The 920,882-nt window shown below is 70.4% G+C and carries 807 protein-coding genes, 1 tRNA gene and 36 pseudogenes (1 of these 844 running past the window's edge); 401 read left to right on the top strand and 443 right to left on the bottom strand.

Features of this window, described 5'->3' with window-relative positions:
* Positions 1-804: the 3' portion of a helix-turn-helix transcriptional regulator gene (locus tag ACQP2F_RS19710; RefSeq protein WP_433306040.1), read on the top strand. It extends 42 nt beyond the left edge of the window; the window shows 804 of its 846 coding nt (coding positions 43-846); its start codon lies off the left edge, out of view; it ends in the stop codon at positions 802-804.
* An 86-nt stretch (positions 805-890) separates the two neighbouring features.
* Here ACQP2F_RS19710 and ACQP2F_RS19705 read toward each other — a convergent pair whose 3' ends face one another.
* Positions 891-2,075 carry an MFS transporter gene (locus tag ACQP2F_RS19705; protein ID WP_433306038.1) on the bottom strand — a complete coding sequence of 395 codons (1,185 nt, stop codon included), beginning with the start codon at positions 2,073-2,075 and terminating at the stop codon, positions 891-893.
* 16 nt (positions 2,076-2,091) lie between these two features.
* Here ACQP2F_RS19705 and ACQP2F_RS19700 point away from each other — a divergent pair, with 16 nt between their 5' ends.
* The gene (locus ACQP2F_RS19700) at positions 2,092-3,144 is read left to right on the top strand and encodes a LacI family DNA-binding transcriptional regulator (RefSeq protein ID WP_433306036.1); all 1,053 of its coding nucleotides are present in this window, start codon (positions 2,092-2,094) and stop codon (positions 3,142-3,144) included.
* Between the two features lie 34 nt (positions 3,145-3,178).
* Here the strand turns inward: ACQP2F_RS19700 and ACQP2F_RS19695 are convergent, their stop codons facing one another.
* Positions 3,179-3,358 carry a YegP family protein gene (locus ACQP2F_RS19695; RefSeq protein ID WP_433306034.1) on the bottom strand — a complete coding sequence of 60 codons (180 nt, stop codon included), beginning with the start codon at positions 3,356-3,358 and terminating at the stop codon, positions 3,179-3,181.
* A 70-nt stretch (positions 3,359-3,428) separates the two neighbouring features.
* Between ACQP2F_RS19695 and ACQP2F_RS19690 the strand changes: the two genes are divergently transcribed.
* On the top strand, positions 3,429-3,644 hold the full coding sequence (locus tag ACQP2F_RS19690; protein ID WP_433306032.1) for a hypothetical protein: 216 nt from the start codon (positions 3,429-3,431) through the stop codon (positions 3,642-3,644).
* On the opposite strand, the gene ACQP2F_RS19685 is transcribed toward ACQP2F_RS19690, so the two are convergent.
* Positions 3,629-4,189, bottom strand: coding sequence for a dihydrofolate reductase family protein (locus tag ACQP2F_RS19685; protein ID WP_433306030.1), 561 nt, complete (start codon positions 4,187-4,189; stop codon positions 3,629-3,631). The two genes, ACQP2F_RS19690 and ACQP2F_RS19685, sit on opposite strands and share 16 nt — an antisense overlap.
* Positions 4,190-4,568: 379 nt before the next feature.
* On the opposite strand from ACQP2F_RS19685, the gene ACQP2F_RS19680 reads away from it, so the two are divergent.
* Positions 4,569-4,778, top strand: coding sequence for a hypothetical protein (locus ACQP2F_RS19680; protein WP_433306028.1), 210 nt, complete (start codon positions 4,569-4,571; stop codon positions 4,776-4,778).
* Positions 4,779-4,788: 10 nt separating this feature from the next.
* Here ACQP2F_RS19680 and ACQP2F_RS19675 read toward each other — a convergent pair.
* Positions 4,789-5,197: pseudogene (locus ACQP2F_RS19675) on the bottom strand (integrase core domain-containing protein); the annotation flags it as partial.
* A gap of 217 nt (positions 5,198-5,414) precedes the next feature.
* On the opposite strand from ACQP2F_RS19675, the gene ACQP2F_RS19670 reads away from it, so the two are divergent.
* From ACQP2F_RS19670 to ACQP2F_RS19640, 7 genes are read left to right on the top strand one after another with little or no spacing between them, the layout of a single operon-like run.
* On the top strand, positions 5,415-7,208 hold the full coding sequence (locus tag ACQP2F_RS19670) for an ABC transporter substrate-binding protein (RefSeq protein WP_433306026.1): 1,794 nt from the start codon (positions 5,415-5,417) through the stop codon (positions 7,206-7,208).
* Between the two features lie 15 nt (positions 7,209-7,223).
* Positions 7,224-8,234 (top strand): ABC transporter permease, encoded by a 1,011-nt coding sequence (locus ACQP2F_RS19665; protein WP_433306024.1) that lies wholly within the window; start codon positions 7,224-7,226, stop codon positions 8,232-8,234.
* Positions 8,234-9,169 carry an ABC transporter permease gene (locus ACQP2F_RS19660; protein ID WP_433306022.1) on the top strand — a complete coding sequence of 312 codons (936 nt, stop codon included), beginning with the start codon at positions 8,234-8,236 and terminating at the stop codon, positions 9,167-9,169. The genes ACQP2F_RS19665 and ACQP2F_RS19660 overlap by 1 nt, the downstream gene beginning before the upstream one ends.
* Entirely contained in the window at positions 9,169-10,041 is an 873-nt protein-coding gene (locus tag ACQP2F_RS19655) for an ABC transporter ATP-binding protein (RefSeq protein ID WP_433306021.1), read from the top strand. The genes ACQP2F_RS19660 and ACQP2F_RS19655 overlap by 1 nt, the downstream gene beginning before the upstream one ends.
* Positions 10,038-10,820, top strand: coding sequence for an ABC transporter ATP-binding protein (locus tag ACQP2F_RS19650; protein ID WP_433306018.1), 783 nt, complete (start codon positions 10,038-10,040; stop codon positions 10,818-10,820). Before ACQP2F_RS19655 ends, ACQP2F_RS19650 begins: the two co-directional genes overlap by 4 nt.
* Positions 10,820-13,285, top strand: coding sequence for a glycoside hydrolase family 2 protein (locus ACQP2F_RS19645; protein ID WP_433306016.1), 2,466 nt, complete (start codon positions 10,820-10,822; stop codon positions 13,283-13,285). Before ACQP2F_RS19650 ends, ACQP2F_RS19645 begins: the two co-directional genes overlap by 1 nt.
* 60 nt (positions 13,286-13,345) lie before the next feature.
* Positions 13,346-13,735 carry an OsmC family protein gene (locus ACQP2F_RS19640; RefSeq protein ID WP_433306014.1) on the top strand — a complete coding sequence of 130 codons (390 nt, stop codon included), beginning with the start codon at positions 13,346-13,348 and terminating at the stop codon, positions 13,733-13,735.
* Positions 13,736-13,961: 226 nt separating this feature from the next.
* Here the strand turns inward: ACQP2F_RS19640 and ACQP2F_RS19635 are convergent, their stop codons facing one another.
* The 3 genes from ACQP2F_RS19635 to ACQP2F_RS19625 are packed head-to-tail and all read right to left on the bottom strand — an operon-like array spanning position 13,962 to position 17,523.
* Entirely contained in the window at positions 13,962-14,978 is a 1,017-nt protein-coding gene (locus tag ACQP2F_RS19635) for an acetamidase/formamidase family protein (protein ID WP_433306012.1), read from the bottom strand.
* Positions 14,975-16,363 carry an APC family permease gene (locus tag ACQP2F_RS19630; RefSeq protein WP_433306010.1) on the bottom strand — a complete coding sequence of 463 codons (1,389 nt, stop codon included), beginning with the start codon at positions 16,361-16,363 and terminating at the stop codon, positions 14,975-14,977. Before ACQP2F_RS19630 ends, ACQP2F_RS19635 begins: the two co-directional genes overlap by 4 nt.
* A gap of 53 nt (positions 16,364-16,416) precedes the next feature.
* Positions 16,417-17,523: a substrate-binding domain-containing protein gene (locus tag ACQP2F_RS19625; protein WP_433306008.1), complete on the bottom strand. Its 1,107-nt coding sequence runs from the start codon at positions 17,521-17,523 to the stop codon at positions 16,417-16,419.
* A gap of 48 nt (positions 17,524-17,571) precedes the next feature.
* Between ACQP2F_RS19625 and ACQP2F_RS19620 the strand changes: the two genes are divergently transcribed.
* Complete coding sequence (locus ACQP2F_RS19620) at positions 17,572-18,009, top strand: MarR family winged helix-turn-helix transcriptional regulator (RefSeq protein ID WP_433306006.1); 438 nt, start codon at positions 17,572-17,574, stop codon at positions 18,007-18,009.
* On the opposite strand, the gene ACQP2F_RS19615 is transcribed toward ACQP2F_RS19620, so the two are convergent.
* The gene (locus tag ACQP2F_RS19615) at positions 17,993-18,838 is read right to left on the bottom strand and encodes an aldo/keto reductase (protein WP_433306005.1); all 846 of its coding nucleotides are present in this window, start codon (positions 18,836-18,838) and stop codon (positions 17,993-17,995) included. The genes ACQP2F_RS19620 and ACQP2F_RS19615 overlap by 17 nt on opposite strands.
* Positions 18,839-18,905: 67 nt before the next feature.
* Here ACQP2F_RS19615 and ACQP2F_RS19610 point away from each other — a divergent pair, with 67 nt between their 5' ends.
* Together ACQP2F_RS19610 and ACQP2F_RS19605 are read left to right on the top strand one after the other, a co-directional pair.
* Complete coding sequence (locus ACQP2F_RS19610) at positions 18,906-19,487, top strand: TetR/AcrR family transcriptional regulator (protein WP_433306003.1); 582 nt, start codon at positions 18,906-18,908, stop codon at positions 19,485-19,487.
* An 89-nt stretch (positions 19,488-19,576) separates the two neighbouring features.
* Positions 19,577-20,224 (top strand): GNAT family N-acetyltransferase, encoded by a 648-nt coding sequence (locus ACQP2F_RS19605; RefSeq protein ID WP_433306001.1) that lies wholly within the window; start codon positions 19,577-19,579, stop codon positions 20,222-20,224.
* Here the strand turns inward: ACQP2F_RS19605 and ACQP2F_RS19600 are convergent.
* Together ACQP2F_RS19600 and ACQP2F_RS19595 are read right to left on the bottom strand one after the other, a co-directional pair.
* Complete coding sequence (locus tag ACQP2F_RS19600; RefSeq protein ID WP_433305999.1) at positions 20,211-21,095, bottom strand: SMP-30/gluconolactonase/LRE family protein; 885 nt, start codon at positions 21,093-21,095, stop codon at positions 20,211-20,213. The genes ACQP2F_RS19605 and ACQP2F_RS19600 overlap by 14 nt on opposite strands.
* 119 nt (positions 21,096-21,214) lie before the next feature.
* Positions 21,215-22,135, bottom strand: a complete 921-nt coding sequence (locus ACQP2F_RS19595) for a hypothetical protein (protein ID WP_433305997.1) — start codon at positions 22,133-22,135, stop codon at positions 21,215-21,217.
* Between the two features lie 87 nt (positions 22,136-22,222).
* On the opposite strand from ACQP2F_RS19595, the gene ACQP2F_RS19590 reads away from it, so the two are divergent.
* The 3 genes from ACQP2F_RS19590 to ACQP2F_RS19580 all read left to right on the top strand — a co-directional run bounded on the left by ACQP2F_RS19590 (position 22,223) and on the right by ACQP2F_RS19580 (position 25,492).
* Positions 22,223-22,354, top strand: coding sequence for a hypothetical protein (locus ACQP2F_RS19590; RefSeq protein ID WP_433305996.1), 132 nt, complete (start codon positions 22,223-22,225; stop codon positions 22,352-22,354).
* Between the two features lie 15 nt (positions 22,355-22,369).
* Positions 22,370-23,530, top strand: a complete 1,161-nt coding sequence (locus tag ACQP2F_RS19585; RefSeq protein ID WP_433305994.1) for a pentapeptide repeat-containing protein — start codon at positions 22,370-22,372, stop codon at positions 23,528-23,530.
* A gap of 117 nt (positions 23,531-23,647) precedes the next feature.
* On the top strand, positions 23,648-25,492 hold the full coding sequence (locus tag ACQP2F_RS19580; protein WP_433305992.1) for a ricin-type beta-trefoil lectin domain protein: 1,845 nt from the start codon (positions 23,648-23,650) through the stop codon (positions 25,490-25,492).
* A gap of 88 nt (positions 25,493-25,580) precedes the next feature.
* On the opposite strand, the gene ACQP2F_RS19575 is transcribed toward ACQP2F_RS19580, so the two are convergent.
* The gene (locus tag ACQP2F_RS19575; RefSeq protein WP_433305990.1) at positions 25,581-26,237 is read right to left on the bottom strand and encodes a TetR/AcrR family transcriptional regulator; all 657 of its coding nucleotides are present in this window, start codon (positions 26,235-26,237) and stop codon (positions 25,581-25,583) included.
* Between the two features lie 61 nt (positions 26,238-26,298).
* Between ACQP2F_RS19575 and ACQP2F_RS19570 the strand changes: the two genes are divergently transcribed.
* Positions 26,299-26,775 (top strand): quercetin 2,3-dioxygenase, encoded by a 477-nt coding sequence (locus ACQP2F_RS19570; protein WP_433305988.1) that lies wholly within the window; start codon positions 26,299-26,301, stop codon positions 26,773-26,775.
* A gap of 28 nt (positions 26,776-26,803) precedes the next feature.
* Here the strand turns inward: ACQP2F_RS19570 and ACQP2F_RS19565 are convergent, their stop codons facing one another.
* Complete coding sequence (locus ACQP2F_RS19565) at positions 26,804-28,576, bottom strand: cellulose binding domain-containing protein (RefSeq protein ID WP_433305987.1); 1,773 nt, start codon at positions 28,574-28,576, stop codon at positions 26,804-26,806.
* A gap of 169 nt (positions 28,577-28,745) precedes the next feature.
* Between ACQP2F_RS19565 and ACQP2F_RS19560 the strand changes: the two genes are divergently transcribed.
* Entirely contained in the window at positions 28,746-29,540 is a 795-nt protein-coding gene (locus ACQP2F_RS19560; RefSeq protein ID WP_433305985.1) for an AfsR/SARP family transcriptional regulator, read from the top strand.
* Between the two features lie 23 nt (positions 29,541-29,563).
* Positions 29,564-29,755: a hypothetical protein gene (locus ACQP2F_RS19555; RefSeq protein ID WP_433305983.1), complete on the top strand. Its 192-nt coding sequence runs from the start codon at positions 29,564-29,566 to the stop codon at positions 29,753-29,755.
* A gap of 64 nt (positions 29,756-29,819) precedes the next feature.
* Here ACQP2F_RS19555 and ACQP2F_RS19550 read toward each other — a convergent pair whose 3' ends face one another.
* From ACQP2F_RS19550 to ACQP2F_RS19530, 5 genes are all read right to left on the bottom strand, one after another.
* Positions 29,820-30,242, bottom strand: a complete 423-nt coding sequence (locus ACQP2F_RS19550; RefSeq protein WP_433305981.1) for a hypothetical protein — start codon at positions 30,240-30,242, stop codon at positions 29,820-29,822.
* Positions 30,243-30,334: 92 nt separating this feature from the next.
* Positions 30,335-33,157, bottom strand: a complete 2,823-nt coding sequence (locus ACQP2F_RS19545; protein ID WP_433305979.1) for an AfsR/SARP family transcriptional regulator — start codon at positions 33,155-33,157, stop codon at positions 30,335-30,337.
* 11 nt (positions 33,158-33,168) lie between these two features.
* Entirely contained in the window at positions 33,169-34,974 is a 1,806-nt protein-coding gene (locus ACQP2F_RS19540) for a RiPP maturation radical SAM C-methyltransferase (RefSeq protein WP_433305977.1), read from the bottom strand.
* Between the two features lie 11 nt (positions 34,975-34,985).
* A complete protein-coding gene (locus ACQP2F_RS19535) occupies positions 34,986-35,270 on the bottom strand; it encodes a hypothetical protein (RefSeq protein ID WP_433305975.1) in 285 nt (94 codons plus the stop codon).
* A 104-nt stretch (positions 35,271-35,374) separates the two neighbouring features.
* Entirely contained in the window at positions 35,375-36,628 is a 1,254-nt protein-coding gene (locus ACQP2F_RS19530; RefSeq protein ID WP_433305973.1) for a hypothetical protein, read from the bottom strand.
* A 212-nt stretch (positions 36,629-36,840) separates the two neighbouring features.
* Here ACQP2F_RS19530 and ACQP2F_RS19525 point away from each other — a divergent pair, with 212 nt between their 5' ends.
* The 3 genes and pseudogenes from ACQP2F_RS19525 to ACQP2F_RS19515 all read left to right on the top strand — a co-directional run bounded on the left by ACQP2F_RS19525 (position 36,841) and on the right by ACQP2F_RS19515 (position 39,628).
* Entirely contained in the window at positions 36,841-37,941 is a 1,101-nt protein-coding gene (locus ACQP2F_RS19525; protein WP_433305971.1) for a lamin tail domain-containing protein, read from the top strand.
* Positions 37,886-39,274: pseudogene (locus tag ACQP2F_RS19520) on the top strand (ExeM/NucH family extracellular endonuclease); the annotation flags it as partial. The gene ACQP2F_RS19525 and the pseudogene ACQP2F_RS19520, both read left to right, overlap by 56 nt.
* A gap of 39 nt (positions 39,275-39,313) precedes the next feature.
* Positions 39,314-39,628, top strand: a complete 315-nt coding sequence (locus ACQP2F_RS19515; RefSeq protein ID WP_433307561.1) for a carbohydrate-binding protein — start codon at positions 39,314-39,316, stop codon at positions 39,626-39,628.
* A gap of 53 nt (positions 39,629-39,681) precedes the next feature.
* Here ACQP2F_RS19515 and ACQP2F_RS19510 read toward each other — a convergent pair whose 3' ends face one another.
* Positions 39,682-40,485, bottom strand: coding sequence for a hypothetical protein (locus tag ACQP2F_RS19510; RefSeq protein WP_433305969.1), 804 nt, complete (start codon positions 40,483-40,485; stop codon positions 39,682-39,684).
* A gap of 32 nt (positions 40,486-40,517) precedes the next feature.
* Positions 40,518-41,831 carry a hypothetical protein gene (locus ACQP2F_RS19505; RefSeq protein WP_433305967.1) on the bottom strand — a complete coding sequence of 438 codons (1,314 nt, stop codon included), beginning with the start codon at positions 41,829-41,831 and terminating at the stop codon, positions 40,518-40,520.
* 254 nt (positions 41,832-42,085) lie between these two features.
* Between ACQP2F_RS19505 and ACQP2F_RS19500 the strand changes: the two genes are divergently transcribed.
* Both ACQP2F_RS19500 and ACQP2F_RS19495 read left to right on the top strand, forming a co-directional pair.
* Positions 42,086-42,274 (top strand): hypothetical protein, encoded by a 189-nt coding sequence (locus ACQP2F_RS19500; protein WP_433305965.1) that lies wholly within the window; start codon positions 42,086-42,088, stop codon positions 42,272-42,274.
* Between the two features lie 55 nt (positions 42,275-42,329).
* Positions 42,330-43,601, top strand: coding sequence for a serine/threonine-protein kinase (locus ACQP2F_RS19495; RefSeq protein ID WP_433305963.1), 1,272 nt, complete (start codon positions 42,330-42,332; stop codon positions 43,599-43,601).
* A 5-nt stretch (positions 43,602-43,606) separates the two neighbouring features.
* On the opposite strand, the gene ACQP2F_RS19490 is transcribed toward ACQP2F_RS19495, so the two are convergent.
* The 3 genes from ACQP2F_RS19490 to ACQP2F_RS19480 are packed head-to-tail and all read right to left on the bottom strand — an operon-like array spanning position 43,607 to position 49,418.
* On the bottom strand, positions 43,607-44,035 hold the full coding sequence (locus ACQP2F_RS19490) for a hypothetical protein (protein WP_433305962.1): 429 nt from the start codon (positions 44,033-44,035) through the stop codon (positions 43,607-43,609).
* Position 44,036: 1 nt separating this feature from the next.
* Positions 44,037-48,782: a LamG-like jellyroll fold domain-containing protein gene (locus ACQP2F_RS19485; RefSeq protein WP_433305960.1), complete on the bottom strand. Its 4,746-nt coding sequence runs from the start codon at positions 48,780-48,782 to the stop codon at positions 44,037-44,039.
* Between the two features lie 33 nt (positions 48,783-48,815).
* Entirely contained in the window at positions 48,816-49,418 is a 603-nt protein-coding gene (locus ACQP2F_RS19480; RefSeq protein WP_433305958.1) for a lipoprotein, read from the bottom strand.
* A 116-nt stretch (positions 49,419-49,534) separates the two neighbouring features.
* On the opposite strand from ACQP2F_RS19480, the gene ACQP2F_RS19475 reads away from it, so the two are divergent.
* The 3 genes from ACQP2F_RS19475 (at position 49,535) to ACQP2F_RS19465 (ending at position 52,353) form a co-directional block, all read left to right on the top strand.
* A complete protein-coding gene (locus ACQP2F_RS19475) occupies positions 49,535-50,272 on the top strand; it encodes a class I SAM-dependent methyltransferase (protein ID WP_433305956.1) in 738 nt (245 codons plus the stop codon).
* Between the two features lie 32 nt (positions 50,273-50,304).
* A complete protein-coding gene (locus ACQP2F_RS19470) occupies positions 50,305-50,745 on the top strand; it encodes a MarR family winged helix-turn-helix transcriptional regulator (protein WP_433305954.1) in 441 nt (146 codons plus the stop codon).
* A 174-nt stretch (positions 50,746-50,919) separates the two neighbouring features.
* On the top strand, positions 50,920-52,353 hold the full coding sequence (locus ACQP2F_RS19465; RefSeq protein WP_433305951.1) for an MATE family efflux transporter: 1,434 nt from the start codon (positions 50,920-50,922) through the stop codon (positions 52,351-52,353).
* Here ACQP2F_RS19465 and ACQP2F_RS19460 read toward each other — a convergent pair.
* From ACQP2F_RS19460 to ACQP2F_RS19435, 6 genes are all read right to left on the bottom strand, one after another.
* Entirely contained in the window at positions 52,343-53,500 is a 1,158-nt protein-coding gene (locus ACQP2F_RS19460) for an alpha/beta hydrolase family protein (RefSeq protein ID WP_433305949.1), read from the bottom strand. The genes ACQP2F_RS19465 and ACQP2F_RS19460 overlap by 11 nt on opposite strands.
* On the bottom strand, positions 53,497-53,832 hold the full coding sequence (locus ACQP2F_RS19455) for a transcriptional regulator (protein WP_433305947.1): 336 nt from the start codon (positions 53,830-53,832) through the stop codon (positions 53,497-53,499). Before ACQP2F_RS19455 ends, ACQP2F_RS19460 begins: the two co-directional genes overlap by 4 nt.
* Positions 53,829-54,530 carry a hypothetical protein gene (locus tag ACQP2F_RS19450; RefSeq protein ID WP_433305945.1) on the bottom strand — a complete coding sequence of 234 codons (702 nt, stop codon included), beginning with the start codon at positions 54,528-54,530 and terminating at the stop codon, positions 53,829-53,831. Before ACQP2F_RS19450 ends, ACQP2F_RS19455 begins: the two co-directional genes overlap by 4 nt.
* A gap of 66 nt (positions 54,531-54,596) precedes the next feature.
* Positions 54,597-55,097, bottom strand: a complete 501-nt coding sequence (locus tag ACQP2F_RS19445) for an SRPBCC family protein (RefSeq protein ID WP_433305943.1) — start codon at positions 55,095-55,097, stop codon at positions 54,597-54,599.
* Entirely contained in the window at positions 55,094-55,420 is a 327-nt protein-coding gene (locus ACQP2F_RS19440; RefSeq protein WP_433305941.1) for an ArsR/SmtB family transcription factor, read from the bottom strand. The genes ACQP2F_RS19445 and ACQP2F_RS19440 overlap by 4 nt, the downstream gene beginning before the upstream one ends.
* Positions 55,421-55,470: 50 nt before the next feature.
* Entirely contained in the window at positions 55,471-57,114 is a 1,644-nt protein-coding gene (locus ACQP2F_RS19435; RefSeq protein ID WP_433305939.1) for a methyl-accepting chemotaxis protein, read from the bottom strand.
* Positions 57,115-57,288: 174 nt separating this feature from the next.
* On the opposite strand from ACQP2F_RS19435, the gene ACQP2F_RS19430 reads away from it, so the two are divergent.
* Positions 57,289-57,516: a hypothetical protein gene (locus tag ACQP2F_RS19430; protein WP_433305937.1), complete on the top strand. Its 228-nt coding sequence runs from the start codon at positions 57,289-57,291 to the stop codon at positions 57,514-57,516.
* Positions 57,517-57,574: 58 nt separating this feature from the next.
* Positions 57,575-58,861, top strand: coding sequence for an FAD-binding oxidoreductase (locus ACQP2F_RS19425; RefSeq protein WP_433305935.1), 1,287 nt, complete (start codon positions 57,575-57,577; stop codon positions 58,859-58,861).
* Between the two features lie 451 nt (positions 58,862-59,312).
* Here ACQP2F_RS19425 and ACQP2F_RS19420 read toward each other — a convergent pair whose 3' ends face one another.
* The 3 genes from ACQP2F_RS19420 to ACQP2F_RS19410 are packed head-to-tail and all read right to left on the bottom strand — an operon-like array spanning position 59,313 to position 62,924.
* Positions 59,313-60,563 (bottom strand): MFS transporter, encoded by a 1,251-nt coding sequence (locus ACQP2F_RS19420; protein WP_433305933.1) that lies wholly within the window; start codon positions 60,561-60,563, stop codon positions 59,313-59,315.
* A gap of 43 nt (positions 60,564-60,606) precedes the next feature.
* Positions 60,607-61,581 (bottom strand): LLM class flavin-dependent oxidoreductase, encoded by a 975-nt coding sequence (locus tag ACQP2F_RS19415; RefSeq protein ID WP_433305931.1) that lies wholly within the window; start codon positions 61,579-61,581, stop codon positions 60,607-60,609.
* A complete protein-coding gene (locus tag ACQP2F_RS19410) occupies positions 61,578-62,924 on the bottom strand; it encodes an LLM class flavin-dependent oxidoreductase (RefSeq protein WP_433305929.1) in 1,347 nt (448 codons plus the stop codon). Before ACQP2F_RS19410 ends, ACQP2F_RS19415 begins: the two co-directional genes overlap by 4 nt.
* A gap of 98 nt (positions 62,925-63,022) precedes the next feature.
* Here ACQP2F_RS19410 and ACQP2F_RS19405 point away from each other — a divergent pair, with 98 nt between their 5' ends.
* Positions 63,023-63,865, top strand: a complete 843-nt coding sequence (locus ACQP2F_RS19405) for a LysR substrate-binding domain-containing protein (protein ID WP_433305927.1) — start codon at positions 63,023-63,025, stop codon at positions 63,863-63,865.
* Here ACQP2F_RS19405 and ACQP2F_RS19400 read toward each other — a convergent pair.
* Positions 63,828-64,970: a LacI family DNA-binding transcriptional regulator gene (locus tag ACQP2F_RS19400; protein ID WP_433305925.1), complete on the bottom strand. Its 1,143-nt coding sequence runs from the start codon at positions 64,968-64,970 to the stop codon at positions 63,828-63,830. The two genes, ACQP2F_RS19405 and ACQP2F_RS19400, sit on opposite strands and share 38 nt — an antisense overlap.
* Before the next feature lie 81 nt (positions 64,971-65,051).
* Here ACQP2F_RS19400 and ACQP2F_RS19395 point away from each other — a divergent pair, with 81 nt between their 5' ends.
* Entirely contained in the window at positions 65,052-66,083 is a 1,032-nt protein-coding gene (locus ACQP2F_RS19395) for a Gfo/Idh/MocA family oxidoreductase (RefSeq protein ID WP_433305923.1), read from the top strand.
* Positions 66,080-66,874 (top strand): TIM barrel protein, encoded by a 795-nt coding sequence (locus tag ACQP2F_RS19390; RefSeq protein ID WP_433305921.1) that lies wholly within the window; start codon positions 66,080-66,082, stop codon positions 66,872-66,874. The genes ACQP2F_RS19395 and ACQP2F_RS19390 overlap by 4 nt, the downstream gene beginning before the upstream one ends.
* On the opposite strand, the gene ACQP2F_RS19385 is transcribed toward ACQP2F_RS19390, so the two are convergent.
* The 3 genes from ACQP2F_RS19385 to ACQP2F_RS19375 form a co-directional block, all read right to left on the bottom strand.
* Positions 66,840-67,181: an ankyrin repeat domain-containing protein gene (locus ACQP2F_RS19385; RefSeq protein ID WP_433307559.1), complete on the bottom strand. Its 342-nt coding sequence runs from the start codon at positions 67,179-67,181 to the stop codon at positions 66,840-66,842. The genes ACQP2F_RS19390 and ACQP2F_RS19385 overlap by 35 nt on opposite strands.
* Before the next feature lie 63 nt (positions 67,182-67,244).
* Positions 67,245-67,994, bottom strand: a complete 750-nt coding sequence (locus ACQP2F_RS19380; protein WP_433305920.1) for a hypothetical protein — start codon at positions 67,992-67,994, stop codon at positions 67,245-67,247.
* Positions 67,991-68,293, bottom strand: coding sequence for a PadR family transcriptional regulator (locus ACQP2F_RS19375; protein WP_433305919.1), 303 nt, complete (start codon positions 68,291-68,293; stop codon positions 67,991-67,993). The genes ACQP2F_RS19380 and ACQP2F_RS19375 overlap by 4 nt, the downstream gene beginning before the upstream one ends.
* 54 nt (positions 68,294-68,347) lie before the next feature.
* Here ACQP2F_RS19375 and ACQP2F_RS19370 point away from each other — a divergent pair, with 54 nt between their 5' ends.
* Entirely contained in the window at positions 68,348-69,058 is a 711-nt protein-coding gene (locus tag ACQP2F_RS19370) for a VOC family protein (protein ID WP_433305917.1), read from the top strand.
* A 540-nt stretch (positions 69,059-69,598) separates the two neighbouring features.
* On the opposite strand, the gene ACQP2F_RS19365 is transcribed toward ACQP2F_RS19370, so the two are convergent.
* Positions 69,599-70,342: a hypothetical protein gene (locus ACQP2F_RS19365; protein WP_433305915.1), complete on the bottom strand. Its 744-nt coding sequence runs from the start codon at positions 70,340-70,342 to the stop codon at positions 69,599-69,601.
* Entirely contained in the window at positions 70,315-70,686 is a 372-nt protein-coding gene (locus ACQP2F_RS19360; protein WP_433305914.1) for a hypothetical protein, read from the bottom strand. The genes ACQP2F_RS19365 and ACQP2F_RS19360 overlap by 28 nt, the downstream gene beginning before the upstream one ends.
* 124 nt (positions 70,687-70,810) lie before the next feature.
* On the opposite strand from ACQP2F_RS19360, the gene ACQP2F_RS19355 reads away from it, so the two are divergent.
* Positions 70,811-71,758, top strand: coding sequence for an RNA polymerase subunit sigma-70 (locus ACQP2F_RS19355; RefSeq protein ID WP_433305913.1), 948 nt, complete (start codon positions 70,811-70,813; stop codon positions 71,756-71,758).
* Positions 71,759-71,780: 22 nt separating this feature from the next.
* A complete protein-coding gene (locus tag ACQP2F_RS19350) occupies positions 71,781-72,431 on the top strand; it encodes an SDR family oxidoreductase (protein ID WP_433305911.1) in 651 nt (216 codons plus the stop codon).
* Here ACQP2F_RS19350 and ACQP2F_RS19345 read toward each other — a convergent pair.
* A complete protein-coding gene (locus ACQP2F_RS19345) occupies positions 72,428-72,859 on the bottom strand; it encodes a nitroreductase family deazaflavin-dependent oxidoreductase (RefSeq protein WP_433305910.1) in 432 nt (143 codons plus the stop codon). The two genes, ACQP2F_RS19350 and ACQP2F_RS19345, sit on opposite strands and share 4 nt — an antisense overlap.
* A gap of 91 nt (positions 72,860-72,950) precedes the next feature.
* On the opposite strand from ACQP2F_RS19345, the gene ACQP2F_RS19340 reads away from it, so the two are divergent.
* Positions 72,951-75,251: a putative bifunctional diguanylate cyclase/phosphodiesterase gene (locus ACQP2F_RS19340; protein ID WP_433305908.1), complete on the top strand. Its 2,301-nt coding sequence runs from the start codon at positions 72,951-72,953 to the stop codon at positions 75,249-75,251.
* Positions 75,252-75,311: 60 nt separating this feature from the next.
* On the opposite strand, the gene ACQP2F_RS19335 is transcribed toward ACQP2F_RS19340, so the two are convergent.
* The 8 genes from ACQP2F_RS19335 to ACQP2F_RS19300 all read right to left on the bottom strand — a co-directional run bounded on the left by ACQP2F_RS19335 (position 75,312) and on the right by ACQP2F_RS19300 (position 86,833).
* The gene (locus ACQP2F_RS19335) at positions 75,312-77,147 is read right to left on the bottom strand and encodes an arabinofuranosidase catalytic domain-containing protein (RefSeq protein ID WP_433305906.1); all 1,836 of its coding nucleotides are present in this window, start codon (positions 77,145-77,147) and stop codon (positions 75,312-75,314) included.
* A 1,128-nt stretch (positions 77,148-78,275) separates the two neighbouring features.
* The gene (locus tag ACQP2F_RS19330; protein WP_433305904.1) at positions 78,276-79,097 is read right to left on the bottom strand and encodes a phosphotransferase family protein; all 822 of its coding nucleotides are present in this window, start codon (positions 79,095-79,097) and stop codon (positions 78,276-78,278) included.
* 12 nt (positions 79,098-79,109) lie between these two features.
* Positions 79,110-80,102, bottom strand: coding sequence for a glycoside hydrolase family 43 protein (locus ACQP2F_RS19325; RefSeq protein WP_433305902.1), 993 nt, complete (start codon positions 80,100-80,102; stop codon positions 79,110-79,112).
* A complete protein-coding gene (locus ACQP2F_RS19320; protein ID WP_433305900.1) occupies positions 80,099-82,216 on the bottom strand; it encodes a family 43 glycosylhydrolase in 2,118 nt (705 codons plus the stop codon). The genes ACQP2F_RS19325 and ACQP2F_RS19320 overlap by 4 nt, the downstream gene beginning before the upstream one ends.
* A 4-nt stretch (positions 82,217-82,220) precedes the next feature.
* Positions 82,221-83,045, bottom strand: coding sequence for a carbohydrate ABC transporter permease (locus ACQP2F_RS19315; RefSeq protein ID WP_433305899.1), 825 nt, complete (start codon positions 83,043-83,045; stop codon positions 82,221-82,223).
* Positions 83,042-83,980 (bottom strand): carbohydrate ABC transporter permease, encoded by a 939-nt coding sequence (locus ACQP2F_RS19310; RefSeq protein WP_433305897.1) that lies wholly within the window; start codon positions 83,978-83,980, stop codon positions 83,042-83,044. The genes ACQP2F_RS19315 and ACQP2F_RS19310 overlap by 4 nt, the downstream gene beginning before the upstream one ends.
* A 2-nt stretch (positions 83,981-83,982) precedes the next feature.
* Positions 83,983-85,317, bottom strand: a complete 1,335-nt coding sequence (locus ACQP2F_RS19305) for an ABC transporter substrate-binding protein (protein ID WP_433305895.1) — start codon at positions 85,315-85,317, stop codon at positions 83,983-83,985.
* 10 nt (positions 85,318-85,327) lie between these two features.
* Positions 85,328-86,833: an alpha-N-arabinofuranosidase gene (locus ACQP2F_RS19300; RefSeq protein ID WP_433305893.1), complete on the bottom strand. Its 1,506-nt coding sequence runs from the start codon at positions 86,831-86,833 to the stop codon at positions 85,328-85,330.
* 108 nt (positions 86,834-86,941) lie between these two features.
* Between ACQP2F_RS19300 and ACQP2F_RS19295 the strand changes: the two genes are divergently transcribed.
* Both ACQP2F_RS19295 and ACQP2F_RS19290 read left to right on the top strand, forming a co-directional pair.
* Positions 86,942-87,961, top strand: coding sequence for a LacI family DNA-binding transcriptional regulator (locus ACQP2F_RS19295; RefSeq protein WP_433305892.1), 1,020 nt, complete (start codon positions 86,942-86,944; stop codon positions 87,959-87,961).
* The gene (locus ACQP2F_RS19290; protein WP_433305891.1) at positions 87,958-88,995 is read left to right on the top strand and encodes an LLM class flavin-dependent oxidoreductase; all 1,038 of its coding nucleotides are present in this window, start codon (positions 87,958-87,960) and stop codon (positions 88,993-88,995) included. Before ACQP2F_RS19295 ends, ACQP2F_RS19290 begins: the two co-directional genes overlap by 4 nt.
* Positions 88,996-89,073: 78 nt before the next feature.
* Here the strand turns inward: ACQP2F_RS19290 and ACQP2F_RS19285 are convergent, their stop codons facing one another.
* The 3 genes from ACQP2F_RS19285 to ACQP2F_RS19275 all read right to left on the bottom strand — a co-directional run bounded on the left by ACQP2F_RS19285 (position 89,074) and on the right by ACQP2F_RS19275 (position 90,908).
* On the bottom strand, positions 89,074-89,280 hold the full coding sequence (locus ACQP2F_RS19285) for a hypothetical protein (RefSeq protein WP_433305889.1): 207 nt from the start codon (positions 89,278-89,280) through the stop codon (positions 89,074-89,076).
* 102 nt (positions 89,281-89,382) lie between these two features.
* Positions 89,383-89,760, bottom strand: coding sequence for a nitroreductase family deazaflavin-dependent oxidoreductase (locus tag ACQP2F_RS19280; RefSeq protein ID WP_433305887.1), 378 nt, complete (start codon positions 89,758-89,760; stop codon positions 89,383-89,385).
* Positions 89,761-89,921: 161 nt separating this feature from the next.
* The gene (locus ACQP2F_RS19275; RefSeq protein ID WP_433305885.1) at positions 89,922-90,908 is read right to left on the bottom strand and encodes a hypothetical protein; all 987 of its coding nucleotides are present in this window, start codon (positions 90,906-90,908) and stop codon (positions 89,922-89,924) included.
* 119 nt (positions 90,909-91,027) lie between these two features.
* Here ACQP2F_RS19275 and ACQP2F_RS19270 point away from each other — a divergent pair, with 119 nt between their 5' ends.
* Complete coding sequence (locus ACQP2F_RS19270) at positions 91,028-91,306, top strand: hypothetical protein (RefSeq protein ID WP_433305884.1); 279 nt, start codon at positions 91,028-91,030, stop codon at positions 91,304-91,306.
* A gap of 17 nt (positions 91,307-91,323) precedes the next feature.
* Here ACQP2F_RS19270 and ACQP2F_RS19265 read toward each other — a convergent pair whose 3' ends face one another.
* Positions 91,324-93,105 carry a sigma-54-dependent Fis family transcriptional regulator gene (locus ACQP2F_RS19265; RefSeq protein WP_433305882.1) on the bottom strand — a complete coding sequence of 594 codons (1,782 nt, stop codon included), beginning with the start codon at positions 93,103-93,105 and terminating at the stop codon, positions 91,324-91,326.
* Positions 93,106-93,218: 113 nt separating this feature from the next.
* On the opposite strand from ACQP2F_RS19265, the gene ACQP2F_RS19260 reads away from it, so the two are divergent.
* From ACQP2F_RS19260 to ACQP2F_RS19220, 9 genes are all read left to right on the top strand, one after another.
* Complete coding sequence (locus tag ACQP2F_RS19260; RefSeq protein WP_433305880.1) at positions 93,219-93,479, top strand: hypothetical protein; 261 nt, start codon at positions 93,219-93,221, stop codon at positions 93,477-93,479.
* Positions 93,480-93,549: 70 nt separating this feature from the next.
* On the top strand, positions 93,550-95,199 hold the full coding sequence (locus tag ACQP2F_RS19255) for a methane monooxygenase (protein WP_433305878.1): 1,650 nt from the start codon (positions 93,550-93,552) through the stop codon (positions 95,197-95,199).
* Positions 95,199-96,233: an NADH:ubiquinone reductase (Na(+)-transporting) subunit F gene (locus ACQP2F_RS19250; protein ID WP_433305876.1), complete on the top strand. Its 1,035-nt coding sequence runs from the start codon at positions 95,199-95,201 to the stop codon at positions 96,231-96,233. The genes ACQP2F_RS19255 and ACQP2F_RS19250 overlap by 1 nt, the downstream gene beginning before the upstream one ends.
* Positions 96,233-97,402: a toluene hydroxylase gene (locus ACQP2F_RS19245; protein ID WP_433305875.1), complete on the top strand. Its 1,170-nt coding sequence runs from the start codon at positions 96,233-96,235 to the stop codon at positions 97,400-97,402. The genes ACQP2F_RS19250 and ACQP2F_RS19245 overlap by 1 nt, the downstream gene beginning before the upstream one ends.
* Positions 97,399-97,785, top strand: a complete 387-nt coding sequence (gene mimD / locus ACQP2F_RS19240) for a propane 2-monooxygenase effector subunit MimD (RefSeq protein WP_433305874.1) — start codon at positions 97,399-97,401, stop codon at positions 97,783-97,785. The genes ACQP2F_RS19245 and mimD overlap by 4 nt, the downstream gene beginning before the upstream one ends.
* A 5-nt stretch (positions 97,786-97,790) precedes the next feature.
* Positions 97,791-98,861 (top strand): amidohydrolase family protein, encoded by a 1,071-nt coding sequence (locus ACQP2F_RS19235; protein ID WP_433305872.1) that lies wholly within the window; start codon positions 97,791-97,793, stop codon positions 98,859-98,861.
* Position 98,862: 1 nt separating this feature from the next.
* Complete coding sequence (locus tag ACQP2F_RS19230; RefSeq protein WP_433305870.1) at positions 98,863-99,561, top strand: iron-sulfur cluster assembly protein; 699 nt, start codon at positions 98,863-98,865, stop codon at positions 99,559-99,561.
* A 14-nt stretch (positions 99,562-99,575) separates the two neighbouring features.
* Positions 99,576-101,270 carry a chaperonin GroEL gene (groL, locus tag ACQP2F_RS19225; protein WP_433305868.1) on the top strand — a complete coding sequence of 565 codons (1,695 nt, stop codon included), beginning with the start codon at positions 99,576-99,578 and terminating at the stop codon, positions 101,268-101,270.
* Positions 101,271-102,512: an Nramp family divalent metal transporter gene (locus tag ACQP2F_RS19220; RefSeq protein WP_433305866.1), complete on the top strand. Its 1,242-nt coding sequence runs from the start codon at positions 101,271-101,273 to the stop codon at positions 102,510-102,512.
* On the opposite strand, the gene ACQP2F_RS19215 is transcribed toward ACQP2F_RS19220, so the two are convergent.
* On the bottom strand, positions 102,509-102,739 hold the full coding sequence (locus ACQP2F_RS19215; protein ID WP_433305864.1) for a hypothetical protein: 231 nt from the start codon (positions 102,737-102,739) through the stop codon (positions 102,509-102,511). The genes ACQP2F_RS19220 and ACQP2F_RS19215 overlap by 4 nt on opposite strands.
* 99 nt (positions 102,740-102,838) lie before the next feature.
* Positions 102,839-103,327 carry a hypothetical protein gene (locus ACQP2F_RS19210; RefSeq protein ID WP_433305862.1) on the bottom strand — a complete coding sequence of 163 codons (489 nt, stop codon included), beginning with the start codon at positions 103,325-103,327 and terminating at the stop codon, positions 102,839-102,841.
* 43 nt (positions 103,328-103,370) lie between these two features.
* On the opposite strand from ACQP2F_RS19210, the gene ACQP2F_RS19205 reads away from it, so the two are divergent.
* The 3 genes from ACQP2F_RS19205 to ACQP2F_RS19195 are packed head-to-tail and all read left to right on the top strand — an operon-like array spanning position 103,371 to position 105,195.
* On the top strand, positions 103,371-104,354 hold the full coding sequence (locus ACQP2F_RS19205; protein ID WP_433305860.1) for a hypothetical protein: 984 nt from the start codon (positions 103,371-103,373) through the stop codon (positions 104,352-104,354).
* A complete protein-coding gene (locus ACQP2F_RS19200) occupies positions 104,315-104,578 on the top strand; it encodes an ATP-binding protein (RefSeq protein WP_433305858.1) in 264 nt (87 codons plus the stop codon). The genes ACQP2F_RS19205 and ACQP2F_RS19200 overlap by 40 nt, the downstream gene beginning before the upstream one ends.
* Positions 104,575-105,195 carry a response regulator gene (locus ACQP2F_RS19195; RefSeq protein WP_433305856.1) on the top strand — a complete coding sequence of 207 codons (621 nt, stop codon included), beginning with the start codon at positions 104,575-104,577 and terminating at the stop codon, positions 105,193-105,195. The genes ACQP2F_RS19200 and ACQP2F_RS19195 overlap by 4 nt, the downstream gene beginning before the upstream one ends.
* An 8-nt stretch (positions 105,196-105,203) precedes the next feature.
* Here the strand turns inward: ACQP2F_RS19195 and ACQP2F_RS19190 are convergent, their stop codons facing one another.
* The 3 genes from ACQP2F_RS19190 to pabB form a co-directional block, all read right to left on the bottom strand.
* Entirely contained in the window at positions 105,204-105,788 is a 585-nt protein-coding gene (locus ACQP2F_RS19190) for a cadmium resistance transporter (protein ID WP_433305854.1), read from the bottom strand.
* Positions 105,785-106,579 (bottom strand): SAM-dependent methyltransferase, encoded by a 795-nt coding sequence (locus tag ACQP2F_RS19185; RefSeq protein ID WP_433305853.1) that lies wholly within the window; start codon positions 106,577-106,579, stop codon positions 105,785-105,787. Before ACQP2F_RS19185 ends, ACQP2F_RS19190 begins: the two co-directional genes overlap by 4 nt.
* Positions 106,580-106,644: 65 nt before the next feature.
* Positions 106,645-107,853 carry an aminodeoxychorismate synthase component I gene (gene pabB, locus ACQP2F_RS19180; RefSeq protein WP_433305851.1) on the bottom strand — a complete coding sequence of 403 codons (1,209 nt, stop codon included), beginning with the start codon at positions 107,851-107,853 and terminating at the stop codon, positions 106,645-106,647.
* A gap of 196 nt (positions 107,854-108,049) precedes the next feature.
* Here pabB and sigJ point away from each other — a divergent pair, with 196 nt between their 5' ends.
* Complete coding sequence (sigJ, locus tag ACQP2F_RS19175) at positions 108,050-108,979, top strand: RNA polymerase sigma factor SigJ (protein WP_433305849.1); 930 nt, start codon at positions 108,050-108,052, stop codon at positions 108,977-108,979.
* On the opposite strand, the gene ACQP2F_RS19170 is transcribed toward sigJ, so the two are convergent.
* Both ACQP2F_RS19170 and ACQP2F_RS19165 read right to left on the bottom strand, forming a co-directional pair.
* Positions 108,966-109,790 carry an alpha/beta fold hydrolase gene (locus tag ACQP2F_RS19170; protein WP_433305847.1) on the bottom strand — a complete coding sequence of 275 codons (825 nt, stop codon included), beginning with the start codon at positions 109,788-109,790 and terminating at the stop codon, positions 108,966-108,968. The genes sigJ and ACQP2F_RS19170 overlap by 14 nt on opposite strands.
* A gap of 100 nt (positions 109,791-109,890) precedes the next feature.
* Positions 109,891-110,571 carry a hypothetical protein gene (locus ACQP2F_RS19165; RefSeq protein WP_433305845.1) on the bottom strand — a complete coding sequence of 227 codons (681 nt, stop codon included), beginning with the start codon at positions 110,569-110,571 and terminating at the stop codon, positions 109,891-109,893.
* Between the two features lie 61 nt (positions 110,572-110,632).
* On the opposite strand from ACQP2F_RS19165, the gene ACQP2F_RS19160 reads away from it, so the two are divergent.
* Positions 110,633-113,335, top strand: a complete 2,703-nt coding sequence (locus ACQP2F_RS19160; protein WP_433305843.1) for a BTAD domain-containing putative transcriptional regulator — start codon at positions 110,633-110,635, stop codon at positions 113,333-113,335.
* Here the strand turns inward: ACQP2F_RS19160 and ACQP2F_RS19155 are convergent.
* Positions 113,322-114,365, bottom strand: coding sequence for a M15 family metallopeptidase (locus ACQP2F_RS19155; RefSeq protein ID WP_433305841.1), 1,044 nt, complete (start codon positions 114,363-114,365; stop codon positions 113,322-113,324). The two genes, ACQP2F_RS19160 and ACQP2F_RS19155, sit on opposite strands and share 14 nt — an antisense overlap.
* Positions 114,366-114,472: 107 nt before the next feature.
* Between ACQP2F_RS19155 and ACQP2F_RS19150 the strand changes: the two genes are divergently transcribed.
* The gene (locus tag ACQP2F_RS19150; protein WP_433305839.1) at positions 114,473-115,078 is read left to right on the top strand and encodes a GNAT family N-acetyltransferase; all 606 of its coding nucleotides are present in this window, start codon (positions 114,473-114,475) and stop codon (positions 115,076-115,078) included.
* Positions 115,079-115,089: 11 nt separating this feature from the next.
* Positions 115,090-115,431: a hypothetical protein gene (locus tag ACQP2F_RS19145; protein ID WP_433305837.1), complete on the top strand. Its 342-nt coding sequence runs from the start codon at positions 115,090-115,092 to the stop codon at positions 115,429-115,431.
* Positions 115,432-115,441: 10 nt separating this feature from the next.
* On the opposite strand, the gene ACQP2F_RS19140 is transcribed toward ACQP2F_RS19145, so the two are convergent.
* Complete coding sequence (locus tag ACQP2F_RS19140; protein WP_433305835.1) at positions 115,442-115,849, bottom strand: YkvA family protein; 408 nt, start codon at positions 115,847-115,849, stop codon at positions 115,442-115,444.
* Positions 115,850-115,970: 121 nt separating this feature from the next.
* On the opposite strand from ACQP2F_RS19140, the gene ACQP2F_RS19135 reads away from it, so the two are divergent.
* On the top strand, positions 115,971-118,769 hold the full coding sequence (locus ACQP2F_RS19135) for a peroxidase family protein (protein WP_433305833.1): 2,799 nt from the start codon (positions 115,971-115,973) through the stop codon (positions 118,767-118,769).
* On the opposite strand, the gene ACQP2F_RS19130 is transcribed toward ACQP2F_RS19135, so the two are convergent.
* From ACQP2F_RS19130 to ACQP2F_RS19110, 5 genes are all read right to left on the bottom strand, one after another.
* Positions 118,766-119,704 (bottom strand): LLM class F420-dependent oxidoreductase, encoded by a 939-nt coding sequence (locus tag ACQP2F_RS19130; protein ID WP_433305831.1) that lies wholly within the window; start codon positions 119,702-119,704, stop codon positions 118,766-118,768. The genes ACQP2F_RS19135 and ACQP2F_RS19130 overlap by 4 nt on opposite strands.
* Before the next feature lie 43 nt (positions 119,705-119,747).
* On the bottom strand, positions 119,748-120,164 hold the full coding sequence (locus ACQP2F_RS19125) for a PPOX class F420-dependent oxidoreductase (RefSeq protein ID WP_433305829.1): 417 nt from the start codon (positions 120,162-120,164) through the stop codon (positions 119,748-119,750).
* A 53-nt stretch (positions 120,165-120,217) separates the two neighbouring features.
* Positions 120,218-121,390: a hypothetical protein gene (locus ACQP2F_RS19120; RefSeq protein ID WP_433305827.1), complete on the bottom strand. Its 1,173-nt coding sequence runs from the start codon at positions 121,388-121,390 to the stop codon at positions 120,218-120,220.
* 162 nt (positions 121,391-121,552) lie between these two features.
* On the bottom strand, positions 121,553-122,428 hold the full coding sequence (locus tag ACQP2F_RS19115) for an alpha/beta fold hydrolase (RefSeq protein WP_433305824.1): 876 nt from the start codon (positions 122,426-122,428) through the stop codon (positions 121,553-121,555).
* Between the two features lie 66 nt (positions 122,429-122,494).
* Complete coding sequence (locus ACQP2F_RS19110) at positions 122,495-122,860, bottom strand: hypothetical protein (protein ID WP_433305821.1); 366 nt, start codon at positions 122,858-122,860, stop codon at positions 122,495-122,497.
* Between the two features lie 51 nt (positions 122,861-122,911).
* Between ACQP2F_RS19110 and ACQP2F_RS19105 the strand changes: the two genes are divergently transcribed.
* The gene (locus ACQP2F_RS19105; RefSeq protein WP_433305818.1) at positions 122,912-123,337 is read left to right on the top strand and encodes a hypothetical protein; all 426 of its coding nucleotides are present in this window, start codon (positions 122,912-122,914) and stop codon (positions 123,335-123,337) included.
* Positions 123,338-123,353: 16 nt separating this feature from the next.
* Here the strand turns inward: ACQP2F_RS19105 and ACQP2F_RS19100 are convergent, their stop codons facing one another.
* Positions 123,354-124,022, bottom strand: coding sequence for a TetR/AcrR family transcriptional regulator (locus ACQP2F_RS19100; RefSeq protein WP_433305816.1), 669 nt, complete (start codon positions 124,020-124,022; stop codon positions 123,354-123,356).
* Positions 124,023-124,113: 91 nt separating this feature from the next.
* On the opposite strand from ACQP2F_RS19100, the gene ACQP2F_RS19095 reads away from it, so the two are divergent.
* Positions 124,114-124,557 (top strand): methyltransferase, encoded by a 444-nt coding sequence (locus tag ACQP2F_RS19095; protein WP_433305814.1) that lies wholly within the window; start codon positions 124,114-124,116, stop codon positions 124,555-124,557.
* A gap of 1 nt (position 124,558) precedes the next feature.
* On the opposite strand, the gene ACQP2F_RS19090 is transcribed toward ACQP2F_RS19095, so the two are convergent.
* Entirely contained in the window at positions 124,559-126,142 is a 1,584-nt protein-coding gene (locus ACQP2F_RS19090) for a Na+/H+ antiporter (RefSeq protein WP_433305812.1), read from the bottom strand.
* On the opposite strand from ACQP2F_RS19090, the gene ACQP2F_RS19085 reads away from it, so the two are divergent.
* Entirely contained in the window at positions 126,133-126,840 is a 708-nt protein-coding gene (locus ACQP2F_RS19085; RefSeq protein ID WP_433305810.1) for an ElyC/SanA/YdcF family protein, read from the top strand. The two genes, ACQP2F_RS19090 and ACQP2F_RS19085, sit on opposite strands and share 10 nt — an antisense overlap.
* A 10-nt stretch (positions 126,841-126,850) precedes the next feature.
* Positions 126,851-127,564: a glycosyltransferase family 2 protein gene (locus ACQP2F_RS19080; RefSeq protein WP_433305808.1), complete on the top strand. Its 714-nt coding sequence runs from the start codon at positions 126,851-126,853 to the stop codon at positions 127,562-127,564.
* A gap of 60 nt (positions 127,565-127,624) precedes the next feature.
* Here ACQP2F_RS19080 and ACQP2F_RS19075 read toward each other — a convergent pair whose 3' ends face one another.
* The 4 genes from ACQP2F_RS19075 to ACQP2F_RS19060 form a co-directional block, all read right to left on the bottom strand.
* Entirely contained in the window at positions 127,625-128,830 is a 1,206-nt protein-coding gene (locus ACQP2F_RS19075; protein WP_433305806.1) for a hypothetical protein, read from the bottom strand.
* Positions 128,831-128,943: 113 nt separating this feature from the next.
* Positions 128,944-129,090, bottom strand: coding sequence for a hypothetical protein (locus tag ACQP2F_RS19070; protein ID WP_433307557.1), 147 nt, complete (start codon positions 129,088-129,090; stop codon positions 128,944-128,946).
* Between the two features lie 133 nt (positions 129,091-129,223).
* Entirely contained in the window at positions 129,224-129,310 is an 87-nt protein-coding gene (locus ACQP2F_RS19065) for a hypothetical protein (RefSeq protein ID WP_433307556.1), read from the bottom strand.
* 40 nt (positions 129,311-129,350) lie between these two features.
* A complete protein-coding gene (locus ACQP2F_RS19060; protein ID WP_433305804.1) occupies positions 129,351-130,325 on the bottom strand; it encodes a helix-turn-helix transcriptional regulator in 975 nt (324 codons plus the stop codon).
* Positions 130,326-130,378: 53 nt separating this feature from the next.
* Here ACQP2F_RS19060 and ACQP2F_RS19055 point away from each other — a divergent pair, with 53 nt between their 5' ends.
* The 5 genes from ACQP2F_RS19055 to ACQP2F_RS19035 all read left to right on the top strand — a co-directional run bounded on the left by ACQP2F_RS19055 (position 130,379) and on the right by ACQP2F_RS19035 (position 133,084).
* Positions 130,379-131,062: an alpha/beta fold hydrolase gene (locus ACQP2F_RS19055; RefSeq protein ID WP_433305802.1), complete on the top strand. Its 684-nt coding sequence runs from the start codon at positions 130,379-130,381 to the stop codon at positions 131,060-131,062.
* Between the two features lie 10 nt (positions 131,063-131,072).
* The gene (locus tag ACQP2F_RS19050) at positions 131,073-131,639 is read left to right on the top strand and encodes a GNAT family N-acetyltransferase (protein ID WP_433305800.1); all 567 of its coding nucleotides are present in this window, start codon (positions 131,073-131,075) and stop codon (positions 131,637-131,639) included.
* Between the two features lie 81 nt (positions 131,640-131,720).
* Positions 131,721-132,110 (top strand): ArsR/SmtB family transcription factor, encoded by a 390-nt coding sequence (locus tag ACQP2F_RS19045; RefSeq protein WP_433305798.1) that lies wholly within the window; start codon positions 131,721-131,723, stop codon positions 132,108-132,110.
* Positions 132,049-132,525 carry an SRPBCC domain-containing protein gene (locus ACQP2F_RS19040; protein ID WP_433305796.1) on the top strand — a complete coding sequence of 159 codons (477 nt, stop codon included), beginning with the start codon at positions 132,049-132,051 and terminating at the stop codon, positions 132,523-132,525. The genes ACQP2F_RS19045 and ACQP2F_RS19040 overlap by 62 nt, the downstream gene beginning before the upstream one ends.
* Positions 132,512-133,084 (top strand): TIGR03086 family metal-binding protein, encoded by a 573-nt coding sequence (locus ACQP2F_RS19035; RefSeq protein ID WP_433305794.1) that lies wholly within the window; start codon positions 132,512-132,514, stop codon positions 133,082-133,084. The genes ACQP2F_RS19040 and ACQP2F_RS19035 overlap by 14 nt, the downstream gene beginning before the upstream one ends.
* 25 nt (positions 133,085-133,109) lie before the next feature.
* On the opposite strand, the gene ACQP2F_RS19030 is transcribed toward ACQP2F_RS19035, so the two are convergent.
* Entirely contained in the window at positions 133,110-135,785 is a 2,676-nt protein-coding gene (locus ACQP2F_RS19030) for a LuxR C-terminal-related transcriptional regulator (protein ID WP_433305792.1), read from the bottom strand.
* Between the two features lie 468 nt (positions 135,786-136,253).
* Between ACQP2F_RS19030 and ACQP2F_RS19025 the strand changes: the two genes are divergently transcribed.
* From ACQP2F_RS19025 to ACQP2F_RS18915, 23 genes are all read left to right on the top strand, one after another.
* Complete coding sequence (locus tag ACQP2F_RS19025) at positions 136,254-136,517, top strand: hypothetical protein (RefSeq protein WP_433305790.1); 264 nt, start codon at positions 136,254-136,256, stop codon at positions 136,515-136,517.
* A gap of 371 nt (positions 136,518-136,888) precedes the next feature.
* On the top strand, positions 136,889-138,178 hold the full coding sequence (locus ACQP2F_RS19020) for a phage tail sheath family protein (protein ID WP_433305788.1): 1,290 nt from the start codon (positions 136,889-136,891) through the stop codon (positions 138,176-138,178).
* 10 nt (positions 138,179-138,188) lie between these two features.
* On the top strand, positions 138,189-138,743 hold the full coding sequence (locus ACQP2F_RS19015; RefSeq protein WP_433305786.1) for a phage tail protein: 555 nt from the start codon (positions 138,189-138,191) through the stop codon (positions 138,741-138,743).
* Positions 138,744-138,746: 3 nt separating this feature from the next.
* Entirely contained in the window at positions 138,747-139,442 is a 696-nt protein-coding gene (locus tag ACQP2F_RS19010) for a hypothetical protein (RefSeq protein WP_433305785.1), read from the top strand.
* Position 139,443: 1 nt separating this feature from the next.
* A complete protein-coding gene (locus tag ACQP2F_RS19005; RefSeq protein ID WP_433305783.1) occupies positions 139,444-140,445 on the top strand; it encodes a hypothetical protein in 1,002 nt (333 codons plus the stop codon).
* The gene (locus tag ACQP2F_RS19000; RefSeq protein WP_433305781.1) at positions 140,442-141,623 is read left to right on the top strand and encodes a DUF4255 domain-containing protein; all 1,182 of its coding nucleotides are present in this window, start codon (positions 140,442-140,444) and stop codon (positions 141,621-141,623) included. The genes ACQP2F_RS19005 and ACQP2F_RS19000 overlap by 4 nt, the downstream gene beginning before the upstream one ends.
* On the top strand, positions 141,620-143,656 hold the full coding sequence (locus ACQP2F_RS18995) for an ATP-binding protein (RefSeq protein WP_433305779.1): 2,037 nt from the start codon (positions 141,620-141,622) through the stop codon (positions 143,654-143,656). Before ACQP2F_RS19000 ends, ACQP2F_RS18995 begins: the two co-directional genes overlap by 4 nt.
* A complete protein-coding gene (locus ACQP2F_RS18990; protein WP_433305777.1) occupies positions 143,653-143,940 on the top strand; it encodes a hypothetical protein in 288 nt (95 codons plus the stop codon). The genes ACQP2F_RS18995 and ACQP2F_RS18990 overlap by 4 nt, the downstream gene beginning before the upstream one ends.
* Entirely contained in the window at positions 143,937-144,602 is a 666-nt protein-coding gene (locus ACQP2F_RS18985; protein WP_433305775.1) for a hypothetical protein, read from the top strand. Before ACQP2F_RS18990 ends, ACQP2F_RS18985 begins: the two co-directional genes overlap by 4 nt.
* Positions 144,599-144,925 carry a hypothetical protein gene (locus ACQP2F_RS18980; protein WP_433305773.1) on the top strand — a complete coding sequence of 109 codons (327 nt, stop codon included), beginning with the start codon at positions 144,599-144,601 and terminating at the stop codon, positions 144,923-144,925. Before ACQP2F_RS18985 ends, ACQP2F_RS18980 begins: the two co-directional genes overlap by 4 nt.
* A complete protein-coding gene (locus tag ACQP2F_RS18975; protein WP_433305771.1) occupies positions 144,918-146,063 on the top strand; it encodes a hypothetical protein in 1,146 nt (381 codons plus the stop codon). Before ACQP2F_RS18980 ends, ACQP2F_RS18975 begins: the two co-directional genes overlap by 8 nt.
* A complete protein-coding gene (locus ACQP2F_RS18970) occupies positions 146,060-146,569 on the top strand; it encodes a phage baseplate assembly protein V (protein WP_433305770.1) in 510 nt (169 codons plus the stop codon). Before ACQP2F_RS18975 ends, ACQP2F_RS18970 begins: the two co-directional genes overlap by 4 nt.
* On the top strand, positions 146,569-146,925 hold the full coding sequence (locus ACQP2F_RS18965) for a hypothetical protein (protein ID WP_433305768.1): 357 nt from the start codon (positions 146,569-146,571) through the stop codon (positions 146,923-146,925). The genes ACQP2F_RS18970 and ACQP2F_RS18965 overlap by 1 nt, the downstream gene beginning before the upstream one ends.
* A 5-nt stretch (positions 146,926-146,930) precedes the next feature.
* Positions 146,931-147,287 (top strand): GPW/gp25 family protein, encoded by a 357-nt coding sequence (locus tag ACQP2F_RS18960; RefSeq protein ID WP_433305766.1) that lies wholly within the window; start codon positions 146,931-146,933, stop codon positions 147,285-147,287.
* Positions 147,284-149,863, top strand: a complete 2,580-nt coding sequence (locus tag ACQP2F_RS18955; RefSeq protein ID WP_433305765.1) for a putative baseplate assembly protein — start codon at positions 147,284-147,286, stop codon at positions 149,861-149,863. Before ACQP2F_RS18960 ends, ACQP2F_RS18955 begins: the two co-directional genes overlap by 4 nt.
* Positions 149,860-153,309 carry a putative baseplate assembly protein gene (locus tag ACQP2F_RS18950; RefSeq protein WP_433305763.1) on the top strand — a complete coding sequence of 1,150 codons (3,450 nt, stop codon included), beginning with the start codon at positions 149,860-149,862 and terminating at the stop codon, positions 153,307-153,309. Before ACQP2F_RS18955 ends, ACQP2F_RS18950 begins: the two co-directional genes overlap by 4 nt.
* The gene (locus ACQP2F_RS18945; RefSeq protein ID WP_433305761.1) at positions 153,306-155,426 is read left to right on the top strand and encodes a hypothetical protein; all 2,121 of its coding nucleotides are present in this window, start codon (positions 153,306-153,308) and stop codon (positions 155,424-155,426) included. Before ACQP2F_RS18950 ends, ACQP2F_RS18945 begins: the two co-directional genes overlap by 4 nt.
* A 14-nt stretch (positions 155,427-155,440) precedes the next feature.
* Positions 155,441-156,844 carry a DUF6519 domain-containing protein gene (locus ACQP2F_RS18940; protein WP_433305759.1) on the top strand — a complete coding sequence of 468 codons (1,404 nt, stop codon included), beginning with the start codon at positions 155,441-155,443 and terminating at the stop codon, positions 156,842-156,844.
* Entirely contained in the window at positions 156,841-158,328 is a 1,488-nt protein-coding gene (locus ACQP2F_RS18935; protein WP_433305757.1) for a DUF4157 domain-containing protein, read from the top strand. The genes ACQP2F_RS18940 and ACQP2F_RS18935 overlap by 4 nt, the downstream gene beginning before the upstream one ends.
* A gap of 57 nt (positions 158,329-158,385) precedes the next feature.
* Complete coding sequence (locus tag ACQP2F_RS18930; protein ID WP_433305755.1) at positions 158,386-159,909, top strand: S1 family peptidase; 1,524 nt, start codon at positions 158,386-158,388, stop codon at positions 159,907-159,909.
* Positions 159,910-159,926: 17 nt separating this feature from the next.
* The gene (locus ACQP2F_RS18925) at positions 159,927-160,892 is read left to right on the top strand and encodes an AAA family ATPase (RefSeq protein WP_433305753.1); all 966 of its coding nucleotides are present in this window, start codon (positions 159,927-159,929) and stop codon (positions 160,890-160,892) included.
* The gene (locus tag ACQP2F_RS18920) at positions 160,889-161,848 is read left to right on the top strand and encodes a hypothetical protein (RefSeq protein WP_433305751.1); all 960 of its coding nucleotides are present in this window, start codon (positions 160,889-160,891) and stop codon (positions 161,846-161,848) included. The genes ACQP2F_RS18925 and ACQP2F_RS18920 overlap by 4 nt, the downstream gene beginning before the upstream one ends.
* Positions 161,845-163,443, top strand: a complete 1,599-nt coding sequence (locus ACQP2F_RS18915) for an AAA family ATPase (protein WP_433305749.1) — start codon at positions 161,845-161,847, stop codon at positions 163,441-163,443. Before ACQP2F_RS18920 ends, ACQP2F_RS18915 begins: the two co-directional genes overlap by 4 nt.
* On the opposite strand, the gene ACQP2F_RS18910 is transcribed toward ACQP2F_RS18915, so the two are convergent.
* The 3 genes from ACQP2F_RS18910 to ACQP2F_RS18900 all read right to left on the bottom strand — a co-directional run bounded on the left by ACQP2F_RS18910 (position 163,440) and on the right by ACQP2F_RS18900 (position 164,830).
* Complete coding sequence (locus tag ACQP2F_RS18910; protein ID WP_433305747.1) at positions 163,440-163,934, bottom strand: hypothetical protein; 495 nt, start codon at positions 163,932-163,934, stop codon at positions 163,440-163,442. The genes ACQP2F_RS18915 and ACQP2F_RS18910 overlap by 4 nt on opposite strands.
* 95 nt (positions 163,935-164,029) lie before the next feature.
* Positions 164,030-164,356, bottom strand: a complete 327-nt coding sequence (locus ACQP2F_RS18905) for a TraR/DksA family transcriptional regulator (protein ID WP_433305745.1) — start codon at positions 164,354-164,356, stop codon at positions 164,030-164,032.
* 9 nt (positions 164,357-164,365) lie between these two features.
* Complete coding sequence (locus ACQP2F_RS18900; protein WP_433305743.1) at positions 164,366-164,830, bottom strand: SRPBCC family protein; 465 nt, start codon at positions 164,828-164,830, stop codon at positions 164,366-164,368.
* 72 nt (positions 164,831-164,902) lie between these two features.
* Between ACQP2F_RS18900 and ACQP2F_RS18895 the strand changes: the two genes are divergently transcribed.
* From ACQP2F_RS18895 to ACQP2F_RS18885, 3 genes are all read left to right on the top strand, one after another.
* Positions 164,903-165,094, top strand: a complete 192-nt coding sequence (locus ACQP2F_RS18895; RefSeq protein ID WP_433305741.1) for a hypothetical protein — start codon at positions 164,903-164,905, stop codon at positions 165,092-165,094.
* Between the two features lie 35 nt (positions 165,095-165,129).
* Entirely contained in the window at positions 165,130-166,191 is a 1,062-nt protein-coding gene (locus ACQP2F_RS18890) for a LacI family DNA-binding transcriptional regulator (protein ID WP_433305739.1), read from the top strand.
* A 587-nt stretch (positions 166,192-166,778) separates the two neighbouring features.
* Entirely contained in the window at positions 166,779-168,152 is a 1,374-nt protein-coding gene (locus tag ACQP2F_RS18885; protein ID WP_433305737.1) for a DUF4041 domain-containing protein, read from the top strand.
* 91 nt (positions 168,153-168,243) lie between these two features.
* Here the strand turns inward: ACQP2F_RS18885 and ACQP2F_RS18880 are convergent, their stop codons facing one another.
* The 4 genes from ACQP2F_RS18880 to ACQP2F_RS18865 are packed head-to-tail and all read right to left on the bottom strand — an operon-like array spanning position 168,244 to position 171,532.
* The gene (locus ACQP2F_RS18880; RefSeq protein WP_433305735.1) at positions 168,244-169,170 is read right to left on the bottom strand and encodes an ABC transporter substrate-binding protein; all 927 of its coding nucleotides are present in this window, start codon (positions 169,168-169,170) and stop codon (positions 168,244-168,246) included.
* 12 nt (positions 169,171-169,182) lie between these two features.
* Positions 169,183-169,839, bottom strand: a complete 657-nt coding sequence (locus ACQP2F_RS18875) for an ABC transporter permease (protein ID WP_433305733.1) — start codon at positions 169,837-169,839, stop codon at positions 169,183-169,185.
* On the bottom strand, positions 169,836-170,495 hold the full coding sequence (locus tag ACQP2F_RS18870) for an ABC transporter permease (RefSeq protein ID WP_433305731.1): 660 nt from the start codon (positions 170,493-170,495) through the stop codon (positions 169,836-169,838). Before ACQP2F_RS18870 ends, ACQP2F_RS18875 begins: the two co-directional genes overlap by 4 nt.
* Positions 170,492-171,532 (bottom strand): ABC transporter ATP-binding protein, encoded by a 1,041-nt coding sequence (locus ACQP2F_RS18865; RefSeq protein WP_433305729.1) that lies wholly within the window; start codon positions 171,530-171,532, stop codon positions 170,492-170,494. Before ACQP2F_RS18865 ends, ACQP2F_RS18870 begins: the two co-directional genes overlap by 4 nt.
* 94 nt (positions 171,533-171,626) lie before the next feature.
* On the opposite strand from ACQP2F_RS18865, the gene ACQP2F_RS18860 reads away from it, so the two are divergent.
* Both ACQP2F_RS18860 and ACQP2F_RS18855 read left to right on the top strand, forming a co-directional pair.
* The gene (locus ACQP2F_RS18860) at positions 171,627-173,060 is read left to right on the top strand and encodes an aromatic amino acid lyase (protein WP_433305727.1); all 1,434 of its coding nucleotides are present in this window, start codon (positions 171,627-171,629) and stop codon (positions 173,058-173,060) included.
* Between the two features lie 40 nt (positions 173,061-173,100).
* Positions 173,101-174,537, top strand: coding sequence for a diguanylate cyclase domain-containing protein (locus tag ACQP2F_RS18855; RefSeq protein ID WP_433305725.1), 1,437 nt, complete (start codon positions 173,101-173,103; stop codon positions 174,535-174,537).
* 11 nt (positions 174,538-174,548) lie between these two features.
* Here the strand turns inward: ACQP2F_RS18855 and ACQP2F_RS18850 are convergent, their stop codons facing one another.
* Both ACQP2F_RS18850 and ACQP2F_RS18845 read right to left on the bottom strand, forming a co-directional pair.
* Entirely contained in the window at positions 174,549-175,052 is a 504-nt protein-coding gene (locus tag ACQP2F_RS18850; protein WP_433305723.1) for a cysteine dioxygenase, read from the bottom strand.
* Entirely contained in the window at positions 175,049-175,942 is an 894-nt protein-coding gene (locus ACQP2F_RS18845) for an amidohydrolase family protein (RefSeq protein WP_433305721.1), read from the bottom strand. The genes ACQP2F_RS18850 and ACQP2F_RS18845 overlap by 4 nt, the downstream gene beginning before the upstream one ends.
* A gap of 106 nt (positions 175,943-176,048) precedes the next feature.
* Here ACQP2F_RS18845 and ACQP2F_RS18840 point away from each other — a divergent pair, with 106 nt between their 5' ends.
* Complete coding sequence (locus tag ACQP2F_RS18840) at positions 176,049-177,035, top strand: LacI family DNA-binding transcriptional regulator (RefSeq protein WP_433305719.1); 987 nt, start codon at positions 176,049-176,051, stop codon at positions 177,033-177,035.
* A 128-nt stretch (positions 177,036-177,163) separates the two neighbouring features.
* Here ACQP2F_RS18840 and ACQP2F_RS18835 read toward each other — a convergent pair whose 3' ends face one another.
* Complete coding sequence (locus tag ACQP2F_RS18835) at positions 177,164-178,657, bottom strand: aromatic amino acid lyase (RefSeq protein ID WP_433305717.1); 1,494 nt, start codon at positions 178,655-178,657, stop codon at positions 177,164-177,166.
* Positions 178,654-179,676 carry an ornithine cyclodeaminase family protein gene (locus ACQP2F_RS18830; protein WP_433305715.1) on the bottom strand — a complete coding sequence of 341 codons (1,023 nt, stop codon included), beginning with the start codon at positions 179,674-179,676 and terminating at the stop codon, positions 178,654-178,656. The genes ACQP2F_RS18835 and ACQP2F_RS18830 overlap by 4 nt, the downstream gene beginning before the upstream one ends.
* A gap of 64 nt (positions 179,677-179,740) precedes the next feature.
* Between ACQP2F_RS18830 and ACQP2F_RS18825 the strand changes: the two genes are divergently transcribed.
* The gene (locus ACQP2F_RS18825; protein ID WP_433305713.1) at positions 179,741-180,571 is read left to right on the top strand and encodes a MurR/RpiR family transcriptional regulator; all 831 of its coding nucleotides are present in this window, start codon (positions 179,741-179,743) and stop codon (positions 180,569-180,571) included.
* A gap of 88 nt (positions 180,572-180,659) precedes the next feature.
* The gene (locus ACQP2F_RS18820; RefSeq protein WP_433305711.1) at positions 180,660-181,190 is read left to right on the top strand and encodes a hypothetical protein; all 531 of its coding nucleotides are present in this window, start codon (positions 180,660-180,662) and stop codon (positions 181,188-181,190) included.
* Between the two features lie 7 nt (positions 181,191-181,197).
* Here ACQP2F_RS18820 and ACQP2F_RS18815 read toward each other — a convergent pair whose 3' ends face one another.
* Complete coding sequence (locus tag ACQP2F_RS18815) at positions 181,198-182,805, bottom strand: methyl-accepting chemotaxis protein (RefSeq protein WP_433305709.1); 1,608 nt, start codon at positions 182,803-182,805, stop codon at positions 181,198-181,200.
* A gap of 166 nt (positions 182,806-182,971) precedes the next feature.
* On the opposite strand from ACQP2F_RS18815, the gene ACQP2F_RS18810 reads away from it, so the two are divergent.
* Positions 182,972-183,961 carry an ATP-binding cassette domain-containing protein gene (locus ACQP2F_RS18810; protein WP_433305707.1) on the top strand — a complete coding sequence of 330 codons (990 nt, stop codon included), beginning with the start codon at positions 182,972-182,974 and terminating at the stop codon, positions 183,959-183,961.
* Positions 183,958-184,785 (top strand): ABC transporter permease, encoded by an 828-nt coding sequence (locus ACQP2F_RS18805; protein WP_433305705.1) that lies wholly within the window; start codon positions 183,958-183,960, stop codon positions 184,783-184,785. The genes ACQP2F_RS18810 and ACQP2F_RS18805 overlap by 4 nt, the downstream gene beginning before the upstream one ends.
* Here the strand turns inward: ACQP2F_RS18805 and ACQP2F_RS18800 are convergent.
* The 4 genes from ACQP2F_RS18800 to ACQP2F_RS18785 form a co-directional block, all read right to left on the bottom strand.
* Positions 184,782-188,372 (bottom strand): AfsR/SARP family transcriptional regulator, encoded by a 3,591-nt coding sequence (locus ACQP2F_RS18800; RefSeq protein WP_433305703.1) that lies wholly within the window; start codon positions 188,370-188,372, stop codon positions 184,782-184,784. The two genes, ACQP2F_RS18805 and ACQP2F_RS18800, sit on opposite strands and share 4 nt — an antisense overlap.
* 158 nt (positions 188,373-188,530) lie before the next feature.
* Positions 188,531-189,883, bottom strand: a complete 1,353-nt coding sequence (locus tag ACQP2F_RS18795) for a DUF1996 domain-containing protein (protein WP_433305701.1) — start codon at positions 189,881-189,883, stop codon at positions 188,531-188,533.
* A 134-nt stretch (positions 189,884-190,017) separates the two neighbouring features.
* Positions 190,018-193,458, bottom strand: a complete 3,441-nt coding sequence (locus ACQP2F_RS18790) for a hypothetical protein (RefSeq protein ID WP_433305699.1) — start codon at positions 193,456-193,458, stop codon at positions 190,018-190,020.
* A 98-nt stretch (positions 193,459-193,556) separates the two neighbouring features.
* Positions 193,557-195,539, bottom strand: a complete 1,983-nt coding sequence (locus ACQP2F_RS18785; RefSeq protein ID WP_433305697.1) for a purple acid phosphatase family protein — start codon at positions 195,537-195,539, stop codon at positions 193,557-193,559.
* Between the two features lie 245 nt (positions 195,540-195,784).
* Between ACQP2F_RS18785 and ACQP2F_RS18780 the strand changes: the two genes are divergently transcribed.
* Positions 195,785-196,180 (top strand): hypothetical protein, encoded by a 396-nt coding sequence (locus ACQP2F_RS18780; protein WP_433305695.1) that lies wholly within the window; start codon positions 195,785-195,787, stop codon positions 196,178-196,180.
* Positions 196,181-196,245: 65 nt separating this feature from the next.
* Here the strand turns inward: ACQP2F_RS18780 and ACQP2F_RS18775 are convergent, their stop codons facing one another.
* The gene (locus tag ACQP2F_RS18775) at positions 196,246-197,088 is read right to left on the bottom strand and encodes a hypothetical protein (protein WP_433305693.1); all 843 of its coding nucleotides are present in this window, start codon (positions 197,086-197,088) and stop codon (positions 196,246-196,248) included.
* 41 nt (positions 197,089-197,129) lie between these two features.
* On the opposite strand from ACQP2F_RS18775, the gene ACQP2F_RS18770 reads away from it, so the two are divergent.
* The gene (locus ACQP2F_RS18770; RefSeq protein WP_433305692.1) at positions 197,130-201,545 is read left to right on the top strand and encodes a hypothetical protein; all 4,416 of its coding nucleotides are present in this window, start codon (positions 197,130-197,132) and stop codon (positions 201,543-201,545) included.
* Here ACQP2F_RS18770 and ACQP2F_RS18765 read toward each other — a convergent pair.
* Positions 201,521-203,734: pseudogene (locus ACQP2F_RS18765) on the bottom strand (RelA/SpoT family protein); the annotation flags it as partial. The gene ACQP2F_RS18770 and the pseudogene ACQP2F_RS18765 overlap by 25 nt on opposite strands.
* Before the next feature lie 105 nt (positions 203,735-203,839).
* A complete protein-coding gene (locus ACQP2F_RS18760; protein WP_433305690.1) occupies positions 203,840-204,784 on the bottom strand; it encodes an SDR family NAD(P)-dependent oxidoreductase in 945 nt (314 codons plus the stop codon).
* A 162-nt stretch (positions 204,785-204,946) separates the two neighbouring features.
* Here ACQP2F_RS18760 and ACQP2F_RS18755 point away from each other — a divergent pair, with 162 nt between their 5' ends.
* Both ACQP2F_RS18755 and ACQP2F_RS18750 read left to right on the top strand, forming a co-directional pair.
* Positions 204,947-205,720 (top strand): hypothetical protein, encoded by a 774-nt coding sequence (locus ACQP2F_RS18755; RefSeq protein WP_433305688.1) that lies wholly within the window; start codon positions 204,947-204,949, stop codon positions 205,718-205,720.
* A gap of 219 nt (positions 205,721-205,939) precedes the next feature.
* Positions 205,940-206,140, top strand: coding sequence for a DUF2795 domain-containing protein (locus ACQP2F_RS18750; protein WP_433305686.1), 201 nt, complete (start codon positions 205,940-205,942; stop codon positions 206,138-206,140).
* Positions 206,141-206,271: 131 nt separating this feature from the next.
* Here the strand turns inward: ACQP2F_RS18750 and ACQP2F_RS18745 are convergent, their stop codons facing one another.
* Both ACQP2F_RS18745 and ACQP2F_RS18740 read right to left on the bottom strand, forming a co-directional pair.
* Positions 206,272-207,069, bottom strand: a complete 798-nt coding sequence (locus ACQP2F_RS18745; protein WP_433305685.1) for an SDR family NAD(P)-dependent oxidoreductase — start codon at positions 207,067-207,069, stop codon at positions 206,272-206,274.
* Positions 207,070-207,078: 9 nt separating this feature from the next.
* Positions 207,079-207,492, bottom strand: a complete 414-nt coding sequence (locus ACQP2F_RS18740; RefSeq protein WP_433305683.1) for a CBS domain-containing protein — start codon at positions 207,490-207,492, stop codon at positions 207,079-207,081.
* A gap of 97 nt (positions 207,493-207,589) precedes the next feature.
* On the opposite strand from ACQP2F_RS18740, the gene ACQP2F_RS18735 reads away from it, so the two are divergent.
* Positions 207,590-208,054, top strand: coding sequence for a hypothetical protein (locus ACQP2F_RS18735; RefSeq protein ID WP_433305681.1), 465 nt, complete (start codon positions 207,590-207,592; stop codon positions 208,052-208,054).
* Between the two features lies 1 nt (position 208,055).
* On the opposite strand, the gene ACQP2F_RS18730 is transcribed toward ACQP2F_RS18735, so the two are convergent.
* From ACQP2F_RS18730 to ACQP2F_RS18685, 10 genes are all read right to left on the bottom strand, one after another.
* Positions 208,056-209,057, bottom strand: coding sequence for a radical SAM protein (locus ACQP2F_RS18730; RefSeq protein WP_433305679.1), 1,002 nt, complete (start codon positions 209,055-209,057; stop codon positions 208,056-208,058).
* Between the two features lie 8 nt (positions 209,058-209,065).
* Positions 209,066-209,629 (bottom strand): hemerythrin domain-containing protein, encoded by a 564-nt coding sequence (locus tag ACQP2F_RS18725; protein ID WP_433305678.1) that lies wholly within the window; start codon positions 209,627-209,629, stop codon positions 209,066-209,068.
* A gap of 66 nt (positions 209,630-209,695) precedes the next feature.
* On the bottom strand, positions 209,696-210,370 hold the full coding sequence (locus ACQP2F_RS18720; protein ID WP_433305677.1) for a DUF6766 family protein: 675 nt from the start codon (positions 210,368-210,370) through the stop codon (positions 209,696-209,698).
* Between the two features lie 83 nt (positions 210,371-210,453).
* Positions 210,454-210,846: a hypothetical protein gene (locus ACQP2F_RS18715; RefSeq protein ID WP_433305675.1), complete on the bottom strand. Its 393-nt coding sequence runs from the start codon at positions 210,844-210,846 to the stop codon at positions 210,454-210,456.
* A gap of 85 nt (positions 210,847-210,931) precedes the next feature.
* On the bottom strand, positions 210,932-211,246 hold the full coding sequence (locus ACQP2F_RS18710; protein WP_433305674.1) for a hypothetical protein: 315 nt from the start codon (positions 211,244-211,246) through the stop codon (positions 210,932-210,934).
* A gap of 23 nt (positions 211,247-211,269) precedes the next feature.
* On the bottom strand, positions 211,270-211,542 hold the full coding sequence (locus tag ACQP2F_RS18705) for a DUF4235 domain-containing protein (protein ID WP_433305672.1): 273 nt from the start codon (positions 211,540-211,542) through the stop codon (positions 211,270-211,272).
* A 93-nt stretch (positions 211,543-211,635) separates the two neighbouring features.
* A complete protein-coding gene (locus ACQP2F_RS18700) occupies positions 211,636-212,466 on the bottom strand; it encodes an NAD(P)H-hydrate dehydratase (RefSeq protein WP_433305670.1) in 831 nt (276 codons plus the stop codon).
* Entirely contained in the window at positions 212,453-213,166 is a 714-nt protein-coding gene (locus tag ACQP2F_RS18695) for a histidine phosphatase family protein (RefSeq protein WP_433305669.1), read from the bottom strand. The genes ACQP2F_RS18700 and ACQP2F_RS18695 overlap by 14 nt, the downstream gene beginning before the upstream one ends.
* Before the next feature lie 36 nt (positions 213,167-213,202).
* Positions 213,203-214,006, bottom strand: a complete 804-nt coding sequence (locus ACQP2F_RS18690) for an MBL fold metallo-hydrolase (protein ID WP_433305667.1) — start codon at positions 214,004-214,006, stop codon at positions 213,203-213,205.
* A gap of 39 nt (positions 214,007-214,045) precedes the next feature.
* Positions 214,046-214,507, bottom strand: a complete 462-nt coding sequence (locus ACQP2F_RS18685) for a hypothetical protein (RefSeq protein ID WP_433305665.1) — start codon at positions 214,505-214,507, stop codon at positions 214,046-214,048.
* 122 nt (positions 214,508-214,629) lie between these two features.
* Between ACQP2F_RS18685 and ACQP2F_RS18680 the strand changes: the two genes are divergently transcribed.
* The 3 genes from ACQP2F_RS18680 to ACQP2F_RS18670 all read left to right on the top strand — a co-directional run bounded on the left by ACQP2F_RS18680 (position 214,630) and on the right by ACQP2F_RS18670 (position 216,147).
* Positions 214,630-214,812, top strand: coding sequence for an antitoxin (locus ACQP2F_RS18680; RefSeq protein WP_433305664.1), 183 nt, complete (start codon positions 214,630-214,632; stop codon positions 214,810-214,812).
* A 180-nt stretch (positions 214,813-214,992) separates the two neighbouring features.
* A complete protein-coding gene (locus tag ACQP2F_RS18675; RefSeq protein ID WP_433305662.1) occupies positions 214,993-215,304 on the top strand; it encodes a hypothetical protein in 312 nt (103 codons plus the stop codon).
* A 66-nt stretch (positions 215,305-215,370) separates the two neighbouring features.
* Positions 215,371-216,147 carry an SDR family NAD(P)-dependent oxidoreductase gene (locus tag ACQP2F_RS18670; RefSeq protein WP_433305660.1) on the top strand — a complete coding sequence of 259 codons (777 nt, stop codon included), beginning with the start codon at positions 215,371-215,373 and terminating at the stop codon, positions 216,145-216,147.
* A 7-nt stretch (positions 216,148-216,154) separates the two neighbouring features.
* Here ACQP2F_RS18670 and ACQP2F_RS18665 read toward each other — a convergent pair whose 3' ends face one another.
* Together ACQP2F_RS18665 and ACQP2F_RS18660 are read right to left on the bottom strand one after the other, a co-directional pair.
* Positions 216,155-216,925 carry an SDR family NAD(P)-dependent oxidoreductase gene (locus ACQP2F_RS18665; RefSeq protein WP_433305658.1) on the bottom strand — a complete coding sequence of 257 codons (771 nt, stop codon included), beginning with the start codon at positions 216,923-216,925 and terminating at the stop codon, positions 216,155-216,157.
* A gap of 31 nt (positions 216,926-216,956) precedes the next feature.
* On the bottom strand, positions 216,957-218,846 hold the full coding sequence (locus ACQP2F_RS18660) for a S8 family serine peptidase (RefSeq protein ID WP_433305656.1): 1,890 nt from the start codon (positions 218,844-218,846) through the stop codon (positions 216,957-216,959).
* Positions 218,847-219,018: 172 nt separating this feature from the next.
* On the opposite strand from ACQP2F_RS18660, the gene ACQP2F_RS18655 reads away from it, so the two are divergent.
* The 9 genes from ACQP2F_RS18655 (at position 219,019) to ACQP2F_RS18615 (ending at position 233,321) form a co-directional block, all read left to right on the top strand.
* Positions 219,019-223,110, top strand: coding sequence for a SpoIIE family protein phosphatase (locus ACQP2F_RS18655; protein ID WP_433305654.1), 4,092 nt, complete (start codon positions 219,019-219,021; stop codon positions 223,108-223,110).
* Complete coding sequence (locus ACQP2F_RS18650) at positions 223,107-223,403, top strand: STAS domain-containing protein (RefSeq protein WP_433305653.1); 297 nt, start codon at positions 223,107-223,109, stop codon at positions 223,401-223,403. Before ACQP2F_RS18655 ends, ACQP2F_RS18650 begins: the two co-directional genes overlap by 4 nt.
* A 90-nt stretch (positions 223,404-223,493) precedes the next feature.
* Complete coding sequence (locus ACQP2F_RS18645; RefSeq protein ID WP_433305651.1) at positions 223,494-224,408, top strand: ABC transporter ATP-binding protein; 915 nt, start codon at positions 223,494-223,496, stop codon at positions 224,406-224,408.
* A complete protein-coding gene (locus ACQP2F_RS18640; protein ID WP_433305649.1) occupies positions 224,405-225,757 on the top strand; it encodes an ABC transporter permease in 1,353 nt (450 codons plus the stop codon). Before ACQP2F_RS18645 ends, ACQP2F_RS18640 begins: the two co-directional genes overlap by 4 nt.
* 4 nt (positions 225,758-225,761) lie before the next feature.
* Positions 225,762-228,479 carry an alkaline phosphatase family protein gene (locus ACQP2F_RS18635; protein ID WP_433305647.1) on the top strand — a complete coding sequence of 906 codons (2,718 nt, stop codon included), beginning with the start codon at positions 225,762-225,764 and terminating at the stop codon, positions 228,477-228,479.
* Positions 228,480-228,591: 112 nt separating this feature from the next.
* Positions 228,592-229,212, top strand: a complete 621-nt coding sequence (locus ACQP2F_RS18630; RefSeq protein ID WP_433305645.1) for a hypothetical protein — start codon at positions 228,592-228,594, stop codon at positions 229,210-229,212.
* A gap of 240 nt (positions 229,213-229,452) precedes the next feature.
* Positions 229,453-229,893: an SRPBCC family protein gene (locus ACQP2F_RS18625; protein WP_433305644.1), complete on the top strand. Its 441-nt coding sequence runs from the start codon at positions 229,453-229,455 to the stop codon at positions 229,891-229,893.
* Between the two features lie 202 nt (positions 229,894-230,095).
* A complete protein-coding gene (locus tag ACQP2F_RS18620; RefSeq protein ID WP_433305642.1) occupies positions 230,096-231,388 on the top strand; it encodes a Gfo/Idh/MocA family protein in 1,293 nt (430 codons plus the stop codon).
* Positions 231,389-231,470: 82 nt separating this feature from the next.
* On the top strand, positions 231,471-233,321 hold the full coding sequence (locus tag ACQP2F_RS18615; RefSeq protein WP_433305640.1) for an alpha/beta hydrolase-fold protein: 1,851 nt from the start codon (positions 231,471-231,473) through the stop codon (positions 233,319-233,321).
* Positions 233,322-233,337: 16 nt separating this feature from the next.
* On the opposite strand, the gene ACQP2F_RS18610 is transcribed toward ACQP2F_RS18615, so the two are convergent.
* The 4 genes from ACQP2F_RS18610 to ACQP2F_RS18595 form a co-directional block, all read right to left on the bottom strand.
* A complete protein-coding gene (locus tag ACQP2F_RS18610) occupies positions 233,338-234,102 on the bottom strand; it encodes a DUF899 family protein (RefSeq protein ID WP_433305638.1) in 765 nt (254 codons plus the stop codon).
* An 85-nt stretch (positions 234,103-234,187) separates the two neighbouring features.
* Positions 234,188-235,573: an FAD-dependent monooxygenase gene (locus ACQP2F_RS18605; RefSeq protein ID WP_433307555.1), complete on the bottom strand. Its 1,386-nt coding sequence runs from the start codon at positions 235,571-235,573 to the stop codon at positions 234,188-234,190.
* 151 nt (positions 235,574-235,724) lie between these two features.
* Positions 235,725-236,573 (bottom strand): carbon-nitrogen hydrolase family protein, encoded by an 849-nt coding sequence (locus ACQP2F_RS18600; protein ID WP_433305635.1) that lies wholly within the window; start codon positions 236,571-236,573, stop codon positions 235,725-235,727.
* A gap of 59 nt (positions 236,574-236,632) precedes the next feature.
* Positions 236,633-238,198, bottom strand: a complete 1,566-nt coding sequence (locus ACQP2F_RS18595; RefSeq protein ID WP_433305633.1) for an alpha-amylase — start codon at positions 238,196-238,198, stop codon at positions 236,633-236,635.
* A 151-nt stretch (positions 238,199-238,349) separates the two neighbouring features.
* Here ACQP2F_RS18595 and ACQP2F_RS18590 point away from each other — a divergent pair, with 151 nt between their 5' ends.
* Both ACQP2F_RS18590 and ACQP2F_RS18585 read left to right on the top strand, forming a co-directional pair.
* Entirely contained in the window at positions 238,350-238,844 is a 495-nt protein-coding gene (locus ACQP2F_RS18590) for an NUDIX hydrolase (RefSeq protein ID WP_433305631.1), read from the top strand.
* A gap of 150 nt (positions 238,845-238,994) precedes the next feature.
* Positions 238,995-240,149, top strand: coding sequence for an alpha/beta hydrolase family protein (locus ACQP2F_RS18585; RefSeq protein ID WP_433305629.1), 1,155 nt, complete (start codon positions 238,995-238,997; stop codon positions 240,147-240,149).
* 32 nt (positions 240,150-240,181) lie between these two features.
* On the opposite strand, the gene ACQP2F_RS18580 is transcribed toward ACQP2F_RS18585, so the two are convergent.
* Positions 240,182-241,102 (bottom strand): LysR family transcriptional regulator, encoded by a 921-nt coding sequence (locus ACQP2F_RS18580; RefSeq protein ID WP_433305627.1) that lies wholly within the window; start codon positions 241,100-241,102, stop codon positions 240,182-240,184.
* A gap of 89 nt (positions 241,103-241,191) precedes the next feature.
* Here ACQP2F_RS18580 and ACQP2F_RS18575 point away from each other — a divergent pair, with 89 nt between their 5' ends.
* The 6 genes from ACQP2F_RS18575 (at position 241,192) to ACQP2F_RS18550 (ending at position 246,089) form a co-directional block, all read left to right on the top strand.
* Positions 241,192-242,460, top strand: coding sequence for an MFS transporter (locus tag ACQP2F_RS18575; RefSeq protein ID WP_433305625.1), 1,269 nt, complete (start codon positions 241,192-241,194; stop codon positions 242,458-242,460).
* Positions 242,461-242,530: 70 nt separating this feature from the next.
* The gene (locus ACQP2F_RS18570; RefSeq protein ID WP_433305623.1) at positions 242,531-242,959 is read left to right on the top strand and encodes a pyridoxamine 5'-phosphate oxidase family protein; all 429 of its coding nucleotides are present in this window, start codon (positions 242,531-242,533) and stop codon (positions 242,957-242,959) included.
* A 10-nt stretch (positions 242,960-242,969) separates the two neighbouring features.
* Entirely contained in the window at positions 242,970-243,842 is an 873-nt protein-coding gene (locus tag ACQP2F_RS18565; protein ID WP_433305622.1) for an arginase family protein, read from the top strand.
* A gap of 82 nt (positions 243,843-243,924) precedes the next feature.
* Complete coding sequence (locus ACQP2F_RS18560) at positions 243,925-244,248, top strand: plasmid stabilization protein (RefSeq protein ID WP_433305620.1); 324 nt, start codon at positions 243,925-243,927, stop codon at positions 244,246-244,248.
* 45 nt (positions 244,249-244,293) lie between these two features.
* Entirely contained in the window at positions 244,294-245,370 is a 1,077-nt protein-coding gene (locus tag ACQP2F_RS18555) for an NAD-dependent epimerase/dehydratase family protein (protein WP_433305618.1), read from the top strand.
* Between the two features lie 5 nt (positions 245,371-245,375).
* Entirely contained in the window at positions 245,376-246,089 is a 714-nt protein-coding gene (locus ACQP2F_RS18550; RefSeq protein WP_433305617.1) for a DUF72 domain-containing protein, read from the top strand.
* Here ACQP2F_RS18550 and nagA read toward each other — a convergent pair.
* Positions 246,067-247,227, bottom strand: a complete 1,161-nt coding sequence (nagA, locus tag ACQP2F_RS18545) for an N-acetylglucosamine-6-phosphate deacetylase (protein ID WP_433305614.1) — start codon at positions 247,225-247,227, stop codon at positions 246,067-246,069. The genes ACQP2F_RS18550 and nagA overlap by 23 nt on opposite strands.
* Before the next feature lie 93 nt (positions 247,228-247,320).
* Here nagA and ACQP2F_RS18540 point away from each other — a divergent pair, with 93 nt between their 5' ends.
* The gene (locus ACQP2F_RS18540; RefSeq protein WP_433305612.1) at positions 247,321-249,591 is read left to right on the top strand and encodes a putative bifunctional diguanylate cyclase/phosphodiesterase; all 2,271 of its coding nucleotides are present in this window, start codon (positions 247,321-247,323) and stop codon (positions 249,589-249,591) included.
* Here the strand turns inward: ACQP2F_RS18540 and ACQP2F_RS18535 are convergent.
* Complete coding sequence (locus tag ACQP2F_RS18535) at positions 249,588-250,337, bottom strand: AraC family transcriptional regulator (protein WP_433305610.1); 750 nt, start codon at positions 250,335-250,337, stop codon at positions 249,588-249,590. The two genes, ACQP2F_RS18540 and ACQP2F_RS18535, sit on opposite strands and share 4 nt — an antisense overlap.
* A gap of 54 nt (positions 250,338-250,391) precedes the next feature.
* On the opposite strand from ACQP2F_RS18535, the gene ACQP2F_RS18530 reads away from it, so the two are divergent.
* On the top strand, positions 250,392-251,318 hold the full coding sequence (locus ACQP2F_RS18530; RefSeq protein WP_433305608.1) for a zinc-binding dehydrogenase: 927 nt from the start codon (positions 250,392-250,394) through the stop codon (positions 251,316-251,318).
* On the opposite strand, the gene ACQP2F_RS18525 is transcribed toward ACQP2F_RS18530, so the two are convergent.
* Complete coding sequence (locus ACQP2F_RS18525; RefSeq protein WP_433305606.1) at positions 251,307-252,392, bottom strand: sigma-70 family RNA polymerase sigma factor; 1,086 nt, start codon at positions 252,390-252,392, stop codon at positions 251,307-251,309. The two genes, ACQP2F_RS18530 and ACQP2F_RS18525, sit on opposite strands and share 12 nt — an antisense overlap.
* 80 nt (positions 252,393-252,472) lie before the next feature.
* On the opposite strand from ACQP2F_RS18525, the gene ACQP2F_RS18520 reads away from it, so the two are divergent.
* Positions 252,473-253,657: a zinc-dependent alcohol dehydrogenase gene (locus ACQP2F_RS18520; protein WP_433305604.1), complete on the top strand. Its 1,185-nt coding sequence runs from the start codon at positions 252,473-252,475 to the stop codon at positions 253,655-253,657.
* A 47-nt stretch (positions 253,658-253,704) separates the two neighbouring features.
* Here ACQP2F_RS18520 and ACQP2F_RS18515 read toward each other — a convergent pair whose 3' ends face one another.
* A complete protein-coding gene (locus ACQP2F_RS18515) occupies positions 253,705-254,910 on the bottom strand; it encodes a helix-turn-helix domain-containing protein (RefSeq protein ID WP_433305602.1) in 1,206 nt (401 codons plus the stop codon).
* Between the two features lie 192 nt (positions 254,911-255,102).
* Here ACQP2F_RS18515 and ACQP2F_RS18510 point away from each other — a divergent pair, with 192 nt between their 5' ends.
* The gene (locus ACQP2F_RS18510; protein WP_433305600.1) at positions 255,103-255,522 is read left to right on the top strand and encodes a YciI family protein; all 420 of its coding nucleotides are present in this window, start codon (positions 255,103-255,105) and stop codon (positions 255,520-255,522) included.
* Positions 255,523-255,564: 42 nt separating this feature from the next.
* Positions 255,565-256,827: an RNA polymerase sigma factor gene (locus ACQP2F_RS18505; RefSeq protein WP_433305598.1), complete on the top strand. Its 1,263-nt coding sequence runs from the start codon at positions 255,565-255,567 to the stop codon at positions 256,825-256,827.
* Here ACQP2F_RS18505 and ligD read toward each other — a convergent pair.
* Positions 256,814-257,971 carry a non-homologous end-joining DNA ligase gene (ligD, locus tag ACQP2F_RS18500; RefSeq protein ID WP_433305596.1) on the bottom strand — a complete coding sequence of 386 codons (1,158 nt, stop codon included), beginning with the start codon at positions 257,969-257,971 and terminating at the stop codon, positions 256,814-256,816. The genes ACQP2F_RS18505 and ligD overlap by 14 nt on opposite strands.
* Positions 257,972-258,074: 103 nt before the next feature.
* A pseudogene (locus ACQP2F_RS18495) lies at positions 258,075-259,681 on the bottom strand (methyl-accepting chemotaxis protein).
* A gap of 252 nt (positions 259,682-259,933) precedes the next feature.
* Here ACQP2F_RS18495 and ACQP2F_RS18490 point away from each other — a divergent pair.
* The 5 genes from ACQP2F_RS18490 to ACQP2F_RS18470 all read left to right on the top strand — a co-directional run bounded on the left by ACQP2F_RS18490 (position 259,934) and on the right by ACQP2F_RS18470 (position 266,965).
* Positions 259,934-260,845, top strand: a complete 912-nt coding sequence (locus ACQP2F_RS18490; protein WP_433305594.1) for an aldo/keto reductase — start codon at positions 259,934-259,936, stop codon at positions 260,843-260,845.
* A gap of 94 nt (positions 260,846-260,939) precedes the next feature.
* A complete protein-coding gene (locus ACQP2F_RS18485) occupies positions 260,940-262,073 on the top strand; it encodes an STAS domain-containing protein (RefSeq protein WP_433305592.1) in 1,134 nt (377 codons plus the stop codon).
* 207 nt (positions 262,074-262,280) lie between these two features.
* Positions 262,281-263,144 (top strand): helix-turn-helix domain-containing protein, encoded by an 864-nt coding sequence (locus tag ACQP2F_RS18480; protein WP_433305590.1) that lies wholly within the window; start codon positions 262,281-262,283, stop codon positions 263,142-263,144.
* Positions 263,145-263,248: 104 nt separating this feature from the next.
* Positions 263,249-265,213 (top strand): iron-containing alcohol dehydrogenase, encoded by a 1,965-nt coding sequence (locus tag ACQP2F_RS18475; protein WP_433305588.1) that lies wholly within the window; start codon positions 263,249-263,251, stop codon positions 265,211-265,213.
* A 3-nt stretch (positions 265,214-265,216) separates the two neighbouring features.
* Positions 265,217-266,965, top strand: a complete 1,749-nt coding sequence (locus ACQP2F_RS18470; RefSeq protein ID WP_433305586.1) for an FAD-dependent oxidoreductase — start codon at positions 265,217-265,219, stop codon at positions 266,963-266,965.
* A gap of 108 nt (positions 266,966-267,073) precedes the next feature.
* Here the strand turns inward: ACQP2F_RS18470 and ACQP2F_RS18465 are convergent, their stop codons facing one another.
* Positions 267,074-268,150: a GlxA family transcriptional regulator gene (locus ACQP2F_RS18465; protein ID WP_433305584.1), complete on the bottom strand. Its 1,077-nt coding sequence runs from the start codon at positions 268,148-268,150 to the stop codon at positions 267,074-267,076.
* A 69-nt stretch (positions 268,151-268,219) separates the two neighbouring features.
* On the opposite strand from ACQP2F_RS18465, the gene ACQP2F_RS18460 reads away from it, so the two are divergent.
* Together ACQP2F_RS18460 and ACQP2F_RS18455 are read left to right on the top strand one after the other, a co-directional pair.
* Positions 268,220-269,272 carry an EamA family transporter gene (locus ACQP2F_RS18460; protein WP_433305582.1) on the top strand — a complete coding sequence of 351 codons (1,053 nt, stop codon included), beginning with the start codon at positions 268,220-268,222 and terminating at the stop codon, positions 269,270-269,272.
* Between the two features lie 9 nt (positions 269,273-269,281).
* Complete coding sequence (locus tag ACQP2F_RS18455; protein WP_433305580.1) at positions 269,282-269,449, top strand: hypothetical protein; 168 nt, start codon at positions 269,282-269,284, stop codon at positions 269,447-269,449.
* 9 nt (positions 269,450-269,458) lie between these two features.
* Here the strand turns inward: ACQP2F_RS18455 and ACQP2F_RS18450 are convergent, their stop codons facing one another.
* Complete coding sequence (locus ACQP2F_RS18450) at positions 269,459-270,193, bottom strand: hypothetical protein (protein WP_433305578.1); 735 nt, start codon at positions 270,191-270,193, stop codon at positions 269,459-269,461.
* A gap of 69 nt (positions 270,194-270,262) precedes the next feature.
* On the opposite strand from ACQP2F_RS18450, the gene ACQP2F_RS18445 reads away from it, so the two are divergent.
* The gene (locus ACQP2F_RS18445) at positions 270,263-271,195 is read left to right on the top strand and encodes a hypothetical protein (RefSeq protein ID WP_433305576.1); all 933 of its coding nucleotides are present in this window, start codon (positions 270,263-270,265) and stop codon (positions 271,193-271,195) included.
* A 15-nt stretch (positions 271,196-271,210) separates the two neighbouring features.
* Here ACQP2F_RS18445 and ACQP2F_RS18440 read toward each other — a convergent pair whose 3' ends face one another.
* From ACQP2F_RS18440 to ACQP2F_RS18430, 3 genes are read right to left on the bottom strand one after another with little or no spacing between them, the layout of a single operon-like run.
* A complete protein-coding gene (locus tag ACQP2F_RS18440) occupies positions 271,211-271,840 on the bottom strand; it encodes a 3-oxoacid CoA-transferase subunit B (RefSeq protein ID WP_433305574.1) in 630 nt (209 codons plus the stop codon).
* Positions 271,837-272,496 (bottom strand): 3-oxoacid CoA-transferase subunit A, encoded by a 660-nt coding sequence (locus tag ACQP2F_RS18435; protein ID WP_433305572.1) that lies wholly within the window; start codon positions 272,494-272,496, stop codon positions 271,837-271,839. The genes ACQP2F_RS18440 and ACQP2F_RS18435 overlap by 4 nt, the downstream gene beginning before the upstream one ends.
* Positions 272,493-273,674, bottom strand: coding sequence for a thiolase family protein (locus ACQP2F_RS18430; RefSeq protein WP_433305570.1), 1,182 nt, complete (start codon positions 273,672-273,674; stop codon positions 272,493-272,495). Before ACQP2F_RS18430 ends, ACQP2F_RS18435 begins: the two co-directional genes overlap by 4 nt.
* A gap of 71 nt (positions 273,675-273,745) precedes the next feature.
* Between ACQP2F_RS18430 and ACQP2F_RS18425 the strand changes: the two genes are divergently transcribed.
* Positions 273,746-274,663 carry a LysR substrate-binding domain-containing protein gene (locus ACQP2F_RS18425; protein WP_433305568.1) on the top strand — a complete coding sequence of 306 codons (918 nt, stop codon included), beginning with the start codon at positions 273,746-273,748 and terminating at the stop codon, positions 274,661-274,663.
* Here the strand turns inward: ACQP2F_RS18425 and wrbA are convergent.
* The gene (wrbA, locus tag ACQP2F_RS18420) at positions 274,615-275,214 is read right to left on the bottom strand and encodes an NAD(P)H:quinone oxidoreductase (RefSeq protein WP_433305566.1); all 600 of its coding nucleotides are present in this window, start codon (positions 275,212-275,214) and stop codon (positions 274,615-274,617) included. The genes ACQP2F_RS18425 and wrbA overlap by 49 nt on opposite strands.
* A 116-nt stretch (positions 275,215-275,330) precedes the next feature.
* On the opposite strand from wrbA, the gene ACQP2F_RS18415 reads away from it, so the two are divergent.
* Genes ACQP2F_RS18415 through ACQP2F_RS18405 form a run of 3 tightly spaced genes read left to right on the top strand, consistent with a single transcriptional unit; the run spans position 275,331 to position 277,795 of the window.
* The gene (locus tag ACQP2F_RS18415) at positions 275,331-275,822 is read left to right on the top strand and encodes a DNA polymerase ligase N-terminal domain-containing protein (protein WP_433305564.1); all 492 of its coding nucleotides are present in this window, start codon (positions 275,331-275,333) and stop codon (positions 275,820-275,822) included.
* Positions 275,819-276,778, top strand: coding sequence for a DNA polymerase domain-containing protein (locus ACQP2F_RS18410; RefSeq protein WP_433305562.1), 960 nt, complete (start codon positions 275,819-275,821; stop codon positions 276,776-276,778). Before ACQP2F_RS18415 ends, ACQP2F_RS18410 begins: the two co-directional genes overlap by 4 nt.
* Positions 276,779-276,787: 9 nt before the next feature.
* On the top strand, positions 276,788-277,795 hold the full coding sequence (locus ACQP2F_RS18405; protein ID WP_433305560.1) for a Ku protein: 1,008 nt from the start codon (positions 276,788-276,790) through the stop codon (positions 277,793-277,795).
* 6 nt (positions 277,796-277,801) lie between these two features.
* Here the strand turns inward: ACQP2F_RS18405 and ACQP2F_RS18400 are convergent, their stop codons facing one another.
* From ACQP2F_RS18400 to ACQP2F_RS18385, 4 genes are read right to left on the bottom strand one after another with little or no spacing between them, the layout of a single operon-like run.
* Positions 277,802-279,583 carry a hypothetical protein gene (locus ACQP2F_RS18400; RefSeq protein WP_433305558.1) on the bottom strand — a complete coding sequence of 594 codons (1,782 nt, stop codon included), beginning with the start codon at positions 279,581-279,583 and terminating at the stop codon, positions 277,802-277,804.
* A gap of 54 nt (positions 279,584-279,637) precedes the next feature.
* Positions 279,638-280,423 (bottom strand): DUF1684 domain-containing protein, encoded by a 786-nt coding sequence (locus ACQP2F_RS18395; RefSeq protein WP_433305556.1) that lies wholly within the window; start codon positions 280,421-280,423, stop codon positions 279,638-279,640.
* Positions 280,424-280,466: 43 nt separating this feature from the next.
* Positions 280,467-281,420 (bottom strand): anti-sigma factor RsbA family regulatory protein, encoded by a 954-nt coding sequence (locus ACQP2F_RS18390; RefSeq protein WP_433305554.1) that lies wholly within the window; start codon positions 281,418-281,420, stop codon positions 280,467-280,469.
* A complete protein-coding gene (locus ACQP2F_RS18385) occupies positions 281,417-282,238 on the bottom strand; it encodes an MEDS domain-containing protein (RefSeq protein WP_433305552.1) in 822 nt (273 codons plus the stop codon). Before ACQP2F_RS18385 ends, ACQP2F_RS18390 begins: the two co-directional genes overlap by 4 nt.
* Before the next feature lie 178 nt (positions 282,239-282,416).
* Between ACQP2F_RS18385 and ACQP2F_RS18380 the strand changes: the two genes are divergently transcribed.
* Genes ACQP2F_RS18380 through ACQP2F_RS18370 form a run of 3 tightly spaced genes read left to right on the top strand, consistent with a single transcriptional unit; the run spans position 282,417 to position 283,759 of the window.
* Positions 282,417-282,998: an alpha/beta fold hydrolase gene (locus tag ACQP2F_RS18380; RefSeq protein WP_433305550.1), complete on the top strand. Its 582-nt coding sequence runs from the start codon at positions 282,417-282,419 to the stop codon at positions 282,996-282,998.
* Between the two features lie 39 nt (positions 282,999-283,037).
* Positions 283,038-283,499 carry an MSMEG_6728 family protein gene (locus ACQP2F_RS18375; RefSeq protein WP_433305548.1) on the top strand — a complete coding sequence of 154 codons (462 nt, stop codon included), beginning with the start codon at positions 283,038-283,040 and terminating at the stop codon, positions 283,497-283,499.
* Positions 283,496-283,759, top strand: a complete 264-nt coding sequence (locus ACQP2F_RS18370) for a hypothetical protein (protein ID WP_433305546.1) — start codon at positions 283,496-283,498, stop codon at positions 283,757-283,759. Before ACQP2F_RS18375 ends, ACQP2F_RS18370 begins: the two co-directional genes overlap by 4 nt.
* Here ACQP2F_RS18370 and ACQP2F_RS18365 read toward each other — a convergent pair.
* The gene (locus tag ACQP2F_RS18365; protein WP_433305544.1) at positions 283,743-284,204 is read right to left on the bottom strand and encodes a phage tail protein; all 462 of its coding nucleotides are present in this window, start codon (positions 284,202-284,204) and stop codon (positions 283,743-283,745) included. The two genes, ACQP2F_RS18370 and ACQP2F_RS18365, sit on opposite strands and share 17 nt — an antisense overlap.
* 136 nt (positions 284,205-284,340) lie before the next feature.
* On the opposite strand from ACQP2F_RS18365, the gene ACQP2F_RS18360 reads away from it, so the two are divergent.
* The gene (locus ACQP2F_RS18360) at positions 284,341-285,120 is read left to right on the top strand and encodes a class I SAM-dependent methyltransferase (RefSeq protein WP_433305542.1); all 780 of its coding nucleotides are present in this window, start codon (positions 284,341-284,343) and stop codon (positions 285,118-285,120) included.
* 7 nt (positions 285,121-285,127) lie between these two features.
* On the opposite strand, the gene ACQP2F_RS18355 is transcribed toward ACQP2F_RS18360, so the two are convergent.
* On the bottom strand, positions 285,128-285,673 hold the full coding sequence (locus ACQP2F_RS18355; RefSeq protein WP_433305540.1) for a methyltransferase family protein: 546 nt from the start codon (positions 285,671-285,673) through the stop codon (positions 285,128-285,130).
* Position 285,674: 1 nt separating this feature from the next.
* Positions 285,675-286,166 (bottom strand): AAA family ATPase, encoded by a 492-nt coding sequence (locus tag ACQP2F_RS18350; RefSeq protein ID WP_433305538.1) that lies wholly within the window; start codon positions 286,164-286,166, stop codon positions 285,675-285,677.
* 49 nt (positions 286,167-286,215) lie between these two features.
* On the opposite strand from ACQP2F_RS18350, the gene ACQP2F_RS18345 reads away from it, so the two are divergent.
* Genes ACQP2F_RS18345 through ACQP2F_RS18335 form a run of 3 tightly spaced genes read left to right on the top strand, consistent with a single transcriptional unit; the run spans position 286,216 to position 288,349 of the window.
* Entirely contained in the window at positions 286,216-287,124 is a 909-nt protein-coding gene (locus ACQP2F_RS18345) for a heavy metal-binding domain-containing protein (RefSeq protein ID WP_433305536.1), read from the top strand.
* Positions 287,121-287,945 (top strand): heavy metal-binding domain-containing protein, encoded by an 825-nt coding sequence (locus tag ACQP2F_RS18340; protein WP_433305534.1) that lies wholly within the window; start codon positions 287,121-287,123, stop codon positions 287,943-287,945. Before ACQP2F_RS18345 ends, ACQP2F_RS18340 begins: the two co-directional genes overlap by 4 nt.
* Positions 287,942-288,349, top strand: a complete 408-nt coding sequence (locus tag ACQP2F_RS18335) for a hypothetical protein (protein WP_433305532.1) — start codon at positions 287,942-287,944, stop codon at positions 288,347-288,349. Before ACQP2F_RS18340 ends, ACQP2F_RS18335 begins: the two co-directional genes overlap by 4 nt.
* Before the next feature lie 7 nt (positions 288,350-288,356).
* Here the strand turns inward: ACQP2F_RS18335 and ACQP2F_RS18330 are convergent, their stop codons facing one another.
* Genes ACQP2F_RS18330 through ACQP2F_RS18320 form a run of 3 tightly spaced genes read right to left on the bottom strand, consistent with a single transcriptional unit; the run spans position 288,357 to position 291,789 of the window.
* The gene (locus ACQP2F_RS18330; protein WP_433305530.1) at positions 288,357-289,691 is read right to left on the bottom strand and encodes a PQQ-dependent sugar dehydrogenase; all 1,335 of its coding nucleotides are present in this window, start codon (positions 289,689-289,691) and stop codon (positions 288,357-288,359) included.
* On the bottom strand, positions 289,688-290,335 hold the full coding sequence (locus ACQP2F_RS18325) for a glycerophosphodiester phosphodiesterase (protein ID WP_433305528.1): 648 nt from the start codon (positions 290,333-290,335) through the stop codon (positions 289,688-289,690). Before ACQP2F_RS18325 ends, ACQP2F_RS18330 begins: the two co-directional genes overlap by 4 nt.
* Entirely contained in the window at positions 290,332-291,789 is a 1,458-nt protein-coding gene (locus ACQP2F_RS18320; RefSeq protein WP_433305526.1) for an MFS transporter, read from the bottom strand. The genes ACQP2F_RS18325 and ACQP2F_RS18320 overlap by 4 nt, the downstream gene beginning before the upstream one ends.
* A 73-nt stretch (positions 291,790-291,862) precedes the next feature.
* On the opposite strand from ACQP2F_RS18320, the gene ACQP2F_RS18315 reads away from it, so the two are divergent.
* Positions 291,863-292,246 carry a VOC family protein gene (locus ACQP2F_RS18315; protein ID WP_433305524.1) on the top strand — a complete coding sequence of 128 codons (384 nt, stop codon included), beginning with the start codon at positions 291,863-291,865 and terminating at the stop codon, positions 292,244-292,246.
* A 121-nt stretch (positions 292,247-292,367) separates the two neighbouring features.
* On the opposite strand, the gene ACQP2F_RS18310 is transcribed toward ACQP2F_RS18315, so the two are convergent.
* On the bottom strand, positions 292,368-293,108 hold the full coding sequence (locus tag ACQP2F_RS18310; protein ID WP_433305522.1) for a TIGR03619 family F420-dependent LLM class oxidoreductase: 741 nt from the start codon (positions 293,106-293,108) through the stop codon (positions 292,368-292,370).
* 75 nt (positions 293,109-293,183) lie between these two features.
* On the opposite strand from ACQP2F_RS18310, the gene ACQP2F_RS18305 reads away from it, so the two are divergent.
* Entirely contained in the window at positions 293,184-294,371 is a 1,188-nt protein-coding gene (locus ACQP2F_RS18305) for an FAD-dependent oxidoreductase (RefSeq protein WP_433305519.1), read from the top strand.
* 39 nt (positions 294,372-294,410) lie between these two features.
* Here ACQP2F_RS18305 and ACQP2F_RS18300 read toward each other — a convergent pair whose 3' ends face one another.
* The gene (locus ACQP2F_RS18300) at positions 294,411-295,178 is read right to left on the bottom strand and encodes a transposase (protein WP_433305517.1); all 768 of its coding nucleotides are present in this window, start codon (positions 295,176-295,178) and stop codon (positions 294,411-294,413) included.
* Here ACQP2F_RS18300 and ACQP2F_RS18295 point away from each other — a divergent pair.
* A protein-coding gene (locus ACQP2F_RS18295; RefSeq protein ID WP_433294327.1) for an IS3 family transposase occupies positions 295,125-296,293 on the top strand; the annotation gives its coding sequence in 2 pieces (ribosomal slippage) (positions 295,125-295,409 and positions 295,412-296,293; 1,167 coding nt in all). The two genes, ACQP2F_RS18300 and ACQP2F_RS18295, sit on opposite strands and share 54 nt — an antisense overlap.
* A gap of 13 nt (positions 296,294-296,306) precedes the next feature.
* Here ACQP2F_RS18295 and ACQP2F_RS18290 read toward each other — a convergent pair.
* Positions 296,307-296,759 carry an IS110 family transposase gene (locus tag ACQP2F_RS18290; RefSeq protein WP_433305515.1) on the bottom strand — a complete coding sequence of 151 codons (453 nt, stop codon included), beginning with the start codon at positions 296,757-296,759 and terminating at the stop codon, positions 296,307-296,309.
* Between the two features lie 383 nt (positions 296,760-297,142).
* On the opposite strand from ACQP2F_RS18290, the gene ACQP2F_RS18285 reads away from it, so the two are divergent.
* Positions 297,143-297,961 carry an LLM class flavin-dependent oxidoreductase gene (locus ACQP2F_RS18285; protein WP_433305513.1) on the top strand — a complete coding sequence of 273 codons (819 nt, stop codon included), beginning with the start codon at positions 297,143-297,145 and terminating at the stop codon, positions 297,959-297,961.
* Positions 297,962-298,010: 49 nt separating this feature from the next.
* Positions 298,011-298,451, top strand: coding sequence for a VOC family protein (locus tag ACQP2F_RS18280; RefSeq protein ID WP_433305511.1), 441 nt, complete (start codon positions 298,011-298,013; stop codon positions 298,449-298,451).
* Here ACQP2F_RS18280 and ACQP2F_RS18275 read toward each other — a convergent pair.
* Positions 298,430-298,855 carry a PPOX class F420-dependent oxidoreductase gene (locus ACQP2F_RS18275; protein ID WP_433305510.1) on the bottom strand — a complete coding sequence of 142 codons (426 nt, stop codon included), beginning with the start codon at positions 298,853-298,855 and terminating at the stop codon, positions 298,430-298,432. The two genes, ACQP2F_RS18280 and ACQP2F_RS18275, sit on opposite strands and share 22 nt — an antisense overlap.
* Before the next feature lie 31 nt (positions 298,856-298,886).
* Here ACQP2F_RS18275 and ACQP2F_RS18270 point away from each other — a divergent pair, with 31 nt between their 5' ends.
* Entirely contained in the window at positions 298,887-299,780 is an 894-nt protein-coding gene (locus ACQP2F_RS18270; protein ID WP_433305508.1) for a glycoside hydrolase family 88 protein, read from the top strand.
* 31 nt (positions 299,781-299,811) lie between these two features.
* On the opposite strand, the gene ACQP2F_RS18265 is transcribed toward ACQP2F_RS18270, so the two are convergent.
* The 5 genes from ACQP2F_RS18265 to ACQP2F_RS18245 form a co-directional block, all read right to left on the bottom strand.
* Positions 299,812-301,449: a PAS domain S-box protein gene (locus ACQP2F_RS18265; protein ID WP_433305506.1), complete on the bottom strand. Its 1,638-nt coding sequence runs from the start codon at positions 301,447-301,449 to the stop codon at positions 299,812-299,814.
* 58 nt (positions 301,450-301,507) lie between these two features.
* Complete coding sequence (locus tag ACQP2F_RS18260) at positions 301,508-305,104, bottom strand: fibronectin type III domain-containing protein (RefSeq protein ID WP_433305504.1); 3,597 nt, start codon at positions 305,102-305,104, stop codon at positions 301,508-301,510.
* Positions 305,105-305,284: 180 nt separating this feature from the next.
* A complete protein-coding gene (locus tag ACQP2F_RS18255; RefSeq protein WP_433305502.1) occupies positions 305,285-307,834 on the bottom strand; it encodes an ATP-binding protein in 2,550 nt (849 codons plus the stop codon).
* 114 nt (positions 307,835-307,948) lie between these two features.
* The gene (locus tag ACQP2F_RS18250) at positions 307,949-308,881 is read right to left on the bottom strand and encodes a L,D-transpeptidase (RefSeq protein WP_433305501.1); all 933 of its coding nucleotides are present in this window, start codon (positions 308,879-308,881) and stop codon (positions 307,949-307,951) included.
* Between the two features lie 13 nt (positions 308,882-308,894).
* The gene (locus tag ACQP2F_RS18245) at positions 308,895-310,190 is read right to left on the bottom strand and encodes a cytochrome P450 (protein ID WP_433305499.1); all 1,296 of its coding nucleotides are present in this window, start codon (positions 310,188-310,190) and stop codon (positions 308,895-308,897) included.
* A gap of 84 nt (positions 310,191-310,274) precedes the next feature.
* On the opposite strand from ACQP2F_RS18245, the gene ACQP2F_RS18240 reads away from it, so the two are divergent.
* Positions 310,275-310,892 (top strand): TetR/AcrR family transcriptional regulator, encoded by a 618-nt coding sequence (locus ACQP2F_RS18240; RefSeq protein ID WP_433305497.1) that lies wholly within the window; start codon positions 310,275-310,277, stop codon positions 310,890-310,892.
* Positions 310,893-310,911: 19 nt separating this feature from the next.
* Here the strand turns inward: ACQP2F_RS18240 and ACQP2F_RS18235 are convergent, their stop codons facing one another.
* Positions 310,912-311,436 (bottom strand): helix-turn-helix domain-containing protein, encoded by a 525-nt coding sequence (locus tag ACQP2F_RS18235; RefSeq protein WP_433305495.1) that lies wholly within the window; start codon positions 311,434-311,436, stop codon positions 310,912-310,914.
* Positions 311,437-311,495: 59 nt separating this feature from the next.
* On the opposite strand from ACQP2F_RS18235, the gene ACQP2F_RS18230 reads away from it, so the two are divergent.
* Positions 311,496-312,272: a M23 family metallopeptidase gene (locus ACQP2F_RS18230; RefSeq protein WP_433305493.1), complete on the top strand. Its 777-nt coding sequence runs from the start codon at positions 311,496-311,498 to the stop codon at positions 312,270-312,272.
* Between the two features lie 124 nt (positions 312,273-312,396).
* Here the strand turns inward: ACQP2F_RS18230 and gtfA are convergent, their stop codons facing one another.
* From gtfA to ACQP2F_RS18210, 4 genes are all read right to left on the bottom strand, one after another.
* Positions 312,397-313,872: a sucrose phosphorylase gene (gene gtfA / locus ACQP2F_RS18225; RefSeq protein ID WP_433305491.1), complete on the bottom strand. Its 1,476-nt coding sequence runs from the start codon at positions 313,870-313,872 to the stop codon at positions 312,397-312,399.
* A gap of 429 nt (positions 313,873-314,301) precedes the next feature.
* Positions 314,302-314,625, bottom strand: coding sequence for a DUF3140 domain-containing protein (locus tag ACQP2F_RS18220; RefSeq protein WP_433305489.1), 324 nt, complete (start codon positions 314,623-314,625; stop codon positions 314,302-314,304).
* 245 nt (positions 314,626-314,870) lie between these two features.
* On the bottom strand, positions 314,871-315,488 hold the full coding sequence (locus ACQP2F_RS18215; protein WP_433305488.1) for a ClpP family protease: 618 nt from the start codon (positions 315,486-315,488) through the stop codon (positions 314,871-314,873).
* Entirely contained in the window at positions 315,485-316,111 is a 627-nt protein-coding gene (locus tag ACQP2F_RS18210; RefSeq protein ID WP_433305486.1) for a ClpP family protease, read from the bottom strand. Before ACQP2F_RS18210 ends, ACQP2F_RS18215 begins: the two co-directional genes overlap by 4 nt.
* A 173-nt stretch (positions 316,112-316,284) precedes the next feature.
* Here ACQP2F_RS18210 and ACQP2F_RS18205 point away from each other — a divergent pair, with 173 nt between their 5' ends.
* Positions 316,285-317,301, top strand: coding sequence for a phosphatidylinositol-specific phospholipase C domain-containing protein (locus tag ACQP2F_RS18205; RefSeq protein WP_433305484.1), 1,017 nt, complete (start codon positions 316,285-316,287; stop codon positions 317,299-317,301).
* 134 nt (positions 317,302-317,435) lie between these two features.
* Here ACQP2F_RS18205 and ACQP2F_RS18200 read toward each other — a convergent pair whose 3' ends face one another.
* On the bottom strand, positions 317,436-318,374 hold the full coding sequence (locus ACQP2F_RS18200; RefSeq protein WP_433305483.1) for an LLM class flavin-dependent oxidoreductase: 939 nt from the start codon (positions 318,372-318,374) through the stop codon (positions 317,436-317,438).
* A 174-nt stretch (positions 318,375-318,548) separates the two neighbouring features.
* On the opposite strand from ACQP2F_RS18200, the gene ACQP2F_RS18195 reads away from it, so the two are divergent.
* Together ACQP2F_RS18195 and ACQP2F_RS18190 are read left to right on the top strand one after the other, a co-directional pair.
* On the top strand, positions 318,549-319,283 hold the full coding sequence (locus tag ACQP2F_RS18195; RefSeq protein ID WP_433305481.1) for a helix-turn-helix domain-containing protein: 735 nt from the start codon (positions 318,549-318,551) through the stop codon (positions 319,281-319,283).
* 136 nt (positions 319,284-319,419) lie between these two features.
* The gene (locus ACQP2F_RS18190; protein WP_433305479.1) at positions 319,420-324,180 is read left to right on the top strand and encodes an eCIS core domain-containing protein; all 4,761 of its coding nucleotides are present in this window, start codon (positions 319,420-319,422) and stop codon (positions 324,178-324,180) included.
* Between the two features lies 1 nt (position 324,181).
* Here the strand turns inward: ACQP2F_RS18190 and ACQP2F_RS18185 are convergent, their stop codons facing one another.
* From ACQP2F_RS18185 to ACQP2F_RS18165, 5 genes are all read right to left on the bottom strand, one after another.
* Complete coding sequence (locus tag ACQP2F_RS18185) at positions 324,182-324,835, bottom strand: NADPH-dependent F420 reductase (RefSeq protein ID WP_433305477.1); 654 nt, start codon at positions 324,833-324,835, stop codon at positions 324,182-324,184.
* Positions 324,836-324,838: 3 nt separating this feature from the next.
* The gene (locus ACQP2F_RS18180) at positions 324,839-325,867 is read right to left on the bottom strand and encodes an LLM class flavin-dependent oxidoreductase (protein ID WP_433305475.1); all 1,029 of its coding nucleotides are present in this window, start codon (positions 325,865-325,867) and stop codon (positions 324,839-324,841) included.
* 88 nt (positions 325,868-325,955) lie between these two features.
* Positions 325,956-327,173, bottom strand: coding sequence for a DUF1501 domain-containing protein (locus ACQP2F_RS18175; protein WP_433305474.1), 1,218 nt, complete (start codon positions 327,171-327,173; stop codon positions 325,956-325,958).
* Between the two features lie 11 nt (positions 327,174-327,184).
* Positions 327,185-328,627, bottom strand: a complete 1,443-nt coding sequence (locus ACQP2F_RS18170; protein ID WP_433305472.1) for a DUF1800 domain-containing protein — start codon at positions 328,625-328,627, stop codon at positions 327,185-327,187.
* Between the two features lie 74 nt (positions 328,628-328,701).
* Positions 328,702-329,124 (bottom strand): nitroreductase family deazaflavin-dependent oxidoreductase, encoded by a 423-nt coding sequence (locus ACQP2F_RS18165; RefSeq protein ID WP_433305470.1) that lies wholly within the window; start codon positions 329,122-329,124, stop codon positions 328,702-328,704.
* Between the two features lie 75 nt (positions 329,125-329,199).
* On the opposite strand from ACQP2F_RS18165, the gene ACQP2F_RS18160 reads away from it, so the two are divergent.
* From ACQP2F_RS18160 to ACQP2F_RS18150, 3 genes are read left to right on the top strand one after another with little or no spacing between them, the layout of a single operon-like run.
* Positions 329,200-329,691 (top strand): hypothetical protein, encoded by a 492-nt coding sequence (locus ACQP2F_RS18160; protein WP_433305468.1) that lies wholly within the window; start codon positions 329,200-329,202, stop codon positions 329,689-329,691.
* Between the two features lie 4 nt (positions 329,692-329,695).
* Entirely contained in the window at positions 329,696-330,826 is a 1,131-nt protein-coding gene (locus ACQP2F_RS18155; RefSeq protein ID WP_433305467.1) for a sensor histidine kinase, read from the top strand.
* Positions 330,823-331,461 carry a response regulator transcription factor gene (locus ACQP2F_RS18150; protein ID WP_433305465.1) on the top strand — a complete coding sequence of 213 codons (639 nt, stop codon included), beginning with the start codon at positions 330,823-330,825 and terminating at the stop codon, positions 331,459-331,461. The genes ACQP2F_RS18155 and ACQP2F_RS18150 overlap by 4 nt, the downstream gene beginning before the upstream one ends.
* 5 nt (positions 331,462-331,466) lie before the next feature.
* Here ACQP2F_RS18150 and ACQP2F_RS18145 read toward each other — a convergent pair whose 3' ends face one another.
* Together ACQP2F_RS18145 and ACQP2F_RS18140 are read right to left on the bottom strand one after the other, a co-directional pair.
* Positions 331,467-332,390 carry a M15 family metallopeptidase gene (locus tag ACQP2F_RS18145; RefSeq protein WP_433305463.1) on the bottom strand — a complete coding sequence of 308 codons (924 nt, stop codon included), beginning with the start codon at positions 332,388-332,390 and terminating at the stop codon, positions 331,467-331,469.
* A 72-nt stretch (positions 332,391-332,462) separates the two neighbouring features.
* Positions 332,463-332,612 carry a sigma factor-like helix-turn-helix DNA-binding protein gene (locus tag ACQP2F_RS18140; RefSeq protein WP_433305461.1) on the bottom strand — a complete coding sequence of 50 codons (150 nt, stop codon included), beginning with the start codon at positions 332,610-332,612 and terminating at the stop codon, positions 332,463-332,465.
* 132 nt (positions 332,613-332,744) lie between these two features.
* Here ACQP2F_RS18140 and ACQP2F_RS18135 point away from each other — a divergent pair, with 132 nt between their 5' ends.
* Positions 332,745-333,731 (top strand): SEC-C domain-containing protein, encoded by a 987-nt coding sequence (locus ACQP2F_RS18135; RefSeq protein ID WP_433305459.1) that lies wholly within the window; start codon positions 332,745-332,747, stop codon positions 333,729-333,731.
* 27 nt (positions 333,732-333,758) lie between these two features.
* Here ACQP2F_RS18135 and ACQP2F_RS18130 read toward each other — a convergent pair whose 3' ends face one another.
* Entirely contained in the window at positions 333,759-334,625 is an 867-nt protein-coding gene (locus ACQP2F_RS18130; RefSeq protein ID WP_433307553.1) for an STAS domain-containing protein, read from the bottom strand.
* A 229-nt stretch (positions 334,626-334,854) separates the two neighbouring features.
* Between ACQP2F_RS18130 and ACQP2F_RS18125 the strand changes: the two genes are divergently transcribed.
* A complete protein-coding gene (locus tag ACQP2F_RS18125) occupies positions 334,855-336,837 on the top strand; it encodes a SpoIIE family protein phosphatase (RefSeq protein ID WP_433305458.1) in 1,983 nt (660 codons plus the stop codon).
* A gap of 60 nt (positions 336,838-336,897) precedes the next feature.
* Here the strand turns inward: ACQP2F_RS18125 and ACQP2F_RS18120 are convergent, their stop codons facing one another.
* Complete coding sequence (locus ACQP2F_RS18120; RefSeq protein ID WP_433305456.1) at positions 336,898-337,467, bottom strand: TetR/AcrR family transcriptional regulator; 570 nt, start codon at positions 337,465-337,467, stop codon at positions 336,898-336,900.
* A gap of 83 nt (positions 337,468-337,550) precedes the next feature.
* Here ACQP2F_RS18120 and ACQP2F_RS18115 point away from each other — a divergent pair, with 83 nt between their 5' ends.
* From ACQP2F_RS18115 to ACQP2F_RS18095, 5 genes are read left to right on the top strand one after another with little or no spacing between them, the layout of a single operon-like run.
* On the top strand, positions 337,551-338,432 hold the full coding sequence (locus tag ACQP2F_RS18115; protein ID WP_433305454.1) for an NAD-dependent epimerase/dehydratase family protein: 882 nt from the start codon (positions 337,551-337,553) through the stop codon (positions 338,430-338,432).
* 60 nt (positions 338,433-338,492) lie between these two features.
* Entirely contained in the window at positions 338,493-339,431 is a 939-nt protein-coding gene (locus ACQP2F_RS18110) for a helix-turn-helix domain-containing protein (RefSeq protein WP_433305452.1), read from the top strand.
* Positions 339,428-339,964: a dihydrofolate reductase family protein gene (locus ACQP2F_RS18105; protein WP_433305450.1), complete on the top strand. Its 537-nt coding sequence runs from the start codon at positions 339,428-339,430 to the stop codon at positions 339,962-339,964. The genes ACQP2F_RS18110 and ACQP2F_RS18105 overlap by 4 nt, the downstream gene beginning before the upstream one ends.
* A 55-nt stretch (positions 339,965-340,019) precedes the next feature.
* On the top strand, positions 340,020-340,325 hold the full coding sequence (locus tag ACQP2F_RS18100) for a hypothetical protein (RefSeq protein WP_433305448.1): 306 nt from the start codon (positions 340,020-340,022) through the stop codon (positions 340,323-340,325).
* Between the two features lie 42 nt (positions 340,326-340,367).
* Entirely contained in the window at positions 340,368-340,646 is a 279-nt protein-coding gene (locus ACQP2F_RS18095; protein ID WP_433305447.1) for an STAS domain-containing protein, read from the top strand.
* 111 nt (positions 340,647-340,757) lie between these two features.
* On the opposite strand, the gene ACQP2F_RS18090 is transcribed toward ACQP2F_RS18095, so the two are convergent.
* Positions 340,758-341,150, bottom strand: coding sequence for a VOC family protein (locus tag ACQP2F_RS18090; RefSeq protein ID WP_433305445.1), 393 nt, complete (start codon positions 341,148-341,150; stop codon positions 340,758-340,760).
* A gap of 197 nt (positions 341,151-341,347) precedes the next feature.
* Here ACQP2F_RS18090 and ACQP2F_RS18085 point away from each other — a divergent pair, with 197 nt between their 5' ends.
* The gene (locus tag ACQP2F_RS18085; protein WP_433305443.1) at positions 341,348-342,532 is read left to right on the top strand and encodes a hypothetical protein; all 1,185 of its coding nucleotides are present in this window, start codon (positions 341,348-341,350) and stop codon (positions 342,530-342,532) included.
* A complete protein-coding gene (locus tag ACQP2F_RS18080) occupies positions 342,502-343,239 on the top strand; it encodes a hypothetical protein (protein ID WP_433305441.1) in 738 nt (245 codons plus the stop codon). The genes ACQP2F_RS18085 and ACQP2F_RS18080 overlap by 31 nt, the downstream gene beginning before the upstream one ends.
* Before the next feature lie 66 nt (positions 343,240-343,305).
* Here ACQP2F_RS18080 and ACQP2F_RS18075 read toward each other — a convergent pair whose 3' ends face one another.
* The 8 genes from ACQP2F_RS18075 to ACQP2F_RS18040 form a co-directional block, all read right to left on the bottom strand.
* Entirely contained in the window at positions 343,306-346,101 is a 2,796-nt protein-coding gene (locus ACQP2F_RS18075) for a carbohydrate-binding protein (RefSeq protein WP_433305439.1), read from the bottom strand.
* A gap of 2 nt (positions 346,102-346,103) precedes the next feature.
* Positions 346,104-347,258 carry a ThuA domain-containing protein gene (locus tag ACQP2F_RS18070; protein WP_433305437.1) on the bottom strand — a complete coding sequence of 385 codons (1,155 nt, stop codon included), beginning with the start codon at positions 347,256-347,258 and terminating at the stop codon, positions 346,104-346,106.
* 12 nt (positions 347,259-347,270) lie between these two features.
* Positions 347,271-349,994 (bottom strand): glycosyl hydrolase family 95 catalytic domain-containing protein, encoded by a 2,724-nt coding sequence (locus tag ACQP2F_RS18065; RefSeq protein ID WP_433305435.1) that lies wholly within the window; start codon positions 349,992-349,994, stop codon positions 347,271-347,273.
* 276 nt (positions 349,995-350,270) lie between these two features.
* Positions 350,271-352,667, bottom strand: coding sequence for a DUF3488 and transglutaminase-like domain-containing protein (locus tag ACQP2F_RS18060; protein ID WP_433305434.1), 2,397 nt, complete (start codon positions 352,665-352,667; stop codon positions 350,271-350,273).
* 76 nt (positions 352,668-352,743) lie between these two features.
* Entirely contained in the window at positions 352,744-353,889 is a 1,146-nt protein-coding gene (locus tag ACQP2F_RS18055) for a DUF58 domain-containing protein (protein ID WP_433307552.1), read from the bottom strand.
* A 122-nt stretch (positions 353,890-354,011) separates the two neighbouring features.
* On the bottom strand, positions 354,012-355,004 hold the full coding sequence (locus tag ACQP2F_RS18050) for an AAA family ATPase (RefSeq protein WP_433305431.1): 993 nt from the start codon (positions 355,002-355,004) through the stop codon (positions 354,012-354,014).
* Positions 355,005-355,015: 11 nt separating this feature from the next.
* The gene (locus ACQP2F_RS18045; protein WP_433305429.1) at positions 355,016-357,577 is read right to left on the bottom strand and encodes a fibronectin type III domain-containing protein; all 2,562 of its coding nucleotides are present in this window, start codon (positions 357,575-357,577) and stop codon (positions 355,016-355,018) included.
* 203 nt (positions 357,578-357,780) lie between these two features.
* The gene (locus ACQP2F_RS18040) at positions 357,781-359,130 is read right to left on the bottom strand and encodes a tetratricopeptide repeat protein (RefSeq protein WP_433305427.1); all 1,350 of its coding nucleotides are present in this window, start codon (positions 359,128-359,130) and stop codon (positions 357,781-357,783) included.
* Between the two features lie 188 nt (positions 359,131-359,318).
* On the opposite strand from ACQP2F_RS18040, the gene ACQP2F_RS18035 reads away from it, so the two are divergent.
* The 3 genes from ACQP2F_RS18035 (at position 359,319) to ACQP2F_RS18025 (ending at position 360,385) form a co-directional block, all read left to right on the top strand.
* Positions 359,319-359,403 (top strand) — tRNA-Leu (locus ACQP2F_RS18035).
* A 117-nt stretch (positions 359,404-359,520) separates the two neighbouring features.
* Positions 359,521-360,006, top strand: coding sequence for a hypothetical protein (locus tag ACQP2F_RS18030; protein WP_433305425.1), 486 nt, complete (start codon positions 359,521-359,523; stop codon positions 360,004-360,006).
* The gene (locus tag ACQP2F_RS18025) at positions 359,999-360,385 is read left to right on the top strand and encodes a hypothetical protein (protein WP_433305423.1); all 387 of its coding nucleotides are present in this window, start codon (positions 359,999-360,001) and stop codon (positions 360,383-360,385) included. The genes ACQP2F_RS18030 and ACQP2F_RS18025 overlap by 8 nt, the downstream gene beginning before the upstream one ends.
* 7 nt (positions 360,386-360,392) lie before the next feature.
* Here ACQP2F_RS18025 and ACQP2F_RS18020 read toward each other — a convergent pair whose 3' ends face one another.
* A complete protein-coding gene (locus ACQP2F_RS18020; RefSeq protein WP_433305421.1) occupies positions 360,393-360,788 on the bottom strand; it encodes a transposase in 396 nt (131 codons plus the stop codon).
* 352 nt (positions 360,789-361,140) lie between these two features.
* On the opposite strand from ACQP2F_RS18020, the gene ACQP2F_RS18015 reads away from it, so the two are divergent.
* Positions 361,141-362,295, top strand: coding sequence for a hypothetical protein (locus tag ACQP2F_RS18015; protein WP_433305419.1), 1,155 nt, complete (start codon positions 361,141-361,143; stop codon positions 362,293-362,295).
* 368 nt (positions 362,296-362,663) lie between these two features.
* On the opposite strand, the gene ACQP2F_RS18010 is transcribed toward ACQP2F_RS18015, so the two are convergent.
* The 4 genes from ACQP2F_RS18010 to ACQP2F_RS17995 all read right to left on the bottom strand — a co-directional run bounded on the left by ACQP2F_RS18010 (position 362,664) and on the right by ACQP2F_RS17995 (position 365,360).
* Entirely contained in the window at positions 362,664-362,849 is a 186-nt protein-coding gene (locus ACQP2F_RS18010; RefSeq protein ID WP_433305417.1) for a hypothetical protein, read from the bottom strand.
* 97 nt (positions 362,850-362,946) lie between these two features.
* Positions 362,947-363,534: a recombinase family protein gene (locus ACQP2F_RS18005; RefSeq protein ID WP_433305415.1), complete on the bottom strand. Its 588-nt coding sequence runs from the start codon at positions 363,532-363,534 to the stop codon at positions 362,947-362,949.
* 4 nt (positions 363,535-363,538) lie between these two features.
* A complete protein-coding gene (locus ACQP2F_RS18000; protein ID WP_433305413.1) occupies positions 363,539-364,231 on the bottom strand; it encodes a recombinase family protein in 693 nt (230 codons plus the stop codon).
* Positions 364,232-364,409: 178 nt separating this feature from the next.
* Positions 364,410-365,360: a TIGR03621 family F420-dependent LLM class oxidoreductase gene (locus tag ACQP2F_RS17995; RefSeq protein ID WP_433305411.1), complete on the bottom strand. Its 951-nt coding sequence runs from the start codon at positions 365,358-365,360 to the stop codon at positions 364,410-364,412.
* Positions 365,361-365,832: 472 nt separating this feature from the next.
* On the opposite strand from ACQP2F_RS17995, the gene ACQP2F_RS17990 reads away from it, so the two are divergent.
* From ACQP2F_RS17990 to ACQP2F_RS17960, 7 genes are all read left to right on the top strand, one after another.
* Entirely contained in the window at positions 365,833-367,209 is a 1,377-nt protein-coding gene (locus ACQP2F_RS17990; protein ID WP_433307550.1) for an alpha,alpha-trehalose-phosphate synthase (UDP-forming), read from the top strand.
* Positions 367,210-367,368: 159 nt separating this feature from the next.
* Positions 367,369-367,800 (top strand): nitroreductase/quinone reductase family protein, encoded by a 432-nt coding sequence (locus tag ACQP2F_RS17985; protein WP_433305409.1) that lies wholly within the window; start codon positions 367,369-367,371, stop codon positions 367,798-367,800.
* A 989-nt stretch (positions 367,801-368,789) separates the two neighbouring features.
* On the top strand, positions 368,790-369,812 hold the full coding sequence (locus ACQP2F_RS17980) for a LacI family DNA-binding transcriptional regulator (protein WP_433305407.1): 1,023 nt from the start codon (positions 368,790-368,792) through the stop codon (positions 369,810-369,812).
* A gap of 120 nt (positions 369,813-369,932) precedes the next feature.
* Positions 369,933-371,207 carry an extracellular solute-binding protein gene (locus tag ACQP2F_RS17975; RefSeq protein ID WP_433305405.1) on the top strand — a complete coding sequence of 425 codons (1,275 nt, stop codon included), beginning with the start codon at positions 369,933-369,935 and terminating at the stop codon, positions 371,205-371,207.
* 65 nt (positions 371,208-371,272) lie between these two features.
* Positions 371,273-372,226, top strand: coding sequence for a carbohydrate ABC transporter permease (locus tag ACQP2F_RS17970; RefSeq protein WP_433305403.1), 954 nt, complete (start codon positions 371,273-371,275; stop codon positions 372,224-372,226).
* A gap of 2 nt (positions 372,227-372,228) precedes the next feature.
* Complete coding sequence (locus tag ACQP2F_RS17965) at positions 372,229-373,173, top strand: carbohydrate ABC transporter permease (RefSeq protein ID WP_433305401.1); 945 nt, start codon at positions 372,229-372,231, stop codon at positions 373,171-373,173.
* A 3-nt stretch (positions 373,174-373,176) separates the two neighbouring features.
* Positions 373,177-374,121, top strand: a complete 945-nt coding sequence (locus tag ACQP2F_RS17960; protein ID WP_433305399.1) for a glycosyl hydrolase family 32 — start codon at positions 373,177-373,179, stop codon at positions 374,119-374,121.
* Between the two features lie 1,264 nt (positions 374,122-375,385).
* Here ACQP2F_RS17960 and ACQP2F_RS17955 read toward each other — a convergent pair.
* A complete protein-coding gene (locus tag ACQP2F_RS17955) occupies positions 375,386-376,291 on the bottom strand; it encodes a hypothetical protein (RefSeq protein WP_433305398.1) in 906 nt (301 codons plus the stop codon).
* 262 nt (positions 376,292-376,553) lie between these two features.
* Here ACQP2F_RS17955 and ACQP2F_RS17950 point away from each other — a divergent pair, with 262 nt between their 5' ends.
* Positions 376,554-376,994, top strand: coding sequence for a hypothetical protein (locus ACQP2F_RS17950; RefSeq protein ID WP_433305396.1), 441 nt, complete (start codon positions 376,554-376,556; stop codon positions 376,992-376,994).
* Positions 376,995-377,132: 138 nt separating this feature from the next.
* Positions 377,133-377,996, top strand: coding sequence for a hypothetical protein (locus ACQP2F_RS17945; protein ID WP_433305394.1), 864 nt, complete (start codon positions 377,133-377,135; stop codon positions 377,994-377,996).
* 299 nt (positions 377,997-378,295) lie between these two features.
* Here ACQP2F_RS17945 and ACQP2F_RS17940 read toward each other — a convergent pair whose 3' ends face one another.
* A complete protein-coding gene (locus tag ACQP2F_RS17940) occupies positions 378,296-379,315 on the bottom strand; it encodes a hypothetical protein (protein WP_433305392.1) in 1,020 nt (339 codons plus the stop codon).
* 84 nt (positions 379,316-379,399) lie between these two features.
* On the opposite strand from ACQP2F_RS17940, the gene ACQP2F_RS17935 reads away from it, so the two are divergent.
* Both ACQP2F_RS17935 and ACQP2F_RS17930 read left to right on the top strand, forming a co-directional pair.
* Positions 379,400-380,518 (top strand): amidohydrolase family protein, encoded by a 1,119-nt coding sequence (locus tag ACQP2F_RS17935; RefSeq protein WP_433305390.1) that lies wholly within the window; start codon positions 379,400-379,402, stop codon positions 380,516-380,518.
* 109 nt (positions 380,519-380,627) lie between these two features.
* A complete protein-coding gene (locus tag ACQP2F_RS17930; protein WP_433305387.1) occupies positions 380,628-381,923 on the top strand; it encodes a glutamine synthetase in 1,296 nt (431 codons plus the stop codon).
* A 62-nt stretch (positions 381,924-381,985) separates the two neighbouring features.
* On the opposite strand, the gene ACQP2F_RS17925 is transcribed toward ACQP2F_RS17930, so the two are convergent.
* The 10 genes from ACQP2F_RS17925 to ACQP2F_RS17880 form a co-directional block, all read right to left on the bottom strand.
* Positions 381,986-382,612, bottom strand: a complete 627-nt coding sequence (locus tag ACQP2F_RS17925; protein ID WP_433305385.1) for a hypothetical protein — start codon at positions 382,610-382,612, stop codon at positions 381,986-381,988.
* Entirely contained in the window at positions 382,612-383,541 is a 930-nt protein-coding gene (locus tag ACQP2F_RS17920; protein WP_433305383.1) for an SPFH domain-containing protein, read from the bottom strand. Before ACQP2F_RS17920 ends, ACQP2F_RS17925 begins: the two co-directional genes overlap by 1 nt.
* A gap of 713 nt (positions 383,542-384,254) precedes the next feature.
* Positions 384,255-384,758 (bottom strand): inorganic diphosphatase, encoded by a 504-nt coding sequence (locus tag ACQP2F_RS17915; protein ID WP_433305381.1) that lies wholly within the window; start codon positions 384,756-384,758, stop codon positions 384,255-384,257.
* Between the two features lie 14 nt (positions 384,759-384,772).
* On the bottom strand, positions 384,773-385,558 hold the full coding sequence (locus ACQP2F_RS17910; RefSeq protein WP_433305380.1) for an HlyD family efflux transporter periplasmic adaptor subunit: 786 nt from the start codon (positions 385,556-385,558) through the stop codon (positions 384,773-384,775).
* Positions 385,559-385,569: 11 nt separating this feature from the next.
* Positions 385,570-387,258, bottom strand: a complete 1,689-nt coding sequence (locus tag ACQP2F_RS17905; protein ID WP_433305378.1) for a glycosyltransferase family 2 protein — start codon at positions 387,256-387,258, stop codon at positions 385,570-385,572.
* An 81-nt stretch (positions 387,259-387,339) separates the two neighbouring features.
* A complete protein-coding gene (locus tag ACQP2F_RS17900; protein ID WP_433305376.1) occupies positions 387,340-388,269 on the bottom strand; it encodes a 1,3-beta-glucanase in 930 nt (309 codons plus the stop codon).
* Between the two features lie 147 nt (positions 388,270-388,416).
* Positions 388,417-389,436 (bottom strand): LacI family DNA-binding transcriptional regulator, encoded by a 1,020-nt coding sequence (locus tag ACQP2F_RS17895; RefSeq protein ID WP_433305374.1) that lies wholly within the window; start codon positions 389,434-389,436, stop codon positions 388,417-388,419.
* A complete protein-coding gene (locus tag ACQP2F_RS17890; RefSeq protein ID WP_433305372.1) occupies positions 389,433-390,812 on the bottom strand; it encodes a UTP--glucose-1-phosphate uridylyltransferase in 1,380 nt (459 codons plus the stop codon). Before ACQP2F_RS17890 ends, ACQP2F_RS17895 begins: the two co-directional genes overlap by 4 nt.
* Positions 390,813-390,965: 153 nt before the next feature.
* Entirely contained in the window at positions 390,966-392,399 is a 1,434-nt protein-coding gene (locus tag ACQP2F_RS17885) for a sialidase family protein (protein ID WP_433305370.1), read from the bottom strand.
* Positions 392,400-392,473: 74 nt separating this feature from the next.
* Positions 392,474-393,109: a DedA family protein gene (locus ACQP2F_RS17880; protein ID WP_433305368.1), complete on the bottom strand. Its 636-nt coding sequence runs from the start codon at positions 393,107-393,109 to the stop codon at positions 392,474-392,476.
* Between the two features lie 320 nt (positions 393,110-393,429).
* Between ACQP2F_RS17880 and ACQP2F_RS17875 the strand changes: the two genes are divergently transcribed.
* Positions 393,430-394,071: a DUF4360 domain-containing protein gene (locus ACQP2F_RS17875; protein WP_433305366.1), complete on the top strand. Its 642-nt coding sequence runs from the start codon at positions 393,430-393,432 to the stop codon at positions 394,069-394,071.
* A 161-nt stretch (positions 394,072-394,232) separates the two neighbouring features.
* Here the strand turns inward: ACQP2F_RS17875 and ACQP2F_RS17870 are convergent, their stop codons facing one another.
* Entirely contained in the window at positions 394,233-394,631 is a 399-nt protein-coding gene (locus tag ACQP2F_RS17870; RefSeq protein WP_433305364.1) for a DUF1707 SHOCT-like domain-containing protein, read from the bottom strand.
* A gap of 168 nt (positions 394,632-394,799) precedes the next feature.
* Here ACQP2F_RS17870 and ACQP2F_RS17865 point away from each other — a divergent pair.
* Positions 394,800-394,922, top strand: a pseudogene (locus ACQP2F_RS17865) (response regulator); the annotation flags it as partial.
* Positions 394,923-394,998: 76 nt separating this feature from the next.
* On the opposite strand, the gene ACQP2F_RS17860 reads toward ACQP2F_RS17865, so the two are convergent.
* Genes ACQP2F_RS17860 through ACQP2F_RS17850 form a run of 3 tightly spaced genes read right to left on the bottom strand, consistent with a single transcriptional unit; the run spans position 394,999 to position 397,795 of the window.
* A complete protein-coding gene (locus tag ACQP2F_RS17860; RefSeq protein ID WP_433305362.1) occupies positions 394,999-395,526 on the bottom strand; it encodes a NifU family protein in 528 nt (175 codons plus the stop codon).
* A 5-nt stretch (positions 395,527-395,531) separates the two neighbouring features.
* Positions 395,532-397,484 (bottom strand): ferrous iron transporter B, encoded by a 1,953-nt coding sequence (feoB, locus tag ACQP2F_RS17855; protein WP_433305360.1) that lies wholly within the window; start codon positions 397,482-397,484, stop codon positions 395,532-395,534.
* Complete coding sequence (locus tag ACQP2F_RS17850) at positions 397,481-397,795, bottom strand: FeoA family protein (protein ID WP_433305358.1); 315 nt, start codon at positions 397,793-397,795, stop codon at positions 397,481-397,483. Before ACQP2F_RS17850 ends, feoB begins: the two co-directional genes overlap by 4 nt.
* A gap of 164 nt (positions 397,796-397,959) precedes the next feature.
* Here ACQP2F_RS17850 and ACQP2F_RS17845 point away from each other — a divergent pair, with 164 nt between their 5' ends.
* Positions 397,960-398,670: a response regulator transcription factor gene (locus tag ACQP2F_RS17845; protein ID WP_433305356.1), complete on the top strand. Its 711-nt coding sequence runs from the start codon at positions 397,960-397,962 to the stop codon at positions 398,668-398,670.
* On the opposite strand, the gene ACQP2F_RS17840 is transcribed toward ACQP2F_RS17845, so the two are convergent.
* A complete protein-coding gene (locus ACQP2F_RS17840; RefSeq protein ID WP_433305354.1) occupies positions 398,649-399,911 on the bottom strand; it encodes a sensor histidine kinase in 1,263 nt (420 codons plus the stop codon). The genes ACQP2F_RS17845 and ACQP2F_RS17840 overlap by 22 nt on opposite strands.
* An 87-nt stretch (positions 399,912-399,998) precedes the next feature.
* Between ACQP2F_RS17840 and ACQP2F_RS17835 the strand changes: the two genes are divergently transcribed.
* The 5 genes from ACQP2F_RS17835 to ACQP2F_RS17815 are packed head-to-tail and all read left to right on the top strand — an operon-like array spanning position 399,999 to position 406,868.
* On the top strand, positions 399,999-400,658 hold the full coding sequence (locus ACQP2F_RS17835) for a hypothetical protein (protein WP_433305352.1): 660 nt from the start codon (positions 399,999-400,001) through the stop codon (positions 400,656-400,658).
* A complete protein-coding gene (locus ACQP2F_RS17830; protein ID WP_433305350.1) occupies positions 400,655-401,308 on the top strand; it encodes an ABC transporter ATP-binding protein in 654 nt (217 codons plus the stop codon). Before ACQP2F_RS17835 ends, ACQP2F_RS17830 begins: the two co-directional genes overlap by 4 nt.
* The gene (locus ACQP2F_RS17825) at positions 401,305-401,928 is read left to right on the top strand and encodes an ABC transporter ATP-binding protein (protein ID WP_433305348.1); all 624 of its coding nucleotides are present in this window, start codon (positions 401,305-401,307) and stop codon (positions 401,926-401,928) included. Before ACQP2F_RS17830 ends, ACQP2F_RS17825 begins: the two co-directional genes overlap by 4 nt.
* Complete coding sequence (locus ACQP2F_RS17820; RefSeq protein ID WP_433305346.1) at positions 401,925-404,510, top strand: FtsX-like permease family protein; 2,586 nt, start codon at positions 401,925-401,927, stop codon at positions 404,508-404,510. The genes ACQP2F_RS17825 and ACQP2F_RS17820 overlap by 4 nt, the downstream gene beginning before the upstream one ends.
* 48 nt (positions 404,511-404,558) lie before the next feature.
* Positions 404,559-406,868: an alkaline phosphatase family protein gene (locus ACQP2F_RS17815; RefSeq protein ID WP_433305344.1), complete on the top strand. Its 2,310-nt coding sequence runs from the start codon at positions 404,559-404,561 to the stop codon at positions 406,866-406,868.
* On the opposite strand, the gene ACQP2F_RS17810 is transcribed toward ACQP2F_RS17815, so the two are convergent.
* Positions 406,768-407,412 carry a DedA family protein gene (locus ACQP2F_RS17810; protein ID WP_433305342.1) on the bottom strand — a complete coding sequence of 215 codons (645 nt, stop codon included), beginning with the start codon at positions 407,410-407,412 and terminating at the stop codon, positions 406,768-406,770. The genes ACQP2F_RS17815 and ACQP2F_RS17810 overlap by 101 nt on opposite strands.
* Positions 407,413-407,656: 244 nt before the next feature.
* On the opposite strand from ACQP2F_RS17810, the gene ACQP2F_RS17805 reads away from it, so the two are divergent.
* Entirely contained in the window at positions 407,657-408,391 is a 735-nt protein-coding gene (locus ACQP2F_RS17805; RefSeq protein WP_433305340.1) for a type 1 glutamine amidotransferase domain-containing protein, read from the top strand.
* A complete protein-coding gene (locus tag ACQP2F_RS17800; protein WP_433305338.1) occupies positions 408,388-409,707 on the top strand; it encodes a DUF2254 domain-containing protein in 1,320 nt (439 codons plus the stop codon). The genes ACQP2F_RS17805 and ACQP2F_RS17800 overlap by 4 nt, the downstream gene beginning before the upstream one ends.
* On the opposite strand, the gene ACQP2F_RS17795 is transcribed toward ACQP2F_RS17800, so the two are convergent.
* On the bottom strand, positions 409,682-410,641 hold the full coding sequence (locus tag ACQP2F_RS17795) for a PaaX family transcriptional regulator (RefSeq protein WP_433305336.1): 960 nt from the start codon (positions 410,639-410,641) through the stop codon (positions 409,682-409,684). The two genes, ACQP2F_RS17800 and ACQP2F_RS17795, sit on opposite strands and share 26 nt — an antisense overlap.
* A 127-nt stretch (positions 410,642-410,768) precedes the next feature.
* Here ACQP2F_RS17795 and ACQP2F_RS17790 point away from each other — a divergent pair, with 127 nt between their 5' ends.
* Positions 410,769-412,067 (top strand): extracellular catalytic domain type 1 short-chain-length polyhydroxyalkanoate depolymerase, encoded by a 1,299-nt coding sequence (locus ACQP2F_RS17790; protein WP_433305335.1) that lies wholly within the window; start codon positions 410,769-410,771, stop codon positions 412,065-412,067.
* A gap of 9 nt (positions 412,068-412,076) precedes the next feature.
* On the opposite strand, the gene ACQP2F_RS17785 is transcribed toward ACQP2F_RS17790, so the two are convergent.
* Complete coding sequence (locus tag ACQP2F_RS17785) at positions 412,077-412,898, bottom strand: PaaX family transcriptional regulator (protein ID WP_433305333.1); 822 nt, start codon at positions 412,896-412,898, stop codon at positions 412,077-412,079.
* 98 nt (positions 412,899-412,996) lie between these two features.
* Here ACQP2F_RS17785 and ACQP2F_RS17780 point away from each other — a divergent pair, with 98 nt between their 5' ends.
* Genes ACQP2F_RS17780 through ACQP2F_RS17745 form a run of 8 tightly spaced genes read left to right on the top strand, consistent with a single transcriptional unit; the run spans position 412,997 to position 420,727 of the window.
* Positions 412,997-414,178 carry an ABC transporter substrate-binding protein gene (locus tag ACQP2F_RS17780; protein ID WP_433305331.1) on the top strand — a complete coding sequence of 394 codons (1,182 nt, stop codon included), beginning with the start codon at positions 412,997-412,999 and terminating at the stop codon, positions 414,176-414,178.
* Complete coding sequence (locus ACQP2F_RS17775) at positions 414,178-414,954, top strand: ABC transporter ATP-binding protein (RefSeq protein ID WP_433305329.1); 777 nt, start codon at positions 414,178-414,180, stop codon at positions 414,952-414,954. Before ACQP2F_RS17780 ends, ACQP2F_RS17775 begins: the two co-directional genes overlap by 1 nt.
* Positions 414,951-415,640 (top strand): ABC transporter ATP-binding protein, encoded by a 690-nt coding sequence (locus tag ACQP2F_RS17770; RefSeq protein ID WP_433305327.1) that lies wholly within the window; start codon positions 414,951-414,953, stop codon positions 415,638-415,640. The genes ACQP2F_RS17775 and ACQP2F_RS17770 overlap by 4 nt, the downstream gene beginning before the upstream one ends.
* Positions 415,637-416,497: a branched-chain amino acid ABC transporter permease gene (locus tag ACQP2F_RS17765; RefSeq protein WP_433305326.1), complete on the top strand. Its 861-nt coding sequence runs from the start codon at positions 415,637-415,639 to the stop codon at positions 416,495-416,497. The genes ACQP2F_RS17770 and ACQP2F_RS17765 overlap by 4 nt, the downstream gene beginning before the upstream one ends.
* Complete coding sequence (locus tag ACQP2F_RS17760; RefSeq protein ID WP_433305324.1) at positions 416,494-417,444, top strand: branched-chain amino acid ABC transporter permease; 951 nt, start codon at positions 416,494-416,496, stop codon at positions 417,442-417,444. The genes ACQP2F_RS17765 and ACQP2F_RS17760 overlap by 4 nt, the downstream gene beginning before the upstream one ends.
* Positions 417,441-418,352 (top strand): SDR family NAD(P)-dependent oxidoreductase, encoded by a 912-nt coding sequence (locus ACQP2F_RS17755; RefSeq protein ID WP_433305322.1) that lies wholly within the window; start codon positions 417,441-417,443, stop codon positions 418,350-418,352. Before ACQP2F_RS17760 ends, ACQP2F_RS17755 begins: the two co-directional genes overlap by 4 nt.
* Positions 418,353-419,234 (top strand): amidohydrolase family protein, encoded by an 882-nt coding sequence (locus ACQP2F_RS17750; protein WP_433305321.1) that lies wholly within the window; start codon positions 418,353-418,355, stop codon positions 419,232-419,234. It abuts the gene before it with no gap.
* Positions 419,231-420,727: an acyl-CoA synthetase gene (locus ACQP2F_RS17745; RefSeq protein WP_433305319.1), complete on the top strand. Its 1,497-nt coding sequence runs from the start codon at positions 419,231-419,233 to the stop codon at positions 420,725-420,727. Before ACQP2F_RS17750 ends, ACQP2F_RS17745 begins: the two co-directional genes overlap by 4 nt.
* 4 nt (positions 420,728-420,731) lie before the next feature.
* On the opposite strand, the gene ACQP2F_RS17740 is transcribed toward ACQP2F_RS17745, so the two are convergent.
* The 6 genes from ACQP2F_RS17740 to ACQP2F_RS17715 are packed head-to-tail and all read right to left on the bottom strand — an operon-like array spanning position 420,732 to position 429,686.
* Complete coding sequence (locus tag ACQP2F_RS17740) at positions 420,732-421,421, bottom strand: helix-turn-helix domain-containing protein (protein ID WP_433305317.1); 690 nt, start codon at positions 421,419-421,421, stop codon at positions 420,732-420,734.
* A gap of 4 nt (positions 421,422-421,425) precedes the next feature.
* Positions 421,426-423,105 (bottom strand): allophanate hydrolase, encoded by a 1,680-nt coding sequence (locus tag ACQP2F_RS17735; RefSeq protein ID WP_433305315.1) that lies wholly within the window; start codon positions 423,103-423,105, stop codon positions 421,426-421,428.
* An 11-nt stretch (positions 423,106-423,116) separates the two neighbouring features.
* On the bottom strand, positions 423,117-426,671 hold the full coding sequence (gene uca, locus ACQP2F_RS17730) for an urea carboxylase (RefSeq protein ID WP_433307548.1): 3,555 nt from the start codon (positions 426,669-426,671) through the stop codon (positions 423,117-423,119).
* 5 nt (positions 426,672-426,676) lie between these two features.
* Positions 426,677-427,285: an urea amidolyase associated protein UAAP2 gene (locus ACQP2F_RS17725; protein WP_433305313.1), complete on the bottom strand. Its 609-nt coding sequence runs from the start codon at positions 427,283-427,285 to the stop codon at positions 426,677-426,679.
* Complete coding sequence (locus ACQP2F_RS17720) at positions 427,282-428,115, bottom strand: urea amidolyase associated protein UAAP1 (protein WP_433305311.1); 834 nt, start codon at positions 428,113-428,115, stop codon at positions 427,282-427,284. Before ACQP2F_RS17720 ends, ACQP2F_RS17725 begins: the two co-directional genes overlap by 4 nt.
* Entirely contained in the window at positions 428,112-429,686 is a 1,575-nt protein-coding gene (locus tag ACQP2F_RS17715) for an APC family permease (RefSeq protein ID WP_433305309.1), read from the bottom strand. Before ACQP2F_RS17715 ends, ACQP2F_RS17720 begins: the two co-directional genes overlap by 4 nt.
* A gap of 275 nt (positions 429,687-429,961) precedes the next feature.
* Between ACQP2F_RS17715 and ACQP2F_RS17710 the strand changes: the two genes are divergently transcribed.
* Entirely contained in the window at positions 429,962-431,392 is a 1,431-nt protein-coding gene (locus ACQP2F_RS17710; RefSeq protein WP_433305307.1) for a diguanylate cyclase domain-containing protein, read from the top strand.
* A 47-nt stretch (positions 431,393-431,439) separates the two neighbouring features.
* The gene (locus ACQP2F_RS17705) at positions 431,440-432,759 is read left to right on the top strand and encodes an ATP-dependent 6-phosphofructokinase (protein WP_433305305.1); all 1,320 of its coding nucleotides are present in this window, start codon (positions 431,440-431,442) and stop codon (positions 432,757-432,759) included.
* 11 nt (positions 432,760-432,770) lie between these two features.
* On the opposite strand, the gene ACQP2F_RS17700 is transcribed toward ACQP2F_RS17705, so the two are convergent.
* Positions 432,771-434,081 carry an MFS transporter gene (locus ACQP2F_RS17700; RefSeq protein WP_433305304.1) on the bottom strand — a complete coding sequence of 437 codons (1,311 nt, stop codon included), beginning with the start codon at positions 434,079-434,081 and terminating at the stop codon, positions 432,771-432,773.
* A 139-nt stretch (positions 434,082-434,220) separates the two neighbouring features.
* Entirely contained in the window at positions 434,221-435,249 is a 1,029-nt protein-coding gene (locus ACQP2F_RS17695; protein WP_433305302.1) for an RNA polymerase subunit sigma-70, read from the bottom strand.
* A 156-nt stretch (positions 435,250-435,405) separates the two neighbouring features.
* On the opposite strand from ACQP2F_RS17695, the gene ACQP2F_RS17690 reads away from it, so the two are divergent.
* Positions 435,406-436,191 (top strand): SDR family NAD(P)-dependent oxidoreductase, encoded by a 786-nt coding sequence (locus ACQP2F_RS17690; RefSeq protein ID WP_433305300.1) that lies wholly within the window; start codon positions 435,406-435,408, stop codon positions 436,189-436,191.
* A 134-nt stretch (positions 436,192-436,325) separates the two neighbouring features.
* Here the strand turns inward: ACQP2F_RS17690 and ACQP2F_RS17685 are convergent, their stop codons facing one another.
* The 24 genes from ACQP2F_RS17685 to ACQP2F_RS17570 form a co-directional block, all read right to left on the bottom strand.
* Positions 436,326-437,384, bottom strand: coding sequence for an MSMEG_0565 family glycosyltransferase (locus tag ACQP2F_RS17685; RefSeq protein ID WP_433305298.1), 1,059 nt, complete (start codon positions 437,382-437,384; stop codon positions 436,326-436,328).
* A complete protein-coding gene (locus ACQP2F_RS17680; RefSeq protein WP_433305296.1) occupies positions 437,381-438,214 on the bottom strand; it encodes a carbon-nitrogen hydrolase family protein in 834 nt (277 codons plus the stop codon). Before ACQP2F_RS17680 ends, ACQP2F_RS17685 begins: the two co-directional genes overlap by 4 nt.
* Before the next feature lie 4 nt (positions 438,215-438,218).
* A complete protein-coding gene (locus tag ACQP2F_RS17675; protein ID WP_433305294.1) occupies positions 438,219-439,058 on the bottom strand; it encodes a carbon-nitrogen hydrolase family protein in 840 nt (279 codons plus the stop codon).
* On the bottom strand, positions 439,055-440,413 hold the full coding sequence (locus ACQP2F_RS17670) for an MSMEG_0567/sll0787 family protein (RefSeq protein WP_433305292.1): 1,359 nt from the start codon (positions 440,411-440,413) through the stop codon (positions 439,055-439,057). The genes ACQP2F_RS17675 and ACQP2F_RS17670 overlap by 4 nt, the downstream gene beginning before the upstream one ends.
* Positions 440,410-441,462 carry an MSMEG_0568 family radical SAM protein gene (locus tag ACQP2F_RS17665; RefSeq protein WP_433305290.1) on the bottom strand — a complete coding sequence of 351 codons (1,053 nt, stop codon included), beginning with the start codon at positions 441,460-441,462 and terminating at the stop codon, positions 440,410-440,412. Before ACQP2F_RS17665 ends, ACQP2F_RS17670 begins: the two co-directional genes overlap by 4 nt.
* Positions 441,462-441,974, bottom strand: a complete 513-nt coding sequence (locus ACQP2F_RS17660; protein WP_433305288.1) for an MSMEG_0572/Sll0783 family nitrogen starvation response protein — start codon at positions 441,972-441,974, stop codon at positions 441,462-441,464. The genes ACQP2F_RS17665 and ACQP2F_RS17660 overlap by 1 nt, the downstream gene beginning before the upstream one ends.
* The gene (locus ACQP2F_RS17655; RefSeq protein ID WP_433305286.1) at positions 441,971-442,780 is read right to left on the bottom strand and encodes an amidohydrolase family protein; all 810 of its coding nucleotides are present in this window, start codon (positions 442,778-442,780) and stop codon (positions 441,971-441,973) included. Before ACQP2F_RS17655 ends, ACQP2F_RS17660 begins: the two co-directional genes overlap by 4 nt.
* Complete coding sequence (locus ACQP2F_RS17650; RefSeq protein WP_433305284.1) at positions 442,777-444,081, bottom strand: MSMEG_0569 family flavin-dependent oxidoreductase; 1,305 nt, start codon at positions 444,079-444,081, stop codon at positions 442,777-442,779. Before ACQP2F_RS17650 ends, ACQP2F_RS17655 begins: the two co-directional genes overlap by 4 nt.
* Positions 444,078-444,356: an MSMEG_0570 family nitrogen starvation response protein gene (locus tag ACQP2F_RS17645; RefSeq protein WP_433305282.1), complete on the bottom strand. Its 279-nt coding sequence runs from the start codon at positions 444,354-444,356 to the stop codon at positions 444,078-444,080. The genes ACQP2F_RS17650 and ACQP2F_RS17645 overlap by 4 nt, the downstream gene beginning before the upstream one ends.
* A gap of 326 nt (positions 444,357-444,682) precedes the next feature.
* Positions 444,683-447,112 (bottom strand): CBM96 family carbohydrate-binding protein, encoded by a 2,430-nt coding sequence (locus ACQP2F_RS17640; RefSeq protein WP_433305280.1) that lies wholly within the window; start codon positions 447,110-447,112, stop codon positions 444,683-444,685.
* Between the two features lie 18 nt (positions 447,113-447,130).
* Positions 447,131-447,712, bottom strand: coding sequence for a hypothetical protein (locus ACQP2F_RS17635; RefSeq protein ID WP_433305279.1), 582 nt, complete (start codon positions 447,710-447,712; stop codon positions 447,131-447,133).
* 23 nt (positions 447,713-447,735) lie between these two features.
* A complete protein-coding gene (locus tag ACQP2F_RS17630) occupies positions 447,736-448,977 on the bottom strand; it encodes a glycoside hydrolase family 5 protein (protein ID WP_433305277.1) in 1,242 nt (413 codons plus the stop codon).
* Positions 448,974-450,689: an ArnT family glycosyltransferase gene (locus tag ACQP2F_RS17625; protein ID WP_433305275.1), complete on the bottom strand. Its 1,716-nt coding sequence runs from the start codon at positions 450,687-450,689 to the stop codon at positions 448,974-448,976. The genes ACQP2F_RS17630 and ACQP2F_RS17625 overlap by 4 nt, the downstream gene beginning before the upstream one ends.
* Positions 450,686-451,954, bottom strand: a complete 1,269-nt coding sequence (locus ACQP2F_RS17620; protein WP_433305274.1) for a glycosyltransferase — start codon at positions 451,952-451,954, stop codon at positions 450,686-450,688. Before ACQP2F_RS17620 ends, ACQP2F_RS17625 begins: the two co-directional genes overlap by 4 nt.
* Positions 451,951-454,329 (bottom strand): GtrA family protein, encoded by a 2,379-nt coding sequence (locus ACQP2F_RS17615; RefSeq protein WP_433305272.1) that lies wholly within the window; start codon positions 454,327-454,329, stop codon positions 451,951-451,953. Before ACQP2F_RS17615 ends, ACQP2F_RS17620 begins: the two co-directional genes overlap by 4 nt.
* Positions 454,330-454,923: 594 nt before the next feature.
* Complete coding sequence (locus tag ACQP2F_RS17610) at positions 454,924-455,883, bottom strand: alpha/beta fold hydrolase (protein ID WP_433305270.1); 960 nt, start codon at positions 455,881-455,883, stop codon at positions 454,924-454,926.
* Between the two features lie 16 nt (positions 455,884-455,899).
* Complete coding sequence (locus ACQP2F_RS17605; RefSeq protein WP_433305268.1) at positions 455,900-456,877, bottom strand: SDR family NAD(P)-dependent oxidoreductase; 978 nt, start codon at positions 456,875-456,877, stop codon at positions 455,900-455,902.
* A 144-nt stretch (positions 456,878-457,021) separates the two neighbouring features.
* A complete protein-coding gene (locus ACQP2F_RS17600) occupies positions 457,022-457,711 on the bottom strand; it encodes a Crp/Fnr family transcriptional regulator (RefSeq protein WP_433305266.1) in 690 nt (229 codons plus the stop codon).
* A 43-nt stretch (positions 457,712-457,754) separates the two neighbouring features.
* On the bottom strand, positions 457,755-458,540 hold the full coding sequence (locus ACQP2F_RS17595) for a cellulose binding domain-containing protein (RefSeq protein ID WP_433305264.1): 786 nt from the start codon (positions 458,538-458,540) through the stop codon (positions 457,755-457,757).
* 14 nt (positions 458,541-458,554) lie between these two features.
* Positions 458,555-458,923, bottom strand: a complete 369-nt coding sequence (locus ACQP2F_RS17590; RefSeq protein ID WP_433305262.1) for a DUF742 domain-containing protein — start codon at positions 458,921-458,923, stop codon at positions 458,555-458,557.
* The gene (locus tag ACQP2F_RS17585; protein WP_433305260.1) at positions 458,920-459,348 is read right to left on the bottom strand and encodes a roadblock/LC7 domain-containing protein; all 429 of its coding nucleotides are present in this window, start codon (positions 459,346-459,348) and stop codon (positions 458,920-458,922) included. The genes ACQP2F_RS17590 and ACQP2F_RS17585 overlap by 4 nt, the downstream gene beginning before the upstream one ends.
* Positions 459,345-461,033, bottom strand: coding sequence for a sensor histidine kinase (locus ACQP2F_RS17580; RefSeq protein WP_433305258.1), 1,689 nt, complete (start codon positions 461,031-461,033; stop codon positions 459,345-459,347). The genes ACQP2F_RS17585 and ACQP2F_RS17580 overlap by 4 nt, the downstream gene beginning before the upstream one ends.
* Positions 461,030-463,414 (bottom strand): LuxR C-terminal-related transcriptional regulator, encoded by a 2,385-nt coding sequence (locus tag ACQP2F_RS17575; RefSeq protein WP_433305256.1) that lies wholly within the window; start codon positions 463,412-463,414, stop codon positions 461,030-461,032. Before ACQP2F_RS17575 ends, ACQP2F_RS17580 begins: the two co-directional genes overlap by 4 nt.
* Positions 463,411-464,343: a hypothetical protein gene (locus tag ACQP2F_RS17570; protein ID WP_433305254.1), complete on the bottom strand. Its 933-nt coding sequence runs from the start codon at positions 464,341-464,343 to the stop codon at positions 463,411-463,413. Before ACQP2F_RS17570 ends, ACQP2F_RS17575 begins: the two co-directional genes overlap by 4 nt.
* A 215-nt stretch (positions 464,344-464,558) precedes the next feature.
* Between ACQP2F_RS17570 and ACQP2F_RS17565 the strand changes: the two genes are divergently transcribed.
* The 3 genes from ACQP2F_RS17565 to ACQP2F_RS17555 are packed head-to-tail and all read left to right on the top strand — an operon-like array spanning position 464,559 to position 468,784.
* Positions 464,559-465,389, top strand: coding sequence for an IniB N-terminal domain-containing protein (locus ACQP2F_RS17565; RefSeq protein WP_433305252.1), 831 nt, complete (start codon positions 464,559-464,561; stop codon positions 465,387-465,389).
* Positions 465,390-465,422: 33 nt separating this feature from the next.
* A complete protein-coding gene (locus ACQP2F_RS17560; RefSeq protein ID WP_433305250.1) occupies positions 465,423-467,414 on the top strand; it encodes a GTP-binding protein in 1,992 nt (663 codons plus the stop codon).
* Entirely contained in the window at positions 467,411-468,784 is a 1,374-nt protein-coding gene (locus ACQP2F_RS17555) for a hypothetical protein (protein WP_433305248.1), read from the top strand. Before ACQP2F_RS17560 ends, ACQP2F_RS17555 begins: the two co-directional genes overlap by 4 nt.
* A 43-nt stretch (positions 468,785-468,827) precedes the next feature.
* Here the strand turns inward: ACQP2F_RS17555 and ACQP2F_RS17550 are convergent, their stop codons facing one another.
* Positions 468,828-469,325: an SUKH-4 family immunity protein gene (locus ACQP2F_RS17550; RefSeq protein ID WP_433305246.1), complete on the bottom strand. Its 498-nt coding sequence runs from the start codon at positions 469,323-469,325 to the stop codon at positions 468,828-468,830.
* Positions 469,319-475,543 carry a polymorphic toxin-type HINT domain-containing protein gene (locus tag ACQP2F_RS17545; protein WP_433305244.1) on the bottom strand — a complete coding sequence of 2,075 codons (6,225 nt, stop codon included), beginning with the start codon at positions 475,541-475,543 and terminating at the stop codon, positions 469,319-469,321. Before ACQP2F_RS17545 ends, ACQP2F_RS17550 begins: the two co-directional genes overlap by 7 nt.
* 199 nt (positions 475,544-475,742) lie before the next feature.
* On the opposite strand from ACQP2F_RS17545, the gene ACQP2F_RS17540 reads away from it, so the two are divergent.
* Entirely contained in the window at positions 475,743-476,612 is an 870-nt protein-coding gene (locus ACQP2F_RS17540; protein ID WP_433305242.1) for a ZIP family metal transporter, read from the top strand.
* A gap of 76 nt (positions 476,613-476,688) precedes the next feature.
* Positions 476,689-477,051: a hypothetical protein gene (locus tag ACQP2F_RS17535; RefSeq protein WP_433305240.1), complete on the top strand. Its 363-nt coding sequence runs from the start codon at positions 476,689-476,691 to the stop codon at positions 477,049-477,051.
* Between the two features lie 17 nt (positions 477,052-477,068).
* Here the strand turns inward: ACQP2F_RS17535 and ACQP2F_RS17530 are convergent, their stop codons facing one another.
* Complete coding sequence (locus tag ACQP2F_RS17530) at positions 477,069-477,791, bottom strand: ABC transporter permease (protein WP_433305238.1); 723 nt, start codon at positions 477,789-477,791, stop codon at positions 477,069-477,071.
* A gap of 131 nt (positions 477,792-477,922) precedes the next feature.
* Between ACQP2F_RS17530 and ACQP2F_RS17525 the strand changes: the two genes are divergently transcribed.
* From ACQP2F_RS17525 to ACQP2F_RS17515, 3 genes are all read left to right on the top strand, one after another.
* Positions 477,923-478,765, top strand: coding sequence for an LLM class flavin-dependent oxidoreductase (locus ACQP2F_RS17525; protein WP_433305235.1), 843 nt, complete (start codon positions 477,923-477,925; stop codon positions 478,763-478,765).
* Positions 478,766-478,898: 133 nt separating this feature from the next.
* Positions 478,899-479,906: an LLM class flavin-dependent oxidoreductase gene (locus tag ACQP2F_RS17520; RefSeq protein ID WP_433305233.1), complete on the top strand. Its 1,008-nt coding sequence runs from the start codon at positions 478,899-478,901 to the stop codon at positions 479,904-479,906.
* 8 nt (positions 479,907-479,914) lie between these two features.
* Positions 479,915-481,174, top strand: coding sequence for an LLM class flavin-dependent oxidoreductase (locus ACQP2F_RS17515; RefSeq protein ID WP_433305231.1), 1,260 nt, complete (start codon positions 479,915-479,917; stop codon positions 481,172-481,174).
* A 9-nt stretch (positions 481,175-481,183) separates the two neighbouring features.
* Here the strand turns inward: ACQP2F_RS17515 and ACQP2F_RS17510 are convergent, their stop codons facing one another.
* The 5 genes from ACQP2F_RS17510 to ACQP2F_RS17490 all read right to left on the bottom strand — a co-directional run bounded on the left by ACQP2F_RS17510 (position 481,184) and on the right by ACQP2F_RS17490 (position 486,040).
* Positions 481,184-482,326, bottom strand: a complete 1,143-nt coding sequence (locus tag ACQP2F_RS17510) for a glutamate--cysteine ligase (protein WP_433305229.1) — start codon at positions 482,324-482,326, stop codon at positions 481,184-481,186.
* A 121-nt stretch (positions 482,327-482,447) separates the two neighbouring features.
* Positions 482,448-483,368, bottom strand: a complete 921-nt coding sequence (locus ACQP2F_RS17505; RefSeq protein ID WP_433305228.1) for an ABC transporter substrate-binding protein — start codon at positions 483,366-483,368, stop codon at positions 482,448-482,450.
* Positions 483,369-483,378: 10 nt separating this feature from the next.
* Entirely contained in the window at positions 483,379-484,143 is a 765-nt protein-coding gene (locus ACQP2F_RS17500) for an amino acid ABC transporter ATP-binding protein (protein WP_433305227.1), read from the bottom strand.
* Positions 484,140-485,030 carry an amino acid ABC transporter permease gene (locus ACQP2F_RS17495; protein ID WP_433305225.1) on the bottom strand — a complete coding sequence of 297 codons (891 nt, stop codon included), beginning with the start codon at positions 485,028-485,030 and terminating at the stop codon, positions 484,140-484,142. Before ACQP2F_RS17495 ends, ACQP2F_RS17500 begins: the two co-directional genes overlap by 4 nt.
* Positions 485,027-486,040, bottom strand: a complete 1,014-nt coding sequence (locus tag ACQP2F_RS17490) for an LLM class flavin-dependent oxidoreductase (RefSeq protein ID WP_433305223.1) — start codon at positions 486,038-486,040, stop codon at positions 485,027-485,029. Before ACQP2F_RS17490 ends, ACQP2F_RS17495 begins: the two co-directional genes overlap by 4 nt.
* Before the next feature lie 114 nt (positions 486,041-486,154).
* Between ACQP2F_RS17490 and ACQP2F_RS17485 the strand changes: the two genes are divergently transcribed.
* The 6 genes from ACQP2F_RS17485 to ACQP2F_RS17460 are packed head-to-tail and all read left to right on the top strand — an operon-like array spanning position 486,155 to position 492,103.
* A complete protein-coding gene (locus ACQP2F_RS17485) occupies positions 486,155-487,846 on the top strand; it encodes an ABC transporter substrate-binding protein (RefSeq protein ID WP_433305221.1) in 1,692 nt (563 codons plus the stop codon).
* On the top strand, positions 487,843-488,733 hold the full coding sequence (locus ACQP2F_RS17480) for an ABC transporter permease (protein ID WP_433305219.1): 891 nt from the start codon (positions 487,843-487,845) through the stop codon (positions 488,731-488,733). The genes ACQP2F_RS17485 and ACQP2F_RS17480 overlap by 4 nt, the downstream gene beginning before the upstream one ends.
* Positions 488,730-489,719, top strand: coding sequence for an ABC transporter permease (locus tag ACQP2F_RS17475; protein ID WP_433305217.1), 990 nt, complete (start codon positions 488,730-488,732; stop codon positions 489,717-489,719). The genes ACQP2F_RS17480 and ACQP2F_RS17475 overlap by 4 nt, the downstream gene beginning before the upstream one ends.
* Entirely contained in the window at positions 489,716-491,326 is a 1,611-nt protein-coding gene (locus tag ACQP2F_RS17470; protein WP_433305215.1) for a dipeptide ABC transporter ATP-binding protein, read from the top strand. Before ACQP2F_RS17475 ends, ACQP2F_RS17470 begins: the two co-directional genes overlap by 4 nt.
* A gap of 40 nt (positions 491,327-491,366) precedes the next feature.
* Complete coding sequence (locus ACQP2F_RS17465; protein WP_433305214.1) at positions 491,367-491,576, top strand: hypothetical protein; 210 nt, start codon at positions 491,367-491,369, stop codon at positions 491,574-491,576.
* Between the two features lie 23 nt (positions 491,577-491,599).
* A complete protein-coding gene (locus tag ACQP2F_RS17460) occupies positions 491,600-492,103 on the top strand; it encodes a DUF4395 domain-containing protein (RefSeq protein WP_433305212.1) in 504 nt (167 codons plus the stop codon).
* A gap of 27 nt (positions 492,104-492,130) precedes the next feature.
* Here ACQP2F_RS17460 and ACQP2F_RS17455 read toward each other — a convergent pair whose 3' ends face one another.
* The 10 genes from ACQP2F_RS17455 to ACQP2F_RS17410 form a co-directional block, all read right to left on the bottom strand.
* Complete coding sequence (locus ACQP2F_RS17455; RefSeq protein ID WP_433305211.1) at positions 492,131-492,937, bottom strand: DUF427 domain-containing protein; 807 nt, start codon at positions 492,935-492,937, stop codon at positions 492,131-492,133.
* Entirely contained in the window at positions 492,934-493,959 is a 1,026-nt protein-coding gene (locus tag ACQP2F_RS17450) for a 2-oxoglutarate and iron-dependent oxygenase domain-containing protein (protein ID WP_433305210.1), read from the bottom strand. The genes ACQP2F_RS17455 and ACQP2F_RS17450 overlap by 4 nt, the downstream gene beginning before the upstream one ends.
* On the bottom strand, positions 493,956-494,624 hold the full coding sequence (locus tag ACQP2F_RS17445) for an alpha/beta fold hydrolase (protein ID WP_433305209.1): 669 nt from the start codon (positions 494,622-494,624) through the stop codon (positions 493,956-493,958). Before ACQP2F_RS17445 ends, ACQP2F_RS17450 begins: the two co-directional genes overlap by 4 nt.
* Complete coding sequence (locus ACQP2F_RS17440) at positions 494,621-496,537, bottom strand: ABC transporter ATP-binding protein (protein ID WP_433305207.1); 1,917 nt, start codon at positions 496,535-496,537, stop codon at positions 494,621-494,623. Before ACQP2F_RS17440 ends, ACQP2F_RS17445 begins: the two co-directional genes overlap by 4 nt.
* A complete protein-coding gene (locus tag ACQP2F_RS17435) occupies positions 496,534-497,373 on the bottom strand; it encodes an ABC transporter permease (protein ID WP_433305205.1) in 840 nt (279 codons plus the stop codon). Before ACQP2F_RS17435 ends, ACQP2F_RS17440 begins: the two co-directional genes overlap by 4 nt.
* Positions 497,370-498,317, bottom strand: a complete 948-nt coding sequence (locus ACQP2F_RS17430; RefSeq protein WP_433305203.1) for an ABC transporter permease — start codon at positions 498,315-498,317, stop codon at positions 497,370-497,372. Before ACQP2F_RS17430 ends, ACQP2F_RS17435 begins: the two co-directional genes overlap by 4 nt.
* Positions 498,314-499,924: an ABC transporter substrate-binding protein gene (locus tag ACQP2F_RS17425; protein ID WP_433305201.1), complete on the bottom strand. Its 1,611-nt coding sequence runs from the start codon at positions 499,922-499,924 to the stop codon at positions 498,314-498,316. The genes ACQP2F_RS17430 and ACQP2F_RS17425 overlap by 4 nt, the downstream gene beginning before the upstream one ends.
* Positions 499,925-499,997: 73 nt before the next feature.
* Positions 499,998-501,314: an NtaA/DmoA family FMN-dependent monooxygenase gene (locus ACQP2F_RS17420; protein WP_433305199.1), complete on the bottom strand. Its 1,317-nt coding sequence runs from the start codon at positions 501,312-501,314 to the stop codon at positions 499,998-500,000.
* Between the two features lie 77 nt (positions 501,315-501,391).
* Positions 501,392-502,291 carry an LLM class flavin-dependent oxidoreductase gene (locus ACQP2F_RS17415; RefSeq protein ID WP_433305197.1) on the bottom strand — a complete coding sequence of 300 codons (900 nt, stop codon included), beginning with the start codon at positions 502,289-502,291 and terminating at the stop codon, positions 501,392-501,394.
* A gap of 7 nt (positions 502,292-502,298) precedes the next feature.
* A complete protein-coding gene (locus tag ACQP2F_RS17410; RefSeq protein ID WP_433305195.1) occupies positions 502,299-502,490 on the bottom strand; it encodes a TSUP family transporter in 192 nt (63 codons plus the stop codon).
* Between the two features lie 386 nt (positions 502,491-502,876).
* On the opposite strand from ACQP2F_RS17410, the gene ACQP2F_RS17405 reads away from it, so the two are divergent.
* Positions 502,877-503,392, top strand: a complete 516-nt coding sequence (locus tag ACQP2F_RS17405) for an OsmC family protein (protein WP_433305193.1) — start codon at positions 502,877-502,879, stop codon at positions 503,390-503,392.
* A gap of 38 nt (positions 503,393-503,430) precedes the next feature.
* On the opposite strand, the gene ACQP2F_RS17400 is transcribed toward ACQP2F_RS17405, so the two are convergent.
* Complete coding sequence (locus ACQP2F_RS17400; protein WP_433305191.1) at positions 503,431-507,693, bottom strand: lectin-like domain-containing protein; 4,263 nt, start codon at positions 507,691-507,693, stop codon at positions 503,431-503,433.
* A 127-nt stretch (positions 507,694-507,820) separates the two neighbouring features.
* Between ACQP2F_RS17400 and ACQP2F_RS17395 the strand changes: the two genes are divergently transcribed.
* Positions 507,821-508,411 carry a methyltransferase domain-containing protein gene (locus ACQP2F_RS17395; RefSeq protein WP_433305189.1) on the top strand — a complete coding sequence of 197 codons (591 nt, stop codon included), beginning with the start codon at positions 507,821-507,823 and terminating at the stop codon, positions 508,409-508,411.
* 12 nt (positions 508,412-508,423) lie between these two features.
* Here the strand turns inward: ACQP2F_RS17395 and ACQP2F_RS17390 are convergent, their stop codons facing one another.
* A complete protein-coding gene (locus ACQP2F_RS17390) occupies positions 508,424-509,629 on the bottom strand; it encodes an ROK family transcriptional regulator (RefSeq protein ID WP_433305187.1) in 1,206 nt (401 codons plus the stop codon).
* Positions 509,630-509,747: 118 nt separating this feature from the next.
* Between ACQP2F_RS17390 and ACQP2F_RS17385 the strand changes: the two genes are divergently transcribed.
* The 6 genes and pseudogenes from ACQP2F_RS17385 (at position 509,748) to ACQP2F_RS17360 (ending at position 516,061) form a co-directional block, all read left to right on the top strand.
* Positions 509,748-510,833 carry a sugar ABC transporter substrate-binding protein gene (locus ACQP2F_RS17385; protein WP_433305185.1) on the top strand — a complete coding sequence of 362 codons (1,086 nt, stop codon included), beginning with the start codon at positions 509,748-509,750 and terminating at the stop codon, positions 510,831-510,833.
* On the top strand, positions 510,833-511,579 hold the full coding sequence (locus ACQP2F_RS17380; protein WP_433305183.1) for an ATP-binding cassette domain-containing protein: 747 nt from the start codon (positions 510,833-510,835) through the stop codon (positions 511,577-511,579). The genes ACQP2F_RS17385 and ACQP2F_RS17380 overlap by 1 nt, the downstream gene beginning before the upstream one ends.
* Entirely contained in the window at positions 511,576-512,754 is a 1,179-nt protein-coding gene (locus tag ACQP2F_RS17375; protein ID WP_433305181.1) for a sugar ABC transporter permease, read from the top strand. Before ACQP2F_RS17380 ends, ACQP2F_RS17375 begins: the two co-directional genes overlap by 4 nt.
* Positions 512,751-513,671, top strand: coding sequence for an ROK family protein (locus ACQP2F_RS17370; protein WP_433305179.1), 921 nt, complete (start codon positions 512,751-512,753; stop codon positions 513,669-513,671). Before ACQP2F_RS17375 ends, ACQP2F_RS17370 begins: the two co-directional genes overlap by 4 nt.
* A gap of 75 nt (positions 513,672-513,746) precedes the next feature.
* Positions 513,747-515,099: a cytochrome ubiquinol oxidase subunit I gene (locus ACQP2F_RS17365; RefSeq protein ID WP_433305177.1), complete on the top strand. Its 1,353-nt coding sequence runs from the start codon at positions 513,747-513,749 to the stop codon at positions 515,097-515,099.
* Positions 515,096-516,061: pseudogene (locus ACQP2F_RS17360) on the top strand (cytochrome d ubiquinol oxidase subunit II). The gene ACQP2F_RS17365 and the pseudogene ACQP2F_RS17360 overlap by 4 nt, the downstream one beginning before the upstream one ends.
* A gap of 39 nt (positions 516,062-516,100) precedes the next feature.
* Here the strand turns inward: ACQP2F_RS17360 and ACQP2F_RS17355 are convergent.
* The 8 genes from ACQP2F_RS17355 to ACQP2F_RS17320 form a co-directional block, all read right to left on the bottom strand.
* Positions 516,101-517,756: an FAD-dependent oxidoreductase gene (locus ACQP2F_RS17355; protein ID WP_433305175.1), complete on the bottom strand. Its 1,656-nt coding sequence runs from the start codon at positions 517,754-517,756 to the stop codon at positions 516,101-516,103.
* Complete coding sequence (trxA, locus tag ACQP2F_RS17350; RefSeq protein ID WP_433305173.1) at positions 517,753-518,187, bottom strand: thioredoxin; 435 nt, start codon at positions 518,185-518,187, stop codon at positions 517,753-517,755. The genes ACQP2F_RS17355 and trxA overlap by 4 nt, the downstream gene beginning before the upstream one ends.
* A 1-nt stretch (position 518,188) precedes the next feature.
* Complete coding sequence (gene clpB, locus ACQP2F_RS17345; RefSeq protein ID WP_433305171.1) at positions 518,189-520,810, bottom strand: ATP-dependent chaperone ClpB; 2,622 nt, start codon at positions 520,808-520,810, stop codon at positions 518,189-518,191.
* Entirely contained in the window at positions 520,801-521,130 is a 330-nt protein-coding gene (locus ACQP2F_RS17340) for a chaperone modulator CbpM (protein WP_433305169.1), read from the bottom strand. Before ACQP2F_RS17340 ends, clpB begins: the two co-directional genes overlap by 10 nt.
* The gene (locus tag ACQP2F_RS17335) at positions 521,127-522,098 is read right to left on the bottom strand and encodes a DnaJ C-terminal domain-containing protein (protein WP_433305167.1); all 972 of its coding nucleotides are present in this window, start codon (positions 522,096-522,098) and stop codon (positions 521,127-521,129) included. Before ACQP2F_RS17335 ends, ACQP2F_RS17340 begins: the two co-directional genes overlap by 4 nt.
* Positions 522,098-522,589, bottom strand: a complete 492-nt coding sequence (locus ACQP2F_RS17330) for a nucleotide exchange factor GrpE (protein ID WP_433305165.1) — start codon at positions 522,587-522,589, stop codon at positions 522,098-522,100. The genes ACQP2F_RS17335 and ACQP2F_RS17330 overlap by 1 nt, the downstream gene beginning before the upstream one ends.
* A 7-nt stretch (positions 522,590-522,596) precedes the next feature.
* Positions 522,597-524,498, bottom strand: coding sequence for a molecular chaperone DnaK (dnaK, locus tag ACQP2F_RS17325; protein ID WP_433305163.1), 1,902 nt, complete (start codon positions 524,496-524,498; stop codon positions 522,597-522,599).
* 64 nt (positions 524,499-524,562) lie between these two features.
* Entirely contained in the window at positions 524,563-525,507 is a 945-nt protein-coding gene (locus ACQP2F_RS17320; RefSeq protein ID WP_433305161.1) for a PrsW family intramembrane metalloprotease, read from the bottom strand.
* Positions 525,508-525,765: 258 nt separating this feature from the next.
* On the opposite strand from ACQP2F_RS17320, the gene ACQP2F_RS17315 reads away from it, so the two are divergent.
* On the top strand, positions 525,766-526,227 hold the full coding sequence (locus ACQP2F_RS17315; RefSeq protein ID WP_433305160.1) for a BON domain-containing protein: 462 nt from the start codon (positions 525,766-525,768) through the stop codon (positions 526,225-526,227).
* Position 526,228: 1 nt separating this feature from the next.
* On the opposite strand, the gene ACQP2F_RS17310 is transcribed toward ACQP2F_RS17315, so the two are convergent.
* The gene (locus ACQP2F_RS17310; RefSeq protein ID WP_433305158.1) at positions 526,229-527,251 is read right to left on the bottom strand and encodes a LuxR C-terminal-related transcriptional regulator; all 1,023 of its coding nucleotides are present in this window, start codon (positions 527,249-527,251) and stop codon (positions 526,229-526,231) included.
* A gap of 141 nt (positions 527,252-527,392) precedes the next feature.
* Here ACQP2F_RS17310 and ACQP2F_RS17305 point away from each other — a divergent pair, with 141 nt between their 5' ends.
* Complete coding sequence (locus ACQP2F_RS17305; protein WP_433305156.1) at positions 527,393-528,379, top strand: DUF2267 domain-containing protein; 987 nt, start codon at positions 527,393-527,395, stop codon at positions 528,377-528,379.
* Between the two features lie 4 nt (positions 528,380-528,383).
* Positions 528,384-530,030 carry an alpha-amylase family protein gene (locus ACQP2F_RS17300; RefSeq protein WP_433305154.1) on the top strand — a complete coding sequence of 549 codons (1,647 nt, stop codon included), beginning with the start codon at positions 528,384-528,386 and terminating at the stop codon, positions 530,028-530,030.
* 47 nt (positions 530,031-530,077) lie between these two features.
* Here ACQP2F_RS17300 and ACQP2F_RS17295 read toward each other — a convergent pair whose 3' ends face one another.
* On the bottom strand, positions 530,078-531,178 hold the full coding sequence (locus ACQP2F_RS17295) for a hypothetical protein (RefSeq protein ID WP_433305153.1): 1,101 nt from the start codon (positions 531,176-531,178) through the stop codon (positions 530,078-530,080).
* A gap of 150 nt (positions 531,179-531,328) precedes the next feature.
* Between ACQP2F_RS17295 and ACQP2F_RS17290 the strand changes: the two genes are divergently transcribed.
* From ACQP2F_RS17290 to ACQP2F_RS17280, 3 genes are all read left to right on the top strand, one after another.
* The gene (locus tag ACQP2F_RS17290; RefSeq protein ID WP_433305151.1) at positions 531,329-532,558 is read left to right on the top strand and encodes a YibE/F family protein; all 1,230 of its coding nucleotides are present in this window, start codon (positions 531,329-531,331) and stop codon (positions 532,556-532,558) included.
* A 138-nt stretch (positions 532,559-532,696) separates the two neighbouring features.
* A complete protein-coding gene (locus ACQP2F_RS17285; RefSeq protein ID WP_433305149.1) occupies positions 532,697-533,716 on the top strand; it encodes a permease in 1,020 nt (339 codons plus the stop codon).
* Positions 533,713-534,438, top strand: a complete 726-nt coding sequence (locus ACQP2F_RS17280) for a TIGR03943 family putative permease subunit (protein WP_433305147.1) — start codon at positions 533,713-533,715, stop codon at positions 534,436-534,438. The genes ACQP2F_RS17285 and ACQP2F_RS17280 overlap by 4 nt, the downstream gene beginning before the upstream one ends.
* Before the next feature lie 11 nt (positions 534,439-534,449).
* On the opposite strand, the gene ACQP2F_RS17275 is transcribed toward ACQP2F_RS17280, so the two are convergent.
* From ACQP2F_RS17275 to ACQP2F_RS17245, 7 genes are all read right to left on the bottom strand, one after another.
* Positions 534,450-535,523: a hypothetical protein gene (locus tag ACQP2F_RS17275; RefSeq protein WP_433305145.1), complete on the bottom strand. Its 1,074-nt coding sequence runs from the start codon at positions 535,521-535,523 to the stop codon at positions 534,450-534,452.
* Between the two features lie 98 nt (positions 535,524-535,621).
* Positions 535,622-536,209 carry a GTP-binding protein gene (locus tag ACQP2F_RS17270; RefSeq protein WP_433305143.1) on the bottom strand — a complete coding sequence of 196 codons (588 nt, stop codon included), beginning with the start codon at positions 536,207-536,209 and terminating at the stop codon, positions 535,622-535,624.
* On the bottom strand, positions 536,193-536,492 hold the full coding sequence (locus tag ACQP2F_RS17265; protein ID WP_433307546.1) for a DUF742 domain-containing protein: 300 nt from the start codon (positions 536,490-536,492) through the stop codon (positions 536,193-536,195). Before ACQP2F_RS17265 ends, ACQP2F_RS17270 begins: the two co-directional genes overlap by 17 nt.
* A 77-nt stretch (positions 536,493-536,569) precedes the next feature.
* Entirely contained in the window at positions 536,570-536,995 is a 426-nt protein-coding gene (locus ACQP2F_RS17260; RefSeq protein ID WP_433305141.1) for a roadblock/LC7 domain-containing protein, read from the bottom strand.
* Between the two features lie 30 nt (positions 536,996-537,025).
* Entirely contained in the window at positions 537,026-539,392 is a 2,367-nt protein-coding gene (locus tag ACQP2F_RS17255; protein ID WP_433305138.1) for a nitrate- and nitrite sensing domain-containing protein, read from the bottom strand.
* 204 nt (positions 539,393-539,596) lie between these two features.
* Positions 539,597-541,429, bottom strand: coding sequence for a diguanylate cyclase (locus ACQP2F_RS17250; protein WP_433305135.1), 1,833 nt, complete (start codon positions 541,427-541,429; stop codon positions 539,597-539,599).
* Positions 541,430-541,499: 70 nt separating this feature from the next.
* Positions 541,500-542,693 carry a multidrug effflux MFS transporter gene (locus ACQP2F_RS17245; protein ID WP_433305134.1) on the bottom strand — a complete coding sequence of 398 codons (1,194 nt, stop codon included), beginning with the start codon at positions 542,691-542,693 and terminating at the stop codon, positions 541,500-541,502.
* Between the two features lie 256 nt (positions 542,694-542,949).
* On the opposite strand from ACQP2F_RS17245, the gene ACQP2F_RS17240 reads away from it, so the two are divergent.
* Both ACQP2F_RS17240 and ACQP2F_RS17235 read left to right on the top strand, forming a co-directional pair.
* Positions 542,950-544,242, top strand: a complete 1,293-nt coding sequence (locus ACQP2F_RS17240; RefSeq protein ID WP_433305132.1) for a LuxR C-terminal-related transcriptional regulator — start codon at positions 542,950-542,952, stop codon at positions 544,240-544,242.
* A 157-nt stretch (positions 544,243-544,399) separates the two neighbouring features.
* Positions 544,400-546,541, top strand: a complete 2,142-nt coding sequence (locus ACQP2F_RS17235) for a multicopper oxidase family protein (protein ID WP_433305130.1) — start codon at positions 544,400-544,402, stop codon at positions 546,539-546,541.
* Position 546,542: 1 nt separating this feature from the next.
* Here the strand turns inward: ACQP2F_RS17235 and ACQP2F_RS17230 are convergent, their stop codons facing one another.
* Both ACQP2F_RS17230 and ACQP2F_RS17225 read right to left on the bottom strand, forming a co-directional pair.
* Positions 546,543-547,739, bottom strand: a complete 1,197-nt coding sequence (locus ACQP2F_RS17230) for a cellulose binding domain-containing protein (RefSeq protein WP_433305129.1) — start codon at positions 547,737-547,739, stop codon at positions 546,543-546,545.
* Between the two features lie 34 nt (positions 547,740-547,773).
* Positions 547,774-548,895, bottom strand: coding sequence for a sialidase family protein (locus tag ACQP2F_RS17225; RefSeq protein WP_433305127.1), 1,122 nt, complete (start codon positions 548,893-548,895; stop codon positions 547,774-547,776).
* A 158-nt stretch (positions 548,896-549,053) separates the two neighbouring features.
* Between ACQP2F_RS17225 and ACQP2F_RS17220 the strand changes: the two genes are divergently transcribed.
* Together ACQP2F_RS17220 and ACQP2F_RS17215 are read left to right on the top strand one after the other, a co-directional pair.
* Positions 549,054-550,010 carry a PaaX family transcriptional regulator gene (locus tag ACQP2F_RS17220; protein ID WP_433305125.1) on the top strand — a complete coding sequence of 319 codons (957 nt, stop codon included), beginning with the start codon at positions 549,054-549,056 and terminating at the stop codon, positions 550,008-550,010.
* Positions 550,007-550,783, top strand: coding sequence for an alpha/beta fold hydrolase (locus ACQP2F_RS17215; RefSeq protein WP_433305123.1), 777 nt, complete (start codon positions 550,007-550,009; stop codon positions 550,781-550,783). Before ACQP2F_RS17220 ends, ACQP2F_RS17215 begins: the two co-directional genes overlap by 4 nt.
* A 26-nt stretch (positions 550,784-550,809) precedes the next feature.
* Here ACQP2F_RS17215 and ACQP2F_RS17210 read toward each other — a convergent pair whose 3' ends face one another.
* Together ACQP2F_RS17210 and ACQP2F_RS17205 are read right to left on the bottom strand one after the other, a co-directional pair.
* Positions 550,810-551,601 (bottom strand): SDR family NAD(P)-dependent oxidoreductase, encoded by a 792-nt coding sequence (locus tag ACQP2F_RS17210; protein ID WP_433305121.1) that lies wholly within the window; start codon positions 551,599-551,601, stop codon positions 550,810-550,812.
* A 117-nt stretch (positions 551,602-551,718) separates the two neighbouring features.
* Positions 551,719-552,498, bottom strand: a complete 780-nt coding sequence (locus tag ACQP2F_RS17205) for an SDR family NAD(P)-dependent oxidoreductase (RefSeq protein ID WP_433305119.1) — start codon at positions 552,496-552,498, stop codon at positions 551,719-551,721.
* A gap of 233 nt (positions 552,499-552,731) precedes the next feature.
* Here ACQP2F_RS17205 and ACQP2F_RS17200 point away from each other — a divergent pair, with 233 nt between their 5' ends.
* Positions 552,732-553,274 carry a DNA-3-methyladenine glycosylase family protein gene (locus ACQP2F_RS17200; protein WP_433305117.1) on the top strand — a complete coding sequence of 181 codons (543 nt, stop codon included), beginning with the start codon at positions 552,732-552,734 and terminating at the stop codon, positions 553,272-553,274.
* Here ACQP2F_RS17200 and ACQP2F_RS17195 read toward each other — a convergent pair.
* Together ACQP2F_RS17195 and ACQP2F_RS17190 are read right to left on the bottom strand one after the other, a co-directional pair.
* Positions 553,271-556,297, bottom strand: coding sequence for a PAS domain S-box protein (locus ACQP2F_RS17195; RefSeq protein ID WP_433305115.1), 3,027 nt, complete (start codon positions 556,295-556,297; stop codon positions 553,271-553,273). The genes ACQP2F_RS17200 and ACQP2F_RS17195 overlap by 4 nt on opposite strands.
* A gap of 53 nt (positions 556,298-556,350) precedes the next feature.
* The gene (locus ACQP2F_RS17190) at positions 556,351-556,650 is read right to left on the bottom strand and encodes an ATP-binding protein (RefSeq protein WP_433305113.1); all 300 of its coding nucleotides are present in this window, start codon (positions 556,648-556,650) and stop codon (positions 556,351-556,353) included.
* A 220-nt stretch (positions 556,651-556,870) separates the two neighbouring features.
* On the opposite strand from ACQP2F_RS17190, the gene ACQP2F_RS17185 reads away from it, so the two are divergent.
* The 4 genes from ACQP2F_RS17185 (at position 556,871) to ACQP2F_RS17170 (ending at position 560,755) form a co-directional block, all read left to right on the top strand.
* Entirely contained in the window at positions 556,871-558,313 is a 1,443-nt protein-coding gene (locus ACQP2F_RS17185; protein WP_433305111.1) for an ATPase domain-containing protein, read from the top strand.
* Entirely contained in the window at positions 558,310-559,371 is a 1,062-nt protein-coding gene (locus ACQP2F_RS17180) for a sensor histidine kinase (RefSeq protein ID WP_433305109.1), read from the top strand. Before ACQP2F_RS17185 ends, ACQP2F_RS17180 begins: the two co-directional genes overlap by 4 nt.
* A 118-nt stretch (positions 559,372-559,489) precedes the next feature.
* Positions 559,490-559,774, top strand: a complete 285-nt coding sequence (locus tag ACQP2F_RS17175) for a hypothetical protein (protein ID WP_433305107.1) — start codon at positions 559,490-559,492, stop codon at positions 559,772-559,774.
* A 54-nt stretch (positions 559,775-559,828) separates the two neighbouring features.
* Positions 559,829-560,755, top strand: coding sequence for an NADP-dependent oxidoreductase (locus ACQP2F_RS17170; protein ID WP_433305105.1), 927 nt, complete (start codon positions 559,829-559,831; stop codon positions 560,753-560,755).
* Positions 560,756-560,785: 30 nt separating this feature from the next.
* Here the strand turns inward: ACQP2F_RS17170 and ACQP2F_RS17165 are convergent, their stop codons facing one another.
* Complete coding sequence (locus ACQP2F_RS17165) at positions 560,786-561,727, bottom strand: diguanylate cyclase domain-containing protein (RefSeq protein WP_433305103.1); 942 nt, start codon at positions 561,725-561,727, stop codon at positions 560,786-560,788.
* A 317-nt stretch (positions 561,728-562,044) separates the two neighbouring features.
* Between ACQP2F_RS17165 and ACQP2F_RS17160 the strand changes: the two genes are divergently transcribed.
* Positions 562,045-562,251 (top strand): DUF397 domain-containing protein, encoded by a 207-nt coding sequence (locus tag ACQP2F_RS17160; protein ID WP_433305102.1) that lies wholly within the window; start codon positions 562,045-562,047, stop codon positions 562,249-562,251.
* 3 nt (positions 562,252-562,254) lie between these two features.
* On the opposite strand, the gene ACQP2F_RS17155 is transcribed toward ACQP2F_RS17160, so the two are convergent.
* Positions 562,255-563,001, bottom strand: coding sequence for a helix-turn-helix domain-containing protein (locus ACQP2F_RS17155; protein ID WP_433305100.1), 747 nt, complete (start codon positions 562,999-563,001; stop codon positions 562,255-562,257).
* A 314-nt stretch (positions 563,002-563,315) separates the two neighbouring features.
* On the opposite strand from ACQP2F_RS17155, the gene ACQP2F_RS17150 reads away from it, so the two are divergent.
* Positions 563,316-564,845, top strand: a complete 1,530-nt coding sequence (locus ACQP2F_RS17150; RefSeq protein ID WP_433305098.1) for an FG-GAP repeat domain-containing protein — start codon at positions 563,316-563,318, stop codon at positions 564,843-564,845.
* 1 nt (position 564,846) lies between these two features.
* On the opposite strand, the gene ACQP2F_RS17145 is transcribed toward ACQP2F_RS17150, so the two are convergent.
* Positions 564,847-565,719 carry a YihY/virulence factor BrkB family protein gene (locus ACQP2F_RS17145; protein WP_433305096.1) on the bottom strand — a complete coding sequence of 291 codons (873 nt, stop codon included), beginning with the start codon at positions 565,717-565,719 and terminating at the stop codon, positions 564,847-564,849.
* Positions 565,720-565,852: 133 nt separating this feature from the next.
* On the opposite strand from ACQP2F_RS17145, the gene ACQP2F_RS17140 reads away from it, so the two are divergent.
* Positions 565,853-567,421, top strand: a complete 1,569-nt coding sequence (locus ACQP2F_RS17140; protein WP_433305094.1) for a protein kinase domain-containing protein — start codon at positions 565,853-565,855, stop codon at positions 567,419-567,421.
* A gap of 4 nt (positions 567,422-567,425) precedes the next feature.
* Here the strand turns inward: ACQP2F_RS17140 and ACQP2F_RS17135 are convergent, their stop codons facing one another.
* On the bottom strand, positions 567,426-567,848 hold the full coding sequence (locus ACQP2F_RS17135; RefSeq protein WP_433305092.1) for a nitroreductase/quinone reductase family protein: 423 nt from the start codon (positions 567,846-567,848) through the stop codon (positions 567,426-567,428).
* 354 nt (positions 567,849-568,202) lie between these two features.
* Here ACQP2F_RS17135 and ACQP2F_RS17130 point away from each other — a divergent pair, with 354 nt between their 5' ends.
* The 3 genes from ACQP2F_RS17130 to ACQP2F_RS17120 all read left to right on the top strand — a co-directional run bounded on the left by ACQP2F_RS17130 (position 568,203) and on the right by ACQP2F_RS17120 (position 570,826).
* Positions 568,203-568,643, top strand: coding sequence for a hypothetical protein (locus ACQP2F_RS17130; RefSeq protein WP_433305090.1), 441 nt, complete (start codon positions 568,203-568,205; stop codon positions 568,641-568,643).
* A gap of 111 nt (positions 568,644-568,754) precedes the next feature.
* Entirely contained in the window at positions 568,755-569,207 is a 453-nt protein-coding gene (locus ACQP2F_RS17125) for a DUF4760 domain-containing protein (protein ID WP_433305088.1), read from the top strand.
* Positions 569,208-569,335: 128 nt separating this feature from the next.
* Positions 569,336-570,826, top strand: a complete 1,491-nt coding sequence (locus ACQP2F_RS17120; RefSeq protein ID WP_433305086.1) for an alkaline phosphatase PhoX — start codon at positions 569,336-569,338, stop codon at positions 570,824-570,826.
* A gap of 61 nt (positions 570,827-570,887) precedes the next feature.
* Here ACQP2F_RS17120 and ACQP2F_RS17115 read toward each other — a convergent pair whose 3' ends face one another.
* Positions 570,888-571,769 carry an NAD-dependent epimerase/dehydratase family protein gene (locus tag ACQP2F_RS17115; RefSeq protein ID WP_433305084.1) on the bottom strand — a complete coding sequence of 294 codons (882 nt, stop codon included), beginning with the start codon at positions 571,767-571,769 and terminating at the stop codon, positions 570,888-570,890.
* An 85-nt stretch (positions 571,770-571,854) separates the two neighbouring features.
* Between ACQP2F_RS17115 and ACQP2F_RS17110 the strand changes: the two genes are divergently transcribed.
* Positions 571,855-572,754 (top strand): LysR family transcriptional regulator, encoded by a 900-nt coding sequence (locus ACQP2F_RS17110; protein WP_433305082.1) that lies wholly within the window; start codon positions 571,855-571,857, stop codon positions 572,752-572,754.
* Between the two features lie 55 nt (positions 572,755-572,809).
* Here the strand turns inward: ACQP2F_RS17110 and ACQP2F_RS17105 are convergent, their stop codons facing one another.
* The 4 genes from ACQP2F_RS17105 to ACQP2F_RS17090 form a co-directional block, all read right to left on the bottom strand.
* On the bottom strand, positions 572,810-573,229 hold the full coding sequence (locus tag ACQP2F_RS17105) for a hypothetical protein (protein ID WP_433305080.1): 420 nt from the start codon (positions 573,227-573,229) through the stop codon (positions 572,810-572,812).
* Between the two features lie 90 nt (positions 573,230-573,319).
* Positions 573,320-574,135: an NAD(P)H-binding protein gene (locus ACQP2F_RS17100; protein ID WP_433305078.1), complete on the bottom strand. Its 816-nt coding sequence runs from the start codon at positions 574,133-574,135 to the stop codon at positions 573,320-573,322.
* Positions 574,136-574,173: 38 nt separating this feature from the next.
* The gene (locus ACQP2F_RS17095) at positions 574,174-574,818 is read right to left on the bottom strand and encodes an NAD(P)-dependent oxidoreductase (protein WP_433305076.1); all 645 of its coding nucleotides are present in this window, start codon (positions 574,816-574,818) and stop codon (positions 574,174-574,176) included.
* A 53-nt stretch (positions 574,819-574,871) separates the two neighbouring features.
* Positions 574,872-575,645, bottom strand: a complete 774-nt coding sequence (locus ACQP2F_RS17090; protein ID WP_433305074.1) for an SDR family NAD(P)-dependent oxidoreductase — start codon at positions 575,643-575,645, stop codon at positions 574,872-574,874.
* A 382-nt stretch (positions 575,646-576,027) separates the two neighbouring features.
* On the opposite strand from ACQP2F_RS17090, the gene ACQP2F_RS17085 reads away from it, so the two are divergent.
* Positions 576,028-576,399: a YiaA/YiaB family inner membrane protein gene (locus tag ACQP2F_RS17085; RefSeq protein WP_433307544.1), complete on the top strand. Its 372-nt coding sequence runs from the start codon at positions 576,028-576,030 to the stop codon at positions 576,397-576,399.
* 22 nt (positions 576,400-576,421) lie between these two features.
* Here the strand turns inward: ACQP2F_RS17085 and ACQP2F_RS17080 are convergent, their stop codons facing one another.
* Together ACQP2F_RS17080 and ACQP2F_RS17075 are read right to left on the bottom strand one after the other, a co-directional pair.
* The gene (locus tag ACQP2F_RS17080) at positions 576,422-581,395 is read right to left on the bottom strand and encodes a trypsin-like peptidase domain-containing protein (protein WP_433305072.1); all 4,974 of its coding nucleotides are present in this window, start codon (positions 581,393-581,395) and stop codon (positions 576,422-576,424) included.
* Positions 581,392-581,703, bottom strand: coding sequence for a CU044_2847 family protein (locus ACQP2F_RS17075; RefSeq protein WP_433305070.1), 312 nt, complete (start codon positions 581,701-581,703; stop codon positions 581,392-581,394). Before ACQP2F_RS17075 ends, ACQP2F_RS17080 begins: the two co-directional genes overlap by 4 nt.
* A gap of 310 nt (positions 581,704-582,013) precedes the next feature.
* Here ACQP2F_RS17075 and ACQP2F_RS17070 point away from each other — a divergent pair, with 310 nt between their 5' ends.
* Positions 582,014-582,673: a C39 family peptidase gene (locus tag ACQP2F_RS17070; protein ID WP_433305068.1), complete on the top strand. Its 660-nt coding sequence runs from the start codon at positions 582,014-582,016 to the stop codon at positions 582,671-582,673.
* A gap of 106 nt (positions 582,674-582,779) precedes the next feature.
* Here the strand turns inward: ACQP2F_RS17070 and ACQP2F_RS17065 are convergent, their stop codons facing one another.
* The 3 genes from ACQP2F_RS17065 to ACQP2F_RS17055 are packed head-to-tail and all read right to left on the bottom strand — an operon-like array spanning position 582,780 to position 587,142.
* Positions 582,780-585,530: a BTAD domain-containing putative transcriptional regulator gene (locus ACQP2F_RS17065; RefSeq protein ID WP_433305067.1), complete on the bottom strand. Its 2,751-nt coding sequence runs from the start codon at positions 585,528-585,530 to the stop codon at positions 582,780-582,782.
* 50 nt (positions 585,531-585,580) lie between these two features.
* Positions 585,581-586,423, bottom strand: coding sequence for a hypothetical protein (locus ACQP2F_RS17060; RefSeq protein WP_433305065.1), 843 nt, complete (start codon positions 586,421-586,423; stop codon positions 585,581-585,583).
* On the bottom strand, positions 586,420-587,142 hold the full coding sequence (locus ACQP2F_RS17055) for an ABC transporter ATP-binding protein (RefSeq protein WP_433305063.1): 723 nt from the start codon (positions 587,140-587,142) through the stop codon (positions 586,420-586,422). Before ACQP2F_RS17055 ends, ACQP2F_RS17060 begins: the two co-directional genes overlap by 4 nt.
* Positions 587,143-587,267: 125 nt before the next feature.
* Between ACQP2F_RS17055 and ACQP2F_RS17050 the strand changes: the two genes are divergently transcribed.
* On the top strand, positions 587,268-588,398 hold the full coding sequence (locus tag ACQP2F_RS17050; protein WP_433305061.1) for a sensor histidine kinase: 1,131 nt from the start codon (positions 587,268-587,270) through the stop codon (positions 588,396-588,398).
* Positions 588,395-589,036, top strand: coding sequence for a response regulator (locus tag ACQP2F_RS17045; RefSeq protein ID WP_433305059.1), 642 nt, complete (start codon positions 588,395-588,397; stop codon positions 589,034-589,036). Before ACQP2F_RS17050 ends, ACQP2F_RS17045 begins: the two co-directional genes overlap by 4 nt.
* A 35-nt stretch (positions 589,037-589,071) precedes the next feature.
* Here ACQP2F_RS17045 and ACQP2F_RS17040 read toward each other — a convergent pair whose 3' ends face one another.
* Complete coding sequence (locus ACQP2F_RS17040; RefSeq protein ID WP_433305057.1) at positions 589,072-589,476, bottom strand: arsenate reductase ArsC; 405 nt, start codon at positions 589,474-589,476, stop codon at positions 589,072-589,074.
* Positions 589,473-589,847, bottom strand: a complete 375-nt coding sequence (locus ACQP2F_RS17035; protein WP_433305055.1) for an ArsR/SmtB family transcription factor — start codon at positions 589,845-589,847, stop codon at positions 589,473-589,475. Before ACQP2F_RS17035 ends, ACQP2F_RS17040 begins: the two co-directional genes overlap by 4 nt.
* A 131-nt stretch (positions 589,848-589,978) precedes the next feature.
* On the opposite strand from ACQP2F_RS17035, the gene ACQP2F_RS17030 reads away from it, so the two are divergent.
* From ACQP2F_RS17030 to ACQP2F_RS17005, 6 genes are all read left to right on the top strand, one after another.
* Entirely contained in the window at positions 589,979-590,311 is a 333-nt protein-coding gene (locus ACQP2F_RS17030) for an ArsR/SmtB family transcription factor (RefSeq protein WP_433305053.1), read from the top strand.
* Positions 590,308-590,814: an N-acetyltransferase family protein gene (locus tag ACQP2F_RS17025; RefSeq protein WP_433305051.1), complete on the top strand. Its 507-nt coding sequence runs from the start codon at positions 590,308-590,310 to the stop codon at positions 590,812-590,814. The genes ACQP2F_RS17030 and ACQP2F_RS17025 overlap by 4 nt, the downstream gene beginning before the upstream one ends.
* 16 nt (positions 590,815-590,830) lie before the next feature.
* Entirely contained in the window at positions 590,831-592,096 is a 1,266-nt protein-coding gene (locus tag ACQP2F_RS17020) for an FAD-dependent oxidoreductase (protein WP_433305049.1), read from the top strand.
* 6 nt (positions 592,097-592,102) lie between these two features.
* Positions 592,103-593,377, top strand: a complete 1,275-nt coding sequence (locus tag ACQP2F_RS17015; RefSeq protein WP_433305047.1) for an MFS transporter — start codon at positions 592,103-592,105, stop codon at positions 593,375-593,377.
* 119 nt (positions 593,378-593,496) lie between these two features.
* The gene (locus ACQP2F_RS17010; RefSeq protein ID WP_433305045.1) at positions 593,497-594,708 is read left to right on the top strand and encodes a pectate lyase; all 1,212 of its coding nucleotides are present in this window, start codon (positions 593,497-593,499) and stop codon (positions 594,706-594,708) included.
* Between the two features lie 147 nt (positions 594,709-594,855).
* Complete coding sequence (locus tag ACQP2F_RS17005) at positions 594,856-596,799, top strand: galactose oxidase-like domain-containing protein (RefSeq protein ID WP_433305043.1); 1,944 nt, start codon at positions 594,856-594,858, stop codon at positions 596,797-596,799.
* On the opposite strand, the gene ACQP2F_RS17000 is transcribed toward ACQP2F_RS17005, so the two are convergent.
* Entirely contained in the window at positions 596,750-597,859 is a 1,110-nt protein-coding gene (locus ACQP2F_RS17000; protein ID WP_433305041.1) for a glycoside hydrolase family 6 protein, read from the bottom strand. The two genes, ACQP2F_RS17005 and ACQP2F_RS17000, sit on opposite strands and share 50 nt — an antisense overlap.
* Before the next feature lie 151 nt (positions 597,860-598,010).
* Between ACQP2F_RS17000 and ACQP2F_RS16995 the strand changes: the two genes are divergently transcribed.
* Positions 598,011-599,933: a glycosyltransferase family 2 protein gene (locus ACQP2F_RS16995; protein ID WP_433305039.1), complete on the top strand. Its 1,923-nt coding sequence runs from the start codon at positions 598,011-598,013 to the stop codon at positions 599,931-599,933.
* Positions 599,934-599,974: 41 nt separating this feature from the next.
* Here ACQP2F_RS16995 and ACQP2F_RS16990 read toward each other — a convergent pair whose 3' ends face one another.
* Positions 599,975-600,802 carry a hypothetical protein gene (locus ACQP2F_RS16990; protein ID WP_433305037.1) on the bottom strand — a complete coding sequence of 276 codons (828 nt, stop codon included), beginning with the start codon at positions 600,800-600,802 and terminating at the stop codon, positions 599,975-599,977.
* Positions 600,803-600,942: 140 nt separating this feature from the next.
* On the opposite strand from ACQP2F_RS16990, the pseudogene ACQP2F_RS16985 reads away from it, so the two are divergent.
* Positions 600,943-601,053, top strand: a pseudogene (locus ACQP2F_RS16985) (SAM-dependent methyltransferase); the annotation flags it as partial.
* A gap of 199 nt (positions 601,054-601,252) precedes the next feature.
* Positions 601,253-602,293: a methyltransferase gene (locus ACQP2F_RS16980; RefSeq protein WP_433305035.1), complete on the top strand. Its 1,041-nt coding sequence runs from the start codon at positions 601,253-601,255 to the stop codon at positions 602,291-602,293.
* A gap of 19 nt (positions 602,294-602,312) precedes the next feature.
* On the opposite strand, the gene ACQP2F_RS16975 is transcribed toward ACQP2F_RS16980, so the two are convergent.
* Positions 602,313-602,858: a carbonic anhydrase gene (locus tag ACQP2F_RS16975; protein WP_433305033.1), complete on the bottom strand. Its 546-nt coding sequence runs from the start codon at positions 602,856-602,858 to the stop codon at positions 602,313-602,315.
* 57 nt (positions 602,859-602,915) lie between these two features.
* Positions 602,916-603,863: a GlxA family transcriptional regulator gene (locus ACQP2F_RS16970; RefSeq protein WP_433305031.1), complete on the bottom strand. Its 948-nt coding sequence runs from the start codon at positions 603,861-603,863 to the stop codon at positions 602,916-602,918.
* Positions 603,864-603,911: 48 nt separating this feature from the next.
* Here ACQP2F_RS16970 and ACQP2F_RS16965 point away from each other — a divergent pair, with 48 nt between their 5' ends.
* Together ACQP2F_RS16965 and ACQP2F_RS16960 are read left to right on the top strand one after the other, a co-directional pair.
* Positions 603,912-604,388 carry a MarR family winged helix-turn-helix transcriptional regulator gene (locus tag ACQP2F_RS16965; protein ID WP_433305029.1) on the top strand — a complete coding sequence of 159 codons (477 nt, stop codon included), beginning with the start codon at positions 603,912-603,914 and terminating at the stop codon, positions 604,386-604,388.
* An 87-nt stretch (positions 604,389-604,475) separates the two neighbouring features.
* Positions 604,476-605,081 (top strand): malonic semialdehyde reductase, encoded by a 606-nt coding sequence (locus ACQP2F_RS16960; RefSeq protein ID WP_433305027.1) that lies wholly within the window; start codon positions 604,476-604,478, stop codon positions 605,079-605,081.
* A gap of 13 nt (positions 605,082-605,094) precedes the next feature.
* Here the strand turns inward: ACQP2F_RS16960 and ACQP2F_RS16955 are convergent, their stop codons facing one another.
* From ACQP2F_RS16955 to ACQP2F_RS16920, 8 genes are read right to left on the bottom strand one after another with little or no spacing between them, the layout of a single operon-like run.
* Positions 605,095-605,592, bottom strand: coding sequence for a hypothetical protein (locus ACQP2F_RS16955; RefSeq protein ID WP_433305025.1), 498 nt, complete (start codon positions 605,590-605,592; stop codon positions 605,095-605,097).
* A 9-nt stretch (positions 605,593-605,601) separates the two neighbouring features.
* A complete protein-coding gene (locus ACQP2F_RS16950) occupies positions 605,602-606,525 on the bottom strand; it encodes a helix-turn-helix domain-containing protein (protein ID WP_433305023.1) in 924 nt (307 codons plus the stop codon).
* 59 nt (positions 606,526-606,584) lie between these two features.
* Positions 606,585-608,093, bottom strand: coding sequence for an alpha-N-arabinofuranosidase (locus ACQP2F_RS16945; RefSeq protein ID WP_433305021.1), 1,509 nt, complete (start codon positions 608,091-608,093; stop codon positions 606,585-606,587).
* Positions 608,094-608,097: 4 nt separating this feature from the next.
* Positions 608,098-608,985, bottom strand: a complete 888-nt coding sequence (locus ACQP2F_RS16940) for a carbohydrate ABC transporter permease (RefSeq protein ID WP_433305019.1) — start codon at positions 608,983-608,985, stop codon at positions 608,098-608,100.
* Position 608,986: 1 nt separating this feature from the next.
* On the bottom strand, positions 608,987-609,937 hold the full coding sequence (locus tag ACQP2F_RS16935) for a carbohydrate ABC transporter permease (RefSeq protein ID WP_433305017.1): 951 nt from the start codon (positions 609,935-609,937) through the stop codon (positions 608,987-608,989).
* Between the two features lie 13 nt (positions 609,938-609,950).
* Positions 609,951-611,279: an extracellular solute-binding protein gene (locus ACQP2F_RS16930; RefSeq protein WP_433305015.1), complete on the bottom strand. Its 1,329-nt coding sequence runs from the start codon at positions 611,277-611,279 to the stop codon at positions 609,951-609,953.
* A 13-nt stretch (positions 611,280-611,292) separates the two neighbouring features.
* The gene (locus ACQP2F_RS16925; protein ID WP_433305013.1) at positions 611,293-611,499 is read right to left on the bottom strand and encodes a hypothetical protein; all 207 of its coding nucleotides are present in this window, start codon (positions 611,497-611,499) and stop codon (positions 611,293-611,295) included.
* Positions 611,500-611,549: 50 nt separating this feature from the next.
* On the bottom strand, positions 611,550-612,362 hold the full coding sequence (locus ACQP2F_RS16920) for an AfsR/SARP family transcriptional regulator (RefSeq protein ID WP_433305011.1): 813 nt from the start codon (positions 612,360-612,362) through the stop codon (positions 611,550-611,552).
* Between the two features lie 119 nt (positions 612,363-612,481).
* Between ACQP2F_RS16920 and ACQP2F_RS16915 the strand changes: the two genes are divergently transcribed.
* Positions 612,482-613,510, top strand: a complete 1,029-nt coding sequence (locus ACQP2F_RS16915; RefSeq protein WP_433305009.1) for a LacI family DNA-binding transcriptional regulator — start codon at positions 612,482-612,484, stop codon at positions 613,508-613,510.
* Here the strand turns inward: ACQP2F_RS16915 and ACQP2F_RS16910 are convergent.
* Both ACQP2F_RS16910 and ACQP2F_RS16905 read right to left on the bottom strand, forming a co-directional pair.
* Positions 613,507-614,271, bottom strand: a complete 765-nt coding sequence (locus ACQP2F_RS16910; protein WP_433305007.1) for a glycosyltransferase family 2 protein — start codon at positions 614,269-614,271, stop codon at positions 613,507-613,509. The genes ACQP2F_RS16915 and ACQP2F_RS16910 overlap by 4 nt on opposite strands.
* Positions 614,272-614,315: 44 nt before the next feature.
* Positions 614,316-615,038, bottom strand: a complete 723-nt coding sequence (locus ACQP2F_RS16905; RefSeq protein WP_433305005.1) for a class I SAM-dependent methyltransferase — start codon at positions 615,036-615,038, stop codon at positions 614,316-614,318.
* 126 nt (positions 615,039-615,164) lie between these two features.
* Between ACQP2F_RS16905 and ACQP2F_RS16900 the strand changes: the two genes are divergently transcribed.
* The 3 genes from ACQP2F_RS16900 to ACQP2F_RS16890 all read left to right on the top strand — a co-directional run bounded on the left by ACQP2F_RS16900 (position 615,165) and on the right by ACQP2F_RS16890 (position 619,241).
* Positions 615,165-617,483 carry a hypothetical protein gene (locus ACQP2F_RS16900; RefSeq protein ID WP_433305003.1) on the top strand — a complete coding sequence of 773 codons (2,319 nt, stop codon included), beginning with the start codon at positions 615,165-615,167 and terminating at the stop codon, positions 617,481-617,483.
* 13 nt (positions 617,484-617,496) lie between these two features.
* On the top strand, positions 617,497-617,985 hold the full coding sequence (locus ACQP2F_RS16895) for a GtrA family protein (RefSeq protein WP_433305001.1): 489 nt from the start codon (positions 617,497-617,499) through the stop codon (positions 617,983-617,985).
* Positions 617,986-618,128: 143 nt separating this feature from the next.
* Positions 618,129-619,241, top strand: a complete 1,113-nt coding sequence (locus ACQP2F_RS16890; protein WP_433304999.1) for an ABC transporter ATP-binding protein — start codon at positions 618,129-618,131, stop codon at positions 619,239-619,241.
* Positions 619,242-619,279: 38 nt separating this feature from the next.
* On the opposite strand, the gene ACQP2F_RS16885 is transcribed toward ACQP2F_RS16890, so the two are convergent.
* The 4 genes from ACQP2F_RS16885 to ACQP2F_RS16870 are packed head-to-tail and all read right to left on the bottom strand — an operon-like array spanning position 619,280 to position 623,426.
* Entirely contained in the window at positions 619,280-620,230 is a 951-nt protein-coding gene (locus ACQP2F_RS16885) for a glycoside hydrolase family 43 protein (RefSeq protein ID WP_433304997.1), read from the bottom strand.
* A complete protein-coding gene (locus ACQP2F_RS16880; protein WP_433304995.1) occupies positions 620,227-621,114 on the bottom strand; it encodes a carbohydrate ABC transporter permease in 888 nt (295 codons plus the stop codon). The genes ACQP2F_RS16885 and ACQP2F_RS16880 overlap by 4 nt, the downstream gene beginning before the upstream one ends.
* The gene (locus tag ACQP2F_RS16875) at positions 621,111-622,091 is read right to left on the bottom strand and encodes a carbohydrate ABC transporter permease (protein WP_433304993.1); all 981 of its coding nucleotides are present in this window, start codon (positions 622,089-622,091) and stop codon (positions 621,111-621,113) included. The genes ACQP2F_RS16880 and ACQP2F_RS16875 overlap by 4 nt, the downstream gene beginning before the upstream one ends.
* A 3-nt stretch (positions 622,092-622,094) precedes the next feature.
* Positions 622,095-623,426 carry an ABC transporter substrate-binding protein gene (locus tag ACQP2F_RS16870; RefSeq protein WP_433304991.1) on the bottom strand — a complete coding sequence of 444 codons (1,332 nt, stop codon included), beginning with the start codon at positions 623,424-623,426 and terminating at the stop codon, positions 622,095-622,097.
* A 533-nt stretch (positions 623,427-623,959) separates the two neighbouring features.
* On the opposite strand from ACQP2F_RS16870, the gene ACQP2F_RS16865 reads away from it, so the two are divergent.
* From ACQP2F_RS16865 to ACQP2F_RS16855, 3 genes are read left to right on the top strand one after another with little or no spacing between them, the layout of a single operon-like run.
* Entirely contained in the window at positions 623,960-624,406 is a 447-nt protein-coding gene (locus ACQP2F_RS16865) for a hypothetical protein (protein ID WP_433304989.1), read from the top strand.
* Between the two features lie 60 nt (positions 624,407-624,466).
* Entirely contained in the window at positions 624,467-625,834 is a 1,368-nt protein-coding gene (locus tag ACQP2F_RS16860) for a chloride channel protein (RefSeq protein ID WP_433304987.1), read from the top strand.
* Positions 625,831-626,376, top strand: a complete 546-nt coding sequence (locus ACQP2F_RS16855) for a potassium channel family protein (RefSeq protein WP_433304985.1) — start codon at positions 625,831-625,833, stop codon at positions 626,374-626,376. The genes ACQP2F_RS16860 and ACQP2F_RS16855 overlap by 4 nt, the downstream gene beginning before the upstream one ends.
* Before the next feature lie 21 nt (positions 626,377-626,397).
* Here ACQP2F_RS16855 and ACQP2F_RS16850 read toward each other — a convergent pair whose 3' ends face one another.
* From ACQP2F_RS16850 to ACQP2F_RS16840, 3 genes are all read right to left on the bottom strand, one after another.
* Complete coding sequence (locus ACQP2F_RS16850; RefSeq protein WP_433304983.1) at positions 626,398-627,051, bottom strand: Acg family FMN-binding oxidoreductase; 654 nt, start codon at positions 627,049-627,051, stop codon at positions 626,398-626,400.
* A 93-nt stretch (positions 627,052-627,144) separates the two neighbouring features.
* A complete protein-coding gene (locus tag ACQP2F_RS16845) occupies positions 627,145-629,073 on the bottom strand; it encodes a glycoside hydrolase family 15 protein (RefSeq protein WP_433304981.1) in 1,929 nt (642 codons plus the stop codon).
* An 88-nt stretch (positions 629,074-629,161) separates the two neighbouring features.
* Complete coding sequence (locus ACQP2F_RS16840; RefSeq protein WP_433307543.1) at positions 629,162-629,782, bottom strand: LacI family DNA-binding transcriptional regulator; 621 nt, start codon at positions 629,780-629,782, stop codon at positions 629,162-629,164.
* A gap of 163 nt (positions 629,783-629,945) precedes the next feature.
* On the opposite strand from ACQP2F_RS16840, the gene ACQP2F_RS16835 reads away from it, so the two are divergent.
* From ACQP2F_RS16835 to ACQP2F_RS16820, 4 genes are all read left to right on the top strand, one after another.
* On the top strand, positions 629,946-630,248 hold the full coding sequence (locus ACQP2F_RS16835; protein ID WP_433304979.1) for a DUF5997 family protein: 303 nt from the start codon (positions 629,946-629,948) through the stop codon (positions 630,246-630,248).
* The gene (locus tag ACQP2F_RS16830; protein ID WP_433304977.1) at positions 630,245-631,393 is read left to right on the top strand and encodes an RNA-guided endonuclease InsQ/TnpB family protein; all 1,149 of its coding nucleotides are present in this window, start codon (positions 630,245-630,247) and stop codon (positions 631,391-631,393) included. The genes ACQP2F_RS16835 and ACQP2F_RS16830 overlap by 4 nt, the downstream gene beginning before the upstream one ends.
* A gap of 478 nt (positions 631,394-631,871) precedes the next feature.
* Positions 631,872-632,546 carry an alpha/beta hydrolase-fold protein gene (locus ACQP2F_RS16825; protein WP_433304975.1) on the top strand — a complete coding sequence of 225 codons (675 nt, stop codon included), beginning with the start codon at positions 631,872-631,874 and terminating at the stop codon, positions 632,544-632,546.
* Between the two features lie 33 nt (positions 632,547-632,579).
* Positions 632,580-633,842: an ISL3 family transposase gene (locus ACQP2F_RS16820; protein WP_433304973.1), complete on the top strand. Its 1,263-nt coding sequence runs from the start codon at positions 632,580-632,582 to the stop codon at positions 633,840-633,842.
* Between the two features lie 108 nt (positions 633,843-633,950).
* Here the strand turns inward: ACQP2F_RS16820 and ACQP2F_RS16815 are convergent, their stop codons facing one another.
* Positions 633,951-634,157: a DUF397 domain-containing protein gene (locus tag ACQP2F_RS16815; RefSeq protein WP_433304972.1), complete on the bottom strand. Its 207-nt coding sequence runs from the start codon at positions 634,155-634,157 to the stop codon at positions 633,951-633,953.
* On the bottom strand, positions 634,147-635,037 hold the full coding sequence (locus tag ACQP2F_RS16810; RefSeq protein ID WP_433304970.1) for a helix-turn-helix domain-containing protein: 891 nt from the start codon (positions 635,035-635,037) through the stop codon (positions 634,147-634,149). Before ACQP2F_RS16810 ends, ACQP2F_RS16815 begins: the two co-directional genes overlap by 11 nt.
* Positions 635,038-635,378: 341 nt before the next feature.
* Here ACQP2F_RS16810 and ACQP2F_RS16805 point away from each other — a divergent pair, with 341 nt between their 5' ends.
* The 4 genes from ACQP2F_RS16805 (at position 635,379) to ACQP2F_RS16790 (ending at position 636,523) form a co-directional block, all read left to right on the top strand.
* The gene (locus tag ACQP2F_RS16805) at positions 635,379-635,657 is read left to right on the top strand and encodes a hypothetical protein (protein WP_433304968.1); all 279 of its coding nucleotides are present in this window, start codon (positions 635,379-635,381) and stop codon (positions 635,655-635,657) included.
* 69 nt (positions 635,658-635,726) lie between these two features.
* Entirely contained in the window at positions 635,727-635,951 is a 225-nt protein-coding gene (locus ACQP2F_RS16800; RefSeq protein ID WP_433304966.1) for a hypothetical protein, read from the top strand.
* A gap of 31 nt (positions 635,952-635,982) precedes the next feature.
* The gene (locus ACQP2F_RS16795; RefSeq protein ID WP_433304964.1) at positions 635,983-636,321 is read left to right on the top strand and encodes a hypothetical protein; all 339 of its coding nucleotides are present in this window, start codon (positions 635,983-635,985) and stop codon (positions 636,319-636,321) included.
* Positions 636,322-636,325: 4 nt separating this feature from the next.
* Positions 636,326-636,523, top strand: a complete 198-nt coding sequence (locus ACQP2F_RS16790) for an ester cyclase (protein ID WP_433304961.1) — start codon at positions 636,326-636,328, stop codon at positions 636,521-636,523.
* Positions 636,524-636,687: 164 nt separating this feature from the next.
* On the opposite strand, the gene ACQP2F_RS16785 is transcribed toward ACQP2F_RS16790, so the two are convergent.
* Genes ACQP2F_RS16785 through ACQP2F_RS16775 form a run of 3 tightly spaced genes read right to left on the bottom strand, consistent with a single transcriptional unit; the run spans position 636,688 to position 639,475 of the window.
* A complete protein-coding gene (locus ACQP2F_RS16785; protein WP_433304959.1) occupies positions 636,688-637,515 on the bottom strand; it encodes an alpha/beta hydrolase in 828 nt (275 codons plus the stop codon).
* 5 nt (positions 637,516-637,520) lie between these two features.
* Positions 637,521-638,132 (bottom strand): response regulator transcription factor, encoded by a 612-nt coding sequence (locus ACQP2F_RS16780; RefSeq protein WP_433304957.1) that lies wholly within the window; start codon positions 638,130-638,132, stop codon positions 637,521-637,523.
* Positions 638,129-639,475, bottom strand: coding sequence for a sensor histidine kinase (locus ACQP2F_RS16775; protein ID WP_433304955.1), 1,347 nt, complete (start codon positions 639,473-639,475; stop codon positions 638,129-638,131). The genes ACQP2F_RS16780 and ACQP2F_RS16775 overlap by 4 nt, the downstream gene beginning before the upstream one ends.
* Positions 639,476-639,600: 125 nt before the next feature.
* Here ACQP2F_RS16775 and ACQP2F_RS16770 point away from each other — a divergent pair, with 125 nt between their 5' ends.
* Both ACQP2F_RS16770 and ACQP2F_RS16765 read left to right on the top strand, forming a co-directional pair.
* Entirely contained in the window at positions 639,601-640,500 is a 900-nt protein-coding gene (locus ACQP2F_RS16770) for an ABC transporter ATP-binding protein (RefSeq protein WP_433304954.1), read from the top strand.
* On the top strand, positions 640,497-641,195 hold the full coding sequence (locus ACQP2F_RS16765; protein ID WP_433304952.1) for a hypothetical protein: 699 nt from the start codon (positions 640,497-640,499) through the stop codon (positions 641,193-641,195). The genes ACQP2F_RS16770 and ACQP2F_RS16765 overlap by 4 nt, the downstream gene beginning before the upstream one ends.
* Positions 641,196-641,227: 32 nt before the next feature.
* Here the strand turns inward: ACQP2F_RS16765 and ACQP2F_RS16760 are convergent, their stop codons facing one another.
* Both ACQP2F_RS16760 and ACQP2F_RS16755 read right to left on the bottom strand, forming a co-directional pair.
* A complete protein-coding gene (locus ACQP2F_RS16760; protein WP_433304950.1) occupies positions 641,228-642,208 on the bottom strand; it encodes a hypothetical protein in 981 nt (326 codons plus the stop codon).
* A complete protein-coding gene (locus ACQP2F_RS16755) occupies positions 642,205-642,666 on the bottom strand; it encodes a SigE family RNA polymerase sigma factor (protein WP_433304948.1) in 462 nt (153 codons plus the stop codon). The genes ACQP2F_RS16760 and ACQP2F_RS16755 overlap by 4 nt, the downstream gene beginning before the upstream one ends.
* 199 nt (positions 642,667-642,865) lie before the next feature.
* Here ACQP2F_RS16755 and ACQP2F_RS16750 point away from each other — a divergent pair, with 199 nt between their 5' ends.
* The 3 genes and pseudogenes from ACQP2F_RS16750 (at position 642,866) to ACQP2F_RS16740 (ending at position 646,799) form a co-directional block, all read left to right on the top strand.
* Positions 642,866-643,819, top strand: coding sequence for a beta-ketoacyl-ACP synthase 3 (locus ACQP2F_RS16750; RefSeq protein ID WP_433304946.1), 954 nt, complete (start codon positions 642,866-642,868; stop codon positions 643,817-643,819).
* A gap of 45 nt (positions 643,820-643,864) precedes the next feature.
* Positions 643,865-646,240 (top strand): annotated as a pseudogene (locus ACQP2F_RS16745) (tetratricopeptide repeat protein); the annotation flags it as partial.
* Between the two features lie 118 nt (positions 646,241-646,358).
* On the top strand, positions 646,359-646,799 hold the full coding sequence (locus tag ACQP2F_RS16740; RefSeq protein WP_433307541.1) for a CHAT domain-containing protein: 441 nt from the start codon (positions 646,359-646,361) through the stop codon (positions 646,797-646,799).
* A gap of 5 nt (positions 646,800-646,804) precedes the next feature.
* Here the strand turns inward: ACQP2F_RS16740 and ACQP2F_RS16735 are convergent, their stop codons facing one another.
* Together ACQP2F_RS16735 and ACQP2F_RS16730 are read right to left on the bottom strand one after the other, a co-directional pair.
* A complete protein-coding gene (locus tag ACQP2F_RS16735; RefSeq protein ID WP_433304944.1) occupies positions 646,805-648,184 on the bottom strand; it encodes a hypothetical protein in 1,380 nt (459 codons plus the stop codon).
* 28 nt (positions 648,185-648,212) lie between these two features.
* Positions 648,213-648,908: an MOSC domain-containing protein gene (locus tag ACQP2F_RS16730; RefSeq protein WP_433304942.1), complete on the bottom strand. Its 696-nt coding sequence runs from the start codon at positions 648,906-648,908 to the stop codon at positions 648,213-648,215.
* Between the two features lie 104 nt (positions 648,909-649,012).
* On the opposite strand from ACQP2F_RS16730, the gene ACQP2F_RS16725 reads away from it, so the two are divergent.
* The 3 genes from ACQP2F_RS16725 to ACQP2F_RS16715 are packed head-to-tail and all read left to right on the top strand — an operon-like array spanning position 649,013 to position 650,986.
* Positions 649,013-649,600 (top strand): CGNR zinc finger domain-containing protein, encoded by a 588-nt coding sequence (locus tag ACQP2F_RS16725; RefSeq protein WP_433304940.1) that lies wholly within the window; start codon positions 649,013-649,015, stop codon positions 649,598-649,600.
* Between the two features lie 31 nt (positions 649,601-649,631).
* Positions 649,632-650,477, top strand: a complete 846-nt coding sequence (locus ACQP2F_RS16720) for an MBL fold metallo-hydrolase (RefSeq protein ID WP_433304938.1) — start codon at positions 649,632-649,634, stop codon at positions 650,475-650,477.
* Between the two features lie 29 nt (positions 650,478-650,506).
* Entirely contained in the window at positions 650,507-650,986 is a 480-nt protein-coding gene (locus tag ACQP2F_RS16715; protein WP_433304936.1) for a MarR family winged helix-turn-helix transcriptional regulator, read from the top strand.
* Between the two features lie 13 nt (positions 650,987-650,999).
* Here ACQP2F_RS16715 and ACQP2F_RS16710 read toward each other — a convergent pair whose 3' ends face one another.
* From ACQP2F_RS16710 to ACQP2F_RS16685, 6 genes are all read right to left on the bottom strand, one after another.
* Entirely contained in the window at positions 651,000-651,476 is a 477-nt protein-coding gene (locus ACQP2F_RS16710) for a hypothetical protein (protein WP_433304935.1), read from the bottom strand.
* 26 nt (positions 651,477-651,502) lie between these two features.
* Positions 651,503-653,494, bottom strand: coding sequence for a maltotransferase domain-containing protein (locus ACQP2F_RS16705; RefSeq protein WP_433304933.1), 1,992 nt, complete (start codon positions 653,492-653,494; stop codon positions 651,503-651,505).
* 176 nt (positions 653,495-653,670) lie between these two features.
* A complete protein-coding gene (mraY, locus tag ACQP2F_RS16700; RefSeq protein ID WP_433304931.1) occupies positions 653,671-654,774 on the bottom strand; it encodes a phospho-N-acetylmuramoyl-pentapeptide-transferase in 1,104 nt (367 codons plus the stop codon).
* Positions 654,775-654,854: 80 nt separating this feature from the next.
* Positions 654,855-655,238 carry a hypothetical protein gene (locus ACQP2F_RS16695; protein ID WP_433304930.1) on the bottom strand — a complete coding sequence of 128 codons (384 nt, stop codon included), beginning with the start codon at positions 655,236-655,238 and terminating at the stop codon, positions 654,855-654,857.
* Positions 655,239-655,247: 9 nt separating this feature from the next.
* Positions 655,248-661,775, bottom strand: a complete 6,528-nt coding sequence (locus tag ACQP2F_RS16690) for a DNRLRE domain-containing protein (protein WP_433307539.1) — start codon at positions 661,773-661,775, stop codon at positions 655,248-655,250.
* Positions 661,776-662,269: 494 nt separating this feature from the next.
* Complete coding sequence (locus tag ACQP2F_RS16685) at positions 662,270-662,902, bottom strand: hypothetical protein (protein ID WP_433307537.1); 633 nt, start codon at positions 662,900-662,902, stop codon at positions 662,270-662,272.
* Here ACQP2F_RS16685 and ACQP2F_RS16680 point away from each other — a divergent pair.
* Both ACQP2F_RS16680 and ACQP2F_RS16675 read left to right on the top strand, forming a co-directional pair.
* Positions 662,823-663,275, top strand: a complete 453-nt coding sequence (locus ACQP2F_RS16680) for a hypothetical protein (protein ID WP_433307981.1) — start codon at positions 662,823-662,825, stop codon at positions 663,273-663,275. The two genes, ACQP2F_RS16685 and ACQP2F_RS16680, sit on opposite strands and share 80 nt — an antisense overlap.
* Positions 663,276-663,419: 144 nt before the next feature.
* Positions 663,420-663,602: a hypothetical protein gene (locus ACQP2F_RS16675; RefSeq protein ID WP_433307979.1), complete on the top strand. Its 183-nt coding sequence runs from the start codon at positions 663,420-663,422 to the stop codon at positions 663,600-663,602.
* Between the two features lie 456 nt (positions 663,603-664,058).
* Here ACQP2F_RS16675 and ACQP2F_RS16670 read toward each other — a convergent pair whose 3' ends face one another.
* A complete protein-coding gene (locus ACQP2F_RS16670; RefSeq protein ID WP_433304928.1) occupies positions 664,059-666,818 on the bottom strand; it encodes a BTAD domain-containing putative transcriptional regulator in 2,760 nt (919 codons plus the stop codon).
* Positions 666,819-667,016: 198 nt separating this feature from the next.
* On the opposite strand from ACQP2F_RS16670, the gene ACQP2F_RS16665 reads away from it, so the two are divergent.
* Complete coding sequence (locus ACQP2F_RS16665) at positions 667,017-667,787, top strand: hypothetical protein (RefSeq protein ID WP_433304926.1); 771 nt, start codon at positions 667,017-667,019, stop codon at positions 667,785-667,787.
* Positions 667,788-667,866: 79 nt separating this feature from the next.
* Here ACQP2F_RS16665 and ACQP2F_RS16660 read toward each other — a convergent pair whose 3' ends face one another.
* The 3 genes from ACQP2F_RS16660 to ACQP2F_RS16650 form a co-directional block, all read right to left on the bottom strand.
* Positions 667,867-669,342, bottom strand: a complete 1,476-nt coding sequence (locus ACQP2F_RS16660; RefSeq protein WP_433304924.1) for an endo-1,4-beta-xylanase — start codon at positions 669,340-669,342, stop codon at positions 667,867-667,869.
* Between the two features lie 50 nt (positions 669,343-669,392).
* Entirely contained in the window at positions 669,393-671,126 is a 1,734-nt protein-coding gene (locus ACQP2F_RS16655) for a cellulose binding domain-containing protein (protein ID WP_433304922.1), read from the bottom strand.
* A gap of 161 nt (positions 671,127-671,287) precedes the next feature.
* On the bottom strand, positions 671,288-672,118 hold the full coding sequence (locus ACQP2F_RS16650; RefSeq protein ID WP_433304920.1) for a hypothetical protein: 831 nt from the start codon (positions 672,116-672,118) through the stop codon (positions 671,288-671,290).
* A gap of 494 nt (positions 672,119-672,612) precedes the next feature.
* On the opposite strand from ACQP2F_RS16650, the gene ACQP2F_RS16645 reads away from it, so the two are divergent.
* The 4 genes from ACQP2F_RS16645 to ACQP2F_RS16630 are packed head-to-tail and all read left to right on the top strand — an operon-like array spanning position 672,613 to position 674,940.
* Positions 672,613-673,659, top strand: coding sequence for a flavodoxin family protein (locus tag ACQP2F_RS16645; RefSeq protein WP_433304918.1), 1,047 nt, complete (start codon positions 672,613-672,615; stop codon positions 673,657-673,659).
* A gap of 13 nt (positions 673,660-673,672) precedes the next feature.
* Positions 673,673-674,044: a YybH family protein gene (locus tag ACQP2F_RS16640; RefSeq protein WP_433304917.1), complete on the top strand. Its 372-nt coding sequence runs from the start codon at positions 673,673-673,675 to the stop codon at positions 674,042-674,044.
* Positions 674,045-674,068: 24 nt separating this feature from the next.
* On the top strand, positions 674,069-674,713 hold the full coding sequence (locus ACQP2F_RS16635; protein ID WP_433304915.1) for an RNA polymerase sigma factor: 645 nt from the start codon (positions 674,069-674,071) through the stop codon (positions 674,711-674,713).
* Positions 674,710-674,940 carry an anti-sigma factor family protein gene (locus ACQP2F_RS16630; protein ID WP_433304913.1) on the top strand — a complete coding sequence of 77 codons (231 nt, stop codon included), beginning with the start codon at positions 674,710-674,712 and terminating at the stop codon, positions 674,938-674,940. Before ACQP2F_RS16635 ends, ACQP2F_RS16630 begins: the two co-directional genes overlap by 4 nt.
* A 40-nt stretch (positions 674,941-674,980) precedes the next feature.
* Here ACQP2F_RS16630 and ACQP2F_RS16625 read toward each other — a convergent pair whose 3' ends face one another.
* Both ACQP2F_RS16625 and ACQP2F_RS16620 read right to left on the bottom strand, forming a co-directional pair.
* On the bottom strand, positions 674,981-675,838 hold the full coding sequence (locus ACQP2F_RS16625; protein WP_433304911.1) for a GNAT family N-acetyltransferase: 858 nt from the start codon (positions 675,836-675,838) through the stop codon (positions 674,981-674,983).
* Positions 675,835-676,785 (bottom strand): DMT family transporter, encoded by a 951-nt coding sequence (locus tag ACQP2F_RS16620; RefSeq protein WP_433304909.1) that lies wholly within the window; start codon positions 676,783-676,785, stop codon positions 675,835-675,837. Before ACQP2F_RS16620 ends, ACQP2F_RS16625 begins: the two co-directional genes overlap by 4 nt.
* A gap of 62 nt (positions 676,786-676,847) precedes the next feature.
* Here ACQP2F_RS16620 and ACQP2F_RS16615 point away from each other — a divergent pair, with 62 nt between their 5' ends.
* Both ACQP2F_RS16615 and ACQP2F_RS16610 read left to right on the top strand, forming a co-directional pair.
* On the top strand, positions 676,848-677,399 hold the full coding sequence (locus ACQP2F_RS16615; protein WP_433304907.1) for a CGNR zinc finger domain-containing protein: 552 nt from the start codon (positions 676,848-676,850) through the stop codon (positions 677,397-677,399).
* Between the two features lie 117 nt (positions 677,400-677,516).
* Entirely contained in the window at positions 677,517-678,638 is a 1,122-nt protein-coding gene (locus ACQP2F_RS16610; protein WP_433304905.1) for a lactonase family protein, read from the top strand.
* 49 nt (positions 678,639-678,687) lie between these two features.
* Here ACQP2F_RS16610 and ACQP2F_RS16605 read toward each other — a convergent pair whose 3' ends face one another.
* A complete protein-coding gene (locus ACQP2F_RS16605; RefSeq protein ID WP_433304903.1) occupies positions 678,688-679,266 on the bottom strand; it encodes a DUF308 domain-containing protein in 579 nt (192 codons plus the stop codon).
* Between the two features lie 83 nt (positions 679,267-679,349).
* Positions 679,350-679,799 (bottom strand): BON domain-containing protein, encoded by a 450-nt coding sequence (locus tag ACQP2F_RS16600; protein ID WP_433304901.1) that lies wholly within the window; start codon positions 679,797-679,799, stop codon positions 679,350-679,352.
* A gap of 142 nt (positions 679,800-679,941) precedes the next feature.
* On the opposite strand from ACQP2F_RS16600, the gene ACQP2F_RS16595 reads away from it, so the two are divergent.
* The 5 genes from ACQP2F_RS16595 (at position 679,942) to ACQP2F_RS16575 (ending at position 684,840) form a co-directional block, all read left to right on the top strand.
* Positions 679,942-681,981, top strand: a complete 2,040-nt coding sequence (locus tag ACQP2F_RS16595) for a SpoIIE family protein phosphatase (protein WP_433304899.1) — start codon at positions 679,942-679,944, stop codon at positions 681,979-681,981.
* Between the two features lie 63 nt (positions 681,982-682,044).
* A complete protein-coding gene (locus ACQP2F_RS16590) occupies positions 682,045-682,647 on the top strand; it encodes an FAD binding domain-containing protein (RefSeq protein WP_433304897.1) in 603 nt (200 codons plus the stop codon).
* A gap of 118 nt (positions 682,648-682,765) precedes the next feature.
* Positions 682,766-683,218: an SRPBCC domain-containing protein gene (locus ACQP2F_RS16585; protein ID WP_433304895.1), complete on the top strand. Its 453-nt coding sequence runs from the start codon at positions 682,766-682,768 to the stop codon at positions 683,216-683,218.
* Between the two features lie 33 nt (positions 683,219-683,251).
* The gene (locus ACQP2F_RS16580; protein WP_433307535.1) at positions 683,252-683,602 is read left to right on the top strand and encodes a YciI family protein; all 351 of its coding nucleotides are present in this window, start codon (positions 683,252-683,254) and stop codon (positions 683,600-683,602) included.
* A complete protein-coding gene (locus tag ACQP2F_RS16575) occupies positions 683,599-684,840 on the top strand; it encodes an RNA polymerase sigma factor (RefSeq protein WP_433304893.1) in 1,242 nt (413 codons plus the stop codon). Before ACQP2F_RS16580 ends, ACQP2F_RS16575 begins: the two co-directional genes overlap by 4 nt.
* A 27-nt stretch (positions 684,841-684,867) precedes the next feature.
* Here ACQP2F_RS16575 and ACQP2F_RS16570 read toward each other — a convergent pair whose 3' ends face one another.
* Positions 684,868-686,403, bottom strand: coding sequence for an eCIS core domain-containing protein (locus tag ACQP2F_RS16570; RefSeq protein ID WP_433304891.1), 1,536 nt, complete (start codon positions 686,401-686,403; stop codon positions 684,868-684,870).
* A gap of 44 nt (positions 686,404-686,447) precedes the next feature.
* Positions 686,448-686,741: an eCIS core domain-containing protein gene (locus ACQP2F_RS16565; RefSeq protein WP_433304889.1), complete on the bottom strand. Its 294-nt coding sequence runs from the start codon at positions 686,739-686,741 to the stop codon at positions 686,448-686,450.
* A gap of 362 nt (positions 686,742-687,103) precedes the next feature.
* Between ACQP2F_RS16565 and ACQP2F_RS16560 the strand changes: the two genes are divergently transcribed.
* Genes ACQP2F_RS16560 through ACQP2F_RS16550 form a run of 3 tightly spaced genes read left to right on the top strand, consistent with a single transcriptional unit; the run spans position 687,104 to position 689,278 of the window.
* On the top strand, positions 687,104-688,102 hold the full coding sequence (locus ACQP2F_RS16560; protein WP_433304887.1) for a hypothetical protein: 999 nt from the start codon (positions 687,104-687,106) through the stop codon (positions 688,100-688,102).
* A gap of 47 nt (positions 688,103-688,149) precedes the next feature.
* Positions 688,150-688,512 (top strand): DUF4142 domain-containing protein, encoded by a 363-nt coding sequence (locus tag ACQP2F_RS16555; RefSeq protein ID WP_433304886.1) that lies wholly within the window; start codon positions 688,150-688,152, stop codon positions 688,510-688,512.
* A 49-nt stretch (positions 688,513-688,561) separates the two neighbouring features.
* The gene (locus ACQP2F_RS16550) at positions 688,562-689,278 is read left to right on the top strand and encodes a class F sortase (RefSeq protein ID WP_433304884.1); all 717 of its coding nucleotides are present in this window, start codon (positions 688,562-688,564) and stop codon (positions 689,276-689,278) included.
* A 143-nt stretch (positions 689,279-689,421) separates the two neighbouring features.
* Here the strand turns inward: ACQP2F_RS16550 and ACQP2F_RS16545 are convergent, their stop codons facing one another.
* From ACQP2F_RS16545 to ACQP2F_RS16525, 5 genes are all read right to left on the bottom strand, one after another.
* A complete protein-coding gene (locus tag ACQP2F_RS16545; RefSeq protein WP_433304882.1) occupies positions 689,422-689,808 on the bottom strand; it encodes a cupin domain-containing protein in 387 nt (128 codons plus the stop codon).
* The gene (locus ACQP2F_RS16540) at positions 689,805-690,548 is read right to left on the bottom strand and encodes an alpha/beta hydrolase (protein WP_433304880.1); all 744 of its coding nucleotides are present in this window, start codon (positions 690,546-690,548) and stop codon (positions 689,805-689,807) included. Before ACQP2F_RS16540 ends, ACQP2F_RS16545 begins: the two co-directional genes overlap by 4 nt.
* A gap of 139 nt (positions 690,549-690,687) precedes the next feature.
* A complete protein-coding gene (locus tag ACQP2F_RS16535) occupies positions 690,688-691,194 on the bottom strand; it encodes a YsnF/AvaK domain-containing protein (RefSeq protein ID WP_433304878.1) in 507 nt (168 codons plus the stop codon).
* Positions 691,195-691,334: 140 nt separating this feature from the next.
* Positions 691,335-692,114, bottom strand: coding sequence for a PRC and DUF2382 domain-containing protein (locus ACQP2F_RS16530; RefSeq protein ID WP_433304876.1), 780 nt, complete (start codon positions 692,112-692,114; stop codon positions 691,335-691,337).
* Positions 692,115-692,256: 142 nt separating this feature from the next.
* Positions 692,257-693,024 carry a TetR/AcrR family transcriptional regulator gene (locus ACQP2F_RS16525; RefSeq protein WP_433304874.1) on the bottom strand — a complete coding sequence of 256 codons (768 nt, stop codon included), beginning with the start codon at positions 693,022-693,024 and terminating at the stop codon, positions 692,257-692,259.
* Positions 693,025-693,228: 204 nt separating this feature from the next.
* Here ACQP2F_RS16525 and ACQP2F_RS16520 point away from each other — a divergent pair, with 204 nt between their 5' ends.
* A complete protein-coding gene (locus ACQP2F_RS16520; RefSeq protein WP_433304873.1) occupies positions 693,229-694,410 on the top strand; it encodes an AI-2E family transporter in 1,182 nt (393 codons plus the stop codon).
* A gap of 58 nt (positions 694,411-694,468) precedes the next feature.
* On the opposite strand, the gene ACQP2F_RS16515 is transcribed toward ACQP2F_RS16520, so the two are convergent.
* The 13 genes from ACQP2F_RS16515 to ACQP2F_RS16455 form a co-directional block, all read right to left on the bottom strand.
* A complete protein-coding gene (locus ACQP2F_RS16515) occupies positions 694,469-695,224 on the bottom strand; it encodes a hypothetical protein (protein ID WP_433304871.1) in 756 nt (251 codons plus the stop codon).
* A 96-nt stretch (positions 695,225-695,320) separates the two neighbouring features.
* Positions 695,321-696,241, bottom strand: coding sequence for an SGNH/GDSL hydrolase family protein (locus tag ACQP2F_RS16510; RefSeq protein ID WP_433304869.1), 921 nt, complete (start codon positions 696,239-696,241; stop codon positions 695,321-695,323).
* Positions 696,238-697,062, bottom strand: coding sequence for a carbohydrate ABC transporter permease (locus ACQP2F_RS16505; RefSeq protein WP_433304867.1), 825 nt, complete (start codon positions 697,060-697,062; stop codon positions 696,238-696,240). The genes ACQP2F_RS16510 and ACQP2F_RS16505 overlap by 4 nt, the downstream gene beginning before the upstream one ends.
* On the bottom strand, positions 697,059-697,616 hold the full coding sequence (locus tag ACQP2F_RS16500) for a carbohydrate ABC transporter permease (protein ID WP_433307533.1): 558 nt from the start codon (positions 697,614-697,616) through the stop codon (positions 697,059-697,061). The genes ACQP2F_RS16505 and ACQP2F_RS16500 overlap by 4 nt, the downstream gene beginning before the upstream one ends.
* Positions 697,499-697,966, bottom strand: a complete 468-nt coding sequence (locus tag ACQP2F_RS16495) for a carbohydrate ABC transporter permease (RefSeq protein ID WP_433304865.1) — start codon at positions 697,964-697,966, stop codon at positions 697,499-697,501. The genes ACQP2F_RS16500 and ACQP2F_RS16495 overlap by 118 nt, the downstream gene beginning before the upstream one ends.
* A complete protein-coding gene (locus ACQP2F_RS16490) occupies positions 697,966-698,478 on the bottom strand; it encodes a hypothetical protein (RefSeq protein WP_433304864.1) in 513 nt (170 codons plus the stop codon). Before ACQP2F_RS16490 ends, ACQP2F_RS16495 begins: the two co-directional genes overlap by 1 nt.
* Complete coding sequence (locus ACQP2F_RS16485; protein ID WP_433304862.1) at positions 698,478-699,296, bottom strand: ABC transporter substrate-binding protein; 819 nt, start codon at positions 699,294-699,296, stop codon at positions 698,478-698,480. Before ACQP2F_RS16485 ends, ACQP2F_RS16490 begins: the two co-directional genes overlap by 1 nt.
* A gap of 251 nt (positions 699,297-699,547) precedes the next feature.
* Positions 699,548-700,540, bottom strand: a complete 993-nt coding sequence (locus ACQP2F_RS16480) for a LacI family DNA-binding transcriptional regulator (protein WP_433304860.1) — start codon at positions 700,538-700,540, stop codon at positions 699,548-699,550.
* A 110-nt stretch (positions 700,541-700,650) separates the two neighbouring features.
* On the bottom strand, positions 700,651-701,493 hold the full coding sequence (locus ACQP2F_RS16475) for a hypothetical protein (RefSeq protein WP_433304859.1): 843 nt from the start codon (positions 701,491-701,493) through the stop codon (positions 700,651-700,653).
* Between the two features lie 241 nt (positions 701,494-701,734).
* Positions 701,735-702,445: a zinc ribbon domain-containing protein gene (locus tag ACQP2F_RS16470; protein WP_433304857.1), complete on the bottom strand. Its 711-nt coding sequence runs from the start codon at positions 702,443-702,445 to the stop codon at positions 701,735-701,737.
* Positions 702,446-702,477: 32 nt separating this feature from the next.
* A complete protein-coding gene (locus ACQP2F_RS16465) occupies positions 702,478-703,470 on the bottom strand; it encodes a hypothetical protein (RefSeq protein ID WP_433304855.1) in 993 nt (330 codons plus the stop codon).
* Positions 703,471-703,648: 178 nt separating this feature from the next.
* Positions 703,649-704,398 (bottom strand): anti-sigma factor domain-containing protein, encoded by a 750-nt coding sequence (locus ACQP2F_RS16460; protein WP_433304853.1) that lies wholly within the window; start codon positions 704,396-704,398, stop codon positions 703,649-703,651.
* The gene (locus tag ACQP2F_RS16455; RefSeq protein ID WP_433304851.1) at positions 704,385-704,966 is read right to left on the bottom strand and encodes an RNA polymerase sigma factor; all 582 of its coding nucleotides are present in this window, start codon (positions 704,964-704,966) and stop codon (positions 704,385-704,387) included. The genes ACQP2F_RS16460 and ACQP2F_RS16455 overlap by 14 nt, the downstream gene beginning before the upstream one ends.
* Before the next feature lie 170 nt (positions 704,967-705,136).
* Between ACQP2F_RS16455 and ACQP2F_RS16450 the strand changes: the two genes are divergently transcribed.
* The 5 genes from ACQP2F_RS16450 to ACQP2F_RS16430 all read left to right on the top strand — a co-directional run bounded on the left by ACQP2F_RS16450 (position 705,137) and on the right by ACQP2F_RS16430 (position 707,704).
* A complete protein-coding gene (locus tag ACQP2F_RS16450; RefSeq protein WP_433304849.1) occupies positions 705,137-705,970 on the top strand; it encodes a DUF4397 domain-containing protein in 834 nt (277 codons plus the stop codon).
* Complete coding sequence (locus ACQP2F_RS16445; protein ID WP_433304847.1) at positions 705,963-706,637, top strand: class F sortase; 675 nt, start codon at positions 705,963-705,965, stop codon at positions 706,635-706,637. Before ACQP2F_RS16450 ends, ACQP2F_RS16445 begins: the two co-directional genes overlap by 8 nt.
* Before the next feature lie 6 nt (positions 706,638-706,643).
* Complete coding sequence (locus ACQP2F_RS16440; RefSeq protein WP_433304845.1) at positions 706,644-706,934, top strand: hypothetical protein; 291 nt, start codon at positions 706,644-706,646, stop codon at positions 706,932-706,934.
* Positions 706,935-707,003: 69 nt separating this feature from the next.
* Entirely contained in the window at positions 707,004-707,408 is a 405-nt protein-coding gene (locus tag ACQP2F_RS16435; RefSeq protein ID WP_433304843.1) for a DUF1622 domain-containing protein, read from the top strand.
* Positions 707,408-707,704, top strand: a complete 297-nt coding sequence (locus ACQP2F_RS16430; protein WP_433304841.1) for a hypothetical protein — start codon at positions 707,408-707,410, stop codon at positions 707,702-707,704. Before ACQP2F_RS16435 ends, ACQP2F_RS16430 begins: the two co-directional genes overlap by 1 nt.
* 29 nt (positions 707,705-707,733) lie before the next feature.
* Here the strand turns inward: ACQP2F_RS16430 and ACQP2F_RS16425 are convergent, their stop codons facing one another.
* A complete protein-coding gene (locus tag ACQP2F_RS16425) occupies positions 707,734-708,945 on the bottom strand; it encodes a low temperature requirement protein A (protein ID WP_433304839.1) in 1,212 nt (403 codons plus the stop codon).
* 123 nt (positions 708,946-709,068) lie between these two features.
* Here ACQP2F_RS16425 and ACQP2F_RS16420 point away from each other — a divergent pair, with 123 nt between their 5' ends.
* From ACQP2F_RS16420 to ACQP2F_RS16405, 4 genes are all read left to right on the top strand, one after another.
* Positions 709,069-710,247 carry a cytochrome P450 gene (locus ACQP2F_RS16420; protein ID WP_433304837.1) on the top strand — a complete coding sequence of 393 codons (1,179 nt, stop codon included), beginning with the start codon at positions 709,069-709,071 and terminating at the stop codon, positions 710,245-710,247.
* Between the two features lie 218 nt (positions 710,248-710,465).
* Entirely contained in the window at positions 710,466-712,370 is a 1,905-nt protein-coding gene (locus ACQP2F_RS16415) for a hypothetical protein (protein WP_433304835.1), read from the top strand.
* An 83-nt stretch (positions 712,371-712,453) separates the two neighbouring features.
* Entirely contained in the window at positions 712,454-713,026 is a 573-nt protein-coding gene (locus ACQP2F_RS16410; RefSeq protein WP_433304834.1) for a carboxypeptidase-like regulatory domain-containing protein, read from the top strand.
* A gap of 245 nt (positions 713,027-713,271) precedes the next feature.
* Entirely contained in the window at positions 713,272-714,021 is a 750-nt protein-coding gene (locus tag ACQP2F_RS16405; protein ID WP_433304832.1) for an STAS domain-containing protein, read from the top strand.
* A gap of 36 nt (positions 714,022-714,057) precedes the next feature.
* On the opposite strand, the gene ACQP2F_RS16400 is transcribed toward ACQP2F_RS16405, so the two are convergent.
* The 8 genes from ACQP2F_RS16400 to ACQP2F_RS16365 all read right to left on the bottom strand — a co-directional run bounded on the left by ACQP2F_RS16400 (position 714,058) and on the right by ACQP2F_RS16365 (position 722,888).
* The gene (locus tag ACQP2F_RS16400) at positions 714,058-715,479 is read right to left on the bottom strand and encodes a methyl-accepting chemotaxis protein (RefSeq protein ID WP_433304830.1); all 1,422 of its coding nucleotides are present in this window, start codon (positions 715,477-715,479) and stop codon (positions 714,058-714,060) included.
* Positions 715,480-715,834: 355 nt separating this feature from the next.
* Positions 715,835-716,749, bottom strand: coding sequence for an MFS transporter (locus ACQP2F_RS16395; RefSeq protein ID WP_433304828.1), 915 nt, complete (start codon positions 716,747-716,749; stop codon positions 715,835-715,837).
* A 299-nt stretch (positions 716,750-717,048) separates the two neighbouring features.
* Positions 717,049-717,924: an AI-2E family transporter gene (locus ACQP2F_RS16390; RefSeq protein ID WP_433304827.1), complete on the bottom strand. Its 876-nt coding sequence runs from the start codon at positions 717,922-717,924 to the stop codon at positions 717,049-717,051.
* On the bottom strand, positions 717,918-718,055 hold the full coding sequence (locus ACQP2F_RS16385; RefSeq protein ID WP_433304825.1) for a hypothetical protein: 138 nt from the start codon (positions 718,053-718,055) through the stop codon (positions 717,918-717,920). The genes ACQP2F_RS16390 and ACQP2F_RS16385 overlap by 7 nt, the downstream gene beginning before the upstream one ends.
* Positions 718,056-718,088: 33 nt before the next feature.
* Positions 718,089-719,165: a response regulator gene (locus ACQP2F_RS16380; protein ID WP_433304823.1), complete on the bottom strand. Its 1,077-nt coding sequence runs from the start codon at positions 719,163-719,165 to the stop codon at positions 718,089-718,091.
* Between the two features lie 279 nt (positions 719,166-719,444).
* A complete protein-coding gene (locus ACQP2F_RS16375) occupies positions 719,445-720,437 on the bottom strand; it encodes an IS481 family transposase (RefSeq protein WP_433304021.1) in 993 nt (330 codons plus the stop codon).
* A gap of 67 nt (positions 720,438-720,504) precedes the next feature.
* Positions 720,505-721,371: an SDR family NAD(P)-dependent oxidoreductase gene (locus ACQP2F_RS16370; protein WP_433307532.1), complete on the bottom strand. Its 867-nt coding sequence runs from the start codon at positions 721,369-721,371 to the stop codon at positions 720,505-720,507.
* Between the two features lie 26 nt (positions 721,372-721,397).
* Positions 721,398-722,888 carry an MFS transporter gene (locus ACQP2F_RS16365; protein ID WP_433304821.1) on the bottom strand — a complete coding sequence of 497 codons (1,491 nt, stop codon included), beginning with the start codon at positions 722,886-722,888 and terminating at the stop codon, positions 721,398-721,400.
* A 249-nt stretch (positions 722,889-723,137) separates the two neighbouring features.
* On the opposite strand from ACQP2F_RS16365, the gene ACQP2F_RS16360 reads away from it, so the two are divergent.
* A complete protein-coding gene (locus tag ACQP2F_RS16360) occupies positions 723,138-723,806 on the top strand; it encodes a TetR/AcrR family transcriptional regulator (protein ID WP_433304819.1) in 669 nt (222 codons plus the stop codon).
* A 507-nt stretch (positions 723,807-724,313) separates the two neighbouring features.
* On the opposite strand, the pseudogene ACQP2F_RS16355 reads toward ACQP2F_RS16360, so the two are convergent.
* Positions 724,314-725,167, bottom strand: a pseudogene (locus ACQP2F_RS16355) (IS5 family transposase).
* A 110-nt stretch (positions 725,168-725,277) separates the two neighbouring features.
* Positions 725,278-726,143: pseudogene (locus tag ACQP2F_RS16350) on the bottom strand (IS5 family transposase); the annotation flags it as partial.
* Positions 726,144-726,438: 295 nt separating this feature from the next.
* Here ACQP2F_RS16350 and ACQP2F_RS16345 point away from each other — a divergent pair.
* Both ACQP2F_RS16345 and ACQP2F_RS16340 read left to right on the top strand, forming a co-directional pair.
* Entirely contained in the window at positions 726,439-726,636 is a 198-nt protein-coding gene (locus tag ACQP2F_RS16345) for a hypothetical protein (protein ID WP_433304817.1), read from the top strand.
* Positions 726,637-726,874: 238 nt separating this feature from the next.
* Positions 726,875-727,168, top strand: coding sequence for a hypothetical protein (locus ACQP2F_RS16340; protein ID WP_433304815.1), 294 nt, complete (start codon positions 726,875-726,877; stop codon positions 727,166-727,168).
* 125 nt (positions 727,169-727,293) lie between these two features.
* On the opposite strand, the gene ACQP2F_RS16335 is transcribed toward ACQP2F_RS16340, so the two are convergent.
* Together ACQP2F_RS16335 and ACQP2F_RS16330 are read right to left on the bottom strand one after the other, a co-directional pair.
* Positions 727,294-729,045 carry a M28 family peptidase gene (locus ACQP2F_RS16335; protein WP_433304813.1) on the bottom strand — a complete coding sequence of 584 codons (1,752 nt, stop codon included), beginning with the start codon at positions 729,043-729,045 and terminating at the stop codon, positions 727,294-727,296.
* Between the two features lie 41 nt (positions 729,046-729,086).
* Positions 729,087-731,084 carry a zinc ribbon domain-containing protein gene (locus ACQP2F_RS16330; RefSeq protein ID WP_433304811.1) on the bottom strand — a complete coding sequence of 666 codons (1,998 nt, stop codon included), beginning with the start codon at positions 731,082-731,084 and terminating at the stop codon, positions 729,087-729,089.
* 416 nt (positions 731,085-731,500) lie between these two features.
* On the opposite strand from ACQP2F_RS16330, the gene ACQP2F_RS16325 reads away from it, so the two are divergent.
* From ACQP2F_RS16325 to ACQP2F_RS16315, 3 genes are all read left to right on the top strand, one after another.
* Positions 731,501-732,421, top strand: a complete 921-nt coding sequence (locus tag ACQP2F_RS16325) for an NAD-dependent epimerase/dehydratase family protein (protein WP_433304809.1) — start codon at positions 731,501-731,503, stop codon at positions 732,419-732,421.
* Positions 732,418-733,278, top strand: coding sequence for an RNA polymerase sigma-70 factor (locus tag ACQP2F_RS16320; protein ID WP_433304807.1), 861 nt, complete (start codon positions 732,418-732,420; stop codon positions 733,276-733,278). Before ACQP2F_RS16325 ends, ACQP2F_RS16320 begins: the two co-directional genes overlap by 4 nt.
* A gap of 164 nt (positions 733,279-733,442) precedes the next feature.
* On the top strand, positions 733,443-734,954 hold the full coding sequence (locus tag ACQP2F_RS16315) for a hypothetical protein (RefSeq protein WP_433304805.1): 1,512 nt from the start codon (positions 733,443-733,445) through the stop codon (positions 734,952-734,954).
* Between the two features lie 140 nt (positions 734,955-735,094).
* Here the strand turns inward: ACQP2F_RS16315 and ACQP2F_RS16310 are convergent, their stop codons facing one another.
* The 4 genes from ACQP2F_RS16310 to ACQP2F_RS16295 form a co-directional block, all read right to left on the bottom strand.
* A complete protein-coding gene (locus ACQP2F_RS16310; RefSeq protein ID WP_433304803.1) occupies positions 735,095-737,191 on the bottom strand; it encodes a ThuA domain-containing protein in 2,097 nt (698 codons plus the stop codon).
* A 26-nt stretch (positions 737,192-737,217) separates the two neighbouring features.
* Positions 737,218-739,983, bottom strand: a complete 2,766-nt coding sequence (locus ACQP2F_RS16305; RefSeq protein ID WP_433304801.1) for a PQQ-dependent sugar dehydrogenase — start codon at positions 739,981-739,983, stop codon at positions 737,218-737,220.
* Positions 739,984-740,285: 302 nt separating this feature from the next.
* On the bottom strand, positions 740,286-741,089 hold the full coding sequence (locus ACQP2F_RS16300; RefSeq protein WP_433304799.1) for a diguanylate cyclase: 804 nt from the start codon (positions 741,087-741,089) through the stop codon (positions 740,286-740,288).
* Between the two features lie 8 nt (positions 741,090-741,097).
* On the bottom strand, positions 741,098-741,772 hold the full coding sequence (locus ACQP2F_RS16295; protein WP_433304797.1) for a hypothetical protein: 675 nt from the start codon (positions 741,770-741,772) through the stop codon (positions 741,098-741,100).
* A gap of 219 nt (positions 741,773-741,991) precedes the next feature.
* Here ACQP2F_RS16295 and ACQP2F_RS16290 point away from each other — a divergent pair, with 219 nt between their 5' ends.
* On the top strand, positions 741,992-742,189 hold the full coding sequence (locus tag ACQP2F_RS16290; protein ID WP_433304796.1) for a hypothetical protein: 198 nt from the start codon (positions 741,992-741,994) through the stop codon (positions 742,187-742,189).
* A 69-nt stretch (positions 742,190-742,258) separates the two neighbouring features.
* On the opposite strand, the gene ACQP2F_RS16285 is transcribed toward ACQP2F_RS16290, so the two are convergent.
* Positions 742,259-742,915, bottom strand: coding sequence for an HAD family hydrolase (locus ACQP2F_RS16285; RefSeq protein ID WP_433304794.1), 657 nt, complete (start codon positions 742,913-742,915; stop codon positions 742,259-742,261).
* 97 nt (positions 742,916-743,012) lie between these two features.
* On the opposite strand from ACQP2F_RS16285, the gene ACQP2F_RS16280 reads away from it, so the two are divergent.
* Entirely contained in the window at positions 743,013-745,052 is a 2,040-nt protein-coding gene (locus ACQP2F_RS16280; RefSeq protein ID WP_433304792.1) for a peptide deformylase, read from the top strand.
* On the opposite strand, the gene ACQP2F_RS16275 is transcribed toward ACQP2F_RS16280, so the two are convergent.
* The gene (locus tag ACQP2F_RS16275; protein WP_433304791.1) at positions 745,049-745,477 is read right to left on the bottom strand and encodes a CU044_2847 family protein; all 429 of its coding nucleotides are present in this window, start codon (positions 745,475-745,477) and stop codon (positions 745,049-745,051) included. The two genes, ACQP2F_RS16280 and ACQP2F_RS16275, sit on opposite strands and share 4 nt — an antisense overlap.
* Positions 745,478-745,603: 126 nt before the next feature.
* Complete coding sequence (locus ACQP2F_RS16270) at positions 745,604-746,542, bottom strand: helix-turn-helix domain-containing protein (RefSeq protein ID WP_433304789.1); 939 nt, start codon at positions 746,540-746,542, stop codon at positions 745,604-745,606.
* Positions 746,543-746,859: 317 nt separating this feature from the next.
* Between ACQP2F_RS16270 and ACQP2F_RS16265 the strand changes: the two are divergent.
* A pseudogene (locus ACQP2F_RS16265) lies at positions 746,860-747,135 on the top strand (transposase); the annotation flags it as partial.
* 74 nt (positions 747,136-747,209) lie between these two features.
* Positions 747,210-748,505 carry an IS256 family transposase gene (locus ACQP2F_RS16260; protein WP_433304288.1) on the top strand — a complete coding sequence of 432 codons (1,296 nt, stop codon included), beginning with the start codon at positions 747,210-747,212 and terminating at the stop codon, positions 748,503-748,505.
* A 324-nt stretch (positions 748,506-748,829) separates the two neighbouring features.
* Here ACQP2F_RS16260 and ACQP2F_RS16255 read toward each other — a convergent pair whose 3' ends face one another.
* Positions 748,830-750,812 (bottom strand): alpha-galactosidase, encoded by a 1,983-nt coding sequence (locus ACQP2F_RS16255; RefSeq protein WP_433304787.1) that lies wholly within the window; start codon positions 750,810-750,812, stop codon positions 748,830-748,832.
* Between the two features lie 610 nt (positions 750,813-751,422).
* Here ACQP2F_RS16255 and ACQP2F_RS16250 point away from each other — a divergent pair.
* Positions 751,423-751,596: a hypothetical protein gene (locus ACQP2F_RS16250; RefSeq protein ID WP_433304786.1), complete on the top strand. Its 174-nt coding sequence runs from the start codon at positions 751,423-751,425 to the stop codon at positions 751,594-751,596.
* Positions 751,597-751,784: 188 nt separating this feature from the next.
* Positions 751,785-752,109: pseudogene (locus ACQP2F_RS16245) on the top strand (transposase); the annotation flags it as partial.
* A gap of 46 nt (positions 752,110-752,155) precedes the next feature.
* On the opposite strand, the gene ACQP2F_RS16240 reads toward ACQP2F_RS16245, so the two are convergent.
* The 3 genes from ACQP2F_RS16240 to ACQP2F_RS16230 all read right to left on the bottom strand — a co-directional run bounded on the left by ACQP2F_RS16240 (position 752,156) and on the right by ACQP2F_RS16230 (position 756,283).
* Positions 752,156-752,380: a hypothetical protein gene (locus ACQP2F_RS16240; protein WP_433307976.1), complete on the bottom strand. Its 225-nt coding sequence runs from the start codon at positions 752,378-752,380 to the stop codon at positions 752,156-752,158.
* Positions 752,381-753,790: 1,410 nt separating this feature from the next.
* On the bottom strand, positions 753,791-754,126 hold the full coding sequence (locus ACQP2F_RS16235) for a hypothetical protein (RefSeq protein ID WP_433304784.1): 336 nt from the start codon (positions 754,124-754,126) through the stop codon (positions 753,791-753,793).
* A gap of 540 nt (positions 754,127-754,666) precedes the next feature.
* Positions 754,667-756,283 carry a methyl-accepting chemotaxis protein gene (locus ACQP2F_RS16230; protein ID WP_433304782.1) on the bottom strand — a complete coding sequence of 539 codons (1,617 nt, stop codon included), beginning with the start codon at positions 756,281-756,283 and terminating at the stop codon, positions 754,667-754,669.
* A 377-nt stretch (positions 756,284-756,660) separates the two neighbouring features.
* Between ACQP2F_RS16230 and ACQP2F_RS16225 the strand changes: the two genes are divergently transcribed.
* From ACQP2F_RS16225 to ACQP2F_RS16205, 5 genes are all read left to right on the top strand, one after another.
* On the top strand, positions 756,661-757,050 hold the full coding sequence (locus ACQP2F_RS16225) for a hypothetical protein (RefSeq protein WP_433304780.1): 390 nt from the start codon (positions 756,661-756,663) through the stop codon (positions 757,048-757,050).
* Positions 757,051-757,547: 497 nt separating this feature from the next.
* Positions 757,548-758,840, top strand: a complete 1,293-nt coding sequence (locus ACQP2F_RS16220) for an IS256 family transposase (RefSeq protein ID WP_433307530.1) — start codon at positions 757,548-757,550, stop codon at positions 758,838-758,840.
* 61 nt (positions 758,841-758,901) lie between these two features.
* Positions 758,902-759,156: a hypothetical protein gene (locus ACQP2F_RS16215; RefSeq protein WP_433304778.1), complete on the top strand. Its 255-nt coding sequence runs from the start codon at positions 758,902-758,904 to the stop codon at positions 759,154-759,156.
* Positions 759,153-759,344 carry a hypothetical protein gene (locus ACQP2F_RS16210; protein ID WP_433304776.1) on the top strand — a complete coding sequence of 64 codons (192 nt, stop codon included), beginning with the start codon at positions 759,153-759,155 and terminating at the stop codon, positions 759,342-759,344. Before ACQP2F_RS16215 ends, ACQP2F_RS16210 begins: the two co-directional genes overlap by 4 nt.
* A gap of 150 nt (positions 759,345-759,494) precedes the next feature.
* On the top strand, positions 759,495-759,800 hold the full coding sequence (locus ACQP2F_RS16205) for an IS110 family transposase (protein WP_433304774.1): 306 nt from the start codon (positions 759,495-759,497) through the stop codon (positions 759,798-759,800).
* A 378-nt stretch (positions 759,801-760,178) separates the two neighbouring features.
* Here ACQP2F_RS16205 and ACQP2F_RS16200 read toward each other — a convergent pair.
* Positions 760,179-760,787, bottom strand: a pseudogene (locus ACQP2F_RS16200) (IS256 family transposase); the annotation flags it as partial.
* Positions 760,788-760,909: 122 nt separating this feature from the next.
* Here ACQP2F_RS16200 and ACQP2F_RS16195 point away from each other — a divergent pair.
* From ACQP2F_RS16195 to ACQP2F_RS16185, 3 genes are read left to right on the top strand one after another with little or no spacing between them, the layout of a single operon-like run.
* Positions 760,910-762,283, top strand: a complete 1,374-nt coding sequence (locus ACQP2F_RS16195; protein WP_433304772.1) for an IS21/IS408/IS1162 family transposase — start codon at positions 760,910-760,912, stop codon at positions 762,281-762,283.
* The gene (istB, locus tag ACQP2F_RS16190; RefSeq protein WP_433304770.1) at positions 762,280-763,083 is read left to right on the top strand and encodes an IS21-like element helper ATPase IstB; all 804 of its coding nucleotides are present in this window, start codon (positions 762,280-762,282) and stop codon (positions 763,081-763,083) included. The genes ACQP2F_RS16195 and istB (ACQP2F_RS16190) overlap by 4 nt, the downstream gene beginning before the upstream one ends.
* Positions 763,073-763,393, top strand: coding sequence for a hypothetical protein (locus tag ACQP2F_RS16185; RefSeq protein ID WP_433304768.1), 321 nt, complete (start codon positions 763,073-763,075; stop codon positions 763,391-763,393). Before istB (ACQP2F_RS16190) ends, ACQP2F_RS16185 begins: the two co-directional genes overlap by 11 nt.
* Positions 763,394-763,458: 65 nt before the next feature.
* Here the strand turns inward: ACQP2F_RS16185 and ACQP2F_RS16180 are convergent.
* From ACQP2F_RS16180 to ACQP2F_RS16170, 3 genes and pseudogenes are all read right to left on the bottom strand, one after another.
* Positions 763,459-764,142, bottom strand: a pseudogene (locus tag ACQP2F_RS16180) (IS256 family transposase); the annotation flags it as partial.
* A 227-nt stretch (positions 764,143-764,369) separates the two neighbouring features.
* Positions 764,370-764,891, bottom strand: a complete 522-nt coding sequence (locus tag ACQP2F_RS16175; protein WP_433304766.1) for a transposase — start codon at positions 764,889-764,891, stop codon at positions 764,370-764,372.
* 904 nt (positions 764,892-765,795) lie between these two features.
* The gene (locus tag ACQP2F_RS16170) at positions 765,796-766,194 is read right to left on the bottom strand and encodes a DUF6188 family protein (RefSeq protein WP_433307528.1); all 399 of its coding nucleotides are present in this window, start codon (positions 766,192-766,194) and stop codon (positions 765,796-765,798) included.
* Between the two features lie 1,089 nt (positions 766,195-767,283).
* On the opposite strand from ACQP2F_RS16170, the gene ACQP2F_RS16165 reads away from it, so the two are divergent.
* From ACQP2F_RS16165 to ACQP2F_RS16145, 5 genes and pseudogenes are all read left to right on the top strand, one after another.
* Complete coding sequence (locus tag ACQP2F_RS16165; protein WP_433304764.1) at positions 767,284-767,763, top strand: ester cyclase; 480 nt, start codon at positions 767,284-767,286, stop codon at positions 767,761-767,763.
* A 17-nt stretch (positions 767,764-767,780) separates the two neighbouring features.
* On the top strand, positions 767,781-768,713 hold the full coding sequence (locus ACQP2F_RS16160) for a LysR family transcriptional regulator (RefSeq protein WP_433304762.1): 933 nt from the start codon (positions 767,781-767,783) through the stop codon (positions 768,711-768,713).
* A 108-nt stretch (positions 768,714-768,821) separates the two neighbouring features.
* Positions 768,822-769,736: pseudogene (locus ACQP2F_RS16155) on the top strand (IS5 family transposase).
* Between the two features lie 121 nt (positions 769,737-769,857).
* Positions 769,858-770,177 (top strand): annotated as a pseudogene (locus ACQP2F_RS16150) (hypothetical protein); the annotation flags it as partial.
* A 152-nt stretch (positions 770,178-770,329) separates the two neighbouring features.
* On the top strand, positions 770,330-771,316 hold the full coding sequence (locus ACQP2F_RS16145; protein WP_433304760.1) for a quinone oxidoreductase family protein: 987 nt from the start codon (positions 770,330-770,332) through the stop codon (positions 771,314-771,316).
* 135 nt (positions 771,317-771,451) lie between these two features.
* Here the strand turns inward: ACQP2F_RS16145 and ACQP2F_RS16140 are convergent, their stop codons facing one another.
* The 5 genes from ACQP2F_RS16140 to ACQP2F_RS16120 form a co-directional block, all read right to left on the bottom strand.
* A complete protein-coding gene (locus ACQP2F_RS16140; protein ID WP_433295972.1) occupies positions 771,452-772,336 on the bottom strand; it encodes a carbohydrate ABC transporter permease in 885 nt (294 codons plus the stop codon).
* The gene (locus ACQP2F_RS16135) at positions 772,333-773,226 is read right to left on the bottom strand and encodes a carbohydrate ABC transporter permease (RefSeq protein WP_433295970.1); all 894 of its coding nucleotides are present in this window, start codon (positions 773,224-773,226) and stop codon (positions 772,333-772,335) included. Before ACQP2F_RS16135 ends, ACQP2F_RS16140 begins: the two co-directional genes overlap by 4 nt.
* Positions 773,227-773,304: 78 nt before the next feature.
* On the bottom strand, positions 773,305-774,564 hold the full coding sequence (locus tag ACQP2F_RS16130) for an ABC transporter substrate-binding protein (protein WP_433307526.1): 1,260 nt from the start codon (positions 774,562-774,564) through the stop codon (positions 773,305-773,307).
* 1,452 nt (positions 774,565-776,016) lie between these two features.
* Positions 776,017-778,197 carry a glycosyltransferase family 39 protein gene (locus ACQP2F_RS16125; RefSeq protein ID WP_433304758.1) on the bottom strand — a complete coding sequence of 727 codons (2,181 nt, stop codon included), beginning with the start codon at positions 778,195-778,197 and terminating at the stop codon, positions 776,017-776,019.
* Positions 778,190-779,389: a glycosyltransferase gene (locus ACQP2F_RS16120; RefSeq protein WP_433307524.1), complete on the bottom strand. Its 1,200-nt coding sequence runs from the start codon at positions 779,387-779,389 to the stop codon at positions 778,190-778,192. The genes ACQP2F_RS16125 and ACQP2F_RS16120 overlap by 8 nt, the downstream gene beginning before the upstream one ends.
* A gap of 507 nt (positions 779,390-779,896) precedes the next feature.
* Between ACQP2F_RS16120 and ACQP2F_RS16115 the strand changes: the two genes are divergently transcribed.
* The 3 genes from ACQP2F_RS16115 to ACQP2F_RS16105 are packed head-to-tail and all read left to right on the top strand — an operon-like array spanning position 779,897 to position 782,015.
* Positions 779,897-780,652 carry a response regulator transcription factor gene (locus ACQP2F_RS16115; protein WP_433304757.1) on the top strand — a complete coding sequence of 252 codons (756 nt, stop codon included), beginning with the start codon at positions 779,897-779,899 and terminating at the stop codon, positions 780,650-780,652.
* Positions 780,649-781,800, top strand: a complete 1,152-nt coding sequence (locus tag ACQP2F_RS16110) for a sensor histidine kinase (RefSeq protein WP_433304754.1) — start codon at positions 780,649-780,651, stop codon at positions 781,798-781,800. The genes ACQP2F_RS16115 and ACQP2F_RS16110 overlap by 4 nt, the downstream gene beginning before the upstream one ends.
* Positions 781,797-782,015, top strand: a complete 219-nt coding sequence (locus tag ACQP2F_RS16105; protein WP_433307522.1) for a sensor histidine kinase — start codon at positions 781,797-781,799, stop codon at positions 782,013-782,015. Before ACQP2F_RS16110 ends, ACQP2F_RS16105 begins: the two co-directional genes overlap by 4 nt.
* Positions 782,016-782,379: 364 nt before the next feature.
* Here the strand turns inward: ACQP2F_RS16105 and ACQP2F_RS16100 are convergent, their stop codons facing one another.
* On the bottom strand, positions 782,380-783,249 hold the full coding sequence (locus tag ACQP2F_RS16100) for a hypothetical protein (RefSeq protein ID WP_433304752.1): 870 nt from the start codon (positions 783,247-783,249) through the stop codon (positions 782,380-782,382).
* A 725-nt stretch (positions 783,250-783,974) separates the two neighbouring features.
* Positions 783,975-785,180: a saccharopine dehydrogenase family protein gene (locus ACQP2F_RS16095; protein WP_433304750.1), complete on the bottom strand. Its 1,206-nt coding sequence runs from the start codon at positions 785,178-785,180 to the stop codon at positions 783,975-783,977.
* A 791-nt stretch (positions 785,181-785,971) separates the two neighbouring features.
* Between ACQP2F_RS16095 and ACQP2F_RS16090 the strand changes: the two genes are divergently transcribed.
* From ACQP2F_RS16090 to ACQP2F_RS16070, 5 genes are all read left to right on the top strand, one after another.
* On the top strand, positions 785,972-786,622 hold the full coding sequence (locus ACQP2F_RS16090; RefSeq protein WP_433307521.1) for an SMP-30/gluconolactonase/LRE family protein: 651 nt from the start codon (positions 785,972-785,974) through the stop codon (positions 786,620-786,622).
* A gap of 67 nt (positions 786,623-786,689) precedes the next feature.
* Complete coding sequence (locus ACQP2F_RS16085) at positions 786,690-787,682, top strand: IS481 family transposase (RefSeq protein WP_433304748.1); 993 nt, start codon at positions 786,690-786,692, stop codon at positions 787,680-787,682.
* Between the two features lie 8 nt (positions 787,683-787,690).
* Positions 787,691-787,981, top strand: a complete 291-nt coding sequence (locus tag ACQP2F_RS16080; RefSeq protein ID WP_433304746.1) for an SMP-30/gluconolactonase/LRE family protein — start codon at positions 787,691-787,693, stop codon at positions 787,979-787,981.
* A 1,026-nt stretch (positions 787,982-789,007) separates the two neighbouring features.
* Positions 789,008-790,741: a phosphatidylglycerol lysyltransferase domain-containing protein gene (locus ACQP2F_RS16075; protein WP_433304743.1), complete on the top strand. Its 1,734-nt coding sequence runs from the start codon at positions 789,008-789,010 to the stop codon at positions 790,739-790,741.
* Positions 790,738-791,448: a hypothetical protein gene (locus tag ACQP2F_RS16070; RefSeq protein WP_433304741.1), complete on the top strand. Its 711-nt coding sequence runs from the start codon at positions 790,738-790,740 to the stop codon at positions 791,446-791,448. The genes ACQP2F_RS16075 and ACQP2F_RS16070 overlap by 4 nt, the downstream gene beginning before the upstream one ends.
* Positions 791,449-791,690: 242 nt before the next feature.
* Here the strand turns inward: ACQP2F_RS16070 and ACQP2F_RS16065 are convergent, their stop codons facing one another.
* A complete protein-coding gene (locus tag ACQP2F_RS16065; protein ID WP_433304739.1) occupies positions 791,691-792,683 on the bottom strand; it encodes an IS481 family transposase in 993 nt (330 codons plus the stop codon).
* 270 nt (positions 792,684-792,953) lie between these two features.
* Between ACQP2F_RS16065 and ACQP2F_RS16060 the strand changes: the two genes are divergently transcribed.
* Positions 792,954-793,547: an alpha/beta hydrolase gene (locus tag ACQP2F_RS16060; protein ID WP_433304737.1), complete on the top strand. Its 594-nt coding sequence runs from the start codon at positions 792,954-792,956 to the stop codon at positions 793,545-793,547.
* A 799-nt stretch (positions 793,548-794,346) separates the two neighbouring features.
* Here ACQP2F_RS16060 and ACQP2F_RS16055 read toward each other — a convergent pair.
* Positions 794,347-795,357 carry a LysR family transcriptional regulator gene (locus ACQP2F_RS16055; protein WP_433304735.1) on the bottom strand — a complete coding sequence of 337 codons (1,011 nt, stop codon included), beginning with the start codon at positions 795,355-795,357 and terminating at the stop codon, positions 794,347-794,349.
* 721 nt (positions 795,358-796,078) lie between these two features.
* On the opposite strand from ACQP2F_RS16055, the pseudogene ACQP2F_RS16050 reads away from it, so the two are divergent.
* Positions 796,079-796,675 (top strand): annotated as a pseudogene (locus ACQP2F_RS16050) (transposase); the annotation flags it as partial.
* A 404-nt stretch (positions 796,676-797,079) separates the two neighbouring features.
* Here the strand turns inward: ACQP2F_RS16050 and ACQP2F_RS16045 are convergent.
* From ACQP2F_RS16045 to ACQP2F_RS16025, 5 genes are all read right to left on the bottom strand, one after another.
* Entirely contained in the window at positions 797,080-797,472 is a 393-nt protein-coding gene (locus tag ACQP2F_RS16045) for a hypothetical protein (RefSeq protein ID WP_433307519.1), read from the bottom strand.
* A 63-nt stretch (positions 797,473-797,535) separates the two neighbouring features.
* Positions 797,536-797,781 carry a transposase gene (locus tag ACQP2F_RS16040; protein ID WP_433304733.1) on the bottom strand — a complete coding sequence of 82 codons (246 nt, stop codon included), beginning with the start codon at positions 797,779-797,781 and terminating at the stop codon, positions 797,536-797,538.
* A 142-nt stretch (positions 797,782-797,923) separates the two neighbouring features.
* On the bottom strand, positions 797,924-798,532 hold the full coding sequence (locus tag ACQP2F_RS16035) for a transposase (protein WP_433304731.1): 609 nt from the start codon (positions 798,530-798,532) through the stop codon (positions 797,924-797,926).
* A gap of 27 nt (positions 798,533-798,559) precedes the next feature.
* The gene (locus ACQP2F_RS16030) at positions 798,560-798,844 is read right to left on the bottom strand and encodes a transposase (RefSeq protein ID WP_433304729.1); all 285 of its coding nucleotides are present in this window, start codon (positions 798,842-798,844) and stop codon (positions 798,560-798,562) included.
* 465 nt (positions 798,845-799,309) lie between these two features.
* Positions 799,310-800,008 (bottom strand): LmeA family phospholipid-binding protein, encoded by a 699-nt coding sequence (locus ACQP2F_RS16025; RefSeq protein WP_433304726.1) that lies wholly within the window; start codon positions 800,006-800,008, stop codon positions 799,310-799,312.
* A 1,498-nt stretch (positions 800,009-801,506) separates the two neighbouring features.
* On the opposite strand from ACQP2F_RS16025, the gene ACQP2F_RS16020 reads away from it, so the two are divergent.
* Positions 801,507-803,636 carry a glycosyl hydrolase family 28-related protein gene (locus ACQP2F_RS16020; protein WP_433304724.1) on the top strand — a complete coding sequence of 710 codons (2,130 nt, stop codon included), beginning with the start codon at positions 801,507-801,509 and terminating at the stop codon, positions 803,634-803,636.
* A gap of 565 nt (positions 803,637-804,201) precedes the next feature.
* Here ACQP2F_RS16020 and ACQP2F_RS16015 read toward each other — a convergent pair.
* Both ACQP2F_RS16015 and ACQP2F_RS16010 read right to left on the bottom strand, forming a co-directional pair.
* Positions 804,202-804,636, bottom strand: coding sequence for a transposase (locus tag ACQP2F_RS16015; protein WP_433304722.1), 435 nt, complete (start codon positions 804,634-804,636; stop codon positions 804,202-804,204).
* A gap of 38 nt (positions 804,637-804,674) precedes the next feature.
* Positions 804,675-805,289, bottom strand: a complete 615-nt coding sequence (locus ACQP2F_RS16010; RefSeq protein WP_433304720.1) for an IS110 family transposase — start codon at positions 805,287-805,289, stop codon at positions 804,675-804,677.
* A gap of 686 nt (positions 805,290-805,975) precedes the next feature.
* On the opposite strand from ACQP2F_RS16010, the gene ACQP2F_RS16005 reads away from it, so the two are divergent.
* Positions 805,976-806,536 (top strand): S26 family signal peptidase, encoded by a 561-nt coding sequence (locus tag ACQP2F_RS16005; protein ID WP_433304719.1) that lies wholly within the window; start codon positions 805,976-805,978, stop codon positions 806,534-806,536.
* Positions 806,537-806,959: 423 nt separating this feature from the next.
* Positions 806,960-807,740, top strand: a pseudogene (locus ACQP2F_RS16000) (transposase family protein).
* Positions 807,741-808,011: 271 nt separating this feature from the next.
* Here the strand turns inward: ACQP2F_RS16000 and ACQP2F_RS15995 are convergent.
* Positions 808,012-809,721 (bottom strand): annotated as a pseudogene (locus tag ACQP2F_RS15995) (alpha/beta hydrolase).
* A 442-nt stretch (positions 809,722-810,163) separates the two neighbouring features.
* Positions 810,164-810,832 carry a hypothetical protein gene (locus ACQP2F_RS15990; RefSeq protein WP_433304654.1) on the bottom strand — a complete coding sequence of 223 codons (669 nt, stop codon included), beginning with the start codon at positions 810,830-810,832 and terminating at the stop codon, positions 810,164-810,166.
* Positions 810,833-811,055: 223 nt separating this feature from the next.
* On the opposite strand from ACQP2F_RS15990, the gene ACQP2F_RS15985 reads away from it, so the two are divergent.
* Complete coding sequence (locus ACQP2F_RS15985) at positions 811,056-812,177, top strand: IS630 family transposase (RefSeq protein ID WP_433304717.1); 1,122 nt, start codon at positions 811,056-811,058, stop codon at positions 812,175-812,177.
* A gap of 370 nt (positions 812,178-812,547) precedes the next feature.
* Here ACQP2F_RS15985 and ACQP2F_RS15980 read toward each other — a convergent pair whose 3' ends face one another.
* The 4 genes and pseudogenes from ACQP2F_RS15980 to ACQP2F_RS15965 form a co-directional block, all read right to left on the bottom strand.
* Positions 812,548-813,834 (bottom strand): IS256 family transposase, encoded by a 1,287-nt coding sequence (locus ACQP2F_RS15980; protein WP_433304715.1) that lies wholly within the window; start codon positions 813,832-813,834, stop codon positions 812,548-812,550.
* A gap of 144 nt (positions 813,835-813,978) precedes the next feature.
* Positions 813,979-814,320 (bottom strand): transposase, encoded by a 342-nt coding sequence (locus ACQP2F_RS15975; RefSeq protein WP_433304713.1) that lies wholly within the window; start codon positions 814,318-814,320, stop codon positions 813,979-813,981.
* Between the two features lie 30 nt (positions 814,321-814,350).
* Positions 814,351-814,587 (bottom strand): hypothetical protein, encoded by a 237-nt coding sequence (locus tag ACQP2F_RS15970; protein WP_433304711.1) that lies wholly within the window; start codon positions 814,585-814,587, stop codon positions 814,351-814,353.
* 15 nt (positions 814,588-814,602) lie between these two features.
* Positions 814,603-814,677: pseudogene (locus ACQP2F_RS15965) on the bottom strand (hypothetical protein); the annotation flags it as partial.
* A 295-nt stretch (positions 814,678-814,972) separates the two neighbouring features.
* Between ACQP2F_RS15965 and ACQP2F_RS15960 the strand changes: the two are divergent.
* The gene (locus ACQP2F_RS15960) at positions 814,973-816,142 is read left to right on the top strand and encodes an IS30 family transposase (protein ID WP_433307517.1); all 1,170 of its coding nucleotides are present in this window, start codon (positions 814,973-814,975) and stop codon (positions 816,140-816,142) included.
* 73 nt (positions 816,143-816,215) lie between these two features.
* On the opposite strand, the gene istB (ACQP2F_RS15955) is transcribed toward ACQP2F_RS15960, so the two are convergent.
* From istB (ACQP2F_RS15955) to ACQP2F_RS15945, 3 genes are all read right to left on the bottom strand, one after another.
* On the bottom strand, positions 816,216-817,004 hold the full coding sequence (gene istB / locus ACQP2F_RS15955; RefSeq protein WP_433304709.1) for an IS21-like element helper ATPase IstB: 789 nt from the start codon (positions 817,002-817,004) through the stop codon (positions 816,216-816,218).
* Entirely contained in the window at positions 817,004-818,233 is a 1,230-nt protein-coding gene (istA, locus tag ACQP2F_RS15950; protein ID WP_433304707.1) for an IS21 family transposase, read from the bottom strand. The genes istB (ACQP2F_RS15955) and istA overlap by 1 nt, the downstream gene beginning before the upstream one ends.
* Positions 818,234-818,296: 63 nt before the next feature.
* Entirely contained in the window at positions 818,297-819,277 is a 981-nt protein-coding gene (locus tag ACQP2F_RS15945; protein ID WP_433304665.1) for a transposase, read from the bottom strand.
* Positions 819,278-820,184: 907 nt separating this feature from the next.
* Here ACQP2F_RS15945 and ACQP2F_RS15940 point away from each other — a divergent pair.
* Positions 820,185-821,540, top strand: a pseudogene (locus ACQP2F_RS15940) (IS1380 family transposase).
* A 323-nt stretch (positions 821,541-821,863) separates the two neighbouring features.
* On the top strand, positions 821,864-822,178 hold the full coding sequence (locus tag ACQP2F_RS15935; RefSeq protein WP_433304705.1) for a hypothetical protein: 315 nt from the start codon (positions 821,864-821,866) through the stop codon (positions 822,176-822,178).
* Here the strand turns inward: ACQP2F_RS15935 and ACQP2F_RS15930 are convergent.
* Both ACQP2F_RS15930 and ACQP2F_RS15925 read right to left on the bottom strand, forming a co-directional pair.
* Entirely contained in the window at positions 822,175-822,570 is a 396-nt protein-coding gene (locus ACQP2F_RS15930) for a hypothetical protein (protein ID WP_433304703.1), read from the bottom strand. The genes ACQP2F_RS15935 and ACQP2F_RS15930 overlap by 4 nt on opposite strands.
* Positions 822,571-822,695: 125 nt before the next feature.
* Complete coding sequence (locus tag ACQP2F_RS15925; protein WP_433304702.1) at positions 822,696-822,965, bottom strand: hypothetical protein; 270 nt, start codon at positions 822,963-822,965, stop codon at positions 822,696-822,698.
* A gap of 126 nt (positions 822,966-823,091) precedes the next feature.
* Here ACQP2F_RS15925 and ACQP2F_RS15920 point away from each other — a divergent pair, with 126 nt between their 5' ends.
* The 3 genes from ACQP2F_RS15920 to ACQP2F_RS15910 all read left to right on the top strand — a co-directional run bounded on the left by ACQP2F_RS15920 (position 823,092) and on the right by ACQP2F_RS15910 (position 826,515).
* Complete coding sequence (locus ACQP2F_RS15920) at positions 823,092-824,573, top strand: hypothetical protein (RefSeq protein ID WP_433304700.1); 1,482 nt, start codon at positions 823,092-823,094, stop codon at positions 824,571-824,573.
* 241 nt (positions 824,574-824,814) lie between these two features.
* Positions 824,815-825,492 (top strand): response regulator, encoded by a 678-nt coding sequence (locus ACQP2F_RS15915; RefSeq protein ID WP_433304698.1) that lies wholly within the window; start codon positions 824,815-824,817, stop codon positions 825,490-825,492.
* A gap of 234 nt (positions 825,493-825,726) precedes the next feature.
* Positions 825,727-826,515 (top strand): SDR family NAD(P)-dependent oxidoreductase, encoded by a 789-nt coding sequence (locus tag ACQP2F_RS15910; protein ID WP_433304696.1) that lies wholly within the window; start codon positions 825,727-825,729, stop codon positions 826,513-826,515.
* A gap of 1,128 nt (positions 826,516-827,643) precedes the next feature.
* Here the strand turns inward: ACQP2F_RS15910 and ACQP2F_RS15905 are convergent.
* The 3 pseudogenes from ACQP2F_RS15905 to ACQP2F_RS15895 form a co-directional block, all read right to left on the bottom strand.
* Positions 827,644-828,406, bottom strand: a pseudogene (locus ACQP2F_RS15905) (transposase family protein).
* 693 nt (positions 828,407-829,099) lie between these two features.
* Positions 829,100-830,010, bottom strand: a pseudogene (locus ACQP2F_RS15900) (IS630 family transposase); the annotation flags it as partial.
* Positions 829,922-831,126, bottom strand: a pseudogene (locus ACQP2F_RS15895) (IS30 family transposase). The pseudogenes ACQP2F_RS15900 and ACQP2F_RS15895, both read right to left, overlap by 89 nt.
* 171 nt (positions 831,127-831,297) lie before the next feature.
* Here ACQP2F_RS15895 and ACQP2F_RS15890 point away from each other — a divergent pair.
* Entirely contained in the window at positions 831,298-832,062 is a 765-nt protein-coding gene (locus ACQP2F_RS15890; RefSeq protein ID WP_433304695.1) for an ISL3 family transposase, read from the top strand.
* Positions 832,063-832,148: 86 nt separating this feature from the next.
* On the top strand, positions 832,149-832,892 hold the full coding sequence (locus ACQP2F_RS15885) for a transposase (RefSeq protein WP_433304693.1): 744 nt from the start codon (positions 832,149-832,151) through the stop codon (positions 832,890-832,892).
* Positions 832,893-833,308: 416 nt separating this feature from the next.
* Here ACQP2F_RS15885 and ACQP2F_RS15880 read toward each other — a convergent pair whose 3' ends face one another.
* The gene (locus tag ACQP2F_RS15880) at positions 833,309-833,806 is read right to left on the bottom strand and encodes a transposase (protein ID WP_433304691.1); all 498 of its coding nucleotides are present in this window, start codon (positions 833,804-833,806) and stop codon (positions 833,309-833,311) included.
* 619 nt (positions 833,807-834,425) lie between these two features.
* On the opposite strand from ACQP2F_RS15880, the gene ACQP2F_RS15875 reads away from it, so the two are divergent.
* Positions 834,426-835,094 (top strand): hypothetical protein, encoded by a 669-nt coding sequence (locus ACQP2F_RS15875; RefSeq protein WP_433304688.1) that lies wholly within the window; start codon positions 834,426-834,428, stop codon positions 835,092-835,094.
* 859 nt (positions 835,095-835,953) lie between these two features.
* Here ACQP2F_RS15875 and ACQP2F_RS15870 read toward each other — a convergent pair.
* A pseudogene (locus ACQP2F_RS15870) lies at positions 835,954-836,762 on the bottom strand (transposase family protein).
* A 1,442-nt stretch (positions 836,763-838,204) separates the two neighbouring features.
* On the opposite strand from ACQP2F_RS15870, the gene ACQP2F_RS15865 reads away from it, so the two are divergent.
* Complete coding sequence (locus ACQP2F_RS15865; RefSeq protein WP_433304686.1) at positions 838,205-839,401, top strand: hypothetical protein; 1,197 nt, start codon at positions 838,205-838,207, stop codon at positions 839,399-839,401.
* A gap of 130 nt (positions 839,402-839,531) precedes the next feature.
* Here the strand turns inward: ACQP2F_RS15865 and ACQP2F_RS15860 are convergent, their stop codons facing one another.
* The 4 genes from ACQP2F_RS15860 to ACQP2F_RS15845 form a co-directional block, all read right to left on the bottom strand.
* Complete coding sequence (locus ACQP2F_RS15860) at positions 839,532-839,786, bottom strand: LysR family transcriptional regulator (RefSeq protein WP_433304684.1); 255 nt, start codon at positions 839,784-839,786, stop codon at positions 839,532-839,534.
* A gap of 474 nt (positions 839,787-840,260) precedes the next feature.
* Complete coding sequence (locus tag ACQP2F_RS15855; RefSeq protein ID WP_433304682.1) at positions 840,261-840,698, bottom strand: transposase; 438 nt, start codon at positions 840,696-840,698, stop codon at positions 840,261-840,263.
* Positions 840,699-840,930: 232 nt separating this feature from the next.
* Positions 840,931-841,455, bottom strand: a complete 525-nt coding sequence (locus ACQP2F_RS15850) for a signal peptidase I (protein WP_433307515.1) — start codon at positions 841,453-841,455, stop codon at positions 840,931-840,933.
* A 148-nt stretch (positions 841,456-841,603) separates the two neighbouring features.
* Positions 841,604-842,134: a hypothetical protein gene (locus ACQP2F_RS15845; RefSeq protein WP_433304681.1), complete on the bottom strand. Its 531-nt coding sequence runs from the start codon at positions 842,132-842,134 to the stop codon at positions 841,604-841,606.
* Between the two features lie 564 nt (positions 842,135-842,698).
* On the opposite strand from ACQP2F_RS15845, the pseudogene ACQP2F_RS15840 reads away from it, so the two are divergent.
* The 3 genes and pseudogenes from ACQP2F_RS15840 (at position 842,699) to ACQP2F_RS15830 (ending at position 846,790) form a co-directional block, all read left to right on the top strand.
* Positions 842,699-843,900: pseudogene (locus tag ACQP2F_RS15840) on the top strand (IS110 family transposase).
* Between the two features lie 1,190 nt (positions 843,901-845,090).
* Positions 845,091-845,225: a hypothetical protein gene (locus tag ACQP2F_RS15835; protein WP_433304679.1), complete on the top strand. Its 135-nt coding sequence runs from the start codon at positions 845,091-845,093 to the stop codon at positions 845,223-845,225.
* A gap of 563 nt (positions 845,226-845,788) precedes the next feature.
* Positions 845,789-846,790 carry a diguanylate cyclase gene (locus tag ACQP2F_RS15830; protein ID WP_433307513.1) on the top strand — a complete coding sequence of 334 codons (1,002 nt, stop codon included), beginning with the start codon at positions 845,789-845,791 and terminating at the stop codon, positions 846,788-846,790.
* Here ACQP2F_RS15830 and ACQP2F_RS15825 read toward each other — a convergent pair.
* The 7 genes and pseudogenes from ACQP2F_RS15825 to ACQP2F_RS15795 all read right to left on the bottom strand — a co-directional run bounded on the left by ACQP2F_RS15825 (position 846,787) and on the right by ACQP2F_RS15795 (position 853,048).
* Positions 846,787-846,984: a transposase gene (locus tag ACQP2F_RS15825; RefSeq protein ID WP_433304677.1), complete on the bottom strand. Its 198-nt coding sequence runs from the start codon at positions 846,982-846,984 to the stop codon at positions 846,787-846,789. The genes ACQP2F_RS15830 and ACQP2F_RS15825 overlap by 4 nt on opposite strands.
* A 269-nt stretch (positions 846,985-847,253) precedes the next feature.
* The gene (locus ACQP2F_RS15820) at positions 847,254-848,105 is read right to left on the bottom strand and encodes an IS3 family transposase (protein ID WP_433304675.1); all 852 of its coding nucleotides are present in this window, start codon (positions 848,103-848,105) and stop codon (positions 847,254-847,256) included.
* Between the two features lie 2 nt (positions 848,106-848,107).
* A complete protein-coding gene (locus tag ACQP2F_RS15815) occupies positions 848,108-848,470 on the bottom strand; it encodes a transposase (RefSeq protein ID WP_433307511.1) in 363 nt (120 codons plus the stop codon).
* A 313-nt stretch (positions 848,471-848,783) separates the two neighbouring features.
* On the bottom strand, positions 848,784-849,107 hold the full coding sequence (locus ACQP2F_RS15810) for a hypothetical protein (protein ID WP_433304673.1): 324 nt from the start codon (positions 849,105-849,107) through the stop codon (positions 848,784-848,786).
* A 34-nt stretch (positions 849,108-849,141) separates the two neighbouring features.
* On the bottom strand, positions 849,142-850,173 hold the full coding sequence (locus tag ACQP2F_RS15805; protein ID WP_433304672.1) for an IS110 family transposase: 1,032 nt from the start codon (positions 850,171-850,173) through the stop codon (positions 849,142-849,144).
* Between the two features lie 235 nt (positions 850,174-850,408).
* Positions 850,409-850,955, bottom strand: a pseudogene (locus ACQP2F_RS15800) (transposase); the annotation flags it as partial.
* Positions 850,956-851,209: 254 nt separating this feature from the next.
* Positions 851,210-853,048 carry an RCC1-like domain-containing protein gene (locus ACQP2F_RS15795; RefSeq protein ID WP_433307509.1) on the bottom strand — a complete coding sequence of 613 codons (1,839 nt, stop codon included), beginning with the start codon at positions 853,046-853,048 and terminating at the stop codon, positions 851,210-851,212.
* Between the two features lie 695 nt (positions 853,049-853,743).
* Here ACQP2F_RS15795 and ACQP2F_RS15790 point away from each other — a divergent pair.
* The gene (locus ACQP2F_RS15790; protein ID WP_433304670.1) at positions 853,744-854,319 is read left to right on the top strand and encodes a hypothetical protein; all 576 of its coding nucleotides are present in this window, start codon (positions 853,744-853,746) and stop codon (positions 854,317-854,319) included.
* Positions 854,320-854,455: 136 nt separating this feature from the next.
* Here ACQP2F_RS15790 and ACQP2F_RS15785 read toward each other — a convergent pair.
* Both ACQP2F_RS15785 and ACQP2F_RS15780 read right to left on the bottom strand, forming a co-directional pair.
* Positions 854,456-854,775, bottom strand: a pseudogene (locus ACQP2F_RS15785) (DUF6192 family protein).
* A 201-nt stretch (positions 854,776-854,976) separates the two neighbouring features.
* Positions 854,977-855,387: a hypothetical protein gene (locus tag ACQP2F_RS15780; protein WP_433304668.1), complete on the bottom strand. Its 411-nt coding sequence runs from the start codon at positions 855,385-855,387 to the stop codon at positions 854,977-854,979.
* A 539-nt stretch (positions 855,388-855,926) separates the two neighbouring features.
* On the opposite strand from ACQP2F_RS15780, the gene ACQP2F_RS15775 reads away from it, so the two are divergent.
* The 6 genes and pseudogenes from ACQP2F_RS15775 (at position 855,927) to ACQP2F_RS15750 (ending at position 862,325) form a co-directional block, all read left to right on the top strand.
* Positions 855,927-856,334, top strand: a complete 408-nt coding sequence (locus tag ACQP2F_RS15775; RefSeq protein WP_433304667.1) for a site-specific integrase — start codon at positions 855,927-855,929, stop codon at positions 856,332-856,334.
* 372 nt (positions 856,335-856,706) lie between these two features.
* Positions 856,707-857,687: a transposase gene (locus ACQP2F_RS15770; protein WP_433304665.1), complete on the top strand. Its 981-nt coding sequence runs from the start codon at positions 856,707-856,709 to the stop codon at positions 857,685-857,687.
* A gap of 63 nt (positions 857,688-857,750) precedes the next feature.
* Positions 857,751-858,833 (top strand): IS21/IS408/IS1162 family transposase, encoded by a 1,083-nt coding sequence (locus ACQP2F_RS15765; protein WP_433304663.1) that lies wholly within the window; start codon positions 857,751-857,753, stop codon positions 858,831-858,833.
* Positions 858,833-859,625 (top strand): annotated as a pseudogene (istB, locus tag ACQP2F_RS15760) (IS21-like element helper ATPase IstB). The gene ACQP2F_RS15765 and the pseudogene istB (ACQP2F_RS15760) overlap by 1 nt, the downstream one beginning before the upstream one ends.
* A gap of 1,317 nt (positions 859,626-860,942) precedes the next feature.
* Positions 860,943-861,365: pseudogene (locus tag ACQP2F_RS15755) on the top strand (helix-turn-helix domain-containing protein); the annotation flags it as partial.
* Positions 861,366-861,743: 378 nt separating this feature from the next.
* Positions 861,744-862,325 carry a hypothetical protein gene (locus ACQP2F_RS15750; protein WP_433307507.1) on the top strand — a complete coding sequence of 194 codons (582 nt, stop codon included), beginning with the start codon at positions 861,744-861,746 and terminating at the stop codon, positions 862,323-862,325.
* A 173-nt stretch (positions 862,326-862,498) separates the two neighbouring features.
* Here the strand turns inward: ACQP2F_RS15750 and ACQP2F_RS15745 are convergent, their stop codons facing one another.
* Positions 862,499-863,692, bottom strand: coding sequence for a hypothetical protein (locus ACQP2F_RS15745; protein WP_433304662.1), 1,194 nt, complete (start codon positions 863,690-863,692; stop codon positions 862,499-862,501).
* 1,380 nt (positions 863,693-865,072) lie between these two features.
* Here ACQP2F_RS15745 and ACQP2F_RS15740 point away from each other — a divergent pair.
* From ACQP2F_RS15740 to ACQP2F_RS15720, 5 genes and pseudogenes are all read left to right on the top strand, one after another.
* Positions 865,073-866,220, top strand: a pseudogene (locus tag ACQP2F_RS15740) (IS630 family transposase).
* A 1,701-nt stretch (positions 866,221-867,921) separates the two neighbouring features.
* Positions 867,922-868,449: a PadR family transcriptional regulator gene (locus ACQP2F_RS15735; RefSeq protein WP_433304660.1), complete on the top strand. Its 528-nt coding sequence runs from the start codon at positions 867,922-867,924 to the stop codon at positions 868,447-868,449.
* Positions 868,449-869,126, top strand: coding sequence for an ABC transporter ATP-binding protein (locus ACQP2F_RS15730; protein ID WP_433304658.1), 678 nt, complete (start codon positions 868,449-868,451; stop codon positions 869,124-869,126). Before ACQP2F_RS15735 ends, ACQP2F_RS15730 begins: the two co-directional genes overlap by 1 nt.
* The gene (locus ACQP2F_RS15725; RefSeq protein WP_433304656.1) at positions 869,123-871,051 is read left to right on the top strand and encodes a hypothetical protein; all 1,929 of its coding nucleotides are present in this window, start codon (positions 869,123-869,125) and stop codon (positions 871,049-871,051) included. Before ACQP2F_RS15730 ends, ACQP2F_RS15725 begins: the two co-directional genes overlap by 4 nt.
* Positions 871,052-871,167: 116 nt before the next feature.
* Entirely contained in the window at positions 871,168-871,836 is a 669-nt protein-coding gene (locus ACQP2F_RS15720; RefSeq protein WP_433304654.1) for a hypothetical protein, read from the top strand.
* Between the two features lie 102 nt (positions 871,837-871,938).
* On the opposite strand, the pseudogene ACQP2F_RS15715 reads toward ACQP2F_RS15720, so the two are convergent.
* The 3 genes and pseudogenes from ACQP2F_RS15715 to ACQP2F_RS15705 all read right to left on the bottom strand — a co-directional run bounded on the left by ACQP2F_RS15715 (position 871,939) and on the right by ACQP2F_RS15705 (position 873,944).
* Positions 871,939-873,124 (bottom strand): annotated as a pseudogene (locus ACQP2F_RS15715) (IS30 family transposase).
* A pseudogene (locus ACQP2F_RS15710) lies at positions 873,099-873,491 on the bottom strand (transposase); the annotation flags it as partial. The pseudogenes ACQP2F_RS15715 and ACQP2F_RS15710, both read right to left, overlap by 26 nt.
* A 159-nt stretch (positions 873,492-873,650) precedes the next feature.
* On the bottom strand, positions 873,651-873,944 hold the full coding sequence (locus ACQP2F_RS15705; protein WP_433307505.1) for an Lsr2 dimerization domain-containing protein: 294 nt from the start codon (positions 873,942-873,944) through the stop codon (positions 873,651-873,653).
* A 765-nt stretch (positions 873,945-874,709) separates the two neighbouring features.
* Between ACQP2F_RS15705 and ACQP2F_RS15700 the strand changes: the two genes are divergently transcribed.
* From ACQP2F_RS15700 to ACQP2F_RS15690, 3 genes are all read left to right on the top strand, one after another.
* A complete protein-coding gene (locus tag ACQP2F_RS15700) occupies positions 874,710-875,804 on the top strand; it encodes a sugar ABC transporter substrate-binding protein (RefSeq protein ID WP_433304652.1) in 1,095 nt (364 codons plus the stop codon).
* Positions 875,805-875,894: 90 nt separating this feature from the next.
* Positions 875,895-877,559 (top strand): MGH1-like glycoside hydrolase domain-containing protein, encoded by a 1,665-nt coding sequence (locus tag ACQP2F_RS15695; protein ID WP_433304650.1) that lies wholly within the window; start codon positions 875,895-875,897, stop codon positions 877,557-877,559.
* 1,006 nt (positions 877,560-878,565) lie between these two features.
* Positions 878,566-879,363: an NADP-dependent oxidoreductase gene (locus ACQP2F_RS15690; RefSeq protein WP_433304648.1), complete on the top strand. Its 798-nt coding sequence runs from the start codon at positions 878,566-878,568 to the stop codon at positions 879,361-879,363.
* Between the two features lie 197 nt (positions 879,364-879,560).
* Here ACQP2F_RS15690 and ACQP2F_RS15685 read toward each other — a convergent pair whose 3' ends face one another.
* The 4 genes from ACQP2F_RS15685 to ACQP2F_RS15670 form a co-directional block, all read right to left on the bottom strand.
* Positions 879,561-879,692: a helix-turn-helix domain-containing protein gene (locus tag ACQP2F_RS15685; protein WP_433304646.1), complete on the bottom strand. Its 132-nt coding sequence runs from the start codon at positions 879,690-879,692 to the stop codon at positions 879,561-879,563.
* A gap of 110 nt (positions 879,693-879,802) precedes the next feature.
* Positions 879,803-880,138, bottom strand: coding sequence for a hypothetical protein (locus ACQP2F_RS15680; protein WP_433304644.1), 336 nt, complete (start codon positions 880,136-880,138; stop codon positions 879,803-879,805).
* Between the two features lie 351 nt (positions 880,139-880,489).
* A complete protein-coding gene (locus ACQP2F_RS15675; protein WP_433304642.1) occupies positions 880,490-880,774 on the bottom strand; it encodes a hypothetical protein in 285 nt (94 codons plus the stop codon).
* Between the two features lie 162 nt (positions 880,775-880,936).
* Positions 880,937-882,073, bottom strand: a complete 1,137-nt coding sequence (locus ACQP2F_RS15670) for an SMP-30/gluconolactonase/LRE family protein (RefSeq protein WP_433304640.1) — start codon at positions 882,071-882,073, stop codon at positions 880,937-880,939.
* A gap of 269 nt (positions 882,074-882,342) precedes the next feature.
* Here ACQP2F_RS15670 and ACQP2F_RS15665 point away from each other — a divergent pair, with 269 nt between their 5' ends.
* Positions 882,343-883,437, top strand: coding sequence for a hypothetical protein (locus tag ACQP2F_RS15665; protein WP_433304639.1), 1,095 nt, complete (start codon positions 882,343-882,345; stop codon positions 883,435-883,437).
* Between the two features lie 251 nt (positions 883,438-883,688).
* Positions 883,689-884,345 (top strand): hypothetical protein, encoded by a 657-nt coding sequence (locus tag ACQP2F_RS15660; protein WP_433304637.1) that lies wholly within the window; start codon positions 883,689-883,691, stop codon positions 884,343-884,345.
* Positions 884,346-885,025: 680 nt separating this feature from the next.
* On the opposite strand, the gene ACQP2F_RS15655 is transcribed toward ACQP2F_RS15660, so the two are convergent.
* The 3 genes from ACQP2F_RS15655 to ACQP2F_RS15645 all read right to left on the bottom strand — a co-directional run bounded on the left by ACQP2F_RS15655 (position 885,026) and on the right by ACQP2F_RS15645 (position 886,040).
* Positions 885,026-885,541, bottom strand: a complete 516-nt coding sequence (locus ACQP2F_RS15655) for a hypothetical protein (protein ID WP_433304635.1) — start codon at positions 885,539-885,541, stop codon at positions 885,026-885,028.
* A 38-nt stretch (positions 885,542-885,579) separates the two neighbouring features.
* Entirely contained in the window at positions 885,580-885,819 is a 240-nt protein-coding gene (locus tag ACQP2F_RS15650) for a hypothetical protein (RefSeq protein ID WP_433304633.1), read from the bottom strand.
* A gap of 71 nt (positions 885,820-885,890) precedes the next feature.
* A complete protein-coding gene (locus ACQP2F_RS15645) occupies positions 885,891-886,040 on the bottom strand; it encodes a sigma factor-like helix-turn-helix DNA-binding protein (RefSeq protein ID WP_433304632.1) in 150 nt (49 codons plus the stop codon).
* A 181-nt stretch (positions 886,041-886,221) separates the two neighbouring features.
* Here ACQP2F_RS15645 and ACQP2F_RS15640 point away from each other — a divergent pair.
* Positions 886,222-887,512, top strand: a pseudogene (locus tag ACQP2F_RS15640) (IS701 family transposase).
* Here the strand turns inward: ACQP2F_RS15640 and ACQP2F_RS15635 are convergent.
* The 8 genes from ACQP2F_RS15635 to eccCa all read right to left on the bottom strand — a co-directional run bounded on the left by ACQP2F_RS15635 (position 887,490) and on the right by eccCa (position 897,526).
* Positions 887,490-887,819: an RNA polymerase sigma factor gene (locus ACQP2F_RS15635; protein WP_433304630.1), complete on the bottom strand. Its 330-nt coding sequence runs from the start codon at positions 887,817-887,819 to the stop codon at positions 887,490-887,492. The pseudogene ACQP2F_RS15640 and the gene ACQP2F_RS15635 overlap by 23 nt on opposite strands.
* A gap of 675 nt (positions 887,820-888,494) precedes the next feature.
* Positions 888,495-890,489 carry a hypothetical protein gene (locus ACQP2F_RS15630; protein ID WP_433304628.1) on the bottom strand — a complete coding sequence of 665 codons (1,995 nt, stop codon included), beginning with the start codon at positions 890,487-890,489 and terminating at the stop codon, positions 888,495-888,497.
* Between the two features lie 21 nt (positions 890,490-890,510).
* Positions 890,511-890,924, bottom strand: coding sequence for a hypothetical protein (locus tag ACQP2F_RS15625; protein WP_433304626.1), 414 nt, complete (start codon positions 890,922-890,924; stop codon positions 890,511-890,513).
* A 69-nt stretch (positions 890,925-890,993) separates the two neighbouring features.
* Positions 890,994-892,202 carry a WXG100 family type VII secretion target gene (locus ACQP2F_RS15620; protein WP_433304624.1) on the bottom strand — a complete coding sequence of 403 codons (1,209 nt, stop codon included), beginning with the start codon at positions 892,200-892,202 and terminating at the stop codon, positions 890,994-890,996.
* Positions 892,203-892,246: 44 nt separating this feature from the next.
* Positions 892,247-892,462 carry a hypothetical protein gene (locus ACQP2F_RS15615; protein WP_433304622.1) on the bottom strand — a complete coding sequence of 72 codons (216 nt, stop codon included), beginning with the start codon at positions 892,460-892,462 and terminating at the stop codon, positions 892,247-892,249.
* A 305-nt stretch (positions 892,463-892,767) separates the two neighbouring features.
* Complete coding sequence (locus ACQP2F_RS15610) at positions 892,768-893,076, bottom strand: hypothetical protein (protein WP_433304621.1); 309 nt, start codon at positions 893,074-893,076, stop codon at positions 892,768-892,770.
* A 35-nt stretch (positions 893,077-893,111) separates the two neighbouring features.
* Complete coding sequence (locus ACQP2F_RS15605; protein WP_433304619.1) at positions 893,112-893,501, bottom strand: hypothetical protein; 390 nt, start codon at positions 893,499-893,501, stop codon at positions 893,112-893,114.
* Positions 893,502-893,608: 107 nt separating this feature from the next.
* On the bottom strand, positions 893,609-897,526 hold the full coding sequence (gene eccCa / locus ACQP2F_RS15600; RefSeq protein ID WP_433304617.1) for a type VII secretion protein EccCa: 3,918 nt from the start codon (positions 897,524-897,526) through the stop codon (positions 893,609-893,611).
* A 2-nt stretch (positions 897,527-897,528) separates the two neighbouring features.
* On the opposite strand from eccCa, the gene ACQP2F_RS15595 reads away from it, so the two are divergent.
* Together ACQP2F_RS15595 and eccD are read left to right on the top strand one after the other, a co-directional pair.
* Positions 897,529-897,666, top strand: coding sequence for a hypothetical protein (locus ACQP2F_RS15595; RefSeq protein ID WP_433304616.1), 138 nt, complete (start codon positions 897,529-897,531; stop codon positions 897,664-897,666).
* A gap of 4 nt (positions 897,667-897,670) precedes the next feature.
* On the top strand, positions 897,671-899,071 hold the full coding sequence (eccD, locus tag ACQP2F_RS15590; RefSeq protein ID WP_433304614.1) for a type VII secretion integral membrane protein EccD: 1,401 nt from the start codon (positions 897,671-897,673) through the stop codon (positions 899,069-899,071).
* A gap of 60 nt (positions 899,072-899,131) precedes the next feature.
* Here eccD and ACQP2F_RS15585 read toward each other — a convergent pair whose 3' ends face one another.
* Complete coding sequence (locus tag ACQP2F_RS15585; RefSeq protein WP_433307503.1) at positions 899,132-900,151, bottom strand: type VII secretion protein EccE; 1,020 nt, start codon at positions 900,149-900,151, stop codon at positions 899,132-899,134.
* On the opposite strand from ACQP2F_RS15585, the gene eccB reads away from it, so the two are divergent.
* The 5 genes from eccB to ACQP2F_RS15560 all read left to right on the top strand — a co-directional run bounded on the left by eccB (position 900,140) and on the right by ACQP2F_RS15560 (position 905,638).
* Positions 900,140-901,615 carry a type VII secretion protein EccB gene (gene eccB, locus ACQP2F_RS15580; protein ID WP_433304612.1) on the top strand — a complete coding sequence of 492 codons (1,476 nt, stop codon included), beginning with the start codon at positions 900,140-900,142 and terminating at the stop codon, positions 901,613-901,615. The two genes, ACQP2F_RS15585 and eccB, sit on opposite strands and share 12 nt — an antisense overlap.
* Positions 901,616-902,266: 651 nt before the next feature.
* Positions 902,267-902,632 carry a hypothetical protein gene (locus ACQP2F_RS15575; RefSeq protein WP_433304610.1) on the top strand — a complete coding sequence of 122 codons (366 nt, stop codon included), beginning with the start codon at positions 902,267-902,269 and terminating at the stop codon, positions 902,630-902,632.
* A gap of 71 nt (positions 902,633-902,703) precedes the next feature.
* The gene (locus ACQP2F_RS15570) at positions 902,704-904,002 is read left to right on the top strand and encodes a WXG100 family type VII secretion target (protein WP_433304608.1); all 1,299 of its coding nucleotides are present in this window, start codon (positions 902,704-902,706) and stop codon (positions 904,000-904,002) included.
* Positions 904,002-905,204 carry a S8 family serine peptidase gene (locus tag ACQP2F_RS15565; RefSeq protein ID WP_433304606.1) on the top strand — a complete coding sequence of 401 codons (1,203 nt, stop codon included), beginning with the start codon at positions 904,002-904,004 and terminating at the stop codon, positions 905,202-905,204. The genes ACQP2F_RS15570 and ACQP2F_RS15565 overlap by 1 nt, the downstream gene beginning before the upstream one ends.
* 86 nt (positions 905,205-905,290) lie before the next feature.
* Positions 905,291-905,638 carry a YbaB/EbfC family nucleoid-associated protein gene (locus tag ACQP2F_RS15560; RefSeq protein WP_433304604.1) on the top strand — a complete coding sequence of 116 codons (348 nt, stop codon included), beginning with the start codon at positions 905,291-905,293 and terminating at the stop codon, positions 905,636-905,638.
* 180 nt (positions 905,639-905,818) lie between these two features.
* On the opposite strand, the gene ACQP2F_RS15555 is transcribed toward ACQP2F_RS15560, so the two are convergent.
* On the bottom strand, positions 905,819-907,078 hold the full coding sequence (locus ACQP2F_RS15555; RefSeq protein WP_433304602.1) for a hypothetical protein: 1,260 nt from the start codon (positions 907,076-907,078) through the stop codon (positions 905,819-905,821).
* A gap of 1 nt (position 907,079) precedes the next feature.
* Entirely contained in the window at positions 907,080-907,421 is a 342-nt protein-coding gene (locus tag ACQP2F_RS15550; RefSeq protein ID WP_433304601.1) for a hypothetical protein, read from the bottom strand.
* Between the two features lie 139 nt (positions 907,422-907,560).
* Between ACQP2F_RS15550 and ACQP2F_RS15545 the strand changes: the two genes are divergently transcribed.
* From ACQP2F_RS15545 to ACQP2F_RS15520, 6 genes and pseudogenes are all read left to right on the top strand, one after another.
* Complete coding sequence (locus tag ACQP2F_RS15545; RefSeq protein WP_433304599.1) at positions 907,561-907,803, top strand: hypothetical protein; 243 nt, start codon at positions 907,561-907,563, stop codon at positions 907,801-907,803.
* 37 nt (positions 907,804-907,840) lie between these two features.
* The gene (locus ACQP2F_RS15540) at positions 907,841-908,143 is read left to right on the top strand and encodes a hypothetical protein (RefSeq protein ID WP_433304597.1); all 303 of its coding nucleotides are present in this window, start codon (positions 907,841-907,843) and stop codon (positions 908,141-908,143) included.
* 168 nt (positions 908,144-908,311) lie between these two features.
* On the top strand, positions 908,312-909,946 hold the full coding sequence (locus tag ACQP2F_RS15535; protein ID WP_433304595.1) for a hypothetical protein: 1,635 nt from the start codon (positions 908,312-908,314) through the stop codon (positions 909,944-909,946).
* Between the two features lie 1,312 nt (positions 909,947-911,258).
* A complete protein-coding gene (locus tag ACQP2F_RS15530) occupies positions 911,259-911,543 on the top strand; it encodes a hypothetical protein (protein WP_433304593.1) in 285 nt (94 codons plus the stop codon).
* Positions 911,540-911,908 carry a transcriptional regulator gene (locus tag ACQP2F_RS15525; protein WP_433304591.1) on the top strand — a complete coding sequence of 123 codons (369 nt, stop codon included), beginning with the start codon at positions 911,540-911,542 and terminating at the stop codon, positions 911,906-911,908. Before ACQP2F_RS15530 ends, ACQP2F_RS15525 begins: the two co-directional genes overlap by 4 nt.
* Before the next feature lie 170 nt (positions 911,909-912,078).
* Positions 912,079-912,968: pseudogene (locus ACQP2F_RS15520) on the top strand (IS5 family transposase).
* A 225-nt stretch (positions 912,969-913,193) separates the two neighbouring features.
* Here the strand turns inward: ACQP2F_RS15520 and ACQP2F_RS15515 are convergent.
* On the bottom strand, positions 913,194-915,137 hold the full coding sequence (locus tag ACQP2F_RS15515; RefSeq protein ID WP_433304589.1) for a protein kinase domain-containing protein: 1,944 nt from the start codon (positions 915,135-915,137) through the stop codon (positions 913,194-913,196).
* Between the two features lie 609 nt (positions 915,138-915,746).
* Here ACQP2F_RS15515 and ACQP2F_RS15510 point away from each other — a divergent pair.
* The gene (locus tag ACQP2F_RS15510; RefSeq protein ID WP_433304587.1) at positions 915,747-916,082 is read left to right on the top strand and encodes a hypothetical protein; all 336 of its coding nucleotides are present in this window, start codon (positions 915,747-915,749) and stop codon (positions 916,080-916,082) included.
* Positions 916,083-916,468: 386 nt separating this feature from the next.
* On the opposite strand, the gene ACQP2F_RS15505 is transcribed toward ACQP2F_RS15510, so the two are convergent.
* The 3 genes and pseudogenes from ACQP2F_RS15505 to ACQP2F_RS15495 all read right to left on the bottom strand — a co-directional run bounded on the left by ACQP2F_RS15505 (position 916,469) and on the right by ACQP2F_RS15495 (position 920,342).
* Complete coding sequence (locus tag ACQP2F_RS15505) at positions 916,469-916,831, bottom strand: winged helix-turn-helix transcriptional regulator (protein ID WP_433304585.1); 363 nt, start codon at positions 916,829-916,831, stop codon at positions 916,469-916,471.
* A gap of 809 nt (positions 916,832-917,640) precedes the next feature.
* Positions 917,641-918,842, bottom strand: a pseudogene (locus tag ACQP2F_RS15500) (IS110 family transposase).
* Positions 918,843-919,088: 246 nt separating this feature from the next.
* A complete protein-coding gene (locus tag ACQP2F_RS15495; RefSeq protein WP_433304583.1) occupies positions 919,089-920,342 on the bottom strand; it encodes an IS110 family transposase in 1,254 nt (417 codons plus the stop codon).
* Positions 920,343-920,882: the final 540 nt, after the last annotated feature.

Raw genomic sequence — 920,882 nt, 5'->3', positions numbered from 1 at the left:
GACCGGGTCGCACCGGAGGCGGTGGGCGTGCCGGCCGGGCGCCGCCGGCGGGCGAGCGGGTTGCGCCGCGAGGAGCTGGCCGCGCTGGCCGGCATCTCGGCCGACTACCTGACCCGGCTCGAGCAGGGCCGGGCCACCGCGCCCTCGGCCCAGGTCGTGGAGGCGCTCGCGCGGGCGCTGCGCCTGGCCGACGCCGAGCGCGACCTGCTCTACCGGCTGGCCGGGCACGCCGCGCCGGGGCCCGGCGTGGCGCCCTCGCGGGTCACCCCGAGCGTGCAGCGGCTGCTCGACCGGCTGTCGCACACGCCGGTCGTGGTCTACGACGCGAGCTGGAACCTGGTGCTGGCGAACGCGCCGTACGACGCGCTCATGGGCGAGACCACGTCCTGGCGCGGCCTCGAGCGCAACGCCATCTGGCGCAACCTGCGCGGCCCCGGAGCCCGGGTCGTGCACACACCCGAGGAACAGGCCGACCACGTCGCTCGGCTGGTCGCCGACCTGCGCCTGACCGCCTCCCGCTACCCGGCCGACCGCGCGCTGCGGCAGCTGGTGGCCCGGCTGGCCGCGGAGAGTCCGCGCTTCGCCGAGCTGTGGGAGTCGGACGCGCCGCCCCCGCCGCCGGTCCCGTCCAAGCGGAAGGTGATCGACCATCCGGCGGCGGGCCGGATGACGCTCGACTGCGACACGCTGGTCGTCGCCCTCGACGACCTGCGCATCACCGTCTACACCGCCGAGCCGGGCACCGAGGACGCCGAACGCCTGGCGCTCGCGGTCGTGCTCGGCACCCAGGAGCTCGTCGAGTAGGCGCGCGCGGGCCCGGCCCGCCCGCGCCGGTCGCGCAGGCGCGAGCGGGTCTCGCAGGTCGCGCAGGCGCCGCTCGAGCGGGCGCGTCATCGGGCGGACGCCACGGCCCGGGTGCGCAAGCCGCCCCACAGCAGGAGGACGCAGACGCCGACCAGGGCCGGCTCGAGCGCGAAGGCGACGGACAGGCCGAACCGGTCGGCGAGGGCGCCGAGCAGGAACGGCGACGCGGCGGCGACCACGCCGAGGATCAGCTGCGAGCGCGCGTTGGCCCGGTCCTCGCGCCCGTCCGAGGCGTCGAGGGTGAGCGCCAGCGCGAGCGGATACAGGTTCGCGATGCCGGCGCCGCACACGAACAGCGCGACGACGGCGACGACGGGCCGGCCGGTCAGCCAGAACACGGCGACGCCGGCGCCGGTGAGGACGAGCGAGCCGTACAGGAGTCCGGCGCCGCGTCCGGGCCGGCGGGTCAGCGCCGAGCCGAGCACCCGTCCGATCAGGATGCCGAGGTAGTTGACGCTCAACGCGGCGCCGGCGGCGGCCGCGGAGAGGCCGGCGCCGACGAGCACCTGGGGCCCGAAGTAGATCAGGCAGAACTCGATCGCCGAGCTGACCGCGGTCAGGGCCGCGAACAGCCAGCAGGCGGCCGGGAGCCGTCCCGCCTCGTGCGCGGTCCCACCGGACCGGGCGGCGGGCAGTGGCCGCCCGCGATACCGCAGGTACAGCACCGCGAGAACGACCGCCGGGACGGCGAACGCCCCGCGCCAGCCGGCCGCGCCGGCCGCCAGCGCGCCGAGGGCCAGCGGAGCGATCACGGCGGACGCCCCGGCGCCGATGTTCGCCTCGGTCAGGGCCCGGTCGCGCCGCGGGCCGTGCCGGTCGGACAACACCGCCTGGATCACCGTGAGCAGCGTCGTCCCGGCCAGGCCGAACAGGCCGGCCGCGGTGAGCGTGGCCGGCACGCCCCGGCCCAGCGTGAACAGGGCCGCACCGGCGGTGGTGCCGAGCGCCGAGCCCCACAGCAGCACGCTGCGGGTCAGGTGGCGGGCCAGCAGCGCGAACGCGGCACCGGCCAGCGCGGCGCCGGCCGCCCACACGACCTCGTAGACGCCCAGCAGGGTGTAGGAGAAGCCGAGCTCGGCCCGCAACAGGGTCACGGCCGGGCCGAAGGCGTACAGCCAGAAGGTGAAGCAGCCCAGCGCCGCGTAGGCCAGCACGGTCGGCGCATCCCGCTCGAAGACGCCGGACTCCGGATCCGTTGTGTATCGATACACAAGTAGAGTCTGCGCCATGAGCGGTTCCGCCGGCAACCCGAAGCCGCGGCCGACCATGCGCGAGGTCGCCCGCGCGGCCGGCGTGTCACCGATGACGGTCTCGTACGCGTACTCCCGCCCCGAGCGGGTCTCGGCCGAGGCGGCGGCCAAGGTACGGGCCGCGGCCCAGCGGCTGGGCTATCCCGGGCCGCACCCGGCGGCGCGCTCGCTGCGCCGGGGACGGGCCGGCTCGCTCGGCGTCGTGCTCGGCGAGCGGCTCAGTTACGCGTTCGACGACCCGCAGGCGGCGCGTTTCCTGGCCGGCGTCGCCGACGTCTGCGCGGCCGAGGGTGTCGGGCTCACGCTGGTGCCGATCACCGGCGGCCCGTCCGACGCCGAGCGGGTCGCGCAGGCGGCCGTCGACGGCTTCGTCGTCTGGACCACCAGCGACGACGATCCGGTGCTGGACGCCGTGGCCGCCACCGGCCTGCCCGCGGTGATCCACGCCGGGCCGCGGCGCCCGGGGATGCCGGTGATCGGCATCGACGACCGCGCCGCCGCCGAGGCGATCGGGCGGGTGGCGTTCGCGCACGCCCGGCGGCCGGTCGTGCTGAGCTTCCCGCTCGACCGCGACCGTGCCCGCGGGCTGTTCACCGGGGACATCGGCGAGGTGCGATTCCCGGTGACCCGGCACCGCTGGGCGGGCTTCCGCGCCGCCTGGGCGGCGACCGGCCGCCCGGCCGGGCGGCTGCGGCTGGCGGTGTGCCCGGTCAACCATGCCGCCGAGGGCGAGGCGTTCGCCGCCGAGCTGCTGCGGTCCGGCGCCCCGCCGGACGCCATCGCCGCGATGAGCGACGAGCTTGCCCTCGGTGCCCTGCGCGCCGCCGCGGCCGCCGGCGTGCGGGTGCCCGCGGAGCTGGCGGTCACCGGCTGGGACGACACCGACGCGGCCGCGCCCGCCGGACTCACCACGCTGGCCCAGTCGCTGCGCGATCAGGGAACGCGATGCGCGCGGGCGGCGCTGGGGCTGGCCGCACCGGCTGCCGGCCGGCCCGGGTGGCGTGTCGTGCCGCGTACGACCACGCGGTGAGCCCCGGCGGGGATTCCGGGGCCCACCGCGGCGATCAGGCGTTCGTCTGGTCGTCCACCGTGGCGCCGCCGGCGCTCTTCTGGATCGACGCGATGGTGTTCATCGCCGACGCCTTCTGCTTGTACCCTTCGCTGGTGGCCACCACCTGACCGTTGCTGGCCACCAGGTTGAACCGGAACTCGCCGTTGCTGGACTTCTTCACCACGAACTTCATGTGTCCACCTCCAGCACGGCAGTTACCCAGACCGGCGAAAGTTGATGCTTTGCGGCGGCGACAATGGGGCATGGCCACATGCAACCTGTGCCCGCCCGGCAGCCGCGACGTGCTGGACACGGAGATGGAGGAGCACCTCTCCACCGTGCATCCGGAGGTCGAGCCGGACGGCACCGACCGGTCCGACGACAGCAGCATCGTGCGCGACTCGTCGCTCGCGCCCGGGCCGGCGGCGGAGCCGGGCGCGAGCGAGTGGCACGGGCCGGCGGGTCAGGCCCGCACGTAACGCGTGACGACGACCTGGCCGTCGACGAGGCGGGACTCCTCCGCGCGCAGGGTGACGCGCTCCTTGGGCTCGCCGAAGAGCCGGCGGCCGCCGCCGAGGACGACCGGGTGCACGGCGATGTGGTACTCATCGATGAGGCCGTGCCTGGTCAGCTCGGCCGCGAGGGCCGCGCCGCCGGTCAGCAGCATGTCCTTGCCCGGCTGCGCCTTGAGGGCGGAGACCTCGGCCGCCAGGTTGTCGCGGATCACCCGCTCGGTCCACTCGTCGCCGGCGTAGCTCCGGGAGAACACGACCTTCGGCGTGGCCCGCCAGAACGGTGCGAAGGCCAGCGTGTGCGGGTCGGGCGAGAGGGACTCGGCGTTCGGCCAGAAGCCGACCATCATCTCCCACACCGGCCGGCCGAACAGCAGGGTGTCCACCCGCTCGTCGAGCGACTCCGAGTACGCCGACAGGCCCGGACCCATCGTCGGCCAGTCGAACTCGCCGTTGGGGCCGTCGACGAAGCCGTCGATCGAGGCGTGCACCCAGTAAATGATCTTTCGCATGGCTTCTTCTCCTCGGCGGTGCGGGCGTCGTCGAACCTACTTGACCGCCACCCGGCGGGACGTGGCAGCCGGAAAATGCGGCGCCACGCCGACCAGACCCCACCCGTTCAGTGGGTGGGGTTGAGAATAGGGCCGGGCTACGACAATTTCCCGGCGTTGTCCACAGGGGGTTTCCGCCATACACGGTGGTCAATGCAATCGACTACGGCACGGGCCATCCGGCAGAACTTGGACGGACGGATGACCTCGGGCCGCCGACCGGACGACCCTCGGGTCCATGCGTGCAAATGCACGTGCATATGGTCGTGCTCTTGCGCGCGCAGATGCATGCTGTGTAGATGGCGGGGATCCCCACCCGCGCCGCGAGGATGGATCAGCGATGCAGCGAGTGTGGACGTTCGAGGAGACGGACTACCTGTTCGGTGCCGGGGCGCTGCACATGGTCGTCGACCGCGTCGACTGGACCCGGCCGCGCCAGCACAACGGCGAGACGTGGTACGACGTGGACGGCACCGAGGTGACCAAGGACGGCCGCGTCATCGGCCCGCGCCACACCACCGTGCGGGCCAGCCGGCTGCAGCCCGGCTAGCAGTTCCGGTCCGGCTGCCGGTGAAGGGCCGGGAGTAGATCCATTCGTCGCGCATGGTGCGGTTGAACCGTTCGGCTTCGCCATCGGTCTGGGGCCGGTAGCGGCGGGTGAACCGGGGGCGTGGCGCCGAGCTGCGCCACAGCCTGGCGCCAGGCGCGGCCGCGCCGATAGGCCAGCGCGTTGTCGGTCATGACGCGTTCGATGCGTTCGATGCCCAGTGCTGCGAGGTGGGCGGCGGCCCGGCGCAGGAAGTCGGCGCAGGTGGCGATTTTCTCGCCGGGGTGGATTTCGGCGTAGGCAAGCCGGTCGCGTTCGTAGCGGCGGATCGGCTGACCGGTGGGCCGGTCCAGCCAGGCCAGACGGTGCAGACCGGGGCGGGTGAGCAGGGCATGGATGGTGGACGCCGGCATGCCCAGCAATGCTCATGGGCATTACCCCTAGATCAATTTCGAAGATCAGATGCCGATCAATGCAGTCGGTGATCGACGTCAATGCTTGCGGCGAAAACGGTGATCAAATAACAGCGATGCATCGATCGCTTGACGCCGATGAAGATCGGTGTGAAGTTGGTCTCAGCTTCTCCGAGGGCGTCCTCTCCTCCTGAGCGGGCACCCAACCCGGCCTTTGGAGGAAGACATGACCAGCGAATCCGATCCCCCGGCCGACGCCCGCGAATGGCTGGCCAGCCGGCGGAGTTTTCTCACCCTCGGCGGTCTCGCCGCCACCGGCGTCGTTCTCGGCTTCGGCGCGACCGGCTGCGGCACGGCCAAGACCGGCAAGAGCAGCGGCGGCAGCAAGGGCCGCGCGGGCGCAGCCGGTGAGACGCTCTTCGTCGCGGGCTTCCAGTGGGGACCGCCCAAGACCTTCAACCCCCTGGCCGCCTCGCCCGACTGGCCGACGGCGCAGTTCCAGAGCCAGCTGATCTACGAGACGCTGCTGCGCTTCGACATGCGCGACGGGTCGCTGCACCCGGGCCTGGCCAAGGGCCTCGAGCAGCCCGACCCGCAGACCATGAAGCTGGCGCTGCAGGACGGCACCAAGTGGTCGGACGGCTCCGACCTCACGGCCGACGACGTGGTGTTCACCTTCGGGCTGGGCAAGACGGCGGCGGTCACCTTCTCGACCGTGTGGAACTACATCGACTCGGTCACGGCGCCCGATCCGCGCACCGTCCAGTTCAAGCTCAAGACCAACCCGTACAACCCGGGTTTCGTCAAGAACTTCATCTGCGCGACCAACATCGTGCCCAAGGCGGTGTTCAGCAAGCTCGCGCCGGACAAGGTGACCTCGGAGCCGAACCTGCAGCCGGTCGGCTCCGGGCCGTTCCTGCTGGACAAGTTCGACCAGACCCAGGTCAACCTCAAGCGCAACGACAACTACTGGGGCAACGGCGTCTTCGGCAAGCCGCCGATGGCGACCATCAACCACCCGATCTTCAAGAGCAACAACGACGGCGACCTCAAGCTGGAAAGCGGCGAGATCGACGCGAGCCAGCAGTTCACGGCTCAGATCTGGAAGATGTGGGAGGCGGGCAAGCCGGTCGGCACGTGGCTGACGAAGAAGCCTTATCACCTGCCCGGCAACCTGCCGTTGCTGATCATCAACCTGAACAAGAAGGGCCTGAACAACGTCAAGGTCCGGCAGGCCATCGCGTACGCGATCAACTATCCGAACATCGCCACGACCGCCATGTCGGACTACTCGGAGCCGGCCAACGCGAGCCTGATCATCCCGTCCGGCTACGAGTCGAAGTTCTACGACTCCGCCGCCGTGGCCGCGGAGGGCTGGAAGTACGACAAGGCCAAGGCGATCGACATCCTCGAGAACGAGCTGAAGGCCAAGAAGGGCTCGGACGGCATCTACGTGCTGCCGGACGGCACCAAGCTCGGCGGCTGGAAGCTGATCACGCCGACCGGCTGGACCGACTGGAACACGACCTGCGAGATCGTGGCCAAGTCGGCCAAGGAGGCCGGCATCGGCATCAGTACCGAGTTCCCGCAGTTCCCCACGATGTTCGCGGCCCTGCAGAACGGCAACTTCGACCTGGCGATGTTCAACTACACCGGGGTGGGCCCGGCCAGCCCGTGGATCCGCTTCCGCGACGCCATGGACGACCGCGGTGTGCCGGCGCCGGGCAAGACGTCGTTCTGGAACTACAACCGGTTCAAGGATCCGCAGGTGCCGTCGCTGCTCGACGCGGCGGCGGGGGCGAAGACGGACGCCGACGCCAAGGCGGCCTACGACAAGCTCGACGCGATCTACCGGCAGAACATCCCGGTCATTCCGCTGATGTACCGGCCGCTGGAGTTCTTCGAGTTCAACCAGTCGAACTGGACGAACTTCCCGACCGACGCGAACCCGTACGCGCCGCCGATGTGGCAGGGCGCCGGCATCGAGTGGCTCTTCAAGATCAAGAGGGTCGGCTCCTAGCACAGGGCGGCAGTCATGGCGCTGGCAAGATACCTCGGTCGCAAGCTGGCCTGGACCGTGGTCGTGTTCTTCGTGGCCCTGACCCTCAACTTCCTGCTCCCCCGCCTGATACCGGGCAACCCGGTCGACGCCATCGTCGGCCAGATCGCCTCGGGCGGGGGCGCGGGGGGTGAGCAGCTGCAGAAGATCCACGAGCACTACATGCAGGAGTTCGGGCTGGACAAGCCGATGTGGCAGCAGTACCTCATCTACATCGGGCACGTCTTCCAGGGCGACTTCGGCACGTCGTTCGGCCAGTACCCGGCCTCGGTGAACAAGCTGATCGGCGAGGCGCTGCCGTGGAGCATCGCCATCCAGCTGCCGGCGATCATCGTGGGCTGGGTGCTCGGGAACATCCTCGGCGCCGTGGCCGCCTTCAAGGGCGGCTGGCTGGACCGCGGCGCGTTCGTCAGCTCGCTGTTCTTCTCCAGCGTGCCGCCGTTCGCGTTCGCGATCATCCTGCTCTTCGTGGTGGCCGTGAAATGGGGCGCTCTGCCGGTGGGTGGCGCCTACTCGTTCGGCCTCTCCCCGGAGCTGTCGGTCAGCTTCTTCGGCGACGCGATTACGTACTTCTGGTTGCCGTTCTGGTCGCTGGTGCTGGTCTTCATCGGCGGCCAGGCGGTGGGCATGCGGTCGATGGCCGTGTACGAGCTGGGCACCGACTACGTCAACTACAACCGCGGCCTCGGCGTCCGGGACGCCATCACGGTCCGCTACATCTTCCGCAACGCGATGCTGCCCCAGTTCACCGGGCTGGGGCTGGCCATCGCCGGGCTCATCACCGGCGGCCTGATCATCGAGCTGGTGTTCTCCTATCCCGGCCTGGGCACGCTGCTGTTCAACGCGATCGGTCAGAACGACTACCCGGTGATCCAGGCGATCACCCTGCTGATCACGCTGGCCGTGCTGCTCGCCAACTTCACCGTCGACGTGCTCACCGGGTTCATCGATCCGCGGATCCGGGCCGCACAGAGCGGAGACCGCTGATGAGCCTGCGCGGGCTTTCCCCCCGTTTCTGGGTCGCCGCGGCGATCGTCGGTTTCGTCGTGCTGGTCGGCCTGATCGGGCCGGTCCTGGTGCACACCGACCCGAACGCCACCGTCGGCGGCCTCTACGACAAGCCGCAATGCTGCGGCGCGCTGCTGCTGGGCACCGACAACGAGGGCCAGAGCGTCCTGGCCAACCTCGTGTACGGGACGAGGACGTCGCTGATCGTCGGCCTGCTCGCCGGCCTGATCGCCACCGTCATCGGCCTCTTCGTGGGTCTGGTCTCCGGGTACCGCGGCGGCTGGATCGACGACGTGCTGACCGCCATCACCAACGTCGGCCTGGCGATCCCCGCCATCGTGGTGATCATCCTGGTCTCGGTGTCGCTGCCGCAGCGCAACATCTACACGCTGGCCCTGGTCATCGGCCTGACCGCCTGGTTCTGGGTGGCGCGCGCCGTGCGGGCCCAGGCCAGCAGCGTGCGGGCCCGGGAGCACATCGACGTGGCCCGGCTGTCCGGGGCCGGGTTCTGGTCGATCCTCGGCCGCGACGTCCTGCCGTACCTGCTCTCCTATGTGGTGATGGCCGCCGTCCTGCAGATCTCCAGCGCCATCCTGTTCGAGTCGACGCTGAGCCTGCTCGGTCTGGGCCCGAGCAACGCGACGAGCCTCGGCACGATGCTCTACTGGGCGATCGCCTGGGGCTCGGTGCGGACCGGCGCGTGGTGGGCGTTCGTGCCGCCGACGCTGATGCTCACGCTGATCGTCTTCGGGCTGCTGCTGTTGCAGTCGAGCCTCAACGAAGTGTTCAACCCGCGGCTGCGCCGTGGTCGCGCGGCCCGCCGGCGGATGGTGACGCAGGAGATCCAGCCGGAGGCGGTCGGGGCGGCCGGCCTGCTGGAGACGCCGATTTCCACCGGAACGGAGCAACACTGATGGGCACCCTTGTCGACGCCCGCAACATCCGCGGCGTGTACTACACCGGCAACAAGGACGTGGTGGCCGTCGACGACGTGTCGCTGCGGGTCGAGGAGGGCGAGGTGCTCGGCCTGGCCGGCGAGTCGGGCAGCGGCAAGACCACGCTCGGCTCGATCATCTCGCTGATCGCCCGGCCGCCGCTGCACGTCGAACGGGGCACCCTCGAGATCGACGGCAAGGTGCAGAACCTCGGCGGCGACGCCAAGGTGCCCCGGGCCTGGCGCGGGTCGGTGGTGTCGATGCTGCCGCAGGGCGCGATGAACTCGATCAGCCCGACCAAGCGCGTACGCCATCTGGTCTGGGACGTGATGCGCTCGCACGACCGCCGGATCTCCCGGGAGGCCGCGCTCGACCGGGCCCGCGAACGGATAACCACGCTCGGTCTGCCCGCGCGCGTCCTCGACGCGTACCCCCATCAGCTCTCCGGCGGCATGAAGCAGCGCGTCGTCACCATCGTCAGCACCCTGCTCAACCCGCGGCTGCTGGTGGCCGACGAGCCGACCTCCGCCCTCGACGTCTCGTCCCAGAAGATCCTCATCGAGATGCTGCTGGAGATGCTCGAGCAGAAGATCATGTCGGGCGTCATCTTCGTGACCCACGACTTGCCGGTATTGCGGACGGTGGCCACCAAGATCGCGGTAATGTACCAGGGGAGGATCGTCGAGAGCGGTCCGACCGGGCTCATGGTCGACCGGCCGCAGCACCCCTACACGCGGGCGCTGATGAGCTCGGTGCTGACGCCCGAGCCGAAATACACCAAGGTCCGGATCGAGGGCATGAGCGGCTTCGACCGTACGGAGTTCGACGCCCCGGCGGTGATCCACGGATGACCGCCCTCTACGCCGTCGAGCACCTGACCAAGACCTTCGGCCGGGGCAAGACCGCCGTCCAGGCCGTCAAGGACGTCTCCTTCGAGCTGGAGGAGGCGCAGGTCACGACCATCGTCGGGGAGAGCGGCTCGGGCAAGTCGACGGTCGCGCGGATGCTGCTGGGCCTGATGCCGGTCACCTCGGGCACCCTGCGTTTCGACGGCCGCGACGTCACCCACCTCAAGGGGCGTGACCGGGCCGCGTACTGGCGCCAGGTGCAGGCCGTCTTCCAGGACCCGTTCTCCTCGTTCAACCAGTTCTTCACCGTCGGCAAGTTGCTGGCCCGCTCGATGCGGCTGGTCGGCCGGGAGGTCGGCCGGCAGCGCCTGGAGGAGTCGCTCGGCCACGTCGGCATGACCCCGGACGTGCTCGGCCGCTACCCGCACGAGCTGTCCGGCGGCCAGCGCCAGCGCGTGATGATCGCCCGGGCGCTGATGATGCAGCCCAAGCTGCTGATCGCGGACGAGGCGACCTCGATGCTGGACGCGTCGCTGCGGGTGAACATTCTCAACGTGCTCACCGACCTGCGCGACGAGCTCGGCATGACCGTCCTGTTCATCACCCACGACATCGGGCAGGCCTGCTACCTCGCCGACCGGGTGCTGGTGATGGAGCACGGGTCGCTCGTCGAGCAGGGACCGACCGACAAGGTCATCTTCCAGCCCGAGCACGAGTACACCAAGCGGCTGCTGGCCGACGTGCCGAAGCTGCACTCGGCGATGGACCTGGAGCGGCCGTGATGCGGCGGACGCCGCTCACTGAGGGGTGGTCCCTGGTCTTCGCGGGGCGTGCCGTGCCGGCCACGGTGCCCGGCTCGGTGCACACGGACCTCATGGCGGCGGGCGTCATCGAGGACCCGTACCGCGGGCTCGTCGAGGAAGACCTGCGATGGATGTACGCCGAGGACTGGCATTACTCGCGCGTGCTGGACGTGGAGCCGGCCGTCGAGGGTGAGCGCGCCGACCTGGTCTTCGACGGCATCGACACGGTCGGGGTCGTCCGGCTGGGCGGCGCCGAGCTCGGGCGCACGTACAACATGCATCGCTCGTACCGCTTCGACGTCACGCCGCACCTGCGCGGCGGGCCGCTCGACCTCGAGGTCGACCTGCTGTCGGCCACCGCCTACGCCGAGGAGCAGATGCGCCGGCTCGGCGACCGGCCGCGGGCGCTGGCGAGCGCGCCCTACAACTTCGTCCGCAAGATGGCGTGCAGCTTCGGCTGGGACTGGGGCCCGGACCTGCGGACGGCCGGGCTGTGGAAGCCGGTGCGGCTGGAGCGCTGGAGCGTGGCCCGGATCGCCTCGGTGCGGCCGCTGGTCACCCTCGACCGGGTCACGCTGCACGTGACGGTGGAACACCTCGACCCGTCCCGGCCGCTGACCCTGACCGCGTCCGTTCTGGGCCAGGAATCCACAGTGGAAGTCGCTTCTTCGGAGGCGACGTTGGTCATCGACGTGCCCGACGCGCCGGTCTGGTGGCCGGCGGGCTACGGCGACCAGCCGCTGTGCGACCTGTCCGTCACGCTGTCCACAACAGACCTCGAGTTGGACCGCTGGGAACGACGGGTCGGCTTCCGGACCGTCTCGCTCGACACGTCGCCGGACGAGTTCGGCGCCAAGTTCACGATCTCCGTCAATGGCCGACCCATTTTCGTCAAGGGCGCCAACTGGATCCCGGACGACCACTTCCTCACCCGGATCACCCGCGATCGCCTCGACCGCCGCCTCGACCAGGCGGTGGCCGCGAACCTCAACCTGCTGCGGGTGTGGGGCGGCGGCATCTTCGAGAGCGACGACTTCTACGCCGCGTGCGACGAGCGGGGGCTGCTGGTGTGGCAGGACTTCCTGCTGGCCTGCGCCGCGTACGCCGAGGACTCGCCGTTGTGGCAGGAGATCGAGGCCGAGGCCCGGGAGAACGTGGTCCGCCTCATGCCGCACCCGTCGCTGGCCCTCTTCAACGGCGGCAACGAGAACTTCTGGGGGCACGAGGACTGGAACTGGCAGCAGGCGCTCGGCGACCGGTCGTGGGGGTTCGAGTACGCCGCCACGCTGTTCCGGGACATCGTCGCGGCGCTCGACCCGACCCGTCCCTACTCCCCCAACAGCCCGTCCTCCCCCGGCTACTCGCTCGCCCAGATGCACCCGAACGACCCCGACCACGGCAGCCATCACCAGTGGGAGGTCTGGAACCAGATCGACTACGTCAACTACCGGGCCGAGATCCCGCGGTTCTGCTCGGAGTTCGGCTTCCAAGGCCCGCCGGCGTGGCGCACGATGGCCGACTGGATGCCGGCCGAGGACAAGGAGGACCCGGTCTTCCTGCTGCACCAGAAGGCCGCCGACGGCAACGGCAAGCTCGACCGGGGCATGGACCCTCATCTCGGCGTGCCGTCGTCCTTCACCGACTGGCACTGGGCCGCCCAGCTCAACCAGGCGCGGGCGGTGACGTACGCGATCGACCACTACCGCCGCTGGTGGCCCCGCACCGCCGGCGCGGTCGTCTGGCAGCTCAACGACTGCTGGCCGGTCACCTCGTGGGCGGCCGTCGACTCCCAGGAGCGCCCGAAGCCGCTGTGGTACGCCCTGCGGCACGCGTTCGCCCCGCGGCGCCTGGTCTTCGTGGGCGACGACGTGGTGGTCCTGAACGACACCGACGAGCCCTGGATCGGTTCCCTGCGGCTGAGCCGCGAGGCTTTCGACGGCCGTTCCCGGGCGACGGTGGAGATCCCGGTCGAGGCCGGTCCGCGTTCATCGTTGCCGATCGCCCTGCCCCCGTCCGTGGCGTCCCCGCCCTCGGCGTCCTCGCCGTCCTCGCCGTCCTCGCCGCCCTCGCCCTCCTCGCCGTCCTCGCCCTCCTCGGCCTCCTCGTCCTCGGCGGCCGACATCCTCGTCGCGCGGCTCGACGGGGAGACTGCCGTGCACACGTTCGCGGAGGACGTCGAGCTGCCGCTGGAGCCGCATCCGGTCTCGGTCTCCGTGGCCCGCACGTCCGATGGTTACGCCGTCACCGTGACCGCCCGCTCGTTCGCCCGAGACGTCACCCTGCTTCCCGACCGCCTGGCCGCGGACGCCGTCGTGGACGACGCCCTCGTTTCGCTGCCGGCGGGCGACAGCGTGATCTTCCATGTCCGCACGACCGCGGACGGCCTCGAGGAAGGTCTCGCCGCGCCGCCCGTGCTGCGAACGGCCAACGACCTCCGGGCGTAACGCGGCGACGCGCCGGTCCCGGTGGTGCGGCGCGCCGGCCGGACCGTGGACACTGTGCCGATGAGCGACTTCGCGGTGGTGGTGGGCGCCGGATCGTTCCGTTCCGAGGCGACGGGCACGGTGCGGTTCCCGCATCGCTGGACCACCGAGGGCGTGACGGTCGAGAGCGACTTCACCGGGGCGCATCTGCTGCACCTGGCCGCGGCCGGCTGCGTGCTCAACGACGTCTACCGCGAGGCCGCCGCCCTGAGCGTTCCGATCGACGGCGTACGCGTGACCGCCGCCGGCGGCTTCGACACCGACAGCTGGGCGTCGACCGGCATCACCTACACCGTGGAGCTCGACTCCCCCGCACCGCCGCCCGACCGCGAGGCGCTGCTGACCCGCGTCGACGAGGTCGCCGAGATCCCGCGCGCCATCCGCGCCGGGGCACCGGTCGCCCGCCGCTGAGCGACACGCATGAGCGACGCCCGTGATCGGCCCGCGAAAGGCCGCACCGGCCCGGCCGCACGCCGAGGTAAGCAGAGCAAGACGTCGCCGGCCGGCCGCGCGCCACGGTAAGCAGAGCAAGGCGTCGCCGGCCGGGCGCGCCGGGGTGAGCAGAGCCGGGGGTAGCGGGCGGGCCACTCCCCGGACGCCGGCTCAGCGGGGGTTCGGCCGGCGCCCGGGGAGCGGGTTATCGGGCGGACAAGTAGTCGCGGGCCTCGGCCCGCAGGCGGGCGTGCATGCCCTCGTAGGCGGTCGCGCCCCCGCCGAGGTACTTTTTGTCGACCTTGGCGAGCATCGTGTAGTTCGGGTCGCAGACGTTGCCGACCGGGGCGGTTCCGGCCTGGCTCAGCAGCTGGTACGCGTCGAGCACGTCGAGCCCGGTGAGCGTGGCCGACCAGGTGACCAGGTCGTGCTGGCTCATCCGGTACGCGTCCTCCAGCGGGCGGGCCGAGCCGGCCGACATCAGGGCGTCGTCGGTCTCGAAGCGCGGCGTGGGGGTGGCGGCGCCCTTGATCAGGTCGAGGATGACGACCGTGTTCATGGCCGCCTCGACCGCGGTGCCGCACACCTCGCCGTCGCCCTGGCGGCAGTGGCCGTCACCCACGGCGAACAGGGCGCCGGGCACGTTCACGCCGAAGTAGGCGGTCACCCCGGCCCGCAGCTCGGGCGTGTCCATGTTGCCGCCGTGGACGTCGGGGACGATCGTCATGCGGCTCTCGAACGCACCGGGGGCGACTCCCGCCGTACCGTGCATGGGGTCCAGCGGAAGCGCGACGCTGAGGTCGCCCCGCCGGGCGTGATAGGTCACCGTGCCCGCGGCGACGTCGACGTCGTACCGCCAGACCAGCTCCTCCAGCGGCTCGTGCAGCATCGCCGTGGTGTGCGTCGTGGTCAGGGCGCCGAAGTGCGGGAACGTCGAGGAGACCGCCCAGTCGCGGGCCGGCTGGATCTCGACGAAGTGGACGGCGAGGGTGTCACCGGGCTCGGCCCCCTCCACGTGGAGCGGGCCGGTGACCGGGTTCAGGTACGGGAACTCGCACACCACCGACGGCAGGTCACCGACGTCGCGCACCCGGCCGCCGAAGCAGTCCTCGGTGTAGAGCTCGACGATCGTCCCGGGCTTGACCCGCCGCACCGCCTCCCGTCCGCCGAAGGTATAGGCCAGCTCGGAAGGTGCCGGACGGTAGCTGACGACCTCACTCATGAGTCCCCCGAGACCGAAGAGGTGGACAGACCGGCCAGCGAAGGACGCCGGCCGGAGACGTAGAAGCTGATCAGCACGATCACGCCGATGCCGAGCCAGATGAAGCCGAGCGTCTGCGCCGCGATGTTCGCGTTGATCACCACGTACAGCAGGATGAGGAAGCCGACGACCGGCACCACCAGGTGCCGGAGCCAGTCGCGGCTGCCGTTCCGCACCACGTAGTGGACCACCACCGCGACGTGCAGCGCCAGGAAAGCGGTCATCGCGCCGAAGTTGACCAGGGTGGAGAGCAGCGAGATGCCGTCGTCGCGGCTGGCCATGTAGAGGCCGAGCACCAGCGAGACGGCCGCGACCAGGAGCGTGGCGTTGGCCGGGACCTTGTGCTTGTCGTTGATCCGGGCCAGGAAGCGCGGCATCTGGCGGTCGCGGGCCATCGCGTACAGCAATCGGCTCGTCGCCGCCTGCGCCACCAGCGAGTTGGCGAAACCCCACGCGATGGCGGTGGCCAGCGCGGTGAGGCTGGCCAGCCAGCCGCCGCCGGCCACCCGCGCGGCGTCGTAGAACGCCGTGCCCTCGGGGTCGCCGTTGGCCAGCAGGCCGGGCGCGTCCGGCACGAGCAGCGCCGCCACCCAGGTCTGCACCACGAAGAGCGAGCCGGCCAGCAGCAGCGCGCCGACCATCGCCCGGCCGATCTGGCGCGCGTCCTCGCGGCTCTCCTCGGCCAGCATCGAGATGCCGTCGAAGCCGAGGAACGACAGCACCGCGATCGAGACCGCGCCGAAGACGACCGACCAGCTGAACGTGTCGGCGTTGTAGAGCGGGCTCCACGAGAACCCGCTGCCCTTCCCGTTGGCCAGCGCCACGATGCCGACCACCAGGAAGATCGCGAGGACGATCGCCTCGGCGACCAGCATCAGCTTGTTGACGCGCGCGGTCATCTGGATGCCGAGATAGTTGACCACGGTGTTGAGCAGCACGAACGCCACCAGCCACAGCCAGACCGGGATGCCCGGCACCAGCGAGTGCATGGCCACGCTGGCCACCAGGTAGAGCAGGCCGGGCACCAGCACGTAGTCGAGCAGGATCACCCAGCCGGCCAGGAACCCCACCGGCGGGGCGATGCCGCGGCCCGCGTAGCTGTAGACCGAGCCGGCCATCGGGAACGCGCGGACCATCTGCGCGTACGAGAGCGCGGTGAACATCATCGCCACCATGCCGATCACGTACGCGAGCGCGACCATCCCGCCCGAGCCGTTGAAGACGCTGCCGAAGATGCCGAACGGCGCGATGGGCACCATGAAGATGAGCCCGTAGATCAGGAGGTCGGTGAAGCTCAGCGAGCGGCTGAGCTCCTGCTTGTAACCGAACTGCTCGATGTCGGCCATGCGCGAACGCTAATGGAAAAGCTTGAAACAGAAAAGGTTTCTACCGGAAGGTTTTACCGGCGATCGATGACGTCGAAGTCCAGGCCGTCGGCCCGGGCCAGATAGACCGGTTGCTGGGCGTGCCGGTCGCGCATCACGAACGACCCGCGCCCGCCCTGGACCCGCGTTCCCTCGGCGACCGCGTCGACCACGGCCACGTCCAGGGTTCCGGCGGCAAGAGCAAGGGCATGCAGCAGGCGTACGCCGTCGTAAGCGCCCTGCCCGTGCGCGTTGAGGACCGGCGCGTCGACCCCGAAGCGTGCCGTGTACCGCTCGCCGAACGCCAGTGCCTCCTCGGTGGCCAGCGCGGCGAAGTAGCCCATCGACGCGTACAGCTCCCCGGTGCCGTCCCCGCCGGCGCCGAGCAGGCCGTTCTCCTCGAGCGCGCCGCACACCCGGGCCACTCGCGCCGATGCCGGGGAGGCCGCGAAGGCCCGGTTGAACCGCACCAGGTCACTGCCGACGAGACTCAGCAGCACCGCGTCGGCCCGGCTGGCGCTCACCAGGTCGACCAGCGCCGCCTCGTCGCCGGCGCCGCGCGGCACCAGCCGCTCGCCGACCACCCGCGCGCCGGCCCGGGCGAGCTGCTCGCGGGCCAGGGCGTGCATCCGCCGCGGCCACACGTAGTCGTTGCCGAGCAGCAGCCAGCGGCGGGCGCGGCCGGGGACGAGGCGGTCCAGGGCCGGGCGCAGCTGCCGGCGCGGGGTCTCGCCGAGCAGGAACACGCCGGGCGTGCGCTCGCCTCCCTCGTAGGGCGGCGTGTAGACGTACGGGAGCCGGCCGCCGATCGCCCGGGCCACCGCGACCCGGACGTCGCTCGCATGCGTGCCCACCACCGCGCTCAGTGCCCGCGCCCGGGCCAGACCGCTCACCTCGGCCGCCACCTCGGCCGGCGGCCGGCCACCGTCGATGAGCACCAGCTCCACCGGCCGGTCGAGGATGCCGCCGGCCGCGTTGAGCTCGGCCGCCGCCAGCACGGCGCAGTTCAGCGCCGAGGGCGCGAGCAGCCCGAGCGTGCCGGAGGTGGGCACCACGAGGCCGATCCGGACGGCCTGACCCGGTTCGGGCGCGAGGAGCCCGGCCTCCAGCGGATCGGTGACGAGAACGACGTCGTGGAGCATCCGCCGAGTATCTTCGCTGTCAGGCGACAGGCAAAGGGGGCGACGAGGGTGACCGGTACCGGCTTGCGCGCGCACCTGGCGTACCTGTTGAGCGAGGCCGAGCGCGAGCTGAACCGGCAGCTGGCGGCGGGCCTGGCCGCCGAGGGCGTGAGCGTCGAGCAGTGGCGCATCCTGCGCGCCCTCTCCGATGGCCACGGCCACTCGATGACCGACCTGGCCGAGGCCGTGCTGATGCCGCACCCGACCCTGACCAAGGCCGTCGACCGCCTGGTCGACGACGCGGTGGTCTACCGCCGCCAGGACACCGCCGACCGCCGCCGGGTCGCCGTCTACCTCTCCGACCGGGGCCGCGACCTGGTCGCCCGGCTGGACCGCCGGGCCGAGGAGCACCACGCCGACGTGGAGGCCGCCTTCGGCACCGCCCGCACCGAGCGCCTGATGCGCGAGCTGGAAGCCCTGGCCGGGATCGTCAGGCGAGCGCGTTGAGGGCGGCCGTCGCCTCGTCGTCGAGCTCGATGCCGGCGGCCGCGACGTTCTCGGCCAGATGGCCGAGGCTGCGGGTGCCGGGGATCAGCAGCGTGGCCGGGCTGTGCCCGAGCAGCCAGGCGAGGCCGGCCTGGGCCGGGGTGATGCCGAGCCGGGCAGCCTGCGCGACCACCACCGGATGGCCGGTCACGCTCGGGATGCGGTCGAAGGCCGAGCCGAGCGGGAAATAGGGCACCCAGGCGATGCCGTGCGCCTCGCACTCGGCCAGCATGTCCTCGTGGTCGCGGGTCAGCACGTTGTAGAGGTTCTGCACGCAGACGATCCCGGCCGGCAGCGCCTGCCGCAGTTGCGCGCGGCTCACGTGGCTCAGCCCGATCCCGCCGATCTTGCCGGCGTCGCGCAGGGCGATCAGCTCGGCCAGCTGGCTGTCGAGGTCGACCTGCTGGTCGCCGGTGGCGGTGATGCCGGGCGGCACGTCGGCCCGGCGCAGGTTGACCACGGCGACCCGCTCGGCGCCCAGGGCGCGCAGGTTCTCCTCGACCTGCGCCCGCAGCTCGGCCGGCTTCTGGGCGGCGACCAGGCGTTCCACCGGGTGGGCCACGGCGCCGACCTTGGTGACGATCTGCAGGCCTTGCCCGTACGGGTGGAGGGCCGCCCTGATCCGCTCGTTGGCGGCGCCGTAGAAATGGGCCGTGTCGATGTGGTTCACGCCGAGCTCGACGGCCCGGCGCAGAACGGTGACCGCCTCGTCGCGGCCGCCGTGTTCGAGCTGCATGGCGCCGAAGCCGACGCGCAGGACCTCGTGGTCGCCGAGTTTCCCGTACTTCATCTCTCCTCCGGGTAAGCTCGCACCAAGCGGAACCGATTCCGCTTGTCCGGCGTTCACGGTAGCAGAAGTGGAGGCGATTCCGGTTTCCGAGACTTCCCGCCCTCCGCGCGCCCGCAAAGACGCCCAGCTGAACCGGCAGCGCATCGTCGACGCCGCCACGCGCGTCCTCCGGGCCGGCCCCCAGCCGGTGAAGATCGAGACGATCGCGCAGGAGGCCGGCGTCGGCGTCGGCACGCTCTACCGCAACTTCCCGTCGCGCGAGGCGCTGGTCGAGGAGGTCTACCGCAGCGAGCTCGCCCGGCTCTGCGCGCGGGCCGGTGAGCTGCTGGCCGGGCACCCGCCGGCGGAGGCGATGCGCGCGTGGATGGGCCGGTACCAGGAGTTCGTCGCCACCAAGCACGGCATGGCCGAGGCGCTGCGCGCGGTGATCGCCAGCGGCGCGATCAGCTCGGGCACCACGCGCGAGCACCTGAACGGCGCGATCGCCACGCTTCTCGAGGCGGGCCGGCGGGACGGGAGCCTCCGGGCGGACGTCGAGCCGGCCGACGTCTCCGCCAGCATGGCCGGCATCATGCTGGCGGCGGCCGACGCCGAGCAGGCCGGCCGGATGCTGGGGCTGCTCGTCGACGGCCTGCTCGCCCGGCCGTGATCCCGCGAGGCCGTTGTCCGGCCGGCCGTTCATTCCGGGGCGCCGTTATTCGGCGGCGCCGAGGCGGCCGGCGGAGGTAGCGTGCGCGCGTGCCGTCCACGTACCCCCCGCTGAATCTCCGTGTCCGCACGCCGCGACTCACCCTCGCCGCCGCCACCGACGAGCTGCTCGAGCGCCTCGCGCCGGTGGTCCGGGCCGGCGTCGTCGCCGAGGGCGAGGTGCCGTTCGACGATCCGATCTCCCTTTACGAGGACAGCCCGGTCCGCGAATGGCGCTGGATGCAGGCCGTCTGGCGCGGCCGGGCCAGGGTCGACGCCTCGTTCTGGCGGCTGTACTTCGTGGTCTGCGACGACGGCGAGCCGGTCGGCATGCAGGACCTGATCGGCCGCGACTTCGCGGCGCTGGGCACGGTCACGACGTTCTCCTGGCTGGCGCCGGCGGCGCGTGGGCGCGGGCTCGGGCGGGAGGCCCGGGCGGCGATCCTGCACCTGGCGTTCGAGGGCTTCGGCGCCCGCGAGGCGACCACCGACGCGTTCGCCGACAACCACGCGTCGAACCGGGTGTCCGAGCTGGTCGGCTACACCCCCAACGGCACGGCCTGGGCCACCCGCCGGGGCGAGCCGGCCGAGCTGCGGTGCTGGCGGATGACCCGGGAGCGGTGGGCGGAACGGCGGCGCGACGACATCGAGCTGTCCGGCGTCGAGGAGTGCAAGCCGGTGCTGCTCAGCTTCCGCTGAAGTTGACCTTGAGGCCGTAGACCGAGGACGACGCCGTGACGAACAGGTGGTTGCGCCTCGCGCCGCCGAAGGTCAGGTTCGACGTGGTCTCGGGGACGTGCAGCTTGCCCAGGAGAGTGCCGTCCGGCGCGAAGCAGTGCAGCCCGTCGTGCGCGGCGGCCCAGACGCGGCCCTCGGCGTCCAGCCGCAGCCCGTCGAACGTGCCGGCGTCGCAGTCGGCGAAGACGTCACCGCCGGTCAGCACGCCGCCCTCGACATCGAAGCGGCGGATGTGGTTCCGGCGCGAGTCGGCGATGTAGAGCACGCTCTCCCCGGCGCCGAAGGCGAGCCCGTTCGGCCGGTCGAACTCGTCGGCGACCCGGCGGACATCGCCGCCCGGGTCGATCCGGTAGACGTGACAGCCGTCGAGCTCGGGATCGGCCCGGATGCCCTCGTAGTCGCTGTCGATGCCGTAGCTCGGGTCGGTGAACCAGATGCCGCCGTCCGAGTGCTCGACCACGTCGTTCGGGCTGTTGAACCGCTTGCCCTCGAACCGGTCGGCCAGCACCGTCACCGAGCCGTCGTGCTCGACCCGGGTGACCCGCCGGGTGCCCTGCTCGCAGCTGACCAGCCGGCCACGCCGGTCCAGCGTGCGGCCGTTGGCGTAGTCGGCCGGCTGCCGCAGCACGCCGACCGCGCCGGTCGTCTCGTCCCAGCGCAGCACACGGTCGTTGGGGATGTCGCTGAAGACCAGGTAGCGACCGGCCGGCACGTACGCCGGACCCTCGGTCCAGCGCCCGTCCCCGAAGAGGCGCTCCATCCACTGGTCGCCGCCGACCCGCCGGAACCGCTCGTCCAGCACCTCGAAGCGCGCCCTGATTCTTTCGGCCATGGTTCCTCCGTCGGCGCCGGGCCCGGCGGCCCGGCCGTGTGAAGATGCGGTCCGGCAGCCGGGGACAGTCCTACGGCTGGAGCAGGATCTTCGTTGCGCTCGCGCAATGATCACTCGGGCTACCGGGACCAGACCTTGAGCGTCAGGGACACCCCTTGCCGTCCCGCCTTGGTCATGCTGACCACGGCCGTGCCGGCACGCCGCAAGTTCAGGCAGACGGTACGCGTTCCGGTCGGCACCGGCGTGGGTGGCTTCGCAAGAAGAGCCTGGCAGCCCTCCCAGTCGGGGACTCGGTTGGGCGCGGCGGCCGCTTCGCCGAGGAAGCGGGCGCCCGTGCCGTCGGCGGTGAGCTGCACATCCCACCAGACGTCAAAGCCACCCGAGGTGGGAGCCGGGTGAACCGCGGCCCGATCGCGCCCGATGACCAGAACCTTGCCTGGCTTGAGCTCGTAGGTCCGACGATAGACGACTTCCGGCGGGGCGGGGGAGACGGGCACGCCCGTTGGCCTCCCCGTGGTGGGCAACGGGGATGGCCGGGCGGTCGGGCTCGGGCTGACGTAGCCGCGATGGGCGTTCTCCCAGATCACGATGGCAAAAGCGAGGAGCACCAGCGCCAGCAGTGTTGCGGCGATGAGAAACTTCGTTCCCGATGGCCTCATGATCGAATTGCATGCGGCATGGAAAAGCCATCCTCTTCCGTCATGATGGACGAGGATATAAGCACCCGCGCCGGTTGGCATCAACTGCGGCGAAGGGCATTCTTGTCGAGTGCGTCTGCCCAGGATCGCTCTCATGTTGATTGCTACCGGCACATGTTTCGTGGCCTGCGACGACACGGACACCTCACCGCAGCCCGCCCCAGGTTCCGAACGCTCCTGGACGGCGAAGGTGCCAGTCACCCCACCGACCCCTCCCTCGACGCTGACGACCTCGGATCCGACGATCCCGCCAACCGCGACGACTCCCGAACAATCACCGCGACCCACGACGACAACTGAGGCGCGCCGGATCGCATACGCCGAATACACGGCAATGGACACGGGAAGATGGGGACCGGCCTGGGATCTGTGGACGAATGAGGCGCAGAACATCATCTCTCGCGACGACTTCATTGCTCTTTACAGTGAATGCGCTCGCACGAGGTTCATTACGAGGACGGCGAATGGCGATTCCAGCCAAGCGACGACGAGATGGCCGACTACCGCATCGGTCTCGATGAACTGGTCGAGAAACGCACAAGGCAGGGCCGCTGTGGCTGAGTCGAGTCCGGACAGATGCGCATCCTGCCCCGGCTGACCGGATGGCGGCGGACGGGCCGCCGCCCCTCGCCACCCCCGCCCCCCGTCACGGCCCCGGCGGCCGGCAATACGCCCATCACGATCACGATGCCGCCGTCGCCGCCGGACCGGACCCAGCGCATTACCGCCTGGGCGACCGTCGGCGCGGTAGCAGTCAGCGCCGTCGCTCTCTACTACGGCAACCGCTCCGCCAACGCCGCCCTCGAAGCCGCCAAGGCCGGCAGCGTGCAGGCGAGCGCGGCCGCCGAGCAGGCGGACGCCGCACAGGCCGCACAGCTCACCGATCGATACGCCGTGGCCGTCGAGAGTCTGGGCAACGCCAGTGCCGATACGCGAATCGGTGCGATCTACGCGCTCGAGCGGATCATGCGGGATTCGCCGCGTGACCATCCGGCCGTGGTGAGCCTGCTGGCGACATATGTACGGACTCACTCGGTTGAGAACCGGCCGGCCAAGGGCACGACCGGCTGGCGGCATCCACGAGCCGACGTGCAGGAAGCGCTCCGCGTACTCGGCCACCGCGACGCCGGCGGGGAGACAACGCCCGCAGATCTCAGTGGCGCGTTCCTCTACGGCGCCGACCTGCGCGAACTCGACCTTCGTAAGGTCGTCTTCTCACACGCCGATCTCGGCGGCGCTCGAGCCCGCAATGTCCGGCTCGAGGAGGCTCACCTGGACGGCGCCGACCTGGACGAGGCGGATCTTGTCGGCGCTCGCCTCGATCGGGCGGACGCGTCGGGGGCCATCCTCGACGACGCACTGCTGGACGGCGTGACCCTGCGAAACGCTGATCTGACCAACGCAAGCCTGCGCCGGGTGTCGCTTGAGGACGTCGTGCTCGGCGGAGCCGACCTGACGACAGCTGACCTCGGGTACACGACCTTTACCGCGAGCACCGTCGTTTCGGACGTTACGTTGGAGGGCGCCGACCTGCGGGGCGCCAACCTCCGCCGAGCACGGTCGCTCGACCCGGAGGCACTCGCATGCACGACCGGTAGCGCAGCGACGACCCTGCTCCCGCCGGGTATCTCACTCAATTGGACGACGAGCAGCAAGTGCGCGGCAGAGCGAGGCCGCCCCACCGCGCCCGTCTTCGACTTCCGTGCAGCGGTGACCAAGCGGCGGTCGGGCGGCTGATCCGCGGGGAGTGGGGTTTCCCGACATGAGTCGGCGGGGCGTCGTCGTGACCATTGACTGCCCTCGATCAAGCCGGGAGGATTAATTCACGTCCTGAAAATACTTCTGAGAGGGCCCATGTCCCGTACCAAGTCAGCGGCCGTGACCGCCGCGGTGATCGTCGCCGCCGGGCTCGCCGCACCGGCCCAGGCCGCCGCCGCCCCCACCGTGCAGGTCTACCTCAGCTCCGAGTCGCGCACCGCCGGCTACGAGCCCAAGAACGGCAACTGGTACACCGATCCGGCCACCGGCCTGGCCGGCACTCCCTACCAGCTCAGCCGCCAGGCCGACCTGAGCACCGCGGCCGCCGGCGGCACCGCGACCATCACCGTCGACACCACCCAGCAGTACCAGACCGTCCTCGGCGTCGGCTCCTCGCTCGAGGAGTCCACCATCTACAACCTCTCCCGGATGAGCGCGGCCGGCCGCGACGCCGCCCTGCGCGCGCTGGTCGACCCGGTCAACGGCGCCGGCTTCAACGTCGCCCGGATCACCCTGGGCACCAGCGACTTCACCTCGCACGACTTCTACACGTACGACGACGGGGCCGCCGACCCGACACTGTCCCGCTTCTCGATCCAGCGCGACATCGACTACCACATCATCTCGACGCTGCAGCAGGCTCTTGCGATCAACCCGAACCTGAAGATCTTCGCGAGCGCGTGGAGCGCACCGCCGTGGATGAAGACGACCAACGCCATCATCGGCGGCAGCCTGCTCAGCCAGTACATCCCCACCCTCGCGGCGTACTACGGCAAGGCGGTCCGGGCGTACGCGGCGCAGGGCATCCCGATCTACGCGCTCACCCTGCAGAACGAGCCGCTGTTCTCCCCGGCCGACTACCCCGGCATGCTCGTCTCGGCCGACCAGGAGCGCCAGCTCGCCAAGGCGGTGCGCGCGGAGCTGCCGACCACCAAGATCTGGGCCTTCGACCACAACTTCTCCGAGGGCGTCTCGTACGCCGCCGGCGTGCTCACGGCCGATGCCCGGTCCTCGGTCGACGGCATCGCCTTCCACGACTACGCCGGCGACCCGTCGGCGATGGCGACGGTCAAGGCGACCTACCCGGAGAAGGACGTGCTGATGACCGAGCGCTCGGTCTGGGGCACGGCCGGCGTCGACCGGATCGTCCAGTACTTCCGCAACCAGGCCACGCTCTACGAGGGCTGGGTCTCCATGCTCGACCAGAGCCGCTCGCCCGAGCGCTGGTCCGGCTCGCCCGACCCGACCATGCTGGTACAGAGCACGTCGAACCGGGACACGTTCTGGAGGCTGCCGGACTACAACATGGTCGCCCAGTTCTCGAAGTTCGTGAAGGCGGGCGCCAAGCGGGTGGCGAGCGGTTACGGCTCGACCGGCACGGTCACCGACGTGGCGTTCGTGAACCCGGACAACTCCCTGGTCACCGTCGTGGTCAACCAGACCGCCGGGAACCAGACCTTCACCCTGCGGGCGGGCACGCGCCAGTTCACCGCGACGCTGCCGGCCAAGACCACCGGGACCTACGTCTGGGCGGGTGCGGGCGACGCCGGCTCCGGGCCGTCGCGCACCGGGCCGATCAGCGGGTACGGCGGAAAGTGCGTCGACGTGGCCGGGGCGAGCTCCGCCAACGGCACCGCCGTCCAGCTCTGGACCTGCAACGGCACCGCCGCCCAGACCTGGACGGCCGGCGCCGACGGCACGGTCCGCGCCCTCGGCAAGTGCCTGGACGTGACCGGCGCCAACCCGGCGAACGGCACGAAGGTCCAGCTCTACGACTGCAACGGCACGGCGGCCCAGCAGTGGGCCCCGAACGCCGACGGCACCCTGCGCTCGCTCGGCAAGTGCCTGGACGCCACCGGGCCGAGCTCGGCCGACGGCACCCGGCTGCAGGTCTGGGACTGCTTCGCCTCCGCCAACCAGAAGTGGACCCTCCCCGCGTAAGACCGAGTTCCCGGCGCCGGCTGCGAGCCGGCGCCGGGTTCACCCCCACTCAGCCGCCGGCCAAGCCGGCGTGTCCCACCGCCGCACCTCAGCCGCTCGGGAGCAGCGCGCTTCGCATCGTGGTGGCCAGCCAGCGGCGGTAGTCCTCCTCGCTCCAGCCGCACCGCGTCACCAGCGCCGCGTACAGCGGCGGGTCGTTGTAGAGCCACACGATGTCGACCGCGGTCTCGGCGGCCAGTCCCGGCGCCGCCGGGCCGAGCTTCCGGGCCTGCGTGACGATCATCCGGGCCCCCGCGCGCCGGTTCGCCTGCAGCGTGCTCCATAGCTCGGCCGCCTCCGGCGCGTCGTCGGCGGCCCGCCGGACGGCCTCGAACAGCGGCGCGGCCCGGCGGGCGATGACCAGGCAGACCTCCGCGTACGCGTCGAGGACGCCACCCGGGTCGGTCGCCTCCCACACCGGCCGGAACCAGGGCCGCTCCGCCACCGGCACGGGCTCGTCGTCACCGGCCAGCGCCTCGTCCAGCACCTGCTTGAGCAGCGCCGCCTTGGACCCGAACGCGGCGAAGACGGTCGGGCGGGCGACGCCGGCCGCCTGCGCGATGCCGGCCAGCGAGGTCGCCGCGTACCCGTGCTCGGCAAAAAGCTCCGCGGCCGTGCGGATGATCGCCTGCCGGGTGCGCCGCGCGCCCTCGCTGCGGGTCGCCGAGCGGTACCGCCGGCGCGGCTTGTCGTTGACATCACTCATGGCGCTGCCCATACTAGTGACACATTCAATAGACAACGGTATAGCCAATTAGGGAGGCGCCATGACCAGGCCTTACGTGCGTGGCAAGGAGGAGGGCGAGGCGCTGTGGTTCCTCGGCAGCCTGGTGACCGTCAAGGCGTCCGGCGCCGAGACCGGCGGGCGGCTGACGGTCGTCGAGTTCGTCAACCCGCCCGGCTTCGCGCCCCCGCTGCACCGGCATCTCGACGAGGACGAGATGTTCTACGTGCTGTCCGGCAGCGCGCGCTTCCACTGCGACGGCGAGGTCTTCGAGGCCGGCCCCGGCGACTTCGTGCTGCTCCCGGCGCGGCTGCCGCACTCCTTCGCGGTCGACGCCGGCGAGCCGCTGCGCACCCTGCAGATCACGACGCCGTCCGGCTTCGAGGATTTCGCCCGCGACGCCGGTGAGCCGGCCGGTTCCTATCGGCTGCCCGGCCCCGGCCCGGTCGACCCCATCGCCCTCGGGCATGCGGCGGCCCGGCATGCCATCGAGCTGCTGGGACCGCCGCCGCAGGGTTGAGTCGCGCCGCCGCGGGCGGTGACGCGGGTCAGGCGCCGTTGACGGCGGTGACTCCGGTGCGGGTGCCGACGTAGGCCCGGGCGCCGGACAGCGTGGGCGACGTGAAGTTCGGCGCCTGACCGACCCGCACCTGCGCGAGGGCCGCGCCGGTGGCGGGGTCGAGGGCGTACAGCACGCCGCCGTGGTTGTCGACCACCCAGACGGCGCCGCCGCCGATCGCGGGCGAGCCCTCGGCGGGCACACTGGCGGGCGCCCGCCACAGTTCCCGGGCCGTGCCGTCGGCCGCGATGGTCACCGCCCGCGGCCCGCTGGTGCACGGCAGGAAGACGGTGTTCCCGGCGACCGCGGAGCCGCCGAAGGACTGGCAGTTGTTGTTCAGCTGAGAGACCTGGCCGCCGATGCCGCCCAGGTGGTCGTGCCTCAGCACGTACCCGATGCCGGCCTTGCCGTCGGCGTAGACGTACTGGCCGACCAGGGCCGGGCTCATCGATCCGAGGTCGGCGTCGCCGGCGTTCTGGCTGGCCCAGTCGGCCGGGGCGAAGAAGTCGGTCCGCTGCAGGCCGGCCGACAGCGCCAGCACGGAGTCGCTGCCGTCGTACGCGGTGGTGGACTCGCCGTTGCCGACCGCGTACAACAGGTTCGCGCCGTCCGCGACGCCGCCGGCGGTGCCCCAGATGCCCGCCTCGCGAGTGGTCGGCACCGCGTAGCTCAGCCGGCCGGCGCCGGCCGTGGTCACCGAGACCACCGAGCCGATGTACCGGCCGCAGTCGCCGAAGAGGCCGCCGTACCCGATGTAGATCCGCCCGTTGAGCAGGGTCAGGGCGCCGCGCTGCTGGTGCGCCTTCGCGTCGCCCTGCGGCGGCTCGACGGCGGCCCGCACCTCGACCGCCCCGGTGGCGGCGTTGATGCCCACGAGCGTGTGCGCGCCGCCGGTGGTCTCGGCGACCGCGAACACCCGGTTGGTGGTCGGGTCGTACACCATGGTGCTGGTGATGCCGAGCGGGTCGATGTTGCCGCAGGGCAGGTCGGACAGCGGCTCGGGCTGGCCGACGTGCGCCGACCAGAGGACGGCGCCGGTGCCCGGGTTCAGCGCGTAGACCGTGTCGTTCTCGGTGGCCGCGAAGATCCGGCCGCCGACGACCAGCGGCTGGCCGTAGACCGCGCCGTCGAGCGCCGCCGTCCAGGCGACCGAGAGGGTGGACAGCGGGGCGAGAGTCGTCGCGTTCCCGTCGCGCGCGTTGTCGCGATGGTACGTCGGCCAGTCGTCGCCACTCGGCGACGGCGTCGGCGTCGGCGTCGGCGTCGGCGTCGGCGTCACAGTGGGCGTCGGCGTTGCTGTCGGCGTCGGCGTCGCGGTCGGCGTCGGCGTCGCGGTCGGCGTCGGCGTCCCGACCACGCCGCCGGTGCAGGTCGTGCCGTTGAGGGCGAAGCCGGTGGGCGCCGGATTGGTGCCGATCCAGGACCCGTTGAATCCGAACGACACGCCGCCGTTGGTGGCGATGCCGCCGTTGTAGGAGGCGTTGCGGGCCGTCACCTGACCGCCGCTCTGGGACACCGTCGCGTTCCAGGCCTGGGTCACCTTCTGGCCCGCGGCGTACGACCAGGTGAGCGTCCACCCCGTCACCGGGTCGCCGAGATTGGTGATGGACACGGCGGCGCCGAAGCCGCCCGGCCACTGCGAGGTGATCGCGTACGTCACCGAGCAGCCGGCGGTGGCGGCGTGCGCGGTCAGGGTGACGCCGAGGCCGGTCACGAGGATGCCGGCGGCGGCGCAGGCACCGATCCGAGTGAAGGCGCGCATTGCCGGAATCCTTCCGAGGCACGGAAAACTACATCGATGTTCATCAGTATCCTTAACCAGTTCAGTCAAGGTCACAAGGGCGAGACGCACAGCAGTGCAACGAGCAGTGCAACGAGCTCCCCCACGATGACAACCGGGCAACCAGGCCCATCGTGCGGGAGGTACAACCATGTCCGACGAACGGCCGCTGCTGATGGCGCGCTTTCTCGGCAGCTTCCGGGTGACCGTCGACGACGTCGCGGTGGACACCGCCTCGCGGCGGCGCACCCGGCAGCTACTGGCCTATCTGCTGGCGAACCGGCGGGCGCCGGCCCATCGCGACGTGCTGGCCGACACGTTCTGGCCGGACGCGACGCCGGCCGCGGCCCGCAACAACCTGCACGTCACGCTCAGCCATCTGCGGCGGGCACTGCGGGACGCGCATCCGGCGGCGGTCATCGAGCGGCGCTACGACACCTACCGGATCGGCGGGGCGGTCACGGTCTGGACCGACCTGGAGCAGTTCGCGGCCTACCGGTCGGAGGGGGCGCGGGCCGAGCGGCGGGGCGACGCATGCGCCGCGATCCGCGCCTACGAGGCGGCCGGCCAGCTCTACGAGGGCGAGTTCCTGACCGATCAGCCGTACGCCGATTGGGCCGTCCCCCTCCGTGAGGCGCTGCGCCTGGACATGATCGACGTCCAGGGCCGGCTGATCGAGCGGCATCTCGAGCGGGGAGCACCCGGGACCGCGACCATCCTGGCCCGGCGGTTGCTGGAGATCGACCCCTGCAACGAGGGCGTGCACCGGCAGCTGATGGCCTGCTACGCCGCGGCCGGTCAGCGGCATCTCGCGCTGTCGCAGTACCACCGGCTGGTCGAGGTGCTCTGGACCCGGCTGCGGGTGACGCCCTCGGCCCGGACCACCGAGTACTTCCGGCAACTGTGCCATCCTCGCCACGACCGGGGCGCCCGCCTTGCCTCGTGAGCCGCTGGGCGTAGCGTCGGGCCATGACCGAACATCGTCTGATCGGGACGGTCGCCGCCGGCGGCCTGCTGTTCGAGTGCGAGTCCTGCGGTCGCCGTCTCGGCATCGAGCGCGGCTCCGGTGAGCTGGTGATCCTCGACCACGGCGACCGGGCCGCCCAGCACCGCGGGTCCATCGGCGACGTCGAGCTGACCGCGACGGTCGTACAACCCTGAGAGTCGTACAGCCCTGAGACAAGCAAGTGGCGGCCCCGTCCGAGCGGGGCCGCCACCTCGGTGGTCAGGCGATGCGGAGAACCGGGCTCTCCACGACCGCGGCGACATTGCTGATCTTGTTGAAGTTGCGGTGGCTGAGCACCGTGACGACCTTGTAGGCGCCGCTGCTGGTGGCCGGCGGCGGGTCGTTGGGCAGGGTGCCGGCGAAGACGTCGACCGTCGCCGAGTAGTTCTCGAGGCCGTTCAGCGGCACGTTCTTGAATCCGATCTGCTTCTCCGGGCCGGGGCCGATCGACTCGGCGTAGGCCGCGACCGTCCACTCCCCGCCGAGCAGGAGCGCGGCGAGCGGACCGATCTTCCACGTCGTCTCGATCTTGAAGCCCTGTCCGGCCTCGAGCACGTCGGCGGGCTGGCCGTCGTTGTCCAGCACCTGCGCGGTGAAGTCGCCCGGGCCGAAGAGCTGGTTGGGGAACTGGATCTGGGACACATCTTCCTCTCCGTGACAGCGCCGTGCTGTCGACCCGGAGAGCATCGGCCGCCGGACTTCCCCGGGACTTACCTCGCGCTTAGCCGCCCGGTCTAACTGGTTAAGCCCAGCCGGCGCCGGATGTCGTCGGCGTCGGGGTGCCCGAGCTCGTCGAGCACCCGCAGGGCCCGGGCCCACGCGCGGACGGCGTCGTCGTGGTCGCCGGTCTCGGCCAGCGCGTCCCCGAGCCGGGCCAGCGACACCCCTTCGTTGTACCGGTCGCCGAACTCGGCGTAAAGCTCGGCCGCCCGCCGGTAGCAGTCCACCGCGCGGTCCGGCCGGGCCAGCTGGCGGTGGATGCGGCCGAGACTGTCCAGCGTGTACGCCTGGTCGAACCGGTCGTCGGTCTCGCGAAGCAGGGTCAGCGCGCGGGTGCAGTGGACGAGCGCGATCTCCGGTTCACCCAGCTGCGACCGGAACCAGCCGATCGCGTTGAGCGCACGCGCCTGCCCGGTGCGGCTGCCGCCGCGCCGGAACATCTCGAACGCGGCCTCGGCCTCGGTCAGCGCCTCCCGGTACCGGCCCTGGCAGTCGAGGATCCAGGCGAGGGTGCGGCGCACGTGCCCGCGCCCGACGTACTCACCCAGCCGCTCGTAGATCTCGCCCGCGCGCCTCAGGTGCTCACGGGCCTCACCGAGCCGGTTCAACCGGATGTACGCGTACGCCAGGCACCCGCGGCTGACCGCCTCGCCGCGCGGATCGCCGGACCGGATCGCCGCCGCCAGCGCCCGCTCCTGCACGGCGGCCGCGTCGTGCCAGTGGCCTTCCCGGTCCAGCACGTGGGTCAGCGTCCAGGCCAGTTGCCAGGCCTGCGTGTCGAAGCCGTCCCGCACAGCCGTACGCAGCGTGGCCAGCAGCACCGGCTCCTCGGTGGCGAACCAGGACAGCGCGGCGTGCAGGCCGGCCGGCCGCTCGATCGGCACCCCCGGTCCGGCCGGCACCGGCTCGATCGGATCGTCGCGGTACGGGTTGAGCGACCGGTCGGCGGCGTACGCGGTGTGCAGGTAATGGTCGAGGAGGCGGCCGAACGCCGACCGCCGGTCCCCCGCCGTCTCGTTCGTGGTGACCAGCTCGGCCGCGAACGCCCGCAGCAGGTCGTGCTGGCCGTACCGGCCCGGCGTCCGCTCTTCGATCAGATGGGCCCGGGCCAGCTCGTCCAGCAGCGCACGCACCGACACCGTCGGCTCGGCGGCGATCGCGGCCGCGGCCGGCACCGAGACCTCCGGCCCGGCGTGCAGGCCGAGCAGCCGGAACAGCCGTGCGCCGGGCCGGGTCAGCGCCCGGTACGAGCAGGCCAGCACCGCCCGCACGTCGGTGGCCAGATCGCCGGCGCCGAAGACGTCCAGGCCGCCGTGCGCCCGGCGCAGCTCGTCGGCCACCGCCGCCAGCCGGAACTGCGGGTTGGCCGCGGCCCGGGCGGTCACCACCGACAGGGCCAGCGGCAGGCGCGCGCACCGCGTGATGATCTCGTCGGCACCGGCCGGCTCGGCGTCCATCCGGGCCGCGCCGAGGCGGCGGGCCAGCAGCTCGCGGGCCTCGCCCGAGGACATCAGGCCGAGCGGCACGATCCGGGCGCCGTCGATGGCGGTGAGGCTCAGCATCTGGTCCCGGCTGGTCACCAGCACGAGGCTGCCCGGCGACCCGGGCAGCAGCGGCCGGACCTGTTCGGCGTCGCGGGCGTTGTCGAGCAGGAAGAGCACCCGCTTGCCGGCCACGGTGCTGCGGAACAGCGCGGCCTGACCGTCGAGGTCGGGCCCGATCCGCTCGGGCGGCACGGCGAACGCCTCGAGGAACCCGCGGACGGCCCGGCCGGGATCGAGCGGCGGGCTGCTGGGGTCGAAGCCGCGCAGGTTCACGTACAGCTGCCCGTCGGGGAAGCGGTCGCGGACGCTGTGCGCCCAGGTCACCGCGAGTGTGGTCTTGCCGACCCCGGCGGTGCCGCAGACCGCGGTCAGCGCCGCGGTCGCGCCCGGCGGCGGATCGCCCTCCAGCATCCGGTTCAGAATGTCGAGCTCGGCCGCGCGGCCGACGAAACCGGACGGCGCGTGCGGCAGCTGGGCCGGCGCCGAGGTCCGCGGCGGCGGGACGATCGGCCGGCCGCTCTCCGGGAGCAGGCTCGGGTCGCCGGCCAGGATCCGCTGGTGCAGCTGTTGCAGCGGCCCGGCCGGCTCGACGCCGAGCTCGTCCCGCAGCGTGCGCCGCACCAGCTGGAAGGCGGCCAGCGCGTCGGCCCGGCGCCCAGCCCGGTGCAGGGCGAGCATGAGCAGCTCGTGCAGCCGTTCGCGCAGCGGGTGGGCGTCGATCAGCCGGCGCAGCTCGTCGATGATCGCCGGGTCGGCGCCGCCGGCCAGGTCGAGCTCGATCCGGTCCTGCAGCACGGCGAGCCGGCGGTCGGCCATCCGGTCGCGCTCGGCGTCCAGCAGCGGGCTGGACAGCCCGTCGCACAGCGGTCCGCGCCAGAGCCGCAGCGCCTCCCGCAGCTCGGCCGCGGCCACCTTGGCCGCCCCGGCCTCGCGGGCGTTGCGGGCCCGGCGGACGGCGGCCTCGAAGTCGGCCAGGTCCAGCGCGTCCCCGGCGACGGCCAGCCGGTAGCCGGCGGCGGTCCAGGTCAGCCGGCTCTCGGTGGCCCGGGCCGGGCGATCCGGCTCGAGGACCCGGCGCAGGGCCGAGACGTGCCGCTGCACGAGGTTGACGGCCGAGGCGGGCGGCGCGTCGCCCCACACCGCGTCGATCATCGCGGTCAGCCCGATCGGCCGGCCGTCCTGCAGGAGCAGCACGCCGAGCACCACCTGCTGCTGCAACGGGCCGAGGGACACCGGGCGGCCGTCCCGCAGGACGCCGAGGGGGCCCAGCACCGCGTACCGGAGCCCGCTCATCGCCGTCGCACCTACCGCAAGCCGACGGCCGGCAGGGCCAGCGCGAGCGCGGCCTCACCGTCCACGAACATCAGGCCGAGCCCCCGGAACCGGTCGATCATCCGCTCCACGACCCCGGCCGGTTCCCGCAGGCCGAGCCGTTCGCGCACCACCGAGGCGCGGATCGGCCGGTCGCTGCACGCGGCGTAGACGTCGGCGGCCGTGCCCTCGAAGGTGTAGGTGCCCTTCCGGCCCGGCCACCGGCCGTCGTAGATCTGCAGGTAGCCGGGCGCGGACCAGAAGACCAGCAACGGGCGGCGGTCCTGCCAGGCTCGCTGCCACCCGGCCACGGCGAGACCCAGGGGCGCGTACGCCTCATCCGGCAGCGCCTCGGCCAAGTCCTCCTCGAAGAAGTACGCCACCCGGTCGAGGTCGACCCGCTCCGGGTAGATGTACCGATAGCTCGGCTCGGGCCCGCCCCGGTTCGTGAAGAGCGGGCTGAACCGTTCCAGCCAGATCCGCCCGGCGCCCTCCGGCGGTTGCAGGTGCACCAGATGCGGCACGACGGCGGCCTGCTCGGCGTAGTCGGCCGCGGTCTCGCCCGGGAATCCCCACAGGACGTTCCAAGCGGCGGCGATGCCGTAGTAGCCGGCCCAGCGCAGCAGGTTGACGTTCTGCCCGGCGGTCGTGCCCTTCTTCATCAGCGCCAGCACGCGGGAGCTCAGCGACTCGATCCCGGGCTGGATCCGGTCGACGCCGGCCCGGGCCAGCAGGGCGATCCGCTCCCGGCCGAGGTTCGCCTTCACCTCGTAGAACAGCTGGTAGCCGAACCCGCCGGCGGCCAGCCGGGGCAGCAGCGTGGTCAGGTAGCGGGGGTCCAGGATGTTGTCGACGGCGGCGAACCGGAAGCTGCCGGTGCGCCGGGCCTGGGTGGCCAGCTCGGCCAGCACCCGTTCCGGCGACTTGCTGCGGAACGTCATGGTCGCGCCGTTCAGCCCGCAGAACGTGCAGTGGTGCTTCGCGCCCCACCAGCAGCCGCGGGCCGTCTCGAGCGGGATCGTGGTGTGCCGGCGGGCGGCCGGGTCGAGCAGTCCCAGCCGCCCGGCCCGCTCGAAGTACTCGTCGTAGTCGGGCACCGGCAGGGCGTCGAGGTCGCGGATCGGCGGCGCCGGCGGGACGACCGGCACGCCGCGGCGGATCACGCCCGGGATCGTGGCCGGGTCCTCGCCCGCCGCCAGCGCCGCCAGCAGCCGGGGGAAGGCGTCGTCGGCCTCCCCGCTGACCGCGAAGTCGATGCCGTCCACGGTGCGGACCAGCTCCGGTCCCATCTCGCCGTCGAAGTTGGCGCCGCCGAACACCGTGACGATGCCCGGGTGCCGGCGCTTGAGCCGGGCCGCGAGCGCGAAGGAGGCGGCGTTCTGCTCGAAGGTGCAGCTGAAGCCGACGACCCGGACATCGCCCCACGGGTACGAGCCGGCGAGCTCGTCGAGGTACGCCGGCACCTCCACCTCACGCAGGCGCAGCAGCCGCTTGCGGACGGCGTCGGCCGGACCGCCGAGGTCGGGCAGGTCCCCGGCGAAGTCGTCGAGGAGAGCCGACCCGGGGTCCGGCGCGTCACCGCCGAACGCGGCGGCCGAGAACAGCCATTCGCCGAACAGCCGCCGCCGGCCGCCGTCCGCGAGGCGCGCGTACTGGTCCGCGCCGACGCGGGCGGCGAAGTCCAGGTTGGCGTGCAGCGTGGTGGCCGGGAAGCCGTGCTTGCGCGCGATCGCCGCGAGCAGCCCGGCCTGAATGGAGGGCCGGTCGGCGCCCAGGAAGGGCATCGACACAAGCACCACGGGCGGCGCCATCAGGGTTCATACGACGAGTTCTGGGGCGGCCTCTTGGTCGGCTTCGATGTCTTCTTCTGCTGGAAGTCGCCGATGCTCCACCCGTCGCCGCGGCCGCCGGCGAAGGTTGCGAGCGGCACCGGCTTGGCCTCCGCATCCTTCAGATACGCGTCCGCGCCTCTCAGAAAACACGCTCGGAGCAGGTCGCGGTCTTCCTCCGTCAAGGCCAGGGCGATGTCGGGCAGCCTGGCGCTCAGGTCTTCCAGCCTCTTCGTGGTCAGATTGGATTCTGCCGGAGTTGCCACGCGAACCTCCCGGGGCCCCGCGGACGTAGCTGGACCGATTCAACCTGCGCGGCCCATCGTCACCGCGTCAAGGAAATGACACCAGCCCGACAGGCCGTCGCGCATCACTCGGTCGGGGTGATGCCGAGCGTCGTGCGGAGCTCGCTCAGCGGCCACCGGCGGAAGTTGGACGGATCTCCGCTCGACGTGGCGAGCTCCTCGTACTGCTTGGCCATGACCTCGGCCGAGTCGCACGCGTCGCCGAAGCTGCTGGTGCCGATCATCGTGGTCTCCAGGTAGGACCACTCGCCGCTGCCCTGGTCGGTCTCCCACCCGACGAACGCGTGGCCGGGCACGATGACGATGGCGGGGTTCAGGGTGGCGGCCTCCATGAGACTGGCCACCAGCACCGTACCGTCGATGCAGTTGGCCTCGCGGTCCTCGAGGCTCTCCCGCGGCAGCCGCACCCGCTGGACGGCCGCGCCCTCGTACGGGCTGAACGCGACGACCGAGTTGACGTAGATGATCCCGAGGTTCTTGAGTGCCTTGAAGATCGCCTCGACCTCGGCCCGGGCCTCCTTGGCGCCCTGCTCGTAGCCCACCAGCCGGGTCTCGGGCAGCTGGTCGGCCACCGTCCGGAGAAAGGCCAGGATCTTCGGCGCGTTGGGCGTGACGAACGCCCCGAGGTACTTGGAGACGTCGGCCCACTTGCCGGTCGCCGGATCCTTGACCGCCAGGGGAACGCTGGTCCGCGCGAGCAGCGGGACCGAGTACGTATCGTTCAGCTCGACCGGCCCGTCCAGGTCCTCGATCAGCACGTTGACGGCGGCGGTCGTGAGCTCGTCGAGGTCGTGGAGCCGGTCGTGGAACAGAGCGGGCAGCTGATTGACGCTGACCTCCTGGTTCGACGGCACCTCGCGGGTGCTGACCGCCCGGGCCGAGTAGCCCTCCAGGAACGAGGTGATCCGCAGCCGCCGCGGCGCGCCGCCGGTGTTGCGGACCGTGCACGTCACGAGCGGGTTCTCGTCCTGCTTGTAGAGGTGGTAGATCGAGGTCGGCACCTGCGCCATGCGCACGACCGCCCGCGCCTCGAGCCCCGTCGCCGGAGCCGTCCGGCCCCGGGCCCGCCCCCTCGCCCGGGGAGCGACCGTGTCCGCGGTGTCGAGGATCCGCCCGCCGACCGGCGCCTGCTCCAGCGACGACACGTCGGCGTCGGTCGAGGCGGCCAGCTCGCGCGCGCTGACCTCCGCCTCCGCCAGCGCCAGCTGGCTGAGCAGACCCGGGTTGGACGTGGGGTCGACCTGACTGAAGACCCGCCGCCGCAACGCCGCGATGCGAAGACGCAGGTCGTATTCGCTGAGTTCGCTGAGTTCGGCCATGCCGCCGAGCCTCGACCGGCTCGCCCCCGCCCGCAGCCGTTGATCCGGCACCTGTCCGATGCGCGACAGTTTTGCCGATCATGTGAGCCATTGAAGCCCGGGAGTGGATTTCCCAGAACGTGGACGTCGGATAGCGTTCAGATCTTGTCTGCACTGTGCACCGAGTCTGTTCGTCATCCCTCTGGAGGTTGGGGTTCGTGTCCCCTACTCTCATGCGGCGCACCGCCGTCGGCGTGTTGTCGCTGTCCACCTTCGCCGCGGCCGGCTGGCTGACCGCCACGCCCGCGGCCGCCAATCCGGCCGGAACCGGCCTCGTCATCAGCGAGGCCTACGTCAACGGCGGCTCGGCCGGAGCCACCTATCAGAACAAGTTCGTCGAGCTCTACAACCCGACCGCGAGCGCGATCCCGCTCGCCGGCGACAGCCTGCAGTACCGGGCGCCGGCCAGCACGGTCACGCCGATCGGGTCGCAGGTCTTCGCGCTCTCCGGGAGCGTGCCCGCGCACGGGCACTTCCTCATCCAGCTGCCCGGCAACGGCGCCAACGGGGCCGTGCTGCCGGATGCCGACCTGACCACCGGGACCAGCGTCAACCCCGGCGCGGCCGGCGGCACGCTCTACGTCGCGGCCGGCACCACCGGTGTGCTGCCGACCGACGCCGCGGTAATCGACAAGATCGGCTACGGCACGTCGAACTCGCCCGAGGGGACCGCCCCGAGCGGGAACTCGGTGGTCCTCAGCTACCAGCGGGCGGCCTCCGGTGTGGACAGCGACAACAACGCTGCGGATTTCTCCGTTTCATCGCCTACTCCGGAGAATTCCGGCACAACCGGCGGGGGTGGCGGCGACGAGCCCGAGGATCTGACCATCGCGCAGATCCAGGGCACCGGCGACACCTCGCCGTACGTTGACAAATCGGTCAGAACCACGGGTGTGGTCACCGCGGCGTACCCGACCGGCGGATTCAACGGCTTCTTCCTCGAGACCCCCGGCCCCGACACCACGCCGGGCGCCTCGGACGGCATCTTCGTCTTCGGCTCGATCTCGGCCGCCCAGGTCGCCGTCGGCGACAGCGTCCAGGTCACCGGCAAGGTGGCCGAGTTCCAGGGCGAGACCGAGATCACCAGCCCGGCGGTGACCGGCCTGGCCGCCCCGCTGCCGGCCGTCACGCCGCGCGCTGCCCTGGTCCGACCTCGACACCGACGCCGAGAAGGAGGCCCACGAGGGCGAGCTCGTCGCGCCGCAGGGCACCTTCACCGTCTCCGACAACTACGACGTCAACCTCTACGGGTCGTTCACGCTGGCCGCCGGTGACACCCCGCTGCGCCAGCCGACCGACGCCGGCCGCGCGGGCAGCCCCGAGGCGCAGGCCGTCGCCGCCGACAACGCGGCCCGGACGGTCACCCTCGACGACGGCTCGAGCGCCAACTACTCGAGTGCCGCCAACGCGGCCAAGCCGCTGCCCTGGCTCACCCCGGCCAACCCGGCCAGCGTCGGCTCGAAGGTCACCTTCCACCAGCCGGTGGTCCTGGAGTACCGGTTCTCGCTCTGGAACTTCCAGCCGCAGCACCAGGTCGCCGACGACGGCTCGGCGGTCGCCTCGTTCAGCGACACCCGGGCCGGCAACCAGCAGCCGCGCTCGTTCGGCGGTCCCGCGCTGGCGACGTTCAACGTGGAGAACTACTTCCCGATGACCGGCGAGAAGTACGAGGCGGCCGGCCTGGGCACCTGCACCTACTACACCGACCGCGACGGCAACCGCATCACGGTGCGCAGCTGCACCGGCAGCGGCCCGCGTGGCGCCGCGAACGACGCCAGCTTCGCCCGTCAGCAGTCGAAGATCGTCACCGGCATCAACCGGCTCGGCGCCTCGATCGTGTCGCTCGAGGAGGTCGAGAACTCGGCCTGGTTCAACGAGCCGCGGGACACCGCGCTGGCCGGTCTGGTCGACGCGCTCAACGCCGCGGCCGGTTCGGCCGTCTGGGCGTACGTGCCCTCGCCGCCGGCCGACAAGCTTCCGCCGCTCGCCGACCAGGACGTGATCCGCACCGCCTTCATCTACAAGCCGGCCGAGATCGCGCTGGTCGGCTCGTCCCAGGTGCTCACCACCGCCTCCGGCCCCGGCCAGTCGTTCTCGATCGCCCGCGAGCCGCTGGCCCAGGGCTTCAAGAAGATCGGCGCCACCGACGCGGACGCCTTCGTGGTGGTGGCCAACCACTGGAAGTCCAAGGGCTCGGGCACGCCGCTCTACCCCGGTGACGAGGAGGACACGTCGTCGCCGGCGAACGACCAGGGCGCGTTCAACGCCACCCGGGTGCACGAGGCGCAGGACGCGAGCGCATTCGCCTCGTCGGTGGCGGCCTCGCTCGGCACGAACCGGGTCTTCATGGTGGGCGACTTCAACTCGTACACCCGGGAGGACCCGATGGAGGTCCTGTACGCCGACGGCTACACCGACCTGGGCTCGCTCTACGACCCGGCCGAGCAGACGTACTCGTTCAACGGCCTCGAGGGCTCGCTCGACCACGTGCTGGCCAACCCGGGCGCCAAGGCGATGGTGACCGGCGCCGACGTCTGGCAGATCAATGCCCAAGAGGCGATCGCGTACGCGTACAGCCGCTACAACTACAACGCAACCTTGCTGTTCAACGGCAGCGACCCGTTCGCCGCCTCCGACCACGACCCGGTGATCGCCGGCCTGGCCCTCCCGTCGCCCGCCGACTGGCAGCCCAGGAAGGTCTACACGTACGGCGACCTGGTCTACTACAACGGCTCCACGTGGCGCGCCCTGTGGTGGACCCAGAACCAGAAGCCGGGCGACGCGTACGGCCCGTGGGAGCAGATCCTGACCACCCAGGACGGCACCGCCCTGTGGACCCCGTCCCGGATCTTCAACCTCGGCGACGTGGCGTCGTACCAGGGCAAGAAGTACAAGGCCCAGTGGTGGACCCGCAACCAGAAGCCGGGCGACCCCTGGGGTCCCTGGAAGCTGATCGGCTAGCGACCCCGCACCACGAGGGGCCGCCCGCAAATCTCCGGGGTGGCCCCTCACCCTTACCCGTCGATGTGGTGACGCTCGGGCAGATCCTGCTCCACGGCATAGCTCAGCGCAGCGCGCCGGTGCACGCGCGCGGCGCCGGTGTCGCCCCGGGCGGCTGCCGCCCGGGCGGTGACAATGCGCACGCGCATGGCGGCCAGCCGGCGGCCCGACCGGTCCAGCAGGTCGAGCGAGCGGCTTCCCGCGGCGAGTGCATCGTTCAGCCGGCCGGCCGCCAGATGCACCTCGACAACCGCAGCATGCGCCCAGTCGTCGCCCGACCCGCTGTACAGCCCGCGTTCCATGAGCTCGGCCAGGGATGCCGCCCAGACCGATGCCTCCCCGGCGCGTCCGGTCCGGGCACAGACCAGCGCCAGACCAGCCGCCGCGTCGTACATGTCCACTTCGCTGCCGACGGCGACCGCGGCTGCGTGTGCCTCCGCCATCAGGGACTCGGCCGTCACCGGGTCACCGAGTCCGAGGTGGCACATGCCCATGCTGCTTCTGGCCATCGCGGTCAGCTGGATCGCGCCCGTCTCCGCTGCGAAGGCCAGACACTCCGCGTTGAGCCGCAAGGCACCGGCGTAGTCCCCGCGGATCCGCCCCAGGAGCGCCCGGTTGCAGACCCGGCTGGGATTGACCGCGACGGCAATCGCCGGCTCATCCTCGAGGTACCGCTCGGCCCGGTTGATGTCGCCGAGCCGGATGCAGACATCCCCGAGATTGTTCCGGGCGGCCGCGGCCCCGCGAGCGTGCCCGATAGCGGCGAACCTGTCGTAGGCCGTCGCCAGCTCTTCGGCGGCCGCACGCAGATCGTCCATCGTGACCGCGAAGATGCCCAGCGAGAGGTGGCTCAGCGCCTCGCCCCGGGCGTCGCCGGCGGCTCGCGCAGCCCGGACCGGGCGATCGCCAGTTTCTCGACGCCGGAGCCGCGCACGAGCAGAAATCCGCGTAGCCCGTGGGCAAGGTGCCAGGCGAACGGGCCCCGACCCTGGTCCGCCGCATAAGTCACGGCCTGCGTCAAATTGGGCAGCTCGGCTGACAGCCAGGCCCTGGCCTGCTCGGCGTCGGCGAACTCGTTCGCAGTACCGGTCAGTGCCAGCTCGGACCGGTCCTCGATCCAGAAGGATGGCGGACGACTCCCGGGTGACCTCCGGTCCCGGCGCCAGGCCGATGAGACGGAACAGGCGCTGCGCCTCGGCCGGAAGGGACCGGTAGGACACATCGAAGGTCGCGGCGACCGCGCTGTCCGGATCGCCGACCACGCGCATGCTCTCGAGCAGATCGCTGCGGCCGAGGTCGCGGACCGCTCCGGCGATGGTCTGCGCCGGACGGGCCGCGAGATTGGCGGCGGTGATACGAAGAGCGAGAGCGGCAAGTGGGCGCACAGTTCGGCGAGCCGGGCCGCGGCGCCGACCTCCGCGGCGACCCGATCGGCCCCGAGGTGGGCGGCGAGCAACTCGACCGAGTCCGCCGCGGCGAGCGTGTCGAGGCTGATGCGGGCGACACCGTCGCGAACCACCAGGCCGGTGAGCGCGTCGCGACTGGTGATCAGCGCATGGGAGCAGGGCCCGCTCGGCAGCATAGGCCGGACGTGCGCAGCGTCCTTGGCGTTGTCGAGCACGATCAGGACCCGGCGCTCGGCCAGCACCGAGCGGTACAGGCCGATTTGGAGCGGCAGATCGACCGGAATGCGGTCGCTCGGCACCCCGAGCGACTGCAGCCGCAACGACAACGCTTCGGCCGGCGTGATGACGGGGCCGCCGGCGTGGCCGCCCAGGTCCAGGTATAGCTGCCCGTCCGGGTAACGGCCGGCGATGCGGTACGCGCCGTGCACCGCGAGCGCCGTCTTGCCGACTCCGGCCGTGCCGGTGATGACCGTGGCCGGCGCCTTCTCCGGCGTGCCGGTCAGCGCTGCCACGGCTTCTCCGCGCCCGACGAAGCCACGGACGTCGGGCGGTAGCTGCCGGGGCACCCGTGTGGTGACGGCCGGCCCGGCCGCGCGGCCGGTATCGATCCACTCGCGCACCAGGTGCCAGGCCGCCTCCCACAACGCCGCCTGACGCGCGTCGGCGCCGCAAGCGCCGATGATGGCTTTGACGATCTCCAGTGACGGCATCCGCCGGCGCTGCGGATTGAACGCGTCGGACAACGTGCTGGTGGCCACGCCGGTCTTCCGGCGCAGCGCTTCGAGCGAAGGGTCGCCGGCCCAAAGCTTGACCGCCCGGAGCGACCGGATGAAGGCGGCTATGTCCGGCACGTCGCCCGGGGCCGGGAACTCCCGCTCGGCCGAGGAGGTCATCCGGGGTTGTCCGGAGTCATCCGAGCGGCTGGCCGGGCGGTAGCCGAAGACGGTGAGATCGCAGCACGGGGCAGACAATCAACCACTACCGGAGGGCTTCCTTGTGCCATGACGCCTGCGTGTCGCCGACCGTTCGCCGGAACGGCGTTGGCGCCACACCGCACCTCGCCCCGCCGAGGCGCAAGACTCTCACGTCGCTGGTCGAGATCGCCATCACGCTCGTACATATTCAGGGCGCGACCGAACGTCCGGCCGACGACATCGACGCCGGCGGCACCTACATCGGCCGCCATCGAGGCGGGCGGTGACGTCCCGCGTGACCGTGGCGGTTTAGGCCGGGCCCGATGGGAAATGGTGATCCGCGTGAACAGTGGGCGATTGATCGCGGGCCGGTATCGGCTGAAAGCGCCGCTCGGGCGGGGCGGGATGTCGGTGGTCTGGCGGGCCGAGGACGAGGTCCTCGGCCGGGACGTCGCCGTCAAGGTGCTCTCGCCGCACCTCGCCGGGAACCCCGAGCTGCGCGACCGGATCCGGGCCGAGGCGCGGGCGGCGGCGCGGCTGCGGCACGGTGCCGTCGTGGCGGTCTTCGACTTCGGGGAGTTCACCGACGGCGGGCGGACCTTGTCGTACGTCGTCATGGAGCTCGTGGACGGCAACTCGCTCGCCGATCGGCTGGCCGGCGGCGCCCTGCCGTGGCGGGCGGCGGTGCTGGTCGGGGCTCAGGTCGCGGCCGCCCTCGCGGCCGCGCACGCCGACGGGATCGTGCACCGGGACGTCAAGCCGGCGAACGTCATGGTGACCTCGAGCGGGGTCAAGCTCGTCGACTTCGGCATCTCGGCGGCCGTGGGCGACCTCGACGGCACCGGCGGCGAGCTGCTCGGCACGCCCGCCTACCTGGCGCCGGAGCGCATCGCGGGCAGCCCGGTGCGGCCGGCCACCGACGTCTACGCGCTCGGGCTGCTGCTCTACCTCGCGATCGCCGGGCGCATGCCGTGGACCGCGTCGACGGTCACGCAGATGGTGAAGGCGCACGTCTACACCGACCCGGCGCCGCTGCCGCCGGTGCCGGGACTGCCGTCGCACGTCGCCCGGATGGTGTCCCGGTGCCTGGCCAAGAAGCCCGGCGACCGGCCGACGGCGGCCGAGGTGGCGGCGGACCTCGGCGAGATCGTCGGCCTGCTGCCGTCGCCGACGCTGAGCAGCGTCTCGGCCGCGACCGTGCCGCTGGTGGCCCGGGTCCGCCGCCGCCGGGGCCGGATGCTCGCGGCGACCGGAACCGCGGCCGTCGTGCTGGCCGGCGGCGGATGGTGGCTCGACGCCGGTGCCGGCGAGACGGCCCAGGCGGCGACCACACCGGCGGCGGCCGGGCCGGCGACGGCCACGCCCGCGACCGGCGACCTGGCCGCCGATCCGGAGCGCGGCACGCCGGCGACCACGCGCGCGGTCGCCGGGCCGGCGCGGCGCATCGCGAACCTGGTGGCCACGACGGCGGCTCGACGGCCGGCGGTGCCCGTCGTCGCCCCGGCGGCCAAAGCCGGCTCGCCGGCCAAGCCGGGCGGACCTTCGTCCGGCGAGAAGGCGAAGAAGGCCAAGGCCGCGCCCAAACCGGGCAAGGCCAAGGGCAAGAAGAAGTAGGCGACCTACGGCCAGGTGAAGTACAGCGAGTAGAGCGCGTCGCCGTCGAACTTGGCCTCGGCGGTGGCGGCGGACAGCAACGTCCAGCCGTCGTCGCTCTTCTCCACGACGGGAGCTCCCTCGCGTACGACATCGGCTCGGAAATCCGCGAACGTTGCCGGCACCGAGGTCAGCGCGGTGACCCACTCCGGAAGCGCCGCCGCGGCGGCGCGCCGCTCGCGGTAGAGGATCTCCACCGAGAGCAGCGCGCCGCCCTGCCAGCTGAACACCCACAGCGCCCCGGCCGTCTCCGGCCAGTACTCCAGCGAGACGATCCGGCCGTCGCGGTGCCGGGCGGACGGCGGGCCCAGCAGGGCCTCGACATCCGCCGGCGACGTCGACGCGGAGAGCGGGAGCCGGTCGGGGTGCGCGAAGAGGGTGGTCCAGTACGGCATGTCAGCCCATCTTCTCCAGCAACTTGATCAGGCGGTGGACCTCGATCGACCGGTTGCGCACCAGCTTGTCGGGGTCGCTGGCGAGGCCGGGCAGCGCCTGGCGCAGCTGGTCCAGCACCTTGGCCCGGAAGGTCGGGCTCTTCAGCGCCTGCTCGACCTCCTTGGCCGCGACGTCGAACTTAGCAGCGTCGCGGGAGTAGATGAGCCGGAAGACGACGCCGTCACCGCTCGGGCGCAGCGCCACCTCGACGCCGTTGCTGGCGTGGATGTGCACTCTCTTCTTGCCGAAGTCCTTGGCCGTCAGCGGGCTGAGCCGGCAGGCGTTGTGCACCAGCACGGCCGTGTCCCCGGCGAAGACGTAGTACGTGTGCACCTCGCCGACGGTCAGGTTGTAGGCGTCCCCCTCGTGGGCCGTCTGCCACCGCAGGCCGCCGACCCGCGCCGTACGGCCGTCGGAGGTGAGCACCTCGTCGCCCGCCGCCAGCTCGCCGGCCGGCACGAACCGCGCCTGGGTCACGTCCCAGAACGGGTGGTCGGCGGTGGTCGTCAGCGCGGCGCCGGCGACGTCGAGCACGACCATCGTGTCCCGGTGCACCCACACCTCGCCGACGGCCTCGCCCGACCGGGTCCCGGACACCGGGTCGCCGGCGAGCACCCGGTCCCCCACGCCGATCCGGCCGATCGCCTTGCGGCTCCCGTCGGCCATCAGCACCTGGGTGTCCGGGCTGAAGCTGCACCAGCCCTTGGCGGCGTCCTTCCCGTACGAGATCACCTTCTTGAGCCGTTCCAGCGTGCGCCGCCCGGCCGCCGCCGCCTCGAGGAACTTGGTGATGCCGGAGCCGACCTTGACGATCGCCTTGGTGACGGCCGGCAGCTTGCCCACCGCGATCACCAGCGAGCCGACGTTGACCAGCGTCCACAGGCAGGCCTCGACGTCACCGGTCATGAAGCAGTTCTTCAGGTCGGTGTAGCCGATCACGTCGAGCAGGATCTCGACGCCGTTGTCCTTGATCCACTGCAGGACGGTCTTGCCGGCGTCGGCGAGTGCCTGCTTGTACTCGTCCACACAGGCCTGGCCGCAACTGGCGAGCAGGATGGCCAGGTCGTCGGAGCTCAGCTCGTCGCCGCCGCCACCGGGCGAGTCCCCGTTGGTCAGCGCGCCCTGCCGGGCCGCCTCGTCCTCGGCCCGGTCGGCCTGTTCGGCCCGCACCGCGGCCGCGTCGGCGTCGGCGGCCAGCGCCCGTGCGTTGGCCGCCGACAGCTCGGCCTGGGTCGCCCACTGGTCCGCCTCGGTCGCCGCCTGGCGGGCGAACGACGCGTCGTTCTCGGCCGCCGTCGCCGCCGCCCGCGCCGACGCCGCGTCCCGCTCGGCATCGTCGGCGGCGGCCAGCGCCGCGTCGGCCTCGCCCCGGGCCTGGGTCGCGGCCGAGGTGGCCAGCGCCGCCTCCTGCGCGGCCTGCGCGTCGTACCCGGCGGCGTTGGCCGCGGCCCGCTGCGCCGCGGCGGCGTCGGTGGCGGCCGCCGCGGCCGAGGCCCGGGCCCGTTTCACCGCGTCCAGCGCCCGGGCGGCGTCGGCCGCCGCGGCCGCTGCCGCCTGGGCCGCCACCTTGGCGTTGGCGTCGGCCTGGGCGGCGAGGTCCTTGGCCTTGGCCGCGGCCCGGGCCGCCTCGTCGGCCTTGGCCTGGGCGACCGCGGCCTGCTGCTCGGCGAGCGACTTGGAGTTCTGACCGACCAGCACGGCGAGGCCGGCCGAGGCGTCGGAGTCCTTGTAGGGGCCGCCCATCGACATCGCCTCGAGCGCGGCCTTCACCGACTCGAGCGAGGAGTCGCGCGCCGCGATGGCCGACTGGCCCGCCGCGTACGCGTGCCCGGCCGCGATGGCGCTCTGCTCCTGGGCGATGGTCGCCTGGTTGCGCGCCTCGGCCGCCTGCGCCTTGGCCGTCGCCGACGCGGCCAGCGCCTTCTTGGCCTCGGCCTCGGCGTTCTTCACGTTCTGCGCCGCCACCTGGGCGGCGTTGATCGCGTCGGCCGCCGCCGCGTGCGCGGTCATCGACTGCGCGTGGGCGGTGTTGGCGTCGGCCTGGGCGCCGTCGGCCGCGGCCTCCGAGCGCGTCGCCGCGCCGTCGGCCTCGGTCGCGGCCGCCCGCGCCGCCTGGGCCGCCTGCCCGGCCTCGTTGGCCGCGCTGCGGGCCGAGCCGGCGGCCGCGGTCGCCTGGTCGGCGGCGGCCCGCGCCTCGTTGGCCGCCTGCCGTGCCTCGCCGGCGTCGGCGGTGCCGGCCGCCGCCTGGGCCGCGGCCTCGGTCGCGTTGGCCCGGGCATTGAGGGAGTCGCGGCGCTTCTCGGCGGCGACGGCGGCGTCGCGCAGCTCTCCGGCCCGGCGTTCCCGGTCCTCGGCGTCCGCGGCCTTCGCCGCCGCGGTGTTGGCCGAGCTGACCGCGCTGCCGCGGGCGTTGGCGGCGACCGTACGCTGCTGCTGCGCCCGTTCCTCGGCGGCGCGCGCCTTGGCCCGCTCGGCGTCGGCCTTCTGCCGGGCGGCGGCCGCGTTGTCGCGTTCCTTCTCGGCCACCAGCCGCTTGGCCTTCGCGTCCTCGGCGGCGGTCTTGGCGGCGGCCTCGGCCTTCTCGGCGGTGGCCCGGTCGGCCTTGGCCCTGGCTGCCATCTGCGCGGCCTGGGTGGCCTGCGCGTCGGCGGCGTCGGCGGCCGCCTTGGCCTGGGCCGCGGCCTCCTGGGCGGCCACCCGGCGGAACTCGGCCTGCTGGGCGGCCTGCTGGGTCGAGGCCAGCGCCTCGAGCGCCTTGCCGTCGGCGTTGGTGGCCTTCGCCGCGTTCAGCGTGGTCTCGATCGCCTTCGACGCCGACTGGGTGGCGGCGCTGGAGGCCTTCACGACCTGGGCCGACTGCTGGGCGTACGCGAGACCGCGGTACAGCGGGGTCTGGTTGGTGTTCGCGATCGTGGCCGCCTGGCTCTGCGCGGTGGTCACGTTCGTCGCCTGCGTCGCGGCCGAGGTCGCGGCCGCCTTCGCGATCGTCAGCTGTGCGTTGATCTTGTTGATGCCGGCCTGCATGTCGCTGGTGGCCTTGGTGAACTGCGCCGCCGTCGGGTAGTCGGTGTCCGTCTTCGGCCGGCTCAGCCAGTACTTCTTCCACCTCAGCAGCTGGCCGACGACCCACGCCTGGCCCTGCGTCTCGACCATCGCGTCGGAGGCCTTGCGCAGGTCCTTCATCACCTGGACCTCGGCCGCGACGATCGCGTTGCGCTGCGGGGCCTGGGCGGCGAGCTCGGCGTTCCACTCCGCGGTCGCGGCCGCCGTCACCTGGGCGAGCGGGCCCGGGCCGCGCTGCCACCAGGTGGTCTCGTCGAGCGTGCCGTCCGGGTCCTCCGGGTTGCAGTCCGACCAGCCGATCTTCACGGCCTCGACCTCGAGGCGGAACTCGGCCGAGCCCGGCACCGGCGTGACCGTCGGGTAGCCGCCGAACCGCAGGAACCGGCTCACCCGGTAGCCCGACCAGCTCTTGATCTGCCAGTCCTCGGGGGCCAGCACGTTGCGGGCCCGCATGTCGGCGGCTACCGCCAGCGCCCGGTCCAGCTCGGCCTGGGCCGGCTTGGCCGGCGGCGGCGGGTTCAGGTAGTCGTGGAACGTCTGGTCGTTGCGGTCCATCAGGAACCGGATGACGTCGTTGCCGTACTCGGGCGCGCTCCAGAAGTTGATGAAGTCGTCGCCCCAGTACTTGTACGGGTCGATCACCGTCTCCCAAGTCTCGTGCTGCGGTCCGAGCGCGCGGAAGGCGGCCAGGTACGCGTCGCGGTCCCGGATCGACGCCTCGTCCAGCTTGTGGAACCCGATGCCGACGACCTGGTAGGTGACCCGGCGGTCGTAGTCGGTCCCGGCCAGCGCCGCCGACGCGGTCGCCTTGACGTTCTCGCCGCCCGCGTGCAGCCAATGCCCGATGTCGCAGCGGTCGGCGCGGGCGGTGTCGGAGTCCACCGCGAGCACGGCCATCGCCGCGTCGGAGACCACGCCGGTGTACGCGTGGACGGCGTCGACGTTGCCGGCCAGGAACTCACCCGGCTGCCCGGCGGCCCGGCCCCGGCCGACCTCGAACTCGCCGGCCGCGGCCCAGGTCGTGGTGTGCTTGGCCGTGCCCGCCTTCACCCCGTTGACGTAGAGCCGCATCTCCTGCGCGGTCGCGTCGTAGACGGCGCCGACCTGGGTGGGCAGGCCCGCCTTGGCCGCCGGCCCGGTCACCGTGTCCCACGCCGGGCTCGCCACGTCGGAGCGCGACATCGAGAACGACCACTTGCCGGAGGCGTCGACCTTGAGCGCGAACGCGGCGCCCGCGGTCCCGCTCTGCGACAGGATGGTCTGGGCCCGGTCCACCTTGGTCGCCGACGCCCAGGCCGACACGCTGAACGACCCGGAGGTGGCCAGGCCGAGCGGGGCCGAGCCGTAGTCGTCGACGCCGTCGAAGACCGCCGAGTTGGTGTAGTACGAGACCGCCGGGTAGTAGCCGATGTCGGCCACCTTCGCGCCGTTGAGCAGCTTGAGCGCGGGCCCGGCGGTGTTGCCCGCGGTGGTGGCGTCGGTCTCGTCGGAGTCGAACGAGACGTCGGCCCGCGGCGTCAGGTCACCGGTGGCCAGCGAGACGGGCGTACGCGGGGCGGCGGACGCGGGTGAGGCGGTCTGATCGAGGAAGGTGGCTATCAGGACGGCCGACGTTATCGCGGCCAGGGTGCGGTTTTTGCGCACGCGAATCCCATCTCTCGGGCGTGGGGCTGGGCGTTACGGCAGGGTGAGGGTCTGGCGTGCGAGCACGTACGCGGGCAGCAGCTCGCGGTGCTCCTCGGGGCTGAGCCCGCCGATGACGAGCAGGACCGTGCTCGTTCCGGTGGCGACGGCGAGCGCGCGCTCCTGACGCCGGACGCCGAGCTCCGCGTTCTCGGTCAGGTAGGTCGCCTCGGCCGCGGGCAGGTCGCCGGCCTTGACCGTGCGGGTCTGCCGCCCGACCACCCCCGGCTCCTCGGCCAGGTACGCGTCGAGCGCCGCGCCGGGCTCGGCCTTGCCGTCGCCGACCCAGACCCGCAGGAAGCCGATGTGCCCGGCGGGCTTGGCGTCGATCTCGCAGCGCAGCGCGAACCCGCCCTGGTCGGCGACCCCGTCCGGCACGGACGAGGCCTTCCACGACTTGGCGACGTCGAAGGTGACCGGCAGCTTGCAGGCGCCCGGCTTCCCGGCGGCGGCCGCGGGCGCGGGGTCCGTGCCCCAGGCGGCGGCGAGCGTGCTCGGCGGCGGGGCCGGCGCGGCCGGCGGCGCATGATCGGAACAGCCCGTGAGAAGGGCAGAAAGAAGCAGGGCAGCCGAAGCCGCCCACGGCACATGTCTCATTAGGGACGCCCCCGTAGCAGTCCTTCATTGAGCCCAATGAATCGTCAGGCGCACCTACTGTGGAGTAGCCACTGCGATCTGTCAATAGATCGATACCGAATCAGCGGCATGACACGATGTCCGATGTGGAGGACCGCAATCCGGCGCTCGTCTTCGGGGAGACGGCCGCCTTCTACGACCGCGTCCGGCCCGCCTATCCGGCCGCGCTGATCGATGACGTGCTCGCCGTCGCCGGGAGCGAGGTGCGGGCGCTGGAGGTCGGCGCCGGCTCGGGCCGCGCCACCGCCGCCTTCGTCGCCCGCGGCGTGCCGGTGACCGCGATCGAGCCCGATCCCGCGATGGCCGGCCTGCTGGCCGCCCGCTGCCCGGGCGCCGAGCTCTTCCGCGGGACGTTCGAGCAGTTCCGCCCGGCCGAGCGGTTCGGCCTGCTCTACAGCGCCGAGGCCTGGCACTGGACCGATCCCGCGACCCGGTGGTCCCGGGCCACCGACGCGCTGGCCGAGGGCGGCACGCTGGCGCTCTTCTGGAACACCGAGCGGATCGACGACCCGGCCCGGTGGGCGGCGATGCTCCGGGTCTACGCCGACCTGGCCCCGGCGGTCGTCTTCCGCGACGCGCCGGTCCACGACGGGCCGGACGCCTCCTGGGCGCCCACCAGCCGGCGTTATCTCACCCGCCGGGCGATGCCGGCGGCCGACTACCTGGGCCTGGCTCAGACCCGCTCGCAGTTCCGTATGCTGCCGGCCCCGGTCCGGCCGGCGCTGCTCGAAGCGCTGACCGCCCTGTTCGACGACGAGGTGCCGCTGGCCATCGAGACCACCCTGGTGCTGGGCACCCGTCCGTTAGAGCCTTGACGGTTAGAGCTCTAACGTTTAGAGTTCTAACCATGGACGAACCGAAGCTCACCGGCACGCTCGACCAGATCCGCTGGATCGGCTGGGCCCAGCGCAAGGCCGGCGAGGACTGGGTACGGGCGCGGGAGCTGAGCTTCGAGCAGGCCTTCGCGATCGGCTACCTGGCCGACCACCCCGGCGCCAAGCAGCGTGAGCTGGCCGAGATCACCCGTACCAGCGCCGCCAGCGTCTCGAGCCTGCTGCAGGGCCTCGAGCGCCGCGGCCTGGTCGAGCGCCGCACCGAGGGCGGCGACGAGCGCAGCAAGCGGGTCTACGCGACCCCGGCCGGCGTCGAGCTGACCGCCGGCTTCGCCACCGCGATGGCCGCCGCCGACGAAGTCATCCTCGCCCCGCTCGACGAGAGCGAGCGCGCCACCCTGCACGCCCTCCTCACCAAGATCACCGCCAAGCTCCCGCGACCGACGCGCTCCTGACCGTCCCGCACCGCCTCCCGCCGGCGCCGCCGCACCGGCTCCCGCCGCACCCCTCGCGCCCGCACCCCTCCCGCCGCTCCGCACCATTCCGCTCCGCACCCCAAGCAATCGGCGCCGCCGCCTAAAGATCCGCCGCGCCCTCCCCTGCCGGAAATATCCCGAAAGAAGATGACAATGGCCACCACCATCGCGTCACCCACCGAAGCCGACCCCGTCGGCACCAACCGCTGGTACCTCTCCGCCGCCCCGATCGCCCGCGCCCTGGTCCACCTCTGCGTCCCGATGGCCGCCGCGATGATCGTCGGCGCCGTCTACAACGTGATCAACGCCGGCTTCATCGGCTCCCAGCACGACACCGCCCTGCTCGCCGCGATCACGTTCGGCACCCCGCTGCTCGGCATCGTCATGGCGCTCGGCGGCGTGTTCGGCGTCGGCGGCGGCGCCCTGATCTCCCGGCTCCTCGGCGCGGCCGAGCACGACCCGGCCAGGGCGGGCGAGATCAAGCACGTCTCGTCCTTCGCCCTGTGGGGGTCGGTCCTGGCCGGCGCCCTGGTCGGCGCCGCCGGCCTTCTCCTGCTGCACCCGCTGGTCTCGCTGCTCGGCGCGAACGCCGCCGCCGTCCCGGCGACGCACTCCTACGTCGCGGTGATGCTGGCCTTCGTTCCGGTCCTGGCCGCGGCGTTCTGTCTGGAGCAGCTCGTACGAGCGGAAGGCGCCGCCCGCCAGGCCATGATCGGCCTGATCGCGTCCACCGTCGCCAATCTCCTGTTCGACGTCCTGTTCATCCTCGTGCTGCACTGGGGTGTCGCCGGCGCGGCCCTGGCCACCGGCCTCGCGAACCTCGTCACCGTCCTCTACTTCGCCCTCTGGCTGCAGCGCACCAGCGAGCACGTCAGCCTCGCCCCGCGCTGGTTCACCCTCTCCCCCGGCGTGCTGAAGCCCGTCTTCGGCATCGGATCGGGCGAGCTGCTGCAGTCCGCGTTCCTGATCGTCACCACCCTGGTGCTCAACAACCTGGCGGCCGGCTACGGCGACGGCCCGCTGGCCGCCATGGGCGTCGCGGTCCGCATCGCCCAGGTGCCCGAGTTCCTGGTCATGGGCGTCACCATCGGCGTGCTCCCGCTGCTCGCCTACTCGTACGGCAAGGGCGACCGCGGCCGCCTCACCGCCGCCCTGCGCGGCGCGGCGATCACCGTCGGCGCCGTCGTGCTGATCTTCTCGGGCTCGGTGTTCCTCTTCCGCGAGCAGGTGCTCACCGCGTTCTCGGCCGACCACTCGGTGCTCTCGATCGGCGTCACGGTGCTGGTCGCCCAGCTCGTCGCGACCGTGGTCAACGGCTTCACCGGCCTGATCACGTCGCTGTTCCAGGCCACCGGGCGGGCGCTGCCGGCAATCGTGATGTCGATGTCGCAGGGCATCCTGTTCATCCCGATCGTGCTGCTCGGCAACCTCTGGTTCGGGCTGTCCGGCATCATCTGGGCGCTGACTGTCACCGAGATCATCGTGTTCCTGGCCGGCGCCCTCCTGTGGCTCGCCTCCCGCCGGGCCATCGACCGCGGCCTGGCCGAGGGCAGCCCCGAGCGGGCCGAGCAGGCCCTCAGCGAATGAACCTCACCTCCGGGAAGGCGGCGCTCGGTCCGCGGAGCAGGCGCTGCCGCCGGTTGCGCAGGTGCAGGTCGAAGAACGCCAGCGGGTACGCCTGCTGGATGCGCACGGCTCGGCCGGGATCGAGCGTGCCGACCCACTCGGCGAGATCCTCCGGGCTCATGCCGGTGATCGCGGCCAGGGGCGGGATCAGCCACTGGGAGTCGGTGTAGGACCCGTGGACGGCGCCCTCGGCCCGCACGTCGAGCCGCCATCCGCGCAGCAGCTGCCAGAACTCCTCGACGGCCGGCTCGGCGTCCCGGCCGAAGTCGGCGGTCATCAGCATGAACGGCCGATCGATCGCGACCGGCCGCGGCACCGACTCCATCGGTCCGTCCAGGCTCAGCCCGGCCCGGACCCGGGGGTCGATGTTCATCGTGATCGCGGTCGAGGTGGCGCCCTTCGACCAGCCGAACATCCCGACCCGGCGCAGGTCGAGGGCGGCGCCGAGCCCGGCCGGGAGGCGGCGGCGCCCGGCGTCCGGGTTGCGGCCGGCGGCGAGCGCCTCGATGCGGTCGAGCACGAAGACCATGTCGTGGGCGGAGTCCCAGGGCGTGAAGGAGTCCTCGCTCGGGACGGCCACCCGCCCGTCCGGGAACTCGCTGTATCCGTCGCCGGTGTGGTCGACGGTGACCACGACGTAGCCGTGGCTGGCGAGCTCCTGCACCACGACGGTGGTCTCGGCCCGGCAGCTGTCGTTGCCGTGCGAGTAGAGAACGACCGGCAGCCGGTCACGGGCGTGAAGCACCGGAGCCGCCTCGTGCCCGGCCGTCGGCGGCGCCCCCGCGGCGTCGCCGCCGATGCCGACGCCGTCGAGCAGCGCCCGCCAGCCGGCCGCCGGCATCCAGGGCGCCACCGGAAAGCGGCACGCGCCGGCGGCGGCCGGATACCAGACACTGGCCATCAGCTCGCGGCCGTTCGGCGCGCCGAGAAGATGCAGGTCGACGGTGCCGATGGGGTGCGGGCCGGTCGGTGGCGGCGTCATGAGAAGGGCCTTGCCCGGCGCGGCCTCAGCACCGGCGGCATGAGCGCGACCGGCACCGAACGGGACAGTGGCGCCGACGGCGAGGGCGGCGGCGAGCAGGTGGCGGCGGGTCAGGGCGGTGGTCATCGGTCCTCCGGGGTGTCGGTGGTCTCGACCCGGGCGATCAGCTGCTTGAGCCGGCGGATCTCCTCGGCCAGCGCGGTGGTGCCGGCGTCGGTCAGCGTGATCCAGGTGCGCCCGCGCTTGCCCTCGTAGCCCTTCTCGACCTGGACCAGGCCGGCCGACTCGAGGACGCCGAGGTGCTGCGAGAGGTTCCCGGCGGTGAGCTGCAGGTGGGTGCGCAGGTAGCCGAACTCGACCCGGCGCGCCTCGTGCGCGATGGTGAGGATGCCGAGGCGTACGCGCTGATGCACCACCTCGTCGAGACCCTGGGACGGATGGGTGTCCGGGGCGGTCATCGCGTCCGCCGCCGGGCCCACGCGAAGCCGATCGCGCCGAGCAGCAGCACCGTGCCGTTGATGACCTGCTGCGGCAGGAACGCGGTGTGGATCGAATAGGCGTGGCCCCAGCCGAAGTCGACCGGGGTCAGGACGACCACCAGGTAGAGCGCGGTGAACGCCAGCAGCGCCGGGTTGCGCTCGAGCCAGGCCAGCACGAGCAGCGCGATCCCGATCGTGCCCCACGGCGCGACCAGGCGATCGAGGAACAGGATCCAGTCCGCGGTCGGCGGCGCGTCCGGCCCCACCGGATGACCGTGGAGGTAGACGCGCACCGCGATGGCGGCGGCGATGAACAGCAGGACCAGGGCGGCGCCGGTGATCACGTACGGCAGGACGCGGGCGCCCAGCCCCCGTGACCGGGCGACTCGCACATAGAGGTAGGCGATCACGCCGTACGCCAGCAGAAGTGCCGGCGGCCAGAACCACACCATGCCCTGCCGGTCGAACCGGCAGGCCTCCCCGCCGCCGGCCGCCGGCGTGCAGTGGGCGACGAGGAAGAACCAGTCGAACGGGATGGCCAGGAACGTCACCCCGGCCAGGACCAACAGCGTGACCCAGGTCAGCCGCTGGTCGGCCCGCACCCGGCGAGCGAGGGAGCGGGCGTCGGCCAGCAGCCGCCGCGGGTCACTGCCGGTGGGCACCGAGTCAGTTGTCATGCCAATAGGTTTGCACAACAAACCAATTGGCGCCAGTAACAGATTCGCGACGAAGATCGATCGGGTCTACGCCGTCAGCGCCGGGTAGGCCGGCATCAACTCGGTCCACCGCTGCTTCCACGGCACCCGCGGGATTCCGGCAAGATGGGCGCCCAGGTCCTCCAGGTGCGCCTGCCACCCGGCGCCGTGGAAGTGGGCGCTCTCGGCCGGCAGCCCGCGCTCCTCGACGACCAGCCGGGTCTTGTCGCCCTCGGCCGTGAGAACCGCCTCGATCACGGTCTCGTCCGGCGTGCCCGGCTCCATCGTGAGCAGCAGCCGGTGCGGCCGCTCGCACACGTCGACCCGGCCCGGACCGTCCCAGCTGCTGGTGAACGTCGCGTGGAACGTCCCACCGAGGCTGAGGTCGCCGCTGACCTCGCCGATCCAGTTCGCCAGCCGGGCCGGCTCGGTGACCGCCGACCAGAGGTTGTCGATGTCGGTGTCGTAGACGTCCTCGACCCGGACCGCTCCCCGGCCGTCGCTCATACGGCGCAGCCCGCCGAGCACGCGGGCCTCATCGTTGCTCATGTCTCGCCTTCCTGATCGGGTCGCCCGCGGGCGACTTCGGCGTGGAGGGCGGTGAGCCGGCGACGCCACAGGTCGCGGTAGGGTCCGAGCCAGGCGTCGAGATCGGCGAGCGCCTCCGGCCGCAGCGAGTACACCCGCCGCTGAGCGTCCTGCCGCACGTCGACCAGCCCGGCCTCACGCAGCACCCGCAGGTGCCGGGAGACACCGGGCCGCGCGATCGGCAGCAGCGCGGCCAGCTCGTTGACCGTCGCCGGCCGCTCGACCAGCGCGTCCAGGACAACTCGCCGGCTCGCGTCGGCCAGCGCGTGCAGCACCGCATCCACGCCGTGAATGTACCCGATCGGTTACGTACCCAGCAAGGTACGTAAGGCGTCTAGACGCGGAAGGTGGAGACCAGGCTGCTCAGCTCGGTCGACATGCGGGCGAGCTCGGAGGTGGCCTGCTGCGTCTCGGCCACGCCCTCGCTGGTCATCCGGGCCGCCTCGGCGACGCCGGTGATGTTGAGGGCAATCTCGCCGGTGCCGCCGGCCGCCTCGCTCACGCTGCGGTTCATCTCGGCGGTGGTCGCGGTCTGCTCCTCCACGGCGGAGGCGATGGTGGTCTGGAACTCGCTGATCCGCTCGATGACGATCGAGATCTCCTCGATGGCGGAGACCGCGCCGCTGGTGTCGGCCTGGATCGCCTGCACGCGGCGGGAGATGTCCTCGGTGGCCCGGGCGGTCTCCTGGGCGAGGTCCTTGACCTCGGAGGCGACGACGGCGAAGCCCTTGCCCAGCTCGCCGGCGCGGGCCGCCTCGATGGTGGCGTTGAGGGCGAGCAGGTTCGTCTGCTCGGCGATCGCGGTGATCGTCTTGATGACGTTGCCGATCTCGGCCGAGGAGTCGCCGAGCTTGTTCATGGTGGCCGACGTGCTGGCGGTGATGGAGACCGCCTCGGCCGCGACCCGGGCGGCCTCGGCGGCGTTCTGGGAGATCTCCCGGATCGAGGCGCCCATCTGCTCGCTGCCCGACGACACGGTCTCGACGCTGCGGGAGACCTCCTCGGCGGCGGCCGACACGGCCTGCGCCTGGCTCGACGTCTGCTCGGCCGAGGCGGCGATGTTGGCGGCGGTGCCGCTCATCTGCTCGGAGGCGCCGGCCAGCGAGGCGGCGGACGCCTCGATGGTGGTGATCGTCTGCCGAAGCCGGGTCATGGCGGCGTCCAGCGAGCGAGCCATCCGGCCGGGCTCGTCGCGGGTGTCGAGACCGGTGCTGCGGGTCAGGTCGCCCTCGGCCAGCCCGTCGCACACATAGGTGACCTTCGTCAGCGAACCCACGATCATGCGGGCGACGACGGCACCGATCGCCAGGGCCACGATCAGGCCGACGATCAGCGTGATGATCGAGGTGGTCCGGCTCGACTCGTACCCGGACTTGGCCGCGGCCGCGTTCTTCGCCGCGTCGGCCGTCTCCAGGCCGTCCATGGTGGTGAGCGTGGCGAAGATCTTGTTCAGGGCCGGGATCGTCTGGGTGTCGCGGATCTGGGCCCACTCGGTCAGCGCGTTGCGCGCGCCGGTCGGAAGCAGCTTGGTCTTCACGAGATCGGTGTAGGTGTTCCACTCGGTCTGGAGCTGGTCGATCACCGCGGCGCTCGAGGCCGGGTTGCTGGCGCGGTAGGCGGTCATCGCGGTGCCGAACCTCTCGATGTCGGCGTTGGTCGCGTCGGTGAACTTCGCGGTGGACGCGTCGTCGCGGGACAAGGCCTGGTTCGCGACATCGGACCGGGTCTGCAGGACGCTGGCCCTCAGCTGGCCGACCGCCTTGATGCTGGCCACGTTGCTGCTGTAGATCAGCTGAGCCGAGTTGCTGGCGCCGCGCAGCGACGTCAGTCCCATGATTCCGACGACCAGCGCGACCACGGCCGCGAGCCCGACCGCGGCCAGAACCTTGATGCTGACGCTCAGATCGGCGAACGACGGCCGTCGTGCCCCGGCCACAGCGCCGGCGCCGGCTCCCGCCGAAGCTGATATAACCGCCATAGCTGGTCTCCGTCCCCAAAAGTCAGAATTATCCCGCGAACGAGGGCGTCATCTCACTATGCGAGGAGCGGGCCGACCGCCGCCGCTGTTTCGATGGATCCCGCCGGTTCCGGCCGGGCGGTCCGGGAGCCAAATGGTTCGACAGCGGGTCGCCCTCCCCGGGAGGATGCGGTCATGTCCGGCGCACCCGAGGGATTCACCTACCGTGTCCGCAAGAACGGCGACGTCGAGGTGCTGCACCACGGCCGCCCGGCCGCCTTGCTCCGCGGCCCGGCCGCTGCCCGCTTCCTGACCGACGTCGAGAGCGACGATCCCCAGGAGCTGATGGCCCGCCTCACCGGCAACTACAAGCACGGCAACGAGCGCACCGCCCGCAACCATCCCCGCAACCGCCGTCGATGAGACCCGTGGCGCCGGTCACATCCGGTCACAGGGACATGTTCGCTCACGTCGGGGGTTCATGACCTACGACATCATCGAGCCCGGCAACCCCGACTACGAGACCGCACGCAACACGTTGCTGGCCAGCGGCAACCCGGCCTGCGTCATCCGCCCCCAGACGGTGGGCGACGTGCAGGGGGCGGTCCGGGAGGTTCACGGCCGCCGCCTGTCGGTGCGCGGCGGCGGCCACGGCTTTCCCGGATTCGGCACCAACGACGGCGGCGTGGTCATCGACCTGCGCCACCTCGACGACGTGGAGATCATCGACAAGGACCGCCATCTCGTACGGGTCGGAGGCGGCGCCACCTGGGGCACGGTGGCCGCGGCCCTCACCCCGTACGACCTCGGGATCTCGTCGGGTGACACCCGGAGCGTGGGCGTCGGCGGGTTGACGTTGTCCGGCGGCATCGGCTGGAAGGTCCGCAAATACGGCCTGGCCCTGGACAACCTGGTCGGCGCGCAGGTCGTCACGGCGGCCGGCGAGGTCGTGCGGGCCGACGCCGAGGAGAACCCGGACCTGTTCTGGGCGCTGCGCGGCGGCGGCGGGAACTTCGGGATCGTCACCGCCTTCGAGTTCGCCGCCCACCCGACGACCGAGGTGCTGCACGGCAAGATCGCCTTTCCGGCCACGGAAGCCGGGAGTGTGCTGGAGGGCTGGGCCGCTTACCTCCGTACGGCCGCGGAAGATCTCACCTCGGTCGCCGCGCTCGCCAACCCGTTCGCCCGCGGCCCGCAGGCGCCGCTCGAGATCCACGTGGTCGTCGACGGCACCGAGCCGGAGGTCCTGGACCCGATCCGCCGGCTCGGCACCGTCATCGCCGATGACGTGACCGTCAAGCCCTACGCCGAGACGCTGGAGGAGGGCATGACCCCGCCGCCCGGCATCCGGCTGGCCACCCGCAACGCGTTCGTCCGGAGCGGCGAGGTCCGGAACGTGCTGCGGATTCTGACCGGGGAGGCGGCGAGCGGCCGGTCCCCGATCCTCGCCATCCGCGGTCTCGGCGGCGCGGTCGCCCGGGTGCCGGCCGGCACCACCGCGTACGCTCACCGCGACGCCGAGCTGATGGTGGTGGGCAGCGCGATCGGGCCCGAGCCGGTCCTCGAGGCCACCGCCGCGGCCCGGGCGGCGTTCTGGAACCGGCTCGCGCCGCACACCGCCGGCATGTACGCGAACTTCGTCTCCACCGCCGGAGACGAGGACGTGGCCGAGATCTATCCCCCGTCGACGCGGGCGCGGCTGGCCGCGGTGAAGCGCCGGTTCGACCCGGGCAACGTCTTCGCCGGCAACCACAACGTGCGCCCGTGATCCCCGAGGCGAACGCCGGGCGCGGGCCGCGGTGGTTGGGCGACGGGCCCGATTAGGCGGCCCGCCCCGGAACAGTGGCGTCGCCCTTTACTCTGCTTACGCCCTTTGCTCTGCTTACCTGGACGCGCATCGGTCCATCCGACAGCGATGAGGATTTGCCGCGAGACGCCGCGCCCGTTTTCTCCAAGATCTCGGTCGGTCCGTCTCGGCGAGTGAACAGAGCCGCTGGTCGTGACGCGCCCGCGCGTATAGGTGCGCAGAGCTGCGAAATGCGAGCGGCCCGCAGCGTGCAGGCAGCGGTGAGCGGGCCGCGGTGGGAGGAGGCGGTGAGCGGGCCGCGGCGTGCAGGCAGCGGTGAGCGGGCCGCGGTGGGAAGGCGGCGGTGCGCGGGCCGCAACGGAAAGGCCGCGGTGAGCGAGCCGCGCCGGGCGGCCCGCGGCGGGCGGGTGCGCTAGTCGCCGGCCGGGTGTGGGGTGGGGTGGGAGTCGTCGGCGTGGGCGATGCGGGTCAGCTGCGGCCACAGCAGCACCAGGAACACGGCCGATCCGGCGAAGGCGAACCAGAACGGCGCCGTCACCCCGTAGCGGCCGGCCAGCACACCCCCGACGGCCGAGCCGGCGACCAGGCCACCGAAGACGCTCAGCGTGTAGACGCTCGTCACCCGGCCCTGCAGGTGGGTCGGCACGGCGCGCTGGCGGACGGTGGTCGACGTGGTGCCCCAGATGAACGCGTGCGCGCCGAAGACGAAGAAGATCGGGAGCGCCACGTACGGCGAGGTGGTCAGTGCGAGCGCCAGGTGGGTGAGCGTCTCGATGATCAGGCCGATCCGCATCACGTTGCCGAGGCTGACCCGGGCCGTGATCCAGCCGTAGAGCGCGGTGCCGAGCAGCCCGCCCGCCGCCGACACCGTGGTGATCAGCCCGAAGCCGACGGCGCCGAGGCCGAGCCGCTCGGTGGCGTAGAGGACGAGCACCGACCAGGCGGCCCCGAACGTCACATTGAAGATCAAAATCGTGAGGGCGAGCGTACGTACGGCCGCATGCCGGACGGTCCAAAGAAAGCCCTCGCGGATCTCCCGCCAGGCCCCGGCCGTGGCCGGCTCCGACCGGGCCGGGAGCCGGACCTTCGCCACCAGCAGCACGCCCGCCGCGACCAGCACCGCCTGGGCGACGAACGGCCACTGCCGGCCGGCCGTGAACAGGGCGGCGCCGATCGGCGGCCCGGCCAGCTGGTTGAGCGTGAGGAAGCCGAACTGCAGACGGGCGTTGGCCACGGCCAGGTCGTCGCGCGGGACGAGCATCGGGGTCAGCGTGGCCGAGGTGTTGTCGGCGAACACCTCGGCGGTGGCGAGCAGGCCCAGCGCCAGCAGCGCGCCCGGCGCCGTCAGGTGACCGGTCGCCAGGGTCACGACCAGGACCGTCAGCACGACCGCCCGGCTGCCGTCGGCGACGATCACGATCCGGCGGCGGTCGTGACGGTCGGACAGCACCCCCGCGTACAGGCCGAAGAGAAGTGGTGGCGCCCAGCCCAGCAGCGCCGCCAGCGAGATCAGGACGGGATCGCGGGTGAGCGACGCGACCAGCAGGGGCCCGGCCGCGGCCGCCACCCCGTCGCCGAGGTTGGTCACCCAGGAGGAGGCGAGCAACCAGCGGAACGAGCCGCCGAGCCGGGCGGGAACCACGCGTTCGGCGACCTTTTGCACCGCAAGACCGTACGGTTCGGGCCTCGCCCGGCGCGACCCTATTTCAGATCGCCGGCGACCAGCCCAGCGCCGGCGCGACCTCCTTGGCGATCAGCTCGAGTGCCTCGACCGCGGCGCCGAACTCGGGCACGCCCGGATTGAACTGGGTGATCAGGTCGGTCGCGACCGGCAGCACCCGCTCCCGCCGCAACTGCTCGACGATCTCGTCGGGGTGCCCGTAGAACGCGTGGAAGCGGAACAGGTAGTCCTCGACGCTCAGCCCGGCCGGGAACGTGCCGCGGGCCACGAAGCCGGCCGCCGCGTGGTTGAGGCCGTCCTCGATCTGGGCCAGCGCCGTCCGCTTGTCCTTGGCCGGGAACACGAACCGGGACAGCCCGATCCGGGGCGCGTGCGGCTTGTCCCAGGCGGCCAGGAACTCGTCCGCCCACACCCGCTGCACCACGTCGGTCGGTTCCTCATAGCCGTACGTGGCCCGGTTGAGCAGGAGGTTCGCCCCCGCCTGCGCGGCGAACCGGGCGCCCGCCGCGCTGAAGATCCCCTGCCAGATCCGGTCGGTGAAGTCGGTGGCGACCGGCGGCTGGATGGTGAAGCCGGGCGCGCCGACCTCCTCGCCGGCCAGCGCCCGCCGCAGCACGTCCAGGCCCTCGGTGGTCAGCTCCCGCTTGCGCTCGACGTCGACGCCGAAGGCCGCGTACTCCTCGGGCCCGGAGCCGCTGCTGACGCCGATCTCGACCCGGCCACCGCTGAGCGTGTCGACCACGGCGACGTCCTCGGCCAGCCGCAGCGGGTGCTCGAGCGGCAGGATCGTGACCGCGGTGGAGAGCCGGATCCGCTGGGTGCGGGCGGCGGCGTAGGCCAGGAACGGCCAGGGCGAGGAGAGGCCGCCACCCTGCAGCGGGGCGTGGTGCTGGGCCACCCACCCGACGTCGAAGCCCAGCTCGTCGGCCACGACGAACAGTTCCTGGGCGTTCCGGTACGCGTCGGTGCCCTGCACGTGGGTCAGAAAGCCGAGCCTCATGACACCAGAGCTCCACGGCGCGCGGCGGTGTGGACGTTCTCCGGGACCGGCAGGCCGAGGTTGCCCCGGAGCGTCGTCGACGCGTACCCGGCGCGGGCGATGCCCCGCTCCCGCAGGATCGGCAGCACCTGGTCGGTGAACCGGGCGAACTCGCTGGGCGCGGTGATGGTGAGGTTGATGCCGTCGAAGGCGCCGGCCTCGAACCACTCCTGGATCGCGTTCGCCACGGTCAGCGGCGAGCCGACGAAGGCCGAGCGCTGGGCGTCGATCGAGTGCTGGACGACCTGCCGCAGCGTCCAGCCGTTCTCGCGGGCCTGCTTCTTGATCCGCTCGGCCTGGGTCTTGAAGCTGCGGTCGCCGGCGTCGCCCAGCTCCGGGAACGGGGCGTCCAGGTCGTACCGCGTGAAGTCGTGCCAGCCGAACGGGCGGCCGAGCTCCTTGAGGGCCCGGTCGAAGGACTTGCCGCCGACCAGGGCCTGCTCCTTCTCGCGCGCCTCCTCGTCGGTGTCCGCGATGATCGGGCTGATCCCGGGCACGATCAGCACGTTCTCCGGGTCGCGGCCCTTGGCTGCGGCCCGCCGGCGCAGGTCGTCGCGGAAGGCCCGGCCCTGCTCGATGGTGGCGGCGTGCGTGAAGATCGCGTCGGCGATCGCCGCGCCCAGGTCACGGCCCTCGTCCGAGTCGCCGGCCTGGAAGATCACGGGCTGGCCCTGGGGCGAGCGCTGGATGTTCAGCGGGCCGACCACGTTGAAGTGCTCGCCGACGTGGTCGAGGCGGTGCTGCTTCGACTTGTCGAAGAACACGCCGCGCGCCTTGTCGCGGGGGAAGGCGTCGTCCTCGTACGAGTCCCACAGCCCCTGCACCACCCGGACCGACTCGAGCGCCCGGCCGTACCGCGCGGCGTAGTCGTAGTGCTCCTTGCGCCCGTAGTTACCCGCGGTGCCGCCGTCCCCGGTCGCGACCACGTTCCAGCCCGCGCGTCCCCCGCTGATCAGGTCCAGCGAGGCGAGCCGCCGGGCCAGGTTGAACGGGTCGTTGTACGAGGTCGTGAGCGTGCCGACCAGCCCGATGTTGGTCGTGTGCACGGCGACCGCGGACAGCAGCGTCAGCGGCTCCAGCCGGTTCAGGTAGTGATGCGGCGAGTCCGGCGTGATGAACTGGCTGTCGACGATGAAGACGTGGTCGAACTTCGCCGCCTCGGCCTGCTGCGCCCGGGCGATGTACCAGCGGATGTCCACGCTCGCGTCGCCGGGGATCTCGGGGTCGAGCCAGGTGTGGTGCTGCCCTGGCCCGCCGACGCCCATCAGGACGGCGCCGAGGATGAGGTGCTTACGGGTGCCCATGGTGACGAGTCTCGGCGGCGAGCGACGCCGCTGTCTAACGAGAGATCGTGATAACAGGCCATTACGCAGGCTCATCAATTCCTAGTAACCTGGTAGGCATGAGTCGGATTCTGGGCATCGCGCCGCTGCGCAGCTTCGTCGCCGTCGCGGACTGCGGCGGCTTCCAGCGGGCGGCCACCTCCCTGCACCTCACCCAGGGTGCCGTTTCCCAGCACGTACGGCGACTGGAGTCGACGCTCGGGCGGGCGCTCGTGGAGCGGGACGGCCGGGGTTCGCGCTTCACCTCCGACGGCGAGGCCCTGCTGACCCGGGCCCGGCGCATCCTCGCCGCCCACGACGAGACGCTGCAGGCGTTCGACGTGACGCCGTCGCTCTCGCTGGTGGTCGGCTCGACCGAGCATGCCGCGGCCCAGCTCCTCCCCGGCCTGTCGGCCGCGCTGGCGGCGACGTTCCCCGGCCATCAGCTCCGGTTCCGCATCGACCGCGGCGCGCAGCTGCGGTCCGGGCTGACCGAGGGCCGCATCGATCTCGCCCTGCTGCTCGGCCCGCCCGGCGACCCCGGCGCGCGACCGGTCGGCGAGCTGCCGCTGACCTGGTACTCCGCACCCGGCTGGCGGCGGCCGCCGGCCGGGGCGCCGATTCCGCTGGTCGCCTTCGACGCGCCGTGCGCGCTGCGCAGCCGGGCGCTGGAGACGTTCGCCGAGCACCGGCTGCCGGCCGAGGTCGGCTGCGAGGCCGCGAACCTGGCCGGCGTGGAGGCGGCGGTCCGGGCCGGGCTGGGCGTCGGGTTGATGGCGACCTTCGGTCAGCCGCTGGCCGGCTTGGTGGTGCGCGACGACCTGCCGCTCCCCCAGCCGCTGCCGCTGTCGGTGCAGCCGCGCCGCGGCCTGCCGGCCCGCGTCATCAGCGACGCGACCGAGGCCTTGGCCGGCCTGCTCTGACCGGCCCGGTGGTGCCCCGCACGACCAGGTGCGGCGCGACGACTTGTTCCCGCTGCTGGACCGGCTCCCCTTCGACCCGGGCGACCGCCCGCCCCACCGCGAGCCGGCTCATCATCGCCGTGTCCTGCGCGATCGTGGTCAGATCGACATGCGCGAGCCGCGCGAGATGGCTGTCGTCGTAGCCCACCACGCTGACATCACCCGGCACTTTCAGCCCTTCGCGCGCCAGCACGTCGAGCACCCCGGTCGCGCAGCGGTCGTTGAAGACCGTGATGGCGGTCGGCAGGTCCTCGAGAAGCGCCCGAGCCGCCGCGGCGCCGTCCTCTTCCGTGAGGCCGCCCCGGACGATCCGGATCCCATCACCGCCGCCGCGCCTCCCTCGCCCGCCGCGCGTTCCCTCGCCGCGTGGGTTTCCCTCGCCGCGCCGCTCTGCCTGGCCGCGCCGCTCTCCCTCGCCGCGCCACTCCCCCTCTCCTTCGCCGAGGGCGTGGCGGCGCATCGCGTCGCGGTAGCCGCTGCGGCGATCGGCGGCGCCCGGCGCGCGGCCCCCGTCGATGTGGGCGATCCGGCGGTGACCCAGCTCCACCAGGTGGTCGACCGCCCGGCGCAGGCCGTCGGCGTCGGCGTTGCGGACCACGTCGATCGCCGGGCTGCGCACGCCGCGCGCGACGGCGACGACCGGAAGCCGTTCCGCCAGCCGGGCCAGGCTCGCGACCGGTGACTGCGGTCCGAGCAGGATCAGGGCCTCGCACCGGTCCTGCAGCAGGCCGGTGATCGCCTCCGGCTCGGCGCGATGCGGCGTCACCGCGCTCAGCGCCAGCTCGTACCCGGTCTCGCGGGCCGCGGTGTAGAGGTCCGTGACCAGGTCGGCGTGGAACGCGTGCTGGATGCCGAAGACAACCCCGAGCAGCCGGCTGCGCCCGCTGCGCAGGAGGCGGGCCCGGCTGTCCGGCTGGTAACCCAGCTCGGCGGCGGCGTCGAGCACCCGCCGGCGGGTCTCCGGGCCGGCGCCCGGCTCGTCCCGCATGACCAGCGAGACCAGCGACTTCGAGACGCCGGCCCGGGCGGCCACGTCGGACAGTGTCGGCCTTCGATCGCCTGGCATGAAAACAGCCTAATCGCAGATGCTGGAACGTTCCAGGCCGCCGGGTTGACGCGGCGCCCGGCCTGCCGCAGCCTCATCGTTATGGAACGTTCCAGTACGGGAATCGCACTGATCGGCTCGGGCCGGATGGGCTCGTTCCACGGCGAGACCGTGAGCCGCCGCCTGCCCGGCGCCCACCTGGCCGCCGTGGCCGACCCCGCGCCCGGAGCCGCCGCCGCGCTGGCCGGTTCGCTCGGGGCCGACCGGGCCTACACCGACACCGCCGACGTCTGGGCCGACCCGGCCGTGGCGGCGGTCGTCATCGCCGCGCCGGCCCGCTTCCACGCCGACCTCGTGGTGGCGGCGGCCCGGTCCGGAAAGGCGGTCTTCTGCGAGAAGCCGATGGCCCTGACCCTCGCCGACGCCGACCGGGCCGTCGACGCCGCCCGCGCGGCCGGGGTGCCGCTGCAGATCGGCTTCAACCGCCGCTTCGCCCCCGATTGGGCCGCCGCCCGAGCCCTGTTCGCGAACGACCGGATCGGCACGCCGCGGCTGATCCGGTCGCTCACGCGCGACCCGGGCGGCTTCGACCCCGCGCGCGTGCCGCCGGACACCATCTTCCGGGAGACGCTGATCCATGACTTCGACACGCTGCGGTTCCTCAATCCGGGCGCGGCGGCCGTCGAGGTCTATGCGGTGGCCGACGCGCTGGTCGAGCCGGGCTGGCGTGATCGCGGGCTGCTCGACACGGCCGTCGTGACGGTTCGGTTCGACAACGGGGCCATCGGGGTCGCGGAGGCTTGCTTCGAGGCTTCCTACGGTTACGACGTGCGCGGGGAGGTGCTCGGCTCGCGCGGGATGGCGACCATGGGCGACGGCCGCCGGACCGGGATGACCTACTCGGGCGCCGGCGGACGGCTGATCGAGACCGCCCGTGGGGACCAGGAGCTGTTCGCCGGCGCCTACACCGCCGAGCTCGCCGCCTTCGTGGAGAGCGTGCGCGCCGGCCGGCCATCCGACCCGGAATCCCACCGGACGGCCGCGAGCGGGGAGGACGCGCGGGCGGCGCTTGCCATTGCGCTGGCCGCGGCCGAGTCCGTGCGCGCCGGGCGGCCGGTGGCGGTGGGCAAGTGAGGCTCGCGGTCTGCGCCGAGATGGTGTTTCTCGATCTGCCGTTCACCGAGCGGGTGCGGCGCATCGACGGCCTCGGCTTCGAGGTGGAGATCTGGAACTGGGCGGACAAGGACCTCGACGAGCTGGCCGCGACGGGCGCCACGTTCTCGTCGATGACGGGCTATCTCACGGGCACGCTCGCCGACCCGGACGGCGCCGCGGAGATGGTGCGGACCGCGGCGCTCTCGCTGCAGGCCGCGGAGCGACTCGGCTGCCCACGGCTCAACATCCATGGCACCGGCTTGGGCGAGGGCGGGCTTCCGCGCGTACGGGCATGGGAAACGACGCCGGAGATGTGGCTGACCGCCGCCCGGACCCTCGCCCGGCTCGCATCTCTCGGCGAGCGCGCGGGACGGGTCTTCACGCTCGAGAACCTCAACACGGCGGTCGACCACCCGGGGGTGCCGTTCGCGCGCGCCGCCGACACGATGGCGCTGGTCGCCGCGGTGGGCAGCCCGCACCTGCGGCTCAATCTGGATCTCTATCACGCCCAGATCGGCGAGGGAAACCTGATCGAGCTGGTCGAACGGGCCTTTCCGCTGATCGGCGAGATCCAGGTGGCGGACGTGCCGGGCCGCCGGGAGCCGGGAACCGGCGAGATCCACTACCCGGCGGTCGCGGACGCGCTGCGGCGGCTCGGCTACGACGGCGTGGTCGGGCTCGAGGCGTGGGCTTCGGGCGAGCCGGAGGTGGCGCTCGCCCGGTTCCGGGACGCGTTCAGCCGAGCAGGGCAGCCATCTCCGGCAGCTTGAAGAACTCGGCGGTCGCGCGGGCGGACGGGTTTCCCGCGTCCGGGTCGGCGCCGGCCGCCAGCAGCGACCGCACCGTCTCGGCGTTCTGCCGGAAGACCGCCGCGGCCAGCGCCGACTGGCCGCGGTCGTTGACGCGGCCGGGGTCGGCGCCGTGGGCCAGCAGCGCGGCCACCGTGGACGGATGGTTGTGGTACGCCGCCAGGATCAGCAGGGTGTCGCCCTTGTCGTTGGTGAGGTTCGGCGGCAGGCCGGCCTCGATGTTCGCCGTCAGCTCGCCGGTGCCGCCCGTGCGCGCCAGGTCGAACATGCGGTGCGCGTACGCGATCGTCTCCTCGTCCAGATCTGCCACCACGGAAGCCTAACCGCGCGGTCAGATCCTCGCCCGGCGGTAGGTCAGCGTGCCGGCGAACGCCAGCAGCGCGGCCGGCAGACCGAGCCGCAGCGCCGCCATCAGCAGCAGCCCCCGGGCGTCGCCGGCCTCGGTCACCTGGCCGGTCGCCACGATCACCCCGGCCAGCAGCGCCAGCCCGGTCGCGAGCAGGATGCGCTCGTCGATCACCGTCCACAGCAGCACGGCCGCGATCAGCGCGAGCCAGACGCCCTCCGGCAGGGTGTAGTCGGCGGCCCAGGCCAGCGCGAGCAGGATCGGCAGCGGGTTGCGCACCGGCAGCGACCGGCCCGGGATCAGCAGCAGGGCGGTGGCCAGGGCGTACCCGGCGATCGCCGGCATGCTGATCTGGTCGGCCGCGCTCAGCACGAGCGCGGAGGCGGCCAGGCCGAGCGCCCACACGCGTCCGCCGAAGGCGACGGCCACGACGGCGAGACCGGCGCAGACCCACGTGGCGATCGTGCGGTTCGTGGCGAGCTGCTGGCTGTAGTACAGGTCGAGCACGGGCGCCAGCGCGGCCGCCACCAGGAGCATCAGGGCGGCGGCGCGGGCCGCGTAGAGCCAGCGCAGCCGGGCCGGGTGGTCGCCGCCGGTGCGGGCACGCAGGGCGCCGGCGAGCAGGGACGGCGCCTCGCGGTACCACGCCCGGCCGCCCTCCTCGAGCACGCCCAGCATCTCGTCGCGGGGGTGGCCGTCCGGATAAAGGCGCAGCATCAACGCGTACGGGCTCATGCCGTCCTCACCCGCAGCACCACCTTGGCCGCCTCCGCCATCCGGACCGCCTCCGCCTGCAGGGCGGACCGCCCGTCCGGAGTCAGCGCGTAATGCCGCCGCGCCCGGCCGTTCACCACCTCGTCGCGCACCACCTCGACCAGCCCCTGCCGGACGAGCCGCTCGAGCGCCTGGTACAGCGTGCCGGTCGCGAGCGTGACACGCTGCTGGGACAGCTCCGCCACCCGGGTGATGACGGCGTAGCCGTGGCGGGGCTCGTCCTGGAGCGCGGCCAGGATGAAGTACGTCGGCTCCCTCATGGGGCCACTATATGTCCATCACTTACATATGTAACTACCGGAGGAGACGGTTCGATGATCGGCACGTTGCGGGCGGTGGTGCTGGACGCGCCCGACCACAAGGGGCTGGCCGCGTTCTATGCGGCGCTCGGCGGGTGGCGCGAGGGACGCGCCGAGGACGACTTCATCGCGATGGACGCGGGCGACGGGTGGCGCATCGCGTTCCAGCTCAGCCCGGAGCACGTGGCGCCGCGGTGGCCCGATCCGGCGCATCCGCAGCAGGCGCACCTCGACCTGCGGGTGCCCGACCTCGCGGCCGGGACGGCCCGGGCGGTCGAGCTCGGCGCGCGGCTGCTGCGGGAGAACGAGCGGTGGCACACGCTCGCCGACCCGGCCGGCCACCCGTTCGACCTGTGCCTCTACCCGGAGCGGCCGGAGCCCTCGGTGATGGGCGTGATGCTGGACTGCCCCGACGCGGCGGCGCTGAGCGGGTTCTATGCGGACCTGCTCGGCAAGCCGGTCACGTACGCGGGCGAGGGTGTCGCGATGATCGGCGAGGACGGCGCGCAGCCGGTGCTGTTCCAGCAGATCGCCGACTACCGGGCGCCGCGCTGGCCGGACCCGGCGTATCCGCAGCAGTTCCATCTCGACGTAACCGTGGAGGACGTCGACGCGGCGGAGGCGGAGGTGCTGAAGCGGGGCGCGACATCGCTGGGCGCGAGCGGGGACAACTGGCGGGTGTACGCCGACCCGGCCGGCAAGCCGTTCTGCCTGTGCTGGAACTGACCTGACAAATCGAGGACGTGCGGCTCGCGCCGCCCGGCGGCCGTGGCACAACCTGGAGGTGGAGTCGACGCTGGCGGTGAGAAGTGGTCACGAAGCCGGCGGCGGCATGGGGTGTCGTGCTGCTGTCGCTGCTGGTCGCCTCCGGCTGTGGCCGGGCGGTGGCCTGAAGCTCTCGACCCTCCCCTCCGAGCAAGGCGGCGGCGGCCACGAAGATCCGGCCACCGTCGTCAGGGGAACTGTGGCCTGGCGTTTCAAGCCACTCATGACCCTTCCTCGTCAGGCGTACATCGAGTGCCCGACCTGCGCATTCGAAACCCGGGCGTTCGAACTGCGGCGCCACGACAGAGCCCCGATGCGCGTCGAGATTCGCCTCGCCGGCCGAGGCTTCGTTCTGGCGGACGGTCGAACCATCCTGCCCGTCCCGTCGAATGCCTTCTTCTGCAAAGACCTCGAATGCGATTTCTACATCGGCTTCAAGCCGCCCAGGCCCGGTCATTACGCCGGAACCTTGACCGTGGATGGCGGGGACATACATGCCCGCTATGAGGTCCTCGGCTTCGCTCCGAAGGCGTCCGCTTTCCCGCAAGGCGCGCCGACCGGCCACCCCTCATCGGAGCCGTCGTCCGCCCGGTCGTCGAGCAGTCCCGGGCCTTCGCCGTCACGGACGCCGGTGAGTCCGTCGACGTCCGCAACGCCATCGGAGACGCCGACGGGCTGGCTGGTCGAGAAGTAGGGCGCGAAGACCAATCTCGTACCGTCTTCCGGCAGCACGATCGCGAACGCATTGGATTTCGACCAGTCGAAAGGTATCAACAGCAGCCGCTTGTTGGCGTGCACCAGAAGCTTGAAACCCGAGTATCGGTAACGGTACGGCGCGTACGCCGGGCCCAGGTCATCCTCGATGACATCGTGCGGGTCGACGTTTATCCGGCTGGTGCTGTAGACGATCACGTCCGGCTTCCTGGCGAACCGCTGGTCCACCAGAGTCTGCGCGGCCCCCGCTCCCAGGTCCTGCGCGTACAGAGCGGCGCTCCAGAACAGGCAGAGCGCGGCCAGGACGAGCAGGATCCACGAGATCATGCGCGTCCAGCGTGCGGGGATCTCCACCCGGCGCTTGCGGCGGCGGCGGAAGGAAAGACCGGAGAAGAGCGCATAGGCGAACAGACCCAGCCCGAACGCGAGCCCCAACGGGCCCGACGGCCGTGCCGGGGAGTCCTGCCACCGGGGATTCGCCAACACCACCGGCCCGGTGACCATCAGAAGAAGGGCGAGTGCCGCGGCCACGCGGATCGTGACGCGCTTGCGGCGTCGTAATCGGAGGTGGACAGTCCGAGGTCATCGGCATCCACGCCGAGGGTCAGGTAGAGGTTGTGGGTGCGCACCCACCCGATGTAGACCGCCAGCGAGACGACCAACGTTCCCGGCGCCACCAAGGGCGCGACAGTTTCCACGCCGGCCTTGACGGCTCCCCACGAGGAGTCGCTACGAGCGGGCGGTGCCGGTGCGACCGGAGGTTCGGGTTCGGCACTCGAGACCGGGCTTTCCGCTCGCCGGGGCACCGCCGCGCGGACGGCCAGCCCGGCCCCCACGATTCCGGCGACCAGGAGGAGCGTCTTCTTCAGCGTCATGGCGGTCCGATCGCCGGCGACGAGATGTGCTCTCCTGGACCGTACCGCCACGGCTGCCTGCCGGACGCCGGCGGCCGGTGAGTTTCGGCGCCGGCGCGGGTCCATACGGGCGGGAGGTGCCGGCATGACGGAGTTCACGGAGGCGGCCGGGCCGCTGCGGCGGGAGATTCTGGCGCACTGCTATCGGATGCTCGGCTCGGCCGCCGACGCCGAGGACGCGACGCAGGAAGCGTACCTGCGGGCCTGGCGCGGCTACGAAGGGTTCGAGGGCCGGGCGTCGGTCCGGACCTGGCTGCACCAGATCGCCACCAACGTGTGCCTTCGGGCGATCGAGCAGCGGGGGCGGCGGGTGCTGCCGGCGGATCTGGGGAGCGCCGAGGCGGACTGGCTCCCGCGGGCCCGGCCGGCGCCGGCGGGGACGCGCTGGGTGGGTCCGCTTCCGGTCGATCCGGCCGACGAGGTGGGCACGCGCGACCAGGTGCGGCTGGCGTTCGTGGCCGCGCTCCAGCATCTGCCGGCCCGGCAGCGGGCGGCCCTGCTGTTGCGCGACGTCGCCGATCTGCCGGCCGGCGAGGTGGCCGCGGCGCTCGGCACGACGACGGTCGCGGTCAACAGCGCGCTGCTGCGGGCCCGCGAGCGCATCGCCCGCGCGGCTCCCGACCCGGACGGTCTCGGCCAACCCGGCAACCCCGAGATCAAGAGCCAATTGCGCCGGTACGTCGAAGCCTTCGCCGCCGCCGATGTCGGCGCGCTGGCCGAGGTCCTCCGCGAGGACGTCACGCTGGAGATGCCGCCGCACGCAAGCTGGTTCGCCGGGCGCGACGCGGTGATCGGCTTCCTCGGCACGCACGTGCTGCGCGACCCCGGCCGGTTCACGATCCGTCCCGTGACACCGGCCGCCAACGGGCAGCCGACCTACGCCATGTACGCCGATGGCGAGGCGCACGCCCTGCAGGTCCTCGAGGCCGGCCCGGGCGGCGTCGGCCGGATCGACATCTTCCTGATGCCCGAGCTCTTTCCTCTCTTCGGCCGGCCGGTGACTCTGCCGCCCGGCCCGGATCTACCCGGCTGACCGACAACGCTGGGAGGAACCCATGACAGACACATCCGTGGTGGTCGTCGGCGGCAGCCGGGGCCTCGGCCGCGGGGTGGCCGACGCCGCCCGGGCGACCGGCGCCCGGGTCACGGTCGTCGCCCGGGCCGGCGCCGACGAGCCGGGCGATGCCACCGACGAGAGCTTCGCCGGCGAGGTGCTGGCCAAACACCGTCCCGATCTGCTGGTCGTGACGGCCGGCGCCGTTCCGGTGATGCGGCCGCTGACCGCGCAGACGTGGGAGACGTTCTCGGTGAACTGGCACGCCGACGTCCGGATCGCGTTCACCTGGCTGCGGGCGGCGCTGCGCCTGCCGCTCGCCCCCGGCTCGCGCGTGGTGATCTTCGGCAGCGGCGCCGAGCGGCGGGGATCACCGCTGAGCGGCGGATACGCGGGCGCGAAGGCCACCGTACGGCTGATGACCGGCTATGCGGCGGCGGAGGCGCGCGACCTCGGCATCGCGATGACGGCCGTGCTGCCGGGGATCACCCCGGGCACCGGCGTGGGCGACACGGCCGTCACCGCGTACGGGATCAGGCCCGCACCCGCACCCACCCCGGCCTCGATGGGCGCCGCGATCGTGGGTCTGCCCACCGAAGGGCTGGAGCCGGCCTATGTGCTCGACGCCGCGGGGCTGCGGCCCCTTTCCTAGATCTGGTCCTCGAGGCGTTCGAGGACGACGACCGGGATGTCGCGGGACGTCTTCTTCTGGTACTCGTCGTAGTCGGACCAGGCCTCGACCATCGTGGCCCACATCGCCGGCTTCTCCTCGGGGGTGGCGACGTGGGCGATGGCGTCGAAGCGGTCACCCCTGATCTGCACCTGGACGCGCGGGTCGGCGGCGAGGTTCACGAACCAGGCCGGTGGCGTGTCCGAGCCGCCCTTCGACGCCACGACCAGGTACTTTCCCTGGAACTCGCGGAAGATCAGGGCGTGCGCGCGCTCCTCGCCGGACTTGTTGCCGGTGGTGAACAGGATCAGGATGGTGGTCCCGTTACGCCAGAGGTAGCCGTCCTCGCCGTCCGTCTCCAGGTAGCGGGCGACGTGCGGGGCGCCGTGCAGGTCGATCGCAGAAGTCATGAACCGACCCTAAGCCGGATCCGGGGGGACCGCCTGCCGGAAAGTCCGACCGACCACTCAGACGATCACACCGTCGGCCGATCTGATCGCCGTGGTAGATGCACCCGCGCCGACGGACGAGGCCGTCGTGGTTCCCCGGTGGCGACTCACGCGGACCCTCGCCGCCGGCGGCGGTGTGCTCGTGCTCGCCGCGATCTGGTTCACCGTCGGGCTGATCCACTACACGCCGCCGGTCATCGGCTGGCTCCCGCTGTTCGTCGCCGTGCCGGTGGCGGGCGTGACCTCCTGGCGGGCGGCCCGCGACGGGCGGGCCTTCTGGCGCTACATGGCGGTCGGCATCATGCTGATCGGCCTCGGCGCCGCCGGCAACGCCCACGACTACTTCAGCGGCGAGCAGGAGGGGCAGCACATCAGCAGCCTCACCGCCGCGGTGTACACCTCCGGCCTCGTGGTGATGCTGCTGGGCCTGCTGCGCATCCCGGGCGCCCGCCGCACGCGGGTCGAGTGGACCCGCTTCGGCCTCGACATCGCGACCGTCATCATCACCGTGCTGACCTTCACCTGGCACTTCGGCTACTCCCGGTGGGAGAGCTGGCTGGGCGACAGCGCCTCCTCGTCGGCGGCCGTGCTGGTCGTGGTCGGCGCCGGGTTCATCTGCGTGTTCGCGTTCGTCAAGGTCGCCTTCACCGGCACCGGCCCGATCGACCGGCGCGCCCTGCACCTGCTCGCGCTGACCGGCGCGGTCGGCGCCGGCGGTGGCGCGCTCGCCCCGCTGCTGGCGTCCCGGCCGTACCTCAACGAGGGTCACGTGCTGCTGCCGGCCACCTGCTTCCTGCTCGGCCTGGCCGCCGACCGGCAGATGCGCGCCAGCCGGGCCGGGCGCCCGGTCCCCCGCCCGGTGCCGCGGCGGCTGAGCTTCATGCCGTACGCCGCGGTGGTCGCGACCGCCGGTCTGCTGCTGTACGGCGCGGCCGTGCGCTCCCCCGACATCCTGACCATCGCCGTCGGCTCGATCGCCGTCACCGTCGTGGTGGCCTGCCGCCAGCTGGTCGCCATGCGGGACAACGCGCGGCTGCTCGACGACCTCGACGCCCGGCAGCGGGAGCTCGCCTACCGGGCGACCCACGACGCGCTCACCGGCCTGCCCAACCGCACGGTGCTGACCCGCGCGATCACCGCGGCGCTGGCCGACGACCCGGCCACGGTCGGCGTCGCGCTCATCGACCTCGACGACTTCAAGGCGATCAACGACGACCTCGGCCACGCGGTCGGCGACGAGCTGCTCACCGGCGTGGCCACGAAGATCGCCGACCGGCTGCCGGCCGGCAGCGTGGTGGCCCGCCTCGGCGGCGACGAGTACGCCCTGCTGCTGCGCCACGACGGCGCCGCCGTCATCGCCGCGATCGCCGCCGACCTGCGGCTGCCGGTGCACGCCGGCGGCCACGAGCTGGTCGTCGAGGCCAGCATCGGCCTGGCCCGCGCCCGGCCGGGCGACACCGCCGACGAGCTGATCCGCCGCGCCGACGTCGCCATGTACGAGGCGAAGGGCCAGGGCAAGGGCCGCCTGGTCGAGTACGCGGCGGCGATGGACCAGCGCAGCGCCGAGCAGTCCCGGCTCGCCGCCGACCTCGGCATCGCGCTCGAGACCGGCGGCCTGCACCTGCTCTACCAGCCGATCGTGGCGATGCCGGACGGCGGCCTCTTCGGGGTGGAGGCGCTGGTGCGCTGGACCCACCCCGAGCGCGGCCCGATCGGCCCGAACGCGTTCATCCCGGCCGCCGAGCGCACCGGGCTGATCGTCCCGCTGGGCGCCTGGATCCTCGAGGAGGCCTGCCGGCAGGCGGTCGCGTGGCGGCACGAGCTCGGCGACGCCGCTCCGCGCACGGTCAGCGTCAACGTGTCGGCCCGCCAGCTGCGCGAGGCCGGGTTCGCGGGCGAGGTGGCCGCGGTCCTGGCCCGTACCGGCCTGCCCGCGCACGTGCTGACGGTCGAGGTCACCGAGACGGCGGTCTTCGACGGCGGCACCGCGCTGGACGAGCTGCGGGCGATCGCCGCCCTCGGCGTCAAGATCGCGCTGGACGACTTCGGCACCGGGCACTCGTCGCTCGGCCTGCTGCGCACCTGCCCGGCCGACGTCCTGAAGGTCGACAAGTCGTTCGTCGACGACGTCACCTCCTCCGGCGAGGAGAGCGTCGTGGTGGCCGCGCTGATCGGCATCTGCCAGGGCATGGGCCTGCGGGCGGTGGCCGAGGGGGTGGAGACGGCGGAGCAGGCCGCGGAGCTCTACCGGCTCGGTTACCGGTACGCGCAGGGCTACCACTATGCGCGGCCGCTGCCGGCCGCGGAGATCGCCGTGTACGGTCAGGCCGCCACCGCGCGGGCGGCGGCCTGACCCCTGTCGCTCGTCGGCTGGTCAGCTCGGCTGGTCAGCTCGGCTGGTCAGCTCGGCTGGTCAGCTCAGCGCGAACTTCTGCGCCGCGCTGCCGTTGCAGTCCCAGATCTGCAGGCGGGTGCCGTTGCCGGTCGCCCCGTTCGGCGCGTCCAGGCAGCGGCCCGACTGCGGGTTCCGCAGCGAGCCGTCGGCCTGCTGCTGGAAGACCTGACCGCCGACGCCGTTGCAGTCCCACAGCTCGACCTGGGTGCCGTTGGCGGTGCCGTTGCCGTTGATGTCCAGGCAGCGGCCGAGCGTCCGCAGCGACCCGTTGCTGTTGTGGAACCAGTGCTGGTCGATCGCGTACGACTGGCAGTCCCAGAGCTGGACCGCCGCGCCGTTGCCGCCGGTGTCGTCGGCCGCGACGTCGACGCACTTGCCGCCGGGGCCGACCGTGGCGCCGCCGGCGTTGACCGCGAACTTCTGCGCGGCCGCGCCGTTGCAGTCCCAGATCTGCAGCCGTACGCCGTTGGCCGTGCTGCCGTTCGGCGAGTCCAGGCAGCGGCCGGACTGCGGGTTGCGCAGCGAGCCGTCGGCCTGCTGCACCCACTTCTGGCCGCCGACGCCGTTGCAGTCCCACAGCTCGAGCTGGGCGCCGCCGGCGGTGCCGTTGCCGACGATGTCGAGGCAGCGGTTGAGCGTCCGCACCGTGTTGTCGGCGAAGTGGGTCCAGTGCTGGTCCTCGGCCCAGGCCTGGCAGTCCCACAGCTGCACCGCGGCGCCGTTCGCGCCGGTGTCGTCGGCCGCCACGTCCATGCACTTGCCGCCCGGCCCGGTGACCGTGCCCTGCGGGCCGTTGGGCACGTCGGTCCGCCCCGAGTAGCCGGCCGCGACCACGTTGGCCTGCACCGCGTTCTCGGCGGCGTCGGTCGGGTAGCCGTAGGTCATGGCGCCTTCGAACCAGGTGCCCCGGTTGCGGTTGCTGTTGTCGCCACCAATCGCCAGGATGATGCCGCCCTCCTGGTGCATCGGCTTGTAACCCGGCTTGTCGGTCGGCAGCGACCCGTTGTACCACGTGGTCAGGCCGCCCGACTGCGAGTTGCCACCCTTCAACGCGTACGTCGTCTGGCCGTTGTTCTTGAGGACGGCGGTCACGAAGGGTGAGTTGTTGCCGGGGTTGGGATTGGAGCCGTTGCCGCCCTGGAACATGCCGTTCTCGAGGTCGGCCTCGATCCACGGACCGGAGCCCTGACACGGCGCGAAGTAGCAGGTGGTGGCGATGCTGACGGCGTCCATGTGCCCGTTGCCGGTGTCGTACGGGGTGGACTCCGCGTTGCCGTAGTCGAAGCAGCAGTCCGAGTTGACGTGCGTGCCGCTGGCGACCATGTAGACGCCCTCGGGCTGGCCGTTGACCGCGACGCCCGAGGCCACGCCGGTGTAGCGGTAGCCGACGCCGGGGGTGCCCCAGATGCCGTACACCTTGTGGCCGCCGGCGGTCACCGCGATCACGCTCGCGCCCGCGCCGCGGTCGCCGCTGCCGGCGCCGCCGTCCGGAGCCACCGACAGGTCGTTGTGTCGGCTGGTCTGGTCCCAGATCTTGGTGATCCGGCAGGTGGTGCCGTTGCAGAACGCGTCGTGGTCGGCCGCGTTGGCGTAGCCGCCGGCGGCGAGCGTGCCGACGTCGTGGGTGGCGCCGTCGGACGCGCGGGTCACCTGGTAGAGGCGGCCACTGTAGGCGCCGAACAGCGCCCGGGTGGTGCTGTGCGCGGCCACGCAGGCCGTGCCGTTGGAGGCGTAGATGTCACAGGGGCCGGTGCCGGCCGCCTGCGCGGACCCGGGGATGGCCACGAGCAGCCCGGCGACGAGGGTCAGCGCGGCGCCGAGGCGGGGAAGAAGGGACGGTCGATGTCTGCGCATGCTGCGCTCCTGGGGAGTGGACGGTGCTGTCTGCGGCCGGCCTCGCAGACATTCACGGTTGTCGACACCTGAGCGAAAAGTTACGCCGCGTGTGAAATTGATGTCAACATGCGATTCTTCGTGTTCGATTTTGTTTGCACTTTCGGGCATGGGGTGGGGGCGGGGTGCCGGTCATTGAGCAGGCCGCCAGGGGCTCCCGGGCGAGCGGGAGACGTTCCCCACCCCGGTTACTGGGTGGGGACATAGTGGAGGCCGCCTACGACAACTTCGGGCCGTCATCCACAGCGGCGACTCGCCGTCGCCGACTCGTACGCGTTACCCGCGCGCCGTTGCCACCGCGCGCCAGTTGCCCGCGCCCGTCGCCCGTCCCGCGCCCGTCGCCAGCGCCGCCCCTCCCGCGCCCGCCGCCCGCGCCGCTCTTCCCGCGCCCGCCGCCCGCGCCGCCCGTCCCGCGCCCGCGCCGTCCCTCGCGCCTGCCTTCGCCCGCGCCGCCCGTCCCGCGCCCGCCGCCCGCACCGCCCGTCCCGCGCCCGCGCCGTCCCTCGCGCCTGCCTTCGCCCGCGCCGCCCGTCCCGCGCCCGCGCCGTCCCTCGCGCCTGCCTTCGCCCGCGCCGCTCTTCCCACGCCCGCCGCCTGCGTCGCCCGTCCCGCGCCCGCGCCGCCCTCGCGCCCGCGCCGCCCCTCGCGCCCGCCGTTGTCCGCGCCGTCCCTCCGGCGCCGTTGCGCGCACACCCGCCGGTGGACCTTGATGACCCGCTGCCCTCCCACGGCAGCAAGTCATCACCCTGCCCGGCATCTGGCGCCGTGACGCCCGCGACCGCTCAATCTTGATGACGTCGAGCACCCGCCGCACGCCACATCATCAGGGCAGCAGATTGGCTCAGCGAATGAGCGAGAGGACGAGGGAGGCGAGCGGGCGACAAGCGAGCAGGCGAAGGGGCGAGCAGGCGAAGGGGCGAGCGGCCGAGCGGCTGATCCACCCGGGGCGCGTATTGGTGAGCAGAGCAAAGGACGCCGACAGAGCAGCTCATCTCCCGACGGTCGCCGATAGCAACCGGGGGCCGACGGCCGACCGGCACCGAGCCCTGAGCGCCCAAACGGCTTCGGCCACGCGGAGGCCGGCAGGCGTCAAGAGAGCCGCAGGTCCGGACGGCCGTTCGCCGGCTCGCCCCGCCACAGGGCGTCGTGCAACGCGGTGCGGATGTGCCACGCCCGCACGCGCGCGAGGTCGACGCGACGCCCGGTCAGGCTCTCGTAGTGGCGCACGACCTCGGCGAACACCGCGGTGCCCGGCAACGCCCGCAATTCGTACTCGGGCTCGGCCAGCGCGACCGTCTCGAAGTCGACGACGAGCCGCAGCCGGCCGCCGGACCAGACCTGGTTGTCGCCGTGCAGGTCGGCGTGGACCAGCACCGGCGGGCGGGGCGGCGCGAGCGTCTCGTCGATCCAGTCGCACAGGGCCGAGACCCCGTCGAGGCGCGAGCGCAGCACCCGGGTCGGGACCGGGTGCTGCGAACCGTCCGCGGCCTCCGGCAGCGGGCCGGTGACGGCCTCGACCCGGGCCCGGGTGCCGGGGTGGTGCAGCGCGGCGAGGAACGAGGCCAGCTGGCGACCGGCCGTGCCGGGCGGGGCGGCCGCGTACAGCGACTCCCCCGCGACCCGGCGGGTGATCAGCAGCGCGGGGTCGGGGGCGGCGGCGACCAGCGACGGGATGCACCGATCGCCGGCCAGGGCGGTCAGGACGGCGATCTCGTGGGCCAGGCGCCGGGCCGCGGGTGGCGACCAGGCGAACTTCGCCACGTACGCGCCGCCGACGATCGCGGTCGACGAGGCCCACATCGGATCGTCGTCGCCGGTCGGCGGGCGCATCTCGACCGGGAGGCCGGCCAGGGACGGCGCGACGACGCCGATCGCCTCGGCGAGGGACGCCGGCGAGCCGTCCGGGAGCATGCCGCTATGAGATCACGGCATCGGCTGCGGGCCGGCGGTCGGGCCGTGGACGACCGGCTTGCCGTCGACCCAGTCGACGCGGTCTAGCCACATCTGGCGGCCGGGGGCGACGCTGCCGATCGCGTCCGGCGGCCACGCGTGATAGAGTAGCCAGGTCGTGCCGTCGGCGGTGGTCACCGGGTAGCAGTGGCCGGGGCCGGCCGCGTCCGGCGACGAGCGCAGGATCGGGTTCTCCGGGGCGTCCTGGCACGGGCCCATCGGGGAGTCGCAGGTGGCGTAGCCGACCGCGTAGCCGTCGGAGTCGAAGGCGCCGCCCGAGTAGAACAGGCAGAGCTTCCCGTCGTGGCGGATCATCTCGGGGGCCTCGATCACGGCGCCCTGCCACGGCTTGTCGTTGGTCAGCAGGCGTACGCGACCGCCGGTCAGCGACAGACCGTCCGGCGCCAGCCGCTGGGCGTAGAGGTGGGACGGCACGCCGATGTGGTTGCCGTCGTTCTTCCAGTGCAGGTAGAGCGTGCCGTCGGTGTCGCGGAACGGGCTCGCGTCGATCGAGCCGCCCTCGTCGTCCTGGCAGATCAGCGGCGCCGGGTGCGGGTCGACGAACGGGCCCTTCGGCGAGTCGGCGACGGCCGCGCCGATGCACTGGCGGTCGGCCTTGTTCCAGCGGGCGGTGTAGTAGAGCACGTACTTGCCGGCGTCGGTGCGGATCACCTCGGGCGCCCACGTGTTGCCGTACGAGGCCCACGAGCCGACCTGCGGCAGCACGTCACCCTGCTCGGTCCACTGCACGAGGTCGGTGGAGGTGAGCAGCGGGACGTTGTCGACGGCGTTGTTGGTGCCGTAGGCGTACCAGGTGCCGTCGACGTCGAGGACGCCCGGGTCGGGAAAGTTCTTTTCGTAGACCGGGTTGGTGAAGGTCACAGGCGCGGCTCCCTTTTCCTGAGGGGCGTCGCTGCAGGCGGCGAGCAGGATCGCCGCCAGCAGCGACACGAGCGTACGCCTCACGGCGTATAAATCCGGAAATAGTCGAACTGAGCGACCGTCGGCGGCGTCGCGCCGCCATGCGAATCCAGACCGATCCGCGGCTGAGCACCGGCCGGGAAGGTCCAGACTCCGCCCACGGTCCAGGTGTGCCCATCGGTGGACGTCGAGGAACGGAACTGGTGCTCACCACCGGGACCGAGCCGGTGCACGAGCCGGAGCCAGGTCGTGACCCCGGGCGTGCCGACGGTGATGCCGCCGTAGGCCAGCGCTCCCGCGTAGGGCAGCTCCCGCCCGTACTCGATCTGCCGGGTGTTCCAGATCGACACCACGTCGAGCCGCGCGAAATCGTCGTCGCCGGCGTAGGCGATGAGCCCCGCCTGCTGATAGTTGCGCACCTCGTCGACGCCGAGGTCGAGCGTCAGCTTGGTCTCGGCCGTCCAGTTGCCCGCGGGCGCGTCCCGCAGCAGGACCGAGGCGTTGTTGCTGGTTCCGGTCAGATCGGCGTTCTCCACCGGCCAGTTGAGCGAGCCGCCGGCGACGGTGACCGCCGGGTCGGGCCGCACCCAGGTCCAGCCGGCGCCGAGCGTGCCGCCGTCAAAGGAATCCGACCACGCCACCCGCCCGACGGCCGGTGCCGGGACGAGATGCGTGACCGGCTTGAACAGCCGCTCAACGCTGAACTCGTCGACGTCCCCGCGGCCGGTGAAGCCCGCGACCGGGACGCCGGCCACCGGAACGGTGAGCGCGAGCGACACGATCGGCCCGCTCTGCCGCGCCTCTCCCAGCTCGGCCACGAGATGACGGCCGCGCACCGAGACGGCCAGGCTGTGCCATGCGCCCCAGTCCACCCCGGCCGGCAGCGGCGCCGAAACCCGGGCCTTCGGAGAGACAGCGACCAGCTGACCGGCCGCACGGTCGACGGAGACCCGGGCGGTCCCGGCGATCAGCCCGGCCGCGGACCCGGCCGGCACCCGCAGGTCCGCCTCGACCCGCAGATCCCCGGCCGGCGCCGGCCGGAGCACGGTTCCGTGCCCGGTGGCGTGGCCGCCCTCGACCCGCCACGACCCCGGCAGCCACCGGACCGGGCCGTCGAACGTCTCGGCCCCGGTGCCGGCCGGCGCCGGCTGCGGCGTGTCGGACGGCCCGGCGCCGGCCCGCACGACCGGCCAGCCGTCGACCCAGTCGAGGCGGTCGAGCAGCATCGGCCGCCGGTTGATGCCGTACGGCGCGTCCAGGTACGGCTGGTGGCGGTCGATCGCGTGGTAGACGAGGTAGTCCTGCCCGGACCAGTCGGTGACCATGCCGTTGTGACCGGTGCCGATCCAGCGGTTGCCGTTCTGGGTGACGACCGGGGTGCCGCCGACCTTCGAGGCCAACAGCGAGATCCCGTGGGCGTCGACGAACGGACCGAGCGGCGACGCCGACCGCCCGACCGAGACCGCGTACCCGGTCGCGGGCCCCGCGCAGCAGTTGGCCGACGACGCGAACAGGTAGTAGTAGTCGCCGTGGCGGACGACGTAGGCGCCCTCGTACTTGTTGTCGATCGCGACCATCGTCGGCGCGCCGGTCGCGCTGAGCCCGTCGGCGGCCAGCGGCACCACCGAGATGCCACCGTAGTAGCTGCCGAAGTAGAGGTAGCGCGAGCCGTCGGCCGCGGTGAGCTCGGCCGGGTCGATGGTGCTCAGGTAGCCGCCCCCGCCGCCGGGCCGCGGCGCGACCACCGGCGCGGCCTGCTGGGTCCACGGGCCGGCGGGCGCCGGTGCGGTGGCCACGCCGATGGCGAAGTCGGAGCCGTCGGGCGAGACCGTGGTGTCGGTGACCGCGTAGTACATGACGTAGCGGCCGTCCAGGAAACGCACGTCCGGCGCCCAGTAGGAGGCGCCGGGCGCGACATAGGGCGCCGCCGGGCCGGTGAGCGCGTCCCCGACGTACGTCCAGTTCACCAGGTCGGTGGAGCGGGAGATCGGGATGCGGTGCGCCGTGCCCTCCCCCGACCGCAGGGGGTCGCTGGTGGCATAGGCGTACCAGTAGCCGTCCTGCCCGCGGATCACGATCGGGTCGGCGTAGGTGTCCGCGAACGACTGCGACACCGGATTGACCAGCATGCTGACGAGCAGGAGCAGGGCACGGAACACAGGTTCACCCCTTCAGGCCGCTGTGCGTGACGCTCTGGATGACGTGGCGCTGGGCGGCGATGAACAGGATCAGCACCGGCACGCTGGCCACCACCGCTCCCGCCATCGCGATCGGATAGTTGGTGGTGGCGGCGTTCTGCAGGTTGCCGAGGCCGGCGGGCAGCGTCAGACGGTCGGCGCTGAACAGCACGTACAGGGGCCAGAGGAAGTCGTTCCAGTTGGTCAGGAACGACAGCACGGTGAGCGTGGCCAGCGCCGGGCGGGCCAGCGGCAGCACGATCCGGGTGAAGATCTGCCACTGGTTGGCGCCCTCGATCAGCGCCGCCTCCTCGAGCTCGGCCGGCAGCGACACGAAGAACTGGCGCAGGAAGAACACGCCGAACGCGCCGCCGGCCGAGGGGACGATGAGCGCCCACAGCGAGTCCAGCCAGCCCAGTTGGCTGACGATCAGGTAATTGGGCACGAGGAACAGGAACGGCGGCACGAACAGCGTGCCGACCACGGTGGCGAACATCAGCTTGCGGCCGCGGAACTTCAGGCGGGCCAGGGCGTACGCCGCCATGGCGTCCACCGCCACGATCAGCAACGCGTTGGCGGTCGCCGCGATCAGGCTGTTGACGAACCAGCGCAGCACCGGCGTGGCCGAGTTGGTGGTCAGCACCGTCGAGTACGCGTCGGTGCTGAACGGGTTCGGCAGCCAGGACAGCGGCAGCGCGGTGGCGTCGTTGTTGGTCTTGAACGACGTGCTGAGCATCCACAGCAGCGGCGCCACGAAGATGACGGTGAGGACGGCCAGGGTGATCCAGAACGGGATCCGGCGGAGTGTCACGAGACCTCCCGGCGCTGGGTCAGGCGCATGTTGAGGACGCTGATCGCGAGCAGGACCAGCGCGAGGATGTAGCTCATCGCCGCGGCCATGCCCTGGCGGTTGTTGGCCAGGCCGGTCTCGGCGATGTACATGATCGCGGTACGGGTCTCGTTGGCCGGCGCGCCCTTGGTCAGCAGGAACGACTGGCCGAACATGTTGGCCGAGGCCAGGATCGTCACGGTGGTCACGAACGCCATGACCGGCCGCAGCCCGGGCAGCGTGACGTTGCGGAACTCCTGCCAGCGCGAGGCGCCGTCGACCTTGGCCGCCTCGTACAGCTCGGCCGGGATCTCCTGGAGGCCGGCCAGGTAGATGACGGCGTTGAAGCCGAGCGTCCACCAGACGGTCATGCCGATCAGCGAGATCCACGCCCACGGCAGGTCGGTGGTCCACGGGATCGCGTGGCCCAGGTAGTAGTTGACCAGGCCGATGTTGGGGTCGAGCACGAACCGGAACAGGATGCCGACCACGGCGACGCCCAGCACGTACGGCGCGAAGAAGACGGCGCGGAAGAACGACCGGCCGCGGAAGGCGCGGTTGAGCAGCAGCGCCACGCCGAGCGGGCAGACGATCAGGAAGGGCACGCTGAAGACCGTGAAGATGCCGGTGGCCTCCATGCTCTTCCAGTAGTCGCCGCTGTCCCGGCTGCCCGGGGTGAACAGGTCGATGTAGTTCTGCAGTCCGACCCAGGGCTTGCCGGGCAGCAGGTAGTTGTAGTCGTGGAGGCTGACCCAGAACCCGTAGATCGCCGGGATCAGCACGAAGCCCACGAACAACACCAGGAAGGGCAACAGGAACAGGTACGGCGTGAGCCGCCCGTGCCGCGGGATCCCGCCCTTGCCAGGGCGCTCTCCCGCGGCCGGCTCGACGCCGAGTGCGGGGGCCTCGACCGCCATGATCAGGCTCCGTACTTCTTCTTGTTGTCGGCCAGGATCTTGTTGGCCTTGTCCGCGGCCGCGTTCAGCGCAGCCGCCGGGTCCTGCTTGAGCAGCACCGCGCTCTGCACGCCGGTGTAGAGCTGGGCGAGCGCGTCGCCGATGCCGGCCACCGACGGCGGGAAGTGGGTGAACTGCACGTCGGCCGCGAACGACTGGAGAGCCGTCATGGCCTTGAACTCGGCGCCCTGGGCGAGGTCGTTGCGGGCCGGCACCTTGGCGCTCTTGGCCCAGGCCGCCGCCTGCTGGGTGAACCAGTTGATGAAGAACCGGCTCGCGTTCGCCTTGTTGGCGTCGTTGTCCTTCTTGCGCGGCAGCACGAACTGGTGGCTGTTGCCCCAGACGCCGCCGGTCGAGCCGATCTTCGGGAGCGGGGCGGTGCCGATCTTGTACGTGGTCAGCGCGGCCACGTCGTTGACCTGCCAGATGCCCTGCCAGTTGAAGACGTTCTTGCCGTTCTTCAGCGCGATGTAGTCGGCGTCCTGGCCCACGTTCTTCGGGCTGTAGCCGTTCTTGACCAGGTCGACCATCCAGGTCAGCGCCTGCACGCCCTGGTCGGAGTTCCAGGTGGCGCTGGAGCTGTCGGCGCTGAACACGTCCCCGCCGAACTGCCAGAGCAGCGACTCGAACTGGAAGCCGCCGGTGAACTGGAACGGCGAGACCCACGAGCCCTGGATGCCCTTGGACTTCAGCGTGTCCAGCTGGCTCATGTACTCGTCCTTGGTGGTCGGCGGCTTGTTCGGGTCGAGGCCGGCCTTCTCCATGACGGTCTTGTTGTAGTACAGGCCCAGGTTGTGCACGTCGATCGGGATGCCGTACCGCTTCTGCTGGTAGACCCCGCCGTTCCAGACGGCCGGGGCGAAGTCGGACTCCTTGAGCCCGAGCGCGGTCGCCACGTCGTCGATCGGCACGATGACCTGCTGCGCGGCCTGGGTCGGGATGTCGTCGATGTGCATGGCGGCCACGTCCGGGCCGTTGCCGCTCTGCACGGCCGCGGGCAGCTTGGTGAAGAAGTCGGCCCACTGGAAGACGTTCATCTTCACCTGGACGTTGGGGTTGTCCTTGTTGAACTGGTCGACCATGGCCTGCGCGGTCTGGCCGTCGCTGCCGGTCCAGCCGTTCCAGAAGCTGACGGTCACGTTCGGGCCGCTGTAGCTGGCGCCGCCGTTGCCGCCGGCCGGGGCGGCGGTCGGCTTGGTCGAGGTGCCACCGCAGGCGGCGAGGGCGAGGGCGGAGCCGGCGCCGCCGGTCAGGGCGAGGAACCGGCGACGGGAGAAGGCACTGGCGGAGGGGGTCATCAGGAGCTCCTTATTCGGGCGCGGAGATTTCGAGGACGTTCCAGGAGGCGGGAGGGAGGGTCACGGTGATCTGTCCGGTCTGTTCCCCGCCCGCGATCACCCGGGGGACGATCCGGTCGGGGTTCTGCTGGGTGTTGGTGGCGCGGTGGTCGTCGTCGCTGAGGACGTGGTGGGCGCGCAGCGTCGCGCCGGGCAGCGCGCGCAGGTCGACGGTGAGCTCGATCGGCTCGGCGCGGTCCCGGTTGACCGCGAACAGGGCGGCGCTGCCGGACCCGGCGTCGTAGCTGGCGGCCGCGGTCAGGGCCGGGACGGCGCCGTACTTCTTCGTCTCGATCGACGGCGCCACCGGCTCGACCCGCAACGCCTCGCCCCGGGCGAACCGGGCGGCCTGGGCGAACGGGTGGAAGATGGTCTGCCGCCAGGCGGGGCCGCCGGGCTCGGTGCGGATCGGGGCGATGACGTTGGCGAGCTGGGCCTGGGCGCCGATCGCCACCCGGTCGGCGTGGCCGATCAGCGAGATCAGGTACGTGCCGACAACCAGGGCGTCCACCACGCTGTACTCGTCCTCGATGAGCCGGGGCGCCTGCTGCCACTCGAGAGCGGACTCGCCCGGGAAACGGTCCGCGTACCACACATTCCATTCGTCAAACGAGATCCGCAGCTTCTTCTCGCTGCGGGTCTTGGCCCGGACGTGGTCGGCGGTGGCCACGACGTCGTCGATGAACGCATCCATGTCGACGGCCGAGGCCAGGAAGCTGTCGGTGTCGCCGTCGTGCTCCTGGTAGTACGCGTGCATCGAGATGTAGTCGACCTGGTCGTAGCACTGCTCGAGGACGGTCGCCTCCCAGGCGCCGAACGTCGGCATCTGCCGGTTGGAGCTGCCGCAGGCCACGAGCTCGACGCTCGGGTCGAGGCGGCGCATGGCCCGGGCGGTCTCCGCGGCCTTGCGGCCGTATTCGGCGGCGGTCTGGTGGCCTATCTGCCAAGGCCCGTCCATCTCGTTGCCGAGGCACCACAGCTTTATCCCGTACGGCTGGAGGTCGCCGTTCTTGATCCTGCGGTCCGACATCTCGGTGCCGCCGGGATAGTTGCAGTACTCCAGCAGGTCGAGCGCCTCCGGCAGGCCACGCGTGCCGAGGTTGACGGCCATCATCGGCTCCGCGCCCAGCCGGCGGACCCAGGCCATGTACTCGCTCAGGCCGAACTGGTTGGTCTCGATCGAGCGCCAGGCCAGGTCGAGCCGGGTCGGCCGGGACTCGCGGGGGCCGACGCCGTCCTCCCACCGGTAGTTGGAGACGAAGTTGCCGCCCGGGTAGCGCACCAGGGTCACCCCCATCTCCCGGGCCAGCTCGAGCACGTCCTGCCGCAGGCCGAGGTCGTCGGCGCGCGGGTGACCGGGCTCGAAGACGCCCGTGTAGACGCAGCGGCCCATGTGCTCGACGAACGAGCCGAAGAGCCGGCGATCGATGGAGCCGATCCGGAAGGCCGGATCGAGGGTGAGGCGGGCGACGTTCAACTGACCTCCCAGGTCGTCGATGCCCTTGGTTTTACAACGTTGTTTACTACGTTGTAAAGAGCCAGAAACGCGGTTTACTATCCTGGGACCATCGATTGGGGGCCGCCGGTGAGCGCCAGCATCAAGGACGTCGCGCTGCGCGCCGGTGTCTCGGTCAAGACGGTGTCGAATGTGATCAACGACTTCCCCTTCGTCTCCGAGGCCACCCGGGCGAAGGTGCGGGCCGCCCTCGACGAGCTCGACTACCGCCCCAACCTCTCGGCCCGGTTGCTGCGCGGCGGGCGTACGGGCGTGGTCGCCCTGGCCGTCCCCGAGATCGCGTCGCCCTACTTCGCCGAGCTGGCCGCCCAGTTCGTCCAGCAGGCCAAGGGGCACGGCTGGACGCTGCTGATCGACGAGACGCAGGGCGCCAAGGACAACGAGCGGGTGGTGCTCGACGGCATCAAGTCGCACCTGGTCGACGGCCTGATCGTCAGCCCGCTTGCGCTCACCGCCAAGGAGGTCGACCAGCGCCGCGACCGCACTCCCCTGGTGCTGCTGGGCGAGCGGCTCGTGCACGCCCCGGTCGACCACGTGACCATCGACAACGTGGCCGGCGCCCAGGCCGCGACCGACCACCTGGTCGCGCGCGGCCGCACCCGGATCGCCGCCATCGGCAGCCAGCCGCACGTCTCCGGCGGCACCGCGGCGCTGCGCCTGCGCGGCTACCGGGCGTCGCTGCGGGCCGCGAAGATCCGCTACGACGCGTCGCTGGTCGTGCCGGCCAAGAGCTACCACCGCCCCGACGGCTACGCGGCGATGAACGTGCTGCTCGACCTGCCGCATCCGCCGGACGCGGTGTTCTGCTTCAACGACCTGCTCGCGATCGGCGCGCTGCGGGCCCTGCACGAGCGCGGCCGGTCGGTGCCCGGCGACGTCGCCGTGATCGGCTTCGACGGCATCGAGGAGGGTGAGTTCCACACCCCCACGCTGAGCACGATCCGCCCGGAGAAGGGGGAGATCGCCCGCCTCGCGCTGGCCATGCTCGAGCGGCGCATCACCGAGGGGCCGGCGACCTCGCCCCAGGAGGCGTACGCGCCCTTCCAGCTGGTCGTCCGCCAGAGCACCGGAGATACGCTCTCCGGGTGACCTCCGCTGTCCGCAAGAAGATCGGCTTCCTGTCCTTCGGCCATTGGCGCAACGTGGCCGGCTCGCAGACCCGGACCGCCGCCGACGCGCTGCTGCAGACCATCGAGCTGGCCGAGGCGGCCGAGGATCTCGGCGTCGACGGCGCGTTCGTCCGGGTGCACCACTACGAGCGCCAGCTGGCGTCGCCGTTCCCGCTGCTGGCGGCGATCGCGGCCCGCACACGCCGGATCGAGATGGGCACCGGCGTCATCGACATGCGCTACGAGAATCCGCTCTACCTGGCGGAGGAGGCGGCGGCGACCGACCTGATCAGCGGCGGCCGCCTCCAGCTGGGCGTCAGCCGAGGCTCCCCGGAGACGGCGCTGAACGGCGCGTACGCCTTCGGCTACGTCCCGCCCGAGGGTGAGTCCGCCGCCGATCTGGCCCGCGCCAAGACCAAGATCTTCCTCGAGGCCATCGCCGGCGCCGCCGTGGCCCGCACCGACCCCGCCCGCACCGGCGGCGTCAGCGGCGGCCTCGCCATCCAGCCGCAGTCGCCCGGCCTGCGCTCGCGCATCTGGTGGGGCGCCGGCACCCGGCAGACCGCGCAGTGGGCCGCGGCCGAGGGGATGAACCTGCAGAGCTCGACCTTGCTGTCGGAGGACACCGGCGTGCCGTTCGACCAGCTGCAGGCCGAGCAGATCGCGCTCTACCGCGCCGCGTTCGCCGAGGCCGGCCACTCTTTCACGCCGCGGGTGTCGGTCTCCCGCAGCGTCCTGCCGATCACCGAGGAGATCGACCGGATCTACTTCGGCGACCAGGAGCAGGAGGACCAGATCGGCTTGCTCGAGGGGGTCCGCTCACGCTTCGGCCGCACGTACGCCGGCGAGCCCGACCAGATCGCGACCGAGCTGGCCGCCGACGAGGCCGTGCGGGCGGCCGACACCGTGTTGTTCACGGTGCCGAACCAGCTCGGGGTCGCCTACAACGCCCGCATCCTGGAGACGATCGTCAAGCACATCGCGCCCGCCATCGGCTGGCAGCCACCCGCCTGACCTCCGCCCGCGCCGGCGTCCGCTTTCTCGGCGCCGGCCGCGGCGGCGCCGGCCGCGGCGGCGTCAGACGCGGCGGCGTCAGCCGCGCCGGCGCAGCGGGCGCCGGACGCGCAGGGCCGCCCGCGTGAAACGTGCCTGGCCCGGCAGATACCGCTGGAACCGGCGGCGGCGGCGGCACGGCTCCGGCTCGCGGGGCGGCTCGTACCGCGGCGGCGGCCCACCACGGAAGATCGCCGGCCCGGGACGGCGGTACTCCCGCAGCGGCGGCGTGAGAATCATCAGCACATGCCGATCGTTGCGCGGCGACCGCCTTCGCGCCACCGGTTATCGCGCGGCCGGCGCCCGGCGTCACCGCGGCCGATCCGGATCGGCCGCGGTGGGGCGGCGTCAGGCGAACGTGACCTCGACCAGCGGGCTGCCCGCCACCCAGACCTCGGGCTCGTTCCCCGGCCTGCTGGTGAAGTCGCCGAGTGGGGCCAGCACGCCGGCGAAGACCTTCTCGCGCTCGGCCCGGTCGGTGATCGGGCGGGCGGTCGCCGGCAGGTCGGCGGTCGCCGACTCCTTGAGGTGGAACGTGAACCGGGGATTCGCGACGAGGTTGGCGTACCAGTCGCGGGGACGGCCGGGGCTGCCGGTGATGTAGTACCGGCCGTCGTACCGGTGGAACCAGATCTCGATCCGGCGCGGTTCGCCGGTCCTGCGCCCGGTGGTGGTGATGTCGATGACCCGGTCCCGAGCCAGCGCCGCGGCGGTCTCGTCGCTCATGTTCGCTGCTTTCGTCGATGTGATCCAGCGTCGGATCAAACCTCCGGCGCTCCCTCCGCTATTTCCGCCGCGGCCATATTTCTGCAAATTCGATGGGAGATAAAGGCTGCGAGGGTCACGCCCGCGGTCGCCGGGCGGCGCTGCCGATGGCAGCGCACTCGTCATCCGTCGGGGAACGGCTGGAGCGCTATCCCGTGGCCGGTCTCGCGCATGCCGAGCTCGTACGCGGCGGCTCCCCGGCAGGTGAGCGTCTTCGGCGGCCGGCCCCTGCGCTCCACCGTGAGATCGAGGTCGGCGATCGAGCAGTTGACGGTGTTGTGCTCCGGGCCCACCGGGTCGGCGTAGACCCAGCCGACGAACTTCCGGGCGTCCGCCGACACGCGACCGCGGACCCGCACGTCACCGCCGCCGAGCTCGAACTCGCATGCGGTGGGACTTTCGTTCACCCTGGTCGAGCAGCCTCCCCGGAGGCCGCCGAGCCGGTGCGGGACGCCATCCAGATGCAGCACCGCGTTGGCGGCCCACGGCGTGGTCAGCGATCCCAGCCGGATGCGCCCGAGGCCGGCGTCGAAGAAGCCGCCGGCCTCGCGGAACTCGTTCGCCTGCAGCCAGATCCAGCGCTCGGCATGCTCGGCGCCCCAGTTGTGGCCGACCGTGCCCGGCCAGTCGTCGAGCACCACCGGCTCGCCGTTCACGGTCATCGAGCCCGAGACGCGGACGTCCGGGTGCGGCGAAAGCAACTTGGTCCTCGGCAGCGGGGTGCGGTACAGGAAGTCGTACGGGAGATGGCGGAACACCGCGGCGCGGTCGGTGTAGGTCAGCTCCCAGTCGACCGCGACGCCGGGGACGGCGATGGCGCCCCGCGCGGCGCCCGGCGTCAGGGACGCCTCCCCGACGCGGAGGTAACCGCCGGGCGGAGCTTCGACCGCATCGGCGGGAAATGTCGCCTTGGCCGCGACGGGGGCGGGCGCGCCGGCGTCGAACATCGTGAACCACACGGATCCGGTCAGGGCCTCGCCGGGTCGCTTGTGGGTCGTGCAGCGGATCCATACCGCGCGCCCGCCGCCGGGACGGGTGGCCTTGAGGAAGAAGCTCTCGTAGTGGCCGGCCGCGGGACCGGCCGACGGGAAGCGCGCTTCGGTACGCATGGGGCTCAACCTAATCGGACCGCGACTCACTCGATCGATCGCTTCCCTTCGGAGCCCCCGATACGGGAAGATGGTTGCGTCGGTTGTTGCGTCGATTTGCCGGAACGCGAAGTGATCTCATGGATCAGGAAACCGTTGCCGAGGCCGGAGCCCGCCTGCGCGCGGACGCCGCGGCCGACGCCCAGGCGGCTGCCGGCGTGGCCCGCGACCGCGCCCGGCGGGCCCGGCTGCCGGGGAACCAGCGCGCCGGGCTGGGACGCCGGGCACCGGGCGCCAATGCCGCCCGGCCGGCCCCCCATACGGCCCGGGCCGACGGCGGCAGGGAAGGCGATGGCGGCAGGGAAGGCCGCGACGGCAGGAAAGGGGACAACGGCAGGGAAGGGTTGGACCAGGCCTGAGTCGGCCCGGCCGTGCCTCACTTGGCCGGGGCCACGATCCCGTACTCGTGAATCTTGCGGTAGATGGTCGCGCGGGACATGCCCAGCGCCGCCGCCGCCTTGATCTTGTTGCCGTCCCAGTCGGTCAGGCTGCGCACGATCGCGTCGCGCTCCATCGCCTCCAGCGGGCTGAGCAGGCGGCGGCTCACCGTGCGGCACTCCGGCGGCAGGTCGCCGGGACGGATCTCGCCCGAGCGGCGATGCTGGACGATGTTGCGCAGCACCTGCCACAGCTGCTCGACGTTCCCGGGCCAGCTCGACCGGCTCAGCATCTGCATCGCCTCCGGCGAGCACGTCAGCCGGCCGTCCGGCACCAGCTTGGCCAGGAAGAACGGGACCAGCGCCGGCACGTCGTCGAGGTGGTAGCGCAGCGGCGGCAGCTCGACCGTGCTCGGGAAGAAGCGCAGCAGGTCGGCCAGCTCGCTGCCGTCGTGGCGCTGGCTCAGCGTGACCGCCACCCACGGCGTCGGGTCCGGGCCGGAGCGGGCCTTCTCCAGCGTCTGCGCCAGCGACCGCAGGGTGTGGCCGCTGAGCCGGTCGGCGTGCCGGATGACCAGCGCGCCCTCACCCTCGCGCAGCTCGCGGCGAACGTCGGCGAGCCAGCCACGGCCGGCCGACGCCGCGTCGAGCACGGCGAAGTGCGCACCGGGGCTGTCGTGCTGGTGCACCGCGCGGATCACGGCCAGCTTGCCGACCCCGGCCTCGCCCTCCAGCGCCAGCCACTCGCCCGCCGCGTGCACCGATTTCACCTGGTGACAGCCGCGCAGCCAGAGACCACCGGACCCGACGAGCCCGGGCAGGAACATCCGGGGCGACGGGGCGACATCCAGCCGTACGCCCGCGCGCTGTTCCGCCAGTTTGACATGCACGACGCCGCCGGTCGGCCCGCCCTCGCCGCGCACCGGACGGCAGAACATCCGGGCCTTCACGCCGCTCGGCAGCTCCACCGTCGGCGAGGCGGTCGGGTTGCGCCCGGCCAGCGTCTCGGCCGCCCGCGCCAGCAGCACCTCCTGCTCGGCCGGGTCGAGGGCGTGCCGCGCGTTGTCGTTCATCATCACGACGTCGTTGTTCAAGGCGAAGACGATTCCCGCCGTACGCCGGCAGGTGCGCAGGTATTCCTGCAGGAGCTCCAGCTCACGGATCCCGCTGTCGGCCAGCAACGCCTGCTGGATCTGCCCCGCCGTGGTCTTGGCCAGGGTGAGCAGCAGCGGGTCGGCGTCCTTGCGCCAGCAGGTGAGGTCGACCGCGCCGACCGTCTTGCCGGAGATCGGGTGGTGGATCGGCACGCCCGCACAGGCCAGGTCCTCCAGGTGCTCGGCGTAGTGCTCGTGGCCGAAGACGTGCATGGGCCGGCCGCCCTCGAGCGCGGTGCCGATCCCGTTGGTGCCCACGAACTCCTCGGCGTAGCTGAAGCCGGGGGCCAGGTTGACCCGGTCGAGGTGGGCGTCGAGGTCGCGGCCGGCGTCCATCCGGGTCAGCACCAGGCCGGCCTGGTCGGTCAGGATGATGCTGATCGGCTGGCCGTCGAGATGTTCGCGCAGATGGCGCAAGACCGGTAGGGCGCTGCGGGTCAGCGGCGTGTCGAGGTCGGGGTCGCGCATGTAGGCCAGGTCGATCCGGTCGGCGGCCACGTTCCATCGCCGGGACCGCCACCACGAGGCCAGGATCGCGTCCCGTACCTGATGAGGGTCCACTTCCTCGGCCGTCAGGAACTGCTCGCGCGTGCGGGCGAGACCGTCGCTGTCACTGGGCTGCGGCATGGGTCGGGCTCCCTTGCCAGCTGTTACAGACTGGTTACACCGTACGCGCCGGCCCGCATCGAACCGTCTCAAGTTGAGACCCCAATCCGGTCGGGCCGCGATGGACTCAGGCGATGGAGCCGGCGCCCGAAACGTTCAACCCGTGGACCGTCGTCAACGTGGTCTTCCACCATCTCGCCTCGGTCGGGCTGCACCCGGTGCTCGGCGGCGCCGACCCCGGGCCGCCGGCCGCCGCGCTGCTGCGCGCGTTCGGGATCGAGCCGGCCGCGGAGGGCGACCGCCAGGTGGGCGAGAACGTCAAACGCCACCTCGCGGAGATCCGGGCCGCCGTGTTCGGAGACGAGCCGGGAGAAAGCGGGCCTGACTCAATCTGAGACCGCAGAAACCCGCGAGCTGGGATGTGATCTCCGCTGAGGGACGCCGCCAAGGATGAGGAGTTGACTCATGAGTCGGCAGAGCGTGGCCAGGGCTCATCAGAAGATCCAGGAACTGTCCTGGGAACCGATGTACCACCAGCCGGTCTCGCAGTACGGAACGGACTACACGTTCCGCAAGGCACAGAAGAAGGACCCGCTCAAGCAGGTGCTGCGGTCGTACTTCCCGATGCAGGAGGAGAAGGACCACCGGGTCTACGGCGCGTCGGACGGCGCGATCCGCGGCAACATGTTCCGCCAGGTGCAGGAACGCTGGCTGGAGTGGCAGAAGCTGTTCCTGTCGATCATCCCGCTGCCGGAGATCTCGGCGGCCCGGGCGATGCCGCTGCTGTTCCGCAACGTGCCCAACCCGGAGCTGCACAACGGCCAGGCGATCCAGATGATCGACGAGGTACGGCACTCGACGATCCAGCAGAACCTCAAGCGCCTGTACATGAACAACTACATCGACCCGGCGGGCTTCAACTCGAGCCTGCGCAACTTCCAGAACGACTACTGCGGCACGATCGGGCGTCAGTTCGCCGAGGGCTTCATCACCGGCGACGCGATCACCGCGGCCAGCATCTACCTGACCATCGTGGCCGAGACGGCCTTCACCAACACGCTGTTCGTCGCGATGCCGGCCGAGGCCGCCGCGAACGGCGACTACCTGCTGCCCACCGTCTTCCACTCGGTGCAGTCCGACGAGTCGCGGCACATCAGCAACGGCTACGCGACGCTGCTGATGGCGCTCGCCGACGAGGGCAACCACCAGCTGCTCGAGCGCGACCTGCGCTACGCCTGGTGGAACAACCACCGCGTGGTGGACGCCGCGATCGGCACGTTCATCGAGTACGGCACCAAGGACCGGCGCAAGGACCGCGAGTCGTACGCCGAGATGTGGCGCCGCTGGATCTACGACGACTACTACCGCAGCTACCTGGTCCCGCTGGAGAAGTACGGCCTGGTCATCCCGCACGACCTCATCGAGGAGGCGTGGAACCAGATCTGGAACAAGGGCTACGTGCACGAGGTGGCCCAGTTCTTCGCGACCGGCTGGCTGGCCAACTACTGGCGGATCGACCCGATGACCGACAAGGACTTCGAGTGGTTCGAGTACAAGTACCCGGGCTGGTACGACCGCTATGGCAAGTGGTGGGAGAACTACAACCGGCTGTCGACGCCGAACGGGCACCACCCGATCGTCGCCGAGGACGTGGACTACCAGTACCCGCACCGCTGCTGGACCTGCATGGTCCCGTGCCTCGTGCGCGAGGACATGGTGATGGCCGAGGTCGACGGCCAGTGGCGCACGTACTGCCACGAGGCCTGCCGCTGGACCGACGCCGAGGCGTTCCGGCCGACCTTCCAGGGCCGCAACACCCCGAACATGGGCCAGCTCATCGGCGCCCGTGAGTGGGAGACGCTCTACCACGGCTGGAACTGGGCCGACGTGGTCTCCGACATGGGCTTCGTCCGCGACGACGGCAAGACCATGGTCGCGCAGCCGCACCTGCACCTGGACGACCCGAAGAAGATGTGGACGCTGGACCACCTGCGCCGGATGGGCCCGCTGCAGAGCCCGAACGTGCTGCTCAACCAGATGACCGACGAGGAGCGCGCGGCGTTCCACGCCTCGTATGTGCGGGGCGGCCCCGCCGGACGTTACGCACGCGACTGATGGGCGACAAGCACCGGGTGCGGTTCGAGCCGGTCGGCATCGAGATCGAGGTCGACGAGGAGCAGACCGTGCTGCGCTCCGCGTCCGAGCAGGGGCTGATGCTCATGCACGGGTGCAAGGAGGGCCAGTGCGCGGCCTGCAAGTCGTTCGTCCTCGACGGTGACGACATCGAGCTCGACCGGTACTCCACGTTCGCGCTGCCCGACTACGAGAAGGAGGAGGGCTACACGCTGCTCTGCCGGGCGCACGTGTACGAGGACGTGACGATCGAGCTGCTCAACTTCGACGAGGAGATGATCCGCTCGGGGCTGCCCATCGTGAACGCGGTGGCGGAGGTCGTGTCGATCACTCCGGTGACCCACGATCTCCGGCACCTGGTGCTGCGGCTGATCGAGCCGGCCGAGGTGACCTTCTTCCCGGGCCAGTACATGGACATCAAGGTGCCCGGGACGGAGATCACCCGGTCGTTCTCGATGGCGACGACGTCCGGGAAGAATCTCGAGTTCGTCATCAAGGTCTATCCGGACGGGATCTTCTCCTCCTATCTGGACAAGAAGCTGAAAGTCGGCGACCGTCTCGACCTGACCGGGCCGTTCGGGGTGTTCACCCTGCGCGACGCGCCCGACAAAGACCTGGTCTTCGTGGGCGGGGGCGCCGGCCTGGCGCCGATCCTGGCGCTGCTGCGGTCGATGGCCGAGCGCGGCATCGACCGTAGGGCCGTCTTCTACTACGGCGCCCGGACCGCGAAGGACCTCTGCTTCGTCGCCGAGATCGAGGCTCTGCGCGAGAAGCTTCCCGGCTTCCGGTTCGTGCCGGCACTCTCCGAGCCGGTGGCCGGCGAGGACTGGGACGGTGAGGTCGGTTTCATCACCGACGTGCTCAAACGGTACGAGGTCGATCTGAGCGGCGCACACGCGTACCTCTGCGGTCCGCCCCCGATGGTCGAGGCGGCCATGCCGCTGCTGGCCATGCTCGGCGCGCCCGAGAAGCACATCTACTACGACAAGTTCACGACCACAGGTGGGGAGGACTGATGACGACCGCGACGGAACGCAGCGTTCCCAAGCCCGTCTTCACCGACGCCGAGGCCGGCGCCAAGGAGTTCCCGGACTCGGGCGCGCGCCGGTTCAACTACTTCGTCCCGCAGAAGCGCAAGCAGACCCACTACGAGGACGTCACGGTCGAGGTGCAGCCGGACCCGCGGCACTACCTCAGCCAGGGCTGGCTCTACGGATTCGCCGACGGCCGGGGCGGTTACCCGCTGGAGTGGACCGCGCTGAAGGCCTGGGGCAGCGACCGCCCCGAGCCGACGCGCAGCCCGGGCTCGGGCGGCAAGGGCTACGACTGGCCGGCGCACGGCTGGCACGAGTTCCGCGACCCGAACGAGGAGTGGGAGCTCTCGCTCTACCGCTACAACGCCAACGTGGTGCGGCAGGTCAACGCGAACGTGGACGCGGCCAAGCAGGCCAAGGCGTTCGACCAGTGGAACCCGAACTGGGTGCGGTTCGTCTCGCAGCACGTCGGCGCGTGGATGCACGTCGACCACGGCCTCGGGCTGTACCTGTTCGCCAACGCCAACCGGCGCGGGCCGACCAACATGCACAACACCGCGATCGCGGTGAACAGCATGCACCTGATCCGGGCCGCCCAGGACCTGGCGCTCTACCAGCTCACCCTGGACGACGAGATCGAGGGCTTCTCCGGCGCCGCCCACCTGGAGACCTGGAACTCCGACCCGTCCTGGCAGGGCGTGCGCGACCTGGCCGAGCGGCTGACCGGGATCGACGACTGGGCCGAGGCGATCTTCGCCGCCAACATCGTGTTCCAGCCGCTGATCGGCGAGCTGTTCCGCAGCCAGCTGGTGATGCAGGCGGCGCCGCGCAACGGCGACTTCGTCACCCCGACGATCGTCGGCGCCGAGGAGTTCGACTTCTCCGAGCGCGACTTGCGGTACACCATGGCGATCTTCGATCTGCTCACCAACGACCGCGAGTTCGCCGAGCACAACAACCGGATCCTGAACGGCTGGCTGGCCAACTGGGTCGGGCTGACCGTTCCCGCCGCCCGGGCGATGCAGCCGCTGTGGTCGCAGCCGGACAGCAAGCCGATCCGCTTCGAGGACGCGCTGGACCGGGTCAAGAGCCGGTTCGCCGGCCTGGCCGAGGACCTGGGCCTGGAGATTCCCAAGGAGCTGGAGCGATGACGCAGTTCAAGTCCGCTTTCAAGACAGCCGAGAGTCCTTTCAAATCCAACAGCTCGGCGTCCAACATGTGCGGCTTCACGCTGATGAACAACCAGGTCGGCGTCGTGGTGGCCGAGGTGATGAGCGGCAAGCCGAACGTCCGGGTGACGCCGCTGCCCTCGATGATCCGGGTCGACGCGACGGGCCGGATGGACGTCGTCTACGACGAGGTCTCCGAGGCGCTCGGCGAGGAGTCCGGCTACTTCGACGCGGCCCAGTTCGAGGAGAACATGTCCACCCACTACGGCCGGATGATCCACGAGGACGACCGCACGATCATGTTCGCCAACCCCGAGGACGCGGCCGAGTACATCGGCTTCGACCTCACCCCCGAACGGAGGTAGCCGCTTTGTACGAGAAGGACGGGGTGAAGTACTTCGTCGTCGACAGCCACATGCACTACTGGAACGCGGCGCCGGACAACTGGGTGCCGGGGGCCGAGCAGTACGCCAAGGGCTGGATCGAGTGCTTCCACGCGTACCAGGGCCTGGGCCCGGCCGAGACGCACTGGCCGATCGAGAAGTTCATGGCCTACACCGAGGACGACCTGATGAAGGACGTCTTCACCGACGGCTATGTCGACGTGGCGATCTTCCAGCCGACGTACCTGACCGAGTGGTACAAGGAGGGCTTCAACACCACCGAGCGCAACGCCGCCCTCGGCGAGAAGCACCCGGGCAAGTTCATCGCGAACACCCGGTGGGACCCGCGCGACGGCGACGACGGGCTGAAACGGCTGGCCGAGAACGTCGACCGGTACGGCAGCAAGGGCGTGAAGCTCTACACCGCGGAGTGGAACAACGGCTCCCGCGGCTGGACGCTGAAGGACCCCGGCGCGTACCGGTATCTGGAGAAGTGCCAGGAGCTGGGGATCAAGAACATCCACGTGCACAAGGGCCCGACGATCTGGCCGCTGGACAAGGACGCCTTCGACGTCTCCGACGTCGACCACGCGGCGACCGACTTCCCCGAGCTGAACTTCATCGTCGAGCACGTGGGCCTGCCGCGGATCGAGGACTTCTGCTTCATGGCGACGCAGGAGCCGAACGTCTACGCCGGCCTGTCGGTGGTGATCGGCGGGCTCATGCACGCCCGGCCGCGGTTCTTCGCCAAGGTGATGGGCGAGCTGCTGTTCTGGGTCGGCGAGGACAAGATGACCTTCGGCAGCGACTACGGCATCTGGGAGCCGAAGTGGCAGATCGAGGGCTTCGTCGACTGGGACTACCCGGGGAGCGAGTTCGACGACTACCCGCGGGTCACCACCGCCACCAAGAAGAAGATCCTCGGGCTCAATGCGGCCAAGTTGTACGGCATCGACGTCCCGGCGGAATACCAGCTCGGCGCGGGCGAGGGGACCCCGGCGTCCCGGGACGACTCCGTGGGGGTCAGTTCCGAGTCGCCGGCGGCCTCTCTCGGGTGAGATGACCGCCGCCACCGTGGGGTCGCGCATCCTGGCCGCTCTGGCCCGGGTGCGCGACCCCGAGCTGGACGAGCCGATCACCACGCTCGGCTTCGTGGCGTCGGCGTCGATCGGCGCGGACGGCACGGCCGAGGTGCACCTGCGGCTGCCGACGTACTTCTGCGCGCCCAACTTCGCCTACCTGATGGTCGCCGACGCCTACGACGCGGTCTCCGCGCTCGACGAGGTGCGCCGGACCACGGTGATCCTCGACGACCACTTCGCGTCCGGCGCGATCAACGACGGGGTCGCGGCGCGGTCCGGCTTCGTGGGGTCGTTCGAGGGTGAGGCGGTCGACGAGCTCGACTCGCTGCGCGCCGACTTCCTGCGCAAGGCCGTGCTGGCCGGCACCGACACCGTGTGCCGCCGGTTGCGGCTGTCGCCCGCCCACCTGGCGGCCGTCGTCCTGGGCGACCTGCCTCCGTCCGAGGCGCTGGACCGGCTGCGGCGTCGGCGCCGGGAGCTCGGCCTGCCCGCCGGCGACGACGACCTCCTGCTCATCGACCCGCTCACCGGCGCCCCGATCGGCGCCGACTCGGTGCCGCTGCATCTGCGCAAGGCGCGTCTGACCCGGACCAGCCTCGACGCGAACACCGGCATCTGCCGCGGCATGCTGCGGCACCGCTACTCGACCGACGGCGAGGGCGAGGAAGCCCTTTAAGGAGACGACCACCGATGGCCAAGGAACTTCGTTTCGGCGCGGACGCGCGAACCCTCCTGCAGACCGGCGTCGACAAGCTGGCCGAGGCGGTCAAGTCGACGCTCGGGCCCAAGGGCCGCAACGTCATCATCGAGAAGATCACCGGCTCGCCCGTGGTCACCAACGACGGCGTGACGATCGCCCGGGAGATCCACCTCAAGGACCAGTTCGAGAACATGGGCGCCCAGCTGGTCAAGGAGGCGGCGATCAAGACCAACGACATCGTCGGCGACGGGACCACGACCGCGACGGTGATCGCCCAGGCGATCGTCCGCGAGGGCATGTCGGCCATCGGCCGCGGCGCGAACCCCGTACTGGTGAAGCGCGGTGTTGATCTTGCCGTGGACCGGCTCGTCGACCGGTTGCGCACGGCGGCCCGCCCGGTGAGCAGCGAACCGGAGCTGACCCGGGTGGCGGCGATCTCGGCCAACGACGACGACGTGGTGGGCTCGGTGATCGCGAAGGCGCTGCACACGGTCGGCGACGGCGGCATCGTGACCGTCGAGGAGTCGCAGCGGCACGGGATGAGCGTCGACTTCGTGGAGGGCTTCGAGTTCGACAACGGGTACCTGTCGCCCTACATGGTGACCGACCCGGGCCGGCTCCAGGCGATCGTCGACGACCCGTACATCCTGCTCTGCAGCGAGAAGATCACCAAGGTGCAGCAGCTCATGCCGCTGCTCGACAAGATCATGCGGGCGCCGCGGCCGCTCGTCATCATCGCCGAGAACGTCGAGGGCACCGCGCTGTCGATGCTGACGCACAATCACGTCAACGGCATCTTCCAATGTGTGGCCGTGCGCGCGCCCGGCTTCGGCGACCGGCGGCTGCACAAGCTCGAGGACATCGCCGCGATCACCGGCGGCGCCGTCTACAGCCGGCACTCCGGATTCACCCTCGAGACCATGACGCTCGACCAGCTCGGCCGGGCCGACCAGGTGCGGGTCGAATCGGAGCGCACCGCGATCGTCGGTGGCGGCGGCTCCCCCGAGGACATCGACTTCCGGGTCACCCAGCTGCGGGCCGAGCTCGAACGGGCCACCTTCGGCGCCGACGAGGACGTGCTGACCGAGCGGATCGGCGCGCTGACCGGCAAGGTCGCGGTGATCCATGTCGGCGCGCCGACGCCGGCCGAGCTCAAGGAGCTGCAGCACCGGGTCGAGGACGCGCTGTCGGCGACCCGGGCGGCGATGGCCGAGGGGATCGTGGCCGGCGGCGGCGCGGCGCTGCTGCACGCCGCGGACGCGCTCGACGGCCTGGAGATCAAGGACGAGGACTACCTGACCGGGGTGGAGATCGTCCGGCGGGCGCTGCCCGAGCCCACGTTCCTGATCGCCACCAACGCCGGCTTCTCCGGCCAGGAGGTGGTCACCCGGGTGACCCAGCTCGGCGCCGACGAGGGCTTCGACGCGCTGCAGGGCCGGTACGGGAACATGATCGACATGGGCATCGTCGACCCGTTGCGGGTGGCCCGCTCGGCCCTGCAGAACGGCGCGTCGGTCGCCGGCCTGCTGCTCACCACCAACACCCTGGTGGCCGAGGAGCAGACGCCGTGGGGCGGCAGTCCCGCGCTGATGACCGAGATCGGCGAGCTCGACGAGGGTCTGCGGCAGCCCTCGCCCGACGCCAGCACCCCGCAGTCGCTGGGCCTCGGCCCCTCGGTCGCGTAGATGAGCGTCGCGGTACCCGAGTCCGCATTCCGCCAGATGCGGGCTCGGGGTTCCATCACCCTGCTCGGCCCCGCCTTCGTCGCCGCCGTCGCCTACGTGGATCCCGGCAACTTCGCCACCAACTTCACCGCCGGCGCCCACTTCGGCTACACGCTGGTCTGGGTCATCGTCGTGGCCAACCTGACCGCCATGCTGGTGCAGTACCTGTCGGCCAAGGCCGGCGTGGCCACCGGGCGCGACCTGCCCGAGCTGTGCCGCGAGCATCTCCCCCGGCCGGTCTCGCTCGGCCTGTGGGCGCAGGCCGAGATCATCGCGATGGCGACCGACCTGGCCGAGTTCCTGGGCGCGGCGGTCGGGCTCTACCTGCTCTTCCACGTGCCGTTGTTCCCGGCCGGGCTGCTCACGGCGCTGGTCGCGTTCGGCATCCTGGCGCTCGAGCAGCGCGGCTACCGCCGCTTCGAACTGGCGATTGCCGGCCTTCTCGGCATCGTCCTGCTCGGTTTCCTGTACGACCTGGTCGTGGTCGGTGCTTCCCCGTCGGGCGTGGCATCGGGGCTGGTGCCGCGGCTGGCCGGCGGCGACAGCCTGCTCCTGGTCTGCGGCATCATCGGCGCGACCGTCATGCCGCACGTGGTCTACCTGCACTCCGCGCTGACCAAGTCCCGGGTGGCCTGCCGCGACGACGGCGAGCGCCGCGAGCTGCTCCGATTCCAGCGCCTCGACGTGCTGATCGGCCTCGGCGCGGCCGGCCTGATCAACCTGACCATGCTGGTGGTCGCGGCCTCGCTCTTCCACGGCACCGGTTCCCTCTCGGGGGATGCCATCCAGTCGGCGCACGACGGCCTCGGCCGCATGGTCGGCGGCGGTGCGGCGCTGGCCTTCGCGGTGGCGTTGCTCGCCTCCGGACTTTCCTCCTCGAGCGTCGGCACGTACGCGGGCCAGATTGTCATGCAGGGCTTCATCCGGCGACGCATCCCGCTGTTCGTCCGCCGCGCGGTGACGATGGCGCCCGCCCTCACGGTGCTGGCGCTGGGCCTGCCGCCGACCGACAGCCTGGTCATCTCCCAGGTCGTGCTGTCGTTCGGCATCCCGTTCGCCCTGGTCCCGCTGCTGCTGGTGACCCGGCGACGGGACATCATGGGCGTCTTCGTGAACTCGCGCCCGACGACCGTCACCGCCGGGCTCATCGCCGCCCTGATCATCGGGCTGAACGCGTACCTGCTGTGGGAGGTGTTCTTCTAGGCAGCGGCGAGGCCGGCCAGGCCGATCACCGTGAGGGCCGCGCAGAGCACGAGGAAAGCCGTGTTGTGCGCGGTCCACCAGCGGATGCGGGTCTGCACGTAAGCGGGCACCTCGTCGGCCCGCACCACCCGCAGCGCCACCAGGTTGAGCGCCGCCACCAGCATGCCGAGCGCGCCGAGCCCGGCGACCATCCCGGCTACCTGCGCGAACGTGGTCGGATCCGCCATGGGCTCATGTAACTCCGGGCCGATGGCGGTTCGTGTCTCACTCTGAGACGGAAGGCCGCCTCCCCGCCTCCCCGGCGAGGCGGCCTCGGGCCCCGGCTCTCAGCCGATGATCGCTGAGAGGCCGCCGACGATCGTGGCCACCACGACCAGGACCGCGACCACGAAGCCGACGATGCCGAAGCCGCGGGCCGCCCCGGTCAGCGGCGTGCCGCCCTTCGTGAGCCCGGCCAGCCACGCCGCCGCGGCGCCGAGAACGGCCGGTGCGCCCGACCAGAAGAGCGGCGCCGAGATCAGCGCCAGCGAGCCGAGCACGATTGCGCCGACTTTGGCCTTCGCCGGGTCGCGCACCAGCGGCAGGGCAACGGCGAGGGCCAGGATCAGGCCGGCCACCCCGACCACCGAGATGCTGACGATGCTCTCGATCGGGCCCTGGGGCCGATGGGGATCGGTGTCGGTGAACGCGATCTCGGCCAGCTGGAAGCCGATGTTGAGGACGGTGGAGAGCAGGAAGGCGCTTCCGACCAGGATCGGGCCGGAGACGCCGCGGCTCGTACGGACGCTGCTGGTGGCGGTGGTAGTGGTGGACATGGCTGATGCCTCCGTTCGACGGCGGTGCGGTGATGCGTCCACCGTGGCGGCGCGAGCGTCCCGGGCCGGCATCGCGCCGGGCCTGCTCGGCTTCACCGGCGACACGGTTCCCTCCGCGGCCGTGCGCGCCCTGGGCTGGCCCGCCTTCGGCCTCGCCGGGGCACTTCTGCTCGACCGCGATCCGCGGTCGCGGCCCGGTCGCACGCTGGCCGCGCTGGCCGCCGTCCCGGCCGTGGTGGCGCTCAGCGCCGGGCGGGCCGGCTGGGGCCGGATCGAGGCACGCTGGGAGCTTCTCGGCCTCGCGCCCGTCGTCGCCGCGTTCGCGCTGATCGCCTGGGCGATGGACCGTCCCGCCGACCGGATGGCCCGGCGCCGCTTGATCTGGTTCGTCCTCTGGTCCGCCGTGCTGGTCGACGCCGGAATCGCCGCTGCCACGATCGCCTGCGGGGCCGGAGTGGGCACCCTGCTGCGGGTCATCGGCACCCGGACCGGGCTGCCCAAGCCCGACCTGTCCGGCGCGTTCGCCGCGGTCGTCACGACCGCGCTCGTGCTTCCCGGCGGTCTGTGGCTGCGCCGTGCCTACGTGCAGCGCCGCTACGGGCGTGGCGAGCTGACCCCGGCCGACGTCGCCGAGATCACCGCCGACCTGCACACGCTGACCGACGCCCGCGAGCTGCTCGGCAAGGCCGCCGCGATGGTCGCGACGGCCAGCGGCCACCGCCGGGTGGGGCTGGTGCTCGGCCCGGACGAACCCGAAGAGGGTGTGCTGCATCCGCTGGTCGTGGGCGGCGACCGCTGCTGGAGGCGCTGGCCGCCGAGCTTGCCGACTGCCGCGGCGACCTGCGGCGGATTGTCTCCGGCCTGGCTCCCTCGGTGCTCGCCGACGGCGACCTGGCCGGGGCCCTGGGCGCGCTGGTCGGCTCGTTCGACGGCACCGGTCCGGCCGTCACGCTGGCGGTCTCGCTCGACCGCGCGGTCTCCCCCGAGGTGGCAGTCGCGGTCTACCGCTCGGTGGCCGAGGGCGTGACGAACGCCCTGCGGCACGCCCGGGCCGAGCGGGTGACCGTGTCGGTGCGCGGCCTCGCCGGCGGGGGCGTCGTCGCCGAGGTCGGCGACGACGGCGAGGGCGGACCCATCGCGTACGGCGTGGGCCTCTCGTCCCTGCGCCGGCGTGCCGAGGAGCTGGGCGGCGTCCTCGACGTCACCGCCGGCGGAACCGGGACCCGGCTTCGGCTGGAGCTGCCGGCATGATCGGGGTGCTTGTGGTGGACGACCACCCGATCGTCCTCTCCGGTCTCGCCGCGCTTATCGAGTCCGACGGCGGCCTGTCGCTGGTGGCGGCCGCCAGATCGATGACCGAGGCTCTGGCCGTGACCACCGAGCCGGCCGTCGCCCTGCTCGACGTGAACCTCCCCGACGGGGACGGCATCACCCTGGGCGCCACCCTCAAGCGGCGCTGGCCGGCCCTGCGGGTGGTCGTCTTCACCATGCACGCCGGCGACCGGTTCGTGGTCCGCAGCCTGGGCGCGGGACTGGACGGTTACCTGCTGAAGGACTCCGACCCGGACGACGTGCTGGCCGCCATCCATGCCGCCGCCCGCGGCAGCATGGTGATCGGCCGCGGCGCCCAGGCCGCAGTGGTCGCCGCCGCGGCCGCCGCCCCGCCGCCCGGCGCGCTGGCCGCCCTCGACTCCCGCGACCTGGAGATCCTCGAGCTACTGGCTCAGGGCCTGACCACATCCCAGGTGGCGGCCCGCCTGTTCCTGGCGCCCAAGACCATCCGTAACCGGGTCTCGGAGATGCTCGGCAAGCTGGGCGTCGCCACCCGCGAGGAGGCCATCGCCCTGGTCAAGCGGGCCCGGCCGTAGGCCCGCCGCTATCCGCCGAGCAGGATCAGCAGGCCGATGGCGATCAGCACGACCGGCAGCAGGATGTGGCCCCAGCGGCCGAGCGCCTTCGCGATCACCGGCCGGGTGGCGAAGAACCGGCCGGCGGCCACCCACACGGCGACCAGGGCCAGGAAGACGACCACGTAGACGGCGGTGCCGCCGGCGCCCGCGGTGGCGAAGACCGGCACGTACACGCCGATGTTGTCGCCGCCGTTGGCGAAGGTGACCGAGGCGACCTCGAGCATGCCCGGCGTCCGGGGCGCGGCCGGCGCGTCCGGTTCGCCGTCGCCGTCCCGGCGCCACGCCTGGATCGCGGCCTTGACCCCGAGCGCGATCGGCAGGAGCCCGAGATAGGGCAGGACCTCGTCGGGCAGCAGCGTCGCCCCGAACGCGGCGGCGACGGCCACGGCCAGGATCCCGGCGAAGCCCAGGTACTGGCCGGCGGCGATGTTCCGGGTCGTCCGCGCCTGCCCGGCGCCCCGCGCGAAGAACAGCGCGAGCACGAGGATGTCGTCGACGTTGGTGACGGCGAACAGGACCACCGCCCGCCCGGCGAGCACCGCCCCGTTCACGGCTTACGGGCCGCGGCCACCCAGATGTTGATGTCGGACCGCTCGGGGATGACGGTGCCCGGCTCGGGACGCCACTCGCTCGCCGGGACGATGCCGGGCTCGACCAGCTCGAGGCCCTCGAAGAGGGTGGCGAACTCGTCCCTCGAGCGGGTCCACACGTCGGACTTGCCCTCGTCCAGCAGCTGCTGGTAGAGGCGCTGCTGCTCGGGGGTGCCGAAGTCGCTGGTGGCGTGGGTGGCGACCAGGTAGCTGCCGGACGGCAGCGCCCCGACCAGCCGGCGCACGATGGGGGCGGCGGCGCCGTGCCCGCGGATGAAGTGCAGGACCGCGATCAGCATCAGGCCGACCGGCTGCGACATGTCCAGGGTGTCGGCGACGGTCGGGTGGCGCAGGATCGACGCCGGGTCGTTCAGGTCGGCCTCGATGTACGCGGTGCGGCCCTCGGGGCTGCTGGTGAGCAGCGCCCGGGCGTGGACCATGACCATCGGGTCGTTGTCGACGTAGACGACGCGGCTCTCGGGAGCCACCGACTGGGCCACCTCGTGCGTGTTGTCGGCGGTCGGCAGGCCGGTGCCGATGTCCAGGAACTGACGGATGCCGGCCTCGGCCGCGAGGAACCGGGTCGCCCGCTGCAGGAAGGCCCGGTTGGCCAGCGCGCCCAGCCGGACCTTGGGAAACAGGGCCTCGAGCTGGTCGCCGGACTCCCGGTCGGCCGCGAAGTGGTCCTTGCCGCCGAGCCAGTAGTTGTAGCGCCGGGCCGGGTGCGCCACCGTCGTGTCGAGGTCGTCCACACGCGAATGGTAGTTCACATTCGATCAAGGCCGGAGGCCACGTGCGGGTGACATGACACGAACGGTCACACGTACGCCTCCTGGCCGCGCGGGTTCAGCACCGCCGTCTTGGCCAGCAGCTCGGCCCGCTCGGCGGCCGCGTCCGATCCCCACGTGATGCCGCCGCCCGCGCCGTAGGTGGCTGTTCCGGAACGGCGATCCACCATTGCCGTACGGATGGCGACGTTGAACCGCGCCCTGAACTCCGCGGCCGGGGGCGCCACCATGCCGACCGCCCCGCAGTAGACGCCGCGCGGCCCGCTCTCCAGGTCGCGGATGATGCCCATGCTGCGAGCCTTGGGCGCGCCGGTCACCGAGCCGCACGGGAAGAGCGCCCGGAAGACGTCGGCCAGCCCGGTTCCCGGCCGCACCGACGCCGCGATCTCGGAGACCATCTGCCACACCGTCGGGTAGGCCTCGAGCGCGAACAGCTCGGTCACCTCGACGCTGCCGACGGTGGCGACGCGCGACAGGTCGTTCCGCAGCAGGTCGACGATCATCAGGTTCTCGGCCTGCTCCTTGGGGCTGGCCCGCAGCCGCTGCGCCCGCTCGGCGTCGTCGGCCGGATCGGCGCCGCGCGTCGTGGTGCCCTTCATCGGCCGCGTCCGGATGCGGTCGCCGGTCCAGTCGAAGAAGAGCTCCGGGCTGGCGCTGGCGACAACGAAACGACCCAGGTCCAGGTACGCGTTGAAGGCCCCACCCTGGGCGCCGGCGATCTGCCGGTAGAGGTCGAACGGGTCACCCGTCGCCGCCGCGCGCAGCCGGTCGGTGAGATTGCACTGATAGGTGTCCCCGGCCGCGATGTGCTCGCGGACCCGCTCGACCGCCCGCGCGTGCTGCTGGTCGGTCCACGCCGGCGCCCACTCGAGAGCACCCGCCCCGGGTTGCCTCGCCTCCTCTAGAGCGCCCGCCCCGGGCCGCCTCTCCCCCGGCGAGGCCCGGTCCGGTGCGATCGGCGGCACCGGCGCCGGCGGACCGCCCACGCCGAACCACACCAGCGGCGGATCGCCGGCGGCCGGAGCGGCCACGACCAGGGCCGGATCGAACGCCGGCGCGGCCTCGTAGGAGACGTAGCCGTAGGCCCACTCCCCCGCGGCGGTCAGCCGCTCGACCTCGGCCAGCGCCGCGGGCACGTCCGCCGGGCGGCCGGCGGCGATCACCCGGCGCGGCGGCGGGAAGGCGAGCGCCCGTCCCGTGACCAGGTCGTCGAAACGGGCTCGGCGGTGGGCCGTCACAACTCCGAGCTCCTCTCGCCAGGGCGTCGCCACTCCGGCCGGCGCGCTCACCGGTCCCCGGGAACTATCTCGCCGAGCCGCTCCGGAGCGGCGCGTTTGTGGCGGATGACACGAGATGGTTACGTGCACGAGTCCGCGCATACTGGGCGGGCGGCGCTTCGCGTCACGTTTCGAGCCGCCGCGTCGTCGGAGGGACATGACCGACCCGGGACTGGCCGCGATCATGAGTGAGCGCCGGCAGCTGATCAACCTGGCCTACCGGCTGCTGGGCTCGCTGGCCGACGCCGAGGACGTGGTGCAGGAAACCTACGCGCGCTGGTACGCCCAGGCGCCGGCCGACCGTGACGCCGTCGGCAACCCCGGCGGTTGGCTGACCCGGGTCGCCGGCCGCATCTGCCTCGACCAGCTGAAGTCGGCACGCGCCCGCCGCGAGCGATACGTCGGCGCGTGGCTGCCGGAGCCGGTCCCGTCACCCGGCGCCGCACCGGACGATCCGGCCGATCGCATCACGCTCGACGAGTCGGTGAGCATGGCGTTCCTGGTGGTGCTGGAGGAGATGACCCCGGCCGAGCGGGTCGCGTTCGTGCTGCACGACGTGTTCGGCTACCCGTTCGCCGAGGTGGCCGAGATCGTCGGGCGCACACCGGTGGCCTGCCGCCGGCTGGCGTCCACGGCCCGCAAGCGGATCGCCGCTTCGCATCCGGGCGTGCCCCGCCCGGGCGCGGCGCAAAGCGCGGCCGAACCGCGCGCGGCCCAAGGCGCTCAGGAGCAGGCGCGGGTGGTGCGGGCGTTCAAGCGGGCGTGGGAGGCGCGGGACATCGGCGCTCTGGTCGGGCTGCTCGATCCGGACGCGGTCATGGTCGCGGACGGGGGCGGGCAGGTCCGGGCGGCGCTCCGGCCGATCGAGGGGGCCGATGCGATCGCGCGCTACGCCGTGGATCTCGCGCTGTTCGCTCCGGGATTGACGCTCTCCGAGCGTACGGTCAACGGCCGCGCCGGCATTGTCGCCCAGCGCGAGGGAAACACCGCGGCCGTCATCGCCGTCGAGGTCGCGGACGGCCGGATCACCCGGATCTGGGCCGTCCGCAACCCCGAGAAGCTGCGGCCGTGGCTCAGGACCGGATGAACTCGAGCAGGTCGGCGTTGATGGTGTCGGCCTGGGTGGTGGGCATGCCGTGCGGGAAGCCCGCGTACGTCTTCAGCGTGCCGTTCTGCACCAGCTGCGCGGAGAGCGGGGCCGAGTCGGCGTAGGGCACGATCTGGTCGTCGTCGCCGTGCATGACCAGGACCGGAACGCTGATCTTCTTGAGGTCCTCGGTGAAGTCGGTCTGCGAGAACGCGACGATGCCGTCGTAGTGCGCCTTCGCGCCGCCCATCATGCCCTGGCGCCACCAGTTCTCGATGATCGCCTCGGACGGCTCGACGCCGTCGCGGTTGAAGCCGTAGAACGGGCCGGACGCGAGGTCGCGGTAGAAGACCGATCGGTTCGCGGCCAGGGCGCTCTGCAGGTCGTCGAAGACCTTCTTGGGCAGGCCGCCCGGGTTGGCCTCGGTCTGCACCATGATCGGCGGAACCGCGCTGATCAGCACCGCCTTGGCCACCCGGCTCTCGCCGTGGCGTCCGATGTAGTGGGCGACCTCGCCGCCGCCGGTCGAGTGGCCCACGTGGACCGCGTCGTGCAGGTCGAGGTGGGCGGTCAGCGCCGCCAGGTCGTCGGCGTAGTGGTCCATGTCGTGGCCGTCGCTCGTCTGCGTCGAACGGCCGTGGCCCCGCCGGTCGTGGGCGATGACGCGGAAGCCGTTGCGCACGAAGAACAGCATCTGCGTGTCCCAGTCGTCGGCCGACAGCGGCCAGCCGTGGCTGAACACGATGGGCTGCCCCGAGCCCCAGTCCTTGTAGAAGATCTCCGTGCCGTCGGTCGTGGTGATGTAACCCATCGTCTCCCCCTTCGGAGTGCTTCCTCACCGGAACCTATGCCGGTCCCGGCGCCGGGACCAGGGCGCGGGGACTTTGTGCGATCAGTGCCACCTTCGGTTGTCAGGAGGCCGCGGACGTGGCAATGGGAACGTTCACACCGCCGCCGGCCCGCGCCGGGCGTCGCAGCAGGACGACGCCGAAGGCCACCAGCCACACGCTCCAGAGGACGTAACCCACGAAGTTCAGGAGGTCGACGCCGGGCGCGCCGAGCGGCGACACGACGCCGGTGGCGATGAGGATCGCGGCGGCAGCGCCGAGGACGACGAACCACAGGCCGGCGAAGGCGCGGCCGAGCGCGGCCAGCACCAGCACCGTCCACGCGGCCGTCAGCGCGTAACCGAGCGTCTCGCCGATCAGCGTGCCGAGGACGTGATGGGCGGTCTCGAAGGCATCCCGGTCGCCGCGGGCGGCGTACCCGGGAACCAGGATCGCCCAGCGGGAGAGGCCCACCACCTGGACCACCGCGGCGGCGATCCCGATCGGCACGGCGGCGCGCATGACGCGGTTCGTCGCGAGGCGGCCGACGCCCACCGCGATCGGCGCGAAGAGAGCGGCCGAGAGCGCCAGCACGACGAACCAGCCGACGACGGCCGTCCGATGGGCGGTGAAGGCGGCGAGGATCTCGCCGGTGGGCTTTTTGAGGACGTCGGGATAGTCGAAGATCCGGCCGAGGGCGGTGAAGGCGACGTTGGTGAGCACGGCGGCGGCGAGGAGCAGCGCGGCGGTCAGCTTACGGTTCATGCCGCGACTCTCGCCGCAACGGCTGACGCTGCGCTGACGCAACCCGGCCTATGCTGCGTCAGTGCTGGTCGTGGCGGTTCTGGGCCCGGTCGAGGTGCGCCTCGGGAACGCGCGCGTGGCCGTGCCGGGCGGCAAGACGACCGAGGTGCTGATCCGCCTGGCGCTGGAGGCCGGGCGGCCGGTGCGGGCCGACCGGCTGATCGAGGACCTCTGGGCGGGCGCGCCGGTGAGCCGGAACTCGTTGCAGGCCAAGGTCTCCAAGCTGCGGCGTGCGCTCGGCGATCCGTCGCTGGTCAGCGGGGACGGCTTCCGCTACACCCTGCACGTCGAGCCGGCCGCGGTGGACGCCCTGGAGGCGCTGCGGCTGGCCGAGATTCCGGCCGGCGAGGGGCTGGCGCTGTTCCGGGGCGACGTCCTGCTGCCCGATGCGGGCGACGGCGCGTGGCTGGAGCCGTGGCGGGCGCGGCTGACCGACGCCCGGCTGAGGCTGGCCGAGGCGCACTACGCGGAGCACGGCTCGATCGCGGAGCTGGAGACGCTGGTGGCCGCTCATCCGTTGCGGGAGGCGTTGTGGGAGCTGCTGATCACCGCCCTCTATCGGGACGGGCGGCAGGGGGAAGCGCTTGCCGCCTGCCGGCGGGCGCGGGCGACGCTGGCCGGCGAACTGGGCGTGGACCCCGGACCGTCGTTGCGCGACCTGGAACGGCGGATCCTCGTGCAGGACGCGGCCCTGGCGCCGCCGGCCGGTAACCTGCCGGCACTCTCGGAGTCGATCGTCGGGCGCGCTTCCGACATTTCCGAAATATCGCTTTTATTGGATGAGTCGCGGCTCGTGACCCTGGTCGGGCCGGCCGGTGTGGGCAAGACGCGGCTCGCCCTCGCTCGTACCGGCGGGTGGCTGGTCCGGCTCGAGTCCGCCGGCTCCCTGTGGCCGGCGATCGGCGCGGCGTTCGGCATCGCCGAGGCGACCGGGGCCATGGTTCTCGACCGCCTGCGCGGCCTGCGCACGCTGCTGATCCTCGACAACTGCGAGCACCTCGCCGACCGCCTGGTCCCGGTGGTGGAGCGGATCCTCGGGGCCGCGCCCGGCGTCACGATCCTTGCCACGAGTCAGGTCCCCCTGCACATTCCGGGCGAGATGACGTACGCGGTGAAGCCGTTGCCGCCCGTCTTCGCCGCCGAGCTGTTCCGGGATCGCGCCTCGCGCCACCGCCCGATCGCCGCCGGCGAGGACGTCGCCGCCGTGGTCCGCCGGCTCGACGGGCTCCCGCTCGCCATCGAGCTCGCCGCCGCCCGGGCCAAGGCGCTCCCCCCGCCCGAGATCGCGCGCCGCCTCGACGACCGGTTCACGGTGCTGACCGACCCGAACAGCCGGCTTCCGGCCCGGCAACGCACGCTGCGCGCGGCGATCGGCTGGAGTTACGACCTGCTGTCCCCGGACGACCGGCGCGGCCTGCAGGCGCTGTCCGTCTTCGCGTCGGGCGCGCCGCTCGAGGCCGCCGATGCGGTGATGGTGGCGCTCGGCGTACCGGCAGATGCCGCCCTCGATGTGCTGGATCGGCTCGTCGACCGCTCACTGACCTCGGCCTCGATGTCCGGCGGCGCGGTCCGCTACCGGTTGCTGGAGAGCGTGCGCGCGTTCGCCCGGGAGCAGCTCGCCGTCCCCGCGGATTCCTACGGCGCCGCCGCGTCGCGTGCGGCCTTCTACGACGCGGCGTCGGCGGCCCACGCGGCTTTCTACGGCGCGGCAGCGTCGCGTGCGTCCGCGGGCCTGCGTGGCCCCGCGCAGGCCGAGCATCTCGCCTTCGTCCGGGCCGAGTCGGCCGAGATCGACGCCGCCCCGGACGCGCCCGTCGGCGACCGGGTCGACGCGCTGTTGTTCGCGGCCTGGTTCGAGGCCTCGGGCGGCGATCTCGACCGCGCCTTCGCCGACGTCGCCGCCGCCCGCGCGCTCGCGCCGCTCCCCCGGACCCTGTTGTTCCGGGCGTTCCTGCACAGCCAGCAGGGCCGCCCGGCCGAGGCGCTGGCGGCGCTCGACGAGTTCCGGCCGGTCGCCAGGGGCTGGGAGCGCGGCGCCGCCTGCCTGCTGGTCGCCTGGTCGCGCATCGCCCTGGGCGACACCGCCGGTGCCCGCGCCGCCTGCGACGAGGCACTGTCCCTTCTGGACGACGCGTGGGCGCTGAGTCACGCCGAGGCGCTGCTGGGCGGGCTGGCGCAGGCCGAGCACCGGTTCGCCGACGCGGTCGCGCACCTGACCCGGGCCGCCGGCGCCGCCCATCGGCTCGGTTTCGCCGCCGCCGAGGCGCTGCACCTGGCCAACCTCGGACGGGCGCAGCAGCAGGACGGCGCGCCGGTCGCGGCACTGGACACGTTGGACCGGGCCGCCGCCACCGCCGAGCGCGTGGGTGAGATGCGCGGGGTGGCGTTCGCCCGCACCCGCCGGGCCCGGGTGCTGCGGGCGCTGGGGCGGCTCGACGAGTGCCGGGCCGACCTGCGGGTGGCCCGCGCCCGGTACGCGACGGCGGGCGGCGGCGACGGCGACCTGCTGTCGGCGTTGCTGCTGGCCGCCCTCGACGACGACCGGCCCGCGCTGGAACGGGTCCTGGCCGACGCCCGCGCCGCCGGCGACGCCGAGACCGAGTTGCTGACGCTGGACGAGCTCGGCCGGCTGACCGGCGACCCGGCGTTGTCCGCGGCGGCGGACGCCCTGCTGCCCGCCGCCGCTCACCTGGTCACCCCGGCGGATCGGCTCAGCCGCCGGTGATGCTCCAGTGCCACGCCTCGGACGGCAGGTTCACGAAGCCGTACGCGGCGGCGTGCGTGGACAGCCACGCGAACGCCGGGGTCTTGGAGTTGATCGTCTTGCCGCCGGACGTGATGTCGACGGCCAGCCCGAGCTCGTGCAGCGAGCGTCCCGGGATCGCGGTCGGCACCCGGCACGACGACGCCGGCGCGGTCCAGATGTCCGGGCAGCCGTTGATCTTCCGCAGCTCGATCTGGCGCTCCTTGGTGCGGAAGCCGCCGGCCGAGATCGCGATGCCGGCCGCCTTGGCGTCGTCGACCATCCGCTTGAACGGCACCGCGACCGCCTTGTGCACGGTCACGCCGTAGACCTGGGTGGTGTCGGCCACGGTGAAGCCGGGGCGCACCTGGGTCACCACGTCCTTGCTGATTTTGGAGGCCATCGCGGCGAGGCCGGCCGCGTTCCCGAGCGCGACGATCTTCTGCTGGGTGTCGGCGACGGCCGCGCCGGCGGCGTTCCAGGCGCCGGTGGCGGTCCGCAGCGTCGCGGCGGCGGCGTTGGCGGCGGCCGTGTGGGCCGCCAGGTTGGCCGCGACCCGCTGCGCCTCCTTGGTCCGCAGGTTGACCGCCCCGTTGGCGGCGGCGAGCGCTGTCCGCGCCCGGTTGACCGCGGCCTGGTTGCGCGGCTTCAGCTTCTCGGCCCGGCCCAGCTCCTGCTTGGCGGCCAGGCGCGCCTTCTGGGCGGCGGCGACCCGGCTCCGGGCCGCCCGGTCGGCGGTGGTCGCGGTGGCGAGGCGGGCCCGCGCGGCGTTGTCCGCGGTCTGCGCGGTGGCCATCTCGGCGGCCCTGGCCTTGACCGCGACCTGCTGCGTCGCGAGCTGCTTCCGGTACACCGCGGTCTGCGGCGCGACGTTCAAACTGCGCTTCATCAGGTACGCCCATCGCAGCGCGACGTCCGGCACGGCGGCGCCGGCCGGGGCCGTCGGCCCGATCACGGTCATGGCCAACGCGGCGATGGCAACGATCGGTGCGGTGATATGTCGTCTGGTCATGCGGCGGCCGCTCCTCCCCTGGTGGTCGTCGGGAGCGAGAGTGAGTGGCCGCGGGTGCGGGCGCGGGAGGGTTTGGGGAGCGGCCCGGTTGCGGCACACTGCTCGGCATGCCATCCGTCGTGCTGCGGCCGTTCACCGAGGACCTTCTGCCGACGGTCCAGCCGTGGTTCCACGACCCCGAGGTCAACCGCTGGCTGGGCGGCCCGGAGTGGCCCGCGCTCCAGTTCCGGATCGACGCGAACATCGGCGAGGTCTTCCGCGGCCGGCGCGCGCTGCGGGTGCATTCATGGCTGGCGTACGACGAGACGGGCGTCGCGGTGGCCCACATCGGCGGCGACGTCTACGACCGCTGGTGCCGCTACACCGAGGGCCCGGACGGCCCGGTCGTCGACCGCGTGGAGCCGGGCCCGGCGATGGGCTTCGCCTACGTGGTCGACCCGGCCCGCCGGCGCCGGGGCTTCGGCGCCGCCACGATCCGCGCCCTCATGGCCGCGCCCGAGGTGGCCGACGTGGTGCTCTTCGCCGCCGGCATCGAGCCGGGCAACGTGGCGAGCGCCCGCTGCGCCGTCGCGGCGGGCCTGCTCCCCGACGCGCTCGAACCCGACTGGGAGGACATCGTCCACTACGTCCGGCGCCGGGATCCCCGGCCGGGCGGAGGATGCGACGCGCGCGGCCATCGGGAGAGACTCGGTGGAAGTCACCCTCCACCGTGAGGAGAACCGCCATGGATCCGGCAGCCGTCCAGTACGACGCGATGATGAGCATGTACAGCGGTCGTGGCTTCCCGCCCGAGCCGCTCGGGCCCGGGGTGCACCGGGTATCGCTCGACGACCCGTTCATGACGGCGGACATGCGGGTCGTCGCCTCGGCCACCGAGATGACGGCCTCGCCCGAGGAGGGCGGCGTGCCCAAGATGGGCGCGGCGATCTTCTCCGTGCTCGACGTCACGCCGCAGCCCAAGCAGCTGGTGGTACGGGTGAAGATCGAGTGGCCGGACGGCGTGGTGCCGCGCAAGCTGCCGCTATCGATCAACTTCATCGCGATCACGTCGCCGCAGAACGGCTGACGCGCTCGGCCTAGCGGTCGAGTCCGGTGAGCCGGCAGAGCGCCGCGAAGCCGTCGTCCGTTCCCGGCCAATGCGCCCGGACGGCATCCAGCCCCGCGCGGCGCACGGTCGACCGCAGCGCCGCGACCACGATGATCGCGTCGTCGGCGTAACCCAGCACCGGGATGAAGTCGGGAATCAGGTCGAACGGAACCGCCAGGTAGGCGATCAACAGCCCGAGCCGCACCCGTACGCCGCGCGGCAGGCTCCGGTCGGCGGCCAGCCGCCGCAGCAGCCGCAGCAGGTCGGGCAGCAGCCGCAGCGCCTCCTTGAGCTGACCCCGGCCGGGCTTGGCGACGAGCAGGGCGATAAGCAGCGCGACCCAGATCAGCACCAGGCCCACACCGATCCCGATCAGCGTCTTCCACCACCAGTCCATCGGGCCCATCCTGCCGCATCCGGCCGCCGCGGAATTTCGGATCGGCAAACCGACAAAATCCCTGCTTCCCGGCCAGGATGCGCTTCGATGGACGCGCTTACGTCGAGCGGAGGTGGACGCGATGACCACGGGGACCAGGGCGCGCTGGCAGGAGACCTATCTGGGCGGTTCGCCGCGGGCCGAGCGGGCGATCTTCGAGGCGATGGCCGTGAAGATCATGCGGACCCAGGCCCGGAACGCGAAGGGCGGCCCGATCCAGGCCGGCTTCCAGGCCAAGGTCACCTTCGCCGTCGACGACGCCGAGCTGCGGTTCCTCGACCTGCCGCCGGAGCTGCGGGCCGGTTTCGCGCAGCCCGGCGCGGTCTACCGGACGGCGGTCCGCTTCAGCAACGCGGAGGGCCGGATCCTCGACGACCACGAGCCCGACCTGCGCGGCGCCGGCCTGCGCGTGCACGTCTCGGCCGACGAGACGCACGACCTGCTGATGACCAGCGCGCCCGTCGCGCACGCCCGCGACGCCCGGCAGTTCACCGAGTTCGCGCTGGCCACGGCGGGTGGCGGCGTCGAGCGCTACCTCGGCCTGCTTCGGCTCGTCTTCGTGATCGGCCCCGGCGAGACCGTCCGCATGGTGCGCAACGTGCTGGCCGGCCGCACCCGCATCACCAGCGTCGCGACCGAGACGTACTGGAGCCGCACCCCGATCACGTGGGGCGGCGAGCAAGCCGTGCAATACCTGCTGCGGCCGTATGCCGGCACGCCGGTCGCGCCGCGCCCGCCGGCCGGCGACCCCGACTTCCTGGGCCGGGAGATGGCGCACCGGCTCGCCCTCGGCGACGTGCGGTTCGAGCTGTGCGTCCAGCGCTTCCGCGACCCGAGCGAGACCCCGATCGAGGACGCGTCGGTCGACTGGCGCGACCCGGGTGCGCCGCCCGAGCCGGTCGCGATCCTGACCATCCGGGCCGGCAGCACCGACAGCGAGGCCGCCCGCGCCCTGCGCCTCAACCCGTGGAACACCACCGAGGAGTTCCGCCCGCTCGGCAACCTCAACCGGGTCCGCAAGGCCGCCTACGACGCGAGCGCCGCCCACCGGGACCGCGAGCGCTGGCTCACCGAGCTGCCGCTGCGCAACCGGATCGCGAGCGCGGCCATGCGTGGCATCTTCGGCGCCGTCAACAAGGTGGTCCCCTGGCACCGGCTGCCCTCGGCGATCTCATTGCTCAACCTGGCCACCCTGCGGGACGTGCTGCGCCGGGAGAACCTTATCGACACCGAGGTCCGGGAGGCGCCTCCGCGCGTACGGAAGGCGCCGGAGAAAGCCGATGAACAGCAGCGCCGATTCCGTACGCACGAGGGCACCCACAACGATCTGTCGGACCCGCCGATGGGCGCCGTCGGATCGGCCTTCGGGCGCAACGTGCCCGGCGTCAACCGCCCGGACCTGGCCGACGAGCCCAACCCGGTCGTGGTGAGCCGGGAGCTGTTGCATCGCCGCGAGTTCATCCCGGCGACCACGCTCAACATGCTGGCCGCCACCTGGATCCAATTCCAGGTGCATGACTGGGTGGTGCACGCCCGGCACCCGCTCGGCGTCGACGACGTGCGGGTGCCGCTGCCGCCGGACGTGCCGGGCTGGCGCAACACGCCGGGCGGACCGCTCGAGCCGGAGATGCGCATCGGCGGCAACATCGCCAAGGGCATCGGGACGGACGGCGTCGAGATCCTGTACGGCAACGTGGCGTCGCACTGGTGGGACGGCTCCGAGGTCTACGGCACCGACACGGTCAAGGCCCGGGCCCTGCGCGACGGTCCCAAGCTGCGGCTCACGCCCGAGGGTTACCTGCCGGTCGACGTACGCGGCTCGGAGATCACCGGCTTCAACGAGGCGTGGTGGCTGGGCCTGAGCAGCATGCACACGCTGTTCGCCCGCGAGCACAACCTGCTCTGCGACGAGCTGCGGGCGCGGAACCCGGAATGGGACGACGAGCGCCTCTACCAGACCGCGCGCCTGATCGTGGCGGCGATGATCGCCAAGATACACACGGTGGAGTGGACGCCGGCCATCCTCAACACGCCGGTGCTCGACCGGGCCATGCACGTGAACTGGAACGGCGTACCGGCGAACGACTGGCTCACCCGGTTCGACGTCTGGCTGACCGACGTCCACACGCTCAAGGGCATCCCGAAGACGGTTCCGGACCACCACGGCACGCCGTACTCATTGACCGAGGATTTCATCACGGTCTATCGCATGCATCCGCTGATCCCGGACGAGTACACCTTCCGCGACGCGGCGGACGGCTCGGTCGTCCGCCAGGACGGCTTCTTGAACCTGTTGGGAGACAAGGCCGACGACGTGATGCGCGAGGTCGGTCTGTCCAATGTGCTCTACTCGTTCGGCAACGTCCATCCCGGCGCGATCACGCTGCACAACTATCCCCGCTCGCTGCTCGAGCTCGTGCGCGACGACGAGGTGATCGACCTGTCGGTGGTCGACCTCGTGCGCACCCGCCGGCGGGGCGTGCCGCGGTACAACGACTTCCGCGAGGCGCTGCACCTGCCCCGGATCGAGCGGTTCGAAGACCTCAACCGCGATCCCGACACCGTACGCCGTCTCCGTGCCGTCTATCGCAGCGTCGACGAGGTGGACACCATGGTCGGCCTCTTCTCGGAGACACCGCCCGAAGGGTTCGGCTTCTCCGACACCGCGTTCCGGGTCTTCATCCTGATGGCGTCCCGCCGCCTGCAGAGCGACCGCTTCCTGACCGCCGACTACCGCCCCGAGATCTACACGCAGTTCGGCCTCGACCACGTCGAGAAGACCACGATGACCGCCCTGATCAAGCGGCACTGCCCGGGCCTCGCCGGGGCTCTGCCCGACGAGGCCAACGCGTTCCGCCCGTGGTCCCCGGGCCTTTCCTAGCCGACCAGCGGCTTGAGCGCGGCGCCGACCCGGCTCACCATGCCGGGCCGGTGCCCGTTGGGCACGAGGTTGATGGTGATGCCGTCGACGCCGGCGCCGAGCACCTTCTCGTGCAGCTGCTCGGCGACCTGGTCGAGGGTGCCGAGGAAGACCCGGTCGCGGCGGTCGGCCGGCACCAGCCCGGCCAGCTGCTTCGCCTCGGCCTCGTCCTCGCCGACCAGTCCCATCGTCAGATAGCTGGTGGGCAGCGTCGCCGGGTCGCGCCCGGCCTCCTCGCACCGCTCCCGCAGCACCTGGACCTTGCGCGACAGGTCGCCGATGTCGCAGATGATGTTCATGTGGTCGGCGAACCGGGCGGCCAGCCGGAACGTCTTCTTCTCGCCGCCACCGCCCAGCATGATCGGGATCTTCGGCCGCACGCGGGGGTTGTTCATGGCCTCGTGCGCCGTGTACCACTTGCCGGCGAAGGTCGCCGGCTCCCCGCGCAGCATCGGCGCGATGATCTCGAGGGCCTCCTCGAGCCGCTCGAACCGCTCCGCGAACGTGCCGAACTCGAAGCCGTAGTCGTGGTGCTCTCGCTCGAACCACCCGGCTCCGATGCCGAGGATCGCGCGCCCCTTCGAGACGACGTCGAGGGTGGTCACCGTCTTCGCGGTCAGGGCCGGATTGCGGTACGTGTTGCCCGTCACGAGCGTGGAAAGCTGAATGGTCGAGGTCGCCGAGGCGAGCGCGCCGAGCGTCGTGTACGACTCGAGCATCGCCTGGTCCGGCGTGCCGATGCCGGGCAGCTGATAGAAGTGGTCCATCACCAGCACGGTGTCGAAGCCGGACGCCTCCGCCTCCTGGGCCTGAGCCGCCACGGTCGCGAAGAGGTCGCCCTCCGATACGCCGGGATAGGTGAAGTTCGGGATCTGGTATCCGAGCCGAATTGTCACGTGTCTTGTTCTACTCCTCGTCCGCCCCTGTCGCCCACCAGTCCTAGCGGACGTCGCGGTTGTAGGGCCGCACCTGGCCCGGCACCGCGCCCCGCTCCTCGGTGCCGTAGCTGATGATCCGCCGGGCCCGGACCCGGATGATCGGGTCGCCGGTGCCGTAGGCCGAGTCCGCCGGCTTCTCGATCGCCTCGGCGGTGCCGCGGACCTCCAGGCAGCGCACCGTCCACGGACTGAGCGACGGCACGTCGTCTACGACGAACGCGACCTGCCCGTTCGCCGCGACGTTGCGGTACTTGAAGCTCGACGGCAGGTTGTGGCCGCCGATGTCGATCGTGCCGAGCGCACGGTTGTAGCGGAACCCGACCGGGCTGTTCTGCAGCGTACCGTCGGGCCGCAGCGTGGCCAGACGCCCGAGCGGCTGCTCGTCGAGGTAGGCGATCTCAGACGGGGTGAAGGTCATGCGGGCAGCCTGCAAGTTAAACCCGGGTCGAAGTCAAGGTCCGGACGCGCCAATCAGTTCATGAATGCGGCGACGACAACGTTGCCGAGCACGCCGAGGATCGCACCGCCAACAAATGTCCATATCGCGGTGCGGTTGTTGGCACGCTGCAGTTCATGACGCAGGAGAAGCATATGGGCGCGCAATCTTCGGTCGAGTTCCGAATCGTCCGGCGACGCGGGAACCTGCAGGGAGATTGAGGGCTGGAGCAGCCGGTCGGGCGAGCGCGGCCAGACGAAGACGGCGGCTTGACGCAGGACCACGAGTGCGAAGATCGACACAGCGCCGGTGGCCTCGATCGCGCTCAGGGTCTTACTGGACAGTACCTTGCCGGCCAGAAACAGGGTGACCAGCGCCAGCGGCAACAGCGGCGCCACCATCGAGAGCCAGTGAGTCGTCCGGGGCGCTTGGTGAGCAGCGCGGCGGCCTGGCCGGAAACTCGGCATGGAGGCCGCCCGCGCGATGAGCAAGGCGCCCGCCAGATAGCCGACGCTCGCCACCAACGGATAACGCGCAATGGTGCCGTTCAGATACATGCTGAACGCGAAGTCGGACAGCGAGCTTACAACCAGCCCTCCGCCGATCAGCGAGAGGTGCCGGAGGTTCTCGCGCGGAATCCGGCGGGTGATGTAGATGAGGGTGACCTGCATGATCAGCAGGACCTCTGCCGCCGGCACCCAGAACGCAAGCACCGAGTGCGCGGAGGCGGCGCCGAGCGTGGCCATCCAGGCGAGCAGCAGCAGCGAGCCGGACGCGAGGAGGCTGTCGAGGATCAGCCGCACGTCGGCGAGGCCACCCAGGTACGGCTGAGGGGCCGTCGCGTGCCGGGCGACGGTCGTCAGGCCGGCGATGACCACCAGCACGGTGACCAGCCAGGCCAGATCGGGCCAGGACGGCACGGCAAGACGGGAATTCCCGGCGAGGTCAGATGCCGTCCACACGCCCTGCCCGATGGCGTTCGCCGCGAGGGCGGCCGCCGTCAGGACCCGCCATCGCCGCTCCCAGCCTCGACTTCGCGCTGCGAACCAGACGCAGGCCAACGCCGCGAACGTGGTGACCGACGTGACCGCAATATTGTCTACCGCCACCGCGGTTCGCCGGGGAAGGGCGAGCAGGAACAACTCGTAGCAGGAGAGGACCACCGCGGCCGCGGATATCCGGTAGGTCGTCGACGCCGCGGCGGACATCCTCGTCTCCGTATCACCCGTATCGCGTTCAGATGCGGGCCGCAAAGTAGCAGCTCAGCGCCGCAGATTGAATGTCGCCTATACGACAGCGTGCGGGTTGAACCTCGCCCATCACGCAGACGGCGGATTACTGGCCGCACCGGTCGGGCCCGGCGCAGCGGGTTACAACCGGATCAGGTCCGCGATCTGTTCGGGCAGGCCGGGTGAGCTCAGGCTGTGTCCCATGCCCGGCACGACGTGCAGGACCGCGCCCGGGATCGCGGCGGCCAGGGCCCGGGCGTGACCCACCGGGTAGAACGGGTCCTGGTCGCCGTGCACGATCGAGGTCGGCGCGGTGATCGACGACAGCGGGGCCTTGAGGCCGGGGTCGTCGCGCCACACGGCGCGGCCGTGGTGGGCGGCGGCCGCCGGGTCGATCGCCCGCGAAAGCGCCAGCTCCAGCGTCGACCGGGCGGCCGGCTCGTCGAACGGCAGTACCGGCCCGTTGAAGACCCGCAACAGGGCCACGTCGGTCTCGACGCCGGGCGGCAGCCGGGCGGCCAGGTGCGCGACGTACGCCGGCGACGGTGGCGGCAGGTCATCGGGATCGGCCGGCTCCCCGGCCTGCGCCCGTGCCCACACCGCACGCGGGTCGTGACCCATCGGCGAACTGGAGATCACGGTCAGCGACCGGACCCGCCCGGGCGCGTGCACGCCGAGCCACTGCGCGATCATGCCGCCGAGGGAAGCCCCCGCCACGTGGGCGGAGCCAAGGCCGTACCCGTCCAGAACGGCCAGGCAGTCGCGTGCCATGTCCCCGATCGTGTACGGATGAGCGTCGAAGTCGACAACACTGGACCGGCCGGTGTCGCGGTGGTCGAACCGGATCACCTGAACCCCGCGCTCGACCAGGCGGCCCACCAGCGCATCGGGGCAGAAGACACTCTGCGCGCCCGACCCCATGACCATCAGAACAGCGGGCAGCCCCGGATCTCCCACCCGCTCGGTCCAGATCCGCAGCGACCCGGAGGCCACGAACCGCTCCCGCGCATCCACCATGGCGGCACAGTAGCCGCCACCGGCCGGGAACGGTTGTCATTTCCGGGCGGAATGGCGCCCGGCCGCTCATCGAGGCGCGGCGGGACCCGCTGGAGGCTCGCGGCTGAGATACCGAACCGGCTTGCCGAGCGATTCCGCGTACGCGATCTCCCGCCGGGTCGACTCACCCCGATAGCCGCCCGGATCGATGATGTACACCTCGTCGGCCATGCGAATCTTCTGGAGATGGACGCCGCCCAGCCGCCCCTTCAGGTTCAGGCTGTCGACCGTCCAGTCGTAGCCCGGCAGATCCGGCAGGCTGAACATCCCGAGGCTCAGCACGACGAAACCCCCCATCGTGAGCCGCTGGTTCACCTCCGCGAACTCGGCCTCGAACCGGGTCGAGCCGCAGAGCGTGATGACCTTCGCACGCGGCGCCTGGTGCTCCTCCATGAGACGCATGATCCGATGCACGGCCGCACAAGTCCATTCGCCGTCGGCTGGGTGACTGCGGCCGGGTCGGCAAGAGCCGAGCGTGAACGACTGGGTTCCGTCGACGCGCTGCTGTGGGAGTACGCACGTCGCGGTGAGGAGCTCGACCTCGCTGCCGGCATGGACATCGACTGGGACGATCCGGGCTACGGGACGGCCGATCGTTCCGTCTCCGCCGACACCGTCCGTGACCTGCTGCGCAACGCGGCGGCGCTGGATCCCCGCGGCGTCCGGCTGCGCGGCGCGCGCCTGGTCGGCACGCTCGATGTGGAGGGCGTCTCCACCGGGTTCATCCTGGTGCTGCGCGACTGCGACCTGCCCGGCGGCGTGGTGGCACGGGACGCCGTCGCCGTCGCGTTACGGATGCCCGGCTGCCGCCTGTCCCTCGCGACGCTCTTCGTCGCGGGCTTCACCGGAGCGGTACGCCGCCCCGGCTGACAGTCAACGCACCTGATCAGGCGCTCGCGGTCGGCGCCGGCGATCCGGGCTCGGCGAGGAGCGCCGCGGCGACGGTGTCGGCGTACCAGCGCCGGAAGCGCTCGGGTGACCAGCCGCGCTGGCGCACCAGCCAGTCGTAGTTGCGCACGTCCATGGCCAGCCACAGCACGTCGGCCGCGGTGTCGACGGTGTGGTCCGGCCGCAGGTGGCCGCCCGCGGCCAGCTCGGCGGCGAACATGGTCATGCCGGCGCGGCGATCGTCGACGTTCTTGCGCCAGATCGCCGCGGCCTCGGGGTCGGCGGTCGCGGCGGCGGCGAGGGCGAGCATCACCTGCGCCTGCCGGGCATGGGTGTCGACGAGGTGGCGCGCGTAGCGGTCGAGCTTCGCCCGGGCCCCGGTCAGCGCCCGGATGTCCGCGACGAACGGGCGGTCGGGCAGCGCGACGGGCTCGTCGTCGCCGGCCACCGTGACGTCGACCAGCGCCGAGAGCAGGGCCTGCTTGCTGCCGAAGATCTTGTACACCGTCTGGACCGCGACCCCGGCCCGGGCCGCGATGGCGGTCAGCGGGGTGGCCGCGTAGCCGGGCTCGACGAACAGGGCCGCGGCCGCGTCCAGGATCGCCCGCCGCGTCTGGCGGGCCTGCTCCTGTCGATGTGCCGACTCGTACCGCCTCTTGACAGCCACCGGACGAGTGTAGTGCTCTATTAGTTAGAGTTTAACTCTACCGAAGGGCAAGACGATGTCCACAAGTACGCAAGCGCAGCAAGGCGCTCAGGTGATCTTCATACCGCCGCCGCTCTACTACGCCGCCGGCCTGGCCGGGGGCATGGCGCTCAACGGCGTGGTCGCGCTTCCGCTCGGCGGGCGGCCGGCCACCACGGTCGCCGGGGCGGTGCTCACCGCGCTCGGGCTAGCGTTGGCCTTCGCCGGCGTCGCCGCGGTCGTGCGGCACCGCACCACGATCGTGCCCCACCACCCGGTCGCCACCCTGGTCACCGGGGGTGCCTACCGGCTGTCGCGCAACCCGATGTACACCGGGCTGGCCGTCGCCTATCTGGGCCTGGCCCTGGTGTTCGGCTCCTGGTGGCCGCTGGTGCTGTGGCCGCTCGTGATCGTCGCCGTGCGTCGGCTGGTCATCCGCCCCGAGGAGCGATACCTCACCGAGCGGTTCGGCCCGGCCTACACCGGCTACCAGGCCCGCGTACGCCGGTGGATTTAGCCTATTCGGTCGAGGCCGGGCCGAGCAGCCGGATCTCCTCGATGTCCATGCCCGCCTGCAGGTCGCGCAACACGTAGTCGTCGATCCGGTTGGCGTCGCGCAACGCGGTCACCACCTCCCGCTTACGTCGCAGCACGGCGAGCCGCAACTCGTGCTCCACCTGCTCATACCGGATCGCCTCGCCGTCGTGATCGCCCTCGGCGCGCAGCTCCTCCAGGTGCTCCTCGTAGTCGCTTCTTATCCGCGCCACCATGTCGGGCGGCGCGTCCATCGATCGCGCGATCTCCGGCAGCGCGTCGAGGGCGGCCCGGGCCGCGGTGGCCCGGGCGTCGCGGGTCTCGTTCTCGCGGGTCTCGTCGCCGGCCAGGCCGGCCCAGCGCAGCACGTACGGCAGCGTCAGGCCCTGGACCAGGATCGTGACGACGATGACGGTCACCGTCGTGAAGACGATCAAATTCCGTTCGGCGTACGGGGTGCCGTCCGGCAGCACCGCCGGCACCGCCAGTGCCGCCGCCAGCGAGACCGCGCCGCGGAAACCCGCCCACCCGCCGGCGGTCCGGATGCGCCAGCTCACCCGCCGGGAACGCTGCACCGGCCGGCGGTCGAGCAGCCGGATCAGCCATGCCGCCAGGTGCACCCAGACCAGCCGGGTGAGGATCGCCACGACGCTCGCGGTGAGCGCCACCAGCAGCGCGTGCCGTATCGCCCCGCTGTCGATGCCCCGCACCGCACCCGGCACCTGCATGCCGACGAGGACGAACAGGCTGCCGTTGAGCAGAAAGGTCGACAGGTCCCAGAACGCGAACGACCAGAACCGGGACCGGGCCTGGATCACCCGGGGACCGGCGTACGCCAGCACCAGGCCGGCGACCACGACCGCGACCACGCCGCTGGCGTGGACCACCTCGGCGATCAGGAACGCGACGAACGGGGTGAGCACGCTCAGCCCACCCGAGCGCAGCGGCTCGTCGCCGAGATGCCGGCGGATCACCACGATGCCGCCGCCGGTGGCGAGCCCGGCCAGGATGCCACCGGCGAACGACCACGCGAACTCGCCGGCCAGCATCGGCACGCTCGGCGTCCCCTCCCCCTGCAGGGCACCGACGGCGACCGCGAACAGCACCAGCGCCGTACCGTCGTTGATCAGGCTCTCGGCCCGCAGCGTGGTCAGCGTGCGCCGGGGCATGCTCTTCGCGAGGCCGGCGACCGCCGCCGCGTCGGTCGGCGCCAGCACCGCGCCGAGGATCCACGCCGCCTCCGACGGCACGCCGACCGCCTGCAGGGCGTACGAGATCGCGATCGTCGTGGCGATCACGAGCACCACCGCCTGCAACAGAATGACCCGCAGGTTCGCCCGGATCTCCCGCAGGCTGACGTTCAGGCTCTCGTAGTACAGGATCGGCGGCAGAAACAGCAGCAGCACCGCCTCGTGCGGCAAGGTGACGTCGGACAGCCGCGGGATCAGTGCCCACAGAGCGCCGCCCACGATCAGCAGCACCGGCGGCGCGACCCGGTACCGCCCACCGATCGTGGTACCGATCAAGACGGTCGCGCCGAGAATGACGACCAGCAGCAATGCCTCCACCCGGAGATAATGGCGGGCGAGGCGAGGGAGGGCCACCCATGTCGGCGCCGGCCAGGGTGCTGTTGGTGTTCGGGCGCGGCGTCGTGCGTACCGGAAACGGCTTTGCTCTCACGCCGGGTGGAGCCGCGCGGGTGCGTGCGGCCATCGGCTACGTGGCGGCCCACCGTGCGATGCACGACGCCGGCGAGCGGATCCGGATCGTCTTCACCGGCGGCTGGCCGGAGGCCAGCACCGGCGCCGCCCCACCGCCGGTGGGCGCGCGCGAGGGAGATCTCATGCGGCAGGCGGCGTACGCGGCCGGTCTGGGCGAGCATGCCGATCTGTACGCCGAGACGCGCTCGCGCAGCACCTTGGAGAACCTGTTGCACACGGTGGAGGACGGGCTGCTGAGCGGCTACACGTTCGATGCGCGGGCCCCGCTCGGCCTGGTGACGCACGCGTGGCACCTGCCGCGGGTCCGGTTCCTGGCCGGCCGGGTGCTGGGGCTGACCGGCGCGGCGCTGCGGGACGTTCCGGCGTACGGCGGCGAGGTGCACGACGACCGCGGTGCGTTGCTGCTGGCCCGGCTCGGCTTTCTCGGCGCTCGCGCCGACCGGTTGTGGCAACGCGAACGGGGGATGGTCGCCGCCGGCCGTCTCGCCCGGCGGGTGATCAACGGCCGGCCTGGGTATAGACGTTGCACCGTCGAACAGCAGTGAAGGAGAGCCGGTGCCGCGCCTCGAGAAGACGATCGTCCTGCTCCCGGTGTTCAAGCCCGGCCCGCACCTGTCCGAGCTGGTCACCGCGCTGCTCGGCGAGGTGGGACAGCCGGCTGAGGTGGTGATCGTCGACGACGGCACCGGCGCGGCCGCCGACGCCCGGCTGGCGGAGATCGAAGCGCTGGGCGGCACGGTGCTGCGGCATCCGGTGAACCGGGGCAAGGGGGTCGCCCTCAAGACCGGGTTCGGGCACATCCGGTCCCGGTATCCCGGTTTCGCCGTGGTCTGCGCCGACGGCGACGGTCAGCACAGCGTCGCCGACATCCGCGCGGTCGCCGACCGTTGCCGACCGGGACGCATCGTCCTGGGCGTGCGCCGCTTCGACCGGATGCCGCCGCGCAGCCGGTTCGGCAACACCCTCACCCAGGCCGTGTTCCGGGCGGCGACCGGACGGACCGTCACCGACACCCAGACCGGCCTGCGCGCCTATCCCGCCGACCTGCTCGGCCCGCTCTGCGCGGTGCCGGGAGAGCGCTTCGAGTACGAGATGAACGTGCTGCTACACGCCGCGGCCACCGGCCACCCGATCGACGAGGTGCCGATCCCCGCCACGTACCTCGAAGGCAACGCCGGCTCGCATTTCAGCGGCCTGGCCGACTCGGCGCGGATCTACCTCCCGCTGCTGCGCTACGCCCTGCTCAGCCGCCGGGCCGCGGTAAATTAGCCCGGCTTGCTCGCCGGCCCGCTCTGCGGGCGGCTCTCTGGGCCCCGTCTCTCGGCCGCTCTACGGCTCGCTCTCCGGCACTCCGACGCGATCGGTCCGGGCCGCGGAGAGCTCTTCCGCCTTCTCGGCGTAGTCGTGCAGCGCCGCCAGCCAGCTCTCCCGCAGCCCTTCGAACCGGCGCACGGTCATGCCGACTTTCCCCGGATAGGCCGGCGGCTCGTGCGACCGCAGGAACTCGACCAGATCCATGCCGTGCTGCCCCTCGTGGAAGCCCAGCGTCCCGCTGTAGGGATCGACCTTGGCCCCCGCGAGATCTTCGGCCGTCGTCCCGCGTCCGTATTTCGAGGGGCTCGGGAACCGTACCCCCGGGCGGCGCCTGGTCCGGATCGTGAAGGCCACCACCGCCGGCTCGAACGAGGTGACGACCTTCTTGCCCTTTCGCGATTCCCAGGTGTACGCCGGCAGCTCGTACGTGTAGTCGAGCCGGGTACCCGCATCGCGCGCCCGCCCGCCGGCCCGCACGTCGTCCGCCTCCTCGTCGGGCAGGATCGAGACCGTGACCGTGCCCACGGTCAGCCGCACCGCGCCGGTCGCCGCCTCCGGCTCGTGCCCGTCCGGAATCGGCGTCCGGATCCCCGCGACGAGATGGTGCGGCTCCGGCCAGGCCCACATCGGGATGCGCCCGCGGTTGGCCCGGTACAGGTCGTCGAGCGGAACCTCGAGCGCCCCCGCCGCCCGCGTCATGAGAACGCTGACCGCATCCCGGTAGGCCGCCCTCAGCCCGTCGTCGTCCTGCTCCCCCGCGATCATGCGATACCACGAGTCGAGCACCCGATCGACCAGCGTCCCGTCGACCGGCAGATGCGGATCGCCGTAGTAGTCGGCACTCCGGCGGAGAAAGTCGGCACGTTCCCGGCGCAGGTCGTCGAGGGCCGCCGCCGTCGCAGGCCGGGGCGGCACCGCACCGGCCGGCTGGACCGGCGCCGCACCGCCCGTGCGCACCGGCACCGCGCCGGCCACACCCACCGGCACCGCACTGCCCGCGCGCACTGGCATCGCACCGGCGGCACCGACCGGCGCCGCACCGGCCGCGTGCGCCGGCACCGCGCCGAGGTCGCCGCCGACGCGAAGCCCGGCGTCGGCAGTGTCCACCGCCGGCGCCGGCTTGCCCGGAGCGTCCGCGACGGTCACTGCGGGGCGATCGGCGAACGCGCGGGTCATGCCCCATGCCAGCGCGCCCGCGGGCGGCCCGTCAATCAGGAACATGACCCGGTGGACAGCGCCGGAAAGTTGTCGTACTGCCGCGCTATTGTCTGCCCCACCCAGTGACGGGTGGGGGGTGGGTCAGGCGGATGACGGCGGCATTGATCAGGCGGGGATCAGCGGGTTACGCCCGATGAAGCCCAGCAACCGGGTCTGGACGTCCGCGCCTCCGCTAGTGCGTCCTGCCGTATCACGCCATCGAGACCCTGGTCTCCGGATCTTCCGAGGTGCTCGGCCGCACCCGCTCTGCCCCCGTATCCCATGGCGGTCAAGAGTCGAAGCACCAGCCGCTCGAGAAACGCGGGTTCCCTGTCACGAATCCGGATGAGCAGATCGGCAGCCACCGCCGCGTTGCCTTCCTCGACGGCATCAGCTAACTGCTCCCGGGGGGCCTTGTCAGCCCCTGTGCGCCAGCTGAACCACACCGCGGCGCGGTCGACGCAGTGCGCCCGCCTGAGCGAGATATGTGACGGGCCAATGCACTCGGCTGTTGAAGACGGGTGAACCGAGTCTTCGAGCGGCTTCATCGCTCAGCGTCCGGCTCGACCGCCGCCCCGAAGCGGGCCGCCACCTCCGCCACCGCGTCGCGCAGCTCCGGGCCCTCCAGCACCGAGAACGGGAACGGAATGACGCTCAGCCACTCCTGCGCGTACATGGCCGGGTTCCGGGTGCTGCCGGTCAGCACGCACCGCTCGTCACCGTCCGGCTCCAGGCGGCCCATCGGCGGGCGGATCCACGGCGCCACCTTCTCCTTCGGCGCGTGGAACCGCACGCGCGTGACGTACTTCCAGCCCGTGCCCAGGCTCTCCTCGAGCGCCGCCACCGGGTCCAGGCCCTCCGGCGGCGTGAAACCCTGCGGCAAGTGCCGCACGGCGCGGACCCGATCGATCCGATAGGTACGCGTCGCCGCCGCCCGGTGCGAATGGCAGAGCAGGTACCAGCGGCCGTGCCGGACCACCACCGCCCACGGGTCGACCTCGGCGTCCCACTGCTCGCCGCCGCCCTCGCCCCGGTAGGTGACCACCACGCGACGCCGGTCGGCGACGGCCGCCACCAGGCCGCTCGTGATCGCCGGGTCGGGGCGCGACGCGTACCGGTCGGGGGCGGCCGAGGCGTGCTCGCGCAGCGCGGCCGCCTGCCGGCCGACGCTCTCCGGCAGCGCCCGGATGACCTTGCTGAGCGCGGCGCCGACGAGGTCGTCGGCGTCGATGGCGGCCGGCTGCCCGTCGAGCACGGCCATGACCAGGCCGAGCGCCTGCTCCTGGGTGAACACGACCGGGGGCAGCCGGGTGCCGCGGCCGAGCCGGAAGCCGCCGTACGGCCCGCGGGTGGACTCGACCGGGATGCCGGCGTCGCGGAGGAGCCCGACGTAGCGCCGCGCCGCCCGCTCGGTCACGCCCAGCCGCTCGGCGAGCTGGCCGGCGGTGATGCCGGGACTCGCCTGCAGGATCTCGAGCGCGCGCAGGGCCCGCGCGGTCGGACTCGGACCGGTCGACACCATCGCGACAGTACCGGACGCGGAACGTCCGGAATGGGTCCTAGGTTGGGCTCATGACTGCAGAACAGATCCTGTTGATCGGCGGCCTGTGGCTGGACGCGCCGGTGTGGGCCGATGTCGTCGCCGAGCTCGAGCGCGACGGCCGCCGGGCGGTGCCGGTGTCGCTGCCCGGCCAGGGCGACGGGAACACCTCGGCGACGCTGGACGACCAGGTCGGCGCCGTCCTCGCGGCCATCGACGCCGCTCCGGGCCGGCCGGTCGTGGTCGGCCACTCCGCGGCCTGCGGGCTGGCCTGGCTCGCCGCCGACGCGCGGCCCGGCCGGGTGGGCAAGGTGGTGCTGATCGGCGGGTTCCCGGTCGCCGACGGCGGGACGTACGCGGACTTCTTCGAGGTCACCAACGGCGTCATGCCGTTCCCGGGCTGGGCGCCGTTCGAGGGCGCCGACGCCGCCGACCTCGACGAACAGGCACGGCAGAAGCTGGCGGCGGGGGCGATCCCGGTGCCCGAGGGCGTGGCCCGGGGCGTGGTGCGGCTGACCGACGAGCGACGGTACGACGTGCCGGTCGTTCTGGTCTGCCCCGAGTTCACCCCCGCCGAGGCCCGCGAGTGGATCGCCGAGGGTGAGCTGCCCGAGCTGGCCCGGGCCAAGCATCTCGACCTGGTCGACATCGACTCCGGGCACTGGCCGATGATCACCCGGCCGGCCGAGCTGGCCCGGATCCTGGCCGCCGTCTGAGGGAGCGACGATGGCGGAACCGGCAACGCCGTACACGGTGAAGGCTCTTGATCTGTCGACCTGGGACGCCTTCGCCGCGCTGGTGGAACGGAACAACGGCGTCTTCGGCGGCTGCTGGTGCATGGGATTCCACGGCGAGCTGTCGCGCACCGATCCGGCCGTGAACCGGGCCGCGAAGCAGCAACGGGTGCGCGAGGGGCGGACGCACGCCGCGCTGGTCTTCGACTCCGGCGAATGCGTCGGCTGGTGCCAGTTCGGCTCGCCGGCCGAGCTTCCGCAGATCAAGAGCCGCCGCGCGTACGAGAAAAGCCTGGTCTCGGTGCCGGACTGGCGGATCACCTGTCATTTCGTCGGCAAGGGGCACCGGCGCCGGGGTGTGGCCACGGCCGCGCTCGCCGGGGCGCTCGAGCTCATCGCGGGCCTCGGCGGCGGCACGGTCGAGGGCTATCCGGAAAGCGCCGGCGACGTGCCCGCCGGCTTCCTCTTCAACGGCGCGCTGTCCACCTACGAGCGGCTCGGCTTCGTCCGGGACCGGCCGATCGGCAAGCATCGCTGGGTCGTCCGCAAGACCATCTAACTGCGCTTTCAACCGTACGGTTGACAGAGCGCCCGCCGCGTTCTAGGTTGTCTTTCAACCTGGTAGTTGAAAGGAGGGCCGGTGAGCACCGACACGCTGTCCCGGGTGTTCGCCGCCCTCGCCGACCCGACCCGGCGCGACATGGTGGCGCGGCTGTCCGACGGTGACGCGACCGCCAACCAGCTGGCCGAGCCGTACCGGATGACGCTGCAGGCCGTCTACAAGCACCTGCGGGTGCTCGAGGAGGCCGGGCTGGTCAGCCGGCCGGCCGGTCCGCAGCCGCGCCCGGTGCACCTGGAGATCGGGACGCTCGACCTGCTGGACACCTGGATCGAGCGGCACCGGGTCCGCGTCGAGCGGCGTTACCGGCGGCTGGACGCGGTGCTGGCCGCGATGGAGGGAGACGACCATGACCCCGGAAGCGGTCATCGAGGCCGACCGGAAGCTGCCGGTGATCCGGGTGACCCGTGAGTTCGCGGCCACGCCCGCCCAGCTGTTCCGCGCCCACACCGACCCTTCGGTCTTCGCCCGGTGGGTCGGCCCCGACCGCATGACGACCCGGATCGACCACTGGGACGCGCGTTCCGGCGGCAGCTGGCGGTACGCGTCGGTGGCCGCCGAGGGCGAGTTCCGTTTCCACGGCTGCTTCCACGACGTACGGCCGGATCGGATCGTCCAGACCTTCACCTACGAGGGCAGTCCCGATGCGGTCGCGCTGGAGACGCTCTGGTTCGAGGACCTGGGCCCGGGCCGCGCCCGGCTGCGCATCCAGTCCCTGGTGGACAGCTTCGAGGAGCGCGACGCGTGGCTGCGCTCCGGCATGGAGATCGGCGTCAACGAGGGTTACGCCAAACTGGAGAGGATGGCCGTCGATGGCCTTGTCTGACCGCCCGGCCGACCGGCACCGCGAGGTCGCCGGCCTGTTCACCGAACGCGTGCGCGGCACGAAGGACTGGGATGCCCCGGCGCCCGTCCCCGGCTGGGTGGCGCGCGACGTCGTACGGCACCTGACCGAATGGTTCCCGAGCTTCCTGTCCGCGGGCGCCGGCATCGAGCTGCCGAAGGGTCCCTCGGTCGACGAGGACCCGGTGGCCGCGTGGCAGATCCACGCCGACGGCGTGCAGGCCGTGCTCGACGATCCCGAGACCGGGAACCGCAAGCTCACCAACCCGCACATCGGCAGCCTGCCCCTGCCCGGCGCGATCGACCAGTTCTACACGGCCGACGTCTTCATGCACACCTGGGACCTGTCCCGCGCGACCGGCCAGGACGAGCGCCTCGACCCCGACTTCTGCGCCCAGCTGCTGGGCGGCATGGAGCCGATGGAGGAGGTGATGCGGGCGTCCGGCCAGTACGGCCCGCGAGTCGAGGTCCCGGCCGGCGCGGACGTCCAGACCCGGTTGCTGGGCTTCATCGGGCGTGATCCGCTCGGGGCGGATCGCTGACGCCGCTCCCACCGCCACGAATCGGCTAGCGGGCGTCCAGGTCGGTGGGATTCGCGGCCAGATAGCGCACCAGCTGCGTGCGCGACCGCACTCCCAGCTTCTGGTAGATGTGGCTCAGATGGGCCTCCACCGTCTTGCGGGAGAGGAACAACGCCGTCGCCGCCTCCGGGTTGGACAGGCCGCGGTAGACCGCGCCCGCCACGGCCCGCTCCTGGTGGGTGAGCCGCGGCGGCGGGGCGGGCGGGACGGTCTCGCCGGTGGCGGCCAGTTCGGCGGCCGCGCGGGCGGTCCACGGCTCGGCCCCGACGGCCGTGAACGCGTCCAGTGCCGCCCGCAACGGTGTCCGCGCGTCGGTGCGGCGCCGGGCCCGGCGGAGCGCCTCGCCCCAGCAGAGCCGGGTTCGCGCGAACTCGAACGGCATCGACGGCGGGTGCAGGGACGCCGCCTCCGCGAATCGGCGGTCGATCTCGTCGCCGTCGGCCAGCATTCCGTGGCAGCGGGCCGCCACTCCCCTCGACCACGGCGGATCGTCCGCGGTCAGGGTGGCCTCCAGGCGGGCGAGGCGGTCACGCGCCTCGGTGAGCAGACCCGAGCGGGCCAGGGCCTCGACCAGGTCGCCGCGGTAGGGCACGGCCGCTTCGGGACACATGCGCGCGGTGGTCGCGGCGGCGTCGGCTTCGAGCAGATGGCGTACGGCCTCCGGATGCTCGCCGAGACCGAGATGCAGAAGCCCGGCGGCCGCCGGGAGCTGGACGCGGGCGCGGTCGGGCCAGGAGCGCTCGGGCGGCAGGCGGCGCAGCAGGTGGGCGTGTCCGTCGCGGCGGCCGCGCAGCGCCTCCAGGCGGGCCGCCACGGCCAGGGCCTGGGCCAGGGCCATCGACTGGCCCAGGTCGGCGGAGATGCGGGCGGCCTCGGCGGCGTGCGCGTCCGCCCGCGGCCAGTCGCCGGTCCACAGCTCCAGCTCGGCCAGGCCGGCCAGGCACCAGCCCAGCGGGCGGGCGCCCTCGCGGGACCAGTCGAGCGCCACGGCGGCGGTCAGGTGGCCGTGAGCCGCGGGCAGGTCGCCGAGCCAGATCTCGCCGACGCCGAGCAGGGTCAGCAGCTCGGGCGGGGCCGGATCGGGCGGCGGCTCGGCGCGGACGGTGGCGATCAGGGTGGCGGCCTCGCCCGGCGCGCCCCGGCGCAGCAGCAGGTGGGCGAGCGTCACCCGGGCGGCGAACAGGGCCGCGGAATCGCCGCTGCGCTCGGCCAGCACGAGGGCCGCGCGGGCGTCGCAGGCGGCCAGATCGAGCCAGCCGGCCAGGACGGCGGCGGTCGCGGCGCCGGAGCGGCGGACGGCGGCCTCGGCCCGGCCGGCGGCGGCGCGGGTGGCACGGGTCAGCGCCTCGTACGCGGCGGTGGGGTTGCCCTGCCACAGCTCCACGCGGCCACGTTCGACGTCGATCTCGCCGCGCAGGGCCGCGCTCGCGGTCTCGGCCGACGCCTGCGCCAGCCACAGCAGCGCGGCCGGGAGCCGGCCCGCGGAGACCGCGTCCCGGGCCGCCTGCAGCAGCCGGCGGGCGCGCTCCTCGGGGTCGGCGGTGAGGCGCGCGGCCTGCGACATCGCCCGCGCCGCCGCCGAGCGCTCGCCGCGATGCCGGGCCGCGTCGGCCACCTGGTCGAGCAGCCGGGTGGTCGCCTGATCGGGCCCGCTGGCCGCGGCCGCGAGGTGCCAGACGCGCAGCTCCTCCAGGTGCGGCTCGTCGATCACCCCGGCCAGGGCGCGGTGGGCGGTGCGGCGCAGCAGCGCGGGCGCCGTGTAGTAGACCACCGATCGGGTGACCGGATGGTCGAACTCGACGCGGCCGGCCATCACCTGGACGAGGCCACGCTTTTCGGCGTCGCGCAGATGTTCGCGATCAACCCCGAGGGCGCGCAGGGCGCCGACGACATGCTCCTGATCCGGCCGTACGGAAGTGGCCGCCACCGCCAGGGCGAGCCGGCACGGCTCGGGCAGTCCCTGGAGTCGCCGGCGGTAGGCGTGCCGCAGGCCGGGGCCGGCCGGCAACGGATCGGGCAGCGGGTCGCGGCCCGACCACTGCCCGTCCGGCAGCAGGGCGGTGAGCTCGCGCAGCGCCAGCGGGTGACCGCGCGTGCCCCGCAGCAGGGCGTCGGCCACACTCGGCGCCGGCGGCACCCCGTCGCCGCGCGAGCCGAGCAGGCTTCGCGCCGCGTCCGGATCGAGGCCCGGGACGCGCAGCCGCTGGACGGGCAGGCCGGACAGGGCGGCGGCCAGGACGTCGGGCACGGCGCCGGGCAGGGCGCCGGGCAGGGCGCCAGGCACGGAGCCGGGTAGGGCGTCGGGTAGGGCCGAGGCGAGCACGATCGCGACCGGCCAGGCCGCCACCCGGCCCGCGATCTGCCGCAGGACCGCGACCGAGCTCGGCTGGAGCAGGTCGGCGTCGTCGACGACGACCAGGACCGGGCGGCGCCGGGCGAGGTCGGGCACGGCCCCGAGCCCGGAGTCGCCGACCAGCGTCATGCCGGCGCCGGCGCGCACCGCGTACCGCAGCAGTGCCGTTTTGCCGATGCCCGGCTCGCCGTGGATCAGGACGGCGCCACCGGTGCCGGCCCGGGCCGCCGTGAGCAGGCCGTCGAGCACCCTCCGCTCGGCTGCCCGGCCGAGCAGATCGTCGCCGTTGTGCGTGGTTGACGGCCTCATCGACATCGTCCCGTCTGTGCGACGGTGCCGCTGTGACCGCATCATGGGCGGGTTGCGGGCGGCAAGCGGAAAGCCGACAGGCCAGGGAATCCGAGGGAGTTCCCGGAAGCGGGCCCCGGCCGCGGCGGGCTGGGATCGGAGCCGGTGACGCCTGCTGACGAAGGAGCGAGCCGATGCCGGTATCTCCGACATATCCCGGTGTGTACATCGAGGAACTGCCCAGTGCGGTCCGCACGATCATCGGCGTTCCGACGGCGGTGGCCGCCTTCGTGGGGCCGGCGCTGCGCGGCCCGGTGAACAAAGCACGCGAGATCACGAGCTGGGCGGATTTCGAGCGCGACTTCGGGGGGCTGTGGAAGAAGAGCCCGATGTCGTACGCCGTAGCGCAGTACTACGACAACGGCGGCACCACGGCGGTGATCGTGCGCGTCGCGACGCCCGAGCCGCCGGCCGACGACGGTGGGGGCGGTGGCGGAGCAGGCGGCGCCGGCGGGGCCGGTGGCGGTGCGGGTGGAGCTGGCGGTGCCGGTGGCGGCGCTGGTGGAGCTGGCGGTGCCGGTGGCGGCGCTGGTGGAGCCGGTGGCGGCGCTGGCGGGGCCGGTGGCGGCGCTGGCGGGGCCGGTGGCGGGGCGGGTGGAGCTGGCGGCGGGCCCGGTGGAGCTGGCGGAGCCGGTGGCGGCGCGGGCGGTGCCGGCGGTGGAGGTCTGGCGCCCGGGGCGGCAGCTCCAGTGAACCCCGCCAAAGCAGCCAAGATTTCGCTACCCGCCCAGGCGCAGGACGACGGCGGCGACGCCGGTGGTGGAGGCGGTGCCGGCGGTGATGGCGGCGCAGGTGGTGGCGCAGGCGGCGCGGGCGGTGGCGCAGGCGGCGCAGGTGGTGGCGCGGGCGGCGCAGGCGGCGCAGGCGGCGGGGGCGCTGCCGGTGGCGGCGCAGGTGCTGCCGGTGGTGGCGCAGGTGCTGCCGGTGGTGGCGCAGGTGCTGCCGGTGGTGGCGCAGGTGCTGCCGGTGGTGGCGCAGGCGGCGGGGGCGCTGCCGGTGGTGGCGCGGGTGCTGGTGGTGGCGCGGGTGCTGCCGGTGGTGGCGCGGCGGACGACTCAGGGACGGTGCTCAGCGCGGCGAGCGTCGGCAGCTGGGGCGACAAACTGCGGGTGCGGGTCGAGCATGTCCTGCCGGCCGGCGGCGACAACGACAAGCTGTGGAATCTCACGATCCGCGACACCGGCACCGGGACGCAGGAACGCTACCTCGGCATCAGCACCGAGGCCGACTCCGACCGGACCCTGGAGAAGGTGCTGCGCCGGTCGGCGCTGGTCAGGTACACCGGCCCCAATCCGGCCGAGCGGCCGGCCAAGAACGCCGACCCCCGTGCGGACTCGCCCAACGAGGACATGCTCGCCGGCGACCAGTTCGACGAGGATGACAACCCGCGCTACTACGTGCCCGCGGACGGGAACCTCGGCGACGACGGCAGCGCGGTCGACGCGACCACCCTGCGCGGCAGCGAGGTCGCCAAGAGCGGCATCTACGCGCTGCTCGACGCGGACATCTTCACGATCCTCTGCCTGCCGCCGACCGAGTGGGGCAAGAGCCAGGACGCGGGTGTGATCACGGCGGCCGGCACGCTGTGCTTCCAGCGCCGGTCGATGCTGCTGCTCGACCCGCCGACGACCTGGACCGACGTCACCGCGGTGGCGACCGACCTGACCACGACCACGGGACCGTTCGCGCTCGGCGACACGGCCCGCAACGCCGCCGTCTACTTCCCGAACGTGCGCATCCCCGATCCGCTCGACCCGCAGGGCGACCTGCGCGAGTTCCCGCCGTGCGGGGTCATCGCCGGGCTGTGGGCGCGGACCGACGCCGAGCGCGGCGTGTGGAAGGCCCCGGCCGGAACCGACGCCGGGCTGCGGGGCGTCGCCGAGCTCGCGGTGACGATGACCGACGGCGACAACGGGCGGCTCAACCCGTTCGCGGTGAACTGCCTGCGGTCGTTCCCGGTCTACGGCACGCTCAGCTGGGGCGCCCGGACCCGGGTCGGCGCCGACCGGCTCGCCGACCAGTGGAAGTACGTGCCCGTACGGCGGCTCGCCCTGTTCATCGAGGAGAGCCTGTTCCGCGGCACCAAGTGGGTCGTCTTCGAGCCGAACGGCGAGACCCTGTGGTCGTCGATCCGGCTCAACGTCGGCGCGTTCATGAACGGCCTGTTCCAGAAGGGCGCCTTCGCCGGCACCACGGCCAACGAGGCGTACCTGGTCGTCTGCGACAAGACCAACAACCCGCAGAACACGATCGACCAGGGCATCGTGAACATCCGCGTCGGCTTCGCCCCGTTGAAACCGGCCGAGTTCGTCATCATCCAGATCCAGCAGCTCGCTGGCGACATCGCGGTTTGAGAGGCCGGACATGCCCGAGTTCGTGGTCAACAGCGCGCACCGCCTGGACCCGTACCGCAACTTCAAGTTCCGGGTGCGGTTCGGCACCGGCACCGACTACGTCGCCGGGGTGAGCAAGATCAGCGCACTCACCCGTACGACCGAGGTGTCGAGTCATCGCAGTGGCGGCGACTTCAGCTCCAGCCGCAAGGCGCCCGGCCGCACCGAGTACGCGGCCGTCACGCTGGAGCGCGGGGTCACGTTCGACGCCGAGTTCGAGCGGTGGGCCAACAAGGTCTGGAACTACAAGAACGCGCAGGCGGGCGCCACCGACCGGACCAAGGAGGTCTCGCTCGCCGACTTCCGCAAGGACATCACCATCGTGGTGTTCAACGAGGCCGGCCAGCCCGTCGTCGGCTACCTGCTCTACCGCTGCTGGGTCTCGGAGTTCCAGGCGATGGGCGAGCTCGACGCGAACGCCAACGCGGTCCTCATCCAGCACCTCAAGATCGAGAACGAGGGCTGGGTCCGCGACACCTCCATTGTGGAGACCGAGGAGCCGTCGTTCACCGATCCGGTGGCGTGACCCGTGCGCGCGCCGTCCGACCGTGACCTGCTCGACGCCTGGGACCGGGGCGCCGCGGGCGGTTCCCCGTTCCGCGGGCTGGCGCTGCTGCGGCTCGCCCGCCCGGCGTGGCCGGAGGAGCGGCTGGCCGCGACCGGTCTCGGCGAGCGGGACGACGCGCTGCTGGAGATGCACCGTGGGTGGCTGGGACCGGCCCTGGACTGCATGGCCGAATGCCCCGGATGCGGCGAGGCGATCGAGTTCGCGGTGCCGGTCGACGCGGTGCGGGCGGCGGCGGTCGACGAGCATCCGGTCCTGGAGGCGGACGGTCGGACCCTGCGGCTGCGCATGCCGAGCACGGCCGACGCGATCGCGGCCGCCGGCCAGGGCCCGGGCGCCGCTCGCCGGGAACTGGTCCGGCGCTGCCTGCTCGACCAGCCGGTGGAGCTCTCCGACGAGCTGGTCGAGGCGGCCGCCGCGCGCCTGGCAGAGGCCGACCCCCGCGCCGACGTACGCCTGGTGCTGACCTGCCCGGAGTGCCGGCACGGCTGGCGGCCGGCGCTGGACGTCGTGGCCTACCTGTGGGCGGAGCTCGAGGCCGCGCTGCAGCGGGTGCTGCTGGAGGTGCATCGGCTCGCCTCGGCGTACGGCTGGACCGAGGCCGAGGTGCTGGCGGTGCCGGCCGGGCGGCGGCGGTTCTATCTGGAGGCGGTGGGCTGACGTGGACTTCCTCGATCGTGCCGTCGCCGGGACCGTCGTGCCCGAGGTCCGGCCCCGCCCGCGGTCGTTGTTCGACTCGTGCGGCGCCGGGCCGGAACCGGAGTGGGAGCGCGTCGAAGAGCTCGAACCGGCCGACCCGGGCGACGGCGGCCGACGCCCGGCGGCCTCGGGACGGCCGCCGGTGACCGCCACCGAGGGCAGCGAGGGCATCGAGGGCCGGGCGCGGCCGGGCGGTGCGGCACGGCGTGGCCCGGCCGGCCCTGAGGTGGTCGGTGCGGGCTCGGCCGGAAGCGCCGGCCCGGGAAAGGCACCTGTCCGGAGGACACAAGGGAATGCGAGGCGGGGCCCGGCCGCGACTGTGGGCGTGGATCCGGAGGCGGGCGACTCGATCGCCACCGAGCACGGCGACTTCCCGAGAAGGGAAGCGGGCGCCGAGGGAGACGCGATCGTGCGGGAAAGCGTTGTCCTGGAGGCCGGGGCGACCACAGTCCGGGCGGTTGTGGCGGTTCCGGGGAAGCACGCCGCCGACCTGAGGAGCGACGCCGTTCCGCGCGGCGAGCCATCGATCCGTCCCCCGCGGCCGCCGGCCCAGGCGGCCGGCGCCGCCGGCACGGCCGGCGCCGCCCGGGCGAGCTCGCACCGCGACCACCGCACGCCGGGACCGGCCCGGTCGCCCAGCGGCGAGACGGCCGGGCACGACGAGCGGCCCGCCGGGCATGCCGGCTTCGCCCCGCACGAGCCGGCCGCGATCGCCTTTCCCGGCGCGGCTCGGGTCCGATCGGAGCAGTCGCGACGCCGGGGCGCGCCGGCCGCCGAGCCGTCCCCGGCCGGGGACGGCCTTCCCGGCGTACCGCCGAGGGAGACCGTCGTGCACGTCTCCATCGGCCGCATCGAGGTGCGGGCCGAGCGTCCGGCGAAGCCGACCCCGGCCACGCGACCCCGGCCACCGGCCCCGGCCGGCCTCGACGAATACCTGCGGCGCCGGGACGAGGCGCGACGATGAGCAACACGAAGGCGCTCTCCGCGGTCACCTCGGCGCTGCAGTGGCTGCTGCAGCGCGGCGCGATCCCGAAGGTGACCACGCTGCCGCCGGACGCGGCCCACAAGGACAACGCGGTGCCGCGGGTGAACCTCTTCCTGTTCCAGTCGCGCCTCAACGCCGCCTGGGTGAACGGGGAATACCCGGGTGCGGCGCTCGGCGGCGAGGCGGCTCCCGCGCCCCTGCCGCTGGTGCTCAGCTATCTGGTCACGGCGCTCGGCGGCACCACGCCCGCGCAGGACACCGAGATGCTGGCCGAGGCGATGCTGCTGCTGCACGACAACGCGATCCTGTCGCCGGCCGAGATCCAGTCGGCGCTGGCCGGCAGCGACTTCGCGACACAGATCGAGAAGGTGCGGATCACGCCGCAGCCGCTGCCGGTCGACGAGATCTCGAAGCTGTGGATGGTCTTCCAGGCGCCGTACCGGCTGTCGGTCGCGTACGAGGTGAGCGTCGTCCTGCTGCGCAGCCGCATCCCGGCCGGCGCTCCCCTGCCCGTGCTGCGCCGCGGCTCCGACGACCGGGGCCCGGTCGCCGCCGCCGACGCCACCCTGCCCTTCGTCCGGTCGGCCGAGGCCGCCGGCGGCCGCAACGTGGCGGTCGCCGGCGACCGCATCGTGGTGCGCGGGGACGCCCTGCCGGCGCCGGCGACGCTGCGGCTGGAGCATCCGCTCGCCGACCCGGTCGAGCTGCCCGCCACGGCCGCGGACGACGGCCTGACCGCGACGCTGCCGCCGGCCGGCCCGGCCGCCCTCGCGGCCGGGGTCTGGTCGCTCACCGTCCTGCTGCCCCGGCCCGGCGGCGCGCCCGACGGCCCCGGCAACGTGGTCCCGCTGGCCGTCGCGCCGGTCATCACGCTCACCAGTCAGCAGGTGGTCACCGTGGACGGCGCCGCCACCATCGGCCTAACCGTCGCTCCCCCGCTGCTGGCCGGGCAGCGGGTCGCGCTGCTGCTCGGCGACCGGGTCCTGCCGGTTCCGGTGCCGCTGGGCACGGCGTCGGTGTCGGTGACCGTGCCGGACGCGCCGCTGGGCAGCCACACCGTACGGTTGCGCGTCGACCTGACCGACACCTTCTGGTACACCCGGACGACTCCGCCGGCCGTGGACCCGGCCCAGGTCGTGACGGTGGTGGCGCCGTGACCGACGAGCACGACTGGGAACGCGACAACGCCCGCTATCTGTCGGCGGCGTTCGCCTGGCTGCGTCTGCGGCTGGAGCGGTGCGCGGCCGAGGCGAGACCGGCCGAGGCGCCGCCCGCGCCGCCGCCCGCCGAGCCGGCGCGGCTGCGTCGCCGCCCCCGGCCGAGCCTGCCGGCCGCCCCGGCGGCCACGACGACGACGGAGAAGCCGGCCGATGTGGACGCCGCCCGGGCCGCGATGGACGAGGCGGCCGCCGTCACGCCGCCGCCGGCGCTGGTGGCGCTGGCCGAGACGCTGCACCTGAGCGGGTTCGAACGGGACCTGCTGCTGCTGTGCGCGGCCTACGAGCTCGATCCGGCCGTGCCCGGGCTGTGCGCGGAGGTCCAGGGCGGCCCGGTCCACCCGACGTTCGGGCTGGCGCTCAACGCGTTCGACGAGCCGCACTGGGACGCGGTGTCGCCGCAGCGCGGCCTGCGCTACTGGCGCCTGATCGAGCCGCACCCGTCGAACGGGCTGATCGCCGCGCCGCTGCGGATCGACGAGCGGATCCTGCACCACATCAAGGGTCTGACCTACCTGGACGAGCGCCTCCAGGCCGTGGTCGTGCCGGTGCTGCCGGACCCGTGGACCGCGTTCCTGCCCGGCTCGCAGCTGGACGCGGCGAACCGGGTCGTCGACCGCTGGCGCTCCGGTGAGACGTCCGGGCCGCCGCTGGTTCAGCTGCTGGGCGCGAGCCGGGCGACCCGGCAGCTGGTGGCCGGGCACGCCGCCGCCACGCTCGGCCTGCTGCTGCACCGGCTGCCCGCGGCCGCGCCGGCGGTGTCGGGGCCGGACGCCGACCTGCTGGCCCGGCTGTGGCGGCGTGAGTCGCTGCTGCTGCCGGTCGCGCTCTACGTGGACGCCGGCGAGGAGGCCGCCGACGCGCCCGCGACCGCCCGGTTCCTCGCCCGGCTGGAGGGCTGCGTCGTCTGCCTCTCCGCCCGCACGCCGGCATCCGGCCTCGACCAGCCGGCCGCCACGGTCGAGATCCCGGCACCGACCGCGGCCGAGCAGCACGACGCCTGGACGCACGCGCTCGGGCCGGGCGAGCCGGAGACCGCCGACCTGCTCGCCGGCCACTTCCTGCTCGACACCGCCGAGATCAACGAGCTGGTGCTGGCGTACGGCGCGGACCGTGACGCGTTGTGGGGCGGTTGCCTGATCGCCTCCCGGCACGGGCTGGACGGGCTGGCCGAGCGGCTCGACCCCCGCGCCGGCTGGGACGACCTGGTGCTGCCGGCCGACGAGATGCGGCTGCTGCGGCGGATCGCCGACCAGGTGGGCCGCCGCCGCCAGGTCTACGACACCTGGGGCTTCGCCCGGCAGACCGACCGTGGGCTGGGCATCAGCGCGCTGTTCGCCGGGCCGAGCGGCACCGGCAAGACGTTCGCGGCCGAGGTCCTCGCGCACGAGCTCGGCCTGAACCTCTACCGGATCGACCTGTCGGCGGTGGTGAACAAATACATCGGCGAGACCGAGAAGAACCTGCGGCGGCTGTTCGACGCGGCCGAGGGCGGGGGCTCGATCCTGTTCTTCGACGAGGCGGATGCCCTGTTCGGCAAGCGCAGCGAGGTCACGGACGCCCACGACCGGTACGCGAACGTGGAGACCGGCTATCTGCTCCAGCGCATGGAGGCGTACCGCGGGCTCGCCGTCCTCTCGACCAACTCCCGCTCGTCGCTGGACAGCGCGTTCGAGCGCCGCCTGCGGTTCGTGGTGACGTTCCGGCAGCCGGAGGTGGCCGAGCGGCGGGCGCTGTGGCAGCGGGCGTTCCCGGCCGCGGCCGAGGTCGAGCCGCTGCCCCTGGACCGGCTCGCCGCCCTGCCGATGACCGGCGGCATCATCCGCAACGTGGCGGTCAACGCAGCGTTCGCGGCGGCCGCCGACGGCGGCCCGATCACCGTCGCCCACGTGCTGGACGCGACCCGCGTCGAGTTCCGCAAGCTGGACCTCCCGGTGCACGAGCGCGACTTCGCCTGGGCGGTGAGCGCATGAGGTACACCGTCCACATCGACCGCCTGGTGCTGCACGACCTCGGCCTGTCCGGCGCCGAGCTGGCCGGGCTGGCCGGCCGGATCGAGGCCGAGCTGGCCGCGCGGTGGTCCGCCGCGCCCCCCGCGGCCCGGCCGGGGCCCGGTTCCGCCGCGCCCCCCGCAGCCCGGCCGGGGGCCGGTTCCGCGGCGGCGTCCGCCGGTGACGGTGACGGCGCCGGCACCGTGGCCGGTTCGATCGCCCGGGCGGTGGCCGGCCGGATGCCCGGCCCGGGTGGGACGCCATGACCACGCCGATGTCGCCGCGTCTTGTCCGGGGAGGGTTCGCCCAGGTGCAGCCGTCCACCGGGCGGGTGCTGCGGGTGATCCCGTTCCAGTACAACGCCGACAGCGTGACCCGCACCCTGACGCCGCGCGGCGCCGGGACCGAAGGCGGCGACCGGTTGGAGGCGCTGCGGCTGGCCGGTCCGCCGCAGGAGACGATCCGCTGCGACGTCGAGCTGGACGCCACCGACTTCCTGGAGTTCCCCGACCAGAACGCGGGCGTGGCCGAGAACGGGCTGCACGCCGCGCTGGCCCTGATCGAGCTGCTGGTCTCGCCCCGCTCGCAGGACCTGGTCGCGGAGAACGCCATGGCCATGGCCGGGACCATCGAGATCGCCCCGGCCGAGGCCCCGCTGACCGTGCTGGTCCTCGGCCGCAACCGGGTGCTGCCGGTGCGGATCACCGAGCTGAGCGTGGCCGAGGAGGGCTTCGACACCGCCCTGAACCCGATCCGGGCCCGGTTGAGCCTGTCGATGCGGACGCTGACCGTCGACGACCTCGGCTACGCGCACCGGGGCGGCCTGCTGTCGCTGGCCCGGCTGCGGCAGGCGGAACGGTTCGCCGCGAGCGTGCCGGGCGCGACGCTCGGCGCGCTGGGCCTGAGCGCTATCGAGGGGGGCGCATGATTCCGGTGACCAGCCGCTACTACGGCATCGAGGTGACCACCGCGGTCCTGCCGGACGGCCGGGAGGTGCCGTGCCTGCGGCGCCGCTTCCCACCCGACCCGGCCACGCTCGCTCCGATCGGCGTTCACCCGGTCGCGCCGGGCGAGGTGAACCGCCCCGACCTGATCGCGGCGGCCGTGCTCGGCGACCCCGAGCAGTCCTGGCGGCTCGCCGACGCCAACGGCGCCATGCGCCCGGCCGAGCTCACCACCGAGGCCGGCCGCGTCCTCCGGATCACCCAGCCCGAGGGCCTGCCCGGCACGCGGGGGGTGCTCGGTGGCTGACTCGATCACGCTCACCCTGCTCATCGGCAAGGTGATCCCGACGCCGGCGCCGCCCGAGCTGATCGACGCGCTGCAGTCGGTGCAGGTCACCACCGCGGTCGGCCGGACCAGCGGCTTCCAGCTGACGTTCGCGGCCGGGCGCCGGTCGCTGATCAACCGGGTGCTGCTGCCGGCCGGCTACTTCGACCCGCCGACCCGGGTGGTGCTGGTGGCGGTGGTCAAGGGAACCCCGCACGTGCTCTCCGACGGGATCATCACCCAGCACCAGGTCGCGCCCTCGACCACGCCCGGCTCCGGAACGCTCACCGTCACCGGCGAGGACCTCACCGCGCTGATGAACCTCGCCACCCAGTGGGCGTGCTTCCCGGCCATGGGCCCGGCCGCCCGGGTCGCCAGGATCTGCGCCAAGTACGCGGTCTACGGGATCGCGCCGATCGTCATCCCTCCGCTGCAGGAGGAGGTGCGCAGCCCGGAGGACAAGATCTTCCTGCAGTCCGCCACCGACCTGGCCTACGTGCAGGGGCTCGCGGCCGAGGCCGGCTACGTGTTCTACCTGGACCCCGGGCCGGTGCCGCTGACCAGCCGCGCCTACTGGGGCCCGGAGGTGCGCATCGGCCTCCCACAGCCGCCACTGAACGTCGACATGGGCCCGGACACCAACGTGGAGAGCCTCAGCTTCGGCTTCGACGGGCAGTCGGCGACCCAGTTCTCGATCCAGATCACCGAGCCCAACACCAAGATCACGGTCTCGGTCCCCGTACCGGACATCTCGGTGTTGCGGCCGCCGCTCGCGGCCCGCCCGGCGCCCGCGCTGAGGCAGCAGCCCCTGCCCGACACCAGCAAGCTCAGCGCCGTGCAGGCGGCGCTGCTCGGGGCCGGGCAGACCGCGCAGCTGTCCGACGCCGTCACCGGGCAGGGAACGCTCGACGTGCTGCGGTACGGGCAGGTGCTGAAGGCGCGCGGGCTGGTCTGGGTGCGCGGCGCCGGCCTGGCCTACGACGGCCTCTACTACGTCACCAGCGTCACCAGCGACCTCAAGCGCGGCCAGTACAAGCAGAGCTTCAGCCTCGGCCGCGGCGGCCTGGTGTCGGTCCCGCCGGCCACGATCCCCCGATCTCTCCTGCAGGAGGCGCGATGAACGTCGAGACGACCGGAAAGCTGGCCGGCCGCTACCGGGCCAAGGTGGAGAACCCGGTCGACCCGCAGAAGCGCGAGCGGCTGATGGTCTCGGTGCCGGACGTGCTCGGCGACGACCCGTGCATCTGGGCCGAGTCGACCTCCGGGATCGGGGCGCACGCGCTGCCGCTCAAGGGCGACTGGGTGTGGGTCGAGTTCGAGGGCGGCGACATCAACTACGCCACCTGGAGCGGCACCTGGCGCAGCCGGTCGGAGGATCTGCCCGAGCCGGCCCGGTCGGCGCCCCCGGCGTACCCCCCGGTCGTCCTGGAGACCCGCAGCGAGCACCACCGGCTGGTCCTCTCCGACCAGCCCGGCGAGAAGGGCGGCATCCTGCTGCGGCACTCCTCGGGCGCCTCGATCACGATCAACAGCAACGGGATCACGCTCGACAACGGCAAGGGCGCCAAGATCACGCTGAACGGCAAGACGGTGGCGATCAACGACGACGGCCTCAAGGTGACGTGATGACCGGCTACCTGGTCACCTCCGGAACCAGCGCCAAGTGCCCGCACTCGGCGGCGGTCTCGATCAGCGCCGGCCAGAGCCGGGTGACCGTCGCCGGCAACGACGTGGCCGTCAGCTCGGGCTCGCTGACGGTCAGCGCCTGCCAGTTCAAGGTGCCGGTGCCGGGCGGGACCAAGCCGCAGCCGTGCACGACCGTGACGTGGAACCTCACCGGCTCCCGGGTGACGGTCGACGGCAAGAAACCGCTGCTGCTTCCGCAGCCCGGCACCGGGCCGGCGATCTGCAAGAGCGCCGACGGCATCCCGGCCGGTCCCCCGCCGACGTCACCCAGCCAGCAGCGCGTCCAGGGAGCGTGACGGCGATGGACATCGACTTCCCCTACCGGGTCGGCGCGAACGGCCGCACCGCCGTGACCGGCGTCGCCGACCACGTCCGCGACATGCTGGAGCAGCTGCTGTTCACCCGGCCGGGCGAGCGGGTCAACCGGCCCGACTTCGGCTGCGGGCTGCTCGACCTGGTCTTCGAGCCGACCAGCTCGGAGCTGGCGGCGGTGGTCCAGGCGACCACCCAGGCGGCGATCCAGCGCTGGCTCGGCGACGTGCTGAGCGCCGAGGACGTCGAGGTGTCCAGTGTGGATTCGACGTTGACGGTGCGCATCGCGTACCGGCTGCTCGCCACCGGGGAACGCCGCGAGGAGACGATGGCGGTGACACCGTGACGCTCGCCTGCGGCGACGACCGGCGGCGGGTGGACGCGCGCCGGGCGCACCGCAACGGCATCGACTACGTCGAGGTCGACGACACCCAGGTCCGCCTGACCGTCGTCTTCCTCGGCAAGGCGCCGGCGCGGCTGACCCGCGCCGACTTCCGCGTCGAGGGCGGCGCGCGCGTCCGCGGCATCCGGGTGGTGGCCGTGCGTCCCTGTGTCGCGATCGATCCCGACCTGGACGACCAGGTCTTCGTCTACGTCGACCGGCCCGGCGACCATTCGGCGTACACCCTGGTCGTGGGTCCGCTCGACGGCTTCGACCCGCGCTGTTCCCGCGCCCGGTTCTCGTTCAAGCAGGGCTGCCCGGCCGACACCGACTGCGCCGCCGAGCCGGACTGCCCGCCTCCCGTCCATCCGGTTCCCGCCCTCAGCTACCTCGCGAAGGACTACGCCGGCTTCCGGCAGCTCATGCTCGACCGGCTGGCGGTGCTCACGCCGGACTGGACCGAGCGGCACGCCGCCGACCTGATGATCACGCTGGTCGAGCTGCTCGCGTACGCCGGCGACGACCTGAGCTACCACCAGGACGCGGTGGCGGCCGAGGCCTATCTGGACACCGCCCGCAAGCGGGTCTCGGTCCGCCGGCACGCCCGCCTGGTCGACTACCTGATGCACGACGGCTGCAACGCCCGCGCCTGGGTCTGCGTCACCGTCTCGGCGCCGGTCACGCTCGAGGGCTTCGTGGTCAGCGCCGGAACCGAGGTCTTCTCGCCGGTCACCGCGCCGCGCGCGCTGCGGCCCGAGCGCAACGAGATGGCGATCTGGACGTGGGGCGACCGGGACTGCTGCCTGCCCGTCGGCACGACCGGCGCCACCCTCGCCGGCGACGACCTCGGCCTGGCGGCCGGCGACGTGCTGATCCTCGAGGAGGTGCGCAGCCCGGAGACCGGGGTGGCGGCCGACGCCGACCCGGCCCACCGTCAGGCCGTACGCCTGCTGAGCGTCGCCGAGCCGGCCACCGACCCGCTCTACGGCCGCACGGTCGTCGACGTGACCTGGGGCGAGGACGACGCCCTGCGCTTCCCGCTCCCGGTCGCCGACCGCAGCGGCGCCGCCCTCGGCGTCGCCCGCGGCAACGTCGTTCTCGTCGAGCACCGCGGCCCCGCCGTGACCGTGCCGGTGCCGGCCGATCGGCGTCTGACGCAGCACCCGATCACCCGCCGCACGCCTTTCCCCGACCCGGTCGAGGTGGGCCGCGCCCAGGCCGCCGTGCTCGACACCATCCCCGGCCGGGCCGAGGAGCGCCTGGCCGCGCTGGCCGCGCTCGACCGCACCCTGGAGGCCGGCGAGCTCGCCGAGCTGACCGTCCTCTTCGGCGTCGGCGCGATCCAGGACGCCCGGCTCGGCGACGACCAGCGGGCCGGGCTCGGCCGCCTCCAGGACCGCTTCGAGCGGCTGCTGGCCGGGAAGATCGGGCGCCTCGCCACCCTCGCCCGGCGGGCCCGCGGCGGCGAGCCGCTCGAGGCCGACCTCGCCTGGGAGACGGCGCAGAGCTGGGGCGAGCCGTACGGGGAAGGGCTCGACCCGGCCGACCCGGCGCTGGCCGGTCCGGCCGCCGGCGCCACGCGGCAGGACCCCCGCGCCGCCCTGCCCGACCTCACCGTGACCGATGGGACCGGCGCGGTCTGGACGCCGGCGCGCGACCTGCTGGCCGCCGGGCCGGACACCTACGCCGTGGTGGGTGAGCTCGACGAGGACGACCGGACCGGCCTCCGCTTCGGCGACGGCGACAGCGGCGCCCGGCCCGCCGGCGAGCTGCGCGCCGAGCTGCGGCTGGGCAACGGAACCGCCGGCAACGTCGGCGCCGGGGCGATCGACGCCATCGTCGCCGACGGCGACCCGGCCGGGATCGTGTCGGTGCGCAATCCGCTCGCCGCCGAGGGCGGCACCGATCCGGAGACCGTGGCGGCGGTCCGCGAGCTGGCGCCCGGCAACGCGCGGCGGCGGCTGCTCCGCGCCGTCACCGCCGCCGACTACGCCCGCCTCGCCGGCGACGTGCCCGGCGTGTCCCGGGCGGCGGCCGACCTGCGCTGGACCGGCGACGGGTTGCAGGCGCGGGTGGCGGTCGACCCGGCCGGTGCCGACACCGCGAGCCCGGCGCTGCTGGGCCGGGTCCGGGACCGCCTCTACCCGTACCGCCGGATCGGGCACGACCTGGCCGTGGTCCCGGCGACGCTGGTGCCGATCGTGGTCGGGGTGGCGGTCTGCGTCGACGACCAGCACCTGGCCGCGCACGTCCGCGCCGATCTGCTGCGCGTGCTCGGCCCCCGCGGACTGTTCCACCCCGATCGCCTCACCTTCGGCACCCCGGTGCGGGTCAGCGCGGTCGTGGCGGCCGCGGCGGCGGTGCCGGGCGTGCTCACCGCGTCGGTGACGACCCTGCGCCGGCTGTACGGCGGCCCCGGCGCCGACGCCCTCGACCGGGGCGTCCTCGCGTTCGGGCCGCTGGAGATCCCGCAGCTCGGCGACGACCCGGACCGGCCCGATGAGGGCCGCCTCGTGCTGACCATCGGAGGCGGGCGATGAGTTGTCCCTGCGGCTGCCGCGCGCCCGCGCACCCGATCACGATCGTCAACCGGCCTGGGCTGGAGGTCATCGCGTACCGGATCGGCACGCACGGCGAGTTCCTGCACGCCATGCTGGCCCGCCTCGGCCGGGATCCGCTCGCCGGCCTCACCGTCCGCGGCGGCGACGACCTCTCGGTCGCGCTGCTCGACTGCTGGGCGTCGGTCGCCGACGTGCTGACGTTCTACCAGCAGCGGATCGCCCCCGAGGGCTATCTGCGGACGGCCACCGAGCAGCAGTCGCTGCAGTGGCTCGGCCGGCTCGTCGGCTACCGGCCGCGGCCGGGCATCTCCTCCTCGACCTACCTCTCGTACACCCTGGAACCGGGCGCGGACCCGGCCGCCGACACCGCCGTCACCATCCCGCGCGGCGCCCGCGCCAACTCGGTGCCCGGACCGGGCGAGCTGCCGCAGGCGTTCGAGACCGCCGCCGACCTTCCGGCGCGGCTGTCGTTCAACGCGCTGACCGTGGCCACCACGCGGCCGATCCTGATCACCCCGCAGAACGCGCCGCACCTGACCGGGATCTGGGTGACCGGCCTCAATCCGCCCGTCCGGCCGGCCGACTGGCTGATCGTCGTGGTCACCACCCCGCCGGTCGTGTCGACGCACGGCAACGAGGGTGCCGGCGAGCAGCTCACCCCGCTGCAGGTGCGGTCGGTCCGGCCCGAACCGCCGGTGGACGCCACCGAGATCCGCATCGTCCAGCCCGAGACCCCGGCGGCCACGCCGGCCCTGGACGCGCTGCGCCGGGTCGTGGACACGGCCCGGGCCGACCCGATCGTCCGCCGCAAGGCCGCCGGCCGCGACGACCGGCGGCTGCTGGCCCCGATCCAGGACTACCTGACCGATCCCGCGGGCGCCGACCACGACGCCGCCCGCGCGGCCGTGGAGCATCTGCGTGAAGCCCACGCCCAGGCCGTTCAGCGCGGCTACCGCGACATCGCCCGGTGGCTGGAGCCGGTCGCGGCCGCCCTCGCCCTCCCGTCCCGCGCGGACCGCAGCGACCTGGCCCAGGCCGTCGACGAGGTCACCGGCCCGCTCGCCGCCCCGCCCGCACGGCCGCCGGCCGGGCCCCGGGCGCTGGACCGGCCCACGCGTACGCTGTTCGGCGCCTCGTCCGGGCTGGTCACCCGCCTGCTCGAGACGCTGCGTCCGGAGCTCGGCGGCGTCGCGGCCGCGCTCGCCGGCACCCCGGCGCCGGAGACCCCGCTCCGGCAGATCCATGCCCTGACCACCACCGCGCCCGTCTTCGGCGCCACCGCGCCGCCGCGCCAGTTCGTCGACGAGAAGGGCCGCGTCGGCAGCGCCTCGGACTGGCCGCTCGCCGGCAGCACGTGGTTCGACATCCAGGCAACCTACGACGACGGTGTGCCGATCCGGTGGGTGATCACGGTCGCGACCGGGGGCCGGACCTGGACCCAGGCCGGCACCAACGACGAGAACTTCCCGATCGAGATGATCATCGGGCCGGCCTCGGTGTGGGTGAACGCTCTGAACGGGAACGGCTACTCGTTCTCGTTCACGCTGGGCGCGATCGCCCGCATGGTCACCCTGAACACGACCGTCGACGAAACGGTCCAGGTCGACCTGCTCGTCGGCGACGACAGCGGCTCGGTCGTCGTGCACGAGGACACGGTGAACACGACCGTCGACGGCGATGCCCTGGTCGCCCAGCGGATGCCGCGCGTGGACATGCTGCTCGAGACCGTACGCGCCATCGACGTCCTGCCCGGCGTGAACCCGTTCGAGCTGATCCTCGACCACGTCGTGCCCGGCATCGTGCCCGGCGACCCGGTGCTCGTGCGCCGGCCCCGGCGGCAGCAGCCGCTGATCGCCGCGCGGATCGTCGAGTCCGCGCCGACCGCGGTCAACGAATACGGCATGGCCCGTGACGCCACCCGGCTGGTGCTCGACCACCGGTGGCTCGACCCGCAGGACCTCTTCCTCGGCGACGTCCGGGACACGAGCGTGCACCTCGCCACCGACACGCTGACCCTGGCCGAGGAGCCGGTGCCGCCCGCGGCGGGCGAGTCCGAGGCGACGCTCGGCGGCGACGTCATCGAGCTGACCACGCTCGTCGACGGCCTCGAGCCGGGGCGCTGGCTGGTCGTCTCGGGCGAGCGGATGGACCTGCCCGGCGTGACCTCGTCCGAGCTGGTCATGCTGGCCGACGCGACCGTCACCGGGCCCACCGGCGGCAACCCGCTCGCCCGGCTGCACACCACCCTGCACCTGGCCGGCCCGCTCGGGCACCGCTACCGGCTGGCCACGGCCCGGGTCCTGGCCAACATCGTGCCCGCCACCAACGGCGAGACCGTGGCGCAGGTCCTCGGCAGCGGCGACGCCGAACAGCCCGGGCAGACGTTCACGCTCAGCCGGTCGCCGCTGACCTGGCTGCCCGACCCCGACCCGCGCGGCGCCGCGTCCACGCTGGCCGTGCGGGTCGACGGCGTGGCCGCGAGCGAGGCCGACGACTTCGTCGACGCCGGCCCGGCCGACCGGGTCTTCGTCAGCGGCACCGGGGCCGACGGGCGCACCTCGGTCACCTTCGGGGACGGCGTGCGCGGGGCCCGGCTGCCCACCGGCGTGGAGAACGTCTCGGCCACGTACCGGGTCGGCACCGGCAGCCCCGGCAACCTCGGCCCGGACCGGATCACGCAGCTGGCCACCCGCCCGCTCGGGGTGTCGGCGGTGACCAACCCGATCCCGGCGACCGGCGGCGCGGACGCCGACGACGCCACCGCGATGCGGCGCAACGTTCCGCTCGGCGTGCTCGCCCTCGACCGCCTCGTCTCGATCACCGACTACGCCGACTTCACCCGGGCCCGCGCGGGCATCGCGAAGGCGTCCGCGGTCCGGCTCACCGACGGCGACCGGCAGGTGGTGCACGTGACGGTGGCGGCGATCGGGGACGCGCCGATCGACAGCGGGTCCACCTTGCTCACCACCCTGCGGGCCGCGCTCACCGAGAACGGCGACACCGGTCTGCCGGTACGCGTCGAGCCGCGACACCTGACCCTGCTGGTGATCAGTGCGGGGGTGCGGGTGCTGCCCGCGTACGACTGGAACCTCGTCGAGCCCGCGGTCCGCGCCGCGCTGCTCGCCCGGTTCGCCTTCGCCCGCCGGGAGCTGGGCCAGCCCGCGTACGCCGGCGAGGTGCTCGCCTGCGCCCAGGCCGTGCCCGGCGTCGACTACGTCGATCTGGACGTGTTCCAGGGCATCGCCGAGCTCGACGGCGCCGCCCTGACCGGCCTGGCCGCCCGGCTGACGCCGCCGCCGCGGCCGGTGGTGCCGGCGGCGACGGCCCGCTTCGACCGGGCCACCGGCGAGATCCGCCCGGCCGAGCTGGCCGTGCTGTCCCCGGCCGTACCCGACACGCTGATCCTCAGGGAGATCCGGTCATGACCAGCCCCGACCTCTATGCGCTGCTGCCGGCCGTGCATCGGCTGCGCGACGACCGTGGCGAGCTGGCGGCGCTGCTCGGGATCGTCGCCGAGCAGGCCGGCCTGCTGCGCGCGGACATCGAGGTCCTGTACGCGAACTGGTTCATCGAGACCTGCGCCGACTGGGTCGTGCCGTACCTGGGCGACCTGGTCGGCTACCGGATGCCGCCGCTGCCGGCCGAGGCGCTCTCCGGCCCGGCCGGCCGGCGGCTGCTGCGGGCGCTCGCCCCGCGCCGCGAGGTCGCCGACACCGTCGCCAACCGCCGCCGCAAGGGCACACTCGCGCAGCTGGAGGAGATGGCGGCCGACGTCACCGGCTGGTACGCCCGCGCGGTCGAGGCCCGCCCGCAGCTGATCCACTGCCAGCCGCTGCGGCTGTTCCCCGGCGACCCGGCCGGCGCGTTGCCCGACCTGCGCGACGGCGGCGCGCTCGACCGGATCGGCGGCGGCTTCGACGCGATCACCCGGCTGCCGGACGTCCGCGCCGCCGGTCATCGCGACGTGCCGCACGCCGGCGTCTTCGTCTGGCCCCTCAAGCCGTACGCGGTCGATCGGGCCCCTGCCTACTGCCTCGACGGCTCCCGCCACCTGTTCACCTTCAACGCCCTCGGCAGCGACACCGCCCTGGTGACCCGGCCGGTCCGGGAGGTCGCCGCGACCCACATCGCCGAGGAGGAGAACGTGCCCGGGTTCATCACCCGCCGCGCGCTCGCCGACCGGGCCGCCGAGTACTACGGTCCCGGCCGCAGTCTCTGCGTCTGGCGCTCGGACAAGGACGGCGTGCTCACCCCGGTCGGGCTCGGCGAGATCGTCGCCGCCGACCTGCACGGCTGGGCCTACCGGCCACGGCGCGGGCAGGTCGCGGTCGATCCCGAGCTCGGCCGCATCGCGTTCCCGGCCCGGCAGGCGCCCCGCTACGGCGCGGTGGTCACCTACCACTACGCGTTCTCCGACGACGTCGGCGGCGGCAGCTATCACCGGGACCTGCCGGCCGCCGGCTACCGCTACGGGGTGGGCGGCGAGGAGCAGCTCCAGACCATCAGCGATGCGGTCGGCCGATGGCGTACGGACAAGGAAGCCCACCCCGAACGCCGGCACGCGGTCATCGAGATCGTCGACAACCGGGTCTACACCGAGCAGAAGCTGGAGCTGCCCCTCGATCCCGGCGACGATTTGACGTTGCGGGCGGCCGACCGGAAACGGCCGATCCTGCGCCTGCTCGACTGGCACAGCAGCCGGGTCGACGCGCTGCGCATCATCGGTCCGGCGCTGGAGGACGGCACCGAGGGCGCCCGGTTCACCCTGGACGGCCTGCTGGTCGCCGGCCGCGGGGTGCTGGTCACCGGTCGCATCCGGCACGCCGGGCTGCGCCACTGCACGCTCGTGCCGGGCTGGGACATCGACCGGCACTGCGAGCCGGTGCAGGGCGGCGAGCCCAGCCTGCTGCTGGAGAACACCACCGCCCGGCTGACCGTCGAGCGCAGCATCCTCGGCCCGATCCTGGTCGACGTCAACGAGATCGACGACGACCCGCTTCCGGTACGCCTGCGGGACAGCGTCGTCGACGGCACCCGCCCCGACGTCCTGGCCGTCTCGGCGCCGGACGGCCGGGCCGCCCACGTCCGGCTCGACGTGCGCCGCTGCACGGTCCTGGGCCGGGTCCGGGCCCGCTCGGCCGAGCTGCTCGAGAACTCGATCGTCACCGGCAAGGTGCTGATCTCGCGCCGCGGCGAGGGCTGCGTCCGGTTCTGCTGGATCCCGCCCGGCTCCCGCACGCCCCGCCGCTACCACTGCCAGCCCGACCTCGCGCTCGCCACCGTGCCGCCGTCGGCCGGGCGGCGGGCCCGGCTGGTGGTGTCCCGGCTGACGCCGCGCTTCGACGCCGTCCGCTACGGCACGCCGGGCTACTGCCGGCTCGCGCCCAGCGGCGCCGAGCAGGTCGTGCGCGGCGCCGACGACCAGTCCGAGATGGGCGTCTTCCACGACCTGTTCACCCCGTGGCGGCTCGCCGGCCTGCGCGCCCGCCTCGACGAGTACCTGCCCGCCGGGAGCCTTCCCGTGCTCGAGATCATCACCTGAGAGGAAGGTGCGCCATGCACGGCGACTTCTCCCGCGTCTCCTACGACCCGGCGCGCTACTTCGCGTCCGTGGTCTACCAGCAGGGCCGGGTCGACCTCGACGCCGACCGCAACGAGAACAACGACCTGCTGCTGCACGCCGTCCGCACGCTCGCCGCCGACCTGCTCGGCCGGGCGGTCGCCCCGGCGCGGGCAGCCGGTTTCTACGTCACCACCAACGGCACCGGGCTGACCGTCGGGGTCGGGCCGGGCTCGTCGCCGGCGGTCGGCCGTTACTACGTCGACGGACTGCTCTGCGAGCACGAGCAGCACGAGTACGCGGACCAGCCGTACCCACCCGGCATCGACCTGCCGGGCCAGGCGCCGTACTGGGTGTACCTGACCGTGTGGGAGACGCTGGTGACCGGCGCCGAGCGGCTCGACCTGCGGGAGCCCGCCCTGGGCGAGCAGGCGTCCGAGACCGCCGCCCGCAGCCGGGTCGCCTGGCAGGTCGTCGCGGCCGAGAAGCTGGCCGGCAACACGCCTCCGGACGACCGGGAAGCGGCGCGCAAGCTGTTCGACAACTGGGCCGGCCAGCGGGCCGGCCTGTCCACCGGCGCCCTGCGCGCCGCCGTCGAGGAGCCCGACCCGGCCTCCGGCGACCCGTGCGCGATCCCGCCCACCTCCGGCTACCGCGGCCTGGAGAACCAGCTCTACCGGGTCGAGATCCGGCAGGGCGGCCGGGTCGGCCCGGCGAACGACGGCCCGGGCGGCGACGACGGCGAGCCCAGCGGCGTCACCTTCGTGTGGTCGCGGGAGAACGGCAGCGTCGTCACCCGGATCCGCAGCGCGCCCGGCGGCACCACGAACGACAGCGTGCTGGTCACCGTCGACTCCCTCGGCCGCGACCGGAAGCTGGCGTTCGAGGTCGGCGACATGGTCGAGTACGTGGACGCGGCGACCGAGGGCCGGCAGGCCGCCTACGCCGACGGCGACGTGGCCGACGACCTGTTGCAGGTCACCCACGTCGACCCGGCCGCGGCCGAGCTCACCCTGGAGGGGACGGTCGACCGCCCGCTGCGGACCGGCGGCCTCCTGCGCCGCTGGGACCACGAGCCCGAGCTCGAGGACGACGGCACGGTCCGCTACGGCGGCGCGCTGCCGGTGCCGAACCCGTCGTCGGGCAATCCGGCGTGGATCGGCCTCGAGCTCGGCCTGCGGGTGTCGTTCGCGAACGGCCGGTACCGCCCGGGCGACTACTGGCTCATCGAGGCCCGCACCGCGACCGGCGACATCACCTGGCCGCGCGACACCGGCCCGGTCGCGCTGCCGCCGCGCGGCGTGGCCTACCACCACGTCCCGCTGGCGGTGATCCTCCCCGGCACCCGCATCGGCCTGCGCCGGCTGGTGGCGCCGGTCGCCGCCACCGACGAGCCGTGACCTTCGCCCGTGCCGCGCCGGCCGCGGTTCCGGCCCGATCCGCGGCCGAGCCGCTGCGCCCCGCGGTCCGGGAACGGATGGGGCGGCGGTTCGGCTTCGACTTCAGCCAGGTGCGGATCCACGCGTCCCCGGCCGACGGCGACCTCGCGGCGGCGGCCGGCGCGCACGCCTTCACCGTCGGGCGCGACGTCTATCTCGGCCGGCCGGCGTCGTCCGCCGGGGACCAGCTGCTCTCCCACGAGCTCGCCCACGTCGTGCAGCAGGCGTACGGCTCGCGCCTGCCGGAGGCCCAGGCCGAGTCGCAGGCCGACGCGATGGCAACCGGGAAGGTGCGGCTCGCGCCCGGCGGCGGACCGGCCCTCGAGCGGATGCAGCGCCAGGCCGCGGGCTCGCCGCCCCGGCCGCTCCGGCTGATCGGCACCGGCTTCCGGCAGCCCACCCCGGCCCGGCAGCGGGAGCTCGACCAGCTCGGCCTCCGGCTGCCGGTCGCGCCGAAGCTGAGCGCCGTCCGCGACGATCCGCAGTTCGTCGACAACCTCGTCCGGAGCGTCGCCTACGGCGTCATGCTGGGCGGCTACGTGCTGGAGTGCGAGGGCCTGGACCGGCTGGTCTTCGTGCCCGAGCGCTACGTCGACTACACGTTCCGCCCGGCGCCACCGGCCGCGAACGTCGTCCACCCCAGCTACGACGCCGCGATGGCCGCGCTGGCCGCACCCGCGTTCCTGGCCGACGCGGCCGCCCAGCAGTCGAAGGAGCCGACGCTCGACCTGAGCGGGCCCGACCCCGCCTACGCGTACTACCAGGCGCCGGAGAACCTGCCGCTGGTCGTGCCGACCCGCTTCACCCGGCAGTCGGCGCCGCGGACCCTCGAGATCATGGGCGGCGCCCGGGTCGCGCTGTCCGACTTCGCGGTCGAGACGCTGAAGGCCGTCCAGATCCAGATCGCCGGCAGCATCGTCCTGCGCGGCGTCCTGCCGCTGGCCGCCCGGTTCGGCCGCTGGCTCGGCGGGCGGGGACCGGCGCCGGGCGGGGCCTCACCGGCCCGGTCCGGGCTGGGGCCGCCGCCGTCCGAGACGTCACCCCTGACGCCCGCCGCCCCGCCGCCCCCGTCGGCGCGTCCACGGCTGACCGTCGAGCAGATCCGCGCGATGCGGCAGAGCGGCGTCCGCGTCGTCACCTTCCGCAGCTTCGACCGCGACGTCGTCGCCAACCAGGTCATCCGGCCCACCGGCCGGACCAACCCGGCGGCGCCGCCGCACGTCTACTTCGGCGACGGCTACGAGGGCTTCAACTACGGCGACTACTACCTGATCGTCGAGCGCGACCAGCTCCCGTCGCTGCGCCCCAGCGAGTACTCGCCCGGCCAGTGGTCGACCCCGGACGAAATCCCGACCAACGTGGGCGGCTGGGCCACCAGGGCCGACGTCAGCGAGGCGCTCGGCAAGCCGTCCGGTCCTTCATCCGGAAGAGGACAACACCATTGACACCGGTCCGGCGGACGAACACTGTGGCCTGACCGGGACAGGGACCGGGAGGTGCACATGGGTCGCCTGGCATGGTCGTACGCGGAGGCCCTGGTTCGCGCGACCGCGCGCGTGGAGCGGCGGCGCGCCGGCCGCTGGGAGTACCACGGCACGGCCTTCTTCATCACCGGCACGTCGCTGCTGACCTGCGCGCACGTGGTTGCCGGCCACGGCGCCACCCGGGTCGTGTGGACCGGCGGCGAGGGGCCGGAGACCGACTCGGTGAGGATCGAGCTCCGCGTGCCCGACGCCGGGTCGCCGGACGACTACCCGCTGCCCGATGTGGCGTTGCTGAGCCTCACCGCGGCTCGCTACGACGGTCCTCTTCCCACCCTGCGGGCGGCGAATCCGAGCGACAACCTTCTGGCGTACGGCTACACCGACGAGTACCGCCGCGGCGAGGCGCTCGGACACACCAGCCGTTTCCGCTTCGCCGGGCCGGAAGAGGCTGGGCCGGCGGCGGCCGGCACGGGAACCCTGTTCCGGATCATCGGCGATCGCGTCCGCGGCGGGATGAGCGGCTCCCCCGTGCTCGACCTCGAGACCGGGCATGTCGTCGGGATGGTCAAGCGCACCCAGGACCGGGAAAAGGCACTCGGTGCCTTCTGCGTCCCCGCCGCGACGGCGCTGAAGCACGTGCCAGAGGCCGCCTCCGCCGCCGTGCCCGACCTCGTCGACCTCGCCCCGCAACTGTGGCGCGACCTGTACTGGGGTGCCGTCGCCCTGCTCGTCGACAGCGACGGCACCCGGCAGGCCCTGGCCCAGCGGCTCAAGCTCGACGACCGGCTGGCGGGCGACGCCGAGCGCCAGGCGCGGCAGATCGCCGCGGAGCTGTTCCGCCTGGACCTCGAAGGGCTGGCCGAGACGGCGCAGGGCCTTTTCGATGTCTTCCGCGACATGCGCGCCCGGCGCCTGTTCGACCTGGTGGCAACGTGCACCGACTTTCAGGACGACGCCTGGATCGCGGCCGACGTGGCGGCGGAGATCTCGGCGCAGGTCGCCATGGCGGCCGACCGTGCCGACGGGCCGGGGCGGGTGCTGGACATCCGGTCCGGGACCGACCTGCTGAACGCCTACCTGCGGCGGGCGAGCTCGGACCGGCCCTGGGACGAGCCGGTCGACTGCGGGCCTTACAGCCACGAGATCGATCCGGACACCGGCATACCCGTCGACACCAAACGCGACCTGCGCATGGGCATTGCGGCGAAGTTCCCGGACCTGTCGAGCCAGGGATTCGGGGACCCCGATCCGGCGCCCGACATCCTGCGGCGGTGGCAGGAGGAGTGGCACCCGATCCTGATGACCGTTCTCCGCAAGAAACGCACGGTCGCCCTCCTGCCGCGCCAGATGCCGCTCGATCCACGCCTGGTCGAGGCGCTGGCGCAGGAGTACCCCTTCGTGCTCCTCAACACGTCATCGGCCGCCGCCGGCGACGACGTCAAGGCCATGCCGGCGTATCAGGCCCTCGAGCCGGATGTCAAAGCCTCGGTCGCCATGTACGCCTGGCTCGTCTACCACCAGACCCAGCACGCGCTGTCGTGAGATCGGAGGGGGACACGATGAGCACCGGCTATCGACCGATCTTCGACCCCGACCGGACCGGCGTGGCCACCCGGACCCGGGTACCCCGGCACCGCGCCGACACCGTTCCGGAGAGCGGATACGTGTACGACGTCGAGGGACGGATCGCGTTCGCGGTGAACGTCGCCATCGTCACCGGCCGCCCGCTGCTCATCCGGGGAAAGCCCGGCACCGGGAAGACGTCGCTCGCCGCCGACGTGGCCGAACGGATGAACTGGCAGTACTACGAGCACGTCACCACGTCCCGGACCCGGGCCGCCGACCTGTTGTGGTCCTTCGACGCCGTCCGCCGGCTGAGCGACGCGAGCGGCGGCGGCGCCGGCGACCCGCTCGACTACGTCGTCCCCGGGCCGCTGTGGTGGGGGCTGGCGCCGGCCAAGGCGGCGTCGCGGGGACTGACGAGCGCACAGCTCGCCGAGCGGGGCCTCGATCCGGTTCCCGACCCGTCGCCCCGTACCGGGAAGGACGCGGTCGTGCTGATCGACGAGATCGACAAAGCCGATCCGGACGTGCCCAATGATCTGCTCCTTCCGCTCGGGGCTCTTCGTTTCCCGGTGACCGACGTCGGCGGACCGCCGCTGCCGGTCGATGCCGAACGATCCCCCCTGGTGATGATCACCACGAACGAGGAGCGGGACCTGGCCCCGGCGTTCCTGCGCCGCTGTGTGGTGCTGAGACTGCCGCACCCCCTCGACGACCGGCTGGCCTCGATCGCCGCCGCCCATTTCGGCGCCAAGGCCACCCCAGCGCTGATCAAGAAGGTGCTGAAGGCGTACCACGCCATCCGCGAGACCCGGGGCGAGAGCGGCCACGAGCCCAATCCCGCCGAGTTCCTCGACGCCGTCGCCGCCGCGATCAGCCTGCAGGTGAGGGACTCCGGCGGGCAGCGGTGGGATCAGCTCATGGAGTTCGCGCTGCGCAAGCCGCCGCTCGAGCCGGCATGAGCGCCCGCCGTCTCGCGGTCACCGGGTTACCGGACGTGGCGCGCGTCCTGCACGCGCTGGAGCCCGACGTGGACCGGATGGACCTGCTCGACGAGTTGCTCTTCGGCAACCGCGAGCCACCGGCGGTGCGCCCGTGGACCGGATCGCGCGCCGGCGCCCGGGCCGGGCCGGGCCGGCCGGAGGTGGCGGGCGCCGAGTCGGCCGGGACCGCCCGGCGTGCGGCGCCGCCGCCCGCGTCCGGCGAGACACCGGTCGCCATCGACGTGGAGCAGCTGCCCCGCCGGGCAACTGCGCGCGCGCCACGCCCCGGAGGCTCGCTGGCCGATCTCCTCCGGCCCGCGCCGCCGCCACCCCCGCCGCCGTCGTTGTTCCGCTCCGGTGCGGAGCCGGCCCTCGTCCGGGCGCTGGCCGCGATGCCGCTTCTGGTCGGCGAGATCGACGAGGCCCGGGCGGTGCGGCGTATCTCGAGAGGGCAGCCGTTGACCGTCATCCCCCGCCGGGTCGTGAACAGCACGGCCCGCGGCCTCCAGGTGCTCGCGGACACGGCGCCGGAGATGACCCCGTACCGCGGCGACGTGCTGCGCCTGCTGGCTCAGCTGCGCGCCATCATGCCCGGCGACCTGGTAGCCCAACGCTGGTTCGCCCGGCATCCCGGCGATCCGCAGGGCGTCACCGCCCCCGGCGAGCTGCTCGGACGCCCGTACCGGCGCCCGCCGCCCGGCACGCCGATCCTCGTGGTCACGCTCTTCGGCCGGGGCGCCGCCGACCCGGGCCTCATCGGCCGGTGGCGGCGGCTGGTGGACGACGCCCGCCGCGCCGGCAACCCGCTGACGTTTCTCTGCCCGGCCGAGGCGACCCCCGCTCGACGCCTCGGCGCGCCGGTGATCGGCTGGTCGACCGGCACCAGCGTACGGACGATCCGGCGCGCCATCCGGCCGGCCCGGGAGCGGACATGAACGGCGACCGCCTGACCCGGCTGACGGAGGAGGCGGCCGGCGTCGTCGCTCTCGCCCGGCCGCTGTCGCTGGCCGTGCGCATCGAGCCCCCGCTGTTGCGCGCCGTGCGAACGTCCGCTCGCCTCGGACCGGAGGCCGAGGCGGATCTGTGGCTCAGCAGCGTCGTAGCCTCGGCCGGGCCGTGGGGGCTGAGCCTGGATCCGGGGACGGCCGAGCTGCTGCGTCCCGGCCTGGCCGACCAGCCCGAGTTGCGGGAGAGAGCCTGGCGGCTGATCCGTTCGCATCACCGCGATGCGCCCTGGTCGCTACGGCTGGAGGAGCGCATCAACTACCTGAGCACGTTCGGGACCGACCGGCTCGACGAGATCGAGGAGCTGCTGGCCGCCGCCCTGGCCGAGCTGCGCGAGGTCAGCCGGAACGATCGCACCGCGACGACCGGCATCGCACGCTGGCTGGCCGCCGCCTGCACCCGATTGCCGGCCGTGGTCCGCGCGAGCCCGGCCGGCGCGGTCGCGGTCGTGGCGGCCGGCGCCCACCTCGACGGTCAGATCCGCGAACTGGACGCGGTGCCGCCGGAGAGCCGCGACTGGCTCGCCTGGCTGCTGGACTTCGTCCCCACCACGGACCTGTGGGTTCAGCGACGCTCCGGCTCCATCCACTTCGGCGCGCCGGGGCTGCACGCGATCCCGGTCTCGGTGCCGGCTACCCGTCCGGTCGTGGTGACCGTGGTCGACGGCAGGAACAGCATTCCGGTGCGCATCTACCCCGATGACGAGGTGGTGGTCCCGGTGCGGGAGAACGCCGTACGGCTGGAGTTGCTGGACGGACGCCGCATGCGCATCCAGATCCGCCCGCAACCACGGGCGCCCCTGTTCATTGACCGGGTCACCCAGCTGGAGCAGCTGCGCCGTGCGCTCGCGGACAGCTCTCGCCCCCACGTCGTGCTGGTCACCGGCGGACCGGGGACCGGCAAGACGGCCTTGCTGGCACAGTTCGCGCGCTCGTGCATCGCCGACGGCATCCTCGTGGCGAGCCTGGAGGTGCGGCGACGCGGCATCGAGAACGCGGCCGAGCTGGTCGGGCAGCTGCGGGAGGCCACCGAGGGGCGATCGGGTCAGGCATCCGCTTCCGAGGCCTTTGTCGCCTACGACGAGCTCAGCCGTGGTGTGCCCGGCACGTTCGTCAAAGAGGACCGCCTGGTCGATGCCTTCAACCGCGACATCGCGGCGTGGACCGTCCGCCATCCGATGGTGATGATCTTCGACGCTCTCGACGACGCGAGGGTGGATGCGCAGGTCGTCGTCCGTGAGTGGCTCACCCACATCGGACGCGTGGCGGGCCGTCTCCTGGTCGTGGCCGCAGCACGCGACGAGCTACTCGGCATCACCTTCGATCGGAGAGTCGCTCTCGGGACGATCTCGAAGGAAGACCTACTCGAGTACCTCGCGCGATCCTCGCCGGTGGCCGACCTGGACAGGGAGACCCTCGAAAGCATCATCGACTCGGCCAGCGAGGGTGGTCGCATGCAGCCGTCCCGGATCTCGGCCCTGATGGCCATACTCGAGAACGCCGGCGAGAGCCGTTCGGAGGCCTAACGGGACGGCGGGCCGTACAAGCGGTCGACCAGGGCCCGGAGATTCACACCCGCCGCGCCGCCGCCGAAAGCCACCTCGCCCGGCCCCTCGCCGTCGGACGAGGTCGCGCTGTACACCGCGGCCTGCACCGCGTGACCCTTCGTCTCCTCCTCCACGGCCTTGCGCTCGGCCGCGGCCGCGACGGCGGCGGCCTCCTTCGCCTCGGTGCGGGCCGCCTCGGCGTCGTCCTTGGCGATGGCGGCGTCCTGCCGGGCCGACGCCGCCTCGGCGCGATGCACCTCCTTGCCGAAGAGCCAGCCGACCGCGGTGAAGACGACCGCCTCGACGGCGCCGAAGACGTAGACGCGGCGTTGCCACGCTGCGTCGGTGCCGTCCGCGACCCACATCAGGTAAGCGGCCAGGCCGGCGAAGCCGAGCAGCAGCACCACGACCACCGCGTATTGCCAGAACCAGTGGTCGGTGCCGGAACCAGCGGATCCGGGAGTAGTCATGTCCATCATGGTGGCACCGCAGAAGGCGGTCGGGAGTCGGCTCGGTGACGGCTCAGGCCGCGCTCTTCGCCGGGCCCATCGGGCCGTCACCGCGTTCAGGCGCAGGTGATGCAGAGCCGCGCGAACGGCCGCACGGCCAGCCGCTCGGCGGCGATCGGCTGCCCGCAGCCTTCGCAGACGCCGTACGTGCCCGCGTCCACCCGCCGCAGCGCGTCGTCGACCTCGGCGATCCGATCCCGCGCGGCGGTCAGCAGCGCGGTCAGCTGGGCCCGCTCGAAGCCGATGGTGGCGCCCTCCGGGTCGTGCTCGTCGTCCGCGTTCGAGTCCCGCGACGCCGCGAACAGCGCCTCCAGGTCCCGCGCCAGCGTCGCCGCCTCGGCCTCCGCGCCCGCCCGCAGCCGCAGCAGCTCATCCCGGACCATCTTTGCAGCCTAAGCGCTTCCTTCGGCGGAGATGCGGACGAGCGTCGCGATGTGCGCGGCGCGCCGCTTCAGCAACCGCCGCAGGTACGGGGCGAGCAGCACCCGGGTCACCAGCGCGCCGAGTGGCCCGAGGGGTGCGTGGACGGTCATCCGGTCGGTCATCCTCGTGCGCCCGTCGCCGAGGTCCTCGAACCAGTGCTCGTGCCGCATCGCGCGGAACGGCCCGCGGACCTGCTCGTCGACGAAGCGGTGCGGCCGCTCGTACGCGGTGATGCGGCTGGTCATGCGCCAGCGCACCCCGAGGTGACGGGCGCGGAACGTCACCTCGTCGCCGAGGGCGAGCTGCCGGCGGCCGGTGCTCGTCGCCGCCGTCTCGCCGCTGCCGGCCAGCGACCCGGCATGGACGTCGACGTCGAGCTCCAGGTCGAACACCCGGCTCGGCTCGGCATCGACGAGTGACACGACCTCGATCATCAAGTCATCCTCGCATCCTTCTTGACCGGTACAGAAGCGAAGGTTACTGTACCGGTATAGAAGGAGGTAGTCATGAATCTTCCCATCGCTGTGATCATCGGAGTCGACCAGGTGCGCCGCCAGTTCGCCGATGCCGCGCCCGACGCGCCGGCCCGGCCCGAGGTGGAGCGCGTGCCCCGCGTCCATCGCGTACGGGCCGCCCTGGCCCGCGGTCTGATCCGCCTCGCCCGCTCGATCGCGCCGCGCGAACCGGCCCGCGCCTGACGGCCGCCGGCGCGGGGCGGAGCTATGGTGACGCGGTGGCGGCACGCGTGACACTGCAGACCATCGCCGATCGGGTGGGCGTGAGCCGGATGACCGTGTCCAACGCGTTCTCCAAGCCCGACCAGCTCTCCGCCCCGCTGCGCGAGCGCATCCTGGCCGCCGCGCATGAGCTCGGCTACGTCGGGCCCGACCCGGCCGCGCGCGCCTTGGCCAAGGGCACCACCGGCGCGGTCGGCGTGATGTTCACCCACTCGCTGCGCTTCGCCTTCACCGACCTGGTGGCCACCGGCTTCCTCGGCGCCATCGCCGAGGAGCTGGCGCCCACCGGGCTGTCGCTCACGCTGCTGACGTCCGCCGACGACGGCGACATCGTCCCCGCCCGCGACGTCGCCATGGACGGCGCGCTGCTCTACTCGTGCGACTGGACCTCGCGCGCCGTCGACTTCCTGCACCGGCGGCGCCTGCCGCTGGTCTACGTCGACCAGGACCCGGCCGACGACATCCCGAGCGTCAACGTCGACGACCGCGGCGGCGCCCGGGCCGCCGCCCGCCACCTGCTCGACCTGGGCCACCGGCGCATCGGCCTGCTGGTGTCGGGGACGCACGGCCCGTACGGCTTGCTCGACGACCCCGGAATCCTGGAGGGACACGCGTCCCGCCAGCGCCTGCTCGGCTGGCTCGACGAGCTGACTCCCGCGGGCGCCGACCTGCTCACGGCCCGCCAGGACGGCACCGGCCTGGAGCAGGCCCGCTGGGGCGCCCGGCTGCTGCTCGACCGCCCCGACCGGCCGACCGCCGTGCTGTGCTTCTCGGACGCGGTCGCCTACGGCGCCCTGCAGGTGGCCGCCGAGCTGGGCATCGACGTCCCCGGCGAGCTGTCGGTGGTCGGCTTCGACGACAACCCGCTGGCGGCACAGGTACGCCCGGCGCTGACCACGGTCCGGCAGGACATCGCGGCCAAGGGCCGCGCCGCGGCGGCCGCCCTGACCGCCGCCATCGAGCGCGCCAGGACCGGCGCCGAGGCCCCCGCCGAGCACGTCGTCCTGCCCACCGAGCTGGTGGTCCGCGACAGCAGCGGCCCGGTACCGCGCATGTGAGACGGCCGATCAGCCGGGTCAGTTCCTCGACCACGCTGGGCAGCGTCGTAGCGGAGCGTGAAGCGCTTGGCGCCACAAGGCGGTGCGCGGACGTGGCGCCCGGCCGCGGCTCAGCGCGCGCCGACCGCTCCCGGGTGGACACGCCCGGCCGGATCACGCGCAACCCAACCGGTACTCGTGACATCGGCCCACCGAAGCCACCTCCTAAGTAGACGGATGAGCCCAAGTCGGCAATGCGCGCCGCGCCGCTGAATGATCAGCGTCGCTCCCGATCCGGGTCGTAACTCACCTGTACCACCGACGCAAGTCGACCGAATGCACGATGAGAACCGCCTTCGGGCGTTGATACGGTCAGTCTCCGTTCGATCACTGAGAGATGACCTGTGGCCTACCGATTCAACGCCCCACCGAACTGGCCCACACCCCCTCCCGGATGGATGCCTCCGGAGGGATGGACGCCTGACCCGGCTTGGGGTGCCGCTCCCGCCGGGTGGCAATTCTGGGTGCAGGACTCACCCGCCCCGCCGGCCGTGCCTTCGCCTGCGCCGCCACCGATGGCCGGCGGGACGGTCCCGACGGCGGTTGACGTGAGCCCGCCACCGGCAAAGGCTCAGCCCGAGTCCTCTTCGGTTGATTCGAGCATCGGGTTCTTCGGCGCGCGAGGGAAAGCGCGGGAGCTCGCCGGCGAGGTCGAACGCCTGACGTCGGAGTTGAACGGCTTGCGGGCCGACATGAAACGGCTCGGCGTGTTGTCCGCTATCGAACTCGAGCAGTACCGGGAACAGACGCGCAAGCAGACCGCCGAGGAAACGGCACACAGCAAGACGCAGCTCGCCGAGCAGATTGCCGAGGCACAAGCCCGATTGGATGGGCTGGCCCGGCAGGAGTCGGCGGCGAACGCACGGTTGACTGAGGTGCGGCAGCAGATCGTCGTCACGGAGGAGACTGCGCTGCTGCAGGAGGTCGGCGTCTACCGGTACCAACATCCCTTGTCCGATGCGCTGGCCTACCAGGCTGCTCTCGCGAGCCTGCAAGACCAGATCAAGGCCGCGGTGAAGGCCGACGGCGGAGCGGTCCAGGCGGCGAAGGGATGGACGGTAAACGGGTCCGAAGCGCAGGGCCGCACCATGGTCCGGGATTTCTCGAAACTGATGCTGCGCGCCTACAACGCGGAGGCCGACAACCTCGTCCGCGGGATGAAGCCCTTCAAGCTGGACTCCGCCGTGGAACGACTGGGAAAGGTCGCGACCACCATCGCCCGGCTCGGGAGGACGATGGACATCCGGATCACCGACTCATACCACCGGTTGCGGATTCGGGAGTTGCAGCTAACCGCCGACTACGTGCAGAAGGTAGCGGAGGAGAAGGAACGCGAACGTGAGGAGAAGGCACGACTTCGGGAAGACCGCAAAGTTCAGCAGGAAATCGAGCGGGAACGGGCACGACTTGACAAGGAACGCGCTCACTACCTGAATGCGCTGACCGCCTTGCAGGCCAAGGGCGACGTCCAGGGTGCCGGCCAGTTGGAAGAACGCCTCGCTCAAATCGACACGGCAATCCGAGACGTCGACTACCGGGCGGCGAATATCCGCGCCGGCTACGTCTACGTCATCTCCAACATCGGCGCGTTCGGAGAGTCCATGATCAAGGTAGGGTTGACCCGACGCCTGGATCCCATGGATCGCGTCCGGGAGCTGAGCGACGCATCGGTCCCCTTCAATTTTGATGTGCACGCGCTGTTCTTCTCCGACGACGCGGTCGGGATAGAAGCCGCGATGCACGCCCGTCTGGCGGACAAGCGCGTCAACCGGGTCAACCAGCGTCGCGAGTTCTTCTACGCGACCCCGGCAGAGGCCAAGACGCTGCTGGCCGAGCTCGCGGGAAACCTCCTGCAGAACGAGGAGGTACCCGAGGCTCTGGAGTTTCGGCAGTCGCGGGAGGCACGCTCAGCAGCAGCCTGACGCCACGGCCGGCTGATCTTCTCGTCCGACGAGGAGGCCGCCCGTCGGTGGCGATGCCACTTGCCGTGACGGGCGGCCCCGAGAAGCAGCGTCAGACCAGGCCGTTTTCGGTCAGGAACGCCTTGGCCACAGCCGCGGTGTCCTGCTTGTCGACCTGCACCTTGGCCAGGTACGTGGTGAGGTTCTCGGTGGTCAGCTTGGCCGACACCGCGTTGAGCGCCCCGCTCACCGTCGGGTTGCTGGCCTGGCTGCGGATCAGCGGCAGCACGTTCTCGGCCAGGTAGAGGTTGCGCGGGTCGCCCAGCACGACCAGCTTGTTGGTGGCGATCGCCGAGTCGGTGGAGAAGATGTTGCCGACGTCGATGTTGCCCTTGAGCAGCGCGTTCAGGGTCAGCGGGCCGCCGGCGTCGAGCGGCTTGAAGGTCTTGAACTTCACCCCGTACAGCGACTCGAGGCCCTTGAGGCCCTGGTAGCGCTCCTGCCATTCGGGGCCGGCGCCGATCGTCAGCTTCCCGGCCACCGGCTTGAGGTCGTCGATCGTCTTCAGGTTGTACTTGGTGGCCGTGGCCTGGGTGACGGTCAGCGTGTCCTTGTCCTCGGCGGCCGACTGGTCGAGCACCTCGGTGCCGGCCGGCAGCACCTTCTTGAGCGCCGCCAGCACGTCCTCGGGGGTGCTCACGCCCTGCGGCGCGCCGCCCTTGCTCAGCGCCGAGAGCAGGGCGCCGTTGTACTCGGGCAGCAGGTCGATCGAGCCGTCCTGCAGCGCCTTCAGGTAGAGCTCGCGGGCGCCGATGTTGAACTGGCGCTTGACCTGGACCTGCTTGGCCTCCAGCGCCTGGGCGTAGATCTCGGCCAGCAGCTCGCTCTCGGCGAAGTTGGCCGAGCCGACGGTCACCGTGGACGGCGAGTTGCTGCTTCCGCCACCGGAGTTGCCGAGCGGGTCGTTGTTGGCGCCGCAGGCGGCCAGGGCCAGGGTAAGGGTGGCGGCAACGGCGCCGGCCCAACGCGTACGCAACATGGAATTGCCTTTCTATTTGGGGAGAAGGCCCGGGGACACGACCCGGCGCTGCACCAGCGCCAGGACGAGGTCGAGCACGACGGCCAGCACCGCGACGACGATGGCGCCGGCCAGCACACGGGAGTAGTCGTTGACGGCCAGGCCGTCGATCAGTAGGCGGCCGAGCCCGTTGAGGCCGACCGCCGCGGCCACCGTCGCGGTCGCCACCACTTGCAGGGCGGCGCTGCGGACGCCGCTCATCAGCACCGGCAGCGCCATCGGCAGCTCCACCTTGGTCAGCACCTGCCAGGGCCGCATGCCCACGCCCTTGGCCGCGTCGACGACCCGGTGGTCGAGGTTGCGCACCCCGGCGTAGGCGGAGGTCAGGATCGGCGGGATGACCAGCACGGTGAGCGCGATGAGCACCGGGGTGAGGCCGAGCCCGAGCAGCGTGACCATCAGCATGAGCAGGCCGAGCGTCGGCAGCGACCGGCCCGCGTTGCCGGCGTTGATGGCCAGGAACGAGCCGCGGCCGGTGTGGCCGATCCAAAGCCCGATCGGCAGGGCGATGGCGGTGCCGATGAGCAGCGCCAGCGCCACGTACCAGAGGTGGGAGAGGATCAGCTGCGGGATGCTGCCGTCGGTGGTCAGGCTCCAGTGCGCCGGGTCGAAGAGGTACGAGAGGTTCACGCCGCACCCCGTCCGCTCGCCTGGAAGCGGGTCCACGGCGTGACGGCCCGCTGGATGAGCACGATCGTCAGGTCGGCCACCGCCGCGAGCAGCACCGACAGGATGATGCCGACCAGGATCGGCTCCACGTAGAACAGCTGGAACCCGCGGGTGAAGAGCTGGCCGAGGCCGCCGATGCCGATCAGCGCGCCGACGCTCACTAGGCTGATGTTCGCCACCGTGGCCACCCGCAGCCCGGCCAGGATGACCGGCAACGCGACCGGGAGCTCGACGTCGACCAGCCGCCGCAGCCGCCGGTAGCCCATCGCGGTGGCCGACTGCACCACCAGGCGATCGACCGAGCGAAGACCATCGGCGACCGTACGCGCGAGCAGCGCCACGGTGTAGATGGTGAGTGCCACGACGATGTTCAGCGGCGACAGGATCTTGGTACCGAGGATCACCGGCAGGAAGACGAAGAGAGCCAGCGACGGGATCGAGTACAGCACGCCGCACGTGTTGACCAGCGGGTGGTACAGCCGGGGAAAGCGCACGCCCAGATAGCCGATCGGCAGCGCCAGGACGAAGCCGATGACCACCGGGATCAGCGCCAGCGCCACGTGCTGCTTCAGCGCCGCGAGCACGGTCTCCCAGTTGTTGGCCAGATAGGTCGTCATGCGGTGGGCTCCGCCGCCCGCTGCCCGCGCCGCGCGGTCAGGAAGTCGGCCAGGTCGTGGTGGGTCACGATGCCGTCGGCCTTGCCGTCCGCGCCGACCCGCACCGCGATGCCGACCGGCGAGCTGATCGCCAGGTCGGTCACCATCCGCAGCGAGTCGGCGGTGGTGAAGACGCCCCCGGTGCCGGCCACCCCGGCCGCCGACCGCCAGCCGACCGGGCGGCCCGCCTCGTCGAGCACCAGGTCGGGCCCGGCGTCGGCCACCGGCCGTACCGGAAGGTCCGCCGCCGAGTCGAAGGAGAGGCTGCGCAGGCCCCGGTCGCGCCCCACGAACTCGGCCACGAAGTCGTCGACCGGGTGCTCGAGCAGCTCCTGCGGGGTGCCGACCTGGGCCAGCACGCCGCCCTGCCGGAAGATGGCGACGACGTCGCCGAGCTTGATCGCCTCGTCGATGTCGTGGGTGACCATCGCGATCGTCTTGCCCAGGTCCTGCTGCAGCCGCAGGAACTCGCGGTGCAGGCCCTCGCGCACCACCGGGTCGACGGCGCTGAACGGCTCGTCCATCAGCATGACCGGCGGGTCGGCGGCCAGCGCCCGGGCCACGCCGACCCGCTGCTGCTGGCCGCCGGAGAGCTGGGCCGGATAGCGGCTCGCCAGGCCGGCGTCGAGGCCGACCCGCTCGAGCACGGCGAGCGCGTCGGCGCGGGCCTGCCGGCGGGTGCGGCCCAGCAGCATCGGCACGGTCGCCACGTTGTCGAGCACGGTGCGGTGCGGGAAGAGGCCGGCGTGCTGGATGACGTAGCCGATGCCGCGGCGCAGCAACGCCTCGTCCTGGCCGGCCACGTCCTGACCGTCGATCAGCACGCGGCCCGAGGTCGGGTGGACCATCCGGTTGATCATGCGCAGCGACGTCGTCTTGCCGCAGCCCGACGGTCCGACCAGGACCGTCGTCTTGCCGGTCGGCAGCTCGAGCGACAGGTGGTCGACCGCGGTGCTGCCGCCGGGATAGATCTTCACGACCTCGTCGAAGGTGATCATGTCTCCCCATGCGGCTTGATGAATACGGCTATTCATACTTCCGGGGTAGTGAATAGGATGTCAACGGGTCGGTGCGAAAACAGGTGGAGCGACGATGGGCGCAGAGGTCCGGCTCGACGGGCAGACACTCACGGTCGCGGCCCTGGTCGCCATCGCCTCCGGGCACGCCGAGGTCACCGTCGACCCGGCCGCGCTGGCCCTGGTCGATCGGCGGCACGCGCTGCTGCTGGCGGCCCGGGCGCACGGTGCCGTCTACGGCGCCAACACGGGCGTGGGCGCCAACCGTAACGAGCGGTCCGACGCGGTCGATCATGGCCTGCGACTGTTACGAAGCCATTGCGCGGCGGTCGGTCCGGTCGAGGACGACCAGACGGCGCGGGCGGCCATGGCCACCCGGCTCAACCAGATCCTGGCCGGCGGGTCGGGCATCTCGCGGCGGGTGGCGCAGGCGCTGGCCGAGGCGTTGTACGCGGGGGCGGTCCCGACCCTGCACTCGTGGGGCGCGATCGGCACCGGCGATCTGGCCGCGCTCGCCGAGCTGGGGCTGACGCTGGCCGGCGAGCGGCCCTGGCGATCGGGGCGCGGGCCGGTCACCACCATCGACGCCACCGACGCGCTGCCGATGATCAGCTCGAGCGCGGTCACGGTCGCGACGGCGGCGCTCGCCCTGCACCGGGTCCAGGAACAACTGCGGGCTTCGACGGTGGTCGGCGCGCTGACCTTTCTCGCGCTGCGGGGCAACCCGGAGGCGTACGACGAGCAGGTGCACGCCGCCCGCGGCCACCCGTGCCAGGCGGCGGTCGCCACGGCGCTGCGGGCCATGGTCGGCGGCTGCCCGGCCCCGGCCCGCATCCAGGACCCGTTCGGGCTGCGGGTGGTGCCCCAGGTGACGGCGCCGGCCCTGCACGCGGCCCGGGAGCTCGACGAGGTGCTCGCCGCCGAGCTGAACGCGGCCGCCGAGAACCCGCTCGTGACGGCCGGAGGCGTACGCCATCATGGGCAGTTCCACACCGCGACGATGGCCACCCATCTCGACGCCGTCCGCGGTTCGTTCCTGCCGGTCCTGTCGCTCTCGGCGGCCCGGCTCGGCCTGCTCATGCGTCCCGACCTCACCGGCTTGCGGGCGTTCCTCGCGGCCGGCCCGTCCGGCAGCTCCGGCCTCATGATCAGCGAGTACGTCGTGCAGGACCTGCTCACCGAGATCCGGGTCGGCATGCAGCCGGTCGCGGCGGGCACGCTGAGCATCTCGCTGGGGCTCGAGGAGCACGCCAGCTTCGCGACCCAGGGCGCCCGGTCGCTGCGCACGATGACCCAGCTCGCCCCGGCCCTGCTGGCGGCCGAGCTGGTGGCCGCCGTCCGGGCGCTGCGGATGGCCCCCGGCCGGCTGGCGGACGGCCCGGCCCGCAAGGCGTTCGACCTGGCCGCCGCGGCCCTGGACGCCGACGAGGAGGACCGGCCGCTGGGCGAGGACCTGGCCCGCGCCGCGGCGCTGCTGCCGGCCCTGAGCGCGTTGCCGGACCTGGGGTGAGCCACCTCAGAACTTCCGGCGACCGGCCGAAGACATGGTCATGAGTCCCCGCGTCTCCTGGCTGCGACGACTGGCGCCGCCGAGGCAGCTGGGCGGCCGGATCCGCTGGCTGTTCCTGATCTTCGCGACCTTCAACGTGGCCGGCAGCGTGCCTCGCACGCTGCACGGCACGGCATCGACGCCCGTGCGGATCGCCGCCGTGGCCGCCGCCGTCCTGCTCGCCTGGTGGTGGCTGCGCGGCTACCGGCGCATGGCGTTCCCGGTGGCGGCCATCCCGCTGGAGGGTCTGGCGATCGCCGCCATCGGCTGCGGCAGCCGGGACTGGGTGTTCAGCACCGGACTGCTCTTCGCGACCGTGTCGTTCCGGGGCCTGTTCGGCACCTGGCGGCACGTGCTGGCGGTGACGCTGGTCGCCTTCGCCGGCTCGCTCGGCGCGGTCGCGCTGACCGACTCCGCCGATGTCACCGCCTTTCTCCAGCAGGCGCCCGGGGTGCCGCCGCTGGCCCTGTTCACCGCCGTGGTGGCCAGGACCACCCGCCGCCAGGAGGAGGGCGCCGCCCGGGAACGGGTCTTCGCCCGCCTCGGCACCACCCTGCTGACCTCCGGCGACGCCGAGACGATCTGCCGGCACTCGGCCGAGGCCGCCCACGAGCTGCTCGGCGACGTGCCCGGCGGCTGGTCCGCGGTCACGCTGGCCGGCCCGGAGGGCGACGTGGTGACGACCGGCGCCGGCAACGTGCCGGTCGAGCTGCTGGGCGCGACCGCCGGCGAGGCGGGTGTGATCGCCGGGGCGCTGCAGACCATCCCGCTCTCGACCGAGAAGCGCCGGTACGGTGCCCTGGTCGTCGGCGGCACGCGCGAGCTGCCCGTGGACGTACGGCCGTCGCTCGAGGCGCTGGCCGCGCAGACCGCCCTCGGCCTGGTCAACGTGGAGTACGCGGCCACGCTGCACCACCAGGCGTTCCACGACCACCTGACCGGTCTGGCGAACCGGGCGCAGCTGCGGTCCCGGCTCGAGGAGGCGCTGCTGCGGGCCCGGCGGGGCAGCCACGTCGCCGTGATGCTCATCGACCTCGACGGCTTCAAACAGGTCAACGACACGTACGGCCACGCGGCCGGCGACCAGCTGCTGGTGACCGTGGCTCAGCGCCTGCGCGACGGTGTGCGCGGGGCGGACACCGCCGCCCGGCTCGGTGGCGACGAGTTCGCCGTGCTGCTCGACGGCATGGACGCGCCGGAGGACGCGGTCACCGTCGCCGAACGGCTGCTGGTGGCCTTGCAGGAGCCACTCACCGTGGGCGGCGCCGAGATCCGGCCCGGCGGCAGCATCGGCGTCGCGATCTGGCGTGGCCACGCCGACATCGACGCCCTGCTGCACCAGGCGGACACCGCGATGTACGCGGCGAAGTCGGCCGGCAAGGGCCGCGTGGCGCACGCGACGGCGGACGGGGCCGTGCACATGCTGACCGCAGCCTGAGCCGGCGGGCCTCAGCCGGCCGGCGGGCGCAGCTCGTCGGCGTAGCTGACCGCCCGGCGGCGCAGCACCCCGCTCGGGCTGATCGAGTACTGGCCCATCCGCCACAGCGGCGGCGAGTAGGCATGCAGGGAGACCGAGCGGTCGACGGCGCCGGACATGCGGTGGATGTGGTCGGGGCCGAAGGCGAACGCCCGGCCGGCCGGAACCACCCTGATCACCGGCTCGCCGCCGATGCGGGGCGTGGCCTCGCGCACCGCGCCGCGGGTCACGGCGACGGCGCCGGAGGAGATGTCGTGGTCGTGCCAGCCGGTGTCGTCCATGACGTTCCAGCACAGCACCCACACGTCGATGTCGCTGTCGCGATGGAGCGACGCGTAGTGCCGCCCGCCGGTGTCGTGCCGCACCAGCGGCGCCCACAGGCCGGTGCGGGCGGCGAGCTCGCGCACCCACGCCCGCAGCTCGGCCGGCCGCAGCACCCGGCCGGGCAGCGCGGGCAGGGTCTCGACCATGGTCATCGCCATTCTCCGGTCAGGCGGCGCGGGTTGGCGGTGAACATCGCGTGCCGGAAGGCGTCGCCGAGGGCGGGGTCGGCCGGTTCCGCGTACGGCCGGTCGGAGCCGTGCACGATCGGGTCGACGCCGACCACCCGGACCATCGCGTCGATCGCCCGGGTGCCGTACGACGAGGTCTCGTAGAAGACGTGCGGGTCGATCCGGCCGAGCGAGCCGCCCCGGGCCGCCAGCCGCTCATGGTGCAGCGGCGCGAGCCCGGCCAGCGCCACGAACGCGATCCGCAGCCGCGGATGCTGCCGGCCGCCTTCGACGTGCCAGGCCGCCCACGCCCGGTGCAGCTGCGACACGTACGGCACGAGGGCCGGCCACCACCCGGGCAGGCCCGGATCGCCCGCCGGCGCCGGGCCGGGATGCACGAGGACGGGCTTGCCGGCGCTCTCCGCCGCGGCCAGCAACGGCCCGACGCGGGTCACGGCCGACGGGTCGCCGAGCGCGGTCGCGGGCAGTTGCAGGCCGGCCACCCGCTCGTCGCGCAGCACCTTGGCCACTCCGTCCGGGTCGATCTCGGTGACCGCGGCCGCGGCCCACACCCGGAACGGCTCGCCCAGCTCCAGCGCGCTCTCGTGCCAGACGTCGATGAGCTCGGCGCCCTCGTGCGCGGGCAGGTGCTCGATGCCGAGCGGGCTGGAGAGCGAGACCAGCACCCGCTCGCGGCCCTCGGCGAGCTCGGCCAGGCGGCGGCGCTCGACGTCGTGGGCGGCCGGATCGACCTCGTACGGCGGCTCGCCGGCCAGGTGCAGCGTCCAACCGCGCAGGTAGGGGAACGTCCGGCGGCGGCGCAGGGCGTCGAGGACACGTACCGGCCACAGGTGCTGGTGACAGTCGACGACCATCGCCGCTCCAAAGGGGGAAGCGCTTCACAGGATGCATCGAGTGAAGCGCTTCCGGGTCGGGTCGTGCAAGCCGTTCTCACCATCCGGAGACTGTTACCCTCGGGTCGTGCCCGGTCAGGAGCGACGCCGCACGCTGCAGGACCTGGCGGACGCGGCCGGGTTGTCGCTGGCCGCCACCTCCTACGCGCTGCGCGGCGTCCGCGGGTCACCGGCCACCATCAGCCGGGTGCGCGAGCTGGCCGCCGAGCTGGGTTACACGGTCGACCCGATCGCGCGGGCGCTGGCCAGCGGGCGTACCGGATCGGTCGGCGTGAGCGGCTCGCTGCGCGACCTGTGGCAGCAGGACTTCTCGGTGCTGCTCACCCGCGCGCTGCGGCGCCGCGGCCGGTACGCGACCATCGCCGACGCCGACGCCGACCCGGAGCAGGAGCGGCTGATCGTCGAGCAGTTCGCCGCCCAGCGCGTCGACGGCGCCCTGGTCTCCCCGGTCGACCCGACCGCCGCCTACTGGCGGCTGCTCGGCCCCGAGGTGGCGGTCGTCGCGATCGGCGACGCCCTGACCGCCCGGCCCGGTTCGGGTTGCGTGCTGTTCGACAACCGGTACGGCGTGGAGACCGCCCTGGCCCACCTCGCCGGGCTCGGCCACCGCCGGGTCGGCCTGCTCGCCCCCGCGCTGCCGTCCACCCCCGGCCGCCCGGCCCAGGTGCTGGCGGCCGAGGTCGCCGCCCGCCTCGGCATCGAGCCGGCCGAGGTGGCCGCGCCGGCCGCCACCGCCGAGGCGGTCGAGGTGGCGGCCGCGCTGCTGGCCGCGCCCGAGCGCCCGACCGCGGTGTTCTGCCTGAGCGACTCGCTCGCGTTCGCCGTCTACCGGGCCGCGCGCGAGGCCGGCCTGCGCGTGCCGGACGACCTGTCGGTGGTCGGCTACGACGACCACCAGCTGGCCGCCCTCGTCGACCCGGGCCTGACCACCATGGCCTGGGACGAGGACGCCATGGTCGAGGCGGCGGTCGACCAGCTGGAGCGGCCCGCCCCGGACGCCCCACCGTTCCGCCCCGAGCTCGTCGTCCGCGGCTCGACCAGCCCGCCGCCCTGAGAAGGACCCGGCCCGCTCACCGGCCGGCGCCCGAACCGCCCCGCCGCCGACGAGCGGTCCCGGCCGCCGCCCGAGCCCACTGAGCAGCCGGCGAACGAGCGGGTCCCGGCCGGCCGCGGACGAACCGCTCAGCCGCCGGTGACGTGCGGGGCTCCGGGCCAGCCGCGCCCGAGCAGGGCGGCGATCCGGTCGAGGTCGCGCCCGAAGGGGCGGTCGCCGGTGCCGGGCGGAAGCACCGCGGCGACCTCGCGCATCGCCGCGGCCGAAGCGCCCGCCGTGCCGTCCGGAGCGTCGTCCCGCAGCAGCCGCGCCTGGTGCACGGCCAGCAACTCGCAGGCGAGCACGTCGCGCAGGCCGCCCATCGCCTCCCCCAGGCACTCGGCCGCCTCGAAGCCGAAGCTCTGGGCGTCCTCCTGGCCCAGCGACGTCTCCATCGCGCCGGCCAGGGCCGGAGTGGCGAAGCGCCGCAGCCGGTGCACGGTGCCGACCGCCCGCTTGTGCACGGTCACCATGCCCGCGTGCAGGCCGGGGGCGTCGGAGAGCTGCCGCGGCAGGCCGGTGACGGCCGTGTCGAGCAGGCGGTGCAGGCGGGCCGCGCCCAGTTCGGCCAGGTGGATCAGCGCCGTGGTCAGGGCCGCGAGCGCGGCGCTCAGGTCGGTGCCGGCGAAGCCGAAGGTGCCTGCGAACCGGCCGTCGAAGTGGGCCGGCGAGTCGGTCACCGCGTCCAGCGCCCGGTCGGCGGCGGCGTCGAGCCCGGAGACCGCCCGCATCGCGACGGCGACGGCGGGCGCGGTCACCCGGAACGACACCGGCGCCTGCAACGCCGCCGGATCGCCCCCGGGATGGCCCGCGCGCAGCGCCGCCAGGGCCGCCGCCAGCTCCGGGCTGTCGGCCAGGGCCGGGTGCAGCGGGTCGCGGCTGGCCCGGATGACGGCGTGCGAGGCGGCCGCCGCGGTCAGTGTCTGGTCGAGCAGGAGGCGCGCGTCGCGGGCGCCGAGCACGGCCAGGCCGGTCAGGCCGGGGACGCCCTCGAGGAACGCGACACCCTCCTTCGCCTCGAACCGGCGCGGCTCGAGCCCGGCCGCCGCCAGGGCCGGCGCGGCGTCGGCCGGCTGCCCCGCCCGGTCCAGGACCTGACCGGATCCGATCAGAACGGCGCCGGCGTGGGCGAGCGGGATGATCTCGCCGGCCGCGCCGCCGCGCAGCGGGACGGCGGGCACGACGTCGGCGTTGAGCAGGGCGGCCAGGTGGAGGCACAGCTGCGGGGAGACGCCGGCGGCCGGGTGCAGCAGCGTGCGCAGCCGGGCCGCGAGCAGCGCGCGGGACTCGTCGCGGCGCAGCCACGGCGCCGAGCCGACGGCACGGCCGATCATCAGGGTGTTCTGCTGGCGGGTGCGGGCCTCCCCCGTCAGCCGTACGCCGGACATCGCCCCCATCCCGGTGTTCACACCGTAGACCGGCTCGTCCCGGTCGAGGTCCGCCAGCGTCGAGCGCCGGCTCGCGGCCAGCCGGTCGAGCAGCTCGGGGGCGAGCACGAGCCGGCTCGCACCCCGGGCCAGCTCCTCGATCGCCGCCCGGCCCAGGTCCTCCGGGCGCCGGATCGTGCGGGCCGGGCCGCTCATCGGTATCGCAGCATGGTGCCGGCGTCGGCGGCCTCGGCCCGGGTCAGGATCAGGTGCGCGAGGGCCACGTCGAGGATGGACAGTCCCCGGTGCCAGAAGAGGATCCGCTCGTCGTCGCGCTCCCGGCCGGGCTTGCGGCCGCTGACGATGTCGCCGATCTCGGCGTACAGGGTCTGCTCGCTGAGCCGGCCGGTGTCCACGTGCGCGCGCAGGGCGCCGAACCGGCCGGAGCGGGACTCGCGCCAGTCGTCGACGACCACCTTGTCCATCACGTCCAGAAGGTCGAGCTCCACGGCGCTGATCGTCCCGTACGGCACGACGAAGGCGCCCGGCTTGACCGCGGCCGTACGCAGAAGTGGTGTTGGTTCTTCCAGGCGGGAGGCCTCGACCAGGATGTCCGCCTGGTCGTAGGCCTCGTCGGCGGTGGCGACCGCGCGCACCGGAGTCGCGGTGACCTCCCGCAGCCGCGCCGCGAAGGCCTCCCGCGACTCGGGCCGGCGGCTGGTCACCCGGATCTCCTCGAGCTCGAAGAGGCGATCGAGCATGGTGACGTTCGCGAAGGCGGTGCCCCGCGCGCCGACGTGCCCGAGGACGCGGGAGCCGGAGCGGGCCAGATATTTTGCGCCGACCGCCGTCATCGCGCCGGTGCGCACCTCGGTGATGAGGGTGGCGTCCATGATCGCCAGGGGCGTGCCGGTGTACGGGTCGTAGAGCGTCATGAGGGCCAGCTCGCTGGGCAGGCCGCGCCGGTAGTTGGGCACGAAGTCGCCGACCACCTTGACGCCGCTCAGCCCGTGCTCGCCGAGCGTCGAGACGTGCCCGCGCAGCACGTTGAAGTGGCCGGCGCCGCCGTTGTCGGGCACCAGGTGGGTTCGCGGCTCGAAGACCGTACGGCCCCGGCCGTGCGCGTCCACCACCGACTCCACGGCCGCGATCACCTCGGCGTCGGTGATGCCGAGCCCGTCGACGTCGGGGCCGGAGAGGAACCGGAGCCAGAGCGACGGGCCGCCGTGAATCATGAAATGCACCCTATAGCCTTGGCGTTTCAAGTTATTCACGGCGTGCGGAAGGGGAGCCCTCCACATGGCGCAGCTCGACAGCGCGGGCGCCGACTGGCTGCTCGCCCGGGCCCGGCAGCACCGGCTCTCCCCCACCCAACGCCAGGTCGTGCAGCGCATGCTGGGCATGTTCCCGGGCGTCGCGTTCATGTCGACGGTCGAGATCGCCGAGCAGACCGGGGTCAGCCAGCCCACGGTCACCCGGCTCGCGACCGCGCTCGGCTTCGCCGGCTTCCCGGAGTTCCGGTCCGCGCTGCGCGACGCGGTGCTGACCGAGGTGCCCGGCCTGGCCGCGGCGCCGAAGGCGGAGGCCGTCGACCAGGAGCTGGCCAACCTGGAGAGCCTCAAGCGCGAGCTCGGCGACGACCGGATGCGGGAGGCCGTCCGGTTGCTGGCCGGCACCGCCCCGCTCGGCGTGCTCGGGCTGCGCGCGTCGGCCGCCCTGGCCGGGTACTTCGGCTACTTCGCGCGGCGGGTCCTCCCGGCGGTGACCGTCTGCACCGACGCCGGCACCGTCGACGACAGCATCCTCGAGCTGCACGAGCAGGGCGCCGGCGCGCTGCTCGCCTTCGCCATGCCCCGCTACCCGGCCGGCACGGTCGCCGCCCTCCGCCTGGCCCGGCGCCTGGGCATGGCCACGGTCGTGGTCACCGACACCGCCCTGGCGCCGTTCGCCGCGGACGCCGACGTGCTGCTGGCCGCCCCGGTCGGCACCGGCCTGGTCTTCGACTCGCACGCGGCCGCCGTGGTGCTCGCGATCAGCCTGCTCGACGCCGTCGCCGCCACCGACCCCGGGCGCACCCAGCGGCGGCTGGAGGCCCACGAGAGCCTCGTCGACGGCTGGGTCTTCGGCTGACTCCACGGTGGACGGTGCGGCCGCGGTGGACGGCGCGGCCGCGGTGGACGGCGCGGCCGCGGTGGCCGCGGCATGAAAGCATGCTCGTATGGCATGGGAGGCATTGCCGGCCGCGGCGATAGGCGCGGTCATCGCCCTGACCGGCACGCTGATGGGCGACGTGCGGCGCGACCGCCAGCAGCGCGGCCGCGAACGATACAGCGACCGGCGGAAGTATTGCGTGGAGTTCACCGTCGCGCTGACCCGCGCGCTCGGCGGCCTGCGCACCGTCACCACCCGCGGCCTCGCCGGCGAGGAGCTCCGGGCGGCCGCCGCCGAGGCGATGGAACCGACGTACGTGGCCCGCGAGCAGCTCCTGCTGTCGGGCACGGGCGAGATCGTCGTGGCCGGCGAGGAGGTGTTCCACCGTTTGGTGGACGTACGCGACGCGGTCCGCTCCGGGGCGTCACTCGATTCGGTGGCCTACCACGACGCGTACCACGCCTTCTCCGACGCGCTCTGGAAGTTCCGTCTTGCGGTCCGCGCCGATCTCGAGGAACCCACGCTCAGCCCGGCCGACCTCGAGCGCCCGGACTGGTCGGACCGCGACCGATGCACCGTCTGCGCGGCCCGCGCCTGACCCGGGGTCAGTAGCGGAAGGTCCCCACCAGGGCGTTCAGCTCGGTCGCCATCTCGCTGAGGCCTCGGGCCGACTCGCGGGTGGCGGCCGCGTCGCGGGTGGTCGCGCCGGCGACGCCGGCCACGCCGGCCACGTTGTCGGCGATCTGGCGGGAGCCGAGCGCGACCTCGGCCACGCTGCGGTTGATCTCGGCGGTGGTCGCCGACTGCTGCTCGACGGCGGCGGCGATGGTGTCCAGCAGGCCGGCGATGTGGCGTACGACCTCGCTGATCCGGCCGATCGCGCCGGTCGCCTCGCCGGTGGTGCGCTGGATCGCGCCGATCCGGTCGATGATGTCCTCGGACGCCCGCGCGGTCTCCTGGGCCAGGTCCTTCACCTCGGCCGCGACCACCGCGAAGCCCTTGCCCGCCTCGCCGGCCCGGGCCGACTCGATGGTGGCGTTGAGCGCGAGCAGGTTGGTCTGGTCGGCGATCGCGGTGATGGTCTTCACGATCTGGCCGATCTCCTCGCTCGCCCCGGCCAGCTCGCCGAACGACGCCGACGTCTGCTCGGCGGTGTCGACGGCCCCGGCGGCGACGCCGGCCGCCGAGGCGGCGCTGCGGGAGATCTCCTCGATCGCGGCGACCATCTCGCGCGCGGCCGCCGCCATCGTGCTCACGTTGGCCGAGACCTCGTCGGCGGCGCCGGCCACCAGGCCGGCCTGCCCGCTGGTGCCGCCGGCCTGCTCGTCCAGTCGCTCGGCGACCTCGGTGAGGTCGTGCGAGGAGCCGGCCAGTGCCGCCGCCCGGCCGCCCACGCCGGCGAGCATGGCCGCCACCGCCTCGCCGGCCTCGTTGAACGCGGCCGTCATCGCGGCCAGCTCGTCGCGGCCGTCGGCCGGCAGCCGGACGGTGACGTCCCGGCCGGCCAGGGCCCGCAGGCCGTCGACCACGGCCGTGGCCGGGCGGACCACGCTCGCGGTGATGAGCAGGCCGAGCAGCACGGTCAGCACGATCGCCAGCGCGCAGCCGACCAGCAGCACGGTGCGCAGCCGGGCGCCGGCGGCCTGCAGGCTGCGGTGCTCGGCGTTGGCCCGGGCGGTCACCGAGCCGACCAGCTTGCCGGTGCTGTCGACGATCGCCGTGTAGACGTCGTAGATCGGGCCGTTGACCAGGTCGGCCGCTCCGGTGACGTCACCCGCGCGCAGGAGGGCGACGACCTTGGGGTCCATCGCGGCGAAGTCGGTGTAGTTCTTCCGCACGACCTCGAACCAGCCGCGCTCCTGGGCGGTCAGCTGCGTGGTGTCGACCGCGGCCAGCTCCTTGCGCCACTCCTGCATCGCCACGAGGTAGCCCTTGCGGTTCGGCGACTGCGGGTCGACGGCGGCCGCCCCGCTGGTCAGCGAGGCGTCCCAGCCGTACGCGATCTGCCAGCCGCTGACGTCCGCGTTCCGGAAGTTGAGCTGCATGACCTGGCGTTCGAGCACCTCGAGCCGGCCGACCTGGTCCGCGATCCGGCTCTGCGACCGCGACTCCACCACGCCCACCGCGGCCATCACGCCGACCAGCACGCAGAACAACCCGAACGCGGTCAGCAGCCGCGCCCGCAGCCGCATTCGCCGTACCACAGTGATCATCATCATCCCCCGAAGTCGGACCTCCCTTCGGCCGAAACGTCGGACCGCTGAGGCACTGATACCGGGCTCACACCGGCGACAGGTCGGTGTCAGCGCCGTGTGCGCTCCGTGTCAGCGCGGCCGGGCAGGCTGCAGGCCGAGAGACGAGACGGAAGGACGGAAGATCATGAGCGATCTCGTGGTACGGGCGGAGGGCCTGCGCAAGCGGTTCGGCACGACCCAGGCCCTCGACGGCGTGGACCTGGCCATGCGCCGCGGCACGGTGCTCGGCGTGCTCGGGCCGAACGGGGCCGGCAAGACCACCGCGGTGCGGGTCCTCGCCACGCTGCTGCGGCCCGACTCCGGTCATGCGGAGGTGGCCGGCATCGACGTGCTGAAACAGCCGCAGCGGGTGCGCCGCCGGATCGGGCTGACCGGCCAGTACGCGTCGGTGGACGAGGACCTGACCGGCACCCAGAACCTGGTGCTGATCGGGCAGCTGCTCGACCTCACGACCAAGGACGCGAAGAAGCGGGCGGCCGAGCTGCTGGAGTGGTTCGACCTCGCCGAGGCCGCCGGCCGCCCGGCCAAGACCTACTCGGGCGGCATGCGGCGCCGGCTCGACCTGGCCGCGAGCCTGGTCGGCCACCCCGAGGTGATCTTCCTGGACGAGCCGACCACCGGCCTCGACCCGGCCAAGCGCGAGGACATGTGGGGCGTCGTGCGCACCCAGATCACCCAGGGCTCGAGCGTGCTGCTGACCACGCAGTACCTGGAGGAGGCGGACGCGCTCGCGGACGAGATCGTGGTGATCAACCACGGCCGGGTGATCGCCCACGACACGCCGGACGGCCTCAAGCGCCGGGTCGGCGGCCTGACCCTGAAGATGCGACCCGCCGACCCGGCCCGGGTGGCGGACGCGATCGCCGTGCTCGACCGGGTCGCGGCCCCCGGCACCACCGCCGCCGCCGACGCCGCCGCCGGCGCCCGTCCGGGCGCGGTGAGCGTGCCGGTCGCCGGCGACACCGCGCTCGACGAGGCGCTGCCGGCGCTGCGCCGGGCCGGCATCGAGTTCGTCGACCTCGGCCTCCATCTGCCCAGCCTCGACGAGGTGTTCCACGCGCTGACCGGCGACAACCCCGAAACCGCTGCGGCCAAGGAGGCTGAGCTCGTATGACCACTCTCGACGTGCCCGTTCGCAACATCGTCGGCGACATCGACAAGCCACGCGGCGGCTCGTTCGCGGCGCTGGCCCGGCACAGTGTCGCCCTGGCCCGGCGAAGTCTGATCAAGACGATCCGTACGCCGGAGGCCCTGATCGACGTGACCCTGCAGCCGGTGATCTTCCTGCTGCTGTTCACCTACCTGCTCGGCGGGGCGATCTCCGGCGGCGACCGGGCCGGCTACCTGCAGTTCCTGCTGCCGGGCATGCTGGCGCAGTCGCTGGCCATGGGCGGCATCGCGCTCGGCCAGAACCTCAACGCCGACATCGAGAAGGGCGTCTTCGACCGCTTCCGGTCGCTGCCGGTGGCCCGGTCCGCGCCGCTGGTCGGCGCGGTCGCCGCCGACATCGTGCGCTACCTGACCGTGTGCGTGGTGATGCTCGGCTTCGGCACGATCATGGGCTTCCGGGTCGAGACCGGCTTCGCGCCGGCCGTCGCCGCGGTCGCGCTGTCCATCGCGTTCGGCCTCTGCTTCTGCTGGATCTCGGTCTGGGTCGGCATGATCGTGCGGACCTCGGGCGCGGTGCAGGGCGTGATGTTCCTGCTGATCTTCCCGCTCTCGTTCGGCAGCAACGTCTTCGTGCAGACCGACACGCTGCCCGGCTGGCTGCAGGGCTTCGTGCAGGTCAACCCGATCACGCCGCTGGTCGACACGATCCGCGGGCTGCTGATCGGCGGCCCGGTGGCCGGTCACCTGTGGGCGACGCTGGCCTGGATGGCCGGACTGCTCGTCGTCTTCGTCCCGCTCGCGCTGCGGGCCTACGCCCGGCGGGCTTAGCCGTCCCAGGCCGATGGTTGCGGGTCCCCGGCCGGCAGCGCCTCGCGGCGCAGCCGAGCCGGGTCGACCTGGGTCAGGGCCGTCTTTCCGTCCTGCTTCCAACCCATCTCGTACGCCTCGGCGAAGCGCTCCTCACCCAGTGCCGCCCGGCTGCGCCCACTCAGGTCGAGCACCTGCACGTCGGTGCGGTCATGGGTGCCGCGCAGCCGGGCCGCCGCGCCGAGCAGCAGCGCGGTGTCGCGGTGCCGGCCGTAGAGGTCGGCGAGGCTCGCGGCGGTCACCGCCACCATCGCCAGGATCGGCATGTCGCGGCTCCCCACCGCCGCCGCGTACGCCCCGGCCAGCGCCGCCTCGGCCCCGGCACCGTCGCCGGTCTGCACGCAGAGGGCCGCCCGCACCGATCCGACCAGCGCCCGCCCGTGGTCGCCGGCGAAGGCCGGCACCTGACGCATGCCCTCCTCGGCCTCCTCGCACAGCTCGCGCGCCCGGTCGATCTCGCCCATCCGCGCCCACAGCCCGGCCTCGAGCGCGCCGAGCAGGATGACCATCTCGGGCGAGGCCGACCGCTCGGCCCGCTCCCGGGTGGCGTTGATCATCGCGATCGCCCCCTCCTGGTCGTGCCGCCGCACGTACAGGTCGATCCAGCGCATGTCGATGAAGATCTCGTCGCTGAGACTCAGCGAGCCGAAGTCGCGGGCCAGCCGCTTGGCCTCGCTCAGGTCGGCCAGCGCGCCGTCGAGGTCGCCGTCGTACTGCCGGATCAGCGCGCGCATCGGCAGCGCGGTGGCCAGCCCCCAGCGGTCGCCACAGCGGGCGAAGCGGTCGAGGGCGGCGGCGATGTCGACGCGTACCTGATCGGTGTTGCCCTCGTTCTCGGCGAACTGGGCCCGGAACATGTGCGCCAGCCCGGACAGCCACGGGTCGTCCCCGTCGGCCAGGCGCTGGATGATCTCCAGGGCCTTCCCGGTCTCCTCCAGGAAGGCCAGCGTCACCGCGGTGAGCGCGCCGGCCAGGCCGGGAAGGTCCGGATAGGCCAGCAGGCGCTCGGCGAGCGACCGCAACCGGACCTGGTTCTCCCGGGCGGTCATCTCGGCGCTGCTGATCGAGCGGGAGCTGATCTCGTTGAGCAGCATCACCGCCTCGGCCAGGTCCCGGGACAGCCCGTGCGTGGCGGACGGCACCGCGAGCGCCTCGCCCATCCAGTAGGCGGCGTCGGCGTGCCGGCCGAACATCTGCCAGTACCAGGTCAGGTCGAGCGCGAGCTCGGTCGCGGCGGCGGCGTCGCCGGTGTCGCAGAGGTGCCGCAGGGCGGCGAGCGCGTTGTCGTACTCGGCCCGCATCACCGCCAGCGCCGCGAGCTGGTCCCGGCCGCGCAGCTGCGGGTCGTGGCGCTCGACCAGCGCGGCCAGGTGGCCCGCGGCCAGGCTCCGGACCGTGCCGAGCAGACCCTGCTCGGTGAGCCGCTCGATGCCGTACTCGCGCAGCGTCTCCAGCATCCGGTAGCGGCCCGACTCCGGCGCGAGCTGCAGCAGCGACCGGTCGACCAGGCCCGCCAGCAGGTCGGGCACCAGCGCGGGCGGCACCTCGCCGGCGCAGACCGCGGCCGCCGAGGCCGGGGTGACGCCGCCGGGCAGCACCGAGACCCGCTCGGCCACCGCCCGCTCGTCGTCGCCGAGCAGGTCCCAGCTCCAGGCGATGACCGCGCGCAGCGTGCGGTGCCGGGGCTGTGCGGTACGGCGGCCGGTGGTCAGCAGCCGGAACCGGTCGGACAACCCGCCGGCGAGCTCGGCCAGCGACAGCGTGCGCAGCCGGGCGGCGGCCAGCTCGAGCGCCAGCGGCAGGCCGTCCAGGCCGCGCACCACCCGGACCACGTCGGTCAGGGTCTCCTCGTCGACGTCGAAGCCGGGGCGCACGGCGGCGGCCCGGGCCGTGAACAGGCGCACCGACGCGGTACGCCGCGCCTCCGCGACGCTCCCGGCCGGATCGGGCAGGGTCAGCGGGCCGAGCGGGACCAGCGCCTCGCCGTCGACCGCGAGCGGCTCCCGGCTGGTGGCCAGCACCCGCAACCCCGCGCAGCGCGGCAGCAGCGCGTCGATCAGGTGCGCGACGGCGTCGATCAGGTGCTCGCAGTTGTCCACCAGCAGCAGCGTCTCGCGGCCGTTGAGCTGCTCGGCCAGCACGTCCAGCTCGCCGCCGTCGAACATCTTGGACGGCTCGAACAGCGCCGCGCTGCGCAGCCCGATCGCGGCCAGCACGGCCGCCCCGGCCTTGGCCGGCTCGGTGACCGAGGCGAGGTCGACCATCCAGACGCCGTCGCGGTACTCGTGGCGGTGCCGGCGGCCCGCCTCGAGCGCGATACGGGTCTTGCCGGCGCCGCCCGGCCCGACGACCGTGACCAAGCGGCCGGAGGCGAGCAGCGTCTCGATCCGGGCGAGGTCGTCGTCGCGGCCGATGAAGCTGGTCACCGGCGCGGGAAGGTTGCTCGGCGGCGTTGCCGGCTCCGCGGCAGCGGGCGGGGCGGGGGCGGCTCCGGCGCCTGCGGCGGCTCCGGCGCCAGCGGCGGCACCGGCACCAGCAGCGGCACCGGCAGCGGCACCGCCACCAGCAGCGGCATCGGCGGCGGGAGCGGCCCCACCCGCGGGAGCGGCGCCGGCGGCCGGAGCGGCCCCGCCGGCGGGAGCGGCGCTGGCGGCGGGAGCCGCGCTGGGGGCAGGTGCGGCACCGGCGGCAGGGGCGACGCCGGCGGAAGCGGCGGCCCCAGCGGCGGAAGCGGCGCCGGGGGCAGAGGCGGGGGCGCGCAACAGGCGGAGGTGCCGTTCGCGCAGGGCGGCGCCGGGGTCGGCGCCGAGGCTGTCGGCGAGGGACTCGCGGACGCGCTCGTAGAGGGCAAGAGCCTCGGCCTCACGGCCCTGGGCGGCGAGCGCGTCCATCAGCAGGGCCGCGACCCGCTCGTCCACCGGGCGCTCGGCGAGCAGGGTGGCGAGCCGCTCGGCCGCCGGCGCGGGCCGGCCCAGCGCCAGCTCCGCCTCGGCCAGGTCGGTCCGGGCCTCGGCGGCGGCGCGGGCGAGCCGGACCGCCGCCGCGGGCGCCACCGCGGCGATGACGGCGGGCCCGCCGCCGGCCCGGTCGCCGGCCGGGTCGCCCGCCTGGTCGCCGAGCGCCTCACCCCAGAGCGTCACGGCGGCCGCGAGCAGGTCGGCCGCGCCGGCGGCGTCGCCCGCGCGCAGCCGGTCGCGGCCCCCGGCGGCCAGCCGCTCGAAGCGCAGGGCGTCGACGTCGTCGGCGGCGACATCGAGCCGGTAGCCGCCCTCGGCCTGGGTCACGGCGCCGGCCGCGCCGAGCATCCGGCGCAGGCGGGAGACCAGGGACTGCAACGCGTTCGCCGGGTCGCCGGGGCCTTCCTCCGGCCACAGGGCGTCGACCAGCGTCGCCGGCTCGACCGCGCGGCCGCCGGCCAGGGCGAGCCGCACGAGCAGCCCGCGCAGGCGCGCGCCGGGAATCGGCACGACGGCCCCGCCGCGCGACACCTCGAAGGTGCCCAGCAGCGTCACGCGCAGCCGCGACGCCGAGTCCCCGTGCCCGCCCACCCGCCGATCCTCTCGCGCGCGGGCCCGCGTACCCAAATCGCCGCCTGAGTGGATCTCTCAGCTTGTGGATAGCGCGCCGAAGTTGTCGGACCCGGGCGCTTGACTCACCCCACCCAGTGAACGGGGTGGGGTGAGTCGACGGTGAGAAAGCGCAGCGATCAGAAATTGCCCTCCGTGTTGCACTTGGCCCGCTGCACCAGGCAGTTCTTCACCCGCTGGCTCTGCGCCAGGTTGTCCCAGGCGAAGAACGCGTCGCCGTGCATCGACGACGCCATGCCGCTCGCCAGGCGGAAGCCGGCCGCCGAGCCGCTGGTCGGGTACGCGATCAGGAAGGACAGGTTCGGGATCGCGACCGGGTAGTCGCCCTTGCAGGTGCCGTCGTAGCTGTACGCCACGTGCGCCTTGTGGGTCGGGCTGTCCAGGTGCTTGCCGTCCCAGCAGTCCTGGAACACCAGGTGGAACATCAGCACCGCGGTCGAGGCGCAGATCGGCCAGTTGCCGTCGGCGCTGCGGCCGATCTCGCCGCCCGGCCCGGCGCAGTAGAACGCGTTGACCGAGCCGGCCGGGGTCGGCGTCTGGAGCTTGGCGTCGCCCGCGATCATCCGGAAGCCCTGGGGGAAGGGCTTGGTGGCGGCCGGGTCGGTGAGCCGCGAGCCGTAGTAGACCACCACGTCCTTGGGCTCGATGACCTGGTCACCCTGGTAGAGCGAGGGGATCCAGTACGCCGAGAGGTCCGGCGCCGGGCGGCAGCTGGTGCCCGCGTTGGCGAGCAGGGTGCTGGTGGTCGTGTTCGCGTCGGTGCGGTCGTTGCCGAGGAAGCTGTGCATGTGCGACGCGCCCGGCATGCCCGGGAACACGATCGGGTCGTCCGGACGCGAGTGGCTGTAGGCGCAGGTCGCGTTGAACTCGGGAACCCGCACCGTGCCGGCGGGCACGGCCTTCGGCGTGAGCGAGTTGAACTGGGCGAGCTGCGCGTTCCAGGCCGCCTGGTCGATCGGGATCCAGCCCGGCCCGCTGTCGGCCGGCGAGCCGTCGCCGAACGAGAACCAGTTGATGTTGACGAAGTCACCCGCGGCGGTGTTGCGCAGGACCGCGAAGACGGTCTGCGCGCCGGTCGGGTGCGAGGCCGTGGTGGCGGTCAGCGTGGTCCAGGACTGCCAGCCGCCGGTGGCCGCGATGGCGAACTGGGTGAGCAGGGGGCCGGTGGCCGAGCCGGTGTGCAGCTCGACCCGCCCGCCGCCGACCGCGGAGGCGACCCGGGCCTGGACGGTGAGCGTGCCGGCGGCGCCGAGGTTGACGCCGTCGTAGCGCATCCAGTCGCCCTCGGCCAGGTAGGCGGCGTTCTGCCCACCGCCGCTGTCGGCCGTGGCCTCGACCTGGACGCCGGACTGGGCCGCGTAGGACTCGGCCTCGACCTTCACGCTCGCTGCCTCGGCCGTGGTGGGGGCCACGACCAGAACGGTGGCGGCGGCCAGGACGGCCGCGGCCAGAATTTTCGGGGATCTGTGCATCTCGTTCCCTTCGGGGAGGGTTCGGGGTGCACGGAGTATCACGGCCGGGGAAGCGCTTCCTCAACATTCACGCACGCTGATCCGCGTCATCTGCGAAACATTGACGAAACTTCGGGAAGCGCTTCCCGGCCCGTTCAGCTCGACCGGCCGGTCTCGATCGTGTCGAGCGTCCAAGCGCGGCCGTCGGACCGGGCGCGGACTATCTCGTCCTTCCCCTCCTCGGCGGTGCCGGGCCGCGAGTGCCGCTCGATGAGCGCCGCGTCGAACGCGGCCTGCGTCCGGCTCCCGCCGCAGGCCGCCTGGACCAGGCGCACCGCACCGTAGACGGCCACCGATCCGCCGGCCGGCGGCGGACACGGATCATCGGCGAAAATCCGTCGGTAGCCGTCGAGGAACGCGGCCGGCACGCCGCGGCAGTGCCCGACCGGCGATGTGCCGGCGGACGTCGAGAAATAGAACGTCCAGCCGGCGAAGTGCCGGGCCGGTTCGCTCAGCACCCGCGCCGCGGCCGGCCGGCTGGGCAGCAGAATCGGCGGTGGCGTGGGGCACTCGCGTACCCCCCGCAGGAACTCCAGCAGGTGGCTGGGCGGCCCGGCGTAGACGCTCACCGTCGTTCCCGGTTGCCGGCAGGAGCTCTGGCCGGCGCCGAGCCAGTCGTCCGCGTACCGGGTCTGATACGCGCTGAACGCACCCGTCGGGTAGAAATCGTCGGACTGCCCGCTGACCGCCACCACCGCCGCCGACGGCCGCGAGTCGGTCAGCGCGGACAGCGCCGCGGTGTTACCGGTCTGCTCTACCGGCAGATCGATCGGGTCGACCGGCTCGCCGGCGCTCACATCACTGAGCCACACCTCGGACTGCCCGTCCAGAGTGGGCAGCGACAGGGTGACGACGGCGCTCACCGGGTACCGCGTGCGCCACCGCCGGACGAGCTTGTCGACGGCGCCCTCGCTCGCCGAGCCGGCGCCGCGGTCGACCAGCGTCACGCGTACCGGCGCCGGCCCGGTGGCCTGCGCCACCGCCACGCCGGACAGCTGACGCAGCAGCAGCCGGTACTCCGTGGCGTCCAGTCCGGACATCCGGCCGGCCACCAGCACGGTCGGTGCGGAGCCGCCCGCCCGGCGGTTGCCCGACCGCAGCCGCTCGAAGACCGGCTCGCCCGGGTCGGGCCGGCCGGGCGGCCGGGGTGGCGCGAGCGTGTCCCACTCGGCCTCGGTCAGCACACCGAGACACGACGATCCGCCGCCGCCGTAGGCCCGGATCCGCCGGTCGGCTCCGCCCATCGTGAGCCAGCCCCGGCAGGCGAGGTGGTTGCCCATCGCGTGCACCGCGCCCGCCGCCGCCACCAGCACGACGACCGTAACCAGGGCCAGCCGCCGCCGCGGGCGCCGCCGGCCGCGTACCGCCGCCGTGGGCCCCGGCCGGCCCGTCGCCGTGCCGGCCTGCTCCGCCAGCCGCTCCTGGAGGCGGATGTGCCGGAACTGGTAGTAACCGCCGGACTCGCGCAGCAGGTCCCGTCGGTGGGCCTCGGCGAGGAACGCCATCAGCCGCCACGGCGCCCGCTTGCGCAGGGCCAGGCCGAGGCGCACCACCACAAAGCGCGGCCAGGCCCGGCCGAGCAGGACCAGGACGGTGAAGGCGGCACCGCCGACGCCGGCGGCGACGAGCGCGCCGTGCCCGATGTCGGCGGTCGACGCGGGCGGGGACGGCACGCCGGACATGCCCGCCGCCGAGGCGAAGTACGCTCCCGCCGCGCCGGCGACGCGACTCGCCACCAGGAACGCCGGCATGGCCACCGCGGTCACCACCATCCCGGCCGCGGCCGCTCCGCTCAGCGAGGACAGCCGGTCGGCGCGCAGCTGGCCGGCGGGCGTGGCCTGCCGCGAGCGTTCCGGCGGCGCCCGGAACAGGGCGTGCGTCGCGGCGCCGATGCCCGCCACCACCGCGACCCCGACGCTCATCGTGACCAGCAGCGCCGCCATCTCGACGTCGTCGAACTCGGCCGGGCCGTCGAGCAGGGTGACCAGGCAGCTCGCGAGCGCCACCGGCACCGTGATGATGGCGACGAGCGCGAAGCCGGCCCGGAATCCCAGGATCAGCCGGTCGAGGGAGTTCCGGAGGGTGGGCGCGGCCCGGCTGGGAACGGCGCCGGCGCCCGCGAACCACAGCAGCGTGGTCAGGATCGCCATGGCCGCGCCGACCAGGGCCGCGCCCTCGAATGCCCCGGCGTCGACCCCCGGCGGGCCGTCCTGCTCACCGACGATCGACGGGACCGTCACGGCCATGAAGAACAGCCCGGCGACCAGGCCGACAGCCGGGGCCGTCCAGGGCGACAGCAGATGGTCGGCCAGGCGCCACCACGCGAGGTCGCGTTCCCGCTCCCGGTGCAGGTAGGCGGCCAGGAACGTGAGCCAGCGGCGCGCCGCGTCGACCGGCCAGGACGCCCGGCCGTCCGCGAAGGCGGCCCCGATCAGCCCGTCGACCAGGTGGTCCTCGATCGCGTGCCGGGTGCCGAACCGGGTCTCGTCCAGCAGTTCCTGCGGCCCGCTCGAGGAATGCTGGTAGACCGTGCGGGCCACGGAGATCATCAGCGGGGTGCTCAGCGCCAGGGCCGGCGGGCCGTCCGGGCGCTCCCGGACGGCGGCGAGCACCGGAGCCCAGTCGGCGTGCGCGGGCCAGTCGATGCCGGCGAGGTAGGCCGCCAGGTCGGCGGCGGCCACCGGGCGCACGGTCACCACGGGGGCCGCGAGCAGCGCCGGGACGCCGTGCCGCAGGACGTCGGCGTACTCGGCCGACCGGCAGGTGAGCACGATCGGGTGGCGGGCGCCGAGTGCGGTGTTGATACGGCGAACGGCACTGCGGCGGGCCACCTCGGGAATCTCGTCCAGGCCGTCCAGCACGGGGATGATCCGGTCGTCGTCGAGCAGGATCTCGGGCACTCGCCGGTCGCCGCCGTAGTAGGTGACGGCCAGGGTCGACGTGATCCACTCGGGCCACGACTGCCGCACCGGATCCCAGGAGGATGCCGACAACAGCACCGGCAGCGGGCCGCCGGCCTCCCGGGTCTCCAACAGACCCAGGGTGAGCAGGACGGCGACCACGGTCTTGCCGGCGCCCGGCTCGCCGAGGACCACCAGGCGGCCGCCGGGCACCGTGCCGTACGCCCTGGCCAGCTGCCGGGTCACCGTCTCGAACCGGGCGGCGTCCCCGCCGTCGACCCGGAACCGCGCCGGCGCCGCGTCACCGGCGCGGTGCTCCCAGACCAGCGGCAACACCTGCGGGCGGCGCAGGTTCCGCAGCCGCGCCTCGTCGAGCCACTGCCGTTTGATCGTGGCAGCCAGGTCGTCGGCGAGCCGGGCGGGGTCCGACTGCGGTGGCTCGATCGACCGGATCAGGTCGACCACCGCGAGCAGCAGCGCCGCCAGCCCGACGAACAGGCCGGCGACGCTGGCCCTGATGTCGTTGTCGCCGGCCCCGCCGGTGGTCATCCACGCCGCCAACGCCACGCCGACCAGCGCCACGCCGGCGATCGCCAGAAGGCCGGCGCGGCGCCGCACACCCGGTCTCGCTCGCACGGCGGTCACCGTACGATCCGCGGTCATCACCCGTAGGCCGTAACGGCCGGAGTTTCGCCTGGTGGTGGGCGTCCCGCCGGGCGCGGGGCGCCCATATCTCACTCGTGCGGGTGACCGCCGGGCCGGCGGATGCAGCTGCGCCCGGCGGTGCGCTCGAAGGTGATGCGATCGATCTCGCTATACGGCGTGCCCGAGCCCGGGAGCGCGTCGGCCAGCGTGCGGACGGTGAACGTGGTCCGCTCCCCTCGGCGGGCCGGCTTGACGTCGACGGCGATGAACGCGTAGTCGTCGTAGCGCACCTGCGACCAGTCCACGGTCTCCGGCACCTTCGTGCCCTGCGGGTAGCCGGACCCGTTGACCGCGGTGCCGTCCTTCGACCAGACGTAGCTGTTGACGATGTTCTCGGTGTTGTTCTCGGTCGTGTTCTCCCCGCCCGGGCCGTGGTAGCCGCGGTAGCGCTGGCCCTCGGGGAGCAGCTGCGGGCCGGTCGGGGTCACGCCGGCCGGCGCCGGGGCGGTGGCGCTCGGCGCGGGGCGGAACGGGTAGCGCGGGCGACCGCCGGAACCGACGCAGAGGTACGTGACTCCGTCGTCGGCGGGGTGGATGGTCGAGCCGTCGGGCGCGGGCCGCGTGCGGCGGCCGTACCGGATCGGGTCGGTCCGCTCGAGCAGGTGGTTGTGGCCCTGCACCACAAGGTCCACCTGGTACTTGCTGAACAGTGGGTCGAGCTTGTCGCGCAGGCCGCCGTCGGAGGCGTGGTTGTTGGTCGTCGAGTACGCGCAGTGGTGGAAGAACGCGACCACGAAGTCCACGCTCTCCGCCAGCGGGCCGTGCCGCCACTCCTTCAGCGTCTCCTCCAGCCACCGCAGCTGGGCGTCGCCGGAGTAGCCGGTGTTGGTCTGGATCTCGTACGAGAGGTCGTTGGCGTCGACCGAGATGACGCCGACGTTCGAGTACACGAAGCGGTACACCGACGGGCAGGTGCGCGGCCCGTTCGACGGCATGTCGAGGCGCTTGAGGTGGCCGCCGTAGCCGTGGTTCGGGCTGTCGCCGAGGAACTCGGTGTTGCCGTAGAGCGGTTCCATGTCGTGGTTGCCGGTCGCGAACATCCACGGCGTGAACGCCGCCTGCGGCTCGATCTGGTTCAGGAACACATCCCAGACGTACGGGTTGTAGCGGTTCTTGCCGGCCGGGGCGCTCGTGACGAGGCTGTCGTCGGCGGGCAGTCCCGAGCCGTCCGGGTCGGCGTAGCAGATGTCGCCGGCCAGCAGCGTGAAGACCGGGTTCTGGGTGGCCATCAGGTTGGTCTGGGTGACCGCCGGGGTCCGGTCGGCGCCGCTCGTGCCCGCGACCGGGTCGGCCGGGTTGTAGTAGTTGTCGTCGAAGACGCCGGCCGGCCACGCGACCGGGGCCGACTCCCACGCCCACTTGGGGTCGGTCGGCGCGGTGTTGGTGCCGACGTCGGCGAAGGCGGTGAAGGTGAACGGCTTCGGCGCCCGCAGGTCGTAGCCGTGGCCGAGCACGGTCGCGGGCGCGGTGGTGAAGTGCGCGTCGCCGCTGACCGTGCCGTCCGACAGCCGCACCCGGTAGTGGTAGAGGGTGCCCTCGCGCAGGCCGGTGATGGTGGCCTTGAGGTAGAACTGGCTGCTGACCGGGCCGCCCGGGATCGCGTACTGGCCGTACAGGTGCTGGATGTCGGCCTCGTGGCGCGCCCCGTAGTGGCCGGGCGCGGTGCCGACCTCGACGTAGGCGCGCAGGTTGCGCGGCAGCGTGCCGGTCCTGCTCACCAGCTGGGCGGTCACCGCCATCGCCCGGCGCAGCGTGCCGTCCGGGCCCGGGACGAAGGACAGGTGGCGGCCGGAGACCACCACGCCGGCCGAGCCCGCCGTGCCACCGCCCGCGGCGAAGGCGGCGTCGGCGAGGGCGAACTGGGCGACCGCGATGCCGCCGGCCCCGGCGGCGACGGCCTTGAGCATCGAGCGCCGGCTGACCGACTGCCGGGCCAGCGTCCGCGTGTTCCACTCCTGGTACTCGTCCACCGTGACGGGACGGTTGTTCAGACTGTTGGTCACGATGGTCATCTTCAACCGCGTACGGCGGCGGGCAGTCCTCATTCGCATGACCGGCCGGTGAACTCACCGTGAGTCCGTACTGAACCTAAGTGGAGCTTTTCCGGCGCTGGTCCCCGCATGAGTTTCAGGACCGTCTCCCCAGGCCAAGATCGGATCGTTACCGCCTCGTGTCCCGCCGGACGGTTGGCGCGTCCGGATCGGGGGCATCCCCGGGCCCCTGATGATCTTCAACCTGGGGGGACGAGATGACCGCGGTGGCCGAGCCTGACGTGTTGCGGAAACGGCGGGCCGACGTGCGCCGCCGCGAGCTGATCCTGGCCCTCGAGCAGTGGGCGCCCGCCTTCCGCGACGTGGCCGGCGACGTGCTGCGCTACGTCGCCGAGATCGCCGAGGCCACCGAGCCGGAACGGACCTGGCTGCGCGAGCACGTGGCCGCGCACGGCCTGCCCACCGGCCCCGCCCGCACCGCCGACGACCTGCGGGCCGCCGGCCGCCGGGCCAACGCCGAGGCGAGCGCCGCCTTCCTGGCCGGCGACTACGACCGCGCCCGCGACCTGATCGACGAGGCCCGCGCGCACGGCGCCCTCTTCGAGGCCGAATGGGAGCGCCTGCACGCCTTCATCACCGCCCAGGCGCCCAAGCGCCCGTGACAGCATGACCCGCTGATCCGGCCGGCTTACTCGGCGCGGGTGGCGGCCGGGCCGGCCGGGACCGCCTACCGAGGCGTCTGGCCGGCCAGCGCGCGGACCGTGGCGGGAGCCTTGAGATAGTGGCCCACCAGGTGGAAATCGAGCATGTGGATGTACTCGTCGTCGTAGTTCTCGTCGGGGGCGAACCTGCTCGTGAAGGGCCGTGGCACCGCGATGAGATCGCCCGGATCGGCGATGTTGACCCAGCGGCCCACGTTCGGCGGGCGGATGCCGGGAGCCGGTGGCTGCTCGGGCTGCAGCCGGTCGTAGACAACGGCCGGCATGCCCAGCAGGGAGCCCAGCGTCACCAGCAGCGGCGTATTCAGCGACGGATTCGCGAGCAGTGCCTCGTAAGCGACGACCGAACCGAGCGAGTGCGCCAGTAGGACGTCGGGACGGTGGGCGGCGATCGCCTCGGCCACGCATTCACGGACCGCCCGGCGGGCTGCGCCGTCGGGGGTGCGGAGGTAAGCGGCGACCTCACGGAAAAAGACGCCCACGAACTTCTGCAGGCCGGCGGTCAGGGCGGGGTTCAGGGCGCAGGCCGCCGCGACCCGCTGGACCAGCCAGCGGATCGGCACCGTGCCCGGGCCCTGCTGAACCGCCTCGGCCGGGACGACGCCGAACTCGCCGGCCCAATCAATGATCATCTGCTCGATGTCGGGCGGTAGGTCGCTCAGACCGTCCGGTCCGCCGCCCTGCGGCACCGAGGTGCGCAGGAGATGGGCGTAGTAGGCGACCCGGACGTCGAGCGCGTCGTCGGGCAGCGCAGCCGCCCACTCCGTGGAGAGGGCTCGCGCGGCGCCCGCCGGGTCGAGCTTCGAACGGTAGTTCCACACGCCGTGCACGCCGAGCACCCGAAGAGTCACGTCCGCTATCGTCGCTCATTGACACCATGGAGGCACGCTCGGTGCGACGCGTTCTGTTGAGTATTGCCGGATCCTCCTTCGACGGCGCCTTCGCCGATCAACCTCTGGAGTTCGCGCCGGATCTTGGGAGGCGGCTGGTGGCCGCCCTGGCCGACCACGGCTATGCGGCGGAACCGCCGTCCGGGCACGTCGACCTCGACGCCGACGGGCTCGGCGCGGCCGTCGAGAAGGCGGTGCGCGAGGCCGGGCCGGACGACCTGCTGATCGTGCATGTCATCGGGCACGGCATCGACCGCAACGGCACCGTCCTCATGGTCGGCGCGGACGGCCGGGCCACCGCCCGCACCAGCGTCACCAGCTGGATGCTGGACGCAGCCGGCGACGATGAGGACGAGGACCCGGAGCGCCGGCACGGCGCGGATGCGAAGGCCCGGGTGCTGTTTCTCATCGACGTCTGCTACGCCGGCCGCGCCGCGCGCCAGGCCTTCGATCAGCACATCGACGACGAGCGCCGCCGGGCCTGGGTGGTCGCCGGGTGCCTGCCCAGGCGATCCGGATACAACGGCCACTTCACCGAGGCCCTGATCGGCGTGCTCGGCGACCTCGGCCACATCGACCAGCATTTCTCCTTTCCGTACGTGCCGTTGACCAGCGTGGTGCGAGCGGTCCGCCGACAAGCGCTCGAGCTCGCGAAGAGCCGCGGGTCGTACCCGCAACAGGTCATCGCCACCCGGGTCGACCTGGGCGCCGTCGTGGACGTGCCGTTCTTCCTGAACCCGGCACACAAGCCGTCCCTGATGGGCGCGGTGCCGGCCGAATTCCGCGACCTGGTGGCGGCCGTCGATCCCCTGGTCGACCCGTGGCACTTCGCGTCCCGTGCCTCGGGCCGGCAGATCCACCCGGGCCGGCTCATGCCGGGCACCTTCCACGGCCGCGGCGAACAGCTGCGTCGCCTGACCGCCTGGCTTGCCGGCGACGCCGGCACCCCTCTCATGGTCGTCACCGGCAGCCCCGGGGTAGGCAAGTCGGCAGCGATCGGCATGCTCGTCTGCGCCGGCCATCCGCGGCTCGTGACCGTCACCGACAAGCTGTGGTGGGACCGGCGGGCCGATCTACCGGCCGCTCCCCGCGCCGACCTTGCCGTCGTCCACGCCCGCGAACGCGGGCTGGCCGAGATTTTGGGCTCGGTGGCGCGTCAGCTCGGGCTCACGGGTCCGGGGCGGGAGTGGACTCCGATCGGGATTCGCGAGGCGATGCTCGCCCGGGACCGTCCGCCGGTACTCGTGCTGGACGCCCTCGATGAGACCGTCGACCCGGTAGCCGTGCTGGCGGCAATCGGCGCGCTGTCGGCGGCAGCCGGCGACCGTGTCCCGTGCCGCCTGCTGGTCGGCACCCGGGCGGGCCGGTACTGGCCGGCGTTCGAGCCACTGTGCGCCGAGGCCGAGGAACTCGGATCCCTGGTGGACCTCGACGCCGAGGACCGGGGCGAGTTGCAGGGGGCCCTTGCCGGCTACGTGGACGACCTGCTTCGGACGGACGCGGGCTACGGCGCGTCCGAGATGGTGCCGACCCGCCGTTTCCTCGCCGGCCACGTCGCGGAGGTGCTGTCCGCACCCGTGGCGGCCGAGGGCGGCCCCCGCTGGGGGGAGTTCCTGGTCGCCGGCGTTTACGTGAACCACCTGGTGCGCTCCGCGGTGCCGGACGAGCCCGGTGCCGCCCGGGTACCGCGCACCCTCCCGGAAGTCCTTGATCTTGATCTTTCCGGCCGCACCTCGGCGTGGCTGCTGCCGGTGTTGAAGGTCGTCGCGCACGCGTTCGGCGCCGGTGTCCCGCTGGAGGTCATCGAGGTGTGCTGCGCGGCGTTCGCGGAGAGAGCGGACACGCGCCCGGCCCGGCAGGACGTCGTTGCCGCCCTGTGGGAGGCACGCTTCTACCTGCGACGCGACCACGAGCCGGACGGCACCACCCTGTACCGCCTGTTCCATCAGGCACTCTCCGACCACCTCCAGCAGCGGACCGCCGACGAACTGGGCGACCGAGCCGGGGCACACCGCAAGATCCTCGACTCCGTTCGAGCGCGAGGGGGCGTCTGGGACGCAACGATCACGCCGCCCTATCTGTTGCGCCATAGCGCGGACCACGCGGCAGCGGCCGACCGGATCGACGAGCTGCTGGTCGACCCGCACTTCCTGATCCACGCCGAGCCGGCGCACCTGTCCCGGCACCTGCGCCGGGCCACAACCGCCGAAGGCCGGACCGCGGCCGCGATCTACCGCACCTCGCTCTACCACCACTTGCGTCGGGAGCCCGAGGCGCGGCGCGGCCTGCTCGCCCTCGACGCGGCGCGGCACGGCCAGCGTGAGCTGAGCCGCCGGCTCGCCGAGGTGACCGGCGATCTCCCGACCATGGGCTGGCGACCCGCGTGGTCCACCGGCGGTCAGTCCTCGTCGCTCCTGCACGTCCTGCCGACGGGCTCGGAGATCACTGCCACCACGCTGACCACGGCCGGGTCGCGGCAATACGCTACGTTGGCCGGCCAGGACGGCCTCCTGCGGCTGTGGGACCTCGTCGACGGCACATCGCGGGCGGTACGGACGACCGGCAGTGGACCGGTGATCCACGCGTTCCCGTACGCGTGCCCGGACGGTCCGATGCTGGTTACCGTGGGCCGGAACGCCCAGGTCACGGCCTGGACGGTGCCCGACGCGACGCTCTACTCGAGAACCGAGCTCGGCTGCGAGCCCACCACCGCCGCGGTTCACCTGGCCTTTGCCGATGGTTCGACCCACGTCATCCTCGGCGACCGCGAAGGCCACCTGCACGGGGCGCCGGTCGCCCGGCCGGGCGAAGGCTGGACGCGCGAGGCGCACGCGGCCGAGGTGACCGCACTGGCCGCCACCGTCCTGGCCGACGGCTCACCGGTTGTCGTCAGCGCCGACCGCGCGGGCGACGTACGAGTCTGGGACGTTGTCACCGGCGACCTCCGGCTGCATCTGGAGGGATATCCGGACTGGGTGGGCGGAATCGCTTGCCATCGCAATTTGGACGGCTCCGACGTCGCGGTGGTCACCGGCGGTGGCGGGACGGCCGTTGTGTGGGACCTCCTCGACGGGCGGGTGCGGCACAAGCTTCGCACCGCCGGTGCGTGGACCGCGCCCGCCGCCTGCGCGACGGTGCCCGGCATCGACGCGGATGTGGTCGTCCTGGGCGGCGAGCAGGGCACGGCCGAGGTCCGCGACCTGCGAACCGGCGAGGTCAGGTGGACGCTGCACGGCCATCGCTCCTGGCTCGGTCCCGCCATCTGCACCACGCTCGCCGATGGCGCCACGGTCGCCATCACTGCCAGCGGCGACGGCACTGCCCGGCTGTGGGATCTCGCAACCGGCGCCGCACGGGAAGTCCTCACCGGCCACGCCGACTCGGTGACGGGTACGGCGCACCTGACGACCGAGGACGGGACGGATCTGGTGCTGTCCTACGGCCTCGACGGCCACGGGCGGGTATGGGACGTGACCGTGTCTCCCGACGAGATGTCATCCCGCACCGGTCATCTCGACACGGTGACCGCGGTGGCGGCCGTCGGGCCCTACCTGGTCAGCGGCGGCCGGGACGGCAGTGTCCTGCGCTGGGGCGCGGCAACGGGCAAGGGATGGGGCGCCGTCCATACCACGGAGAACCCGATCCTCGCCGTGGCGGCCGGGGCGAGCGAGGACGGACTCGTGATCGTCAGCGGCGATCTGGCCGGGGTGTTCCGCCGGTCCACGCTGACGGGCCGGGGCACCGGCCGCATCAACACCGCCACCGAGCAGTTTGCACCAGCGATCCTCGCCATCGCTTGCTCCGCCGACCCGAACCGATCGTTCCGGGCCGTCATCTGCGACTCCTGGGGCAGCCGCATCCAGTTCCGGCCGGGTCCCGAGGAGGACTTCGACGTCCGGCCGGCGTCAGGCACCCACGTGAACGCCGTTGCCTGGCTCCGGCTCGCCGATGGCACGCCGGTCATCCTCACGAGCACAGCCGGCCCCTCCGCTTCCGTCTGGGATGTCCGCACGGCGGACCTGAGGTACTGGGTGACCGACCTCGGCAGCGATGTCACCAGCATCGCCGGACTGAGCGGCCCGGACGGCTTCATCGTCCTCGGAGGCGCCGACGGCGAGGTTCGCTGCCGCCGGCTGGCGGACGGCGAGCCACTGCGCTCGCTGACCGGGCACACCGAAGCGGTGACTGCGGTGGCGTGTGCCACCGATGAGGAGGGCTGGGTTGTTGCGGCCGCCGCTGCCGACGGCGTGATCCGCGTCTGGCGTGCGGCCGACTCGGAGTGGCCGGAGACGGTCACCATGCCGGAGGTCGCGCGCTCGCTCTGCTTCACCCCCGACGGCGGGCTCGTCGCCGGTTACGGCTGGGAGGTGGCCCGATTCGACCGGTACCGGACTCAGTCGGCGGCGGTCACTCGGTAAGCATCGAACACGCCATCGACGCGGCGAACGGCTGCGACGAGGCGAGCGAGCCCCTCCGAGTCGGCGATCTCGAACGTGAACCGGCTGACCGCCGCCCGGTCGCGGGTCGTGGTCACGGTCGCCGAGAGGATGCGGGCCCCCGCTGAGATCAGCACCTGGGTGACGTCGGCCAGCAGCTTGTGCCGGTCGAGCGCCTCGACCTGGATCGCCACCAGGAACGTCGACGCGCTCGTCGGCTTCCAGCTCACCTCGACCACGCGCTCGCTCTGGTCGCGCAGGTCCTCGGCGTTCGCGCAGTCCTCGCGGTGCACCGACACGCCACCCGAGCGGGTCACGAAGCCGAACACCGCGTCACCCGGCACCGGCGTGCAGCAGCGGGCCAGCTTCACCCAGACGTCGCTGACCCCCTTGACCACCACGCCCGGGTCCTGCGCGGTCGACCGGTTGCGCGGCGGGCGGGTCGCGACGGCGGTCTCGGCGATGTCATCGACCGCGCCCTCCTCGCCGCCGAAGCCGGCCACCAGCTTCTGCACGACCGACTGGGCCGAGACCGTGTTCTCCCCGACCGCGGCGTAGAGCGAGGCCACATCTTCCAGGCCCAGGTCGCCGGCGGCGGCCGTCAGGCCTTCGCCGGTCAGCAGACGCTGCAACGGCAGGCCCTGATCGCGTATCGCCTTGATGAGCATCTGCTTGCCGGCCTCGATCGCTTGCTCGCGGTGGCGCCGCCGGTGGTACTGCCGGATCTCCCGGCGCGCGCGCGAGCTGTTGACGAATGCCAGCCAATCCTGGGCCGGAGCGGCGGTCGCCGACTTCGACGTGAAGATCTCGATCACGTCGCCGTTCGTGAGAATCGACTCGAGGGGAACCAGCCTGCCGTTGACCCGCGCGCCGATGCACCGGTGGCCGACCTCGGTGTGCACCGCGTACGCGAAATCGACCGGGGTCGAACCGGTGGGCAGCGGGATCACGTCGCCCTTGGGCGTGAAGACGTAGACCTCCTGGCTGGACAGGTCGAAGCGCAACGCGTCCAGGAACTCCGACGGGTCGCTGGCCTCGCGCTGCCAGTCGAGCAGCTGCCGCAGCCAGGTCATCTCGTCGATGTGCGCCGGCGCCCTGATCCCGCTCGCCGGCGTCGTCGGGCTCTGCCGCCACGGAGCAGCGACGCCGAACTCGGCCGTACGGTGCATGGCGAACGTGCGGATCTGCATCTCGACCGGCTTGCCGGTCGGGCCGATGACCGTCGTGTGCAACGACTGGTACATGTTGAACTTCGGCATCGCGATGTAGTCCTTCAACCGGCCCGGCACCGGCTGCCAGTTCGCGTGGATGACGCCCAGCGCGGCGTAGCAGTCGCGGACCGTGTCGACCAGGATGCGCACGCGGATCAAATCGTAAATCTCGTCGAGCTTGCTTCCCTTGACGATCATGTCTTGATAGATCGCGTACAGATTCTTGGTGCGGCCGGTGACCTCAGCCTTGATCTTCGCGGTCGTCAGGTCCGACTGGATGCGGCCGTTGATCTGGCGCATCAGGGTCAAGCGGCTGGGCAACGTCGCACGGACGAAGTCCGCCAAGTGCTCCTGACGCCGGGGGAACAGCGTCCGGAAGGCGAGATCCTCCAGTTCCGCATGGATGGAACGCAAGCCGAGGCGCTCGGCGAGCGGCGCGAGGATCTCCAGTGTCTCCTTCGCCTTTCGCTCCTGCTGAACGCGGGGCAGGAGCGCCAACGTGCGCATGTTGTGCAGCCGGTCGGCGAGCTTGATGACCAGGACCCGGGGGTCCTTGGCCATCGCCACCACCATCTTCCGGATGGTCTCGGCCTTCGCGGCGTCGGACAGCGTCACCCGATCGAGCAGGTTCACCCCCTGAACCAGCAGCGCGACCTCGCCGCCGAACTCCCCGCGCATCTGATCGAGCGAGTAGGCCGGGTCCTCGGTGGTGTCGTGCAGCAGGGCCGCCACCACGGTGGTCGTGTCCATGCCGAGGTTCGCGAGGATCGTCGCCACGGCCAGCGGGTGCGCGATGTAGCGCTCGCCGCTGACCCGGAACTTGCCCAGGTGACACCGCTCGGCCCGATCGAACGCGCGCTCCAGCACCCGCAGGTCGGCGTTCGGATGGGCGAGCTTGTGGGTGACCAGCAGGGGACGCAGCAGGTCCGGCACCTGGCGCCACCGCCACGGCGGCCGGAAGATGCCATCGTCCGCGAGGGCCACGGCGGGAAGCGGAGCCGGCTCGGCCTGCATACACCGACCATGCCACATCACGGGCCGATCAGCCCGGACGCGATCGCGACGTCAGCGCCCTGATGCCCGCCGCGCCAGCAGGGCGCCCGCGGTGACCGCCGCGCCGGCTGAGCCGATGGCGGCGGCGACCTTGGCGCGGCCCCAGCGGCCGGGGCCGCCCTCGACGCGGGGGCGGGGCTCGAAGACGTTGCCGTCGTGCGGCGCGGCCGGGCGGCGGGACAGCCCGAACGAGCGCATCAGCGGGGTCACCAGCACGTCGTACAGCGGCGGCAGCAGCACGAAGCCGGCCTCGATGAACCGGTTGGCCGCGCCGACCGAGGCGTTGTGGCGGGGGCGGTCGGCGAGGCGGACGACGGCGGCGGCGACCCGCTCGGCCGAGTCGACCGGCGGGGGCGGGCGGCCGACGAAGCCGGCGTAGGTGGCGGCGCTGGTGTAGATCGACGTGTCGGTGCTGCCCGGGGTGACCCGGCAGATGTGCACGTCCGGCAGGTCGCGGGTCTCCTGCCGGAGCGTCCGGACCAGGCCCAGCAGCCCCCACTTCGCGGTCACGTAGGCCGACATGTACGGGACCGCCACGTGCGCGAGCAGCGAGCTGCCGACGATCAGGGTGCCGTGGCGCTGCCGGCGGAAGACGCGCAGCGCGGCGCGGGCCACGTGGGAGGACCCCAGCAGGTCGGTGGCGACGACCCGGTCGAAGACCTCGGGCGGCAGATCCTCGAACCGGCCGTACGCCATGACCGCCGCCGTGTCGACCCAGACGTCGATGCGCCCGAAGCGCCGCACGGCCGCCGCCGCCACCGCGTCGACCTGCTCGGGCCGGGTCACGTCGGCCGGCACCACCAGCGCATCCGGGCCGCAGCGGGCGGCCACCGCAGCGAGCGCCTCCTCGTCGCGGGCGGCGAGCACCACCACGTCGCCACGCCCGGCGAAGGCGAGCGCGGACGCCCGCCCGATACCGCTCGAGGCCCCGGTCAGCACCACCACGCGGGAAGTCATGAGATCCACGTACCCGGCCCGGGGCGGGCTATGCGGAGCGCCCGCAACCATCGATCACCCTGGTCGCACCGAGGGTGCAACGCATCGACGAAGTCTCGCTCAGCCGCCGTGCCCGGCGTGCCGATCGGAGCCGCGTAGCCGAACGGCGAGAAGAGGAGAACCGTGACCCAGACCAGTCACCCGGCGTCCTGGTGGGCCCAGTTCGGCCAGGCCGCGGAGAAGTTCGACCGGGCCTCGATGACCGAGGCGCTCCTGGACGAGATCCTCCCCCGCATCCCGTCGCTGCTGCTGCGCCGCGAGGCCGAGCTCGCCGGCGACGTCGTGCTGCGGCACCTGAACCGGCCGGCCAGCCCCGAGCTGGCCGAGCGGGCCGAGGACGCGACGACCCGGCTGATCGAGACGGTCGGGCGGCTCACCGAGCGGTCGACGGCGGTCAACCCGGGCACCGTCGAGGCGTACGCCGTCTGCCACCTGCTCGACGGTGACTGGGCCGAGGCCGCCGCCGACATCGAGCCCTACAGCGGCACGGCGCCGCTGTTCAAGGCGGTCGTCGCCGCGTTGCGCCTGGAGCCGTTCGGGACGGATGTCGCCGTACGGCTGCTGAAGGCCGGCCACTCCCCCGCCGCCGCCATCCGGTCGAGCCGGGCCGTCGGCCGCTACCGCTGGTGGCCCTCCTGGCTGCTGACCATCGTGACCGAGCGCCTGGTCGCCGGCACCCTCGACGTCACCACCGTCACGGCGTTGCAGAGCTGCGCGTACGCCGGCCTCAGCCCCACCCAGGCCCGGATGGCGCGCCGCCTGATCGCCGCCGAGCCGCAGCTGGTCGAGGCGACCGCGTCCCGCCTCGAGGGCCTGGGCGAGCACCCGGCCGCCCGCAGGCTCCGCGACGGCGACCTCGACACGATCGCCTTCGCGGCCCGTCTCATCCCGGTCTAGAACGGTTCCGCGCTTGCCACCCGGCTCCAGCCTCGGCCGGGTGGCACAACGCATCGAGGTAATCCTGTTCGTCGACGACGACCCCGGCCTGGTGTCGGCGGCGATCGAGCTCGGCTATCAGGGCGTGGTCATGGCCCGGGACGGGCGAGGCCGCCGACGGGTGCCGATTCCGGAGTCACGATCGCCGTTAGACCCGGTGGCGCCGGGGTACGCGTCGGCATGGACAGCAACCAATGGGCGGAGGTCGCCGCCACGCTGCGCTCCGCCCTGTTCCCCGCCAACCGTCAGGACCTCGTCAACCACGCCCGCACCCAACCGGCCGACGACCGCACGCTCGCGCTGATCGCGGCCTTGCCGATCGGCATCTACCGCAACCTGGTGGACGTGCGCGACCGCTTGCGCGCCGACCCGGCGATCTGAGCCACATCCCCGTCGCGGCCGCCCGGCTCGGGCGGCCGGTTTGGCTGCCGGCCCGCGGGAAGCCGCACACCGGCCGCGGTGCCGCCGTCGGCGCCCCCGTCACGGCGAGCGCACGACGGCGGTGATGGCGACTACTCCCCGCTACCGGGTTCGGCCATCCGGCGGTGCATCTCGGCCTTGGCGCTGTCCGGCATCACCGTCGACATCGCGCCCTGGGCCTTGGTCTTCAGGGAGCCGGCGACGACCTTCTGCTTGGCCTTCTGCATCGCCTCGAAGCCCTGCTTCGCGACCAGCGCCGGGTCGTCCTTCTCGCTCGCGCCGACCTTGGTGTCGTCCATCTCGGCGCGGTGGAAGAAGTTCGTCTCGGTCGGGCCGGGCATCAGCGAGGTGATGCTCACGCCGCTGTCCTTGAGCTCGGCCCGCAGTGCCTCGGCGAACGACTGCACGAACGACTTCGACGCGTTGTAGACGGCCTGGTACGTGCCCGGCATGGTGGACGCGATCGACGACGTGAACAGCACCTGCCCCCGGCCCCGGTCGACCATGTGCGGCAGCACGCGCTTGGCCAGGTGCACGGTCGAGGTGACGTTGACGTCGATGACGTTCAGCTCGTCGGCCAGGTCGGTCTGGTGGGTGAAGTCCCCGCCGATGCCACGGCCGGCGTTGAGGGCGATCGCGTCCACGTCCCGGTCTGCCTCCAGGATCGCGGCGTAGACCTGCTCCACCCCCTCGTACGTGGCCAGGTCGGCTCGGACGGTGGTGACCTGCCGGTCGCTGCCGTCCCGGCGCAGGTCGGCGGCGGCCTGTTCGATCCCGGCGTCCTCGGCCGTGATCAGCAGGTCGTAGCCGTGCTCGGCGAACTGGCGGGCCAGCTCGTAGCCGATCCCGCTCGAGGCGCCGGTCACCACGGCGAATTCCTTGGTCGTCATGCTTTCCTCTCAGCTGCTGATGGCGTCGATCAGGTCGCCCACGGGCCGGTCGGGCAGCGCCCGGGCCACGTCGGCGACGGCGACGATCCCGACGAGCTGATGCCCGTCGATGACCGGCAGCCGGCGTACCTTGTGCTCCGCCATCGTGCGCAGTGTCTCGGACGTGTCGTCGTCGGCGCCGATCGTCACCGGCTTGCCCTGGGCCAGCTCGCCGGCCTTGACGCTGTTCGGGTCACGGCCCTTCGCGATCGCCTTGGTGACGATGTCGCGGTCGGTGATCATGCCCTTGAGCCGGTTGTCCTCGCCGCAGATGGGCAGCGACCCGACGTCCAGCTCGGCCATCTTGCGGGCCGCGTCGGCCAGCGTCTCGTTCTCGCCCACGCACGTCACGTCGGGCGTCATGATCTCGCGTGCGGTGGTCATGAAGAACACTCCTTTCGATGTGTTATCCGGCCCCATACCCGCTGCCGCCCGAATCAAGCGCAGGTTTCGGCGTCCCGCGGGCGGGCACGCCGGAAGCATGCGAACGGGAATCCTGGCCGGGGCGGCCGCCGGCGCCGCCGGTACCGCGGCACTCAACGCGGTCACCTACCTGGACATGGTGTGGCGCGGGCGCGGCACGAGCAGCACGCCGGAACAGACGATCGAGGCCATGGAGGAACGCCTCCCGGTCTCGGTGCCGGGCGAGGGCGAGACCCGCGACAACCGGGTCAGCGGCCTCGGCAGCCTCTCCGGCATCGTCACCGGGGTCGGCATCGGCGCCGCGTTCGGCGTGCTGCGGCGGGCCGGTCTGCGCCCGCCGGCCGCACTGTCGGCGGTGCTGATCGGCCTGGGCGCGATGGCCTCGACCGACCTCTCGATGGCCTCGCTGCGGGTGAGCGACCCGCGGAGCTGGTCGGCCGCCGACTGGCTGAGCGACCTCGTTCCCCATCTGGCGTACGGCGCGGTCGCCGCCGCGGTGCTGGAGGCGCTCGACCCCCGCTGACTCAGAACGTGCGGTGGTAAAGCGAGCACCCCCGGCAGACGTCCGGCGGGTCGGCGCTCGCCAGCCGCCGCCGGAACTCCCGGTACGGCGCGCCGTGCCAGATCTCCGGGAAGCCGGACTCGGTCAGGCTGCCCAGCGACACGCGGTCGTCACCCATCACCATGCAACAGGGCTGCACGACCCCGGCGCTGGTGATGTAGGCGGCGTCCCACGGCCACGTGCAGCCGCCGTTGTCCGGCTCGCCGCCGAGGTGCGGCAGGCGCAGCAGCAGCCCGGTCTCGCGGGCGGCCCGGGCGGCGCCGGCGAACGCCACCCGGGCCGCGTCCCGGTCCGCCCCGCTCCACAGCGCCTGGCTCGCGGTGAACTCCCGGATCTCCTCGTACCGACCGGCCGGATCGGTGTCGTCGAAGCTGTGCGACAGGTTCTGCACGCGCAGCTCGTTGACGCCGATCCCGGCCAGCAGGCGGATCAGGGCCGGCAGCTCGCCGACGTTGTCCCGCATGGCCACGAAGACCACCCGGATCCACGGCGTCGCGCTGCCGGCCCGCTCCTTGGCCCGGGCCAGCCCGGCCAGGTTGGCGACGACCGTGTCGAACCGGGCGCCCTCGCGGATCGCCTCGTAGACCTCGGGCCCGGCGCCGTCGAGGGAGACGTGCAGCCAGTCCAGGCCGCTCGCCACCAGCTCGCCGGCGCGACGCTCGGTCAGCAGCGTCGCGTTCGAGTTGAAGCCGACCCGGATGTCGCGGCCCACCGCGGCCGCGATCATCTCGGGCAGGTACGGCGAGAGCAGCGGCTCGCCGAGGCCCTGCAGCGTGAGCCGGCGGACCGGCACCTCGTCGAGCAGCCGGTGGAACAGCTCCGGCCGCATGGCGCCGGCCAGCTTGTTGACCGGCGGCCGGTACCGCACCAGGCACATCGTGCAGCGCAGGTTGCACGCCGAGGTGATCTCCAGCTGGAGATGGTCGGGCAGGGGCGGGTCTTCCACCAACAGCGAAGCCGGCATGACGGCGGTCAGCCCGTCACGCGGCCCGTGATCATGTCTTTGAGGCGGTCGACCAGGCCGACGCCGGGGCCGGCCAGCTTGTGGAACAGCTCGCTGTTGGGCGCGCTCGGGTGCGGCCGGGTCGGCGCCAGCTTCTTGGCCGTCTCGACCTTGCCGGCCATCGTCACCAGCTCCTCGCGCGGGATCCGCTGCCGCAGCTCGGGGAACTGGTCGGCCTCTTCGTCCTGGACGTGGTCGGCGAGGATCTCGGTGAGCCGGCCGAGCGCGGTCTCGAACTCGGGCGTGTTGACGTCCACGTCCTCGAGCTCCTTCATCGCCCGCTCGAGCTCCTTGTGCTCCTCGATGTCGTGCTGCACGGACTTCTCGCCGTCGGGCAGGTGCTTGCGCATGGCCGGGTAGACGTACATCTCCTCGGCCACCGCGTGCCGGACCAGCTCGCTGATCGCGGTGTCGGTGAGGTCGCGCCGCACCATCGGGTCGCGGACCGTGCTGATCTCACCGATCAGGGCGGTGACCTCGCGGTGGTCGGCGGTCAGGACGTCCACGACGTCCCGGTCGGTTTCGTTGGTCATCGTTCCTCCACGGATGGGGTGTTCCGGGCCCGGCGTACCCCACCCGCGGCGAACTACACGCCCGGTTCAGCCCTCCTCGCCGGTGACGTCGTGCGGGGTGCCGACCGGCTTGGACTGCGACGAACCACGCTGGCGCAGGTAGATGGCGAAGACGGCCATCGAGGCGACCGCGAGCAGCTCCGACTGCCAGTTCTGCAGGGTGCGGTTCCAGAACTCCGGCTCGCCCAGATATCGCGTCCAGCTCACCGGGTCCTGCCGGTTGGCCAGCTGGTCCTCGTTGTAGGCGGACACTCCGGCGATCGACTGGGCCAGCCAGGACCCGAGGAAGATGACGCCCATGACCAGGCCGAGGGAGTTCGAGAACAACAGCAGACGTACGCCGTGAGCCCGCGCCCACTTCGGCGAGCGCGGCTCGGCGTACGCCCCGATCTTCTGTTCCTTCTCGGATTCCCGGCCGACCTTGCCGAGCAGCTTGGACTCCGGCGAGCCCTTCTGCAGCAGCCAGACCGTCAGGAAGATGAAGAGGAAGAACTGCAGGTACTCCGACTGCCAGTTCTCGGCGACGTCGACGCCGAAGCTCGCCGACGAGATGTACCGGACGAAGGAGATGGGCGGCAGGCCCTCGGTGATCTGCTGCTGGTTGTAGTCGGCCTGCCCGGCGATCGCCTGGCCGACCAGGACGAGCAGGAAGAGCAGGCCGAAGACCAGGCCGAGCGAGTTCTCGCGCAGGAATCGTCTCATCGGTGCAACAACCCCAGCGCGATGATGTAGACCAGACCGGCGCCGACGAAGACCAGCAGCGACACGAATTGGGTGCGCATGGCTCAGCTCGCTTCCACCTGGCAGTCGTACGGCTTCTCGCCCTGCGGGGTGCAGCCGGCCGCGACCACCCGCCAGCCGTCGGGGAAGACGGCCAGGAAGACGGTGTCGTCGTCGAGGCGCACCTGGGCGCGCCGGCCGTAGACCTCGGTGCCGAGCACCCGGCCCGGTCGCGGCAGGTCATCGTCGAGGATGGCCTCGGAACAGGGCTTGTCGGCGGACTGGGCGACCTCGGCGCCGGTGTCCGGGGCGAGGACCGCGCAGGCACCCGCGCCGTCCTTCGCGGCGACGGCGGTGAGCAGCCGGTTCGCCGCGGCGGCGGCCGCCGTACCGCGATCACTCGGCGATGCGCATCCCGCTGCCAGGAGCGGGACCAGAGCGATCAGAAGTCTTTTCACGGGGCGATGAATCCCCTGAGATCACGAATTTCACACCTGCGGCGGCGTCATCCCGAGGGGTGACGCCGCCGCAACCAAGTGTGTGTCAGGCCAGCGGGTCGCTGGTGGGCGTGGTGCCGCCCATCGTCCCGCCGATCGTGGTGCTGGACGGGCTGCCGACGCCGCTGCCGACCGGCTCCCGGCGCTTGCGCGTGCTCGCCGGCTGCTTGTTCGTGCTGTCGCCGAGCTTCTCGGTGGCGCTGCCGATCGCGCTCTTGGCTTTCTCCTTCGCCTGCTCCGCCGTGGGGCTGCTGTTGAGCTTGCGGGCGGTGGCGGCGATCTGCTCGAACTTCTCGCGGCCGGCCCGGGCGCCCAGCACGTACCCGACGGCGAACCCGGCGGCCAGCTTCAAAACCTTCATCAGGATCTCTCTCCGTTTCTCTGTCAGTCCGGCCACTGACCGGTGGCCTTGCGGACGCCGGTGGCCCCGGCGCGGTCGACGGCGGCCTTCACCAGGGCGAAGATGGCGCCCTGCAGGGCCGCGGCGATCAGCACCTCGCCCCAGCCGCGGTCCTCGTCGGTGGCGTTGGGCGCGTCGTCGTCATGGCCGGCGACCTTCCAGACCTGCTTGAAGATCAGCCCGGAGAGCACACCAGCCCCCGCGCCGAGCAGCAGCCCCACCGGCTTGTAAGCGATCTTGACGGCTTTGCCGCTCATGCCTGTCGTCCTTCCCGTGCCACGTTGCTGACCGTTTTGGTGCCCACGACCGGACATCTGAAACCCGGCGTCACCGCCGGGGGGACCGGCCGGTCACACCGTGGCGATGGTGTACGCGACCTCGTCGACCAGCTCCCGGGCCAGGAAGCCGGTGCGCCCGAAGCGGGGGCTCAGGCGCCGGCCGCTGACCGCGTGGGCGTACGCGGCCCAGCAGGCGGCCTGAGCCGGTCCGGCGCCCCGGCCGAGCAGCCCGGCCACCACTCCGGCCCGGGCGTCGCCGCTGCCGGAGGTGCCGAGGCCGGCGTCGCCGCTCTCCTCGCGCCAGGCGCCGCCCTCCGGATCGGCGATGTGGCCGTAGAGCGAGACCACCGCGTGGTAGCGGCCGGCCAGGGCGCGGGCGGCCTCGGCCAGGTCGTCGCCCGGCTCGCGGCCGAGCAGGTGGCCGGCCTCGGTGACGTTCGGGGTCAGCACGGCGCGGTGCTGCTTCAGCAGGCCGGCATCCTTGCTGAGGGCGCCCAGGGCGTACGCGTCGAGCACGACCGCCGTCTCCGGGCCGGCCGCGCCGAGCACCGTACGCATGAGGTCGGTGGTCTGCCCGATGTCGTCGAGCCCCGGCCCAAGAGCGATCACGTCGGCCCGGGTGGCCAGATCGAGCACCTGATCCGTCCGGCGGAGGCCGACCACCTTGGCCTCGGGCACCGCCACGCTCAGCGCCACCGCGCTCTCGTCGGCCACCGCCAGCTGGAGGCGCCCGGCGCCGGCCCGCAGCGCCGCGACCCCGGCCAGCAGCACCGCGCCCGGGTTGAACGGTGATCCGCCGACGACCAGCACCGTTCCCCGGGACTCCTTGTCGCCCTCGGGATCGGGCAGCGGCCAGTCGCGCAGCAGGCCCGGGGTGATCACGCGTTCCTCAATGCTCGGCATGCACGTCCTCCTGCTTGGTGACCGGCGCGTCGTCGCGGTGCAGGTGGGTGACGTCGTTGAAGGTCACCGGCCGCAGCTCGCCGCCGTCGCGCCGCCAGCTGCTGACCGAGCAGTTCGCGATGGTCACGCTCCGCGCGACCGCCATCAGCTCCGCCTCGTCCAGCCCCTCGGCCAGATAGCGGATCAGCAGCACGGTCGCCTCGTGCGCGAACAGCACGACCCGGCCGCCCGGGTGGTCCTCGCGCAGCTCCCGCAGCAGCGCGCGCAGCCGCAGCAGCACGTCGGCCCAGGACTCGCCGCCCGGCGGCCGGTAGTAGAACTTGCCCAGCCGGGCCCGGCGCGCCGACTCGCCCGGCAGCCGCGCCCCGACGCCGTGGGTGGTCAGCAGGTCGAGGACGCCGAGCTCGCGGTCGCGCAGGCGCTCGTCGACCCGGGCCGGCACCGGCAAGCCGTCGAGCGCGAGCGCGGCGGTCTGCCGGGTGCGCAGGTACGGCGAGATCACCGCGATGCCGGGCCGGGCCGCCGCGAGCACCTCCCGCACGGCCGCGGCCTGCTCCCGGCCGGTCGCCGAGAGCGGGACGTCGGCGTCCCGCTCCGGGATGTCGATCACCTCGGCCCCCGCTGCCTCGGCCGCCGCCGCGGCCGTGTTCCCGGTGCTTTCCCCATGCCGCACGACGGCCAGCCACTCCAGCTCTTCCACGGCACGTGTGTAACCCCAGACGCTCCGGATAAACCGTCAGGGGATGCGCAACGGCAGCTCGACGGTCCCACCGCGGGCGATCGGCTGGACCCCGGTCAGGCCCTCCCGCCGGGCCCGGTCCAGAAACCGGTTCAGCGGCGACTTCATGACCCGGTAGTCGTCGAAGTGGATGGGGATGGTGCGGCCGGGGTGGATCAGATGGGTGAGCTCGGCGCCCTGGCGGTCGTCCATGGTCACCAGCAGGCCGAGCACGCGGGTGCCGCCGAGGTGGATGAGCATGGCGTCGATCTCCCCGAACCGGCGCGGGATCTCGGCCAGTCCGGGACGGTAGAGCGTGTCGCCGGTGACGTAGAGGCGCAGCCGGGTCTCCGGCCGGCCGGCGCCGCCGGTCTGCAGCTCGATCACGGAGCCCATCACGTCGGGCAGCAGCCGGTCGGCGACGCCAGGACCGTGACGCCCCGGGACGGCGGTGACGCGCAGCCGCTGGTCGCCGCGGGTCCATTCGTCGGACTCCCAGGTCGGCAGCCCGCGCACGTCCCGGAACCGCTTGCGCAGGCGGCGCTCGGCCTGCGGCGTGGTCAGGATCGGCAGGGCCGGGTCGAGGCGCTGCCGGGCGGCGCCGTCGAAGTGGTCACCGTGCAGGTGGGAGAGGACGACGGCGTCGGGCTCGGCGCCTTCGAGGGCGTCCAGGGCCGGATCCCGTACCCGCTTGGTCCACATCCCCCAGCCGAGCGGGACCCGGCTGCCGGCCGCCCCGAAGGCCGGATCGGTGAGCAGGGTGAAGTCACCCAGCCGCAGCAGGGTGGTGGCATTGCCGATGAAGGTCACTTCCGCGCGCATCGGGGCCGGGTACCCCCGGGTGCGCGAGTCATGCGTCCGTCAGCTCCACTGCAGGCCGGCCCCGGTGAGGCGGACGGCCAGCATGATCAGCAGAACCAGGAAGTCGGCGATGCCGAGCACGATGCCGGCGACGGCGCCCGGCCGTCCCCACCGGCCCGGCGCGCCCCGGCGCAACGCCGAGAGGCCGAGGCCGATCGCGATCGCGCCGAACACGGCGTTGAACAGGAACAGGCCGGTCGCGCCGAGCGCGACCGCGGTGGCGGTCCGGCCGTCCATCGGCGCGACCGCGAGCCGATCGGCGGGCGCCACGTCCACGGCGGTGCCGGCCCGGGCCGGCACCCGGCGGCGCAGCACCACGTGCCCGTGGGTGACCACCAGGGCGACCGCGAGCGCCACCAGCCCGGCGGCGATCAGCAGCAGGTGGTGGGCGCCGAGCAGGGCCGTGCCGGCCACGACGAGCATGAGTGCGAGGGCAAGGTCGAGCAGCAGCATCGCCGCCACTTACCCTCGTCGATGCGTTCTCCGCCGTGCTGTGGGACATGTCTCGGCGGGTTTCGGCGGCGGCCGGCCGGGCACGGATAAAGCCGGGCCGCCACGGCCCAACCACTGTGGAGGAGGCACTCATGGGCTTCGTGGACGAGGCGAAGGACTTCGCCGACAAGCACGACAAGCAGGTCGACGAGGGCCTCGAGAAGGCCGGCGACCAGGTCGACGACCGTACCGGCAACAAGTACTCGAGTCAGATCGACAAGGGCGTCGACCAGGCGCAGCAGCGCACCGGCGCCGGGGACACCCAGCAGCAGTGAGGCCGCCCCGCCGGGCGGCGTCCCGCCGGCCTCAGAGCTCGGCCAGGCGTTCGTCGCCGTCCGGCGGCCGCAGCACGCAGAACTCGTTGCCCTGCGGGTCGGCGAGCACTACCAGCACCAGTCGCATGGCTCGATCATCGCGCATGTTTCCGGTGCGGCGGCGCGGGCATTCTGCGGCACATGCATCCTGAGACGCCGACCGAGCCGCTGCCCATCGCCACCGTGACGGTGGGAATGACCGTCGTCGACCGGGACGGCGAGGAGGCCGGAACCGTCACCGCCGTGCAGATGCCGGGCACCGACGTACGCCCCGACGTGCCCGCCGGCGTGGCCGAGGAGCTGATGAGCGCCGGCTACGTGCGCATCGACGGCACCGGCTTCCTGTCCAACGACACCTATGCCGGCGGCGACCAGATCCGCGACAGCGTCGAGGGCTCGCCGGCCGTGGTCAACCTGCGCGTGACCCGCGAGGAGCTGCACCGGGCCGTCTGAGCCTCTTGACGCTCGCGCCGAGTTGTTCTCCGATGTGCGCAGGCAGCGCACACGAGGAGGAACGGCATGGGGTATCCGCGCGGGCTCGCGGCATTCTCGCTGGAGGGAAAGAAGGCGCTGGTCACCGGCGGCAACCGCGGGCTGGGGTACGCGTTCGCCCGCGCGCTGGCCGACTGCGGCGCCGCGGTGGCGTTCGTCGGGCGTGACGGCGAGGCGAACTCGTCGGCGGTCGGCAGCCTGAAGGACCAGGGCGTCCTCGCGTACGGGATAAAGGCCGACCTGACCGACGACGGCGACGTGGACCGGGCCGTCGACGAGGCGGCCCGGGAGCTGGGTGGCCTGGACATCGTCGTCAACAACGCCGGCGTCTGCTTCCACAACCCGGCCTGGGACGCGACCGACGACGAGTGGCGGCAGGTCTTCGACCTCAACGTGCGCGCGGTCTGGAAGGTCAGCCTCGCCGCCGGCCGCCACCTGCGCGAGGCCGGCGGCGGGGCGATCGTCAACATCGGCTCGATCTCCGGGCTGATCGTCAACCGCCCGCAGGCGCAGGCCCCCTACAACGCCTCGAAGGCCGCCGTCCACCAGCTCACGAAGTCGCTGGCCGCCGAGTGGGCGCCGCACCACATCCGGGTCAACGCCGTGGCACCCGGCTACGTGAAGACCGAGATGGCCCCGGTCGACCGCCCGGAGCTGCGCCGCATGTGGATCGAGGACGCCCCGCAGCAGCGCTACGCGATGCCCGAGGAGATCGCACCCACCGTCGTCTACCTCTGCTCCCCCGCCGCCGCCTTCGTGACCGGCGCGGTGCTGGTGATCGACGGCGGCTACACCGTCTACTGAGGCGCGCTCAGACCGTCGTGATCAGGCCGCCGTCGATCGTCACCTCGGCCCCGGTGACGTTGCCGGACCGGTCACTGGCCAGCAGCAACACCAGGTCGGCGACCTCCTCGGGGCGGGTGAAGCGCCCGGTGACCATGGCCGCCTTGGCGCCCGCCTCGACCTGGGCCGGGTCGATGCCCTGGGCGGCGCCCACGGTCGCGGCCACGCCGCCGCCACCGAGCCACAGGTCGGTGGCGACCGGCCCGGGCGCGACCGTGTTGACCCGGATGCCGCGCGCCCCGAACTCCTTGGACAGCGACTTGGCGAAGTTGGTCAGCGCCGCCTTGGCCGCCGAGTAGTCGATCACCAGCGGGTCGGCGAGCCGGGCGTTCACCGATCCGGTGTTCACGATCGCGCCGCCACCGCCGGCCAGCATGACCGGCAGCGCGGCCCGGGTGGCGCGGACCGCGGACATCACGTTGAGGTTCCAGGTGGCGGCCCACATGTCGTCGGTGACCTCGAGGAAGCCCTGCGGCCGGGGTGGCGCGATGCCGACGTTGTTGACCAGCACGTCGATCCGCTCGCCGGCGGCCGCCACCAGCTCGGCCGGGCCGGCCTGGTCGGCCAGGTCGACCTCGACCGCGGTCACGCCGGAGAGCTTCGCCAGCTCGGGCGTGATCCGGCGGGAGCCGGCGACGACGGTGGCGCCCTCGTCCACGAAGCCGCGCACGATGGCCAGGCCGATGCCCTTGCCCGCGCCGGTGACCACTACCCGCTTGCCCGCCAGGCCCAGATCCATGGTGTGACACTAGAGGGCCGGCGAGGCCACGTCACTTGTGTGTGACGGTCTTCTGCACCTTCACCGCGGCGTTGTTGCGGTCGGTGCCGGTGACGGTGAGCGTGCCGCTCTTCGTCGCCTTGGCCGGGGCGACCGAGAGCGAGGCGGCGCCGGCGGAGCCGACCTTGACCGAGCCGAGCGTCACGGTCCGGGCGCCGTAGGTCTCGCGGGCGGTGAGCGTCGTGCCGGGCTTGAGGTTCGCGGCCTTGATGGTGATCTTCGAACCGGCCGCAGCGCTGATGGTCGCCGCCGGGTACCTGGCGGCGGCGCGGACGGTCACCGGCGCCGAGAGCCCGGCCGGCCCGAACGACCGGACGGTGTACGTGTACGTCGTCCCGGCCGCGACCTTGGCGGTGAACGTGGTGGTGCTCGACGACACCGTCGCCAGCAGCGTGGCGCCGCGGTAGACCCGGTACCCGGTGAGCGGCCGGGCGGTCGTTCCGGTGACCTTGGTCCAGGTCAGCTTCACCGCGCCGGCCGCGGGCGTGGCGGTCAGCCGGGCGGGCGCGGGGGGCGCCGCCGGAGCCGGGGCGGTGACGGTCGGCGAGGGCGCCGGCTTGGCAGTGGCCGGGGCGGTGGTCGGGGCGGTGGTCGGGGCGGTGGTCGGGGCGGTGGTCGGGGCGGTGGTCGGGGCGGTGGTCGGAGCCGGGACGGCCGGGCCGGCCGTAGGCGTCACGGACGGGGTGGGCGAAGGGGTGGCGGTCGGCGTGGGCGACGGCGTCACCGCCCCGAAGTCGGAGCCGGTGATCAGCCGGTACGGGTTGAGCAGCCCCGCGCCGAAGGAGGGGTCCCACCCGGCGGCGCCGAGATCGGTCGCCGACGTGGTGAGCGCGGAGGTCACCTGGGCCGGGGTCGTCGCCGGGTGCGCGGCGCGGTACAGGGCGGCGGCCCCGGACACGTGCGGCGTCGCCATCGACGTGCCGGACATGTAGACGTACGAGCCGGTCTTGGCGTCGAGGCTGAGGATCGTGACCCCCGGCGCCGCGATCGTGGCGGTGCCGCTGTAGTTGGAGAACGAGGCGTGCGCGTTGGTCCGGTCGGTCGCGGTCACGCAGATCGACCCCGGCGAGGCGCCCGGCCACATCTTCGCGTTGTCGGTCGCGCCGTTGTTCCCGGCCGCCGCCACCACCGTGACCCCGTGGTCGGTGGCGTACTGGATGGCCGTGTCGTAGGAGGCCGAGTAGCCACCGCCGAGCGACATGCTGAGCACGGTCGCGCCGTGGTCGACGGCCCAGACGATGCCCCGCGCCGTCGCGGTGCTGTTCCCGCTGCCGTTGGCGTCCAGGACGCGTACCGGCATGATCCGCACCCCGGACGCCACGCCCTCCACCCCGATGCCGTTGTCGCCGACCGCGCCGATCGTCCCGGCCACGTGGGTGCCGTGCCCGTTCGGGTCGACGCAGCCGTTCCCGCCCGAGCTGGTGGTGTAGGAGTCGGCCACGAAGTCGGCGCCCAGGTCGCAGCGGATCTGCCCCGGGTTCCAGTCGGCCATGGCCGCGTTCACCCCGGAGTCGATGACCGCCACGATCTGGGTCGAGAGCGAGGAGAGGTACGGCTTCACGTCGTCCACGTGCAGCGTGTCCATGTCCCACTGGTAGCCGCGGTACGGGTCGTTGCTCGTCGCCGCCTCGACCGAGACCGGCTGCTCGAAGGCGTGCCCGATCGACCCCGGCATGGCGTCGGCGAGCCGCACCTCGTCGGCGACCGTGCGGGCCTCGACCGGCACGAAGTCGATGCTGCCGTCCGCGCCGACGACCTGGGCGACCGTGTCGGCGGTGCCGCCGGACGGCGATGACGGGGAGGCGAGCGCGGGTGCGGCCGGGCCGAGCGACCCGGCGAGAACGGCGGAGGCGACGACGAGGTGACGAAGAGCGGAAGCCATGCCGTGCCGCATCGGCAGCCGGCGCCGGGAACGGAGAAACGGCCCGGTTGCGTTTCGGGTTCCGGCCGGTTCGTGTGCCCCGCCGGTGGTAGCCGCCAGCGCGGGCAGGCCGTCGCCTGGCATGCTGGGCCGGGAACGCATAGGCGAGCGATGATCAGGGAACAGACGGGCGATGAGCGAGGACGTGCGGCAGGTTTTCGCGGGCGGCGGTGACGTCGGCCGCGACCTGGAGACCGTGGTGTGGGAGGCGACCCCGCTGGGTTCACCGGCCGGCTGGCCGCAGAGCCTGCGCACCGCGGTGAGCATCCTGCTGTCCTCACGCTTCTCGATGTGGATGGCGTGGGGCCCGCAGCTCACGTTCTTCTGCAACGCCGCCTACCGGCGGGACACGCTCGGCCACAAGTACCCGTGGGCGCTGGGCCGGCCGGCCAGCCAGGTCTGGGCCGAGATCTGGGACGACATCGGCCCCCGCATCGAGTCGGTGCTGGCCACCGGGCAGGCGACCTGGGACGAGGCGCTGCTGCTGGTCCTCGAGCGGTCCGGCTACCCGGAGGAGACGTACCACACGTTCTCGTACAGCCCGCTGCGGGACGACGACGGCGCGGTCGTCGGCCTGCTCTGCGTGGTCAGCGAGGAGACCGAGCGGGTGATCGGCGAGCGGCGGATGGCGACGCTGCGCGACCTCGGCTCCGACCCCAGCCGGATCCGCAGCGAGGAGCAGGTGCTGGGGTTCGCCGGCACCCAGCTCGCCCGCAACCCGCGGGACCTGCCGTTCACGCTGACCTACCTCTTCGACGGCGAGGGCGACGGTGACGGCGCGCGGCTCGCCGGCGCCACCGGCATCGCGGCCGGGCATCCGGCCGGCGACCCGGCGCGATGGCTGCCGCGGGCGCCCCGCGGCGGCGACTCGGTGCTGGTCCCGCTGGACGGGATCGCGGACCTGCCGTCCGGTGACTGGCCGGCGCCGCCGACCGAGGCGCTGCTGGTCCCGCTGCTGCAGCAGGGCGGCACGCCGTACGGCTTCATGGTGGCCGGCCTGAACCGCTACCGCGTCCTGGACGAGGCCTACCGCGGCTTCGTCGAGCTGGCCGCCGGGCACGTGGCGGCCGGCATCGGCAGCGCCCGCGCCTACACCGCCCAGCAGCGCCGGGCCGAGGAGCTGGCCGAGCTCGACCGGGCCAAGACCACCTTCTTCTCCAACATCAGCCACGAGTTCCGCACCCCGCTCACCCTGATCATGGGTCCGGTCGAGGAGCTGCGGACCCGGGCCGCGATCGACGACGAGTGGGTGCGGGCCGAGCTCGACGTCATCCACCGCAACGGGCTGCGGCTGGGCAAGCTGGTCAACACGCTGCTCGACTTCTCCCGGATCGAGGCCGGCCGCATGCAGGCCCGCTACGAGCCGGTCGACCTCGGCACCGCCACCGCCGAGCTGGCCAGCGTGTTCCGCTCGGCCGTCGAGCGGGCCGGGCTGACGTTCGAGGTGGACTGCCCGCCGCTGGGACGGCCGGTCTTCGTCGACCGCGGCATGTGGGAGAAGATCGTCCTCAACCTGCTGAGCAACGCGCTGAAGTTCACCTTCTCCGGGGGCGTCCGGATCGGCGTACGGGCGGAGGAAGCGCACGCCGTCGTGACGGTGACCGACACCGGGATCGGCATTCCCGAGCCGGAGATGCCCCGCCTGTTCGAGCGGTTCCACCGAATCGAGAACGCGCAGTCCCGCTCGAACGAGGGCAGCGGCATCGGCCTGGCGCTGGTCAAGGAGCTGGTCGAGCTGCACGGCGGCACGATCACCGCGGAGAGCCGGGCCGGCGCCGGCACCACCTTCGTCATCCGGCTGCCGTTCGGGGCCGGGCACCTGCCGGCCGATGCGCTGGTGTCGGCCGGCAGCGCCAGCACCGTGAGCGCCACCGCCGACCCGTACGTGCAGGAGGCCCTGCGCTGGGCCGGGCCGGACGACGAGGCGCCGGCCGACGCCGGGAGCGGCCGCACCGCCCGCACGCCGGCCCGGGTGCTGGTCGCCGACGACAACGCCGACATGCGCGACTACCTGACCCGGTTGCTGCGCTCGGCCGGCCACCAGGTACAGACCGTGGCCGACGGCCGGGCCGCGCTCGAGGCGGCCCGCGCCCGCAAGCCCGACCTGATCGTCAGCGATGTGATGATGCCCCGGCTGGACGGGCTGCAGCTGGTGTCGGCGGTGCGCGCCGACCCGCGGACGGCCGGCACGCCGGTGCTGCTGCTGTCGGCGCGGGCCGGGCAGGAGGCCTCGATCGAGGGCCTCGAGGCGGGCGCCGACGACTACCTGGTCAAGCCGTTCTCCTCGGCCGAGCTGCTGGCCCGCGTCCAGGCCAACGTGGAGCTGTCCCGGCTGCGCTACCACCAGGCCCGGTGGCGCACGGCGCTCATCGACTCACTCCAGGAGGCGTTCTTCGTCTGCGACGAGGACGGCGCGGTCATCGAGATCAACTCGACCTTCACCGACATCCTCGGCTACGGGACCGACGGCCTGCCCTACCCGCCGGTTCCCCCGTGGTGGCCCGACCCGCAGACCGATCCCCAGGGTCACCAGCAGGTCGCCGAGGCCCTCGCGATGCTGGTGAAGCAGAGCCGCGGCTCGTACACGGTGCCGGTGCGGCATCGCGACGGGCACGTGCTGTGGGCCGCGGCCTCGTTCAACCAGGTCACCGACCCGGACACCGGCCGCCGGGTGATCGTCGGCACGTTCCGCGACGTCACCGCCGAGCATTACGCGGTCCAGCGGGACAACGCGCTCGCCACCCTCAACGTGCGCCTCTCCCAGGCCGAGAGCCTCACCGGCGCGATGCGCAGCGTGCTGGCCGCGCTGGCCGAGGTCTGGCAGGCGACGACCGTCTACGCCGCGGTCTTCAACGGCGCCGAGACGCCCGCGCTGCACACCACCGAGCCCCGCCGGCACTGGGACGACCTCGACGAGTCGCTCCGCCGGGAGCTGGCCGCGCTGCGTGACGCGCCGCTGCTCGCGCCGGTGGCCGAGCGCACCGGCGGCGCCGGCGTCGCGCTGGAGCATCCGGACGGCACGATGGCGCTGCGGATCGAGCTGGCCGAGAACCGCCCGTTCACCGAGCAGGACCAGACCCTGCTGGCGCTGCTGGCCGGCAACCTCGCGCAGGGCCTGCACCGGATCTACCAGATCGACCAGCAGCGGGAGACCGCGCTGGCGCTGCAGCGGGCCATCCTCGGCCCGGCCCAGCTGCCGCTCGGCTTCGCGGTCCGGTACGCGCCGGCGACGCGCCCGCTGAAGGTCGGCGGCGACTGGTACGACACCGTCACGCTCGCCGGTGGACGGATCGGCATCGTGGTCGGCGACTGCGTCGGGCACGGCCTGCAGGCGGCGACCGTCATGGGCCAGCTGCGCAGCGCGTGCCGGGCCCTGCTGCTGCAGAACACCGACCCGGCGCAGACTTTGGCCGCGCTCGACCGGTTCGCCGCCCAGCTGCCCGGCGCGATGTGCGCGACCGTGTTCTGCGGCGTGCTCGACCCGGAGACGGGCGACCTCGCGTACTCCAGCGCCGGCCACCCGCCGGCCGTGGTCAGCCTGCACGACGGCACGATCGTCCTGCTCGACCAGGGCCGGTCGCGGCCGCTCGGGGTTCGCACGGCCGGCGACCGGCCCGAGGCCCGGTACCAGGTGCCGCCACGGGCGACCCTGCTGCTCTACACCGACGGGCTCGTCGAGCGCCGCCGGCAGCCGCTGACCGCCGGGATCGAGCGGGTGGCCGGCACCGTCCAGCAGGGCCGCTCGTCCACCCTGGAGGACCTGGCGACCGACGTCATGGCCGGGATGGCGCCGGACGGCGGTTTCGACGACGACGTGGCCCTGCTGCTCTACCGCCAGCCCGGCCCGCTCGAGCTGGACTTCGACGCCGAGCCCGGCCGGCTCGCGACCGTGCGCGCGGCGCTGCGCGGCTGGCTCGCCCGGTGCGGCATCGACACCACGACCTCGCAGAACGTGCTGGTCGCCGCCGGCGAGGCGTGCGCCAACGCGATCGAGCACGGGCACCGCAACGTCACCCGCGGGCGGATCCGCCTCGTCGCCGCCGCCAGCGCCGGGAGCCTGCGGCTGACCGTCTCCGACAGCGGCCGCTGGAAGACACCGCAGCCCGAGGCCAACCCGCACCGGGGACGCGGCCTCATGCTGATGCGGGCCATGATGACCGAGGTGACCATCACGACCGGCGCCGCCGGCACCATCGTCGACCTGTACACGAGGATTCCGGGATGAGCACTGCGCTGACTCTCGCCACCGACCGCCGCAAGGACGGCACCGTCGTCCTCGCCGCCGTCGGCGAGATCGACATGAGCAACGCCGAGACCTTCGCCGACGCGCTCGCCGAGGCCCGCACGGCGAGCGACGGGGTGTTCGTGGTCGACCTGACCCAGGTGGAGTACATCGACAGCGCCGGCCTGGCCGCGCTGTTCCCGCACCTCGAGCACCTGCGGCTGATCGCGACGCCGCTGCTCGGCCCGGTCCTGACCATCGCCGGCATGGATGATCTGACGACAATCATGAATTGATCGACCGTCGTCTTCTGTTCCACCCACGTTTGACCGCCCGCCGCTTCCTGCGACTTACATCTATTCCTACGGTTCGTAGGAGGGCGGCGCATGGAGACTGTCCGCGCTATCCGGGCGCGTCAGGTCCGGAAGGGCTTCGGCGAGGTCGTCGCGCTCGACGGTGTCGACCTGGACGTCGCACCGGGCCAGATACACGGCCTGGTCGGGCCCAACGGCGCCGGCAAGACCACGCTGCTCGGCCTCCTGCTGGGCCTGGCCGTCGCCGACGGCGGCAGCCTCGAGATCCTCGGCACGCCGGTCCGCCGGGCGCTGGACACCCCGGCCGGCGTCGGCGGCTTCGTGGATGGCCCCGGCCTGTATCCCACGCTCACCGCCCGGCAGAACCTGGCCGCGCTGGCCGGACTGCGCGGCCGGGACCGGCGCACCGCGGCGATCGGCGCGGCGCTCGACGAGGTCGGGCTCACCGACGTCGCCGACGACCGGGTGCACGGCTTCTCGCTCGGCATGCGGCAGCGGCTGGGACTGGCCGCCGCCCTGCTCACCGAGCCCCGCCTGCTGGTGCTGGACGAGCCGTCCAACGGCCTCGACCCGGCCGGCAAGCGGCATGTGCACCGGGTGCTCACCGGCCTGGCCGCCGACGGCGTCACGGTCGTGCTCTCCAGCCATCGCATGGACGACGTCGAGGCGCTCTGCTCGGAGGTGACCATCATGTCCGCCGGGCGCGTCGCCTTCTCCGGACCGCCGGCCAAGCTGGCGGCCGAGAGCCGCGAGCTGGACTACCGGCTGGTCACCTCGGACCCGGCCGCCGCCCGCGACCTCGCCGCCTCGGTCGCCGGCGTCGAGGTCGTCGGCGAGCCCCTGGTCGTCCGGACCCGGGTACCCGCCCTCGACGAGCTGGTGGCCGGGCTGGTGACCGCCGGGATCGCGCTGCGCGAGCTGACCCCGCTCGTGTCGCCGCTGGAAGCGGCCTTCCTGTCCCTCACCGAGCGGGAGGCCGGCGAATGACCGCGACCCTCGAGCGTCCCGTGGCCGCCCGCCCGGTCCCGCTGCACAGCGGCTACCGCTTCGAGCTGGTCAAGCTGGTCGCCCAGTGGCGGATCCGGCTGCTGGTCCTGGCCTGCTGGCTCGGGCCGGGCCTGTTCGTCGCCGCGGTCAGCCTGCAGAGCACACTGCCGGTGGACACCCTCTTCGGCCGCTGGATGCACGCCACCGGCTGGGCCGGCCCGCTGGTCATGCTCGGCTTCGCCGGTCTCTACGCGCTGCCGCTGCTGACCTCGCTGGTGGCCGGCGACGTGTTCGCGGCCGAGGACCGGCTCGGCACCTGGCGGCACCTGCTGGTGGCGGTCCGCTCGCCCCGGCGCCTCTTCGCCGCCAAGGCCCTGGCCAGTCTCACCGTCATCCTGCTGCTGGTGACCGGCATGCTGGTGTCGAGCTCGATCGGCGGCGTGCTGGCGGTCGGCAACCGGCCGCTGGTCGGCCTGGACGGGCACGTGCTGAGCGCCGGGGACGCGGCGGCGCGGGTGGTGCTCGCCTGGGCCTGCGCGCTGGCGCCGACCCTGGCCCTGGCCGCGATCGGGCTGCTCGGCTCGGTGATGCTCGGCCGCTCGCCGGTGGGCCTGCTGCTGCCGGCCCTGGTCGCGCTGGCGCTGCAGCTGGCGCAGATGCTCCCGCTGCCGCTCGCCGTACGCCTGGCGCTGCCCGGCTACGCCTTCCTGTCCTGGACCGGCCTGTTCACCGGTCCCGCCCAGACCGGGCCGCTGCTGATCGGCGTCGGCGTCGGCCTGCTCTGGGCGGCGGTCGCGACCGGGCTGGCGTACCTGCTGTTCGTGCGGCGGGACTTCACCGACCTCGCGTACGAGGGATCCGGCCGTCGCGCGCTCCGCTACGGCGTCCTGCCGCTGGTCGTCCTGCTGGCCGTCCCGGCCGGCGCGATCGCCGCCGGCACCGGCGCCACCGGCTCGGGCATCGGGCAGGAGAAGGTGCAGCGCTCGGTCGCCACCGCGTTCGCCCACCTGTACCGGATCCAGACCGCCGAGCTGAACCGCCCGGACGTCACCGAGCAGCAGCTGCGGGCCACCGCCGAGTGCGCCCGGGGCGGCGGGCAGCTCGACCCCGAGGGCGCCGGCAACGACTGGCACTGCGTCGTCTCCTGGCACCTGCCCGGCACCGAGGCCGCCGGACAGGCCGTCTACCAGCTCGATCTGACTCCCGACGGCCGGTACACGGCCGACGGCGACGGTCCGAAAGAGGTCAACGGCTACTTCCTGGTGCACACCCCGTCCGGGGATGCGCCCAACCCGCTCTGGCAGTTCGACGGCAATGTCGATCTGCTGCTCACCGAGCCGAAGGGATAGCTCAGTGCAGGTAACACGGCGCCGGCGCGAACGCGCCGGCCGGCGGACCTCCCTGCTCACCGTGGGGACAACCGTGCTGGTGGTGGTGGCCGGCGGCGGCATCGCCTCCGCCGGCACCCGGCAGTTCGGCACCGACCAGGTCGGCCAGGTCACGCACCGCGGCCAGGTGGTCTCCGCCGACCAGTACATCGACCCGATCGGCACCCGGCTGGTCATCGACAACGGCAAGATCATGTCGTCGGCGGTCAGCCCGGACGGCACCCACCTCGCGGCCGCGGTCGCCGACGGCGGGATGGCGCTGGCCATCGTGGACCTCAAGTCCTGGAAGGTCCAGCAGCTGATCGGCAACAACGCCAAGGCCGACCTGCGGATCAGCGGCAACGACGTGGGCCAGGAAGGCCCCGCCTACTCCCCCGACGGCACCCAGCTCTGGCTGAGCCAGGCCGACGGCTACCGCAAGTTCACCGTCAACGCCGACGGCAGCCTCGCCAACCCGGTGTTCGTGCCGATCGCCGCCGACGGCACCAAGCGGGCGCTCGTGGCCCAGGCGGCCTTCTCGGCCGACGGCACGACCGTCTACTCGGCGGTGAACGGCCAGAACAAGGTGGTCGCCATCGACGCCGCCACCGGCGCCGTCACCCGGACCTGGGCGGTCGGCATCGCGCCGCGGGACGTCGCGCTGGTCGGCCACAAGCTCTACGTGAGCAACGAGGGCGGCCGTACGGCGCGGGCCGGCGACACGACCATCAACTCGTACGACACGCCGGTGCCGGCCGACCCGGTGACCGCCGCGACGACCACCGGCACGGTCAGCGTCATCGACGTGACGAGCGCGTCGGGCGCGGTGAAGAACATCAAGGTCGGCCTGCACCCGACCGCCGTCTACGCCGCCCGCGGCGCGGTCTTCGTCACCAACACGGCGACCAACGACGTGTCGGTCATCGACACCGGCCGCGACAAGGTCGTCCAGACCATCGCCACCCGGCCCTGGCCCGAGGCGTCGGTCGGCTACGAGCCGGACGCGGTGAACCTCACCGGCGACGGGCACCTGCTGGTGTCGCTGGGCCGGGCCAACGCGATCGCGGTCTACCGCTACTTCGGCGCCCAGTTCCCGGTCAGCTACGTCGGCCTGCTGCCGGCCGACTACTTCCCGGCCGAGCTGGCCACGGTCGGCACCGACATCCTGGTCTCCAACACCCGCGGCATCGACGCCCGCCGGCCCACCACCGCGGCCGGGCACGGCACCCACGACACCACGTCGAGCCTGGTCAAGTTCGCCCTGCCCAGCGACCGCGTCATCCGTGCCTCGACCGCGAAGGTGTTCGCCCAGAACGGCTGGACGCCGGGCTCGGTGACCTACGGGAACCACTACGCCAAGGCCACCCCGGTCCCGGCGCGGCTCGGCGACCCGTCGACCATCAAGCACGTCTTCCTGCTGGTCAAGGAGAACCGCACGTACGACCAGATGTTCGGCGACGTCGCGGACGGCAACGGCGACCCGGCCCTGGCCGAGTACGGCGAGAACGTGACGCCCAACAACCACGCGCTCGTGCGGCAGTTCGGGCTCTTCGACAACACGTACGACATCGGCACCAACTCGGCCGAGGGGCACAACTGGCTGATGCAGGCCGACGACCCCGAGTACACCGAGTCCTCGGCCGGTGAGTACATCCGCAGCTACGACACCGAGGACGACGCGCTCGGCCACCAGAAGACCGGGTTCCTCTGGACCGGCGCCCAGGCGGCCGGCCGGACGGTCCGCGACTTCGGCGAGTTCCACCAGTTCCTCACCAAGCCGGCCGGGGCCACCTGGCAGAACCTCTACTGCGACAGCAAGAACATGGCGGCGACCGGGGCGGACACGGCGTACCCGTTGATCTCGTCCTCCCCGATCCCCTCGCTGAACGCGGTCTCGGTGCCCGGCTTCCCGAAGTTCGACACCGACGTGCCGGACATCTACCGGTACGAGATCTGGAAGAAGGACTTCCTGAAGAACGGCCCGGCGAACCTGAACATGTTCTGGTTCTCCAGCGACCACACCGGCGGCCCGCCGAACGGCGCCGCCCAGGTGGCCGACAACGACCTCGCGCTGGGCAAGCTGGTGGACACCATCTCGCACAGCAGATACTGGAAGGACTCGGCGATCTTCGTGGTCGAGGACGACTCCCAGGCGGGCCTCGACCACATCGACGGCCACCGGGCCCCGATCCAGATCATCAGCCCGTACGCCAAGCGCGGTGTCGTGGACAACCACTACTACTCGCAGATCACCATGATCCGCACGATCGAGCAGATCCTCGGCGTGCACCCGATGAACCAGAAGGACAGCGCCGCCAGCCCAATGACGGCGGCGTTCACGTCCCGGCCGGACTACACACCGTTCACGGCGCTGCCCAACCGGACGTCGCTGACCGCGGGCCTCACCACCCTGCCGCCCTGCGGCGCCGACGTGCCGGCCGCCCAGGACCCGGCGGCGGCGGCCGCGCCGACCGGCGTCGTGCCGGCCGGCGAGAAGCAGCTCGCCGCCCAGTGGGACAGCTGGAAGGCGCAGCAGAAGCTGACCGGGCCGACCGCCCGGGCCGACTTCGCCAACCCGGCCCAGATGAACCACTTCTCCTGGTACCAGTCGCACGACTGGAAGAAGCCCTACCCGGGCGAGTCGGCGATCGTCGCCCCGGCCCAGGTGCCGGGCGCGTACATCCCGCCCGCCGAAACGGATTGAGTCCCGGCTGACCGGAAATGCTGAAGGTGGGATGGCCCCGATGTGCACCGGGGCCATCTCCCGTTTCAGGAGGACTTCAGGCCGGCGTCAGGCCCGCCGGGACCCTGGCGCCATGTCCAGAACCTTCGCCCGACTGCTGGCCGTCGCCCTCGGCGCGGCCGGCACCCTGTTCGCGGTGATCCAGGCCGGACCGGCCCAAGCGGCCGACACGACCACCATCACCGCCGTCGCCGACAGCGGCTTCGCCGCCACCGCCGGCGAGGATCGGCCGCGCACCATCACCTGCATCATCTCGACGAACGCGCCGTACGCCGCCCCCGACAACCACGGATATCCGATCGTCGTGGCGACCGGCGTCACCCACTGCACCAGCAACGTGGCCGAGATCGCCCAGACCCACGACCTCTTCTGGGGTGGCACCCGCAAGTCCGAGCGATACCTGCCCAGCTGGGACACCCACGAGGTGCCCACTTACCCGGATGCCCCGTGCATCGCGGGCCCGTGGCTCTCGTCGGCCGAGGCCTGGGTCTACTTCCCGGCCGGCTACTACCCGCCGCTCGGCATCATCCACATCTCCGCCCAGTCCTCGGTGACCACCGACGACTGCGCCGCCATCCTCAACGGCGGCGGTGGTGGTGGTGGTGGTGGCGGTGGCAGCGGAGGTGGAGGTGGCGGCGGCGGCTGCGTCATCACTTGCCCGCTTCCCCCGATCGACGCCCTGGTCCGCAACTGACCCCTGCCAGGCCGAACGGACGGCGGTGGCCCGGCGGGTCAGGTAGCGCTGCTCGTCGGGGCCGGCCGTCATCGAGGCCGCCCTCGGCAGGACTCGTGGGCGGCCTTGAGGTCGCCCGCCTACCCGGCCGCCACACACCCCGCCACCGCACGGTCCCGCCGGCCCTCCACCCACCTGCCGGCGGTGTTCTCCGCCGCCGGAACGCTCTCCGGCCGGCCGGAATGAGCGGAGGATGAGGTGATGACCGTCGACGTGGCCAGCGAAATCGTCATCCACCGCCCGTGCCCGGAGGTGGCGGCCTACGTGGCGGATCCGTCGCATGCATCCGAGTGGTACGTGAACATCAAGTCGGTCGCGTGGCGCACGCCGCCGCCGGTGACGGTCGGCTCCCGCGTCGACTTCGTGGCCGCCTTCCTCGGGCGGCGGCTGGCCTACACGTACGAGATCGTGGAATTCGTCCCCGGCGAGCGCATGGTGATGCGCACCGCGCAGGGCCCGTTCCCGATGGAGACCACCTACACGTGGCAGCCGGTCGATGCACAACGGACCCGGATGACGCTGCGCAACCGGGGTGAGCCGGCGGGTTTCGCGCGGGTGACCGCGCCCATGATGGCGGCCTCGGTGCGGCGCGCCAACCGGAAGGACCTCGCGAACCTCAAACGGCTGCTGGAGGGCCCCTAGCGGCCGAGCAGGACGGGCACGCCGCGGCCATCCCGCCGCAGCCCGAGATCGCCGGATCGTGGCGCCACCAGCGGGCCGGGAAGCTGCGGATCGAACCCTGGACCGAGCGGCTCGACCCGGCCGCGCGCCAGGAGTTCGAGCGATTCGTCGCCTGGTACGGCAAGACCGACAGCTGACGCCGCCACAACACGTACGGTGTGCTATGGACTCTACGAAGGACCGGGCGATCGGCCGTCCCGGGGACGGCGCGGTCACGCTGGCGGTGGTCGGCGCCGGCATCCGCGGTCAGCAGTACTCCCGCCTCGTTACCCGGAGCGCGCGGGGGCGGGTGGTCGCGGTCGCGGAGGCGGATCCCGCTCGGCGGTCGGCGTTCGCGGAGACGTACGCGCTGCCGTCGTCCGCCGTCTTCGCCGACTGGCGTGAGCTGGCCGCCGCCGGGAAGATCGCCGACGCCGCCGTCATCGCCACCCAGGACCGGCTGCACCTCGATCCGGCCGTGGCCCTGGCCGGCCTCGGGTACCACCTGCTGCTGGAGAAGCCGATGGCGCCGACCGAGCAGGAGGCGGCGCGGATCCGGGCCGCGGTCGAGGCAGCCGGCGTGATCGGGGCGGTGTGCCATGTGCTGCGGTACACCCCGTACACCCGCGTGCTCAAGGGCCTGCTCGACGAGGGGCGGATCGGCGAGCTGGTCAACGTGCAGCATCTGGAGCCGGTGGGCTGGTGGCATCAGGCCCATTCGTTCGTCCGCGGCAACTGGCGCAACGAGGCCGAGTCGGGCCCGATGCTGCTGACCAAGTCGTGCCACGACCTGGACTGGCTCGCGTACCTGGTCGGGGACGCCCCGCGGTCGGTCGCGTCGTTCGGCGGCCTCGCCCACTTCCGCCCGGAGAAGAAGCCGGCCGGGGCCGGGCACCGGTGCGTGGACTGCGCCGTCGAGCCCGATTGTCCCTACTCGGCCGTGCGGCTGTACCTGGGCTGTCTCGGCGACGAGCGGCGGACGGCCTGGCCGCTGTCGGCGGTGACCGGCGACCACACCCGCGAGGGCGTGCTCGAGGCGCTGCGCCAGGGCCCGTACGGCCGATGCGCCTATGAATGCGACAACGACGTGGTCGACCACCAGGTCGTCGCGATGCAGTACCCGTCGGGGATGACCGCGACGTTCACGATGACCGCGTTCACGCCGATGGGCCGCCGCCAGACCCGGCTGTTCGGCAGCCACGGCAGCATCGAGGGCGACGGCCAGGTGCTGCGGGTGACCGACTTCCGCACCGGCGCGACCGAGACGCTCGACTCGGCCGGACCGGGCGACGGCCACGCCGGCACCGGCCACGACGGCGGCGACGGCGGCCTCGTGGAGGCGTTCCTCGACGCCGTCCGGGCCGGCGATCCGGGCCGGCTCCGCTCCGACATGGCGACCAGCCTGGCCTCGCATCGGGTGGTCTGGGCGGCCGAGCAGGCCCGGCGCACCGGTCAGGTGGTGCACCTCGGATATTGACCGTCACGGTCGAGGGCCCGCCGCCCGGATCGGCCTTATGGTCTTCGATGGAGGACCGAAGGCGGCGACAAGGAGACAGATCATGGCGGCAGGGCAGGGCGGGTTCAGCCGGCGCTTGGTGTTGACCGGGTCGCTGGCCTCGGCGGGCGGCCTGGTGACCATGGCCGATGCCGGCGCGGCCGAGGCGGGCGGGCGGTCCGGCCCGGATTTCTCGCTCACGCTGGCCCCGGGGACGTACCGCGGCGCCGGCCGGGCCTTCGTGATCATCGCCCGCGCGTCGGATCTGAGCCCGGACGCGCCGGAGCCCCGCGACAACCTGCAGGACCTCGAGCCGCTCACGGTGCCGTTCTTCGGCCTGGACGTGGCGCACGCCGTGCCCGGACGGCCGATCCACCTCCATTCCGGCGCCGGGGTGGTCGGCTACCCGCTCGCCCGGCTCGCGGACATCCCGGCCGGCGACTACGTGGTGCAGGCGTTCTTCTGCACGTACGAGACCAACCGTCGCTCGGACGGCTCGGTCGTCCAGGTGCACTGGCCGCAGGGTGACGGCGGCGACATCTGGCACTCACCCGGCAACGTCTACTCCACGCCGCGTACCGTCCATCTGACCGGCCGCGCGCAGACCGTACGCCTGACGCTCGACCAGGTCATCGGCCCGATCGGCACGATCCCGCCCGGCGGCACCGGCCAGCAGGGCAACCCGGCCGACTCGGCCCACGTCAAGCACCTGAAGATCCGCTCGGCGCTGCTGAGCCGCTTCTGGGGCCGCGACGTCTATCTCGGCGCCGACATCCTGCTGCCGGCCGGCTACGACCTGCCCGCCAACCGCCACGTCCGGTACCCCATGGAGCTGATCGCGCGCCACTTCCCGCGCGCCAACCCGCACCGCTTCGACGAGGCGCTCGGCGACGACTTCTCCCGGTGGTGGATGTCGGCGGACGCGGCCCGGTTCATCTCGGTGCAGGTGCGCAGCGAGAACCCGTTCTACGACGACTCCTACCACGTGAACTCCGCCAATCTGGGCCCGTACGGCGACGCGATCAACTACGAGCTCATCCCGGCCGTCGACCGGTCGTTCCGGACCATCGGGAAGCGCTGGGGCCGGGTCGTGGGCGGCGGGTCGACCGGCGGGTGGATCGCCGCGGCGTCGCTCGTGCTCTACCCCGACGTCTACGCCGGGGCCTGGGCCGGGTTCCCGGACTCCCTGGACTTCCGCGCCCATCAGGTGATCGACATCTACGGCGACACCAACGCGTACGCCACTGGCAGCCCGTGGGTCTCGGTGCCACGGCCGGCGGCCCGCACGACCACCGGCGACACCTGGTGGACCAACGGGCAGGAGAACGCGTACGAGCGAGCGGTCGCCTCGCACGGCCGCAGCCAGGGACAGTGGGACATCTGGCAGGCCGTCTTCGGTCCGCAGGGCCGGGACGGATACCCGGCGCCGATCTGGGACAAGCGCACCGGGGTCATCGACCACACCGTGGCCGGCTACTGGAAGAAGCACTTCGACCTCTCGTCGATCGTCGCGGCCGACTGGGCGAGGCTCGGGCCGAAGATCGCCGGCCGGCTGCACGTCTACGTCGGCACCGAGGACACGTACTTCCTCAACAACGGTGTCGCGTACTTCGAGCAGCGGACCGGCGCTCTCACCGCACCGGCGCCCGACTTCCAGTTCCTGTACGGCGTGAGCCAGCCGCACGGGTGGACCCCGGTCACCGACCAGGAGCTGTTGACCACGATGGCCGACTTCATCGCCCGGCACGCGCCGCACGGCACCGACGTCAGTGGCTGGCGTGGCCGGGAACAGCCGCCGCGGATCATGCTCACCCGCGGCCGGCAGGTCGTGGACGAGGGCGTCGACGCCACCCTGCCCGCGGCCCTCACGAGCTCCGGCCTGGTCTCCCCCGCGGTGCCGGACCAGATGCGGTAGGCGCCGCGGGCCGGGCTCAATGATGTGCGCCGGTCCGGCCCAGGGTCGTCTCCGGCGTCACTCCCGGGCGAGTCCACTGCGGCGCCGGGCGGCTCGTCGGGCCCCAGGTGGCCTTGCCGTCCGCGTCCGTCCGCCAGTACCAGCACGGCTCCCCGCCCTCGGGCCACCCCTCCGGGCTGACCTGCCAGGCCTCCCGTCGCCCGTACGGCGTCATGTCGAGCAGGGCGAACGACCCGCTGGCCGGCTCGGTGCCCCGGCCGGTCGTGCGGTAGGTGAGGAACACGCGCTCGCCGTCGCGCAGGAAGCAGCTGAACCAGCCCATGTCGCCGCCGATCGGCTCCGGCGCGTCGCGCACCGAGTACCACGGCGAGTCGTAGCCCATGAACTCCACGAAGGCGGCCACCTCATCCCACCGCCCCGGCGTGAGCACGGCGAACGACACCCCGCGCGCGTTGAGGTAGGTGGCGTCGCGCAGATGCCAGGCCGACTCCGTGCAACCCTCGCACTGCCCCTGGTGCGGCGCGCCGTCGTACCACATGTGCTGGTAGACGAGCAGCTCGTCGCGGCCCTGGAAGAGATCGCGGAACGGCACCGGACCGTCCGCGCCGACGACCTCGACGCCACCGTCGATCTCGGCCATCGGCAGCCGCCGCCGCGCCGCGGCGATCGCGTCGCCCTCGCGGGTGTGCGCCTTCTCCCGGATCAGCAACTCGTCCCGGGCCGCCTGCCAGGCGTCCATGCCGACGATGGGCGGCCGCCCGGGAAGTTCGTTCGTGGTCATCGCTGACTCCCTTCTGTCCTGGAGAAGTCGAAGCTGTCGTTCCGGCTTCGACATCGTGACGTTCTTCGGGCGACGGCGTGCCGCCTCAGCGGGGCGCGCCGAACCAGCGGGACAGGTGCTCGGTGAGGGTGCGCTGATCGTCTCCGATCCAAGCGACGTGACCGTCGGGGCGGAGCAGGACGGCGGGCGCGTCGAGGTCGGCGCTCATGTCGGTCACCAGGTCGACGCGGTCGGCCCAGGGGTCCACCGCGAGGTTGCCGGTCCGGTCCAGCAGCAGTCCCTTGCCGTGGCGCATCAGCTCGTACAGGCGTCCGGTCTTCAGCGGCAGGTCCGGCAGCCGGCGGCCGAGCGGCTCCGGGCCGGGGCCGAAGTCGTACCGGATGCCGGTCGCCGTGATCTTCTCGGTCAGGAACCGGTTCACGTCGTCGAAGTCCAGCAGTTGCGCGAAGAGCCGCCGTACCGCCTGCGGTCCCGGCTCGGTGGAGATGAGGACGGCCTGCGCCCGGGTCAGGTCGAGCACGTCGGCCGCCACCGGGCGACGCTCCGCCTCGTAGGTGGCCAGCAGGTCGTCGCGGGCCCAGCCGGCGACCGCGGCCCCCAGTTTCCAGCCGAGGTTGAACGAATCCTGGATGCCGAGGTTGAGCCCCTGCCCGCCCAGGGGCGGATGGACGTGCGCCGCGTCCCCGGCGAGCAGGACCCGACCGGCCCGGTAGCGCTCGGCCAGCCTGGTGGCGTCGTTGAACCGGGACAGCCACCGGGGCGAGTGCACGCCGAAGTCGGTGCCGGCGATTGCCACCATCCGCTGCCGCAACTCCTCGAGCGTCGGCGGCACCGCGCGGTCGTCAGCCACCTGCGCGGCGGGTACGACCACCCGCCAGCCCCCGTAGCCGGTGGGCCCGACGCCGAAGCCCAGCTGCGTTCGGCGGATCTCGGCCACGGTCGAGGCGATCCGCTCCGGCGCCTCGGTCGCCTCCACCTCGCCGAGCAGCCACTCGGTCTGCGCGGCCTCGCCGGGGAAGCCGATGCCGAGCAGCTTGCGGACCGTGCTGCGGCCCCCGTCGCAGCCGACCAGATATCGCGAGCGCACCCGCGTCCCGTCGGCGAGTGCCACGGTCACGCCGTCGTCGTCCTGGCTCAGGCCGGCGAGCGCGCATCCGCGGCGGATCCGCGCCCCCGACTCGGCGGCATGCTCCTCCAGCAACCGATCGGTGACGGTCTGCGGCATGCCGATCAGGTACGGATACGCCGTGTCCAGCCCCGGCGGCGCGGGCTTCGGAATCCCGGCGAACGACCCGGCCGCCGGGTGACGGGTGCCGGCCGCCAGAAACCGCTCCAGCAAGCCACGCTGGTCCAGCACCTCGACACTGCGCACGTGCAGGCCCAGCGAACGGACAAGCTTCTTCGGCTGCGCATCCTGCTCGACCACCAGCACGGTCGCGCCCTGAAGGCGCAACTCGGCCGCCAGCATCATGCCGGTCGGCCCCCCGCCGGCGACCACGACGTCGGCTCCGAATTCTGCATCATTCACCGGGCGATTCTGCGAGGTCACCCGCCTCTTGCCGCAAGACCGGGGGTGCGATATACGTTGAATATGGCCGGTTCCGTACGGTCGCGGCGCCGGCTCAGAGGCAGGTTCGGTCGGTGCTGCGCGGATCGTCGACCCGGGCGGCGCTGTAAAGGTGGCCGGCGCGGGCGGTCTCGCGCCACGGGCGGGCCTTGTTCAGCGCGATGTCGAGCGTGGGGTCGGTGCGGTCGAGGTCGACGCAGATGACTTCGGAGCGGTCCGTCCGCGCCCGCTCCAGCACATGCCCGTGCGGGCCCACCACCGCCGACGGCCCGGCCGGCGCGCACGTGGTCGGCACCGCAATGCTCACCCACAACCCGTTGGTGGCGGCGTGGCCGCGGGCGATGACCTCGAAGATCGGATCCTCGGAGTACGTCGAGAAGAGCACACAGTCCACCCCGAGTGCCCGCTGCTGCATCCACAGCTCGGGAAAGTTGACCTCGATGCACAGCAGGCAGCCGAACCGGAAGCCGTCCACCTCGAACGTGCAGACGTGGTCACCGGGCGTGTAGAAGCCGGTGATCTCGGAATGCGACAGCCACCGCTTGTCGTAGCGGTCGGTGAGCTCCCCACGATCGCTGATCACCCAGAGTGAGTTGTGCGGCCGATGCTCGCCGGACAACCGGTGATTGCCGCCCACCACCGCCCAGACGCCGAGCTGCGCCGCCAATGCCATGGTGGCCCGCAGCTCGGCGGCGACCGGCGCCCAATCGATGCGCCACCCGGTGTAGTACGCCTTCGCGGGGCCGGCGTAGCCGGACAACGCGCCCTCGCTGAAGTGGACCAGGCGTGCTCCCCGGTCAGCGGCCCGGCGCAGCGCGGCGCGGATCACCGGGCCGTTCACGGCCGGGTCGGTGGTCACTTCGGTCTGCGCGACGGCTATCCGGATCTTCCCCGCGGCGGCCACGGCAGCACCGTACCCCGTGCGGATCCCCCGGCGGGCGGCGCCCGCCGGGGGACGCCGGCTCAGCGATGGACCAGGGTTCCGCCGTAGAACGCGACGGCGTCCTTGGCCGGGACCGTGACCACGGCGAGGCCGTTCCTGCCGACCACCACGGTCGGGCCGGTGCAGTGCCCGTTCCGGAAGTCACCGTGGATGATGTCGCAGTACGTTCCCGCCTTCAGCCCGGTCGGGAAGGTGTGGGTCTGCGCGGTCGTCTCGTTGTTGATCGCGATCCAGCCCCGGTTGCCGCGGCTGAAGGCGATCAGGTTCGTGCCGTCGTCGAACCAGTTGGCGACCGGGGCGTGACCAGCGCTGACGAAGTTGTGGAAGCCGACCATGTTGGCCACGCCGGTGTACCGGTCGACGCACACCCAGCCGCTGCCGCAGTTGGTGTCGGTGATCATGCCGTTGGCGTCCGACGGCGGGGAGTCGTCCGGCGTGTTCCAGGCGAAACCGGCGTACACCTGGACCCGCCCATATCCGTACGCGAGAAGGAACTCGTTCGCGATCGTGTTGGTCGCGCCGTCCTTGTAGTTCAGGGCGTCGCCGTTGCGCTCGGTGTCGTGGTTCTGCACGAACGCCAGCACCTTGTCGCCCGGCGGCAGCCCGGCACTCTCGCCGAACACCTTCAGGTCACCGATGTTGCCGTCGTTGGGCGGGCTGTTGTAGCTCTTGAACGCGTTCTTGAGCTGGACGTCCACGTCGAGCCCGAGCACGCTGCCCTGTCCGAGGAACGCGAACTGCGAGAGCCGGCCGGGGCCACCGGGGAAAACTTCGAGGGCGATGTACGGCCGGGTGCCGTCGACGGTGTTGTGCAGCCGCGCCTCGATCGCCGCCAGGTCGGCCTGGCCGATGTGCTTGGCCGCGTCGACCCGGAACCCCGACACGCCGTACGCGATGAGCTTGTTGAGGTAGTCGGCCAGGGTGCTCCGCACATAGGCCGTCTCGGTCCGCAGGTCGGAGAGCCCGACGAGCTCACACTTGAAGACCTGGGTGTAGTCGTTGAAGTCGTCGATGCCGCCGGTGGTCGGGCAGCCGGCGCCGGGGTGGTGGAAGTTGCCGAAGCCGTAGAGGCCCGGGTACTCGTACTTGGTGAAATCCACGCCGCCGTACGAGGTGTGGCCCTGCCCGGTCATGTGGTTGATGACCGTGTCCACGTACACCTTGACGCCCGCGCCGCGGCAGGTGTCCACCATGTCCTTGAACTGCGTCTCGTCGCCCATCCGGCTGGTCAGGTGGTAGTCCACCGGCTGGTAGACCTCCCACCACGGGTGCAGGACCGTGTCGCTCCCGTTCCCCAGTTCGGTGCGCTTGACCGAGTCCTGCGGAGGAGAGACCTGTACGCCGCCGTACCCCTTCGGGCCGAGGACGGTGACACACTCGTTGGCCACCGACTTCCAGTTCCACTCGAAGAGGTTCGCGATCACGTCGCCGCTCTTGCGCGCCGCCGAGCCCCCGTTGTCACCCTTGCCGCCGGCCGGTCCCGGACCCACGAGGGCGACGCCGGCCGCCGGGATCAGTGCCGCCACGAGCACGCTCGCGAACACCAGCGCCGTGCGGGTCGAGGGCCGTCGAAGGAGATGTCCCATCCATCCTCCTGGAGGTGACGCGCGCCCGGACCGGTCGCGCGAGAGAGGAAAGTGCTGGTCGTGGGAACACTAGCCCGGCGGTAACAAGAAGGTAACCCACCGTTCACATGCCCGGCTGACGGGACCGGGCTCATCGTCGAGAATGCCCGGTGTGTCATCGCTGAACGTGCGCCGCGCGGCCCGCGCCATCATCCTGACCGACGACGACCATGTCCTGCTCTGTCGGCACACCCCGTTCGAACCATCGGGACGAGCGGTATGGGCGGCGCCCGGCGGACGCATCGAGAGCGGTGAGACGCCCCTCGCCGCTCTCCGCCGGGAGCTGCGGGAAGAGGTGGGACTCGCCCTCGACCACGACCCACCGCATGTGTGGCACCGGGATGTCGTCGCGCCGGAATACCTGCCGGGCTACGACCGGGCGGTCAGCGACTACTTCCTCGTGCGCACCACCATGTTCGTGCCACGCGGCACCTTCTCCGACGACGAGCTCGCCGCCGAGAACATCGGGGAGGTGCGCTGGTGGACGCTGCCGGAGCTGGCCGGCTACCGCGGCCCGGACCTGTTCGGGCCACGGGACCTGGCCACCCACCTGGCGGCGCTGATCACCCACGGTGTCCCGGCCACACCGACACCGCTCGGGCCGTGAACCCTCGCCCTCGGCAGTTCTGCACCTTTCGATGTACGCCGTACTCCTGCGTCATACCCAGGTCTTACTACCGTGGTCCGATGTGCTCCCACCCGCCGGCCGCCTAGCGTCTGCTGCGCCGGAAGGTTCATCGAACGGGGGAGGAACATCATGAGCTTGTCGCGCAGAGGTCTGCTCGGCGCCGCGCTCGCGGCCGGGGTCACCGTGCCGTTCGCCGGGGTGGCCCGCGGTGTCGCGGCGGCCGCACCGCCGCGCCTGACGCTGCCACGGCCGACCGGGCCGCTCCCGGTCGGCACGACGCGGCTGCACCTGGTCGACCGCTCCCGGTCCTACCAGGGGCGGCCGCGGGAGCTGATGGCCGCGTTGTGGTACCCGGTCCGGCACACCGCCCACCTGCCGGTCGAGCCGTGGATGGACGCCGTCCCGCTGCGCCTGCTGCTGGCGTCGGCCGACTTCGACCCCGAGGCGGTGCGGGCGCCCTTCACCGCGGGGCGGGTCGGCGCGCCGGTGCTGCCCGCCCGCGAGCGGCTGCCCCTGGTCGTCTACTCGCACGGGGCGCACGACCACCGCTCGGAGACCACGATCATCGCCCAGGAGCTGGCCAGTCACGGGTACGTGGTGGCCACCGTGGATCACACGTATGACGCGTTCACCGAGTTCCCGGACGGGCGGGTGCTGGCCCCGGTTCGGGACCCGGTGATGCTGCCGCCCGACTTCGCCGCCGACGCCGGGTTCCTGATCGACCAGCTGGAGCTGATCGCCCGCGGGCACAACCCGGACGCCGACCGCCGACCGCTGCCGGCGGGCCTGGGTGCGGCGCTCGACCTGCGACGGGTCGGCATGTACGGGCACTCCAAGGGCGGCACCGCGACCGCCCTGTTGATGGGCTCCGACCCGCGGGTGCGGGCGGGCCTGATCCTGGACGGCCCGATGGTGTCCGACCCGCCGCCGCGGACCGATCTGAACCGCCCGGTCATGCTGATGACCGCCCAGTTCACCCGGGCCGAGGAGCCGGTCGCCGAGTTCTGGTCGCACCTGCGCGGGTGGCGGCTCGACATCCGGGCCGACGGCGCCCTGCACCCGTCCTACACCGACTACCAGACGCTCTACGCCCAGGTCGCCCCGATCGTCGGCATGACCGAGGAGGCGCTGCGCGGCGCGATCGGCACCCTCCCGCCGGACCGCGCCGTGCGGATCCAGCAGGCGTACCCGCTGGCCTTCTTCGACCAGCACCTGCGCCACCGCCGGAGCCGTCTGCTGGAGGGGGTCAGCGAGGCGTTCCCCGAGGTGCGCTTCATCCCGTAGGCGTCGCCGGCACGCGGGGGGGAAGCCGATCGCTACGCCCAGTCCGGCAGCCAGACCGGCGAGCCGGGTGAACCGCGCCGGGCCATCAGGTAGTCCGTCAGCTGCGCGAGCGTCGGATGCGGATTGGCCTCCCGCCGGATCAGCGACATCGGGTAGACCGGCGCCGGGTCCCGCACCGGGATGCGGCGCAGGTCGTAGCTGTCCGGCCAGAGGTAGCGCGACCGCTCGCCGACCAGGGTGGCCAGGTCGGCCGAGTCGGCGATCTCGGCCAGCAGGGCCTCCGGGCCGAAGACCGGGCCGACCCGGTCGATGGTGAGCCCGAAGGCGGCGGCGAGCTGGTCGTAGTAGTCCGACCACTCGGTGCCGGCGGCCATGCCGGGCATCCAGATCGGGTGCCCGGCCAGCCCGGCGGGCGTGACGGAGCCGGCGGCGGCGAGCGGGTGGCGGGGGCCGACGAGCAGCTGGTGCCGCTCGTCGATGACCCGGGCGGCCACCACCCCGTCCGGCAGCCGGTGGGTGACGGCGTGGAACGTCGCGTCGATCGTGCCGGCCGCGACCGCCTCGGTGGCCGCGTCGACGTCCGCGTCCAGCAGCGTCACCACGTCGAGGTCGACGCCGGGATGCGCGCGGTAGAAGTCCTGCAGCGCCACGCTCGGTGCGGTCCGCCGGCTGTGCACGTCGACCCGCAGCGCGCGCCGGCCGGGCCGCACCGAGGCGTCCGCGCGCCGCTCCACCCGCAGCAGCTCGCGGGCGTGCGGCAGGAAGGCCTGGCCGTCGATGGTGAGCCGGGCGCCGCGGGCGGTGCGGGCGAACAGGCGGACCTCGAGGTCCTTCTCCAGCGCGGCGATCCGCTTCGAGACCGCCTGCTGGGTGATCGCCAGGGCGGACGCGGCCTCCTGGAACTGGCCCGCGTCGGCGACGGCGACGAAGGTGCGGACGGCGTCGAGATCCATGCGGCACACCATGCCAGACAACGTACGGTTGTGGCTCGCCGCCGGGACGGTTGTTTGATCCCCGCCGCCGGCCCTGCTTCGATCGCCGGATGTCGCGACGATCGCTCGGCCGGCCGTTCGGCTGGCTGTGGGCCTCCTACACGGTCAGCGCCTACGGCTCGGGCCTCGGCTTCGGCGCGCTCCCGCTGCTCGCGGTGCTGGTCGTGCACGCCGAACCGGCCCAGGTGTCGGCGCTGGCGGCGATCGGCCCGGCGGTCGGGGCGCTGATCGCGCTGCCGCTCGGGCCGTGGGTGGAGTTCCGGCGCAAGCGGTCGGTGATGGTGGGGACGGACCTCGCGCGCTTCGCCGCGATGATGACGATCCCCCTCGCGTACACGCTGGATTGTCTCTCCTTCACCCAACTGCTGGTTGTGTCGGCCGTCGTCGCGACCGCCAAGATCGCGTTCAACGCGGCCAGCGGCGCCTACCTCAGGACGCTGGTCCACCCGGCCGACCTGCTCGTGGCCAACGCCCGCTTCGAGTCGGCGAACTGGAGCTCGATCGCGGTCGGGCCGCCGCTGGGCGGGGCGGCGATCGGCCTGTTCGGACCGGTCACCACCGTGCTCGCCGACGCGGTCAGCTACCTGCTCTCGGCGCTCGGCATCGCCGTCATCCGGCACCGCGAGGAGCGCACGCCGCGCGCCACCGGCCGGATCGGCGAGGAACGCACGCCGCGCGCCGCCGGCCGGATCCGCCCCGGCGACGTGCTCGACGGCTGGCGGCACATCTTCGGCCATCCGAACCTGCGCCGTCTCTACCTGAACAACCTGCTGGTGAGCGGTCTCATCATGGCCACCGAGCCGCTGCTGGCGGTGCTGATGCTGGGCACGCTCGGCTACCCGCCCTGGCAGTACGGCCTGGCCTTCGCCGCGCCCTGCCTCGGCGGACTGATCGGCTCGCGCCTGGCCCGCCACGTGGTGGCCCGCCACGGCCGCGACCGGGTCCTGCGCGTGGCCGGCACGCTGCGCGCGATCTGGCTGATCGGCCTGGTCTTCCTGCGACCCGGCGGGCCCGGGCTGCTCACCGTGATCGCGGTCGAGCTCGCCATCGTCATCGGCATGAGCCTGTACACGCCGGTGCTGGCCACGTACCGCCTGGAGCAGACGCCGCGGGAGCTGGCCGCCCGCATGCTGACCGCCTGGTCGATCGGCGGCAGCGCGTCGATCGCCGGGCTCAGCGCTCTCTTCGGCGTGCTCGCCGGCTTCGTCGGCCCCCGGGCGGCGATCGGGGTCGCCGGCCTGCTCATCCTGGCAAGCCCGGCGCTGCTCCCCCGCCGCATCGTCGCCGGCGAGCCGGAGGCGGCCAGAATCACCTCATGACCGATGAACAAGCCCTGCACGCGTCGATGTGGGACACCGTCCCCCGGCTGCTCGCCGAGAACGGTACCTGGTGCTCGCCACCGCCGACGACGACGGCCGCCCGTGGGCGACGCCGGTCTTCTACGCGCCCGACGGCGAGCGCCGGGTCGTCTGGGTGTCCACGCCGGACAGCCGGCACTCGCGGAACATCGCGGCCCGCCCGGAGGTGGCGATCACCGTGTTCGACTCGCACGCGCCGGTCGGCGGGGCCGAGGCGGTCTACCTGGAGGCGACCGCCGGCCCGGGCGCGGGCGACGACGCGGAGCTCGATCTGCTCAACGCACGGCTCCCGGACCATCAGCGGCTCGGCCCGGACGACCTCGAGCCGGCCGGGCCGCTGCGGGTCTACCAGGCGGTGGTGACCCGGCATTTCGTGCTGGTCCGGGGCGGCGACGCCCGGTTCGAGAACGTCACCGACGCCCGGCTCGCGGTCACCCCGCCGGCCCGGGACAGCGGGTAGAACGGTAGGCATGACTTCGACCTTGCGCCTGATCTGGCCGCAGTGGCAGGGCGCCGGCACCTCCAGCGTCCGCGAGCTCGCGCCCGAGTTCCCGTTCGACGTGGCCCGCCGTGGCTATGCGGTCGGCTCGGCGGTGCTGGCCGCCGTGCTGCCCGCGCACGACGGGCCGACGGCCGCGGTGCCGGTCGCGATGGACGACACCGGCCTGGCGCTGCGCGACGGCATCGAGGCCAAGGACGTCGTGGTCACCCAGCTCGGCGAGGCGCTGGCCGTCATCCGCGAGCACGACCCGGAGCGGATCGTCACGCTCGGCGGCGAGTGCGCGGTCAGCGTCGCGCCGTTCGCCTCGCTGGCCGCCCGCTACGGCGACGACCTGGCGATCGTGTGGATCGACTCGCACCCCGACCTCGGCACGCCGGCCAGCGACTACCCGGGCTTCCACGCGATGGCGCTCGGGGCGCTGACCGGGCACGGCGATCGCGAGGTGCTGGGCCTGCTGCCGGCCACGGTCCCGGCGGCCCGGGTCGCGGTGGCCGGGCTGCACGCCTGGAACGAACAGGAGCACGGCAACCTCGACGCGTGGGGCGTGCACGACTTCGCGCCGGCCGATCTGCGTACGACATCGCAGCCGTTGCTCGACTGGCTCGCGGGAACCGGCTGCTCGAAGGTCGCCCTCCACTTCGATGTCGGCACCATCGACAGCAACGAGATCGTGCTCGGGCTGGGCGCCGAGGCCGACGGGCTCACCGGCGCCCAGGCGCGACGGGTGGTCGCCGACCTCAGCGCGGCCGCCGACGTGGTCGGACTGACCATCGCCGAGTTCATCCCACGCCAGGTCATGCACCTGCGGCAGCTGCTGGCCGGGTTTCCGCTGCTGGGCTGAGCCGAGGTTTGCCCGGTTACCGCCCGGGAATCTTCTTCGATGACGACCGCGAATCGCGGAACGACCACGAAGGAGGTGCGCCATGCCGGCAGGTTCCAGCCCGAAGCGGGAGCGGCAGTACGAGCACATCAAGGAGAGCGTGGAGCAGCGCGGCGGCTCGGAGAAACGGGCCAAGGAGATCGCGGCGCGCACGGTCAACAAGGAGCGGGCCCGCGCCGGGGAGTCGAAGACGGCCAGCCGGTCCTCGATCGAGGACGTCTCCTCCGGGCACCGCGGCGGCAAGCGCTCGCACACCGGCGCCAAGGGCCGCACCAAGGAGCAGCTCTACAACGAGGCGAAGAAGCGCAACATCGAGGGCCGCTCGTCGATGACGAAGGCGCAGCTGGAGAAGGCGCTCGCCCGCTGAGGGAACCCGGCGGTTCGAACGCGGATCGCCGGGTAAGCGACAAGCATGCGCGTAGTGATCGTCGGAGCGACGGGAAACGCGGGAACGGCCCTGCTGCGCCGCCTGCGTACGGAGTCCGATCTCGAGATCGCCGGAGTGGCCCGGCGGCTGCCCGAGGCGACCGGCGTCTACCAGGGCGTCGAGTGGCACGCGGTGGACGTCGGCGAGGACGGGGCGGCCGAGCGGCTCACCGACGTCTTCCGCGGCGCCGGCGCCGTGGTCAACCTGGCCTGGCAGATCCAGCCCAGCCACGACCAGCGGCGGCTCTTCCGCACCAACGTGCTCGGCGCGGCCGCGGTCGCCCAGGCCGCCCTGCGGGCCGGGGTCGACGCGCTGGTGCAGGCCTCCTCGGTCGGGGTCTACTCCCCCGGCCCCAAGTGCGACTACGTCACCGAGGACTATCCGCGCCGGGGCGTGCGGGCCTCGTCGTACAGCCGGCACAAGGCCCTGGTGGAGCGGATGCTCGACGAGGTCGAGGCCGACCACCCGGCCATGCGGGTGGTCCGGGTGCGCCCCGGCCTGATCTTCCAGCGCGAGGCGGCGACCGAGATCGCCCGGTACTTCGCCGGCCCGCTGCTGCCGGTTCAGCTGTTGCGTCCCCAGCGGGTGCCGCTGATCCCCGCCCACCCGCGGCTGCGGCTGCAGGCGGTGCACGCCGATGACGTGGCCGACGCGTACGCCCGGATCGTGCTCTCCGACGCGCGGGGCGCGTACAACGTGGCGGCCGGCCCGGTGCTCGACCCGCGCTTGGCGGCGGAGATCTTCCATGGCGTACGCGTGCCCGTGCCCGGCTTCGCCCTGACCGGCGCCGCCGCGCTCACCTGGTGGCTGCGGCTGCAACCGATCGACGCCGGCTGGGTGCACCTGGCCCTCGCCGCGCCGCTGCTGTGGAGCGGCCGGGCCACCGACGAGCTCGGCTGGCGGCCCCGCCACGACGCGGTGTCGGCCCTGCGCGAGCTGGTCGCCGGGATGGCCGAGCGGGCGCACGCGCCGAGCCCGCCGCTCTCCGGCGACCCGGGGGCGCCCGGCCGCCCGGCGGGTCTGCTGCGCGGGCGGCTGCCCGGCACCGGCAACCCGTACTGACCGGCATGACGCCGGTCCGGGTGGGCCTGTGCGGGGCGAGCATGGCCCTGACGTCGTACGCGGAACGCTTCCGGGTGCTGGAGGTGCAGCAGACGTTCTACGAGCCGCCCCGCGAGGCGACGCTGAAGCGGTGGCGAGCCGATGTTCCGTCGTCCTTCGAGTTCACCGTCAAGGCGTGGCAGCTGATCACGCACGAGGCGAAGAGCCCGACGTACCGGCGGCTGCGCACCCCGCTGAGCACCGCGGAGCGCGCCGAGGCCGGCGGCTTCCGCTGGACGCCGGTCGTCGAGCGCGCCTGGGAGACCACGCTCGGCTGCGCCGCGATCCTGGAGGCCACGGCGATCCTGCTGCAGTGCCCGGCCAGCTTCCGCCCGAGCGAGGACGCCATCGCGCGGTTACGGGAGTTCCTGTCCCGGGCCCGCCGGCCGGTCGGGGTCCAGCTGGTGTGGGAGCCGCGCGGCCCGTGGCCGGACGAGGTCGTTCGCGCTCTGTGCGAGGAGCTGAACCTGACCCACGCCGCCGACCCGTTCCTGCGCCGCAGCCTGACGCCGACGGCCTACTACCGGTTGCACGGCATCACCGGAGCACGGCACGAGTACACCGAGGCCGAGCTCGCCGAGCTGGCCGGCATCGTCGGCGCCGGCCCGGCGTACGTGATGTTCAACAACATCCCCCGCGCCGCCGACGCCCAGCGGTTCAGTCAGCTGGTGCGGGGATGAGCCCGTGCGCGGGCCGGCCGTCGGCCAGGACCTCGCGCACCCGGAGGTCGTCGTCGAGGACGACCACGTCGGCGGCCTTGCCGGGGGCGAGGCTGCCGGTGCGGTCGGCGAGGCCGAGCAGCGCGGCCGGGGTGGTGGCCGCGGACCGGGCGACGTCGATGACGGGCAGGCCGGTGACGCGGACCGCGTGCCGCACGGCGGCATCCATGGTGAGGGTGCTGCCGGCCAGGGTGCCGTCGGTGAGGCGGACGCTGCCGCCCTCGGCCACGACCGGCACCGGGCCGAGAAGATAGCGACCGCCGGTCATCCCGGCGGCGGGGGTCGCGTCGGTGACGAAGGCGATGCGGTCCGGGCCCGCGGCCTGGACCGCGATGCGTACGGCGTCGTCGTGGACGTGGATGCCGTCGTTGATGATCTCGCAGGTGACGGCCGGGTCGGCCAGGGCCGCGCCGGCCGGGCCCGGTTCGCGGTGGTGGAACTGCCGCATCGCGTTGAACAGATGGGTGGCCAGCCGGGCGCCACCGGCGAACGCGTCACGCGCCTGGACGTACGTCGCCTCGGTGTGCCCGACGGCCGCGATCGCGCCGGCCTCGACCACCTGGCCGAGCAGGTCCATCCCGCCGGGCAGCTCGGGCGCGAGCGTGACGACGCGGATGTGGCCGCGACCGGCGTCCAGGAGCCGCCGCAGCGCCGCCGGGTCGGGCGCGAGCAGGAACTCCTGGTGGTGCGAGCCGCGCTTGGCCGGGTTGAGGAACGGGCCCTCGAGGTGGATGCCGGCGATGCCGGGCTCGCCGGCATCGATCAGGGCGGCGATGGTGGTGACGGCGGCGACCATGCGGTCCAGCCGGTCGGTGACCAGGCTGGCCAGCGTACGCGTGGTGCCGTGCCGCCGGTGGAAGGCGACCGCCCGCCGGATCTCGGCCGGGTCGTCGGTGGTGATCTGCGCCCCGCCGCCGCCGTGCATGTGCAGATCGACGAAGCCGGGCAGCAGCCACCCGCCGGCCAGGTCGACCAGCCGCCCGCCGGACGGTGGACGGCCCCGGCCCACGGCCCGGATCAGGCCACCGGCGATGGTCAGCCAACCCGGATCGAGAACGGCCGCGGGCGTGACGACCCGGCATCCGGTCAAGGTGAGCACGGTCGCACCCTAGCGACTCGCCGCTGACCGCTCAGGTCGGCGCTCCGGCTGCCGACAGGTCAGTGGTTGGCCCGCCCACGCCCGGAAGGCTCCATGACCCCCTGGAGAGCGCTCGCGCGTGACCCGCTGCTGCGGTTCCTCGCGCTCTGGTCGCTGCTCGCCGTGGTGCTGCTCGTCGCCGCGTCCGGCGACGCCGGGCGCCAGGCGCAGATCCTGTGGGTGGCGCAACCGCCGATGGACCTCGTCTTCGCCTGGTGCTCGTGGCGCGTGCAGGCCGGCACCGGCGGCGCCACCCGGCGGTTCTGGCGGGTCATGGCCGCGGCCGCCGCCCTGTTCGTGGTCGGCGACAGCATTCAGGCCGTGCAGTCGCTGGCCGACCCGGCCGGCGCGCTGACGGCCGGCCTGACCCAGTCCGCGCTGCTCGCGGTCGGCCAGCTGGCGGTCACCGTCACCATGCTGACCCACCCGGTCGCCGACCGCGGCCGCACCCGGCTGGCGCGCTGGCTCGACTCGGCCACCGTCCTGGTCGGCGGCACCATCGTGGCCTGCTGTTTCATCGCCGGCCCGTCGGGGCGGCCGGCGGCGGCGCCGATGGCGGCCGGGATCGTCGCGGCCGTCGCCGCGTTCGCCGCGGTCAAGATGGTCCTCTCCGGCAACGGGCCGATGCACCGGGCCGCCGCGGCGCCGATGGTCGCGGCCGCGCTGCTGCTCGGCGCCGGGCTGCTCGTCATCCCGATGAACGACCAGGCGTCCACGGTGATGGTGGCCGTGCAACTGCTGGCCTCGCCGTTGATCGCGGCCGGCCCCCGGATCCAGCAGCTGCTCCTGCGCGACGCGGCGAAACCGTTCGGGCCGCGACGCCGCAAACCGTACAGTCTCGCCCCGTACGCCTCGGTGATCGTGGTCTTCCTGGCCCTGGTCATCACCCTGCCGGACGGCGCGAGCACCCGTGTGTGGATCTCGGTGGCCGGCGCGATCGCCGTGGTCGCGCTGGTCGTCGCCCGGCAGCTGGTCGCGTTCCAGGACAACGCCGCACTCATCGACGAGCTGCGCCGGCACGAGACGCGGCTGCGGGACCAGGCGCTCTACGACGGGCTCACCAAGCTGGCCAACCGGGTGCACTTCGCCGACGAGGTGGCCGGGGCGATGGCGGCGGGCCCGGTGTCGCTGCTGCTCGTCGACCTCGACCACTTCAAGACCGTGAACGACACCATGGGCCACGCCACCGGCGACGCGCTGCTGGTCGAGGTGGCCGGCCGCCTGCGCTCCGCGGTGCGGGAGACCGACCTGGTGGCGCGCCTGGGCGGCGACGAGTTCGCGGTGCTGGTGACCGGCGGCGATGCGGACGGCACCGCCGAGCGGATCGTGGCCGAGCTGGGCCGGCCGTTCCCGCTGCTGCACAACGACGCGACCGTGGGCTGCTCGGTCGGCGTGGCCGGCAGCGACGGCGCGAAGAGCCAGACCGAGCTGATGAGCCATGCCGACATCGCCATGTACGAGGCGAAGTCGCGCGGCCGGGCGACCTGGGTCCGGTACACCCCCGCGCTCGGTGGCCGGATCCGCCGTACCGCCGACCTCGCCGCCCGGATGCGCGACGCCCTCGACTCCGACCAGTTCCGCCTGGTGTTCCAGCCGATCGTCCGGCTCGGCGGCGGGGACCTGGTCGGGGCCGAGACGCTGCTGCGCTGGCACGCCGGGCCCGAGCTGGGCACGGTGCCGCCGGACGAGTTCATCCCGATCGCCGAGGAGAGCGGGCTGATCGTGCCGCTCGGCCGCCGGGTGCTGCGCGAGGCCTGCCGGCAGCTGGCCGCGTGGCGGCGCGAGTTCCCGGCCGCGGCCGGCATGCGGATCGGCGTCAACGTGGCCGGCCGGCAGCTGCGCGAGCCCGGTTTCGTGGGCGAGGTCCGCGAGGCCCTGGCCGAGGCCGGGCTGACCGGCGACAGCCTGACCATCGAGGTCACCGAGAGCGCGGTCTTCGACGACGACGCGGCCGTGAGCGCCCTGCACGACCTGCGGTCGCTGGGCATCGCGGTGGCGCTCGACGACTTCGGCACCGCCGCGTCGTCGCTGGGCCTGCTGCTGACCTGCCCGGTGACGGCGCTGAAGCTGGACCGCTCGTTCGTCCGCGAGATCACCACCGAGGCCCGGCCGATGGCGGTCGCCCACGCGGTGAGCCAGATCTCGGCGGCGCTGCAGTTCGGATCGGTGGCCGAGGGCATCGAGACGCCGGCCCAGGCGGCCCTGCTGCGCGAGATGGGCTATCAGTACGGGCAGGGTTTCCTCTGGTCACGGCCGGTGCCCGGCGACGAGTTCGCGGCCGGCTGGCTCACCGCCCGCGAAGAGGTGGGCGCGATCCCCGGTTAGCCGCCGGCGCGGTGGCGGCCCGGGGTGGTGCCGACGATGGCGGCGAACGCGGCGATGAAGTGGCTCGGGTTGGACCAGCCGCAGGCGTGCGCGACGCGGGTGGTGTCGTGGCCCTCGGCCAGCAGGACCAGCGCGTGGGCGATCCGCAGCTGGGTGCGCCACTCGTAGAAGGTCATGCCGAGCTCCGCGCGGAACAACCGGCTGAGCGTACGGGCGCCGGCCCCGGCCGCCTGTCCCAGGGCGGCCAGCGAGGCGTTGTCGGCCGGATCGGCGTCCAGGATCCGGGCCACCGCCCGCAACCGGTCGTCGCGCGGCTCGGGCAGGTGCAGGGGCTGCTCGCGAGCCTCCCGCAGCTCGTCGGCGAGCACCCGGTGCAGGCGCGCCCGGGCGGCCCGGTCCCGGTGGCGGCCGCCGGTGAGCGCCAGCAGTACCTCGCGGGCCAGGTCGGAGGTAGCGAACACCGTCGGCCGCTCCGGCATGCGGCGGGCGAGCCCGGCCGGCAGGAAGACGATCCGCATGTCGGTGTCGCCGTGCGCGCGGTGGTGGTGGGTGGACCCGGCCGGGATCCAGGCGACCCGGTTGGCAGGAACGATCGACGTGCCGCGCTCGGTGTGCACGGCCAGGACGCCGCTCGCCGCGTACACCAGATGGCCGCGCGGATGGGTATGGGCCGCGCTCGCGCCGCCCGACGGCCACAGGTGCACGCCGCCGGACGGCCAGATCCGGGATTGGCGGGCTATGGGCATGACTTGGCATCGTACCGGTGGGCGGCCAGGGGCTCGCCCGGCGACGGTGAAGGCATGACGACGATGCGTGCGGCGGTCTGTGTGCGGGCCGGCGGCCCCGAGGTCCTTGAGATGCGGGAGCTGCCGGTGCCGGCGGTGCGGGACGGCTGGAGCCTGGTGCGGGTACGCGGCGCCGGCCTGAACCGGTCGGAGCTGCGCACCCGGCAGGGGCACTCGCCGGACGTCCGGTTTCCCCGGGTGCTGGGCATCGAGTGCGTGGGCACGGTGGCCGCCTCGAGCGATCCGGCGCTGCCGGAGGGCACGACCGTGGCGGCGGTGATGGGCGAGATGGGCCGGCAGTTCGACGGCGGCTACGCCGAGTTCGCGCTGTTGCCGAACGCGCTGCTCATGCCCCTCACCACGAGACTGCCGTGGGCGGTGCTGGCGGCGCTGCCCGAGACCTTCCTGACGGCGCGAGGCGCGCTCGACACGCTGGCGATGGCGGCCGGCGACCGGCTGCTGATCCGGGGCGGCACGTCGTCGGTGGGGCGGGCCGCGGCGTCGCTCGCCACGGCGGCGGGCATCGAGGTCTGGGCCACGACGCGATCCCCGGCCAAGGCGGGCGGACGCATCCTTCTCGAGGGTGAGCCGCTGCCGGAACAGCCGACCCACGTGCTCGACCTGGTCGGGGCCCGTACGGTCGCCGACTCGCTGCGGCTGGTGCGCCGGGGCGGGACGGTGTGCGTGGCGGGCTCGCTGAGCGGCTGGCTGATCGACGGCTTCGAGCCGATCGCGATGATCCCGTCCGGGACCCGGCTCACGGCCTTTCACAGCGACAACCTCAAGGGCGCCACGGCGGTGCTGCAGCGGATCGTCGGCCAGGTGGAGGCGGGCGCCTGCCGGCCGCACGTCGACCGGGCGTTCGCCCTCGACGACGTGGTCGCCGCGCACCGGTACACGGAGGAGAACCGGGCGAGCGGGAAGGTGGTGCTACTGCCCTAGCAGGTCGCGCAGGCCGGTGGCGGCGGCGATCTGGGACGCGTACGGCTGAAGGCCCGTCACCCGCACCTCGGCGCCGCGCACCCGGGCCGCCTCGTGCACCGCCACCGGCACCCCGATGCCGGCCGCGTCGAGCAGCGGAACGCCGGAGAGGTCCACGACCAGGCGCTGCCCGGCGCGTACCACCGCCACCAGCTCGTCACGCAGGATGCCGGCGTTGTCCCGGTCGACCTCGCCGCGCACCCGCAGCCGGATGTCGTTGCCGTGCCAGGAGGTCCCGATGGTGAAGCGGTGCTCGGTGTGGTCGACGCCCGGCCACGGCGGAATGTCGTCGCCGAGCATCGCGTCCCGCAGCCAGGCCAGGGCCCGGGACAGCTGGCGGGACACGTGCATCTGCGAGATGCCGAGCTCGTCGGCGATCTCGGTCTGGCTGCGGTTGCCGTAGAAGCGCAGGGCCAGCATCCGCCGCTCACGGGCCGGCAGGTGGCAGATGAGACGCTCGACGGTGAGCCGGTCGTCGATGTGGCCGAGATCGGCGTCGAGCTCGCCGAGCAGGTCGCCGACCTCCCGCGACTCGTAGCCCTCGGCCGGCGCGTTGAGCGAGCCGGGCGAGTACGCGGCCGAGACCGACCGGGCGTCGCGCACGTCCTCCACGTCGATGGCCATCCGGGCCGCGACCTCGTCGTCGGTGGGGCGGCGGGACAGCTCGGCGGTGAGATCCCGGGTCGCCTGGCCCACCTCGAGCATCAGGTTCTGCAGGCGGCGGGTCACGTGCATGCCCCAGCCGTGGTTGCGGAAGTGCCGCTTGATCTCGCCGGTGATGGTGATGATGGCGTACGCGGTGAACGAGCCGCGCTCCGGGTCGAACCGGTTGACCGCCTTGACCAGCCCGAGCCGGGCGACCTGTTCGAGGTCCTCGGCCGGCTCGCCGCGACCGCCGAAGCGCCGCGCCAGCCGGCCGGCCAGCGGCAGGCACCGGCCGACGAACTCGTCCCGCAGCCGCTCCCGTCGCCGCTCGCCGGCGTCGGCGAGGGCGGCCAGATACAGGTCAGCGGCCTGGTCCAGGTCCTCAGTCATCAACACATACCCACACTTGCCCGAGGACAACAGCCGCAAACACCGGAATAACCGGTCCGCTCCCGGGCACGGATGAGGTCATGAGAGCTTTGACATGGCAGGGCACCGGCAAGGTCTCGGTGGAGACGGTGCCGGACCCGCAGATCCAGGAGCCGACCGACGCCGTCGTGCGCATCACCTCGACCGCCATCTGCGGCTCCGACCTGCACCTTTACGACGTGCTCGGGATGTTCCTCGACCCCGGCGACATCCTCGGGCACGAGCCGATGGGCATCGTCGAAGAGGTCGGTCCGGAGGTCACCCACATCAAGCCCGGCGACCGGGTGGTGATCCCGTTCAACATCTCCTGTGGCCGGTGCTGGATGTGCTCGCGCGGCTACTTCGCCCAGTGCGAGACCACCCAGGTCAAGGACCAGCACAAGGGCGCCGCGCTGTTCGGCTACACGAAGCTCTACGGTCAGGTGCCGGGCGGGCAGGCCGAGTACCTGCGGGTGCCGCAGGCCCACTTCGGGCCGGTCAAGGTGCCCGACGGCATCCCCGACGAGCGCTTCCTCTTCCTCTCCGACGTGCTCACCACGTCGTGGCAGGCGGCCCGGTACGCCGACATCCAGCCCGGCGACACCGTCTTCGTGACCGGGCTCGGCCCGATCGGCCAGATGACCGCCCGCATCGCCCGCCACCTCGGCGCCGAACGGGTCATCGCCTCCGACAACGTGCCCGAGCGGCTGGCCATGGCCGCCCGCCACGGCATCGAGGTGCTGGACCAGTCCGAGGTCGACGACGTGCCGGCGGCAGTCCTGGAGATGACCGGCGGCCGCGGCGCCGACGGTGTGGTCGAGTCGGTCGGCATGGAGGCGCACGGCTCGCCGGTGCAGGCGGCGGCGGTGAAGGCGGCCGGCAAGCTGCCCGACGCGCTCGCCCGCAAGGCCATCGACACCTTCGGCATCGACCGGATGGCCGCGCTCACCGACGCTTTCGGCGCGGTCCGCCGCGCCGGCACGGTCTCGATCATCGGCGTGTACGGCGGGCAGGCCGACCCGATGCCGATGATGGACCTCTTCGACAAGGGCGTCACGCTGCGGATGGGCCAGGCCCACGTCAAGCGCTGGGTCGACGACATCGTCCCGCTGCTGACCGGCGACGACGACCCGCTCGGCGTCGACGACCTGGTGACGCACCGGTTGCCGCTCGAGGAGGCGCCGCACGCGTACGAGATCTTCAAGAACAAACAGGACGGTTGCATCAAGGTCGTCCTGAAGCCCTGACGCAGGTCCCTTCGTCGATCGGCTCCGCCGTCATCCGGCGGTGACGGTCAGGCCAGCCGCATCCGCTCGCCCAGGCCGCGCAGCTCGGCGCCGCCGGCCCGCCGCCGGGACCGGTCGAGCAGCACCCGGGTTGTGGCCGCCAGCTCGGCCGACGTGCGCACGTGCTGCGGGGCGATCCGCTCGGCGGTCAGCAGAAAGCGGATCGCCTCGCGGTCGCGGCCGCCGAGACGGGTCAGGGCCCGGGCGGTATCGGCGTAGTAGAAGACCTGCCGGACGCCGGCCTGGATCGCGGCCGGGTCGGTGCTCCGGGCGATCTCGATCACCGTGGCCGGGTCGCCCTCCTCGACCTCGATGCTCATCCGCCAGATGTTCACGTTGGTCGGGCCGAAGAACATGCCCAGCGTGGTCAGCTCGCCGGTGCGGCGGGCCAGCGTGGCCGCCTCGGCCAGCCAGTCCCGGCTGTCGTCCAGGCGCTGCCGGCACCGGCCGGCCATCGCGGCGACCAGGTGCAGCGAGCCGAGGATCTCGGCCCCGCCCGGACGGCCGAGATGCCGGCCAAGGTCGTCCACGGCCCGCTCGGCCAGCGTCTGGCCCCGCCGGTACGACCCGCAGGCGACCGCGGAGCGGGCCAGCGCGTACGCCGCGAAGCCGCGCAGCACCGGGTCGCCGGCCGCGTCCGCGGCGTCGCGGCACCGCTCGGCGGCCAGCCAGGCGTCGGCCGGGTGCCCGAGGCTGCGCAGCACCGAGGAGGCGACGTGGGTCGCCTCACAGAGCAGCCGCAGGGCCTCGAGGTGGTCCGGGCCGGCCGTCTCGGTGTGCAGGTCGCGCAGCAGGCCCGGCAGCAGCCGGGCAGCGCCGGCGTAGTCGCACGCGTTGTGCCGGGCGTCGGCCAGCGCGACGCCGCGGGCGAGCTCGGCCAGGGACGGCGCGTCCCCGGCCGGCGGCTCGGCGAGGTCGATGTCGATCAGAGCCCGGCGCAGCCCGGCGACGCCGGCCCGGGCGGCCGCGGTCGCCCGGTCGGCGGCCGGCGCCGCGACCCCGGCCAGATCGTCGGCGGCGCACTCCAGCGCCCCGGCGATGCCGGCCAGCATGAACCGGTTGTCGGCCGCCTGCAGCCCCCGTTCGATCCGGCTCCAGGTGGCATGCGAGACCCCGGCGCGGCTCGCGGCGTACCGCACGCTCCACCCTCGCAGCAGCCGGCGTGCGCGGATCCGCTCGCCGACCACCGGGTCGATACTCCGGCGTGAGGTCATGAGCCCGACGGTAATGCCCCCGGCCCGCGAAGTGGTTCGGCGCTGTACCACCGCTTGTGCGGGCTCGGTGGTCCGGCCGCGGAAAGATGGTCCGCGGGCCGGAAAATGTTCGGGAGGATGTCGAACGAGCCGTCCGCCGTTCGACGCGTTGGTGAGAACGCACCTGACAAGAGGAGAAACACAATGCGGTTCATGGTGATCACCAAGGCCACGGCGGACAGCGAGTCGGGCCGGCCGGTCAGCACCGACGAGATCGCCACGATGGGCGAGTTCATCCAGGAGATGATGGACGCCGGTGTGCTGCTGGCGGCCGAGGGCATCCACCCCAGCGCCAAGGGTGCCCGGATCTACTTCGACGGCGGGAAGAAGACCGTGGTGGACGGGCCGTTCGCCGAGACCAAGGAGCTGGTCGGCGGGTTCTTCCTGGTCGAGACGAAGTCGCTGGAGGAGTGCGTCGAGTGGTTCAAGCGCTGCCCGATCCAGCTCCCGAGCGGCGGGGAGGCGACGAACATCGAGATCCGGCAGGTCATCGGGGCCGACGACCTCGGCGAGAGCCTCACCCCCGAGCTGCGGGAGGCGGTCGAGAAGCGGGACGCGCAGGGCGTCTGGTAGTGATCGGTTGCCTCTGATCGCGCGGTGCGGTAGACGGGGTCGGTGACCCTTGACACCCACCGCGCGATCGAGGCGGTCTGGCGGATCGAGTCGCCGCGCCTCATCGCCGGGCTGGCCCGGCTCGTCCGCGACGTCGGCACGGCCGAGGAGCTGGCGCAGGACGCGCTGGTCGCGGCGCTGGAGCAGTGGCCGGCCCAGGGCGTGCCGGACAATCCGGGCGCGTGGCTGATGACCACGGCCAAGCGCCGGGCCATCGACCAGATCCGGCGCAACGAGACCCTCCGGCGCAAGGTCGAGGAGGTCGGCCGCGACCTCGAGGAGACCAGCCCGGACGTGGGCGCGATGGTGGCCGAGGACGACGGCATCGGCGACGACCTGCTGCGGCTGGTCTTCGTGGCCTGCCACCCGGTGCTGTCGACCGAGGCCCGCGCCGCGCTGACCCTGCGGCTGCTCGGCGGCCTGACCACCGACGAGATCGCCCGGGCCTTCCTGGTACCGGAGACGACCGTGGCGCAGCGGATCGTGCGGGCCAAGAAGACCCTGGCCGGCGCGAAGGTGCCGTTCGAGGTGCCGCGGGGTGACGAGCTCGCGACCCGGCTCTCCTCGGTGCTCGAAGTGATCTACCTGATCTTCAACGAAGGCTATTCGGCCACCGCCGGCGACGACTGGATGCGGCCGGGGCTGTGCGAGGACGCCCTGCGGCTGGGGCGGGTCCTGGCCCGGCTCACCCCGCGCGAGCCCGAGGTGCACGGCCTGGTGGCGCTCATGGAGATCCAGGCGTCCCGGTCGGCCGCCCGGACCGGGCCGGGCGGCGAGCCGATCCTGCTGGCCGACCAGAACCGGGCCCGCTGGGACCAGCTGCTGATCCGCCGCGGCCTGGCGGCGCTCGAGCGGGCGGAGGCGCTGGCCGGGGGCGAGCCGGGCCCGTACGTGCTGCAGGCCGCGATCTCCGCCTGCCATGCGCGCGCCCGCCGCTTCGCCGACACCGACTGGGAGCGCATCGCCCGGCTCTATGACCGGCTGGCCGAGACGTCGCCGTCGCCGGTGGTCGAGCTGAACCGGGCGGTGGCGCTGACCATGGCGTACGGGCCGGAGGCCGGGCTCGAGCTGCTGGACCAGCTGACGGCGCTGCCCGCCCTGAGCGGCTATCACCTGCTGCCCAGCGTGCGCGGTGACTTCCTGGTCAGGCTGGGCCGGCACGCCGAGGCGCGGGCCGAGTTCGAGCGGGCGGCGTCGATGACCCGCAACGAGCGGGAGCGGACCCTGCTGCTGGACCGGGCCGCCGCCTGCGTCACGCTTCCTTGAGGACGCGCAGGTCGATGCCGCGCCGGGCGAGCAGCTGCTCCACGCCGCCGATGTCGAGGCCCTCGACCACGTTGTCGCCGTGCCGGATGCGGAACGAGTCGACCCCGCTGCGGCTGACGACCTCGACCCGCCACTCGCCGTCCGGGGTGGTCATCGCGCCCTTCACCTCGGCGTCGGGCATCGTCGAACCCGACGCGCCGGGCATCGTCGCGGCCGACGGCGGGCGGTCCGGGCGCAGTCCCCGCCACGAGGCGTGCCGCAGCCGGCCGTCGGTGGTCCAGGTGCGGAAGGCGACCTCGCCCACCAGGTCGGGCTCCACCCAGCGGGCCTTGCGGGCGTGCTCGCGCGGCACCCCGCCGACCGGTGCCGTCTTCCGGCGGCGCGACTCCAGCTCGCCACGGAGATGACGCAGCATCGCGTCGGTGAAGCCGGTGCCGACCTGCCCGGCGTACACCAGATCGCCCTGGGAGTTCCGGATCCCCAGCAGCAGTGCCCCGAGCGTGCCGGTGCGACGGCCCTCGCCCTCCTCAAAACCGATGACCACGACTTCCTGGGTACGGATGAGAGGCACCTTGGTCCAGTCGGCCGACCGCTTGCCGGGGCGGTACGGCGCCGCCAGCCGCTTGGCCACCACGCCCTCGAAGCCGGCCAGCTCCGACGCCCGCAGCACCGCCTGCCCGTGCGCCTCGGTGAAGGCCGTCGGCACCCGCACCGACGCGCCGCCCAGTCCTAGCCCGCGCAGCACCTCCCGGCGGCGCAGGTAGGGCTCGTCGAGCAGGCTCACCCCGTCGAGATACAGCAGGTCGAAGACGTAGTAGCGGACCGGCACCGAGCGCAACAGGGCCGCCGCCGGCGCCGCGACGTGCATGCGGCTCTGCAGGCGCGCGAACGACGGCCGGTCACCCTCGGCGAGCGCCACGATCTCGCCGTCGACGATCGCCTCCCGGCCGGCCAGCAGCTCCCCCACCTCGGCGAGCTCCGGATACGTACGGGTGAGGTCGTTGCCGTTGCGGCTGAGCACCCGCAGCTGCCCGTCGGTATAGGTGACCGCGCGGACACCGTCGTACTTGAACTCGAACGCCCAGCCCGCCCCGGTCGGCAGCCGGCCGGCGGTGGCCAGCATCGGCGGCACGAGATCGGGCATCACCGTGATCGACTACCCCGGACGAGTGACGTGATGCCGCTCGCCGCCGAACTACACGCCGGTAGTTATGGTTGCTGCTCGCCGGTCGCCGAGCCGCATGCGGCTAGTACCGGAATCTGCTGACCAGGGCGCTCAGGTCGGTGGACATCCGGGCGAGCTCGGCGCTGGCCTGCTGGGTCTGGCCGACGCCTTCGGCCGTGAGGCGGGCCGCCTCGGCGACGCCGGTGATGTTCGCCGAGATCTCGCCGGAGCCGTTCGCTGCTTCGGTCGCGGAGCGGTTCATCTCCGCCGTGGTCGCGGTCTGCTCCTCCACGGCCGAGGCGATGGTGGTCTGGAAGTCACTGATCTGGGCGATGACCTGCGAGATCTGTTCGATCGCGGTGACCGCACCACCGGTGTCACCCTGGATCGCCTCGACCCGCCGGGAGATGTCCTCGGTCGCCCGGGCGGTCTCCTGAGCGAGGTCCTTGACTTCCGACGCCACGACGGCGAAACCCTTGCCGAGCTCGCCGGCGCGAGCCGCCTCGATCGTGGCGTTCAGCGCGAGCAGGTTGGTCTGCTCGGCGATCGAGGTGATCACCTTGATGACATTGCCGATCTCGGCCGACGACTCGCCCAGCTTGTTCATGGTCAAGGAGGTCGACGCCGCGAGAGTCACCGCGTCGGAGGCCACCCGGGCGGCCTCGGCGGCGTTCTGGGAGATCTCGCGGATCGCGGCGCCCATCTCCTCGCTCCCGGCCGAGACGGTGGAGACGCTGCGGGAGATCTCCTCGGCCGCGGCCGACACGGCATGCGCCTGCGCCGTGGTCTGTTCCGCCGAAGCGGCGATCTGCTGAGCGGTGCCCGACATCTGCTCCGACGCGCCGGCCAGCGACGTCGCGGAGCCGTCGATGGTCGCCACGGTCTGGCGCAGCTGCTCCATCGCCTCGTCCAGGGAACGGCCCATCAGCCCGGCTCGTCACGCGAGGTCAGCCCGGTGGTGCGGGTCAGGTCGCCGGCGGCCAGGCCGTCACACACATCTTTGACCTTGCCCAGCGACCGCACGATCTGACGGGCCACCCAGGCACCCAGGACCAAGGCGAGCAGCGACCCGGCGACCAGCAAGACGATCGAGGTGGTGCGGCTGGACTTGTAGCCCGACGTAGCCGAGTCGGCGTTCTTCTGAGCGTCGGCGTTCTCCACCGCGGCGATCGTGGCGAGCGCTTGGTTCGCCTTGGCCATCAGCGGACTGATGAGCGTGTCGCGGGTGCTCTGCCAGCCTTCTATGTCGTTGGCTCTCCCGGCCGGTAGCTGCTTGGTCCTGGCGATCTGCTCGTACGCCTGCCAGGTCGACTGCAGGTCCGCGATCACCTTCGGGTCGGTGGCCGGGTGGCTCGCCAAGTAGGCGGCGAACGCATCCTGGACGGCCTTCAGGTCAGCGCCGAACATCCGCTCGTACTCGTCCATGGTCGCGTTGTCGATGGAGATCGCGTGGTTGGCCAGATCCAGCCGGGCCTTGGACATCGCCGCGTTGATGTCGCCGACGGCCTTGATGCTCGCCACGTTGCTGGACGAGATCAGCTGCGCGGCCGCGCTCGCGGAGCTCAGCGCGAGCAGGCCGACGATCCCCACGATGATCGCGACCAGCACCGCGATGCTGACCGCGGTGAGAATCTTGACGTTGACCTTGAGGTCGGCGAACAAACGCCGTGACGGCACGGATGTGGTCATCTCGGGTCTCTCTCATGACTCGTGTGTGCCGGGCGCCCCTCAATCGCAACCCGGCGGCAATCGCACGGTCAGCCCCCGCCTCCCGTGCCAATCCGATCGGCACCTTTTCCGAACGGATGAGCGCGGAGAACGAAATCCGGGGTGATGTGACCGGACCTCCCCGTTTGTTCCGAGCGGGCATACCGTTGCGTAAGGGAGCGCGCACGCCAGGCCTCGCGCCATATCGACGTCACCCTCCGTGAGGAGACCGCTATGCAGACCCGCATTCTCGGCGCCGGCCTCGAGGTGTCGGCGATCGGATTCGGCGCGATGGGCATGAGCCAGAGCTACGGGCCCGGCCCCGGCCGCGACGACAACATCGCGCTGATCCGCGCCGCCGTCGAGCTCGGCGTCACCTTCTTCGACACCGCCGAGGTCTATGGGCCTTTCTTCAATGAGGAGCTCGTCGGCGAGGCCCTTCAGCCCGTACGCGATCAGGCCGTCATCGCCACCAAGTTCGGCTTCGCGTTCGACGCCGACGGCAGGCAGACCGGCCTGTCGAGCCGCCCGTCGCACATCAAGCAGGTGGCGGACGCGTCGCTGAAGCGGCTGCGCACCGACCGGATCGACCTGTTCTACCAGCACCGCGTCAACCCCGACGTGCCGATCGAGGACGTCGCCGGCGCCGTCCGGGAGCTGATCGAGGCGGGCAAGGTGAAGCACTTCGGCATGTCCGAGGCCGCCGCCGCGACCGTGCGCCGCGCGCATGCCGTGCAGCCGGTCACGGCGGTGCAGAACGAGTACTCGCTGTGGTGGAAGCGGCCGGAGGCGGAGATCATCCCGATGTGCGAAGAGCTCGGCATCGGCTTGGTTCCGTACCAACCAGGCTCTCGTCGACCTGCTCGGGGAGATCGCCGGGCGGAAGAGGGCCACGCTCGCGCAGATCGCGCTGGCCTGGCTGCTCGCGCAGAAGCCGTGGATCGTGCCGATCCCCGGTACCCGCCGCCGGGAACGCCTGCGGGAGAACATCGGCGCCGCCGACGTGCACCTGACCGCCGAGGACCTCGCCGAGATCGGCGAGGTCACCGCGCAGGTCGAGATCCAGGGTGGCCGGTACTCCGAGCAGGCCGAGAGCATGACCAACCGATGACCGCCGGGGTGGCGGAGGCCGTTGCCGCCCCGTGACCAGATGAACTTTTCCGTGCAGCCCTCGACCAGCCTCGATGGCGCGCCATAGCCTTTACGACTCGGAAAGCTTCGGGTAACGGAAGGTAAACCGATGACGACCAGCCGGGTCGACGTCACCACCCAGTCGGATGGCACGCTGGTCATCCGGCCCCATGGGGAGGTCGACGTCGTGGGCACCGCCGAGCTGCGGCGCACGCTCGTCGAGGCCATCCGTCACACCCGCCCGCGGCGGCTGGTGGTCAACCTGGCCGACGTCGACGACCTCGACCCGATCAACCTGGGCGCCATGGCCGCCGCGTGCAGCCTGGGCGACGATCACCGGGTGGTGGTGTTCCTCGACCACTGCTCGACGTCGCTGGCCGAGCAGTTGACGGCGGCCGGGGTGGCCCGGCACCGGCTGCGGCACGTGCGCAGCGTTCCGGCCGCCGGCGCGGGCGAGGGCACGTCGGCGCTCGACGCCCGGGAGCTGGCCGAGGTGCTGCTCGCCGGGCTGCCGGAGCGGTGGCGGCACACCGTCGGCGTCGCGGCGCGGGCCGAGCGGCTGGCAGCCACGCTGCCGGGTGCGAGTCCGGCGGGCGCGGGCTCTGGCGCGGGCGCGGGCTCTGCCGCGGGCGCGGGCTCTGCCGCGGGCGCGGGCTCTGCCGCGGGCGCGGGCTCTGCCGCGGGCGCGGGCTCTGCCGCGGGCGCGGGCTCTGCCGCGGGCGCGGGCTCTGCCGCGGGCGCGGGCTCTGCCGCGGGCGCGGGCTCTGCCGCGGGCGCGGGCTCTGCCGCGGGCGCGGGCTCTGCCGCGGGCTCGCTGGGCTTCCGGGCGGACGCGGATGCGCTGGTGGCGGCGGCGTGGCTGCATGACATCGGCTATGCCGAGGCGCTGTACGACAGTGGGTTCCATCCGCTCGACGGAGGGTTGCACCTGCGGTCCCTCGGCTGGCCCGACCGCATCGCGGGGCTGGTCGCCCATCACTCGGAGGCGTGGTGCGTGGCCGAGGTACAGGGGCTGGCCGGGCGGCTCGAGGCATTTCCGCGGGAGCAGAGCGCCGTAACCGACGCGCTGACCTATGCCGATCAGACGGTCGGGCCGAACGGGCGGGTCATGGAGTTCGAGGAGCGGCTCGCCGACATGCTGCGGCGGCACGGGCCGGATTCGCCGAACGCCCGGGCGCACCCGACCCGGGAGCCCCTGCTGCGCGCGGCGGTGGAGCGGGTGGAGCGGCGACGAGCTGCGTGAGCCGCCGGCGGCCAGGAGGCAGCGCGGCCGACCTGGGCGTGGCCGGCCGGGAAGGGGCGCGGCCAGCTGAGAGCGGCGCGCGGGACGGGAAACGGCGCGGCCGGATGAGAAGCGGCGCGGCGGGACGGGAAGCGGCGCGGACGGACGCGGCGGGGCTTGACCGGGCGGCGGGTTGCGGGATAAGACGTGGCGATGGCGGAGCTCACGGTGGCGGACACCAATGGCATCCTCCGTCAGCCCTGGGTGCGGCCCGAGCGGACCAGTCGCGGGCTCGGCTGGGAGCGGCTCTATGTCTCCACGCAGAGTGAACGGGCCTATCACGCCTCGTTCGGGGGCGCCGCCAGTCATCTGGTGATCCTGCACCTCAACGGGCCGGTCACGGTGCGGCGAGGGCATCTGGGGCTGACCCGGTCGCGTACGGTGCCGCCGGGTGGCCTCTTTGTGCATCCGGCGGGGAAAGAGCTCACGGTCGAGCTGGGCGGTCCCCTCGACACGGTGCACGCCTACCTGACCGATGACGCGCTGCAGGAGTCGCAGGACGGGGCGCGGGTCGAGCTGGCCGAGGAGCTGGGGGCGCTCGATCCGCTGGTGGAGCAGCTGATGCTCACGCTGGACGGGGTGTTGCGTACCTGGGAACCGTCGGCCCGCACCTATGTCGACCTGCTCGGCCACGCGCTCGCCGCCCAGCTCGCCCGCCGGCACTGCGTCGGCGCCGCGGGTGAGCCGGCGCCGGTCGAGGCGCGGGCCGGGCTCACCGACCGGCAGCTGACCGCGGTGCGCGAGCTGGTCGAGGGCCGTTTGGCCGAGCCGCTGCCGCTGCGTGACCTGGCCGCCGCCGCGGGATTGAGCGTGAGCCAGTTCGCGCGGCAGTTCAAGGCGCGGACCGGGCAGTCGCCGCATCAGTTCCTCATCGGGCGGCGGGTGGACGAGGCGTGCCGGCTGTTGCGCGGCGGCCGGCTGCCGATCGCCGAGGTGGCCCAGCGCTGCGGCTTCTCCCACCAGGAGCATTTGAGCCGGGTGCTGCGGGCGCACCTGGGCACGACCCCGGCGGCGATCCGCCGGGCCCGGTGACGCGCCCGGCGGCGATCCGCCGGGCCCGGTGACGCGCTTTTCGTGCAGCCAGCTCAGCAGGATCGTGCAGGAAAGGCCGCCCTGGCCGCGGCGAGACTGACCGGGTGGAAGCGTTCGAGTACACGGCGCACCCGGCTCGAGTGGTCTTCGGGGCCGGCACGCTGAGCCGGCTGCGCGCGGAGGTCGAGCGGCTCGGCGCCCGCCGCGCGCTGGTGCTGACCACCTCGGGCATGGGCGGGACGGCCGATCGGGCGCTCGCGATTCTCGGCGACGCGGCGGCGGGACGGTTCGACCGGGTCGCCATGCACACGCCGGTGGAGGTGACCGAGGAGGCACTCGCGGTCGTCCGGGAGCGCGACGCCGACTGCCTCGTCTCGATCGGCGGTGGCTCGAGCACGGGGCTGGGCAAGGCCCTCGCCGCGCGCACCGGGCTGCCGCAGATCGCGGTGCCCACGACGTACGCGGGCTCGGAAGTCACCCCGGTGGTGGGTGAGACGGCCGCCGGGGAGAAAGTCACCCGCAGCGACCCCGCCCTGGTGCCGAAGGCCGTGCTCTACGACGTGGAGCTGACCCGGGGGCTGCCGGTCGGGCTGAGCGTGACCAGCGGGCTCAACGCGATGGCGCACGCGGTCGAGGCGCTGTACTCGCCGCAGCGGAACCCGGTCGTGGACGGCTTCGCCACCGAATCGATCACGCGGCTCGCCCGGGCCCTGCCGCGGATCGCCGACCGGCCGGATGACCTGGACGCGCGGGCCGACGCGCTGGTCGGCGCGTGGCTGGCCGGCATCTGCCTGGGCACGGTGGGGATGGGCCTGCATCACAAGCTGTGCCACGTGCTCGGCGGCTCCTACGGGCTGCCGCACTCCCCGACCCATGCCGTGGTGCTGCCGCATGTGATGGCCTACAACGCCGCGGCGGCCCCGGACGCGATGCGCCGGATCGCCGCGGCCGCCGGGGTGAGCGACGCGCCGGCCGGGATCCACGACCTCGCGGTCGCGCTCGGCGCGCCGGTCTCGCTGGCCGAGCTGGGCCTGGCCGAGCGCGACCTGGCCGGGGCGGCGACCCGGGCGACCGGGACGCCCTATCCGAATCCGCGCGCGGTGACGGCCGAGGGCGTGCTCGGCGTGCTGACCGCGGCGTGGCGCGGGGACCGGCCGGCCCCGACCGACCAGCCGGCCCCAACCGACCAGCCGGCCCCAACCGACCAGCCGGCCCCGACCGACCAGCCGGCCCCGACCGACCAGCCGGCCGCAACCGACCGGCCCGACCTCGGACGGCTGACCGCGCAGGTCGTGGCGAGCTTCGCCAAGGCACCCGATCCGCGGCTCGGCGCGCTGCTGGCCGACCTGGTGCGGCGGTTGCACGGGTTCGTGCGGGACAACGACCTCACCGAGGCGGAATGGCTCACCGCGATCGACTTCCTCACCCGTACCGGCCAGATCTCCGGACCGGCCCGGCAGGAGTTCGTGCTGCTCTCCGACACGCTCGGGATCTCCAGCGCGGTGGACCTGCTGACCAACTCGCGCTCGCCGGACTCCACTCCCTCGGCCGTGCTCGGGCCGTTCTACGTCGAGGGGCCACCCGCGCAGCCGCACGGCACCGACCTGGGCGCCGGGCTGCCGGGCGAGCCGCTGCGGGCCGACATCACGGTCACCGACCTCGACGGGCGGCCGGTGCCGGACGCGGTGGTCGACGTCTGGCAGTCCAACCGGGACGGCTTCTACGACGTGCAGCTGCCCGACCTGGAGGGGCCGGTGCTGCGGGCCCGGTTCCGCACCGGCGGCGACGGGCGGCTGTGGTTCCGCACCATCCGGCCGTCGGAGTATCCGATCCCGGATGACGGGCCGGTGGGACAGATGCTGCGCGCGACCGGCCGGCACCCGTACCGGGCCCCGCACCTGCACTTCATGATCATGGCGCCCGGGTTCCGGCGCCTGGTCACCCAGTTGTTCGTGGCCGGCGGCCCGTACCTGGACTCGGACGCCGTCTTCGGGGTCAAGGACGATCTGATCGTCGAGTTCGGGGACCGCGTCGCCTTCACGTTCCGAATCGCTCCCGAGGGGATCTGAGCAATGGACATGGTCGAGACCGACGTGCTCATCGTCGGGAGCGGACCGGCGGGCGGGGCGGCGGCGCTGCTGCTGAGCACGTACGGCGTTGCCACCATCGTGGTGACCAAGTACGGCCGCCTCTCCGACACGCCCCGCGCCCACATCACCAACCAGCGCACGATGGAGGTGCTGCGCGACGCCGGGATCGAGGACCAGGTCATCGCCCGGGCCACGCCGCAGCGGCTGATGGGCGACACCACCTTCTGCTCCAGCCTGGCCGGCGAGGAGCTGGGCCGGCTGCACACCTGGTACACGCACCCGTCCCGGCAGGCCGACCACGACCTGGCGTCGCCGTCGAGCATCTGCGACATGCCGCAGCACCTGATGGAGCCGGTGCTGGTGGAGAACGCCATCGCCCGCGGCACGTCGTTCCGCTACCAGACCGAGTACCTCGCGCTCGACCAGGACGCCGACGGGGTCACCGCGACCGTACGCGACCGGCTGCGCGGCGACGAGTACCGGATCCGCGCGAAGTACCTGATCGGCGCCGACGGCGGGCGCAGCAAGGTGGCCGAGGACATCGGGCTGCCGATGGTCGGCACGATGGGCGTGGCCGGCAGCATCAACATCGTCTTCGAGGCCGACCTCACCAGGTACACGGCGTACCGGCCGAGCGCGCTCTACTGGGTGCTGCAGACCGGGTCGGACGTCGGCGGCATCGGGATGGGCCTGGTCCGCTGCGTGCGGCCCTGGCACGAGTGGCTGATCGTGTGGGGCTACGACATCGACGGCGAACCGCCCGACCTCACCGACGAGTACGCCCGGCGGATCGCCCACCACCTCATCGGGGACGACTCGGTGCCGGTCACCATCAAGTCGTCGTCGGCGTGGACGGTCAACCACATGTACGCCGAGACGTACCAGAACGGTCGCGTGTTCTGCGCCGGCGACGCCGTCCACCGGCATCCGCCGTCCAACGGGCTCGGCTCGAACACGTCGATCCAGGACGCGTACAACCTGGCCTGGAAGCTGGCGATGGTGCTGCGGGGCGCGGCCGGTCCCGGGTTGCTGGAGACCTATTCGGCCGAGCGGGCGCCGATCGGCAAGCAGATCGTCGACCGGGCGAACCGCAGCATCGGCGAGACGACCCGCATCTTCGAGGCGCTGGGCCTGCTGTCGGCCGGCGACCCCGACCAGCTGCGCCGCAACATGGCGGCGCGCAAGCTGCCCACACCCGAGGCGGAGAAGCAGCGGCGGGCGTTGCGCGAGGCGATCGAGTTCAAGAACTACGAGTTCAACACCCACGGCGTCGAGCTCAATCAGCGGTACGCCTCCCGCGCCGTCCAGCCGGACGGCCGGGAGCCGGCCGTGAACCCCCGCGACGACGAGCTGTTCCACCACGCCACCACGACGCCGGGTGCCAAGGTGCCGCACGCGTGGGTCGTGCGCGATCGGGCTTCGGTGTCCACGCTGGATCTGGGCGGGCAGGGACGGTTCACGGTGCTGACCGGGGTGGGTGGTTCGCCGTGGGTGGAGGCCGCGGCGGTCGTCGGCGAGGAGCTCGGGGTGCCGCTCGTGGGGGTGACGATCGGGCCGGGCGCCGACTATGAGGACGTCTACGGGGATTGGGCGCGGCTGCGGGAGGTGGAGGACGCGGGGTGCGTGGTGACGCGGCCGGACAACTACGTCTGCTTCCGCAGTGACGGGCCGGCCGACGACCCGGTGGGCGTCCTGCGGGAGGCGCTGGCCGGCATCCTGGGCCGGCGGTGAGTTGGGCCGTTACCTTTCCCCACCCCGTTACCTTTCCCCACCCCGTTCACTGGGTGGGGTGAGATTACGGGCCACCTACGACACATTCCGTCCGTCGTCCACAGCGGCTCACGGGCGGTCCTGGAAGGCGGCCCGATACGCCTCCGGCGTGACGCCCCGCACCCGGCGGAAATGCCGGCGCAGAGTGTCGGGGCTGCCGAAACCGCAGCGGCGGGCGACGGCGGCGATCGGGGTTCGGGTGCGTTCGAGCAACTGCTCGGCCCGGCGCACACGCTGCTCGCGGACCCACGCGGCCGGGGCCGAGCCGGTCGCGGCGGCGAAGCGGCGGATGAATGTGCGCGTGGACATCGCGGCGCGCGTGGCCAGGGCTTCGACCGAGAGGTCCTGGTGCAGGTGGTCGGCGGCCCAGTCGAGGAGCTCGGCCAGGTCGGGGACGGCGCCGGGGGCCGGATCGGGCCGGGTGGTCACCGGGACGCGGGAGAACTGGGCCTGGCCGCCGCTGCGGTGGGCGGGGACGACCATCTCGCGGGCCACCCGGTTGGCGACGTCGGCGCCGAACTCGCGGCGCAGCAGGTGCAGGCACAGGTCGATGGCGGCCGACGAGCCGGCGCTGGTCGCGACCGGGCCGTCGACCACGTAGATGCGGTCGCGGTCCACGGTCACCCGGGGAAAACGGCGGGAGAGCTCTTCCGCGTACGCCCAATGGGTCGTTGCCGTTCGTCCGTCGAGCAGGCCACTTGCCGCCACCGGGAAAGCGCCGGTGCACAACGCCGCCACCGTGGCGCCTCGCTCGGCCGCCCGCCGCAGCGCTCCGGCCAGCGCTCCCTCGGAAGCGGGCGCGGGCGACGACGCTCCGGCCGAAGAAGGGCCCGACGGCGACGATCCGACCGGCGAAGCGCCGGACGGCGACACTCCGGCCGGCGAAGCGCCGGACGGCGACACTCCGGCCGGGGACGCGCCGGTCACGATGATCAGATCCGCGGAGTCCAGTGGGCTCAGGTCGTCGGTCGGGGTGACGGTGAAACCGGTCGAGGTGCGCAGCGGCTCGCGGCGCTCGGCGCACACGGAGAAGCGGTATCGGGGCAGGTCGGGATCGATGCCGGGCAGCCCGAAGATCTCGGCGGCGACGCCCAGCTCGAACGCGGGCACCGGCTCGGCGACGACCACGGCGACATCGGTGAGCATCTCCCCAGCATGGCACAAAGTGCGGCATGTATGGCAGATGTGCCAGCGCCGGCCGGGCAAGCAGAAGATATGACCTCTGCCGGACCACTGCTCATCGTGTACGTCGTCTGGGGCTCCACCTATCTGGCGCAGAAGGTGGGCCTGGACGGGATCCCGCCGCTGACGCTGAACGCCGTGCGCTTCCTCATCGCCGGGGTGATCCTCTACGCCTATTGCCTGGTCCGGCGATGGCCGGCGCCGGATCGGCGGCAGTGGCGGTCGGCCGCGATCCAGGGCCTGCTGCTGCCGGCCGCGGGAACGGGCGGCGCGGCCTGGGCCGAGCAGACGCTGCCGTCGGGCGTGACCGCGCTGTTCCTGGCGACGATCCCGCTCTGGATCGTGGTGGGCCGCCGGTTCAGCGACGGCGAGCGGATCGGCTGGCCGGTGGGCGCCGGCATCGCCGCCGGCATCTGCGGGGTAGCGGTGCTGACCCGGCCGACCGGAACCGCCGACGTGGTGGCGATCGCGGTGGCTCTGGCCGGCGCGATGTGCTGGGGCCTCGGCACGGTCTACGCGACCCACGCGCCGCGGCCGAAGCAGGCGCTGATGGCCAGCGCGGCCGAGATGCTCTGCGCCGGGGCGATCCTCACCGTCCTCGCGATCATCTCCGGCGAGCCCGGCCGCGTCGAGGTCGTGCCCCGGTCGGCGCTGGCGCTCGGCTACCTGGTCGTGTTCGGCAGCATCGTCGCCTACAGCGCGTACACGTGGTTGCTCGACCACGTCCCGGCCCGGATCGCCGGCACCTACGCGTTCGTGAACCCGGTGGTCGCGGTATTGCTGGGCTGGTGGCTGCTGGACGAGCCGCTCGACGAGCGGGTGCTGATCGCGACCGTCCTCATCGCGGTCGGGGTCGGGCTCATCGTGACCGCGCCGCAAAGCACACCGGCGCCGTCCGCGGGCCACCAGCACCGGATTCACCGCCGCGGCCGACCGGTGGTCGAGGAACGGCCGCACCCGAGCCCGGCAGAAGGGCCGGCGGAGGCGCCGGCGGAGGGGCCCGCGGAGGCGCCGGCGGAGGCGCCGGCACGAGGGCCGGCACGAGGGCCGGCGGAAGGGCTGGCACGAGATCCGGCCCGCCGCTAACGTCGGTCCATGCAGCCGGGAAGCATCGACTTCATCCGCATGGTCGAGGCCGACCGCGCCCGGGCCGCGGCCGCCGCCCAGGCCGCCGCCCAAGAGGAGGAGACCCGCCGGCGGGCCGAGGAGCAGGCGGCCGAGCGCGCACGCGTGGTGCGGGCGCTGTTGCTGCTGGACACGTAGGCGCCTTCGTCAGGTCAGCTCGTCCGGCGTCAGGCCGTGCTCGATCGCCAGCTCGGCCAGACCGCGAAGAATCTCCTTCTGGTGCATGGCGAGCACGTGGTCGGCCAGCGGACCTTGGAGGCTGCGGTCGCCGCCCCAGTCGCCGGCGAAGCCGACCGTCACCACGTAGGGACCGCCGGCATCGCCGTCGACGTGGTCGGTATGGACCCGGGCGAGCTCCCCGCTCCGGTCCAGCACGTAACCCTCCAGCCGGCGCGTTGTTCGCTGCGGCCACGTGTCCGGGTCTGTCCACTCACTGAATCGCTCGGCGATCATCCATCCCTGCGCCGCGACGCTCACCGAGTCGTTCCACTTCGGCTTGCCGAAACGGCGCTGGATCTGCTCCCGCGCGTGGACCTCGACCCGGACGTCGGGCGCCACGTCCCGGGCGGTGAGTGCCCGGGCCAGGCGCGCGGCGCTCGGGCGGACGGCGTCGACCGCCTCCCGGATCCGCTCCTGCAGCTCCCGCGCCCGCCGGGCCTCCGCCTGCGACTCGGCCGCCCGGTCGCGGGCCGCGGCCCGCATCGCCTCGGCGAGCGGATCGGAGGCGCCGGTGCCGGGCGCACCCGGCGGCTCCGGCTCGGACATGAGCCGGGCCGCGGCGGCCGACGCCGCGACCTGACGCCGGTGGCGGTCGCACAGCAGGGCGGGCGCGGGGCCGGGAAGCGACTTGGCCGAATCCGGCTCGCACAGCGGACAAGCCATTCGTCATCCCTCCTCGCTCGGCGGTGCGAGAACGTCGTGCTCCGCGCTGATCGCTGTCAAACTGGCACGATGCCGGAGACATCCTATGGGTTCCTCACGCTGCGGAGGACAGCCGTCGAGCTGATCACCTTCCCCGATCGGGAACCGTGGGTGGCGCCGTCGATCGTCGCATCCGGCCAGGGTGAACGGGTCGCCACCGAGCGCCTGAGCGAGTGGCTCGCGCAGCGGTTCGACGACGAGATCATGCCGCTGCTGCGTGACCGGGAACTGGTCACCGGCAAGGTCGCCGATCTGTCGGCCGAGGTCGCGCGCCTCGAGGCGGCGGCCGCGGCTTGGCAGGAGCAGACCCGGGTGGAGGAGCTGCCCGGTCAGTTCGAGGTGCGGATCTCGTTGCCCGGCGAGCCGCCCATCCGGTGCCGGCTGGGCCCGGCCGGGCCGTACGAGTGGACGGTGATATCCACGCGCGAGGACCAGACCGTCGTGCGCCTCCCGCCGGAGCTCACCACGATTCGCACGACGCGCGCCCTCCCGCCGGGGGTGGCCGCGCTGGTCGAGCGGGCCCACGACATCGTGCACCGGCTGAATCCCTACCGCGACCGCGCCGAGCGGGTGCGGGCCGAGCTGGAGTTCTTCCGGCCGTGGACCGACGGCCGAGGCACGGCGGCAAACCCGGAAGACGATGTGTTTGCGCTGTTGGACGCGTGGGCCGAGACGCAGGCGACGATGCGCCCGGTCGTCGAGCCGGCCGAAGGATGGGAGCTCCGGTTCAGCGGCGCCGCTCGGGCAAACGAGGCGAACGAGGCGAACGAGGCGGACAGGGCGGACGGCCGGCTGTTCCGGGCCGGCCCGGCCGGCGAATGGCCGGGCGACCAGGTGCTGGACGAGCTCAACCAACTCGCCCGGCAGGGCTGGCGCGTCGTCTCGGTGAGTGAGGACAAGCGCGTCGCGGGCGAGCGCAACGAACCAATCTGCACGCGCTACCTGCTCGAACGCGCGGCATGACCGGCGCGACAAGCCCTAATCGAGCAGCGGCACGTCGAGGCGGTCGCGCAGCTCGTCGACGGTGATGCCGAACGTCTCCCGCACCCGCACGCCGCCCTCCCCCACCACGAACGTCGCCAGGTCGGTGTAGACCCGATCGACACAACCCAACCCCGTCAGCGGGTACGTGCACTTCGGCACCAGCTTCGGGGACCCGTCCTTGGCGAAGAGTGTCATCATCACGTACACGCTCTTGGCCCCGATCGCCAGATCCATCGCGCCGCCCACCGCGGGGATCGCGTCCGGCTCGCCGGTGTGCCAGTTGGCCAGGTCGCCGGCCGCCGACACCTGGAACGCGCCGAGCACGCAGACGTCGAGGTGGCCGCCGCGCATCATGGCGAACGAGTCGGCGTGGTGGAAGTAGGCCGAGCCGGGCAGCTCGGTGACCGGCACCTTGCCCGCGTTGATCAGGTCCGGGTCGACGAGCGAACCGGTCGCGGCCGGGCCCATGTTGAGCATGCCGTTCTCGGTGTGCAGGACCACGCCCGAACCGGCCGGCAGGTGGTCGGCGACCAGCGTGGGCTGGCCGATCCCGAGGTTCACGTAGGAGCCGGCCGGGATGTCGCGGGCCACCAGCGCCGCCATCTCGTGCTTGTCGAGGCTCATACGGCCACCACCCGATCCACGTAGATGCTCGGCGTCACGACGGCTTCGGGGTCGAGCGCGCCCGTCTCCACGATCTCGCTGACCTGCGCCACGACCAGCTTGGCCGCGGTCGCCATCACCGGGCCGAAATTGCGGGCGGTCTTGCGGTAGACCAGGTTGCCCATCCGGTCCGAGCGGTACGCGCCGATCAGCGCCACGTCGCCCTTGATCGGGTACTCCAGGACGTACGTGCGGCCGTCGATCTCGCGGGTCTCCTTGCCCTCGGCCAGCGGCGTGCCGACCGCGGTCGGCGAGAAGAACGCCCCGATGCCGGCGCCGGCCGCGCGCATCCGCTCGGCCAGGTTGCCCTGCGGCACGACCTCCAGCTCGATCTTCCCGGCCCGGTAGAGGCCGTCGAACACCCAGGAGTCGGTCTGCCGCGGGAACGAGCAGATCACCTTGCGCACCCGGCCCTCGGCCAGCAGCGCGGCGAGCCCGGTGTCGCCGTTGCCGGCGTTGTTGGAGACCACCGTGAGCCCGGTCGCACCCTGCTCGATCAGTGCGTCGATCAGGTGCACCGGCATGCCGGCCAGGCCGAACCCGCCGATCAGCACCGTCGAGCCGTCCTCGATCCCGGCGACGGCCTCGGCCGCCGAGGCGACGATGGCAGCACTCACGAGACGTTCTCCAGCACGACCGCCAGCGCCTGGCCGACGCCGATGCAGATGGCGGCCACGCCCCAGCGGTCGCCGGACTCGCGCAGCCGGGCGGCGAGCGTGCCGAGGATCCGCCCGCCGGAGGCGCCGAGCGGGTGGCCGATCGCGATCGCGCCGCCCTTGGCGTTGACGATCGCCGGATCGATGTCCCAGGCGTCGACGCAGGCCAGCGACTGCACGGCGAACGCCTCGTTGAGCTCGACCGCGGACACGTCGGCCCAGGTGATGCCGGCCCGCGCCAGGGCCCGGTCGGCGGCCTCGACCGGCGCGTAGCCGAACATCGGCGGCTCGACCGCGGACACCCCGCGGCCGGCGATCCGGGCGATCGGCGCGCCGCCGATCCGGTCGGCGGCCGCGGCCGAGCCGAGGACGAGCGCCGACGCGCCGTCGTTGAGCGGGGACGCGTTGCCGGCGGTGATCGTGCCGTCGGGGCGGAACGACGGTTTCAGCCGCTCGAGCGCGGCGGCCGACGAACCGGGGCGGATGCCCTCGTCGCGGGCGAGCGCCACGCCGGGGACCGGCACCACGAGCGGGTCGTAGAAGCCGGACGACCAGGCGGCGTCGGCCCGGTTGTGCGAGGTGGCGGCGAACTCGTCCTGGCGTACGCGGGAAATGCCGAACTTCTCCCCCAGCAGCTCGTTGGCCTCGCCCAGCGAGACCGTCCACTCCGGGGGCATGTTCTCGTTGACCAGCCGCCAGCCCAGCGTGGTCGACACCGCGGTCACGTTGCCGGCCGGGAACGCCCGCGACGGCTTCGGCAGCACCCACGGCGCCCGGGTCATCGACTCGACCCCACCCGCCACCACCACGTCGGCGTCGCCGGACTCGATCGCGCGCGAGCCGATGATCGCCGCGTCCAGCGACGAGCCGCAGAGCCGGTTGACCGTGGTGGCCGGCACCGACACCGGCAGCCCGGCCAGCAGCACCGCCATCCGGCCGACGTTGCGGTTGTCCTCGCCGGCCTGGTTGGCGCAGCCCCACACGACGTCCTCGATCGCGGCCGGGTCGAGCGCGGGCACCTTCGCCAGCACGCCCTTCAGCGCGATCGCGGCGAGATCGTCGGGGCGCACGTCGGCCAGGGCGCCGCCGAAGCGGCCGAACGGCGTGCGCGCGGCGGCGTAGAGATAGGCGGAAGTCACGCCTCTTAACCTACGACGAGCCGACCGATTGACTCCAATACTGAATCCAACCCGATTGATAACGTACGCGTATGGAACTGCGCCACCTGCGCTCGTTCGCGGCGCTGGCCGAGGAACGGCACTTCGGCCGCGCCGCCGAGCGCCTGCACATCGCCCAGCCGGCCCTCTCCCAGCAGGTCAAGCAGCTCGAGCGGGAGCTCGGCGTGGAGCTGGTCAGCCGTACCACCCGGCGGGTCGAGCTCACCGGGGCCGGCCATCGCTTCGCCGAGCACGCCCGCGCGGTGCTGGGCTCGGTCGACCGGGCCGCGACCGACATGGCGCTGGTCGCCGAGGGCCGGGCCGGGCGGGTGTCGGCCGGCTTCATCGGCACCGCCAGCTACGACCTGCTGCCGCGGGCCGCGCGCGAGGTTCGCGACGCGCTGCCCGGGGTCCGGCTCGACCTGCACAGCGAGCTGCTCAGCCCGGCCCTGCTCGACGGGTTGCTGGACGAGACGTACGACCTGGTGGTCCTGCGCCCGGACGGCGCCGCCCGCCCCGGCGTCGACCTGCGCGTGCTGCGGACCGAGCGGCTGGTGGCGGTGCTGCCGGACCGGCATCCGCTGGCCGCGCGCACCCGCATCGATCTCGCCGAGCTGTCCGGCGAGCCGTTCGTCATGCACTTCTCCGGCCACCGCTCGTCGATGCACGAGCACGTGCTGGCCGCCTGCGCCGCGGCCGGGTTCCGCCCACCCGAGATCATGGAGGTGGGCGAGACGGTCACCCTGGTCGTCTTCGTGGCGGCCGGGCTAGGGGTGGCGCTGGTGCCGGAGCCGGTCCGCAGCCTGGCGCTGCGCGGCGTCGCCTACGTCGAGCTCGCCGAGCCGGCCACGGTCGATCTCGCGCTGGCGACCCGGGCCGGCGAGGTCTCCCCCGCCGTTCACCGGGTCGCCGAGATCATCGCTCAGGAGGCCAGCTTGCCGGCGATTCGCACGGCCCGCTCGGCGAGGTGATCCAGGGCGGCGAGCTGGGCTTCACCGAGCGGTGCGTCGTTGCTTCCGCCGGTGACATGCGAGACGCCGTACGGGTTGCCGTCCGCGAACTTGAGCGGATCGGTGTAACCGGGCGCCGCCACCAGGCCGCCGAAGTGGTAGATCGTGTTGTAGAGGGCCAGCAGCGTCGACTCCTGGCCACCGTGGGCGGTCATGGTCGAGGTGAAGCCGGCGTAGACCTTGTCCGCCAGCAGGCCCTGCGACCACTGCGGGCCGAGCGTGTCGAGGAACTGCTTGAGCTGGCTGGCCACGTTGCCGTAGCGGGTCGGCGTGCCCAGCAGCACGGCGTCGGCCCACACGATGTCGTCCGGGGTCGCCCTCGGCTCGTCCTTGGTCGCGTCGAAGTGCTGGCTCCACGCCGCGTTCGAGGCGATCGCCTCCGGGGGCGCAAGCTCGGCGACCTGGCGCACCCGCACCTCGGCGCCGGCCTTCTCGCCGGCCTGCGCGGCGCGCTTGGCCATGGCGTGGACCGTTCCGGTCGAGGAGTAGTAGATGACCGCGAGCTTGGTCATGAGTTCGGTCCCTTCGGTTTTTTGCTGCGTCAATCAACTCGCGTACCCACCGTGATCGGGATCAAACGGCCGCGCGCCCGGGTGCTTGCGGCGCCGGGAACGGGTATACGAACGGCATGGACGACCGTCGGTTCGTGGTGCAGCGGCACCGGGCACGGCGCCTGCACTACGACTTCCGGCTCGAGGTCGACGGGGTGCTGGCGAGCTGGGCGGTGCCGAAGGGGCCGACGCTCGATCCCTCGGTGCGCCGGGCGGCCTTCCACGTCGAGGACCACGCGCTCGACTACGGGTCGTTCGAGGGCGTGCTTCCGGCCGGACAGTACGGCGCCGGCGACGTGATCGTCTGGGACAACGGGACCTGGGTGCCGGCGAACGGCGATCCGCCGGGCAAGTCGCTCTTCCTCGGGGAACTGCACTTCGACCTGTACGGGGTGAAGCTCCGCGGCCGGTTCGTGCTGGTGCGCACCCGGGTCGACGCCGCCGGAAAGGAGGAGTGGCTGCTGCTGCACAAGCGCGACGAGCACGCGGTGCCGGGCTGGGACCCGGAGGAGCACCCGCTCTCGGTGCTGTCCGGCCGCACCAACGACGACGTGCGGGCCGGCCGGTGAGCGACCTGGTGTCCGACGAGCTCCTCGCGCCGCTCGACGCGCTCGGCCCCGGCGGCGGCTCGTGGGACGTCTTCGGCCGGCGCCTGCGCGTCACCAACCTCGACAAGGTGCTCTTCCCCGGCCGCGACGGCGAGCCGCCGATCACCAAGCGTGAGCTGCTGGCCTACACCGCCCGCGTCGCGCCCACGGTCGTGCCCTATCTGACCGGGCGGGCGCTGAACCTGCACCGCTACCCGGACGGCGCCGGGGCCAAGGGCTTCTGGCACAAGGAGCTGCCCGCGCACGCGCCGGACTGGCTGGCCCGCTGGGACAACCCCGAGGCCGGCCCCGGCGAGACCCGCACCTACCTGGTCGTGGACGAACCGGCCGCGCTGGTCTGGGCGGCCAACTTCGGCGGGCTGGAATGGCATCCGTGGACGTCGCCGACCGCCGCCCCGCACGAGCCGAGCTACGCGCTGATCGACCTCGACCCCGGCGTCTCGACCCGGTGGGACGACGTGCTGACGCTGGCCCGGCTGCACCGCACCGCGTTCGAGCACCTCGGCGTCGCGGCCCGGGCCAAGGTGACCGGCCGGCGCGGCATCCAGATCTGGGTGCCGATCGAGACCGGGCCCGGCTTCGACGAGACCCGGGCCTGGGTCGAGGCCCTCTCCCGCACGGTCGGCGCGGTGCTGCCCGACCTGGTCAGCTGGAAGTGGCAGCGCAGCGACCGCGGCGGCCGGGCGCGCCTCGACTACACCCAGAACGCCATCAACAAGACGCTCGTCGCGCCGTACAGCCCGCGGCCGTCGGCCGGCGCGCCGGTGTCGGCTCCGATCGAGTGGGACGAGCTCGACGACCCCACGCTGCGGCCGGACGGGTTCACCATCCGCACGATCCTGCCGCGCCTGGCCGAGCGCGGCGACCTGTTCCACGACGTTCTCGACCACCCGCAGAAGCTGCCACCGCTCACCTAGGAGGTTCCCATGGCACGGCCGATCTGGACCGGGTCGATCACGTTCGGGCTGGTGTCGGTGCCGGTCGCGATGTACTCGGCGACGCACGAGCACGAGGTGTCGTTCCACCAGTTCGAGAAGGACACGGCCGACCGCATCCGGTACAAGCGCGTCAACGAGCGCACCGGCAAGGAGGTCGACTTCGACGACATCGTCAAGGGCGCCGACGTCGGCGGCGGCGACTACGTGATGCTGGACGCCGAGGAGCTCGACTCGGTGGCGCCCGGGCGGTCACGCAGCCTGGAGATCGACCGGTTCGTCGACCTCGACGAGATCGACCCGATCTACTATCAGAAGACGTACTACCTCGGCCCCGGCGCCGAGGAGACCCGCAAGGTCTACGGCCTGCTGCGCGACGCGATGGCCGACGCCGGCAAGGCCGCGATCGGCACGCTGGTGATGCGCAACAAGGAGTACCTGACCGCGATCCGCCCCGAGGGCCCGCTGCTGATGCTGCAGACGATGTTCTTCGCCGACGAGGTGCGTGACCCGAAGGACGAGATCGAGGGCCTGCCCCGCACGGGCGCGGCCAAGAAGAGCGAGCTGGCGATGGCCCAGCAGCTGATCGACTCGATGGCCGGCCCGTGGCGGCCCACGGACTTCCGCGACACCTACACCGACCGGGTCAACGAGCTCATCGAGCAGAAGAAGGCCGGCAAGGAGATCACGGCGGCCGAGCCGGCGCCGGAGCCGACGAACGTCACCGACCTGCTGTCGGTGCTGCGGCAGAGCGTCGAGAACGCCCAGAAGCGCCGCGGCGGCTCCGCGGCGAAGGCCCCGGCCAAGAAGGCGACCGCGGCCGTCAAGAAGACGACCGCCAAGAAGGCCACCGCGAAGAAGGCCACCGCGAAGAAAACGACCACCGCGAAGAAGGCCACCGCGAAGAAGGCCACCGGGGCGAAGAAGACCACCGGGGCGAAGAAGACCGCGGCGAAGAAGAGCACTGCCGGCCGGAGCACTGCCAAGAAGGCCTCTTGAGCGGCCTCACCGGGACGGCGGCAGCCGCCAGACGTCGACGCCGCCGACCGGCAGGGGCAGGCCGAGCACCCTGGTGAGGGTCGTCCAGAGCGCGGCCCGGTGCGGAGCGCCTGGCAGCAGGACGACCACGCCTGCCCGCCAGTAGCGCAGGTCGCTCAGCACGGCCCGGCGGGCGGCGGCGGTCAGGTACGGCGCGAAACCGAACCGGCCGACGCCGGCCAGGAGCGTCGAGGCGTACCGGGGTGGCGGGCGCCACGATCCGTGCTCGTGGACGGGCGGATCGGCCGGGCCCAGGAAGTAGCCGCGGGGCACCCGGAACGCCAGGTGGCTCAGGGCGGCGAGGCGCATGCCGTCCCGGCCGGTGGTCATGGCCGGCAGCGGCACGATCACGACGCTCTGACCGGGGCGCAGGTAGGGACGCCACATGCGGTCGGCGAAGAAGGCGGGCACCGCGGGCGCGGGCGTTACCGGCAACGCCCGCGGGAACAGCGGCACGAGCGCGAGCGCCATCCCGGTCCAGAACGCCCGGTGGGCGAGGGCCGGCCGGCGCCGCACCTGGTCGGCGCCGAGGGCGAGCAGCACGCCGGCCAGGGCCGTGGCGGCCAACGCGTACCGGGGGGTGGTCACCAGGTTCAGCACCGGCGTGCGGCCGACCCAGCCGAACGGCGCCGGGATCGATACGCCGGCCCGGCTCGGCCGCAGCCGGGAGCCGAACGACATGGTCAGCAGGATCAGGCCGGCCAGCGCGGTAGCCCGGGCGGCCGCCGACCGGCGCGCCAGCACCGCCGACACGACGATCATCAGGCACGCGACCGGTCCCCAGAAGGTGCCGGCCTCGGTGATGCTGCCGCCGAACTGCCGTACGGCGCTCGTGCCGCCGGCGATGGACCCGGGCGAATAGGCGACCACGGCACCGAGGGTGGTGGCGTACAGATCCGGCCCGAACGGCAGTCCCCGGTAGTGGCCGGGGCCGAAGAACTGCCAGTACAGCGGGTAGGCGAGCAGCACACCGGCGACACCGGCGGCGACCGCGGCGCCGGCCAGGAAGCGGCCCGCGCTGTCCCGCGCGTCCGGCCGGTTCATCAGCGCGTATCCGGCGACGATCAGCACCATCGCCAGTGCCGCCAGCAGCAGGGTCTCCTCGTTCACGAACGCCTGCAGGACGGTCAGCAGGCCGAGCAGCACCCCACCGCGCCAGACGCGGCCCGGCTCGCGGAGCCGGATCACCTGCCCGGCGATGAACGGGATCACGTACCCGCTGACCAGATTGACCTGGCCGTTGGCATGGGCGAGGACGCCGGGCGCGAATCCGGCCCACAACCCGCCGGTCCACGCGGCCGGGCGGCTGCCCACCAGCTGCCGCGACAGCAGCCACCACCAGGCCGCCGCGGTGCCGGCCAGGCCGGCGGTGAGCAGGACCGCGAAGGTGACCGCCGGGCCGAAGGCATGGGTGATCGGCGCGAGCGGGATGGTCAGGGCCGGCATCGAGGTGTTGGCCATCAGGTTGACCCCGGCCGGTGCGTTCAGGCGGGTGGTGAACAGCGGCGACTCGCCGTGGAACAGCACCCGCTCCCCGTGCGCGATCATGACCAGGAAGAACCCGTGATCGTCGCGGTTGAACAGCTCGCGGCCGCCGGGATCGGCCCACAGGTTCCGCGTGACGACGGCGGCCAGCGCCAGGTAGGAGACCAGGGCGGCGGCGTCGGCCCGGCCGGAGCGGGCCCGCGCGGTCGCCGCCGGCCGGCGGTCGTCGCCGGCCGGCGCGGACCCTGCCGCGGCGGATGCCATGGGCCGCTCCTCCGGCTACCTCTTCAGTTGTAGCCGACGTTCCGGCCGGGCTCGCTAGGCCCGCTCGTACGGGATCTTCTCGCCGGCCTCGACCGCGACCGGCAACCGGTTCTCGGCCGGCGGCAGCGGGCACGTCGCGAAGTCGGTGTAGGCGCAGGGCAGGTTCGTCGCCCGGGTGAAGTCGAGCACCACACTGCCGTCGGCCGCGGGCGCGTCGATCGCCAGGCTGCGGTTCGCCGCGTACGTGGTGATGCCGGAGGTCTCGTCGGTGAACAGCGCGAAGAGGGAGCCCGGCGCCCGGCCGTTGAAGACGGTCAGCGCGAGCGGGGTGCCCAGCGCCTCGAACTCGACCCGCCCGGGCGACTCGTAGACGTGCTCGAGGCCCTCGACCGCCGCGCCCACGGTGACGTCGCGGGGCTCGTCGAACGGAACGAACCGCCCGGTCAGCACCCACTTCTCGTCGGGCTCGAAGGCGGGCGTGCCGCGGAACCGGCGGCGCAGCTCGTGCGAGGGATGGCGGGGCCGGACGATGTCGAAGCCGCCGCGCCTGGCCACCTCGATCACGGCCTCGCCGGCGCCGGCCTCGACCCCGCCGCGCTCGGGCAGCACGCCGAACGCGTGCCGGCCGGTGACCGTGGCGCCGTCGACGGTCAGCGACTCCCCCTCGGCGAGGTCGACGACCACGCCGTCCGGGCCGGTCGACCACTCGCCCGGGGCGTCGGGGAAGCGCCGTGGCGTGCCGTCGAGGAAGTTCAGGCTGGTGATGGCGAGGAACCCGTGCGGCGAGGCCAGCCGGCGCTCGTGCTCGGCGTGCCACTGCGCCCACTCATGTGCGTCCATGCCGCCCAGCCTATCCCTACAAGAGCGATGGGAGAACTATGAGTCAGAGCGGAACGCCACCGGTCAGCCGCACGGTGAAGCCGTCCGGCCCGCGGTCGAGGCTCACGTGGCTGCAGGACTGGTGGGTGATCCACAGGCCGAGCCCGCCGCCGTTGTCGTTCGTCCCCGGCAGCAGGCCCGCGAACGGGTCGCGGGGGCCGCGCCCGGCGTCGGTGACGGTGATGACGACCCGGTCGCCGGCGGTCCACAGGCGCATCCGGATCGGCCCGCGGCCGTGCCGCCGGGCGTTGGTCACCGTCTCGCTCGCGGCCACCACCAGGTCGTCCAGGTCGTCGGCCGAGAGCAGGCCGGTCCCCGCGGCATGGACGGCCAGGCGAGCCTCGGCCGGGGTGGGGTCGGTCAGGTCGGCCCGCGGCCCGGTGAGCTGGACCGGGTCGGGAACGGGCGGGCGGGGCACGCTGAGGTAGCCGACGGGGTCGATGTACTGCCGGTTCGGCGGGTGGCTGCCGTCCGGCAGGGCGGTGCGCGGGTGGGTGCGCAGGACGTCGTCGAGGACCGCGCCCGGCGTGACCCGCACGTCGTACGCGCACATGCTCCACAGCGGGAACTCGTCGTACGCGTGGTTGATCGCCGACTCGTAGCGCGCCCACCAGTCCCACGTCGGGCCGAGCGCCCGCGAGGTGACCTCGCCGATGATGCGGATCTGGGCGGCGCCCTCGCTCACGTGGTCGGCCAGCAGCTTGCGGTACGACCGGATGGCCGTGGCCGGCCGCGCGTACATCTCCCCGCCGGTCAGGAACACGACCTTGCTGTCGGCCGGCAGGGCCGAGCGCACCAGGGCGGCGTTGAGCTCGCCCAGCGCCACGATGCTCGGCTCGCCCGCCTCGATGCCGTCCAGCAGGAACGGGACGACGACCCCGAGCAGGTGCTCGGCCGAGTCGTAGCAGACGGCCTCGTGGTAGTAGCCGATGTGCCCGGCCGCGGCGCCCGTCCTCATGCCACGATCTCCACCACGACGCGGGACAGCTCGAGCAGGCCGGCCAGCCGCCGCACCGAGGGCCGCCCGGTGCGCAGCACGACCGTCACCGCGCACTCGGAGGCATGCCGCTGCAACCGCATCAGGGCGCGATGGTCCACGAACCCCGAACCACGGGCGTCGATGACCACTTCCTCGCCGACCTTGCCTTTCTCCGTGTTACCCGGCCCGCCCAGCCCCGACCGCCGCAGAGCGGTCACGAACAGCTCCTCCCCGGCCGCGTCGACCTCGCCGTCGAGGATGGCCACGCCCGGGCGGCCCGACGCGTGCAGGCGGAACGGGACGCCCGCGTTGCTGTGCCGGTGCACCCCGGCCAACTCGGCCACGGCTCGTTCGCCCAGCTCACGGCGGTCGTACGCGCAGACGGCCCGCATCGGCGCGACTCGCATATACCCCCCTATGGCGTACTCGTACCGAGCGAACGCGTCGAGTTGGGCCGTGGTGCGCACGAGCGGGGTGCAATCGGCACAGACCCGCAGGCCGGTGAAGCCGTCGGCGATCGCCCGCTCGGTGGCGGCCGTGTAGGCCGCGACCTGGCCGGCGGGATCGATGACCTGGCCGGCGGCGTAGGCGTCGCCGGATCGCACCACGCGGGCCGAGCCGGGCCGGCCGCCGATGTCCGACAGCCAGCCGTCGACAACTCCGGTCGACCGCTCGCCGGGCACGTACCAGACCTGCTCGCCGCGGGCGAGACCGTCGGCGAGATAGGCGCGCGCGTACGCCTCGAAGGCCCGCTGGTCGTCGTACGACCAGCAGGTATGCGCCGCCTCGCCCGTCACGCCGCAACCCTAGTCCGTCCCGCCGGGCCCGGCCATCAGGCACCGGTCAGCCGCCGGCCCGCACCCGGCGCGCGATCGGCGGGCCACGAGCGAACCTCGGCGGGCATAGACCCGCGTCGCCGGGGCATCCATCGCCGTTAACCGGGTACAGGCCCTCGGGACCCAGGAGGTCGATTCCGTGCATCCGCAACCACCCCGCCGCAGCACGCACGTCACCGGAAGCCCGCGGAGCATGGTGGTCTTCGACCGGTGGGGTGAGTTCGGCCGCCCGGTCGTGCTGCTGCACGGGCTGCTGCTCGACCGCACGATGTGGTGGCCGGCCGCGGCCGAGCTGATCGCGACGGCCAGCTGCACGGTGGTGGCGCCCGACCTGCCCGGCCATGGCCAGAGCCCGGCCCGCGACGACTACGGCGTCGAACGGCTCGCCCGGGACCTGGCGGTGCTGGTCAACGGCCTGAACCTGCACCGGGCGCCGGTCGTGGTCGGGCACGCGGAGTCGGCCCGGCTGGCGATGGCGTTCGCCGACGCCTACCGGACCCACTGCGTGGTCACCCTCGAGACGCCGGCCGAGCCCCGGGAGGTGCCGGACGAGCTGCGGCCCTATGCCGAGCCTCGCGCCGATCGGCGGCTTCTCCAGGCGTACGGGAGCTGGCTCCCCCAGCCCGCGATGGCCGGCGGATCGGCACCCACCCGGACCGGCTCCTTCCTGCCGTTGACCGACCCGGCGGGTTTCGCCGGGGAGCTCCGCACGCTGCTGTGAGACGCGCATATTCGCCCGGCCCGCGGGAATGACCACCGGGTGCAGACGTTCCTGCCCTACCCGGACTTCGCCGCCAGCGCGGCCGTGCTCGACGCGAAACGGCTGGGCAAGCAGCGGGTGGAGACCATCCAGGTGTTGCGGGCGCTGACCCGCGAGACCTACGGCTGGAAACACCACCCGGTGGTGAAGATGTGGCGCGGCTACGAGGAGGCGCTGACCCGCTACGGGCTGGACATGTGCGCGATCTGGACGTTGAGCGGACGGGCGGACACGTGCGCGGTCACCCTGGTCGCCGACCTCACCGCCGGGACGGGCGTCGCCGACGTACGCTCGCAGCACGCGCTCGCCTCGGCCGACGAGCTCCCGCCCTGGCTCGGCGATCCGGCCGTGCACCGCAGCCACCGCTCGGCCCTGCGCCGTAAGGATCCCGCCCACTACGACGTCGTGTTCCCCGACGTGCCCGACGACCTGCCCTACGTCTGGCCGGCGTCCGATCGATGAGCGACCACTACGTCGTCATCAAGGGCCGGCGCTGGCGCGCGACCGACCCCGCGATCCCGCCCGAGGTGGCCGCCGGCCTGCGCAAGGCCCTGATGGCGGCCCGCCGGGACGTGGGCGCCGCGCTGCGCTCCGGCGCGGATCCGGCGCCCGCCCGGGCCCGGGTGCACGCGGCGAAGGTCGCTCTGGGCGAACGCGGCACGCCGTGGTGGGAGCAGACGCTCGCCGAACGCGAACGGCGATGGCTCAGTATTCGCCCTTGATCACGAAGAACGAGCCGCGGATGGTCCCGGCCAGCTTCGACTTCTGCCGGGCGAACTTGAACGACGCCAGCTCCTCCGGGACCTCCATGCCGTCGGAGAGCTTGAACCCGACCGCCCGCTTGCCGCCGTCGTCGACCGTGTACATCACGTTGATCGACAGGCCGCTCCGGTAGAAGACGTACGCCATCCGGATGTTCTCGACCTGGAAGGCGGTCGCCTCGAGCGGCGGCGAGGCGATGACGATGCCGCGCTCCTCCTCGAGGATCCGGCTGACCCAGTCGACGGTCTCCTTGGCCTCGTCCGCCGGTTCGACGGTGAAGACGTGGTCGTACTTGTTCTTGAAGTAGCGGGCCTCGTTGGCGCGCAGGCCGGCCAGGGCGTCCGCCACCGGCGAGGACTCGAGGCCGGTGGTCGAGACGGTGACGAAGTCGACGGCATAGGACATGGTGGCTTCCTCCGCGGGTCTTGGGCTCCACGACGCATTGTGCTGGCATCGGGTGGACGCGGTCCTGGTTTTGTGCGCCCTCCTACCGAGCTGACGTGCCGCACGCCGGAACTGTGACAACCGATAGCGTCTACGGATGAGCTTTGATCCGGTGGCGCACAACCGCGCGGCCTGGGACCGGCAGGTCGACCAGGGCAACGAGTGGTCACGGCCGATCTCCGCGGAGACGGTCGCCCGGGCGCGGGCCGGTGACTGGTCGGTCGTGCTCATCGGCCACGAGCCGGTCGACCGCTCCTGGTTGCCGGCCGACCTGGCCGGCGCCGACATCCTGTGCCTGGCCTCCGGCGGCGGCCAGCAGGGGCCGACGCTCGCCGCGGCCGGGGCCCGGGTCACCGTGTTCGACAACTCGCCGCGCCAGCTCGAGCAGGACGAGATGGTCGCCCGGCGGGACGACCTGCCGCTGCGGACGGTGCTGGGCGACATGCGCGACCTGTCCGCGTTCGCCGACTCGTCGTTCGACCTGGTCTTCAACCCGGTCTCGAACCTGTTCGTCCCCGAGCTCGCCCCGGTGTGGCGGGAGTCCTTCCGGGTGCTGCGGCCGGGCGGGACGCTGCTGTGCGGCTTCCTCAACCCGGACCTCTACCTGTTCGACCACGAGGCGCTGGACCAGCGCGGCGAGCTGGTCGTCCGGCACAAGCTGCCGTACAGCGATCTCACGCACGTGCCGGCCGAGGAGCGCGAACGGACGTTCGGCGCGGACACGCCGCTGGAGTACAGCCACAGCATGGCCGAGCAGATCGGCGGCCAGCTCGCCGCGGGCTTCGTCATCACCGGGTTCGAGCAGGCGCCGCACCACGCGGACGCCACCGCGGACTGGATGCCCGGCTACTTCGCGACCCGCGCCGTCAAACCGTGACGGACCGTCAGTAGACGTACGGGACGAGCCGGGCGCGGCCGGCGGCGTACGCCCGGTAGCGCTCGCCCAGCGCCGCGCTCAGCGCGCGTTCCTCGATCCGCAGGCGGTAGATCAGCGCGCCCAGCACCAGCAGGAAGGACGCCGCGGCGCCCACCCAGTTGCCCAGCATCACGCCGACGCCGGCGCAGATGAGCAGCAGCCCGGTGTAGCTCGGGTGGCGCAGGACGCGGTACGGGCCGCGGTCGACCACCGGCTGGTCGGCGCTGGTCTTCACCACGACGGTGAAGAACCGGCCCAGGGTCCGGAACGACCACCAGCGCAGCAGCAGGCCGGCCCACATGACCACGGCGCCGAGCGCGAACGGGCCGAAGACGGCGTCCGGTGCGAGGGCCCGGCCCAGCGGCAGCATCAGGATCCCGGCCAAGAACAGGACCCGGAAGACGGCCTCCGCCCGCAGATCGGCCGGCCGCGCGCCGCGCCGCGAGCGGAACGCCTGCACGAGCTCGACCACGGCGAAGGCGGCGATGCCGACGACGAGGACCGGCCGGTGCACGTCAGCTCCCGCAGTGCCGCAGGATCTCGTCGACCACGTCGGCCGGCGGCCGGGTGGCGTCGATGACCACGCCGACGTGCGGGATGTCGGCTCCGGTCCGATGCAGGTGCGCCACGAAGTCCCGTTGCTCGGGCCGCCCGCCGAATTCGTTCTCCGGCCTGCGCTCGAGCCGCCGCCGCAGCGTGGCGGGGTCGACGTCGAGCACGAAAACGCCGTCGAAGAGGTCGATGAACGCGGCGAAGTTCCGCGAGCCGCCGCAGAAGAACGTGACGGGCTCGCGCCGGTCGGCGATGAGGGCGGTCACCGAGTCCACCCGCCAGAGGTGGTTCTCGTGCCGCGCCGTGTCGGTCGGCTCGCCGGTCTCCGGATCACCCTGATAGGCCAGCGCCCGGTCACCGTGGATGGTGTGGAATCCGCGCCGCGCCAGCTCGTCGCCGACGGTGGTCTTGCCGGTGCCGGAGACGCCCTCGATCAAGTAGTTCCTGACGCCCATCGGCGGAGGGTAACAGCGGTGGCTGGCGCCGCAGGAGTATGACTGGAACGTGACGGTTGACGGCTGGGACGGGCGGGGACTGCCGCCGGTCGCGCGGGCCCGGGTGGAGCGGGCCGCGGCCGGCGGTGTGCGCACCTCGCTGCTGTCGGCCGGCGGGCTGGCCGGGCTCGAGGTCGCCGGGTTCGACGCCGTCGGCGAGGTGCTCGGCACGACGGTGATGCAGATCGGCTGGGCCGGGTGGGGCGGCTGCGGCGCGCGGGTGGCCTACGGCAGCACGATGGCCAAGATCCTCGAGGCCGAGGCGGGGCCGGTGACCACGGGCGCGCCGCGCTGGGCCATTCCCGGTTTCCAGCCGTACGCGCGGGCGATCCGCCACGGCCGGGACACGGCGCTCGGCCGGATGCGGCAGGAAGCGGCCGCGCTCGGCGCCGACGGGGTGGTCGGGGTGCGGTTCACCGAGGAGCGGCTGGACGGGCAGAAGCGCGAGTTCATGGCGCTCGGCACGGCGGTCCGGTCACGCGGGCGGCAGCGGCCGGCCCAGCCGTTCACGACCGACCTCCCGGCGCAGGACGTGGTGAAGCTGCTGAGCGCGGGCTGGGCGCCGGCCGGGCTGATCTACGGGCTGGCGATCTCGATCCGGCACGACGATTGGCGTACGAGCACGTCGGTCGGCCGGTGGGCGGTGAACCAGGAGGTGACCGGCTACACCGAGCTGCTCACCCACGTGCGGGCGCAGGCCCGGCGGGACTTCGCCGCCCGGGCCGCCGCGCTCGGCACCGACGGCGCGCTGATGTCCAGCCTCTGGTCGACGATGTGGCGGGTCGAGACCGGCCAGCAGTACCACACCGACCACGCCGCCGAGTGCGTCGTCGTCGGCAACGCGATCGCCCGGTTCCGGGCCGCCGAAGGCAAGAAGTCCAGCAGTCTCACCATCCTGCCGCTGCGGAGCGAACGATGACCGTCAACATCGCCGGCGTGCCCGACGACGCCATGCGCCGCCTCGCGCAGATGCGCCCGGGGCAGGCCACCAGCCTGTTCACCTCGGACCTGAGCGTCAACGAGTTCCTGCTCGTGCGGGAGGCCGGCTTCCGGCCGCTGGGCCTGGTGCTGGGCTCGAGCATCTACCACGTCGGCATCCAGTTCGGCCGGTGGAGCCAGAACCGCGAGCTCGACCAGCTCTCCCAGGCCATGTACCACGCCCGCGAGCTGGCGATGACCCGGATGGAGGCGGAGGCCGACGCGCTCGGCGCCGACGGCATCGTCGGGGTGCGGCTCGACATCGAGTTCAAGGAGTTCGGCTCCGAGCTCGCCGAGTTCATCGCGGTCGGCACCGCGGTCAAAGCCGATGCGCCGCCGGGCGAAGGCGGTAGCTGGCGCAACAACCGCGGCCAGCCGTTCACCAGCGACCTGTCCGGGCAGGACTTCTGGACCCTGATCCAGGCCGGCTACGCCCCGCTCGGCATGACCATGGGCACCTGCGTCTACCACATCGCCCACCAGCGGTTCTGGCAGGCGATGGGCAACATCGGGCAGAACGTCGAGATCCCGCAGTACACCGAGGCCCTCTACGACGCCCGCGAGCTGGCGATGAGCCGCATGCAGGCGGAGGCCGAGCAGCTCGGCGCGGAGGGCATCGTCGGCGTGCAGATGCACTCCAACTCGCACCGCTGGGGCGGGCACACCACCGAGTTCTTCGCGATCGGCACGGCCGTGCGCCCGCTGCGGGCCGACCACGTCATCGCCAAACCGCAGCTCGTGCTGCCCCTCACCGACCGATGACGTCCGGCTGGGGTCCCCTGGGCGACCTGCACCTGATCGCCGCCGCGCTGCGGGCCGACCGGGCCGACGTCGAGTCGTACGCCCGGGTGCTGACCACCGTGCTCGGCGACGCGCTGCCGCCGGGCATGGTCGAGGTCGAGCGCAAGCGGTCGATGGCCGACCGGATGAACGGCCGCCCCGGCACGCCGGTCGCCCTCACCGTGACCACGCCCGACGAGAAGCTGCTGCTCGAGCAGCGGGCGCACGGAGTGCATGCCGAGGTGCACCAGGTGGTCCGCGGCGTCACCATCAAGCGCAGCACGGTCGGCGTCGACGAGTGGCTGGTCGCGCTGGCCGGTCTGCTCGCCAAGCTGGCCGCCCGGGACGCCGCCGCCCGCGAGGCGCTCGGCAGGCTCCTGGGCTAGGGCTGTCCTAGGAGCCGATGGTCACCCGGTAGATGGCGCCGGCCAGGTCGTCGCTCACGTACAGCGCCTTGTCCGGGCCCTGCACCGCCATCACCGGGCGGCCCCACCGCTTGCCGTCCGCGCCCTGGAAGCCGGTCAGCAGCGTCTGCTGCGGCCCGAGCGTCCCGTCGCGCCAGGCGAAGAACGAGACCTCGGGGGCGCGCGGCGGGTGCCGGTTCCAGGAGCCGTGGATGCCCACCAGAGCACCTTGCCCGTACGCCCCACCCAGCCCCGGCGTCGTCGCGAAGCTCAGCCCCAGCGGCGCCGAGTGCGCGCCCATGCCCTGCTCGACCGGGGGCAGCTTGGCGCAGTCCAGCTTGGACCCGTCGGCGTTGGTCTGGATGTCGCGCACGAACGGCCGCTTGGTGTAGGCCAGCGCCGTGCCCTTCTCGCCCGGCGAGACGTCCGGGTCCGGGTTGCAGTACGGCCAGCCCAGGTCACGGCCCTGGGTCAGCCTGGCCAGCGGCTCCAGGGGATGGTCGTTGACGTACCAGGTCTCGACCTTGCCCTGGTCCTTGCCCTCGTGCGGGTACTCGATGTTGTCCCGGTTGTTGACGGCGGTCCAGACCGCGCCGTCCGGGTCGATGGCCAGGCCGGTGCCGTTGCGGACGCCGCGGGCGAAGACGGTCGGGGTGCCGCCGCCGGCCGGCGCCTTCAGGATCGTGGCCCGCTCGGGGCTCGCCGACCGGTCCTCGGCCGAGATGTTGCCGGTCGAGCCGACCGAGACGTAGATGGTGCCGTCCTTCGCGACGGCGACGCTCTTGAGCGCGTGGGCGTAGGCGCCGCCCAGCTCCGGGCTCTTCGCGTCGGGCAACCCGCCGACGACCACCTTCTGGCCGGTGAGCTTGCCATCGGCGTACGCGAAGGTGTCGACCTGGTCGCTCTCGGCCAGATAGAGGGTGTTCCCGGCGAAGGCCAGCCCGTGCGGCTGGTCGAGGCCGCTCACCGCGGTCCGCTGGGTCGGCGGCGCATCGCCGTTCGCCCCCGGCGTCAGCGCCAGCACGTCGCCGAACTTGGGCCGCGAGATCAGCAGCTTGCCGTCCGGGGTCCAGGCCAGCAGGCGCGGGCTGGTCATCCGGGCCCAGACCGTGACCGTCCAGCCGGGCGGGGCCTGCAGCTTGCGGTCCTGGTCGAAGGGGGCCGCGCCGGTGCCGTCCAGCGGCCGGACGGTGGTGCTCGCAAGCGCGGCCGACGACGGCGCGACGCTGGGCTCGACCGTGGTGATCGCGGGCTCGGTCTTCTGGGTGGCCGCGCTGCACCCGGCCAGGGCGAGCACCACTGCCGCACCGAAGAGCTTCCTCATCGCCGCCCCCTCATCAGCCGATCCAGCATCGGCATGTTCTTGCTGATCACCCCGGTGACGCCGATCGCCGACGCCTGCGCGAGGGCGGCCTCGGTGTCGACCGGCCACGCCAGCACCAGGTCGGTGGCGCGGCGCAGCTCCTTCACCAGTGACACGGACAGCAACCGTAGCCGGATCGACACGCCATCGACGCGTTTGCCGCTCAACCGTGCCCGGAGCCGGGCCATCTCGGCCCGGTTACCGGCCGAGAAGATCCGCCGGACCTGCGGATCTTCGCCGAACGCCTCGAGCATCGGCCAATGCCGGGTGCAGACCGCGACCGGTACGCCGGGAATCCGCTCCCGCAGCCGCTCGGCGACCCGGACAGCGACCGGCATCGAACGGCCCTTCAAGTCGAGCATCAGCCGCGGATCGCCGTCCGCCGCCGCCAGCACCTCGTCGAGCTCGGGCACCCGCACGTCGCGCCGGCGGGTCACGCCGGTCGTCCGCTCCCAGTAGAGATGCGGGCCGACCGTCCGGCTGTGCCGCACCTCGAGCGCGCCCCGGTAGAGATGGATGTCGGCCTCCACCAGGTCGACGCCGGCCTCCAGGGCGTCCCGGAGGCCGGCGATGGTGTTGCCGGCACGATGCGCGACGGTGATCACGTCGCCATTGTCGGGGATTTCTCGGCCGCGGTCAGGGGCGTGGCGATGTCCTCGAGGCTGCGCCGTTCGGCCTTCACGCCGAGCACCGCCTCGACCAGGCCCGCGATGATCATGACGATGGCGCCGATGACGAACGCGATGACCGTGTCGCGAACCTGGCCGGTGCCGACCAGGTGGGCGAAGAGCAGCGGGCCGGTGATGCCGCCGGCCGCGGTGCCGACGGCGTAGAAGAACGCGATGGCCAGGGCCCGCGTCTCCATCGGGAAGATCTCCGAGACGGTGAGGTACGCCGAGGAGGCGCCGGCCGAGGCGAAGAACAGCACGACGCACCAGCAGATGGTCATGGTCGTCGCGTTGAGGGACCCGCGGTCGAAGAGCCAGGCCGTGCCCAGCAGCAGCACGCCCGACACCACGTACGTGCCGGTGATCATGATCTTGCGGCCCACCGAGTCGAACAGGGGCGCCAGCAGGAGCGGGCCGAGCAGGTTGCCGACCGCGATGACCGCGAAGTAGTAGCCGGTGTTGCCCGAGGGCACCTTGAAGAAGGTCTGGAGGATCTGCGCGTACCCGAAGGTGATCGCGTTGTAGAGGAACGCCTGCCCGACGAAGAGCGCGAGGCCCAGCGTCGCCCGCTTCGGATACCGCGTGACCAGGGTCTTGGCGATGGTGCCGAACCCGATCGTCCGGCGCTGGTGGATCTCGATCTTCTTGTCCTCGTCGACCGGCTCGAGCGTGACGTGGTCCTCCCGCTCGACCGTCTCCTCGACGCCGCGCACCAGCGCCTCGGCCTCGTCGCCGCGCCCGTGGATGAACAGCCAGCGCGGGCTCTCCGGCACGTGCCGCCGGACCAGCAGGATCACCAGCCCGAGCACGACGCCCATCCCGAACGCGACCCGCCACCCCCAGCTGACCGGCAGCTGCGTGAGGATCGGCACCGTCAGCAGCGCGCCGACCGCCGCGCCCGCCCAGTAGGTGCCGTTGATGGCCAGGTCGATGCGCCCGCGGTGCCGGGCCGGGATCAGCTCGTCGATCGCCGAGTTGATGGCCGCGTACTCGCCGCCGATGCCCGCCCCGGTGATGAACCGGAACAGGAAGAACCACCAGGGCGCGAACGACAGGGCCGTCATCGCCGTCCCGAAGAGATAGACGGCCAGCGTGATCATGAAAAGCTTCTTGCGTCCGAACCGGTCGGTGAGCCACCCGAAGAAGAGGGCGCCGCAGCAGGCCCCGAGCACGTAGATCGCCGCACCGAACCCGGTGACCTGGCTCTGCGTGATGTCGAGTCCGCTGCCGGGCTCGCTGAGCCGGCCGGACAGATTGCCGACGATGGTGACCTCGAGCCCGTCGAGCACCCACACCGTGCCCAGCCCGATCACGATCATCCAGTGCCACCGTGCCCACGGCAGCCGGTCGAGCCGGGCGGGCACATCGGTGCGGATAGTTCCAAGCGCCATGGAGGCGCCATACCCCAGCGGGGTTTTCTTACTCATGGCTCTCTCACCGGCGGTGAGCCACTATGGTCGGCCGATGTCGTTCACGTTCCACCACATCACGCTGCGTGTCAGTGACCTGCACCGTGCCCGTGCGTTCTACGAGGGAGTCCTCGGCCTGACCGTTGATCAGGACTTCCTGGAGGAGAAGCTGCGGCTGCGCCTCGACGGGACGGCCACCAGGCTGGTGCTGTTGCCACCGCTGCCGCAGACACCGCCCGGTGATCGGTTCAAGGAGTGGCGGATAGGGCTGGACCACTTGGCTATCGGTGTTCCGATCGGTGAGGTCGCCCGGCTGGCCCGGGTGCTCGGCGATGCGGGAGTGCCGAACAGCGGCGTCAAGGCAGACCGGCTGGGCCCGGCGATGATCACGTTCCGCGATCCGGACAACATTCAATGGGAGTTCTTCGAGCAAGCGTGATGTCGTCGCGGGAGTTCGTCGAGTTCGTACCAGCCGGCGGGGAAGCCCGCTTCCGTGCCTGATCGGCGCGCCGATCTGGGAGGCCGTTCTCTCTCGGAGCGCACCCGGACGACGTGCGGCCCTATTCCGGCGCCGCTCCGATCCTCGCCGGGCCGGCGGCCGGCGCCGCGGCGGCGTGCAGGGCCTCGGCGGCCTCCAGCAGCTCGTCCAGGTTGCGGGCGGCCGACGGCAGTGTCACGTACGCGTGCTCGACCCCGGCCTCGGCCAGCGCGGCGATCTGGTCGGCGACCCGGGCCAGGCCGTCGGCGGCCAGGGCCGCCGGGTCGGATACGCCGACCTGGGTCACGCAGCCGATCGACGACGGCTCGCGGCCGACCGACTCGGCCATCTCGCGCAGCCGGGACATGGTCGCGGCGATCTCCGCGGGCGCCGCGCCGGCCGGCAACCAGCCGTCGCCGTGCCGGGCTATTCGCCGCAGGGCCGCCGGGCCGCGGCCACCCATCAGCAGCGGGATGCGGCGGGCCGGCTTCGGGTTGATCCGGGACGGCGCGATGCGGTAGCGGCCGTTGTCGAAGGACACCGGGTCCGGGCCCCACACGGCCGCGGCCACGTCCAGGAACTCATCCAGCGCCTCTCCCCGCTCGGCGAGTGGGCGCGGCGCGGTGGCCGCGAACTCGTCCGGCGACCAGCCGGCGCCGAGGCCGGCGATCAGACGGCCGCCGCTGGCCGCGTCGAGGGCGGCCAGCGTCCTCGCGAGCCGGACCGGCATGTGCAGCGGTGGCACCAGGACGCCGGTGCCGAGCTGGACCCGGGACGTCACCGCGGCGGCCAGGGCGAGCGTGATCAGGGGGTCCGTGGGCACCACCCTACCGAGCACGACCATCGACATCGGGTCCGGCGGTCGTCCACTATGGCCTCACCGACGAAGAGGGAGATCATGACGGATCCGACGTACGACGTCATCGTGGTGGGCGCTCGCTGTGCCGGCGCGCCGCTCGCGATGCTGCTCGCCCGCCGCGGTCACCGGACGCTGCTGGTGGACCGGGCGACGTTTCCCAGCGACACCGTGTCGACCCATGTGATCCACCCGCCGGGGGTCGGCGCGCTGCAGCGCTGGGGGCTCCAGGAGCAGGTCACGGCCACCGGGTGCCCGCCGGTCGGGCGTTACTCGTTCGACTTCGGGCCGGTCACCCTCGCCGGTGCGCCGGGCACGACCGCGACACCGTACGCGTACGCGCCGCGCCGCATCCTGCTCGACCAGATCCTGCTGAACGCCGCGGCCGCCGCCGGCGCCGAGGTCAGCGAAGGTTTCAGCGTCGAGGAGGTCCTGGTCACCGACGGCACGGTCACCGGCATCCGCGGCCGCGGCGACGTCCTCACCGCGCGCGTGGTGGTCGGCGCCGACGGCCGCAACTCGGTCGTCGCCAAGACGGTGCGGCCCGCGGTCTACGAGGACGTGCCGGCCCTGACCGTGGGCTACTACTCGTACTGGAGCAACCTGCCGACCGACACCTTCGAGGCGTACAGCCGGCCGGGCCGGGGCTGGGCGGTCTGCCCTACCAACGACGGCCTCACGCTGGTCATCGGCGGCTGGCCGCACGCCGAGCTGGCCGAGCACCGTGACGACGTCGAGGGTGAGCTGATGCGGACGTTCGAGCTGTCGCCCGCCTTCGCCGAGCGCATCCGGGCCGCCACGCGTGAGGAGCGGATCGCCGGGGCGTCGGTGCCCAACTACTTCCGCGTTCCGTACGGCCCGGGCTGGGCCCTGGTCGGCGACGCCGGCTACAGCCGCGACTTCATCACCGCCCAGGGCATCACCGACGCGTTCCTGGACGCCGAGGGCCTGGCGGCGGCGCTCGACGCGACGCTGGGCGGCGATGAGCCGTACGAGGAAGCGATGGCCGACTATCAGAAGCGCCGCGACGCCCGCGCGATGCCGGTCTACCAGATGACCTTGGGGATCGCGTCGCTGCAGCCGCCGGACGAGCAGATGGCCGGCCTGGTCAGCGCGATCGCCGGCAACCAGCCGGCGATGGACGCCTTCGCGCGGCTCAACTCCGGGGTGACGTCGCCGCCGGAGTTCTTCGCCCCGGACAACATCGGCCGCCTGCTCGCCGGCGCCTGACCTGTGGACGGCGCCGGGAAAATGATGCCCCTATGGGTGTCAAGTGGTGGAGGGGCTGGTGAGGAGGGGGTATAGCTGGCGGGCTATGTAGCGTTTGAGGCAGCGGATGATCTCGCGTTTGGTTTTGCCTTCGGTGGTGCGGCGGGTCATGTAGTCGCGGGTGGGTTGGTGGGTGGCGAGTCGGGTGAGGGCGATGGTGTAGAGGGCTCGGTTGGCTTGGCGGTCGCCGCCGCGGTTGAGTCGGTGGCGGTTGGTTTTGCCGGATGAGGCGTTGATTGGGTTGCTGCCGCAGAGGGCGGCGAACGCGGCTTGGTTGTGGATGCGGTGCGGGTTGTCGCCGATGGTGATCAGCAGGGTGGCGGCGGTGTCGGGGCCGACGCCGTGTTGGTGGAGCAGCGCGGGGCGGCTGGCGGTGATGGCGCGGGTGATGTGTTGGGTCAGTTCGTCGCTCTGGTTGGTGAGGTCTTGGATGCGGCGGGCGAGTAGTCGCAGGGTGTAGTGGGTGGCGAACAGGGTTTCGTCGAGGGTGTCGCAGGTCAGCTCGGCGCAGGCGCGGATCAGTCGAGTGGTGCCGAGTCCGGACAGGGTTTCGCGTAGGGCGGGGTCGGCGCCGACGAGGATGGCTTTGAGTTGGTTGATCGCTTGGGTGCGGGCTTTGACCGCGGAGGTTTTCGCGAGCTGGAACGGGTCTGCTGCACCAATAGGTGACATCTGAGATGGCTTGCCGTGACGGCGGGCTGGAAGGATGTTGCTGTGCCCAAGCCCTACCCCCGCGAGTTCCGCGACGACGTCGTGCGGATCGCTCAAGGCCGCGATCCTGGCGTGACGGTGGAGCAGATCGCGAAGGACTTCGGGGTCCACCCGATGACGTTGTTCAAGTGGCTGCGTCAGGCTGACATCGACGCCGGCGCCGAGCCCGGCGTGAGCCGCAGTGATTCCGCTGAGCTGCGCGAAGCGCGTAAGCGGATCAAGCTCCTCGAGCAGGAGAACGAGGTCCTGCGCCGGGCTGCGGCGTATCTGTCGCAGGCGAATCTGCCGGGAAAAGGCTCTACCCGCTCGTGAGCGAGCTGGCCGCCGACGGGATCCCCGTCGCGGTGACGTGCCGGGTGCTGACCATTGCTCGACAGCCCTACTACCGGTGGCTTGCCCGCCCGGTCACCGACGCCGAGCGGGCCGAGGCGTACCGGGCGGACGCGTTGTTCGACGCCCACCGTGACGACCCGGAGTTCGGCTACCGGTTCCTGGCCGACGAGGCCCGCGCCGCCGGGCAGCCGATGGTCGAGCGCACCGCCTGGAGGATCTGCTCCGGTATGGGCTGGTGGAGCGCGTTCAGCCGCAAGCGGCGGCGCGGCAAAGGTGGCAGGCCGGGCCCACCCGTGCATGACGACCTCGTCAAACGTGACTTCACCGCCGACGGGCCGAACCAGCTATGGCTGGCCGACATCACCGAACACCGCACGCTTGAGGGCAAGCTCTACCTGTGCGCGATCAAGGACGTGTGGTCGAACCGGATCGTCGGCTACTCCATCGACTCGCGGATGAAATCTAGGCTGGCGGTCAATGCCCTGCGCAACGCCGTCGCCCGCCGCGGTGAGGTGGCCGGTTGCGTGCTGCACACCGACCGCGGGTCGCAGTTTCGCAGCCGGAAACTCGTCCTCGAACTGCACCGTCACCACATGATCGGATCAATGGGCCGCGTCGGCGCCGCCGGCGACAACGCCGCCATGGAATCCTTCTTCGGCCTACTACAGAACAACGTCCTCGATCGCGGGACCTGGCCCACCAGACAAGCATTGAGGACCGCGATCGTGACCTGGATCGAACGGACCTACCACCGCCGGCGACGCCAACGAAGCCTGTCCCGGTTGACCCCTATCGAGTACGAGACCATCATGAGCCCACCGGCCAGTCAGGCCGCGTGACTTGTCCTGTCACCTATCGGTGCAGCAGACCCAACAGTCGCAGGCGTTCGGTGTGTCCGTCGCTGGTTTTGGCCAGGGCGGTGCATCGGCCCGATAGCACGGCGCGGGCTGCGGTTTCGGCGTCGATGGTGTCGGTTTTGCCGCGGCGTCGCCGGTCGTGGCGGTCGGGCTGGTTGACTTCGATAACCACGATCCCGTGGGTGTGCAGGTGCCGGGTGAGGGCGGCGCCGTAGGAGTGGCTGCCCTCGATACCGGCCCGCCAGATCCGGCCGAGGGTGTCCGCCCAGGCGTGCAGGGCCTGGTAGCCGAGGCTGGTGGCCGGGAAGGTGTGGGTGTCCAGCAGGGCGCCGTGGTGGTCGAGGACCGCGCCGGTGTGGGTGTCGGCATGGGTGTCGATGCCAAGAACGATTTCTCCGGTCCGGGGGTGGTCCTGGCCGGCGGTGCGGTGGTGGGTGATGCTGGGCATGGTTGTTCGGCTCTCCTGACGGCTCAGGCGGACGGACGCCGTCGCCGGGCCGGCCCGAAGCGGTCAGGACTGTGACGGTGCCTTGTTAGCGGCAAGGCCCCTATCGGGACACGCTCGTGTGCCGGTCCGGCGGCAGTAAGCGCTGCCCGGGACGGAAGCCGACAGATCATTTTCAAGGCATCACAGGCCTGTCGTAACCCGGGTCAGACCCCAGCCCCGAGCAGCACTCAACATCCTCACAGTCGTATGGGTGTGGTTGAGTCCACCCCACCCAGAACGGTGGGGGTGGCCCTTTCCGCTCCTACCTGTCGGATCCGAAGCGGCCCGTTCGTAGCACCGGTGAAGAGCCCGGCGAAGGTCCGGGCCGGAAAAGGATGATCATCATGTCGGCAGGACAGAACAGGCCGTTGCGGTTCGGCGTCGTCGCTCCGCTCACCACCGACGTGCCGGCGTGGCGCGACCGGCTGCGCCGGCTGGCCGGCCAGGGCTACTCGACGATCCTGATGCCGGACGTGCCGTCGTGGCAGCCGGCGCCGGGCCCGGCGCTGGCGGTCGCGGCGACGATCACCGATTGCCGCGTCGGTACCTGGGTGTATGCGTCACCGGTACGGCCGGCCTGGAGCACCGCGTGGGAGGCGCACTCGCTGACCGTGCTCACCGAGGGGCGTTTCGAGATGGGCATCGGGTCCGGCCGCCCCGGCATCGGGCAGCTGCTTCGCGAGCTGGGCCTGCCCGACGTACCGGCCGACCGGCGATGGGACCAGGTGCGCGAGGTCGTCACGGCCCTGCGTGAGCTGGACGGCCCGGACCGGCACACCCCGGTGGCGATGGCGGTGGGCGGCCCGAAGGCGCAGGCGGTCGCGGCCGAGCTGGCCGACACGGTGAACTTCGTGATGCCGCAGACCGAGACCCGGACCGGGACGACGAAACGGGTGCGCGACTTCGACAACCGCCGCGGCGCGGAGCTGGCGCTGCACGTGCCGGTGATCGGCGACGCGGTGGCGCCGTTCATGGCAGCGCCGGACACCGACACCGCCGCCATCCGGGCGGCGGACTCGCTCGCCTTCCTGCCGAGCGATCCGGCCGCGGCCGCCGACGAGATCCTGCGGCGGCGGGAGGAGATCGGCTTCTCGTACTTCGTCTTCGGAGCCGACGTGGCCGGCGTCCTCGCCCCCGTGGTCAGCGAGCTGAGCGGACGGTAGTCGCCCGACGGCGGATGCGGGACCGGACGCCACGGTGGATCATCGGCACATGCGGCTTCGGATGGAACTGTTCGTCGCGGACCTGGATGCCGGCGTCGGCTTCTACCGTGACGTGCTGGGGTTCGAGGTGGAGCGACAGGCCGAGGACTACGCGAGCCTGCGCCGGGGCGTTGTCGTGCTCGGGCTCGGTCCGGTGGCGAAGCTGCCCGAGCACGCGGAAGGCCGGGGGTTCACCCGGCAACGACTCCGTGGCGACAAGGGCGCGGGCGTGGAGATCGTGCTGGAGGTCGACGACATGGACGAGCTCCGGGCGCTCTACGAGCGCTGCCGGCGGCGGGGTGCGGTGAGCGAACCGCTCGAGTTGCGGCCATGGGGCCTGTACGACTTCCGGCTCACCGACCCGGACGGCTACTACCTGCGCATCACGCACGGCAACGCCGCGGCCCGGCCCGTCGTGGGCGACCCGGATCAGCCGACGACCTCGGCATAGCCGACCGCGCCGGCGATCGGCACCCGGATGATCAGGTCGTCGAACTGGGCGTAGCGGCGGCCCAGCTCGTCCGCCGCTTCGTCGCCCGCGTAGCGGCGGGCCACCCGCGTGGTCCACGCCAGCAGGTCGGCCGGCCGGGGATGAAGCGTCGCGGTGGCCCGCAGGTGAACGAACGCGAACGGTGGCCGCTCGTCGTCGACGGCGATCGACACGCGCGGGTCGGCGGCCAGGTGGCGGGCCTTCGCGCTGCCGCTCGCGGTGGTGATCACCAGGTCGTCGCCGTCGAGCACGAACCACACGGGCACCACATGCGGGTGGCCGTCGGCCGACACCGTGGCGATCTTCGCCGTACGGGTGCCGGCGGCCAGGAACGCACGCAGCTCCTCCATCGCCATGCGGCGCATCGGCCGATACTAGCGGTTCTACAGTGCGCTCATGAGCTCACAGCAGCGGGTGCTCGACGCCCTTCTCGCCATGCAGCGCCAGTCCTGGGAACAGGGTGTCGCGGCGCACGCCTGCCGGGATCTCGGCCGCGACGATCTGGTACGCCTGCTCGCCGCCGCCGCGGTGACCCGGCAGGCGGCGGACGGCCGTCTCGGCTGCGTCGAGAACGAGGCCAACGCGGTCAACGGCGCCGCGTGCGGCGAGGCGGCCCTGCTGGCCGGGCACGCCGAGGCCGCTCGCCGGCAGCTCGACTGGCTCGCGAGCGAGGCGCCCCGCGACCGCGACGGCACGCTCTACCACGTGCTCGGCAGCGGCGGGGTGTGGGCCGACACGGTCTACATGGTGGTGCCGTTCCTGGCCGCGGCCGGGCGTCCGGACCTCGCGGTGGTCCAGGTCGAGGGTCACCGGCGGCGGCTGTGCCACGACAACCTGTACGCCGCGATCTGGTCGGCCGACGGGTCCGGGCGCGACGATCGATGGGGTGGCGGCAACGGCTGGGTGGTGGCCGGCATCGCCCGGGCGATCCGATGGGCGCCCGAGCTGCGCGACGCCCTGGCCGGGCACGCCCGCGACGTCCTGGACGCCTGCCTCGAGCAGCGCCGGCCGGACGGCCTCTTCCACGATGTGCTGGACGACCCGGGCACGTTCGTGGAGACCAACGCGGCGCAGATGTTCGCGTACGCCGCGCTGACCGGCAGCAAGGACGGGTGGCTGCCGTCGTCGTACGCCGATGTCGGCCGCGACCTGCTCACGGCCGCGTCGCGCAAGGTGGACGGGCTCGGTCTGGTCCGCGACGCGTGCGGCGCGCCCACGTTCGACCATCCCGGCACGTCCGCCGAGGCCCAGGCGTTTCACCTGCTGGCGGTGGCCGCGGCCCGGCCGTGACGCCGGCCGGCGCAAGGGTCTGTGTCGGACCCTAGTAGCGGAACTTGCGACGGGAGCTGCGCCGGTTCACCCGGCCCGGCAGGTCGTCCAGGTTGTCGCCATGAGGCAGCCGCTCCCCCTGCTCATGGCCCTGGGTGAAATCCCGCATCGTCACCACGAAGCCTTGGACCAGGCGGTCCGCCCGCAGGTCGCGGTACTTGGCTTCGACCAGCACCTGGCTGCCGTCCGCCCGCACCAGCGAGCAGAACACCACGCCGTCGCCGGCGCCGCGGAAGGCCTGACCCAGCTGATGGCGGTCGTCGGGATGCACCAGATCGTCGAGTGTGGCCAGCGGCGGAAGGGCGTCCACGCCGAGCAGCGCGGCCAGCGACGGACTGGCGTACCGGATGCGCTGGTCCTCGTCGATCACCACCGTGATGTCCGCGCTTTTCTGGATCACCGCGCGCAGGTAGAGGTCGCTGTCGCGGCGGTTGACCGCCTCCACCAGGCAGATGCGGTCCAGCGCGAGGGCCGCCTGACCGGCCAGCACCTCGAGGGTGTCGCGAGTGGCGGTGAGGGTGTCCCGGCGACCCACCAGGATCAGGGCGCCGCCGCTGGGCCGGGCGACGCCGAGCGGCTCCAGCCAGAGCGGACAGACCAGCGTGGCATAGTCGCGGTCGGCGTCGTCGACCCACCAGCTGCGGGGTGGCGGGCCGGCACCGAGGCCGGGCACCGTCTCGGGCGGGAGCCGGCGGTCGTCGAGGGCCAGGTCGGTGCTGCGGATGGCGTCCGGCGGCATGAGCTCGGCGATCGCGGACCGGACGGCCTGGTCCACGGCCGCCGGGTCGGCGGCGACGACCAGCGCGGCGCTCGCCTGCCGCAGCCCGCGCTCGCGCGTCAAGGCCTGCCGGTTCAGGGTCACCGAGTCGGTCAGCCGGGTGATCGTCAGGAGAAGGGTGATCGCACCGGCCACGGCGATCACCACGCCGTCGCCGACCGTGCCGTGGGCCGCCTCGACCAGCAGAACGACCGGCGGGGTGGCCACGGAGATTCCCAGCAGCGTCGCCCAGCGCATCCGCCACGGGCTGGGACGCGGCGTCGCGGGCTCGGTGAGCCGCACCATCGACGGATGCAGCGCGGCGGCGCCCCAGGCCAGGTAGAGCACCACGAACCCGGTCTCGCTCAGCCGGCCCGGCCACAACGGCTGCACGATGTCGCTGACCAGCACACCCACCGCGCCCACGACCAGCAGCACCGCCGAGAGGTTACGGCCCACGGCGACCAACAGGCGGCCGACGACTACGAGGAGCAGAAGGGCGCCGATGACGTACGCCCCGGAGACGTCCCCCATCCGGCCGGCATCGCCGGCGACGAACACCCAGACCACCAGCAGCGTCGAACACGCCAGGGCGAGCAGGTCGATGAGCCGCGCCCGGTCGACGAGGATGGCACCGATCCGGGTCAGCTGCAACAGACAGCAGGCGACCAGCACGACCATGGCGTAGAAGCAGATATTGGCCGCGCCGAGGCGGTCGAACGAGGTCAGCACGTCACCCGCGGCGCTCGCCACGACGGCGCCGGCGAGCAGCAGCCAGGGCTGGGCCCGGGCCGGCCGGTGACGACGGACCCCGTACACGATGGCGGCCGCGCTACCGGTCCCGAGCGCAGCCCAGACGATGGCCCTCAGCACGACCCACTCCTACCAGCGGCGTCGCCGGGTGTCCATGTCGCGTCCCGGATGGCGATGTTCACGAGATCGCCAAGGTGAACGGTCCGGTCTGGTAGCCGTAGAAGTCGCGGACCGTGATCGTGTAGGTCCCTGCTGCCGGTGTCGTGCAGGTGGCGGTGCCGGTCCTCGCGGGGCAGACGAGGGTTCCGGCCGGGGACAGCACGTCCGCGGCGGGTGCCAGCTTGAGACTGGTCGTGCTGAGCGCGACCTTCAGGGCCCGTCCTGCCGTCGAGGTGACGCGGTAGCAGCTGACCGTGCCGAGTCCGATCGTTGCGGAAGCGCTGCCACCGATCGCGACCGTGCCGCAGCCGACCGGGTCGGTCAGCCGCTGCGGGGTCGTGGCGTACGTGCCGGTGCCGTACCCGTAGAAGTCGCTGACCGTCGTGGTGTAGGTGCCCGTAGCCGGGATCGCGCAGTCGAGGTCGCCGGCGGACGGCAGCGAGCAGACCACCGCACCGGTCGGCGAGATCAGGTCGGCCGAGGTGGCCGGGGCCGACGCGCCCGGCACGGTGGCAACGGTGTGCAGGCGCAGCCGGTCCCCCATGGTGGCGGCGATACGGTGGCAGGTCATCGCGCCGGTGGTGAGGGTTCCGGCGGTGGTGACGGCCAGGGTCAGCGTGCTGCAGCCGGCCGGGTTGGTCAGCCGTTGCGCGGTGATGGCGTACGGCCCGGTGCCGGTGCCGTAGAAGTCGCGCACCGTCGCGGTGTACGTGCCGGTGGCCGGGATCGCGCAGTCGAAGTCGTGCACGGTGCGCGCGGCGCACGCGACGGCGCCGCCCGGGGTGAGCAGGTTGGTGCTCAGTGCCGGACCGCGGCCGGAGGTGGTGGGGGCGACATGCAGTCGCAGCCGGTCACCGCTGGTGGCCGCGATCGTGAAGGTGGCGATCTGCCCGGCTCGGCTGAGCGTGCACCGGGTGATGCTGCCGAGGGTGAGCGCAACCGGGCAGGCGGAGGGGCGAGCGCCGATCGTGAGCGACGCCGTGCCGGGCGGAGAGGTGGCACCGCCGGTGTTGGTGGCGTACACGCTGACGAAGTAGGCCGTGCCGGGCTCGAGCCCGGTCAGGTTCAGCGAGGTGGTGCCGCCGCTGGCCGGGTGCGGGCCGGTCGGCGGATCGGTGAGCACCGTGTATCCGGAGATCGCGCTGCCGCCGGTGGAGGCGGGTGCCGACCAGGTGACGGTCGCGTCGCCGTCCTGGGCATGCTGGACGGCTGTCACCGCCCGTGGCGCGTCGAAGTCCGCTCCGACCGTGACGGTGACGACGCCCTTCGCGCCGGCGTCGTCGGTGGCCCGGACGGTCAGCTCACGGTTTCCCGGCGCGACGGTGGACAGCGCTCCGGCAGCGGTGATCTTGTCGCCGGCCGCGCCGTCCAAACTCCACGTCACCGGGTGGCCGCTCGTGCCGTCGGCGCGTTGTGCGGTGAAGGTTGTCGTCGTGCCCGGGGGGACGGCCGGATCCGGCGGGGAGATCAGCAATGTCGGTCCCGGCGTCGTGAACAGCGAGAACGCCGGCCACACCTCGGTGCCCAGGGTGGCCTCGACCTCCGCTTTGCGGCCGAACAGCTCCAGCTTCAGCCCCGCCTTGACGGTCAAGGTCGGCGTGATGGTCAGGTACGCGGCGCCGGGCGCGGGCTTGCTGTTGAGTGCCGCCTTCAACGCGAGCTCGTTGGAGAAGTACGGCCCGGCCAGGTCGTAGAACCGCAACATCGGCTCGGGGGCCAGCGTCACGGACGCCGACCCGCTGGCGACGACCTCGGGCAGGACGCCACCGGCCGGTGCCGCCGGATGCGACAGGTTGTGCACCGCCAGCGCGCCCGGTTGGGCCGAGCTCCAGTCCAGCGAGGCCCCGACCGAGTACGAGTCGCGCACCGTGAAGCCGAGTTTGCCGGAGATGCCGAGGTACACGTCGACCACGGGGAACATGACGATCACGACCGGCCCGACGGCGATCCAGATGCCCGGCGCGAGGATCTCGCCGACCTTCCTCCTGATCGGCCTCGGCTCGGTGGCCGACATGCTCACGCTGAGCTCGGTCGCGATCTCGGCCGACGCGTGGACCTTCACCCCGTTGGGTACGCCGAGGAAGTTCTTGCTGATGCCCACGCCCGCGGTGAGCGTCGGCTCCAGCGTCGCCTCGCCCTTGATCTCGGCGCCTCCCTCTTTGCGGGAGAGCCCGAGGGTCATCTTGGCCGACACGGAAGCGGACACGGCCGACGGCAGCACGCGGATACCGGGAGCCGCCGGCCGGAACCGGGTGCCGCCCGCAAGCGGACCGGTGCCGGGCACGGTCAGCGGGTTCACGGTCCTGCTCAGGGTCAGCGCGGTGAACGCGTCGGTGAGCGCGGCCGGCGTCGTGAGGACCCGGTATGTGCCGGTCGAGGGCTGTTCGATGCCGACAACCCGGCGCAGCAGGCCCCGCGGCGCGGCCGCGGACGGTGTGCCGACGAGGATCTTCCCGGCGGTCAACGCGCCGACCTGGGCCGGGGCCGGGGCCGCCCAGGTCAGGCTGCTGTCGTCGGCGGCGGTCAGCGCCGCCATCGTGGCCGCGGTCAGCATGACCGTCCCGGTCGCCACCGATGTCGTCGGCGACACCGGAGCGGGCGCCGCGACCGAGGGACCGGTGCCGGCGGTCGTCGTGGCGGTGACGGAGAAGGCGTACATCGCATCCGCCGGCGTGATCGCGGCAAGAGTGACCGACACGCCTGTCGACGTGACCGACCGGGGGCTGGTGCCGGCCGCCGGCGTCCAGCCCGTGCCCGCGGCGTCCGGGACGACCTGCTGATAGGTGACCGTGTACCGGCTCACCGGCAGCCCGCCGGTGTCCTCCGGCGCCGTCCAGCCGACGGTGACCGTGCCGGCGGAACCGGGCGTCACCGTGACATCGCGGGGCCCGTTCGGCTTGGGCGCCCCGAGCGGCGTGCCCGCACCCGTACCCGCGGGCGAGCTGCCCTTGGCGTTGACCGCCACCACACTGACCGTGCTGGCCGCGCCGTTCGCCAGCCCGGACAAGGTGGCGGTCTGCACGGATGCCGCCACCGAGCTGGTCACCGACGTGCCGCCCTGCTTCGCGATGACCTGGTAGCCAGTCAGCGCCGTGCCGCCGAGGTCACTCGGCACCGCCCACGACACGACCAGGCCGCCGGGGCGCGGGAAGACGCTGGTGACCTGCGGCGCCGACGCCACCGTCGCCGGTCCGGGCACGGCCGGCGCACTCGCCGGGCTGGCCGCGCCGCTGCCGACCGCATTGACCGCCGCCACCGTCGCCACGTACGCCACCGACGGGCACAGTCCGCCCACCACGGCCGCGCTGTCGGTCGCCGGCACGGTGACCGTCACGGCCGCACAGCTCGCGGGCGGCGTCGGCCCCACCGGCGACGGCTTCGCCACCACCCGGTACGAGCTGACCGCATCCGCTGCCGGCGAGGGCGCCCACGACACGGAGATGCCGAGGGCGGCACCGCTGACCGCCGCCACGAACGGCACACCCGGCACAGCGCTCGGGGCCGGCACAGCCGCCGCGGCGGCGGGCCCGGGCACGGCCGCCTGGGCGACCGCCGGCACCGTGACGGCGATCGGCAGCAGCGACACCGGGCAGGCGAGCAGGATCAATCGACGCATCGCGACAACTCCCCCGATGGACAGACACCCAGACTTCACCGGCGGCGTGGGCCGGATCAACGTACGAGCCGCCGCACTCCTCCACCCGCTCACGATCCGAATGCGACCGTCCGGCCGATGCGGCCGATCTCCGGCGGCGTCGAGCCCGCCGAGCCGACGTCGTTGCGCCGGGGCGATCGGTCAGCTCAGATGAGCTCGTATCTCGGCCGCCTCGGGCATGCCCAGGTCGGTGTAGAGGCGCCAGGCCTGCCGGTAGTGCTCGCGGGAACAGGCCACGTCGCCCAGGTCGTGGTGGGCGGCGGCGAGGCCGGTGTGGGCACGGGCCTGCTGGTAACGGTCCCCGGTGCTCGTGGCGATGGCGTGGGCCGCGCGGTGGTGGGCGAGGGCGCCGGCGGGGCACCCGGCGGCCCGGGCCGCCTCGCCGAGGCCGTTGAGGGCCCAGCTCTCGCCGTGCCGGTCGCCCGTCTCGCGGTGGATGGCCAGGGCCTGCCGGTAGCAGTCGGTGGCCGCGTCGAGCCGGCCGATGCGGCCCTGGACGGTGCCGAGGCTGTCCAGGGCCCACGCCTCGTTGGATCGGGTGCCGAGCTCGCGGATCAGGGCGAGAGCCTGCCGGAGGTGCGCGATCGCCGGCTCGTGCAGGCCGAGCTTTCCCTCGACGTCGCCGAGGTCGCTCAGGGCGACGGCCTCCCCCGCACGGTCGCCGGCCCGCCGGTAGAGGACGATCGCCTGCTCATGATGGTCCACGGCGGCCCGGTAGCGGCCGAGCCGCTCCTCCACGACGGCAAGGTTGTTCAGCGCCCGCGCCTCGCCGTTCCGGTCGCCGGCCCGCCGGTGCAGGGCGAGCGCCCGTTCGTAGTGCTCGATCGCCTCCGGGTAGCGGCCCCGCCGCTCCTCGACGGCGCCGAGGTTGTTCAGCGCCCGGGCCTCACCGGCGATGACGCCCTCCTTCCGGAACAGGGCGAGAGCTTGCTGGAGCTGGTCGGCGGCCGATGCGTGCCGGCCCAGTTGTGCGGAGATCCAGCCGATGCCGACCAGGGCGTCGGCCTGCCCCCGGGCGTCGCCCAGGCCGCGGGCCGCCTCGCGGGCGTAGCCGTGGATCCCGAGCCCGTCGGCGTAGTGCCCGCCGCTGAGGTAGCGGTACAGGGTCGCGGACAGGCGCATGGTGTGGGTCGGCCAGCCGTGCCGGGCGGTGTGCGCGGCCACGGAGACGAGGTTGTGCCGCTCGCCGTCGAGCCAGTTCCGGGCGGCCTCCGGATCGGTCAGGGCCGGTCCGCGGGTGGCCGGTGCGATGCGCGGCCGGCGGTGCGCCTCGCCGGGATGCAGGACGTCCATGGCGACCGCGGCCGTGCTCAGATAGTGGTCGAACAGGCGGGTCAGGGCGGCGCGGCGGGCCGAGGGCGAGTCCTCGTCGACGGCGCGGCCGGCGGCGTACGCGCGGACCAGGTCGTGAAAGGTGTACCGGTCCCGCCCGGCCGGCAGGAGCAGGTGGTCGCGGCACAGGTCGCGCAGCCGGTCGCGCACGGCGGGCAGGCCGCCGCCGGTCAGCGCGGCGGCGGCGTGGGTGTCGAAGTCCGGGCCGGGGTGCAGGGCCGCGAGGCGCAGCAGGCACCGCGCGCCGGCTTCCAGGTGGTGGTAGGACAGGTCGAGGGCGAGCTCGACGCCGGCTTCCAGACGCCGGCTCAGGTGACGTTCGTCGAGCCGCTCGGCATGGTCGGTCAGCGTCCAGTCCGATGTGGCGCGAATGTGCCCGGTGACCAGCCCTAGGGCCAGCGGCAGGTACCCGCAGCGCCGCGCGATCCGGGCCGCGGCGTCCGGGTCGGCGCCGACCGGCACCTCCGGCGCGGCCTCGCGTACGAACGCCGTGGCCTCGCCGGGGCTGAACACGTCGAGGGTCAGGTGGGCCGCCGGTTCGAGGCCGGCGAGCCTCCGCCGGCTGGTGACCACCGTCAGCGACCCCGGCCCCGCAGCCAGCAGCGGGCGAACCTGCTCGGCGGTGCCGGCGTTGTCGAGCACCACCAGCGCACGGGTGCCGGCGAGCCGGTCGCGGTAGGCGGCGGCCCGGCCGTCGAGATCGTGGGGAATCTGCTCGCCGGGCACCCCCAGCAGGCGCAGGAACCCGTCGAGGACGGCCGCCGGGTCGGCCGGCGGCTGATCCGGGCCGGGATGGAATCCGCGCAGATCGACGAACAGGACCCGGTCGAACGGCTGCTCACCGTGCAGCACATGGCCGGCGTGCACGGCGAGCCGCGTCTTCCCGACGCCGGCCATCCCTTCGATCGCCGAGATGACCACCGCCTCCCCGGACCGGGCCGCGCGGCGCAGTCGCCGCAGCTCGCCGGCCCGCCCGGTGAACGCGGCCAGGTCCTGCGGCAGGCTGTCCTGCACCCGGACCTGCGACACGGCGCCGGCTTCGGCCAGGACGACGCGGAGGGCCTGGCGCCACTGCGCCACGTACCCGACGTCGGGGTACAACGCCTGCACCACCGCCAGCACCAGGTCGGTGTCCACGCGCCGCCGGCCGGGCCGGAAGCAGTAGGCGACGGTGGACTTGCACACCAGCTCGCCGGCCGGCCGCCCGGCCGCGGTCCAGGCCGCGTTGACCCGGTCCTTGATCCTCTCGTAGGACGGGTTGCCGGCCCAGATCTTCAACCGCTGCAGCCGCTCGACGAGATCGGCGAGGCTGCCGGCCTGCCCCGGATCCGGCAACCGCGCGTAGTTGTCCCCCGGCATGCCGCCCACTCCACAACGACCGCCTCCCTCGGCGGTATCGGCCATCCGATAGTCCGCGCGGTCTGTCGCGATAGGGACACCGTGGGCTTCCTGGTCCTGACCGGGAAGTGTGCCTCAGGCGGTCTTGTACAGGCCCCCGGCCTTCCAGGTGGACCAGGGCAGGTTCCAGTCGCCGTATCCGTCCCAGCTGGGCATGGTCGGCCCGCCGGTGTTGGTGAAGACGGCGACGTCGCCGACCTGGGCGAAGGCGAAGTAGCGCTTGGCGTCGTCGACGTTGAGGTTGGTGCAGCCGTGCGAGGTGCTGCGCTGGCCGATGTTGCCGCCGTTCCAGCTGGCGGCGTGGAAGAACTCGCCGGAGTTGGTGAGCCGCACCGACCACGGCACCTTCAGGTCGTAGCCGGGGCCGGTCATCCGCTGGACCTTGTCCTTCTCCATGACGACCTTGGTGCCGCTGAACGTGGGGGTGCTGGCCTTGCCGAGCGAGACCGGGAAGCTGAAGACCTGCTTGCCGTCGGAGGTGACGACCATGCGCTCGGCCTTCCCGTCGACCTTGGCGATGTTGGCGGCGCCGGTCGACATGTCGAGGGTCAGGCTGTTGTCGAAGACCAGGCCCGTGCCCGCGGGCTGACCCTTGGTGGCCAGGTCCATGTGGATCTTCGCATGCGCCGGCCAGTACTTCTCGGTCCGGTAGTGCGCCTCGATCGGGTAGCCGGAGTAGATCGCCGACTTCTGGAAGAACCAGGCGCCCCCGGCCGGCTGCCCGTTGACCGTCACGGTGGTCGCCGCCGCGAACGCGTGCGCGTCGGTGATCTTGGCGCTCAGGTAGGTGATGATCGGCATGCCGATTCCCCAGGTCGTGCCGTCGGCCTCGAACAGCCGGATGTGGACGGGCTTGCCGGCCGGGGTCGGCGAGGCGGCGGACGCCGACGGGGCCGCGGCGGCACTCGACGGCGCGGCATGCCAATCGGCGGACGAGGTGGGGTGGGACCCACCGCAGCCCGCCAGAAGCACAGAAACCGCCAGCAACCCCCACCGAGAACGTCTCATGACTGCGACGATGCTACGAACCCGGCTCGCCTGCCACCCGGCGGTGCACGACGGCCACTCCCCCGCGCGCCGGGGCGACCGCGATCCCCCGGTTGTGGGAGCGCTCCGGCGGCTCGGTGGCCGGCTCGAAGTCGAACTCCCGCAGCATCGTGCGCAGCACCACCCGCATCTCCAGCGCGGCGAACGCGGCGCCGATGCAGCGCCGGACGCCACCACCGAACGGGATCCAGCCGTACGTGTCACCGGCGAACCGCCCCGGGTCGAAGCGCGCCGGATCGGGGAACAGCTGCGGGTCCTCGTGCAACAGAGCGATGCAGACCGTCACGACGGTGCCCTTCGGCAGCGCCCATCGGCCGATCCGGAGCGTCTCCGCGCGTACCTGCCGGGCGGTTATCTCGACGACCGGCCGGACGCGCTGCACCTCCATGATCGTCGCATCCAGCATCGCGTCGTCCGCCTCGTAGAGGCGTTTCAGCGTCTCCGGCTCGCGCCGCAGCCGTTCCACCGCCCAGGCCAGCGTCGTCGCCGTCGTCTCGTGCCCGGCGGTGAGCAGGGTCAGCAGCTGGTCGGCGATCTGGCTGCGCTCCATCGGCGAGCCGTCGTCGTAGCGCGACTGCACCAGCATGGCCAGCACATCTTCGCGCTCGGCCAGCCGCGGATCGGTCCGGGCCCGGTCGATCAGCCGTCCGACGATCTCGTCGTAGCGCCGCCGGTAGCGGTCGAAGCGCGCGCCCGGACCGTATCCGCCCAGCTCACGCCGCACGACCGGGAGCACCGCCAGCACCGAGCCGAGCTTGACCGCCCGGGGCAGCAGCTCGCGCAGCTCGTCGAGCTCGCTGCCCTCGGCGCCGAAGACCGCGCGCAGGATGACGTTCAGCGTGATGCGCATGGTCGACGGCATCACCGGGAACGGCCGGCCTTCCGGCCACGACGCCATCTCGCGCCGCGTCTCGCTTTCGATGATCTGCTCGTACGCCCGGAGCCTGCGGCCGTGGAACTGAGGTGTCAGCAGTTTGCGCTGCCGCCGATGCTCGTCCCCGGTGATGGCGAAGAACGAGCCCGGGCCGAGCACCGAGCCGAGGTTCGCGTCCGGGGTGTCGGCCAGCTCCGGGCTGGTCTGGAAGAGCTCGCGCACCTCGGCCGGGTCGGCCAGCATGACCATCCGGCCGAGGTTGAGCGAGGAGACGGTGAAGGCCGAGCCGTAGCGCCGTCGCAGCCGGCGCATGGCGCCACGCCGGGAGATCGCGAAGCCGACGGCCTGCACCAGGCGGGGCGTGCGGGGGCCGTCGGGCAGGACCGTGGTCGTCATCGGGTTCCCCCTCCGCTGGTACGTCCGCGTACCAGCTCACGGTACGTTCGCGTACCAGGGGCGCACAAGTACTAGATTTGGCTCGTGACGACCGCTGCTTCGCTATCGCCGGAAACCCGCTATCGCAGCCGGCTGACCGAGGGCATGGCGGCCTGCATCCGGGCGAACGGCTACGCGGACACGACGGTGGCCGACATCGTCCGGGCGGCGCGGACCTCCCGGCGTACGTTCTACGCGCATTTCACCGACCGCCAGGAGTGCCTGGTCGCCCTGATGCACGAGAGCAACCAGCGCACGATCGCCCGCATCTCGGCCGCGGTCGACCCGGCGGCGCCGTGGGAGGCGCAGGCCCGCCAGGCGATCGAGGCCTGGATCGCGGCCGTGCAGGCCGACCCGCCGATCACGCTGAGCTGGATCCGCGACGTGCCGGCGCTGGGCGCGGGCCGGTCGAGGTCGTTCCAGCGGGCGACCATGCGCGAGTTCGTCGAGCTGATCCAGGCGTTGACCGACACGCCGCAGCTGCGGGCCGCGGGCGTGCGGCCGCCGTCCGAGCAGACGGCGATCATCCTGCTCGGCGGTTTGCGCGAGCTGATCGCCACCGCGGTCGAGGACGGCCACGACGTGGCCACCATCATCGACGCCGCGGTGGAGGCGACGCAGCTGCTGCTGGGGCCTCGCGAGCCGGGCGCCCGCGGCGCCTGACCACCCGGCGCGGCGCGGCTCAGCGCTGGGCGCAGGCCATCATCACCAGCAGTGGGATGACCCGCTCGCCGGGCACGGCGTAGTGCGCCCGGCCGGTCGTGCGCAGCCAGCCGGCGGCGATCAGCTGGCGCACGTGGTGGTAGAGCTGGCCGGTGCTCTCGATGCCCTCGACCGCCTGCAGCTCGGCGGCGGCGCCGGCGCCGCGCAGCACCTCGCGCAGGATCTGCAGGCGGGTCGGGTGGGCGAGCGCGGCCAGGGCCGGGGACAGTGCCGTCCAATCGGACTCGACAATGCCCTCGACCGGGAAGCCCTGCTGCCATTCGTAGTGCTCGCCGCTCGGCAGGTCGACCAGGCCGGTGAAGAGCACGGCGCCGGGCGGTCCGGCTCGGTCGCGCAGGCCGGCCAGGGCCCAGAAGTCGGCCGCGGTCGGCAGCGGTGCCTCGGGGCCTTCCGCCTCGGGAACTTCCGCCTCCGGGCTCGCCGCTTCAAGCGCGTCGAGGCGGCGCTCGATCTGTGCCAATCGCTCGGCCAGGGTGTCATCCACGACCAGACTCCGTCAATTTGGAACTACGTAATTCCGAAGCATACCGGAGGGAGATCATCATGGCGCGACTGATCGCCCGCGTCCGGGTGCCGCTGCTCTTCCTGGTGGTCCTGACCGTGCTCGGGCAGCGCATCCTTGACTACCACGTCCCCTGGTGGGTGTCGGTCCCGGCGATCGTCGGGGCGATGGCGCTCTACGGCTGGGTCGGTCTGGTGTGCGCCGAGCCGCTGGTCGTCGAGCCGCCCGTGCGGGGCAGCTGGCGGGCGGTCAACAGCCCGGCCAGCCGCGTGCCCAGTCACGGCATTCATGCGTACGGGCAGAGTTATGCCGTTGATCTGGTCTTTGCGAGGCCCGAGGGCTTGCGCGGCATGGTGCCCGCGAGCGCGTTTCCCGGATTCGGGCAGCCGGTCCACGCCGCGGCGGGCGGCACGGTCGTGCGCGTGCGGCAGGGGCAGCGCGACCATCGCAGTCGCACCTCGGGGCTCGCGATGCTGTACCTGCTGGCCGAGGGCATGCTGCGCGAGGTGCTGGGCGCCGGCCGGGTGATCGGCAACCACATCGTCGTCGACCTGGGCGAGGGGCGGTATGCGCTTTATGCGCACCTGAAACGCCACTCCGCGCTAGTGCGGCCCGGCGACCGGGTCACCGCCGGTCAGCCGATCGCCCGCTGCGGCAACTCCGGCAACTCGAGCGAGCCGCACCTGCACTTCCAGCTCATGGACCACGCACGGCCGACGTTCGCCGCGGGCTTGCCGTTCGACTTCCCCGGGGGCGTCCCGGTCAACGGGGAGCTGATAAATGCCGGCCAATGCTCCAGTTCCGCCTTCTCCGGGTGAGCACATCTGCCGCTGTCCAGCCGACGACGGGTTCTTGCTGTTCGCAGGGCGGCCACTTCCGCGTCCGAGTCGCAGCCCATAGCCCCGGCGGAGGTCGACCTGGACACGGCCGCGGGGGCCCCGGTCAACGGAGCCCCGCCAGCTCGAGGACGTCGCTGATGGTCCGGGTCGCGCCGGCGTCTTCGTACGTGATCCGATGGGTGAGGTCCCGCAGGTTGACATGCAGCTCGGCGCGGGCGGCGCCGTGCCGCCATCGCAGCTCGATCGTCGTGTCGCCGATCTCGTAGGTGAAGTCGCCCCGAAAGGCCGGATGGGCCGCGCGCAGGCGGACGGCGGCCAGCTGGGCGCGCACGACGGGCTTGGTGAGCCGCTCGTCGATCTCGTCGCGGGTGTAGTGGTGACGGTTGACGTCGCGGCCCACCCCGGTGCGCCGGAGCAGGTCGATGTCGTTGCGGCCGGCGAGCAGGCCGACGTAGTAGATCTGTGGGGTGCCCGGCACGAACAGCTGGATGAGCCGGGCCAGTAGATAGCGGCGGTCGTCGCCGAGGGCGTCGTAGAAGGTGCAGTTGACCTGGTAGAGGTCCAGGTTGCCGGCCGCTTTGCCGGTGGCCAGCCGGCTCGTGCCGCCGCTAGCGTCGTGCACGGCCTCGACCAGCCCGTCGATCTGTCCGGGCGTGAGCAGACCGGGCACGCCGGGCAACAGCGGGTTGGCGCCGACGTCCACGATGCCGATCCCGTCGTGGGTGTCGAGCACGGTGACCGCGTTCGGCGGCCGCACGGCCAGCCAGCGGGACAGCGGTGCGGCGTCGCGGGCGTGCAGGGCGTGCAGGACCAGCGGCGGCAGCGCGAAGTCGTACACCAGGTCGACCGTCGGCGCGAGGGCGATCTGCTGCTGGTAGTGGCCGTGTACCTCCAGCAGCACCCGGGCGCCCCGCTCGTTGGCGTACGCCCGCAGCCGCCGGACGAACTCGTGCGTGGCGCCGGTCATGAAACAGTTGGTGCCGGCCTGCTTGCCGACGTAGCCGACCGCGTCGAGCCGCAGGACCGTGACGCCGGCATCGGCGAGCCGGTCGACGATGCCGGTCAGATAGGCCCAGGTGGCGGGCTCGCGGATGTCGAGGTCGACCTGGTCGGCGGTGAACGTCGTCCAGACCAGGCGCGGCCGTCCCCCGAGCGTCATGGCGGTGAAGGGCAGCCCCGGCCGCGGCCGGTAGATCGCGGTGAGCTCGTCCTCGGTGGCGCCGTCCGGGAAGACCGAGCCCATGGTCAGGAACATCTTCCGGTACGGCGAGGCGTCGCCGCGCAGCTGCACGTCACGGAACGCCTCCGACCGTACGGACATGTGGTTTACGATGACGTCGGCCGTCACGCTGTGTGTCTCGGCCAGCGCGGCCACGTCGGCCCAGGTGCCGAGCCGCGGGTCGGGCGTCGTGTGGTCCTCGGGGTCGAAGCCCGCGTCGGCGCCGTCGTACGGCCGGAAGAAGGGCAGGACGTGCACCCCACCGAAGGTGTCCCGCAGCGGACCGTCGAGGATCTCGGCCAGTCCGCGCAGCGATCCACCGAACCGGTCGGCGTACGTGATCAGTTGCGGCGCATCCATGTGTCACCCCTTGGTCGAGCCCTGGAGGAGCGCGGCGACGAAACGACGCTGGAAGACGCGGACGACAACCAGCGTGGGTACGAGGACCAGCAGAGCTCCCGCGCACAGCGACGGGAGGTCCATGGCCCATTGTCCCTGAAAGGCATCGGTGAACTGTTCGTCTTCACCGTCGCCGAAGGCGACATCACCGAAGCCAGCGAGGTATACCACCCCTGACCGCCGAGCCGGCCATCGCATGCCAGCTCCACCGCCAGGCCAGGCACCTCAGGACGCGACCTCGAAGACCCGGCCGCCGAAGCGCCACGGGTTCAGCGACCGGGACAGGTCGCCGGGTCACGGCGCGGGCGGCGCAGCGGCCACGATTTCTCCGGATGTCTCCACCAAGCGGGGAAAACGAACGTCCGTCGAGCGCAGGCGAGACCAGGGCCGTCAATCGTGGAGGGGGTCGTGACCCCAGTTCATCAGCGAGTAACGCCAGTGGGTCTCCTTGACGTCGCCCTGGGGGCGCTGCGCCAGGTGGCGGTGGACGTAGCCGATCACCTTGCGCATGTGCGCCTCGTCGGCGTCGGACAGGTCGGCCTTCTTGCTGCGCAGGATCTTGATGATCCGGCGGCCGGAGTCGTGGCCGACCGACTCGCCGCCGCCGGACGGCTTCTGGCCGACCTCCTTCGACTCGTCGGTCGCCAGCCACTTCTCCAGCTCGGACGCGCTCATGTTGACGGCGTCCTTGAACTCCGCGTAGGTGTCAGCCATGCCGATCATCTACCCGGGGAGCTGCGCAAATAACGCTCACCCGGCGGGCGCGGCCCACGCACCGCCCGGCGGGCTGCGGGAAGCCCGTCCGGGTGATGGCTGCGGGAGTGACGCTCGGACAGCGGCTAACGGGCCGGCTGCGACCCGGGCGGCGGCGAGCGGGCCGGCAGCGAGCGGGCCGGCAGCGAGCGGGCCGGCAGCGAGCGGGCCGGCAGCGAGCGGGACGGCGGCGAGCGGCGCGGTGCTCACGCGGCGGCGTCCAGGCGGTAGGCGCGCTGCTCGCGGCGGGTGATCACGCGGTCGGCGAGGCCGTAGGCGACGGCCTCGGCGGCGGTCAGGGTCATGCTGCGGTCGGTGTCGGCCCGGATCTTGGCGGTCGAGTGGCCGGTGTGGTCGGCGAGGATCTGGTCCATCTCGGCCCGCACCTTTGCCACCTCCTTGGCCTCCACGGCCAGGTCGGGCAGCGTGCCGCGGGCCTGGCTCGACGGCTGGTGCAGGGTGACCTTGGCGTGCCGCAGCACCGAGCGCTTGCCGGGAGTTCCGGCGGCCAGCAGGGCGGCGGCCGCCGAGGAGGCCTGGCCTACGCAGATCGTGGCGATGTCGCAGCGTACGAAATGCATGGTGTCGTAGATCGCGGTCAACGCGCTGAACGAGCCGCCGGGCGAGTTGATGTAGAGGCCGATCTCCTGCTCGCCGGAGGACTCGAGGTGGATCAGCTGGGCGATCACCACGTTGGCCACGCCGTCGTCGATCTCGGTGCCGAGGAAGATGATCCGGTCCGAGAGCAGGCGGCTGTAGATGTCGAAGGCGCGCTCCCCGTTCGGCGTCTTCTCGACCACGGTCGGGATCGTGTACTGGCTCATGCCGACAATCCCATCGGCTGGCGGGCCATCGACGGGCGCACGTCGTCGACGCTGTCCAGGACATGATCGATCAGCCCGTACGCGAGGGCCTCGTCGGAGGTGAACCAGCGGTCCCGCCGGCTGTCCCGCTCGACCGTCTCGTAGGGCTGGCCGGTGTGCTCGGCGGTCAGTCGCAGCAGGGTCTGACCGACCTTGTCGAGCTGGTCGGCGTAGATCTCGACGTCGGCCGCCGTCCCGCCGAAGCCGGCCGAGCCCTGGTGCATCAGGATCTGCGCGTGCGGCAGGCTGAACCGCTTGCCCGGCGTGCCCGCGGTGAGCAGGAACTGGCCCATGCTGCCGGCCAGCCCGAGCGCGAGCGTGCTCACGTCGTTGGGGATCAGCCGCATGGTGTCGTAGATGGCCAGGCCGGCGCTGACCGAGCCGCCCGGCGAGTTGATGTAGAGGCTGATCGTGCCGCGCGGGTCCTCGGCCGAGAGCAGCAGGAGCTGGCCGCAGAGCCGGTTGGCGATGACGTCGTCGACCTCGGTGCCGAGGACGATGATGCGCTGGTGCAGCAGCCGGGCGGCCACCTGGTCGTCGATGGACCCGGCGGTCCACGGGGAGGCCCCGTTGGTCAGTTGCATGTCCTTCTCCTCTTCGAGCGCTTGACCTCCACCTTTGGCCGCCCGGGGCCGACACACCAAGCCGATCTGCTGTCAGCAGACGGCCGCGGCCCGTTCCGTACATGTTCATGTCCGTCGATTTGTATTACGGTCGTCCGACCGGTGTGGCGCCGGCCGGCCGACAGGAGGTCCTGGTGCGCAAATCCCTGATCGTGCTCGCGGCCGCGGCGGTGACGCTGGCGGCGGCGACCCCGGCATCGGCGGCGGGCTCGGCGAGCAAGGTCTCGCAGACGACGACCGTCGGCATCCACAACACCTACGACCCGGCGACCTTCGCCTACCTGGCCCAGGCACTCGACCTGCACCCGGGGCTGATCGAGCTCGACGTCTGGCCGGACGTCGTCACCCGCGAATGGAAGGTCAGCCACTCCAACCCGCTCGGCAACGCCAACAACTGCGTCGCCGCCACCACCGCGTCGCAGCTCTACTCGGGCGGCGCCAACAAGAACCTCGAATACTGCCTGGACGACATCCGGCTGTGGCTGGGCGCGCACCCCGGCAGCGGCCCGCTGATCCTCAAGCTCGAGCTCAAGACCGGCTTCAGCAGCCGCACCAAACAGGGTCCGGCTCAGCTCGACGCGGCCATCGCGAGCCACCTCGGCTCGGCGGTGTTCAAGCCGGCCGACCTGCTCGGCGGGTACGCGTCACTGGACGCGGCGGCCAGGGCCGACGCGTGGCCGACCCGGGCCCAGCTGGCCGGCAAGGTGATCATCGAGGTCATCCCGGGCACGGTCGAGGAGGGCAACCCGACCGACACCCTCTGGACCGACCGGGAATACGCCCAGTACCTCAAGGGCCTGGCCGCCGCGGGCACGCTCGCGAAGGCGCAGATCTTCCCGGCCGTGCACAACGCGCAGAGCGGCGACCCGCGCGCCCGCTACAGCGACGCCACCCTGCGGCCGTGGTTCGTGGCCTTCGACGGCGACGCGAGCGCCTACGTCACCGGCGGCATCGACACGTCGTGGTACGACACCAACCATTACCTGCTGGTGATGACCGACGTGCAGAACATCCCGCCGGCCGTGGCCGCCGGCGACGTCGCGGCCGCCCAGGCCCGGGTGGCGCTGGTAGCCGGCAAGCACGCGAGCGTGGCGTCCTCGGACTGGTCGAGCATGCCGGCCGTCGACGCCGAGGTCCTCGACCGCGGCTGAGCAGCGGCAGCGGTCACCCCGGCCGCGCGGTCACCCCGGCCGCGCGGTCACCCCGGCCGCGCGGTCACCCCGGCCGCGCGGTCACCCCGGCCGCGCGGTCACCCCGGCCGCGCGGTCGCCTGGGCCGCGCGGGCTCAGAGTCGGCCGGAGAGGAGGCGGGCGACCCGGCGCAGCTGGTCGCGCTGGGCGGCCAGCCCGAGCGCGCCGAGCCGGACCACGAGGTGCCGCGCGCCCGCCTCGACGTACCGGCCCAGCGCGGCGCGCACATCATCGGCCGGGCCGGTGACCACCGCCTGGATCTTTTCCAGATCCTCCAGCGGCATCCCGTACGTGGCGAGCGCGTACCGGTCCATCGCCCGGCGCGCGTCCCCGGCGTCGTCGCCGATCAGCACCGTCACGAACAGCGCCGCGGTGATCGCGTCGCCGTCCCGGCCGGCGCCCGTTGCCGCCTCGTGCACCCGCGCCAGCCCGGCGGCGTAGTCGGCGGGAGCCGGCGGATAGGGCAGCCACCCGTCGTAGAGACGGCCGGCCCGGTCCAGCGCGGCGGGCGTCGCACCGCCGAGCCAGACCGGCGGTCCCCCGGCCCGGAACGGTGGCGTGGCGGGCGGGATCTCCGCGTACCGGAAGAACTCGCCGTCGAAGCTCCGCCCGCCGGCCCACAACGCCCGCCACAGCGCGACGGTCTCGTCGAGCCGGGCGAACCGGCGCGCCCACGGCACCTCCGACAACGCGTACAGCGGCCGCCCGAAGCGTCCGGGAAAGCCGGCGCCGACCGCCACCGCCAGCCGCCCGCCGGAGAGCAGATCGATCGACGCCAGCGACTGCGCCAGTGGGAGGGGACGGCGCAGGAACGGCAGCAACGCGCCGGTGCCCAGGGTGACGGTCGCGGTGGCCGGGGCGAGGGCGGCGAGCATGGTCAGCGCCTCGATGCGCGGGCTGATCAGGGAGTCGTTGACGAACAGCGAGACGAAGCCGAGGCTCTCCGCCTCGCGGCCGAGGTCGAGCAGGTCGCGCGGGTCGTCGCCGGCGTCCCATTGGGCGGCGCCGGTCGGAAGCAGTACACCGAAGTCCACGCCGACGATGCTGAGCGGAAGCCCGTGATGCCGGCAATTCCCGCCGGGGAATGGCCGGGAGGCGGCACGGGCGGGCGGCAATTCCCGCCGGGGAATGGCCGGGAGGCGGCACGGGCGGGCGGCAATTCCTGCCGGGGAATGGCCGCGACGCCCGGCGGCGGATAGAACGGGCGGATGGACTTCCCGCGCGCGCTGCGGAATCGGCGTACCGACCGGCGGGTCAGCCAGCTCGAGCTGGCGTCGCGGGCCGGCACCACGCAGCGGCACCTGAGCTTCCTCGAGTCCGGCCGGTCCCATCCGGGACGAGGCCTGGTGGTGCGCTTGGCCGAGTCGCTGGAGCTGCCGCTGCGCGAGCGCAACGAGCTGCTGCTGGCGGCCGGGTACGCGGCCGCCTACCCCGAGACGCCGCTGGACGACGCGGCCCTGGCCCCGGTCCGCACCGCGATCGGGCACATCCTGGCCGGCCATCAGCCGTATCCGGCCATCGTCGTCGACCGCACCGGCGCCCTGATCGCGGCGAACGACGCGTTCGGCCTGATCAGCCTGGGCGCGGCGGCCGAGCTGGTCGGGCCCGGCCGCAACGTCTACCGGCTGGCCCTGCACCCGGCCGGGATCGCGCCCCGCATCCGCAACCTGGCCGAATGGGCCCGGCACATCCTGGCCCGCCTGCCCGGCGACGACCCGCTCCGCGACGAGCTGTCCGGCTACGTGCCCGAGCCGGCGCCGACCGCCGGTGCGCTCGGGTTCGCGGTGCCGCTGCACCTCGACTCGCCGCGCGGCCCGTTGCGCCTGATCACGACCGTGACCACGTTCGCCACCGCGACCGACATCACGCTGGCCGAGCTGAAGCTGGAGGCGTTCCTGCCGGCCGACGCGGCCACCGCGAAGGCCTTGCACACGGCCGGCTGAAGGTGGTGGTCCGCGACCTGGTCTTCTCCCTGCGCTACAGCCACGTCGTCGAGGCCGTCACCGCGTTCGGGGAGCGGGTCAGTCGGGCATGAGACAGCACGGACCCGTACGTGCGCGGGCAGTCCACACTGGGCTGATGCTGGGCGAGCGGGAGGGCCCCGAGCACGAGGCCGTGGCGCCGGAGGCAGCACCGCCTTCGCCGCGCGCGGCACACGGCCCGCCGGGGCCCGCGCTGCTGGCGGCCGGCAACCGAGCGGTCTCCCGGCTGCTCACGGGCGTGAGCGGGCCGGACGACCCGGCCGAGCGGGCGGCCGCCCGGTTCGCCGCGAGCGGCGCGCCGCTCGCCCCGCTGCTCGGCGGCGTGCGGGTGCACACCGGCGCCGACCTGAGCGACCTCGGCGCCGACGCGGTCACCCGGGGCGGCGACATCTACTTCGCGGCCGGCGCCTACCGGCCCGACACGCCGGACGGTCACCGGCTGCTCGCCCACGAGCTGGCGCACACCCGGCAGGACCCGTCGGTGGCGTACCGCTCGGGTGAGGCCGTCACGGTCGGCTACAAGATCGAGGCCCGAGAGCCGGAGGTGTTCCTGTTCCCGGGCTCGGCGTCACGCGAGTCGCTGGCGAACACTCTCTACGGCTCGCCCGACCGCACCGGGGACGTCGCCTTCGTGCCGACCCCGGACGGCGCGAGCGTGGACGGGATCATCGCGCAGGGCGCCCGGGCGCGTACGCCCGCCTCGCTGCTCCCGGCCGCGCTGGAGTCCCTGCGCTGGGCCCTCGACACCGCACTCAAGACCGACGTCGAGCGCACGATCGCCCTGCTCAGCGAGCGCTCGGTGTCGGGCGGGCCGCTGGCCGAGCTGACCCTGCGCTGGTCGCAGCGCTCCGACGTCACCACCACGAGCGGCGGCAGCTACTTCGACGCGTACCTGCGGGCGCTGAAGAACCGGACGCTGAGCCAGCCGCACTGGTACACGCTCGGCCAGACCGAGACCGAGAAGACCGCGCTGCAGTGGCTGCTGGACGAGGCCGGGGGCGCCAAGGAGCAGATCCAGAAGGCGATCGAGCTGCGGTCGGCCGAGTTCAAGGGCACGGTCGGCTACACCGTCACCGACCAGCGGCCCGAGTTCCGCACCGGCGACCTGATCGGCCGGTTCTACGGCAGCGACGGCGGCACCACGCCGGTCCGGGTGCTGCAGGCGATCGCCGACGACGCTACCGAGGAGGGCTGCGCCCGGCTCGTACAGCACCAGATCACCGGCAAGTCCAGCAGCTCCGGCCTCGGCTCGGGCGTGGTCGTGCCCTCCCCCGCCGGCGGCTTCACCGGCTACCTGGTCGATTTCGCCCTGCTCGACGCGACCATGCCGCACCCGTTCGACGACCCGGCCGGCCACTACTTCTGGTACTACCCGGGCACCCGGCCGATCTTCGAGCACGACATGTGGGACGCGGCCAGCCGCCGCCAGTTCCAGGGCAACGTGCGCGGGCAGAACAAGGACTGGCAGGACGACCTGATCGCGATGGAGGGCGCCGCGACCCGGATCCGGGCCAACGCCACCGCCGCGCTGCTGCCCAAGGACTTCCTCGCCGCGTGGCAGGCCGCCGACCGGGCGATGATCGAGGTCAGCGGCCGGCTCGGGGCGCGCGGGCAGGTCGACGCGTCGGCGGCGGTACCGCCGGTGCGGACCTTCCTCGGCCGGGCCCGCGCCCAGGTGCAGGGGCTGGACAAGCAGGAGACCGTGCACATCCCGGACGATCTGCCCAGCCAGTCCCTGGACTACAGCTACGTCACCAACCCGTACCTGACCGCGGACAAGCACGACGAGATCCTCAAGCGGCTCACGGCGGCGGCCACGACCACCGAGTGGCGGGCGGCGCTCACCGACTACCACGGCGTCGTCGGCGCGATGGACGAGTACGTGGCGAGCCGGCTGCGGCTGTTCGGCGGCCAGGCCGGCGCCGAGCAGGCCCGCCAGCTGCAGTACGCCGGGGCCGCGGCCCGCGAGCTGGACAGCCTGGTGCTCGACCACCCGGCCGGCAAGAAGGTCCGGGCCACGTTCTTCCCGCTGGACAACCTCACCGCCGCCGACGCCGGCCTCGCCCCGGCCGAGGCGGTCGCGATCGACCTGCTCTTCTACGTCTACCGGGACACCGACGGCACCTGGCACCTGAGCGACCTGACCACGCCGCAGAAGGCCAAGGTCACCGAGGCCGGCGGCGGCGACGCCGGCAACCCGCCGCCGGCGTTGTTCGAGAAGCTGAACACGGCGCTGCGCTTCCCGAAGGGCCGCCTCTACTGGGAGCTGCCGGACGGCTCGATCCGGCTGATGACGACAACCGCGCCCGAGCCGTGGTCGGCCTGGGTCAAGCGGATCGGCCTCACCCTCGGCCTGATCGCGATGGCGGTGGCCAGCGGCGGCACCAGCATCCCGGGCACGCTGCTGATCGTCGCCTCGTCGGCCGCGAACATCGTCGGCACCGGCATGGAGCTGTCCGAGAAGGCCGACGCCGGCGTGCTCACCTCGGTCGACGTGACCGTCGGCGTGCTCGACATCATCACCGGCCTGGCCCAGGCCGGCTCGGCGGTCAGCGGCCACATCGTCGCCACCGCGGCGAAGACCGGCGTCACCTCCGCGCTGGCCCAGCGGCTCGACGGGTACGTCTACCGGCAGCTCGTCGGCGTCGGCCTCTTCGGCCAGGCGGCGTCGTTCGCGGTCACCACCAAGGACATCCTGGACCAGTACGACAAGGCCAAGGCCGAGGCCGACTCGAGCGGCAGCGACCTCGCCCTGCGCCGGCTCGTCACGCACCTGGTGATGTCCGGGACGATGCTGGTGATGAGCGGCAAGAGCGACCTGGCCACCATCGCGCGCGGCCGGGTGCTGCGGCTCGGCGACTTCTCGGGCGCGAACGTCGCCGCCCCGGACGCGAACACCAAGGCCACGCTGGACGCCACCCACGACGCGTGGGTCGCCGAGATGAAGCAGGCCGGCATGCGGGCGCAGGCCGGGCCGCGCACCGGGCCGCCGCTGGAGCCGGGACTGGTCGGCGTCTACGACAGCCCGCAGAAGGCCTACCAGGCGTACGAGGCGACGCTGCAGCGGCCGGGCGCGGCCGAGGTCGGCGTGTTCCGCAACCCGCAGGGCGAGTACGTCGTGATGGTCGGCCGCGCCACCGCGGTGGACCCGCCCGAGGGCGGCGGCCCCTGGCAGGCGGTCGTGCACTTCCACGGCACCCCGGGCAACGCCCTGGCCATGCGTAACCCGGCGGCCAAGGACGTGGAGGGTGCGCTCAGTGCCGCCCGCAAGTCGGGGCAGCCGGTCACCGAGTTCGTCGAGGCGGCGCTGCCCGGCGGCGGGCGCACGATCACCTCGTACACGGCCCATCCCGACGGCCGGATCGAGATCGAGTACACCCGGCCCAGCGGCGAGCGCAAGACCCGCAGCTTCGGCGACATCCAGCAGTACGAGGCGGAGGCCGGCTCGCGGAAGGTCGCGATCGCGGCCGACAGCCCGGAGTACCGGGAGCTGATGGAGGACGCCGACAAGCTCTACCGCGGCACGGGCGGCGGCACCACCGGCGGCCGTACGGCGCTGGGCGCCACGTGGCACACCGAGCTGGACGCGGTGGCCGGCCCGGCGACGCGCACGGAGCTGGAGACCCAGTTCGGGCGCACCGGCGCCGACCTGCCCGGACTGGTCGCCGAGATGAAGCCGGCCCGGGTCGCGGAGCTGGCCAGGCACCTGGGCGCGGACAAGCTGGCCGAGCTCGCCGCGCGGGTGAACGCCAAGGCGCTGACCCACCTGACCGCCGGCATGGACGCGGCCGCGGTCGGCTCGCTGGCCGCGCACTCGCCGGCCCACCTCGCCTGGGCGGCGACCCATCCGCTGCCGGCGCACGCCCGCGAGCTGCTGTCGCTGCCGCCGGCGACGCTGGCCGTGCTGGCCCACCCGGACGCGGGGCTGTCGGCGGGACTGGTGTGGGAGCTGTCGCACGGCGTCCGGCAGGCGCCGCCGGGCCGGCTGAACGACCTGGCCCGCCTGGTTCCGCCGCTGGGCGTGCGGCGATTGCACGAGAACCTGGGCGACGAGGGCTTCCTGCAGGTCGTACGGACCGAGGACCGGCCGGACAACCTGCTGCAGATGGCCATGGGCCTGCAGGGCCAGGCCGCCGCCGAGCTGGCGACCACGGCGGCGATGCCCTCGGGCGCGACCGTGCTCGACGCCAACATGCTCATCCCGCTGCAGCACCTGCGCTCCGGGCGGCGGGCCTGGTCGCCGGGACCGCCGGCGACGAACCTGTCCAACACCGACCGCGCCCGCATCAACGCGCTGGCCGGCCGGTTCGGCGTGACCTTCACCGGGCCGCAGGGCGCGCCGACCGCGGCCGAGCTCGAGGATCTGATGCGCAAGACCGGCAACTTCGTGTCCGGGGTGACGATCGCCGAGACGCCGCCGGTGCCGGGCATGTCCCGGGGCACCGGCATGCGGGTGGACCGGGCCGACCCGCAGTACGTGGCCGCTCTGCGCGAGATGGAGCAGGTCGGCACCAACAAGTTCACGCCGGGCAGGGACCGCACCTTCGCCACCGACCCGCCGCACCCGATCGGCGAGGCGGTCGGCGGCGCCGACCGGGTCGCGATCGGTGACCTGCTCTTCGCCGAGCGGGCCCCGAACGCGACGCCGCCGGTCTACTACACCGGCGACGAGGGCGTGGTGAAGGCGCTGCTGACCCGTTACGGCGTGCCGGGCACCTTCAAGGACGTGCCGATCAACCAGCCCAAGGGCGACCCCGTCGCGGCGTACGGCACCCGCTTCCGCCGGGACAATCCGAACGGCTTCCAGATCGAGATCCAGGGGAAGCGGGCGGTCGTGATCTGGCTGCCGAACAAGTAGGTCAGGCGCCGCGGATCTCGGTGGCCGGGAAGCGGCCGAGCATCGCGCGCACCTCGGCGGCGTCGGTGTTGGCGCCGAACAGCTCGGTGCCGGGCTGCATGCGTACGCCTTCGGCCAGCGGCCCGGCCACGACCGGGTCGAAGCCCAGCGCGTCGACGAACGCCGAGACCGCGGCCACGTCGTCCGGGTCGTCACCGGCGACGGCGATGGCCCGCCGCCCGGCCGTCCCGGCCGGGCGGGCGCCCTCCTCCAGGTCGTGGTAGCCCATGTGGTTGAAGGCCTTCACGACCCGGGACCCGGGCAGGAACTCCTGCACGATCTCGCTGGAGGTCGTACGCGGGTCGGTGAGGTCGTCGCGGACGCCGTCGACCTCCCACCAGTAGTTCATCGCGTCGACGACGAGCTTGCCGCGCAGCTCGTTTACCGGGACGCTGCGGTACCTGCCCAGCGGCAGGGCCAGCACCGCGATGTCAGCCCCCCGGGCCGCCTCGGCCGCGGTCACGGCGGTGGCGCCGGGCGCGAGGATCTCGACGATCAGCGAGATCTTCGCGGGCTCGCCGGAGCCGGCCACCAGCACGCGGTAGCCGGCCGCCACCGCGAGCCGGGCCAGCACGGTGCCGACCTTGCCGGCGCCGAGAATGCCGATCGTGGTCACGCCTCAGCCCCCCAGGATGTCGCGGACCATGGGCGCCACCTTGGCGCCGAACAGCTCGACGGCGCGGGTGCGGGCGCTGACCGGCTGGGCGCCGGCGGTGTAGATGAGGTCGAAGCGGCCCACGCCCAGCGTCCGCACGGCCCCGGCGATCTTACGGGCCACCGTCTCGGGCGAGCCGATGTAGAGCGAGCCGTGCGCCACCTCGGCGTCGAACTCCGAGCGGCGCAGCGGCGGCCAGCCGCGCAGGGCGCCGATGCGGTCCCGGATCACCTTGTACGCCGGGTAGAACAGCTCCCGGGCCTCCTCGTCGGTGTCCGCGACGAAGCCGGGCGAGTGCATGCCGACCGGATGCGCGACCGTGCCGAGCTGGTCGGCGGCCCGCCGGTAGAGGTCGACGTAGGGCGCGAAGCGGGCCGGGTCGCCGCCGATGATCGCGAGCATCAGGGGCAGGCCGTGGCGGGCGGTGCGGACCACCGACTGCGGTGAGCCGCCGACGCCGACCCAGGTGCGCAGGCCGTTCTCGGTCTTGGGGAACACGTCGGCGTTCTCGAGCGCGGCCCGCATGGTGCCGGTCCAGGTGACCGGCTTCTCGTCGAGCAGCTTCACGAAGAGGTCGAGCTTCTCCTCGAACAGCGCGTCGTAGTCGCTCAGGTCGTAGCCGAACAGCGGGAACGACTCGGTGAACGAGCCGCGCCCGAGGATGACCTCGGCCCGGCCGTTCGACAGGGCGTCGACGGTGGCGAAGCGCTGGAAGACGCGGACCGGGTCGTCCGAGCTGAGCACGGTGACGCCGGAGGCGAGCCGGATCCGGCCGGTGCGGGTCGCGATGCCGGCCAGCACGGTCTCCGGGGTGGAGATCGAGTATTCCGGGCGGTGGTGCTCGCCGAGGGCGATCACGTCGACGCCGAGCTGGTCGGCGAGCACCGCCTCGTCCACGACCTGCCGGATCGCGGCGGCCTGCGAGATCGGGACGCCGGCGTCGTCGACCGGCACGTCGCCGAAGGTGTCGAGACCGAGCACGAGGTCACTCATGGCTGCCTCCTGTAATTGACACGTCAATCATACGATCGCCACGTCGAACACCGAAGGGGCCACGGTTATGCCCGGCCTCGACGAAGGGCTACGCCGCGACGAGGCCGAGGGAGCTGGTCGCCACGCCCGGGAAGACCGACGAGCTGTCGGCCAGGCCGCAGCGCACGCGCAGGATCTCGGCGATCACCGAGCGGTAGTCGGTGGTCACGGCGAGGTCGCCGTCGATCAGCTGCGCCGGGGCGAGGCCGGGCCAGCGGCCGTACACCTTGCCGCCCTTGACGTTGCCGCCGAGCAGCAGCATCGCGTTGCCGTAGCCGTGGTCGAGACCGGCCGAGCCGTTCTGGGCGGCCCGGCGGCCGAACTCGCTGATCGTGACCAGGGTGACCCGGCGCAGGCCGTCGGGGCCGAGGTCGGCGGCGAAGGCGGCCAGCGCCGACGCGAGCGCGTTGAGCTTGTCGTAGTAGCGCTTGCCGGCCACGGCGGCGCCGAGGTCCTCGTGCATGTCCCAGTCGCCGCAGTCAAGCGTCGCGGTGCGCAGGCCGACGCCGGCCTTGACCAGGCGGGCCACGTCCTTGAGCGCGTTGCCGAGGTCGGTGGCCGGGTAGGTGACGGCCGGCGTGTAGCCGGCGGCCTGCAGCTTCTTGACCGCGCCGAGCGCGCCGAGCATCTGGCCGGTGGTGGTGGCGAGCGCGTCGGGCGCGCCCTGGTACATCGCGGCCATCGTGGCGGCCAGCGGGCGGCCGTCCACGTCGCCGTCGAGCTTGAAGCCGTCGATCGAGCTCACGCCGAGGTGCGGTGCGGCGCCGGCCAGCACGCGGGCCGGCCGCGGGCTGCCGATCGAGACGCCGCCGAAGCCGCCGGGCGAGCCGAAGCCGCCGAGCACCCGGTCGAGCCAGCCGGTGCGGATGGCGGTGCCGGGCGCGGCCCGTTCGAGCTCCTCCATCGCGGCGAAGTGCGAGCGGTTGGGGGTCGGCTGGCCGGCCGCGTGCACGGCGCCGAACGTGCCGTTCTGCCAGTACGGCAGCAGCGGCGCGAGGGCGGGGTGCAGGCCGAAGAAGCCGTCGCCGGCCAGCAGCTGCCGCTGCGGCACCCCGATGGTCGGGCGCAGCGTGTAGTAGCTGGAGTCGGCCGCGGGCACGATCGCCGACAGCCCGTCGAAGCCGCCGCGCAGCGAGAGCAGGACGAAGACGTCCCGGCTGCCGGTCGGGTCGGCGGCGAAGGCGAACCGGGTGTCGAGCATGGTGGCGGCCAGGCCGGCGGCGGCGCCGGCGAGCAGGGTCCGGCGCCGGCACAGGATGTCGGTCACAGAAAGGGTCCTTATCGGAGTGCGAACGTCGGGGAGTTGAGCAGCATCGCCATCAGGTACGGGAACATCCAGTCGACGGCCGGGTCCTTGGCCTTGACCGGGCTCGCCGGGGTCTTGCCGAAGAAGCCGGCCAGCGCGTCCCGCTGGGGGCCTGGCAGCGTGGTCTGGAGTAGCCGGGTGGAGACGGCGTCGATCAGCGCGCCGTACGTGGCCGGGGTGGTCGTCCCGGCGAAGCCCGCGACCAGCGACGCCGGCCGCACCAGGGTGGTCGGCCAGTAGCCGGCGCCGACGTTGAGGTGGGCGTTCCAGCGCACCAGCTGACCCGACGGCGAGGCCCAGGCCGGGGCGACGTCGGGGTAGCCGTTGGGCGGGGCCCAGGCCAGCGGCGCCTGGCCCGCGTTCGCGCAGATCCAGTAGAGCGACTCGGCGGCCTTGGTGCCGGACGGCTCGGGACCGTAGTCGAGCGTGCGCAGGGTGGCGACGATGTCCTCGTACGGCGTGCGGGTCTTGGCCCCGATCGACGCGGCGAACTCGGCCGAGGTGAACAGCGCACGCAGCACCGGCGCGATCGCGGACCGGTTGTCCAGGTAGACCTTGACCAGGCTGGTGACCAGGGTGGCCGGCGGGTCGTCGGCGACGAACCGGACGCAGAGCTTGGTGACGATCCGGCGGGCGGTGGCCGGGTGCAGGGCGAGGTAGTCGAGCAGCGCGAGGGCGGCCTGCTCGCCGCCGGTCGTGCTGGCGTTGGCGTGGCTGAAGCCGAGGACGGTCACCGCGCCGACCGCGTGCTGGGCCGGGTCGTACCGGTACTGGCCGGTGGTGGCGTCGACGGTCAGGCCGGTGAGCAGGCGGGCGGCGTTCTTGACGTCCGACTCGGTGTAGGTCAGCCCGACCGTGTGCAGTTCGAGCAGCTCACGGCCGTAGTTCTCGTTGGGCAGCGCCTTGGTCGACCACCGGTTGTCGAGGTAGGTGAGCATCGCCGGGTGGCGGGCCGAGGCCTTGAGCAGGTCGGCGAAGCTGCCGAGCGCGTACTTGCGGATGACGGCCGCGTCGTAGTCGGTGCGGCTGTCCCAGACGTCGCCGGTCGGGCAGGTGACGTTGAGGTGGTTCGACCAGAACTCGGCCATCACCTCGAACAGCTGGCGCCTGCTCCAGATCGCGCGGACCGGGGTGACGAAGCTGAGCTGCCACATCGGCGACCAGTCGTACATCTTCAGCGTCTTGGCGGTGACCCCGGCCCGGATTGCCGGGATCGTCGCCCGGCACCAGGGGAACCGGGCGACCAGCGAGTCGGCGACGGTGTCGGTGATCGAGGCGGGGTTGAGCTGGGCGTCGAGCCAGGCCGCCGCGCCGAGCTTACGGATCTCGGCGACAGCGGCGGGCGTCGGGCCGTACGTCGCCCGCCGCAGCAGGTGCAGCAGGGGGTCCGGCGGGAGCAGGTCGGCGGCGGTCACGCCGGGACCATCGGCAGCGCGGTCTGATCATTCGCACTTCGGGGTCCGCTGCACCGCATCTGCTCCCGACGGCGCTAACTGGCCCGGGTGAGCCGCAGCACCGGAATGGTCCGGATCCCCGCCGTCTTCCGGGCGTACTCGGCGAAACCGGGATAGCGGCGGGCCTGCTCGTCGTAGAGCCGGTCGCGCTCGTCCCCGGTGACCTCGTCGACCTTGACCGGATAGGTCTCGGTGCCGCGCTCGACCTCGCCGCCGCCCGCGGTGGTGAGGTTGTAGTACCAGTCCGGGTTGTCGGGGGCACCGCCCTTGGAGGCGAAGACGTAGATCACGTCCTCGTCGCTCTCATCGGGCAGATACATCATCGGGCTGACCAGGTCCCGCCCGGTCCGGCGGCCGCGGTGGCGGATCAGCACCATCGGCGCTCCCTCGAACGGGCCGCCCACCCGGCCCTCGTTGGCGCGGAACTCGTCGATGACTTGGGTGTTCCAGTCGCTCATGAACAAATCATGCCCCACCCGCATTACCACCCGTGGGTGGTACCCGCGCGCACCCGCCGGCCCGATCCTGGGCGCATGACCTCGGCAAACGCGTTCAACCTGCTCATCGCTACGCTCGTCGTCGCGTACCTCTGCTCCCGGCAGCTCACCTGGCGCCCGGTCGATCCGGCCCGGATGTGGAAGCTCCCGCTGATCCTCGGCGTGCTGGGCGTGGTCGCGCTGAGCCGGCAGACCGGCGCCCTGCACCCGGTCGACGTCGTGATCCTCGGCCTCTCCGCGGCCTTCGCGCTGGTCTCCGGCGCCCTGATGGGCCGCATCGCCCGGTTCCGGCCCTCGCCGGCCGACCCCCGCCTGACCGAGAGCCGCACCGGCCCGTTCGGCATCGCCATCTGGGCCGGCCTCATCGCGGTCCGCATCGCGCTCGACGTCGCCGGTCACCGCATGGGCTCCGACCTCGCCCTCTCCGCCGGCTCGATCCTGCTGGTGCTCGCGCTCAACCGGGCCGCCAGCGCGTTCGTCGTCTCGGCGCGCCAGCCCCGCCGTTCCCTCGCGATGGCCGGAAGATAGATCCGTGTTCCTCACTCCGGCGCGGCGCGCGTGGACCGTGGCGCTCAACCTGGTCGGCATCGTCTTCGTGGCGATCGACCTGACGCAGCGGGCCCTGCGCGACGCGCCGGCGATGATGCTGGTGGCGGCCTGGGCGGCCTGGTCACTCTGGGTGGTCGCCACGCTTCTTCCCGAGCGGCACGTACGGGTACGAGCCGCCCTCTACCTGGGAGCGATCGCGTTCGGCTCGTTCGCCGGGGCGGCGACCCACGTCGTGAGCCTCATCCCGGCCGTGGTCGGGATCCTGGTACTCACCGGCACGCCGGCCATCCCGATCCGCGTGGCCGGCGCCGCCATCGCCGGGTCGGCGCTGTTGATCGGCGCCGGCGCGCTGGCCGCACCGGCCGACCGCGGCGTCCTGATCAGCGAGGCGTCCCTGCTGCTCATCGTGGCTCTCGGTGGCCTCAGCCGCCGGCAGTACCGGATCTCCCAGGCCCAGGCCCACGCCCTGCTCGAGGAGCGCCTCGCCGTCGAGCAGGAACGGGCCCAGGTCGCGGCCCTGACCGAGCGGTCCCGCATCGCCCGCGACCTGCACGACGTGCTGGCCCACTCGCTCGGGGGCCTGGTCATCCAGCTGGAGGCGGTGGACGCGCTGCTCGAGTCCGGCCGCGCCGCCGACGCCCGCGACCGGGTGCGGTCCGCCCGCAAGCTCGCCGTCTCCGGGCTGCACGAGGCCAAGCAGGCGGTCAGTGCCCTGCGCGAGCCGGACGAGCCGCTCTCGGAGGTGGTCGCCGCGCTGGCCGAGACCCACCGGGCGCTCGGCGCCCAGGTGGCCGTGCGCGGCGACGCCGACCGGGGCAGGCTGGACGCCGCGGGCCGCGTGGCCGTCCGCCGGGCCGTGCAGGAACTGCTGACCAACGCCCGGCGGCACGCGCCGGGCGCGCCGGCCACGCTCGATCTGGACTGGGACGACGACATGCTGACGATCACCGCCGCCACCCCGGCCGGCTCCCGTCCGCCCGGCTCCTCGCCCGGCGGCGGCCACGGTCTGGCCGGGATGCGGGAGCGGATCACCGGGGCCGGTGGCACGATGAGCGTGCGGGAGGGGCCGCCGTTCGAGGTGGTGCTCCGGCTGCCCGGGGAGCGAGCGGCATGATCCGCGTCCTGGTCGCGGACGATCAGGCGACCGTACGGGACGGCCTGGTCACCCTGCTGGAGCTGACCGACGGGGTCGAGGTCGCCGGTGCGGCCGCCGACGGCGAGGAGGCGGTGCGCCTGACCCTGGAGCTGCGCCCCGACGTCGTGCTGATGGATCTGCGCATGCCCCGCCTCGACGGTGCCGGGGCGACCGCCCGGATCACGGCGTCGGCGCCGGAGACCGCGGTGCTGGTGCTGACCACCTACGCCGACGACGAGTCGCTGGCCGGGGCGCTGCGGGCCGGGGCGCGCGGCTATCTGACCAAGGACGCGGGCCGGGCCGAGCTGGCCGCCGCCGTCCGTTCGGTCGCCTCCGGCCAGGCCACGTTCGCCAAGGAGATCGCCGACCGGCTGGTGCGGGGCTTCACCGAGGCGGCGCCCCGGCCCGGGCTGCGCGAGCGGTTCCCGGCGCTGACCGCCCGCGAGGCCGACGTGCTGGAGGCCATCACGCTCGGCCACAACAACGCCCGGATCGCCGCCGACCTGTTCCTGAGCGTCGCCACCGTGAAGAGCTACATCAACTCGATCTTCGCGAAGATCGGCGCCCGGGACCGGGCCCACGCGGCCGCGATCGCGTCCGGCCGCTCCGGGTAGGACGCTCAGCCGCCGTTCGCCGAGAAATGCATGTAGTCCTTGAGCGAGTGGTAGTCGCCGCCCCACTTCCAGCCGATCGCGGCGAACGCCTTCACCACCGGGCCGCCCGGCTCGATCATGCCCGGGCGCACGTCCGCGCGGTCGAGGTAGGAGGTGGCCAGCTCGGGCAGCACGACCTTGCCGCGGTGATACGGGTTCTGGAACGGGTTCACGTCGACGGCCAGCCCGTAGGCGTGCTGCGACCAGGCCTGGCGACCACGGACCGGCCGGCAGGCGTACGCGTCGGTGCCGTTGCCGTCGCCGGTCGGCGGCGCGGTGAGGCCGGCCGCGCTGGCGATCCGCATACCCTCGATCGGATAGCCCTGGGCGAACAGCGTGCCGAACACCTTGACCAGCCCGTCCGCGGCGCGCCGGTGGACGATCATCTCGCCGGTGTGTGCGCGGCCGTCGAAGCCCCGGAAGCCGACCGTCACATATCGCAGATCCGTGCTCTTCACCGGGCACGCGCTGGTCCACGAGGAACGAGCAAGGACGCTTGCCGGTACGGGACGGATCGTCGCGTGGAAGCCGCCGTCGGCCGGGGGCGGCAGGTAGTCGGTCGTGATGATCGACCGGTGGCGCAGCTCGGGTGGCGTCTCCTGGGCCGCCGCGACGCCACCGGGTCCGGCCGGAAGCAGCCGCTTACCCAACCAGTCGGGCGCCGGCGTGGCATTGCCGATGGGCCGTTCCGCCCCCGCGTCCGCTCCCGACGCGCTCGCCCCTTCCGGGCTCGTCGCCGCCGCGCTTTCGCCCGCCGCACCTTCTCCCGACGCGCTCTTTCCCGCTGCGCTCGTTGCCGTCGGAGTCGGCGGAGCCGGCGGATGCGGAGCCGGGCCGGAGCAGGCCGTCGCGACCGTACCGGCCAGCACGATGATCAGGAGCCGCCGCACCGGGCCACGCTATCGCTCGGCGCCGGTCGCCACCATGCCGGAGAGCCCGCGCATCGCCTCGTACAGCCGCGCCTAGACCTCGCCCAGTTCCAGGCCGAGCAGGTGCGCGGCCTCGCGGGTGGTCCGCCGGCCGAAATAGGTCGCGACGATGACCTCCCGATGCCGGGCCGGGAGATTGCGCAGCATCAGCTCCATGGGCGGGGCCTCGTTCGTGGTCGGCATCCTTGGCACTCTGGTCATCGCCGCGGCCGCACTCCAGTGCGCACCTGCGGGGTAGTCGCGGCGTCACCCTCGGGTAAGGGATGAGACGCAGATCAACACCCTCGCGCGCGCCGACCGCAGTAGGTTGGCGACGTGTCGTTGAAGACTGATCTGACCAGCGCCGACCTTGCCGACATCCGCCGTTCCGCCCTGGGCGCGGCCGACCCGCTCGGCGTCGCGGCCGAGCTGGCCGAGGCCGCCGAGGCCGGGCACCTGACCGATCCGGAGGACGCCGGCTACGCGCTCGCGCTCGCCGCCGAGATCGCCGAGAGCCGGAACAAGCTCGATGCCGCCCTGCGGTACGCCGACCGGGCCGTCGACGCCTACGCCAAACGCGACGACAGCCAGGCCGGCGCCGCCCACGCGCTGCGGGCCCGCATCCTGTTCCGGGCCGGCCGCGAGGACGATGCGATGGCCGAGCTCGAGCCCCTGCGCCCGCTGCTCACCCGGCACCCGGACGCGGCCGCGTACGTCAGCGCCCCCCTGGCCGCCGGCGGCCGGAACCGGGTCGCCGAACAGTGGCTGACCGACGCCGTGCAGGAGACGCTGGCCGAGCGCGGCGGCGCCGACCCGGCCACCGCGGAGGACGCCGGGCTGCTGTTCTTCCTGCTCCAGCAGCGGCACCGGCTGCGCCACGCGCTCGGCCGGCAGCACGACACCCACGACAACCTGGCCGAGCGCCTGGAGACCAGGCTGGCCAACGCCGCTCCCCCGCCCGCGGCCGATCTGCTGTTCTGGCCGGAGGCCGAGTTCGGCAAGCTGCTCGCCCGGTGGCCCGCGCTGTCCGCCGACTACGGCGACACCTGGGACGAGCACCGCGCCCGGCTCGAGCGGGAGCTGGTCCGGCTGACCGGCGCCGGGCGCACCGGCCTGACCGTGCTGCCCGGCACGGTTGCCGGCCTGACCGGCTTCGCCGGCGCCGACGGCGACCCGGCCGGCGCCAAGTCCCGGGCCGGCTACGCGGCCCGGCTGGCGACCGGCGCCGCGCAGATCCCGTGGCCGCCCGAGCGTAACGGCTCGTGCTGGTGCGGTTCCGGCCTGAAGTACAAGAAGTGCTGCCTGCCGCGCTCGCGCGGCTGAGCCTCAGCTACGCCTGACGGGCCCGTGTCAGCGGCCCCGGACGTGGCGGAGCGCCCGAGCGGCTCCCCACGCGACGAGTCCGTCCCCGCGGCCCGGCTTGGCCTCGCGGTAGTACATCGACAGCACGCCCAGGATCCGCCCGTTCTCGTCGTACAGCTGGTGGGACTGGAAGGGGCCCGGGCGGGCCTCGTGCGTGACCGGCGTCATGGGGAGGGAGGCGCCGCGGGTGATACGCGGCGCGGCGGTGCGGTCGTCGAAGGTCTTCAAGGCGCAGGCATCCGCGCCGCCGACCACGGTGGCGACCATGATGATCGCGTCGAGCACCGCGGGCAGGTCTGCGACCGCGAGGAACTCCTTGCGGGTGATGGCCAGCGGGTCGTTCTCCAGCCGGGTGGCCAGGGCGGCGACCATGGCGCGGCGCGTCTCCCGTAGCTCGCCGTCGATGGTCCGCTGCTGCCTCCGGGCCTCGATCCGGTGCATCCGGGCCTGGTTCCGGCCGCGGCCCTCGCCGGCGGTTCGCTGCGGCGCGGCCGCCGGGCGGCCCGGCCGGTCGACGGTCTCGACGCTCCATCCCGATGCCCCGCCCGCACCGTCGCCGTCGCCGTCGCGGGCGAGGTCAGCGGTCCCGTCCCCGACGAGCCGGTCCCAGGCCGTGCAAGCCTCGATGACCTGCCGCGCGGCGCCCTCGGCGGCGGTGGCCCTCAGTCGCATGCCCGCGTCCGCAGCGGTCTGCCAGGCCTCCAGCAGCACTCCCACCGTGCCCGCGTCGAGGAACGTGACCGCCCCCAGGTCCACCACCAACTCGCCGCAACCTCGAGCGCCCGCATGGGTCAGCTCCGCGGCCAGCGTCGCTCGCAGCGGCTCGTGAGCGGTCACGTCGAACACTCCGGACATCGCCACCGTGTCAGGCTGCGGGCCGGGCGCGACCGAGGTGTCTGTGCCTGACAGCGGCAGGGGAAACAGCGAGCCGTCCATGATCACCGCCGAGGATGCGGGAATTGCCCGGGGCCTTCACGCTACGCCTTCCCGCGGGCCGTCAACCCTTTCGTGTATGCCCCGCAAGGCTCAAGGCTCAAGGCGAGTTGAATGGCATACGGAGTTCGCGGCGGAGGGACGGCCGGAGATGCGGGATCTGCCCAGTGACGACATGCTCTCCCGTACGGTGGGCGACGCCGGGGTCGTGCGGCGGGTGTTCGACGAGATGCCGCTCATGGTGATCGCGTTCGAAGGCCCGGACCTGCGAATCGTGGCCGCCACGGGCGCGTACCGGGCGTATGTCGGACGGCCCGCGGTGGTTGGTGTCCCGCTGCGGGAGGCCTTCCCCGACGTGGCCGGCCAGCAGGTCCTGGAGATCTTCGAGCGGGTGTACGAGACCGGCGAGCCCGCCGCGCTGCGCGAGTTCCGGGTCCGGATGGACCGGCCGGACCTGGGGCGGCAGGTGGAGACCTTCGTCGACTTCAACGTCAATCCGCGCCGCTCCGCCGACGGCCGGGTGATCGGTGTCGTGTGCGACATCGTCGACGTCACCGCCCAGGTGCGGCGGCGGCAGGAGGCCCAGCAGCGAGCCGCCGACGCCGAGCGCCGGTACGCCGAGGCCCGCCACGTCATCGACACCCTGCAACGGGAGCTGCTGCCGGCCGGGCTACCCCTGCTGCCCCGGGCCCAGATCGCCGCGAGCTACCTGCTCGCCGACGCCGACAACGCCGCCGGGGGCGACTGGTTCGACGCGGTGCCGCTGACCGGCGGACGGGTCGCCCTGGCCATCGGTGACGTGGTCGGTCACGGCGTCGGCGCCTCCGCGGCCATGGGCCAGCTCCGCGTGCTGCTCAACGAGCGCCTCGCCACCACCGGCGACCTTCGCACTGCCCTGGCGGCCGTCGACCGGATGGCCCCGCACATCCGCGGCGCCAGAGCGGCCACCGTGTGCCTCGCGCTGCTCGATCCGGCCACCGGGGAGTTCGCGTACTGCACCGCCGGGCATCCCCCACCACTCGTGGTGCCCCGTACCGGCGAGGCGCGCTACCTGCCCCTCACCGGCGCCGGCCCACTCGGTGTCCGGACGCCGGGCTCAGCCGATGCCGACTTCGTCTGCGGCGCCGGCCGGCTGGCCGACGGCGACCTGTTCGTGCTCTACACGGACGGGATCCTGGAACGTCCCGGCCGCACCTTCGAGCAGAGCAGCGTCGAGCTTCTCCAGGCGGCCACGGACATCGCCGCCGACCGCGCCCTGTACGGCGACGAGCCGACCGTCACCGAACGCGTGTGCGTGCAGACCGTAGAACTGCTCTCCAGGGTGACCGGGTACTCCGACGACATCACGCTGCTGGCCGCGCAACGCGTCGCCGCGCCGCCCGGTTTCGCGATGCGGACGCCCGCCACCCTCGAGGCGCTGCAGGACATCCGGGAGGCTCTCGGCGGGTGGCTGAGCCGCCTGGCCGTGTCCGACCGTGACTTCGCCGCTGTGCAGCACAGCGTCAACGAGCTGATCACCAACGCGATCCAGCATGCGTACGCCGAGCAGGCGGAGCCGAGCACGCTGGCCGTCACCGCGACCCTCTCCCCCAGCGGTCAACTTCACGCCACAGTTCGCGACGGGGGCTGCTGGCGCGTACCGCGGCGCTCGCCGGAACGCGGCATCGGCCTCACGATGGTCAGTAATCTGGTCGACTCGCTCGGCATCGAGCATGACGGCACCGGCACCGTCGCGACCGTACGCCATCAGCTGACCCGCCCCGCCCGGCTGCTCACCGGCCCGGACCTCGCCGGCTGCCCGTCGCCGCGCCGGCGTCCCGCCGCCGACCCATTTCTGATCATCGATGATCCCTCGGCGCCGACTCCCCGGCTGCGGATCGACGGTCCGATCGACGCGCGCACCGCGCCGGAGTTGGACGCCGGGCTGCAGAAGGCGAGCGCCGCCGGCACCCGGGAGCTGACCGTCGACCTGACCGGCGTGACGTGCCTGGCCAGCGCCGGGGTGGCCGTGCTGCACCGGCTGACGGCCCGGAACAGCACCGGCGGCGGCCTGCGCCTCTACGCGCCGACCGGCAGCCCGGCGGACCTGGTCATGACCGTCGTACACCTGCCGCACCTGACCACCGCGCCGTGAGTGTGCCTCAGCCGGCCGGACCGGCTCCCGCTCCGGGGCGCCGGCGCTTGTGGAGTGTGTTCATCTCAGCGTGGCGCCGGCAGCCCGCAGCTCCTCGAGGGCGGCCAGCGCAAACTTCGCCAGGTCATCCTCGTCGGTCTCGGTCCACGCCGCGTAACCCCGCTTGAAGGCGAGCAGCCCGAGCTCGGCCGCCAGCGCCGCGGTCACCTCGGGCACGCCCCGGTCGAGCAGCGCCCGGGTCATCGCGGCCGCCATGCCGACGCTCTTGAGGGCATCCCGCTCCTGCAGCTCGGCGCTGGCCGCGACGGCCGCCTTCAGCCGCGGGCCGAGGTCACGGTTCATCGGCCCCATCGCGCTCGAGGCCCGCTCGAGCCCGGCCGCGACCGCCTCGATCGGCGTGGCCGTCGCCGGCGCCCCGGCGATCCCCTCGGCCAGCAGGCGGCTCAGCGTCTCCTGCCCGGCGACCAGCAGCTCGCGCTTGTCCGGGAAGTGCCGGAAGAACGTGCTCTTGGTGACCCCCGCCCGCTCGGCGATCTGCGCGACGGTGGTGGCGTCGTACCCCTGCTCGGTGAACAGCTCGACCGCCGCCACCACCAGCCGGTCGCGCGCGCCGGGTTCCCATCGAGCCATGCCCCCATCATAGTGACGGGACCTTTATCCCATCACGGTGCTACAGTGACGGGACAAGTGTCCCATCACTTTGGGGGAAGTCCATGCACGTCTTCGTCACCGGCGGCACCGGCCTGATCGGCTCGGCCGTCGTCGCCGAGCTGCTCACCCACGGCCACACCGTCTCCGCCCTGGCCCGCTCCGCCGCCTCCGCCGACGCGGTGGAGGCGGCCGGCGCCACCCCGGTCCGCGGCAGCCTGGCCGACCTCGACGCGGTGCGGGCCGGCGCGGCCGCCGCCGACGGCGTGATCCACCTGGCCTTCGGCAACGACTTCAGCAGCCCCGAGGCCCTGGCCCGGGCGGTCGCCGAGGAGAGCGCCGCCGTCGCCGCCCTCGGCGCGGAGCTGACCGGCAGCGACCGCCCGTTCGTCACCGTCTCCGGCACCCCGTGGGTTCCCGGCCGTGCCTCGACCGAGGACGACCCGCTGCCGCTCGACGGCCCGGTCGGCGGCCGGGGCCGGTCGGTCAACGCGACGCTGGCGCTGGCCGCGCGCGGGGTCCGCAGCTCGGCCGTCCGCATGCCGCGCACGGTCCACCACCACGGCGACGGCGGCTTCGCCGGCCTGCTGACCGGCATCGCCCGCCGGACCGGTGTCTCCGGCTACCTCGGCGACGGCAGCCAGCGCTGGCCGGCCGTGCACGCCCTGGACGCGGCGGTCCTCTTCCGCCTGGCGCTCGAGCAGGCGCCGCCGGGCACGGCCTGGCACGCGGTCGCCGACGAGGGCGACGCCGTGCGCGACATCGCCGAGGTCATCGGCCGCCGGCTGGGTGTCCCGGTCGAGGCGGTGCCGGAGCAGACGTACGGCCCGCTGGGTCCGATCTTCGCCACCGACCAGCCGTCGTCGAGCGCACACACCCGGGCCACCCTCAGGTGGAAGCCGGTGCACCCGAGCCTGCTCGAGGACCTGGAGAACATCCGGCCCTGAGGCGCCCCCTGCGCAAGAACGGTCAGGTCCGCGCGGGCTCGCCCGGGGAGAATTCGACCCGTGACCAACGTGGGGCGCGACCGGCTTCGGGAACTGCTCGACGCCGTGCTCGCGGAGGACCGGAGCGGCGAGTCCCGCTCGCTCGACGACATGGCCGGCGACGCGTACTCGTCGCCGTTCCACTTCAGCCGGATGCTCACCCGCGGCACCGGCGAGTCGCCGGTGGCCATGCGCCGGCGGGTGCTGCTGGAGCGGGCCGCCTGGCAGCTCAAGCAGGGCTCGCCGGTGACCGAGGCGGCGTGGGCGGCCGGCTACGACTCGGCCGAGGGCTTCTCGCGAGCCTACTCGCGGGCCTTCGGTCACCCGCCGAGCCGGCCGGCCGAGCGCCACTGGCTGCCGGCGCCGAACGGCATCCACTTCCACCCGCCGATCTCGCTGTGGGTCGACGCGAACGAGCACGCGACCAACCCGCTCACCGAGCAACTCGTGCGCCACGACCTCGACGACACCGATGCCCTTCTCGCGTACGCCAAAAGCCTCACCGCGGACGAGCTGCTCGAGGTGCGCCGGCCCGGCACGGTGGTGCTGGAATGGGACGGCCCGGAGGAGTCCATCGGCGACGTCCTGCACCATCTCGTACGCACCAAGGAGGTGTGGCTCGCCTCGATCGACGGGCGGGACACGCCGCCGGCCGCCCGGCCGACCGTCGCCGCGCTCATCGAGCGGCACGAGGCCGCGGCCGCGGCCTGGCTGGCGATGGTGCGCGACCTCGACGCCCGCGGCGCCTGGAACGACCGGCTGATCGACGCCTTGTGCGACCCGCCGGAGAGCTTTGTGATGAGCGGCGTCGTCGCGCACGTGCTGACCTTCTCGGCCCATCGCCGCCAGCTGGTGCGGGACATGCCGCGGGCCGCCGGCCATCCGGTCGGTGCGGGCGATCCGATCATATGGCTGCGGCGGCGCCGCCACGAGGAGACGACGGGAGACGAGCTCGAATGACGCGCACGGTCTACTACGTGGCGAGCACCCTCGACGGGTTCATCGCCGACCAGCACGACTCGCTGGACTGGCTGCTCAAACAGGACATCGACGAGAACGGGCCGATGAACTACCAGGCGTTCATCGCCGGCGTGGGTGCGGTCGTGATGGGCGCGGCGACGTACGAGTGGGTGGTCAAGCACCAGACCGCCGCCGGCGAGGGCTGGATGTACCGCCAGCCGTCGTGGGTGTTCACGCACCGCGATCTGGCCGCCATGGACGGCGCCGACATCCGCTTCACCAGCGCCCCGGTCACCGCCGTGCACGCCGAGGCGGTCGAGGCCGCGAACGGCAAGGACATCTTCGTCGTCGGCGGCGGCGACCTCGTCGGCCAGTTCGCGGACGCCGGCCTGCTCGACGAGATCGTGGTGAGCGTCGCCCCGGTGACGCTGGGCGCCGGCGCCCCGCTGCTGCCCCGGCGCCTCGACCTGCGGCTGCGCGAGACGGCCCGCAACCGCGCCTTCATGGCGGCCCGCTACGACGTGGTCCGCTGACCGGCACATCTCGGGGCGGTGGGTTCGATCCCACCAGCCGGGGTAGTCGGCAGCCATGAGCGAACAACCGTGGGGCGTGGACGCCGACAACCCGATGGACGAGGGCAGCGAGCCCACTGCGGTGCCGGAGGGCAACCGCGGCGAGCAGCGGGCGGGCGAGGACCCCGCGGTCCGCGACGGCGGCGACGTGGGCGGCCCGGACAAGCCGCTGGCCTACGACCCGGACGAGGAGCACGAGCCGCAGGCCGGCGAGCAGGGCGGGCAACCCAACCTCTCCCCCGACCCGGCGGTAGCCGGCCGGCGGAGCAACTTCGGCCAGGGCTCGACCGACGACAGCCCGGGAACACCCTCCGGCCTCTGACCTCCCGGCCTCCGACCCGGGCCAACCGGTCGGAATTCGCCGTTGCCCGGTCCCGGCTCACTCATCGGTGAGCTCGACCAGGACACCAGCGCGGGTCTGGCCGGTTTGATCGGCAACGCAGCGCTCCAGTACGGGGTGACCGAGTTGGTCGTCGATCTGGGCCATGTCACGTTCCTGACCGCCGCCGGTGTCCGCGCCCTTGTTCAGGCGTGCGACGACGCCGCTTCGACCGGGTGCGCGTTCCGGGTGGCCAACGCGGACGGCATCGCTCTGCGCGTGCTCGCCGCCGGCGGCTTGCTGGACCTTTTCCGGATCGAGTGAGCACCATGTGCGGCCGTCTGTTGGCTCCCCCGGGGCCTGGTCGCCGGCCGGGCGTCACGCGCTGACCACGGTGCGGTGGCCCAGGGGCCGGGCCATCGCACCGTCCACCACTCAGGCGAGGATCTGCGCCGCCTCCCAGACGTTGCCCGCCGGGTCGGTGAACGCCAGCGTGCGGCGGCCCCACGGGCGGTCGGTCGGGCCGTTCAGGATGGTCACGCCGTGCTCCTTGAGCTGCTCGTGCACGGCATCGACGTCGTCCACCGCGATGGTGGGCAGCAGGCGCACGCCGGCCTCCGCTCCGGCGACCGCCCGCGGCTCGATGAGCGTGTCCGCCCGGTCGGCCCGCAAGACGTTGATCATGAGGTTCTCCAGCCGGACCACCGCCGAGGCCTCGTCCGACCAGACGACCTCGAGCCCGAAGACATCCTCGTAGAACGCCCGCGCGGCCGCGAGATCCTCGGCGAAGATGGTGATGACCTCGATCTTGTTCAGTCCTTCGATCACGTGCGACTTCCTTTCTCGACGATCGGGGCCAAGATCGTACGACGTCACGGGCCGGCGGCGCCGCCCCGTGACGGCACGGATCATCGGTGATGCGGCGAGGTCAGGTAGTGATTCCATGTCCAGAACTAGACAGGCCGGCCCATTGCCCGCCCCAGCCGTGCGTACCACGCTGAAGGCGACGAAGAGGGGTCGAGGCAATGAGCGATCTACTCCCGAAAATAACGTGGGCGGATCAACTCCTCGAGGGAGCTGACCCAGGCGACTGCGGACCGTATGTCGTCAACGACAATCTTCGCCGGCTGATGGTTCTCGGCGAAATACACGCGCAGCCGGAGGGTGGTTATCCATTCTCGGACGGCTTCCAGGTGTTGCCCGGCGGCCGTCGGATTTGGGCCGGGCCGGGCATGGTGGACATGTTCCGAAACAAAAAGATAGGACTGGTTCGGGCACCGGAAAACGAAGATCTCGGCGCGCCGAGCGATTGGTTCGAGCTTCAGCGGCTCTACGCCACCGGTGAAGGCTTCCCGTATGAGGGTGACTTTTACTTGCTGCCGAACCGGAAGTACCGGGAGAACATGTTCACCCACCACCCGCCCGGCCGGGAGTCCTTCACCACGTTCGTCGGATATCGCGGCCATGCGCACCCCTTCCCGACCGTGCTGACCCCCAGCGCCCTCCGGCACATACGTCCGGGCGAGGTCGAGCCCTATCTGGCCTACAAAAGGGTCGAGGGATACGCGACCAACCTGCTGCGCGAGGCCTACCTCCGACTGCGCGACCAGCCACTGCTGGACCTCCAGGCGGTGGGTATCCTGCAACACCATCACACGATCGGCGCGACTGACGTGCTCGACCTGACCTATGACATCGAGGTCGCCAAGCTTTTCGCGCTGGTCGACTTCGAACCGCTGTCCGACGACGGGCAGATCAAGGAGTTTCGCGGCGAGGACGACTACTCCTCGGTGTTCCAGATCGTCGTGAGATCGCTCGGCCGCGACCAACCCATGGATCTGCCGCCACCTTACCAGGGCCGCCTTCAACTGCTTCCCTACAACGTCTTTCCCCTTAGCGTCGTGACCGAATCTGCCGATCGAGAACGCGGATTCGGCGTCTCGGGATTCGGGCCCGACGACATGGACAACTACGGGACGGTTCTCAACATCACTGAATGGCGTTACCACCCACGGTCGAACCCGGAGGGATGGGATGCGATCGGGGGTGTGCCGGACGTGCAGCGTCTGGCTCCGGCGACCTGGGCCGAGAAGCGGCGACTCCTCGGACTGGCCCCGGACGCCCATTGGCTGGAAGACCTACTATCCGATGTCCGGCAACGCGTGTGGAGCCGATTCCCATGGTGGCAGGCAACGTTCCTCAACGATTGAGAGCGGTGTGGCTGGTCGGAGCGACCGGCTTCGGCATGGTGGCCATCGGTGCGAGCCGAGTGTTCACCTCCGCCGGCGAGGCAACCGTCACCGCGGTCCTGGTGATCGGAGGCCTGCTTCTCGTCACACCGCTGGTCGTCGGGCGGATCGAGCGGCTTTCGGTGAGTCCCACGGGTTTTGAGATGACATTGGCGAAGGAGGCCGGCGACCTGGGCGCCGCGAAGACGGCCGAGATCCTGGAACGTACCGAACTCGCCGGGTACGCGGAGTCGTACGCCTTCGTCTACAGCGAGCTGCGGAATTCGGAGTTCGAGGCCGCCCGAATCCATCTTCAGGACGCGCTCCTCGCTCGGGCGACCGCGACGGCCTACGGACACAAGTTCGACGCGTCCGAGGTCCGGGCGCTCTTCCGGAACGGCTCGCCCGTCATGCGGGTCGTCGTCCTCGGGCTCATGGAGGGCGATCCGTCGCTGCCCGACGCCGCCACCATCCTCTCCGCCATTTCCGAGAGCCAGTCCGGCAACGAACAGTTTCATGGCCTCAAGCTGGCTCGGCAGAACTGGTACCGAATGTCCGCCGCCGAGCAGACGGCGGTGCGGGCCGCGATCATCGACGATCCGTACATCCCGGAGGACCCGGATCGGCGGCGGCTGGCGAAGGAGGTGCTGGAGCTGCCGGTAGGCGGGGCGCACCACGATGGACGCTAGCCGCCCGTGCCGACGGCCAACAGAGTGCGGTGACCCGGCGACGGGGTCACCGCACTCTTCCGGCGCTCAGGTCAGGTCGAACTTCTCCCAGGCGCCGATGGCGGCGCGGTTGGCGATCAGCGGGTTGGCGCCCGCGTTCTCGGCCGTTACATACATGTTGTTGGCCGCCGCGCGGAGGCTTTCGCTTCCGTCGGCGTTGCGGATCAGCGCGAACGTCTCCCACGGGCCCACGGCCGTGCGGTTGGCGATCAGCGCCGCGGCGCCCGCGTTCTCCGCGCAGACGTAGAGGCCGGTCGCGCGCGAGCGCAGCGCCACGTTGCCCGCGCCGAGGTCGACCACGTCGAACCGTTCGGTCGCGCCCGCCGTCGCCTTGTTCGCGATCAGCGGGGCGGTCGAGCTCGGCGCCGAGACGAACTGGTTGTTCACCAGCGCCTTCAGCGTCGAGCCGGTGGTGGCGGGCGCGTCGAAGGTGAACGCGTCCAGGTCGAACAGGAATCCGGTGCCGCCCTTGAACACCAGATACAGCTGCGTGGCACCGGACGGGACGTTGGTCAGCGGGCTGCTGACGTCCACATATGTCTCCCATCCCCCGGTGTTGGCGACGGTCAGGGTGCCGTGCAGCGTCCCGGTGGGCGATCCGGTACGCACCTCGATCGTGCCGCCGGCGCCGGCCGAGGCCACCCGGGCCGTGATCCGGCTCGCGGTCGAGAGGTTGTACGGCCGGAACGAGATCCAGTCCCCGTTGTCGATGTAGCCGGCCGTGGCGCCGCCCTCGGCCGTCGCATGGGTGGCGATCTGGACGCCGCCGGACTGGGTGCCGAAGTGCTCGCCCTGGCGGTGCCGCGGCTGCAGCGTGCGCTGGCTGGTCCCGGTCAGCCCGCCCTTGTCGGTGTAGGAGGCGACGAACACGCCGAAGATGTTGGCGGCGTTGTCGTGCTCACCATCGGCCGGCACGGTCAGCGTGCCGCTGCACCCGGTCCGCGAGGTGATCTGGTGCTGGTGGCTGTCGTGGCCGAGCAGGTAGGTCACGGTCACCTTGGTGCAGTCGATCGTGCCGTCCTCGGGGTCACTGACCGTCACCGTGAACGGGACGGTGTCGCCGAAGCTGAACAGCGTGCCGTCGGCCGGCGTGGTCAGCGTGACCGTGGGCGCGGTGTTCCCTACCGTGATCGGGACGCTGGCGGTGCCGCTCAGGCCGGTCGGATCGGTCACCCTGAGCGTCGCCACGAAGTTCCCGTTGCTGGTGTACGTCTTCGTCGGGCTCGCCGCGGTCGAGGTGGTCCCGTCACCGAACGTCCACAGGTAGGTCAGCGCCCCGCCTTTCGGGTCGTTGCTGCCGGCCGAGGAGAAGGTGACGGTCAGCGGGTTCGGCCCGGACGTCCGGTTCGCCGACGCCACCGCGACCGGGCTGCGGTTGCCGCCGCCGATGTACTCGATCCGGTACAGCGCCTGGTCATTCGCTCCGGTGCCGTAGTCGAGCACATACAGGGCGCCGTCCGGCCCGAAGGCCATGTCCATCACCTGGGTTCCGGTCCAGGGGAAGGAACTGATCTCGCCGTACGTGCCATTGCTGTTGACCTGGATCGCTTTTATCCAGCGGCGGCCGTACTCGCCGGCGAAGTACCGTCCGTCCAGCGACTGCGGGAACTTGATCGGCGAGTTCAGGGCCGGGTCGTAGCGGTAGACCGGGCCACCCATCGGGGACTCCGATCCGCTGCCGAACTCGGGCGGGGAGAAGTCGAAGCCGTACCGGATCCAGGAGGGTTTCGCCGCCGGCAGGGTCTGCAGGCCGGTGTTGCGGAACGAGTTGTTGACCGGGCCGCCGGCGCAGTTGAACTTCGCCCCGGACGGGCCGGACGGGAACGTGTAGTCGTTGTAGGTCTCGGCCGTCGTGTTGGTGCCGGTGCAGTACGGCCAGCCGTAGAAGCCGGGGCCGGTGATCCGGTCGAACTCGACCTGCCCGCCCGGGCCGCGATTCGGGTCGGCGGCGCCCGCGTCCGGCCCGTAGTCGCCGAGGTAGACGATGCCGGTCGGCTTGTCGACGCTCATCCGGAACGGGTTGCGGAAACCCATGGCGTAGATCTCGGGACGGGTGTTCGCGGTGCCCGGTGCGAACATGTTGCCGGCCGGGATCGCGTACGTGCCATCGGGTTGGGGTTTGATGCGCAGGACCTTGCCGCGCAGGTCGTTGGTGTTGGCCGCCGAGCGCTGCGCGTCGAACTGCGGGTTGCGGTTGGTGCGCTCGTCGATCGGGGTGTACGCCTGCGACTCGAACGGGTTGGTGTCGTCGCCGGTGGTCAGGTAGAGGTTGCCGGCCGCGTCGAAGTCGATGTCGCCGCCGACGTGGCAGCACTGGCCGCGGTCGTTGTCGACGGTCAGCATCACGACCTCGCTGGCCAGGTTGATCGTCTCGTCGGCGTTGAGGGTGAAGCGGGAGAGGTTGAGGTGGCCCTTCCAGGCGGTGAAGTCGGCGGCGGTGCCGGTGGTGGGCGCGTCGCCGGCCGGGGTGCTCAGCGGCGGCGAGTAGTAGAGGTAGATCCAGCGGTTGGTCGCGAAGCCCGGGTCGACGGCGACGCCCTGCATGCCCTCCTCGTCGTGGGTGTAGACCGGGATGGTGCCGGCCACCTTGGTGTTGCCGGCCGCGTCGGTGACCCGGACGACGCCGTTGCGGGCGGTGTGCAGGACCGAGCGGCTGGGCAGGACGGCCAGCGACATGGCCTCGCCGAGCTCGGCGCTGCCGCGGGCGAGCGAGACCTGCTGGTAGTCGGAGGCCGGGATGTCGGCGGCGTCGGCTCTCGTGGTCGCGACGACGACCGCGGTGAGGCCGAGCACGAGTGCGGCCAGGGATCGGGAAAGGCGCATGGTCAGGCTCCCGTGACGAGGTCGAACTTCTCCCAGAGGCCGATCGCGGTGCGGTTGGCGATCAGCGGGGCGGCGCCGGCGTTCTCGGCGGCGACATAGCGGTTGTTGACGCCGGCGCGCAGGCTCACCGTCCCGTCACCGTTGCGGATGAGCGTGAACGTCTCCCACGAGCCGACCGCGGTCCGGTTGGCGACCAGCGCGTTGTTGCCGGCGTTCTCGGCGCAGACGTAGAGCCCGGTGGCCCGGTAGCGCAGGGCCACGGTGCCGCCGGTGAGCGTGACGACATCGAAGCGGTCGGTGGAGGTGGTGGCGTTGGCGATCAGGGTGCCGCCGGCGGCGCTGACGAACTTGTTGTTGGCCCGCGAGCGCAAGGCGGTGCCGGTCGGCTGCGGGTTGCCGCGGGGTGTGCAATCGGCGGACACGGCGCCGCCGGCGAACTGGATGCCGCCGAGCAGCATGCGGGTGAAGTTGGGGTCGGCGTACGACTCCGGGGTGTGCCCGAGCCCGGTGTAGAAGGCCCGGCCGCCGTTGTAGTTCTGGCACCAGGTGATCGGGTGGTCGCCGGCCATCGTGCCGCCGGAGTAGGTGCCCTCGTCCAGGCTCAGCAGCACCCGCACGGCCGGCCGGGGGTTGGCGCGGTAGTTGTACCACTCGTCGGTACGCGTCCAGGCGGCCGGCAGGTGGGCAGTGGCCGGGTTGGTGGCGTCCTCCACGCGTACGGTCGCCTGCTGGATCGCCGGGTGGGAGGAGAAGTAGGCGCCGACCAGTCCGCCGTAGAACGGCCAGTCGTATTCGGTGTCGGCGGCTGCATGCACGCCGACATAGCCGCCGCCGGCCGCGATGTAGGACTGGAACGCCGCCTGCTGATTCGCGTCAAGGACGTCGCCGGTCGTCGAGAGGAAGACAACGGCCTGGTACTGGACAAGGTTCACAGATGTGAACTGGGCAGCGTCCTCGGTCGCGGTGACCGCGAAGCCGTTCTCCGCGCCAAGTCTCTGGATGGCGGCTATGCCGGCGGGAATGGCGTCGTGGCGGAAGCCGGCGGTCTTGGAGAAGACCAGGACCTTGGTGAGGGGCGCGGCCGACGCGGGCAGCGCCGGTGCACCGATGAGGAGCAGGACGAGGACGCAGAGCATCGTGGTGAGTCGTCGCAGCATGGGGACGGTCTCCTACCCGTTGACTGGCGTGAACTTCTCCCAGGGACCGATGGCGTCCCGGTTGGCGATCAGCGCGGCGGCTCCGGCGTTCTCGGCCACCACGTACTTGTTGTTGACGGTCGCGCGCAGGCTGATCGTGCCGTCGCCGTTGGTGACGCGGGCGAAGGTCTCCCACGGGCCGACGGCGGTGCGGTTGGCGATCAGCGGGTTGGCGCCGGCGTTCTCGGCGCAGACGTACAGGTTGCTGGCGCGGGACCGGAGCGCGACGTTGCCGCCGCCGAGGTCGATCAGGTCGAACCGCTCGGTGGCGCCGATCGTGGTGGCGCCGGCGATGAGGTTGCCGCCGGCCGGGGCGCTGACGTATTTGCCGTTGGCCTGGGCGAGCAGCGCGGTACCGCCGCCGGACGCGGCGCCGAGGCCGAGCGTGGAGGCCGTTCCGCTCAACGTTTTGACGCCCTGGTTCGGCGTGCCGGTGAGCGTCGTCGAGGCGTACCCGGAAAGCGGTTTTGCCGTTCGTTCGATGACATAGGTGGTGCCCGATGTGGTGGCGAAGGCGACCTCGGCGGTGGAAACGGTGGTGAGAACGGCGTTGTCGGAGGTGCGGCGCACCCGGATCTGCTCGGTGCCCCACGGGTTGACGACGCGGGCCGGCTTGCCGAACTGGCTGCGGAGGCCGACGTATTTGGTCTCGCCGGCTTCGCGCTCGGAGCTGACGACGAAGCCGTCCTTGGCCAGCAGGGTGAACTTGCCGACGAAGGCCGGGTCGTTGGGGAGGGCCGGGAAAACCCGGATCTTGTCGTTGTACGACTGGAGCAGCGACTCGTTCATCGCGGCCAGATGAATGCCCAGATATTCGAAGACGCCATTGGTGTTGTTCGTCATGCCGTTCGGATAGTTCTGGTATTTCTGCAGCATCGTCCGCATGCCCTGGTACGCCTGCTCGCCGAGGCCGAGACGGGCCGCGTGCACGTGGTCGTTGGCCCAGACGTTGCCGTACGGGAACGGCCGCACGTTCCAGGTCTGGATCGCGGTCGCCGTGTCCGGATAGCCGATTCCGGTCCGGTCGTAGGGCCAGACCAGCTCCAGCGCCACGTTCTCGCCGTTGCGCGTGGCGGCGATCGGCGGGTCGTGCGGCAGGTAGGCGCCGTTCTGCACCTGGTAGGGCGCGAGGTTGTTCACCACGTCCTGCCAGCCGGCGCGCAGCCCGGAGTCGAGGCCGAGGTCGGTCGAGACCTGGATGGTCAGCGGGAACAACAGGCGGATCGCGGCCAGATCGGTGATCGCGTTCCGCACGTCCCAATAGGTCTCGTGTGCGTTCGAGCTGGCCATGTAGTACTGGGAACCGTTGCGGGACAACCGGTTCTGGTAGAAGCGCACCGCGTCCCTCATGAACGGGTAAGCGACGTCCCGCAGATAGGCCGCGTCGTTGGTGTACCGGTAGTACAGGTACATGTTGTAGGCGGCCTCGGTGCCGGTCGAGTAGATGTCGTTGACGAAGTCGCTGCCGACCGTGCCGCGGGCATTGCCGTCCCAGCCCATCGTCTCCGGCACCCACAGCGAGTCGGTGCCATAACGCGTTTGGGTGTACGCCTTCAGAGCGCCGGCGTTGCGGGAGTAGAGATTGTTGAAGGTCCGTAACAGGTCGGCGTGATTCGAGGCGTAGAACGAGTTGTAGACGTCCCGCTGGTTCCAGTACCAGTAGCCGTTGCTCCACTTGGAGTTGTCCTGGGTGGCGCGGAAGACGCCGTTGATGAAATGCAGCGGGTAGTTGCCGTATCCACCGGCGGCAATCATGTACGTGGCCAGGTAGTAGACGTTCTCCAGGTAGTCCGAGCCGCCCGCGTTGTACTGCACGAACGACTTCTGCCAGAACGCGTGCCACCAGTTCCGGTAGTTCGTCAGCGTGCTTCCGTAGCCGGTCGCCTTCACGGCGGCCAGCTGGTTCCTGGCTTCCTGCACCGAGTTGCGGTTGGGCGCGTTGATCCGGCTCGTCGCCGTGAACCAGACGGTGTAGCTGCTGGTCGGCGTGATCGTCAGCCGGACCCGCGTGCCGTTGACGGCCTGCGTGGTGTAGCCGGCGCCCTCGACGGTCGCGGCGAACGTGTAGCCGAACCCGTTGGCGTCGGTCTGCCCGCGGCTGAGCCCGGCCCCGGTCGCATCGGCGTACGTGCTGACGGTGCGCCACGTGTTCAGGTCGGGCACGTCGGCGATGTTCTGTACGGTGCTCATGTCCCACAGGCTCAGCTCGAGCGCGATGCTGCCGCCGGCCGGGCCGTCGACGTGGACGCCCATCACCTCCGAGTTCGGGGCGCCCATGACGGTGACGGTGCGGTTGTTGTCGTATTTCGTGGTCAGCGTGCCGTCGTACAGCGAAAGCCGTTGCTGGAAGGTCGTGGCCGTGGTGTCGAGTTGCAGGTTGAGGTTGCCGGCGGCGTAGGTGGACTGCTCGGCCAGGTCCACTCCGGACACCTGCATGGTGAGGCCGTTCTGGCTCCAGGCCATCGCGCCGGTGCGGCCGTTGCCGACGGTCAGGCCGCGCAGCGGATCGGTGTTCGGGCGGTTGTAGACGATGTCGTGCTTGGCGAGATAGCCGGCGTAGTCGACGTTCAGCGCGCCGGTGCCGGGGTTGAACGCGGCGTCGGTGGGCGCCGCGCCGGCTGGGGACGGGTGGGCGACGAGCAGGCCGGCCATGAGGAGGCCGGCCGCTGCCGTACGGAACACTTCGCGCACTCTCATGTGGATCCTCCGGGGAACCCGCGGCGGCGATCGCGTGACGAAGAGTTAACATAGGATGTCTGGCGCGGTCAATCTTTCCCTGTCGATGTCTCACAGGTTGCCGATTTGGTTCCTGCGCTGCTTGATTCGACAGTGATCACTTTCCACCGTTTGCTGAAAGATCCGATGTCTGGCGCGCAGAATCACGCCGCGGCGATGACGTGGAAGGCAGCCGGACGACGATCGTGGGTGGTGATCGGGGCGGCTCGACGGGACGCGGTCAGCGCGCCCGGGTGCTCAGCTTTCGCGGTGCCAGCGCAGCGGGCCCGGGTGCACGCTCCACCATGCGCGACGCCACCATGAACGGCGAGCACGCAACGCCTCCGCGTAGGCGACGGCCTGACGCCCGGCCCGATCCGCTTGCCCGGCATCGGCGGCGCCCGGCGCGAACCCGACGGTATTGATCCCGGCAACCAGCTCGTCGAGCGGCGGCAGCATCTCCTGCGGTCCCGCCTCCTGCGACCCGCTCTCCGACCGCGCCGCCTCCTGCGACCCGCTCTCCGACCGCGCCGCCTCATGCGACCCGCTCTCCGACCGCGCCGCCTCATGCGATCCGCTCTCCGACCGCGCCGCCTCCTGCGACCCGCCCCTCCCCGCCGGCGCGGCCCCCCGTCGATCGCCCGCGGGCGGGACCGCTCGCCGCAGCCGGCTTTGCCGGGGTGGGGCGGGCTTCATCGCGTACGCCGCCGCCTCGGAAGCCGCCAGGTGGGACGGCATGGGCCGGCCCGCCAAGCGCAAGGCGTCGCTCAGCTCCGCCCAAGCGCCGCTGATGCGATCGTCCGGAGTACCCGCCGTTAGACGACGGCGAGTGAGCGAGCGACGCATGCCGACCAGCGTGAGCGCCGCCGCCGCGAACACCAGCACCAGCGTCCCCGACGCTCCCCCGGCCACCACCGCAGCGCCCGGGCCACCGTCCTCCGCGGCCGCCGGCACCGGCGCCGGCGCCGACGACGAGGCCGAATCGCTCGGCGTCGGCGGCTCCGACGGCGGCGACGGCGGCTTGGTCGGCTTCGGCGTGTAGTCCTCCTCGACCGGCCGCGGGTTCCTGCTCTTGGGCATCGGGTCGAACGCCACCCACCCCAGCCCGTCGAACAACACCTCCGGCCAGGCGATCGCGTCACCCCCGGTGACCGTGCCGCCCGCGGCCGGCGCGTCGAAGCCCACCACCACCCGGCTCGGCAGCCCGGTGAGCCGGGCCAGCAGCGCGAACGACGCGGCGAACTGCTCCGACGTCCCGCGCTGCCCGCCCTGGTCGCGCGGCCCGAAAAGAAAGAAGGCGAGATTGGGGTACGCGTGGCCGCTCGGCGCGTCGGCGACCTTCCGATAATGTTCGGCCAGGAACTGCTCGATCGCCGCCGCCCGGTCGTAGGCGGCGCCGTTGCCGTCGGCCAGTTGGTCGGCCAGCCCCTGAATCTGGTCCGGCACACCTGGCCCCACCGTCAGATAGCGCGCGACCGCGTCCCCCGACGGCGAGTCCGCGACGTCGAGCAGGTTGAGATCGGGCGTCTGCACCTCGGAGACGACCCCATACCGCACGCCCGCCGCCAGCTGCTCGGGCCGGATCAGCGTGCCGGTCGCCGCGTCGAAGGCCACGCGCGCCCCCGTGACCTCGGTCGGCGTGGGCACGACGGGCATGAGGCGGCCGGTCAGCCCGTCGATGGTGATCTGCTGGCGTACCTGCCGAATGTCCGCGTCCCCGAGTCGCGGCTGCTGCGGAAGCACCCGCCCGGCGTTGCGATAGGTCGCTCCCACCCGCCAGGTGATCCCGTCGTAGTCGGGAAGGACGGCCAGCCGCAGCCGCACGGTCCTGCCCTTGATCCCGGAGATGCCGGAGATGTCGAACAGGTGCTGCTCGGGGGCCAGCGCCCAGCCCGAGATGCGGTTGAGCGGGCTCTCGTCGAGGCTGTCGACCTGCGGTGGCTGCACATAGCGCCTCGGATCGACCGGGCTCGCCGTGACCTGACCGCCGACCCATGGACCGATCGTCGCCGCCAGGACCGCCGCCAGCCCTCCCGCGGCACCCGCGAGCGCTCGCCGCCCGCCCGAACTTTCCGACTTTTCGCTCTTTACCGTCCGCGTGCTCGTGGCCAGCGCCGTGATCGCGCACCCGGCGAAGGCCAGCGTCGTCCATCCCGCGGTCGCCGCGTTCGGCCCCACCACGTAGAGCGCCCCCGCGTAGAGCGCCACCGCCGGCAGCAGCCCGAGCAGCACGCGCCCCGCCCGCACCGCGACTTCCGTGGCGGCCAGCCCCGCGAGCCAGGCCGCGACCACCGGCACCACCACCGTGTCCGGCGCCGGCTCCACCGGAATCATCGCGGTCAGCAGCCGCGGAATCCCGTTGCCCAGCGCATCCCGCACCACCTGCCCGAACGGCCCGCCAACACCGGCGCGCCCGGCGACAAACCACAAGACCATTCCCGTGTACGCCGCGAGCAGCACCGCCGAGACCGGGGCAACCGTCCAGTTCGGCAGCCGGCGCAGCGCCAGGCCGAGCCCGACCGACCCGGCCGCCGCCCCCAGCACGAGCCACACCACCAGCGGATCCGCATAGATCCGCCCCAGCACCACCCCCGCCAGCGTGATCATCCCGGCCAGCGCCGCCGCCACGACAAGCGACCGAGCCCACCTCACCATCCGCGGACCCCGCCCGCCGGCGGCCGGCCCACCCCGCGCCGCAATCCGTTATTCGCCGCGCTGTTCGACCGCCGGGTCACCATCCGCGGACCCCGTCCCAGGCCGCCGCGAACTCCTGCCCGCTCTCCGCCTCGATGACGATCAGGCCGTCCCCGGCCGAGACCGGCGCGCCGTCCCGATCCCCGAAGAGCCCGGCCAGCACCACCGGATACGCGCCGCGCAGCCCGCCGACCGCCCCCAGATCGCCGCGGCCGCCCGGCCCGGTCAGGAAGACCAGCGTGTCCCCCACCCGTTGCGCCCGCAGCCGCCGCACCGTCGCCGCCAGGTCCCCGTCCCGCAACGTCGCCCGGGTCAGCACGTCCAGATAGGGCCCGCTCGCCACGTCCGTGACCAGATGCAGCCCGACCGGCACGTCCTCCCGCGCGGCCGCCGCCACGATCGACGCCGCCGCCTCGCACGCGGCCTCGAACGACTCGGCGATCCCGTCCCGCAGCCCGGGGTGCGCCGCCACCCGGTCGTCGAGCAGCACCACGATCGTCGGCTCCGACGTGTCGAGCTGCTCGCGGACCATGAGCTCGCCGACCTTGGCCGAGCTGCGCCAGTGCACGCGGCGAAGCTCGTCCCCCACCACGTACTCCCGCAGTGAGTCGAACGTGATCGTCCCGTGCGGCACCTTGTCGATCCGCCCGTCGAGGCTGCGCGAGATCCCGGCCGGCACCGCCCGCAGCAGATGGATGCGGGGATGCACCCACACCTCGGCGACCCCACCGTACGTCCGCGCCAGCCGGATCAGCCCGAGCGGATCGCCCCGGGTGACCCGCAGCGGCCCGATCGGCACCACCCCGCGCCGGCTGGTGGGAACCGGATAGTCCACGGTCGTGTCCCGCCCCGGCCGCAGCCGCAGCAGCGGAACCGGCACACTCGCACCCCCGCAGCGGTCGAGAGCCACGAGGTTGGCCGCCCGCAGACGGCTGGTGTTGCGCACGGTGAGCGTCATCCGCGCCGGTTCGCCGCGCGCAACCCGATCCGGATCGGCGACCCGTTCGACCCCGAGGCGCGGCCGCCAGAGCGCGAAGACGGCGCCGCAGATCAGCGCGACCAGCCCGATCGTCCCGAGCAGCGCCAGATCCGGATAGCCGAACCGGAAGCCGCCGACCAGCAGCGCGAACGCCCCGGCCGCAAGCCCGACGCCGCGCCCGGTGATGCCGCGGCGGCGCCACAGTAGGCCCGGGCCGCCGCCGGCCGGCGGAGCGCTGCCGGCCGGCGACGGCGGCTCGGTGGTGCCGGCCTTCGACAGCGGCCCGGTGGTGCCGGCCCTCGGCGGTGGCTCGGCGGCGCGCCCGGTCACGCTCCGGCCGCGACGCGGTGGCCGTCGGGCAGCGGCACCGGCACCGAGCGGACCGCGTCCGCCAGCACCTCGTCCGCCGTCACCCCGCGCAGCTGCGCGTCGGCCGACAGCAGCACGCGGTGCGCGAACACCGGCCCGATCAGCTCCTTGAAGTCCTCCGGCAGCACGTACCCCCGCCCGTTGATCAGCGCGAACGCCCCGGCCGCCCGGGTCAGCGCGATCACCCCGCGCGGGCTCACCCCGACCCGCACCTGCGGATGATTGCGGGTCGCCGCCGCCAGCCGCACCGCGTACCCGTACAGCGGATCCGCGATGTGCACGTGCATGGCCATCCGCACCATCTCGCCGACGGTCGCCGTGTCGGTCACCGGCTCGAGCGCGTCCGGTGAGCGCATCGCGGCGCCGCGCAGCACCTCGATCTCCACCTCCTCGCTCGGGTAGCCGACCGACAGCTTCACCAGGAACCGGTCGAGCTGCGCCTCCGGCAGCCGGTACGTCCCGTCCATCTCGACCGGGTTCTGGGTGGCCACCACCAGGAACGGCTGCGGCACCGGATGCGGGACGCCGTCGACGGTCACCCGCCGCTCCTCCATCACCTCCAGCAGCGCCGACTGCGTCTTCGGCGACGCCCGGTTGATCTCGTCGGCGATCACGATGTTGGCGAAGACCGGCCCCGGGTGGAACTCGAAGCCGCGGCTGGCCTGATTGAAGATCGTCACGCCGGACACGTCGGACGGCAGCAGGTCGGGTGTGAACTGGATGCGCCGCCACTGCCCCTGGATCGACGCGGCGAGCGCCCGGGCCAGCGTCGTCTTGCCCACGCCGGGCACGTCCTCGAGCAGGACGTGCCCCTGCGCGAACAGGGCGGTCAGCGCGAGCCGGACCACGTCCGGCTTGCCCAGCACCACCGCGCCGATCCGGTCGGCCAGCGCCGCCGCGACCTGGGCGAAGCCCTGAATGTGCTGCGGCGGGAGGGGTTCGGTGTGCACGCGGGCGTTCCTCAGCAGGTCGGTAGGGCGTTGATGTCGTCCCCGCCGTCGAGGTTGAGCCACGCCCACGGGATGTAGTTCTTGCCGCTGTAGTTGACCTGGACCCACCAGGTGCTGCGTTTGTCGTTGTTGTAGATGTACGCGTACACCTCGTCGCCGGTCTTCTTGCAGTACGCCGTGAGCCTCGTCCCCGGTTTGGCCCAGCCGACCTGCTTGGCGTTCTCCTGCCTGGTGACGCTGAAGATCTCGTTGCCGTTGCGCCCGGACACGTCGGCGTCGCAGTAGGTCGCGGTGTCGCCCTTCTGCCCGTTGTTGCAGGTCGCCGTGCCGACAAGCGTGTCGGTCGTCGCCTTGGCGGTCGCCGTCGCCTCGCCGGCCGCGTTCTTGGCGGTGATCGTGAACGTGTACGCGGTCCCCGCCGTCAGCCCGTCGACCGCCAGCGAGGAGCAGCTGCCCGACTTGGAGCCCGCTCCCGACGCCGCGATCGAACAGGTCGCCGTGCCGCCACCGGCATCGACCGTGAACGAGACCGTCACCGCGGTCGCCGTCGGGTTCGAGCCGGTGACCGTGATCTTCGGCTCGGACAGCGTCTTGGCCGTGGCCGTGCCGGCGGCACTCTCCCCGGCCTCGTTGACCGCCTTGACCTCGACCGCGACCGTGGCGCCGTTCCCGAACCCGGTCAGCGTCGTGGCCGTCCCGCCGGTCACCTCGGCCGACTTGTCGCCGGCCGTCACCACGTACTTGCTGATCGGCCGTCCGTTGTCGGCCGGCGCCTGCCAGGTCACCTGGATCGCACCGGCCTGGCTGCCCACCGTGGACGCCTCGACGCCCTCGGGCCGGCCCGGCGCGGTGAACGGCACGACGCTGTCGCTGACCGGCGACGCCTTCGACCCCGCGCCCCGCTCGTTGACCGACACGACCGTGAACGCGTACTGCTTGCCGTACTCCAGCGTGCCCGCCGGGATCGTCAGCGACGTCTCGGTGGCGTCCCCGATCGGCGCGCTGCCGCCCTCGGAGATCGCCGTCACCGTGTACCGCTTGATCGCCAGCCCTTGCCCGTTGGCCGCGGGCCAGCTCACCACCACGGTCCCGTCCGGCTTGGCCTCGGCCGTCACCGCGGTCGGCGCGTCCGGCACCTCGGAGGTCGGCACGATCGTGTTGCTCGTCCGGGACGGCCCGTCGCCCTTGCGGTTCACGGCATGCACGGCGAACTGGTACGACTCGCCGTTAGTCAGCCCGGTCACGGTCAGCGACCGCTGGTCGGCACCGACCGGGAAGGTCCGGCCGGCGCCCTCGACCACGTACCGCGTGATCGGCGCCCCGTTGCTCTGAGCGGCCTGCCAGGTCACCCGGGCCTCGGCGTTGCCCGCCGCCGCCCGCACGTTGCGCGGCGCGCCCGGCTTGGAGACCACGGGCTTCTTCGGCTTCGGCGGCGGAGGCGTATCCGGCGTCTTGGGCTTCTGCGGCGGGTCACCACCGAGCACGTCGTCGGCGTACTTGTCGACCACCCGCACCGTGTGCGCGTCGTCCACCACCCGCGCCGTCGACGAGCCCGGCGCGTTGATGAACAGATAGCCCTCGCGCACCTCGAGCTCGAGCGGCCCGCCCGGATTGTCGAACGTGATGTCCTTCTGCGCCTTGCCCGCCGCGTCGAAGACGTGCACCGCGCCGGAATCGGTGTCGGCCACGTAGAAGAAGCCCTGCCAGGCGACCGCCGGCTGCATCTCGGTGCCGCTGCCCGGAACCGTGAAGTCGGTGTGCGTGCCCTGGTCGCCGACGACGTAGACGTGCCGCGAGTCGGTCACCGTCACCGGCACCGAGCGCCCGTCGGTGTGCGCCGGCACCGTGCCCGGCCCCACCAGCGGCAGGGTCACCGTCGACGTCGCCCGGTCACCGTGGATGGTGGCGAGCGCATTGGTCGTACGGTCGAGCACCGCCACGCCGTCCTCCAGCGTGGTCACCACCAGGTCGTGGCTGGCGGCCGCGACCGCCTCGGTGCGCACGATCCGCGGGCCGCCCGCCGCGCCGCCCGGCCCCTGCGACGACAGCACCGCCGGCGCGATCGCCGTCACCGTGCCCTCGCTCGGCGCCGCCACCCACAGGCGCCCCTTGCCGTCGAACACACCGCCCGTGATGCCCGGCGGGAACCGCAGTTCCTGCCCGATCGGCCCGAGCGACCGCGGATCGAGCTGCTGCACCCGCCCCTGGACGGTGTCGACCACGAACGCGGAGTCGTCCTGCAGCGCGACCCGCACCCCCAGGCCCGGCGCCGAGGAGTTGCTCCAGAACTGCTGCAAAGTGGTCAGATCCATCGAGCCGATCTGGCCGGTGTTGACGTCCCGCAGGATCACGAACCGGTCGGTCTGGCTCACCTCGAGCCGATGCCCGCGCACGGTCGGCACGTCGACCCGGGTGTCCACCTTGGCGGTCACCCCGTTGATCCGGGCGACCTCCCCTTTGGAGCGGCTGAACACCCACGAGGCCGCGTCGAAGCTGGCCACCGCCTGGTCGGCCGCGCCCAGCCCGAGCACGGTCAGGCCGAGCCCGCCCGCGAGCACCAGAACGGTCGCCATCGTGACGAGATAGCCGCGACTACGCCACCGACGTCGTGGCGCGGTCGCCTCGTTCGTGACGCTGTCTGCGCTGGTCACTGGCCGCGTTCCTCCCGTTTGACGGACGCCCTCCGCAAGGACGTGGGCCATCATAGGGGGAGCGCGGTCGGCGTCGATACCCGGAAGTCACGGTTGTGGATAACTCCGGACGCGGAGCGTGATCATCACTTGGTCGACGTCGGACGGTTCGTGCACGCCTGCTGCGAGGTCGCGAACTTGTCGTCCCGGTACACCGCCACCACCGCGAAACAGTAGTTCAGCTTCGCGCTGAGACCGGTGATCTCATAGATGGTCTTCCCAGGTCCGAGCGTGCTCACCGGCTTCAGCTGCTCCCCCGGGTGCGCCATCGCGACCAGGAACGACACCTTCCCGCCGGCCGGGTCCGACCACGTCACGGTGATGGCCGTACCGGCGTCCTTTATCCGCACATTGCCGGGCGGATCCCCCGCGAGAGTTGGCACATCCGAGCCGCTTTTGTCACCCGCGCGATTGGCAAGCACGAAGACCAGCGCGGCCACCGCGATCAATGCGGCAAGCACCGCGGCGATAGCCGCAAAGACCCCCAAACCCCGCTTCTGCCCGTACGCCTCGGAGCCCGTTTCCAACTTTTGCGAGTACGGCTGTGGATAACCCGCCATCGCCGGTTGTCCCCATGGCGGGGCAGTTTCCTGAGGCATGCCCCAGCCCGGCACCGTAGCTTGTGGTCCGCCCGGCTGAGGGCCGCCCGCCTCAGGGCCGCCCCAGCCCGGCGCCGCCCCCTGATGGCCGCCCCAGGCCTCGCCGGGCTCCCCGGCCTGCCCCGGCGGCTGATTCCCCCAAACCGGCGGCGGCTGGGACCAGACCTGCTGGTTGCCCGTCGCGGGAGGCCGCACGAGCTCGCCCTGCCCCGCCCTCGCCGGCTCGGCCGCGAAACTCGCCGTCGGCTCGTCGACCACCGGCTCCGGAGTCGCCTGCCGCGGGATGGCCGTGAACGCCGTCGTCGGCTCATCCGAGGAAACCGCCGGCGGCGCACCGGGCTGCCGGACGGCCTGAGTCGGGTGTTCCTCGCTGGCAGGAGCCGGGTCGGGTGGGCGTACCGGCGCAATCTGCTCTTGCCCCAGATAAGCCCGCGCCTCCGTGACCGCCGGATGCCCCGCACCCAGCGTGGCCGGCCCGAGCTGCGCCACCCGGCTGAAAGCCTTGCGCGCCTCGAGCCGGTTGCCCAGCTCCTCGGCCACCGCGCCGATGTCGTGCGAGATCTCCAGCATCAGCGCGTCCGAGTCGCCCAGCCGCCACAACCCCGCCGCGTAGGCGTTCTCGAGCACCCGGCGCGCCCCGGAGGGATCGTCGGCCCGCCGCAGCAGCCCGCCCAGCTGAAGGGCCGTCCGCAGCACATCTGGATCATCCTCGGCCAGATTGACTTTCCCCAGCTCAACGGCCCTCTCCAGCAGCGCGATGGCCCCGGTCAGATCACCGGAGTCGGCCAGACTCTGCGCCCGCTGCCGAGCAGGGGTAAGTGGGGATGGTTGCGACACGCCCGCCATGCTGCCCCGCCCCACCCCACGAACGCCAACCGCCGGAGGTTATGCCCGGAAATGTCCAACCCCCCACCCCTGCTGCGGGGGCCGCGGAGGGCCATGTACAGTTCTCTCCTGTGCGGCTGACCGGGCGCACCGATACTGGGTGGGAGCCCAGCGAGGGGACCGGTAAGCTGTCAGTGCAGGTCCGGGTGGCGGAATGGCAGACGCGCTAGCTTGAGGTGCTAGTGCCCTTTATCGGGCGTGGGGGTTCAAGTCCCCCTCCGGACACAAACTTGTAGCATTCGTGCGTCAAACGGCGTACCGGTGGTCAGGCGTCTCTGACCACGCAGATCAGTCCTCTAGGGCATGTTCAAAACCGGTCGGTGCTGGCTGGTGGTGGGTGCCGTGAGCGACGTTTCCCTCCCGACGGTCGTGCCACCGGTGGTTCTCGCCGACCGCGCTGCGCGCCAACCGCGAAACTCGGCGGCGCCGTTCTCCGCACGGCCGCCGCTGCCGCTGATGGCCTTGTCCGACAAGCGAGCCGGCTCGGCGGTCTATGGGTTCAGCACGCTCGATGCCGGCGGTCGGGTCGCCGATCGGGTGATCATGGCGGCGCTCGGCTGGGTGCCCGGTGGGCGGCTTGATATCCGTGTGAGCCGGGGTCTGATCGCCGTCTTCCGCGACGATCGGGGCATTTTCCGGGTGACGGCCCAGGGTTTCCTTCGTCTTCCCGTGGCGGCTCCGCGGTGGTGCGAGGTTTCGACGGGTGACCGGGTGCTGCTGGCCGCCTATCCCGAGGGTGACCTCCTGGTGGTGCATCCGCCGGCTGCGCGGGAGGCGGTGGTCGACCGGGTCCACGCGGAGGCGCTCGGGGCAGGTATCGATGGCTGATCCGGCGATCGACGAGGCCGGGCTCGAGGCCGCCCGGCTGCTGCTGCAGCGGACGGGTATTTCGCCGCTCGATCTGGTCGCAGGGGTGGCGGCGCGTCCGGCGCCGCCGACGTTCGCCGACTATGTACCGGTGATCGCCGCGTCCACTTCGGCCAGCCTCCTGCGGGCCTACGGAACGTACTGGGACCGGTTTGTCGAGCGCTGGGGTACCCGCCGGATCGATGAGGTCACTCCGTCGGAAATTCGCGCCCTGATCACCGCGCTGCTCGGCCGGCTTGCCGACGATCTCCACGCTTGTGCGCGGGTATTCGCCAGCCCAGTCGACCAGCCGGCCAGCGAAGCCCTGAGCGGCGAACACGTGCAGGATCGGCGAGCGTAGATAGAAGCTAAGCAGGGTGGGTTTGCCGCGCGTCGCGGTCCTGCCAGGAGGCGGCCACCACGCAGACCACGACCAGCAGGCCGAGGGTGTCGGTGACGATGAACCGCTTGCGGCCGTTGATCTGATTTCCCGCGTCGTAGCCGCGTGTGTCGGCGCCGACGGTGTCCGCGCCCTTGACCGACTGCGAGTCGATGACCCCGGCGCTCGACTGCGGGTCGCGGCCCTTGGCGTGGCGGACCAGCTCGCCTAGCTCGTCGAGGATCCGCTCGGTGGTGCCACGCTCGTTGAACTGTTTGAAGTGGCCGTAGACAGGGTGCGAGGGCGGGCAGTCGACCAGCAGATACCGCCACGCGCAGCCGGTGCGGATCATGTACAGGATCGCATCGACGATGTCGGCGATCATGCTTGAACGGCCGGCCCATTCACTTGGGCAGCGGCAGCATCGGTTCGACGATGTCAATGGGCGTCGGTCAGGTCAGACGGATACCGGCGTTCATGAACCACACCGGTCTACCGGGCGGTGCCGACCGTCGAGCCGGACACGCCGTCCGACCCACATCTGAACACCTTCCAACTCACCCGCGGCCGCGTTGAGGCCTTGGCTGAGCATCGGCATCGGAAATCCGATGCATTCACTGAAAGGCAGCCGACAGTCGATGCGAGCCGTCGATGGTTCAATTGAACATTTATGATTCGCTACTTGTGGAGCCGGCATGAACAGAGGTAACCGTCGGCCCGGATCAGATCCCACGTCCGTGGCCGTGACGTTTGGCGTGATTCTCCTAGTTCTAGCTTTGGTGGCCACGGTGCCAAGAATCAACCCATTACTCGTCCATCAGACTGGCAAGGATCTATCGGGCCTGGCGCGATTCAACGCCATCGCAATGTTCTTCATGGCATCGGTCGGCTTGATCAGTTTGCCACTTTACAACCGACTGGCGGGACGTCGTTTGTGGATATGGCTGCTAGCGACCACCGCCGCCACTCTCGCCGCCCTAGTCGGACACTGGGTCGTGGGGCTGATCATCTACGGCGTCGCCTTGATGGCGACAGCGGCGGCCGCCTGGGTTTTCGTGGCGCCGGCACGCATCGCGCCGGAGGTAGAACCCGCCGAGGTGCAGCTGCTCGATTTCCGTGACCGGCTGGAGTTCGTCGACGCACGTCTGAAGCTCCAAAACGAGGTCCGTAACACTGCAATCCAGACCGTGACGGCTCTGGCTGTCCTCGCCGGCGCTGTCGTTGCATTCGAGCAAGTTCAGGAAACCAATCGGCAGGCCCAACTGGCAAGGGAACTAACCGTACGGAGCCAAGCCAACGAACGCTTCACCCAAGCGATTCAACAGCTCGGCGACAACCGTCTCGAAGTTCGGCTCGGTGGCATATACGGCATCGGTCAAGTGATGGCCGAGGCTTCGGAAAACCGAATCGCCGGTACCGAGGTGCTAGCTGCGTACCTGCATCGGCGCAGTCCCGTGCGCCGGCCACCGGCCGCCCGGATCGAGCCAGGGTCGCTGCGAGCTCGAGCGCCGGACACCCAAGCGGTCCTCGATGTACTTAGTTACCGGGGCGCGGCCGTCGGAGATCCGAGCGTCAATCTCAGCTCTCTCGACCTCCGCGGAGCCGTAATCGGCGGCAGGTTTGGCTTGGACGGATGCGTCAATGGCGATCTTGGAATCGCCGACTTCAGTAACTCTGACTTACGCGCGTCGACGTTTATATGCGTCAAGATGGAATACTCCATATTCCCCCGCGCCGACCTGCGTCGTGCCTCGTTCGAGCTGTCCACCCCAACGGCGGAGCCGGGCGAGGCGCCGCCGAAACCGCTCATGCTCGTGCGGCTACGGAATTCGATCGTCGACCACACCACCAAGTGGCCGCCGGGCTTCGACTCACGGGGTGTGACCGGCTGAGGCACCATAGACGCGATGGGCCCCGGGAGACCGAGGATGGGGGCATGACGACCTCACTCGACACCATCGAACCGACCTCATTGAACATGTAGCGCCGTAGAGATTCGGCGGACCGTCGCGCTCAGCATGGTTGCGGCCGGTCGTCGCCCTAGGAGTTCCTCGAGCCCTCGGACGAGCTTCCTCAGCAGCCGACCTCAGCCGCGAGCGACGATCCAAACGGACGCATCCCCCTCAGGGCTGATCCGGCTTTCCTCCGAGGCGCTGACCAGGTAAAATACGTGCATGAACACTCATGCAGGGCATGAGTGTTACAAGTGGGGGTTCAAGTCCCCCTCCGGACACGTTAACCCCCACGGGTCATTCACGTTTCATGTGATCCCGGCGGGGGTTTTGCTTTTCCGGCTTGCCGCGGCAAACGCGTCGCTTTCTTGGTTGACCGGCCGGTACTCCCCAGAGTCCCTAGGGGCCGATGGCACCTGCTGCAAGCGTTCGTTTTCCGGCTCGTCCACGTCAGGTTCGGACTCGTCGTCGACATGCGCCGCGGCCTCGATCATCAAGACGCCCGGGCCGCAGACGACGACCAGGTCGCCGGCTCTCAGGTACGCCGCCAGGTCTTCGGCGGCGCCCAGGAGAGCGATATCGCGGTGAGCATCACGAAGTTGCCGGAACAGCCGGACCTGCGACCAAGTACACCCACTTCGGGCCGTCACCCGCTCGATGCGCCGAGGTGCTGCCGTGACGGCACCGATACCCCGGATTGCCGTGTACCCAATGACCGTCCAGCCGGCGCCCGCACACCGCACAGACCAACACCCCGGTCAGCGCATACCGACGAGCGTTGCCATCGTCCGGCAGGCCGATCGCCGTGATCCGCTGCGCCACGGCGAAATCCTCATCGGTGACCAACGCCGGATGCGTGTACTCGCGGGAGACGACCCAGTCGCTGCGGTCGCTCCACACCCGCACCGGGCCCAGACTCGACCGCCTGTCCCCCGGCACCGCCTCTCGATGATCGGTGTACTGCCGGTTCCACACCTGCCGGCCGGTATAGCGAGGATTCGCCAACAGCGCCTCCACCGTCCGCAACGTCCAGACCGTCTGCTGCCGGTGCGGGTTCCGGATCCGGTCATAAGCCCCCGGTGAGGGCACCCGCCGCTCGTTTAGCATCCGCGCGATCGCCGCCTGACTGCAGCCTTCCAGCCGACGGGCGAAGATCCACCGCACGTGCGGGGCGGTCACCGGATCAACATCCAGGCGTCGCTGCCTGCGGCCCCACATCGCATGCACCAGATTCGGGTGCGGCCCGGCGTCGACCAGCTGATAGCCCGTACGGCGGCCGGCCACCCAACATCCGGCCCTGCTCACGAACCTGAGCCGCCATCGCCGCCGTCGTGCGCGACCGATTCCGCAGCACCTCCCGCTCCGACTGGTGACCCGGCATCATCAGCAACGCCCGATGCTCCGGCTCCGCCAGATCTACCGGGCCTCGGGCCTCGGGCAGCCACACCTGCACGCCGTAGGCGTTCAGCTGCGCGATCACCGGCTGGGCCTGGCCGGCGGCGAACGCCCGCTCGAACTCGGCGACCACCACGGCGTCGAACATGCGCTCTGGGTTCGCAGCCGCTATCAGTAGCGCCGAGGCCTCCGGCCGCCGCGGCCACGGCAGACTCCGCGACGCCGCCGTGTCGAAGAACTCGACCACCACCCGGCCGTGTCCGGCGACCAACCGGCCCGCTGCCTCCACCTGCCACGCTCGCGAGGACACCGGATCCTGAAACCGCGCCGTCGAGATCCGGCCGTAGAACGCGAACCGCGTACCACCCGCCGGCAATGGCCGAACCCGGCCTCGTATCCGCCGTGCACCCGGCGCCTGTAGCCACGTAGTGAAGGCGCCACCGACAGCGGTGCCGGTACGGGCAAGTCCGGGATTCGGCATCGGCGATCACCTCACTCTGCCTGGGACGTGGACCGCTCATCCAGCGGTAGCACCAAATCGCCCGCGGTGACACAACCGGTCACCCGCGCAACGCTTGGCGTACCAGATCGGTCACCTTGGAGATGGACGGCCAGGCCTGGTGTGACACCGAGCCGTGCGGCGGGACTGTCCCGTACGGTCAGGCCAGGACCCGGGCCAGCGTCGGCACGTCGTTGTCCGAGCACACCAGGTAGGCCAGGCCGAACCGTTCGCGTCGGGCACGTAGGTCGTCACGGATTTGCCCGACCGACCCGACGAAGATGGTCGGCATCGCCCACACCGCCTCGACGTCGACGCCGGCCCAGCCGCGTTCCCGGATGAGCTGCTCAGTGGCCTCCCGCCGGTTGTCCGCGATCCGCACCGTGACGAACGTGCTGATCTCCGGCGGCGTCGGGCGGCCGGTGGCGGCCTCGCGGATCACGGCGAGCTTGCGGTCAAAGGCCTCTGGCGAGCGGTCGCGTGGGTCGTCGCTGTCCTTGCCGCCACGGATCGGCGCCGGCAGAATCCCGACCACGTCGGCCACTCGTGCCGCGACGCGCAGCATGCGTGGGCCGCCGGCACCGACGACGATCGGTGGATAGCCGAATTCGACAGGGACGATTCCCAGATCCAGACTCTTTATCCGGTACGCCGAACCGTCGTGATCGACCGGCCGCCCGGAGAACAGCCCGCGCACGATCGCCAACGACTCCTCCAGCCGGTCGATCCGCCGGGCCGGCGCGTCGAAGCCGATGCCGGCCGCCTCGAACTCCGGCGGGAACCAGCCCGCGCCCAGCCCCAGCTCGAACCGGCCGCCGCTGAGCTGGTGCAGGCTGACCGCCTCGTGCGCGACCAGCGCCGGGTGCCGGAAGTCGTTGGACAGCACCATCGTGCCGACCCGGAGCCGCTCGGTGACCGCCGCCGCAGCCGCGAGGACCGGGAACGGGGCGAACTGCGGTCCGTACGCGGCGGCCATCAGGTGGTCGCGGACGAGAAACACGTCGATGCCGGCGTCCTCGATCCGGTGGACGTGGTCAACGAAGGCGCGGCCCGTCGTCGCGGTCTCGTTGACCACCCCGAAACGGACACCGGCCAGCTGGTCGAATGGCATCGCTTGACCTCCACGTCCGGGCCAGGGGCGGCCCCATCAGACTACTGCCGCCGACCTCTGCCTCACCCGCGCCCAACACCGCGCTGTCGCCTGGCCGCTCGACCACGAGCTCATCGACCAGGACACCGCCGATCGTTCTTCGACCACCGCCCCGATCTCCCCAGATCGGTTGGTCAGAACGAACGGCGCAGTGCCGATTCACCACGTCGGCGCGGCTGCCCGCCGGTTGTTCTTCCCCAGGGACGGCCCCAGCCGGGGAACCATAGCCAGCCTGTTCAAAAATCCGAAGGCCGCGGGATGGGATCACGTCCAAAAGGTCGTCGAGTATCTGGGCGGCGACGTCCATTGGTTCCGAGAGCTGTGGATCGCGGCGCGACTCGCGGAAAACGCGCCGGCCGGACGGCAGGCGTTGGCAGGTGCCCCACTGAACGATGACGGTCTTGAACCGGCCGCCCGCCACTACCCCTTCGCGATGGTCACCTATCGTCTCCCAACGCATGAGGGGCCGACGATGGCCTGGCAGCGACCGATCGTCGGGCCCTCATCCGTCATCGGTGAGCTGCTGCGCGGCCGGGAAGGTGTGTGGATCGGCTCCAACGGTACAGACACCGTCCGGCCCAACGCCGTGTTTCGCGGCATGAGGCTCGAGCCGGTCCAGGCGACGGGCGAGGATGAGAGCCGGCACTACAACGGATTCAGCAACTCCAGCATCTGGCCGCTGTACCACTACAACGTCGAGCGACCCGAGTTCAACCCGGACTGGGACGAGGCCAACCGCACTGTCAACCGCCGGTTCGCCGAGGCTGTGGTTCGGACCGCTGAGCCCGGCGCCACGGTGTGGGTGCACGACTACCAACTACAGTTGGTGCCGGCGATGGTACGCGAGCGGCGGCGGGACGTACGCATCGGATACTTCCTGCACATCCCGTTCCCCGCACCGGAGATCTTTGAGCAGTTGCCCGTCCGGGCCGAGGTCTTGCGCGGCATGCTCGGTGCCGACCTGGTCGGGTTCCAGCGGCCGCTATCGGCCGAGAACTTCCTGCGAGCGGTACGGGCGCTGCTGGGGCTGACCACCAACGGCGACGTCGTCACCACCCCCGACAACCGGAGGGTGATCGTCGACCACTTCCCGATCTCTGCCAACGTGGCGGAGATCGAGCGGCTCGCCGAGTCGGCCCTGATTCAGCGGGGGGCCCGACGGATCCGGGCCGATCTCGGAAATCCCCGCACGATGCTGCTGAGCGTCGATCGCCTCGACTACACCGAGGGAATCGAGGAACGGCTGCGGGCCTACGGGGACCTTCTCGATAGCGGCACCGTGCGGCCGGAGGACACCGTGCTCGTGCAGATCGCCACGCCGACCCGTGAGCGGATCGGCACCTACGCCGGCCTACGCGCGCGCATCGACCAGACAGTCGGCCGGCTGAACGCACAGCATCCCCGGCGTGGGGGTTCGGCCGTACACTACCTGGTCGCGCAGCCGACGTACGACGAACTCATCGCGATGTACACAGTTACCGACGTCATGATCGCCACACCACTGCGAGACGGAATGAACCTCACGGCCAAGGAGTTCGTGGCCAGCCGCATCGACAACCACGGTGCACTCGTCCTCAGCGAGTTCGCCGGCGCCGCCGCCGAACTGCGCGACGGGGCGCTCGTGGTCAACCCCAACGACCGGCTCGCGCTGCAGAACGCCATCCTCGAGGCGATCGGCATGGACGCGGCCGACCAGGAGCGCCGCATGAACGCGCTGCGCAGGCAGGTGCGACATCATGACATCACGGCATGGGCCGCCACATTCACACAACGCCTCAGGCGCCAGCCTGATCCACACATCTCGATGTGACCTCACTGCTTGAAGGCATTTGATCTTGGCGTTATGCCCTAGGCCACCGGCGGAGCGATTCCTTCCGGGCGCCTCGGCGGTCTACACCCGGAGATCTCAATCCTCGGAGATGCCGGGGATCCGATCACCCCGAAGATCGTAAGAACCGAGGAGGGACCTGTGCCCACCGTGCCATCCGACGACGAGTTCCGGACCTACAACCAGGGTGTCATCAGCGAGTTCCGCGCCAATCACGGCACGGTCAGCCGCCCGCCGTTCCCGATCCTGCTGTTGACCACCACCGGAGCTCGGACAGGACGGCAAACGACCGTGCCGCTCGGTTTCGGCATCGACGACCGCGGCCGCGTATTCGTGGTCGCGTCCAAGGCCGGCGCGCCCAAGCATCCGTCCTGGTTCCACAACCTGCGAGCCAACCCGGCAGTGACGGTGGAACTCGGCGACGGCTCCTACGGGGCCCGGGTCATCGTTACGACAGGCAAGGAGCGCGAACGGCTCTACCGCCAAGTCTCCGACGGCACCTCGGCCTACGAGCAGAACACCAAACGGGTGTTTCCGGTCGTCGTCCTTGAAGGCGTTCCCGCCCCGACCTGACCCCCGCCGCCGTAGGCCGTGGATGCAGCGCACCGGCCCGGGCGAGCGTGGCCCGGTGACTATCCCACGCTTCGGCGCCCGCCGCGGCGGAAGCCTCATCAAGCATCCCGGCGCCGCTTCCGGTACTAGAACGGCCAGCGATCGCTGCGGAACCCGAACCGTTCGATCCGTTCCGTCAAGGAACGGTCGTCTCCGAACGCCGCGCTCAACTCAACGACGGCTGGCTTCGCCGCCGAGGAGTGTCCGCTGGCGTCATCCACATCTTCTACACCAGCATCCGCTCATGGCACCCCTCTATGTCGAGTATTGATCATCAGGGTGTTCTAGCTTTCGCTCGGCGGTCCGGGAAGTGACTGGTCCGAAGTGCCGATCATGGGGATCACATCGGCCGCGCTGGATTCCTGAGTCGCCCCTACGTGTCCTCTCGGGCTCGTCCTTTGCCGTTTGGCGGCGGTGACCATCTGCCGGGTCGGACAGTCGCCGTTTCAGGCAGCGCATGGCTTCCATCGGAGTCTTGCCGGCGGCGAGCTTTCGCAGCTGGTAGGCGCGGCCTTCGGTGGTCGTCCGGCCCGGCTGCGCCCGGTGGCCATCGCTCGTACAAAAAGGACCGACAAGGCTCGCCGCGGAACTTGCTGTTTCGCCAGGTCGGCAGCCGCATGCGACGCATACAAACCCCGGGACGGGTTCTGCACCTTGCCAAATCGTTTGCGCAACTGCACGTAACGGTTAGGTAACAACGGACACTTGCGTGTTGCCCACACCACACAACAGAGGGACCGTCTCGGTTGTAAGCCTTGCCAAAACGATTTGGCGGAATGATGAGCCTCTTCGGACCGGCGGCCGGAACGCCGCCACGGGATGCCATCACCCGGTCGGGGTTGCGTCTGGCCGGGCGGTACTGTACTGGTGGTCACGTCGCATCAGCCCATCGGCGGGCAGGCGGGCTACGGTCATCGGTCCCGGCGTGGAGTACTTCACCGGGGGGTGACATGCCGAAGGTCGGGATGAGTGATGTGGCAGCGGCCGCGGGGGTCTCCGTTTCGACCGTGTCCGTGGTGCTCAACCGCGTCAAGTCGGCGCGTGTCCATCCGCAGACCCGCGAGCGGATCTGGAAGGCAGCCAACGACCTCGGGTACGTGCCGAACGGAATGGCTCGGGGGCTGCGCCTGCAGCGGTCGCATCTGATCGGGTTCGTCAGCGACTTCGTCGCGACAACGCCGTACGCCGGCAATATGATCGTCGGCGCTCAGGAGGCGGCCCTGTCGACGTGCAGGCTCCTGATGGCGGTCGATACCAGCGGCGACGCCGCGGTGGAGGAGACCGCACTTACTTCGCTGCTGCAGCAGCAGGTAGATGGGGTTCTCTACGCGGCGATGTACCACCGCAGCATCATCGTGCCGGAGTTGCTCGGCGAGACTCCGACTGTGCTGGTCAACGCGGTCGCCGAGACCTCGACGGTGTCCTCGGTGGTGCCCGACGAGCAGGGCGGCGTCCGGCTCGCCGTCACCGAACTGCTCGACCACGGACATCGGCGGATCGGTTATGTCGACTGCACCGACCGCATCCGGGCCGCCCCGCTCCGCCGACGGGCCTATCGCGCGACGCTGCGCAAGGCCGGCATTGTGCCGGATCCGGCTTGGACGGCGGTCGAGCCGCCGACCTCACGCGGCGGGTATCGGGCCGCCCTGGACATCCTGCAGCGGTCGAACCGCCCGACCGCCCTCTTCTGCTACAAGGACACCATGGCCGTCGGTGTCTACCAGGCCGCGCACGAGTTGAGGCTGCGCATTCCCGATGATCTCTCAATTATCGGGTTCGACAATCTGGAGCTCCTTGCGGACAACCAATTTCCGGGCCTGACCACGGTGTCGCTTCCGCACCACGAGATGGGCGCCTGGGCCGTCCGGCAATTGATCGCAGAGATCACCGACCCCGCGACCACGCCTCAGCAAACCAAGATTCTTGGCAAGCTGTACCGGCGTGACTCGGTGGCGCCCCCGTCCGGCGCCTGACCCACCTTCATCTCCTTCGATCACCCGCCCGTCCTGCTGATGCGGCGCGGGCCTGCGGGCTACCCAAAATCGAGGTATGTCATGCGAATTCGGCAATATCGGCGCCGAACGACGCGCGTCATGGCCGCTGCCACCGCCGGTCTGATGCTGGCGGCCGGCTGCGGCACGGTCAGCAACTCCGGCGGCAGCAGCGGCGGCGGCAACAGCGGCGGCGGCGACATCACACTGTGGACACACAACGCCGGAAACCCGGAAGAACTCGGGGTGGTCAACCAGATCGTCAAGGACTACAACGCCAGCCAGAACAAGTTCAAGGTCGTCGTGCAGGCGTTCCCGCAGGCGTCGTACAACGACGCCGTGACGGCGGCTGCGACGGCGAAGAAACTGCCGTGCATCCTCGACACCGACGCCCCCACGGTGCCCAACTGGGCCTACGCCGGCTACCTGGCACCGCTCAACCTGCCGTCCGACCTGACCAGCCAGAATCTGCCGACCACGCTCGGCAAGTGGAAGGACAAGCTCTACTCCATCGGCTACTACGACGCGGCCCTGGGCCTGTTCGCCCACAAGGACGCCCTCACCGCCGCCGGACTGCCGGTGGCCACCATCGACAAGCCGTGGACCGCCGACCAGTTCAACGCCGCCCTACCCAAGATCAAGGCGACGGGCAAGTACAAGAACGTGTTCGACCTCGCCACCGGTGACCCGACCACCGAGTGGTGGACGTACGGCTACTCACCCTTCCTACAGAGCTTCGGCGGCGACCTGATCGACCGCAACACCTACAAGACCTCGGACGGCATCATCAACGGCCCGAAGGCCCTCGCCTGGGGCGCCTGGCTACAAAGCCTCGTCAAGAACGGATACACCCCGGCCAAGTCGAGCCAGGACGCGTTCGCGGACTTCGTCAACGGCAAGTCGGCGATGGTCTGGTCAGGCATCTGGAACGCCGGCAACATCGGCAAGGTCAAAGACGGCGTGATCCTGCCGCCGCCCGACCTCGGCACCGGCCCCAAGATCGGCGGCGGCTCCTGGCAGTGGGCGATCAGCTCCAGCTGCAGCAAGTCCGACGGCGCGCTCGACTACCTCAGGTTCTCGCTCGACAAGAAGTACATCGCGATGTTCGCGGAGAAGCAAAACGTCATCCCGGCAACCGAGGCCGCGGCGGCGATCGCTCCGGGCTGGCAACCCGGCGGCGCCAAGCGGTTCTTCCTCGATCTGTCCAAGAAGTACGCCGTGCTGCGCCCGCCGACGCCCGGCTACCCGTTCCTGACCACCACGTTCGCCAAGGCGACGCAGGACATCGTGGCCGGCGGGGATCCGAAGAAGATCCTCGACCAGGCCGCCAAGGACATCGACGAAAACATCAAGTCCAACGACAGCTACGGATTCTGATCCCCGGATCGTGGGTGCGGGTCACCCTACGGCTCGCACCCACCCCCGGATGGACGGAGGGGCTCATGAGCATTTCCACGGCTGCCGCTGCGGCCGAACCCGCCATCGAAGCCCGGACCCGGCGCCCCCGCCGTCGTCTCAAGGCCGCCGAACGGCACGAGGCCCGCGTCGGAGCGCTGATGGTCGCGCCCGCGGTGATCCTCTTGGTGCTGTTCTTCTTCATCCCGGTAATCCTGTGCTTCATCCTTGCCTTCACCAACGCCCGGCTGATCGCACCCGAGCCGGCCCACTTCACCGGCCTCGACAACTTCACCCGGCTGTTCAGCGACCCCGTGTTCTGGGCGTCGCTGCGCAACACGTTCTACTTCGCCCTGGTCGTGGTGCCGGTCCAGTCCGGCTTCGCGCTCCTGCTGGCCCTGGTCATCAACGTGAAGACCCGCGGCGTCAACTTCTTCCGCACCATGTACTTCATCCCGGTGGTCACCTCGATCGTCGTCGTCTCCATCCTGTGGCGCTTCATGTACCAGCCCGACGGCCTGGTCAACTCGCTGCTGCAGACGGTCACGTTCAACGTCGTCCAGGGCACCGACTGGCTCAACAACACCAAGACCGCGATGCCGGCCATCATGTTCATGTCGATCTGGCAGGCCGTCGGTTTCCACATGGTGATCTGGCTGTCCGGCCTGCAGACCATCCCCGAGGAACGGTACGAGGCCGCCGAGCTCGACGGCGCGAGCACCTGGCAGAAGTTCCGGTACGTGACGTGGCCCGGTCTGCGGGCCACCCGCACGTTCATCCTGGTCACCATCACGATCGCCGCGCTCAGCCTGTTCGCGCAGATCAACGTGATGACTGCCGGCGGCCCGCTGAACTCCACCACCACCGTGGTGTACCAGGCCGTCCGCACGGGCTACCAGCAACAGCAGACCGCGTACGCGTCCGCGATCTCGCTCATCTTCTTCATCCTCGTGCTGACCGTGTCGCTGGTTCAGCGCTACCTCACCCGGGACAAGGACTGATCATGGCCACCGACACCAACACCGCACCCCCGGCGATCACGCCGGCACCCGAAGCCCACCACCACCAGCCGACCCGCGAACCGCGCTGGCAGAAGATCGGCGGATACGTCGGCCGCATCATCCTGGTCGTGTTCTTCGCCTTCCCGATCGTGTTCATGTTCGTCTCGTCGCTCAAGCCGGACGATCAGATCTTCGGCGACCTCGACTCGATCAAGGCCTTCCTGCCGGTCGGCAAGATCTCGTTCCACAACTACGGCACCGTCTTCGACACCGTCCCGGCCGGCCGGTTCCTGGTCAACTCGATCCTGCTGTCCGGCCTTACCGTCGTCATCGGCCTGTTCGTCAACAGCCTGGCGGCGTTCGCGCTGTCCCGGCTGAAGTGGCGTGCGCGGACAGTCGTGCTCGCGGTCATCATCGCCACCCTGGTGGTGCCGTTCGAGACGTTCGCGCTGCCCATGGTCTGGTGGGTGAACAAGCTGCCCTGGCTCACCCTGCGCGGCGGGGTGCCGCTGTGGGAGTTCGGCTGGCTGGACAGCTACCGGGTGCAGTTCATCCCGTTCATCGCCAACGCCTTCGCCATCTTCCTGTTCTACTCGTACTTCCAGAGCATCCCCAAGGACCTCGACGAGGCCGCCCGGGTCGACGGCGCCGGCTGGTTCCGCATCTACCGCAGCGTGGTGATGCCGTTGTCCGGCCCGGCCATCGCGACGGTATCGATCCTGACCTTCCTGCCCGCGTGGAACCAGTACCTGTGGCCGCTGATGGTGGTGCAGAGCGAGAACCTGCGCCCGGTGATGGTCGGCGTCTCCTACTTCTTCCAGCTCAAGGTCGCCTGGGGGCCGATGATGGCATACTCCACGCTGATCACCATCCCCGTCCTGGTGCTGTTCCTCTGCTTCCAGCGGGCGTTCATCGGCAGTATCGCCTCCAGCGGCGTCAAGGGTTGACCCGTGCTGCGACGTGACGATCTGTGGATCTGGGACAGCTGGCCGGTCGAGGACGGGGACGACCGGCACCTGTTCTACCTGCAAGCCCCCCGTGCTCTCGGCGACCCGATCGCCCGCCATACCCACGCGGCGGTCGGGCACGCCGTCAGCGCCGACTGGGAGCACTGGACGATCCTGCCCGACGCGCTCACCACCGCGCCGTCGCCGGCCTGGGACGACCTGGCCATCTGGACCGGATCGATCGTGCGCGGCGACACCGGCCGGTGGCACTTCTTCTACACCGCCATCTCGCACGGCGACGGCGGCCGAGTGCAACGCATCGGCCGGGCCGACTCGGACGACCTGATCACCTGGCACCGCGCCGGCGCTGAGCCGCTGCTGTGCGCCGACCCGCGCTGGTACGAGACCGTCGACCAGATGGACTGGCACGAGGAAACCTGGCGGGACCCGTGGGTGCTCCGCGACCCCGCGGGCGACGGCTGGCACATGCTCATCACCGCCCGAGCCCGTAACGGGCCGCGGTACGACCGCGGCGTGATCGGGCACGCTCGCTCGGCCGACTTCGGCACCTGGGAGGTACAGCCGCCGCTGACCGCGCGCGCCGGATTCGGCCATATGGAGGTACCGCAAGTCAGCATGATCGATGGGCGCCCGGTACTGACCTTCTGCTGCCTCGCCCCGGAACTCTCGGCCGAACGCCGCCAGGCGACCCCCATGACCGGCATGTGGAGCGCACCCGCCACGTCTATCATCGGCCCCTACGACGTCGCCGCGGCGATCCCCTTCGACGACCCTTCAATCTACGCGGCGCACCTGGTCAACCTGGCCGACGGCAAGCCTGCCCTCCTCGGCTTCGCCGACGACCGAGATGGACACGGGTTCGACGGCGCGATCCCGCCACCGATCCCCGTCATCCTCCGCCCGGACGGAACCGTCACCCACCGTTGAGCTCACCGGAATCACACCATCGCCGCCGCGGACCTCAGCCGGCAGCGACGATCCGAAACGGACGCATTCCTCCGGGGCTGATCCGGCTTTGCTCCAACGCCGTGACCAGGTAAAATAGGTGCATGAACACTCATGCAGGGCATGGGTGTTACAAGTGGGGAGTCAGATCCCCCTCCGGACACACAACATCCGCATGGGTGCGCTTTCTCTGGTGTGCGTGTTCAGGGGTCTCTGGACACGCACTTTTTGTTTCTGCGACGCGGCCGTCGGCCGCCGCCGCGCGGCTGGGGTGGTCGAGATGACCCCGGCTCCGCTGTCTCCTATCGTCCCGGGCGGGGTCGTCGCCGGCGGCGTTCCGTCCCGGGCGGGGTCGTGCCCGGCGGCGTTCGTACCGGCGTTGCCCGGGGTGCCCGGCGGCCACCGCCGCTGGCCAGGCTGAGCGCCCACGGTGACCGGCCGGTCGAGGTTGTCTGTGCCCTGAGCACCGTCGACAAGTCCGGCCGGATCGCTGATCGCCGGGCGATTCGCGCCCTGGGCTGGCTACCCCGGGACCGGCATCGATGTCCGCGAGCGAGCCGGATATGTGGTGGCCACGCGCTCGCCCGGTGCGAGCGTGGGAGTCGATACCCGAGGCTTCCTCGTTCTTCCGCTGCTGGTGCGCCGATGGTGCGGCCTGGAAGCCGGCGACCGGCTGGTGCTGGCCGTTGACCCGATCGGGGAGGTGCTGACCGGTTATCCCGTGGCGGTCCTGGCCCAGCTCCGAGTACGTGCCGAAGCTCGTGGCGGCGGTCTCGCCGGGCATGCGCCGCACCTACGGCACGTACTGGAACCGGCTGATAGACGAATGGGGTGGCCGACGACCGGACGAGCCGACACCGATCGAGATCGAGCAGTTGCGGGGGCGGGCCCAGACCAGGGTGGTGCCGCGCCGGTCGGCGGCGGAGCACACCGTCGCTGCGATCCGGTGCGTGTACCGGCGGCCGGTCGTGGACGGTCTGATCTTCGAGGCGGACAATCCGGCGGCGAAGGTGGCCAAGCCCCCTCGGCTGGTCAGCACTCGGCAGGCGATCGGCGAGACCCGCCTGCCGCGCATGGCCCACACACGGACGCGCCGGAGACCCCCCGTGGTGCGAGGGCCTCCGGCAAGGCGGTTCCGTGCGGTGGATCAGGATCCGCGAAGGATCAGGTTGCCGTTGTCCGCGGCGCCGCTCGGCGAGCCGCTTATTTCGCTGGCGCGTTTTGCGGCGCCGCATTCACCGCGGCTTTATCCGGCTGGCGTTTCGTTCAAACCCAAACCACGCAGGATGTTATCGCGGTTCGCGTTTCCGCGCAGCGCGGTCAAGGAATTCAAGCGGCCCAGCAAAGTCGTGGAAGATGCGGGGCATTTCAAGTCTTGAATCGCCGACAAGGTCTTCTCAAAACGCTGGATGCGGCTTTCCAGGTCCGTTCCGCTCGGAAGGCTCGCATTCTTGAGCGCTACCTGCGCGTTCACCTGGGCTTGAGTGGGCGGGCAGCGACCGGGAACTTTCACCCCGGTAGGACCCACACGGTCGGCCGTCGCGTTCGGATCGCCCGGACTGAAACCCAGCGCCGGCACCAAAGCGTTGATGTTACCGGAGCCGGCTCCGGCGTTCCCCGTCGCTCCACCCGCGGCCGCGTCACCGGATCCTGCGGCGGCGGCTCTATCCGCCGGCGTTTCGTTCAAACCCAAACCACGCAGGATACTATCGCGGTTCGCGTTTCCGCGCAGCGCGGTCAAGGAATTCAAGCGGCCCAGCAAAGTCGTGGAAGACGCGGGGCATTTCAAGTCCTGAATCGCCGACAAGGTCTTCTCAAAACGCTGGATGCGGCTTTCCAGGTCCGTTCCACTCGGCAAGCTCGCATTCTTGAGCGCTACCTGCGCGTTCACCTGAGCTTGAGTGGGCGGGCAGCGACCGGGAACCTTTACCCCGGTAGGACCCACACGGTCGGCCGTCGCGTTCGGATCGCCCGGACTGAAACCCAGCGCCGGCACCAAAGCGTTGACGTTACCGGAGCCGGCTCCGGCGTTGCCCTGTTCGGCGGCCTGGCCCATCCCCGTGCCGAGCGCGAGAGCCGAGCCGAGCAGCGCTGCGGCAGCACCTCCAATCACCAGCTTGCGCGTGCGGCTGCTGACTCCGCGTCGATACATGCACGGCTCCTCTTCGTCTCGGTACAGCTTGTGCCGAGATGTACGAGCAATGATGTGGCAGCAGTTCATGACGCTGAGCAAGCGTTCCTTAAAGTTTCTTAACGTGACTCCCGAGGCGTGCAGCCGCCAGCCACCTTCCGGCTGCACGAGCTGTCGGTCAAGCTGTTGGTTGAGCGCGGCGACATTGACGCACTCCGCGGCTACGCCGATGCTGGTGAGTCTTGGGCCGCTCACCGGCTGGTAGAGGTGTTAGCCGAGCGCGGTGACTTCGAGGCATTGCGCGCCCGCGCTGACGCCGGCGACTCTCACGCCGCCGGGTCGACTCGCCGAGCGCGGTGACTCCCCACGTCGTGAGCAGCGCCGCCGACGTGGCGGCCGAGGTCGATGTCGTCGTCCTGACCACCTGGTCCCCCCAACCCTGCTCCACGCACGAAATCTGCGGCCCGGACAACACCTGACGACACTCGGCGCGGACGAGCCCGGCAAGATCGAGCTATCCGCCGACCTGCTGCGCACCGCGTGCGTCATCGTCGACGACGTCGTCCTCGCCGCTCAGTCCGGTGCATTGGGCAACGCCGGCCTCGACGCGGCGCCGCTGCCGGCACACTCGCTGACGTCCTTCAAGGCACGCTCTCCGTCCCCAACGGCGAGGAAACGGTCACGGACCTGCCGTACGACTTCGACCGTCATCCACGGTGGATGAGGCCGCCACTACTCGGCCACCAATACGGTGGAATCGCGGGGATCGGCTCAAAGGGGAGGATCGATTGGCGTGAGCGATCACCGTTCGGTCGATCCCGAGCTTGACGAGGGACGAAGCGACGCCACGGTCCAGGCACCGATGGGCAACGCGGCGCATCGGCGACGGGACAGCGTCCGGGCGAAGATCCGGGCGCAGGTGCGCGCGATCCGTGAAGGAGATCCCTCCATGGTCGAGCGGGCAGTGCTGGACCTCAGCCGGTCGCACCGCTTTCTCGCACCGCTGGCGTTCATCGTCGGAGCGTTCGTCATGCTGTTCGAGGCGCTGCGGCTGCTGGTCATCAACTGGCGTTTGATGTTGATCCAGATCCTGCCGGCGATGTGGATCTGGCTGGCGATGTTCGACCTGAAGGCGCACCTGCTGCACGGCAAGTCGTTCCGGAGCTGGACGATACCCGCCCTCGCCGTGCTCATCGTGCTGGTCGCGGCGATCACCGCCGCGAGTTTCTACCTCAATGCCGTCTTCGCCTTCGCGATCACCCGGCCCGGGACGCCCGAGATACGGCCCGGGTTCTCCGATGCGCGCGCCCACGTGCGAGCGATCATGGCGTGGGGCCTGTCCGCAGGACTGCTGCTCGGCGTGGCTGCCCTGGTCACTCCCCGGTGGGGACGCCCCTGGTTCGCGATCTCCATGAGCATCGTCGTCGGCGCCATGATGCTGACCTATGTCACCGTGCCGGCGCGACTGGTCGGCGTCGCGCCGAACGCATCCCGTCGCGACAACCTCGGGGCCAGCCTCGTCGCCGGTGCGTTCGGGGCGATCGTGTGCACACCCGGCTACCTCCTCGGCCGCCTCGGCATCCTCCTGCTCGGCTCGCACCGGCTCTTCGTCGTGGGAACCGTGCTCTTCGTTGTGGGCTTCACCGTGCAGGCCGGAGCCACCGGTGCGGTCAAGGCCATCAAGATGAGCGCTAAGCTGCTGCCCGCAAAGGGACCACGGCCGTGATCCAGCTGTCCCGGTCTGCCACGCAAGGCCAAAACGGGTCGTCGGTGGCCTGTCCGACGCCTTGGGCAATGCGGTCTTCGCCCGCCTGTCGGGAACGCTGTTCGCCACTCTCCCGTGGATTGCCGAGCGGGAGACCGGCGACGGGACTCGAGCCTCTGTCGTTTCGCAGCGGACCAGCGCGGCCCGTGCTCCCCCGCGAACAGCTCCGGCCCCCAGTATGGCGAATGGTCACTGACGGCCGGCGTTGATGGGCGGGTACCGGTCCGGCGACCTGCCGCCGGACCGGCCGTCGGTGGCTGCTACGGGGCGGTGAAGGGCACCTTGGTCCAGCTGAGCACCTGCGGGCCGTGGCGGTTGACGGTCACCCGCAGATAGTCGTTGGCGTTGCTGGAGCCGTCGACCGTGATCCGGGTCAGGTTGGCCAGCGGCCGCGTGACGCCGTAGAACGCGAGCCAGCTCGAGCCGTCCGCGAGCGGGTGGTCGACGTTGAACACGTGGCTGTCGCCGTTGAACAGGTACACCGGGCCGCGGAACGCCGCGGCCTCCCGGACGATCGCGGCGACGATCGGCTGGAAGCCGTAGTAGTCGGCGTAGGCCGGGTTGGCCACGGTCGGGTCGAACATGTCGGCCTGGGTCAGCAGCACCACCGCGCGCCGATGGTCGCGCCCGGCGGCGGCGAACGTCTCGTGGATCTGCGCGATGTCCCCCGCGGTGCGGTTGAGCACCTCGGCGGTCTGTTCCGGCGTCGGCGCGGTCTTGCCGGTCCACGGCGCGAGACTGTTGTTGCTGCCGACGATGTGCACGGCGGCGAACTCGACGTCCGCGGCGCTCCACCGTACGTTCTCCGGCAGTCCCCAGTCGGTCTGCGCCTCGACCCGGACGCTGCGCTGACCGAGCGTGCGGCCCGGTTGCGGGAAGAACACCTGGCGAACCTTGCCGAGCCGCTCCAGCGGGTCGTACGGCCCGTTGTTCGGCCGGTGACAGTCGGTCCATTCGTTGTCGCCGATGGTGTACACCAGCGGGTCCTTGACCTGGTCGAAGTCGGACTTGATCAGCTGGAAGTAGTCGTCGCTGCAGACGCTCGAGCCGTTCTTGATGTCGCCGAGGTGGTCGACCCATTGCACTGCCGGGTCGGCGTTGATCTGGGCGATGTTCGCCGGGAAGCGCGCGATGGCCGCATCGCCGTACGGGATGTCGCCGATCACGGCGAAGGTGTAGCCCCCGGAGTGCGCGGCTGCGGCGGGCGAGACCAGCGTGGACAAGGTGAGCACTCCGGTGGCGGCCAGCGCGGCAGCGCGGACGAGGTTGAGCTTTCTCATACAGACTCCTGACACGTCGAGGCGGCGTTCCCAGCCGTACCGCCTGATCGAAGCCCGCGTCAATGAGGTGGCGACCATCCACCCGTGGCGCATGCTGAGGGCATGGATGCCGTAAGGCTGCGCCTGATCGACCATCATTGCCATGGGGTCACGGCCCGCGACCTCGACCGTGTCGGGTTCGAGGCGCTGGCCACGGAGTCGGACCGGCCGCCGCCGGCCGGGTGTTCCGTGCTCGATTCGCAACTCGGTTTCGCGTTGCGCCGGTGGTGTGCGCCGCTGTTGGGACTGTCGCCGCATGCCGACGGTGAGGCCTACCTTGCGCGTCGTCGCGAGTTGGGTGCGGTAGAGGTGAACCGGCGGCTGCTTCGTGCCGCCGAGGTCGACGCCTATCTCGTGGATACCGGGTTCCACGGTGGGGAGCTGCTCGGCCCGGCGGAGATGGCGTGTGTTGCGGGGGCGGCGGCGCGCGAGATCGTACGGCTGGAGACGGTGGCTGAGGATCTTGGTGAGGTGACCGCGGAGGGGTTCGCCGAGGCGTACGGGGAAAGGCTCGCGGAGGCGACAGGACAAGCCGTGGCGGTGAAGTCGATCGTGGCCTATCGCCACGGCCTGGACTTCGATCCGCGGCGGCCGACCGGGCGGGAGGTGATCGAGGCGGCCGGACGCTGGCTGCGCGACGGGCGACCGCGCATTGCCGATCCGGTGCTGCTGCGTCACCTGCTCTGGGCCGGGATCGATCGTGGGCTTCCGGTACAGCTGCACACCGGTTTCGGTGACCCCGACCTCGATCTGGCCCGCAGCGACCCGGCGCTGCTGACTGGTTTCCTGCGGGCGACCCAGGATCGCAATGTCCCGGTCATGTTGTTGCACTGCTACCCGTTCCACCGGCAGGCGGGCTTCCTCGCACAGGCGTTTCCGCACGTGTACGTCGACGTCGGGCTGGCGCTGAACTACCTGGGTGCGCGGGGCGAGGCGGTGTTCGCCGAGTCGCTCGAGTTGGCGCCGTTCCACAAGGTGCTCTATTCGTCCGATGCGTACGGTCTCGCTGAGTTGCACCATCTGGGCCCGACGCTGTTCCGGCGGGCGTTTGAAGTTGTCACCGGCGCCTGGGTGCGCGATGGCCACTGGTCGGCCGGGGATGCCACGCGGGCCGGCGAGCTGATCGGTTCGGGCAACGCGCGCCGCGTCTACGGATTGGCCTGACCGAGCGCGGAGTCGTCGGCCACCGCACCTCGCGGCGCTTATCGTGGTCATCGGCGGCAACATCGCCGTTTCGAAAGCGACCGGTCGGCGCCGGAACTGGAGGAAGACCGTGCCTGACACGCGCGCGCTGCACGACCGCGGGGTCCGCGGCGTCATTCTTTCGTACGTCGACACGGCCGGCATCAACCGCGTCAAGACGGTTCCGCTGTCCCGGCTGGACGACGCGGTGCGCTGGGGCGTCGGGATGTCACCGGTCTTCGACACCTTCCTCGCCGACGACTCGATCACCAGCACCGACCTGCTCGGCGGCCCCGACGGCGACCTGCGCCTGCGGCCGGACCTCGACCGGCTCGTCGCGCTGGCCGGGCAGCCCGGCTGGGCCTGGGCGCCGGCCGACCGGTTCACCCAGGAGGGTGAACCATGGTTCGTCGACCAGCGCGGCTTCGCCCGAAGGATGGCGGAGCTCGCGGCAGCCGACGGCGTCACCTTCCGGATGGCGATCGAGATCGAGTGGGCCGCCGGACGCGATGAGGACGACTTCCGCCCGGCCTGCCGCGGCCCGGCGTACGGGATGACCCGGCTCGTCGAACTGAGCGACTACTGCCGCGACGTGCTGGTGGCGTTGGAGGATCAGGATGTCGTCGTCGACCAGTTGCATCCCGAGTACGCGGCCGGCCAGTTCGAGGTCTCGGTCGCCGCGGCCGACCCGGTCCGCGCCGCCGACGACAGCGTCCTGGTGCGACAGACGATCCGCGCCGTCTCGCACCGCCACGGCCTGCGAGTCTCGTTCGCGCCCTCGGTTGTCGCCGGCACGGTCGGCAACGGCGGCCACGTCCACCTCTCCGCGTGGCGCGATGGCCGTAACCTCTTCGACGGATTCCCCGGCTCCGAGGCCGGGCCGGCCACGGCCGGCATCCTCGCACACCTGCCGGCTTTGCTCGCGGTCGGAGCGCCCACGCCGGCGAGCTATCTGCGCCTGGTGCCGTCGCATTGGGCCGGCGCCTTCGCCTGCTGGGGTGTGGAGACGCGGGAGGCGGCGCTGCGGTTCATTCCGGGCATGACCGGGCGGCCGGGCGCGGCCAACCTCGAGGTGAAATGCTTCGACCTGGCGGCGAACCCGTATCTGCTGCTCGGCGCGCTGGTCGCGGCGGCCCGGGACGGCCTCGCAGCCGGCAAGCCGCTGCCCGAGCCGATCACCGGCGATCCGGTACGCCTTCCCGACGTCCCGCGACTGCCCACCACCCTGGACGAGGCAACGGACGCCTTCGCCGGTACGCCGATGCTGCGTGAGGCGATGGGCGACGCGCTCTTCCACGCCGTGCTCGCCGTCCGCCGGGCCGAGGCGGACCGGCTACGCGACCAGGATCCTGCGGACATCGTCGCCGCGCTGCGCTGGGTGTACTGAACAACGGCCAAGGGCTGATCGTGCCACCGGGTGACCGCTGCCTGCCGTGAGCGGGATCGCGATCAGGCGATCGGCAGGTCGGCCAGCCTGGTCGCGGCGAAGGACAAGGTCAGGATGGCCAGGATGATGAGCAGGGTGCGCACGGACCGATATCGGAACGACGACGTCACCCCGGCGAAGAACAGCGCCACCGCCAGCACGATCGTGTTCAGCGTGTAAGACTGCGACTGCTGGGCCGCCTGCTGCGCGGCGCGGGCAGCCTTCTCGGCGGCGTCCTGCTCAGCGGTGTACCCGCTGCTTTGTGCGTTGACGTACTGCGGATCCTCGAGCAGCGGCGTCGGGGTGCCGCCGGCGCGGACCGTCGCCTCCCACTTGTCCAGGAACGGCAGCAGGCCCTTGCGTGCCATGGTGCCCCGGTAGAAGTCGGCCAGCGCGGCGTTCTTCGCCTGCACCGCCTGCGCGTACAACGCGATCACGCTCGAGTCGTACGTGAACGTCTGGGTGGCCCGCGCGAACTGCCGGTTGGCCTCGAGCCGATGGTTGGTCTCCTGCTGATTGTCCTGGGTCTGCACCCCGGACCACTGGGAAGCCTGGTAAGCGCTCCACGCCGTGCCGAGGGTGCTGACGGCCAGCAGCACCACGGCGATGACCTCCAGCAGCCGGTCTCCGAACGGCGAATCCTCGTCCATCAACTCGCGTCCTGACCGGTCGCGCCGGCGGGGTCGTCCGAGCCCCTCGGCGGCGGCGTCGGCCCCGGCCCGGCCCGCAAGGCGACCTGCAACGCACTGGTACGTTCGACCAGGTCACGCCACAGGTCGGTCTCGCGGTACCGCCACGCTGCATCGCTGGGAGCACCCAGGCGCTCCTCCAGGCTCGCGTCGTTCAGGGCTCGTACCGCCCTGGTTTCCGCCTCCGCCCGCTCCCGTTCGAGCTCGTACCGCGCCCGTACCGTCGCCTGGATGACCTCGCCCGTCTTGCCGAGCTCGACCGCGCCCAGCACGAACCCGGTCACCTTCATCCCCTCGGCTCCAAGTGCCTTGCGAACCGCCTCCGCCAACCGGTCCTCGCAAGCCGTACGGCCGGCGCCGAAGAACTGCTCGATCCCGAAATCGGTGTCGCACAGCGTGGCCCGCACCGCGCGTGCGCTCTGATCGCGGACCACGCCGAAGACGCCGTACGGCCCGAACCGCTCGTGCACCTCACGAAGCCGATCGACCACCAACTGAAACCGCACCGTCATCGCGACCGTCGCCTCGGTCCGGTCGCCCAGCGTCACCGACAGCGGTGGCCCCGACCTCTCCAGGCGCGTCAAACGGTCGATCCGGCCGGCTTCTCCGGCCCTGGCGGTGCTGAGACTCGCGTCGGTGGTGTCTCCCGTCCCGTCGGCTCGGTAGGCCATCTCCACCGACGGATACTCCTCCACCATCCGACGGCGGAAGGCGAACACGAAATGCGGCCCCGGCAACAGCGTCTGATCGGTCGCCCGCCCCTTGGCCATAAGCAACCCGAGACTGCCCGACGGGACGCGCACCAGAGAGTTGGCCAGCACCACCCAACCCAACAGGCCGAGTGCCGACAGCAGGAAGACCAGCAGGATGATCCAGGCGACAATGCTCATCGATCATTTCCCAGACGGCATCCCGGCCGGCGACGGGTGTTACTTCGCCGCGACCGGAGCGGAACGGACAGAACCCACAGGGAACATGGTCGCTGCCGCTTGACCTCGTCGGCTCATCCCTCACTGATGACATCGCCCCGGCCGGCGTCTACCGGCCGCTGACCGTAGGGCGGTCGCCGCACGAGGCCCCGGGCACCCGCACCTTGATGGCGGTCTGGCCTCGACCGGCGCCCGGCTGGTTGCCACCATGGGGTGATGACGCCCGACGAGCACCAGCGTGTGGCCGAGCGGCTCCTCACCGAGGCGGAGGACGAGTCGCGACCTGACCTTGAAGCGCTGCTGTTAGCCCGCGCCCAGGTGCACGCCACCCTCGCAACGCGGGCGCCGTGGACGCCCCCGCCGGAGCCACGAGAGGTGCCGCGCCGCAGAATCGTGCCTCAACCTGACGACGCTTCGTCCGAAGCGACGTCGTCGGCCGACGACGCCTGGTCCCGAGTTGTCCGCCGGCGGCCCAGCCGGCCGCCCGCGGGTGAAGGCGGGCGGCAGGACGAGCCGCACAACCCGCGGACGCCTGATCCGGTCGAGGAAGAATCGACGGAAGGCTCGTCGCCGGGAAGCAGGATCCCTGAGCGGCCGGGCCGGCCAAGGGAGCGTGGAGAACGCGGACGGGATCAAGGCCGCTGAACGGTCACCCGGCGCAGCCCAGGTCGGGGTCATGTCCGGTCCGCGCCGCCGCTGCGGGCGCGCTCGGTCGCTCGTTCGATCTCGGCTTCGGCCTCCGTCCGGCCGGCCCACGGCTGGTCGTCGATCGCCACGCTCTTGCCGGGTTCGACGGCCTTGTAGACCTCGAAGAAGTGCTGGATCTCCAGCCGCAGGTAGCGGTCCAGATGGTCGATGTCAGTCAGCGCGGCGAGGCGGTGGTCGGCCGTGGGGACGCACAGCACCTTGGGCGTGGCGCCCTGCTCGTCGCGCATCCGGAACATGCCGATCGCCCGGCAGAGCACCAGGCACCCGGGGAACGTCGGCTCCTGCACCAGGACCAGGGCGTCCAGGGCGGTGCCCTGAGCTCCGCAGGTGCCCTCGATGTACCCGTAGTCGGCGGGGTACTGCGTCGCGGTGAACAGCGTACGGTCAAGGTGGATCCGGCCGGTCTTGAGATCCACCTCGTACTTGTTGCGGGTGCCTTTGGGTATCTCGACCGTCACGTCGAAGTCCATGGTCTCTCACCTCGTCAGGAACGAAGCTGCGGCAGCGACACCAGGCGGGTGATGTCCTTGGAGCCGGTGGCGGTGTCGATGTAGCCGGTGAAGATCAGTCCCGGCACGAGTCCTCGCACCTCGCTGGGGCTCTGCGGGACGAGCACGACCTGCAGGGCGCCGGCGCTGGTGCCCGAGGTGCTCGCGCCCTGCACTCGGGGCACGATGCGCTGCACCGTCGCGTGCACGGTGCGGTTCATGCCGTCGGAGCGCAGAGCGGCGGTCATGCTGGGAGCGATGTCCGGCAGGTTCTTCACCGGCACGTCGCTCACGAAGGTCATCTGTGCCGGGTCGTACAGCTGCAGGAACGGCTGGCCCGGTTGCAGGGTGGTGCCGATCGCCGCCGGCAGGTCGATCACGATGCCGGACCGGGGTGCGGTCAGGCTGACCCGGGTGGTCTTCGGGTCGCCGTTGCGGTCGATGCCGGCCACATCCATCGTGCCGACGCGCTGGCCCTGGGTCACCGGTTGCAGCGCGGTGACCGAGACGCTGGTCACCTGTCCGGTACGGGCCGGCTCGACCGGTATCGCCTGCGCGGTGAGGGTCACCTTGTCCAGGCTCACCCGCTGCGACTCGGTGGCCCGGGCCGAGCTGATCCGCATGAAGAGCAGGACCGCGGCGGCCAGCAGCAGCAGGACGAGGAAACGCGCCCGCCACTTGCGCCAGTTGACGCGGCGCCGGCGCGGCGCCGTGGCCTCGGGCGCGCGGGGCGCCTCGATCGGGTCGGCGCCCTTCGAACTGGTTCCGGTCGGCTGCACCATGACGTTCCTCCTCAGCTGGTCCGGCCGGTCGGCGCACCGGCATCCGCGGACTCGGTCAGGGCGGCGTTGACCACGTCGTCGTTGGCGTCCGATCGGGCCGGCCAGGGCATCGCCCGCGACCACGCCGCGGCCTTCTTGCGGCGCTCCCGCCGTTCCCGGATCACGTGCGGCGCCACGACCGCCTCGACGACCACCCGGCCCAGCACGAGCACGTAGATGGCGGCCCAGGCGATGGACAGCCCGACCGCGACGATGTTGGTGCCCCGCAGCGTCACCATGGTGACGCCGACCGCCAGCGCCACGAGGTTGAGCAGCAGCAGGATCACGTGCGGGAGGACCAGTTCCACGCCGGGCAGCCCGCGCGGGCCGGCGTTGGTCACCGTCCAGCGCACCTTGCGCTTGAAAATCGCCATGATCAGCGCCCGTACGTGTACCGGCGCGGCGGCGAGGCTGGTGACCACGGCCGCCGGTTTGTAGCCGCCCAGCTGCATCACCGTGACCAGCATGATGAGCAGGTAGAACGGCGCGTAGTGGATGATCCACACGTTGATGTCGGAGCGGATCGGGCTCAGCCCGAACAGCAGGTACACGGCCGGCAGGCACATCAGGATGAGCGCCGCCAGCGACAGCAGGTAGTTGAGCCCGGCCAGCGAGTACTGGAACCGCTGGTCGACGGTGAGCCGGGTGCCCCGCCGGAGCAGGCCGCCGCGCAACATGACCTCGAACGCCCCGTACGCCCAGCGGAATTGTTGCTTGAAGTAGGACAGCAGGCTGTCCGGTGCGAGCCCGCGGGCCAGCACCTCCGGCACGAACCAGGAACGCCAGCCGAGTTTGTGCAGCTCGATCGAGGTCCAGATGTCCTCGGAGTTGCTGGCGGTGTACATGCCGCCGATCTGCTCGAGCGCCACGCGCCGGAAGATGACGTTGGTACCGACGCAGAAGACGGCGTCGAAGTTGTTGCGGCCCGGCAGCACCAGCTCGTAGAAGATCTTCTGGGTCTCGGCCGCGCCCTCGGCCACCAGACCGCGCGCGCTCGGGAACGCCTGGGGTGTCTGGACGAAGGCGACGCCGCGGTCCTGCATGTGCGGCAGGGCCCGGATCAGGAAGTCGGGACTGGGGACGTGGTCGGCGTCGAAGATCACGATGAACTCGCCCGAGGTCCGGCCCAGCGCGGCGTTGATGTTGCCGGCCTTGGCGTGCTGGTGCTCGGAGCGCCGCAGGTAGCCGACTCCCTCGGCGGCGGCGGCGTCGCGTACCTCGTCGCTGTCGCCGTCGTCGAGTACCCACACCTTGTGCTCGATGCGCATGTCGCGGGCCGCCCGGATGGTCACCAGCACGATGTCGATCGGCTCGCCGTACACCGTGATGAAGACGTCGATCGTGGGTTTCAGCTGGCCGGCGAGGAGCTGGCGGCGCCACGCGTAGACCTCGGGCGGGTCCGGGCGCGGCACGAAGACGAGCACCGTCCACCACATCGCGAGCGCGTTCAAGATGGTGATGCCCTCGGCGAACAGCACCAGGCCCCACACCCAGACGTTCCCCCGGTAGGCCGGGTTGAGCAGAAAGATCATGTAGAAAAGCGTCACGGCGAGGGCGACCGCGACGGCCAGGCGGGTCGATCGCTGAATCGGCCGCCAGGTCGGCTCGTGGGCCGGGCTCGGCCCGGCGTCCTCGGGCGCGGTGGTGGAATCGGTGGCCATGTCGCCACCTCCTTAGTGCCGGTCAGGAGTGGGGTCCCCGCTTATCCGCACTGATAACTGTCGATCTATGAATGGCGGCTTCTAGCTCGGGCCGTTGCTCGTGTACACCGCTACGCGGTCCACCAGCATCGGGACACCCGTCCTGGTCGCCGCGGTCGGACCGCCGCCGAAGTGCGCGGGAAAGGCCCCGCCGATGGCGACGTTGAGGATGACGAAGAAGCCGTGCTGGTTGGCCGCGGCCCAGGTGCCGGGGTCCACCTGGCCGGCGCGGACGGTGAAAGTGTTCTTCCCGTCCACGTACCAGAGCAGTTCCTCGGGCGAGCTGTCCCGGCGATATTCGATCGCGTACGTGTGGAAGCCGGTCCGGCATCCGGCGCAGGGCAGTTCCCCGCTGCTGATGCCCGTGGGTTCCGCGCAGGGACCGCCCACCGGTGTGCCGCAGTGGAAGGTGTGCCACACCGAGTCGTGGCCGTTGACATTCTCCATCACGTCCCACTCGCCGATGTGTGGCCAGTTGGTGGCGCCGACCGCCCGCGCCGGGGCACCGAGCGCCCAGAACGCCGACCAGTAGCCCGCCGCCGCCGTGCCGGTGACGTCCGGCATCCGCAGCGTCGCCTCGATCCGGACGGCGCCGCCCGGCGGTGCGGCGAAGTCGGTGCGGCGGGTCTCCAGCCGGGCCGAGGTCCAGGCGCCGGCCGGGCCCTGGCGCAGCGGCGTGATCGCCAGGTGGCCGCTCCCGTCCAGCGCCGCGTTGGCGGCGTCGGCGGTCATCCGCTCCACCTCGCCGGTGCCCCATTGGGCCGCTCCGCCGGGATAGCCGGCTCCGGTTTGGAAGATCCAGTCACGGGCGGCAGGCCGGCTGCCGGCGGCGCCGTCGAAGTCGTCGCTCCAGATCAGATTCGACTTCAGTGGGGCCGCCGACGGGGCGGTCGACGATGAGCGGGGCGCCGGTCCCGTGCCGGCGCAGGCGGCCAGGACCAGTGCCAGCGCCAGGCCGCCGAGCGAAGCCATCCGGCGGCCAGCTCCAACCTTCACCATCAACCCAATTCATCGCATCTGCCGACGTGCATGTCCTCGTCCGGCATGCCCCGATCGAACGCCATGGCACCTGTCGGTAGTCGCATATGACGTCGATGGCCGTCCTCGGGCGGCGACCGATCAGCTCGATTCGCGGATGACCAACTCCGTGGCCAGCACGACGCCGCGCTCGACCGGCTCGCCGCCGGCCAGCCGGAGCACCTGCCGGGCCATCGTGCGGCCGATGTCCGGAATGGGCAGCCGGACGGTGCTGAGCTGCGGATCGGTGTACCGAGCCACCTCGGTGTCGTCGAACCCGACGACCGCCACGTCGTCGGGCACCCGCCGACCCGACATCCGCAGCGCGCGGACGGCTCCCTGCGCCATCACATCGGAGGCGACGAACACCGCGTCGAGCCCGGGATGCTCGTCGAGCAGCCGCCGCATCGCCGACCACCCGGAATCCCGGGTGCTGTTGCCGTGCGTCACGATCGGCCGGCGACGCGCGTCGCGCAGCTCCGCCCGGTATCCGGCCAGCCGGTCGATCGCGCCCGGCGCGTCCGGCGGCCCCGCGATAGTGGCGATGCGCCGGCGACCCGAGTCGACCAGCCCGCGTACGGCCTGCCGGGCACCCTCGGCGTTGGCCACGTCGACGTACGGCACGGCGGACCGTCCCATCGGCCGGCCGTTGACCACGACCGGCACCCCCTTTCCCGCCAGCAGCTGCGGCAGGCCGTCGGCGCCCCGGAGGGACACCACCATGACGCCGTCGACGTGGCCGCTGAGCGCGTACCCGGTGATCCGCTCCCGGCTGCGCTCCGAGCTGATCACCTGCAGCACCATCTCCTTGCCGGCCGCGTCCAACTCCTGGATCACGCCCTGGGTGACAGTGGCGAAGAACGGGTCCTCGGCGAAGATCCGTCCGGCCGACTCGGTCAGGACCACGGCGTACGCGTCCATCCGGCGGGTCACCAGGCCCCTGGCGACCCGGTTGGGCACGTAGCCCAGAGCCTCGACGGCGCTCAGCACCGCGTCGCGGATGTCCGGGGACACCCTGGTGGAGCCGTTGACCACCCGGGACACCGTCGCCCGGGAGACACCGGCCCGGGCGGCAACGGTCTCCAGGGTGGGCCGGTCCGCTCCGGCCGGTCCGATGCTCACCCGCGCAGTACCTCACCGTCGGGCACCCGCCGCGGACCGGTCACATGGACGTCGCCCTCGACGACGACGTTCGCCCCGAAGGTGACGTCGCCGTCGACCCGCAACCGCCGGCAGCGGCGCAACGACGGCGGCCCGGCCGGGAACCGTTGCTCGAAGTCGGGCAACATGCGAAAGTGCCGAGGGTCCAGCGTCACCACGGGCACCGGTCCGTCGAAGGTGGGAACCATCCGCCCGTCCCGAGTGAGCTGGTAGGCGTCGGAGCGCACCACGAGCAGGTCGTCGGTGGTCTTGACCGGCGCGAAGCGGGTTCGGGGCACCAGCACCGGGCGGCTGCCGGGTATCGATCCGATCGCGGCACCCATCGCCGTCTCCAGCTGGATCACCGGAGTGCTGGTGGGATCCGCCGGGTCGACGGTCTTGCGATTGACGATCAGTGGGAGTTCCGGGGCCGCCGGGTCCGCCTCCTGCATCCGTCGCAGGGCCCGCAGGTCGAACCACAGGTTGTTGGTGTTGTAGTAGCGCCAGCGCTCGACGTCGGTGAACGAGGTGTCGCCCGCAGGGACCTGGGCGGTCTCCCGCAGCACGACCTGGCCGTCGCGCAGGGCGAGGTGGCCGCCCTTGCGGTCGGCGGGCGTGCCGCGGACCGCCTCCATCGCGAACGGTATCCCCTCGGCCGCGGCCCAGGCGGCGACGCGTACGTCGACGGTCGCCCCCAGGTTGTCCGCGTTCGACACGAAGCACCAGCGGAAACCCGCGTCGAGCAGCCGGTCGAGCGTCCCCGACGCGGCCAGCGCGGTGTAGAGGTCACCGTGCCCGGGCGGACACCATTCCAGCTCCGGGCCGGCCGGCCACTCCACCGGGTACAGGTCGTCGGCGCGCAGCTTGGGCTCGCGGCCCTGCAGGAAGTCCGGCGGCACACCTTCGACGCCGAGATCAGGATGGTGCTCCAGCGTCGCCAGCGACGGCCCGCGGGTGGCCACCGAGTTCATGAGCAGCAACGGCAGGCGGACACCGTGGTGCTCCCGTACGGCGAGGACCTGGCCGGCGATGATGTCCAGGAAGCTCCTGCCCGGTTTGACCTCGAGCAGCGACTTCGGCCCCGACAACCCCATGCTGGTGCCGAGCCCGCCGTTGAGCTTGACCACGACCAGGCCGTCGAGGACCTGGCGGGCCTGCTCGGCCGTCGGCTCGGGCAGCTCGTCCAGGCCGGGCACGTCCCGCAGCGGCTCGAGGGCCTCGCCGGGGAGCAGGCCGGCGCTCGGTTCGTCCAACTGCTCCAGGCGACGGCGCAGCGCCGCCACCTCGGCCGGGCGCGCGCCCGCTTTTTCCGCTTTTGTCAGCGTCGCCAGGACGTGTGCGGGCGTATCCGCATCCATTTTTGTCCCCTCTCGGCGCAAGTGTCGGGAGGGTTCCCCGGATCGGCCACACCTACCCGCGGGCGCCGATGATCCTTCCCTGGTGCCGGCCCCGGCCGGCGGGAGAGTCAGGCCGGATTCTGGCACTCCACCCGTACCTCGTGCGTACCGGAATCAGGGACGGATCGACGCGGCGAGCAGCACCTGGTGGTAAGTCTGCCCAGCGGGTGGTTTCGAGGACAGCGCCCACGCGGTGTAGAACACGCCTCGACCGGCGGCCGTTGCCATGTAGTCACCGGGGAACGCGCCACCCGCCTGCGCGGCGTACTGCAGGTCGGACGGAGGACCCAGCGGCAGGCGGGCGGTGAACGACCGGCCCCCGTTGTACGAGATCCCCACCTGCTGCTGCACGTAACGGCCACCAGCCACGGCGCTGTCGCGGACGCCATACGAGACGAGCACCCGGCCGGCGTACGCGGCGACATCGGCGTTGATGACCTGTGTCGTGGAGGTGCGCTCGCCGTTCACCGTGCCGGGCACCGTCCAGTGCACACCGTCGGTGGAGGACGAGATCCGCAGCAGTGAGAGGTCGGTGGACTCCCAGACCGCGTGCAGCCGCCCGGTGGTGCCATCGACGACTGCCGACGGGAGGCAGCAGCGCACGCCGGGCACGTCGCCGCCGACGTCGGTGGCGACGGTGACCGCGGCCGACCAGGTCCGGCCGCCGTCGCGCGAGGTACGGGCCCGCAACGGCACTCCGGGGAGCGCAGGCGGAGCGGCCGCCCGCACTGCTTCGCGCTCGCGCTCACGGTCCGGCTTGCGGCCGGTGCCGGTGAAGTCCAGGTAGAGATCGGTGATGGATCCGTCGGGACGGATCAGCGCCTGCGAGTTCTGGGTCGACGCGTTCCCCGGAGTGATCACGGCCGCGGCGCTCCAGGTGCGGCCGCGGTCGTCCGACCAGCGCACCCGCTGCTGTGCGAGATCACCGACGAAGTAGCTCCAGAACTGGTAGATCCGGCCTCGGTGCGGCGAGTGGGCGCCGGTGTCGACGGCCAGCCAGTTCTTGTCGTTGAAGATGGTGCAGTCGTTGGTGGACTGCGGGACCGAGGGGCGCCCGAACGTCTGACCGCCGTCAGTCGACCGGGACACCAGCACCACGCTGCGGCAGTCCTCGGCGTCGCTGTTGAAGGCGATGGTGGAGAGGTACACGTCGCCGCCAGGCCCGAAGGCGAGCACCGGATCGGACGCGCGGTCCCAGACGCCACCGGCGGCCTTGGTGATGTACCGGACCGCGGCGTGCCGCCAGGTCAACCCGCCGTCGCGCGTCCACGCGTGGGAGATGCCGACCGCGCCGCCGTCGGGGTACCGGCTGTCGTGCGCGGCCGCCACCGCTACGTTCGCGTCGAGGGGCGAGACCGCCATGTCCGGCTCCACCAGGGTGTCCCGTTCCGATCCGGGCGCGGTGGGAACGTCCTGACGGGCGGCCTGACCGAGGGCCAGCACGGTAGGGGTTCGAGCCGGCGCGGCGCCGGCGGCGGCCGGGAGCGCCGTGGAGACGGTCATGACGGCTACGCCGGCGAATATGGCGGCGGTGCGAACCTGGCGCATGCATACCCTCCGCAGGCATCGACGATGGTGCCTGTACGACCTTCCCATGTGGTCGGTCGCGCGGCAAGGCCGGGTCAGTCGACGGGATTGCCTCGCCGGCGGCGGAGGTGTCGCAGGCCGAGGTAGCCGGCCACGGCGGCGGCGAGGACGCCGACGGCGTACCACTGGTAGTGCTTGATGGTGTCGTAGACCGTGACGATGTGGGCGCCGGCGACGTAGCCGAGAGTGGTCCAGAGGCCGACCCACAGGGCGGCGCCGACCGCGTTGTAGATCAGGAACCGCCGCCAGCTCATGCCGCTGATGCCGGCGATGACGCCGTTGAGTTGGCGGAGGCCGTCGATGAACCGGGCCGCGATGACGATTTTCGGGCCTTGGCGGGTGAAGAATGCCTCGGCTTTGTGGAACCGTTCGGGAGTGAGGCGGACGTAGCTTCCGTAGCGCAGGATCAGGCGGCGTCCACCGCCGCGGCCGATGAGGTAGCCGATGTTGTCGCCGATCACCGCCGCGAGAAAGCCGATGGTGGCGACGGCGAGGATGTTGAGCCGGCCGGCGCCGGCGTAGACGGCGGCGGTGATGAGAATCGTCTGGCCGGGGGCGGGGATGCCGAAGCTTTCCACACCGACGACCCCGGCGACGGCGAGGTAGCCGTACCGGTCGAGCAGCGGGGCCAGGGTTCCGAGGAATCCGGGGAGCTCGGCGGTGGGGGCCATGACGTCAGCATGCGGCGTCGTCGTGATGCGCGCGAGCGGGCCCGCCCCCGTCGTGCCGATCGACTGACCGGACAGCCTCCGCGATAGCACAGGTCACGGCGGCACCGCAGGCTATCCCGGCGAAACGATCCGGGTGGGCGTTAAGGCTGTACGAAAAGCCAAAGAAATGGTCCTGACGGCTCGGGCGGGGAGAATCGCTCAACCGCTTCGCGCGAGGCGTGCTTACGGTCTTGGTGCACGGTAACCGTACCAAATTTATCGGAGTAAGGAAGGGAAAGGAAAGACCATTCCCCGATTCGGTTCAGTGGAGGGAAACAATCATGCTCAGATCCGCAAGCCTCGTGGCGACCATGCTCGCCTCGCTGGCCGCACCGGCAACTGCCGCGTACGCCGCTCCGGCCACTCCGCCGCCACCCGACAAGATGGTGATCGGCGTGGTCGGAGCGAACGGCTCCGGCTGCCCGGCCGGCACCTACACCGTCCAGGTAGCGCCCGACAACACCGCCTTCACCGTCACGTACAGCCGATACACCGCCCAGGTCGGCGTCGGCGCCGGCCCGCTCGACTTCAGGCGCAACTGCCAGATCGCACTCAACGTGCACGTCCCCTCGGGCTTCACGTTCGCGATCGCCGAAGCCGACTACCGCGGCTACGCCCACCTGGAAGCCGGTTCCTTGGGCTACGAGGCGGCCGGCTACTACTTCCAGGGTCAGGCGCAGACCACCCACATTCAGCACAACCTCAGCTCGCCGCGCGACGGCGACTGGCAAACCACCGACCTGGTCGGCGTCGCCTCGCTGTCATTCCTTCCGTGCGGCGAATACCGCTACCTGAACATCAACACTGAATTGCGGGTTTACGCCGGCACGTCCGATGTACACCACACGACCAGCTTGCTGACCATGGACTCGACGGACAGCTCGATCACCACGATCTATCACATCGCCTGGCGCCGCTGCTGACCTCTCGTCGACAGGGAAGGCACCTCCCGGCGGCCGGCCCAGGCTCGAGCCCGGCCGGGAATCAGACCGAACAGGCTGATTCCATCGGGCTTCGCCCGGGCTGCCGCCTCTGGCTTCGGCATCGAGAAGTCTCATCAAGGTGAGCCGGAGTGCGTGAGCGGTCAGAAGCCGCGGCCGATGCGCTGATGCTCGAAGCCGTGGTGTCCGCCCCCGTCGACGCCAAGAACCGCCGCGAGGACCACACCGGCCAGGAAGAGGATCACCAGAGCGGCGATGACCAGACGACGGCGCGACGATCCGGCGCCCCGGCGACCGATCAGCAGGCTCAGGTCGGCCAGGATTTGCCGCCACATCGCGAGCAGAACGGCACGCCATCCGTTCCCAGCCGACCCGGGTGCCGGTGGTAAGTCGGCGACCAAAGCACTCAGCTCACGGTCATAACGGGCGGCGTACACCGCGGCCGTCCGTTCCTCGAACTCGTCCATTCCCAGACGTCCCTCGGCGGCTGCCGCGCGAAGCCGCCCGGCGATACCTTCACGGTCCGCGTCCGAGCACCGCATTTGCGGTGACAGCGGGTACGCGAATGGGCTAAGAATGTGACCTATGAGCGACCTGGGTGGGGCTGCCAGACGCTGGGCACGGCGAGGGCGGCTCCGGGTCTCCCCCGGATTTGGTCTTAGCTGATTCTTATCCGCGGTAGGCCGAACGGTTTAGGGCGTCCCCGGATCATGGTGAGCGTCGGACTTTTCGGGAACGGGCGGGCGGCGCTGGCCGCCGTGGGCGTTCGGGAGCCGGACACGGTCATCCTCGATGTCGGCATGCCGGTGCTGGACGGGTTGCAGACATGCCAGCAGCTGCGTACGGAGGGTGTCGTCGTGCCGGTGTTGATGCTGACGGCCCGCGACGACCCCGTTTCCAACGGCTCGGCTAATTCCCCGCGACCACCGCGCGCAACTGGGGGCAGCGCCGCCGCAGGCCCTCCTCGAATCGCCGGCCGAGCGTCTGCCGGGCCGCGGGGCAGCCGTGGCAGGCGCCGTCCAGGCGCACGGTGACGACACCCTCGCTGACGTCGAGCAGCGCGATGCCGCCGCCGTGCGAGGCGGCGAACCGCCCCAGATCACCGGCGAGGAGGTCCTCGGCGGCCGACCGCAGCGCCTCGTCGTTGCCGCCCTCGGAACCGGCGGCCGGCGCCCAGCCGTCCCGGTCGGCCAGCGCGGCGTGCAGCGCCGTACGGACCCGCGCGCCGTCGTGCGCCCAGTCGCCGCCCGGGCCGAGCCTGGTCTCGACGGCGGCCGGCTCGAGGAGCACCTGGGCGAGGGTCCCGTCGGCGAGAAGCGCGGCCAGCGGCGCCGGCACGGCGGCGGCCGGGCCGGTGAACGGCAGAACGCCGGCCGGCGTGATCCAGCGCAGGCTGCCGGGCCGGCCGGGGCACGGCTGCGGATGGATGGGGATCATCGCGGTCACCCGCCGCCGAGCAGGCCGGCCACGGTGTGCGCGAGATACGCCATGACCCACGCCAGCCCGGTCAGATACCCGAAGGCGATGGCCGGCCATTTCCAGCCGCCGGTCTCCCGGCGCAGGATGCCGACGGTGGCCATGCATTGCAGCGCGTACGCGAAGTAGACCAGGATCGCCGCGATGGTCGCCGGGTCGAACAGCGGCTTGCCGGCGTCCGGCCCGTCGGTGCGGGTCATCGCCTTGAGCGCCGCGGCCGGCTGCTCCGGGTCCTCGGCCGCGGCCACCTGACCCAGGGTGGCCACGAACGTCTCGCGCGCCGACTGCGCCGACAGGATGCCGATGTTGATGCGCCAGTCGAACCCGAGCGGGCTGAAGACCGGCGAGACCAGGCGGCCCAGACCCGCGGCGTAGCTGTGATCGGTCACGTACGCCGAGACGGCCGCCTTGTCCGCGGGCTCGACACCGTGGGCGCGCAGGTCCGCGGCCGAGTGGACCGGCAGGTTGAGCAGCAGCCAGAGCAGCACGGTGGTGACCGCGATGATCGTGGAGCACTTGCGGACGAACGAGCGCGCCGAGTCCCAGACCGCCAGCAGCACGCTGCGTACCGACGGCAGGCGGTAGGGCGGCATCTCCATGTAGAAGGGCATCATCAGGCCACGCCGATTGCCGATCTTCTTGAACACCCAGGCCGCGGTCATCGCGCTGACGGCGCCGAGCAGGTACATGCCGAACATCACGAGGCCCTGCGCCGGCAGCGGGCCGACCCGGGCCGACGGGCTCACGAGCAGCCCGATCATCAGCACGTACACCGGCAGCCGCGCGGAACAGGTCATCAGCGGCGCCGCCATCATGGTCGCCAGCCGGTCCTTGGCCGAGGGGAGCGTACGGGTGGCCATGATGCCGGGAATAGCGCAGGCGAACGAGGACAGCAGCGCGACGAAGGCGCGCCCCTCGAGCCCGGCGCGAGCCATCACCCGGTCCATCAGAAACGCCGCCCGGGACATGTAGCCGACGCTCTCGAGCAGGGCGATGAGCAGGAACAGCAGCATGATCTGCGGGACGAAGACGAGAACGCTGCCGACGCCGCCGATCAGCGCCTCGCCCAGCAGGCCGGCCAGCCACGGGTTGCCGACGTGCGCGGTCACCTGGCCGGAGAGCCAGCCGAAGAAGCCCGCCACCCAGTCCTGGATCGGCGCGGCCAGCGTGAAGATCGTCTGGAAGAAGAGCAGCATCACGACGAAGAAGACGATCGTGCCCCAGACCGGGTGCAGCAGCACGGCGTCGACCCGCTGGGTGATCCGGTGCCGGCCGGCCGGGCGGTACGCGGCGAAGGCGAGCACCGACTCCGTCCAGGCGTCGACCTCGGTCGCGTCGCTCGGTGGCGGCAGCGGCGGCACCGTCCAGGACCGCCAGTCGGCGAGCCGTTCCCGCAGATCGTCGACGCCGTGTCCGCGGTTGCCGACGACCCGCACCACCGGAACGCCGAGCGCCTGTTCGAAGGCCTCCAGGTCGAGGTGCCCCTGGCGGGCGGACAGCTCATCGGTGAAGGTCACCACGACGCAGGTGGGCAGGCGCCGGGCGAGCACCTGGGCGACGAACCGCAGTGACCGGCGCAGGGTGGTGGCGTCCACGATCACCAGCAGCGCGTCCGGCGGCTGCTCCCCGTCGATGCGCCCGTCCAGCACGTCGACCAGGATCTGCTCGTCCGGGCTGATCGGCTCGAGGCTGTAGGTGCCGGGCAGATCCTCGATCATCAGCCGGCGGCCGCCGGCCCGGCTGACGCCCAGGAACCGGGAGACCGTGACACCGGGGTAGTTCCCGGTCTTGGCATGCATGCCGGTGAGCGCGTTGAAGATGCTGGTCTTGCCCGCGTTCGGGCTGCCGACCAGCGCGATGCGAGGCTCGGCGGTGGCGACGCCGCCGGCGGCTCCCTCGTCGTGACAGCCGGCGGTCATCCGGCGACCACGCGCACGAGCACGCACTCGGCCTGGGCACGCCGCAGGCAGACCTCGTAGTCGCGCACCCGGTAGATCACCGGGTCGCGCAGTGGCGCCCGCCGGACCACCTCGATCACGGTGCCGGGGGTGAAGCCCAGGTCCGTCAGGCGACGGGCGGTCGACGGCAGCGCGCCGCCGGACACCTCCACGACGCTCGCCCGTCCGGCCGGCGCGAGATCACACATCGGCACGACGCCGGACCCCGGCTCGTCCGGTGCTGCCGCGCTCACCCGCGGACGGCGCAGCACGAGTGGGAGTCGTCGAGTCACCCGCTAACCATAGGTAAGGCTTGGTTTACTTGCCAGCCCTTGAGCCGAGGATCTCTTACAACCTGTAGGTGACGCGTCCCGAGTCAGCCGGCATCCTGCGAACCTGAAGATTCGCTGAACCGGCGGTGTGGGTGCACGGGCGGACGGCGGGTTACCGTTCGGGAGTGAGCGATCTGCTCGTGAACCACCTGGACATCCCCACGAAGGTGCTGGTCGTCGAGGATGACCAGGGCGTCGGCTCCGGCCTGGCCGGCATCCTCGCCGCGGATGGCCACGAGGTTCGCTGGGCGCGTACCGCCGCGGACGCACACCGGCTGATCGCCGACCGTGAGCCCGACCTGGTCGTGCTGGATCTGGGCCTTCCCGATGCCGACGGCTTCGATCTCTGCGAGCAGATCCGGCAGCAGCACTCCGAGGTTGTCGTGGTCGTGGTGACCGCACGGACCGACGAGACCGACGCTGTGCGCGCTTTGGACGGCGGCGCCGACGACTTCGTGATGAAACCGTTCCGCCCGGTGGAGCTGCTGGCGCGCTTGCGCGCTCACCTGCGGCGGCGCGGCGAGGCCGGGCCGCCGGAGTTGCGCGCGGGTCCGGTGCGGCTGGACCAGCGGGCGCGGCGCGCCTGGGTCGGCGAGCGGGAGATCGCGCTGCGGCCGAAGGAGCACGAGCTGCTCGCCGTCCTGGTCGGTGCCGCCGGCCAGGCGGTGCGCCGGGAGCACCTGATGGACGTGGTGTGGGACGAGCATTGGGCGCGCTCGACGAAGACGCTGGACGTGCATGTCGCCAGCGTGCGCCGCAAGCTGGCCGACGCCGGCGACCGATGGGACCGGATCGCGACCCTGCGCGGCTACGGCTACCGGTTCGAGCTCGACTGAAGACGATCGTCCGGGGTGAGCACCGTGGGCACCAGCAGGGCCACTCGCGGGTGGGGCGTACGGCGCCGGATCAGCAAGGACCCGCCGGCCCGCTCGATGATGCCGGCCGCAAGGTGCAGTCCCGTGCCGAAGGCCGCGGCGTCGCCGAATCCGTCGCCTTCGTCGGCGACCTCGATCAGGACGGCGTCTCCATAGGGTTCGACGGTCACCGTGACGGTCCCGCGGCCGTGGCGCATCGCATTGTCGATGAGCACGTCGAGGCTTTGCCGAAGAGCCGGGCCGCTGATCGCGACCGTTCCCTCGCTGTCGGTGCGGAGCGCCACGGGCCGGGCCGGGCTGCCCCAGCGCCGGACCGCCTCTCGCGCGATCCGGGCCGGATCCGTGGTGCCGTGCCCCGTACGGCCGCGTAGGGAGAGCAGGTCCGCGATGGTGGTCTCGAGATCGCGGGCGCGGGCGATGGCGGTCGGCACGTCGGGCGCCGGCCGTTCGAGGGCGAGCAGGACTCCGGCAAGCGGCGTCCGCAGCTGGTGGGAGGCATCCCGGACGAACTCCCGTTCATGGCGCAGCAGCTCGGCGATCTGCCGCGCGCTGTCACGCAGGGCGTCGCCCGCCTCGTCGGCCTCGGTGATTTCACAACGCGGCAGATGTACGTCGTAGCGGCCGTCGCCGAGGCTGCGGGCCGCCGCCGTCAGGTTCTCGAACGGCCGGGAGATCCGGATCGCCGATCGCCGGGCCAGCAGGACCGCCACCGCGATCACGAGCAGCGCCAGCGCCGCGAGCAGCCCCCAGATCCGGTGACTCTGCGCCCGCAGCCGCGCGAACGGGACGGCTGCCCGCACGCTGCCCGCGACCGTCGTGTCGGACAGGACGGGAACCACCACGGCGAGATCCGAGCCGTCGTGACCGTCGTGCTCACGGCCGTCGGCGGCCCGGCCGGCGAGCGCCGACCGCAGCGGACCGGCGCCGGCGACGCGGGTTCCCTGTGCGTCGTAGACCGCGATCAAGAAGTGGTTGGTGCCGGCCGGCACCCGGACCGGTGTGCCCGCCTCGAGGATGTTGTCCGGCACCGCGGCCACGCCCCGGGTCGCGTCGCGTTGCAATCCGGTCAGCGCCTGGCTGGTGACCAGCCGATCCAGGACCACGGCGAGCGGCACGCCGAACAACAGCAGCGCCAGCGCCACGACCAGCACGATCGCGTTGCGTACCCGGGCGCGCATGCTGCGGTTCGGGGTTCGCCTCATGCCATGGACTGTAGGCGGCTCAGGGCAAAGTGGCCGTTTACCTTTCGTTGTCCGGGCGATGACCGCCCGCTGTCTAGCGTCGCCATCATGAGACGATCACACCTCTGTCCGGCCGCGGTGGCGCTGGTCGCGGCGATGGCCGGGTGCAGCGCCGGCGGTCCCGCACCCAGCGCGGACGCGACCGCCGCCTCCGCGACCTCCACGGCATCCGCGGCATCCGCCACGCCGGTCGGCACCGCACCGAGCTCCGCCGCGCAGTCCCCGGTTGCGGCCGAGAGCAATCCACCGGGCGACATCCCGGACAACATCGCTTTCGTCGAGTATGCGAACGCCACCGGCCGGTACCGGTTCACCCACCCCGAGGGGTGGGCCGAGAAGACAACCGGCACCACCGTCACGTTCACCGACAAGCTCAACGGTGTGCACGCGTCGGCCGGGACCGCGACGACGGCGCCGACCACGGCGACGGCGAAGCAACAGGACGTTCCCGCGCTGGCCCGGAGCCAGGCCGCCTTCGAGTTGCGGGGCGTGACGGAGGTGACCGAGCCGGGCGGCCGGGGCGTCCGTATCGTCTATCGCCGCAACTCGGCGCCCGACGCCGTTACCGGCCGGCAGTACCGCGACGAGGTCGAGCGCTACGAACTGGTGTCACACGGCCGTGAGGTCATCGTCGAGCTGTTCGGTCCGGTCGGCGCCGACAACGTCGACGCGTACCACACCATGATCACGAGTCTGCGGATCCGGTGACGCCGCTCGAGGCCCGCGGGCTGCATCGCTTCTACCGGCGCGGCGACACCGAGATCGCCGCTCTGCGGGACGTGTCCTTGACGTGCGCGGCGGGCGAGTCGACAGCGGTCACCGGGCCCTCCGGCTCCGGCAAGTCGACGCTGCTGAGCCTGCTGGCCGGGCTCGACGATCCGGACGGGGGCGCCGTCCACGTCGCCGGTCATCGCCTCAGTCACCGCGGCCCGGCCGCCGCCGCCCGCCTGCGCGCCTCGCACATCGGCGTGCTCACCCAGGCCAGTGGCCTGTTCGGTCACCTGAGCGTGGAGGAGAACGTCGTCCTCGCCGCCTCGCTGGGCCGCACCGGCGGCCCCGCACCGGCCGACCTCATCGACGGTCTCGGCCTCACCACGGTTCGACGGAGCCTCCCGCGCACCCTGTCCGGCGGCGAGACGGCACGGGCCGGGCTCGCGGTCGCCCTGGCCGGCTCGCCGACCGTGCTGCTCGCCGACGAGCCCACCGCCGAGGTGAGCCGCGACGAGGAGACCACCATCCTCGACCTGCTCGACGCGTGGCGGCCCCGCGACGGCGCGGCCGTCATCGTCACGCACTCACCGGCCGTCGCGACCCACGCCGACCGGATCCTGCACCTGGTCGACGGGAGGCTGACATGATCGTGGACGCCACCGATGTCTCGGTCCGGCTCGGCGGCCGGGTCGTACTCGACACGGTCTCGCTGCGGCTCGACGCCGGCGAGCGGTGCGCGCTGACCGGCCGGTCCGGCTCCGGCAAGACCACCATGCTGCTGGTCCTCGCGGGACTCATCACGCCCTCCAGCGGATCGGTCGACCTCCGCCTGGAACCCGCCGAGGTGGCCTACGTGCCCCAGGCGCCGTCCCTCGTTCCCGAGCTGACCGCGCTGCAGAACGCCACCCTCGGCCTCCGGATCCGGGGCGTCCCACCCGCCGACGCCGAGAAGCAGGCGAAAATGCACCTGTCCTCGCTCGGACTCGACGACATCGACGACGCGCTGCCCGCCGAGCTCTCCGGTGGCATGCAGCAACGTGTCGCGCTCGCCCGGGCGCTGGCGACCCGTCCGCGCCTGCTGCTGGCCGACGAGCCCACGGCGGCCCTCGACCAGGCCACCGGCAGGCACACCGTCGACGCCCTCATCGCGTACGCCGCCCGCACCGGGACGGCTTTGATCGTCGCCACCCATGACCCGGCTGTCGCCGCCCGCTTCCCGGCCGAGATCGCGCTCGCGCCGCGGGTCGACCAGGAGCCGGTCCGATGACCGCTCGATACGTGCTGCAGGCGCTGCGGCGACGCCCGGCCGAGACCCTCGCGGCCGCGGTGGCCGTGGCGCTGACCGTCGCGTTCCTCATCCTGCTCGGATCCTTCACCGCCCGGACCGGCGCCCGGCTGACCGCTCGCGCCGCTCAACGCGTGCCGGTCGACTGGCAGGTCCAGGTCACCCCCGGCAGCGATCCCGCGATCACCGCCACGGCACTGCGCGACGTCTCCGGGCTGCTCGGCTTCCGGGCCGTCGACTACGCCCGCGTACCCGGCCTCACCTCGGTCGCCGCCGACGCCGGTACGCGGACCACCGGCGCCGCGTACGTCGTCTCCGTTCCGGACGACTATGGATCGTTCGCCCCCGGTCAGATCCGTCCCCTCGTCGGCCGGCCCACCGGCATCGTCCTGCAGCAGCAGACCGCGTCCAACCTGGGCGCCGCTCCGGGCACGCGGGTGACCGTCCTGGGCGCGCGGCAGACGGTCCAGGTGACCGGCGTGGCCGAACTACCCGACGCCGATTCGTTCTTCCAGGTCGTCGGGGCGCCCGCCGGATCGGGTGCGAGCGCCCCGCCGGACAATGTCCTGGTGGTCAGCCCGGCCCGGTTCGCCGCGCTGACCGCCGGCGCCACCGTGGTCCGCCAGTTTCACGTCCGGCTGGACCGGGCGACGCTGCCGGCCGATCCCGCGAAGGCCGCCGACGAGATCACCCGCCGGGCCAACCATCTCATCGCGGCGGTGGCCGGCGGTGCGTTGATCGGTGACAACCTGGAGACCTCGCTGTCGGCGGCCCGGGAGGACGCGATCTATGCCCGATTGCTGGTCCTTCTGCTCGGCGTGCCCGCCCTGCTGCTCGCCGGTGTGGTGACCGCCCTGGTCGTGTCGCTGCGCAACGACCGGCAACGCCGTGACCTGGCCCTGCTGCGCCTGCGTGGGGTGACGCCGCGTCACGCGGCGGTCCTGATCGGCGGCACCGCGCTGCTCGACGGATTGCTCGGCGCCGCGATCGGGGCCGGGGCGGCCGAGCTCGCGCCGGGCGCCGGACCGTCGCCGGGCTGGCTGCTCGCCGGAACACTCGCCGGCGTGCTGCTCGCGGTCGCGACCGAGCTCGCGCCGCTCGCCGGCTCGCTGCGCGGCGGCCCGACGCTGCTGCAGGGCGTGAACCCGGTTCCCCCGGCGCGTACGCCGATGCCGTTGCGCCTCGGCCTCGACATCCTGCTGCTCGCCGGCTCCGGGGTCGTGTTCTGGCTGACCGCGCGCGGCGGCTACCAGGTGGTGGTCGTCCCGGAGGGTGTGCCGGTCGCGTCGGTCAACTACGCCGCCCTGCTGGCCCCGGCATTGGCGTGGCCGGGACTGGCCCTGCTGGTCTGGCGGCTGACGGCGCTGGCGCTCAATCGGCCCGCTCGCGCGCCGGCCGCCGACCACCGTGGCCGCATGCCCGACCTGCGCCAGGACGTCCTCCGCCGTCGCCGGATGCCGATCGCCCGCGGGGTCACCGGCCTGGCTGTCGCCGTCGCCGTGACCGTCTCGGCGGCCATCTTCACCCACACCTACGACCAGCAGGCACGCCTCGACACCGCGCTGACGGTGGGCTCCGACGTCGCGGTCACGCTCCCGCCGGACAGCACGGCGAGCCTCGACCCGGCGATCGCCACGGTTCCCGGGGCCGCGGCCGTGGAACGAGTGAGCCACCGGCTCGTCTATGTCGGACCCGATCTGCAGGATCTGTACGGCATCGACGCCGCGACCGTCGGCCGCGCCGCTCCCCTGCAGGACGCGTTCACGCCGGGCAACTCGATCAAGGCGGTGCTCGGCCGGCTCGCCGCCACGCCCGACGGCGCCCTGCTCTCCCAGGAGACGCTGCACGACTACCAGCTGCGCACCGGCGACATGGTGCAGCTGCGGCTCAAGGATGCCGGCGGCGCCTACCGGACCGTGCGATTCCACGTGGTCGGCGTGATCACCGAGTTCGCCACCGCGCCCCGCGACAGTTTCGTCGTGGCCAACCGGTCGTACGTGGCCTCGGCAACCGGGCTGTCATCGGTGCAGACCCTGCTGGTTCGCACCGACCGGCCGGCCGCCGTGGCCGCGGCCATCCATGCACCCGCCTCGGCTCTGGTCAACGACATCACCGCGCCCCGGGTCGCCGTGCCCTCGGCATCCGGGCTGGCCGCCGGCAGCCTCTCCGGACTGTCCCGCCTGACGCTGGCGTTCGGCCTTCTGCTGGCCGCCGCCAGTGCCGGTCTCGTGCTGGTGGTGGGCGCCGTCCAGCGGCGGCGATCGACCACCGCGCTCGCCATCCTGGGCGCCTCGGCCCGTCAGCGCGCCGGGTTCCTCTGGGCCGAGGCGCGGGCGCTGACCGTTGCCGGCGCGCTCGGCGGCCTCGTCGCCGCGGCGGTGATCGCGGCCGAGCTGGTCAAAGTTCTCAACGGCATCTTCGACCCGCCACCGCAGCACCCGGCGGTGCCGTGGGCCCTGGTCGTCACCGTCGTCGTCACCGTGGCCGCGAGCGCGGCACTGGCGACGGCGCTGGCCACCCGCTGGGCCGGCCGGGTCGACGCGTCCCGGCTACGAGATCTCTGAGAATCGTTCTCGGCGTTTTCTCATCCGCGGCGGCTTATGGTGCCGCCGATGACGGTGAAGGCTCGTGTTACTCGGTGGGCGCCGGCCGGCTGGGCCGTCGCCTGGTTGGCGGTGATGGCCTGGCACGGCGGCCTCGCATGGCACTTCTTCACGCAGGGCGCCCGGGCGCTGGCCGACCTCGACGACCCGGCCGGCGGCCTACACCTCTACGCGGCGGCGCCGGCGTTGCAGATCGGCCCGCTCGCCTTCCTCGTCACGGTGTTCCTGCGCATCCTCGGTGGCGGACCCGCCCTGCTCGCGGCGCAGGCACTCGGGGTGGCGGCCGGCGCGTACCTGCTGTGGCAGGCCGGTCGTCTCGGCGGCCGGATCTCGCCGTGGGCGGTGGTGTTCTTCGTCCCGGCCTGGATGTACCTGGCGGTCGCCTCGACGCACGTGGACGACGTGCTCGCCCTCGGCGGCGGGGTGGCCGCGCTGGCCGCCGCCCGCGCCCACCGGGCGTGGGCAGCCGGGCTGCTGCTCGGGCTCGCCGTCGACGCCAAGCCCTGGGCCCTGGGCTTCGCGGCGCTGCTGGTGCTGCTGCCCGACCGGCGTGCGACGCTGCGCGGAGCTCTGGCCGCGGCCGGCACGATCGCCGTCGCGTGGCTGCCGTTCTTTCTCGCCGATCCACGGACCGTGCGAGCGCTGCACTTCACCATCGTCAACACGCCGCTCTCCGCGCTGCGCGCGCTCGGGGTCACCGATCCACGCACCCCGCCATGGGATCGCCCGGCCCAGATGCTGCTCGGCATCGCCCTCGGCGTCCTGGCCGTCCGCCGTGGCCGCTGGGCGGCCATCCCGCTGCTCGCGGTCGCGGCCCGGATCGCGCTCGACCCGGGCACCAACAAGTACTACGCCGCAGGCGCCGTCGTCGGCGCCGTGCTGTGGGACGCCGTCGGCAGCGAGGCCCGGTTTCCCTGGTGGACGGCGGGCGCCGCGGTTTCCCTGTTCGCCGGCCGCTCGATGCCGATGCCGCCCGCCGCCCACGGCTGGTTCACCCTGGTTTATTGCGTCGCGTGCGTGTTCCTGGCGGCCCCCGGACGGCGGCACGACGGGCCTGAAGAAACGCTGAAGACGCGAGACGTTCGTCGATGCCGGCGTCACCTGCCGAACGCCCGGGGCGGCCCGGCCGTTAACCCGGAACTTCTAGACACAGGCGGAACCCGGTTCACGGATCACAGGAAAGGATCCGAGATGTTCCGTCCCGCCATCGGCGCCGTCGCCGTGCTCGGCCTGCTGGCCGCCACCCCGGCCACCGCCGCCCCCGCCCGGGCGCATCCCTCGAGCACGTCACACGTCCTGCTGCTGTCCATCGACGGCCTGCACCAGCAAGACCTCGACTGGTACGTGCGTACCCACCCACGCTCGAGCCTGGCGCGGCTCGTCTCCTCCGGGACCGGCTACCGCAACGCGGTCACCCCGTTCCCGTCCGACTCGTTCCCCGGCATGCTCGCCCAGGTCACCGGCGGCGACCCGCGGACCGCGGTGTTCGGGATGAACTTCCAGACCGTCTCGACCGCGCAGAAGCTGCCGATCTCCGACGGACAGGCCGGCGGGTACCGGGCCGACGGCCGCACGCCCGGGCCGGTCCTGGCCGCCGCCGCCCTTGACTTCGTCGACGCCCAGCTCGGCCGCCTCTCCGCCGAACTGGCCCGGCAACACCTCGCCGATCGGACCACGATCATCCTGTCGGCCAAGCACGGCCAGTCCCCCACCGATCCGGCCCAGCTGACCCGCATCAACGACGGCGCGATGCTGATGTGGCTGGCCGACCGCTCGCCCGCCGCGGCCGCCTTCGCCCAGCGCTTCCTGCCGGGTCACGACGGCACCGGCAACGACATCACCGGCGCGGCCAAGCCGTACACCGCGTCCGGCCTCGCCCACGTCTACTCCGGAGCGGCGGCGGCCGGCTTCATCGGCGTGCGGCCGGGCGACGAACGAGTGCCCGACCTGATCGGCATCGCCCAGCCCGGCGTCGTCTACACCGCGAAGAAATCGAAGATCGCCGAGCACGGCGGCAACACGCCGGCCGACCGGCACGTGCCGATCGTGGTCGCCGGGGCCGGCATCGCGCATCACACCGTCGACGCGCCGGTCGAGACCACCCAGATCGCGCCGACCATCCTGCGCCTGCTCCCCCCTCGACCCGGACGAGCTGGACGCCGTCCGCGCCCAGCACACCCGGCCGCTCCCCCGCTGAGTCGCCGAGGTGTTCGCGCGGTCAGTCCGGCTGCGATCCACCCGTTCGGGCACGTCGCCGGCCGCGCAGCAGCTCGACGCCGATCGGGATCACCGACAGCACCACGATCGCGACCAGGATGAGCTCGATGTTGGATTTGACGAACGCGACCTGGCCGAGGAAATAGCCGAGGATCGTCACCCCGCTGCCCCACGCGGCGCCGCCGATGACGTTGTAGATGAGGAAGGTCCGGTAGTGCATGTGGCTCGCACCGGCCACGATCGGCGTGAAGGTCCGCACGATCGGCACGAAGCGGGCGAGCACGATCGACCGGGCGCCGTACTTGGCGAAGAAGTTCCGGGCCCGGGTCAGGTTCTCCTGCTTGAACACGCGGGAATCGGGCCGGCGGAACAACGACGGCCCGAACCGGCGGCCGAACAGATAGCCGAACTGGTCGCCGAGCACTGCGGCGGCCGAGACCAGCAGGCACATCAGCCACAGCGGCAGATGGAGGTAAGTGCCACCGGCGATGAGCAGCCCGGTGGTGAACAGCAGCGAGTCGCCGGGCAGGAAGAAGCCGATCAGCAGGCCCGACTCGGCGAAGACGATGGCGAGGATCCCGATCACACCGAATGTCGAGATCAGCCATTCCGGGTCGAGGAACGACGGGCCCAGCGCTGACGTCATCGACATACGGTTCTCTCCATCGGCGTCGGCGGTAGCTCGCGGCTCAGACACCCGGTGCCCCGTCCGGCACGCCGCAAACCTACATCCTGTAGGAGCCCAGATCGGCGGGCATTGGCAGATCTGCCAATCTTCGGCGGCCTCGCGCATGAGCCTGTCGGGCACGGGTACCCCGTTCCACCCTGAGCGGCCTGCCAGGACGGACCAACTCTGTGGCGCCAGCGCCATCGGGTGACAGGAGGACGACATGCCCACCACACGCCGGCTCAAGGGCCGCACGATCGCCGCCCTGGCGGCTGACGGCTTCGAGAAGGTCGAGCTGGTCGTTCCGATGCGAGCCCTGAAGGCGGCCGGCGCCAAGGTGGATGTGGTGTCCCTGCGGCACGGGCGGATCCGTGGGGTCAACCTGCATATGCCCGCCAGTCGGGTCCGCGTGGACAAGACCGTCGACGAAGCCGATCCCGCCGGCTATGACGGCCTGCTGTTGCCCGGCGGATTCATCAATCCCGACCTTCTCCGGCAGTCCGCCCCGGCGCGGGAGTTCGTTCGCGCATTCGCCGCGTCTGGCAAGCCCATCGCCACCCTCTGTCATGGACCGTGGGTGCTCGCATCGGCGGGACTCGTAAACGGACGGACCCTCACCTCCTGGCCCGGGATCCGCGATGACCTGGTCAACGCGGGTGCCACCTGGCTCGATCAGGAGCTCGTCCGGGACGGGAACCTCACCACGAGCAGAGGGCCCCAGGACATGGCCGCCTTCCTCCCGGGAATGATCGATGCCTTCGCGGAGACGTCGCCGGCGCCGTCGGCACCCCGCCGTGAGTCCGACCGGCAACGCGAGGCGCCCGTCGGCTGGTCCCTGGCCGCACTGCGATGGTCGCCGAAACCGTCGGCCGTCGCCCTGGTGAGCGTCGGCTTGGCCGCTGCCGCCGGGCGCGCCCTCCGTGGCCGGGCCGCGGCCGGCCGTACCTCCGCCACATGAGCGCCCTGCGGTTCCAGCGCTTCGTCCGGACCAGCCTGTGGCTCCTGCCGCTCGGCTGTCTGGCCGTGGGCGCCCTCCTCGCCATCGGAACGCTCGCCGTCGACCGGGCGACGGACTACCGGCTCGTCTCGCAGAGCCTGACCGGGACGCCGTCGGACGCGCAGACGATCCTGTCCTCCTTCGCCACGGCTCTGGTGTCGCTGACCACCCTGGTCCTGACGGTCACCCTGGTCGCGGTCCAGCTGGCGATGGGCCAGTTCTCGCCCCGCATCGTGGGGGCGCTGCTCACCGACCGGTGGAGCCAGCTGGCGATCGGGTTGTTCGGCGGCAGCTTCCTGGTCACGGTGCTGACCCTCCGCGAGATCCGCGGCTCCGACACCGGCTCGGTGCCGGGACTGTCGATGCTCCTGTCGTACGTCCTGATGCTCGCCAGCATCGTGGTGCTCGTCCTGTTCGTGCACCACGCCGGCCAGGGCTTGCGGGTCGCCGGGCTCATCGACCTCGTCGGCGACCGGAGCCGCGAGCTCATCGTCCGCGAGCACGGGGACCTGCCCGTCGCCACCGGCGGCCCCGACGGGATCGTCGCCGCGGCGCCCGGCAACGTGATTCGGGTCGACCGCCCGGCGCTCGTCGCCGCGGCCCGGCAGGCGGACTGCGTGCTGGAGCTGGTCCCCGTGGTCGGCGACTTCGTCGTCGGCGGCGCGCCGCTGCTCCGGGTGCATCCGGGCGCCCGGACTCCGGTGAACGGGGACGGGAGCCCGGCCCATCGGCTCCGGGCCGGTGACGTCACCCGGCACATCCTTCTCGGCGCTGAGCGCGTGCACACCGAGGACCTCGCGTACGGCTTCCGCAAGCTCGTCGACATCGCCGTGCGGTCGATCGCACAGCCGTTCAACGACCCCACGACGACGGTCCAGGCACTGCACCGGCTGCATGACCTGCTGCGCCTCATCGCCGCTCGCCCCCTGCCCTGCGGTGAACACCGCGACGAGGACGGCGTGGTGCGCCTGATCGAGCGGACCGTCAGCTGGGACGGCTACGTCCGGCTGGCCTTCGACGAGATCCGCCTGGCCGGGGCGTCGGAGCCGCAGGTGACCCGGAAGATCTGCGCGGCCCTGGCCGACCTCAAGAGCGTGGCACCGCCGGACCGGCAGGAACCGCTGGACCGCCAGCTGCGGCTGCTGAGCGCCGCCGTCCGACGCGCCCACGACGACGACGAGGACATCCTCGCAGCGCTCACCCCGGACACCGAGGGCATCGGCTCCGGCGCCGATGTCACCGCCCCACCACCTAGCTCACCGGTCGCGCGGTCGTGATCGCCGCCAGATCGGCCACGGTGTGCGCGCGGATGCCGGCGATCGGGGCGACGGCGTGCCGGCTCGCCACCGCGCGCACGTGCTCCTGCGCCGCCTCGGCCAGGCCGTCGTAGACGGCCGTGAACAGGTCCCGGGCGGGTTCCCGCAGCCACCCCGGCGGCAGCAGCCGGGCCGGCAGGTTCGGGTCGAGAACCGGCAGCCGCCGGTAGGTGTTCATCACCTCGGTGCGGGCCCGGACCGCCTCGGACCCGGTGAGCGTGCGCGGCAGCGTCTCGGCCCAGCGCGCGATGAACGCCTCGTACTGCCGGGCGATCCCGGCCGTGTCCCACGCGTCGATCGGATTGCGGCGGATCGCCGCGTCCAGCTCGACGTGCCGGGCGCGGAAGACGGTCAGGGTGCCGAGGGTGAGCTCGGCGAGCCGGGCCTTGGTCTTCTCGCTCAGCTCGTGCGGGGAGATCCACAAGCCGTCGTACAGCGGCGCGTAACCCATCCACCGCAACTGGCCGCGTAGCGCCCGCCGCAGGGTGCCCTCCTCCTGCGGGAGCGAGAAGGCGATCAGCGTCCACTGCCCGTCCCACGGTGGCACCAGCCCGGGCGAGACGATCGCGCTGCCGCCGACGGCCAGGAAGGTGGCGGCCGCGGCGGTCAGCCGGTACGAACTGTGCCGGCCCTCGCGGTGGCTCTCGATCACCCCGCGGCGCGCCAGCCGGCTGATCGTGGTGCGGGCGCCGGCCGGGCTGACCCCGGCCTCGGCCAGGAGCGCCACGATCGCCCCGGACGGCAGCCGGGCCCGGGTCAGCAGCGTGTAGTCGGCCAGCAGGGTGACGGCCAGGTCCTGCGGCGAGTTGCCGCTCTGCCGCCGGGGCAGCCGGATCGGTCCGGCGAGCTCCTCGGGGAAGATCTCGCCGATGTCGTACGGGGTGGGTGCCGGCATCGCTCCGACTCTAGACGCTGTGTCACATCGATGGTCATTGATTGACAGTTCGCTTCCCCGGGGTAAAGCTATCTGTCACATGATGGGTTACCGGCCGGGTCCTCAATCCCCGCAAGGAGCCAAGGCGATGAAGATCAGAAGAAAGCTGCTGCTGGCCACGGCCACCGTGGTCGCGGCGGCCGGGCTGGCCGTGCCCGCGGCCCGGCCCGCGTTCGCCGCCGCGCTGACCGAGGTCACCAACTTCGGCGACAACCCCGGCGGCATGCGGATGCACATCTACGTCCCGGATTCCCGGCCCACCCGGCCGGCCATCGTGGTGGCCATGCACGGCTGCGGCGGCTCCGGCCCGGGTTTCTACTCCGGCAGCGAGTTCGCCGCGCTGGCGGACCGGTACGGGTTCCTCGTCATCTATCCCAGCGCGACCCAGCAGGCCGGCTTCGGCAACTGCTTCGACACCTGGTCGGACGCCGCCAAACGGCGCGGCGGCGGCAGCGATCCGGTGTCCATCGTCTCCATGATCACGTACGCCGAGCGGCAGTACGCCGGCGATGCGAACCGGGTGTACGCGACCGGCAGCTCGTCCGGCGGCATGATGACCAACGAGATGCTGGCCCTCTATCCCGACGTGTTCAAGGCCGGCGCCGCGTTCATGGGCGTGCCGTTCGGTTGCTTCGCCAACGCCGCCGACTACCCGCCCGGCACCAGCAAGTGCACCGGCGGCGCCATGGACCGCACCCCGCAGCAGTGGGGCGAGCTGGTCCGGCAGGCCTATCCGGGCTACTCCGGCCCCCGCCCCCGCGTGCAGCTGTGGCACGGCACCAGCGACACCCTCGTGCCGTACTCGCTGTTGCAGGAGGAGATCGAGCAGTGGACCGACGTCTTCGGGCTGAGCCAGACGCCGACGTCCTCGGACACCCCGCAACCGGGCTGGAACCGGCGCCGGTACGGCTCGCAGGTCGAGGCGTACAGCATCCAGGGGGCCGGGCACAGCCTGCCGGGCACGGGTATGGCCGCGTACGCGATTGCCTTCTTCGGTCTTGACGGCACGACCCCGCCCCCGACCAGCCCGCCTCCCACCAGCCCGCCTCCCACCAGCCCGCCCCCCTCGGGCTCGTGCCGGGTCACCGCGGCGGTGAACGCGTGGAACACCGGGCTGACCGAGAGCCTGACCATCACCAACACCGGCACCGCGCCGGTCAACGGCTGGTCGCTGGCCTTCACGCTGCCCGGCGGGCAGACCATCACCTCGGGCTGGAACGCCATCTATTCGCCGGCCTCGGGCCGGGTGACCGCGCGCAACGCGAGCTACAACGGCACGATCGCCCCCAACGCGTCGGTCAGCATCGGCTTCCAGGCCACCCACACCGGCAACACCGGCAAGCCGGCCGACTTCACGCTCAACGGCAACGCCTGCGGCTCCGCCTGACGGCGCCGGTCACGCGGTCGCCGGGCGCAGATCCAGCAGTCGCTCGGCGACCGCCCGGGCCGGTCGCTCGTAGCCGGTCTCGAGGTCGCGGAACACCTTCTGGGCCCGCGCCGCGGGCCAGTCCGGCGGCAGATGCTCGACCGGCAGGCGGGGATCGCGCCGGATCGCGTGCAGCCACTCCGCGATCAGCGTGAGACGGGCGGCGAGCGGATCGGCCAGCGGCGGCGCGCCGTCCCAGCGGGCCAGGAAGCCGGTGTAGGCCGCGGCGAGCGCAGGCAGGTCGTACGCGTCGCCGACCATGACGCCGATGTCGGTGCGCGCGCCGGCCCGGGCGTGGAAGATCCGGGCGTGGGCGTCCAGCCCGAGGCTGCTGACGATGTGGCCGGCGGCCACCTCGCCGGGCGCGATCCACAACCCGCCCTGCAGCGGCCCGAAGCCCGCCCAGGCCAGCTGCGAGCGCAGGTCGTGCCGCTGGCGCTGCCATGACTCGGGCAGCGAGAAGCTCAGCAGCGTCCAGGTGCCGTCCCAGGAGTCGTTGACCGCGCCGGCCCGCCAGATCCGGTCGCGGCCGTCGCGCAGCAGCGTCGTGGACCGGTCGGTGAGACCGAAGTACATCCGGCGGCCCTCGCGCTGGCGGCGCAGCAGCCCGCGGGCGGCCATCCGGGTCAACGTGGACCGGGCGGCGTGCGACGAGATGCCCAGCCGGTCGCAGACGTCGATGACGCTGCCGGAGAACACGCACAGCCCGCGGTCGAGCAGGTAGTCACCGAACAGCATCAGCAGCAGGGTCTGCGGGCGGGGCCCGGACTCGGCGGGTTCCGTCGTCGGCATGAGCTGAATGTTAGGCAGAATATTGACGGCTGTGTGTGATGCGCCTAACTTCGTGCCTGGCGCCTGTAACGGCAGAACCCCTCACCGGGGAGGTACCCGTGCGCAGATCCATGCCCTTCACCCTCGCCGTCCTGCTCGTCGCCGCCGCGGCCGGCTGCGGCGGCGACGACTCCGGTGGGGACGACCCCATCCGCATCGGCCAGATCGTCTCGCTGACCGGCAACTACTCCCCGCTGGGCAGCGAGAACCAGAAATCGGTCGCGCTCGCGGTCGAGCAGATCAACGGCGCCGGCGGCATCGGCGGCCGGCGGATCGAGCTGACCGTAAGCGACGACAAGAGCCTTCCCGACCAGGCGGTGCTCGCCTTCAACGACCTCAAGGGCGGCTCCGACGCGATCATCGGCTCGCCGTTCTCCAACTCGGCCCTGGCGACCATTCCGCTGGTCGATCGCGAGCAGATCCCGTACGTCTCCCTCACGCCCGCCGACGAGCAGGTCAAGCCGCTCCACCCGTACGTCTTCGTGGTCCCCGCCCTGTCCGGCACCTACGCCGAGGCCACCCTGCAGTACCTCCAGGCCAGCAAGGTCACCCGGCTCGCCGTCGCCTACGACACCAAGAGCAGTTACGCGGTGGCCGGCTTCAAGGGCCTGCAGGCCAAGGCCGGGCAGTACGGCGTGACCCTCGACCCGGTCGAGCAGTTCCAGACCACCGCCACCGAGTTCGGGGCGGTCTTCACCCACGTCCGGTCCTCGGACGCGCAGGCGTTGATGGTGTGGGCCACCGGCGCGCCCGCCGTCGCGCTCACCAAGCAGTACGCGGCGAGCGGCCTGAAGATCCCGCTGATCCTCACCGGCGCCCAGGCCAGCAAGCTGTTCCTGCAGCCGGCCGGCGCGGCGGCCGAGGGCGCCACGGTGTCCAGCTCCATCGGCGTGGTCGGCGACGCCCTGCCGGCCGGCGCGCAGAAGACCGCGATCGAGGAGCTCTCCACCGCCTTCCGCACCAAGTACGGCTATCCGCCGCCGCAGTTCGCCCAGGACGGCTACAGCGGGGTCAAGCTGCTCGCCGCCGCCATCGGCAAGGCCGGCGGAACCGACCGGGCCAAGGTCCGCGACGCCCTCGAAGGTCTCACCCTCACCACGCCGAACGGCACGTACCGCTACTCGGCCACCGACCACAGCGGACTCACCACCGACTACATCTCGATCAACACCGTACGGTCCGGGGCGTTCGTGCCCACCGACTACTCCAAGGCGAAGCTCGCCACCTTGGGTGGCCGCTGATGGTCCCAGGCGCCGCCCTCGCCGTCGCGGCGGCGAGCCGCGCGTTCGGCGGCGTCTACGCCGTCCGGGACGTCGACCTGGCTCTCGCGCCGGGCGAGCTGCGGGGCGTGATCGGGCCGAACGGGGCCGGCAAGTCGACCCTGTTCGCGCTCATCGGCGGGCAGCTGCGGGCCGACGCCGGCACGGTGTCGCTGGACGGCCGCCGGATCGACCGGCTGCCGGCCGACCGCCGTGCCCGGCTCGGCGTCGGCGTGGTGTTCCAGGCGGCCCGGGTCTTCCCCGGGATGACCGCGCTGGAGAACGTGATGGTGGGCGCGCACGGCACGACCGGGGCCGGCTTCCTGGCCGCGGCCCTGCGGCTGCCCGCCCACCGTCGCGAGGAACGGCTCATCCGCGACCGCGCCCTCGAGTGCCTGGCCCGCACCGGGCTGGCCGACTGGGCCGGCCGCCCGGCCGAGGCGCTGCCGCTGGGCCAGCAGCGGGCCCTGCAACTGGCGCGGGCGCTGTGCGGGCAACCCCGGCTGCTGCTGCTCGACGAGCCGGCCTCGGGGCTGCGCGCGGCCGAGCGCGAGCGGCTGGCGGGACTGCTGGCCGAGCTGCGCCGGGCCGGGACGACGATGCTGCTGGTCGAGCACGACGTGGCGTTCGTGATGCGGCTGGCCGACCGGGTCACCGTGCTCGACCTCGGCCGGGTCATCGCCGAGGGCACGCCCGCCGAGGTGCGCGCCGATCCGGTCGTGGTCGACGCGTACCTGGGCGCCGGGAGCCCCGCGTGAACGCCGTGGTCGAGGCGCGCGGGCTGGTCGTGCGCTACGCCGGGGCGACCGCGCTGGACGGGGTCGACCTGACCGTCGGCGAGCATGAGCTGGTCGCGCTGATCGGCGCCAACGGCGCGGGCAAGACCAGCCTCGTACGCGCGCTGTCCGGGCTCGTCCGGCCCGACGCCGGGCAGGTCGCCGTTCGCGGACGGCTGGCCCAGGTGCCGGAAGGCCGGGAAGTCTTCGCCGGCCTCAGCGTCGACGACAATCTGCGCCTCGGCGGCTGGCGCAACGGCCGCGCGGGACGACGCACCGAGCCGGTCTACGAGCTCATGCCGGAACTGGCCGCCGTCCGCCGCCGCCCGGCCGGCACGCTCTCCGGCGGCCAGCAGCAGATGGTGGCGATCGGCCGCGCGCTGATGGCCCGGCCCGACGTGCTGGTCGTCGACGAGCTCAGCCTCGGCCTCGCCCCGAAGGTCGTCGACGTGCTGGTCGGCCACCTGCGGCGGCTGCACGACGAGCGCGGGCTGGCGGTGCTGCTGATCGAGCAGAACGCCCGCCTCGCCCTCGGACTCTGCCAGCGCGGCTACGTGCTCGAGGCCGGCCGGGTCGCGCTGCACGGCGACGCCGACCGGCTCGCCCGGGATCCCCGGGTGGTGGCCGCCTACCTGGGCGGGCACGTCACCGCCGAGGAGCCACGATGAGCGACCTCCTCGGCTACCTGCTCACCGGCCTCGGCATCGGTGCCGGGTTCGCGCTGGTCGGCAGCGGCATGGTGGTCATCTACCGGGTGACCCGGGTGGTCAACCTGGCCCAAGGCGCGTTCGCCGTGATCGCCGCGATGCTCACCTCGACCCTGCTGGCGACCGGGCTGCCGCACGGGCTCGCCGAGGTGACCGCGGTGCTCGCCGCGGCCGGCGCCGGCCTGCTGACCGGCGTGGTGGCGATCGGCCGGCCGGGCACCGACCCGGGCGCCGCGCTGATCATCACGCTCGGGCTCGGCGTTCTCGCGTACGCGGTGGAGGTCACCGTCTGGGGTGACCAGCCGCGCTCGTTCGCCGGCCTGTCCGGCGCGGCCACCGTGGGCGGCGCGCGGATCCAGGCGCACTACCTGCTCGTCGTCGCGGTCACCCTGCCGGTCTTCGCCGCGCTGACCGCGTTCTTCCGCCGCACCGACCTCGGCAAGGCGCTGACCGCGTGCGCGCAGAACCCGTACGCGGCCCGGGTGGTCGGCATCGACGTGCGCCGGATGGGCCTGCTCGCGTTCGCGCTCGGCGGCGCCCTCGGAGGCCTCGCCGGCGTGCTGCTCACCCCGGTGCAGCAGGTCACCTTCGACAGCGACGTGACGCTGATCGTCAACGGCTTCGCCGCCGCGGTGCTCGGCGGGCTGACCCGCCCGGCGGTCGCCCTGGCCGGCGGGCTGCTGCTCGGCGTCGCGCAGACCCTGATCGCGGGCTACGGCGGCGGCGCCTATCAGCTCGAGATCGCCCTGCTCCTGATGCTCGCGGTGATGGTGACGCAGGCCGTCCGCGCCGGGTCGGTGCCGGAGACGGCGCGATGAGAGCCTGGCCGATTCTCGCCGTCGCCGCGGTCACGCTGGCGCTGCCGCCGCTGCTGCCGGAGCGGCAACTGTCGGTGTTCATCCTGCTCATGCTGGCGGCCACGGTCACCGCCGGGGTGTCGCTGCTGATGGGTTACGCCGGGCAGGTCTCGCTGGGCCAGGGAGCGTTCTACGCGATCGGGGCGTACGCCGCCGGGCTGTCCGCCGTGCACGGCGTGCCCACCCTGCTCGGCCTGGCCGCCGCGCCGATCGTGGCCGCGCTCGTCGCCGCCGTGCTGGGCGCGCCGCTGCTGCGGCTGCGCGGGCACCACCTGGCGTTCGCCACCCTGGCCGTGCAGCTGATCCTGCTGTCGCTGCTCGGGCAGGGCAGCTGGGCCGGCGGCGCGATCGGCCTGCAGGGCATCCCGCCGCTGTCGGTCGCCGGCACCCCGCTGCGCGACGACCTCGGCTACGCCTACCTCGCCTGGGCCGTGCTCGCCGTGGTGCTGCTGATCAGCCGCAACGTCGTCGACTCGCGGGCCGGGCGGGGCCTTCGCGCGGCGGCCGGCAGCGAGATCGCGGCCGCGGCCGGCGGCGTACCGGTGGGCGGCTACCGCGTGGTCGTGTTCGCGCTCTCGGCCGCCTTCGCCGGCCTGGCCGGCGGCATCTACGCGTTCTACCTCGGTTACCTCGCGCCCGGCTCGTTCCCGCTGCTGCTGTCCATCGAGTTCGTGGTGATGGCGGTGGTCGGCGGCCTCGGCACGATCGCCGGGCCGGTGGTCGGCGCCACCGTCATCACTCTGCTGGTGCAGGCGCTCAACGAGCTCGGCACCGGTCGCGGCATGCCCAGCTACGCGCCGGTCGTCCTGTCCTACGCGGTCTACGCGATCCTGCTCGTCGTCGTGGTCCGCTACCTGCCCCGCGGGATCGTGCCCGCGGTGGCCCTCGCACGGAAAGGCCGGTCATGAGACTCGACGGCAAAGTGGCGATCGTGACCGGCAGCGGCCGCGGGCTCGGCCTCGCGTACGCCCGGGCGCTCGCCGCGGCGGGCGCCGCGGTGGTCGTGAACGACCTGGACCCCGGCGCGGTGGACGCCGCGGTGGCGCAGATCGCGGAGGCGGGCGGCCGGGCCACGGGGGTGGCCGCCCCCGTCGGCGACAGCGCCACGGCCGAGGCGCTCGCCGACGCCGCCACCGACCGGTTCGGGCGGCTCGACGTGCTGGTCACCAACGCCGGCGTGCTGCGCGACCGGGTGCTGTGGAAGATGACCGACGACGACTTCGACACCGTCGTCCGGGTGCACCTGCGCGGCACGTTCACCTGCGCCCGCGCGGCCGCCGTCCGCATGCGGGCGCAGGGCGACGGCGGCCGGCTCATCCTGATCTCCTCACCGGCGGGCCAGCGCGGCAACTTCGGCCAGACCAACTACGCCGCCGCCAAGGCCGGCATCGCGGCCATGGCCCGCACCTGGGCGCTCGAGCTGGCCCGCAGCGGCATCACGGTGAACGCGGTGGTGCCGGTCGCCGCCACCGAGATGACCAGGACGATCCCGGCCTTCGCGCCCGCCATCGCCGAGGCCGAGCGCACCGGCGCGCCGCTGCCCCGCTGGCTGCGCCACGACGAAGGGCTCGGCACCGCCGACGACGCCGCCGGCCTGATCGTCTTCCTCGCCTCCGACGCCGCGCGCGACATCATCGGACAGGCGATCGGCGTCGGCGGGGACCGGCTCGCGCTCTGGGCGCATCCGTCCGAGAAGTCGGTGGCGTTCGCCGACGGCGGGTGGAGCGCCGACGCGATCGCCGAGGCGTGGCACGACGGATTCGGCGCCGAGCCGGAGACGTACGGGATCCCGGCGCCCTCGGGTCCGGAGGCGTAGGTGGACGTCGGGGGTTTGACCGCGATCGACGTGCACACGCACGCCGAGGTCGGCCGGGACGGGCGGCTCTCGCTCGACCCGGAGCTGATGGGCGCGTCCGCGGCCTACTTCGGGGCGCAGGACCACCGGCAGCCGACCATCGACGAGACCGCGCGGTACTACCGGGACCGCCGGATGGCGGCGGTCGTCTTCACCGTCGACGCCGAGCACGCCACCGGGCATCCGCGGATCGCCAACGAAGAGGTGGCCGAGGGCTGCGCGGCCCACCCGGACGTGCTCATCCCGTTCGCCAGCATCGATCCGCACAAGGGGCGGGCGGGGGTGCGCGAGGCGCGCCGGCTGGTCACCGCCCACGGCGTACGCGGCTTCAAGTTCCATCCGAGCCTGCAAGGGTTCGCGCCGGACGACCGGATGGCGTACCCGCTGTACGAGGCGATCGAGGAGCTGGGCGTGCCCGCGCTGTTCCACACCGGACAGACCGGCATCGGGGCCGGGGTCCGCGGCGGCGGCGGCATCCGGCTCCGGTACTCCCACCCGATGCTGGTCGACGACGTCGCCACCGACTTCCCCGACCTGCGCATCATCCTGGCCCACCCGTCCTTCCCCTGGCAGGACGAGGCGCTGGCGGTGGCCACCCACAAACCCCTGGTCCACATCGACCTGTCCGGCTGGTCGCCCAAGTACTTCCCGCCGCAGCTGGTGCGCTACGCCAACTCGCTGCTGCAGGACAAGGTGCTGTTCGGCTCCGACTACCCGGTCCTCACGCCCGACCGCTGGCTCGCCGATTTCGCCGCGCTCGACATCAAGCCGGCCGTCCGGCCCAAGATCCTCAAGGAGAACGCCGCCCGGCTGCTCGGCCTTACCGGACAGGACCGGTCGTGATCCCGCGGCACAACGCCGGCCTCGGCTCGTGGCCGGCCCGGCGCGCGGCGATGTCCCCCGACCGGACCGCCCTGATCTTCTCCGACCGTGCCGTCACGTACGCCCGGTTGGACGACCGGATCACCCGGCTCGCCGCCCGGCTGCGATCCGCCGGCGTGGGTCCCGGTGACCGGGTCGCCTACCTCGGTCCGAACCATCCGGCGTTCGTCGAGACGATGTTCGCCACGCACCTGCTCGGCGGGATCTTCGTGCCGCTGAACTTCCGGCTGGCCGCGCCCGAGATCGACTACATGCTCGAGCACAGCGGTGCGGTGGCGCTCGTGCACGCCCCCGGCAGCGCCTTCTCCGTGCGCCCCGGCACGATCGTCGAGGTCGGGGACGCGTACGAGAAATGGCTCGGCAGCGTCTCCTCGCCGCCGATCGACGTGGCCGTCGGGATGGACGACCCCGCCCTGATCCTCTACACCTCCGGCACCACCGGCCGTCCGAAGGGCGCCGTGCTCACCCACGCGAACGTCTTCTGGAACTGCTTCAACCTGCTGGCCGGGGTGGACGTGGCGAGCGACGAGCGGCCGCTGATCGGGGCGCCGCTGTTCCACGTGGCCGCGCTCAACCAGTGCCTGCTGCCGACGTTCCTGAAGGGCGGGTGCAGCGTGCTCATGCCGTCCTGGGACGTCGACGAGGCGCTCACGCTGATCGCCCGGCACCGGATCACCTGGATGTTCGGCGTGGCGGCGATGTTCGCGGGCCTGGCGCAGTCGCCGCGGTGGCCGGACGCCGACCTGTCGTCGCTGCGCAGCGTGATGTCCGGCGGCGCCGCCGTGCCCGAGTCGCTGATCCTCGCCTATCAGGCTCGCGGCCTCACCTTCTGCCAGGGGTACGGGATGACCGAGACCGCCCCCGGCGCCACCTTCCTGGAAGCACGGGAGAGCCGCGCCCACGTCGGCTCGGCCGGGCTGCCGGTCTTCTTCGCCGGCGTGCGCTGCGTGCGGCCCGATCTGAGCGACGCGCCGCCGGGTGAGCCGGGCGAGGTGCTGATCCGCGGGCCGAACGTGACGCCCGGCTACTGGAACGACGCCGGCGCCACCGCGGCGGCCTTCACGGCCGACGGCTGGTTCCGCTCCGGCGACCTGGCCCGGGTCGACGAGGAGGGCCACCTCTACGTCGTCGACCGCCTCAAGGACATGTACATCTCCGGCGGCGAGAACGTCTACCCGGCCGAGGTCGAGTCGGTGATCTTCGAGCACCCGGGGGTGGCCGAGGTCGCGGTCGTCGGCGTCCCCGACCCGGCCTGGGGTGAGGTCGGCCGGGCGTTCATCGTCCCGGCACCGGGCGCCGCCGTGGACGGTGCGTCGATCCGCGCCTTCCTGGCGCCTCGGCTGGCGAAGTACAAGATCCCGGTCTACGTGGACGTGGTGGCGTCACTGCCGCGGACCGGATCGGGGAAGGTGCGCAAGGCCGAGCTCCGGCGTCGCGCCGAGGGCGCCTCGTGACGAATCAATCCATTCCGGCGTGGGCGAGCAGTTCGGCGGCCTCGGCGCGGGCCTGCTCGACCGTGGACTCCGGGCAGCCGCACAACCGCAGGCAGGACGCGGCGATCGCCTCCGCGTCGGTGCGGCCCGGCTCGCGGGCGCGCCGGATCGGGATCACCACCTCGGTGACCTGCAGGAGCAGCTCACCCAGTCGTTGCTCGTCGGCGCCGGCCAGCACTTCCGGGGCGGCTGCGCGGGCGCCCAGGCGACCGTACGCCTCCTGCAGTTCCCGGCGTTCGGCACGGAAGGCGTCGTATCGCTCGTGCTGTATCTCCGGGAGAAGGTAGAGCGTGCCGATGTTGTGCGGCGTGCGGGTGAGGGTCTCCACGTCGATCAGCGCCAGTAGGTAGAGGGCCGTGGCGGCGCCGGCGCGGGCCGGGACGAGGGCCTCGATGCGCCGCACCGCGTCCAGGCTGGGCCGGACCGAGGTGGTCAGCAGCTCGATGAGCAGTTCGTCCTTGTTGGCGAAGTGGTAGTAGAGCGACGCCTGCCGGATGCCGACCCGCTCGGCGATCAGGCGGGTGGTGGTCGCGGCGAAGCCACGCTCGGCGAACAGCGCGGCCGCGGCGTCGAGGATCTGTTCGCGGGGAGTGGCGTCGGCCGCGCCCGATCCGGGAGCGTGCCGAGGCCGTCCCGGTCGGGCCTGCCGCGTCATGCCCTCAGCCTTTCACGCCCCCTCCGGGGAACGCACCGAGGCCGGCGGGCTCGTTGAGGTAGGTCCGCCACCCGCCGAGGTGGCTGATGTCGGGCGCGTTCTCCACCGCCACCGGCTCGACCAGGAAGCCGCTCACCGACGTGCCGTCGGCCAGCGTCACCCGCCCGATGGCCATCGGGGCCGGGATCGCGCCGACGAAGGCTCCGAACCCGTCCGCCGGAAGCCGCCACAGCTCCCCCTCGATGCTGCGCCCGCCCGCGCGGACCCGGACCAGGCCGGGCTTCGGCGGATCGGTGTCGAGCACGTGCAGCGCGTAGCTCGGCGCGGTCGTGGTCGCCGCCACCAGGGTGGCGCCGGCCGCGGTCAGCTGGACGTTCAGCGGTTGGCCGGTGAGGTGGGCGCCGACCACGAACAGGTCGAGGTGCGGATTGGCGAATCGGCGGGCCAGTTCGGCCAGCGCGCGGTCGGTGAACGCCGCCCCGGTCACCATGACGCCGAACGGCAACCCGTCGACGAACCCGGCCGGCACCGCCAGCGAGGCGTAGTCGAGCAGGTTGGCGAAGTTGGTGAAGCGGCCCATCCGGGCGTTGGCGCCGACCGGGTCGGCGGCCACCTCGGCCAGCGTGGGGTGCCACGTGGTGGTGGGGGTCAGCAGCGCGTCACAGCCGTTCAGGGCGGCCCGGCCGGCGGCGCCGAGCTCGGCGAGCCGGGCCATGTCGGCGGCCCAGTCGGCGGCGGTCTTGTCCTTGCCGGCGAGGACGATGGCGGCGACCGTCGGGTCGAGGTCGGAGCCGATGAGGTCGGCGTGCTTCTCCAGGTGGGCCCCGACCGCGGCGTACCGCTCGGCCACGAACGCCCCGCCGTACAGCAAGGAGGCCGCCTCCAACAAGGGCGCGATGTCGACTTCGACGATCTCGGCCCCGGACGCGGCGAACCGGCGTACGGCCGCCGCGAACGCCTCCCGCCAGCCGGTGGCGAGTCCGTGAAGGTGTCCGGCGGCCGGGACGGCGAGCCGGGGCCGGTACGGGGCCGCGATCGCCGGCCCGCCCTCCCGGCCGAGGGGATCGGCCGGATCGGTGCCTTCCATGAGCTCAGCGACCGTACGCCCGAGGGACAGCTCGCGGGCGAACACGGTCACGCAGTCCAGCGAGTAGCAGGCCGGCACCACCCCCGTGACCGGGACCAGGCCGCGGGTCGGCTTCACCCCGACGATCCCGTTCAGGGCCGCCGGCACCCGCCCCGATCCGGCCGTGTCGGTGCCCAGTGCGAAGTCGACGAGGCCGAGCGCGACCGCCACCGCCGATCCCGACGACGAACCGCCGGACACCCGTGCCGGGTCCCAGGCGTTACGCACCGCGCCGTACGGGCTGCGGGTGCCGACCAGGCCGGTGGCGAACTGGTCGAGGTTGGTCTTGCCGATCACCACCGCACCGGCCGCGCGCAGCCGGGCCACCGCGGTCGCGTCGGCGGCCGGCCGGTAGGCGTACGAGGGGGCGCCGGCCGTCGTCGGCAGGCCGGACACGTCGATGTTGTCCTTGACCGCGAACACCAGACCGGCCAGTGGCCGGGACGGGTCGACGGTGGAAGCCTCGGCGAGGGCCTCGGCCCGGTCGCGCAGCGAGATCCAGATCTCGGGGCGGTCGACGGCCGCGATCCGGTCGAAGGCGGCGGTGACCCGAGCCACCGGGTCGACGGTCACGGCTGGACCGCCGCGAGGATCTGACCGGGTGCGACCTGCTCGCCGGCCTTGACGTACAGCTCGAGCAGGGTGCCCGGCACCGGTGTGGTCACCTTCGCCTCCATCTTCATCGCCTCCAGGGACAGCACGGGATCGTCGGCGCCCAGCCGGTCACCGGGCGCGGCGGACAACTGCCAGACCGTCGCCGTGAACGGCGCGGTCACGGCCGTGGCCCCGGCCGGCACCGCCACCGACTCGGCCGGCGGGGGCGGCTCGGCCTCCCGCCGGTCGAACTCGCCGGCCGCACGCCAGCGCTCCCGCTCGGCTTCGAACGCCGCCGACTGCCGGGCGCGGAACGAAGCGATCGATTCCGCGTTGGCGGCCAGGAACGCGTCGTAGTCGGCGAGCGAGAACGAACCGTCGGTGGTGTCGAGGGCGAGCCGGCCCGCGTCGCTGTCGGCCCGCAGGTCGAGCAGCTCGTCGGCGGTGACCGGGTACCACTCGATCCGGTCGAAGAAACGCAGCGCCCACGGTTGGTCGCGGTAACGGAACCGATTCCAGATCTGCACCGTACGGCCGACGAACTGGTAGCCACCGGGGCCTTCCATGCCGTAGATGCACAGGTACGCGCCGCCGAGGCCGACCGAGTTCTCCGCCGTCCACGTACGGGCCGGGTTGTACTTGGTGGTGACCAGCCGGTGCCGCGGGTCCAGCGGGGTGGCGACCGGCGCGCCCAGGTAGACATCGCCGAGGCCGAGCACGAGATAGCTGGCGTCGAACACCGTGCGGTAGACGTCGTCGGCAGTGTCCAGGCCGTTGATCCGGCGGATGAACTCGATGTTCCACGGGCACCACGGCGCGTCGTCGCGGACCCCGGCCATGTACCGCTCGATGGCCAGCCGGGTGGCCGGGTCGTCCCAGCTCAGCGGCAGGCGGACGGTGCGGGAGGGCACGACCAGCTCCCGGGTCGGCGGCACTTCCGCCTCGAGTTCGCGCAGCAGGGCGGCGACGTCGCGGGCCTTCAGCACGCTCGCGTCGGTGTGGACCTGCAGGGACCGGATGCCCGGCGTGACGTCGAGGATGCCCGCCGGCCGGTGCCGGGCGAGCGTCTCCTGCAAGGCGTGCACCCGCATGCGCAGCGCCAGATCGAGCTCCATCGGCCCGTACTCGACCAGTACGTTGTCGTCGCCGTCGCGCCGGTAGGTGACCGCCGGGCGGTCCGCGCCCGCCTCGAGGCGGCCCAGGATGCCGTCGTCGCCGTCGCCGCCCCGGGAGGCGACCGTGGGGGCGCCGCGCCGGTCGTCCAAGCCGGCCGCGTCGGCCTCCCGCACCGGCACGAAGCGGATGGTGTCGCCGGGCCGGAGCTGGCCGAGTTTCCACAACTCGCCGCTGGCGACCACCGCCGGGCAGACGAAGCCGCCCAGGGACGGCCCGTCCGGTCCGAGAATGATCGGGGTGTCGCCGGTGAAGTCCAGGGCCCCGACGGCGTACGGGGTGTCGTGGATGTTGGAGGGGTGCAGCCCGGCCTCGCCTCCGTCGGGCCGCGCCCAGACCGGCTTCGGGCCGATCAGCCGGACGCCGGTTCGCGCCGAGTTGTGGTGCACCTGGTAGTCGGTGGCGTAGAGGGTGTCGATGTCGGTCCGGGTGAAGAACTCCGGCGCGGCGTGCGGCCCTTCGGTGACGCCGATCTGCCAGCGGCCGGTCAGGTGGGGCCGCCGGTCGGCGGGAGTGGGTCGCGGCGGTGCCGCCGAATCGCCGGGCGTGCCCGGACGCAGGACGTCCCCGGCGAGCAGGGCCCGGCCGCCGTGGCCCCCGAACCCGCCGAGCGTGAAGGTGGCCGCACTGCCCAGATAGGACGGTACGTCGAGGCCGCCGCGCACGGCGACGTACGAGCGCAGCCCGGGCCCGGCCGCGGCGCCGAGGGTGAGCACTCCCCCGGCCGGCACCGCGATCGGTGTCCAGAGCTCCACCGGCTCGCCGTCGAGGGTGAGCGACACCGCGGCGCCCGTCACCGCGACCACCGACGCGGTCGAGAACCGGGCCGACAGGCCGCCCGCGGTGACCTCCAGCGCCGGCCGGCCCGCCGGGTTGCCCACCGCGAGGTTCGCCTCGGCGAACGAGACGGCGTCGAACGGCCCGCTCGGTGGTACCCCCACGTGCCAGTATCCGAGCCGGCCGGGCAGCTCCTGGACCGTGGTCATCGGTCCCGGGGCGAGCACGTCGATCCGGGGCCGGGGGTCGGTGGTGGACCGCAGCGTCGTGGTGGAGTGGACGGCGGCGCGCAGGTCGGCGTCGTCGGTGAGCGAGCGCAGCAGGCCGAGATTGGTGACGATGCCGTCGATGCGGGTCTCGTCCAGGGCCGCGCCGAGCCGGTCGAGGGCGTCGTCCCGGGTCGCGCCGGTGGCGATGACCTTGGCGAGCATCGGGTCGTAGTAGGGCGAGATCTCCATGCCGGTCTCGGCGTACCCGTCGACCCGTACGCCGGTCATGGCCGCCGGAAAGGCGGCCCGGGTGACCAGGCCGGAGGAGGGAAGGGAATCCTTGGCCGGGTCCTCGGCGTAGACCCGTGCCTCGACCGCGAAGCCGGCCGGCCGCCAGTCCCGCTCGAACACCGCGGGGTCGACCGAGCCGGTGCCGGCCAGGTGCAGCTGCAGCGCCACCAGGTCGACCCCGAAGACCTCCTCGGTGACCGGGTGCTCGACCTGCAGCCGGGTGTTGACCTCGAGGAAGGCGGCCTCCTCGCGAACCGGGTCGTAGACGAACTCGACCGTGCCCGCACCGCGATAGTCCACGGTGGCCAGAAGCGCGCGGGCGCTGTCGTGCAGCCGTTTCCGGACCGGCCCGGGCAGGTTCGGCGCGGGCGCCTCCTCGAGCACCTTCTGGTTACGCCGTTGCAGCGAGCAGTCCCGGTCGCCGAGCACCGCGATCCGTCCCGCGCCGTCGCCGAAGACCTGCACCTCGACGTGGCGGGCGGGCCGGACCAGCCGTTCGAGGAAGACCCCGGCCGAGTCGAAGTTGGCGCGGGCGAGGGCCTCGACCCGTTCGAAGGCAGCGCGCACCTCGTCCGCCGAGGCGCAGGCCTGCATGCCGATGCCACCCCCACCGCCGGTCGCCTTCAGCATCACCGGCAGGCCGATCGCCTCGGCCGCGGCGACCGCCTCGTCGGCCGAGCCGAGCAGTCCGGTGCCGGCGAGCAGGGGTACGCCGGCCCGCTCGGCCAGCGCCCGGGCGGTGTGCTTGGCCCCGAACGCGACGATCTGCTCGGGTGTCGGACCGGCGAACCGCAGCCCCGCCGCCTCCACCTCGCGCGCGAACTCGGCGCTCTCGGAGAGGAACCCGTAGCCGGGGTGGATGATCTGAGCGCCACTGTCGCGCGCCGCGGCGAGGATCAGATCCCGGCGCAGGTACGAGTCGCGCGCCGGCGCCGGGCCGAGCCGGACCGCCGTGTCGGCCTCGCGCACGTGCGGAGCGGCCCGGTCGGCGTCCGAGAACACCGCGACCGTCCGCAGGCCGAGGGTGCGCGCGGTCCGGATGATCCGGCGGGCGATCTCGCCCCGGTTCGCGATCAGCACGGCGGTCAAGATTCCACCACCATCCGCAGCGGCGTCGGGTTGAAGTCGTTGCACGGGTTGTTCATCTGCGGGCAGTTGGAGACGACGACGAGCACGTCCATCTCGGCCCGGAGCGCCACCCGCTTGCCCGGCCCGGACATGCCGTCCACGATCCCGAGCGCGCCGTCCGGCTCGACCGGGACGTTCATGAACCAGTTCAGGTTGGACACGAGGTCGCGGGCGCCGAGGCCGTGTTTCGCCCCTTCGCTGAGGAAGTTCTCCCGGCAGCCGTGGTGGAACATCACGTGGTGGCCGTAGCGCAGGGTGTTGGATTCCTTGCCGCAGGCGCCGCCGATGGTGTCCTGCCGGTCGAGGTCGTTGGCGACGACCGTCATCAGCGGGCGGCCCTCGTTGCTGCGCAGGACGGTGCCGGTACGGACGTACGCGTTACCCTGCCAGGCCAGCGTGTCGGGCACGCTGTACCGCTCGTCCGGTTCGTGCGCGTTGTAGATCAGGCAGTCGGCCGACTGGTTGCCGCCCACGTCGACGATCGTGAGGACCTGCCCGGCGGCGATGACGGCCGACCAGGACGCCCTCGGTTCCACGATTTCGTCGGTCACGATTTCGTCGGTCATAGCCCCCGGGCCTCCGCGTAGTCGACGGTGTTCAGGTGGGCGCGGTGCAACTCCGGACCGGCGTCCGACCGCAGGGTGGGCGCGCCCCGCCAGGCGTGCACCCGCAGCGGCCCGACCGTGTACTCCGGTCGCGGGTCGAGCGGGTGGGCGACGTTGGCCAGCAGCACCAGCAGCGGCAGCTCGGCCACCAGGGTCACGTGCGTGCCGGGACCGGCCGAGCCGAGCCAGTCCAGCGTGCCGTCCGCGGTGACCCGGACGCCCTGGAAGAAGCTGATGCTGGGAGGCAGGTCGCGCCGGGTCAGGCCGTGCTTGGCGGCCGCCTTGAGGAAGAGGCTGCGCCCGGCCGGGGACGGTCCCTCCGGGCGGCCGTCGCCGTACTTGTTCCGGTTCCAGGTCTCGGTGGTGGTGCCGCAGAACGCGTCGTGGTGTCCCGAGGAGTCCTCGACCAGGCCGGCCAGCACGCGCCCGTCGCCCGAGAGCAGCGGCGTGCCCGCCCCGAGGTAGGCCTGCCAACCGATCTTCAGCGTGTCGGCGACGTTCAGCCGCTCGACCGGCTCGAGCGCGTTGTAGACGAGCAGATGGGCGCACGCCTGGCCGGTCGGGTCGTCCAGGCGCAGCCGGGAGCCCCGGGCCAGCACCTTGTGCGTGTATCCGCCCGGCGCCACGGTCTCGGCCCAGGTGAGCCCCGCCGGGTCGACGCCCTTCGGTACGAACGGACTGGTCGACGCCGGGAGATACGGCATCCACTCGCTGGTCAGTCCGGTCTGGGCGCGGGCGTCGTCGCGGGCGTTACGGACGCTGTCGGTGCGGTGCTCCGCGCGTACGCTCATGCCGCGGCCTCGGCCGGAGTGTGCGTGTGCGGCACGTGGACGAGTTCGATCCGCCGGTGCAGCCGCTTGTAGCCGAAGTAGGCGGCGCCGACCGCCACGACGGCCGCGACCAGCAGCAGGGCGCTGTACTGCAGTGCCCAGTTGCCGTCCGGCGAGAGGTCGTAGATCTCGGTCCGCGGCCACATCAGATTGACCACCATGATCACTTGGTAGATCACCGCGACGACGTTGACCGCGAGCCCGAACCGTCCCATCGAGAACAGCGGCCGGCCGTCCTCGTCGACCCCGGCCGGGAACCGGTCGGTCCGGCGGTGCCGGAGGCGCACCACCAGCAGCGGCAGGGTGACCCCGAGATAGCCGATGTAGAGCATCGCGATGCAGATGCTGGAGAGGGCGGTGAAGATGGTCGTGGAGTTGATGTTCACCAACAGCGCGATCACGGCCCCGGCGCCGACCACGATCGAGGTGAGGATCGGGGTCCCGGTGCGCGGCGAGACCCGGGCCAGCGCCTTCGCGAACGGGAACGCGCCCTCACGCGACATCGAGTACATCATTCGCGCGCCGGAGGTCTGGCAGGCCAGGGTGCAGGCGAAGACCGCGACGGCGACGCAGCACAGCAGGAGCCGGCCGAGGACGCCGCCGAGCCGCTCGGTCAGCACCCAGGACAGGCCGAGCGAGGAGAGGTTGCCGTCGGTCAGGCTCGGGGCGGCCATCAGCGCGGCCAGAATCAGCAGGCCGCCGCCCAGGCCGGAGGTGGTCAGCGCGCGGATGATCGTCTTCGGTGTGGTCTTGCGGGGCGCGTGGGTCTCCTCGGCCAGCTCACCGGCCGAGTCGAAGCCGACCATGACGTACGCGGCCATCAGTGCCGACGCCAGCCAGGCGAAGAAGTAGGGGCCGCTGCCGGTCCAGCCGGTGTGGTGCAGAACCACCGCCGGGCCCCGCTCGGACAGCGCGAACAGCACGGCGATGAGCACGACCACGCCGACGATCTCGACCGCGACGCCGACGCTGGTCGCCGCCGCCATCTGCCGGATGCCCAGCACGTTCACCAGCGTCGTGACGGCCAGCAGGAGGACGCCGAGGATGATCGCGTTCTGAGCGCCGGTCGCGGAGAGGATCGACGAGTCGGCGGACGAGCCGCCGACCATCTGGAAGCCCGACCAGATCGCGGGCAGAACGGCCTGCATGGCGATCGCCGCGACGGCGACGGTCAGGATCTGACCGATCACCATGATCCAGCCGGTGAAGAAGCCCCAGCTCACTCCCGCCAGGCGGCTCGACCACTGGAAGATCGCCCCGGACACGGGCCACCGTCCGGCCAGTTCCGAGAAGCACAGCGCGACGCACAGCTGGCCGGCGAAGACCACCGGCCAGGACCAGAAGAACGACGCACCACCGAGCAGGAAGCCCAGCCCGAACAGCTGGAACACCGTGGTCAGGATCGAGACGAAGGAGAATCCGGCGGCGAAGGACGCGAACGTCCCGACGCCCCGGTGCAGTTCCTGTTTGTAGCCGATGGGACCGGGCTCGACGCCCGCGCCGCGGACGGCCGGGGACTCGGTTGCGCTCATGACTCCACCTCCGGCGGGTCTTATCTGTCGCCTGACAGGTAATGGACCCGAGGGTGGAGCCCGGCTGTTCCGGAGGTGGTTCCGCAAGGTTAATTCGCGATGACCGGCCCCGGTGGGCCCGCCGATTCAGCCGGTCCCGAGGGCTCAGCCCCGCGAAATCGCTGCCGATCGTTCACGCCGAAGGTCGGTTGCGGTGAGGAAGGCCGGAGATGATGACAGTGCTGAGCCGATGGCTTCCGGCAGCGGTGCGACGCCCGTCCGGAATCGTGGCGAGCATGCGCTGGCTGTACCTCGTCGCCGCGATCCTCGCGCTGCTGCTCATTCTGCCCGCGCCGCTGGCGGTGGCCAATCCGGTGACCGCCACGTTGACCGCGGCGGCGACGGCCGGGCTCGTCGTGTCGTGGATCGCGGGTTACCGGCTGGGGCGCAACTCGGTGTGGCTCGACGCGGCCGACGCGCTCGCGATCGCCGCGTTCGCGCTGGCCTGCCCGTCGCCGGCGGTGGTGTTCAGCGTCGCCTTCTCCGGGCTGTGGTACCGCTCCCTCTACGGCTCGGTGTCGCGGACCGCGGTGACCTGCGCGATCTACGCGGCCGGCCTGTGCGCCATGTTGCTGCTGTGGCCGCTGGTGCCCAACGGTTTCGCGGCGCCGTCGCCGGGCTCCATCATCGGCCCGATGCCGGTGATGTTCCTGGTCGCCATCGTCGGCCGCATGCTCGGCGCCAGCCTCTTCGTGCGCGAGGAGTCCGCCCGCCGGGACGCCGCGCTGGCCACCGCCGGCACCGCCCTGCTGAACGCGCACGACCGCGAGGAGATCATGGGCCTCGCCGGTGCGGCGACCGCCGAGATCTGCGCGGCGACCCCCGGCCTGCGATCGATCGCGGTCTTCCCGGACGAGAACGGCGTCACGGTGACCCACCCGGCCGGACCGTTCGCGCAGCGGCCGGCATCCATGCCGGATCACGTGGTGGGCCGGGACGCCGACGGCCGGGCCATCGCCGTACGGGATCCGCATTTCCTCGATGAGCTGGCCGGCACGGCCTGCGCCTGGATCGTCATCCCCAGCCCCGACCGGAACGCGGACGGTTACCTGCTCCTGGGAACGCCCAAGCGGGTCCCGGACGAGGCCGTGCTGGCCATGACGTCCGTGCTTAACCAGGTCGCCTTCGCGGTCCTCAAGTGGCAGGACCACCAGAGCATCACCCAGCAGGCGCGGACCGACGCCCTCACCGGGCTGGCCAACCGGACCGCCTTCACCGCGGCGCTCGACCGGGTCGCCGGACCGGTCGCGGTGCTCTTCATCGACCTCGACGACTTCAAGAAGGTCAACGACGGCCGGGGCCATGCGGCCGGCGACAAGCTGCTGCGCGAGGTCGCGGCCCGCCTGACCGCGGTGGCCGGTCCCGGCTCGGTAGCGGCCCGGCTCGGCGGCGACGAGTTCGCCCTGATCGTCACCGGCCGCTCCGCCGACGAGGTGGACTCGCTGGCCGAGGTCCTGGTCGGCGAGATCAGCAAGCCCGTCCGGATCACCGGCGCCGATGCCTTCGTCGGCGCCAGCGTGGGCATCGCCGACACGACGACCGCCCCGGACGACTCCGAGCTGCTTCTGCGCCAGGCCGACCAGGCCATGTACGCCGCGAAGATGGCCGGCAAGAACCAGGTACGCCGCTACGACCCGCGGGACCGGCATTTCGTGACGGCCGCCTGACCCGCCGCGGCATCAACCGGAAACGTTGGCGGCCTAGTCTGCGGAGCATGGTGGAGGCGGCGGATCTGCTGGTGCGGACCCTGGGCGAGTGCCGGATCGACTCACCGTTGCAAGGGTTGCTCGACCGGCGTGGCACCACCGAGCATTACGTCGACGAGGCGGATCGGGTGCTGTTCGACGACACCCTGGCCATGGTGGGCGAGCGGATCGGCAAGCCGCCGTCGTTCGAGCCCAGCGGTCCGCGGCGCCGGATCTTCTTCGACCCGGCGAAGATCCGGGTGGGCATCGTGACCTGCGGCGGGCTGTGCCCGGGACTCAACGACGTGATCCGCGGGCTGGTCCTGGAGCTGACCTCACACTACGGCGTGTCGCGCATCGTCGGGTTCCGCAACGGCTACCGCGGGCTGGTCGCCCGGCACGGGCACGACGTTCTCGACCTGACGCCGGCCGGGGTGCAGCACATCAACGAGCACGGCGGGACCATCCTCGGCACCTCACGCGGCAACCAGGATCCGGCCGAGATCGTCGACTGCCTCGACCACCTCGGCGTGAACATCCTGTTCGTGATCGGCGGCGATGGCTCGATGCGCGGAGCCCAGCGGATCGCCCAGGAGATCACGGCCCGCGACCGGCGGATCGCGGTGGTGGGCGTGCCGAAGACGATCGACAACGACATCCCGTGGATCGGGCACAGCTTCGGGTTCCAGACCGCGTTCGGCAAGGCGACCGAGTCGATCCGGGCCGCGCACACCGAGGCCACGGCCCAGCCCGGCGGCGTCGGCCTGGTGCAGCTGATGGGCCGGCACTCGGGTTTCATCGCCTGCTACGCGGCGCTGGCCAACAACGACGCCGACTACGTGCTGATCCCCGAGGTGCCGGTCGATCTGGACGGGTTCCTGCCGCACCTGCGGCAGCGCGTGCGGGAACGCGGGCACGCGCTCGTGGTGGTCGCCGAGGGCGCGGGCCAGGAGTACCTCGCGGCGGACGGCGCGGACGCCTCGGGCAACCGGCTCCTCGGCGACTTCGGCATCTACCTGCGCGGCCGTGTCCTGTCCGACTTCGCGATGGCCGGACAGGAGATCAACCTCAAGTACATCGACCCGAGCTACGTGATCCGCAGCGTTCCCGCCAACCCGTACGACAGCGTGTATTGCCTGCGTCTCGCCCAAGCGGCCGTGCACGCGGCGATGGCCGGCCGCACCGAGATGGTGGTCGGCAGCTGGCGGAACCGGTTCGTGCACGTGCCGATACCGCTGGCCGTGGCCTCCAGGAACCAGGTCGACCCCGGCGGCGACCTGTGGATGTCGGTGCTGGAGGCGACGGGCCAGCCGACGTCGTTCGCCATCCCGCACCGCGCCGCCGCGTAGACCGGAGAAGATCAGCCGGGCACCGCGGCGTTCGCCGGCCCGTCGCCGGTCGGTGCGGGTGCGGCGCGGCGGCTACCAGCCGTCCTGATGCTCAGCGCGACGGCGATCGGCACGGCGGCCGCCCCGATGGCCGCGCACGCCCAGAACGCCCATTGGAAGCCGCCGGTGAGCGCCACCATGGTGGACTGCCCGGTAGCGAGCAGGTTCCCGGTTTGGCTGGTGGCGACGGTCGAGGCGACCGCGACACCGACCGCCCCGCCGACCTGCTGAGTGGTGTTCAACAGTCCGGAGGCCGTCCCGGCATCACGCTCCGCCACCCCGCTGAGCCCGGCTACCGAGATCGGGATGAACGCGAACGCCGTACCCGCGCCGACGACGAGGAAACCGGCGGCGAGATCGGCCCAGAACGTGCCGGCGACGGGCACCCGGGTGGCCAGCACTATGCCGCCGGTGATCAGCGTCATGCCGCCCGCCATGATCGGCCCGGCACCGACGCGGGTGACCAGGACCTGGGCCGGTCCGGCCAGGACGACGGAGGTCAGCGATGTCGCCAGCCAGGCGAAACCGGTCTCGATCGCGGAGTAGCCGAGGACCTGCTGCATGTAGAGCGTTCCGATGAAGATGTACGCGAAGAAGCTGCCCCCCAGCAGCAGCCCCACCGCGTTGGCCGTGGTGACAGCGCGGTTGCGCACCATCCGCAACGGCAGCAGCGGGGCCGCGACACGAGCCTCCACCGCCACGAAACCCGCCAGCAGGACGCCGGCCGCGACGAGCAGGCTGACGATCTTCGCCGAGCCCCAGCCATCCCGCGGTGCCACCGAGATCGCGTACACGAGCAGGAGCAACCCGCCGGTCACGGTCGCGGCGCCGAGCGGGTCGTACCGGCGGCGCGCGGCGCCGATGCGGCTCTCCGGTACCAGCCGCGGCGCGACGGCGAGCGCGGCGATCCCGATCGGGACGTTGAGGAAGAAGATGTACTCCCATCCCAGGTAGCGAGTGAGCAGCCCGCCGGTGATCAGACCGAAGGTGGCGCCGAACGCGCCGAGCGCACCCCAGACGCCGAGCGCCTTGTTGCGGTCGGGTCCCTCGTCGAACATGCTCATGACGATCGACAACGCCGCGGGCAGCACGACGGCCGCCCCCGTGCCTTGGACACCGCGCGCGATGATCATGAAAGTGTCGTCGTCCGAGAGTCCGCAGGCGAGCGACGCCGCGGTGAACAGGCCGAGGCCGGCGAGGAAGAGCCTTCGGCGTCCGAGCAGGTCGGCCGCGCGGCCGCCGAGCAGCAGCAGCCCGCCGAAGGTGAGACCGTAGGCCGTCACCACCCACTGCAGGTCGGATTCCGGGAAGTGGAGCTCGCGGGGTCGTCATCTGGTTCCTTTGCTCCGACGAGGTTGGTCACTCATGTGACCCGCGTCGGCGCGTCAATTCACCGGCGGTCGGCGAACGGCAACGGGGCGATCAGGAGCGCTCGTCCGCCGCCCGCGGGAGTGAGCGGGGCAGTCCGAACCACGCGAGGGCTCGGTTCTCGAACCGCGTCAACCCGCAGATCTTCTCTCCCGACAGGGTGAGGACGATGAACCCGACGCCGTGGCGAGTTCCGTTCGGCGACCGCAGGTAGGAGCCGAAGGCGGGCTGCCCGTTCGCACGCGCCGGAACGAGATCGAACCTGCGGCCCGACCCGAAGAGGCGCTCGAGGAATCGCTCGACCACGCCACGGCCCTCGTACTCGAAGGGGATCGGCGGCATCGACATGAACACGTCATCGGTCAGCAGATCGACGATCGCGTCGATGTCCGCCGCTTGGTAGGCGCCGACGAACCTGGCCACGATGGCCTCCTCGGCCGGCGATGCCGCGGCCGGCGGCGGCTGCCGATCCGGCGTTTCCCGCCGGGACCGGGCGATGCCGGCGCGGGCGCGCTTGAGGGCGCTGGTCACCGACTCGACCGTGGTGTCGAGCATTCCCGCGACCTCGGTGGCGGGGAAACCGAGGACGTCACGGAGGATGAGCACCGCGATCTGCCGCGGTGGCAGGATCTGCAGCGCCGTGATGAAGGCGAGCGACATCGACTCGACCAGTTCGTAGTGTGCCTCGGGCCGCAGCGGTCCCGCCGCCTCGCCGAGGACGCTGTCCGGGAACGGTTCGAGCCAGACGACCTCGCCCATCCGGGTGGGTTCCGGCGGTTCGACCTTCGGCACGTTCCACTCCTGGGCCGGGCGTCTGCTGGCGGCGCGCAAGGCGTTGAGGCACCGGTTCGTGGCCACTCGATAGAGCCAGGTGCGGATGGAGGAGCGTTCCTCGAATCCGCCGATTCCCGACCACGCGGCGAAGAGCGCTTCCTGTACGGCGTCTTCGGCGTCCTGGTACGAGCCGAGCATCCGGTAGCAGTGCACGAAGAGCTCGCGGCGATACGGCTCGGTCAGCTCCCGGAAGGCATCGCCGTCGCCGGCCTTGGCCCGTACGACCAGCCCGCCCGTCTCCCTCTTCATGACCGATCCCCTCGTCCGCCGGATGCGCCGATACCCGGGAAGACACCGGAAGACCCCCGGACTGGGCGGTGCGGGGCCGCCCAATCCCGTCCGCTGTTCCTGTCTACCCGGGTGAACCCGCAATCGCGGATCCACCGAACAGGGGGTAAGTCAGCAATGTTGCTCAAGGACAAGGTCGCGGTCGTGTACGGGGCCGGCGGCGAGATCGGCAGCGCGGTCGCTCAGGCGTTCGCCGACGAGGGCGCGCGCGTCTTCGTCACCGGACGCACACCGGGCCCGGTGGACGCCGTCGCGAAGACGATCACCTCAGCCGGCGGGCTCGCCGAGGCCGCCACCGTCGACGCGCTCGACGAATCGGAGATCGAGCAGCACTTGGAGTTCGTCGTCGACCGGGCCGGACGCATCGACGTCTCCGTCAACGCCGTCGGCTTCCCCACCGAGTCGATGGCGCCGCTGGTCGACCAGCGCGCGGACGTGTTTGCCGCCGTGCTCGCGGCCTACACCAGTTCCTACTTCCTCACGGCACGGCACGCGGCCCGGAAGATGACCGCACAGCAGTCCGGCGCGATCCTGACCGTCACCGCACTTCCCGCGCGCTCCGGCGGTGCCGGCCTCGGTGCGTACGGGGCGGCCCAGGCGGCGAAGGACGCCCTGATGAGGCTGCTCTCGGTGGAGCTCGCGGCCACGGGCATCCGGGTGGCCAACATCCGGCCTCATGCGATCCCCGGCTCGCCCACGATCCGGCAGATCTACGAGCTTCGCGCCAAGGAAACCGGAATGCCATGGGACGCGTACGTGTCGGCCCTCGCGTCGCGGACGCACACCGGGCGCTTGTCGACGCTCACCGAGGTCGCCGACGCCGCCGTGTTCCTCGCGTCGGATCGCGCCGCCGGCCTGACCGGAACGACCCTCAACCTCACCATGGGAAATCTCGATGACTGAACGCAAGGATCCCTGCAGTGGGTGGTGGTCGCCTACGGTCTGACGCTGGGCGGCTTCCTGCTTCTCGGCGGCCGGGCCCCGTCCGCCCAGATCGGCGCGCTGTCCGGAGTGCCGCCGACGATGGCCGGGCACGGTCAAGCCGCAACCGCGCGGTACAGCGACACGTGCCGCCGGGCGGCGGCCGACCAGGTGTGGGCGAAGGCCAGGGCCCGGCCCCGGCTCCGCCGGGCCGGATCGGGGTCCTTGATCGCGTCCAGCAGGGCGTCGGCCATGGACGCGGGTCCGGTGCCGTAACCGACCGTGTCGCCGAAGACGTCGCGCAGCACGGGGAGGTCGCGGACCACCACCGGAACCCCCGCGGCCAGGGCCTCCATCGCCGCCAGGCCGAAGCCCTCCTTGGTGGACGGGAACGCGAAGGCCGCCGCGCCGGCCACCAGGCCGGGCAGGTCGTCGTGCGGGATCGTGCCCAGCACCTCGGGGGTGACGCCGAGCGCCCGCGCCCGCTCCTCCCACGCCACCCGGTAGGAGCGGTAGTCGAAGAGCGTCTCGCCGCCGGCGATGACCAGGCGCAGTCCGGGGATCCGGTCACGGGCGAGCGCGTACGCCTCGAGCAGGTCGATCGAGCCCTTGCGAGGCTCGATGCCGCCGACCGTGACCAGATACGTCCCGTGCCGGCGGTCCGGGATCGCCGTGGCGAAGCGGGCCGCTTCGACGCCGTTCGGGATCACCACCGGGCGGCGGGCCCAGCCCGCCTCCACCTCGGCGGCCACCGCGGCCGAGACGCAGATGTGCGCGTACGGCCGGACGATCGCGCGTTCGTGGCAGGCCACCAGCTCGGGGGTGGTGAACTGGTCGAGGTGGTGCACGGTCCGGATGCAGCGGTCCACCGCGTTGGCGCTGATGCAGTCCTGGGCGTGCACGATGTCGTACCCGCCGGGGGTGAAGGCGGCCCGCAGCACCGCGATCGAGCGGAGGATCCGCGGCCCGACCGCCTCCCCGGCCACCTCGGGGAACGGCACGATGCGCAGCCGTACGCGTGGATCGACCGCTCGGAAGAAGCCCCCGTCGCCGCCGCGGCCCAGGGTCCAGACGGTGACCTGTTCGCCCAGCTCGGCGAGCGCCTCGGCCAGGGCCAGCGTGTGCACCACGCCGCCGCGCGGGCGGGTCGAGTAGGTGAGCAGAGCGATTCTCATCGAGCCGTCCGGTAGGCGGCGGGGCGCAGCTCGTCGAGGTGGTTGAGCACCCGCCGAGCCATGGCGATCTCGGCGGCCACGTCGAGCTCGGCCACCGCGAGGCCGGCCTTGGCCCAGGTGCGGGCCAGGACGTTGCCGGCCGGGCCGACCACCTTGGCCTGGCCGAGGAAGCGCAGGCCGCCGGCGGCGCCGGTCTGGTTGGAGCTGACCACGACGATCTGGTTCTCCGCGGCCCGGGCGCAGTCGTACAGGTCGAACAGCCGGGACTGACGGTCCTGGGCGAGTTTCGGGGCGCGGTTGGTGATGCTCGCCGGCCACGCCGACAGACACGCCACGATCTGGGCGCCGTCGACGGCCAGGGTCCGGGCCGACTCGGGGAACGTCTTGTCGTAGTCGATCAGCATGCCGACCCGGCCGACCGGGGTGTCGAAGGCCGCGAACCCGTCGCCCGGGGCGTACACCGTGCTCTCCGCCGCCGGCAGGTGAACCTTGCGATGCCGGCCGAGCACCCCGTCGCCGCTCAGCGACACGGCCGCGTTGTACCGCCGGTCGCCGTCCGCCTCGCAGTAGCCGACGCAGACCACCATGGCGCCGGCCATCCCCGCGATCTGCTCGAAGATCGGGTCGTCGGGCTTGAGGGCGGGCGGCAGCGCGGCGGGGTCGGGGTGGCGAAGGTCGGCCAGGTAGCCGCCGATCGCCGCGTCGGGCAGCACGAGCAGGCCGGCCCCGGCGGTCCGGGCGTCGCCGATGAGCTTGCCGATGCGACCGAGGTCGTAGTCGAGGTCGCGGCCGAAGTGGGCGGCCGCGGCTGCGATCCGGGTGACAGTCACGGTGTCACGTCAAAAGACGTTCGAGCGAGCGGTACGCGTCCGGCCGCCGGTCGCGCAGGTGGGCCATCGAGCGGCGGGCCGCGGCCAGGGCGGCGGCCACGTCCACCTCGGCCACCGCCATGCCGGGCGCGGTGCCGGTGGTGGCCAGCACGTCGCCGCCGGGGTCGACGACCTTGGCGCTGCAGACGAAGCGCAGCGAGCCGAACGTGCCGGACTGGTTCGCCGACAGCCAGACCACCTGGTTCTCACACGCGCGGGCCCGGTCGAACAGGTCGAAACGGCGGGTCCAGCGGTCGTCGGCAAGGTCGGCCGGCGCGTTCGTGCGGCTGCCCGGCCAGGCCGAGACCACCACGATGATCTCGGCGCCGTCCAGCGCGAGCGTCCTGGCCGACTCGGGAAAGGCCTTGTCGTAGCAGATCATCAGGCCGAGCCGGCCGACCGGGGTGTCGAACGCCGTGAACGAGTCGCCGGAGTCGTAGCTGGTGCTCTCCCGCAGCGGCTGGTGCACCTTGCGGTGGTTGGCGAGCACCAGGCCGTCGTGCACGCAGACGACGCTGTTGTAGCGGCGGTCGCCGTCGGCCTCGCAGTACCCGGCGCACACCACCATGTCGCCGGCCATCGCGGCGAGCCGGGCGATCTCCGGGCCGTCCAGGCGCAGCGCCGGCGGTTCGTCCGCGCCTCCGTCCAGGTGGGCGAGATAACCACCGAGACAAGCCTCAGGCAGAGCAAGCAGCCGTACGCCGTCGGCGCGCGCCCGCTCGATCAGGTCCGCGACGCGCGCGAAGTCCCCTTCCAGGTCCCGGTCGAAGGGTGCGGCCACGGCCGCCATCCGTACGATGCTCATGCTGCTGTCCCCAATCCGGTGACGCCGGCGTCCACGGCGGCGGTGATCTCCCCGTCCGGCCAGCGAAGGTGCACGCCGTGGCCGGCGACCAGCTCGCCGCAGTCGGCGGTGAGCGCGGGCCCGGCGTCGGCGCCGGCCAGCGGGCCGGCGGTGAGCATGGCGAAGCCGGGAAAGCAGGCGAGCCAGTCGCCCACCGTCGCGCCGGCCGGACGCGGCACCCGGGCCACGTCGAGCAGCGCGCCGCAGCCGCTCGCCTCGGCCAGCATGCCGAGCGTCCCGGCGATGCCGGCCATCGACACGTCCTTGGCCGCGGCGGGCCGGGCCCGGCGTACGAACGACTGCATGCGCCGCAGCTCCCCGGGCGTGCGGTCGCTGGTGGAGTCCCACTGGCGGCCGTGGTGTCCGGGTCGCCAGCGGCCGCCGAGGTCGGCCGTGAGCCGCACCCGCATGCCGGGCCGGCCGCCACCGCCCGAGACCGGCACGGCCGTACGCCCGAGGGCGGTCGCCGAGAGCGCCGCGGGCACGCCGAGCTGGGTGTGACCGCCCAGCACCGGGATTCCCCACGCCTCGGCGGCGCGGCGCAGTCCGCCCAGAATGCGGGCCGCGTGCGCGACGTCCCGGGCGCCGACGGCGTTGAGCAGGCCGACGGGTTCCGCGCCCATCGCGGCCAGGTCGTTCACGTTGACCAGCACCGCGCACCAGCCGGCCCACTCCGGGTCGCGCTCCACCATGGACGGCACGATCGCGTCGCACGCGGCGATGAGGTCCGACCCGGGCACCGGAGCGCCGTCGTCGCCGACGAAGCCGGCCCCGCCCGGCGCGAGCCCGGCGAGCAGGCCGCCGAGCGGGCCCTTGGTGGCAGCGGCGAGCGCGGCCAGCCGGCCGATCGGCCACCGCATCAGCGTGTGCGGCCGGCCGGCGACGGTCGTGTGCCGCACCGGTCGCCACCCGAGCCGCCGGAACAGCGGCTCGTTGCGTGCCTGCACGGTCGCGTCGAACCGCAACGCGCCCGCGCTCTCGGCGTAGGCGCAGGCCGCCCGCACCAACGCCGGCCCGATGCCGAGCGAACCCCGCGCGGCCGGGTCGACGGCCAGCCGGCCACCCCGCCACCATCCGATGTCCGGGCCGCTCGATGCCGGGCCGATCCGGACCCCGCCGAGCAACTTCCCGCGCGTCGAGCGGGCGACCAGCACGACGGTCCGCGGATCGTCGTCATGCATGTCCCGGTCGTCGCGCTCGAACATGCCCTGCTCGTCGACGAACACCCGCCGGCGCAGCGCCCGGTAGTCCGCCGGATCGTCCGCCGGCTCGACCAGGAAATGGGGCCCGACCAGGGCCGGAACGAGATCCGTCATCCGCCGGCCGCCTGGAGGACACCGCACGCCCCGCACGCGGCACAGCCGGCCTTCTGATCGACGCCGAGCATGCCCGCCGCGCGCAGCAGGTCGGCCACCCTCGTGCTCACGTCGCGCACCAGCGACGGCGCGGGCGCCGGCACCCCGTCGCGGCGGGCGAGCGTGCCGGCCATCGGCCGGAACGGCACCACGAACGGGTAGACGCCGCGCGCGATCAGCGCGGCCGCCCCCGCGACCAGCTCGTCCGGGTCCTCGCCGAGGCCGATCAGCAGGTACGTGGAGACCTGGTTGCGGCCGAACACGGCGACCGCGCGGTCCCACGCGGCCTGGTACTCGGCCATCGGCACCGAGCTCTTGCCCGGCATCCACCGGCGACGGACGGCGTCGTCGAGGGACTCCACATGGATGCCGATCGAGGCGGCGCCCGCCACGTGCAGCTCGTCGATCACCGACAGGTCGCCGGGCGGCTCGATCTGCACCTGGACGGGCAGGCCGGGCACGGCCGCCAGGACCGCACGCACACAGCGCACCAGGTTCCGGGCGCCGCGGTCCGGGCCCGTCGTGGTGCCGGTGGTCATCACCATCTGGCGGACGCCGTCGAGCCGGACCGCGGCCTCGGCCACCTCCGCGAGCTGCGCGGGGGTCTTGGCGGCGATCGTGGCGTCACCGCGGAGCGACTCCTCGATCGTGCAGAAGCGGCAACGCTGCTCCTCGGCGTACCGGATGCAGGTTTGCACCACGGTCGTGGCGAGCACATCCTTGCCGTGCAGCCGCGCGATTCGCTCGTACGGCACGCCGTCCCTCGTCGACAAGTCATAAAATTTCGGGCGTCGGACGACGTCGAGGGACAAGCCGGTGTCGTTCTCGCCGAGCCAGACGCGCCCGCCGCGTACCGAATACGGGCTTTCCGGATTTATCGGGAAAGTGGCGTTCTGCCCGTCGAGGACGACGTGGCCGTCATCGCTGGGACCGGCCCCGGCCGGGCGGCGGACGGGCGTGGACGCCCGCACGCCGCGCACGGCCAGGTCGGCACGAACGTCGATGCTCATCAGAACATGTAGGTCGAGTTGATGATCGCGCCCTTGCGGGCGTAGTGGATCAGCGCGTCCTGTACGTCGAGCGGGTGGGTCGGGATGACCCCGTCGATGAGGTCTTCCTCGCGGGCGCCGTGCAGTGACAGGCCGAACCGGCAGCAGTACACCTTGCCGCCCTCGGCGATGAAGGTCTTGAGCGAGTTGTTGATGTTGTGCTCGCCCGGGAACGCCGACGCGCCGGTGGTCGGGAAGCCGCGGGTGGCCAGGCAGTTCAGCGAGCCGGGACCGTAGAAGTAGATCGCCGACTCGAAACCCTTCCGCAGGGCCCGGGTGGCCTGGAGGATCGCGACGAAGCTCACCGACGACTCGTGCGCGATGCCGTGCACGAGCGTGAAGTAGGTCTCGCCGTCCTCGGCCTTGTAGTCGGGGAAGACCTTGGTTCCGCCGTAGAGCGACGATCCCTCGGGCAGTGACGGGTGCGGGATCTCGGTGAGGCTCTGCTGCTCGAGGTCGGTCAGGTCGGTCATTTCTCTCCTCCGTACAGCGTCTCGAAATTCGTGTGGAAAACGGCGTCGGACAGTTCCCGGCCGGCGACGGCCGCGCGCAGCCGGGCACTCTCCCCGGCGTGGTCGCCCCAGGGCTCGTCGCTGGCGAACAGCACCCGGTCGTGGCCGAGGCCGCGCCGGTCGATCTCGGTGACCAGCCATCGGGGCGCGAACCCGATGGCCCAGGACAGGTCGGTGTAGACCCGCTTGCCGGCCGCGACCCAGTCGAAGAACCGCGAGCCGATCAGCTTGATGTGGCCGCTCATCCCGCCGCCGAAATGCACCAGGTGGATGCGCACGTCGTCGCCGAACCGCTCGACGAGCCGGCCGACCTGGTCGATGTCGGAGGCGGCCCCCGGCGAGGTGTGCACGTGGACCGTCAGGTCGTGCTCCCGGGCCGCCCCGAAGATCGTCTCCAGGCCCGGGTCGTCCACGCCGCCGCCGAGCAGGAAGCTCAGCTTCAGCGCCCGCACCCCGCGCTCCCCCGCGAGCCCGAGCGCCTTCACGGTGCGGGCCCGGTCGCGTTCCTGCGCCGAGACCCAGAGCCCGCACCGGATCCGGTCGTCCTGCTGGGCGGCCTCGACCACCAGGTCGTTGAAGCCGAACGCCACATCCGGGTCGGGCACGCCGTAGTTGGGCAGGATCAGCGCCCGCTCGGTGCCCTCCCGGTCGAGATCCTTCAGCAGTTCGGCGATGGTGGCGCGGGCGGTCACGTCCGGGTTGACCGGTGGCCCGCCATAGAAGGGGTACGCGGGAAGCAGTCCCAGATGCCGATGCGCGTCGTTCACGCCGCCCACCACTCCACGTCGGGATACGTCTCGGTCGGGGTTCCGGCCAGCCAGCCGACCTCGTCGGAGAACCGGCTACGGCGGGTCGCCGCGATCCGCTCGCACAGGTACGCGGCGTCCCGGGCCACGCCCGCGAACCGGCCCGATCCCCACGTCCACTGCCACGGCAGGCCCAGGAAGTAGAGCCCCGGGCAGCTGGTGACGCCGCGCTCGTGAGTCGGGTAGCCGCGCCCGTCGAAGACCGGCACCTCGATCCAGCGGTGGTCGCGATGGAAGCCGGTCGCCCAGACCACCGCGGAGACCCCGGCGGCGGTCAGGTCGAGCACGCCGCCGGTGCCCTCCGGCACCCAGACGGGCCGGTAGCGGGCCTCGGCCGGCGCTACGATCCCCGCCTGGTCGATGTACCGGTCGATCGCGTCCTTGATGCCTTCGGCCACCGCGTCCGCGCCGTCGAGATTGGCCGCGAGGTCGTCGGCGAAGCGGACGGTCGCGCCGTCCACCCCCTGCAGCCGCCCGTACAGTCGCATGCCCTGCAGCGCGAACGCCCGCAGGTCGATGTCCCGGCCACCGTCCCGCCCGGTCATGTAGTGGTTGGCGCGCAGCCGGACCGCGTCGGCGTCGGCGAAGTCGTCGATGCCCCGGTCGTAGTGGCCCATCTCGTCGAGCCAGGCAAGGGTGTCCCGGCCCCGGTAACGGCGCGCGGCCCGGGGCGCGGAGCCGACCGCGAGGTGGACCCGGCGGCCGGCCAGATGCAGATCCTCGGCGATCTGGCAGCCGGACTGGCCGGTGCCGACCACGAGCACCGCGCCCTCGGGCAGCTGGGACGGGCCGCGGTACTGCGACGAGTGCAGCTGGGCCAGGTCGGCGGGCAACCGCTCGGCGATCCGGGGCACGGCCGGCACGTGGTACGGCCCGGTGGCGACGACGACCTGGTCGGCGGTGGTGACACCGGCCGTGGTGACCAGTTCGAAGACCCCGCCGGCCGTACGCCGCAGCCGGGTCACCGCGACGCCCTCGACCAGGGGCGGGTCGAAGGAGGCCGCGTACTTCTCCAGGAAACCGGCGACCTCGGAACCGGGCATGAAGCCGTCCGGGTCGTCCCCGGCGTACGCGAAGCCCGGCAGTTTGCACTGCCAGTTGGGCGTGACCAGGCAGAAGGAGTCCCACCGGCGCTCCCGCCACTCATGGCCGACCCGCTCCCGCTCGATCACCACGTGGTCGACGCCGCGCTGCCGCAGGTACCAGCTCATCGAGAGTCCGGCCTGCCCGCCCCCGACGACGGCGACCGCGTGATGGCTCACGGCTCGATCCTCTCCACCGTCACGACGCCGGCGGCGTAGCGCCCGGCCGTCGCGGTCACCTCGGCCAGCGCCGCCGCCGCCCGCCCGCACGGAAACCCGTAGGCGGCACGCACCCGGTCACTGGCCGCGCCGAGCGCCACCCGGCTGCGGGCCACGAACTCGCCGACCGGCACCCGCTCCCCGGCGGCGAAGTAGTCCTCGACCACCGTGGAGGGTGAATAGATCCGTTGCGCATGACCATCCGGCCACCGCACCGACACGTATCGCTCCGGCATGGCTCTCACCTGGCCGTTCTCGTCGCTGGTGGCAGCCAGTCAAGGCAGCGCCGGTTTCCCGGCTGTTTCATCCGGAACAACACACCGTTAGATGGTCCTCACCGCGAGCGCACGTTTCGGCCGAATTTCCGGCATGCGCCCGGCGTAGGCGCGCGGACGCCGTCTCGCCGGCCGCGAGGGCGAACGGGCAGGCGGCCGCCCGGGAACGGGCGACCGCCTGCGACCTCGGCCGCGGCCGTCGCCGCTGAACCGGGCGGGTGGGGCCACGCCCGGCTCGTCGCCGAGGTCCGTCGTGCCGGGCGCGGCACGACGACTATCCCGTGCGGTCAGTGGCAGCCGCCGGTGCCGCTGTCGGTCGATCCGCCGGTGTTGGCGGCAACGAACTTCCAGCCGTACGACCCGTTCGACAGGGTCATCTGGAGCACGCCGAAGGTGTTGGCGATGCGGGCAGCGCTGTTGGCCGCGGGCGTCGGCCGGATGCTGAAGAAGTTGCGCCCGCCGCTGCCCACGATGAACTGAGCCACGCCCTTGGCGGCGTCGGCGTTCCCGGCGCCGTCCTGCGGACCGAAACGCTCGTAGAAGTGGGCGTGGCCGGTCAGCACCACGTCGGCGCCCTTGGTGTAGAGCAGCGAGTAGATCGCCTGCATGTCGGGCTGGTGGTCCTGGCTGCTCGAGTAGATCGGGATGTGCCAGTACGCCAGCGTGCACGTGCTGCTCGCGTGCGCGTTCAGGTCGGACAGCAGCCACTGGTACTGCGGGTTGCCCGGGTTGCATCCCCCGACCACTGCGCACTGGCTGTCCAGCGCGATCAGGTGCCAGGAGCCGATGTCGTAGCTGTACCAGGACTTGCACAGGGTCGTACAGCCCGGGTCGAGCGGGTGCGAGCGGTCGCCGAAGTACGTGAAGTAGCCGGTGCCGCCGGTGGGCTGGACGTCGGTGCCGATGTAGCCGTACTCGTGGTTGCCGGGCACCGGATAGGAGATCGAGTTGAGCCGGCCCCAGCCCGGGTCGTACATGCTCTGGTAGTCGCTGAGCGAACCCAGCTCGTACTGGTCATCGCCGAGCGGGAGCACCGCGTCGGGGTGCAGGCTGAGCGCCAGGTCCGAGGTGGCCTGCTGCTGGCAGCTGGTCGCGGTCGGCGTCTTGCCGGCGGTGCAGGCGATGTCGCCGGCGGCGACGATCATCGGGTCGGAGTTGGTGAGCGAGAACGTCGCGCTCACCGTTCCCGCGCTCGCCGTGACCGCGTACGTTCCGGTGGTCGTGCCCGCGGTGACCGGAGGCGTCGTGGCGACGCCCGACGCGTCCGTGGTGACCGTGACGGTGGAGGCGCCGCCCGGGAAGGTGGCCGAGGCGCCGCCGGCCGGGGCGGTGAACGTGACCGCGACGCCGGCCACCGGGTTGCCGCCGTCGGTCACCTTGGCGGCCAGCGGCGCCGCGAAGATGCGGCCGGCCATGACCCGCTGCCCGTCGCCGCCCACCGGCGTGATCGCCGAGCCCGCCGGGGCCGGGGACGTGACCGTGGGCGAGGCCGAGGGCGAGACCGACGGCGTCGTGGGTGTGGGTGTCGGCGTGGTGGAGGTGGTCGTGCCGCCGGACACCGCGGTGACGACCAGGGTGGGCGGGGTGGCGCTCGACTCGCGGCTGGCGAACTTGTTGTTCGCGGTCCGGGTCGTGGTCAGCGCGAAGTCGTAGCCGCCGTTGCCGGCGACCGCGCTCCCGAGGCCGATCGACGCCCAGGTGTTGACGGCGATGTTCGGCCCGGCTCCGACCTGCGCGCCGACGGCCGGCGCACTCGCATACGTCAGCGCGGCCTCGGTCCAGTCCGGCGTGGTCCTCGAGACGAGCACGCCGAGCGCCGAGGTGGCATAGCTGTAGAGCTGGAGGGTGGCCGAGGTGATCGTCCCGGTCACGCCGGTCACGTTGAAGCGGACGTACGCGTTGAGCGTGGGCGTGGTCGGCGAACCGGCCTCGGTCCCCAGGACGAACTCGGAGCCGGGCGTGCTGGACGGGTCGTCGGAGCGCACGTACGAGTCGGCCGTCGCCTTGAACGTGTACGTCGTCGGCGTACCGGACGTGGTCGGCGAGGGCGACGCCGACGGTGAGGCGGACACCGAGGGTGAGGGCGACGCCGACGGTGAGGCGGACGGGGATGTCGTGGTGGCCGACGGAGTGGGCGGGGTCGTCGCGTCGGCGGCGGTGACCAGCAGGCGCGGCGGGTCGGCGGTGACCTCCCTGCTGGCGAGCTGCTTGCTGAGCGTCGAGGTCGTGGTGATCGCGAAGGTGTAGGTGCCGTTGCCGGTGATCACCGAGCTCACGTCGGCGGTGGCGTAGGCGTTGAGGGTCAGCCCGGCCATGTTGGCGACCATCGTGCCGCCGGGGACGGGCCGGGTGTTCCAGGTGACCGCCGGCTCGGTCCAGTCGCTGCCCGCGGTGTAGAGCTGCACTCCGGTGGAGCTCTGTGCGTAGCTGTAGAGCTGCAGCTGCACGGCCGACGGCGCGGCGCTGAGCCCGGTGACCGAGAACTTCACGTAGGCGACGGCCTCGGCCTTGTCGGCGGAGGGCGCGCGCACGGTGAGCGAGGTGGCAGTGCCGTAGTTCGTGTCGGGGGTGTCGGCGCTGACGTAGGCGTCGGCCGTGGCGTTGACATAGGTCGGTGTCACCGCGGCGGACGACACAGTCGTCGCGGCGATCACCCCCGACGCCACGATGATGAGCGCCGACGAGACGACCGCGACGCGAAAGATCCCGTTTCTCATGGTGTTCTCCTGCGCCTGTCAGTCGTCGGCGACGAGACCGTTCTCGTCGCAATCGGTGAGTTTCGTGTCGTGCCAGTGCCAGTCGAGGTGGGTCGCGACGCGCACGGTCCCCTTGCTGTGGCTCGTATAGGAGCCGTCGACGGTGACCCGTACCGACGACTGGGCGGGTACGTTGCGGGCCACGGTGACGTGAGCCGGCCAGAACACGCCGCGTACCGAGGCGAACAGCCGCCCCACGTCGATGGCGGCGCCGGTCTCGTTGTCGACGGTGCCGCTCAGATGGATGCGGTAGCGACGGCCGGCGAGCATGACCGAGCCACCGGACAGGGGCGGGTCGAAGGTGGCCGCGGTGATCATGACGGTGGGCTCGGACCCGGTCGGACAGACGATCAGGCGGCCGGTCGCGTCGGTGAAGGTGTACGGGGCGGGCTGCCCGCCCGCGGGGAGCAGCGGCGGCGTGGTCTGGCCGACGGGCGCCGGGCCGCTGCGGGCGGCGCGGACGAGGACGGTTGCGGCGCCGGCCGCGGCCAGCAGCGCGAGGACGGCGAGGACCGCCGGCAGCAGGAGCCGCCGGCGGCTACGGGGGCTGGATTCAGTCATGACAGTGTTCCGATCCCGCCGGGTCAGGACGCGGCGAAGACGGGCGCGGGGGGCACCGGGGCGGTAAGGACCCGGCAGATGCGGCCCACCGAGGGCAGGCGGCCCAGCTCGGCGGCGTATCCGGCGACGTAGTGGCCGCTGGAGTCACCGTCGAAGTAGGCATGTGTCTCGTAGACGGTGCGGTGGACGGGATCGTTGATCCACGCCCGGGGATGCATGGCGCCGAGGTGACCGGGCCCGGTCTGGCCGTACCCGGTGACGGCGATGTACTGCCGGCTGCCGGTGGCGCGGATGGCGTCGACGGCCTCCTGCGAGATCCGCTCCCACAGCTGGGCGCCGGCGGCGCCGTGGGCGGCGAGCTTGACCGGCTCGTTGAGCAGGTCGAAGCCGGTGACCGCCGGCTCGTCGCCGGTGGCGGCCGCGAGCTTGGACCACAGGTCGGCAAGGCGCTCGGCCGGAAGGGCGGCCGAGCCGAGCACGGGGCGGCCCGTTGCGGCGTAGGTGCCGTAGCCGTGCAGGTCGAGAACGACCGCGATGCCGTTGGCGTGCGCCAGGCCGAGCGCGGTGCGCAGCCGGGACAGCTCGGCCGGGTCGAGGGGCCCGCCGGGCCGGCGCTGGAGCCGTTCCCAGGACAGCGTCAGGCGGATCAGGCGGACGTCCTGGGACGCGAGATACGCATAGCCGGCCGCGTTCTCGTAGCTGTAGTCGTAGCCGTAGCGGCCCGGATCGGCGACGGTCGGCGAACCGAACGACCCGCCCGCCAGCACGACGCCGCGCAGGTAGTGGAGGGTGCTCGGGTGACCGCCGAGGATCGCTGCCTGCGGTCCGGCGCTGTCGATCGCGGTCGATCCGGCCGAGCGCCGGTACACCGCCATGGGGTAGCCGGCCGGCCAGCCCGCGGCCGCCCACGTGGTCACGGGCAGCCCGATCGCGTCGGCGGCGTCGTACCAGACCTGCGCGACGCCCGCCCACGCCGCCGCGTCCGCTCCCCCGCCGGGCCAGCCCACCTCCCCGACGTAGCCGGGCACGGCGTTACGGCTCAGCCATCCGGCGAAGGTGGCGAGGTCGTCGAGGGCCCGCGCCTGGACGGCGTCCGTCGCGCAGACGCGCGGCGGGCTCCGGTGCAGCAGGCGCGGGACGACGAAGGCGGCCGCGCCGCCGAGACAGACGGCGGTCGCGGCGGCGATCAGGACCCGCGCCGATATCCGGCGGCGTGGTGGCACCGAGACGCGCCGGGTCGGGGAATGCAGGGTGGAAACCATCATTTCGCCGTTTTCTTGGGTTTCGGTGGCGGCCTCTTGGCGGTCGAGTCCGGCATGGCGGGGTCCACCCGCCGGATGGTCACCCTGTCCAGCCCGTTGCCGAACGTCGCCACGACCCGCGAGTGCGCGAGCGCCTTGCCGAGCGTCGGGAACTGCGTGAGGGTGTCCTTCGACGGCCTCCCGTCGGCCTGGATGTGGACGGACAGGTCGTCCTGGTGGTCGAGGACCAGATAGGAGATGCCGGCCCACTGGTGCACGCCCGGGATGCGCACGTCCTGGTCGACGTCGAGCTTGGTGAACCAGACGACGTGGTCGCTCGGGCGTCCGGAGCGCACGAGGTCGACCCAGAAGCTGTCGTCGACCACGAGGTACTGATCGCCGGTCGTGTGCGCGCGCAGCCAGGCCAGGGCCTCGGCCTTGCCGGCGTCCCGGTCGTTCGTGCGCAGATCGCGGAGCGGATAGCTCCACGCGTGCCCGACCAGGCCGACGAGCGTGACCGCGAGCGCCACGACGATCGCCTGCTTGCCGTGCACGCCCAGCCGCAGCCAGCGGTTGCCCGAGCGGCGCCAGCGGTTCCAGGCCAGATCCCACAGCCAGTCGGCCGAACCGGCGATGGTCAGCGCCGCGAAGGGAATGATCGCGATGACGTACGGATACGGTAGATAGCCGCCGCGCAGCATCTGCAGGACCTGGAAGACGAACGCGAAGGCCACCGCCCGGGTACGCCGGATGAGCATGCCCGGCACCGCCGTGACCAGCGCGAGCCGGGGCAGCCACGGGTCCTGATCGAGCCAGCTGCGGATGACGGCGTGCGCGGTGCTCTTCGGGTCGAAGATGCTGCCGCTACCGGTACGCCCGAACAGCTGCCAGCGCACCGCCCATTCCAGGCTGACGTGGCCGGGCCCGATGAACAGCTCGTTCTTGAGCAGCGCGAAGACCGGATAGCCGACGCAGAGCAGCACGAAGACCACGCCGAAGAAGGCGAACGAGAACCGCCGGGTACGACGGTCGGTGTGCTGCCAGAGGGCGATGAGCACGGCGGGCAGGTAGAGCAGCGCCGTCTCCTTGGTGAGCACGGCCACCGCGAGACAGAAGCCGCCGGCCGCGGCGCCGCGCACGCTGGAGCGCGGCGATGCCACGAAGAAGAACGCGGCCAGCAGCCACGGTGTGACGATGTTGTCGAGCAGCGCGGCGCGGGTGAAGTAGACCGACAGCGGGCTGAGCGCGAAGATCACCACGGCGAGGACGGCCGCGACCCGGCTCATCCGCAGGCGCCGGGCGAGCGCGTAGAGCAGCACGATCGAGACGATCTTGCAGAAGAGCATGAAGCCCCGAGTGGCCGCGATCGCGTACGGCGTGTGGTCGTAGGCGTCGGTCAGCCAGTTCCAGGCGGCGATCTGGATCCAGCCCAGCGGCGGGTGCGCGTACCAGTACGTGTAATGACCCAGGCGATGCCAGTTCTGCACCGCCCACGCGTAGGCCGTGTAGGTGCCCTCGTCGTCGAAGCGCGCGGGCGAGTTGTCCATGCCGATCGCGTGCACGAACCCGCCCACGACGACCAGGACGGTCACGACGACCAGGTCGATCCACCGGGTGCGGATCCCGGCGAGCATCCGCGTGCCGGCACGCCGCCACAGCGGTGCGGGCGGCTCCGGCCGGCCGGTCAGATCCAGGTCGAGGGGCTCGAGGTCCAGGTCGTACGCGGTGACTGTCACGGCATGCTCCCCTCCAGCACCGGCTCGTCGCGGTGGGCGCCGACGTGCTCGGTCTTCTCCCAGCCGCGCTCGCCGCGCATCTCCCGGGCCGTGGCCCGCAGGGCCGCCGTGGCCAGCAGAAGCTGGTAGGGGATCGCGCCCGCCACGAGCTTGAGATAGTCGCGGATGCGCACCCGCAGCCCGAACATGCGGTTGAACTCGGCCAGGCCGATCACCTCGATCGAGAGCGTGGCCAGTGTGGCCGCCATCGGCAGGTACGTGAGCAGCACGAACGGCATGGGTGCGCGGAACAGCAGGATGGTCACCAGCGAGATCGGCACCATGAGCCCGGAGAACGCTTGCATGAACGGCATCGCGAGCAGGTAGCGGGCCATCATCCTCTTGCCGCGGGTGGGCAGCCTGCGCCACTCCCCCCGCTTGAATACCTGCAGGTAGCCCTGGTTCCATCGGGTGCGCTGCTTGAGCAGGCCGGCGAGCGTGGGCGGGGTCTCCTCCCGGGTGGCGAGCGCCGGGCTGTACGCGACGGCCACCTTCGCACCCGCCACCGACAGCCGGATGCCCAGCTCGCAATCCTCGGCCAGGCACTCGGTGTCCCAGCCGCCGACCAGTTGCAGCAGGTCCGTCCGCACGAAGACGGTGTTGCCGCCGAGCGGGATGAAACCGTTGCGCGCGTGGAAGTGCAGCCGGCTGGAGAACCAGAAGAAGTACTCCAGCGTGTTGCGCAGCGACCACCAGCTGGACCGGTAGTTCATCAGTTGCACCCCGCCCTGCACCACGTGGGCCCGTTGGGCACGAAAGCACGCATCCACGTGGCGCAAGAGGTCGGGCGCGACCTCGTCCTCGGCGTCGAAGACCCCGACGATGCGCTTGGTGCAGTGGACGAGCGCCCGGTTGACCGCCTTCGGCTTGTTCTTGGGTACGCCGTCGTCGACCACCACCCGGACGCGCGGGTCCTCCCAGGACAGCTCGCGGGCGACCGCGGCCGTTCCGTCGTCGTCGTCGCCGACGATCACGATGACCTCGAAGTCCGGGTGGTCCTGGCTCAGCAACCGGCGGACGGTGTCACGGAGCACCGCCTCCTCGTGCCGGGCCGGGACGAGCAGCGAGAACGAAAGCCGCGGCTCGTCCGGCTCGGGGAACGGCATCTGGCCCAGGGCGTACGGAGTGCGCCACGAGTCGACCATCCAGGCCAGCGACGTGACCGCGACGATCAGCATCGCGACGGTGGCGAGACCGAAGACGACCATGAGCAGGACCGCCGTCACGCCGCTCCTCCCGGGCGGGCGGCGGCCAGCGGGGTCCAGCGCGGGAAGGCGGCACGCTCGGCCGGCACCGGCCGCCGCCCGTCGAGCATCCTCGGGATCTCGTCCGCCCAGCCGAAGCTGTCGGAAGCCACGACCCGCGTCCGGACGTTGGCCAGGAAGCCGGCGAGGATCTCCCGTTCCCGGGCGCGCAGCTGCTGGTAGCCGAGGCCGCCGATGGTGATGGCCGGGGCGAAGTACTTGAACGGCGGAAAGCCGTACGCGTCGTCGGTGTTGGTGATCATCCGGCGCAGGGTCTCGTCGGGGTCGAGGGCGGCGATGCGCGGCGCGCCACGCTCGATGATGAACAGCTCGCGTACGGTCGTGGCGCTCCCGAGCTTGCACGGCACCAGCCGGTCCACCGTGTACTTGGGCGGCGGAACCATCCGCTGGGTGATCGCGTTGATCCCCATGATCGGCACGTTGAAGCGGCTGAGGGTCAGCGCCAGCGAGCGGCCGCCCTTGGAATGCAGCCGGCTCTGGAACTGAAGCCGGCGCCAGTCGGACGGGGTGAGATCGTCGGCCTGCACGGCGCGCAGCGTGTGCGCCGAGATGGTGAGCGGCTTGGGGAAGCACACCGCCGTGCCGTCCGGGTTGATCACGGTCATGTCGTCGGAGAGGAAGACGCCGCCGTGCTCGCGCAGCAACCGCAGCACGGTCGCGGTCTTGCCGGTATCGGTGAGCGCCGAGAGCATCACCCCGACGCCGCCGAGCTCGACGCAGGCCGAGTGCAGCAGCATCTTGCCCCGGCTGACCAGCACGAACCGCAGCAGGGCCTCGACGATGTTGGTGTAGACGACATGCGGCGACCCGGCCAGCAGCGGACCCACGCGGATGTCGACGGTGTCGCCCAGTTCGACGCGGAAGTTCGCGCCGAACCGCCCGAGGTGCTCCTCGTAGCGCAAGGTCACCGGATCCGAGTATTCGATCATGGTGGCCCGCCGGCGAGGCCGGCGGCTTCCCACATCCCCGACGCGGACCGCGATGTCGACCTCGGCGTCCGGCACCCACTGCGCCCGGAAGAACTCGAGCTCCGGCAGCAGGATCTGCGAGCCGATGGTGACTGTTCCGGCGATGTCGTACCGGTACTGCAGGTAGCGGGACCGCTTGCGGGCGGCGACCGGCGGCGGATGGGGCGCGCCCGGGTCGACCAGCATGAGCACGGGGTCGCGGCCGGGTTCCTGCCCCTTGCCGTAGATGACCCGGTCGCTGACCAGGAACCTGGCCAGGAAGAGGACGACCAGCGTGATCGCGTTGGCGGCCAGCAGGTCCATGCCGGTGACCAGGAGCAGTTGCAGCAGCGGCAGGCGGCCGATGAGCAGCAGGTTGTTCATGATGAAGAAGCGCACGCCGCGACCGGCGGTCGAGCCGTTGCCGCGCCCTCGATAGACGAGCAGCTCGATCAGGAAGAAGTTCCACGCCGTGGAGGCCTGGGTGGCAAGGGAGGCGGCGAGCAGGTGGTGCAGCCCGGCAACGCTGGCCAGCAGCCAGAGGGCCGCGGTGTTGACCACGACGCCGGAGAGCCCCACCATGCCGAAAGCGACCAGGCGTCCGAACTGCCGTGCGCGGTTCGGCGGCGACTGCCGGATCTGGCCGACGAACCGGTGCAGGCGCAGGCGGGTGAGGTGGCGCAGGAACGCGGCGCCCGCGCGCAGCGACGCCCCCGGCGGCCGGACCTCCTGCGGGGCGGCCTCGTAAGCGACCTCGGCCACCCGGGCCGCCGGATTGCGGACCAGCAACTCCATGAGGACCTTGCCGCCGACCGGGTCCAGCCGGCCGAGATCGACGGCGTCGGCCCGGAATGCGAACAGGCCGCTCATCGGGTCGCTGACGGTGGCGAGGCGGCGCGGGAAGAGCGCCTTGGCCGCACGGACGGCGCTGCCCAGCCGGTCGCCGGTGCCGGCGCCGGCGTGCCGGGTGCCGACCACGATGTCGACGTCGTGCCGCAGCGCCGTCCGGGCCAGGTCGGCGGCCGTCTCCGGCGCGGGATGCAGCGTGACGTCGACCACCATGATCCATTTACCCCGGGCGTGCCTGCTCGCGGCCATCACGGCGCCGCCCAGGCCGCTGCGGCGCTGGTGCGGCGGCCGGTGGACGATCGTCACGGGCGTGGCGGTACGGTCGGGCACGGCCGGCGTCGTGGCGCCGTCGGCGACCACGAGAATCTCCGCGCCGAGACCGGCGCAGGCCTCGGCGAGCCGGCCCACGAAGCCGTCGCGGTTGAGGTCGGCGCCCCGGTCCGGTAAGACGACGCTGAGGCTCGGACGACACGATGCGCCGGGCGGCGCGGATGATGCCCCGGTCGAAACAGTTCCGTTGCCGATCACGTTATCCTCCACGAGAATGAATGTCGGGCAGGCTCGGCCGCATCGATTAACAAATCGATGTCAGGTAATACGATCGGGCGAGCGCGTTTTTGGGCAGCGCGAATCGCATCGAGTGATGGACGTCCAGCGTCCGAAATGTTGACCGAGGGCAGCGTCAATCGCGCCGGATATCCTCGGCGAAGAGGGGCGCGGGTCGTGTGACGCGGCGCCGCAAGGACGTGATCTACGCCCGGAGTCGATCCTTTGCCATGTATCCCCCACCAGGTGTTCGAGCGCCGGTACCTGCATCCCCACCCGGCGCAACCGATCGGCACCGACAATACGTAGGAGCAAAAACCCTGTCCAGCAACCGAATGAAAGATGAACCCCCGGCAAACGGCGAGAATTCTGCCGGTAACGGCGACCCTTTGCCACCAAACCCGGACAAGCGGGTATCGCGAATTGATCGCAGTTCGCTTACCGACATGTTTCGGCTCAAAGAATGCGCAGGTCAGGCGCGGGTATCAGGCATACGACAATTTTTCCGACCACCGTCCGCATAGGATCCGAAGCGACGATGGGGCCGACCCGATCGAGGTCGCCTGGCTGACCGTTCGGCCGAGGGCATCACCGCGGAGGGGTCAGGGCTGCCTTCACGTCCAGGAGCGCCCGGCGGAACAACTCCGGTTCGTCGAAGTGTGGCGTGTGCGCCGAGTTCTCCAGCCACACCAGGCGCTTGCTCGGCGCGGTCAAGGACTCGTACAACCGCTCGGTGGCCTCGCCGGGGGCCACCCGGTCGAGCCGGCCCTGCACGAAGACGACCGGCACATCCAGCGCGGGCAGGGTGGCGACGAGGTCCGTGCCGGCGAGCCCGGGCAGTAACGCGGCCTGTGACGCGATGATGCCGCGCACCGACCGGATGACCGCCAGTGGCGGGTAGTCGCGCGAGCGGACCAGGCTGACCAGCACCGACCCGAGGATGTCGGTGGCGGACTTGCCGACCGTGACGCCGCCGAAGTTCATCGCCCAGCGCGCCCGCTTCGTGAACTGCTTGACGCCGGTGTGCGGCGGTGGACCGATCTTCTCCAACTGCCGTACCGCACGCCGGTTGCCCCGCTCGCGCGCGGTACGCAGCACGAAGTCGTACGTGTACGCCTCGGCGGCCGGCACGTCGATGTCCATGCCGGTCGCCACCAACGCCGCCACCAGGTCGGGGCGGCGTACGGCGGCCTGCGCGCCGAACGTCGCGCCGAACGAGAACCCGGCCACGACGGTCTTGCCGCCGAACCGGGTGTGCAGCAGTTCCAGCAGCTCGACGGTGTCGTCGACCATCCGGGCCGGGCTGATCTCGAACTGGTCGCGGCGTCGCCGGGCCGACCGCCCGGTGCCCCGCTGGTCCCAGTACACGACGGTGAAGTCGTCCTCCAGGTGCAGCAGCCGCTCGAAGATGCGGACCTCGTTGATGATCGGCAGCCCCGGACCCTGTTGCATGAGCAGCAGCACGGGGTTCGACCGGTTCGTGCCCCGGATCCGGATCGCCTGCCGGACGCCACCGAGGGTGACCTCCTCCCGCTCGTCGGTGGTCATCGGGGCCGTGCCCACCTCAGACCACTTCCGCGGCGAGCCGGGTCACCGTCGCGCCGGTGGCCTCCCGGAACAAGCCGGCGCCGAACAGCCGGCCCGGGGTCCATGCCCCGGTCGATGCCCCGGCCAGCACCCGCCGGGCCACCTCGGCCGCGACCGCGGCGCCCGCCGCGACCCCGTCGCGCACCTGCGCCTGCGCGGCCAGCCGGCGGCCCGACACGGCGATCACCTCGGCGTAGGAGTACGAGAATCCGTCGCCGTCGACCCGTTGTGAAGGATCGGCGAAGTAGGCGCTGACGTTGGGGGCGCCGCTGACCACCCGGGCCGCCTCCAAGTCGCCGACCGGGCCGGGCAGCATCGAACGGCGCGCGCCGCCGAAGGTCAGGACCGTTGCGCCGGTACCGAACGGGCCACGGCGCAGAACACCGTCCACGTACGTCGTCGCGCCCTCCGGCAGCAACGCCGCGACCGTGTCGCGCACCCCCGGGCTCACCCGGGTGTTCGCCGGCACCGTCGCGACTTGGACCAGTGCCGGGGTCTCCGCCAGTTCCGCGACGAGTTCCAGGAGGAGCGACTCGGAGCCGGCCGGTCCGAAGCCCGCCCCGGTGACCGCGATGATCCCGCGGTCCTTCGCCTCGGCGTCCCGGTCGAGAACCCCACGCACGGCCGACGACTCGTTGGCGATGTCCACGTAGCCCACCCCGGTGGCCAGGCAGGCGTCCAGCACCGCCGGGGCGTACCGGACGAACGGTCCTACCGTGTTGACCACGACGCGGACCTGTTCCACGGCGGCACGCACCGCCGCTGGATCGGTCACGTCGAGCGCCAGGCTGTCCACCGTGCCGCCGAAGCCGGCGATCTCGCCGGCCACCGTGGCCACCGGCGCCGGGCGCCGCCCGGCGAGGTGCAGAGATGCCCCTTGGCGGGCCAACTCCCACGCGACCTGGTGGCCGATGCTGCCGGCGGCGCCGAGCAGCAGCACGTCGACCGTGGTCACCGGGACCGCCGCCCCGGGGTCTGCCAGACATCGATGTTCACGCGATTCTCCGTTCCGGGCTCTCCGGCGCGAGATGACCCGTCACAGGTTGCCGTCCAACCGCGGCGGCGTCAGTAACCTGAGTCGCCCGCTCGTCGACAAAAGTCACAGGCCGGTCCGGCCGCCGGACTCGGCGTACAGCCGCGCCGCGTCGAGGATCACGATGCGGTCGGACCCGGTCGCCACGATCCCGGCGTTGCGCAAGTCACGCAACGACCGGGCGATCACCTCGCGGACCGAGCCGGTCGCGTCGGCCAACTCCTGCTGCGACACATAGGCGACCAGGTCGCCACTTGGTCCTTCCCGGTCCGACGCCAGGTCGAGCAGGTGGACGGCGACACGCTGGCGCACCGAACCGAACGCGTTGACGGCGGTCTGCTCCAGCACCGCGTAGAGCCTGCGGTTCAACTCCTCGGCCAGGGCCCACCCGACCCGCGGGTCGTGCCGGGCGGCGTCGCTCAGCGTCGGGATGCTGATCCGGTACACGCTCGACTGCTCCAACGCCTGCACGCTGGTGTGGGCCGGGCCGCCGACCAGCACCGCGATGCCGAGCACGTCGCCTTCGCGGGCATAGCGCACGGTGACCTGGCGGCCGCCGGGCGAGCTCAGGTACACGCGGAGCATGCCCCGGATGACCAGCGCCGCCGCTCGGGGTTGCGCCCCGGCCCGGTAGATGGTGGTGCCGGCGGGGTAGTCGATCCGCTCGCCGTCCCGGCGCAGCCGGTCGACCAGGTCCACGGGCAACCGCGCCAGGAAGCTCCGCCCCAGCGCGTTGTCCAGATCCCGGCCGGACACGCCCATGACGGTAGCCGCTTTCGTGCCCGGCGCGCAGCGGAGGCTACCCGTCCTGGCCGGACAGGCCCGAGCACGTCCTCCCGTCGATGCGGCAGTCCGTCGGCTGGGCGTCCACCAGCGTCGCGCCGCGGACCTCGAAGGCGATCGTGGCCGAGGCGCCGGCGGCGATCCGCCGGGTGGAGCCGTCCGGGGTGAAGGTCCACACCGCGCCGGCCTGCTCGACGGTGGCGCCGGAGACGGCGGCGATCTGGAGGGTCGAGCGGGGCAGCGTGATGGTCAGCCGCCAGTCGGCGGACGGGCCGGGGCCCCGGGCGTCGAGCGTCACGGTCGCCCGATAGCCCAGCAGGCCGCTCCCGTTGGTCGCCGCGTAGGCGGCGCTCAGGCTGCCGCCCGTGCTGGTCGAGGGGCGGCTGGACGGGCGACCGGCGGACGGGCTGTCGGCCGCGCCGGACACGGTCGCGGCGGACACGGCCGGGGTGGCGGACGCCGGCGACGACGGCCCGGCCGCGACCTTGCTGGTGGCCGTGGCGACGGGCGTGGCGAGGCTGGTGACCGGCGGCGGGGGCGCGGCCGCGCCGGGCTCGGGCAGCGCGGTGAGGCCGCCCGGCGCGCCCATCAGCGCGCCGATGAGGACCGTGGTGCCGCCGGCGACGACGAGCACGCCGGCGATCAGCCAGACCAGGCCGGCCCGGCGCGACGCGCCCGGATGGCGGTCCGGCCGGCGGCGGCCCGGCAGGTTGCCCGTCTGTACCGCGGTGACCAGCCCGAGCATCGCGTCGAGCAGCACCACCGTCGGTGACCGCCGGGGACCGGGGTGCGGGTCGTTCATCGTCCGGACCTCCGTCAGAGCGAGTTCAGGCCGCTGAGCACCTGCTGGAGCAGGCTCAGGGAGGGACGCTCGGCGACGTCCCGGGAACGGGGCACGGTGACCAGGCGGGCGTCGCGCAGGTCGGCCAGGATCACCCGGACCGGGCCGAGCGGGAGGCCGAGCCGGGCCGCGATCTCGGAGACCGACACCGGCCGCTCGGTGAGCTGCACGATCGTCGACTCGGCCAGCGACAGCTCGCCGTCCGGCACGGCGCCGGGCACCCGCTGCACGATCGTGCTGAGCGTGAAGTCGCCGGCCGGGGCCTCGGTCCGGCCGCCGGTGATCGCGTAGAGCCGGACGATCGGGCCGGCCTCGTCGTCGTACCAGATGTCGTCGATGCTCATGAGATCGGCAGCAACTCGGGCTCGATCGGCGACATGTCGACCGACGCGAGCCGTACGCCCAGCCGGTCGGCGAAGGTGGCGATCTGCTGGCGGGTGCCGGACAGGTCGTTGACCGCGTCGAACACCACCGCGAGCAGCATCTCCCCGGTGACCGGGACGATCACCAGCATGCGGTAGTCCATCTCGACGACGGTCTGGTCGACCCGGCCGCCGCCGTTGAGGCGGTCGGCCGCCCGGGCGATCGCGTCCAGGCCCGCCGCGACCGCGGACAGCTGGTCCGCCCGGTCCGCCCGCGTCGCGGCCGACCGGGCCAGCTCGATCCCGTCCCCGGACAACAGCACGACGCCCTCGGTTCCGGGCAGGTGGTCGTGCAACTGGTCGAGAAGCGGGCCGGCGCCCGTCGCACCGATGATCCCGTCGTTCACTGCGCCTCCGATTTCCCGCGCCACGGACTGCCCACGTTGGAAGGATCTACGGATGTACCCGCCGGATCGCTCACCCGGCCGGCCCGCGCACGCATCCGGTCCACCCGGTTGATCGGCGGGCCCTCCGGCCGGGGCCGGTCCGGAATCGGCGGCGACACCAGGCCCGCCGGCAGCCGGACCTCGGCGACGAGCCCGCCGGCCGGCCCGCGCCGGAGCTCGACGCCGGCCTGCCACCGGGCGGCGAAGCGGCCCACGGCGTAGAAGCCCAGCCAGACCCCGCTCCCGGGCGGCCGCGGGGTGGCCATCACCTGGCGGGCGTGGTCCAGGTCGAGGTCGCTCATGCCGGGCCCGGCGTCGGCGACGGTCACCGTGTAGCCGCCGTCCACCCAGTGCCCGCCCGCCCGCACCCGGGTCTCGGCCGGCGAGTACGCGATCGCGTTGTCGATCAGCTCGGCCAGCAGGTGGGTGATCTCGAGGACCGCCTCGCCGGCCAGCGCGGCCGGCTCGATCTGGGCGGTGGAGACCCGTACGTAGTCCTCGACCTCGGCGGCCGCGCCGCGCACCACCTCGCCCATCGGCACCGGCCGGCGCCATTGCCGCGCGGGCGGCCCGCCGGCCAGCGTGACGGCCTTCTCCACGTTGCGCCGCGCCCGGGTGGCCAGATGATCGGCCCGGTACAGCTCGCCGAGCATCTCCTCGTCGGACTGGCGGCGCTCGAGGCCGTCGAGCAGGCGCAGTAGTCGGTGCAGCAAGCGCTGGTTGCGCCGGTGCAGGTCGAGCAGCAACGCGTGCCGGCCGGCCGCGGCATCGCCGGGGGCGGGCGTCTCCGCCGGGCGCGACGGCAGCGCGGGCCGGAACCGGCGGGCCAGGAGGAGGACGCCGATCAGGGCGACCAGCCCGACCCCGGCGACCAGCCCGGCGTAGACCGTCGCCCGGACCGCGCCCGGGGTGGCCGCGGTCACCGCGTCGCGGGCGGCCCGGTTCTCGGCCGCGCGCAGCCCGGCGTTGACCGGATCGGCCGCCGCCGCCCACTCGGCCGGGCTGACCGGCTTCCCCTCGTCCAGGATGACCCGCGCCTCGACCGCGGCGAGCCGCTGGTCGGCAGCGGCCGGCTGCCCCGCGCGACGCTCGCCGGCCAGTTCGCCGACCCGGACCCGTTCGGCGCCGGTGACCCCGGCCGTCGTGCTCAGCGCGGCCCGCAGCAGCGCGTCCTCCTCGGACAGCGCCTCGCGCGCCCGGCTCTGCGGGCCGGCGGGCAGCCACGGCAGCCCCACGCCGGCGGCGATGACCGACCCGTACGCGGACAGCACCGCGGTCCGCCCGATCGCCCGGTCGTCGACCTGGGAGCGGACGGCGCCGAGGCCGTCCAGGCCGGACACCAGATCGGCCGCGGAGGCGTTGTAGGTCCACCGGCCGCTGAGGGAACGAAGGTCGTTCCGCGCCGCGTCGGTGCGGCTGCGGGCCGCGCCGAGCCCGGTGGCGTCGCCACCGGCCAGGACGGCCAGCGACAGCCGGCGTTCGTCCTGGGCCGCCACGACGGCCGCGTCCACCGCCCGGCCGAGCCGATCGGCCGTGGCCCGGTCGCGCACCCGGCCGGCCGCGTCGAGCACAGCCGGCGTCGCGGCGGCCGGCCACAGGACGACGAGCAGGACCAGGCCGGCGAGCAGGGGATCGAGGCGCTTCATGCCGGGGCTCCGTCGGTTTGATCGGCCAGCAGCTCGCGCAGCCGGGTCAGCAGCTCCCGCCGGTCGGCGCAACCGAGGCGCTGCCGGATCCGGGCGACATGGTGCTCGACCGTCTTGGCCGAGAGGAAGAGCCGCTCGGCCACCTGCCGGTAGGTGAGCCCGGCGACCACCAGCGCGGCCACCTGGAGTTCCCGCTCGCTGAGCAGCGGCGCGGCCGGCTCGGCGGCGCCGTCCTCGGCGCGCTCCCCGGCGGCGCGCCCGCCCTGCAGCGCCCGGGCGCAGTCGAGCAGCCAGGTCATCGCCTTGCGGTCGCCGGTGCGGATCGCGGCCTGCCCGGCGAGGCGAGCGCCGTCCCAGGCCAGGCCGGTCGCGGCCAGGCCACGAGCGGCGGACTCGATCTGCTCGGGGTCGATCCGGTCGGTCAGCACCGCCATCCAGGCCCGGGCCGCCGCGGCCGGCGCCTCCGCGTACGTGTGGCCGGCGGCCAGCCGGGTGAGGGTGTCGGCGTGCCGCCCGGCCTCGGCCGTCCCCCCGGCCAGGATCGCCGCGTGCAGCCGGCTCCAGTGCAGCGGCAGGCTCCACAGCGGCGGGTCGCCGAGCCGGGCCAGCAGCCGGTCGGCCTCGGCCAGGTGGGCGGCGACCCGGTGGTGCTCGCCGAGCCGGGCCGCCGCCACGGTCAGCTCGCCCAGCGGCAGCAGCGTGAACAGATCCACCGGCTGGCTGATCAGGACCTGACACGCGTCCGGCCAGACCGCGCGCAGGCCCACCGGGTCGCTGTCCCGGCGGGCCAGCGCCACCCGCAGCGCGGTGGCGAACAGCCGGTCGCGGCCGGGCGCGGCGGTCCCGCCGGCGCCGTTCGCCTCGGCCAGCAGCCGGCCGGCCTCGCCGAGGTGGCCGCGCAGCATCCGGGACCAGGCCCGCAGCAGCAGGTGGCGGGCGGCCAGCGGCGGGCCGCCGGTCGAGGCGCGGATCGCCCGGTCGAGCGTGGCCTCGGCGGTGTCCAGGTCGGCGCCGTGCAGGGCGACGATCGCGGCCAGCGCGGCCGGGCTGTCCGGCAGCAGCACCGCCGCACCTGCGGGCTCGAGCAGGGTGGCCGCCTGGACCAGGGTGGACAGCGCGGCGGTCGGCGACCCGGTGACCGATTCCCGGACGCCGCGGGCGGTCAGCGCCGCGGTCGCGCCGAGCAGGGTGGGCGGACCGTCGGCGGCGGCGTCGGGACCGGCCTCGTCGCCGCGTCCGGTGCCGGTCAGCGCGACTTCCCGGAAGCCGGCGGCCGGCCCGGGAGCGGCCCACCGCAGCAGCTCGGCGGCGCTGTCGAGGCGGCCGCGATGGGCCATCGCGACCGCCGAGACATAGGCGGACTCGGCGCGCTGGGCCGGCGAACCGCCGGCGACGGCCCGGTCGGCCAGCCGGGCGGCGCGGTCGAGGTCGCCGGCGAGCGCGGTGGCCAGGGCGTGCCGGGCCGCCGCGGGCCGGCCGGCGTCGGCGGCGGCGGCGAAGAGCCGGGCGGCCAGCGCCGGGTCGTCGCCGAGCGCCTCCTCGCCGGCCGCCTCGAAGGCCGGGCCCAGCTCGGGGCCGGGCCGCGGGTCGCCGCCGGCGGGCAGAAGGTGGCGGACCAGCGGCAGCACCCGGCCGCCGCGCGCCAGCTGGAGGCCGGCCAGCCGCTGCCGTACGTCGATCCGCTCGGCGATCGGGCCGAGCGCGGCCAGCGCATGCCGGGCCAGCGGGGCCATCGTGCCGTCCATGCCCAGCATCCCGGTGGCCTGTCCGGCCGCGACCAGCTCGGCCACCTGCCGGGGGTCACGGCCGAGCAGCTTGGCGATCAGGTCGAAGGACAACCCGGCGCCGGCCTCCAGGGCGAGCAGCAGGGTCCGCAGATCGGCGTCGAGCTCGCCCAGCTCGGGCGCGAAGGGGGCGAGTGCGGCGGCCGGCACCCGGGCGGGCGGGTCGCCGGGCAGGCCGGCCAGCGCGTCGGCCAGCCGCACCACGTAGCTCGGGACGCCGGCGCTGAGCGCGGTCACGTACCCCGCGAGCGGCGGGCCGACCCGGTCCTCGATCTCGGCGGCGGTGAGCGTGGGCAGCATGATCGGGGGGCGCCGGCGCCGCAGCACGTCGGTGAGCGCCACCAGGCCGGCCGGGCGCGGCCACGGACGGTAGGCCACCACGATCCTTGCGTCCGGCCGCTCGGCCTGCGCCCGCAGCTCCGAGAGCCGGGCATCGTCGAGCCGGTGGGCGTCGTCGACCAGGGTGAGCCGGTCGTCCAGCCGCTCGAGCTCGGCCAGCAGGGCGCTCTTGCCGTAGCCGCCCGGGGCGCAGACCGCGGCGCGCAGCGGCGCGGCCCGGTCGGCCCGCACCTCGTCGAGCAGGGCGGTCGCGCTCATCGGTCACCCACCAGCGGCGCGGCGATGTGCACCGGCGGGCGCGGCGGCATCTCACCGGGGCCGAGCTCGGACAGGCCCAGCCGGCTGTCGGTGATCGGCAGCAGCTCGGTGGGCAGGACGAGGGCCTCGGCCGCGGCGGGGACCGGCGGCGCGGACGGGCGCAGCGACAACGCCGTTCCCCGGGCGACGGTGAGCCACGGGTCGTCGTCCCGGAACACCGGCGCCGGGATCGCGTCGGCCAGCGCCGGGACGACCAGGGGATGTGCGGCCCCGCCCCCGGCCGGAAGCACCGCGGCCAGCTCGCCCAGCCCGACCCGGCAGTCCCGGGCGGCGCGGCGGACGACGTCGAGCACCGCGGCCATCGCCGGCGCCCCGCTCTCGGCCAGGTCGTCGCCGCCGACGTCGTCCGACGAGGCCACGCCGAGCACCTCGAGGCGACCGGGCTCGTCCGGAACCACCACGGCGACCTCGACCGACGTGCGACCGACCCGGCAGACCAGCACCGGCCGGCCGGCGACCGGCGGACGGCCGGCGGACACCCGCCGCACCACCGCGGCGGCCCGGCCGACCAGGACCACGTCGCTCATCCCGGCGTCGGCGAAGGCGGCTCGCAGCATGCCCACCCGGGCCGCACCCCACCCGCTGGGATGGGCCACGGCGACAAGCTCCGGCCCCTCCTCCTCGCTCACCCAGATCTGGTCGGCGGCGGCGCGAGCCTGCTCGACCACCAGCGCCTGCGGCGTGATGAGCAGGTTGTCGCAGTAGACCGGCACGTCGTCGCCGCACCGCCGGAGGAGCCCGGGCACGGCCGGCGGTGAGTCGGTGGCCACCGGCTCGGGCGGGCCCCATCCGTCCGGCCCCGGTGCGCGCCGGCAGACCGCCGCCCAGGTGGTGGCGGATCCGACGTCGAGGCCCAGCAGGTACGGCAAGGGGAGCTCCTCATTCTCCGGATTCGGGACCCCACGTTCGTACCAGATCGGGCATCGGGGGTCTTCCCCCAATATTCGCCGCGGCCGATCCCCTAACCCCCTAACCCCGGCGCGACCACCCACCGTCATGAAGAGGGGGACGCGCCCCGATGTCCAGGGCGGCCGGCCTCCCTAGCTTGGTGGCACACCACGACCCCGTGAGGAGTGCGTACCCGATGGAGTTTTCCCCGACGCTGCAGGACTTCGTCCTCAACCTGATCTACGACCCCGGTGTCCGCTCGGCGTTCGAGCTCGACCCGCACGGCACGCTCGAAGCGGCCGGCCTGGGCGACGTCACCGCCGCCGACGTGCGCGACGTCCTGCCGCTGGTGCTGGACAACGCGCCGATGGCCGCGGTGCACGCACCGGCCGGCCTGTCCACGGTGGACGACGTGACCACCGGGGTGGCGCACCTGGACGTGGTCGGCGCGGTCACCCAGCTCCAGGCGATCACCGCCCAGGTCGGCGGTGGGGTGTACTCGCACGCGACCGGCGACCTGAACATCGCGGCCGCGGGGGCGGTGACCGCCGACCACCTCGTCTCCGGGGTGCTGAGCACCGGGGTGGGCGTGACCGGCGGGCTCGACCTTTCCCACGATCCTGCGGCGGGGCTCGACTCGGCCGTGCACACACCGCTGGAGCACACCACCGCCGACGTCACGTACGGCACGGACGACGTCGTCTCGCACACGACGCTCACCGGAACTCTGGACACCACGGTCAACACGGCGACCGGCCTGACCGGATCGTTCGGGGTCGATGCCGGCGGCCTTGACGTCTCCGGGTTGCACGAGGCAACCTCATCCCTTGCCGGCGACCTCTCCGGTGTGGACCACGCGGTCGGCGGCCTGCTGCCCGACGGCACCGCGGACAGCGCGACCGGGGTGATCGACCATCACGTCTCGAGCGTGACCGGGCTGATCGACGGCGTGACCCACCCGGCGCCCGAGCCGGCTCCGGAGGCCGGCCACGACCTGCTCGGCGGCGTCACCGGTCTGCACTTCTGACCAAACCATCCGGACAAGGGGACGAGCGGCACGATGGAAAGCTGGGAGACCGGACCCACGGCCTATGCGGGTCCGGCCTCCCCCGCCCGGCTGGGCCGGACGGAACTCGACGCCCTCGCCACCGCCGCCGGTCCGGCGCCGCTGTGGCTGGATGTCCTCGACGCTACGATCCGGACCTGCACCGAGCACGGCCGCCCCGACCTCGCCGGCCGGCTGTGGCAACGCCGCACCCAGCTGCTCGACCCGAGCCTGCGAGTGCTCGTGGTCGGTGCGGCCCGGCAGGGCAAGAGCGAGCTTATCAACGCGCTGGTCAATGCACCGGTCTGCGGAGCCGGGGACGACCGGGGCACCATCGTGCCGACCGTCGTCCGGCACGCCGCGCAGCCGACCGCCCGGCTGATCCGGCGCGCGGCGGCCGACGCCGGATGGCCGGCCGACGCCGGCCCGGACGACCGCCTGGTCCTCGCTCCCGACCGGCTGGCCGACGCGCTGGCCGAGTCGCTGGCCGGCCATCCGGCCGGCTCGATCGAGCGGATGCACGCCGACGTGGGACTGCCCCGGTCGCTGCTCGCCGCCGGGCTCCAGCTGATCGACACGCCGCCGCTGACCGGGCTGGCGGCCGGCGAAAAGGCCGCCGGAAGGGCCGGCGGAACGGCCGGCGCGACGGCCGGCGCGACGGCCGCGCTCACTCAGGTACGCGACCTGGTCACCGCCGGGCAGGCCGACGTGCTGCTGTACGCCTGCGAGGCGGGCCGCGACCTGACCGGCGACGAGATCGCCGTACTGGCCGAACTGGCCGCGCTCCTGCCCGGCCTGGCCGTGGCGTTCACGAAGATCGACTATGCCCCGGACTGGCGCGCCGACATCGAGGCCAACCGGATGCGGCTGGTGCAGGCGGGCGTCCGGGCCACGGTCCTGCCGACGTCGGCCGCGCTGCGGATGCACGCCACGCGGACCGGCGACGGCACGCTGAACGACGAGTCCGGCTTCCCCCGGCTCATCGCCCACCTGCAGGCGTTGCTCGCGGCCAAGCCGGACCGGCTGTCCCGGGCCGCGGTCGGAGTGCTCGGCCGGACGGTCACCGAGGAGCTGGCCGTCCCGCTGCGCGCCAGCCTCGCCCGGCAGCGGGCGGAGCGCGGCAGCTCGGACGCCACGGCCCGGCTGCACGAGGCCCAGCGCCGGATGGACCAGCTGCGCCGATGCACGACCCGCTGGCAGAGCCGGCTGGCCGACGAGGTCGGCGACCTGATGTCCGACATCGAGCACGACCTGCGCGAGCGCACCCGGGCCGTGATTGCCCGCGCCGACGAGACGTTCGCCGAGGCCGACCCGCTGCGGGTCTGGGACGACTTCGAGCCCTGGCTGCGGGAGGCCCTGCTGGAGACCGGCCGGACCAGCCTCGACTGGCTCAGCGAGCGGGCCGCCTGGCTGGCCCGCGTGGTGGCGGCCGAGTTCCCGCCCGAGCTCGGCGACGTGCTGCCGTCCTGGGTGCCGTCCGTGCCCGGCGACCTGCCGCAGCGGGTGACCGGGATGGACAGCCCGCCGGTCGATCGGTTCACGCTGACCCAGAAGGTGTTCACCGGCCTGCGCGGCTCGTACGGCGGGGTGCTGATGGTCGGGCTGGTCACCAGCCTCACCGGGATGTCGCTGATCAACCCGATCTCGCTGAGCGGCGGCGCGCTGTTCGGTGGCAAGAGCATCCGCGAGGAGGGCCGGTCGCTGCTCAAGCGGCGCCAGGCCACCGCGCGCGCCGCCGTCCAGCGGCACGTCGACGAGATCTTCATCGGGATGGCCAAGGACGCGAAGGATTCCGTACGCCGGGTGCAGCGTGCCCTGCGCGACCACTACACGGCCGTCACCGAGGACCTCCAGGACGCGATCGTCGAGTCGCTGCGCACCGCCAAGGCCGCCGCCGACGAGGACGCCGCCGCCCGCGAGACCCGCGCCCGCCGCGTCGAACAGGAGTTGCTCCGCCTCGCCGGCCTGCAGAGGCAGTCGCTCGCCCTGCTCCAAGCCCCGGCATGAGCGACGACCTCGAGCGCCGGGTGGGCGAGCTGCTCGACCGGGCCGCCCTGGCATTCCGCGGGCACGCCCGCGCCGAGAACTGGCTGCGCCACCATCGCGTACGCCTCGGCGAGCCGCTCCGGGTGGCCGTCACGGGCGGTGCGCAGTCCGGCAAGTCCACCCTGGTCAACGCCCTGATCGGGGAGAACGTCGCGCCGGTGGGGGCGAACGGTGGACCGGTCTGGTTCCACGACGGGACGCGGCCGGGAGCCCGCGTGTTCCCGGAGGGCGCCCCGTCGTTCCCGGTTCCGCTGGAGCGCGACGCGCGCCGGGGTCACGCCGTCGCCGTGCCGGCGGCCGGGATCCGGTCGGTGGTCGTCGAGTGGCCGTGCCGGGCGCTGCGGCACACCCGGCTGCTGGAGACCGCCGAGGCCGTGCCGAGCGAGGCCGACGCGGTCCTGCATCTCGTGCGGCACCTGGACGACGGCGAACTGGCGCCGCTGCGGGCGGCCGGTGCTCATCCCGTACACACCCTGGTTCTGCTCTCCCGGGCCGACGAGACCGCCGGCGGCCGGACGGATGCGCTGCTCACCGCCAAGCGCATCGCCCGCCGCCGGCGAACCGAGCCGCGGATCGGCGCCCTCGGCCAGGACGTGCTGGCGATCTCCGCGCGGATCGCGCACGCCGGGCGGACGCTGCGGGAGGAGGAATACGCAACGGTCGCCGCGGTCGCCGGCCTGGACCGCCCGGAGGCCGAGGCGCATCTGCTGTCGACCGACCGCTTCACCGGCGCCGCCTTCGCACCGTCGATCCCGCCCGGGCGGCGGGCCGCCCTGCTCGACCGGCTCGGTCTCGGCGGCGTCCGGCTGGCCGTCACGCTGGCCCGGACCACCGCCCGCTCGCGGGCGGCGCTCGGCGAGCAGCTGGTGCGGCAGAGCGGACTGACCGAGCTGCAGGCCTCGATCAGCGACCTGCTCACCGCCCGGCGCGGCGTGCTGAAAGCCCGGGTGGCCCTGGTCGCCCTCGGACAGCTGCTGCGCGCCGAGCGGCATCCGGCCGCCGGCCACCTGGCCGCCGAGGTGGAGCTGCTGCTGGCCGGGGCGCACGAGGTCCGCGAGCTGCGCCTGCTCGCGGCGCTGCGCACCGGCCGGGTGGCGCTCCCCGGCGACCTGGCGGTCGAGGCGCGGCGGCTGATCGGCGGCGACGGCGGCGCGCACTGCGAACGCCTCGGGCTCGACCCGCACACCCCGCCGGAGGGGCTGTGGCCCGCCGCCGAGTCGGCCGCCCTCCGCTGGCACGAGCAGACCACCGCGGCCGGCACCGCCGGCGGTCGCCGCGCCGCCGAGGTGGTCCTGCGCAGCTGCACCGCGATCCTCGACGCCCTCGGCTGAAGGTTCGGGCGGCCAGGCCGCGACCCGGCCTGACCGCCCCTCCTCATGCCGCTACGTAATCGCCGATCGCCACATCGTTGAGCAGTGTGTGCCAGAATCCCGGATCCTCGTCGAAGATGGAGCCGTCGATGCCCAACAGGACGCGACCGACAGCTTCGCTCATCGACTCGAGCTCGTCGCGCTCACTGTCCTTGCTGCCGTAGGGCAGGCCGCGGACGAACTCCGTGATGCACCTGTCGAAGGCCCGCGGCGACACGTTGACGTGCCCGATGCCGGCCTCCACCTCGACGCTGGTGATGGCGACCTCGCCCGTGTCGACGTCCACGCAGTACAGACCCTCTTCCTCGGTACCGTCGTTGCCGACGACGACGAACTCACGGCCCTCGCCGGCGTACGCGTACGCGGCCACCGGGTAGAACAGCGGGTTGCCGTCGGGAAGACCCCGGCGCGACAGGTACTCGCGGGCCTCCGGGTTCCGGATCAGCGCGAGGACGCTTTCGTCGTACCGGAACCGAGGCTCCGATTCCTCCGGGGTCACCATATTCCCGCCTCCGCATCCGCGAACATCTGCTTGATCGCGGATCCTTGCGCCTGCCGTGCCGCACCACCCGCGGCCGACGTGGTCCAGTTCCACGACCACGACTGTTTGATACCACCCAGCAAGGCCGAGCAACTCGCTCCCTTGCCCGAGCACGGTTGCAGTTCGGAGTAGATCTCGAGGATGTTGCCCTTGCCGAGCTTGGAGATCAGTTTCTGTTCCGCGTGGAAACGCCGGCCCTTGCCGCCGCCCGAGAACGCCACCGCGATCTGCTCGTTGCCGTTGGCGTCGAGATAGCGGGCGGCCGCGCCGTTGTTCAGCTGGTTGCCGGTCCGCAGACGCTCCTTGACGACCTCGGTGCTGAGATCGGTGCTGCCGTAGCCGACCTGGCAGTTGTGGACGAGCACCGAGGTGGTGCCGGCGACGACATAGTACGTGTGGGTGTCGTCGACGCTGAGGTTGTAGACCTTCGTGGTCCGCGCGTAGCCGACCGTCTTGACGACGACGACGGTGTGCCCGCGGGTGTCGCGCAGGCGGTCGCCCGCTTTGAGGTCGCCGGCCCGGGTCCAGCCCGAGACCGGGCTGTAGAACTTGTGTCCCGCGGTGGCGGTGACCTTCGACGACGGTGGCCCGCCGCCGCCGGACCCGACCAGAGTCAGCTCGACCAGGCTCTTGTCGCCGGATCCGGTGATCGACGCGGTGACCTGCTGCGGCTCGCTGACGCCGGTCCCGGCGTCCGTGGCCTTGACCGTGTCACCCGGCTTGATCTTCTCGATCGCCTTGGTGCTGCCGTCGGCCATCAGCACCCGGGTGCCGGCCACGAAGGAGTTCACCGATGCCAGCCGCCGGCTGGCTCCGGCCGCGACGTCGCAGCTCTCCCCGGTCGTCGACGTCCGTTTCTGTTTGACCTTGCTGGCGGCCTTCTGCGTGGTCGCCTTCGCCTTGGCGCCCAGGTCCTTGGCCGCGGCGACGGTGTTCTCCACCTGTTTGGCCGCGGCCGTCTTCACCTTGTTGGTGACTTCCCCGACGACTTTGGTGATGCGTTTCGGAATGCTCAACAGCGCGGCCCGGGCCGCCTTCACCCGGCTGTACGCCTCGACCAGCCGGCGGCCGACGCCGATCGCCTTCACCGCGACCTTCGCCGCCTTGAACAGCTTGCCCCACGGGACGGCCTGCAGGGCGGTGGAGATGCAGGCGACGATGTCGCCCTCGGTGACGCACGCCTTCGCGTCGTTGAAGCCGACCAGGTCGAGGATCAGGTTGACGATCTCGTCACCGATCTGCTTGACGAACCCGTCGGCCTCGTCGACGAGCTTCTTGGCGCTCATCCACTCGGGATTGTCGACCTCGACGGTGGTGGTGCCGTCGGGGTTGTTGGCCACGACCGTGGTCGCCGCGGCCTCCGGGTTGTTCATGCGGTACTCGGCCGCGTTGGCGCTGCCCATGAACGGCACGGTGGCGCTGTCCGGGTCGAGCCCGGTCGGGTCGGTCAGCACGGTCGGGCGGGCGTTGGTGTACGAGTAGCTCGACACCGCCTGGTCCGTGGCCGGCTGGGCGGCCGGGTCGGTCGCGTCGAAGCGGCCGGTGCCCGGGTCGTAGTTGCGGGCGCCCATCGCGTACCGGTCGCCCTGGCTGACGTCGCGGTAGGTGCCGGCATACTGCAGCGGGTTGGCCGGTGCGTCGGCATCGAGCTTCTTGCCGCCGTCGGTCAGGCCGGTACCGCGCGCCACGCCGAACGCGTCGTAGTCGTACGACCATTGCGGGGTGCCGTTCCCGGACACCACGCCGGACACACCGCCCAGCCAGTCGTGCAGGTAGGAGTGGGCGCCACCGTTGCCGGCGAGCAGAGCCAGGGCCTGGCCGCCGGGGTTGTAGAGGTAGCTGCGCCCGACGGAGCCGCCCGCGCCGGTCTGGTCCTCGGCGGCCAGTAGCGTCCGCTCGCTGTTGACGTCCCAGAGCCAGTTCTGCACCACCTGCCCGGCGCCGCTGCCGGTGACCGCCTTGATCCGGTTGCCGACCGCGTCGTACGTGTAGCCGGTGGTCTTCCCGTCGACCGTGGCCGAGGTCATCGTGTGGTCGAGGGCGTACGTGAAGCCGTTGTTCCCGGCCCGGATCTGGTTGCCTTCGAGGTCGTACTCGAAGGTCCGCTCGTTGGTCCGGCTTCCGGTGATCCGCTCGGTGGTGAGCTGGTCGGCCGCGTCGTACGTGTAGGCCGTGGTGGTGTTCTCCCCCGGCGCCGCGGACTTCTTGGTGGTGCGGTTGCCGACGAGGTCGTACGTGTAGTCGGTGCGCTCGGCCGAGGCGCCGGCGCAGGACTGGGCGCCGAAGCACTCGGCGGTGAGCCGGTTCGCCGCGTCGTAGGTGTACGCGGTGGCCTCGGTGGTGGTCGGCTGTCCCGGCGTGCCCCGGGTCTCGGTGATCCGGGTCGGGTTGCCGACCTTGTCCAGTTGCAGGTCGAACGCGGACAGGACGGTGTCGCCCTTGCCGGCCGCGATCCGGGTCATCCGCCCGGCGCGGTCGTAGCCGCGCTCCTCGACCACGCCCGTCGCGGCCGGGTAGGTGGTATTGACCAGGTTGTCGGCGACGTCGTAACCGAACTCGTAGCGGGCCGACGCGCCGGCCTTGGCGCTGGTCAGCGACGTGATCCGGTCACCGTCGTCGTACTCGGCGGTGATCTTCGTGCCGTCCGGGTAGCTGCGGCCGACGATCCGGTCTTCCGAGTCGTAGGTGTACCCGAACTCCTGATCCCCGCGGATCACCTTGGTGAGCCGCTCGGTGGTGTCGTACTCGCGCACCTGCGTGCCGCTGGGGTCGGCGGCGGCGGTGAGCTTGTTCTTGGCGTCGTAGCCGTACGTGGAGACCGGCCCGTTGTTGCCCAGCTGCTTGCTGATCAGGCGGCCCAGGTTGTCGTAGCCGTAGTAGATCGTCTTGGCCGGGATGTTCGGATCGGGCCGGTTCGGCTCGACCATCCGCGCGGTGATCTCCTGGATCAGCTGCGAGTTCGCGTCGTACACGTACTCGCGGCGCCGGCCGAGCGGGTCGGTGGTCGCCACCGTACGGCCGGCCTTGTCGTACTCGGTGTAGGCGGAGTGGTTGAGCGGGTCGGTGCGGCGGACCACGCGGCCGTTGGCGTCGTACTGGTAGGTCAGCGCCTGGTTGCCGGTCGCGTCGGGGCCGATGACCGAGGTGAGCCAGTCGTTGTCGTTGTAGCCCAGCCGCGTGGTGCGGTTGTTCGCGTCGGTGGCGGCGATCAGCCGGTCGTTCGCGTCGTACGTGCTCTTGCTGACGTTGCCCAGCGGGTCGGTGACCGTCTCGAGGTTGCCGGCCGGGTCGTAGCCGTACTTGGTGGTGTAGTCGCCGGGGTTGGCGCCCGGGACGTTGCCGCGTGGTTCGGTTATCTCGATCGGCCGGCCGTCGTCGTCGTACTTCCAGGTCACCACGCCGCCGGTGGGCGTGGTCTGCTTCGTCGGGTTGCCGGCCTCGTCGTACTCGATGCCCGCGTTCGCCCCGCCGCCGGCGGAGGCGCTGCCGGTACGCCGGTTCGCGCGGTCGAACGAGCTGGTCAGTTCCTCACCGTTCTCGTTCTTCATCCCGACGACGTTGCCGGCGTTGTCGTACCGCACGCTGGTCTTGCGATCGAGCTGGTCCACCTGCTCGTCCGGGCGGTCGAGGGCGTCGAACCCGGTGTCGACCTTGGCGCGCTTGCCCGCCGAGCCGTACGGCCGGTCGGCCTGCACCAGGTTGCCGTTGAAGTCGTAGTGGAACCGGCTGGTGTACAGCTCGGCCTGCGCCGGGTTGGCGTTTCCCAGCGGCACGACCTCGGTGGACACCCGGCCCGTGGAGTCGTACGTCCAGCTCGTGGTCAGGTTGAGCTCGCCTGGGTTCACCGTCATCGACTTGCGCCGGCCGGCCGGGGTGTAGGCGGACGCGGTGGTGTTGCCGACCGGGTCCTTGACCAGCACCGGGCGCCCGGCCTTGTCGTAGGTGGTGTGCGTCGACCCGGACAGCGGGTCGGTCTCCACGACGACCTGGCCGAGCTCGTCGAGGGTCTTCCGGAACGGCGCCTGCTTGCCCGGCTCGCGCATCTCGACGACCGTGTTCTCCTCGTCGTAGGTGTACCGCGTGCGGTAGGCGTCGGGGTTGGCCCCGGACACCGTGCCGCGCGGGTCGACCACCGAGGTCATCCGGCCGGTCCGGTCGTACGCCATGACCGTCCGGCGCCCGGTCGGCGAGATCTCGGCGGTGCGGTTGCCGTCGGTGTCGTACTCGTACGTGGTGGCCTTGTCGCGCGGGTCGGTCTTCTTGACCACGTTGCCCCGGCTGTCGTACTCGTACCGGTAGCCCTTGGCCTGCTCGGGATCGCGCTGGCTGGTGAGCTCGTTGAACTCGTTGTACGTGTAGATCCACTTGTTGCTGCGGCCGTCGGTGAACTCGGTGAGGTTGCCGCGGCCGTCGAACTGGCTGGTCTGGGTGAAGGAGAACGGCTCCGGCGCGGTACGCGACCGTGGGTTGCCGGCCGGGTCGAAAGTGGTCTCCTCCTGGTTGCCCTTGGGGTCGACCACCAGGCTCTTCTGCAGCTTGCCGTCGTACCGGGTGTTGACCACGTCGTTGTTGCCGTTGCGCGACCACAGCAGCACGTTGTCGCGGTAGCCGTCGACCACGACCACGCCGTCCGGGTCGGTGGTGGTCGCCTCCTGCTTGCCGGCGTTCCACACGAACGTGGTCACCGCGTTCTCGGCGTCGGTCTGCCGGCCCACCCGCCCGGCGGCGTCGTACTCGTTGAACACCTGCCGGTTGCCGCGGGCGTCGACCACGGTGGCCAGCCGCCCGGCGGCGTCGTAGCCGTACGTGGTGGTGTAGCGGCGCGCGTCCTGCACCTTGAGCAGCCGCGTGCCGTCGTAGTCGAACTGCACCACCCGGTTGTCGGGCATCGTCACCTTGGTGACCAGCCGCAGGTCGGCCCGCGCGTCGAAGTCGACGACCCGGCCGCTCGCATCGGTGATCTTGTCGATGACCCCCTGCGGCGTGTACGCGAGCGTCACCCCGTGCCCGCGGGCGTTCTTGATCGAGGTCAGCTTGCCGTCGGCGTCGAACCGCAGCACCCGCTTGTCCGGCGGCACCAGCTGCCATCCGCCGTCGACCTTGGTGAGCCTGGCGCGCACGCCGGCCGGCGCCTCGTAGCTGCCGTCGGCGCCGCCGGTGTAGACCGCCTCGGAGCCGTCCTCCGCGCGCACCCGGGCCGCTCCCCCGTCGGCCGACACGATCCGGATGTCGTAGGTGGACGACCAGCCCGGCCCGAACATGCCCGGCGCCGTGTTGCCCGACGAGTAGTAGCGGGCCAGCCGGAACGGGATGCCGTACGAGGGCATGCCGAAGTCCTGCTCCACCCGCTGGAACGTGCCGGTACCCGTGTTGACCATCTGGCCGCGGAAGGCCTGCGCCCGTACGGTGGCGCCCAGCACGGTCGCGCAGCCGCAGCCCACGGCCTGACTGGCCGGAACCGACGGTGGCGTCTCCACCCGCCGGGGCTGCGCCGGCTCGGACTCGGCGCTGGACAGCTCGCCCTCGGCCGTCGCCACGGTGATCGTCACCGTGTACTTGCGCGCCGGGTCGAGCACCCAGCCCTCGGCCGCGCCGAAGCTCCGGCAGAAGGTCGCCGGGTACGAGCACCGGCTCAGATCGGCCCGGCCCTGGTCGGTGGAGCGCTGCTCGGTGCCGGACTCGACGTCGCGCACGGTGGCCCACCAGCGCGCCCACGATGTCGGGTCACCGTCGGCGACCTGCGCATCGAAGTACACGACGAGTGAGGTGTCGCCGAGCGTGAACCCGGGCCGCGCGATCGGCGTGCCCGGCGTCTCGGCGACCACGGCCTTCGCGTCGGCTTGCGCGGCTTCGGCGGTAGCCGTCCGCCGCCGGGCGCGGCCGTCGGTCTTCGCCGGCTTGCCCGCGGACTGCACGGCGGGCGGCACCGGCGGCGCCGCCTCGCCGGCCGGCAGGCCGTGGTGCGGTGTGGCCTCCTTGGGCAGGCCGCGATCCACCGGATCGGCGCCGGCCGGCGCCACCGGCGGCGGCGCCGCGGTCGCCACCCCGGGCGGCGACACCGCGAGATAACTGGATATCAGGACTGAGGTCAGGGCTGCGGACAGCAGCCGATGGCGCCACGCGCGCATGAGCACTCCCCCGTGAATGTGCGTCGTCGAGCAGCCCACACGCTTCAGCATTGATAAAAATCTATCAATGGAACAAACGGTTAAGCCGCCCTTCGGCTGAACGGGTGAAGTCACGCACCACTCGGGCTTCTGAACCGTTTCATCCCACCGTCGGGAATGTGTGCCTATTTGGATGCGGCCCGGGCCGCGGCTATCACCGACAAGTTGTAGGGGTAGCCTTCCCTCACCGACGCACCTGTTGGGAGTACCCGTGTCCGCCACCGAGATCGCGCTGCTGGGCGCCATCGCCGGTTTCACCATCTTCCTGGGCCTGCCGGTCGGTCGGCTGCGGAGCCCGGCACCGCGCCTGCGGGCACTACTCAACGCGTGCGCCGTCGGAGTCTTGATGTTCCTGCTGTGGGACGTTCTCGCGCACGCCTGGGAGCCGATCGACGGCGCGCTCGGTGAGCAGGACTACGGTGCCGCGGTAGCCGACGGCCTCGTGATGGCGGCCGGGCTCGGCGCGGGCCTCCTCGGTCTCGTCTATTTCGACCGCTGGGTGGCTCGGCGCGGTAACGCCGCCCGCCCGGTCGCCGCACCGGAGCCGGTCGCCGTCCGGGCCGGCGGTCCGGCCACGGCCCCGCGACCGCTCGACCCAGCGCCCGAGGCGGTGGCGCGGCGCAGTCCGGCGGGCCGGCTGGCCATCATGATCGCGGCCGGGATCGGGCTGCACAACTTCGCCGAAGGACTGGCCATCGGCAACTCGGCCGCCTCCGGTGAGATCGCTCTGGCGGTGCTGCTCATCGTCGGGTTCGGCCTGCACAACGCCACCGAAGGCTTCGGCATCGTCGCCCCGCTGGCCGCCGCGGGCGCCCGCCCCTCCTGGGGATTTCTGGCGGCCCTCGGCCTGATCGGCGGCGGTCCCACCTTCCTCGGCACGCTGGTCGGGCAGCGCTTCACCGACGCGGCGGTCTCCATCGCCTTCCTGGCGCTCGCGGCCGGCTCCATCCTCTACGTCGTGATCGAATTGCTCGCCGTCGGCCGCAAGACGGGTCTCAAGGAGATCACCACGTGGGGTCTGCTGATCGGCTTGCTGGCCGGCTTCCTCACCGACGCGATCGTCACCGCGGGGGGCGCCTGATCGGGGTCCGGCCAGGGCTTTCAGCGCCCTCTCAACTGTCCGGTGGGAACGTCGCCGGGTCGTCGAGGAGGCGCCCATGCCACGAAGGACCATCCGCATCGCGGTCTCCACCGCCCTGGCCACACTGGCCGCCACGGGCCTGCACCATCTCACCGCGACCGATCCGCGTGTGCACCTGCCCTCCGCGGCGGCCGTGGCTCTCCTGACGGCCGCTCTCGCGGTCGGGGCATTCGTCTCCCGGCTGTGGGGAGCGGTCGCGCTGATCCCCGCGACGCTGGCGATTTTGCCGTTACGGAACCATCCGTACGGCATGCTCGCCGGGTTGGTGTTGGCCGTGCTGGCGGTCAGCGAGGTGCAGCTCTGGGCGGTGTGGCTGCCGATCACGACCCTCCGGGAATCACCGGGTCGACGCGTCGCCGGCAAGGTCCGCTCCCGATGAGCGGACCGCACCGACCGCTACGCTGCTTCCGGTCGCCGCAGCAACCCGGCCGCGACCAGCTCGATCGTCACCGCGACCGCGATGGCCTCGACCGCCAGCAGCGCCACCAGCACGAGCAACTGGGTCGCGCCCGCCTGTACGGCTGAGCCGCCGCCGAGCAGGACACCGACGAACGCGCCCGGCAAGGTGACGAGCCCGACCGTACGCGTCTGATCGAGCGCCGGCACGAGCGCCTGCCCCGCCGTCGGACGGCACACCTCGAGCGCCGCATCCCGCGGCAGGAAGCCGAGCGCGAGCGCCGCCTCGTACTCGCCGTACCGGTTGCGCAGCTCGTCGAGCGCGCGCCGGCCCGCCAGCGACGTCGCCGTCATCGCGCCGCCGATCAGGATCCCGGCGATCGGCAGCACGGCGACCTCGGTCAGCGGCACCGTGCCGGCCGCCACGATCAAGGCACCGGCCGGAACCGCACCGCCGGCGATCGGCAGCACCGTGTACCGCACGAGCCGCCACGACCCGAGCCGCCGGGCGCTGGTGGCCGAGGCCACCAGCAGCATCAACGCGATGAAGCCCGCGGTCGCCCACCACGAGCGAAGCACGGCGGCGATCAGCAACGAGACCACCGCCAGCTGCACGACGGCCCGGACCGACGCCGTCACGACCGCCCGGCTCACGCCGAGACGACCGGCCAGGGCGGCCCCGACCGCGATCAGAACCAGCACCGCCAGAACCACGATCAGCACCGGGCCGATCGCAATCGCCGCGTGAGACAACGTCCGGCCCCTCCCGTCCCGTACCGGTCCGACCGTCGACCAGGTACTGCAGTTCATCATGTCGTCGACGCCCGCGGCGGCGCGGGACTAGCGTGGCCGGCATGGACATCAGCATCGGGCTGCCCAACACGCTGGATCATCCCGGACCGCTCCTGATCGAGTGGGCGCGGCGGGCCGAGCAGCGCGGATTCGCCTCGCTCGGCACGATCGACCGCATCGTCTACCCGTCGTACGACACGATGACCTCGCTCGCCGCGGCCGCCGGGGCGACCTCGCGCATCCGCCTGATCAGCGGGGTCCTGCTGGCGCCGCTCTATCAGCCGGTGTGGCTGGCCAAGGCGGCCGCGAGCCTCGACGCGATCTCCGGCGGGCGGCTGACCCTGGGGCTGGGCGTCGGTGGCCGGGCGGACGACTTCACGGCGATGGGACGGTCGATGCGCGAGCGGGGCAGCGACATGGATCGCGCCCTGGAGGTCATGCGCACGGTGTTCGACGGCGGGAAGCTCGGCGAGGACGAGTTTCCGGTAGCCCGGCACGGCCGGCCCCGGCTGCTGATCGGCGGCAACAGCGACGCGGCGGTACGCCGGACGATCGCGTACGGGCAGGGTTGGATCGGCGGCGGAGGAAGCCCGCAGCAGCTGGCGCCGATGCTCGAGCGGGTCCGCCGGGAATGGCGGGCCGCCGGCCGCGAGGGCGAGCCACGGTTCGCGGCGCTCGCCTATTTCGGGCTGAGCGACGAGCAGGCGTCCCGGCGGTCGCTGAGCACCTACTACGGCTTCCTGGGCGACATGGCGACCATGGTCGCGGACGGCGCTCTGCGCACCCCGCAGGCCCTGCGGGACGCGGTGAAGGCGTTCGAGGAGATCGGGCTCGACGAGCTCATCCTCGACCCGAGCGTGCCCGACATCGCCGAGGTCGACCGCCTGGCCGACGCCGTGCTCTGACGGTGGTGGCCCCGCCCGGCGCGCCGCGGTGGACGAGGGGCCCTCCCGGAGTGAGGCGACCGTACACACATGTGAACGGTCGCATCGCCTATTCCGCCGATAGGATTTGGCGGGAGGGCGACCGGGAGGTTCGATGCACTTCGCAGTGGAGATCGACGGCGCCGGCGCGCATCCGGCCGCCGGTGGCGATGGGGACTCGCTCGCGGCGGCGACCGCCGGGCAGGCGGCGGCCCGAGCGGCCGAGACGGCCGGGTTCGACCTGGTGACGCTGGCCGACTCGGCGCTGCCGCCGCCCGGCGGTGGTCTCCGGCTCGAGGCCGGCGTCCGCGCCGCCTACCTGGCCCGGCGCACCCGCCGGATCGGGCTCGCGCCGACTCTGCACGTCACCGTCACCGAGCCGTTCCACCTGGCCACCCAGCTGGCGTCGCTCGACCACGCATCGCTGGGCCGGGCCGGCTGGGTGGTCGGCGCCGACAACTCGGCGGCGGCCCTGGCCACCGTCGGCGGCCGGCCGCTTTCACCGGCGGAGCTGCGTCGCGAGGTCACCGACGTGATCGAGGTGGCCCGCCGGTTGTGGGACTCCTGGGAGGACGACGCGGTCATCCGCGACGTGTCCACGGGCCGGTTCCTCGACGCCGACCGGGTGCACCACGTGAACTTCACCGGCGCCCGGTTCTCGGTGACCGGACCGCTGATCACGCCCCGCCCGCCGCAGGGCCAGATCGTGGTGCTCGGCGCCGACACCCTCGGCGTCACCGACCGGCTGGACATCGCCCTGATCGCCGCGCCGGACGTGGAGGAGACGGCCGAACGGGCCCGGCGGGCGCGGGCCGACGGCGCGCCGCTGGTCTTCGCCGAGCTCGACGTGCTGCTCGGGGCCGAGCGGCTGGCCGCACTGGACGCGGTCCGGCCGTGGGGCACGCCGGCCCGGCTGCGGCACGCCGGCAGCGCCGAAGAGCTGCGTGCCCTGCTCGACCGGCTGACCGGCCTGGTGGACGGGGTACGCGTACACCCCGCCGTGCTCGCCACCGACCTGCCGCGCCTGGCCGCCGCCCTGCACACCGGCCCGGCGCCCGGCGGCACGCTGCGGGAGCGGCTCGGCCTGCCCCGGCCGGCCAACCGGTTCGCCACCGCCCGATAGGGGGACGCATGCTGCACCTGGGAGTCTTCTTCACCGGTGTCGGGCCGCAACTGCTGTGGGCCGAACCCGACTTCGCCGCGCACACCCACATCGACACCTTCGTGGCCACCGCCCGGACGCTCGAGCGCGGGCTGTTCGACGCCTTCTTCCTGGGCGAGGGATTACGCGTACGGGAGAATCGGGGTCGCATCCACGATCTCGACGTCGCCGGACGGCCGGACGCCATCACCCAGCTCGCGGCCCTGGCCGCGGAGACCGAGCGGATCGGCCTGGTCGCCACCCAGAACACCACCTACAACTTCCCGGCCGACCTCGCCCGGCGGCTGGCCAGCCTCGACCATCTCTCCGGCGGCCGGGCCGGCTGGAACATCGTGACCACCGACAACGCCTGGACCGGGGAGAACTTCCGGCACGGCGGATGGCTGCCGCACGAGCGACGGTACGAACGGGCCGGCCAGTTCGTCGAGGCGGCCAAGGCGCTGTGGCGCGGGGAGACCGTGGACCGCGACGACGACCTGGTACGGCTGACCGCGGCACCGACCGTGCCGCCCAGCCCGCAGGGCCGGCCGGTGCTGTTCCAGGCCGGCGACTCGGCCGGTGGCCGCGATCTGGCCGCACGGCACGCCGACGTGGTCTTCTCCGCCAACACCGACTACGACAAGGCGATCGCGTACGCGGATGATCTCCGCAAGCGCCTGGCGGGGTACGGCCGCTCCCCCGAGTCGCTGCGGATCCTGCCCGGCGCGTCGGTGGTCCTCGGGGACACCCCGGCGCAGGCCGCCGAGAAGGCAGCCTGGATCGAGCGCGAGCAGACCACGGGGCCGCGCGCGCTCGCCTTTCTCGAGCAGTACTGGGGCAAGGACCTCTCCGGATACGACCCGGACGGCCCGCTGCCCGACATCGAACCGGCCGAGGGCGAGCTGGACCCGTCCCGCGGCACCATCGCCATCGAGCACCGCACCGGCAAACGGGAACGGATCGCGGGCTGGCGGCGGCTGGCCGCCGAGCGCGGGCTGTCCATTCGCGGCCTGGTCATCGCGGTGACGCCGAGACACAACACCTTCGTGGGTACGCCGAGTCAGGTCGCCGACGAGTGGGCCCGCTACCTGCGCGACCGGGCGGTGGACGGCTTCAACATCGTGCCGCAGCTGCTGCCCGGCTCGGTCGAGGACATCGTCGACCGGCTGGTGCCGGAGTTGCAGGAGCGCGGCATCTACCGCACCTCGTACACCGGGCACACCCTCCGCGAGCACCTGGAGCTGCGGTAGCCGGCGCGATCACGCCGCTCCGGCGGGCAGGCCGTCGCGCAGCTCCCGCACCAACGACGAGACCACCGCCTTGAGGCTTCCGCCGTTGGCCGCCGCGACCCGGAGCTGGCGCTGGTAGCTCGCCCCGTGTGCGGCGATGTCACGTACGCCGGCCAGCTGCGCGGAGCAGCCGAGCGCCGCGGCGACCGGCTCGAGAACCGGAACCAGCTCGTCGAGATCCTTCGTGACGAGCCGTTCGTCGCCGGCGGCGTTCTGGATGATGATCGCGTCGAGCCCGTAGCGGGCCGCCCGCCACTTGTTCTCCCGGACGAACCACGGTTGCAGCTTCGGCACGTCCCGGCCGGCGTCGAGCTCCCGGGAGAAGTGCTCGACCAGGCACTGGGTCAGCGCGGCGATCGCGCCGATCTCGTCGGCGGTGGAGATCCCGTCGAACGTACGCACCTCGATGGTGCCCCACCGCGGCGACGGCCGGATGTCCCAGCGCAGCTCGTTGAGCTGTTCGATGACACCCACGTGGGTCAGGTCGGCGACCATCGCCTCGTACTGCCCCCACTCGGTGAACTGCGGCGGGAGCCCAGCGGTCGGCAGTTGCTGGAACATCAGCGCCCGGTTGGAGGCGTAGCCGGTGTTCTCTCCCGCCCAGAACGGGCTCGACGCGCTGAGCGCCTGGAAGTGCGGCAGGTACGTGAGCAGGCCGTCGATGATCGGGAACACCTTGCGGCGATCCTCGACGGCGACGTGCACGTGGACGCCCCAGATCATCATCTGCCGGCCCCACCACCGGGTGCGGTCGATCAGCGTGTCGTAGCGCGGCTTGCCCGGCGTGACCTGCTGCTGGAACCACTGGCTGAACGGATGCGTGCCGGCCGACATGAGGTCGACGCCCATCGGTTCGGCCAGCGTGGCGACCCGCTCGACCAGCCGGGTCAGATCCGCGACGGCGTCCGCGACGCCGAGGTGCGGAGCGCTGACCACCTCGACCGTGTTGGTGAGCAGCTCCGACGTCACGTGCGGAAAGGCATCCGCGCCACCGAGCCGCGCCAGCAGACCCGGCGCGGCGGGCGCCAGCTCCCCGCTGCGGCGATCGACACAGGCGATCTCCCACTCGATCCCGAGACGCGATCTCTGCGATGCGGCGAAGCCGATCTCCATGGGTCGCCCTTCGGGCTCAAAGGACCTGCCGCGGCCATCTTATCGGTCGGTGGTCGCCGCGCAGGCCGAACGCGCAGCCGGGAACACCGGCGGCAGGTCGAGATCATCGGGAGCGCTCGCGTCACAGCGACGACGGCGGGTTGATGGCCGATTGCCGGATTCCGGAGTCGGTGACGCCCCACTTGCCGAGGATCTTCGCGTAGTCGCCGGTGGCGATGAGCTTGTTGACGGCGTCGCGCAGGGCCGGGGCGATCGGTGAGCCCTTGCCGGTCACGAAGCCGACCGGGGTGGAGCTGAACTGGCTGAGGAACTTGGTGTTCGGGATGTGCGCGGCGTCGTACTTGAGGCTCAGCGTCGGCCCGAAGAAGACGTCGATCTTGCCGTTGGCCAGGCCGAGCCAGATCGGCGCGTTGTCGGCGAAGTACTGCACGGTGTACGGCTGCTTGCCGGCCTGGGCGCACTTGGCCTTGTCGTTCTCCAGGATCTGCTGGAACGTCGAGCCGGGGCTGGTGGCCAGCGTCCGGCCGCAGAGGTCGGTGATGTCGGAGACCCGGGTGAGGTCGCTGTCGGCCGGGGCGAGGAAGGACTGGCCGTCGGTGAGGTAGGTGGCGAAGTCGACGACCTTTTCGCGGGCGGCGGTGACGCCGAAGTTGTCCATGCCGACGTCGTACTTCCCGTTCTGGACGCCGGGGATGATGGTCGGGAAGGTTCCGTTCTGCACCTCCCACCGGACGCCGAGCACCTTCGCGACCGCCTCCCGCAGGTCCACGTCCACGCCGATGTTCGTGCCGTCGGCCGGCTGGCCGGCGTGCGGCAGGCCGTTGAGGCCGGGAGTGATCGTGGTGCCCAGGATCAGCGTGCCGCGGTCGCGCACGGCCGCCGGCAACTCGGCGGCGATCTTCGCATCGGTGGTGATGCCGGAGATGACGTCCTGCGTCGGATAGCTGGGCGCCGCCGACGGCGAACCGGTGACGGCGGCCGAGGACGAGCCGCAGCCGGCCAGGACCACGGTGGCGCTCAGCGCCAGGAGGATCTTCTGCACGGGGATCCCTTCAGAGAACGGCGGCGAGGAAGGCTTGGGCCCGTTCATGACGCGGGTTCGACAGGACGTCACCCGGAGGCCCGGACTCGACGATGCGGCCCCGGTCGAGGAAGACCACGGTGTCGGCCACCTCGCGGGCGAAGCCGATCTCGTGGGTCACGACGATCATGGTCATGCCGCTGCGGGCCAGGTCGCGCATGACCGAGAGAACCTCGCCGACCAGTTCCGGATCGAGCGCGCTGGTCGGCTCGTCGAAGAGCATCAGTCGGGGGTTCATCGCGAGCGCCCGGGCGATCGCCACGCGCTGCTGCTGGCCGCCGGAGAGCTGACTCGGGTACGCGTCCTGCCGCCCGGCCAGCCCCACCCGCTCCAGCAGGGTGCGCGCCTCGGCGACGGCCTCGTCCCGGCGCAGGCCGCGCACGGCGACCGGCGCCTCGACCAGGTTCTGCAGCACGGTCCGGTGCGGGAACAGGTTGAACTGCTGGAACACCATGCCGATCCGGGCCCGCTGCCGGGTGACCGCGGCGTGCGGCAGCTCGTGCAGGCGGCCTCGGGCGTACCGGTAGCCGATCAGCTCCCCGCCGACCTGCACGAACCCGCCGTCCGGGCGTTCCAGGTGGTTGAGGCAGCGCAACAGAGTGCTCTTGCCCGAGCCGGACGGGCCCAGCACCACGACCACCTCGCCGGCGGCCACGTCGAGGTCGACGCCCTCCAGCACGCGATGCGAGCCGAAGCTCTTGACCAGCCCGCGGACGTGCACGAGCGGGGCGGTCATCGGCGGCCGCCCAGCCAGATCCGCCCGAAGCTGCGCCGGGTGCCGCGCCCGTAGTGACGCTCCACGTAGTACTGGCCGATCGACAGGATCGTGGTCAGCACGACGTACCAGAGCGTGGCGACCAGCAGCAGCGGGATCACCTGGAAGTTCTGGTTGTAGATCAGCTGGGCCGAGTAGAGCAGGTCCTGCACGGCGATCACGCTCACGATCGAGGTCGCCTTCAGCATGCTGATCAGCATGTTGCCGGAGGCGGGCACGATGGCCGGCATCGCCTGCGGCAGCACCACCCGCCGGAAGATCCGCCACCGGCCGAGCCCGAGCGCCTGGGCGGCCTCGGTCTGCCCGGCCGGCACCGCCAGCAGGCCGCCGCGGATGATCTCGGCGGAGAACGCGGCGACGTCGAGGGTGAGCGCCACGAGGGCGGCCACGATGCCGGTGAACAGGTGCGCCGTCCGGACCGTCAGGAACTCCGGCCCGAACGGGACGCCGAACGACAGCCGCGGGTAGAGCGAGGCCAGCTCGTACCAGAACAGCAGCAGGACCAGCGGCGGGATCGAGCGGATCAGCCAGACGTAGCCGAAGCTGACCGAGCGCAACACCACGTTGTGCGACAGCCGCATGGCCGCCAGCGCGGTGCCGAGCAGGTATCCGCCGGCCATCACCGCCGCGGTCAGCCACAGCGTGAGCACCAGTCCACGCAGGATGGCCGAGCTGGTGAAGTACCGGCCGACCACGTCCCACTGGAACCGCGGATTGGTCAGCACGGTGTGCACGAGCATGGCCAGCAGCACGGCGGCGACCGCGGCGGCCAGCCACTGCCCGAGCCGTCGCGGCCGGGCCACCCGGGCGGCGAGCAGGTCGTCGTCGGTGAGGGCGGCGGGAGTCACCGGCCCTCCAGGGGGCGTACGGCCGGGGCCACCTCGCTCTGGAACAGCTCCAGCGCGGTGCGGTGCTGCTTGTCGGTGAGCCCGTCGGCGTCGGCGTGCAGGTGCATCACCTCGTGGCCGAGCCGCTCGTGGTAGCGGTGGATCTTGTCGATCAGCTGTTGGGGGCTGCCGACCAGGATGGAGCTGCGCTCGATGGCGTCCTCCAGGGTCGGGAAGACCGGCTCGACGCCCAGCCGGCGGAACGTCGCCAGCCGCGCGGAGAAGATCGGCCGGTACGTGTCGACCGCTTCCTGCGAGGTGCGGGCCACGTAGAAGCCCGCGCTGCCCGCGCCGACCCGGGCGCCGGCCGGGTCGTGCCCGTGGAAAGCCCAGCGCTCCCGGTAGTGGTCGACCAATGCGGCGTACGGCTCGATGGGATTGGTGACGTTGGCCGAGAACAGCGGGTCGCCGAACTCGGCGGCGAGGTCGACCGATTCGCGGCTGGTGGCGCTGCCGTGCCAGACGGTGATCGGCTGCTGCAGCGGCCGGGGCCAGGTCTCCGCCTCGACCAGGGACGGGCGGAACCGGCCCGACCAGGTGACCTTCGGCTCCCGCCAGAGCCGCCGGAACAGCTCGTAGCCCTCGCGGTTGCGATCCCACTGGTCGTCGGTCGTCACGTGGAACAGCTGGGCCTGGGCGGCGCCGTTGCCCTTGCCGATGATCAGCGTCAGCCGGCCGCCGGAGAGGTTGTCCAGGGTGGAGTAGTCCTCGAAGGCTCGCACCGGGTCGAGCAGGCTGAGCGTGGTGACCCCGGTCCACAGCTCGATCCGCGAGGTGCGGGCGGCGATGTGGCTGAGCACGACCGGCGGCGCCGACGAGATGAACGGGCGTTCGTGGCGCTCACCGACCGCGAACCCATCGAAGCCGACCTCCTCGGCCAGCACCGCGGTGTCGACGACCTCGCGCAGGCGCCGGGCGGCCGGTTTCGCCGGGTCGGTGTGCGTGATCAGGGTGAGGAGCAGGAACTTCATACCGGGTCCAGCGATCCGTACCACATACTCTTTTCCTATAGCTGATGTGGGAATTTGGCAAGACCGATCCCGTGCCTGATAACCTACAAACTCCATAGAATTTTAGGAGTGTCAATGCGTAGGATCGCGCCCGTCGTCATGGCGGGCACTCTGCTGCTCGCCGCCGGTTGCGACGGTGGCGGCGGCGGCACGTCGCCGAGCGCGGCCTTCGACCCGGCGACCTGTCAGGGCGGCACGCTCTCCGTGCTCAACCAGGGCGGGATCAGCCATCTCGACCCGGCGCGGCTCTACACCTCCGGCGGCGGCAACATCCCGTCCCTGCTCTTCCGGACGCTGACCACGCGCAACCGGCAGCAGGGCGAGGCCGGCGCCAAGCCCGCTCCCGACCTGGCGACCGACCTCGGCACCCCGTCGGACGGCGCCCGCACCTGGACCTACAAGCTGCGCGACGACATCTTCTTCGAGGACGGCACGCCGATCACCGCCGCCGACGTCAAGTACGGCATCGAGCGCTCGTTCGCGCCCGAGCTCCCCGGCGGCGCGCCCTACCTGCGCGACTGGCTCCGGGACGCGGCCGGCTACCAGGGCCCGTACAAGCAGCCCGAGGGCATCAAGGCGATCGAGACGCCGGACGACAGGACCATCGTCTTCCGGCTGCGCAAGCCCGAGGGCGACTTCCCCTACCTGGCCACCGCGACCCAGTTCGCCCCGGTGCCCAAGGCCAAGGACAAGGGCGTCGGCTACGAGGCGCATCCGATCTCGTCCGGCCCGTACATGGTCGAGTCGTACCAGCCCAAGAAGTCGCTCGTGCTGGTGCGCAACCCGCACTGGTCGACCAAGAGCGACAGCCTCCGGTATGCCTGCCCGAACCGGATCGAGGTGACCAGCGGGCTGGACGCCGCGGTGATCAACCAACGGCTGGTGACCGGTGCCGGCCAGGATGCGAACGCGGTCACCACCGACGCCGTGGTCGGCCCGGAACAGCTGGCCCAGCTCGGCACCGGCGGCCCGCTCGACAAGCAGGTCGCCCGGGGAGAGTTCCCGGCCACCTACTACCTGGCCTTCAACACCAAGAAGGCGCCGTTCGACAACGAGAAGGTCCGCGAGGCCATCTCGTACGCCGTCAATCGCACCTCCGTCGTGAACGCGCTCGGCGGCAGCACCGTGGCCGGCGCCTCGACGACCTTCCTGCCGCCGCAGAAGGCGCTCGGCTACCAGCCGTACGACTACTTCCCGGCCGGCGGGACCGGTAACCCGGCCCAGGCGAAGCAGGTGCTCGCCGACGCCGGGCTCGGCAACCTCTCGATCGAGCTGACGCACCAGAACGACGACGCCGAGGGGCAGGGACCCAAGGTGGCGGCCGCCGTCCAGGAGGCGCTCAAGCAGGCCGGCATCACGGTCAAGCTCACCGCGATCGGCACCGCCACCTATCGCGACGTCACCGGCAAGCCGGCCACCGAGCCCGGGCTGTCACTGCAGTACTGGGGCGCGGACTGGCCGTCCGGCGGCCCGTTCCTGATCCCGATCTTCGACGGCCGGCAGATCATCAAGGCCGGCGGCAACTTCAATCTCGCCCAGTACGACGACCCGTCGGTCAACGCGGAGATCGACGCGATCAACGCGCTCACCGACCAGTCGCAGGCGCAGGCCCGGTGGGGCGCCCTGGACGCGAAGATCGGCAAGCTGGCGCTGACCGTCCCGCTCGCCCACGAGAAGGACGTCTACCTGTTCGGCAAGAACGTCAGGAACGCCGTGCCGGACGGTTGGCGCGGCACGTACGACCTGGCCCGGATCTCGGTCAAGTGAGCGTGCTGCGACGCCTGCGCCGGGACCGCGGGTTCGTCGCCGGCGCGGGCGTCGCCCTGGTCATGGTCCTGGTCGCAGTCGCGGCGCCGCTGCTGGCCGCGGCCGCCGGCCAGGACTACACCACCTACCACGACACCCTGCTCGACTCGGCCCGCGGCGGGGTGCCGCTGGGCCGGCTCGGCGGGATGGGCGCCGAGCACTGGCTCGGCGTCGAGCCCGGCACCGGCCGCGACCTGTTCGCCCGCATCGTCTACGGCGCCCGGGTCTCGCTCGGCGTGGCCGTCGGCGCGACCATCCTGCAGGTGCTGTTCGGGGTGCTGGTCGGCACCGCGGCCGGACTCGGCGGACGCTGGGCCGACGCGGCCCTGACCCGGGTCATCGACCTCGTGCTCGCCGTGCCCAGCCTGGTCCTGGCCATCTCCCTGCTGGCGATCGTGCCGCCGGCCTGGCCCCGCCCGCTGCTGCTGGCCGTCGTCATCGCGGTCCTCGGCTGGGGCGGCACCGCCCGGATCACCCGCGGCGAGACACTCACCGTGCGCACCCGGGACTATGTGGCCGCCGCCCGCCTGTCCGGGGCCGGCCGTTTCCGGATCGCCCGCCGGGAGATCGCGCCCGGCCTGGCCGCGCCGGTGCTGACCTACGCGGCGCTGCTGTTGCCCACCAACATGATCGCCGAGGCGGGACTGTCCTTCCTCGGGGTGGGCGTGCGCCCGCCGACCCCGTCCTGGGGCCAGATGCTGTCCTCGGCGACCACCTGGTTCCGCGCCGACCCGATGTACGTGCTCGTCCCGGGCGTCCTGCTGTTCCTGACCCTGCTGGCGTTCGTGCTGGTCGCCAACGGGCTGCGCCGCGCGCTCGACCCGCGGCAGAGCGAGGTACTTCGATGATCGGCTATCTGGTCCGCCGGGTGGGCGGAGCGGTGCTCGTGCTCGCCGGCCTGTCGCTGCTCCTCTACGGGCTCTTCTACCTCGCCCCCTCCGATCCGGCGATCCTCACCTGCGGCAAGGGCTGCACGCCCGATCGGCTCGCCGAGGTACGGCACGCGATGGGCGTCGACCAGCCGGTCGCCACGCAGTACGCGCACTTCCTGCACGGACTGGTGGCCGGACGCGACTACCCGGCCGGTGCGGCGACCCGGCACTGCCCGGCACCCTGCCTCGGCTACTCCTTCGAGACCGACCAGCCGGTGACCCAGCTGCTGCTCGACCGGCTGCCCGTCTCGGCGTCGCTGGCGCTCGGCGCCGAGGTGCTGGCGCTGACCGCCGGCATCGGCGCCGGCGTGCTTTCCGGGCTACGCCGCTACCGGTGGCTCGACCGGATCGTCAACGGCCTGGTGCTGGCCGGCTTCGCGGTACCGGTCTTCCTGGTCGGCCTGCTCCTGCTCCTGCTGTTCTGCGTGCAGCTGCAGTGGCTGCCCTTCCCCAGCTACGTGCCGCTCACCACCGACCCCCTGGCCTGGGCGCAGAACCTCCTGCTGCCCTGGGTCGCGCTGGCGGTCATCCAGACCGCCGCGTACGCCCGGCTGACCCGCGCCGGCATCCAGGAGACCCTGGCCGAGGACCACATCCGCACCGCCCGGGCGTACGGGCTGCCGGAGCGCCGGATCATCTGGCGGCGCGCCCTGCGTGGGGCCTTGCTGCCGCTGGTCACGCTCACCGCGATCGACCTCGCCGCGATCATGACGAGCGCGGTGCTGACCGAGACCATGTTCGGCCTGCCGGGCGTCGGTCAACTGCTGGTCGGCGCGGTCAACCAGATCGACCTGCCGGTGGTCGTCGGCGTCACGCTCCTGGCCGGTCTGCTGATCGTCGCCGCGAACACCGTCGCGGACCTGCTGTACCGCGCCGTCGACCCCCGGGTGGAGCTGCGATGACCGCGCTGATCGTCGAAGACCTGCGGATCCGCTTCGGCGACACGGTCGCGGTCGACGGGCTCTCCTTCGCGCTGCCGGCCGGCGGCGCGCTCGGCGTCGTCGGCGAGTCCGGATCGGGCAAGAGCGCGACCGCGCTCGCCCTGCTCGGGCTGCACACGAACGCGACCGTCGAGGGCCGGATCGGCTTCGGCGACCTCGACCTCACCGGCCTGGACGACAACCAGTGGCGGCGCGTGCGCGGTGCCCGCATCGCCATGGTCTTCCAGGAGCCGCTCACCGCGCTCAGCCCGTTCCACACCATCGGTGACCAGATCGCCGAGGTCTACCGGCTGCACACCGGCGCCTCCCGCCGAGCCGCCCGGGAGCGGGCCGTCGAGGTGCTCGGCCAGGTGCACATACCCGATCCGGCCCGCCGGGCGGCAAGCTACCCGCACCAGTTCTCCGGCGGCATGCGGCAGCGGGCGCTGATCGCGATGGCGCTCGCCTGCCGCCCGCGGCTGATCGTCGCCGACGAGCCGACCACGGCCCTCGACGTGACCGTGCAGGCGCAGATCCTCGACCTGCTGGACGAGGTGCGCGAGACCACCGGTACGTCGTTGCTGCTGATCAGCCATGACCTGGGCGTGGTCGCCGGCTCCACCGACCGGGTCGTGGTGATGCGCCGCGGCGTCGCGGTCGAACAGGGCGAGACCGCCGCTGTGCTCGGCGCGCCCACCCAGGCGTACACCCGGGAACTGCTGTCCGCGGCGCCGCACGCCACCGCGCCGCGGAAGATCGACGGAGAGCCGCTGCTGCGGCTCGCCGGAGTCCGCAAACACTTCCCGCAGCGACGCCGCGGACTCCGCCGGAGCGCGCCGGTACGGGCGATCGACGACGCCACGCTCGACGTCCGCGCCGGCGAGACGCTCGGCGTCGTCGGCGAGTCCGGCACCGGCAAGACCACCCTCGCCCGGCTGATGACCGGCCTGCTCACCCCCTCGGCCGGCACCATCACCCTGGACGGCGCCGATCTCCGGCGACGGCCGCCCGGCTCGGTGCAGATGGTCTTCCAGGACCCGCTGTCGTCGCTCAACCCGCGACGGACCATCGGCGAGAGCATCGCGGACCCGTTGCGCCTCTCCGGCGTACGCGATCCGCGCACCCGCGTCGAGGAGCTGCTCGAGCGGGTCGGTCTCGCCCGCCGCGAGTACGACCGCTACCCGCACCAGCTCTCCGGCGGCATGCGGCAGCGGGTCGGCATCGCCCGGGCCCTCGCCACCGGCCCGCGGCTGATCGTCTGCGACGAGCCGGTGTCCTCGCTCGACGTGACCACCCAGGCGACCGTGCTGGCGTTGCTCGAGGACCTGCGCGAGGACCTCGGCCTCACCATGGTCTTCGTCTCGCACGACCTGGCCGTGCTCCGGCAGATCGCCGACCGGGTGGCGGTGCTCGCCGACGGCCGGATCGTCGAGATCGGAGAGACTGCCCAGGTGTACGCGGCGCCGCAGCACCCGTACACGAAGGAACTGCTCGCCGCGGTGCCGGTCGCCGACCCCGCCGAGGCACGCCGGCTGCGTGCGCTGCGAAAGTCGCTCGGCGCAACCACAAACCCTATCGTCGGAGTATGATTTCGTTCGCCGCTGTCGCGACCGGTGGACGGAGGGCGCCGTGCAGATCGAACGGCTCGTCGATGCGTTGTTCACGACCGCCACCCGGCTCGCCGGACTGCCACCGGAGCCGGGCACGGTCGAACGCGCCGACGCCGCCCGCGCCCGCCGGGCCACCGTCGCGGGCGAGCGCGATCACCTGGCCGGCCGGGGGCCGACCGGCCGCCGGTCCGCGCAGGGCTTCCCGGTCCGCGACGACCGGGCGGCGTAGTTCACGATCATGGAGGTGTGGCGGTGCGTCAGCTCTTCAGCTTCCCGAACCCGGTCAACGAGATCTCCGCGCGGGTCGTGGCCGGCGGGGTGGTCGTGCTCTGCGTCACCGCCATCGCGCTGGACCAGGCGTGGCTGTCCGCGGTGATCGCGTACGGCTTTCTGGCCCGTGTCCTGACCGGCCCGACGCTGAGCCCCCTCGGGCAACTGGCCACCCGGGTGATCACGCCCTGGCTGGGGCGGCCGGCCAAGCTGGTGCCTGGGCCGCCGAAGCGCTTCGCGCAGGGCATCGGCGCGGTGCTGTCGGTCAGCGCGGCCGTCCTGCTGCTCGGGTTCGGCCTGCGCCCGGCCGGCTATGTGCTGCTCGGGCTGGTGACGGTCGCGGCCACCCTCGAATCGGTGTTCGCGTTCTGCATCGGCTGCAAGATCTTCGCGGGGCTCATGCGCCTCGGGGTGATCCCGGAGTCGACCTGCGAGCAGTGCAACGACATCTGGAGCCGGGCGGGCGCCACGGCCACCACACCGTGACCCCCGCCTCCGTGGCAACCGGTCCGGTCACCTGCGCCCGGCGAGCTGCTTGGTGAACGGTGTCTCGGGTCGTTCAAGCCGTTGCCCGTCGAGGGTGATGTCGACGACCTCGTTGTAGAAGGCGATCTGCCCAGCGATCAGGCCGACCGCCGGGATCGGGTCGGCGTAGCTCCAGGCGATGTCGGGCGGCGCCGGACCGTCCCCGCGGAGCGACCAGTACTCGGCGGTGCCCTTGTAGGGACATCCGGTCCGCAGGTCGGTGGCGACGAGCAGATCCAGCCGTACGTCCTCGCGAGGCAGGTAGTAGCGCGTCGGCAGGCGGGTCTCGAACAGCAGGGTCGGACGGTGGGAGTCGGCGACGAGAGTTCCGTCGATCTCCACCCGTACGTGCCGGGAACTTCGGATCGCATCGACCCGCTTGTACGGGTCGCGCGGATGCACGAAGATCTCTTCCTCTTCCTCGAACCAGTGGTCGAGGCCGCGCCCGGTGCGGCCGAACCACTCGAACGCGATGTACCCGGACAGTTCCGCGGCCGCGAATCGCCAGGCGGCGGCCTCACGCACCTCCGTACCGAGGACCAGATCGTAGGAAGCGGCGGCGCCGGCGTGCGGATGACCGGCCGGACGGGTCGCCTCGCGCAGCAGGTCACCGCGCACGTCGCTCGCCGGGAAGGCATACAGCGGTACGGCCTGAGCGGGTTGCCAGACGAGGATGGGCCGCCGGCTGTCGACGATCGTCTCGCCGCCGGCCCGGCCGCGGACCCAGCGCTCGCTGGGCTCCCAGGTGATGGCGCCGTCCGGGACCGGGTGCCGGCGCGACACGTTCGCGGTCACGACTCGTTCACCGCGGCCACGTACGGGCGGCCCTCCCGCCACGCCGCCACCTGCTCGGGACGGCCGAAGACCTTGAGGTAGTCCTCGACCGCCCGCTGGGCTTCGCCGCCGACGTCGTACGGCTCGAACTCCGGGCCGTCCGCACCGATGAACTCGGACAGCGGCTCGACCACGGTGTCCAGGCTCGGGTAGACGAACACGGCCGACGACCGGCGGGTCACCGTCCCGCCGGCGGCGACCCGATGCCGGCCCGGGCTGAGCCGGCCGTTGGTCCATCGGGTGAACAGCGATCCGGTGAAGACCTGCAGGGCGCCGGGGATGATCGGCACCGGGCTCCAGGATCCGTCCGGGAGCTGCGCTTGCAAGCCGGCGTAGTCACCTTCCTGGTGCAGCACCGTCAGCACCGAGTTGTCGGCATGCTCGAGCAGCAGGAGCTTGTCGTCGCCGGCCGAGTCGTCGTAGGTCCAGGTCGGGTAGTTGTTGACGACGAAGGTGGTGTACTGCCGCTCGCCGATCGGGAACGTCGAGCCGGGGACCCCGAGCACTCGGGCGTACAGGCCGAACACGCGCAGTGCCAGGCCGTGCAGCGCCTCCTGGTAGGCGAAGGCGACCTCCCGCAGACCCGGCTCCTGCGGCGGCCAGACGTTGGCGTGGGCGAAGACATCCGCGTACCGGTCGGGGACGCCGGCCGCGCGAGCGTCGTCGGCGTTGTCGAACTGGCCGATGCTGAAGCGTTCCAGTTCGAGCCGCCCGAAGTCGTCCGGCCACTGCCGCCAGCCCCGGTAGGGGTGGGCGGTCGGGCTGGCCAGCGCGGCCTTCTCGGCCCGGGGCAGGTCGAGGATCCGGCCGATCCGCCGGTGGAAGTCGGCGATCAGGTCCGGCGGCACGTCGTGGTTGACGACCTGGACGATGCCGATCTGCTCGATCGCCGCTCGCAGCTCGGCCAGCGCGGATTCGGGCGCGTCGTCGCGCAGCACAACGGCGAGATCGATGACGGGGACGGTGGTGGCTTCGGTGGTCATCCGGTGGGCTCCTCATCGGTGAGCTGGGCGGCGATCGCGCCGGCCAGTGCCTCGGGTCGGTCGGTGGCGATGTCGTGGCCGGCGCCGCCGACGGTGACGACGACGGCCGCGGGCACCTCGCGGCGGAAACGGCTCACCGCGTCGTCGCTGGTGTCGCCGTATTGGGCGCGGATCAGTACGGGCGGTTCCGAGCGTCCGGCCAGGACCGCCCACAGCCGCTCGTCGGCCGACGGATCGGGCAGCGTGTCGACGAGCAGGAGGCGATGGACGGCGGCCGGGGCACGTTCCGCGGCGGCCAGGGCGACCAGCGCGCCGAGCCCGGATCCGGCGATCGCGCGATGGCGCGGTGCGAACGACCGGATCGCCTCGACCACCGGGCGGGCGGCTCGCACCGGGCTGTCGACGTCGGCCGGTTCACCGTTGGAGCGGCCGTGTCCGGGCAGGTCGAGCGCGGCCGCCGGGTGGTCGAGCGCCGCCAGCACCGCATCCCAGGAGCGGGCACTGGCGCCGGCGTCGTGCAGCAGCACGACTTCCGGTGCGCCGGGACCCCAGACGACGGCGCTGACATGTCCGCCGGTGATGACGTTGACCCAGCGCCGGTTGACGGGGCGGTCCACGGGCAGGCCGGCGAACTCGTTCTCGATGTGCGGGTGGTGAACGGTCATGCATTACCTCCGGTGCGTCGAGGTAGTTGCGAGGGCTGGAGATGGCAGCGGACGGTGTGCCCGGCCTCGAGCTCGACGATCGGCGGCGGCGTTTCCGCACAGAGCCCGGCGATGCGCTGCGGGCAAGCTCCGGCGAACCGGCAGCCATCGGTGACGACGGCGGCCGGCGGCGCCGCGGAGGCGGTCAGCAAGGTCTGGGTGTACGGGTGGTGGGCCCCGCCGATCACGTCGGCGGCCGGCCCCTGCTCGACGATCTGACCGCGGTACATCACGGCGATCCGGTCGGCGAGGTAGTTGACGACCGCCATGTCGTGCGAGACGAACAGGTACGACGTGCCGTTGCTGTCCCGTTCGGTGGCGAGCAGCTCCAGCACTCCCGCTTGCACGCTGAGGTCGAGGGCCGAGACCGGCTCGTCGCAGACGACCAGCGACGGGTCGCCGGCCAGGCTCCGGGCGATCGCGACACGCTGTTTCTGGCCGCCGGAGAGCCGGTCCGGGCGCCGGTCGAGCAGGGCGGGATCGATCTGGGCGCGCGCGGCCAGCGCCCCGACGTCCGACTTGCCACCCAGGGTGCGGATCGCCCGTTGCAGGATGTGCCGGATCCGGTGGGCGGGGTTGAGTGCCGCGTCGAAGTTCTGGAACACCATCTGGACACGCCGGCGGTGATCGGCGGGGCGCCGGGCCAGCGCGGCCGGCAGGGGCGCGCCGTCGAGCAGCAACTCGCCGTCGCCGTCCGGAGCGAGACCGGCGATCGCCCGGGCCAGGGTGGCCTTTCCGCTGCCCGACTCGCCGCCCAGCCCGACGATCTCGCCCGCGCCGATGGTCAGATCGACGTGGTCGACGGCGACCGTGTTCCCGTACCGGCGGACCAGGCCGCGCACCTCCAGCAGCGGCTTCCGCGCGCTGCGATCGGCCTTCTCCCACTCCGCACCGGAGGCGGCGGTGACCGTACGCGCGGCGGAGCCGGGACGGATGCAGCGAACGGCACGGCCGGGGACGGCGCCCTCGTCGAGCACCGGCTCGGCGGCCGTGCAGCTGTCGTCGGCCACCGGGCACCGGGGGGCGAAGGCGCAGCCGGGTGTCCGCTCCCCCGGCCGCGGCGGCACGCCGCCGATCGGCCGCAGCCGGCGCACGGCCCGCGGTACGCCGAGCCGGGGCACGCTGTCGAGCAGACCACTGGTGTACGGGTGGACCGGGTCCCGGAGCACGTCGGCGGCCGGCCCGACCTCGACCAGGCGGCCGGCGTACAGCACGCCGACCCGGTCGCACACCTGACCCACCAGCTCGGCATCGTGGCTGATCAGGACGACCGGCACGGCGAGCTCGGCGCACAGGTCGACCAGCAGGGCGAGCACGTCCCGCTGGACCGAGGCGTCGAGCCCGGTGGTCGGTTCGTCGAGCACGAGCAGCCGGGGCCGGGTGGCCAGCGCACACGCGATGACCACCCGCTGCTGCTGGCCGCCGGAGAGCTGGTGGGGATAGCGGCGGGCAAGTACCGCCACGTCCGGCAGACGCACCTGACGCAGCAGGTCGAGGGCCCGCGCGGCGGCGCTCCGATTGCTGTGCCCCCGAGCCCGCAACACCTCCTCGACCTGTTTCCCGACACGCATGGTGGGATCCAGAGAGCTCGACGCCTCCTGGTGGACGAACGCGATGCCGGCCGAGCGCCACCGGTTCAGTGCGGCCCCTCGCAGCGACAGCACGTCGACGCCGTCCACCTCGACCCGGCCGCCGAGCACCCGCCCGCCGGGGTGCAGGTGGCCGCCGAGCAGGTAGCCGAGCGTCGACTTGCCGCAGCCGGACTCTCCGACCAGCCCGAACATCTCCCCCGGCGCGACCGCGAAGGAGACGTCGTGCAAGGCCTGCGCGGCGCCGTACGCCATGGACAGCCCGTCGACCCGCAATCCGCTCATCGGGCGTCCCACCGCTGACGCAGCACGTCGGCCAGCAGCGCGACCGCGATGACCAGGGAGGCGATCGCCAGTGCGGGGGCGAGGACGGTCCACGGGGCGATCTGCAGCCAGACCCGGTTCTCCGACACCGAGGCTCCCCATTCCGGCGAGCCGGGTCCCTGGCCCAACCCGAGGAAGGACAGCGTGGCGGCCGCGAAGACGGCATCGCCGAGCCGGGAGGTGGCCTCGACCAGCAGAGTGCCGCGAATGTTCGGCAGGATCTCGCGCAGCATCAGCGACCCGCGCGGTTCGCCGCGCAACAGGGCCGCTTCGACGTACGGCCGCTCGCGCTCGACCAGGGTGGCGGCCCGGATGCTGCGGGCCACGATCGGGACGAAGGCGGCGGCGATGACCAGCACCAGGACCGGGGTGGAATGCCCGAGCAGGGCGACGAACAGGACGGCCGCGATGACCGCGGGAAAGACCACGGCCGCGTCGAGAACGCGCATGACGACGTCGTCGATCCAGCCGCGGAACGTGCCGGTGATCAGTCCGATCGCCGCTCCGACGGCCACGCCGAGCGCGGTGGCCAAGGGTGCGACGACCAGCACCGGCCGAGCGCCGGCCAGCATGCGGGCGAAGACGTCGCGGCCGAACTGGTCGGTGCCGAGCCAATGACCGGCGCTGGGCGGCCGGAACCGCTCGGCCGGCACCTGCAGGGCCGGGTCCTGGGGCGCCAGATGGGGCCAGAACAGCGCGGCGGCGATCCACAGCACCAGCACCAGGCCGGCGACGACGGCGGTGGGCTGCCAGCGGAGGTGTCGGCCGGCCCGGGCCGCGAGCGGGATCGCGGTCACGGGATCGCCAGCCGCAGGCGCGGGTCCAGCAGCCGGTAGGTGAGGTCGGCGAGCAGGACAACGGTCATGTAGAGCACGCCGAGGACCATCGCCGTCGCCTGCAGCGTGGGCAGGTCCTTGTCGGTGGCCGCCAGCAGCAGGGCCCCGATGCCCGGATAGTTGAACAGCAGTTCGACCACGACCAGGCCGCCGAGGAGGAACTGCAGCTGCACGCCGAGGGCGCTGGTGGCCGGTACCGTCGCGTTGCGCAGCACGTGGCGCAGCACCAGTCTGTTCGGCGGCGTGCCGCGCAGCCGTGCCGCGCGTACGTACGGTCCGCCGACCACCGCGACCGTGCTTGCCCGCACGTGCCGGGCGACGTACCCGGTGCAGAGCACCACCAGGGAGATCGCCGGCAGGGTCAGATGCCAGAGCACGCGGAGCGGCCCGTCGCCGGGGGCCGGCAGCGCCGAGGCCGGGAACCATTTGAGGTCGACGGCGAACACCACCAGCAGGACGACGCCGGTGACGAACTCCGGAGTCGCGCCGAACGCCAGGCTGACCCCGCTGATCAGCCGGTCCAGGACCGTGTCGTGCCGCACCCCGGCGACCAGTCCGAGCGACAGCGCGACCGGGATCAGCAGGGCGAAGGCGTACAGGGCGAGGGTGGCCGAATTGCCGAGGCGCACCGCGACCAGCCCGCTGACCGGCTGGTGCTGGGTGTAGGAGACGCCCCAGTCGCCGATCACGAAGTGGCCCAGCCAGTGCGCGTAACGCACCGGCACCGGCTGATCCAGGCCGAGCTGGTGGTCGAGGGCCGCGACCGACGCGTCGGAGGCCTCGCGGCCGAGGATGGTCCGGCCGACGTCACCGGGCAGCACCGAGGTCGCCAGGAAGACGAGCACCGACACGCCGAACAGGGTCAGCGGGATGGCGGCCAGCCGGCGCGTCAGGAAGGACCTCATTTTTGGGAGACGGTGCTGAAGTCGACGTACGAGGAGGGGTGTGCCTGGATCCCGGTGAACTTCTTGCCGTTGTACGCGCGGACCGCACCCGCCCAGTAGGTGATCACGATGGGCACGTCGTCGTGCAGGATCTGGGCGATCGTCTCGGCCTGGGCCTTGCGGTCGGCGTCGGTGGTGGCCCGGTCGTACGCGTCGGCCGCCTTGTCCAGCGCCGGGTTGGCGTACTTCGAGCCGTTCCACACCGCGTGCGACTTGACCATCGGAATGATGAACTGGCTGGGCACCGGCCGGCCGGCCCAACCCACCAGGTTGGCCGAGGTGAACAACCACGGGGTGTCCTTGGCCTGGTCACCGCCGTAGAAGTCGTTCGACGAGCGCTGGTCCAGCTTGACCGTGATGCCGGCCTGTTTGAGCTGGCTCTGGATGGTGACCGCGTAGTCCTTGCTCGGTGGGTCGAAGGTGAGCGTGAAGCTGAGCCTGGGCACGCCGGCCGCCTGCAGCAGCTGCGCGACCTTCTGCTTGTCCTGGGCCCGCTGGGCGATGTCGGCCGGCGCCGCCGGGAACAGCGGCGCGATCAGGTGGTCGTTGCCCAGGTCGCCGACGCCGGTGCCGATCGACTGGAGGATGTCCGGCCGGGCGAGGGCGTACGCGACCGCCTGGCGAACCTCCTTCCGGTCGAACGGCGCCTGATCGACCCGCAGGGTCAGCACGGTGACGCCGGTTCCCTTGACCGTGTCCACCGTGACCGCGCCGGCCGCGCCGAGCGGTTCGACCAGTGCCGGACGGCTCAGGATCTGGGCGTCGATGTCTCCGCTCTGCAGCGCGAGCAGGTCGGCCTGGTCGTCGGCATAGAACTTGATCTCGACGCCGTCGAGGTACGGCTTGCCGCTGTCCCAGTACTTCTCGTTGCGCACGAACGACGCCCCGGTGGCGGAGTCGTACGACTTGAGCAGGAAGGGACCGGAGCCGATCGCGTTCTTGGTGAAGTCGCCGGCGTAGTCCGGCTTCAGGATGACCGCGTTGTAGTTGCCGGCCGACACCAGGTAGGGAAAGTCGGAGAACGGCCGGTCGAGCGTGAAGGTCACCGTGGCGCCGTCGGTCGCGGCGACCCCGCCGGGGCTGAGGATCGTCTCGAAGGCGGACAGCGCCGCCGACTTGCTCTTCGGGTCGAGCAGCCGGTCGAAGGAGGCCTTGACCGCCGCGGCGTCCACCGGCGTGCCGTCGGAGAAGGTGACACCCGGCCGCAGCTTGAATGTCCACTGCTTGCCGTCCTGGGCGGACGTCCAGGACTGCGCGAGCCGGGGCACGAGCTTGAAGTCACGGTCCAGCCAGATCAGGTACTCGGCGACCAGCTGCACGATCGCGATCGCGCTTCCGTCGTACATGGTGACCGGGTCGACCGCGGTCGGGGGCGGCGGCGAACCCGCTCGCAGAGTGCCGCCGCGGCGGCCGGCTCCTCCGGTGGAGGCGGCGGAACCGGCCGGGTCCGGGGCGGAACCGGCCGCGTTGCAGGCGGCCAGCAGGGCCAGCAGCCCGGTGCCGCCGACGCCGGCGAGCAGGCCACGGCGGGTGAGTTCGGGCAGTCCCTGATGCGAAGGAGAAACCATCTCGATCCCCCTGGGGGTGACGGGCCGGCGAACTGCTCGACCGGGAGATCATATTCCGTAAATGCTATGGGAATTATAGAATATTGTTACGCGGCCGGGGCAGGCCGAGATGGTCCCGCAAGGTGTGCCCGCGGTACTCGGTCCGGTACCGCCCGCGGCGTTGCAGCAGCGGGACCACGTGGTCGGTGAAGGCGCTCAGCTCGTAGGGCAGCGTCGAGCCCATGATCGTGAAGCCGTCGGCACCGCCCGCGTCCTGCCAGGCGACGATGTGGTCGGCCAGTTGTTCGGGCGTGCCGACGAAGTGCAGCTGTCCCGCGCCGCCGGTGAGATCCTTGAGGATGTCGCGCAGCGGCGCGTCCGGCCGGGCTCGCGCGGCCTCGAGCAGTTTCCCGGCCCGGCTGGAGGGGGCCGGCTCGTCCCACAGGCTCCGCGGGAACGGGGCGTCGGGGTCGAAGGCATCGGGGTCGAACCCGGCCGTGTACAGCGCGTTCTGCCAGCGGAACTCCGGGCTCGCCAGTTCCTCGAGGCGACGGGCCCGCGCCCGCGCCTCGGCCTCGGTGCCGCCGAGCGTCACCATGAGCGCCGGCAGCACCGCGACCTGCTCGGGATCGCGGCCGGCCGCCGCGACCCGGGCGCGCAGGTCGGTCCGGAACGCCACGGCGGCGGCCAGGGAGGCCGGCCCGGAGAAGATCAATTCCGCGTAGCGGGCGGCCAGCGCCAGACCGGCCGCGGACTGACCGGCCTGCACCAGCACCGGGCGGCCCTGCGGGGACCGCGGGAACGGCAGCACTCCCTCCACGTCGTAGAACCGGCCATGGAAGCGCGGGGCCCGCAGACGAGAGCGCTCGGCCCACACGCCACGGGCGCGGTCACCGACGACCGCATCGTCCGCCCAGCTGTCCCAGGCCCGCTGGGCGACCTCGACGAACTCGTGCGCGCGGGTGTACCGCTCGTCGTGCTCGAGATGGACCCGCTCACCGAAGTTCCCGGCCGCCAGCGGGGTGACGGTGGTGACGATGTTCCACCCCGCCCGGCCGCCGCTCAGATGATCGAGAGTCGCGAAGCGCCGGGCGAGCTCCCACGGCTTGCTGTACGTCGTCGACCCGGTCCCGATCAGCCCGATCCGGGTGGTCACGGCCGCAAGCGCGGACAGCACCGAGACCGGGTCGAACTGCGTCTGCGGCAGATGCGTCACCCGGTACTCGGCGATGGCGATGTTGTCGGCCAGGAAGATCGCGTCCATCAGGCCACGCTCGGCGATGCGCGCGATGCCGGCGTAGTAGTCGAGGCCGAGAACACCGCGGACGTCGTCGCCGACCACTCGCCAGGCGGACTCGTGGTAGCCGTTGGGCCAGATGAAGGCATTGAAGTGCAGCGGTCGTACGGTCATGGCACGAGCTCCCGTCAGGTTGTCACCGCACCTGGGACCATAACCTACAAAACCTATATGTTAACTGTGTCGTGCGTCTACACCGCCGCGCGCACCGCCGGAACGATCTCGTTGGCCCAGCGCCCGAGGGTGACGTCGTCCGGCGTGCCGCCGCCGGGCGCGAACAGGATGAAGCCGGTCGCGCCGTGCTCCACCACGGCCTCGGTCAGCTCCTCGACCCACTGGCCGGTGGAGCCACCGATCCACCGGCCGTCGGGGCCTCGGGTGACCGCGAGCGGCCGGTCGGCGACGCGGCCCGGGAAGTCGTAGACCGTACGGATGTCGCGGGGATCCCGGCCCGCGGCGACCGCCGCCGCATCGATGATCGGCCGCGACTGCCGGTGCCGCTCGCTGCGCCAGTCGGCGGCGTGCCCCGGGATCCACCCGTCGGCCACCCGGCCGGTGGCGGCCAGCGACCTCGGCCCGTTGGAGCCCGTCCACACCGGCGGCGCGGCCACCGGCGCCGGCTCGATCTGCTCGACCCGGTAGTGGCGGCCGTGGTGCGTGACCGGCGGACCACCCCCGGACAGACTCTTCACCAGGACGATCGCCTCCTCGAAGGCGTCGACGGCGTCGGCCGGGGACAGCGCCGGCACGCCCATGGCGGAGATGCGCTCCCAGAGACCACCGGCGCCCATACCCAGCACGATGCGGCCGCCGGACAGCGCCGACAGCGAGGTCACCGTCCGGGCGAGCATCGGCGCCGGCCGGGTCGGCAGATTGGTGACATTGGCGAGGCCGGCGATGCGCTGCGTGCTGCCGAGAACGAAACCGATGGCCGCGTACGCGTCCAGGCGCCCGCCGAAATAGGGATGGTCCGACAGGGAGAACAGGTCGAGACCGTCGCGGTCGGCCTGCTGCGCCAGGCGCAAGAGCTCCGGCCCGTCGTCGATGCCGCTGTGCGCACCGAAGCCGAACACGAGATCGGGTAAGGACATGGTCCTACTATCGCCAGTCCCGGAAGCTCTGGACCAGGTAGAGCAAGGCGACGGCGGTGGCGAGGGCGCCGAGGAGCAGCCGGAGCGCGCGTTCCGGCAGGTGGGGCTGCAACTTGGCGCCGAGGTATCCGCCGATGATCCCGCCGGCGCCGCAGAGCAGGCCGAGCGCCCAGTGCGGGGCGATGGGTGCCGACGACAACGCCGAGGGTCAGAATGCCCCGCCCTGACAACGGCGTACGGTCCGGCCGGCCGGGACGCAACGCCCGGGCACCGAGCCAAACGCCGAGCGGAAGCAGAACAGCTGCGGCGACGAGGCGGAAGACCTGCTGACCGGGGATGGCGAAGACCCTGATCACCGCGCCGAGGACGACGCCCGGAACTGTGCCGGCGATCAGCATCCGGGCGAGCGGGCCGGTGAGCTGGCCGTTGAGCCGGTACCGGGCGAGGGCACCCGGCCCGGCGACGACGTTGAACAGCAGGTCTGCCAGGTCATCGGCAACGAACCGGCGGGGTCTTGGCCGGTGCCGCGCAGACCGACGGTACTAACACCTTCCAATCCTATAGGTTTAGTTCCTAGACTGAGGCATGACCACCACGCAGAACGTCAATCAGGTCGACCTCGCGGCCATCGGCGCGCTGGTTCGGACCATCCAGAGCCGCCCGGAGGCGGCGCAGACCAGGTGGGCTGCGTCCGTTCGCTGGACCGGCGCGTTCGCCTCCGAGGCGCAGGTACGCGACTTCGAACCGATCGCGTCGGACGAGCCGCTCACACTCGGCGGCGCCGACGCCGCACCGAACCCGGTCGAGCAGCTTCTCGGCGCCTTCGGCAACTGCCTCGCCGTCGGCTACGCGGCCAACGCGACGCTCGCCGGGATCGTGATCCGGGACCTGCGCATCGACCTCGACGGCGACCTGGATCTGCACACCTTCCTCGGACTCGCCGACGGGCACGCCGGCTTCTCGGCCATTCGCGCCACGGTGCACCTGGACACCGATGCCGACCCCGGCGCGGTTGCCGAGCTGCACCGCAAGGTCGCCGCCACCTCGCCGGTCGGCCACACCCTTAGCGCCGCGATCCCCGTCGAGGTCAAGCCCGCGTAGGCCACGGCCGCGCCGGGGAGCCCGGGCCACCACGGACGCTAGTACGCGATGTGCACACCGCGCACGGCGTGAACGTCGGTGAGCCCGCCGGTGGCGCCGGAGAAGCCGATCAGGCTGGTTGCCGGGATCCCGGCGACCGGGGTGGTGAACAGAGCCGACCCGTCGATGGTGACCACGAGGCCGCCGCCGGTGACGGCCACCCTCACCTCGTGAGCTCCGCTGCGGAGGTCGGGCAACGCGGTGGAGGTGGTGACGAAGGTGGCGCCGCCCGCGGTGCCGGTCTGGATGCCGGCGAAGTTGTTCGACGGAACGCCGCTCTGGGCGTACGTGACGAAGGCGACCGCCACGCCCGTGAGCCCGGCGAAGCCCAGGCCGGCGCCGTTGCGGCCGACCGAGGACGGGGTGCTCCGAGCCGGGTCGAGCAGCATGAAGGTGAGGCCGTCGGCGCCGGTCCCGCCGCCGATCGCGATGGTGAAGGTGGCTCGCAGATCGGCCGTCGGCACCGGCGTGTCGTAGATGGCCGCACCGGCCCGGCCGGCGACCGCGGCGGTCAGCTGCACCATGCCGCCGGACAGCGTCGCCGAGCCGTTCAGCGACCAGCGAGGGCCGGGCGGCGGCATGGCGCTGCGGCCGCTCACCACCCGGGCGGCGGTGATCGCGTGGACGTCGGTCAGGGCGCCGGTTCCGGCGGCGAAGCCGACGAGCGCGGTCGGCTCGAGCGCCGGGACCGCCTCGCTGAGCAGGTCCGTCCCGTCGATGGCGATGCCGATCGTGCTGCCGCCGACCGAGACCACCACGTCGTGGCCGCCCGCCCGCAGATCGGGGACGTCGCTGGTGGACGCCAGGACCGACGGGGCGCCACCGGCCGTACCGGCCTCGATCGCGACGACGTTCCGCGGGTAGGTCCGGAACGACACCGCCACGCCGGCCAGCCCGGCGAACCCGAGGCCGCCACCCACCCCGCCCACGCTGGTCGGGCTCGCCCCGGCCGGGTCGAGCAGGACCAGCGCGGCGCCGTCGGCGCCGGTTCCCCCACCGATGGACAGGGTGAAGGAGGCGGTGAGCCCGTCGACGGCGACGGGGTCGGTGTAGAGGGCCGTGCCGGCCCGCGACGTCGCCGCCGGCGTGAGGACCACCTGGGATCCGGCGACGTCGGCCGAGCCGTTGAAGCGCCAGCCGGTTCCGGGCGGGGGCAGCTCGGTGCCGCCGGAGCTGATCGAGATGTCCTGCACCTCGTGCAGGTCGGTGGCCGTGCCGGTGCCGCCGGTGAACGCCGGCAGGACGGCCGGCGGGAGGCCGGGCACGGTGGCCGACAGCCGCTGCGCACCGTCGACGAAGACGGTGATCGTCGTGCCGGAGACGGTGACGGTGACGCCGTGCGGGCCGCTGCGCAGGTTCGGGAAGTTCGACGAGGTGGCGACGTAGGTCAGCGCCCCTCCGGTGGCGCCGGCGCTGATGCCCACGAAGTTGTTCGAGGGGTCCGTCGCGTTGCCGAACGTGTCGAGCGCGACGGCGACGCCGGCAAGGCCGGCGACGCCGAGGCCGCCACCGCCGCCGCCCAGGCTGCGGCTGGTGTTGGCGGACCCGGAGAGCAGGGCGAACGTCATCCCGTCGCCGCCCGACCCGCCGCCGATCTGCGCGGTGAACGACGCGGTCAGGCCGTCACTGGGCACCGGCGTCGAATAGACCGCGGATCCGGCCAGGCCCGGCGCGTTCGGGGTGAGGATCAAGCCGGTGCCGGCGATCCGGGCGGATCCGTTGACGAACCAGCCGCCCTGGGTGATCGGCGGCAGCGGTGTTCCGCCGGGCAGACCCGCCGCGGTGCCGATGACCGGGATGCTGTGCGCCCCGTGGCCGTCATCCGAGCTGATCACGTACGAGTTGCTGAAGCTGCCGGACCCGGTCGGCGCGAAGGTGACGTCGACATGCGCGGTGTCCTCAGGGTTGAGCACCAGCCCCTCGGGCAGGGGCGTGTTCACGACGAACGGCAACGCGGGCGGCGCCGCCTTGGTGATGGTGACCGGAAGGTTGCCGGTGTTCGCCACGGTCAGCGTCCGGGTGGCGGATCCGCCGACCGGCACGGCGCCGAAGCTCAGCGACTCCGGCGTGAGGGAGAGCTGGGCGAAGCCGACGGCGCCGGTGCCGGTCAGCCGGGCGGTGGCGTCGCCCTGCGGGCCGGTGACCGTGATCGACGACGTGTCGGTGCCGGCCGCTTCCGGCCGGTAGGTCACCGACGCGCCGATGGACTGCCCCGGCCGCAGGACGGTGCCGACGGCGGGCAGCCCGGTGACGGTGAACGGCGGCGCCGGGCCGGTCACCGCGGTGACGGTCTCGTCCGTCGTGCCGGTGTTCGTGACGTTGACCGTCAGGTACTTGTCGGTGCCCACGGCGATGTCGCCGAAGTCCACGGTCGCCGGCGTCGCGGTCAGGCCCGGCTTGATGGCGTTGCCCTGCAGGCCGGCGCCGAGGGTCTGGCCGACGCCGCCCTCGATGACGGAGAACCGCAGCGCTCCGGTGAACGAGCCCGGCGCGGTGGGCGAGAACGAGACCGGGACGGAAATCGTCTGGCCCGCGGTCAGGGTCACCGGAAGCACCGGTGCGGTCGCTCCGAACGGCGGCCCGGTGGTGCTGACGGCGGTGACGGTGACGGTACGGGTCGCGGTCGCGGTCACCGTGGCGCTGCCGGTCCGCGAGACGAGAACGTCGCCGAAGGGCGTCTGTGCGGTCTGCAGCGCGGCGGTGGTGGGTTGCCCGAAGCCGTAGACGAACCCGTCGCGAGTGCCGATGTAGACCCGCCCCTCGGCCGAGGCCGGCGTGGAGAACTTCGCACCGGTTCCGATCGGGAAGGAGCGCAGCAGCGTCAGGTGGCCGTTCGCCGGCACCGCGTCGTAGACGCACAGCCGCCCGTTCGCGCCGGACGATCCGTCCACGTTGGTCACCCACACCACGGCAGTGCCCGGGGTGGTGCCGTCCGAGGTGACGATCGGCGATCCGGAGCTGTAGCCGAAGCTTTCCGAGCTGGTGCCCGCGAGTGACAGCGCCGGCCGGTTGGATCCGTCGACACCGTACCGGAAGGCCAGCATGCCGCCGCTGTTCTGGACTACGTACACGTACCCGCCCTCGCCGCCGTACACCGCGGGATGTCCCCAGACGCCCAGGTACGGGCCGACCACCCGGACCACGTCGTCGCCGCCACCGGGCTTCTGGTTCTTCCCGCCGAGGCGGTCCCGGTCGAGAAGGAACAGCCGGCCGTCCTTGCCGATCTGCACCATCAGGTTCGGCGTGCCCGCCGTGCCGAAGTACGGCGCGGGCAGCGCGACCGGCCCGCCCGAGCCGAGATCCTGGTCGTTGCGGTCGAGCTGGGCGGCGTTGGCGGGGCTGAAGAAGTCTCGCGCGGAGATCGTGCCGTCGGCCGCGACGCCGAGCCGCACGACCGCCTCGGACAGTTGCTGCGGAGGGGCGCTGCCGGGCCCGTCCGGAGCCGTCACACCGTTGCCGGTCGTGAGGAAGATGCGGCCGGGACCATCCGAGACCAGGCCGCCGCCCGCCTGCCAGATGCCGGCCCCACTGCTGGTCGCGCCGGCCTCGTCGGACCACACGCTGATCGCCCGGGTGCCGGTGTTCACGCCGGCCACCCACCCGACATAGTGGCCGTGGTCGCACATCGAGCCGAACGCCATGTAGACGCTGCCGTCCAGCAGCAACAATCCGGGCCGCTGATTCACGTCGTACGGCTGGAACGGGTGCGCAGGGTCGTTGGACGGAGTACCGACGATCTTCACCGGCCACCCCGCGCGCTCCGCACCGGATCCCACCTCGACCGCGTGCAGGTACCAGTTGGGATGCAGCACGTCCGGACCGTCGTCGACCTTCGTGGTCAGATAGACGTGACCGGTCGACGCGTCGTAGACGCCGGTGGCCGTGCTGCCGATGTTCGGGGCGATGTCCGCGCAGCCGATGGCGCCGGCCGGCCAGGCCCGACCCAGGCTGCGCTGCCATCTCACCGCCCCGGTCACCGCGTCCAGGCCGTAGACGTAGTTGTCCTCGGTGCCGACGACAACGGTGCCACCGATGACGAGCGGCTGCGCGTACACCTGGCCCTGAACCTTGGTCGCGAACAGCTGGCCGAAGGTCGTGCTCGTGACCGTGCTCGGCGCGAGCGCCGGCTCGCTGCGGTCCCAGCCGGTGCGCAGGTTGTCCTGCGAGGCGGCGACGTCGCCGGCGTACGCGTTCCCCCACCGAGCCCGCATCATCAGAGCGTAAGGGCTCACCTCGCCGGCGTCGACGGCGAGAGCGGGCACGGCATCACCCTTACGGACAACTCAGCAATCCGAACGGGCGTTGCCCGGCAAGTCCGGCCGGGACATAGATGGGTGTAAGTCAATCGCCCGAGTCATCCGGATCGCCGAGCACCGGGAGGGCCCGACCGTGCAGAACAGCTTGTTCGACCGCCTGGACACCATCTGGTGCGAGCGCCGGATGGGAATCTCGACCCGGGGCATCGTGCCGACCGACCACCCGGACTCGGTCCATTACGCCACCATGGCGTACCGCACGATCCGCGGCATCCTCGGCCATCTCGACCTGCGATCGTCCGATGTGTTCGTCGACATCGGCAGCGGCAAGGGCCGGGTCCTGTGCTGCGCCGCCCGCCGGCCCGTCCGGCGGGTCGTCGGCGTGGAGCTGTCGGCGGACCTGTGCCGGCAGGCCCGCACGAACGCCGAGCGACTCCAGGGCCGCCGAGCGCCGATCACGGTCGAGAACACCCCGGCCGACACGTACGACTACGCCGGCGCGACGGTGCTGTTCCTGTTCAACCCGTTCGAGGCCAGGACACTCCGGTCGGCACTCGAGCGGATCGCCGAGGGCACGCACGGACGCGGCCTGCGGATCGCCTACGCCGAACCGGCGCACGAGGAGGTCTTCCGGGAGCAGCCCTGGCTCGACGCCCGGGAGCACCTGGCCCGCGGCCGCACCGGCTGGACGAACGACGTGTCGTTCTACCGCAGCCGGCAGTGACGCCGGCGGGGCTCAGCGGGCAGACGGCGGCTCAGCGCGGTCCAGCACCAGGTCCCGGGCGGCCGTCAGCCCGGACGCGAGGGCACCGAGCAGGACCGCGTCGGAGCCCAGGGTGGAGACTTCGATGCGGGGCGGCCGCATGGCGACCAGGCGGTCCAGCCGTTCGAGCAACGGACCGGCCAGCAGATCGCCGGCGTGGCCCGCCACTCCCCCGCCCAGCACCACGAGCTCCGGGTCCAGCACCGCGGTGACGCCGGCCAGGGCCCGGCCCACGTACTCGATCTCGCGGTCCACCGCGCGCAGGGCAGCCTCGTCGCCGGCCCGGGCGGCGTCCAGAACCTCCTTCGCGGTGGTCGCGTCCACCAGGCCGAGGCGGTGGGACGTGGCCACGACACCGGCGGCCGAGGCGACCGATTCGAACATGCCCCGGCCGCGGGATCCCGGCTCCTCGAGCAGCGGGTCGCCGTCGCCCACCGGCATGTACCCGATCTCGCCGGCGGCGCCGCGGGTGCCGCGGTACAGCTTGCCGTCGATCACGATGCCCATGCCGGTGCCGGTGCCGATCTGCACGTACACGAAATGGCGGACGCCCCGGCCGAGCCCGTACGTGGCCTCGCCGATCGCGGCCAGGTTGGTGTCGTTCTCCACCACGTAGGTGCCGCCGGTGATGCCGGCCAGCTGGGCGACGCTGTTGTGCCGCTCCCAGCCGGGCAGGTTCGGCGCGAGGTGCAGCGAGCCGTCGGTCTTGTCGTGGATGCCGGGAGTGCCGAACACGGCGAGCGTGATGTCGTCGCGGGTGATCCCGGCGGCGCCCGCCAGCTCGCCGGCGAGGCGGGCGAGCTGATCGACGAGGTCCTGTTCGCGGTACCCGTGGGACGGCTCCTCCTTGCGGGCGACGACGTCGCCGACGAGATCGGCCAGGGCGGTCCGCACGAAGGCGCGCCCGATGTCCACGGCGAGGACGTAGCCGGCCTCGGGGCGCACCTCGTAGAGCAGGGCGGAGCGACCGGCCGGCCCGGCACGCCGCCCGACCTGACGCACCAGTCCCGCCTCCTCCAGATTGTTCAGGGTGATGGCCACGGTCGGCTTGGACAGCCCGGTGATCGCCGCCAGCTCCGGGCGGGACGCCTTCCCCAGCCGGAAGATCTCGGCGAACACGGCCCGCTCGTTGATCACCCGGAGAACGGCCGTGGTACTGGCTGTCGCGCTGCTCTGCACGTCCTACAGGCTGCCACACGCGTTCGCAAATCTCATTTATCAATTTCGTAAAGGACATTGCTAAACGGCGGCCGGGTGGCTGACGATGCTCCTCACATCCTTGGAAGAGAGGTGCACCGTGAGAACCAGCCGGTTCGCAGCAGCAGCCGCCACCGCCGCCGTCGTCCTCCTCAGTGCCTGCAGCGCTGCGGACAACTCCGACGCCTCCGACAGCTCGAAGAAGGCGGCCGCCATCGCCCTCTTCCTTCCCGAGTCCAAGACCACCCGGTACGAGGCCTTCGACCGGCCCCTGTTCGAGGCCAAGGTCAAGGCCCTGTGCGCCGACTGCAAGGTGCTCTACTTCAACGCCGACCAGGACGCGGCCAAGCAACAACAGCAGGTCGAGGCGGCCCTCACCCAGGGCGCTGACGCTCTGGTCCTCGACGCCGTCGACGCGGGCGCCGTCGCGTCCCTGGTCAACCGGGCGAAGCAGGCGAAGGTTCCGGTGATCGCCTACGACCGGCTGATCTCCGGCATCGCGTACGACTACTACGTCTCCTTCAACAACGTCCGGGTGGGCGAGATGCAGGGCCAGGCGCTGCTGGACGCGCTCGGCAAGGCCGGCACGACCGGCAAGGGCAAGATCGTCATGATCAACGGATCGCCGACCGATCCCAGCTCGGCCGACTACAAGACCGGCGCGCACCACGTGCTGGACGGCAAGGTGACGGTGGGACGCGAGTTCGACACTCCGGACTGGAGTCCCGACAAGGCCCAGCAGGAGATGGAGCAGGCGATCACCGCCCTCGGCCGCGACAGCATCGTGGGCGTCCTGTCCGCGAACGACGGCATGGCGGGCGGCGCCATCGCGGCGATGAAGCGTGCCGGCTACGCCACCGTCCCGCCCATCACCGGCCAGGACGCCGAGCTCGCGGCGGTGCAGCGCATCCTGACCGGCGAGCAGTACATGACCATCTACCTGGACATCCGCAGCGAGGCGGAGAAGGCGGCGGAACTGGCCGTCGGGGTGGTCCACGACCAGAAGCCCGCCGCGCCGGCGAATGTGGACAACGGTACGGCGAAGATCCCCTCGTTCCTGCTCGACCCGATCCCGGTGACCGCCGACAAGATCAAGGACACGATCGTGAAGGACGGCTTCTACACCGCGGCCGACATCTGCACCCCGCCGGTGAAGGCGGCCTGCGCGCGAGAGGGCATCCAGTAGTGCTCTCCGCCGACGCGATATCCAAGGCCTACGGCGCGGTCCAGGCGCTCGACGAGGTGAGCCTGGACCTCGCGCCGGGCGAGGTCGTCGCCCTCGTCGGTGACAACGGCGCCGGCAAGTCGACCCTCGTGAAGGTCCTCTCCGGGGTCGTCGTCCCGGACAGCGGAACGGTCGAGCTGGACGGAAGCCCGGCTCGCCTGAGCAACCCGCACGAGGCGCAACGGCTCGGCATCGCCACCGTCCACCAGGACCTCGCCCTCTGCGAGAACCTGGATGTGGTGGCCAACCTCTTCCTCGGCGCCGAGCGGCAACGCTGGTCGGTGCTGCGCCCGATCCGGATGGAACGAGCGGCACGCGACCTGCTGGCGTCCCTGGACGTCCGGATCCGGGACATCCGGGTCCCGGTCGCCATGCTCTCCGGCGGTCAGCGTCAGTCGGTCGCCATCGCCCGGGCGCTGGTCGCCGATCCGCGCGTGGTGATCCTGGACGAGCCGACGGCCGCGCTCGGCGTCGAGCAGACCGCCCAGGTGCTCGACCTGATCCGGCGCCTGCGCGACCGCGGGCTCGCCGTCCTCGTCATCTCGCACAACCTCGCCGACGTCCGGGCCGTCAGCGATCGGATCGTGGTCCTGCGGCTCGGCCGCAACGCGGGCGAGTTCCGCACCGCCGAGACCGCCCCGGAGGCCGTCGTGGCCGCGATCACCGGCGGCGTCGCCCTTGCCGGGACATCGGAGGAAACCGCATGACCGCACTTTCTCTGATGCTGCGCAAACCGCTGCGGCCGGCGGGTCGCAGCGGTTCCGATCTCGGGGCCTGGCCGGTCGTCGCCGGGCTGGTCATCATCGCGGTCGTGTTCGGCTCGTTGAACGACCGCTTCCTGTCCGCCGAGAACCTCACCAACCTCGCCCTGCAGATGGCCGCGACCGGCACCATCGCGCTCGGCATCATCATGGTCGTGCTGCTCGGCGAGATCGACCTGTCCGCGGGGTCGGTCAGCGGCCTCGCCGCGGTCGTCATGACCATCCTGTCGGTCAAGCACGGCTGGCCGCCGGTCGTGGCCATCGTGACCGCCCTCGCCGGCGCCGCCCTGATCGGGGTGCTGCACGGCTGGATGTTCACCCGCCTCGGCATGCCGTCGTTCGTGGTCACGCTGGCCGGGCTGATCGGCTGGCAGGGCCTGATGCTGTACGTGCTGGGCAGCGGCGGGACCATCAACCTGCCCTTCGACGGGTTCGTGGCCAAGCTCAGCGACAGCTGGCTGCCGGCGCCGGTCGCCTGGCTGACCGCCGTCCTGATCGTCGCGGTCTGCGCGACCAGCGCGCTGGTCAACCGGCGGCTGCGGGGTGCGGCCGGGCTGCCGGTGACCTCGGCCCTGCGGATGGCCGTACGCCTCGGCGGGCTGGCGGTCGCCCTGGCCGCCGTCGTGCTCGTCCTCACGGCCGACCGCGGCGTGCCGCTCCTGCTGGTCATCTTCGCCGCCCTGGTCGTGGCGCTCGACCTGGTCCTGCAGCACACCGTCTTCGGCCGGCACATGTACGCGGTGGGCGGCAACGCGGATGCGGCCCGGCGTGCGGGCATCAACGTGACCCGGATCCGGGTGATCGCCTTCGCCGCGGGCTCGGCCCTCGCCGCCGCCGGTGGCATCCTGGCCGCCAGCCGTCTGGCCGCCGTCAACCAGAGCTCGGGCAGCAGCGACACCCTGCTCATGGCCATCGCCGCGGCCGTGATCGGGGGCACCTCGCTGTTCGGCGGCCGGGGACGCGCGTACGCCGCCCTGCTCGGCATTCTCGTCATCCAGGCCATCACCAACGGCATGCTGCTGCTGAACGTGAACTCCTCGGTGCGCTACATGGTGACCGCCGCGGTCCTCGCGGTCGCCGTCGCCGTGGACTCCCTCGCCCGGCGCGGTCAGCCCCGATGACGGACTCCCGGGTCCTGGCGATCGACTTCGGCGGCACCAAGATCGCGATCGCCACGGCGGCCGTCGGCTCCCCCGACGGCCGCCCCGAGGCCACACTCCGCTTACGGACCCTCGGCGAGTCGGGCGCGATGCAGGCCGTGCGACGCACCTTCGAAGCCGCCCGGACGCTGCTGACCGAACCGGCGGCGGTCGGCGTCTCCACCTTCGGCGTGCTGCGCGGCGGCCGGGTCCGGCTCGCACCCAACGTGCCGGGCTGGGACGGCATGGCGCTGCCCGCGCTGTTGCGCGCCGAGTTCGGCGACGCCCCGGTGGCGATCGACAACGACGTCAACGCGGGCGCCGCCGCCGAACTGCACTGGGGAGCGCTGCGCGGGGTCGACGTGGGGCTGTACGTCAACCTCGGCACCGGGCTGGCCGCCGCCCTCGTGGTCGGCGGCCGGGTCGTTCCCGGCGCGCACGGCGCGGCCGGCGAGATCGGCTATCTGCGCGACAACGACACCGATCCCGGCTTCGCGGACGGGCACGCGCCGCTGGAGGACGTCGTCTCCGGCCTGGCCCTGGCCCGGCGCGGCGCCGCGTTGCTGGGCCGGCCCGTCACCGCCGCGGAACTGTTCGGGCTCGGATCCGAACCGGGCGTCGCCCGCCTGCTGGACGAGACCATCGAGACGCTGGCGCGCACCATCGCCAACCTCTGCGTCGTCGTCGACCCGGAGCGAGTGGTCCTGGCCGGCGGCATGATGGGCGCGGCCGAGCACATCATGCCGCGCGTCGCGGCGGCCCTGCGCCGATCGGTTCCCTTCCCGCCGGCGCTGGCCAAGGCCCGCTTCGCCGACGACGCCCCGCTCGTCGGCGCCATGGCCCTGGCCCAGGACTCCGCGCCGGCCGGCGCCGCACCGGCGCGCCGAGCGGATCGGTGACGGCTCGGCGGGCCCGCACCGTTCTGCTCGGTGTTTACCGCGACGAATGCGGGGAAGGCGCGCACCATGCCCGTGATGGCGTTCCTGACCGGTCCCGGTGATCCGGCGCAACTCCTGCCGGCTCGCGAGCAGATGGCGTTCACCCTCGGCTTTCACATCATCCTGGTGCCGTTCGGCGTCGCGTTCACGTTCTTCATGCTGGTGGCGAACTATCGTGGCCTGCGCCGCCACGACGACACCGCGCTGCTTCTCGCCGAGCGGTGGTCGCGGGTGGCGGCGGTGTTGTTCGCGGTCGGCGCGGTGTCGGGCACGGTGCTGTCGTTCGAGCTCGGACTGCTGTGGCCGGGCCTGATGGGCCGGTACGGCGCGGCGTACGGACTTCCGTTCGGCGTCGAGGGGATCTTCTTCTTCATCGAGGCGATCTTCATCGCGATCTACATCTACGGCTGGCGCCGGCTCAGCCCGTGGGCGCATTTCTGGTCGGGATTGCCGGTCACCCTGGCCGGCCTCGGCGGGACGTTGTCGGTGGTCGCCGCGAACGGATGGATGAACCAGCCGGCCGGGATCACGGTCGACGCGGCCGGCCGGGTCGTCGACGTCCAGCCCCTGCGGGTGTTCTTCAACGGCGCCTTCTGGTACGAGGCCGTCCACATGTTCCTCGCCGCGTACGTGGTGGCCGGCTTCGTGGTGGCCGGCGTCTACGCGGTCGGCATGCTGCGGGGCCGGCGGGACGCGTACCACCGGCTCGGGTTCTTGATTCCGTTCGTCACCGCGGCGGTGGTCATGCCGCTGCAGATCTTCGTGGGCGACGTGGCCGCGCGCGAGGTGTTCCATCGTGAGCCGGCCAAGTTCGCGGCGATCGAGGCGTTGCCGCAGACGTCCACCCATGTGCCCGAGACGCTCGGCGGTGTGTTGGTGAACGGGCAGGTCAAGTACGGCATCTCGATCCCCGACGGCGCCTCGCTGCTGTCGGGCTGGTCGCCGGACACCAGGATCAGTGGACTGGACGCGATACCGGAGGAGGTGCGGCCGGCACCACGGCTGGTCACCATCGTCCACTGGTCGTTCGACATCATGGTCGGGATCGGCTTCGCGCTGCTGGGGCTGGCGGTGTGGTTCGCGGTCGTGTGGTGGCGGCGCCGGGACCTTCCGCGTTCCCGCTGGTTCTGGCGCGCCACGGCGGTCTCCGGCGTGCTGGCGGTCGTGTGCCTGGAGGCCGGCTGGGTGGTGACCGAGGTCGGCCGGCAACCGTGGACCGTCCGCGGCATGCTGCTGACCCGGGACGCGGTGACCACCTCGGGGAACGTGTGGGCCTTCTTCACCGGCGCGCTCGTCATCTACGTCGCGGTGGGCGCCGGCGCCCTGTTCGTGCTGCGCATCATGCGCCGGAACTGGTCGACCGCCGTACCGTACGGACCGCGGTCATGAGCACGGTGGTCGCGGTCGCCCTGCTGCTCGGCGTGCTGGCCTACGCGGTCTTCGGCGGTGCCGACTTCGGCGCCGGCTTCTGGGACCTGACCGCCGGCGGCGCACAGCGCGGCCGCGCTCCCCGCGCCGTGATCGACCACTCGCTGGGCCCGGTCTGGGAGGCCAACCACACCTGGTTGATCTACTGCCTGGTCGTGTTCTGGACCGCGTTCCCGCTCGCTTTCGCGACCGTCATGCGCACCCTCTACATTCCGCTCGGCCTGGCCGCACTGGGTATCGTGCTGCGCGGGAGCGGCTTCGCGTTCCGCAAGGTGGTCCAGTAGACCTCGCAACAGCGGGTGGCGGGCGCCGCGTTCGCCGCCAGCTCGGTGGTCACGCCGTTCTTCCTCGGCACGGTGGCCGGCGGGATCGCCTCCGGGCGGGTGCCCGGTGGGCCGCTGAGCAGCTGGGTCAACCCGACCTCGCTGTTCACCGGGGTGCTGGCGGTCGCGGTGTGCGCGTACCTGGCGGCGGTCTTCCTCACCGCCGACGCGCCGCCCGAGCTGGCGCCGTACTTCCGGCAGCGGGCGTGGCTCACCGCGTGGGCGACCGGCCTGCTCAGCATCGCCGGGATCCTCGTGCTGCGCGCCGACGCCCGCCACCTGTTCGACGGGCTTCTCGGCCGGGCCCTGCCGATCGTGATCCTCAGCGTCCTGGCCGGCGGCGCCGCGCTGGTCCTCCTGCGACGGGCGGCGGCCCGCCTGGTCCGGGCGCTGGCCGCGCTGGCGGTCGCCGCGATCGTGGTGGCCTGGGGCGTGGCGCAGTACCCGTACCTGCTGGGCACGCACGCGGCGATCGGCACGGCCGCCGCGCCGGACTCGTCGCTGACCGCGCTCGTGGTGATCGTCGCGATCGCCGTCCTGCTGGTCGGGCCGTCGTTCGCGTTGCTGTACGTGCTGCAGCAGCGGCAGCTCAGGAGCTGAGCCCGCCGGCCGCGCCGGTCACGAGGGCCCAGAGGGCGATCACCCCGGGCCGGGGCGAGCGCGGTGAAGCCGGGCGAGGTGGTCGTGGATCAGGCGGACGGCCATGGAGCCCTCGCCGACCGCGGACGCGACCCGCTTGATCGAGCCACTGCGGACGTCACCCACGGCGAGGACGCCGGGGCGGCTGGTCTCGAGCACCATCGGCTGCGGCGCGTCGGTGCGCACCTGCGCTCCGGTCAGCACGTAACCGCGGTCGTCCAGGGCGACGCTGGACGCGAGCCAGTCGGTGCAGGGCTGGGCCCCGATGAAGGTGAACAGAACCGTGGCCGGGATCTGCTGCCGGTCACCGGTCCCGGTGTCGCGCACGCCGAGCGCCTGCAGCCGGCCGTCGTCGCCGATCAGCTCGGTGACCTCCGTGTGACGCAGCACGTCGACGTTGGGCAGCCGCTCGATCTGGTCGACCAGGTAGCGGGACATGTCCCGGTCCAGCTCGTCGTGCAGGATGATCAGCCGTACCCGGGCGGCGTGCCGGGCGAGGAAGACCGTGGCCTGGCCGGCCGAGTTGCCGCCGCCGACGACCGCGATCGGCTGCCGCTCGCAGAAGACCGCCTCCATGAAGGTGGCGGCGTAGTACACGCTGGTGCCCTCGAACTCCCCGAGGCGGGGCACGTCGAGCTTCCGGTACCGCGCGCCGGTGGCGATCACCACCGTCCGGGTCCGCAACTGTGTCCCGTCGTCGAGATGCACGATCTGGTCGCTGTCGTGCCGGCCGAGCCGTACCGCCTCGACCGGGACGTTGAGCTCGGCGCCGAACTTCTTCGCCTGCACCACGGCCCGGTCGGCCAGGTCGGCGCCCGAGATGCCGGCCGGGAACCCGAGGTAGTTCTCGATCCGGGAGGAGGTGCCGGCCTGCCCGCCGGTGGCCACCGCGTCGAGGACCACCGTCGCGAGTCCTTCGGACGCGCCGTACACGGCGGCGGCCAGGCCGGCCGGCCCCGCGCCGACCACGACGACGTCGCACATGGCGTCGTCCCGGCCGGAGCGCCGCAGGCCGGCGACCCGGGCCAGTTCCGCATTCGAGGGGTTGTGCAGCACCCGGTCGCGCCAGATCACCACCGGGGTGTCCTTCGCGCTGATGGACAGCCGGCGTAACAGCTCCTCGGCGTCCGGATCCTCCTCCAGGTCGATCCAGGTGTGCGGCACCCGGTTCCGGGCGGCCAGCTCGCGCAGGCGGCGGGTGTCCGGGCTGAACCGCGAACCGACGATCTTGATGCCGGTGATGCCGCCGATCAGCAGCTCCCGGCGGGCCAGGAAACTGCGCAGGATCAGGTCCCCGATCTCCGGCTGCTCGCGGACCAGCTCGTGCAGCGCGGGCAGCGGCACCGCGAGGACCTCGCCCGGTTCCTGCGCGACCATCGAGACGAAGGACGGCTGGCCGGTGAGCAGGCCGAGCTCGTCGAGAAAGCGGCGCGGGCCGTGCACCCGGACCAGCCGGGGTTTCGGGGTGCCGTACCCCTCGATCACCGCGACCGTGCCGGCGAGCACGACGAAGAAGTCCCGGTCCCGCTGGCCCTCGGCGACAAGCACGTCATCCCGCCGAACCGGCCGCTTCTCGCCGCGCCGGCTCAGCATGTCGATCTGGTCGCCGGACAGGCGCGGATAGGCCCCGGCCACATCCGGTGTCTCGGAGCTCACGTCGGGCTCCGCAGGGCCTCGTCGGTCCAGCTGCGCAGGACCGAAGCGGGTGCGGCGCCGGCCCGGCGGGCCACCACCTTGCCGTCGCGCATCAGGATCAGCGTGGGTACGGCCTGGATCGTGAACCGCTCGGACACCTTGGGCGCCTTGTCCACGTCGACCTTGACCAGCTTCACCTTGCCGGCCAGGTCGCGGGCCACCTGTTCGAGCGCGGGGCTGACCTGCCGGCACGGACCGCACCAGGTCGCCCACATGTCGATCAGGACCAGGATGTTCGCCCGCTCGGCCACGTCACCGAAGTCGTCGTCGCCGGCCTCGGCGATCCAGGGCATCGGCTGGTGGCAGTTGCCGCAGCGCGGGATGCCGTCGGCGGCCGCGGGGATCCGGTTCTTGCGTCCGCAGTGCGGGCACTCGATCACCTTGCTTCCCACGTCACTCCTCCGGTGGGTTCTCGTAGGTGACGGTCAGCTCACCGTCGATCATGTCCACCCGGATCACGGCGCCGTCCTTGGCGTCCCCGGCGAGCAGGGCCCGGCCGATGCGGGTCTCCACCTCGCGGGCGATGAAGCGGCGCAACGGCCGGGCGCCGTACACCGGATCGAAGCCCTGGCGGGCGATGAACCGCTGCGCCTCGTCGGTGATCTCCAGCGTCATCCGCCGCTCGGCGAGCCGTTCGCGCAGCTCGTTGAACATGAGGTCGACGATGCGCTCGATCTCCGGCTGGGTGAGCGGCTTGAACAGCACGATGTCGTCGACGCGGTTGAGGAACTCGGGCCGGAAGTGCCTCCGCAACTCGCTCATGACCAGCTCGCGGCCCTCGGGCATGATCTCACCGGCGTCGGAGATGCCCTCGAGCAGGTACTGGGAGCCGATGTTCGAGGTCATGATGATCACGGTGTTGCGGAAGTCGACGGTGCGGCCCTGGGCGTCGGTGAGACGCCCGTCGTCGAGCACTTGCAGCAGCGTGTTGAACACGTCCGCGTGGGCCTTCTCGATCTCGTCGAAGAGCACCACCGAGTACGGCTTGCGTCGCACCGCCTCGGTGAGCTGCCCGCCCTCCTCGTAGCCGACATATCCGGGTGGCGCCCCGACGAGCCGGCTCACGGTGTGCTGCTCCTGATATTCGCTCATGTCGATCCGGACCATGTTGTCCTCGGTGTCGAACAACGCCGCGGCCAGGGTGCGCGCCAGTTCGGTCTTTCCCACCCCGGTGGGGCCGAGGAAGATGAACGACCCGATCGGCCGGCGCGGGTTCTTGATCCCGGAGCGAGCCCGGATGATGGCGTCGCTGACCAGCTGGACCGCCTCGTCCTGGCCGATCACCCGCTCGTGCAGGATCTCGTCCATCCGCAGCAGCTTCTGACGTTCCCCTTCGGTCAAGCGGCTCACCGGGATGCCGGTCCAGCGGGACACGATGGACGCGATCTCCGCCTCGGTGACGACCTCGCGCAGCAACCGCTTGCCGCCCTGCTTCGCGGCGAGCCGCTGCTCCTCGCTCTGCAGCCGGCGTTCCAGGTCCGGCAGCCGGCCGTGGCGCAGCTCGGCGGCGCGGTTGAGGTCGTAGTTGCGCTCCGCCTGTTCCGCCTCCAGCCGGACCTGTTCCAGCTCACGACGCAGGTCCTGGACCCGTTTCAGCGCCTGCCGTTCGGCGTCCCACTGAGCGCGGAGCGCATCCACCTCGGCCCGCCGGTCGGCGAGCTCCTTGCGGAGCTGGTCGAGGCGGGCCGCGCCGGCCGGGTCGTCCTCCTTCGACAGCGCCGCCTCCTCGATCTCGAGACGGGTCAGTCTCCGGGTGAGCTCGTCCAGCTCGGCCGGCATCGAGTCGATCTCGGTCCGCAGCATGGCGCACGCCTCGTCGACCAGGTCGATGGCCTTGTCGGGCAGGAACCGGTCGGAGATGTACCGGTGGCTGAGCACCACGGCGGCGACCAGGGCCGCGTCCTGGATCTTGACGCCGTGGAAGACCTCCAGCCGTTCCCGCAGTCCGCGCAGGATCGAGATGGCGTCCTCCTCGGACGGCTCCTCGACGAGCACCGGCTGGAAGCGGCGCTCCAACGCCGCGTCCTTCTCGATGTGCTTGCGGTACTCGTCCAGCGTCGTTGCGCCGATCATGTGCAGCTCACCGCGGGCGAGCATCGGCTTGAGCATGTTGCCGGCGTCCATCGCACCCTCGGAGCCGCCGGCGCCCACGATGGTGTGCAGCTCGTCGATGAACAGCAGGATCCGGCCCTCCGCCGCCTTCACCTCGGACAGCACCGCCTTGAGACGTTCCTCGAACTCGCCGCGGTACTTCGCGCCGGCCACCAGCGATCCCATGTCGAGGGCGAAGACCTGCTTGTCGCGCAGGCCCTCCGGGACGTCGCCGTTGGTGATCCGTTGCGCGAGCCCCTCCACGATGGCGGTCTTGCCCACGCCCGGATCGCCGATCAGCACCGGGTTGTTCTTCGACTTGCGGGAGAGGATCTGGACGACGCGGCGGATCTCGCCGTCCCGCCCGATGACCGGATCCAGCTTGCCGCCGGCCGCGTCCGCGACCAGATCCCGGCCGTACTTGGCCAGTGCCTCGTAGGCGACCTCCGGCATCGCGGACGTCACCCGCTGGTTGCCGCGGATCCGGGTCAGGGCCTGCAGGAAGCCGTCCCGGGTGAGCCCCGCCTCGCTCAACAGCCGGCCGGCGGCGGTCGCCGAGCCCTCGTCGAGCAGCGCGATCACGAGATGCTCGACCGAGACGTACTCGTCCTTCAGCCGCTTGGCCTCACGTTCCGCGGAGTCGAAGAGCCGGGACAGCCGTTGGGTCACATAGACCTGGCCGGGTGCGACGCCCGGGCCGCTGGTGCGGGGCCGCCGGTTCAGCTCCGCCTCGACCTTCGCCCGTACCGTGCCGGGGTCGGCGCCGGCCGCCTCGAGCAGCCGGGGCACCAGCCCTTCGGCCTGGTCCAGCAGGGCCAGCAGCAGATGCTCGCCGTCGACCTCGGTGTGGCCGTACCGCAGGGCCTTGGTCTGTGCGTCGTGCAGGGCCTCCTGCGACTTCTGGGTCAGGCGGTTCACATCCACGGGGTTCCTCCGGTACGTCGAGAGGACGTCATGCGCAGTTGGCGTTCGAGCTCGGCAACCCGGTCGAGCAGATCGACGACGAGACCGAGCGCGGGATAGTTGAGACCCAGACCCCCGCGCAGGCGCCGGATCCGGGCCACGGCCACCACCTGGTCATGGCCGAACCACAGCTCGCCGGCGGAGTCGCGGACCGGTTCGAGAAGCCCCAGAGCGACGAGCCGATAGGCCATCTCCGGGTGGATCCCGGCGACCCGGCTGAACATGGCCAGATCCAGTCGCCCGGTGGACGGGCCCGGCCTTCGGACAAGCGGGTAGGTCACGACTGCCGCCTAGGGTCGAAGGTAGATGTCGCCGCGAGCTGCTCGAAGAGCCGCCGTTCCTCGTCGCCGAGCCGGGGCGGCACCATGATCTGGGCGACGGCGTACAGGTCACCGGGGCGGCCACGCGGATGGGGCAGCCCGCGGCCACGCAGCCGGAGCCGCCGGCCGCTGGAGGTGCCGGCCGGCACCTTGACCTTCGCCTCGCCACCGGGCGTGTCGATCGCCGCCGAGGTGCCGAGCGCGGCCTCCCAGGGGGCGAGTGGCAGGTTCACGCTGATGTCCCGGCCGTCCACGCGGTAGCGCGGATGCGGCGCCAGCCGTACCCGCAGGTACAGGTCGCCCGGCGCCCCGCCGTCGCCACCCTGACCGCCTTGACCGGCCAGGCGGATCCGCTGCCCGTCGGTCACCCCGGCCGGGATGGTCACCTCCAGCGTCCGGGTGCCGCCCGGACCGGACAGCGTGACGCTGCGACGCACGCCGGAATAGGCCTCCTCCACCGACAGCTCGAGCTCGGCTTCCTGGTCGGCCCCGGCCACCGGTCCCCAGCCGCCGCCCCGGCGGCCACCGAACATGCCGCCGAACAGCTCCTCGAGATCGATGTCCGGGGCGCCGCCGGAGGAGAACCAGACGTCCTCCCCGGACGCCCCGCCGCGGCGGCCCCCTCCCCGGCCGCGGCGGGCACCGCCCGATCCCGCGGCGGCTCGGGCGCGAGCCCAGGCCTGCGGATCGGTGTCCGGCGGGACCTGCCGGAAATCCGGACCGAACGCGTCGTAACGCCGCCGCTGATCCGGATCCGAGAGCACGTCGTACGCCTCGGAGATGTCCTTGAACCGTTCCTCCGCACCCGGATCCTTGTTGATGTCCGGGTGATAGGCGCGAGCGAGTTTGCGGTACGCCCGCTGCAGCTCCTCCGTGCCGACGTCCCTCGGCACGCCGAGCGTCTCGTAGAAGTCCCGGGACGGTGCCATCACGCGTCCTTGGCGACTACCACCGCGGCCGGCCGGAGCGATCGTTCGGCGCTGCCGTACCCCGGCCGGACGACGCGCAGCACCGTGCCCGGCTTCGCCTCGGCGTCCGGCATCGTCGCCACCGCCTCGTGCCGGCTCGGGTCGAACGGCTCGTTCACGTCCGAGCGGCGGGGGAAGCCCAGCTCGGCCAGGACACCGAGAGCCTGTTCGTGGACGGCCCGGACTCCGGAGACGATCGACGCGGGATCGGCGTCGGCATGCTGCAGGGCCAACTCCAGGTTGTCGAGCACGGGCAACCACCGCGCGGCCACCGCGGCTCGCTCGTCGTCCCGCTGCTGGGCGGACTCCCGGGCCGCTCGCTTGCGGAGGTTGTCGAAGTCGGCCAGCGCCCGCCGCCAGCGATCCTCCATCTCGGCGAGCTTGGCGCGTAGGTCCTCGGTCTCGCCGGCGCCGCTGTCCGTGTCGCTCGGGCGCTGCTCCTGTTCGCTCATCGCCGTGTCACCCGGTCGTGAACTCGGCGTCGATGACGTCGTCGTCCTGGCTCGCCGGACCGCCGGGACCGCCCGAACCGCCCGGACCGCCCTGCGCGCCGGCGCCGTCGCTGCTGCCGCCGCCCGCGCCGAGGCCGTGGTAGACCTGTTGCAGCTCGGCGGTCAGGGACCGCAGCCGATCCAGCGGCGCCTCGTCCTTGATGGCCTGCCGCGCGTCGCCGATCAGCATCTCGGCGCGGCCCTTCTCGTGCACCGGCACCGCGTCGCCGAGCTCGGCCAGCCGCCGCTCCACCTGATAGGCGGCCGAGTCCAGCGTGTTGCGGGCGTCGATCATCTCGCGGAGACGGGCGTCCTCCGCGCGATGGCGCTCGGCGTCCTGGACCATCCGGTCGATCTCGGAGGTGTCCAGGTTCGAGCTTTCGCTGATCGTGATGCGCTGCTCGGCGCCCGTGTCCTTGTCCTTCGCCGAGACGTTGAGGATGCCGTTCGCGTCGATGTCGAAGGTGACCTCGATCTGCGGCTCGCCGCGCGGAGCGGGCCGGATGTTCTCCAGCCGGAACCGCCCGAGCACCCGGTTGTCCGCTGCGCGCTCCCGCTCCCCCTGCAGCACCACGACATCGACGGCGGGCTGGTTGTCGGCGGCGGTGCTGAAGGTTTCGGTACGGCGCGCCGGGATGGTGGTGTTCCGCTCGATGATCTTGGTCATCACGCCGCCCATGGTCTCGAGCCCGAGCGACAGCGGGGTGACGTCGAGCAGCAGGACGTCCTTGACCTCGCCCTTGATGATCGCGGCCTGCACCGCGGCGCCGAGCGCGACGACCTCGTCGGGGTTGACCGTCATGTTCGGGTCCTTGCCCCCGGTCAGCCGCCGGACCAGGTTCTGCACGGCGGGGATGCGGGTCGACCCGCCGACGAGGATGACCTCGTCGATGTCGTTGGCGTTGACCTTCGCGTCCGACATGGCCCGTTCGACCGGACCGAGGCAGCGGTCGACGAGATCCGCGGTGAGCTGCTCGAAGGTCGCCCGGGTGAGCGTCACGTTGAGGTGCTTGGGGCCGTTGGCGTCGGCGGTGATGAAGGGCAGGTTGATCGTGGTCTGGGTGACCGAGGAGAGCTCCACCTTGGCGCGTTCGGCCGCCTCGAAGAGCCGCTGGAGCGCCTGCGGATCGCGGCGCAGATCGATGCCGTCGGTGCGCTGGAACTCGTCGGCCAGGTGGTCCACGATGCGCCGGTCGAAGTCGTCGCCGCCGAGGTGGGTGTCACCCGCGGTGGAGCGCACCTCCACCACGCCGTCGCCGACGTCGAGCAGGCTGACGTCGAAGGTGCCGCCGCCGAGATCGAAGACCAGCACCGTCTCGTGTTCCTTCTTGTCCAAGCCGTACGCGAGCGCCGCCGCCGTGGGCTCGTTGATGATCCGCAGCACCTCGAGGCCGGCGATGCGCCCGGCGTCCTTGGTCGCCTGCCGCTGGGCGTCGTTGAAGTACGCCGGCACGGTGATGACCGCCTCCGTCACGCGCTCGCCCAGGAACTTGGAGGCGTCCTCGACCAGCTTGCGCAGCACCAGCGCGGAGACCTCTTCGGGCGCGTACTCCCGGTCACGCACCTTGAAGCGCACGGCGTTGTCCGGGCCCGCCACGACGTCGAACGTCACCGCGTTCAGCTCACTGGACACCTCGTCGAAGCGGCGCCCGATGAAGCGCTTGGCCGAGTAGATGGTGCCTTTCGGGTTGAGGATGGCTTGGCGGCGGGCGAGCTGGCCGACCAGCCGCTCGCCCTGTTCGGTGAAGGCCACCACCGAGGGCGTGGTGCGCGATCCCTCCGCGTTGGGGATCACCGTGGGGTGACCGCCCTCCACCGCCGCGATCACCGAGTTGGTGGTGCCGAGGTCAATTCCCACTGCGCGTGCCATGGCGTTGTCCTCCACGTTGTTGTCTGCGGCAAGGTCCGGGTCTTCCGCACGGGCCGGGTCTTCCTCAAGGGCCGAGGGTGGGCACGACCGGCGAGGGAGCCGTCGCCCACGTCTCGCGAACCGGTCGCGGCGTCCGGCGCCACAGGACGAGCAACCAGGCGATGCCGACGATCGAGACGAGCGCGAGGCCGCCCCACTCCACGGCGGTGAAGATGTTGACCTGTTCGGTGCTCGGCTGGACGAGCCACCCGTGCGGCGTCGCCACGAACTGCTCGCCCTCGGTCAGTACCAGGGTCAGGTAAAGCGCGATGCTGTGCATCGAATCCCACAGACCGTGCAGGATCGACACGCCCAGATAAGCGAGAAGCACCTTCCCGGTGATCTTGAAGTGCTCCGGCCGGGACGCGGCGAACAACACGCCGCCCAGGATCGCCGTCCACAGCCCGTGCCCCACCGGTGCCAGCAGGCCGCGCAACAGCTCCGTCTGCACGAGTTGCACCAGGGACAACCCGTCGACCGAGAAAAGCGCGGTGAAGGCGTAGCCCGCGGACTCGAAGGCGGCGAACCCGAAGCCGACGGTGGCACCGAGGATCATCCCGTCCCGGAGGGTTCTGGCGCGAAGGTGGCGGGTCACCACCATCAGTGCGCCGAGCTTGACCGCCTCCTCGATCAGCCCGACGCCGAAGAACAACCACGGCGACGGGTGCAACAGAAACGACTCGAGCACCGAGGCGCCGAGTACGCCGAGAACGCCGCCGGTGACGAAGGTCGAGAAGATCAGACCGCCGGTTATCTCGCCGGTCTCGCGGCGTTCGAAGGCCCAGGCGACGAAGGTCACCGGCACCAGAAAGCTGCCGAGCAGCACCACGGTCGGGATCAGGTTCGCGTTGCCGGTCACGAGAATGATCACGACCGTGGCCACCCAGAGGGCGAGCCCGGTCAGGAACATGCGTAGCCACACGCGTCGCGTGCGGACGGCACGCTGGGGGCCGGACACGACCTCAACCACGATCGGACTCCCATCGCCGGACATGAGCCCTCGGACACGGGCCGGCCCCAGGCGGCGCAGCGCCGTCTGTTGCTCGATGTCGCCAGGTCCGGTGGACCCGGCCCTTTAGGCGTACCGCTGCCCGTCCGCCGACGTCTATTGGCACTATTGCCGATCCCGGACCGGGACCCGAATGGGCAGTACTGCCAATCGACAGGCCGCGGCCGGGCTGATCGGATGGAGGCGGTGAGCCGCAGTCGAGAAGTCTTGGAGGTGCGCGTGACCGGCACGGTGCCCACTCGGTCCGATGAGGACATACGGCATGCGGTACTGCGCGAGCTGAAAGAGGACGCCGAGGTCGGCCCGGACGAGATAGGCGTGGCCGTGCGGGACGGGGTGACGACGCTGACCGGCCGGGTGGACACGGCCGGCCGGAAGTGGGCCGCCGAACGCGCGACGCTCGGTGTCCGCGGGGTCAAGGCCGTCGTCAACAACATCGAGGTACAGCTGTCCCTCAGCGACGAGCAGACCGACGTCGACCTCGCCCGGTCCGTCGCACGGGCGCTCGAGACGGATCCGCTCGTACCCGAGGAGATGCTCAAGGTCTCGGTGTCCGGCGGCTGGGTCACCCTGCGCGGCGAGACGGACCGTGACGACCAGCGGCAGGAGGCCGAACGGGTGGTGCGGGACCTCACCGGCGTGAAAGGGATCAGCAACCTCATCACCGTACGGCCGGGGTGAGTCAGGTGTCCGCGCCGGCCAGCCGAGGAGGGATGTACAGGCCCTGGTCCAGCGACCGGACCGCGGCCGCGGTGCGGGTCGGCGCGCCGAGCTTGGATCGGATGTGTTCGAGATGAGCCGCCACGGTGCGCTCGGTGATGGACAAGGTCGAGGCGATCTGCCGATTGGTAGCGCCGTCGATCACCCATCCCAGCACCTCGAGCTCGCGCCGGGTCAGACCGTGGAGATCGCCGGGCGGGGACAGGACCACCAGCTCGGCGAACGGCGACGAGGGGACCCGCGGACAGGCGATCACCGTGATGCGGAGGTAGTCGTCAGTCCCGTGGTTCGGGCACGGGTACAGGAAGGAGGTGGGGCTGCTGTGGGCTCGCAGGCGCTCCGAGGCGACGGCGACCATCTGTCCGCCGGTGCCGAGCAGCGGATGCACCGGTGATCCGGGCAGGGGGTGAACCGCGCCGCCCGGGCCGACCACCGCCGAAGCGCGGGGATCGACGACCAGGCCGGCCAACGCGGTGATCGAGGTCATCGGGTCGATGGCCGAGGTGATCATCGGCGCCACCTTGCCGATCAGCCGGCAGTCGGGGTCACTGGGATGGCCGGTCGCGTCGGTGAGCAGAACGAGCAGGCCGACGGGTCGTCCGTCCGCCGCGACCAGCGGCATCCCCAGGCCGTCGTGCTGCCCGGCCGGCGACCACAGTCCTTCCTGGGAAAGATAAGCCGACGGCATGCCGCCGTTCCGCAGGCGCACCGGCCGGCGGCCCTGCAGCACGCCGGAGGACTCCACTTCGGAGCAGTACCCTCGCGATTCGATGTACGCCCGCGCCGCAGCGTCATGGCCCACCGCCGCGACGGTCAGGAACCGGCGGCCACGGCCGTCCAGCACCCCGAGCCAGGCCGCCGAGAAGGGCATGACCGCACGCAACGGATGCCACAGGCTCGTCAGTTCGACGGGCGAGCCACATGCGGCGGTGATCCGGTTGATCTCCGCCGCGAAGGTCATCGCGCTCGCCATGGGGTCCTGCATGATTCTCCGTCCCGGAGATACCCCCACGGGACTCACCTAAACCGGCAATAGCGCGAAAGGGCAGATGATCACCGTCCGGACGGATCGCATATTTCCGCACCACACTCGCATGACACCCGGACTTCGGGGAATGGCCCCGGCATGGCAAAGGAGATGGAAGGCGACAACCGCAAGCGACGCGCCCTGGCCCGAGCGGCCCGGGAAGAGGGACACCGTGCCAGTGAGGCCGCGGTCAGCCTGGGTTCCTCGAAACAGCGGCGCCATGCCGAGCATGCCGAACGGGCGGAACAGAACGGTCCGCCGCCGGAGGGTGCGCACAAGCCCGGGCCGCACGCGCCCCGGCCGCAGGAAGCACCGGCACCCGAGCCGGCCTGGCCGCGCCGGCCCCCGCCGACCGGCGACAACACCCCCGACACGGGAGCGCTACGGCTGCGTTACCGGGAACTGGTGACCTCCGCGGCCGACCAGATCGGGGCGGACTTCGACACCGCCCGAGATGCCGCGCGGGCCACGGTCGCGGTCCTGGCCCGCACGGTGGACGAGGCCGGCCGCCGGCGGCTGCTCGACGTGGTGCCGGCCGAGCTGACCCAGGAGCAGGACCTCAGCACCCCGCTCGGGCAAGCAGACGTGATCGGCTTCGTCCGGGAGGTGAGCGAACAGCTGCACTGTCCGCCGGAGCAGGGCCGGCGGCGGGCCGAGGCGGTGTTCCTGGCCATCACCGAGCAGAGCCCTGGCGTCCTGGGCGAGCTGCACCTCCCGGACGAGCTGGAGGAGCTGACCCGGCCGCCGCAGCCGGGCGGTGGCCTGGTCGGGCCGGACGGCCACACCGCCGCGATCGACGACGAGGAACTGCGGGCGGCGCTACGACGGCTGCCGGACTGGACCGGCGACTCGCGCGCGATCACCCGCACCCTCGTGCTGCCACCGGACCAGCTGGAACGAGTACTGCTCCGGCTGGACCGGCTCAAGCAGGAGCTGGGCCGCGGGCCGCGGATCAGTCGTCCCGACGAGCGGACCGCGCAGTTCGCGGTCAGAACCACCAACGCGGGCGCCGTGACCGCGATCGACATCGATCTCGCGCTTCGGGTCGACGAGGCGATCACGCAGGCAAACGCTGGTCTGGCGTGATCGCTTGGCTGAGCGCTGGTACCGCAACGGTGTCATCTACAACTTGGACGTGCGGGCGTTCCAGGACTCCAACGGCGACGGCGTCGGTGATCTGGGTGGACTGATCAGCCGGATCGACTACCTGGGCCGCCTCGGGGTGACGACGCTTTGGTTGAGCCCCATCCATCCCAGCCCCTGGCGCGACGGCGGATACGACGTCACCGATCACTACAACATCGACCCGGCCCTCGGCAGCCTGGGTGACTTCGCCGAGTTGATGAACGTCGCCGACGAACGTGGCCTGCGGATCATGCTGGACCTGGTGCTGAACCACACCAGCGACGGGCACCCCTGGTTCACGTCGGCCTGCTCCGATCCCCGCTCGGCGCACCGCGACTGGTACGTCTGGTCCGAGCAGGAGCCGCCCGACCGCCGCGAGGGCATGGTGTTCCCCGGTGTCCAGGAGACGACCTGGACCTACAGTGATCAGGCGGGCGCCTGGTACCACCACCGCTTCTACGACTTCCAGCCCGATCTGAACATCGCCAATCCTTATGTACGCGAGGAGCTCGCCAAGATCGTGTCGTTCTGGGAGCGGCTCGGGGTGAGTGGGTTCCGCATCGACGCCGCGCCGTTCATGATCGAATGCACGGAGCCCGGCGGAGACCCGGAGAACCGCGACTACTCGGTACTTACCGAGCTGCGCGAGCGGACGTCCTGGCGCCGCGGCGACGCGGTTTTCCTCGCCGAGGCCAACGTCCCCGACGACGACCTGACCCAGTACTTCGGCAGCGCGGACGGAGCGGCCAACCGGCTGCAGATGCTCTTCGCGTTCCGGCTCAACGAAGCGATCATGCTGTCCCTGGCCCGGCAGGAGTCCGAAGCGGTCGCCGAGGCGCTGGCCGCGCTGCCCCGGCTGCCTCGCCACGGTCAATGGGCCACGTTTCTCCGCAACCACGACGAAGTCGACCTGTCGAACCTGATGAAATCCGAGCAGGAGACCGTCTTCGCCGCCTTCGGCCCCGAACGCCGCCATCAGCTGTACGGCCGGGGCATCCGCCGCCGCCTGGCCACGATGCTCGACGGCCGGCGCCGGCTGCGGATGGCGCACAGCCTTCAGTTCACCATGCCCGGCACCCCGGTGCTGCGCTACGGCGACGAGATCGGCATGGGCGAGGACCTGCGGCTGCCCGAGCGCGACGCGATCCGTACGCCCATGCAGTGGTCGGCCACCCCCAACGGCGGCTTCAGCACCGCGGCGGCGCAGGACCTGGTCCGCCCGGTGATCAGCGAGGGCCCGTACTCGTACGACGAGGTCAACGTGACCGACCAGCGCCGGGATCCGGACTCGCTGCTGGTCTGGTTCGAACGGATGCTGCACACCAGGCTGGAGTGCGGGGAGATCGGCGTCGGCGACCACTGTGTGATACCGGTCCAGCCGGCACATGTGCTCGCGCACCGCGCCGACGCGCCCAGCGGTTCGATCGTGTTCCTGCACAACCTCAGTGACCGTCCGACCCGGATCAGCCTGCCGGTGCAGCCCGACGACGACACCCAACCGGTGGAGGTGTTCAGCGACCGCGAATATCCGGATCTCGACCTGCGCGACCTCGAGCTGGATGGCTTCGGCTACCGCTGGATACGGTTACGACGCTCGCACCTGCACCACTGACCCGGGAGTTTCCGAAGGCCAAGAAAAGAACTCGGCTCCGACGGCGATCAGGCAGTGCGCAGGTCGAGGGTGTGCCAGACGAGATCCGTCTCGCCGGTGGACCACCACAGCATGCCGTCGTGGGTGAACACGCCGCCGGCCGCCGAACTGATCGTGACCGTGCGGCCGGTGGCGATGTCGTAGACCAGCAGGCCCGCGGCGCCGGTGAGATCGGAATCGGGTGCGGGCTCGGAGAGGATTTCGAACCGGTCGAGGACCGCGACGTCGGTGACCGCGGCCTGCGCGCCGCCACCGGCGATCCGTCGGCGCCCCGAGCCGTCCGGGTGCATCAGATCGATGCCGGCCAGCGCGCCGCCCGGGTTCATGACCATGACTCGGCACCACGAGAGAGTGCAGCCGGCCAGCTGGTGGGCGGGCACACTGATCCGGATCTGGCGGCCGGTGGCCATGTCCCGAAGCCGGGTGGTGCCCGTGCCGGCGCTCGCCTCATCGGTCAGCCACGGCCAGGTCGACAGGCTCCATTGACCGTCCAGTGTTCGGCCAGTCGGCGGGCCGCCGACGAGCGGGACCGACCGGATCACGGTGGCACGTTCCCCGGCCGCAACGGCCCAGTACACCTGGTCCTGCGCGATGACCAGGTCGTGCTGGTTGCCGGGGAACGTCACGTCGCCGGCGTCGGGGACCAGCCGGCGGGCCGGGCCGCCCGCCAGGTCGGCCGTCCACAGCTGCCATGGCCGATGCTCGGCGAGCTCGGCCCAGACCAGCCGGCCGCCGGCGGCGGTCACGCTGCCGAACTGTGGATTGCCGTCGGCGGGCAGGCGCCGCAACTCGCGGTCCGGGCCACCGGGTGTCTGGATCACCAGCCGCTGGTGGGCGCCGTCGCGGGTCGGCAGGGTGCCCACGACCGTCCGGGCGTCCAGGAACAGCAGCGGGCTGACCGGCAGATCGGGGAAGTCGGCGCGGGCGGCACGGGGCCAGGCCTGCCCGGCGGTGACGCGGCCGACCGGCGGCGGCGCGCTCTGCTGCCGGCCGCCGGCGAGCAGGGCGGCGGCCGCGATCACCGCCGCGGCCAGCGTCACCGTCGTGCGACGGGACAAACCTTTCGCGGTGCTCGCCGAGGGCGATTCCGCTCCGATTCGTGCCACCACCCGGGTGAATGTAGCGGCCTTTTCCCGACGCGTGCGGTGTTACCCGGGGCGCGCCGGCAATAGTTTCGGCGAATACGATATTGCGCATATACGCATTCGCGCATGAATGCGAATTGGTGGCGCCGCCCGGAGCGCATTACCCTGCCTGCCATGACGCTGCCCGGCACGAACGGCACGGCCCGCCACGGGCATGCCCACGACCGGTTGCCGGCCGCGTCCCGGCACACTCGGCGGGTCATGACGGCGGTGCTGGCTCCGGCGGCGCTGCTCACGATCGTCGCGATGATCGCGTTGTGGCCGGCCCGGCCCCATCGTGGCGCCGGGTCCGGCGACGACGGCCGGCGGGCGAACGGCACCGTCATCAGCGTGACCGAGCAGTCCTGCCCGGCCGGCACCGCGGCCGGTCAGGCCTGCGGCTCGGCGACCGTCCACGTGGAGCACGGTCCGGGCGCGGGCAGCGACGTGGCCGTCGATCTGCCGAGCGGGCCGGGCGCGCCACGGCTTCGGGTCGGTGACGAAGTGGTGCTGTTGTACCTTCCCGGCGCCGTGCCCGGAGGACACGCGTACACCGTCGTCGATCATCAGCGCGGCCGGCCGTTGATCTGGCTGATCGCGCTGACCGCGGTGGTGATCCTCGCCTTCGGCCGGTGGCGCGGCCTGACCTCGCTGGCCGGGCTGGCGTTGAGCTTCACGATCCTGCTGCTGTTCATCGTCCCGGCGATCCTCGACGGCTCGCCGCCGCTGCTGGTTGCGGTGGTCGGCTCCGCCGCGATCATGTTCGCGGCGCTGTATCTCACCCACGGCCTGAACGTCCACACGTCGGTCGCCGTGGCCGGCACGCTGGCCAGTCTGGTGCTGACCGGGGTGCTCGGCGTCGCATTCACCGCGGCCCTGCACCTGAGCGGCGTCGCCACCGACGAGGACTCGTTCCTGGCGTCGATACCGGGATCGATCGACATGCGCGGGCTGCTGCTGGCCGGCGTCGTGATCGGCGCGCTGGGCGTGCTCGACGACGTCACGGTCACCCAGGCGGTCACGGTGGCCGAGATGGCAGCGGCCGGGCCGACCACCCGCTGGCTGCTCTACCGGGCGGCCGGCCGGGTCGGCCGGGCGCACGTCGCATCCGCGGTCAACACCATCGTCCTGGCGTACGCCGGCGCCTCGCTGCCGCTGTTGCTGCTGTTCGCCACCGGCAGCCAGCCGTTGTCGCAGGTGCTCACCGGCGAACTGCTCGCCCAGGAGATTCTGCGCAGCGCGGTCGGCACGATCGGCCTGGTCGCCTCCGTGCCGATCACCACCGCCCTGGCCGCGCTGGTCGCCGACGTGCGCACCGGCAGTGGATCACCCGCCCGGCCGCGGCACGCGGCCGCCGCGCACTGAACCGGGTGTGCAGGTGAAACGTATGGACAGATACGGCGCGGCCGGATCGGACAGCACCGGCCGGCCGGTAACTTTGGCCCGGCGGCCGGGCGAGGCCCCGCCCGGATTCGACATCTCACCGGCACCGTGGAGCAGCTTGTGAGCGCACCGCAGACAGTCAGCAGAGAACAGCTGGAGCCACCGGCGGCGCCGCCGGCATCGGCGAAGAGACCGCGGGCCGGGTCCCTGGAACTGCTCACCGGCCTGTTGCTGGTGCTGGTGGTGTTCCGCGGGCCGCTCGGCGACCTGGTCTCCGGCGCCCGCTGGCAGACCTGGACGACCGTCTTCGTCTCCGTCCTCGTGCAGGCCTCACCGTTCCTGGTCTTCGGGGTGGTGCTGTCGGCCGTGATCGCGGTGTTCGTGCCCCGCTCGTTCTGGGCCCGGGCCCTGCCGAGACATCCCGCCCTCGCGGTGCCGGCCGCCGGCCTCGCCGGTGTCGTGCTGCCCGGCTGCGAGTGCGGCAGCGTGCCGATCGCCGGGTCGCTGATCCGGCGGGGCGTCACGCCGGCCGCCGCGCTGGCGTTCCTGCTGGCCGCCCCGGCCATCAATCCGATCGTGCTGACCGCCACCGTCGTGGCGTTTCCCGGCCGCCCGCAGATGGCCATCGCCCGCGGCGCGGCGAGCCTGGTCGTGGCGGTCGCGATGGGCTGGTTGTGGCTGCGGCTGGGCAAGACCGAATGGATCCGGCTGCCGCATCGGCCCGACCTCGACGGCGTGTCCCGCGGCCGCGCGTTCTGGGCCGCCTGCCGGCACGACATCATGCACGCGGGCGGCTTCCTGGTGCTGGGCGCCGCCGCGGCCGCCACCATCAACGTCTTCGTCCCCGGCTCCTGGCTGCAGAGCGTCGCCGGCACCCCGGTCGTCTCGGTGATCGCGCTGGCCCTGCTGGCGGTCCTGCTGTCGATCTGCAGCGAGGCCGACGCGTTCGTGGCCGCCTCGCTGTCGCAGTTCTCCCTGACCGCGCGCCTGGTGTTCCTGGTCGTCGGTCCGATGGTCGACCTCAAACTGATCGCCATGCAGGCCGGCACCTTCGGGCGGCGCTTCGCGTTCCGGTTCGCCCCGGCCACGCTCGCCGCCGCCATCCTGGCCGGCGCCGCGTTCGGGACGGTGCTGCTGTGAACCGGCTCAGCCAGGCCATCGTGATGCTGCTGTTCGGCGGCGCCCTGATCAAGACCACCGTCACCGACGTCTTCCTGCGCTACGTCAAGGCCGGGCTCCGGCCGTTCCTGCTCACCGCCGGCATCCTGCTGGTCGCGGCCGCGATCATGACCATCTGGTACGAGCTACGAGCCGCGCCCGCCGGTCACGACCACGAGACCGACGACGGGCACGGACACGCCCACCACGAGCCACGCATCGGCTGGCTCCTGATCCTGCCGGTCATCAGCCTGCTGCTGATCACCCCGCCCGCGCTCGGCTCCTACTCCGCCGGCCAGGCCGGAACCGTCGCCCTCACCGCCGGCGACTCCGACTATCCGCCGCTGCCCGCGGCCGACCCGGCCCCACTCGGCCTGATCGACTACGCATCCCGAGCGATCTTCGACGGCGGGAAGAGCCTCACCGGGCACACCGTGCAGATGTCCGGATTCCTCACCCCAGGACCCGACAAGAAACCCATGCTCGCCCGGATCGTGCTCACCTGTTGCGCCGCCGACGGCCGCCCCATCAAGATCGGCCTGAACGGCGACGTCACCGTCGACGCGCCCACCAACAGCTGGATCGAGGTCAACGGCGTCTACAGCCCCCAGGTCGGCACCGACCCGGTCAACAAGGCCAAGGTCGCCTACCTGACGGTCACGAGCTGGCAGCAGATCAGCGAACCCGCCAACCCCTACTCCTGACGGATCGTCCTTCAGACGGTGCGCAGGTCGAGGGCGTGGCGCACGAACGAGTCCGGACTGCCGGTGGACCACCACAGCACCCCGGCCCGGTAGGAGACCGCGAACGCGTCCGGGCTCACCTCGATCAGGCTGCGCGTGCGCACGTCGTAGGCCAGCAACTGGATGTCGCCCGTCAGATCCGAGGTGCCGGTCTGCTGCGAAAGGACCTCGAAGCGGTCCAGGACCACCGGGTCGGCGATGACCGTCGCCGCCGTCCCTTCGGCCGCCGTGCGGCGCGCGCTGCCGTCCGGGTGCGTGACTTCGATGCGGCTGTCGCCCGTCTTGGTCAGCGACACGACTTGGCACCACACCGGGCTGCACGCCGTCACAGCCCGCGCCGAGCTCGGCGCCGGCCGCGTCTGCCCGGTGCGCAGATTGAGGAGCTGGGTCGCGCCGGAGGCGGCGGTCACGCCGTTCACGATCCACGGCCAGGCCGAGTTCGCCCACACGCCCGGCTGCTCCCGCACCGCCACCGGCCCGCCGGCCAGCGACACCGACCGCATCTCGGTGACGTCCCCCGTCCCGGCCGCCGCCCAATGGACCTGGCCGTCGGCGATCACCAGGTCGTACTGCGACTGGTAGAAACGCGCGTCGCCCACATCTGCCGTCAGCCGTCGCGGGGCGGCACCGGTGCTCAGGTCGGCACTCCACAACTCGTGCCCGCGGCGCGTGCCGGCCGCCCAGACCAGCACGCTGCCCGCGGCCGCGGCGACCGGGAAGGACGGGTCGAGCGCGGTCGGCGCGCTGCGCAGCTGCCGCAGCGTGCCATCCGCACGGCGCAGAAGCAGCCGCAGATTCTTGCCGTCCCGGCTCCGCGCGGTGCCCACCGACGTCTGCGCATCCAGGAACAGGATCGGCTCGTACGCCGTCCCGTCCGGCAGCGCGGCGGGAATGGTGCCGCGGAGCGCGTGCGGCCACGCCTGGGCCGCGGTCAGCGGTGGCGGCGCCTGCGCCTGCCCCGTCGACGGCGCGGCCAGCAACACCCCACTGACCAGCAGCGCCGCCGCCAAGCTCAGCGTCCGGGGCCGACCACGCCAGCCGCTCACCGTCGCCTCCCCCCGGCCCGGCGTCCGCGGGCACCCGACATGCTAGCCCGTCAGCGCGCGCCCTCGACGACACCGGCGGGCCGGTCCGCCGGTCCGCGTCACCAGGCCGGCGCGTGCCCCAGCCTCCTGGTCAGCACCTCCTCGGTCAGCGCGACCAGGACGTCCTTCACCGACTCCCGCTGCCGGGCGTCACACTCCAGGATCGGCACGGTGGCGTCGACGCCGAGCGCGTCGCGCACCTCGGCCAGGTCGAAGCGCCGTCCCCCGTCGAAGCGGTTCACCCCGACGATGAACGGGATGTCGTTCTCCTCGAGGTAGTCGATCGCCGGGAACGAGTCCTCCACCCGGCGCGTGTCGACGAGCACGATCGCGCCGAGTGCCCCGTCGACCAGGTCGTCCCAGAGAAACGCGAACCGGTCCTGCCCGGGGGTGCCGAACAGATAGAGCAGCAGGGCGTCGTCGAGGGTGATCCGGCCGAAGTCGAGCGCCACGGTCGTGGTGGTCTTCCCGGACACGGCCGACGTGTCGTCCACGCCGATCGACCGCTCGGTGAGCTCGGCCTCGGTGACCAGGGGCTCGATCTCCGAAATCGCACCGACGAACGTCGTCTTGCCCACCCCGAAACCGCCGCTGATCACGATCTTGACCGCGATCGGGGGTGCCATCTGGTCAGAGAGCGCGGACACGATCCCGGATCCTTTCGATCAGGCTGACGGAGAGCTGGTCCGGCTGTTCCTCGATCCGGAGGTAATCGTCGGTGAGCAGGTCTCCGACGATGACCCGGACCACGCCGAGCGGCGCCGCGAGCGCCGCCGAGAGGTCGGCCAGCGACATCGGACGCTGGCACAGCTCCACGATCCGGCGCGACTCGAAACGCAGCGGTGCGGACAGCGCCGCCGGCAACGCCAGCAGCTGGGTCTCGATGCGCAGCCCGTCCTGCACCGGCCGGGTTCGCCCGCCGGTGAGCATGAACGGGCGCACGACCGGGTCCTCGTCGTACCGCCGCGGGGGCGGCCGGTGCCCCGCGTGCGGCCACCTGTCGTCGGTCATCGCGGCAGGTGCCGCCGGGACTCGGCGATCAGCGCCGGCGTGAGCAGGGCGCCGAACCGATCGGCCAGCGTGGAGATCTCGAAGCCCACCAGGCCCAGGTCGCAGTCGCTGCCGGCGACCACGCCGAGGACGCTGCCACCGGAGATCTGCGACACCAGCAGGAACCCTCGGCGCATCTCGATCATGATGAGCTTCAGCCCGTCGAAGTCGTATCGGCGGGACGCGCTGCGGGCCAGGCTGGCCAGGCTCGACACGATCGCGGCCAACTGGTCCGCCTCGGCCCGGTCCAGCCCGTCCGACGCCGCGATCAGCAGTCCGTCCGAGGAGACCGCCACGGCATCGCGTACGCCGTCGGTCCCGTGGACGAAGTTGCCGAGCAGCCAGTTGAACTGATGGCGGTCGGCGGAAGCGTCAACGCTCATGGTTCCTTCCCGTCTCCTGTCGCCGGCCGGTCACGGCCGTCCCCCGTTGTCCGCCCCGGCCCGCAGCACACCCGACCGGAACGCGGTGAGCCGGTCGCGGACCGCCTCGGGCGTGTCGGTGATGACCGCCGGCGCGGGACGCATCTCCACCGGCTCCGGCGGCGGGCTGCCGGCGCGTTTCCGGCGCGGGCTTCGCTTGCGCAGACCGTTGGGGGTGTGTCCGGCGTCGCCCGGCGCCCCCTCGGCCGAGTCACCGTCCGGCACCACGATGAACTCGATCGTGTCGGAGCGCAGCGGCACGTTCTGCACCCCCGGCGCCGGGGGGAGACCGCGGGAGGCGACCGAAGGAGCCATCGCCACGGTGGCGTGCGGCGCGGGGCGTGGTCCCCGATCGGCGGGAGCGATCGGCGCCCGCTCGCTGATGAGCGCGGCCGGCAGCGCCACCCGCGCGGTCACCCCGGTCACCGGCGACGGAGTGAGCTCCACCTGGACGCCGGTCTCGGCGGCGAGGCGGCCCACCACGAAGTGGCCGAGGTAGCGGGCCGGCGCGGTGATGAAGTCGCCGTCGCCGCGCAGCCGCCGGTTGGCACGGTCCATGTCGGCCGGGGTCATGCCGATGCCGGAGTCGATGACCGCGATGAGATAGCCGCCGCCGACCACCCGGCCGTGGATCTCCACGTCCATGTCCGGCGGCGAGAAGACCAGGCCGTTCTCGATCAGCTCGGCGAGCATGTGCGCCACGCTGCCCACCACCGAGCCGTCGACGAGCACGTCGTCGACCCGTCGCAGCGTCACCCGGCGGTACTCCTCCACCTCGCTGATCGCGGCCCGGATCACGTCGGAGATCGGCAGCGGTTCGGCCCACTGCCGCGGGCTCGCCGCACCGACCAGCACGAGCAGGCTCTCCGCGTTCCGCCGCATGCGGGTGGCCAGGTGGTCGAGCTCGAACAGGTTGGCCAGGCCGGTGGGGCTGGTCTCCTCGCCTTCCAGCCGGGTGATGAACCCGAGCTGGCGGCGGACGAGGTTCTGGTTGCGCCGGCCGAGGTTGGCGAGCGACTCGGCGGTGGCGAGACGCAGCCGGGCCTGCTCGGTGGCCAGCGCGTACGCGGTGCTCTGCACCCGCTCCAGCGCATCGGCCACCTGACGCACCTCGTCACTGGCGTCGGGGGTCACCCGGACCGGCGGCGGACGGGTGTCCTGACCACCCGCGGTGGCCCGGTGCACGGCCTCGGGCAGCGACTCGGCGCCGATCCGGCCGGCCTCCTCGGCCAGAGCGGCCAGCGGCCGGGCCAGCCAGCGGGACGCCACGGCGGCCAGGTAGACGGCGCCGGCCAGGCACAGCACCACCGCGGCGCCGAGCACGCCGAGCCGCTGCACGGCCCGGTCCTTGATCGAGGCGGCGGTCTCCTGCGCGCCGGTGCCCATCGCCTTGCCGGCGTTGAGCAGCACGCCGAGCAGCTCGCCGGACGCGGTCCACCAGGCGCTCGGGTCGACCTTCAGGGCACGGCCGTCGGCCGCGGCCAGCGCGGCGTTCTCCATCGCGACGATCTTTTTGCCGGAGGGAGTGTTCAGCACCTGCCGCTGCCCCTCGATGGCGGCCGGGTTGCCGTACTGGTTGAAAGCCAGCACCGCGGAGTCGCGGGCCGACTTCGCCGCGACGAACTGGACGAACTCGCCGGGACCGAACCGGCCGGCCGCGAAGACGCCGGCCAGAAGCAGGCGTTCCTGGGCGGCGGACTCCTTGGCCACGTTGAACATGCTGAGCGTGGCGTACGCGCGGCGCAGGTCGCTGTCGTCGACGCCGCCGACGCCGAAGTCGACATTGATGAGGCGCCTGATCAGGTCGGTGTAGAAGGCGGCCGTGGCGTCGCGGGCGCCGGCCCCGGTGTCGGTGGTGGCACGGATCGCGGCGAGGCCGTCCAGGCGGGCGATCACCGCCGCGACCCGGTCCTCGACCTCGCCGCCCCGGTCGGTCAGGTCCTCGACGGCGGCGCGCTGCCGGTCGACCGTCTGGCGGGCCGGGGCGAGCTGGGCGCGGAAGATCGTGGCGCCGCCGAGCAGCCCGACCGCGAGACCCCGCTCGGTCTGCAGGGCGTCGACCAGGTCGAGCACCGTGAGATCGAGCGTGACGGCGCGGTCGGTCTGCGCCGCCGTGCGGTAGTTGTGGATCTCCCCGACCGCGATGACACCCAGCAGGACCAGCGTGGCGGCCACCGGCAGGGCCAGCGTGCGGGCGATCCGGGCGCGGATCGTGCCACCGGTGCGGTGGCGTGCCAGGGCGCGCGCGATGCGGCCGGGGACGGCGCCGGCGCGGCGGCCGGTTCGCAGGCGCGGGATGACGCCGGCGCCGGTGCGGCGCCGGCGTGCCGGCGCGGCACCCTCGTCGTGGGCAGGCACACGATCAACTCCTCTGCAGGCCTTCTCCCGTGTGCTCGTGCACACAACCGGATCTGCGGCACCCCCGGGAAGCCACGCGAACCGCCGAACGATCAGGAAGAATCACTCTCCGCTGATCGACAACCAGAATCTGCGTCACGATGTTCATGGTCAAGAGTTCGGTCCGACTTTTTTGCAGTCTCCGTGCGCTTGGATCGGTTCGCGCTAGCCGAGCGTCGCGGCCGGCCGCGGAGGCGTTCCGGTTGCCGGCGTGCCGATCACGCCGGCGGTTTCCAGTGCGAGAAACTCGTCGACCACGTCGGGATGGAACTGCAACCCGCGGCAGCGCAGCAATTCGTCCCGGGCCTGCTCGGCGGACAGGCCCGGTCGGCCGGCGCCGGCGGTGCGCATGAGCGCCCAGGCGGCGCAGACGCCCGCCACCATGCTGGTGGGGATGCCCGGGTCCGCGGCGTGACGGCGTAGGACCTCACTCACCGCGACGGTCCAGCGCTGGATCTGCCGGTCGACGTCGGCGGCGTCACCGCTGATCGGCGTGGCCGGGGCGGTTCGCTCCGGATCGTTCATGACGACCCGGTTGCGGCCGCCCCGCTTGGCCGCGTACAGCGCGGCGTCGGCCGCGCTGAGCAGCTCTTCGGTGGACGCCGAACCCGGCAGGGCGGCGGCACCGACCGAAACGGTCACCGCGATCGCCGTACTGCCGTCGACCAGCACCGGCGCTCCGGCGATCTGCTCCCGCAGGCGCTCGGCCAGCGCGCACAGGCCGTCCGGGACCTCGCCGGTCACGAGCACGGCGAACTCCTCGCCCCCGAACCGGGCGACCACGTCGCTGCTGCGGCAGGTGTCCCGCAGCCGGCGGGCGACCTCCCGCAAGACCTGGTCGCCGGCCGGGTGCCCGTACGTGTCATTGATGTTCTTGAAGTGGTCCACGTCCGTCAGCAGCATCGCGACCGTGCCGCCGTGCCGGACCGCCCGCTCGCTCTCGGCGCGCAGCGCCTCGGAGAGGAACCGGCGGGTGTAGACGCCGGTGAGGCCGTCGGCCATGGCGATCCTGCGCTGCGCCGAGATGAGGCCGGCCATGCGGGTGAGCACCAGCAGGAACAGCACCGCCGAGGCGGCGACCACGACCAGGTCCGAGCTCCCGGCGTGACGCAGGTTCTGCACGATCAACACGGCGGGAGCCATCGACGTGGCGATCGCCAGCAGCACCATGCGGTACAGCGTCGCACCCGACCGGCCTTCCACCGGCTCCGTCATCTGTCGCATCGACGGGTGCAGCGCCGCCGCGCCGAGCACGACGTAGCTGGTCAGGTACACCGCGTCGGACCAGCCGCCGATCTCGTAGACGCCGTGCAGGCTCAGCAGGCCGTAAGCGGTGTCGGCGAGAAGCGTCAGGCCGAGGAACATCAGCAACAGCTGGTACGACCGCTGCCGGGCGCCGCCGCCGAGCAGCAGCCGGATCGCCACGGTGAGCAGGCAGAGGTCCATGACCGGGTAGATGGTGGCCCCCACCCGGTCCAGGGCGGAGAAGCCCGGCGCGGCGACGGCGGGGTGGATCAGGAACACCCACCAGAGCACCGCGGCGGCCACCGCCAGGATCGCGGTGTCGACCAGCGCGGCGGTGTTGCGCCGCGGCGAGCGCCGGCGGCCCAGCAACACCAGCGCGGCGGCGACGAAGACGTACTGCGCGAGGTAGAGCAGGTTGGCCAGGACGGGATAGTTGGTGTCGCCCTCGGTGGTGGCCGCGAAGTACGCGACGTCACCGCCGACGTACAGCAGCTGGCCGGCCGCCAGCAGCCACCAGACGGCTCCAGCCGTCGGCCGGTGCAGCTTGATGCCCACCGCCACCGCGATCGCCCCGCCCACACTCACCAGGCAGTAGCACACCGCCTGCGCGACGGCGTGCGAGGCCGGGATCAGGAAGTGGAACACCGCCGGCACGGAGGCCACGAGGCACCAGGCGGCCCAGGCGAGCGACCCCGGCGTACGCGCCGCCGCCGGTGCCGTGGCGGTCCGGGACCGGCTGCGCAAAAGGGTCACCACGGTATCTGACCAGGTGAGCGTTCTGGATCGAGTCCCGGGCGGTTGCCGGGCGGTTACCGCCGGTCGGTCAGCCGAGCTCCGGCACCGGGGAGTCGTGCGCGGGGACGTCGCCGACGCGATCGGGGCGTACCAGCGCGAGCAGAACGACCAGCGCGCCGAAGGCCGCCATGGTGATCACGGCGACCATGGCCACGGCGTCGTTCCCGAGGACTCCGACCAGGGGGGCGGCCAGCCCACCGACGCCGAACTGGAAGGCGCCGAGAAGCGACGCCGCGGTGCCGGCGGCCTCGCCGTGCCGGGACAGGGCCAGCGCCGTGGCGTTCGGGCCCCGGAAGCCCACCGCCGCCAGGGCCGGGAACAGGAGCAGCAGGATCGCGGGGAGGTCACCCACGCCGGTCAGCGTCACGATCATCAGCAGGACGGCGAGCACCGCGCCGCCGACAAGAGCGGCGCGGAGGATGCGGTACGGCGTGAAGCGTTTCAACAGCACGACGTTGAGCTGTGGAGCGCCGATCAGCGCGATGGCGTTCACGGCGAACACGATGCCGAACTGCTGCTTGGTGAGCCCGAACTGCTCTTGCAGGACGAACGAGGAGCCGGCGACGTACGCGAAGAGACCCGCCATGCTCAGCCCGGTGACCAGCACCAATCCGACGAACACCCGATCACGCAGCAGCCGGCGGTAGTCGGCGACGGTGGTTCGCACGCCGCCGGAACGGCGCCGCTCCGGCGGCAGGGTCTCCGGGAGCGCGAACCCGGCGAACAGCGCGGTGCCGGCTCCGATGACGGCGAGCGCGACGAAGGTTCCGCGCCAGTCGGTCCAGCGCAACAGCTGGGCGCCGACCGTCGGAGCGAGGACCGGGGAGGCGCCGACCACGAGGATGAGGCGGGACAGGACGGTGGCGGCGGCGTCCCCGGCGAACCGGTCGCGGACCACCGCCATGGCGATCACGGCCGCTCCGGCGGCGCCGAGACCCTCGAGGAACCGCAGCGTGCCCAGCAGCGCGACGCCCGACGAGACGGCGCACAACAGGCTGGCCACGATGTGCAGGCCGATCCCGGCGAGCAGGGGACGGCGCCGGCCCAGCGCGTCGGACAGGGGGCCGGCGACGAGCTGGCCGACGCCGAGGCCGGCCAGCGTGCCGGTCAGCGTCAACTGCACCGCCGACTCGCTGGTGTGCAGCTGGTGGGCGATCGCGGGCAGGGCGGGCAGATACAGATCGATGGTGAAGGGGCCCAGCGCCGTCAGGAGTCCGAGCACGACGACGAGCGTCGAGTGCCGGCGGGTCCGGGTGTGGAGGGAAGTGGCTGCACGGACACGGTCGAACGCGGTGGTCAAGGTCCAGCACCCTTCAGGCGGTCGCGCAGCTACCGTAAGGGAGCCTTCCCGGTGTGGCCACCGACATTCGCGGATCGGGCCAACCGAGACATACGTCACGACGGCCGGAGCACTGCACGATCGGGAACCGATTCCGCCGCGGCATTGACAAGCGGCGATCGCCGAATGGAATGGACTGGTGACACTGGCGGAGGGCGCCGCGAGGAACAGCCGAATCGTGGTCTGTTCGGCCGACGCTCTCCGTCGCGACGCGCTGTCGGCGTCCATCGGGACCGTGCCGGGTTTCGCGGTTGTCGGGCAGGCCTCGGACGAACGGCAGCTGCTGCGGCTGGCCCGGCTGCGGAACCCGGACACCGGTGTGATCGACGCCGCCTCGCGGGTCGGCGAGACGTTGCCGGGCGTGCACGTGCTGCGGGACCGGTGCCCGAGGCTGCGCTTGATCGTGGTGTACGAGCACGCCACCGCACTCGAGTACGCGGCCGTGCGAGGGTCGGGCGTCACCGCCGCGGTCCCGTATTCGCGCGGCCTGCGCGGTTTGCTGTCGGTACTGCAAGGGCTTCCCGACGCCGGCCCGCCCAGCCCCGCAGGGAACGAGCTCACGGCCCGCCAGCGCGAGATCCTGCTGCTGCTCGCCTCCGGGCACCAGGCCGGCGAGATCGCCCGGATCCTCGGCATCAGCCCCGGCACGGTGGGCAGCCACATCCGCCGGATCTACGCCCGGCTCGACGCCACCAGCGCCGCGCAGGCGGTCGCCCGGGCCGCCCGGATGGGGCTCATCGACCGCACTCCCCCGGCGCGTACCGAGGGACCGGCGAAGCAGGCCACCACCGGCCGGCCGTTGCTCGCGGTGCTGCTCGGACAGGCCGGCCCGACGCTCGACACGGTCCAGAGGACACTGATCGAACACCGGCTCCCGGTCGTCCGCGAGCCGCCACGCTCGGGAGGCGTCCATATCGGGCCGCCGAGGGTGCACCGGGGACCGGTGATCCGGGTCCTGGCCGGTCCCACCTCCGAGCATTGGCGCCCCGGCACCGGACGCTGCCGGTCGACCGTTCTGATCCACGACGGCGCGATCGACCAGTTGCTCGTGGAGTACGCGCTGTCGCAGGGCGTGGTGGCGATCATCCACGCCGGAGACGTCGCGGACCGGCTGATTCCGGTCCTGGAACTGGTCGCCGCCGGCTACATGGCGATGGATCCCGCGGCGGGCGCGCTGATCACCGAATCGCTGTGGACCGCCATGGCTCATCGATCCGGGGACACCCCGACCCTGACGCCCCGTGAGCACGACATCCTGCGCTGCATCGGACGCAACTGCACCGTACGGCAGACCGCGCGCGCACTGGGCATCGCGGCGAAGACCGTGGAGAACGCCCAGAGCCACCTGTTCCGCAAGCTGGGCGTCGCCAATCGGGCCGCCGCGCTCGCGCGGGCCTATTCGCTGGGGCTGCTCCATCCGGAGCCGCCGTGACCGGGTGACCCACCCGGGGGGTTCGCACCGCACCTCCCGGGGGTTTCTCGCTAGTTCGCCCGGCCCCCGCGCAGATCTACCCTCCTCGATGAACGGAGGTGCCCGCCGACCGATCGGAGCCGGTGGTCAGCACACGGGGCCGGAAAGGCGGCACGACATGGACCACGCACCGGTAGACCTGGACCACCGGCCCCGCGCGGCCGGCGGGTTCGGCACGATCACGCTCGCCGCACTTCTGCTCACCGTGGCCGTGACCGCGTGGTGGTGGGTCGTGCCACCCGACGTGCTCATCGGCGGGGCCCCGCGCGACCTGCGGCAACTGGGTGCGGGCGCGCTCATCGCGCTACCGCCGGCCACGGTCGCGGTGGCCGGGGCGGCCTGGTGGGCGGGCCGGCACGCGCCGGGGCCGTGGCGGTTGTGGCGGCAGGCAGCCCTGACCGCCGGTCTTTTCGCCGCGCTCTTGTTGCTCACCGCGCCGCTGCACGGCGGCGTACGCGCGGCCCTGCGAGCGACGGCGGTCGAGCCCAACCTCGCCGCCGTCCGGTACGACACGTCCTGCCTGCCGATCTTCAGCGACGCGCAATGCCGGCAGGCGCAGGACGCACTCGCGGGCGCCGACGCGGGGACGGTGGCCCGGGCGCATCACGAGATGCTGGCCCGGACCGGGCACTCGGTGGCCGACCATGCCGCCATGAGCGCGCCGTTCTACGCGTCGCTCGACGAACCGGGCCGGCCGGCCGCGGCGTACGCCGTCCAGGATGCGTTTCTCGTCCTGCTGGTCGCCCTGCCACCGATGCTGCTCGTTCTTTTCCTGGCACGCCGGCGCGGCACGCTCCGGCCGGGTCGGGGACGCACCCGGTGGGTGGCCGTGGCCGGCGTGATCGTTCTCGTCGTCGCCGGCAACGTCGCGCTCAGCCGGGCCGCCACGGCCGCGGTGGTTCCGTTCAGCACGGCCCTGAACATTCCGCCGGTTCTCACCGACGCCACCATCACCATCCAGATGCGGCAGGCCGGCGTCCAGATCATGCCCACCGGTCCGGCGACGCAGATGTGGACCTACAACGGCCTGTTCCCCGGCCCGATCATCCGGCGGCCGAGCGGGCAAGCCACTCGCATCACGTTCCAGAACAACCTGCCGGCCGCCGCCGGCCAGGTGACCATCCATCAGCACGGCGGTCATTCCCGGCCGACCGAGGACGGCCAGCCGAACACCCAGCTGATCGGGCCGAACGCCCAACGCACGTACGTCTATGACAACGTGGAGGCCGGCGCGCCCGAGCGGGCCGTCACGCAGTGGTACCACGACCACCGCATGGACGTCACCGGGCGCAACATCTGGAACGGCCTGGTCGGGATGCTCATCCTCGACGACGCCGTGGACTCGGCACTGCCGCTGCCCCGTGACCAGTTCGACGTGCCGCTGATCATCGCCGACCGCACGTTCGACGCGAACAACCAGATCCCGTACGACTTCCGCCTGTTCGGGACGGTGGGCAACACGTGGCTGGTCAACGGCCGGCCGCAGCCGTTCTTCGACGTGGCCGACCGCCGGTATCGCTTCCGGATCCTCAACGCCGCCAACCGGCGCCCGATGACGCTCGCGCTGAGCAACGGAGCGGCGATGACCCAGATCGGCACCGAAAGCGGGCTGTTGCCGGCGCCGGTTCCGCGCACCTCCATCACCCTGCAGCCGGCCGAGCGAGCCGAGGTCGTCGTCGACTTCAACGGCCTCCTCGGGCAGAACCTCGTCCTGCTGGACACCGCCACGTCCGGCACCAACGGCAACCCGCCGCGGGAACTGATCCAGTTCCGGGTCGATCGGGACGTCCCCACCGACCCGAGCGCGGTGCCCGCCACGCTGCGCCCGGTGCCGCCGTTGCCGGCGCCGACCCGGGATCGGCAGTTCGTCCTGCGCCTGCAGAACGGCCGGTGGACCATCAACAACCAGACGTTCGACCCGGACCGGATCGACGCCGACCCGGTGCGGGGCACCACCGAACGCTGGACGTTCTTCAACGTGTCGCCGTCACCGCACGCCATCCACCTGCACGACGTCGACTGGCGGCTGCTGAGCCGGTTCCGGGTGGCCGGCACCAACGGCAACCCCACGGTCGGCGCCGCACTACCCGTCCCGCCCGCGGAGGCCGGGCTGAAGGAGACCTTCCTCGTGCCGCAGGGCCAGGGCATCTCGGTGGCCACCACGTTCAACGACAACCTGGGCGAGTACGTCTTCCACTGTCACATGCTCGAACACGAGGACCTGGCGATGATGGGCCGGTTCGTGGTCCGTGCGGCCTGAGTCACGACGAAACCGTCGCGGAGCAGGTGGCGGTCGCTCCGCCGCCTGTTCCGGTGCCCTGGAACCCGAAGCTCGCGGTCTGGCCGGGGGCCAGCCGGCCGTTGTACGACTGGTTCGCCATCGTGACCGTGCCGGTCGTGCCGGTGTTGACGGCGTTCCAGACCGACGTGATCGTGGCGCCGCCGGGCAGGGCGAGGGTGACACGCCAGCCGTTGAGCGCGGCGCTTCCCGCGGCGACGACGACGCCGGCCACGAATCCGCCGTTCCACTGGTTCTGCACCGTGTAGGTTGCCGTGCACCCAGGAGTGCCGGACGGAGAGGACGGCGTGACCGGCGGTGTGGTCGGTGGGGTGCCGTCGCCGAGCGTCAGGTTCTTCTGCTGGACCTGCCACTGGCTGTGGCAGAGGCCGCAGTCGGAGCCGACGAAGTTCGCGCCGGCGGTGAGGTCGCCCTTCAACCGCCACTTCAGGTAAAGCACCGCCACGCGGCCGAACTCGCCGCCGTTGGTCTGGTCGTACGTGCCGCCGTGCCCCACGTTCAGGTTGCCCATGAAGGCGGGCAGCCCGGACGGCAGCTTGCCCCAGTCGTCCATGGCGTTCGGATAGGCGATGTCGCTGGGCCCGCCGATGAAGTAGGCGATCGGTTTGGTCAGCCGCTTGAGCTGATAGTCGTCGCCGTCGTTCAGCAGCCCGCTGCTGAAGATCAGCGTGGTGGTGATCCGCGAGTCGTTGGAGACCGCGTACGCCTCGAGGCCGCCGCACGACCAGCCGCCGACCGCGACCTTGCTCGTGTCCAGCCGGCCGTAGTACTTGCTGCTCGACCGGGCGTTCTCGGCGACGGCCCAGTCGATGGACTGGGTGAGCATCGAGGACGTGGTGGATCCCGAGCCGTTCGGCGCTCCGTTGGCGATGACCAGGAAGCCGTACGAGGAGATCTCCCGCAGGAAGTTGATCTGCCCGGTGCCGTTGGCGGCGCAGCCTCCGTTGCCCCAGACGAAGAGGGGCATGCGCTCGGACGGCAAGGTGGACGGCCGGTAGATGGTGTGATTGGCCAGGCTCGGCGAGGTCTCGTAGTCGGCGGGGTACGGCCCGGAACCACCGGCCGCCGCATCGGCCGGTGACGCGCCGACGGTGAGCGCCGCGGCGGCCGCGACGACGACGGCGGTCAACGCCGTACCAACCTTGGTCTTTGTTCTCATCGGGGCCTCCGCTCCCTGGAAACAGCCGCGGCTTTCAGCTCAAGGGAACGACGCCGGCCTGTATCGGACCGTTCTCGGCGTAGTTCGGACCGGTGATGACGAACAGCAGGCCACGGTCGAGCGGGATGGTTTGCCGGCTGTAGCCTCCGGGGACGGCCGAGGACACCCGCGTCCATTTGCGGGGATGGCCGAGATGACGATTCACGAAAAGATCCTGGTCGCCGTTCGCCGTCACCACGATCGTCCCGTGCGGACCGCCGGAGTCCGACCATGACACGGTCGGCGCGGCCGAGGGGATGTAGCCGTCCTGGTCGTGCAGCACGATGTCCGGGGCCGGCCCGAACGACTCCGGATCCCTCGCCAGCTTGTAGTGGACGGCGTAGAAGTTGTCGCCGGAGTTCCCGCCGGCCTCGTGGGTCAGGATCCACAGCCGCTCGTGTATCCGCGCGACGGTGGTCATGCCGGGGCGCTGGTCGTAGTCCGCACCCACGGCGTCGTCGACGACCGGTCCCCAGGTGCGCAGGTTCCGGCTGCTCTGGTGTGCCAGCTTCTGCCCGTACCGGGGGTCGCGCTGATCGGAGTAGTAACAGATGAGCCGGTCTTTGTGGAGCAGCAGGAACGGCTCCCACACCGGCGTGTTGCCGTTCTCCGGAATCGGCGCGCCGCCCTCCGCGACCGTGCTCAGGAAGGTCCACGTGACGCCACGGTCACGGCTCGCGTACAGCTGGATCTTGGTGCTGGTGAAGTTCCCGAGCGCATTGCCGGCACACAGGAGCGTGCCCTCGGGAAATCCGGCGAAGGCCCGCGGCAGCTCGTACAGGAACGGCTGCAGCCACACGCCGGAGGTGTCGCCGGTGCTCGGCACATTGCTCAGCCGGGACCAGGTGTGGCCGTCGTCGTCGCTCCGGTAGATCGGGAACCCCGGGGCCCCGAACTGCTGGAACGTCGCCAGCCAGGTGCGTGAGCGGCCGAGCCGTACGGCTCGGGCGTACGCGGCTCCGGGCCCCGGATCGGCAACCACCACCGGCCCGAACGGCGTGGCGCCATGCGGTCTTCCCCGGCCGGCCGGCGCCGCGAGGGCCGGGTCCGCCACGCCGAGCGTCAGCCCGGCCAGCGTGACGGCCCCGGTCCGCAGGAACGCTCGACGATCTTGCACGCTTACCTCCCCCGTCGATATGTGTCAATCATGTTGCATGTGGGACACGGTACTGTCAATCGATACTCGTCATTGTCTCACCGCGTAGGGATACTCGTGATCGCATCGCGTCGCAGCCGCGCCGCCGATCACCGTCCACTCGACGCCGGAGCAGCTACGTGGTCAGCCCGTACGACATCGAGGAAATCTTTCCCAACGACCCGGCGAGCGTGCGCCTGCCGCGTCACCAGGCCGGCAGCACCGCACAGAATCTGGCCGTCACGCTCGTGGCCGACTACACCCTGCACAACCGGGCCTGGCTGCCGTCGGCATCGATCGTCGCCCTGCTGGAGGAAGCCGGGATCGGGAACGGCGCCGCCCGTACCGCCATCAGCCGGCTGTTCCGGCGCCGGGTACTGGAAAGCAGCCGGGCCGGGCGCCACAGCTCCTACCGCCTGACGACGGCCGCCGCCGCCGACCTGAGCGCGGGCGGCGCCTGGATCGCCCGGTTCGCCACCCGGCCGGAGCCGTGGGACGGGTACTGGACCCTCGTGTCCTTCTCCTTCCCCCAGGATGAGCGCGGCCGGCGTCGAGCTCTCCGGGGACAACTGCGATGGCTGGGGTTCGCGCCCCTGTACGACGCGCTCTGGGTCTCCCCCGACGCACCGAACCCGATCGTCAAGGAACGACTGACGGCCACCACCCTCGGCACGATGACCATGTTCCGGGCCCGCCAGGTGGACCTCGCGACCCCGGCCAACCGCAACCCGATCGACGCCTGGGACGTCGCGGCCGTCGCGAGGCGCTACGACGCCTTCATCCGCCGTTGGGACCCGATGCTGCCCCGCATCGGCGCCGGAGCGGTCTCCGGCGCCGCCGCGGTGCGAGCCCGTACCGAGATCATGGATGCCTATCGGCAGTTCCCGGTCATCGATCCGGAGCTGCCGATCGAGCTGATGCCCGCCGACTGGCCGCGGGCCCGGGCCCGGGAGGTGTTCGTCGCCGTCTACGACGGGCTCGCCGCGCCCGCCCAGGAACATGTGCGCACCCTGGTGACCCGGTTCGGTGACTCGCCCGGCCGCGAGATCCGGGCGCACAGCACGGCGGAGATGGCCGATGCCCGGGATGCCGCATGAGGCGGCACCGCGTCGTCGTCGACGACGGCACCACGATCGCCTATCACTGCTGGGAACCGGACGCGGCCGTCACCGCCGACCCGGTCCCGGTTGTCCTGCAGCACGGTTTCACCGCCGACACCATGGCCGACTGGGTGTTCCCCGGGACGGTCGCCGGTCTCACCGCCGCCGGGCGCCGGGTGGTGGGCGTCGACGCCCGTGGCCACGGCCGGTCGGGGAAGTCGGCCGACGCCGGACGCTACGGCGAGCGGCGGATGGCCGACGATCTCCGTGCCGTCGTCGCGCTGCTCGACGTGCCCGTCGTGGATCTCGTCGGCTATTCGATGGGCGCCGTCGTGGCGTTGCTCGCCGCCACCCGGATGCCTGTCCGCCGGCTCGTCGTCGGTGGCGTGGGCGCCGGGATCGTCGAGGTCGGCGGCGTGGATACGCGTGCGCTGCCGAGCGACCGGCTGGCCCGCGCCTTGCTGGCCGAGGACCCGGGCGACCTGCCGGCCGGGATCGCGGGCCTGCGAGCGCACGCCGCGATGCTCGGAGCCGACCTGCCGTCGCTGGCCGCGCAGGCCCGCGCCGTCCATCGCGAGGGCATCGACCTCGACGCCATCACCGCCGAGACGCTCGTCATCGCCGGCGACGCCGACCCGCTCGCCGAGCGCCCGCACGTCCTCGCCGGGGCCATCGCCGGCGCCTCGCTGCACCTGGTCGCCGGTGGGCACGAGGTCATCGGGAGCAATCCGGGATTCCACTCCGCGATCATCGACTTCCTCAACCGCTGACCTCCCCGGCCGTACGCGCGGCCGGCTCACAGCACGGTGGTCAGCACACCGCCGTCGACCCGCATGGCCGACCCGTTGATCGCCGACGCGGCCGGGCTGGCCAGGAAGGTGACCGCGCTCGCGATCTCGGCCGGCTCGATGAAGCGCCCGAGCAGCGTCGTCCGGTTGGCGCCGATGATCGCCGCCTTCATCTCCTCCTCCGGCACTGACCGCGCCGCGGCCAGCGCCCGGACGGTCCCGGCCACGCCGTCGGAGTAGGTGGGGCCGCCCAGGACCGAGTTCACGGTCACCGCGGTGCCCTTGGTCAGCTTGGCCAGGCCGTTCCCCACCGACACCATCGCCGTCTTGGACGTGCCGTAGTGGATCATGTCGGCCGGGATGTCGACCCCCGACTCGCTGCTGACGAACACGACCCGGCCCCAGCCCCGGTCGAGCATCGCGGGCAGGAGACGCCGGGCCAGCCGGACGCCGCCGAGCACATTCACCTCGAAGTAGCGCCGCCAGACGTCGTCCTCGATGAGCTCGAAGGGCTTGAGCTCGAAGATCCCGACGTTGTTGATCAGGATGTCGACGTCGGGGAGCCGGCCCAGCAGGCGCTCGACGTCCTCGTCCTCCGCGAAGTCCGCGGCCAGGCCGGAGACGGCGACGCCGGGGGCCTCGCGCCGCAGCGCCTCGACCGCCGCGGCCAGCCTCGCCGGATCGCGGCCGTTGAGGACCACGTCGACACCCTCGGCGGCGAGCGCTCGGGCGATGGCGTAACCGATGCCGCGGCTCGATCCGCTGACGAACGCGGTCTTGCCGGTGAGTCCTAGGTCCACGGGCGGTGCTCTCCTCGGTTGTCGTCGGGGAACCGACTTGTCGGCTCCCGATCGACCTTGCCCGCCGCCGATGAGCATTCGATGAGCACGCGGTTGCCCGCTCGATCCGCCCGCCGCTCAGCCGGCGCGGTACCGGGAGGCCAGCTCCGGGCTCTGCCCGCCGAACGCGGCCAGCTCCGCGGCGAAGACCGCGTCGAGCAGACCGGCGTCCTCCACGCCCGGCGCCACCACGACCTCGCCGAGCTCGAGACCGCGCAGGCTCGCGGTGACGACGTCGTCGGCGCTCATCCGCCGTACCGCGCTGAGGTCCATGCCCTGCCGTTCGTGGAACTCGGTGGCCACCACGCCCGGGCAGAGAACCTGGACCCGGACGCCGGTGCCCTCCAGCTCGGCGCTCAACGTCTGCGACATGGCCACGGCGAAGGCGAGCCCGCCGGCGTAGACCGCGCGCCGCGGCATCACCGAACCCGGCGCCGGACCGCTGAAGGCGATCATCCCGGCGACGTTGATGATCGCGCCCTCGCCGCGGGCCTGCATGCCGCCCACCACGGCCCGGGTCAGCATCGTCGGCGCCACCACCTTGACGTGGGCCAGCTCTCGCGCCTTGTCGGCGGGCAGGTCGGCCAGCGGCATGTAGTGCGCGACGCCGGCGTTGTTGACCAGCATCGTGATCTCCTCGGCCGCGCCCACCCGCGCGACGGCGTCGATACCCTCGTCGGTCGACAGGTCGACGGCGACGGTCCGGACCGCGGCCCCGGGGTGGGCGGCCACGAACGCCGTCAGCCGCTCCTCGCGACGCCCCACCAGGATGAGGTCGTAGCCGAGGCCGGCCAGCCGCTCCGCGAAGGCCTTGCCGATGCCCGACGTGGCGCCGGTGACGAGTGCGAGCTTGCCCATGATCTTCCTTCCGACCGCTCCTGCTCCGACCTGCTGCACCCACCAGGCTGCACGGCGCGGGCCGCGCTAGGCAGTGCCCCGTTTTCCTGGTATTGCCACTCCCCCCACCGACCGGCGCTCCGCACGCCTTCAGGATCACCGCCATGGCGGGTGACCCACACGCGAAGTACTCACCGGCACGTCGCCCGAACAGCGCCGGGCGAGCCGGAAGCAAGACGTGCCAGGCTGAACGGATGACGGAAGGTGGTTCGGCAGTTCGCGTCTTCTCCGAGGCTGAGCTTCCCGAGCTTTGCGATGAGCTCGCGTCCCGAGACCCCCGGCTGCAACGCGTCATCGACGAGTTCGGCTACCCACCGTTCTGGAGCCGGCCCAACACGTTCGAGTCGTTCGTCTGGTTCATCCTCGAACAGCAGGTCTCGCTGGCCTCGGCCCGGGCCGCACTCGACAAGCTGCGGCAGCGGGTCGGCGTGGTCACGCCGGAGAATGTGCTGACGCTGAGCGACGACGAGCTGCGGACGGCCTCCTTCAGCAGGCAGAAGACCATCTATGTGCGCGGTATCGCACGGCAGATCGTCGACGGCGACCTCGTGCTCGCCGAACTCGGACACCTACCGGACCACGAGGTCCGGGAACGCCTCGTGCGGCTGAAGGGCGTCGGCAACTGGACCGTCGACGTCTACCTGATCCTGGTTCTTCACCGCATGGACCTGTTCCCGGCCGGTGACCTCGCGGCGGTCAACGGCATCAAGGAACTGAGCGGCGTACGTACCGGCTAGTGCAGCGATCTCGCGCGGAGCTGCAGGAAGGTGCGGATCCGGTCGAGCAGCTCCCGGCGGGTGAACGGCTTCTCGATGATGGTCACGCCGTCGGGCAGGGTGCCGTTCTCGGTCAGTACGGGTTCGGCGTAGCCCGACATGTAGAGCACCGGAATGTCGGGGCGATGATGCTTGACCCCGGCGGCGACCTCGTTGCCCATCATGTTCGGCATGATCACGTCGGTGAGGAGCAGGTCGATGGCCGCCGGGTGGGTCTGCGCGAGATGAATCGCCTGCTCGCCGCCGGCCGCGGCCAGGACCTGGTAGCCGGCCCGGGTGAGGATGCGAGACGTTATCTGGCGCAGGTCGTCTTCGTCCTCGACCATCAGGATGGTCTCGTGCGGTGGGACGTCGGTGGCAGGCCCGCCGGTCAGGTTCGGGGTCGCGTCGGTCGCGGTGGGTGCCTCGACGGCGGGCAGGACGACGGTGACGGTGGTGCCGATGCCGTGCTCCGAGTAGAGGCGCACGTCGCCGCCCGCCGCGGTGGCGATGCCGTAGACGGTGGCCAGGCCGAGCCCGGTGCCGGAGCCTTTGGGCTTGGTGGTGTAGAACGGCTCGAAGGCGCGTTCGATCACGTCGGGCGGCATGCCGGCGCCGGTGTCGCTGACGCGTACGCGTACATATCGCCCGGGGTTGAGCGGTGTGCCGGTGACGTCGTCGCTGTCGAGCTCGGCGTTGCTGGTTTCGATGGCCAAGGTGCCGCCACCGGGCATGGCGTCCCGAGCGTTGACGGCCAGGTTGAGCAGGATCTGCTCGATCTGGCTGGCGTCGGCGTGCACCGGCCACAGCTGCGGGTCGGGGCTGGTGATCAGGTGGATGTGCTCACCGAGAGAGCGGCGCAGCATCTGTTCGACGTCGCCGATCACCTGGTTGAGGCTCAGCACGGTGGCCTGGGTGATGTCGCGGCGGCCGAAGGCCAGCAGCTGCTTGGTGAGCCGGGCCGCACGTTCGGCTGCCCGGCTCACCTGTCCGAGATCGTTGCGGGCCTCGGCCAGGTCGGCCGGGTCCGGCGCCGGGTTGTCCAGCGTCTCCAGCACCATCGTGGTGTAGTTGCTGATGACGGCGAGGATGTTGTTGAAGTCGTGGGCGACACCGCCGGCCAGCTGGCCGAGGCTCTCCAGCCGGCGGGCGTGCTGCAGACGGCGTTCGCCGGCATCCCGTTCCGCCTGGGCGATCAGCCGTTCCCGCTCGGTCTGGGCGATGAGCCGGTCCGTGACGTCGCGGATGGAGGTGGTGACGACCGCGCCCTGGCCCGTGTTCACCCACGCCAGGCTGATCTCGGCGGGAAACTCGGTGCCGTCCTTGCGGAGCGCGGTCAGCGGCTTCCCGGAGCCCATCGGCCGGTTCCGGGGATGGGCGAAGTAGCCGTCGCGGTCGTGCATGTGGCCGGCTCGCAGCCGCTCGGGCACGAGGATGTCGACGGATCGACCGACAAGCTCGTGGCGCGGGTAGCCGAAGAGCCGCTCGGCCTGGGCGTTGATCAGCGTGATGGCGCCGTCGTGAGTGACGCCGATGATCGCGTCGGGAGCGGCCTCCAGCAGACCTTCGAACATGGCCTCCGCGCGCTGCCGCTCGCCGATGTCCCGCGAGATCGAGGCCGCCCCGCTGATCCGGCCGTTGGCGTCGGTGATCGGGGACAGGGTCAGTGAGACGGTGATGGTGGCGCCGTCCTTGCGCCGGCGCTGCACACGGTGCTGATCGATGCGCTCGCCGCGGATGACGCACTGCATCAACTCGGCCTCGGCGTCGCCGTGACCGGGCGGGAACAGCACCGAGGCATGGCGACCGATCACCTCGTCGTACCGATAACCGTAGAGCTGCTCGGCGCCGTTGTTCCAGCTGGCGATGACTCCGTCGAGGGTCTTGCCGATGATCGCATCGTGCGAGGAATCGACGATCAGCGCGAGGCTCTCCCGTTCGGCCAGCGTATGGGCACGTGCGGCGAGCACGGCGGCGTGACCGGCGAGCTCGGTGAAGGCCGCGATGTCATCCTCGGCGAACAGGCTGCGGTACCGGTTGAGCAGGACGACCGCCGCCGGCCCATCGGGAGTCGGTACGCGTGCCGCAGTCACGAATCGGGCGTTGCCGGCGGTCGCGAGACGTACCGCTACCGCCGGTGGACGAGTCCCTCCGGCCAGCGCGTCGATGCCGCCTCCGGCGCCCAGCATCTCCTCCAGGTCGTCCGTCGTGCATTCGACGTCACACAGCGGCGAGTCGGCACAGCCGACCACGTCCACGTCGTGCCGGGACGCCGGCATCAACACCACCACGGCATCCGCGCCGAGCACCGCTGCGGCCTCCTGGCAGTAGCGTTCCCACGTCTGGGCCGCATCACTGGCCGGCACGGCCAGCAACCGGCGGATCACCGGATGGGTGGCGCTCTGCGAGCACGTCCGGCGCAGCCAGCGCGGCGGGACGAACGCCAGCAGATACAGCACGCCCGACACCACTGCCACCGCCCGCGCTTCCACCGCCTGCCCGGTCGCCGACACCAGCAGCGCGGCACCGAACAGGCCCGTACCCGCCGCCGCACACCACAACCGGACCCGGGCGGCACCGCCGCGCCGACGCGCCTCGGCTCCCAGCAGCCAGGCCGCGAGGCCCTCGACGACGAAGAACACGGCGACGGCCGGCCAGACCACCGGTCGCGGTATCGGCCGCGCCACGGTCGCCACCACCGGCAGCGTGCTCAGCGCCCAGGCGGTCACGGCGATCGGCAACCACCACCGGCGCAGCGGACGTAAGCGACCCACCAGACGCAAAGTGAACAAGGGCTTCGCCAGGAGCAGTGCGATCGCCAGCATTAGCAGCGCGGGCGGCGGCTTACCCACGAACAGCCGGACCAGTCCCACGACGAACAGCATCGCGACCGACGCGAACATCCACATCACGTCGCGCAGCAGGGAGTCACGACACCGCAGATACCTCCAGAACACCCACAACCAGATCAATGCGAAGAGAGAGGTGACGAGAACCTGCGGCATGGCAACCCCCGCCCGCCATGAGCAGTCGATAAATCCGCTCAATTCCCCTCAGGCTATGGCGAACCTGCCGATGGCGCCTGCGGAATGACGGCCGGTGAATCGGTGATGCAGGCGCTGACCGAAGCGGTGACGCCGTCCGGGCGCCGGGTGAGCATGAGCGATCCGGTTCCGCCGCCGTGCCGAACCGCGTTGACCACCAGTTCATGGACCGCCAGCACGAAGTCCTCGGCCGGCGGACCGGACATTCCGGCCGCCTCCACCGCGTTCGCCAGCGCGTGCCGCAACTCGCCGACCGTCTCCTCGGTGAACCGCTCGCGCAACGGCACCCGCGAGCCGTTCGCCGGACCTGGCACCGGCGACTCGTCCGGCCCCGGCCGGACGCCGCCAACCAGGCTGCTGACGGTACCGAAACCGGCGCACCCACGACCGTTGCGCTACAGCAAGCACCCCGCCGCGGCGGGTGCGGTGCCCCGGCGGGGCGTGGGCGTCCTGATGATCGGCGATCTCGCCATCCTGTGGTCCCGATTTGTGCCATGGTGGGTAGCGGAATCGCACTTTCGTGGGGAGTCATTCGTGACGGACCGATTGCTCACCGGTATCGGAGGGCTGGACGAAATTCTCCACGGCGGCCTGCTGCGCCGGCGCGCGTACCTGGTACGCGGCGGGCCGGGCAGCGGCAAGACCACGGTGGGCCTGCATTTCCTCACCCGCGGCCTCGCGGACGGAGAATCGGCCTTGTTCATCAACCAGGGTGAACCGGAGGACGAGGTCCGGGCCAACGCCGCGTCGATCGGCCTGGACCTGACCGGCGTGAGTTTCCTCGACCTGGCGCCGTCCGGGACGCTGTTCGCGGAAGGCCAGTCGTACGACGTCTTCCACCCCGCCGAGGTGGAGCTGGAACCGACCACCCAGGCGATCATCGACGCGGTCCGGCAGACCCGCCCCGCCCGCGTCTTCCTCGATGTCATGACCCAGCTGCGCTATCTGTCGCTGGACCAGATCCACTTCCGCCGGCAGGCGCTGTCCCTGCTGCGATTCCTGGTCTCGGCGGGGGCGACGGTGTTGTTCGTCTCGGAGAGCCAGGACGCCGCGGGCGACGCGGACCTGCAGTTCATGTCCGACGGCGTGATCCACATGGACAACCGCGGCGGGTTGCGCACGGTCACGGTGTCGAAGTTCCGCGGCTCGGAGTTCTCCGCCGGCAGCCATACCCTCGGCATCGACGCGAGCGGCATGCACGTCTATCCCCGCTTGATTCCGCAGGACCACGGCAAGCCGTTCGTCGCCGAGACCATCTCCTCGGGAGTGCCGGAGATCGACGAGCTGATGGCCGGCGGCATCGAACGCGGCACCGTCACCATCATCTCGGGACCCAGCGGAGTGGGTAAGACGACCCTGGGACTGCAGTTCATGAAGGAGGCCGCGGGACGCGGCGAACGCTCGGTCGTCTACAGCTTCGAGGAAGGCGCCGAGGCGCTCGCGCACCGCTCACAGCTGGTCAACATCCCGATTTCGAAGATGACAGCCACCGGTACGCTGTCGGTGGTCCAGGTCGAGCCGCTGCGCTACACCGCGGACCAGTTCGGCCACCTGGTCCGCGACGAGGTGGAACGAGCCGACACCCGCATCGTCATGATCGACAGCATCTCCGGCTTCGGGATGTGCATGCGGGAGGACCAGCCCGAGAGGTACCTGCACGCGCTGGCCAAGTACCTGCGCAATATGGGCGTCACCACGATCCTCATCAACGAGACCACCAATATCACCGGCGATTTCCGCGCCACGGACAACGAGATCAGCTATCTCGCCGACAACATCGTCTATTTGCGGTACATCGAGATCCAGGGCGAACTGCGAAAGGTGCTGGGCGTCCTGAAGAAGCGCATGAGCGACTTCGAGAAGACCATGCGCGAGTTCGAGATCACCCGGTACGGCGTCAAGGTCGGGGGCGCCCTGACCAACATGCGCGGCATCCTGCAGGGCACCCCGACCTTGCTCGAGTCTCCGCCGCGATGAGCCGCATCGGCCTTCTCCTGCCCGCCGGCCGCAACCGGCAGCTCATCGAGGAAACCCTCATCCACAACGACCTCGACGTCGAGGTCGTGCCGGCCGCCGCGATCGCCGGCACCCCGGTCGACGTCCTGCTGGCCGAACCACGATCACTCCTGCAGGCACTCAGCGCCGCGGAGCTGCCCGGGCCGGATGCGGATCCGGCCGGCGCCGAGCCCGCCCCGCGGCCGCCGATCATGCTGTTGACCCGCGCCGCCGACCGCCCTGCCCTGCCGCCGGCGGTGGTCGACGCGGCCGACGAGATCGTCACCGTTCCCGCTCCCCAGCGAGAGCTGCTCGACCGCATCACCCGGTTGGCGGCGCGGCACCGGCAGCTCTGCGACGAACGCCGCCTCATGCACGAGCACGTCGCGCACATCAGCCACGAGCTGCGAACTCCGCTGCAGTCCGTGCTGGCGTACGCCGAGCTGCTGCAGGAGGAGGGCCTCGAGGCCGAACAGGACGAGCTGCTCGGCAGCATCGTCACCGGCGGTCAACGCATGCTCGAGCTGGTGAACGAGCTTCTCGACCGAAGCCGCGCCGAAGCCGGTCACCGGCCCGACCGTACGACGGTGGTCGACCTCGGCGAAACGGTCCGGGCCGCGATCGCGACTGTTCGCCCGCTCGCCGAGCAGCGCCATCTCACCATCACCGTTCAGGCGGCCCCGGACACGACACCGTCGGTGCGCGCCGACCCGGTCTACCTTCATCGCATCCTGATCAATCTGCTGTCCAACGCCGTCAAGTACAACCGGGAGCACGGCGCCATCGAGATCAGCCTGCGCGTCCGGCCGGCCGAGGTCGAGGTCGACATCACCGACACCGGGCCCGGCATCTCCTCCGACGAGCTCGACCAGATCTTCGAGCCCTATCAGCGCTTGCCCGGCTCCACCGCCGGCGGCACCGGCCTCGGGCTGCCCTATGCACGACTGCTCGCCCGGCGCATGCAGGGCGCGATCACCGTGTCATCCCAGCTCGGGCGGGGAAGCACCTTTACCCTCACTCTCCCCCGCACACCGGCATAGCCCCGCCGGACGTCCGAATTCGTCCGAGCTTCACCGTCTCCGCGAGCCGGCGCCCGACACTCGATCGCAAGGTCGGGCGGGATGACGCTCGACTCGCTTTCGACGTTTGGAGCCGATCATGAGGAAGATCTTCACCCTTCTGGCCACCGTCGCCGCGCTCGCCGTCGCACTCCTGGCCCTCTCGGGCCCGGCGGCGGCGCAGGCGCCCACCACCACGATCACCACCTCAGCCGCGTCCACCTCGGCGGCGAACGACATCGGGACGCAGGTCAAGCGGATGTGGTTCCCCTACCTCAACGAGTGCATGGTGGTCGGCGCCGCCGGGGTGGTCGTGGGCTCCTGGGACCGGTGGTTCTGCTCGCCGCAGCTGCTGGGCGGCTGGCGGCTGTACACCAACCGCTGACCGGAAAGGGTTGGCGGGTCCATGAATCGGGCGACGGCGGTCTAGAGTGGACGCGTGCTGGGAGTCGTCGCGGCCGCGCTTGGTGGTCCTGAGGTGCTGCAGGTAACTGAGCTGCCCGAGCCCGAGGCCGGGCCCGGGCAGGTGGTGGTCCGGGTCCGCGCCGTCTGCGTGCACCCGGCCGACGTCGCCGCGACCACCGGAGAAATTCCGCGCGGGCCGGATACCCCGCCGTTCTCCCCCGGGTGGGACATCGCCGGCGAGGTGACCTCGGTCGGCCCCGGCACGGCGGATTTCGCGGTGGGTGACCGCGTCGCCGGCATGATTCCGTGGTACTCGACGCGGGGCGTGCCCGGCGGGTACGCCGAGTTCGTGGCCGCCGACGCCGACTGGTTGGTGCCGTTGCCGGACCCGCTCGACTTCGTGTCCGCGGCCACCGTGCCGCTCAACGCCCAGACCGCCCACCAGGGTCTGTCACTGGTGTCGCTGGCCATGTTGCCGGCCGGCAGCAGCATTCTGGTCACCGGCGCCAGCGGCGGTGTCGGCGGCTTCGTCACTCAGTTTGCCCGGCAGAGCGGCTACCGCGTCCTGGCGCAGGCCAGCGACGGGGATGAGCAATGGGTGAGCAGTCTCGGCGCGCACGAGGTAGTGCCCCGTTCCGCCGATCTGGCCGCGGTAGGGCCGGTGGCCGCGGTGTTCGACGCGGTTCCCGTCGGCGAGGCGGCGGCCGCCGCCGTTGAGGACCGGGGCGTCGTGGTCGCGACCCGGCCCACGCCGGCCCTAGTCCCGGCCCGTGGTGTGCGCCAGGAGCTGCAGCTGATCCGGCTCGACCGCGAGCTGTTGGCCGGCTTGGTGGAGCAGGTGGCGGCGGGCCGGCTGCGTACGCGCGTGGCGGCCACGATGCCGTTGACCGAAGCGGCCGAGGCCCACCGGCGGGTGCTGGCCGGGGGCCTGCGCGGAAAGCTCGTGCTCACGGTCGGCTGACGAAAGGCCAAGGCGCCGTCTGCTCGCACATCACCGGTAGGTGGCGGACTCCCGGTCCAGGTACGGATCGGCCACGGCCCGGAACGTGAGACAGCTCGTGGGGATCGTGTCGACCATCGTGCCGGCGCCGTTCGGGCATCGGTAACGGACCAGGGCCGCCCAGTCGCAGGCGCTCTCGACGACTCCCGCGCGACGGGCCCCGTTCCGGTGCACCCAAACCGGGTCGCCCGGCCGGCATGCCGCCGCGGGTCCCGAGGCGGACACGGGGGCGGCGGCCGGCTCGTACGTCTCCATGTGCTCGCCGCTCTCGGTGGCCACGACCCAGGTGATTCCGGTCTTGCCGTTGGTGTTCGCGTGCCGCTTGGCGCTGAACATCGCCTGGTCGGCGCGGCGCAGCAGGCCGGGAAGGTCAGCGGAGCGACCAGCCGGCACGACGCCGATCGAGGCGGTGACGGACAAGGTGTGGCCCCGAATGTTCATCGGCGGTGCGATCGCCGCGCTCAGCGAGCCGGCCATCTGCTGCCACCACGCCTCGGGGACGTCGGGGTGCGGGGCACGTGGGAGCGCGGCGAACTCGTCACCGCCGAACCGGGCCACCAGATCGTCGCCGAGGCAGGCGGTCATGCGGCGGGCGACCGCGCAGAGGACCTCATCGCCGACGTCGTGCCCGTACGTATCGTTGATCGGCTTGAATCCGTTGAGGTCGAGGATCAGGACGGCCGATGAGCGATCGTCGCCGCGCAGCAGCTCCAGGGCGAGCGCGTGGAACAGGCGGCGGTTGGCTAGCCCGGTGAGCTCGTCGTGACCGGCCATCCAGCGAAGCGAGGCGCGCTCCTGCTGCAGCTGCTGGACGTGCGCCGCGAGCTGATCGACGCGAGCCTGGAGGCGGGCGGTTTCGGACTCGGCCCGCAGCCGAGCGTCATCAGGCAGTACGCCGCCCGTGTCGGCGGCGGCAGGATCGAGGATCCGCATCGGCCGTCCTCTCCAACTGCGGCGGACCAGCGGGAGCTGTCCGGTCGACGGCGAGGGATCGCCGGGCGCCACAGTGGAATGATGTCAGTCGTCAATGGCCCGTGCAAGATTTCACGGCGACAACTGTCGCGATGACATGATGCATCCGAAGCGGGTTTCGGCTACTCTACGTGCGTGCACTTTCGTGGTGAAAGAGTCACTCTTGGGCGTGAAATGCTGATTCTGCACGTCGGCCCCGCTTTCGGGGCGGCGCCGGGTCACTCGGTCGGTGGCAGATCGATTACCCGCAGTGATCAGTTCCAGAAGGAGGGGCACTGATGAGTGGCGAGACCGGCTGGATCATTTCCAGCAGATCGACCGGAAACGGCGGCAGTTGCGTCGAGGCTCGCCGCCAGGACGGCCGCATCGAGGTCCGCAACAGCAAGGCCCGCGAGGCCGGCACTGTGGTGTTCACGGTCGAGGAGTGGGACTCGTTCCTGTTCGGCGCCAAGCGCGGCGAGTTCGACCGGCTCCTGACCGACTGATCGTCAGCGGAACTCTCCGACCGGTACGGAGTCCTTGCTGATCAGCTCGAAGATCCGCCGGTATTCGTCGACCTCGACCTGCTCTTCCAGGTAGAGCGCACCGACGTGGGACTCGAGGTAGACCACGTCGGGATCGTCCGGGTCGTCGAACTCCAGGATCCGGAAGGCACCCGCCATCGCCGCGTGCGCCCCGACCGAGAACGGCAGCACCCGGATGTCGACCGTGTCCTCCCGGGACAGCCGCCGTAGATGCTCGATCTGCCCCTTCATCACCTGTTCGCCCCCGACCGGCCGGGCCAGCGTTCCCTCGCCGAGCACCGTCACGAGGCGGATCGGTGGGTTGCGGGCGAAGAGCGTCTTCTGGCGCTGCATGCGGAGGTTGATGTGGCGTTCGGCGACCTCCACGTCGAGCGGCTGCTCGGCGCCGAAGACGGCCCGCGCGTACTCCGGGGTCTGCAGCTCCCCGGGAACGACCTCGCCCTCGTACCCGAACATGCGGGATGCGGACGCCTCCAGCCCGACGTAGAGCTTGAACCACTCGGGGATCACCGGGCTGGCGTCCCACCACTCCTGCTGGGATGTGCCCAGCGCGAGGTCGGCAAGCGCGTCGGTGATGCTCGGGTCGGCACCGTAGAGCCAGCAGAGCGCGCGCACGTTGGCCCCGGTGACCGGCACCTTGCCCGTCTCGATGCGGTGCAGCGTCGGCTCCGAGATGCCCAGCCGCGCTTCCACCACATCACGCCGGCTCATGCCGCACGCCGTCCGCAGCCGCGTCAGTCGCCGTCCCAATGCCCGCCGCACGACGCGTTGGCCTGTGACCGGCACGCCCTACCTCCGCCTTGCCAACCCCATGTGGACGGTGACGCCGAACACCGTACCCGTAATGCCGCGTTGTCAACAGCCGGACACGATGAGCGAGGCGTTCGGCGAGATGTTTTCGAGCGTTTTCTCAGCAAGCTGACAGCCGACCACGACTTCCGGCCACGGCCGGCATCTGGCAAATTCGGAGCACAAGCACGCGTACGGCGGGGGGATCAACGCATGGCAGCAGCCCGATGAGGGTCGTGAGAGTTGCCAGCCCTTCCTCGATCATCCTTACCGCGGCGTTCTTCACCACCGCGCTGACGCTCTCCGCGGCGGCACCGGCTGCGGCCGATCCGGCGGTCGCCAAGACGGTCGTCTCGGCGGCGCCCTGCCAACCCGATGGGGTTGCGGCGACAGATCGGGTGGTCGCCGGTCAGCTGCGCCCGGCGATGAACGGGCGGCGACTCGGCGCGTCGCTGAACGGCTACAACGTCTCCTGCGCCCGCGCCATCGTCGACAACGTGCGGGCTCGCGGCCTCAACCAGCGCGCCGCGACGATCGCGGTGACGGCGGCCATCACCGAGAGCACCCTGCACAACTACACCGTCGAGGTCGATCACGACAGTCTCGGGCTCTTCCAGCAACGGCCCTCGCAGGGCTGGGGACAGCGGGGCGAGCTGGTCGACCCCCGCTTCGCCACGCAGGCGTTCCTCACCGCGATGATGCGCAAGCACCCCGCGGCCGGCTGGCAGTCCGGCGACATCGGCCAGATCTGCCAGCGCGTGCAGGGATCGGCCTATCCGCTGGCGTACGCGCCGGAGACGCACGACGCGGCGCTCCTCGTGGCCGCCTTGTGGCCGCGCAAGGCCACGCCCGGCACGAAGCGCACGACGGCGCCGGTCACGAAGCCGGCCGGGCCGTTCCAGCGTTCCTTGCTGGTCACGGCCACCAGTCAAGCGCCGACCGACGCGCGGCACGACTTGGTACTGGCCGACTGGAACGGCGACCGCCGCCCCGACCTGGTCGTGGTCCAGCGCGGTGCTACCGCGGGCGGGCACACTCAGCTCACGATCCTGGACGGCACGCCGAGGCTGCCCGGAACGGCGTCGAGCTTCCAGCGTCTCCTCCTCGACACGAGCACCGCGCTGGGCCCGGCGGACGAGCGCACCACCTTCTCCCTGGCCGACTGGAACGGCGACGGCAAGCTCGATCTGGTGGCGATCCAGAAATCGGGCACGGCGAGCGGCCGTACCGAGCTACGGGTCCTCGACGGCGCGTCGTTCTTCCAGCGATTCCTGGTCGAGACCGCCACCCCGCTCGGTCCCACCGACGACCGCTACGACCTGACCGTCACCGACTGGAACGGCGACGGCAAGCTCGACCTCGTCGCGATCCAGAAGTCCGGCGCGGCCAGTGGTCGTACCGAGATCCGGGTCCTGAACGGCGCGACCTCCTGGGGGACCTACCTGCAACAGAGCGTCACCGCCCTCGGCCCGACGGACGGACGCCACGACCTGACGATCACCGACTGGAACGGCGACGGCAAGCTCGACCTGGCCGTGGTGCAGAAATCGGGCACGGCAAGCGGACATACCGAGATCCGGGTCTTGAACGGCGCCGCCGCCTTCAAAACCTACCTGCAACAGAGCGTCACCGCCCTCGGCCCCACCGACGACCGCTACGACCTGACGATCACCGACTGGAACGGCGACGGCAAGCTCGACCTCGTCGCGATCCAGAAGTCCGGCGCGGCCAGTGGTCGTACCGAGGCCACGGTTCTCGCCGGCTGACTCAGTCGTCCTCCGCGGCCAGGTCGGCCGGACGACCGGAAGTGCTCGTCGCCGTCAGTGCCGCGGCGAACAGCACCAGCTGGTTGATCGCGTTGAGGAAGACCAGCAGTCCGACCGAGGCCGCGACCAGGTGGTACGTCGGGTTGGCCTGCGTGTGCTGCACGTAGATGCGGCCCAGCGTCTTGAGCAGCTCGAGGCAGACGGCCACTAGCAGCGCCGGTCCGAGCAGGCGGCGCAGCGGAATCCGGATGCGCGGCAGCCCGGTGAGCATGCCGGCGGCCAGCACTGTGTCGACACCGACGCCCAGCAGGCGCCCGACGACGGCCGGCAACCACTGCGCCAGCGTGGTGCCGGGGTCGGCCGCGTCCATCAGCCGGCCGGCGGCGTTGTTGGTCGCGACCGCGACCGACAGCGAAGCGACCAGGAGGATGCCCAGGCCGGCGAGCACGAGGAGATCGATCAGCACGCGTACGACGAGTTTGCCGGGATATTCCGGCAGGTCCCACATTTTGCGGATCGACGAGCGGAGAACGTCGACCCAGAACCAGCCGGTGACCGGCAGGCTGACGAACGCGATCAGGCCGGCGGTGTTCCGGGCGTTGCGCAACGCCTGGAGGTCGAGGTCGGTCAAGTTCTGCGCGGCGTACTGCTCCACCGACCGCAGGACCGCCGGATCCTGCAGCAGGAACCCGAAGACGGTGAAGGCTAGCAGTCCGAGCGAGAAGGTGGCGAAGAACGAGTAGTAGGTGACCGCGGCCGAGAGCCGGCCCCCGTCCGCCTCGTCGTATCGCAGCCCGGCCCGGACCAGATGATCCAGCCAACCCACCCGGGCGCGCAGACGGCACCACGCCGTCGTCACCCGCCGTCCGGTCATTCCGGCCTCTATACCCGGCAGATGTCCCGCTACGCGGGGCGTCATCGCGGCCGGGACGGCGGGGCCGCGAACTCGAACCTATCCGCGCGGCCCATGGCTCCGAATCCCTGCTCGGAGGGGCTCCGGTGAGGCGATGATGGTCACGGTCGACGGCGTGCTGGCGGGGCGGTACCGGCTGCTGGAGATGATCGGTTCGGGCGGGATGGGCCAGGTGTGGCGGGCCCGGGACGAGCTGCTGCAGCGGGAAGTGGCGGTCAAGGAGATCACCGTGCCGTCCACCGCCCTGCTGGCCACCCAGACGATGCGCGAGGCCCGGGCCACGGCGCGCCTCGACCACCCCGGCGTGGTACGGGTCTTCGACGTGGTCTGGCAACACGACCGCTCGTGGATCGTGATGGAGTACATCAACTCACGGTCGCTCTACGAGGTCGTCCGCGCCGACGGGCCGCTCGCGCCCCGCGAGGTCGCCCGGATCGGCGCCCGGGTGCTGTCCGCCCTGCGAGCCGCGCACTCGGCCGGGGTGCTGCACCGCGACGTCAAGCCGCACAACGTGCTGCTCGGCGTGGACGGCCGGGTCGTGCTGAGCGACTTCGGCCTGGCCACGATCGGCGAGAAGGACGGCGGCCCCGACCCGCGGCTCGGCACACCGAACTACCTCGCGCCGGAGCGGCTCGGCCCGGACGGCTCCGGGCCCGCGGCCGACCTGTTCTCCCTCGGCGCCACCCTGTACGCCGCCGTCGAGGGCCGCCCGCCGTTCGCCCGGGCCGACACCGACGCCTCCCTGCGCGCCCTGCTCGCCGACCCGCCCGATCCGCCGCAGCGCGCCGGATCGCTGGCCGGCATCATCCTCGGCCTGCTCGCCAAGGATCCGCGGCAGCGACCGGACGCGGCCGAGACCGAGTCGGCACTACGGGCGATCGCCGAAGGGCGGAAGGCGCCCAGCATCCCGGCGCCACGCCCGCCCGCCGACGGCCCGTGGCGCGGGCGAGCGTCCGTTCGCCCCGTGCCGCCGTCCCGGCCGCGCCGCCGCGCCGGCCGCAAGCTCCTGGTGTCCGGAATCGCCGCCGGGCTGGTCATGGCCGGCGGCGCGGTCGCGTACGCGACCGCCGCCCACCGGACCGAGCAGCCGCCGTCGGCTGCCGCCACGCCGGTCGCGTCGCGGCCGGCCTCGCCGGCCGCGGACCACCCGGCCGGCATGTGCGGCTACGGCGTCGCCGCCCAGCCGGTCGCCGCCGCGACCACCGGTGTGCCGGCCGGACTGCCGAAGGGCTGGATCTGGTTCCGCGATCCCACCGGCTTCTCGCTCGCCGTACCGGGCGGGTGGCGTCGCGCGACGATCGGCAATGAGGTTTGCTTCGGCGACCCGGCCGGCCGGCGCGCCTTCACCGTGAACATGATCGCCGTGGTCACCCGGCAGCCCCTCGCCTACTGGCAGAGCCGGGAGAAGGCCGAGCTGTCGGCCGGGGCTCTCCCCGGTTACCGGCGGATCAGCATGGGCGTCCTGCTGTTCAAGCAGGGCGCCGCCGATTGGGAGTACACCTACCGGCCCGACTCGGACACCACGCTGCGGGTACGCCGGGTGCTGGCCGCGGTCTCCGGCAGCCGCTCCTACCTGCTGCGCTGGACGACCGCCGACCGGGACTGGGCAGGCGGCCTGCGTGATCAGCGGCAAATGATGGATCTGTTCGCGTCGGCACGCTGATCTCTCAGGCCGACGGCGGGACCAGGAGCCGGACCACCGGGAACTTACGGTCGGTCTTCTTCTCGTACTCCCGGGCGTCGGGCCAGTAGTCGCGCCAGATGCCGTAGAGCTCCGGCCAGCGTGCGTCGTCCGGGCGGACGACCTGGTACTCCGCCTCGAACTGCGCCCGCCCGAGCTCGATCGTGGCCGGCCCGGTGGACTGCTCGAGGTTGGCCACCCACTGCGGGTCCTGGTCGCCGCCGCCGAGGCTGCCGCAGACGATGTACGCGTCGCCGTCGGGTGCGGCGACGAGCGGGGTGACGTACCGCTTGCCGGACCGCCGCCCGACGTGGTGGAGCAGGACCAGCGTCTTGCCCGCCCAGTGCCCGCCGACGTCGCCGTCGGTGGCCCGGTACCGCTCGATGATCTCGTCGTTGAAGGACGCCATGGACCCACGCTAGCCGTGCGCCGGCGGGCCCGGGAGATTGCGCGGATTCGCCTTCCCGACCGGCTCCGGGAAAACCGCCGGCAAGAATCGCGACAACGCGCCGACGTCCCGCCGCGGCGCACAAATGCCGATATGCCGAAAAGCGAATTCGGCTCTATTTCCGGAGGCTTTATCGGCCGAACGGACAATGCGCCCCGGGTCCGTTCGTCCAGAAGATCCTTTTGTCCCCGCGCGCCGCCGATCCGCGATGTCGGCGAGTACTCATAGTGACCAAGACATCGCTATGCGTGTCAGTGATGTCCGGCGGCCCGAACGGGTCGCCGCCATTTTCGACAGAACATCCGCGAGGAACAGATGAAGAAGATCATTCGCGCCGCCGCCATCACCGGCATCGGCCTGGTCGCCGGCATCGCCGTAGGCGCCGGCCCCGCGCAGGCCGCCACCGCGACCGGCGGGCACACGCCGGGAGCGCAGACCCAGGCGCACTGGAACGACGACAGCGACACGGTCGGCTACTACCGCAGTCTCCGCACCTGCGAGCGGGTCGGCCGGATCGGCGAGTTCCGCGACCGCTGGGACGACTACGACTGCACCCGGGTGCGCTGGGGCTTCCACCGTGGCGCGTGGGCGCTGACCGTCGACTACGGATGGGACGGCGACGGGGACTGGAACGGTCACCACGGGGGCTGGAACGGTCACCACGGCGGCTGGAACGGTCACCGCGGCGGCTGGAACAACGACGGCGGGTTCTCCGACGGCCGCGCGGTCGCCTTCCCGATCCGCCCTGCCGCCTGACCGACCTGCTCACACGGGGCCGCGCGTCGTCGCGCGGCCCCGTTCGTGCTCGCGATGACGTCCCGACCGCGTGGACCACTAGGCTGCGATCGCCGAGACGAGGAGCGTTCCATGCTACGCATCGCACCCATCGTCATATCCAGCATCGCCCTGGGGTTCAGCGTCTTTGCGTTCCGCGAAGGGCGGATCCGGTACAAGAGAGACCTCTTCCTGAAGATCCATGAGCTGATGATCAGCGAGGATCAATATCGAGGCCGTCAGCTTCTGCTGATGGGCACTTTCCGCGACGACAACAGCATCGAGAGCCTGCCGGCCGACCAAAGAGCCAACATCAGCCGGGCCCTGGGCGCCTACGACACATTGGGCCTTTACCTGCGGCGCGGTTACCTCATCGAAGAGGATGTCATGACCATGTGGGGAGACCCCGCGCGCCGGGCCTGGAACGCCGCCGAGCCGTTCGTTGCCCGTCGCAAGGAACGCTCCGGTCTGCCGGCGTACCCGTACTTCGAGTATCTCAGCGACCAGGCCGTCAGGTGGCATCGGAAGCACCACGCGAGCGGCTGAGCGGAAGGTTCTTGCAGCGCACGTAGTGCTTTCCCCACGCTCCGTTCGCTGAGCGTTCACCGGCGCTTCGCCCGTGACTCGGAGGCTGTCCGGAGCTTCCCGGGAACCGATCACAGGAGAGTGCCGGCATGACCATTTCTCGTCGTCAGATTCTCACCGGCGGTGCCGCCGCGGGCGTCGGGCTGTCCGTCGCCGGCGTGCTGCCGAGCCTCGCCGAGCCGGCGGCGGCGCACGGGCCGAAGCATTCGCCGGGCGGCCGTCCGTTCCCGCCCCTCGAGGACGACCCGAACGGCATCCTGGCGCTGCCCGCGGGCTTCTCGTACCGGATCGTGACGCGCGAAGGCCAGACCGACCTAACCTACGGACAGGGCAAGACCCCGGCGTACCACGATGGCACCGGCGTCGTTGCCGCCGGCCGCAACCGCCTGACGGTCATCCAGAACCACGAGCTGAACCCGCACCAGTCGCCGTACGGTGTGCCGCACATCCCGGGCACCGTGTACGACCCGGGCGCGCAGAACGCCGGTGGCTGCACCGTGATCGTCACCGACGGCCAGGGCCGCCCGCAGGCGGAGTGGGTCGGCATCTCGGGCACCGTGCGCAACTGCGCCGGCGGCGTGACGCCGTGGGGCAGCTGGCTCACCTGCGAGGAGACCTTCATCAACGCCGGTGCCACCTGGTCCGCGGGCGGGCAGACCGGCACGTACGAGAAGAACCACGGCTATGTGTTCGAGGTGTTGCCGGGCGACTCGAAGCACCAGCTTCCGGAACCGATCAAGGCGTTCGGCCGGTTCGACCATGAGGCGCTCGCGGTCGACCCGAGCCGCCGGCACGTGTACATGTCGGAGGACGCGAGTGGCCCGAACGGGCTGTTCTACCGGTGGACCGCGCCGGAGGGGGTACGGTTGCGCGCCGGCGTGGCCCACCAGCTGAGCGACACCGCGGGCACGCTCGAGGCGATGCAGATCCGGCTGGACGACGGCAGCATCCTGCCCGACGTCGCGTACCTGACCTCGGCCCAGATCGGCCGCCCGTTCAAGGTCACCTGGATCGAGGTGCCGGAACGGGACGCCACCACCAAGACGATCCGCACGCAGTTCGCGGACGGCACCGTCACCCGCGGCAAGAAGTTCGAGGGCGTCTGGAGCAACGGCAAGGGCGCGTACATCGTCAACAGCTTCGCCTTCGGGGCCAACGACCTGCCCGCCGACGCCACCAAGCACGACGGCATGGTCTGGTTCTACGACTACGAGGACCAGACGATCACCCTGGTCACGTACTTCCCGCACAACCCGGCGGCCGAGTCCGAGGGCGCCTTCCCGAAGTACGCGGACCTGACCTTCGACGGTCCCGACAACGTCACGGTCACCCCCTGGGGCACGCTGGTGCTGGCCGAGGACGGTGTCAAGGCGTCGCACGTGCTGAGCTCGGTGCCGGGCGGTCCGACGTACGCGATCGCCCGCAACCAGATCTCCAACGGCACCTCGAACGGCGCCGCGACGTACTCCGAGTTCACCGGGCCCACGTTCTCCCCGGACGGCGAGGTCCTGTTCGTCAACATCCAGGTCCCCGGCGTCACCCTGGCCATCACCGGCCCGTGGAAGAGGTACCTGGGCTGATCCGCCCGTCGGCAGGCTCCGGCGGGGAGACCGCCGGAGCCTGTCGCTTCCGTCGTAGCCGTCAGGACGGGTCGTAGGCCCCGGCGATGAACTCCTCGACCAGCGACCGGCGGGTGGGCTTCCAGCTCAGCTCGCGGCGCGCCTTCTCGCCGGTGGCCTGCTGATCGAGCAGCAAGGCCTCGCCGAAGCCGCCGAGCCGCTCGACCAGCGCGGCGGCGTCCTCGGCCACCACGCGGCCGCCGAGACCCAGCCGGCGAGACGCGGCCTCGCCCAGCTCGCGGACCGTGGGGTTGTCGCCGCTCACCCCGAGATAGACCGAGCCGCTCTCGGCCCGCTCGAGCGCCGCCACGTAGAGGTCGGCCAGATCCTCGACGTGCACGGTGGTCCAGTGCTGGGTGCCGGGGCCGACCAGGCGCAGCGCCGCCGGATCGCCGACCCGCTCCCCCGCGAACACCAGGGCCGGGATGCCGGCGCCGTGGCCGTAGACGGTGCCCGGCTCGATGATGATCGACCGGATCCCGGCGGCGGTCAGGACGCGCGAGTCGAGCTCGTCGCGCCACCTGACCAGGGCGGGCGCGTTCCGCGGGGTCTCCTCGGTGAGGTCCGGCGCCGAGCCGTGCACCCAGACGCCGCCGGTACGCAGGAACGTGGCGCCCGGCGGCAGGCCGTCGAGGGCCGCCTCGGTGAACGCGGTCTCGACCGAGCTGCTCGTCGCGTCGCCCGGTGAGGCGGTGGCGACCACGGCTCCGGCCCCGGCGGCCACCCGGCGTACCAGGTCAAGGTCTTGCATGTCGCCGACGACGGCCTCGGCGCCGGCCGCGCGTACGGTGGCCGCTTTCTCCGCCGTGCGCACCAGCGCCGTGACCGAGTGGCCCGCGGAGATCAGGGCAGGCAGCACCGCCGAGCCGATGTGGCCGGTGCCGCCAGTCAGGAAGATGTTCATGGAGACGAGACTGCCGCGGACGGCCATTCGCCACCAACGAATAGTTCCCATATGCCTTATCGCCCCGGGCGTTTAACATCGACGAGTGGAGCAGCGCCAACTGCAGTACTTCGTAGCCGTGGCCGAGGAGCTCAGCTTCACCCGCGCCGCCCAGCGCACCCACGCCGTGCAGTCCACGGTCTCGGCCAGCATCCGGGCGCTCGAGCGGCACCTGGGCGCGCCCCTGTTCGAGCGCAGCACCAGCAAGGTCGCGCTCACCGAAGCCGGCACGGCGCTGCTACCCGAGGCGCGCCGGGCGCTCGACGCCCTCGACCAGGCGCGCGCCGTGGTCGCCGGGCTGCGCGAGGGCCTGACCGGCAGCCTGCGCGTCGGCACCCTCTCGGGCCTCACCGCCGTCGACCTGCCGGGGCTGGTGAGCGACTTCCGCGGCCGCCACCCCGGCGTGCGGCTGAGCCTGAGCATGGCCGCCGGGGGCACCGACGGCCTGCTGGCCGCCCTGCGCGCCCGCGAGCTCGACGTCGCGTTCGTGGCCGTTCAGGCCGCGAGCGTGCCCGACCTGCACCTGGAGCCCATCGCCGAGTTCCAGCCGCGTCTGCTCGTCCCGGCCGGCCATCCGCTGGCCGGGCGGACCGCGGTCAGCCCGGCCGCGTTGGCCGACGAGCCGTTCATCGACCTGCCGCCCGGCTTCTGCAACCGCATCCGCACCGACAACGACTTCCGCCGGGCCGGCATCGTCCGCACCATAGCCGTCGAGGTCAGCGACATCACGACCATCCCCGGCTACGTCGAGGCCGGCATCGGCCTGGCCCTGGTACCGCCGCTGGCCGCCGAGGACGGCCATCGCGTCTCCCCGGTGGATCTCGACCCACCCGCCGCGTCGTGGACCCTAGCCACGGCCAGCCTCATCGGGCCCACGCCGAGTCCGCCCGTACGCGCCTTCCTCGACCTGGTCGACGCGCATGTCGTGCGCCGGGACCGCTACTAGCCTGTCCGGCGGCCTCGCTGTCCACCTCCAGCCTTCCGCGCGGTTCGGCCGTGGCTTACCTGGCACTCAGCCGACGCAGCGCCAGAACGATTATCGAGACGACGGTCGTCCCCGCCGTCAGGCCGAAGAGGAGCGCGATCGCGCCCACGCCGTACATGCCAGTGTCGTCGGCCGCGGCCGCGGTGGAGGTCCAGGCGGCGGTGAAGGCCACCGTCATCACCGGCGAGGCGACGAACCACCGAACCCCCAGCAGCAGTGCGGCGACGAGCACGACGAGCAATGTGACCGCGCAACCGACCACCTGCCACGCCTCGTACGGGCCGCTCACAGCATCTGTCCGCGGGTCGATCCGGTACACGTGGTCCCAGCCCATCCACGCCCACCATGACCCGGCCGACAAGGCCGCGACAGTCAGCCCGCCCGCGATCTGAACCCACACCGGCGAGCGGGGAAGACCCACCTCTTGCGTTGTCATACCGGGAAGCTATCGCCGCTCCGAAACCGGCACATGGGCTCGGATACTCAAACAGCGGCGCTTCGATGAGCCAGGGGGCGAGGGAAGATGTCAGCGGAACCGGTCCGCGTTGCCCGCGAGCCAGTCCGCGAACGTGCGCGGTGGGCGGCCCATCACTTGCTCGAAGGTGGGCTGCACGGTGGTCTCGTCGATCAGGCCCTCCCGGTAGAACTGGAAGAACGCGTCCACGTACGGCTGAGGGGTGTCTTTGAGCATTTCCGCCCGCGCCACGTCGTCGGGCAGCGCCTCGAAGGTGAGTGGGCGGCCGATCGCGTCGCCGAGCATCCGGACCCGTTCCCCGGTGGACAACGTCTCGGGACCGCTGAGCCGGTACGCCTGGCCGTCGTGCCGGTCCTCGGTCAGCGCGGCGACGGCGACCGCGGCCAGGTCGGCGGGGTGGACCACGGACAGCGGGACGTCGCCGAACGCCTCGCGGATCACGTCGCCCTCGCGGAGCTGAGGCAGCCAGCGCAGCGCGTTCGACATGAAGGCGTTGGGCCGCAGGAAGGTCCAGGCGACGCCGCTGCCGCGGACCGTCTCCTCCGAGTCGATCATGTACTTGGCCACCGCGTTGTCCTTGCGGCCGCTCGGGGCGGCGGACGACGACAACAGCACGACCTTGGGTACGGATGCCAGCGTGTCCGCGAGTCCGCCGTACCCGGGCAGGGTGAACAGGGCGTCCGCACCGGTCAGGGCATCCGCGTACGACGAGGCGTCGTTCAGGTCGCCGCGCACGAAGGTGGCTCCGGCCGGCAGGTCGGCGGGACGGTGGCGGGCCACCGCGCGGACGTCGTGCCCGAGCGCGGCCGCCTGGGCCGTCACCTCGCCGCCGACGTTGCCCGTGGCCCCCAGCACGATGATGCGCATCGCCCCACGATAGGCCGCTCTCACGGAACCGATCCGTGTCAGTAGGCCAGGTTGACGTGGGCCCGGTGGCGGTCGCCCTTCTCGATCAGATCGACGAAGCCGATCGCGTAGTCGGCCCCGGAGATCGTGCCGCCGTCGGGCTGCACGGCGATCTCGTCACCGAGCCGGTACTCGCCGCGGCGCTCGCCGGGCGCGTACGAGCCGAACCCGCCGGCCGGGCTCACGAACACCCAGTCGAGCGTCTCCGGGGTGGCCGGCAGGTCCTCGAGGATGAGCGCCGCCCCCGCCCGGATCTCGTCGTGGAACTCAGCCGGGGCTTGGCTGAGGTCCTCCACGAAGCGCGGGGCGCCCGGGGCCGGGCGCAGCGACGAGAAGCCGCCGACGACGTACAGCCGGGCTCCGGCGGCGTCGGTGAGCCGGGCGACCGTGCGGTAGACGTCGCGGAAACGACCGGCGAGCTCACCGCGCGGCGCCAGCGCGGCCACAACGACGTCGGCCCCGGAGATGGCCGAGGCCAGCGCCGCCTCGTCGGTGGCGTCGCCCTGCAGGTAGGTCACGCCCGGTACCGGCTCGGCCGGGAGTGAGCGGCTGAACGAGGTGACCCGGTGGCCGCGGCCGGCGGCCTCCGCGACGATGGCCGATCCGGCGTAGCCGGTGCCGCCGAGGACGACGATGTGGGTCATGAGCTGCCCTTTCGCTGTTGTTCCGATTCCGTGGTAACGCCGACCCGGGGTCGTCAGGCGGGCAGCTTGACACCGGTCAGGTCGGCGCAGATGCCCAGCAGGTCCTCCTGCAGCGACTCGTCGTACGCCTGCGGGTTCGCCCGCAGCTGGCGACGACGCTTGAAGTACCGGCCCGTCACGGTCGCTTCGGGCGCCGCGGACGTGGCGAGCCAGACCTGAGTCTCCGATCCTTCCGGCAGGTCGTCGGTCGCGCCCGGACCACCCATCCGGGTACGGATCCAGCCCGGGTCCACCGCGTTGCTGAACGTGCCGGGCCAACGCCGGGCCACGGCGAAGGCGAGCATCACGTCGTACAACTTGGAGTCGCTGTAGGCCTGCATGCCGTCCCACGCCCGGCCGCGCCACTGCAGATCATCGAGCCGAGCCCGCCCGCCCGCCTCCAGCCCGGAAGTCAGGTAGATCAGGCGCGCGGGTGCCGGCAGCAGCGCGGTCAGCAGGTACGGCGCCAGCGTGTTGACCTGGAAGATGCGCTCCAGACCATCCTCGGTGAGCACCGGGGCGTCCTGCCCGCCACCGACCCCGGCATTGTGGACGACCACGTCGAACGGCGCCAGGTCAGCGGCCTGCCGCGCGAGGTCACGGGTCTGCGCCAGCGAAGCCAGGTCGCCCACGACGACCGCGGCCGCTCCGGGCACGGCCGCCCGCGCGTCGCCGGCCCGCCGGTCGTCACGGGCGTGCAGCACCACCCGGTGGCCGCCGTCGACCAGAGTAGCGGCGGTGTGCCGCCCGATGCCGTCGCTGGAGCCGGTCACCAGAATCGTCGCCATGACGCCACGATGCCGGAGTCGGGCAGCCGCCGCCCGACCGGCACACGCCTTGAGACCGGAAACACACCGGCAGCCAGAGCTGTCGGAGGCCGGTATGGCGGCTCGGCGGCGTGGTGAACGATGTCGCTCGGCGCCTCACAGCACGGCGGCGATGGCGACCGCCTCCTCGGGCGTCAGGGGGTTTGTGCACACTCGTACAAGCAAACCGCCTGAGCTAGATGAGTAAAGGCACTCAGGTATTCATTGGCGAAGCCGAAGACCATGGAGATCCGCACCTGAGATCTACCCCCGGAGAGCGCTCGTGTCGTACCCGCCGTCATCCGTCCCGCAGAAGCCGACCGCGGCCTTCGTTGGCGCGTCCTGGGTCGCCCTCGGCCTCGGCATGGTGTCGTTCTCCGTGGGTCTGTGGAACTCACACATGACCAAGAGCGAGGTCGGCTTCTACGCCGCGACTCTTCTGCTCGGTCTGTTCGGTGCTCTTTCCCTGCAGAAGTCGGTCCGCGACCGGGCTGAAGGCGTTCCCGTGACAAGCCTGTACCTGGGCGTCGCCGGCATAGTGGTCGGCCTGTCGGTCCTGATGATGACAATCGGCCTGTGGAACAGCGGCCTGGCGCTGAGCGAGCGCGGCTTCTACGGCCTTGCCTTCGCGATGAGCCTGTACGCCGTTGTCGCCGTCCAGAAGAACGTCCGCGACTCCGCCGGGCCGGCAGTAACCCCGCCGACCGCCCTCCACCCATACCCGGACGGCCGCTGAGCACCCGGGGACCGGCACGACGTCAGTCCGCTGGGGTTCGGCGCAGCCGTTCGAACTCCACGAAGTCGACTATCTCCGCCTCTGTGACCACGTAGACGTATCCACATTCACGATCTACGGCGAGACGCTCGCCGGTGCGCCCGGGGACATTGGCGATCCACGTACGCCCGCATCGGTCGCACTCGACCCGCGCTTTTGCCGCCTTTGCGGTCACCGACACCAGGCGGCCGGCACGGCGTGCCATCGGCCGGACGCCGGTAACCTCGGACACCTCGAAATCCACGGTCAGGTCGTGGTCGCACTCGGGGCAGAGGAACACACCCTCGCGGACGCCGCGGGCAACGAGGCGTTCGCCCGACTTCCGGCAATTCGGACAGCGAATACGGTGCCGCTGTGCGACACCTTGTTCGGCGCCGTCGGGCTCGTGCACCGGCAGCACGGGCGCCACGACGGCCGCAGCGGTCGGCTCCTCGAGGGCCGACAGCCGTTGGCGGACGTTACGCCACGTCTCCTCCTTGACGGTGCCGGCAGCGAGCCGGTCGCGGGCAATCGCCACCAGCCGGGATCGGTGCTCATCAGTCACGTAGGTGTCCCACAGCCGCGTCCAGAGCGGCGCGAAATCCTGAGCCGGCTCCTCGGTCAGCACGTTGAGTGACGTGTGCCAGGCACGGTCGCCGGCGACGACGGACACCACCCGGCGCCAGACGATTCGCCATGCCTCCGTACGCTCCATGGTGCTCAGCACCTCGCACATCGCCTCGGCGTCGTCCGGTCGGGTACTCAGCCACTCGGCCAGGTCCTCCGCGAACTTGTAGATCCGGGGTACGGCGGGGTCGACCGCCAAGAAGACCTCGAGCAGCTCGCCGTCCCGGGGATCCGCCGTGATGAAGGCGGCGCCGATGTCACGCCATGCGCCCACGTGCTGGTTGCCGGCCAACCAGTGCGTCGCGGCGGCCCGCAGGTCCTTTTCGCGGAGCAGCTCGGCCGTGGCGGGGTGCTCCGCGGCGACCGACCAGACCAGCCTCGCGAAACGGCCGCCCGCCGAAGTAGTGAACCAGTGACGCAGCACCTCACCGAGCTGCGCGCCATCGAGGTCGTGCACATTGGCGGAGAGCAGCTGGATCCAGGCGCGGTCGTCGACATCGCCGAGCAGCCGCGGCATCGCCAGGGCGACGCCGCGCGCGGGGTCGAGCCACCGGCGGGCGACCAGGTAGGTGCGCGTCCAGCCCTCGCGCACCCCGGACAGCCAGTCGTCGACGAAGCGGAGCAGGCGGCCTCGCACTTCGGCGTCGACGTCGGTACCGAGGCATGCCACCAGGACGGTGGCGGCCGGCGGTTCGTCGGGATGGTGCCGCACCCAGCGCAGCATCGCCTCGACCACGGGCTCGGCGTGGGGCGCCACCCGCAGAACCTGATCGGCCAGGACCGCCCAGCCGTGGCCCCACTCGGGATGCGCCAAGAGCCACTGGAACGACTCGCGGCCGGCCACCTGTCGCGACGCCGCCGAGCTGATCTCCGTCATCCAGTAGCGCACGGTGACGCAGGCGAACTCCTCCTGACAGGCCCGGAGGTGACGTTCGGCGAGCTGGCGCAACTCCTCGTCCGGGGGCACGGCGGCACCGCATATGTGCTCATAAGCGCTGTGCCAGGCCCCGGAGGATTGTGGCCGGCGCAGCCAGGATCGAGCGGCTCGGTCGAACCTGGGATCTCGAACGAGCGCGGGCGGCAATGCCATGAAGAGGCTCGACCAGCCCGGGTTGTCGCTTGCCAGCATGGCGACGAGGCCGTCGAGCAGGAGCGGATCGATGTCGGCGCACAAGCGCAGGTGCTGGCTCAGCATCTGCCGTTGCCGCTCGCCGGCGAGCGATTGCCAATCGAGCCGGCGGGCCAGGATGGTCCCGGTGAGGCGCTCCCCGGGGAAGCTCTCCGCCCAGGTGTCCATGACCGGCCGCAACATCGGCGGGATTGCCGGCGCCTCCAGAATCTTCTGGTAGACCGTCCGTAGCTCGGCGTCCGGGTTCGCGCTCAGCCAGTCGCGGACAAGGGTCCGGTGTACCGGTATCGCGAGCGGGCTCCGGCCGGGCGGCCGCCGGCAATCCCGTACGTGCAGGGCCGTGACCACCGGCGCCAATGACGCCGCAGCAGGCAGTTCTCCGGCGACCGCCCGATGCGCCAACCGGACCAACGCCCCGTTGTCGGGCGCCTTCTCCAACGCCGCGGCGAGCAGCGTGACGGCCGCGGAATCGGATGCCAGGAAGGCCTCGATGACCGGTGCGAGTCCCTCCGCGTCGCGCGGTCGGCGGGCGCGGCTCACCAGGGGGCCGGCCACGCCCAGCCACCCCGGCCAGTCCGGCTGCCGGTGCACGAATTCCCACAGCTCTCGATCTACGCCGGGGTTGTCCAGCTCGATGAGTGCCCGGACCAAGTCCTCCGTGCCCTTCTCCGGCGGTCCGTCGAGGCGTCCGATGGCGTACTCGCAGGCACTGTGTTCCGGCCGGCGTGACCAGCGCTCGGCCCTGATCCACTCGGCGAGGACCGGTGCGGCCAGATCGGCCATACCCACACCGAGCTGGTCACTCGCCTCGCGGAGCGCCGCCGGCAGATGTGACCGGTCGTCCGCTGGAGCGGAGCGGTCGGAGCGCGCGGACAAATTGGCGGCCATCCGCCGCAGCAGAGGGACGGCCGCCCAACCGCGCGGCACGGCCTTGATCGCATCACCGAGGGCGTCTCGCAGGTGGGCGACGTGCTCGCCGTGCTCCGCCGACGGTACCCACACCTCATACATGAGGTTGGCCACGTGCGGGTGGGTGAACCAGTAACCCGGGCGGCCTCCTCGACTCGAAAGCTCTACGTGCATGTCGGTACGAAGGGTGTCGATCGCGGCCTTCGCCTTGTCGTCCGGCGGTGCGGCCTCCTCGGGGTAACCGACGTACAGCCGGTTCACCGCCAGTAGCCGTGTGAAGAACTCCGGCAACTCGGGCAGCCCCTGCGCCTCGATGCGCCGGCGAAAACGTTGCGCATATTCCTCGATGGTCTCGCCGCTGAGCCACTCCAGGAAGAGTTGGGCCGGCATGGGTATGCCACGCTGCGGGATCGGCGGCGGCGGCGCGCCCGTACGCTGCTCGAACCAGGCCCGCAGCTGGCGGGTGAACTCCGGGCGGTACGGGTCGAGCACATGGCTGCCGATCAGGAGCCCATCGGAGCCGTACTTGTCCTGGAACTCGGCGAGGTGTTCGGTAGGCGCACAACACACGAAGACCGGGAACTCGAAGATCGGGGCGGTCTGCCGGAGCCGGCCGAGAGCGCCGAAGACGTCGGGCCAGGCGGGGCGCTCGTCGTCCTCGGTCCAGGACAGCGGATCGTCGACGCCCACGACGGTATGCCGTACCCGGCTCAGCCCGGCGGCCCAGCCGCTCACCTGGCTCAGCCGGGCGCCGTCGTTCGGCAACAGGGCCGACACGCCGGACCGGGCGTTGAGCCGCCCCAGCAACTGGAGCAGCAGGACGCTCTTGCCGGCGCCGGACGGACCGATGATCCAGAACATCGGCACCGAGCGTTCGCCCGCCTCAGCGCGGGGAGCGACCTCTTTCTCGTACCACGACCAGTACTCCCGCTCGACGTCGTCGAGCTCATCGGTGGCCGCGAGGAAGCCATTTTCCAGGTGATAAAGCTGTGGCTGGCGGTTGACCAGGTAACCGCCATCGCCGTCGTGCCGGAGCGCGTTGCGGCGCTGCCGGTGCGCGGCGGTCAGCAGGGTGACCTGACCGGGTGTTCCGCGTGATATTGACCGCTCGAGCAACGATTCCAGTTCCTCCGACGCCGGGCCCGCGTCGAACACCGCACGTACGAGGGTCGCGGCGGTTCGCGTCGGGTCGTGGCAGCCGGCATCGTGCAGTTGGGCGATCAGCTCGCCGGACGGGTCGCCGTACAGAACCGGAGCCTCGAGGCGCGCCAGCATGTCACGCAGGAGAATGTCCCGACTGTCCCGTTCCTCGCCCGCCACGGCGAGGCGCGCCGCTCGCCATTGCTCGATGGCATTCCCGACATCGTCCAGCGTGCACGTCGGCGCGGCGATGCGGTACCGCGGGCGCCTCCGGTGCGCCGGCTGGGTGGCGACGATCGCATGAACCTGCGCGAGCCGGTCGAGCTGCGAGTGCAACGCGGCGACGGTGAGCGGTGTGTTGATCGCCAGCCGGTAGAGGGGTTCCTGCTCGGCGGTTCGCCGCCACAACCGCCGGACGTGCTCGGCCAACCGGCCCGGATCCTCGGCCCCTACGGCGGCCAGGGCCTCGGCCAAGATCCCGTACATCTGCACCGCGATGTGTGCCGAGGAGCTCAACTCGGCCGGCAGATCGGGATCCTCGGCCAGTTCGTCGCAGAGGAGACGAAGCGCGTCGCGCCAGTCGCCGCCGACCGGTCCCCCGGGTACCGACAGACCGAACCGCTCGACGATGGACTCGACCGGAACCGCGTACAGCACGTTGGTGGCCCGCGTCACCCGTTCGGCGCCGACCTTGGAATCCTCCAGGACCTGTTCGGACAGCATCCCCACGATGGCTCCGCCGTCGACGGTCACCGCGCTTCCCGAGTAACCATGAAAGCGGCCGAGATCCTGATCGACCTTGAGCTGCAGGACGGGCATCGAATGGCGCTGCTCGTTGATCAGCTTGCGGCTCGACGCGGTGACCTCACCACTGAGATAGGCGGCGTTGGGGTGCGCGCCCCCGGTCACTTGCCAGGACGCGCGTGGCTTGACCGAGAAGGTAAGCCGGACTGCCTCCGCATGCAGCGGCCTCGCCAGCGTGAGAACGGCAGCGTCGACCTCCGGCGCCACTTGTTTCCGGGAGACGCCGGCCTGGCCGTCGGCTGCCATCACGACGAGGTCGGCGACGTCCTTCTCGCGGACCACGTGAGCCGCGGTCACGACCGTCCGGCCGTCCAGGAGAAAGCCGCTGCCTACCGCGGAGCCGCGGAAGAAGATGCGACTATCGGTCATTTACGGCTGAAGGAGATCGTCACCTCGAAGGTCGCCTCGGCGCCGGCCCGGGAGAGCACCACACCCGCATCAGCGGTAAGGGTGATTCCGAACTTCGCCTCCAGCTTGTTCGCCTGCCATTGTGGCTGCTCCGGGAGCTGGTCGAGGTCCGCATTCAACGCCTGAGCACCCGCCAGGACCGCGCCGCGAAGATCCGCGACCCGGTCTCGCAATCTCTCGGCGACGTTGTCGCGTATCGAGATCTCGCGCCCCTCGCCGGTCTCGACGACCTTGACGAGAACATTGTCCGGGATGGAAATATCCGACATGCACGACATCCTTCCGGCTCGACCAGACAGACGCTCTACAGTAGTCATCTCATCGCGGTCGGCTGTCGCCAATCCGGCATGAGGCGGGTGACTCCGTCGACGCACCGTCGAGTTGGCCTATCGGCACCACGGATGCCGCGCCACCCGATGAGCAGTGACACCGGCGAATGTACGGCGCATATACCCGTGGCTCCTAGCGTGATGAACCCGCCCGCAGGCCGGGGAAATCGGTCACCGGAGAAACGGAGTACCAGCCATGAGACATCGGTCCGGCCGCGCCGCGGTTGCCGTGGCGTTGTTCCTCCTTTCCGTGCTCGCGCTCGCCGCTCCCGTGCAAGCCGCGCCGCCGTCGCCGGCCGGCCCGGCCCGGCCGGCGGTGGCGGCGGTTCGCCAATCGATCGCCCAGAATGCCGTCAGTCCGCGGGTGGCGGTCGCCTGCAGCGCCACCTTCCGCTGCTCGACACCGCTGAGCGGGCAGGTCCAGCAGGAGTGGAACTGGTGCGGCCCGGCGAGCGCCACGACCGTGCTGACCAACTGGGCCGTCCCGGGTGTGGCCCAGTCCTGGGTGGCGAGCCGGGTTGGCATCGACAAGTATCGTTTTGCGCTGCCGACAAGCATGGACAACGCCATCAACGAGAAGATCAACGCGTACTACGGTCAGACGCTCGACCCGTACAGCGCCTATTCCGGCATCACGAACGACAATCTCTGGAATTCCGTACGCGGCTGGGTCTCCGACTTCGACGAGGTCTTCATCGTCGCTGTGTACGCCCACAAGATCTGGTACCCGAACGCGGGCACCGGCGTTGCTCACTACCTGGTCATCTACGGCTACAGCGACCAGGCGCAGGGCTACATGGTGTGGGATCCGGCGGCGGGCAGCCTCGGCGGTTCGCACCATCTCGGCAAGAACGACTGGGAGCGGGTTGCCTATCCGGGCCGTTGGGTCATCGCTCCGAACTACTTCTGAGGACCGATGTCTTTCGAGACCGCATCGGCGAGCCTGAGCCTGCACGGCCGCATGCGTCGGCGGTGATGCCCCGCGACCGGGCCGGTCGCGGGGCGCATGGCGGGAATCAGCCCCGCACCTTCGCCCGCAGGCTCTCGGCGTCGCGGTGCCGGCCCTGATCCACGTACAGGTCCATCGCTCGTCTCCACGCCTTCTGCGCCTGCCCGGGCTCGCCGAGGGCGGCGTGGGCGTCGCCGATGTGCTCCCACAGCTCGGCTCGCAGGAAGTGGTGGCCGGTCTCCTCGCTGGTCGGGAGCGCCCGCCGGTAGTGGCGGAGGGCGTCGGCCGGACGGCCCGCGAGGAACTCGACGTAGCCGAGGCTGTCGAGCGTGGCCAGCTCGGTGTCGCGCGAACCCACCCGGCGGCACAGGCTCAACGCCTCGGTCAGGTGGGTGCGCGCCGTCGGGATCTCGCCGGCCTTGGCGGCCAGGTAGCCGGCGGTGTTGAGGGCGTCGGCCAGGGTTCGCCGGCCGGCGCCCCACTTCTGGTAGATCCGGAGAGCGCGATGTGCATGATCGAGTCCCCGCCGCACGTCACCGCCGTGCAGGTAAGCCAGGGCGAGGGTGCGGTGGCTACGGGCCTGGTCGTCCCGGTCACCGGAGCGCACTCCCAGCGCCAGTGCGCGTTCCAGGTGGCCGATGGCAAGGTCGAGATTCCCCACCATCCCGTACGCTCCGCCCAGCCCACGCTCGGCGTCCCCCATCGCGGCGAGGTCGCCGTCGGCGGCGGCCGCGGATCGGCCGAGCTGCCAGCTGACGATCTCGTCGTGAGCCCGGCCGGTGCGCCGATGGAAGGAGCTCAGCGACCACGCCAGCTGCCAGGTGGCGCGGTCCCAGCCGGTCTCGGCAGCGAGACGCTGGACGGCGAGGATCGACGCGTGCTCGGTGGTCAGCCAGGTCATCGCCGAGTCCAGGTCGGGGAATGCGGCGACCGGCGCGGCGTCCAGGCCGATGCACCGGCGTCTCGCGTTGAGCTCCAGCTCCGCCGCGTGCGTGTGCGCCAGGTAGTGGTCCACCAGTCGGCGTGCCGCCTGCCGGCGTTCCTCGGCCGGCAGGCCGGCCGCGGCGCATTCGGCCGCGTAGAGCCGGACCAGGTCGTGCATGCGCCAGCGGCCGGGAGCCGGCTCGCCCACCATCGACTGCCGAAGCAGCGTCCGGAGCAGGCGTTCGGCCCGCGCCACCGGCAGGCCGGCCAGCGCGGCGGCCGCGGCGGTGCCGACATCCGGCCCGGGCACCAGCCCCAGCAGGGCGAACATGCGGGCCGCGGTGGGGGGCAGAGCGGTGTACGACCAGGACAGCACCGCACGCAGACTCCCGTACGACCCGTCCTCGTCCAGAGCGCTCAGCCGGTCGCCGGCCCGGCCCAGCTCGTCGGCGATGACCGTCAACGGCTCATGGGGACGTAAGGCGGCGCGGGCCGCAATGACCCCCAGCGCCAGCGGCAGGCCCGAGCAGTAGCCGACCAGCCGTCGCACGGCGTTCGGCTCCGCGGCCAATCGTCCGGCCGCTACCCGGCGGCGAAGAAGGTCGTGGGCCTCGCCGGGGGCCAGCACGTCGACCGGCAGCGGTCGTGCGCCGTGGCCGGCGACCAGCCCGACGAGCTGGTCCCGGCTGGTCACCACGGTCACGCACGCCGGCGTACCGGGCAGCAGATCGACGACCTGCCCGGTGTCGCGGGCGTTGTCCAGAAGCACCAGCATGCGCCGATCGGCAACCAGGCTCCGGTACAGGCCGACCTGAGCCGGCAGGTCCGCCGGCACCGCATCCGGCGGCACGCCGAGCGCGTCCAGGAAGCCGCGCACCGCCGTCTCCGTGGAGACCTGCTGACCGGACGGGTCGAAGCCGCGCAGATTGACGAACAGCTGGCCGTCCGGGAACCGGTCGCGGTGGCGGTGTGCCCAGTGCAGCGCCAGCCAGGTCTTGCCGATCCCGCCGGTGCCGCCGATCGCGGACACCACCACCGTCCGGCCCGGACCGGTCGCCGCCGCGGTGAGCGCGGCGAGCTCGCGGCCCCGCCCGGCGAAGCCTTCCACGTCCGCGGGCAACTGGGCGGGCACCGGGCGGGCCGGGCGGGCGGCTGCCGCCGGCGGCGCCAGCAGCCGCCGATCGCCGCCGAGGATGGCCCGGTGCAGGTCGCGCAGCTCCGGCTGCGGCTCCACCCCGAGCTCATCGACGAGCCGCTGACGGGTACGCCGGTACAGCGCCAGCGCCTCGGCCTGCCGGCCGGACCGGTAGAGCGCCAGCAGGAGCAAGGCGCAGAACCGCTCCCGGTACGGGTACCGGCCGACCAAGTCGCCCAGTTCCCGCACGACCTCGGCCGCCCGTCCGACCGCCAGGTCGGCCTCGATCCGGAGCTCGGTCGCGAGCAGCCGCAGATCGTCCAGCCGGGCGGCCTCCGCGGCCAGGACGGGCACGTCGCCGAACTCCTGATACGCGGGTCCGCGCCACAGCGACAAGGCCGACGCCAGCATCTCGCGGGCGGCGGCCGGATCGGCCGGGTCCGCGCGGGCGACCGTCGCGGCGAACTCCCCGGCATCGATCTGCTCGCCGGCCGCGGTCAACGCGTACGACCCGCCACGCCGGGTCAGCAGGTCCGGGCCGAGCGCCGCGCGCAGCCCGTGCACGTAACCGCGCAGGTTCTCCCGCGCCGAGGCGGGAGGCCGGGCCGGCCACAGGATGTCCACCAACCGGTCAGCGGTCAGCGCCTCGCCGCGATGGCAGATGAGAACGGCGAGCAGCAGTCGCTGTTTGGGCGGACCCAGGGCGACCTCGGCCCCCTCGTGCCGCGCCTCGATCGCCCCCAGCACATGGAAGCGCATCGCTTGACGGTAGGCGGGCCCGGCAACAGTCCGGCGCCGACGGATCGGGGTTATGCGTCGCGGTGGGCCCGCCACCCGCCGAGGGCCAGGGCGATGAGCGCATATCCGGCCAGGTCGGCGTAGGCCAGGAGCATGGACGGTAGGCGGGGCTTGGCCGCGACGGCGTGCACCTGGGCGACGACATCCCCGGCGTTGGACAGCAGCAGCCGCGCCGGCAGGTAGGACCATCCCTCGACGGCACGCGCCGCCCCGTACGCGAGGAAGACCACCGCGATGAGGGCCGAGACGCCGCCGGCGGGATGCCGGGCGAGCGCGCCGAGTCCGAGGCCGACGAGGGCGATCGCCGTCAGGTAGAGGCCGGCTCCGGTGACCGCCCGCAGCACGCCGGGATCGCCGAGGCCGGCGTTCAGGTGCTCGCTCCTCAGCACGGCTTGGCCGAGCAGGAACAGGCCGAAGGCGAGCACCTGACCCAGGACGAGGGTGGTGACCGCCACCACCGCGGCCTTGGCCAGGTAGAGCCGCCCGCGGCGAGGCGTCGCGGTCAGCGCCGGGATGATGGTGCCGGTGGCGTAGTCGCCGGTCGCGGCGAGCACGCCCAGGACCCCGAACGCGAGCTGGGCGAAGGTGAGCCCGGCGAAGCCGCTGCCGACCGGGTCGAACGCCGCCCGGTCGGCCGCGGTGAGCGTGTCCCACGACCGCGTCGTGCTCATCGTGTCGGCCAGGCCCAGACCGGCCCCGAGGGCGACCGCCGCGGCCAGCGCCAGCCAGGTCGACCGCACCGACCACAGCTTGATCCATTCGGCATGCACGGCGCCGCGGAAAGCGTGCACGGCGCCGCCGGAAGCGTGCACGGCGCCGCCGGAAGCGTCCACGGAGCCGCGGAGCGCGCTCATCGGACGCCACCGCGGTAGTGGACGGAACCGTCGGTCAGCGCGAAGTACGCGGACTCGAGGTCGGCGTGGCCGGCGGCGAGCTCCGCAACGCCGGTGTCGGCCAGGACCCGGCCGGCACCGATGACCAGCAGGTGGTCGGCGGTGAGCGCGATCTCGCTGATCAAGTGGCTGGAGATCAGCACGGTACGGCCCTCGGCGGCGAGCTCCCGCAGCAGCGTGCGGATCCAGTGCACGCCCTGCGGATCCAGACCGTTGACCGGCTCGTCGAGGATCAGGACGCCGGGGTCGCCGAGCAGCGCGGCGGCGATGCCCAGACGCTGGCGCATCCCGATCGAGAAGGTGCGCACCCGCCGGCCGGCCACCGAGGTGAGGCCGGTGCGGTGCAGGGCGGCGTCGATCGTACGGCGCGGCAGGCCGTTGCTGGCCGCGAGCCAGCACAGATGCCGGTACGCGCTACGCCCGCCGTGGATGCCCGACGCGTCGACGAGGGCACCGACCTCGCGCAGGGGCCGGGGCAGCGACCGGTACGTGCGCCCGCCGATCGCCGCCGTTCCGGAGGTCGGCGTGGTCAGTCCCAGGATCATGCGGATGGTGGTGGACTTGCCGGCCCCGTTGGGGCCGAGGAAGCCGGTGACCCGGCTCGGTTCGACGGTGAACGACACCGCGTCGACGGCGGCGCTCCGGCCGAAACGTTTGGTCAGCTCTCGCACTTCAATCATGCCGACGACGATGACGGCGCCGGCCCTGCCGTGTCGTCCGCCCACGGGCAGCGATCCGGTCGGCCGGGCGATGTATGCCGTTCGGCAGACGCGGGCGGGCAACCGTCCACCGTAGGCTTCCGGGCATGGACTCCGCGCCGCGACCGCCGCTGCGGCACCGGCTGCGCCCGGTGCACTGGCTGGCGCTGGACCTCGCCGCGGCCGCCGTCTACGGCGTGCTCGCTTACGGGGTGCTGGCCGCCCGCATCGACCGGCAGGTGCTCGCCGCGGCCGGGGTGGCCGTGGTGTGCGCGGCGCTGGTGGTGGCCCGGCGGCTACCACTGGTCGCGGCCGGCGCGGCGCTGGCCGTCTTCTGGCTGGCACCGTTGTCGCCCCGGTTCGGCTGGCTCGCCGCCGCGCCGCTGGCCTACGCGCTGTACCGGGTGGCCGAGCGGTACCCGGCCCGGCCGGCGGCCGTCGCCCTGGCGGCCGGCCTCACCGGGCCGGTCGCCACGGTCCTGCCGTCACGGCACACCGGTGCGGTGTTGCCGTTCGGCCTGCTGCTGGCCGCCGCGTGGGCGGTCGGCGCCGCCGTCCACCAGCACCGCCGCTACAACGACGAGCTGCTGCGCCACCAGCGCGACCGGGCCGAGCGGCAGGTCGCCGACGAACGCGTCCGCATCGCCCGGGAGCTGCACGACGTGGTCGCGCACAGCATGAGCCTGATCACCGTGCAGGCCGCGTTCGGGCGGCTGGTGGTGGACGAGCAGCCGGCCCGGGCCGGCGAAGCGCTCGCGATCATCGAGACCACCGGCCGGGAGTCGCTGGCCGAGCTGCGCCGGATCCTGGGCGTCCTGCGCAACGCCGGACCGGTCGCGACGACGCCGGCTCCGGGGCTGACCGACCTGGCGCGTCTCGCCGAGCAGACCAGGGCGGCGGGCGTGCACGTCGATCTCACCGTGGCGGCCGAGCCGGATCGGCTGCCGCCGGGCGTGCAGCTCTCGGTCTATCGCATCGTGCAGGAGGCGCTCACCAACGTCGTCAAGCACGCGAAGACCGACGCGGCGCGGGTGAGCGTCGAACACCGTCCGGACGCCGTGGTCCTGGAGGTCACCGACCACGGTCGCGGCGGGCTGCCGGAGGGACCCGGGCACGGCATCGCCGGCATGCGCGAGCGAGTCGCCCTCTACGGCGGCACCCTGCAGGCGGGGCCACTGCCCGGACGTGGCTTCCGGGTCGGCGCTCATCTCCCGCTCACCGCGGGACAACCTTCATGACCGTACGGGTGGTCGTCGCCGACGATCAGGCGCTGGTGCGCGCGGGGCTCTGCGGCATCGTCGACGTGGCCGAGGACCTGAGCGTGGTGGGCGAGGCGGGCACCGGTCGTGAGGCCGTCGAGGTCGTGCACCGCCTCGACCCGGACGTGGTGCTCATGGACGTACGCATGCCTGATCTGGACGGCATCGAAGCGACCCGGCGGATAACCGCCGAGGCCGCCGCCCGCGTGCTGATTCTCACCACCTTCGACCTCGACGAGTACGTCTATGCGGCGCTGGGCGCCGGCGCCAGTGGCTTCCTGCTCAAGGACGCTCCGCCGGCCGACCTGCACGCCGCCATCCGGATCGTGGCGGCCGGCGACGCGTTGCTGGCGCCCCGGGTCACCCGGCGGGTCATCGCCACCTTCGCCGAGCGCACCCCGCCGCCCGCGCTACCCTCGCTGGCCCCGCTGACCGACCGGGAACGGCAGGTCCTGGCCCTGGTCGCCGATGGGCTGACCAACGCCGAGATCGGCGCCCGCCTGCACATCACGGCCGGCACCGCCAAGACCCACGTGGCCCGCCTGCTGCACAAGCTCGCCGCCCGCGACCGGGTCCAGCTGGTGATCCTGGCCCATCGCGCCGGGCTGGCCGGGTAGCCGGTCGCGGTGTCCGGGTGGCGTGCCGTGGTCGCTCACGCCGGGATCAGGTCCGCCAGCAGCGCCTGGATGCGGGTTTTGATCTCGTCGCGGATGGGACGGACGGCCTCGACACCGAGCCCGGCCGGGTCGTCGAGCTTCCAGTCCTCGTAGCGTTTGCCGGGGAAGACGGGGCAGGCGTCGCCGCAGCCCATGGTGATGATGACGTCGAACTCCCGGGCGGTCTCGTACTCCAGCTTCCTGGGTGTCTGGTCGGTGATGTCGATGCCGACCTCGCACATGGCTTCGACGGCGGCGGGGTTGATCCGGTCGGCGGGCTCGGACCCGGCGGAGCGCACCTCGACGCGGTCGCCGGCGAGGTGGCGCAGCCAGCCGGCCGCCATCTGCGAACGGCCGGCGTTGTGCACGCAGACGAACAGGACGCTGGGCTTGTCACTCATCGGGTGTCTCCGCCGGGCGTCAGCAGGGTCGCCAGTTGGCGCATCAGACCGGGCCGGGCGCGGTAGTAGACCCAGCTGGCGCGGCGCTCGGCGTCCACCAGACCGGCGTCGCGCAAGGTCTTGAGATGGTGCGAGATCGTCGAGCCCGAAACCTCGAACGACGGGGTGAGGTCGCATACGCAGATCTCCCCGCCCGGGGCTGAGGCGATCATCGACATCAGCTGCAGGCGGACCGGGTCGCCCAGGGCCTTGAATGCGGGCGCGAGCTGCAGGGCGGTGGTCGGCTGGACTCGCTGGGCGGCCATCGGCGGGCAACACGGGATCTCCGCGGCCGGGTCGAGCACGTTCTCCGAGGCGGCTGGTTTCGACATGCGTCGAGCTTGACATGTATCGAATCCGCGTGCAAACCTCGGTTTCGACAAACGTCGAATCCAACAGTTGTCGAAACCATAGGAGCGCTATGCTTTCATCGTCCATCGGCGATAAACGATGAAGAGGGTGCATGGTGGCCGATCTGCTCGACCGGGCGACCGCGGAGACGTACGCGTCCTGGTTCCGGGCACTCGCGGACCCGTCGCGGGTGCAGATCGTGGAATACCTGGCCCGGCAGGGCCGGCCGATGCCGGTCGGCGAGATCGTCACGGCCGTGAGGCTCGCCCAGTCAACCGTCTCGCAGCACCTGAAGATCCTCACCGAGGTGCGGTTCGTCCTGGTGGAGCCGGTGGGCAACGCCCGGCACTACCGGATCAACGCCACCTGCATCGACTGCTTCCCGTCGGCCGCCGACGTCGTCATGGGCCGGCCCGCCCCGTCCACGCCCGGAGCCTGCGCATGAGCGGCCCGCGGATCCGGCCGATGACCGCCGCCGACGCCGGCGCGGTCCTGGCCATCTACCAGGCCGGCATGGACGGCGGGAACGCCAGCTTCGAGCACACCGCACCGGGCTGGACAGCGTTCGATGCCGGCAAACTGCCCGAGCACCGGTTCGTCGCCGTCGGCGACACCGGCGCCGTGCTCGGCTGGGTCGCGATCTCGGCCGTCTCCGCGCGAGCCGTCTACGCGGGCGTTGTCGAGCACTCGGTCTATGTCGATCCCGGGGCACGGGGGCGCGGGGTCGGCCGGGCGCTGCTCGACGCGCTCATCGAGTCCACCGAGAAGGCCGGGATCTGGACGATCCAGTCCGGCGTCTTCCCCGAGAACACCGCCAGCCTCGCCCTGCACCGAGCCGCCGGGTTCCGCATCGTCGGCGTCCGCGAGCGGGTCGGCCGGCACCGAGCACAGAACAACCGGTGGCGCGACGTCGTGTTCATCGAACGCCGCAGCCCGCTCATCGACTGAACCCAGGAGACCTCTCGTGACCACCCAGCTCGACCATCTGCCGATCGCCGTCATCGGGGGCGGCCCCGTCGGCCTGGCCGCCGCCGCCCACCTGGCCGAACGCGGCCTGCCCTTCCTCGTCCTCGAAGCCGGCGACACGCCCGCCGCCGCCGTCCGCGAATGGGGCCACGTCCGGTTGTTCTCGCCGTGGCGGTACAACATCGACCCCGCCGCGGCGAAACTGCTCGCCGACGCCGGCTGGCAGCGACCCGACGACGAGCAGCTGCCCACCGGCGCCCAGCTCGCCCGGGACTACCTCCAGCCCCTCGCCGAGCTGCCCGCCCTCGAGCCGCACATCCGCTACGGCGCCCGCGTCGCCGCCGTCACCCGGGCCGGACTCGACCGGCTGCGCACCGCCGGCCGCGAAGACACCCCGTTCCTGGTCCGGCTCGAAAACGGCGAAGACATCCTCGCCCGCTCGGTGATCGACGCCGCCGGAACCTGGAACACCCCGAACGTGCTGGGCGCCTCCGGCATCCCCGCTCACGGCGAGGCGGACGTCTCGCCGTACGTCAGCAATGCTCTCCCGGACGTCTTGGGCCGCGACCGTGACCAGTTCGAAGGTCGTCGCGTCCTGGTCGTGGGCGCGGGACACTCGGCCGCCAACACGCTGCTGTCCCTGGCCGAGCTGCCCGGCACGACGGTCACCTGGGCGATTCGATCGGGCTCGCCGTTCCGGACCTACGGCGGTGAGACCGGCGACGCGCTACCCGCCCGCGGCGCCCTCGGCAGCCGACTGCGCGAGCACGTCGAATCCGGCGCCATCACCCTGCTCACCGGCTTCGGCATCCAGCGGCTCACCACCGTCGGCGACGGCGTCGAGGTGTCCGACGGCAACCGCGGCCTGGTCGTGGACCGGATCGTCGCCGCGACCGGCTTCCGGCCCGACCACCGCATCGTGTCCGAGCTACGCCTCGACCTCGACCCGATCATGGGATCCACCCGGGCCCTCGCCCCGCTGATCGACCCCAACGAACACTCCTGCGGCACCGTCCCGCCGCACGGCGTCGACGAGCTCACCCAGCCCGAGCCCGGCTACTACGCCATCGGCGTCAAGTCGTACGGCCGCGCGCCGACGTTCCTGCTCGCCACCGGCTACGAGCAGGCTCGCTCCGTGGTCGCGGCGCTGGACGGCGACTGGGCCGCCGCCCGCGACGTGCGGCTCGACCTGCCCGAGACCGGCGTCTGCACCAGCAACCCCGTCCTCGCCCCCGGCGAGCAGGCCGGGGGCTGCTGCGGCTGACCCGCCGTGGGCCCTCCCGCCCCGCCGGTGGCGACCTCGCACGGCAGCCACCGGCGGATCGGCCGGCGAGTCGTGGCCGTCCTCGCGATCACCCAGACCATCGGGTACGGCAGCCTGTACTACAGCTTCGCCGTCCTTCTGCACCCGATCGCCGCCGACCTGCACGTCTCGCCGGCCGCAGTCACCGGCGCGCTCACCACCGCCGTGCTGACCTGGGCGGCCATGGCCGTACCCGTCGGCCGGTGGCTCGACCGGCACGGCGGACGCGCGCTGATGACCGTCGGCTCGGTCGCCGGGGCCGGGCTGCTGGTGGCCTGGTCCCAGGTGCATGCACTGTGGCAGCTGTATCTGGTGTTCGCCGGGCTCGGCGCGGCCATGGCGATGGCGCTCTACGACGCGGCCACTGCCGTCATCGTGTCCTGGTTCGACACCGAGCGACGGGCACGCGCCCTGCTCACGATGATCGTGGTCGCCGGGTTCGCCAGCACCATCTTCATGCCGCTGACCGGGCTGCTCAACGACCGCTACGGCTGGCGCGCCACCCTGCTGCTGCTTGCCGCCGGCTACGCCGCGACCGCCGCGCCCCTGCACGCCGCCGCGGTCCGCCGGCCACCCCCGCGAAGTGCCGCAACGGCGCGGGCGGAACCGGAGCAACGGCGCGTCCTGGTTCGGGCAGCGACGCACGACAGCCGGTTCTGGTGGCTGGCCGTCGCGTTCGTCGCCCACGCCGCCGCGATGAGCACCATGACCGTCCACCTCGTCGGCTTCCTCACCGGTCACGGCCATCCCGCCACGTTCGCCGCGACCGTCGCCGGACTCCTCGGCGTCCTGTCGGTGACCGGGCGACTCGTCCTCACCGTCGCGGGTCGCCACCTGCGTCTGTCCACGGTGGTCGCCGTTGTCTTCGCCATTCAGGCGGTGGCCGCACTGTGCCTGCCGTGGGCGGCCGGGACCCGGCTCGGCGCGACCGTCGCGGTGGTCGGGTTCGGCATCGGCTTCGGCGTGGCCGGCCTCGCCAGTCCCGCCCTGGTGGCCGACCGCTACGGCACCGGCGCCTACGCCAGCATCGCCGGCACCCTGGCCGCCCCGGTCACTCTCGCCAAGGCCACCGCGCCGCTGGCCGCCGCCGCGCTCCACACCACCACCGGCAGCTACCGGCCGGTCCTCGCCACCGTCGGCGGCCTCTGCCTGCTGGCGGCGGTGGGCATCGTGGCCCGGGCGAACGCACCGTTGCCGGCCGCTCGGGCGCCCGGCTCGCCATGCCCCCGTAAGTCACATTAGCCCGCATAACAGACAGTGACTTGTTTCGATATCAAGTGCTCTCTATCCTCCGAGGAAAGCGCTTACCTGTGGCGAGTCCACCCACGCCACGCGCTCTCCACCCCCGAGGTGAAACGCTTATGAACAGGCCAACCGCTCTCCGATGGGCCGCCGGCGCCGCCACCACGGCCGCCGCGGCCGCTATCACGCTGATGCTCCCGATGACCTCCGCATCGGCCGCCGACAATCTGAGCCTCGGCGCCGGCGCCGACGGCTCCAGCAAGGCCGCCGGCACCAGCTACGGCAATGTCAAGGACGGCAGCACCAGCACGTACTGGTCGCCGGCCGGCACCACCGGCTACGTCTCGGTCAAGTGGAGCAGTGCGGTGACGGTGTCGAGCGCCGTCATCCGGCAGGCTTCCGGCGGCGGCTCGATCAGCGCCTGGCGACTGCTCAACTACGACACCGGCGCCGTCCTGGCCAGCGGCAGCGGCAGCCCGAGCACCATCTCCTTCGCCTCGACGTCGCTGAAGAAGCTCACGTTCGACATCACCGGCGCGTCCGCCGCGCCGCGGATCGCCGAGTTCGAGACGTACGCCGGTGGCAGCTCGATGCCGACCACGAGCCCGACGACCGGCCCGACCAGCGGGCCGACCACCGGGCCGACGGGCAGTCCCGGCGCGCCGACCGGCTCGTGGCCGTCCTCGGCCGGTTCCGTCCCGGTCTCCGGCACGATCTCGGTCTCCGGCACGTTCGACGGCGGCATGAAGACGTACTGCTGCATCGGTGACGGCTCGCAGAGCGAGTCCCAGGACCCGATGTTCGAGATCGCCAATGGCGGCACCCTGCAGAACGTCATCCTCGGCTCCCCCGCCGGCGACGGCGTGCACTGCCTGGGCACCTGCACCATCCGCAACGTGTGGTGGAACGACATCGGCGAGGACGCCGCGACCTTCCTGCAGACCAACGGCGGCACCAGCTACGTCATCGGCGGTGGCGCGAAGTCCGGCAGTGACAAGACGTTCCAGCACAACGGCAACGGCACCGTCAGCATCTCCGGCTTCTACCTCAACGGCGCCGGCAAGCTCTACCGCGCCTGCGGGAACTGCACGAACTCGTACCAGCGCCATGTCGTGGTCGACAACGTGCTGCTGCGGGGCGTCGACTATGTCGTCGGCATCAACACCAACTGGGGCGACACCGCCACCATCACCCGGGTACGGGTCAACTCCGGCGCCGTGGTCTGCGGCATGTACAAGGGCGTCGCCAAGGGCAGCGAGCCGACGTACCTGGGCGAGGGCTGGAACACCAGCAATTGCAAGGTCACCAAGAGCGACGTCACGTACCAGTAAGGCGGCGGATCCCTCCCTTCGGGGCGCCCACCATGAGGCGGGCGCCCCCCTCCGCCACTGCGCCACCATCGGGGGATTGATGATGCCGTTATGCACCTTCTACGGTGCTACGGGTCATCGACTCGAAGGATATGGATCTTGACCGGTGTGGCGTCCAAACCGTTTGTCCGTAAGGTACTGCTGCCGCTGGCGGCAACCTCGCTGGTCGGGGCGGTCAACGCTCCGCCACTGTGGTCGGCGGCGGTGCGGTGGCGCCACGAGCGTTTGATCAACAGCCGGTCCTACCAGGCAACGCACGGTTTCTGGCAGACGGTCGCGCTGCCCCGCGACGTACGGGTGAATGCCATCCACGCCGCGCTGCTGCCGACCGGCAAGATCCTGTTGATCGCCGGGTCCGGCAACGACCGCACGCAGTTCCAGGCCGGCACGTTCAAGACCCTGGTGTTCGACCCGGCCGGCGGCAGCACCCGGCTGGTGCCCACGCCGACCGACCTGTTCTGCAGCGGACACACGTTCCTGCCCGACGGCAAGTTGCTGGTGGCCGGCGGGACACTGCGCTACGAGGTGCTCGAGCGCGACGTCACGCATGCCGGCGGCACCATGACCGTCAAGAACGAGTCGCCCGACGGCCCCCGGTCCTTTCCCAAGGGCACCGTCTTCGTGGCGGCGAACGGCCTGCGCTATGTCACCGACGACGCGGTCACGGTGCCGGCGGCGACCAAGACGGTGACCCCTCCGGACGACGACGGTCCGGGGACGGTGACGGTCAAGGCCAGCAGCGCCGAGGTGTGGGTGGACGCGGCCGGGCCGGGCCGGCAGTACACCACCGACCGCCGTGGTCAGTACCGCATCGACGGCCTGACCGGGGCCGACGCCCACAACCTCTACGGGCTGGCCGACCGGATCACCATGGCTAAGCAGGAATACCAGGGGCGCAAGGAGACGTACGAGTTCAACCCCGTCACCGAGCGGTACGAGCGCGTCGCCGACATGCACGTGAAGCGCTGGTATCCGACGCTGGCCGGGCTGCCCGACGGCTCGGTGCTCGCCGCCTCCGGACTGGACGGGTCGGGACAGGTGGTGGACGGGGCGGCGAACGAGGTCTTCGACCCGGCGACCCGCACGTGGAAGGTTCGCAAGGACCTCAACCACTACTTCCCGACCTATCCGACGCTGTTGCAGACGGCCCGCCCGGGCGTGCTCTTCTACACCGGCTCGAACTCCGGGTACGGGCCGGCCGATCGCGGTCGTGACCCCGGCCTGTGGAACCTCACCGACAACAGCTTCCGCAAGGTGCCCGGCATCCGCGACCCCGACCAGCTGGAGACCAGCATGTCGGCGTGGGCCGGGCCGGTGCAGGACCAGCGGGTCATGGTGGTCGGCGGCGGTGGCGTCGGAGAGTCCCGGAAGTCCACCCGGCGCATCGACATCGTGGACCTCGGCACGACGGCACCCCGGTTCCGGCCCGGACCGGACCTGCCCGAGGGCACCCGGTACCCGAACCTGGTCACCCTGCCCGACGACACCACGCTGATCACCAACGGCGCCCGCGACTACCGTGGCCGTGGCGACAGCGACAACCACGTGGCCCGGATCTACCACCCGGACACCAACCGGCTCTCGGTGGCGGCGGACCCAGCGGTGGGCCGCAACTACCACAGCTCGGCCCTGCTGCTGCCGGACGGGCGGGTGATGACGGCCGGATCCGATCCGCTGTACGCCGACAAGAAGAACACCATCGCCGGCCGGTTCGAGCAACGCCTCGAGTTCTACACCCCGCCGTACCTCTTCCACGGTCCCCGACCGGCGATCACCGGCGGCCCGGCCGTGCTCGGCTACGGGACGAGCGCCACGTTCGGCACCTCGGCCCCGGCCGACATCGCGAGCGTCCGGCTGATCCGGCCCGGGGCCGCGACCCACATGCTGAACGTCGATCAGCGGTCGGTGGCGGTGGAGTTCCGCCGCGGCGCGGACGGCATCTCGATCACGGTGCCGGCCGAGCGCACGCTCCTGCCGCCCGGCGCGTACATGCTCTTCGTCGTCAACCGGGCCGGCGTTCCGTCGGTGGCCCGCTGGGTGCTGGTCTCCTGACCAGGTCCAGCGCGTACTGAGGCCACCATTTCCCGGCCGGCGGCTCGCCCGGCCGGCAGGCCCCGTCCGACTCGCCGGGATTCTTGATCCACAACAGCGCGTCGAGGCGGGGCCGGCCGGTGCTGGTGGTCGGCGCCGGCCCGAGCGCCCGGCCCGGCGGGTTGCACCAGCGCGGACCGCCGTCGATCGACGCGCCGTGCACCGGTCCGGCGCCGTTGCGACTGGTGTCGATGACGAAGTGAGCCCGCCCGCCGAGCTCGGCCGCGACCCGGTCGCCGAAGGTGATGTTGTCGGCGGTGGTGACGAAGTTGGCCACGTTCAGCGCGAAGCCGTCCGCCTGCCCGACGCCGGCCTCGCGCAGGGCGGCCGCCAGCCGGGTCGTGTCGGTGATCCAGCCCGGGTTGCCGGCGTCGAGGTAGACGAGCGCGGAGCCGGTGGCCTTGAGCACCGCGACGGCGTCGCGCAGCAGGGCATATCGCTGCGCGACGCCGTCGGCGCAACCGTCGACCATGTGCGGGACCGCATCCGGCTCCACGATCACCACCGCGGTCCGGTTCCCGATGCCGGCCGCGAACCCCCGGATCCACGCGCGGTACTCCGCGGCCGAGGCGGCGCCCCCGGCGCTGAAGCTGCCGCAGTCCCGGTGCGGGATGTTGTACGCCACCAGCACCGGCACCTGCCCGGCGGCCGCGGCGCGGCTCACCACCGCGTCCACCCGTTCCCGCACCGGGCCGGGACCGGCGGTCACCCAGATGGCGGCGGGCCGGCCGGCGATGGCGACCAGAGCCCGCGCGTCGGCGGTGCGTCCCTGCGCGATCCACTCCCGCACCTGGACGGCCGCGTCGCTTCCCGGATCGACGTAGAGCCCGCGGCCGGCCAGCGGTCCGCCGGTTGCGGACGCCGGCGCCGGGTGCGCGGCCGCGGCCGGCCCGGGGTCCGATGCGGTAGGTGCCCGATGTGGACCGTCGGCCCGGGCGAGCGTGGCCACCGCGGCCACGGCAGCGACGACGAGCGCCGCAGCGGCGAGCGGCCATGCCCGCCGGCGGGATCGCTTGCGCACGATCGAAAACCTCTCGGCCTGCTTGCGGAAGGACCTCGAGCTTACTGGAGATACCGTACGAGTGACCCGAATCGCCCGTACCCCCGCAAATGCTCTTGGATCTCCTCCCCGCGACGTGCCGAGGAGTGGATCGCCGACCTACTCTCGCGCGGTGTCGCTGCGCTCCGAGTCATCCGTCCCGGGTTCGTGGCAGAGGTTGGAGGAGTTCAGCCGTCTCGCCGGCCCCCTGACCGTCGTCCCGGGCGATCGGCCCTACCGGGTGGCCTACCGCAACCAGCGCAAGGTGGACGGCCGGCGGCGACACGCCAACGCCGTGCTGATCGCCCTGCTCAACGTGTGCGTCGAGGTGTTCTTCTGCGCCTGGCTGCTGCAGCCGGGCCACTTCGCACCCACCCACGTCGGACCGGTCGCCGACCTGGCCCGCGTCGCCAACATCGCCGTCATCGGCTTCATCGCGCTGGTCGAGCTGCTCCGCCTGATCAACGTGCTGTCACTGTCGCTGGCCTCGATCGCCGCCCGCGACCCGATCCCGGTCGTGCCCGACCCGGGCGTGCGGGCCGCCTTCCTCACCACGATCGTGCCGAGCAAGGAGCCGATCGACATCGTCCGGGCCACGCTGGAGGCGGCGACCCGCATCCGGCACGACGGCACTCTCGACATCTGGCTGCTGGACGAGGGCGACGACCCCGAGGTGCGGGCCCTCTGCGACCGGCTCGGCGTCCGCCACTTCACCCGGAAGGGCATCGAGAAGTACAACCAGCCGGCCGGCGCCTTCCGGGCGAAGACCAAGCACGGCAACTACAACGCCTGGCTCGACGCCCACGGCGACCGGTACGACGTCCTGCTGTCCGTCGACCCCGACCACGTGCCGCTGGCCAACTTCGCCGAGCGGATCCTGGGCTACTTCCGCGACCCCGACGTCGCGTACGCCGTCGGTCCGCAGTGCTACCGCAACAGCGAGGCCTTCGTGACCCGGGCGGCCGAGTCGCAGCAGTTCCCGTTCCACAGCGTCATCCAGCGTGCCGCCAACCGCTACGGCACGCCGATGCTGGTCGGCACCAACAACGCGATCCGCATCGAGGCCCTGCGGACCATCGGCGGGCTCAGCGACTCGATCACCGAGGACATGGCCACCGGTCTGCGGCTGCACACCACCCGCAACCCGGCTACCGGCAACCGCTGGAAGTCGGTCTACACCCCCGACGTGCTCTCGGCCGGCGAGGGACCGTCCAGCTGGAACGACTACTTCAGCCAGCAGCGCCGCTGGTCGCGCGGCACGTTCGAGATCCTCACCGGCGCGTACTGGCGGCGCTTCGTGAAGCTGTCGCCGGCCGCGATGCTGCACTACACGCTGATCACCACGTTCTACCCGTCGATGGCCATCGGCTGGCTGCTCGGCATCATCAACTCGGTCCTGTTCCTCGGCCTCGGCGTCACCGGCATGACCATCGCCGCCCGCACCTGGCTGGCGCTCTACACCGACGCCACCGCCTTCTCGCTGTGGCTCTACATCCACAACCGGCGCTACAACGTCAGCCCGTACGAGCCGCCGGACTCCTGGGGACTGACCGGCATGCTGATGTCGATCATCGCGGCGCCGCTCTACGCCGGCCAGTTGTGCAGCACGCTTCTGCGCCGCCCGGCCCGGTTCGTCGTCACGCCGAAGGGCGCGAGCAGCAGCCAGGACGGCCTCCGCACGTTCCGCAACCATCTCGGCTGGTGCGGCGTGCTCGCCGCCGCGATCGCCGTCTCCTTCGTGCGCCACTACGCCGGTCACGCCGCCCTGCTGTGGCCGTGCACCGGCCTGGCCGTGTGCCTGATCCCGATCGCCCTCTGGCGCGCCGCGCCGTGGCTGGCGCATCGGTCCCCCGCCGTGGACACCGGGGAAGCCCCTCCGCACACCGGCGCGGACGGCCGACCCCGCGCCGGTGACATCACCCGGGAGATTCCGAAAGCTCTTCTTCTCGAGCGGCTTCAGGAAGGCCGGCGGCGAGAATCGGAAGAACGCGCCGACGTCCCGGCCCAGCGCACCAACGCCGACGTGCCGGAAAACGAATTCGGCTCGCTTACCTGAGACCCCGGCCGCGGGGCAGCGCCGGCCGCAACGGCGATCGGTCAGTAGGGTATCGGCTGCCACCACTTGTTCTTGCCGACGGACTCGTCGCCCTCGATCTCCTTCGGCACGTTGCGCACCGTCAGGCCCGCCGCGGCCGCCTCGGCCAGGGTCTCGTCGTCCCAGGGATGCCGTCGCCACATGTCGCAGATGTACGTCCGGGTCTTCAGGTACTCCACGTAGCGCTCGTGGTGTGCGTCGTCGGTGCCCAGCGCGACGAACAGCGCCATCCGGTCGCCGGTCGACTTGGCCGGGATCCACCAGCGCGGGTATTTCCCGTCCATGGACGGCTCCGGGTCGATCCACCACGGGAACCGCAGCTTCGTCGCCGTGCCGCAGTGGCTGATCGCCATGCTCCACACGGCCAGGTCGCCGACGGCGGTGGCGACGTAGACGTTCTTGCCGGCCATCAGCTCGGTGGTCTGGTGGGAGCCGCGGCGCAGGTTGAGCCCGCCGCTGTGCCGGGTGTGGTCCTGCAGGTAGACGCCGAACCGCAGCATCGTGTACCGGCCCTGGGTCCAGTCCGGGGCCTTCGGGTCCTCGCGGTCGGTGTTGTCCTTGTGCCAGTTGTGCGAGCCCGAGTTGATCGTGTAGCTGCTGTCACCGGCGTAGACGATCTTGTCGGTCTCGAGGATCTTGCGTGCGACCGCGGCCATCCGGCCGTCGGTCAGCACGTCCTTGAGCTTGGGGTTCGACAGCAGATCGCCGTGCCAGCCCGCGGACTCCTTCGCCCGCCGGCGGAACGACTCGATCTCGTCCGCGGTGTACACCCCCTTGACGATCGTGTATCCATCGCGCCAGAAACCGGCCACGTCCACCTTGTAGTCCACGGCTATCCCTCGATTTGCTTTGGCTCCTCTTTCGCCTTGTCCCGCGAGAACTTACTCCCTCCGGCGGCCGGAGTGTGACCCCCGGCACAGGCGTCGCCGGTGCGGGTGCCCGCCGCCGGGGCTGCGGAGCCGGTCCGACTGCGTTCCTCGGCCGGGCCGTCGACCATCTCGCCCGGGAGCGGGGGATCCCGCAGTTCCTCGACATCGGGACCGGCCTGCCGACCGCCGACAACACCCATGAGGTCGCCCAGCGCGAGGCGGCCCGCACGCTGGACCTCGGTCAGCCGGTCGCGCTGGTGCTGATGGGCGTGCTCCATCACGCGGTCGACGAGACCAGCCCGGAGGTCGACGAGTTCGGCGGCGTGGCCGTGCGCGGATGATTCCCGCGGTCGCTGTCGGATCTCGAACGCAAGAAGCGCCACGGCATCACGCCGGCGGCACCATGCGACGGTGACTCCGCCGACCGACACGTCCCGCCTCACCGTCGCATGGTGGCGGCTGACCGAGCTGGCTGACGGCTTTCTCGTCACTCAGCTGCTCTATGCCGCAGCCGAACTGCGGCTGGCCGACGTGCTGGCGGACGGTTGCGCCGACGGCCCGGCTGTCGCGCGGGCGGTCGGCGCCGACCCGGACGCCGTCACCCGCATCCTGCGCGGGCTGTGCGCGGCGGGGGTGTTCGCCGAGACCGATTCCGGCCGGTTCTCGCTCGGCCCGCTCGGCGAGTATCTGCGCGACGGCGTGCCGGGATCGCAGCGGGGGCCGATCCTGGCGCGCGGCGCCCTCTACTATCCCGCCGCCGTGGGTCTGCTCGAAGCGGCTCGGACCGGCGGGAACGCCTTCGAGCAGACGTACGGTGAGTCGTTCTTCGACCATCTGCAGGGAAACGCGGCGCGCCGCCAGGTGTTCGAGGCGTCCATGGCCGGTCGCGCCCGGCACGAGGCCGAGGCCGTGGTGGCCGCCTACGACCTGAACGGCATCGGCCACCTGGTCGACGTCGGCGCCGGTTCCGGCCTGATGGCCCGGGCCGCGCTCCGCGCGGTTCCGTCGATGACCGCGACCCTTCTCGACCGGCCGGCGACCCTGGATCGCGCGCGGGCCGAGATGGCCGATGCGGATCTCACCGAGCGGTGCACCTTCGTGGCGGCGGACTTCTTCGCGTCGGTGCCCGGCGGCGGCGACGCCTACCTGCTGTCCCGGGTCCTGCACGACTGGCCCGACCAGGACGCCGTCCGGATCCTGCGGCGCTGCCGGGCGGCCATGCCGGCACACGCCCGCCTGCTGGTGGTCGACGCGGTCATGCCGGAACGGGCCCGGGACGTACCCGCCGCGATCCGGATGGATCTGCTGATGATGCTGCTGCTCGGGGGCCGCGAACGCAGGCGCGACGAGTTCGGCCTCCTGTTCGCGGCGTCCGGGTTCAGCCTGCGGCGGGTCGTCGCGACCGGCTCGCCCACCGGGTTGGCCGTCCTCGAGGTGTGGCCTGCCGGATAAGCAGCGCTGATGATGGCGCCTACCGGCGGGCCGTGGCCGCGGGCACCACGACGGTCGCCACCCCGGTCTTCAGGTCGTACGCCAGCCCGGTGACCCGGATCCGGGGCGACGCGTACGGAAAGGCAAGGATCTTCTCGACGTCGCCCGGTACGGTCGCGGCCGGATCGAGCACTGCCAGGTCCGCGAGCCCGGCCTCGTCGTAGCCGGTCCGCGCGGCGAAACCCCGGCGCAGCTCGTCGTCGGCGAGCAGGCCCGAGCCGCAGTCCGTGTGGTGCATCACCACCAGGTCGAACCACTCCGCCTCGGGCGTCTTGACCTCGTGCAAGTAGCTGATCCAGGCCAGGTCCTGCAGCACGGCCGGGGTGACCCGGCCACCCACGGTCCGGGCCACGATCGCGTCGCCGAGGTGGAGCCCGAACACCTGTGCCGGGTCCACCCGGGGATCGATGCAGGTGAGGATGTACGCCTGCTGGTGCGGAACGAACGGGATCGCGGGCTGGTGGTCCTTGACGTCGGTGGCGGCGAAGCGGGCGTTGTTGCGCAACAGCTCTTCGAAAGTGGTCATGAGCGAAGACTCGCTCGGCGGTCGCCGGCCGACCATGGGCAAGGCTGCCACCGCTCGCTAATCTTCTGCCGCCCGCCGGTGACCGCGGCGGTAGGCGGTCGGCGTGGTGCCGAGCTCGCGGCTCATGTGCAGCCTGAGGTTCGCGGCACTGCCGATCCCGCACCGGGCCGCGATGTCCTCGACCGTGAGCGAGGTCGCCTCCAGCAGGCGCTGAGCCTCCAGCAGCCGCTGCACGCCGAGCCAGCGCATCGGTGTCATGCCCATCGCGTCGCGGAACTGCCGGGCGAACGTCCGCGGCGCCATGCCGGCGTGCCGGGCCAGGTGACTCACGGTCAGTCCCCGGTGCATCTCCCGCACCGCCCAGTCACACACCGCGCCGAGGCCGTCCGGGTCGGGCAGCGGCCGGCGGGCGTACTGCGTCTGGCCGCCGGCGCGGTGCACCGCCACCACCATGCGGCGCGCGACCGCCGCGGCGGCGGCCGCGCCGTAGTCCAACCGCACCATGTGCAGGCACAGATCGATGCCGGCCGAGAGGCCCGCGCTGGTCAGAATCGTTCCGGAGTCGATGTAGAGGACATCCGGGTTCATCCGCACGCGGGGAAAGCGGGCCCGGAACGCATCGGCCTCGTCCCAGTGCGTGGTGGCCGCGCGGTCGTCCAGAAGGCCGGCGCTGGCCAGCGCGAACGCGCCGACGCATACCGACGCGAGACGCACGCCCCGCCCGGCCGCGCGCCGCAGTGCCTCGCGGGTCGCCGGGGGCGGATCCCGCAGCGGGCGGAATCCCGGAACGATGACCGTGTCCGCGTGGTCGAGCAGCTCCAGCCCGTGCCGTACGCCGATCGGGAAGCCGGTCGTCGACGGCACGTCGCCGGGCGTCTCGGCGCAGACCTGGAACGAGTAGCGCTCGGCCTCCGCCGGATGGCCGAAGATCTGCGCCGCGAGGGAGAGGTCGAAGGCGACGACGTCCGGCACGACCAGCGCCACGACCCGGTGCGGAACTGCCACGGCGTCAACAGTAGTCGGTTGACACATCAACCACTGTAAGGTGGCCAGGTGACGGAGCCGCGATGGTTGAACGAGCACGAGCAGCGAGCGTGGCGCGGCCTGATGACGATGGAGGAGGGTCTGGCGGCCTTCATCGATCGCCGCCTGCGCACCCGCTGCGGCCTCTCGCACGCCGACTACCAGGTGCTGGCGCACCTGTCGGAGGCCACCGGCGGGCGGCTGAGATCATTCGAGCTCGGCGACCTGCTGCACTGGGAGAAGAGCCGGCTGTCCCAGCACCTGTCCCGCATGCAGAAGCGTGGCCTGGTGACCCGGGAGCGCGCCGAGGCGGACCAGCGGGGCGCGGTCGTCGCCATCACTTCCGAAGGCCGCGAGCTCATCTCCACCGCCGCGCGGCAGCACGTCGAGGACGCCCGCGAGGCGGTCATCGACCAGCTCACCCCGGCCGAGCTCCGTACGCTCACCGCGATCGCCGACAAGGTGCGCCACCGCCTCGCGGCGCTGGAAGGTGACGCCGGAACCTGAGCGGCGCACCTCACACCCAATCTGGTTGATGTGTTAACCATCCCGGGCCTAGGCTTTGGTTAACACATCAACCAGATTGGGGTTGCCATGACCACGCACCGGCTCGACCGCCTCGACGAGAGCGCGCGACGCACGCTGTTCACCGGCGCCCGTACGGCCAACACCTTCGCGGAGACGCCGGTGACCGACGCGGAGCTGACCGAGATCTGGGAGCTGGCCCGGTGGGCGCCGACCTCGGCCAACTCGCAGCCGCTGCGGGTGCTCTACGTGCGCCCCGGCGAGGGCCGTGACCGGCTCGTGAAGCACATGAACGAGGGCAACCGGGCCAAGACCGCCTCCGCCCCGGCGGTTGCCGTGCTGGCCCTGGACACTCGTTTCCACGAGCACATCCCGGCGGTCCTGCCGTACAAGCCCGAGCTGAAGGACGTCTTCGCCGGCAACGACGCCCTGCGGGCCGAAACGGCCGCGTTCAACGCCACCCTCCAGGCCGGCTACTTCATTCTCGCCGTGCGCGCCCTCGGGCTGGCGGCCGGGCCGATGGGCGGGTTCGACGCCGGCGGCATCGACGCCGAGTTCTTCCCGGACGGCCGGTTCCGCTCCATCCTGGTGGTCAACATCGGCCATCCCGGCAAGGACCCGTGGTTCGCCCGCCTCCCCCGGCTGCACCACGACGACGTCGTGCAGTGGGCCTGAGGAAACCGCAGGGTCACGGGCCAAGGGCGGCGCCGATGGCCGTGGCCGCGGCGACCAGCTCCTCGTCGGGGCGGTTGGGCAGCACGTCCTCCCAGAGCGGCAGCATCATGCCCTCGGCGTCGAGCATGCCGAGCGGCCGCGGCAGGAACCAGACGTGGAAGTGCGCCCCGCCGTCGCCCCACCGGTACAGGTGGACCCGCGCGAAGCTCCCCCACCCGAGAATCGCGCGTTCCACCCGGGCCGCGACCGGTCCGAAGGTGACGGCGACCCGGTCCGGCAGGTCGGCGAACGAGTCCACGTGCACCCGGCTGGCCAGCCAGACGGTGCCGGGCAGGCTGCTTCCGGCCGGCGGGTGCAACGTCCAGTTCTCGTCCGACCAGATCGGAGACCGGCTCCTCCCGGTGCAGATCATGCAGGGTGGGCCGCCGGGCTCACCGCGTCGTGGCGGCTCGGGCACGACCGGCTCGGCCGGCGCCAGCACGGTCAGCGGCTCTTCGTAGGGCAGTCGCATCGTGGCTCCTCAGTCGGCGTGGACGCCCTCGGCGACCCATTCGCGGGGGTCACCGAAGTGCAGATCGTTGATTCCGGCCGCCGCGAGGCCTCCGAGGACGAGCGTCCGGCGATAGGCCGCGAAGGTCAAAACATGAGCGATCAAGCCGCCGTACGTGTAAACCTTCGCCGGCGTGTCCTGCAGGCTGACGAACGTGTCGCCGAGCCGGCCGTCCGCGGCTGTGCGCCGCACCTGCTCGAGGAACGCGGGACCGGCCTGCTCCAGGCGGCGGCGCATGCCGGACAGGGTCTCCCCGTTCTCGACCGCCCAGTCGTAGCTCTGCAGGGCGATGGCCCGGTTCCACATGTCCATCTGCCCGACCAGCCGCGACAGCAGCGACCGCAGCGTCGGGTCGTCGTCGACGTCGGCGTTCGCCGTCGCGAGCGGTCGATCCAGCACCGCGTCGTCGAGCCGGGTGGCCCGCTCGATCATCTCCCCGACCAGCCATACGTGATGCTCGACCATCCGAATCACCAGATCCATCGACTCGACCTTTCGCCAGGACGGCAGCCGGAGATCCGCCGGCGGGTGGAAGTGCACCCCGTTCGGCGTGTCCAGCAGCACCGTCGTCGGTTCGCGCCGCCACTCCCGTGGGGCGGCGCCGTAGGCGTGAGCGAACGCGCGGGTGAACGCCTCGTGCGAGCCGTAGCCGGCCTCGACCGCCACGTCGAGAACCCGGGCGTCCGGGTCGAGCAGCCGGAAGGCGGCCCGCTCGAGCAGCAGCCGGCGGCGGAAGCGGGCCGGCGTCTCGCCGGCGGCCCCCGCCACCAGCCGGTCGAAGTGCGACCGGGACAGATGCAGCTTCGCCGCGAGGTCCGGGCTCTGCAGCCCGTGCTCATCGAAGGCCTCGGCCAGGCAGGAGACGAATCTCGCGAAGGTGTCCGACGTGCTCACCTGGTCGAGCCTGCCAGGACGCGGCCGCGCTCACTTGACCGTTTTCACCCAGCCGGGCCTCAGCGCTCGCCGGTCAGCCGGATCATGCTCCAGGACCGGGGCGGCAACGTGGCGGTCGCGCGCCCGCCGTCGACCTTGAGGTCCTCGAGCGGGCGCGGCGCGACCCGGTCCGGCCGTTCGGCGGTGTTGGCCGCGTCGGGGTCGCTGTCGTAGACGGCCGTGTGCTTGCCGATCGTCAGGCCGGGGCAGGCCCGCAGGTCCAGGTCGAGGGTGAGGGCCTGCCGCTGGTCCCGGTTCACGGCGAACAGGGTGACCTCGCCGGACTCCTCGTCCCGGAGGGCGACCGCGGAGAGGACGGGGACTTCGCCCTGAGCCGCGGTCTCGTGGGTGGGCGCCACGGCGTCGGTCCGCAGCACCGTGCCCCGGCCGTGCCGGGAGGTCAGCGCGAACGGGTGGAAGGTGGCCTGCCGCCACGCCGGGCCGCCCGGCTCCGAACGGATCGGCGCGATGACGTTGACCAGCTGGGCGAGACAGCCGATCTTCACCCGGTCGGCGTGGCGCAGCAGCGTGATGAGCAGGTCGCCGACCACGACCGCGTCGGTCACCGAGTAGGTGTCCTCGATCAGGCGCGGCGCCTCCGCCCAGTCCAGGCTCTCCTCACCGGCGAAGCGGCTCTGGTACCAGACGTTCCACTCGTCGACGGCCAGGTTGATGTGCTTGCGGTGGCCGTTCTTGGCGCGTACGTGGTCACAGGTCGCCACCACCGCGTCGATGAAGTGGCCGAGGTCCACCGCCCGGGCCAGGAAGCTGTCCCGGTCGTCGCCGTCCGGCTCGTAGTAGCTGTGCAGGGAGACGTAGTCGACCAGGTCGTAGGTCTCGGCCAGGACCGTCGCCTCCCAGTCGCCGAACGTGGGCATCTGCCGGTAGGAGCTTCCGCACGCCGACAACTCGATCGCCGGGTCGACGCGGCGCATCGCCTTGGCGGTCTCGGCGGCCAGGCGCGCGTACTCGTACGCGGTCTTGTGGCCGATCTGCCAGGGACCGTCCATCTCGTTGCCCAGGCACCACAGCCGTACGCCGTGCGGCTCGGGTGATCCGTTGGCCCGCCGCCGATCGGACCAGTAGGTGCCGGACGGGTGGTTGCAGTACTCGACCAGGTCGCGCGCGGCGTCCAGCCCCCGGGTGCCGAGGTTGACCGCCATCATCGGCGCGCTGCCCACCTCCTGGCACCAGTGCAGGAAGTCGTCCACGCCGACCTGGTTGGTCTCGATCGAGCGCCACGCCAGGTCGAGCCGGCGCGGCCGCTGCTCGCGCGGGCCGATGCCGTCCTCCCATTGGTAGGCGGAGACGAAGTTCCCGCCGGGGTATCGCACGAGCGGCACGCCGAGCTCACGGACCAGCTCGGCCACGTCCTGCCGGAATCCGGCCTCGTCGGCTCGCGGGTGACCGGGCTCGTAGATCCCGGTGTACACGCACCGGCCCAGGTGCTCCACGAAGGAGCCGTAGAGCCGCGGGTCCACCGCGGACAGCCGGAGGGCGGGGTCGACGGCGATCGACGCGCGATTCATGAGCTCACCCCTTGAGGCCGGTGCCGGCGATGCCCTCGACGATGCGGCGCTGGAAGAACAGGAAGATCAGCACGAGCGGCAACGCGCCGAGGATCGCGGACGCCATGGTGTCCGCGTACCGGATGCCATAGCTGCCCTGGACGGTGGCCAGGCCGACCGGGATGGTCATGAGCTTGGGGTTCGACAGCACCAGCAGCGGCCAGAGCAGGTTGTTCCAGCTCCACACGAAGGTGAAGATGGCCACCGCGGAGACCACCGGCCGGCTCAGGGGCAGGACGATGCGCCAGTACGTGCGGAAGAACCCGGCGCCGTCGACGCGGGCCGCCTCGTCGAGGTCGCGGGGCAGGCCGTCGAAGAACTGCTTGAAGATGAACACCGCGATGGCGGCCGGGATCTGCGGCAGGATCACCGCCCAGTACGTGTTCAGCAGGTGCAGCGCGCTGAACTCCCGGAACTGCGGCACGATCAGCGCCTGGTGCGGGATCATGATGCCGATCAGGATGAACCAGAACACCACCCACCGGTACTTGAAGCGCATCCGGGACAGCGCGAACGCGGCCATGCTGGCGACCAGCACGGTGCCGGCCGCGGTGGCCAGCGAGGTGATGAAGCTCGACGCGTACCAGTTCCAGATGTCGCCCTGGGCGAAGATCGTGCGGAACGAGTCCAGCGTGGGATTGTCGATCCACCACGTGGACTTGGTGGTCTCGGCGTTGGGCTTGAGCGCGGTGTCGACCGCCCACAGGATGGGCACGAGCCAGATCAGCGCGAAGGCGATCAGCACTCCGATGCAGACACCGTTGAACAACTTCAGCCGGCGGTCGACCGAGGCCTGGGTCACTTCCGTACGCGTACCCCTGCGCGCCTCGGTGTCGGTGGCGAGCGTGGTCATGTCACAACCCCTGTTCCTGGCGGCGGGTGAGGAACACCCACACGGCGGACACGGCGAGCACCAGGATGAAGAACAGCGTCGACACCGCGGCGGCGTAGCCGGTGCGGAAGTTGGTGAAGCCCATGTCGTACACGTATTCGAGGGCGGGGCGGGTGGCGAAGTTGGGCCCGCCGCTGGTCATGATGTAGGGCTGATCGAAGATCTTCAGCGACGCGATGATCTGCAGGACGATCACCAGTGACGTGGTGCGGCTGAGCATCGGGATGGTGATCCGGCGGATCTGCTGCCACGGGCTCGCACCGTCCATCGAGGCGGCCTCGTACAGGTCCCGGGGGATGTCCTGCAGGCCGGCGAGGTACAGCACGAAGTTGAAGCCGAGCGTCCACCACACCGTGGCGAGGGCCAGCGACCACATCGCCAGGTTCGGATCGCCCAGCCAGTTCGGCTCGTCGAAGCCGAGACTCGTCACGACCTTGCCGAGCAGGCCGAGCTCCGGCGTGTACAGCCAGATCCAGATCAGCGCCATGACGGCCGACGGCAGGATGTACGGCAGGAAGAACGCCAGCCGGAAGAACCATCGCCCCCGGCTGGCCCGGTCGGCGAGCAACGCGAAGACGAAGGCCAGCACGACCAGCGGCGGCACGGTGAGGACGGTGAACCAGATCGTGTGCCACATCGAGGCCCAGAAGTCGGGGCTGGTCAGCGCCTCGCCGTAGTTGCCGAGCCCGGCGAACGCGCCCAGCCCCGGCTTGGTGAGGCTGGTCTCGAAGAAGCTCATCACCACCATGTAGATCGACGGTCCGATGATGAACAGCAGATACAGCACGAGAAACGGGGTCAGGAACAGCCAGGCGGGCTTGGCGTGCCCGTGTTCGGTCACGCGGCTGGTGTCGGGGTCGACCGGACGGACCGGCCGGTCCTCGGCGGTCTCGTAGTCGGCGGTGATGGTCACGGGGCGTACCTCCTCAGACCGGTGACGCGGTGCTCGCGAGCGCGGAGAGCTTGGACCGGATCTGGGCGATCGCGGCGTCCGGCGACAACTGGCCGGCTTCGACGGCGCCGATGGCCGAGCCCATCACGATCTCGAAGTTCGAGCCGGAGCCGGAGTACCAGCCGGGCGGGTCGTACACCGCGGCGTCGGCGGCCGCCGCGTAGTTCGACTGAGGAACGAGCTTCTTGAACGCGTCGCTCCGCGCGACCGGCTGCCAGGCCGGGATGTGACCGCCCTGCGCCCAGGTCATGCTCTGGTCGAGCATCGACTTGATGAAGCCCAGGGACAGATCGAGCTGCCCGGCGGCGTCGGCGGCGCCACGCGGGATGATCAGCGTGTGCGAGTCGGCCTGGACCGCGTACGTGCCACCGAAGACGTTGGGCACCAGCGTCATGCCGAACGGCATCTTCGCGGTCTGGAAGGTGCTGATCTCCCACTCGCCGTTGAGGTGGAACCCGGACGCCCCGTTCGCGAACAACGCGATCGCGCCCTGGTAGTCGATGCTGCCCGGCATCAGCTTCTTCTCGACGGTGAGCGTACGCATGAAGGTGAGCACGCGGGTGGCCTTGGCATCGTCGAGCACGACCTTGGTGCCCTCGTCCGCGAGGACCTGGCCGCCGAGCTGCGAGTAGAGGGTCTGGAAGAACCGCCAGGGGGTCGCCGTGTCGGCGTTGATCCCGTGGGTCGCGCCGTACTGCCCGGTCACCTTCTGGACCTTGGCCAGCGCCTCGGTGAAGGCATCGGGTCCCCGGATCGGCGCCAGGTTGCCGCCCGAGTCCAGCAGGCCGGCCTCGCCACAGATCTTGGTGTTGTAGAACAGCACGAACGGGTGCGTGTCGATCGGGATCGCATAGGCCTTGCCGTCGACCAGGCCGGCGTTCCAGGCGCGCTCGTTGAACATCGCGGCCGTCATGCCGTGCCGGGCGAGGTCCTCCGGCTTGAGCTCCTCCAGCAGGCCGGCGGCCTGCAGCGTCTTCATCCGGGTCAGGTGCGAGACCGCCACGTTCGGCGGCTTCCGGCCCACGGTGGCCAGGGTGAGCTTGGTGTAGTACGGGTTGCCCCAGGCCAGCGTGACGGCCTGCAGGGGCGTGCCGGGGTTGGCCTGGCGGTAGGCGTCCTCCATCTGCTGCATGCGGACGCCGTCGCCGCCACCGAAGAGGTTCCAGTACTCGACGGTGCCGGGATCGAGCCGGGTGCCGGCGATCCCGGCGCCCACCGGCGAGGAGCAGGCGGCCAGGGAAGCCGCACCGAGGCCGGCGAACGCACCTTTGAGGATCGTACGGCGTGACACTGCTCCGCTCATGAGCTCCGTCCTCTCATCGCCCCGCGTCCTGCCCGAGACACCGCCGGATCGTCGCGACCAGCTCGTCCCATCCGGCGAAGCGCTGGCCGTCGTGGGTGGTGGCGTCGAGGACCTCGCCCTGCAGGACGGCGCCCCGGCGGTCCAGCACGATCCTGAGCACCAGCGCGACCACCCGCCGATCGGCGAGCGCATCGGAGGGTCGGTGATCGTTCAAGGCCACCTGGACGGTCTACGCCCCGGCCGTGAGAAGTGACTGAGGTTTGACTGAGGTCATACCGCGGGCCGGCCGCTTCGCAGCGCCGCGAACAGGTCGTCGGTCGCCTGCTCGGGGGCGGCCTGGAACTCGCGGCGCAGGATGTCGCGGCACAGCAGGTACTGCTTCATCGCCTGGGCGCGCTGGCCCAGGCGGGCGTGGCAGCGCATGACGGCGCGGTGCGCGTCCTCGCGGCAGGGGTCGGCCTGCAACAGGCGGTGGGCGTACCGGAGCGCCGTCCCGTTGTCGCCCGAGTCGTAGTGGTAGTCGGTGAGGTGGGCGAGCGCTCCCAGGTACTGCGCCCGCAACCGCTCCCGCTCGATCACCACGTCGAGGCTCGTCCCGCCGGGACAGAGATCGCCACGGTAGAGGCGCAGTCCCTCCTCGAAGGCGGCGGCGGCGCCGGCTCGGTCGCCCGTCCGCAGCCGGCGCGAGCCGAGTTCCGTACAGCTGTCGAAGCGCAGGGTGTCGACGTCGATGCCGGCCGAGAGGTTCAGCTGGTACCCGTCATCGGTGCGGACCAATGGCGGGCGGCCGGCCAGCGCGTCGCCGACCAGCCGCCGCAGCCCATGCACCAGCGTGTTCAACGACTGGCTCGCGTGCTCCAGGTCCATCCCCGGCCACAGGGTCTCGACCAGGGCGTCCCGCGTGGCCTGCTGGTGCTGGTGCAGCGCCAGCGCCGACAGCAGCACCTTGATCTTGCCGCCGTGGCGCAGCGGTATCCGCTCGCCCTGTTTGAACACCTGGAACTGACCGAGGAGACAGATCAGTATGGTCGGGGAGTTGCCGGCCGAGCCGGGGACCAGCCAGGTGGACGCTCCACTTGTCATGGTCGGTCCCACTGGAGTCAGACCTGGTTCAACGTTGAACCGGGCAGTTAAGGTCATGATTGTGTCCCGCCGGCCTCGTTGGCAAGAGACCTCCATATGACGAGAAAGGAGCGCGGCCGATGCGCGTGACGCTGAGGGACGTGGCGCTCCGGGCCGGGGTCTCGGCGAAGACCGTCTCGAACGTCGTCAACGGCACCGGGCGCTTCAGCCCCGAGGTGCGCGCCCGCGTCGAGTCGGCGGTGGCCGCCCTGAACTACGTGCCGAACTTCTCGGCGCGCGGGCTGCGCAACGGTCGCACCGGCCTGATCTGCCTGGCGTTGCCTAATCTGAGCACCCCGTACTCGGCGGAGCTGATCCGCGAGTTCGCCCTCGCCGCCGCCCGGCGCGATCTCGGTGTGCAGATCGAGGAGACCGGTTTCGACAACTATGAGCGGGAGCGCCACCTGCTGTCGCGGGCCCGGCGGCACCTGATCGACGGGTTGATCATGAGCCCGGTGCTCCTCACCAGCGCCGCGCTCGAGCCGACCCCGGTCACCCCGCCGATGGTGTTCCTCGGCGAGGTGCACCAGGACACCACCGACCACGTGTGGGTCGACAACGTCGCGGCCAGCCGGGAGGTGGTCGAGCACCTCATCGGCCTCGGACATCGCCGGATCGCGATGCTCGGCCGGTTCCGGTCGGAGAGCGCGCGCCTGCGCCGGAAGGGGTATCGGCAGGCGCTGGCGGCCGCGGGCATCGCACCCTCGGCCGGCCTCGAGATACCCAACCCGACCTGGACGACCGCCGCCGCCGCGACGGCGCTCGACCACTACCTCGACCACGCGCCGCTGCCCGACGCGATCTTCTGCCTGACCGACTCGCAGGCACTCGGCGCGCTCAACACCCTGTGGCGCCGCGGCATCCGGGTGCCCGATGACGTCTCGGTCGCCGGCTACGACGACATCACCGACGGGCGTTATGCCGTGCCGCCGCTGACCACCGTCGGCATCGACAAGGCCCGGGTGGCCGAGACGGCGATCGACCTGCTGATCGATCGGATCGCGGAACCCCGGCGGCAACCGCGCCGGGTCACCATCCCGTACGCGATATTGCCCCGGCAGAGCAGCGGGCCGCCGCCGGATCGGCGCTCGCCGCCAGATCGGCGCTAGCCGCCGACCTTCACGCGCGGGCGGGCACCGCCGAGCTGGTAGCCCCGGCGGATCCGCCGCCGGCGGAACCACATCCGGAGCACCAGTCCGATCATCTCGAGACCGAGCTTGACCGTCTTGCCGAAGTCGCCGGTCACCGACGAGACGCCGACCCGCTGCTGGTAGTTGACCGGGACCTGGACCAGCTTGGTCCGCATGATGACGGCCAGCAGCAGCATCTCGAGGCCGTACGCGGACCCGTCCAGCCGGGACTTGTCGAGGATCATGTCCGCCTGCTCGCGGCTCATGATCCGGAAGGTGCAGCCGACGTCGCTCAGGTACGAGGTGTTGTACAGCACCTCGACCAGCTTGGCCACGGCCCAGTTGCCCCACTGGAGGAACCAGCCCATGTTGGCGCCGTCCCAGACGAAGTTGGAGACCGTGCGGGAGCCGATCACGTAGTCGCACTCGGGCAGGAACGCGAGCAGCTTGTGCAGGTCGGCCGGCTTGAAGGTGCCGTCCGGCTCACAGACCGCGATGAGGTCGGTGTTCGCCTCGCGCAGCCCTCGCTTGATCGCCGCGCCGTAGCCCTGCCGGGTCTCGATGACCTCTCGCGCCACGGTCTTGGCGACCTCTTCGGACGTCCCCTCGGCGGCGTTGTTGTTGACCACGATGATCTCGTCGACGAGTCCCAGGGCCGCGAACTGGTTGACGACCTCGGCGATGCTGTCCTTCTCGTTGTACGTGGGGAGTACGACCGACAGCGACCTGCCGTTCCACATCGGGTGTTACCTCCGTCGGGGTGTCGGATGAGGGGGTTGACTGACTAGCGTGCCGCGACGAGCAGCATCTGGCCGGCGAGCGGCTTGACCGGCGACCGCAGGTACCACGGGACGAGGAACGTCAGCTTGGACCCGCGCGACTTCATGGTCAGCGGCAGGAACCGCGGCATCACCTTCTCGACGGTGAAGCCCTCGGAGACCAGATAGTCGTGCAGGGACTGGTCGGTGAAGATCGAGACGTGGGTGAAGTCGTCGAAGTACCGGCCCGGGTTCAGCCGGAAGTTCGGCTGCAGGAGCATCAGCCGGCCACCCGGGCGCAGCACCCGGCGGGCCTCGCCGAGCAGCCGGGACGCGTCCGGGCGGACCAGGTGCTCCAGCAGGTTCGAGGCGAAGACGACGTCGAAGCTGCCGTCCTCGAAAGCGCTCAGATCCGTGCAGTCACCGACCACGGGAGTCACATGGCTCGCCGCCGCGCGCTCGACCGTCGCGTCCAGATCCATCGCCACCACGCGCCGCGCCCGCACGTGGTTGGCGAAGTCGCACCACCCGGCTCCGAGCTCGAGGACATCGGCGTCCGGAGCGATCCAGCGCGACAGGTACTCACAGAGGTGTTTCCACACCTTTGACCGGTTCTCGTCGTGGGAGAGCCTGGTCTCGAAGTAGCTGTTGATGTAGACGCCGGCGTCGGCGCGGTCGTCGCCCTCGTGTCCGGTTCGCACCGGAATGGCGGGAGACTTGGGGTCGGTGTGCGGCACGAGCACGAACACTAGCGCCTCGTCATCCAGTTTAGGAGGGCAACCCAGGTGGCAGATCTTGACGGAGCGGGTATCGATCGCCCGTCACGCGCTGCCTATACTCCGTCCCGACCGAGCCGGCCCGAGGTAGGAGCGTGTGTGGCACAGCCCAAGGCTGACACCGAGCCGTCGACGACACCCGTGACGCCGGTACCCGCCGCCCCCAAGAAGACGGCGTCCTCCCCCATCCCGCGAGCCCTGGGCGCCGCCGTCGCGGTGCTGCTGGTCGCCGGGCTGCTGGCGTGCGCGGTGGTGGGCGAGATGCCGGTGCCGCACGTCCTGCTGGCGACCCTCGTCGTGCTCGGGACGCAGGTGCTGCCGGGCGCGCTGGCCTGGCGGGCGGCGCGGCCCCGGGAGGGCTGGCTCCTCGAGGACCTGGCGATGGGCTTCGCGGTCGGGTCGGTCTTCGCCATCGGGGCTCAGGTCGTGGCCGGGCTCACCGCCCAGCGGTGGATCGCCTTCAGCCCGCTCGCCGTCGCGGCGGTCCTCGTTCTGCTGCCCGGGACGCGTAACCGGCTGCGCACGGCGCAGACCCGTCCGCTGCCGTGGTGGTGTGCGCCCTCGGTCGCCCTGGTGGCCCTGGTCACGCTGCCGCAGCTGCGCTCCTACTTCCACGCCGTGCCGCTGCGCTGGGAGTCCGGCGCACGGCCGATCGACGTCGACTCGTACCTTCATCTGGCGCTCGCCGGTCAGCTCGCCCACCGCGGGCCCACCACCTTCCCCTGGGTCCAGAGCGAGTCCCTGGCCTACCACTGGTTCAGCCACGCCTGGGTGGCGCAGATCTCGGTCGCCTCCGGGATCCCGCTCGACGAGGTGCTGTTCCGGTTCATGGCCGTCCTCATGCCGATCGTGGTGGTGTTCGCGATCGCGACGGCGGCCGTACGGCTGACCGGCCGCGCCTGGGCCGGGCCGGTCTCGGCGCTGCTGGCCTTCGTCGGCGGCGACCTGAACGTGCTCGGCAAGATCTCGAACGGGACCCCGGTCGCGCCGCTGTCGCCCAGCCTCGGGCTCGCGATCCCCATGGTGGTGGCCGCCGCCGCCGTCCTCGCCCTGCGGTGGAACAGATCGATGTCCCGCGGTGGTGGCCTGCTGCTGCTCGTCGTCCTCTGCCTCGGCGCGTCCGGCACGAAGGGGTCGACGCTCCCGCTTCTGGTTGCCGGGCTCGGCCTGGCCCTGGCCGCGATGCTCCTCTTCAACCGGTCCCGCTTCCTGCCGGTCGCCGGCGACCTGGCCGTGGTGGTCGGCTGCCTGATCTTCGCGCTCATCGTCGTGTTCCACGGCTCGGGCGCCGGCCTGCACCTCAGCCCGTCGGACGCGGCCGACCAGATTCCCGCGGCGAAGTGGCTGGGCAAACCGGACACCACGGTTCACATGGCGCTGATCCTGGCGATCGGCGCGGCCGGGGTCCTCGCCCGCGGCGCCGGGGCCGCGGTTCTGCCCTTCGGCCGCACCACGCGCCGCAGCCCCACCCCGTGGCTGTTCATCGGTGGGGGCATAGCGGGCGGCGCGGCGGTCGCCCTGTTCGCCCATCCCGGTGCGAGCCAGTGGTATTTCGCCCGCACCGCCATTCCGCTGCTCGTCCTCGGCTCGGCGTTGGGCCTGGCCGCCCTGGTGAGCGTGCTCGGGCCGGGGCGGTTCGCGCGGGCCCTGCTCGTCGGCGTCCCGGCCGGTGTCGCGCTCGTCTGGCTCGGGCCCGCCCTGGTGGGATCCCTGCAGCCGGGCGAGTGGAGCGCGGCCGAGTCCATGATCGCCGTCGGTCTCGGCGTGCTGGCCGTCGCCGGCGCCGCCGGCGCGGCGCTGACCCGGGGACGGGTGAACCGGGTCCGGCTGGCCGGCGCCGCGATGGTGCTGACCGTGCTGGCCGGCGGCGTGCTGTCGTCGGCCTGGAACGTCGTCCTGTTCCCGCCCGGGCAGACGCCGGTCTCGCAGATCAGGCAGGCCACGTCGGCCGCGCCCCTGGCGGCCGTGCCGGTCACCGCCCACCTGGCGACCAGCCGCGGGCAGATCGACGCGGCCCGGTGGATCCGCGACCACTCCGGCGTCCGCGACCTGGTCATGACCAACCGCCACTGCACGACGCCGATGGCGCCGGTCCACTGCGACAGCCGCCGCTGGACGGTGGCGGCCTTCAGCGAGCGGCAGGTCCTGGTCGAGGGCTGGACCGCCACGCCGAAGTCGGCGGAGCTCGGGCCCGAGGGCCGGGACTCCATCACCGTCGACTACTGGAAGCCGGACCTGCTGCGCCTGAACGACGGCTTCATCGCGTCTCCCACCGAGGGCGCCGCTCAGGAGCTGCGGCGGCTCGGCGTACGGTGGATCTTCGTCGATCACACCCGGCCGTACGCGCCGACGCTCGAGCCGTATGCGACGCTTCGATACCAGAGTCCAGGCGTGGACGTCTACGAATTCACGGGGTAATGGAGGACCGAGGGTGGCCCTGATCCGCCGCTGGCTCGACGGGCTGCGCCGGCACAGCCTGCGCCTGACCAAGTACGGCCTGGTCGGGATCGCCGGCTTCGTCGTCGACGTGGGCGGTTTCAACCTGCTCCGGTTCGCCGGCGGGCACGGCCCGCTCTACGACATGCCGCTGGCCGCGAAGGCGATCTCCACCGCGATGGGTGTCGTCGTGGCCTGGCTCGGTCACCGCTACTGGACGTTCCGGGAGAACCGGCGCTTCGCCGTTCACCGCGAGTTCGTCGGGTTCGTCGTGGTGTCGCTGATCGGGCTCGGCATCTCGCTGGTGCCGCTGGCGATCTCGCACCACGCCCTGGGACTGCGCAGCGCGCTGGCCGACAACATCTCCGCCAACATCATCGGCCTGGGCCTGGCGACCGCCTTCCGCTACTGGGCCATGCACACCCGGGTGTTCACCGAGGTGCGCCCCACCGCACCGGAGACCGTCGGCACGCGGCCGCTCTAGGGCGGGTATCAAGGCCGCATCGGCGCAATCTGGCACCATTCATTCGACCGTTGCCCTGTGTCCCGCGGGCGGCCGACACTGGTGTGAGCTATTCCTTTTCCGATCGTTCAGCACGTACTCGCCGGTCGAGGGGCTGATGCCTGATGGCGACGATCATGTTCGACAAGGTGACCCGGCGATACCCGGGTGCCGACAAACTGGCGGTCGACTCGTTCGACCTCGGGATCGGTGACGGCGAGTTCCTCGTACTCGTCGGTCCGTCCGGTTGCGGAAAGTCCACGTGCCTCCGCATGCTCGCGGGCCTGGAGCACGTCAGCGCCGGCGCGATCCACATCGGCGAGCGGGACGTCACCCACGTACCGCCCAAGGACCGCGACATCGCGATGGTGTTCCAGAACTACGCCCTGTACCCACACCTGAGCGTCGCCGAGAACATGGGCTTCGCTCTCAAGATTGCCAAACGCCCCAAGGACGAGATCGAGCGCCGGGTCAACGAGGCCGCCAAGATTCTCGACCTCGAGCCGTTCCTGGAGCGCAAACCGAAGGCTCTGTCGGGCGGGCAGCGTCAGCGGGTGGCGATGGGCCGCGCCATCGTCCGGCAGCCGCAGGTGTTCCTCATGGACGAGCCGCTGTCCAATCTCGATGCCAAGCTGCGCGTGTCGACCCGTACCCAGATCGCCTCGCTGCAGGCTCGCCTCGGCATCACCACGCTGTATGTCACCCACGACCAGACCGAAGCCATGACGATGGGCGACCGGGTGGCCGTGATGAAGGACGGCGTGCTGCAGCAGGTCGACACGCCAATGAACCTGTACCAGAAGCCGGTCAACCCCTTCGTCGCCGGCTTCATCGGTTCGCCGGCGATGAACATGGGCACCTTCACGGTCGCCGGCGACGGGGTCCGGGTCGGTAATGCCGTCGTGCCGCTGGGCAAGGAGACACTGTCGGAGCTGCCTCCGGACGGCAAGGTCATCCTCGGTTTCCGGCCGGAGAGCCTGCAGGTCGTGGCGGAGGGCGAGCCCGGCGCGTTCCCCATGCGGGTCAAGCTGGTCGAGGAGCTCGGCTCGGACGCCTTCGTCTACGGCGAACTGGCTCAGGACGCGGCGCCCGCGCACGGAACCCTTCATTCCGAGCAGGTGATCGCCCGCGTCGATCCGGTACACACCCCGAAACGAGGCGAGATCATCTGGCTTCAGATCCGGCCCGGCACGGAGCATGTGTTCTCCGCCGAGACGGAGAAGCGGCTCTCGCCCTGATCGAGCTCCGCCGGGCGGGTAGCGCGTCGCCGGTGACGCTACCGCCCGACGGGGGCGGGCTGCTCGTCCAGGGTCGGCCCCCGGCAGACGGGTGTGCCGTCGATCCAGTCGAGGCGGTCCAGGTGCATACGCCGCGCCGTCATCGCCTCGTCCCATGCGTGGTAGACCAGCCAGTCGTCGCCGGCGAGGTCGGTGATCACGCTGGCGTGTCCGGGACCGCGGGCGCGGCCGGAAACCGTACGGATGACGGTGGGCCCGTCGCGCGAAACGTCGTGCCACGGCCCCCGGGGATCGTCCGCCCAGGCGGACCCCATGCCGTAGGACTCCGTCTGCCATGACCCGCCGGAGTACAGGCACCAGTAGCGCGACCCTCGGCGGACCACGAACGGGCCCTCGCAGGTGTGCCAGTCGTAGACCGCGCCGTACATGGACCGCCCGCGCTCGTAGATCTGCCAGTCGGCGCCGGGCATGACGACCGGCCGGCACAACCCGTCGACGCGGTCGGGCTCCACCAGCTCCTGGACGACGATCGCCGTCCCTGGCCGGGCGCGGTCGGTACGGTCGGCGGCGTAGTAGAGGTAGTGCCTCCCCCGATCCGAGAAGACGTGAGCGTCGATCGCGAACGGCTCGTCGATGCCTTCGACCGGTCGGACGTCCACATAAGGACCGTCCGGCGTGCCGGCGTCGGCGACGAAGATCCTGTGGTGGCGGTCCTCGACGCCGGCCGAGAAGTAGAGGTGGAAGCGTTCCCCGCGGCTGGTCATCTCGGGCGCCCACGCGTGCGTGCGCCCGTCCAGGTGCGGCTCGCCGGCGGACAGCGCCGGCGTCCACGGCTCCCACCGCACCAGGTCGTCCGAGACCAGCCCGGTCACCGCGTGCGCCCCGCTCGTCCCGAGCGCCCACCAGCGGCCGTCGGCGCGGATGACGTAGGGATCCGCGAAGTACCCCGGATGGACCGGGTTGCGGAACGTCGCTCGCCCGGCGGTCAATCCTTCATCCCCGCCGACGCGATGCCCTCGACGATGAACCGCTGCGTGAACGCGTACAGGAGCAGCACGGGGACCGCCGAGATCATCGCACCCGCCATGAGGAGGTCGTAGCGGACGCTGTTCGCACTCTGCAGGGTGGACAGACCCGCCGGCAGGGTCTGTTTGTCCGGGCTGAACAGGGTGTAGATGGGCCACAGGAAGTCGTTCCAGTTGGTCAGGAACGTCAGCAGGATCAGGGTGGCGATCGCCGGCCGGGCCAGCGGCAGAAGGACCGTGAGGAACGCCTTCCACCGGGTCGCTCCGTCCAGGGAGGCCGACTCCTCCAGCTCCTTGGGCAGGCCGATGAAGAACTGCCGCATGAAGAAGACGCCGAACGCGCCGGCCGCACCGGGGACGATGACGGCGAGCAGCGTGTCGAGCCAGCCCAGGTAGTTCAGCGTCAGGTAGTTCGGCACCAGCAGCACGACCGGCGGCAGGAACAACGTCGCGACGATCAGCAGGAACAGCGGCTGCCGGCCCTTGAACGGGATGCGGGCGAGCGCGTACCCGGCCAGGGTTGCGGTGGAGACGGCGAGCAGGGAGTTGGCCGTCGCCGCGATCATGCTGTTCAGGAACCATCGTCCGACCGGGGTGGCGGGGTCGTTCAGCACGCGACTGTACGCCTGGGTGGTCGGGTGCGCGGGCCACCACTGCGGGGTCGTCGAGATGGCGTCCTCCGGGGTCTTGAACGACGTCGACGCCATGTAGATCAGGGGCGCGATAAAGATCAAAGTCAGCAGCCCGAGTACGGTGTAGAACAGCCACGGACGGCGACGGCGCTCGCCCGGCCCGCCGTCCTCGGCCGGAAGGGCAAGGATCTGTTCCCTGGTGAGCGTGGTCGTCATGCGTCCGCCCTCGCCTTCGCCTTCTTCTGGGCCTTCGCGTCGCTGTCGCGGTTGGTCAGCCAGAAGACCGAGCCACTGATAACGATCAGGATGACCATGAAGATCATCGACATGGCCGATCCCATGCCCGAGTCGAACTGCCGCAGACCGGTGTCGGAGATCTGCATGATCGCCGTACGCGTCTCGTTGCCCGGGCCGCCCTGCGTCATCAGGTAGGACTGCCCGAACATGTTCATCGACGCGATGATCGTCGTGCTCACCACGAAGACCAGCACCGAGCGGATGCCGGGCAGGGTCACGGTCCGGAACTTCTGCCACCAGCTCGCTCCGTCCATCGAAGCGGCCTCGTAGAGACTGCGCGGCACATCCTGCAGCGCGGCCAGATAGATGGCGCAGTTGAACCCCAAAGTCCACCACACCGTCACCCCGACCAGCGACACCCAGGCCTGGGGCACGTCGGTGAGCCAGGGAATCGCCTTCCCCAGGTAGTAGTTGATGAGCCCGACGTTGGCGTCCAGCAGGTACCGCCAGAGGACGGCGATGACCGCCACGCCCAGCACGTACGGGGCGAAGTAGACCGCCCGGAAGAGGTTGCGCCCGGCGAACTTCTGGTTCAGCACCATGGCCACCGCCAGCGGGACCACGAGCAGCAACGGCACCGAGAGGACGGTGAACAGCAGGGTGTTGCGGACGGCTTCCCAGAAGACGCCTGACCACGGCGAGCTGCCGTTGATGAGGCTGGTGTAGTTGTCGAGGCCGATGAACGGCTTGTCGGGCAGGGTGAAGTCGTAGCGGTGCAGGCTGATCCACAAGCCCCACCCGGCCGGGAAGATGACGAACATCGCGAACAGCACCAGGTAGGGCGCGCAGAACAGCCACCCCTCACGGGTGTCTTTCCGGGCGGCCCGCTTCTCGTCCCACACCGCGTCCCCGGTGGCAGGTGGTGCGGTCCTCGGGGCCTGAACATCCGTGGCCATCGCTCACCCCTGGTCCGTCGTGCCGAACTTCTCGGCATTGCCGGCGAGAATGTCGTCCGCGCGCGCCGCCTGCTGGTCAAGGGCTTGCTCAGGGCTCTGGCGTCCCAGAATCGCCTCGCTGACGGCGAGCTCGAGAGTCTGTGCGTTCACGTCGCCGATCCCCGGAATCGACGGCATGTAATGGAAGTTGTCGATCTGGCCGGCCAGGGCCGACTGCGGCATGCTCTTGAACTCGGGACTGTTCCGGGCCGGGGCGTACGCCGGAATCATGCCGGCGCCCGCCCATTCGCTGGAATGCTCGACCATCCATTTGATGAAGGTCTTGCCGGCTTGCTGTTTGTTCGGGTCCGGCTTGCGCTGGGCCAGCATCACGAACTGGTGGGAGTTCGCCCAGGACGCGGGCTTCGCGAAGACCTTCGGTATCGGCGCGAGCGACCATTTGAGCTTGGGTGCCGTGGTCTTCAGGTCGTTGATCTGCCAGATGCCGTCCCAGGTGACGGCGGTCTCCGCGTTCTTGAATGCCAGGTACTGGGAGTCGATCGCCACGTTGGTGGGGCTCATGCCCCCTTTCACCTGGTCGACCATCCAGGTGAGTGCCGCGACGCCGGCCGGGCTGTTGTAGGTTGCCTTCAGACCGTCCGCCGAGTAGGGCTCTCCCCCGCCCTGCCACAGCAGGCTGAGGAACATCAGGTGGGCCGGCCACTTGTTCGGCATCCAGAACGGCTGGGCCACGCCGCCCTTCTGGACGGCGGCCAGATCGGACTCGAACGCCGGCCCGGTGGTCGCCTGGGCCTCCACGCCGCCGGCGGCCAGCTGGGCGGTGTTGGCGTACGACCCGATCGTGTGCGAGTCCAGCGGAACCCCCCACGCGTGCCCGTTGAACGTCGTGGCCTTGACCAGCGTCTCCGGGAAGTCCTCGGGGGTGAAGCCCATCTGCTGGATCGCGTCCTCCATCGGCACGATCACGCTCCGGGCGGCCTGGGTCGCGAGGTTGTCCAGTTGCATCACCGCGACATCGGGGCCCTGCCCGGCGTGCACCGCGGCGACGATCCGCTGGTAGAAGTCGCTCCAGCCGAGGGTGTTCGACTCCACCTTGATGTTCTTGTGGGCGGCGTTGAACTCGTCGACCATGGCCCGCATGTACGGGCCGTCACCGCCGGTGAACCCGTTCCAGTACTGCAGCGTGACCGACGGGCCGGTGTAACCGTCCGCCCCCAGTGGCGGCCCGGTGCCCTTCGACAGTTCCGTCGAGGCGCAACCGGTAAGCCCGAGCAACAGTGCACACGCAACGGCAACCGTGGCGTTCAGCGGGTGCCGGTGAGTCCGAGTGGCCATGGAGCCCTCCCGCCCAGAGCGGACGTCAACCGGGGCGCACCCGGGACAGTCCCACCTCGTTCGGTCAAGCCGCACCTGTCGTGACACTGCTCTCGGACCGCCGCCTGGAATACCGCAGAACGTATCAGGCGAACTCTTGGACGTGAAGGTGGACAATTGATAGGGAGCAATTGATCGTATGACGAATTAGCCGTAGATAAGGAGAGATGCCGCTTCTTTCACGCTCGAGGAGAACGGCCGGGGAAAGGTCGCGATCAAACGGCGGAATATCCGGAGCTGCCCGGCAAGCTGGACGCCTGAAACTCGCGGTTGGACGCCCGCATCGCCGCGGTTAATGGTGAATACGTCGTCGCGAAGCCGATGCCCGCGGTCGCGGTTCACCCCGCACGGATGGTGCCCGCCGAAACGTTCATGGACATGCTCGCCCGAGGAGGTTCCACCTGCCCCGAGGGAGTCCGCCATGGCCGCGGTTCGCCCGGGACGTGGCGGTGGCCGTGGTCGCGCTGGTCCTCGGCATCCCGAAGGAGAGGGCAATGACAACGAAGGCCGCATTCTCACCGGAGGAGTGGACGACCATCCTGGAAGCACCGCCGAGCGCCGGGCTGATCGTGGTCACCGCGGCCCGCGGCGGCATGTTCCGCGAGACGGTGGCGATGTCCAAGGCGTACGTCGAGGCGCGCCAGTGGCACGGCCAGAGCGAGCTGCTCGACGAGATCGTGACGGCGAAGCCCAAGGCCGATCACACGCGCTACCGCTCGCCCGACGAGCTCCGGGACCATGGGCTGCGGCACTTGCGCGAGGCCGTGGCCCTGCTGGAGGCCAAGGCGACGGCCGACGAGGTGGACGGCTACCGCCGCTTCGTCATCGCCGTGGCGAACAAGGTCGCGGCCGCGCACCGTGAGGACGGCGAAGCCGTCAGCCCGGCCGAGGCGGTCGCCATCGAACAGATCACCGCGGCGCTGGGCGCAGGCGAGTCCTGAGCTCGCTCGACGGATCGCTGGGCGATCACCTACTCACCCTCGGACGTCAGGGAGGTCGAGATGGCCGGCAGCGACAGCGACGCCGTGGACGCCTCGGCCCTCGTGCGGAGCCGCCGGTACTGGCTGCTGCTGGTCCTGTCCGCCCTGGTCGGTGTGGTCGTCTCGATGGCCTCGTGGGCGTTCCTGGAGATCACGCACTGGCTTCAGGTCGGGGTCTACCAGGACCTGCCCAAGTCTCTCGGCTTCGCCGCCGCTCCCTGGTGGTGGCCGCTGCCGGTGCTCGTGACGGCCGGGGTGATCGTCGCGTTCGCGGTGACCCGGCTGTCCGGACACGGCGGCCACGAGCCGGCGGAAGGCCTCAAGACCGGCACCCCGACCCTGCCCGCCGACCTCCCCGGCGTCGTCCTCGCCGCCCTCGCCACCATCGGGCTCGGACTGGTCCTGGGCCCCGAAGCGCCACTGATCGCCCTCGGCACCGGACTGGCGCTGTTCCTGCTGAACCTGTCTCGCCGGCCGATGCCGGACCAGGCGAAGCGGGTGGTGGCGGCCTCGGCCGCGTTCGCCGCGCTGGCGACCATCTTCGGGTCGCCGGTGGTCGGCGCGGTCATCATCATCGAGGCCGCCGGCCTCGGCGGCTCCACCCTGCCGGTCATCCTGCTGCCCGGCCTGCTCTCGGCCGGGATCGGGTCGCTGCTGTTCGTCGGCATCGGCTCGGTCACCGGGCTGAGCACCGACGCGTTCGCGCTGCCGCCGCTCTCCCTCGCCGCCTACCCGACGCCTCAGCTCGCCGACTTCCTGTGGACCGTGCCCCTGGCCCTCGCGGCCGCCCTGCTCGTCCACCTCGTCGTCCGGTCCGCACGGCTTGTCCGCCGGGTGGTGACCGGCCGGCGTCTCCTGCTCACCCCGGTGGCGGCCGTGCTCGTCGGCCTCACCGCCGTCACCTTCCACGCGATCAGCGGGCAATCCGCCGACGCCGTGCTCTTCTCCGGCCAGGAGGCGATGATTCCGCTGCTGCGGCAGGCGGGAACCATCTCGGTCGGTACGCTGGCGCTCCTCCTGCTGTGCAAGACGCTGGCCTGGGTGCTGTCCCTCGGCGCCGCCCGCGGCGGACCGACCTTCCCCGCGATCTTCCTCGGCCTGGTCGGCGGCCTCCTCGCCGGGCACCTGCCCTCGGCCGCCCCGACCGCCGCCATCGGCGTGCTGGTCGGCGCGACCGTCGTCGCGATGCTGCGCCTGCCGCTGTCCTCCATCCTGATCGCCCTGCTGCTGACCCGCGCCGGGGACGGCGTCGCTCCCCTGGTCATCCTGTCCGTCGTGGTCGCGTACATCGCCACGCTGTTGCTCGAGGCGCGCGCCCCCGGCGCCGAACCCGCGGCGCAGGCCACCACTCCCGGACCGGCGGCCACGAGAGCGGAGCCGGCGTCATGACCGGCACCGCCGACGGCCGGCCCCCGTTCCGCCGGATCGTCTGGACCGTCCTGCGGGTCGTCGTGTCGGTCGCCGTGCTCGTCACGATCTACTACCTGCTGCCCCTCGACCGCGCGTCCCGCTCGGCCGCCATCGCGGTGCTGCTCATCGGGCTGGCCGTATTCGTCGTGCTGGTCGCGGTCCAGATCCGGGTGATCCTGCGGTCCCCGTACCCGGGGCTGCGGGCCATCGAGTCGCTGGCCACCAGCGTCGCGCTGTTCCTGCTGCTGTTCGCGGCCAGCTACGTGGCGCTGTCCGCGTTGTCGGCCGGCAACTTCGGTGGCCGGCTGTCGCACACCGACGCCCTGTACTTCACGGTCACCGTGTTCGCCACCGTCGGGTTCGGCGACATCACCGCCAAGACACCGGGGGCCCGGCTGCTGGTCACCGGGCAGATGATCACCGATCTGATCATTCTCGGCATCGCGGTCAAGCTGATCGTGGGTGCGTTCCACCGCGGCCGGCAACGCCGGACCGATCCGGACCGCACCGGAAGCGGCTGACCGGGAGCGGGCCGGCCGGCCTCAGCCGTCCCCCGGATCCGGGAGCTCGATCACCGCCTCGGGACGCCGCCGCGGCGAGGACGGGGGCGCCTCGTCCGCCGCCGGCACCCCGATGCGCAGCACCAGGTACGCGACCCCGCCCGGCAGCAGGCCCTGCACCAGCCGCCGCGGCTCGTCCACCTCGAACACGTCGCTCATCGGAGCCACGGCCGGCCCTTCCAGCACCGCGGTCAGCAGCACCGCGGAGAGCGCCTCGCCGCCGCGCAGCCACGCCTGCTCGGTGTCGGTCACACCGTGCAGGATCACGTACGCCGTGCCTTCGTCGTGCCCGGGGCCGGCCGCGAGGCCGGGATCGCCGGGGGTGGTGAAGTCACGGATCGGCACCGGCCGGCTCCCGGCCGGGACGGCGGTGTACGCCGGCACGCCGTCGCCGCTGCCGGCGGGCCGCCCGGTCCACTCGGCGAGCGCCGCGCGGTAGGCAGGGTCCGCGCGCTCGGTCCGGGCCGCCTCGGCCGCCGCCGCGGCGAGGACCGGCACCTCCGCGGATCGCAGCGGGTGCAGGTCGGCGCCCTCGGCCCGGGCGGCGGCGCCGAGCCGGGCCAGCACCTCGCGGGACACCGGGGTGGCGCCGAAGGCGCGCCGGTCGGTCCGGCGGCGCGGAATCGCCCCCCGCAACTGCCGGCTGGGTGTTGAAGACCGACGGCGCGCGCTGGGCCAGGCGGGCGGCCTCGGCGAGAGTCCGCATCAGATCGGTGCGCGGGGCCGGCCTCATGATCCCGGGTTGGCCGGGTTGAACTCGCCGGGCTCACGGCTCTGCTCGGCCCGGATGACGTGCATGACCGCGTTGATCAGGGCCAGGTGGGTGAACGCCTGCGGGAAGTTGCCCAGGTGCCGGCCGCTGTACGTGTCGATCTCCTCGGCGTACAGCTCGAGCGGGCTGGCGTACGCGAGCAGCCGCTCGCAGAGTTTCCGGGCCTGGTCCAGCTCGCCGATCTCGACGAGCGCGGACGCCAGCCAGAACGAGCAGATCGTGAAGGTGCCCTCCTCGCCCCGGAGCCCGTCGTCGGTCTCCTCGACCCGGTAGCGCAGGACGAGGCCGTCCACGGTGAGCTCCTCGGCGATCGCCCGCACGGTGGCGCGCATCCGCGGGTCGGTGGGCGGCAGGAACCGCATCAACGGCAGCAACAGCAGCGACGCGTCGAGCGCCGACGAGCCGTAGCGCTGGACGAACACGCCACGGTCGTCGACGCCCTTGATGCACACCTCGGCGTGGATCTGATCGGCGATGGCCTGCCATTTGGACGCGTACTCGGGCTCGTCGTAGAGCCGGGCGAGGCGCGCCCCGCGGTCCAGCGCCACCCAGCACATCACCTTGCTCGACACAAAGTGCTGGGGCTCGCCGCGTACCTCCCAGATGCCGCGGTCCGGCTCCTCCCAGTGCGCCGCCGCCTGCTCGGCCTGTTGCTTCAGCACCGGCCAGAGCGACTCCGGCAGCTGCTCCCGGGAGCGGGCGTGCAGGTAGACGGAGTCGAGCACGGCGCCCCAGACATCGTGCTGCTTCTGCTTGTACGCGGCGTTGCCCACGCGTACCGGAAAGGCGCCCTCGTAGCCCGACAGGTGCGGCAGCGCCTGCTCCTCGATCTCCCGCTCGCCGCCCACCCGATACATGACCTGCAGTTCGTGGCCGTCCCGGCAGGCGTCGTAGATGAAGTAGAAGAAGTCGTTGGCCTCCCGGTCGAAGCCGAGGGTGTACAGGCCCCAGAGGGCGAAGGTCGAGTCACGCACCCACGCATAGCGATAGTCCCAGTTGCGCTCGCCGTGCGGCGTCTCCGGCAGCGCCATCGTCGCCGCGGCCAGCAGCGCACCGGTGGGCGCGTACGTGAGGCCCTTGAGGGTCAGCGCGCTGCGCTGCAGGTAGCTGCGCCAGGGGTGGTCCGGGAAGTCGCCCAGGGTGATCCATTGCCGCCAGTACTCCGAGGTGCGCTCCATCCGCTCGCGGGCCTCGTCGAGGGTGCGCGGCGGCGGCAGCGGCGACCAGGACAGCGCCACGAAGTGCCAGTCGCCCTCCATCATCCGGGTCCGCGCGTTCAACCCGCGCCCCTCGATGCCTGGCCGCAGATCGGTGGTGAGCCGCAGCGTGAGCTCGTCGTCCGGGGTGCCGGCGACCAGCTCGCCGTAGCCGGCGCCCTCGTACCGCCAGTTCGGCTCCCGGCGGCCGTAGTCGAACACCGGCTCGCAGGTCATCGACAGGTCGACCGACCCGCTCACGCAGCGGACGGTACGCAGCAGGCAGTGCTCGGCGTCGAAGTCGGTCGGCGATCGGCGGTGCGTCCGGGAGCGCTCCTCGATGTTGTGCCACGGCCCCATGCAGAGCGCGTCGCGGACGATCAGCCAGCCGGTCCGGGTCTGCCAGGTCGTCTCCACCATCAGGCTGCCCGGCATGTACCGGCGGGCGGCCGGAACCATCTCGTCGTACGGACCCAGCCGGAACGCGCCGGCACTGCGGTCCAGCATGGTCGTGAACACGCTGGGCGAGTCCGGCCGGGGCAGGCACATCCATTCGACCGCGCCGTTCGGGGCGACCAGGCAGGTGACCTCGCAGTCGGACAGGAAGGCGTAGTCGGCGATGGGCGGGAACGGACTGCGCGCCCATTGCTGGGACATCGCGGCGAATCGCTCGGGCGGCGCCTCGGTCATGACTGCGATGCTCGTCCGGTCGCGTCGCCCGCGCCAGAGGCGGACCGGCCGCTGTGCCGCCTGCTGACAATCGGGACACCCGCGGGCCTCAGGCCGACTCGCGCACGACCACCTTCGTCGGCAGGAGGAACGGCTGCGGCTGCTCGCCCTCCAGCACCTCGACCAGCATGCGGGCGGCCTCGCGGCCCAGGGCCTGCACCGGCTGATGGATGGTGGTCAGCTTCGGATCGGTGTGCAACGCGATCGGCAGATCGTCGAAGCCCACCACGGCCACGTCGCCGGGCACCGTGCGGCCGGCGTCGCGCAGCACCCGCACCGCGCCGGCCGCCATGTTGTCGTTCGCGGCCAGCACGGCATCGAGATCCGGGTGCGTCCGCAGCAGCGTACGCATCGCCGCGGCGCCGCCGGTTTCCATGAAGTCGCCGGGTTCGCTGGCGTACGGCCGCAGTCCCGCCAGCGTCAGCGCCTCGGTGTAGCCGCGCCGGCGCTCCCGCCCGACCGCGGTGTCGTCCGGCCCGGTGATCAGGACGATCCGGCGGCGGCCTGCTGGATCCGGCCGGTGGACTCCTGCGATCTTGCGCGGATACGCCCTTGAGGCTGTCGACCAGGGTGAAGGTCGCCAGCTTAGGCGGGTAGTGGACGGGTAAGTGTGCTCGGACCTTTTCGTCGTTGAACTCGCGCAGCTCGGTGCCGAGGCCGCCGGCGACATCTCGCATGATGTATTCGCATCGAGTAATGCACCGCGTCTTTGAACACGTCCCGCAGCCATTTCTTGACCAAAAGCGGACGAACATGCAGGTTCAACACGGCTGAGCGGACTCGGCGAACATTCTGGTCAGGCTCTGTAGTGGTGAGATAGATCGGACCCGATCGTGGTGAAGAAGCACAGCAGGCTGGACAATCCCCAAAACCTCCACCCGCGCGAGGTGGCCAGACGACTCGGGGTCAGCCGCGGGACACTCCGGCGTTGCGGAGAGGACGGCAACCGCACCGTCGAACAGATCGCCGCCCTTATCGACGAGCAGCCGCAGTGGCTGATCGAGGGGCGGGCGGCCACCGCCTCCAGGAAGCAACAGCAGCGTGAGCTCGGAGCCCGGCGCGAGAGACGAGAGCAGAAGGCGACGGCTGACGCCCAGCGGATGCTCGATGCTTACAAGGACGGGCGGGGCCTGTGAAGATCGTCGTGCAGGTCCGGTTGTTCCCCGACGCCGCCCAGCAGGCCGCGTTACAGGCCACGCTAGACCTGTGCAACGCCGCCGCCGACTACGCTTCGGCCGAGGCGTTTCAGCGTGGGGTATTCACCAAGCAGGCGTTGCAGCGGCTTACCTACGGTCGGCTGAAGGACATGGGGCTCTCGGCGCAGCCGGCTATCCATGTGGCCCGGAAGGTCGCCGGGGCGTACGCCGCCCTGAAGGCCAATATCCGGGCCGGGAACCTCGGCAAGCGCGGCTCGAGACGGCGGGTGAAGGCCGAAAGCAAACCGATCACGTTCCGCCGGAATGCGGCGCAACCGTTCGACGACCGGTGCTTGTCCTGGCAGCTCGCCGCCCGCACCGTGTCGATCTGGGCGGTCGGTGGCCGGCTGAACAAGGTCCTATTCGGCTGCTCCGACCAGCAGTACGCTGCGTTGGCCGCGCACCGCCGCGGCGAGTCCGACCTGGTTTGCCGAGACGGCAAGTGGTACCTGTACGCCACTTGCGACATCCCCGACGTGCAGACCAACCAGCCGGACGGGTTCCTCGGCGTCGACCTGGGCATCGCCAACATCGCCACCACTGGCGACGGCACCCGGTACTGCGGCAAGGGATTGAACCGGATCCGGCACCGCAACCAGCGGCTGCGCGCCAAGCTCCAGAAGATTGGCACCAAGTCCGCCAAGCGGCTGCTGAAGAAGCGGGGACGCAAGGAAGCCCGGTTCGCGGCCGACACCAACCACGTCATCGCCAAACGCATCGTGACCGAGGCCGAACGCACCGGCCGCGGTATCGCCCTGGAAGACCTGGGCGGCATCCGCGACCGGGTACGGCTCCGACGGCCCGAGCGGGTCACGCTTCACTCGTGGGCGTTCCATCAACTCGGCACCTACGTCGCGTACAAGGCGGCCCGCGCCGGGGTAGCGGTCGTCTACGTCGACCCTGCCTACACTTCGCAGAGCTGCTCGCACTGTGAGCACGTCAGCCGGAAGAACCGCCCGAACCAGTCCACCTTTCAGTGCACGTCGTGCGGCTTCGCTGAGCACGCCGACGTGAACGCAGCCCGCAACATCGCCAAGCGCGGTGTTGCCGGCTGGGCAGCAGTCAGCCTGCCAAACGCGGCGTGATCTCGTGCTCATCACCACGTGCCATCACGATCCGCAAGCTCAGGCCGTTGGGGCCGAGCAGCTGACCGGCAACTGGTACCCATCGGGCTCCGCGGACAACATGGTGATCCTTCGCTGAAGGTGCGGGCGGATCGGCACGGTGCACGGCCTGATCCGGGCGGCCGGGTCGCGGAACGTGCATCGGGTGTAGGGCGTACCACGATGGACCCTCGCGGACACGCCCTACCAACGACTCGGCGGGCGCCTACCTGGGGACCGTCACCCCCATGACGATTGCGGGGAGCGTGAGGTTGCATGGTCACCTACGACCGCCGAGCCATAAGGAGTGGCTCGCGACTACTCGGGTTTCTGTGGGCGCCGGACGCACACAGAGGTTGCGTCACGTTGGGTTATGTCTGGCACCGCTCCGCGATCCTTGGCACTGTTGCCTGCACATGCCAGCAGCTACATACCTCATGTCAGCAGGGAGCCCACGCCGATGTCGTCCACCGCAGGCGAGCTTGTTACCGAGGTGTTGGAGTACGACGGCGGACGTCAGGTCACCGCCTACGTGCCGGCGGCTGCGCCCGAGGCGATCGTCTTTGCCGGTGACGGCCAGTTGATCACGTCGTGGGGAGCGGCGTTGGAGGCCGCTGATCTACCGCCCACGATGATCGTCGGCGCGCACCGGCTGGAGGATGAGACGCTGCGGCTGCACGAGTACTCACCGGGCCGTAGCACGGACGCGTTCACCTTCGACTCACAACGGTTCGCGGCACACGAGAAATTCTTCGTCGAGGACGTACGCCGATGGGCGGCGATCCGTCTTGGCGCCAAGCTGCCGGCCGACCGAACCGCGGCGTTCGGTGTCTCGGCTAGTGCAGAACTCGCGTTGGCCATGGGGCTTCGTCATCCCGACATCTACGGCGCGGTCTTCTGCGCCTCGCCGGGTGCGGGATACCAGCCACCCGCCGTGCTACCTGGCAGGCTTCCGCGCACCTACCTCGTCGCCGGCACCGAGGAACCGTTCTTCCGCGACAACGCGAGCCGGTGGGCGAACGCGCTGCGCGATGCGGGTGGCGACGTTGTCCTGACCGAGCGGGTCGGCTCGCACGGCGGTGCGTTCTGGAAGCAAGAGTTTCCGTTGATGGTGGCCTGGGCCTTCGGACACTGACCCCGCCCGACGCCCGCCGAGGGGCTCCCAACGATGGACACATTGCCGTCGTTCGTTGATCACTTCGTGCGACTCACCACAGCATTCAACCGGATCCTTCGCCTTACCGGTGCGACAGTGCAATCGGCGGCGTTCACCGAGCAGAGACTCGTGATTGCGCTGCGCCGACGCAGGCGACGTCTGGTGTGCCCATGTGGGGCATCGACGACGGCCCGCTACGACTCGTCGCGCCGTCGGTGGCGGCAACTGGACTTCGGTGTCTGCCAAGTGTGGCTCGAGGCCGATATCCACCGCATCCACTGCCGCTCCTGCGCGCGGGTCCGCACCGAGCGGGTGCCGTGGGCCCGGCCGAACGCGCGGCACACCACCGACTTCGAGAACGTCGCCGCATGGCCGGCGCAACGCATGGACAAAGCGAGCATCGCCCGGCTGCTGCGTTGCTCCTGGGCAGCGGTCGACGCGATCGTCACCCGGGTCGCGGCCGACCACCTCGACGACGCCCGACTCGACCAGCTCTATCGCATCGGCGTCGACGAAATATCCTACAAACGCGGCCACAAGTTCCTGACCATCGTGGCCGACCACGACACCGGGAAGGTGGTCTGGGTCGGCAAGGAACGCTCCAAGGCCGCCTTCGAGGACTTCTTCGCCGCCCTCGGCCCCGAGCGCTCGGCCGCGGTTGAGGCGATCAGCCTCGACGGCAGCAGCGTCTACCTGCCCGTCACGCGCGAACAGATCCCACAGGCCCGGATCTGCCTCGACCCGTTCCACGTGATCAAGTGGACCAACGAGGTCGTGGAATCGGTCTACCGGGCCGAAGCAACCACCATGCCGTCTGGCCCCGGCATGCCCGAGCGCCGCGACTGGCGCCGCGCCCGGTTCGCCGTCCGCGCCGGCCGGGAGAACCTCGACGACCACCACCGCCAGATCCTGAGCCTGCTCCGGCGTCACCGCTACCGGCTTTGGCGCACCTGGGAACTCAAAGAGCAGCTACGAGATCTTTACCGCACGACCGATCCCGCCGACGCCCGCGCCTACCTCAATCGCTGGTGCACCGCCGCGAAACGCAGCCGGATCCCTGCCTTCCGCAATCTTGTACGCCGGATCGAAAAACACGCCGACGCCGTCGTTGCCGCCGTCGAGCTCGGCCTGTCCAACTCCCGCCTCGAAGGCATCAACGCCAGGATCCGACTGATCCAGCGCCGCGGTTTCGGCTACCGCAACCTCGACGCCCTCACCGCGGCCATCTACCTCTGCCTCGGCGGAGTCGCCCTCAATTTACCCACGGAAACCTGAGTAGTCGCAGTGGCTCTCAAGGGCGAGGAAACTTCGAAGCCTTGAGAGCCACTTGGGGTGGAATGATCGGTGATGATGACTTTCGGCTGGTCTCATGTTCGGCAGGATCTATAGGTCGAATTCTCCGTCCTTGATTCCGTCGACGAAGGCGTTCCATTCGGTCGGGGTGAAGATCAGGGCGGGCCCGGTGCCCTGGTCCTTGGTGTCGCGGACGGCGACGATGCCGGGGAGGTTGGTGGCAACTTCCACGCAGTTGCCGGAGCCGTTGGACCGGGTGGACTTCTTCCACGCCGCATCGGTCAGGTCAGGCTTCACGGTCGGTCAGCTCCTTCAATCGGTGGGACATCACGTCGACGGATTGGGCTGGCGTCAGGACCTGCCGGTCCAGGGCGGCCCAGACTTGCTCGTACACGTCGATCTCTGCGGGCTTGTCGAGATAGATGGCGCCGGTCAGATCCTCGCTGTACACGGTGGATGGCGGAGTGTTGCCGTTCTCGACAGCGAAATCCATCAGCGTCCACCCGCCGGTGGAGGATGATCGGTGGGGGTTCGCGCTCAGCGGCAGGATGCGGATGGTCACTGTGGGCAGCTCTGTTGCTTTCAGCAGGTGCCAGATCTGCTGGCGCATCACACCGTCGCCGGCGGGTTCGCTCAGCAACACCGCCTCGGAGAGGATGACCTCCAGGTCGGGTGGAGCGGGGAAGGAACGGGTCAGCAACTGCTGGCGCTCTTGACGGAGCTTGATCCGGGCGGCGACTTCGCCGTCGTCCAGGTGCGGCAGGTCGGTGCGGATCACCACGCCCATGTAGCCGCTGTGCTGAAGCAGCCCAGGAACCAGTTGCGGGCCGAACTCGCGGATCCGTCTGGCGGTCTGTTCCAGGGACACGAACAGCTCGAACCAGCGCGGGATCACGTCACCGTAGGAGTGCCACCAGCCGCGTGATCTGCTCTCCTTGGCCAGCCCGATCAATACGTCGCGCATCCGGGCATCGAGGCCGTAGAAGTCGCAGAGCACTTCGACGGTTGATGGCCGGGTCGACACTTCTCCGCGTTCGACCCGTCTGACCGTCTGGACGGATACGCCCACCCGATCTGCGGCCTTTTGCATGGTGATGCCGGCCCGCTTGCGCGCCGATTCCAGAGCGATCCCGAGCGAGCGTCGGGGGACGGTGGATCCGGTGGTTTCCTCCGTCACGACGGGAGTCCCCTTTCGATCTGGTACCCGGGAACCTACCAGTTTGGGAGGTTCCATCTGTCGATCTGGCACGTCAAGAAGGTTTCTGCCAAATCTGGAAGATCAACTCCCGTGACGCCAGTCTGAGCCGTTGCAATCTGATACCTACCAGAGTGAGCATCGGTACCCGCACGATACAAGTGGCCACGCAACGTAACGAGGGGTGACGATGCCGGTATTAGCTGCCGTCGCCGGGCTGGTGATCGGGCTTCTCGCCGGTCTATGGCTGGCCAGCGGCAAAGGCAAGTGGTGTCCCCGCTGCGGTCGCGAGCGCGACTGCCTCGCTTGCCAGGAGGTGAACCGTGGAGCGCCGCGTCCCGGGAGGGCGACGTGAGATCGCGGGCGCGGTCCTGACGCTTTCCACCATGGGCGGCTACAGCGTCAGCCACGACGGCGCCGACGTGGGTTACCTGCATGCCAGCGTGGGAGACCAGTTCAACTTGTACCGGCGAACGGCCGACGGGACGGGCGACTGGCTCGGCAAGTACCGGCTGGAGGACGGCGTCCGGGCCATCCTGAGCGCCTGCGACCAAACCGGCCGGGCTGAACAAGGCGGAGAGGGTGGACGCGATGCCGCGTGACAACCCACGCGGACGCCACACAATTGCTGTGCCAAGTGTCGCCCAGTGCCGAGCCCTCGCGTGCAGCCGATGACGCGCCCGAGGGCCGGCGACGTAGTGTTTGTCGGCGGCGCGGCAAGTGTGCAGTTCGCCGGGCGCAACGCGTTCCAATTTAGGATCATCCGCGTCGACGACAAGCCCACCTACGAAGGCTGGCTTTGGCTGGACGGCTACGTGCTTGATTCGACCGGCGACGCGGTCGAGCGTCGGCAGATCTTCGTCATCGCCGCCGGCCTCCGCCTGGAACACCGGTGACCGGCCGCTCCACAGCGCGTCCCCTTAACGTGTGGGTTGTCGCCGGACGACGACGTACGCCAAGGCCCGTGCCATCGCGCCGAACCGGCCGGTGATGATCGCCGAGTTCGCCTCCACCGAGGACGGCGGCGACAAGGCCGGATGGCTGCGGGACATGGACACGGCGCTGCGCTCGGGGGCCTACCCCGACCTCAAGCTGCTCACCTACTTCGACCTGACCAAGGAGGAGCCCTGGTCGCCGGCCTCGTCACCGGCCGCGCTCGCCGCGTTCGCCGCCTGGGTGCGGCAGCGCTACATGCGGGGACGCGGCCATGACCTGGCGCGGGTCGCCGAGACGTACGCCAAGTGCCGGGCCACCGGACTAGCGTGAGGGCGTGTCCGTAGACGACAACAAGCGGGTCGTGGCCGCCTTCCGCGGCACGCACACCGGCGAGCTGTGGGGCCTGCCGCCGTCCGGCAACCGCGTCGAGTGGTCCTTCATCGACATCATGCGCGTCCGCGACGGCAAGATCGTCGAGCACTGGACGAGCATGGACATGGAGGCCCTGCGCGCCCAGATGCGCACCGGCTGAACGGATGTCGTGGTGTCTCCCCGACGTGTCGTCATGTGGATCGTCATCGCCGCGGCGCTGGTCGCGGCCATCGTCGCGGCGGTACTGCTCTCCGGCGGCGGCGCCGGCGACGCGGGCACCGGCTACTGAGGGCGGCGGCGCACGCCCGGCCCGGCGTACTCCGCTCAGCTGACCGCGGCGGCCAGCTCGGCGACCGCGTCGACGAGCTGTGGGCCGTGGACCAGCGACGCGTCGTTGTGGTCGGCGTCCTGGACCGCTACCACCCGCACGGGTCCCGCCGCCTTGCCGGCCACGGCCCGGCTCTGCCCCGGCGGCACGACCGAATCGGCGGTGCCGTAGACGATGAGCGTGGGCGCCGCGACCCGCGCGATCGTCTCGGCCACGGGGAAGCGGTCGCGGGCCAGCAGCCGTACCGGCAGGAACGGGTAATGCTCGCGGCCCGCCGCCGGCAGATCGGTGAACGGCGACCGCAGGATCAGGCCGGCCGGTGGGTGTTTCGCCGCCAGCGCGGTCACCACCGCCGCGCCCAGGCTCTCGCCGAAGTACAGCAGGCGTTCGGGGGGTGTGCCGACCTGGTCGACGAGGAACGTCCGCGCCGCCTCGATGTCGCGGGCGAGGCCCTCCTCGCTCAGGCCGCCCGGATTGCCGCCGTAGCCGCGGTAGTCGACCAGCAGCACGGTGAGACCGCGAGCGGCCAGGGCGGTTGCCAGCGGGGCCCGGCCCAGCCGGTTGCCGGCGTTGCCCGGGGCGACCAGCACCGCGGGACCCCGGCCGGGCGACCCTGCAGAGGGCTCCACCAGCCAGGCCGTCAGCGACAACCCGTCGGTGGTGCGCAGGGTGACATCGCGCCCGGTCGGTATCACCCGGCTTGCCGCCGGCGGCGACGCCCGGTCCGGGAAATAGATGAGCCGCCGCTGCAGCAGCCAGGCCGCCGCGACGACCATGGTCCACAGCAGGACCAAGGCGAGGGCGATACGCACGAGGATCGGCACCGGGATCAGATCCAGCCCTGTTGCCAGGCGCTCTGGGCGGCGGCGTGCCGGGTGGGGGCGTGCAGCTTGGCCATCGCGGTGGACAGGTAGTTGCGGACGGTCCCCGGCGCCAGGTGCACGGCCTCGGCGATCTGCGCGATCGTCGCGCCGTGGCGGGCGGCTCGCAGGAGCTCGAGCTCGCGCGCGGTCAGCGGGCACGGGATCTCGGTGAGCGCGGCCGCGGCGATGTCGGCGTCCACGTAGCGCCGGCCGCCGTGCACCTCGCGGATGATGGCGGCCAGCCGCGACACCGGTGTCGTCTTGGGCACGAAGCCGCGGACGCCGGCCGCGAGCGCGCGCCGCAGGATGGCCGGCCGGGCGTGCCGGGTGACCATGACGACCGGGATGCCGAGCACACCGTGCATCTCCGCGGCCGCGGCGAGGCCGTCGCCCGCCGGCATCTCGAGGTCGAGCAGCGCGATGTCGGGCCGCGCCGAGGACGCCGCGGCGATCGCCTCGGCACCGCCGGCCGCCTCGGCCACGACGGTGAGGTCCTCCTCCAGCTCGAGCAACGCCGCCAGCGCGCCGCGCACGAGCGTCTCGTCGTCGGCGAGCAGCAGCCGGATCGGCCCGCTCACCCGGCGGCGTCCGGGTGCGCGGGGGCAGCCTGCGCGCCCGGCAGGCGGGCGGTGGCGGCGTCCGGGTGTGCGGGGGCAGCCTGCGCGCCCGGCAGGCGGGCGACGACGGCGGCGTCCGGGTGTGCGGGGCCGGCTTGCGCGCCCGGCAGGCGGGCGACGACCTCGAAGCGGTCCGGTTCGTGCCGCCAGGTGAGCCGTCCGCCGGCGATGGCGATGCGGCGCGCCAGGTGGTCGAGGCCGCCCTGACCCGCCGCCGCCGACGGCGGCAGCGGCGCGTCGTTGGTCACCGTGAGCGTCACGCCGGTCCCCTCGCCGGCGGTCAGGGTGATCGCCGCCCGGGTGGCGGTGCTGTGCCGCAACATGTTCGTGGTGGCCTCGCGAACGACGAGCCCGAGCAGTCGCTCCTGGCCCACCGTGGCGGCGGTCTGGTCAGCACGGCAGGTTATGCCGGCCGCCGTGAGGACGCCGACCGCGTTGGCGATCTCGGTGGCGAGCGCTACCGGGCGCCGGCCGCGGGCGACGTCGCGGGTGTCGCGCAGGGCGTCGCGGGCCAGCGTCTCGACCTCGCGCATCTCGGCGGCGGCCCGCTCCGGATCGGTCGCGGCGAGCCGGGCCGCCAGCTCGCTCTTGAGCACGATCACCTGCAGGCTGTGGCCCTGGATGTCGTGCAGCTCGGCGGCGAACCGGTCGCGCTCGGCGCCGACCGCGGCCGCGGCCTCGTCGCGGGGCGCCCGCTCGGCCATCTCCCAGATCCACACCTGGGCCAGGATCGCCGCCACGCAGCAGGCGAAGGCGAGGGCGCCGGTGATTCCCTGCCACCAGTCCGCGGTGGCGGCCGCGGTGGCCGACGCCGTCACGCCCGAGCCGATCAGCGTCGTGGGCACCCGGGGAAGCGGGATCGCGGCCAGCGCCGCGGCCGCCGCCAGCGCCGGCGGGGTGACCCAGGGCCACAGGCCGCCGCCACCGGCCTGCCCGGCGATGCACGCGGCGAGCGCGGCGGCCCCGGCCGGCACGAGCACGAGCCCGGCCGGACGACCGAGACCCGCCGGACGGCCGAAACCCGCCGAACGGCCAAGACCGGCCGAACGGGCGAGACCGGCCGGACGGCGGCGATCCGGCCGATAGACCGCCAGCAGGAGTACGCCCGTCGCGGCCGGCACGCTCAGCGACAGACCCACGATCGCGATCACGGCGGCGAGGGGATCCCGGGGCCGGTCGGCCAGGCACACCCCGGCGACGAGGGCGCCGATGGCGACGAGCGACACGCCCGTCACGTGCCGCAACGCGAGGAGGCCCGGGGCGCGTGGGGCGGTCGCGATGGCTTCCGGCGCGACGGCGGTCACCGGCACATCATGCCCGGCCGCGGGCGTCGCGGGCGAGCCGCCGACCGAGATCGATGACAGATGTCATCAGCGCTCGTGCACGATGACACTGCCGCCGCCACGCCGCGGCCCCGACGCTTACCGGCATGGATGACATCGCCATCGCGGCGCACGACGTGCGCTGCCGGTACGGAAGCTTCGAGGCGGTCGGCGGGGTCGATCTCGCGGTACGCCGCGGTGAGCTGCTGTGTCTGGCCGGCACGAACGGCGCCGCCAAGACCACCATCGTGGACACGCTGTGCGGGCATCGCCGGCCGTCCGGCGGCCGCGTCCGGCTGCTCGGTCTCGACCCGGCCCGGCACCGTCACCGCCTCGCCGCACGCGTCGGCGTCGTGCCGCAGGATCCCGGCTTCGCCGGCGGGCTCACCACGCAGGAGACGTACGCGTTGTGGACCCGCCTGCGGGGGCACCGGCCCGAGCGGGGCCTGGCCGACACCGATCTCGCCCACCGCGGCCGGGTGCCGGTACGCCAGCTCTCCGGCGGCGAGCGGCGCCGGCTCGACCTGGCGATCGCGCTGGCCGGGCAACCGCCGGTCCTGCTGCTCGACGAGCCCACGGCCGGGCTCGATCCGGAAGCCCGCGAGCGAGCGTGGGCGCTGATCCGCGACCGCCGGGCGGCGGGCGCCGCGGTGCTGCTCACCACCCACGCCACCGACGAGGCGGAAGCGTTGGCCGACCGCTACGTCGTGATGCACGCGGGCACGGTCGCCGCCGCGGGCACCGCCGCGGAGATCACCGCGGGCCTCGCGCATCTCATCAGCACGGTCGTGCCCGCCCACCTCCGCCGGCGCGAGCCACCCCGCCTGCGCGGGCGGGCGACGTGGCGTGAGCTGCCCGGCGGCCAGGCGGAGCTCGTGGTGACGACGCGCGAGCCGGACGCCGACGTGGCCGTTCTGCGCGGCTGGAGCCCGGTGCCGCTCGATCGGCTCGCCGTCACCCCGCCGTCGGTCGGCGACGTCCTGCGCCGGCTGGCGGCCTCGGCATGACCGGCCGCTTGATCGTTCTGGCCGCGGCCGAGCTCACCCTGCTGCGCCGCAGCCCCCTGGCGGTCGTCAACGCGTTGCTTCTGCCCCTGGCGCTGGGCATCGGCTGGCTGCTGCTCGCCGAGAGCACCGGGAAGGGCACCGGCGGCGACACCACCGCGATGCAACTGCTGATGCTGCTGTCCTTCACCCCGTACGCCGGCGTCACCACGGCGCTCGCCGCCCGCCGCGCCGACCTGGTGCTCAAGCGCCTGCGCACCACGGCGCTGCCGCCGCTCGCGGTGATAACCGGCCTGGCCGCACCGTACGCCGTGCTCACGGCCGGGCAGATCGCCGTGCTGACGGCGTTCCACCCGCCGCCCCGGTGGTGGCCGTTGCTGGTCACCACCGGGGCCGGCACCCTGCTCGCGGTGGCGATGGCCTTCGCCACCGCGGCCTTCACGCCGGCGCCCGAGCTCGCCCAGCTGACCACCACACCGGGTGTGCTCGCGCTCTTCGGCGGCGGCATCTGGCTGCTGCACACCGGCGAGGCCACGTGGCCGATGCGGGCGGTGCCGGGCGTCGCGGTGACCGAGCTGGCGCGGGGCGCGTGGCAGGACGGCACACCGGCCTGGCCGGCGTTGACGGCCATGGCCGTGCTGACCGTCCTCGCCGTCGCCCTGGCGGCCCGGGTCTTCCGCTGGGAGCCACGGCGATGAGCCGAGCCGCTCGATGCCGAGCGGACCGTGCGTCACGGGGACGGCTCCTGGAACGCGACCGCCCAGTCGCCGGTCATGCGCCGGGGAGTGACCGTGACGGTGACCGTGGCCCCTCGGGTGCGTTGCGTCGCGGACGGCCAGTAGGAGCTGCTCGAGCCGTCGACCAGGCCCTGGTCGTAGTCCCACCACTCGCCGCTCGCGACCTCGACGCCGTTCATCGTGACGCGCAGCGCTCCCGGCGTCTGCGACCGCAGGGCAAGGTGGCCGCCGCTGCCCCAGGTGAACGTCCGGCTCACCGGCCGGTTCGGGTCGGCGGGGTCGGGCCGCAGCAGGAAGGTCGTCCGGTACGTGATGCCGTTGTCGTCGGTCTCGGCCAGGTTGCCGCCGACGTCGAGCGGGGTCAGGGTGGCCGGGCGGGTGGGGAAGACGTACTGGTCGACCGGCACCCGCTCGCCGATGCCGACGGCGAAGCCGGCCGGCGCGGTCGTCGAGAACGTCACCTCGACGACGCTGCGCTCGCCGGCGCGGACGTCGAGCGCCCCGATCTGGTCGGGGGCCGCCGGGACGAACGACGAGCCGCACCCGGAGCCGCTCATCACGTCGTGCCCGTTGAGCTTGAGCGCGAACTCCTTCGTCGACGTCGCTTCGGCGCAGCGGACGAAGATCACCAGACCGGTCGAGCCCGGCACGAACGGCAGCACGAGCGACGTGGCGCCCGGAGCCAGGGTGGCCGAGGCGAACAGTCGGGTGCCCTGGGCGTACTCGGGGAAGCCGTTGATCGTCTTCGGACCGGACACCTGGTCCGTCCGCTCCGGAGAGCGCGCGATCGTCAGCAGGCCGGCCGGGATGGCCACGACGGCGAGCACGGCCGCGACCGCCGCCGCCATCCGCCGGCGCCGGCGCCGCAGCTCCAGCCGCCGCCGCACCCCGGACAGGACCAGGTGCGAGCGGGCCTCGGCGTGATCGGTGGTCGAGCGCTCGTCGAGCACGTCGCGCAGGTCGGTCAGGTTCACGACAACGCCTCCTCGCTGGTCAGCGACTCGTCCACCCGCAGCTTCGCCAGTGCCCGGCTGGCCTGGCTCTTGACGGTCCCGATCGAGCAGTCCATCGCGTCGGCGACCTCGGCGTCGGAGAGGTGCTCGAAGTAGCGGAGCACGAGCACCGTCCGTTGCCGGGGCGGCAGCCGGCGCAGCGCCCGCCACAGCCCGTCGCGGTCGTCGATCCGGTCGGTGGGTCCGAGCCGGCCGTGCTCGGGCAGCTCGCCGGTGGGCACCTCGCCGCGCCAGCGCCGCCGCCACCAGCTCGCATGCGAGTTGACCAGGATGCGCCGCACGTACGGCTCCGGGTCGCCCTCGATCCGCGACCAGGCCGACCACGCCTTGACCAGCGAGGTCTGCAGCAGATCCTCGGCGGTCGCCCAGTCGCCGGTCAGCAGGTACGCGCTGCGCAGCAGCCGGGTCGACCGGCTCACCACGAACTCGTCGAACCCATCGCCCGGCCTAGTTGTGTCTCTCGGCACCGTGGCCGCCTCCCCGTTCCGGTCCGTCGCAGGGTAATACCGGCCGGGATGGCCGATCGGTTGCCTGGGACGAGGCCGGATCCGGCTCGGGTTACCGGCGAGGAACAAAGCAACCAGGGTGCGCCCAGCCGGGCATGCTTGGATTTCGGCCATGGCCAACCCTTTGCAGCGCCGCGCCGGTCACCCCGGGTCGCGCATCCTGAGCGTCGCCACGTACCGGCCCCGGACCGAGGTGGGCAACGAGACGATCGCGGCCCTGATCGACTCGAGCGACGAGTGGATCCGCCGCCGCTGCGGCATCGAGTCGCGCCGGCGCGCCGCACCCGACGAGGATCTGATCACGATGGCCGCGGCGGCCGCCTCCAAGGCCCTGGCCGGCGCCGGCGTCGAGCCGCACGACGTCTCGGCCGTCCTGGTCGCGACGATGTCCCATCGGGGCCGGGCAACCACCGCGGCGCCCCTGGTCGCCGACGCGCTGGGCGCCGGCGCGGCCGCCGCGATGGATCTGGGAGCGGCCTGCGCCGGATTCCCGTACGCGCTCGCGACCGCCGACGCCCTCGTCCGCGGCGGCGCGGCCCGCTATGTCGTCCTGGTCGGCGCCGAGCGCATGACCGACATCATCGACGAGCGCGACCGCGGCACGGCGTTCCTGTTCGGCGACGGCGCGGGTGCGGTGGTCGTCGGTCCGGCGCCGACCAGCGGCATCGGCCCGGTGGTGTGGGGCGCCGACGGCTCCCGGAGCGAGGTGCTGCGGTACGACGAGGCGGGCATGCTGCGGATGGCGGGCCCCGAGGTCTTCCGCTGGGCGACCTCCGTCATTCCCGGCCTGGCCCGGCGCGCGCTGGACGCGGCCGGCATCTCCGCCGCCGACCTCGCGGCCTTCATCCCCCATCAGGCCAATCTGCGGATCACCTCGGTGGTCGCCCGGGCGCTGGGGCTCGGCCCGCACGTCCGGGTGGCGACCGACATCACCACGAACGGCAACACCGGCGCGGCCTCCATCCCGCAGGCGATGGCGGCGCTGACCGACACGACGGGCCCGGCACTGCTCGTGGGCTTCGGCGCCGGTCTCTCGTACGCGGCTCAGGTCGTCACCTTGCCCTGAGCGGGCCCCGTCCGGAAGCCGACACCGTTCGAAGGACGGAGTGGGATGGCATCACTCCAGCACGCCGCCGATCTGCTGCATCGGGGACGTCAGCTCAAGTGGGCGGGCGACCTGCCGGGCGCCCTCCCGCTGTACGAGCTGGCCCTCGACGAAGTGCGCCGGAGCACCGGGGAACGTGGCATCGTCTTCGCCAACGTCCTGAGCAGTCTCGGCTTGCTGCTCGCCGAGATGGGCCGCTACGACCGCGCGGAGCCGTTGCTGCGCCGCGCCGTCGACGTCATGGAGGGCGCCGGCGCCGGCCCGGCCGACCGGGCCACCGTGGTCAACAACCTGGGTGGCCTGTATCAGCAGATGCGCAAGGACGACGAGGCCGAACGGGTCTTCACCGCGGCGCTGGGCCTGGAACGGGCGGCGGGCGGGGAAGAGACAGCCGACTACGGGCGGACGCTCAACAACCTCGCCTTGTCGATCATGAATCTCGGACGGTACGAGGAGGCCGAGCCCCTCGCCGTCCGGGCTCTCGACCTGCGGCGCGGAACGTTACCGGCCGGGCACCCGGATATCGCGCAGTCGCTGAACAACGTCGGGCTTCTCTATTCGCAGACGGGCCGGTACGCCGAGGCGGACGGATGCTACCGGGAGAGCCTGGCCATCGTGGAGTCGTCACTGGGCGGCGCACACCCGCAGGTGGTGGCGCTCCTGACCAACCTCGCGCTGCTGCAGCAGCGCATCGGCCGGTTCGCCGAGGCCGAGGAGATGTTCAAGCGGGCGGTGGACGCCGCCATGCGGTCACTGGGCCGCACGCATCTGACGACCGCCCGGCTGCTCGGCAACTTCGGCATGCTCTACCACGATGCCGGCCACTTCGCCGACGCACTGCGGGTCTTCGAGGCGGAGGCCGAGATCGCCGAGGCGCTTCGCGAGGTGGACGGCAAGCAGTACGCCACGGCCATGAACCATCTCGGCCTCGTGCACCTGCGGACCCAGAGGTACGACGAGGCCGCCACACTGTTCGGCAAAGCGTTGACGGTCAGCGACTCGAGCGTCCCGCCCGACCTCGAGACCCGGGCGACGATCCTCAACAACCTCGCCCTGGTTCGGCGCCAGACCGGACGCCATGCCGAGGCGGCGGCCCTCCAGCGCGAGGTCATCGAGCTCCGGCGGGCGACGCTCGGGGAACGACACCCCGACTACGAGCAGGCGATCTTCAACCTCGCGACGATCCTCGTCCCCCTCGGGCAGGTCGACGAGGCGATCGATCTCCTGCGGACCGCGGCGGCGCTCGATGACCAGCTCATCGCTCAGGTCTTCGGGATCAGCGCCGACAACGAGCGTCTTGCCTTCCTGGACATGCTGCAGGTGCGGCTCTACGTCTACCTGTCGGTCGTCCGGCGTTACCGGTCCGACGACCCGGCCGCCGCTCTCGCCGCGTTCGACCTGGTGCTGCGGCGCAAGGGCATCGGCACCGAGGTGGCCGCCGCCCAGCGCGCGGCCCTGCTCGGCGGGAAGTATCCGGAGCTGCATGACCAGGTGGCCACGTTGTCCGCTCTCGCCTCCGAGATCAACCGCAGCACCATGACCGGCCCCGGCCCGGAAGGGCCCGTGGCCCACGAGCGCCGCCTCGCCGAGCTCACGCAGCGTCATGCCCGCCTGGAGGCCGGCCTCGCGGCGCGCGTCCCCGAGCTGCGGATGGAGGCCGTCCTCCGCCACGCCGACCATGCCGCGGTCGCCGCCGCGCTGCCGGCCGACGCGGCACTGGTGGAGTTCGTCCGGATCAGGACGATGGATTTCGAGGCCGTGCCCGCGCGCGGCGACGCCGAGTGGCTGAACGGTCGGTACCTGGCCTTCGTCCTGCACGGCGAGCATCCCGGCGCGGTGACCCTCGTCGATCTGGGCGACGGCGACGAGATCGATGCCCGCATCGTCGCGGCACGGGCCGAGATCGAGGGCACCGCGGTCGAGGGAACCGCGGCCGGATCCGGGACGTCGACCCGGGCGGAGCTGAGGCGGCTGCTGTTCGATCCGCTGGCGCCCGCGCTGGCCGGGCGCCGCCGGGTCGTCCTGTCGCCGGACGGCGCCCTGACGACGTGGCCCTTCGAGGTGCTGGCCGGCGACGACGGCAGGAACCTGATCGACGACTACACCTTCAGCTACCTGAGCGTCGCGCGCGACATCCTGCGCTTCGGCGAGCCGCCGGCGACGGGCCGGCAGGAGCCGCTCATTGTCGCCGATCCCGACTACGACCTGCCGGCCGAAGCCGGCCGCGCCCCGTCCGGGCGGGAGAGCCGCTTGCGGGGAGTCGAACGCAGCGGAATCCGGTTCGCACGGCTGCCGGAGACCCGCACGGAAGGCCGGCAGATCGCCACGCTGCTCGGCGTCGCCCCGGTGCTCGGCGACAGCGCCCGGGAGGGACTGGTCAAACGGCGCCACGGCCCCCGCGTGCTCCACCTTGCCACCCACGGATACTTCCTCGACGCGGAGGAGACCCCGGGAGCCCGGTCAGCGGCCGGGCGCCGGCAACGCCCGCGACCTCACGACGATGGAGAACCCCCTCCTCCGCTCGGGCCTGGCCCTGGCCGGCGCCAACACCTGGCTGAACGGCGGCACGCCTCCCGAGGACGCCGAGGACGGGCTGCTGACCGCGGCCGACGTCGCCGGACTCGACCTGCAGGGCACCGAACTCGTCGTGCTCTCGGCCTGCCAGACCGGCCTGGGCGAGATCCGTACCGGCGAGGGGGTCTTCGGGCTGCGCCGCGCGTTCGTCCTCGCCGGAGCCCGCACGCTGGTCATGAGCCTGTGGTCGATCCCCGACGAGGAGACCGCGTTGCTGATGCGCATGTTCTACCGGGGGATGCTCGCGGGTGCGCCCCGGGCGCAAGCGCTGCGCGAGGCGCAGCTCCGGTTGCAGGCGACACGCCCGGACCCGTTCTACTGGGGCGCCTTCATCTGCCAGGGGGATCCCGGCCCGATCGGCGCGTAGTCCCGCTACCGCCATTTGCGCACCGCGTGCCACGCCGCGCCGAGCAGGGCGAGCATCCGGTACAGCGCGTACACCGCCCACACGGCGGCCAGGAACACGCCGAGCAGGATCACCGCACCGCCCAGGTGGGGGGCGCTCTCCAGCATCCAGCCGCCGGCCAGCAGGACGGAGGCCACGACGACAGCCCAGGCCGCGACGCGGCCGGCCTTGGTCAGCGAGAGCCACAGCCGGGCGTTGGCCGGGTCGCCCGGCTCGAACGGGTCGCCGGCCGGAGATTGCAGCGCGAGGCCGTCGACCTCCCGCGCGGCGAGCCGGTCGGCCTCGTGGGGTGACTCGTGCAGCACTGCCGACAAGGCGTACAGGTCGTCCCGGCCGCGAAGCCGTCCGGTCCGCGGATCGCCGAGCAGCACGACCGCGTGCGGGAAGCCGAGCAGCCAGGCCTTGCCGTAGCCCCGTCTCGCGCCCGGCGGCAGCACGACCGCGTTGCCCGCGTGCATGTCGTCGCGGTGGGTGCGGTCGCCGATCGACTGCACCAGTTCGGTGCCGACCACCGCCGGCTCGGACTCGACGAGGACGCCGGCATGGCCGAACAGCGTGACGAACCGGGCGTACGCGGCGACGACCGCAAGCAGCCCGAGCACCGCAACCGCGCCGCCGAGCAGCTCGTGAAGCGCGGCCGCGAAGCCGGTGAGAAGCAGCGCGGGCACGACCGCGAACAGGTACCAGCCGGCGAACAGCAGGAAGCGTCGCCGGTTCAGCCAGCGCTGCGTCCGCACGCCCTGGGCGCCGGGCGGGAACGCCGGCAGAGCCTTCCCGCCGGCGGCTCCGTTGAGCCGGGCCCGGGCGTCGTCGCTCAGCAGCACCAGGCCGAGGCGGTAGACCCGGACCTGCAGGCGGTCGCCGGCCAGGCCCGCGAGGTCGCGGACGAACTGCTGCTCCTCGATCTTCGGGTCGGACAGGTCGAACAGCCGCACCGCGGGGCGGCCGTCCACGGTGGCCCGCAGGTCGCCCGGAGCGTCGAGGCTGACGCCCGGTTCCGGCACCAGGTAGAGCGCGGGAACCAGCCGGCGCCCGCGCCCCTGGATCTCCCGGTTCTCGATCACCACCGCCGAGATCTCGGGCCACGGGATGTCGCGCCGGTACCGGTCGATCCGTACCGCCCAGCCGTGGTGGTCGATGTCGACCTGGAACCGCTGGAACGCGTACCCGAGAAAGGCGGCCACGATGAGCAGGGCGACCAGCGCGGCCACCCCGGTGCAGAGCCGCCCGGAGACCGAGGCGCCGGCGGTGACCTGGAGGCTCAGCAGATAACCGGCGAATCCGGCCATCAACGCCGCGAGGGCCACCGCGAACACTCGGGAGCCGACGGGACGGCGCAGTTCCACGTCCTCATCATGATCCAGCCGGGCAACGTCAGGGAACGGCGTAGGGCGCGCCGACGATCCAGCCGCCGCGGGGTGGCGGCTCGAGGTGCTCGTCGACGACCTCGACCGGGTCGCCGACGCGGATGACGCCGGGCCGGGCCACCCAGCAGTCGAGCGCCACCTGTCCGCCGAACTCCCGGTTGATCCGCCGCAGCACGTCCAGGTTCTGCTCACCGGTGTCCGGGTCGACCGTGGTGACGACGCAGCGGGAACGGACCTTGAGCATGCCGATCACCACGTCACCGATGTGCAGGGTCCGGCCCGGCCAGGACCGCTCGGTCAGGCCGTCGACCCCGCCGACGACGATGTTGGGCCGCAGCCTCCGCCCGTCGTGGCCCAGCGCGGCGATGCCGCCGTCGGTGGCGACCAGCAGGGGCATGACGTCGAACCGCTCACTGCCGGCGTACCGCACCGCCTGCGCCCCGGGCCCGGTCACCCGCTCGATCGCGGCCGCCACCTCGGGACTGTTCCACGGGCGGCCGTCGACCAGCACCTCGCCGTCGCGGCCGGTCGTCGCGGAGAGGCCGAGCAGGCCCGGGCGCGTCCGGGCGGTCAGCACACCGCGGTGGTCACGGACGTGGATCAGGCGGTCGCCGGCGATGCCGTCGCCGGTCACCGTGGCCGACGGGAGTTGCTCTCCGCGCATCGACTTCACCGGATATCGCCAGAGCTGCTCGATCCACATGATCAACTCTCTAACGGGTGCACGGGTCATGGTCCGTTAGATTGTGACCCGGCGTTCCAACGCTTGCAAGGGCTTTTTGCCATTAGAAGAGCTACGATCCCGGCATGCGTACGCCATCGGCCGGCCCGGGCCGGCCCGAGCCGCTGTCGTTGCGGTTCGCCAACACCCGCTATGCGGAGCGCGGCCACGCCCGTGACGCCATCGGCACGCCGGAGCTGCTGCGCGACTGGCTCACCCGGCACGCCGCCGAGCTGGGCCGGCCCGGCCGAGCCGGCGTGGCGGCCTTCGCCGAGCTCCGCGACGCCGTCCGGGCTCTCATCGCGGTCGCGGCCCACGAGCCCGGCGCCTCCGCCGATCCGGACCACTGTGCCCTTCTGAACCGGCTCTCGGCCGGCGCGGCGAGCTGGCCCACCCTGGTGCGTGCCGGCGGGCGGTTCCGGGCGGTCGAGCGCAGCACGGCGGACCACGGCACGCCGGCCCTGGCCGCGCTCGCCCGGGACGCGATCCTGCTGCTCGGCGGCGATCTCGCCGATGACCTGCGAGCCTGCCATGCGCCCGGTTGTGTCCAGTTCTTCCTCAAGGACCACCCGCGCCGCGAGTGGTGCTCCCCCGCCTGTGGCAATCGCGCCCGCGCCGCGCGCCATTACCAGCGCCACCACTCAGCGCCTTCGTCTGAGCTAAGAACGTCTTGACTCAGACTTTCTCGTCTCATACGTTCTCGGCATGAACTCTCTGCCGATGCCGGCGGCGTGGGCGGGCCCGCTCCCGTCCGCCGCACCGCCGCCGGACATGGCCCTGTACCAGCTGCCGACCGGCACCTACGAGACCCGCGCCGCTCTCGCCGTACGCGGCGGATCGTGGCGGGACAAGCGGCATTTCGCGGCGACGGCGGTCCTCGTCCGGCACCCCGCGGGCGACCTGCTGATCGATGCGGGCTTCGGCTCCGGCGTCGCCGGCCACGTGGCGATGCTGCCCCGCTTCGTCCGCGCGCCGTACCGGGCGGGCCGTACCGCGCGCGAGCACCTGGACGCCGGCGGCTACGACCGCGGCCGCCTGCTCGGCGTGCTGCCGACCCACTCCCACTGGGACCACGTCAGCGGCCTCGACAGCCTTCCCGTGCCGATCTGGATGAACGCGGATGAGCGTCGATATGCGGCGGAGGACGCGGACGGCAAGGTGTTCCGCGCGGTGTCCCCCGGGCACGAGATCCACGAGTACCGGCTCGACGGACCGCCCTATCTCGGGTTTCCGGCGAGCTACGACGTGCACGGCGACGGCTCGGTGGTCGTCGCGGCGGCGGGTGGGCACACCACCGGCTCGGTGGTGGTCTTCGTGACCCTCCCCACCGGCCGGCGCTACGCCTTCATCGGCGATCTGACCTGGCAGATCGACGGCATCAGCCGGCGGGTGGAACGTCCGTGGCTGCTGCGCCGGCTCGCCGACAGCGATCCGGAGCTGGTACGGCAGGGATTGCTGCGCGTGATCGCGCTGGCCGGCCTGATGCAGGTCGTTCCCGCTCACGACCGCGGCGCCTACGACGGAATTCCCCCGCTACCCGTGCTCAAGTGACCGAGCCGGCGAAGGCGTACGGTCCTCGAATGCACGCTTCCTCATCACCGTCCGCGGCGCCGGAACTCGGCCCGACGGCCGAATCCGAGATCACCTGGCTGCTGCACCGGGCGGCCCAGCGCCTGCGCGCGGTGACCGGGGAGCAGGCCGAGCGGCACGGGCTCCAGCTGCGTGACTACATCGTGCTGAGCGCGCTGCACAAGACGCCGAACCTCACCCAGGCCGAGCTCGGCAAGGCGCTCGGGCTGGACAAGACCACCCTGATGAGCCAGCTGGACCGGCTCGAACGCACCGGCCTCGTGGTGCGGCAGAGCGACCCCCGCGACCGCCGGCTGCGCATTCCCACGATCACCGCGTCCGGGGAGTCGCTGCGGGCCGACGTGGCCGCCGCGTGCGCCCGCGCCGAGGCCGCCGCCCTCCGCGACTACGACGCCGCCCAGGTGCAAGAACTGCGGCACATGCTGTTCGCCATCATCGGCGACAGCGAAGACCGCGGCTCCTGCCTCTGACGCGTCGACGGTCCTAATACACCGCCACGCTGGTGATCGTGTGGTACAGGTTGATGTTGTTGCCGATCCAGGTGAGATGGGACAGGTTCGCGCTGCTGTACGAGGAGTTGGCCGCGTCCGGAACCCAGAACCCGAAGCCGCCGTCCGGGTTGCAGTTGATCCAGTTGTAGACCTCGATCGTGTGCCCGACCCACAACTGCTGGGTGATGCGCCATTGAAGGCTGCCGGAGTTGTCGTTGACCGGGGTGCCGTTGCTCCACGTGGCGGGGGCGAGGTTGAGGCAATGACCGGCGTGGCTGTAGATGTTGTTGAGCGACGACTGCCAGCGGTTCCCGGCGACCTGCGCCCCGAAGTCGACCCACTGGTAGAGGCAGAACGCGTTCGCGGAGCAGGTGCCCCCGGCGGCGGCGAGGGCGGGGGTGGCCCCGGGCAGGCTGATCCCCACGGCCAGGAGAACGGTGGCGAGCACGGCGAACAGGCGAGTACGCATGGGACCTCCATCGATTCGCGGTCGGATTATCGCAAGGTGACGCCTTCCGGGCGGACCTCGATGACGTGGACGGGCTCGGTGGCCGCTCCCAGCCGGACGAAGTTGTGCTCCGACCAGTTCCAGTGCTCGCCGCTGATCTGGTCGTGCGCCACGAAGTGGTCGTGCGGGTCCAGACCCAGGGCGGGCATGTCCAGATGGATCCAGCTGTCGCGGGTCTGCTCGGGTTCGAGGTTGGTCACCACGATGACGACGTCGTCGCGGTCGTAGACGCGGCGGGCCTTGGAGAAGACCAGCACGTGCGGGTCGTCGGCGTGGTGGAAGCGCAGGTTGCGCAGCCGGTGCAGGGCCGGGTGGGCGCGCCGGATCTCGTTGAGCTTCGTGAGGTACGGCGCGAGGGTGCTCTCCCGGTCGTCCCAGCGCCGGTTCTTGTACTCGTACTTCTCGTTGTCGATCTGCTCCTCCGCGCCCGGCCGCGCGACGCTCTCGATCAGTTCGTAGCCGGAGTAGATCCCGTAGCTGGGCGACAGCGTGGCGGCCAGAGCGGCCCGCATCTTCCACGTCGCCGGACCACCGCGCTGCATGTACGGCGTGAGGATGTCGTGCGTGGTGGGCCAGAAGTTCGGCCGCATGTACGCGGCGGCCGGGCCGGCGAGGTCGGAGCCGTACTGCGTGAGCTCCTCGCGGGTGTGGCGCCAGGCGTAGTAGGTGTACGACTGCTGGAAGCCCACCCTGGCCAGGGCGTGCATCATCGGCGGGCGGGTGAACGCCTCGGCGAGCCAGATGACGTCCGGATGCTCGGCGGCGACGTCGGCGATCAGCCGCTCCCAGAGCCACAGCGGCTTGGTGTGCGGATTGTCGACGCGGAAGATCGCGACCCCGTGGTCGAGCCAGACCTGCACGATCCGGCGGATCTCGGCGTACAGGCCCTCCGGGTCGTTGTCGAAGTTGAGCGGGTAGATGTCCTGGTACTTCTTCGGCGGGTTCTCCGCGTACGCGATCGAGCCGTCGGCCCTCGTGGTGAACCACTCCGGATGGGCGGCGACCCACGGATGGTCGGGCGCGCAGTTCAGCGCGAGATCGAGCGCGACCTCCAGCCCGAGGCGGCCCGCGTACGCGACGAACGCGTCGAAGTCGCCGAGCGTGCCGAGGTCGGGATGGACGGTGTCGTGGCCGCCGGCGGACGACCCGATCGCGTACGGGGATCCGGGGTCGGCCGCCTCGGCGTGCAACGCGTTGTTGCGGCCCTTGCGGTGGACCCGGCCGATGGGATGGATCGGGGTCAGGTAGACCACGTCGAAGCCCATGGCGGCCACCGCGTCCAGGCGGCGGGCCGCGGTCGCGAAGGTGCCGCTGTGCCACCGGCCGGCCTTCTCGTCGTACCAGGCGCCCTCCGAACGGGGAAACAGCTCGTACCACGCGCCGTAGAGGGCTCGTTCCCGCTCGACCAGCCACGGATGCTCGGGCGACGCGGTGACGTGTTCGCGCAGCGGTCGTTCGCGCAACTCGGCGCGCACCCCGGCGGACACGCCCGCGCTCAGCCTCTCCTCCGGGGTCCGGCCGGCGTCGCGCAGACCAGCGATCGCCCCGGTCAGCGCCGCCACCTGCTCTCCGGTACGGTCCATGCCGGCCACGGCCCGCTCCAGAACCCGGGCGCCCTCCTCGAGCATGAGCTCGACGTCGACCGCCGCACCGATCTTGATGACGGCGTCGTGGTGCCAGGTGCCGTACGGGTCGGACCAGCCCTCCACCCGGTAGGACCACATGCCGGCCCGGCCGGCGCTGGCCGTTGCCGCCCAGGTGTCCAGCCCGGCGTTGACGCGGGTCATCGGCACCTGGTGCGCCCGGCCGGCCGGGTCGGTGAGCACCACGGTCGCGCCCACCGACTCGTGGCCCTCGCGGAACACGGTGGCGGTGACGTCGAACTCCTCACCGATGACCGACTTGGCCGGGCGCGCGCCGTGCTCGACGACCGGCTCGACGCCGGCGACCGCGATGCGCCCGATCGGCCGGGTCACCATCCCGCGCGGTTCCCGGCCTCACCGGCAGGCTGCGTCATCTTCCGCTCCGTTCGTCGCCCCCGGAGGAGTCCGCGGAGGGATCTACGGAGTCTGCGTCCCGCGGGTGACCGGCGGCTGACCGGCCGACGACCGGAACATGACAACTGTCGATGCGGGCTGTGACGCCGGCGTGTTCCTCACCCGGCGACCGCCAGGTAGTCCGAGTAGAACAGGCCCAGGCCGATCGCCATGCAGACGCCGGCCACGATCCAGAACCGGACGACGATGTTGACCTCGCTCCACCCGGCCAGCTCGAAGTGGTGGTGCAACGGCACCATCCGGAAGACGCGCCGGCCGGTGGTGCGGAACGAGACGATCTGGATCACCCAGGTCGTCGTGACGAGGACGAAGAGGCCGCCGATCAGAATCGCGAGCAGCGTGGTGCGGGTCGCCACGGCCAGGCCGCCGATCAGGCCGCCGAGGCTCAGCGAGCCGACGTCACCCATGAAGATTCGCGCCGGGGACGTGTTCCACCACAGGAAGCCCACGCAGGCCGCGGCCGCCGCAGCCGCGATCATGGCGATCTCGAGCGGGTCACGCACCTGGTAGCAGTAGGCGTTGGCGCGGATGTAGTCGGTGTCGCCGCACCAGTGCCGGTACTGCCAGAAACCGATCAGCGCGTACGCCCCCAGCACCAGGATCGAGGCGCCGGTGGCCAGCCCGTCAAGCCCGTCGGTCAGGTTCACGCCGTTCGACATCGCCGTGATCACGAAGACGAAGACGATGACCGAGCCGACCTTGCCGACATCCAGCCAGCTGATGTCCCGCACGAGCGAGATGTGCTCGCTGGCCACGGTCTGGCCGTTGGTGCTGGCCACGTAGAGCGCGGCGATGCCGAAGCCGGAGCCGACCACCGCCTGGCCGAGCAGCTTGCCCTTCGCGGACAATCCGTCGGAGTTGCGGCGGCGGACCTTGAGGAAGTCGTCGAGGAAGCCGACCACGCCGCAGAACACGAACAACCCGAGCAGCACCAGGGCCGTCATGGTCGGCCCCTCCTGCGCGATCTGCCGCTCGGGCAGCGTGGTCAGCGCGATGTGCCCGGCCACGTACGCGAAGACGGTCGCCACGATGAACGTGACGCCGCCCATCGTCGGGGTGCCCTTCTTGCTCAGGTGGCTGGCCGGCCCGATGGCGCGGATCGGCTGCCCGGCCTTGAGCGCGGTGAAGACGCGGATCGCCACCGGAGTGCCGAACAGCGAGATGATGAACGCGACCGCGGCCGCGACGATGACCGCCCTCACGGGCGGCCATCCGGGGCGAGATCAACCGTCACGGGACCCGAGCTTGCCACGCCGCGGCAAGCCGAGGGAACGACGCCGCGTCAGGACAGCTGCCGGTCCCCCGCGATCAGCTCGCGGCGGAAGTCGCCGGCGGGAACGATGTGGCCGAACGGACCCTCGATCTGGGCGTCGACGCCGGCCAGCGCCGCGATCAGCACGGCGCGGGCCGTCTCCCGGTCGCGATACTCCACAAGTATCGCGACCGGTTCGGCGTCGAACAGGGCCCGGATGCGTCGCTCGTCGTCCTCCTCGTACTCGTCCCATATCTCGGGGACGGCGGTGAGGCTGACGTAGTCGTCGTCACCGAACTCGATGATCCAGCGGTCCGGCGAGGTCTCGTAGGAGGTCCTCCCGAGGCCGGCGGCGGCTCGCACCATGGCCCCGAGAGCGTCCCGGTCGACCGTCCAGATCACGATTGATCGCATGGCCCTGCCCTACGGTCTGACCACGTCGATGAGCTCGGAACGGCTCTGTGTCACCAGGTGGCCGGCCCGTTGCAGTGCCCGTACCGTGCCGTACCGCGCGTCGGGGATGAAGGCGATGACCGGCTTGCCGGTGACGGCGACGGTGTTGTTCATCTGCCGCACGATACCGCGGGCGTTGCCCTCCTTGACCTGGATGACGGCGTTGTTCGTCTCGATGTCGGCGTCCGTCGCCATCAGGCCGTTCGGCCCGCGGATGGGACGGTTCACCCCGACCACGTGGCCCGGGTAGGCCCGCTCGATCGCGTTGGCGGTGTCCGCCACGTACGGGTCCGGCGAGGAGAACACCCGCGCCGCACAGTTGTGCACCAGGACCGGGGTCGTTCCGGCGAGCACGTAGTACGTGTGGATGTGCCGGACCGTCAGGTTGTGGACGGTGGCGTGCTGCCTCCAGTGGCGGGTCCGCACCACCCTCAGCTCGTCACCCGCGGCGGTCAGCACCCGGTCACCGGCCTTCGGGTCGGCGGCGTTCACCCAGGCGTACGCCTCGGGCAGCCAGAACGGATGCCCGGCGGTCGCGGTGATGTGACCGGCGTCGGTCGTCACGTCGACCAGGTCACGGCCGCCGGTGCCGGCGATCGTCCGGGTGACCGGCTCGGCGTCGGTGCTGTTCTTCTCCGGCGCCGCGGCTTTGACCTTGTCCCCGACCTTGACGTCCTCGATCGGCTTGGTGCTGCCGTCGGCCATCAGGACCCGCGTGCCCGGTGCGAAGCTGTTGGAGACGCAGTCCCGGCCGATCGTCGAGGTGAGCCGGCCGGCCGAGGCGTCCTCCGCCGCGGCCCCGCCACCGAACCGGCCGCCGATCTTGTGGCTGACGAACGCCTGGACGCCCAGCGAGGTGAGGTGACCGGCGCAGGTCGGTGCGCTGGTGCCCTGGCCGCAGCCGACCGCCTCGTTCACCTGCCCGCAGGCCGCTTTGTCGTTGCTGAACCCGCAGTCCTCGGCCTTGTCGAACAGGTCGAGCTGCGACTTGGCCTTGTTCTCCAGGCTGTGGCAGGCGGCGTCGCTGTCGCCGGAGGAGCAGTCGTCGAGCTCGGCGTAGGTGTTCAAGGCCTCCTTGAAGGCGCCCTTGGTCGAGTCCACAAATGCCGAGCCGAACTCCTTCGCCCCGCTCGCGGCGCTCTTGACCGCGCTCGAGGCGCTGGAGACCGTGCTCGAGACGGCGTCGGACACCGCGCCGGCGGCGCTCGACACCGCGTTCTTGATGCCGTTGCCGATGTCCGACAGCCAGTTGTGGCCGTCCAGCTCGACGTTGGAGATCGGGTTGCCGCCGGCGAAGGCGTACCGGTTGCCGGTGTACGGGTCGACGGCCAGCCCGAGGTCGTCGAGCGCCCCGTTGTACGAGTCGCGGCTGAGGAACTGGTTCAGCCCCGGGTCGTAGTCGCGGAAGCCCATGTCGTAGTCGCCGGTGGCCTGGTCGTAGCGCTTGCCCTGGAAGCGGTACGCGTTGTACGGCACCTTGTCGGGGTTGTCGGGGTTGCTGGCGTCGGGCTTGTCGGCACCGGTGAACTGGGCCGCGTCGTTCTTGCCGTAGGCGGTGTAGCCGTACGTGGCCCGGCTGTCGCCGTTCTGGTCGGTCAGCTGCTCGATGTCCGACTGGCCGTCGTAGCCGGTGTACGCGTCCTCCTTGCTGTTGTCGGCCTGCGTCGTCACCTGGGACAGCAGGCTGCCGTTCGGCCCGCGCTGGTAGGACTTGACGACCTTGCTGCCCTCGAGCTCGGCCGACACGTCCTTGGTCAGCCCGAGGTACGCGTACGTGGTGGTCTTGCCGCCGTAGCTGCGGGTCGCCATCCGGTCCAGCGGGTCGTACGTGTACTCGGTCGTCTTGCCGCCGGGGTTCTTGACGTTCTTGACCACGTGGTCGAAGCCGTCGTAGGTGTAGCTCTCCAGCTGGGTCCCGGCCGCGGTGACCGTCTTGAGCCGTCCGTACGGGTCGTAGGCGTAGCTCGCCGTCACCCCCGACGCCGTGCCGGTGGTCAGCCGGTTCTTGTCGTAGGTGAAGTTCGTGGTGATGCCGCCGACGGTCTGGGTGATGACGTTGCTGTTGGCGTCGTGGACGTAGCTCTCGCTGCCCGCCCCGGAGCCGGTCTTGGTCACCGAGCGGATCCGGTCCTGCGGGTCGTAGGCGTAGCTGCTGGTGGTGTCGAGGTACGCGGTACGGCTGTCGGCGTTCTGCTTGTGCTGGACGTCCTTGGACTTCTGCCCGTTCGCCGCGTACTCGTAGGTGTGCTGGCTGACGACCGTGCCGTCGGGCTTCTTCTCGGTCTGGCTCCTGACCGAGCCGTTGAGGAAGTAGTCGTACGTGACGACGTTGTTGTTGCCCTTGGTCTCGGTCGCCGTCTGCGCCCGGTTCGTGTACGTGTACCGCGTGTACTTCGGCTTCGCGTCGTCGACCGTCTCGGCGTTCTTGATCTCGGTGACCAGGTCGCGCTGCGGCTCGTAGGTGTAGGTCGACACCTGCAGGTCGTGCGTGCGCCGCTTGAGCAGGTCGTTCGGCTCGTACTCGAAGGTCGTGGTGTCCTTGACCGTGCTGCCGTTCTTCTCCTCGACGCTGGCCACCCGGTTCACGCCGTCGTAGGAGATCGCGTACGTGCCGACGGTCGCGCCCGTGCTCGTGTCGAGCATCTGTGTCATGTTGCCGTTGACGTCGTACGAGTAGGCGAAGTTCTTGGCCGGCGTGCCCGACCCGGCGCCGTTGTCGGCGGTGCTGCGCAGCTTTCCGTCCGGGTAGTAGCCCCAGGTCATCTGGCGGGTCACGGCGCCCGGCGCGGTGACCGACCGGGTCGTCTGGGCGCCGTTGTCGTCGTAGCCGAACGTCGCCGTGATGTCCCAGCCGGCGTCCTTCGAGGTGCGGACCCAGCCGTTGTCGAAGTACGTCTGCACGGTGTCGTTGCGGGCGCTCTGCCCGTCGGAGGGCGGCGCCGAGATCCGCTCCAGGTTGCCGACCTTGTTGTAGGTGTACTTCGTCACGGCCGGCGTGGTGAACCGGGAGTCGTCCTTGTCGTACGGCTGCTGCACCTCGCGGGGCCGGTTGAGCTCGTCGTAGAGGGTGACCGTGGCGAAGTCGTCGGGGTCGTCGGTGGTCTCGACGCCGCGCGGGCTGATCGTCCGGGTGGGGTTGCCGACCTCGTCGTACTCCAACTTCGTGGTCCGGTAGGTGACCGTGCCGGAGACCGACTGGTAGGGCACCTTCCGCTCGACCACCTTGCCCCGCTCGTCGTACGTGGTGGTGGACCGGTTGCCGTCCTGGTCGATGGTGACCGTCGGGTTGCCGTCCTTGTCGTACTCGGTGCCGGTGGTGTTGCCCTTGGCGTCAATCGCGGAGGTCCGCCGGTGGTTGAGGTCGTAGACGAACTTGCTGGTGTAGTCGGTGGTGTCGGTGGTCGCGTTCTTGCGCTGGTCGTACTCGGCGACCACGTTGCCGACATTGTCGTAGGTGACGCCGGCCCGGCCGCCGTTGGCGTCGACCGCGTCGGTGACCTGGTTGAGCTCGTTGTAGACGAAGCTCGTGGTGAAGTCCGCGGTGTCGGCGGCGGTGAGCGTGCCCTTCGGCTCGGTCACCTTGATCATGTTGCCGACCTGGTCGTACTCGTACTTGGTGGTCGGCGCGTCGGACGTGGCGGTGTCCTTAGGCGCGGTCACCGTACTGGTCCGGTCGAGGGCGTCGTAGGTGCCGGTGGTGACCGCCCCGGTCGGCGACGTCGACTGCAGCATGTTGTCGTTCTTGTCGTAGACCGGCGCCGGGGTGGTGATGTAGACGCCGGCCGCCGCGTCCTTGGGCACCCGGGTGGTCAGCGGACGGCCGAAGACGTCGTACGTGTAGGTGGCGGTGTGCTGGTTGGCATCGGTCACCGTGAGCACGTCGCCGGTCGAGGAGTACGTGTACGTGGTCGCGTTGGTGAGCGCGTCGGTGATGGTGCGCGGATAGCCGTTGGCGTCGTAGTCGGAGTACTTCGTGACATGGTCGTTGGCGTCGGTGTCGGTCAGCATCCGGCCGACGCCGTCGTAGGTGTAGCTCGACATGTAGTCGCCGGCGGTCGCGGTCGACGTGCCCTTGGGGTCGGTGGCCGAGGTGATGTTGCCCTTGGCGTCGTAGCCGAACGTCCAGTGCCGGCCCTCGGGCGAGATCTTGTCGATCAGGTCGGCGGTGTGGCCGGCCAGGCCGAACTGGTAGCCCAGGCGGGTCCCGGCCGTGTTGTTCTTGTTGGCCTCGGGATCCTTGATCTCGGCCGGGTAGCCGGTGAACTGGTCATACCGCCAGGTGGTGACCGCGCCGTTGGGCTCCTCGAGCCGGGTGACGTTGTTGTCGGCGTCCCAGCCGAGCTGCGTGACGTAGCTCTTCGGGTCGGTGATCCTGGTGACCCGGCCGTACCCGTCGATCTGGTTCTCGGTGGCCCGGCCCTTGGCGTCGGTCACGGTGGCCACGACCGCGCCGCTGGCCGCGCCGTCCGGGTCGGCGTAGTCGAAGTACATCGGCTTGTTCAGCCGGTCGGTGATCGTGTTGACCTTGCCCTGGAGGAAGGTGTCACCGGGATCGTTGTAGCCGACCTTGCTGGCCGCCCCGCGCGGGTCAGTGATCTTGGTGAGCCGGATGTTGCCGGGCCCGGACGACTCGTCGTAGGAGAACCCGAAGGTCTTCGCGTCGGCCGTGCCCGAGCCGTCGGTGACCTCGCGCAGCAGTCCGGTGTCGCTGTAGACGAACGACAGCACCCGGCCGCTGATGTCGGTGATCGACCGGACCTGGTCGATGATCCGCTTGTTCTGCAGGTTCGTCAGCGACTGCTTGGTGCCGCCCACATACGCGGTGTAGCTGTCCCCGGCCCCGTAGTAGTCCAGGGTGAGCGTCCGCCGGCCGGCCGGGTCGGTCAGGTAGCGCAGCACGCCGGCGGTGCGGTTGCCCTGGCAGATCCGCTCGTAGGTGAAGTCCAGCCGGTTGCCGTTCCGGTCGCGGACCGCGGTCTGGTAGCCCTGCTCGTCGAAGACGAACTGGCTGCGGTCGGGCCGGGTCATGGTCCACGCCTGGTTGCTGTCGCCGCTGCCGGTCCGCTGCAGGTAGAGATGCACGCCGGCGGGCTGGATGTACCGCCAGTCGGCCGGGTTGGCGCTGCCGTGCTTGTCCAGGTTGAACAGGTGCGTGGTGCCGTCGCCGTCGGTCATCGCGACCTGCTGCGGCCAGGTGTGGTCGGCGCCGCGGAACTGCAGCGGCGAGCCCAGCCGGATCGTGCTCGAGGTGGACAGCGACCAGCCCTGACCGGCCGACGAGGTCGACGTGTCCTGGCTGTTGTAGGTGAGCCGGACGAAGGTGGCGACGCCGAGGCTCGGGTTGCTGATCGGGTTGTAGCCGAAGACCGCGTTGCCGGAGAACTGGTTCACCATGATCGACGCACCGGCGCCGGCTCCGCCACCCGCGTACTTGTAGAACTTCTCCAGGCCGAGCTGGTCGGAGGTGGGGTCCTCAACGGCGACGCTGAAGTCGAGCGGCTCGATCTGCGCGCTCTGCGACAGCCATTGCCCGGTGGTCTTGTTACGCAGTTCCCATTTCAGCACGTACGGCTCGCGCCGGTCCCCGTCGTTGCCGGAGTCCGGGGCCTGCACCGTCGCGTTGACGGTGACCACTCCACCCGGCGCCTGGGCCGAGGGCAGCGCCGTCTCGATCCGGTTGGCGGTGACCTCGGTGCCGTCCTGGCGCTGCCAGTGGTAGGTCAGCGTCCAGTCGGCCGGCGACCAGACCGACCCGGTCGTGTTGGTCAGCGTGACCGGCACCAGGTACTGGTCGTTCGGGATCATCCGGCCGGGGGTGTCCGGCGCGTAGTAGGTGCTGGCGCTGTCGGGCGCGGTGTAGACCACCCGCAGCCGGGGCCGCAGTGACGGCTCGGCCGCCTCCGCCGACAGGAACAGCACCCGCTGCTCCGGTCCGGCCTCGTCGGCCAGCCGCAGCAGCACGCCCTTGTTCGTGCTCGGGGTGTCGACCCAGCGCTGCACCAGCGGCCCGGCCTCCCAGTTGGTCCAGCCCGGATCGCCGTTGAGCGAGCCGACGGTCGACTGCACGGTGCTCTCCGCGTCGCCGCCGGCGGTCGTCCAGGCCGTACCGGACTGGGCGCTGTTCCAGGTCGAGGTCGTCTCGCTGAAGTCGCGGGTCAGGCCGCGCAGCTGGAACTGACCCTGGCCGATGTTCGCGCCCTCGGTGTACCAGCCCCACAGGCCGACCTGGGCGTTGATCACCTTGGCCTTGGCCGGCAGACCGGTGACGTTCGGGAACTTCATGACCACGCGGCTGGTGCCGTAGACCGAACCCTTGTTGCCGACCTGCAGCTCACCGCCGCTGTCCAGCACGTCCCAGTTGCTCGTCGGCTTGGCGCTGGTCAGTGTGTTGTCATCGGCCCCGGTGAAGAACTTGATCACCTGACCGGCCTTGGGCAGCCGGACCAGCTCGGTCTGCGCCGGGATCACCGTGCCGTCGCGCAGCCGGGCCGCGACCATGTAGAAGAACTGGTCGCCGAACTGTGCGGTGGAACTGGCCGGGGTCGGGGTGGCGTGCGTGTCCGAATAGGTGGTGCGGCCCGGCCGGACCGGCGCCACCAGAGTCGCCGCCGACGGCATGAAGTTCTGGGTCTTGCTGGCGTGCACCTGGTACTCGACCAGGTCGTCGTCCGGCGAGGAGGACGGATCGACGTACGCGGACCAGGACAGGTCGGCGCCGTTGGCCCGGATCGTGGTGACCGGGTTCAGCGCCACACCCGGACGGCCCCAGGTGAGCAGCAGCTTCGGGCCGTGGTCGTCCTCACCGCCGTACGAGAAGTCGCCGGACTCATAGCGCGGGCCGCCGGTGGTGTTCGACTCGTCCTTGCCCTTGACCATGAAGCCGTAGTTGGGGGCGCCGTTGAGCCAGTCCTGCACGATCGAACGCACGCTGAACGAGTGCCAGGCGTTGGTCTGGTGCAGCGCCTTGGTCGCCTCGGCCCGCTTGACCAGCTTCACGCCGTCGGCGATGACGACCTTGTTGGCGACGTCGCCCAGCACCACCTTGTGCGTGGTGCCGGCCACGAACGGATAGCTGCCCAGCGACACCCAAGCGCCGTTGCCCGAGCCGGTCGTCTGGTTGACCGTCTTGGTGACCGACCCGCCGCTGTAGTAGATCGTGTAGGGCGCGTTGGTGGCCCGGTTGCTGCCCGGCACGTAGTGGACGAGGACCTCGTAACTGCCCGCCTCGGTGACCCGCGGCACCCAGGTGAAGGTCTGCCCGGTCGTCGCGTCGGCGTTGTACACGTACGAGCCGTTGATCGCCTGCGACTTGTCGGTGGCGGTCGCGCCGAGCCATTCGCCGGAGCGGGCCACCTTGGCCGTGTCCGCCTCGTCGATCTGCTCCCGGTTCTCGCCCACCTCGCCGAAGGCGGCGGCCGAGCTGTTCCAGGTCGCGGTGTTCTCCACCCAGTTCGCGGTGCCCGGCGAGCCTCGTAGACCTGGCTGTACGGGTCGGCGTTGCCGTGCGTCTGGTCGAAGTAGAGCTGCAGCTGGGCGGAGTCGAGCGTGGTGTTCGACGGCACCTGGGACAGGTCGAACTTGGTGAGCGACCGGAACACCCCGCCGGGCGACGCACCCGCGGACAGCCGCCAGACGCTGTCGAAGTTCTGCGTGGGCGCGTTCGAGGCCAGCATGACGTCCTGGGCCTTGTCCAGAGTCGGCTGCAGCTTGATCGTCGGGTCGATCACCACCGGGTACCGGCGCTCGGGTGCGCCCAGCCAGGCCGCGTCCGGGGTGATCGTGACCAGCGCTCGTCCGCCGGCCACGGTGACCCGCTGCGAGACGCGGTCGCTGAACGCCTTGCCGGTCGGCGAGCCGGGGTCGTCGGCGCTGTCGTACATGTACGGCTTCGGCAGCGTGAACAGCGCCGGGCCCTCCCGGTCGGCGGCGAAGAACGCGATCGAGCCGTCCGGCTGCTGCGCCGGGCGCACCTTGCTGAGATCGAGCGCGAACGTGTAGCCGGCCGCGCCCGGAGGCGGCGCGTGCAGCACGATCTGCTCCTTCAGCGCGGTGCTGGTCACCTCGTAGACCAGATCGGCGCCGCCGGCTGCGCCGGGGTAGCTCACCCGGCTGCCGGCCGCGGCCGGGCGGACGCCGACCGGCGTGCCGGTCAGCCCCATCGTGACGCCGTGCCCGCCGGGCGCGTCGAACCGCACCAGGCGGTCGGTGCGGTCGCCGAACCGGCTGGCGAAGCTGTTGCGGGTGGCCGCGTACGGGAACCCGGCCGCACCGGAGGCGGCCGGCCGGGTGTCGATGTCCTGCCATCTGCCCTTCGCGTCCCGGTAGTGCACCGGTTCGCGGGCGACCTCGGCCTGCACCCGGCCGTCGGCGAGTGCGAAGAGCTTGGTGGTGGCGGTGCGCCGGCCGGTCAGCTCCCGGACCCGGCGGGCGGCCGGCGTCGCGACCGCCGGCACCGGCTTGTCGCTGGCGGGCAGCACGGCCGACGGGGCCGGCGCCGGCGGCGGCACCGCGTGGCCCCTGGGCTGTGGCGGCCGCAGGACCGTGCCCGGCGGCGCGGGCGTCGGCGCCCGGCCCGGCTGCGCCATCGCGGGCAGGCCCGAGACGAGCAGGATCAGCGTTGTGGTGGCGGCAACCAGACTCGTCCTGGCTTTGAACACTGTCGTCTCCCCCGCGTGCGCCAGTGATGCGGGGCTGACGATCCGCCGTGCCGCCGGGCCCGGTCAACGCATCCACAACCGGCAGTCTCCGGGCGCCGAACTGCCGGTCCGGAACTGCCGGTTGTCAGCCCTCGGTCGACGGCGCGACCAGCGGTTCCGGTTCGCCGTGCGCGCGCCGCAGCTCGGCCGCCCGCCGCCGGTGCCGCACCGCTTCGGCGTACTCGCCGAGGTGGCGGTGAGCATCGCCGAGGATGTCGAAGAGGTCGGCGCGGCCACGCTCGTCCCCGAGCTGCTCGCTCAGCGTCAGCGCCCGGCGCCCGTAATCCACCGCCTCCAGGAAGCTTCCGAGCGCGACGTACGCCCCGGCGACCGCTCCGAGCGCGCGAGCCTCGCCCGCGGCGTATCCGGCCCGGCGGTAGAGGGCGAGCGCCATGAGCCGGTGCCGCAGCGCCTCGTCCGGCTCGCCCGCCAGCCCGGCCAGGCCGAGCAGAGCCTCGGCGTGCCCGACCGGGTCGCCCAGCGACCGGGCGAGCTGGACGGCGCGACGCAGATGGAACTCGGCGTCCGGCCGCCGGCCCAGCCGCAGGCAGCACTGGCCGAGGTCGTGGTGGGCCTGCGCCTGCGCCGCCCGGTCCCCGGTCCGCAGCGCCACCGCGAGCGCGGCGCGCGCCACCCGGTGCCAGTCGTGCCGGCGGCCGGGCCGGTCCAGGTGATCGCGCAGCGACCACGCCAGGCGGATGACGGCCGCGTCGAACTCCTCGGCAACGGCCCGGTCGAGCGCGGCCAGCAGCGTCCCGTGCTCGGCCGCGAACCAGTCGCGCGCGGCCAGGACATCGCCCGGCGGATCCACCACCACCTCGTCCGCCGCCGGCGGCAGGTCGATCGGCGGTCGGTACGGGTCGAGCAATCGGGCCGCCGCGATCGCCGTGTGCACGTAATGGGCCAGCAGGCGGCGGGCGGCCGAGCCGGCGTCGGCCGGGCCGGGCAGGCCGCGCGCGTACTCGCGAAGCAGTTCCCGGGTCGTGTAGCGCCCGGCCGTACCCTCCTCGATCAGGTGTCCGCGCACGAGCTCGTCGACCGCCGCCCGCGTCCGTTGCGCGGGACGGCCGATGAGGCTGGCCGCGGCGAGAACCGAGAACTCCGGAGCCGGCACCGTCGCGCTCAGCCGCAGCAGCCGGAGCGCGTCGGTGGTCAGACCCCGGCACGACCACGAGAAGGCCGCCCGCAGCTCGTCGAGCCGGTGCGTGCCGAGCTGCGCCGCGGCGGCCGTCAGCGGCACAGTCGCGGCCTGCGCGGCCACCACGTGCAGCGCGAGCGGAAGGCCGGCGCATCGGGTCACCAGCTCGGTCACGGCCTCGGGCTCGGCGTCGACCCGCTGCGCACCGAGCCGATGGGTCAGCAGCTCGCGGGCCTGGCCCTCGGTGAGCGGGCCGACCGCGATCGGCTGGGCCTCGGCGGTGACGATCAGCTCGCGCAGCCGGTCCCGGCTGGTGATCACGACCCGGGAGCCACCCGCGCCCGGCAGCAGGGGGCGGACGTGCTCGGCCGAGCGCACGTTGTCGAGCACGACGAGCACCCGCCGATCGGCGAGCAGGCTGCGGAACAGTGCGCTGCGGGCCTCGAAGCCGGACGAGATCTGGGCGGCCGGCACCCCGAGCGCCTGCAGGAAGCCCCTCAGCACCGACTCCGGCCGGGCCGGCTCCCCGGCGCCGAAACCGCCGAGGTCGGCGAAGAGCTGACCATCCGGGTACGCGTCGCGGACCCCGTGCGCCCACTGCACGGCGAGCGCCGTCTTGCCCGACCCCGGCGCGCCGACCACGATGCTGATCCCGGATCCGGCGCCGAGCGCGGCCAGTTGCTCCTCCCGGCCGGCGAAGAAGCGCACCTCGCGGGGCAGCTGCGCGGGGCGCACCCAGGGCCGGCGACCACCGGCGTCGGTGACCACCTGCCGGTAAGCTGCCACCAGCCGGGCGCCGGGCGCGACGCCCAGCTCATCGGCCAGGCCGCGGGCGATCTTGCCGTACTGCCGCAGGGCGGCGGCCCGGTCCCCGCTGCCGGCCAGCGCCGTCATCAGCGCGGCGTGGAGCGGCTCGTGCAACGGCTCGTCGGCGGCCACCGTCCGGAGCACGTCGATCGCGGCCGGTCCTGCCTCGACCGAGTACTCGATCGCCGCCGCCACCCGGCGCTCGCGCAGCGTCTGCACCGCCGCCTGGTCGCGCGCCGCGGCCGGGGCATCGGCGAGCATCGGCCCCCGCCAGCAGTCCAGCGCCTCGCGCAGCAGATTCGCGCGGGCCTCGGCCGAGCGCCGGCCCTCGGCCCGGGCAACCAGGCCGGCGAACCGGGCAGCGTCGACCTGCGCTCGCTCCAGGCGCAGCGACAGCCCTTGCCGCGTGGCCTGCAGCGGGCCGTCGTCCCCCGGCATCGTCCGCCGCAGGCGGGAAACGGCCGACCGCAGCAGCGCGGTCGCGGCCGGCCGCGGCTCATCGGGCCACAGCAGACCGGCGATCTCCTCGCGCGGCACCACCTCGCCGAGCCGCAGCGCCAGCAGCGTCAGGACGGCGCCGCCGTGGGCCGACGCGATCGGCGCCGACCGGCCGCCGACCGTGACGGTGACCGGCCCGAGCACCGCCACCCGCACCGGCGGCGGGACGCCGGCGGCCGTGGGGGCGAGGCGGGCCGTCTCCTCCGCCGACAGGCGCAGCGCCAGCGCCAGCCGATCCAGCGACCGGGCGTGCGGCGCGCTCACCCGGTTGTTCTCGAGGTCACGGATCGCCCGGGTGCTCAACCCGCTGTGCCGGGCCAGCACCTCCTGGGTGAGCCCGACCCGCTTCCGATAGGTCCGTAGAAGATCACCGAATGGCGTTACGCGGACAGAGCTGATCACCTCGGCCACCCCCGTGCCCGGCTTCAGCAAGCGGCCTGTCACCGCCGGCGCACCGACGGTAGTACATATCGGTCTAGGTCGCTGTCCCTTAAGCATCCTAGGAGGCTAGGTCATTCGGCTGGGCACCCCTGTCGCCGGACATTGATGGGCTGCGATGATTCTGGGAGCGCTCCCACCGTACCGTCGTGAAGGAGAACCATGCGCACCCTTATCGCCGCCACCACCGCCCTGCTGCTCAGCGCGGCCGGCAGCGTCCCCGCCGACGCGGCCGGCCCCGCCCGGCACGGCGGCTGTACCCGCGCCCTGCTGTTCTGCGAGGACTTCGACCGGCTGCCGCCGGGCGGTCCGAGCACGCTGAACTGGGGCGTCGATACGCGTCACGGCACGCTCACCGTCGAGCGGGCCGCGCGGCACAACCAGGTGCTGCACGTCCACACCGTCGACAACGGACGTGCCTTCCTGCGCGTGGACGACTTCGCCGCGCCGGGTGGCCGCTTCTTCGGGCGGATGCGGCTGCGCGTCGACGCCTTCCCCACCGCGCCCGACTGGGCGCATTTCACGCTCGTCGAGGCGACCGGCTCCGGCAGCCAGGACGTCGTCCGCCCGATCGGCGGGCAGTATGCGCCCACGGTTCCCGGCGTCTTCTGGGGCGTGGGCGCCGACGGCGGCCCGACCGGCGACTGGACGAACTGGCGGGAGTCGGCACCGGTCACCGAGGACCGCTGGCAATGCTTCGAGTGGGCCCTGGACCGGGCGGACAACCGCGTCGCCGTGTGGATCGACGGCGAGGCCAACCCGGAGCTGACCGCTTCCACCACCGAGCACGGCGGCAACGACGTGCCGTTCATCCTCCCGGCGGTGGACACCGTGAAGATCGGGTGGCAGCTCTACCAGGGTGACACGACGCCGGGCCAGTTCGACGTCTGGATCGACGACATCGCTCTGTCCACCCAGCGGCTCGGCTGCTGACGGCGCGCCGCCGGGCCGGGAGCGAGTCGCTCCGGGCCCGGCGGCGGTCGTGCCGGAAAGGCTGGCCGGCGTCGGCCGGTCAGGAGCCGGTACAGGAGATGTTGCCGGGCGCCGTGCTGCTGCTGCCGTTGGCGACGAAGCCGAAATTGGTCGACGCGTTCACGCCGACGGAACCGTTGTAGGCGGCATTCCGGACGCTGACCGCGCCGCTCGTGCCGCTGTTGACGCCGTTCCAGAGGTTGACCAGGGTCTGGCCGCCGGCCAGCGTCAGGTTCACGGTCCAGCCACTGAGCGGGGCGGTCCCGTTGTTGGTCACCGTGACCTCGCCCTGGAAGCCGCCTTGCCAGCTGTTGGTCGTCCGGTAGGTCGCTGTGCATCCAGCCGGCTGTCCGGTGTTCGGCGGCGTGCTCGACGGCGTGCTCGGCGGGGTGCTGGACGGCGTGCTGGACGGCGTGCTGGGCGGCGTGCTGCTGGGGGTGCTCGGCGGAATGCTGGTGCCCGGCACCGTGGTGGAGGCGGCGTTGAGCGCGCCCAGCACGGCGGAGTACGCGGCCTTCGGGTTGCTGTTGCGGTCGAACAGCAGCGGGTTCTCACTGCCGCGCCACGAGTCGCTGTCCCGGATGCCCCAGGTCGTGATGCCCACGCACCCGGGAACGTTCATGCACGCCTGGGTGAGGCCCTGGTACTGGGCGGCCGACGCGTTCGTGACGTCGGCCTCGGTCAGCGCCACCTCCACGCCGAGCGCCGCGAAGCTCGACAGCGTGGTCTGGAAGTTGCCGGGCAGCGAGCTGCCGCCGGTGAAGTGCGTCTGCAGGCCCACGCAGTCGATCGGCACACCACGGGACTTGAAGTCCCGGATCATGCTGTAGACACCCTGCGTCTTGGCGTACGTCCAGTTCTCGATGTTGTAGTCGTTGTAGCAGAGCTTGACCGACGGATCGGCGGCACGGGCCGTCCGGAACGCCACCTCGATCCAGTCGTTGCCGGTGCTCTGCAGATTGGACGACCGCCGGCTGCCGTTCTCCGCGAAGGCCTCGTTGACCACGTCCCAGTAGGCCAGCTTGCCCCGGTAGTGGGCCATCACCCCGTTGATGTGCTCGATCATCGCGGCGCGCAGGGCACTGCCGCTGAGGCTGCCCCAGAACCGCGGTTGCTGTGCGTGCCACGCGAGGGTGTGCCCGCGCACCCGCATGCCGTGCTGGACGGCCCAGTTGTAGATCGCGTCGCCGGCCGCGAAGGTGAACTGGCCGCTGTTGGGCTCGGTCGCGTCCGGCTTCATCTCGTTGACGGCCGTCATCATGTCGAACTCACGATTGGCGATCGCGAGGAAGCCGGAGTCGCCGAGACGGTCGCCGCCCATGGCGGCGCCGAAATACCGGCCGCTGCGCTCGGCGGCGGCCTTCAGCGTCGTGCCGGGCGGCCCGGTGAGATCGGCGTGGGCGAGCGTGGCGACGGCGACCGACGCCGCGACGGTCCCCACGGCGAGAGCGGCACTGACGAACAGCCGGGCGCGCCCTCGGAGGCGGCGGTCCGGGCGGACGGGTACTTCGGTCATTTGTCCGTTCCTTCGCGATGTCGGGACAGGATGTGGGCGGACTGCGGGGGTCAGAGGGTCAGCACGACGGTGGAGATGCTGCGTGCCGGCACGGTGACCGTGACCTGCCCGCCGTTCACGCCGGCCGGCTGGGCGGCCGCGCTGGCGGTCTGCGAGGTGACGTAGTACTCGGCCTTGCTGACGTTCTGCGGCGCCTGGACAACGGCGTTGGTGACCGCGCTCGTCGACCGGTTGAGGATCACCAAGGTGATCTTCCCGCCGCCCTGGTACGCGGTCACCTCGAGCGGCGACGTCCGGGCGTCCTTGGTCAGGCCGATCCGCTGGTAGCCGGGACGGACGTACTTGGCGTACTGGGCGAACGCGTAACCACGCTTGAGCGGTGCGCCCGCGGCGGTCCCGGCGCTGCCGTCACCGATGAACGAGTAGTAGCGCTTGCCGTACCACCAGACGTAGGCGCTCCAGTTGGACTCCATCGACTTGCCGACCGTACGCATGACGCCGTCGAGGGTCTCGTCCCAGACGGCCTTGTTACCGGCGTCGGCCCAGGCCGTGGAGGTGTCGCCGGCCGCCTCGTGGAGGTTCCACTCGGTCATCCACACCGGCTTCTGGTACTGGCCGGCCAGCGAGTACGGCTTCAACCGGCCGGCGTCCTCGGTCCCGTACAGGTGCCCGCCGATGTAGCCGATGTTCGTGCGCGCGCCGGCGTCGTTGAGCGTGGGGTCGGTGAGGCCGTAGTTCAGGTTCACCGCCTCGGCGACCATCAGCTTCGTGTTCTGCACCTTCGCGCCCTGGTCGCGCACGAAATCGCGCAGCTGGGTGCCGGTCCAGGTCATCGAGTCGTACGCGGGGGCCCAGTCCGGCTCGTTCTGCACCGACGTGACATCGATCGGTACGCCTTGGCCGCGCATGTACTGGACGTAGCTGTTCAGATGGCTCGCATAGTCGTCGTAGTAGTCGGTCTTCAACGAGCCGCCGTTGATCCGGCTGTTGTTGGTCTTCCACGCGGCCGGCGCCGTCCACGGGGAGGCGAGAATCTTCACGCCGGACCCGTACGACTTGGCCGTCTTCAGGGCGCTCACCTGGGTCGGCCACTCGCCGGAGACGGGCGAGACGCCGGTCCGCACGATCGACAGGCCGAGCTGGTTGGCGCCCAGCCCCACCAGGGTCTGCGTCTCGGCCGTCGACCACGCGCTGCCCCAGATCGACACGGCCGCGCCGAAACCGTCGATGGTCTGGTACTTGGTGGCGGTGTTGACGGTGATGTCCGGCGCCGCCGGGGGCGGCGTGGCCGGACCGGAGGTCGGCGGGCTCGTCGGCGCGGTGGTCGGCGGGGTCGTCGGAACGGTGGTCGGCGGGGTCGTCGGCGCGCTTCCCGTGCAGGCGACGCCGTTCAGCGAGAAGCTCGTGGGCGACGGGTTGCTGCCCGTCCAGGAGCCGTTGAAGCCGAACGAGACCGTGCCGTTGGTGGCGATCGCGCCGTTGTAGCCGACGTTCTTGGCGGTGACCGTCGCGCCGCTCTGCGACAGCGTGGTGTTCCAGGCCTGCGTGACGGTCTGGCCGGCACTGTACGACCAGGTCAGCGTCCACGCGGACAGCGGATCACCGAGGTTGGTGATCGCCACGTCGGCGCCGAACCCGCCCTGCCACTGTGACGACACCGCGTAGTCCACCGAGCAGCCGGCGGCCGCGGCGCCCGCCGGCAGGGCAACGGCCATCGCCGCCGACGCCACCGCCAGAACACCGGCCACGGCCCAGCCCGCATTGGTTGATCTCGATCTAACCATGACGCTTCCTCCGCCCGGAAAGGCGGCTGACGCATTTGTGGGTGTGATTGCGTGAGTCAGCGGTCAGCCGCTTCCGGCATGTTACGGGAGCGCTCCCACGGACTCAACGAAAAGGCTTGGCCGCGCTACATAACACTATTTCAGTGGCGAATTCGGCGGGCCTAGTACGGCATCGGCTCCCACTTCTCGTTCTTGCCGACCGAGTCGTCGCCCGCGATCTCCTTGCCGACGTCGCGCACCTTCAACCCGGCCCGGTCGGCCGCGGCCAGCGCGTCGTCGTCGTAGTGCGAGGCACGGAACGAGCTCACCATGTAGGTGCGCGTCTTCAGGTACTCGACATAGCGGTCGTGGTGCGCGTCGTTCAGCCCGAGGGCGGCGAAGACGGCAACCCGGTCGCCGTCGGCCGGGGCGATGGCACGCCGGGGAATCCGCGGGATCTGCGACGGCTCCGGATACACCCACCGCGGGAACTTGAGCAGGACACCGTTTCCGCTGTGCGTGGTCCGCATGCTCCACACCGCGACATCGCCCACCCGCGTACGCACATAAACGTTCTTCCCGTACGTGTGATCGGTGGTGTTGTGCGATTTCGCGCGCAGATTGAGGCCGCCGGTGTGGCTCCAGTGGTCCTGCAGGTAAATGCCGAAGCGAAGCAGCGTGTAGCGGCCTTTCCAGTCCGGGCCGGCCGGATCCTGGCGATCCACGTTGTCCTTGTGGAATCCGCGCTGCTTGGAGTTGATCGTGAAGGAGCTGTCCCCGGCGTACCAGATATCCTCGCTGCCGAGAATCTGCCGGGCGATCTCCACGAACGTGCCGTCGACGAGGACCGGCCGCATTCTCGGATTAGCGAGCAGATCCCCCAGGCCCTTGCCGCGGGTCTCGAATGCCGCTCTCCGGAAGCGTTGGATCTCCTCCGGGGAATAGACACCGCGGACGATCGTGTAGCCGTTCTCCCAGAACCCGTCCACGTCGACGGTCACCTTCGAGATCATCGAATATCCCCCTGAGGCCTCCCCCACTGTCTACTCCGCTTCGTCGAAGGCTGTGCGCCGGACCGGATGAATGCCGCATGCTGCGACGACCGGCATAAAGCTCCTCCTCCCGGCCGGCAAAGAAGCGGACCTGCCGGGGCAGCTGCGCGGGGCCGGCTCGCGCGTAGGGTGACGGTAGGCCTGCGGGAGGTGACGACGTTCGACGTCGCGCGGGAGTCCCGGGCGGACAGCGTCGCGGAATCGGCGCTGAACAGCCCGGTCACACGGCGGCCGGAGACGGGGTTCGGCAGCCGCGTGGTCGCGGACTCCTCCGGCACCGGCCCGGGCCGAGAAGAAGCCCAACCATCAGCTCATCGCCGACCGGCCGGACCTTCTCTTCGGTCCGGGCGAGTCGCCCACCTTCGACCGCCTCGGGGCCGCGGCCATCGCGATGCGAGTGCTGGTGGCCGCCGACCGAGCTGAAGCGCTCGACAGTCCACGAGCTCGCGCACGCCGTGCAACGCAGGTCCGTGGTCGAGGCGTCGAACGACCCGGCCGCCCGGGCAGCGGCCGTCGAGGCGCAGGCGCTCAGCATGAGCGAGGACGAGTACGTCGCGGCACGCTGGCAGGCCGAGATCGAGGCCGAGACCACCGCCTGGACCGTCGAGGGTGAGTCTCTCGACCGGTACGACCGCCGCCGCGGTGGGACGGGGTTTGCCGCTAAGGATCTCGCGTTCATAGCCGGCGAGCGGGTCAAGGAGTTCAGCGAGCCAGGCGACTCCGACAAGTCGAGGTGTAACGCTTCCGCCCGGTCGCGGGACTGCAGGGCATCGGCCGAAGGAGGAACGATGCCCGAAACCCGCTACGACGACCTGCGCGCGCTGTTCCTGAACTGCACCCTGAAACGCTCCCCGGAACTGACACACACCGGCGGACTGATCGACCTCTCCCGGGCGATCCTCGAGAAGCAAGGCGTTCAGGTCGAGGTGCTGCGGGCCGTCGATCTCGACATCGCCACCGGGGTCTGGCCGGACATGACCGAGCACGGCTGGGCCTCCGACGCCTGGCCGCGGCTGTACCGGGAGCACGTCCTGCCGGCCGACATCCTGGTCATCGCCGGCCCGATCTGGCTCGGTGACAACTCGTCGATCACCAAGAAGGTCATCGAGCGGCTGTACGCCTGCTCGCACCTGCTCAACGACGCCGGCCAGTACGCCTACTACGGCCGGGTCGGCGGCTGCCTGATCACCGGCAACGAGGACGGCGTCAAGCACTGCGCGCAGAACATCCTCTACAGCCTTCAGCACCTCGGCTACACCATCCCGCCGCAGGCCGACGCCGGCTGGATCGGCGAGGCCGGCCCCGGGCCGTCCTACCTCGACCCGGGCTCCGGCGGCCCGCAGAACGACTTCACCAACCGCAACACCACGTTCATGACCTGGAACCTGCTGCACCTGGCCCGGATGCTCAAGGACGCCGGCGGCATCCCGGCGTACGGCAACCAGCGCAGCGAATGGGATGCCGGCTGCCGCTTCGACTTCCCGAACCCCGAATACCGCTGAACGGGAGACCACCATGCCGACCACGCCCGCCGATGTCATCACCGAGTTCGCCGCCGCGCTGCACGACGGCCGCCTCGAGGACGCCATCGCCCTCTACGAGCCGGACGCCGCGTTCATCGCAGAACCCGGCGCCACCCCGCTGCGCGGCACCGACCAGATCCGGGCGGCGCTCGAGGGATTCGCCGCGCTGCGCCCGACCCTGACCCCGGACATTCGCAAGGTCGTCGAGGCCGGCGGGGTGGCCACCGTGCTCAACGCCTGGACCCTCGACGGGACCGGCCCCGACGGCGCGCCGCTGCGGCTCAGCGGCACCAGCGCCGATGTCCTGCGCCGCCGGCCGGACGGCACCTGGGGCCTGCTCATCGACGACCCCTGGGGTGCGTGACCCGGGCCGTCGTAGAGTGCGTTCGTGGTCGAGACCGCACCGTTCGACGGCGCGCTGCCCGGCGACCCGGTCATCGTGGCGCGGCTGCGGGCCCGGGACGAGACCATGTTCGTCGCTCTGATCGACGCGTGGTCGCCGGGCATGCTGCGGGCCGCCCGCGCCTACGTGGCCGACGACCACACCGCGCAGGACGTGGTGCAGGAGGCGTGGCTCGGCGTGCTGCGGGGCGTCGACCGGTTCGAGGCGCGCTCCTCCCTGCGCACCTGGGTCTACCGGATCTTGATCAACAAGGCCAAGACCCGGGGCGTACGGGACGCGCGTCTGGTTCCCACCGGCGACGACCACGGGCCGACCGTCGAGCCCGCCCGGTTCCGGGACGCCGACGACCCGTACCCCGGGCATTGGCTCAGCTCGCCGCCCGCCTGGCCGTCACCGGAGGACGGCGCCGTCGCCGCCGAGACCCGGCGCGAACTGGCGACCGCGCTGGCCGCCCTGCCCCGCCGCCAGCGCGTGGTGGTCACCTTGCGCGACGTCACCGGGCACAGCGGCGACGAGGTCTGCGAGTTGCTGTCGATCAGCGCGGCCAACCAGCGGGTGCTGCTGCACCGTGGCCGGGCCGCGTTGCGGGCCGCGCTGGAGCGGCGCTGGGCCGGGGAGGCGACGTCATGAACTGCGACGAGTTCGTGGAGCTGGTGACCGCCTACCTCGACGGCGCCCTGGAACCGGCCGTCGAACGACGGTTCGTCGAGCATCTCGCCGAATGCGACGGCTGCGACCGGTACCTGGAACAGATGCGCACCACGGTCGCCGCGCTGGGCCACCTGCCGCCGCAGGATCTGACGGCGGACGCCCGCGAGCGGCTGCTGGCGGCGTTCCGGGACTGGCCCGCCGGCTGACCCCGGCCGGCGGGCGCCTCCCCACGCAGACTTTGGTCACCTACACCGCGGAGGCCGGGCTACGGGTGCCGGCCTCGTGGGCGAGCACGGCCCGGGTGTAGAGCAGCTGGAAACCGCGGCGCTGGGCGTTCTGCTGCGACTTCGAGCCGGGCTGGACGGTGATGACCGCGAGGTCGCAACCGGCCGCGGTGGCGTCGGCGAGACGGGCCGAGAGCAGGGCGCTCTGGATGCCGCGACGGCGGAACGCGGGCGCGGTGCCGGCCCCGGTGAGCTGGGCGATGCGGCCGGCGACCCGCATGCTGCCACCACCGGCCGGCACACCGTCCAGCCGCGCGAGGTAGCGCTGGACCAGCCCCGCGGCGTCCCGCTCGGCGTTCTCCAGGATCTCCCGGGGGAACTCCTCGAGCCACGGGACGCCCTGCGTGTCCGGGTGCAGTGACGCCTCGACCACGACGTTCAGCCAGGTCTCGAACTCGTCCTCGCCGCTGGTCCGGACGTCGACGCCGGGCGCCTCGACCGGCTCGGCCGGGTCACCGAGGGCGCGGCCCAGCACGTTCTCGAACGACACGAGCCGGTAGCCGCGCCCGGCCAGCACCTCCAGCAGCGCGGCGTCGGCGAGATGGGAGAGCTCGACCTGGACCGGCGCGCGGCGGGCGGCGTACGCGTGCTCGATCGCCTCGAGGTCGGCCGGGGCCGGCGGTCCGGCGAAGCCGAGACCGGCCACTTTGTTCAGCGGTGACTCGGGTTCGGCGTAGCTGGCGACGCCACCGGCGATCGGCGCGACGAAGCCCGCGCCGTCGCCGCGACGAGCGGCCGCCGCCTCGCTGCAGGCGGCGATGAACCGCGCCTCGGCCAGCTCGATGCGTCCGGCGAGCGTGATGTCGCAGAACAGTGTCATGGTGACTCCTCCGGGTCGACGTGCGGTTCCGGGTTGTGCAGCAGCAGTACGAGGCCGGCCAGGATCCCGGCTCCGCCGGCCAGCTGCAGCAGTGACGGCCGATCGCCGAGGAACACGACCGCGGTCAGGGTGCCGGCCACCGGGGTCAGGTTGCCCAGCTGGGCCGCCCGGGTCGCGGGCACCCGGGCGATGCCCCGGTTGAACAGAACGCCGCCGGCCGCACCGCAGGCCACGACCGCGAGGCAGGCCAGCCAGCCGGCGGCGCCCACCGTGTCCAGGCGGGTGCCGCCGGTCGACCAGGACGCCGCCACGAACGGCACGACGCTCAGCGCGCCGCCGGTGCTCTGCCAGGCGCTCTCGTTCAGGCCGTCGCCGTCGTTGACCCGGCGGGTGGCGATCAGGAACGCCGCGGCGGCACCCACCGCCAGCAGCACCAGCACATTGCCGAGCGTGGTGTCGCCGCCCGACGCGCCGGGTCCGACCGCGACCAGCGCCCCGCCGGCGAGGCCGAGCAGCAGCGCCGCCCCGGCCCGGCGGGACAGCCGCTCCCCCAGCACCAGCAGCGCCAGCAGCACCGACAGCAACGGCTCGGCCGCCAGTAGCAGACTTCCGCTCGACGCGCTGGTACGCGCCAGGCCGAGGTCGCCGAACAGGAATGCCAGGCCCGGCACCAGCACGCCGACGAGCATCTGCCGCAGCGCGCCCGGCCGCCGCAGGCGTCCCCGGGCGGCCGCGGTGGCCAGCAGCACGGCGGCCGCTCCGAAAATCTCGACCGCCAGCAGATCGGCCGGGCGGACGGCGCGCAGCGCGACCACCGACACGGTCGTGCTCACTCCGTAGACCCCCGCTGCCAGCAGCAGGGCGGACTCACCGGAGCGCAGCCGGACGCCTCCCCGCTCGGCGAGCATGCTGTGCGCCGCCACCGTGACCTCCTCATCGTCGTGCAACCGCTGTAACCGTTACACCGGTTACGGAGGCCGTCAACCGATAAAACCGGTACGGTGGTTACATGGTGCAGAGCATCCGCCGGCCCGGACTCGACGACGAACAATTGCTGCTGGCCGTGGCCAACACCGCCCACGGCCAGGAGGACGAGCTGGCCGACGCCGCTTCGGTGCAGGCCTGGTGGCGTGGACTGGGTGCGTCGGCGACCGGCCCCGACGCCGGCCCGGAGGCCGACGACAGCGTCGCGATGCTGCGCAGCCTGCGCGTCCTGATCCGCGGCCTGGCCCTGCGCAACAACGGCATCGAACCGGACCTCAGCGCCGTCGCCGGCCTGGAGGCGCTCACCCTCCGCCTGGATGTCGCCGACGTGCTGACGCTGCGGGCCGGGCAGCCCGGTGGCCTCGCCCGCGACATCGCCGCCGCGACCGTCGCGGCGCTGCTGCGGGCCACGGCCCGGCCGGACTGGCCCCGGGTGAAGGCGTGCCGCGGCGACGACTGCCGCTGGGTGTTCGTCGACGGCTCGCGCAACTGCTCGCGCCGGTGGTGCGCGATGGCCAACTGCGGCAACCGCGCCAAGATGGCCACCTTCCGCAGCCGCCACCGCACCACCGGCTGACGGAGTTCTTACCGACCGGGTGGCAAGTCCTTACGAGGCACGAAACAGCGGCAAGAACGGCGTCCCCCGCGGACAGGATGGCTGACGACACCCATCCCGTACGTGTGAGGAGCAGTCATGAAAAGCAGCATCCGGGTCGCGGGCGTCGCCGGTCTCGCGCTGGCGCTGGCGACCGGATCGCCCGCCCTCGCGTCCCCGTCGTCCGGCCCCGGCGGCGCCGTCTTCGTGCTGACCGACAACCTGACCGCGAACACCGTCGCCGCCTACGGCCGCCTGCCCGGCGGCACGCTGCGCCCGGCCGGCACCTACCGCACCGGCGGCCTCGGCGGACAGCTCGCCGGCTCGGTCGTCGACCACACCGCCTCGCAGGGCGCGCTCGCCCTGGACCGGGACAACGGCCTGCTCTACGCGGTGAACGCGGGCAGTGACACGCTCACCGTCTTCGACGTGCACGGTGATCGGCTCGACCGGCGGCAGGTGGTCGGCACCGGCGGAACGTTCCCGGTCAGCGTCGCCGTGCACGGCAGCCTGGTCTACGTGCTCAACGCCCGCGACGGCGGCTCGATCCAGGGCTACCTGCGGCGGGGCCGGACGCTGGTCCGGGTGCCGGCCTGGCATCGCGCGCTGGGCCTCGACCCCGCCGCGACGCCGGAGTTCACCCACACCCCGGGTCAGATCGCGTTCAGCCCGGACGGGTCGCGGTTGCTGGTCACGACCAAGGCCGGCAGCAACGCGATCGACGTCTTCACCGTCGACCGGCGGCGCGGGCCGTCCGCCCACCCGTCGGTCACCACGCTGCCGGGCGCGGTGCCGTTCGCGATGGACTTCGACGACGACGGGCACCTGCTGGTCGCCGAGGCCGGCCCGAACGCGGTGGCCTCGTTCCGGCTCCGCCGGGACGGCACCGTCGCTCCGATCGCCACCGCGGCGACCGGTCAGGCCGCGACCTGCTGGATCGTGGTGACGAACGGCCGGGCGTACGCCGGAAACGCCGGTAGCGGCAGCCTTTCCGGGTATGAGGTCGGCCGGCAGGGTTCGCTGCGGTCGCTGGGGGCGTTCGCCACCGGCGCCGGACAGGTGGACGTCGCGGCCGCCCCGGACGGCAGGTACCTCTACGCGCAGACGGGCGCCGCGGGCATGCTGGTGACGCTGCGCGCCGGGCTCGACGGTTCCCTGACCAAGGTCGGCGAGGTCACCGTGCCCGGCGCGGCCGGCGGCGAGGGTGTCGTCGTCTCCTGACGCCGGCGCGGACCGGCCCGCGCACATCGGGCCGGTCCGCAGGCGTACGTCACACTGCCGCCAGGGACCGATCCGCACGCCGGATGGTGAAGGCCAGGACGATGGCCATGACACCGCGGATCAGCGCCATCAGGCCGACCCAGAACAGCACCAGAAAGGCCCGCGCCTGCAGGTTGAAGACGCGGTCCGAGCCGGAGACCCAGAGGGCCAGCAGGATCAGCAACACCCCGACGACCAGACCCAGCCACCAGTACGGGTTCTCCGCGCGCGAGGAGACACCCCGTACGATCTCGAAAGGCCCTTCCAGCAGCAGCACCAGGCCCAGCACCGAGACCAGGGCGAAGAAGGTGTTGACCGGCCGGATGAGCGCCCACAGGCCGCCGAGCAGGAAGACCACGGCGACCACCCAGTGCAGGACCTTCCACCCGCCGCCGACCATGGTGGCGACGAAGGCCTCGTTGAGCCCGGCGACGATGAACAGCACACCGATCAGCAGGCCGACCGTGGCCAGCGACGTCACGTTCGCACGTAGCACCAGCCAGGCGATGACCAGCCAGCCGATGCCGGCCACCAGCTCGACCCACCAGAACTTGCTGCGCTCGGCCACGAGCATGCGTCCCTCGAACATCGACACTCCTCACGATCGCCTCGCGAAGCCGTCAGTGTCCGGCACCGGCCCGGGCCCGGGGCTCATCCCCGTCGAATGAACGCCTAGTCCTCGGTGAGCGGCGGGTTCAGGAAGATGTCGTTCCGCACGTCGACGACGCCGCGCACCTCCCCGGCGATCCGGACCGCTTCCTCGCGCTGGTGTTCGTGGTCGACGGTGCCGCTCAGCAGCACGGTGCCGTCGTCGACGGAGGCGTCGACGCTGCCCGGCACCGTGCCGTCCAGGCTGAGCGCGCGCAGCACGTCGGCACGCAGCTCGGCCTCGGCGCGCCGGTGCTCGGTCAGCAGGCGTACGTCGATGATGTTGTCGACGGCGGTGACCCCCTCGACGCGTTCGGCCACCTTCTGCGCCTCCCGCTTCTGCCGGAACGTGCCGACCGTCCCCCGCAGCAGCACCTCCCCGCCGTCGGCCACCACGTCGATCAGCGCGCCTTCCACCTTCGGGTCCTCGGCCAGCGCGGCCTCGACCTTCTCGGCCAGCTCTTCATCGGTCACAGCGACTCCCCTCCAGCGATCCGGCCACGGCCACGTTACTCAGAATCGGCGGCCGGCTCGGCCCCGGCCGAAGTGTGGCCCGTGATTGCTCGCTGCGATGATGGCTGCGACGCCGGTCCGGTCGCACCAGAGGGGGTGGGTTTTGGCACCAGAGCGGTTCCCGGATGCGCAGTTGCTGCAGATGCTCGACAGCGACCCGCAGGGCTGGGTGCTGGCCCGGTCGGTGCGCGACGACGGCGCCATCGTCGACTTCACGGTGGTCTACATCAACGAGGCCGGCTGCCGGCTGGTGGGCCGGCGGCGTGACGAGCTGGTCGGCCGGCGCTACCGGGAGCTCTGGCCGGAAACGGTCAACGACGGAACGCTGGCGCTGTACCGGTCGGTCGTCGAGACCGGTAACCCGGCGACCCGAACGGTGTACTACGACCGGACCTCCATATCCGGACATTTCGAGTTGCGGGCCGGGCCGTACGGCGACGGCTTCCTCGTCCGCTTCGTGGACCTGCGCCAGGTGACGGTGTCGCCGCAGTCGGCCGGCGGAGCCCGGCTCTACGACATGCTCGACGCCGCGTTCGACGGTTTCACCGTGCTGCGGCCGATCCGGGACGCCGGCGGCGAGATCGTCGATTTCGTCTGCGACTACGTCAACCAGCTCGGCGCCCGGCTGGCGGGGCGCTCGGCCGAGGAGACGATCGGACGACCGCTGAGCGCCATCTCCCCCCAGAGCTTCACCGACGGGCTGTTCGAGCGCTACCGAGCGGTCGCCGACACCGGCCAGCCGTGGCGGGAGGAGCTCGCGTACCCGGCCATCGGCCAGGTTTGGGAGGTGAACATGGGACGCGACAGCGCCGGCTCGGTGGCCATCTCGTTCCGCGAGATCACGGCGCACATCACCCGGGAGAGGGAACTGGTCGACAGCGTCACGCGCGCCGAGACCTCCACCCGACGGGCCCGCGCCCTGGAGAGCGTCACCACCGCCCTGGTCGCCGCGAGCACCAGCGCGCAGGTCTACGACGTCATCGGATCGGTGCTGCAGCGATCGGCGGGCGGCACGGGGCTGGCCCTGTTCCTGTGGCAGGACGACCGTCTGGAGCTGCACTACCACTCCGGCTACGAGCACGAGGTCGTCGCCCGGCTGCGCAACCTGCCGGCCGACCACCCGTACCCCGCCGTCGAGGTCGCCCGCACCGGAATTGCCCGCTATCTCCCCTCGGTGGACGAGTTCCGGCGATGTCAGTCGGCCGCGACGGCGCCGGTCCCACCCGGTGACCGGCAAGCCTGGGCCTTCCTCCCGCTCGCCGTCGCCGGCCACCTGCTCGGCACGCTGGTGGTGGGCTACCGCGATCCGCAGGACTTCACCGAGGACACCCGATCGACCCTGACCGCGCTGGCTGCCATCAGCGCCCAGGCCCTGCAGCGCGCTCTCCTGTTCGAGACCACGCTGTCCATCGCCACCGAGCTGCAACACGCCCTGCTACCCACCCGGCTGCCCACCACCGCCGGCCTGCGCTGCGCGGCCAGGTACCTGCCGTGGACCCGCGGCGCCGAGGTCGGCGGGGACTGGTACGACGTGGTCAGCATCCGCGACGGCGTCGTGGGTGTGGTCGTCGGCGACGTCTCCGGGCACAACACCGCCGCGGCCGCCGCCATGGGGCAGGTTCGGGACGCCCTGCGCGCCTACGCCCTCGAGGGGCACCGCCCCTCGGCGATCATGCGGCTGGCCAACGACCTGGTTCGCAACACGCGGCTGGACACCATCGCCACCTGCTGCTACCTCGAGCTGGACATCGCACGGAACCGGGGCACCGGCGTCCTGGCCGGCCATCCGCCGCCGCTGCTGCGCGTCGGCGACGAGGTCGACATGCTGGCGCTGCCCGCCGACCCGCCGCTCGGCGCCACGCGGCATCCCCGGTATCGCGACACGCCGTTCGCCTATCCGGCGGCGGCGACCCTGCTGCTCTACACCGACGGGCTCGTCGAGGACCGGGGACACCCGATCGATCTCGGTCTCGACGAGTTGTGCGCGGCGCTGCGCACCGCGCCGGCAGCCGACCCCGGCCAGGTGCTCAACCACATCCTGGCCAGCAGCGTCGGTCCGCAACCGCGGCGCGACGACATCGCCATGCTGTGCCTGGTCAGCACCGCGGCGCCGTCATCGACCGAATTACCTCCGATGGAGTGACGTCGCGCCTGGTTCGGGCCGGATGACCGGGGGAACTCACCCGGCGGCCCTCTCGGTGACCTGTTGCGGGCGATCGTGTGTCACATCGGCCATCCGCCCATCCGGGCCCGCGGCACGATGCTGGGCAGCCTCGCGTACGCCCATCCGGCCGCCGAATGGACGACCGCGGCGGTGACCCTCGACGCCCGGCTGGTGCTGGAAGGACCGGCCGGCAGCCGGACGGTATCGGCCGGAGACTTCCTCCGGGGACCGTTCCGGACCGCCCGCCGTCCCGACGAGATCCTCATCGCGGCGCACATCCCGCAGCTACCCGCCGGCACCGGCATCGGGTACGCCGAGGACCGGCGGGTGACCATCTACCCGCAGGCGGCCGCGATGGCCGCGATCACGGCACCCGGCGGAACCGTCACGGCGGCGGCCATCGGCCTGGTGAACGCCGGCCCCTGTCCCGTCCGGGCGCGCGCGGCCGAGCGTGCCTTGATCGGTACGACCCTCGGCGACACCGCTATCACCGCCGCCGCGGAGGCGGCCGCCACGGTCGACGCCACCTTCGCGCCCCGGATCGGCCCGCACCGCGACTCGCCGCGGCGGGCTTTCACCGTCCTCGTGCGCCGAGCCCTCACGCAGGCCCGCGATCAGTTGCGCTGCGTGACCGCCGCGGACTAGTTCGGAAAATCTTGCCGGGCGATGTCGAAACCGGGGTCAGGTCCGCTTCTGCGGGGTGAGCCACCCGATCGGGTGGCCTGACCCGCCGGGCTCCGGCGCGACCGAGGAGTGCACAGCCATGACCACGACACAGAAGATGCAGCTGGCGATCAAGGCCGGCCCGCAGCAGGTTTGGGCCGCCCTGACCGATGGTGACCTCACCCCGGCGTACTACATCGGGTTCCGCGCCGAGTTCGACCTCACCGCCGGCGCCGCGTACCGGTACACCGCCGGCGGTGGTGACGTCATCACCGGCACCGTCCTGGAGGTCGAGCCCGGCCGCCGGCTGAAGACCACCTTCAACGGGTTGTGGGATCCGGCGACCGCTGCCCTGCCCGAGTCCACCGTCACGTTCAGCGTCTTCGAGCCGTTCATGCCGATGCCGGGGGTGACCTTCCTGTCGTGCGTGCACGAGGGCCTGCCGGCCACCGAGGCGGCGGCGCACCTGGAGGTCGGCTGGGTGGCGATCCTGTCCGGGCTCAAGACCATACTGGAGACCGGCGCACCGCTGTCCGCCTACCCGGGCGTCTGACCGAGCCCCCTTGAGGAGTGACAAGTGCAATACATGATCATGGCGTACGAGGATCAGTCCGCCTTCGACTCCCGGGACGACCCGGCACGCGCCGGCGACTACTGGGCATCCTGGAGTGGCTACATCGCCGCCCTCGAACACAGCGGCGTGCTGCAGTCCGCCGGCGGTCTCACCGCGCCGCAGGTGGCCACCTCGGTGCGGCTGCGCGACGGGCAGCGCCTCGTGCAGGACGGACCGTTCGCCGAAACCAAGGAGCAGCTCGGCGGGTACTTCGTCATCGACGTCGCCGACCTCGACGAGGCGCTGCAGTGGGCGGCGCGCTGCCCCTCGGCCGCGTACGCCGGCGTCGAGGTGCGACCGATGCTGCCGCCGCCGACGGCGTGAGCCGGACCTCCGCCGACGAGGCCCACCAGGCGGTCGAGGACACCGTTCGGGTGTCCTACGGCCGCCTGGTGGCCTTTCTCGCCTCCCTCACCGGTGACCTGGCCGCCGCCGAGGACGCCCTCTCCGATGCCTTCGTGGCCGCCCTCCGCACCTGGCCGGACCGCGGGATACCGCAGCGGCCGGACTCCTGGCTGCTCACCGCCGCACGACGCAACCTGATCGACGGCGCCCGCCGCCGCGCCGTCGCCACCCGGCACCTGCCCGAGCTCGCCCGGCTGATCGACCAGCAGACCACCGAGCCCTCGCCACCACCGATCCCCGACAAACGGCTCGAGCTGATGTTCGCCTGCACCCACCCCGCGATCGACCCGGCCATGCGCAGCCCGCTGATGCTGCAGACCGTCCTCGGCCTCGACGCCGGCCGGATCGCCTCGGCGTTCCTGGTCGCCCCGAGCACCATGGGTCAGCGTCTGGTCCGGGTCAAGGCGAAGATCGGCCAGGCCGGCATCCCCTTCCAGGTCCCGGCGCCCGAGGCCCTGCCGGAGCGCCTCACCAGCGTGCTCGACGCCGTCTACGCCGCCTACGGCACCGGCTGGGACACCGCCACCCACGCCGAGGCGCACGCCCGGCACGCCCACGCCGGCCTCATCACCGAAGCGCTGCGCCTGGCGCGGATCCTGGTCGAGCTCGCACCCGGCCAACCCGAGCCGCACGGTCTGCTCGCTCTTCTGCTGCACAGCCATGCCCGGACCGCGGCCCGGCTCGACACCGAAGGCCGGTTCGTGCCCCTGGACCGGCAGGACACCACCCGCTGGGACCCGGCCGCGATCAGCGAGGCGGAACACCATCTCGGCCTGGCGCTCGGCCTGCGACGGGTCGGGCCCTACCAGCTGCACGCCGCCATCCAATCGGTGCACAACCGCCGTGCCCTGACCGGCACCACCGACTGGGCAGCGATCACCGCGCTCTACGACGGCCTGGTGACCTTCACCCCCACCATCGGCGCGTACGTCGCCCGGGCGACCGCCATCACCCACACCCACGGGCCCACCGCCGGCCTGCAGCAACTCGACGCCCTGCCGGCCGGCCGCGTCGCGGGCTACCAGCCGTACTGGGTGGCCCGCGCCCACGCCCTCCGCCTCCTCGGCGACGCGACCGCCGCCGAGCACGCCACCACCATCGCCGTCGGACTCACCGACGACCCCGCCATCCGGCAGTTCCTCGCGCACGGCGGATAGGGATCGAGCCCGGCCCGGTCGCGCGGGTTACTTGGAAGCGACGATCACATAGGTCTGACCCGGCGGATGTCTGCGGAGCGAAGCCTCACAGATCCCGCACTCCATGTACTCCGCCAGATGCTCGCTCTGGTTGTCCAGTCGTGGATGGCCGGTCTGGTGCCGGTCGGCCCGCAGCGCGCACAAATTCCACTCCGCTTCCTCTCCGCCGAGGTAGAGCGGATGCCGGTGGTGAGCGTCGTACGGAGCGTTCGGCTCGGCGTCGTCCGGGTCGCACGGCCTCGGCGGTGGCACCCCACGGTCACGTGCCTCGCGGATCGCCCGTGCCAGGCGGGTCTGCTGCTCGGCCCGGCTGATCCCCTCGGCCTCGAGTTGATCGGACGGCGTGCGGACGAGCAGCCCGCCGCGCATCGGCTCGGGGTAGGGCAGCTCGGCCGGCCATGAGATCGGCAGCGGGTGCTCGCACGGATCGGGCCGGCACTTCCGCTTCTTCTCCTCGGATTCCTCCGACGTGGTGGGGGTGGGAGTCGTATCGCCGGAAAGCGTCACGGCCGCGGTGGCCGCCACGGCGGTGGTGGCGAACGACGAGGTGGCGGCGGGTGCGGTCGTCTCCAGCACGGTCGGCACGGTCGACTCGAGCACCGCCGGGACGGTCGACTCCACCAACGCCGGCGCCGAGGCCTCCAGCAGCAGCGGTGTGGTCTCGGCAGCGGTGACGATGACGCCGTCGGCCACCACGACTTCGGCGCCGAGCTCGCTCGCCAGAATGATCTCCGGTGTGGCCTCGGCGAGGGTGAGTCCGGCGGCCACCACGACCGGCAGCAGTTGAACCCGCGCGCCGGCGCCCTGGTGCCGCACGTCGCGAGCGCCGGTGGTGGTCGCGGCGCGGTCGGCCTCCCGCTCCAGCGCCTGCCGATCCGCCTCCGGCCCGACCGGACCGTGCGACTGCTGGATGGTGTGCGCGAGCTCGTGTGCCAGCACCCGCCGGCCCTCGGCCGACGACGGCCGGTATTCGCCGGCCGCGAAGGCGATGTCGGAGCCCACCGTGAACGCCCGCGCTCCCAACGCCCGGGTCAGCCGCCGGGCGCGGTCGTCGTCGTGCACGCGTACCGAGCTGAAATCAGCTCCGAACGAGGACTCCATCGCGGCTCGGGTTTCGTCGGCCAACGGCTCTCCGGTGCTGAGCTGGGCGCGAACCGTTCCCGGGTCGTGCGGGATCGCGGGTTGCGGGCCCAGCGACTGCACCCGGGGGCCGGAACGGGCCAGGGTGGCGCGGGCGACGCCGCGAGCGACGACCCCGGCCTGGCGGGCGGTCGCGGCGATCAGGGCGACGGCGTCGGCGGAGGCCGGTGCATGAGTGAAGCGCTGGATCAGACGCAATACCGACGACGCGGGACGGGCCCGGTAGTACCGCAGTGTTCGCAGGATGGTGGGGCAGTCCGCGGCGGTCCGGCCGTACGGCGCGAACTCGGCGTCCACGGCCCGGACCACCGCGCCGTAGAGCTGCTGGAGGAACTCGGCCTTACGCATCTGCCCGGCGGTCGGGGCCTGGCGCTCATCGACCACCGCGGCCACCCTCCTCGGCCTCGGTCCAGCGGCTCGGGCGGGACTCAGGCGCACCAGACCGGGCGATCCGGCGAGCCCGGGGTGAGCGGCGCCCACTGCCCGGCGCCGAAGACGATGTGCCGCCCGACCGTGTAGGCCCGGGCGCCGAGAGCGTCCGGCGACCGGGCCGGGGCGGGACCAACGTGCACGCGTACCTGGCTGAGGTCGCGCCGCAGTCGCGGCTCGAACTCGGCCCGCAGAGCCGGGCTCAGTGGCTGCCCCGGACCGTCGAGCGCGGGCGCGACGGTGTCGTCGAGGACGGCGGTATGCGACTCGGCACCGGTCGCGTGCCGGCGCACGACTCCCTCATCCTCGTCGGCGTGGCAGGGACACGGTTCGGGTGCACCGAGGCATCGCCGGACCACCGTGTCTCCCTGCGTCGGCCTCCCGGTCTGAACCATCATCGTCGCGTTCATCCTGGGCCTCCGGCTTCATGGTTCAGCACACCGCCCACGATGCCCATAGGCCGAGCGGACGCGTTTCAGCGCCGCGTCAGCGCTGCTTCAGCCCGCTGAGCAGGCTGGCGTCCGGGCGCTCCGCCACCGTGATGGGTCGCGGCCTCGGACGCACAGGAGGGACACGCATGAACAAAACGATGCGCGCATCCGCCGGACGGATTTTGGGCCGGTGGCGTGGAAGACTGATGGTCGCGGCGGCGATGATGACCGCCTTGCCGGTGGCACTGGCCGCGAGTCCGGCCCATGCCGATGAGCCTCCGGATCCGCCTCCGCCGCCGTCGTTCTCGGTGGCGTTCCAGGGGGCCAATCGGGATCTGTGGACGCTCGACACCGCCGGGACACCGCACGACCGCGGCCTCGGCATGGCGGCACGCACGAGCCCGTCCGCCACCTTCACGTGCGCCGGGGGCTGCCGGACCACCATCGCGTTCCAGGCCAACACCGGCGTGCTGTGGCTGCTCGACCTTCAGACCGGGCTGGCGACCAACACCGGGATAAGGATGGCCGCGGGAACGAGCCCGAGCGCTTCGTCCACGCTGGCCGGTGCGGTCAAGATCGCGTACCGGGGAACCAACGGGCATCTTTGGACGTACGTGGTGGGAAGCGCGCCGGTCGACAGCAACCGGCCGATGCTCAACAGCCCGAGCATGAGCCGGCCGTTGAACTTCTCCCGCGAGGCGGCCATCGCCTACCAGTCGCCGAGCGGAAACCTGATGTGCGTGGTGGACAGCGCGGGGGACAACTCGTGTCCCGGTGTGGCCATGGACCCGGCCACCAGCCCGAGCATCACCGTCATCGGGTCGACCGGGCTGCTGGACGGGGTCGCGGTCGCCTATCAGTCGGCCGACCACGTGCTCTACACGTACAACTCGGTCAAGCGCACCAACCCCCGCATCGACCTGAACCTGACGCCCGGAGCCGGACCGGGCGCCGGCGCCGACGGGCTGATCGGGCCGGACGGATCGGGCGAGATCCAGGTCTCCTTCCGGGCCGTCACCAGCGCGCTGTGGCGGGTCACGCCGGACATCTCGTTCCAGGAGAGCTGGACGGTCGGCGTGGCGGCCGGCACGACGCCGTCGGTCCAGCCGTGGGTCCTCGCCTTCCAGGGAAGTGACGGGCATCTGTGGACCGAGGCGAGCTTCGCCGCTCCCGTGCCGAGCAGCGCCCTCATGGCGGCCGGAACCAGTCCGGCTCTCTACTGAGCACGCCGAGCCCCGGCCCGCCTTCGGGCCGGCCGGGGCCCGCAAAGTTGCGTCGATTTTGCGCCGGGCTCCTGCTGGTCCCCGGCGCAGCGGCGTACGCGGCGCCCTCCAGCCAGGACGCGGCCGCCAGTGGCGCCGGCTTCGACACCCTGTTCATCAGCACCCAGATGGACGCGCACATGGCCGCCATGGCCGCCGGCCAGAAGGAGCTCTCCGACGGTAGCGACGCGCAGGTCAAGAAGGCCGCGCAGAGCGCCGCACCGGTGACCGCCGCGCACCACGACGCGCTCAACGCCGCCGCCCGCGCTCTCGGGGTGCGGCCCGCATCGGCACCGGCACCGGCGGCGAAGCCGCGCACCGGATGCTCACCGGTCCGGTCGCCGGCCTGCTGGGCGTCGGTGTCCTGCTGATGAGCGGCGGCGCCGTCCTGCTGCTGCGACGTCGCCGGACCGTCCCGGCATGATCCGCTCCGGTAGCCGACGCGTCGCGGGCTGGGCGGCGCTGACCGCCGGCCTCGGCGCGTCGGTCGCCGGCGCCCTGCTGGCGATCCACTCGGCGCGACCGCCGGCCGGGATCGGTTCCGTGCCGGCCGCGGCCGCACCGGCTTCACCGGGTGGGGCCGGACCGGCTTCTTCCCCACCGGGCGGGCCCGGACCGGCTGGGCCCGGACCGGCTGGGGCCGCACCGGCTGCGGCCGCACCGGCCCCCGCCGCGGCCCGGATCACCGGCACGACGACGCGGGAGCCGCGATCCGACGACTGGGCGCCGCCCATCCGCATCGTCATCCCCGCTCTGCACGTCAACGCCCCGGTCCAACCGGTCTCGGCGCAATCCGGCGCACTGAGCATCCCGGAGGACCCGGCCGACCTCGGTTGGTGGCTCGGGTCGGCCACGCCGGGCTCGGCGCGGGGAACGGTCCTCGTCGCGAGTCACGTCGACACCGCCACCGATGGACCCGGCGCCCTCTTCCGCCTCGAGCAACTTCCCATGGGCTCGACCATCGCCGTACGGGCCGGCGACCACACGGTCACTTATCGCGCGGTGGCCCGGCGAAGCTACGACAAACGGCATCTGCCGGCGGCACTGTTCCGCCTCGACACCGCCCCCCAATTGGCCCTGGTCACCTGCGGCGGAACGTTCGACCGCGGCACCTACAGCCACAACGTCGTCGTCTAGGCCACCCCGGTCACCTAGGCCTGCAGCTTGATCTGGCCGCTGGGCTCGGCGATCCGGTTCGCCTTGGTCGCCGCCGGCCTGCTCTCGGTTGTGCTCTTCCCGCTGCCGGCCATTCCCGCGCTCCTGGGCCGCCGATCCCGCCGTCAGCGCGAAGCGGAATCGGGCGGCTCGGTGAAGGCGGCCAGCGGCTGTCCCACCTCGACCAGGTAGGTCGACAGCATCTCGCCGACGCCCGGTCCCAGGTCGCGGGCGTTGTGCGGCACCCGGGGCGGGATGAGGAAGCCGTCTCCGGCCTGCAGCAGGAGCGTCGGACGGCCGGCGATGCGCATCTCGACCGTGCCGGCCACGATGTACCCGACCTCCTCACCGGGATGGATGTGCCAACCGGACTCCACACCCGGCGGGATCTCGGTGCGGACCTGCACGATCTCCCGGCCGGCGACGGACAGCGGGGCTCTCTGGATCTCCGTACGCTTGAGCGAGCCGGCCAGCGCGTCGTGCGCCGCCCCGCTCGACGGGTCGGCGGTCACCGTCCCCGGCTCCCGCCGACCTCGGCCAGGGCCGCCAGGATCGCGTCGGTGACCTCCCGGGGTTTCGAGATCATCACGACGTGCGAGCCCTCGATCTCGGTGATCGTCGCTCCGGCGCGCTCGGCCATCGACCGTACGACGTCACTGCCGGCCGCCTTGTCCCCGGTGGCGACGACGGCCCACGACGGCAGCTTCTTCCAGGCCGGCGCGCCCGACCGCTCGTCGAACGCACTGGCCGCGATCGCCCGTTGCGACGCGCCGAGCACGCCCGACTGCCGCTCGGGCAAATCCGCGGCGAACGCCTGATGGAACTGGGCCGGATCGACGTACAGCTCGACCGCGGTCTCCGACCCGCCGGCCGGGAACTCGGCCGGTTTGAGCGCCGAGGACAACACGCTGTCGCGCGAGGTGCCCTCGATCTCGCCGAGGGTCTCGTTCTCGTCCGGCGCGAAGGCGGCAACGTAGACCAGTCCCACCACGTTGCCGGCCGGCAGCGCCGCGTTGGTGATCACCGCTCCGCCGTACGAGTGGCCGACGGCCAGGACCGGGCCGGGAATCTGCCGGATCGCGCTGGCCACGTACGCGGCGTCGGCGGCGATCCCGCGCAGCGGATTGGACACCGCCTGCACCGGCACACCGGCCGCCAGCAGCAGCTCGGTGACGCCGTTCCAGCTTCCGGAGTCGGCGAAGGCGCCGTGCACCAGCGCCACCGTGGTCGTCGAGGAGGATGCCGAGGTCATGGAGGCTCCTTGGGTGAGCAGTCGATCTGATCCCCGCCACGGGCGCCGATCCGCGCTGACCCATCAGCCGCCACAATGTACGTCGCGACCGGCGATCACGGACCCACGTCGGCACCAGCCGCGAATTCGCGCCGCGGGGTCATCGCAGGGTGGCCGGTGGCTCGCCGGGCAGGTCGGCCTCGATGCGTTCCTTGCGGACCTGGCCGGAGACGACGTGCTCGTCGGTGTGGACGATCTTGGTCAGCCGGACGCGCTGCACGGGAACGATCTCGGTGGTGACCACCGGACGCTCCTCGTGCAGGGTGACGTCGAAGATGACACCGCCGTCGGGACCACCGAAGACCTCGTCCGGGCCGAAGACGTCGGGGTCGGCCACCGACTGCCGGCCGGACTCGGGGATGGCCTCCTGCTCCAGGCGCAGCTCCTCCCGGCGGACCCGGACGGTGATCTGGACGTCCTCGGTGACCACGTACTTGCGCAGCCGTGCCCGTCCGGTTTCGTAGACCTCGGTGGACGGGACGAGGCGTTCCTCGGATCGGGTCATCGCGTCGCCGGTGTTCGGCGGCCCGGCGGCCGGCGCTTCGCTGCCGGCGGCGGGTCGCGCTCCCCGCTGGTCGCTCGTGGTCTGCGGTTCGGTGCTGCTCATCATGCCTCCGTCAACGTCGGACCTCGCCACCACGCCGGCGGTCGGTGCCGCAGGCGTGGTGGCGAGGTGCGTACCGCGGTGCCGGGCGCCCGGCGCCGGCCCGGTGACGGCCGGCGCCGGGCCGGACCCGGTCGATCGGGTCAGCGACGGTCGCTGCCTTCGGGGCCGTCGAACTCGATCTGCTCCTTGCGGACCTCGCCGGAGACGGTCTCCTGGTCGCGCACGGTTTCCTTTCCGAGGCGGACCCGCTCGACCGGCACCGCCTCGGTGTCGACGACCGGGCGCTCGGCGCGCAGGGTGACCTCGTGCTCGGCCTCGGAGATCTCGGGGCCGTCGTAGGCGTCACCGGCGTTCGCGTCCGTGATCGGCTCACGCTGCAGCCGAACCTCCTCGCGCTCGACCGGCACCGTGACCTGCTGCTCCTCGGTGACCACGTACTTGCGCAGCCGGGCCTTGCCGGCCTCCTCGGTACGGGTGTCGGTGACCAGCCGCTCCTCCGAACGCGTCATGGCGTCCCCGCCGCCCGCGTAGCCGGACTCGTCGCCGGTAGCCGCGCGCCGGTCCTGGTAGCCCGTGCCACCGTCGGAGGCGGAGTAGCCGTCGCGGTCCGCGCCGAGGCCGTAGAAGGTGTAGAGGTCGCTTTCCTCGGACTGGCTCAGCGGCCCGTCCGAGTCGATCCGCGGAGCGTCCTTGACCTGGTTCTTGCCGTAGGCGACGGTGACCCGGTCGTCGGCGATCCGGGCGTCGCGCAGCGGTACGAAGGTCTCCTTGGTTCCGAACAGGCCGGTCTTCACGGTCACCCACTCAGGGTCGCCGCTCGTGGCGTCGAGGTAGACCTCACCGACCGAGCCGATCTTGTCTCCGCTGGGGTCGTACACGTCGGTGCCGTCGAGCCGGGCGATGTCGTTCTGAGTAATCACGACAGTTCCTTTCCGGGAGGGGAGTCACGATCGGAGAAGCGATTCCAGCCCGCGCATGCTCCATTCGCGCGGCTGTCCGAATTGGTTGTTCCGATCGCTTGACGACTCATGCTTGCCCGGCCGTTTATGACATAAACCAGATTCACCGGTCGTCGGTCAGACGCGGCGGCCGGCGACGCCGCGGCAACAGCAGCGCCACCCGATCGAGCAGCGCCTCGAGCGCCTCCTCGAAATCCTGGGCGGCGACGTCGACCGACAGATGGGGCTCCAGGCGTTGCAGGATCGGATACTTACTCAGGTCCTCGATCGGGGACACATCGGGCTCCTCGACGGGACCGGTCTCCACCCCGTGCGACGAGACCTCCAGCAACAGGTACCCGAGCAGGAAGCTGCTGAACGCCCGATAGACCGCGGCGGCGTCCTCGTCGGAGAAGCCGGCCTGGGTCATCACCTCGAGCAGCGACTCGATCCAGCGCAGACTGCGCAGCGGCGGCCGCACCCACGGCGCGGCCGGCGGCCTGGTGGCCACCAGCGGGAACACCTCCGGGTGAGCCAGCGCGATGCGGCGCAGACCGTGAGCCAGCCGTTGCAGGTAGTCGACCCAGCCGGCATGCGCCTCCAGGTGCACGTCGGGATCGCCGAACAGCTCGTCCACAACGGTCTCGACGACGCCGTCCAGCAGTGCCTCCCGGCCGGGCACGTACCGGTAGAGGGCCATCGCCTCGACACCGAGGTAGGCGCCGAGGCGTTGCATGGTCAGCATCCGCAGGCCGTTCTCGTCGATGAACCGCACCGCCGCGCCGATGATGCGACGCTGATCCAGACCGGCACGCCCGGAGCCGGGGCCGCCGGCCGGGACGGCCGCGGCCGCGTCCCCGCGCGCCTGCGGAGTGTCCGGGTCCTTAGCCATCACGCCTCCCCCGCGTTGCTGTGCGCCACCGCAGATCGCGCAAGCGTCCCATAGATGACGGTTCGGCAGGGACCAGGATCCGGGCGACGGCACCGCGGATAGACCGCTCACGATCTCCTGAACAGAATTCTTTTGGGTTTAACGCATAAACGCCGATGCCGACCTGGCACGTTTGTCGTGCTTTTTGCGGGGTAGCCCATCACGGTGAACAACACGGACAATGCGGTCGTCGCCCGGCGGACACTGGTCGTCATCGGGCTGGTGCTGGCCACTCTGCTCGTCCTGTATCTGATGCGGGTGACCAGCCAGGTGCTGACGTGGATCCTCATCGCCGGGTTCTTTGCCGTCGCGCTGCACCCCGCGGTCAACTGGGTCCAGCGCCGCGTCGCCTTCGGCAAACGCTGGCTGGCGACGCTGCTGGTGTTCCTCGTGGCCGTGGTGGCGCTCGGCGGCCTGGCGACGCTGTTCATCGTGCCGCTGATCCGGGAAGGCGCGAACGTCGTCCACGACTTCCCGAAGATCATCGAGGACGCCCGGGCCGGGCGCGGACCGGTCGGCGGGCTGATCGAGCGTTACCACCTCCTGGAGTACGCGCAGCGAAACGCCGACAAGTTCCGCCAGTACGCGAGCGGGCTGGGCGCGCCCACGCTGATGCTCCTGCGCGGGGCGGCCACGAGCGTCGCCGGGCTTGTGACGATCATCGTGCTGGCCTACCTGATGGTGCTGGAGGCACCCAAGATCGTGCAGGGCTTCCTCGCCCTCTTCGATGACCGGCGGGCCGAGCGGATCAGCCGGGTCGGGCACGACTGCGCGAAGACGATCACCGGGTACATCACCGGGAATCTGCTGATCAGCATCATCTGCGGCAGCCTGACGTTTGCGGTGCTGGCCGTCCTCGGCGTCCCGTACGCGGGCCTGATCGCCCTGTTCGTCGGCATCGCCGACCTGATCCCGCTGGCCGGAGCCACGATCGGCGCGGTCGTCGCCACGCTGGCGGCGTTCGTCCAGTCGACGACCGCGGGCATCGTGGTCATCGTCTTCTTCGTGCTCTACCAGCAGCTGGAGAATCACCTGCTGCAGCCGCTGATCTTCGCCCGCACGGTGAAGGTGAATCCCCTGACCGTGTTGATCGCCATCCTCATCGCGGTCGAGCTGGCCGGGATTCTGGGTGCGTTGCTGGCCATCCCGGTCGCCGGCATCCTGCAGATCATCGCCCGTGACATCTGGGACACCCGCCGCGGCCGGCTCAAGAGCCAACCGACCGTCGGCGCGGATCGTCGCCCGGTGCACGACGACGCCCCGGGTGGCCGGCGGCCGCAGACCGTCGCCGCCGGCCGGGACACCGCGGTTGCCGTACCGGCCGACGCATCGCGACCGGCCGGCTGAGCGACCGGCCGGCTGAGCGACCGGCCGGCTGAGCGACCGGCCGGCTGAGCGACCGGCCTTACCCGCCCTCACCCATGTTCTTCTCGGGTGGCGTGCCGGAGCCGCCCGAGCGCGGGATCGGCGACAGCGGAACCTCCATCGGCACGACGAGGTTCATCGGCGCGGCCCCGGCACCGGGCTCCAGCACCAGGTTCAGCGACCGGCCGGGGCTCAGCCGCTCGCTGAGCCCGGCCGCCAGCAGCTTCTGCCGCATGCTGGGCTGAAAGGACGCGCTGCTCAGCGGCGGGATGGTGATCCGGGCGGGCTGCCCGGCGGCCGCGGCGGACCGGGGCACCAGCGAGGCGCCCGGCGTCGTCGGCTTCGACGCCGGCCCGGACGGGTCGATGACCTCGGTCGCCGACGGGTCCGGATGCGGCGACGTCTCGCCGCCGGGCGCCGGCTCCGGGTTCCCGCTGGGCGAGGCGGCCGCCTTCCCTCCGATCAGCACGATCTGCTGGGCCGACACGTACCCCGGCTCGGGAGCGTCAGTGACCGGCGGCGCGGCGCGGATCACCACCGTCATCGCCCGCTCGGTCTGGTTGAACAGGCTGACCTGCAGCGGCGCCGTGCTGCCGGCCGGGTACCCGGCGGGTCCGGTGTAGAGCACCTGGAAGTTGCGGATCAGCAGATTGCCGTCCGGGCTCTGCGTGTTGAGCCCCGAGATGGGCGGCCGGATGATCGCGGTTTCGGCGACCTGTCCCGACGAGCAGCCGGCAAGCGCAAGCGCGACGGCGAGGACGGGAAGAGCATGAGACCGGCGGAGTTTTCCCGGCAAGCCGGCGTGGTGAGTCATGGCGGGGCGGGTTCCCGTGTCCGGCCGCTCGAAACGACCAGCGCTCCGGTTCGCCGGGTGCCGGCCACGACCCGGAGCTCATCGCCGAGGGCGAGGGTCTCGGGGATCTCCTCCCGGGGATCGTGCGGCGAGCCGGGCCACGATGTCGGTCACGATGAGCCGCTGGCCGTGCGGGGTGGGGTGCACGCCGTCGGCCTCGAGGAAGTCCCCGTCCGCTCGATCGCGGGTGATCCCGTGCAGATCGATGGCGGCCGGCGCCACCTCCCGCGCGATGGCGGCGACCTCGGCGATGTCGTCGGCACGCCAGCCGACGGCGCCGCCGGCGAAGGTGGCGTCGATGCGGCGCTGGTCGACGGCCGGTGGGGTGATCACCGTGACGGCGGCGCCGAGCCCGGTGACGACCAGGTCGATCAGCGCCCGGAGGTTCCGCGCGGTCTCGGCGGCGCTGATCATGCGGTACGCGACGGGACGCCCGTGCGAGCGGGCGTCGTTGGTTCCCAGCATCAGCAGTACGTGACCGGGCCGGGCGGCCTCCAGCAGGTCGAATCGCTCGAGGACGTCGGCGGTGGTGTCCCCGCTGACGCCCAGGTTGACCATCTCGGCGGCCGGCCGGTCGTCGAGGTCCGCGGCCGCGGACAGCAGCTCGAACCAGCCCAGGCGGTCGGCCGTGATCGAGTCGCCGACCGCGACGATCCGCTCTCCGGGCCGGCCCGTCACCTCCCGGAGCGCGCTGCGGAAGCCGCGGTCGGCGAGCAGGTCCGCCGCGGTGCCGCGCGCCTGTCCGGTGAGGCCGGCGACGATCGACCGAACCGTGTCCCGGGAGCAGCCGAGCATCTGGGCCAGGAGGTCGTCGTGCAGCTCGTCCCCGACCGGGAAGCGGCCGAGCAACGGCCAGCGGCGGGTGTCGGTGTAGCGGATGAACTCCCGGCGCTGGGCGTCCGTGCGGATCGGCGCCGCGGTCGTGCGAGTCTCCGGGATCGGTGTCCGAGGCCCGGTCATCCCTTGATCGAGCCTTGCAGGAGAGCGGCGACGAAGCGGCGCTGGAAGATCAGGAACACGGCCAGCGTGGGCGTCAGAATCAGCAGCGAGCCGGCGCACAGCAGCGGGATGTCGGTGCCCCACTGGCCCTGGAAGGCGCCGAGCGCACCGGCCATGGTCCGTTTCGCCGGGTCGTCGACGAGCACGATGGCCAGCAGGAACTGGTTCCAGGTCCAGAGGAAGAGCAGGATCGCCAGCGACGACAGCGCCGGGCGCGACAGCGGGACGTGCACGCGCCAGAACAGCTGCCAGGTCGTGGCGCCGTCGATGCGGGCGGCCTCGGACAGGTCGTCGGGCATGGTGACGAAGTGCGCCCGCATCCACAGCACCGAGAACGGCATGAACAGCCCGATCAACGGCAGGATGATGGCCCAGCGGGTGTTCAGCAGCCCCATGTCGCGGATCTGGTAGTAGAGCGGGGTGACGATGCCCTCGTACGGCAGCGTCAGGCCCAGCACGAAGATCAGGAAGCCGATGCGGTGACCGGGCATGCGCAGGTGGCCGAAGGCGAAGCCGGCCAGCGTGCCGAGCAGGAGCGAGGCCGGGACGACGCCGGCCACGATCAGCACACTGGACAGCAGCAGCTCGCCCATGTGGGCGGCCTGGAACGCGTCGGTGAAGTTCCGCCACTGCGGATCAGCCGGCCAGGACAACCCCGACGGGTACGTCCCGGCCGGGTGCAGCGCCGTCACGAACAGGCTGAGGAACGGCACCACGGTGATCGCCATCAGCAGCACGAGCAGGATCCGCCCGATCAGGGCTTCGCGGCGGTTGACGATCATCGGGACCCGTCCCGGGTGAGCCGCTGGACGGGCAGGACGCAGGCGAGGACGAGGACCACGAGCACCACCGCGAGGGCGGAGGCGCGGCCGACCTCACGCTCGGAGAACGCGAGGTAGAAGATCTCGAGTCCGGGGACCATCGTGGCGTTGCCCGGGCCGCCCTGGGTGGAGATGTAGACGACGTCGAAGCTGGCCAGGGCGGCGATGACGGTCACCGTGACGCAGACGCCGATCTCCTGGCGCAGGCTGGGCAGGGTGATGGCTCGGAACTCGCGCACCGGCCCGGCTCCGTCGAGGCGGGCCGACTCGTACAGCGCCGGGTCGATCTTGCTCATCCCGGCCAGCAGGAGCAGGGTGCACAGGCCCACCAGCACCCAGGCGCCGATCACGCCGACGGCGGGCAGGGCGGTGCCGAAGTCGCCGAGCCACGCACGGGTCACCCCGCCCAGCCCCACCGCCGACAGCAGCTCGTTCGCCAGACCGGTGGACGACAGCAGCCAGCTCCACATGATGCCGGCCGCGACCAGCGGGATGACCTGGGGCAGGAACAGCACGGTACGGGCGGCCACGGCCAGCCGCTCTGCGCGATGCCCCGGATCGTCGCCGCCACGAACAGCCCCAGCAGCACCGGGATCGCGCTGAAGAACAGGATCAGCTCGAAGGCGTGCGCGATGGTGGCGAGCAGCTCGGGCTCGGTGAACAGGCGGGTGTAGTTGGCCAGGCCCACCCAGGCGGAGGCGCCGATGCCGTTCCAGTCGTAGAACGAGTACTGGACGGTCAGGGCCAGCGGCCGCAGGACGAAAACGGCGTACATGACGGCCGCGGGGGCGACGAAGAGCCAGCCCACCCAGGCGCCGGGCCGGCGTGCGCGCCGCGCACGCCGACCCGTGACGGGAACCGGCATCAGCCCTTGACCTGGCTCTCGTAGTCCTTCTGGACCGACTTCAGCAGGGCGTCCGGTGACTGCTGACCGGCCGCCAGCTTCTGCAGCTGCGGGGTCCAGCTCTTGGCGTAGATCGCGCCGGTCGCGTTGGCGATGAAGTCCATCGACCCGTTGTCCTTACCGATGGTGGCGCCGGCGGCGAGGGTCGCGGCGGTGACGGTGCCCTCCTTGACCGGCGGCATGTACGCGTCGGACGGCCCCATCGGGTGCGAGCCGCCGACCGACACGTCGATGTCGCGTGCCTTCTGGTTGGTCGCGACCCAGTTGAGGAAGAACGCGGCGCAGTCGGCGTGCGCGGCCTTCGTGCTGATGCCGTAGGTCAGCGGCGCCGACATCGCGGCCCGCTTGCCGCCGCTCTGCTGCGGTGGCATCAGGAAGAACCCGGCGTTGCCGGCCATCTGCTTGTCGAGATTGCCGGACTCCCAGTCGCCGTCGAAGATGAACAGCGCCTTGCCACCGATGAAGCGGCTCATCATCGTCGCGTAGTCCTGCGAGTTGATGTCGGGCGCGAACCCGCTTTGATCCACTTCTCCAGGTGCTGGGTCGCCTGCAGGTTGCTGGGCGTGTCGATGGTGGCGCCCGGCTTCTGGAAGATCCAGTCGTTGATCGGGGCGGGCTCGCCGTACGCCGCCATCAGGTTCTGCAGCGGGAATGCCAGGCCACCGGTCGCCCCGCCGTTGAACTGGTTGATCGGGGTGATCCCGGCGTCCTTCGCCTTCTGCAGCACCGCGTCGAAGTCGGCCAGGGTGGCCGGCGGCTGCGTCATGCCGATCTGCGCGGCCAGCTTCTTGTTGTAGAACACGCCGGTCATGCTGAAGTTCAGGCCCTGGGCGTAGAGCGGGCCGTCACCGCGCTGGCCGTTCGCCCCGACCCGCATCTGCTCCAGCTGGGAAGCCGGCCACTTGTCCCAGCCGTACGCCTGCGCGTAGCCGTCGAGGTTCTTGAGCAGGCCGTCCTTGACCAGCTCGGAGACCTGCGGCAGGCGCATCAGGTCCGGCGGGTCGTCGGCCAGCACCCGCGGGGCGTTCTGCGTGATGACCGCGAACTGGTCCTCGCGGATGTCCCACTTGACGTTCGGGAACTGCTTGGTGAACTCGTCGGCGAGCTGCTTGGGCAGCGGGAAGCCGGTCTCGAAGTACCCCTTGAGCGTGACCGGGTCGCTGCCGCAGGAGGTGGCGACCGCGGCCGTGCTGCTGGTGGCGCCGGCCGAGCCGGAGTCGCCGCCGGGCGCGCTGCACGCCGCCACGAGCATCAGGCTCGCACAGCCCAGCGCCGACCAAAGCGATTTCATTATCTTTTCGGCTGACATATCGCTACTCCTTGGCAGGGGATGCCGGTCCGGCTGGAGGATGGCCGGCGGATGACGTGCCTGGTGATGGGGCCGGGCCGACCGCGCGTGCGCTTCGCGCGGGGACGCCGGCGGGTGCGGCGAGCACCTGCGCGTTACAAGCACGAAACCGCACGGCGAAGGGACTGTCAAGAGATTCTCTAGAAGCACTTTTATGCCGCCGCGTGACGGTCCGGCGACGGCCCGAGCGCCGGTCAGGTGGTCGAGCGTTCCACGACCCGGACGTCGAGCATGGTCGTCGATCGCAGGTCGGAGCCGGCGAGATGGCCGAGCAGCACACTGAGTGCGGTGGTCCCGGACTCCTCGAACGGCTGACGCACGGTGGTCAGGTCGGCCGCGGTTGCCATCTCGCCGTCGTCGAAGCCCATGACCGCCACGTCCTGCGGGACGCGCAGGCCGCGATCGCGCGCCGCCAGCAGCAAACCGACCGCCAGGGTGTCGTGGTGCGCCATGATCGCCGTCGGACGGTCGCCCCGGTCCAGCAGGCCGGCGGCCGCCTGCCGGGCCCCGTCGACCGAGTTGTCGCTGTCGGTCACCACGACCTCGCCACCGGCGGCGGCGACGACCTCGCGGAACCCGGTCAGCCGCTTGATGGCCTGCGACTCGTAGTCGGATACCTGCCGTTCGAGGACATAACCGACCCGCCGGTGCCCCCGATCGCGCAGATGTTCGGCGGCCAGCCGCCCACCGGCCCGGTCGTCGATCACGACCCGGCTGAACAACGCGCTGTCCGCGTCGACCGCCACCGTGGGAAGGCCCCGCTCGCGCAGACGGTCGGCGATGGCGTCCTCGATGCGCAGCCCCATCACGATCAGCCCGTCCAGCCGGCCGTGCACCGGCATACTCGCCAGCACCGGCGAGGAGGCCAGAGCGGCCGACTCGTGATCGAAGACGACGACGTCGATCTCGAGCTCGGTCGCGACCGTGAGCAGCCCGGACAGCCGGCGCAGATAGGAACCGTAGGAGGTGAACGGAGCCATCACCCCGATCCGGCCGGTCCCCCGCCGGGCCAGGCTCACCGCCTGTACCTTGGGCACGAACCCCAGCTCGTCGACGACGGCGAGCACCCGCTCGCGGGTGGCCGGGCTGACCCGGTCCGGCTTGTTGAGCACGTTGGAGACGGTCGAGATGCTGACTTGCGCGCGCTCGGCTACCTCGTAGATCGTGACTCGATGTCCCGCCGTCAACGCTCCGCCCCGGTCCGTCGTCGCCGCGGCCCCGCACCGCAAAGCGCTTTACGGCAAGCACTCTACAGCCCGGGCTCATCGACGGCGGACGACGGCGAGCGAGGCCGCGATCAGGCGGTGATCGCCGCGCTGCCGAGGGAGCGTCGCCAGGTGGTCAATGCCTGGACGGTCAGGCCCGTGGCCGCGACCGCCCCGAGGAACAGCAGGCCGACATAGGGGTCGATGGCCTCCGCCCGGTTCTGCTCCAGCTGGCCCTGCAGGGTCAGGGGGCCGGGACCGGCGTACGGCATCCATGCGTCGGGACCGTCGTGATAGAGCACCGCGGCCGTGAAGAACACCGCCTGGCAGGCCGTGATCGTGGCCAGCAACGCCGCCCGCAAGCCGATCTCGCCCGACCGGACCAGCAAGCCGCTGCCGGCGGCGGCCCCGGCGATCAGCAGGAAGCCCCACCACCAGACCAGGGCCGGCCACAGCACCGGCACGGCCGCGGCGAACAGGAGCGCGGGAAGCAGTCCGAGTCCCGCACCGGTCAGCATCGCTCGCGGTGGAAGACCCCCGTCCCGGCTGGTCAGGGCCAGGAACGCCGCGAGATACAGGGAGAGCACGACCGCGGCCAAGGGCGCGCCGTCGGCGGTCCGCCGGGCCGGGGTGTCGGTCTGCGTCAGGTCGAGGACCACCACCACGACGCCGGCGCCGGCCAGCGCCACGCCCACCGTCCGCACCAGCGCGGCGGCCACCGAGGGCGACGCCGGGCCCAGGCCCAGCGGCAACCGGCCGGCGACCGTGACCAGGCACAGGACCACGACCAGGGCAACCAGAGCCGCGCGCACGGTGGGCGGATAGGCCAGATGCGAGGTCAACAACACGACCGCGGCCACCGCAGCCTCGATCAACAGCAGGTGAAGGTCGATGCCGGCGACTCTCCAGGCGACGGCGGCGGCGGCGGCTCTCATGCGGCGGACACTAAGAGTTGAGTCGTAACTGTGCGCCGGTGTCGGCGTGCAGTTTTCTGGGCCTGGCTTTCCCGCGTGGTCGCCGCACCCCGGGGTTGGGCGTCTCATCGGGGGTTGCTGTTCGGCCTGTGGTGACGACTGGTGGGGTTTGCTCGGCAGAGGCTTCCGTTTGTCGGACAGCTGCCGTACCTGCCGACACCTGTGGTGGCGTGACGGTGGTGGCGGTTGACCTCGCGAGGGCCTATTGCTGCCCTCTTACTGCAATCCGGGCAGCCAGGGCAGCCCGGAAGTCTTCGTTGATGGTTGCGGTGGTCGGTTGATCTTCATCCTCGAGCTGGACGCAGGCGGCCATCGCCGCGGCGACCAGGTCCCGGTCCCCGACGATCCCGCACCTGCAGCGGTGGACCCGCTGGCTGAGCGGCTTCTTCGCCCGGGCGCCGCACGGGCATTGCTGCGAAAGGGCGGTCCGCGTGGTCCCGGCGCGTAGCAGTTGGCCGCCGGCCGCGGCGCATTCGAGTTTGAGGGCTGCGGTGAGCATGCCGGGCGAAAACAGGGCGATGCCGCGGCCCCACAGTCTCGCCCAGGCGCGGATGTTGGTGTGCTCGACGACCAGTCGCGGACCGTGCTCGGCGACGATCGTCCGGGCGATTTCGCGAGCTCGTGCCTGTTTGGCCTGGGTTCCCGCCCGCCCTGCCACCGCATGACCTGCACGGGTGCGCCGGTAGGCGTCGCAGAGCTCGTCTTTGTCGTAGGCCTGTCGCGGGATTCCGACCGCGTTCGCCACGCGCGGCCCAAGGGGTGTCGGTACCTGCCGGACTCGGATGCCGGCGGCCGCGCGACGGGTGGCGCGTTTGGCCTGCCGGGTGGAGAGCTGGTACTGGGCGGGGTTGCTGTTACGGCGGGACCGGTCCAGCGCTCGTTGCCGGCGCCGGGCGACCAGCCGAGCGTCCACCGCCCTGGCACGTTGCCGGTCGTCGACGGTGATCAGGCTCGTCGCCAGACCTCCTGGGCACCCGCGGTCGGCAGGCATGGACACGACCGCGAGGCTGGACACGTTCCCGTCAACCCCACCCACCCGGCCGGCGCCGTGGCGCGGGCGGCCTGCACGGCGGGGCTGGTCCAGCCGCGATCGAGAACCATCAAATGGGCGTAGTACCGCCATCCGCCGGGCGCTTTCGGATCCTCGACCCGGACCAAGTCGATCTTGTGCCAAAGCTCCGTCCGGCCAAGAAAGTGCTCCAAACGCGCCTGTCGGGCCGGGCCGTGCGGCAGCCGGACCGGCAGTACCAGGTCCGGTCGCGCGTCCGCGCCGGGGAACACGACGGTCAACGGGCCGTCGTAGTTCCACCAGCCAGACGGTCCGGCCGGGCGTGACGGTGCCGGCATCCGCCGAGGTCTGCGGTCCGGATAGGCGCTCCGATACGTGTCGAGGGCCCCAACGAGCCGGAACGTCTCCCACGTGCGCGGCTTCGTGTGTGAGCGGGCCCGGCCGCAGATCCGGGTCGAGGTCCACCACTTGCCGACCCGGGGCCGGCCGTGCAGGTTGCCCGCCCTGTCGGCGAACAGGTGCCGGTCCACGGTCTGCCAAACCTCGTCCGCGAGATGCATGGCGAGGGCTTTGCTCAGGTGCCGGCCTAACCATCCGGACCTGTCGAGATGCCCGGCGGCGGCCTGTTCCAGGGCCGTGCGCGACAGCCCGAACCGCTCACGCGCCTGTATCGGTCCGCCTTCGGCCGAGCGCAGCCGACCGGCCGCCCAGTAGGCGTCCACCCGCGAGCGGGCCTGTGCCTGCAACGCCCGCCGCAGCTGCCAGATCGCACCGAACAGCTTCTCCACCCGGACCCGGGTGAACGGATCACTCGTGTCGAGCTCGAGACGGATCACGGCGGCCGGCGCATCCTTCGGCCGCCGCCAATTCTTCTGCTTTGACTTGCCTCGGGTACGCGCAGCGGCAGCCTCAACTGTCACCGCCCCCACCCGCTTTCCGTCAGCACACCCGTTCGAATCGGAACCGTACCAACGTCATCAAAGCGGTCGTCGCGATCTACAACTACCGCATCGAACAGTTACGACTCAACTCTTAGACCTGCCACCGACCCCCGAACAGCTGGCGATCGTGCTAGATCTCGGACAATCCCCCGACGTACGCGGATGGTCAGCTCTTCAGCCTTCCTTGCAGCATGCTGGTGCCGTGCTGCTGCTGGCCCAGTTGCTGCGCCGAGATGTCCACCACCTGGAACTTGGTCAGGTCGCTCGCCGCGGCCGGCACGTTGAGCGGCGCCGAACCGGGCGAACCGATCGGGATCATGACGGTGCCGCCGTCGTAGAGCCAGACCGTGTAGTAGCCGGTCGCGGCCGGCATGCCGGAGAGACTCAGCCGCATCTGCAGCCCGTGCCCGGTGTCGACGATCGTCGCGGTGCCGTGCGCGGTGCCCGGCGCGGCCGCCTGCGGCAGCAGGTCGGCCTCGGCGATCACCCGGGGCGAGCCGGACCGGCCGAGCTGCTGGACTCCGACGACGCCGGCCACGCCGACCAGCGCGGCGGCGACCGCCACCAGGGCCAGGCGCCACCGGTTCCGGGGCCGCGCCGGCGCCCAGGGGCGTCGCGGCGAGAGAACCACCGGCGGCGCGGGCGCGGTCGCCGCGGGTGCGGCCGCCGGGTGCGCGGCGGCCGGGGACGCCTCGGCCGGGAACGCCTCCGCGGCGATGCGGTCCCACACGCCGGCGGGCGGGTCGGGCAGTTCCCGCAGATCGTGGGAGCCGCGGCCGAGCCGCACCACCGTCTCGTTGGTGGCCAGCTCGGCGCGGCACGCGGGGCAGCCGGCGAGGTGCTCGGCCTCCCCGGCCGACGCGGTCTGCTCGCCGAGCGCGATGAGGATCAGACGGTCCGGGTCAAGATGTGGCACCGTCCACCTCCCATCGTTTGCGCAGCCGGGCCATGCCGCGGCGTAGATGACTCTTCACGGTACCCAGCGCCAGCCCGGTGACCGCGGCGATCTGGGTGTGCGTGAGGTCGTCGTAGAAGGCGAGCTCGAGCACGCGCCGCTGGTCGGGCTCGAGGGTGGTCAGCTCGTCCACCACGACGAGCCGGTCGACGACGGCGTTGGCGTCGCGGTCGTCGGGGCGCTCGGGCGGGACCTGGCGCAGGGTGTCGGCGACCCGGTTCTGACGCACCCGCGAGCGCATCAGGTCGGCCGCCTTGCGCCGGGCGATGCCGAGCAGCCAGCCGAGCAGGCTCCCCCGCTCGGGCTGGTAGCCCTCCCGGTTCTGCCAGGCGGCGACGAACGTCGCCTGCACGACGTCCTCGGCGTCGGCCCGGTTGCCGACCGACGCGTGGGCAAGGTGCAGCACGGCGGCTCCGTATCGCTCGTAGAGCAGTCGTAACGCATGCTCGTCACCGGCCCGGAACCAGCCGAGTATGTCGTCGTCGCCGGTGTCCGGTCGGCCGAGTGCACTCACCGTTTTCGCTTCCATCGCCGAAGCACGCCTGACTGTATCGGAAGACCCATCACCCCGTCCTTCGTCCCGGCGCGCCCGCACGGATGCAGAAGTGACCAAAAGAATTTCCGGTGCGGACGCTGCATCCGATCGTCACCGGCCCGACGAAATCCCCGGCGAGCATCCGCTGACGATCAGGAGGAGCAATGTTCACCAATCCCGTACGCCGGGTCGCCGTCACCGCCGGTCTGGCGCTCGCCATCTCGGCCACCACCGGCATCGCGCTGCAGTCGAGCGCCCAGGCCGCCGACACGTCGAAGGTGTCGGTCGTGCACGGCATCCCGGGACAGCCGGTCGACGTCTATGTCAACGGCAAGAAAGTGCTCGGCGACTTCAAGCCGGCCACCGTCGCCGGGCCGCTCGATCTGGCCTCCGGCAGCTACGACATCGCGCTGACCAAGCCCGGCGACGACCCCGGCAGCCCGCTGCTCGAGGACAAGTCGGTCGACGTGCCGGGCGGGAAGAACCTCAGCCTGGTCGCCCACCTCGACGGTTCCGGCAAGCCCGCGCTGACCGCGTTCGTGAACGACACGAGCACCCTGAAGGCCGGGATGGCCCGCCTGATCGTGCGGCACACCGCCCAGGCGCCGGCCGTCGACGTGCGCGCCGGCGGCAAGCCGGTCTTCACCGGCCTGACCAACCCCAAGGAGGCGATGGCCGACGTTCCGGCCGGGACGGTGCAGGCCGACGTGACCCTGGCCGGCACCGACACCGTCGTGCTCGGTCCGAAGGCCGTCAACCTGGCCGCCGGCACCGACACCATCCTGTACGCGATCGGCTCGGCCGACGACAAGTCCCTGGCCCTGGTCGCCCAGACCGTCGACGGCCTGGGTGGGGCGCCGTCCGGGATGCCGGCCGGCAGCGGCGGCGAGAACGCCACCGGGGTCACCCGGGCCTGGTACGCGGTGAGCGGCCTGGGCGTCCTGCTGCTGATGACCGGCGCTCTCGTCCTCGGCCGCCGGCGGGCCGCGCGTGCCTGAGCGCACGGCCGGCGGGCGACGCGTCGCCGTGGCGGTCGCGGCCCTCGCGGCCGGCACGGCGACGCTGGCCGGGGCCGGGTGGTGGTGGCAGCGTGCGCAGCCCCGGCCCAACGTCGGCGTGGAGACGGTGGCCGCGCTGGCCACGACCGGCCCGGCGCGGCCGTCCCCGTCCGGGCAGGCCGTTCCCGTCCAGGCGGCGGCGTTGCCATCGGCCGCCGCCGTGAACCGGCCGGTACGGGTCCGGATAGGGCGCCTCGGTGTCTCGGCCCGCGTCGTTCCGGTCGGTGTCGACGCGGCGGGCAACGTCGTCATACCGGCGAGCGTGGACACGGTCGGCTGGTACCGGTTCGGGCCCGGCGTCGGCGCCCCGGGGTCGATGGTGATCACCGGGCACGTCGACAGTGCGGCGCAGGGCGACGGGGCCTTCGCCCGGCTGAGCGACCTCGACCCGTACGACAAGATCGTGGTCACCGGCAGTGACGGGCGTGACGCGGCCTTCACCGTCGTCGGCCGCGAGGAGTACCCGAAGGCCGCGATCGACCTGGATCGCTACTTCACGACCACCGGACCGCCGCGGCTCACGTTGGTCACCTGCGGCGGCCCGTTCAACAAGGCGACCGGCCACTACCGGGACAATGTGGTCGTCACCGCGGTGCCGGCTGGTTGAGGACCGATGGCGCTGATTCGTGCCTTCCGCACCGCGGACGGACGCTGGCACGGCGAGCTCGACGATCCTCTGACGATCGAAGGGTTCGCCGTGCTGCCGTTCTTCCCGCACCGTCAGGACGCCGCGGCCGGCAGCCCGTACGCCGGGCAGTACCTGGTGGCCGCGGTCGGCGACTCCCCCACCCCACCGGGCTGGACCCGGTTCCTGCCCCTGCGCGGCCAGGCGCTGTACGCCACCGCCGTGGTGTGCTGGCTGCTCTTCGGCGGCGACGAGCCCGACCAGTGGCCCGCGGCATGACCGCAAGTCGGTCCCCGGGGGACTTGATCTACCGGTGTACACCGCCGCGGACCCGGGAACCAGCCAGGCGTGAACGATGTGCTGAGCGAGCAGTGGCTCTCGCGGGCTGTGGATCTGATGGTCCGCCTGGTGGAGGCGGCCGGCGCGGTGGTGATCTTCACCGGTTCCGTGTCGGCGTTCGTCTGGTTCCTGGTGGTGGCCGTCCGCCGCCGCGGCACCGAGGGATTCGTGCCCGTGCGGCTGAGCCTGGGACGTTTCCTGGCGCTGGGGCTGGAGTTTCAGCTGGCCTCCGACATCCTGCGGACGGCCATCGCCCCGACGCTGCGCGAGATCGCCGAACTCGCCGCGGTGGCGGCGATCCGCACGGCGCTGAACTACTTCCTGGCGCGCGAGATCAAGGACGAGCGCCAGGAGCTGGAGCACCGGGCCGCGCGGTCGCAGCCGGACCCGGCCGACCCGTCTCGGAGCCGATGATGAGCGCGCTGATCCATGCGGCGGCGTTGTTCTGCGTGGCGGCGGGACTGGTGGCCGGCGTCGTCGTGGCCCTGTCCGCCCGGGACGGTCGCCTCGGCCTGCGGGTCGGGCTGGACTTCTGGCTCGCCGCCGGGCTGCTCAACCTCAGCCTCGCCCGGGACTGGCAAGGGCCGCTGGTGGCCGGGCTGGTACTGGCCGTGCGCCAGACCGCGGGCCTGGGCATGCGTCACCCCGTGGTGAGCCTGCGTGACCTGACGCCCTGGCGGTCCGGCCGGGGGCCGGCGGACGACTCCTGAAGCGCGAGCCTCGTCCCGGCTGGTGCTGCTCACACCTTGGCGGTGCGGACCTCGCCCCGGCGGTGCAGGACGAAACCGGTCACGACGCCGGCGATCAGGACGGCGGCCAGCAGTCCCATGGTGACGGCCGGGCTCAGGTCGAGCAGGACGATCAGCAGGGCCAGGGGCACGCCGGCGCCCGGCCAGAGCACGGCGCCGCGTACGCGCCCGCTCAGCTGGGCCTGCATGACGGCCGAGCTGAGCAGGTAGCCGGCGGTGGCGATGCCGAGCACCCAGCGGGTCCCGGCCTCCAGGTGCGCGTCCGCCCCGTGCACGACCACCTCTTCCAGGCCGACCGCCACGGCCGCCAGCGAGATCGCGAGCGGCAGGTGGACGTACAGGTAGAAGTCGTGCACTCCGTGCTTGCTGATCTCCCCGCCCTCCACCGCGAGACGCCGCTTGGCCGCCCCGCCGGAGAGGTCGAAGTAGATCCACCACAGTGCCGCGGCGGCGGTGAAGGCCAGCGCCGCGGTGACGATCACCGGCGGCCGCCACTCACCGTCGTGCACTCCGGACACGACCGCCGCTACCGATTCGCCCAGAACCAGGATGACGAACAGCGCGAAGCGTTCCGGCAGGTGCTCCAGATGCAGAGGTACGGCGTTGCGCAACCGGGACGCGGCGGTCGGCCAGATGACGTCGGCGAGGACGCCGGCAGCCCACAGCCAGTACCGGCCGGGCGCCGCCACGGCCAGGGAGACCAGCCAAATAGCCGCGCCCGACGAATGCCCGATGAGGTAGAGCCGGGCGGTCGGGCGGGCGTCCGGCACGTGCCACCAGGCCCGCAGGTATCCGGCGACCAGGGCGAGGCGGACCACGACATAGCCCACCGCGAACAGCCGGGCGGCGGACGTGTCGATGCTGTCGGCCGCCGCCGCCATGGCCATCACCCCGGCCATGGCGGTCAGCGTGAGCAGGCGGAACACCGCGTCGTCGGTGTCGAACCGGTTGGCGTAGAGGGTGGTGCTGGCCCACGCCCACCAGCCGATGGTCAGCAGGGCGGCGAAGACCAGCGCGCCGTGCCAGCTCGTGTCCTCGGCCAGCACGTGCGCGCAGCGGCCCACGAACAGCACGAACGCGAGGTCGAAGAACAGCTCGAGGCGGGTCGCCGACCGGTTCGACGCCTGGTTGAGATCCGGCGGCCGGACCGGGTCGAGCTGTTCGGCCTCCTGCTCGTCGAGGCGGTCGTGCGCGTGCGTCATGCTGCCTCCGGATCGGACGTTGCGCTGTGCCGTCCGGACTACCCGCCCACGCCGAGCTCATACCCGCGCCGCGGAGTGGGACCGCGGTTGGCTCTTGCGGATCGATCGGTAAGAATAAGCGACATGTCCGCTACGCCGGTCGAATCCCAGCCCATGATCCCGCGCGCCGGACTCGCTCCCGGGTGCCCCGCCCACGCCGGGCCCGACGGGGTGTGGAAGATCCAGGACTACGCGACCGCCCGGGCGTTCCTGCGCGAGGCCGGGACGCGGCAGGCCGGCTTCAACGCCGAGAACGTGCATCGCGTGAGCGCGAAGATGCGCGTGCCGGTCCTGTACCGCGACGGGGCCGAGCACCGCGAGCACCGCAAGCAGACGGCGAGGTACTTCACCCCGAAACGGGTCGACACCGCGTACCGGGACATGATGAACCGCCTGGCCGGCGAGCAGTGCGCCGAGCTGCGCCGCCGGGGCGAGGCCGACCTGGCCGACCTCTCGTTCAAGCTCGCCGTCGCCGTCGCCGCCGAGGTGGTCGGGCTCACCGACGCCGGCCGCGGCATGAGCCGCCGGCTCGACAACTTCTTCGCCGAGCAGGGCAACCCCGGCTGGCGGCACCCGATCAAGGCCGTGCGCACCCTGCTCGGCCAGTTCAACCTCGGCTTTTTCTACTACTTCGACGTACGCCCGTCGATCCGGGCCCGCCGCCGCGAACGCCGCGACGACCTGATCTCGCACCTGCTCGACGAGGGCTGCACCGGCCCCGAGATCCTCGGCGAATGTGTGACCTTCGCGGCCGCCGGCATGATCACGACCCGCGAGTTCATCGTGGTCGCCGCCTGGCATCTGCTCACCGACCCGGAGTTGCGCGAGCGCTACGTCCAGGCCGGCGAGAAGGAGCGCTTCGGCATCCTCCACGAGATCCTCCGGGTCGAGCCGGTGGTCAGCAACCTCTACCGCCGGACCACCGCCGACATCGCCGCCGGTGACCGCACGATTCCGGCCGGCGCCCTGGTCGACGTCGGTGTCGCCGCCGCCAACCTCGACCCCGCCGCCGTCGGCGCCGACCCCGGCGCGGTCTGCCCGGCCCGGCCGGTCGCCGACGGCGTGGGCGAGGCCGGCCTGTCCTTTGGCGACGGCGCCCACCGCTGCCCCGGCGCGTACATCGCCATCCAGGAATCCGACATCTTCCTCAGCAAGCTCCTCGCCGAGCCCGGTCTCGAACTGGTCCAGGAGCCCACGGTCCGCATCCGCCCGGAGATCGCGGCGTACAAGCTCGTCGGACTGCGCCTGCGAGTGCGCGGCTGATCCACCGAAATCGGGAACCGGCGGCGCTTCGGGCAACTGCCTTCGGGTGCTGAGGTTCCGGGTGCAACCCGGCTTAGCACATTTGTGCCCATCAAAGCGGCGGCTTTTCCACCGGGTCTTCCCAAGAGCGTGCAACGCGCCGAGACTGACGATCGACCCGTCACCATGCGTGATCATTTTGCCGCATCGGGTGACGCCTTCATCGATGAAGGAGACATATGTTCAAGAGACAGTCGTCGGTCGCTGCTGTCGCGATCATCGCCGTCGTCGCTTCACTCGGCGTCCCCTCGATCGCGTCGGCCGCCCCCGCGAGCCCCCGCGTCGTGCACAAGGTCGGCACCGGCTCGTACCAGGTCACCGGCACCGGCAGCGGCCTGCCCGCCTCGATCGCCACCGAGATCCGCCGCGACGCCGGACCGGAGGAGGGCCTCGCCGCCACCGCCGCCGCGCCGGCCGGCGCCGACCGCAGCCTGGCACCGGCACGCCACACGCCGGGCACCTCGAAGGCGGCGGGCGCCCGCGGGACGGTGCACACCAACCCCCGGTTGCTGCGCAGCTTCGACGGACTCAACCACCGCGACCAGCGCACCGCCAACAACGGCAACCAGTTCAGCCTCGAGCCGCCGGACCAGGCGCTGTGCGTCGGGGGCGGCTACGTCGTCGAGGCCGTCAACGACGCCTTCCGGGTGCGCAACCCGGACGGCAGCCCGCGGACCGGGGTCGTCGACCTCAACACGTTCTACGGGTACCCGCCGGCGATCAACCGCACCACCGGCGTCTACGGACCGGTGATCACCGACCCGACCTGCCTGTACGACCCCACCACCCGGCACTTCTTCCTGGTCGTGCTCACCCTCGAGGCGACCGCAGAGGGCGACTTCACCGGCGCCAACCACCTCGACATCGCCGTGACCGCGAATCCGACCGGCAGCTGGGACATCTACCGGCTCGACGTGACCGACGACGGCAGCAACGGCACCCCGGTGCACCCGAACTGCCCGTGCATCGGCGACTACCCGCACATCGGCGTGGACGCGAACGGCTTCTACATCACGACCAACGAGTACTCGTTCTTCGGAACCGAGTACAACAGCGCGCAGATCTACGCGTTCAGCAAGCGGGCGCTGGCCCGCGGCGACGCCGACGTGCTGGTCACCCAGCTCGACACGACCGCCGCCGACCAGGGCCGCAACGGCTTCACCGTCTGGCCGGCGCAGTCGCCGTCGACCCGCGACTTCGAGCGGGGCCAGAACGGCACGGCGTACTTCCTGTCGTCCAACGCCGCCGAGGAGGCGACCGGGACCCAGGACTACGTCTCGACCAGCATCGTGACCTGGTCGCTGACCAACACGAGATCGCTGGACTCGGCCCGGCCGGATGTCCGGTTGCAGGACACCCGGGTCGGCGTACGGCGTTACTCGCTGCCACCGCTGTCCAACCAGAAGCCCGGACCGGTCCCGCTGGCCGAGTGCCTCAACAGCGACCCGTGTGCCACGCTCCTGCTCGGCGCGCCCGACCCGTTCAAGCCCGAGGTCGAGTCGCCGCTGGACAGCAACGACACCCGCATGCAGCAGGTGACGTACGCCGACGGCAAGCTCTACGGCGCGCTCGACACCGCGGTCACCGTCGGCGGCGCGACCAAGGCCGGCATCGGCTGGTACATCGTGCGGCCGCAGATCCGGCACGGCGTCCTCGCCGCCGGCCTGGTCGCGCAGGGGCAGCTCGGCCTGGCCGGGAACAACCTGACGTACCCCGCGATCGGCATCAACGCCGCGGGTCACGGCGTCATGTCCTTCACGCTGGTCGGCGACGGGTACTACCCGTCGGCGGCGTACTCGGCCTTCGACGGGCGCACCGGCGCCGGGCCGATCTACCTCGCCAAGGCCGGGGCCGGGCCGCAGGACGGCTTCTCCGGATACAAGGCGTTCGGCAACCCGCCGCGACCGCGGTGGGGCGACTACGGCGCCACCGCGGTGGACGGCGCGACGATCTGGGTCGCCGCCGAGTACATCGCCCAGCGCTGCACGCTCGCCGAGTACCAGAGCGCCCCGTTCGGCAGCTGCGGCGGCACCCGCACCGCCCTGGCCAACTGGGCCACCCGGATCAGCCAGATCCGGCCGTGAACCGCTGAGACCGGGCCGCCCCGCGAACCGGGGCGGCCCGGCGCGGCCGGAACCCGGCTGCCCGACCGGAGCGTCCAACCGGAATGTCACACGCACCGCACCGTACGTGGATCGCGCTCCTCGCCGTGGTCGTCGCCGTGATGCCGGCCGCCTGCGGGTCCGGCCCGCCGCCGGGAGGCCGGGCCACCCGCGTCGTTTCGCCGCAGCCGCGGCCGCCCGGTTCCGCCATGCCGGCGACCCCGACCGCCTCGGCCCCCACCTCCGCGCCGGGCTCGTCAGCGCCGGGCTCGTCGGCGCCGGCCACTTCCGCGTCGGCCGGGACCTCGCCGCCAACCGGCCCCGCGCCCACCGGCACCGGCCTGCGCGGCCGGACCGTCGTCCTGAACTGTCCGGCCGATCGCGCCGACCCGCCCTGCCCGGCCACCCCGGTGCCGGCTCGCATCGTCGTGCTGGACCCCACCGGAAAGACCGTCATCACCACCGTCGACACCGACGCCGACGGCAGCTTCACCGTTGCCCTGCCGGCCGGGAGCTACCAGATCCGCGCCGCCCGAACCAGCGGCAACACCGCGCGCCGACCGACGATCCGGCAGGTGACGGTCACCGCCGGGCATTTCGCGACGGTCACCGTTCGGCTCCGCACGGGCCTGAGCTGACCGGTCGCCGGGCTGTCGCATCGGAGGTCCGGCCGCGGGGCCCGGCGAGGGCGATGCCGATGCTGCCGCCTCGCACCGGGATCGGCAGCGCAGAGCATGCCGGAGACCCAGACGCGTCACGTATGGGGGCTTGAGGCCAGGACTGCGCCGCTGTACAAAGAAGCTCCAGGCGCCCGTCGCAGCGACGACATTTTCTGATGGGGCGGGCCGTGAGCACGGTTCACGCGTCATCCAGGAGTGGCGTGATGACTGAGAACGAACATCACCACCGGATCGTCGTCCATCGCAGCCTGCGGGACCAGACTCGTCTGGTGCTGATCGGCGAGTTCGACATGGCCGCCTGGCACGTCCTGCAGGAAGCGATCCACGCGGCGGTGGCGACCGACAGCGGCAGACAGTTCGTGGTGGACATGGCAGAGGTCACCTTCATCGACTGCGGCACCGTCAATATCCTGCTCCTCGAACGAGACCAGGCAGCGGCGACCGGATCGGCACTGAGCATCGTCAATCCGTCCGACCAGGTCCGCCAGGTCCTGGCCCTGACCGGCACCCAGAGTCACCTGCTGGCCCCCGCCACCCGGTCTCGCCTGCTGCTCGCCACGGACGGCCCCGCCTTCGTGCTGCGCGCACTGCGCGAGCCTGCCGACCCGTCCTCTCCGGGCCGCAACGGTCGCGGTGGTCACTACCGGCCCGTCACCGACTTCCTCGTCGAGGACGCCAGCGCCTCCATGATCGACCTGCAGGGCCGCGCCGCCGGGCAGACCGTCGGGGCACGACTGCTCGATCTGTACCCGTCGATCTTGTCCACCGGCGTGTTCGACGCCTACGTCAACGTGCTGGAGACAGCCAAGCCCTATGAGTCCGCGCGACAGGGATATCACGAAACCGTTGACGGGGTCCTGCTGCGCGGTTCCATCCCCCTTCGGGCCCGGGCAGTCGATCCGGACCGCCTCGTCGTCATCTGGCAGAACGACAACGATCCAGAGCCGGCATAGTCGGCCGCCGCGCGCCGTGTCGGCGTAATCGCCGATCTATGGGGCAGCGACGCGCCGGGTACCAACCAGTCGCCGCAGGTCGTTCGACAAGGCGGCCAGGTGCGCGGCGGTCTGGTTCATCTGTGCCGCGCTCGCTTCCGTCTCCCGGGACACCCGGGCAGTGTCGGCGGCGCCCATGGTCACCTGCTCGACCGCGCCGGTCTGCTGTTGGGTGGAGAGCTCGATCTCCCGGGTGGCGTCGTTGGTGGTGGAGACCAACTGGGTGATCCGGCGAAACGCGGAGGCAGCCTCGTCGAAGCGGCGAGTACCCGCGTCGACCGCTTTCGCGCCGGCCTCGGTGGCCAGCACTGTGGTGTCGACCGCTCCCCGCACGTCGGCGATGAGGGCGCGGATCTGCTTCGCCGAACCCGCGGTGCGATCGGCCAGCTTACGGATCTCGTCGGCGACAACGGCGAAACGGCGGCCGTGATCGCCGGCGCCGACCGCCTCGATGGTGGCGTTGATCGCCAGGATGTTGGTCTGTTCCGCCAGGTCCGCGACAAACCCTACGACGACACCGATCTCCTGGGACTTCTCGCCGAGCGTCATCATGTGCTGCACGATCTTGTCGACCTCGGCGCTGATCGCGGCGATCGACGCGCGGGTCTGGTCGATGGTGGCGTCGCCGTGCCGGGCGGCGGCCTCGGTGTCGTCCGCGCTCTTGGCGACCCGTTGCGCCCCGTCCGCGATCTGCCGAGAGGTGATCAGCAGTTCGCTGATCGTCGTGTTGATCTCGTTCATCGCGGTGGTCTGATCACGGCCCCCACGCACCTGTTGCCTGGCCGCCACCTCCAACTCGGCCGACGAGCTCTGGATGTGTTCGATGGCGGTGCCGACCTGGCGGCGCAGAGCTCGGGTGAGGCGCCCCGCGATCACCACGCCGACGGCGACGGCGAGCATGCCGAGCACGACGATGGCAACGATCGCCTGGGTGGCCCGCCTCGCCGCCCGAGCACGATTTGCCTCGGCGACCGCGCGGACCCGGTCGATCAGGGCGGCGATTGCCTTCTTCACCGCCAGGCGGGCCGCCCGCAACTCGGCGGTAAGAAGCTGACTTACCTGGGTGAGGTCGCGCATCGAGCGACGTTTCTCCAGCAGCGGCGCCAGGACTGCGGCGTACCTCGCCTCTGCCGACGACACGTTGTCCACCGATTGTGCGGCGCCCTCGTCGACGAGTTCGCCCCGCAATCGCGCGACCTGCTCGAGGAAGACCGCGCGGTCCGCCTGCGCCCGCGCGAGATCCACCTCCTCGCCGGTGATCAAGTATCCCCGGGCGCTGGAGCCGCGGCTCTCCATCGCCGTGTTCAGGCGCTCGGCCTCCAGCAGGCCGCCAGTGGCCGATGACAGGGCGATCCCGTTGGTCTTCACCACGAGCGTCAGCGCAGCGATCGAGGTAACCGCCATCACCAAGGTCAGCACCAGAGTCGTTCCGAAGCCGGCACCGAGCTTCTTGCCGAAAGTAAGTCTGCTCATCGTCCGACCTCTTGAACCAGGGGTGTCGGGGCAGGGTGGTCGAGCCCCCGGCGCGCCGCCCGCCTGCGGCGTCCGTCGAGTCCGCACCGTCAGTCTCGCGACACCTGGAAGACGACCAGATGTCCGGCCTGCGTTATCTGCTCAGATTAGCCCGGATTTTCCCGGGCGCGAGCTCGATCGTCAGCCACGGCGATTCGGGGTCCGGGCGTTCGCAGGGTGCCGCTGCGCGACAGCGCAGCCCAGCGTGAGGCCGGCAAAGCGCGGCACGGCTGGCCAGCTGATCCGCGGGCGGTCGGCTCGGTTACCGCGCACCGAGCGCCTGGGTGCGCCGGCCGATCGCGGCGGCTGTCGTGGCCAGGACGCCGGCGCCGGCGGCGGCCCACAACGCGCCCGGCGCACCACCGTGGTCGATGAGCACACCGCCGAGGGTGGCGCCGACGGCGATGCCGGCGAACACGGTCACGCTCAACCAGGTGTACGCCTCGGTGATCGCCTCGGCGGGGGCGACGACGGCGACCAGGGTGTTGCCGGTGATCAGCGTGGGCGCGTTCGCCGTGCCGGCGATCACCAGCGCCACGGCGGCGGCGATCACCGACTGGTTGGCCACCGCGATGAGAACGCCGCCCACCGCCATCGCGGCCGCGCTCAGGATCAACCGGCGGGCCGGGTCACCCGGCCAGGCGCGGCTGCCGTAGACGGTGCCGGACACCAGGCTCGCTCCGGCCCACGCGGCGAGCAACACACCGGCGACGCCCGGCCGGCCCAGTTCGCGGGTCAGGGCGACGACACCGACCTCGGTCAGGCCGAACAACCCGCCGATGGCCAGGAACATCACGATGAGCACCCGTACACCGCGAGACGCCGTCGCCCGCGCCCGGCGCTCGTCTCCCGCTGCGGGCCGCGGTGGTGGTTCGGTGGACCGGTGCGCCAGGAACAGGGCACACCCGAGGGCGACCAGACCGGCGGCGACGAGCAGCCCCGCGCCGGGCGCCACGCTCGTCGCGGCGGCCACGACCAGCACCGGGCCGACGACGAAGACGGCCTCCTCGATGAGCGACTCGGTCGCCAGCGCGGTGTCCAGGCGAGGGTCGCCGGCCGGCAACCTGGTCCAGCGTGCGCGGGCGGCCGCACCGATCTGCGGCAGGGTGACGCCCACCGCGGCGGCCAGCCCGACCAGCGCCACCGCGGGCGCGTGCAGGTAGGCGGCCACGACCAAGCTCGGTCACCATGACGAGCGCGCCGAGGCCGGCCATCGCCTGCGGTAGCCGGGCGAGAGCGCCCGCGGCGCTGAAGCTCGCACCGTGCACCGACCACACCCGGCGGTACGACGCCCACCACGGCTCCGCGCCCGGGCCCCTGGTCAACACCGGCTGACCCTACGGCACGGCGCCGGGTCAGGGGCGGCGGCCGCCCTGCTCTCCCACGCGCGGCAGCGGGCCCAGAGGGCAGCCGGTTCCGCAACCGGGCCGGCGTCCGGCCGGCCCGGATCACCGATCGCGGGCGACATGGCGACCTTCACGGTCGCCGCGATCGGGATGGCCATGACGGCGCCGACCAGACCGAGAAGGGTGCCGCCGACAAGGCCACCAGGAGGACCACGGCGGCGGGCATGTCCACGGTGTTGTGGAAGACGCGCGCTACCAGCACGTAGTTCTCGCACAGCTGGTACGGCACGAAGAACACAACCAGGATCACGGTCCGGGCCCAGAGACCGACCGTCACGAGGGCCGCCACCACGCAAACCGTGGCGCCCAGGGTTGCGCCGATCATGCGGATTAGGTCGGCCAGCGCGATGGTGACGGCGAGCGGCAACGCGTACGGGATGCGCAGCAGTTCCAGGCAGGCGAACGTCGCCGCGCCGGCGATGACCGAGATGACGATGTTCCCGATCATGTAGCCGCCGACCTTATCGACCAGGACGTCGGCGACCTCAGCTGCTCGCCGCCGCCGCCGCCGCGACGGGAACAGGCCAACCAGCCGGTCGCGGAGGCGCGGCGGGTCGGCGATGAAGTACATCGTGAGAATAAGGTCGGTGAAGGTGGAGCCGATCGCCCCCATGAACCGCCGGAAGTAGCCCACCGCTCCCCCGGCCAGCCGGCTCGGCAGGGCGGCGACCGCGGCGCTCAGGCGTTCGGTCAGGTGATAGCGGTCGGTGACTTCGCGTACCGCCTTCGAGTCCGCGGCCAAGTTGCCGAGGTAGCCGGGCGCGTCGTGGAGGAGATGGCCGCCCTGGCTCACGATCGGGGGAACCAGTGACCAGATGAAGGCCGCGCTCAGCACGGCCAGGACGCCGATGATGACGGCCACGGCGGCCGCGCGGGGCACGCCTCGCCGGGTCAGCCGGCCGACGACCGGCTCGAGGCTGATCGCCAGAAAGAGCGCGATTACCACCAGGAGCACGATGCCGCGGACCAGGAAATCCCGTACGCGCCGAGAAGCACGACCAGCACGCCCAGCGTGCCGACGACCGCCCACCGGAAGACCTGCGTCAGAGAGACCCGGGCCCGGTCATCAGGCGCCATGGCGGGATACCTCCTCGCTAGCGTTCTTCGCCGCTATCGGCCCAGGCCTGCCTCACGGGCCTGGATGATGGCCTCCGCGCGGTCGGCGACTTGGAGCTTGGCGAAGATGTTCGACACGTGGTTGCACACGGTCTTCTGCGAAAGGCCGAGCTGGCGGGCGATCTCCGGATTGGCGCGGCGCTGGGCGACCAGTGCCAGCACGTCCCGCTCCCGGTCGGTGAGCTGGGGGAACGCAGCGACGGGCCGGGCGTTGCGGGCGAAGTAGTCGGCGATGCGGCGGGCGACCGCCGGGCCGAAGACGGCTTCACCGTCAGCCGCGGCTCGCACGGCGCGGATCAGGCGTTCACGCAGGGTGCCCTTGAGGACGTATCCGCGGGCTCCGGCGTGGAGCGCTGCGAAGACGGAGTCGTCGTCTTCCAGCATGGTCAGCACGACCACGCCGATGTGCGGGCTGGCGATGGTGATCCGGCGGGTGGCTTCGATTCCGTCAGAGCCGGGCATCTTCAGGTCCATTAGCACGACGTCCGGCTGGGGCAGCTGGGCCAGCGCCACCGCGCCCGGTCCGTCGGTCGCCTCGCCGGCCAGCTCGATGTCGTCCGCCGGCGCGCGGGCGGCGCGCAGGCCGGCCCGGAAGGGCTCGTGGTGGTCGGCGATCAGTACCCTAATCGGCTCCATGGCCTCTGCCCGGATCGAGCGGTAGCCGAGCCGACACCAGTGTGCCGCCTTCGGGCCGCGGCGAGACAGTGCATCGGCCGCCGAGCTCCTGCGCGCGTCCCGCATCGATGCCGAGCCCACCCCCGGCGCCGGCTCCCGGGGCAGGCCGCGGCCGTCGTCGCCGACCTCGACGAGCAGCAGGGGGCCGTCGACCTTCAGGCGCACTTGCGCGTCGCGGGCATGAGCATGGCGTACCACGTTGGTCAGTGCCTCGCGGACGATGGCATAGGCGGCCACCTCCACGGCGGCGGGCAGGACGGGTAGGTGATCGGCGACGACCCGGACTCGTACCGGCAAGGAAAGCTTCGTTGCGGTCTGCCGCACCGCGCCCGCCAGGCCCATCTCGTCGAGCGCCGGCGGCCGCAGGCCGCGGGCGACGCGCCGCACCTCGTCCACCGCGTGCGCCCCGGCAGAAGGGCCCCCTTTCCTGCGCCGTAGCCCGGTCCGGCCGGCCCCGCGATCCGATCCAGCCACGCGTAGAGGCCAGGACCTTCCCGATGCATGGCTGATCGCTGAATGGCCGGGCGGGGGAGCGCAGCCGGGCGGTGATCACTCTGCTGGCGGATTTGGTTTGCGGGTCCGGCCGGTGAATCGGAGCCGGTCATGTACTGGCCACGGACCTCTAGACGCCACCCTGATCCGGCTGGCGGAGCTGCGCTGGTGCATCGGGCACGGCTAGCTGTGATGTCCAGGCAGGTTGGTTAACCGGGTGATGGGTGTGGCTTTGCCGATGGCGGTGTGGGGTCGGTGGTGGTTGTAGTCGTGCAGGAATGAAGGTAGCGCTGCGCGGCGGGCTTTCTCGGAGGAGTAGAACTTCGCGAAGGCCCAGCCGTCGGCAAGGGTGCGGTGGAATCGTTCGATCTTCCCGTTGGTTTGAGGCCGGTACGGGCGGGTCTTTTTCACCGTGATGCCGAGCGCGGCGCAAGTGTCACGCCAGAGGTGGGACTTGTAGGCGGAGCCGTTGTCCGACAACACTCGGCGGACGGTGACACCACGCTGGGCGAACCAGGCGACCGCGTTGGCCAGGACAGCGGTGGCGGTGGCGGCGGTTTCGTCGTTGTGGATCTCGGCGTAGGCGACGCGGGAGTGGTCGTCGATGACGGTGTGCACGAACGCGGTGCCGATCAACGGATTGCGGTACTTGTTCTGGCGCTTGCCCGTGGTGCGGGCCCGGTTCTTGTCGCCTTGTTGCCGGCCGAGGTAGCGCCAGCCGCCGCCGTCGGGGACGTTGCCGAGTTTCTTGACGTCGACGTGGAGCAGATCTCCGGGCGCGCGGTGTTCGTAGCGGCGTATGGGCTCGCCGGTGATCCGGTCGAGGTGGCTGAGCCGGTTCATCCGGCAGCGCACCAGCACGGCGTGCACCGTCGAGGCGGCCAGGCCGAGTTCGTCGGCGATCGCGACCGGCCCCCAGCGTCGCCTGCGGCGTAGGTGCACAATCTTGCGGACCAGCGGGGCCGCGGTGCGGTTCGGCTGTGAACGCGGCCGTGACGAGCGGTCGGTCATGCCGGCCTCGCCGTGCTCGCGGTAACGCTGCGCCCATTTCGCCGCGGTACGCCAGGACACGTCATAGCGTTCCGCCGCCCGAGAGGGTGACCAGCCGAGGTCCACGATCAGACGCGCCAGCCGCAATCGCGCTCGCGGGGTCAACGCGGCATTAGCGTGGGACATGAAGGCCTCCAGTGCTGCTCAGTGGTGTCTCGACAACCCCACTGCACCGCCGGAGGCCTTCATCTGTTCACCAGATCAGCCCGCGATCCTCAGATCGAGTGGTCGCACTTCCTCGACCAACGTCCCCGGACATCACAGCTAGCGAAGGTGGTTCTGCGCCAGGTTGAGGGGTCATGGCGGCCATGATCCAACTCATGATCATTGTTCGGGTTTTGCGGGGTAGGGGCGCGAGGGACGAGGTAAGGATTTTCGACGGTAGTCCTGGGGCCAGAGTGATGCTGCGGCCGAGTGCCTTCAAGGCTGGTGCGACAACGCTGGTGGGGCGTTGAGCCTTGCCCATAGTCATTCCCGCGTAGGCGGCAAATCCGGTGTGGACGGGCCCTGGGGCAACGGACAGCACATCGATGCCGAGAGGGTTCAGCTCGCCGTGTAGGCCTTCGGCGAGAGCCTGAACCCAGGCTTTGGTGGCGGCGTAAGTAGCCGCTCTCGGGACGCCTTGGTAGCCCAGGACGGAGCTCAGCAGTATGATTCCGGCGTGCTCGCGGTGGACGAATCGTGTGCTGAAATGATGGGTCAATTTCATCACCGCCGAGCAGTTGACCTGGATCATGGCGAGTTCGGTAGCGAGATCGCCATTGAGGAACGCTCCTGAAGTGCCATAGCCGGCGGCAGCGACGACAAGGCCGATGTCGAGATCGGTGCTGGCGGCTATCACGTTGTCGGTGCCGGCGGAGCAGGCCAGGTCGGCGTCCACGACCCGGCAGTCGATCGTGTAGCGGTCCGTGAGGTCGTGAGCGATGTCGTCGAGCACGCTGCGACGTCGTGCGACTAAGACAACATTTAGGCCTGCGCCGGCGAGCTGGTATGCGAATTCGCGTCCGATCCCCGAGGACGCACCGGTGACCACGGCCCAAGGCCCGTAACGGTTGGTCATAGTGTCGCCTGCGTCGGTGGGGCGGCTCATCGGTCAGCTCCCGTGGTCGAACGTGGATGTGCGGGTAGGAAAACGGCGACGGCTAAGGCAGCGAGTAGACATGCGGCGGCCGCGGTGAGGCACCCGACGTGCAAACCGTCAAGAAAGCCCTTTTCAACAGCGGTGTGCATCGTGCTCCGAAGGGCAGCTGGCGCCTGACCGGCGACGGCCAAGCCTTGGGCCAAGCCTTCACCGGCGAAGGCTCGCGCCTCCTGCGGGAGGGCCTGTAGGACACTGGTCTCGTGCAATCGAGCTGTGTAAAGGGTGGAGAAGATGCTGCCAAGTACGGCGACGCCGAGGGTTCCGCCGATTTGGCGAGTCGCGTCATTGACGGCTGAGCCGGCGCCCGCCTGTTCGGGGCGTACGACCGCCATGATGGAGTCAGTGGCCGGTGCCGTTGCCAACCCCAAGCCGCCTCCGAGAAGCACCATCTGGGCGGCGACGATGACGTACGGGACCGAAGGCTGCACGGTTGAGGTCCACGCGAAAGCCATGGCGAGCATCACCAGCCCAGCGGTTACGACAGCTTTGGTGCCAATTCGAGCAACACCCAGCCGGGTGCCCACGGCGGAACCAACAGCGATAGAGATTGCGACGGGCAAGATCCGCACGCCGGTGATTAACGGGCTGAGGTTCTGCAGCTGCTGGAAAAACTGCGTAATTAAGAAGATGAATCCGAACAAAGCAAAAAACGCAACCGTGACGGCACCACTGGCGGCGCTGAACCGCGGGTTCGCGAACAGCGTCACGTCGATCAGCGGATGAGTTTGGCGGCGCTCCACGGTGATGAAAGCGGCGAGCGCTGCCGCGGCCAGGCCGAACCCCGCGACCGTCCACGGCGACATCCATCCCAGCGTGGGGGCTTGGATGATCGTGTAAACCAGGATGCCAAGAGCAGCGATGGAGGCGAGTAGGCCAGCCCGGTCGAGCGGGGCGCGATGGACATCGCGGGAGACGGGTACGACAAGCCAGGCCCCGATCGCAGCGATGATGGCGGACGGCGCCAAAGCTAGGAACAAACTTCCCCACCAAAAGGTCTGCAGTAGGACACCACCTAGGATTGGGCCGATCGCCACCCCAAGACCGCTCACTGCACCCCACGCGCCAATCGCCCCCGCCCGCTTACGTCGCTCCGGGAATACGTTGGTGATGATTGCCAACGTTGTCGGGTATATGAATGCTGATGCCGCACCCATGAACACCCGGGCGACTACTAGCTGACCGGTCGTCGAACATAGGCCGGCGGCGACACTACCGGCGGCGAAAGCAGTCAGCCCCAGCACCAGGGTGCCCCGGCGTCCGTAACGGTCGCCGATGGTGCCGCCGGCCAACACCAGCGCTGCGAAGGCCAGGTTGTAGGAGTCAACGATCCACTGCAGGCCCCTCGTCGAACTGGCCAGCGCCTGATTCAAAGTTGGCAGGCCTACATTGACGACAGTCGTCTCTACGTTGATCGACAACGTGGCCAGTAGTACCACGGCCAGAACGATTCCTGGCCGCAGGGAACCGGACGCGCTCCGAGCGGTCGGAGCCAATGACGATGCTGGAGAGTTGGGCAACGGTAGCTTGGCTGCGAAGATGGAAGGTCTCTGCGAAGGCGGCATCGGTGCACTCCACGGTTTAGTTGTCAGTGTCAACACCGCCAGCGTGCACGAGTTTGTTGTCAGTGTCAACGTGGAGGCGGAACTATCTACCCAATAGCTGGCCGAGAAGGGGACACTCAGACGGTGACACCGCATGACGACAGCATTCCCACGCCTGCTCTCACCCGACGTCGCCGCAACGGTGACCTGGCCGCAGTACTGCTGGCCCATGGCGTCGACCTTGCTCGGGCTGGTGGTCCCGAAGCCGTCTCGCTACGCGAAGTCCAACGGAGAGCCGGAGTAAGCCATGCCGCCGCCTACCGGCACTACGCCGACCGGGAAGCGCTGCTGGCTGCCATCTCCTCGTACGCAAAAGCGGCCATATACAACGCCATGAATGCCGCTCAGCAGCAAGTTCCGTCCAAGACCTCAGCGGCATCGTCGCCCGCTGCCGCTCAGGTATCCCGCGCCAGGTTCGACGCCCTGGGACGTGCATACCTTGACTTCGCCCTTACCGAGCCCGGGCTGTTCCACACCGCTTTCCTGCCCGACAGCAACGTCTCTCCTACCGCAGAGACGCCCGACGGGCCCACTTCGAACCCCTACCACTTGCTCATGCGGTGCCTCGACGACATGGTCGACGCCGGCGCTCTCGCCCCCGAGCGGCGGCCCTTCAGCGACGTCGCCGCCCTCGCGAGCGTCCATGGCCTCGCCGTACTCCTACTCGATGGACCGCTACGACACCTCGACCCCATGCACCGCGAGGCTGCGATCAAGCGCACACTCGACATCGTCTCCGCTGGCACCAAATAGCCAAGATCGGAAACCGACTTTTTCGGTATCAATCGGCATGCATGGTGAGCGAGGTAATCATTGGCCAGAACAGTCCGGAGCTGGTTCCGAGAAACTGATTCAACGCGGGCGAGAAATGCGCCCCACGACAGCCCCTTATGGTGCATCAGCGGCAGCATTTCGATGACACGCGGCGACTTGCTGCACCCCACGGCAGGATCGCCGAAGCGAACGCCGCCGCTCACCAATGACCTCGTTGATGCCCTTGTCGTTGACGGGCGCCGCCACGACCGTGACCGCACCCACGCTGATCAGCACCTGCCCCGGCCAGCCAGGGCTGCTGCACCACCAGTCGGCGGGCGTTCTCGTCCAGCTCACATGCGTGCATGACAACAAGGGAGCCCACCTCCACGTCCGGTGCTGCCGCGGTCATAAGGAGGCACCACCGCGTACGCTCTTGTCGATCAACGGCCCAACCGGATACGATCAGGTCCGACACAAGCGCAGGTGTGATTTCCTCCCGGACGATTAGGTTCTGTCTCGTAGATCAAGGCCGTCGGGTACGGCGTGGAGCCAGTCGAGCATTTCGACGAGGTCGAGGGTGGCTGGGAAGTGGGCGCCCAACTTGTCGTAGCGGGTGGCCAACCCGCGCCAGTGTTTGCGTCGGTTGAAGCCGCGTTCGACCTGGTTGCGCCGTTTGTAGGCCGTCGGGTCGAGCGCGGGTGGCCGGCTACCGTTGCGGCCCTTGCGCAGCCGGTTGGCGATCTGATCGCGTGGCTGCGGGATCGTGGTGACGATGTGTTTGTTCCGCAACGCCTGCCGGTTCGCCCGTGACGAGTACGCCCGATCGCCGGTTAACGAGTTCGGACGCACGCGCGGGCGTCCCGGTCCGGGTGTTGCCACGCGGACCTGATCGAGCAACGGGATCAGCTGTTGGGTGTCGGCGGCTTGCCCTGGCGTGATGAGTGAGACCAGGGACCGGCCCCGCCCATCGGCCAGCGTGTGGATCTTTGTGGTCAGCCCGCCGCGGGAGCGTCCGATGCCTTCGCGTGCCTGCGTCGCGGCGACGTCGAGCCCCTTTTTGCGGTCCCGGCGGCATGCTGGTGAGCCCGCACGATCGTCGCGTCGACCTGGGCGTCCCAGTCGATGTCGTCGTCGAGTTCGGCGAGGGTGACGACCTGGGCTTTCAGCCTTGCCCAGGTGCCGTCGGCGGCCCACCTGCGGAACCGCTGATACGGCGTCTTCCACGGCCCGTACCGCTCGGGCAGGTCCCGCCAGGGTGAGCCAGTGCGTTTGACCCAGAAGATCGCGTTGATCACCTGCCGGTGATCACGCCACCGCCGGCCCGGGACTGGCTGGGCCGGTAGCAACGGCGCCAGCACAGCTCATTCCTGGTTCGTCAGATCACCACGGGCCACACCACATCAACGATCGACATCCATGATCGCCACGTTGATCTAAGTGAGTGTTTGAGATGTTGATTAGGGCCAGGTGAAGGTGCGGCGGAGTTGGCGTTGAGCGGGTCTTCCGCGAGTGATCCGACGGAGCATGCCGTTGATGGCGGCCCAGCGATGACGGCTCCGGAGACGTCGGGGTGGCGTTCGTAGTCGCGGACCAGTCGGCGGTGCGCAGTGAGCCAGGCCAGGGTTCGCTCGACCACCCAACGCGGGGATGGACGGCGAAGCCGCGCTGTTCGGCGGGTTTACGCACGATCTCGACGGTGGTCTTGAGGGTGGCGCTGGCCCCATCCACGAACCGGCCGGCGAAGCCCTGGTCGGCGAAGACGTGCCGGACCGGACTGGTCAGGTAGGTGCTGAGCAGGGCGGTCTTGCCGCCGTCACGGTCTTGCCAGGAGGCGGCCAGCACGCAGGCGGTGATCAGCAGGCCGGCGGTGTCGGTGACGATGAAGCGTTTGCGGCCGTTGATCTTCTTGCCTGCGTCGTAGCCCCGCGAGTCCTTGCTGACGGTGTCAGCGCCCTTGACGCTTTGCGAATCGAGTACGCCGGCCGATGGCTCGGGTTCACCGCCCTGAGCTACTCGAGCCTTGACCCGCAGCACGGCCAGGAGTTTCTCGGTGACGCCGGCGTCTTCCCACCGCGTGAAGTACCAGTACACGGTCTGCCACGGCGGCAGATCCGCCGGCAGGTACCGCCACGGGCAGCCCGAGCGGACCAGGTAGAGGATCGCGTTGCCGATCTCGCGCCGTGGATGCTTCTCCGGCCGGCCGTCCTCAGACGGCTCAGGTAGCAGATCCTTGACTAGGTCCCACTGGGCGTCGGTCAGATCACAGGGATAACCACGGCGCGAAGACACCGCGACACCCTGCCCGACCCGGCACCCATGATCACGCTGCCACACCGTCTATTGAGAACTTCTCAATCACGCACTAAGAGACAGAACCTAGGGCAAGCACGGGAGCACTTTTCCCGTGCTAGGACGCGGACCGTGCTCGATTCCTGGCGAAGAACTTGCCGGGACGGTCACGCCCCCACCTACCGCTCATCCACAGGTTTCGAGCAACGTCCCTCCCTGGGACAGGTAGGTGCCTTCGGATACGGTCGTCGTAGAGATTGCACCAGTGTCGCTGGTCCAAGACGCGTCACCGTCGTGGATGCTCTTTCCGTCGCCATCGCTGGCGCCTACGCTGTTGGACGTGATCAGATTTAAGCGCGCAAGGCGAAAAGTTCCTGCCGAGATGGCGGTCTTCCTCGGTATAGCTGGTGGTTTTACCTTCTTGGTCGCTTTAGCCCTTGGCGCAGGAACCGTTCAGCCAAGTTTCGAGGTGCTGGTCCTGCTCGCGGGTGTACTGACGGTCGTTGGGCTGCTGTTGTTTTTATCACCTAAGCGATAACGGTTTTAACAACCTGCTGTGCAGAACCTTTGTTGCATTTGATGCGAAATCGAGCGCCCAGCTGCCAAGGGCGATTCGCCGCGGCGGATCAGGCAGAGCGACTCGCTCAAAGTTCGAGTGGTCAGCTCGAGGGATCACGAAGAGTTATTTGGCTAGATCATGCGTAGACGCCACGCGGCGTCGCAGCCGGTCACCTATCTGCTCGAGAACAGCGACGAGGCAGTCGATGGTCCGCCGTATGCCGACGACGCGATCGCCATTCGCAGCCGTTGTGATTCAGCTAGCTGATCGCGTTCACGCGCGCCTGCAGGCCTTCGGCGAAAAACGGTGCGCCGCCGCCCTGCGCCCGATCGCCAAGACCAAAGCGGCCGACGTCGCCCTCTTGCGCCGCGACGGCGCCGCGCTGCGACAGGTGCCAGGCCTCACCCGCAACTGCAGCCTAGCTGGATCGCGCGGTGCGGACGTCGACCCGGCCGGGGTGGGCACGGCTCTCATCCGGCGCGGCGACACCATCCTCGGCGCCTTGCGGTGAGCGGCGGAACGCCGCCACGGCAGGACCACAATTACGCCATAGCGGCGCTTGCCATTCCGGCTCTGTAGCAACGCGGCGGCTCGATACCGCAGGGCGCCGCACCCTGCGGCATCGTCCGGAGGCGGTCAGCTGACGGTCAGCGCGGTGTCGTCGATGACGAACGAGGTCTTCAGCGAGGAGTCCTCGGTTCCGGTGAATCTCAGCGTGACGGTCTGGCCATCGAAGGCGGCCAGGTTGTACGAATGCAGGGTGTACGCGCCGGCGTTGAGGTTGGAGAACACCTGCAGCGTGGTCGTGCCGGCCTGGACGGTCAGCTTGTCGTACTGGCTGCTGGTGGTCGTCTCCGCCGTGCTGATCTTCAGGTAGAACGAGAACGTGTAGGAGCCGCACCCGGCGGGGAGGGTGACCGACTGCGAGAGCGTGTCGGTGTGGGTGGAACCGTAACCGTCGAGCCACGCGTCGCGGGTGCCGGTTCGCGGCGCGCCCTCGCCGGTGTTCGCGCCGATGACCCCGGTCGACGCGGTCCACGGTGTCGTTCCGCTCTCGAAGCCGGGGTTGCCGAGCTTCTGGCCGGCGCCGGCGCACCCGCCGGTTCCGTTGACGGTCAAGGTGTACGAAGCGGTGTGTACCGCGGAGCCGGTGCCGGTCACCGTGATGGTGTACGAGCCGGGGGCGGCGGCCGTGGTGGTCGCGACGGTCATCGTCGACGATCCGCCGGACGTGACCGACGCGGGGCTGAAGCTCACCGACACACCGGCGGGGGCGCCGGAGCTGGTCAGCGTGACGGTCTGCGCGCTGCCGGCGGTGGTGGCGGTGTTCACGGTGGCCGTGGCCGAAGAGCCGGGGTTCACCGCACCCGCGCTCGAGCTGAGCGACAGCGAGAAATCGTTCGCCGTCGACGTGCCCGTGGTGAGGGTCCAGAGGGCGTACTCCTGGGCGTTGGCCCACCGGCCCAGCGACGTGGTGTTGATGTTCGACGGGTATGAGTCGCAGGCCTTGTGGTAGCAGGAGTCGTAGGCCTGCCCGGCCGTGCCGCCCCACTTGGCCACCTGAGCGCTGGTCTTGGTGAAGCTGGCGCCGGTCGAGTTGATTGAGGACGGGATGCCGGCGTTGCGGAACGATCCGTCGTCGCTGCAGCATTCGGTCGAGGTCTCGGTCGGTACGTTGATCGACGTGAAGTACTCACGCAGCTTCACGGCGATCGGGTCAGTCCCGGTGACGAAGTACCCACCGTTGGGGGAGGCGACCATGTCGAAGGTGCCGTACGCCTTGATCGCGCTCCGCTGGGCCGAGCTCAGCGAGTTGACGTAGAACTTGGAGCCGATCAGTCCCTGCTCCTCCCCCGCCCACCAGCCGAAGCGGAGGTGGTTGGTCATGGCCGGGTGGTTCGCGGCGAGCTGGAGCGCCGCCTCGAGGAGCGTGGCCGTACCGGATCCGTCGTCGTTGATGCCCGGCCCGGCCGAGACGCTGTCGGAGTGCGCGCCGAACATGTAGGTGTTGGCGGTGTCGCCGCCCGGCCAGTCGGCGATGATGTTCTTCGCCGAGCCGCTGCAGGTGGTGCAGGTCTGCACGGTGACGGTGAAGCCGGCCGCCTGGAGCTTCTGCTGGAGATAGGTCGTCGTCGCGGTGTGGCCGGCCGTGCCGGTGGTCCGGTTGCCCCCGTTGCCGGTCGCGAAGCTCTGCAGCTGTTGCAGGTGCCCGTTGACGTTGGTGACGCTGACGGTCGGCGGAGCGGCCAGCGCGGCGCCGGCGGCCGGCGCGGATGAGCCGGACGTCCGCACACCGGACGAGGCCGCCGCCGGCAGCGCACTGAGCGTCAGCGCCGCCGCGGCGAAAACAGTTAGGGCAGGTCCTGCCGTCACCGTTCTGAGTCTCATGAGGGGGCTCCTAAGAGTTGAGTGGCAATGGTGGTTGCGTCTCACAGTCCGGCCCAACCCCCGGTGATGGGGTTGCTTGCGGTGGGTTCTGCCACGTGACCTTGGCGCCAGAGTGCAGCGTTGGGTTCAACGGCGGGTCCCCTTGTGGTCGGTTCCTTCGCCCGGCAGAGGCCCGATGTCGCTTTCCGGCATCGGGCTGCCGCAGTCACCGCCGCATGGCTACGTGAGCCGGCGGGGGTGGGTGCGGTTGACCGAGTCAGGGCCTCTCGCTGCCCTGGAACGTTCAGCCGGGCCGCAAGCGCAGCCTGGACGTGTTCATCGATGGAGGCGGTGACCGGGTTGTCCGGGTCGGTGAGTCGGACGCAGGTGGCCATCGCCGCCGACACCAGATCCCGATCTCCGACCAGCCCGCAGAGCGGGCAGGAATGGGTCCGCTGCGACAGCGGCTTCTTCTGCCGGAGCCCGCAGCGGCACTGCTGGGACAGCGCGGTCTGCCTAGTGCCGGCGCGCAGCAGCCGGCCGCCAGCGGTGCCGCACTCGGCTTTAAGGGCCGCGATGAGCATGCCCGGGGAGAACAGCTCGATGCCGCGCCCCCACAGCCGGGCCCAGGCGCGGATGTTGGTGTGCTCGACGACCAGGTTCGGGCCGTGCGCCGCGACGATCTGACGGGCGGTGTCGGCGGCTCGGTAGTGTTTCGCCTGCGATCCTGAACGGCTGGCCGCGGCGTGCTGAGCGCGGGTGGTGCGGTAGCCGCCGGAGAGCTGGTCGCGCCAGTACGCGCGTTTTGGGCGGCCGGCTTTGTCGGCAACTCGGGCGCCGCCCGGCGTGTCGATGATCTTCGGCGGTAGACCGGCGGCTGCGCGGCGATCGGCGCGGCTTTGCTGGCGTTTCGATGGCTGATATTGCCCGGCGTTGGTGTTGCGTCGGGAGCGGTCCAACGCTCGCTGCCGGCGGCGCGCGTTGACCGCCGCCTGGTTCGCGGCCGTGCGCTGCTGCGCGGTAAGCCTGAACTGATCTCCGGCAAGCCCGGCCGGCGTGTCCGGGTCGGCCGGCATCGAGAAGACCGACAGATTCGAGACGTTGCCGTCGACGCCGCCGACCCGATCCCGCGGTGCTGCCGCCCGGGCGGCGGCGTGTTCGGGGCTGATCCAGCCACCGCCGAGGACCATCAGGTGCGCGTATACCCGCCAGCCGCCGGGGGCGTGTCGATCCTGTACCCGCGCTAGGTCGATCTTGTGCCACAGCTGAGGTTTGGAGAGGAAGTGCTCCAGTCTCGCTTGCGCGTCGGGGCTCTCGGGTAGCCGGACCGGGAGGATCAGATCGGAGCCGCAGCCAGTGAACACCACCGCGAGCTGCCCGGCATGCTCCCACCAGCCGCCGACCGACGGCTCCGGCGGCGCCGGCATGCATTGCGGCTGTTGCAAGGCTCGGGCCGGATGCCGGGCCGGGAACGCCGCCCGATGACCGTTCAGAGTGCCGACCAGGCGGAACGACTCCCAAACCCGGTCCTTCGTGTGCGAGCGCGCGCGGCCGGGGATCCGGGTCGAGTCGAACCAGCCACCGGTGCGGGGCCGGCCATGCCGGCGCCCGCTGGCGTCGGAGAACAGGTGCCGGTCGACGGTTTCCCAGACCTCGTCCGCCAGATGCATGGCGAGGGCTTTGGTCAGATGCCGTCTCAACCACCGCGACCGGTCCACAAATTCGGACGAGGCCTGCTCGAACGCTTTTCGGGACAACCCGAAGCGGGCCTGTGTCTTATTCAGCCCGACTCGCTCACGAAGCCGATGCGCGCGGCAGTACGCCTCGACGCGGGAGCGAGCCATCTTCTGCAACGCCCGCCGCAGATGAAACTCCGCGGTGAACATCGCGAGCACGCGATGGCGCAGGCGCCGGTCGGTCAGATCCAACTCGAGCCGGATCACCGCGGTCGGTGCGTCCTTCGCTCGGCGCCAGTTCTTGTCCTTCGACTTCCCGCGACTGCGACGCACGACGAGCTCCCCTGAGTTCACGGCCATGCCCGTCACCGCCTTCGCTCCCACGCCCGCCACGCTGCCGCTACACCGACCCTGCAACATACGCCCAAGATCCAGCGGTGCGTATCACCCGCCGATACCGCAGCTTGATCGCTCCTCACCGGCCTCACCGACGTTCAGCTGGAGACGCTCGCGGAACGCGTCGCTCGCCGACTCCCGGCGCCACCAGAACGGCGCCAGACCCTCCCGCTCCCTGACCGCATCGCCATCACGGGCGTGGCTCTGCGCACGATCCTGATCATCCAGGCGCTGGCCGCGAGGTTCCGCAAGGGCGATTCACGGCTAGCCGTAGGAGATCAGGACTGTGCCACCGGCACAACATATCGAAATACCTATATCTCTTGTACGCGAGCCGGTCGCCGGCGTGACCGGCGACACATCCGGGCATGTCACGGAACGGGAGGCTGCCTTGTTCCATGGCCATGACGGAGACAACGAACCAGACCGTGATCGTGGCCGGGGCCAGTGGTGTCCTCGGCCGGCACATCCGCCGGGCGCTGACCGGCGCCGGGCACACCGTGCTGGGCGTGGGCCGCGGCGAGGGCAACGAGATCCGCGCCGACCTGCTCGACCGGGACGGGCTGCTGCGGGCGTTCGAGGGGATCAGGGCCGACGTCGTCGTGCACGCCGCGACCGCGCTGCGCAAGCCGCCGATGACGCACAAGGGCATGTTCGGCACCGACGACCTGCGGGTCGCCGGGACCGCGAACCTGGTCGAGGCGGCCCAGCTCGCGGGCGCCCGCCGCTTCATCGGCGAGAACATCGCCATCGGCTACGGCTACCGCGACTTCGGCGACCGCGTCCTGACCGAGGCGGACGAGTTCGCGGCGCCGGTGACCGACCCGAACATCAACCGGCACCTGGAAGGCATGCGGGAGAAGGAGCGCCTGGCGCGCGAGTCGGGGCTGGAGGCGATCTCGCTGCGCTTCGGCCTCTTCTACGGCCCGGGTGGCACCGAGACAATGGTGCACATGCTGCGGAAGCGACAGCTGCCGGCGTTCCACGACCATGGCCGGGTCTCGCCGTGGACGCATCTGGCGGACGCGGCCGCCGCCGTCGCCGCCGCGGTCGATCGGGGGCGGCCCGGTGAGGCGTACAACATCGTCGATGATCACCTAGGCTTCGGGGAGATGATCCGGGCGATCGCCGAGGCCTTCGGCACGCCCAAGCCGTTCACGGTGCCGGCCTGGATGATGGGCTTCGCCTCCTACATGCACCTGATGCTCGGCGTCTCCATGCGGGTCTCGAGCGAGAAGGCCCGCCGCGAGCTCGGCTGGCAGCCCGCGTACCCGACGGCGCGGGACGGGCTGCGCGCGCAGGCCCGCGCTAGCGTGCACCCATGATCGACGACCAGGTCTTCGCCCAGCATCGGCGGCTGCTCTTCGACGTCGCGTACCGGATGACCGCAAGCGTCGCCGATGCCGAGGACATCCTGCAGGAGGCCTGGCTGCGGTGCCGTGACGTGGACGGCGACCGGATCGCCAACCTCCGGTCATACCTGGTCAAGACCGTCACCAATCTCTCGCTCAACCAGCTCACCTCGGCCCGCGCCCGCCGCGAGGCCTACGTCGGGCCGTGGCTGCCCGAGCCGGTGCTGACCGAGCCGGACGCGGGCGAGGAGGCCGAGATGGCAGAGTCGATCTCGATGGCTATGCTCGTCGTACTGGAGACGCTGACCCCCGCCGAACGCGCGATCTTCCTGCTCCACGACGTCTTCGGCTACAGCCACGCCGAGATCGCCACCATCCTCGACCGGACCGAGGTGGCGGTGAGGCAGACCGCGGCCCGGGCTCGCGCGCATGTCGCGGCCCGGCGGCCCCGCTTCGACGTCGACCAAGGGGTACGCCGGGAGGCGGTGGAGCGGTTCCGGCAAGCCTGCTTCGGCGGCGACCTCAACGCGATGATGGAGCTGCTGGCGCCCGAGGTGACCTGCTGGTCCGACGGCGGCGGCAAGGTGACCGCGGCCCGCCGCCCGCTGGAAGGCGCCGACAAGGTCGCCCGCTGGCTGCTCGCCGTCTTCGCCAAGCCGGAGGTGCGCGACACGCGCCTGGTGCTCACCGAGATCAACGGCGAACCGGGCCTCCTCGGCCTGGTCGACGGCCGGCCGGCCGGGGCACTCTGCTTCGACTTCGACGGCGAGCGCATCACCGGCGTACGCATGCAGGGAAATCCGGACAAGCTGCGGGGTCTCAGCCGCTGACGCCTGGGTCCCGGATGTCGTACTCCGGCATTAAATCCGACTTAAGTTTGGCCGGGCTGCGACCCCGGAAAGGGACGGCCGGCTCCGCCTGACCTAGCCTGGGCCGCGCATCGTCCCCGGTGAGGACTCACCATCGAACTGCGCGAGGTCGCCAGGTGGTCGTCGTGAGCAAGAGCCGTGCCGGCACGCTGGTGCTGGCCTTGGCCGGTCTGCTGCTCGGCGGCGGATGCACGGAGAAGGCAACAGCGGACGCGGCCTCACCCGCCTCTGCGGCCCGAGCGACCAGCTCACCACCAGCGGCCGCCGCCGACCCGGCCGGTCCGGCCGGCGCCGCGCCGGTCGCGACGCCGGGCAGCGCAACGGCGGAAGAGGATGCCGCATCGGGCATGACCAGGGCCGCCGGCGGATGCTCCGGAGCGGCGGTCGCGGCCGCACCGGCCACGGCTGCTCCCAGCGCCGCTGGCTACCTGGGTACTGGATCGGCGGACACAGCCGCCGGCGTGGACATCGGCCCGGGCTGCACGGTCGTGGTGGGCGGCCACTTCACCGGTGCCATCCTGGCGAAGGCGCGCCGGCTGACCGGCGGAGCGGCTGGCGCCGTGGTGCGCCTGGACCGCACCGGGCGCACGGTGCTGTCCGCCACCCGCGTCGCCGGCACCGTCACCGACCTCCAGGTGCGCCGCGGCACAGGCGACATCGCGGTGGCCACCGATGCCGGCGTACGGGTGCTCGACCCGGCCGCGGCGGCGGTGCGCTGGAAAGCCCCGGGCGCGATCGGCCGGGTGGCCATCGGCGCGAGCGGCACGGTCGCCGCGTCGGGTGGCACCACCGTGCGGATCTACAACTCGGCCGGCCGGGTCACCGGCACCGTGGCCTTGCGCGGGCGCACGGTCAACGACATCGCGGTCGACGACCGCACGGGCCTGGTCTTCGTCACCGGCTTCACCCAGAGCGGCGGACCGTGCCACCAGGTGCAGATCCCGTTCGTGCGAGCGTACACCCGCGCCGGTGTCCTGCGGTGGAAGCGCTACGACTTCGCCGCTGACGAACTCGGCGGCCTCTGCGCCGACGCCCGCGGCGACCGGTTGGCGATGGGTCGCGACGGCCGCCTGTACCTGGCCGGCGAGACCGCCGGCGGCAACACGAGCTTCTCCACCGATGGCAGGTCGGTGCGGTCCAAGGCACCCAACGTCGGCTACGACAAGTTCACCGAGGCGTTCAACACCGGCTCCGCACACCTCACGTACGTGGCCCGCCTCGACCCTGCGACCGGCGCGGTCAAGGCGGGCCAGATGCTGCTCACCCGGCTCGACAGCGGAAAGGGCAACACCATCGTGCCGCGAGCGCTCGCCGCGGACGCCCAGGGCCGCGTCTACGTCGGCGGCTCCGCCGCCGCGCAGCTCGCCGACCGCAAGAACCTCCGGATGAACGGCAAGCGGCTGAAGGACTACGCCGGCGGCGACGCCTGGCTGCTGGTCACCTCCCCCGACCTGCGCAAGCGCCTGCTGTGGACGTCCTGGACCGACGGCGGCACCGGTCAGGTGCAGGCGGTCGCCGTCGACGGTCCGGTGGCGGCCGTGGCAGCCGACGTCGACCGATTCCCCTTCTACACCAGGGCTCCGGTGCAAACCGCGACCGGCCGTGGCTACCTCGCGGTGTTGCCCGCCCGGCGCTGACCGGAGCGGCCGAGGGAGCACCCGATCGTCATCGGCGCGGGCTTCGGCCGACTCGGCCGCCGGGCTGGCTCAGTGGGTGGGGCCGGTGGAAACTGACTCTCCACCGGCGTCCTGGTGAATGTTCGCGGGCGCGAGGCTGATCAGGGCACGGTCCACCGCTGGTTGGCGCCGCCGTGGCAGTCCCAGAGGTGGATCTGCTGCCCGTCGGCCGGGTTGTTCTCCGAGACGTCCAGGCAGCGGCCGGACTGCGGGTTCCGCACGGTACCGTCCGGCTGGGCCACCCAGTTCTGCGCGCCGGTCCCGTTGCAGGTCCACAACTGCACCTTGGTGCCGTTGACGGTGCCGCCACCCGCGACGTCCAGGCACTTGCCGGAGCCCGGGTTGCGCCACACCTGACCGTCGATCGACCACACCTGCGCCCCGGTGCCGTTGCACGTCCACAACTGGATCTTCGTGCCGTCGGCGGTGCCGGCCCCGCTCACGTCCAGGCACTTGCCCGCCAGCCCGGCGACCGGGCCGCTTCGCGTAACGCCGCCGCCGTGCACGAGGGTGAACTGGTCGACGTCGTACAGGCCGGTGCCGGTGCCGGCGAAGGTCAGGTACAGCGTCCGCGCGCCGGCCGGTACCGCGGACAACGGCGCGGTGACATCGGTGAAGGAGCTCCATCCGCCGGTGTTGGGCACCGCCACCGAGCCGAGGACGGTGCCGGTGGCGGAGCCGGTGCGCACCTGGAGAGTGCCGCCCGGTCCGCCGGAGACGACCCGAGCGGTCAGCGCGGTCACTCCGGTCAGGTCCAGGTTCTGGTACACCGCCCAGTCGCCGGGGTCGATGTAACCGAGGGTCTGCCCGCCGGCCGCGCCGTCCTTGCTGAACGGCGTCACCCCGCTGGCCTCGGTGTACTGCTCGGCCTGCACGGTCTGGTCGCCGCCGGCGCCGCCCAGTTCCTTGATCCGGATGTTGCGGAACGCGGCGTGGTCGGCGTCGCTGTGGTTCTGGATGCCCACGTAGCCGGCCAGCGACCGGGCCGGGTCGGTGTTGGTGAAGTCGTTGATCTTCACGCCGTTGAGGAAGACCTGCAGGCGCTCCCCCTCCACCCGCAGCTCGTAGCTGTTCCACTCCCCCGGCGGGTTGAGCGCCGCGTCGCGGGCTGCGATGTCGGCGGCCTGGAAGCCGTACACCGCGCCGGTCGTGTGGTCCGGCGTGTCGGTGGCGTCGATCTGGATCTCGTATCCGTTGTTCACCGCCGACCACGGGTCGTCCGAGGCCGGGAAGCCCATGAACACGCCGGAGTTGTCGTCGCCGGTCAGCTTCCAGTCGGCCTTAAGCGAGTAGTCGGTGAACTGCTTCGCGGAATACCAGTACAGACCCAGCCCGCCGGTCGAGGAGAGGGTGGCGTCGGCGTTGGTGAAGCCGCCGGGTCCGGCCTGCGACCAGCCGATGGTGGAGCCGTTGTAGAGGGTCGTGTAGCCGGTCTCGGGCCGGCAGTCGGCGTGGGTGCGCCCGGCGGCGTACCGGATGCCGCCCAGCAGCATGCGGCGGAACGCGTCGTCGGCGTACGACTCCGCGGTGTGCCCGCCTCCGGTGTAGAACGAGCGGCCCGCGTCGAGCGTCTTGCACCAGATGTGCGGGTGGTCGGCGCCCATCCCGCCGCCGGAGTACGACGTTTCGTCGAGCGTGGCGAGCACGTGTGCGGTGTCGCGCACGTTGGTCCGGTAGTTGTACCACTCGTCGGTGCGGGTCCAGGTCGATGGCAGATGGGCGGTCGCCGCGGTGGCCCGGTCCGCCACCTTGACGTCCGCCTGCTGGATGGCCGGGTGCGAGGCGAACCACGCTCCGACCAGCTGACCGTAGAAGGGCCAGTCGTACTCGGTGTCGGCGGCGGCGTGCACCCCGACGAAACCCCCACCCCCGCGGATGTACGACTCGAAGGCCGCTTGCTGGGTGTCGTTGAGCACGTCACCGGTGGTGTGGAGGAAGACCACCGCCTCGTACGGGCTCAGGCCGGCCGTGGTGAAGGCGGCGGAATCCTCGGTGGCGGTGACGGTGAAGTTGCCGGCGGCGCCCAGCTCGCGTACGGCCTGGATGCCGGCGGCGATGGAGTCGTGCCGGAAGCCGGCGGTCTTGCTGAAGACCAGCACGTCGAAGGGTTGGTCGGCGGCGTGGGCGGGGATGGCGGGCACGGTGGTCGCGGCCAGCCCGGCCAGTGCCGCGAGGGCGGTGCGCAGGAATCGACGCATGAGACGCTCCTGAGGTCGACGCGGGGCTAGGGCAGGGTCCACTTCTGGTTGGCGGCGCCGAGGCAGTCCCAGAGGTGGATCTGCTGGCCGTCGTCGGACTTGATCTCCGAGACGTCCAGGCAGCGGCCGGACTGCGGGTTCCGCACGGTGCCGTCCGGCTGGGCCACCCAGTTCTGCGCGCCGGTCCCGTTGCAGGTCCACAACTGCACCTTGGTGCCGTTGACGGTGCCGCCACCCGCGACGTCCAGGCACTTGCCGGAGCCCGGGTTGCGCCACACCTGACCGTCGATCGACCACACCTGCGCCCCGGTGCCGTTGCACGTCCACAGCTGGATCTTCGTGCCGTCGGCGGTGCCGGCCCCGTTGACGTCCAGGCACTTGCCGGCGAAGCCGGTCACCGGGCCGCTCCGGTCGGTGACGAAGGTGAACGAGTCGACGTCGAACAGGGCGCCGGAACCGCCGGCGAACGTCAGGTACAGCGACTGGGTCCCGCTCGGCGCGTTGGTGATGGCGCCGTTCACCTCGGTGAAGACGTTCCACGCCCCGGTCACCGGCACGGTCGCCGAGCCGATCACGGCGCCGGTCGGCGAACCGGTGCGGAACTGCAAAGTGCCGCCCGCGCCGGCCGAGGAAACCCGGGCGGTGAAGCCCGTCGCATTGTCCACGATGTACGGATCGAACTCGATCCAGTCGCCATTGTCGATGTTGCCCACGGTCTTGCCGCCTTCGGCCTCCGGCTTGGCGAAGGTGTCGATGCCGGAGGACGTCTTGTAGTGCTCGGCCTGCCGGTGCCGCGGGGCGAGCCGGTGCTGGGTGTGCGTGGTCAGGCCGCCGGCGTCGGTGTACTCGGCGTCGAAGATCGGGAAGATGTTCGCGGCCGCGTCGTGCTCACCGTCGACCGGCAGCGTGATCGAGCCGGTGCACCCGTTGACCGAGGTGATCTGGTGGCCGTGCTGGTCGTGCCCCAGCACGTACGTCATCTTGACCTTGCTGCAGTCGATCGAGCTGTCCTCCGGGTCGGTGACGACGATGCGGTACGGCACCGTGTCGGCGAAGCTGACCAGCCGGCCGTTGCCGGGCGCGGTGATCTGGACGGTCGGTGCGGTGTTGCCGACGCCGATCTGGATTCCGGCGGTGCCGGTGGCGCCCTGCGGGTCGGTGACGGTCAGATTGACGTTGTACGTGCCATTGCTGCCGAAGGTGTGCGTCGGGTTGGCGCTGGTGGAGGTGCTGCCGTCGCCGAAGTTCCAGGCGAAGGCCAGTGCGCCGCCCTCCGGGTCGGAGGAGCCGGCCGACGAGAAGGCCACGGTCAGCGGCGCCTGCCCGGAGGTGCGGTCGGCCGCGGCCACCGCGGTCGGGCTCTTGTTGCCGCTGCCGACGTAGTCGTAGCGGTAGAGGGCCGAGTTGGCGTCGCCGTTGAAGTAGCCGGTGCCGTAGTCCAGCACGTACAGCGAGCCGTCGGGCCCGAAGGCCATGTCCATCACCTGCTTGCCGTTCCACGGGAAGTCGGCGATCTCGGCGACCGACCCGTCGCCGTTGAGGTGGATGGGCTTGATCCAGCCGCGGCCGAACTCGCCGGCGAAGAAGTGCCCGTCGAGGCTCGAGGGGAACTTGGTGGCCGACGGGTTGGCCGCGTCGTAGTGGTAGACCGGCCCGGCCATCGGCGACTCGGATCCGCCGCCGAACTCCGGCGGGCTGCCGGCATCGCCGCCGTAGCGGATCCAGGCGGGCTGGGCCGGCGGGAGCTTGGTGAGCCCGGTGTTGCGGAACGAGTTGTTGGTGGGACCGCCGGCGCAGTCGTACTTGGGGCCGGCCGTGCTGGTGGCGAAGTCCCATTCCGCGTACGTCTCGGCGGCGGTGTTCGTGCCGGTGCAGTAGGGCCAGCCGAAGTTGCCCGGTGCGGTGATCCGGTCGAACTCGACCTGCCCGCCCGGCCCGCGCGCGGAGGCGGCGCCCGCGTCCGGTCCGTAGTCGCCGACGTAGACGATGCCGGTGGCCTTGTCGACGCTCATCCGGAACGGGTTGCGGAAGCCCATCGCGTAGATCTCGGGACGGGTCTTGGCGGTGCCAGGCGCGAACAGGTTGCCGGCCGGGATCGCGTACGAGCCGTCGCTGTTGACCTTGATCCGAAGGATCTTGCCGCGCAGGTCGTTGGTGTTGCCGGCGCTGCGCTGGGCGTCGAATGCCGGGTTGCGGTCGGTCCGCTCGTCGAGCGGCGAGTATCCGTCGGACTGGAACGGGTTGCTGTCGTCGCCGGTGGAGAGATAGAGGTTGCCGGCGGCGTCGAAGTCGATGTCGCCGCCGACGTGGCAGCAGATGCCGCGACTGGCCGGCACGTCGAGGATCCCGCGCTCGTCACTGAGCTTCCAGTCGGCGGTGAGCGTGAATCGGGACAGCCGGTTGACGCCCTGCCAGACGGAGTAGTCGGCGCCGCTGTCCGGCGAGTCACCGGCCGGCGTGCTGAGCGGCGGGGCGTAGTAGAGGTAGATGAACCGGTTGGCCGCGAAGCCGGGGTCGATCCCGACTCCTTGCAGGCCCTCCTCGTCATGGCCGTAGACGGCGAGCGTGCCGACCACCGAGGTGGCGCCGCCGGCGTCCGTCCGGCGCAGGGTGCCGTTGCGGGCGGTGTGCAGCACCGACCGGTCGGGCAGCACGGCGAGACTCATCGGCTCGCCCACTTCGGGCTCGCCCTTGGCCAGCGTCACCTGCTGGAAGTCGCCGGCGACGATCTCATGGGCCAGTGCCGGTGCGGCCAGCACCAGGGTCACGGGGACGACAACCGCTGCGCCCATGGCAACGGCTCGCCGGAACACGGACATAGGCGTACAACCCCTTCCTGAATGGAACGACGCCAGGCTGGGCGCGCGTGGACGCGCCGGAAGCCGGGATGGGTTGAGCACACCGTCGATGGACAACGGCACCGCCGGTTCACATCGACGCAACGTGGGGGTTCAGTGACCGAAACATTAGATGAGTTTTGATTGGAATGTCTATAGTTCTCGCTCTATCAGATGAACTTTTGTCGATCTGTGCAGAAGAATCTCTTGACGGCTCGGCGTGCGCCCCGCCGCGGGCGGTAACGGCTGGTCCTGACCTACGACGCGGAAGCCAACCGGTAAGACCCCTTGCCGGCACATTTGGCCGCGTACATCGCCTCGTCCGCCTTGGCCATCATGGCGGCGGCGTCCTGACCGTCGCTGCCGGCCACCGCGACGCCGATGCTCGCGCCGACGCGTACCTGTTCGCCACAGGCCAGGTGGCACGGCCGCCCGACGGCCTGGACGATCTCGTCCGCCACGGCGGTGAGGTCCCGCCGTCCCGGCTCGGTGAGCAGGACGACGAACTCGTCACCGCCCAGGCGGGCGACCACGTCGGCGGACCACACGCTGGCCCGGATCCGGGCGGCGACCTCGCTCAGCACGGCGTCGCCGCCGGCATGCCCGTACACATCGTTGACGGGTTTGAAATCGTCCAGGTCGATGAGCAGTACGCACATCTCGGCCTCGCCGCGGCCGAAGGCGCCGTCGACCTGCTCGAGGAACTGCGCCCGGTTCGCCTGACCGGTGAGGCTGTCGGTGAAGGCCATGGTGTGCAGCCGTGCCGCCAGGACGTCACGTTCCCGCAGCAGCGCCGCGTTGTCGATGAACGCGGTGAGCTGACGGGCCACCACCATGCCGGTGCAGGCGCCCAGTCCCGCTATGGCGACCCAGGCACGTACGTCGAGCCCGTTGACCACGAGGGTGACCACCAGAACGGCGAACGTGCCCCAGAGCGCAACGTAAGGAAGGAGGCTGAACGAGCGCTTGCGGGTGTCGCCACCCCGACGGCGGCGAGCGTTGCCGGACCGGCACTGCGACCATGCGGCGCCCATCAGCAGCACGTGCGACCAGACGGTCATCGTGAAGATCACACCGGGGTGGCCGCTGCCGGCAAGCTCACGCCGAGCGCGCGGGCCAGGGCCTCCACGGCGCCGGCGAAGGGACCCAACACGCCGATGTGCCAGCGGAACGGCGCCACGCCGCTGAGGCAGAGCCGGCCGACGGCGAACACCGTCAGCATCGCGACCACCGGACCGGCCGCCACACTGACCAGGTCGTGCGCCATGATCGACCGATTCGTCCCGGCGGCCACGGTCCAGTAGAGGCCGAAGGTGCCGGCCGCCGTCACCACCGTCGCCAGGTCCAGTAGATAGCAAAGCCGCTCGCGGGCCGACCGGTGCGGTTTCGGATATGTCAGCACCACGATGGTGATGAGCGTGCACCCCAGCCCGAGCGCAATCGTCCGGGCCAGTCCGGTCCCGGTCAGGGCCGCCACCGAGAACGGCGCGGCGACGGCCGTGACCAGCTGTGCCCACTCGCCGGCCCCGAAGACGGCGGCGGCGACGGCCAGTGCGGTCCAGAACCTGCGCCGCGGGTCGGTCCGCTCCATCTGCCGGCTGGCCCGGAACGCGAAGTAGGACATCAACGAGGCGAACGTCCCCACGGCGAGCCAGCAACTGGCCACCTGCAGCCGCAGTCCCGCCGTGGTGGACAGGTACGAGCCGGACAGAATGACGGTGAGCGCGGCGGCACCGGGCAGCACGGCATGATGGTGTAGCGCGCCGATGCCTGCTCCGCGCGTACCGGTCCGGCTCTCCGCGACGCTCATGCACGCCGTATCGGCGGGTGGACACCCTCATTGAGGTATCTCGCGCATCGTGCCGCACGGAAACTGATCGCGGCGATGTCGGTTAAGAGCCCTGACGATTCCGCTGCGTATGCCGATCCCTCGAGGGAAGACGCCGATCCCAAGGAGCAGTGGGTGCGTGCAGTCGAAGCGCGGAGAGGGGGTGCGGAGCGCCGGATCCGGCTCACTGTGGCCACCGCGGTCGCCGCCGCCGTGGCCGAGGCGGTGCTGGTGGCCATCGGCACGGTCGTCACCCTTCCCGCGCCGCTGATCCGGCTGCCCGGCCGTCACCGCACCCGCCGTGGCGATGTGCGCCTGAGCGATCGTTGCTGACCCCGCGATGTGCGGGTCGTTGGGAAGCGAGAGGCATCTCGCCCCATCCACCGCCGGTCAGTAAAGTGGTCAAATCGCCTCTTGGTGACCTCCAGTCAGCAGCGCACGGATGTCGAGGCGGGCCAGATCGGTTGCTGGCGCGGCGCTGCAGCATTCTGGACCGGTGTGCCCGAGGTGTACTACTGAGCATCCGGCGGCGACAGCGCTGGCGACGCCGAGCAGCGAGTCCTCGATCGCCACGCAATCGCCTGTCGGCAGTCCGAGCCGACCGGCGGCTATGAGGTAGGGCTGCGGATCCGGCTTCATCCGGTCGACGTCGTCTCCGGTAACGACCACGTCGAACAGGGCCGCGCGGTCACCGTGCAGGACGCTATCGACCAGTAGCTGGCTGCTGCTGGTTACCAGTCCGGTCGCGGCGCCGGCGCTACGGGCTTGTCTTACCCGCTCAAGGGCAGCCGGCAGCCAGTTGACGTTGCGCCGCAGGTCGGTGTTGACCCGTTGTTCAAGCCATCGCACGTCGGAGCCGATCTCCCCGCTGGTCCAGCCGACTCGCTGCCGCACGATCGTGACTGCCTCCGGAGTGCTGACCCCCACGAGTCCGTCGAGGGCTCCGGCCGGGACCTCGTCGATCCGGGAGGCGAGCAACGCGAGATGAGCGGCCTGCCAGTAGGCGTTGCTGTCCAGCAACGTCCCGTCGAGATCGAACAGCACCGCCCGATACGTCACCTGTACTCCCTACTTGCGCCGACGGGTGCCACCGACTGTCGCTGCCTCGTTACCCCGATAGCATGTACGCCCACCGAGGTGAAGGACACTCGATCATATGGAACCGGCAGTCGCCTTCGTTCTTGCTCCCCGAACGCGCCGAAGTGTCGGTATGGCATTTCTAGTCAAGGGTCGCACATTGATGACGTGTGCCCATGTGGTTAACACAGCGATCGGCAGGGACCCACGCGAGTCAGCGCCTGTGCCGGATCAGACTCGCCTGCAGCTATGGTTTCCTCTGCTCGGCTCGGATGCCGACAGAGTCGACCGGTGGGCGACGGTGATCGACTGGCGGCCCTGCGCAGAAATCGACTTCGAGCTGGCCGACATCGCGTTGCTGCAACTCGGGGAGTCCGTGGACAGCTACGCAGTCACGCCGTTGACGCTTTCGATGGCGCCCGAGCTGGCTGCGGGAACAGCCGTCAGCATGTCGGGGCCGAATCCCGGAGGAACCGCCGGGCTGGAGACGACTGGCGAGGTTATGGGCACGGTTGCCAAGCATCGCCTGCAGATCGACGAACCCGGCCACAAGGTGGCGCCCGGCTACAGTGGCGGCCCTGTGTGTGACCGACAGACCGGTGAGGTCGTCGCGATGGTGCAGGCCGTGCCGGCCGTCCGGACACATGCCGACGTCTACGCCTTGAGCGCGCCGCTGCTACGGGAGGTCATCGCCGTTCTGGACACCGTGCCGCAGCAGCCTGCACCCCGCCCCGGCGAAGGGCACGTCCTTGATCATGCCGAACTCCATTTCGACGGCAAGTCCTACTGGCTGCGGCAGGTCCGCCACCTGTACAACGGGGGCCGCACTCCGATTGTCAGCCACGAGTTCAAGGTAGCGGTCGAGCATGCCCCGTATGAAGACCCCGACGCCAAGGCGGACTATCACCGCCGGAATCCGCTCATCCCGGCAGCCCGGCGCGCCGACCGGCTCGCCGTGCTCGAGGTCGAGGCGTGGTTCACCCTCGTGCGTCCAGGTGTGGAACAGCAGGGACATCCAGACCTTGGGGTGCGCACGGAAATCCCCCACAAGCGGATCGAATTCGTCAAGCCCGTGGCCGATCAGCAGGCCGAATTTCGTCTGCTTTTTCCCGCGTCGACGCCGCTTGCCCCCGGCGCTGAGGCGATCGTCGAGTACTCCTACCGGGTCAGCGCCCGCAAGTGGGGGCAGTGGTTTCAGCGCAACACCAAACCGAATACCGAAACGCTCAGCGTGGAGGTGTACTTGCCCGCCCGGCTGCATCCCGAAGGCTGGGGCATGAGTCTCGCGCCGTCGAATAGCGTCGTTACGGTTTTGCCCGGTGTGACCACCCGCCGGGCCGGTGACGACATTGTGTTCTCGTGGAAAGGTAATGCCGACGACGAGGATCTGACGGCATCCCGCCGGTTGCGCCTTGAGTGGTTCTTCTGGAGTCAGGTCCCGGACTCTGCGGACTGCGCAGATGCGGCCGCGGTGCTCGGCCGATTCGGGATTCGGCAGGTTCGCAAGCCGGCCCGCAACCAGGCGGAATCGACGTACTTGCATCTTCCGAAAGCATCCACCGTGCTTGGCGACTCCGGACAGGACCGGACGATCATCCGGCGAACGGTCGCACATCTGCGCAAAGTGGCCGGCTGGGTCGGCCGGTTCCATCAGTTCGACCCCGCGGTGAGCCGGGGCTTGGCTGCCCCTCAGCTTGGGATGGGTTTCCCGATAGCGATTGTCAGTCAACCGACCGGCGGCGACTACGACGATGAGCTATTTCGAGACGGATGGTTGGAGCTGGTCAACCCGAGAATCGTGGCCGTCAGCCTGGAAGCTAGGACCGAGTTCGAGGGCTGCCTGAGCTTTTTCGACTATCGGGGAAAGGTCACCCGACCGTGGGGCATCCGCGTCGAGTTCGACGGCTCAGACGGCGTTCTGGAGTTCACCGGCACCCTGGCCCGCAGCATTCACCATGAACTCGACCACCTGAGAGGCATGTTGTTCACCCACCGGCATCGGATGCCGGAGTTGGAGCAGCCCATCCCGGTGCAGCAGTACCGGCAGCTGCGCGAACCGCCACCCGATTCGCCCCAGGGCGATCTGAACTGGCGGAAAGCCCGCGACGGCGACGGTTAGAGAGCGCGCCCGTCGCTCGCACCGGAAGCGTCGGCCGAGATGTTCCGCGGTGTGTCCTCGTCCTCGCTTGTCGGCGGCGCGCCGGCTCGTCGGGAGTCGCCACTGATCCACTTGACCGTCAGTTTGACGTTCGCCTCGGCAGTGCCCTTGGTCAAGATTACCCCGTGTTCCCCGCCGATCTTCAAGCCGAGCTCGACGGCGATCTCGTCCGGGCGCCGAGCCGTCTGCCGTACCCGGGTGATGATCCGGTCGAGGACTGGAACAACGTTGTCCATTGCCGCGGCGAGCGTGAATGCGGCTGGCGAAAGCCTGTTGCCATCTCGCGCTATAAGATTCAAATCATGCCCTTGCTCGTCGCGATCGGCCTCGATCTCGAGGACGGCGTCGCTGCCGTCACCGAGCCGAACTGGGAGGATGAACGTCATATGGCGACTCCGTGCTGCTCGGTTGGCTGTACTCCACGCTGCCGGCGCTCAATCTTGGGCCGACGCCCACGATAGCGGGCGCGTCAGGCAGCCAAGAGGGCCGGGACGGGACAAGCGCCCCCGTTCTCAATGCACGGCCGCGGGACAGGAGCGCCGGTGCGCTCTGGCCTGCCGGAATGACCAGGCGAATCGGTATTGCGTGCGTAGCACCGGATTGTCGACGCTCCACTGGTGGGTGACCGCGTGCATGCCCGCCACGCTCGTTAGAATCACGGGACGGTCAGCGAACCACGATATTTCCTCACCGGCTGGGCGGGCTTCCAGATCACGAGGGAATGTCAGCGACACGGACAGTTTGCGGGTGGGCCAGCGAACCACCCGGCCGAGCCAGTCTCCCCACTGCGTCCAATGGAGGCGGAAAGCACAGACCAGCACGGCGGTAGCCCCCTGATACAGCGGCTGCGGGGTGCTGTCCGGCGCAAACTCGATCTCGATGCGCTTGTACGACGGGCGGTCCTCGATCACTTTCCACTGGGTCGGCATCCCGTCGACGGTGGAGTAGAAGGCCGCCGCGTGGGTGACGATGGGATGCCGCTCGTAGAAGTCCCGCGAACAGCTCTCGTCGCCGGGATAGGCGTCCGCGGCGATCCTGGTGACAAAGTGGGTGATCGGCCTTGCGCCAACGTTGCGGATACGCCGGGTGAGCTGTACCTGGTAGAAACCGTGACCGTCGAGACTGATGTCGGCGTGTTCGTGATCGACGACGAGTTCGACGCCGGGTGGCGGGGTGGGCCGGGACGGCATGGCGGCGGCAGGTCCGCGCGCGATTCTCCAATAGTCCTCAAAGGCGGCGGTGAGGCTACCGGTATGGCCAAGAACCTCCTCGGCTCGCCAGGTGAAGTCGGCGGTGGGGGCGTGCCGTCTGCCCTCGATGTGACTGATATAGGAAGGGTCGCGACCCATCATGTTGGCAAGTTGTTTTTGGTTGAAACCGTGATCGCGGCGCAGGCGAATCAGCACTTCGACGTAGCGAGCGATCGCACTCCGGCCTGCAGGATCGTCCATCTCCACCACCCCTTGCGCCAGAGTTTCTAGAATCGCTGTCCTCGCGGCAGATCGGCAACGTGAACTAGCACACCACCGCTGTGTCGTCCCCTCGATTGACAGCGAGCGCGCGGGCCTCAGGCGGCGTAGGTACTCCTGCTTGCGGGAGTCGTTCGACCAGAGATCATCTTAGCGGTATCGGTAAGCCGCCCGCGTGGCGGTCGCGTCCACGGAGGTGGTGTACGGCGGGCCTGATGGCGGGCGTGTCGTGAGATTGAAGACGGCCACCGCGTTGATCTTTTTCAGACGACCAAGTACTGATCAAGGAGAGTGACGCGATGACCGCACCTGAGAGTGTGGACCCTGCCGGGCTGTGGCGCGAGCAGATCGAGTCGGCGAGCCCGGATTTGCTGCGGGCGATGGTGAAGACGTTCGCCGACGCGCTGATGAGCGCCGAGGCGGACGCGGTCTGCGGTGCCGGCTACGGTGAGCGCAGTCCGGAGCGGGTGAACTCCCGTAACGGGTATCGGGCGTGGGAGTGGGACACCCGGGCCGGCACTGTCGAGCTGGCCATCCCGAAACTGCGTTCCGGCTCCTACTTCCCGGACTGGCTGGGGACTGTGCCGGGAGCGGTGTTTTCGGCCCGACACGCCGGGCTGAAGACCTGGCGGGATGGGCACCGTGAGTGATGACATCGAACGTTGTGAGTCCACGGAAGAAGACCGGCGATGATGCGCGGCAGCTGTCGCCCGAGCAGGCCGCTGCGGCCGCGATGGTGGCCGAGGCGAAGGCCCGCGGCCTGGAGTTGACCGGCCCGGACGGCCTGCTGAAATTGTTCACCAAGAACGTCCTCGAGACCGCGTTGAACGAGGAGATGACCGAACACCTCGGTCATGAGAAGAATCAGGCCGAGCCGGGTCGCGAGTCGACGAACGTCCGCAACGGCAGCCGGGGGAAGACGGTGATCTCGGACGCGGCCGGTGAAGTGCAGATCGAGGTGCCGCGGGATCGGGAAGGGACGTTCGAGCCGCAGATCGTGAAGAAACGGCAACGCCGCCTGACCGAGGTCGACGAAGTTGTCCTGTCGTTGTATGCGAAAGGAATGACGACCGGGGAGATCTCCGCGCATTTCGCGGAGATCTACGGGGCGTCGGTGTCGAAGGAAACGATTTCCCGGATCACCGACAAAGTCGTCGCTGAGATGACCGAATGGTCGACCAGGCCACTCGACAGCGTCTACGTCGCTGTGTTCATCGACGCTATCGTCGTGAAGGTTCGCGAGGGTCAGGTCGCCAACCGGCCCATCTACGCGGCCATCGGGGTCACCGTGGACGGCCGCAAGGACGTCCTGGGGCTGTGGGCCGGCTCTGGCGGCGAGGGCGCGAAGTTCTGGATGAGCGTCCTGATCGATCTAAAGAACCGTGGCGTGCGGGATGTTTTCTTCGTCGTCTGCGACGGGCTGAAAGGGCTACCGGACACGGTCGAGGCCGTCTGGCCGGAAGCCGTGGTTCAGACATGCATCATTCATTTGATCCGGAACACTCTCCGTCTGACGTCGCGAGCGGACGCCGACGCGATCAAACGAGATATCCGGCCGATCTACACCGCCGTCAACGCGGACGCCGCGTCGGCCGCACCGGACGACCTGGAAGAGAAATGGGGAACGAAGTACCGGGCGATGATCCGGTTGTGGCGTAACGCGTGGAACGAGTTCATTCCATTCCTCGACTACGACGTCGAGACCCGCCGGGTCATCTGCTCGACGAATGCTATTGAATCGTTGAACGCGCGTTATCGGCGTGCTGTCCGCGCCCGGGGTCATTTCCCGAGCGAGCAGGCCGCGTTGAAGTGCCTGTACCTTGTGACCCGCAGCTTGGACCCGACCGGGGCTGGCCGGGCTCGATGGACGATGCGCTGGAAGCCTGTGCTGAACGCCTTCGCCATCACGTTCGGTGACCGCTGGCCGGCCGCCGAGACCTACTAACCGAAGAGCCGAAAACACCGATCTTGGGAAAGTCCCTCTGGGTGGGAGCGACCGCGGTTGCCGAGTGCGACAACTCCGGTCGGTGCCCGGTTGGCTCGGGCTTGTCTGCGTCACCGCTGCACTTCGGTCACTTTTCGCTCATTCCGGGGCGATGTTGTCGGCGTTCAGGCCCGCGTTTGTGTCGGCCGCGTGTGCCAGTTGGCGTTCGTGCTACTCACGTCGTCGACCGTGTTGTCGACTCCTACCCTAGGGATGATCACAGGCTTGAGCCGCTCATAGAATGATGTCCTAGTTGTTCCTGAACTATCTCAGCCGCTCGGGTTGCTATCGCTGCTCCTTGATAGGCACCTCAGGCATCGGCATGCTGCCGATCACAACACTTCCGCCTGGTGGGACAGGCAGCAGCCTCGGCCCGCCGCCGTCTCGCCAGCCGGCGGAAGCCGTGGGCCTGCTTGCCACCTCCCGGCCTTCGGCGTCTCGCGTTACCAGGTGCAAGTCGAGGCCTTCTAGTTCGGGAGCAACTTGGAAGATCAGATGACCGTCATAGGTGCCATTGCAGACGATGGTCGGGCGCCGGACGAGGCAAATCGCACCTCGACCCACAACAAACATCAAGTCACCATCTCGAGCTTCGGCTCGCATAACGGCCAAGTCGAGGTCTTCTGTGACGCGGCTATTGGTGAACGCATTGCGGTGTCGGCAGTAGACGTCGTGGTACCAGCGGATGACGTCTTGTTGAGGGCGTCCAATACCAGCGAGGTCCCCGCCGTAGGCCGGAATGCCAGCCGCCATCATCTTGATGACGGAAACTGCGACGTCGGTAGTCGTATCGCTCCGGGCGATCATGTGGTAACGGTTGAGCGCGTAAGGGGTATAGCTCTGCACGTGCAAAGACCGCAGCAAGCTTTCCCGCGTGCCAAACAAGACGCCGTCGGCCTGAACACATGTTGCGTACCGTGCCAGGAACGCCGTGCCGCAACTCTGTTCTAGCTCAACAATGTAATTCGGCCGACGACGCCGAATGCGCCGACCGGCCGCGGCAAGGACCTGGCCGAAGCCAGCTAGGTTGGAGTCGATATCGTGCAGGTGGTGTGGGCTGGCACAGCGAATCTTCGGTATCCGGCTGAAGAGGTCGTATTTGGCACCGGCGAAACCCCATTCACGCTCCAGTCGGTCGCAGATATCGATCATGACTTCGCGCGCCTGAGCATTCATGAAGCAGAGGGAAAAGAAATGCGCATCTCCGAGAGTTGGCAGACCCGTATGATCGGCAATCAAGAACTGTCGTAGGGCTGAGAATGATTGTGCGGCAGGACCCACGGCATGCGGCACACACCAAATTATGGCTCGGCCCCCGAGCGCGTTGACCTGCGACACCAAGCGACGCATATCTGGATACTTGGTTCGATCAGGATCCCAGTCACCGATGTTGACGGGCATGTCGCTTGGCGAATCGAGGCCGGGCCCATACCAACCGTCATCGATGACGAAGTTGCGCACGCCCATATCGACGCCGATCTGCGCATTCGAGAGAACTATCGCCTCATCGACCTGACTCGTGGCAGAACCGGACCAGCTGGACCAGAACGGCTCGAGGGACGCTGCAACCGACGGAACAGGCAGGTCGTATACGGCGTGGACGTGCTGGGTGAACTCGCGCACCACCGTCAGCCACGGCTGGGGCGGGCGACCCGCAGGGAGGTGCACATACACGTGATCGATGTGTGCACCCCCGTCATCGCGTAGCGGGTAGGCGTCGGAACCAATTCGAATCGCCACCTCAACGAAGCCGGTATGTTCGACCCGGACGCGGTCGAATTTCGGTTCAATCAGACGAAAGTCGGTCTCAATTAGGTCTCCGACGATGCCGAGAGCCAGCTCGACGCCACCGCCTCGGCCAGTGAACAGGTACAGCGGCATTCGAACATCGCCGATCCTTGATACCGCGCCATTCTGCCACGCCACCGGAGCGGTCAGATTCTCCTCATTGAAGAGCCGCAGACGGCCACCCGGGCCGATCACCCTATCGAGATTCTTCAGTGGACCGCGAATACGGTATTCGATCCAGGTCAGCACGTCACCAACGGGCGGTGTCAATGACACTCCGTAAGGAGCATCGGGGTCGACCATCATTCGAATGCCACCAGAAACCTGGCCGTATTGCTTGCCGAGCAGGATTGGCCCGAACCGATGCTGCGCACCGGAAAGCAGCCGGGCAGTGATGCCTAGCTGCACTAGACATGGCTCTTGCTCCTCCACTCGTTCGCGCGTGCGGTCCGCGGGCACTCGTTGTTTGATATCGCGCAAAGCCTCTCCTCTCACTCTGGAGCGGGCCCGCCGAGTCAACCCTCGCGCGCCAGGACGTGGCTGCTAGGCGAAGCATTGACATACTCAAAGGATCGTCGATGACCACGAAACAGGTTTCACTTGACCGGCGACACTGGTCAATACCTGGAGCTCAAGTTTTCATTTTCCGAACGGAAACTGAATCGCGTCGACACACACATAGCAACATGGTCCCGGCAAATTGCGCGTTCCTCGCGGCACAACAGTTTGCCGCTGCCGCCTATCAGGAGGCGCTCCCCTGGAACTCCGCTGCGGCGCCGACGCACGGCCGCGCAGGTCGGCGACGCGACTTCCAATGCGGTCGAACGGCTCGGCATGGTCAAGCGGCGTCCAACAACGGCTGTGGAGCAATCGGCATCCACGCCAGCGCCTTCAGTGCATCCTGCCATGGGTGAACTGTGCAGTCACCCGGTCACGCTTCCGTATCGCGGGCGGTGCGAACGCCTGCGATACGGTGCGCGGGCCGGCCCGGGTCGGTCACCTGGAGGTCGCCGAGGGCGAACCAGCTTCCGTGGAGAAGCAAGATCGCCGTGGTCGACTGCCGCGTCGTAGGGGACGTAGGTTCGGACAAGTGATTGCCGTGCGGCACAACCAGGCCACGCACCGCGGCGACTGGCTCGCGATCGCCTTGCAGCGCGATCAGGCCGAGGAAGGCGTGGCGGGCGTGGCTGATGTTCAGATCGTGCAGGCTCGGCCCCGGCATCGGTTGTCGCAGGTATTCGAGAGTGGTGAATCGGCGTGCTAGTCACTAGTTGGAGCTGCCGAGGGCGGGTACGAGTTTCTCGGTAAGGAAGTTTCGACGGGTCGGGGTGCGTGGCCGGTGAGGAGGTGGACTCCGTGGGTGGGGGCTGGTGCCGCCGGTGTCTTGGTAGATGCGGAACATCTCGGTGTAGCCGTCGGCGAACGGGGCGAGGACGCCGGCGCCGAGCGCACCGCCGCCGCGGCGAACAGGCCCTGGACGACGTCGTGGCCACCTCGTATCTGCTCGGGTCTCCACCCGGGGGGTGGAAAAGCTGGTCGAGCAGCTGGGCATCACGCAGCTGCCCAAGTCGCAGGTCTCGTAGATGGCCCACCACCTCGACGCGCAGGTCGAGGCGTTCGCAACCGGCCCTTGGAAGCCGGGCCGTACACGTTCGTCTGGGTCGACGCGCTGGTCATCGACGTCCGCGAGACCGGCCGCACCATCAACGTCCACGCGCTGATCGCGGTCGGCGTGAACCCCGACGGCGGCTGCGAAGTCCTCAGCCTCGAAATCTCCATTGTGCATAGTACGTACTTAGAACAAGGGCGGAAGTCTCAGATGCTCACTCACCGGGATCCTGCTTGTATTTCCGACGATAGAAAGACTCTTGCGCCGCGGCTGCTTCGAGCTGATCTAAGTGCGCGCGCATTGCGATCGCGATGGTGTTCTGGTGGCCCTGTTCATCCAGTTGTTCGATAAGATCTCTTTGCACCGAGATATACGAGTCACAGGCTTGCAGAAGTTCGCTGGCAGGTTGGTTCCCCATGACGACGTTTCCTTCCGTCACCGATCGAACAGACCTACGGCGGGTTAGATCAGGATGTGCCCCACTGGCGAACTAGGTGGCATTGCTCCGCCTACGAACGGTGGTGAGCTCTGCCCGATCAACCTTAGTTCGACGCATCAATCGACTCAACCGCTAAGCTTGCTTACAACCGCTCCGTACCTCGCTACCATTGAGCCCTGCCCGGTTTTCGGCGGACCTCCTTGAGCCGGACGCGGTTGATGAGGCCTCAGGCTGGCCGTGATCGCCGGGAGGTTCGTCGCAAATGACCTGGTCTCTATCCTCGAGCACCTCGAACAAGCTCGGGTCCGGGTGACGTGGTGATCGCCGATCAAACGACTAGGAGCAACCCGGCACCGGCGGCTGCGAGCGGTTCGGCCGATGAGCAGACCCGACCCCGCCGCCATCCTCGGACCAGCTCCAGCGGCTGCTGCGCCGATGCCGCCGCCCTATCTCGAGACGATCAGCGGCAAGACCGTCGGGCGGATCCCGCATGAGCTCAGCAGTATCGCCCCTGGCAGATTGCGAAGACCTGAAGGCCGGCCATGACCCGGATTGCACCTACACAAGGCGAGCGGTGCTCGACCTCTTTGGCCATCCACCGGCTGGCGGCCGGGGCCTTCGCGTCGACGAGTTCGGGCCGCTGAACCGGCAGCTCCGCCCGGGCACCGTCTGCAATCCTCAAGATCAGCCGATCCGGCTACGGGCGACCGACCATGCTGATCTCGGCGTTCGGCACGCAATCGCCTGCCTGCGCCTGGCCCACCAGGACGGTTTCGCTACCGGATCCTAAGACCGGAAACGCTCGGGCGTACTCCTCGCCTTCATCAAGAGCCCGCGCCGCCACTGGCGCGGCCAGAGGCTGTATCTGATTCTGGACAACTTCGCCTCGCACATGCACCCCACCGTCCCGCGCCGGTACCCGGCCAAGGACGTTGAGCTGGCGTGGGTAGTACATCCGCTGGCGCAATGAGCGCGCTCGCCCGAAAACGAATACGCCGACACCCGGATAGCCCGTTGAAGCCCCACGACGAAGCAGTCGGAGACGGGATACGAGCATTGCCGTTGCCGAAAGCTGCGACCTACGCCGAGCCTAGGCACGTCCACTCGCAGCGGTCGCCCGGCAGCTGTTTGAGATCGGCCACAAGCTCGCGCGCGGCTACCCGCCCGAGTTGACCTTGGCCGCTTATGCACGCGGGACGCCTGCGGCGACTGCCGACTTTTGCTTGACGACATCTCGGGCCACGAACACGCGAACGTTGACGGCTGGTCCACCACCGTCGAGAACAGCGCTACCCCGATCCGCCGGAGGAGAAGTTGTCCGCCATCCTGCGGCGCCACCGCTGCACCGACCCGCCGTGCTGCGACTGGTAGAAGCGGCTGCCGCTATTGAGCCTGCCGCCATCCCTGCAGCTAAGGCGCCAGTACACACCCCGCCCGGCATGGCCAGCTTTCGTCGGCGCCGGCCAGATGCGCTCGCAGTAGCCATCCGGCAACGACTTGCGCCGCTTCGGGAGGCAGCGAATGGACGATCCGCTGCCGGACGGCGTCCTCCCAGCCGCTCATCGTCACACCGACCAGGAGTAACGCCTCAACAAGCACGACCTCACCGGCGACACTCAAATCTCGCTCCGCCGCCGGGATCGCCTGGATGATTGCCGTGAGCTGGGCCCGAGCCTGATCGGCCGATTGATACGGGCCAAGATCACGACGTCCCGCCGGTTCCTCGCCGCCATCAGCAGTTGCCATGACGACCAGCCTAAGACTTGAGTGAGTACTCAGTCGGGTGAAGTACGTTTGATCTCGGCGGGGTGAGACGAAGAAGCAGGGAGTACCGGGAGAGGCACGCGCTGCCGCGCGTTCCAGCAACGCATCTAACGGCTTCGATTACGGGCTCAACTACACCGATAGAACAGGCCTCGATACTGCACTTTGCACAATATATTCGCTAGCCGCTTCGTTTCAGTAATCAGCACGGTCGGTGACTTGCTTGACATAGTGCAGGAGCCGAAGGCGTACTGTCGCCATGGCGACGATGGCCTGCATGAGGTCATCGGTTGCTCGCCGGTCGGTGTGCGGATCGGCGGCAGCTAGGGTAAGAAGCCGCTCGACGACGTGCCCTGCCCCGACTGCGCTAGCCAGCAGAGCATTGGACGATGTCCTGCTGGCCGAACGGCCCGACTGCCGATAGTGCATCCTCGGGTGCCACGACAAACTCCTTCTGCAGCCTCGACGTCAATCGAACACTGGTAACGGCGGACGGCGACAGTCAGCCAATCAAAACCGGTGTCAGTGGCGGAATCTTCTGACCAAGGCGCGCAATTCGGTTGACATGCGTGCTAGTTCGGCGGTGGCCTGCTGAGTCTGGTGGACGCCGTCGCTGGTGATCCGGGCCGCATCCGCGACACCAATAATGTTCTGCGAAATCTGGCTAGCGCCGCCGGCGGCCTCGGCGACGCTGCGGTTCATCTCGGCCGTAGTTGCGGTCTGCTCCTCCACAGCGGAAGCGATGGTGGTCTGGAAGTCACTGATCCGGGCGATCACCTCCGAGATTTGCTCGATCGCTTTGACCGCGCCAGTGGTGTCGGCCTGAATTGCCTGGACCCGCCGGGAGATGTCTTCGGTGGCCCTGGCGGTCTCCTGCGCGAGGTCCTTGACCTCGGAGGCTACAACTGCGAAGCCCTTACCTGCCTCACCGGCCCGGGCGGCCTCGATGGTGGCGTTCAACGCCAAAAGGTTTGTCTGCTCAGCGATCGCGGTGATCGTCTTGATGACGTTACCGATCTCGCCGGAGGAATCACCGAGCTGGTTCATCGTGGCCGAGGTCGCCGCGGTGACGGTGACCGCTTCGGCGGCCACCCGGGCCGCTTCGGACGCGTTCACGCTAATCTCCCGGATCGCCGCTCCCATCTGCTCGCTGCCGGCTGACACTGTCTCGACGCTGCGGGATACTTCATCGGCCGCCGCCGACACCGCCTGCGCCCGCACAGCTGCCTGCTGCGCCGACGCGGCGATCAGATGAGCGGTGCCCGACATCTGCTCTGAAGCGCCGGCCAAGGACGCCGCCGACCCATCGATCGTGGACACCGTCGCGCGCAGCTGCTGCAGTGCAGCATCCAACGCCCGGCCCATCTGACCCGGCTCGTCACGGCTCAACAGGCCGCTCGTGCGGGTCAGGTCACCCGCAGCCAGACCCTCACACACCTGCTTGACCTTGGTCAAGGACCGCACGATCCGGCGGGCCACCCACACCCCGAGCCCGACCGCCAGCGAACTACCCCCCGTCAGCAGCAGGAGCATCGTGGTGCGACTGGAGTCGAAGCGCGACTGGGCCGACGCGGCGTTGCCGGCAGCGTCGGCCTCCTCCGCGGCAGCCAACCCATCAAGGTCGCGGCTGACCTGCGCCATCAATGGCGCGATCTCGGTGTCGCGGGTCTTCTCCCACGCGGCGTAGTCGTTACGCTCGCCGGCGGGCAGCTGCTTTCCTTTGGCGATTTGTACATACTTCTGCCAGGCAGTGTCGAAGTCCGCGATCGCCGCCGGATCACCGGCCGGGTGACCGTCACGGTAGGCGTCGAGTGCTCTCTGGACAGCTGCCAGGTCGTCCAGGAAGGCCTGCTGGTACTTCTTGCCGATCACCTCGTCCGTTCCGACCAGCTGGTTAGCCAAATCTACGCGGGCTCGGTTCGTCGACGAGCGTAGATCACTCAACGCTTCCACGCTGGCCACATTGCTGCCATAGATCAGCTGAGCCGACCGGTTAGCGCCAGCCAAACTAGTCAAGCCGATCACCCCCACCACCACACCGACCGTTACCGCCAGCCCCGTGGCCGCCAAAATCTTGGTATTCACGCTCCAGTTGGAGAACGTCAAACGCCCACGCGTCGTCACCGGCTCAACTGCCAAGCCCATAAGTTCCTCTTCCTAAAGAGTGGACGTTGCGTACCCAGATGGCACGCGTTTCCTTCGCATCGTGGAGGTCGGAAAATTGCGTCTGACGTCTGACGTCTGACGTCTGACGCGAACTCACATAGCGGCGCGTTACTCCTATCGGCCCACCGCCCGGTGCGATGAGCTGGAACATCAACAAAGAATCAGGGTAAGTGCGCCGTGACCGAAGTACGGGCAGGTCCCGCCGGATTCGTCGATCGGTCATTTATCCGAAGCCGAAGCAACTGAGCTGGCACTGCCTCTGCCCGCGTCGTGGTCGCCGTGCTGACTGAGCTCGCCAGTGGTGTCGTGATTCGTGATCGCCGATGCCCACCGGGTGACGTGGCCATCACGTGCAGAGCGACGTCAAGTTCATCGAACCTCTCGGCGCCGCGGCCAGCAGTCGGCGCGGCGGTCGCAACACGTTCTACCAGTTCACCGCGATCGAAGACTGCACCCGCCTGCGGATACTTCGCATATGTCCCCAGCTCTACCAGGCCACTGCCGATCCAGTTCGTGGACTACGTTTTGCAGCGGCTGCTGCAGGTGTCGACGATCCAGACGGACTTTCAAAGTGGGTGACGCCTCAATGGTTCTCGATTCGTCCGGCCGGTGATGTGAGGATCTTGGGGTCCGGCACCCGCCCGTCGTCGCTGCATGACCGATTGAAGCGCTGCGCGACTTCTTGCCTGTTGAACACGTTGACGGGCGGGGCCACTGCCGGAGATCGGCCGCACTGTTAGGAACCCGGCGACCACCCGGCTGATGCGGCGTGGTGGATGCCTGTTAGCGAATGTCTGGTGCCGGCTGTTCTCGGTCGACGGGTGGCTGCTCGGATACTGAGCCAACTGTCGAGGTGGAGGAGCACTAGATGTCAGTGCATTTGGGAATCGATATCGCGTGCCGAGCCGCTCATCAGGCCAGCCTGGCTGATGAGCAGGGCCACTTTGTCTGGTCTGGACACCGGTTCCGGACCACGCCGCTGGATCTTGAACGGCTATAGACGATGTTGCCCGACGGCACCGACCCGGCCGACGTGATGGTGGTAATGGAACCGACCCGCAACGCGTGGGTGCCGCTGCTGCGTACTTCTGCCGCCGCGGCGCTGGGCGTGTCAGATGGTTTGTGTACGTGATCAACTTCTGAGTTGAGGAGTACACACGTGACCATGACTGATGATCCACGATCGTCCGGGCCGTCCGGCGACGAGTTGTCGCCGGCGCGGCAGACGGTCAATGACATGATCTCGGCCGGGTTGCTGGAGGAGTTGATGGGCCGGGTCGACGCCGAGGGCCTCGCGTTGACCGGCGACGGCGGCGTGCTTGCCGAGCTGGTCAAAGCCGTCCTGGAGCGGGGTCTGGCAGCCGAGCTGACCGGGCATCTGGGCTATGAGAAAGGCGATCCGGCCGGGCGAGGCAGCCCGAACTCGCGCAACGGGCACAGCGCGAAAACCGTCGCGACCGAGGTCGGTGACGTGGCTCTGGCGGTGCCACGGGACCGGGCCGGCTCGTTCGAGCCGCGGCTGGTTGCGAAGGGCGCTCGCCGCACCGGCGGCCTGGACGAGATGATCATCTCGTTGTATGCGGGTGGGATGACCGTCCGCGACATCGGCCATCACCTGCAGCGCACGCTCGGCACGGAGTTGTCGCACGACACCATCTCGAAGATCACCGATGCGGTGCTGGATGAGGTCAAGGCCTGGCAGTCACGGCCGCTGGAAGAGATCTACCCGATCATCTACCTGGACGCGCTGGTGGTGAAGGTCCGCGACGGGCACACGGTGAAGAACCGGGCCGCGCACATCGCCGTCGGTGTCGATCTCGACGGCGTGAAGCACGTGCTGGGGATCTGGGTCCAGGCCACCGAAGGCGCGAAGTTCTGGGCCGGGGTCTGCGCCGAGCTACGCAACCGCGGAATCCGCGACACGCTGATCGTCTGCTGTGACGGGCTGACCGGCTTCCCCGAGGCCCTCGAGGCGACCTGGCCGCAATCAACGGTGCAGACCTGCACCGTGCACCTGATCCGGGCCGCGATGCGGTTCGTGTCGTACCAGGACCGCAAGAAGGTCGCCGCCGCGTTGAAACCGATCTACACCGCGCCCACGGTCGAGGTCGCCGAGACCGAACTGCTCGCGTTCACCGAGTCAGCGTTGGGCCGCAAGTATCCGGCCGCGGTCGCGACCTGGAGCAACGCGTGGGAACGGTTCATCCCGTTCCTCGCGTTCCCGCCCGAGCTCCGCAAAATCATCTACACCACCAACGCGATCGAGTCGTTGAACTACCAGCTGCGCAAGGTCATCAAGAACCGCGGGCACTTCCCGTCGGATGACGCCGCGATCAAACTGCTCTGGCTGGCCATCCGCGACATCGAGGACAAACGCGCCCGCGCCCGGGCGAAGGAGAAAGGCCTGCCTCCCAACGAACGTCGCGCCCCGGCCCGCCTGGTCGAAGGCGCTGTCGTCCAAGGCTGGCGACAAGCTCTCGGCGCCCTCGCCCTGCACTACCCGGACCGCATCGGGCCTTACATCAACTGACCCACATTTAAGATCATTTACACAAAAATCTTGACAGGCTCGCGGCGCTCAGATTGTGCTGATGCCACCAGAACGTTCGTCGGACCTGCGCAAATACTACGCCAAACACGCCAAGTCCGACCGGCTCGACTCGAGACTGCTGGCCCGGCTGCCCATGTTGCACCCCGACGGGCTGCACCCCGAGACCGGCTTGGGGCCGGGCGACGCGATGAAGCGGGCCGCGAAGCTCCACTGCACGCTGACACATCGCCGCACGCAGTGCCTGGCCCGGCTGGACACCCTGCTAGAGATCCTCGGCCTGCCTGGCACCGCGTGATCGGCGCCGAACTGGGCACCTGCACGGTGCTCAAGTTCCTCGCCACCGGCTACGCCGACCCGCACACGGTGAAGCGTCTCGGCCGCACCCGGCTCGCCCGGTTCTGCTACCGGCACTCCCGCGGCGCCTGGGCCGAACCGATGGCCGAGGCGATCCTGAGCGCCGCCCCTGAAACGCTCGAGCTATGAGCCAGCGGCGAGCTCGACTACGCTGACCTGGCCGAGGACGTCGCGATCGAAGCCCGGCTCTGCCTGCAACTCACAGAGGAGATCAAAGAACTCGACGAACGCACCGCACTGCTACTTCGCCAAGCCGACCCGCACGAGATCCTCACTTCAGTGCCCGACGTCGCGCAGATCACCGCGGCGGCCATCTTGGGCCGGCTCGGCGACCCGAAGAGGTTCAACTCGCTGGCCGGCGCCCGCTCGTTCACCGGCCTGGACGCCTCCGGGCTGTCCAGCCGGCACGGCGGACCCACCAAACGCAGCGACGCGGTTCTGCGGCAGGCGCTGTTCATGGCTGCCGGCCAAGCCCGCCGGATCGACCCCGTCCTAGCCGCCAAGTATCACCGGCTCATGGTCACCGCCGGCAAACACCACACGTCGGCGCTCTGCATATCGCCACCGCGCTGCTCAACCGGATAATCGCCTGCTGGCGGACCCGCCAGCCCTACACGCTGCGCGACGGCGACGGCACCTCCGTCACCCGAGAACAAGCCCGCGCGATCATCGCCGAGCGCTACACCATCACCAAGCAACTCCGCGCGCAACACCGCACCACCAGCTCGGGAACGGGCCGGCGAAACAAGAGGTCGCAGAGCGCCCCATCAACCGGCCCGTCCACCACCCACGCTACGACAGAATCCGCTGCCTGAACGCCCTTGACATCGCTTAGGAACTCAACGACGCCGAGTCCCAGAGTGTCTTCCACTGACACGTTGTCAAGGGGTCTGTCAAACGAACGGCACCTCTCTTTGTCAAGGTGTGGGACTATCTCGCTAACGGTGTTTCCGGCGTCTTCGGTTAGTAGGTTTCGGCAGCCGGGAAGCGGTCGCCGAAGGTGATGGAGAAGGCGTTGAGGGCGGGTTTCCAGCGCATTGCCCATCGTGCCCGGCCCCGGCCGGTTGGGTCCAGTGATCGGGTGACTAGGTAGAGGCACTTCAGGGCGGCTTGTTCGGAGGGGAAGTGGCCGCGGGCCTTGATCGCCCGCCGGTAGCGGGCGTTCAAGCTCTCGATCGCGTTGGTCGAGCAGAGCACCCGGCGGATCTCCAGGTCGTAGTCCAAAAACGGGATGAACTCGTCCCAGGCGTTGTCCCAGAGCCTGACGACCGCTGGATAACGCTGCCCCCAAGCCTCGGCGAGTTGCTCGAACGCCGCACGGGCCGCGGCGGCGTTCACCGCGGTGTAGATCGGTTGGACATCGCGCTGCAGTGCCGGCCAGTCCCGTCTCGAGGCCAGCCGGAACGTGTTGCGGATCAGGTGGATGATGCAGGTCTGCACGATCGTCTGCGGCCACACGTTCGCCACGACCTCGGGCAGGCCTTTGAGCCCGTCGCAGACCACGAAGAACACGTCTTTGACGCCCCGGTTACGCAGGTCGGTCAGCACACTCATCCAGAACTTGGCGCCCTTGACTGCGCTAACTGAAGTTCCCTAGTCCTGCTAGATCGAATTCCCCGCCCTGGGCGCTCCGTGCCACCCCGCTCTCTGGTCCGATCCCGGTGTTGATCACCGTGGATGGGGCGGAGGCGCGGGTGCTGTCTTTGGAGGCCGATGTGGAGGCGCACGCGTTGCGCGCTCAGGGGTGGACGATCTCAGCGATCGCCCGGCATCTGGGCGTGGACCGGAAGACCGTCTCGGCGTATTTGTCCGGGCAGCGCACCCCTGGTGTTCGCGTCCGGACGACGCCGGTGATCATCGACGCGTTCCTGGACTATTGCCGGTTGCGGCTGGCCGATGATCCGCATCTGTGGGCGTCGACGCTGTTCGACGAGCTGCAGCAGCTCGGCTTCTCTGGCTCGTATCCGAGCCTGACGGCAGCGATCCGTGAGCACAACTTACGGCCACACTGCGAACCGTGCCAGGCCACCCGGGGACGCGACGTCGCGATCATTGACCACCCGCCGGGCGAGGAGACCCAGTTCGACTGGGTCGAGCTGCCGGACCCGCCGCCGGCTTGGGGTCTGGGGAAGCAGGCGCACCTGCTGGTCGGGGCGTTGGCGCATTCCAGCCGCTGGCGTGGGGTGCTGGCCGCCTCGGAGGACCAGCCGCATCTTGTCGAGGCGTTGGACGCTGTGATCCGCCGTCTGGGCGGCGTGACCCGCCGGTGGCGCTTCGACCGGATGGCCACTGTCTGCTACCCGGCGTCGGGGCGGTTGACCGCCTCGTTCGCCGGGGTCGCGAAGTACTACGCGGTCGGCGTCGACATCTGCCCACCTCGGCGCGGCAACCGCAAAGGCGTGGTGGAGAAGGCCAACCACGCCGCTGCGCAACGCTGGTGGCGCACCCTGCCCGACGACGTCACGCTCGAGGCCGCCCAGCAGGGACTCGATGCGCTCTGTGTCCGGCTCGACGCCCGCCCGCGCAAGCGCGACGGTCAGCGCACCACCGTCGCGGAGCTCGCCGAAGCCGAACCGCTGCGGCCTTGTCCACCGGCGCCCTTTCCGGCCGAGCTGCAGGCCACCCACACGGTCTCGGCGCAGGGGCTGGTGCCGTTCCGCGGCAACTTCTACTCGGTGCCGCCCGGCATGACCGGCGCGAAGATCACCATCCGGCACCGCCTCGGCGCCGACACCCTGCGCCTGGCCACCGCCTCCGGCGCGGTCATCGCCCAGCACCGCCGCGCCGCAGACGGCGCCGGCCGCACCGTCCGCGACGACGGCCACGTCATCGCGCTGGAGAAGAAGGTCCTCGAGCAGTTCAGCACCGCCGGCCGCTGCCAACACAAGACCCGCCGGCCGCCATCAGCGGCGGCGGTCGCCGAGGCCGCCCGGCTGCGCGGCATGCCGGTCACCGACCCCGCCGCCCGGGTCGTGATCGACCTGTCCACCTACGCCGCAGCCGCAGCGCGGCTCAATACCCCGCCGCCCACCCCGGACGGTGACAACCCCAAGGAGAACACCCCGTGACCCAGCCCGCCATGAGCGAGGCACGCCGCTATCAGCAGCTGCGTGCTCAACTGGCCTATCTCAAACTCAACGAAGCCGCCGACGCGCTGCCGCGCATCCTGGACGCGGCCCGCACCGAACGGCTGTCGCTGACCGCCGCCCTGGAACGCCTGCTGGAGATTGAGGTCGAGTCCACCGAGGCCCGCAAGCTGGCCTCCCGGCTGCGGTTCTCCTGCCTGCCCGAGCCCTGGTCGATCAGCGACTTCGACTTCTCCGCCCAGCCCGGCGTCGACGAGAAACTCATCCGCGACCTGGCCACCCTGCGCTTCCTCGACGACGCCTCCAACGTCCTGTTCGTCGGGCCGCCCGGCGTCGGCAAGACCATGCTGTCGGTCGGCCTGGCCCGCTCCGCCGTCGAAGCCGGCCACCGCGTCTACTTCACCACCGCCGCGGACCTGGCCGCCCGCTGCCACAAGGCCGCCCTGGAAGGCCGCTGGGCCACCTGCATGCGATTCTTCGCCGGACCACGGCTGCTCGTGATCGACGAACTGGGCTACCTACCGCTGCCCGGCGACGGCGCATCCGCGCTATTTCAGGTCATCAACCAGCGCTACCTCAAATCCTCCACGATCCTGAGCACCAACGTCGGCATCGCCGACTGGGCCGGAGCGTTCGGAGACGCCACTGTCGCCGCGGCCATGCTCGATCGTCTTCTGCACCGCGCCACCGTCGTCGGCATCGACGGCCCTTCCTACCGGCTGCGCGCTCACCAAAACCACGCCGACAAGCTCCGTCAGGCGGTGAACAGCCGTGCCAGCTGACACCGCCAGGACCTGCCCGATCTGCTGGAACAGCTTCACCGTCGACCCAAGCAACCGGCGCAGGCACACCTACTGCTCCGGCCGCTGCCGGGCCGAAGCCGGCCGCCGCCGCGCCCGCGAAAACACCACCACCGAGAACGCATCCGGCGACACGCCCAAGCCCTACCAGCCCGAGCCCGCAGCCCTGCGCGACTGCCCGCACTGCGGCCAGCCCGTCACCATCGTCGCCCTGCTGACCACTCCGCAAGTCGCCCAGCAAACCCCGATCGCACCCAACGTGGTCTCGCTTCGAGCGGTCCGCGAGAACTAAGATCCCAACGCACCCAGGTGGGGAATTTCGACTAGCACCTCTGGGGACTTCCGGCTAGCGCCATCACCCTCACCGCCGGCGCCGGCCCACAGCCCGAGGACGTCTTTCTCGCCATCGAGGGTGACCCCGATCGCGGCATAGACCGGCCGGTTCGCGACCTGGCCGTCACGGACCTTGACCACGATGGCGTCGATGAACACGGCCGCGTAGACCGCATCCAGGGGCCGCACGGACCAGTCGTTCATCTCCTCGATCACCTTGTCGGTGATCCGTGAGACCGTCTCCTTCGACACCGAGGCGCCATAGATCTCAGCGAAATGCGCCGAGATCTCGCCCGTGCTCAGGCCTTTCGCATACAGCGACAGGACTATCTCGTCGACGCGAGTCAGCCGGCGCTGGCGTTTCTTGACGATCTGCGGCTCGAACGAGCCAGCCCGGTCCCGGGGCACGTCGATCCGCACGTGACCAGTGACGTCGGTCAGCACCGTCTTCGACCGGCTGCCGTTGCGCACGTTGCCCGATCCGGCACCCACCGGATCGTTCTTGGCATAGCCGAGGTGCTCGGTCATCTCCTCGTTCAACGCGGTCTCCAGGACCGCCTTGGTCAGCTGTTTGAGCAGCCCGTCCGGCCCGGTCAGCGACAGGCCCTGCTCCTTCGCCAGCCGCACCAGCTCCGCTGCGGCAGCAGCCTCCGCCGACGGCTCCGGCTTCTTCTTGCGAGGGGTCACATCATCCAGTGTCTCGGTCATCACGAGGCCTCTCTCGCCGGGCTACGCCCGGTGGGTCAGACCGGAAACACCGATAGATCCACAGTCCCCAAGGTGTCGGCAACAGAGAGGTCTCCGTGTCCTTGAGCATGCTCCGGAAGATGACGTCGGCGAGCCGTCGTTTCAGGCAGCGCATGGCTTCCTTGTGGGTTTTCCCGGCGGCTCGTTTGCGCTGGCAGTAGTCCCTGCCTGTGGTGGGTCGCTGGGTCTTACTCATGGCCATGACGTGCTGGGCGTAGTTGAGCTGGCGGTCGCCGGCTCGCGAGAGGCGATGCCGTTGGACGTCTTCCGAAGGACACCTCAATCGGTGCAACGCCGCAGAACGAGGCGAACGCTGACTCAGATCGGAACCGGCTGACCGAGCCGGTTCGGGCGAGAATCTTCGCGGCCATGACGTCGGCGACGCCGTGCAGCTGGGTCAGCGTGGTGCCGCTGGCTGTGGCGGTGGCGCTGAACGTGGCGGTAGCTTCGGTGATGCGCCGGTCGAGCCGGCGCAGGTCGGTCAGCAGTTCGACGGCCAGCCGCCGCAGTGTGCGGGCCAGCACCGTGCGGGGCCGGATGGTTCGCATTGCGGCGGCCGCGGCTCCGGCGGTCAGCTTGCGGGGCAGTCCGGAGGAGATGAGTTGAGCCAGCAAGACGTGTAGGCGGTTGACAGTCTGAGTGCGGGTGCGGACCAAGCCGTCGCGGTGCTCCGTCACGGCCCGCGGCGCCGCCAGGGCTTCGTCGATCACGGTCGCGTTCAGCCAGGTGGCGGTTAGCCGGCGATGCCAACCAACAGGGCGTCGGCCTCATTGGTTTTGCGGCCGTGGCCGGTGGACAGCAGCCGGACTCATCGGGCCAGCTTCGCCGGCACGTTGACGGCCTGGACGCCGTCAGCGGCCAGGCGGGTGCTTACCTACGCAATCCCTGTCTCGGGGCCGCTCGGGCCGCCCGTGGCGTTAACTGCCCGCGGGTCTGCCGCCTTCAGCCAGGGAACTCAACGCGCAGAGCGTCACAGCGCCGATTCCAGCACATGAGACTCTCGCCGCCATGATGTCAGTAAGAAGATCAACGGCAGCAAAGCGATTCATCGTCAGCGACACTCGCCGACCCGCTGATCGCCGCCCGCATCCTGGCCCCCCGGTGGCAGGATTACGACGGCGGCAAGGCCGCCGTGCTCGGCCCGTATCCCTTGAGTCCGGTGCGGCATGTCTACGCCGACTAAAGCTTCGTCTTCAGATTCGTCGACTGAGCCCGAAAGCGGCTCAAACCACTTTCGATATCGGGCGCTGGGCCTCCGACCACGGCTTAGCTATCCACGCCGTCTCTGCGTCATCGCAGAGCAAACTTGCTCGCATACCGCACGACGCCGGTCTGGCCGAGACTAGGAAGGCCAACCGGAGGTCTTCGAGGGCACCCTCGTTTAGCCGTCATCAACGGCATGCCCCACCCTTATCGCCCTCGACCACCTCAATCGACAGCAGCTTGGCCGCCCATTCACCCCAAACTGATCAACATCTTCGACAACAAACAAGAGAATCCGGCGCTGCTCGTTCTCTGGCTCAATGCCTCGTCCCGCACTGACCGCCTGGCCGGCAGCGGGGCGCCAGAATCAGCCGACGATGGCTTCGGTCGAGTTGACGTCAAACCGGATAGTCACAGAATGGCCGGGCCGTCCGGCATGCAAATTATCCGAAGAGTGCCCGGGCCTTCCACGCTCCACGCCTCGTAGCCACCGTGGGGCTCTACGCTAAGATGGATTCCTGTGTCGAAGGAAACTTGCAGCGTGCCGGATTTGAATACCTCCGATGAGGTAATTGTGGCACAAAATAATGCCAGGGCAGCACCGACTTCTTGCCGTTCGGGTACAAGACGGACGGTCGACTGTGGAGCGTCGCTTTTCAACATCGCTGTCTGCTCGATATCGATGTATGCTTGATCAACGTCCAGCCGTAATCCCAATTGGTAACTCACCAACAGCTGCGTCACTTGCATGCCCTTGAACGGCAGCAGCCACCGGTCGCCCATATCGATCAAACCAGTCCGGCCCTTCATCGCTGCCACTTCCCGTCAAATGTAAATCGCTCGAGCAAACGTGCCTGCGGAGCACGCTGGTTAATTAGTATAACGCCGGATATCGCAACACAGCTTGCTTCGTTTGCCTCGCCCATTTCGGCGATGCATGTCACCCTGAGCGTTTTGTCTAGATGCTCGGGGATCGATGCCATCACTAGTCGCAGCGCGGTATTACCGTCCGTGCTGGCCGCTCGAAGTTCTCCGGGATCGGGTGACACACCCCAGAATTCGGACCCCCTTCATGCGCTGCACTGCTATCGGGGCGCAACCACTCGCGGCGAGGGCATCTTGTACACAACAGGGAGCACCAGTAGCACCATCGACAATCTCTGCTTCCTCCAGATTCCGCGGTAGTCCATCGTTAGGTCATGTCACCCGCTACTTGGACTGAAAGGAAAACTTGATGGCAAGTCAAACACATGCTGTCATGATTGACGCGGCCGCTCACGCCGCGGGCCGTGTTCGATCTGCGCGTCCATGGCGGTGGCTGTTGACCTGCCTGGCGTTTCCGCCCGCGGGTCTGGCTGCCATTGCGGTCATACAGAAGGTCGACAGCATTCCTGCAGCCCTACTCGGAGGTGGCATCGCCGGCCTGGGCGTCGGCGCAGCGCAGGCATGGGCGCTACGGCCATGGCTGCCTCGTGGTGCGGCACCACTGATAAGTTGGGCGATCTTGACGGCCAGCGCAATCGGTGTGGGCACCTCGATCGGCGCACGGATAGTCAACTTCAGCACGGCAACACCGAAGTTGGCGTTGATGGGCGCGGTAACCGGGGTGACCCTCGGCGCAGTTCAAGCTCTTCTCCTGCACCGTTTCAACGTCCTGACTACGGCCCGTAGTGCCATGTGGGGCGCGTCTACGCCAGCAGCCTGGGCCTTGGGTTGGACAGTGACCGCTTCGGTCGGCGTCGAGGTCGACCGCCAGTTTGCCGTGTTCGGCGCCTCCGGGGCACTCGCCAGCGCTGCACTCGGAACGGCTGTACTGACTGCCATTCTTCCTCGGCGACCGCGCTGAACGCACGAGTCCACCGAGGGCAACGTCCCGTACCATCACTGAAGGAGATCATCATGACTGTATACCGCGAGGCACAGTCAGTGCCCGTTACATTACTGCAGCAGCGCATCGACGCGACCAACCGTAAGGACTGGGCCGCGTGGGAAGCGCTCCACCACGTGGACGCTGTACGGACCGGCCCTGAGCTGACGGAGCCTATGGTCGGGCGGCGTCTACTGCGAGCAGCCATCGAAGCCCTTGCCGAAGCCTTTCCCGACTATCACCTTTCGCTGGTCGATGTGCTGACCGACGGTGATCGCATCGCTGCGCGGATCCATACGACTGGGACGATGACAGGACCTCTGATGCTGAGCTCGGGTCTCTCCGTTCCGGCCAGCGGTCGTACGATAGACCAGGAATGGATGGCGCAGATGACCGTGGCCAACGGCCTGATTGCCGAGTTCCGAGAGTATTACGACCAGCTGCAGCTACTCGAGCAGCTCGGACTTCTGCATATTTTCGCCACTTTGCCCAGCGACTTGTCGCGGATCTGATCCCGTAGGAGCCTGCCATGGATCTTGAGAGCCGGCAGCTTCGCTATTTTGTGCAGCTGGCTCTTGATCGCAACTACACCAGGGCGGCTCGCAATCTGCATGTTGCGCAACAGACGCTTAGCGAGTCGATCAGTCAGCTGGAGCGTCATCTCGGTCTGAAACTTTTCGATCGCTCCCCACAGCAGGTTCGCATCACGCAGGCGGGACTGGTGCTTCTGGAACACGCCCAAGACTTGATTGCTCGGTCCGAGATGGCGATCAGCGCCACTCGGGCCGCAGCACGTCGAGACGCGCAAACCATCTCGGCCGGATCACCCGACTGGCCGCTCGGAATCTCGCTTTTCCGAACTGCCGCCGCACTTTACCGGGCCAACCGTGGCACCAACCAGCTCGTGATCGACCCAATTTCGTGGACCCAGCATGTCACCGCCATCGCCAACCACCGCCTGGACGTAGGGGTGACCTACGTAGCTGATGCCGAAGATCTACCACAGGGCCTCACCGCAACATTGCTGCAGTCTGAGGATATCGGCTGGGTGCTGGTAACCGATGACCATCCGCTCGGACCCGACGGCACTGCGGCGGTTAGTGAACTGGCCAAATTCTCGATCTTGTTCATCCAGCGGCATCACCAGCCTCACTTGCACGACCGACTCTTGAAGATCCTGCGAAGCGAAGGCGTCAATCCCGAGCTCGAACCTCGCAACGACGGCCCGCTTTCAGCGGCCCTGACCCATGCCCGTGTCAGCCACGCCGCCGTGTGGGTGTCGGCGTCGATGGCGACGGAGTGTCCGCCCGGGCTACGATCCGTCCGCATTCCCGAGCTCGCACGGGAGCTCCACCTGGCGGCTGTAAGCCGAGCCGGCGACCCGAACCCCGAAGTAGCTCACTTTGTTCGAGCACTCGTCGACGCAGCTCGGCGTAACGCGACGCAAGTCTCCGACGCCTAGGCCGTGTTTCGTACGCGTCGATGTTGCGGCGTGGCGGTGATCGGTAAATGGAGAGGTCTCCGTTATTTGGTTCAAGCGACCAAGCCAGAACTTCATACCGGAGACCTCGTGCCGAGCGTAGCGGCAGCGAGGCGGCATGACCTGCCTGACCTGCAATGGGCGGCGCTGGAAGCAGCGCTGCCTATGGGAACGGGTCGTGACCGTCCGCGCAGATGGACCATGAGAGTGATCATCGACGTGATCCGGTGGCGGGTCCGGACCGGGTCACCGTGGCGGGAGGTGCCCGAGGCGTACCCGCCGTGGCAGACCTTGTATCGATGGTTCCGAGGCTGGCAGCGTGAGGGTGTCTGGGCACAGATCCTCGCCGCATTGCATGCCCGGGCGGACGCCGCCGGGTTGATCGGCTGGACCGTGAGCGTGGACTCGACCATCAGCCGTGCCCATCAGCACGCGGCCGGCGCCCGCCGTGACGGCCAAGCGCAGAAAGAACCACCCGGTGGCGTGCAGACCGAGGCGGCGGATCACGACCTCGGCCGGTCACGAGGCGGCTGGACCACGAAGACTCATCTGGCCTGCGAGCAAGGCCGCAAACCGATGGCCTCGGTGGTCACCGCCGGGCAACGTGGTGACAGCCCGCAGTTCCTTGCGGTGCTGGCAAAGGTCCGTGTCGCCCGAGCCGGCGGGGGCCGGCCGCGGACCCGCCCGGACACGGTGCTGGCCGACAAGGCGTACACGTCCAAGGCCAACCGTGCCCACCTGCGGTCGCGGAGCATCCGGGCGTGTATCCCGAGCAAGACCGACCAGGACGCCTACCGCAAGGCCAAGGGGTCAAAAGGCGGGCGCCCACCCGCCTTCGACCCCCAGGCCTAACGCTTACGTCACGACGTGGAGTGCGGCATCAACCAGCTCAAACAACACCGAGCGATGGCCGCCAGATACGAGAAACTCGCCGTCCGCTACGAAGCAACGCTCACCATCGCCGCGATCAACCAACGGCTCCGGGCACTACGAAATACGGCCTAGGTGTGTGGTCAGCTGAGCACCGAGACAGGCGCCTCGACACCCAACTAGCCTCGCCGCCTTCAGTAAGGGTGGCGGCTCGCGGGGCTGGTGAACGCGAAAGTTCCTCCTGATCTGGGATGATCTGGCTTGTCTAGAGTCAAGATCGTCCCGCGCGGAAAGCACTTTCAGAGTGCATGGTACTCGAACGCGTCCGAAGGTCGTCGTGGCTGGTGGCGCTCGCGGCGTGGTCAGTAATGCCGGCGCCCGGTTACTGACCGATCTGGCCGACAAGACCGGGTTGAACAGCGGTTTGTTTCAAGCGCTCGGGATGGACCGGGTTCGCCGGCCGGCGCATGAGCCGAGCCGGGTCGCCGTTGATCTGGCGGTGTGTTGCTGGCCGACGACGGCGAAGCCACCGCTGATCTGGCGGTACTGCGGCAAAGCGGGCGGGCTCCGTCGCCGTCATTTGCGGGGATCGCGGATGCTTCTGAGGCGGGTCAACCGGCTTTGGCTACGGCCGACGCGGCAGGGGATCCGGTGTGAGCGAGCTGCGTTCGAGCATCGGCTCAGAAGCCTCTCCACGATACGCAGTCGTCCCGGCTCAACTTGTCGTTGTGCGCGTGCTGCTCGTGGTGGATTATACGCCGGTGCGAGCAACAGTGATCACGAGCTTCGGGCCGCCTGATGTCCTCGTTAGCGCGGAGGTCGAGGAACCCACCGCACCGCCGGGACACGAGCTGGTCGACGTTACGCTGGCAGGCGTCAATTATGCAGACATATATCGGCGGCGCGGTGAGTACGAGGTACCCGCACTGCCCGCGGTCCTGGGAGCCGACATCGTGGGCCTGCGTCGTCGCGACGGGCGGCGCGTCGCAGCGCTGTTGCGTTCCGGCGGCGGCTACGCGCAGACTGCCGCCGCGCCATCAAATCATATTGTCGAGGTGCCAGATAATGTGACAGACGAGCAGGCGCTGGCCGTGCTTGAGCAAGGGCTTACAGCGTGGCACAGCCTTCACTCCTTGGGCCGGATCGTCTCGGAGGACGTGGTAGTCATCACCGCAGCCGCCGGAGGTGTCGGCCATCTGGCGGTTCAGTTGGCACGTGACGCCGGTGCGCAGGTCATCGCCTTGGCCTCCACCGCAGATAAGCGTGCCTTCGCGCGCAAAATCGGCGCGGACGCCGTAGCCGATTCTGCGATACCAGACCTCAGTAACGCTGTCCGACAGGCTTTAGGAACCGAGCCAACGCTAATCTTGGACAGCGTCGGCGGCTCCTCCTTCGAGCAGCTTCACGCGGCACTTGCCCCGTTCGGACGCATCGTTGCCTACGGTGGTGCCAGCGACATCAGCAACACCGTAAGTGTCGACGATTTGATGGAGGCCTCAACCGGAGTCCTTGGCTTCTGGCTGCAGCGTGTTCTCGACGATCCTCGCCGTTACCGCGACACCGCCTCGCGCTTGTTTGAGCTTGTTGCCGACGGCCGGCTTCGCCCTCACGTCGGGCGTCACTACCCCTTAGCCGACGCCGCAGCAGCTCACGCTGATCTGGAATGTCGGCGAAGCATCGGTAAACTGCTCCTCGACGTTCCCCAAGCGCTGTAGGTGATTTCGTTGGCGGAATCAGAAGTGCTGCTGCTTTCTGCTACGACAGAAGTAGCCTTGACGGCAATGTTGAAACCCGCTTACCGGTCTGCCGTGTCCGTACCAACAACTACCCGACAGCGTCCCTCACCGATGTCAGCTCTTGACCGAGCCGGCCATCAGGCCGCCGATGAACCAGCGACCGAGCAGCACGTAGACGATCAGCGTGGGCAGCGACGTGATCAGCGCGCCCGCCATCGAGGCCGCGTAGTCCGGCGACTGCGCGCCGGCCAGGGCGTTGAGCGCGATCGTGATCGGCCCATTGCGGGTGTTCGACAGGAAGATCGCGAACAGGTAGTCGTTCCACGCCGACGTGAACTGCCAGATGATCGTGACCACGAAGCCGGGGATCGAGATCGGCAGGATGATCCAGGCGAACGTCCGCAGCAGCCCGGCGCCGTCGACGCGGGCCGCCTCCACGAGTTCCTCGGGGACCGTGGTGGCGTAGTAGTTGCGGAAGATCAGCGTGCAGATCGGGATGCCGTAGATGCAGTGCACGAAGACCAGGGTCGGGATGCCGGGCGGGATGCCGATCGTGGTGACGATCTCCCGCAGCGGGATCATGACCGCCTGGTACGGGATGAACATGCCGAACAGGATCAGCGTGAAGACGACGTCGGCGCCCGGGAAGCGCCAGCGCGACAGCACGAAGCCGTTGGCCGCGCCGATCACCGACGAGATCACCGCGACCGGGACGGCCAGCTGGAACGTGCGGAAGAACGATGGCTTCAGCGACGTCCACGCCTTCGCCCAGGACGAGGTCGTCCAGTGCTCGGGCAGGTTCCACTGGCTGGTGACGCCGATGTCGGAGCCGGACTTGAAGCTGGTCACGATCAGCACGTACAGCGGCATCAGCACCAGGATCAGGAAGAGGATCGCCAGCGCGTACTTGACGATCGCGCCCGGGCCGGACGAGCGGCGCGGCCTGCGCCGGGGCGCCAGCGTCTCGACCGGAGCGGGCGGTGCGGCAACCGTGGTCATGAGTTCTTCTCCGCCCGGTTCGTGTAGATCAGGTAGGGGACGATGACGACGGCGACCAGCAGCAGCAGGACGATCGAGATCGCCGCCGCCTTCGCGTAGTCGCTGGTCAGCAACGTCTGCCAGACGTAGACGGCGGGTACCTCGGTGAGCCACTGCGGGCCGGAGACGCTCATGATCAGGTCGAACATCTTCATCGACATGTGCCCGAGGATGATCAGGGCGGAGAGCGCGACCGGCGTCAGCTGCGGGAAGATCACGTTCCGGTACAGCCGGTAGGTGCTCGCGCCGTCCACGGCCGCGGCCTCGCGGAGCTCCTGCGGTATGCCCCGGAACCCGGCCAGGAACAACGCCATCACGTACCCGGAAAGCTGCCAGATGGCCGGCATCGCCATCGCCGCCATGCCCCAGTTCGGGTTGGTCCACCATTTGTTCTGCAGGAAGTCCAGGTGCAGCGCGGCGAAGAGGGCGTTGATGCCGCCGGCCCCGTCGCCGATCACCGGGTTCATCAGCCAGCGCCACACCACGCCGGAGGCGACGAAGCTGACCGCCATCGGGAAGAGGTAGACCGTACGGAAGAAGCCCTCGGCCCGGATGCCCCGCTCGAGCAGGAACGCCCACAGCAGGCCGAAGAACATGGCGCCGACCAGGAACACCACCGTGAAGATGAGCAGGTTCTTCAGCGAGTGGGTGAACCGGTCCTGGATGTCGTTGGTGAACAGGTTCTTGTAGTTCTCGAGCCCGACGAAGCCCTTCGACTCCAGCGCGGTGTGCTGGTCGGAGACGGAAACCTTCGTGGTCCAGGCGATCAGGCCGTAGACGAAGACGGCCAGCAGAATGAGCGAGGGGGAGAGCAGCAGCAGGCCCGGTCCCCAGTGCCGGAGTCGGCGCATCAGGGCTCCTTACGCGAACGCGCGAACGCACCTCGGGCGGGACGGCGCTGGCCGTCCCGCCCGGGCTTGCAGATTTACCTACTTGGCGAACTGCGAGGCGGCGGTGGCCATCGCCTTCTGCAGACCGGCCACGTCCTGGTTGGTGGAGAAAGCGCCCAGCGCCGAGTTGGCCGCGCCCTGGAAGCCCTGCGAGCAGGCCGAGCCGTGGGCGCAGGACGGCGCCTGCTTGAAGGTCTTCCAGTCGGCCATGGCGGCCTGCTGGTACTTCGGGTAGTCGGCCGGGGCGGCGTCGGTACGGGCCGGGATCGAGCCCTTCTTGGTGTTGAACGCCTTCTGGCCGTCGGCCGAACCGACCGTCTTCAGCCAGCACTTGGTGCCGTCGACGTTCTTGGCGCCCTTGGGCAGCACGAACGAGTCGGCGAGCCACTGGAAGGTCTGGCCGTTGCCCGGGAAGGTGAACCAGCCGTAGTCCTTGAAGCCCTTGGCGTCGAGGTCGGCGGCCTCCCAGTCACCCATCAGCTGGTAGGCGGCCTTGCCGTCCATGACCAGCTTCTCCGCGTCGGTCCAGTCGAGGGCGTCGCGGTCGGTGTTGGTGTAGGTGAGCAGCGTCTTGAAGTCGTTGATGCCCTTCGTGACGTCCGCGCCGTTCCAGTCGGTCGAGCCGTTCCACAGGCCGGTGAACTTGTCCGCGCCGAGGTCGGTGATGAGCACCGACTCGAGCAGCATCAGCATCGTCCAGTCCTTGCCGACAGCCAGCGGCGTCTTGATGCCCTTGGCCTTGACCTTGTCGAGGTCGGCGATAAAACCGGCCATGTCGGTCGGGTCGGAGGTGATGCCGGCGTCGGACAGGACCTTCTTGTTGGTCCAGACCACGTTGGCCCGGTGGATGTTCGCCGGCACCGAGTAGATCTTGCCGCCGACGGTCAGGTTGTCGATCAGGCCCTGCGGGAACGCGCTCTTCAGGCCCCAGGTGTCGTAGTCGGCGCTGATGTCCTCGATCTGGCCGGCGTTGATGTAGTCCTTGAGCTCGGCGCCGGCGTGCGCCTGGAACGTGTCCGGCGGGTCGCTCTGCTGGAGCCGGGAGGCGAGCACGTTCTTGGCGTTCGCGCCCGCGCCGCCGGCGACGGCGCCGTTGACGAACTCCTGGCCGGCACAGTCCTTGCCGAACTGCGCGACGAGGCCGTCGAGACCGGCCTTCTCGCCGCCGTCGGCCCACCACGTGAAGACTTCCACCTTCTTGGAGCCGGAGCCCCCGCCGTTGCTGTCGTCGCTCGACCCGCAGGCCGTGGCCGTCAGCAGCGCGGCGACACCCACGACAGCCATCAAAGACCTTCGTATTGTCATCTATCTCAACGTCCTTTCATGACGATCGCAAGCACCACTTCTGCTCGTTGACATCATTGTGAGAAGGGTCATCATGATGATGCTCTCAGTCACGCATGTCAACCCGCGTCGAAGGCTCTGATCTGACGGACATTCGGGCGCATCCTTAAGTACAAGGAAATAATCGATGAAAAGGAATACGAACGCTACGACCGAAGTCCGGGCCAGGATCACGGGGCCACGCCCTACACCAATCGCGAAGACACCGCCGCAAGAACAAATCCTCCTCGCCTGCGCTGAGCCAGGCATCGGTCGTTACGCCAGGAAGAACCTGTCGATTTGTCCTGTTCGGCTCGGCGGATAGACGCCACGTTCGACTGGGTCGAGCAAGAGTAAATGAATTCTCGACGAAGCCAGGTTGTTGCCAACGCGTTCACAGAACCGCCTCAAAGCCAGACGACGCCTTGGGGGCGCGCTGTATGGCAATATGAGTTGACGGAATAGCATCCAGCGACAGCGTTTGCGGTCCTCCAGGTTGGCGTTACTGCCGCTGCGTCACCGCCAGATACCGCAGCCCACGTTCGTGGGTCAAGTGGCTTTACCTGTCGTCGCCTACCAGAACGGCGAGATGTTGGCGCTCAGGTTCGTCGCCGAATTGGATACCGACGAGAGGGCAAATTCGCCCCGTTCTGGCAGGCTTCGTCGACTTCGGCGCCACGATAAAATCGACGGTCGAGGATCGGTTCGTCGTTGCCGACACCACCGGCTGCTGATCGCCAATGTGTGTCCTGGCTACCTCGTGACAGCAACGCGATGGCGGCACAAGCGCCCTTCTCAGTTTTTATTCGACCAGGCTGGTCCCGCCCGTCTTCGCAGATCAACGCTTCGCCGGATGGCGATCGCCGTCGAGATCATGCGCGATGCTGCTGAGGTTGCTGACCGTGTGTCCAGGCCGCGGGGTCGCGGAACGAATCCTGGCCCGGCTCACAGCGTACCGTCAGCTGGCCCGCGGCCACGAACGCCACCTGGAGGTTGCCGAGCCCTCTTCCGCTGCCGCCGCGATCAACGGGATCACCCGCGTTCACCCGCGCCGCCGGCTCAGCAACACCGTCCCGGACCTGATGAACATATTCTTAAAGACTCTCGACGGCCCTTGAAGAATCTGATTCTCTTAAGGCTGATCTGTCGCACAACGTACGGCAGCGGCGCATCCGGCCGAGTGGGCTGAACAACAGTGGCCGCCTATTCCCAGCGGCGCCGGGCCGACCGCCATCGACGGCGATCGGCCCGGCGGTTCGGCGGTTCGGCGGTTCGGCGGTTCGGCGGTTCGCCGGTTCGGCGAGACAGCTCGTTGCGACACCGCCAACGGCCTTCCCCGATACCTGAGCGGCTGCCGGACTTGCTTGACTGCCATTACCGACGGCGCGAATCCAAAGACTTAGTTGGCTGGCAGATCGACGGAACCCGTCAAGGGGCGCAGTTGTTCAGGGTTTGAGCACCGACAATCGAGGGTCGGACGGTGACACCTGCCGCATACTCCGCAGGGTCGACCTTACGGCAATGGGCCGCCGTCCATGCCGACAGTACCGACACGCTGCCGTCGATGGCGTCGATCGGGCTGGTCAACACGTAGCGCAACTGGCCACTGCCGACATAGCGGCGCAGGTCGGCATCGGTCAGTACGGGGTCGGTGCCCAAGAACCCGCCGGCTGCCATGACCGGTTCACCACCGGTGGCCAGGATGATCAAGGATGCGGCATTAGCGTTGCCCGTAGCGACCAGCCATCGTGAGTTTCCGCGATGCCGACGCAAATATGAAATCAATGATAGATCAACGACGTCGGCTCGGCCGGTGGTTGCAGGTGTAGCTGAATCGCCGGGTGGGGCGCCGTTCAGACCGGCCGTTGTTTCACCAACTTCTGTTCCCGGCTCGGCGCCGGACAAGCTCGGAGGCGGCTGTCCGTGGAGCAGTTCCCCCGGTGGCGATGGATCCAGCGCGCGGTCGCCTCGGCCTGTACCTTCGGAATGGATCCCGGCTGCTTGGGGGTTGCTCGCCATGGTGAACGTTGGGGCTGAGGGCCCAGCGGTGGGATTGGGGCCCTGTTGGACAGCGGCGGCTGTGCTAACGGCATACGTTCCCGGTGCCAGCACTAATGCCGATGCGGTCACCGCGAGGGTGGCCGCACCGCGCAGCCTGCCGCGGCGCGCCCTAGCAGCTCCAGGAAACCTGGGTATCGCAGCAAGGAGCACGACAGCAACGACCCCCACAGTGACCACGGTCACAGTAAGCCACGAGTGGTATCCAGGGTATCGGCGCACGAGCACGGCGGCCCATGCGACACTGCCGGCCACGCCTATGGGGAGAGCCCATCCCAGCCAGGTGCCGCGGCGCAACTCGGCGGTGATGATGCCGCCGCCGACGCCGATCAGCCCGGCGATCGCGGGGGTAAGGGCTGTGGTGTAGTAGGGGTGGAAGGTGCCGCCGGCCAGGCTGAACACGACGCCGGTGATCAGTAGCCAGCCACCCCACAAAAGCAGAGCCGACCGGAGCGGATCCGTCCGCGGCGCGTGACGACGGGCGAGCAGACCGGCAGCAAGTAGAAGCATGGCCAGCGGTAGCAGCCAGCCGATTTGGGATCCGACCTGCAGATTGAACAGCCGTTCCCAGCCGGGGTTGCCGCCGAAGGTCATTCCGCCCATGAGGTCGATACCAGCCGGACCACCCTGGCCACTAGCAGGTCTGTCGGTGCCGAACAGGCGCTGCAGCCCGTTGTAGCCTAGGACGAGGTCAAGGGCGGTGCCGTCACTGCTGCCGCCGACGTAGGGCCGGTCTGTGGGCGGAATGAGGTCGACGATTACGATCCACAGGCTGGATACGGCGGCGGTGACGCCGCCGGCGGCGGCGAGCTGCAGCAGCCTGGTGCGCAGCCGCGGTGGTCCGGCGATGAGGTAGGTCGCGGCCAGGGCGGGCAACACGATCCAAGCCTGCAGGAGTTTGGTGTTGAAACCGAGCCCAATGAACGCCCCGGCCCCCAGCAGCGGTGTCCACCTGCCGCTACCCAGCGCGTAGGTCACGGCGCAGGCGGCGGCGATTAGGCACAGCACGAGCAACGGATCGGGATTGTTGTCGCGGTTGATCGCCACGTTGATCGGCGTGAGCACGATCACGACCCCTGTAGCGAGCGCTGCGGCATGTCCGGCGGTAAGACGTACGGTATGCCAAAGCACCGCGGTGGCGACGACTCCGGCGACTGCCTGAGGCAAGAGGACGCTCCACGCTCCGAAACCGAAGGCTCGGGCGGAAAGCGCCTGGACCCACAACGCTAGTGGGGGCTTGTCGACGGTGATGAAGTTGCCAGAGTCGAGGCTGCCGAAGAAGAATGCGTGCCAGGACCTTGTCGCCGACAACGCCGCTGCAGAGTAATAGACGTTCGCGTTGCCGTTGCGCGAAAGCCGCGAGCAGTAGAGAACAGCTGCGGCCAACAAAATAACGAGCAGCGCTGGGCGGCTCCAGGCCGGCTCGCCAGCCCGCCCAACGATCGACCGCACGATGCTTCTGTGCGGCCAGATCCGCAGCGGCCGCCCTGAGGCTGCGTATCTGTCGCGTTCAGGAGTGTCGCCGTCGGGCGCGGCGGCGGGGTCAGTCATCGGGTCCTCCGGTATTCGTGACGTGGTGGTTGACAGTGGCGTCGGTGGCGTTGCGTCGGGCGCTGAACACCCACACCCGCATGGCGAGGAACCGGCTGATGGTAACGGCGGCGTTGGCGAGGCTCGCGAAGGCAAGTTCCGCGACGCGGGACAGCTGCGGGTCAACGACGTTCAGAACTGTGATAATGCCGCTCGTCAGGAGCAGCCCGGCCGCGAAAAGCACGAGTCCTTCCAGGTGCTGTCGGGCGGCAGCCGCGCGGCCACGCATGCCGAAGGTGATCCGCCGGTTCAAGGCGGTATTGCCGATCGCAGTGACAAGCAGCGCGACCGCATTGGCGAGGAGAGGATGCATCAGTTCGGCCAGCCACGCGAACAACGCGAGGTAGGTCAAAGTGCTGGCGAGGCCGATGCCAGCGAAGCGGGCCAACTGGCCGGCCAGCCCGGTTGGGACCGAGCCGCCGCGACCGGCGGCGAGCCGGTGGCGCAGGTCGCCCGTCAGCAGGCCCGTGCCGATCCGCCAAATGCCCTTTAGATCGTCCAGTGCGGTGCGCAGGATGTTGACACGGCTGTCGGGGTCATCGACCCAGTCGACCGGAACTTCATGGATGCGCAGCCCGGCTCGTTCGGCGAGCACTAATAATTCTGTATCGAAGAACCATGCGTCGTTCGCTACCAGTGGCAGCAGCCAGGAGGCCGCGTCTGCGCGAATCGCTTTGAACCCACATTGTGCATCGCTGAACCGGGTCCACAACGATGCCCGCACGATCAAGTTGTAACCGCGGGAGATGATTTGCCGTTTAAGGCCGCGTACGACCCTGGCACCGCGGGCCAGGCGGGTTCCGATGGCAATGTCGGAGTGTCCGGAGACCAGCGGCGCCACCAATGGCAGCAGTGCAGCGAGGTCGGTCGACAGGTCGACATCCATGTAGGCCAACACGGGCGCGTCGGATGTCGCCCACACGGTTCGCAACGCGTTGCCGCGGCCCTTCTGCTCGAGCCGAACGGCAGTCACGGCGGCCCGTTCGGCGGCGAGTTCAGCGGCTCGCAAGGCAGTGGCGTCGGTACTGGCATTGTCGGCAATGGTGATGCGGTACGGGTAAGGAAAGGTTGCGGTGAGATAGTCGTCGAGGCGGCGAATCGAGATTGGCAGATCGTGTTCCTCGTTGAAAACGGGGACGACCACGTCGAGCATCACGACGCCCGATTGAAGGCCTATCTCCCGGCGGGGATTTTCTCCGGACGCCGATCCGGCATCCGGTGCAGGTCCACAGTTAGGGTCTGAATTCCTCGGAGCCTGTTCACCGGCTGTGCGGTACTCCATCTTCTTTAGCATGCTGCGATCCGGCATATGGTGCTGTGGCTCTCATATTGCTGTGGCGCCGGAATACTACGAAACTGAGGCCCTTGACCGTTCATGCCGGTACAAACCTCCCACTGAGGCGAGCGACGGCGCGTACGGTGACGGACACGGAAAAGGCAATGTTGCAGATGGCCCACTCCATGCGGTTATCCTTTCGGCACGTGATAGGTCGCTTAACCCGGTGCGCGAGACGCCATCGGGCAGTCGACGGTGTAGAAGCGGTGCCCGCTTACGATCCCTCTCCATTCACCAGAGCCGGTGCAGAGAGAAGTAAGAATCGGTCAAGAAAGCCGCGGGTCAGATGGATGTGGAGACCTGCCGTGGGCCATAGTTGAAGGTGTGGCACGCGGGCTCATTCTCATCGTCGACGACGAAGCCGATATGCGGGATTCCCTGGACCGGGCACTGCGGTTCGAGGGCTATCGCACCGTCCTGCTCGCTGATGGCCAGCAAGCGCTGCGCTACCTCCACACGCATACCAACCACGCAGACGGCGGTCACGACCGCCCAGGCAAGCCGGATGTGGTTGTCCTCGACGTCAATATGCCGGTCCTTGACGGTTTGGAGACCTGTCGCCGACTGCGTACCGGTGGACGGCGACTTCCCATCTTGATGCTCACTGCCCGCGACGCCGTTGGTGACCGAGTTGCCGGCCTAGACGCAGGCGCCGACGACTACCTGGTCAAACCCTTCGCGCTCGAGGAACTCCTGGCTCGGGTCCGGGCCCTGATAAGACGCAGCGACGCGAGTACCGCCGGCACGACACAGCCAGAGGGCGATGTATCCGCGATTCTGCGCTTCGCCGATCTGGAGCAGAACCCGCACAGCCGGACAGTTACCCGTGACGGCCGGCGAGTTGAACTGACAAGAATGGAGTTCAATCTGCTAACCGCGTTCCTCGCGCAGCCCGGTCGGGTGCTAACCCGAGCAATGCTCTTCGAGCTCGTCTGGGGCTACAACCTCGATGGAGCCTCTAAAACTCTCGACGTGTACATCGGCTATCTTCGCCGCAAACTCGAAGAGCACGGCAACCCGCGGCTGATCCACACCGTGCGGGGCGTCGGATTCGTGTTGCGCCTTAAACACAGGTCATGAGCCGACGCCGTTGGTCGCTGCGGGCGCGCCTCGCCCTCATCGCCGGTACCGCCTGCGCCGTTACCGCAGTCGGTGTCTCGAGCACCGCCTGGCTCGCCTTGCGGCAAAGCATGCTCGGCCAAGCTGACCACGACCTCGACCGCATCGTCACCGGGCCACTTATAGACCTCACGCCCGTCATGCTGGCCACGCTGCCCACTCCATCGCCTGTCGGCAATGGCGACGACCTTCGAATCCAGCTGCTCGATACGGACGGAACAGCCCATCGGCCGCCCGGTCAGCCGCCGCTTCCCTTTTCTGCCGCCGACCGGTCGGGCGCCGCCGCCCGCGACAACACCGCCCGCTACACCGCTATCACCGACGACGGCCGATTTCGCATTCTCACCGTCCGCAGGCCCGACGGTCGTACCCTCCAGGTCGGCAGGTCACTCCGTACAAACGACGCGACTTTGCGCCGATTTGAGCTGCTCATGGCGGTGCTCGCCGCTGGGGCCGCCGCTGCCGCCGTTGTCGTCGGAAGGCTCGTCGCCCGCGCTGGCCTGCAGCCCGTCAACCGGCTCACCGACGCCGCGGTCACCATTGCCGCGACCCAGGACCTGCAACACCCGATTGAAGTCGACGGCAATGACGAAATCGCGGACCTTGCGCAGGCTTTCAATACCATGCTCGACGCCATCGCCCGAGTCCGTCAAGCCCAGAAGCGCCTCGTCGAGGATGCCGCCCACGAACTATGCACCCCTATGACCAGCCTGCACACCAACATCGAACTGCTGCTGCGAGCCGGCGACCGGCTCGCCGGCGCCGACCGGGACAACCTTCTGCGCGACCTGCGCCGCCAAAGCGACGATCTCGGCGCCCTCATCAGGGAAATAGTAAGCCTCGCCCGCGACGACGCCGTTGACGACCCTGTGACCTCCTTTGACCTCGCCGATGTCGTCACCGCAACCGTTGAGCGCGCGAAGACCCGCAGCCCCGCGGTCCAGTTCCGCCTCAGAATCGCGCCCGCCCCCATCGTGGGACGACCTGCTGCCCTCGAACGCATGGTGCTGAATCTGCTCGACAATGCCGTCAAGTTCGGGCCGCCCACAGGGCCCATCGAGGTCGAGGTCATCACCACCAGCGAAAAAACGAGCGGCGGGCCGAAATAGTCATCGCCGACCATGGACCTGGCATCGACTCGCCCGACCGCGAACACGTTTTCGACCGCTTCTATCGTGCCGAATCCTCCCGGGCCGTCCCCGGCTCCGGGCTTGGCCTGGCCATAGTCGCCCAAGTCGTGTCCGAGCACAAAGGCGTTGTCAGCATCAGCGATCAGCCAACCGGCGGCGCTATCGTCCACGTGCGGCTCCCTGCTAACCGTTAGCGACGATCTGCCGATTTGCCGCCGCTAATGGCGGAAAGCGCAACGATGGTGACATGCCCAATCGATACGGTATGTCGTCAACGCCGCGGTTTACCCCTAGAGTCAAAATACAATTTCCGCCGCAGCCGCCTTCCAGAGCATGCAGCTGCGCGGGCGATTGGTGATCTCGAAAGCTATACAAGGTTCGCGCGAGCCGACGCAGCCATTCTCTACCACAGTCAGGTCCGCGGCCGACGAATACGAACTCTCGCTGTCGTGCAACTAGCGCCCCGCTGACGGCCGCGGTTCTTCCAGATAAGACCTTGCCCCTGCTGATCATGGACGGATGCCGGTCGTAGTGGGCGGGCAGAGTGACGAGTAGGTTTCAGTGTACGACGCGAAGGGTCTGCAACGCACCATTGCTCCCCTTTGTTCTTTCTTGACTCCCCGTTAAGATCTCGGCTTGCGCGACGAGGCGACTAATCTTATCCCTATTCCATCGCCACTTTTCTGCGATGAACATCAGGATCACTGCGCAGATGGCATAAACGAGATCTTCGTCCATATTCTCGAGAATCAGGTCTTCGCCACGCGCCAATCGAATCAAATACTCGATTTGCAGAGGGTCGACGGCCGACCAGTAGGAAGCCCTTATCTCCCGTATCGCAGAGGCCATTTCTTCAACAGCCGAGCCTCGCTTGAAGTAGGTTCTCACCGCTAGGCCGAAGGTGGCACACGCAACTATTGCTATCGATTTTGTCGATACGTCGAGCGGCCGCGGTTCGGTGTCTTGGCGTCCAAGCAAGAAGAATTGTACGCACCTGCCGGCTGACGTAACGGGCTCCTTACCAACCGTCGCCGTAGCCGTCCGAGCATTCTTGAAACGAGTCTTTGAGCGAAGGATCTTCCATTGTTCATCAGAAAGATACGTGTTCCAGGTTCGGCCATAACCTCGCCGATACAAGCGGGACTTACGCAGTTCGGGGACCAGACCCCTCCCCCAATTCTGGTGGATCCGATTTGACGCCGCCCTGGACTCAACGAGGAGTTCATCCACCTGCGCATCGCTCATCTGCAAATCATCGGCCAGAGCGAACAGTAGTGCGTACATAATTTCGCAGAAGTCAGCGGTGAGTGAGTCGGCGATGTGGTGATCGCCCATGCCAACCCTTAAAGCAGCGTCGATGTCTCTCACAAGGAAGTTTTCACCTCCAGGGGACAATTTAACGAAGCGGGTCGCAAACTGAGTGATCATGCAGCGATCAGCTTTCGTGCCGAATCTGCGCGAGGCGGCGACAACGAATGCCGCCGGGACGATGCAACTCTGCAGTTTTGCTGGGAGGTGCAGTCGAAGTATCTTATCCCGCTCCGCTGCATCCCCACGGAGAGCAGCACCTAGCCAACGCTCTTCGTGCGAGGTGAAAATTGCGGTGTTGGCTTCTGACTCGAGAGTGCTTTCCACTAGCTGTTCACGCCATCCAATGCATTCAGACCGCCGTCAGTCAGCGCGTCGTACGGACTGCACCTTTTCGGCGTTCGGTATTGACGGTTATATCTGAATAGACTGGCGAGCTGCGGCGCGCGCAATCGCCCACTACGTAGACGCCAATCAGGACTTTAGGGGCCCGCCTCTAGGAACCTTTTCACGCTAGGCCGTGTAGGGGCGCCTTTCTTTATAGATCCTTCGGAGGCGTGTACGAACGCTTCTCCGACCAAGTGATAGCCGCCTGAGCCAACTCCCCGCCCAGCAAGCGGTGTCAAGACGCGCCCCCTGGGCGAGGGCGCACTCCCTTATAGCGTCTCGCCGGGCCGCAGTGTTTAAGCAGCTCACCACTCTGCGCCATCCCGCCATACCGTTTCCTCAAATGACGACATCGACTGTGCTTGGGCAGCCACGCGACCTAAATCTAGCCGGCCGAAGCTCACGCCGTTGCCGCTGCCGTACCAAGCATGGGTCGAACATCGCCTGCGTCCTCGCAGCTAATGCTCCCGCATCGCCCACGGCGTCCCGTACTCGATGAGCTTGTCGAGGAATGGTACGGCGTCGAACGCCTCCGGTCCGAGAACTCCGCTACCCTGCCAAATTCCTGTGGCAAGCAGTTCGAGGGCCACAATGGGGTTGACGGCTGTCTGCCACACCACAGCTTGAGCACCATATTCGCGCATTGACCACTCGTTGTCGACAAGATGGTAGAGGTATACCTCGCGTGGCTCTCCATCCTTACCGAGACCCTTGACCATTGTGCCGGCACAAGTGGTACCGGTCATCTTGTCGCCAAGCGTGGCCGGGTCGGGCAGCACAGCGGCCACGACGTCTCGCGGGGACACGTAGGCATCACCTACCTGCACCGGCTCAGTCCGATCCAGTCCGAGCTTACGGAGCGTACGCAGGACCTCGATGAACTCGGTTCCCAGTCCGTACTTGAAGGTGACCTTCCCCGCGTCAACCCAGCGTGGAATCAACAGAACTTCCTCGTGCTCGACGTGCACGCATTCGACTGGGCCAATGCCGCCGGGGAAGTCGAAGATTTCAGGCTCGCTCAAGGGAGCAGTGGTGAACCAGCCATGGCTTTTCTCGAAAATCACTGGCGGATTCAAGCATTCTTCGATCGTGGTCCATACAGAGAATGATGGCGCGAAGTCGTAGCCGGCCACGTCGAGGTTGCCGCCGTCGCGAATGCCGATCTCATCGATGCGCGAGAACAGGTGATCGGCAGCGTAACGAGCGAAAACGTCTGACAAGCCAGGTTCGACACCGATCCCCGTGACAGCTAGACGGTCTCGCGCGACCCATTGTTCTGACATCGCGAATTGCTCGTCGCCGAGCTTGACGCCGGTCTTGTTGTAGGGGTCCGTGGGGTGCGGATATGACAGCGACATCGCCATGTCGAGGTAGTCAGCTCCTGCCTCCAGCGCTCCTTCGAAGACAGGCAGGACAAACCGGGGATCAACTGCGTTCAAAACGTGCGTTATTCCCTCGGCCCGACATAGGGCAGAGACGTTGGCTTTGTCGGACGCATCGACGCGGGCGGCGGTGAACCGCCGGTCTCCGACGCTGGCCACAGCGCGCTCGGCGCGCGCAAGGTCGAAGTCGGCGACTACGAACCTGGAGTAAAAGTCGCGGCGTGCGGCAATGCCAGCCGCGGCAGATCCGACTCCACCAGCGCCGATCACCAGAACACGCATGAGTAACACACCTTTCGGCCACTATCGGACCCATTGATCGCTGAAACCGTACCTTCAGAGCCTCCTTGCAACTGAAAGAGTTGTCAAGGGCGCCAAGTTCTGCGATAAACGCAGATGATCAACGGACCTCACGGTGTCGAGCTTGCGACTACGGGCAGACCTGCCGTCCGTCCAGGGACCGCCGAGCCGGCCCACGCTTGCCTCGTTGCACAGGACGAGGTAGAAAACGGCTATACGTAGCCTTGACACCCCCTGCACCATGCGTAGGCGGCGGAGGAACTTCGTACGGACCCCCTGTACGCTTACGAGCCGTCGAGAAGGATGCACGGGCCGGGCGCGGGTATGACGGCCATTAGCCTGCCACAACGAGAGCGCAGCCGGGACACAGTCAGAACGGCCAAAATCTTACACAGATGTCTCATCGATGGCTGAAGCTCAATCACGGGTGGCTATCAGGCTTTCACTGAAGCTGGCAGTTCCCGTCTCTACAAGTGGGCCATGCGCATGCGTTCTAAGTTATTAGGCAGAAGCTGCGAGTATCAGAAGGGTAGGACGGGAGAGGATGGCCATCCGGAACCCTCGGAACCATGCGGTCGGCCCCGACACCGTTCCGGACTTGTCTCGGCCGCCGTACCCTTGCAGTCGATTTCCGATCCAGAAGTCCCATGCGCAGCAGTCCCCGCGAGTTGACGCTCAAGTAACTGGACCTACCTCGCAACAGTTTCCCTCGTGGCTCTCACCCTTGCCGCTTGGCCTTCCCTACTATTCTACACCGTTCCGTTGAGGTTGTTATGAAATTCAGTTCCTTGAAACAGGTCGCGTGGGACTTTACTCTCGTGGAGTCGCCGATACCCGACTCCGACCCGTCCAATCCTGGGGGGCTCCTGGTGTGCGACACTCTCGCCGGCGGTGTGCATCGCCTTGACGGCGATGGCACGGTACTTGAGGTCCTTCTGCCAGGACGCCGGGGCATTGGGGGCCTAGCCACTGCCACCGGTGGTGGCTTCGTCGCTACCGGTCGCGATGTTGTCCATGTCCCGGCCGCTGGCGTCCAACGCGAAGCGCAGACGTTACTGACGGCGCTTCCGTCCATCACGGGATTTAACGACCTAACCGTCACACCGGATTCCGGGTTGCTGATTGGGGCGCTGCGCTTCCGTCCCCTCGCCGGGGAAGCAGCGCGCTCCGGGGCACTCGTACATCGCCCTGGTGGTCGATCCGCCGACGCGAGTGTGTGGGATGCTGAGACGCTGACGTGGCCGAACGGATTGGCTTTCTCGCCCGATTATCGGTGGCTTTACGCTGCTGACTTCGCCAGCGGCATAGTGTACCGGGGCCGCTGGAACGACGGTCGTTCAAGCGCTGCTCTAGCTGTGATGTCCGGGGACGTTGGTCGAGGAAGTGCGACCACTCGATCTGAGGATCGCGGGCTGATCTGGTGAACAGATGAAGGCCTCCGGCGGTGCAGTGGGGTTGTCGAGACACCACTGAGCAGCACTGGAGGCCTTCATGTCCCACGCTAATGCCGCGTTGACCCCGCGAGCGCGATTGCGGCTGGCGCGTCTGATCGTGGACCTCGGCTGGTCACCCTCTCGGGCGGCGGAACGCTATGACGTGTCCTGGCGTACCGCGGCGAAATGGGCGCAGCGTTACCGCGAGCACGGCGAGGCCGGCATGACCGACCGCTCGTCACGGCCGCGTTCACAGCCGAACCGCACCGCGGCCCCGCTGGTCCGCAAGATTGTGCACCTACGCCGCAGGCGACGCTGGGGGCCGGTCGCGATCGCCGACGAACTCGGCCTGGCCGCCTCGACGGTGCACGCCGTGCTGGTGCGCTGCCGGATGAACCGGCTCAGCCACCTCGACCGGATCACCGGCGAGCCCATACGCCGCTACGAACACCGCGCGCCCGGAGATCTGCTCCACGTCGACGTCAAGAAACTCGGCAACGTCCCCGACGGCGGCGGCTGGCGCTACCTCGGCCGGCAACAAGGCGACAAGAACCGGGCCCGCACCACGGGCAAGCGCCAGAACAAGTACCGCAATCCGTTGATCGGCACCGCGTTCGTGCACACCGTCATCGACGACCACTCCCGCGTCGCCTACGCCGAGATCCACAACGACGAAACCGCCGCCACCGCCACCGCTGTCCTGGCCAACGCGGTCGCCTGGTTCGCCCAGCGTGGTGTCACCGTCCGCCGAGTGTTGTCGGACAACGGCTCCGCCTACAAGTCCCACCTCTGGCGTGACACTTGCGCCGCGCTCGGCATCACGGTGAAAAAGACCCGCCCGTACCGGCCTCAAACCAACGGGAAGATCGAACGATTCCACCGCACCCTTGCCGACGGCTGGGCCTTCGCGAAGTTCTACTCCTCCGAGAAAGCCCGCCGCGCAGCGCTACCTTCATTCCTGCACGACTACAACCACCACCGACCCCACACCGCCATCGGCAAAGCCACACCCATCACCCGGTTAACCAACCTGCCTGGACATCACATCTAGCGCCTTGGTTGCAGACCGCGGCGGGACAAGCCGACGGCCTGACGGTCGATGCCGCCGGGGGTGTCTGGGTGGCGCTGGGTGTCGGCGCCGGCTTGGCTCGCTATACGCCCGACGCGCAACTCGACTTTGTTCTGCCGGTCCCCGCCAGCTTCGTCTCAGCCTGTCGGCACTTCGGGGACGACCTGCGCGAACTTGCGATCACTACGGCGGGAAACGGTCTAGACCCAGGCCGCGGCGGCACGGTGTTTACGGTCCGCGTGGACATTCCGGGTCATCCCATCCCGCCGGCCACGGTTTAACGTATCATTTCTTCTTCGAGCGACGCGGCGCTGAGCGGTCGATGGTCGATGACAATGGCGCCTTGGTCACTCGGCGACGCGTCATGCCGGAGAGTGCCGCAATCCTTAAAGCCGTGCTGGGAACGATGCGACGTCGCCGGAAAACTTATCAGATCAGTCGAGCAAACTGTTGATGCGAAGTCGCTTGGCGGTCTGGTTGCCCGGCGCCGACAGCAGCCCATATGCGTCCAGAGGGATAAACCGTGCAGTCCACACGGTCTTTCCCTTCCGCAGTAGCGCTGCGATCGGCCTTCTCCGGATGCGCGCAATCACGGGGCCGCGCCGTCAGACGCTACGCCCCACGCGTGCCGAAAAAGTATCGCCTCTCGTGGGTACGCGGCAGTTTGGATTTTAAAGCAGATGGATTTGGTGCCGCGTCGCAGCCTTCGACTGCACATCGACGCGATCAACTCCGTGGCGATCCCCCTCATTGTCGACGCACCTGCAGCGTAAAGGGCGACCACTTCTGTTCGCCGTCGTGCACCTGCGGCGCAGATTAAGGTTCAACCAGTAGCTGGCAGGACCCGCCGTCAGCGGACGCTCCCGCAAGAAGTGCCCTCAATCTCCCTGACAACCGGCCTCGTAATCTACTATTTCAGGCGGATTTTTCGGCACCATCTGGTTTTGATCACTCGACGCATGCAGGCGAACCACCACTCTGACCAACTCCGAGGCGGCGACCAAGTCGTGAACGGCGTGCGCGTTCGCCGATGATGTTCGCGCCGTTGGCAAGTGATCCTTCACATATCTGTACTCAAAAATCATAGATCTCATGGTCACGAACGCCGAACGTACCTGGCGTCGGACCACGGAGGGCTTCACCTGTCGGCTTCCGGGCGAATCCACGCTACCGAAAGGCGGTGGTCAGCTGCTGCTGATAACTAGGAATCGATCTTGTGGGCAAATCTACCCCTTGCACAAAAATGCCATGCTCTCACTGACCGCTCGAACGAACAGGAGATCTCCATGGGCCCGGGTAGGTCAGGGGTGCAAGAGCGAGCAGCGAAGGGCGGCCAGACCGACGAGGCGAACGGCATCCTTCGCTGGAGTCCGCCGCCGACTTCTCGGCGCGCGGTGGCGCGGCTGGTGCAGTTTGTAGGGCTGGTCAACACTGTGTTCGCGGTGCTAGCACCTCACCGTAGCCGGTTCTCGATGCTTGCCGGCATGGTCCCGACCGCCGGAATTCTCACCGCTCGAGTAGCCTCCGCCGTGGTCGGAGTGCTGCTCATTTATCTAGGTGCTGGACTACGACGCGGCAAGCGCCGCGCCTGGCAAATGGCCCTGGTTCTCTCGCTACTCAGTGTCGGCTTGCATATGGCGAAGGGAGCGATCGTTCCCACCGCGTTCGCAAGCTCGATCGCGGCGTTGCTGCTACTCAAGCGAGACCGGTTCACCGCCGACACCGACTCGCGCAACCGCTGGCGGGCCGTGTGGACGGGGACGACATTCCTCGGCGCCGGCTTCGTGCTGGGCTTCGCCGAGACGGCTCTGCGAGCGGATCAGCTCGCAGATCGGCCGGGCGTGCTGCGCTGGGCTGAGCATGTGGGCCTGGGCCTAATCGGAGTTTCCGGTCCTCTCCACTTTCTATCCCCGCCAAGCGGCCTGATGGTGACGATGACGACCGGGGCGTTCGGGCTGCTCGGGTTCGCCGTCGCCGGTGTGCTACTGCTTCGACCGAGCACGGGCGAGCGCTGCTATTTCGCTGAATCCAGCCAGTTACACGATCTGCTCGGCAGGTATGGCGACGGCGACTCTCTCGGTTACTTCGCGCTGCGCGACGACAAGCAGCTGGTCTGGTCGCCGTCAGGCAAAGCAGCCGTTGCATACAGGATTGTCAACGGCGTCAGCCTGGCATCCGGCGACCCGCTCGGTCTGCCGTCGGAGTGGCCACGAGCGATCGGGCGGTGGCTGGCCGAGTGCGTCCGGCATGGCTGGACGCCCGCAGTGCTTGCCTGCGCGACCGCTGGCGGTCGGGCTTACCAGCGGGCCGGACTCGACGTTATAGAGCTCGGTGACGAGGCTATTGTCGATGTCGCCAGCTTCTCACTTGAGGGCCGAACCATGCGTGGCGTGCGCCAGGATGTCGGGCGGATCAGGCGCTCCGGCTACACATGCCAGCTCCTCCGCCAGCGTGAGCTCTCCCCCGACCTATTCGCCGAGGTCGTCCATTGCGCCAACGCGCTACGAGACGGCAAAGTCGAGCGCGGCTTCTCAATGGCGCTCTCGCGCCTCGGCGATCCGGCCGACGGGGACTGCGTGTTAGTTCTCTGCCGCGACCAGCAGGGCATGCTGCGCGGACTGCTCCAGTTCGTGCCGTGGGGCCGCCGCGGGCTCTCGCTGGATCTGATGCGTGGGGACCGCACCGCGCCGAACGGCTTGACCGAGTTGATGGTCGTCTCGATGATCGAGGCCGCGCCGACGCTGGGAGTCCAACGCATCTCACTCAACTTCGCCATGCTCCGCTCGGTATTCGCCCGCGCTGAAGACTTGGGCGCGGGGCCCGTGATTCGCCTATGGGCCCGAGCGCTGAGGATGACCTCACGACTGTGGCAGATTGAGTCGCTCTACCGAGCCAACGCGAAGTACCAGCCGGACTGGCAGCCGCGATTCTTATGCTTCCCGTCCGCCCGTGACCTTCCTCGAATCGCGATCGCTGCGCTGAGTGCTGAGGCATTCCTGCCCGCTCGCAGGGCCCGCAGCAGAGTGAAGCCTGCCGCATGAATCTGACCGGGCTGCGGCTCATTCTTACCACCGGCCTCCTGGGACTCCTCGCAGTGACGGTAACCATACGTTTTTGGAGAATTGCAGGTCGCAAGCGGGTGCCGCTACGGATTGTTGGCCTGTTGATGATTGAGGTGTTCCTGGTGGCCGTTGTCGGGTTGGTCTTCAACAGGCACGAGAACTTTTATCCTTCGTGGCAAGCTCTCACAGATTCAGGGAAGGTTGTCACGGTCCCCTCGGCGGTGCCCGGCCGGCTCGATGGCGCTCTCAACCTCGTAGGGTCAGTAATGTGGTCCCCGCCTGGTGTCGCGGACTGGCGTCTGGCTACTTCGCCAATGCTGATTGCGCCTCCCGAATACTCCCAGCACCGCAACCGCACCTTCCCGGTCATCGTGGTGCTCGCCACCACGGTGGGAGCCGCCGAAGCTCCCCGCATCGCGGCAGCGACTCCCGGAGCGCTGACGGTCGTACTCGAGCCGACACGTGCGACGATCGCGGCGTCGTTACAAGCCTTGCCGGCGTTGCTCGCACGGGATGCTCGGGTTGCGCGTGGTTTGGTGGTGTTGGCCGATCCGAAGTGGCTGTCCCTAGCCGCCGACTGGCCAAGCCACCCACCAGTGATCACCGGGTGGGATGAAGCGGCGTTCGCCGTGGCCGCCGATGAGCTGCCTGCCCCGCTCGCCGCGCCACAGAGGCTTCCGTCGTGAGCATCGATGGGGTCGCAGCGCTCCTCGCCGGGCTCGCTCTGGTATTGGTCACCACCTCCGCGCTGGCAGTGCTTTGGGATCGTGCGCGGGCAACGATCCGATTCGCGCTAGTCATGGCTTTGCTACTCGGCATCGGCGCTACGTCACTGCTGGAGCTTAACAGGCTGACCGAGGTCTACCCGACCTGGAGCACGCTGACGGGGGGTCCTGCCGACACCCGATCGGCCCAGCAAGCTCCACGGCTAGGTGTGATGTCCAGGCAGGTTGGTTAACCGGGTGATGGGTGTGGCTTTGCCGATGGCGGTGTGGGGTCGGTGGTGGTTGTAGTCGTGCAGGAATGAAGGTAGCGCTGCGCGGCGGGCTTTCTCGGAGGAGTAGAACTTCGCGAAGGCCCAGCCGTCGGCAAGGGTGCGGTGGAATCGTTCGATCTTCCCGTTGGTTTGAGGCCGGTACGGGCGGGTCTTTTTCACCGTGATGCCGAGCGCGGCGCAAGTGTCACGCCAGAGGTGGGACTTGTAGGCGGAGCCGTTGTCCGACAACACTCGGCGGACGGTGACACCACGCTGGGCGAACCAGGCGACCGCGTTGGCCAGGACAGCGGTGGCGGTGGCGGCGGTTTCGTCGTTGTGGATCTCGGCGTAGGCGACGCGGGAGTGGTCGTCGATGACGGTGTGCACGAACGCGGTGCCGATCAACGGATTGCGGTACTTGTTCTGGCGCTTGCCCGTGGTGCGGGCCCGGTTCTTGTCGCCTTGTTGCCGGCCGAGGTAGCGCCAGCCGCCGCCGTCGGGGACGTTGCCGAGTTTCTTGACGTCGACGTGGAGCAGATCTCCGGGCGCGCGGTGTTCGTAGCGGCGTATGGGCTCGCCGGTGATCCGGTCGAGGTGGCTGAGCCGGTTCATCCGGCAGCGCACCAGCACGGCGTGCACCGTCGAGGCGGCCAGGCCGAGTTCGTCGGCGATCGCGACCGGCCCCCAGCGTCGCCTGCGGCGTAGGTGCACAATCTTGCGGACCAGCGGGGCCGCGGTGCGGTTCGGCTGTGAACGCGGCCGTGACGAGCGGTCGGTCATGCCGGCCTCGCCGTGCTCGCGGTAACGCTGCGCCCATTTCGCCGCGGTACGCCAGGACACGTCATAGCGTTCCGCCGCCCGAGAGGGTGACCAGCCGAGGTCCACGATCAGACGCGCCAGCCGCAATCGCGCTCGCGGGGTCAACGCGGCATTAGCGTGGGACATGAAGGCCTCCAGTGCTGCTCAGTGGTGTCTCGACAACCCCACTGCACCGCCGGAGGCCTTCATCTGTTCACCAGATCAGCCCGCGATCCTCAGATCGAGTGGTCGCACTTCCTCGACCAACGTCCCCGGACATCACAGCTAGTCGAGCGGCCCACGCACAGCGGGCTACCCCTGGCGACGCCGTCTGCGGCCTTGCCTCCCGAGGTCCCAGTTGGGGAGCCAGGCAAGGGCCGGCTGGACACGTACGTCGTAGCCGGCCCGGTCAGCAGGATGACCATGCCGATGAGCGTCTACTTGCCCGCAGCGTATTCCACGTCGGCTGGACAAGGCCTGGACTTCCCGGTGATCGAGGCATTGCACGGCTACCCCGGCACTCCCCAATCGTGGCTCAAACGACTGGGCCTTGTGAGCTTCCTCGATCAGGAGATGGCGGCGGGACGAATGGCACCGACGATTGTGCTGCTTCCTTACCAGACACCCCGGCGGCTACTCGACACCGAGTGCACAAACCTCGTCGGAGGAGCACAATCCGAGACGTATCTGACCGTCGATGTACCCGCCTGGGCTCGAAATCATTTGCGAGTCCGTACCGACCGGAAGGCCTGGGCTCTGACTGGCTACTCAGCCGGTGCCTTCTGCGCGATGAACCTGCTCTTGAAGCACTCCTCGCAATACGCTGCAGCAGCCAGCCTATCGGGGTATCCAGGGCCCGGAATAGCAATCGGCGACGGAAGCGAGAAGACGACCAACAACGTCATCTGGCGGCTCACACATCTGCCGCGACCACCTGTCGCGATGTGGATCGGCTGGGCGGAGGACGACTCGAAGCCCGAAATGGCTCACGCCGCATCGCTGCTCTGGTGAAGGACCCGAGCGTTGTCGAGACCGCCTCCGTACCGCACGGTGGCCATAGTCACGCCGTGTGGAGGCAAATGGAGGGGCCGTCGTTCGACTGGCTCTCGAACAATCTGGCCCGTCCGGCCGCCCACCGGCGGTTTATAACTCACCTGCCCGGTGGCCACAGCCAGCAACCACCGTCGACGGGTCATCTAACAGGTCGTGCTGCTGACCCGTCCCACCTCCATCCTAGCGCTCTCAACGAGGAGCGCAGGTGAACGGCTGTCGGCAGCCAGACGATGCCGCGGTTTGATTCGCTTCAGGGCTTCCCGGCGGTGCGACCGGGACGGCGGCCCGAATGCCGAAGAGATTTGCCGGGGGAGGTCAAGCAAACCTTCAACCCCAGCGCGGCGGCGGGAAGCACGTCCCGTCGACCGGGCCGCCGATAGAACCGAGGGACACCCTTCGAACACTCTCTCGAACCCGAACGCCGCTTCATCCACGAGGAACATAAGGTCACGAATGCGGACCAGGCAACAGCAAAGGGGGCATGCCGATCGATGGACTCGGGCCGAACCATCCGGAGCCACCAGTCGGTAGCTTGTGACGATTTTATGTCCGCTGAGCCGTGGTCACCTTGACATCATCGCTGAAGATGGACGGCCGAAGGCGGCAACCCATAACGGCCATAAACGTAAACGCTCGGGCCGTGATGAAAAGTGCTGAACGCGGCGCTCTTGTTGGACTTATCGGTCGCAATACATGGGATCGGGGCCGCTTGCTGAAGATTGAGGCACCTGTCAGCGCATCGCCGTCGTCACATCCGTCACTGCGTTTCCGATGACGCCCATCTTATGACGTCCCTTAAACCTGGAGCGGACTGCGCGTTCGCTTGGAGATACTCCCAATATTCGACATTGGCGTCCCGGTAGCCTAGGACATACCACTGGGCGATATGGCGCCGAAGTCGCTCGAACAATTCGCCGAACGCATGCTCCCCCTTTCGACGGGTTAGCGATATTCGCGTAGGAGGCGCCGCCGTCAACGGTCTTGCGGAAATCCCAAGGCCAAGCGGCCCGCAAGGAGGTGGCCCTATATCGACAGCAAGGCCGGCAGCGATGAGACTCATTGCGCTACGCCCGTCATCCGACGTATGGACGATCCGCGGGGGAAATCCCCCGATTTCCATAGCTATATGACGTAGCACCCGAGAAGGCACCTCGACGGGTGAAGAAATCCAGCCCGACCGGGCCAGATCGCGAACGTCGATTGAAGGTTGCCGCGCGAGCGGCAAATCGGAGGACAAGTACACCCACTGGGGCTCATCGACGAGGACGACAGATTCCGAACTTTCGGCAACACTCGGATCGACGTCATTGAACCACATGGAAAGCCAGTCAGCCCACAGGATAAAATCGACTCGGCCCTGCATTAGAGCATCGAACGCTTCCGGCACCGTATTAAAGGACCAACTGGTCCATGCTGCTTGAGGAATAGATTCTTGCAATGGACCAAAAAGGTCCGTGGTATCCACCCTCACAACACCGATAGAAAGATCTAGGATCGAAGCCGACTGACCCTGCTGCGCATCGAGATGCAAGCGCAACTCGGCAAAGGATTCGAAGGCGTCGTGCGCGAACTCGGAAAGAATCTGACCGGCGCGCGTGAGACGCAGAGAGCGGCCGCTTCGCTCGAGAACTTTACAGCCCAACTCCGCTTCGAGGCGCGATATACGCTGCGAAACCGTCGGCGGCGACAGATACAGCGTTTGAGCCGCTGCGGTCAAGCTGCGCTGCTCCGCGAGAGCTTTGAAGGTTAATAGATCTTCCCAGTTCATCGAAGATGATGCTACTCCGACGACGGTTGCGTGCCGAGGTCCTGAAGCACATGCATACCTACACCTTACCTACCTCACGGCATTGATGGAACTTCCACATAACTTCATGAGCTTGCGAATCTTGCTCGCGTACAGCTCTGCCGCCCCACCTAACAGAAAACAGGGGCCCACAGAGGAGTTGACCTGGTTCCATCGGGCGCAAAGTAGACGCGGACCCGTTCGCGATGCTCCATCGTCCCAGAGCCGATCGGAGAGGTGACGTTCGCGAACTGCCTTGGTCTGTCCATACCGTCGACGGTCAAGCTCACCGCACGCTTCAGACACTCCTATGGACAAGCGCCTCGCCGATCTTCCGCGCGTACGTCGCAGGCGCTATCGTCAGGGAGTCGCACCAGTATGGCGGAGACTTTTGCGCATGAGCACCTCGTGCAGGATAGAGGTCTTTCAGCGCTTCGTCCCTATCGCCTCAACTCTTTACTTCGATAGCGGTCCTCGGGCCGGCTCGTGGGCTGAGCCCTCGACCCGCGCGGCGATCGGTCGATCTGCTGGCTCAGAACATCCAACTCCGCATCATCTTGTGGAGGCGACCAGCTGTGCGACGACGCCGAGCAACTGCACCAGCCGATTCAGTCTTCGACGATGTCGCGGCCCTGGTGAATTGGTTACACTGGCGGATCCCGATCCGCGTCGAGCTCGTGGGAGCCCCCCTCGCTGGAGGACGTTGGTAGGCTTCGACGACGACCTCGCCGACGAAGCCACCCGCGTCTCCAACCGGATCCGTGGGCCCGCTTACCCAGATCCACCCCGCGCTGGAACGCGTCCTTGGACCGAGGGTGCAACACAAAGCCGTCCTCGAGCTGCTGTCGCGCTGTGGCGGGCCAGCTGCGCTGCGCAAAGCCGGCCGATCCAAGCTGCTGGAGATCGCGCCAAGAACGCCCCACGCATGGGTGAACGCCTTGTCGATCAGATCCTGGCTGCCCTCGACGAGCAGACCGTGACCGTCCCGGGCACAACAGCGGCAGAGAGGATCCTGCCCCGGCTGGCCGACAGTCTCCGCTACATCCTTCAGCAGCGTGATCAGGTCGCCGGTAAGGTCGAAGGAATCCTTGATGCGCACCCTCTTGCCCGGATCCTGACCTCGATGCCCGGCATCGGGGTCAGGACCGCCCCCCGGATCCTGCTCGAAGTCGGCGACGGCACCGCCTTTCCCACACCCGGGCACCTGGCCGCCTACGCCGGCTTGGCACCGGTCAACCGCCGTTCCGGCATCTCCATCCGCAGTGAGCACTCACCCAAAGGCGGCAACACGCAGCTCGAGCTCGACCGAAAGAACACGACCGCGTCGCTTGCCGAGTCCCCTGCCCTCCAGTCGACGGCAGTGGAGGCGATCGCCGCGCCCGGCCGAGAACGGCAGAGCGCCACCACGTTAGCTTTGTACTCCGGGTGGTGCTTGTTCGCCACGATATTTCAGGACGCCTGATCTCCTAGGACCGTCGACATCGCAGGTTTCAGCGCCCAAAATCAACGAGCGATTACCTATCCGGTACAGATGATGATGTGCCTCGCCCGTACCGAGTCCTCGCACAGCCTCCCACACCACTGGCCGCTATGGAAACCACGACTTTCCTTGACCTATCAATCTCTGATCAAGCCACCGACAGAGGCAGGTCCGACCCCCAACCTAATAAGCAAATATCACTGAGAAGGTGTTTTAGATCAGTGTTAATTGGGTGCGTCGATCTCGTAGCGGGTCTGGCGGATGGCGGGTCCGCCGCGGGCGAGCCGGTTGAGCATGCCGCCGATCGCGGCCCAGCGGATCATGTGTTCGGCGACCTGCGGCTCGCGTTCGTAGTCGCGGGCCAGGCGCCGGTGCGCGGTCAGCCAGGACGGCGTCCGTTGCACCACCCAGCGGCGCGGGTGCACTGCGAAGCCGCGCTGTTCGGCCGGCTTGCGGACCATCTCCACGGTGGTGGTGTGCAGGTACTGGACGGCCCAGTCGACCAGCCGGCCGGCGAAGCCTTGATCGGCAAAGAGCTGCCGGATCGGCGAGCGCAGATAAGCGCTGAGCCGGACCGATTTACCGCCGTCGCGGTCCTGCCATGACGCCGCCATCACACACACCACGACCAGCAAGCCGAGCGTGTCGGTGACGATGAACCGATTACGGCCGTTGACCTTTTACCCGCGTCGTACCCGCGGGTCTCGGCGCCGCCGGTGTCGGCCCTTTTCACCGACTGCGCGTCGATGATCCCCGCGCTCGGCTGGCGGGTCACGGCCCTCAGGGGTGCGGACCTGCTCGCGTAGCTCGTCGAGGATCCGCTCGGTGGTGCCGCGCTCGTTGAACTGCTTGAAGTGCCCGTACACCGTCTGCCAGGGTGGGAAGTCGACCGGCAGATACCGCCACGCGCAACCGGTCCGGACCACGTACACGATCGCATCGACGATGTCGCGGCGATCGTGCTTGAACGGCGGGCCCCCACATGGACAGCGGCAACAACGGCTCGACGATCTCCCACTATGCGCAAGGTAGGTCAGACGGATACCGGCGCTTACGCACCACACCGATCTATCGAGCGCCGCCGACCGTGAAGCCGGACACGCCGTCCGACTCACCTCTAAAATACGTTCTGAGTGCGTGTTTGAGATGTTGATCAACGCGCAGGTGAAGGTGCGGCGGGGTTGGCGTCGGGCGGATCGTCCGCGGGTGATCCGGCGGAGCATGCCGTTGATGGCGGCCCAGCGGATGATCGCCTCGGAAACCTCCGGTTGGCGCGCGTAGTCGCCGGCCACCCGACGGTGCGCGGTGAACCAGGCCAAGATTCGCCCCGACCACCCAGCGGCGAGGATGGACGGCGAAGCCGCGCTGCCCGGCAGGTTCACGCACGATCTCGACGGTGGTCTTGCAAGTGGCGCCGGCCCACGCGACGAACCGGCCGGCGAAGCCCTGGCCGGCGAAGACGTACCGGACCGGGCCGCTCAGATAAAGGCTGAGCAGGGCGGTCTTGCCGCCGTCACGGTCCTGCCAGCAAGCGGCCAGCACGACGACCGAAATCAGCAGGCCGGCGGTGTCCGTGACGATGAAACACTTACGGCCGCCGACCTTACTACCGGCGTCGTAGCCGCCGGAGTCTCCCCCGACCGTGTCGGCGCCTTCAACGCTCTGCGACTCGAGCACACCGGCTGACGGCTCGGGCCCGCGGCCTTAGGCAACCCGCGCCTTGACCCGCAGCTTGGCGAGCAGTTCCTCGATCACACCGGCGTCTTCCCACCGTCCGAAGTACCAGTACACCGTCCGCCACGGCGGCAGGCCTGCCGGCAGATACCACCACGGACAACCCGAACGGACCGAATACAAGATCGCGTTGACGACCTCCCGCCACGGGCGCTTCTCCGGCCGCCCGTCACCGCTGGGCTCCGGAAGCACGTCCTTGACCAAGTCCCACCGGGCGCCGGTCAGGACGGACGGGTACCCACGGCGCGATGACACCACGCAACCCTGCCCTACCCGGGAATCTTGATCACGCCGCCACACCGTCTACATGAGAACTTTTCAAACACGCACTAAGAACGCCCTGTAAGACCGCATCTTCACGAATTACACCCAGCAGCGAACATCAAACGGGCTCTGCCAGCCAGCCGAGGGCGGACAGGGACGGCCTTAACAGCATCTTTCAGCGGCGGTGAAAGTCATGACTCAACGATGCTGCGGTGAACGCCATATCCGCACCATCGGTGACTGCGCCCACGCAAACCTCTAAACTGAGAACGCCTGACCACGTTGCGCTGCAATTCATATCGGCAGCCGCGATCGCGTAGGGCAACCTCGTTTCAGGACATTTCCAGAAGACGACCTACCGATGGTAAGGATTGCCAAATCATCAACTAGCCGAACAGATCACATCAGAACTATAAAGACGATGACCAACATACGTTTGGGCGGCAGCCAGCCAGGCTAGCTCTTCGGAAGCACAACGTCGCGACCAGACAGTACTACCGATACGCCGGACGAAGTTGGAACGATTCGCGAAACGGAGAGACTGTATGGTAGGGGTGGAATTGCGAAAGTTGACGAGTAGCTCTGCGCGTACGCCTTAACAAGGTCTTCATCCAGGACCTTGCTGTCTCCATCCACCTCCACGTCCACCAAATGAACGTTAACCTTGTTGTCGGACAGTCGGAGGACGGCCACTCCGGAGATGGTCAGATCCCGACCAAGGATCTGCAACTCACCATAAACATGCAACTTATCGCTGTAATATGACAATTTCAATCCGAATTGATCCAGATATTGTCCGATTTGCTTGTAACTTATCAGGGCGGTGCCGCGGAGTGAACCTACGACCAGCGTATTCCAGTCGCCCAGAGACACCCGTATGTCGCGCGCCTCGACATGCAGTTGTTCAATTTTGACGAACTGGCCGTCACCGGCGGCGAGCGGCATATTCCCGATGTCCACAATCACTAGACGGTATCTACCATGTGCTAGCTGAGGGAGGAAGAGACCGTCGCCAAAGGAAACATGTGCGGAAGCCGGACCAATTCCGGCCGATTCCAAGCCGCTTGAAATTTGCGCGTCAATGAATCCCGCGGCCGCCTTTGCCCCGTAGTGGTTCAGAAGAATGGACAGATTGGCCGCGACGACAGCAGACACCAGAAATCGGACAAATCTCTGCCGCGCTCCGACCGTGCGCTGAAGTGGTTCGACGTGTCGTGGGGGCTTCGGACTAGCGTGCAGCCCTCTACCTCTACTAGGCACGACGGCCCCCTACAGACAATTTACTTGCTGCCAGGCCGTGAGAGCAGCGTCGGCTCGCTGCACGTCCGGATTTGCCATCAAGCTGACAATCTTAAGAATGTCAGCGTCAGTGATTTCAGCGCCCGCCTGATCAATTATATCTATCGCGTCAGATGCGAAGCGAGCCACAACGTCCACAGCGTCAACAAGAACCTGAGGCGGATCCGCGGTCAGCCTTCGGGAGACAGATCGAATTCGGGGCACCAGTGTCTGGGGATTCGCTTGATATGCGGTTTCCTGTTGAAGCGATGCGATTAGGTCCGAACGAGCCTGCAGGGCCTCGCAGAAAGCGTTGGACACATTTTCAGGGCTTTTGCGATTGCTGTCGGGTACAACCTTGCTGCTACTAGTCGGCACGCTTTGGGGAATGGAGCTGGTGGCCGCTGGCAGCACGGCCCGTGAGGCAATTGGGCCGTGCTCGCCGGCTGTGGGTGTAGCTGGAGCGGGCATCGTCTCGACGTGAGGAGGCGCGCTCGGGCTAGCGCCTTCGACCCAGGAGGTGTGAGGTGGGAAACGGGTTCCGATGACATAGCCACCTGTCGCGAGAGAGACGACTGCAAACGCTATCAACGCCAAGGACGCCGGGGACAGCAGCCCCTGACTTTTTGCAGCTCCAACTGCGACCCTACGCCGGCGACGTGCGGGGCCGGCGAGGTGGCGGCGACGTTCGCTGCCGGACGAAGACGGATCATCTCGATCGGCCAGAAGCCGAGTATCGCCTTGGGGCGCGCTGGGTTGAGTCTGACGACGTCGCATCGCTTCATGTTCCATCGACTCATCCTTGTCCTGTTGCTTAGCTGGACTCCTGGCGCGGCCTCGCGGCAACCCTCTCAAGGCGCCGACTTTGCGCAACCATGCGAGCACACCCTTGTCGCGCAGCGTGGAACATACTCCATCCGAACGCTCGAAGATTCAAGGCCGACATGAGCGTGGGCGATGTCGAATCTGAGCGATAGCTAGCATCTATACTATTGCCCTATTTCTGTTATTCCAACTCAGAAAGGCTGTAAGAGGAGCGCCGAGGGTCGCGGCCATTTAAAAAGAACTTTAGCCGTCCGCTACTTTCGGTGGAGCCGCGCACTCGGTGAGTGAGTTGGGCAGGCGAATTGTCGAACAACTGGTGCTCGCCCTACGACGACAGGCGCCTGTGGCTTAAGAGGAACTTAATTTCCTCTTGCCCCAGCACTCTTGACAATACAGATAATGTAGGACGGTCTCATGGTTCCGACTCGCCTCTCCCCCGGCACATCCCACTACCGCCACGTAGCGAATAAGGGAATGCCGGAGCCTCGGTGATCAGACCCAATCTTCATGCGGAAAATGCAGTGATACTCATTAAAGCGGAGCAGCAATGATGCGACCGAAAGTGTTGAAAATCGTGCTGTTGTTGACCGCAGCAGCGACGCTGACTGCGTGCCAACCCACCAACGACGAGGTCGGCAAGCCAGCGCGGACGCACTCCTCGCACCCCTCGCCTAGCACTGTCCAGCCCTCTCCTACCTCAACATCGACCCCAATTCCGGCCGGAGAGGGACCTATATCCAACGACGAGGCCGAAATCGCAATCGACCACAGCGCCGTCGACACACCCTATCCAGGTGGAACGGTTGTGGATGTCAAAAAGGAGTACGGCCTCAAGGGCGACGGCCGCACTGACGACTCTGTTGGGCTTCAGAGGGCAATGTCGGAAAACGCTGGCAAAGACAAGACGCTCTTCTTCAGCCCTGGCGTTTATCTGACAACGAAAACAATCGCCGAGCGCGACTCGAACGGCAATCCGTTGAACCGTGTCGCGATTGCGGGTCTCAATCGTGATACGACTGAGATTCGGCTCGCACCGAACTCCGGGCAAAGTGCAACACTGTCATGGTGCTCACCGGTGCATGGCCGCATGAGTGCCGCAGAGAAGGCAAACCGAGCCGACTCCTGCGGATCGATGGATGCCTTTGACAACTACTTGTTCAACATCACCGTATCTATTGCCGAGGGGAATCCAAAAGCGGCCCCGATCGATTACGTCGCAACTAACACAGGAATGATTCGTAACGTCATCCTGAGATGTGCCCCAGGAAGCGGAAATGCGGGCCTGCGCGCGACGCGTCTAGGAGTGGGACCGGCGATGGTGTCGAATGTCAAAATCGAAGGCTGCGATGTGGGCATCGATCAAGGCACCATGACAACCTCCCTCACGTACGAACACATTCGCTGCGCTGGGCAGCGCGTGACTTGCCTCCGGTGTCAGGGGTGCAGCATCGGCGTCCGTGACCTGAAAAGCGACAATGCGGTACCCGCCGTCATCAATGCCGACGGCAAATTTGGAGCCAACGGGGAAACTCTCGGTATGGTCGCCATAGTTGACAGCGTGTTGCAGGGCGGTGCGCCACAAAATGCCGCAATAGTCAATGGCGGCAGTCGGACGACGTACAGTAAGGGTGGTATGTATGTCGATAACGTTCGCATCGTCGGTTACCGCACGGCGATCTTGGATAGGGGCAACAAGATAGCTTCGTCCGCCGTCTCCGACTACGCATCAACCAGATACGGGCCGCGCAGCGCTCGGCCGGCACCACGTATTCCCGTCGAGGAAACCCCACAATGTCGCGACAACGACGTTTCCAAGTGGGCTAATGTCAAAGATTATGGCTATGTTCGGGGTGCGGACTCGACGAAGGCTATCCAGCGCGCGCTTGATTCGGGTATGCCGGTCGTAATATTTCCCCAGGACTATTATGTGGTAACGGGGAGGCTCACCGTGTCTCCTCACGTGCATTGCATAATCGGAATGTCTTCGAGGTTGATGATAGGCCGGAACGAGACATTTGATGACGACCGAGCCAAGCAGCCGCTCTTCGATGTGGTAGGCGGCGCCAGCACTGACAGCCCGCTTGTCGTCGACCGCTTCACGCTCGGGGGCACGTCCACCGGCAACACGCGCGGTGCTGTGCTATTCCGCAATGACACACCTCGCCCCATCGCGCTCCAGAATATGACTGTTATCAGCGCGGCAAAAGACGGCGAAATGACCTTCTACGACGACACGCCACGGGCGCAGACCGCTTTCGTAGAAGACGTCGCTGCCGGCAACTGGAGTATCCTTCACACGAAAAACTTCTATGCTCGTCAACTGGATCCGGAAGCTCAGTTCGTTGCCGGAAAGTCTATGATCACGGCCTCGAGCGCGAACCTCTGGATTTTGGGACTCAAGTTGGAGGGCATGCGAAACGTTTTGGATGCGCGCAATGGCACCATGGTCGAGCTTATCGGAGGCAACCTGCTACCCAACAATGTTCAGCCTACGCAGGGATGCGCCATTCAGTCCGATCAGTCGTCGCTTAGGCTCAGCTTTGCCGTCACCGCATTCGAGCCAAGAAAGAGCTATAATAGCGTTATTTGTTCGACGCGGGACGGCACATCTAGCGTTGCGAAGGGTCAAGATTTCGCGCGCCGGGGAGCAGGAATCCACGTGTCCTTCTTCGCGAGCTAAGCACGGGCTACGCTCATTCACCGATAGGCCGCTTTCGGTGAACGCCGTAGGATTCGGTGCACCATGAGTGCTCGGTTGCGGTCACTGCAGAATCGCGGCATCTCATTAAGGCCGCGGAGAACGGTGGCATGCTGCGCTCGGGCGGAGAGTTTCGGCCCCCGTATGCGGCAACCACCGTTCACCTGCCTGACTGGCGCCGGGAGGCGAGGGACTACCCAATCGTCGACCATCAAGGGAGTGCAACTCCGCGTCTGCTTGCCATGTACGTTGCTGGACTACTGATATGTAGGGGCGTCTTGTCAAGGGCATGGTGGGGCGCCCGTCGCGGCTTTCGCCGGGCGGGCGCCTCGTGTTTCGCCGGCGCCGGTTTCTGGTGAGCGTGTCGTGGGCGACGTGCGGTCAAGACTAATATGCGCGGGTTGGTTACCGCAGGACGGCGTTTCGGCTGGAGCGCTGCCGCGTGTCTAGGAGCGAGCGTGACCCCTGTCAGGGTGCTCATAGTTGTGGCGCGGGTCGCTCCACGCGCTGCCGCCAGGCGGTAGCCGGCGAAACGGCCATAGGGCGGTTATGGCTGCTCGAGGGTGGCCAGTGGCCAGTACCAGCCGGCCATTTCACGGGCGATCGCCGTGTTGGCGACGGTGTCGCGTTTGCGGTGCTCGAGGAAGCTGACCCACCGCTGGTGCAGCCGCCGGTTGCCCTGATCGCCGCGGGCTTGCGCGGCCGCGGATGCCCGCGCCCAGCGGTTGCGCATGACTTTGCCGGGCCGGTAACGGGCGCGGTGGTGCCAGGCGGCCTCGACCAGCAGCCGCCGCACGTGCCGGTTACCGTTCTTGGTGATCGGCCCGAGCGTGCGGCTGGTGCCGGAGGAGTACTCGGCCGAGGTCAGCCCGACAAAGGCGCCGATACTGGCGCCGGTGAACCTGTCCCAGTCGCCGATCTCGACCGCCAGGGCGAACCCGGTCAGGCTGCTGAGCCCGCGCAGGCAGCCCAGCCAGCGCACCAGCGGGGTAAACGCACTGTCGCCGACGAGCTGTTCGATCAGAGCGTCGAGCCGGTCCGGCGGCCCTTGACGAACTGGACAGTCTCGTAATCCGCGTCGAACGCCATCCGGGTCGCTCCGCTCAACTGCCGCAGCGCGTCATGGCGCAGCCAGTTGTCGTGCTTACCGGTCCAGGCGGCACCGCCGTAGTAGATGCCGTGCCGCAACAGCAGCTTCGACAACCGATGCCTGGCCTGCATCAGATCACAACGGCAGTCTTCCCGGGCCCGGACCAGGTCCCGGGCGGCTTCCTGCTCAGCCGTGGGAACACTGACCGAGACGATCTCGTCCAGCCGCAGCAGCCGGGCCAGCCCCAACGCGTCGCGCATGTCGGTCTTGACCCGGTCACCGGCCGGCCGCTGCAGCTTGCTCGGCGCGGCCACCTCACACCGGATCCCCGCCGTGGTCAGCTGCCGGTAGAGCCCGAACCCGGTCGGGCCGGCCTCATACACCACCGCCACCGGGCCGGCCCGCTCGGCCAGCCACGACCAGAACTGCTCAAACGAAGGCGTGGACCGACACTGAACCACCGTGCCCGTGTCACCGTCGATCGCCGCCGCGGCAACCCAACGGGCGTGCACGTCCAGCCCCACACTCGTACGCTCAATGAACACCGGGGCCTCCCACCACCGTCGGATAGGCCGAGCAGGCCAGCCCCGCCCGGTAACCCACGAACATGGGTGAGTGAGGCCCCGGCCCGCAACCGCTCACCACCAGTAAGCGATCACTCCATAGCGTCTAGGGCAAGCGCGGGCGTACCCTCCCACCCGCGTTGACGCGCGGCCGGCCTCTAATCTATTGCTGGTCTGGGACTCATAGGAGGATACGCCTCTTATGCTCGTCAACAGGTTTCGAGCACCGCTCTTCCGGATGACCGCTGTCTATGCGTGCAGAAGCCGCGAGGTGCGGCAGTCCATACTTGAATGAACACAGGGCCCGTGAGCCTCGGCGACCGGTCAGTACGCCCCGTCCTTCACGCCCAGGCTCCCCGGCTCGTTTGTGTCTGACGTCCCCCACGAAGTGCCAAGAGGTTGGACTTCTCTCTTGCAGCCAAACGCTAGGTGCTTGCAGCTGAAAGCGACGTGGACTAGGAGGACGGGGTCCATACTAACTAGACGTCTACTGGCGGAAGGAAACATAGATGCGAGCTTTGCGACGTCCTCCGCGCCGGACACCCTTGCTGATAACTGAGACGGCGACGGGCACCACGGTGTCGGACGTCTCGATAGCATTTTCTGACCGGGGAAGCGGGCGCAATCTTCGAACCTTGATCGCTCTTATAGGAGGCCTCCAACACGCCATGCTGGCGTTGCTTTGTGGATCAATATTTATATTGATTCTGCCAATGCTGTGGGGATGGACTACCGTCGTCGTAGTTTCCGGGTCGATGCTTCCGACGGTTCATCCAGGCGACGTTGTGTCAGCCGCGCCGGTAGAGGATCGAGCGCGCGGAAAGCTTGCCCTCGGGACTGTCGTCCTGGTTAACGACCCAGCAGAACAGGGCCGGCTGTTGATGCACCGCCTCGTAGATTACACCAGTGATGGCGCGATGGTTCTGCAAGGCGACAGCAACGCGCTGCCCGACACAGATTCGGTTCCAATAAGCGATCTAGTAGGCGTGGCGCGGCTGCGCGTACCGGCTATCGGTCTTCCATTTCTTTGGATAAAGCAGCGAAAATTTGGCTCTGCTGTTGTCGCAATAGCATTTTTCTCCGCGCTGGTCGCTTGGCAACCAAAGGGCACCAAACCCGACAGCAAAAGGCCCTTCAAGCCTACCGCTAAAATCATGCGCCCAGACGTTACACGAAGTCGTGCCGCAAAGAAGGAGGCTCGAGTTCCGATGCTGGCTTCCGGCAAATAGGCGCCGGTCGCGCCACCCTTCGTACACACTGCCAGGGCAATGCTGAGCAGGCTTATCTTGCCGCGGCCGTATCGGCGCCGTTCGAGGGCTTGATTTTCGCGGAAATTCCGACCGCTGCCTTGCGACAGTGGGCCGGGCTAGAAAGATCAACCTCGCTACCTATCCAGGGTCGGATAGACCAGTGCTTCTCCATGCATCTGCGAGACCGACTTGACCGCTTGGGGCCGTCCTCGACGAAGGGGTTGTGCGCAGCCATTATCCGCTCCGCCACCCAGGCCGGGTCGTAGCACCGATACCATGAGCCATTTTCATCTTGACGGTGCAGGTCACAGTAGGTGCGACGACCCGGTTGTCTATATAGGACGAAGCTCCCGGTAAGACAGCAGTCGACCAAGATCCGACGCCCCAACCGGGAGCCTCGCTGTGCTGTCTTACCCTGCCGCGATTCCACTGTCCACCGGGACCCTGAACCACCTCGCCGACCTCATCCGGCGACACCGCGAACAGCGCCGCTCCCGATGGCGGCGCCTCGACCCCGGCCGGCAGGCCCTGCTCGCCCTGAACCACCTACGTAACAGCGACACCTACACCCGGCTGGCCTACGGTTTCCAGATCGTTGTCTCTACCGCCTGGCGACATGTCCGGGAGGCCGTCGACCTGCTCGCCTCGACCGCCGACGACTTGGACACCGCGATGGCCAGGATCCGCGGCCTGGCGAACGCGATCCTCAACGGCACCCTCATCCCGATCGAACCGAGTAGCCGACCAGAAGCCCTACTACTCCGGCAAACATCGACGCCACGGCGTGAACGTGCAGGTCATCGCCGATCCCGCCGGCCGGCTGATCTGGGCGTCCGCTGCGTTGCCCGGCTCAACGCATGACCTGACCGCCGCCCGGAACCACGGCATCGTCGACGCCCTGAGCAACGTGAACGTGATGACCTTCGCCGACAAGGCCTACCACGGAACTCGCGGCAGCATCCGGACTGCGTTCAAACGCCACCGCTACTGGCCGAAACTGTCCCGCCGACAGAAAGCCGTAAACCGCTCACTCGCGCGTACCCGTGCCCGTGGTGAACGCGCAAACGCCACCCCAAGACCTGGAGGATCCTGGTCAAGCTCCGCTGCCGCCCGCCGAGCGACCGCGACCATGCAGGCCATCCACGTCCCGCACCGCGTCGAAGCGAACCGCTACGCAGGATGAAAAGGGGCTCCATCATTGGCTGGCCTGCGTCGCGCCTGATTTCGCCAATCGGGTGCGCGTTTTCAGATAGAGCAGTCAGCGCCGCGGTCATCGGTGAATGGCGAGGGCCAAGAAATTGATACAATAGTAGAAAATTACCGCGTATCGATCATCTCGTGAACCTGGAGCCCGCCTCCTTTACGTTGCGAGGCCTTGATACTTGCGCTGTGCGCAGCGCCCTTGTGCAAAGCGCTGCGCTCAGCTCCCTGACGTTTGCTATTGATCGACCTACTTAGCGGGTGCCGTTTAGCGTCGACGGCATCGGCGGGCCGGATACCTGCGGCCGCGTCACCGGTGCCAGCGCCGTGTGCACTGATGCGCTCAGTCCGTTGGCGTCATCCGCTAACGACTTAAGGAAAGGCTGGTAAGCACCCTCACATACAGTACCCCTGGCCGGTAACGTACCCTTGATTAGGTAACGGTTGATCGCATCGGTGGCGCAAGCGGACGTACCGTACGTGGTGTGCCCTCAGTTCGTGCTCGACAGTAGCCGGCTGTTCGGCAGCCGCTTCGAAGCTGAGACTGCGTCGTCGTAATTGGTCGCCGGGTCCCACTTCGTGCCGACGATCAGCACTGGCGCGACGGTCTTCCGGTTCCACGGCCCGGTATACGCATCCTCGTCCCGGACAGTCCAGGTGTTCCGCGCGCACTGGGCTGTCGACCAGCCCCAGGCTCGTCCGAAGTAGGGCGCCCGCTTGTCGGCCTTCGCCATCAGCCCCGGCCATAGGCTCGCGTCCGTCGGGTGCAGAGCGTCGGTGCAGTCCACCGCCGCGAAGGACTCGAAGTTGTTGTCGTACGGGAAGTCCCTGCCCGGCGTCTTCTGCTTCCGCACGTTCTTGATCCGCTGGATCAGTGCGGTCCTCGCGGTGGCCTTCGCGGACGGGCTGCCGGTTGCGAGCAGCGTGTAGAAGTACTGCGCGTCTTGGGTGACCCAATCGCCGGCTCCCACGTCGTACAGGTCGCCAAGGATACCGCCCACGAAGTCCGCGTAGGTGACCGTGTAGGAACCTAACTCGTCCGTGATCACCAGCGGCTTCTGCCGCAGCTTCCGCGCGATCAGGTCGAACTTTTTAACCGGATCACCGGCCGCAAACGCGCAGTACTTCTCGCCAACCGCATCACAACGCTTCAGAATCTCCTGGAGCGCACGGTACGCGCCGTCGGCCGAGCGCAGCCGCTTGTCTTGCTCGAGCGTCCCGGCCTTCTTGGTGCCGACCCAGCGCTGCGGGTCGAGCACGCCGTCTACCGCGACCGCACGGAACCGGTCGGGAAATATGTTTGCGTAGTACTGTCCGATCGCGGTGCCGTAGCTGAATCCCAAAAAGCTAAGCTTCTTGTCACCTACAGCCCGGCGCAGAACGTCTATGTCGCGCACCACCTCGGCGGTCGACACAGAACCGGACAACGGCTTGCCATTCGTCGAGCAGGCCTTGCCGAACTGCTTGGCCGCCGCGACGTACGCCTTCTCTTCCGCCTTGCCCCACGGGAAGGCGACGTCCATCTTGCCGAGCACCGCGCTCTGGTCCTTGACCGTCCTGAAACAGCGGACATTGGTGCTGCTGGCGATTCCGCGCGGGTCGACCCCCACGATGTCAAACCGGTCGAGCAACGCCTTGCTGAGGAATTGCGGTGCGGCCAGCGCGATGTCCACGCCCGAGCCGCCCGGCCCGCCTGGGTTGAGGAACAGGCTTCCGATCTTGTGCTTTGCGTCCTTTGCCTTGATACGCAGCACTGCGATCTCGGTCTTTGGCCCTTTTGGCTTGTCGTAGTCGAGTGGAAGCCGTGTGGTGGCGCACTGGGCGATGCCATAGCAATCGAACCAACTCAGCTTGGGCGTCGGCACCCTGTCGACCCGCTTCCGCTCCAGCACAGAGGTCCGCGACGCGTTGCCGGCCACGTTGGCCCCAGCCGAGGCGGGTGTCGTGGCTCCCGATATGAGCATGCCGGTGACCATTCCGGCTATGAGGAAGACCCTTCCAAGAGAAGGCATGGGCGAATCCTTTCGTCTATTTTGAACAGCAGTTTAACCGCACACTAATGGCAGTAGGCGAATGCAAAATTGGGAAGATCTGTTGAGCCTGAGAGCTCCCGGACTTCCTGTTCCGTGAGGCAGTCAAAGTTCCATGGAAAGCACCGCCAACGAGCAAGCTAGAGCCATTTAAGGACGTTTCTATCCGCCCCACAGATGCTCATCTGCTACTCGTGTTCACCTGAAGTCGGGCCATCAGGGTCGCCCCCTTCGCGAAGGGCTGCTGCCCGGACTGCTGCACTCCCAAAAACACCAGAACAAGCTGGTGAGGCGACCGGCCGTTGATCCAAGTCAGATTGACATTCGCCGCATGAAATGTTCCGCGCGAGTTCGTGCGACGGTGCTGGAGCCCGGCTCAGTTTTCACAGGTTTGTCCTGCTTCGATGGTGGTGATGGTGCCGGTGGGGGTGGGGTTAGTGGCGGTGCCGAGGATGTTGCCTTCGGGGAGGGTGATGGTGAAGTCGGCGCCGTTGTCGGTGGGGGTGATGGTTGTTCGTTTGCCGTAGGTGGTGCGTAGTTGGGCGAGGGTTTGGCCGGGGGAGAGGTTGGTGGGGGTGGTGGTGTCGGAGGTGGGGGTGAGGTTGTAGGCGAAGAAGTGGCGGGTGGGTCCGGCGTATTGGGTGGGTCCGTCGGTGAAGTAGAGGTGCAGGTTGCCCCAGGAGATGATGCGTAGGGTGTTGCCGGGGCAGCCGTTGGTGATGTCGGTGCTGGGTTTCCAGCCGGTGTCGGCGGTGGGGTTGCCGTAGGCGGTTTTGAGGGTTTGCAGGGTTTTGTCGGGGGTGGCGCCGAAGCGTACGGCGCGGAGTCCGTTGCCGCGTAGCGCGATGTCTTCGCCGGTGAGGGTGGTGGGCGGGGTTGATCGTCGGGCTACCGGCTGGGCCGGCGCTGTGGTAGTCGCCGTGGTGGTGGCCGGCGCTGTCGGGCTGGCGGTGGGGCGTGCTGGCCGGGTGGTGGTGTCGGCGCAGCCGCTGAGGATGGCGCTGAGGGCGACCAGGCAGGAGGCCGTCGCGATTGTCCGACGCATGTTTGTTTCTCCTTGGTGTGGCAGGTGCGTTGATGCCTCACACACGCGCGGCCCGGATGTCTGGTTGACGCACCCGCAGTGATCCGGACCACACCACCGGCGAACTGAGCACAAATCTCGCCAGGACACACAGCTAGTGCCGTGACCACGAACGTTGACGGTGTTGCCTGACACGCCGCCTGGCCTGTCGGCTGGGCGGCGTGGTGACGGTCAGGCTGTGGTGGTGGCAGATCCCGTACGCGTGCGGCGGCTGAGCGACCAGGAAGGTCAGCAGCTGCTGCGTATCACCCGTCGAGGGACGGGTTCACCGATCCGATTACGGCGGGCCCTGGTCGTGCTCGCCTCGGCCGGCGGGAACACCGTCCCGGCAATCGCTCGTCTGGTCCAGGTCGGCGAGGACACGATCCGGCAGGTCATCCACCGGTCCAACGAGATGGGGATGGCCAGCCTGGACCCTCGGTGGGCGGGTGGCCGTCCCCGCCTGCTCAGTAGCGATGAGGAGCAGTTCATCGTCGCGACGGCCAATACCCGCCCCGAAGCGGTGGGGCGCCCGTTCACCCGGTGGAGCCTGCGCAAGCTCGCCGACTACCTCACCACACTGGGCGCTCGCCCGATCGCCATGGGGCGGGAACGGCTGCGCCTGCTGCTGATCAAGCAAGGGATCAGCTTCCAGCGGACCAAGACGTGGAAAGAGTCGAACGACCCGCAGCGCGACGCGAAACTCGCCCGCATCGATTACGTCACCACCTATTTCCCGCAGCGAGTGTTAGCGTTCGACGAGTTCGGGCCCCTAGCCATCCGTCCGCAGGCCGGTTCCGGCTGGGCGCCGAAAGGTCATCCACGCCGGCTGCCCGCGAACTATCACAAGCTGCACGGCGTCCGGCAGTTCCACGGCTGCTACAGCGTCGGCGACGATCATCTCTGGGGGGTCGTCCGGCGGCGCAAGAGCGCCGCGAATACCCTGGCCGCGCTCATATCGATCCGCCGAGCACGCCCGGACGGGGCGCCGATCTACGTCATCCTGGACAACCTGTCCGCGCACAAAGGCACGAAGATCCGGATGTGGGCGGCCGGAACAAGGTCGAGCTGTGCTTCACCCCCGACCTACGCATCCTGGGCCAACCCGATCGAGGCCCAGTTCGGGCCGCTACGCACCTTCGTGATCGCCGGCTCGAACCACCCCAACCACCCCGCGCTGATCGCTCACCTGCACCGATACCTACGCTGGCGCAACGCCAACGCCCGCCACCCCGACGTCCTCGCAGCCCAACGCCGCGAACGCGCCCGCATCCGCAGCGAACGCCAACGACGCTGGGGCCAGACACCGCGCCGGGCAGCAGCCTGACCCCAACACCTCAAACGTTCGTGGTCATTGCACTAGGCTTGCAGCCGGTCAGTTCCCCCTCTCCCCCGGTCCACCGCGGTGAAGGACCTTGGGCTGCGTGAACTTAGCAACGCAGCATTGCCAGTGCGCTATCCATGAGCTTTTGCCGGGCGTGAGTGGTTCGCTCCTCTGGGTGCAGATCCCGGCCGGTGACCGGACCTGCGATTGCGGTCGTGGCCGCCGCGAGACCCGCACCCTCAACGCCGTCACCGTCGCCACGCCCGGCGTATCGCCATCGCGCACACCCAGCAAGCCGTGCGGATAACCCGCACCCGAATCGCCGCTGGCCCATCGGGGACTATCTCGCTAACGGTGTTTCCGGCGTCTTCGGTTAGTAGGTTTCGGCAGCCGGGAAGCGGTCGCCGAAGGTGATGGAGAAGGCGTTGAGGGCGGGTTTCCAGCGCATTGCCCATCGTGCCCGGCCCCGGCCGGTTGGGTCCAGTGATCGGGTGACTAGGTAGAGGCACTTCAGGGCGGCTTGTTCGGAGGGGAAGTGGCCGCGGGCCTTGATCGCCCGCCGGTAGCGGGCGTTCAAGCTCTCGATCGCGTTGGTCGAGCAGAGCACCCGGCGGATCTCCAGGTCGTAGTCCAAAAACGGGATGAACTCGTCCCAGGCGTTGTCCCAGAGCCTGACGACCGCTGGATAACGCTGCCCCCAAGCCTCGGCGAGTTGCTCGAACGCCGCACGGGCCGCGGCGGCGTTCACCGCGGTGTAGATCGGTTGGACATCGCGCTGCAGTGCCGGCCAGTCCCGTCTCGAGGCCAGCCGGAACGTGTTGCGGATCAGGTGGATGATGCAGGTCTGCACGATCGTCTGCGGCCACACGTTCGCCACGACCTCGGGCAGGCCTTTGAGCCCGTCGCAGACCACGAAGAACACGTCTTTGACGCCCCGGTTACGCAGGTCGGTCAGCACACTCATCCAGAACTTGGCGCCCTCACCGCCGGCGCCGGCCCACAGCCCGAGGACGTCTTTCTCGCCATCGAGGGTGACCCCGATCGCGGCATAGACCGGCCGGTTCGCGACCTGGCCGTCACGGACCTTGACCACGATGGCGTCGATGAACACGGCCGCGTAGACCGCATCCAGGGGCCGCACGGACCAGTCGTTCATCTCCTCGATCACCTTGTCGGTGATCCGTGAGACCGTCTCCTTCGACACCGAGGCGCCATAGATCTCAGCGAAATGCGCCGAGATCTCGCCCGTGCTCAGGCCTTTCGCATACAGCGACAGGACTATCTCGTCGACGCGAGTCAGCCGGCGCTGGCGTTTCTTGACGATCTGCGGCTCGAACGAGCCAGCCCGGTCCCGGGGCACGTCGATCCGCACGTGACCAGTGACGTCGGTCAGCACCGTCTTCGACCGGCTGCCGTTGCGCACGTTGCCCGATCCGGCACCCACCGGATCGTTCTTGGCATAGCCGAGGTGCTCGGTCATCTCCTCGTTCAACGCGGTCTCCAGGACCGCCTTGGTCAGCTGTTTGAGCAGCCCGTCCGGCCCGGTCAGCGACAGGCCCTGCTCCTTCGCCAGCCGCACCAGCTCCGCTGCGGCAGCAGCCTCCGCCGACGGCTCCGGCTTCTTCTTGCGAGGGGTCACATCATCCAGTGTCTCGGTCATCACGAGGCCTCTCTCGCCGGGCTACGCCCGGTGGGTCAGACCGGAAACACCGATAGATCCACAGTCCCGCCCATCGAAACCCCCCCTGGGTTCCCCCGGTTTGGCTGATCTTCCCCGGGTTTGGTGGAGTCGTGACAGCTGGTTCTATGCGACTGACAGGGTGGTGTTGAGCCTTTCGTATTCGATGGGAGTGAGCATGCCCAGAGAGCTGTGGCGGCGTTGGCGGTTGTGGAAGATTTCGAGGTAGTCGAAGATGGCGTTGGCCAGCTCGATGCGGGTCTTCCACCGCTTGCGGTTGAGCAGTTCGGTTTGCATGCGGCCCCAGAACGACTCGATCATGCCGTTGTCGTAGCAGTCCCCGATCGTGCCCATCGAGGGCACCAGCCCGGACGCGCGGGCGCGTTCGGTAAAGGCCCAGGACGTGAATTGCACTCCACGATCGGAGTGGATCACCGTAGCGTCGGTCCGGCGGTTGCTGATGGCCATGCTCAGCGCGGTCGTGACCAGTGCCGAGGTTTATGCCGCGTCGATGGACCAGCCGACGACGCGGCGGGAGAACGAGTCAAGCACGACCGCGCAGTAGACCTTGCCCTCCCGGGTCAGATGTCCGGTGATGTGGGTGACCCACAGAAGATCCCGGGCGTCGCGGTCGAACTGGCGGTTGACCAGGTCACTGGCGGTCGGTGTCTCGCGCAGCGGCCGGCGGTATCGGTGGGTGGGCAGGCCCTTGATCCCGGCGCGGCGCATGAGCATCTCGACCGCGTTGTGCCCGACGATGATGCCCTGACCGAGGCGCAGCTCGGCGTGGACTCGTGCCGCGCCGTAGGTGCCACGGGAGGCCAGGCGGACCGCGCGGATCTGCTCGGTCAGCCAGGCGTGGCGCAGCGATCGGGCTGACGGCGGCTTCCTGCCGCCGCCACACGTAGATCGTCTGACCGCTAATCTGCAGATCGTTCGCGAGCTGGGTGACGGTCCGGCCGGCCTTCAACAGGTCGAGGACTTCCGGCGGAACTCGTGTGGATAGCTTCTCGGCACGGGTCTCCTCAAAGATGTCAACGGCGGCCGAATCTGGACCCCCTGCGGGCGCGTGGGTTCTAGATCTTGTCGCAACACTCCCTTGATCATGTGGGGCGTGTTGATGGGTCGGCGTGGACGTAAGCGGCAGTTGGACGTTGAGGCTCGGTACTGGCAGCTGTTGCTGTCAGGCATCGGAACGGTGCAGGCGTGTCGGCTGGTCGGGATCACTCGTAAGACGGGCTACCGGTGGCGGGCCGAGAACGGTGGGATCCCGCCTGCTCGGATCGCGGAAGCGGCGCGGTCGAACCGATATCTCTCGCGACTGGAGCGGCAGCGGATCGCCACGCTGCGCGGGCAAGGTTTGGGTGTCCGTGAGATCGCCCGGCGGATCGAACGTGATCCGGCCACGGTCAGCCGCGAGCTGCGCCGCAACAGTCGTCCGCATGACAAGGCCTATGACGGCGACCTCGCTCACGCGCGGGCGCGACAGCGCAGCCGTCGTCCCCGACGGGGAAAGCTGAACCGGGACCAGCACCTGCGCGGCCTGGTCCAGGAGCGGCTCGAGCAGGACTGGAGCCCGGAGCAAATCGCCGCGTATCTGCGGGTGGCGTTCCCGGATCAGCCGGACTGGCACGTTTGCCACGAGACCATCTACCAGGCGCTCTATCACGGCGGGCGGGGCGGTTTGAGCCGGCAGTTGACTCGCCGACTGCGGACCGGTCGTCCGCTGCGCCGGCGTCGCAGGCGCAGCGACGCTCGCCAGAGCCGGTTCATCGCACCCGCGGTGCTCATCGACCAGCGGCCACTGATCGTTGAGAGCCGGACACGGGTAGGCGACTGGGAGGGCGACCTGATCGTCGGCCGGATGAGTCAGAGCGCGATCGGCACCATGGTCGACCGGACCAGCCGCTACCTGCGCCTGATCCACCTGCCGGGCGGCCACCGCGCCGACCAGCTCCACGACGCGCTGATCGCTGTTCTCGATGAGTTGCCCGAGGCTGCCCGGCTAACCCTGACCTGGGACCAAGGCTCGGAGATGGCCCGCCATGATCACCTGGCGCCCTACTTCCGCGACGGCATCTACTTCGCCCGCCCGGCCAGCCCGTGGCTGCGCGGCACCAACGAAAACACCAACGGCCTGCTGCGCCAGTACTTCCCCAAGGGCACCAGCCTGGCCACACACGATCAACAAACGCTGCGCGCGGTCGAGGACCGGCTCAACCAACGACCTCGCAAGATCCTCGGCTGGCGCACACCCCGGCAGGTCTTCCTCGGTGGTCTGACATCATGAGACCAGCAATGTTGCGACGATCGATGGAATCCACCGCGCCCGAAAATGGACCCCCTCTGATGGTTGATCTTGTTTAGTCGTTGGTCTTGGTGGCGGCGGGAACGCGGCCGAGGTCGCGGTCTTTGAGTCGGTAGCTGTGGCCCTTCATGGAGATCACGTCGGCGTGGTGGACGAGGCGGTCGATCATGGCTGCGGCGACGACGTCGTCGCCGAAGACTTCGCCCCAGCGGCCGAAGGGCTTGTTGCTGGTGACGATCAGGCTGGCGCGTTCGTAGCGGGCGGACACGAGCTGGAAGAACAGGTTCGCTGCTTCGGGTTCGAACGGGATGTAGCCGACCTCATCGATGATCAGCAGCGGGATCCGGCCGAGTTTGACCAGCTCATCTTGCAGCTTCCCGGCGGCATGGGCGTCAGCCAGGCGGGAGACCCACTGGGCGGCGGTGGCGAACGCGACCCGATGGCCGGCCTGGCAGGCGCGGATGCCCAGGCCGATCGAGAGATGGGTTTTGCCGGTGCCGGGCGGTCCGAGGAACACCACGTTCTCGCGGCCGGTGACGAAGTCGAGGGTGCCCAGATGGGCGATCTGCTCGCGTTTGAGGGAGCGTTGGTGTTCGTAGTCGAACTCCTCGAGGCTCTTGCGGGCTGGGAACCGGGCGGCGCGGATGCGTCCCTCGCCGCCGTGTGATTCGCGGGCGGCGACCTCGCGTTGCAGGCAAGCGGCGAGGAACTCTTCGTGGGTCCAGGACTCGGCCCGAGCCCGTTCCGCGAGGCGTTCGACGGACGCGGCCAGCGAGGGTGCCTTCATCGCCCGAGCCAGGAACGCGATCTCGGAAGCGACGTTGCGGCTGGTCTTGGTGCTCATCAAGCCACCTCGCTGTCGAGACCGAACAGGCGGTCGTAGTCGGCCAGGTCCCGGTGCTCGACCTCGGTGCGACCGGGACTGGTCTTGGCGGCGAGCCGGTGCGCGGCCCTCATCAGGGTCGCGGCGTCGCGATGCAGTGGATCGGTGATGCTTTGATGCGCAGCCCAGCAGCGCTGGTGATGCGCGACCGGTTTGCCGTCGCAGGCGATATCAACATGGTCGGCGTCGGCACGGATGTCGACGCGGCGGCCAATCGCCGACGGGTGCACCGAGTAATCGTTGGCGTCGACGCGGACGTAATGATCACGTGCCAGCCGAGTCGACAACCGCCAGCCGGTCACCGGCGCGACCGGCGGCAGGTCGACCATGGCGTGGCGGTCCGCATCGATCCGGTCAGCTGGCCGGGCCTGCAAATGGCGATGGATCCGCTGATTCGCCCGCTGCAGCCACTGCTCGAGCTGGACGTTGAAGTCCTGCGGCGAGACGAACGAGCGGCCGGGCAGAAACGAGGTCTCGAGATAGCCGTTGGCTCGTTCGACCAGGCCTTTGGCCTCGGGATCCGCGGGCCTGCACTGGATCACTCGAATGCCGAGGCTGCCGCGGAACGCGTTCATCGTCTCGGTCAACTGCGGCTTCCCGGCCCGCCATTGCCCGACCGCGGACTCGTTGTCCCAGACCAGCGCTTTCGGGACGGCCCCGAGCCGCCTCAGCAACCTCCAGTGACCGTCCAGCAGGTCCGGGGCCTGCCGGGTTGGGATCATCGTCGCCGCCAGCCAGCGTGAGTAGCCGCAGACCATCACCAGCACCGGCGGCCGGCCGGTCTGGCCGAACCCCAACGGAACATCGGCCGGCGGGAACCACAGATCACACTGCGCGAGCGCGCCCGGCTGATACTCGGTGCGCTGCGCCGGATCCGGCGCCACGAACAACGGCCGCAGCACCCGCACCCGGTCCTTGAGCACCGTCATCGACCGCTGCCAGCCGATTCGCTCGGCGATCACCGGCACCGGCATCGACGGCCAATCAGCCAGCAACGCCCGGATCTGCGGCTCGAACGGATCCACGATCGACGGCTTCACCGGCCGCGAATACGCTGGCGGGCTGTCCGACGCCAACGCCCGACGCACCGTGTTGCGCCCCACCCCAAGCTTGCGGACGATTGCCTTGATCGGCATCCCCTCAGCCCGATGCAGACGACGGATCTCCGCCCAGTCCTCCACGCTCAACACCCTCCCGATCTTGGAAGGGGGGTCCAGATTCGACCGCCGCCTGGGGGACGCTCCTATGACGCGTCAAGAGTTGACGGCAGGCGGGTTTTCGAGCTGTCGGTAGAGCTGGCGGGTGACGTAGCGACCCAAGCAGCGGCGGATTTCCCGATCGGTTCTGCCTTCGCTGCGTCGGCGTTCGGCGTAGGCACGGGTCGCGGGGTCGAGGCGTAGCCGCGTTAGGACGACGGTGTAGATGGCTCGGTTCAGCTGGCGGTCGCCGGAACGGTTGAGGCGATAACGGACCGTCTTGCCCGACGAAGCAGGGATCGGCGCAGTGCCCGCGAGCATCGCAAATGCCGCGTCGTTGCGGCAACGCCCGGCGTGCGACCAGGCGGCGAGGACGGTAGCCGCGACGATCGGGCCAACCCCGGTCAATGCCAACAGGTCCGGCCGCCATGCCGAGACAATCTTGCGAATTGCCTTCTCGTGTTCGGCGGCCTCCTCCTCGAGCGCATGGATGCGACGAGCAATGGCTTTGAGAGTCGACATCGCGGTGAACACATGCACGTCGCCGGCGTAGTGCGCGGCTCGCAGCCGCAGCGCGTACGTGATCATGGCGCGGGTAGACAGGCCACGGAATCGAGCCCGGACCTGCTCGGGGGCAGTAACCACGAGCGCGTGCAGCTGACTTTGGCCGTCGACGGCGGCATCGACCGCGGCCCGGCGGGCTGTGAGCAGCAGCTGCAGGGCCGCACGCTCGGCACCGGCGCGCGGCTTGGCCAGGTGCGTACGAGCCAGGGCGTCCCGGGCGGCGCGGACGGCGTCGATCGGATCCGACTTGGCCCCTGCCTTGCGCGCGGGACGTTTCGGACGGTCGAGCTCGACAACAAGCTCGTCGCGCTGAGCGAGATGAAGGGCCAGGCCGGCACCGTAGCCTCCCGATCCCTCCATGGCCCATGCCCGCAACGTCCCGTGCCGCTCGGCGATCTCGACCAGCGCCCGATAGCCAGCCGGGTCAGCCGTCACCGTCTTCTCGGCCAGGACGGCACCCGTGGCCGCGGACACGACGGCAGCGGTGTGGGTGTTTGTGCGTGTCAACGCCGATGACGACATCGACCTGCTCTGCCAGCATGGGCAACTGCATTCTCCTCTGATCCGGACGGACGTGGTTTCGGTCCGGTGGGAGATTCGGCAGGACTGTGACGCGACACGCCAGCCAACTGACGGTCAACCTCCTGATCAAACCAGTTACCCCCGGCCGGGCCGGCATCAAGGACAGCGAGCGGACAAGTCCCCACTAAAGGCACCAGGCCAGTCAGTTTTTGAGTCACGCCCGCCGTCTTGCTACCAGCCCATCACGGCCGATCTGGACCGGCCCCAGCAGTCTCACAGTCAGCTTTCAGCCGGAGCCGACAAAAGGACGGCGTGCAGTGAATTGGAGAGCTCTTGGGTCTCATCCTCCAGCCTGCGGCGACGATCTGCCGGTGGTCCAATCCGAGCCGGTCGTAGGCATTGGACGGCAGCAGCGGGTTGCCGTGCTCCGGAATGCCGAGCTTGACCGGCCTTGCCGGTGTGCGCCTGCGCAGCCCCACTGCTGCGACTTTTCGCCGCGCCAAGTCGGCGATCTGAGCGGCATTGGTGCTCCGCCGATGTGTTGCCGTCCTGCCAAGGTAAACGGCTACGGGGATCAAGATACTGGCCGCTTTGGGCGGAAGAGCATCTTCCGGCGCTGTTGTGATAAATGTACGATACCGTAGCGTGGTCACTTCCGAGATGAACCGGCGGCACATCGACCAAGTGATCGCCAGCCCGCGCAGGGGCGGCTAACCTCGCACTTTCAGTAGCCGGTCCGATGGCTCGGGCCCCGGAACGCGAAATCGCCTTCCAATCTTGGGATCACCTGGCTTGTCTACAGTCAAGATCGTTCCGGACGGAAGGCACTTTCAGAGTACAGGGTGCTCGAACGCGTCCGATGGTTGTTGTTGCTGATGGCGCTCGCGGTGTGGTGGGTCACGCTGACAACCGCATGCTCACTGATCTGGCCGGACAAGACCGGTTTGAACCGCGGCCTCGTTCGAGCGTTGGGCCTGAACCAGCGGCGCCGGCCGACGCATGAACCGGGCCGGGTCCCGGTCGATCTGGCGGTTTTGCTCGCAGACGGCGGCGACTCCGTTGCCGATTTGGCGGTGATGCGGCAGCGGAGCGGCCTGTTCGGGCCGAGAGCTTTGGATCCGAGCGCGTGGCGGGCCCTGGACGCGATCGACACCGCCGCCCTGGCCCGGCTGCGGGCGGCTCGCGCCGCCGCCCGGGATCTGGCGTGGGCGCAGTCGCTCAAGACCGGGCGCCCGTTGCCCGTCACCACGGGGCTCGGCTGGGCGTTGCCCGGGACCGTGCTGGACATCGACGCGACGATCGTGCTGGCGCATTCGGAGAAGGAATCGGCGGCGGCGACCTGGAAGGGCTCGTTCGGCTTTTATCCGTTGCTGCGCTTCCTCGACGGCAGCGGTGAGGCCCTGGCCGGGATGCTGCGCCCGGGTAACGGCGGCAGCAACACCGCCGCCGACCACATCACCGCTCCGGGCCAAGCCCTGCACCAGCGCCCGGACGCCTATCGGCACGGCAGTCCGATCCTGATCCGCAGCGGTTCGGCAGACTCCAGCCACGACCTTCTCGGCCACATCCGCAGCCTGCGCGAACACGGGATTAACACCGAGTTCTCCGTCGGGATCGCAATCACCGAACTGGTCCGGGCGGCGATCACCGCCGCTACCGAGTGGGTGCCCGCGCTCGACCGCGACGGCAAGCCTGCGCGCCGGCACCCAAGTCGCCGAACTCACCGACCATCTCAACCTAGCCGCGCGGGCCGTGGTCGCGGTCGGCACCCGGCTGATAGGTCGCCAGGAACGCCCCGCCCGGAGCGCAATTGACGCTTTTCGACCAGGTCAACGGCATGCGGCATCAGGTCTTCGGCACCGACACACCGCACGGTGGTGGCTCGATCCAGTTTCTGGAAGTCCGACACCGCTGCCATGCCCGGGTCGAGGACCGCATCCGCACTGGCAAGACCGGGTTCGGTCGGTTCCCGGGCCGCCGATTCGCGATCAACGCCGCCTGGCTCGAAATCGCCCTGACTGGCATCGAGCTGCTCGGCTGGACCCAGCACGTGCTCCTGGACGGCGCGATGGCCGTCGCCGAGCCGAAGAAGCTGCGCTACCGGCTGCCACACGTCGCCGCGAGATTGAGCCGCACCGCCCGCACCACCACCCTGCGCATCAGGGCGATCCAGTTTTCCGAGGACTGGGCCGTGAGCTGCGGGTTTGTGGAGTGAGTGGCCTTTATGGAGGGCGAAGGCAGCGGGTGAGATCAGATCGGTGATCATGAGGTTCTCTACGCCGCACGACGCCCCAAGGACCTCACCTGCAATGGCATCATCTCTCATGAACGCACTGACCGTCACGACACCCGTCGCCGTCACCCCACCCGCGCCTATCACCGACCGTGAGCGCAGTGGTCTGGTTGGCATGCTGTCGAAGATCCCGGATCCGCGTGGTCCTCGCGGGATCCAGTAACCGCTGGCCGCAGTGCTGACCGTCGCGGTCTGCGCGGTTATGGCCGGCGCCTCATCGTTCGCGGCGATCACTGACTGGCTTCATGACCTCGTCGAACACGCCCGCGCCCGGCTCGGGTTCCGCCGATGAGGTGCCCGCCGGCACGACGATGTGGCGGCTGTTGATCCGGCTTGACGCGGCCGTCCTGAGCACCGCGCTCGCCGGCTGGCTGCACGCGCGGACCGGCCCGCTAAGCCCGGCTCCGCCTCGCCGGTACCGCGCGGTGATCGCCGTGGACGGGAAAACTCTGCGCAGGGCCCGCCAGCTCGACGGCCGTCAAATCCATCTGCTGTCCGCGCTCCACACCCAGGGCACCGTGGCCGCGAAGTCGAACGAGATCCCGGCGTTCGCGCCCTAGCTCGACGCCGTCGAGACGGTCTTGGGCAGCCTCGCCGGGGTGCCGTTCGCCGATGCCCTGCACACCCAGACCGGGCACACCGACGAGGTCATTGCCCGCCAAGCCCACCTGACGTGGAGGTCAAAGGCAACCAGCCGACCCGATTCAAGCAGCTCAGACGGCTTCTCTGCGCGCAGATCCCGGCCCGTGACCGCGGTCACGGCCGCCGCGAGACCCGCACCGTCAACGCCGTCACCGTAGCCACGAACCGGCGTATCGCCATCGCGCACGCCCAGCAAGCCGTGCGGATCACGCGCACCCGAATCGTCGGTGGCAAGACTAGCCGACGTCTGCCAAACGCGGGCGAGTGGAGACTGCTGATGCAAAATCACCGTAGCCGCGGTGTACCGCATCTGTCACTCGCTTAGTAGCGGCACGATGCCTCTGAGGGATGCGGTATCGCTGAGCGTGGGACTCTTCTACTGATATCCAACCAATATAATTTGTAAGGGAGTCAAGCTCGGAGGGAGAACCTCAACTATATTTTCACTTCCGTATCGCGCGAAATGCGCGGCCGGTAAGCAACTCCGAGAAGCTTGGTGTACACCTGATGAAGCGTGATACCGCTGTCGAGGCTCTGCACAACGAGATGCGGCCGCAGCAAGCGCTCGGCTACCGACGATCGAAGCACCGTCGCCAACAGCATTTCCCCAAGCTGCTGGTCCCGCTTGTCGCCGTGGCAGTAGTTTTGTGCATATTTGCCGTTTCTGCGGATATAGGAGGGGCGTCCTCTGGCGATCGCACTCAATGCCACAATAATGTGATTACGCTCAGCGTCGCTACCTCGAAAGCCTTGACTCCGTATGTTAAGGCAGGGATAGCTTCGCTGGAAGCCCGCCCGCGAGCGGCGTGCATTCGCGCAACGCTCGATACGGTGTCCACCCTGGAAATGATACGTGCAATCTCCCACGCACGCGGCGTCAAAATACCTGGAGTCGGCCTCCCCGATGCGAACACTTCCCCTGCTGCGGTTTGGATACCCGAGTCGTCGTTGGTGCTGAATTTTCTGAAGTATCATCTTCCAGGGTTCGCTGCATCTGATACCCGGTCCACGGCAAGCACGCCGACAATTTTTGGCGCATCTGACATCATGATCAATGGGTTGCTGCCAAATGCAAGGATGACACCAGCGGAGCTTGACAGCCTCGTCGCCCATTCGGAGCGGCAGCGTGTCGGCATTGCCGATCCAATGCAGGCCTATGCCAGCTTGTCTTACCTTGCTTCCAAAGCATCGTTGACCCAATCGACTGATTACCAGGGTTTGCCGCCGGCAGTAAGTGCCGTGGACGCGAACGTCTACCAGAGTAGTGAGGCTTTGCTGCAAGATTTCACCCCCATCGCCACCGTTGGCGGCAGCTTCCAGCGCCTGTCCTTGGCCCCGATGTCGGAGAGCGATCTGGTCAACTACAACGCCGAGCATCCGACTTCGCGCCTACAAGCCATCTATCCTGAGCCGTCTCTCATTGCTCAGGATTTCCCTTTTTCTGTGATGCCCGGAGTTTCTGACAGTCAGCGCGACGCAGCGTCCGCGCTGTACGACGCATTGAGAACACCGACAGTCGCCTCAGTACTTTCCGCACTAGGCCTCCGCCAGCCCGACGGATCAGTAGCCGTTAACCCAACGATCCGATCGCCGCAGTCGGCGCCGTCGTCGATGACGGAGGTACCGAACCTAGGGGACCTTCTGCGACGAGCCCCTATCTCGGTGGCACCGCAAACCATCTCTGAATGCATAAGAATTTGGTCTGCCTTGACCGAACCTCGGAATGTGCTCGCCCTGTTCGATGTCTCATCAGCGTCAGGAACGTACCCCAGCGGAACAGCAGATCAGACGAGATTGGATCTGTCCCGCAACTCGACTATTAATCAATTGAAGGAATTTGACCGTAGGTGGTATGTCGGGACTGGGCTAATCCTGCCCGCCGGCGTAAATTCGGGTGACTACGCGCGCCTGACTGATGTGGCTCCACTATACCGCAACAGTGGCAATCTGCACGACGACCTCGGGCGGATCCGGTCCGAGCAGTCTGCCCGTGGCGACCTATGCAGAGCTACGCTCAGCGCATATATTCAGCTAGCGGGGACCCCATCAAATGGCAATAAGAACCTGATAGTTGCATTCGTCTCTGTCCGAGGAGCAGAGGGGTCTGTTGGGCGAGTGGACGAGTTGAGGAGGGCTATCGAGACACAGAGCCGAGTAAACCCAATTACCGCCGTTTTCGTGGCTGTTGGTGGAACACTGGACTCGCCCGATTTGCAGCAAGTGGCGTCCAGCACGGGAGGCGGTGTCATCTCCGTCAAATCTGCGTATCAAGTGGATGATCTTTGGCAACAAATATTGGCACTAACGGGCTGAGCGGAGCCGCTCAGGCCAGGGGCCGTCTGTCGCTATGAAGGCTACAAATTGAACATCCATTTTCGATCAGAAATGAGGAATTTGACAACGTTGACAACGATCATTGTCGGGCCACCTGGCGCCTGTTGGCGTCCACGAAACGGTGAGATAGTCGACGGCCGGCGGGAGTGCCGGCAATCCGGCCCGGGTCGGGCTCGGGGCATCGCAGGAAAAGGCTAGTTGTTCATTCTGGGAGCTTGACGTGGAGATTTCCAATGGAACGGGGCGGATAAGCGTCGCAGTAGTCGAGGACCATCCACTCGTCCGAGACGCAATAGTCCGCCTTTTGCGGCTCAGCGGCAAGATGGACGTGGTGGCATACGCAGGAAGTGTTGAGGCCCTCCCCGGGGCCGAAGTCCTTGCGAACGCCATCGTCGTGCTCGATCTGCACCTCCCTGGGAGAAGCGGACCAAGAGCCGTGCACTACTGTGTTTCGTTGGGGCTCCGCGTAGTTGCGTTATCGGCGTGGGAGGAACGCGAAGAGGTCATGGCTGCCCTGAATGCGGGGGCGAAGGGCTTCGTGCCGAAGTCCGCGGATTCCGACCAAATCGTTTGGGCGGTGGAAGCAGTGGCGGCCGGAGGCAATTACGTATCGCCAGCGCTGGCGGCGGCGCTCCTCGGGAACGGTCCTTCATCGATGCCCGTTCACATCCCTGCCCTTTCAGAGCGCGAACGAGATGTCGTTGCGTTGCTGGCTGCCGGTGAAAGGGACCACGACATAGCCGTGGAGCTTGGTATCAGCGTTCGGACTGTGCGCTCCCACCTCGACAGGATCAGGCAGAAGACCGGCCGGCGACGACGACCCGACCTGACGCGCTTCGCCATGGAGGAAGGCATCGTTCGGAGGATGCCGATTCCGGGCTCAGAGCGTTCCGCCTAAAGCCGTCGTTGATGGCTCTGCTGCCGCGTCGGCCCTGTCTGCAGCACGCGTCACCGCCGAGTCGGATCTCTTTCGCTCGCGCGTAAGTCGAACCCAAGGCGCTGAGGGACGCAGTATCCTCAACATAACTCCAATGTTCCGTCGAGCTTGCCGTTTGAACGCGACACATTTGCATCGCCGACCAATGTGCCTCCGCCACGTATTGCTTCTACCTCGAACGAAGGATTGGAAATCATGGCTCGAAAGATCGACCTGTTGAAGTATGGGCCGTGGGCGGTAGTGACGGGAGCCAGCGACGGTATTGGTCGAGCAACAGCCGCCCAGCTTGCCGCGGCAGGGTTCTCTGTGGCACTGGTCGCTCGCCGAGTGGACATCATGGAAAGTTTGGCAGCGCAGTTGACGCATCGGTACAAAGTCTCGACGACAGTAATTGGTGTCGATCTGGTTGACCGGAACTCCGTCTCTGTCATTGCGTCGGCAACGTCGGAGGTCGACGTCGGTCTGCTCGTCCAGGCGGCTGGCTATGGGAGGGTGGGGTCGTTCTTGGACGTTGACGCGGCGGCCGACAACGACATGATCACCCTCAACATCGGGGTCGTGACCGAACTTGCGCACGTTTTCGGTGCTCGCCTTACCCGGCGTCGTCGAGGCGGCATGATTCTGTACGGTTCCATCCTTGGCTGGCAAGGCGGACCGCTGCACGCGACCTACTCGGCGACCAAGGCGTATAACCAATCGCTGGCGGAAGCGCTCCACGTCGAGTGGCGCAAGGACGGGGTCGACGTACTGGCCGTGGCGCCTGGTCCGGTTCATACCGGCTTCGCTGGCCGGGCCGGAATGAGGCTCAACGTCGGAACAACTCCTGATGTAGTAGCCCGCTCGACTTTAGCCAACCTGGGGCGGCGTGCGACGGTGGTACCCGGCGGTATGGCGAAGCTGATGACCGCTGGCTTGCGTACGGCCCCACGCACGTTTCGCGCCAAAATAATGCATTCTATGAACAGCTCAGCCGTCGACAAATAGATTGAGGCCTGCCGTTCCAGGGAGATGAGCGACTAAGAACGAACGGCTGCTGGGGGCCTCACGCCTTCGACCAATCTTGTGGCGTAGTCCCTCCCAGGGAACAGAACTGGCCGCCGCGTTTGACCGGCTAGTTGGATCACGAATCACCGGCTTGCGACCGCGAGCATCTTGGCTTTTCGTTAGAGCGTTATCCGAATTGGTGTCCTCGCGAGTGATCGGGATCGTAACGGCCAGGCTGAGCGCCGATGATCGACCAGCTAACGGGCTTCCGGCTTCGGCGTTGCGCGACGCGGCGTAGTCGGTGTGCGCGCGCCGGTAGCTGGTGTCGACGGTGAAAGAGTGTTTCAGCAGATCGGGCAGTTCTTGGTGGTGTCTGCTGGCGCTCTGTCAGCGCTTGGCGCAGCTTGCTGGTGCGGCTTTGGTGTGCCTGCAGCCGTGTCGCGTTGCGGGGCGGACGGCGTGCTCTTAATCCTGGCGGCGGCGTAGGTGGATAGTTCGATCGCGACTTGGGTGACCGGTATGCCTCGCAGCCGGGCGGCTTCTGCGGACGCCGTCGCGGACGACGGCCAGCAGCCGGTAGACCTTATATTCGCAGCGCTTGGCGGTACCGAGCTGCTCGATCAACTTTTGCCTCAGGACGACCATGTGACCGTTGGAGCGAAACGACGCGCCGATGCCAGGCAACTACCACGCTGGAGGCGGTGGCCAACCGCAGCGCGTCGGCGCCGAGGTGATACCGGATGATCTTCGCCCCGGTCATGCTGAGCGGAACGGGGTGGAGCCGCGAATCATCGCTACCAGCTCTTGCGCGGTCACCGTGTGAGCGGCGCGCAGTTTGGCGGGGAACGGGGCTGCTAGGAGGCCGCAGCGGTTCGGCGGCGGCGAGCTAGGCGAAGGTGGTGCGTTGCCCTCCCGCATGTGCCGCCGGGCGTCCAGCCGGACGTGGAGCGGGTCGAGGCTGGTCTTGGCGGCCGCGATCGTGGTGCCGTCGGGCAGGGTGGCGTCACGAGGTCGTCCGTGCCTTCGGCGCGCACAGCGTGCGCCTGACATTGGCCACGGAAACGATGCCCACGCCTCCGCCCATCCGCGCTGATCAACATTGAGCCATTTTCATCCTGTGTAGCGCGGTTACTCGACGTGGTGCAGGACGAGGATGGCCTGCACGATCGCGGTGGCCCTACGTGGGCAGCAGCGCAGCTTGGCGAGGATTTTCCAGGTCTTGAGCGTGGCGATCGCGCGTTCGCCGCGGGCGCGGATCTTCGCGTGGGCGCGGTTGACCGCCTTCTGCCGGCTGGACAGTTTCGGCCGCAAGCGTCGCCGCTTGAACGGCGTGCGCACGCTGCCGCGGGCGCCCTGGTATCCCTTGTCGGCGAAGGTCATCACCTGCGCGCTGGTCAGGGCGTCGATGATTGCCGTGGGTGCGGGCGGCGGTCAGGGCGTGTGCCGAGCCCGGCAGGGCGGGTGAGGAGCAGGCGAGGCGGCCGGCAGCGTCCGCGATGACCTGCACGTTGACACCGCGCCGCTTGTACTTGCCGGAGTAGTAGGGCTTCTGGTCGGCGACGCGGTCGATCGGGACCAGCGTGCCGTCCAGGATCGGGTAGGCCAGCAGCCGGATGCGCGCCATGGCGGTGTCCAGGTCGTCGGCGGCCGCGCTGAGCAGGGCTATCGCTTCTTGACCGTAGCGCCAGGCGGTAGCGGTCCCGATCTGGAAGCCGGCCGCGAGGCGCACGTAGGTGTCGCCGTTGCGCTGGTGGGCCAGGGCGAGTAGCGCCTGGCGACCGGGCTCCAGGCGTCGCCACCGGGATCCGAGCTTGCGGTGGCTGCGGATGCGTTCGGCGAGGTGGTTCAGGGTCCGGCTGGACAAGGGGATCACCGCGGGGTAGTACAGCATGGCGAGGCTCCCGGTCGGGGCATCGGGTTTTGGTCGATTTGCTGTCCTACCTGGAGCCTCGCGTCCATCGATCACCGGATCTACCACACCCGCCTTGAGCTGCAAGATCAGCTTGGAAAAGGCTCATTGTGTCCGGCCGGAGAAGTGTGGCAGAAGGAGCCGCCCAACGTGGGAGGCTTGACCTGACTAGCGCGGAGCACTCCGTGAGCGCCGACACGATAGGACAACAGAGTGAAAAGCGTGTCATCTGGCCGCCATCATTGAGCTGGATTGACGTTGGGGCGCGCGCCCTAGGCAGACGCGCTGCCACGTCGGCAACCAGCCGCGGGCTGGAGGTCCATCAGCGCCATCGCCTGACAAGCCGACGCCAGTATCTATAAACATACTAAATATTTATCAAGGTTTCAAATCTAACGCCTACTGTCGAATCAAGCCGAATACAACATATGTACAAGAGGCCAGACCGGCCGTATTGTTACGTGACCCGGTTTGCGGAGCGTCCAGGTTGACGATGAGGCAAGCCAGTGATCGGAGATGGACCCCGAACGCCGCGACAAGGTCGCCACCTCTGTGCTCAAAGTCCCTAACACGATCCTATTGCGGTCCAGTTGCTCAAGCGTCGCCAGCAGATTTGGGCGCAGGCGAGGGTGACCAGGACGTCATGGATGTCGAGGCGTCTTTCCCAGCGCACGGCTAGTGTCGCGTGTCTGAGGTCTTTTGACGGTTGGCTTTGGTGAGGATCTGGTCGGCGCTCTTGGTCCAGCGGAATGGTTCGCAGCGCTGGTTGTAGGCGTCGATGAACGCTCGGATCGCGCCGGTCAGGTCCGGGACGCTGGTGAAGGTGCCGCGGCGGATGGCCTGGCGGGTGATGATGCCGAGGAAGATCTCGACCATGTTCATCCAGGACGCGCTGGTCGGGGGTGAAGTGCATGGTGATCCGCGGGTTGCGGGCCAGCCAGGCTTTGACGTTCGGATGGTTGTGAGTCGCGTAGTTGTCGGCCACGACGTGCAGCTTCACCCGGGGGTGGGCCTTGGCGACCTGCTTGAGAAAGGCCAGGAACTCGCCGTTGCGGTGCCGCTGGTAGCATGCGTCCGCGGTGATCTTCCCGGTCGCGACCTCCAGGGCGGCGAACAACGTGGTCGTGCTGTGTCGCTTGTAATCGTGGTGCGTTTCTGGGCCTGGTCGAACCGCATCGGTAGCAACGGTGCGGTGCGGTCGAGGGCCTGGATCTGCGACTTCTCGTCCACGCACACACGACCGCGTTCTCCGGCGGGTCCAGGTAGAGACCGACGACATCGCGGATCTTGGCTTCCAGTTGCGGGTCCGTGGAGAACTTGAACGTCCCGGCCCGCTGCGGTTGCAGTCCCCAGTCCCGCCAGATCCGGGCGACCTCGGCGAAGCTGACTGGCTTTCCGCCGCGGGTCAAGTGATCCGACAGCAGCCGCGCTGACCAATGCGTCAACCCGAGCACGTCCGGCGGTGGGTTCAGCGTTGAGGTGATCACCGAGGACTCGTCAATGACCGGCGGCCGACCCGATCGAGGAAGATCGGCCAGGGCGCCGGTCACGTCGGTCTCGTACCGGGCCCGGCAGGCGATCATCGAGGCATCGCCGTGGCCGCTCGTTGAGTTCTCGGGCGATCTCGGCGCCGTAGGCGTTGATGTCGGTGCCCTTCAGCAGGTATTGCCGCAGCAGTCCGTTGAGGTTCTCGTTGCTGCCACGCTGCCATGGGCGGCCAGGCAGGCAGAAGTATACCGGGATGCCGGTCGCGGCACTGAACTCGTGATGCCGGCCCATCTCACCGCCTTGGTCCCAGGTCAGCGTTCGGGCCAGACCGTTAGGCAGTCTGGAGAACAGGTCGATGAGCGCGTCGCGGACCTGCCCAGCGTTATGGCCGCCGGGCAGGTGCAGCAGCACATAGCGCATTCTGCGCTCGACGAGCGCGCCGACGGCGGATTTGTTGTGCTTGCCTAAAACCAGGTCGCCCTCCCAGTGGCCTGGGATGCTGCGGTCGTTGGCCTCGGCGGGGCGCCGGCTGATCGCGTGGCCGGCGTCGAACGAAGTGGGTGGTGCGCTGGTCAGCTCGTCGGCGGCGGCGACGTTTAAGTCGTCCGCTTCGTAATGCTCGCCGCGCGCAAGCCTCGGGTGAGGGGGCGTCGGGCTGGTAGAGGGATCGGTAAATCGTCTCGTGACTGACCCTCATCTGAGGCCGGTCCGGGAACCTGGCCGGTGGGCTGGGTGAGCTCGCCACGGTGACGGCCGAGTTGCGGGCGCTCGAGAGCGGGCAACGTGTGGCTGATCTGCTGCGGACTCCAGCGGATATCGAGGCACTGCTGCACGAACACGAGCAACTCGAGCTCGGTTGCCAGCTTGCCGGTCTTCAGTCGTGCCCGGCGCGCTCGAGCCCGCTTCTGCGCTCGGAACGGATGGTATCTGCCGGCCGACGGGTCGCTGTTGCGCTTGATCTCCCGGCTGATGGTTGAGGGACTACGGCCCAGCTCGGCGGCGATGCCGCGGATGCTGCACCCGCTTCGGTGACGGTCAGCGATGGTGACCCGCTCGTCCTCGGACAGGAAGCGTTCAGAGATCTGCACGGCTGCCATGATCGGGTCGTAGCGGCGCACCGACCCATCAGGATTTTTCACGGTCCGGCCGTAGCGCCGATAGATTCCGGTGCCCCGGCCGACGCCGACGATCCGGCATGCCTCCGAGTTGTTCATGCCCTGCGCCATCAACCGCAGGTACTGCTAGCCGCCTAAGATCAACCAACACGGATCAGCGGTGGCCGGCTCTGTCGCCGCTTCCTGAAGAGTGGATCTGGATCTGACCCACTTTTCGTGATCAGAGACTGACCCAAGCTCACAGGAGTCCACTGTGTATGGTCGGCCGCCGTGCGAGTTTCTGATCTTGCTGTGGTCCTGCCTCACCTGGCAGCTGTGGTTGTCGAGAAGGTCGAACGGGTGGCGTCTGGGCTGCGGCTACGTGTGCGAGCACGCGCCCGCCGAGCTGCGTGTCCGCGATGTAGCCGCCGGTCGAGCAGGGTGCATAGCCGATACGAGCGCCGCTTGACGGACGCCGCGGTGGCAGGTTCCCCGGTGGAGTTGCGGTTGCGGGTCCGCCGGTTCTTCTGCGACGTCGACGTCTGCCCGGCACGAACGTTCGCCGAGCAGGTTCCGGGACTGACCAGCAAATGGGCTCGCCGCAGCCCGCTGATGCGACGATCGCTCGAGATCATCGCGCTCGCCCTGGCCGGGCGCGCCGGCGCCCGACTGGCCGCGCTGATGGGTCTCGCCGCCAGCCGCAGCAGCATGCTGCGCCTGATCCGTGCACTGCCCGATCCCGCTGACGGCGAGGTGACCGTCCTCGGCGTCGATGACTTCGCGCTGCGCCGAGGCCACCGCTACGCGACCGTGCTGGTCGACGTCGACACCCACCGGCCGATCGACGTGCTCGCCGACCGCCGCGCCGAGACATTGCAGCGCTGGCTGGCCACGCATCCCGCAGTGCGGGTGATCTGCCGCGACCGCGCCGGCAGCTATGCCGAAGGCGCTCGGTCCGGTGCCCCGGACGCGGTGCAGGTCGCCGACCGCTGGACCTCTGGAAGAACCTCGGCGAACATGCCGAGAAGACCGTCGCCCGACACCTGCGCTGCCTGATCGCCGCACCCGCCGAACCCGCTTTGGCGGTCGCAGCCTCAGAACCGATCGCTCTGCCGGCCCCGGTCTACCGGTCCGAGCAGGGCTTGCTGGCACCTCGCACCCGACAGCGCTACCACCAAGTCCAGGACCTACTCGCACACGGTGCCACCATCCGGGCGATCACCCGCGAACTCGGCCCGGCCCGCGGAACCGTGCGCCGCTTCGCCCGCGCCACCAGCGTCGACGAACTTCTCGCCAAGCCCCATCCCGGACGCCCACGCGTCCTCGACGACCACGCCGACTACCTGCGCGAACGCCTGGCCAGTGGGGTCAGCAACGCCGTCACGTTGTGCGCCGAGCTCCGCGAGCGCGGCTACCGCGGCAGCGCCACCACCCTGCGCACCTACCTGCGGCCCCTGCGCGCCGCCGTCGGCCGACCACCGGCGCCACAACGGCCACCGACGACCCGCCAGCTGACCAGCTGGCTGCTCACCCACCCCGACCGGCTCGCCGACGACGACCGCGAAAAACTCGCCCGAGCACGTGCCGCCTGCCCGCATCTGGACGCCCTGGCCACCCACGTCTCCGCGTTCGCCGAAATCTTGACCGCCCGACAAGGGCAGCAGCTCACCGACTGGATCACCGCGGTCGAAGCCGACGACCAGCCCGACCTGCGATCCTTCACCGCCGGCCTGCGCCGTGACCACGACGCCGTCGTCAACGGGCTGACCATGACCTACAGCTCCGGCGTGGTCGAAGGACACGTCAACCGCATCAAAATGATCAAACGCCAGATGTACGGCCGCGCCAACCTCGACCTACTCCGCAAACGAATCCTTCTCGCCTGAGTGGGACAATCCCGATCACGAAAAGTGGGTCAGATCCAGATTTCGGAAATCGCTGACAGGCTCTTACACCACCCCATGGACGCGACCCCGAATCCATAGCAACTCCTGGTCACAGCAGGTGTTGCAACGACCCGTGGAGCCCGCCCAACTACCATCGAGCCCCCACCGCGCTCGGAGGCCAGCCACCCATCAGCCGCGTCACCAACGGTTCTGGTCGCTACAGCTAGCCGGCGGAACTGGTGCAGTAGGGCGAAGGCCTGTTCGACGACGTAGCGCAGCTTGCCCCAGGCCCTTCACGCCGGTGCTCTTACGCTTGAGGATGATCGGCTCGCTACCACGACTACGGCAGGCATGCCGGAACGCTTCGCGGTCGTAACCCTTGTCGGCCAGCAGCGCGGCGAACCGGCGTCGGGGTGTCACGACATAGGGGGCCGTCCGGGGCGTCCCGCGATGGCGGGTGCGCCGTCGAGCACATCGATGGCGCGGCTGATGTCGGGCACGTTCGCGCCGCTGGTCAGCACGTAGATCGGGGTGCGGTTGCGTCGCAGGTCAGATGGTAATTCGAGCCGGGCTTGCCGCGGTTGACCGGCGACGGACCTGTACCGGTACCCCTTTTTCGCGTCGATGTGGCTGCTATCAATCGCGGCGCGGGACCAGTCGATGCGGTTCGCGGCGTTCAGCTGGTCCAGCAGCAGCTGGTGCAGATGGTCGAACACACCCGCCTCGGTCCACCACTTCAGCCGCCGCCAACAGGTCATTCCGAAGCCGAACCCGAGTTCCTGCGGCACGTCCTCCCAGCCGATCACGGTGTTTAGCACGAACAGGATCCCCTGCAAACACTGCCGGTCCGGGACCGGCTGCGGCCCCGGAGACCTGTCCGGCCACGGCGGCAGCAACGGCTCGATACCGCCCACAAACTGGTCCCCAACGACCCACGGCTTACTCACGCCTCAGCAGCAGATCGAGACCGACCGTCATCAGGTATCGCTGATCTCCCCAACCTTAATCAAGCAGATCGTGTCAGGAGCTTTAAGGTATGACCTTTGCCCGGCAGCGGGCGCCCCCAATGGTCGGTCAGCGACACTCGACCCGGTAGAAGTTGCCCGGGGGCCGCGCTCCCGGTACGCGCCAGTAAGGGGCGAGTTGTGGAGTCGGATCGCCGCTGGCCGTTCAGTTGGCCTTCGAGGGTCAATCGTTCTGCCCTGGGTCCGGTCCATCCGCGCAGTGCGCCTTGGGGAGGCATCGACTCAAGGATCCTCACGTGGACCCATCCGGGATTTTTTGCTCTGAGCGCGGACTCGGCGAGACCGTTCCTGAGACAAGCCAAACGTAAGACTATTAGGTCGGAACAAGAGGCGATCGCGGCTGGCCTCAGGAAGGCTTGCTCGGCTGTGTGGCGCGTACGGGCCGTTCGATTCGGTCTGACGCGAAACGTCAGTCTTATCGGAGCCCCACGGAGGGGCTTAACTGAGCGAGCCAGGAGCCGATACATCTCTGCGAGAGAAAACTAACGACAGCGAGGAAGTTCTGAAGATGTCAGTTCCTAGTGAATCGCAGCGCAGGAATCGGAATATCCGAGTTGCGGGGCTCATCTTGGGCTTTTCCGGCGCTGCGGCTATGGTTTTCCAATCATCCCATTCGGCTTTTAGTGCCACAACCAGCAACGATACAAATGTTTTCGGCGCGGGCTCCGTTGCTATTAGCGACAACGATGGCGCGCAGGCGATGTTCACGGCGACGAACCTGGCGCCGGGCGACAGCGCAACCGTGTGCATGGGCGTGAGGTACACCGGCACGCTGAACCCAACTGCTATCAAGCTCTATACGGGCGGCGCTTTGGAATCGAACAACGGAGGCGCCTACGTCGCGTGGGCTAACGACGCAACGTCCGAGATGGACGACAATCTTTCCATGCGGATCGAGATTAACGACACCGACCTAGCTGCAGACCCGGGAAGCAGCTGCGCGCCGGCCGGCGTCGGATCGTTCACCGACGTAGCTGCCTCCGCCCCCGGAACCAACATGCGCACAATGATCAACTCTAACAGTAACTTCGCCAACGGCCTTGCGTCTCAATGGGGCACCGTGACGGCCAGCAAGTGGCGGGTATGGCGGTTTACCTACACCTTCTCGTCTCTCGCCCCGAATTCCGCACAGCTCGACGGCCTGAAGGTCAACTTTGTGTGGGAGGCGCAGCGATAAGCCGTTGAGCGATCATCGGAAAGCGGGCCACGGGGTCACTTGCACTAACGATCAGATCCCTGTGGCCCGCTGAGAGAAATCCGAGTGCGAGCCAGGACTCGGCTGAAGCGGTTTACTGCGGCACACAAGTGCATTTTGCCACGCCAAACATGACGCCCCAGCTTTACGTCGAAGCCGTGAAGCATCTGTCGCCACAACAGAGCTGTTGGCGTGTGTCGCTGCGGCGGCCGCGATTCATCACAAAAGCAGAGTTCAATGTATAGTCGCGCTGGCTGTTGGTGCACGGCGGGTTTCACAAGCCCCTTCCCGGTCATCGACGGCTGGCGCACCACTCGGCTCGATGACCCGCTCCCCCGGTGCGATATGCCTCGGTACAGTGGCTCCCGCCTCGTTGGAGGTGTCTCGAGGCCGGCTGTCGCCGGCCCCGCAGCGTCCGGTGTGGCTCGCGATTCGGTGGAGAGGCCGCGGTGGGCCCCGATTTTGGCGGCCGGTCGTCGGCAGCGGCCCGGTGTTGTCAACGGCGATGTTCTGCTGGCCGGGGGTATCGCGCCCGGGCAATCGGTTGTTAACGGCGGCCGAATCTGGGATCTGACCCACTTTTCGCGATCGGGGTTGACTCGCTCAGGCGAGGAGGATTCGTTTGCGGAGCAGGTCGAGGTTGGCGCGGCCGTACATCTGGCGCTTGGTCATTTTGCGGTCGATGGTCCTTCGACCACGCCGGAGCTGTAGGTCGTGGTGAGCTCGTTGACGACGGCGTCGTAGTCGCGGCGCAGGCCGGCGGTGAAGGATGGCAGGTCGGGCTGGTCGTCGGCTTCGACGGCGGTGACCCAGTCGTTGAGCTGCTGTCCTTGTCAGGCGGTCAGGATCTCGGCGAACGCTGAGACGTGGGTGGCCGGGCGTCGAGATGCGGGCAGGCGGCACGCGCTCGGGCGAGTTGTTCGCGGTCGTCGTCGGCGAGCCGGTCGGGATGGGTGAGCAGCCAGCTGCGGCGGTCGCGTGTTCGCCCCGGGGCGCGGATCTTCGCGTGGGTGCGGTTGGCCGCTTTCTGCCGGCTGGACAGGTTCGGCTGCAAGCGTCGCCGCTTGAACGGCGTGCGCACGCTGGCGCCTGGTATCCCTTGTCGGCGAAGGTCATCACCTGCGCGCTGGTCAGGGCGTCGATGATTGCCGTGGGTGCGGGCGGCGGTCAGGTCGTGTGCCGAGCCCGGCAGGGCGGGTGAGGAGCAGCCGAGGTGGTCAGCAGTGTCCGCGGAGGCCTGCACGTTGACACGGTGCCGCTTGTACTTGCTGGATCCGTGCCGCTTGTACTTGCCCGGGGGAGTAGGGCTTCTGGTCGGCGACGCGGTCGGTCGGGACCGGCGTGTCATTCAGGTTCGGGTAGGCCAGCAGCGGGGTGTGCGCCATGGCGGTGTCCAGGTCGTGGGCGGCCGCGCTGAGCAGGGCTGTCGCTTCTTGACCGTAGCGCCGGGCGGTGGCGGTCGCAATCTGGAAGCCGGCCGCGAGGCGTAGGTAGGCGTCGCCGTTGCGCAGGTGGGCCAGGGCGAGTGGCGCCTGGCGACCGGTCTTCCTGGTGTCGTCAGTGGGATCCGGGCTGCTTGCGGTGGCTGCGGGTGCGTTCGGCGAGGTGGTTCAGGGTCCGGCTGGACAACGGGATCACGGCGGCGGAGATCTACCCGCTGATGAACAGCAAAACGTGCCGGCCAACCGACCTCCAAAGCACTGACATAGCCTCTCAAAAGGCTCGGGTGCTGATTGCGGGTTAACCGCATTGACTGCACAGATTCACAAGGACAGTCGCAGATCTAGACCTTCAGCGCCGTCATGCCAGCCGTCTCCTCGTCGAGCTCAGTGGTCGCCCTCGCAGCGGAGGACGGTGAATCGCCGTCGCGCATCACGAACATGCGCTGTTAGCTGGTCCAGATTTGCTCGCATGGCTGAGACGGGTAGTTCGTCGTCCGAAAGTGACAGACTCCCTAATAGATGGAGCTGGACGCGTGCCAAAGCTTCGAGCGACTGCAACGTCTGATCGTCCGAAGTACTCAAGTACCGCCTCCAAAGGTTGCCGCTTGGGCTTCAGGTTGTGCTGCTCTGGATAAGGTGCGTGCTCACTGCCTCGAGAAGCTGAAACAGCGAATTAGCGAAATGGACGTACTGCCAGTCAAGGCACGATATCGCATCCACCAATCTCCCTTGGAGATCCTATAGTGCATAACAATGGCGGTTTGGTCTTCGTCTCGCATCCCGAGGACTGCAAGATCCACAAAACGCGACTGCTGACCCGAGTCCGCGCCGCGCCGCAGTGGCCTTATCTATAACTACTGCCGATTAATTTGTCGAAGCATTGCCGGATGCGGCAACACAGGAGGACGATCCGTGAGCCATTGGTTGGACCCGTGCGAATCAGGTCTTCCCGCGGGAAAAGACTAGGTATTGGTGCGACGGCACGCAGGAGCACCACAGTCTCACCGAAGTGCTGCGGCAGAACGAGGTCCGTCATGCCCCCATCAATGTGTCCTTATCCGCGAGGTATCGTATGCCCGGCTTCCCTCGGGGGCGGGAGGCCGTCCGCGTGGTCATCACTGAAATTAGTCAAGGCTCGAGCGTCGAAAGCGGTCACTGACGACCCGGTCGGAGCGCTCTCTCCCTGACCGGTGTTCATCGGGAAATCTACCTGGTCGCAGTGGCGCGCACACCAAGTCATAACCGTCTCAGCCGTTTCCTTGCCTCAGAACGGTCGGCGGTGAATCGCCCAAGCAGGGAGGAAACGCGTTCATGAATCTCGCGCCTCATACGAGGGAGAGTTCTTCCTGGCGGCTACGGCCAACAGCGCCACACGTTCAAAAGGCGGCGCCGCGCACCGCTGCCCGTGGCGTGGCTGCTATCGCGGCGCTTGCCGCACTCGTAGTCCTTGGATCGACCGGGTGTGAACCCAACACCGTCAGTCGACCTTCCGCCGCTTCGCCAAGCGGAAGAACTTCCGGTCCGTCAAGCCCTACAAGTCATAACCACGAGTCACGCGCCTCGTCCCACCCGACCGTGCCGGCCACGACCCGGTATACCAGTGGTCGAGGCGGTATACCGCAGGGCCAGGAGCCTCCCGCGGGCGCCATCTTGTCACACGCCTACGGCCTGTGGACGCCGGGAAAGTTTGATACGTGTTCGAAAAGCTTCCACGACACCTTCTGGGTCTATGGCCCGGACGGAAAGGTGTATCCCACATGGCATCCGCCGGTAGCGGTCGACCCAGCGACAGGCAAAAAGTGCACGTTTGGCCACGAACATGGTGACGATCCGAGCAAATCGGCCATCAAGGATGTCGACCTACCTTTCGGCTACATTAACGAGCAGCTCGAGGACCAGGACCCGAATCACCCGCGGCACGAGGATCATGTCGGGCATAAGGTAACGCTGGTCAACAATGTTGTCCAAGACGACGGCACCAAATGCAGCGCGCTCGTCAAGCTGCACCAAGGAACCCACTCGGCAGACGCTTTCACCAACAACATGCACGAAGTCATGTATTACATCTCTTGCACCGACGGTCTCCGGGTCGTTAACCGCTCGATGCATCATTTCGGTGTCGCGGGAACCCTCTCGGCAAAGTGCATCGGCGATGTACGAGTTGGCGATCCCACGCCATCGACGTCTATTCAGGTGCCGAACGAGAGCGGCCGGAAGATCGGTAGTACTGCATGTCTACCCGGTATTCTGCAGACAATCCGTGAAGGCAAAGACGCCTCATCCCAACTCTATGATCTTCTTCGGGAAGATTGGTTTACCGGTCGGAACGTGGCACTTCACGTCGACAACAGCGGTCAGTACCACACCTATTGGGGTCAGCAGGGATTCAACCACAACGATCGGCAGCTGCTGCAGTTCGGCACCGGTACCTACTTCCAGGTCGACATGCCCAGCAGGCTATTCGATGACCAGACGAAGGCGCTGTATCGCACCGTGAACATTTGCAAGATTCCCGAGATCGCGGACAAGAACCCGTGCTTCTTCCAAAATCGCGCCGGCAACGACATCCCTTGGGATGATCCTCGGTCGGCGTTCAACGGAAGTGTTCGAACTGTCCACCTTGACACCGTCAATCTATGCAATCGAACTGACCAGACCGAATTCTACAGCAATGCGATGGGCACTGAGCTTCGTCCTCGACCGGACGCTGCGCGGGGAATCACCATTTCGCAGGAATTTGATGTTCCCGCACGATTCAGAGACAGATGCGTGCAGCTGCATCTAGGCGACAGGAGTGAAAACTTCTCGACTGCCTATGGTGCATCTGGTATCCACGCCCCGAACTAGAACATCGCGCTGTTGTAAGCGATCTACACGCAACTCTGGACCGGGCTACTACTCGTGGCGCGCCGGGCAACTACGCCGGCGCGCCGCGGGGCCTACCGCATTAGCAGTGCAGGCATCATGTCATCCGCACTTAACATTCTTCGATGCGACGGCGGGCTAGCTCCCATGACTCAAAGAGCCCTCTCGCCCATTCCGCGACGTCCCTGCCCTGTTCGGTAACTACTACATGTCTCGTCGAGCGGATGAGCAGCACTACACCAAGCCTGCGCTCTAGACGGCGGATGCGCCTGGACACTTCGGGTTGACTGACCCCGAGGCGCGATGCCGCACGCGTAAACTGTTGCTCCTCAACGACTGCAATGAGCGTCTCCAGCTCTTGCCACATCTCCCGGTACCCTGCTTGGCGGATCGACAGCCAGACCCGCTCCGGCCATCTGCGGTTCCCAGCGCTTCTGCTTCGATGATCTTCAGGACGGCTAAGCTGTCCTTGAACAGAGGCAGCGATGCGAGTATATTATCTCGGTCTACTGCTGCTGGAAAGCACATCTGCCGGAACCTGAAGCGGACTTGCCAGATTCGGATACCGCCTCGCGATACCGTCCAACTAGTCATACCCAGTCGTCGAGCCGGTCGACGAGGCACCAATTGCTCTTTCGCGGCCACACCAGGCCGATCGCAACTCCCGCGGCCCGTAAATAGCTCCTCTGTCAAGATCCCGGGGCAGGATCGGCTCGGAGGGCTTGGTAGATGACGTCGAAGAGCGCGTCGTTCAGGACGCGAAGAGCTTCCAGGCCTCCTTCACCGCCGGCTTTCCGGCGAGCGATGAGGTATTTGGCGGGCGCGTGGCAGCGGGCTTGGGTTATCGCGACGCGGTGCAGGGCTGCGTTGAGCTGGCGGTTTCCGGTTCGGCTGAGCCGGTGGCGCGCACGGCTGAGCCGGTGGCGCGCACGGTAGACGACCACACCGGCAGCGGGGCTGTGCCCTTGTGCCGAGCGAAGGCAGCCGCGCTGCGGAAACGAGCGACGCTGGCCGCCTCGCCGAGGATCTTCGCGGCGGTCAAGGGGCTGCAGCCGACAACAGCGATGAGTGCCGGTGCTAGTTTCTCGGCCAGGCGCTCGACCTGCGCGGCGATCGGGTTGATCTCCTCGGTGAGATCTCGGCACCGGCGGGCGATTGCGGCAGCCAGCTGCCCGACGATGCCGGAGACCTGCGTCAGCCGGTCCAATATCTTGTCGAGGTTGCTGACGCGGTCGAGAGACCGCGCCGGCGGGTCCCAGTCCGCGTCCAGTTCGTGCAAATGCCAGCGGAGCGGGTTATGGCTTGCGTTCGGCGATGAGGTCTTCGCGCGGTCGCCGGCGGCGCCTTCGATCGCCCGGCTGGCGTTCGGCCAGCGGCGAGCGATGCGTCGCAGCTGCCGGTAGCCGTCGCCGGTTGACTGGCACGCGGATCGAGGTCACTGGTTGCAGCCGGGTGTCGACCGCGACCGGGGTCCAGGATGCCGTGTCGGCCACGCTCAATCGGCGATTCCGTCACCGTCGGGCTGCTCTGTGCTTAGCTGTCCTTGACTTATTGCCGCAGATTGCAGTGAGGCAGGCGGCCAGCGCTAGCAGCGCAATGCCAGCCCGACCAGCGATCCCCGAGTTGATCATCACTGCAGGAAGCCCGAGGTAAGGAACACGGATGCGGGCAACCCCAAGAATGTTTTTAGCTGGAACGGGGGTTGAGTCTGCATGGTCGTTGGCGTCGCCTCTGCTGATAAAAGTGCCGTCCGTGTTCGCCGTCACTATGCGGTGCATCACGGCGCGCGTGGGCTGAGCAGGGTCAGTGAATCTGATGATCTGGCGTGGCTTGACGTTCCGAGGATTCGTGGGTGCCACAACGACGACGTCGCCGACATGAAGTTGCGGCGTCATCGATCCGCTGACGATCACCGAAGGCCGCCACCCGATGGCAAGAGGGGCGATCGCGCACAATAGGAGCCCGACTGCAGCAGCCGTGAACCCGATGAGAAGGCTATCGGCCACAACCCGTACAGCTTCTCGCAACCGTGACATCCGGCGTGAGTCATCGCTTGCGTCGCGTGACTTACGGGTGTGCTGGGCCGACCGTCGGCGAGTGCCCTGATATGACGCCATCTGATTGCCCTTCACCGAGCGGCCCGCGAAAAATTGCCCACTATGGCTGCCGAGCAGAGGCATGCGTTCAACTTCGCGCCTCCCATACCCACTTGACTGCGATAGACGTTCCCTGGGCCGAGTCTGGTGTTGCGACGTCAAGGGTATAGGCGATGCGAAACCATGCATTCTGGTTTGCCGAGACATTGCTCCCGCAGAGATAGCCATCGGCAAAATCGGTCGGCAATCTGGATGCTTGGACGGCACTGGCAAGATTGACGATCGCGCCCCCGAATGACGGTGCTTCGTTGCAAGAACGGCTTGCAGCTGGCCCCGATGTGCCCAGATCTACTGTAAACTTGAGCCAATTCCCAAGACCGCTGTCTGCGCCGGTATCGGCATACATTCTTATGCTGCTAGCTGGCAATGAACCCTTGTAGACGAGTTTGATGCATTCGGCTCCGGAGTCGCCGGGGCCCAAGTCGGCAAGATTTGCGAAGAACGAACCGGCACTGTCATTGGTCAACTGAACCGTACCGGAGTCGAGCACATTGGGTCCGTTCTCGATATCCTCACGAAATGCGGCGCTGGTCGGATGTGTGACGACGACAGAGGCCACGATTGCCAATGCTGCGAGGGTCGCACCGACTGCCGCCCAACGGCGGCGCGGCCGGGAGCTGTCAGTGGCAGCGCTCGAGTGAGTTTTCGGTGACCGGCGGTGCACCCCGACTAACATTGTCGCTCCTGACCTTCGTGCCGTAACACTACGACCTAGGGTTCGGGTTGCACTTCATAGACCTTCGAAGACCTCGGGTTGCGCGACGGGAGCAAAGTTGGTCTCACTGCCGAAGTCTCTCGTGTCCTCCGGAGCGACTGTGGTCTTCTGCCGTCCGGAGCCGGCGGTGCCCGGGCCGATCCGCTTATTGGGTACGGCGCCCGCGCCCCGTTACCTTTTTGATCGTCCCCAGCCGGGGGCCCCTCGGTTGCCCGGCCTGGCATGACTTACTGCCCCTGTCGTGCGGATGATCCGGGGGGTGTTGTCACCGAGCCGGGTGGCGTCGACAGATCGCTGATAGGGACACGACCACCTGCAGGGCTGAGGTAGGTCTCCTCGTAACGTGGCTGCCGACAGTCGACGCCGGACTGGCGATCGAGGTGACAGGTTACCTCGCAGGGAGGCGATGTGCACGGCGATTACCAGGTGTTCCTCGGTCTTGACGTCGGTAAGGACGGCCACCACGCCGTCGCCCTAGATCCTGGTGGGAAGCGGTTGCACGACGCTGCTTTGGTCAACACCGAGGCCTGGCTGCGGCAGGTGTTCGACAAACTCGCCCGCCATGGCCGGATCCTCGTGGTCGTCGACCAGCCCGCCTCGATCGGCGCGTTGCCGGTCGCTGTCGCCCGAGCCTGCGGTCACCAGGTGGCTTACCTGCCCGGGCTGGCGATGCGCCGGATCGCCGATCTGCACCCGGGCGCGGCGAAGACCGACGCGCGCGACGCATATGTGATCGCGGACGCCGCCCGCACGTTGCCGCATACGCTGCGCCGGGTTGATGTCGGTGACAAAACCCTTGCCGAGCTGGGGGTCTTGGTCGGCTTCGATGACGACCTTGCCGGTGAAGCCACGCGGATCTCCAATCGCATCCGCGGGCTGCTCACCCAAATCCACCCCGCGCTCGAACGTGTCCGCGGACCACGGGTGCAGCACAAAGCAGTGCTTGAGCTGCTGTCGCGCTGCGGGGGCCCTGCCGGGCTGCGCAAGGCCGGCCGTTCCAAACTTGGGGAGATCGCCGGTAAGAATGCTCCACGCCTGGGTGAACGGCTTGTCGAGCAGATCATGACCGCACTCGACGAACAGACGGTGATCGTTCCCGGCACGACAGCAGCGGAGAAGATTCTTCCCCGGCTGGCCGATAGCCTCCGCGACGTCCTGGTGCAGCGTGATCAGGTCGCCGGTGAGGTCGAAGGGATCTCGATGCGCACCCTCTTGCCCGGGTCCTGACGTCGATGCCCGGCATCGGGGTCAGGACCGCCGCCCGGATCCTGCTCGAAGTCGGCGACGGCACCGCCTGTCCCACGCCCGGGCATTTGGCATCCTATGCCGGCCTGGCCCCCGTCACCCGCCGCTCCGGTATCTCTATCCGCGGAGAACACCCGCCCAAGGGCGGCAACAAGCAACTCAAACGCGCGTTCTTCCTCGCCGCGTTCGCGTCCCTGTCCCATCCACCGTCGCGGGCCTACTACGACCGCAAACGAGCTCAAGGCAAACGCCACAACGCCGCCCTCATCTGCCTCGCCCGCCGCCGAGTCGACGTCCTGTTCGCCATGCTCCGCGACCAACAGCCCTACCAGATCCGGCCGACAGAACACGCCCTCGCCGCTTGACGAACCCATAGGGACACCCCCCCCGGGGGACCCTCGCATCGGCCGCGGCTTCGAGCCTGCTGTGGGCCCAGACGCCAGCGCGGGTCGTCTCAGACGAAGGCCGCTGTGCGCGCCCGACGATCTCCAGCCAATTGCTGGGGAACGGCTGCTGCCCGTTGTCGATGTCACCAGCGGTGCCTCTGTGATTACGAACAGCTCCTGGGAAATTCGAGGGCAGCCCGGCGGGTTTCGGGGGCTACCAAACCTAAGGTTAGGTCTCAGTGCCGCCGATGTGATGGCCGAAGACGCGGAGTGCTCGGACTGAGGAGACTGGCATGTTGTCGGCCGGCAGACGACTAGCGCTGATCTTGCTTGTCTCTGTTGGTTCGGTGTTGCCCGGTCTGGGAAGCGACGCGCCGGCCGCGTCTGCGGATGCTATTGTTAATGTCCACGTGCTAGGCGACCGCAATGGTCATCCCCTTTTCCCGGCGAATGTCCTGAAGCCTGGAGCGCCAGTTAGCCGTTGTCTGCGTATCGATCTTCAGCATCCGAGGTCGGTCACCGGGTTGCTGGCAACCGACGTTAGCGGACCTTTAGTGCCCTATCTCGACGTAGAGATCGATCAAGGGACTACACTCGCCGAGGCAAACTGCCGCGGTTTCGTCGGCAAGCAGATCTTCGCCGGCCCGATGAATACCATGCCTCAAGTTGGCTCGGGATCACCAATCTCCAGTTCAGTCGCTGGGCCAACGACCTATCGTGTAACCGTCGCGGTACGAGACGACAACGCCGCGCAGGGCTTATCTGGCAGCATAACATTTCGATGGTTCCCGACCGAAGCCCCGGCGTCCTCCAAGCCGACTACTAGCCCGGCAATTCCGCCGTCGAACGATCATGAACCCATCACGGCACCGACTTCTAAGCAACCAACCGCGACAGCCGCACCGTGGCCCGCAGCGAGCGAGAATCGGCCGAAGCCCGGGATGCCAGCAGCCGACCCGGCGGCGCCTCCAGCAAAGACTCCGGGCTCCCCGGCTAGCCCGCGAATGGCGAGTCCGCAGGATCGACCTTCCCTATCGACAAACTTCTTAGACCGCTTCGGTTTGATCATCGGACGCACTAGTAGGGCCACTCTTCGCCTCCTGACCGCGGTCGCCGAGCATCCCACGTACCCGCTCGCAGTCCTGGTAGCACTAGCCATATTTCTCTTGGTGCAGCGGTGGATCGACCGGGATGACCCGAAGCTTGCGTTGGCGCCGCTCTGGCCCGATTCCAGCATTCACTTTCCGAGCGACGTCGTCGGCCGGCAGGCGATCGACGTGATCAGTGATGGAAGGCCGTCGTGACGCGAAACAACCTCAACGATCTGGTACCTGTCGGAGAGCGGCTAAGATGGATCTTAGTGTGCCGCCTCGCCGCAGGTCCTGTGCTTATCTTGCTCGCGGCTTACGCTGACGCCCGACACATTGGTGCGCTGGCTGCCGCCTGGTTAACGTGGACAAGTGCGACGGTCGGGATGGTTGCTGTCGTCCGGCGCATGAAAGCCCATGCTGTCGCCACGTTGAATCTTTCAGTCCTTGGAGACGGCCTTCTGCTCGCCGGAGCCTGGTATCTCCTGGGCGCTCTCGGGGGTGTCGGCACGTACGTCCTGCTGGTCCACGTCATCAGCGTGACGTTGCTTGCCTCATTCCGCACGGGCGCCAAGGTAGCTGTATGGCATATACTACTGACGATACTAGTCGTTCAAAGCGAAAACGCAGGACTGCTGGCCCCCGAGGGTCAATCGTCTTCCGGTGATCTAGGACTTCTGGTCGGAGAGCTTGGTACCGCTTGCTTCGTCACGGCATGCCTGGCGGCTGTCAACGAGCGGGAACTACGTCGACGCCGATACGATGACCGAGTGCTCCGCATGGCGGCGGCCGCCTTCATTGAAGATACCGAACCGTTAAGCATCGCCCGACGGCTCAATCACCTGGCGATGCACGACCTCCTTGCATATCGTGCTGCTGTCGTCGCGGAAGTCCCGTCGGAAGCGGGTCAAAGCTACGGGAGGTGGGCTGTTATCGGCTCCGACGCCGAAAGCCAGCACCCCATTGATCAACCTTTAGACGAAGAGGGCGTCATATCTACGGCCTTGTCAGCCAAGAGAACGGTGCTGGTCGCTCCGTCGGTCGCTGGCCAGGATACACATTTGGCTATGCTCCTTCCCAGAGGGCGCCACATGACGTGTGTGCCGTTTGAGGTAGGAGAACTGCGCGGCGCGTTGGTCTTCGAACACCGATTCGGATTCTGGCAGCGACGCAACAAGCGGATCGAACGACGCACTATCCTCACGGCAGAACATGCAACTAGCCTCGCGGCGATGTCGTTGTCTCGAACTCTGTTGCTGAGCCGGCTACGGCGAGCTGCAGAAACTGATGGATTGACGGGCGTTGCGAATCGACGAGTCTTCGATCTCCAACTCGCCTCTTGCCTAGCCCGTGGTACCAGCGACGGTGCACTTACGGGCATTTCGTTGGTGGACCTCGATTTCTTCAAACGCATTAACGATGTGCATGGACATCAAATGGGGGATGAAGTACTTCGCATCACGGCGGAAACGCTGAGAGCGCATTCTCGTCCCGGGGACATAGTGGCCCGCTATGGGGGAGAGGAATTTGCCGTCATTATGCCGGCGACATCCCTAGAAGTCGCCGGCGCGCAGGCGGAACGCTTACGACTCGCCATCAGAGACATGAATGGTGCCGTACCTGTCACGGCGAGCATCGGTGTTGCGTCTGGCCGCGCGATTTCGCCTGACGCCCTCATTGCGCAGGCCGACGAAGCTCTATATAAAGCCAAAGAGAGCGGGCGCAATCAAGTCGTTCTAGCCGTTGGGTCGCGCCCCGAGAATGACATTGTCGCAGCCTAGATCCGCAACTGCACTAACCATCGGCGTCGACTCGGACGCGGCAATACACGTATTTGCTCGCGGAGCAGGTCCAGGTTGGCGCGGCCGTACATCTGCCGTTTGATCATTTTGATGCGGTTGACGCGTCCTTCGACCATGCCGGAGCTGTAGGTCATGGTCAGCCCGTTGACGACGGCGTCGTGGTCGCGGCGCAAGCCTGCGGTAAAGGAGCGTTAGGTCGGGAGCGGTCCTGCATCCCGGCCTCGCCCTTGATCGTCGTAACATTGCTGTCCTCAGGTTGCCAGACCATCGAGGAAGACCTCCTGCGGTGTGCAGCAGCCGAGGATCTTGCGAGGTCGTTGTTTGAGCCGGTCCTCGACCGCCCGAAGCGTCTGCCGATCGTGTCTGGCCATGCTGGTGCCCTTGGGGAAGTACTGGCGCAGCAGTGGAATGGTCCCCGAAAGTTGGACCTTGAAAGTAAAGTTTATGCGACGGTGGCGGTTTGAGCGAGGTACTCGTCGGGGCTGAGGTAGCCGAGTCGTTGTTGGATGCGGGTCGTGTTCCACCACTGTAGGTAGCTGGTCAGTCCGGCGTGGAACTCGTCAACGGTCGCGGGCTGCTGGATCCGGAACCATTCCTCCTTGAGATGGCTGAAGAATCCTTCCATGACGGCATTGTCCAGGCACGTGCCCTTGCGGGACATGGACTGCGTCAGGCCGGCATCGCGGAGCACGCCCTGCCAGAGGGTGTGGCGATACTGAAATCCCTGATCGGAGTGAACCAGCGGTTTCTCACCGGGCTGCAGGTTGTTGATCGCGGTGCGTAGCCCGTCAGTGACAATCTTCACGCTTGGCGATGGCCCGGCCACGGCAGAGACGACACGGTTGTCCCAGAGGTCGAGGACTGGCGAGACATAAACTTTGGCGGCCCCGATCGCGAACTCGGTCACGTCCGTGACCCACTTGGTGTGCCGGGCCGCTGCGGTGAACTGGCGATCCAACACGTCGTCGGCCGCATGGCCGACTTCGCCCCGGAAAGAGTTGTACCTGCGCCGCCGGCGCACAGGGCACTGCAGACCGAGCGTGCGCATCAGCTTCAGCACGGTCATCTTCGATACCCGCCACCCGCAGCGTTGCAGGACTGCCAGAATGCGGCGGTGCCCGTAGGCGCCCTTCGCATCGCTAAAGGCTTGGCGGATGGCTCCTTTAAGCTCAGCATGCCGATCCGCTCGAGCGAGTCTGTTGCGGTGGTCGTAGAACGTTGACCGGGCAAGACACGCGATCTGCAACAACAGCGACAGCGGGTACTGCGCCTTGAGATCTTCGACGGCTTGCACCTTCAGCGTCGTTCCCGTGACCTCAAGGCCCGCAATTTTCCCAGGTACGCGACCTCTGCGCGCAGCCTTTCGTTCTCCCTGCGCAGTGTCTCGACCTCGGTCTCCGGCGCAGGGTCTGCGGGGTCGGTCGGAGGTCGGCCGCGTCTTTTGGGTCGCAGCCCGTCTTCGCCTTCGCGTCGATAGACGCTCGTCCAGTTGGCGACGGTACTGGGCGAAGGGAGCCCATATTCTTCGGCCAGAGCCCGTCCTGACTCGCCCTCAACATGGCGCCGCACGATCTCGAGCTTGGTCCCGAAGTCGTACTGCCTGCGTTGCCTGGTCACCAACGCGTCCCGTCCTCGCAGCTGCCATCGCTGGTACAACATTTGAACGGGGTTCGGGGCGAGGTCAAGCGACAACGACGCGGACTTCGCGGTGAAGCCCTGCTCGAACAGTTCGACGGCCGAGACGGCGTCGGAGGGACTCAACGTGCTCCCCGAGTACATCGGTCTGCCCTTCTGAAGATGGACCCGTATTTGCGGTGTCCAACTTTTCGGGACCATTCCAGCAGGCCGTTGGTGTTTTCCTTGGTGCCGCGCAGCCACGGGCTGGCCGGCCGGGCGAAGTAGATGCCTTCGCGAAAGTGGGGCGCCAGGTGATCGTGCCGGGCCATCTCGGAGCCTTGATCCCAGGTGAGGGTTAGCCTGGCAGCCTCTGGTAGTTCACGAGGACTGCGAACAGCGCGTCGTGGAGTTGGTCGGCGCGACGGCCGCTCGGCAGGTGGATCAGGCGCAGGTAGCGGCTGGTCCGATCGACCATGGTGCCGATCGCGCTCTGACTCATCCGGTCGACGATGAGGTCGCCCTCCCAGTCACCTATCCGTGTCCGGTTCTCGACGACCGACGGCCGTTGATCGATGAGTACAGCAGGCGCGATGAATCGGCTTTGGCGGACATCGCTGCGCCGGCGTCGTCGACGCTGCGGCCGTCCGGTCCGCAGTCGGCGCGTCAGCTGCCGGCTCAAGCCACCGCGACCGCCGTGATAGCGCCTCTGTGTGTCAAGTGTTTTTGGTGAGGTGGTCATGTTGATCTTTGTCGAGTTGGCGGTAGATGACGTTGGTGAGGCGTCGTTTGAGGGCTCTGCGAGCCTCGGCCGGGGTTTTGCCCTCGCTGATCTGCAGGTAGTAGACCCTACCGGGGCCGGGATCACGGGCTTGGCAGACGGCGATGGTGTGCAGCGCGCAGTTGAGCTGACGGTTGCCGCCGGTGTTGAGGCGGTGGCGGTTGCGGTTGCCGCTCGACGCGTCCAAGGGCGACGTTCCTGTGTAACTGGCGAAGTGATCGGCATGGGGAAACGGGACACATCTGCGACGTGGCCGAGGATTTTCGCGGCGGGAACGGTGCCGATGCCGTGGACCTCGGCCGAGGTTCTTCCGGTCGTGGCGACAGCGTCGCGTTGGGCTGCCCTCGTTGGCTTGGAGCACGGTGTCGATGCGGCGCAGATCGGAAAGTAGTTCGTAGGCCAGATCGCGGCGGCAGGAGGTGGTGACGGTCTTCGGCCGGGTGGTGCGCGGGATGGCGGCGGCTTGATCGGCGGACAGGCGTGTCGGGGCGCCGCCGGCGACCAGATCGCGCAGCAACCCGTGGAGACGGTCGAGAACCCGGGTCCGCTCGTGGGCGAGGTCGTCGCGGCGTTCGGACAGCAGGCGCAGGATCGTGCTCTGATCTTCGGCAACGACGCGGCGAAGTCCGGGGTGAGGCAGGGCGACGTGGGCGACGGCGGCACCGTCCGCGGCGTCGATTTTGCGGGTGCCGCCGGTGTCGAGCAGGCGGGCGCGGACGGCGAGCGTTGCGGGAACATCGAAGACGTCCTCGCTGGCCGCGGCGAGTTGCTGGGCGATGCCGCGGCCGGGTCCGTTCGCGCCTTCGACCGCGAATTGCCGTCGCGGCCATAGCTGGGTCCAGCGGATCAGCTGGCCGAAGATCCCGGCGTTGACCGGGTACCGGCGGGCGGCCAGTTGCCGGCCGGACGCGTCGACAGCGACGGCGGTCAGCGATGACTTGCGCGGGTCGATTCCGATGATGATCACAGAACAGGAGCTCCACGGGCTGGCAGACGACAAGGGGGAATCGCCGTGGTGGGCATCCTGACTTGAAGATCGAACACGCCTCTGTCGAACCACGCCACGGCCGGCGCCGACCGGCTCGGCACGCTATCAGTGAGCCAGCCACGAGGGCGGCAAGGAGCCTGCGAACCTATACCGGACGGCGCCGTGGACGCTACGGGCTGCAGACCCGTCGCGCTTGCCAAGATTCAACAAATCAGAGAGCCTGGTAGATGGTCTCGTGGCAGAGGTGCCAGTGCGGCCGGTCCGGGAACGTCACGCGCAAATAAGCGGCAATCTGTTCCGGGCTTCAATCCTGCTCGAGTCGGTCCTGGACCAAGCCTCGCAGTTGTGAGTCCAGGTTCAGCTTTCCGCGGCGGAGACGACCGCTGCGTTGTCGTGCCCGCGCGTGAGCGAGGTCGCCGTCGTAGGCTTATCGTCGTGCGGACGGCTGTTGCGGCGAAGCTCGCGGCTGACCGTGGCAGGATCACGTTCGATCCGCCGTGCGATCTCCCGCACTCCCGAGCCCTGCCCGCGCAAACGTCGCGATCCGCTGCCGTTCCAGCCGCGACAGATACCGGTTTGACCGGGCTGCTCCTGCGATTCGCGCCGGTAGAACCCCGCCGTTTCCGGCTCGCAACCGGTAGCCGGCCTTGCGAGTGATCCCGACCATCCGGCACGCCTGCACCGTTCCGGTGCCTGACAGCTGCAGCTGCCAATACCGAGCCTCGACGTCCAATTGCCGCTTAAGTCCCACGCCGACCCATCAACACGCCGCACATGAGCAAGGGAGTGTTGCGACAAGATCTAGAACCCACGCACCACAGCACGATCAGAAAATCGCACGGCGGCCGACCATACACAGTGGATTCCGGGCGCCAGGGTCAGTCTCTAACGAAAAGTGGGTCAGCCAGATCTAGTCTTTCGGGAGCGGCGACAACCTGTAGCGTGAGACATTGCCCGCTGGCCCTGGCCTGCGTGAGACGCATCCGAATTCGCGTCGCCATGACGGGCGAATGCGCTAGCTGACGAGGATAACGTGATTGGCAGTTGACCCTACAGAAGCAACCTTCCCGGAAACCCCGGCAATTTGAGTCGGCGTCAGCCGATTGACTTGATCGCCCACGCCCAATTGTCCGTACTGGTTTGAGCCCCAGCACCATACTGTGTCGTTGCGCTGCGTTGCGCATAGGTGGTCTGCGCCGGAACTCACCCTGCGCCAGGTCGTCGAGCTTCCCACCTGGACTGGTGCGGAGCGACTGGTTATATCGCCTTGCCCTAATTGGCCGAAGGCATTGTTTCCCCAACACCAGAGGGTGCCATCGACGCGCGTTGCGCAGGTGTGGCGTCGACCGGCGGACGGAGTTTGCCATGTTGAAAGCGTTCCTACGCGCTGGGGCGTCGTACGTGCCGTTGTGTCGCCGAGTCCCAACTGGCCGTGACCGTTATTACCCCAGCACCAGAGTGTTCCGTCCGTACGCGTGCCGCAGACGTGCAACACCCCTGCCGAGATGGATGTCCAATTAGATCCTGATACTTGGGTTGGAGTGATGCGGATGGTGTAGTTGCCTTGGCCAAGTTCACCGGAGCTGTTGTCGCCCCAGCACCACATGGTGAGGTCGGTCTTTGTCGCGCACGTGAAGTTGGAACCTGCCGAGACTGTGCGCCAGGTTGTCAGCGATCCCACCTGTGTGGGGGTACCTCGATAGAATTGGTCACCGACTCCGAGCCGACCGTCGTTGTTCTCGCCCCAGCACCACAGCGTTCCGTCTTTTCGGATTCCGCAGCCATGCTGTTGGCCGGCTGTGACGAAGCGCCAGTTGCTGGCAGTGCCGACCTGGGCAGGAGAGTATTTCGTGTTCGTACTAAACAATCCGAGCTGGTACCGCTCGCTGGCACCCCAACACCATAGGGTTCCCGCTGACCTTATTCCGCAGGTGAAGGACTCCGCCGATGCCAGCGGTCCGGCCCAAGAATTTGCGTCTTCGATTTGGGGTGACAGATATTGGATAGTGTCGCCTAGGCCAAGTTGGCCGTACTCGTTCCTTCCCCAACAGTACAAACTTCCACTGGCGATCAAGCTGCAGGTGTGTTCCACTCCCGATTCTACGGTCGCGTAAGCTGTGCTACCAATCTGCGCCGGAGTCGTTCTGATACTGGTGGTGACGCCTCGACCAAGTTCACCGTGAGCGTTGAACCCCCAACAGAACAGCGTTCCGACGTTTTTCAAAGCGCAGGTGTGATACCCGTCCGCGGAGACAGTCGCCCAGTTCGTGTTCGTATCGACTTGCGTAGGCGCGTGGCGTTCAACCTGGTCGTTGACTCCTAGCTGACCCTTGCCGTTGTTTCCCCAGCACCACAACGTGCCGTCTGTCTGTACGGCACATGTGTGAGTGTTGCCCGACGAGACGGACGCCCACAGGGTACTTGTACCCGTTTGCGTTACTACTCCTCGCGCGTTGAGATAGTCACCTTGGCCTAGCTGTCCGTTGTTGTTGTCACCCCAACACCACAGTGTGCCGTCAGTTCGGGTGGCGCAGGTGTGCGCGTTACCTGCGGAAACGGATGACCACGTCGTCACGGTTCCGATCTTGTACGGGGACTGCCGAGTGACCATATCATTGGTTGCCAGCTCGCCACGGTTGTTTCGCCCCCAGCACCATAATGTCCCGTCCACCTGTATGCCGCAGGTATGATAGAAGCCAGCGCTTGCGGTAACCCACGAAGCTGTTCCTACTTGCACGGGGGCGTAGAATCGAGCATTGCTGCCTTGACCCAGTTGACCGTAAGTGCCGTCACCCCAGCACCATAGTGAACCGTCTGTCTTCAGGCCACAAGTGTGCTGATACCCGGCCGTCACCGACGACCAATTGGTGCCGCTGCCGACCCGTGTCGCGATGGCGCGGCCGAGCCCATCGGAGGTAGCGATCGCGTCGCCGGTGCCGCCCCAGCACCACAACGATCCGTCAGAGCGTGTACCACAAGTCTGGCCGTAGCCCGCAGCTATGGACGTCCAATTGGTCGCTCCGGTCACAAGAGTCGGCGAAAGCCGATCCTGCCCTCCACCCGGTGCGCTCTGCCCGTCACCGTCCCACCCCCAGCCCTGGAGCGTGCCGGGCCAGATCGGGTCGGCGGCCGATACCGCCACGGACGAGCCGACACTACCGACGAAGGCTGCAAACGATGGCGCCGCCAACGCGGCAATGGCGATTATTGCCAAACCCACCGAAAATGCACGGCTCGCCCGCTTCACAACGCCCCCAGTCTTGACGATACATCCTCCTCATCGGCAGCTTCTCGACAGGGTTTAGGGGAACCGCCCGAAATTCGACTTCGCTTACAACCTCGGCAGGAGCAGCTCGTACCAGCGTTCGACGTTTGATCTGATTAACTAAGCTGAGTGAGATTTCGGCCGATAACAAGACCGCACTTCCCTCACACGTTCCAGCGCCTTCCGGGAGTCTCCGCGTGATCTTCCCACAACGAAGCAGCGGAGCGCGGCGGCGCTGCGGCGCCAAACACCGCGCCCGGCCGGCAAATCGCTCTCATCGTGGAGTGACGGCGTCGATTGCCGCTTCGGTTGTCGCGTCGGTTGTCGTTTCAAGTCTCACAATACAGACTTCTGGGGCGACATTCAGCGGCTTTGCCGCCAATGCGGGCAATACTATCAATGCTGGGTCCGTGGGCCTCAGCAACGATGACGCGGCCAACACGGCGCTCACCTGGTCGTCGGCACTTCCCGAAACTCTTTTTACTCGCTGCGTCACCGTCACATACGACGGCAACCTGGTGCTGTCACAGCCAGTACGCCTGTTTGCCTCGTCGTCAGCGGGTAGCTTGCCTTCGTACGTCAAGTTTCGTGTGGAAGAAGGTTCGGGTGCGCAAGATTCGGCTTGCACAGGCTTTACACCATCCGCGGTTCTTTTCGATGCTAGTACGCCTTCGCCAAGCAACGGTACGCTCGCCGCCTTCGTCGCTTCGAAGAGCAGCTATTCCACCGGGCTGGGCAGCTGGGTGCCCACTGCGACGGGTCAGCAGCGCAGCTATCGCTTTACGCTTGAGCTTCTGCCCGACGAATCAGCCCAGGGGTCAACATTGTCAATAGGGTTGACATGGCAGTCGACCACTTGATTGACGTGGTCCTCGGAGGTTAGTTGGATGATCTGGAGAGACCCACTGAATCGGCCTGGATTTCTCGGAGGGCATGATCTGACAGGGAGAGGATGATGCCAGCACCGGAAAAGTACGACGATGAGTGGCTGTCTCTCTACCTTTTAGCTGCTGGGAGGGGTACGGCTTCGGATGTGGTGTTGCCGGCGTTCGGATCGCCGTCACGGTGACGGCGATCCGAACGACTGAGCGGGGGCTTGGCTGTCTCGGTAGGTCTTTTGATCTGCCCGCGCAGACCGGGCACGATCCGCCCGGCCGAGGCGACGAACTGCGCGCACGCGCCGACCCGGTCCAGGAACTCCGCGGTGGCTCCATGTGCCGCAGCGCGGGCGTGCGCTGGCGCACCATCTCCCCACCCTGCCGGGCGTGGTCGACCTGGGCGCGGTTCAATTGACGCCGGGCCGTGGTATCGGTCATCGCCCGCCGCGGACCGGGCACCGCCGAGGCGGTACCTGCATCGCCTCACGACCCACGCCAGCCGGTGTCGGCACCAGCGACAACCGACCCCGAGCGCCCCGAGCCCCACCGCTCATCCCGCGAGCGCAATTCCGGCCTTACCTCGATCTTGAACTGAAGAGAGCGGAGAGAATGTCAGCTTCAAGTCCTAAGACGGGCACCTCAGCGCTCCGACCTGGCAGCTGGATTGAAGGACGCCCGGATCAATCTTGGGTACGACTCGACCGGCAGGTCCAACGGGATATCGGGCACCGGCCTTCCCTCGGTCCATGAGGTTGGAGCCGGATCGAACGCACGCGTGCGTTTGCGGCTCGCTGCTGCCGCTGCCCTGCAGTCCACCACTGCGACCTGCAGGGCTGCCTGCCATGCTTCATGGGCGTCGGCAGTCGCGGCAATAAGGTCGATCAGACCAGACTTCGGATCCTTCAGCTTCCTCCACTGAATCTCCCCACGCAGCCACAACAGCAGGGCACGATGTTCAGCACCGATGATCCAGTGCTGCAAACCCAGATCAATGCCCCGCAGCGCATACTTAGGCTGACCACTCACCACATCACCGAGAGCACCCAGCACCCAGGTGTCCGGACTGCGAGTGCCGCTGCTCTTGCCAGAGGCGTAGGCAGACGCCCGGGCCCCGTCACCAGCCTGCAGAGCTTCGCGGGCGGCATCTCGTTACTCGCGCCACACACGGACTGCCTCTTCGTCGAAGCCGTACACTGTCGCCACTCCCATACCTTGGCCGCAGCCGCTGCGGACCCTGGAACCTATCACGGCAATCACGTCTGCCTAGTCGAGCCAGCCAGGCCGTGAACCCGGCTGGCGACTGCACGTAGTCGGTGGGCTGCAACCCGAAGCCGTCCTCGTGCGGGCCGGGACCCACTCCGTGTGCGCCTCGAGCCAGGCGGCGTGCAGACGGGCGGTGGGGGCGATCAGCTCAGGCATGCGGCGACGATAACCATCCGGCAGTCGGCATCAATCGGCCGTGGAATGTTGCGTGATAACCCCGGTTATCTGGCGACTCTAGCGTCGGAGCCGGTCTGCGACCTCAGGACCGCGATTGCGCCGGCGACAGTTCGATTCCTGCTTATCAGGCCACTTGAGGGGATGGCGGCATGGACGACGCGATCCGTGAGCAACTCGGCCCTCCCCTCGCAGCGGCACTCGCGGAGTTCCTCACCGATCTGGCCAACGGCAATGCCTCCGCACACACCATCCGCGCCTACCGCGGCGACCTTCTCCAGTTCGCGGCCCACCACGACGCCGGGCCCGGTGAACTGACCGTCTCCCAGGTGCGCGTGTCTCTTCCACTTGTCCGCCGCCGACTGCCGCGCCGGACGATGGGATCAGGCGCACTCCCACTACCAGACTTAAAGCTGGCTTCGGGCATCGCGAGCTCGACAGTGCTAGGTGACGAAACCCTAAGCGGCAATAGGCAGTGGCTCGGCTGCTTGACTCTGGTGTTTGCTCCGAGCGAGCCGACGGGTGATCTTCCCCGGGTTCCGTGGAGTCGGTTTGCTTGATCTTCTATGCTCGGCGCTCTTTTGTCGGCGACGCGTGAAAGCTGACTGTGAGACTGCTGGGGCCGGTCCAGATCGGCCGTGATGGGCTGGTAGCAAGACGGCGGGCGTGACTCAAAAACTGACTGGCCTGGTGCCTTTAGTGGGGACTTGTCCGCTCGCTGTCCTTGATGCCGGCCCGGCCGGGGGTAACTGGTTTGATCAGGAGGTTGACCGTCAGTTGGCTGGCGTGTCGCGTCACAGTCCTGCCGAATCTCCCACCGGACCGAAACCACGTCCGTCCGGATCAGAGGAGAATGCAGTTGCCCATGCTGGCAGAGCAGGTCGATGTCGTCATCGGCGTTGACACGCACAAACACCCACACCGCTGCCGTCGTGTCCGCGGCCACGGGTGCCGTCCTGGCCGAGAAGACGGTGACGGCTGACCCGGCTGGCTATCGGGCGCTGGTCGAGATCGCCGAGCGGCACGGGACGTTGCGGGCATGGGCCATGGAGGGATCGGGAGGCTACGGTGCCGGCCTGGCCCTTCATCTCGCTCAGCGCGACGAGCTTGTTGTCGAGCTCGACCGTCCGAAACGTCCCGCGCGCAAGGCAGGGGCCAAGTCGGATCCGATCGACGCCGTCCGCGCCGCCCGGGACGCCCTGGCTCGTACGCACCTGGCCAAGCCGCGCGCCGGTGCCGAGCGTGCGGCCCTGCAGCTGCTGCTCACAGCCCGCCGGGCCGCGGTCGATGCCGCCGTCGACGGCCAAAGTCAGCTGCACGCGCTCGTGGTTACTGCCCCCGAGCAGGTCCGGGCTCGATTCCGTGGCCTGTCTACCCGCGCCATGATCACGTACGCGCTGCGGCTGCGAGCCGCGCACTACGCCGGCGACGTGCATGTGTTCACCGCGATGTCGACTCTCAAAGCCATTGCTCGTCGCATCCATGCGCTCGAGGAGGAGGCCGCCGAACACGAGAAGGCAATTCGCAAGATTGTCTCGGCATGGCGGCCGGACCTGTTGGCATTGACCGGGGTTGGCCCGATCGTCGCGGCTACCGTCCTCGCCGCCTGGTCGCACGCCGGGCGTTGCCGCAACGACGCGGCATTTGCGATGCTCGCGGGCACTGCGCCGATCCCTGCTTCGTCGGGCAAGACGGTCCGTTATCGCCTCAACCGTTCCGGCGACCGCCAGCTGAACCGAGCCATCTACACCGTCGTCCTAACGCGGCTACGCCTCGACCCCGCGACCCGTGCCTACGCCGAACGCCGACGCAGCGAAGGCAGAACCGATCGGGAAATCCGCCGCTGCTTGGGTCGCTACGTCACCCGCCAGCTCTACCGACAGCTCGAAAACCCGCCTGCCGTCAACTCTTGACGCGTCATAGGAGCGTCCACGTGGTTCCGGCCCAATCGGGACCACCTCCTGAAGCATCGGGAGGTGCTGAGCGTGGAGGACTGGGCGGAGATCCGGCGGCTGCGGCGGTCGGAAGGGATGGCGATCCAGGCCATCGCCCGGCGGTTGAAGATGTCTCGGAACACGGTGAAGAGGGCCCTGGCGAGTGACAGCCCGCCGCGGTATCACCGGGCGCCGGCGGGTTCGATCGTGGACGCGGTCGAACCACGGATCCGGGCGTTGCTGTCTGAGTTCCCGGACATGCCGACCACGGTGATCATGGAGCGGGTCGGGTGGACCCGGGGCAAGACCGTGTTCTGTGATCGGGTGCAGCGGCTGCGGCCGCTGTTCTGGCCGCCGGATCCAGCGCAGCGCACCGAGTATCTGCCGGGCGAGCTGGCGCAATGCGATCTGTGGTTCCCGCCCGCGGACGTGCCGTTGGGCTTCGGTCAGGTCGGCCGGCCGCCGGTGCTGGTCATGGTCTGCGGCTACTCACGCTGGCTGGCGGCGACGATGAACGCGTCCCGCGGCAGCCTCGGCATCCGGGTGATCCAGTGCCGGCCCGCCGACCCGGAGGCCAAAGGCCTGGTCGAGCGTGCCAACGGCTATCTGGAGACGTCGTTTCTGCCCGGCCGCTCGTTTGCCTCGCCCGCCGATTTCAACGCTCAGCTCGAGCAGTGGCTGGACCGGGCCAACCAGCGGGTCCACCGCCGGTTGCAGGCCCGCCCGGTCGACCGGATCGCCGCGGACCGGCAGGCCATGGTGACGTTGCCGCCGGTCGCCCCGGTGGTCGGCTGGCGGCTGTCGACCCGGCTCCCGCGAGACCATTACGTCCGCGTGGACGCCAACGACTACTCGGTGCACCCCTCGGCGATCGGTCGCCGCATCGACATCCACGCGGACACCGACCGGGTCGAGGTGTTCTGCGACGGACGGCCGGTCGCCGCCCATGGCCGCTGCTGGGCAGCGCATCAGAGCATCACCGACCCGCTGCACCGCGACGCCGCCACACTGCTGCGGGCCGCGCACCGCCTCACCGCCAAGGCGAGCCCGGTCCGCACCGCGGTCGAGCACCGGAATCTGTCCGACTACGACCGGCTGTTCGGCCTCGACAGCGAGGTGGCCTGATGGCCACCAAAGCCACCACCAGCCGCAAAGTCGCCTCGGAGATCGCGTTTCTGGCTCGCGCGATGAAAGCCCCATCTTTGGCCGCCTCCGTCGAACGCCTCGCCGAGCGGGCCCGCGCCGAGTCGTGGACGCACGAAGAGTTCCTGGCCGCCTGTCTGCAACGCGAGGTCGCTGCCCGCGAGTCCCACGGCGGGGAAGGCCGCATCCGGGCCGCCCGGTTCCCGGCCCGCAAGAGCCTCGAGGAGTTCGACTACGACCTCAGCGATCACTGAAACGCGATCAGATCGCCCATCCGGGCACCCTCGACTTCGTCACCGGCCGGGAGAACGTGGTGTTCCTCGGACCGCCCGGGACCGGGAAAACGCATCTGTCGATCGGGCTGGGCATTCGGGCCTGCCAGGCCGGGCACCGGGTCGCGTTCGCCACCGCCGCGCAATGGGTGTCCGGGCTGGCCGACGCTCACCAAGCCGGCACTCTGCAGGCCGAGCTGGTCAAACTCGGCCGGATCCCGCTGCTGATCATCGCGAGGTCGGCTACATCCCGTTCGAACCGGAAGCCGCCAACCTGTTCTCCCAACTGGTCTCATCCCGCTACGAACGCGCGTCGCTGATCGTCACGTCGAACAAGCCGTTCGGCCGCTGGGGTGAAGTCTTCGGCGACGACGTCGTCGCCGCAGCCATGATCGACCGCCTCGTCCACCACGCCGACGTGATCTCCATGAAAGGCGACAGCTACCGACTCAAAGACCGCAACCTCGGCCGCGTCCCCGCGGCCGGCAACACCAACGACTAACCAACAGGGTGGTCCCGATTCGACCGGAACACGATGGTCAACATTCGGGCGGCGTTGACACCTTTGAGAGCGCCCCCGCGTCCAGCGGATCGGCAGTTCATCTCCGCGACATGGCCGCACTATGGGCTTACCGAGTTGGTCGGCGTCGAGACGATGTTGCCGAAGCCTGTAGCGTTCAACTGGCCGGCCGCAAAGCCGACGGTCTTTCCCAGCGCCGGTATCGGCTAAGGGCTGAAGGGCGCGAGAAGCGGATCCTCGCCCCGGCCACCGTCGCGGCGCAACCCGGCCGCCGCCGGGAGGCGGTTCTGGCCCACTGCCGCTGACGCCGAGCAGCCGGGTCAGCTCGGCAACGCCCGCGACCTCGAGCGGTGATTTCATGGTCGTCAGTCTTGAGGGGCATGGACCGCGATAGCACCGACTCCTCGGACAAAGCTGCTTGGGCTCGGCCATCTCAGACTGCCGCGAATCGTCAGACGGACCGGCTCGTCAAGGATACCCGCGATCGGCAGCGGCTCGTCCGGCTTGCGGTATGCCACGCAACGTCCGGGCGGTCTGGGGTTTGGCCGCGGCGCCCTGCTCGAACGGCGCACCGCAGAATTACCGACCGCCCAGCTGGAGATCGGTCGGCTGATTCGCGTCATGCTCGACGGCATTTGCGCGGCCATATCGGTGGCATCGATGGCCTGTCGGCCCATCTCGCGGCGGCTCCTCGTGGGATTACGTACAGGCCACGAGCCGCGGGCGCGCCAGGCGGTCAAGCGTCAGTCGGTCAGGAGAGTGCGCGTTCATCGCCGGACGCCGCGCGCTCGCGGACATGGGCCGGGGCGAGCTCGATAACCGTGGCGACCGCACCGCCCGACTGCCTACCCGGCGTAACGCCAGCGGCGCGCCTCGACCACGAACAATGGCTTGCATAGCCATGCTGGGCCCCACATCGGGCTGCCGCCCCATGGGAAGGTCGCCTCTGCGGGAGAGGCCTCTGAGGAAAGCGCGGCGACATGATCCGCGGCTCTTGACGAGGCGCTGACCAGGTGCAAGCATCTTACCGCCCGTAAATATTAAAGCTCTGTGCTTTATTAATAGAAGATCGTTCCTCCCCGTTGGCGCAGGTCAGGCCTCGAGAGCCTTGACCACGAACGTTGGGACTATCGTTGACCATGGTCACTCATACAGCGCACGCCGGTTCCGCGAGGCAGAGCGCGACCGAATCCCTCCATCGCCGTGGCGCCGAGCACCGCGTCGGCGCGACGTCAGCCGATCGGCGAGTTATACGCCCGACTAACCACGCCAGGCCTTCAACTGCCCTTCCAGCGCCGCATGCGCGGCGGCGGCTTCGATCAGCCCGAGTGCGCCGCAGACATTAAGTGCCAATGCGGTTACGGGGAGCCACGAAGTCTCGAATTCATACCCGCCCCCAAAGGTTCCGATCCGTTGATACGTAGGACTGTGTTGATGACGGAGCCAGACACGCGGAAAGATGATCCGCGATGCGAACGCAGTTATGTCGCTTGCACTGGTGGTGCATGCGTTTCGCTCTATGCCCGCTCGAAGAATCCTCTCGGGGCCGGGCCAGTTCAGCAACGATCGGGAGATCCGATGCCTGTAACAATGTGGAATTTGAATTGGCCTGACGTCGTGGCCTTCCGGTGTGTGGCTGAAGAGCTGAGCTTCACCAAGGCATCGCGGCGGATGCATATAACGCAGCCAGCGTTGACAACACGAGTTCAGCGCCTGGAGCGAGACCTCGGCGTGCGACTCCTGGAACGCACAACACGCACGGTAGCCCTGACTTCTGCCGGCGCAGAGCTCCTGGAGTGGGCTGTGCAGGTAGATGCTAGTTGGCCGGCGGTGCGCCGACGAGTGTTGCGAGCACACAACGAGCCGAAGGCGTCTGCGGGCTCGATCCTTGTTCTCGGTGGCGCGAAACTTGCGATAGAACAGGTATACTTCCATCTCCGTTCCTGCGAGAGGCGAGATACGACCGCGAGTACGACGGCTGCGGGTCGTGCATCTCTCCCGGCTACGCCTAGCGTGGAACATTGGGATCTACGGGCGTTCGAAGAGACGCAGGACCTGCTCCACAGCGTCAAGTCAGGTGACGTCGACGTAGCGCTCTGGATGGAAACGCCGTGGTCGACCACCCAGATCGACCCAAGCCTGCGCGTCACTGAGGTTTTGGCGTACGAGCCTTGCATCCTGTTCTCATCCAAAGAAGAAGTGGTATCAAGATCGATTGTAGATCTCGAGACTTTCCGTAATCATCACTGGGTCGTCGTGGGTGGTGGCGCCGGCACCGATGCTCTGGAGACTATTTGCAACCGCATCGGGAACTTTACACCTCGAGTTCGGTATGAGGTAGAAGATTTTCATCGTTCGAATGTTCTGGTTTCAGAACAACTCGGGGTAACGATGGCCGATCCGTCACGCGGTAGCATGACCGGCGTTGAGGTTCGCCCATTTTTCCGTGCACCGAGGTTCCGCATCATGTGCGCGGTTTCCTCAACAGCGGCGCCATCTATTGAGCAGCATGCCATTCTTGCTCAAAGGTTGTTGTTCCGTCAGTCGGTACAGCATCGCTCACCCTACTATTGGCAGTACATGATCAAGCACAGCGATCATTTCGCTCAGGTCCTAGACGCACCTCAGGATCATCATCTGTTGCATGCTGATAGGGATCCGGGTCTCCCTAAGGCAAGTTGACGATCCGCACGCGACATCATCCGTCGCGGGCACCCATACGATGAACCACCACTTAGTTAACGCGGATTCTGAGACGACGTTCAGCTTCACTGCATCTTATCATATCCGCAAATAGGGACGAATAAAGGACGCACCTTATCCTCCTCAACCGATCTCACCTGCAGGTGGGAGCATTACGGAATTTCAGGGCGAGTCTGGGTGGTCCTAGAATAGTTCTGCAAACCGTCTTCTACTGCGGCACTAAATCCAGGGAGCCGCAACGTAAAACCGTCGCCGACATGAACATCGACTTCGGGACCGGGCAGCCCTGGCATGATCGACGCACTGCTGACCTTGTTCGTATGGTAAACCGTAAGTTCGTCGTGAGCCGCGAGTAGGCCGATCGCCTTGTGCTTGAGGCTGAGCTCGGCCATCCACAAATCATGCTTGTGAGGTTCACCCCTTGTCGGGTCTATCGAAGTGTAGACCTCGGTAACGGGGCCGATCATCACCGTAGCGGCATCTTTCTGGCCCATGCCGATGGTCACTGCAGAACCCCAGATGGTGCCGGCCGTGACATCGCTTGGATGTCTCGCGGCAGGAAATACGGGGGTAGCAATGAAAGCGCCGGCTTCTCCTGCAGCGCCGAGCAGAACTTCAGGAGCCACGGGTACGCTCGCCTCGACCTCGCCCACCTTGAGCTGGAAATATTCGAGGCTAGGGGTCGTACTGTCGTGGTCAACTTCATGTCGGTCGGACGCTCCCGGCCCGCTCCCTATCCACCGGCCGTCGTTAGTCATGCGTCCGCCGCTCCATTCGTGGAGCCCGAGCAGACTGAGGCCCTCTTGACCTAGCGATTTCGTCGGAGCGATACGTGAAGCGCAAGCACGTAGCTCACCTTGCAAACTGGCCGCTGCGGTATCGACAGACGAGAGTACTTCACGGAGTGCTTGCTCAGCCTGAACTTGCGCTTTTTTCGCGGTCTGAGCGAGTGCAAGGCGTGAAGCTTGCTCAACGGGTGTGGGTGGCCCGATGACCGCGTTGGCCCTGCTGAGAGCAATGGCAGCGGTCTGTGCCATCTTCAATACCGAGGCAAGTCGCCTTTGGGCTTGCGCTAACGTTCTGCCATACCGACTCAACGCCAGTGCCCCGTCGTACAGGGCCTTTGCGATCCATGCTGTAGTATCAGCTTCACGGTGTGCGCTGATAGCGTACGGATCCTTGACAATTCCTTGCCAAACGTCGTCTTTGGGAACCAGTCCATTCAGCCGACGCCCGCAATCGCCTACCAAACCGGCGTTGAAGCGGAGATTGAAAGCATAGTGTTCGATTTTTTCGGGAGAACTGCTTGCTATGATGCTCGCATCGCCGATGCCAGCAATGTCCATTGAATCTCCCTTCTTCGATTATTGGATACTGGCGACCTAGCTTTTGAAAAAGCTCAACGTGCACTTCGCGATCAGGGGGTCATGCGAGCTGCGCCCGCCGACCTCTCGGCCGCGGCGTATCTATCTGCTATTTCACTATCTTGCGCGACCTTCGCGTTAGCGTAGGTATCGATACCATGAGATAGTTGCTCGGTCCGCCTTTGGCTGTTCCTTGACGCTTCAACGCAGTGAGCGACGAATTCTGATATTGCCTGGGCGGCCGTAGCGTTGCCGCAAATGTCTCGCGTAGGAACATCGTGAGTTACTGCAAGACCTACTGAGTCGATGACGAAGCCCACAGCCCGAAGGTTCGTGCCGATGTTGTGCAGTGCGTCGGGATCGACACGAAACTCATGGCGTGGAGAAGCCACGGCGAATCACCTCCGGAGTCATCAGATGCATTCTGCGGGTACACATTTTGTTAGGGCAAGCTTCCAAAGGCCATCTCAGGGACAGATAGCAGGTCCGCTTCTCAGGCCGATCGTACGGCGAGCGCTTGGCTGTGAAAATGGTTCTCCCGTCTTATACGTAGGAAGCATAGACCTGGAGATCCACGGTGCAGGGTTGCTCGGCCCTCACTAACGGTGCTTGTCAGGCCTTACGCCCACGATCATGCCGGCTGCGGAGGGTAAAAGCCGAGGTCGCTATCGGTCGACACTCCGAGAACAATGCGGAATGCTTCCCGACGTCTTTCGCTGGGCCAGCGGCTGAGACCTCGTTCTAGCCGTCCAATATCGTTCTCATCCCAGTGATGGTGGATAACGTACGTTTTCCAGAGGTAGCTATTGACTGCATCGGCGAGTTCGCGTCGAGACATCGAGCGGCCCGGCTTGGATAATGACGGTCGCGCGAGCCGCGCGTGCGTAAGCAACAGATTGAGTGGCGGTCGAGGCTTGCTCAATTTGCATGGTCCTTTCGCGCGGTGTCGACGGGCTTTTTGAGGCCGCCGTGCTCGAAATGGCGGTAGACGCCGCTCGAAGTCGTAGCTGACTTCGAGGCTACCTTCCGAGGTCACCGCGCGGCCACAGCCGCCATTCGAAGATGACAGAGTAGCTGTCAGTAGCAGACGGCGAACTGCTGTAGCGAGGTCTTCATCTCCGTGCCGTCTCATGACTTCTAGGGAAGCAGATCACGAAGCCGGTGTCTTATTAGATTCTTGTACCAAGTGCTACCTGGGAGGAGGCAAGGGTTGAGCCGCGCCGTTGATACGCTCCTATGATTAGAGGATTGAGCTCTACCGGAGGATGTCGGCTAGTGCTCTGACTTAGAACGTTCGCGGTGTTAAATGACACGCCGTCCGGCCTGTCGGCTGGGCGGCGTTGTGGCGTTCAGGCTGGGGCGGTGGCAGATCCTGTACGCGTGCGGCGGCTCAGTGACCAGGAAGGTCAGCAGCTGCTGAGAATCACCCGCCGGGGCACCGGCTCACCTATCCGATTACGGCGGGCCATGATCGTGTGTCAATGGCCGATCAGTTCGCCCCCGAGGCTGCCAGTGGTCGTCCCCGCCGAACAACCGTGCTGGCTTCGGCCGGCGGCAACACCGTGCCGGCGATCGCCCGTCTGGTATAGACGGACCGGGACACGATTCGGCAGGTCATCCACCGGTTCAACCAGTCGGGCATGGCCAGCCTGGACCCTCGGTCGGCGGGTGGCCGCCACCGGCTTGATCAGTCCCGATGACGAGCAGTTCATCGTCGCGACGGCCAACACGCCCCAAAGCATCGGGACGGCCGTTCCCCCGGTGGAACATCCGCAAACTCGCCGACTACCTCACCACGCAGGCCGCCCACCCCGATCGACATCAGGCGGGAACGGCTGCGCTTACTGCTGAACAGGCACGTGGATCACGTTCCAGCCGACCAAGACGTGCAAAGAGCCGACCGACCCGCAGCGTGACACGAAACTGGCCCGCATCGACTACCTCACCAGCACCTTCCCGCAGCGAGTGTGCGCGTTCGACGAGATCGGCCCGCTGGTGATCGGTCCGTAGACCGGCTCGGGCTGGGCGCCCAAGCGACACCTGCCCCATTTGCCCGCGAACTATCACAAGCTGCATCAGATCCGGCCGTTGCCCGGCTGCCACTCGATCAGCGATGACCAGCTGGGAAGCCTCGTCCAGCGGCGCAACAGCGCCACAAACACCCCGACCGCGCCCACGTCGATCCGCCGAGCGCGGCCGCACGGCACCCCCATCTGCCCTCATCCTGGACAACCTGTCCGCACACAAGGGCGCCAAGATCCGCGCCTGGGCCCTGCGGAACCGAGCCGTGCTTCAACCCGACGTACCCATCATGGTCCAACCCGACCGAGGCCCAGCTCGGGCCGCTGCGCACCTTCGTGATCGCCGGCTCGGACCACCCCACTCACCCCTCACTGACCCACCACCTGCACCTATACTTGCGCGGACACAACGCCAACGCCCGCCACCCCGACATCCTGGCCACCCAACGCCGCGAACGCACCCGTGGTCAGGGCTCTAGCCCCCATTAAAGAACGACGCCGATCCCGACCTCGCTACCACCGACGCCACGGACCGGCCGCCGCCCGGCGACACGGGCCAGGAGGGAACCGTGCCGCCGGTACTCCCGCATGCTGTCCGAAGGCCTACGGGAGTTGTCTTTGATGCTGCCAGCCGTCCGCCGCTACCGGATCGAAACAGCGATCACCGGACGGTGAATATTTGGGTTTCACGTTTCCGGTGTCAGGCGGTCATTGCGTGGCTCGAATGACCGCCTGACCCGGTGGCACGGCATCTGCGCGAAGGCGAGAGTGCCACCGGCCCCCACCGCTGAGCTAGCGGCGTCGCGGCGACGGAGGTAGCTGTGATGCTGCCGCACACCTATACCGCCGCGGGCCGAACCGATCGGCATCCGCACCAACTTCTCGCCGGATGTGGCACCCACTGCGTTCTGCGACATAGCCCCGCGCTCGCCAATGACCCGCCCAAGCGCCCTGTACGAGGGCTCGGCTCTCCACCGCTACACACGCCCGGGGACATCGGTCAATCCCTCCGTCCGCAGGCGTGTGAACGTTCAACAAGAATCTGACAACTGCTGCAAGGCGTCAGACGCCGAGATACGCGAACGGAATCGACTTGAGCAGCAAATGGGTGGCTCAGCGCCTCGCTGACGAGCTGATCGCTGAGGCCAGCCTCTGATGCGCCGCCTCGTCCGACCAGGTAGTGCGCCGCATCGCTCGACCCGTGGTAGGCGAGTCCGTGACCTACACCGACCGGGCCGCGCAGTGCCCGTGGCCCCGTTACTCAACCGGTTGCGGTGGATCAGCCGGGAGCGGTCGCCGGGCGGGTCACAGCACAGCCAGGCTACCAAGAGCCGCACGGCGCCCTCGGCGGTCACCTTCACCAGCGGCGGCACGCCTTGGGGTACCCACGTCGTGGCTTTGTTCGACGTGAGCGGCTGGCCGCACTCGTCGGGCAGGACGGTCCAGGCGAACGTGTGGCCGGCGACCTTCTTTCCGCCGGCCAACTGATATTGGTGCCAGTGCGCGATCGCGCCCGCGCCGCGCTCGTCACCCACCGGGAATTTCGGCACTAACTATGAAACCGAGCCGGCACCTCGCCTGCCGCCCCGTGCTGATCCCGACCCGTCGATGAACATTGTCGCGATCAACGCCCCGCACCCGAGCCGACGTCCGGTACCGGGTCCTTCGTCATCGCCTGCCAGGGCAGGTCCTCGTTTGAGGCGGTCGGTGAGCCGGACGAGCTGCTCATCCGACAGCTTCGGCTCCGACCCCGCCGAGCCTTTGGAGACGGCATGGCCTGGCTGCCCGCCAGTGACCTCGTCCGCGGTCACTGCTGGGCCGATTTCGTCGGTACTTCGAGCCGCCCGGCGACCTCGACTGCCGACTTGCTCTGGTCGAACATCCGAGCCGCCTGCTACCGAACGGCTTTGGCCGCCGCGGTTGTGCCTGGTCAACGCTACCGCCAACGCCCTATCGGATGCTGATCAGTACCTGCTGACAGCTACCCGTAAAGACAATAACCGGGAAGCGCCACAGTGGATCTATGTCGGACCCGGAGCCTGGAAAGTGTCGAGATCATTGCGGTTCACGCCGACGACCGGCGTCGCCGTGGACCTGACCGGCTCGTGTGGGCGACGAACAGATCGCTCATTCGCGGACGCGTCCGAATCGTTACACACCTAGTGTGTACACCATGTGTACTATATCGCAATGGCGTTCTCGCAGATATTGCTCGGCCTGCTCGAGGCCAAGCCCAAACACGGATTCGCGTTAAAGGGTGACTATGACGCCCGATTCGGGCCTGACCGAGGCGTGGGAATCGGTCAGGTGTACGCCGCGCTAGTTCGTTTGCAGCGCAACGGTCTGGCGGAATTCGTCGGCGTGGAAGCAGGTGGCGGTCCGGACCGGCGACTGTACGCCATCACCGAGCTTGGGGTCGAAGAGCTCTCGACGTGGTTGACGACGCCGGAGCCCGCCTCATCCTATGCGCGCGGGGTCCTATTCACGAAGACAGTTTTGGCTCTAACCTCGGGTCGGTCACCCGCTCGAGTGCTGCAGGTGCAGCAGAGCGAATACGTCGAGCGGATGAGGCAGGTGAGACGAGCCGCGGATGGCGGCGACGTCGTTGACCGGCTGGCCGCGGACTATGAGATTGCACATCTGGAAGCTGAGCTCAGGTGGATTGATCTCGCCGGCCGGCGGCTGGCCGGCCCCCGTGCTGCGGATGGCGGCCACTGATGGGCGCGCTGTTGGTCGCGGAAAATCTCTCCTTGGCCATTAATGATACGCCGGTGCTGCGGGGTGTGGATCTTGCGATCGGCGCCGGTGAAGCAGTTGCGGTAATGGGGCCGAGCGGGTCAGGCAAGTCCAGTCTCTTGCATTGCCTCAGCGGGATCTTGCGGTGCGATGGCGGACGAATCACGTTCGACGGTCAGCGGGTGGATCAATTGACGGCCAGGGATCGCGCCGACTTGAGGCTTCGCCGCTTCGGTTATGTGCCCCAATTCGGTGATCTTGTTCCCGAGTTGACGCTGCTGGAGAATGTCGCTCTACCTTTGCTGCTGACGGGGGTTCGCCGTCAGTCAGCACTGCGAAGAGCAGCAGAGATCTCGAGCAGTCTGGACATAGGTGTCACGGTCAACCGCCGCGCAGGTCAGGTTTCGGGAGGGCAATTGCAACGGGCCGCAGTGGCGCGGGCATTGGTGCACCGGCCGGCAGTGGTGTTCGCCGACGAACCGACGGGCGCGTTGGACAGCGCGTCCGGCGAGTTGGTGCTTGAAGCTCTCCTGCGGCTGTCGCGCCGGGAAGGAGCGGGAGTGGTGCTGGTCACCCACGACGCGATGGTGGCTTCTCATGCCGATCGGGAAATCGTCATCAGCGATGGTCAGGTAGTAACGGCAGCGAGGCGAGCATGAACGACGCTCTGCTCGGATTTCGTCTTGCTGTTGCGGGTGGGTGGGGTCGCGCCGGCCTTGTCGTTGCCGGCAATGCCCTCAGCGTGGCAGTCCTCGTGACGGCCGCAGCCATCGTTGACGTGGTATTCGATCCGTCTGTCGGTCGCGGCGAGAGCCAGCAGCGTGATCTGGCGCTTGTTGTCGTGTTGTATCTGGCGCTCCCAGTTGTGGCGTTGTTGGGCAGTGTTACTCGTCTGTCGTCCGGTGTGCGCGATCGTCGCCTGGCAGCACTGCATCTTCTTGGTGTGTCTCGCCGGCGCACGGTGCGGATCGTCGCCGCCGAAGCAGGTCTCTTGGCGACGACGGGTGCCATCGCCGGAACCGTTCTGTACGCCTACGCTGTCCGCCTCGCACTTCTTGACGTTGATGAACACTGGCGTCGGTGGTTCGGTGGAACCCACCTTTGGCCGTCGGTTGCCGGCTGGGCTGTCGTGGTCGCCGGTGTTCCTGTCTTGTCCATGGCGGTCTCGTTGGCCCCGATAGGCGGCATCGTCAAGAGCCCACTCGCGGTGCGCCGTGCGGTTGTGCCAGCCCGTCCGGGCTGGTGGCGACTCATTCCTTTCGGCGCCGGAGCAGCGATTTTGTTCGTCGTAGCAGTACGGCCCTTGAAACAGGACATGGAGATCAGTCGCGCACATTTCCTCGTGTTCTGCGCTGGTGTGATTCTGCTCGGCCTAGCACTTCCGTTGGTCATCCCGATCGCCGTCCGGCTGACCGGGGATGTGGCGGCTGGTCGCGCTCGACGGGCGAGCATGCTGTTGGCAGCGCGTCGGCTGCAGCAGGAGTCTGCGACCACCACGCGACTGGTTGCCGTAATGGCGGTGACGATCGCTCTGGTGTGTGCGGCATCGTGCGTCCTTGTCACCTATGAAGCGACTCCGCAGTATCTGGCGGCGCGGCGGGCCGCGACCACCGGCCCCCAGGCCGCCGAGTTGTCGACCGACGGCCCCGGCGTGGACCTCTCCCGTATCCATGTCGTCGGCGGCGTGCATGCCGCTGTAGCGCGCTACTACGCCGTCCAACGCGCCTGCACACCGACGGAGCAGACAGCGCACCCCGTCGGCTGGGGCAGCGGTTGCGGCAATCTGTTGGTCGGTACCTGCGCCGACCTCGAGGCATTCAACGGGCCTGCCCCCGGGTGCCGTGACGACCAGCCCGCGTGGCTGTCCACCGCCGGTCAACCGCCCCCGCCTCTCACGCCCACGGCACGGCTGGTGCACTCCCCTGCCGGGCCCTTTACGGCCGCGGGAGAAACCTTCCTTGCCCTTCCCCGCGTCGGACGTATCGACTTGCAGGCTGTCCACGACGGAAGCTGGGCGTTGGACGCGCAGCTCTTCGTGCCCGTCGCCACCGCTGGCCTTGATCGCTTCCTGCCTAAGCCCGATGTCTGGACGGTGCTGCTCGATAGCGGCACCGACGCGATCACCCGGCTGGAACGCGCGGTCGGCCCGTCGGTGTCGGTTCAGCCGGAAGATATCAGCGAGCTCGAGGTCGTGGCCGGATACCGCGCCGTGACATACGGCCTCGCCGGCGCAATCGTCATTGTGTGCCTGTTGGCGCTTCTTGTCACCGGGGCGGACGCAGCTGTACAACGTCGCCGCTACTTGGCCGGTCTGGCGATCGTGGGCGTCAATCCTCGCGTGTTGTATTTCAGCCACCTTCTGCACACTGCCGCTCCGTTGACCGCTGCGATACCGACGGCAACTGGAACTGGCTTGTTGATTGGCGTGGCGTATCTCGCGATGGCCGGGCAACGAACCGCAACACCGTGGTCTACGGCCGGCGTCGTCGGTGTCGCTGCACTGGTGGCCGGTGCTCTGATCGCTGTGGCGACAGCAGCCGGGCTAGGTGGTCGCGTACGACCGGCCGATCTGCGCCATGAATGAGTAGGGTCCCGGTCCGCAGGTGGTGTGGTCCGGATCACTGCGGGTGCGTCAACCAGACATCCGGGCCGCGCGTGTGTGAGGCATCAACGCACCTGCCACACCAAGGAGAAACAAACATGCGTCGGACAATCGCGACGGCCTCCTGCCTGGTCGCCCTCAGCGCCATCCTCAGCGGCTGCGCCGACACCACCACCCGGCCAGCACGCCCCACCGCCAGCCCGACAGCGCCGGCCACCACCACGGCGACTACCACAGCGCCGGCCCAGCCGGTAGCCCGACGATCAACCCCGCCCACCACCCTCACCGGCGAAGACATCGCGCTACGCGGCAACGGACTCCGCGCCGTACGCTTCGGCGCCACCCCCGACAAAACCCTGCAAACCCTCAAAACCGCCTACGGCAACCCCACCGCCGACACCGGCTGGAAACCCAGCACCGACATCACCAACGGCTGCCCCGGCAACACCCTACGCATCATCTCCTGGGGCAACCTGCACCTCTACTTCACCGACGGACCCACCCAATACGCCGGACCCACCCGCCACTTCTTCGCCTACAACCTCACCCCCACCTCCGACACCACCACCCCCACCAACCTCTCCCCCGGCCAAACCCTCGCCCAACTACGCACCACCTACGGCAAACGAACAACCATCACCCCCACCGACAACGGCGCCGACTTCACCATCACCCTCCCCGAAGGCAACATCCTCGGCACCGCCACTAACCCCACCCCCACCGGCACCATCACCACCATCGAAGCAGGACAAACCTGTGAAAACTAGCCGCAGGAACAAGCACCAGACGGGACTATCTCGCTAAGGGCCTGTCAAACGAACGGCACCTCTCTTTGTCAAAGGCTGGCAGTTTCCAGGGATCGTTGCGAATCAGCTCGCTGTCTGCTGACTGAGTAATGATCGCATGATCTGGGCTGGGGTCTTGTCGTTGAGGCAGAGCCGGGGCCGGTCGTTGAGCTCGGCAGCGATCTGATTGAGTCGGCCGTCGGTCCGGACGCTCAGGTCGGTTCCCTTGGGCAGGTATTGGCGCAGAAGCCCGCTAGTGTTCTCGTTGCTGCCGCGCTGCCAGGGCGAGTGCGGGTCAGCGAAGTAGATCCGTAGGCCGGTGGTGTTCTCGATCTGCTGGTGGTGGAACATCTCGTTGCCCTGGTCCCAGGTCAGCGTCCGCCGCAGCCGGGCGGGCATACTGGCGAAGACCTCGATGAGGGCGTCACCGACCGACGGGGCACTGTGATCACCGGGCAGTCTCACCAGCACGGTGAGCCGGGTCTTGCGTTCGACCAGCGTGGCGATGGCCGACCGTTGACCGGCTCCCATGATCAGGTCACCCTCCCAATGCCCGGCCTGCCGGCGGGACTCGACCGCGGCCGGCCGCTGGTGGATCGACTTCATCAGGGTGGACTGTATGAGGGCGCCCTCCCGGGAGCGCCCGCGTCCCCGACGCCTCCGATAGGTACGGCCGGTGCGCAGGTTCGCCGGACCGGGCGGCACGCCCGCGTCCCCGACGCCTCCGATAGGTACGGCCGGTGCGCAGGTTCGCCGGACCGGGCGGCACGACCAGACCATGATAGAGCGCCTGGTAGATCGTCTCCGGGCAGAATTGCCAGGCGCTGCGCCGCGGATTGCGCCGCCGCAGCCACCGGCTGATCTGACCAGGTGACCAGCGCGTGTGCAGTTTCAGGGCGACCGCCTCGCGCAGCCCGGCGTCGCCGGCCAGCCGACGCAGTTTGGGCCGGCGTCGACGCAGATAGGCCTGGTTGTGGGCGTACCAGGGCTGATACCGGCCGCCCGGCTTGCGGTTGCGGGCGATCTCCCGACAGACGCTCTGATAGCTCTTGCCGATCCTGGCCGCGATCCACTTCACCGGTTCGCCGCGGACCAGCCCGTCAGCGATCTCGATCCGGTCGTCATGACTCAGAAGCCGGCCGCTGATCGGTGTCTCGACGAAGCTCACCCTGCCAGCGTCCATAAACCACACCGACCCGCAGCTGAGCGACACGCCCACCACAGCGGCGGCCTGATCCCCGAGACGTCTCCTTCGACACCGACGCCCCATAGATCTCGGCGAAATGAGCGACGATCTCACCGGTCGTCAGGCCTTTGGCATACAGCGATAGCACGACTTCGTCGACGCCGGTCAACCGGCGCTGCCGCTTCTTGACGATCTGCGGCTCGAACGTGCCCGCACGATCCGACGGCACCTCGATCTCCACGTGACCAGTGGCGTCGGTCAGCACCGTCTTCGCCCGGGTGCCGTTGCGCACGTTGCCGGATCCAGCCCCGGCCGGGTCGTGTTTGGCGTAGCCGAGGCGCTCGGTCATCTCCACGTTCAGCGCGGTCTCCAAGACCACCTTCGTCAGCTGCTTGAGCAGCCGGTCCGGACCGGTCAACGACAAGCCCTGCTCCTTGACCAGCCGCACCAGCTCCGCCGCCGCAGCGGTCTCCGCCGACGGCTCCGGCTTCCTCCTCGAGGAGTCACATCATCCAGTGTCGTAGTCATCACGCTGCCTTCCTCGCCGGGCTACGCCCGGCGGGTCAGGCCCGAAACACCGTTAGATCCACAGTCCCTGCTGAGGAGCTGATCAACCGACAGGTAATGATTCTGGGGTCGGGTGGTCGACGTCAGTCCGTCGATCGTCAGCCTTGCGGCGGTTGCTAACCGCAGCTCTCGACGTCGAGGTCGACGGGCGTGTAGGGCGAGAAGATCGATGGGAAGTTCCGGTGGAATTGGCGCGGCGAGCTGCGTCTATGAAAGGCTGGAGAGCGTCTCGCAACTTGACAGCATTCGAGTCGGAAAGGTCAATCGTGTATGCGACGCCGTCCAAGGCGAACTCAACGCTGCAGTCAGCGTCGCCGCTGCCCAGATCGTCTGTCATCTTGGTGAAGGTTTGCTTTGCCACAGCCGCTGCGCTCCATCGACTTGTCGGGGTGCTCCAAGCTACACCTCGCGACGCCGAAGGTGAGCGACAATTCGCATACAACGATGAATAACTACTATGTAGCGCGTTCTAACGCTGACGCCCGAGCTGCGATCGAATAGTCCCTTGGCATAAATCAAGGCTTAAAGTTAGCGGATCAGTCCGAGGACGATCGTCAGTTTTACGCCCTACATGCAGCAGAACGGGTGCTCCGCCCTGTCGCGCGCATAAAATAGGAAACTTTTCTAACTTTACGCTCGTCGTGACATGCCTACCGCTACCGGTCTCCGATCAGCCTTTCGGCTGAGGCGGATTGATAAACGAGCAGAACCTGCCATCATCGTCCGTCATCTGTTGACATCCGAGGCGAAGGGGCGCACTCTTCTCCCCCTGACGGGTGAACCGGTCGGGAGAAGGGTGAGACATGCTAGATCGGACCCTCTCGGCATACGGATTAGGATGAGCAACGCTTTTCTGCAAGTGAGCGAGAGCGCTCACGCGAACTTGTTGGCCTCCCCGGACGTGCATAAATATATAGCGGCCGGAACGCGAATCTGACGGCAGTTTTGATTTCGTTAATCGGAACGCGTCATGACACCTCGCTTCTTGGCCGATGCTCTTCGCTCACCGGAGAATTTCCTCGTGGACGGGGAAAGAGATGCCGGTTTCCTCACGTGTGGAGTTCACGTCGCGCCCTCAGATGTGACGTACTGGAGAAGGACGATGGACAGGTTAGTCAAGACCCTCCTCTTATTGCCGCTGGTGGCGTTCTTCGCCGTCGTGGGCTGCAGCGACAGAAAGCCTGAAACGACCACGCCGACGCCCGTTTCTTCAGGTCCCGCCATTGGGGTAATACTTCCGGACCGCGTCACGTCGCAGCGCTGGACGGACTTCGATCCCGTCTTCCTTGCGAAAGCTTTCACGAAGGCCGGCGTGGCGGCGGACATTCAAAATGCCGAGGGCAGTCCGGCGCGCTTCGTCCAAATCGGCGAACAGATGATAGCGCGTCGTGTCAAAGTTTTGATTACCGCCAGCCTCGACAGTGAAAGCGGCAGCCGGGTCGTCCGGCTTGCCAAGAGCAAAGGAATCTACACGATCGACTACGATCGCCTTACCGTCGGCGGTGGCGCGGACTATTATGTGAGCTTCGACAACGTCCTTGTCGGAGTTCTCCAAGGTCAGGCGTTGCTCAAATGCTTGGCGGAACGAAAGCTTGTAGATCCAATTGTCTCCGAACTTCACGGCTCGCCCTCCGACAACAACGCCGCCCTATACCGGCAAGGGTACGATTCGGTATTGCAGCCGCAGTACGACAATGCGCAGATGCTGAAGGGCCCGGACCAGAGCGTTCCGGACTGGAATACCGACGAGGCCCGCAAAATCTTCACTCAGATGTTGGACCAACAACCGCGAATTCGGGGTGTGGTCGCTGCGAACGACGGTATAGCCAACGCAGTAATCGGTGTTCTTCGCGCTCGCGGTCTCGCCGGAGCGGTGCCCGTGACGGGACAGGACGCAACGATCGGCGGCCTGCAGAACGTTCTACGCGGTTGGCAATGCATGACCGTCTACAAGTCAATCGAGCCGGAGTCAGATGCAGCTGCTGCCCTTGCGATCGGTCTCCTGCAAGGTCACACCCCGAAAGTTCTCGGTAAAGTCAAGGACGAGGAGACCGGAGCATACATTCCCGCGATTCTGCTTCCGTCGCGGGTCATCTACCGAAGTAACATCAAGCTTGTTCTTGACGACGGCCTTGTGTCGCGCCAGCAGCTGTGCGTCCGCGATGTTCAAAAGCTGTGTGACAAATATCTTTCGTGAAACCTGCTAAGACAAAAACGAGCTCTTCGATCAAGAGATGACTACGGCGAGAAGTTGCATGATTGTCCGCCTATAATGGAAAGAGGAACAATGCCACGTCAGGGAGAAGACGCAAGGCTTTCGCGGCGGCGTGTACTGCAAGGATCGGCAGCCGCGATCGCCGCGGCTGCTGCCGGTCCGATTCTGCTCGGCCGATCAGCAGCCGCGTCAGAACCGGTTGCTCCGATCGACAGCACAACACTAAAGACCTTGGTGCCGCAGATCGATCTGACATCCCAACCGAGCTGGGTCACGCTCAGCAATCGTGCCTGGCAGATTGGGTCCACCAATATTCAGAAGGGCACTGCCCAAAACGGCTTCGCGGCCCGCTACATGGACGAGGGCTTCAACGACCGCGTTTTTCTGTGGGACAGTTGCTTTATGTCGATGTGGGCACGCTGGGCCCCTGACACCTTCCCTGGCATCCAAAGTCTGGACAACTTTTACGGCAAACGACTTACGACCGGATCGAACGTCGGCTTCTGGGACCGTGAACTGAAAGAAGTTGACGGTTCGTGGGTGTGGTACCCGGATCCTTCGAATCCTCCGCCGGCAGGCGCGCGCTCAAATAACAACACTAACCCGCCACTCGAAGCATACGCGGAATGGCTCTACTACACCCTCACCGGCGACGTAAAGCGGCTTACCACGGTACTTCCGGCGCTCACGTCACATTTCTATTGGATCAAGTCACATCGGCGCAACGCGAATGGCCTGTACTGGACGACCCTGTTGGCCTCGGGGATGGACAATTCACCACGGACAGGTTCTGGCCTGTCGTGGATTGATCTGTCCGCACAACAAGCTCTCAATGCGCGGAGCATCGCTCGCATCGCGAGGGCCATAGGCACTGCTGACGCTAAAAGCATCGCAAACACGTTCGATACGGAATATGAGGCTCTCAAGAAGCTGATTAATGATCACATGTGGGACGACAGAAGCGGCTTCTACTATGACATCCGACCAGACGGCTCGTTCACCAACGTCAAGACGATCGGCACTTTCTGGACCATGCTGGCGGGAATCCCGGACGCTGCCCGAGCAGAGCGACTAGTCGGCCACCTTCGCAACCAGGCGGAGTTCGCGCGTCCCCACTCCTTCCCGTCGTTGTCGGCTGACAACGGATCCTATTCGAAGTTTGGAAGCTATTGGCGCGGTGGAGTCTGGGCCCCTACCACCATGATGGTAATCGACGGACTGCAGGCGTACGGTTATTCTGCTGATGCGTCGAAGGCTGCACGCAACCATGTGTCAAATATGGTTGCGGTGTATAATTCTTCCGGTCCCCAGTGGGGTGCTGGACAAATCTGGGAAGCTTATGCTCCTGAAGTTGTCGCGCCTGCGACGAACGGTGGCGGATACGCGCGCCCCAACTTTGTGGGATGGAGCGGCGTTGGCCCGATCGACCTCTTCTACCGGTACATCCTCGGTATTCAACCTGATGCTCCGTCCAACACAATATCGTGGCGCCTCGAGACAATCCAGAAGCACGGGCTGAGCAACCTTCGCTTCGGAGGAAAGACAGAGAAGGGTACCAAAACGGTCAGTCTGAATGCTTCAGCGCGGGCGAACCTATACTCGCCGGTCACCGTATCGGTCGAAGCTACTAACGTTGACGCCGCTCATCCCCTCACCCTGAAGCTGGACACCACGCGGTCAATTGTTACACGGACGATCACTGCACCCGGCAAATACACTTTCTCGAATCTGCTCTAGCGCCGCCTCCGAAGGTCTGAAGTCGGCTGATCTGTTTATGCTGTCCCTCCGACGAGGAGAAGTAGCCGAAGTGCTGGCTCGATCAACCTTCTTGGGCGGCCAATTGTCCTTCCGGAAACCTCCGGCTGGCTTGAGGCCGCCCACCTACGGCGTCGTGTAATGGGTGTCTAGCGACGACTCGAATGGTTGCCGCGTCGCTGTTGATCTCTTGCTGGGGTCAATGCTGGCGGCCACAAGTTGGGCGGCCTTATTGATCTGTTCGCGTCGCCCATCGAATGGCCGAATACCGCCGTTTTTGGCGAGGTCGCCCTATCGAGATGTTCGCTGGCACTCCGGGCGCACATGGGACGCTTGCAAATGCGGCTTCAGGATTCGACAGCGCGCTTCTCAGCGCAAGAATGCAGTCAAGTTGCTCGGGATTGGGCCACCCCGCGACACAAGCTCATAGAATGGCGCCTGCAACGTCGATACGTCGGTGCCGCGTCGCGCTCCGGGAGGATCGCTCAAATCCGATTCACCGACTACAAGAAGATTGTCCCTACTATGCTACCTTGCCCTGTTCGATGCGCGTCACCCCTTTTACATTGCATGGACACCTATAATGGTCGAAGTTCCGGCGGAATCACAAGATAATGGTTGTTTCTGAGCATCGAACCTGGCGACACTATTGTCTTGAATTCGCGCACGTGGGCACCCCGGCCATCCCTCTCTCGAGCGCATCGCGCTGGAGACGGGCCGGGGGACGGAGCATTCTCCGCCGGAGCAAATCGTTATCGCAAGCCGCCCACGGTGGTCAACTCACCGAGGCTGGTGACGGCGCCGACGCGGAAGTCGCCCCGCCAGCGCAACACTCCGCATCCAATCGTAGCCACCTGAAGTTCCAAGGAGACTTCTGAAAGCCATTCAGTTCGCGCAGTTCGGCACGACTGCGGAACTAGAGCTGGTCGACATCGATGCACCCGAACCCAGGCCGGGCCAGGTTCGCGTGCAGGTGCGGGCAGCGGGAGTGAACGCCCTCGACAGCAAGATCCGTTCAGGTGCGCTGCAAGCGATGTTCCCGGTCACGCCGCCGGTTGTTCCCGGCAACGAAATCGCCGGGATCGTGGACGCCGTCGGTGAGGGCGTTCAGCAATTCGCTGTCGGCGACGGCGTTTTCGGCTGGTCGGAGACTGGGAGCTACGCCGAATTCGCGCTGGCCGCCGCCACCATGGTCACCATTAGGCCCGCCGACCTGCCGATGGAGCGGGCGGCTGCTTTGCCGACAGCGGTCGAGACCTCCGAGCGGGTCCTCGACCTGCTCGGGGTCAAGGCCGGCGAGACGGTAGTGCTGCACGGTGCGGCGGGGGCGGTCGGCACCATCGCCGTCCAGCTCGCCATCACGCGGGGCGCCCGCGTGATTGCTACCGCCGGCCCCGCAAATCAGGATTACCTCACTGCGCTCGGCGCCACCGCCACCGTGTACGGCGACGGGCTCGTCGAACGGATCCGGACACTATCTCCCGATGGTGTCGATGCAGTCTTCGACATCGCAGGTAAGGGTGCCCTCGAGGACTCAATCGTTCTGCGGGGTGGGACCGACCGCATCGTCACCATCGCCGACTTCCGGGCACGTCAGCTCGGCATTACCTTCTCGGCCGGCTCCAGCTCGCGCCCGATGCAGCGCCTCGCGGAAGTCGCCCGCGAGGCGGCCGATGGCGCCCTCGTTACCACCGTGACCACGTATCCCCTTGACCAAGCCGCAGCCGCCCAAGACGCCAGCGACACTGGCCATGCCCGCGGCAAGCTCGTCCTCACCGTCAACTAGGAATGTTCACCACGGCGACGGGGTGGGTCGCAGCGGGATTGCGACCGGCAGCGCCATGCCGTCGAGTGCGGTATTACCCCGCCTCAAACGCCATCACGCTGCCGGCTGCCCACATTGACAAGTCGGCCGCGCTTTAAAGCCACACGGAAGCTGAGACGGATGCTGCGTTATCAGCCGCCTCGACCGGCCGCAGCAGGTCAGGCCCAGAGTTCTTCCACGGTGACAGCTAACGCTGCGGCGATCTTGATGGCCAGGAATACTGATGGCGCGTAATCGCCGGCTTCCATGGAAACGATCGTCTGGCGGCTGACGTTGACCGTGTCGGCCACATGCTGCTGACTTAGGCCCAGAGCGTTTCGGTGTGCGCGGATGCGGGCCCCAGTGGCGTGCGCGTGCTCGAGCGGGGCGCGCACCGGACCGCCGGAGCGCGGTGTCACCGCTACGTTTCCGCTGTGCGGTGAACGCGCTGCCGACGACGGCTCGCCACGTCGACGGCCACCATGGACGACGCTGCGACGAAAAGCCCCATCCCGAGGCGCAGGTACAACTGCATTTCGGCGTGGCGGCCCGTCAACGCGATGAAGAAAGCCAGCATCGGCGCCGTCGTGATGGCGAGGCTCACCGATGTCTGCATCGTCCAGGGACCGGTGTTCATCCGCACTCGGCCCCGCAGCCCGTAGAGCAGAAGGAGCGGGACGGGCGCCACCACCGCCGCGAACACGATCAGCAGGTACTGGTTGATGCTCCCGTGGGTGGTCCAGGACAGGACGGTCAACGTCCACAGCACTGTTTGCCACTGCACACCGTTGGTAAGGACCGTGCCTTCCTAGTACCGGTGCCGTTCCTGTTCGTCGCCATAGACGCCGGAGCCGCTCCGGTCAAGGGCCCAGTCGACGAAGCGACCGAGGAGAGACGGTTGCATCCTGCGCTGCTTACGGTTTGTCATAGTCGCACCTTACTGACAAGTCCACTTGTCGACAAGACTACTTGACATTGTTGCCAAACGCGGACGGGGCGGACGCCTGGCCACCCGCGGCGTGCGCCGCTGATACCGACCCGCAGTAACACTTCAGTGGCGCCGCACCCGGATCGCGCAGACTGATGGACGGCCGGCGGGTCCTCCGCGTCAACGGGCATGCGGGTGTCCTCGCCTTCGGACATACCAGCGGATGCCGTCGCGGGTGAGAACGTCGCGGTTGGCCCACCAGACGACGGCGACGAACAGCAGTTGGAACGGCACGCGGATCCAGTCGATGACGTTGGGGCCTCCGGGGCTGACATAACTACCAGCCTCGACAGCGCCATACCAGTTGCCCGGCCAAACCACCAACAGCAGCGCGAGGAGCCCGACGGCGGCGTACCGTCGGATGCTAGCCGGCGTGAGCAGTCCGATTGCCGCGGCAAGGAACAACCCCCCGGTGACGATGATGATGGCGTCGCGCGCCGGCAGGAAGTCCTGTACCTGCGGGTGGAAAAGGTGGGGTCGATCAAGTGCATGATGCCCGCGGTGCCGAAGAACACCGCCAGGGCAATTCGCAGAATGAAGCGGACGGTGGACATGGGGTTCTCCTGTTCAGTGCCGGTGGCGGGGACGTGGGATGCTGCTGATAGTGAACGGGGGAACGCCGGGCTTCCCGGCCAGCACCTTGTCCAGTTGCGAGTTGGTGACCAGCAGCCGGAAGCCGGTCACCGCGACGCTGGTGGGGACGTCGAAACTCGGGTCGGTGATCGTGGTGGCCACGCGGGCGCGGCGGGCGTCGAGGCTCAGGTGCAGCACGGCAATCTGCTCATCGACGTTGCGGACGACGTACAGGGTGTGCCCGGTCAGGGTGAGCCCGTCGGCGTTGCGCAGCGTGACACCGCCGGTGTCGACTGTGGTGATGGCACCGGTGCTGGTGTCGACGCGGTACAGCACGCCGGTGGTGTTCTGCACGAAGACCAGTGTCCGGCCGTTGTTGAGGGCCACGATGCCGTTGGCGGCCGGCCGGTCAGGCAGGCCGTAGGGCACGCTCGGGGACAGGTCGACCCATGGTGAGAGGACCAGTGGTGGGTCGTGCCGGACCTGCGCAGCGGTGATGTGCCACAGCGTCGGCCGGAACGAATCGGTGGCGTAGACGTCACCGCGGCCGGTCACAACGAGGTCGTTGATCAGGCCGCCGGCGCCGGTGGTGAAGCGGCGGATCAGGCGGTGCGTGGTCAGGTCGAAGACAGTGATGGTGCCCTCGAAGGCACCCGCGATATACAGCCGACCGTTGGCGGCCTTGATCCCGGTCGGATTATTCGGGACGCCGTCGGCGGCGGTCAGGAACACCTGCGCCGTCGACTGGTTTGGACGGCCGCGGTAGATGATGGCGTTCTGGTTGCCGGAGACGTAGTAGAAGCCCCCACGGATGTCGTAATCGATGCTTTCCGGAAAGGCGGTTTCGCCCGGTACGACGATCGTCGATGAGCAGGAGGCGCGAGCCGCCGTCACCTCGAACCGTGGCGCGGGGGCGGCCGGGGTGGTTGCTGATGAAGCTGTGGCGACGGTAAGGGCAAGCACGGGCGCCGTCAGGAGCAATGCCCCACGTTGGATGCTTCGCGATCTCATCGTTCTCCCTTCAGACCACCCGACTGGGCACGCACGGGTCTGGCGCTGCCAGCAGGGCGGGAGCGCGCGGTCGGGGCGGTGTTCGCGTCGCGATGGCGACGTAATGAGCTTGCGGGCCACGGCCCGAATCCGGAAGGAGGCTCTTTTTCCTGAACAGGTCAGGTGGGTATGACTACGTCGGAGCAGTCGACGCGGTGGTGGTCACCCGAACCCCGAAGAACCTCGACCGAGTCGGCGGCATGCTCACGCCGGTGGTAATGGCCGGTCAGGCCGGCACACTGTGATGCTGCGTCGGGACGAGCGTGGTCGTGCATCTGCGGGTATCGCTGTGCCTCTGTGCTGTGCTGAGCAGTAGTTGCGACCGAAGCGTCGGAGGATCGGACGTTCGGATGGGCGGCACGGTGACGCTTGGTGGCACCGACGAGCCGGAGGAACGTCTCCAGGTGTGGGGTATTTTTCCGGTGCTGGTGAGTGCGATTCGCCCCTACGATGCTCTCGTTGAGGGGCGGGATGGGCGTTGCCGAGGAAATTCGGGACCCTCCCGGTCAGTGCGTGAGGAGAGCCAGCGCATGTTTGGTATCGTCGGTCGCCGTGGCCGGCACCGGTTGGCGCCGGTCGTTCTCGCCGCTGCCGGCAAACTTGGTTGGCCGGCTGAGATCGAGCGTGGGCAGCCGCGCTCGATCTTGGTGGATTGGCGCCCGGAGCAGCCCGCAGAGCCGATTGCGCGTATCGACCTCGACCAGATCTCGCGTCTTGTCGACTCCGACGACGCCGACTCTTCGATCGGGACGCGCGAGGCCGACATGTGTGCCGCACTGCTGGGCTTGCGTGACCTCCACGAACAGGGCGACGTGGTGCGGCGGATGTCATGGTTGGATGCTGCGCCGCTGCTGCGCTCCGTCCTGGCGGGCGAGTTGGTGGAGGGCGACGAGGTACACCGCGTGGTGGCACCCGGTCTGCTGGAGACCATCGTCGTAGCGATGCCTGCCGGCGACATCCCGATCGCGGCGGCCGACGTCCGCCGGTGGGCCCGCTCCCCGGACGAGATTCTGCGGGTCGCTCGTGGGGCGGCGGACTTCGCGATCAAGGACCTTCGGGGCGAGTGGATCAGAGATCTTCCCGACACGCCACCGTTGATGCTGATCGAGGGCGAGCAGACCTGCACGAGTGCCGCGGCGATGCACGCCGAGGACTGGCTGGGCATCCCCGCTGGTGGTGTCATCGTCGCCGTCCCCGATGCCCACCATGTCATCGCCGCGGCATTCCCGAAGAGCTCGATGTCCGAGCTGACCCGCGGATTGGGTGCGCTGGCCGCCTTCGTTCTGCAGATGCACGAGAACGGGCATCAGCCGGTCAGTCCGTCGCTCTATTACAGTCTGAAGGGGCGGTTAAGTCTTCTCGGGACGGCCGTTCGTGGTCGCCGAGACCTCACGCTGCGGCTCTGCGACGCGGTGCTACCGTTGCTGACCGGCACGACGCCCTGAATGGCTGTCCCGTCTGGCGTCGTCGGAGAATGCAAATAATGCCGCCAGCGTCACAGAGCCGAACGCTCGATTGGGCGATCACCGAAGCGTCATGCTAGCGCCTTCCCGACCACCCGTCGGCATCCAAAGCCGACGGCACATAACCGGCCGCATACGGCTGCGGCCGGGATCGAGTGTGCTGACCTTGAAGTTGACCCTGGCGTGAAGCGGGAATTTGCTGATCTACGATGATCAGCGGTTGGAGTGAACGGATGCGCATCTTCTCCAGACGGCGTCAACAAGGGCCTGAGCAACCGGACGCCGAGCGAGCGGTGGCCGAGAAAACCAGTATGCTCTCGTGGAGCGAAGCTCTCCCTCGATTGCGGACCCAGCTCGCGCCCTACCATGGCCGCTCCGAGCAAGCGCTTATACGCCCTGTGTCTCGAGGCGACGTGGCGGAACAGGTCGTCATCGACCTGCCGATGTCCATCCACCCTGTGACCAAAACTCAATTCCTGTCCCGGGGAGTCGACGAAGATGCGGTCTTCACCGCTGCCCGGGAAAGCGTCCGACGTTATGTACCGGTCAACGCACACCGCTACCACTTGACCGACGCACCCGAGTACGAGCTTGTTTATCTGACCGGCAGCGACTACTACACCTCGGCGTATGCCGTCATGCTCGACTCGGTGTGCGAGATTGAGCGTCGCGGCTGCCTGGTGGCTGCGCCAGCCGCATCTTTGGTGATAGCCACGACATTGGACCCTGACCGTAGCTTGATCAGATCCGGACATTGGCTGCGCACGCCCGATCTCTCTACGGCTTGGCGGCAACCGAAACGGGCGACCCGCTCACAACGAATGTCTACCATTTTCTGGATCATCAGATCCACCAAGTCACTAGCCCAGCCGAGCCGCGAGACCCCGTAGAGTGCATCCTGACCCCCACGCCATGACGCTCGGCCACTGACCAAGCCGCGCAAGCCACATCGTGGCGTTCGTCGTGGCCTTCCCATGTGGTGGTCCGGCAGCATCAGCGCGACCCGTACGGCAGAGGCCCAGACGTACTTCTCACTCCATCCGAGCACCGGTCTCCGCAGGCCGGCGACGGCCCAAAAGTTCGCGTTCCGAGGATCGGTGAACGCGCGTGCTGCCGCCGGACTCAAAGAGTGCAGCGGGTGATGCTCGGTGAGAGCCTCCTCGGAATCGTGGGTAAGCATAGCGCGCGCACCCGAGTCATAACGTTCTCGAACTGCCGTTGATCGGAGCCGGGTGGGCAGCAGCCATGCTGGTGACCCGCTTACTAACCGACCTTTGATATCCAGCCGAACCCGACGGCCGTGCAGGCCATACGTCAATGAGGCGATCCTGGTCCCGTGCGTGTTGACCGCCAGATTGCGGATCGGCTCAATACCGAAAAGCCGCCCGCGGACGCGACGTCGTCGATCCGAGCCGGAGTCAGCGGTTGACCGCCGCGGCGAATGATCCCGGCGCGGCCTTCAGGAGCACCGGTGGGGCGGAGGCCGCCAGGACGAACTGGGGCCCCCGGCCCGGCGGATCGGTGATTGCCTGCCGGTAACGACATGCGCCGTCCGTGCTTCCTGATGGTGTCAATCAACTTCATCCGCCAGGCCGAGTAGTTCGCTATTCACCACACCTGATTGGCGTATCCAAGGATCGGCGGGTAGGCAGTCGTGACGGGTTTCGCGGTAGATTAGTTTGCCGGTGTGGTCCGTATAGCAGTGCGTGTCCCGCTGCAATGCGAAAATGGCTTTACGGCGGAATTCTTGACCAGTGGAACCGTATCTGACGAGTGCAGCGGCGGGGGTGACGTCGTCGTTTCGGGAGATCAACCCGAAGGTGCCGTTGTCTATTCGGGCCGCGGTGGTCTGTCCGTCCCCGTGTTCGAGAACCAAGTGATCAACACGAGGGCTGACTCGTCCCGTTGCCTGGACCCATCCATGGTCTTCCTCGGACGACGTCATGCCCAGTATCTGGACGGGTCCGGGCAGCCAATCGCGGTGCGGCCAGAGCTCACCGCCCACACCGGCCTCCCTTTCGCCGGCAGTCAAATACGCACTGCATTCCATGTACCCGGCCTGGTTGAGGAACAGAAACCCGGCCACGTTGCCTTGCCGATACGCGAGGGCGACGTCGGCTGCCGTTACGGCAAAAAACTTAGGGCCTGGCGCTCCTCATGTCGGGGTTTCATAAACTCAATGCAATCACCTATCACGTCGTGAAAGGTGGGGTTCAGCTCCACGGCACTCATCGCAAGGATCTGCAGACGGTCGGTACGTCCGGTCATATTGATCACGGCGAGTCCGCCGAGCACTGTCAGCACTGCGGCGGGCACGATCAGCAGCCGTCGCCGGCGCGGCCCCGGGCGCGGGCCTTGCGCCATGACCAGCAGCGCAGGCGGATGCGAGCCGCCGCCGTCGGCGGCAGATCCCGCTCGGCGGAGGTTTGAGCAAGTCACTCATCATCGTTCCTCCGTGACGCGATGGAACCAAGCTTCCTGGTGAGTCGTTTCCGGGCGCGGTTTACTCGGGATCGGACCGCAACTTCGGATATCCCTAATGCCGCGGCCGCCTCCGAATAGCCAACGCCGGACCATAGGCACATCGCAACGGCTTCACGTTCGGCGCGTGGCAGACCCCTTACCGCAGCTAGTACGGCAGCCGCCGTTCGTTAGGTGACCTCGGATCCCGCGGGAACGAGGACGGCCACCGCATGATCGTCTGTGCGTTGTGGACACAACATCAGACCTTGCGGTGGCCGAGGGCCACAGCTTAGAGCCTGCCCGCTGGCGACGAACCATCGACCTGGTGACCAGTTCGTGGGCCGGTTCGCCCGGGTCGAGCCCCGCCAGGCGGCCGCCGGCTTTCGTCACCGGCCTACTCGCGGACTTTCAGATCAAGACGTGCTGGCAGTTGGCCGAGCAGGCCGGGCACGGCCGGCCGGATGCGATGCAGCGACTGCTCTACCGAGCGAAATGGGACGCCGACGCGGTGCGTGACGACCTGCGGCAGGTCGTCGTCGACCGGTTCGGTGACCGGGACGGGGTCCTGGTGGTTGACGAGACCGGGGATCTGAAGAAAGGCGTGCACACCGTCGGTGTCCAACGCCAGTACACCGGTACCGTGGGGCGGATCGAGAACGCTCAGGTCGGCGTGTTCCTGGCCTACGCGAGCAGACACGGCCACACCCTGATCGACCGGCGGGTCTACCTGCCGAAATCCTGGACCGACGACCGCTGGCGATGTGAACTGGCCGGGATCCCGGACGACATCGGGTTCGCCACCCGATCCGAGCTGGCCGACGTCATGATCACCGCCGCCGTGAAAGCCCTGGTCCCGGCCCGATGGGTCGCCGCGGACGAGGCCTACGGCAACAACACCAGGCTGCGTGGTGAGCTGCGCAGACTGCGTCTCGATTACGTCCTGGCGGTCTCCTGCGATCACCTCGTGCCGATCGACGCAGCTAAGACCCGCTGCCGCGCCGACCAGTTGGCCGCGAACTTGCCGGCCGCGGCATGGACCCGGCGAAGTGCCGGTGACGGGTCGAAAGGGCCACGGTTCTACGACTGGGCCTGGCTGGCCGACGTCGGTGCCGACGGTGACCCGGACGACGATGGCCGGCACAGTCTGCTCATCCGCCGCAACCATACGACCGGTGAGATGGCGTTCTACCGCTGCTGGGCGCCAGGGCCGGTCACTGTCGCCCAACTTGTCCGGGTGACCGGAGTTCGTTGGATCGTGGAGGAGTCGTTTCAGGCCGGAAAGGGCCAGGTCGGCGTGGACCAGCACCAAGTCCGCCGCTGGACGTCCTGGCACCGATTCACCACCCTCGCGCTGGCCGCCCTCGCGGTCTTCGCGATCTGCGCCGCCGACCCCCGCAGCCCAGACCACCGCGCTCAGCCCGACATGATCGACCTGACCGTCAACGAGATCCGCCGCTTGATCAACGCCCTGCTGATCCGGCCGACTCGCAGCATCGCCCACCGTTTGCGCTGGTCAAACTGGCGACGCCGGCACCAGGCACGAGCCAGACGAACCCACTATGCTCGTCGGCTCAGCCTCGAAACTCAGCCATGATCACGAATGGCGGCTGCCGTACTAGGACCTTGCCCATTGAGCGTTCATCGTCCACCCGGCCTACGACGTCGTCAGCGGGGTCGATGTGGTGTTCTGCGGGTATTCGCCCGACCAGGGCCCGCAGTCGGCGAGCTGATCGCCATTCGCTACGAACGTGGTTGCCGGCCACGACAAGAAGCCAAGGCAACGCCGTCGTATGTGCCAGCCGCACGGTGCCACGTTTGCGCCACGCCGCGAGAAACGTCGCCTGCGTGACATCCTCCGCCGTACTCCACGAACCGCACAGCCGAAAGGCATGTTTGTACACGGCACGGGAATGCCGGTCGAACAGCGCGCCAAACGCCGATTCATCCCCGCAGGCAACTGCGGCCCACCCACAGGTCCTCGTCGGTCGGCTCGGTTTGCGTCATCACATTCTTCTATTGCCGGCAGGCCCCCATCCGTGGCAGGAAGATTCCGGCGACCATGCGCTGCCCGTCTGGTCGCCGCGGCGAGGCGGCACGCCGTCTTCAAGAGCGCCGTGGCCGTGGGGGCAACTGCGATCGGGGTCGCTGCGGCCAGTCGACCGGATTCACGGCTGGCGAAAGCGACATCAATCGACCGGCCGCTATGTGTTACTGCGTCTACTACGGGCTCCGCTGTCGACTGCGGTTGGGACGGTCCGGCATTGTAGCTGGGCAATGTCCTGCTGGGCAAGGACCACGTCCATGCCACTAAACCTCGACATCTGGCCCATCCGCGAGAGCTAACCGGACTTCGACACCGCTGATTGGCGACCGGCAATCGCATCAGCACGCCTTCGGCGTTCGCTCGACCCAATGCCATGTATGCGCTTCTCCAAAGTGTCCGGGTACTCGGCGGCTGGCTGAGGTGGGCGATGCCTGTGTCGATGCAACTCGTCGAAGCGGATCAAGCCTCATCGCCGTGGCCGGTACGTCTGGGACGCATTAGGTTGTGCTTGTGGCTGCGCCTTCGGAGAATATCAGAGCCTTCGCGGGAAAACATACCCGCTTGAGGGATCGAGATATCGGAATTCTGTCGAGATATCGTGAACATCTTCTGTGAGCGCTGGGACTGCAGGGGCTAACGACAAGTTGGGAGTGCCCGGTGTCTCGTAGGCGTCCCAGCCGCCGAGGACGCGCTGGAAAGATTGTCCGGCAGCGCCGAATTCTTGCTGGATGGAGTCTCGGAGAGCTGCATCAGTTCCGTTGGCGTAAGCAGCGGGATAAAACAGTGTCTGGGCGACGCCGTTGATGGTGTGTCCAGTCCCGGCCGCGGAGTTCAGCAGCGCAGATACGGCCCGGTCGTGGAGGCTGAGTTGTGGCTGGTGCATGGCGTCGTAGAGCGCGCGCTGTTGACCGTCGATAGTGCGGGCTGCATCATCTATCGCGGTTTCCGATGTTCCTGGGAGCATTCCGCTGAGCGCGAGATCGAGCACGGCTTTGCCCCCGCGCGTTCCCGCGTGGAGGAGGTCGGCGGAGCTTCCGTCGCCGGGGCCCTCGCTGGATAACAGGTAATAGTTGAGTGCGCCGATGTCGGCGGCAACCCAGCGGCCGGTGTTGTGGGGCACGGACCACACCAGGTCGCTCTTATCGGGGGGTTCGGGTCCCAGGAGGACCTCGGAGCCGACGCTCTGAACGAACGGCAGACCGAGAGCCAGCCCGGCGGTGGCCCAGTCCAACTTCTTGCCAGTGCTGGCCTGCTGAACGAATTGCTCAAGCGAGACGGGCACGGTGACGCCCAGACCGAGCGCCGCGGAACGGCTCAGCACCGCCGCCCAGTATCTGTTGTTGTTGGTGTCTGTCGGTGACGGCCCTGCCACCAGCAGGTCGGACAGCTGACTGAAGCCGTTCACGGTCGCGGGGATCATCGCCATGGTCGGTACAGCAAGCCCCGAGTTCAGCGCCAATTTCCCCTGACTCCACTGACTCACCGTGCCTGATGCCCAGTCCAGTGCGGCGGGTGCGCCGCTGTTAATGCCCAGGGTGCTCAGGTAGTTGACCGTGTCGTTGTCGGAGAAGTACACATTGGTGTTCAGCGGGTTGAGGGCGCCGCCTAGGGCGATGTCCGAGGCGATACTACGTGGCTGTCCCTGACCTGATTGTTGGAGCGCCAGACCGGGGGTCATGGCGACCTCCTCACCGGCGATGAAAACGGTGTCGGTGTTCAAGCGGAACTTCGCGCCGAGAGTAGTACTGAAGGGAACGGCCATCGCAGCGTACCCGGCGCTGGTCGCTGGAACGTAGAACTGCGACTGCAGGTCGTAGGGCTGCGTATCGCCTCCGAACAGCCCTTGCAGACTACGCGCCGGCGCCCATGGGTTGACGGCGCCGAAGTCAGACCGGAATGTGCGTGCCCCGACGGAGATGTTCAGCCGCAGCGCTGCCTTGTTGAGCGTGGCCGCACATTCCAGCAAAGCCAGATCGGTGTCCTGCTCCACTACTTCGGCCGATCGCAGCGCCGTATCCCCCAGCGCTTTGACCGCCGCCTGCACATCGTTGCGGATTTTTTTGCACTGGCTTTCCAGCCTCATCATTCCCTGCACTGAGGCAGCCGCGGCCGCGATGCACTTCTGCTGGCTCGTGTTCCCCGCTTCCGCGGCCGCCCGGGCGTCAGCCTTGAAGCGAGCGATGATGTCATCCATCCGCACGACGGCATCCCGCAGCGCCTCAGCTGACTGCCACTGCGCTCGAGCAGCAGCGGAGCAGGCCGCCGCTAGTTGCTGCATCTGCCCGGAGAAGTCCGCCATGGTGGCCCGGAATCCATCAGCCGACGGCGCATTCCAATGGGCCAGAACCGCTGATGCGTGTCCCGCCAGCACGGACGTCCGCGACCCGGCGGCGTCCGCCCGGGTCTGAAAGACCTCGCCGACTGCGTCGATGGCGCCGACATCACCGGTCATCGCTTTGCGGTACTTCACCAGTTTCGCGAGATACGCGTTCGCCACGCCCGGGACATCAATCGTGGATGTCGTCATCGCTGTTCTCCACTCATCGCGCTATGGTCCGGTGCGATGCACAGGCTGGGGTGTACCGAACACGTGCGGGTCGAGTAGGCCCGCACCAAAAGGAGTTTCGGCGGCCGGCGACAGATGCTCTACCACCTGAGCAACCCCTCCTATATTAACGGCGATAGCCTCATCACGGCTGACAGAGCTATTGGCCGCGGACGGCACAGCCTCCGACATGAAGCCCGCCGCCTGCATCGCTTGGTTGAAACTGAATGTGAGTGCCTGTTGCGCGTTCCGTGTCGCCGCCGCAACGACCGCCGACGATCGGATGGTGCCGAAGATGTCACCGGAAACGTCGGTACCTTCTAGGGCGGCAGCGTCACCACCGAATTCCTCGGCGATGCCTCGCGCCGGGCCCCCGAAACTCAACAGGGCTGAAGGTTCGACCTCGAAAGAAACCATGAACTGCTTACCTCACTCATCCGACGACGACCGAACTTGCCACCTCACCCACGGACCCTGCCCGCGGCTTCACGCGCTGTGGAAGCCTGCTTCGCCGTCAAGAACTGCTGGAATGGCTTCAACGGCGACGTCCCAGACCTTGCGGTCCTCGACCAACCACGGCGGAAGGCGTCTGCCCCCCGCCATCCCGTCCGTCCCCGCGCCCATGGCACCCATCGCTCCCATGGCACCAATCGGCATCATCGGCATCATGGATGTGCCCGCCGAACGCGCGACTGAGGAACCCGCTGCCGCCGCGATGGTCGATGCCGCAGCCGAGCCCGACGACGACCCGGCGGATAGGACTGCATCGCCGACCGGTGCAGGCGCGGGTCCCCCACCGCCCCCGAGCGACGGCATTGATGCCTGCTTCGCGCCTTTGCTCGCGAGTTCTTTAGCCGCCGCTTTGGTGGCTGCCGACGTCTTGAGGCGTTGCGCGGCGGATCCGATACCTGCTCCTACCGCGCCGGCGACAGCCAGCAGGCCGGCGGAGTACATCGAACCGAACAGGGCGTTCGGCTGCTGAGGGGCGGCTTTGCCCTCGAGGGCTGCCGCTGCTGTCAAGGACAGCTGCTGGTGGGTTTCCGCCTGCTGTGGGGGGAGGTTCACCAGGACGGTGGCGTCGCTGTTGGCAGGTTGGGTGGTGATGACCGGCGCGTCTTCGGCTTTCGGGGTCTGCGGGAACGACGCTTCGGTGTCCGTGTAATTGGTGGCCAATGTTGTCATCACGCGGACCGCTTCACTGTTGGCGGCTGTGGACGCGGCCGTCTGTTGTTGCAGTGCGTTGATCTTCTGCACGAGCGCGGACCGGCCGGCCCTGTCGGTGGCTTCCCAGATCGCCGCGGCGGTGGACGTGGGGAGAGTTCCCGCGGCAAGAGCGACGACGGTGGGGTCAGTTTCGCTCACGACAACGGCGGCGGGCATGTGGGATTGGGCGGTGCGAAGGTCCTCGCTGGCGCGGTAAACCTGGTCACGCACCGCGAGGACGGCGTTCGCGCACGAGGTGATGCCGTCGGCGAGCTGCGACATCATCTGCTTGTACTGGTCCGCGGCGCCACCGGTCCAGAATGGTGCGAAGCGCGCCAGCTGGTCGGCGATCGCGTCGGCGCCGTCGTGGAGGTTGCGGCCCGCGTCATGCCAGGCGTCGCCGGTGCGGCGCAGAACCTCCGGACTGCCGGCGTTCACCATGCGGACGAGTTCGTGATGGCTGAATCGGGTGTAGTCGGTGAGAGCTGACATGGCATTCCTGTTCTCCCGCCGATGCCGTCCGGCTCGGCCTGAAGTCAAGAGGTCGATCGGACGTCGAGGGCGGCGCGTTTGTCACTTGCTTCGTAGCTGTCCGCTACGACGTCGGTGACCTGGCCTGCAAAGGCGATGGCGGCTTTTACCGTGCTGAGCAGTTTCACCATGTCGTCCAGGGTGGTGGTGTAGCGCAGCAGGAGGGTATTGGCTTCCGGGAAGTCACCGAAGGGTGCCTGCGAGCGCGTCGGGTCACTCATCTCGGCGATGGTGCGGTGCAGGACCGATATTTGATCCTCTAAGCGACGCCCGAAACTGCGCAATGAGTCCAGATGGACAGTGAAAGAGTGCCCTCGTGGTGGGTCCGACGAGTTGGCAAGGGTACCGGATGTATACACTCTGCTATCGGCTTTCCATTGAGGCAATCGCGTTTCACGGAATGCGCTAGGCGAATGCTGAGCTTTCCTGCACGGCTGTCGCCGAAGAACGACGGTGCCATCGGCGTCCGGTATGAGCTTCAAAGGGCCGGGCCACAGCCCGGCCCTTTGACGTCGCAGCGCAGATGCTATGCGGTCTGCCAGAGGTTCGCTCGGGCCATCTCATCCTGGTGCTGATCCAGCCCGGCATTGGTCGTGGCCTTGCTGAGCGCTAGAATGGACTGCTCGAATTCGTCGAGCATGCGGCGGGCTGTAACGAACGTCTGATCGGCGTACCCTCGGGAGGTGCCGTCCCAGGTTGCGAACATGGGCTTCATCTCGGCATACAGCGTGTCTGTGCACTGGCGGATACCGTTGAAAAGGCCGTGGAGGTGCTGACCGCCTTCGGCCAGATGATCGGTGTTGACGCTGATGTAGCTACCGTCGTTTGCTGCCATGTCTTCGTCCTCTATGAAAGTCGGATGGGTTGGGGCTAGCGGTTGAGGGCTCCGATAATGGCGCCTGAACCTCCGACGCCATCGAGCATTGCGGACGCGGACTTAATGGCATCCGAGGCGGCGAGGTCGCCTGCAGTCTTCGTCTTGCGCGTTTGGGCAATGAATTCGTGGAGCTGTTCGAACTTCTTCCGGAAGTGGACTTCCAGTTCGGCATGCCTCAGCATCGCCGCCTTGAATTGCCCACTCTGCTGCCCCTGATAGCTGGAAGAGCACAGTGTGCCCGCCAACACGCCCCTGGACTTCTTAAATTCGGTGGCCATGGTGTTCCGGGCCTCGAGGAAGGCGGTCTCCGCCTTACTGTAGGCGGCTTCATCACCGGTCTGACGCGCGCCACTAGATGGCGTCGGCTGGGAAGGGTTCAACATTACTGCTCCGATCTGCGACGGTTGACCAATGCGCCACCATGATGCTGCCTGCCGAAGCGGCATCGCTAGGTCACAACGTCCCCCACGATGAGGGGTACATTTACCGCTCAGCTGTCATTCGCGCGGGCATCCGAAGCGACGTGGATCAGTTGTGCGCCGCGACGGCGGGTGACCAGCGTCCCCCGTCCGGCAGGCAGCGGCGTGGCCCGGACCCCGAACAGCTGACCCTCTTCCGCATTGGTGGACAGCAGCAGCCCGGGTGCGCTGAGCTCACGCAGTTGAGCGAGGAGCGGGTCGTAGAGAGCCCGTCCGGCGCCTCCGCTGCGCCGCGCGACGATCAAATGCAGACCGATGTCGCGCGCGTGTGGGAGCAGCTCGACCAAGGGCAGCAGCGGGTTAGTGGCAGTGGCCGCGACCAGGTCGTAGTCGTCGACGACAAGGAACAATTCCGGCCCACGCCACCAGCTGCGGGCTTTGAGCTGCTCGGGGGTGACATCGGGGCCGGGTAGCCGGTTACGCATCGCCTGGACGACTTCGGCCACCATGCTGGTGAGGGCGGCCTCTCCCCCGGCATGTCCGAGTAGGTGAGGTCCGTCGAAGGCTCCCAGCAGCCCGCGGCGGTAGTCGGCGATGACCAGCCGAACCTGCTCAGGCGTGTAATGGCGAACGGTACCGGTTGCCAGGGTGTGCAGCACGGTGGTCTTACCGGACTCGGCATCGCCGAAGATCATCAAATGCGATTCGCTGCCGAACTCGACGTAGGCCGTTCCCAGGTCCACCTCGGCGACCCCGATGGGAACGTCGAGCCGGCCCTGGCGGGGAGCGTCCAACGCCGCGAGATCGAGCGTAGTCGGCAGAAGGCGCACCCGCGGGGCGACCGGTCCGTCCCAGGCGCCGGCGACCCGCGCGACCAGTTGTTGGACGCCGGTGGCCAGGTCATCGGTCGACGTTCGGTCGTCGATGCGGGGCAGGGCTGCCAGGAAGTGATGTTTGCTGCGGGTGATGCCTCTGCCGGGGCGGCCCTCGGGGACGGTGACGGCGGCGCGGCGGTCGACCTCGGAGTCGCTCGGGTCGCCCAGTCGCAGTTCAAGTCGGGTGCCGATCAGATCTCGTACCGCCGATCGCACATCGAACCACCGGTTGGCGGTCAGCACGACATGGATGCCGTAGCCGAGTCCGCGACGGGCGAGGGTGACGACCTGGTCCTCGAGGTGTTCGTAGAGTTCCCGGAAGTTCAGCCAGCCGTCGATGACCAGGAAGACATCGGCGAACAGCCGTCGTCCGTCCGGGTCGCGGGCGTGGCGGGCGGCCGCGATCGAGTCCAGCTGCAGGCGGGCGAATTCGGCCTCTCGTCGCGCGAGCAGTCCGCTGAGTTCGGCGATCAGACGTGAGCAGCGTTCGGCGTCGCGGGCGGCCGCCACGGCCCCGACGTGCGGCAGGTCCGCCAGCGGGGCCAGTGTTCCGCCGCCCAGGTCGACGCAGTAGATCTGTACCTCCAGCGGGGTGTGTGTCAGCGCCAGCGCGGTGAGCACGGTGCGCACGATGGTGCTTTTGCCGGTGCGGGGGGCACCGACCACGATCGCGTTTCCGGCCGCGCCGGACAGATCTGCCCAGAGCAGGTCCCGGCGTTGTTCGAAGGGCATGTCGATCACCCCCAGCGGGATCGCCAGCCGGCCGCGTCCTGGCCACCCGGCGGGCGTCAGTCCGTGTCCAGCCTCGTTGGCCAACGGCGGAAGGATCCGGTTGAGGGCCGGTGGTGTGGCCAACGGGGGAAGCCACACCCGGTGTGCGGCTGGACCGTCCCTGAGTCCGGAGATGATTGCGCCCAGGACGGTGTCGGCGAATTCAACGTGGTCGGATGTCGGTGCCGGCGTTGCGGCGACGGCCTTTGGTGTCTCGGGCAGGGGCCGGGAGGCCCGGTCGAGGTCGAAGAGGCGTACCTGTTGCTCCGGCGTACTCGGTTTGGTCTGGCCGCCGGTGGAACGGCGGGGCAGGGCGCCGGAGACATACGCTGCTTTGAACCGTACGAGGCTGGAGGTGTCGTGGCGTAGGAAGCCTGATCCAGGCACCGGGGGAAGTTGGTAGGCGTCGGGGACACCGAGTACTGACCGGCTTTCCGCGGCGGAGAACGTTTTAAGTCCGATGCGGTAGCTCAGGTGGCTTTCCAGTCCTCTCAGCCGGCCTTCTTCCAGTCGTTGCGAGGCCAGCAGCAGGTGCACGCCGAGACTTCGTCCGAGCCGGCCGATGGTGACGAACAGGTCGATGAACTCAGGCTGGTTGGTCAGCAGCTCGCTGAACTCGTCGATGATGACCAGCAGGCTGGGCAGCGGCTCGAGCGGGGTGCCGGCTGCGCGGGCGCGTTCGTAGTCACGGACGGAGGCGTAGCCGCCGACTCGGCGCAGCAGTTCCTGGCGGCGGATGAGTTCGCCGTTGAGGGCATCACGCATGCGGTCGACCAGCGTGAGGTCGTCGGCGAGGTTGGTGATGGTGGCGGAGGTGTGCGGGAGTTGGTCGAGACCGACGAAGGTGGCGCCGCCTTTGAAGTCGACCAGGACGAAGTTAAGGATTTCCGAGGAGTGGGTGACGGCCAGCCCGGCGACCAGGGTGCGCAGCAGTTCACTTTTGCCCGAGCCGGTGGCGCCGATGACCAGCCCGTGCGGGCCCATCCCGCCTTCTGCCGCTTCCTTGAGGTCCAGTTCGACCGGGGTGCCGCGCTGGTCGAGCCCGATGGGGATGCGCAGCCGGTAGCGGCGGGAGCGCAGCTGGCGCAGGTTTTCTTCAGTCATGGCACGGGGGTCGCCCATGCTGAGCAGATCGGGTAGTCCGAGGTTCTGGGTGAGCGAATCTTCGGTGGGACCGCGGCCGGGGCCGGGCAGGACGGCCAGATTCCGTGCCAAGGCGATGGCGGCCGCGTCGGAGGTCAGATCGGGGCGGCCAAGATATCGGATGCCGTCGAGGCCTTCGGAGCCCATCCGTTCGGCCTCGACGACGAATCGCAGCTCGCCGGGTCGAGCCGCCATCTGCGCGTCGAGGGCCAGAATCGTTACGCCGTCGAAGCCTTGATCGCGGTCCAGCACCGCATCGTTAATCTGGCCACCGTCGACGACCACGAGGATGTGGGGAAGGCTGGGGCGGGCAGACGTCGCGGCGAACGGCCCGCGTCCGGCGATCTCCTCGCTGAGCAGCGTCTCCAGCGTGCTCATCTGGTCGGCTACCAGCAGCCGCGGGCCCAGGGCTCCGGCGTGCTGAGCGTGTCGCAGATGGGGTAGCCATTTGAGCCAGTCCCAGTCGCCGCGCCGGTGGGGGGCGACGCACAGCGCGACGCGGACGTCCTCGGCGGTGTGAAAGGTGACGAGTTGGCAGATCAGAGTTCGCGCGGTGGCGAGGGTGACCGAGCGGGCGCCGACGAGCGTGACCCGCGCCGTCCCGCGCATGGACAGGGCCACGGGCAGGGCCGGAACGGTGACGTAGGTCCGTATGAAGTGTCGCAGCGACGTGGCAGTCATCGGGTCGAGGTCTTCCAACGGCGCTGTTTGCGGTGGCCGGAGCTCGGTGGACAGCAGCTGCGGTCCGGTGCCGATGCGTAGTTGCACGAAGTCGGGGTCGCCGGGTCGCCGTTCCCACAGCCGATCGCTGACGGCGATCGCGGCCAGGCTGTCGGGATCGGGGTGAGCCAGCAGCAGCGCGGCACGCTGGTGCAGCGCGTTGCGCCGGACCTGACGGCGTACGCTGCCCAGGTAGCGCAGATAATCCTTGCGTTCGTCGTTGATTTGCCGTTTCCGACCCGAGCCGCTTCGTCCTAGGGTGAACACGACCATGACGATCATGACGCCGGCGTAGAGCCCCCCGAAGATGACGACCATCGGGCCGCTGACGCGCCCGATGTACACGAAGCCCATGACGCCCATCATCAGCATCATCGGCAGTACCACCATCAGCTGGGTGCCCGCGTTCGCCGACGTACGCGGCAGCGTCGGCGGAGGTTGTAGTTGGATGTCCCCGCTGGGAGGCTTGGGAAGGATCATGCGTGGTGATCGCCGTGAACGCCGCGGTGTGCTGGTCACAACTGTCCTCCGGTCATTACTACGTGCACGTTCAGGTGGCGACGGCGAGCGCTGGCGGCGGAAAGCCGCACGCCTGCCGGGCGAAACAGGTGAAGAGGTGATGCAGTGACGTCTGCAGAGGCTGGCCGGGTGGCCGGCGCCGGCTCCCGGCGGGTCACGGTCGTGGCGCCGCACACGCGGGTTGATGTGGCGGTGCCGGCGCAGCTGACGATCGCCGAGTTGGTGCCGCAACTGGTGGGGCTGGCCGGTCTGCGCGACGACGACGCGGGCGGAACCGGCTGGCTGTTGTCACGGCTGGGTACCGGTGCACTCGACACGTCGGCGATGGTGGCGACCAGCGGCATCGTCGACGGCGACGTCCTGCACCTGACGCCACGCAACGCGCAACTGCCGCCGGCGGTTTTCGACGACGTGGTGGATGCCATCGCCGACAACGCGGAGCACTCGGCCGGCTCCTGGCGTCCAGCCGACACGGTCGTCACCGGTGCAGCCGTAGGGACGCTAAGCGGGGCAGCTGCGGTGGCGGCAGCATTGGCCGGTGGACCGCCGTGGTCCGCGGTCGCGTCGGTTCTGGCCGCCAGCGGTGTGCTCGCGCTGGTCGCCGGTGGCGTCCTGGTTCGCTCGCCCCGCCCTGCGACGGCGTTGGTGGGCGCGTTGCTGCAGTGGCTGTCGCTGGCCGCGTGCGGCCTGTCCGCAGTCCTGATCACCGCAGGCGATGTGCCGGTGAGCAGGTTCGGCGCGCCGGAACTGTTCGCCGGCACGTCGGCTGCGGCGCTGGTGGCGGCCGTGGCCGCGGCGCTCTCACGCCGGTATACCCGCGCGTTCCTCGCCACCGCCGCGGTCGCGCTCATCGCCATGATGACGACGGCGGCGTCGATGCGGTTCGCTGCGGTGATGGTCGCCGCGGTCGTGGTGTCGCTGTTGATGGCCTCAGGTTCGGCGCTGCCGGCTTTCGCGTTACGCCTGAGCCGGCTGACGCCGGCTCCGGTGCCGGCCGACATGGACTCGTTCCGATCCGGCGACGGTCCGGTGTACGACCACGATGTGGCCGAGCAGTCGGACCGGGCGAAGCGGTATCTCGACGTCCTCGAGGCGTCGCGATGCGCCGCGATTGCCGGTGGCGTCCTGCCGCTTGCGTTCACTGACGGCACGGCGGCGAAGGGGCTGGCGGCAGTGGTGGGGGTGGCGGCGGTGCTGCAGAGCAGGCAGGCTCGGGGGCGGTTCCAGCGGCGCACCGTTCTCGGAACGGGTCTGCTGGTTCTCGGACTCGCTGCGGCGACCATCGGAACGCACGTTCGGTGGCAGCCGCCGGCGGCCTTTGCCGCGTTCGGTGTCGTCACGGCGGCGATGGCGTTCGGTGTGACCGTGCGCGCGCCGCGCAATCGGCCGTCGCCGCGAGTGGCCCGGCTGTTGGACGCTGCGGAACTCATGGCACTCTCCGCCGTACTGCCCGTCGTCGGTCAAGTTCTCGGTCTTTACGGGTGGATTCGCGGTCTGAGCGGATGACATCCTGACCGTGGCCCGCACCGCGGGCGTTGCGCCGGAGGCAATGCCGCCCTGCGCCGGTCACCATGACGCATGCGGTTGCGTACGCCGCAAAGCCGGTGCGTGCTGCCCGTCGAGACGGCGGCATCGCCAGCCAGGACCGGACAGGCTTTTCGGCGTGGTGTCCGGCGACCGCGACTGGGACAACCGGATCACTGCGCGCACGACGTGCTGACCACTCGGGCCCACCGTGAGCTCGTACGCCATCGCCAGCTCAGCAGTGGGCAGCCGGGCCAGCGTCGCGGTCACGGTCGCCGGATCGGCCGTCAAGCGGGTCAGTTCGAACACGACGTGCCGGGTTCGGCCGGACCTGCAGTAGGTCCAGCTTTCGACCATCGGCGCAGCCGCCGTGCTCGCCACCAGGTCGGTCACTTCGCTCGTGTCGAGCACACGGGCCGTCCTGCCGCTCTCGAGCAGACGACGCACCAGGGCGCTCGTACACGCGCCGAGCGCCCGGTGCGCTCCCGCGGCACCCCCACCTCGTGCCGCGACGGCGGCACGTGACTTTTCCGGTTTCAGCCGGACCGTCAGCAGCCGGCTGTGCCCTGCCGCGGTGATGACGTCGAGAAGTTGGATGCCGTCCAGCGCGACGGCGTGATACTCCATGGCTCCGGTCAGGAGATCCAGGCTGGGTAGCCCAGAACGCGCGTCCACTTCCAGCATCATCGCCACCGCACCAGACGTCGTCACGATGCCGTAGTCAGCGCCCGAGCGGTCGATGAAGGTGGTCACTGACGGCGGCGACGGTGGGGTGAGGGTCCCGCTGGTGCGCAGCCGGTAGGAGCACCACGTCACGGCCCAGCTCCACGCGGACCGGCGCCGAATCGGTACGGCTCCGACGACTCCACCGACAATTGCCAGCGCGATGACCAGCGCCGACGGACTGCCCGCGGCGGCGAAGGCACTGCACGCTAGCCCGACCACCTCGATCGCAACTATGGTTCTCACCGGCGGCAGGATGGGCAGCTGGTCGCCGATGCGCCACGGCGTGCTTCTTACGGCGGAATTGCGGTCCATGGGTGTCATTTCGTGCGGCGGCATCACGCCGACATCCTGCCCGAGGAACCTGCGGCCGCGCGATGTTCAGTTTCGTCGATCCATTCCAGAAGGAGAATGATGGCTTGGTCTCGTAAGGATCAAATACAGGCCAACCAATTCTTGCGGCAGCGCAGCGTGTCGGCGCTGGTGCAGGCGGAGCCCGACGCGGCCCATCTGCCCAGCCGCCGGCCGTTGCTGGGAACGTTGGCGGGCGCTATCATTCTCACCCTTGCCTTGGCCGCGTTCGGGGTGTGGGGGCTGGTGCGTCCCGGCGCCGCCGACGCCTGGCAGGATCCCGGTGTCATCATTATCGCCAATGAAACCGGTACCCGGTTTGTACGGGCCGCGGACGAACGCATCCATCCGGTACTCAACTTCGCCTCGGCGCGACTGATTGTCGGTGCCGATAATCCGAAGTCGGTGCATGTGTCAGCCCGGTCGCTTGGTGAAGCGGCACGCGGTCTGCCCGTCGGTATCAGCGGCGCCCCCGATGCGCTGCCGGCTGCCGGCAAGCTTTCTGGCGGAGCGTGGACCGTGTGCTCGCGGGCTGCCCCCCGGCCCACGCCGGTGACCACCGTCGTGCTGGGTGGCGAACCGGAGGGGCAGGAACCGGCCTCGGACACGGGACTGCTGGTCGAGGATGCGCAGAAGAGAACCTATCTGCTTGCCGACGGTCGCCGATGGGCGATTGGCGGCAGCGCGGCCCTGGCTGCCCTGAACTACAGCGCGACCCTCGCATTGCCGGTTTCGGACGGCGTGCTCAACGCCATGCCGGTCGGGCCTGACCTTCGATTCCCGCCCATTGACAATCGCGGAAAGCAACCCCGCTGGAATGCTCCCGGTGGGGTACGTGTCGGTCAGGTTCTGCAGTCGCAGGTCGTCGGCACGACGACCAGGCTCATGCTGGTGCTCAGCGACGGCGTCCGAACGATCACCGCAACCGAGGCGGCGCTGGTCCTTGGGGATCCGGCCGCCCGGGCCTCCTACGGTGCCTCCCCCGTCCGTCCGGTGCCGGTGCCGGCGAGTGCGCTCGCGTCGGCGCCGACCGTCGTCGAACCCGTCGACCGGGGCGCGTTTCCTGTTCGACCGCCGCAACTGCTGCAACTGCTCAGCCCGCAGGATGTCGCGGCCTGCGCGGTGGTGCAGCCCGGAGAGGACCCCGTCGTGCGCCTCCGGATATGCGCGGTCGGGGCATTGGCCGTTCGGCGGCCGGTTCCGTGGAATGGCGGTTCACTGGAAGTGGCCGTTCCGCCGGATACCGGTGCGCTGGTGCGGACCAACGTCTACGGCGGCACCACATACCTGGTGACGGATCAGGCCAGACGTTTCGCCGTCGCCGATGACGCCGCCCGCACCGCGCTCGGTTACGGCGCCGTGCGGCCCGTCGATCTTCCACCTGATGTCATCGGTCTTGTGCCTGCTGGACCGACCCTCGACCGGGCGGCGGCCGCGAAGGTGCAGCAATAGCCATGAAGACGTAGCGATAGCCATCGGGTGCAAGATGACGCCCGCCTGCCCGTACCGCTACTGACGTTTCGCGGGCCCACCAGCTGAAGCAGGCCACCCAGTGACAGCCGCGATCGCTGGTAACCGGTCGGGACGCCTGGGACACCGAGCCGGCCATTAGCGAGGCCGCACGGCGAAGGATGGTGATGAAGGCGATCGATGCAACGTTGTCACGTCGGCTACATGCAGGCCGCATCGCTCGGCGCGCTATTCATCAGAGGTACGGCGACGACCGCGCTCGGATCGACGCAGGTCGCGAGCAGGTCCTGGGTGCGTGCTGGCGCCGTGAGGCCAGCTGCACACGCCCGGAAAGCCTTACGGCACGCGCCGCGCTCGGGCGACGATGAGCAATCGCCGGTCAGATCCTCGACGTTCATCCGCGCGAGACACAATTGCCGAGACACGCCCAGATGGGCTCTTTTTGAAGGAGCCAGCAGCCTGCGGAGACCCGCCGTTCATCCGCTGTTCGGCGTTGTTCATCGACCTCCAGCCGCCTGCCGTGAATCCATCACACGGGAAAATATAACGCCCCCGGCGCCGTGTTTGTGCCGTCCCCCACCACCATGCCGTGACCTAGTCTCCATTCGACGTAATGCAAGGCAGGAGGAGAGCATGCAGTCGAGCACAGAGCCGATCGTCGCCGACCTGGAGAAGATGAAGAACATCGCCGATGACATGCAATCGACGATCAGGTTCATCTTGAGCACCACCCAGCAACTCGGCGCCACCGCGTGTCACCCCGATGCCTTCGGTCGGCTGGGCGACGTGGTCGCCCGCGTTGCTCTCGATCAGGTTCACCCCCAGCTCGCGAGCACCTTCGACGTCGTTCACTCGTCGGCCCAGCTGATGATGGAAAACCTCAGGGCGAGCCGACAGTCATACACCGACGGGGACATCACACACGCCGGCCACATGAAGTCGTCGCTGCGACCGGTGGCCGGGATGCCGGGGACCATGGAATCGGGAGAACTCCCGTGACGAGCGCGCTTCCGTCCAACGGCGCCATACGGCGAGCCGGAGCCCCCGGCATCCAGGTCCTGGCACACAGTGTGCAGTCGGTCGATCCGCGGGCCATAGAAGCCTACGCGAACGAGCTTTCTCAACAGTCGGATGCCTTCCGGAAAGCGGCTGCCGATTGGAAGGCAAGTCTGGAGCAGTTGACTCAGGCGTGGCCGAGCGGTGCCGCCTCTCCGGTTGCTCAAGAACAAATCGCGAACGTGCACAGCAGTTTGACCAGTAGCGCCGACGAGCTCGACCGCTACGTCGCGCATCTGGAGAAAACCAAACAGCTCCTCGAGGCGGCGATCGCGGTCTACCGTGGGGTCGTCGGCTCCACCAACCCCATTGTGGCCGGGCTCTTGGCGAGTCCTCATCCTGCCAGCCATCACGTCGGGCGCGTGATCGCGCGCACCTCTACCAACGCCCTGCAGACCTACTTTTCCACGGCGCAGCAGTGGCTCCAGCTCATCGGCCTGACCGGCCTGGGCACCGACGTCATGGGTTCGCTTTCCAAAATCAGCGCCGATCTGGGCGCTGTCACGGGCGGCGGCAAATCACTCCTGGAGAAGATCCAGGCCGGGCTCGCGTTGGTCAGCGACGGTAAGCAGTTCGCCGACCAAATCTTCGGGTCCCACGCCGACACGGCGACAGCCGCCGTGGACCCGCTCACCGACACTACCCTGACAGTCCCGTCATTCAGCGACGGCATCTTGTCCGCTCCGCCGACCGCGGCCGTCACATCGGCTGTTCCATCGACCACCCCCGTACTGGCGGCAGTACATGATCTCTCCACGACGGCGACGGCGCCTGCCGCAGCAACCGGGATGACGGCAGCAAGCGCAGCGGGGCCCACCCTGTCGGCCGTCGGCGACCCCACAAGCTACAACAGTGGTTACGCCGCGGGCTACCAGGCCGCCCAGCAGACCGCCGCGGCGGAGGGACTTGGCGGTGGCGGCACAGGGCTGACATCGGGGTACGGTCCCACCGGCCTCCGGTACTCCGGAGCCGACTACGGAGCGCTCACGGCGTCCGCACCTGCAGGCCCGGCGACTAACACGTGGGTACCGATCGAGCCCGGACAAGCGGGCCCCGGCTCAGTCGTCACCGGTAGCGTCGCCGATGCGACCGGCAGTGTCTCTGCCGGAGGCGGCAGCGGATGGGGCACGCCGACGCCAGCCGACAGCGTAGTCGTCACCTCAGATTTCGGGAACACCTCAGTCTCGGTGCAGTTGCCGACCAGCAGCCCGATGGACTTGCAGCTCACCGTTGACACCAATGGCCCGGAGGCAGGCGGCCTGGTGTCTGAGAAGATCAGCATCGATGCCGACCACCGGGTCTCCGTCACGTGATGCGCCGTTCAGCCGCGGTGTCCATCACTGCGGCGGGAATGTGTCTATCGTTCGCGTTGCCGTTGGCTGATCCATGGTCGTCCGCGTATGCGTCCAACGGCACCACGTGTTTGCAGGCGAAAAATGCGGCACCGGCCGGCGAGCCGTGGGCCGAACGACGCGTTGCGGCAGAGCGGGCATGGCCAGCGAGCACCGGGCGCGGCGTCACCGTCGCCGTGCTCGCTACCGGAGTCGATGCCCGCAATCCCGCGTTTGCGCCCGGTCAGGTGCTGACCGGGGCTGACGTGCGCTCAGGAAACGCGTCTGGTGCCGGTAACCGGGACTGCGACGGACGCGGGACGTTCGCCGCAGGGCTGGTGGCCGCGCAGCCCACGACCGGCAGCGCCTTCGCCGGCGTCGCTCCAGACGCCACCATCCTGCCGATCCGGTACGCCGGTGCGCTCAACAACGGCAGCGACCAGGCAACACCGAACGCCCTCGCGCGCGCCATTCGGTACGCCACGAAGCACCGTGCAGACGTCATCCTCATTCCCTTGGCGCAGCCGAAGAATACCCAGGACTTGCGCGACGCGGTCGCGGCGGCTGTTGCCGCTGATGAGGTGGTGGTGTCGGCAGGCGCCAAGCCCGAGGCGGGAATCACCTATCCCACCGGCTATCCCGGCGTACTCGCCGTGACCGCCGTCGATCAGGCCGGGAAAGTCATGGCCGACGCGGATCAAGGCCCCCACATCGACGTGGCGGCCCCCGGAACCGGGTTGGTCGGGCCGGTCGGTGACGGCGGTTACAGCGGGCCGGTCGACAGCCCCGGCATGGCGGCCGCCTTCGTCGCCGGCACTGCGGCGCTCGTTCGGGCGCGGCTGCCGAACCTGTCGGCGGCTGGTGTCATCGCCAGGCTCGAGGCTACCGCTGATCTGCTGGTGCCGGATCCGAACAGCGCGCACCGGTTGGGTGTAGTCAACGCGTATAGCGCGGTCACCGCAGCCGGCGATGCCCTCGGTGAGGCCGCGCGCGTGAACACCGTGGACGGTGATCCGGCTTTTCCTGCGATACGAAGGACAACCGATGGTTTGGCGCACCGGCGCCACCGCGCAGAGCTGATCGCTTCCGTCGCCTTCGTCTTGGCGTCTGCCATCGGGGTAGGTTTCCTGCTCATCCGGCGAATGCGGAGCGAGAGCGGAGCGGCAGCACCTCCTTTGTTGTAGTCGCTGGGCATGGTGACGGCCACACCCGGTTACCAAGTCGTAAGTTTATAAACCGAAGCGAAACGCCAAACAGAGAGGACTAAAAAGTGGATCTTGACGCTGAACTGGAACAGGCACTCGCCGATTTGGAGCGGAACCAGGAACGCATTGAACGAATCCAAGCCGAACTCAATGCTCTGACCTTGAAGGGTTCGGCAGATCGAGGGGCGGTGACGGTCACCGTGACCGGTGACGGACGTTTCACCGCGGTCGATTTGCACCCGTCAGTTTTTCGTGAACATGACGCCTACAGCTTGGGCGACACCGTCTTGGCAGCCATCAACGACGCCATGGCGCAGCTTGCTGCCGAGACACGACAGCGGTTCGGCGACGACTTCGACCTCGACGAACAGCGGCATCATCACGACGACGATCGTCCGGAGCCGGCTTGGTAGGTGACAACGGCCGACATTTCTCCGCACCATCAAAAACGGCCGCCTACACCTTGCTGATTTCCACTCTCATAAACATCACGCCGCACATGGCGAAGGCCGGACATGGCATCCCGAATACATGTCCGGCCTTTCACTACGCACATCAGAATAGGCTTCGATTACACGCCGACGCCTGCCCCGCTACCATTCGTTGGTGTAATTCACTTCAACCTTTGTCTCCCCGGTTTCCGGGTTCCAGGTGGCGCTCGGCACGACTGAACTATTGCCGCCGGTCTTGATACCATAGGTGGCGTTGACGTCGGTAAGGTGGTGCGATGTTGAGTCGTAGGTGGCGCCGAAGCCCGTGTTCTCGTCCCATCTCACGGTCAAACCTTCGCTCGTGAGAGTCCCAAGATTGGCGTCGTACGTGACCACACCGGCGAGACCGACGGCGCCGGCGCGACCACCCACCGTAAAATCATACTTGTTACTTCCGGTATGATATGTGGCTTCCGCATGGAATTGTTGCTGCCACACCTCGTCGCCATCACCCTTCTTGAAGGTGACCGTCAAGACGCGATTGTGGTCGTCATCGGTCGATACCGCGAACTGAACGTCCGAGCCCGAAGGCTGGCCATCGGGTCCCGGAAGATGGTAGGTGATGTTCCCGCCATCGACGATCCTGCTGGCGTCCAGATGCAACGACGCCTCGCCGTTCCCCGGACTCCAGGTGAGAGTGCCCGATTGAGCGGGAACCTCTCCCGGCGACGCCGGCCCCGCCGGCGGCTCCGACAACGGACCCCCCGAGGGCGACGTGGACAGTCTCTCCTCCTCAACGGTCCCGTCGTCGAAGGCGAATTTGACGTTTGGGTCCTCTGGCGCGGTGAGACCGAACAGCGCATTGAGATTGTTTAGCGATGTGTTGCCCGCCGAGCGCAAGTTGCCCATGTGTTGAGCTGGCACCGTCAACGCATCACCCAGCTCATCCAGCGCTGCGATCAACGCCTTGGCCATTGAGGTGTCCAGCTGCGCAGCAGTCGCGCACACCGACTGCAGTGATGCATTAAACTGATGCGCCAACTGCGCGTCGCGACCGGGCGTTGCCGTGCCGGACACCGCAGATACGGAGAAGTCTGTGCCGATCGGCACACCTTTAGCCTTCGCGGCCGTCTGGATGGTGCGCACGGTGTACTGGCACCGCACGATGCCATCGCAGAACTCTTGGACACGCCGGGCGATCACCGACAAGAACAAGCCGGCGGCACGTCGTGCATCGTCGGACGCCTGCGCCGATCTGAGCGCGGCGGTGGTGACGGCGCTGTTCTGCTCGGCGAGCGTTCTACTTGCGGCGGCGGCTGTTGCGGAGCCCGCGCTCAGCTTCTTGCTCAGATCGAGCATCTGCGTGATCATCGGCTGGAATGCGGCCGTGCGGACGCCCATGAGCTCAGGAATGGTCAGCATCTCAGCTACTTCTGCCTGCTGTGGAGAGGTTGAAGCCGGCAACAGAGGTTCTGAAGCTGCGGGCGGCCGCTTCGTCGGCTTCGACCATCTGCTTCACCTGGCTTCCGACGAGTCCGCCGCGGTTCTGACTGTGCAGGTGGGTCGCGCGGACCATCCGGACACTCTCGCTCTCGACCTCCGGCAGAACGGCCGCGATGCGCCATGCGTAGCCGTCCTTCCGCGAGTGCCCGAATTGAGCAAGCGCTTCCGGCAGATGCTGCCATGCTGCGGCAATCGCCGCCTCAACGTCCCCGGCCGACGAGCTCGCGGCATCGGCGACACGGAGCACGTCCTCAGGCGCCACTCGCACGAGATTTCTACCGCGAGCGCCGCTATCGACACTCAAAGCGTTAGTTTCCACATGCCTCTCCGATTCCCGTCAGCACTGCCCGGCGAGGCGAGACGCGCTCAGTGCGCAGCGCGCCGACCCTGGCTTTCACTAGATGGTAGTGATTGCGCTCCAGGTGAGCATCGGTAAAATTACCCGCGACGAGCGGTGTAAAGCACCAGCTGCCGATGGCAATACGGCCGTTCTCGTCGCGCGGGGAAGCGATCCGCGTTTCGATGTGGCATCACGCCACTGGTCAGCATTGCGCCGGCAGATCGCGGAGAATGCCGTCGTCATCCGTCCTTCACGCAAAGATCCTCCTAAGACATTTTCTGGCAACGTTCACCCGTTGTCCTGAGCGCATGGGACCATTCAGTTTCTCGGTGATACCTGCCGTGGTGGAGCAGGAGGCTTCCGCTTTGGACCGTCTCGGTGAACGGGGCCAGGCGTCGGCGGGCACGATTGCTTCCGGAACGCTCGCGCCCCGCGCTTTCGGCGCGACGCGGCACGCCGCAAGCACCTACCGGCTGGTGATGCAATTCAAAGACAGCATCGGCCAGCGGGTCCGCATGTCAGCAGCGGCGGTTGACGGGTTGTCAACAAGTCTGGCCGAGGCCCGGAAAAGCTACCAGCAGGCCGACCAATACGCCGGCGCACGATACGGGTTCGCTGCCGGCATCGTCGCTGGACTCAGGTGACGTATGCGCGTCGACGACACGGCGGTAGGAAATGCTGGCATCCTACGAGATGATTGGACAGCGTCCGTCCCTGCCATGTTCAGGTCCCAGGCAGCAAGTATCGATAAGCACCGCTCCCGGCTTATCGGCGACACAGCCTCGCTGTCAGCCCTGGCGTCCGAGTGGCAAATGCAAGCCGACGAGATCGACGAGATCTGGGCTGCTCTGGCCGAGACCCGGCGACGTCTTGCCCAGGCGCATACCGGTCCGGCCGCCACCGCGTTTCAGCAACAGTCCGGCACACTGACCGGTGAACTGTCCGCGTCGGCGACATCACTGCGCTTTGCCGCCGGCGGTCTCACACTCGCCGCGACCACCCTGACACAGAGTCTGCACGCGGCCGACGCAGCGGTGCTGAGCTACATCAACCAACTGCGGTCGCTGCACGATACGGCGCAAGCGGTTCCGGCAGCCCTCCGAGCGGCGGCCCTCAAGAAGCTGATCACGCAGGGAACGACGCTCGGCCAGCGCACCCTACAAGCCGTGACCGCGCAGGAAGCTCGCCTCGATGCCCTACTGGCCAGTCTGCCGCACCGGTTCAACATCGGCGCGCGCTCCGCGTGGCGACACGGCCTGCCGATAGAGACCGACCAGCGGGACACCAGCACGTTCGGTGCGGCAGTCACCATCGCGGGCGTACGGACGACACGACGGGAGGGCGTCACCATCACCACAACGCAAGACGGAAAAGTAATGGTCGCACTCAACGACTTCTACGGCATGGGTCTCTACGCCAGCGCAGGACAGAAGTTTTCCCTCGCCGACCTGCCTGCCGATGCCAAGCAGGCACTGACCCGCGTGTACGGCGAGGCGGAGGCCGCCCCGGTCCTGAGTTACCAGCAGCGCTACACCTTCGCCGATCGGGCAGCAGCCGAGCAGTTCCTGCGGAAACTCCACGGTGTCAGCCTCACTGACCACATCGTCGCCAAGGTACGCGACGGTGCCGGATGGATAGCCGGCCCACTGGCCGACTTCGGCCCCTGGCACGATGACCTCACCGGCCGGGCACCCGACGAGCGGTCCGTGCAGCTAGGGGTTTCCAGCAAGGTCGCCGCTGACGCCGGAGCCTTCGGATTGGCTTCGGCTTCCGGCTCGGGCACTTTTGACGCGGGAGTCACTTTCACGCAGAAGGCCGACGGGAGCTCCTCGTTGTCCACGTCGATGGCTGCCCTCGCCAAGGGCGGCGCCACTGTCGCGGATGTCCCGCTCCTTGCCGGCATCGGTGAGCAGTCAGTCGCCCGGGTGGAATACGACAGCCACGGGCACGCCAAGCGTTACGTCTTCCAAAGCATCCACGACGGCGACTTCGACTATGCGGGGGGCACCAATCAGGTGGGGGTGGGCGTTGCGTCAAGCGTGCCAGGCGTCCCGGCCGCGAGCGGGCCGGCGGTAAAAGCCGACAGTGAACAACTTCACCGGCGCATCACGTCGTACTACTTGGACTTGTCCGACCCGGACAATCGGGCCGCTCTGCAACAGGCGCAGGGAAACGGTCACCTCAATCCGGTTCCTGCGCCGACAGGCGCGTTGGGGCAGCGATTGCAACGCCACGCTTTGCAAGTCACAGAGATCTATGCCGTGGATCGTTCCTCCGTAGATGCATCCGTCAAGGCTTCCGTAGGACCGCTCTCCTTTGGACTCAAGGCCGGTCCCAGTACTGAGAATTTGATGCTCCTGGACGCCAATTACAACAATCCACAACCTGACGTCCACCACCTGTACCCGGCCGATACGCTGCGCCCCGTGCCGCGAGACCCTCGGTAGCTTCGGGCGATACGGTGAAGCCGCGTAGTTCGCATTCCGCCACTCGTTCAGCAGATTCTGTGCCAGCTCTATAGTCAAGGACCCCGCGTAGCGAACAGATGGCCAGGAAGATGGGGACGTTCTTCGCGCAGCTTGTGATGCCGACAGATCCGAGCTGACTATGATCACACATTACCGCAGCATCTTCGTCGACACGTATCGGCCCGACGCGGTTGAGGCTGCGACCGGGGGATGTCGTGGATGCCTGGCACGGCGCTTTGGTCATACGCAACGGGCCGCGGGCGTGTTGACGGCGGCATTCCGGTCAGCGAGAAGGCGGGCTGCGCTGAGCGGGTGCCGACGGTGTCCGCGCACTGCTCGAGTCGGTAGTAGACGCGCAGGAGCCGACGGAAGAGTGCGCGACAGCCGGCAATGTCGTGTTCAGCCGTGGTGGTGGCCAATGCTTTGCCGCGGCGCCGTCCCGCTTGGCGGCGCGCGCGGCGAGCGCGCGATCGTTCTGGCACGACTCGGCGTTGGTGCGCGGAGAACATCCGCGGCCGCCGATCTCGTGAAGGATGAATCGTGGCCGTGCGCCTGGCGAATCGCGACCGGCGGCCAGATGGCCACGACACGCCCCGACGTCGCACGGCCACGACGAGCGCGCAGGCAGGGCGCGGCGTCGATCACCAAAGGCTGCCGCGGCACCACACGGCGAGACGCCGGCATCCCGTCGCACCCCCCGGTCGTCGTCGGGCGCCCCGTCAAGGTATCGCGCGCCCTGGTGCTCGCGGCGAGCTACCCGCACGTTCGCGGCTATAACCGCTGCGCCATGGAGTGGCTCCGTTCAGACTTCAGGCATCGCCGGGATTTTGGAGCCGCCGCCATCTGCCGAAAGTTTGCCGGCGCTCGCGAGTCTATCCGACCACTCTCGCTTATAGGCGTCTTCGAAAGATAACGGTCGTCGAGCGCCGCGACCCTTGACAGCTAACAGGAGGGTAATATTTCGCGTACAAAGTTGACGCTATCGGAAGGCAAGAATGGCTGTGGGAAGTGACGTCTCCAGTGGGCGCCTGCTGGTGCGGCAGCTCGCACGTGACGGCTGCCGCCTCACCCGATGAAGTTCTCAGGTGCAGGCACTGCGGCGTGCGCGTGCCGACCGGCGGGCCAACTCGGTGCCGTTGCTGATCTTCGGGTGGCTGTCCGTAGCGCATGTGCTAGTGTATGATAATCTGTTCTGGCTTGGCGCGGGGCCTGCAGGATTCGTCGTACTAGGCGTGCCTACCGGCGCCGGGCGGCTGCCGCCGGCGTTGGCGCTGGTCGCGCGGCCGCCGCCATGGTCACCGGTGTCGTTCTTGCGGTGCTGTGCCTGTCTCAGCGGCGGCCCGGAGCCACCATCGCCACGGCCATCGGCTTCGCGCTCTTGGCTGCTATGCACGGCAACCGGACACTGGTGCGATGGGCGGTGACCTTCGCCGTCATCATGGGCGTGGCCGCCAGCGGCCTGCTGCGTGCCTTCACGCAGCGATGTGCCCTGGCGGAAAGCCTGCTGGCGCTAGGTCTGGGCGCTGCCATGATTGCCGCCGGGATGGCGCTGCGTCAGGAACGAGAGAACGGATGAGCCAGGCACCGCAACTGATCTCGGCCTCAACGACCACCGTGCACCAGCGCATCCGCTCGGGCATCCTGTCGATCGTCGTTGCGACCGACGAGGCCGACTTCGCCTACCGCAAAACGGCGCTGAACATCAGCGACGGCAGCCTCAGCCGCCACCTCGACGTCTTGGCCGCGCAACGACTGGTCACTATCCGCGAGGGCTACCACAGCAAACGACCCCGCACCTGGGTGAGCATCAGCGGACACGGCCGGGCCGCCTACGCTGCGGCGATGGCCGCACTACGCCAGCTGGCTGACCGCTTTGAACAGCACCACGACGCCGATGCCGCCGCCGTCCCGTCCGGTCGAAGGCCTCCGCGAGATCAATGATCTCGGCCGGCGCGGCGTTTCGTCCATCAGGCGCGACGGGAACTGCACCGTAAGAGCGGCGTCCCGGCCTGAGCGGCAAACGGGTGTTCGCCACAAATACACCGAAGCGGCGGCTAGGTTCTGTCTCTTAGATCAACGTGGCGATCATGGATGTCGATCGTTGATGTGGTGTGGCCCGTGGGGATCTGACGAACCAGGAATGGGCTGTGCTGGCGCCGTTGCTGCCGGCCCAGCCGGTTCAGGGCCGGCGGTGGCGTGATCACCGGCAGGTGATCAACGCGATCTTCTGGGTCAAACGCACTGGCTCACCCTGGCGGGACCTGCCCGAGCGGTACGGGCCGTGGAAGACGCCGTATCAGCGGTTTGGCAGGTGGGCCGCCGATGGCACCTGGGCAAGGTTGAAAGCCCAGGTCGTCACCCTCGCTGAACTCGACGACGACATCGACTGGGACGCTCAGGTCGACGCGACGATCGTGCGTGCTCATCAGCATGCTGCCGGGGCGGCAAAAGGGGGCTGGGGTCGCCGAAGCCCAGGCACGCGAAGGCATCGGACGTTCCCGCGGCGGGCTGACCACGAAGATCCACACCCTGGCCGATGGCCGGGGCCGCTCATTGGTCTCGCTGATCACGCCCGGGCAATCCGCCGACACCCGGCAGCTGATCCCGTTGCTGGACCGGGTCCGGGTGGCGACACCTGGCCCCGGCCGGCCGCGAGTACGTCCGAACTCGTTAACCGGCGACCGGGCCTATTCGTCACGGGCCAACCGGCAAGCCTTGCGGGACAAACACATCACTGCGACGATCCCGCAGCCACGCGACCAGATCGCCAACCGGCTACGCAAAGGCCGCAACGGCGGCCGGCCACCCGCGTTCGACCCGACCGCCTACAAGCGGGCGCAACCAGGTCGAACGCGGCTTCAACCGACGCAAACACCGGCGCGGACTGGCCACCCGCTACGACAAGCTGGGCGCCCACTTCCCAGCCACCCTCGACCTCGTCGAAATGCTCGACTGGCTCCACGCCGTACCCGACGGCCCTGATCTACGAGACAGAACCTAGTCGGGTAAGTGCTGGGATGTGTCACCGGGTGCACGGCTGTGTAGAGGATGGGATCCGGTGACTAAACAGCGGCGGCTTGGGCGGGTTACCGTCCCCGCAGTTCGCGTTCCAGCAGGCGCAGGATCGAGGCCTCTCCGACGGGCATCGACCTACTCACCTGGAGCCGGCATTCGCTGTTAGAGAGGGGCCGATGACCATCGCGGCGTCGAGGTCGGCTGGAGAGTTTCAGGAGAGGCCTTCGATACGGCAAGGAGTGCCCTTACTCCGCGACTCAGGACTAGATCGGATTTGCTGAGCGACCGAGTACATGCTGGTTCCGGTTCCGAGTAAACGCTGCCATGAGGCGAGGCCAGAGGGCTCTGGGGCACGACCGAGGCAGGCGTGATAGAAGTCGCTGATGCGACTTTTCGCTTCCAGGCTGTAAGCAAGCCCACGGCGAACGGCCTCCACAGACGGAAGTGCAGCCCAGGATTCGGCGGCTGTTTGATCTTCTTCCGTATAGCGGCGGCCCAGAACAACGGTATACAATTGCTTCACTCGGCAGGTCGTGACCGGGTCGTTGGTGACGGGACAACTTGACGCAGTGCCTTTGCGCAGAACAATCAGGCTCGATCTCTTCGGCTGCTGAGCCGGCGACACCGTTTTGCGGCGGACCTTTGAGGGAGACGGTGACGACGGGGCGGCGACGCTCGAAGTCGTGACTGTCGTGGGTTCTAAAAGCAGTCGCGGCGTCGGTGAGCTGTAGCGCTGCCCTCGCGACGGAAATGCACTCTCTGTGGGGCCAAGGCGGTGGTCTCTTGCGGTAGCGGCGATGCGCCCACCTTCGATGGGTCGGCTGACGACCGAGAGAATGATGGCGACGAAGGCGATGGTGGCTACCGCGACCACCACAGCACCGAGCAACTTCGCTCGCGTCGCTATTCTTCGTGCATCAACTTCTGATCGCGCCAGGCGCGACGGGGTCTTGCCGTCGTTCGCCGGGGAGGCGACCGCCGACCCGGCAGGTCTCAGGGCAGCGACGGCCGTATGCTCCACCGCTGGCGAGTTGACAGTAGTCGGGTTCCCGGCCAGATTTGTGTTGATGAGTGGCTGCGCGCTGGGCCGAACAGGCGGCGGATCCCGGTGATCGGGCGATGCGGCCTGGACTTCGTGTGTTGTTGTCAGGGCCGGGTTCATCAAGCTGCTCACAGTTGGATGGCCGCTCACCGACGGGTCGTCACCGGAGGTCGCCGGTGTATCAGTCGACTGCCCCGCAACGAGGTCTCCACTGTGCGCCGCACGCGAGGCGGCGTGCGCCGCGGGAACAACCACCTCACTGCTTTCCTCTGTCGGTATTCTCCGTGCCTGAGCCCGTTTCGAGGCGTTAGTCAAAGCCTGGCGCAATTCATCCATGCCGAGCCTGTTGGCCGGCTCGAATTGCAGGCCGCTGCGAAGAACCTCAACCAACAAGTGATCCATGTTGGGCCATGCGGGACTGAAGGCAGCGTAAACATCCTGGAGCTCGGCGAGAGAGACACCGTGACGGACATCCCTCACCGGCCTTCCGAGGATCAGCCAGCCTATGGTCGCGCAGAGCTGGAAAACATCCGAGGCCGCCGATGGCGGCAGAGACCACATGAACTCGGGAGGATCGAATCTCAGATCTCGTCGACTTGCGGCGAAGCCGCTGGCCGGAGGCGGCTGAAAATTGGCTAGGACAGATACGTCTTTTCTGTAGAAAATGTTGCTCGGGTCTACGGCCCCGTGAAATATTTTTGACTCGTGTGCTAACCACAGCGCGTCGGCTATCGCCGCCCCCAGCTCAGTCGCCTGTCGTACGGGGACCGGCACAAGCTTGGCCATATCGGCAATGCTTCGGTCGAGAAGATCGCGGTGGTAATAGAAGCGCGCATCGCCGGTTAAGCCCGTTCCGTATATGCGCGCGATGTTGGGATGCCGCAGTGACGCGACAGCGGCGGCATGATGGCTCAGGATTTCCCGTTGTTGAACGCCGGTCGCTGGATCGTCGAATATTTTGAGGGCGACTGCGCGGCCGTCTTCTGTTCGCCGACCGCTGTAGATCGTAGAGCGACCGCCCTTCGCCAACATCTTCAGATCGGAAAGGTTCAACTGACCTGCAAGTTCCGGGGTTTGCACTGTCGCCTTCTCACGAAGCCGGTGATACGGCATAGTCATAACGATGTGTCACTGCTAGGCCACTGGGCGCCAGTCGTCTCGTAGCGGTCCACACGATGGCGGCGGCGACCCCCAGCGTGGCAAAGTCCGTTGGCTTGGTGCAAGACCCGAGACATTGTCAGTCATAGCTTCTCGTTAGAAGTAGCCCTCATTACTGTGGGCGGCTTCCGGAACATCACATTATCAAATCCGTGACTAAGGAGTTGCCTCCCGCTGACGTTTCGGCAAACCTACAAAATGTGATACTATAATTGACCCTGGCTCGACCATTCGAGAGACAGAATGGGTCCGGTTACACGCCTGCGTGCATCCTCATGGGACCATTACAGCTACTACCGTGCCTTGGCCGGCTACTTCAATGCATCGGCAACCTCGACAGCGGAACTAATCCCCGGCCGAAATTATGCCGCCGCTGGCACCCTGGGCAGCGGTGAGATTTGACGACGTGCTTTGCCACACACATCGCGCTCATGAGAGACCTTATAGGCTTGACAAGAAGCCCTCGCGACGTTGAACATCTGTCATGCGATCCACGACGGTAATGATTGCTGGGAATATAGATCGGCGACTCACCGATCTTCAACGGAGACGGCGCGACTGGCGATGATCGAAATCTACTCGGTGAGTCGGCTCATTGCCGATAGCTGGCAACTCAACGGCTCAGTCGTCACCGCCATCGGAACACTCCTTGCCGATCTCGATAACGCGTGGCTCATCGACGCGCGAGAAAGATCTGTGCGCGTCCGCCTGGGCGGTAACGAGCTAGTAAATCTACTTCGAGGAACGACCCCAATGCATATCGGTCGCTTCACCTACAACGACACTGCGTCCGTGAAAGCAAAATTTCTCTATCGCCGCGAAAAGCCTCCTACCCTTGAACCGCTCACCATCAACATCATTCGCGCAGACGGCGCTCACGTCACTAGTATTGCCCAATAGCGATTTACCTTCCTGCGTCAGCTTTTTAGGTCGGGAACGACAAATCCAAAGGCGCCACGTGCAATCCCGCCAGAATACCAGGTCACGACCAACGGAAGCAATTCGCGATCGCCCAGGCGCTCGCTCCCGCCCCTAAGATCTTCCTGCTCCTACCTGCGCGCGCCGCGCAAGGGTTCGGGTCTGCGTACAGACCATTTCGGCGGAACACCATTTCGAGCGTCTTTCTAACCTGCGTCAAGCGACCGGCTCCGCGCTCTCCCGGACGATTTGCCGCGGCCCGAGCAAATTGAGAAGGACGAGGCGGACGTGTACCGACTGTTCGCGTCCACCCCGACGCCAGAGCAGGAGAGCTTAAGCACTGATGAGTAGCCGGATCACGGACCGACTCAAAACTGCTGACTGAATCGGCGCTCAGCCTTGTCGAATGCGGCACGCGCAGCTTCGATGTCAGGGGTGTGCTTTTCCGCCCAACATTTAAGATTGATGAGATGGCTGACTAGAGTATGACCGAGTTCGGTGAGGGTGTAATGCACCTGTGGCGGACGCGTGTGATGCACGGTTCGGGTGACTAAGCCGTCGCGCTCCAGTCCGCGCAAAGTGAGGGTAAGCATCTGCTGGCTGATCCCCTCGACCCTGCGCCGCGCCTCGGCGAACCGCAAAGTACCGCCCGACAGAGCCAGCACCACTAAAGCACTCCACATATCTCCTACGCGGTCAAGTACTTCTCGAGTGGTCTGGGTGACGACCACGGGCTCCTGCTCTGCAGAATTTGTCACGGGCATTAGACCTTTTCACGAGCGCGATAATTCTTCGATTACGCGTCAACATTTTTCAGCAAATGGCGTGGCTAAAGTGACGCAAAACTTGAACACCAAGCACTGCGGGCCTCCGGTCAGCAACGGCTAATATCCACCGGCGCCGGTGCATGGTGACACTTAAGGGCACCGGTGACATCACAAACTACCGCTGGGCTGCGGTTATTGTAGCTGCGTTTAGCTTGCCCCATGAACGTCGCGGCAGCGGCGCCACAAGACGTGCCGTCGCTGAGCGTTCGTGGAAGCGCGCGGATCGAAGGTTATCCGGCCACGGTCGCGGCGAGTTGCGCCTTCGCGCACACGCGGACCGACGGCGCAGCCTTCCGTCCACGCTGAGGGAGGCGAATCTGAACCTTCACCGCCTGGTCCGGGAGAGCTTGAGCAGGACTGGCGCTCGCAACAAATCGCCGCATATCTGCGGGTGTTGTTACCGGATCAAACGGACTCGTACGTCATCCGCGAGCCCATCTGTCAGACGCTGTGTCGTCCATGAAGGAGCGGGCCGGTCAAGTCGCTGGTTGAGTTGTTTGTCAGGTGTCTGATCTGCCGCGGGGCCGTGGGGACTACCGCGGCGTAGCCGCGGTCATCTGTCGTTGCCGCGGGTGTGGGCGTATTCGCCAGGTGCGGGTGACGCCAGAAGAGCAGGCCGAAGGCTCGGCTGCCGGTCATCCATTCGCCCGCGATGTTGGGCGGCAAGATAATTCACGACCGTGAACGGGCGGGGGGGTGTCCCTATGGGTTCGTCAAGCGGCGAGGGCGTGTTCTGTCGGCCGGATCTGGTAGGGCTGTTGGTCGCGGAGCATGGCGAACAGGACGTCGACTCGGCGGCGGGCGAGGCAGATGAGGGCGGCGTTGTGGCGTTTGCCTTGAGCTCGTTTGCGGTCGTAGTAGGCCCGCGACGGTGGATGGGACAGGGACGCGAACGCGGCGAGGAAGAACGCGCGTTTGAGTTGCTTGTTGCCGCCCTTGGGCGGGTGTTCTCCGCGGATAGAGATACCGGAGCGGCGGGTGACGGGGGCCAGGCCGGCATAGGATGCCAAATGCCCGGGCGTGGGACAGGCGGTGCCGTCGCCGACTTCGAGCAGGATCCGGGCGGCGGTCCTGACCCCGATGCCGGGCATCGACGTCAGGACCCGGGCAAGAGGGTGCGCATCGAGATCCCTTCGACCTCACCGGCGACCTGATCACGCTGCACCAGGACGTCGCGGAGGCTATCGGCCAGCCGGGGAAGAATCTTCTCCGCTGCTGTCGTGCCGGGAACGATCACCGTCTGTTCGTCGAGTGCGGTCATGATCTGCTCGACAAGCCGTTCACCCAGGCGTGGAGCATTCTTACCGGCGATCTCCCCAAGTTTGGAACGGCCGGCCTTGCGCAGCCCGGCAGGGCCCCCGCAGCGCGACAGCAGCTCAAGCACTGCTTTGTGCTGCACCCGTGGTCCGCGGACACGTTCGAGCGCGGGGTGGATTTGGGTGAGCAGCCCGCGGATGCGATTGGAGATCCGCGTGGCTTCACCGGCAAGGTCGTCATCGAAGCCGACCAAGACCCCCAGCTCGGCAAGGGTTTTGTCACCGACATCAACCCGGCGCAGCGTATGCGGCAACGTGCGGGCGGCGTCCGCGATCACATATGCGTCGCGCGCGTCGGTCTTCGCCGCGCCCGGGTGCAGATCGGCGATCCGGCGCATCGCCAGCCCGGGCAGGTAAGCCACCTGGTGACCGCAGGCTCGGGCGACAGCGACCGGCAACGCGCCGATCGAGGCGGGCTGGTCGACGACCACGAGGATCCGGCCATGGCGGGCGAGTTTGTCGAACACCTGCCGCAGCCAGGCCTCGGTGTTGACCAAAGCAGCGTCGTGCAACCGCTTCCCACCAGGATCTAGGGCGACGGCGTGGTGGCCGTCCTTACCGACGTCAAGACCGAGGAACACCTGGTAATCGCCGTGCACATCGCCTCCCTGCGAGGTAACCTGTCACCTCGATCGCCAGTCCGGCGTCGACTGTCGGCAGCCACGTTACGAGGAGACCTACCTCAGCCCTGCAGGTGGTCGTGTCCCTATCAGCGATCTGTCGACGCCACCCGGCTCGGTGACAACACCCCCCGGATCATCCGCACGACAGGGGCAGTAAGTCATGCCAGGCCGGGCAACCGAGGAGCCCCCGGCTGGGGACGATCTTTAAGACCTCCGATCTTTCTAACGGTCAAGCGGCCGCTGCCTGGGGCGTGCCCCGATGGGTCCGAATGCCTTGAGCGGGTCGCAGGTCTGACCGGTCTGCAGGCAGTGGTGGAGCTGGCCGAGCAAGCGGTTGAACAGGTGGCGCAGAGCCGCGGCATGGCGATCACCCTGTTCCCGGCGCCGTTGGTAATGCTGTTTAGTCGGTTCAGAGTGGGAGGCGGCGACGAAGGCCCAGATGTATCCGACGGCGGCGAGCCGGTCGTTCTTGACCCTGCGATGAGTGATCGAGATGCTGCGGCCGGACGCGCGAGTGACCGGTGCAGAGCCGGCGTAGGCCTTCAACGCTCGGGCGTCGGCGAACCGGTCGCGATCGTCGCCGATCTCGGCTAGGACCCGAGCGCCGGTGACGTCGGCCAGGCCCGGCAGACTCGTGAAGATGGTGTGGTCTGGGTGCTGGCGGAACGCTTCGCTGGCTGCTTCGGCCAGCTGGTCGACGTTCGCGCATTCGACGTTGAGCGTCGCCAGAAGCGCCAGCGCCTGGGTGCCCATCGCGCTCTCGACCATGGGCGGTTGGTGCAGCTGTGGCCGGCGCAGCGCTTCATGCAGCTCGTTAGCCAGCTCGTCGACGCCGCGTTGCCGGCCACCACGTCGCAGGGCAGCCGCGATCCGAGCCCGCGACAGTTTCGCCGCGACGGTCGGCGTTGGCGCGATCGCCAGCACGGCTCGCGCTTCCGCGCTGGTCAGGTTGCCCTTGCGGTCGGCGAAGGCGTTTAGGAAAACTGGGTAGAGCTCCCGCAGCAGAGAGCGCAGTTCGTTGGATGCTCGGCCCCGTCGCCAGGTGGCGTCCTGGTGGGCGCGAGCGAGGACGGCGATCGCCTGGACCAATTCGCTGTCCTGCGGCAGCACGCGGTGAAGGTGGGCATCGGTTCGCAGGATGTTGGCCAGCACCATCGCGTCGGCGTGGTCGGACTTCTTGCGCGACACCGTAATGCGTTCCCGGTAACGGGCAACGGCCATCGGGTTGATCGAGTAGACCCGGCGCCCGCTCGAGCGCAGCGCCGCCACCAGCAGGCCACGTGGCGTCTCGATCGCGACCGGAATCGGATCCGTCGCACTGTCGCCAGCGTCGACCAGCATCTGGACCAGCTCGATGAAACCAGCCAGATCATCGCCGATACGACGCTTGGCCAACAGCGTCCCCTGCTCGTCGACCACTGCGACGTTGTGGTGCCGTTCAGCCCAGTCGATGCCGCAGAACACCTTCGAACTCACGTTCCTCCCCAGGTCAGCAGCCAGCCCGTGACGGAAACGCGCGGCGCCCTAATGACGAGGCTCTGTGGCCTACCCTCCAATTAGCCGTTCGCGATTCCACCGACCCGCACGGATCCTGTCTTCGCAGCTCAGAGCTCGACGGCTCCCGGTACACGAGGTGTGCGCCGTGCGGGCGGGCTGCAATCACGATCAACATGCTTGCCCAGCGACGGTCCGCCGCAGGCGTGGTGCCGATCTTTTTGGAGACCTTCCGAGGCCAGGTAACGGGTAGGCATCCCCGTCCGCGACGGAACGCACGAGAGTCATTAGGTAACGGGGGCAGACACAGAACGGCCCGCGTCCGGTCACGTCCTAGCCCGCTCAGGCCGCCTCTGGGGTCTGCTCGAGAGCGCGGACTCGTCCTGTCGGCGGCGGGTGAAGGCTGACCCCGGGCGGCGGGGTGGTTTCTATTGACGGTTGCAACACTTCCTAGATCATCATGGGAGTCGTGTTGTCGTCACGTTGGGTGAAGAAGGGGCCGGGGCGGCGTCCGCAGTCGGA

Origin of the sequence: Actinoplanes sp. CA-030573 (assembly GCF_050951115.1) — a bacterium.
In the GTDB taxonomy this organism is placed as follows: domain Bacteria; phylum Actinomycetota; class Actinomycetes; order Mycobacteriales; family Micromonosporaceae; genus Actinoplanes.
The sequence above is the reverse complement of the archived record's forward strand: the minus strand, read 5'-3'. Positions and strand labels throughout refer to the sequence as shown.

Coding starts and splice junctions, on each gene's coding strand:
- ACQP2F_RS18565 (WP_433305622.1), top strand. CDS start 242,970: ATGACTTCGACCTTGCGCCTGATCTGGCCGCAGTGGCAGGGCGCCGGC.
- ACQP2F_RS17060 (WP_433305065.1), bottom strand. CDS start 586,423: ATGAGCGCGCTCCGCGGCTCCGTGGACGCTTCCGGCGGCGCCGTGCAC.
- ACQP2F_RS17790 (WP_433305335.1), top strand. CDS start 410,769: ATGAAGATCAGAAGAAAGCTGCTGCTGGCCACGGCCACCGTGGTCGCG.
- ACQP2F_RS16875 (WP_433304993.1), bottom strand. CDS start 622,091: ATGGCCACGGATGTTCAGGCCCCGAGGACCGCACCACCTGCCACCGGG.
- ACQP2F_RS19625 (WP_433306008.1), bottom strand. CDS start 17,523: ATGCTCCACGACGTCGTTCTCGTCACCGATCCGCTGGAGGCCGGGCTC.
- ACQP2F_RS16425 (WP_433304839.1), bottom strand. CDS start 708,945: ATGACGCACGCGCACGACCGCCTCGACGAGCAGGAGGCCGAACAGCTC.
- ACQP2F_RS17200 (WP_433305117.1), top strand. CDS start 552,732: ATGACGGAAGGTGGTTCGGCAGTTCGCGTCTTCTCCGAGGCTGAGCTT.
- ACQP2F_RS16920 (WP_433305011.1), bottom strand. CDS start 612,362: ATGACAAGTGGAGCGTCCACCTGGCTGGTCCCCGGCTCGGCCGGCAAC.
- ACQP2F_RS18255 (WP_433305502.1), bottom strand. CDS start 307,834: ATGCCGGGGGACAACTACGCGCGGTTGCCGGATCCGGGGCAGGCCGGC.
- ACQP2F_RS17710 (WP_433305307.1), top strand. CDS start 429,962: ATGCGCTGGCTGTACCTCGTCGCCGCGATCCTCGCGCTGCTGCTCATT.
- ACQP2F_RS17705 (WP_433305305.1), top strand. CDS start 431,440: ATGGTGGAGGCGGCGGATCTGCTGGTGCGGACCCTGGGCGAGTGCCGG.
- ACQP2F_RS19545 (WP_433305979.1), bottom strand. CDS start 33,157: ATGAGCGGGCTCCGGTACGCGGTGCTGGGCCCCCTCGGCGTCCTGCGG.
- ACQP2F_RS18580 (WP_433305627.1), bottom strand. CDS start 241,102: ATGGATCTCGACGCCGTCCGCACCTTCGTCGCCGTCGCCGACGCGGGC.
- ACQP2F_RS19695 (WP_433306034.1), bottom strand. CDS start 3,358: ATGAAGTTCGTGGTGAAGAAGTCCAGCAACGGCGAGTTCCGGTTCAAC.
- ACQP2F_RS18150 (WP_433305465.1), top strand. CDS start 330,823: ATGATCCGCGTCCTGGTCGCGGACGATCAGGCGACCGTACGGGACGGC.
- ACQP2F_RS19425 (WP_433305935.1), top strand. CDS start 57,575: ATGACCTACGACATCATCGAGCCCGGCAACCCCGACTACGAGACCGCA.
- ACQP2F_RS16310 (WP_433304803.1), bottom strand. CDS start 737,191: ATGCGTCGATTCCTGCGCACCGCCCTCGCGGCACTGGCCGGGCTGGCC.
- ACQP2F_RS19140 (WP_433305835.1), bottom strand. CDS start 115,849: ATGGACTGGTGGTGGAAGACGCTGATCGGGATCGGTGTGGGCCTGGTG.
- ACQP2F_RS18575 (WP_433305625.1), top strand. CDS start 241,192: ATGTCGCGACGATCGCTCGGCCGGCCGTTCGGCTGGCTGTGGGCCTCC.
- ACQP2F_RS19615 (WP_433306005.1), bottom strand. CDS start 18,838: ATGAAGTACGGGAAACTCGGCGACCACGAGGTCCTGCGCGTCGGCTTC.
- ACQP2F_RS17945 (WP_433305394.1), top strand. CDS start 377,133: ATGGGCAACGCGGCGCATCGGCGACGGGACAGCGTCCGGGCGAAGATC.
- ACQP2F_RS19305 (WP_433305895.1), bottom strand. CDS start 85,317: ATGACCCCCTCCGCCAGTGCCTTCTCCCGTCGCCGGTTCCTCGCCCTG.
- ACQP2F_RS17940 (WP_433305392.1), bottom strand. CDS start 379,315: ATGAGAAAGCTCAACCTCGTCCGCGCTGCCGCGCTGGCCGCCACCGGA.
- ACQP2F_RS17920 (WP_433305383.1), bottom strand. CDS start 383,541: ATGAGCATTGTCGCCTGGATCATCCTGCTGGTCTTCCTGCTGTCGGCA.
- ACQP2F_RS18670 (WP_433305660.1), top strand. CDS start 215,371: ATGGGGTATCCGCGCGGGCTCGCGGCATTCTCGCTGGAGGGAAAGAAG.
- ACQP2F_RS16090 (WP_433307521.1), top strand. CDS start 785,972: ATGAAATTCAGTTCCTTGAAACAGGTCGCGTGGGACTTTACTCTCGTG.
- ACQP2F_RS18760 (WP_433305690.1), bottom strand. CDS start 204,784: ATGACTTCCCGCGTGGTGGTGCTGACCGGGGCCTCGAGCGGTATCGGG.
- ACQP2F_RS17755 (WP_433305322.1), top strand. CDS start 417,441: ATGAGACTCGACGGCAAAGTGGCGATCGTGACCGGCAGCGGCCGCGGG.
- ACQP2F_RS18560 (WP_433305620.1), top strand. CDS start 243,925: ATGCCGGCAGGTTCCAGCCCGAAGCGGGAGCGGCAGTACGAGCACATC.
- ACQP2F_RS18610 (WP_433305638.1), bottom strand. CDS start 234,102: ATGACCACGAACGAACTTCCCGGGCGGCCGCCCATCGTCGGCATGGAC.
- ACQP2F_RS17595 (WP_433305264.1), bottom strand. CDS start 458,540: ATGAACGACCCGCACCCCGGTCCCCGGCGGTCACCGACGGTGGTGCTG.
- ACQP2F_RS18125 (WP_433305458.1), top strand. CDS start 334,855: ATGCGGGATCTGCCCAGTGACGACATGCTCTCCCGTACGGTGGGCGAC.
- ACQP2F_RS18450 (WP_433305578.1), bottom strand. CDS start 270,193: ATGGCTTGTCCGCTGTGCGAGCCGGATTCGGCCAAGTCGCTTCCCGGC.
- ACQP2F_RS18870 (WP_433305731.1), bottom strand. CDS start 170,495: ATGACGACCTATCTGGCCAACAACTGGGAGACCGTGCTCGCGGCGCTG.
- ACQP2F_RS16060 (WP_433304737.1), top strand. CDS start 792,954: ATGACCATGCCGATGAGCGTCTACTTGCCCGCAGCGTATTCCACGTCG.
- ACQP2F_RS18795 (WP_433305701.1), bottom strand. CDS start 189,883: ATGCACAGATCCCCGAAAATTCTGGCCGCGGCCGTCCTGGCCGCCGCC.
- ACQP2F_RS19040 (WP_433305796.1), top strand. CDS start 132,049: ATGACCCCGGAAGCGGTCATCGAGGCCGACCGGAAGCTGCCGGTGATC.
- ACQP2F_RS16110 (WP_433304754.1), top strand. CDS start 780,649: ATGAGCCGACGCCGTTGGTCGCTGCGGGCGCGCCTCGCCCTCATCGCC.
- ACQP2F_RS17510 (WP_433305229.1), bottom strand. CDS start 482,326: ATGGAGATCGGCTTCGCCGCATCGCAGAGATCGCGTCTCGGGATCGAG.
- ACQP2F_RS18940 (WP_433305759.1), top strand. CDS start 155,441: ATGCACGGCGACTTCTCCCGCGTCTCCTACGACCCGGCGCGCTACTTC.
- ACQP2F_RS17555 (WP_433305248.1), top strand. CDS start 467,411: ATGAGCGACGACCTCGAGCGCCGGGTGGGCGAGCTGCTCGACCGGGCC.
- ACQP2F_RS17260 (WP_433305141.1), bottom strand. CDS start 536,995: ATGAGCGTTGACGCTTCCGCCGACCGCCATCAGTTCAACTGGCTGCTC.
- ACQP2F_RS17560 (WP_433305250.1), top strand. CDS start 465,423: ATGGAAAGCTGGGAGACCGGACCCACGGCCTATGCGGGTCCGGCCTCC.
- ACQP2F_RS18465 (WP_433305584.1), bottom strand. CDS start 268,150: ATGCTCACCGATGTCGCCGTGGTCGTCGCCGAGCCGGTGCCCGCGTTC.
- ACQP2F_RS15860 (WP_433304684.1), bottom strand. CDS start 839,786: ATGTGGCAAGAGCTGGAGACGCTCATTGCAGTCGTTGAGGAGCAACAG.
- ACQP2F_RS15970 (WP_433304711.1), bottom strand. CDS start 814,587: ATGCTCATGCGCCGCGCCGGGATCAAGGGCCTGCCCACCCACCGATAC.
- ACQP2F_RS16625 (WP_433304911.1), bottom strand. CDS start 675,838: ATGACACTGTTCTGCGACATCACGCTCGCCGGACGCATCGAGCTGGCC.
- ACQP2F_RS16065 (WP_433304739.1), bottom strand. CDS start 792,683: ATGTCCCACGCTAATGCCGCGTTGACCCCGCGAGCGCGATTGCGGCTG.
- ACQP2F_RS16120 (WP_433307524.1), bottom strand. CDS start 779,389: ATGCTCGACGTGGTCGTCCCCGTTTTCAACGAGGAACACGATCTGCCA.
- ACQP2F_RS18180 (WP_433305475.1), bottom strand. CDS start 325,867: ATGAGTGACCTCGTGCTCGGTCTCGACACCTTCGGCGACGTGCCGGTC.
- ACQP2F_RS16070 (WP_433304741.1), top strand. CDS start 790,738: ATGAATCTGACCGGGCTGCGGCTCATTCTTACCACCGGCCTCCTGGGA.
- ACQP2F_RS19220 (WP_433305866.1), top strand. CDS start 101,271: ATGAGCGTCGCGGTACCCGAGTCCGCATTCCGCCAGATGCGGGCTCGG.
- ACQP2F_RS16890 (WP_433304999.1), top strand. CDS start 618,129: ATGGCGACGATCATGTTCGACAAGGTGACCCGGCGATACCCGGGTGCC.
- ACQP2F_RS16170 (WP_433307528.1), bottom strand. CDS start 766,194: ATGAAGGGCCGGACTGGTTTGATCGATATGGGCGACCGGTGGCTGCTG.
- ACQP2F_RS18980 (WP_433305773.1), top strand. CDS start 144,599: ATGATTCCGGTGACCAGCCGCTACTACGGCATCGAGGTGACCACCGCG.
- ACQP2F_RS19465 (WP_433305951.1), top strand. CDS start 50,920: ATGGCCACCACCATCGCGTCACCCACCGAAGCCGACCCCGTCGGCACC.
- ACQP2F_RS18085 (WP_433305443.1), top strand. CDS start 341,348: ATGAGCGATCTACTCCCGAAAATAACGTGGGCGGATCAACTCCTCGAG.
- ACQP2F_RS19510 (WP_433305969.1), bottom strand. CDS start 40,485: ATGGACGATCTGCGTGCGGCCGCCGAAGAGCTGGCGACGGCCTACGAC.
- ACQP2F_RS19260 (WP_433305880.1), top strand. CDS start 93,219: ATGGAGCCGGCGCCCGAAACGTTCAACCCGTGGACCGTCGTCAACGTG.
- ACQP2F_RS18630 (WP_433305645.1), top strand. CDS start 228,592: ATGTCCAGAACCTTCGCCCGACTGCTGGCCGTCGCCCTCGGCGCGGCC.
- ACQP2F_RS16840 (WP_433307543.1), bottom strand. CDS start 629,782: ATGTCGCCGGCGGCCTCGGCACCGAGCTGCGCGAGTTCAACGACGAAA.
- ACQP2F_RS16770 (WP_433304954.1), top strand. CDS start 639,601: ATGGATGACATCGCCATCGCGGCGCACGACGTGCGCTGCCGGTACGGA.
- ACQP2F_RS16930 (WP_433305015.1), bottom strand. CDS start 611,279: ATGAGCGGAGCAGTGTCACGCCGTACGATCCTCAAAGGTGCGTTCGCC.
- ACQP2F_RS17025 (WP_433305051.1), top strand. CDS start 590,308: ATGAGCGGCCCGCGGATCCGGCCGATGACCGCCGCCGACGCCGGCGCG.
- ACQP2F_RS17080 (WP_433305072.1), bottom strand. CDS start 581,395: ATGACCGATAGTCGCATCTTCTTCCGCGGCTCCGCGGTAGGCAGCGGC.
- ACQP2F_RS19400 (WP_433305925.1), bottom strand. CDS start 64,970: ATGCCAGGCGATCGAAGGCCGACACTGTCCGACGTGGCCGCCCGGGCC.
- ACQP2F_RS18620 (WP_433305642.1), top strand. CDS start 230,096: ATGGACTCTACGAAGGACCGGGCGATCGGCCGTCCCGGGGACGGCGCG.
- ACQP2F_RS16335 (WP_433304813.1), bottom strand. CDS start 729,045: ATGAGACTCAGAACGGTGACGGCAGGACCTGCCCTAACTGTTTTCGCC.
- ACQP2F_RS18970 (WP_433305770.1), top strand. CDS start 146,060: ATGAACGTCGAGACGACCGGAAAGCTGGCCGGCCGCTACCGGGCCAAG.
- ACQP2F_RS19355 (WP_433305913.1), top strand. CDS start 70,811: ATGACGGAGTTCACGGAGGCGGCCGGGCCGCTGCGGCGGGAGATTCTG.
- ACQP2F_RS19145 (WP_433305837.1), top strand. CDS start 115,090: ATGGATCCGGCAGCCGTCCAGTACGACGCGATGATGAGCATGTACAGC.
- ACQP2F_RS19380 (WP_433305920.1), bottom strand. CDS start 67,994: ATGAGCCCGTACGCGTTGATGCTGCGCCTTTATCCGGACGGCCACCCC.
- ACQP2F_RS16910 (WP_433305007.1), bottom strand. CDS start 614,271: ATGTGGAACGGCAGGTCGCTGTCGGTCGTACTCCCCACGTACAACGAG.
- ACQP2F_RS19070 (WP_433307557.1), bottom strand. CDS start 129,090: ATGGGATACGGGGGCAGAGCGGGTGCGGCCGAGCACCTCGGAAGATCC.
- ACQP2F_RS17645 (WP_433305282.1), bottom strand. CDS start 444,356: ATGCCGGAGCGATACGTGTCGGTGCGGTGGCCGGATGGTCATGCGCAA.
- ACQP2F_RS17405 (WP_433305193.1), top strand. CDS start 502,877: ATGACCACCACGCAGAACGTCAATCAGGTCGACCTCGCGGCCATCGGC.
- ACQP2F_RS19275 (WP_433305885.1), bottom strand. CDS start 90,908: ATGCGTACCGAAGCGCGCTTCCCGTCGGCCGGTCCCGCGGCCGGCCAC.
- ACQP2F_RS16280 (WP_433304792.1), top strand. CDS start 743,013: ATGGAACCGGCAGTCGCCTTCGTTCTTGCTCCCCGAACGCGCCGAAGT.
- ACQP2F_RS17305 (WP_433305156.1), top strand. CDS start 527,393: ATGGCAAAGGAGATGGAAGGCGACAACCGCAAGCGACGCGCCCTGGCC.
- ACQP2F_RS17880 (WP_433305368.1), bottom strand. CDS start 393,109: ATGGCCCCCACCGCCGAGCTCCCCGGATTCCTCGGAACCCTGGCCCCG.
- wrbA (WP_433305566.1), bottom strand. CDS start 275,214: ATGACCAAGCTCGCGGTCATCTACTACTCCTCGACCGGAACGGTCCAC.
- ACQP2F_RS18655 (WP_433305654.1), top strand. CDS start 219,019: ATGAGCGAGGACGTGCGGCAGGTTTTCGCGGGCGGCGGTGACGTCGGC.
- ACQP2F_RS19035 (WP_433305794.1), top strand. CDS start 132,512: ATGGCCTTGTCTGACCGCCCGGCCGACCGGCACCGCGAGGTCGCCGGC.
- ACQP2F_RS19410 (WP_433305929.1), bottom strand. CDS start 62,924: ATGGGCACCCGTAAGCACCTCATCCTCGGCGCCGTCCTGATGGGCGTC.
- ACQP2F_RS16550 (WP_433304884.1), top strand. CDS start 688,562: ATGATCCGCTCCGGTAGCCGACGCGTCGCGGGCTGGGCGGCGCTGACC.
- ACQP2F_RS16845 (WP_433304981.1), bottom strand. CDS start 629,073: ATGACCGAGGCGCCGCCCGAGCGATTCGCCGCGATGTCCCAGCAATGG.
- ACQP2F_RS17805 (WP_433305340.1), top strand. CDS start 407,657: ATGCCCACCACACGCCGGCTCAAGGGCCGCACGATCGCCGCCCTGGCG.
- ACQP2F_RS16630 (WP_433304913.1), top strand. CDS start 674,710: ATGAACTGCGACGAGTTCGTGGAGCTGGTGACCGCCTACCTCGACGGC.
- ACQP2F_RS18490 (WP_433305594.1), top strand. CDS start 259,934: ATGCAGACCCGCATTCTCGGCGCCGGCCTCGAGGTGTCGGCGATCGGA.
- ACQP2F_RS19055 (WP_433305802.1), top strand. CDS start 130,379: ATGACTGCAGAACAGATCCTGTTGATCGGCGGCCTGTGGCTGGACGCG.
- groL (WP_433305868.1), top strand. CDS start 99,576: ATGGCCAAGGAACTTCGTTTCGGCGCGGACGCGCGAACCCTCCTGCAG.
- ACQP2F_RS19370 (WP_433305917.1), top strand. CDS start 68,348: ATGATCGGCACGTTGCGGGCGGTGGTGCTGGACGCGCCCGACCACAAG.
- ACQP2F_RS19670 (WP_433306026.1), top strand. CDS start 5,415: ATGACCAGCGAATCCGATCCCCCGGCCGACGCCCGCGAATGGCTGGCC.
- ACQP2F_RS18520 (WP_433305604.1), top strand. CDS start 252,473: ATGAGAGCTTTGACATGGCAGGGCACCGGCAAGGTCTCGGTGGAGACG.
- ACQP2F_RS15750 (WP_433307507.1), top strand. CDS start 861,744: ATGGAAACGCCGTGGTCGACCACCCAGATCGACCCAAGCCTGCGCGTC.
- ACQP2F_RS18990 (WP_433305777.1), top strand. CDS start 143,653: ATGAGGTACACCGTCCACATCGACCGCCTGGTGCTGCACGACCTCGGC.
- ACQP2F_RS19565 (WP_433305987.1), bottom strand. CDS start 28,576: ATGCGCGCCTTCACTCGGATCGGTGCCTGCGCCGCCGCCGGCATCCTC.
- ACQP2F_RS18460 (WP_433305582.1), top strand. CDS start 268,220: ATGACCTCTGCCGGACCACTGCTCATCGTGTACGTCGTCTGGGGCTCC.
- mimD (WP_433305874.1), top strand. CDS start 97,399: ATGACGCAGTTCAAGTCCGCTTTCAAGACAGCCGAGAGTCCTTTCAAA.
- ACQP2F_RS18130 (WP_433307553.1), bottom strand. CDS start 334,625: ATGTCCGGAGTGTTCGACGTGACCGCTCACGAGCCGCTGCGAGCGACG.
- ACQP2F_RS19570 (WP_433305988.1), top strand. CDS start 26,299: ATGACCAGGCCTTACGTGCGTGGCAAGGAGGAGGGCGAGGCGCTGTGG.
- ACQP2F_RS17160 (WP_433305102.1), top strand. CDS start 562,045: ATGAGTGGCGAGACCGGCTGGATCATTTCCAGCAGATCGACCGGAAAC.
- ACQP2F_RS15665 (WP_433304639.1), top strand. CDS start 882,343: ATGGGCGGCACGGTGACGCTTGGTGGCACCGACGAGCCGGAGGAACGT.
- ACQP2F_RS17485 (WP_433305221.1), top strand. CDS start 486,155: ATGCGTAGGATCGCGCCCGTCGTCATGGCGGGCACTCTGCTGCTCGCC.
- ACQP2F_RS16650 (WP_433304920.1), bottom strand. CDS start 672,118: ATGATCTCGAAGGTGACCGTCGACGTGGACGGGTTCTGGGAGAACGGC.
- ACQP2F_RS16325 (WP_433304809.1), top strand. CDS start 731,501: ATGACGGAGACAACGAACCAGACCGTGATCGTGGCCGGGGCCAGTGGT.
- ACQP2F_RS16475 (WP_433304859.1), bottom strand. CDS start 701,493: ATGAGAGCCGCCGCCGCCGCCGTCGCCTGGAGAGTCGCCGGCATCGAC.
- ACQP2F_RS16485 (WP_433304862.1), bottom strand. CDS start 699,296: ATGAAATCGCTTTGGTCGGCGCTGGGCTGTGCGAGCCTGATGCTCGTG.
- ACQP2F_RS17975 (WP_433305405.1), top strand. CDS start 369,933: ATGGCCGCTGCCACCGCCGGTCTGATGCTGGCGGCCGGCTGCGGCACG.
- ACQP2F_RS15610 (WP_433304621.1), bottom strand. CDS start 893,076: ATGGCAGCAAACGACGGTAGCTACATCAGCGTCAACACCGATCATCTG.
- ACQP2F_RS18650 (WP_433305653.1), top strand. CDS start 223,107: ATGAGCACTGCGCTGACTCTCGCCACCGACCGCCGCAAGGACGGCACC.
- ACQP2F_RS16690 (WP_433307539.1), bottom strand. CDS start 661,775: ATGGTCGCGGCCCGGCTGCGCGACGGCACGGTGATCCCGGCGCAGACC.
- ACQP2F_RS18960 (WP_433305766.1), top strand. CDS start 146,931: ATGGACATCGACTTCCCCTACCGGGTCGGCGCGAACGGCCGCACCGCC.
- ACQP2F_RS19640 (WP_433306014.1), top strand. CDS start 13,346: ATGAGCGACTTCGCGGTGGTGGTGGGCGCCGGATCGTTCCGTTCCGAG.
- ACQP2F_RS15535 (WP_433304595.1), top strand. CDS start 908,312: ATGCAAGCCGACGAGATCGACGAGATCTGGGCTGCTCTGGCCGAGACC.
- ACQP2F_RS19170 (WP_433305847.1), bottom strand. CDS start 109,790: ATGGGTTACATCACCACGACCGACGGCACGGAGATCTTCTACAAGGAC.
- ACQP2F_RS19120 (WP_433305827.1), bottom strand. CDS start 121,390: ATGTCCGCCGCGGCGTCGACGACCTACCGGATATCCGCGGCCGCGGTG.
- ACQP2F_RS16955 (WP_433305025.1), bottom strand. CDS start 605,592: ATGCGACTGCCCTACGAAGAGCCGCTGACCGTGCTGGCGCCGGCCGAG.
- ACQP2F_RS18160 (WP_433305468.1), top strand. CDS start 329,200: ATGACCTCGGCAAACGCGTTCAACCTGCTCATCGCTACGCTCGTCGTC.
- ACQP2F_RS19690 (WP_433306032.1), top strand. CDS start 3,429: ATGGCCACATGCAACCTGTGCCCGCCCGGCAGCCGCGACGTGCTGGAC.
- ACQP2F_RS19555 (WP_433305983.1), top strand. CDS start 29,564: ATGACCGAACATCGTCTGATCGGGACGGTCGCCGCCGGCGGCCTGCTG.
- ACQP2F_RS19310 (WP_433305897.1), bottom strand. CDS start 83,980: ATGGCGGTCGAGGCCCCCGCACTCGGCGTCGAGCCGGCCGCGGGAGAG.
- ACQP2F_RS15530 (WP_433304593.1), top strand. CDS start 911,259: ATGGTCACCGGTGTCGTTCTTGCGGTGCTGTGCCTGTCTCAGCGGCGG.
- ACQP2F_RS17370 (WP_433305179.1), top strand. CDS start 512,751: ATGACGGACTCCCGGGTCCTGGCGATCGACTTCGGCGGCACCAAGATC.
- ACQP2F_RS17675 (WP_433305294.1), bottom strand. CDS start 439,058: ATGAGCATCGTACGGATGGCGGCCGTGGCCGCACCCTTCGACCGGGAC.
- ACQP2F_RS17670 (WP_433305292.1), bottom strand. CDS start 440,413: ATGACGGATCTCGTTCCGGCCCTGGTCGGGCCCCATTTCCTGGTCGAG.
- feoB (WP_433305360.1), bottom strand. CDS start 397,484: ATGACCGCCGGCTGTCACGACGAGGGAGCCGCCGGCGGCGTCGCCACC.
- ACQP2F_RS16260 (WP_433304288.1), top strand. CDS start 747,210: ATGACATCGAACGTTGTGAGTCCACGGAAGAAGACCGGCGATGATGCG.
- ACQP2F_RS15630 (WP_433304628.1), bottom strand. CDS start 890,489: ATGACGACATCCACGATTGATGTCCCGGGCGTGGCGAACGCGTATCTC.
- ACQP2F_RS17165 (WP_433305103.1), bottom strand. CDS start 561,727: ATGCGGATCCTCGATCCTGCCGCCGCCGACACGGGCGGCGTACTGCCT.
- ACQP2F_RS15575 (WP_433304610.1), top strand. CDS start 902,267: ATGCAGTCGAGCACAGAGCCGATCGTCGCCGACCTGGAGAAGATGAAG.
- ACQP2F_RS19250 (WP_433305876.1), top strand. CDS start 95,199: ATGGGCGACAAGCACCGGGTGCGGTTCGAGCCGGTCGGCATCGAGATC.
- ACQP2F_RS19525 (WP_433305971.1), top strand. CDS start 36,841: ATGCGGCGCACCGCCGTCGGCGTGTTGTCGCTGTCCACCTTCGCCGCG.
- ACQP2F_RS18640 (WP_433305649.1), top strand. CDS start 224,405: ATGACCGCGACCCTCGAGCGTCCCGTGGCCGCCCGCCCGGTCCCGCTG.
- ACQP2F_RS18945 (WP_433305761.1), top strand. CDS start 153,306: ATGACCAGCCCCGACCTCTATGCGCTGCTGCCGGCCGTGCATCGGCTG.
- ACQP2F_RS19475 (WP_433305956.1), top strand. CDS start 49,535: ATGTCCGATGTGGAGGACCGCAATCCGGCGCTCGTCTTCGGGGAGACG.
- ACQP2F_RS18625 (WP_433305644.1), top strand. CDS start 229,453: ATGACCGTCGACGTGGCCAGCGAAATCGTCATCCACCGCCCGTGCCCG.
- ACQP2F_RS18440 (WP_433305574.1), bottom strand. CDS start 271,840: ATGAGCCTCGACAAGCACGAGATGGCGGCGCTGGTGGCCCGCGACATC.
- ACQP2F_RS15585 (WP_433307503.1), bottom strand. CDS start 900,151: ATGCCGCCGCACGAAATGACACCCATGGACCGCAATTCCGCCGTAAGA.
- ACQP2F_RS18415 (WP_433305564.1), top strand. CDS start 275,331: ATGGACGACCGTCGGTTCGTGGTGCAGCGGCACCGGGCACGGCGCCTG.
- ACQP2F_RS16705 (WP_433304933.1), bottom strand. CDS start 653,494: ATGGTGACCCGGCCGATCGGGCGCATCGCGGTCGCCGGCGTCGAGCCG.
- ACQP2F_RS17175 (WP_433305107.1), top strand. CDS start 559,490: ATGAGGAAGATCTTCACCCTTCTGGCCACCGTCGCCGCGCTCGCCGTC.
- ACQP2F_RS18740 (WP_433305683.1), bottom strand. CDS start 207,492: ATGACCACCGCACGCGAGATCATGACGCCCGACGTGACGTGCGTGGGC.
- ACQP2F_RS18615 (WP_433305640.1), top strand. CDS start 231,471: ATGGCGGCAGGGCAGGGCGGGTTCAGCCGGCGCTTGGTGTTGACCGGG.
- ACQP2F_RS18320 (WP_433305526.1), bottom strand. CDS start 291,789: ATGGCGCTTGGAACTATCCGCACCGATGTGCCCGCCCGGCTCGACCGG.
- ACQP2F_RS17910 (WP_433305380.1), bottom strand. CDS start 385,558: ATGGTGCAGCCGACCGGAACCAGTTCGAAGGGCGCCGACCCGATCGAG.
- ACQP2F_RS16975 (WP_433305033.1), bottom strand. CDS start 602,858: ATGACCACTTTCGAAGAGCTGTTGCGCAACAACGCCCGCTTCGCCGCC.
- ACQP2F_RS18850 (WP_433305723.1), bottom strand. CDS start 175,052: ATGACCATGGTCGAGACCCTGCCCGCGCTGCCCGGCCGGGTGCTGCGG.
- ACQP2F_RS18315 (WP_433305524.1), top strand. CDS start 291,863: ATGTCGTTCACGTTCCACCACATCACGCTGCGTGTCAGTGACCTGCAC.
- ACQP2F_RS18045 (WP_433305429.1), bottom strand. CDS start 357,577: ATGGCGACCGTTCTGGTGCTCGCGGGCGGGCTCGGCCTGACCGTGCTC.
- ACQP2F_RS17475 (WP_433305217.1), top strand. CDS start 488,730: ATGATCGGCTATCTGGTCCGCCGGGTGGGCGGAGCGGTGCTCGTGCTC.
- ACQP2F_RS16740 (WP_433307541.1), top strand. CDS start 646,359: ATGGAGAACCCCCTCCTCCGCTCGGGCCTGGCCCTGGCCGGCGCCAAC.
- ACQP2F_RS18905 (WP_433305745.1), bottom strand. CDS start 164,356: ATGGTCCGGGATGAGCTGCTGCGGCTGCGGGCGGGCGCGGAGGCCGAG.
- ACQP2F_RS18115 (WP_433305454.1), top strand. CDS start 337,551: ATGCACGTCTTCGTCACCGGCGGCACCGGCCTGATCGGCTCGGCCGTC.
- ACQP2F_RS16720 (WP_433304938.1), top strand. CDS start 649,632: ATGAACTCTCTGCCGATGCCGGCGGCGTGGGCGGGCCCGCTCCCGTCC.
- ACQP2F_RS16865 (WP_433304989.1), top strand. CDS start 623,960: ATGACAACGAAGGCCGCATTCTCACCGGAGGAGTGGACGACCATCCTG.
- ACQP2F_RS18250 (WP_433305501.1), bottom strand. CDS start 308,881: ATGAGACGTTCTCGGTGGGGGTTGCTGGCGGTTTCTGTGCTTCTGGCG.
- ACQP2F_RS18455 (WP_433305580.1), top strand. CDS start 269,282: ATGCAGCCGGGAAGCATCGACTTCATCCGCATGGTCGAGGCCGACCGC.
- ACQP2F_RS18730 (WP_433305679.1), bottom strand. CDS start 209,057: ATGCCGGCTTCGCTGTTGGTGGAAGACCCGCCCCTGCCCGACCATCTC.
- ACQP2F_RS19575 (WP_433305990.1), bottom strand. CDS start 26,237: ATGAGTGATGTCAACGACAAGCCGCGCCGGCGGTACCGCTCGGCGACC.
- ACQP2F_RS15660 (WP_433304637.1), top strand. CDS start 883,689: ATGCGCATCTTCTCCAGACGGCGTCAACAAGGGCCTGAGCAACCGGAC.
- ACQP2F_RS17550 (WP_433305246.1), bottom strand. CDS start 469,325: ATGGTGACCCCGGAGGAATCGGAGCCTCGGTTCCGGTACGACGAAAGC.
- ACQP2F_RS15850 (WP_433307515.1), bottom strand. CDS start 841,455: ATGTCACGGTTGCGAGAAGCTGTACGGGTTGTGGCCGATAGCCTTCTC.
- ACQP2F_RS19115 (WP_433305824.1), bottom strand. CDS start 122,428: ATGGTGGATGCGCGGGAGCGGTTCGTGGCCTCCGGGTCGCTGCGGATC.
- ACQP2F_RS17095 (WP_433305076.1), bottom strand. CDS start 574,818: ATGACCCACATCGTCGTCCTCGGCGGCACCGGCTACGCCGGATCGGCC.
- ACQP2F_RS17715 (WP_433305309.1), bottom strand. CDS start 429,686: ATGAGCGCAACCGAGTCCCCGGCCGTCCGCGGCGCGGGCGTCGAGCCC.
- ACQP2F_RS15815 (WP_433307511.1), bottom strand. CDS start 848,470: ATGTTGTACCAGCGATGGCAGCTGCGAGGACGGGACGCGTTGGTGACC.
- ACQP2F_RS16655 (WP_433304922.1), bottom strand. CDS start 671,126: ATGGTTAGATCGAGATCAACCAATGCGGGCTGGGCCGTGGCCGGTGTT.
- ACQP2F_RS16095 (WP_433304750.1), bottom strand. CDS start 785,180: ATGCGTGTTCTGGTGATCGGCGCTGGTGGAGTCGGATCTGCCGCGGCT.
- ACQP2F_RS16615 (WP_433304907.1), top strand. CDS start 676,848: ATGGTGCAGAGCATCCGCCGGCCCGGACTCGACGACGAACAATTGCTG.
- ACQP2F_RS16005 (WP_433304719.1), top strand. CDS start 805,976: ATGCTGGCGTTGCTTTGTGGATCAATATTTATATTGATTCTGCCAATG.
- ACQP2F_RS17145 (WP_433305096.1), bottom strand. CDS start 565,719: ATGACCGGACGGCGGGTGACGACGGCGTGGTGCCGTCTGCGCGCCCGG.
- ACQP2F_RS18010 (WP_433305417.1), bottom strand. CDS start 362,849: ATGATCGAGGCCGCGGCGCATGTCGACGACGAGTCCGAACCTGACGTG.
- ACQP2F_RS19135 (WP_433305833.1), top strand. CDS start 115,971: ATGACCACGGGGACCAGGGCGCGCTGGCAGGAGACCTATCTGGGCGGT.
- ACQP2F_RS17870 (WP_433305364.1), bottom strand. CDS start 394,631: ATGCGGTGCTCGGACGCGGACCGTGAAGGTATCGCCGGGCGGCTTCGC.
- ACQP2F_RS16410 (WP_433304834.1), top strand. CDS start 712,454: ATGTCACACGCACCGCACCGTACGTGGATCGCGCTCCTCGCCGTGGTC.
- ACQP2F_RS19155 (WP_433305841.1), bottom strand. CDS start 114,365: ATGACCAGACGACATATCACCGCACCGATCGTTGCCATCGCCGCGTTG.
- ACQP2F_RS17515 (WP_433305231.1), top strand. CDS start 479,915: ATGCTGCACCTGGGAGTCTTCTTCACCGGTGTCGGGCCGCAACTGCTG.
- ACQP2F_RS16495 (WP_433304865.1), bottom strand. CDS start 697,966: ATGCCGGTTCCCGTCACGGGTCGGCGTGCGCGGCGCGCACGCCGGCCC.
- ACQP2F_RS17195 (WP_433305115.1), bottom strand. CDS start 556,297: ATGCCGCAGGTTCTCGTCACCTCTCTCTTCGCATTGATCTGGTTGTGG.
- ACQP2F_RS18550 (WP_433305617.1), top strand. CDS start 245,376: ATGACGCCGGTCCGGGTGGGCCTGTGCGGGGCGAGCATGGCCCTGACG.
- ACQP2F_RS16665 (WP_433304926.1), top strand. CDS start 667,017: ATGCGCACCCTTATCGCCGCCACCACCGCCCTGCTGCTCAGCGCGGCC.
- ACQP2F_RS16160 (WP_433304762.1), top strand. CDS start 767,781: ATGGATCTTGAGAGCCGGCAGCTTCGCTATTTTGTGCAGCTGGCTCTT.
- ACQP2F_RS17695 (WP_433305302.1), bottom strand. CDS start 435,249: ATGAAGAGGGAGACGGGCGGGCTGGTCGTACGGGCCAAGGCCGGCGAC.
- ACQP2F_RS19110 (WP_433305821.1), bottom strand. CDS start 122,860: ATGGAGGAGCACCAGGCGCCGCGTGCGAAGGTCATCACGCTCTGCGGC.
- ACQP2F_RS17990 (WP_433307550.1), top strand. CDS start 365,833: ATGGTCACCTATCGTCTCCCAACGCATGAGGGGCCGACGATGGCCTGG.
- ACQP2F_RS16235 (WP_433304784.1), bottom strand. CDS start 754,126: ATGGCAACTGCTGATGGCGGCGAGGAACCGGCGGGACGTCGTGATCTT.
- ACQP2F_RS17660 (WP_433305288.1), bottom strand. CDS start 441,974: ATGACCGACCTGACCGACCTCGAGCAGCAGAGCCTCACCGAGATCCCG.
- ACQP2F_RS19350 (WP_433305911.1), top strand. CDS start 71,781: ATGACAGACACATCCGTGGTGGTCGTCGGCGGCAGCCGGGGCCTCGGC.
- ACQP2F_RS17425 (WP_433305201.1), bottom strand. CDS start 499,924: ATGGTTTCTCCTTCGCATCAGGGACTGCCCGAACTCACCCGCCGTGGC.
- ACQP2F_RS17065 (WP_433305067.1), bottom strand. CDS start 585,530: ATGCGCTTCCATGTGCTGGGGGCGATCGAGGCGCGGCACGAGGGGGCC.
- ACQP2F_RS16125 (WP_433304758.1), bottom strand. CDS start 778,197: ATGACTGACCCCGCCGCCGCGCCCGACGGCGACACTCCTGAACGCGAC.
- ACQP2F_RS19150 (WP_433305839.1), top strand. CDS start 114,473: ATGCCATCCGTCGTGCTGCGGCCGTTCACCGAGGACCTTCTGCCGACG.
- ACQP2F_RS18860 (WP_433305727.1), top strand. CDS start 171,627: ATGGGCGCAGAGGTCCGGCTCGACGGGCAGACACTCACGGTCGCGGCC.
- ACQP2F_RS18835 (WP_433305717.1), bottom strand. CDS start 178,657: ATGAGCGGCCCGGCCCGCACGATCCGGCGCCCGGAGGACCTGGGCCGG.
- ACQP2F_RS18330 (WP_433305530.1), bottom strand. CDS start 289,691: ATGAGGAAGCTCTTCGGTGCGGCAGTGGTGCTCGCCCTGGCCGGGTGC.
- ACQP2F_RS18165 (WP_433305470.1), bottom strand. CDS start 329,124: ATGAGCGACTGGAACACCCAAGTCATCGACGAGTTCCGCGCCAACGAG.
- ACQP2F_RS18280 (WP_433305511.1), top strand. CDS start 298,011: ATGCGGCTTCGGATGGAACTGTTCGTCGCGGACCTGGATGCCGGCGTC.
- ACQP2F_RS17500 (WP_433305227.1), bottom strand. CDS start 484,143: ATGACCGCCCCGCTCGTGCACGTCCGCGGGCTGGTCAAGAGCTTCGGC.
- ACQP2F_RS15930 (WP_433304703.1), bottom strand. CDS start 822,570: ATGCGGTACACCGCGGCTACGGTGATTTTGCATCAGCAGTCTCCACTC.
- ACQP2F_RS16715 (WP_433304936.1), top strand. CDS start 650,507: ATGCACGCTTCCTCATCACCGTCCGCGGCGCCGGAACTCGGCCCGACG.
- ACQP2F_RS18270 (WP_433305508.1), top strand. CDS start 298,887: ATGAGCTCACAGCAGCGGGTGCTCGACGCCCTTCTCGCCATGCAGCGC.
- ACQP2F_RS19685 (WP_433306030.1), bottom strand. CDS start 4,189: ATGCGAAAGATCATTTACTGGGTGCACGCCTCGATCGACGGCTTCGTC.
- ACQP2F_RS16220 (WP_433307530.1), top strand. CDS start 757,548: ATGATCTCGGCCGGGTTGCTGGAGGAGTTGATGGGCCGGGTCGACGCC.
- ACQP2F_RS18075 (WP_433305439.1), bottom strand. CDS start 346,101: ATGCGCCTTTCCCGATCCCTGGCCGCACTCGTGCTCGGCCTCACCGCG.
- ACQP2F_RS17040 (WP_433305057.1), bottom strand. CDS start 589,476: ATGAGTGACAAGCCCAGCGTCCTGTTCGTCTGCGTGCACAACGCCGGC.
- ACQP2F_RS17860 (WP_433305362.1), bottom strand. CDS start 395,526: ATGATCCCCATCCATCCGCAGCCGTGCCCCGGCCGGCCCGGCAGCCTG.
- ACQP2F_RS17885 (WP_433305370.1), bottom strand. CDS start 392,399: ATGCGCCAGGTTCGCACCGCCGCCATATTCGCCGGCGTAGCCGTCATG.
- ACQP2F_RS17520 (WP_433305233.1), top strand. CDS start 478,899: ATGCACTTCGCAGTGGAGATCGACGGCGCCGGCGCGCATCCGGCCGCC.
- ACQP2F_RS16165 (WP_433304764.1), top strand. CDS start 767,284: ATGACTGTATACCGCGAGGCACAGTCAGTGCCCGTTACATTACTGCAG.
- ACQP2F_RS19210 (WP_433305862.1), bottom strand. CDS start 103,327: ATGTCCACCACTACCACCGCCACCAGCAGCGTCCGTACGAGCCGCGGC.
- ACQP2F_RS19405 (WP_433305927.1), top strand. CDS start 63,023: ATGAGTCGGATTCTGGGCATCGCGCCGCTGCGCAGCTTCGTCGCCGTC.
- ACQP2F_RS15990 (WP_433304654.1), bottom strand. CDS start 810,832: ATGCGTCGGACAATCGCGACGGCCTCCTGCCTGGTCGCCCTCAGCGCC.
- sigJ (WP_433305849.1), top strand. CDS start 108,050: ATGACCGACCCGGGACTGGCCGCGATCATGAGTGAGCGCCGGCAGCTG.
- ACQP2F_RS17810 (WP_433305342.1), bottom strand. CDS start 407,412: ATGACGTCAGCGCTGGGCCCGTCGTTCCTCGACCCGGAATGGCTGATC.
- ACQP2F_RS16825 (WP_433304975.1), top strand. CDS start 631,872: ATGTCGTCCACCGCAGGCGAGCTTGTTACCGAGGTGTTGGAGTACGAC.
- ACQP2F_RS19680 (WP_433306028.1), top strand. CDS start 4,569: ATGCAGCGAGTGTGGACGTTCGAGGAGACGGACTACCTGTTCGGTGCC.
- ACQP2F_RS17265 (WP_433307546.1), bottom strand. CDS start 536,492: ATGCTCACCGGCGGGCGAACCCGGCCGGTGCAGGACGGGCTGCGCATC.
- ACQP2F_RS17630 (WP_433305277.1), bottom strand. CDS start 448,977: ATGATGGTTTCCACCCTGCATTCCCCGACCCGGCGCGTCTCGGTGCCA.
- ACQP2F_RS19590 (WP_433305996.1), top strand. CDS start 22,223: ATGCGCTCGCACGAGGTTCATTACGAGGACGGCGAATGGCGATTCCAG.
- ACQP2F_RS17565 (WP_433305252.1), top strand. CDS start 464,559: ATGGAGTTTTCCCCGACGCTGCAGGACTTCGTCCTCAACCTGATCTAC.
- ACQP2F_RS16340 (WP_433304815.1), top strand. CDS start 726,875: ATGCCGACGACGCGATCGCCATTCGCAGCCGTTGTGATTCAGCTAGCT.
- ACQP2F_RS18335 (WP_433305532.1), top strand. CDS start 287,942: ATGACGTCCGGCTGGGGTCCCCTGGGCGACCTGCACCTGATCGCCGCC.
- ACQP2F_RS17215 (WP_433305123.1), top strand. CDS start 550,007: ATGAGGCGGCACCGCGTCGTCGTCGACGACGGCACCACGATCGCCTAT.
- ACQP2F_RS19230 (WP_433305870.1), top strand. CDS start 98,863: ATGACCGCCGCCACCGTGGGGTCGCGCATCCTGGCCGCTCTGGCCCGG.
- ACQP2F_RS16535 (WP_433304878.1), bottom strand. CDS start 691,194: ATGAGCAGCACCGAACCGCAGACCACGAGCGACCAGCGGGGAGCGCGA.
- ACQP2F_RS17330 (WP_433305165.1), bottom strand. CDS start 522,589: ATGAGCGAACAGGAGCAGCGCCCGAGCGACACGGACAGCGGCGCCGGC.
- ACQP2F_RS18000 (WP_433305413.1), bottom strand. CDS start 364,231: ATGCCGAATCCCGGACTTGCCCGTACCGGCACCGCTGTCGGTGGCGCC.
- ACQP2F_RS18405 (WP_433305560.1), top strand. CDS start 276,788: ATGGCACGGCCGATCTGGACCGGGTCGATCACGTTCGGGCTGGTGTCG.
- ACQP2F_RS19490 (WP_433305962.1), bottom strand. CDS start 44,035: ATGCCGTACTGGACCACCCTCTTCGCGCACCCCGACCGGCTCCCGCTC.
- ACQP2F_RS19000 (WP_433305781.1), top strand. CDS start 140,442: ATGAGCAACACGAAGGCGCTCTCCGCGGTCACCTCGGCGCTGCAGTGG.
- ACQP2F_RS18710 (WP_433305674.1), bottom strand. CDS start 211,246: ATGAAGGTTTTGAAGCTGGCCGCCGGGTTCGCCGTCGGGTACGTGCTG.
- ACQP2F_RS19375 (WP_433305919.1), bottom strand. CDS start 68,293: ATGAGGGAGCCGACGTACTTCATCCTGGCCGCGCTCCAGGACGAGCCC.
- ACQP2F_RS18750 (WP_433305686.1), top strand. CDS start 205,940: ATGGACAGCAACCAATGGGCGGAGGTCGCCGCCACGCTGCGCTCCGCC.
- ACQP2F_RS19085 (WP_433305810.1), top strand. CDS start 126,133: ATGCCTCCACCCGGAGATAATGGCGGGCGAGGCGAGGGAGGGCCACCC.
- ACQP2F_RS16320 (WP_433304807.1), top strand. CDS start 732,418: ATGATCGACGACCAGGTCTTCGCCCAGCATCGGCGGCTGCTCTTCGAC.
- ACQP2F_RS15650 (WP_433304633.1), bottom strand. CDS start 885,819: ATGGCGCAAGGCCCGCGCCCGGGGCCGCGCCGGCGACGGCTGCTGATC.
- ACQP2F_RS19650 (WP_433306018.1), top strand. CDS start 10,038: ATGACCGCCCTCTACGCCGTCGAGCACCTGACCAAGACCTTCGGCCGG.
- ACQP2F_RS18070 (WP_433305437.1), bottom strand. CDS start 347,258: ATGCTGCGACGACTCACCACGATGCTCTGCGTCCTCGTCCTGCTCCTC.
- ACQP2F_RS17840 (WP_433305354.1), bottom strand. CDS start 399,911: ATGAGGCGAACCCCGAACCGCAGCATGCGCGCCCGGGTACGCAACGCG.
- ACQP2F_RS16855 (WP_433304985.1), top strand. CDS start 625,831: ATGACCGGCACCGCCGACGGCCGGCCCCCGTTCCGCCGGATCGTCTGG.
- ACQP2F_RS16140 (WP_433295972.1), bottom strand. CDS start 772,336: ATGACCACGGTTGCCGCACCGCCCGCTCCGGTCGAGACGCTGGCGCCC.
- ACQP2F_RS19280 (WP_433305887.1), bottom strand. CDS start 89,760: ATGAGCGACGAGACCGCCGCGGCGCTGGCTCGGGACCGGGTCATCGAC.
- ACQP2F_RS18530 (WP_433305608.1), top strand. CDS start 250,392: ATGACGACGATGCGTGCGGCGGTCTGTGTGCGGGCCGGCGGCCCCGAG.
- ACQP2F_RS18910 (WP_433305747.1), bottom strand. CDS start 163,934: ATGACTACTCCCGGATCCGCTGGTTCCGGCACCGACCACTGGTTCTGG.
- ACQP2F_RS18340 (WP_433305534.1), top strand. CDS start 287,121: ATGACCGTCAACATCGCCGGCGTGCCCGACGACGCCATGCGCCGCCTC.
- ACQP2F_RS15975 (WP_433304713.1), bottom strand. CDS start 814,320: ATGGCCATCAGCAACCGCCGGACCGACGCTACGGTGATCCACTCCGAT.
- ACQP2F_RS15730 (WP_433304658.1), top strand. CDS start 868,449: ATGGGCGCGCTGTTGGTCGCGGAAAATCTCTCCTTGGCCATTAATGAT.
- ACQP2F_RS18485 (WP_433305592.1), top strand. CDS start 260,940: ATGACGACCAGCCGGGTCGACGTCACCACCCAGTCGGATGGCACGCTG.
- gtfA (WP_433305491.1), bottom strand. CDS start 313,872: ATGGATGCGCCGCAACTGATCACGTACGCCGACCGGTTCGGTGGATCG.
- ACQP2F_RS18705 (WP_433305672.1), bottom strand. CDS start 211,542: ATGAGCGGCAAAGCCGTCAAGATCGCTTACAAGCCGGTGGGGCTGCTG.
- ACQP2F_RS15725 (WP_433304656.1), top strand. CDS start 869,123: ATGAACGACGCTCTGCTCGGATTTCGTCTTGCTGTTGCGGGTGGGTGG.
- ACQP2F_RS15935 (WP_433304705.1), top strand. CDS start 821,864: ATGACCTCGTCGAACACGCCCGCGCCCGGCTCGGGTTCCGCCGATGAG.
- ACQP2F_RS17815 (WP_433305344.1), top strand. CDS start 404,559: ATGACGGTGAAGGCTCGTGTTACTCGGTGGGCGCCGGCCGGCTGGGCC.
- ACQP2F_RS18735 (WP_433305681.1), top strand. CDS start 207,590: ATGCGAACGGGAATCCTGGCCGGGGCGGCCGCCGGCGCCGCCGGTACC.
- ACQP2F_RS18020 (WP_433305421.1), bottom strand. CDS start 360,788: ATGATCGCCGACATCGTCGATGCGATCCTGTACATGATCCGCACCGGC.
- ACQP2F_RS19530 (WP_433305973.1), bottom strand. CDS start 36,628: ATGGCCGAACTCAGCGAACTCAGCGAATACGACCTGCGTCTTCGCATC.
- ACQP2F_RS16270 (WP_433304789.1), bottom strand. CDS start 746,542: ATGGACGATCCTGCAGGCCGGAGTGCGATCGCTCGCTACGTCGAAGTG.
- ACQP2F_RS18645 (WP_433305651.1), top strand. CDS start 223,494: ATGGAGACTGTCCGCGCTATCCGGGCGCGTCAGGTCCGGAAGGGCTTC.
- ACQP2F_RS19030 (WP_433305792.1), bottom strand. CDS start 135,785: ATGAGGCCGTCAACCACGCACAACGGCGACGATCTGCTCGGCCGGGCA.
- ACQP2F_RS16430 (WP_433304841.1), top strand. CDS start 707,408: ATGAGCGCGCTGATCCATGCGGCGGCGTTGTTCTGCGTGGCGGCGGGA.
- ACQP2F_RS17440 (WP_433305207.1), bottom strand. CDS start 496,537: ATGAGCGGATTGCGGGTCGACGGGCTGTCCATGGCGTACGGCGCCGCG.
- ACQP2F_RS15615 (WP_433304622.1), bottom strand. CDS start 892,462: ATGAGTGACCCGACGCGCTCGCAGGCACCCTTCGGTGACTTCCCGGAA.
- ACQP2F_RS17120 (WP_433305086.1), top strand. CDS start 569,336: ATGACCATTTCTCGTCGTCAGATTCTCACCGGCGGTGCCGCCGCGGGC.
- ACQP2F_RS15525 (WP_433304591.1), top strand. CDS start 911,540: ATGAGCCAGGCACCGCAACTGATCTCGGCCTCAACGACCACCGTGCAC.
- ACQP2F_RS17490 (WP_433305223.1), bottom strand. CDS start 486,040: ATGAAGTTCCTGCTCCTCACCCTGATCACGCACACCGACCCGGCGAAA.
- ACQP2F_RS17635 (WP_433305279.1), bottom strand. CDS start 447,712: ATGACTGAATCCAGCCCCCGTAGCCGCCGGCGGCTCCTGCTGCCGGCG.
- ACQP2F_RS16405 (WP_433304832.1), top strand. CDS start 713,272: ATGACTGAGAACGAACATCACCACCGGATCGTCGTCCATCGCAGCCTG.
- ACQP2F_RS16860 (WP_433304987.1), top strand. CDS start 624,467: ATGGCCGGCAGCGACAGCGACGCCGTGGACGCCTCGGCCCTCGTGCGG.
- ACQP2F_RS18365 (WP_433305544.1), bottom strand. CDS start 284,204: ATGTCCTATGCCGTCGACTTCGTCACCGTCTCGACCACCGGCCTCGAG.
- ACQP2F_RS19660 (WP_433306022.1), top strand. CDS start 8,234: ATGAGCCTGCGCGGGCTTTCCCCCCGTTTCTGGGTCGCCGCGGCGATC.
- ACQP2F_RS18745 (WP_433305685.1), bottom strand. CDS start 207,069: ATGACGACCAAGGAATTCGCCGTGGTGACCGGCGCCTCGAGCGGGATC.
- ACQP2F_RS17785 (WP_433305333.1), bottom strand. CDS start 412,898: ATGCCGACGACGGAACCCGCCGAGTCCGGGCCCCGCCCGCAGACCCTG.
- ACQP2F_RS19335 (WP_433305906.1), bottom strand. CDS start 77,147: ATGCGCAGACATCGACCGTCCCTTCTTCCCCGCCTCGGCGCCGCGCTG.
- ACQP2F_RS17925 (WP_433305385.1), bottom strand. CDS start 382,612: ATGGACGAGGATTCGCCGTTCGGAGACCGGCTGCTGGAGGTCATCGCC.
- ACQP2F_RS18140 (WP_433305461.1), bottom strand. CDS start 332,612: ATGCCGACCACGAACGAGGCCCCGCCCATGGAGCTGATGCTGCGCAAT.
- ACQP2F_RS17155 (WP_433305100.1), bottom strand. CDS start 563,001: ATGAGCCGGCGTGATGTGGTGGAAGCGCGGCTGGGCATCTCGGAGCCG.
- ACQP2F_RS16540 (WP_433304880.1), bottom strand. CDS start 690,548: ATGACCTCGGCATCCTCCTCGACGACCACGGTGGCGCTGGTGCACGGC.
- ACQP2F_RS15700 (WP_433304652.1), top strand. CDS start 874,710: ATGGACAGGTTAGTCAAGACCCTCCTCTTATTGCCGCTGGTGGCGTTC.
- ACQP2F_RS19395 (WP_433305923.1), top strand. CDS start 65,052: ATGGAACGTTCCAGTACGGGAATCGCACTGATCGGCTCGGGCCGGATG.
- ACQP2F_RS15605 (WP_433304619.1), bottom strand. CDS start 893,501: ATGTTGAACCCTTCCCAGCCGACGCCATCTAGTGGCGCGCGTCAGACC.
- istB (WP_433304709.1), bottom strand. CDS start 817,004: ATGAGCACCAAGACCAGCCGCAACGTCGCTTCCGAGATCGCGTTCCTG.
- ACQP2F_RS18275 (WP_433305510.1), bottom strand. CDS start 298,855: ATGCGCCGCATGGCGATGGAGGAGCTGCGTGCGTTCCTGGCCGCCGGC.
- ACQP2F_RS18245 (WP_433305499.1), bottom strand. CDS start 310,190: ATGACGACCACGGTCCTGCCCGACGGCCCCCGCACGCCCCGCCTGGTG.
- ACQP2F_RS19455 (WP_433305947.1), bottom strand. CDS start 53,832: ATGACCGCCCCGGACACCCATCCGTCCCAGGGTCTCGACGAGGTGGTG.
- ACQP2F_RS15545 (WP_433304599.1), top strand. CDS start 907,561: ATGGTAGTGATTGCGCTCCAGGTGAGCATCGGTAAAATTACCCGCGAC.
- ACQP2F_RS17075 (WP_433305070.1), bottom strand. CDS start 581,703: ATGTCGGATATTTCCATCCCGGACAATGTTCTCGTCAAGGTCGTCGAG.
- ACQP2F_RS17130 (WP_433305090.1), top strand. CDS start 568,203: ATGAAGAAGATCATTCGCGCCGCCGCCATCACCGGCATCGGCCTGGTC.
- ACQP2F_RS18855 (WP_433305725.1), top strand. CDS start 173,101: ATGAGTCCCCGCGTCTCCTGGCTGCGACGACTGGCGCCGCCGAGGCAG.
- ACQP2F_RS17690 (WP_433305300.1), top strand. CDS start 435,406: ATGTTGCTCAAGGACAAGGTCGCGGTCGTGTACGGGGCCGGCGGCGAG.
- ACQP2F_RS18535 (WP_433305610.1), bottom strand. CDS start 250,337: ATGCCCATAGCCCGCCAATCCCGGATCTGGCCGTCCGGCGGCGTGCAC.
- ligD (WP_433305596.1), bottom strand. CDS start 257,971: ATGCCCGATCTCGTGCCGCCGATGCTGGCCACCGCCGGCCGGCTGCCG.
- ACQP2F_RS17795 (WP_433305336.1), bottom strand. CDS start 410,641: ATGCCGGCACCCACCCCGTACGACATCGGCGAGATCTTCCCCGAGGAG.
- ACQP2F_RS16420 (WP_433304837.1), top strand. CDS start 709,069: ATGTCCGCTACGCCGGTCGAATCCCAGCCCATGATCCCGCGCGCCGGA.
- ACQP2F_RS19580 (WP_433305992.1), top strand. CDS start 23,648: ATGTCCCGTACCAAGTCAGCGGCCGTGACCGCCGCGGTGATCGTCGCC.
- ACQP2F_RS16750 (WP_433304946.1), top strand. CDS start 642,866: ATGGCCAACCCTTTGCAGCGCCGCGCCGGTCACCCCGGGTCGCGCATC.
- ACQP2F_RS17230 (WP_433305129.1), bottom strand. CDS start 547,739: ATGAGAACAAAGACCAAGGTTGGTACGGCGTTGACCGCCGTCGTCGTC.
- ACQP2F_RS17890 (WP_433305372.1), bottom strand. CDS start 390,812: ATGGATGCGGATACGCCCGCACACGTCCTGGCGACGCTGACAAAAGCG.
- ACQP2F_RS18845 (WP_433305721.1), bottom strand. CDS start 175,942: ATGGTCGTCGACTGTCACCAGCACCTGTGGCCGGTACGTGTCCTCGAC.
- ACQP2F_RS19445 (WP_433305943.1), bottom strand. CDS start 55,097: ATGAGCAACGATGAGGCCCGCGTGCTCGGCGGGCTGCGCCGTATGAGC.
- ACQP2F_RS19470 (WP_433305954.1), top strand. CDS start 50,305: ATGGACGAACCGAAGCTCACCGGCACGCTCGACCAGATCCGCTGGATC.
- ACQP2F_RS18585 (WP_433305629.1), top strand. CDS start 238,995: ATGAGCTTGTCGCGCAGAGGTCTGCTCGGCGCCGCGCTCGCGGCCGGG.
- ACQP2F_RS19075 (WP_433305806.1), bottom strand. CDS start 128,830: ATGTTCCTGATTGACGGGCCGCCCGCGGGCGCGCTGGCATGGGGCATG.
- ACQP2F_RS19600 (WP_433305999.1), bottom strand. CDS start 21,095: ATGGCCGAAAGAATCAGGGCGCGCTTCGAGGTGCTGGACGAGCGGTTC.
- ACQP2F_RS15515 (WP_433304589.1), bottom strand. CDS start 915,137: ATGCCGTATCACCGGCTTCGTGAGAAGGCGACAGTGCAAACCCCGGAA.
- ACQP2F_RS18260 (WP_433305504.1), bottom strand. CDS start 305,104: ATGCGTCGATTGATCCTGCTCGCCTGCCCGGTGTCGCTGCTGCCGATC.
- ACQP2F_RS18690 (WP_433305667.1), bottom strand. CDS start 214,006: ATGCGCGCGGAAGTGACCTTCATCGGCAATGCCACCACCCTGCTGCGG.
- ACQP2F_RS17740 (WP_433305317.1), bottom strand. CDS start 421,421: ATGACGCGGCAGGCCCGACCGGGACGGCCTCGGCACGCTCCCGGATCG.
- ACQP2F_RS17090 (WP_433305074.1), bottom strand. CDS start 575,645: ATGGCGACGATTCTGGTGACCGGCTCCAGCGACGGCATCGGGCGGCAC.
- ACQP2F_RS18390 (WP_433305554.1), bottom strand. CDS start 281,420: ATGAGGACGGGCGCCGCGGCCGGGCACATCGGCTACTACCACGAGGCC.
- ACQP2F_RS16100 (WP_433304752.1), bottom strand. CDS start 783,249: ATGATCACTCAGTTTGCGACCCGCTTCGTTAAATTGTCCCCTGGAGGT.
- ACQP2F_RS18370 (WP_433305546.1), top strand. CDS start 283,496: ATGAGCGACCACTACGTCGTCATCAAGGGCCGGCGCTGGCGCGCGACC.
- ACQP2F_RS16455 (WP_433304851.1), bottom strand. CDS start 704,966: ATGGAAGCGAAAACGGTGAGTGCACTCGGCCGACCGGACACCGGCGAC.
- ACQP2F_RS17035 (WP_433305055.1), bottom strand. CDS start 589,847: ATGTCGAAACCAGCCGCCTCGGAGAACGTGCTCGACCCGGCCGCGGAG.
- ACQP2F_RS18360 (WP_433305542.1), top strand. CDS start 284,341: ATGAGCTTTGATCCGGTGGCGCACAACCGCGCGGCCTGGGACCGGCAG.
- ACQP2F_RS17835 (WP_433305352.1), top strand. CDS start 399,999: ATGAGACGATCACACCTCTGTCCGGCCGCGGTGGCGCTGGTCGCGGCG.
- ACQP2F_RS19630 (WP_433306010.1), bottom strand. CDS start 16,363: ATGGCCGACATCGAGCAGTTCGGTTACAAGCAGGAGCTCAGCCGCTCG.
- ACQP2F_RS17610 (WP_433305270.1), bottom strand. CDS start 455,883: ATGACCACCGACGAGCGGGAGGAGGTCACCCTCGGTGGCGTCCGGCAG.
- ACQP2F_RS17955 (WP_433305398.1), bottom strand. CDS start 376,291: ATGTATCGACGCGGAGTCAGCAGCCGCACGCGCAAGCTGGTGATTGGA.
- ACQP2F_RS16710 (WP_433304935.1), bottom strand. CDS start 651,476: ATGCGTACTCGCCTGTTCGCCGTGCTCGCCACCGTTCTCCTGGCCGTG.
- ACQP2F_RS19215 (WP_433305864.1), bottom strand. CDS start 102,739: ATGGCGGATCCGACCACGTTCGCGCAGGTAGCCGGGATGGTCGCCGGG.
- ACQP2F_RS18915 (WP_433305749.1), top strand. CDS start 161,845: ATGAACGGCGACCGCCTGACCCGGCTGACGGAGGAGGCGGCCGGCGTC.
- ACQP2F_RS18965 (WP_433305768.1), top strand. CDS start 146,569: ATGACCGGCTACCTGGTCACCTCCGGAACCAGCGCCAAGTGCCCGCAC.
- ACQP2F_RS17180 (WP_433305109.1), top strand. CDS start 558,310: ATGAGCCGCATCGGCCTTCTCCTGCCCGCCGGCCGCAACCGGCAGCTC.
- ACQP2F_RS15555 (WP_433304602.1), bottom strand. CDS start 907,078: ATGCTGACCATTCCTGAGCTCATGGGCGTCCGCACGGCCGCATTCCAG.
- ACQP2F_RS17375 (WP_433305181.1), top strand. CDS start 511,576: ATGACCGCACTTTCTCTGATGCTGCGCAAACCGCTGCGGCCGGCGGGT.
- ACQP2F_RS18395 (WP_433305556.1), bottom strand. CDS start 280,423: ATGGACGCACATGAGTGGGCGCAGTGGCACGCCGAGCACGAGCGCCGG.
- ACQP2F_RS16695 (WP_433304930.1), bottom strand. CDS start 655,238: ATGCGATCAATCGTGATCTGGACGGTCGACCGGGACGCTCTCGGGGCC.
- ACQP2F_RS15645 (WP_433304632.1), bottom strand. CDS start 886,040: ATGTGCCTATGGTCCGGCGTTGGCTATTCGGAGGCGGCCGCGGCATTA.
- ACQP2F_RS18820 (WP_433305711.1), top strand. CDS start 180,660: ATGGCATGGGAGGCATTGCCGGCCGCGGCGATAGGCGCGGTCATCGCC.
- ACQP2F_RS17125 (WP_433305088.1), top strand. CDS start 568,755: ATGCTACGCATCGCACCCATCGTCATATCCAGCATCGCCCTGGGGTTC.
- ACQP2F_RS18510 (WP_433305600.1), top strand. CDS start 255,103: ATGGTGATCACCAAGGCCACGGCGGACAGCGAGTCGGGCCGGCCGGTC.
- ACQP2F_RS15510 (WP_433304587.1), top strand. CDS start 915,747: ATGATCGAAATCTACTCGGTGAGTCGGCTCATTGCCGATAGCTGGCAA.
- ACQP2F_RS16135 (WP_433295970.1), bottom strand. CDS start 773,226: ATGCGCCGACTCCGGCACTGGGGACCGGGCCTGCTGCTGCTCTCCCCC.
- ACQP2F_RS18920 (WP_433305751.1), top strand. CDS start 160,889: ATGAGCGCCCGCCGTCTCGCGGTCACCGGGTTACCGGACGTGGCGCGC.
- ACQP2F_RS15980 (WP_433304715.1), bottom strand. CDS start 813,834: ATGACCGAGACACTGGATGATGTGACCCCTCGCAAGAAGAAGCCGGAG.
- ACQP2F_RS17720 (WP_433305311.1), bottom strand. CDS start 428,115: ATGAGCGTACGCGCGGAGCACCGCACCGACAGCGTCCGTAACGCCCGC.
- ACQP2F_RS18700 (WP_433305670.1), bottom strand. CDS start 212,466: ATGCCGAGCATTGAGGAACGCGTGATCACCCCGGGCCTGCTGCGCGAC.
- ACQP2F_RS15875 (WP_433304688.1), top strand. CDS start 834,426: ATGTCAGTTCCTAGTGAATCGCAGCGCAGGAATCGGAATATCCGAGTT.
- ACQP2F_RS18105 (WP_433305450.1), top strand. CDS start 339,428: ATGACGCGCACGGTCTACTACGTGGCGAGCACCCTCGACGGGTTCATC.
- ACQP2F_RS17915 (WP_433305381.1), bottom strand. CDS start 384,758: ATGGACTTCGACGTGACGGTCGAGATACCCAAAGGCACCCGCAACAAG.
- ACQP2F_RS16055 (WP_433304735.1), bottom strand. CDS start 795,357: ATGAACTGGGAAGATCTATTAACCTTCAAAGCTCTCGCGGAGCAGCGC.
- ACQP2F_RS18220 (WP_433305489.1), bottom strand. CDS start 314,625: ATGGCTGACACCTACGCGGAGTTCAAGGACGCCGTCAACATGAGCGCG.
- ACQP2F_RS18900 (WP_433305743.1), bottom strand. CDS start 164,830: ATGATCGAGGTCGTGTCACTCGTCGATGCCGAGCCGAGCCGGGTGTTC.
- ACQP2F_RS18950 (WP_433305763.1), top strand. CDS start 149,860: ATGAGTTGTCCCTGCGGCTGCCGCGCGCCCGCGCACCCGATCACGATC.
- ACQP2F_RS19460 (WP_433305949.1), bottom strand. CDS start 53,500: ATGACCACCGCCCTGACCCGCCGCCACCTGCTCGCCGCCGCCCTCGCC.
- ACQP2F_RS17470 (WP_433305215.1), top strand. CDS start 489,716: ATGACCGCGCTGATCGTCGAAGACCTGCGGATCCGCTTCGGCGACACG.
- ACQP2F_RS16385 (WP_433304825.1), bottom strand. CDS start 718,055: ATGGCGCCTGATGACCGGGCCCGGGTCTCTCTGACGCAGGTCTTCCGG.
- ACQP2F_RS18230 (WP_433305493.1), top strand. CDS start 311,496: ATGGCGCGACTGATCGCCCGCGTCCGGGTGCCGCTGCTCTTCCTGGTG.
- ACQP2F_RS18810 (WP_433305707.1), top strand. CDS start 182,972: ATGAGCGATCTCGTGGTACGGGCGGAGGGCCTGCGCAAGCGGTTCGGC.
- ACQP2F_RS15735 (WP_433304660.1), top strand. CDS start 867,922: ATGGCGTTCTCGCAGATATTGCTCGGCCTGCTCGAGGCCAAGCCCAAA.
- ACQP2F_RS17030 (WP_433305053.1), top strand. CDS start 589,979: ATGGTGGCCGATCTGCTCGACCGGGCGACCGCGGAGACGTACGCGTCC.
- ACQP2F_RS17290 (WP_433305151.1), top strand. CDS start 531,329: ATGACGCTGCCCGGCACGAACGGCACGGCCCGCCACGGGCATGCCCAC.
- ACQP2F_RS19345 (WP_433305910.1), bottom strand. CDS start 72,859: ATGACTTCTGCGATCGACCTGCACGGCGCCCCGCACGTCGCCCGCTAC.
- ACQP2F_RS17575 (WP_433305256.1), bottom strand. CDS start 463,414: ATGAGCGCGACCGCCCTGCTCGACGAGGTGCGGGCCGACCGGGCCGCG.
- ACQP2F_RS15960 (WP_433307517.1), top strand. CDS start 814,973: ATGGGTCGGCGTGGACGTAAGCGGCAGTTGGACGTTGAGGCTCGGTAC.
- ACQP2F_RS18290 (WP_433305515.1), bottom strand. CDS start 296,759: ATGCCCAGCATCACCCACCACCGCACCGCCGGCCAGGACCACCCCCGG.
- ACQP2F_RS18080 (WP_433305441.1), top strand. CDS start 342,502: ATGGTGGCAGGCAACGTTCCTCAACGATTGAGAGCGGTGTGGCTGGTC.
- ACQP2F_RS18285 (WP_433305513.1), top strand. CDS start 297,143: ATGTCGGCAGGACAGAACAGGCCGTTGCGGTTCGGCGTCGTCGCTCCG.
- ACQP2F_RS16960 (WP_433305027.1), top strand. CDS start 604,476: ATGACCACGCACCGGCTCGACCGCCTCGACGAGAGCGCGCGACGCACG.
- ACQP2F_RS18210 (WP_433305486.1), bottom strand. CDS start 316,111: ATGCAACTGACCAACGGGGCCTCCCCGTGGACCGCCGGGTCCATCGAC.
- ACQP2F_RS18805 (WP_433305705.1), top strand. CDS start 183,958: ATGACCACTCTCGACGTGCCCGTTCGCAACATCGTCGGCGACATCGAC.
- ACQP2F_RS16765 (WP_433304952.1), top strand. CDS start 640,497: ATGACCGGCCGCTTGATCGTTCTGGCCGCGGCCGAGCTCACCCTGCTG.
- ACQP2F_RS19050 (WP_433305800.1), top strand. CDS start 131,073: ATGGCGGAACCGGCAACGCCGTACACGGTGAAGGCTCTTGATCTGTCG.
- ACQP2F_RS18985 (WP_433305775.1), top strand. CDS start 143,937: ATGACCACGCCGATGTCGCCGCGTCTTGTCCGGGGAGGGTTCGCCCAG.
- ACQP2F_RS17590 (WP_433305262.1), bottom strand. CDS start 458,923: ATGAGCATCGACGACATCTGGTACGACGACGAGGCCGGCCCGATCGTC.
- ACQP2F_RS18515 (WP_433305602.1), bottom strand. CDS start 254,910: ATGACCTCACGCCGGAGTATCGACCCGGTGGTCGGCGAGCGGATCCGC.
- ACQP2F_RS18555 (WP_433305618.1), top strand. CDS start 244,294: ATGCGCGTAGTGATCGTCGGAGCGACGGGAAACGCGGGAACGGCCCTG.
- ACQP2F_RS16800 (WP_433304966.1), top strand. CDS start 635,727: ATGACGCGCCCGAGGGCCGGCGACGTAGTGTTTGTCGGCGGCGCGGCA.
- ACQP2F_RS17105 (WP_433305080.1), bottom strand. CDS start 573,229: ATGACAACGCAAGAGGTGGGTCTTCCCCGCTCGCCGGTGTGGGTTCAG.
- ACQP2F_RS17980 (WP_433305407.1), top strand. CDS start 368,790: ATGCCGAAGGTCGGGATGAGTGATGTGGCAGCGGCCGCGGGGGTCTCC.
- ACQP2F_RS19245 (WP_433305875.1), top strand. CDS start 96,233: ATGACGACCGCGACGGAACGCAGCGTTCCCAAGCCCGTCTTCACCGAC.
- ACQP2F_RS15565 (WP_433304606.1), top strand. CDS start 904,002: ATGCGCCGTTCAGCCGCGGTGTCCATCACTGCGGCGGGAATGTGTCTA.
- ACQP2F_RS18895 (WP_433305741.1), top strand. CDS start 164,903: ATGAATCTTCCCATCGCTGTGATCATCGGAGTCGACCAGGTGCGCCGC.
- ACQP2F_RS16560 (WP_433304887.1), top strand. CDS start 687,104: ATGACCGCCTTGCCGGTGGCACTGGCCGCGAGTCCGGCCCATGCCGAT.
- ACQP2F_RS16525 (WP_433304874.1), bottom strand. CDS start 693,024: ATGGCTAAGGACCCGGACACTCCGCAGGCGCGCGGGGACGCGGCCGCG.
- ACQP2F_RS16580 (WP_433307535.1), top strand. CDS start 683,252: ATGATCATGGCGTACGAGGATCAGTCCGCCTTCGACTCCCGGGACGAC.
- ACQP2F_RS17135 (WP_433305092.1), bottom strand. CDS start 567,848: ATGGCGTCCTTCAACGACGAGATCATCGAGCGGTACCGGGCCACCGAC.
- ACQP2F_RS19430 (WP_433305937.1), top strand. CDS start 57,289: ATGTCCGGCGCACCCGAGGGATTCACCTACCGTGTCCGCAAGAACGGC.
- ACQP2F_RS17665 (WP_433305290.1), bottom strand. CDS start 441,462: ATGAGCATCGACGTTCGTGCCGACCTGGCCGTGCGCGGCGTGCGGGCG.
- ACQP2F_RS16370 (WP_433307532.1), bottom strand. CDS start 721,371: ATGACCAACCGTTACGGGCCTTGGGCCGTGGTCACCGGTGCGTCCTCG.
- ACQP2F_RS17900 (WP_433305376.1), bottom strand. CDS start 388,269: ATGGCTTCGCTCGGCGGCCTGGCGCTGGCACTGGTCCTGGCCGCCTGC.
- ACQP2F_RS19360 (WP_433305914.1), bottom strand. CDS start 70,686: ATGACGCTGAAGAAGACGCTCCTCCTGGTCGCCGGAATCGTGGGGGCC.
- ACQP2F_RS16915 (WP_433305009.1), top strand. CDS start 612,482: ATGCGCGTGACGCTGAGGGACGTGGCGCTCCGGGCCGGGGTCTCGGCG.
- ACQP2F_RS17100 (WP_433305078.1), bottom strand. CDS start 574,135: ATGCGCATCATCGTGCTGGGGGCCACGGGCAACGTCGGCGGCGAGGTG.
- ACQP2F_RS17875 (WP_433305366.1), top strand. CDS start 393,430: ATGCTCAGATCCGCAAGCCTCGTGGCGACCATGCTCGCCTCGCTGGCC.
- ACQP2F_RS17140 (WP_433305094.1), top strand. CDS start 565,853: ATGATGGTCACGGTCGACGGCGTGCTGGCGGGGCGGTACCGGCTGCTG.
- ACQP2F_RS17765 (WP_433305326.1), top strand. CDS start 415,637: ATGAGCGACCTCCTCGGCTACCTGCTCACCGGCCTCGGCATCGGTGCC.
- ACQP2F_RS16870 (WP_433304991.1), bottom strand. CDS start 623,426: ATGGCCACTCGGACTCACCGGCACCCGCTGAACGCCACGGTTGCCGTT.
- ACQP2F_RS17420 (WP_433305199.1), bottom strand. CDS start 501,314: ATGACCGTACGACCGCTGCACTTCAATGCCTTCATCTGGCCCAACGGC.
- ACQP2F_RS17010 (WP_433305045.1), top strand. CDS start 593,497: ATGAACAGGCCAACCGCTCTCCGATGGGCCGCCGGCGCCGCCACCACG.
- ACQP2F_RS16375 (WP_433304021.1), bottom strand. CDS start 720,437: ATGTCCCACGCTAATGCCGCGTTGACCCCGCGAGCGCGATTGCGGCTG.
- ACQP2F_RS17205 (WP_433305119.1), bottom strand. CDS start 552,498: ATGGGCAAGCTCGCACTCGTCACCGGCGCCACGTCGGGCATCGGCAAG.
- ACQP2F_RS15695 (WP_433304650.1), top strand. CDS start 875,895: ATGCCACGTCAGGGAGAAGACGCAAGGCTTTCGCGGCGGCGTGTACTG.
- ACQP2F_RS16275 (WP_433304791.1), bottom strand. CDS start 745,477: ATGACGTTCATCCTCCCAGTTCGGCTCGGTGACGGCAGCGACGCCGTC.
- ACQP2F_RS17050 (WP_433305061.1), top strand. CDS start 587,268: ATGGACTCCGCGCCGCGACCGCCGCTGCGGCACCGGCTGCGCCCGGTG.
- ACQP2F_RS18525 (WP_433305606.1), bottom strand. CDS start 252,392: ATGACTGAGGACCTGGACCAGGCCGCTGACCTGTATCTGGCCGCCCTC.
- ACQP2F_RS18680 (WP_433305664.1), top strand. CDS start 214,630: ATGGGCTTCGTGGACGAGGCGAAGGACTTCGCCGACAAGCACGACAAG.
- ACQP2F_RS18675 (WP_433305662.1), top strand. CDS start 214,993: ATGCATCCTGAGACGCCGACCGAGCCGCTGCCCATCGCCACCGTGACG.
- ACQP2F_RS18195 (WP_433305481.1), top strand. CDS start 318,549: ATGGACTTCCCGCGCGCGCTGCGGAATCGGCGTACCGACCGGCGGGTC.
- ACQP2F_RS16660 (WP_433304924.1), bottom strand. CDS start 669,342: ATGACCGAAGTACCCGTCCGCCCGGACCGCCGCCTCCGAGGGCGCGCC.
- ACQP2F_RS17545 (WP_433305244.1), bottom strand. CDS start 475,543: ATGCTGAAGCGTGTGGGCTGCTCGACGACGCACATTCACGGGGGAGTG.
- ACQP2F_RS18100 (WP_433305448.1), top strand. CDS start 340,020: ATGAGCGAACAACCGTGGGGCGTGGACGCCGACAACCCGATGGACGAG.
- ACQP2F_RS18720 (WP_433305677.1), bottom strand. CDS start 210,370: ATGAGACGATTCCTGCGCGAGAACTCGCTCGGCCTGGTCTTCGGCCTG.
- ACQP2F_RS19435 (WP_433305939.1), bottom strand. CDS start 57,114: ATGGCGGTTATATCAGCTTCGGCGGGAGCCGGCGCCGGCGCTGTGGCC.
- ACQP2F_RS17430 (WP_433305203.1), bottom strand. CDS start 498,317: ATGAGGTCCTTCCTGACGCGCCGGCTGGCCGCCATCCCGCTGACCCTG.
- ACQP2F_RS17760 (WP_433305324.1), top strand. CDS start 416,494: ATGAGAGCCTGGCCGATTCTCGCCGTCGCCGCGGTCACGCTGGCGCTG.
- ACQP2F_RS19195 (WP_433305856.1), top strand. CDS start 104,575: ATGATCGGGGTGCTTGTGGTGGACGACCACCCGATCGTCCTCTCCGGT.
- ACQP2F_RS15620 (WP_433304624.1), bottom strand. CDS start 892,202: ATGTCAGCTCTCACCGACTACACCCGATTCAGCCATCACGAACTCGTC.
- ACQP2F_RS18725 (WP_433305678.1), bottom strand. CDS start 209,629: ATGACCAACGAAACCGACCGGGACGTCGTGGACGTCCTGACCGCCGAC.
- ACQP2F_RS18400 (WP_433305558.1), bottom strand. CDS start 279,583: ATGGCATCCGCCGCGGCAGGGTCCGCGCCGGCCGGCGACGACCGCCGG.
- ACQP2F_RS16610 (WP_433304905.1), top strand. CDS start 677,517: ATGAAAAGCAGCATCCGGGTCGCGGGCGTCGCCGGTCTCGCGCTGGCG.
- ACQP2F_RS15830 (WP_433307513.1), top strand. CDS start 845,789: ATGGCGGCGGCCGCCTTCATTGAAGATACCGAACCGTTAAGCATCGCC.
- ACQP2F_RS17085 (WP_433307544.1), top strand. CDS start 576,028: ATGGTGTCGTTCTCCGTGGGTCTGTGGAACTCACACATGACCAAGAGC.
- ACQP2F_RS16640 (WP_433304917.1), top strand. CDS start 673,673: ATGCCGACCACGCCCGCCGATGTCATCACCGAGTTCGCCGCCGCGCTG.
- ACQP2F_RS16940 (WP_433305019.1), bottom strand. CDS start 608,985: ATGACCACGCTCGCCACCGACACCGAGGCGCGCAGGGGTACGCGTACG.
- ACQP2F_RS19415 (WP_433305931.1), bottom strand. CDS start 61,581: ATGAGGCTCGGCTTTCTGACCCACGTGCAGGGCACCGACGCGTACCGG.
- ACQP2F_RS18120 (WP_433305456.1), bottom strand. CDS start 337,467: ATGGCTCGATGGGAACCCGGCGCGCGCGACCGGCTGGTGGTGGCGGCG.
- ACQP2F_RS16605 (WP_433304903.1), bottom strand. CDS start 679,266: ATGTTCGAGGGACGCATGCTCGTGGCCGAGCGCAGCAAGTTCTGGTGG.
- ACQP2F_RS18930 (WP_433305755.1), top strand. CDS start 158,386: ATGGGTCGCCTGGCATGGTCGTACGCGGAGGCCCTGGTTCGCGCGACC.
- ACQP2F_RS17640 (WP_433305280.1), bottom strand. CDS start 447,112: ATGAGAAACGGGATCTTTCGCGTCGCGGTCGTCTCGTCGGCGCTCATC.
- ACQP2F_RS15775 (WP_433304667.1), top strand. CDS start 855,927: ATGGACGACGCGATCCGTGAGCAACTCGGCCCTCCCCTCGCAGCGGCA.
- ACQP2F_RS19015 (WP_433305786.1), top strand. CDS start 138,189: ATGCCCGAGTTCGTGGTCAACAGCGCGCACCGCCTGGACCCGTACCGC.
- ACQP2F_RS17235 (WP_433305130.1), top strand. CDS start 544,400: ATGGACCACGCACCGGTAGACCTGGACCACCGGCCCCGCGCGGCCGGC.
- ACQP2F_RS19645 (WP_433306016.1), top strand. CDS start 10,820: ATGCGGCGGACGCCGCTCACTGAGGGGTGGTCCCTGGTCTTCGCGGGG.
- ACQP2F_RS19635 (WP_433306012.1), bottom strand. CDS start 14,978: ATGAGTGAGGTCGTCAGCTACCGTCCGGCACCTTCCGAGCTGGCCTAT.
- ACQP2F_RS16510 (WP_433304869.1), bottom strand. CDS start 696,241: ATGACCGGGCCTCGGACACCGATCCCGGAGACTCGCACGACCGCGGCG.
- ACQP2F_RS18815 (WP_433305709.1), bottom strand. CDS start 182,805: ATGATCACTGTGGTACGGCGAATGCGGCTGCGGGCGCGGCTGCTGACC.
- ACQP2F_RS17820 (WP_433305346.1), top strand. CDS start 401,925: ATGACCGCTCGATACGTGCTGCAGGCGCTGCGGCGACGCCCGGCCGAG.
- ACQP2F_RS19255 (WP_433305878.1), top strand. CDS start 93,550: ATGAGTCGGCAGAGCGTGGCCAGGGCTCATCAGAAGATCCAGGAACTG.
- ACQP2F_RS18605 (WP_433307555.1), bottom strand. CDS start 235,573: ATGATGCTGGCGGCCGAGTTGCGCCTTCAGGGCGCGACCGTGCTGGTG.
- ACQP2F_RS15910 (WP_433304696.1), top strand. CDS start 825,727: ATGGCTCGAAAGATCGACCTGTTGAAGTATGGGCCGTGGGCGGTAGTG.
- ACQP2F_RS17045 (WP_433305059.1), top strand. CDS start 588,395: ATGACCGTACGGGTGGTCGTCGCCGACGATCAGGCGCTGGTGCGCGCG.
- ACQP2F_RS15705 (WP_433307505.1), bottom strand. CDS start 873,944: ATGACAGACGATCTGGGCAGCGGCGACGCTGACTGCAGCGTTGAGTTC.
- ACQP2F_RS16880 (WP_433304995.1), bottom strand. CDS start 621,114: ATGACGACCACGCTCACCAGGGAACAGATCCTTGCCCTTCCGGCCGAG.
- ACQP2F_RS18350 (WP_433305538.1), bottom strand. CDS start 286,166: ATGGGCGTCAGGAACTACTTGATCGAGGGCGTCTCCGGCACCGGCAAG.
- ACQP2F_RS18060 (WP_433305434.1), bottom strand. CDS start 352,667: ATGGTGAGGTGGGCTCGGTCGCTTGTCGTGGCGGCGGCGCTGGCCGGG.
- ACQP2F_RS17365 (WP_433305177.1), top strand. CDS start 513,747: ATGGCGTTCCTGACCGGTCCCGGTGATCCGGCGCAACTCCTGCCGGCT.
- ACQP2F_RS17580 (WP_433305258.1), bottom strand. CDS start 461,033: ATGAAGCGCCTCGATCCCCTGCTCGCCGGCCTGGTCCTGCTCGTCGTC.
- ACQP2F_RS17970 (WP_433305403.1), top strand. CDS start 371,273: ATGAGCATTTCCACGGCTGCCGCTGCGGCCGAACCCGCCATCGAAGCC.
- eccCa (WP_433304617.1), bottom strand. CDS start 897,526: ATGATCCTTCCCAAGCCTCCCAGCGGGGACATCCAACTACAACCTCCG.
- ACQP2F_RS17965 (WP_433305401.1), top strand. CDS start 372,229: ATGGCCACCGACACCAACACCGCACCCCCGGCGATCACGCCGGCACCC.
- ACQP2F_RS16300 (WP_433304799.1), bottom strand. CDS start 741,089: ATGACCGTCTGGTCGCACGTGCTGCTGATGGGCGCCGCATGGTCGCAG.
- ACQP2F_RS19560 (WP_433305985.1), top strand. CDS start 28,746: ATGTCCGACGAACGGCCGCTGCTGATGGCGCGCTTTCTCGGCAGCTTC.
- ACQP2F_RS18660 (WP_433305656.1), bottom strand. CDS start 218,846: ATGGCTTCCGCTCTTCGTCACCTCGTCGTCGCCTCCGCCGTTCTCGCC.
- ACQP2F_RS19585 (WP_433305994.1), top strand. CDS start 22,370: ATGCGCATCCTGCCCCGGCTGACCGGATGGCGGCGGACGGGCCGCCGC.
- ACQP2F_RS18025 (WP_433305423.1), top strand. CDS start 359,999: ATGGCTGATCCGGCGATCGACGAGGCCGGGCTCGAGGCCGCCCGGCTG.
- ACQP2F_RS16215 (WP_433304778.1), top strand. CDS start 758,902: ATGCCACCAGAACGTTCGTCGGACCTGCGCAAATACTACGCCAAACAC.
- ACQP2F_RS17445 (WP_433305209.1), bottom strand. CDS start 494,624: ATGACCGTTCACCACCCGCACATCGAGAACGAGTTCGCCGGCCTGCCC.
- ACQP2F_RS18925 (WP_433305753.1), top strand. CDS start 159,927: ATGAGCACCGGCTATCGACCGATCTTCGACCCCGACCGGACCGGCGTG.
- ACQP2F_RS16305 (WP_433304801.1), bottom strand. CDS start 739,983: ATGGGCGCAGCGGTTGTCGTCCCCGTGACCCTGGTGCTGGCCGCACCG.
- ACQP2F_RS19270 (WP_433305884.1), top strand. CDS start 91,028: ATGGATCAGGAAACCGTTGCCGAGGCCGGAGCCCGCCTGCGCGCGGAC.
- ACQP2F_RS17525 (WP_433305235.1), top strand. CDS start 477,923: ATGGACATCAGCATCGGGCTGCCCAACACGCTGGATCATCCCGGACCG.
- ACQP2F_RS16450 (WP_433304849.1), top strand. CDS start 705,137: ATGTTCACCAATCCCGTACGCCGGGTCGCCGTCACCGCCGGTCTGGCG.
- ACQP2F_RS18665 (WP_433305658.1), bottom strand. CDS start 216,925: ATGGATCTGGGCCTGGCGGGCAAGCGGGTAGTGGTCACCGGCGCGGGC.
- ACQP2F_RS17415 (WP_433305197.1), bottom strand. CDS start 502,291: ATGTCCTTACCCGATCTCGTGTTCGGCTTCGGTGCGCACAGCGGCATC.
- ACQP2F_RS18830 (WP_433305715.1), bottom strand. CDS start 179,676: ATGATTCACGGCGGCCCGTCGCTCTGGCTCCGGTTCCTCTCCGGCCCC.
- ACQP2F_RS17535 (WP_433305240.1), top strand. CDS start 476,689: ATGCCACGAAGGACCATCCGCATCGCGGTCTCCACCGCCCTGGCCACA.
- ACQP2F_RS18065 (WP_433305435.1), bottom strand. CDS start 349,994: ATGAGAGTGCGCGAAGTGTTCCGTACGGCAGCGGCCGGCCTCCTCATG.
- ACQP2F_RS16730 (WP_433304942.1), bottom strand. CDS start 648,908: ATGTGGATCGAGCAGCTCTGGCGATATCCGGTGAAGTCGATGCGCGGA.
- ACQP2F_RS18785 (WP_433305697.1), bottom strand. CDS start 195,539: ATGACCATCGTGACCAACAGTCTGAACAACCGTCCCGTCACGGTGGAC.
- ACQP2F_RS15720 (WP_433304654.1), top strand. CDS start 871,168: ATGCGTCGGACAATCGCGACGGCCTCCTGCCTGGTCGCCCTCAGCGCC.
- ACQP2F_RS19480 (WP_433305958.1), bottom strand. CDS start 49,418: ATGAGACATGTGCCGTGGGCGGCTTCGGCTGCCCTGCTTCTTTCTGCC.
- ACQP2F_RS16020 (WP_433304724.1), top strand. CDS start 801,507: ATGCGACCGAAAGTGTTGAAAATCGTGCTGTTGTTGACCGCAGCAGCG.
- ACQP2F_RS16585 (WP_433304895.1), top strand. CDS start 682,766: ATGACCACGACACAGAAGATGCAGCTGGCGATCAAGGCCGGCCCGCAG.
- ACQP2F_RS18190 (WP_433305479.1), top strand. CDS start 319,420: ATGCTGGGCGAGCGGGAGGGCCCCGAGCACGAGGCCGTGGCGCCGGAG.
- ACQP2F_RS16415 (WP_433304835.1), top strand. CDS start 710,466: ATGTTCAAGAGACAGTCGTCGGTCGCTGCTGTCGCGATCATCGCCGTC.
- ACQP2F_RS18305 (WP_433305519.1), top strand. CDS start 293,184: ATGACGGATCCGACGTACGACGTCATCGTGGTGGGCGCTCGCTGTGCC.
- ACQP2F_RS19450 (WP_433305945.1), bottom strand. CDS start 54,530: ATGACAACTGACTCGGTGCCCACCGGCAGTGACCCGCGGCGGCTGCTG.
- ACQP2F_RS18445 (WP_433305576.1), top strand. CDS start 270,263: ATGCCGGAGACATCCTATGGGTTCCTCACGCTGCGGAGGACAGCCGTC.
- ACQP2F_RS18880 (WP_433305735.1), bottom strand. CDS start 169,170: ATGTTGCGTACGCGTTGGGCCGGCGCCGTTGCCGCCACCCTTACCCTG.
- ACQP2F_RS16945 (WP_433305021.1), bottom strand. CDS start 608,093: ATGAATCGCGCGTCGATCGCCGTCGACCCCGCCCTCCGGCTGTCCGCG.
- ACQP2F_RS19385 (WP_433307559.1), bottom strand. CDS start 67,181: ATGTTCGACCTGGCGCGCACGGGCGGCACCGGCGAGCTGACGGCGAAC.
- ACQP2F_RS16490 (WP_433304864.1), bottom strand. CDS start 698,478: ATGAGCCGCTTCATCGGTGGCAAGGCGCTGTTCATCTTCGACGGCGAC.
- ACQP2F_RS17825 (WP_433305348.1), top strand. CDS start 401,305: ATGATCGTGGACGCCACCGATGTCTCGGTCCGGCTCGGCGGCCGGGTC.
- ACQP2F_RS18825 (WP_433305713.1), top strand. CDS start 179,741: ATGGCGCAGCTCGACAGCGCGGGCGCCGACTGGCTGCTCGCCCGGGCC.
- ACQP2F_RS17905 (WP_433305378.1), bottom strand. CDS start 387,258: ATGGCCACCGATTCCACCACCGCGCCCGAGGACGCCGGGCCGAGCCCG.
- ACQP2F_RS16820 (WP_433304973.1), top strand. CDS start 632,580: ATGGACACATTGCCGTCGTTCGTTGATCACTTCGTGCGACTCACCACA.
- ACQP2F_RS15745 (WP_433304662.1), bottom strand. CDS start 863,692: ATGGACATTGCTGGCATCGGCGATGCGAGCATCATAGCAAGCAGTTCT.
- ACQP2F_RS18540 (WP_433305612.1), top strand. CDS start 247,321: ATGACCCCCTGGAGAGCGCTCGCGCGTGACCCGCTGCTGCGGTTCCTC.
- ACQP2F_RS17055 (WP_433305063.1), bottom strand. CDS start 587,142: ATGATTGAAGTGCGAGAGCTGACCAAACGTTTCGGCCGGAGCGCCGCC.
- ACQP2F_RS19655 (WP_433306021.1), top strand. CDS start 9,169: ATGGGCACCCTTGTCGACGCCCGCAACATCCGCGGCGTGTACTACACC.
- ACQP2F_RS17685 (WP_433305298.1), bottom strand. CDS start 437,384: ATGAGAATCGCTCTGCTCACCTACTCGACCCGCCCGCGCGGCGGCGTG.
- ACQP2F_RS16725 (WP_433304940.1), top strand. CDS start 649,013: ATGCGTACGCCATCGGCCGGCCCGGGCCGGCCCGAGCCGCTGTCGTTG.
- ACQP2F_RS19665 (WP_433306024.1), top strand. CDS start 7,224: ATGGCGCTGGCAAGATACCTCGGTCGCAAGCTGGCCTGGACCGTGGTC.
- ACQP2F_RS17335 (WP_433305167.1), bottom strand. CDS start 522,098: ATGGCACCGTCCCGGGACTTCTACGAGACGCTCGGCGTGCCGAGGGAC.
- ACQP2F_RS17725 (WP_433305313.1), bottom strand. CDS start 427,285: ATGACCGACGAAATCGTGACCGACGAAATCGTGGAACCGAGGGCGTCC.
- ACQP2F_RS17115 (WP_433305084.1), bottom strand. CDS start 571,769: ATGAACATCTTCCTGACTGGCGGCACCGGCCACATCGGCTCGGCGGTG.
- ACQP2F_RS17775 (WP_433305329.1), top strand. CDS start 414,178: ATGGTCCCAGGCGCCGCCCTCGCCGTCGCGGCGGCGAGCCGCGCGTTC.
- ACQP2F_RS18865 (WP_433305729.1), bottom strand. CDS start 171,532: ATGATCACCTTCGACGAGGTCGTGAAGATCTATCCCGGCGGCAGCACC.
- ACQP2F_RS19700 (WP_433306036.1), top strand. CDS start 2,092: ATGAGCGGTTCCGCCGGCAACCCGAAGCCGCGGCCGACCATGCGCGAG.
- ACQP2F_RS18470 (WP_433305586.1), top strand. CDS start 265,217: ATGGACATGGTCGAGACCGACGTGCTCATCGTCGGGAGCGGACCGGCG.
- ACQP2F_RS18595 (WP_433305633.1), bottom strand. CDS start 238,198: ATGGGACATCTCCTTCGACGGCCCTCGACCCGCACGGCGCTGGTGTTC.
- ACQP2F_RS16085 (WP_433304748.1), top strand. CDS start 786,690: ATGTCCCACGCTAATGCCGCGTTGACCCCGCGAGCGCGATTGCGGCTG.
- ACQP2F_RS17310 (WP_433305158.1), bottom strand. CDS start 527,251: ATGCAGGACCCCATGGCGAGCGCGATGACCTTCGCGGCGGAGATCAAC.
- ACQP2F_RS17800 (WP_433305338.1), top strand. CDS start 408,388: ATGAGCGCCCTGCGGTTCCAGCGCTTCGTCCGGACCAGCCTGTGGCTC.
- ACQP2F_RS17995 (WP_433305411.1), bottom strand. CDS start 365,360: ATGCCATTCGACCAGCTGGCCGGTGTCCGTTTCGGGGTGGTCAACGAG.
- dnaK (WP_433305163.1), bottom strand. CDS start 524,498: ATGGCACGCGCAGTGGGAATTGACCTCGGCACCACCAACTCGGTGATC.
- ACQP2F_RS19165 (WP_433305845.1), bottom strand. CDS start 110,571: ATGAACCGTAAGCTGACCGCCGCGCTGCTCCTCGCCGCCGCCGTGCTC.
- ACQP2F_RS19265 (WP_433305882.1), bottom strand. CDS start 93,105: ATGCCGCAGCCCAGTGACAGCGACGGTCTCGCCCGCACGCGCGAGCAG.
- ACQP2F_RS18425 (WP_433305568.1), top strand. CDS start 273,746: ATGGAACTGCGCCACCTGCGCTCGTTCGCGGCGCTGGCCGAGGAACGG.
- ACQP2F_RS17450 (WP_433305210.1), bottom strand. CDS start 493,959: ATGACCACCGAAGCCACCACCGTCCCCGTCATCGATCTCGCCGTTGTG.
- ACQP2F_RS15625 (WP_433304626.1), bottom strand. CDS start 890,924: ATGGTTTCTTTCGAGGTCGAACCTTCAGCCCTGTTGAGTTTCGGGGGC.
- ACQP2F_RS16440 (WP_433304845.1), top strand. CDS start 706,644: ATGGCGCTGATTCGTGCCTTCCGCACCGCGGACGGACGCTGGCACGGC.
- ACQP2F_RS19125 (WP_433305829.1), bottom strand. CDS start 120,164: ATGACCTTCACCCCGTCTGAGATCGCCTACCTCGACGAGCAGCCGCTC.
- ACQP2F_RS18215 (WP_433305488.1), bottom strand. CDS start 315,488: ATGAGCCAGTACACGATCCCGACCGTGGTCGAGAAGACGCCGAACGGG.
- ACQP2F_RS16505 (WP_433304867.1), bottom strand. CDS start 697,062: ATGATCGTCAACCGCCGCGAAGCCCTGATCGGGCGGATCCTGCTCGTG.
- ACQP2F_RS19330 (WP_433305904.1), bottom strand. CDS start 79,097: ATGCTCCCGGACGGCTCGCCGGCGTCCCTCGCCGAGGCGATCGGCGTC.